The following is a 922,746-nucleotide window of genomic DNA, read 5'->3' on the forward strand; positions in this document are numbered from 1 at the left end:
TTTATATTGCCTGTTATTATTAACTAATTTTATGGAACTTTCTCCTGAAATTTCTACATTATTATTAATATTAAATGCTCCCTCAGTAAAATACTCCTTTGTAATTTTATCTTCTGAAGCATCTTTATTTATGTAATTCTGAGTAACTTCAAACAGCATATTGTAAGTCTGTTTTTGAATATATATTGGAGTATCTAAACCAGAAATATCAAACGTCTTATCGCCTATTTTTATTTCTTTTTCATATTCTTGATTTACCAAGGTTAACATGACTGGAGAATTGTATCTAAAACTTTTTTTATGATGAAATGCTTTCGAAAACAATTCGGATCCGTCTTTGGTAATGTGTTTAATAGAATCTAAAACAGGAGTTGCCAATAAATTTAATGTTTCGTTACTCGATAAAATTGAAACATCTGTATTTGAAGGAATTTTAAGATCCGCAGATTTTATATAATATATGTAGGGAATTAGAGAAACTTCATATTCTCCTGTTGCTGGGTTTGTAGCTACTGGAACATCAAAGGCAGACGTATTTATGTCTCCTTTTAAAATAATGTTTGCAACACCTATATTGTTTAATGAAGAAACAATTTCGTTCTCTTCATTTTCTTCTCCTTCGTTATTAATATGTGTGTAAACTCCATTCAAACCAAAACCAAGAGGTTTGTCTGACTCTATTTTACCTCCAACTACTTTACCAATTAAGGAGATTCTTGTCTTATCTATAAACCATGTTCTTTCTATTTGATCTTCGAAAAACTCGAAAGTTCCTGAAGCTGGGAAATACCCAGAATGTTCGAAAACATGACCGTCTTTTCTTACTTCAATTTTATGTTTTCCAATAGGTACATTAATGGTAAAATCGCCATTTGCTTTTGTTTCTACTGGCTGATTATCTTCATCTATTACAATATCTCCATCTATATAAATGTATGCTTTTTCTAAACCAATTACTGGATATCTTTTTAATTCGCCACCTTCGTAAAACCCATTTAAAGGGTTTATTGCACCACCTTCGTAATAAAATTCTGCCTTATTTATAATTACAGAACCATCTATTCTATATTGGTTATAACCAAAATCTTCGATGCTTTTTGTATTGTAATCAACAACATCTACATCTAAAGGATTGTCTTTAAAAACATTCTGAACATTATAAACAGCTCTACCATTAAATTTAAAGGAAGAAACATCTTTAAAATTCAATTGATTTACCACACTTGCATCTGCTCCTAGAAATAAAGTTTGACTTGCAGGCTCAAAAGAATGTACCCCAAAAGAAGGAGTAACTACAAAAGATTCTCCAGAACCAGAATAAGGAATACTTGCAATGGTATAACTTCCATTTGCATCTGTAACTCCAAAAACTCCTAATTGTTTTTTAGTAGGTTTTGTGCTGTTAAATAAAACTCCATTTACCGCATTTTGCACAAAAATTCCATCATTTTTATTTTGTCTAAATCCTTTTTTAGATAAATCGTACACATTGGTTCCTGTAGTTTCATTCATTCTTAAATACAAACTCAAACCAGCTTCACCACCACTTAAATATCTCCTATAATCTCTTCTAATTGCTTCGTTAGATACTATTTTTTGCCAAACTCTAACCTCATCTAAATACCCAACATAAGCATCTGCTAAAACAACTTTTTTTAATAAAGAAGCATCTAAAATATCGTAATTTATTGAAATAGGATTTGTAAAAGCCGGGACTAAAACACCTTCAGGCACATTTGCATTTGTAACATAATCTTCTGTAATTTCTCTTCCATTTACATAAAATTTAGCTTTTTTACCATCTTCTAAAGTCGCAGAAACATGCACAAAAGAAGTTGTTGTTAAAGTGGAAATATTACTAAAAACATCACGTCCTAAAAAATCCAATTCACCTGTTGGAAAAGAATTTGCTATAGTTGTTTCTTGTAAAGTGGTTCCATTTACTTTTAGCTGAAATTGTATTGAATTTGCATCTAACTTTCCTGCATATAATTGAACAACTTCGTCTCTTTTTGTTGTGAATTTAAACACTTCACCATAATTGGTAATCCAAGCTTGTAGAGTTGTATTGTTGGATCCGATATCGTATTTTATTTCGTCAATAGAAACATAACCATTATCAATTTTTAAACTGCTTCCTCTTGTAGTATTTTCCTCTCCATTTGCTTCAGCAAAAACGATAACATCTTGTACAGGACTACCTCCTTCAAAACTAATACTTCCAGAAACTGTCGCTGTTGGATTTCTAAAACCAACACCATCTATAAAATTTACAAAACGTTCATTAAAAGCAGAAACACCGAAAGCTTCTACTTTATATTCATACAAAGTTCCACCTTCGATTTGTGCATCATTATATTCAAAAACATCTTTACTTACACTTCCTATAAATTGATAGGGAATTGTACTACCAAATTCTTTTCTATAAATATTTACTTTTTCTATTAAATGTTGATTACCTCCAAACTCCCATTTAATATTTATTTTATCGCTAAAATATCCTTTAGAAATCTCGAAACCATCTACCACAAAAGTGGGTGAAATATATAAGATTCCATAAGGAAAACCTGTTCTACTTTCAAGATCATTTTTATTTAATACTGAAATAATTGGGCTTCCTACTTGCATTTGCATGTATAAATTATTGGCATCGGACCTATAATCTACAGCTGCATTACCAACAAAAAGTTGATCCTTACTCTGTTCTTGTGCTTGGGTTATAAAACCCACAAAACACAAACATAATATTTGTAGTATTTTTTTCATCATTAAGATTTTTTAAAAATTACTACAGTTTTATGATGTAGTTTACTCCGTAATTTACGGGTCTAGATTCTGTACCTGTATTATATGTATTTCCTGCAACGTTATGGTTGTGATTACCATTAGAACTGGTTCCTCGAGCTTGATTATCGTGACCATTAGAGTTACTTAAATACCATGTTGCTGGCCCTCCAGATATTGCAACTGCTTGAGTGACTTTATAATAATCATAAGAAGTATGATTGTGATTTCCAGTAGTGTTTGTATTTAAATTTAAATAGTGTGCGTGTTCTTTGTTATCATCACCTTGTGTATCATTTAAAGCTGGTCCAGCTTTTCCATTTACAGCACTTGTTCCAGTTCCTCTTAAAAAAGTACCTTGTAAATCTGGTGCATTATTACCTACAATTGCAATTAATGCAGTTGATCCATTTATTGCAGTTAAATCTCTTCCATCACAAAGAACCCAACCACTTGGAGCAGTATCTCCTGTATAAGGCATAATAGAACCTGTTGGAACGCCATTTGCTGCATAATGCGCATAAGGTGTGTATTGAAATGGTTGATCGTAAACCTCTATTGTATTTCCATTATACACAACAGAAACTTTAAGTTTCATGTTTTTAGTTGCAAAATTTACATCATTAAATGTGTTTTCTATGGGATTTCCAGAACTTACAATATGAGAAAAAACTCCAAAATTATCTGTTTTTATACCTTGTGTTTCTGCATAAAGTACAGTATTGTCTTCTTTTACGATACTAAAAGTAAACGTTAAATTGGTATCTGTAATTGCAGAACTTGCATTGTCTCTTGCAATACCTTGTACAGAAATACCCTGTGCAAAAGATATCGATGTTAAAAATGCCAATAATAAAGTGTAGTAAAATTTTTTCATGATGAAGTATTTTTATTCGGTTTGATATTAAAAATACCTTATAAATCATTTTTACTAAAAATTATGTTACGTTGTTATGTTTTTTAGGGATGAAGTCCTTAAATATTGGTATGAAGGAACTTAGAATTGATAATAATTTAAATGTATTACTTTCTCTTATACAACAATGAGTTATCTTTCCTAAAAAAGGTATGGTATTTGCAACATGAATTTAATAGTTAAAATTCACTATTTTTGAACAATTACTTTTATAGAAATATGCATCAAAAAATAACATTTCTTTTTTTAATTTTTATTACTGCTATAAACGCACAAAACATTAAAACCATTCAATTAAGACCTTTGCAAGAAAATAATTTTTCTGCAATTGTACCTTTAGGAACTGTTTTAGAATTGTCTTTTGACGATTTGGATGCAGACAGTAAAAGTTATCAATATAAAATAGAACACATGACCCACGATTGGCAAAAAAGCAGATTGCTTTCTAGTCAATATATAAATGGTTTCGACCAAAACACGATTATAGACGTTACGAATTCATTTAATACACTTCAAAATTATACACATTATTCAGTGCAAATCCCGAATACAAATTCTGTAATTACAAAAAGTGGAAATTACCTATTATCGGTTTTAGATACTTATGACGATGTTGTTTTTACAAGACGATTTGTTTTGTACGAAAATTTAGCGACTGTTGGTGTTTCTGTTGCCAGAAGTAGAAACACAAAAACTTTAAACACACAACAAACTGTTCAGTTTTCGGTGAATCACCCAGATATTCGCATTAATAATCCGAGTCAAGAAATTAATGTTGCGATTGTAAAAAACAATAATTGGAACGAAACAATTACAGATTTACAGCCTACTTTTTTTAAACCCAATCAGCTTTTATATACTTACACTAACAAAACAAATTTTTGGGGAGGAAACGAATATTTAAACTTCGACAGTAAAGTAATAAGAAGTAGAAGTGTAAATATTGTAAAAATTACGAACGACAATCTTTTTAATCTTTACATTTATCTTTTTACCTTCAATCCTTTTAGAGAATACACCTATAACCCAGACATAAATGGACAGTTTGTAATTAGAACTTTAGAAGCAAATGATCCAAGAACAGAAGCAGATTATGCAGTAATGCATTTTATTTTAGAAGCAGAAGTTCCTTTTAAAGACAAAGAAATATATGTATATGGAGCATTTAATAATTTTGAAATCTCAGAAGAAAACAAAATGTATTATAATAAAGAAAGCCAAACTTACAATGCAAGTATTTTAATGAAACAAGGTTTTTACAACTACACATTTGCTACTTTTGGAAAAGATAATTTTGTAAATACCAACGAAATTAATGGAACTTTCTTTGAAACCGAAAACGTTTATAATGTTCTTGTGTATTACAAACCTTTTGGAAGTTTGTACGATAGAGTAATTGGAGTTGGTACTGGATTTTTTAACCAGAATCGATAATTATTTTTTTCTACTTGTTTGTTTTTTAAGTTTTTAAAACCTATTTTTAACACTTTTTAACATTTTAAAAACTAACGAACCTAACTCTTAAAAATAGATTACCCCTCTATTTTTATACTTTTTAATGAAAATATTTTACCTATACCTATATGTATTTTTTATAGCCAATCCTCAAATTAATTTTAAGGAATACTATAAAAAAGCAACAGAAGACTATAAAAATAGTGTCATAAATAGTCCTTATTACGATAAAGCTATAAAAGCTTGCCCAAATATTGAAGAATATCCAAAATTGCTTCTTTACAAGGGAATCGATCTTTTTATGCTAAATAAACCAGTCTTAGCTATTAAATATTTAGAATTAGCAAGAATGCATGTAAAAAATGATGCTGATAAAATTCTAATTACAAACAATTTAGCGCTTATATATTCGGAAATAGGAAATTATAAAAAAGGGAATTTTTACTTTAAAGAAACCTTAGAAAAAGCAATTGAAACTAAAGATACTTTTTTTGAAGAAGAAGTACGTTTTAATATGCTATTAAATGATTACGATTTAATTATACCTAACCCACCTATTACAAAGTTTTGGGATTTTTACAACAAATTACCTAAAAAATCTAAAGAAAAGAAGTTTGAGTATTTAAATATCTTTTTTGAGTTGAATAACGCTAGATTTTCAAACAACGAAGCTAAAGAAATTAGAAACCATTTATATAAAAATTTTGTAATCGATTCTTTTGATAAAAATTTAAAAGGCTTTTTCTATAATAACAACACGACTTTAAACTTAAATTTAAAAGAGTACGATATTGCTTTAAAATATAACGATACCTCTTATGTTATTTCTAAACAATACTTAGGAACAGAAGAAATTTTAAATGACCTATATAATTATAAAGAAATTTACGAAGGCAAAAAAGAATTAGAAATTGCCCTAAAATATGTAGATTCCATTCAAGCAATAGAAGATAAAATTAGAAAGGAAATACAAAATATTAGTACAGAAATTATAGATGAAAATATACTCTTTAATAAAACTAAAAAAAATATAGAAAGAAGTGTTATTAGTTATAAAATATATGTATCCATATTTTTTATCGCCCTTATTTTATTTTTATTTTTTTACATAATTCGAAACAAAAAACAAAAAGAAAAACTAAAAAAACTGAATTCGGAACTGATTTTAAAAAAGGGAGAATATAATAAAACACTTCAAAATAACATTCATTTTAAGAACGAAGTAAAAAGCCTACTCAAAGAAAAAAAGTTCGACGAGTTACAAAAAATGTATAAGAAATACGAACTGGAAGATTTAAATACAGAAGTACATCATAAATATTTAGTATCAGAAATAACACCCTCTTTTATCCAAAAAATAAATTCCTACAAGATACCTTTTAGCGATATCGAAAAACTCCTTTTATTTTATAGAAAAGAGAAACATACCTATAAAGAAATTTCTGTAATTACAAATAGAACACTAAGAAGTATACAAGGTTTATCTTATCGATTAAATAAAAAAATAAATTTAGAGCTAAACATCAGTTTAACGGATTTCATAGAAAAATTGTAGCAAAATAGAGGGTTGAGTACCTTTTTGAGTACTCTAAAGTAGAAAAAATATCAAACTAGAACATTAGATTTGTTCTTTAACCACTAATCAATAATCACATGAAAAAAATTACTTTTCAAAAAAACACAACTTTATTTGTTGTTTTTATTTTTCTTTTATCTGTTGTAAATTCATTTGCACAGAAGAAAGCAAAATTCAATTATGCAACTGCAGCAAAAAAAGAAAAAGCAAATTATTTTAGTATTGTTGCTCAAAAAAAACAAGAGTTAAAATCGTACGACTTATCTAATATAAACGATTTAAAAGAATACAAACATTTTAATAGATGGAAAGAATATTGGAGAATTAGAGTAAATGCAGATGGTACTTTCCCAAATGAAAACACCGCTTTTTTTAGTGCTGCTATTTTAACAAAGGATGGTAAAATAAAAACGTCTAAATATGCTGCAAAAAGCACTGCAGAACCTTGGAATAATATTGGAACAAACGATGTGCCAGATTCAAATGGATATCCAAATTTCCCACAAATGGGAAGATTAACTTCTTTCTTAAGAATAAGACATGCAACAGACCCAACAAAAGATGTACTTTTTGTAGGTGCACCAAATGGAGGAGTCTGGAAATCTACAGATGGTGGTGCAACTTGGACACCAAAACTAGATATGATTGCAGGAATTGGAGTTACAGATATTAAAACAGCTAGCACTACGAACATTAATAATTACACAACAAAACCAATTTATATTTCTACAGGAGATTGGGATGGAGATCATGTAAAATCAATAGGGGTTTTAAAATCTACAGATGGTGGAGAAACATTTGCTTCTACAGATTTAACTTATACATTAGAAAATCAAAAACTTTTAGGAGATTTAGTAGTTGTAGATGACAATACTGTTTTTGTGGGAACTGCAACAGGAATTAGTAAAACTACTGATGGTGGTTCTTCTTGGAATCAGGTTTTCGATGCACAAGGTGGAAACGCAAACATGGGTAGAGTTGCTGTTTCTGGCACTAAAATAATGTACACTGGTTATTTTGATACAGCCTATACAGCCGATTATACAGACGATAATAATTGGAATTTCGTAGATGGAAGCACTGGTAATTTCGACAAAAAGGCAGTTACAGTTGGAGAAGATGGTGAGTTTTACATCCAAGATATGAGTGGACAAATTATGCAATATGATGGAGCTACCAATAAATTTACAAATGTTGGTACTATACCAGCAGAATATAATTCGCAACAAGGTTACAACCAAGCTCTAATTGTAAGAAATAATTTTGTGCTTTCTGGTGAATTTAACGCTGGTCATTCCTCAGATAATGGTGCTAATTGGTATAGATCTTTAAATGGTTATTGGACAAATAGTAGCGATGATGGAAATTATATCCATTCCGATCATCACAGGTTAGGAAAGTTAGAAGAAGGTTCTTTAAAATTTTGGAGCGCAAATGATGGAGGTTTAAACTATATAACCTACTCCTCTAACACAGATCAAAAACCAACCATCGAATATAAAACAGCTAAAACAATTGTTACACAACACTTTTCTGTAGCTATAAACCCAGCTACAAATGGAGACGATTATGTTACAGGTAATCAAGATAACGATGGTTTCTCTAAAATAGGTGGAACTTGGTACGCTGTTGCATTAGGTGATGGTATAGAGAGTGCAATAAATTATAACAACCCAAGTATTAGATATGCAACCAACCAAAATGGATTATTAGTAAGGTCGGATGCTGGTTTTAAAAACGAATTAAATGGAGATTACACATTAAGCCCTGCAGGAATTTCTTTTAATCATTACATGGAATTGGATAGAACAAATCCAACGATACTTTACATGAATGCAGATAAAGGTGGTAAAGATAAAGACGACAACCCAAACCCAACAGGTATTTTTAAAATTACAGACAATGGTACAGAACTTACAAGTACCATGTTAGATGCTGGAAACCCAGCACATAAATTTAATACTCATGCTGCTTTAATACTAGCTATAAACGATAACAATATTATTAGAAAAATACCTACAGATGGTTCTACTCCAACCAGTTTAACTGGTGCTCAAAATTTGGGAACAGGAGTAAATATAGAATCTATAGATTTTAATGCTTCTAACCCTAACACTATGTATGTAACCACAAAAGGATATGTCGATGGTAAAAAAGTATACAAATCTACAGATGGTGGAGCTAATTTTACAAATATCTCTAATAACTTACCAAACGTAATTATTAACAAAATTCTATTAAAACAAGGAGAAACAAATGAGACATTATTTGTTGCTACAAATATTGGAGTTTACGTTACTACAAATGGAGGTACTTCTTGGGATAAATTAGGTGCAGGTTTACCAAATGTAGACGTAAAAGATATCGAAATTAATTATTCTTCAGATAGACTAGTTGCTGCAACTTTTGGTAGAGGTTTATGGGATGTAAATGTTGCAAATAGCACTTTAAGTTTAGAAAATAATTCTATTGATACTAGTTTAGAATTTAGTGTATATCCAAATCCAGTACAAAACAGCAATTTAAAAATTGCTATTAAAGAGGGCTTACAACCTTTAAAATTCGAAATTTATAATGTTGTTGGGGGTATAGTTAAAAAAGGAACTGTTTCTAATAACAAAGAAATAAATGTAGATCAATTAGCTAATAACGTGTATTTAATTCGCTTATATAATGCTGAATTTAATGCTATTAAAAAGTTTGTTTTAGCGAAATAATATGAAATATTTAAAACAAATACTTATCGTATTTTCTTTGATGTTATTTGGTTGTAGTTCCGCAATAAAAATAGCTGAGGCTCTAAAAACAAAGCACATTTCTGGTTTACGAAATGGAAAAGATTATATCGACTATACTCTTAAAATTAATGCTAAAAATAGATTTCAATTTAAAGAATTGAGTGTAAATGGAGCTATTATTAAAAAATCTTTATATGTTAAAAATCTAGCCACTGGATTAAGTTCAACAAAAATAAGCGATTCTTATGCAGAAGGTTCCTATATTTTCGGTTTTAGAATTTTTGATGTAGAAAATTTTAAGGATGAAGAAATTTTAACTTTTCAATATTTAATGAATAGCAAAGAATATTCAATTGAAACTCCAATTGATTTAAACCGCAAAATAGCAAACAATAAATAATTTCAAAAAAAAAGTAGAGGGGGAAATTCTACTCCTTACTATTTAATGTAAAAGTTAACTAGTAAGGTTTTTTTTTGCCTAAAACTTAAATAAAATAGCTTCTAATTTGCTTGGTTTCTTCAAAAAAACTACATTTACTAAGTATGGTTCAACAAATTACAAAAGGAATTAAAATTTCTGTAGCAACCGAGTATAATGGTACTAGTTTACGGAACACCAAACTGTATCATATTTTTGCGTACGAAATTACTATCGAGAATAGAAGCCCAAACACTGTAAAGCTTACAGATCGTTTTTGGAAAATTTACGACTCTTTAAATCCAATAGAAATTGTAAGTGGAGAAGGTGTTGTTGGCCAAACCCCCACCTTAAAACCAAATGATATTTACACCTATAATTCAGGATGTTTCTTAGAATCTAATATGGGTGCTATGAAAGGTTTTTACACGATGATTAACCTAGAAAATTACGACCAATTTAAAGTATTTATACCAACTTTTCAACTAACAACACCTGTTTTATCAAACTAACAAAATCTAAAAAGAAAGTCGCAAGAGTTAAAGATCCAGAATGTTTAAATTGTGGACATCCATTTAATGGACGGGAGAATTTTTGCCCAGAATGTGGACAAGCTAACAAAGGTAACAGCATTACTTTTAAAAGTTTTATACACGAAGTTTTTAATGGGTTTTTTAATTTTGACGCTAAATTTTGGCGTACTATAATACCTCTTTTAATTAGTCCTGGTAAAGTAACTAAAGATTATGTTGCAGGAAAAAGAGAACGCTATACAAATCCTTTTCGCTTTTACTTAACAGTTTCTATAATCTTCTTTTTAATTGTTGGGTTAGTAGAAACGAAACATAATTTCGACGAACTAACTAGCGATAACTCAGAAATTATAGATAGTTTAAAAAATGAAAAGAAAATTAAAAAACTAAGTCAACAAGAAATAGACTCTATAAAGAATATTGTAAATCAAAAAATGGAGGAATCTATTATTCCGATTCCTAAAAAAACTAGAGATAAAGTTTTAAAAGAAATTGACGAAGAAGCAAAAGAGTCTGAGACTAATAAAACTCCAAAAAAGAAGAAAGCAATTTCAAAAATTTCAGTTTTTGGTTTTGATTTGGGTAAAATGAAAAACTTTTACGAAGATCATAAAAAACTTAGTATAGACAGTTCTTTAGACAGTTTAGGTTTAGAGAAAAATTTTAAAAATCGATTTATATACCAAAGAGTAAAACGCCTACATAGTGTTTTTGAAGATGATGAAGAACAAGACAGATTTGGTAAAGAAATAATTTCATACGGCTCTGTTGCATTATTTATATTTCTGCCGCTTTTTACACTATTTTTAAAACTATTTTATATTCGAAGAAAGTGTAATTATGTAGATCATTTAATATTTGCATTTCATACACAAACTGTTTTGTTTATGACCTTAGGTATATTTCTAATACTTTCTTTATTTATAAATATAGAAGAATTCTGGATTCCTATTCTACTATTCTTAATTTACTTATATCTAGCCATGAAAAAGTTCTATAACCAAGGCTATATAAAAACGTTTTTTAAATTTATACTTTTAAATTTCTGTTATTTTATTCTTAGTATTATTGGTACCGTTTTTATAGCCCTTATTTCATTTGCTATATATTAGAAATAAATATTTCTAATAAGCGCATGTATTAAGCTGTAAAAAAGTACTTATTGAATAAAATCTAAATAGGTCATTTCTACAGTTTCATCTTCTTTTTTAACAGATGTAATACTTACAGTTTCCACTAAATGACGTCTCATTTTCGGTGAAGTTTCAACAGTTCCTAAATCTTCGTTTTTATGAAATTCTATTATTTTTTGCTTATAAAAATCGTTATTTTCTTTTAAAAATTCTGCAAACCATTCTTTTCTTGACTTCTTCATTTCTTCGGTATATAATGTAGAAGAAGACCATATTATAGGTTCTTGTTGTAATTTTTTGAAGTGTTTTATTTTACCATCCCAAACTAATTCGTAAGTATTTAAACCCTTGTTCCAATCTACAAAAATTAATGTAAAAGGCTCGATATCTGTAAAATCGAAGTTCTTTATATAATCAAGAGCATTATCGTTTGTAAGGATATTTTTCACAATAATTCCTCTACTCATTTTATAAAAACTCTTTCTTTTATGAATTGTAAAACCACCATTTAATAAACAAACCAAACGCTTTTTTTCACTTAGACCAATCCAAGTTCCTCCTGCTAATTCATCTTTTGGATACGTTAATTCCACTCCATTTTCTCGATATTTTTTAGGTGGAATCGTTTTTCTTAGCGGAGTTTCATCTCTATTAGAAGTTAAAATAAAATTATTATTTTTTAAAGGTAAATAAGTAACTGTACACATTTAAAATGGCTTAAAATATTCATACTTAAAGTTACGAAATCGCTTTGAATAAAATTGTAACTTTGCAACTTCAAAATTAGTAGATTTAATATTAAAAACTTACAAAATGGCAAGAGGATTTTTCAATGTTCCAACAGCAGTTAACGAGCCTGTAAAAGGATACGCTCCAGGATCTCCAGAAAGAGAAGAGTTATTAGCAACATATAAAGAAATGTTTAACAGCAATATTGATGTGCCTATGCATATTAATGGAGAAGAAGTTAGAACAGGGAACACCAAAAATATTACACCTCCACATGACCATAAACATGTAGTTGGACAATATCATACTGCAGAAAAAAAACATGTAGATGATGCAATATCTACAGCTTTAGCTGCGAGAGAAGCTTGGTCTAGTGTTAGTTGGATGGAACGTGCTTCTATTTTCTTAAAGGCTGCAGAATTATTAGCAGGTCCATACAGAGCAAAAATGAATGCTTCTACAATGATTGCACAATCTAAAAATGTACACCAAGCAGAAATTGATGCCGCTTGTGAAATGATAGATTTCTTTAGATTTAATGTACAATATATGACTGATATTTTTAAAGATCAGCCAGCATCTGCTCCTGGAATTTGGAACAGAGTTGAGTATAGACCTTTAGAAGGTTTTGTATATGCTATCTCTCCTTTTAATTTTACTTCTATTGCTGCAAATTTACCTGCAGCTGCCGCTTTAATGGGAAATGTGGTTGTTTGGAAACCATCTGATCACCAAGCATATTCTGCACAAGTAATTGTAGATTTATTTAAAGAGGCTGGTTTACCTGATGGTGTTATTAATGTTGTTTATGGAGATCCTGTAATGATTTCTGATACTGTTTTAGCTTCTCCAGATTTTTCTGGATTACATTTTACAGGTTCTACCCATGTTTTCAAAAACCTTTGGAAACAAATTGGAAACAATATTCATACCTACAAAACATACCCAAGAATTGTTGGAGAAACTGGTGGAAAAGATTTTATTTGGGCACACAATTCATCTAATCCTTTACAAATTGCAACTGCAATTGTAAGAGGTTCTTTCGAATACCAAGGTCAAAAATGTTCTGCTGCCTCAAGAGCTTACATTCCTGCTTCTTTATGGGCAGAAGTTAAAAAACATGTAATTTCTCAAACGAATGAAATTAAGATGGGTTCTCCAGAAGATACCAATAATTTTGTAAATGCAGTTATTCATGAAGGTTCTTTTGATAAAATAGCAAGTTTTATTGATGCAGCAAAAGCTGATAATGATGCAGAAATTATTGTTGGTGGAAACCACGATAAATCTGTGGGATATTTTATTGAGCCTACAGTAATTTTAGCAAAATCTCCAACATATGCAACAATGACAACTGAATTATTTGGCCCTGTTATGACTGTTTTTGTTTACGAGGATGCAGAATGGGAAGCTTCTTTAAAGTTAGTAGACGAATCTACAGAGTACGCTTTAACAGGGGCTATTTTCTCTACAGATAGATATATAGTTGAAAAAGCTTCTAAAGCATTAGAAAATGCTGCAGGAAACTTTTATATTAACGACAAACCAACAGGTGCAGTTGTTGGACAACAACCTTTTGGAGGTGCAAGAGCTTCTGGAACAAATGACAAAGCTGGTTCTGCGCAAAACTTATTACGTTGGACTTCTGTTAGGTTAATTAAAGAAACGTTTGTAACTCCTACAGATTATAAATATCCTTTTTTAGGGTAGTATAAAGTTTTCTAAATCACAAAAAAACCTCAACTATATAGTTGAGGTTTTTTTTCTACTTTTTTTTAAAAAATTATTTAAGTATCAACTTTTTAGTTGTGTACTTAGAACCGTTTGTAATTTTTAATAAATACAAACCTTTAGAAGCATTTTCGAAAGAAATTTTTTCCGAAAACCTATTTGTTTTATTATTAAAGTTTTTTTGATCTATTAATCTTCCTCTAATATCAAATAATTGAACAGATACTTGGCCAGAATCTTCGATATCGAACCTTAGGTTTATAATTCCTGTAGATGGATTTGGATATAAATTAAAATCATTAAATACATTATTAGGAATCGAAGCAACACTATCTACAATAATCGTATAATCTTCTACTTCTCCATCTGCTCCCATTTCACAAGAACTTGGGTTTCCATCTCCTGTATATTTTGTAGAAATCCTCATAATAGTACTTCCTAAATTAGCACCAGAAGGCACAGTAATAGACAAAGGACTTAACGATGTAGTTCCATTTGTACTTGATGTTGTAGTTCCTAAATCGTATTGTTCTCCAGCATCTGTAAAATCGCAGTTTTGGTTCCAATCTATCCATACTAAAGTTTTTGTAGAATAAAAATCTTCAGAATCGTCTGCAGTATTTGTGTTTACTGTTAAATCGTAAGAAGTATTCACTTCTACAGTAGTACTCATTCCAGTAAAATCGCTATAACCAGAAGTTTTTACAAGAGTAGTATTGTTTATAGTATTAAACTTTACCAAGGTTGTACTTGTATCATAAGTCGTATTTCCTACTGAAGGACAAACTGAACATAATTCTGTACTAAAACTAAATACATTTGAAAAAGCACCTTCTCCACAACTATTTTTCGGTTTTACTCTCCAGTAGTAAGTAATGTTTGAAGTTAAGTTATTGGGTCTATAGCTGTTTTTTGAAGTATTTGCACTCGCTACAATATTCGAAAAACCGTTATCTGTTGCAATCTCAATATCGTACGAAACTGCATTTTCGTCTACAACCCAAGTTAACTCCTGAGAAACTGGTACGTTTGTAGCTCCATTAGAAGGCGAAACTAACGTTAATGCACTGAAACCTGCCTGTGTAACAACTAATTGACTATCTAAATTTTGTGTTACTGTATTTGCAGAGGCTACTACATTTATAGTATAAGATTGTGCAGTTTTTCCATCTAAATTAGAAATTGTCATTGTTACTTTTCCATCCGAATTTATAGAAGTTGGACTAAAAGAAACATTTGTACCTGAAGGTTGACCTGTGGTTGAAAAAGTTACATTTTCCGAAAAACCATTTAAAAAATCTAAATCTAAACTATATTCTGCACTGTTTCCACCTGAATTACAAACAAACTGGGTTCCACTTTCATCTGTAAGTAAAAATGTAGGCGTTGTAGAATTAATTGTAAAGTTTGATACATTTACGTTGTAAAAAATATTATCGACAGCCTCTACCAAAATTCTTGCAGATGAGGTTGCATTGTTAGGAATTATAATTTCTTCTGAACCATCATTAGGTGTATTACTTTTTAAAGTAATTGGGTATGTTAATCCTCCATTTATAGATAATTTAATATTTACATTTACACAATTAATTGGAGCTAAATCTGTAGTTCCTTTATTCCAAGTTATAGTTTGTGTAGAACCAGTATCCCAAACAACAGCTGTATTAGGTGCAGAAACTGTAAATGCTTCTGCATCTGTAACTGTAACTCTCATATCGTCTCTTGCACTACTTCCTCCACCTGAATTATTATCTCTTACCACTAAAGAAAAATTTAAGTCTCTAGCAACAGAAGGAACCACTTCCCAAGTAGATTCTGTACTTCCAGAGAGTACAGTTGGTAAAGCAGGCATGTATCTATTTGGTGAAAACGAAATAGGTAAAGATCTAAAAACGGCTCCTCCAGTATTTGTAGAAGATGGTGGAACTGCAACACCAGTACCAACTTCATTGTCTATTTGTTCCCAACTATAACTTAATGTTGTTCCTGCATCTACATCTGCACCAACTCCTCTTAAAATAAATGGTGTAGATTTTGGTATGGAATAATCGAAACCAGCATTTGCACTTGGAGCAGTATTACCTGTTGGTGTTGCTACTGCACAATTTGCTGAAGTGGTAATAATATTCCACATTTCATCTATACTAACAGAATGAAAATGATCGTCACTATCGTTTTGAATATTTTGCGGAGCACAAATTCCTGCATATCCCATAATTGTAGATCCACTCCCAGGTTCTACAGCTGTAAAGTCATTTCTATTACCTCCTTCGCAATTAGAACTCGTTCCATTAAAAGTATGATTTGCTCCAAATTGATGACCAAACTCATGTGCTACAAAATCAATATCAAACTCATCTCCAAATGGTTGTGAAATTCCTGTAACTCCAGAAGCTTTTTGACCTGTTTTACAAACAACTCCACCTCCTGCAAAACCTCCTGCACCAGTACTAAAAGTGTGTCCAATATCGTAATTTGCACTTCCAATATTACTATCGCAGACAGTTTGACTTTCTTTTATAAGTTCTCCTGTATTATTATTCGTTAAATTATCTGTATTTGCATCTAAAAAAATAATAGCATCGTTATTTGCGACAATTTCCATTCTTACAGATAAATCTCTTTCGAAAATTCCATTAATTCTAGTAAGTGTTGTATTCATTGCAGATAAAACTGCTGCTTTTTTAGATTGTTCTGTAGCTGCTGAAGAAATTCCTAAACGATTTAAATGAAACTGTGCGTATTCTCCTGTACAAGCCAATGCCAATCTATAAGTTCTTAACAAACCATCGTTTGCATTTTTAGATTGAAAAACAGGCACAGCCTTATTAAACTCCTTTACTTGACATGTAAAATCTTTTGCTTCTTTAATTAAATCTTTTCTATTGTATGCAATTAACTTTTTATTATCTTTTGTATAAGAATCTACATAAAAAGTATTTTTTCCAGGTTCGTAAATAGAAAAATGAAAACCATCTAAGCCCTTAGAAAACTTTAATTTTATGGAAGAATTATCTACTTGAACTCCAGAGTAAGACACAATGTTATTGTATTTCGAAGCCAATTCTTTATTTAAATTCGAAGTTTCCTCTATATAAAATTTCTTTAAACCATTTCTTGTTGGAACTTCTATAGTTTCTTTCTTAGAACTTTTTACAGATCTTATTTTATTATTAAAATTCTGTGTTTTTAATGAATAAAGTTGATATTCTTTAGGCATATCATTTCTAATCATTAAATTTTTCTTAGAAATTTCTTCTACATTGTCGGTTATTTTCGACCATTGTTTCTCTTGTCCAAAAAAAGCGATGGACGAAAAACAAAACAAGAGTATGAAAGTATTTTTTTTCATAAAGTAATTTTAGTTATTCTGTTACTTATGTAACATCAAATATAATCAATTATTTATCTTTGTAGTCGCAATTATGAATAGAAACATACTTTTAAAAGACCTAAAAAGAAGAGATTACAAGGAAACTTGGGATTATCAAACAGAACTGCTTCAAGAAATTGTAGATGTTAAAATTAATAATCGAAGAAAAAACCTTTCAGAAACTACAGAAAATCACTTTCTTTTTGTGGAACATCCACACGTTTATACTTTAGGAAAAAGTGGCGATTTAAGTAATTTATTATTAAATGAAAAGCAACTTGAAGAAAAGGGAGCTACTTTTTATAAAATTAACAGAGGTGGAGACATTACCTATCATGGACCTGGACAAGTTGTTGGATATCCTATTTTAGATTTAGAAAATTTCTTTACTGATATTCATAAATATCTTCGTTTATTAGAAGAAACGATAATTCTAACAATTGCAGAGTATGGTTTAAAAGGTGAAAGAAGCAGTGGAGAAACTGGTGTATGGTTAGATGTTGGAACGCCTTTTGCTCGTAAAATTTGTGCGATGGGAATTCGTTCTTCACGTTGGGTAACTATGCATGGTTTTGCATTAAATGTAAACACCAATTTAGGTTATTTCGATAATATTATTCCTTGTGGAATTCGTGGAAAAGCAGTGGCTTCTATGGAAGCTGAATTGGGTAAGAAATTAGACTTAGATGAAATAAAAGAGAAAATATTAAAGCATTTTAAAGCTTTATTTGAAGTTGAAGAATTTATAATAAAATAAAAGCTCAAGTTTTTATACAAAAAAAGCTCAACAAAATTTAAAAATTTTGTTGAGCTTTTTTTATATAATTTGTAGCTCTAAAACTATTTCTCTTCGTTAAAGTACACTTTGTAATACTTCATTTTTTTCTCTTCATCATAACCTCTTTCTAAATATTCTGAAGCCGCTTCTGGTGCATCTACATCTAATTTAATAACAATGTTTGTATCGAGTTTTATTTCGGTTTTTAGTTTACTTTTTTCTTTCTTTAAAACAACTCCAGAAACATCGAAATTATTACGAATTAACACATCGTTTAAGTTTTCGAAGTGCTTTTTATAATCGTCGAACTGTTCTTTGTGTTTTTCGTCTGTAAAAACTTCGTCTTTAAAAGTAGCATAATCTACAGATTCGTTTTCTTTAAAATAATCGACTGTATTTGCTAAGAAGTTTCCTTGCTGTTGCATACCTAATTCTGGCTTAATTACTTCCTCCGAAAATTCTTTACACATTTCTAAATAACTCTGTGTGTGCGAATTATAATCGTCTGCCAATTTTACACTTAAGAAGTTTTTAACCCAATATTGTGCATCGTAATTGTTATTATCTACAGAAAAAACTACAGTTCCTTCTGCGTCTGATGTATTTAGAATTAAACATCCTTTGTCTAATCTTTTTGTTGAAATTCCTTTCTGAACGACAACATCGAAACTTTCATTATCATCTAAATATGTTTGAAAGAAATCTACTTTATTCTCAATTTTAAAAACACCCACTGCTTCTGTTAAAACATCTTTATATTCTATTCCTTCTATAAAAACAACAAGTACGTCTCCTGTTTTTATTTGTGCGGAATTCGATTGTTCAAATAAATGGTTTACAATGTTTTTAGAATGTTCTACAAAAGAAGCTTCTTCCTTAAATACTTCTGATGCGTAATTATTTAGTTCGTTTAAGCGTACATCTGCATGATTTGTAAAACGATAACTTTGCGTTAAACTTCCAAATGGTTTTAACAGAAAGTTTTTCATTAAATCGTAGCTTTCTTGATCGAAACGAATTAAATCTTCAGAAAAAGCATTCTGACCACTATTAAATTTATTTGCTACTTTATGAAGAATACATTTGGTAATTTCTGCGCGTGTTTTTTTAATCATCTTGTAAAATTGAGAGCGTAAAAATAGTTGAAGTTTTTAAATAAACGAATTAGTTTCTAAAATTAAAACGCTAAAAGTTCATAAAAAAGTTTAGCCCTGATTGAACGGCTTGTTTGAGCTCTTTTTTGTTTTTTCAACAAAAAAAGCGAGTAGTGAAAGCAGGAAATAGCTGCAAATAAAAAACCTTTTCTTAATTTTAAAGCTTTAACTTTAGTTGTTCTGGTAACAATTTAAACGTTTTTCTGTGGTAATCTGTGGCGCCAAATTCTCTAATTGCATTTCTATGTTCTTTAGTAGGATAACCTTTATTTTTTTCCCAATTGTACATTGGAAATTCTTGATGAATTTTAGCCATATATTCGTCTCTATATGTTTTCGCCAAGACAGAAGCTGCTGCAATACTTAGGTATTTTGCATCGCCTTTTACAATGGTTTCGTGTGGAATATCTTTGTAATTTCTAAACTTATTACCATCTACAATAATAAATTCTGGTGTTATTTTTAATGCTTCTATGGAACGATGCATTCCTGTAATAGAGGCTTGCAACACATTAATTTCGTCCACTTCTTGTTGCCAAACAAAGGAAACTGCAAAAGCAAGTGCACTTTCTTCGATAATAATTCTTATTTCGTCTCTTTTTTTTTCTGATAATTGTTTAGAATCGTTTAAAAAAGGATGTGAAAAATTTTCTGGTAAAATTACTGCTGCAGCTACAACTGGACCAGATAAACAACCTCTACCTGCTTCATCTGTACCAGCTTCTAAAGGAAAACCACTGTAATTTAGTTTCAACATTTTACAAAGAAAAGAAATCTTTCTCTTTTAGATTCAACTGAAGAAAATAATTAACAGTTTTCGAAGTAATTATTGGCTATTATTTTCGTTTTATTATTTTACATTTGTTGTTGCACATTTTTTGTATGAATAAACAAGCATTTTTCTTTTTTATTAGTCTTTTATTATCAATCAATTCTCTTTTTTCTCAAAGAACTTTGGGAACAGAGTTACGTGTTGGGCAAAATGATAATGGTTCTTTTAATAGTAGAGATTCTTTAAACACTGGAGAAATTAATGTTACGCTTTCTGGCAAAACAAAATATACAGATTATAAAATTTTCTCTCATAAAGGAGATACCACTTATATAGACACTACTTTAAATATTAAAAAAGAATACAAGTTTAATTTTTTAAGAAAAGATCTTTTCGAATTTTTACCTTTTCATAATCAAGGACAAACTTTAAACAATTTAGGCTATCGTTTTAATGCCATTAATAGACTACCAGATATTGGTTTTACTGCTAAACAAGTTAGTTATTTAGAGGTTGAAGATATTGAATATTACGAAGTTCCTACTCCAACTACAGAGATTTTATACAGAACTGGTTTGGAACAAGGGCAGGTTTTGGATGCTTTATTTACACTAAATTTTTCTAGAAGATTAAACGTTTCTCTTTCCTACAAAGGTATTAGATCTTTGGGGTCTTATAGACAGGCTTTGGTTAGTAATGGGAATTTTAGAGGTGCTTTTCATTACAGAACAAAAGAAAACCAATATCAAATTCGTGGACATTTAACTACGCAAGATTTTTTCCATCAAGAAAGTGGTGGTTTGACTGCAGAATCATTAGAAAATTTTAAAAATGAAGATCCTAATTTCGAAAACAGAGCTAGATTAGATGTAAATTTAGATGCTACAGAAACAAAATTTGATGGAAATAGAGTGTATTTAGAACACAGTTATAAATTACTCTCCAGTAAAGATACTGTTAACAACAAAGACTTTAGCAATTTAAAAATTGGTCATATTTTTAATAATGAAAATAAAACCTACGATTTTATTCAGGCTTCACTTACTCCAGATTTTTTTGGAGCACAGAATTCCTCTTTACCAAGAAATTCGGAGGTTACAAATAAAATAACGAACAATGAACTAAATTTAGAATTCAACTCTAAATACGTTTTAGGAAAGTTTAAAGCAAAAACAAATATTACGCATTATTCTTACGCTTACGATACTATTTTAAATAGTAAAAGTAATATCAATAAATTAAAATTAGAGGGAAAAGCAATTTCTTTTGGTGCAGATTGGAATGCTAAAATTAAAAACTTTCAATTGAATGCAGATGCTTCTGTAACTCCAGGCTCTGGAAGACTTTCTGGCAATTACTTAAAAGGTGAAGCTGTGTATGCTAAAGACAGTGTTTTTAGTGCAAAAGGAACTTTATTAATTAGCTCTAAATCGCCAAATTTTAATACTCTTTTACACCAAAGTGAATATGACGATTACAATTGGCAAAATGGTAATTTTAGTAATGTAAATACTAGAGATTTAGGTTTTGACTTTGCTTCTAAATGGCTAAATGCTTCGTTGAACTTTACCAATATAGATAATTATACTTATTTTGATGAAGATAGTCAACCTCAACAATTTTCTGGACAAATTACTTATTTAAAAGTTAAAGCAAGTCGAGAGTTTACCTACAAAAAGTTTGCTCTAAATAATACGTTAATGTACCAAAATGTTAGTAGTGGAAGTTCTGTTTTTAGAGTTCCAGATTTTGTAACAAGAAATACACTTTACTATACAGATTATTGGTTTAAAGGAAAGCCAATGTTGGTAAATATTGGAGTTACGTTTAAATATTTTACAAAGTATAATGTAAATGCTTACGATCCATTATTATCGGAATTTAGAATACAGAATGATGAGCAAATAGGTTTCCCAACTTTCGATGTTTTCTTTAATGCACAAGTTCGAAGAACTCGCTTGTATCTAAAGATTGACAATGCGACTTCTAGTTTTTCTAAAAAGAATTATTTTTCTGCACCAAATTATCCTTACAGAGATTTTGTTATACGTTTTGGATTGGTTTGGAATTGGTTTATTTAATACAAAAAACTTTAAACTTCTTAATTATGAAAAATCAACTTAAAAATAATTGGAAAGTTTTTCTCTTGGCTAGTTTAACTTTAGGTTTGGCTCCTTTTAATCCGCCACATATTTGGGGGAAAATTCAATGGGCTTTAGGTGGAAATGCTTTTTCTTCTGAAAATGGAATGAATTCCGCAGATTGGTTTGATGTTCTACTTCATGGAACTCCTTGGGTTTTATTACTGATTTCAATTATTTTAAATCTCTTTTCTTCTAAAGCTAAAAAATAAAATTTATTAAAATTGAAATGTATCTGCCTTAAAATTATGTTTTGGGATCCGTTTTAAAAACTTTCAAAAGATTCAATAATAGAACACAGAAAATTACCCAAACAAAACCTGCAATAAACCCTCCTAAAATATCTGAAGGGAAATGTACACCTAAATAAATTCTACTGACTCCAATGCTTAAAATCAATAGAACTAAAAGTGTAATAATTCCGAATTTGAAGAATTTACGCATATTAAATGTAGCAACTAAATAGATTAGAAATCCATAAAAAGCCATAGCTGTCATTGCATGTCCACTTGGATAACTTAAAGTTTTTACAGTTACTAAATGCTCTAAAGTTGGTCTTGCTCTATTAATTATTTGCTTTAAAATTACGTTAGAACTTAAAGCTAAAAGTAATATTAAAGTCAATTGTCCTGCATATTTCCATCTTTTAAAGATTAGATAAAATAATATTGAACATAAAGAGAAAACTACCAAATACCCTAAAGCATCTCCCACTTCTGTTACAAAAGAAAAATAGTTTGTTAGAGCCGGATTTCTAAAAGAAATTATATACTCCGTAATTTTCGAATCAAATGTTCCTAATAATTCTGTTTGTAGACTTTCCGTAAGTTCCACAAAGAGTTTTATTCCAGAAATAACAATAATTAAAGCAATTAAAACTGTAATGGCATAAGGTAATTTTTCGTCGTATTTTGTGAGTTTTTTAGATAAAAATTCTCTAGACTTATCAATTACAAGTATAATCTCTTTTTGCATAATTTAATTCTGAATGAAATTTGAATCAAGAAATTTTAAACACTATTATTATAAGTCTTTTTGCATGACTGGTAAAAAACGACCAGCTATAGAACTCTCTATTTTATTTATTTTATAAAATCCTTGCGATTTATAAAAAGGGACTGCATTTGGGTCTGCCAATAAAATCATTTTTTTTGAATCTAAAGACTTCGCTTTTTCAAATGAATGTGTTAATAATTGTTTTCCAATTCCTCGATTTACAAAGTTAGGCAACACAAATAGCATCTCTAACTCAATCGAATTTTCTTTTGGCTTATTTAAAAAGTAAAATCCTGCAATTTTAGTATCAACCATAAATTTATAAATAATTTCTTTAGAAATTATTGTTGAAGTTACTGTTAAATCTTCTCGCCAACTTTCTATTAACTCATTAGAATAACCCCAAATAGCTTTGGATTTTAATGCAATTTCTGTGAGTTGTTTTGCGTCTGAAAGTGTTGCTTTAACAAGCATTTTATTTCTTTACCAACTGTCTAATTTTAATATTTAAAGCTGCAAATAACAAAGTCGTAAACGGACTTAAATAATTAAAAATAGCATACACAAAATAATCTGCAACAGAAACCCCTAAAACGCTACTTTGGTAAGCACCACAAGTATTCCAAGGAATTAAAACCGAAGTTACAGTTCCAGAATCTTCTAAAGTTCTACTTAAATTTTCTGGAGCTAAACCTTTATCTTCATACGCTTTTTTAAACATTTTACCTGGAATTACAATTGCCAAATATTGGTCGGATGCTATTGCATTTAAGCCTAAACAACTTACAACTGTACTTGCAAACAAACCAAAAACCGAGCTTGCAACAGATAATAAACTCTTTGTAATTTTTGCCAATGCTCCAATTGCATCCATAATACCACCAAAAACCATGGCACAGATTATTAGTAAAATTGTCCAAATCATTCCATTCATTCCACCAGAAGAAAATAATTCTGATAATTTCTCATCATCAGTTTCAATATTTGTATCTGTTAAAATGGAATTAATTATTGAAGAAAACTTAGAGTCAGATAGACTTGCTAACACATCTCCTTGAAAAATAAATGCAAAAACTGCAGCTAAAACAACTCCAGTTCCTAATGCAATTAATGGTTTTGTTTTCATTAAAATCATTGCAATTACAATTCCTGGAACTAAAAATAACCAAGGCGAAATATGAAACGTATTATCAATTGAAGCTAATAAATTACTAATATCTGCACTTCCTGTAGTATCTATATTTCCACTAATAATTGCAAATACAATTAACGTAATTATAATTGTTGGCACTGTTGTAATTGCCATATATTTTATGTGCGTAAACAAATCTGTACCAGCCATTGCTGGCGCTAAATTTGTAGTATCTGAAAGTGGAGACATTTTATCGCCAAAATAGGCTCCTGAAATTACGGCTCCAGCAATCATTCCTGGTGCAATTCCTAAAGCGCTTCCAATACCTACTAATGCAATACCAACTGTAGCAGAAGTTGTCCAAGAACTTCCTGTTGCAATCGAAATTATTGCTGCAATTATTACAGATGCTGGTAAAAATATTTCCGGACTTAAAACTTGTAATCCATAATAAACCATAGCTGGAATAATTCCACTTACGAGCCAAGTTCCTGCTAATGCTCCTACTAAAAAAAGAATCATAATTGGTACAAAAACGCTTTTCCAGTTTTCCCAAACTTCTGCAATCATTCTCGAAAAAGACACTTTATTAAAAAAGCCAACAGCTGCTGCAACTATACCTCCCATTAATAAAATGTACTGATTTGTATAACCTCCTAACCACTCTTGTCCTTCCACAAAAAAAATATTATATGCAAGTAAACACATTAATATTACCACAGGAATTAAAGATTCTAAAAGATTTAACTCTTTGTTTTCTATAATTTTTTGATCTTCAATATTTATTTCTGAAAGATTTTTTTCGTCTGGCATTTTATAAATTTTTGTACTGTAATGTTACGATTTTAGAAGAAGTTATGCAAATTGATTTGGTTACACTATTTTTACGTTTATGGATTCATTAACGCAAATTGTTTTAGGTGCTGCTTGTGGCGAAATTATTCTCGGTAAAAAAATTGGAAATAAAGCTTTATTGTTTGGCGCAATTGGAGGTACAATTCCAGATTTAGATGTTTTTATTGGTGGACTTTTGTATGATAATGAAATTAATGCGATGGTTTTTCATCGTGGTTTTATGCACTCTATTTTATTTTCAATCTTGGGTGCTTTTCTCTTTGGTTGGATAACTCATAAACTCTACAATACTGGAAAAAGGTTAAATTCTACCACTCAAAAAGATTGGATTTGGTTATTCTTTGTATCACTTTTTACGCATCCTATTTTAGATTGTTTTACGCCTTATGGAACACAACTTTTTGCTCCTTTTTCTGATTATAGAATTGCTTTTAATAATATTTCTGTTGTTGATCCTTTATATACACTACCTTTTTTAATCTGTTTAATTGTGGTTTTATTTCTGAAAAGAACAAATTCGAAAAGATTAAAATGGACTAAAGCAGGAATTTATATTAGTTCTGCTTACATGATTTTTACAATTGGTAATAAATTATATATCGATGCTGTTTTTGAGAAATCTTTTGAAAAAGCTGGAGTTTCTTACAATCGTTTTTCTGCACAACCAACTATTTTGAATAATATTTTATGGTATGCAGTTGCAGAAACTGAAGACAAATATCATCTTACTTTTTATTCTCTTTTTGATAAAAGTAAAACTGCAGAAAAAATAATTACAGTTGATAAACAGCACAATTTAATAGATATGAATGACGAAAATCTACAAAAATTGGCTTGGTTTAGTAATGGTTATTACAATGTTTACAAAAAGGAAAAAATTGGGACTTATAAATATACAGATTTACGTTACCCAATGTTAAACCCTGATGATATAAATACATCTGTTTTTAATTTTACTGTTTTTTACGAAAATGAAGAATGGGATATTTTACCTTTTAATGGAAGCCCTCCAAGCAAAGAAGATTTTGCAAAGTTTACAGAACGTTTTTGGGGGATTTAAATCTATAAATGTCATTTCGACCTTGTGGAGAAATCTAAAATTTTTTAATATCAGATTTCTCAATTCCACTTATTTGCTTCGCAAGCTACTTTCAATTAAAATAACTTTTAATTTCAGTAATATTCGAAATGACAAATAATTCTTATACCTAATTTTTAAAACTTCCTTTTCGGCTTTGCAATTCGCGTTAAGGATAGAGCAATTGTTTGAGCTCTTTTTTGTTTTTCACAAAAAAAGCGAGTGCGAAAGCCTGACCTGAAAGGGAACGCCCAAATAATTTTATAAAACTCCTACTTCTTGCATGCAAGATTTCATCATGTGGTAAGTTCGCTCAATATCGTTGTCTAAACCGATTGAAAAACGAATTAAACCGTCTGAAAGGCCCATTTCTTTTTGCTCGTCTTCTGGAATTTCGGAAGATGTTGAACTTCCTGGAGCAGAAAACAACGTTTTATAAAAACCTAAACTCACAGCCAAATAACCCAAGTTTTTGTGTTGCATTAACTCCATTAATTCGTTGGCTTTGTCCAAAGAACCAACATCGATTGTTAACATTCCTCCAAAACCATATTCAGGATTCATCATTTTTTTGAATAAATGATGGGAAGGATGAGATTCTAAACCTGGATACACTGTTTTTAATCCATCTTTTTCGAATTTTTCAGCCAAAAAAGCTGCGTTAAAACTGTGTTGTTTCATTCGAATATGCAAGGTTCTCATGTTTTTAAGAATGGATGCCGCTCGCAAACTATCCATTGTAGAACCCAGCAACATACTTGCACCATCGTTTACATTTCGCAAATCGTTAATGAGTTCTTGCGAACCACAAACCACGCCACCAACTGTGTCTGAAGAGCCGTTTATAAATTTTGTTAAACTATGGCAAACAATGTCTGCACCTAATTTTGCTGGAGAAATTGACAGTGGAGAAAATGTATTATCTACCACTAATTGTAAATTGTGTTTTTTCGCTAACGCTGATAAACCTGCAATATCTGCAACCTCTAAAAGTGGGTTACTTACTGCTTCGCAATATAAAACTTTGGTGTTTTTTGTAATTGCTGCTTCTACAACATCCAACTTTGTGATGTCTACAAAAGTGGTTTCTACATTAAATCTTGGTGTGAAATTCTTTAAGAAAGCGTAAGTTCCACCGTAAATTGTTCTACTTGAAACAATATGGTCTCCTGCTCCACACAATTGCATTAAAACTGGCGTAATTGCGCCCATTCCTGATGCTGAAACATTGGCTGTTTCAGTGCCTTCCATTGCTGCTAGTGCTTCGCCTAAATATAAATTTGATGGCGTTGAATGACGAGAATATAAATAACAACCATCTGCATTTCCCTCAAAAGTATCGAACATTGTTTTTGCGGATATGAAGGTGTAAGTTGATGAATCTGAAATGGATGGATTTACACCTCCGAATTCGCCAAAGTATTGTAAATCTTGAATTTTATCTGCTGGATTGAATTTCATACTATTCGTTTTTAATTTAAGTCAAAATTAATAGTAAATAGATTATTTATCAATACAAATGAATAAATACAGTTTTTATTTCTATTTTTGAATTCATAATTAGTTTTAAAAACTACAAACAGTTAAAATATTTACTATTTTTAGATAATTTTCAATTTAGATGTTAGACAAAATCGATAGAAAACTGATTAATTTGCTACAAGAGGATAGTAAACAGACTACAAAACAGCTGTCTTTACAGTTGAATTTATCTGTTACTGCAGTTTATGAACGTATAAAAAAATTAGAAAAAGAAAAGGTGATTGAAAAGTACGTAGCTATCATCAATAAAAATAAAATTGAAAAATCTTTTTTGGTTTTTTGCCATATTAAATTGGTGCAACATTCCAAAGAATATGTAACTACTTTTGAGCGAGAAATTTTAAAATTAGAAGAAGTTTCCGAATGTTTTCATGTAAGTGGAGATTACGATTATATTCTAAAAATTTATGCAAAAGATATGGACGAATATCGAGATTTTATGGTCACAAAATTAACTGCCATAAAATATATTGGAAGTACACACAGTATTTTTACCATCGAAAAAGTAAAAAATACAACTGCTATAAATCTTACTTAAAATGCAAACCACCAACTATAAACTTACTGAACTTTTTGTACTATTTGTTTTAATTCCAATCAGTTTTGTTTTGGAGTATTCACCTATTTTAAAATTGATTATTGGTGTTTCGGGTTTTGCATATATACTTTATGTTATTTTAAAGGTTGAAAAAATTCAGTTTAAAATTAAAAAAGATATCCATTGGAAAAACTTTTGGAAAACGACACTTTTTAAGTCCATAATTATTGCTGTTTTTACAACTATTTTTGTTTGGTTTACAGATACAGAAAATCTTTTCGAAATAGTCTTAAACAAGCCTTTTAAATGGATGATATTTCTATTTATTTATGCTTTTTTTTCTGTGTATCCACAAGAAGTATTATTTAGAACCTTCTTTTTTAAGCGATATGAGAATCTTTTCAAAAATGAAAGATTTTTTATTTTTATAAATGCTGTCTTGTTTTCTTTAGCACATTTATTCTTTCAAAACACAGTTGTGATTGTCATCACTTTTATTGGTGGAATTTTATTCGCAATTACCTACAAAAAAACGAAATCTACCTTTTTAGTTTCTGTTGAACATGCTATTTATGGCTGTTGGTTATTTACTGTTGGAATGGGAGAAATGTTGGGCTTTCCTTCTTAAAATATAAAAAAAGAAAACCCAAAACTTTCGTTTTGGGTTTTAGAAAAACTTAATGTTTTTTTTAGCTATTTGTTACTTTGTTACTTTGTTACAACTGTAAATTGTAACTCCATAATATCGTCGATAAATTTATCTTTTAAATTATCGAAAAATTTCTTAGACCCATATTTTACATTAAAATCTGCTCTGTCTATATTAAATTTTTCACTTGCAAAAGTCGTAACATTTCCTTCTGTAGAAATCGTAGCAGGTATTGTAATACTTTTAGTAACATCCTTTAATGTTAAGTTCCCTGTTACAGCTAATTTACCGTCATTTTCTTCTACATTTGTGATTTCGAATTTAGAAGTTGGGTATGTTGCAACATCAAAGAAATCTGCATTTTTTAAATGCCCTTCTAATTTTCCAGCTCCTTCAGAACCAGCCATATCTTCATTTGTAATTGTAGACATATCTATTACAAAAACTCCATTTGTAAGCTGTCCTTCTTCAACAACTAAACCTCCACTTTTTAAAGCGACAGTTCCATTATGAGCTCCTGTTGGTTTTGTTCCTTTCCAAGAAATTACAGACGCTTCTGTATTAACATTGTTTAAATCTGCAGCATTTACTTTTACTTCTACAGCTTCTTTTACCTCTACTTTTTCTTTTTTGTCTTTACATCCAGTTAAAACTGAAGCTGCAACTACTATTGATAAAATTATTTTTTTCATTTTTTTTTAATTTAATTGATTTTTAATTTTTGGATATTTATTTTCCATGGCAAATATACAACTAATTTATTTTCCTTGGAAACTATTTTTTACTTTTTTATTAAAAAATTAACAACATGTGCAGCTGCTTGCAATCCAAAAGCTGCTGGCATGTAGCTTATGGTACCATAATAAGATTTTTTAAAATTGGTTCCGTCTGTAATTTTAACGCTTGCAGGAATTTGAACTTCTTCTGAATACACCGCTTTTACACCTTTATCTACCTTTCTTTCTTTTAAACGCTTTCTTAAAACTCTTGCCATTGTACAGTTCTTTGTTTTGCCAATATCTTTTACACGAATTTTGGTAGCATCTAATTTACCTCCAGCTCCCATTGAAGAAATAATTTTAACTTTCTTTCTTCTTGCAGCCACAATTAAATTAATTTTTGGTGTAATAGAATCTATACAATCTAAAACGTAGTCAAACTCTTTTGAAACAATTTCATAGGCTCTTTCTGGTGATAAAAATTCTTTTAAAACTGTTAATTCTAAATCTGGATTAATATCTTTTAATCTTTCTGATAAAACTTTTGTTTTCGCTTTACCAACTGTAGATTGTAATGCAGGTAATTGTCTGTTAATATTTGTTTCATCAAAAACATCGCCATCTACAATTGTCATTTTTCCAACGCCAGCTCTAGCAATAAATTCTGCTGCATAACTTCCAACTCCCCCTAAGCCAACAACTAAAATATTGGCATTTTGTAATCTTTCAATTCCTTCTTTTTGCACTAAAAGTTCAGTACGTTCTAACCAACTCATACTCTAAATATATTTCTAAAATTTTGTTTTATTATATGTTGAAGTTCTTCAACTTCTAACCTTTTTATGTTTGCTACTTTTTTATAAACTTCTTGAATTGCAACTTCTGAATCGTCTGTTTCTAAAAACAATTTATCTAAAGGAATTTCTGAAACTACTTTTTGCAGTTTTTCAGTCTTGATAACTGCTACTCCAATTGATAAAATAATTCCGTTTTTAATTAAACTTTCTGCAACTTGTTGGTTTTTATTAAAACCGTGTAAAATCCAAATTTGTTTTGGTTTTGTTTCTTTTTTTATTTCAATAATTTCTTGAAATGCTTTTACACAATGTATAATTAAAGGTTTGTTGTGTTTTTCTGAAAGTTTCACTTGTTTTCTGAAAACTTCTTGTTGAAGTTTAAAATCTGCTTCTGTAATTTTATCTAAACCACATTCGCCCAAAGCAAAACAATTTTTATGCTGAAGTCTTTCTTCTATAATTAAAAGTTCTTCTTCGATTTTATTTTTATTGATAAACCAAGGATGAATTCCGATTGAAAAAGGAGAAGAAAAATCTACTGAAGTTGGATATTTATTTTCAATAGAAAACACGTTTTCAACCGATGATTTTTTGTGAGTATGGATGTTGATAAAATCCAAATTAGTTATTCTTTATTTTTTGAATCGATGATGATGGTTACTGGACCATCATTTAACAATTCGACTTTCATGTCTGCACCAAATTCTCCAGTTTGTACTTTTTTCCCTAATTCGTTTTCCAGTGTTTTTACAAAATTCTCATATAAAGGAATCGCAATTTCTGGCTTCGCTGCTTTTATATAACTGGGTCTGTTTCCTTTTTTGGTAGATGCTTGCAACGTAAACTGACTCACAACAATCGCTTCTCCATTACTTTCTAATAAAGATTTGTTCATTACTCCATTTTCGTCATTAAAAATGCGAAGATTTGCCACTTTTCGAACCAACCAATTAATATCTTCTTGAGCATCTTCATTAACAATTCCCAATAAAACTAAAAGTCCGTTTTTGATTTCTGCAACTTTTTCTTCATTAATAGTTACACTTGCTTTAGAAACTCTTTGAATTACAATTTTCATAGTCTACTCATTATCTTCTTCGTTCCAAATATCGGTTCTAAAATGCTCTGATTCTTCTTCGCCTTCTAAAATTTGTAAGTAACTTTTATAACGAGACCAAGAAACTTTTTCTTCTTCTAAAGCTTCTTTTACAGCACATTTTGGCTCTTTTGTATGAATACAATTATTGAATTTACAGTCTTGCTTTAACGCAAAAAACTCTGGAAAATAATCTCCCAATTCGTATTTATCGATATCTACAACTCCAAAACCTTTAATTCCTGGTGTGTCTATAATTTTTGCGTCGTTTTTATTTTCGATACTTAAATCGAACATTTCTGCAAATGTAGTTGTGTGTTTTCCTTGGTTATGTTGGTCGGAAATTTCTTTGGTTTTTAAGTCTAATGTTTTGTCTATTGCATTTACCAAAGTGGTTTTTCCAACTCCAGAATGTCCAACAAACATAGATGTTTTACCCAACATCATTTCTTTAATAGTATCTACATTTTTATTTTGTGTTGCAGAAACTTCTACACATCTGTAACCAATGGCTTCGTAAATATCTTTTAAGTATAAAATTTCTGCTCTTTCTTCTATTTCGTAAGAATCTATTTTATTGAAAACTAAAATTACATCGATTCTGTAGGCTCTTGCAGAAACTAAAAAACGGTCTATAAACGTGGTAAATGTTGGTGGATTATTTATAGTAATTAGTAAAAAAACTTGATCGATATTTGATGCAATAATATGTGTTTGCTTGGAAAGGTTTACAGATTTTCTGACAATGAAATTATCTCTGTCTAAAATCTTTTTTATAACACCTGTTTCTTCGTCGTTTTTTGCTTCTAAATCGAAGACCACTTTGTCGCCAACCGCAATTGGATTGGTGCTTTTAATATCTTTTATCCTGAATTTTCCTTTGATTCTACATTTGTAAAATTCTCCATTATCAGCTTTTACCTGATACCAACTTCCTGTAGATTTATAAACTGTTCCTGTCATTATTACAAAGATGAGAATAAATTACGAATTTGTAATAAAAAATAAACCTCACAGACTTAATATCTGTGAGGTTTGTATATTCTAAAAGTTAGTTTTAATAACTTCCTTTTTAGGTTTGCGCTACGCGTTAAGGATTGAACGGCTTGTTTGAACTCTTTTTTGCTTTTCTGCAAAAAAAGTGAGTAGTGAAAGCCTGACCTTTAGGTAACGCCCAAAAACTATCCGTTAATTACTTTTTCTTGATGATTGATAGATTCTTGGTGAATTGCCTTGAACATTTTCAATACAAATTCTTCACTTAAACCTTTGCTCTCACCTTCTAAAATCATGTTTCCAAGAATTTCGTTCCAACGTTTTGATTGTAAAACAGCAACATTCTTTTGTTTTTTTAAAGCGCCAATTTCGTCAGAAACTTTCATTCTTTTTCCTAACAATTCGATTAATTGATCGTCTGCAACATTAATTTGCGCTCTTAAACCGTTTAAAGCATTTGTATAATCTGCTTCTGTATTGGTTTCTTTTCTGATTTTTAAATCTTCCATGATCTGCTTCAACTTTGTTGGTGTAACTTGTTGTGCAGCATCTGACCAAGCGTTTTCTGGGTCGAAATGAGTTTCGATCATTAAACCATCGAAATTTAAATCTAACGCAGTTTGACAAACATCTTGAATCATTTCTCTGTTTCCTGTAATATGTGAAGGATCGTTAATTAAAGGTAAATCTGGAAACTTATTTTGGAATTCAATTGCTAATTGCCATTCTGGAGTGTTTCTATATTTCGTTTTTTCGTACGTAGAAAATCCTCTGTGAATTGCTCCTAAATTTTTGATTCCTGCTGTGTATAATCTTTCAATTCCACCTAACCAAAGAGCTAAATCTGGATTTACCGGATTTTTAACCAATACAATTTTATCTGTTCCTTGCAAAGCATCTGCAATTTCTTGCATGATAAAAGGAGATACTGTAGAACGTGCACCAATCCATAATAAATCTACATCATTCTCGATTGCTAATTTTACGTGTGCAGCATTTGCTACTTCTGTACAGGTTTTCATACCTGTTTCTTCTTTTACTTTCTTTAACCATCTTAAACCAATTTCTCCAACACCTTCAAACATTCCTGGTCTTGTTCTTGGTTTCCATATTCCTGCTCTAAAATAGCTTACATCAGAATCTTTTAGTTCGTGTGCAATTTTTAAAACCTGTTCTTCGGTTTCTGCACTACAAGGCCCTGCTATTACTAGTGGATGATCTAATTTCATATCGTCCAACCATGTTCTTAATTCTTTTGTATTCTTCATTTTTCTACTTATTGTGGCTTATTATTTTATGCCGTTTAAAATTTGTTTTATATAATTTGTATTCTCCATTTCGTTAAAAATTTCAGAGAAATTATCTTGTTGCATCAACTCTTTAAAATGCTGTAAATTATTGATGTATTCTTCTAATGTTTCTATTACGTTTTCTTTATTTTGTTTAAAAATTGGCGTCCACATTGCTGGCGAACTTTTTGCCAAACGAACTGTAGATTCGAAACCTGAACCTGCCATATCGAAAATATCGCGTTCATTTTTTTCTTTATTAATTACTGTTTTCCCTAACATAAACGCACTAATGTGGGAAAGGTGCGAAACATACGCAATATGTTTGTCGTGTGAAACTGCATCCATATATCTAATACGCATTCCAATTGCTCTAAAAAGGTCTAATGCTTTTTCTTGCAACTTAAAAGTTGTTTTTTCTACTTCGCAAATAATATTCGTTTTTCCTTTATACAAGCCAGAAATTGCTGCTGTTGGTCCAGATTTTTCTGTTCCTGCAATTGGGTGACAAGCCAAAAAGTTTCGTCTTCTTTTATGATGTTCAACAGATTTACAAATTGCTTCTTTTGTGGAACCTGCATCTACAACCAGTGTATTATCACCGATTTTATCTAAAATTGTTGGTAATAGTTTTACAGTTGCATCTACTGGAATTGATACGATTACCAAATCTGCATTTTCTAAATCGTCTAAAGTTGCTTTTTTGTCAATCAGTTTTAATTCTAATGCTTTGTTTAGCGTTTCGTCTTTTCTGCTAATTCCATGTAAAACAGTATCTGGATAATGCTTTTTAATGTCGATAGCGAAACTTCCGCCAATTAAACCAATACCAATAAAAATATATTTTTCATAATCTATAATCTTGATATAGCTTCTTTAATTATTTCTGTTGTTACACATAACGAAAAACGAATATATCCTTCCCCTTGAGAACCAAATATTGTTCCTGGTGTTATAAAAATATCGTTGTTATATAAAACTGAATCTGTAACTTCTTCAGATTTTTTACCTTCAGGAATTTTTGCCCAAACAAATAAACCTGTTGCGTTTTTACTATATTTTGCATCTAATTTATCTGCTAATTCCCAAATTAAATTTCTACGTTCTGTGTAGATTTTATTTTGTTCTGAAAACCAAGAATCTGATAATTGTAATGCCTCAATTGCGCCTTTTTGAATTCCGTAAAACATGCCAGAATCCATATTAGATTTTACTTTTAATATTTCGTTGATGTATGTTGAATTCCCTAAAACCATTCCAACTCGCCAACCAGCCATGTTAAAAGTTTTACTTAAAGAATTCAATTCTAAAGCAATGTCTTTTGCGCCTGCTACTTGTAAAATACTTATAGGATTATCGTTTAAAATAAAACTATAAGGATTGTCGTTAATGATTAAAATATGATGTTTTTTTCCAAAAGCAATCAACTTTTTAAAGGTTTCTAAAGTTGCATTTGTTCCAGTTGGCATGTGTGGATAATTTACCCACATAATTTTAACTTCAGATAAATCTTGAGCTTCTAATTCTGCGAAATTTGGTTGCCAATTGTCTTCTGCACTTAAATTATAAAAAAGTGGTTCTGCACCTACTAATTTGGTGACAGATGTATATGTTGGATATCCTGGATTCGGAATTAACACTTTATCGCCTTCGTTTAAAAAAGCCATAGAAATATGCATAATTCCCTCTTTACTTCCCATTAATGGCAACACTTCATTTTCTGGATTCGTTTCTACAGAAAATTTGTTTTTATAAAAAGTTGAAATAGCATTTCTTAACTCTGGTAAACCTTGGTAAGATTGATATTTGTGAGCAGAAGCATCTCCTAAACTTCCTTGAATTGCTTCTAAAACTTTTGCTGGTGGTTGCAAATCTGGAGAGCCAATTCCCATATTGATAATTGGTTTTCCAGCAGCCATTAATTCTCTTACTTCTCTTAATTTTTTAGAGAAATAGTATTCTTGAACAGTATCTAATCTTTTTGCAGGTTGTATCATTTTATTTTCTGCCGTTTTTATAAGTTCCTAAAATTTTGAATTCTTCTGCCATTATTTCTATAATCGCTTTTGCTTTTTCGTATTCCTTATATTCTTCGAAAGTAACATCTACAAAAAACGAATATTTCCAAGGCATTTCTATTACTGGCAAAGATTGAATTTTTGTTAAGTTCATTTTACAATCGCTTAACACATTTAAAATGGCTGCCAAACTTCCTCTTTTATGATTCAATTGAAATTTTAAAGATGCTTTATTTACTTCCTCATTAATTGCTGGCTCGTTAGTTTGTACAATTACAAATCGTGTTGAATTGTCTTTTATCGTCTGAATTTCATCTTCTATAATTGCCAAATCGAAAATTTCTGCGGCTATTTTTGGCGCAATTGCAGCAATTCCTTTTAAATTTTCTTTTGATATTCTTTTCGCAACTTCAGCAGTATCTACATCTTCTACCAACTTTATATGTGGGTGTTTTTTGAAAAACTCCTTGCACTGTAACAAAGCCATTGGATGCGACCAAACTTCTTTTATATCTTCAATAGTTTGATTCCCTAGACACATTAAATGATGATGAATATTCAAATATTCTTCACCTATTATATGTAGGTTATTATTATCGATTAATGCATAATTAGGAATTATAGAACCTGCAATCGTGTTTTCTAAGGCCATTACTCCCAAATTGGCAGTTTTATCCAATAAACTATCCACCAAAACATCAAAAGACATGCATTCTTTTAGCTGAATGTCGTTTCCATAAAAGTCGCGTGCAACTTTATGATGATTTGAGCCTTCTGCTCCTTGTATGGCGATTGTTTCTTTCATTATTTGTGATAAAAAAATATCAAAAAAAAAGTCTCGAAGTAAATTCGAGACTTTATATATATTTTATGTTTCTTAACAACATGATACAAAGTCTCTCCTCTTACTAAAAAAGTAAAAGTAAAAATAGAAACGATTCCAAGTTGTATTAAACATCTAAATTCTGTTTGTTTGAGTGACAAATCTAAAGATTAATTTTAGATATACAAATATTATTGTGTTTTTTACAACAAATTTAATAAATCATTAAAAATAGTGTTATAAATTCTGTGAGAATTACGAATTTCTTTAATAATCTTTCAATCAATAATTAATATGAAATTCTTAATATATATAATTATAAATAACATTGATAAAAAAAACGTTTATTTATTGCATGTTAGAGGTAAATATCTCTTTACATCGATATTTAAATAAATAAAATAATAGTATATTTGCACCTTCAATGAAAAAATTTCGTTGATATACATAAAAATCATTTAAATAATATTGGCATGTACTTAACTAAAGAAGTAAAAGAAAGCTTATTCGAAAAACACGGTAAAGGTAAAAACGATACTGGTTCTTCAGAAGGGCAAATTGCATTGTTCACTCACAGAATCAATCACTTAACTGAGCATTTAAAGAGAAATCGTAAAGATTTTAACACAGAACGTTCATTAGTAATGATGGTAGGTAAAAGAAGAAGTTTATTAGATTATCTAAAGAAAACTGAAATCAACAGATATCGTGCGATTATTAAAGAATTAGGAATTAGAAAATAATTCTTACCAAAAAGAGGCTCTATAAACGTGCCTCTTTTTTATTGAAAAATCTTGAAGCTTTTTTGCTTCAAAATATTATAATATTTATTCCCATAAAATGGGAATCTAAAAAGTTAATTTTTAAAGCCTAACAAACTTTAAAAATTTAAAAGTCTGATGCCAACTACATCAGCAATCATATAAAAGATCGGAATTACCAACAATAATTCTGTATTTCCATTGCAACAACAGACAACAACACAACAACAAACAGTAATTTAAAAATTAGAATTAAATTTATGATTCCAAAAGTATTTAGAGAGGTTATAGACCTTGGAGATGGAAGAACCATCTCATTAGAAACCGGTAAATTAGCGAAACAAGCTCACGGTTCAGTTGTTGTTCAAATGGGTAAAGCAATGTTATTATGTACAGTTGTATCTAGCTACAAAGCTGGTACAGTAGACTTTTTACCATTAACAGTAGATTATAGAGAAAAATTTGCTGCTGCAGGAAGATATCCTGGAGGATTCTTTAAAAGAGAAGCAAGACCAAGTGATGGCGAAGTTTTAACAATGCGTTTGGTAGACCGTGTTTTACGTCCATTATTTCCAAAAGATTATCATAGTGAAGTACAGGTAATGATCCAATTAATGTCTCATGACGAAGATGTTATGCCAGATGCATTAGCAGGTTTAGCCGCTTCTGCAGCTATTCAATTGTCTGACTTTCCATTCGAATGCCCAATTTCTGAAGCACGTGTTGCAAGAGTAAATGGAGAATTCGTAATTAACCCAAACAGAGCACAATTAGCAGAATCTGACATTGATATGATGATTGGAGCAAGTGCTGATTCTGTAATGATGGTGGAAGGTGAAATGGATGAAATTTCTGAAGAAGAAATGGCAGACGCAATTAAGTTTGCACACGAAGCTATAAAAGTACAATGTGCTGCACAAGTTCGTTTGGCTGAAGCTTTCGGAAAGAAAGAAACAAGAGAATACGAAGGTGAAAGAGAAGACGAAGAATTAGCTGCAAAAATAAACGACTTTTGTTACGACAAATGTTATGCAATTGCTAAAAAAGGAACTTCTAAAGCAGAACGTTCTGCAGCTTTCGACGAAGTAAAAGAAGAATTAAAAGCTTCATTTACAGAAGAAGAATTAGCTGATTATGCAGAATTGGTTGGAAAATATTTCAACAAAGCTCAAAAAAATGCAGTTAGAGAATTAACTTTAGCTGAAGGTTTACGTTTAGATGGTCGTAAGACTGACGAGATTAGACCAATTTGGTGTGAGGTAGATTACTTACCATCAGTACATGGTTCATCTATATTTACTCGTGGAGAAACGCAAGCATTAGCAACCGTAACTTTAGGAACTTCTAGAGATGCTAACAAAATAGACATGCCATCTTACGAAGGTGAGGAGAATTTCTATTTACATTATAACTTCCCTCCTTTTTGTACAGGTGAAGCAAGACCATTAAGAGGAACTTCTAGAAGAGAAGTTGGTCATGGTAACTTGGCTCAACGTGGTTTAAAAGGAATGATTCCAGACGATTGCCCATATACAGTAAGAGTTGTTTCCGAAGTTTTAGAATCTAATGGTTCTTCTTCTATGGCAACTGTTTGTGCTGGAACAATGGCATTAATGGATGCAGGAGTTCAAATGACAAGACCAGTTTCTGGTATTGCTATGGGATTAATTTCTGATGGAGATCGTTACGCAGTTTTATCTGATATTTTAGGTGATGAAGATCATTTAGGAGATATGGATTTTAAAGTAACTGGTACTTCTGAAGGAATTACTGCATGTCAAATGGATATTAAAGTAAAAGGACTTTCTTACGAAATTTTAGTGAATGCATTAAAACAAGCAAGAAGTGGTCGTTTACACATTTTAGAGAAATTGACAGATACTATTCCTTCTGCAAACGAAGATGTAAAAGCACATGCTCCAAAAATGATTAACAGAAGAATTCCTAATGATATGATTGGTGCATTTATTGGACCAGGAGGTAAACATATTCAAGAATTACAGAAAGAAACAGGAACTACAATTGTAATTACTGAAGATGCTGTAACTGAAGAAGGAATTATCGAAATTTTAGGAACAGACCCAGCAGGAATCGAACAAGTAATTGCTCGTATCGAATCTATGTTATTTAAACCCGAAGTTGGTAGCGCATACGAAGTAAAAGTTATTAAAATGTTAGATTTTGGTGCTGTTGTAGAATATGTGGAAGCTCCAGGAAACGAAGTTTTATTACATGTTTCTGAATTAGCTTGGGAACGTACAGAAAACGTTACTGATGTTGTAAACATGGGTGATGTTTTTGATGTGAAGTACTTTGGTTTAGACCCAAGAACTCGTAAAGAAAAAGTTTCTAGAAAGGCATTGTTACCAAAACCAGAAGGTTATGTAGCAAGACCACCAAGAGACGATAAACGTTCTGGAGGTAGAGATAATCGCGGACGTGATAACAGACGTGATGACAGAAAGCCAAGAGCACCAAGAAAAGAGGATTAATTATCTCTTCTTAAGAATATAATAATCAACCTGTTAAGCTTTAAACTTAACAGGTTTTTTTGTATATTTATGGGAATATATTTATAATTTTTATTATTTATGACAAATGTCTCTCTAGAAGCTTTTACACACAATTCTCAACATTGTATTGCTATAAAATTTCCTTATAATTTCGAATTAAAAGAATATATAAAGCAGTTTCATGGTGTTCGATGGACAAAGACACATAGCACATTTTATATTTACTATAACGAAGTAAGAATTGAAAATTTAAAAATATATTTAGCAAAAGGAGACATTCAAATTATTACAAATAACAAAAACGAAGTTGCACAAAGAATATCGACAAGAGGTATAAAAATTGAACAAAAAACTTTAAATAAAGAAAAAACGATTGTTTATAAACATTATTTGGACTATTTAAAAGGAAAGCGATTTAGCAAAAGTACTATAGCGAGTTATAGTAATTTTATTCTAGAATTTTTACGTTTTACAGAACAAAAACCAGTAGATAATCTCAACGAAAATGATGTTAGAAACTATATTGAGTGGGCAGTTACCTCATTAAATTATGCTGTAAGCACACATAGACAAATGGTTAGTGGCTTTAAGCATTTTGCTCATTTTTACCCAGCTTGCTCTATTAATATAGATAAAATTTATATGCCTAAAAAAGATAGAAAACTACCTATTGTTTTAAGCATCGAAGAAGTAATATCTCTATTGCAAGCGACCAAGAACCTAAAACATCGTGTAATTTTGGCGATGTTATATTCTTCTGGCTTACGAATTAGCGAAATTATAGATTTACAATTAAGCGATTTCGATTTTAAACGAAAGCAACTTCACATTCAAAATAGCAAAGGTCGTAAAGATAGATATGCCACAATAGCCGAAAGTGTTTTTCCATTGATTAAAAACTACTATAAAACCTATAAACCTAAAAAATATTTTATAGAAAATCCAAAAGGCGGTAAATACAGTGCAGAATCTATTCGCTCTTTCTTAAAACAGAGCTTAAGATTAGCAAAAATTACTAAAAATGCAACACCACATACATTAAGACACAGTTATGCAACGCATATGTTAGAGCAAGGAATTGGCATAAGACATATTCAAGAATTATTAGGGCATAGTAGGCCAGAAACTACGATGATTTATACACACGTAACCAGAAAGGATTTAGAGCAAATAAAAAGTCCTTTAGATACTGCAATAAATAATTTATCTTTACAAGGATATAACAATAAAGAAATTTCCATATCCTGATTTATTTACGGGATATCGTTAATAAAAGTTATTATATAACGAGTTAGCTTTAATGCTCGGGACATTGCAAAACCGAAAATTTCAGGTTTAAATCAAAAGTCATTTAAAGCAGAATTTAAAAATAAAATGCGGAATATTGAGCTGAATAATCACTCAAACTCTGAATTGAATTGCGTCTGACTTTTTAGCTCGTTTGCGGAATCGAAAACTGAATTGAAAAGCGGAATTTCATTCAATCAGAATTTAGCAAGTTGCGGAATTGCCTACTCAAAATCTGAACAAAAATATTGCGGAATTTGAGCAAGTTTGCGGAATGAAAGTCGAGCTGAATAAAACATAAAATGCGGAATTAAAAAGCTGACCGAAATTTAATATTGAATAAAAAATAAACGGACAAAAAAGCACTAAAGCTAACAAAGTATAAAAATAATTGCTACTTTTAGCTTAACTAAAGGCAGTTGCAATTTTGCACACTTCTGAATTTCATGCTGAAATTCCTCGCGCACAAAATCGCAACTATTCTTATACAAAACCGTTAGGCAACATTTGACAAAAATCGAGAATAATAGATGAATTGGATAATTTCAGCAAATTCCAAAATGTACGACCATTCAAGTTCATTTGAACATTATGGTTCAATAGATTGGAGACAAGGAAAAACTAAATTTGAAGTTGGAGATATAGTTTACATTTATTGTACACGACCTTTAATGATGTTGCAGTACAAATGTATAGTTGACAGAATTGATTTAGACTCTTCACAAATTAGAGACGATAAAGAATATTGGATTGACCAAGAAGAATATTTAAAATCTTTAGATGGAAAATTTATGACTTTAAGGCTAATTGAGCAGATTTCAAACAACAGAATGAAACTTGTGAATCTTAAAGAAAATGGACTGAAAGCAGCACCTCAAGGTCCAATGAAAATTAAAAACGAAATTCTACAAAAGTACATTGACACTTATTTCACAGATAATTATCAAACTGACTTTTTTCCAGAAACTTTAAAAGAAAGTGAAACGGAATACGAAGGAGCAAAAAAAACAGTAATAGTAAATAAATACGAACGAAGTTCAAAAGCACGAGAAAACGCAGTAAATTATCACGGACTGAACTGTAAAGTCTGTAATCTGAATTTTAAAAAAGTTTATGGAGAAATTGGAGAAGATTTTATTCACATTCATCATATAGTTCCAATTAACGAAATCGGAAAAAATTATAAAATCGATTATAAGAAAGACTTAATTCCTGTTTGTCCGAATTGTCATTCTATGTTACACAGAAAATTGAATGGAAAAGAACCAACAATTGAGGAATTAAAACTAATGATGGAAAAATAAAAACGTTGCCTAACACCATATATAATTTATTGCTAGTTCTAGCCTACTTACGAAAATCCTCTCGGATTTTCTTGGTTCGTGTTTTATTTACTAAATTAGTTGCTTGAAACACGCAACAAACCATATACAACAACGTTGCCATTAATTTAAGAAAAACCGTATTGATAGGAAAAATTAAACATATAATCGTGATTGAAAGCCTTCCCGAAAGTGATGGAATTACTTATACAGGAAAAGCACTTTACGATGATGTAATTGAAAGACGAATTAGACTTTACGAAAAAGATTTTACACATAATTTACATCAAGTTAATAGTAAAAACGATTTTATTGAAATTATAAAATATTATCAAACTAACGCAGAACATTTAACTGGTGGACTACTTCTTCATTTTGAAATACACGGAGACGATGATTTGCAAGGTTTAGTTTTATCTAATGGAGAATTAATTATTTGGAGTGAAATCATTGACCTTTTGCGACCTATAAATATAACGAATAACAACACTTTGTTTGTGACAATGGGAGTTTGCAATGGTAGATTTCTATACAAAGGAGTTGACCCTTATAAAAAATCACCTTATTCTGGTTTTATTTCTGCAAGTCAAACTGTAAGTCCAGAAGAAATTTATGTGAGTTTTAGTAAATTATTCGAAGATTTATTAGAGAATGGGAATATCGTGGAATCTTATTTGGAATTGGATAAATTAAAAACCAATTTCTATTATAAGGATTCTGAAAGTACATTTGAAGAAGCATTTAAAAGTGTTATTAATAAATTCAATAATGACGCAGAATTTAAATCAAATTTTCTTAATGAATCAATTGAATTAACCGAAAAAGCAACTGGAACGAAATTAAGCGAAATGGAATCTGATATCATCTTCAAAAAAGCAATGGTCGATATGTACGATGCTCAAAAAAAGGCTTTTGAATTTGAAAAAGGAGAATAAAAACTAATGGCAACACCGTATATAATTTATTGCTAGTTCTAGCCTACTTACGAAAATCCTCGCGGATTTTCTATTCGGTTTTTATTTGTTAACTTAGTTGCTTAACCACGCAACAAACCATATACAAACACGTTGGCAACAAGCAAAAACTGAACGAAAAATGAAAAACATTCTACTCATTTTAACATCTATTTTAATAGTAAGTTGTAATTCTGAAAAAAAAGGAATTGAAAGTGGAACATTTGATTTGTATGAAAATGACTCTATAGTTGGAACTATTTATAGAATTAAAAATTTTCAGATTGAAAAAAATTTAGATAATTCTGAATTAATTGCACAAGTTGAATATCAAACAGACTCTACTTATTTGGTTAGTGGAATTGAAAAGAAAAAAATCGGAATTGATTCAATTATATGGTTGAATACCTATAAAAAAATTACTGAAAATAAATATCAAATTGTAGCTAAACCGAACAACTCAAATCTTGAATATGAATATCGAGCAATACTTTTAAAAACTCAAGAAAAAATCCCGAAAGAATACGCTGATAAATTAAACAAGTTGAACGAAAAATAAAAGCCAGTTGCCAACACCGTATAAAAAAAATTGCTAAATTAGTGCTTAACTAAAGGCAGTTGCATTTTTATCAACTTCTGAATTTCCTTCGGAAATTCCTCGCTGACAAAACCGCAACTTTTCTTATACACAGACGTTGTGCGTCATACAAAAACACCCTCGTAACTGAATGTTTGAAGAGTTAGAAAAATACAAATCAAAAGACCATTTCTTTTTTGCGACAAACGAAGAACTTGGAAAAGTATGCAACGCACCAAAAAATGGAGTTGGAATTTATCTCGTTTACGAACTTAAAAACGGGCGAATTAATTTGGTTTACATTGGTTGTTCCGGAAAAATAAAACAGAACGGAACTAAAAAAGTGCGGATTGGCGGAATGTGCGACCGAATTATTAACGGAAAACAATTTGGCGGACCAAGAAAACAAACTTGGAAACTAAAATTGACAGATGAAAAAATAGACGCACTTGACGTTTATTGGTATGAAACTTTTGATAAAAACAATACCGACATTCCTTCTTTCGTGGAAGGTTTGATTTTGCAAAGATACTTTGAGATTTACGGGCAACTTCCTAAATGGAACAGAGAGTTTTGACCAATGAAAACAATAATCGAAACCACACAACTAGAATTTGATAAAAGTGATTTTTTAATTGACTTAGTTAAGCACGACAATGGAAAACTTTATGTTGAGATAATTCAAACTATCCTTGACTCAAACAAGAAGTCGGAATCAATTAAAATCAATCCGTCAGTTTTATCAGACATTATCAAAGTCCTTCAAAGTTATCAAGCCAAGCTTCCCAACAAATCGGAATTGGACTTAAAACATATCACAGAAATCGACCAACAAAAAATTCAATCCAATTATTTGAAAGGCGTGACGATAAAAGATTTGGCTATGCAATTTGACCAAGAAACTGAACTAATTGAAATGATTTTAAGAAACAAAGGAATTGAAATAGTGGAAAATACATTGCCGAAACCAAAATTTTGGCGAAATAACAAAAACAGGAGAAAACGAAAACGAAAATAAAGTACGAACGCACAACAACGTGTATAGCTCATTGCTAATCAGTTGATTAATCCAAAATAAAAGCATATTTGGAAAGTCGCCAAATTTTTAAATTTGACGATTTCCAATAAAAAGATAAATAGTGAAATTTAAAAATCTGGCTTGTGCTCAACCGAAAAATAATCGCTAATTTACACGCAACGAGCCATACACAAAACCGTTGTGCACAAGCTAAAAAAACGACTAATCGAAATGAAAAATATAGAATTTAAAATCGGAATAGTTCCAAAAACATCTGAAATAATTGAGGTTTATGATAGTTCGGGAATCAAAAGACCGACAAAAGATAGCGACCGAATTACTAAAATGTATAAAAATTCTAATCTGATTATAACCGCGTGGTTGAATAATGAGCTGATTGGAATATCACGCTCAATAACTGATTTTTGTTATGCTTGCTATTTGTCGGATTTAGCTGTGAAAAGCGAATACCAAAAAGAAGGAATCGGAAGGCAACTAATAAAACTGACAGAAAAAGAAATAGGTAAACAAACTGCATTAATTTTGCTTTCCGCACCATTAGCAATGGAATACTATCCTAAAATTGGATTTGATAAAGTTGAAAATGGATTTATAATACGTCGAACTGAATAATTTAATTTAGATATAAAAAAGCCTGATGCACAACACTGTATAAAAATAATTGCGGTTTAGTGCTTAACCAAAGGTCGTTGCGAGTTTGTAACGTCTGATTTTCCTTCGGAAAATCCTCGCATACAAACCCGCAACTATTCTTATACAAACACGTTAGGTGTAATTAAACCAAATCATCACCATTCCAAGTTTCAGAATTGGAATCATTATCTTTATAAAACCGAGCTTTAGTTACCATTTGTTCTACTTTATAAGCGAATTTCATAGGTAATGGCTTTCCTGCTTCTTTAACAAAACCAATTTTAATATCGGAATGAAATTTATTTTCCAACCGAACATCATTTATCTCTATTTCATTTGGAGTGTATACAATATCAGAATCGGAATCGGATATTTCTTTTACATCAATAATAGCAATACCAAAATAACTTCTTCCTGAATCTGGATTTGCTATAAATTTACTTATCTTTTTTATAAAGTTTGGAGTTGAATAATCGAGTCTATTGACTGAAACTTCATCTAAACCTGCAGGTGTAGTAAATGAGTTATTTCTTAAAGATTCATCACTTTTTATATTCATTGGAGAAAAAATCGTTCTAGATATTTTTTCTGATTCCGAGAAATCATTTGGAATACGAATCTCTTGTGTAACATCTTTTTTATTAGACAGCCCTAATATATTTTGCAAGCATTTCAATATTTTCATCTGATATTTCTAAATTATCAAAAAACAAAGGTTCAGAAGAATTGAATTTCGCAAAATATGAAAATGATTCATTTCCTACTTCTAAATATACTTTTTCATTCAATTTATTAGTCCATTCAAAAGAAATTGTTCCGTGTGGATTTGGATATAAATCATCTAAACTTCCAACAATTTTATCATCTAATAAATTAATTAAATAAATTGTATTACTCGCACTTTCTATTTCTAAAGGCAATGCCTTGTAACCATCCCAATTATTAACCAATGATTTGAATGATAAAATATCTTGAATTACTTCTTTTTTAGTAAATCTAATTTTTTGAAAATTATTAACTGATTCAATAAACTCATTAATTAAATTATCACAGTCACTAACAATTCCTAAAGAATTATCTTGAATTTCTTGTTTGATATTATAACTTTTAGATTCATTCGCATATATAGATGGAGAAGAACATAAAAGAGCTGTTCCTAAAACACCTACCTTTAAGTACTTAAACGAAAATGACGATGCTAATTCATTGTAATCTTCCATTATAACATCCAAATCAGAATTTGAATCTACTATTTTATAATTTTTAGTTTCCATTTAATATTGATTTTGCATTATCGTTTATTAATGTACAAAAAACATTGTAAACTTCATCATTTATATCATCAAAAACTGCACCAAGTTCAGACAATTGACTTATAGTGTGTTTTACTAACTCTATATCAATAATTACTTGTCCAATTTTCATATTTGAAACAGGAGGTATATTCATACCATATTTCAAATTCAAATAAAAATCATCATTCCTATAATTGACTGATTGTAAATTATGATTTATTAAGTCAGTATTAGGAAAAGAATCGACATTACCAATAACACTATTATTTAACAAGAAATAAAGAATGCCATTTGGATTATCATTGTTGTCAAACTCTATAATATTTATTTTTTTTAAAGATATTCTATCTAAAACATCAATTTTCCCATTAAAAAACTTATCAATTAAACTTAATAAACTTCTTATATTATCTGATGACTTATAAGCTGTATTGTCAAATGACAATGAAAAAATTCTTTCGTTAATTTCGATTGTTGTTAAACCATCACTTGATTTAAGAATATAGCTTTCATTTCCTTTTAATTGTTCAAATTTAGGGTTTTGATTACCCAAAGTTATCTGAACACCATTACCTTCGGCTTTTACAAATCTTGGAAATGATTCTGAAAATACTGACTTGATAGATTCTTCATTTAACTGAAATTTATCCGATTTTTTAAAGTCAATTCTAAAGACAACTTTTCTTAAAAAATTTCTATTAAAAACTTTGTACTCTGATTTTTGAAATCCAAACACTTTTAAATTAGTTTTAGTATAAATAGTTTGCAAATTTACTTAAAAAAAAGGATTAAATCTAATAAAACTACACCTAACACTGTGTATAATTAATTGCTTGGCTATCGCCTACTTACGAAAATCCTTGCAGATTTCCTATCCAGTTTATATTTGCTAACTTTAGTGCTTGAAACACGCAACTAATCATACACAAAACCGTTGTAGCACATTTGAGAAAAACGATGAAACATATATTAATTCTATTCTTTTTTACAATTTCATTTAACTCGTTTTCACAAAATTGGGAACTGAATGATATTGACAAAACCAAAGAATACGGATTTCAATATACTTTTTCATTTCAAAACGAAAATGACAAAAACGAGTTTAAGGTTTCCGAAAAAAAGAACTCAAAAAGAACTGAATTAAAAGGTCAGATTTTTGACAAACTTAATAATCCGATTTCAGGAGTTTATATTAAAATCATTTCCAAAAACAAAACTTTAAGCAAACAAATACAAGCCGATTTTGAAGGAAATTTTAAAACGGAATTACCAACTGGAGAATATTCGATTGAAATAAATTACGTGGGATATGACCAATTCAAAACTGACTTTAGAATTAAAGAAAACTCAACAACTGAATTTAAAATTAAACTCGGATTAGGACAAGAATTACGGATTTATCAAATTGACTCAAAAACAGAACTAACTGACAACGAAATTTCAGAAATTATAGATTGTGTTAATGGAAAAAGAAAATCAAAAAGTTTCAGCACAACCGAATGTTCTGAAAAAAATAAATATAACGTAACAATACAAATATAAAAACGTGCTACAACAATGTATAACCGCAATTACGGCGGATTCGACTACGTCCGAATCCACTCGGAATTGCTAAAGCCTGTGCTAAACCGAAAATAAACGCATATAAACCCGTAACTGACGGTTATACGAGACCGTTACCACACATTTGAGAAAAACAACGAGCATATTATTAATTTTAGTCCTTTTTCTATCAGCTTGTCAAACCGACAAGGATTTGAAAGGAACTTGGATTGGAGAATATTCAAAATCGGAAAATGGAACTAATGCTTTTCCCGAACGGAATTTATTGACTTTTAAAAATAATAAGTGCTATTCAAAAGGCTCAAAATATGATTACGGAACTGAACTTCGAGAAAGTAAGAATATGTATTTTTCAAACGATATTATTTTTAACGAAGATTATTCAGAAGACAATCCCTTGGAATATTATGAAATCGTGAAAGTGGAGTCTGATTCATTAGTGATAAAAATTCCGAATAACGAATTTCAACACGTTTACCGAAAGTTACCAGAAACTAAAAAGCACAACCAAAAGATTGACTTTATTGGAAAAAAATTCTTTTGGAAAAATAGAAAATTTCAAGATACGATTTACTTTAAAACTGATTCTACTCTTGTGAGGAAATCGAATAAAAATCCAAATTATAATACATCATCTTGGGAAAGAATTAATTTTAATGGATATGATATTCTTTTTATGGATGGGGATGTTCCTTATCTGATTGAAAAACAAAACGGAAAAACAATAAATTTAAGAACCTTCCATAAAACTGATATTGAGCACACAATGACAGAATTAGAATAAAAAACGTGTGGTAACACCGTGTATAATTAATTGCTTTGGCAAGTGCTTATTTGGAAAATTCCTTCGGAATTTTCTCTGGCAAGTATTTGTTTACTAAATTAGTTGCTTAACCACGCAACTAACCATACACAATCACGTTGTGAGCAATTATGACCCGTCCTGAATAAAGGCTACATAATTTTAAACATTATGTATAGAAATGACAAAGTAATTAGACGTTACAGTGAACCTTTTAAATTAAAAATTTTAGCCGAACTTACAATCGGAAAACACACAAAGAGCGAACTTTGTAAACTCTACTCTATTGCTCCTACAACCGTTAATGAGTGGATTAGAAAGTACAATCGCAAAGACTTAATGAACACCAGAGTAAAAGTGGAAACTAAAGACGAAATATCTAGAATTAAAGCACTTCAAAAAGAAATAGAACAACTTAAAAAACTGTTACTTAAAAAGGATCTCGATGCTATGGTAGAAGAATCCTATCTAGAAGTAGCTGCAGAAGATCTCGGTTACAAATCTATTGCTGAACTAAAAAAAAAGTTAAGTATAAAGCCTTAATTAAAGCTAAAGAAAAATCTAAGGGATTTGTTTCTTTAACCACTATAACACACTGTTTTGGACTTAAACGTGATGCGTATTATAAATACAAATCTAGAGCTGATAACCGTTTAAAACTAGAACAACAAATTATAAATATAGTTCGAAAAAGACGCAAATCCCTTCCTAGAGAAGGCGTAAGAAAACTTGTAAAATCGTTAAATACAGATTTTATTAAAGCCAATATTAAAGTTGGTAGAGACACACTATTTAATGTTCTTAGAAAACACCAAATGCTAACACTTAGAAGAAAAACCAGTGCTATAACAACTAACTCTTATCATCGTTTTTATAAATATAAGAACATTATAAAAGACTTAGAAGTTACTAGAGCTAACCAGGTTTGGGTTAGTGATATAACTTATATTAGAACCGTAAAAGGGTTTTGTTACTTGGCTTTAATAACTGATATGCATTCTAGAAAAATAGTGGGTTATGACCTTAGTGATAGCTTGGAATTAAAAGGTTGTGTGAGAGCGCTTAATAAGGCGATTTATCAAGCTAAAAACATTAAACACCTTATTCATCATTCAGACAGAGGAATACAATATTGTAGCAATGTATACACACAAATACTTAAAAGAAAAAAGATAGATATTAGTATGACCGAAGAAAATCATTGTTACGAAAACGCTATGGCAGAACGTGTAAATGGAATTTTGAAAGATGAATTTTACTTAGACCAAACCTTTGATAATGTGGCTCACGCTAAGAGAGCCGCAAAAAATGCAATTAATTTATACAACGAAATAAGATTACACTTATCTTTAGATTATAAAACACCTAATATGGTATATAAATTATCAGCGTAAATTCAATTTTAACCTGTAGCCATATTTCAGGACAAGACATTTAAGAAAATCCGTAAATAATTTGAAAATTCTGTCATATTTCGAAAACTCTTGTCACTAAATAAGTAGAGAGTAATAATGAAAGATAAAAAACCAATGACAGAAACATTTGAACAGCTACTTGAAAATAATAAAGAGAAAATTTATAGAATTTGTAATATCTACGCAATTTCACCTTTAGAACCTCAAGACCTTTTCCAAGAAGTAATCTTTGCAATTTGGAAATCTCTTCCAACTTTTAAAGGCAATTCGAGTGTTGACACTTGGATTTACAGAATTACACTAAATGTCTGTCTTCGCTCAAAACAAAAATCAGAGAAAACTTATAACGAGACACTACAATTAGAATCTATTCAATTCATTCCTTTAGAAACTCATATTGAGAATAATCAACACGAAAAGTTTAATGCTTTGACTTCTTGTATCTCAAAACTAAACAATGAAAATAAATCAATCATTATCCTTTATTTAGAAGAATTGAAGTATAAAGAGATTGCAGAAATAACTGGATTAACAGAAAATCATATTGCAGTAAAAATGAAAAGAATTAAAAAAATCCTATTGGATTGTATAACAAATAAAATATAATATTATGTGGAATAGTGAACAGAAAAATATTTGGAAAGACATAAAAGATACTTGGAATGAACAGCCTCAATCCGAAAAGATTAATATTCAAGTATCACAGCTCATAAATGAATTTAAAAGTAAAGTAAGTCAATTCGAGAAAGATTCGATTAATTCAGACATAGCTACTTTGAAATTAAACTGGGCTAAAACGAAAAGAAATAACGTCAGCCAATTTGAAAAAGATTCGATAAAAAAAGACATCAATATTATTTCGGAATTTATAAAGAAAGTAATTAATAGATTTAAGAGATAAAAACTACTGGCAACATGCTTATATAACAAATAAAATAGTTCAAATCATCTAAAAACCAATTAGATAAAAATAGTAACATTTTAATAGATTTTAAAAATCGCTAATTAATTTTAGCGATTTTTTTCGTTTATAGGGTTTTTATAAAATGCTTTTATTTTCTTTGTAAACTCTTTATGAAAATTCAACATAATACATATTTATCTTTAGGAACAAACCAAGGAAATAAGTTTGAAAATCTTCAAAATGCAATTAATTTAATTGCAGGTAAAATTGGTGCTGTTCAAAAAATATCTTCTATTTACAAGACACCAGCTTGGGGTTTTGATGGTGATGATTTTTATAACATTTGTATTCAGGTTTCTACAAATCAAAATCCAGGGAACTTAATTACTTCACTTTTACAAATTGAAAAAGATTTAGGAAGGCAAAGAAACAATTCCGGAGAATATCAAAATAGAAATATAGACATTGATATTTTATTATTTGATGATGAAATTATTTTGTCAAAAGAATTAATTATTCCACATTCTAAAATGTTGAACCGTAAATTTGTAATGGTTCCTTTAGCTGAAATTGCTCCTAATACAATTCACCCAATTGAAAAAAAACAAATTACAGTTTGTTTACAAAATATAGATGATGCTTCAGAAATAGAAAAAATTGAAGAAAAACTTATTCGACCAATTCCATTATCTGAAAAATATAATTACATCGCTATTGAAGGAAATATAGGTGCTGGAAAAACATCTTTAGCAAAAATGATGGCAAATGAATTTAATGGAAAATTAGTTTTAGAACGTTTTGCAGACAATCCTTTCTTACCAAAATTTTACGAAGATAAAGAACGATACGCATTCCCTCTAGAGATGAGTTTTTTAGCCGACAGATATCAGCAATTAAGCGACGATTTAGCGCAATTCGACTTATTTAAGAACTTTATTATATCAGATTATTATATTTTTAAATCTTTAATTTTCGCGCAAGTAACTCTTTCTAAAGACGAACTTTTTTTGTACAAAAAAATGTTTCATTTAATTTATAAAGAAATTACAAAACCCGATTTGTACATTTATTTATATCAAAATACAGATCGTTTATTAGAAAATATTAAAAAAAGAGGTAGATCTTATGAGCAAAATATCGAAAAATCATATCTAACAAAAATTCATGATGGCTATGTAAGCTTTATTAACACTCAAAAAGATTTAAATTTATTAATTATAGATGTATCTGAAGTCGATTTTGTAAATAATAAAAAAGACTACAATTTTATAATTGATAAAATAAAGTATAATTAAAAAAAAAATTATATTTTTGCGGGATAATTACTCCCCCAAAAATTTGTTGAATTAACAAAATAAATAAACCCAATGAGGAGAATTTTTTTAGTTGCTATTTTAAGTTGTTTTGCAACAACAGCAATATTTAGTCAATTTACTACAGACGAAATTACTTACGGAAATAGAATCGATTTAAATAACAGTAATAGTTGGGCTGTTGGTGGTGGACTTAGTAACTTCATAATGCATGGAGATTTACGTTCTATTGGAACTGGAGACGATACAAACTATTTTAATTTTGGAGCCTTCGCTTATGTAGACAAAATGTTTAATCCACTTTTAGGATTAGAAGTAAAAGCATTTTACACTCAAATGTCTGGTGGAGCCCAATATTTTTCTACAACAGACCAATACAAAGTTTTATATACGAAAGATAATGTTGTTTTACAAGACAACATGTATTTTGAAGGAAACGCATATGGTGCTGAATTAAATTTAATTTTTAGTTTTACCAACCTATACCAAACAACTGCAAGTAGATGGAATGTTGCTGGTTATTTTGGTGTTGGTTATCACCAATACAATTCTGCACTCTACGAAAGAGAAGCTAATGGACCAGATGAACTTTTAGTCGATTATGGTAAAAACCCTGCTAGAAACAGTGTAAATCAAGCAAGTTCTATTTATTTATCTGCACAATTGGGTATTAAGAGAAGAATTAATAAACGTGTAGATTTAGAGTTTAGAACAGGAATGTACTTTAATTACGAAGATCATTTAGATGCTGCTATTTCTAACAAACAAGATTGGGAAACCTTTTTTGTTTCAAGTATAGGTGTTGCTGTAAAATTAGGAAAGAAGAAAATTTTTACTATTTGGGGTGATGAAGGTGGAGATAGTAGAGGTAAATTTAAAATTATCGATACAGACAAAGATGGTGTAATGGACGAATTAGATATTGAACCTAATACACCTGCTGGAGTTATGGTTTATGGAAATGGTAAAGCTGTAGATTCAGATAAAGATGGGTTACCAGATTACAAAGACAAGTGTCCTTTAGAATATGGTCCAGAATCTAATGAAGGTTGTCCTTTAAATGTAGATACAGATGGAGATGGTGTTATGGATGGTAAAGATTTATGTCCAAATACAGTTGGAACTGTAGAAAACAGAGGTTGTCCAGAACAAGAAAAAGCAAGCTCTTCTAATATTAACCAACAGATTGCATTATTAGCCGCAAGTATTTATTTCGATACAAATAGCGATAAGATAAAATCAATTTCCTACAATACTATTGGTAAAATTATTTCTCTTATGAAAGAAGTGCCAGACGTTAAGTTTGTTATTGAAGGACATACAGATGATAGAAATAGTGATAGATATAACTTATATTTATCTCAAAAAAGAGCGAATGCTGTTAGAAAATACATGATACAACAAGGTATTGCTAATGAGAGATTATCTGCCAAAGGTTTTGGTGAATCTAGACCTAAATTCTCAAATGAGAATGAAGGAGGTAGACAATTGAACAGAAGAGTTGAAATTAAAGCTGCAAGTTCAATTGACTAGCAAGTTTTAAAAGTTTAAAATACAAAAGAGCGATTACTTTAAAAAGTAATCGCTCTTTTCTTGATACAGAATTTTCGATAAAACAAAAAAGCAGTAACATAATAGTTACTGCTTTTTGTAGTAATAAAGTATATTTAAAAATTATCCTTTCTTTAAATCTAATTTTTCTGCAAAGTAATCACTGAAATCTCTCATTGTTGCACCCATTTTAGCATCATCTGTGGCACGTTCGAAGTTTTCTGCCATAGATACTAATGTTTGATGATAAAACTGTTTCATTTCATCTACTGGCATATCTTTCGTCCACAAATCCATTCGTAATGTATCTTTCTTTTTATGATCCCAAACAGAAATCATAATTGCTTTTGATGCTTCATTATCAATTCCACCATCTTTTGCACTCCAAGACATTTCTTCTGGCACTTTATTTTCGTCTAAACCAATTTTAAAGTTTATTTCTGAATTATGTTTTACTGACATTATTTTCTAGGTTTGTAATTAGATTCTTTAAATAATTCTGTTGCGTTTTTATTTAATAATTCCTGCAAAGATACATTATTATGTTTCATATAAGAACGTACAATTTGCCAACCAACCCATACTCCAACTCTTCCAGGAGATAAATTATCGTGCTCCATATAAAATTTAGAAAATGGAGCAATTTCTAAAAAACGCTTATTTAACTCTGTATCTGTACTAAATAATATTTTTTTTTGAATAAAATACGACCAAATTTGCTCTTCATTTTCAATTATCCAATTAAATTTATCTTCCTCAAAACCAATTTTTTCTTTATCTGTAATTAATGGCAAATACATGTCTAATAAATACATTTTTTTTCCTTCCTGAATCATTTTTCCAATAAAACTTCTGTCTCTAGAAGGCATCATTTGTTTTGCGATAATTGTATTTGCGACATCTACGATAATATGTTCTTTTGTATTATTTTCCTTAATATATTTAGGATAATCCGCATAAAATTTATGATTTTTCCCCAAATAAACATCCAGAGAAATTATTAGTAAACTATCTGCATATATAACTCTATTATCATAATCTATATTTGTTAACATCGATATTACTTTCGGCGCAATAAATTTCGGATTGTAATATTTTACATGTTTAAAAAGTGATGTTAACCCTTCTTTTAATGAAGAAATATCTTCGTAGATTTTTTGGGTTTCTGTAAATAATTCCTGTTCGTCTTTGTTATTTATTTTTGATAAAGAAACACTATCTGTTATCTGTTTTGGGAAGAAATAAGGATATTTATCTTTCAACTTTGGTAAATTTTCTTGTTTTGAATTATAAAATTCAACATCAAATCTCTCTAGAGAAAACTGAACATCAACATTAGAAACGTCTACTTTATTTATTCCATCTTTTTTACAAGAAACAAAACCTAATAAAACCACAAAAACCAATTGAAATAACCTCATAAACTTTGTATATTGCTGATAGAATTATAGAACGTTAAAAATACTAAAATAGTTTATTAATGAAGACCGAAAAAGTAGCAGATTATATTATTAAATGGCTAAAAGATTATGCCACAAATGCAAAAGTAAAAGGTTTTGTTGTTGGAGTTTCTGGTGGAATTGATTCTGCATTAACATCTACTCTATGTGCAAAAACTGGTTTTCCAACGTTATGTGTGGAAATGCCAATTCATCAAGCACAAAGTCAGGTTACTAGAGCAGAAGAACATATTAAACAATTAAAAGATAAATTTCCAAATGTTTCTGAAGTAAGAGTCGATTTAACTTCTACTTTCGAAGATTTCAAAAATGTGGTTCCAACTGTAGATTCTTCACCAAAAGTAGATTTATCTTTAGCAAATACAAGAGCAAGGTTAAGAATGACTACTTTATATTATTTTGCAGGCTTACATAGTTATTTAGTAGCAGGTACAGGAAATAAAGTAGAAGATTTTGGAGTAGGTTTTTACACAAAATATGGAGATGGAGGTGTAGATTTAAGTCCGATTGCAGATTTAATGAAATCTGAAGTTTATGATTTGGCAGCTTACCTAGAAGTACCTAATTCCATCCAAAAAGCACAACCTACAGATGGTTTGTTTGGAGATAGCAGAACAGATGAAGATCAGATAGGAGCTTCTTATGACGAATTAGAATGGGCAATGAAAATGCAAGATGCTGGTAAAACAGAAAAAGATTTTAATGGAAGACAAAAAGAAGTTTATAAAATTTACGAAAGACTCAATAGAGTTAACCAACATAAAATGGTTCCAATTCCTGTTTGCGATATTCCTGAAAATTTAAAATAAAATTTACAATTAGACAAAAATGCCTTCAATAAGATTGAAGGCATTTTAATTAAGTTTTAAGAGTACTACAATAGATTCGCAGCGATCATCATTTTTTTTATTCTCATATATGCTCTTTTTTTTGAGCCTTTAGAAATTTCAAAAGGTAAGAAAATAAATAATTGAACGATTTTTAATAATTGTAAAATTCTTTTCATAATAGTTTGGGTTTTTCTCTTTAGCGGATGCAATATACATAAAATCTATTAATTATGACAAAAGTCCAATAGGGGAAAATACCTGTTTTTACAATATCATAACATTAAACGACTCTATTTAGCTTTTCAAAAAGCCTGATTTTTAAGCCTGTATAGTTTTTTATAATTTCTAAATCTATTGTGGTAGATGATTGTTGAGTAGTATTTTGAGTAGCATTTTTTACCAACTCTTCAATTTTTCTTCCGATTAAAACTCTTCTTAAATTAAAAACTGCATCTATTACTAATTTAGGTAATTTTTCAATTTCCTTTTTAACCTCAATATGTTTGCTTTCCCAGTTACTTAATCTATATTTTTCTTCGTCCATTAAAATGGAAGTAACTGTACTTGCAATTTCTGGATTTTTATGATTTACTAAAGAATCTATCTCTACTTTTTCTAATTGATTTAGTTGATGAATAATTTCGATATAAATCTCTTGAAAAATAACATTTGTAAATTCTGTTTCATCTTCTTGAAGATGAACATAAATTTCAGCAGAAACATTATTATTATATTTCCTATTAGTTACAGTAATTTTCCCTTCTTCATCTTCTGTTTCTACTTCTTCTGTAAATTCTGTTTCTTCATTTCCATATAAAAGTAAAATTCGAATAATTTCTTTTTCCAAAATAGACAATTGATCTATTTTTTCTGATGAAACCTTTCCTTTTACAACCCCCATTTGAGCTTGTTCTTGCTCTAAAAAATATTCTGGAGGTGGCTCATTAGGATCTTGTTGTGGAGAATAACTCTGCTTTTTTGCTGCCTTACTTTTATCTTGAATATCTTTTTTAAGTAATTGTGCTAATTCACTGAACAAAACTCGTTCAGAAATATCCATAATTCGAGCACATTCTTGCACATACACTTCTCGCTGAATACCATCTGGAATTTTAGAAATACTACTTACAATATCTCTAATTACACCTGCCTTTTTAACAGGATCGTTGTTAGAATCTTGTAATAAAAGAGAAACTTTAAAGTTGATAAAATCTTGTGCAGACTCTTCTAAATATGCTTTTAATTCGGCTGTTGAATGTGCTTTTGCAAAACTATCTGGATCTTCTCCATCTGGAAACTGAACGACTTTTACATTCATTCCTTGTTCTAGAATTAAATCGATTCCACGAATGGAAGCTCTAACTCCTGCAGCATCTCCATCGAAAAGAACTGTAATATTTTTTGTTAATCTGTTTACCAAACGAATTTGGTCGGATGTTAGTGCTGTTCCTGAAGAAGCAACCACATTTTCTACACCAGATTGATTAAATGAAATTACATCTGTATACCCTTCCACCAAATAACAATTGTCTTGTTTTGCGATTTCTTTTTTGGCTTGATATAATCCGTATAAGATTTTACTTTTATGGTAAATATCGCTTTCTGGTGAATTTAAATATTTTGCTGCTTTTTTATCCGCCGTTAAAATTCGTCCTCCAAAACCTAAAATACGTCCAGACATAGAATGTATTGGAAACATTACTCGTCCTTTAAAACGATCGAATTGTTTGTTTTCTTTTACGATGGTTAAACCTGTAGAAGCTAAATATTTTAAATCGTAACCTTTTGCCAAAGCTGCGTTTGTAAAACCATCCCATTCGTCTAAACAATAGCCTAATTCGAACTTTTCTATGGTTTCGTTTGTGAAACCACGTTCTTTAAAATATGAAAGTCCGATTGCTTTTCCTTTGTTGGAATTTAGCATGGTTTCATGAAAATAATCTTTGGCAAATTTAGAGACCAAAAACATACTTTCTCGCTCATTCATCTGTGCTTTTTCTTCAGATGTTTGCTCGGTTTCTTCTATTTCTATATTGTACTTTTTTGCCAACCATCTTAACGCTTCTGGATACGTATAATGTTCGTGTTCCATTAAAAATGAAACTGCGTTTCCTCCTTTTCCTGTAGAGAAATCTTTCCAGATTTGTTTTACAGGTGAAACCATAAATGAAGGTGATTTCTCATCTACAAACGGACTTAAACCTTTAAAGTTACTTCCTGCTTTTTTCAATTGTACAAATTCGCCAATTACCTCTTCTACTCTCGCAGATTCGAAAACTCGGTCTATAGTACTTCTTGAAATCATTTATTGTTTGTTTGGAAAAGTGATGACAAATATAAGAATTAGAAGTTTCATTTTTTGAAATTTCTAAAATGAAAAACCTCAAAGGTTTTTAAAACCTTTGAGGCTTGTATTACTTTTAAAAGTTGTTTTTACGAACTTCCTTTTTTAGTTTGCAATACGCGTTAAGGATTGAGCAATTGTTTGAGCTCTTTTTTGTTTTTCACAAAAAAAGCGAGTGCGAAAGCCTGTTAAAACGCCCAAAAAAAATTAAGAAGCTGCTCTTAACTTTTTTAATGTTGTATTCGTTAATTTTGCTTCTGCGTATTCTTTGGTTACGTTGAATTCCTTATCATCTGAACTTGGTAACTCGAACATTGCATCTGTAAAAATCGCTTCACATAAAGAACGTAAACCTCTTGCGCCCAATTTATATTCTACGGCTTTTTCTACGATGTAATTCAAAGCATCTTCTTCAATAGTAAAAGCAACATCGTCCATTGTAAACAGCTTCGAATATTGCTTGATAATCGAATTTTTAGGCTCTGTTAAAATCGCTCTTAACGTAGTCGCATCCAAAGGATTCATATAACTTAAAACTGGTAAACGTCCAATAATTTCTGGAATTAAACCAAACGCTTTTAAGTCTGATGGAATGATATATTGTAACAAGTTTTCCTCATCAACTTTATCGTCATCTAAAGAAGCGCTAAAACCTACAGCCTGCATATTTAAACGCTTGCTGATGATTCTTTCGATTCCTGAAAATGCACCTCCTGCAATAAATAAAATCTCTTTGGTATCTACTTCTACAAATTTTTGTTCAGGATGTTTTCTTCCGCCTTTTGGTGCCACATTTACAACAGTTCCTTCTAATAATTTAAGTAAAGCTTGCTGTACACCTTCTCCAGAAACGTCTCTTGTAATTGACGGATTGTCTCCTTTTCTGGCGATTTTATCTATTTCATCTATAAAAACAATTCCTCTTTGGGCTTTTTCTACATCGTAATCTGCTGCTTGTAAAAGACGACTTAAAATGCTTTCTACATCTTCCCCAACATAACCTGCTTGCGTTAAAACAGTCGCATCTACAATTGAAAAAGGAACGTTTAACATTTTGGCAATTGTTTTTGCAACCAATGTTTTTCCTGTACCTGTTTCTCCCACTAAAACAATATTCGACTTTTCGATTTCTACATCATCTTCATCATCTTTTGTCTGCAATAATCTTTTATAATGATTATATACAGCAACTGCCATAGAACGTTTTGTTTCATCTTGCCCAATGATATATTGGTCTAAAAATTCCTTGATTTGTAAAGGTTTTTTTAGCGTTAGATCTTTCGACAAACCATCAGTTTTTGCTTCAGAAATTTCTTCTTCTACAATTCCATGTGCTTGTTCTATACATTTATCGCAAATATGAGCATCCATTCCTGCAATTAGCAAGTCGGTTTCTGCTTTTTTTCGTCCGCAAAACGAACATTCTAAATTTTCTTCTTTTGACATTTGGTCCTTTTTAATAAACGTCATAACAAATTTACGAAGTTATCTTTCCTTAAATAGGCAGATTGCTTCACTCTGTTCGCAATGACAGTAAAGGTTTACTTCTTTCTTGCTAAAATTTCATCAATCATTCCATATTCTTTAGCTTCACTTGCTTTTAGCCAGTAATCTCTATCGGAATCGTTATGAACTTTCTCTATTGTTTGTCCTGAATGGTTTGCAATAATTGCATACAATTCGTCTTTTAACTTTAAGATTTCTCTTGCAGTAATCTCAATATCTGAAGCTTGTCCTTGAGCACCTCCTAAAGGTTGGTGAATCATTATTCTTGAATGTGGCAACGCAGAACGTTTTCCTTTTTCTCCTGCACACATTAAAACGGCTCCCATAGAAGCTGCCATTCCTGTACAAATTGTGGCTACATCTGGTTTTATGAACTGCATTGTGTCATAAATTCCTAAACCTGCATACACGCCTCCTCCTGGAGAATTGATATATATTGAAATGTCTTTATTAGCATCTACACTTTCTAAAAACAATAATTGTGCTTGAATAATATTAGCAACTTGGTCGTTAATTCCTGTTCCTAAAAAAATAATTCTATCCATCATTAAACGTGAAAAAACATCCATTTGTGTGATGTTCATTTGACGTTCTTCCATAATATATGGCGTTAAACTACTTGTTATTTTTGTATAATTAGTACTACTAATTCCATGATGTTTTGTTGCGTATTTTTCGAACTCTTTTCCGTAATCCATTTTCGTGATTCTTTTAATGTTTGATTTGTAAATATAAGAACTATTCTCTTAATATTTTGTTAGAGTTTGTCGGTAAAAAAACCTGAATTTTACAATTCAGGTTTCTAATTTTTATATTCAGATTCTAAAGAGACTTCTCGACTGCGTTCGAAGTGACATTTTAGAATTAAAAATATTTATTTATAAACTTCTTTTACGAAATCTTCGTAAGAAAGTTCTTTCGATTTAAAGCTCATGTTCTCTTTGTAAAAAGCCAATAATTTCTGGCTAATTAATTGAGATTGTAATTTTTGAGCTTCTTCTTGGTTTTGTAAAATTCTACCAGCAATATCGTCCAATTCTTTTTCTTCTGGATTCATATTCCCAAATTGTGCCATTTGCGTGCGGATAAATCCTTTTGCATAGTCTACCAATTCTGCATAATCTAATTTGATGTCGTTATCTTTCATCACTTTTCCTTCGATTAATTGATAACGTAAACCTTTTTCAGATTTTTCAAATTCAGCTTTTGCTTCTTCTGGAGATAATGGTTTTTCACCAGCAGTTGCTAACCATTTTTGCAAGAATTCTGCAGGTAAATCGAACTTTGTATTTTCTACTAAATGCTCTGTAACTGCATTTAATAATTGTTGATCTCCTTGCTGTGCAAATTGCTTTTCTGCATCTTCTTTAATCTTGTCCTTTAATTCTGATGCTGTTTTTACACTTCCATCAGGAAATAATTTATCGAACAATTCTTGATCTAAATCTGCAAGTTCAGTTTTTGTAATATCTTCAACAGTTAAAGTTACTTTGATGTCTAAATCGTGAATTTCTTCATGAGCAACACCTAAAATATGTTGTAATTTATGGTCGTCTTTGAATAATTTCTTCGTTTCTAACTCAATTACATCGCCAACTTTAGCACCAACAACTTTCTTTTCGTTTTTCTTACCTTCTAAATCACTTACTAAAAAAGTTCCTTTTTTATTGATTTCCTTTTCTTCGTTTACGAAAGTACCTGTTACGTTTGCTTCTTTAGTAACTTCTTCTAAAGGAGACATTTTTCCATAACGAGTTTGGATATTTTTAACTTCTTCTTCTAATAATTCTTTAGTAGCAATGATTTTATATTTAGTAACTTTCTTTTTAGATTTTAAATCTACATCGAATTCTGGCACTAAACCTAATTCGAATTCAAAAGAAAATTTATCTGCATCCCAATTGAAATCGTCTTGAACTCTTGGTAACGGATTTCCTAAAATGTCTATTTTTTCTTCTGTAATAAATTTATTTAAAGACTCTTGTAAAAGCTTGTTTACCTCATCTATCATTATAGATTTACCATACTGTTTTTTAATCATTCCCATTGGCACGTGCCCTTTTCTAAAACCAGGAACGTCTGCCTTTTTACGGTAATCTGTTAATAATTGGTCTACTTTTGCTTGATAATCGTCTGCAACAATATCAATCTTTACAACTGCGTTTAACGCATCTTTATTCTCTCTTGTAATATTCATTTATTTGTCTTTTATCTTGAAAAAATCGAGTGCAAAATTAAGCTTTTTAATTGATTGCACAAATGTTTAAGTGGTTCTATTTCAGTGTTTATTTTATTAATTCAACTGTTTTCTATCATCTTTTAAAAGCGAAAATAAAGCAGATCTAAATATGGACAATAAAATACTAAAGAATAAGGCTGCCCAGAATCCTGAAACTGCAAAACCGTCTACTAATTTATCTGCCAATAAAATTATAATTGCATTTATTACAAAAATAAATAGGCCAAACGTAACAATGGTAGCTGGTAACGTAAAGAATATTAATAAGGGTCTTACAATCATGTTTAATAACGAAATTACTACTGCTACAATAATTGCTGACACATAACCTGCAACAGAAATTCCCGGTAAAATATTAGCTAAAACAATAACTGCAACTGCAGTTAATAATATTTTTAAAAATGTTTTCATTTTAATTGATTTAATTCTTCTGTTAAATAGCGAAAAGTGTACCAAATTTAAAAACTGACAAAAGTGCAGTTTTGCTTAAATATTACTAATTTCGTGAAAAATATATTGCTGAATATGTCCAATTCATCTCATCCTGAAAATCAAATTAATTGTGTTGAAAATTTTCATGACCTTTTAACCACATCATTTCAAAATAAAATAAATGCAATTTGCTGGAAACGTGACTTAATAGGCGATTTTGGTGAAATTGTTAATAAAGTCGCTTTTAAAGAAAATATTAAATTATTAAATGAAGATGAACTTCAAGAACTCAAATTAAGCGAAAAAGGAAATCTTGCACGTAAAATTCTTTTAAATGATTTAAATGTTTTAAAATCTCATGGAGCGAAGCCAATTCTAAACATCATTAAAAACTACGAAAGGGATACAGATTTTCCTTTTTTACCAACGGATGTTTATTCTTTTCATGTAGATCGTTCTCCAATTCCCGTTGATACTTTTTTATGCACTTATTATGGTGAACCAAGTGATATAATTGCTAATGAACAAGCCACACAAAAAATTTTGATTCCAGAAATTCGTGAAGAACTCAAAAAATTATATGATGGAAATGATACTGGTTTTGAATCTTTTTTAAGTGAATATTTCTTTGATTTACATTATGCTCCAAAACCGAATGCAAACCCAATAAGTTTAGGAATTGGTAACTTATGGAAATTAGCAGTTGACCATCCTAAAAGTAACGTTTTACCTTGTTTACATCGCGCTCCAAAAGAGAAAAATGGACAAAGCAGATTGTTGTTAATTTGCTAAAGGCAGATTCCATATCTCTTTTTTAATTTTATTTCAAAAAGCTTCTTGGACTTTAAAATGAGAAAGAGCCACCTATAGGCAGCTCTTTCAAAGTAAATACTATTAATTTGTACTTATCTCAAAATTAATTTCTGAGATACATTACTATTTTTTGTTTTAATATTTAGAATATATACTCCTGAAGCCATACCATTAGTATTAATATTATTAAAACCCGTACGTAATTTTTCGTTTCGAACTCTATTACCTTTAACAGAAAAAATTGACATATTTATTTCGCCAGAAATATCATTTGAAATAGTAATATTAAAATTTCCTTTGGTAGGATTTGGATATATACTTAATGAAGATGCTAAATTAAAACCTTCGTTACTTAAAGTTACTTGAGACTCGTATGCACCAATATCTCTTGAAGCACCAAATACAGATTGACCAATTTGATCTACAAAAATATCTGCAGAATTACCAGTATCAAAAGCAGCTGAAAAATCACCTAAAGCATGTGTTAAAGTTGTACCACCATTATCTTGTAAAGCGCCTAAATCTGCATTCATTCCTTCAATATCGTTAGAAGATGGAGTAAATACATTTAAATCATCTATTCCTACTAAATTAAAATCATTAGAGGTTAATATTCCTGAAACGTCACTACCAGAAGTTGCAGTATTACTTGCAACAATTGTATTTGTTAATGAAACATTATTAACAGCATCAATTCCACCACCAGTTGCAGAAATATTAAATGCAATAGTTACAGCATTTAAATCTAAACTTGCACCATTGTTTGTTAAACCACCACCAGAAGTTGTTCCTGTATTACCAGAAACTGTACTTCTATTAACAGTTGTAATAGAACCTGTATTATTATAGATTCCTCCACCTTCATCTGCAGTATTATTATTAATTGTTGATGCAATAACGTTCATTGTAGTACCATTTTGATTCCACAAACCACCACCTTCATTTGCAGCTTTGTTTCCAGAAATTGTGCTTGTATCAAAAGTTATAGTTCCACTAATTCCTGAAACATGAAATCCACCACCATTTCCTGGAGCAGCTGTTCCTGAAGTTCCATCAACATCATTATTAGACATTATAGAATTTGTAAATGTTAATGTTCCATCTATTAACTCAATTGCTCCACCAGCTCTGTTTGCAGAATTAGAATCGAAAGTAGAATTTGTTACAGTAACACTGCCTGCAGTACTTAATAAACCACCACCTGAAGCAGATGTTCCAGTAGACATGTTATTAGAAACCATCGTTTTATTAATAATATTTAATGTTCCTCCATTATTGAAAACTCCAGCTCCACCATCATTCGCGGTATTACCTAATGCAATATTTGCATTTATAGTTACTCCATCAATAGTCATTATACCAGAACCATTCCATAATCCACCACCTTCTTGGCCAGCAGAATTACCATTAACTGTTCCATTTGTAATTGTTGAATTACCTGGACCAGTTATATGAAGTCCCCCACCATTTCCTGGAGCAGTTCCAACAGTATTTGTATTTAAACCAACATTAATTAAAGTAATTGTTCCTACTCCATTTGTAGAATTATCTTCAATACCACCACCTGCTCTATTTGCAGTGTTTGAAGTGATTTCAGAATCTGAAACTTTAACAGAACCTCCATCTACATTTTGAATACCTCCACCAGAACCAGAAGCTCCAGTTGCTGTATTATTTGTGATTTCTGCCCCATTTTGTACAATAAGTGTTCCTCCATTGTTAAACAATGCTCCACCTCCATTATCGGCTGAAGCACCTTGGGCATCATTTCCATTGAAAGTAGTAGCATCCACTATCATAATTCCTGTTCCATTCCATAATCCACCACCTTCAGAAGCTGCTTTGTTCATGTTTACTGTTCCTCCAGTTATTGAAAAATCTTGCATACCAGAAATGTGCAAACCACCACCATTTCCTGGAGACGCAACTGCAGGTAAAACACCAGCATTGTTATTATTTAATTCTGTGTTTAATAATGAAGATGTTCCTGTTCCAGCAACAATTTCTATTCCACCACCAGCTCTATTCGCTCTATTACTTGAAATAAAAGAGTCTGTTGCACTAAAATTAGCATCTGCATCGACTAAAATTCCACCACCAGAACCTGCTGTTCCATTTGCAATATTATTTGAAACTGTTGTTCCATTTATAAGGTTTACGGTTCCCCCATTAAGAGCATAAATTCCACCACCACCATTATCTGATCCTGACCCATTTGCTATGTTAGCGTCAATTATTGTTCCATTTACTGTTAAAGTGCCAGTTCCGTTCCACAAACCTCCACCTTCAGATGCTGCAGTATTAGAATTAACAGTTCCTCCAGTAATGTTAACAACACTATTTCCACTTACATGCAAACCTCCACCATTTCCTGGCGCTCCTGCTCCTGTAATAACACCCGTATCATTAGAATTTAAATTTACATTAGTAAGTGTTATTGTTCCTCCATTGTTTGTTTCAATTCCTCCACCAGCTCTGTTCGATGTATTGTCCATTATGGTAATTCCATTTGCTGTTAATATCCCAGCAGCATTTAAAATTCCACCACCTGTAGATTGTGCACCATTAGCAATATTATTTTTAATTGAACTATTTCCAGATAAATCTAAAGTACCACCTTCATTATAGATCCCTCCACCTCCAGATGCTCCTGCTACATCTACATCATTTCCAGATGCAGTGTTTCCATCTATTGTATAATCTACAATTGTCATTATTCCAGAACCATTCCATAATCCTCCTCCTTCATTGGCAGCTGTATTCATATTTGCTGTACCTCCAGTAATATTTACAGAACTATTTCCACTTACATGCAAACCACCACCATTTCCAGGCGCTCCTGCTCCTGTGACAACACCTGTATCATTAGAATTTAAGATTACGTCAGCAAGTGTTACTACACCTACACCATTAGTTTCGATTCCTCCACCTGCTCTATTTGATGTATTATCCATAATTGTAATTCCATTTGCGCTTAATGTTCCAGCTGCATTTAAAATTCCACCACCTGTAGATTGTGCACCATTAGCAATATTATTTGTAATTGAAGTAGTTCCTGATAAATTTAATGTTCCTCCTTCATTATAAATCCCTCCACCCCCAGCTGCTCCAGGAGCTGTTGCGTCGTTTCCTGATGCTGTATTTCCATTAATTGTATGATTAACAATTGTCATTGTTCCAGAACCATTCCATAACCCACCACCTTCGTTTGCAGCAGTGTTCATATTAGTAGTTCCTCCAGTAATAGCTACGTTTCCTGGTCCAGTTATATGTAAACCTCCACCATTTCCAGGTGATGATCCAGTAGTATTATTATTTAAAGTTACATTTGTTAATGTTAAATTTCCTGTTGTTACTGTTGAATTGTCTTCAATTCCACCTCCAGCACGATTTGCTGTATTTCCTGTAATATTTGAATCAGTAATTGTTACTGTTCCTCCTAAAATATTTTGAATTCCTCCACCAGAACCTGAAGTACCATTCGCTGTATTGTTACTTATAGTTGTTGTGTTTTGTACAATAAGAGTACCCCCATTATTAAAGATTCCACCACCACCATCATCTGCCGCGGCTCCACTTGCTGTATTCCCATCAATAATTGTTCCGCTAACTGTCATTGTTCCAGAACCATTCCATAATGCTCCACCTTCACGTGCAGCAGTATTCATATTAGCAGTTCCTCCTGTTATATTAGAATTTGCAGCACCTGTAATATGGAGTCCACCACCATTTCCAGGAGCTGAACCTGTAGAGTTAGAATTTAAAATTGTTCCAGTAACATTTAAAGTTCCTTCAATAATCTCAATTCCTCCACCAGCTCTATTTGAAGTATTAGTCGTAATAGTCGATCCATCAATTGTAACAGTACCAACTGTGGACATAATACCACCACCAGAACCAGATGCTCCTGTTGCAGTATTATTTGTAATTGTTGTTCCATTTTGAACGTTTAATGTTCCTCCATTATTGAAAATTCCTCCTCCTCCATCGTCCGCTGCACCTCCTTGAGCATCATTTCCATTTATAGTCGTATTACTTACTGTCATTATTCCTGAACCATTCCATAACCCACCACCTTCTCTTGTAGCAACATTTCCATTAACTGTTCCTCCTGTTATATTAGCATCTCCAGGACCAGTGATATGAAATCCACCACCATTACCTGGTGTAGAACCTGCTGTATTAGAATTTAAGTTTACATTAATAAGTATAACACCCAAACCAGCTCCAGACTGATCTTCAATTCCTCCACCAGCTCTTGTTGCTGTGTTTGAAGTAATATCTGAATTACTTACAGTTATTACACCACCAATACCATTGAAAATAGCTCCACCTGAACCAGGTGTTCCGTTAGCAATATTATTTGTTAAAACAGAAGAATTAATAAAAACTGTAGCATTTGTAATATTTATAGCTCCACCATCATCTGCAGTACCATTTGATAATGTAAGATTATTTAAAGTAACTTCTCCTGCAGTTATATTAAATATACGACTATTTGAATTTCCGTCAATTGTATTTGTAACCGTGTCAGTTCCAGTTATTATAAGGTCTTTATCAATAACTAATTCTCCCATAGTTAAAGTAATTGGTGTAAGTCCTGATGAGAAAGTAATTGTTCCTCCAGCAGGAGTGTCTGCAATTTCTTTTCTTAATGTTCCGTCTGTTCCATCATCAAGAGAGCTCGTAACTAGCTGCCCAAATGAAGTTGTTGTGGTAATTATTGCTATTAGAATAACAATTATTGAAGTAATTTTTTTCATGTTAAGTTCGATTTAGTTAATAGTTAATTAAAAATATATAGCCTAAATGGAAAGGTGATAAGAATACTTTTTATTGAGACTATGTAATACCTACGAAAAAAAAGTCGACTCGGTTTTATTTTAATGAAAAAAATATTAATTATTAACAATCAAAACTGCTAAATTTTATAACTTTAACTAAAAAAAGAGTAAATAACTACATAATTAATAAATAAATTTAGAATTATATCAAGAATACAAAACAGGAATGTTAGCAATATTCTGTTATGATAATTTAATGAAGGTTAAAAATAAAATTTTCGAAAAAGTAATTTAAATTATAAAGAATACTTACAAAGTAAAATAATTAGAATCAGTTTCTACAATCTAAAAATTTTTATGCTTTATTATTCTGCAATTCTGTAGCTTTTCTTTCCAACTCTGCTTGAAATTCTTCCATCACAGGTTTTACAGTACTATCTGGAATGTCTGCCACTTTAATATACATTAATCCATCTACAGCATTGTTAAATTTTGGATCTACATTAAAAGCAACCAAACGTGCATTTTGCTTGACATATTTCTTAATTAAAACCGGAATTCTTAAAGCTCCTGGTTCAATTTCATCAATAATTTTATCGAACTTTTGCATGTCTGCTTTTGTAGCGTCAAAAACAAAATCTTTATCTCCGTCTTTTAATTTTACTTTGTATTCTTTCTTCGGATAAATGTATTGTGCAATGTATGGATCGTAATAGTGAGATTTCATAAACTCAATCATTAAAGATTTAGAAAAATCTGAAAACTGATTACTTATAGAAACACCACCCATTAAATATTTATATTCAGGATAACGTAAAGTCACGTGTACAATTCCTTTCCATAACAAGAATAATGGCATTGGTTTTTGCTGATATTCACCAATGATAAAAGCACGTCCCATTTCTATGGTATTGGACATCATTTGGTGCAATTCAGGCTCAATTCTAAACAACGTTTGAATATAAAAACCGTTAATTCCGTACTTTTTATAAATCTCTTTTCCAAGTCCCATTCTGTATGCTCCAGCTAAACAATTTGCTTCTCTGTCCCACAATAATAAATGGTGATAATATTTATCGAACTTATCTAAATCGATCTCTTTATTAGTTCCTTCTCCAACTTCTCTAAACGTAATTTCACGTAATCGACCAATTTCGTGTAATAAATTAGGAATGTCTTTTGCGCTTGCAAAAAAGACTTCATAATTTTTACTTTCTAATAAACGAACCTCTTTTTCTCTTAAAGCATTTATTTCTTTAACAAATAAGCTTGTGTTTCTTTGTGAGGTAATTTTTTTGGCTGGTTTCTTCGGAATTTTTATGTTCTGTGTAGAGATTAATTTGTGTGCTTTCTCAAAGGGATTTGCCAACATATAGGTTTTCTTCCTAATGAATTCATAAAAAGCAGGAATCTCTTTAAACTCATTTTGGTCTGCAACAGAAATTGGTTTCCCTATTCTTACTTTTATAACTCTTCCACCTTGCGAAATAACTTCCGAAGGTAATTTTGCTGTTCTTAAAGTATCAGAAATTTTAGATAAGAAATAAAATAAACGGCTATTTTTAGCGTGAAAATAAATAGGAATTACAGGAACATTTGCTTTTTTAATCAAACGGACTGCACCTTCTTCCCAAGGTTTATCTACTTTTAATTTTCCGTCTTTATATGTTGAAACTTCTCCTGCAGGGAAAATTCCCAATGGTTTTCCTTCTTTTAAGTGTGATAATGCACTTTTAATTCCTGCAACACTCGATTTTGCATCCTTTCTTGTTTCAAAAGGATTTACTGGCATTACATAAGGTTTTAAAGGCTCTACTCTATGCAATAAAAAGTTAGCAATTATTTTAAAATCTGTTCTTTTTTCGATTAACAATTTTAATAATAAAACTCCATCTATTCCTCCTAATGGATGATTAGAAATCGTTATAAAAGCTCCTTCTTTTGGAATTCTTTTTAAATCTTCCTCTGGAATTTCGAACTTAATATTACAATCGTCTAAAACACCGTTTAAGAAATTTAAGTCCGATTTATTTTTATTGTTTTCGTAGATTTTATTGATAGAAGAAATTCGAAGAATTCGTAAAAGAATCCAACCAACAAAAGTACCAAGAAACCCAAGTTTCTCTAAACCAATTACTTGTGAAATTTCTTTAGATGTAACTAATGCCATGAATAATAATTAGACGTAACTGCAAACTTACAAAAAAAAGAAATATGCCAAATGCTAATTTGTTGCCAAAACTATCTGAATTGTTTCTTTATTTACTTGTGTTAATAAAGATGTTCCTTTTTCTTCTATACTTTCAATGGCTTTGTCGTCGAAATGACGAACTGTAAACATATCTACTCCTTTTTGAACTTCAATTTTAAACTCCTTTTTTAAATCGGTGTAAAAAGCATCGAAATTTTTGAATTTATTATCAATACAAACAGAAAAACTAATCGCAGAATTCTGAATTAAATTTACTTTTAATTGATATTCATGTAATTTTTGAAAAATATAACTGATGTTGTTTTCCACCATAAAAGAAAAATCTAATGCAGAAATGGATACCAAAATCTGGTCTTTTTTTACAATAAAACAAGGAATTAATGGTTCTAAATCCGATCCTTTAGAAATTCTTGTTCCTGGTTCTTTTGGGTTTATAAAAGAACGAACCAATAAAGGAATTTCTTTTCTTTCTAATGGTTGTAATGTTTTTGGGTGAATTACAGAAGCACCATAAAATGCCATTTCAATTGCTTCTTCATAAGAAATTTGTCTTAATAAAGTGGTGTCTTCAAAAACTCTTGGATCTGCATTTAAAACTCCTGGAACATCTTTCCAAATCGTAACATTTTCTGCATTTAAACAATATGCAAAAATTCCTGCTGTATAATCTGAACCTTCTCTACCTAATGTTGTGGTATTTTCTGTATCATTTGCAGCAATAAAACCTTGAGTAATATTTAATTTAGATGCATCTAATTTTGCATTGATAATGTCTTGCGTTAATTCCCAATTTACCTTTGCATCTCTATAATTACTATCCGTTTTAACATAATTTCTTACATCGAACCAATTATTCTCTACACCTATTTTAGTTAAATAAGCACTTACTATTTTGGTTGATAATAGTTCTCCAAAACATATAATTTGGTCATAAACATAGTTATATCTTTGTGATGTATTTCTTGCCAAAAACCAGCTTAACTCGCCTAAAAGAATATCAATTTCTTTGTAAATTTCATCATTCGCATCAAACAAATCACTCATTAAACTTTTATGAAAATCTTCTATAACGCCTAATTTTTCTGATAATTTATCAGTCTTATTATAATACGCATCAATAACTTCCTCAAATGCATTGGTAATTTTTCCCATTGCAGAAATTACAACTACTGTACTTTCTGTTCCTTCACTTTGTAAAATGTTTGTTACATTTTTTACGCTTGCCGCATCTTTTACAGATGCTCCTCCAAATTTAAAAATCTTCATTTTTAATTATTTTGAATATATGTTGATAAATTTTCTTTGTTCATTTGTACTACAGACCAATCGTTTAAATAGGTTGCTCCTGTACTTTTATAAAAATCAATTGCGTTGGTGTTCCAATCGATAACTTCCCATGCAACTCTGTTAAAACCATTGTCATGAGCATATTTTAAAACTGCAGAATACAATGCTTTTCCTGCACCAATTTTCTGCTTGTTTTTGGTAACAATTAAATCTTCTAAATGAATCGTTTTTCCTTTCCAAGTTGAATAACGCTCATAAAAAAGTGCAATTCCAATAATTTTAGAATCTTCTTCTGCAACAAATAAATTGAATCTAGGTTTATCCGAAAAACCATCTTTCAATAAATCTTCTACAGTAATTTCTACTGCTTCTGGTTCTTTCTCGAAAACTGCCAATTCTGTAATTAAATCAAATACAGATTGTACATCTTTTTCTTCACCTTTTCTTATGATAAAACTCATTTGTTGTAAATTTTGGTCAAAGATAGTTTTTTTGTTTCCGCTCTAAAATATTTGAATATTTTATACAGTTAATCTTATTTTGTTTAAATTTTTCTGAAAACAGAATTATCTAATTCATAATTAATTAGGGTAATTTTTACAAAAAAAATAGTTACGAAATCGGTGTAGTTGGCTAAATTTTAGCATCTTTGTAGCACAAACCATACTCATTAAAAATGACTGTAAAAAAACAAACTTTAGGCGAATTTATTATTGAAAACCAACATTCTTTTAAATACAGTTCTGGAGAACTTTCCAGTCTTTTAAACTCTATTAGATTAGCCGCAAAAGTGGTAAACCACGAAGTAAACAAGGCTGGTTTAGTAGATATTATTGGAGCTTATGGCGATACTAATATTCAAGGTGAAGACCAACAAAAATTAGATGTTTATGCAAATAATAAGTTTATTCAAACCTTAACACGTAGAAATATTGTTTGTGGAATTGCGAGTGAAGAAGAAGATAGTTTTATCAGTATTAATAGTATAGACGAGAATCATCAAAATAAATATATTGTTTTAATAGATCCTTTAGATGGTTCTTCTAATATTGATGTAAATGTTTCTGTAGGAACCATTTTTTCAATTTATAGAAGAGTAACTCCTGTTGGTACTCCTGTACAATTAGAAGATTTTTTACAAAAAGGAAGTGAACAAGTTGCTGCTGGTTATGTGGTTTATGGAACTTCTACAATGTTGGTTTATACTACTGGAGATGGTGTAAATGGTTTTACATTAAATCCTGCAATTGGTACATTTTATTTATCGCACCCAAATATGACTTTTCCTGAAGATGGAAATATGTATTCTGTAAACGAAGGAAATTATTTAGATTTTCCTTTAGGTGTAAAAAAATACATAAAATACTGTCAGGAAGAAGAAGGAGACAGACCTTATACAAGTAGATATATTGGTTCTTTGGTTTCCGATTTTCATAGAAATATGATAAAAGGAGGCATTTACATGTATCCAAAAGGTTCTAGAAACCCAAATGGAAAACTACGTTTATTGTATGAATGTAATCCTATTGCTTTTATTGCAGAACAAGCCAATGGAAAATCTTCTGATGGTTATACAAGAACGATGGATGTAGAACCTACTGAATTACACCAAAGAGTTCCTTTTATTTGTGGAAGTAAAAATATGGTGGAAAAATTAGAAGCATTTATGGAAGAATTTGGCGAATAAAGTCTCTTTATACCATTATAAGTTAAGAAAGCCTTAATATTTTGGGAAACTGTTACATATTGATTAAATTTACATCAGAAAACTAATATTAACTTTTAAAAAATAAAAAAATGGCTTTTAAACTACCAGAATTAGGATATGCTTATGATGCTTTAGAACCTAATATTGATGCAAGAACTATGGAAATTCACCACAGTAAACATCATAATGGATATACAAATAATTTAAATAATGCAATTACAGGAACTGATTTAGAAGGAAAATCTATAGAAGATATTTTAACTAATTTAGATTTAGAAAACAAAGCTGTAAGAAATAATGGTGGTGGTTTTTACAATCACTCTTTATTTTGGACAGTTTTAAACCCAAATGATAGAGGTTATTTATCTGGAGAATTAAAAGATGCTATTGAAGCTGCTTTTGGTTCTAAAGAAGCATTTATCGAAGCTTTTTCTAAGGCTGCAGCAACTCAATTTGGTTCTGGTTGGGCTTGGTTATGTGTAGATAAAGGAGGTAAAGTCTCTGTTTGTTCTACGCCAAATCAAGACAATCCTTTAATGCCAAATGGTTGTGGAGGAACTCCAATTTTAGGTTTAGATGTTTGGGAACATGCATATTACTTAAATTACCAAAACAGAAGACCAGATTATATTAATGCGTTTTTTAACGTTATTAACTGGAACGAAGTTGAAAAACGTTACGCAGCTGCAAAGTAAGCAACACAGGCAACACAGTTGCTTTTTGTATTTCACTCATAATTAATTGATGTGGTGGATTTCAAAAAAAAATATAAAATAAAAAAGCATCCAATTTACTTGGATGCTTTTTTTTGAAATACATATAAAAAATTTATTTTAATCTTATTATCTCAAAGATATTTTTTTTACTAAAACATCATCTTTTGTTGTAATATGAATAATGTAAACTTGAGATGCGATTTTATCTGTATTAATTGAAATTTCTTTTCGGTTATAAACAGATTCATCTGAATACTCTACAACTTTTTGACCTAATAAATTAAACAGTGTTACTTTTTCTACAAACTGACTAAACTTGTTTGTTATTATTAATTCTTTACGGTTATAATCTTGATAAAAAGAAAATTCTATATCTATAGGAGTTGTATCGTCATTTGAATCGTCATCTTCATCATCTTTCCCTGTATCAACATCAGTATTATCTTTACCGAAAACAATATAAAAACGGTTTTCATAAGTTCCATTTGAAACTTCTAATTTTATTGGTTTTTCTGTAGTGTAAGTTGTATTTGTAAGAGCATCTTTAAAAAACATTTCTCTATTGATGTTTTCTGTATCATCTATCATTAAAAAAGTATCGTCTGTAGAATTTATTTTTACAGTAATAGGAATTTCTAAATCGTCTGTAATTTTTCCAATTCCTGCGATTACTAATTCGTCTGTAGTGTTTGGAAATTTAAAGTAAATATCAGATTCACCCATTTCGTATTTTTTACTATCAAAACCTACTTCATAATCTATCGTATTTCCTTCCTGAAAAGAAATACCAATTTGAGAATGTAAATAAATACCTTCTGAGTCTTTTGCCTCGAAACCAACTTTTATAAATGGAAGTCCCTCCTCTTTTTCGTCTTGTTTTTTTGATTTTTGTCCCAATTTGAAAAAATGAGAATCTCCAGCTTCTGTAATATAAATACGTTGGCTATTTTTAAAATTAACAGTAGCTGCGAGACCAGAAACCGTTTCTACAAAAAATCCTTGACCCACAGGAATATATCTTCCTGGAGCAGTATAGGTTTCTCCTCCCAAACCAGCAGTTCCACTAACTGCTGTAGTTGCTGCTGTTCCCATTGTTGCATTTCTTGTTCCATAACCTCCAATATATCCTGCTTTGTAATGACCTTCTATACCACTTCCTTCCAATTCGTTTTTATGTTCCCAAAAATACAATGCTGCTATATTTGTACTTTCTGTAAATAGTAAATTTGCATCGACTGCAGATGGATAAGGATTACCTAATAAACTTGTATGATCTACATCTATAGAAAAAGAAATATCTCCATCATTGGGAGCTCCTTTAAATGTATAATTTTGTGCAGCTCCAGGACTTTTTAATAAAAAACCTTCACCTGCATTAAAAGAGCCAGATTCTAATTTAAGAGCATATCCTCCACTTCCTCCATCTCCATTTACATAACTATAAATCCAAGAGCTAGATAACGTTAACGGACTTGTATTACCGTTTAAATTGGTAGTAAAATTTAAATCTGGTGGAGTTGATGTTGCAGAGGTTGCTGTTGTTCCGTTTTTCATAACTCCTTCTACAGAAAAAGTGGTTCCACCAACTTCTGTAACTGGAGAAGACCAGTAATTATATCTATAAACACTTGCAAGATCGCTATTTTGATCTTTATATAAGTTTCCAGTTCCAGAATTTAAAGAAGTTCCTGTATGTGTTTGAATTAATTGAGAATCGCCAACCAATCTTAAATCTCCATTAATTTCTAAGCCGTTTGTTACTTGCAATCTAAATCCTGAGTTTACAACCAACTTACCTCCTGCTTCAATTTCCACTTCTCTAACATCTGCATCTTCTGTTAATGTTAGCGATCCATTTGCTGTGGATTTTACCAATAATTTGTAACAATCGTCTGTAATATCTGGCACGTTAGCAGTTCCTGAGCCATTATAAAATTGTGTTCCATCTAAAACGATTAAATCTCTATACTCTATCGTAAAATAGTCGTTGTTTGCAAATACAACATTATTGGCTTTGTATAAATTTCCTCCAAGATCTGTTAATTCGTAAGTCGATGTTGGAGATAGTAAATCACTATCATTATCTACAACCAATTTTAAATTACTACAAGATTGTTTCCCTGAGATATCTATTCCATTTAAATCTAAAATAAAACTTACATTTCCGAGGTCGTTTCTTTTGCTTACTCTCCATTTTGTAGAAATACGTTCTTGGTAATTACTTGTATTCGAAACAAATGTTAATGCATCTTTATTATCTCTTCCCCAAATTAAAAATTCGTCGTTTCCTAAAGCACTTGGATTATATATTCTTACAATTCCTGTTCCTTGAGAATCTGTATGATTGGAACCATCTGTTGCCTGACCAATACCTGCAACATCATGATCGAAATTTCCACCAGAAGTATCTTCGTCATAAAAGTCTATTGTGTTAAGTGTTCTTCCAAATTTTGCTGACAGATAATTTGAAACAATAATTCTTTCTGCCAAATTTATAGGCTGATTATAAAAAATCAACTCAGAAATTCTACCATTTAAAAACCTACCTGTTGTCGACCTTTCATTACCAATGTATAAATCAAGATTATTTACCAAAGGTGTTTTATTTACATTATCTGTTAAAATTGAAGTATTATTTTTATAAACATCTCTTCCTATCCCAGAAAATGAATATTCAAAAACATCGAAATTTGTTGTTGAATATTGGCCAGAAGTTGAATTTGGGCTATCTCTTGAAGCATCAGTATACTTTAAAGGTGTATGAAATAGACCATTACTAAATGTAAGAAGTTCGTAATTTTCATTAGAATCATTTCCTTTTGTGAAAATTGCATTATAATTTTTATTTAGATCCGCTTTAGAAACTGCAAAAAAGTTCCAACTTGTTAAATCTAAAGAGGCATTATCGGTTATTCTTAATTCGTCGTTAGTACCATCAAAATCTATAGAGGAATAAGAATTTACATCCGAAGTTATTAAATTTGGTCTTGCTGCAGTAGTTGGTGGTGTTGCATTATTTCCATTTCCAGATAAATCTGACCAACCTGTAATACTTGTTCCACTTAAACTAGTATTTCTAGAAGCATCTAACCACAATATTAAATCTGAAGTTGCATCTATTGCACCAACTCCTCCAGGACCTAAATGACTTGTGTTTGTAGGTACAAATAAATCTCCAGAAACTTTTACATTATCTATTGCCCACCAATAATCCCAAACACCAATATATGTAAAGCGTACTTGAGCATTTGTTGCGGTTCCTGCTGCTGCTTTTATATCTATACTTTCTAAATCTGCCCCATTAGATAGACTCACATAATTTTCTTCTCCAAATTCTTTTCGGAATACTTCTACCCAAGTTGTTCCATTAAAAACATCTACTACACAAGATTCTCCACCATCATAATCTCTGTATTGATAATCGAATTCTAAAGTTAAAGTTTCATATAAGTCTGCTGAAAAAGTACTGGTTAAAAGCGAGGCATTTTGGTTACTTCCAGAACCATAAGTATCGCTATCTAAAATAGCATAGTTCCCAGAAAAATTACCTGCTGTTATGGGACGTGCAGCATTTATTTGCCAAATCTGCCCAGCAGTTCCACCATTATTAACATTAGACCAGCCTGCAGGTAAGGTTCCTGAAGAAAAATCTTCATCTATAATGGTTGTAGCTTGAGAAAATACATTTGCAATTCCTAAGAAAAGGGCACATAAAAAAGTATAATGTATTGGTTTTAGCATAATTATTAAAATTGTTAATACTACACTTAAGATACTATTTGTTGGGGAAATGTTTCTTAAGTCACAATAAAGTAACGAGCATGTTTATTTACTAAAATAAGAATTTACATTTAATTATACAAATTAATATGCTCTCTTATCATTTCCTTCATAAAAATTAATAAACGCCTCGTTTACAACTCTATTACCCCCAGGTGTTGGGTAATCTCCAGTAAAATACCAATCTCCTAAATTATCTGGACATGCTTCATGCAAACCTTCTATTGTTTGATAAATTACCTCAACCTCTGCTTTAATGTCTTTCGTTTTTAACATTTCTGCAATCTTTGCTGAAATTTCTTTGGCTGTAAATGGCTTATAAATTTCTTTTACAAAATTTATAATTTCTGTATCATTTTCTGTTTGTTGTGCTTTCGATTTTTTATAAACTTCGTCTATAATATGCTCTTGTTTTGTGTCTTTTAACAACTCAATAGCTGCTTTAAATGCAATAAAAGCATCTATCCTAGCCATATCAATTCCATAACAATCTGGGTAACGAATCTGTGGAGCAGAAGATACTACAACTATTTTTTTAGGACTCAATCTGTCTAAAATTCTAATAATACTTTTCTTTAAAGTTGTTCCACGAACAATACTATCGTCTATAATTACCAAATTGTCTGTTGGTTTTACGACTCCGTAAGTAATGTCGTAAACATGCTCTACCAAATCGTCTCTACTACTATCGTCTGCAATAAAGGTTCTTAGTTTTGCATCTTTAATTGCTATTTTTTCGAAACGTGGTCTTTCAGATAAAATTTCTGTTACTTTATTTGCTGAAAGTCCTTTTCCTCCCGCTAAAATTTTAGCAGTTTTTTGCTGATTTAATAAGTCTTCTGCAGCTTCTGTCATCCCATAAAAAGATGTTTCTGCTGTATTTGGAATGTAAGAAAATACAGTGTTAGAAATATCGCTTTCAATAGATTTTAAGATTTCTGGAAACACTAATTTCCCTAAATTTTTACGCTCTTCGTATATACTAGCATCACTTCCTCTAGAAAAATAAATACGTTCGAAAGAACACGATTTTTTCTCTCTTGGTTCTAAAACTTGTTTGATAAAAGTTTTTCCGCTTTTTTTAATAATTAATGCATGCCCTCTTTCTAGTTCTTTTACATCTTCTATCTTCACATTAAAAACCGTTTGAATTACAGGTCTTTCTGAAGCAACTACAACAACTTCTTCATCTTCATAAAAATAAGTTGGTCTAATTCCATTTGGGTCTCTTAATACAAAAGCATCTCCATGACCAACTAAACCAGCCATTGCATAACCACCATCCCAGTTTTTAGAAGACCTTTTTAACACCTTTTTTAGACTTAAATTTTCTTCTATATAAGGTGAAGCGTTCTTTTTAGTAAATCCTTTTTTCTTCGCTTTTTGATATAGTTTAGCCACTTCATCTTCTAAAAAATGACCAATTTTTTCCATTACAGTTACAGTATCTGTAAACTCTTTTGGATGTTGCCCTAGCTCTATTAATTCTTCTAAAAGCTGTTTAGAATTTGTCATATTAAAATTCCCTGCAACTATTAAATTTTGATGTTTCCAATTACTTTGACGCAAAAATGGGTGTACACTTTCGATACTATTTTTACCAAAAGTTCCATAACGAACATGGCCTAAAAACAAGTTTCCTATGTAAGGCATATTTTTTTCTTGCCAGTCTACATCATCTTTTTTATCAGGATTTTCTTCTAAAACATTATTTAATCGCTCATTTATTTGCGCAAAAATATCTTGTATTGGTTGCGATTGATTAGAACGAACTCTACTAATGTATCTTGTACCAGGTTCCATATTAAACTTTATACTTGCAAAACCAGCACCATCTTGTCCACGATTGTGTTGTTTTTCCATTAATAAATACATTTTGTTAATTCCGTAAAAAGCAGAACCGTATTTATCTTTATAAAATTGTAAAGGCTTTTTTAATCGAACAAGTGCAATTCCACATTCATGTTTAATAGCGTCACTCATTGGTATTTATTTTTTGTTATGTGTTGTTATGTTTTTGTTGTTGTAAAAATAAAAATCCGCGTTTTTAAACGCGGATTTTTTTTATGACAATTCTATATCAAATTGTGTTAATTCTTTAAACGCTTGTAAGCGAATTTTCACTTCATCTGCTGTAAGCTCTTGCATTCGTTCTGTACCAAATTTCTCTACACAGAAAGAAGCTAAATTAGAGCCGTAAATAATTGCGTTCTTCATATTTTCGAAAGAAACGTCTTCTGTTTTTGCTAAATACCCACAAAAACCTCCTGCAAATGTATCTCCTGCTCCTGTTGGGTCGAAAACCTCTGCTAAAGGTAAAGCTGGTGCAAAAAACATTTTCCCATTGTTAAATAACAACGCTCCATGTTCTCCTTTTTTAATTACTACATATTTTGGACCCATTGTATGAATCTTTTTAGCAGCATTTACTAAAGAATATTCTCCAGAAAGTTGGCGAGCTTCTTCATCATTAATCGTAATTACATCTACTCTTTTTAAAACAGTGTGTAAATCTTCTAAAGCAATATCCATCCAAAAATTCATTGTATCTAAAACAACTAATTTTGGTCTTTTAGACATTTGGTCTAATACAGATGCTTGGGTTAATGGGTGTAAATTGCCCAACATAACAATACCTGCATCTTTAAAACTGTCTGGAACAACTGGTGTAAAAGTTTCTAAAACATTTAATTCTGTGATTAAAGTATCACGTGAATTCATATCATTATGATATTTTCCACTCCAGAAAAATGTTTTTCCGTTTTTATCAATCTCAACTCCATCTGTATTTATTCCTTTGGAGTTCATCATATCTAAATACGATTGTGGAAAATCTCCTCCAACAACAGAAACTACACCTGTTTTTACGCCAAATTGAGATGCTGATAATCCTATATAAGATCCAGAACCTCCTAAAATTTTATCGGTTTTCCCAAAAGGCGTTTCAATTGCATCAAATGCAACAGTTCCAACTGCTAATAATTTACTCATTCCTTATTTTTTGTGTAATTTTGTCTTTTTAAAAAGACTGTTTTAATACAGTGCAAAAATAAGTTTTAAAAATGACTATCAAAGAAATACAAGAAGAAATTATTGACGAGTTTTCGATGTTCGACGATTGGATGGAACGTTATGAATACATTATAGAACTCGGAAAATCTTTACCAATTATTAATGAAAAGTTTAAATTGAATGAAAATTTAATAAAAGGTTGCCAATCTAAAGTTTGGTTGTATTCTGAATTAGAGGGTAATAAAGTTAAATTTACTGCAGATAGCGATGCTATTTTAACTAAAGGAATTGTGGCATTATTATTGAGGGTCTTCTCCGAACAAAAACCGGCAGATATTTTAACTGCAGAAACTACTTTTATAGACGAAATTGGTTTAAAAGAACATTTATCTCCAACAAGAGCTAATGGTTTGGTTTCTATGATTAAGCAAATAAAAATGTATGCAATTGCCCAACAAACAAAAATACCTAACTAAAATAACATAATGACTGACAAAGAATTAGAAGAAATTGGAGATAAAATTGTACGTGTTTTAAAAACAATTTACGATCCAGAAATTCCTGTAGATATTTACGAATTAGGTTTAATTTACGATGTTTTTGTCTCTGATGAAAATAACGCAAAAATTTTAATGACTTTAACTTCTCCAAACTGCCCAGTTGCAGAATCTTTACCAAGAGATGTAGAAGAAAAAGTGAAGTCTTTAAAAGAAATTAAAGATTGTGAAGTAGAAATTACGTTCGACCCAACCTGGACACAAGAAATGATGAGCGAAGAAGCAAAGTTAGAATTAGGAATGCTTTAGAGTTAGTTAGCAGTATTCAGTATTCAAAACTAAAAAATTCTAATGGCTGTTATTTCGACGATAGGAGAAATCTCAACTTTGAAATTTTGAAACTAAATAATATAAATATGCAAGAAGAAATTATCAATAGAGTAGCAACAAGTAAATTAAAAACGTTTGATCTAGAGGAGATTTATCCTGAAGGAGAAAGAGTTTTATTTGATGTTAAAGATTGGTTGTTTCAAGAATTAATTTTAAAAGAAAGAGATTTTAGAGAGTTTGTAAAAAACCACGATTGGTCTCAGTATAAAAATAAATTTGTAGCAATTACTTGCACTGTAGATGCAATAATACCTTCTTGGGCATTTATGTTAGTCGCATCCGAATTAACACCTTTTGCAAATAAAGTAGTTATTGGTAACTTAGAATTATTGGAAACAGTTTTGTATCAAGAATTATTACAATTTATAGATTTTAGAGATTTTACAGACGTTCCAGTAATTATAAAAGGTTGCGCAAATAAACCAATCCCAGAATCTGCCTATGCATTTTTAATTGCAAAATTACAACCCATTGCCAAATCAATTATGTTTGGAGAAGCATGTTCCACAGTTCCATTATTTAAAGCAAAAAAATAAATTATAGTATTTTGTTTCACCTTAATTCAAATTTTAAATATTTATTCCTAACGCTACTTCTTGCGTTTTCTATTTCTGTAAACTCACAGCAAAAAAAAGTAGAAAAGAAAAAAGTACCTGTTCCAAAATGGAAAATTCATGGGAGATTTACTTTTCTTTTCAATCAATCTGCCTTTTCTAATTGGGCTGCTGGAGGGCAAAATACAGTTGCTGGTAACGTAAGTATTAATTACGATTTTAATTTCAAAAAAAATAAATGGAACTGGGACAGTAGATTAATAACTGGTTATGGTTTAAGTTATTTAACTGCCAAAGGATATAGAAAAACAAACGATAGATTCGAATTTAACTCTCTTTTAGGATTAAAATCTTCTAAATATTGGTTCTTCTCCTACTTTACAAACATAAAAACACAATACACTAGAGGTTTCGATTATTCTAAAACGCCAGAAGTATCTGTTTCTGATTTTCTATCTCCTGCATATTTAAGTTTTGGACCAGGAATGTTGTGGAAAAAATCGGATAATTTAAATATAAATATTGCTCCTGCAACTGCTAGGCTTACCTTTGTAAACGACATGTTTTCGGGAAAATTTGGAGTTGACGAAGGGAAAAACTCATCACTTAGTTTAGGTTTTAACCTATCTGGTTATTACAAAACAAATATTATGACCAATGTTGAATTAGAAAACATTTTAACAGTTTATTCCGATTATTTAAATAAGCCACAGAATGTAGATTTCGAATATCAAGCAAACCTTAGATTTAAGGTAAATAAAAGTATTAAAATGCACATTACCTTACATACTATTTTCGATGACAATGCTTCTGGAAGATTACAATATCGAGAACTTTTCGGTTTAGGTGTAAATTATAGTTTCCACGAAAAAGTGACTTATTAGTTATAAAATTGTCTAATAATAGAAATAAATCAAAAATTAGAAATTAAAAATGAAAAAATTAACAACCTTATTAATGATTGTTTTCTTAGGTTTTGCATCCACTGCACAAACTAAAGAAGAATTAAAAGAAGAACAAGCTCCTAAAAAAGCGCAGATTGCAAAATTACAAGGAGAAGTAAAAGCGATTCAAGCTAAAATAGATGCACTTCCTGGATGGAGAAAAGGTGCTTTTGGTACTGTTGGTGGAAGTCTTTCTGGCTTTAACAATTGGTACTCTAGGTCTGCACCAACTGCATCTGCAGGAAATATTGGTATTACTGTAAATGGTTTTGCGAATTTAATTGAGAAAGATTTCTTTTGGAGAAATGCTGCCACTGTAAATTTAGGTTGGGTAAAATTAGATGAGAAAGGTGTTTCTGGAGACGAAGGTTTTGATACTGCAACAGATGTTTTTACAATTTCTTCTTTATATGGTAGAAGAATAAGTAAAACCTGGGCTTTATCTGCTTTAGCTGAATACAGAACAACAATTATCGATAATTTTAACGATCCAGGATATTTAGATTTTGGTGCTGGTGCAACTTGGACACCTACAGATAACTTGGTAGTTGTAATACACCCAGGAAACTACAATTTTGTATTTAGTAGTGGAGAGACTGTTTTTGAATCTTCTTTGGGTGCTAAAATTGTTGCAGACTACACAAAAAAATATAATAAATTAAGTGTAAAATCGAATCTATCTGTTTTCCAAAGTTATAAGTCTTCAGATTTTTCTAACTGGACTTGGACAAACTCTTTTGGTTATACAATTTGGAAAGGAATTGGTGTAGGTTTCGAATTGGGTTTACGTAAAAACAAACAAGAAGCTTTAAGTAATGCTATTGATGTTAATGCAGCATTACCTGTTCCTGGAGCAACTCCAACTTTCGATTCTGTAGATAACAAATTACAATCTTATTACTTATTTGGAATGAACTATGCTTTCTAAATAATAAAAAAATAAATCTTTTAAAAAAGGGAGTGATTTTGTGTAAAATCACTCCCTTTTTTAAGTTAAATTCTTATGGTTCTTTAATTTTGTATTTTGCTAGTTGATTGTAATATAAAATTTACAATTGGTGTTGGATTTTCTAAACTATGTGGATGGTGCCCAACATCTTCTTTATAAATTACTTCTATTTTTCCACCTGCCTCTTTTATTTTTTTTTCAAATATTTTTGTATTTTCATGAACAGGAACAACTTTATCTGCATCTCCACAAACATGAAACATTGGGAAACCTCCTTTTGCAATAGCCTCTATTTTATGAATCGGATTTCCTCTAAAACCAGCCATTTCAAATTCGGAAGTAATTCCATAAACGTTTTTAAAATTTTGCCAATCTCCTTTGCTTCCTACTCCTTCACCTTTTCCACCTGGCCAACTTGAACCATCTAAAACTGGTGCATCTGCATAAATACAGGCAACTTTCTCTGGATTTTCGACTGCCCAATTATAAATAATTAACCCTCCTCTACTCATACCTTCTAAAACTACTTTTTTAGAGAAACCGCTTTCAATCATTAAATCATAAAAATTATTCCAACGATTTACAGCTTCATTATTTCCGAATAAATTAGCAACATCACAATAAACAATATGAAAACCTCTGTCTAAAAGGGCGATATCGGTTTGCGGTTCATGCCCCCAAAAACGTGCACGTAAAACCCAAGGTTTGCCTTTTGCAATTCTTTTTGGAGTTACTATTTTACAGGGAATATTTTTAAAATTGAAATTGGTTTGCTTGTAACCATAAAAATTAGATTCACTTTTTTTATCAACTTTTGAAAAATTAAAACCTTTATTATTATTTTCAACTTTTTGAATTACAGATTCATAAACCCTTTTTGCCATTCGAGTTGCCCCCAAAGCTGATGGATGAATTTTATCTGGAAATAATTTAGGTTCATTCACAAATAAATGATATAAATCAATCATTTCACTACCAGTTTCGAATGCTACTTTTTGAGTTAATGGAATTATTTTATTCTTTATAACTGGATTCCAAATTCGTGAAGTATCTTGTGCATAGGAAGGAACTGGCAACAACAAAACGATTCTTGTCTTTTTATTTTTCTCTTTAAATGAATTGATAAGTTCTTTGTAATTACTAACAAAATCGGAATCTAAATGAACTCTATTTTGCAATTTGCTATCATTTGTGCCTAATTTAATAAAAACAATATCTGGTTTAAAGGCTAAAGCTTCTTGGTATGTATTGGATTTCCAATATGGATAGTCTCCTTTTTTTAATAAAGTATTTCCATTTACTCCAAAATTTTTGACATTAAAACCATCGCCTAATAATACTTGCAATTGCTGTGGATAAGCATTTTGTTCTCTATTTTCGATTCCTGCTCCATAAGTAATACTGTCTCCAATACAAGCAATTTTTAAGGGTTCTTGCTTTTTTGTTTCTTGTTCTTTACAAGTAATAAAAAGTAAACTTAGAAGCAATAGTCTATAAAATCGAAAATATCTCATGTCTTTTTTTTATTATTAATCTAATACTACTGGTATAAGTTTAATGGCTCTTAAACTTGCTTTTTCTGCATTTCCTTCCACCAAAGAAACCGCTATTTTATGTTTTCCAGATTTTTTGAATTTCAACCAACCAATAGAATGATACGCATAAATTTGAGATGAGTTTTGCTGATTTTGCATTTGCTCATTATCATCTGTTTCCACAGACCAAACCAATCTTCCTTCGCCAGCATAATCTAATTCAACTTGATAATAACCCGGTTTTAAAACATCCACTTTCCAATACGCTTTTCCATATTCTTTAAAACTATGAATATGTGCTGTTGCTTTCCATTCACCAAATTTTTCCATCCAATATTTATGGTCTTTTTTAGCATCACTTGCAGTTGCAAATTCTGCTAATAATTCCGTTTCAATAACTGGATCTATACCAAGTGTACTTATTACTTTTGGTGGTTCATTTAGTTTTAAAGTAACTACAGAAACTAACTTTTCAGGACGATTTGAAGGCAGATTTATTTTAGTCCAACCATTAATTTTCTGAACTTTTAAAGCAATATTTCCTTTTTTAGTTTGAATTGTACAAGACTCAATATTAGATTGTAATCCTGGTAAATACAACTCGCCATCTATAGGCCATTTATAAATTGATAAATACAAACTGTTACCTTTTTTAGTAACATCTCCCCAAGGTAATTTGTGTTTCCAAGGCGAAGCTTCTGCTCCATACACCACATTTGGATATTTTTTTATCCATTTTCCCGCATTTAATAATGCCTTTGTACTTTGTATTGGAATGGTTCCATCTCCTTTTGGACCTATATTTACCATATAGGTTCCTCCTCTGGCAACTGTAGAAATTAAACGCTCCAAAATATCTTTAGGCGTTTTCCAATTTTGGTCATACCAAGCATAGCCCCAAGAATCGTTTATTACATCTACAGTTTCCCACAAACCCTCGTGGTTTTTATTCGGAATTTCCATATCGCCCAAAGTCGTATAATCTCCCAAGCCATGCCCAGCTCTACCAGAAACTAATGCTTTTGGTTGGTATTTACGAACGACTTGTACTAATTCCTCTACATATTTTTTAGGCATATTTCCTGGGGTATCAAACCAAATTAGTTCAATATCACCATAATTTTTTGTCAACTCTATAACTTGTGGCAAACATTTATTTTTGAAATAATCGTCGAAAGTAACAGCTTCTCCTTTCGCATTTGTTTTTGGACCTCCATTTCCACCAGGTTCTGTCCAATCTTGATTATGAGAATAGTAAAAACCGAATCCCATTTCTTGTTTTTTACAAGCTTCCGCTAATTGTTTCATTAAATCTTTTCCATAAGGTGTGGCTTTCACGACATTAAAATCGGACACTTTTGTATCGAACATTGCAAAACCATCATGATGTTTACTGGTGATAATAATATACTTCATTCCAGCATTTTTTGCCAAAGAAACAAAAGCATCTGCATCGAATTTTGTAGGGTTAAAATCTTTTGCAACTTCCATATATTCATCTGCTGGTACTCCTGCCAAGTCTTTATGCATCAGCCATTCTCCAATTCCATAATAGGTTTTTCCTTTCCATTTATTAGCTAATTGAGAATACAATCCCCAATGAATAAACATGGCGTAATTACCATCAATAAAATTTTTTCCTCGAAGAGAATTGTTCGATTTTACTTTTTGTGAACCCCACATTTCGTTCATTCCTAATTCCTTTTTCTCTTTTCCAGAATTCGTTTTTTTCTCTTGTGCGTAAAAATTAGGTGCCAAAAAAAGGAATAGTATAATCGAAATTTTAAAAAATGTTTGTTTTAAATGCTTCATTATTAGAATTCTTTTTGAGCTATTATTAAATTGAGAATGCTTCTTTTAAATCTAATGGATCGCCCATATTTTTTTGCATCTGAATTAATTCATTAAACAGTTGTTTAACTTTATTTTGATATTTTTTATCTCCAGATAAATTATTCAATTCATTGGGATCATTTTCTAAATCATAAAGCAATATTGTTTTCGATTTCGGATATAAAATCAGTTTAAAACCATCTTTACGAATCATTCTTTGTGATGCTTTTTCGTAAGTGCCATAAATAGCATCGTACTTTTTTGCTGAATGTGCAGTTTTTGCTAAATCTAAAAAACTATTAAATTCAATATACTTTGGTTTTGCAATACCAGCAATTTCCAAGGCAGTCGCCATTACATCTTGTAAATATATATCTTCATCAATCTTTTTCCCTTTAGGAATATTGGGTCCCACAACCATTAAAGGCACTCTCATACTATGGTCGTACATATTTTGTTTTCCAATTAAGCCATGTTCGCCAATTGCTAAACCATGGTCTGCTGTAAAGAAAATATAAGTATTTTCTTTGAGCCCTTTTTCTTCTAAAATGTTTAAAATATCTTTTATTTGATCGTCTAAATGAGTGGTAATTGCGTAATATTCTTGCCTGTTTACTTTTACTGAATATTCCGTTCTTGGAAAAGGTGCTAATTTTTCATCTCGTAAATTTTTACCTGCTCCCATAGATTCTGCATACGGATATTCTGGCATAAAACTTTCAGGAATAGAAATGTCTTTTAAAGAATACATATCTACATACTTTTTGGGAGATTGTCGAGGATCATGTGGTGCATTAAAAGCGATGTACATAAAAAACGGATTCTCTTTTTTCGAAGCGTCGTTTATAAACGAAACAGCATCGTCTTTTACCAATTCACTCCAATGTTTTCCACCTTTCCAATAGCCACCAAATTCTTTTTTCCACGGTTTCCAAAGTGTATCATTTTTAGATTTCGGACGATTATATCCTTCTGGAGTGTCAAATGGCATTCCTCTTAATACATGCCCAACATGGTTAAAAATAGAATCTGCTTTTGCATTTACGTGCCATTTTCCTGTCATATAAGTTTCATAACCTTGAACTTCCATTAACCTTGGCCAGGTTTTATCTAAATCTTCATTTTTAGAGTAATTTCCAGAAATTTGTTGTGCTCTCCAAATGGATCTTCCGCTAATAATCATTGCTCTGGATGCAACACAAATAGCGCCATTCCAGCCTCCCATATTATAAGCGTGCGTAAAAGTGGTGCCTTCTGCAACCAACTTATCCATAGTTGGTGTTATAATTTCTTTGTTCCCTAAAGCATGAACTGCTTTAAAGGTTTGATCGTCGGAAAACAAAAAAATAATATTCGGTTTTTTATTTATTGAAATCTGAGATTTTTCTTTTTTAGATTGTTGTTTGCAACCTAAAAAGAGAATCATTATAAAAACGAAAACGCCGAATGTTTTTTTCATTATTTATTTTTTGATTTCCTTCTTCAATTCTAATAACAATTCTACATCCTTTTCTCTAATTTTTCCTTCACGATTTGGCGGACAATTCAGAATTAAAATATTGTCTTGTGCAGTTGCTTCTTTGTACAAATCTGCTAATTTATCTACAGGTTTAAAAATAGTGTCTTTGGTATTGTAAAACCATCGCTGACTAATACAAATCGTTGATTCCCAAGGCATGTAATATTCTTTTCCTTCATTTGTAAAAACTTTAGGATCGTTTTTTGCAGGTAAGTAAGGGTCGCCCAATCTAAAATCACTTGGAAAATATCTTATTGGGAATCCTTCTTTTTGATCTGCTGGTAATACTGGATGATGATCTGGATTTTCTGGAAGCCCAATCGTCCAATTCACACCAACTTGACATTCTGGTTCTCTTGATTTTATTGTTTGATAAATATCTTTAATTGGCCAACGATTGTTTTCTTTTACCCAACCTCCATCAAACCAAAACTCTACAATATCAGTATATTTTTCAGTAATATCCATTAATTCATTTAGCTGATTTATGGTGTATTTATTATAATCTACATCTAAAGAAACATCTTTTACATCGCCATTTTTATTTCTGTCCCACAAAGAATAATACAGCCCTAAACCGATATCGTATTTTTTACAAGCCTTTGCAACTGCTTCTATTACATTTGTTTTATTTCCTGAATTTGCAACATCGTATTCTGTGTATTTACTGTCCCATAAACAAAATCCATCATGATGTTTGGTAATTAAAATAACGTATTTCATTCCAGCATCTTTGGCAGTTTTAATCCATTGTTCTGCATCAATTTCTGTAGGATTATAAGATTCTGTTGGTTTGGAACCATCAGTCCATTCCATATCATGGAAGGTATTAATTCCAAAATGGATAAACATTCCATATTTGCGTTCAATTTGTTTTAATTGCGCTTTATTTGGTTTCGTAGATGGAATTGGCAAGATTTCTTTATTGCTATTTGTACATGAAAATACAACAAGGATTAAAAGAAATACTGAAAATAAATTTTTCATTTTTTAATTATTTATTAGATATTTTTACATTATAAACACTCAAATTTTTTATTTGAGGTTCTCTGTCCGCTTTTAAAATTTTGAGTCTAATTTTATTGACTTCTACTGTTTTAAATTGTTGTATTCTTTTATTTCCAATACTTTCGCCTTTTGTAAGAATCGTCCATTTTCCATTGATTAAACCTTCAACAATATAACTTCTAATACGTTCTCCTTTTGTAATATCTTCCTGAATAATTACATGATTAATTGGTGTTTTTTTATTCAATTTTAAGGTTATTTTTTTCCCTTTTCCAGATGTTGAAGCAATTGGGTTTTGGAAACGTCTTTTAATTTCGTCTCCCCATTCCTTCAATCTTTTTACATCTGGTTCTGGCATTAATCCATCAGGATTTGGAGTTAATCCCATAATTAATGTTGAATTTCTTCCAATAGATTTGTAATACATATCCATTAAATCTTCCACTGGAAAAATATGTGCTTCATCACCTGGTTCCCAAAACCATTCGTGGCGACCATTATAACCTCTTAAAGGAGTATCTGCCATTGCTGGAACCCAAAATTCACCATTTTTGTCTCCTTGTTTTAATAATTTATAATTGTCTTTATAAATATCTTTTTGTGCATTTTCTCCAGAACCTGTAGAAATATATGGGAATGTAGACCAGTTTGGGTAACCAACAGTTCCAGATTCAGAGCCTCCCCAACGTGCTTCCGCCAATTGTCCATTATGATAAAACAAACAATTTGGTTGGTATTTTCTTACAATTGGCAACACATCTGGTGCTCCATTATCTGGATGATCTGCTCCTCCATCGAACCAAATTTCAAAAAGCTCTCCATATTTGGTGCAAATTTCTTTCACCATTCCTTCTACCATTTTGTTGTACCATTTCTGACGATTCTCTCTAAATGCACCTTCTCCATTTACATTAAAATTATGAACTCCCATAAATGAATTCCAACGAATTCCTAAATAAATTCCTGGTTTTATTCCGTATTTTTTACAAGAAGCCACAAAATCTGCAACAATATCTCCTTTTCCATCTTTCCACTTTAAAGCTTTTAAACTATAAGGATTTACATCTGATTGATACAAAGCAAAACCCGTTTCGTGAGTTGCAGTTAAAATCGCAAATTTGGCACCAGCATCTTTGGCAGATTTTACCCATTGATCTGTATCTAATTCTTGCGGATTAAAAATTTGATAATTTGGAATTGGATCTATTCTATTTCCTCCTTGACCATATTTTATACCATCAAAAACATGCAAATCGTAATGAAAAACCACACCCAATTCTGCCTCTTGCCAAGCAACTTGTCTTTTATTTGGAACAGGATATTTATTTTCTTTTATAGGAATAAAAATACTGTAAGATTCATCTCCTTTTTTCACTGTTAAACTTAACACTTTAGGCTTTCCATTTTCATGATAAATAAATGGTCTTTCTAATCTATCTGCAATCAATTCTGAACCATCTGCCATTTTTACTTTTTTCGGCATTAAAACATATTCGTTAGATTTTTTCCAATTGATACCATCTTTAGAAGTAACCATTCCAATAAATCCATGGGCATGAAAAACGCCATAAAAACGTTCCCTTGTTTCATCATACCAAAGAGACATATCTTCAGTATCTATATAATCTATAACCGGTTTTTCTTGTATTTCGAAAGGTCCTAAAGGCGAATCTGAAATCGACATTGCCTGATTTCTAACAAAATTCTTATCATTAGGTTTATCTCCTTTTACAATTAAATAATATTTACCATCTTTCCCTCTATCGATTGCAGGGTTTACTGTAAGTGTAGTTATTGGTCCAGTAGGCTCAATTAAAGGTTTGTCCATTGTTTTCCAAGGCCCGTTAATTGAGTTTGATACTGCAACTCCTGTTCGCTGATTTACACGTAAAATGTTCCAATTAGGGTGACTATATCCTGTGAGTGCAGTTTCTACCAATTCCTTTTCTGTAAATGGTTTATCTCCAAAATTAGTGGCAATATAATACAGATAATACTTCCCTTCGAAATACTTTATTTTAGGATTGTGTGCTGTAATTGCATCCCACCTATTTTTTCTTGCACCTTCTAAAACGGTTTCTTTAAATTTCCATGGGCCAGCAGGATTTTTAGAAGTCGCGTGTGCAATTTCTGAATGTGTTAACCAGCCATAAAATGAATATTCTCTTTTCCATCTGGAATAAAACATGTGGTATTCTCCATCATTTCCTTTAATGATAGAGGTTCCCCAATTGTAATATCCTTCAGTTTTAAAAATGTTATCCGAAGAAATTGGCTCGAATTTATCATACAAACGTAAATCGTCTGTAGTATTTTGGGCATTTCCAAAAACAGAAAAAAGTAAAATTGGAATAATAAAAAGGCAGTTCTTTATTTTCATTTAGTATTCTTAATTTATTTAAAAAAGTTTAATTCAGCTATGGATGCTTGTTTTTTACTCCCAGCAATCGTTTTTGATTCTATTCGAACAAAACGTGTTTTCATTGGTTTTTTAAAATAATGTGTTCTTGGTGTTGGGTCGTTTATTAAGTTTCCAAACTCGAAATTTTCGAAAGTTTTCCAAGATTTACCATTATTACTCACTTTTATAACTCCTTGCTCTATCATTCCGTTTGAATTTTTAGTTTGTGGAGTGTACCCAAAAGCTTTTAAGGTTTCTTCTTTACCTAAATCAATTTCAATAAAATGCGATTTTCCTTTTTCATCCGACATCCAAAAAGTAGTTGGATTTTCGTCGATTGCAAATTCTCCAACGTGAGTAGATGTCCAACTATCTTCATTTAAAACTTTCCATTTCTTTTTTAGAATACCAATTTCTTTCGAAGCAACGCTTCCTTTTTCATCTTTTGAAAAAGCCAATGCTTTTACTTCTCCTGAATACACTAAAAATGGTTCTTTATAAATTTGTGATGTTTTAGTAGGTGTACTTCCATCTGTTGTATATCTTATTTCTATTCCAGAATTTATATTTTTTGAAACATCTTCTCCATGTGGTTTCCAACCAAAATCATCTTTTTTAGGTTGAAAACTCACCAAACCATCCAAGTTTCTTGTAATACTTAACTGTGGTGGACGCGTTTTATAATAATGTGCTGAAATAATAGAAATTGCAGGACTTAAACGAGATTCTAAAACACGGACTCTAAACTTATTAGAGGTTACTTCTGGAAATCGTAAAATTCGCTTATAACCTATATTTGTAGCTGAAACTATTTCTTTCCAAGCATTATTTACCCAAGCATCAACCGCATGTTTTTCTACTCGTTCGCTATATTTATCAATTGCTTCTTGTAAAATTATGCGATTTATTGTTACATTATTTTTTGTTTCAATGATGATTTCTTTTTTATCTGAATTTAACAATTCGTATGTAGTTGTATTATTATCTAATGCATCTTCTGCACCAGAAGCATCTGCAAATAAATTCGTTGAATATGTCTCTTTAATTCGTTCCCCAACTTCTTCTAAAACGCGAACATCTTCTGGAGAAAATTTACCTTCTCTATTTGGTGGAATATTCAATAAAAAGGTTGAATTACCTCCTACAGAACGTTCGTACATATCAAAAACATCGTCTGCACTTCTTACTTTTTGCTTGTCTTCATCTCTATAAAACCAGCCTTCTCGAATGGAAGTATTTGTTTCAGCTTGCTGATAATGCAAAAAATTCGCATCGTATAATTTTTCTCTGCTACCAATATCTTTTCCTGTAATATCTGCGAAACTATTCATTTCATGAGGATTGTTTTCATATGGAATTATATTCCATTCTGTATCTCTTGTTCCTCCAGCTTCATTTCCACACCAACGAATATCTTGCTTTCCAAAAATAACGGCTTCTGGAGCTAAGGTTGATATTAATTTTTTCCAAGCGATGTAATTGTATTTTTGTCCACCTTTTCGTTTTGGATGCGCTCCATCAAACCAAACTTCGTGAATTGGCCCATATTCTGTTAATAATTCGAATAATTGATTTAAGAAATACTCATTATAATCATCTACATTAAAAGTGAAAGTTGTTTTATTTTTAAATGGACGACCTTCAACTTTTCTTGGAATTTCACGATCTGTGTACTTACTTAAATTTCCATAAAGACCTTCTTTGTTTTCAATTTGATATAAATCTGCTGGCGATAAATACACACCTAATTTTAAACCGTATTTCTGGCAAGAAGCAGACAGTTCTTTTAAAACATCTCCTTTTCCATCTTTAAAACCAGAGGACATAATACCATGTTTTGTGTAACGACTTTGCCATAATACAAAACCATCATGATGCTTAACAGTTATAACAACCATTTTCATTTGCGCATCTTTCATAGCTTTACACCATTGATCTGTATCTAAATTTTTAAGATCGAAAATCTTTGGATCTTCCATTCCATTTCCCCATTCCATTCGCGTAAATGTGTTGGGACCAAAATGGATAAACGCAATGTATTCGTTTTTTAAAGCTTCATATTGATTTTTAGTTGGCACAACATGTGCCGCTTTATAAATAATAGAATCTTTCGTATCATCTGCATCAATTGCAATTGTAGAACTTGTTTTAGGCAACTCTTCTTTTGATGTATTACAAGACACTATGCTTAAAAGAAATACAAATAATCCAAGACATTTTTTCATAATTATACTTTATTAATTTTATAATTTTTTACCAACTTCTAATAATATTTTCGCTTTTTATCTTAACGTAATTTCTATAATTGTATCGACAGTATCCTTATCAACTTCAGGAAGATTAATTATTAATTGTCCTTTTTTGAGTTTGAATTTTATCTTGCTTTTATCCTTAAATAATACTACTTTTTTAATACGATTTTTAAAATCATTAATTTTTAATGTTTCTATTTCATTATTTAAAACATGTAGATAAAGTGTTTTGTTTTTTTGAGTAGACACGTAATCGTCTGTTGCAGGAACAATTCCTCCACGAGTTCCATAAATTGTTTCTCCATTTTCTTTTAGCCATTCTCCAACTGCTTTTAAACGCATAATATGTTCTTTTTGGATTTCTCCATTTGGCATTGGCCCCACGTTTAATAAGAAATTAGCATTATTTCCAGCAGCTTTAATAACATATTTAATTAAATCGTTAACAGATTTATGTTTATCATCTTGAAGATTAAAACCCCACGAATGATTTATCGTTTCACAAGTTTCTAAAGGCAAATCTCCAATACTTAGTCCACCAAAACCAGTAGTGTTTTTTCCTGGTAAATCTTTCTCGAACATTTGAAAATCTTCTCCTTCAAAAGGTGCTAAGTGATGGTTGTTTCCTATTAATAATTTAGGATTTACATCGTGAATCATTTTATAAGTTTGCTCAATTTTCCATTTATCCTCTCCTTCTTTTCTAGTTTCAGGTGTACGTCCTTTTTCTTTTAAAATATCCCAAAACCCATCGAACCAAAAACCAGCAATGTTATAATTTTCTGCTAATTCTTTTATTTGAGCATCTTGGTATTTTAAGTAATTTTCCCAATCTCCAGATTCTGGTCTACCAACTCCTTTTCCTGTGTAACCTCTTGGGAAATAATCTTTATGATGCCAATCTAACTGAGAATAATAAGCGTATAATTTTATCCCTTGTTTTTGGCATTCTTGTTCTAATTCTCTAAAAATATCTCTTTTAAATGGTGTGTTGTCTACAATATTGTATTTCGAAACTTTAGAATGATACATCGCAAAACCATCATGATGTTTTGTGGTAATTGTAATGTATTTCATACCAGCATCTTTGGCTAATTTCACTATCTTTTTAGCATCGAAATCAATAGGATTAAAGAAAGATGGTAATAATTCGTAACGATTTACTTTAATGTTTTGGTTCGTCATTACCCATTCTGCATCTCCTAAAATACTGTAAACGCCCCAATGAATAAACATTCCAAATTTATCGTTTTGAAATGCTTGTCTCGCTTCTAAATTTTCTTTGGTTGGTTGGTAATTGTTTTGCGATATTATAGATTGAGTAATAAAAATTACGACCAAAAAGTGTATTACTTTTTTCATTTGTATATCTTGTTTATTGTTATAAAATAATGAGCCTTACAAATTTATAAATATTAAAATATAATAATACAACAAAACGAACCTCAACTAATACTATTTTTGCTTTACAACCTAAATTTACATTTATAAAGCTTCATTTAGCACTATAAAAATTTAGAATGAAGTCTAGAACTATTCAGGTTTTTTATTTTGTAACTTTGCCATTCAAAATAATGATACATGACATTACTAATAATTTTTGCCACCATTTCTATATTTTTCTCTTTTCTGTGTTCTATTTTAGAAGCAGTATTATTGAGTATAACTCCTACTTTTATCAATCTTAAAAAAAGTGAAGGTTTAGAGTATGCTAATCAATTAGAAATCTTTAAAAAAGATGTAGATAAACCTTTAATTGCCATTTTAACCATAAATACAGTTGCACATACAGTTGGTGCTATTTTGGTTGGTGTACAAGCAAAAGTTGCCTATGCAGAAATGTATGGAACTGAGGTAAAAACCATTTTAGGTTTAAAAATTACTGAAGATGTAATGGTTGGTATCGTTTCTACAATTATGACGATTTTAATATTAGTGGCATCTGAAATTATACCAAAAACAATTGGTGCTACTTATTGGAAACAGTTGGCAAACTTTACTTCTAAAGCTTTAAATGTTATGATTTTTCCATTAAAGTACACAGGTATTTTATGGATTTTACAATTAACCACAAAACTAATTGGCGGAAAAGGTCATGGAAGTATTTTAAGCAGAGAAAGCTTTTTAGTAATGGCGGATATGGCTGAAAAAGAAGGTGTTTTTAAAGAAAATGAAAGCAAAGTAATTAGAAATTTATTGGGCTTTAAAGAGATAAAAGTAAATGATGTAATGACGCCAAGAGTTGTTCTAGAAATTGCTGATGAAAACCAAACGATTGAAGATTTTTACAAAGAACATAAAAAATTACGTTTCTCGAGAATTCCTGTTTTTTCTGAAAACCCAGATGCAGTTACAGGTTATTTTCTAAAAGATAATTTACTTGAAGCGATGATTAATGGAAATGGAAAAGAAACTTTGGCTTCTATAAAAAGAAATATTTTAGTGACAGATAGAGAATTATCTATCCCAGATTTGTTCGATAAACTAATCAAAGAAAAAGAACATATTGCATTGGTTGTAGATGAATATGGTTCTGTAAGCGGAATTGTTTCTCAGGAAGATGTAATTGAAACTTTATTAGGTTTAGAAATTATGGACGAAAGCGATTCTGTTGCAGATTTACAAGCCTTGGCAAGAAAGTCTTGGGAAAATCGTGCAAAAAGAATGGGAATTATTGAGGATGGAAACCTAGAAAAAAATATATAAGCGTTAATCTTATTTATTAGAAAGTATAAAAATATGTCTGAAAATTTTAAAAAATTTGCAGACATATTTTTTTTATCTCTTACTCTTCCTCCTTATATTCATAATATAAAAAGTCGTTATAAGGAAAACGCTGAATGTGAATTTTCTTCACTTCTTCATACGTTTTTTCCTTAAAATCTTCTAAATTCTCTTTGTTTAAAGCAGAAATAAAAATAGATTCTTCCTCTTTATCGTTCATCCAAGTTTTTTCCCAATCTTCTAAAGTGTAGTGTTCTTTTGTTCTTTCTGTAACCAAATCATCTTCATCTATGGTTTCATGTTGGTAAGCATCAATCTTATTAAAAACCATTAAAGTTGGTTTGTCTGCACATTTTATATCATCTAAAATGGTATTTACAGAAGCAATATGGTCTTCAAAATTTGGGTGAGAAATATCTACAACATGCAATAATAAATCTGCTTCACGAACTTCATCTAATGTAGATTTAAAAGATTCTACCAATTGTGTTGGTAATTTTCTAATAAAACCAACAGTATCTGTCATTAAAAAAGGAATGTTTTTAATCACCACTTTTCTAACTGTTGTGTCTAAAGTTGCAAAGAGTTTGTTTTCTGCAAAAACATCACTTTTACTAATTACGTTCATTAACGTAGATTTTCCAACGTTTGTGTAACCAACCAACGCAACTCGAACCATTTTTCCACGGTTTTTACGTTGCACAGCCATTTGTTTATCAATCGTTTTTAATTTCTTTTTTAAGAGTACAATTCTATCGTTAATAATACGTCTGTCTGTTTCTATTTCTGTTTCTCCAGGTCCACGCATTCCAATTCCCCCTTTTTGTTTATCAAGGTGCGTCCAAAGCCTGGTTAATCTTGGTAATAAATATTGATGTTGTGCCAATTCCACCTGAGTTTTTGCAGAACTTGTTTGTGCTCTTTGTGCGAAAATATCTAAGATTAAATTCGTTCTGTCTAAGATTTTACAATCGAGAATTTTTTCGATATTTCTTAATTGTGCTGGTGATAACTCGTCATCGAAAATAGCAGTTCCAATATTATGAGAATCTATATATGCTTTTACTTCGTCTAATTTTCCAGTTCCTAAAAAAGTCTTAGGATTTGGTCTTTCCATTTTTTGAACAAAACGTTTTACGGGAACTCCACCTGCAGTTTCTGTTAAAAATTCTAATTCATCTAAATATTCGTCCGACTTTTCTTCGTCTTGAAGTTGTGTAATAATACCTATTAATACAGCTTTTTCGGAGATTGCTTCTTTTGCGTCTATCATAGATTACAAAAATACGAAGTTTTAGATTGTAAATAGCATAAAAAAACCTCGACAAAAGCCGAGGTTTTCTTAATTAATTCAAATTCAGTTTCAAAATTTTCAAATTCTTTACTTCGAAACAAAATTAGCACCTTAAAGTTTCTTTAAAGAAGAATTCTTATTAAGAAATCTTATTGTTAATGTTAAGAAATTATTCTTGTATAAATTCCCTATTTTTACGACTAAACTTTTTATATGTTCCCATCCATTTCGTCTAAAAAACAAAGTAAAAAAATTACAACTATCGCATTTTATAATGTCGAAAATTTGTTTGATACAATTGATGATCCTAAAACTCTAGATGATGATTATGCTTTAGGTGGAAAGTATAAATGGAACAATAAACGTTACAGAATAAAAATTAAAAAATTAGGCTCTGTAATTTCTCAATTAGGAATGAATCGTTCTAAAAACCCACCTGCAATTGTTGGTTTGGTTGAAGTTGAAAATGCAAAAGTAGTAGAAGATTTGGTAAATTCTTCCAACTTAAAAAAACATCCTTATGGTTTTGTGCATCACGACTCTCCTGACGAACGTGGAATTGATGTCGCTCTTTTATATGACAAACACGCTTTTGAACTTTTAGGATCAAAAACTTTTGTTTTAGAGATAGAAAATGAGCCTGGTGTAAGAGATTATACAAGAGATGTTTTAAAAGTAACCGGAAATTTACATGGAGAGCTAGTCCATATTTTAGTAAATCATTGGCCTTCCAGAAGAGATGGCTCTGAAACTACAGAACCAAAAAGAATAAAAGCAGCTGAATTAAATAGAACAATAATTTCTGAAATTACAGCACAAAGTTTTGATGCTAAAATTATAATTATGGGCGATTTTAACGACGACCCAACAAGTGTAAGTTTGCAAACTTTGGCTTCTGATGATTTTATAAATCCGATGGAAAAATTATTAAACAAAGAAAAACATGGAACTACTACTTATAATAAAAAGTGGAATTTATTCGACCAAATTTTATTTTCTAAAAACTTTTTAGAGAAGACTGAAAACAAACTTTATTTTAAACACGCAGAAGTTTTCAATAAAAAATGGCTGAAAGTATTTAAAGGAAAATTAAAAGGAAGTCCATTTAGAACTTATATTGGACCTTGGTATCAAGGTGGTTTTTCGGATCATTTTCCTGTGTATGCTTTTTTGAAAAAAGAAAATTAACCTTTCCCTTGTTGTTTAAAAGCGTTTCTTAATTTATCGTCGTTAATAATATACTTTTTGTATTTCCCATCTCTATATCTATAGTAGATAAAAATTGGCATAAATATAAAAGACAAGTATAAAACGCATAAACCCATTACTATTTTTGCTTTTTCGTGCTCGGTATTTATCAAATAAACACCAAGTATTGACCAAATTAAAAAAACGATAAAAAGTATTTTTATTAAAATCTTCATAATGCAAAACTACAAAAAGTCTATCTTTATTTTTTGATAATTAGTAATTATGTCTGGTTGAGCGAAGTCGAAACCTAATTATTAACCTCTCGACTGGACTCCAGGAAAAATACATTTTCTAAATGAAATCAATTTTATTATTTTTGATAGGTTTGCTATTCATTTCTTGTAATGAAACTAAAAAACAATCTCCAATGAACAAAAAAATAGTAATTGCTCACAGAGGCGCTTCTGGCTATTTACCTGAACATACTATGGAAGCAAAAGCAATGGCTTATGCAATGAATGTTGATTATATCGAACAAGATTTGGTGTTGAGTAAAGATAATGTTCCTATTGTAATTCATGATATTTATTTGGATGATGTTACAGATGTCGCAACCAAATTCACTGATAGAAAAAGAGAAGACAATCGTTATTATGTAATTGATTTTACGTTTGAAGAATTGCAAACTTTAGCAGTTTCCGAACGTTTTAACCCAAAAACTGGAGAGCAATTTTACAAAAACCGATTCCCAAAAGGGAAAGGAAATTTTAAATTGCATTCTTTTCAACAAGAAATAGAACTAATACAAGGTTTAAATAAATCCACTGGAAAAAATATTGGAATCTATCCAGAAATTAAAGAACCTGAGTTCCATAAAAAAGAAGGAAAAAATTTAACTGAAATTGTTTTAAAAATACTTGCTGATTATGGTTACAAAACCAAAAAAGACAATTGTATTTTACAATGTTTCGATGCGAAAGAATTGGAAAGTATTCGCAAGGAATTGAAATCCGATTTATTTTTAGTGCAACTAATGGAATTTCCAGAAGAAGCTAAAAACTTAAAACATTTTGCAACTTATGCAGATGGAATTGGACCTTGGTACAAACAAATTTTAGATAAAAAAATAAATGATAAATGGGAATTTACATCTTTGGTTTTAGATGCGCATGAATTGGGTTTAAAAGTACATCCATACACTTTTAGAGCAGACCAATTAGATGAATTTAATTCGTTTGAAGAAATGATGCAAACTTTATTAATTGATGCAAATGTAGATGGTGCATTTACAGATTTTCCTGATAAAATTGTTGAATTTTTAAAATAGATTACTATTGTAACAGCTCTGATAAATACTGAAGAAATACTACAAAAACTACAACAATTAAAGAAATAATTAATGGTTTCCATATTTTTTTCTTTCTGTGTTTTAAGTCTTTACCCAAACTTTTATTCCAAAAATATTCGGTTAAAATGGCATAACCAATGATGTTAAAAAGTAGTGTGATAAAAATTGTTTTAGGTAAGTAATTCAAAACTAAAATTGATGATCCAATGGCATAAATTATTCCAAAAACAAGAACTTCGATTCTTACTTTTGATTGATTCATTTTCTTTAAGTTACTCATTAATAAAACCATTCCAAACAGCGTCCCAAAAAAAATTGTAAAACCTTGAATCGCCTTTTTAGAATATAAAGTTGGTAATTCTAAATCTTCAAAAGGACTTTCATCTTCTTTATTCTTAACAAGTTCTTTATGTACTGTAACCGGAGTTTTAACCTTAGGTTCTTCCATAATAAACTCAGATTTTTCAATGATGTTTCTATTTTCCAATTCCCAAGTAACAGCCTGCACTGCTTCTTCTGTATAATTCTCTTTATTTTCGAAAATATTTTCTAACTCGGCGTTAGATTTTTTGCTCATTATAATAGTAAAACTATTCGTTCTCATTCAGTTTTATTTATTTTAACTGGTCACTTCAATCAACTTATTTCTGTAAGCTGTTAATAATTTCGATTTAGAAATAAAACCAATATACTTTTCATTTTTAACCACAGGTAAATTCCATGCGTTACTTTCCTTAAATTTCTGCATTACTTTTTCTACAGTATCATCATGAAAAATAATTTCTGGGGCAGACTTCATAAAATTGGCAACAGTAGCAACTTCATATTGTGTTTGATCGAACATCATTGGGCGAATATCATCTAACAAAACAATTCCTAAAAAACGTTTTTCTTCATCTAAAACCGGGAAAATATTTCGTTTCGATTTTGCAACCGATTTTTTAAGCATTTCACCAAATGTCATTTCTGGTGTAATTGGTTTGAAATTGGTTTCAATTAGCTTATCAATTCGCATCATCATTAACACATTTTTATCTTTATTATGTGTTATCAATTCTCCTCTTTTTGCTAATTCGACTGTATATATTGAATTTGAAATAAAATATTTTGTAAACGCAAAACTAATGGCAGCAACCAACATTAAAGGCACAAAAAGCTCATAACCTCCAGTAATTTCTGCAATTAAGAAAATTGCAGTTAATGGCGCATGTAAAACTCCTGCCATTAACCCAGTCATACCAATTAAAGTAAAATTCGATTCAGAAACCGAAAAACCCAACTGATTTATAATTTTGGCAATCGCATTTCCCAATGCAGAACCCATAAAAATGGTAGGAATAAAAATTCCACCAACTCCACCAGCTGCAAATGTAGTTGTCATTGCAATTGCTTTAAATATTGCAATAATCAGCAACATCAAAGCAACCATATAAACGTTATTTAAATCTATATTATATGGAATATCGTTCAACGCTTTTGCTGTATCTCCATTTAATAAATTATTGATTAAGCCATACCCTTCTCCATACAAAGGTGGAATTAAATACAACATAACTCCTATCGCAATTCCTCCAATAATTAGTTTTTTAAATGGACTTTTAAATCGTGCAAAAAAACGAGTAATTGCAAAGTACATTTTAGAAAAATATACAGAGGCAATTCCTGTAAAAAAAGCCAAAACTATGTAAAACGGAATGTCTTCAACTTGAAAAACATCTACCAATTTAAAACCGAATAAAACATCTGTTCCCACAAAAAAGTAACTTGTAATTACTGCAGAAACTGATGCCAATAATAGTGGAACTAATGAAGCAAAAGCCAAATCTAAACTAAAGATTTCCACAGCAAAAATAATTGCTGCAATTGGTGCTTGAAACATAGAAGACATTGCACCAGCAGTTGCACAACCCACTAATAACATTCGGGTTTTTGCATTCATGTGAAACAATTGTGCAACGTTAGAACCCAAAGCTGCTCCTGTACTTACAGCAGGACCTTGCAAACCTGCAGAACCTCCAAAACCAACTGTTAATGGCGCTGTTATTAAGGAAGCAAACATTTTATAACGTTCTATAATACCATTTCTTTTGGAAATGGAGTGTAAAGTGGTAGAAATTCCATGGCCTATTTCCTTTTTAATGACAAATTTCTTAATCGAATACACTAAAAACAATCCAATAATTGGAAAGATAAAATAAAGCGAATAATGGTAATCTTTAATGAATTTACCTTCTAATAACTCTTCAATTATAAAGGTTAAATCTTTTAGAATAAAGGTTCCTAAACCTGCTAAAAACCCAACTAAAACACTTAAAACATAGACAAATTGTCTTTCAGAAATATATTTATATCTCCAAATTAAAACCTTTTTTAGTATTTTATATTTTGTTGGCATTGTTTGTTTTTGTCATTTCGACTTTATGGAGAAATCTTTCAGGTTATTTGAGATTTCTCAACTTCATTACATTTCGTTCGAAATGACATTAGATTGTTAATTATTTTTTACTGATAAAATATCCGTTCCTAAATAACCATTGTCTTTATTATAATACCAAGCTCTATTTTTTGGCATTTTTACACCATTAATCGTTTCTAAACCAGATAATAAAATATATTCTCCACTATCTTTTGCTTCTTTAAAAAACTGATACACTTCCATTGCATACGTTTTTGGATCGAAATAAAAGTACCAAGTATCTTTACCAACTTCTTTGGAATAGGTAGCTTTTAATACTAAATATTCTTTTCCTTTAAACGTTTTTCTTTCTACTTTTTTATCGATAATTGTGCCTTTATCTTTTAATTTCATTGGCAAACCATACAAATATGTGTAGTAATTTTTATACAAATTTGCACGTTCGCAACTTAAACCATGTTTCTTTTTTAGTTTTTCTGAAGGTTTTGTATTTCCATTAATTGCCATACTACAATCGCCTTTATGAATAGCATATTCTGTTACGATTGTGTCTTTTACAGCTTTCACTAAAAAATATTGTTCAGGTAAATTTATTCTGATTCTACTTTTTCTTGGAGAGCTTTTAGGCATTTCCATCGTTACAAAAAGTTCGCCTTTAAAGGTTTCCCAATTTCCATTTGGGTCGTGAAATTTAATTGCTTTTTCTAATAATTGATTTCCTGTAATTTCTTGAGAAAATGAAATTACTGAAGTGAAAAGGATTGTAAGTGTAATTAGTTTTTTCATAATTTAAAAGTACAAATTTTCTATAACTCTGTTTTTTTAATTCCAGAAACTACAATTCCGAAATCGGTTAATGTGGAAACTTTATTGGGGTTATTCGTTAGCATTTTTACAGATTTCACTTTTAAAGCTTGTAAAATTTCAGCAGCAACAGAAAAATCTCTAGCATCCTTTTTAAAACCAACTTTTTCATATGCTTCAGCTTGTGGAACACCTTTTTTCTTGTGTTCTATACTTTTTATCAATGCAAAATGTCCATTTCCTTTTCCTTCTTGCTCTAACCAAATAACAATTCCTTTACCAGCTTTCTGAATAATTTGTTGGGATATTTCCATTTGTTCTCTGCAATCACATTCAATACTATTAAAGTGATGTGCAAAAATACAAGACGAATGTACTCTGCATAAAACATCTTCTTCTCCTTCTATATTTCCCATTACCAAAGCATGAGATTCTTTTTGCCCATTATAAAACAACGTTTCTTTAAACTCGCCAAACTTTGTTTTAATGTTGGTTTCTGCTAATTTTACAATCATCTTTATGTATTAAAAAATCCCATTCTAATATTAAAAATGGGATTTTATTATTTTTTTTATTTCAAAAATATTTATTCCTGAATATTCAATTTCAAGCTTAATTCTTTCAATTGTTCGTCATCAATAAATGCAGGCGCATCAATCATAACATCTCTTCCAGAATTATTCTTTGGAAATGCAATAAAATCACGAATTGTTTCTTGTCCACCTAAAATGGCAACCAATCTATCCAAACCAAAAGCCAAACCTCCATGAGGTGGTGCTCCATATTCGAATGCATCCATTAAGAAACCAAATTGTGCTTTTGCATCTTCTTCAGAAAAACCTAAATGCTTCAACATAGTTGCTTGCATTTGCTTATCGTGAATACGAATTGAACCTCCACCAATTTCATTTCCATTCAACACCAAATCATAAGCATTTGCTTTTACAGCTCCAGGATCTGTGTCTAATAATTCCATTTGCCCAGGTTTTGGAGAAGTAAATGGATGATGCATTGCATGATAATGTCCAGTTTCTTCATCTAATTCCAATAATGGAAAATCAATAACCCAAAGTGGTGCAAATATTTTTGGATCTCTCAATCCTAAACGCTCTGCTAATTCCATTCTTAAAGCAGATAATTGTGCTCTAACTTTATTTGTTTCTCCAGACAAAACACAAACTAAATCTCCAGGTTTTGCACCTGTAGCTTCAACCCATTTTGCTAAATCTTCTTGGTCGTAGAATTTATCTACAGAAGATTTGAATGTTCCATCTTCATTTACACGACAATAAATCATTCCTAAAGCACCCACTTGTGGTCTTTTAACCCATTTTATAATATTGTCAATTTCTTTTCTTGTGTAAGAATTTCCTCCAGGAACAGCAATACCAACAACTAATTCAGCATTGTTAAAAACGCCAAAATCTTTGTGTTGTGTAACTGAATTTAATTCAGCAAATTCCATCCCAAAACGGATATCTGGTTTGTCATTTCCGTACAAACGCATTGCATCATCATATAACATTCTTGGAAACTTCTCTACTTCAACATTATTTACTTCTTTTAGTAAATGACGCGTTAATCCTTCAAAAATATTTAGAATATCTTCTTGCTCAACAAACGCCATTTCACAGTCAATTTGTGTAAATTCTGGTTGTCTGTCTGCACGTAAATCTTCATCTCTAAAACATTTTACAATCTGAAAATATTTATCCATTCCACCAACCATTAATAGTTGTTTGAATGTTTGTGGAGATTGTGGCAATGCGTAAAACTGACCTTCATTCATTCTACTTGGAACCACAAAATCTCTTGCGCCTTCTGGCGTAGATTTTATTAAATATGGGGTTTCAACTTCAATAAATTCTTGATCAGACAAGTATTTTCGAACTTCCATCGAAACTTTATGACGGAAAATTAAACTGTCTTTTACCGGATTTCTTCTAATATCCAAGTATCTGTATTTCATTCTAATGTCTTCTCCACCATCAGTTTCATCTTCAATAGTAAAAGGTGGAGTTACAGATGCGTTTAATATTTCTAATTTAGAAACCAAAACTTCTACATTTCCAGTTGGCATTTTACTGTTTTTCGACTCACGCTCAATAACAGTTCCAGTTACCTGAATCACAAACTCTCTTCCCAAAGATTTTGCTTTCTCCATCATTTCTTTTGGCGTGCGTTCTTCATCAAACATTAATTGCGTAATTCCGTATCTATCACGTAAATCAACCCAAATCATAAACCCTTTATCACGAGATTTTTGTACCCAACCTGCTAAGGTTACTTCTGTATTTATATGCGAATCTCTTAACTCGCCACAAGAATGACTTCTATACATTTCTATGAATAATTTAAGTTGCGAAATTAATCATTTTCCGTTAAATATTAATGTTTTGGGCGTTCATTTCTAAACAGAAATGCCCCGCTTTTCGCACTCGCTTTTTTTAAACAAAAAAGAGCTCAAACAATTGCTTCAATCGGTAACGCAGAATCCGTCCAATTCTTTGTAAATTTGTCTTTATGAGTGTAATTAATATTCAAGAGAAATTCAATTTATTTTCAGACCATTGGTCGCCAAAGAAAATAGGAGAATTAAACGGACAACAAATATTATTAGCCAAATTAAAAGGAGAATTCGTTTTTCATAAGCACGATAATGAAGACGAGTTATTTATGGTTATTAAAGGAACTTTAGATATCGAGTTTCGTGATAAAACGATTACTTTAAACGAAGGCGAATTTTACATTGTTCCTAAAGGAGTAGAACACAAACCTATTGCAAAAGAAGAAGTACATATTGTTTTATTTGAACCTTTAAGTATAAAACACACAGGAGATATTATTGCAGATATTACTGTTGAAGAATATGAATCGATATAAAAAGTTTTGAGTGTTGAATTGTGAGTTTTAAGTTCACTAAACATTAAAAACTAAAAACTTTAAATTATGAGTAAATTATATATAGTCCCAACACCAATTGGTAATCTAGAAGACATCACTTTTAGAGCGATTCGTGTTTTAAAAGAAGTCGATTTTATTTTAGCAGAAGACACACGCACAAGCGGAAAACTCTTAAAACATTTTGAAATTGCTACACAAATGCACAGTCACCATATGCATAATGAACATAAATCTGTAAAAGGTGTTGTGCAGAGAATTCAGAATGGAGAAACGTGTGCATTAATTTCTGATGCTGGAACTCCAGCAATTTCAGATCCTGGTTTTTTATTAACAAGAGCGTGTGTAGAAAATAATATAGAAGTCGATTGTTTACCTGGTGCAACTGCATTTGTACCAGCTTTGGTAAATTCTGGCTTGCCTAATGATAAATTTGTTTTTGAAGGATTTCTTCCAGTTAAAAAAGGAAGACAAACGCGTTTTCTTTTATTAGCAGAAGAAACAAGAACGATGATTTTTTACGAATCTCCACATAAATTGGTAAAAACATTAGGGCATTTTGTAGAATATTTTGGTGCAGAAAGAAGAGTTTCTGTTTCCCGAGAACTCACAAAAATGTTTGAAGAAACCATTAGAGGAACTGCCACAGAAGTGTTGGCACATTATACTGCAAAACCACCAAAAGGGGAAATTGTTGTTATAGTTGAAGGGAAGAAGTAGAACTTAATGAAAAAAAATATTGTTTTAATATTATCAATTGTTTTATTTCAATCTTGTTATTTTGGAGCAGGAGTTGTTGAAGTGGATTTACCAAGTAGTTATTTTTTATTTGGAAATAATTCTATTGATGAGACTGCGATTTTTTTTGAAACAGGCGAATACAATTCTGATGTTATTGTTGAAGAAACTGTCTTTGCAGTTGGTTTTAATAAAAAATTTATAATTGCTAAAAGTTATACGAATGACTCAAAATTCATGTTTGAAGATAAAAACCCTGAAATTCTTAATGGAATTCAAGAAGATGATTTAATTTCTTATCATATTTTAGATTTAAGAGAAAAGAATCCCAAAAAAAGTAAGGGAATGAATTTCACTGAATACTTAACAAAAAGGAGAGAATTAAAAATTTCTGAAAAACTAAATTTCACAATAATCTTAAAAGAAAACACTATTAAATGATCATCCAACAATTCAAAACAATACTAAAATCAAATCCAACTGCAATTACTTTTTCAGATACAATGCAAGTAATTGAAGAGTTTTACAACTTTACTCCAACTACTTTTACAAACGGAGAAATAAAAAACAACGCTGGCAAAAATTCTGGTTCTTGTAAATTATTTGCGTTTGCAAAACTTCAAAAATTAACAAAAGAAGAAACTTTATTTTGCTTTGGCGAACATTATAAATCTGTTTTAGAAGATGAAAATGGAGATTCTCACCAGAATATTAGAAACTTTATGAAAACTGGTTTTGAGGGTTTGTCTTTTGAAGGTGAAGCTTTAGAATTAAAGTAAAACCGTCCACAATTATTTCATTAGCATTAAAATCTACTTAAATTCTAAGCTATTTTTGATAAAAATGAAAAAATCTATGGAATCTAAACATTACGATGTTTTTGTAATCGGAAGTGGAGTTGCAGGACAAACGACTGCTAAAATTTGTGCTGAAAACGGACTGAAAGTCGCAATTGCAGACAAACAAGCTTTTGGTGGAACTTGCGCTATAAGAGGTTGTGACCCTAAAAAAGTGATTTTGCAGTTTGCAGATATCATCAAGAAAACAGAAGCATTAAAAGGTTTAGGAATTAAAGAAATTCCAAAAATTAATTGGGAAGATATTCTGGATTTTAAAAACTCTTTTATAGATAAAGTTCCAAAAGGAACAGAAGAAAATTTAAAGGAATTGGGAATTGATTTATATCATCAATCGCCAAAATTTATCAGTAAAAATGAAATTACTGTAGAAGGAAAAACCGTTTCCGCAGATAAATTTGTAATCGCTTCTGGTTTAACTCCAAGAAAACTACATTTTAAAGGTGCTCAATTTTTAAAAACAAGTCCCGATTTTTTCAACTTAAAAAAATTACCAAAATCAGCCACATTTATTGGTGCAGGTTATGTTGGAATGGAGTTTTGTTATTTGCTATCCACTTTAGGTTGTAAAGTAAATGTTATTGATAGAGGTACTCAAGCCTTGTCTCAATTTGATGCTTTTTTAGTGGATAAATTAGTAGAAAACATGCAAAAAAGCGGCGTGAAATTCTACTTTAATTCAGAAATTGAATCGTTAGAAAAGTTGAGAAAAAACGTCCGAATTCAATTCAAACAAAAAGGTAAAACCAAATCTGTAAAATCTCGAATTGTATTTAATACTTCAGGTAGAGTTCCTGCAACAGAATTGTTAGAATTGGAAAAAGCAAACATAAAAAATGACAAAACTGGAATAATTGTGAACGATTTTCTTCAAAATGAAACCAATAAAAATGTTTATGCTTGTGGAGATATTTCGAGTAAATCGCTTCCTTTAACACCACTTTCTGGCTTGCAAGGCTATATTGTTGGGAATAATATACTTAAGGAAAATTCTAAAGAATTTTTAAATCCTTTAGTGCCTTCTGTGGTTTTTACGTATCCGAATTTGGCAACTGTTGGCCTGTCTGAAGAAGAAGCTGAAAAAACCTATAAAAACATAAAAATTTATAAAGGTGATGCTACTCATTTTTACAATGCAAAAAAATCTAACGAAAGTATTTATGCATACAAAATAATCATCAATGAAAGAACAGATGTTATTGTTGGTGCGCATTTATTAGGTTCAAAAGCGAATGAATGCATTAATATATTTATGATGGCTATCAACCAGAAAATGACAGTTTCTGAATTTAAAAAACTTATTTTTACGTATCCTTCTTATTCCAGTGATTTAAAAAGTATGATGAAAAATCCAGATTAACTTCAATAGTGAAATTGAAGAAACTTTTTTCAATTAAAAGAACTATTTTTAAAGCATCAAAAAACTTTGTGTTATGCTCAAAAAATTAATCTATCTTTTATTATTTTCTTTCTTACTTTTTCAATGTAAAACTGAAGAAAAGTCAAAACAAATATCATCAGAAAATTATGCAGATATAATTAACGAAGAATTTACTGGAGATTTAGCATTTGAAACCACTTCGTTTGTTGAAAAATATTGGCGAGTTGTTGGAAATACTGGTTTTAATAAATCCATTTACAAAATTGCAGAAAAGTTAGAAAAAGCAGGATACGTTTTAGAAGAAAACGCAACAGAAAAAGATGTTTTAACCTATAGAATTGAAAAACGTCCGCTTAAAAAACCAACTTGGGAATCTGTAGATGCAACTTTAAAAATTGAAGGAGAAATAGAACCTTTGTTGCAACACAGCACCAATAGAAATATGATTGCTTTAAATTCTTACAGCACTCCAAAAGAAGGGATTTCTGCAGAAGTAATTTATATTGAAGACATTAAAAATATAAATAAAATAAACGTAAAAGGAAAAATTGTTTTTGCGGAAACAAGTCCTTATCGAATTTATAAATCGGCAATTGTGGAAGGAAAAGCTGTTGGAATTATAACTTATAACAATCCTTCTTATTTACAGCCAGAAAAAAATACGACTTCTATTCAGTTTCGTTCCATTCCTCATGATTCTATAAATAAGCCTTGGGGAATTGCACTTTCTTACCAAGCAAAAGAACGTTTGAAAAATTCATTAGAAAAAGGAAAAACTACGCTAAATGTAAAAATTGAAACGAATATTTATCCTTCTGAAGAGCTGACAATTGTTGCAGATATTAAAGGAACAGAAAACCCAAAAGAGCGTTTGGTTTTTAGTGCACACATTCAAGAACCTGGCGCAAATGACAATGCAACTGGAGTTGGTGTTGCTTTGGAAATGGCTTCGTTAACTGCGAAATTTATCAATCAAAAACAATTTCAACCTAAAAGAACTTTAACTTTTTTATGGGGAGATGAAATTGTATCAACAAGAAGATATGTGCAAGAAGATTCCATAAGAGCAAAAGATATAAAATGGGGAATTTCTTTGGATATGGTTGGAGAAGATACTGAAAAAACGGGCGGAACTTTCCTAATTGAAAAAATGCCAGATCCAAGTGCCATTTGGACGCGTGGAAATGATAAACATAGTGAATGGGGAGGTTCTAAAATGAGTTTGGAACAAATGAAGCCTCATTATTTAAATGATTTTTTAATTAATAAATTTAAAGCACAAGGAAAAAGAGCCAATTGGATTGTAAGTACAAATCCGTTTGAAGGAGGAAGTGATCACGTTCCTTTTTTAAGAGAAAATATACCAAGTGTTTTGTTTTGGCATTTTACAGATCAGTTTTATCATACAGATAATGATAGAATAGATAAAGTGTCCAAAACGACTTTAAAAAATGTAGGAACAACAGCTTTAATTTCTGGGTATATTTTATTAAATGCTGATGAAAATACAGCAAAAAATATAATTTCTGATTTAGAAAAATCTGCCATTGAAAGATTAAATGAAGAATTGAAACAAAGTAAAATTGCTATAAATAATGGCGATTCTTTAGCAACCCAAATCGAAATAATTACAGCTTGGAATGATTGGTATCAAAAATCCTTATCAACCACAAAAGATATGGTTTCAGATGAAAATTCTATTAAAATTGACATTGAAAAATCGCAAAAAACAATTGATTCAATTTCGGTAAAAATTATTGAGAAGCTAAAAATTTAATTTCAACTTTCTCTTTTCAATTTTCTGATACATCGAATTAAAAAACTTCTTTCTTTCCACAGAAGCTTCACCAGAAATATTTGTAGAAAACTGTAATTGTTTCTTTAAATGTTGTTCTATTTGGCTTGTTGTTTCTTCGTCAACAACTTTAAAATAAGTAAGATTTGTGTAAGGAACAAATACTTTTTTCTCTGAATCGGATTTCATTAGCACCGTATTTAAAAGAGATATTAAATTATTATGATATAAGTGAAAACTGTTGTCGCTTTCTTTTCTTTTTTGATTTTCTGCTTGCTCTTCTAACATTCTTAAAGAAGCAATTAAACCATCTGCAATTGCAACAGCTTCTTTTTCTGTGGTTAATCCAACTTCGAAAAAATACTGAATTTGATTTAAGATATTATCAATTGTTGTATCATTCCAAATTTCTACTAAAGCAACTTTACTATATTGATTTAAAAATGTTTCGTATTTTTCTAATACTGCCTTAGAAGGATTAAATTCAGAAAATAAAACTGGCTTCGATTTAGCTTTTTCACTTAACATATTTAGAAATAAAAAAATTCTAAATTTCTTTAGGAAACCATTATCTGAATGATAAAAAGGATAATCTTTTGCACAATTAATTATTTTCCCTTCTTTTGAATTTAATACTTGCTGGGTTTCTTCTTTAGATTTATCGAAAAAGATATTTAAAAAATTATCGGAGAGAATTTCATGTGTTTTTTCGACAATAATCTTTTCTGTATCCTTCGTTTTTTTTAGAAGTAACGTGTTTAAATCGAAGTTATAATGTTCGGAAAGTATAAGACCATCTTCTAATGTTAACGCCGTTTTTCCTTTTACTCTTCTATAAGCAGCATCGTAGTTTATGTCTAAAACATCTGCAACATCGTCTATTAAAGAGATATTTTTTGATAATTTTCCCTCTATAAATCTAAATAATTTATCCTTTTTTAATTCCATATGCATTTTAATACTCTCAAAATTTGCAAAAATTAAATTCTGCTTTTGTAAATTTTACAAGAACATAAATGGCCTAATAAACTACTTTTGAGATAAATAAAAAGGTTGGGGGACCTTTAATGTTTAAGCGGAGCCTTTTCTTTATAACGAAAAGGCTTCTTTGTTTTTATCTTTCTCTAATATTTAGATCCATTGTGTTTACCAACTTCGAAACCATGTTTTCCCAAAAATTGATTTCCAGATTCTATTGCATCTTCTTCTAAAGTAGTTCCCATTGAATCGTTCCATCTATTTAAGTAACCAAATAAAGAAATTACACCTAACATTTCTACGATTTCTCCTTCGTTCCAATATTTATATAATTCTTCTTTAATTTTTACATCAACTGCATTAGGTACCATAGAAGCTGCTAAAGAAAAATCTAATGCTGCTCTTTCTGCATCTGAAAAAGCAGTATGCGTTTTATATTCCCAAATATTATCTAATTGTTCTTGTTCTGCTCCATAACGTTCTGCTGCTCTAATTGCATGTGCTTGGCAATATCTACAACCTGTTGCGTTACTCGAAACCCAAGCAATCATTCTTTTTAAAGCAGAAGTTACTCTACCTTCATTTGCCATAACAGCTTTGTTTAAATTTATAAATGCTTTAGAAATTGCAGGTCTTCTTTGCATCGTTAATACCGAATTTGGGCAAAAACCCAATGTTTCATTAAAAAACTCTGCAAGTTTTTGAGTTTCTAAATCGTGTTCTGCATTAAGAGGTGTTACTAATGGCATGTGCTTCTATTTTATTAATTTTCTATTTTCTTATTAAACTAAAACTTCCTTTTTTCTCTACAGACAAGCCGTTTTTATCGGTTAAAATTGCTTGAAACCAATAACTGTTGGAAGGTAGTAATTTCCCTTTATATGTTCCATCCCATCCTTCACTTTCTTGTGTAATTTTAGATAAAACTACTCCATACCTATTGTAAATATAAATATCTGTAACTGTATAAAAGTCTTTATTATACCCTTTTAAATTCCAAAAATCATTTTTTGTATCGTTATTTGGTGTAAAAAATCTTGGATATTCTAATATCGAGAAAGTATATTTAGCAGTTCCACAACCACCTTTATCTCTAATAAACAAGGTGTGTAATCCTGTTGATATTCCTTCAAAAAAACCATTGTCTTTATAGTTTCCAAACTCGTTATCTAATGTAAATTCATAATTTCCAGAGCCTATATTTTGGATTTCTACATTTATTGAATTATTATCAGAATCGTCTATGATTAAAATATCTTCTTTGGTAATATTTGCTATTTCAGATTCTTTTACAACAATTGTTTTTTCCAAAGACTCGCAACCTGCTTCCGAAAATGCTTTTACGGAATAATTTCCAACTTCTGATATATTTATTTCTGAAGTATTCCCTGCTATTAAAACACCTTCTTTTTTCCAGACATACGTATAAATTCCTTGCTCATCTATTACCTTTAAATCTACAGAACCAATATCTTTACATAAGGCAACATTTTCTTTTTCTACATTAAAAACCGGAATTGTAGTATCTACCTCTGCAATTACCTCAGTTCTGTTTAAAGATATACAGTTAGAATTATTAGCTTCTACAAAATAAGAAACAGTTGCAGTTAAAACAGGTGTTCTATAAGTATTTCCTATATGAATTAGTTCTCCACCTGTTAAAGAATCGTACCAATTTACCACACCTTCTGAAGCTGTTGCACTTAATAAAGCTGTTCCAGAACAAATTAAATCGTTTTCTGTATTAGTTATATTAGGTCTTTGATTTACAATTATTCTAATGGGTGTTCTTGGCAAACTTATACAACCATCAACAGAAACGGATGCATAAAATGTTGTGGTTTCTGAAACTGTAGTGGTAAAATTGTTTCCTATGAATAATAAATCTCCACCAGAGGCTGCAGTGTACCCTAAAATTTGTCCTTCGCTTGGAATTGCGGAAATTGTAGCTGTTCCAGCTTCGCAAACATTGGCTTCTGTAATTGTAATTATCTGTGGTATATAAATACGAGAAGTTGCTGCAATATTTAATGGAGGATCTCCTAAAGAACCATATTCTACAACATAGCCTCTTGGAACATACAAATTTGTGCCACCCACGTTTGGCAAATCGTTCCATGCTCCTCTAATTCCTATGGAAGGGTCTGTTATGTGTGCATAATCTTCTCCTGTTGTATTGTTTCCTCTAAAATCATTTGGCTCACTTCTGTTCCATTTTGCATATTGACCTTGAGGAGAAGAACCATTTACTTGTCCATTCCAAAAAATGTCACCAGCTTCTGGGCCTGTTACCCATTTCCAAACACCTTCTGTTTCTTCGTCTGAACCACCAATCCAACCTGCTCCTGAAGCTTGTTTTCCTGCAAAATCTGCTTCAACTTCGCTAGTTAAAGTTGCTAAATAGCCTCGTCTTCCATAATAAAACTTATTTTCTGCAGCAATTTTAGCGTCCTTCCAAGTGATGCCTTGTGCTGGAATAAATTCATAAAAATGATCGGTTTCTTTTAAGTAGTTTTTATCGTCTGCTGTTAAAGAAAATATTTTTTCTTCGGAAACTGTATTTGCAGTTGTTGTAAAAGTTACTTGTTTTACAGCTTCCTCTAAGTCTGAAAACAACATTTCTGTACCTGAAACTTTTGAAAATAAAGTTAACTTTCCTTCATTTGAATTCCAACTTTGATCAATTGTTGAATGACTTCCTAAATCTAAAAGATCGAAACCATTTTGATAACCAGAGGAAATTTGAATAAAGAAAAACTCTATCCCAGTATCATCAGAATCTGTTATCGTAAAATCTTCGACAATATTTATAGCATTACCAATACAAAAAGCTTGGTCGCCATTTGCTGTAATTACAGGAGCAGTATCAGTTTGTGCATAAAATAAAACAGACATAAATAATGTACATAAAAAATTAGATTCCCTTTCAATTGATAAAATTTCTCCATTTTAATTCTTAACTTGTAAACGATGTTGCTATTTTTGTAAGAAACCCCAATTTAGCACTTCAATTTTAAAAAAAATATAATTTATGGTTAAAAATATAATTACTACAGTTTGGACAGAAAAATCGCAATTCGAAACCGACAATCCTAGTGGACATAAATTTACAATGTTCGACAAATCGCAAGACAATGGAGATACTGTTGGTTTTGCTCCAAAAGCTTTAATGCTATCTTCTTTAGCAGGTTGCTCTGGTTTAGATGTTGTTTCTTTATTAGAAAAAATGCGTGCTAAAGTTGCCGATTTTAAAATTGAAGTTACTGCAGAATTAACAGACGAACATCCTAAATTTTACAACAAAGTAAAAGTAGATTATCACTTTACAGACAGCGAATTACAACCCGAAAAAATACAAAAAGCAGTAAATTTATCTGTAACAAAGTATTGTGGAGTTATGGAAATGTTTAGACAGTTTGCAGATGTAAAAATTGAAATATTCTTGCATGATATGTCTTTAAAAGAATAATGTGCTATTAAAAAACTGCTATGAGATGGACTTTAAAAAAACCACCCAATAAAGAGAAAGTCGCCCAACTTGCCAATGACTTGCAGGTTGATAAAACCATTGCTACCATTCTTTGTCAAAGAAATGTAACTACTTTCGAAGAAGCAAAAAAGTATTTTCGTCCAAGTTTAGAAGATATTCACGATCCTTTTTTAATGAAAGATATGGATTTGGCAGTTGAAAGAATTGAAACCGCAATTTCTAACAACGAAAATATTTTAATTTTTGGCGATTATGATGTGGATGGAACAACAGCTGTTTCCTTAGTTTCTTCATATTTAAAAACGATTCACCCAAATATTGCAACTTATATTCCAGATAGATATGCAGAAGGTTATGGCGTTTCTTATATGGGTATCGATTTTGCAGAAGACAACGATTTTTCTTTAATTATTGCTTTAGATTGTGGTATAAAAGCCATTGAAAAAGTAGCTTATGCAAAAGAGAAAAACATCGATTTTATTATTTGCGATCATCACAAACCTGGTAAAGAAATTCCAAAAGCGGTTGCTGTTTTAAACGCAAAACAAGAAGAATGTAATTATCCTTTTGATGAACTTTGTGGATGTGGAGTTGGTTTTAAATTGATACAAGCTTTGGGAGTTTCTAGAAACCAAACGATTGAACATTTTGTGCCTTATTTAGATTTGGTTGCCACTGCAATTGCTGCAGATATTGTACCAATGAATGGCGAAAACAGAACTTTAGCTTATTTTGGTTTGCAAGTTATTAATTCTCAACCAAGAAATGGAATTAAAGCCATTATTCATCAAGTTAAAAAAACGGAACTTACAATTACTGATGTTGTTTTTATAATTGCGCCAAGAATTAATGCTGCTGGAAGAATGAAACATGGTAATTACGCTGTGGAATTATTAACAGAAATGGATTTAGATTCAGCCATTGAATTTGCTGCTGCTATTGAAATTAATAATGCTGATAGAAAAGATTTAGATAAGAAAATTACGAATGAAGCTTTAATACAAATAATAGATAACGAAGAAGAAAACAAATTTACATCTGTCGTTTTTCAAGAAGATTGGCACAAAGGTGTAATTGGAATTGTAGCTTCTAGATTGATCGAAAAATATTATAGACCAACGTTAGTTTTTACAAAAAGTGGCGATAAATTAGCGGCTTCTGCACGTTCTGTAAAGGGTTTTGATGTATATAACGCATTGGAGGCATGTAGCGAATTTATAGAACAATTTGGCGGACATAAATATGCTGCTGGGTTGACTTTATTGCCAGAAAATTATGAGAACTTTAAAAACAAATTCGAAGAAGTTGTAGAAAAAACGATTGACAAAGAATTGCTAACGCCAGAAATTTCGATTGATGCAGAAATAGATTTATCAGAAATTACAGATAAATTCTTTCGAATTATTCAGCAAATGGCGCCTTTTGGACCAATGAATATGAAACCGAATTTTAAGTCTACTTGTGTTAGAGATAATGGTTATGGAAAACAAGTAGGTGCAGATAAAACGCATTTAAAATTAAATGTTTTTCAAGGTGATAATAAAAAAACCTACAATGCAATTGGTTTTAATTTAGGTGATAAAATAGAGTTTGTACAAGACGAATTTGATATTGTGTATGCTTTAGACGAAAACGAATGGAATGGTTATAAAACTGTGCAATTGTTGTTGAAGGATATTAAATAGGAGTATGAAAATCTATGGAATAAGTGGTCTTGGAGCTGATAAAAGAGTTTTTAAATATCTAACTTAAAATTGATACTTCAGAAAGATTCTGTTTATTAGGCGTAAGTTTTGGTGGTTTAATTGCTACCGAAATTAGCAAACTCATTAATAAAACAATTCCTAACTATTTATAAAATGTTGTCATTTCGAGCGAAACGTAGTGAAGTCGAGAAATCTCTTTCTAATTTATCTTTCAGATTTCTCCACAAGGTCGAAATGACACACAAACTCTAAACATGCTGATCAATCAAAATAGCATTTCCATCTGGATCTAAAACCACAAAACTGCCTTTTCCTGAAGTGGATTCATCTACTTCTGTTTCTAATTTTACACCTTCTTTTTTTAAGTGTTGTTGAATAGTTCTTACATCATCAAATTCTTCTAATTTGTTGGCAGACTCATCCCAACCAGGATTAAAGGTTAGTATATTGTTTTCGAACATTCCTTGAAATAAACCAACTAAAGAGTTTCCGTTTTTAAGAATTAAATAATTCTTTTCTATTTGTCCTGCAAAAACTGTGAATCCTAATTTTTCGTAAAATGCGCGTGATTTATGAATGTCTTTTACCGATAAACTGATTGAAAATGCTCCTAATTTCATACTTTTTGATTTTAGTTGATGTTTTAAAGTTATGAAAAAAAAATTTATCCTGTCATTCCTGTGAATACAAAAATTTATAAAATAGTTAGTTGAAAACACTTCATTTGAAGAAATGACAAAAAGTTTACAAACAAGTTTAGCCCTGATTGAAGCATTTGTTTGAGCTCTTTTTTATTCTTTTTCTGAATAAAAAAAGCGAGTGCGAAAAGCAGGAAATAGCTCCTAAAAAAAATGTGTTCTAAGCTTCCATAGACATTAAAACCATTTTTAATTCCATATACGTAATATCTGCATCTACTTTTTCTTTAAGCGTAGTTAAACCCTTTACTTCACCTGCTTCTTCGATTTGATTTCGGATTTTTTTGTAGCGTTTTAAATCGATTAATTCTAACACATCTATGTCGCCAGAAGAAATATAATTCGCCAAATGATTTTCGATTGTTCCTACTGTTAAACTGCGTTCTTTGGCAATTTCTTTGATAGATAAACCCGATTTAAACAACTCAAAAGAAATTTGTTTTGTTGGTTTTTTATCTTCTTTTTTCTGTTCGTTAAATTTATTAATTCCGTTTTCTGTACAGTAATTATTAATAATTTCTAGAATTTCCTCTCCATATTTCGCAACCCTAGTTTTACCCATTCCTTTTACTTTTAAAAGCTCTTGTGAAGTTCTTGGTAAATCATCGCACATGGCATACAAAGCTTCTTGGGTAAATATTTGATATGCAGGAATATTTTCTGCAACTCTAATTTCGTCTCGTAATTCTCTTAATTTTAACGCTAGAATTGGGTCTCGTTTGGAAGCTACTTTTTTCTTCTTTTTAGGTTCCATTTTTTGCAAAACTGCTTTTGCTCTAACTTCTAAATATGCTTGTACTTTAAAACCAGTCGTCATTTTTTGCAATGCGAATAACTTTTCTTCTAACTTTTCTTGAAGTGAATCGAACTGTTTAGAAAAATCTGTTTTTACAGCTTTATTGTCTGTAGAAAAATTAATTGCATCTAAAGGTTTTGCAATATTATTTTGTGTGTGATTTAAAAAATAAGCAACTGCTTTTGTAAATCGCTCATGAATTGTAGAACTATTCTCTGGCAAAATATTGTCTTCTGAAAGTACTTTTAATTGATTTTTAAATCCGTTGGAAACTTTCATTAGAGCAACAATTCCATCGTCTTTTATGGTTTGTAAATGATCTATTACATCGCCTTTTATACTTGTTTGGTTTTTGTAGAAAATATCAATTAACCTTGTAATTGGATATAAAAAAGGTTGATAATCGAACAACTCCGAAATTAAATTCAGTTGGAATTCTATTTCAGATTCGTTTAAAATACTTTCATCAGGGTGATTTTCTTCTACACTTAAATTGAAAACACTTACAGTTTTATCGTTAATAATTGCGTTGCTTGTAATTGGTGTTTTTAAAACCAAGCCTTCCAAAGAAGTACACCTACTTAACGCAACATATGTTTGCCCATGTGCAAATGAAGCTTCTGCGTCTATAATTGCTTTTTCGAACGTTAAACCTTGACTTTTATGAATGGTAATTGCCCAGGCCAAACGTAATGGAATTTGTGAAAAAGCACCTACTAAATCTTCTTTTATCTCTTTTGTATCTTCATTAATCGAATAATTAATATTAGACCAGGTTTCTTTTTCTGTTACAATTTCATCAGATTCATTTCCACATTGTACAGTTACAGAAGTTTTAGAAATGTCTGTAATAATTCCTATTTTTCCGTTGAAATATCTTTTTTCTTGAGAAGAGTCATTTTTAATAAACATTACTTGTGCACCTACTTTTAATTCTAATTTGGCTGCATTTGGATACGAGTTTTCACTAAATTTACCTGAAATTTCAGCTTCAAAAAAACGACTTTTATTGGTAATTTTATTGAGTTCGGAATTGTTGATTAAATTCGCTCTATTATTATGTGTTGTTAGTGTAATATAACCTTCTTCTTTACTTGGCGAGAAAGTTGGATTGTAACGTTCGTTTAAAATTTTAGCAGATTTTTCTGATAAATTATCATTTCTAATTTCATTTAAAATGGTAATAAAATCTTCGTTTTTCTGACGATAAATATGTTTCAATTCAATTGAAACTACATCTGCTTCTAGAAAGGCTTTTGAACTAAAAAAGTAAACAGTATTGTAATGCTGTTGTAACAAACTCCATTCATTTGGTCTTACAACTGGTGCTAATTGTTGCAAATCGCCAATCATTAAAATTTGTGCGCCACCAAAAACTTTATTTCTGTTTTTATAACGACGCATAACTTGATCTATTCCATCTAACAAATCTGCACGAACCATAGAAATCTCGTCAATAATTACTAAATCTAACGATTTTATAATATCAATTTTTGTTTTCGAAAAACGACGTTGTTGGTTATTTGGCGGCTGATTTGGTAAAATAGGGCCAAAAGGCATTTGAAAAAAAGAATGAATGGTAACTCCTTTTGCATTAATTGCAGCAACTCCTGTTGGCGCAACAATTACCAATCTTTTTAAAGATTCGTTTTTAATTTGATGTAAAAACGTAGTTTTTCCTGTACCTGCTTTTCCAGTAATAAACAGATTTCTATCCGTTTTTTCAATGAAATTTAAGGCTAGTTCTAATTCAGGATTTGTTGACATTTTAGCTTTTTGATGCAAGGTAAATAATCCTATAGAATTATCTTAAATTATTTAGAATCTAAATCTTTTCTTTTTCCTAGTTGCCACATTAAAATGCCGCCTGTAATAAACATCCAAATAGAATAAGCGCCAATTGGAATTCCCATTTCAACATTATTTAAAATGGTTGTTGCAATTACAAAGGCTAATGTTCCATTTTGGATACCACTTTCTACTGTAATTGAAATTGCACTTTTAAAGTTTAATTTAAAAAGTTTCGCGGTTAAAAATCCAACTCCCATTGTTAAAATATTTAATATTAAAGTAACCAAGCCAACTTCTTTCATTCCAGTTCCAATCATTTTATAATTTGCTGCTATTACTGCTATAAATACTAAAATAAAAATAATGGTTGATGCTAATCTCATTGGTTTTTCCATTCGTTTTGCAAAACTAGTTTTGTATTTACGGATAACCATTCCTATAGAAATTGGAATTACTGTAATAATCATTATTTGTAATATTGTATTTAAAATTGGTAGTTTAATTGTTACATCTGTATCAGAGCCAAAATATTCTAAAGCATAAGACAAAATAAATGGAATTGTTAGTATACTAATAATACTTGCAATTGCTGTTAATGTTACCGACAAAGCAATATTTCCCTTACAAATTTGCACTATTAAATTACTAGTTGGACCTCCAGGACAAGTTGCTAAGACCATTAAACCGACTGCCATTGTTGGATTTAAATTAAAAACGATTGCTAACGAGAATCCAATAATTGGTAAAAAAAATAATTGATTAACTAACCCAATTAGAGCGGCTTTTGGGTATTTTATAATTCTTGAAAAATCTAATGGAATTAACGTCATTCCCATTCCTAGCATAATAATTGCGAGTGATAATGGTAAAAATATTTTTCCTATAATTTCTGCTACTGTCATATTTATTTCTAGTAATATAAATTATAAGGAACGTAAAATCTTTTCCATTTTTCTACCTTTCGCTAATTCATCAATTAGCTTTTCCATTTGTCTGCATTGTTTGTACAGTATAAACTCCTCCTCAATTTCTTCAATTCGGTAACCACAAACAACACCTTTTATCATGTATGCATTAGGATGTAAAGTAGCTTCTTCAAAAAAAGTTTTATAGGTTACTTTTTCATTGATAAGTGATTGTAGTTTCTCTTCATTAAAACCTGTAAACCATTCTAATACTTGATGAAATTCTTCTTTGGTTCTACCGTTTTTCTCCAATCTATTCAAGTAAAGTGGGTAAATAGTTGCAAAAATCATATTTGCAACTTTTTCATTTTTTTCTGCTGTTACTTTCATTTTGATGATTATAAAATATTGAAGTAACAATTTACAAAATTATTATGAATAGAAAACTCAAGTAAAATACTTGGAATTTTAGCGCATGTAATTAATTATATATTTTCCTTCTATTCTTGTTATAGCTCCTCCTCCGAAACAGACACGTTGATTATTATTTTCATCTATCTGTTTTTGAAGTTTTACAATATTAAAGTTATCTATTAATCCATTTTGCTCTATAGTTAAGGTTTCTGTTGACCATAAATTATTATTTATCAAATAATAACCAAATGCTGAATTTCCAGAGCCTGTTGCTGGATCTTCAATGTATCCAAAAGTGGGCGCAAAAACTCTTGTTCTATAATCATTTATTTTTTCTCTCACATTTGATGTAAAAACTTCAATGATATCTATTTCCATACTAAAACAATATTCTTTCAATTGATCGAGGTTGGCTTTAATCGTCAAAATTGATTCTAAGTCTGTTATTGGAACAATCAAGGTTGATAACCCAGCATTTATAACAGAAATTGGTAAATCAGTATTTATTTTTAATTTATCAATTCCCAATTTATTTGCTAATTCTCCAACATTTATGATAGTATCTTTTGTCTGAGGCTTAGGTGACATAATAAAAACTGAATCAGATTCTTTAAATCTGTTTTCAACACTTAAAATTCCCTTGTTCGTGTTTATAGTCAAGGTTGGAATATTTGCTAAACTATTATCTGATTTAATTAAGTCGTACAAAATAGCTATTGTAGCATGACCACAAAAGTCAACTTCTCGTTCCGATGAATAATATCTTAAATCAAATTCGCGTTCTCCTACTTTAGCCACATATCCAACTTCGTTTACAAATCCCTTCAATTCTTTTGCTATCTGTAACATTTCGCTTTCTGAAATATCATCCAATTTATCCAACAAAATGTAGCCAGCTGGGTTTCCATCTGATTTTTCGGTTGCAAATGCGTCTATTTTCTTAAAATTATATTCTTTCATCCAAGTATGTCGATTTTGTTTGGATTAATGTGTGCTAACGTTTAGTATATGAAGCCTAGCCTTCCAGTAGGTGGCCATGACTTCAAATACTGTGTTGTATGCTATTTTTATTTTTTAAAATATGTTCATCAATTCAAAGCTTACCGATTTCACTACTTTTTGTATAAAAAATCCTCAACTGCCTGACCGAATATATTTGGCAATTGATGATGAAATGCATGGGCAGCATTAGAATATATTAGTAGTTGACTATTAGGGATTTGTTTGTATAAGAGAAAAGAATTCTTGTCAGAAAATGCAATATCTTCTTTTGAACCAGCTACCAAAACAGGGTGAGTAATTTCTTTAATTTTTGTAAAATAATTTTTATCACTTGAAAAGAAATTTTTTGTAGCTATTCCCTGTGCTGCCCAAGTTGGGGGTTGTGTAGGTTGCACTTTGGTCTTATATTTTTCTATGCGAGAAAGTGAGGCTATAGCGTTTTCAATACCTTTTTGATTCTCCGTAAAAAATACAGTCTGATGATCTTCAGGTTTCATATCATAGACCTTTGTAGCAACAGCCAAAAAACGTTCTGTTGGATATTCCGTCTGTTCGCTACCTCCAGGCCCTGTACCAACTAATATTGCTTTGTTAACCAAGTTAGGATAATTCAAAAGAAAAACCTGCGCAACAAGTCCGCCCATACTCCAACCCAAGATATTGACTTTTTCGAAGCCTAATTGATTGATAAAATCGAAAGCAATAGAAGCCATTCCTTCTATCGAATCTTCACTTTTACCATTAGTAGCTCCAACTCCAAAATTATCAAAGACAACAACTTTATTTTTCTTAGCTAAAGAAGAGATAAAAGCTGGGTCCCAATCATTGATAGTTCCTCTGAAGCGATTGAAAAGAATTAAAGGGCTTCCTTCCCCAATAATTCGGTGGGCAACTTGAATGCCGCGAATCTCTATAAAATTAACATCACTATTAATTACTTCCTTCATGTTTTTAATTATTTAATTATTTACTTTTTTATTTATAATATTTCTCAATTCAACAGACCACAAGATTTTATAGTGTCCAATATTTTTTAGTTTAATAAGCTCGCTATTATCTATGCACTTTGATGTTCGTTCTGCATCATGAAAAGATAAAACTTTGTCATCTTCAGAATGCACAATAACAACCGAATCTATTGGATTCATTTTCGGACAAAGTGTCTCCATATTGATTTCTTCCAATGGGATATTGGCATCTTTTTCTATTAGTTCAGATAATTTTTGAAGTGTTTTTTGAGACATTCCCAACTTTCTATTGATAGAAAAAATAAATTCCTTAAAACTAAAGGGGGTAGTTATAATTATCCATTGATTTAATTTAAAATCTGGATTTTTTAATAAACCAAGTTGTGTAGAAACTGTCCCAAAAGAGTGGCTAATAATTAGTTTTGGTTGATGTGTTTTTATTCTTGTAGAAATGAAATCTGCATATTCAAACATATTGGTAGACTTCCTTCTATTATTTCCATGGGAAGGGCCATCATAAGCAACTACATGATAGTGCTTCTCCAATAAAATGGAAACCAATGCTCCAAAATTCCCTGCTTGACCTTCCCAACCATGTATTAGTAATGCGATTGGATTGCCTTTCTTTCCCCATGAATATCCTATAAGTGTAAAATCAAGATATTTAACAAATAGTCTTTCTGATTTGGCAAGAATTCGTTCTTCCATTTCACGAAGTTTTCGCTTTTGAGGTTGAGAAATTCGATTGTAAATTAATCGAGAGGCCAAGTTTGGGGCTACCTTGCTTAATATTTTCAAGAAATTTTTCATATCTTGGTTCTAAATTAGAACTCAAATATACAATATCTAAGTTCTAAAACAATACCTAGACTTAAATATTATGCAATTTTATAAAAAAACAGAGACTAATAGATTGAATTGTCCTATCCAGTTAACCAGCCATATTATAGGAGATAAATGGATTTTATTAATATTAAGAGAGCTATTTTTGGGTAATACCAAATTTGACGAATTTGAAAGAAACTTGGCTATTTCTAAATCTGTTCTTACTACTAAACTAAAGTTATTAGTAGAGTTTAAGTTAATAATAAAAACAGATTATAAAGAAGAAAAAAAGAGAACAAGAAGTAAATATCAACTATCAAAAATAGGAAGTGAACTTTTGTTTATTATGGGTGCTGTAATGGAGTGGGGCAATACGAATTTGGTAAATAAGGAAGAGACCTATTTAAAAATTATTGATAAATCTGATACTCCTGTAAAATTAGTTTTTGCGAATCAGGATAATGATATACTTGCTTTAGATGATTTGAGTTTTGAGTTGTCTTGAATGGTATGCAACGTTAGCACTAATATTTGTCGTTTTAATGACTTTAATAGTATAACGAATTTATCTTTTAAGGAGAAAGGAAAGAGGATAAAGACTAACATTAAGAGATAAAAAAGCCAACAAATAAGTTTAGCCCTGATTGAGCGGTTTGTTTAAGCTCTTTTTTGAGGGACGAAAAAAAAGCGAGTAGCAAAAGCAGGAAATAGCTTTAAATAAAAAATCCCAAGCAAAAGCCTGGGATTTTAATATGTATTTAGCAATATTGTTGCTTACATTTCTAATGCTTTTGTAGGATTATTATCCATCAATAACTCAACAGGATTTTCTAATGCTTCTTTTACAGCCACTAAAAAACCTACAGATTCTCTACCATCTACAATTCTGTGATCATAAGACAATGCAACATACATAATTGGCTGAATTACAACACCGCCATTTACTGCCATTGGTCTGTTTACAATATTGTGCATTCCTAAAATTCCACTTTGTGGAGGATTTATAATTGGCGTAGACAACATAGAACCAAATACACCACCATTAGTGATTGTAAATGTTCCACCAGTCATTTCATCAATAGTTATTTGCCCATCTCTTGCGCGTAAAGCCAAACGTTTTACTTCGCTTTCTACACCTCTAAAAGATAAGTTTTCCGCATTTCTAATTACAGGAACCATTAAACCTTTTGGCCCAGAAACTGCAATAGAAATATCTTGAAAATCGTGTTTTATTTGAAAATCTCCATCAATCATAGAATTCACATCTGGGTACATTTTTAAAGCTCTAACAACTGCCAAAGTAAAGAAAGACATAAATCCTAAACCAACTCCGTGTTTCGCTTTAAAATCTTCTTTATATTCTTTACGTAAATCGAAAATTGGCTGCATATTCACCTCGTTAAACGTTGTTAACATGGCAGTTTCGCTTTTTACAGCTACCAAACGTTCTGCAACTTTTCTACGCAACATAGACATTTTCTTACGCTCTGTTCCACGAGATCCGTTAGCTGGTTGTGTTCCCATAGAAGGCACTGCTTTTACAGCATCGTCTTTGGTAATTCTACCATCTTTTCCTGTTCCTTTAATAGAAGAACCATCCATCCCTTTTTCTGCTAAAACTTTTTTAGCAGCTGGCGATGCAACTCCAGAAGCGTAAGTTTCTTTTTTCTCTACACTTGGCGCAACTTTTTCTTCTTTTGTTGGCGCTTCTTTTGTTGGTTGCTTTTCTGAAGCATCTCCTTCAGGTTTTGCTGCACTTGTGTCTATTAAACACACAACTGCTCCAACCTCTACTGCATCTCCTTCTTCCGCTTTTAAAGTGATAATTCCACTTTCTTCGGCTGGCAATTCTAAAGTTGCTTTATCAGAATCTACTTCTGCAATTGGTTGATCTTTTTCAACATAATCTCCATCTTCAACTAACCAAGTTGCAATTTCTACTTCTGTAATCGATTCTCCTGGAGAAGGAACTTTCATTTCTAAAACACTCATGGTTTCTTATTTTACTTGCGCCGAAATTATTTCAGCATTTAATTATTTTAACTTTTATTTTTTGGGCGTTTTAACAGGCTTTCCACTAAATCTTTTTTTGAAGAAAAATCAAAAAAAGGATGCCGTTTCAATCCTTAACGCGCTTACTCATTACTAAAAACACTATCAATAACACCTTTATGACGTTTCTTGAATCTTGTGCTTGAACCTGCTGCAGGAACTGCATAGTATTTACGAGAACGAACATTTAATTTCACTAAATCGAAACGTTCTAACATAAAACTCCAAGCTCCCATATTTCTTGGTTCTTCTTGTGCCCAAACGTAATCTTTCACATTCGGATATCTATCTATTACCTTTTGTAATTTCTCTAAATGCAGAGGAAATAATTGTTCAATTCTAACCAAAGCAACATCTTCTCTTTCTAAATTTTCTCTTTCTTCTAATAAATCATAATAGAATTTACCCATACAGAAAACCAATTTTGTTACTTTTTCTGGATTTATTGTATCATCAATTACTTCTTGAAATTCGCCAGTTGCTAAATCTTCAATCGAAGAAATTACTTTTGTATGTCTTAATAAACTTTTCGGAGTAAATACAATTAACGGTTTTCTATAATCACGTTTCATTTGACGACGCAATAAATGATAGAAATTCGCAGGTGTTGTACAATTTGCAAGTGTCATATTATCTTCTGCACACAATTGTAAATAACGTTCTATTCTTGCAGATGAATGTTCAGAACCTTGGCCTTCATAACCATGAGGTAATAAAACCACGATTCCGTTTTGTAATTTCCACTTATCTTCTGCTGCAGAAATGTATTGGTCGAACATTATTTGTGCTCCGTTAGAGAAATCTCCAAACTGTGCTTCCCAAATTGTTAATGTGTTTGGGTTACCCATTGCATAACCATAATCGAACCCAAGAACTCCATATTCAGATAATAACGAGTTGTAAATCGTCATTTGTCCTTTACTCTTTGGATTTCTATTTAATAGGTTAATTCTCTCTTCTGAAAGTTCGTCACGCAAAATAGCGTGTCTGTGAGAAAAAGTTCCTCTTTCTACATCTTGCCCAGAAATACGTACATTAAAACCTTCTTCCATTAAAGAACCATAAGCTAAATTTTCTGCCATTCCCCAATCTAATTGATTGGTTTCAAAAGCCATTTTTGCTCTTCCTTGTAAAATACGTTCTGCTTTTCTAACAAATTTCACACCTTCAGGAACTGTAGAGACTACTTTTGCAATATTTCTTAAACCATCAGCTGTATATTTTGTATCAACAGGTTGCAACATTGCTGGTAATTCCTCACGATCGAAACCTTCCCAAGTAGATTGCATGAATTCTTTTACTTTCGATGTTTCTACTTTTTTAGACTCATCGAATTCAGTCTCCAACATACTCTTGAATTCTGTAGTAATTTCAGCTAAATAATTTTTATCTATACTTCCTTCTTGTAATAATTTTTCAGCATAAATCTCTTTTACATTTTCATGTTTAGAGATTGCTTTGTATAATTTTGGCTGTGTAAAACGAGGCTCATCACCTTCATTATGCCCGTATTTTCTGTAACCTAAAAGATCTATAAAAATATCGGTTTTAAATTTCATTCTAAACTCTAAAGCCATTTGCATTGCGTGACAAACTGCTTCTGTATCATCTGCATTTACATGTAAAACTGGCGATAAAGTTACTTTTGCAACATCTGTACAATAGGTACTTGAACGTGCATCTAAATAGTTTGTTGTAAATCCGATTTGGTTATTTACAACAATATGAATTGTTCCTCCTGTTTTATAACCATTCAATTTTGCCATTTGAACAACTTCATAGGCAATTCCTTGACCTGCAATTGCAGCATCTCCATGAATAATTATTGGAAGAATCTTACTCGAATCTCCATCGTATTTTCTATCAATCTTTGCTCTAGTAATTCCTTCTGCAACTGCTGCAACAGTTTCCAAGTGAGATGGATTTGGAACCAAATTCATTTTTATTTCGTTACCATCTCTATAAGTTTTACTTAACGTTAAACCTAAATGGTATTTTACATCTCCATCGATATCTTCATCTTCGAAATCTTTTCCTTCGAACTCGCTAAATAAATCTCTAACTGGCTTTTTAAAGATATTTACTAAAGTATTTAAACGACCTCTGTGTGCCATTCCTAAAACACATTCTTTCACTCCAAAAGTTTCTGCTGCTTCTCTTAAAACAACTGCCATTCCTGGAATTAAAGATTCACCTCCTTCTAAAGAAAAACGTTTTTGCCCTACATATTTTGTTTGCAAAAAGCTTTCAAAAGTAACTGCTTGGTTTAATTTTCCTAAAATATATTTTTTAGATTCAATAGAATAATTAGGATGATTATCGTTGGTATTTAATCGATCCTGCCACCATTTTAATTTTATTGGGTTTCGCATATACATGTACTCCACTCCAATAGAATCGCAATAAATAGTTTTTAAGTGACTTATTATTTCAGAAAGTTTAACTCTTCCCAAACCTAAAACATCTCCTGCAGAGAATTCTTTATCTAAATCGTTTTCGGTTAAACCGAAATTTTCGATTTCTAAAGTAGGTTGATATTGCCTCCTATCTCTAACCGGATTTGTTTTTGTAAATAAATGTCCACGTGTTCGATAACCGTTAATCAAATCTACCACTAAAAATTCCTTCTTTACTTCTTGTGGAATTTCTAAAGAGGTTTCATCATCTTTAAAAGAATAATCTTCATTTGCCAAATCGTATCCTTGAAAAAAACTTCTCCAACTTGGCTCAACAGAGTCTGGGTTTACTAAATATTGATCGTATAAATCGGCTATAAAGCCTGTATGTGCTGCGTTTAAGAACGAAAATTTGTCCATATAATAGTTTATGCTTTGTATATAAGCTAATTCTTAAAACAAAAATACAATATTTGAAATAAAAGAAGAATTAATTTTTACTTTAAAAGAGTAAAAAAAAATTAAATTTTTTTCAAAAAGTATTTGGAGATGTATTAAAAAGAATTATATTTGCACTCGCTAATCACAAATGTGATGCAAACTCCTCTTTAGCTCAGTTGGTTAGAGCATCTGACTGTTAATCAGAGGGTCCAAGGTTCGAGTCCTTGAAGAGGAGCAAAAAAACCTTATCAATTTTGATAAGGTTTTTTTATGCGTTCTTGTTTCTAAGAAAAACAAAACGCTAATTATCAAATAATTACCATATTACCTTACTAAACTTTATCTTCTAAATATATAATGTGCACATTATTAAATCCTGAATTTGTGCCGTGATTTAAGATTTCTATATCCGTTTAATTGAAGTAAAAAGAGTATGATGTTAAACAAACATTAAGTAATAACAGCTGTATGAAGTGTTTTTATAATCAACTTTTTAAGGTTATTTCTCCTATAAATTTCTAACGCACTCTTATTTTCCTTCTCTATTATTAATTTAAACAGATAAAGTTTAAAATATTTTCTTCCTAAAATTAAATATCCTTAACTAACATGACATCTGCGAATCTAGTTGAATCTTCTTATTTCAGAATAATATTTTTTTTTAAAATGTACAAATTATTAGTTGCATTACAAAACCAGTATTGGTTGTCTTTTTTTTTGAAGCTCCTAAATCAGTGGATAATTCATTAATATTTTTAAAATTATAGTAATTTTAAGTCTAAGAAAAGAGTCATAAATATACTCAATACAAAAATTCTATTTTAAATTTAAAAAAAAAACAAAAAAGTGTTTGCGAGATAAACAAAACATATTATATTTGCACCTCTCTTAAAACACATAGAATTAATTTTATTGTTTTTTGAATAAGTTCTAAATAAAATAATGACTGCGAAAGTAGCTCAGGGGTAGAGCATCACCTTGCCAAGGTGGGGGTCGCGGGTTCAAATCCCGTCTTTCGCTCTATTTTTATAATACCAATGCTGAAGTGGTGGAATTGGTAGACACGCTGGACTTAAAATCCAGTGGTCAGTAATGGCCGTGCGGGTTCAAGTCCCGCCTTCAGTACAAGAACCGTAGCATTTATTTGTTACGGTTTTTTTGTTTTTAATATTTGCTTTTATTTCAAATGAAACTTGTAAAAACAATTACCCTATTATAACTTCATTCTTTTAAAACTATCAAAATAAAAAAGGCAGTGATTTGGAATCACTACCTTTTAATTAAAATTCTAAATAAAAATTAATCTTTTTTAACTTCAGATTTCCCTAAAAACTTAACTTTTATCTCAGCGGCAGAACTCCATTCTTTTCCATTGACTTCAGATAATGCTACTAATTTATAATATCTACCTCTTTTTTCTGAAAAATTTACGGTTTGTAATTCGTTGGAATTAGGCCATTTCCCTGAAGCTACTGCACTTCCCCAGTCAGAAGTATTATTACTAACATAAAATTTATATTTTGCAATTCTACCATTTTGATTTCCCTGTCTTGGCAAATACGTAAACCCTGAAATATTTTTAGATTCTCCTAAATCAATTTGTAATTCGTGTGGTAATCGATTATTTCCTGAAGACCATTTTGTATGCCAAAAAGTACCATTATTCCCATCAATTGCATGTTTTGCAGGACTATTTCCTCCAGAAGTTTCTTCACTATCTACATAATGTACTTTAGGAGTAATAATTTTATTATATTTTATAAAGTCTTTTAATGTTTGAGAGCTAGTACCTCTAGAATCCGTAACTTTTAAAGTCACATCAAAACTTTTCCCAGCATTTTTAGAATAAGTTATTGTAGGTCGCTCTAGAGTTGATGTTGTTGGTGTACCTCCTGGGAAACTCCAAAAATATGTAGCCTTTTTATCTACAACAGAATAATCTGCAAATTTAACAATAGAGTTATTTTCATCAAAAGTATTTCTATTTGCAGTAATATTAGCTTTGGGAGCTGTTAATTCAATTAAATCATTTTCCCAAATACCTCTTGAAGTCCCTAAACGTAATTTTCCTTTTGCATAATTTATAAACATAAAAGGCGTTTTACCTGCTTGCATTCCTTTTCCGAATAACTTCCAATTTGCCATTCCTTTTTTTCTATAATAAACGCCAAAACCAGTTCCTGCATACAAAATATCATTACTTCCTCTTTGATAAATTATAGAGTATATTTGTTGATTTGGCAAACCAGTTGAATAATCGCTCCAAGTTTTACCTCCATCTATAGACTTTATAATCTTAACTTCATTTTTTGTTCCTCTTAGAGTAACCCATAAATGATTAGGATCTTTATCACTAACTGCAAGTCTCCAAAGAGAATTATCTCCTATTAAAGAAGAAGAAGGTCCAACTTCAGACCAAGTTACACCTTCATCTGTAGATTTAATAACTCTATTAGGATCCACAACTGCATATACGTAATTAGCATTAGCAAAACTTGTTTTAACAGCAACTGCATTTCTCTTTTCTATTTCAAAATTTTTAATCACTTGCCAACTTGCAGCATTATCAGTTGACTTTGCTAATTTATACGTCTTATTTCTATCTCCATAATCACTACCATAAATTGTATAATATTGATGCGGATGAAACTCCAAATTGTCTAAAACAATGTATCCTAGCTCAATTCCTAAATTTTGCATTTGATGTCCTTTTTTACCAGTTAATGATCTTTTAACACGTTCATGTCCCCAAGGATGGTTATACATATATTGATCATCAATTGGGTTTACATTCGCAGCCATAGCATCTGCACCGTTAACACCAATCCAACCACCATAAACAGTATCGTCTCTATAACATATTTGGTTATGATTCAGGCCCACTGCCATTATATCATTTTTAAAAGACTGACTAAAGCCCCACAATTCTTGAACTCCAAGTCCATCACTTTTGTCTTTTACTACAGTCTTTCCTCTATCTGAAGAATTATAAACACCTCCGTCATTTGAATTCCAAATATTATCTCCAATAATAGAAAGTCCATGATGATCTCCATGAACTCCTGTATGAGCATCGTTAGATTTATAACGATCGTATTGTTTTCCTGTTACGATATTTCCAGATGTATCAAATTTCCAAGTTGCACCTCCATCTGTACTTATTTTTAATTTATTAGCAGCACATGCTAGAAAATTCTCATCTGTTTCTGAAACAGTAAAAGCAAAATTCCAAGTAATTTGAGCTAAATGAGCAGTTCCTGATAAAAAATCTGAAGCTCCTTGCGCATTTTCTAATGGGTTTGTCTCCTCACCACAACATTTTTTCCCGAATGAAAGCCCCGAATCTGATGACTTAAAAAAAGAAATTTTATCGTTAGAACCACCACCATTAAAACCAATCGCAATATATACTACATTTTCATTCGCAGGTGTAGTCGCTAACCTTCCTCGATGAGATTTTGTTGAATAATTTGCTGGATAACCATTACTGATTGTAGTAAAAGAGCTACCACTATTTTTGGATCTTTTAAAATTAATCCAGTTAGAGGTCGAAGATTCTTCCAAAATATATAAAGTATTTGGGTCATTTGGTTTTATACGCATATCCCAAATCTTTTTTGTAGTTTGATATTTTTGAGTCCAAGTAACACCACCATCTATAGATTTCATTAATTTATAAGAATTTCTTTCAGCTGTTGTCGCATAAACAATATCACTATTTGTGGTTGCAACATCTAACCAATTTAATTGACCGTAAGATTCTGGCTTAAACTTTCTTAGACCAGTATATGACCAATGCAAACCTCCATCAATAGATTTTACAACACCTATATCTGTATTTGCATAAACAATTTCTGAATCTTTTCGACTGTAAATAATTTCATTCACCCATTCTACTTCTGGTACATCTCCAGAAACAAAATTGTAATTTTCTCCATTATTATAGGTATGCCATATTCCAGCAGTTGCAGCTCCAATCAAAACAGAGTTTGTATTTGTGGGATTAATTCGTATCGATCTAACAACACCACTTCCAGCATTATCTTGGGTTTTATTCCAATTTAAGAATAATTGAGACCATGCCTCCCCTTCTTGGGATTTACAAGAAAAAATAGAAGCTAAGAAAATTAAGAGCAGTACTATAGTTCTTATTGGATAAAGTGTAGATTTCATATTATAGTATTAGTTAAGTATTTATTAGTGTGAGCTAAATTATATTTACAAAACTAGTATTTCGTCTTCTATATGTAGTATGAATTTTTAATCAAAAAAGGGAGCTTATTTCATAAGATCTCGGTATTTTATAGAAGAAAATAACAAGAATAAAAAAAGCTGAAAATTTATTTTCAGCTTTTTTTTAACAATTAATAAATCCCCCAATTTATAATTGTGTCACTATGATAATTTAACTCAACTTAAAATTATACTTGTAATCCCTAATTACACTACAAAGAAACAATCTTTCTAAGTGTTATTTATAAAATTTCGATAAATAGAATAAAATAATAGTTGATTGGTAAGTTTATTTCGATTACTCGTTTTTATAACAAGTTCAATCTTTCCATTAATTCACTTTTATGAGATCTACTAATAGGAATAACATGTTTTTCAATTAAAACTGAATTATCTTCTATATCTATAATTTTTGAAGTATTTATTATAAATGATCTATGAATTCTCATAAACATATTGGAGGGTAATTTGTCGTCTATTTTCTTTAAAGTAGAATGAACTATATAGTTTTTCTTATGTGTTTTAATCTTAATATAATCTCCCTTCGCTTCAATTAAAAGAATCTCAGGTATGTTAATTTTCACTAACCTTTTATCTACATGAACAAATATAAAATCTTTCTTTTCGACTTCTATAGTTTTAGTAATATTAACATTAGAATCTACTTTTAATAATTTATCAATAGATTTTAAGAAACGTTCTAATTTTACTGGTTTTAATAAATAATCGACAACAGCATCATATTCGAACGCTTCTAATGCAAAAGTTTTATCTGATGTTGTTAAAATAATTTTAGGTAATATTTTTAAAGTTTTCATAAAGTCGAACCCAGAAAACGAAGGCATATGTATGTCTAAAAAAATAACTTCAACTGAATTTGAATTTAAGTATTTTATAGCATCTATTGCAGAAGAAAATTCTTCTTTTACTTCTAATTTTGTTTGTTTACACAACTGCTTTATAATCAATCTAGCAGATACATCATCATCTATGATTATACAATTCATAACTTTTGGGGACTTATTTATCGTTTAAATATACATTAATTCTCTCTAAAATTGTTATTAAATTAGCATATTGTTCCGAATGCTTATTTTTTATTTCTAATTCTACTTTTGATGCTAAATCAAAGCTTTTCTCCATACCAAACATACTAATTTTATGTTTTATTTTATGGATATTAAATGAAAGCTGTTTATAATCTTTCTCCTCAAAATTTTTCTTTATTGAAGATAATTCTTTTGGAAATTCGTCTTTTAAAATTGTGAGCATAGATGTCTCAAAATCTTTATCTCCTCCAGAAATTTGCTGAATGTAATTAAGGTTAGGTTTTTCCAACTTAGATAGAAATTTGACGATTTATTTGTTGACTTAAAGATATTAAAGTTTCTGTTCTTGAAATTCCTTTAATTGTTTGAATATTATTTTGAAGCAGGCTTAGAAGATGATCGTTACTTTTACAAATAATTTTAATAAAAATTGGGTAATTACCTGTTGTATAATGACTTTCAACTACTTCTGGAATATTTTTTATTTGTTTGATTACAGTAGATATTTCTCCAACTGAATCTAAAAAAATTCCCACGAAAGCAGTTGTTGTATATCCTAAAATTTTTGGATTTAGCTTTAAATTATATCCATCTATTAATTTAGTTTTTTCTAATTTCCTTAATCTTTGATGAATCGCGGCTCCAGAAATACCTACTTCTCTAGCAATACTTAAAACTGGCGTTCTAGCATCTTTTACCAATGTTTTGATAATTATTTTGTCTATCCCGTCAATTTTCATATTTAATAATTTCGCATAAAGGTAAAAAAAATAGAGAACACAAACTGTATTCTCTATTTTTCATTTATTAGTATAATTACATATTGTTACTGCAATACAAAATCTTCCATAAATTTTGTTGTGTAGTTTCCTGCAATATAATCTGGATGATCCATTAATTGTCTGTGAAAAGGAATTGTTGTTTTAACTCCTTCAATTACAAATTCATCTAAAGCTCTCTTCATCTTATTAATTGCTTCTTCTCTAGTTTGAGCTGTAACAATTAATTTTGCTATCATAGAATCGTAATTTGGCGGAATCATATAGCCAGCATATACATGAGTATCCATTCTTACTCCATGACCTCCTGGTGTATGTAAAGTTGTAATTTTCCCTGGAGCTGGTCTAAAATTATTATATGGATCTTCTGCATTTATTCTACATTCGATTGAATGTAATTGAGGATAATAGTTTTTTCCTGAAATTGGAACTCCAGCGGCTACTAAAATTTGTTCACGAATTAAATCGTAATTTACAACTTCTTCTGTAATTGGGTGCTCTACCTGAATACGAGTATTCATTTCCATAAAATAGAAATTTCTGTGCTTATCTACTAAAAATTCTACAGTTCCTGCACCTTCGTATTTTATGTATTCTGCTGCTTTTACAGCTGCATTTCCCATTGCTTCTCTTAATTCATCCGTCATGAAAGGAGAAGGTGTTTCTTCTGTTAACTTTTGATGACGTCTTTGTACAGAACAATCTCTCTCAGATAAGTGACATGCTTTTCCGAAAGAATCTCCCACAATTTGAATTTCTATATGTCTTGGCTCTTCAATAAGCTTTTCCATATACATATCGTCATTTCCGAAAGCTGCTTTAGATTCTTGTCTAGCAGATTCCCAAGCTTCTTTTAAATCTTCTTCTTTCCAAACGGCTCTCATACCTTTTCCACCTCCACCTGCAGATGCCTTTAACATAACTGGGTAGCCTGTTTCTAGGGCTACTTTTTGGCAATTTTCAAAATCGATAATTACACCTTCACTTCCTGGAACACATGGAACACCTGCAGCAATCATTGTAGATTTTGCATTTGCTTTATCTCCCATTTGGTCAATCATATCTCCAGTAGCTCCAATAAATTTTATATTGTGTTCTTCGCAAAGTCTAGAAAATTTTGCGTTTTCTGACAAAAAACCATATCCTGGATGGATAGCATCTGCATTGGTAATTTCTGCAGCTGCAATAATATTAGGCATTTTTAAATACGATTCTGAACTTGCTGGAGGGCCAATACAAACAGCCTCGTCTGCAAATCTTACATGCAAACTCTCTGCATCTGCAGTAGAATATACTGCAACCGTTTTAATACCCATTTCTTTACAAGTTCTAATTACACGTAATGCAATTTCACCCCTGTTGGCAATTAATATTTTTTTAAACATCTTTGTAGTATTCGTTTGTTAGAAAATTGTCAATTAGAAAATATTCGTCTATAATTTAATAATTATAATATCGATTTCTAAATTAACTTACGATGGATCTACTAAAAACAATGGTTGATCAAATTCTACAGGAGAGGAATCGTCCACTAAAATTTTAACAACTTTACCTGAAATTTCAGATTCTATTTCGTTAAATAATTTCATTGCTTCGATTACACATACTGTATCACCAACTTTAATCTCCGATCCAACTTCTACGAAATTTGGTTTTTCTGGTGCTGGTTTCCTGTAAAATGTTCCAATTATTGGAGACTTAACAGTAATATACTTTGCATTGTCACTTTCTGCTTGGGCAACTACAGGCTCACCTGAAGCAGGCTGTGGAGTAGCTATTGGTGCAGCCATTTGTGGCATACCTTGCATAGGTGCAGCTTGTACAATTGTAGTTTCTGTTTTTTCTGTACCTGTTTTAATTGTAATTTTTACATCTTCCATTTCTAACTTTACCTCGCTAGCGCCAGATTTAGCTACAAATTTTATAAGATTTTGAATTTCTTTAATATCCATTTTTCTTATTGTTTAGTTTGTTTAGTATTATGAATTGTATGCCCATTTTAAGTATGCAGCTCCCCATGTGAAACCACCACCAAATGCAGCAAAAATTAAATTATCTCCTTTTTTTAATTCATTTTCATAGTCCGCTAATAAAAGTGGTAAAGTTGCAGATGTTGTATTTCCATACTTCTGGATATTCATCATTACTTTATCCGAGGAAACTCCTACTCTTTTTGCAGTTGCTTCTATAATTCTCTTATTTGCTTGATGAGCAACTAACCATTGAATGTCTGGTTCTGTTAAGTTGTTTCTAGTTAACATTTTTTCTGCAACATCTGCCATATTAGAAACAGCATATTTAAAAACTGTTTTTCCTTCTTGATATACAAAATGCTTATTAGCTTCAACAGTTTCTTTTGTAGTTGGCATAATGGAACCACCTGCTTCGATTCTTAAGAAATCTCTACCAATTCCATCGCTTCTTAAATATTCGTCTTGCAGACCTAAACCGTCGTTATTTGGTTCAAATAAAACAGCTCCTGCCCCATCTCCAAAGATAATACATGTTGCTCTGTCTGTATAATCTATAATAGAAGACATTTTATCTGCTCCTATTAATAATACTTTCTTATATCTTCCTGACTCTATATAACTTGCTGCTGTAGACATTCCGTATAAAAAACTAGAACATGCTGCTTGCAAATCATAACCAAATGCATTTATTGCACCAATTTCTGTAGCTACGTAGGCAGCTGTAGAGGCTACTGGTAAATCTGGAGTAGCAGTTGCGACAATAACTAGGTCTATTTCTGCTGGGTTACAGTTTGATTTTTGTAATAATTCTTCGGCTGCTTTAATTGCCATGTATGAAGTTCCTAAACCTTCTCCTTTAAGGATTCTTCTTTCTTTTATTCCAGTTCTTGTTGTTATCCACTCGTCATTAGTCTCAACATAGCCTTCCAACTCTTTATTTGTTAGAATATATTCAGGAACATACTTCCCTACTGCTGTAATTGCTGCAGTGATTTTAGTCATAATTTTTGGTTTGTTATCCAAATGTTAAGGAAATTCAAAGTAATGAAAATATTTTCACTTTTTAGGAAAAAGTTATCAAAAACGGTGAATTTTAGTATAAAAACGCAAAAAAACCCTCAAAATTGAGGGTTTTTCAAACATTTTAATTGTTTTTTAAGCTTCTGCAACTGCAGATTCCAATACTATTTGACCTCGGTAATATAATTTACCTTCGTGCCAATGAGCTCTGTGATATAAATGTGCCTCACCAGTTGTTGGATCTGTAGCGATCTGCTGATAAGATGCTTTATAATGTGTTCTCCTTTTATCTCTTCTCGTTTTGGAAATTTTTCTTTTAGGATGCGCCATTTTATGTCTTTTTTTCTGTTATTAAATTCTTTAATTTATCCCACCTTGGGTCTGTTTCTTCAACAGTTTGTACTTTTTTTATTTTTAGTTCTTCTAGTTTATTTAATGCTTCAGACTCCATAGTTCCATCCAAAACTTTTGGATGTATTCTTTTGTTTGGAACCGCCAACACAATCATTTCATAAATAAATTGTGCTACATTAAATTCGTACGCTTCGTGAGGTAATATTAAAATTTCTTCATTATCATCATTATATTCTGGACCAAATTTTACAACTAAGGGTAAAACCGAAGTTATTTCTTGATCGAACATTTCATTTGTAACATCGCAAGGAACATTTACGGTTCCTGAAGCAGTAAAAACAAGCTCAAATAAAGTGCTTTTTTTTACAAAATCTAAAGTGACATTTATAGAAGATTTTTCAAACTCATCGTAATTAAACGTATTAAAGAACGTATTGTCAATAGAATATTCGAATAAATGCTTTCCTTCTTTTAATCCTACAAACGATATGTTGAATTGTTTTAAGTCTTTCATTATCATACATCAATTGAGCGTGCAAAGATATAAAAAAATGTTTTACACACCTCTTTCTTTTGAAAAAAATTAATTATGTTAATTACTTTACTAATAGTTGATTTTTAGTAAGCTGTAAATACTCGTTTCTATTCTTATAAATTTGAATGCCAGCAAACAAAGCTTCTGTAAAAGAAGAAGGGTTTGCTAATTTTTTTCCTGCAATATCGAAACCTGTTCCATGGTCTGGAGAAGTTCTAATTTTATTTAGACCTGCCGTAAAATTTACACCATTACCAAACGAAAGTGCTTTAAAAGGAGCCAAACCTTGGTCGTGATAGGTTGCTAAAACGCCATCGAACTGCTTATAGGTTTCTGAACCAAAAAAACCATCTGCTGCATATGGCCCAAAAACTAAAGTTCCATTTTCTTTAATTTCATCTATCGTTGGTTTTATAATTTCGTCATCTTCTTTTCCAATTACACCATTATCTCCACAATGTGGATTCAAAGATAAAACAGCAATTTTTGGTTTGCTAATACCAAAATCTTTCTTTAAAGATTCGTGCATTATTTTAACCTTCTCTTTAATAAGTGCTGGTGTAATTGCTTCTGCAACTTTAGAAATTGGAATATGTCCAGTAATTAAACCTATTCTTAATTTATCTGTCATTAGAATCATTAAGCTATTACCTTCTAAATTTGCTTCTAGATACTCTGTATGTCCAGGAAAGTTGAATGTTTCCGATTGAATATTTTCTTTATTAATTGGTGCAGTAAGCAAAACATTTATTTTATCTTCCTTTAAATGCTCCATAGCAAATGCTAATGATTTTGCAGCATATTCTCCAGAAACTTTAGTTGAAACTCCTAATTCTAAATCAACATCTTCTTTCCAAATATTTAAAACATTTATTTTATTATGGTTAATTTGATTTATTGATGTAATTCCATGAACTGGAATATCTAAACTTAGTGCTTTTTTATGATAAGAAATAACTTTGGTAGCTCCAAATAAAACTGGAGTACAAAAATCTAACATTCTTTTATCTTGAAATGTTTTTAAAATTACTTCTATTCCAATTCCATTTAAATCTCCAATTGAAATTCCAACGATAATTTTATCAGATTTATCCATAGTAACTCTTGTAATATTAGTATTTTTGATTTGCACAAAAGTAACCAAAATTTAGCGAAATGTTTACAGGAATTATAGAAACACTTGGAGTTGTAACAAATATAGAAAAAGAGCAAGAAAATGTTCATTTAACTATTAAAAGTAACATTACAAACGAACTTAAAATAGACCAAAGTGTTGCTCATAATGGAGTTTGCTTAACAGTAGTTGCAATAAACAATAATGAATATACTGTTACTGCTATTAAGGAAACATTAGACAAAACAACGATTGGCATATTAAAAAACGCTGATAAAGTAAATTTAGAACGCGCCATGAAATTAGGCGACAGATTAGATGGACACATTGTACAAGGTCATGTAGACGAAACTGGTATTTGCACAAATATTGAAAATCAAAATGGAAGTACTGTATTTACATTTAGCTATAATTCTGAAAAAAATAATATAACTATAGAAAAAGGTTCAATTACTGTAAATGGAGTAAGTTTAACAGTAGTAAATTCTAAAAATAATTCTTTTAGTGTAGCAATTATACCATATACTTTTGAAAACACATCATTCAAAAACATGTCATTAAATGATAAGGTAAATTTGGAGTTTGATGTTATTGGAAAGTACGTTAGTAGATTAACGATTAGATAGAGAATTATTGTCTAACCTTGTTAACCCCATATATTAATCCCGAAACGAATAAAAACAGTAAACCTCCATCTACTGGAAGACCAGGTGGTGGTGGTGGTGGCATTGGTGGTGGAACAACTTGTCCATTAACAATGCATGTGTATATAAGTACTGTAAACAGTACCAAAAAAGTTTTTTTCTTCATTTTATATCCCCCCAGATTAAAATTTTGAAATATTTATAGTTGCAAATATATAATTTTTAAATTAAATACTTGCTTAAAATAAAGTGGTCCCACTTGGGCTCGAACCAAGGACCACCTGATTATGAGTCAGGTGCTCTAACCAACTGAGCTATGGGACCAAAATTATTGGATGCAAATGTACTATTTATTTTAAAAATCTAATAAGAAAAAAGAAAAATCTTAAACAGATCTATTCATTAACCATAAACCAAAGTTCTTTAGGTTCGTTTTACTAGCTGTATCAATATCCATTTTAGCCAATGTATCAAAAGCTTTTTGAGTATAATTCTCTATTTGATCTTTTACTAAATTAGGAATATCATTTACTTTAAAAATTCTTTTAACATCTGCAATTTTAACAGTATTCTCTTTTAGTTTCTTTCTGTAAAGATATTTTAACTTTCCTTTATCATGATCATTAGAAACTTCTAACGCTTTTAAATATAAATACGTTTTTTTGTTTTCAATAATATCTCCCCCTATTTGTTTTCCGAATGTTTCTGGGTTTCCAAAAGTGTCTAAATAATCGTCTTGCAACTGAAAAGCCAAACCTAAATTCAGTCCAAAATCATAAATTAAATTTGCATTTTCATCATTGGTTTCTGCAACAATTGCACCCATTTTTAAAGCCGCTGCAACCAAAACCGATGTTTTTAAACGAATCATATTAATATATTCATCTATAGTAACATCATTTCTTGTTTCAAAATCTACATCTAATTGTTGTCCATCACAAACTTCTAAAGCAGTTTTACTAAATAATTTTGCTAATTTTTGAAAAACAACAGGCTCGTAATTCTCAAAATATTGATATGCCAAGATTAACATTGCATCTCCAGAAAGAATTCCTGTATTTAAATCCCATTTTTCATGAACAGTTACTTTACCTCTTCTTAAAGGTGCATCGTCCATTATATCATCATGTATTAAAGTAAAATTATGAAAAACCTCAACAGCCAAAGCAGCTGGTAATGCTTTCTTATAATTAGAAGAAAAAATATCTGCCGCCATTAAAGTTAAAACTGGGCGAATTCTTTTACCTCCTAATTGTATGATATAATCAATTGGTTCATATAAATTTTTAGGCTCTCTAACCCAATTTTTTGATTCTAAATAAGTTAGAAATTCTTTTTGATAATGTAAAATGTCCAAATCTATAATTTTTGGTAAAAATAATGTAAAGATTTTTCTCTTCGATATCTAAATGTTAAAAAATATTTAAAACTTTGGAAACTTTTATTGTTTCTAAAGTTTCCTTATGTATATTTGCACTCGAATTATGAAAGAAAAAATAATAGAAAAATCGACAGAACTATTCTTAAATTTAGGTTTTAAGAGTGTTACTATGGACGAAATAGCGAGTTCGTTAGGGGTTTCTAAAAAAACAATTTACAAGTATTTTAGTAATAAAACAGCACTTGTTTCTGCAGTGACAGATTTTATGTTTACAAATATTTCTACGGGAATTAATATGATTTGTGAACTAAAAAAGAATCCTATTGATGAAATTTTTGATATTAAACGATTTGTAATGTCTAACTTAAAAGACGAAAAATCATCTCCACAATATCAATTACAAAAATATTACCCTAAAATCTTTGCTTCCATTAAAAAGAAACAATTTGAAGTAATGCAAGAATGTGTAATAGAGAACCTAAATCACGGTAAAAATCAAGGTTTATATAGAAAAGAAATTGATGTTGAGTTTATTTCACGCATCTATTTCTCTGGAATGATGTCTATTAAAGACAAAGATATTTTTCCTCTAAATGATTACTCTATGAACACTCTAATGGACAATTATTTAGAATACCATTTAAGAGGAATTTGCACAGAAAAAGGAATACAACAATTAAAAAATCAACTAAATCAGAAATAAAAAAAAAATGAAAAAAATACTATTGATGTTTTTTATTAGCTCATTTTATTTGAGTTTAAATGCTCAAGAAAAACAAATGAGTCTTTCTTTAGAGGAAGCAATTAATTTTGCTTTAGAGAATAGTTATAACACAAAAACATCTCAAAACGACATACTTTCTGCACAGAAAAAAGTTTGGGAAACCACCACAATTGGTTTGCCACAAATTGATGCGAAAATAGATTATCAGAATTTTATAAAGCAACCTGTAACTCTTGCCGATTTCGATGGAGATGGAACAAATGAAGAATTTGTTTTTGGAACCAAACAAAATATGAATGCCACAGTTACTTTAAGACAATTATTATTTGATGGCTCTTATTTAGTTGGTTTACAAGCATCTAAAACTTATTTAAAAATTTCTGAACAAGCAAATATTAAAACTGAAATGGTAACCAAAGAAGCTGTTATAAATGCTTATGGTAATGTTTTAGTGAGTGAAAATACCATTTCAATTTTAGAAAGAAACATTAAAATTCTTCAGAAAAATTATGATGATGCAAAAAAAATCTATGAAAACGGATTGAATGAAGAGGAAGATGTAGAGCAATTAGAAATTACTTTAGGGAGTTTAAAAAATCAGCTTGGTAATGTTGTTAGAATGAAATATATCGCATACCAAATGCTAAATCTTTCTATTGGAAGTTCTATTGACACAAAGCTAACTTTAACTGATAGTTTAGACTCTTTAACGATGCAAAATATCGATTTAGGTATTATTGCAACAGAGTTTAATGTCGATAATCATATCGATTTTAAAATTGCAGAAAACGATCGTGAATCTAAACGTTTATTGGTAAAATTAGAACAAAGTAAAGCTTTACCTAGCTTAAGTGCTTTTGTTAATTACGGTGCTCAAGCAAATTCAGATTCTTTTACGTTTTTAAAAAGCGACCAACGTTGGTTCGATTCTTCATTATTGGGCGTAAGTTTAAACATTCCTATTTTTAGTAGTTTAGGGAGAAGTGCAAAAACTGCACAAGCAAAAATCGATTTAGAAACTGCAGATTTACGTTTGCAAGAAACAAAGCAACGTTTAAGTTTACAAGCTCAAAAAGTAAAAAACGATTATCAATTTAGTATCGAAAACTATCAAACATCAAAAAGAAACCTTGCTTTATCAGAAAGAATAGAAAAGAAGCAAAGAATTAAATTTTTCGAAGGAATTTCTACAAGTTTCGATTTATTACAAGCACAAAATCAATTATATACACAGCAGCAAAACTACATACAATCTATGTTAGATGTTATCGCTAAAAAAGCTGCATTAGAAAACGCATTAAACTTACCAATCAAATAATTACAACCATGAAAAAAATATATTTAGTAATATTAGTAACGCTTGTTTTTGCTTCTTGTGGAGATAAAAAAGAAGTTTCGGTTGATGAAATTTTAGCTACAAATAATGTTGCTCAAATTAAATCGAAAAAAGCAGATTTAGATGCAAAACAACAAGAATTAGCAACTGAATTAAAAAAGTTAAATGACAAGTTAGAAGAGTTTAATGTAGACAAAAACATCCCTTTAATTACTACTTACACAGTAAAAGAGGAAGTTTTTACACACTTTATTGAGTTACAAGGAAATGTACAAACAAAACAAAACGTTTTAATCTACCCAGAAATGCCTGGTATTTTAGAAAGTGTTTATGTTAAAGAAGGACAAAAAGTTTCTAAAGGACAAGTTTTAGCAAGAATTGATGATGGAGGAATGTCTTCTCAATTAGCACAATTAGAAGCAAATGCACAATTAGCAAAAACAACTTACGAACGTCAAAAAAGATTATGGGATCAAAAAATTGGTTCAGAAATTCAGTTTTTACAAGCAAAAACTTCTTATGAAGCGCAAACAAGTGCTGTAAAACAACTAAAAAGTCAGTTAGGAAAATCTACAATTAGAGCTCCTTTTTCTGGAATTATAGACGATGTTTTTAAAGAAAGAGGAACTGTTGTTGCTCCAGGAATGGGTGCAGAAATTTTTAGAATTGTAAACTTATCTAACATGTATATAGAGACAGAAGTTCCAGAAACATACATTGGTAGTATTACAGAAAACAAAGATGTGGAAGTTAATTTTCCTGTTCTTGGAGAAACTGTAAATTCTAAAATTAGACAAGTTGGTAATTTTATAAACCCTAATAACAGATCTTTTAAAATTGAAATCGGAGTTCCTAATTTAAAAGGGAAAGTAAAACCTAACTTAACTGCAAGGTTAAAATTAAACGATTACACAAACCCAAATGCCATTTTAATTCCACAATCTATTATTTCTGAAAACGCAAAAGGAGAGCAGTTTATCTATATTATTAAAGATAAAAAAGAAAATAACGAAGCTGTAGCAGAAAGATTGGTTATTAAAACTGGAAAAACGCAAGGAGACATGATTGAAGTTCTAGGAAATCTTCCTGCAGATTCAGAAATTATTATTGAAGGTGCAAGAAGTGTAAATAACGGTCAGGCTGTAAAAGTGATTAATAAAAAGCAATAAAATGGCGGATAAAAATAAACAAGTAGATAAAGAGTTTAAACTTTCGTCTTGGGCAATAAATAATAAAACAACTATTTATGTCGCAATGTTTTTGATTCTTTATTTAGGAATCTCGGCATATTTTACAATGCCAAGAGAAAATTTTCCTGAAATAAACGAAACCAAAATTTACATTAGTTCTGTATATCCTGGAAACACTGCAGAAGATATAGAGAAATTAGTTACAAATCCTTTAGAAGATAGGCTAAAATCTGTAAGTAATGTAGTTAAAATTACCTCAACTTCTCAAGAAGATTATTCTATTATTACTGTAGAGTTTGACGAGAAAATTGATGTAAAAGATGCAAAACAGAAGGTAAAAGACGAAATAGATCAAGAAACAGCAGGTGAAGATTGGCCAACTTTTAACGGCGCAAAAGTAACACCAAATGTTTTTGAGTTGAGTATGTCTGAAGAAATTCCGATTCTTAATATTAATATTTCTGGAAATTACCCAGTTGCAAAACTGAAAGAATATGGAGAATACTTACAAGATGAAATTGAAGATTTAACGGAAATCAAAAAAGTAGATATTCGTGGAGCACAAGAAAAAGAAGTAGAAGTTGCTGTAGATATTTACAAAATGATGGCTGCAAAAGTCAGTTTCGATGATATTACAAACGCTATAAATCGTGGAAATGTAACCATGTCTGCTGGTAATTTTATTACAAGTCAGCAAAGAAGAACCATTAGAATTATTGGTGAAATAGAAAAACCATCTGATTTAGGAGATTTTGTAATTAAGGCAGAAAATGGGAATCCTATTTACTTAAAAGATGTTGCAGAAATTTTCTTTAGAGACAAAGACAAAACAACCTACGCAAGAGAAAATGGCGAAGCTGTTGTAATGTTAGATGTTAAGAAAAGATCTGGTGAAAACATGGTTGCTGCAGCAGATAAAATTGGTAAAATTGTGGCACAAGCAAAACAAAATCATTTTCCACCAGATTTAAAAGTAACTATTGCAAACGATCAATCTCCAAAAACAATTGGGCAAGTAGACGATTTGGTAAACAATATCATCTTTGGAGTTATTTTGGTAGTAATTGTTTTAATGTTTTTCCTTGGATTTAAAAACGCAATTTTCGTTGGTTTCGCAATACCAATGTCTATGTTTATGTCTTTAATGATTTTAGGCGGATTAGGTTATACATTAAATACAATGGTGCTTTTCGGGTTAATTATGGGACTTGGAATGCTGGTAGATAATGGAATTGTGGTTGTAGAAAACGTCTACAGATTAATGGACGAAGAAGGGATGACCAGAATTGAAGCTGCCAAAAAAGGTATTGGAGAAATTGCTTTTCCTATTATTATTTCTACTGCAACTACTGTTGCAGCATTTATTCCTTTGGGTCTTTGGCCAGGAATTATGGGACAGTTTATGGTAATTTTACCAATAACTTTATCTATTGTTTTAGGTTCATCATTATTTGTTGCAATTTTCTTTAACTCTGTTTTAGTTTCTCAATTTATGAGTACAGAAGATAAAGACATGCCATTAAAAAGCATTATCAAATTAACAAGTATTATGGCAATTATTGGGTTGTTCATTTTCTTCTTTGGAGGCGAATACAACGCTTTAGGTACTTTAATGATTTTCACTGCAATTATGTTGTGGGTTTATAGACTATTCTTAAGAAAAGCTGCAAATTATTTTCAGAAAAACACGTTGGTTACTTTAGAAAATTGGTATGGAAGACAATTGAAAAAAGCATTATCTGGCTGGACTCCTTATGTTTTAGTTACTGGAACTTTTATTTTATTATTTGTCGCATTTGCAGGTTTTGGTTGGTCTGTAGGTGAACAAAGAACAAAAATTGAGTTTTTCCCAGATAACAAACCAAACCAAATTATTGTTTATATCGAGTATCCTGAAGGAACAGATATTGAGAAAACAAACCAAATTACTAAAGAAATAGAACAGAAAGTTTACGGTGTTTTAAACCAAGATATGTACATCAAAAATGGTGAAAATTTCATGGTAGAAAGTACAGTTTCTCAAGTTGGTGAAGGTGCAGGAAATCCACAAACAGATGGAGGTTCTTCTGCAGAAATGCCTCATAAAGGAAAAATTACTGCTTCTATGCGTGAGTACAAATATAGAAATGGAGAAGACAGTGAAATTCTACGTCAGAAAGTACAAGCTGCTTTGGTTGGTATTTATCCTGGAGTTTTAATTTCTGTTGAAAAAGATGCAAATGGACCACCTGCAGGTGCACCAATTAATATAGAATTGAATGGTGAAGATTACGAAGAATTAATTTTTACGGCAGAAAGAATGCGCGATTATTTAAACACGCAAAGTATTTCTGGTGTAGATGAATTAAAAATTGATGTAAATAAATCGAAACCAGGAATGCAAGTTTTGGTAGATCGTAAAAAAGCAGGGGAATTAGGTGTTTCTACAGGTCAAGTAGGGCAACAATTAAGAGCTTCCATTTTTGGAAATAAAGCCGGTATTTACAAAGAAAACGGAGAAGATTACGATATTTATGTTCGTTTTAACGAAGATGATAGGTATGATAAAAGTGCTGTTTTTAATCAGAAAATAACTTTTAGAGACCCAGCTTCTGGTAAAATAAAAGAAATTCCTGTTTCTGCTGTTGCTACTCAAACCAATAGTTCTGGTTTTAGTGCGATTAAGCATAAAAATGTAAAAAGAGTAGTAACTGTTTATTCTGCATTGTCTCCTGGAGAAACAGATGCTGGTGCTGTTGTTGCGAAGATTCAGAATTCGATGAAGAATTTTAAAGACTTGCCTAAAGGAATTAAAATTGATTATACTGGACAAATTGAAGAACAAAACAAACAAATGAACTTTTTGGTTGGTGCGTTTTTTACAGGTTTAATGTTGATTTTCTTCATCTTAATTTTCCAATTTAATTCGGTTTCTAAACCAGGAATTATAATGTTGGCAATCTTTTTAAGTTTTATTGGAGTTTTCGGAGGTTTGGTTATTTCTGGAGCGCCTTTTGTTATTATGATGACCATGGTTGGTATTATTTCACTCGCTGGAATTGTAGTAAATAACGGAGTTGTGCTATTAGATTATGCGCAGTTATTAATTGACAGAAGAAAAATACAAGATGGTGTTGCAGATGAAGATTATTTGCCTTTAAATAGTTTATTCGAATCTGTAGTTAAAGCTGGTAAAGCACGTTTAAGACCTGTTTTATTAACTGCAATTACTACTATTTTAGGATTAATTCCTTTAGCTATTGGATTAAATATTAACTTCTTTACCTTGTTTAGCGAGTTTGATGCCAATATTTACATGGGTGGTGACAATGTTGTTTTCTGGGGACCTTTAGCGAAAACTGTTATTTATGGTTTACTAATTGCAACCTTCTTAACATTGATTGTAGTTCCTATTTTATTCTTCTTAATTACAAAGTTGAAAATGAGAATAAAAGGACAATTACCTCATCAATTAGAAAAGCAAAAAGAAGAATTAATCTTTAATATGGATAAAAGGTTGGATGAAAAAAATCAAATTTAATTTATTAAATTAATTTTATAGAAATAAGGGCTGAAATTTATAAGATTTCAGCCTTTTTTGTATTTTCGAAATAATGTTTGAACAAAAGAAAAAATCTTTTACAGTTGAAGAGCTTAAGCGCAAATTAGAAAACTATTGCGTTTACCAGGATAGATGCCATAAAGAAGTGGAACAAAAAATGCATGAGTTTAACCTGATTCCTGAAGCTAGAGAAATAATTCTCTTAAGTTTAATGAAAGATAATTTTTTAAACGAAGAACGTTTTTCTAAAAGTTTTGCTCGTGGAAAATTCAGAATAAAAAGCTGGGGAAAACAACGAATTGTAAGAGAGCTAAAATTTAGAGATATTTCTGCCTACAATATAAAAACTGCTTTAAAAGAAATTGACGAAACCGAGTATATTGAAACCGTTTACAGAATTACAGAAAATAGAAATGAAGTAATTTCTGAACCTAATATTTACAAAAGAAAAAAAAAACTAATCGATTTTTTAATGCGAAAAGGCTTTGAAAATGAGTTGATTTACAAAGTTGTAAAAGAAGTGGTTTCCTGATTTAAATGATACTATTAAGTAATACTAAAAGTTAGTAAGTAAGCTTAGCCCAGATTGAGTGGTATGTTTGAGCTCTTTTATCTCTTAAAAAAGAGATAAAAAGCGAGTAACGAAAGCTGGAAACAGCTCCAAAAACTATTTATTATACTTCCTTAAAAAAATGGAATCGTTTTTTTTCTTGGCTTGTATTACTTTTTGAATATCATCATTTGGAATTACAACAGACAAAACATAGTGCTTTATTTTCCAAGAATTACTTGTTTTTTCTAAAACTCCAGAACCTCTACAGGTTCCCATCCAAGTTTTTAATAATTCGTCGAACCAAGCAAAATTGGTTGTTTCGTTTACATAAATATTTCGCTCTAATGTAGTAAAGTTCCATGCTTTTCCTTTGTCGAAATATGGTTTACTAAAGCTAGAAAATTGCTCTTTCGTCCAATTTTCTTCGGCTGCAGTTCCAATATAAACAGAAACACTGTCTAAAGCTCCAAAATAATTATCGAAATTGGCTTCTGATGCTGCTTTATGCCAATTAGTTAGTATTGTGTTTATTTTGCTTTTTTCCTTAGTTTTGTCAACTGGTTTATTAACATTCGGAAAAGTACAAGCAACCAATGTAATTAACAATAATAAGAAGAGGATTATATTTTTCATTTTGTATTATTATTCTGGAATTTGTTCTTTTAATTTATTTTTTTCTAAAAGTTTTTGCTTTGAACGTAAATCGATAGATTTTTTAGAAACCGTATCTATTTTTGTGGAATCTAAACCAATAAAATCGAACTGAATATCTATTTCGTCTTCGAATCTTTTTTTAGTTAAAGTTGTGTTTATTTTAGTATTTACAGCCGAAAATGCAAGAATTGTTTTATCTACTTGTTTGTTTATGTCTGTCGCTTTAATTGCAGAAATTAATGTTAAATCTGCCAAGCGTAAACTTTCGTTGTATAAAATATTTACACGAGTTTTAAAAGAAGGTGTGTCAAATAAACTAGGTGTTACACTGTCCTTTAAACTCTTTACCAAATCTCTTAATTCTAAAGCATTGCTTAGGGCTTCATTTGGAGATATTTCTCTAAATTTAACAAAAAAAGAATCTATTTCTTTTAATTCTTGCCAATTTTCGACCTCTTTTAAAAAGTCTGGTTTAACACTTACAGTTGCATTGTGTTTTTTTACAACACGCATTAAAGGTTTTGCTTTTTCTAAATCTGCAATATCTTGGGTTTTATTTCCACAAGAAATTACAAAAACGCTTAACAGTAAAAGGATTAGATATTTCACAATTTATTTTAAGTTGTAAAAATACATAATTTAAAAACACACAAATGCATTTTAAGAAAATACTAACAAATCAAAAAAATAAAGTTTCAATTTTATCAAATAATTAATTAAACGAATCTTTTTTACGAATACTTAAATAATTACCTTTGTTATTGATTTTAATTTAAATATTGATATGAGTGAAACTATCCTAATTTTAGGAGCAAGTGGGCAAATTGGAAATGAATTAACCCAAAAATTGCGATCTATTTATGGAAACAATAATGTAATTGCTTCCGATATTAAAGAAGGAAATAAAGACATGATGGTTTCTGGTCCTTTTGAAATTATTGATGCAACAGACAAAGAAACCATTCTAAAAATGGTTAAAAAATATAAAGTTTCTCAAATTTATTTACTGGCTGCAATGTTATCTGCAACAGCAGAAAAATTTCCACAAAAGGCATGGAATTTAAACATGACATCTCTTTTAGCTGTTTTAGATTTAGCGAAAGAAAAACATATAAAACAAGTGTATTGGCCAAGTTCTATTGCTGTTTTTGGCCCTACAACTCCCAAAAAAAATACGCCACAAAAAACCATAATGGAACCTTCTACAGTTTACGGAATTAGTAAAATTTCTGGCGAATTTTGGTGTAATTATTACCACGAAAAATTTGGTGTAGATGTTCGTAGTTTAAGGTATCCTGGAATTATTTCTTGGAAAACAAAACCAGGTGGAGGCACCACAGATTATGCTGTGGATATTTATTTTAAAGCCGTTAAAGATGGTAGTTACGAATGTTTTTTATCAGAAAAAACACGTTTACCAATGATGTACATGAACGATGCTGTAAATGCAACCATACAACTAATGCAAGCTAAAAGCGAAGATGTTAAAATTAGATCTTCCTATAATTTGGCAGCCATCGATTTTACACCAGAAGAAATTGCATCTGAGATTAAAAAACATATTCCAGATTTTAAAATTACTTATAAACCAGATTTTAGACAACAAATTGCAGATAGCTGGCCTTCTTCAATTAACGATTCTGAAGCAAGAAAAGATTGGAAATGGAAACACAGTTTCGATTTATCTTCGATGACAATAGACATTATTAAAAACCTGAAATCGTAAAAACAAGGATGTAAGTTTATGTACAAACTTCGTCTAAACCAAAGAATTTAGTACTATTTATTATGAAAGAAATTATAGAAAAAAGTTTAATAAAGACTTTGTCTTATAAAAAATATAGAGTCTTAATTAGCGATTTACTTTCTGCAGGAAAATCGACTGGCTCAGAACAATCTGCAGCTTTAACAAATTATAGTTTGTTAAACGACAGAAGAATGAAACGTTTAGACAAAACTATTAAAATTTCTAACGAAACTGTCTTGGAATTTAAACAAATACAAGAACCACAAATTTGGTTAGTAATTACAGAAGGCTGGTGTGGAGATGCAGCACAGAATTTGCCAGTAATTAATAAAATTGCAGAAACAAATTCTAAAATTGACTTAAAAATAGTTTTAAGAGATGATAATTTAGAATTAATGGATTTGTTTTTAACAAATGATGGAAGAGCGATTCCAAAATTAATTGCCTTAGATACAAATAACGATGTAATTTTTACTTGGGGACCAAGACCAACTGTAGCTACAAAAATGGTTGCAGATTATAAAGCTGAAAATGGAAGTTTAGACGCACAATTTAAACAAGATTTACAAGTTTGGTATAATAAAAACAAGGGACAAAGTGTACAAGACGATTTTATTGCGCTTGCAAAAAATAGCGTATCTAAAGAAGTGTAACAATATAGAAGCACATTATATAAAACCGTAAGCTTAATTTAAGTTTACGGTTTTTCTTTTGGTTATATTTGTATTTCAAAATAAAAATGATGTTAGTAGAATTCGATTCGATTCCAGAAGATGCAAAAGTGTGGATTTATCCATCTAGCAGAAAATTTTATGCCAATGAAATTGATGAAGTTACCAAAAAGGTAAAAAAATTCGTTGAAACTTGGAAAACAGAAAACGAAGATTTTAAGGCTTCCTATAAAATTTTATACAATCGTTTTATTGTTTTATCTGCAGACGATATTACTACAACGCTTACTAACAAAGATATAGACACTTCTGTTACTTTTATTATAGAGTTGCAAGAAATTTATAATGTGGAGCTTTTAGACAAAATGAATGTTTGTTTTAAACAAGGTGAATTTGTACAATACAAAGAATTAAAAGACTTTAAAAAATTACTAAAAAACAAAGCTGTTACTGCTAAAACGATTGTATTCGATAATTTAATTACTACAAAACAAGAATTCGAAAACCATTGGGAAGTAGCAATTGAAGATAGTTGGTACAGTCGATTTTTAAGATAAGTATGGCAAAATACGATTACATAATTGCAGGTGGTGGTTGTGCAGGTTTAAGCCTGTTATATCGTCTTTTACAAGATCCTGTTTTACAGAATCGTTCAATTTTAGTTATTGATAAAGATGACAAGAAAAATAACGATAGAACTTGGTGTTTTTGGGAAAAAGAGCCAGGTTTATTTGAGTCGATTGTTCACGCAAAATGGAACACTTTAGAGTTTTTATCTACCGATTTTCAAGAAAAACTAGACTTGGGTGCTTACACTTACAAAATGATACAGGGTATAGATTTCTATAACTTTATAATCGATTTTGCGAAGAAATTTAGCAATGTTACTTTCTTACAAGAAAACATTATTTCTATAAATTCTGTTGAAAATTTAGCAATTTTAAGAACAGATAACGCTTCCTATTCAGCAAAATATATTTTTAATTCTACAAGTATTTTCAACCCAAAAATAACTGAGGAAAATTCACTTTTACAACATTTTAAAGGTTGGGTTATTAAAACAAAACAACCTTCTTTTAATCCAGAAGTTGGTCGTTTGATGGATTTTAGAGTTTCACAAGAAAATGGTGCCACTTTTATGTATGTTTTGCCAACTTCCACAACAGAAGCTTTAGTTGAATATACGTTGTTTAGTCCTACTCTATTGGATAAAGAAAAATATTCTTTAGAGTTAAAAAAGTACATCAGCCAAGAATTAAATATTGATACATATGAGATTACTCATGAAGAATTTGGAGTAATACCAATGTCTTTGGCGAAGTTTAACCATAATCCACAGAAAAACATCGTCAATTTAGGAACAGCAGGAGGATTTACAAAAGCTAGTAGTGGTTATACATTTCAATTTATTCAGAAAAATGTTGCAGAAATTGTAGCAAATTTAAAGGTTGATAAAAACCCAAATCAGCCATTATCCTTCACCCAAAAACGATTTAATTGGTATGACAGAACATTAATTGATGTTTTGTTATCAAAAAAATTAACAGGAAAAGATGTTTTTACTAAAATGTTTAAAAAAATATCCGCAGAAAAAATATTGGCTTTCTTAGGAAATGAAAGCACGTTTTTAGAGGATATTTCTATTATGAAAACCCTACCTTTGAAACCATTTTTGGTTTCTGGAATTAAGCAATTTAAGGAATAAAAAAAGTAATCACTCCATCTTAGAAGTTTTAAAAAAAAGAGTTAAAAAATCATAGATTATGAACAATAAGATTGTAAGATTTAAGGTATTATTTGCGATTATATGTTTTAACATATTTGCATGCCAGCAAAATACAGATAAAGTAAATATTGCAGAGGAAACTCTAAACCAAAAAGTAGATTCTATTATAAATTTAATGACCATAGAAGAGAAATTGGGCCAATTAAACCTTATTCCTTATTATGAGGATACTAAAGAAGCAGTTTTACAAAAAATTAAAGAAGGAAAAGTTGGAGCATTACTTAAATCTAATGGAGTTAAAACAAACTTAAAACTTCAAAAAGCAGCAATAGAAGAAACCAGATTAGGAATTCCTTTAATTTTCCAAGAAGATGTAATTCATGGTTATAAAACCATTGCTCCAGTTCCACTTGGAGAAGCTGCCAGTTGGGATCTTGAAGCTATTGAAAAATCATCTGCAACAGCAGCATTAGAAGCTTCTGCAGCAGGTATTCAACTTACATATGCACCAATGGTTGATATTTCTAGAGAACCACGTTGGGGAAGAATTATGGAAGGAGCTGGTGAAGATCCTTATTTGGGGGCACAAGTTGCCAAAGCTCGTGTAATAGGTTTTCAGGGAAATAATATGAAATCGAACAGCACTTTAATGGCTTGTGTAAAACATTTTGCAGGTTATGGAGATGCCTTAGCAGGAAGAGATTATTACATAAATGATTTTTCTGAAAGAAAATTAAGAGAACTTTATTTACCTCCTTTTCAGGCTGCAATAGATGCAGGAGTTGGAAGTGTAATGACTGCTTACACTGCTGTAAATGGAATTCCTGCAAGTTCCAATAAATTTCTTTTAACCGATCTTTTAAGAAAAGAAATGAAGTTTAAAGGCATGTTAATTACAGACTGGACAACAATTTCTAACGTTGTTAAAATAGGTGTTGCAGAAAACGACACCATCGCAACAAAAATGTCTATTGATGCTGGTATAGATGTAGATATGACTTCCAGAAAATTAGTAAATACTGGTAAAAAATTAATTGAAAGAGGAGAAATATCTATAGAACGCATAAACGAATCTGTTCGAAATGTGCTAAAATCAAAATACCTATTAGGCTTATTTGAGAATCCCTATAAATATTTTGATGAAAAAAGAGAGAAAGAAGTTTTATTATCCGAAAAAGTAATAGAAGATGTTAGAGATGTAGCCAGAAAAAGTATGGTGCTTTTAAAAAATAATAACAAATTATTACCCTTAAAAAAAGATATAAAAACGATTGCAGTTATTGGTCCTTTAGGAAATAGTAAAAGTGACTTGATGGGTCAATGGTATTGTAAAGGAGATAAAAATGATGTCGTAAGTCTTGTGGAAGGAATTCAAAATAAAATATCTGCATCGTCGAAACTTGTTTTTGCTGAAGGATGTTTGTTAGGAGAGAAAATGGATGCTATTAAAAACCAAAAATTGTTAGCACAAGCGATTCAAACTGCTATAAAAGCAGATATAATTGTAATGGCTTTGGGTGAAAGAGGTTGGCAGTCAGGAGAAACCAGATCCATGGCAGATATTAATATTACAGACGAACAAATAGCGTTAATTAACAGCATAAAAAAATTAAAAAAACCTATTGTAACAGTCGTGTTTAATGGAAGACCCTTAATTCTTACAAAAATAGAAAAACCTTCTGATGCGATTTTAGAAGCCTGGTTGCCAGGAACTACTGGTGGAAATGCCATTGCAGATGTATTATTTGGAGATTACAATCCTTCAGGGAAATTGCCAGTAACTTTTCCTTATCATCAAGGACAAATACCAATATATTATAATTACAAAAGAACACAATTAAAGGTGAAACATTTAGATGTGCAAGACAAACCTTTGTATCCTTTTGGGTATGGACTAAGTTATACCGATTTTAAATATTCTGATATAAAATTATCCGATTCAACATTTACAGCTAAAGATTCTATATTAGCTACTATAACTGTTAAAAATACAGGAAACTATAAAGGAAAAGAAGTTGTACAAATGTACCTTGGAGATGAAGTCTGTTCTGTAATTCGTCCTGAAAAAGAATTAAAAGGATTTAAAATTATTGAATTAGATGAAGAAGAAAGTAGAGATGTATCATTTACAATAAGTGTAAAAGATCTTACTTTTATAGACAGAAACTACAAACAATCTTTTGAATATGGAAAATTTAAGCTTTTTATTGGTACTTCTTCTGAAGATGTAAAAGAGACTGCATTCTATTTGAAAGAATAAATCTGGCTTTGAAAACGTATTTAAAAATTAATTTAATTAGGAAATCTTTACTCCAAAATTTTGATAAAATCTTCAAAAGCCACATAATAAGGTTGGTCTTTAAAAACAGGAGCTTCCACACTTTCCGAATTTGCGATTCCAACACCCGCAAACCAAACTTTGGCATTTTGCTTTTTTGCATGTTGTTTGAATGTTTCCATCCATAAAACATCATAATCGTTTGGATTCTGTAAATTATTAGTCGCTTTTACCAAGACAAAAATGGTGGGTTCTCCTTTTTTAAACAATACAAATTGCGGGTGCCTTTTTAAAGTACTATTGATTGCCTGAAACTCATAACCCATTTTTTCAAGCTTCTTTCCTACGATATTCATTGCCAAGTTGTGCAATTCTTGTGCTGTTAAAACTTGCATTACAATTATTATTTCTTATTTCTTTTGTTGTAATTTTTATCTCCTCTAGTTTTCGGCTTCTTATATTTCTTAGCAATTTCTCTTCTATAAGAACCACCTTGATTGGTTTTACTATTCTTTTCACTTTTTTCATGAAAAGCAGGTCCTGGCACATATTCTAAACCAGTTCTGTTCTTAGAAATTCCTTGGTCTTCTCTTGGTCGTTCGTCTTCTGTTAGTAATTTAGAAATTTCAACTTCTTCTGGAAGCTCCAAAACAGGAATTTCAAAATTCATTAATTTTTCTATTTCTTGCTTACTTTCTTGTTCTTTTTCAGTAGAAAATAAAATGGTTTTTCCTGCTTTTTCTGCACGACCAGTTCTACCAATTCTGTGCATATAATTTTCAGGAAAATCTGGTGTATCAAAATTAATAACGTGCGAAACATTATCAAAATCTAAACCACGAGCCATTACATCTGTAGCTAATAAAATTCTATTTTTCCCTTCATCAAACTGTCTTATAGAACGAATTCTGTAATTCTGAGTTTTATTGGAGTGAATTACACACATTTCGTCATTAAAAACTTCTTCTAAATGCTTAAATAACAAATCTGCAGTTCTTTTAAAACCGACAAAAATTAATACTTTATTGTACGTTTCTTTATCTCTTAAAAGATGATGTAATAAATTTACTTTGGTAAAAAAATTAGGAATATTAAAAGAAACTTGCTCAATATTATCTAGCGGAGTTCCACTAACTGCCACAGAAATTTTCTCTGGTTTTTTAAAGAAGTCATAAATTAAATGATCTACATCTTCTGTCATTGTTGCAGAAAATAGTATGTTTTGTCTTCTTTCTGGGATGATATCAAAAATATTCATCAACTGAAAACGGAAACCTAAATCTAACATTACATCTACTTCATCAATAACCAATTTCTGAATAGATTTCAACTTTAAAGCATTGCTTAAACCCAAATCGTACAAACGTCCTGGAGTGGCTACAATAATATCTTGCCCTTGTAAAATGGCTTGTTTTTGAGTATTTATGTTTGTTCCACCATAAACTCCCAAAACACGAACATTAATATATTTTGCTAATTTTTCAATTTCATCTACCACTTGTAAAACAAGTTCACGAGTTGGCACCAACACCAAAATTCTAGGATGTACTTGTTTCGAGTATTTTAAATCTCGAAGAATTGGCAACATATATGCAAAGGTTTTTCCTGTTCCTGTTTGCGCAATTCCTACTACATCTTTACCTGATCTTACTACAGAAAATGCTTGTTCTTGAATTGGAGTTGGTGTTTCGAAACCCAAATCTTCAATTGCGTAATGTAGTTGTTTAGATAAGTCTAAATCTTCAAAAGTCATCGTACTAAAATTTTGTGCAAAGGTACGTTTTATAAAATGACAAGCAATGGCTGTTCGCAAGAGGATTATTTAGTAATTTCGCGATTATTAAATTGCAAAAAAAATGATTACAGATACGCACACACATTTATATTCAGATCAGTTTGACGAGGACAGGGAAACTATGATGAAACGTGCTAAAGAAGCAGGCGTTTCGCGCTTTTTTATTCCAGCAATAGATTCTTCTTACACACAAAGAATGCTAGATTTGGAAGAAAAATATCCTTATGATGTGTATTTAATGATGGGCTTACACCCAACTTCTGTTAAAGAAAATTATTTAGATGAACTGGCACATGTTCGCGAATGGATTGATAAAAAAGACTTTTATGCAATTGGCGAAATTGGTATCGATTTATATTGGGACAAATCTTTTTTAGTTCAACAACAAGAAGCTTTTAGGACTCAAATTCAGTGGGCGAAAGAAAAAAAGTTACCAATTGTAATACATTGTAGAGATGCTTTTGATGAAATTTTTGAAGTCTTAGAAACTGAAAAAGGAGATGATTTAAATGGAATTTTCCATTGTTTTACAGGAACAAAAGAACAAGCAGAAAAAGCAATTTCCTACAATATGAAATTAGGAATTGGTGGTGTTGCTACTTTTAAGAATGGAAAAATCGATAAATTTTTAAATGAAATTGATTTAAAACACATTGTTTTAGAAACAGATGCACCTTATTTAGCGCCAACTCCTTATAGAGGAAAAAGAAACGAAACTTCTTATATTACTAATGTAGTTGATAAATTAGTAGATATTTATCAGCTTTCTTTTAATGAAATTGCGGAAATTACTACACAAAATTCTAAAGAAGTTTTTGGAGTATAGTTTTAAAAGTCAGATTTGTAAAAATCCGTGAAATCTGTGTCAAAAAACTTTAGAAAAAATCAACATAATTTGAAATTAGAAACAACATACTACAAAACACCTATTGGAACTGCAAAAATTGTGGGAGATTCCAATGGAATTCAATCTGTTTCTGTTTTAGATAATGGCGAAATTTCTGAAGATAATTTTAAAGAAGAAACTCCAAGTTGTTTAAAAGATTGCGTGCTTCAGCTTAAAGAATATTTTAATGGAGAAAGAGCTAGCTTTAATTTAACTGTAAACCCAAAAGGAACTACTTTTCAAAAAAAAGTTTGGAAAGCTTTATTGGAAATCCCTTATGGAAAAACAAGAAGTTATTTAGAACAAAGCAAAGCTTTGGGCGATGTAAAAGCAATAAGAGCAGTGGCTTCTGCAAATGGTAAAAACCCATTATGGATTGTAATTCCTTGTCATAGAGTAATTGGTTCAGATGGTTCTTTAACTGGTTATGCTGGCGGAATTTGGCGAAAAAAATGGTTATTAGCACACGAAAATCCTGTAAAACAACAATCACTTTTTTAAATTTCTTTTCCATATATTAAAAAACTTATTTTTACGTTTGGTAGTTATAGACGTGCATGTATCAAAAAATAACCTTATTTATTTTACTTTTTGTTGGATTTTCCATCCAAGCACAAACGATTTCTAAAGATTTTCGATCCAAGAAATTTTTAATCCAAAAAGACACAGTTCAGTTTGATTCGGTTTCTGTAAATTCTCAACAGTTTAAAGTTTTAAATTCTATTTTAAAACCAATTCCGTCCACAGAATATCAAGTAGATTTTAGCAAAGCGATATTAATTATAAATGCTAAAATATATCCCGAAATTACCATAGAATACTTTCAGTTTCCAGATTTTGTAACGAAAATTTACACTTCTTATGACGAAAGCTTAATACTTCCAAATGGCGTAAATACTGGTAAATTATACAGTTTAACAACCAATAAAAAAGCTTCAGAAATTAAATTATTCGATGGTTTACAAACCAAAGGTTTTATTACAAGAGGCGTTACTGGGGGTAATAACCAAAATGCGGTTACTAACTCTGCTTTAGATTTAGAAATCTCTGGAAAACTCTCCAAAGAAGTTACTTTAAGAGCAAATATTTTTGATACGAATATTCCTCTTCAAGAAAATGGATATTCGCAAAACATAACAGATTTCGATCGAATTTTTATTGAAATGTATCATAAAAATTGGCGTGTAAAAGCTGGTGATATTTCTTTGCAAAATAAAGAAAGTTACTTTTCTCCTTTTGTAAAACAAGCCGCTGGTTTAGAAGTAGAGGCCAATGTTACAGAAAACCTAAAAGTAGGTGCTTCTGGAGCAGTCGTTCGTGGAAAGTATAATAATTTTAAGATTGTTGGAGTTGAAGGGAACCAAGGTCCATATAAAATTTTTGGAGCAAATAACGAACCTGCTATTGTTATAATTGCTGGAAGTGAACAAGTTTATATTAACGGAATTTTAATTGATAGAGGAGAAAACAAAGACTATACAATTGATTATAATTTAGCAGAAATTACCTTTAACACCACTTTTCCAATTACAAACGACATGCGAATTACTGTGGAATTTCAGTATTCAGACAGAAATTATACGCGTTTTGTAACCTATGAAAATGTTTCTTACAATTCTGAAAAACTAAAAATTAACGGTTTTTTTTATAGTGAAAACGATGCTAAAAATCAGCCTTTACAACAAGCGTTGACTGACGAGCAAAAACAAATTTTAGCGAATGCAGGAAACAATACCGATTTAATGTTTGCAGAAAGTGCTTTTGTAGATGCTTTTGATGAGAACAAAATTCTCTATAAAAAAATAGCAAATGGAGCTGTTGAAAATTTCGAATATTCTACAGATGCTAACGACGAATTGTATTTTGTAACTTTTACCAATGTTGGCGCAAACAATGGAGATTACACAATTTTAAGAAGTACAGCAATTGGTAATATTTTTGAATATGTAGGCGCAAACCAAGGAAGTTACGATCCAATAATACGTTTAATTCCACCAACAAAATCGCAAGTTTTTGTACTAAAAACCGATTACGATTCCACTAAAAAAACAAAACTAACTTCAGAAATTGCTGTGAGTAATAACGATGCTAATTTATTTTCTAACATAGATAATAATCAAAATACCGGAATTGCAGCAAAAGTTGGCTGGGAACAAGTTTTAATAGACAAAGAATGGAAATTAACGAGTACAATAAATCATGAATTCGTACAGAAAAATTTTAAAACTTTACAACGTTGGGAAACCATTGAGTTTAATAGAGATTGGAATCTATTAACAAATAATGGCACCAAAAATTATTTTCAAACAGCATTATTACTGCAGAACAAAAAGAAAGACTTTTTCTCATATAAATATAACAACTTAAATTATATAGATATTTACAATGGAAATATGCACGAATTGCACTCTAAAATGTCTTTTAATAATACCTCGTTTTATATGGATGGAAGTTTTCTAACGAACACCTCTATTTTAGAAGACAACTCGTTTTTAAGAGCAAAAGCACGAGTAGAACATCGTTTTTCTAAAAGTTGGTTGGGTGGATTTACAAATTTAGAAACCAATAGCAGAAAGAATATTGCTACAGATAATTTTATAAATACGAGTCATCGTTTTAAAGAATTCGAAACCTATTTTGGAATTGGAGATACTGCTAAAGTTTTTGCTAAAATCGGTTTTAATTATAGAAATAACGATAGTATAAAATCGAATACTTTTACTGAAATTAATAATCGAAAAACCATTTATATTAACAGTAAATTAATTCAGAATACATCTACAAATTTAAGCATTTTTGGAAATTACAGACTTACTGAAAACAGATTTTCGGAGAATGAAAAATCATTAAATTCTAAAATAGTTTTTAATAAACGATTGTTTAATAACTTCGTGTTTTTAGGAACAACTTACGAAACTTCTTCTGGAAACGTCGCAAGACAAGAATATATATACATTAAAACTGAGCCTGGTTTGGGTTATTATACTTGGATTGATTATAATAATGATGGAGTACAGGATTTCGACGAATTTGAAATTGCAGAATTCCAAGACCAAGCAAATTACTTACGAGTTCCAAAACCAAATATTCGCTTTATTGCGACACAAAGAGCAAAATTTAGGCAATCCATTAACTTAAATTTTAATCAATGGAAACAAAAGAAAGGATTCAAAAAAATTATTTCTCATTTTAATAACGAAAGTTTTTTAAGTGTTGAAAACGAACAAACACGAATTGGAAATTCCTTCAACTTTAATCCTTTTAATTTTGATGAAAATAAGTTAATAGGATTAAATTTAAGCTACAGAAATAGCCTATATTTTAATAAAAACCTCCAGAAATATAGCGTTACTTATACCTATGGAAACTTAAGAAATAAGCAACAATATTTTATAGGAAGTCAAGAAAGTAAAACGAATTTACATCAGTTAGATTTTGCGCATAAATTCGCCACTTTTTGGGTGGGTGAATTGATGGGAAAAGTTTCTGAAAACGACTTACAAACCGAAAACTTTAATAATAGAAATTATTTTATTGAAGCGAAGGAGATGCAACCTAAAATAAGTTTTGTATACAATCCTAATAACAGGTTAACGGCTTTTTATCATTATAAAAACAAGCAAAATATATTGGCTGGTTTCGAAGAATTGAATCAACAAAAATTCGGCTTGGAATATTTTTTCATCAGCAGTAAAAAGAACCAAATAACTGCGAATGTAAATGTATTTTTAAATGATTTTGAAGGAGATACAAATACACCTGTGGCTTACCAAATGTTAGAAGGTTTACAAGCTGGAAAAAACTATACTTGGAATTTGTTATTCTCTCAAAAATTAAATTCCTTTTTAAATTTAAATTTAAATTACTTAGGAAGAAAAAGCGAAAACTCGAAAACTATCCATACAGGAAGCATACAATTAAGGGCTATTTTTTAACATACTATGTGGCTTAATTTTTGATTAATTTCCAAATAATCCAAAAACTAATATTTTTTAAATAATTATTCTCAAGCAGAAACAGGGTTTGCACTTGGTGTTTCTGTTGATGGCAAATTTGTAACAAAATCTTGTTTTACTTCAGAAGTTTTGCTAGGTTTTGGTAAAAATTCTTATTAAAAGTAGTAGCAAAGATGGTTCTTTAGATAATAATATTGTTGGTCGAGATGGAAATACTGTTGGTTACAGATTCTAAACAATTTTAAATTAGTATTTTCGTTAAATATATTTAATATAACAAAAAATGAAAAAAGCACTTTTAATATTCGGTCTTTTAGTAAGCTCTTTAAGTTTTGCACAACAAGAAGTAAAATTAGACATTGCAGATGCATTGGTTATAAGAAGTCTAGAGTTTTCTTACGAAAGCTATATTAGTGCAGAAAACTCTTTTGGTATTTCTGCTCTTTTTAATTTAGCAAAACAAGATGTAGAATTTAGATACAATGAAGACACAATGATTACTCCGTATTTTCGTCATTATTTTACTTCGGAAGCACAATGGAATTTCTTTGGAGAAGGTTTTTTAGGTATAAATTCTGGAAAAGCTGAAATCGAAGTAAATGGAAACACACAACTACAGAAATATACAGATGGCGCTTTAGGTGTTGCAATTGGAACCAAATATATTTCTGATAGTGGTTTGGTAATTGATGTTTATGCTGGTGTTGGTAGAAATCTTTTTGGAACAGACTCTCCAATATTAGTACCTAGAGCTGGTGTAAATGTAGGTTGGAGATTTTAATTTTTAGCAAACTTTAGATATATAAAAAAAGCCAGCTTACGCTGGCTTTTTTTATGATGCTAATTCCTCTTCTTTTCTAATTGGAAGATTTTGAATTAAATCTATATATAAATTTACTTGTTTCTTTAAATCTTTACGCTCGTAAATAGCATCTAAGAAACCATGTTCTAATACAAATTCCGATTTTTGAAAACCTTCTGGTAAATCTTTTCCAGTAGTATCTTTTACAACTCTTGGACCTGCAAATGCAATTAATGCATTGGGTTCTGCAATATTAATGTCTCCTAACATTGCATAAGAAGCTGTTGTACCTCCTGTTGTTGGGTCTGTACACAAAGAAATATATGGAATTTTAACTTCTGCCAATTGCGCTAATTTTGCAGATGTTTTTACCAATTGCATTAAAGACAATGAAGCTTCCATCATTCTTGCCCCTCCAGATTTAGAAACCATTAAAAACGGAATTTCATTTTTAATAGAGTAATCTATTGCTCTGGCAATTTTTTCTCCAACTACAGATCCCATAGAACCTCCAATAAAAGAAAAATCCATGGCTGCAATTACCAAATCTTTTCCTAAAGATTTACCAACAGCTGTTCTTACAGCGTCTTTTAGTTTTGTTTTTTCTTGGGCAGCTTTTAACCTATCTGGATATTTCTTAGTGTCTTCGAATTTTAAAGGATCTTTAGAGGTTAATGTCTCGTTTAATTCTTTAAATTTATTATCATCAAAAAAAAGTTCGAAATATTCTTTACTTCCAATTCTTACATGATATCCATCTTCTGGACTAACATATAAGTTTCTTTTTAATTCTTCTGTATCTATTATTTTACCACTAGGAGTTTTGTACCAAAGACCTTTAGGAGTGTCTTTTTTATCTTCTGTAGCAGTTTGTATACCTTTATCTGTTCTTTTAAACCAAGCCATATCTAGTTTGTCTTTGTTATAATTTTATTCTAAAACAAGAATAAATGTGAAATACAAATGTAAAAATATTTTTGCGAAATACACTTTCTTCTGTTTGTTATTCTTTCGCACAAATATTTATAGATTTTTGTAAAAAGAAAAAAGCATTTTGATTCGAAAAAATCAAAATGCTTTTTAATAAAATATTAAAATACTTTTATAAAGTATCTACGTTGTTTAAATCTTGAAATGCTTGCTTTAAACGAGTTGTAAAAGTTTGCTCTCCTAAACGTAACCATTTTCTTGGATCGTAATATTTTTTATTAGGTTGGTCTGCTCCATCAGGGTTTCCTATTTGTGTTGCTAAATAAGGTGCCTTTTCTTGCATATAATCTCTAATTCCTTCTGCAAAAGCAAATTGTAAATCTGTATCGATGTTCATTTTAATAACACCATAACCAATAGATTCTCTAATTTCTTCTAATGTAGAACCAGAACCTCCATGAAATACAAAATCGATATGATTTTCTTCAACACCATATTTTTTTGTAATAAATTCCTGAGAATTCTTTAAAATTTTTGGTGTTAATTTTACATTTCCTGGTTTGTAAACTCCATGAACATTTCCAAATGCAGCTGCAATTGTAAATTGAGGAGAAACTTTCATTAACTCTTCGTAAGCATAAGCAACTTCTTCTGGTTGTGTGTATAATTTAGAAACATCTACGTCCGAATTATCTACACCATCTTCTTCTCCACCTGTAATACCTAATTCAATTTCTAAGGTCATACCCATTTTGCTCATTCTAGCTAAGTATGTTTTACAAATCTCTATATTTTCTTCTAAAGGTTCTTCAGATAAATCGATCATATGAGAGCTATATAATGGTTTTCCTGTTTCTTCGAAATGCTTTTCTGAAGCATCTAATAAACCATCTATCCAAGGTAATAATTTTTTTGCACAGTGGTCTGTATGTAAAATTACTGGAACTCCATAAGCAACAGCAAGTTCGTGTACGTGTTTTGCTCCTGCAATTCCACCAGCGATCGCCGCTTTTTCATTTTCGTTAGATAAACCTTTACCTGCATTAAATTGTGCTCCACCATTCGAAAACTGAATAATTACTGGCGCATTTAAATCTCTTGCAGTTTCTAAAACTCCATTTATTGTACTAGAACCAACAACATTTACAGCTGGTAATGCAAATCCTTTTTCTTTGGCTAGTTTAAAAATTGCTTGAACTTCTTTTCCTGTTGCAACTCCAGGTTTTATGTTGTGACTCATTTTTATTTTTTTTAAATCGTTGATTATTAGTTTTTCAAAAGTACTAAAAATAGCTGTTTTTCTATTTGATGAAAGCATAAAATAACGAAAACGTTATAGGTTTTCGTTTGTAATTTTCTTAAAATGGGTAGTTTATTCCAATATTGTAAACAGCACTTCCAAAGTTATAATTTTTGAACCATTTATTTTCATTTAAGTAAGGTTCGTATGTTTTAAACCCAACATCGAAACGAAGAATTAAGAAATTAAAATCTAGTCTTAAACCCAATCCTGTTCCTACAGCAATATCTTTTACGGAAGAAAAACCTTTTAATTTGGCATCTTCTTCTACGAAATCGGAACCAGTAATGTCCCAAATATTTCCTGCATCTACGAATAAAGCTCCTTTTAAATTACTAACAATATCGAATCTATATTCTGCACTTGTAAGAAATTTGAAACTTCCTACATTAAATTCTAAGCCACTATTTCTACTTCCTGGACCTAAATCGTAAGTTTGCCAAGCCCTAATATCGTTAGAACCGCCTGCAAAATAGCTTCTTGTAAAAGGAATATCGGAATTATCGTAAGGAATAATTGCTCCTAAAACAGTTCTTAATCCAAAAACAGAACTAGAACCTACATCCCAAAACTTTTTAAACTCTATGTCTGTTTTAAAATACTGTGCCAATGGTATTTTTAGGAATGTTTTCTTTCCATTGCTATTATATTTATTAGATGTTAAACCTAGTAAATTTCCTGAGTTTGCAATTCTAAATTTGAAAAAAGAAAAATTATTATCTCTAAAATTAGTTTGACTATTATAGGTATATGAATAAGCTAACACCGGAATTAAAAAATCGGAGGTTACAATATTGTATCTATTCTGGATATTTAAAACAGTATTGTAATCTGCAGGGTTTGAAGTTTTAAAACCATTGTTAGAAACAACATCATTTATAAAACTTAGAGTTTCTGGTGCTTGATTTTCTAAATCTGTGGGTAATGGGTGGTTATTTGTTCCACTTACAGCATCATATGTTTCTGCAATATTATTTAAGTTTATAAATTCTGAACTATAAATATTAAAAAAGCGATTTACATTTAAATTTTGAATGTATTGTGTATTAAATACTTCTAATTGAATTGTTTTTTTGGGAGTATATTGCCATCTATAATCAGAAAGAATAGTAAACGTTTGCCTATCTAAACCAATGTTTTTCTGAAAACTAGAACCTACAGAAAATAATGTTCTTGGAGACATTTCTTTAGGTACCAGTTTATTTAATCCAAAAGGAGCAACAAATCTTGGTATTTCTAAAGATGCATCTGCACCAATTTCGTAACCAGGTCCATTACTGGCCCTAAAATAGGAACCTAAAAAAGAAAGTTTTAAAATTTCTGCTCCTCTAAATGCATTTCTATCGATAATAGAAAATTTTGCAGAAGTTCCTATTTCTCTAATATTAGAATGGGTTAATTCTGTATCGAAACCTAAGGTATATTTTTCTTTTGGAGATAAAAAAATATTCATTCTTAATTCGTCTCCAGAGTTTCCAATTGAAAGAAAATCGATATTTGTGGTTTTAAAATTCTTTAAAGATTTTAAATGATTTCTTGTTAAATTTCTTAGTGTGTCTTTATAAACATCTCCAGGTTTTAAAAAGATAGACTGCTCTAAATATTTAGGGTTGTATTTTATTTTATTGTAACCAAAAAACTTAATTCCTCTGTATGTTAAAGAGTCTGTATACTCCTCTCCTTTTTGAGTATAAGAATAATCTGTAACTACTTTTATTTCCTTTATTTTATTTACCTTATATTCTTTACTTGTATAAGCTCCGTCTTTTTCTTCAAATCTTCCGCTAGAAATTAAAAAATCGACATTTGTTTTATAATCTGTTCTTGTAGAATCTACGTAAAAACCTAGAGCAGATTCCGTAAAATTAACAATCCCATTGTTTCTATATAATTTAACAACTTTTGCGGCTTCGTTTCTAAAAGTCTTATCATTATACTGCTCTCCTGTTTTTAATAAAGATTTAATTCCAGAAGATTTGTATATAGAATCTAAAACACTAGATTCTGTTTTTATCTTAATGGTATCTAATAGAGTTGGTCTCCCTTTAGTAATATGATATTCTACTGTTGCTTTTTTATCTTTAAATCTATTTATAACAGTATCTACCTTCGATTTAAAGTAACCTTGCGTTTTATAATATGCCCATAGATTATCTCCTGTTCTTTTTACCTTAGTTTCGCTTACAATTACTGGAGCATCGTAACTTAAAAACCAATTATTTAAATTTATTTGAGAATTTGCATAAGCGATGCTTTGTTTTTCTGAAAAAACATTTTTAATGAAATTATATTTTTTAGGGTTTTGTTTACCCCATTCAGAAGGTGTTTTTGGTTTATCGTGATTTCCTAAGTTATGGAAATATAAGCCTAATGGTAAATCTAATAATCTCGGATTTGGTTTTTGAAGGATGTATTTTTGTAAATCGCTACTTTTATCTTTAACACTATCTACAAAAATATAATTTTGTGTTAGCATGTGCTCATTCTCGGCAACATGTTTTGTAGAATTACATGCAACCAAAATTAAGACAAGTAGAAAGTAAAAAGAAAATTTTTTCATTACTTTAGCAATAGAATCGAACATCAAAAATAATATTTTTCAACGGTTTATTATCATTTAGATTTAATTAATGAGCATATACCCAAAACAGATAGCTTTTCGGTTTTTATACTGGTTCTTTTTTCCTTTATTTGCCTTATTAAAGAAAAAATACTGACTCTAAAATTTCAAAAAACTATTTATTTTGAATATTTCAAAAAATCAGCTTAAACTAATAACAAGTTTATCACAAAAAAAGTATCGTCAAAAGCATAAATTATTTATTGCTGAAGGCGTAAAAGTCGTAAATGAACTTTTAAACTCTTCTTTTGAAGTAGCTACAATTTTTTGTACTGATGATTTTGATTGTACTATTTCTGAAGAAAAAATTATTCCTATTTCTGAAACCGATTTAAAAAAAATAAGCAATTTAAAAACACCCAATAAAGTTATAGGGATTTTTAAAATTCCAGAAGAAAAACAATTAAAAAATAATGGTTTAATAATTGCTTTAGATGCGATAAACGATCCTGGAAATCTTGGAACTATTATTCGTTTATGTGATTGGTTTGGTGTAACACAATTAATTTGCTCAAAAGATACTGTAGATTGTTATAATGCTAAAGTTGTGCAAGCTTCTATGGGTTCTTTAACAAGAATTTCTATCCACTATTTAGAGTTGAATACTTATCTATCTGAGACGAACTTACCAACATTTATTGCAGATATGAATGGTGAAAATGTATATAAAACCAATTTACCAAAAGAAGGTATTTTAATAATGGGAAATGAAGCAAATGGAATTTCTGATGAAATAAAAAAACTCGTTTCTAATAAAATATCTATTCCACGTTTTGGAGAAAGACAAGAAACAGAAAGTTTAAATGTTGCAACTGCAACTGCTATTTTATTAAGTGAGTTTTCTCGGTTTAAGGTTTAAGTTTTAAGTTTTAAGTTTTAAGTTTTAAGTTTTAAGTTTTAAGGAAATAACAAAAACGCCTTTTTGCAAGTAAAAATACCACATAGTTACATAGAAAACATAGCCAATGATTGCGATTATGTGTAGAAACTTTACAACTTGAAACCTTTGCGACTTCGAGTCTTTGCAATAAAAAACTTACTTAGGAAACTTTACTCAAAAGCAAAATTTAAGAAAATACCACGAGTTCCCATAAAATTTACTGGAGCTGTCCATCTACTATTTGGATCGTCATCGTATTTAATTTCGTTGTTAATGGCAAAAACACCACGAATTGATGGAGAAAATTTGAAGAAATACAAGTAAATATCTACACCTAAACCAACTTCATACATAAAATTATGTGTTTGCATACGAAATTGTCCTGCTGAGTTATCATCTTGATTGTTCTCATTACTAGAAAAATTATAGTCGTAAGAAATACCACCTAATAAATAAGGACGAATATTATTATACCTATCTGTACTAAATTTAAAAACCAAAGGAACATGCAAATAAGTAGAACCTATTTCTCGAATACTATCTTGTGGTGTTGGAGAATTGTTTAAATGATTGAATAAAATTCTTTTGGAATTGCTAACCAAACCTGGTTCTAAACGTAAGTTCAAATTTTTATGTAATCGTAAATCTGCAATTAAACCTACATTAAAACCTGTGGTTGGTTCTACAGTTATATTTGCATTTGCAATTGTACTTTCTCTTAAATTTAATTTAAAATCGTTTTGATTTACACCCAAATAAAACCCATAATGTAAAGGTTTTTTGTCGAATGAAGGTAAATATTCTACACGTTCTTTCTGTGCAAAAAACGAAATACTAACTAATAGAAAAAAACAAAAAAGTAGGCTTCTTTTACTCATAATTATTTACGTGCTGTGTAAATTGTTGCAACACCAAAGGTTACAGGATTATCTTCTGTATGTGTAAACCCATTTTTTTTCAAAATATTGTTGAAAGCTTCTCCAAATGGAAAAGAATTCGCAGATTCCGATAAATAAGAATACGCAACTTTGTCTTTAGAAAACAGTTTCCCAACAACTGGCAAAAATAAACTTGTATATAATTTATAACCTTGTTTAAAAGGAAATTTTGTAGGATTTGAAGTTTCCAAAATCACTAAAACTCCTGTTGGTTTTAAAACTCTTGCAATTTCCTTAATTCCTTTGGCTAAGTTCGCAAAATTACGAACACCAAAAGAAACAGTAATAGCATCGAAAGTATTGTCTTCGAAAGGCATATCTTCAGAATCGCCAACGATCATTTCTATTTTATCAGAAAGATTTGCTTTGGAAATTTTTTGTTTCCCTACTTCTAACATTCCTGCAGAAATATCTAAACCAACAATTCTATCTGGTTTTAAAGCGGCCATCATTAAAGCTAAATCTCCTGTTCCTGTTGCAATATCTAAAATTTGTTTTGGATTGTTTTTACCAACAATTTCCACAACTTTTTTTCGCCATTTTACATCTATTCCTAAAGAAATTACACGATTTAAACCATCGTAGTTTTCAGAAATATTATCGAACATTTGTGTTACCTGCTCCTTCTTACCTAACTTAGAATCTTTATATGGATTTATTTTTTCTGCTGACATTGTCTTTATCCGTTAATTGCTACAACTTCATTAATTTGATTTGGCAACATTTCTTTTAATAAATTCTCGATTCCATTTTTTAAAGTTGCTGTAGAAGATGGGCAACCACTACAAGCGCCTTGTAAAACTACACTTACAACTTTATTTGCTTCATCATAAGAACGAAAAGCAATATTTCCTCCATCTCCAGCTACTGCAGGTTTTATATATTCGTCTAAAATATCTACAATTTGTGCAGAAATTCCTTCTAATTTTACTTCTGGAATTACTTCTTTTGTTCCCTCAGCAACAATTTCTTCTTTTGGCAATTCTTTAATTATTGTTTTTCCGTCTGCTAAATATTCTCTAATAAAGGTTCTTACTTCGCCATAAACCTCATTCCACTCTACCATATCGTATTTGGTAATTGAAATATAATTATCGGAAATAAAAACTTCTTTTACAAAAGGAAAATTAAAAATAGCCAAAGCCAAAGGAGACGATTCGCTTGCTTCGTCTATATTTTTAAACTCAACATCTGTTTGAGTTAATGCTTTATTGGTTCCAAATTTCATTACAGATGGATTTGGAGTTACCTCTGCATAAACCTCAATTGCTTCTTTTTTAGATGTTCTTTCTTCATTTACAACTGCATTTCCATCGTTTAAAAAATCTTCTATTTGTTCTTTTACTTCTTCTTGGACATCTATCCATTCTAAAATATCAAAACGTTGTATTGCTATAAAATTAGCTGTAATAAATACCTTTTTTACAAATGGTAAATAGAATAATTGTTGTGCTAAAGGAGAGTTTTTAGCTTCATCTATATTGTTAAATTCGTAACTACCTCCATTAATTAAAATACTGCTACTGTTGTATTTTATAATAGTATCGTTCGTTGTTTCTTGAATGGTAATTTTAATGTTTGACATTGTCTAAAAATTGAATTGCAAAATTAAGGGAAAAAAGGGAAATAGCATTGTTTTTAAGGGTATAAAACTTTTCGACTCCACTTCTAATAACATTTGTATTTGTTACTAAAAGTGGAGTCGAAATATATTTGTTTTTTAAAACTACAAACTTATTGAAACTGTTGCTGTAAAAATTCTGTTATCTATATTTAAATCTGCAGTATTTATCTGTGTAGAAAACTGTGGATAAGCATCATAAAAAGATGTTCTGTTATTGTTACTAAAAGCAAAATCTAATTTAAAGTTTCCAAAATTGTAACCTGCTCCAAAAGAATAACCATTAATATCATCTGAATCTAAAGCAGCTTTATTCGGGTTTTCTTCAAATTTATAACCTCCTCTAACACTTAATTTATCAAAACGCCATTCTGTACCCATATTAAAAGAGTTGGTATTTTTTAATTCATTCTGAAAAAACGTATTCTCTCCTGCAAAACCTCCATCTGATAATTCCATATTCGAATAATTTCTACTGATATAATCGAAACTAAACAAACCACTTTTACCAAATACCACTGCTGCACTTGCTGTTAATTTACTTGGAGTTTTTAACCTATAAATTAAACTTTGTATTGGAAAATTATTCCCTGCAGTATTATCGTAAATAGTATTTGGATTTTCGCTAACTGTAATTTCTGTATCTCCATCAAAACCATCGTTATCTATAATATTGGTATCTTCTATAATTTCCGTAAACCAAGTTGGTGTTTGGTAAGATAAACCAAATCTAAAATTCTGGTTCGCTTTATAAATAAAACCTGCGTTTAAAGAAACCCCAGAACCTGTTGTAAAATTTTCTTGATAAAAATTAGCATCTAAAGTATTTCCATTTCCATCGCTATTAAATTCTAATAAATTAGATTGCTGACTAAAACTTAAATTGTAAAAATTAATTCCTGCGCCAACATATAATCTGTTTTGATATACAGATGAAAATGCCATATTAATTTCGTCCAACTCTCCTTTATAGTTATTTATAAAACGTTGTTCATCTGAAACATTATAATCTATTGTAGGATTATTATTATCTAATGGAAAATCTCTAAAAGTTGGAACCCCACTATTTCCTTCAATAATAAAATTATCATTAAAATCTTTTGTAAGTCTATAATTAAACCCAATTGCGAATTTGCTCCAGTCCGATTTGTAGGCACTATCAAAGACCAAAACTGCACCTGCCTGCGAAAAGTTAAAAAATTGATCTTGATTATTTACAGAATTCCCATAAAAAGTAGATTGTATTTCTGTATTTCTATTATTTAATGTTCCTGCAAATGAACTATTATTAAAAACAGCCAAACCTGCTGGGTTAATGTTTATTGATGAAATATCGCCACCCAATGCTCCGAAAGCACCTCCCATAGAAGTAAAACGCGCAGTTCCATTTGCATCATCTTGAGAGAAAAGCAACGCTAAATCTTGGTAACTCAAAGATTGAGCATAAGACGTTAAAGTTACTGCGAACAAAGTCGCAAGTGTTATAATTTTTTTCATTTTAATTGGTATTATTTATTAAGCAATTTTTTTAATTTCCTCTTCTTCTAGATGAAGACGTACTTCTTGTTGTAGAACTTGAAGTAGATCTACTACTAGATGTTCCTGATGATCTTGAACTCGTAGTTCTTGCTGGTGGAGTATATGTTCTCCTTGTAGAACTTGTTGTTGTTCTTGTTATACTTCTTCTAGTAGGAGTAGTTGTAGATCTTCTAACACTAGAACTACTACTTCTTGTTGGAGTTGTAGTAGACCTCCTTGCTGTAGAACTACTATTTCTTCTCGTAGAACTATTAACTCTACTTGCAGTTGAATTATTTCCACCACTTCTTCTAGAACTTGTACCTGAAGAACTTCTTGTACTAGTTGAACTTCTTCTAGTTGAAGTACTACTTCTTCTTGTAGAAGTATTTGTAGAACTTCTTCTAGTTGTAGAAGTAGACCTTCTATTAGGTGTAATTGTACTAGAACTTCTTCTTCTTGAAGTTGTTGTTGGTCTTGTTGTAGAAGATCTTCTACTAGATGTTATAGAAGAATTTGCGGAACTTCCTCTTCTATTATATGTATTATTATAAGCAGTTCTTCTGCCATAAGTTGTATTTCTGTTATAACGATTATTCCTATTATAATAAAAATTGTTATATCTATAAGGTGTTACATATCCATACCCAAAATATGGGTTATAGTAACCTCCATTCCAACCCCAAGCAAGATTATTATGGTATGGGTGCCAATAAGGGTTGTAACCCCAATTATTCCAACCATTATTCCATCTATTTCTAAACCTCCAGTTATTCCAACCCCAATAGTTATAACCATAATAATTATAGCCTATATTATTAAAGCCAACTCCATAAAAATCATTCCAATAAGGGTCGTTTATTAGATTTATATTTACAACAACATCGTTATTTGCATTGTTACCCCAAGAAGGATTTGTGTTGTAATTCAAATCATCTTCCACATAATTATCATCTGGAGAATTATAGCTATCAACATCTGTAAAAACTTCAGAATCATCTAAACCTTCTAGTCTTTCTAATTCTTTTGTAAAATAATTATTGTTATAATCGTTGTATTCTCTTTCGTTAGCAACAATAACTTTCTTTTCATTAACTGGTTTTTCGTCTCCATAAATACCATCATCAGAATAAACACTTTGATAAGTACCACAGGAAACCAATACTATACTAGTTAGAAAAAATAAGATAACTCGATGTAAGCTATATTTATAGTGAAATAATTTCATATTGATATATTTTATGGTAAACATTAATTTTAAGAAAAATTTGTTAGGTAAAAAACTTTAAACTTACTTTGGTTCTAACCTTTTTATAGTAGCTTTGTACCGTTTTTGTAAATACTTTGTATTATTTAACAAAAATTTCACTTTAAAGATAACAATATTTGTGCCAAACTTCGAATTATGAGTAAACATTTAACAAAACGAGCAGACGATTATTCTAAATGGTATAACGAACTAGTTGTAAAAGCAGATCTTGCAGAAAACTCTGCAGTTAGAGGTTGTATGGTTATAAAACCATATGGTTTTGCGATTTGGGAAAAAATGCAAGCAGAATTAGATAGAATGTTTAAAGAAACAGGCCATCAAAATGCTTATTTTCCTTTGTTTGTGCCAAAAAGTTTGTTTGAGGCTGAAGAAAAAAATGCAGAAGGTTTTGCAAAAGAATGTGCAGTTGTAACACATTATCGATTACAAAACGACCCAGATAATCCTGGCAAGTTACGTGTAGATCCAGAAGCTAAATTAGAAGAAGAATTAGTCGTTAGACCAACTTCCGAAGCAATTATTTGGAATACTTACAAAGGTTGGATTCAATCTTATAGAGATTTACCTTTATTAATAAATCAATGGGCAAATGTTGTTCGTTGGGAAATGCGTACACGTTTATTTTTACGTACAGCAGAATTTTTATGGCAAGAAGGACATACTGCACACGCAACAAAAACAGAAGCCGTTTCAGAAGCAAGACAAATGCAAGATGTTTATGCAACTTTTGCGGAAAATTTTATGGCAATGCCAGTTATAAAAGGATACAAATCGGACAGTGAACGTTTTGCTGGTGCAGAAGATACTTTTACAATTGAAGCATTAATGCAAGATGGAAAAGCTTTACAAGCAGGAACAAGCCACTTTTTAGGACAAAATTTCGCCAAAGCTTTTGATGTAAAGTTTACTTCTAAAGAAGGAAAACAGGAACATGTTTGGGCAACATCTTGGGGAGTCTCTACACGATTAATTGGTGGTTTAATTATGACCCATTCAGATGACAGTGGTTTGGTATTACCTCCAAAATTAGCTCCAATACAAGTTGTAATTGTTCCAATATATAAAGGTGAAGAACAATTAGCTTCAATTTCGAAAAAAGTTGCTGAATTTGTAAAAGAATTTCGCAAAAAAGGGATTTCTGTTAAGTTTGATGATAGAGACACGTACAGGCCTGGAGCAAAATTTGCTGAATACGAATTAAAAGGAGTTCCAGTAAGAATTGCTTTTGGAGGAAGAGATTTAGAAAACAATACAGTAGAAGTTGCTAGAAGAGACACTTTTAAGAAAGAAACTGTTTCACAAGATACTATTGTAGATTTTGTAGTTAATTTATTAGAAGAAATTCAAGAAAATTTATTCAAAAAAGCTATCGATTATAGAGCTGAACATACTACTGAAGTAAATGACTTTAAAGAATTTAAAAAAGTTATTAAAAATAAAGGAGGTTTTGTTTCTGCACATTGGGATGGAACAGAAGAAACAGAAGATAAAATTAAAGAATATACAAAAGCGACTATTCGTTGTATACCAAATGACGCAAAGGAAGAAGCAGGAGTTTGTGTTTTTAGTGGAAAACCATCCACTAAAAGAGTTCTTTTTGCAAAAGCATATTAATTATAACTAATCAAAAATCTCCTTACTACATTGAGGAAATGATGCTTTTATCTCAATTTAAAAAAACGAATTCAAAAAAAAACTATAATTTTTTAAAATTTTTTGAAAAATTATTGCAGAATTTAAAAAACGTTGTATATTTGCATCCGCAATTGAGACATACTTAATTGTTCTGGTCCGTTCGTCTAGGGGTTAGGACGCATGGTTTTCATCCATGTAACACGGGTTCGATTCCCGTACGGACTACAAATGTTTTAATAAAAAAACAAATAGAAAGAAATTATGGCAAATCATAAGTCAGCATTAAAAAGAATTAGAAGTAACGAAGCTAAAAGGTTACGTAACAAATATCAGCACAAAACTACACGTAATGCTGTTAGAGATTTACGTGCAACTGAAGACAAGAAAGAAGCAGAATCTAACTTAGGTAAAGTTATTTCTATGTTAGACAAGTTAGCTAAGAACAACATTATTCACCAGAATAAAGCAGCAAATTTAAAATCTAAATTAACAAAGCACGTAGCTGCATTGTAAGATTTTTAAATGCATAATATTTAAAAGCTCTGAATTTTATTCAGAGCTTTTTTCGTTGTAAAAAATATTTTATTTCTTTCAAAACAATCTATTAAACACCAATCCAAAACCTACAGATTCATCTTATTCTATTTTTTTTAAAATAATTTCCAAAATCATCTGTAAGTGTAAAATAATCTATTATTGAACACTACTCATATAAACGAAGATTGTAAATCCAATTTTGGGGATAAAAAAGTGGTATTATAATTGGTACTATTGACTCTTTGTTAAATATTCCACCTTCTATTTCTATAATAAATTCACACGTAATATTACAAAAGGAAAAGAAAAAATAACTTTAAAAAATCTACCACTCATAATCTTTATGAGCATCTAGCCTAATAAAGATAAATAACAGAATTGTAAAGCCCCAAAGAGATGAACCTCCATAACTAAAAAAAGGTAGTGGAATTCCTACAGTTGGCAATAATCCAATTACCATTCCTATATTAACAATTACATGAAAAAAGAGAATGGAAGCCAATCCATAGCCGTAAATCCTTCCGAATTTGTTATTGTGTGTTTCTGCTAAATATATAATTCGATATAACATTAACATAAACAGAAAAATAACTGCAGTCGTTCCTAAAAAACCCCACTCTTCTCCAACTACACTAAAAATATAATCTGTATGTTGTTCTGGCACAAAATCTCCTTGCGTTAAATCGCCTTTTAAATACCCTTTTCCTTTAAAGCCACCAGAACTAATTGTAAGCTCCGATTGATAAGAGTTGTAACCAATACCTTTATTATCTGTTTTCTTACCTAGTAAAATATCAAATCTGTCTTTTTGATGCGAAGGCAAAACATTCTTATATCCATAACCTGTTCCAGCAATAAATAAACCTAATATGAGATATACCACTAATAATTTATACCACTTAAAACGAAAAAAACGTTTTCCTTCTCTGTAAAACAGATAAAATGCAATTATTGTTATTAATATAAATGATGATATTAACATCCATTTAGCACCAAAGAAAATCGTTAATAAAAATAATACTATAAATGCAGAGCCCAGTAGTATATAGTTTAATGTTAACCCTTCTCTATTAAGCACAAAAAAGAACGACAAATAAATAAGTGCAGAACCAGCATCTGGCTGTAAAAAAATTAAAAAAGCAGGAAAAAAGACAATAATAAACGCTTTTATCTGGTTTTTAATTAACTTGAAGTTGTATTGACGATCACTTAATAGTTTTGCGACTGCCAATGCAGTAAATGCTTTTACAAATTCGGATGGCTGTAAACCAATTACCCCAAAATTATACCAAGAAGTTGCTCCATTAATTTTCTTTCCAAATATAAATAAACCTACCAATGATAACAGTGATATGATGTAGAGCATACTTGAAAATTTTTCATAAAATTTTGAATTGAAAAAAAGAACTATAATTATCAAAGGAATAGTTAAACAAATAAATATTAATTGTTTACCATATTTTGTAGAAAAGCTTAGTAGTTCTACATCTTCTTCTGAACTGGAAGCAGCATAGATGTTTAACCAGCCAAAACCAACTAAAATTATGTAGAGGAAAATTAAAATCCAATCGATACCTGCAAAAATATTATTTCGTTCCTGACGCAATTTGTTCTATTGGTTTTTCGAGTTGTTTATCATATATATCTTGCAAACTTAAAGTCAGCATCTTTTTTTCTCTATATTTATTTGCTTTTGATATTTTTCCATTAATATATTTTTCAATCAGCAAACTTGTAATTGGAGCTGCAATTGTAGAACCATACCCTCCATTTTCAACAAAAATAGCTAGCGCTATTTTAGGATTATCTTTTGGTGCAAATGCTACTAGTATAGAATGGTCTGCCAATTGTTCTTTAATTCCGTTTTTTATTATAAAATTTTCTGCAGTACCTGTTTTACCACAAATTTCTATTCCTTTTACTTGACTATACTTTCCTGTTCCTGTTTTAAAAACCTCATGCATAGCTTCAACAACTGGAACAAAATGCTCTTGATTTATAGTTGTTATTTTTTTCTTTGTAAAATCGGGATTATCAATAGAAATATTGTCTACTTTTTTTAACACATGAGGTGTATAGAAAAAACCTCTGTTTGCAATTGCTGTGGTAAAGTTGGCTAATTGAATTGGGGTTGTTAAAACTTCTCCTTGACCAATTGCATTGGAAATTGTAGAAGAACCATTCCATCTATAGTCTAATCTTTCATCATAATAATCTCCTGTTGGTATTAATCCTGGACTTCCTGCAGGTAAATCGTAGCCTAAATAATTTCCTAAACCAAAACTTTTTACGTGTTTACTCCAATTATTTAAACCCTCTGTTGGTTTATTATCTTTTTCTACAATTCTCTTATAGGTATTTGAAAAATAACTGTTACAGGATTTCGAAATTGCAGCTTTTAAATGAACAGGTCTACCATAAATACCACAGTGACATCCCATAAATTCGCTTTTTCTTCCACCATACCTAAACCCTCCATTACAATAAAATGGCGTGTCTTCTGTTATTACATTTTCTTGTAAACCGATTAATGCATTCATCATTTTAAAAGGAGAACCAGGAGCATAAGCACCCATTAGCCCTCTATCGTAAGTTGGTCTTTCTGGGTTTTCTGGATCCATTAAAATAGACGAATTCAAAGATCTTTTTCTACCCACCAACATATTAGGGTCGTAAGAAGGCGCTGTTACCAAAGCTAAAATTTCTCCTGTAGTAGGTTCAATAGCGACAATACCACCTCTTTTACCTTTCATTAACTCTTGTGCATACGATTGCAATTCTATATCCAAGGTTAAAGTTAGATCTTTTCCATTTACAGAAAGTGTATCATATTCTCCATTTTTATAAGAACCAGTAACTTTGTTAAAACGATTTTTATGGAAATATTTTTTTCCTTTTTTCCCTCTTAATAGATTCTCATATTGTTTTTCTATACCATCTTTTCCAATCAATTCTCCTTGTTGGTAATAATCGCTTTTTCTAGCCAAATTCTCATTTACTTCTCCAATATAACCCAATACATTTGCAGCAACTTTTACAGGATAGTCTCTAATGATTCTTTTTTGAATAAAAAACCCTTTGTATTTATGAAGTTTTTCTTGTAAAAAGGCAAAATCTTCTTTTGCTAATTGTTTTAGAAATACCGAAGGTAAATATGGTGCGTAATTTTCTGCTCTTTCAAAACGCTTTAAAAAATCTTCTTTAGTAATTTTTACTAGCTTACAAAATTCTAAAGTATCTAAAGGTTTCACCAGGTTTGGTTGCATCATAACATCGTAAGAAAGTTGGTTTGCTACTAAAAGCTTCCCATTTCTATCATATACATAGCCACGTTCTGGATAATCGTATTGTGTTTTTACTGCAGCATTTCTAATTGGGTCGTAATTATCTCCTCTAATAATTTGAAGTTGAAATAAACGCCCAATAAAAACGATACCTACTAATGTGATTAAAAAATAAATTAAAAAGCTTTTTTGCATTACTGTTTTTTAGAAAAAATATAGTTTCCTAAGAAATATAATAATAACGTAAAAATACCTGAAAAAAGTGTATTCAATATTACATGAGATATATTTTGGAAACTAAAATTAGCAAAAGAAAACAGTATAAAATGGTGTATGAACGTTAAAGTTACTACAAAGTTAAATATTTTACCAAAAGACTCGGAATGTATATTAAAAAAAGGATAGTCTGCAGGGTATTTTCTAAAATAAACTTTTACAAAAAATAATCTTATATATGCAATTGTTAAAATAGAAAAAGCGTGAATTCCTCCAGAGTCTGAAAAGAAATCAACTGCCAAACCCAACATAAAACTTGCCAATAAAAAGGGAAATCTGTTTTCTTTAAGAGGATATAAAAAAACGAAAGCGATGTATAAATAAGGATTTACATATCCTAAAAATAAAATATTATTCAGCACAAAAACTTGCAGAAAAAGCAAGAATACAAATAACAATGCGAAGTATAATGTTTTATTCAATTTCTTGGTTTTCTAAAGATTTTATTTCTTCTTTATCTAAGGTTTTTATTACATAAACGGGTCCAATATTACTCATGTCGTTAAATAATTTAACCTCGATAACATTATTTACTGCGTTATTTTTACCTACATTTATAACGGTTCCAATTAAAATACCAGCTGGAAAAATAGTAGATCTTCCACCGGTTTCAATAGTATCTCCAACTTTTACAGGAGCTTGTCTTGGGACATCTGTTAACTGAACAATATTATAATCTTTTCCATCCCATTTTAAACTTCCAAAAAAATATTGATTTTTAAGTTTTGCATTAATGTTACTGTTTTTATTTAAAATAGATTGTACTCTTGTATAGTTAGCTGAAGAAAAATCGGTTATTCCAATAATACCTCTGCCATTTACAACTGCCATTTCCTTTTCTAAACCTTCATTTTTACCTTTATTAATCGTAAGGTAATTAAAAGCCTTAGAATAATTATTATTAATTATTTTGGCATTCGTAAAAGTATATTTTTGATTGTATTTTAAAGAATCTACAACTGTAGAATCTAAATTTAAAACAATGGAAGTGTTTTTTTCTAATTGATTTCTTAAGAAATTATTTTCCTCTAAAAGTTGCTGGTTAACAGACTTTAAGTTGAAGTATTCTGAAATACTTGAAGCCTGATTAAACATTCCACCAGTAACTGCATTTGCAGAATTCACGTATTTACTTTTATGAAAATTAAGATTATTAAATGTTAAAACAATAGCGATTAATTGCAACATTAAAAAGAATAAAAGGTACTTAAACTTCTGAAAAAAGTAAATAAGTTGTTGCATAACTAAAATCGCTCAGAAATTATTTCATTAATACATTTTTGTATTTATCTAATTCTTTTAAAGCAATTCCTGTTCCACGCACAACAGCTCTTAATGGGTCTTCTGCCACGTAAACAGGTAAATCTGTTTTCCTTGACAATCTTTTATCTAAACCTCTTAACATAGAACCACCACCTGCTAAATAAATACCTGTATTATAAATATCTGCAGCTAATTCTGGAGGTGTTTTAGATAATGTTTCCATTACAGCATCTTCAATTCTTAAAATAGATTTGTCTAATGCTTTTGCAATTTCTCTAAAAGAAACTTGCACCTGTTTTGGCTTACCACTTAATAAATCTCTACCTTGAACTAACATGTCTTCTGGTGGAGTTTCTAAATCTTCTGTAGCCGCACCAATGGTAATTTTAATTTTTTCTGCAGTCGTTTCTCCAACATGTAAGTTATGCTGTGTTCGCATATAATACATAATATCGTTGGTAAATAAATCTCCTGCCACTTTTACAGATTGGTCGCAAACAATACCAGCCAAAGCAATTACAGCAATTTCTGTTGTTCCACCACCTATATCTATAATCATGTTTCCTTTTGGCTCCATAATATCTATTCCAACCCCAATTGCTGCCGCCATTGGTTCGTAAATTAAATAGATTTCTTTAGCATTCATATGTTTTGCAGAATCGCGAACCGCTCGTTTTTCTACTTCTGTAATTCCTGAAGGAATACATATAACCATTCTTAATGCTGGTGGAAATAATTTCTTTTTAATGGAAGGAATTTGTTTTACAAACTCTTTAATCATCTCTTCAGATGCTTGGAAATCTGCAATAACTCCGTCTTTTAACGGACGAATTGTTTTAATATTTTCATGAGTTTTTCCTTGCATTAAATTAGCTTCTTTACCAATTGCAATGATTTTTCCGGTAATTCTATTTCTTGCAACAATTGAAGGACTATCGATAACCACTTTTCCATTGTGAATTATCAACGTATTTGCGGTCCCTAAATCAATCGCAATATCTTCCGTCATAAAATCAAAAAAACCCATAAAATATCTTTGTTGTATTATTTTTAAAGTACTATTTACAAATCTACTAAAATTCTGATTGTAAACAACCTATAAAATCTTAATGTTTAAAATGTCTTGTTCCTGTCATAACCATAGATAAACCGTTTTTATTACAGTAATCTATACTTAATTGATCTTTTATAGATCCTCCTGGCTGAATTACACTTTTTACACCAGCCTTATCTGCAATTTCTACACAATCTGGAAATGGAAAAAACGCATCACTTGCCATTACACAACCTTCTAAATCGAATTTAAAAGAAGTTGCTTTTTCAATCGCTTGGTTTAAAGCATCTACTCTACTCGTTTGCCCTGTTCCACCTGCTAATAATTGCTTGTTTTTTACTAAAATAATTGTGTTCGATTTTGTGTTCTTACACAATTTCGATGCAAACAATAAATCTTCTAACTCGCTTTCGGTTGGTTTATTGTTAGTAACGTATTTTAAATCTTCTAATTTATCTGTAATGTTGTCTTTATCCTGAACTAAATTACCATTTAAACAAGTTCTAATTGTTGTTTTTGGCAATGCTACTTCTTTCTGAATTAAGATAATTCTATTCTTTTTTCCTTTTAAGATTTCTAAAGCTTCATTTGAATAACTTGGTGCAATTACTACTTCACAAAATAACGTGTGAATTTTCTCTGCAGTTGCTGCATCAATTTGTGTGTTTGCTATTAAAATTCCACCAAAAGCAGAAACTGGATCTCCAGCTAAAGCATCTGAATATGCTTCGCTAATTGTTTCTCTTTGTGCAAAACCACAAGCATTGTTATGCTTTAATATCGCAAATGTTGGTGCTTCACCTTTAAACTCTTCCATTAAATTTACAGCAGCATCTACATCTAATAAATTATTATAACTTAATTCTTTACCATGAAGTTTGTCGAAAATTTCCTCTAAATCTCCAAAGAAATATCCTTTTTGGTGTGGGTTTTCTCCATAACGTAAAACTTGTGCATTCGTTTCACTTACTTTTAAAGCAGGTTCTTCGTTATTGTTGAAGTAATTAAAAATTGCAGTATCGTAATGTGAAGAAACATTAAAAGATTTTCCTGCGTATTTTTTTCTTTGTTCTATAGAAGTTTCACCTTTATTTTCTGATAAAATTGATAAGAAATCTTCATATTGGTCCATTGAAGAAACAATAAAAGTATCTTTAAAATTCTTTGCAGCTGCTCTAATTAAAGAGATTCCTCCAATATCAATTTTCTCTACAATGTCTTGTTCAGAAGCTCCAGAAGCAACCGTTTTTTCAAACGGATATAAATCTACAATTATCAAGTCTATTTGTGGAATATTGTATTCTTTTAATTCAGCAACATCACCTTCGTGATCTTGTCTGTTTAAAATTCCTCCAAAAACTTTTGGGTGTAAAGTCTTAACTCTACCTCCTAATATAGAAGGATAAGAAGTAACATCTTCTACAGGAACTACATCTATTCCAAGATCTTTAATAAATTTTTCTGTTCCTCCAGTTGAATAAATAGTTACATTTAATTCATCTAATTTTCTTACAATTGGCTCTAAACCATCTTTGTGAAATACCGAAATTAATGCGGATTTAATTGTTTTTGAAGTGCTCATTTAGTGTTGTGTTGTTAAGCACACAAATGTAGTAAAAGCAACCTCGTAAGACAATAAAAAGATAGTAACAAAAAACAGAAGTAATTAACAACTAATGCACTTGAACTTTCGTTTTAAAATTTTCTACTAAAGCTGTGTAATTTCTTGGCGCTCTTTTTTCTTGATTTTTTCTTGAAAAAGGAAATATTTTTTCCAGAAAACTCTGTTGATTTTTTTTCATTTTTAGGGGTATTAAATGTTAGGGGTAAAAAATTATTCTGCTTTTTCTAAGAAATCATGAAACCATTGGACAAAATTATCTATCCATGATTGTTTCTTTTCAACAAAATTTGAGTGGTTGTTGCGACCAGCAACAGATGCAGTAAATTGTTCTTTTCTCATTATTTTAGGGATTTAATGATGTTAGAATATTAAAAAACTTAATATATTTCCAACAAACATAAGTAAAAAAATGTTAAAAGTCAATTTTTTACAAAATTGTAGCCACTTTTTTACAGATATACTCCAACAATTCTTCGTCTTTTTTTGTAAACGTATTTGCAGTATGAGAATCGATATCTATTTGCCCAATATTTTCTCCATCAACAAAAATAGGAATTACAATTTCCGACTTTACCTTCCAACCACAAGAAATATAATTGTCTTGTTCAGAAACATCTTGCACCACAAAGTTTTCGTTACTAACTGCTACCTGTCCACAAATACCTTTTCCAAAAGGAATAATGGTATGCTCTGTTTCTTCTCCAGTATATTGTGCTAATTTTAATTCTTCTTTGTTTCCATTTTTAAAATAAAAACCAACCCAATCGTAATAAGAAATTTGGTTTTCTAAAGTGTCGCAAATTTCTTGTAACTTCGATTCTAACGATTTTTCTGAAGAAATTATCGCATCAATTTCCTGTTGTATTTTATAAATATCCATTTTGTATCTTCGTCTTTAAATAATATTCGCAAAATTAAATTAAAATCCATTGTGAAAAAACATAAAAACGTTGTCATTTTTCTGATTAAATTTTTTGCTACGTATTTTATACTGTTCGCAATTTATGCGAAATACTTACAAAATTCACAGCAAAAAGAAGATACTTTTAAAACAGCATCTATTACCACAACTGTAGCAGAACAAACTGTATATGTTTTAGAATTCTTTGGGTTCCACGCAGATTATAGGCAACATAAAGAGGAGCTTTCTGTTAAACTTTTAATAGATAATATTTATACTGCCAGAGTTATTGAAGGTTGTAATTCTATAAGTATAATTATTTTATTTATTGCTTTTATTGTCGCTTTTGCAGGTTCTATTAAAGCAACCATAATTTTCTCTATTTTAGGGAGTCTTTTTATTTACGTAATAAATATATTTAGAATTGCGTTTCTAACAGTTATGATTTTTAAATACCCAAATCAGCAAGAATTTTTACATAATTTAGTTTTTCCAGCGATTATTTACGGAACCGTATTTTTATTGTGGGTGCTTTGGGTAAATAAGTTTTCAAACTACAAAAAATGAACAAATACATTAAAATAATTCTAACATCAATATTGGTGCTTGTACTGTTTGTAATTCGAGCTTTTTCTGCTGAATTATTTTACGATCCATTAATAGAGTATTTTAAAAACGACTATTTATACACTAAAATGCCAGAAATAGATATTTGGCATTTAATGATAGATATGTTATTTCGATATATTTTAAATTCGCTAGTAACTTTAGGAATTATCTGGGTTTTATTCCAAAGAAAAGATTATTTAAAGTTTACAGGGTTTTTCTTAATGGCTGCTTTTATGGTTTTAATTGTGGTATTTGTACTTTTATTAAGAGATCAGTTCGAAAATGGTTATTTACTTCCCTTTTATATTCGACGTTTTATAATTCATCCTTTGTTCTTGTTATTATTATTGCCAGCATTTTATTTTCAGAAATTAAGCAATCGATAATTTAACAAATTATTTAAAGGAACTTTATTGTAACTTTGCACAACAAATGAAACAAGTTTTTTCTAAAATAACATCCACAACTTTAGCACTTTTAGTGTTGCTTTCTACGTTTTCTTTTACGGTAGAAAAACATTATTGTGGCGATTTTTTAATGGATGTTTCTTATGTTGGAAATGCAGATGGTTGTAATATGGAAATGGCAAAAACAGTTATTTCTAAAATAAAAACCTGCTGTAAAGACGAAATTCATAAAATTGAAGGTCAAGATGAACTACAATCAAATTCAGAATTAAAATTCGACTTTCAAAAACAACAATTTTTAGGTACTTTTTTAATTTCTTATAAAGATTTATTTCTAGATAATACTTCAGAAAAAACAGTTTATAAAGACTTTTCTCCACCAGATATCCCTATTGATTATCAGGTTTTATACCAATCTTTTTTAATTTGATTTTATAATAGTTCAGCTAAAAAAATCTTCTAACTCAGAAGAAAATTAGTTCTTTATTATAAAATGAATACTCATGAAAAAATATATTTTTAGTAGTTGTTTACTACTATTTCCAATCCTCTTTTTTGCACAAAGCAATTTAAAAGGAATGATTATGGACAAACAAAATCCTGAAAATAATTCAGGGATTTCAGGTGCAACTGTAAATTGGCTAGACACTTCAATTGGTGCAGTTTCAAACGAAAAAGGCTGGTTTACGATTCCCTATAAACCCGAATATAAAAAATTGGTCGTAAGTTATATTGGTTATAAAACAGATACGATTACAGTTACAAGTTTAAAAACGATTCGTCATTTTATAACTCCAGAAAGTGAACTCGAAGAAATTACTGTAAAAAGTAAAAAAAGAGCCACACAACGTTCTTTATTTGCTACTGCAAACATGTTTACTGTAAATAATGACGAGTTATTAAAAGCAGCTTGCTGTAATTTGGCAGAAAGTTTCGAAACGAATCCTTCCATAGATGTTAGTTTTTCTGATGCTTTAACTGGCACAAGACAAATACAAATGCTGGGATTAAAAAGTCCGTATTTGTTAATTACGCAAGAAAATGTACCTTCAGTTAGAGGTGCTGCACAAGCTTTTGGTTTAACTTTTACACCTGGAACTTGGGTGGAAAGTATTCAAATTACAAAAGGAGCAGGAAGTGTTGTAAATGGTTACGAAAGTATTTCCGGACAAATAAATGCAGAATTGGTAAAACCATTTTCCGACAATAAATTCTTTTTAAATGCCTACAGTTCTTTAAACGGACGCTTAGAACTAAACACTCATTTTAATGAAAAAATTTCCGATAAATGGCAAAGTGGTTTATACATTCATGGAAATTATAGAGGAGAAAAATTCGATAATAACAACGATAATTTTTTAGATGCGCCTTTAGCAAAGCAAATAAATGTTATGAATCGTTGGCAATATACAGATGCACAAAATGGTTGGGTTAGTTTTATTAATTTCAGGTATTTAAAAGATGAAAAACAAACTGGAGAACTTAACTTTAATCCTGAAACAGATAAACGAACAACAAATGCATGGGGAAGTGAAATTGATACAAAACGTTTTGAAACTTCAGCAAAATTAGGCTATGTTTTTCCTGAACTTCCGTTTCAAAGTTTTGGTTTTCAGTTGGCTTATAGCAACCATCAACAAGATTCTTATTTTGGGCTGAATGTGTATGACATTCAGCATGAAAGTGTGTATTCTAACTTACTTTTTAATTCGATAATTGGAGATACCAGAAACAAGTTTAAAACAGGAATTAGTTTTACTTATGATAACTATGATGAACTTGTTGAAGTGGGTACTTTCGATGAAAATTTCAAAAGAAAAGAACAATCTGTGGGTGCTTTTTTCGAATATGCGTTCGATAATTTAGACGACTTTAGTTTTACAACAGGTTTGCGAGTAGATGCTCATAATTTATTAGGGAACTTTATAACACCAAGATTGCACTTGAGGTATGCTCCTTGGGAAAATGGAGTTTTTAGAGCTTCTGCAGGAAGAGGAAAAAGAAGTGCTAATATTTTTGCTGAAAATCAACAATTTTTTGTAAGTTCTAGACAAATTAATATTGATAATGTTGGTGGAAATATTTACGGTTTAAACCCTGAAATTGCTTGGAATTACGGAGTTTCTTATATGCAAAAATTCAATATTTTTGATAAAAAAGGAGATCTTACATTCGATTTTTATAGAACCGATTTTAGCAACCAAGTTGTTGTTGATTGGGAGAACCCTCAAGGAATTTCTTTTTACGATTTAGATGGAAAAAGCGTTGCTAATAGTTTTCAAGTTGAATTATATTATCAGTTGGCAGAAGGCTTTAATTTAAGAACCGCTTATAAATATTTCGATGTTTCTACAGATTACAAATCTGGTAATTTGCAGAAACCAATTCAGCCTAAAAACAGGTTTTTTGCCAACCTTTCTTATGAAACAATTCTGCAAGAAAATGGTGCTCAATGGAAGTTTGATGCAACTTTTAATAGTATTGGAAAACAGCGTTTACCAGATACAAGATCTAACCCAAGTCAATATCAATTAGCTGAGTTTTCTAATCCTTATCAATTATTAAATAGTCAAGTAACAAGAGTATTTTCAGAGAAGTTCGAGGTATATTTAGGAGCAGAAAACTTGACCAATGTTCAACAAAAAAATCCTATTTTAGCAAGTGATAATCCTTTTGGCGCAAATTTTGATACTACAATAGTGTACTCGCCAATATTCGGACGTGCAATTTATGCAGGTTTACGATTTAAAATAAAGTAGTATGTCTGGTCGAGCGCAGTCGAGACCTAAATTTAAAAACAATTATAAAAAATGAAAAAAATAGTATTCATATTCAGTTTATTCTTGCTTGGGTTTTCAACGCAAGCACAAACACAAAAAGAAGTTAAAAAGAAAAGGAACGCAAAAGTTACTTTTACAGTAGATGGTATTTGTGGTATGTGTAAAAAACGTATAGAAACTGCTGCTTTAAAAACTAAAGGTGTAAAGTTTGCAATTTGGGATGTAAAATCGCACCAAATGAACCTAATTATGGACGAGCGAAAAACAGATCTCTCCACTATTCATAAAAATATTATGGCAGTTGGGCATGATATTATTTTAGATGAAGATAAAAAATTAATGGCTTCTGATAAGGCTTATGAGTCTGTACATCCTTGCTGTAAATACAGAGATAGTAAAATTGTTGAAGATCATAATGGAGAATTAAAAAAACAGTAAATTATTTCCATTTATAAAATGATAAAATCCATGCAAATTGTGTGGATTTTTTGTTTTTAAAATTACAGCTTTATCGATGAAGTTTTTCCTCCAATCGTTAACAACTCACTCCATTGAGTCGTAAATCTTGGGCTTCTGTGTTCTTTAATTAATGCCCAATCTTTTTCGCGGTTACCAACAGTTGCTAATTTTACTTTGTTTTTGCCAAACTTACTATTTAAAGCATCAATAACTTTTCCTAGTTCTTTGCTTTCACTTTTATGTTCTTCGTAAAAAAGGCTTGTTTGCACTTGGTTTTCTGGTACTAAATTAAATAAGTTTACACCTACTTTTTTATAGCGATAACCTGGTTTGTATATTTTTTTGAGTCCTTTTAAAGCTTCTTTCGTTAGTTTAATCGTGCTATTTGTAGGCGTATCTAAAGTAATTATAATTTTGTTTGAATATTGGTTGTCGGAATTACTAAAATAATTCGTCTGTAAAAAAACTTCAATACAACCTGCAGCAGAACCTTGCTGACGCAACAAATCTGCAACTTCTGCCACATAAAAACTGGTTGCTTCAGAAATAATGCTGTAATCTGCCAATTTTTTTCCGAAAGATTTAGCGGTTCCAATTCCTTTTTTTACGCTGGTTTCTGTCACCAATTCCAAACAAGGTAAATTATTTAATTCTCGCCAAAGTCGTTCTCCAACAACTGTTAATTCTTTACGAACCCACGCCAAATTGGTGTTTGCAAAATCTAAAGCTGTTTTTGCTCCTGTATTTTCTATGCGAATTGTGTGTTTTCGTCCAACTCCCCAAATATCTTTTACTTTGGCAGAACTCAATAGAAATTGCCTTTTTTCTTCTGAATCTACAACGAAAACTCCATTATTTTCAGGAATTTTCTTGGCAAATTTATTCGCCATTTTAGAAAGCGATTTTGTTTTTGCAACTCCTACTCCAACTGGAACTCCTGTATTTTTGTGAACTCTTTCTTTTATTTTATGAGCAATTTCATCCAGCTCATCATTATTATAATGCGATAAATCGACAAAACTTTCGTCAATGCTATATTCTTCTACAATTGGCGAAAATTCTCGTAAGGTGTCCATAACTCGCTGAGACATATCTGCATACAAGGTATAATTAGATGAGAAACAAGTTACATTATTGGCTTTTAAAATGTTTTTTATTTTAAAAACTGGCTGAAACATAGGAATGTGTGCCAACGCTTTTGCTTCTTTATTTGCAGCAATTACACAACCATCGTTATTGCTTAAAACAACGACTGGTTTTCCTTGTAAATCGGGTCTAAAAACTTGTTCGCAAGAAGCGTAAAAACTGTTGCAATCTACTAAAGCAATCATAAAGTAGATTTTATAATGTAAGTAATTACACCCCAAAGCTGAATTTCCTCTTTAGAGTCTGAATCTATTCTATTAATTTGAAAACATCCTGCTTGCACAACAACTGCTAATTGATTGTTTTTTGGTGTAAGCGATTTGTCGATGATTAGAACATCGTTTTCGAAAATGTCGAATTCGCTAAAACTATTATCTGAAACTCTTACGTAAAAAGTGGACGATGGATTTTCGATTAAAGCATCGTTTAAATCGATTCTTGGTTCTGTATAATGTGTTGCAGGACTAGAGAAACCCGTCTGATTTGGACGCGCAACTCTGTAGCTTTTTTTCGTTTTTTCAACTAATTTTACTTCTTCCTGTTTCACACTTTAAAATTACGAGAAAAAGAAATGCGCAAATGTTAATTTCAAAAAAACTAATCAACAAAATGAAAATAAAAAGCGAAGGTTCTAATTATGAAATGATTAAAAAAATAACGGAATAATAAACTGATAATACAAAATCAATAACCCAACAGCTATTAAGTTTAAGAAAATTCCTGCTCTAACCATTTGGTTTACTTTTACATAACCACTTGCAAAAACAATGGCATTTGGTGGTGTTGCCATTGGTAGCATAAAAGCACAACTGCTTGCCATGGTTACAGGAATTAATAAGTTTAAAATAGGAATATTTAAGCCGATTGCAATACCAGCAACAACTGGTGCTAAAACTGCTACCAAAGCTACGTTACTCATTATTTCTGTCATAAACAACATCAATAAAATTAATAGAGAAACTGTGAGTAAAACTGGGAAATTACCAGCCGAAATTGTTTCAGTTATTAAATCTACCAAACCACTAGAATCCATTCCTTTTGCGAGTGCCAAACCTCCACCAAAAAGAATTAAAATTCCCCATGCTAATTTGCTGGTGTCTTTCCATTCTAAAATAAAATTTCCTTTTTTGAAGTTCATAGGAATTGCGAATAGAGAAACTGCACCAATTAAACTGATAATCGTATCAGATAATTTTAATTCTGGAAAAATACTATTGATAATTGTTCTAGTAATCCAAAGTGACACTGTTATTGCAAAAACGGTTAAAACCCTTTTTTCTTCTTTAGATATTTTACCTAATTTTTTAATCTCATCTTCTATAATATTTCCTGAAGCAGTAAATAAAATGTCTTTACAAGGAAACATCCATTTTACCAAAACAAAATAAACAGCAACAATCATAATGATAGAAAATGGCAAGCCAAAACTCATCCACGTTAAAAAAGAAATCTGAATGTTATATTGATTTTCTAACAAACCTATTAAAATAGAGTTTGGTGGTGTACCAATAACAGTTGCTATTCCACCTGCGTTTGCGCCAAAAGCAATACCCAACATAATACTTAATGCAAAGTTTTTATCGCCTTTCGTAAAACCATCTTCGTCTTTTATTAAAAGTCGAATTACAGATATTGCTATAGGTAACATTACAACTGTAGATGCTGTATTACTAATCCACATACTCATAAAAGCAGTTGCCAACATAAAACCTAGCACTACTTTATTAGGAGTTGTTCCTGTATATTTTACGATATTTAACGCGATTCTTTTATGTAAATTTACTTTCTCTAAAGCCAAAGCCAATATAAAACCACCAAAGAATAAAAAGATAATTGGACTCCCATAATTGGCGCCAACATCTGCAATTGACATAATCTTTAATAATGGAAATAAAATAAGAGGCAACAAAGCTGTAACTGCAATATTTACAGTTTCTGTAATCCACCAAATTACCATCCAAATAGCTACTGCAATTACTGCATCTGCTTTTTCTGATACTAAAGTAATTGGTAGAAACTGGATAAGAAAAAATAAAAACGGGCCAAGTAATAACCCTATTTTTTGTGATGGTTGCATTTTAGTTGATTAAGCTCTTGCAAAATAACTATTTCAAAATACTTTTTACAATTTTTAAATGATGATTTGTATGTGCATTTAAAAAAGGAACTACTCTTATTTTATTTACATTCCCAAACATTGGGTGTTTGAAAAAAGCATTTGCATCTAATTTTTCGATTTCTTTAATATTCTCTTTTGCTGCAGTTAACTGAGAAATAATGTCTTCTTTTGAAACTATTTCTGGAGGCAAAACATGTTTTGGTGCTTTCGCTTTTCCTTTTGGAAAAAAATTGAATTTTAATAATACTTTTCCTAAAAAACTAAAATTGTCTTTATATAAATTTGGGTCTGAATTTTGCAAAACACCAACTACAGAATTAATTACTTTTAAACTATGGTCTAAATGCCAAGCAACATTCGCTTTTGAAGCTTTTGTATTTATACGCTCGAAATCTGGAATGTAATTTTCTATTTTATTTAGTTTATTTTCTAAAGTTGAAGTGTTTGTTTTCATTTAGATTTTTTGTTTTTTTATTAAAGATAGTTAAAATTAATACTGTTAATATCTAAAACTAAAATATTGTTATTAAATCCTAACAGTAATCCACCACATCCAGAAAATAAATCTATACATTTGTATAAATAAAAAAGAGTCCTTTCATTACAACTGAAAGAACTCTCTAAATTTTTGAACTTTAAGCTTCTTTACAACAGAAGTTAGTAAGTTCTACTTTTTATTCCAAAACAAAGAGATGCATAACTGCGTCTCTTTTGCTTTTACAAATATACTGACTATTAGTGTTGTTCAATCTGTCATTGCAACTTTTATTTGTAAACAAAAAAAGTAAACATAATTGTTATTATCCTGTTAATAAGTGAAATGTCTTTAAAACTCGCGTTAAGGATTGAACGGTTTGTTTGAGCTCTTTTTTGTTTTTTTTAAAACAAAAAAAGCGAGTAGTGAAAGCCTGTTAAAACGCCCAAATAAAAAAACTCCTTCAAATTAATGAAAGAGTTTTCGTGTTTTATGAGATTTCTCCACAAGGTCGAAATGACATTTAGTTTTTTAATTCAGGCTACTACTAATAACCAAAAACTAACAACTATTTAGTATCTATAATGTTCTGGCTTGTAAGGCCCTGCTTGAGTTACACCAATATAATCGGCTTGCTCTTTACTCAATTCTGTTAACTCTACACCTATTTTTGCCAAGTGTAAATACGCTACTTTTTCATCTAAATGTTTTGGTAACATATATACTTCGTTTTTGTATGCTTTTGCATTGTTCCAAAGTTCCATTTGCGCCAAAGTTTGGTTTGTAAATGAGTTAGACATTACAAAACTTGGGTGACCAGTTGCACAACCTAAGTTTACCAAACGTCCTTCTGCCAACAAAATAATATCTTTTCCATTGATATTATATTTGTCTACTTGTGGCTTAATTTCAATTTTTTCGCTGTTTGCATTTAAATAAGGAACATCAATTTCATTATCGAAATGACCAATGTTTGCAACGATTACTTTGTCTTTCATTGCTTCGAAATGTTCGCCTCTAACAATTCCTTTGTTTCCTGTTGTTGTAATAATAATATCGGAAGTTGCAACTACAGTTTCTAATTTCTTAACTTCGAAACCATCCATTGCTGCTTGTAATGCACAAATTGGGTCGATTTCTGTAACTGTAACAATAGATCCTGCACCTTTAAAAGAAGCTGCTGTTCCTTTACCAACATCTCCATAACCACAAACAGTTACACGTTTTCCTGCTAACATAATATCTGTTGCTCTACGAATTGCATCTACTGCACTTTCTTTACAACCATATTTATTATCGAATTTCGATTTTGTAACAGAATCGTTAATATTTATTGCTGGCATTGGTAATGTCCCGTTTTTTACACGCTCATATAATCTGTGAACTCCTGTTGTAGTTTCTTCAGACAATCCATTAATTCCTGCAGCTAATTCTGGATAACGATCTAAAACCATGTTGGTTAAATCTCCACCATCATCTAAAATCATATTTAATGGTTTTTTGTCTTCACCAAAAAATAATGTTTGCTCAATACACCAATCGAATTCTTCTTCGTTCATTCCTTTCCACGCATAAACAGGTGTTCCTGTTGCAGCAATTGCAGCAGCAGCTTGGTCTTGTGTAGAAAAAATATTACAAGAACTCCAAGTAACGTCTGCTCCTAAAGCTTGTAAGGTTTCAATTAAAACCGCAGTTTGAATGGTCATATGTAAACAACCTGCAATTCTTGCACCTTTTAAAGGCTGGCTATCTCCATATTCTTCTCTTAAACTCATTAACCCTGGCATTTCTGCTTCTGCCAATTCAATTTCTTTTCTTCCCCAATCAGCTAAAGAAATATCTTTAACTTTAAATGGAACGTATGCTGTATTTGCGCTCATATTGTGTATATTTATATTCTATTTTTTGCGACTGCAAAGTTACGACATAGAAATTAAAAAATATGGCTCTTTACAAAACATTAACGGTTAACAAAACAACTAAAGTCCTGATTTGGAAGATTGAGGAATCTATTCCTAGCTTAAAAGAAGGAATCTCCCTTTCTGAAAATAGTACAACTCGTTTGAATTCAATGAAATCGGAACTACATCAAAAAGGTTTTTTAAGCATAAGACATTTATTAAAAAAAGTAGGGTATACAGATTTCGACTTAATTTATGATGAATTTGGAAAACCACATTTAAAAGACGGGAAATTTATTTCCATTACACATTCCTTTACGTTTACTGCAATTATTGTTTCTGATGATTTACATGTTGGTATTGACATTGAAAAACAACGTGATAAAATTTTAAAAATCGCGCATAAATTCACGCCAATTGAAGAGTATAATACGATTGCCAATGTAGATGCTAAAATTAGCAAACTAACCATTGTTTGGGGTGCAAAAGAGAGCTTGTATAAAATCTACGGAAAGAAAAAACTTTTATTTCTGCATCATATTTATATTGAAGATTTTAAATTTGAGGATAAAAAAACCACTGGTGATATTCGTTTTGATGGTGAACAATCTTCTTATAATATTGAGTTCTTAGAGTTTGAAGGGTTTACTTGTGTTTATGCATGTTAAAATAAGTAACAAAGTTAAAAGTGACAAAGTAGCAAAGTTTGTATTTTCGCAATCGTGAATATCTACCAAAACATCTTACAAGCAAAAAAAGAAGGCAAAAAATTATTGGCTGTTTTAATTGATCCTGAAAAAATAGAACTCCAAAATATTCCTTCTTTTTTTGAAAAAGTACACCAATCTATGGCAACTCATATTTTTGTGGGTGGAAGTACAGATGTTAATAATGAAACTGAAGCTGTTGTTTCTGCTATAAAAAAAGCTACAAAATTACCTATAATTTTATTTCCTGGTGATGTTTCTCAAATAACCAATAAAGCAGATGGAATTCTGTTTTTAAGCTTGCTTTCTGGAAGAAATCCTGAATATTTAATTGAACAACAAATAAAAAGTGTTCCGTTTTTAAAAAAAACAGACTTAGAAATTATTCCAACAGGCTACATTTTAATTGATGGAAAAAAAGAAACTGCCACGCAAAAAGTTAGCAACACAAAACCAATTCCGCAAGAAAATAAAACGCTTATTTTAAACACAGCTTTGGCTGGTGAATTTTCTGGCAAAAAACTTATTTATTTAGAAGCTGGCTCAGGAGCCACAGTTCCTGTGGACGAAAACATTATAACTCTTGTGGAGAATAATCTTTCTATTCCTTTAATTGTTGGTGGTGGAATTCGTTCTAAAAAACAGTTAGATGCAGCTTTTAATTCAGGTGCAAATTTGGTAGTTATTGGAACTGCTTTTGAAAATGACGAAAGCTTTTTTAATAATTTGAAAAAATAAAACTCGCTTGTCATTCCTGCGAAGGCAGGAATCCAAACCAACTTTTTAAATACGAAAAAATTAATTATTGAAAGAAGTATTTGTTTAAATGGATTATTAATAGCTTATTTATTTACTAATTATGGATTCCAGTTGGAGTTTATCTTGAGCGAAGTCGAAAGGCAGGAATAACAAAACTTGCAAGGATGACAAAATGCAAAAAAACAAATTCTATCTAACCTTAGAATAACAAATTGACTAAATTTACAGCTTCAAAATAAAATCCTAATGTCAGAAATTTTTGATTTCTTTTTTTCTCAATATAAAGAATACGCAACCATAGATATTGTTCTCGAAATTATTGCCGTAATTTTTGGTTTTTTATCTGTTTGGTTTTCGAAACAAAATAAAATTTGGGTGTTTCCAACAGGAATGATTAGCACCGTAATTTTTGTGTATCTTTTATTAAAATGGGAACTTTTAGGAGATATGATGATAAATGCATATTATTTTATAATGAGTGTTTATGGTTGGTATATTTGGACGCGTAAAGTCGATGAAACTCAAGTAACTCCTATTTCTGGGACAACTTCTAAAGAGAAAAAAACAGCATTTTTAATATTTTTAGCAACCTTAGTTTTCGTTTATATTGTGTATAATTATTTTAATAAATGGACAAGTTGGGTTGCTTATGTAGATACCATTACCACTGGAATTTTCTTTGTAGGTATGTGGTTAATGGCAAAAAGAAAAGTAGAAAACTGGCTTTTTTGGATTGTTGGAGACCTAATTTCTGTACCTTTATATTTGTATAAAGGATTCACTTTTACAAGTTTTCAATATTTTGGATTTACTTTTATTGCCATTTTTGGTTATTTAGCATGGAAAAAGAGCTTACACAAAACCCAATTAACATCGTAAAAGTTGTTTTATTTGGTCCAGAATCTTCTGGAAAAACAACACTTTCTCGACATTTAGCAAGACACTACAATACTGTTTGGGCGCCTGAATTTGCACGCGAATATTTACAAAATAAATGGAACAACGAACGTAAAACTTGCGAAAAAGACGATTTATTACCTATTGCAATCGGACAAATGGAATTAGAGAATTCCTTGGCTAAAAAAGCAGATAAAATTCTTATTTGTGATACAGATCTATTGGAAACAAAAGTATATTCTGAAGAATTTTATGGTGGTTTTGTGGACGACAAATTAAACGAAGCTGCAAATAAAAATGAATACGATTTGTATTTACTAACTTATATAGATACGCCTTGGGAAGAAGACGATTTACGTGACAGACCAGAACAACGTTTAGAAATGTTTAATGCTTTTGAGAACGCTCTAAAAACTCATAACAAAAATTATATTTTATTAAAAGGTGACAAAGAAACTCGTTTAAAAAATGCCACAAAAGCCATTGATAAAATTCTGAAAGAAAAGAAAAATTTACACTCTTTTTCTGATACTTTGCAAGATTTAGATATGCATTTTTTACATCAAAATTCGGAGGGTTTTGGGAACTCTTATGAATATTAAAATAGAAAAGAGAAACAAAAGGTAAGAATAAAGAAACTCATCTATTTTCTTTTTTGTTTATTCTTGTTTCTAACAATAAAAATGAACACAGAAAACATCATAAAAGAATTAAATTTTAAGGCCATTAGAAGTTCTGGTGCTGGTGGGCAACATGTAAATAAAACATCGTCTAAAATTGAACTGACTTTCGATTTAGAAAACTCGTTATCACTTTCTGATAGAGAAAAAGAACTTTTGAAAACGAAACTTTCTTCGAAATTAACCAAAGAAAATTCGCTTATTCTGTTTTGTGAGGAAACGCGTTCTCAACACAGAAACAAAGAAATTGCTATTAAACGTTTTTTAGAATTGATAAAATTGAATTTAATTCGTCCTAAAAAAAGAAGAAAAACAAAACCAAGCAGAGCTTCTGTTAAAAAAGGTATTGAAAAAAATAAAAGAACTTCTCTTAAAAAAGCACTTAGAAAAAAACCCAAGTTAGATTAAAGCTAAAAGTTTGCAAGTACACTTAGCCCTGATTGAACGGTTTGTTTGAGCTCTTTTTATCTCTTTTTTTAAAGAGATAAAAAAGCGAGTAGTGAAAGCAGGAAATAGCTTCTAAAAAATAAATCACTTTTTAGTTTCACATTAAATTTTTCCAACTTAATTTTGCGGCGTTCTCATAAAGGGGTGCTAATTTTAGTTGGCAGTTTTTTACTATTCAGTAGGCAGTTAAACTGCAAACTGCATACTAATGACTGGATACTGGAAAAGGCTGAGATCATACCCAAAGAACCTAGAACAGGTAATGCTGTTTAGGGAGGCGATAATCGCCATTTGTACAACATGTTATGAGAAGGTGAATATGAAGTAATCTTTAATTTTGAAGAGATTACCAATTCGAAACCTTCTAATAATGACAAATTTTAATTATTCAATATTAATCGCAAGAATAATTACCTCTTTTTATTCGTTTTAAATTTTTTAAAATGAAAAAAATATCCATTTTTTTATTCTTGTTTGCAAGTATACTTGCAAACGCCCAATCGTTTACATTTTCAGGAAAAATTGTCGACGAAAACAAAAAACCGTTATTTGGTGCAACCATTTTAGTGAAAGAAACTAAAAAAGGAACTGCAACAGATTTCGACGGAAATTTTAGTCTTAAACTCCCAAAAGGTGTTTATACTTTGCAAGCTTCTTTTATTGGTTACAAAACCATTTCAGAGAAAATAACCATCTCGAAAAACGAAGAATATGTAATTCAGCTGAACCCAGATGCTACACAATTAGGAGAAATTTTGGTTTCTGCAGTTCGTGTAAATGCAGATGTGCCTGTTACTTTTTCGAACTTGTCGAAGAAAGAAATTGCGAAACGTAATTTAGGGCAAGACATTCCTATTTTAATGAATTATTTGCCAAACGTAGTTTCGTCTAGTGATGCTGGTGCTGGAGTTGGTTACACATACATGAGCGTTCGTGGTTCTAATGGCGAGCGAATTAATGTAACTGTAAATGGAATTCCTTATAACGATGCAGAAAGTCATGGTAGTTTTTGGGTGAATTTAGGCGATTTTGCTTCTTCTACTCAGAATTTGCAATTGCAACGTGGAGTTGGAACTTCTACAAACGGTTCTGGTGCTTTTGGTGCGAGTTTAAATATTTTAACGGATGCAGTTTCAGAGGAAGCTTTTGGAGAAATTTCGAACTCTTTTGGTTCTTTTGCAACCAGAAAACATACCGTAAAATTTAGCACTGGTAAGCTAAATAACAACATAGAAATTGCAGGACGTTTGTCTAATATTTATTCGGATGGTTATGTAGACAGAGCTTTTTCTGATTTAAAATCGTACTATTTACAAGGAAGTTATTCTGATGAAAATACGTTGATAAAAGCCATTACTTTTGGTGGAAAAGAAAGAACGTATCAATCTTGGTTTGGTTTAACGAAACAACAATTGGAGGAAGATAGAAGACAAAACCCATATACTTACGAAAATGAAGTTGATAATTACGAACAAAATCATTATCAATTGCATTGGAATGAGAAAATTAACGAAAATTGGTCGACAAATTTAGGGCTGAATTATACCAAAGGTTCAGGATATTTCGAGCAGTTTAAAGAAGATGAAGATGTATCTGATTTTGGCGGAATTGTAGAAGCTACAAATGGAAATGGCGAAACCGATTTAATTGTAAGACGTTGGTTAGATAACGATTTTCATGTAATAAACTTTAGCACAAATTATAAAGCAGAAGGCATAAATTTTGTTTCAGGAATATCGTATTCCAAATATGATGGAGATCATTTTGGTGAAGTAATTTGGGCAAAACAATTTGGTACAAATGCCAATATTAGAGATCGTTATTATTTTTCTGATGCACAAAAAACAGACTTTTCTGCTTTTGCAAAAGCAACTTTCGATGTTAGTGAAAAATTAGGTGTTTACGTGGATTTACAAGGACGTTTTGTAAATTATAAAACCAAAGGAATTACTTCGGATATTGTGCCTATTGATGTGGATGCCAATTTTAATTTCTTTAACCCGAAGTTTGGTTTTACTTACGAAATTAACAACGATAACAATTTATACGCTTCTTTTGCAGTGGCAAATAGAGAACCAAATAGAAACGATTTCGAAAACGGAGTTACTACTCCAGAGACTTTACACGATTACGAATTGGGTTGGCGTTTTAAAAAGGAAACTGTAAAATTAAACACCAATATTTATTATATGAACTATAAAAATCAGTTGGTATTAACAGGTGCTTTGGATGATGTTGGTGCTCCAATTAGAGCAACTTCTGGAAACAGTTACAGATTAGGTTTAGAAATAGATGCAGATATTACACTTTCAGATCAATTTTCTGTTCGTCCAAATGTGGCATTTAGTAGCAATAAAAATCAAGATTTTTTTATTGAAGAAAATGGAGCTCCTAAAAGTTTAGGAGATACTAATTTATCTTATTCACCAGATATTGTTTTTGGTAATGTTCTTACTTACAAACCTTTAAACAATATAGAGATTTCTTTATTTTCTAAATATGTTGGCGAACAATTTTTAAATAATATTGGAGATACAGATTCTAAATTAGAAAGTTATTTAACAAGTGATTTGAATTTGGTCTATCAGATAAAACCAAATAAAGTTTTTAAATCAATTATTTTTACTGGATTGGTAAACAACATTTTCAATAAAGAATATGTAGCTAATGCGATTGATTATGGTGGTGGATATATTTATTATTACCCACAAGCCACAAGAAATTTCTTAGTTGGAGTTACTTTAAAATTCTAAGAAATACATAAAAGAGGTTATCTGAAAAATAACAAATCATTTTAAATAAAGTCGAAAAATCTATATTTTAAAAAAATAAGATTTCTCCATTACAGTCGAAATGACATTTCAATATTTTTCAGACAACCTCTTTTACTTTTTATAATATTCGCTTGGTCTTTTTCCGTATTTATTTTTGAATATTTTACTAAAATGGCTCACATCTACAAAGCCAGTTTTTGCCGCAATTTGGGTAATGTTTAAATTACTTTCCTTTAAAAGTCTTTCCGCCAATTTTAATTTCGATTTTATAATGTAATCTTTTATCGAAATTCCTGTCTGTTTTTTTACATAAATACTAATGTAATTTGCAGACATATTAAAGGTATCTGCCAACGCTTTAGTTTTCATTTTATCAGCATCAAAAAGATGCAATCTTATGTATCCTAAAATGTTTTCAATTTTTTCTTTTTCAGATAAAATAGGGTTAGATAAATAATCTACATTAGAAATTAAATTTCTAGAAATAATTAATAAAAGCGCACCAAAGAGTTCTAAAATAATATTTCTACTGCGTAAATTAGGGTTTTCTAATTCCGTTTTAATCATTTTATACAAATACAATAATTGCTTTTTATCTTCTTTATAGGCATTTATACTTTTATCTGAAATTGAAGAATTAAAAATTATTTCTTCCACTTGTGCCTTTAAATCTTTATCTGTATTAAAACTTGTGTTTTCTAAAAAAAGTTGTTCTGTAAATTTTAAAATTCCAAATTTAGAAGGTTCTTCCACCAGAAATTCATGTTCGTCTTTAGGTGTTAAAAAGAAAACATCTCCTTTTTCGTAAGTAACATCACTATCGTTAAACACATGCTTTCCCTTTCCTTTTAAGATAAAGGTAAGTTCAAAAAAATTGTGTTTGTGCTTTGGATATCCCCAAGTTTTTTCAGCTTCAAACTCAACAATATCAATAGATTTTAAAATTGTAAATCTTTTAATCACACTTTAATGGTTTTGTACAAATATACAATGTATTTATACAACACCCTTTGTGTTCTTCTACTCTAATTTTGTACTGTAATTATAAAGGAAAGAAATTTAAAAAATGAAAACATTATACAAAACAATAGCTGCTATTATACTCATAACATTTTCTGCTTGTGATGCTAAAAAAGAATTAAGTAATCAAATTAAGAACGGAAAAAGCTATTGGCCAAATGGAGCGCAATTGGTTATTTCAGTATCTATGCAATTCGAAACTGGTGGACAACCAGAAGGTGCAGAAAGTCCTTTTTCTGGAAATCCATTACCATTGGGAAACGTAGATATGCCAGCAGAAAGTTGGTTTCGTTATGGAGCAAAAGAAGGAGTTTACAGAATGTTAAACCTTTGGAAAAAACACGACATTCATGTTACTTCACATGTCGTTGGTGAAGCTGCCATAAAATATCCAGATGTTGCAAAAGCCATTGCAAATGGTGGTCATGAAATTGCTGCACATGGTATTGCTTGGAAAGATCAATGGAATTTAAGTTATAAAGACGAACTAGATTTCATCAAAAAAGGAATTGACACAGTAGAAGCAATCACAGGCCAAAGAGGTCGTGGTTATAATGCAAATTGGTTGCGAAGAGGTGTAAATACATTAAAAGTTTTGCAGGAATTAGATTTTCTATATCATATAGACGATTTAAGTAGAGACGAGCCTTTCGTGACAAAAGTTAGAGGCAAAAACTTTGTGGTAATGCCTTACACTTTAAGAAATAACGACATTGTAAATATCGAAGGAAAAAATTGGAGTCCAGACCAACATTTAGCACAATTAAAAATGGAATTTGATCAATTATACAAAGAAGGCGCAACAAAAAGACGCATGATGTCTATAAGTATGCACGATAGAATTGGTGGAGCTCCAGCAGTTGTAAATGCAGTAGATCAATTTATAAAATACGCAAAAGAGCACACAGGAGTTGTGTTTATGCGTAAAGATGAAATTGCAAATATGGTAAAAGACGACCCAAATACGCCTGAAGATAATTCTGAATTCAAGTTTAATAATTAGAAGCCAGGAACCTGCTTTCGCTACTCAATCTTTTTGCAGAAATAGCAAAAAGGATTTCAGACAAACCGCTCAATCAGGGCTAAAAATCAGGAATAATAATGAAAACTATAGAAATTAATAAAAAAGGAAATTGGGATTCTTTTTGGACAGATGAATTAAAAGAAGCGCTAAAAATTGCAGAAAATAACGAAGTTGTTGGCGAACAATTATTATTAGAAACCGATACTTTTAAAGTTTGGAACATTCAATTATTGGCAGGAAAATCTTTACCTTTTCACAAACATTCCAAACCGTATTTTTATACAGCAATTACTGCTGGAAAATCAAGATCTTTTTATAGTGATGGAAGAATAGATGAAACAGCATATAAAAAAAACGACGTTAGTTACTTTAACGATTTAAACGAAAGTAATTACTTTATACACAATTTAGAAAACATTGGTACATCTACATTACTATTTACCACTGTAGAATTTAAAAAATAATAATTATGAAAAATACACTTTTTACTCCTTATAACATGAACGGAATTTCTTTAGAAAACCGTTTTTTAATGGCACCAATGACACGTTCTAGAGCAACTCAACCTGGTGATGTTCCTAATAAATTAATGGCAGAATATTATGGCCAAAGAGCATCTGCAGGAATTATAATTACAGAAGCAACACAAGTTTCTATGCAAGGAATGGGCTATGCAAAAACACCAGGAATTTACACACAGGAACAAATTGAAGGCTGGAAATTAGTAACAGACGAAGTACATAAAAAAGGAAGTAAAATCTTTTTACAATTATGGCATGTTGGTCGTGTTTCGAGTTCTAAAGTAAATGGTTTACAACCAATTGCGCCTTCTGCAAAAATTGCAAAAGAAACAACTGTTTATATTTTTGATGGAGCTCCAAATGGAGATGCAACTTTTGTTCCTGTGGAAGAACCAAGAGAAATGACGCAAGAAGACATCAACCAAGTGATTGAAGAATTTAGAATTGGTGCAAAAAATGCCATTGAAGCAGGTTTTGATGGTGTAGAAATTCACGGAGCAAATGGCTATTTAATAGACCAATTTTTACGAAGTAATTCTAACGAAAGAACTGACAATTATGGAGGAAGCAAAGAAAACAGAGTCCGTATTTTAACTGAAATTACAGAAGCTGTTGCAAAAGAAGTAGGCACAGAAAAAACAGGTGTTCGTTTATCTCCTTTTATCAGTTTTAAAGATATGACTGACCCAGAAATTTTAGAAACCATACAAATTGCAGCAAAAGAATTAGAAAGTATTGGTGTTACTTATATACATTTGTGTGAAGCAGATTGGGCAGATGCTCCTGAAATTCCGAATGATTTTCGAGTTCAATTAAGAGAAAATTTCAGCAAAACAATTATTGCAACAGGAAACAAAACTCCAGAACAAGCAAACGATTTATTAGGTAATAATTCAGTTGATTTAGTTGGTTTTGGTAGAAAATTTTTAACAAATCCAGATTATCCAAAACGTGTAGAATTAAATGCTGAAATGAATGAAATTAGCGATAACCACACTTTATTTGGCGGAGGAACTGCAAGAGGTTACACAGATTATCCTTTTTTAGAAGTATAATTAGTATATGATAAAAGAATGAAATTTTGATAAAATTAGCTTTTTTTGCTAATTTTAGTTAAAAAACAAAAGAAAAAGAGTCATTTTTAGTTTAAATGGCTCTTTTTTTCGTATATTGAAATTTCATGAAGAACAGAAAAAGTTATTATATTTCCGCTATCGATTTTACAGTTCCAAAAAATCAATTTCTTCAATTTATTTCTTCCGTTTTCTAATATAGTAGAAGCATCGCTTTTTTAGCAAATACCATTTAAGAGATTTTTCTCTTTAGGATTACCATTTTTAATTAATAAAAAATATCAAAAATTATATATGAGACAACTTAAAATTGTAAAGCAAGTAACCAATCGTGACGCAAAATCTTTAGAAAAATATTTTCAAGAAATTAGTAAAATTGGGTTAATTACTGCAGATGAAGAAGTAGAGTTGGCTTTGAAAATTAAAAAAGGGGATGAAAGAGCTTTAAATACACTTGTAAGCGCAAATTTAAGATTTGTTGTTTCTGTTGCAAAACAATATCAAGGACAAGGTTTAAAATTATCCGATTTAATAAATGAAGGAAATTTAGGTTTGGTAAAAGCAGCGAAACGTTTTGATGAAACCAGAGGTTTTAAATTTATTTCTTATGCTGTTTGGTGGATTCGTCAATCGATAATGTCTGCACTTGCAGAACAATCTAGAATTGTTCGTTTGCCTTTGAACAAAATTGGAAGTATTAGTAAAATAAAAAAAATTTACGCAAGGTTAGAACAAGATGAGCAACGCATACCAACACATAAAGAAATTGCCAAGCAATTAGATATGTCTGAGACTGAAGTTGCACAATCCATGAAAAATTCTGGACGACACATTTCTATGGATGCACCATTTAAAGAAGGCGAAGATTCTAATTTATACAACGTTTTACAATCGGACGAATCTCCAAGGCCAGATAATGGTTTAATGAAACAATCTTTATCGATAGAAATTGATAGAGCTTTAGATACTTTGTCTATGAAAGAAGCAAAGGTTATAAAAATGTTTTATGGAATTGGAAATGAGACAGCTTCGAGTTTATCGGAAATAGGAGAAAGATTCGATTTATCTAGAGAAAGAGTTCGTCAAGTAAAACAACGCGCTTTAAATCGCTTAAAATCGAAATCTAAAGGACATATGTTAAGAACCTATTTAGGATAAAATTAAAAAAAAGCGAATCTTACGATTCGCTTTTTTTTTATGATTCAATTCGACCAACTGCACAACTAACAAAAGATTTTGCTTTCTGTACAATGGTATTTTTATCTCCCACTTCTGGGTAACCTAGTTTAGATAACTTTTCTTTTATTTTCTCTAAATTTTCATTTTCAGATGTAATGGAAACGATTGATTTTTCTACATCAACATTTACTTCATTAACACCATTTAAACCTAACAATCCTTTTTTAATTGTGGAAGCACAACCACCGCATTTTAAGTTTTCTATTTGAATATTTATTGTCATAATTTCTAATTTTCTTTTTTCCATTGGTTGTAACCACCAGAAATATTTATTACATCATATCCTTTTTCTTGCAAAATTTTACTAGCTTTTCCACTCCTATTTCCACTTCTGCAAACCAAATAAACTGGTTTCGATTTTTCTAATCGATTCATTGCTTTTTCGGTAAAATCATCATCAAAATAATTGGCAAAAATGGCAGTTTCTATAGTACCTTCTTTTATTTCTTTCGGAGATCTCACATCCATTAATTGAATATTTTCTTTCGCTAAAAGTGTTTTTAATTCTTTCGTAGAAATGGTTTTAATTTCTTTTTGAGAATCGCAACTTGTAAAAAATGTTCCAACTAAAAATAAAAAGATAAACTTCTTCATATTCTTTACTTTAAAGTGGAAGGACAAACTGCTGCTGTTCTTTCGATATTCGTTTTTCTAATTGCTGCATAACCTCCTGCAACATCAATTACGTTATGAAACCCTCTTGCTTTTAAAATAGAAGCTGCAATTACAGAACGATAACCTCCTGCACAATGCACATAGAAATTTCCTTTTTTTGGAAATTCAGAAATATGTGAGTTTAAGAAATCTAAAGGTGTGCTTTCTGCTACTTTTATATGATCGCTTGCAAATTCTCCAGGTTTTCTTACATCAAAAACAGGAACATCTAGTTTTATTTTTTCCTCTAAAGTGTCTGCAGAAATAGACTCTAAAGTATCTATTTCTTTATCGGCTTTTTTCCAAGCATTAAAGCTTCCTTCTAAATAACCAATTACATTATCGAAACCAACTCTCGATAATCTGGTAATTACTTCTTCTTCTCTTCCACTTTCGCAAACTAATAAAATTGGTTGTTTAATATCTTTAATTAATGCGCCAACCCAAGGTGCAAAACCGCCATCAACACCAATAAAAATAGATTGTGGAATAAAACCTTTTATAAATTCTGTTTGATGTCTTACATCTAAAATAATAGCATTTGTTCCGTTTGCAACGATTTCAAATTCTTTTACAGATAAAGGTTTTGTGCTATTCTCTATTACATCATCTATATCTTTATAACCTTCTTTATTCAGTTTTACATTTAAAGGAAAATAAGCTGGAGGTGGTAATAAACCATCTGTAACTTCTTTTATAAATTCCTCTTTAGACATATCTGCCCTTAATGCATAATTGGTTTTTTTCTGTTCGCCAATTGTACCCACAGTTTCCTTACTTAAATTTTTACCACATGCAGATCCTGCTCCATGAGCTGGATAAACAATAACATTATCTGCCAATGGCATTACTTTATTTCGTAAACTGTCAAATAAATAACCTGCTAGATCTTCTTGTGTAAGGTCTCCTTTTTGTGCTAAATCTGGTCTTCCAACATCTCCTAAAAACAAAGTGTCTCCACTAAAAATTGCATGGTTTGTTCCGTTTTTGTCTTTTAACAAATAACAAGAACTTTCCATGGTATGTCCAGGTGTATGCAATAAAGTTATACTAATGTCTCCAACTTTAAAAACTTGATTGTCTTCAGCTATAATCGAATCGAAATTTGTTTTTGCTGAAGGACCAAAAACAATTTTTGCATCTGTTTTTTCTGCTAAAGTTACGTGCCCGCTAACAAAATCTGCATGGAAATGCGTTTCAAAAATATATTTGATTTTTGCATTATTTTTAGCTGCTTTATCTATATAAACTTGCACTTCTCTTAATGGATCTATAATTGCAACTTCTCCATTACTTTCTATATAATAAGCACCTTGTGCCAAACAACCTGTATATATTTGTTCTATAATCATGTTTTGTATATCTTCTTACAAACCTCTAAATAACAAAAGAAAAACGTTTCTTCAAATGATATTTATCAGCCATTATATTTTTATTTATATGCTTGATGAATGTATTTTGCGTATTTTTCTTGATGTTTCCTATCGCCTGTTTTATGGAATTTTACAGCTTGATTTGCTCTCATAAAGAAATGGTTGATATTTATAATATCTAACATTCCACTTCTAAATAAATCGTCTCTTACTGGGCCTTTTACTCCAGCGAAATAAAAGGTAACTCCTTTCTTCTTGTAAAATCGTACACGTTCTTTTAGCATTTCTACTCCAGTACTATCTACTCTATTTATACTCTCTGCATCTAGAACTATCAATTTTAATGCCGTTCCTTTTTTTGTTGCCATTTCATCTAAATTATCTCTAAAATAACTAGAATTGGCATAAAATAATTGAGCATCGAATCTAAAAACTAAGACGTCTTCTTCTATAATAACTTCTTCGAATCTATTTTTATTTCTATAAAAATTAGAGTTTGGTACTTTTCCTAATTCAGTAACATAAGGTCTAGAAGTTCTAAATATTAAAATAATTAAAGACAAGCCTACACCAACTATAATTCCGTATTCAATACCAAATACTAATGTTGATAAAAAGGTTGCTAACATTAACCAGAAATCTAAAATATTTGCTTTCCATAAAAAAGTAGCTTCTTTGAAATTAATCAAACCGAAAACTGCCACAATAATAATTGCTGCTAAAACTGTTTTAGGTAAATGATAAAATAATGGTGTTAAAAATAACAATGTAATTACAACCATTGCAACAGAAATTAAAGCGGCCATTCCTGTTCTTGCACCACTTTCTTGGTTGATGGCAGAACGTGAAAAACTCGATGTTGTAGGATAGGCCTTAAACAAAGAACCAAACATATTACTTAATCCTAAAGCAATTAATTCTTGATTTGGCCTTACCCGATATTCGTCTTGTTTGGCTTCTAAGGATTTTCCGATGGAAATTGTTTCTAAATACCCAACCATAACCAAGGTTAGTGCAATTGGTAGCAATTCTCTAATTTGTTCTAAATCGAATGTTGGAATACTAAAACTTGGTAATCCTGAAGGAATGTCTTTTACAATAGCAACATTATTTATAGAATTTCCAAAGAATTTCATCACTAAAATCCCAAAAACAACTACAATTAACGCATTTGGTATTTTTTTATTTATCTTTCTAAAAAAGATAATTACTGCTACAGAAATCAAACCTATAATGGTTGTATGGGTATTATATGCTGAAAATTGTAAACAAATATCTTCCAAAATTACATGTACTTGATCGCTTTGTACAAAATCTACTCCTAATAAATTCCGAAATTGATTGAGTCCTATTATTAATGCAACTGCAGATGTAAATCCAGTAATAACGGGTTTAGAAAGGAAGTTTACAATAAACCCCAAGCTAAAAATCCCCATAATAAATTGAATAGTTCCGACTAATAAAGCCAATAAAATTGCAATGGAAATATAACTTTCGGAACCTGCCAAAGCCAATGTAGAAACTCCTGTAGCAACAATTAAAGAATCCATGGCTACAGGACCAATTGCAACTTGTCTTGACGAGCCAAAAATAGCGTACATTACTTGTGGTACTAAAGCACAATATAAACCGTAAATTGGTGGTAAACCTGCAATTAATGCGTATGCGATTCCTTGTGGAATAAGAATAATACCAACAGTAATACCTGCAATTAAATCTCCCTTAAAGAGCGATTTATTGTAGTTTGGTAACCATTCTAAAATTGGTATTACTTTTTTTATATTCATAAATCAGAACAATTCTCCTTGACTTCTTCCTTTTACTCTTCCTAAATGTTTATAGGCTAATTCTGTAACTTCTCTTCCTCTAGGAGTTCTCATGATAAAACCTTGCTGAATTAAGAAAGGTTCATATACTTCTTCTATTGTTTCTATATTTTCACTAACTGCTGTTGCAATTGTACTAATACCTACTGGTCCTCCTTTAAATTTATCAATTATAGTAACCAAGATTTTATTGTCCATTTCATCTAAACCATGTGCATCTACATTTAATGCTTTTAACGCATATTGTGCGATTTCGATGGTAATACTTCCATTTCCTTTTATCTGTGCAAAATCACGTACTCTTCTTAATAATGCGTTTGCAATTCTTGGTGTTCCTCTACTTCTTCCTGCAATTTCAATGGCACCTTCCATAGAAATAGGAACTCCCAAAATAGTTGCACTTCTTTGAATAATCGTGGTTAAAAGTTCAGTTGAATAATAATGTAATCTGCTGTTTATTCCAAAACGAGCTCTCATTGGAGCTGTTAATAATCCAGATCTTGTAGTCGCTCCAATTAATGTGAATGGTTCTAAATTAATTTGTACTGTTCTGGCATTTGGGCCAGATTCAATCATAATATCTATCTTATAATCTTCCATTGCAGAATATAAATATTCTTCTACAATTGGACTTAATCTATGAATTTCATCAATAAAGAGAACATCACGTTCATCTAAATTGGTTAACAAACCTGCTAAGTCTCCTGGTTTGTCTAAAACTGGACCAGAGGTTACTTTTATACCAACTTCTAATTCATTAGCTAAAATATGTGCTAATGTAGTTTTCCCTAAACCTGGGGGTCCATGGAATAAGGTATGGTCTAAAGCTTCACCTCTTTGGTTGGCAGCTTCTACGAAAATTTTTAAGTTATCAATTGCTTGGTCTTGTCCTGAAAAATCTTCAAATGAAAGTGGACGTAATTTTTTTTCTACGTCTAAATCTTCGTTTGATAAATTGTCGTTTTCAGGATTTAAGTTTTCGTTCATAAAAACAAAGATAATAGAATTTAAGATGATAAAAGAATGTTCTGTAAAGCAAAAAACCTTTCCAAATTGGAAAGGTTTTTTTTAAATATTTTATTTATTATGAAGGCTCTTCTCCATCTAATAAAGGTGTTGTTTGCAAAACAAAGTCTTTACCATGTAAATAATCGCTATCATCGTCATTTGCATCTACACGTTTACTATAATCGTAAGCCCATCTGTGAACTTCTGGTAATTTACCAGGCCAGTTTCCATGAATATGTTCTACTGGAGTTGTCCATTCTAATGTGTTAGACTTCCAAGGGTTTTGCGTTGCTTTTTGTCCTCTGTAGATAGAGATGAAGAAGTTTGCTAAAAATATAATTTGAGCTAAACCTCCAACTAATGCAAAAATTGTAATTACCACATTAATATCCGCTAAATCGTCGAACATTGGAAAATTTGTATTCGTATAATATCTTCTTGGTAAACCTGCTAAACCAATAAAGTGCATTGGCCAGAAAACTCCGTAAGCACAAATAATACTTAACCAGAAATGCCAATAACCCATTGTTTTATTCATCATTCTACCATACATTTTTGGGAACCAGTGATACACACCAGCAAACATTCCAAAAATTGCAGAAACTCCCATTACTAAGTGAAAATGTGCTACTACAAAATAAGTATCGTGAATTGCTATATCTAAAGCAGAATCTCCTAAAACCAATCCTGTTAAACCTCCTGTTACAAAAGTTGAAACCAGACCAATTGAGAATAACATTGCAGGATTCAGTTGCAAGTTACCTTTCCAAAGAGTAGTTATATAATTAAATGCTTTTACTGCGGATGGAATTGCAATTAATAGTGTTGTAAATGTAAATACAGATCCTAAGAAAGGATTCATTCCTGAAATAAACATATGGTGCCCCCAAACTATTGTCGATAAAAATGCAATTGCCATAATAGAACCAATCATCGCTCTATAACCAAAAATTGGTTTTCTAGAGTTTGTTGAGATTATTTCTGAGGTAATACCTAATGCTGGTAATAATACAATATATACTTCTGGGTGACCTAAGAACCAAAATAAGTGTTCAAACAATACTGGAGATCCACCTTGGTAATGTAAAACCTCACCAGAAATAAATATATCTGATAAGTAGAAAGAAGTTCCAAAACTTCTATCGAAAATTAATAATAATGCAGCAGATAATAATACTGGAAAAGAAACTACACCAATAATTGCAGTAATAAAGAATGCCCAAATTGTTAATGGCAATCTTGTCATTTTCATTCCTTTTGTACGTAAATTAAATACAGTAACAATGTAATTTAAAGATCCTATTAAAGAGGAAGCAATAAATATTGCCATAGATACCAACCATAAAGTCATACCTGCTCCAGAACCAGGAATTGCTTGTGGCAATGCACTTAATGGAGGATAAATTGTCCAACCTGCAGATGCTGGTCCAGCTTCTACAAATAGAGAAATAACCATTATTATACTAGATATAAAAAATAACCAGTAAGAAATCATGTTTAAGAAACCAGAAGCCATATCTCTTGCTCCAATTTGCAATGGAATTAATAAGTTCGAAAAAGTACCACTTAAACCTGCAGTTAGAACGAAAAACACCATTATTGTACCATGGATTGTTACCAATGCCAAATACATATCTGGGTTCATTATCCCATCTGTTTGGTGTGGTCCTAGAAATGCTTCAACTATTGAAAACGATTTCTCTGGCCATGCAATTTGAATACGGAATAACATAGACATTAATACACCAATAATTCCCATAAACATACCAGTTACCAAGAACTGCTTAGAAATCATTTTATGGTCTTGACTAAAAATGTATTTTGTTACAAATGTTTCTTTATGATGATGATCTGACATAATCTTATAATTTGTAGTATCTTTTTAACTAATTTATTTAATAACTTCTGCTAAGGTTGGTTGCTCTGCAATCCATTTTTCGTATTCTTCTGGTTCTACAACTGTAATTTTCATTTGCATGTTGTAATGAGAAGCTCCACAAATTTTGTTACACAATAATAAGTAATCGAAGATATAAGGGTCTTCTCCTTTTGCTCTTCTAATCTTATTAATTCCATTAGTCTTATCTATAACCTCTGGTTGTTGTCTCATTTCTTCTGTAGTGTACTTAGGAGTGAAACCAAATTCTGTAACCATTCCTGGAACGCAGTTCATTTGTGCTCTAAAGTGTGGCATATATGCTGAGTGTAAAACATCTTGAGAACGAAACTTGAAATGAATTTTCTTTCCTTTTGGTAAGTATAATTCTGTAACTTGTATATCGTCTGATGCGTTTTTATCAGTCATATCTACACCTAAAGTATTAATACCTTTTATGTAGTTTACGTTTCCTAAACCTAATGTATTGTCCTCACCTGCATAACGTGCATCCCATCTAAATTGTTGAGAATATACTTCAATAACGATGGCATCGTCATCAGATAAATCCATAACATTATTCCATTGCCATAAACCATATCCAATTAAACCAACCAAAACAATTGCTGGAGTAATTGTCCAAATAAATTCTAATTTATGACTATCTGCATAAAATTTCGCTTTTTTGTCTTTACTTCCTCTATACTTAAAAGTAAAGTAAAAAATAAGAAACTGCATTATAAATTGTACAATTCCAATTAACCAAAATGTAATGTCGAATAAATTATCGTCATGTTCTCCTTCTATAGAAGCAGATTCTGGTAACATTATTACATTCATGAAGATTAAACAATAAATCATCATTGCATAGAAAAAAGCCATAAAACCAATAGCAAATTTACCTTGAGCAGCATTATCATTATCGTTGGCAATAGTACTTCTAAAATCCATGATTCTAGTAATTTGCCAAACACTTACACCGATTGCAACACCTATAAAAATATAAAATAGAGCTAGCATATTTATCTTGTCTTAATTTTTTAATTCAATTATTTATTAATGATGATCTGCGGATCCTTCTCCTCTGTGTTCTATATTATAATAGTGAAAATGTTCACTTTCTTGTAAGAACGGGTTTCCTGTTGGAACTGTATTTGCTTTTGCAAATGCGCTAAATACTGTATATATAAAGATTCCTAAGAAAAATAATAATGCACTAATTTCTGGGATACCAAAGAACCACTGCCCACCAACTGTTGCTGGCATTACCATAATAAATACATCTACATAATGTCCTGCTAATATTACAATACCTCCAATAATAACAAACCATGGAATGCTCTTAAAGTCACTATTTAATAGTAATAAGATTGGGAATGCAAAATTCATAACAACCATTCCCAAAAATGGTAATTTATATTCATTAAATCTTGCTAAGAAATATGTAGTTTCCTCAGGTATATCTGCATACCAGATTAACATAAATTGTGCGAACCATAAATATGTCCAGAATACTGAAAAACCAAACATAAATTTTGCTAAATCATGAATATGACTATCATTAACTTGAGGTAAAGCTCCTTTTGAACGTAAATAAATAGTTACAAAAGCAATTACTGTTAATGCACTTACTAATAAAGTTGCTAAAACATACCAACCAAATAATGTTGAAAACCAGTGTGGGTCTAATCCCATAATCCAATCCCAAGACATCATAGATTCTGTAATCATAAAAATGAATAAGAATATTACAGATGCATTATAATTTTTCTTGTACGTTTTAAATCCGTCGTTTGCAGTATCTTCAGCTATAGAATTCTTTCTGATAAACCATCTATATAAATTCCAAAGTAATAAATAAACAACACTTCTTATTGCCCATCCTGGTACATTCATCCACCACGATTTACCATCTACAATTGCATCGTAATTTTCACTAGAAGGGTCGAAAGTACCAGGTGTCATCCATGAAAACATATGGTTAAAATGACCAACTGTTAATCCAATAAAAACTAACATAATAATAGATACTGGAACTAAATTTGCAGTTATTGCCTCCATCACTCTAAACAAAACTACAGACCAACCAGATTGTGCTACTCTTTGCGAAGCATAAAATGCTAATACTAGTAAAGAGACTCCTAAGAAAAAGAATAAAGACACATAAAATGCAGACCAAGGTCTATTTTGTAATTGATGTAGAACATGTTCTGCATGAGAATCGTCTCCATGTTCTCCATGAGCACTCATTTCTTTATCTACAAGATTAGTACCATCATGAGAACCACTTGTATCGTGTTCGCTTGTTGCTGAATGACTACTTTCATCTGAATGAGTTCCTTCCACAACTTTATCATGTGAAGAGCCATGTGCATCTCCATGAGATTGACTTGCTATAATTTCTTTAGCGTCTTCTACGGTTTTTGGTGCAGAAAAAAAGCTAAATGCAATACCTAAAGCTCCTACTATGATTAGGGCTAAAGAGAATATTTTTAATTTACCTGAGAATTGATACATATCTTTCGTATTCTTTCTTTTTGTAATTTATTTTAACAAATCTGCACGCAATGCTTCCACATATTGTACTACTTGCCAGCGTTCTTTGTATGTTAATTGAGATGAGTGTGAACCCATTAAGTTTTTACCATGCATAATTACGTGATAAATACTCCCTTCTGTAATATCTCTGTCTTTATAATTTGGTATTCCAGCAAATTTATCTACTTCAACCAAATAACCATTTCCATCACCTTTTTTACCATGGCAAGAAGTACAATATATAGTGTACATTTCTTTTCCATTGTCTAAATTTTCTTGCGAATTTTCTAATGGATTTTTAAGCTCTGTTTTTGCTAACTCATATCCTTCAGTAGTGTCAGCGATATCATAAGCTGGTGTTCCTCCTCTTGGAATTGTTCCAGCAACTGGTTTTGAATTTACAGGATTCCCTTTCAATCCATTCTCTGCATCTGCATTGTAAGGTACAGATTCATACATATCTGGCATGAATTGTACTTGTGGTGTTCTTTTATTGCCACAAGACATAAAACTTGCAACAACTACTAAAGCGATAATTAATTTAAAATTCTTCATTATCTATATATTAGTGCTTGTCTACTATATTAATTTCTACAGCTCCTGTGTTTGTTAACAATTCTGTTAATTCAGCTTCGTTATTTTGAACAGGAATTTCCATTAAAAAATGATCGTCTGTAGTTCTTGGATCTGGATTTTCTGCTTCTTTAAATGGCCAAATTCTACTTCTCATATAAAAAGTAATTACCATTAAATGGGCTGCAAAAAATACTGTTAATTCAAACATAATTGGTACAAATGCTGGCATGTTAGCAAACCAAGTAAAGTTAGGTTTACCACCAATATCTTGTGGCCAATCGTCTATCATGATATAATTTGTTAACCAAATAGCAACAGATAAACCAGTAATTCCGTAGAAAAACGCAGTAATAGCTAATCTAGTAGGTGCTAAACCCATTGCTTTGTCTAATCCATGAACTGGAAAAGGACAAAATACTTCTTCTATATGATGATGCTTTGCTTTTACAGCTTTCACTGCATCTAACAAAATTTCGTCATCGGTATAAAACGCGTGAATAACTTTTGATGATTCCATAATTATTCTTTTATATTTTTATCTGAAGAATCAACTTCAATAATTTTCTTTTCAGCAATAACAATTGTTGGTTTCGTTGGAATACCTTGTGCTAATCTCTTCTTGTAGAATTCACCAGAAGATTTTAAAATTGTTTTTACTTCCGCTTGCGCAATTACTGGGAATGTTCTTGCATATAATAAGAATAATACAAAGAAGAACCCTATTGTTCCAATAAAGATACCTACATCTACAAATGTTGGTTCAAAACGCCACCAAGTTGATGGTAAATGCCCTTTACTTAATACAATTGCGATAATATCAAAACGCTCGAACCACATACCAATATTAATAAATATTGAAATAATGAATGACCATATAAAACTTCTTCTAATTTTCTTAAACCATAATATTTGTGGTGTTAAGATGTTAAAGAATAAAAGCGAATAAAATGCCCAAGCATAAGGTCCTGTTGCAGCACCTACAGATAAGTATGTGTAGTTTTCATATGGCGATCCTGTGTACCAAGCTATAAAAAATTCTGTTGCGTAAGCTACAGCTACAATTCCACCTGTTAAAATAATTACAATATTCATATATTCTACGTGCATACGTGTAATATAATCTTCCATATTTGTAACTTTTCTCATAATACCTAATAACGTTTGTACCATTGCAAATCCAGAAAAGATTGCTCCTGCAACGAAATAAGGTGGAAAAATTGTCGAGTGCCAACCTGGGTTTATAGAAGTTGCGAAGTCCATCGATACAATTGTGTGTACAGAAAGTACTAAAGGTGTTGCTAAACCTGCAAGTACTAAAGATACTTCTTCAAAACGTTGCCAATCTTTTGCTCTTCCAGACCAACCGAATGATAATAAAGCATAAATTTTCTTTTGAAAAGGTTTTACTGCTCTATCACGAATCATAGCAAAATCTGGTAATAAACCTGTCCACCAGAAAACTAATGATACAGATAAATAAGTTGAGATTGCAAATACATCCCATAATAATGGTGAGTTAAAGTTCACCCAAAGAGATCCAAATTGGTTTGGAATTGGCATTACCCAATATCCATTCCAAGGACGTCCCATGTGAATAATTGGAAACAATCCTGCTTGAAAAACGGCAAAAATTGTCATGGCTTCTGCAGAACGGTTTATGGCCATTCTCCATTTCTGACGGAATAATAAAAGTACTGCAGAAATTAATGTTCCTGCGTGACCAATACCAACCCACCATACAAAGTTTGTAATATCCCAAGCCCATCCAATGTTCTTGTTCAATCCCCAAACTCCAATACCAGTTCCAACTGTATAGAAAATACATCCAAATCCCCAAAGCATTGCTGCTAAAGAAATATAAAATGCTATATACCAGTTTTTGTTTGCTTTACCTTCTATAGGTTTCGCAATGTCTTCGGTAATATCGTGGTAACTTTTATCACCTAATACTAAAGGTTCCCTAATGGATGCTTCGTAATGAGACATATTTTTATATCTTAAAATTTAATTACGCTTCGTTTGTATTTCTAACTTTTACTTGATATATTACATTAGGCTTCGTTTGAAGGTAATCTAATACATTATAAGCTCTTTTATCTTCTGCTAATGCAGCTACTTGGTCTTCTTTATTGTTTACATCTCCAAAAACCATAGCTCCTGTTGTACAAGCGGAAGAACAAGCAGTTTCAAATTCGTCTGTATTTACTTTTCTTCCTTCTTTTTTCGCTTTTAAAATTGTTGCTTGTGTCATTTGAATACACATAGAACATTTTTCCATTACTCCTCTAGAACGAACTACAACATCTGGATTTAAAACCATTTTACCATATTCGTTGTTCATATTGAAGTCGAACTCGTTATTATTTGCATAATTAAACCAGTTAAAACGACGTACTCTATATGGACAGTTGTTTGCACAGTATCTTGTACCAACACATCTATTATATGCCATTTGATTTTGTCCTTGACGACCATGAGAAGTTGCTGCAACAGGGCACACAGTCTCACAAGGAGCATGGTTACAGTGCTGACACATCATTGGTTGAAAAGTAACTTCAGGATTTTCTGCTTCAGTTTCTAACGCTTCATACGTTTCTCCTCTACTTAATCCTAATGCTTTTGCTTCTTCTCTTGTTTCTACTTCAGAAGAATAATATCTATCGATACGCAACCAGTGCATATCTCTACCAACTCGAACTTCTTTTTTACCTACAACTGGAACATTGTTTTCTGCATGACAAGCTACAACACACGCACCACAACCTGTACAAGAAGTTAAATCGATAGATAAATTAAAGTGATGCCCAATTTCTCTATTGTGTTCATCCCATAAATCAATCGTATTTGCTTCTACTTCTTTGTGATCGTACGATACATAGGCAGGTTTATTCCATCCATGATGGTGATCTTTAGGCTCTACAGTTTTGTATTCTTTTAAAGAAGTTACCTTTAAAATATCATGTCGACCCGCAATTGTTTTTTGTACTTGTGTACAAGCAAACTTATGTGTTCCAAGTACTTTTTCTACTTTTACATTATATTGAATGTTATTACCTCCTTTATATAAAGGATATGCATTAACACCTACTTGCATTTCTTCTTTTAAACCAAAAGTTTTTCCAAAACCTAAAGCTAAACCTATAGAACCTTTAGCCTGACCTGGTTGCACCATAACAGGAACTACAACTTCAGTACCATTTACGGTTACTTTCGCATAATCTCCATTAATAGCTCCATTATCTTTTACAGGATTAGAAAAACCTAATTCTCTAGCATCTGCCATAGAAACGGTTAAGTAATTATCCCAAGAAGCTCTTGTAATTGGGTCTGGAAATTCTTGTAACCAAGGATTGTTCGCCTGCTTACCATCTCCTAAACCTGTTTTTGTATATAAATTTAACTCCATCCCTGAAGGAGTAGTGTTCATTTTTAAAATTCTTGCTACTTCTGCCATTGAAATATCTCTAGGAGATTCAACACCATCTTCAGTGGCAACTACTTCTTTTTGAAAGAATCCATTGTGTAAAGCTTTGTTCCAAGAACTACCTCCTAAAACTTCTGTAGACCAGAAAGTTTTTAAGAAATCGTAATAAGAAGTTGCACTCCCAGACCACTTTAATAAAGTGTCTTGAAATTGACGAGTTTTAAATAATGGTTGAATTGTAGGTTGTATTAACCCGTAATTTCCTTCAGAAAAATTGGTATCTCCCCAAGACTCTAAGAAATGTGTTGCAGGTAAGGCATAATCCATTGCATCTACAGTAGAACTATTTTCAACAGAAATTGCAACTTTTAAGGATACATTTTTTAATGCTTCTGCAAACGCAACTCCATTATCTAAAGTGTAAACAGGATCTACATTATAAGTGATTAATCCCCCAATTTTTCCAGATTTTACATCTGAAACTAATTTTTGAACTTGCTCGTAACTCCCTTGACGAATGTTTAACGAGTTATTAATATCTAAAATCTCACTATTTAATGCTCTATTAATTGCTAAAGAGATTAATTGTGCATTAATATCATTCAAACCAGTCATAACAACTGCTTTAGGACCTGCTTTTTTTAACTCTTGTGCGATTTTTTGAATTTCGCTATCAATTGGTGTAGCTTTAGAAGCAACTCCTTCTTTTGTAATAGCATTGTATAAATTCAATAAAGCGAAAACAACATCAGATGGTTTTGCAACAATACGCTTATCTGCATTTGCACCTGTTAAAGACATATTACTCTCCACTTGAATATGGCGAGACATGTTGCCTGTTTCTGGTTTTCTACCTTGTATATATGCTTTTTCGAAACCTCCGTGAAAATCTCCTAAGAAATCTGCCCCAAAAGAAACGATTGTTTTTGCATTTTCTAATTTATAATTAGGTAAAGCTCTTCTACCATACATTGCTTCGAAAGCATCTGTGGCTGCTGCCTCAGAAACTGCATCATAAACAATATGTGTAACATTTGGATGAGCTGTTGTAAAGTCTTCAACAATTTTAGTTGTTGATGGGCTTGCCATAGTTCCAGTTAATAAAACAACTGGCTTTCCAGCTTCTTTTAACTTTAATAATTCTATACCTATTTCTTTATCTGCATTTGCCCAAGAAATTGTTTCTCCATTTTTAGATGGCTCTTGTAAACGAAGTTTTTCATCGTATAAAGATAAAACAGAAGCCTGTACTCTCGCACTTGTTGTTCCATTTGCCTCTTTATTTGGCATAATTTGAATTGGACGACCTTCACGTGTTTTTACTAACACATTTGCAAAGTCGAAACCATCTGCTATGGAAGTAGCATACCAATCTGCAACACCAGCAATAATATCGTTTGGTTTTACAACGTAAGGAATGGACTTGATAACAGGTCCTTCACAAGCTGCTAATGAAGCTGCCGCTGTTGTAAAGCCCACATATTTTAAGAAATCTCTACGTGATGTAGATGAATTCTCCAATGTTTCTTTATCACCTAAAAAATCGTCTGTAGGAATATTCTCTACAAATTCATTTTTACTCAGCGTTTCAACAACAGAACTACCCTTTAGTTCTTCAACACTTTTCCAGTATTTTTTGTTTGAAGCCATTTATGCTTTTATTTAATGATTGAAAGATTTAAAAAATCTTTTAATTTTATAATTAATAATGACACTTACCACATTCTAATCCACCTAACTGAGAAATTGTAACTTGCTCTGTGCCATACTTTTCTGCTAATTGTTTATGGATTTTTTCGTAATAATCGTTATTTCTTAAATCTACTTTTGTTGCTCTATGACAATCGATACACCAACCCATTGTTAATGGAGAATATTGATACATTTCTTCCATTTCTTGAACAGGTCCATGACATTTCTGACAAGCGATTCCTGCAACTGTTACGTGTTGAGAGTGATTATAATAAACAAAATCTGGTAAATTATGAATTCTAACCCATTTAATTGGCTTTTCCTCTCCAGTATATTCTAAAACTTCTGGATCCCAGCCTGCAGCTTTATATACTTTAGCGATCTCCATATCTAATTCAGCTTTTCCTAAAACAACACCATCTTCTAACTCTACAACTGTATTTTCTGCAACTTCAGAAATATTCTTATGACAGTTCATACAAACATTTACAGAAGGGATTCCCGAATGCTTACTGTGTTTTGCTGAAGAATGACAGTATTGACAATCGATTTTATTATCTCCTGCGTGAATTTTATGAGAAAATGCAATAGGCTGTATTGGTTGATATCCTTCATCTACACCTATTTTAAATAAGGTACCAAAAACAATATAAGCACCTACTAAGAGTAAGAAAATTGTTGCTAATACTTTTAAGAAAGTATTATTCTTAACTCCAATCCACAATTCTTGTAAATCTCTTTTTAAATTCGATTGAACTTCTGGCTTTTTATTCCCTTTTAATTCACTTACTTGCTTTAACAAGCTTGCAATCATTAAAAATGCTATTACAATTGCTGCCGCTAACAAATATATTAACCATTCTGGAGCACTTCCTGAAGGTACACCTGTTACTCCACCTTCTGTTACAACCGGAGCTTTTTTAATTTCCCCAACTGTTGTGTAATATAAAATATCATTTACATCAGCATCTGACAATTGTGGAAAAGCCGTCATACTAGAGCCATTGTACTCTTCATAAATCTCAATCGCTTGTTTATCTCCAGAAGCCCTAAGCTCTGCATTATTTTTAATCCAAGCTACTAACCAATCATTTTCTCTTCTTTCTTCTACATTAGCTAAAGCAGGCCCTACCAGTTTCTTGTCTAATTTATGACAAGAAGCACATAGAGATTTGAATAATGCTTTTCCTCTTTTTTGACGAACTTCATCCATATCTTGCGAATACGAAGAAATGCTAAAAGCAAAAAATAAAAGTAATGTAAGACCCTTAAGGAACAATGAAGTTAGTCTACTGTGCAATGCTACACTTTTCATATTTACAAACTATAATTTAATAATGTGTATGATTTCGCTCAAAAACATGATTTTTGAACAGTTTGACAAAAGTACTACATATTGCCAAATTTTGAAAAGCTAAAGGAACGTTAAATATTAATTTATAATTATTCTAAATAAGTATTTTATTCAATTTATTACTAATGAAGTCGTTATTTTTGTAGAAAGATTTTAATCTATGAAAAATACATTGCTTTTAATAATATTTTTTGTGAGTTTGTTTATTGGAACAACCACTTTATCTGCTCAAAACTCTACAAATAGTAGTGAAGAAATTAAACGCCTTGTTGAAAAAAAGAGGGGTTATGACAAGGCTATAGGTTTTGGTTATAAAATTCAAATTTATAATGGAAGAGAAACCGCTGCAAAAAGAAAGCAGGCACAATTTAAAATATTATATCCTAGAGTATACTCTAGATTAGTTTACAACGCTCCTGAATGGAAGGTACAAGTTGGTAATTATAAAACGAAATTAGATGCAGACAGAGCGCTTTTAATCTTTCAAAAAGAGTTTTCTGGAATTATTGCTGTTCCTATGGGTAAATAAGTTTATAGTTTTATAAATTTTCTAACGTATAATTTCCTGAAAAATATATAGTTTTATTTCAATTTACAATACTAGAAATAAAGAGCATAAAAAAGCCGAAATTCATAATGAATTTCGGCTTTTACTTTATTTGAAAAAAAAGTTACTTTATTTCAACTTCTTTTTTACTGCTACTTCTTTGTAAGCTTCTATAACATCACCTTCTTCGATGTCGTTATAATTTTTTATTTGAAGTCCACAATCATATCCTTTTGCTACTTCTTTTACATCGTCTTTAAAACGTTTTAAAGATGATAGTACTCCATCGTGAACAACAATTCCGTCTCTAATAATTCTAATTTGAGAATCTCTAAAGATTTTACCAGATATTACCATACAACCTGCAATGTTACCAACTTTAGAAATTTTATAAACTTCTCTAATTTCTACATTACCAGTAACTTCTTCTTTCATTTCTGGAGATAACATTCCTTCCATAGCATCTTTCAAGTCACCAATTGCATCATAAATAATAGAATATGTTCTAATATCTACTTCTTCTCTATCTGCAACTACTCTTGCATTTCCTTGTGGACGCACATTAAATCCTACAATAATCGCATCTGATGCTGTTGCCAATAACACATCACTTTCTGTTATGGCTCCAACACCTTTATGTAAAATATTTACTTGAATTTCTTCAGTAGATAATTTCTGGAAAGAATCTGTTAAAGCTTCTACAGAACCATCTACATCTCCTTTTAAGATAATGTTTAATTCTTTAAAGTCTCCTAAAGCAATTCTACGTCCGATTTCATCTAACGTTAATGTTTTCTGAGTTCTTACAGACTGCTCACGTTGTAATTGAGAACGTTTAGAAGCAATTTGTTTTGCTTCTCTTTCATCATCAAAAACAACAAACTTGTCTCCTGCTTGTGGTGCTCCATCTAAACCTAATATTGATATTGGTGTTGATGGCCCTGCAACTTCTAAGTTATTTCCTTTATCGTCGAACATTGCTTTTACTTTACCGCTGTGTTTACCAGCTAATAAGTAATCTCCGATTTTTAATGTTCCAGCTTGAACTAAAATAGTGGTTACATAACCTCTACCTTTATCTAACAATGCTTCTACTACTGCACCAACTGCATTTTTATTAGGGTTTGCTTTTAATTCTAAAATTTCTGCTTCTAATAAAACTTTTTCTAACAATTCTGGAATACCTTCTCCTGTTTTTGCTGAAATATCTTGAGATTGAATACTTCCACCCCATTCTTCAATCAACAAATTCATTTGAGATAATTGTGTTTTTACATTATCTGGGTTCGCATTTGGCTTATCGATCTTATTAATTGCAAATATAATTGGCACTCCTGCTGCTTGTGCATGAGAAATCGCTTCTTTAGTTTGTGGCATTACATCGTCATCTGCTGCAGCTACAATAATTACTAAATCTGTTACTTGCGCTCCACGAGCTCTCATTGCTGTAAAGGCTTCGTGACCTGGTGTATCTAAAAATGCAATTTTTTGATCTCCTACATTTACAGAATATGCTCCAATATGTTGTGTAATTCCTCCACTTTCACCTTCGATTACATTTGCTTTTCTAATATAATCTAGTAAAGAAGTTTTACCATGATCTACGTGACCCATTACTGTAATAATTGGTGCACGCGTTACTAAATCTTCTGGCTTGTCTTCTACTTCTTCTATAGATTCTTCTACTTCTGCACCAACAAATTCTACTTTATGGTTAAATTCTTCAGCAACAATAACTAAAGTTTCAGCATCTAAACGCTGGTTCATAGTTACCATCATTCCTAAAGACATACATGCTGAAATAATGTTAGTTACTGGCACTTCCATCATTGTTGCAACTTCACTTACTGTAACAAATTCTGTTACTTTTAATATTTTGTTGTCTAATGCTTGTGCTTCTAACTCTGCTTCTGTGTGCTCTCTGTGGGCATCTCTTTTGTTTCTACGATATTTTGCACCTTTTCCACGAGAAGATTTTCCTTGAAGTTTTTCAAGAGTTTCTCTTACTTGCTTTTGAATTTCTGCTTCTGTAGGCTCTTCTTTTTTAACAGCTGGTCTTGCACTGTTTCCTCTTCCTTTATAAGCTCCACCACCTCTACTGGCTCCACCTGAACCTCTATTTGGTAATGGTCTTCCTACACCACCTCCACCAGGTTTGCTAATACGTTTACGTTTCTTTTTAGGATCTGAACTTGCCGCTTTTTTAACTTCTGGCTTTTTCTTTTTAGGTTTTTCGAATTGTTTTAAGTCAATCTTCTTTCCTGTAAAGTTTGGTCCATCTAATTTTTTATACTGTGTTTTTATTGCTTCTGCATTTTCTGCAGTTACTTCTGTAGAAACTTCCTCTTCCTTAGCAGTTTCTACTTTTACTTTTTTCGGAGCTTCCTTCTTTGTAGCTTCTTTTTCTATTTTAGAAACAGGTTTTTCAATATTAGAAACAACCTTTAATCCTTTTAATTTTGGAACTTCTGCCTTAATTACTTCCTCTTTAGGTTTTTCTACAGTAACCTCTTTCTTAGGTTCTGTAACTTTAGGAGCTTCTTCTTTAGGCTGTTCTTCAATAACTTCTTTTTTCTCAGCAGGTTTTTTACCGATATTATCAATATCAATTTTACCAACTTTTTTTACCTCTAGCTTTTCTGCTTTTGCTTTGAAAACTTCTTCTTTCTTAGCATCTTCGGCTTTCTTAAGTTCTTGTTTCGCCTCTAGCTCTGCACGAATAGCTTCTTTCTCTTTTCGCTTTTCTTCACCAACTTCTTTAGACGCTGCTTTTTTGCTAGCATCTGTTTGGAAGCCATCTAATAAGACTTGATAGACATCACCAGAAATTTTAGTGGTAGGTCTCGATTCTATTTCGTGACCTTTATCCGCCAAATATTCCACTGCTCTATCTAGAGAAATGTTTAATTCTCTTAAAACCTTATTAAGTCTCGTTGTTTTGCCTTCAGACATATATTATTTTTTAGCCTTTAATTTTGTAAAAATATGCTTTTTTACGTTACTCTTTAAATTTGAACTATTATTCGAATTCTTCTTTCAAAATTCTCTGCACATCTAAAATAGTTTCTTCTTCTAAATCGGTTCTTTTTACTAATTCTGCAACAGTTGTTTCCAACACACTTCTTGCAGTATCTAAACCAATGTTCTTGAATTCTTTAATAACCCAAGCTTCAATTTCGTCTCCAAATTCTGTTAACTCTACGTCTTCTTCTTCTAAACCTTCTCTTTGAACGTCGATTTCGTAACCTGTTAACTCACTTGCTAAACGAATATTTACACCACCTCTACCAATTGCTTTCGAGACTTCTTCTGGTTTTAAAAGTACATTTACACGACCTTTTTTACCATTTTTTTCCTCTTCGTACATTTCAATTTCCATTGAAGTCACTTTTGCAGGACTTAATGCTCTTGAGATAAACAATTGTTCGTTTTTGGTATAATTTATAACATCTATATTCTCGTTCCCTAATTCACGAACTATACCATGAATTCTAGAACCTTTAACACCAACACAAGCTCCAACAGGATCTATTCTATCATCATAAGAATCTACTGCAACTTTTGCTTTTTCTCCTGGTATTCTTGCAACTCCTTCTACTGTAATTAAACCATCGAAAACTTCTGGAATTTCTTGCTCGAATAATTTATTTAAAAATAATGGTGATGTTCTAGACAATATAATTGCAGGTTTATTACCTCTTAATTCTACTGTTTTTATTACACCTCTAACATTATCTCCTTTTCTAAAAAAGTCTGAACGAATTTGCTCACTTTTAGGTAAAACAATTTCATTTCCATCGTCGTCTAACAAAATAATTGCATTGTGACGAATATGATGTACTTCTGCAGTATATAACTCTCCTTCTAATTCTTTAAAATGCTTAAAGATATTTGTACTATCGTGCTCGTAAATTTTAGAAATTAAGTTTTGACGTAATGCCAAAATAGCTCTTCTTCCTAAATCTATTAATTTTACTTCTTCAGAAACATCTTCACCAATTTCGAAATCTGGCTCGATTAATCTTGCTTCTGCAAGTTCTATTTCTTCGTTATCATCTTCAGAAAAACCATCTGCAACAACAACTCTATTTCTCCAAATTTCTAAATCTCCTTTATCTGGGTTTATAATAATATCAAAATTATCATCAGACCCAAATTTACGTTTTAAAGCAGCTCTAAATACTTCTTCTAAAATAGACATTAGTGTTACTCTGTCTATACTTTTATTATCTTTAAATTCTGAAAACGAATCAATTAACGCTATATTTTCCATTACATTTTTGGCTTAAAATACAATCTTCACTTTTGCTTCTTTAATATCTTTATACTCAATTGTTGCTGTTTTTTCTACAGTAACTTTTCCTTTACCTACTGGCTTTGGTTCTCTTGCTTTCCATTGCAAGACAATTTTATCTTCGTCTGCTTCTGTTAAAGTTCCCTCTAACTCTTTTTCTGCAGTTTTTACTTTTAATATTCTATTGACATTCTTTTTATATTGTCTCTTCGCTGTTAACGCATGAGAAATATCTGGTGTGGAAACTTCTAACGAATAATCTACCTCTTCTCTATCTATATTATTATTAATATTTCTACTAATTCGAATACATTCGCTTAAAGGAACGCCATTATCTCCATCTACCAAAACCTGAACTTTATTGTTTTCAGAGATTGATAAATCGATTAAAAACAAAGACTCGTTAAGTGCCAATGCTTCGTCTACTAAGTCTTTTACTAATTTTTGATCCATCTTAATCCTTAAAATAAAGTATAAAAAGAGGGGACTTTAAGTCCCCTACAATCCTCCATTTACAATAAATTTCGGTGCAAATATACGAATTGTTTATGATTTACCAAACCAAGAGTAATTCATTATTTTTTTGTAACTTGAGATACCTCCAAATTAACTTCTTAAAATACAGACTTATGAAAAAAATTTTAGTTCCTATCGATTTTTCTAAACCATCTGAATATGCTGCGAAAATGGCCGCTAAAATTGCCAAAAAATCCAATGCTACTGTGTATTTAATACACATGATAGAGTTACCTTCTGGAGTTGTAGATATGGGTTCTGGTAGTAAATTTAGCATTCCAGAAAGTATGTTGTATTTAAGAAAAACCAGAGAAAAAGTTTTGGATTTTAAAAAGAGTTTTTTTTCTGAAGGCATTCCTGTTGAATATTTTATAAAACTAAACACACCTTTTGATGGTATTAAAAAATATGCTGATAAAATTGATGCAGATTTGATAATTATGGGCTCAAAAGGGCATTCCGAATTTGAAGAAATTATGATTGGTTCTAATACCGAAAAAATCGTAAGAAGCTCTAAAACACCTGTTATTGTTGTAAAAAAAGATTCTAAGAAATTTAAAATGAAGAATTTGGTATTCGCTTCTAACTTTAAAAAAGACAATAAAGAAGTGTTTGGTAAGTTTTTAAATTTTGCGAATGCTTTTGATAGTAAAATTCATTTATTGAAAGTAAATACGCCTTCTAATTTTGAAAGTACTTCAAATGCAAAACAAAAAGTAAAGAATTTTATAAAAGATTATAATTTACCCAAACATTCTATAAATGTGTATAATGATACTTCTGTAGAAAAAGGAATTATCAATTTTTCTAAGGAAAAAAAGGCTGATTTAATTGCTTTAAGTACTCATGGTAGAAGTGGTCTTTCTCATTTATTTACTGCAAGTGTAACCAAAAATCTTTCTAAAAAGGCTTTAAAACCAATGTTTACTGTAAAAGTTTAAAGGAATATTTTTCTTTATGCTTTATTCATTTTCTTATAATTTAGTAAGAAGATTTATTTATCTTCGAAATAAAACAACTACAAATGTTGAGAAAAATTTGGATTACAATCTTCTTTTCCGTTTTAATTTGGTCTGCAATAAAACCTTATAATTATTTTACTTGGTTTTTAGAGGTTTCACCTGCAATAATTGGGTTTATCGTTTTATGGCGAACAGAAAAACCGTTTCCATTAACACGTTTGGTTTATATTTTAATTTTGATTCATTGCATTATTTTAATGGTTGGCGGACATTATACTTATGCAGAAGTTCCTCTTTTTAACACCATCCAAGAAATGTTGGAAATGTCCAGAAATAGTTACGATAAAGTTGGGCATTTAGCACAAGGTTTTATTCCTGCAATGATTGCCAGGGAAATTTTTATCAGAAAGAAATTGATTAACTCTAAAGCTTGGGAAAACTTTTTAATTGTAATGTTTTGTTTAGGTTTTAGCGCTTTCTACGAATTAATTGAATGGTTTGTCGCAGCTTTTTCAGGAGAATCTGCAGAAGACTTTTTAGGAACACAAGGTTATATTTGGGACACACAATCTGATATGGCTTTAGCTTTATTAGGTGCCATTTTAGCTTTAGTTACTTTGAGTAAAATTCATAATAGGCAACTAGAGAAATTAGACAACAAAGTTTAGATTTTTTTTATTTGTTTCTAAACTTGCTTTCTTATAATTTCGTTGACAATTAGTGTTAAACTTTGCAGTAACTTTGATTTTTTCTAAATATTAACAACAAAATAATGATTTATAAATTTTTAAAACAAACTTGCATTCTCCTTATATTCTCCTTTGTTTTGTTCAGTTGTAATAGCAATCAAAATGATTTTAAGATAAAACAAGGGGATTTACTATTTCAAAATACTGGAACAGACGAAATAGATAATGCAATTAAAAATGTAACAGCTACTTCACTTTCTAAAAACTATTCTCATGTTGGAATAGCAATGCAAAAAGATGAAAAATGGTTTGTACTGGAGGCAATACCAAAAGAAGGAATTTGCCAAACTCCTTTAAAAAAATTTCTGAATAGAAATAAAAATAAATTTAACAAATCTCAAACTACGGTTGCAAGATTAGATAAATATTACCAACCTTATATTTCTAAAGCAATAGTGTATGGAATCGAAAGATTAAATACACCTTATGATGATATTTTTTTATGGGATGACGATTCTTATTATTGCTCTGAATTAGTTTATAAAATGTTTTCTACTCAAAATATACCAACAGATTCTATTCCTTTTCTTACTCATCCAATGACGTTTAACGACAGTACAGGAAATCCAATGCCAAGTTGGGTAACTTATTACAAAACACGCAACCAGCCAATTCCTGAAGGAATTGAAGGAACAAACCCTAACTTAATGGCAAGCAGTCCTCACATAAAGTTTGTGCATGATTATGAGAATGAATAAAAAATAAGCTATAGTTAGCATTTTATCAAAAGCAAAAAACCTCCATATTCTGGAGGTTTTTCAAAATTTAGAACTTCTAATTTTATTATAAAATATAATCTGTACTAATAAAATTAGATACTTTTTTATCTAATAATTCTTGTAAAATGGCATTGTTATACGCTGTGTCTTTAGCCGCTACAAAAGTTCTAATTGAAAAAGAACGCAAAGCATCGTGCACACTTAAAGTGGCAACTGCAGAATCTTTTCTTCCTGTAAAAGGATATACATCTGGCCCTCTTTGTGCAGCACTGTTTAAGTTTACTCTACAAACCAAGTTTACCAAAGTATCTATTAATGGCGCTAACGTTTTTACTTCACTACCAAAAACACTTACTTGTTGTCCGTAATTGGATGCAGCCATATCATCTAAAGGTTCTTGAATATTTTTAAATGAAACGATTGGTGTAACTGGACCAAATTGCTCTTCATCAAAAACTCTTGAATCTTTAGAAACAGGATATAAAACTGCTGGAAAAATATAATTTTCAGTCGTTTCTCCTCCTTTTTTATTAATCACTTTTGCTCCTTTTGCAGTTGCATCGTCAATTAATTCTTGAATATATGCTGGTTTTCCTGGTTCTGGTAATGGCGTTAATTTTACACCATCTTCCCAAGGATTACCAAATTTTAAAGCATCTACTTTTGCTGCAAAACGCTTGTTAAATTCATCTACAATATGTTCGTGAACATATAATATTTTTAATGCTGTACAACGTTGTCCGTTAAAAGAAGTTGCACCTGCAATACATTCGTTAATTGCCAAATCTAAATCGGCATCTGGTAATACAATTCCTGGATTTTTAGCTTCTAAACCTAAAACCAATCTTAATCTATTTTTCTGTGGATGATTTGCCTGAATCGCATTTGCAGATTTACTATTTCCTATTAAAGCCAAAACATCAACTTTACCAGTTTTCATGATTGGAGTCGCTAAAACTCTTCCTCTACCGTAAATAATATTTACAACTCCAGCAGGAAAACTATCTCTAAACGCTTCTAATAAAGGCGATAATAATAAAACTCCGTGTTTTGCTGGTTTAAAAATGGCTGTATTCCCCATAATTAAAGCAGGAATTAACAATGCAAAAGTTTCATTTAAAGGATAGTTATAAGGTCCTAAACATAGAACAACTCCTAAAGGACCTCTTCTAATATGTGCGTGAACTCCGCTGTTTTTTTCAAACTTCGCAGAATCTCTGTCCATTTGTTTGTAATCTTCAATCGTATCGTAAATATATTCTACAGTTCTATCGAATTCTTTTTGAGAATCTGGTAAAGATTTACCAATTTCCCACATTAATAATTTTACAATTTCTTCTCTTTTGGTTTTCATTTGAACCACAAACTTTTCCATTGCTGCAATTCTACCTTCTACCTTCATAGTTGGCCATAAACCTTGCCCTTGATCGTAAGCTTTTAAAGAAGCATTTAAAGCTTCTATTGCTTCATCTGCAGTTAAATCTGGAACTGTTCCTAATAATGTAGGTTTGTATTCTTTTGTTGATGAAATTGTTGAATAAACTTCCGCATTTGCGCCTTTCCATTCTTTTAATTCACCACCAACCAAGTATGTATTTTGATTTACAAGTGAAGTAATTTTATATTCGTTCGGAATTTCTTTAAAAGTATTCTTCATAATTTGAAATTTAATAATTTGTCTAAAAATTGATTGATTTGTCGTAAATATTTAGACGTATTTACGTATCAAAATTAACTAAAAATAACCGTAAAATACCTCTATTGTCTTTTAAAAGACGAAAAGGTTTTCGGGTTTTCATCTTATTTGAATCGCATAATTAATACTTACACTAAAAATTGAAACAAATCTGGTTTGTCATTTAAGTACTCTCCAAAAAAGTTACGATTCTTCATTCTTTCGATTAAAGGTGCTAAATCAGCAGATGTTTTCAACTCTAAACCAACCACTGCAGAACCATTTGCTCTGTTGCTTTTTTTGGTATATTCAAAGTGAGTAATGTCATCATTTGGACCTAAAATTTCTGCCACAAATTCTTTTAAAGCTCCTGCTCTTTGTGGAAATTTTACAATAAAATAATGTTTTAAATTCGCATATAATAATGCGCGTTCTTTAATTTCTGCTGTTCTTGTAATATCGTTATTACTTCCACTAACTACACAAACTACATTTTTTCCTTTTATATCCTCTTTAAAAAAATCTAAAGCAGCAATACTTAAAGCACCTGCAGGCTCTACAACTATTGCATCTTTGTTGTATAAATCTAAAATAGTTTGACATATTTTTCCTTCGGGAACCGTAATTACATCATGCAAATTTTGCTGACAAATAGCAAAGTTTAAATCGCCCACTTTTTTTACTGCTGCTCCATCTACAAAGGGATCTATTTCAGCTAAAAAAGTGTTTTCTTTATTCTTTATTGATGTTAACATAGAAGGTGCGCCTTCTGGTTCTACCCCAATTATTTTTGTATCTTGAGATAGATTTTTGAATACAGATGATAATCCTGCAGACAAACCTCCACCACCAATTGGTACAAAAACGTAATCTATTTTTTTATCAGTTTGTTCTAAAATTTCTAAACCAACTGTTGCTTGTCCTTCTATTACTTTTTCATCATTAAAAGGATGAATAAAGGTTTTCTTTTTTGCATCACATTCTAAAGTTGCAGCGTTAAAAGCATCATCGAAAGTATCGCCTTCAATTACAATTTCGATAAAATCTTCACCAAACATTTTTACTTGGTTTATTTTTTGATTCGGAGTTGGCGAAGGCATAAAAATAGTTCCTTTTATCTGTAATAATTTACAAGACAAAGCAACTCCTTGTGCGTGGTTTCCTGCACTTGCACAAACAATTCCTCTTTGTTTTTCATCAGCATTTAAAGAAGACATTTTATTATATGCACCTCTAATTTTATAAGAACGAACTACTTGTAAGTCTTCTCTTTTAAATAAAATATTCGCCTCTAATTCTTTAGAAAGATTAATATTTACGTTTAAAGGAGTTTTGTAAGCAACACCTTCTAACTTCTTGGCAGCAGCTTTTATGTTTTCTAAACTTGGGAAATAAATTGGTTTCGTTTGCATAGTCAAATGTAAAAAGAAAACCTGTCAGATTTAAATTCTGACAGGTTTTTATAAGTGTTAAAATCTTTATTAATTAAGCAGATTTTATAACTTTCATTGCTGTCATCGCTGTTCTTAATTTAGCACCAACGATTTCTACTGGATGATTTCTAATAATGCTGTTAATTCTAATCAATTCTTGATTATCAACCTCATTAGAATCTGTAAATTTCTTTCCAATAATATTAGTATGAACTGTTTTCATAAAATCAGTTAATAAAGGTTTACAAGCGTGGTCGAATAAATAACAACCATATTCTGCTGTATCAGAAATTACACGGTTCATTTCTGCCAATTTCATTCTTGCAATTGTATTTGCAATTAATGGCGTTTCGTGTAAAGATTCGTAATATGCAGATGCTTCAATAATTCCAGATTCTGTCATTGCTTCAAAAGCTAACTCTACACCAGCTCTTACAAAAGCAACTAATAAAGTTCCATGGTCGAAATATTCTTGTTCAGAAATTTCATCTGAAGTAATTTCTTGCTTTTCGAAAGCAGTTTCTCCTGTTGCAGCTCTCCATTTTAATAAATTAACATCATCATTTGCCCAATCTTCCATCATGGTTTTAGAGAAATGACCTGTCATAATATCGTCCATATGTTTTTGGAATAATGGACGCATAATGTCTTTTAATTCTTCAGAAATTCTAAACGCTTCTACTTTTGCAGGATTAGACAATCTGTCCATCATATTTGTGATTCCACCATGTTTTAAAGCTTCAGTTACAGTTTCCCAACCATATTGAATTAATTTTGCTGCATAACCTGGTTCGATTCCTTTTTCTACCATTTTATCGAAAGACAAAATAGCTCCTGTTTGTAACAAACCACATAAAATAGTTTGCTCTCCCATTAAATCGGATTTAACTTCTGCAACAAAAGAAGATGCTAAAACTCCTGCTCTATCTCCTCCAGTTCCTACTGCATAAGCTTTTGCTTGTTCCCAACCTTTATTCTCTGGGTCGTTTTCTGGATGCACAGCAATTAAAGTTGGTACACCAAATCCTCTTTTATATTCTTCACGAACTTCAGATCCAGGACATTTTGGAGCCACCATAATTACGGTTAAATCCTTACGAATTTTCATTCCTTCTTCCACAATATTAAAACCGTGAGAATACGATAATGTTGCTCCTTTTTTCATTAAAGGCATTACTGTATTTACTGCATTTGTGTGTTGTTTGTCTGGAGTAAGATTTAAAACTAAATCTGCAGTCGGAATTAAATCTTCGTAATTACCAACTTTAAAATCGTTAGAAGTTGCATTTTTAAATGACTGTCTTTTTTGATCGATTGCTGCTTGTCTTAAAGCATAAGAAATATCTAAACCAGAATCTCTCATATTTAATCCTTGGTTTAATCCTTGTGCTCCACAGCCCACAATAACAATTTTCTTCCCTTTTAATGCGCTTACTCCGTCTTCAAATTCTGAAGCGTCCATAAAACGACATTTTCCTAATTGTTCTAATTTCTCTCTTAATGTTAATGTGTTAAAATAATTTGACATTTTTTTTGTTTTAATTTTTGATAAGCATAAAGAAAAATCTTTACTCTTTAATCTATTTTTAGTTGTTGTATGTTTCTAATAATGTTGAAATTTTCATTTCGTCTTTAGATATTGCTATTAATCCTGAACGTGTGTATTGCATAATTCCAAAAGGACTTAATTCATTGTAAAGTTCAATGATTTCTTCTTTTTTACCAGATTTTTCCAATACAAAGAATTCTTTGTTAACAGTAACAATTCTAGCATTACTTTCTTTAATTATATTCTGAATTTGACGTTCTTCAAACAATAATTCAGATTTAATTTTAAACAATCCAGAAATTTGATAAATAATTTCGTCTAAATCGTGATAATATGCCTTAATAACCTCTACTTGTTTCTCTATCTGACCAATGATTTTCTTAACATTATCTTCAATCATATTTACAACAATAGTAAATTTAGCAACCCCTTCAATTTCAGATGGAGAAATATTTAAACTCTCTATATTGATGTGTCTTCTTTGAAATATTGCTGAAATTCTATTCAACAATCCAATATTATTTTCAGTATAAACTGATATGGTAAATAATTGTTTTTCTGTACTCATACTTTTAAGTTCAAGGTTTAAAGTTTAAAGTTTCAAAGTTGCCACTCTTCTCTTTAATCTTTGTTCTCTATTCTTTTCTCTAATTTTATTACTCTAATCTTACGTCTGAAACACTTGCTCCTGTAGGAATCATTGGAAATACATTTCCTTCTTTTTCTACACAAACCTCTAAAAAGTATGCTTCTTTACTTTCCATCATTTCTTTAACAGCTTCTGCTAAATCTTCTCTTTTTGTAACTTTTCTTGCTTTGATATAATAACCTTCTGCAATTGCCACAAAATTAGGATTTATCATTTCTGTAGATGCATAACGTTTCTCAAAAAATAGTTGTTGCCATTGACGCACCATTCCTAAAAAATCGTTATTTAAAACCACCACTTTTACAGCAGCTTTTTGCTGAAAAATAGTTCCTAATTCTTGAATTGTCATTTGGTAACCTCCATCACCTGAAATAGAAACCACTTCACGTTCTGGCGCAGCCATTTTTGCTCCAATTGCTGCTGGCAAACCAAAGCCCATTGTTCCTAATCCACCAGAAGTAATATTACTTTTCGTTTTATTGAATTCTGCATATCTACAAGCTATCATTTGATGTTGACCAACATCTGATACAATTGCTGCGTTTCCTTTACTCTGAATATTTATTTCTTTTAAAACTTCACCCATTGTTAAACCTTCTTTGGTTGGATGTAAGTCGTCTTTTATTACTTTGTCGTATTCAATAGCATATAAATCTTTAAATTTTTGATGCCATTCTGAATGAGAATTACTATTAATTAAAGGCAAAACAGCTTCTAAAGTCGCTTTTGCATCGCCTAAAACTGCAACATCTGCCTTTACGTTTTTATTTACTTCTGCAGGATCAATTTCAAAGTGAATTACTTTTGCTTGTGTAGCATATTCATCTAATTTTCCTGTAACTCTATCATCAAAACGCATTCCGATTGCGATTAAAACATCACATTCATTTGTTAGGACATTTGGTGCATAATTTCCATGCATTCCAACCATACCAACATTTAAAGGATGTTTTGTAGGAATTGCTGAAGCTCCTAAAATTGTCCATGCAGCAGGAATTCCTGCTTTTTCAATTACTGCTTTAAATGCTTCTTCTGCCTTCCCTAAAATTACTCCTTGCCCCCAAACAACTAATGGTTTCTTTGCTTCATTAATTAACTTTGCAGCAGCTTCTAAAGAACCTTCTACTGTTTTAGGAATTGGAACGTAACTTCTAACTTTCGTGCACTTTTCATAAGAAAAATCGAATTTTTCTATTTGAGCATCTTTTGTTATATCAATTAAAACTGGCCCTGGTCTTCCACTTCTTGCAATGTAAAATGCTTTTGCAATTGCTTCTGGAATGTCTGCTGCTTTTGTAACTTGACAATTCCATTTTGTAACTGGCGTAGAAATACCAACTATATCTGTTTCTTGAAACGCATCACTTCCTAACAAATGAGAAAAAACCTGCCCAGTAATACAAACCATTGGTGTAGAATCTATCTGTGCATCTGCAATACCAGTTATTAAGTTTGTTGCTCCAGGTCCAGAAGTTGCCATTGCAACTCCAACTTCACCAGAAATTCTTGCATAACCTTGTGCAGAATGTGTTGCACCTTGCTCATGACGTGTTAAAACATGGTGAATTTTATCTTGATATTTATACAATTCATCATAAACAGGCATAATTGCGCCTCCTGGATAACCGTATAAAATCTTAACTCCTTCTTCTATAAGACATCTAACAATTGCCTCACTTCCAGAAATATATTCTGTAGTTTTAGTAGCTTTATCTGTGTTTTTTATGGTTTGTGTTTCCATATATTTTTATTTTTAGATGAAAGAAAAGAGATAAAAGAATAAAGATTTTTCCAATCTGTCTCTTTTTTCTTTTCTCTTGCTTCTTTTTTCTGTTTTCTTAATTACAAATCAGTTACACAACCTTTTGAAGCTGATGCTACTGATTTTGCGTATTTATATAAAATTCCTTTGTTGTGTTTTAGTGCTGGCTCAACCCATTTCGATTTTCTTTCTGCCAATTCTTCATCAGAAAGTAAAACGTTTATAGAGTTATCTTCTGCGCTAATTCTAATTTTATCGCCAGTTTCTAACAAACCAATTGTACCTCCAGATTGTGCTTCTGGTGTAATATGTCCGACCACAAAACCATGGGTTCCTCCAGAAAAACGACCATCTGTAATTAAAGCTACAGATTTTCCTAAACCTGCTCCCATAATTAAAGAAGTTGGTTTTAACATTTCTGGCATTCCTGGTCCTCCTTTAGGTCCAACATATCGAATGACGACTACATCTCCTCTTTCTACTTCTCCGTTAGAAATCCCGGTATTTGCTGCTTGTTCACCATCATAAACCACAGCTTTTCCTTCAAATAATAAACCTTCATTTCCAGAAATTTTGGCTACAGCTCCTTCTGTTGCAAGGTTTCCATATATAATTTGAATATTTCCTGATGATTTTAATGCTTTATCTTTTGGATAAATTACATCTTGATCTTCAAACTCCATTGCTTCTACATTTGCTAAATTTTCTGCTAAAGTTTTACCTGTAACAGTCATACAATCTCCATGTAAATAACCATTGTCTAATAAATATTTCATAATTGCTGGTGTTCCTCCAACTCCATGAACATCTTCCATTAAATATTTTCCAGATGGTTTTAAATCTGCAATTAATGGCGTTCTATCTGAAACTCTTTGAAAATCTTCTAATGTAAATTCGATATCTGCAGCGTGTGCAATTGCCAAAAAGTGTAAAACTGCATTTGTAGAACCACCTAAAGCATTTACAATTGCAATTGCATTTTCTAAAGATTTTTTAGAAATGATATCTAAAGGTTTTAAATCTAATTCTAATAAATTTTTTATTGCTAAAGCTGTTCTTTCTGCTTCCGATAATTTATTCGGATTTTCAGCAGGAATAGACGAATTGTAAGGCAATGCAAAACCCATACATTCAATAGCAGAAGCCATTGTGTTTGCAGTGTACATTCCTCCACAAGCTCCAGCTCCTGGAATTGCTCTTTTTATAATTTCTCTGTATTCTTCTTCTTCTATTTCTCCTGCAACTTTTTGCCCTAAAGCTTCAAAAGCAGAAACAATATTTAATTTTCTTCCTTTATAATTTCCAGATGCAATTGTTCCTCCATACATCATAATTGACGGACGATTTAATCGCAACATTGCAATAACTGCTCCTGGCATATTTTTATCGCAACCAACCACAGAAACCAATGCATCGTAACTTTGTGCATTCATAACTGTTTCTATAGAATCTGCAATAATATCTCTGGAAGCTAATGAATAATTCATTCCAGAAGTTCCCATTGAAATTCCGTCTGAAACACCAATTGTATTGAATCCTAAACCGACTAAACCTGCAATTTTAGATTCCACTTTTACTTCTGCTGCCAAATTGTTTAAGTGCATGTTACATGGATTACCATCGTAACCTGTACTTGCAATACCAACTTGCGCTTTGCTCATATCTTCATCCGACAAACCAACTGCATATAACATTGCTTGAGATGCTGGTTGAGATTCGTCTTGTGTTAATCTTTTGCTGTGTTTATTTAATTCCATTTACTGTTTTGTTCAATTTGTTGTCTAAATTACTATGTTTTTACATTTTTGTTAAATAATCTTCATTATAAACCTTTAAATTCAGGTATTCAAAAAAACACTTAACTATTTGATTTATTGTTACTTAACTACTTCTTATTATGATGTTCAAATGTTGAAATATTTCCATAAAAAAACCTTCCATTTTACAGGAAGGTTTGCTTTATAAAATATATAAATACTACTTCCTTATCATGTCGTAATAATTACGATGACAATAATAATAGAAATAATATTTGATAATTGGTTTCTCATTTGAATGACAAATATTGAAATTATTTATTTAATAAAACTAATAAATAATTACTTTTTTAATTTTCTTCTATTTGCCAGCAAACAAGTTTAGCCCAGATTGAACGGTTTGTTTGAGCTCTTTTTTATTCTTTTTTGAATAAAAAAAGCGAGTAGTGAAAGCTGGAAATGGCTCCAAAAAAAATTAAATAATAGTGCTTTGCCCTGCGTGAATATTCATAAAGTTAATATTACTATCTTCTTGATTTAGAATATAATCTGAAATAAAATCTCCAACTTTAGAAGTTGCTGCTGGGTATTTATTTTTCCCTTTTATGTCTTGGGTAGATATGTTTAAGTCCAAAGATTTTTCTACAGCTCTCTTAATTGCATCTGCTTCTTCCTCTAAACCAAAATGCTCTAACATCATAGCTGCAGACAAAATTGACGCTAAAGGGTTTGCAATATCTTTGCCTGTTGCTTCTGGAAAAGTACCATGAACTGGCGCAAATAAAGCATTATCTTCTCCTATTGAAGAGGATGCCAACAAACCAATTGAGCCCGAAATTACACTTGCTTCGTCTGAAATTATATCTCCAATAAAGTTTTCTGTAAGAATTACATCGAACTTTTTTGGGTTTAAAATTAACTTCATTGCTGCATTATCTGCATACATGTGTTCTAACTCTACGTTTTTGTATTGTTTTGCAATTTCTGTAACCGTTTTTCTCCACAATTTCGAAGTTTCTAATACGTTCGATTTGTCGATTAAAGTCACTTTATTTCTTCTACTTTGAGATGCTTTAAATGCTAAATGTGCAATTCTTGAAATCTCGTCAACAGTGTAAGAACAAACATCGTAAGCGCTTTTGCCATCTTTGCTTGTTTCTTTTTTTCCGAAGTAAATTCCGGCTGTTAATTCTCTAAAAATAAGAATATCTGTTCCTTTAATTATTTCTCTTCTTAAAGGCGAATTTTTAATTAATTGATCGTACGCTTTTACAGGATTTATGTTGCTAAAAAGATCTAATTCTTTTCTTAATCGCAATAAACCTTGTTCTGGCCTAATTCTTAATGATGGATCGTTATCGTATTTTGGATCGCCAATTGCTCCAAATAAAATTGCATCTGCATTTTTACAAATTTCAATTGTTTTTTCTGGTAATGGATTTCCTGTTGCATCTATTGCACAAGAACCCATTTGAGCTTCTTTGTATAAAAAAATATGATCGTACACTTCTGCAACTGCATCTAATGCTTTTTTTGCTTGATTGGTTACTTCTGGCCCAATACCATCTCCTGGAATTACTGCTATTGTGTATTTCATATACTATTTTTTGAAGAATTGATCTTAAAAATCAAAGGTAGCTGCTAATTTACTAATAAGTTGGTTGATTAAAAAATACTACAACTACCTATGAAGACAAAGTTTATTTTCGAATTTCTTTAAGATTAAGCAATGGATATTTTAGAAATTTTATTCACTTCTTTCATTATTTGATGAATATCTTCATCTTTTACTTCTTTTTGTTTATCTGCAGTTTCTAAGAAAGAAGTATATGCACTATCTAATTGAATTTTGGTTAATTCGTAACCAATTTTTTTAGCTCTGTAAGCCAATGCTGCTCTACCACTTCTTGCTGTTAAAACAATTGCGCTTTCGGTAACACCAACATCTTCAGGATCCATAATTTCGTATGTTTCTCTATTTTTTATAACTCCATCTTGATGAATACCAGAACTATGAGCAAATGCATTTGCACCCACAATTGCCTTATTTGGTTGCACTGGCATTCCCATACTTTCGCGAACCATAATAGAAGTATCGTACAATAATTTTGTATTGATAGATGTCTCTAAGTTTAAATATGGATGTTGCTTTAACACCATTACAACTTCTTCTAAAGCTGTATTTCCTGCTCTTTCTCCAATTCCGTTTATGGTACATTCTATTTGACGAGCACCATTGATAACGCCTGCAATTGAGTTTGCAGTTGCCATTCCTAAATCGTTATGACAATGACAAGAAAGAATTACATTTTCGATACCTTTTACGTTTTCACGCAAATATTTCATTTTTGCACCATATTCTTCTGGCAAACAATATCCTGTTGTATCTGGAATATTCAACACAGTTGCACCTGCTTTAATAACTTCCTCGCAAACTCTTGCTAAAAACTCATTGTCTGTTCTACCAGCATCTTCCGCATAAAATTCGATATCTTCCACAAAAGATTTTGCATAAGAAACCGCTTTTACTGCACGTTCTATTACTTTTTCTCTTGTTGAATTAAATTTGAATTTTATATGAGAATCGCTCGTTCCAATTCCTGTATGAATTCTTGGATGTTTTGCAAATTTTAATGCTTCTGCAGCAACTTTAATATCGTTTTCTACAGCTCTGGTTAGCCCACAAACTGTAGCATTTTTTACAATTTTTGCAATTTCAGAAACAGATGTAAAATCCCCTGGACTAGATACTGGAAAACCAGCTTCAATTACATTAACACCCAACAAATCTAATCGCTCTGCAATCACTAATTTCTGTTTTGTATCTAACTTACAGCCTGGAACTTGCTCTCCATCTCTTAGTGTTGTGTCGAATATTTGAACTTGATTGTCTTGCATAATTTCTGAAAAGATTATCTTTATTATAAATCAAATATATATCTTGCATTTTCAAATACATTATAAATTTACATTTTAGTACGATTTCTAAGGGATTTTAAATATATGTAATTATTTGATTTTAAGATATTTATGAACAAAAGCACTACATTAGCCAATCAACAAAATGATGCACTTTTCGTGTTGATTAAATCTTTAACTAAGTCAGAAAAGAGGCAATTTAATCTCTATGTTGGTAGATTAGATGGAAATGTAGATGCGAAATTTTTCTCTCTTTTTAAATTTTTAGAAAAATTAAAAATTTACGATGAAAAGGTAATTATTGGAAGTGGAATTGTCTCTAAACAACAATTATCTAACTTAAAAGCACATTTATACAAGCAAATATTAATTAGTCTACGACTAAATCCTGCACATAAAAATATAAGAATTCAAATTCGTGAACAACTAGATTTTGCCACAGTTTTGTATCAAAAAGGTTTGTACAAACAGAGTTTAAAACTACTTGATAAAGCAAAAAATTTAGCGATTGAATATGAAGAAAAAAATATTGCTTACGAAATTGTAGAACTCGAAAAAGTAATTGAAACACAATATATTACAAGAAGTTTAAGCAACAGAGCAGACCAACTTTCTGTACAAGCGAAAGAGCTCAGTCAGCAAAACGTAATTGCCAGTAAATTATCTAATTTATCGCTTCAATTATATAGCCATTTATTACAAAATGGATATGTAAAAAATGAAGAAGAATTACAATTTGTTAACAATTATTTTGAAGATCGTTTGCCAAAATACAAATATGAAAAATTAGGTTTTAGAGAGCGCTTATGGTTATATAAAGCACATTTATGGCATAGTTTTTTAGTGCAAGATTTCTTACAGAGTTACAAATACGCAAATAAATGGGTAGATTTATTTAAAGAAAATCGCAAGCTTATTATTTTGCATCCTGTTTTTTATTTAAAAGGAATAAATTATCTATTGGAGGCTTCCTTTTTTGTAAAAAAAGCATCTAAATTTAAAGAAGAATTAGCCATTTTTGAAGAAGAAGTGGAAGCTAAAAAAATTCCTCTAAACACAAATACCGAACTTTTAATTTTTCAATATTTATACGCCAATAAACTTCATTTACACTTTTTAGAAGGCACTTTTGAGCAAGGTGAATATTTAGTAGAAATTATCAATAAAAAAATTGAAAATTATAACCATAGATTAGACAACCATTATGTGGTTATGTTCTATTATAAAATTGCTTGTTTGTATTTTGGAATGGGTAAAAACGAACTCTGTATTGCTTATTTACAGAAAATAATTCGTAATAAAATTGGCTCTGCAGAAGATTTACAATGTTTTGCGCGTGTTTTAAATTTAATTGCTCATTACGAATGTGGTTTGGATTACGATTTAGAAAGACAATTTATAGATACGTATAAATTCTTACTTAAAATGGAAAACTTACAAGAGGTACAAAAAGTGTTCTTGACTTCCATAAGAGATTTAAGCGATGTTTTTCCACATGAAATAAAAAATGAATTTAAGAAAATTCATACCAAATTAAAGAAGTTCGAAAATCATCCTTATGAAAAAAGAGCATTTTTATATTTAGATATTTTGTCTTGGTTAGAAAGTAAAATCCAAAACAAACCAATTTCTCTAATTATTAAAGAAAAATCACGTCAACTCTCTAAATAATATCAAATTTTAAATTTATGTTACCTGTTTTTATCAATATGATATAAATTCAACAAAAACATAAAATAAACATAAATTAGTATCTTCTAATTGAATATTTCTAATATTTTTGCCTTGTGAATAATCCAATAATACATACAAATTTAAGCAATGCTATTTCTTTAGCAGGTATTATTATTGGCACAACTACAACAATTACCCTTTAGGGGTTCATTATATTTCATATCAACTTAGGTCATTTATATTGTTTCAAATAATTTTGAAACAGTTCTATTAAAAAATTAATTTCACAGAATATTTATTCTTAAAAAGATGAAAGTATTAAAATTCGGCGGTTCTTCTGTCGCAAATTCAGAAAACATAAAAAAGGTTTTATCAATTATTGAAAAAACTTCAGAAACATCTAAAATTGCAGTGATAGTATCTGCTTTCGGAAAAACTACAAATGCTTTAATTGAAGGTGCTAATTTAGCTGCTGCAAAAAACGAAGACTATAAAACCGTTTTAGAGAAGTTAGAAGCGCATCATTTTAAGGTAATTTCAGATTTAATTCCTTCAGAAAATCAACCTGAAGTTATTGAGTATGTAAAAGAACTCTTCAATCATTTAGAAACTATTTACGAAGGTTGTTTCTTATTGCAAGAATTAACGCCAAAAACATTGGCAACAATATCAAGTTTTGGTGAGTTATTATCTTCTTATATTATTGCAAAAGCTGCAAATAGTAATTTTGAAACAGGTTACAAAGATAGTAGAGAACTAATTATTGCTTCTGATAATTACCTAAACGCAAGCGTAAATTTTGCAGAAACAAATAAAAATATTGAAGCTTTTTTTGATGGAAATCAGAAACAGGTTACACTTTTACCTGGTTTTGTAGGAAGAACAATTGAAGGAAAAACGACAACTTTAGGACGTGGAGGATCTGATTATACTGCTGCAATTATTGCTGCTGCTGTAAATGCGGAAGAATTACAAATTTGGACGGACGTTTCTGGAATGTTTACTGCCAACCCAAGTGTTGTAAAACAAGCGTTTCCTATTCCTCATATTTCGTATCACGAAGCAATGGAATTGTCTCATTTTGGTGCGAAAGTTATTTATCCGCCAACCATTCAACCAGTTCTGAAAAAGGAAATTCCTATTTGGATTAAAAACACATTTAAGCCAGAAGAAGAAGGAACTTTAATTGCACAAGAAACAAGCAATAACAAGCCTGTTAAAGGAATTAGCCATATAGAAAACATTACTTTAATTACGTTAGAAGGAAGTGGAATGGTTGGAATTCCTGGTTTTTCTAAACGTTTATTTGAAGCGATTTCTTTTCATAACATCAATATTATTTTAATCACACAAGCTTCGTCAGAATTATCTATTTGTATTGGTATTGCTGATGAAGATGCACAGAAAGCGAAAGCAGTAATTGATGAAACTTTTGAGTTTGAAATCGAAAAGCAAAAAGTAAATCCTGTAAAATTAGAACAAGACTTATGCATTATTGCTTTGGTGGGAGATAATATGAAAAATCACCAAGGTTTAAGCGGACAAATGTTTAGCTCTTTGGGAAAAAATAATGTGAATATTAGAGCAATTGCACAAGGTTCTACAGAGAAAAACATTTCTGCAGTAATTAATAAAAGTGATGCAAAAAAAGCTTTAAACACATTACACGAACAATTTTTTGAAGAAAAAATTAAACAAATAAACCTTTTCGTTACTGGTGTAGGTAATGTTGGTGAGCGATTTTTAGCGCAATTAGACCAACAGAAAAAACACTTAAAAAATAATTTAAAACTAAAAGTTCGTGTGATTGGTTTATCCAACTCTAGAAAAATGGTTTTTGATGAAAAAGGAATCGATTTAAAAAACTGGAAAGAGCTTTTAGAAAACGGAGAACCAACAAGTTTAGAGAAGTTCTTTAACAAGACAAAGGAATGTAATTTAAGAAATAGTGTTTTTGTAGATAATACTGCAAACCAAGCTGTTTCCGAAGTTTATGAGAACTATTTAAGACAAAGTATTGGTGTTGTAACTTGTAATAAAATTGCATGTGCTTCTTTGTTAGACAACTATAAAACGTTGAAAGAAGTTTCAAGAAGATACAATGCTCCATTTTTGTTTGAAACGAATGTTGGTGCAGGTTTACCAATTATAGATACTTTAAAAAACTTGATTAATTCTGGTGATAGAGTTCATAAAATTCAGGCAGTATTATCTGGAAGTTTAAACTTTGTGTTTAATAATTTTAATGAAAAGTCAACTTTTCATGATGTTGTGGAACAGGCACAAAAAGAAGGTTATACAGAGCCAGATCCAAAAATTGATTTAAGTGGAGTTGATGTTGCCAGAAAAATTTTAATTCTTGCCAGAGAAAGTGGTTACGATTTAGAATTAAGCGATATTTCTAAAAACGCTTTTCTTCCTGAAGAAAGTTTAAACACTTCTAATAATGATGATTTCTATACTTCTTTAACAAAGAACGAAGCACATTTTCAACAAATATTTAAAGAAGCAAATGACAAAAATTGTCGTTTAAAATATGTCGCAGAATTTGCAGACGGAAAAGCAAATGTTGGTTTGCAACACATTCCTTCAGACCATCCTTTTTATAATTTAGAAGGAAGTGATAATATTGTTTTATTTTTCACAGATAGATATCCAGAAAACCCTTTAATTATAAAAGGTGCTGGAGCTGGTGCAGATGTTACTGCTTCAGGTATTTTTGCTGATATAATTAGAACTACTAAATAAGTATTCAGTTAACAGTTTCAGTTGGCAGTTTGTTGCTGACTGAAAACTGCGACTGAAAACTGAAAACTGAACAAATGGATTATTTAAAAATATTTTCTCCTGCAACTGTTGCCAATGTTTCCTGCGGATTCGATTCTATGGGTTTTGCTGTGGATGCAATTGGTGATGAAATGACGTTTACAAAAACAGCTGAAAAAGGAGTGAAAATCACCAATATTACTGGTGCAGATTTAACCTACGATGTTGATAAAAATGCAGCAAGTGCAGTTGTAAAAAAGATATTATTAGATGCAAAAGCCAATTTCGGAATTGAATTAACCATCCATAAAGGATTTTCTCCTGGAAGTGGTTTGGGAAGTTCGGCTGCAAGTGCTGCTGGTGCTGCTTTTGGTGTAAATCAGTTTTTAGAAAATAAATATTCTGAATTAGAACTCACTAAATTTGCGATGTTTGGCGAAGAAGTTGCTTGTGGAACTCCAATTGCCGACAATGTTGCAGCAGCAATTTATGGAGGTTTTGTACTCGTAAGAAGCTACGAACCTTTGGATATTATAAAATTGCCAGTTCCAGAAAAATTGAGAGTGGTAGCTATTCATCCTCAAATTGAAGTAAAAACCAAAGATGCCAGAGAAGTTTTGCCAAAAGAAATCCCATTAAAAGATGCAATTACTCAATGGGCAAATGTTGGTGGTTTGGTTAGTGGATTGTACACAAATAATTACGAGTTAATCAGTAATTCTTTGGTAGATCTAGTTGCAGAACCTGCCAGAAAATCTTTAATTCCGTTTTTTGATGAAGTTAAAGAAAGTGCCATAAAAGCTGGAGCATTAGGTGCAGGAATTAGCGGTTCTGGCCCAACAATTTATGCTTTATGTAAAGGGGATGAAATTGCAGAAAAAGTGCATAGTGCTATTAATGAAACGTATAAAAATACTGGAATTGAATTCGAGATCTTTATCTCAAAAGTGAATCCAGCAGGAATGAAAATATTATAAAATTAGATAAAGACCTCACAGTTCTAAAAACCTGTAAGGTCTAAAAAACGAATAAAATGAACTACTACAGTTTACATCATAAATCGCCAAAAACAACTTTTAAAAACGCAGTTGTAGAAGGTTTGGCAAAAGACAGAGGAATTTATTTTCCGGAAACAATTACGCCACTTTCAAAAGATTTTATTGACAATATTGAGAATTACACAAATCAAGAAATTGCTTTTGAAGTCATAAAACAATTTGTGGGTGATGAAATTCCGACTGAAAAATTAAAAGAAATTATTGAAGAAACTGTTTCTTTCGATTTTCCTGTGGTAAAAATTACGGATAATATTGCTTCTTTAGAATTGTTTCATGGACCAACAATGGCTTTTAAAGATGTTGGTGCCAAATTTATGGCAAAATGTTTGGAATATTTCAACCAAGGAAATGATAAAGAAGTTACTGTTTTAGTTGCGACTTCTGGAGATACTGGAGGCGCAGTTGCCAACGGATTTTTAGGTGCAAAAGGCGTAAATGTGGTTATTTTATATCCTTCAGGAAAAGTGAGCGATATTCAAGAAAAACAACTGACAACTTTAGGTCAGAATATTACAGCTTTAGAAGTCGATGGTGTTTTTGATGATTGTCAAGAAATGGTGAAAACTGCTTTTTTAGATGAAGAAATCACGAAGACTTTAACCTCTGCAAATTCTATAAATGTGGCACGTTGGTTGCCACAAATGTTCTACTTTTTCTTTACTTATAAAGAATTAAAAAAACTAAATAAAGAATTAGTTTTCTCTGTACCAAGCGGAAATTTTGGGAATATTTGTGCAGGAATTATGGCACAAAAATTAGGTTTGCCAGTTAAACATTTTGTGGCTTCTACAAATGTAAATGACACTGTTCCTAATTATTTAAAAGACGGAAAATATACTCCAAAACCATCTAAAGCAACCATTTCTAATGCAATGGACGTTGGAAACCCAAGTAATTTTATTAGAATTCAGGAATTGTTTAACAACGATTTTGAGGCTTTAAAAAATCATTTTTCTTCATACAGTTTTTCTGATGATGAAACACGCGAAAAAATGAAAGCGATTTACAAAGAATCTGGTTATGTTGCAGATCCTCATGGAGCAGTTGGTTATTTAGGTTTAGAAAAATTCGGTTTAAATGAAAACGAATTTGGTGTGTTTTTAGAAACTGCACATCCTGTAAAGTTTTTAGATGTTGTAGAAGGAACTTTACCTGTTAAGGTTGAAATTCCTGCACAGATTCAGAAAGTAATTAACAATAAAAAAGTAGCTATTAAGGCTTCTTCTTATGAAGATTTAAAGGCTTTTTTGATGGAATAATACATTATTTAAATAGAACGTAAATCTATTTTTATAAATTTCTAAATTCTGTGGTCCAGAAAAGTGGCAATTTCTGGTGGAGCAATTATTCCACCTATATATGGAAAAATTGTTGATGCTGAAAAACAAGAACTAATATCCAACAGTATACAAGAAATAGATGCTTTGACAACTGCTTCTACAAGTAGTTATTGGATTTTAATTCCTTGTTATATTATAATTCTATTATTTGCGCTTTGGGGGCACAAGGTTAAAATCTGGAGTAGAAAATAAATTTTATGAATACGGATTTACAAATTTTTGAATCTGCTCTTCAGTTATAACCGGATTTGCTCCTTCGCTTTGAGCAACCAATGCACCAACTGCGCAGGCAAAATCTATAGCTTCTTGGGGTTTTACTTCATTTAATAATTGACTTATTAATGAACCTAAAAAAGAGTCTCCAGCACCAACAGTATCTACAACTTTAATTAAGAAACCACTGTTATAATACAAATCTCCTCCATGAAGTAGAACTGCACCATGAGAACCTTTAGTAACACAAATATGTTTAGTATTTGTTTTTTCTGCTATAAATTTTAAGTTTTGCTCTAAAGAATTGTACTTAGAACCCATCTCTTTACAAACCTCAAATAATTCATCATCATTAAACTTAATAAAGTTTGCTTTCTCCATTAAGTGAATTAAAACATCAGTGGTGTAATAAGGTGGTCTTAAATTAAGGTCAAAAATTTTATATTTAGCTAATTCAATTAATTGATACAAGGTATCTCTAGAGGTTTCATCTCTAGCCACCAAGCTTCCAAATACAAAAGCATCTGCAGATTTTACTGCATTTCTAGCCCCTTCAGTAAAACGAATTTTATCCCATGCTCTAGGATATTTAATATCATATGAAGCAGAACCTTTTTCATTTAACATTACTTTTACTTTACCTGTTTGATATTCTTTTTTAGTTTGAATATGCTCTGTATTAACATTATTTTCTACTAAATACTCAATTAGTTTTTCACCAGGTTTATCATCTCCAACTGCACTAATCATAACTACTTCCTGATTAAAAGAACTTAATCTGCTTGCAACGTTTAAAGGTGCGCCTCCTATTTTTTTGTGAGTAGGAAAAACATCCCATAACACTTCTCCAAAACAAACTATTTTTGACATATTATATAAAATTTAAAAAACCAGAAGAAGTATTTAATACTTCTTCTGGAATAAAAAAAAACTCAAACAATCTCAATTCACTATATTATTAATATCCTGGATTTTGCTTATATAAACCTCCAGTAAAATCTATTTCTCTTTGAGGTATTGGATAGTATTCATCTCTACCAGCTGTAAAATTAGCATTTGTTAAAAAATCTTTTCTTGTTTTTTCAACTGCTAAATATGCATTTAGAACTTGTTCTGCCATTCCCCATCTTACTAAGTCAAAAAATCTTGGACCTTCCATACCAAACTCTAAACGTCTTTCGAACATTAAAGCTTTAAAAGCCTCAGATTTAGATAAACCCATTGGATATTCTCCAACATTATACACATCTGTTGCTCCTGCATCTATTTGTCTTTGCGTACTAGCTGCAGCTCTTCTTCTTACTTGATTAATTAGGTCTAATCCAGCATCTACTTGATCTAATTGAATTAAAGCTTCTGCTTTAAATAAAAGTACATCTGCATATCTAATAAAATCTACGTTTTTAGAAGTACCAACAAATGGCCCTTCTTTTACATAACAACCACAATCTGGAGCTTGTTGTTCTTTCATATTTCCGAAATAACCATAAACACCTGGGTCTCTTGCCCAACTAAAGTTGTAAATCATATCTCCAGAAGTATTTACCGTATTTCTATATTTAAAAGGACGTCCAGGAATACCAACTGTATGGTCTATTCTTGGGTCTAAAGTAATTCCTGCAGCTAAAGCAGTTTCTCCATTTGCATCTACAACATCAAAAATATTACTACTATTAAAAGTATCTAATAATGGTAAACCAGAAGCATCTGTTTTAAATGCGTTCACCATATTTTGACTAGCCAAATGAAACCCACAACAACCATATAAACCAGTTCCATGAGGCGAATTTAATCCAGTTACAAAACTTACTCTACTAACAGTTGTACCGTCATTGATAGAAAATTGTGCAGCCCAAATAGATTCTGAACCATTATCAAAACCATCTAAATAATTATTACCGTAATCTGCTTCTAACCCTCCTGTAACGTCATCTGCATAATCAATTACTTCTTGTAATAATGCTCTATTAATATTAGTTACTTGGTGTGTATCATTTTGCTCATAAGCTTGGTATAAACGTAGTTTTGCTAAATAGGCAGCTGCTGCGTTTTTATCTGCTCTACCTACTTGATCTTGAGATTGAGGTAAGTTGTTATAGGCAAATAGAAAATCATCTGCAATTGTGTTCCATAAAGCATTATTATCTACATCATTAGAAACTTCAAGAATTTCATCTTGCGATATATCTTCTGTGATATATGGAATTTTTTTAAACAATTGTTTAAGCATAAAATGAGAGTGCGCTCTTAAAAAACGAAGTTCTCCTTGTCTTATAGCTTTGTTTGAATATTCTGCATCTGGTATTTCATTAATTACTTTTAAAGCAAAATTAGCTCTCGATATTGCTTTATAATAATTAGTCCAAGTTCTTGGTCCCATCCAATCTAAAGGGTCGTCTGCAATTGTTAAGTTGTATTGTTCATATCTATCTACAATATCAACATCACCTCTACCACCACCACCTTTGTAGGCGTCATCAGATCTAACACTTCCATAAACCCACATGTTAGTAAGTGGACCTACCATGTCATCATTTGCTATTCCTGCATATGCAGCAACAACTAATGCTTCTGCGTTTTCTGCTGTAGCTACGTTTTCATTAGATAATACACCTTCTGGTTCATATTCTAAGAAATCATCAGAACATCCTGCTATTAAAAATGTAGCAAAGATTCCCGCTAATAATAATTTTATATTCTTCATTTTAATATTTTTTAAAAGTTAATGTTAAGACCAAGTGATAATGTTGTTGGAACAGGAATGTTATCTACATTTGTTCTTTCAGGATCTGATCCTATATAGTCTTTAGGTGTAAACCAGAATAAATTTTCTCCTTGAACGTAAAATCTTAAACTTGTCATACCTGCTAATTTGTTTACAATTTCTTCTGGTAAAGAATATCCAAATGACATGTTTCTTACTTTGAAATAAGAATTTTTTCTGTAAAGATAATCTGAGGTTCTTGTATCGTTATTTACAAGTGATGCCGCTGGAATATTTGAACCAGTGTTTGTTGGAGTCCAAGCGTTTAAAACACCTAAACCAGCATTTTCTCTTCCTTGTACAAAATTATTCCAGTATATATATGGGTCTAAACCTATTCTACCTGCAACACCTGAGCCGAATACAGAAAAGTCGAAGTTTTTATATTCTAAGTTTACTCTTATTCCATATTCTAAATCTGGTAAAGTTGTACCAATAAAATCTCTATCATTTGCATCTATACTTCCATTACCATCTAAATCTTGAAATTTTAATCCTCCAGGTCTAGCTCCAACTTGAGTTGGGCTTGCATCTACATCTGCTTGACTTTGAAATAAGCCATCTGTTTTATATCCAAAAATTGAAAATTGAGAATGTCCAATAATAGAATTATCTACTGTACCAGGATAAGAAGATACAACCTCATCAGGTAAAGCTGTAATTATATCTCTAAAAGCTCCGAAATTAGTAGAAACTGTAAATTTTAATCCATTTTCAAAAGTATTAGCGTACGCTAAAGCTAATTCCCAACCGTTTGTTTCTGTTGTTGCTCCATTTAATACTCTTTGTTGTCCTTCTCCCACAACAGAAGCAATTGGTGGTGTTGTTAAGATATCGCTAGTTTCTCTAGTAAAATAATCGAAAGAACCAGTTACTTTATTGTTTAATAAAGAAAAGTCTACACCAAAATTAAATTCTTTGGTAGTTTCCCATTTTAAAGCTGGGTTTGATGCTTGAATTGATACAAAACCAGATGGTAAATTTCCTGTGTTATTTCCGTTTAAATCATAAGCGGTACCAACGTTGTAAAACGTATTAAAGAAAAAAGTGTCTCCGGTTGCTTGTAATTGATTTTGCCCATAATTTGACTGAAATAAACCAAAACGTGCTAAATCTCCAATAGATTGGTTACCAACTTCACCATAACCTGCTCTAAATTTTAAAGAATTTACAATTTCATTTTCTTTCCAAAAATCTTCATTACTAATTCTCCAACCTACTGTTGCTGCAGGAAAAATACCATATCTATTGTCTGCACCAAATCTTGATGATCCATCTCTACGTACAGTTATAGATGCTAAATACTTATCTTCGTAACCATAATTTACTTTAGCAAATTGAGACAACAATCTACTACCAGTTGAAGAGCCTGTGTTTGTTTTTGCACCTGTTGCTGCATCTAACTGAAAGAAAGATTCTGTTTCTACTGCAAATCCATCAGCTTGTGCAACAAAGCTATCTTGATCGTCTTTAATAGATTCTACTCCTAAAAGTACTCCTAGTTTATGCTTTTCAGCTAATTCTACATTATAATTTAAGGTGTTTGTAAATACTAAACTAGTAAACTTTTGATTACCTTGTATTAATCTATTTGTACCTCTTGTTATAAAACCATTATTAACTTTTCTTTCAATATCTCTTCTGTCAACTACATTGTAGTCTATACCTAAACTAGTTCTATAAGTTAGATTTTTAGCGATATCAAACTCTCCATAAATATTTCCAAAAAAAGTAGTTCTACTAGTGTTGTCCCAACTATTAAGTTGTTGCATTAAAACAGGGTTGTTTCTGTCTGAATAACCAGAACCTAAAGGTCCAGCAAATTCTCCATTTGCATCATATACAGGAATTGTTGGAGCTAATGATATAGCTAAACTGGTTGTAAATGCACTACCAACATCTCTAGAAGCTAATGTTTCATCAGAGGTAGACATTTGTGAATTTACACCAACTCTTAATCTATTATCAAACAAATTAAAATTAGAGTTTAATTTAGCTGTAATTCTTTCATAACCTGTATTTTTTAAGATACCTGAATTACTTAAATGACCTACATTTATTAAATGAAATGAATTGTCTGTACCTCCAGAAAACGAAATTTCATTATTGTATAAATATCCAGTTTGGTAAGTTGCATCTTGCCAATCAGTATCTCCAACCGGTACAGATGTATCACCTCCAACAAAAGGTTTTACAGTTACATTATTTAAAACAGGGTTATTAAAATCACCGTTCCAATCAAAATTATATATTTCACCATAACCGCTAGATGGGTCTGCACCATCATTAACAGATGCTTGCCATAAAGCTTCACCTCTTTGCAATGCATTTAGCATTTTGTAACGTTGTTTTTTTTCTGATAAAACTGAAACGTTTGAATTTATACTAATTTTAAATTTTTCTGCACCTCCGGCTTTTGATCTGTTTTTAGTAGATACAACCACCACACCATTTCCTGCACGAGCTCCATAAAGTGAAGACGCAGAAGCATCTTTAAGTACTTGAACAGATTCTATTGTACTTGGGTTTAAGCTTGCAAAAACTTCTTGCCTTAATGTTGGCACACCATCAATAACAAATAATGGGTTGTTGTTACCAAGAGTAGTTGCACCTCTAATTAGTATATTGTTGCTTGTACCTGTTGGGTCTCCGTTTTTCTCTATAAATAAACCAGCTACTTGACCTTGTAAACTTTGTACGGCACTACCTGTACTTAAACCTACTCCTTTAATAGGAGCCATTTCTACAACAGATATTGCACCAGTTACATCTACCTTTTTTTCTTTGGTGTAACCTGTTATTACTATTTCGTCTAGTTGACTTGCTTCTGCTGATAAAACAACATTTATAACACTTCTTCCATTTATTTTTACGGTTTCTGTTTTGTAACCTAGGTAACTAAAAACCAATGTATCTTCAGCTTTTGCTTTGGCTAAAGTATAATTTCCATCAAAATCGGTTGTTGTTCCAACCGTAGTACCAGATACAACTACTGAAACTCCTGGTAATGGCATATCTCCATCTTTATCAGTAACCACACCTTTAACCTGGGCTTGGGCGGATATGCTGATAAGAGCAAATATTGTAAGTAAAAAGAGTAATTTACGTCTCATAATTTAATTTAATTTAGTTAATGTTTAATTTAGTTAATGTTTAATTGATTTATTACGATGTTATCTAGAAGTAATTCTTGATTATTTGTTTCTATAGAAAAGGTTGAATAGGGTTGGTTTGGAAAAAATATTTCTGTCATAACAGTTTCTCCATCATCAAAAAATAATTCTATAGATGTTTTATCTATTAATATTGTTCCTGATAGGTTTTTGTTAGATGAAGTTCTTAAAGTGGTAGATATTTTATCAGCAAACTTTTCTGAAAATGATGTTTTTCCAGATTTTTTACGATCAATAAAAAAAGAATTTTTAGTATGATCATAGCCAAATAAAAGCGAATCATTTACTTTGTTAGATAGTATAAAAGTGAAGCTTTTATCATTTAAATTAGCTATGTTAAACTTTATTTCTGTGCTTGCTAAATCAATAGATTCTGAACCAATAATTTTTGTATTTCCGTTTACAGAAATATTTTCTTTTTTAAATTTGGTGCCTCTATATTTATTTAAATCTTGTACTGGGTTCGTAATTAATCGATAACCATTATTATCTTTTTTAAGTTCTACTTTTCTAGGAATTGTCATCGCACTTCTCCATGTTTCTGTTGGTACTTTTACTGCATAATCCCAATTAGACATCCAACCAATCATTAATTTAGCACCATCTTTTGTTCTTGCATTAGACCAAGAAACACCAGCGTAATTATCTTTACCAAAATCTAACCAATATGTATGATTTTCTTTTAAGCTTTTTTCAAATTCTTTATCAATTATAAAATTCTTACCATCAAAATCTCCAATAAAATATTGTGTTGCACTTCCACCATTTGGCCCACCAGTTCCAACACTTACAAATAATACCCATTTAAATTCTTCTGTGCCTTTAATTGGTAGTTTAAATAAATCTGGACATTCCCAAACTCCATCTTTAGAGTTTATATCTTTTTTAAATTCTGAAAGTAAGTTCCAGTTTTTTAAATTCTTAGAATCGTAAAACATAATTTTATCTCCAGCTGCAAGAGACATAATCCATTTATGTCTATCATCATCCCAAGTAATTTTTGGGTCTCTAAAATCTTTAATAGAATCGTTATCTATAACCGGGTTGTTTTCGTATTTCTTAAAAGTTTTACCTTCGTCATGACTGTAAGCTATACTTTGTACTTGTTTAACTTTTCCGTTACCAAAATCTTTATGGTTCGTATACATAGCAACAATTGGAATAGATTTTTCAACTTCTCCTAATCCAGAGCAATTGCTTATATCTACAACTGCACTTCCAGAAAAGATGGTTCCAAGTTCATCAGGATAAATGGCAATAGGTTGCTCTGTCCAAGAAATCATATCTGTGCTAATTGCATGCCCCCAATGCATAGGTCCCCAAACATTACTTTCTGGATGGTATTGGAAATATAAATGATAGTAACCATTGTAATAAAACATTCCATTAGGATCATTCATCCAAGCTTTTTTTGGTGTAAAATGAAAGTTTGGGCGGTACAAGTCTTCTTCAGAAATAGATTTAATTTCTGTATCTTTTTTACAACCAATAAATGCAAATAATACTAGCATTACAAGAATCAGTTTTTTAAATTGTAAATGTTTCATTATAAATTAGTTTGAATTATTTTATTTTTTTCTATTGATAAGTTTTTTACTTAAATCTTCCAATGAAACTCCTTTGGTTTCTGGCATCATAAAAAATACGAAAAGTAATTGAAGCACCATCATTATTGCAAAAACTAAAAAGACAATTCCTGCGCCAATTGTAGAAAACAAAACTGGAACTAAAGACGGAATTACTGCTGCTAATACCCAATGTACAGAACTACCAAAAGACTGACCTGAACTACGTAAATGGTTTGGGAAAATTTCTGAAATAAAAACCCATATAACTGTACCCTGACCAATTGCGTGTGCTGCAATAAACATAAATAAGAAAATTGGCATAAAACCACCTTCCCAATTTAGAAAAAATGCTGCAGATACAAGTGAAAGAGAAATTATATAGCCAAAAGAACAGATATACATTAGTTGCTTACGCCCTAGTTTATCTATTAAGAAGATACCTAAAAGTGTAAAAAGCATGTTTGTTAAACCAACACCTATACTGCTTAATAATGCAGCACTTTCTCCTAAACCTGCTTCTTCTAAAATTCTAGGAGCATAATAAAGGAAAGCGTTAATACCAGAAAACTGATTAAAAAAAGCAATTAAAAAAGCTAGTATTAAAGGAAATCTATATTTTTTAAGAAAAATATTTTCATTTGGCACAGTATTATCCATTTCTAACTTTATTTCCATCATTAATTTTTCTGGATCTAAATTAGGGCTGATAATTTTTAAAGACTTTTTTGCTTCGTCATTTCTTAACTTTGTAAGTAACCATCTAGGGCTTTTAGGAACGGTTATAACAATTAGAGTATATATGGCTGCTGGTAATGCTTCTATACCAACCATCCATCTCCATGCATTTTCACCAATATTGTTTAATAGATAATTAGATAAAAATGCTATTAAAATTCCAAAAACAATATTAAATTGATAAAGACCTACTAGTTTACCTCTATCTTTTGCTGGTGCTATCTCAGATATGTAAGCTGGTGCAGCAATTGTAGAAACACCTACTCCTAAACCACCAATAAACCTAAATACAGCAAAAGTCCAAGGATCATTTGCTAAACCAGAACCAATAGCAGAAACGGTATACAGTACCCCAATGTAAATTAGAGTTTGTTTTCTTCCTAATTTATTAGTAGGTATACCTCCAAAAAAAGCTCCAATTACAGTACCCCATAATGCCATACCAATTACAACCATACCATGAAAAAAGTCTGTTGTTCCCCATAATAACTGTAATTTTTTTTCTGCACCAGAAATTACAACAGTATCAAACCCAAATAAGAAACCTGCAAGTGCTGCTGTAATGGACCAAATTAAAATCTTTTTATTCATGCTTAAAAAAGTTTAGATTTATTATTGGCTAAACTAAATGCAAGTGAATGAATAAAGTATAAGAATTGTTACATAAGTGTTAAAAAACAAAAATAATAATATAACTATCTTTAAATCAATTAATTATGTATTTTATTATGTATCATATTTTATATTAAAACCGTTAGAAATGATAAAATAGTTACATTTTTAGTTAAAATAACATAGATTAAAATGTAATAACTTAGGCTAAATGTTATAGTCTTGTTAATTTTTCTTGTATGATTTTGGCGTTTTACCAAACTTGTTTTTGTAGGTAGAAGAAAAATAACTTGGCGAAGAAAAACCAACTGAATATGCTATTTCTGAAATTGTAAGTTTAGATTCTAATAACAATACTTTTGCTTTTTCTAATCTAATGTTTAAAATATAATCGCTTATACTTACATTTAAAATTGCTTTAATTTTTCTATACAATTGTACTCTAGATATGTTTAGTTTACTAGCCAGTTGTTCTACAGAGAAAGAAGAATCATCTAGATTCTCATAAATATATTTATTCATTAGATCTAAAAAGTCTTGTTCTAAAAGGTCTACTTTTTGGTTTTGTTCTTTCTTATAAATATTTTTTATATAGTGTTTTCTAAGTTTATCTCTATTATAAAGTAGGTTTTTTAAAGATCTATATAAAATTGAAAAACTAAAGGGTTTAGTAAGAAATAAATCTGCACCAGAATCTAAACCTTTAATGTAAGATTCTTTACTATCGTAAGCTGTTAATATAATTAATGGAATATGAGATGTTCTAATATCCTTTTTTAAAATTTGGCAAATTTCAAAACCATCTTTTTCTGGTAAATTAACATCACAAATTATAATATCTGGTATTAAGTCAAATGCCTTTTCTAAAACATCATTACCATTACTTATTTGTATATTATACTCTAAACTTAATTTATTGTTTAAGAATTTTACTAAATCTACATTATCTTCTACTATAAGAATTGTGTCTCTATCTTCTCTGTTTAAATTACTTTGTACAGTAAAGGCATCATCTTCATAATCTAGATCGAAACTTAAAATAGGACTATCTAAAATTTCAGGTTCAAATACAATTTCATCTGAATTTAAATGTACATTATCTTTATATAATGTTATAATAAACTCTACACCATTATTAGAAGTTACTTCTATATTACCTTTATGTAATTCTATAAATTCTTTAGATAAATGTAAACCTATACCAGAACTAGTTTTATTGTTATTAGAACCTTGGTAAAAAGCTTTAAAAACGCTATCCATCTCGTTTACAGGAATACCAATGCCAGAGTCTTTAAAATAAATTTTAACAAAATTACTATTTTTAACTTCTTCTATATTTATACTAATAAAACCATTATTTGGGGTAAATTTAAAAGAATTAGATAGTAAATTAAAATAAACTTTATCCATTAAATTTCTATCTAAATAAACATCTAGATATTCATTATTAGTGTTTAAAGTAAATTTTATATTTCTTTTTTGGGCCTCTCTCTCAAAATCTCTAAAAATTGTATTTGAAAATTGATATAAGTTTGTTTTAGAGGCTCTTAATATAAATTTTTTATCTTCTATTTTTCTAAAATCTATTAATTGATTTATTAATCTTAATAAACGTTTAGAATTATTAAAAATTAGTCCTACTTCTTTTAACAACTTATTATCTCTAATACTTTTATTTTCTGAAAGTGAATCTATAGATGATAAAATTAGTGTAATTGGTGTTTTAAATTCATGAGATAAACCTGTAAAGAAATTGGTCTTGGCTTCATTAATTTTTTTAATTTGGTTTCTTTGAACTGTAATTTTATTATTCTGAATTTCTAACTCTCTTTTTTTCTTTTCTAATTTAAATCTAGAGTAAATACTAAAAGAAGCTAATAAAACACTTATAATTAATAGTGCAAGTAGCAATTTTAAAGTTAGACTTTGTGTGGTATAGGTTTTTTCTTGTTTTAAAATTTTTAATTGTTGATGTTCTATATCTTGTTGTTGTTGGTAGATTTTGTCAAACTGATTTTTCATAATATCAGCATTTCTACTGTCTATAACTGTAGTATTTAAAATATTATTTTTTTCAAAATTCTCATCTTTTAAAATCTTTAAAGCTAATTTAATCGCTTCGTCTCCGCCAGTAGGGTATAAGATTGTAGCTAAAAAAAGTCCTTCTTGTACTAATTTAATTCCACCTTTTTTACCAGGTAAACCGTCTACCCCAACAAATTTTATAGAATTTTGCAATCCCATTTCTTTAGCCACTTCCCAAGCACCTAAAGCCATTCTATCGTTGTGCGAAAAAATAAAATCTATATTTTTATGTGCTTCTAATACTACACGTAAACTATCTTTAATAGAGAAACTTTCCCAATTGCCTTCTATAGTTTTAATTACTTCTAGATTTTTATTCTTTTTTACAATATTGTTAAATCCTAAACTACGTTCTAATGCTGGTGATGAGCCAAATAGTCCTTTAATTTCTATTATTTTTTTCTTAGATTCTGAAATAGAAGCTAAATAATTTGCAGCATCTAAACCAACTTGGTAATTGTCTCCACCAAGATATGCAGTATAATTATTTCCTTCTATTTTTCTATCTACAATTAATACTGGTATACCAGATTTAAAAGCTTTTTCTACAATTGGTGTAATTGGTTTAGACTTTACAGGTGAAACAATTAAAACATCTACTTTGTCTTTTATTAATTGCTCTATGTCTTTTATTTGATTGTTAATATCATCATTACCTTCTAAAATTGTTAGTTCAATTTCTGGGTTAAATGCCGCTTGAATTTCCATGGATTGATTCATGGCTTTTCTCCAATCATCTTTATGCCCAGTTTGTGAAAAACCTATTTTATACTTCTTAATTTGGTTTTCTTTAGAACATGAAATAAAAGAGAGTAAGATTAAAAAAAACAGAATTGCTTTAAACTTAAACATGTTGCTTTAATGGGTTTTTAATGAAGTTAAATCTAAAATAAATTTTAATAAGTGTAATTAGATGCTAAAGTAATAGAATATAATTATTAAAAAAATTAGATAAAGCATAAAAAAATGGATTGCAATTTAATGCAATCCATTTTTAAGATATAACTAAAGTTGAATTAACTATTGCAGTTTACCATCCAATTTATTCCATATTTATCTGTACATCTTCCAAAATAACCCCATTCTCTTTCTCTAAATGTGTGATGCGTTATTCCGCTTTCAGCTAAATTATTAAACACGTCTTCGGCTTCATCTTTATCATTCAAATCTACACTCATATGAATTTGATTTCCGTTATTTATTGGTGTATCTGGAGCAGCATCATATGCCATAAAATGAACTCCTTTTCCTTTTAATTCTGCGTGTTGTAATTTGCTTCTGTATGAACTTGGAACATCGATTTTCTTGTCCTCATAAGTTTCTTTATTTTTTACATCTGCATTAAATAATTCTCCATAGAAATTTAATGCTTCTTGACAATTTCCGTTAAATGCTAAATAAGCTTGTACTTTCATTTTTCTAAATTTTTAGGTTCATATTCTGTTCGAAACAAAAATAGATTAGATAAAAAGGTTTCTTTGGCTTATTTGATAGTTTTAGTAACTCTAATCATAAAATGATCGATTTTAACTACTTATTAGCAACATCTTCTACAATCCAATCGTCAATATTTTTATCTTCTGAAGAATGTAATACAGAAATATCTCCTGTAGTTTCGAAAATAACTGCTTTTACTTCAGATAATTCAATTACGTTTGCTTCTCTTAATTTTGCTCTTAAATCTCCTTCAGTTACTCTTGCTTTTTTCAAATTATCCCAAAGAATTTCTTCTCTTATCATTAAAAACAAAGGTTTGTTATCTACCACACTTCTAAAATGTTTATATCTTCTTAAATAGGCTGTTCCATTTTGTAAACTGTAAATGACCAACAAGCCAAAAACACCTTCTAATAAAGAAACCGATTTCGATATTAAAGTCGACGCAATTACAGAACCAATAGCAATTGTACAAGCGAAATCGAAACTCGACATTTTAGAAAAACTTCGTTTTCCAAAAATCTTAGTGAGAATTATTATGGCAATATAAACCCCGATTGTAGAGATGAATATAAATTGAAGGGTTTCTAAATTGGTGAAGATCCATTTTTTCATAGTATTTGTTATAAATTACAGTTTTAATTGTCCGAAAAATAGTATAAGCATAAATTTTTTGTTTGCTTATTTACAATTTTTCGTGACTTTATCAATTCTAGAAAAATTTTTTTAAAATAAAGAAAAATGATGGATGGAATTCTGAAAGTGTAAAATTTCGTTTTCAAAAACTCTAAAAAAAGTAAAAACTCCTAACAAATTAAATTTGTTAGGAGTTTTTTGTTGGCCTACAAGGACTCGAACCTTGAATGTCGGTACCAAAAACCGGTGTGTTACCAATTACACCATAGGCCAATGCTTTTATGCGGGTGCAAATTTAATCTATTCTTTTAAATTCACAAACATTTTTTTACAAATTTTGACTTTAACAAAGTTTTAAGAGCTTTAACTCTTGCAATAAAACACTTAAATCGCCATTTAATAATAATTATTATTAAATTCGCCACATATTATTTGTTCATTATGACATCAGAAAATTTTAAGAAATGGAACATCATTTTAGGATGGGTTACATTTGCTATTGCATTAATTACCTACACCTTAACATTAGAGCCTACTGTTAGTGCATGGGATGTAGGAGAATATATTTCTACTGCAGTAAAATTAGAGGTTGGGCATCCACCTGGAGCTCCATTATTTCAAATGTTAGGGGCATTTTTTGCAATGTTTACTTCAGATAATGCTGAAATTGCAAAAATGGTAAACTTTATGTCTGCTCTTGCTAGTGCATTTACAATTTTGTTTATGTTTTGGACCATTACAAATTTAGGAAAAAAACTAGCGCTAAAGTCTGGTAAATTTACTGACGGAAGTTACATCGCAATTTTAGGAAGTAGTATTGTTGGTTCTTTGGCTTACACATTTTCAGATAGTTTTTGGTTTAGTGCTGTAGAAGGTGAAGTGTATGCAATGTCTTCTTTTTTAATGGCACTTTTATTTTGGTTAGGCTTAAAATGGGAAAAAGAACTTGCAACTCCAAGAGGAAATAAATGGCTTATTCTAATCAGTTTTGTGGTAGGATTATCTTTTGGTGTTCACATACTTTCTTTGTTGGTAATTCCTGCAATTGTAATGCTATATTTCTTTAAAACATATAAAAATATCAACTTAAAAACCACTGCAGTTGCAACAGTATTATCTGTTATTGTTTTGGCTTTTGTCTTTAAATTTTTATTTCCTTTTACATTAAAATTCTTCAGTGCATCCGAACTATTTTTTATAAATACAGTTGGCTTGCCTTACAATTCAGGAAGTATTATCGCAGCAATTATTTTAGTTGCTTTGTTTTTCTTCGGATTAAAATATACACGTAAACAAAACAAAATACATACAAATACTTTAATTCTTTCGGTTTTATTTATTATGATTGGTTTTTCTTCTTGGATGATGTTACCAATTAGAGCAAACGCAAATACAACCATTAACGAAAACAATCCTTCAAGTGCACGTGAATTATTAGCTTATTACGAACGTGAACAATATGGAGATGCCAATGTTTTCTACGACACCTATTATTCAAATACATATAATAACGATCAAGATGGGGCGCAACCTTTTAAAGACGATAAGCCAAAGTATGAGAAAAAAGATGGCAAATACGTTATTGTAAATAAATATAAAAACGCCAACAGAAATTGGTCAGATAAACATAAAGGTTTTATTCCAAGAATGGTAGATCCTGCTGCAGAAGAAATGTACAAAGCAGTTGCTGGAATTCCAAAAAACAGCAAACGCAGACCTACTTTTGGCGAAAACATGAAGTTTATGTTTAGCTATCAATTTGGATATATGTATGGACGTTATTTTATGTGGAATTTTACAGGAAGACAAAACGATATTCAAGGAAGATTAGACATTTTTAACGGAAATTGGATTAGTGGAATCGATTTAATTGATGAAGCTAGATTGGGTTCTCAAAAGAAATTACCAACTCAAGTTTTAGAAAATAAAGGAAGAAATAAATATTACTTTTTACCCTTAATTCTAGGTATTATTGGTTTATTATTTCATATTAAATGGGATAAAGAAAATTTCTTTACACTCTTTTTATTCTTTGCTTTTACTGGTTTTGCTATTATTTTTTATACAAATCCAAAACCTTTTGAACCAAGAGAAAGAGATTATGCAGTGGTAGGAAGTTTTTACATTTTTGCCATTTGGATTGGTTTTGGTGTTTTAGCATTGTATGAATATTTAAAAAACATCGCTAATAAAAAAACGGTTGCAATTGTAGTTTCGGTTGTTTCTTTATTAGCAGTACCTACATTAATGGCTTCCGAAAATTGGGACGACCACGATCGTTCAAACAGATACACTACTCGTTTAAATGCACAAGCTTATTTAGAAAGTGCAGACCAAAATGCGATTATGTTTACGATTGGAGATAATGATACATTTCCACTTTGGTACATGCAAGAGGTAGAAGGAATTAGAACCGATTTAAAGTTGGTAAACACAAGTTTATTTGCAACAGATTGGTATATAGATCAAATGAAACGTGCAACTTACGATGCACCTCCAATTCCGTCTCAATTAACACACGACCAATACAAATATGGTAGTTTAGATGTGGCTTATTTCTTTGAAGAATTAAGAGCAATTCCTAAAGATTCTGCAATAGCGATTAAAGATTTTATGCGTTGGATGGAAAGTGATGATAAACGTACTTTTTACGATTTAGATGAAAATGGCATTCCTGAAAAAATGATGCCAACCACTAAAATTAGAATTCCAGTAAATAAGGAAAATGTTCTTAAAAGCGGCATTGTTGCACAAAAAGATGCAGACAAAATTGTTGATTATATAGACATTACAATAGGAAGAGCAATTGCTAAGAATCGTATTTTAATGTTAGATATTTTAGCAAATAACGATTGGAAACGCCCTATTTACTTTACAGGTGGTGCAAATGCAGATGAAGAATATATCTGGCTAAAAGATTACTTACAATTAGATGGTTTGGCTTTTAAATTAGTTCCTATTAAAACACCAATTAAATTCGAAGACGAAAGTGGAAGACAAAGAGAATTAAGCTTGTTTGATATTGGAAGAATAGATACAGAAAAAATGTACAATAACATCAAGAAATTAGAATGGAGAAACATTAATAACGGAGAAATTTATTTAGACGAACAAACCAAAAGGAATGCAATTTCTCTAAGAAATAGTTTAATGCGTTTGTCTGAAGCATTTGCAAAAGAAGGCGATACAATTAAAGCTTTAGAGGTTTTAGACTTATCTATAGACAAATTACCAATCGAAAAATTCGACCATTATAGTTTATCTTTAGGATATCCAGAAATGTATTACTTGTTAGGAAAGCAAGAGAAGGCAAGAGAAACTGCGGAAATTTTATTAACTCTTTACAAAGAAAAAGCAATTTGGTTTAGCACCTTTAAGATAGATGATTTGAATGCCATTGAAGAGGAATTCCAAAGAACTTTTTACATTTTAGACACTCTTTTAAATGATTTAAAAAATTACGATAAAGATGCAGAATATGTTACAAAACAAAAACAATCTGTAGATGACGTATTTAAGCTTTTTAGTCATTTATTGCCAGATGAACAATAAGTTTTTATGAAAGTATATTTCCCCCGAACGCCAGATTTTATTGCGAGAATTTTCTCTAAATATATCTGGCGTTTTTCTTTAAACAAAAAGGAAATATATCTCACTTTTGATGATGGACCAACTCCAGAAATTACCGAATTTGTTTTAGCAGAATTAAAGAAATATAATGCAAAAGCAACCTTTTTTTGCATTGGAAAAAACATAGAAAATCATCCAGAAATTTTTAACAAAATTATTACTGATAAACATACTGTTGGAAATCATACGCAAAATCATTTGAATGGTTGGAAAACTAAAACCAACATTTATATAGATAATTTTTTGAAGTGTGAAAAAACAATTACACATTTCAACAATTCAACAATTAAACAACCACTTTTTAGACCTCCTTATGGGAAAATAAAAAAAAGTCAAGCTAAAGAAATCCTAAAAAAAGGCTATAAAATTATAATGTGGGACGTTTTATCTGCAGATTTTGATACTTCTATTTCTGAAGAAAAATGTTTACAAAATGTTTTAAGAAATACTAAAAACGGAAGTATTATTGTTTTTCACGATAGTGTAAAAGCTTCTGAGAAATTGCGTTTTGTATTGCCCAAAGTTTTAGAAGAATTTTCTAAAAAAGGATTCGAGTTTAAGGCAATAAAATAAACTAGCAAACAAGTTTAGCCCTGATTGAAACGACATCCTTTTTATTACTTAAATAAAAGCAATTTGTTTATAAATTATGAGATTGCCACATAAAGCAAAAAATTTTATTCATAATGACAAATAAAAAGATATAGTGGAAAGCAGGAAATAGCTTCAGAAAAAAAATTAAAAATATTCTTTAACCAAACCTATTAAGGTTTTTGCGTCTTGGAAACCTGTTTGGCGCCATTTCATTTGGCCATTTTTGTAAATCATAAAAGTTGGGTTTCCTTTTACACGCAAAGCGTCTGCTAAAGTTTCGTTCTTTTTAATATCGATCTTAATTACTTTGGCTTTATCGCCTAAAGCTGCAGCAACATCTCTTAAAGTATGTACGTTGTTTTCTACCTCGTCCCAATCTGTGTAAAAATCGATTAGAACTGGTTTATCTACACTAATTAATTCGCCAAATTTTGTCATAACATAAAGTTTTTAAGGGGGAAAAACGTATAAATTACTCAATCGTTCTGTAACAAATATAAGAATTCTTATTGAATTAGCTGATTATCAACCTTTTTTAAGCTCGATAACTGTAATTTCTGGCCAAATTCCAACACGTCCTGGAAATGCATGGTAACCAAAACCTCTGTTTACATTAATATATCTGCCTGCTTCATTGTACAAACCTGCCCATTGTTTATAGACATATTTAGATGGACTCCATTTTAACCAACCAGGAATTTCGATTCCCATTTGCAAACCATGTGTATGGCCGCTTAAAGTTAATTGGTAATTAAAAGGGTCTTGTTTAACTTTGTATTCCCAATGACTTGGGTCGTGAGACATTAAAATTTTAAAATCTTCTTGCTTTACGTTTGTTGATGCTCGCTGCAAATCTCCTGCTTGGTTGAATCCTTTTCCCCAATTTTCTACGCCAAGAAGAGCGATTTTTTGTCCGTCTTTTTCTAAATATCTATGTTCGTCCAACAATAAATCGAAACCAATTTTTTTATGAATATCTTTTACTTGCTGAAAATTGTCTACTTTATCTTGCGGATTTTTCCAATCCATATAATCGCCATAATCATGGTTTCCAAGAATAGAAAACTTTCCTCCTTTTGCTTCTAATTTATCGAAAACATCGATCCAATTGTCCATTTCATCTGCTTTATTATTTACTATATCTCCTGTAAATAACATAATATCAGAATTTTGCTCATTAATTAAATCGACTCCGTATTTTATTTTTTCCTTATTGGTAAAACTTCCTGAATGAATATCTGAAATTTGAGTGATGGTAAAACCGTCAAACGCTTCTGGTAAATCTTTAAAAGTTAAGCTATATTTTAAAACTTTGTAATTGTATTTTCCTTGAATAATTCCGTAAATAAAACCAGCAAAAGGTATTGCAGCCAAACCTAATGCAATTTGAGAAATGAATTTTCTTCTAGTTGGTAAAGGTTGCGTTTCTCCATTGGAAATTGCTGAAATCGCTTTTACAATCCACCTATAAATATCTTCGCCAAAAAGCATAAAAATAATAACTAGTTTAGGAATTGATACTGTTAGTAAAATTCCCATTGCCATTTGAAACTCGGGTGTTTGTCCTTTGCTTCTATCGTAAGTTAAAACGGTTAAGAAGAAATAGACATAAGTTGCTACACTTATTGCTAAAAAAGAAAAACGAACTAATTTACTTTTAGATATGGTTTTAAATGCTTGAAAAGTATAAACTTCTACAACAATAATTAAAACTAATAAAATGATAAGAGGAATTAACCAACGTGGCATAAAATAAATTTAAAAAATTTATCAAAGATACTGCTTAAAACACCGATTGAATTTTAATAGGATGTTAAAGTTTCGTAGCTTTACTGCAGAGTCTGTAGTGACAATTATTAAATCACTCATTTCTATCTTATATTTTATTTTTAATAGCAAAAACAACTCTATGCAAGATCAAAAAAGAGTCTTTTTAGTTGATGCGTACGCATTAATTTTCCGAGGATATTATGCCTTTATAAAAAACCCAAGAATTAATTCTAAAGGTTTAGACACCTCTGCAATTATGGGTTTTATGAATTCACTTTTAGATGTAATTAAAAGAGAAAGACCAGATAAATTAGCCGTTTGTTTCGATAAAGGTGGCAGTGCAGACAGAGTAGAAATGTTCGAAGCTTATAAAGCCAATAGAGATGCAACTCCAGAAGCCATAAAATTGGCGGTTCCATATATTATGGAAATTCTAAAAGCGATGCACATTCCTATTATGGTAAAAGAAGGTTTTGAGGCAGATGATGTTATTGGAACACTTTCTAAACAAGCAGAAAAAGAGGGTTACAAAACTTTTATGGTAACTCCAGATAAAGATTTTGCACAATTAGTTTCCGAAAATATTTTTATGTACAAACCACGTTTTGGTGGTGGTTATGATATTTGGGGAGTTCCTGAAGTATTGGCAAAATTCGAAATTACAGATCCTTTACAAGTCATCGATTTTTTAGGAATGATGGGAGATTCTTCCGATAATATTCCTGGTTTGCCAGGAGTTGGAGAAAAAACTGCAAAGAAGTTTTTGGCTGCTTATGGTTCTATGGAAAACTTATTGGCAAACACACATGAGCTAAAGGGAAAAATGAAAGAGAAAATAGAAGCTAATGGCGAGTTAGGTTTACTTTCCAAGAAATTGGCAACTATTATGTTAGATGTTCCTGTAACTTTTAATGCAGAAGATTTTGAGTTAGACCAACCAGATGTAGAAAAAGTAACTGAAATTTTTAACGAATTAGAATTTAGAAATTTATTAACGAATTTCTTACGAACTTTTTCGACTGAAACAACCACAAATACTTCTGATAATAAAACTGAAGAAAAACCAAAAGCGGTTGCTAAAAAAACAGCTTCAAATACTGAAGGTCAGTTTGATTTATTTGCTGCTCCTGGAACTGGAAGTGTTTCTGAAGCTGAAGTTGCATCTGGATTTAAAACGATTGAAAACACAAATCATTTTTATCAACATATAGATTCTCCTTTCTCAAGAAAATTATTACTTCAAAAATTAATGCAACAAACTTCGGTTTGTTTTGACACTGAAACTACTGGTTTAAAAGCCTTAGAAGTGGAATTAATCGGAATTGCATTTTCTTATGAAATCGGAAAAGGATACTATGTTTCATTCCCTGAAGACCAAGAAGAAACAAAGGCAATTTTAGAAGAATTTAGACCATTTTTCGAAAGTGAAATCGAGAAAATTGGGCACAATTTAAAATATGATATTAAAGTATTATCGAATTATAAAATGCCTGTAAAAGGGAAATTATTCGACACAATGATTGCGCATTATTTAATCAATCCAGATATGCGACATAATATGGATGTTTTGGCAGAAACGTATTTGAATTATCAACCAGTTTCTATTACAGAATTGATTGGTAAAAAAGGAAAAAATCAGCTTTCTATGAGAGTTGTACCAATTGCAGACCAAACAGAATATGCTGTGGAAGATGCAGACATAACTTTTCAACTAAAACAATTGTTTACTGGTGAATTGGAAAGTGGAAACGTAACCAAATTATTTAATGATATTGAATTGCCTTTGGTTTCCGTTTTAACAGCCATGGAAATTGAAGGAATTAACGTAAATGTAGATTTCTTAAAGGAATTATCAGTTGCGTTAACGGATGATATCAACAGACTTGAAAAAAATATTTACGAACAAGCTGGAGAAGAATTTAATATTGCTTCTCCAAAACAATTAGGAATTGTGTTGTTCGAAAACATGAAGTTGGTAGACAAACCAAAAAAGACAAAAACAGGACAATATAAAACGGGTGAAGACATTTTATCTTACTTGGCAAAAGACCATAAAATTATTAGAGATATTCAAGAATATCGCCAATATAAAAAATTACAAAGCACGTATGTAGATGCTTTGCCTAATGAAATTAACCCAAAAACCGGAAGAATTCATACACAATATATGCAAGCTGTAGCTGCAACTGGAAGGTTGAGTTCTAACAACCCGAATTTACAGAATATTCCAATTCGTACAGAAAGAGGAAGAGAAGTTCGTAAAGCATTTATTCCAAGAGATGAGAATTATGTATTATTGGCAGCCGATTATTCTCAAATTGAATTGCGAATTATTGCAGCTTTAAGTCAAGAAGAAACCATGATAAATGCGTTTAAAAATGGCGAAGATATTCATGCTTCAACCGCTGCAAAAGTATTTAATGTTCCTATTGATGAAGTTACTCGTGAGCAAAGAAGCAACGCAAAAACAGTAAATTTTGGAATTATTTATGGAGTTTCTGCTTTTGGTTTAAGTAATCAAACAGATTTATCGAGAGGAGAAGCAAAAGAATTAATTGATACGTATTACGAAACCTACCCAAAATTAAAAGCATACATGTCTGCACAAGTAGATTTTGCAAGAGAACATGGCTTTGTAGAAACGGTTTTAAACAGACGTAGATATTTAAAAGATATTAATTCGCAAAATGCAATGGTAAGAAGTGGCGCAGAAAGAAATGCTGTAAATGCGCCCATACAAGGTTCTGCAGCAGATATTATTAAATTAGCAATGATAAATATTCACAAACGTTTTGAAGAAGAAAACTTTAAATCGAAGATGCTATTGCAAGTACATGATGAATTGGTTTTTGATGCTCATAAAGACGAGTTAGAAATAATAAAACCAATTATAAAACACGAAATGGAAAATGCTTTTAAAATGGAAGTTCCTTTAGATGTAGAGATGGATATTGGTTTAAACTGGTTAGAAGCGCATTAAATATGAAATTAGATTATATAGACAATTACAATGGTCTTCAAGAAAATATTGTTCGCTTATTTGATTTTGATAAAGCTGAAGCAATTCAATTCAGAGATTTATTGAAAGATACGGTTATCGACCAAAAACAACGGTTAGATTTATCTCAAATTGATTTTATCGACACAGAAGATTGTAATTTAATTTTTGGTTTATTCAAATCGGATGAAGGAATTCTAACCAAAGACAACGAAACGTATTTCTGCATTTTAACAATGGAAAGTTATATGGAAATGCTTCGTCTTTTAGAGCCTTTTTGCAAGAAAGAATCAAAAGGATATCAATATTTATATGATGTAGATACGCCCACAGATTTGTTGTTTGCGCCGAATGCGAATTGATGAAATTTATCTCTGAACTTAAAAAAAGAAAAGTTAATATACCTTATTAGTCTCAACATAATTTTACGACAAAAAAAAAATCATGATAAAAACTTCCTTAACACTTATTTTTAGTCTGCTTTTATTGGGCAATTTTAATGCTCAAGAATTGTATGCTCCTAAATCGAATATTTATAAAAAAGATTATATCGATTTCAACAAAAACGGAAAAAAAGACATTTTTGAAGATACCACACAAGATATCGAAAAACGTGTAGATGATTTACTTTCTCAAATGAACATCAACGAGAAAACGAATCAAATGGTTACGCTTTATGGTTATCAAAGAGTTCTAAAAGACGCCTTACCAACCGAAGATTGGAAAACTCAAATTTGGAAAGATGGAATGGGTTCTATTGACGAGCATTTGAATGGTTTTCGTGGCTGGGGAAGAGCACCACAAGACAACGAAAATGTTTGGCCAGCTTCTAAACATGCTTGGGCATTAAACGAAGTACAACGTTGGTTTATTGAGGAAACAAGAATGGGTATTCCTGTAGATTTTACAAATGAAGGTATTCGTGGTGTAGAAGCTTTTAAAGCCACAAATTTCCCTACACAATTAGGTATTGGACATACTTGGAACAAAAATTTAGTACGTGAAATTGGAAATATTACAGGAAAAGAAGCGCGTATTTTAGGCTATACAAACGTATATGCTCCAATTTTAGATGTGGGTAGAGATCAAAGATGGGGACGTTATGAAGAAATTTATGGAGAGTCTCCTTTTTTAGTAGCAGAATTGGGTATAGAAATGTGTAAAGGTTTACAAACAGATATGCAAGTAGCAGCAACTGGTAAACATTTTGCAGCATACAGTAATAATAAAGGTGCTCGTGAAGGATTTTCTAGAACAGATCCTCAAATGTCGCCACGTGAAGTGGAAAGAATCCACATTTATCCTTGGAAACGTGTTATAAAAGAAGCGAACTTAATGGGTATTATGAGTTCTTATAACGATTATGATGGGGTTCCTATTCAAGGTTCTAAATATTGGTTAACAGATAAATTACGAGGAGAGCTTGGTTTTAAAGGATATATTGTTTCAGATAGCGATGCTGTAATTTACATGTATAACAAACATAAAACTGCTAAAACTTATAAAGATGCTATTAAAATGGCTGTAAATGCAGGGTTAAATATGCGTTGTACCTTCCGATCGCCAGATAGTTTTGTGTTACCTCTTCGTGAATTGATAAGTGAAGGTGAAGTAACAATAGAAACTATTAATAAATTAGTTAAAGATATTCTAAGAGTAAAGTTTTTAACGGGTCTTTTTGATGCTCCTTACGTTAAGGATATGAAAAAAGCGGATGAACTTGTTTACAGTAAAGAACATCGAAAAATAGCATTACAAGCATCCAGAGAATCTATTGTTCTTTTAAAGAATGAAAACAATCTTCTTCCTCTTAAAAAAGGATCTATAAAAAAAATAGCAGTTTCTGGCCCAAATGCAAATGATGCTTCTTACGCCTTAACACATTATGGACCAGTTGCAGTAGACGTTACCACAGTTTTACAGGGAATTAAAAATAAAGTAGGTTCTGAAGCAGAAGTTCTTTACACAAAAGGTTGTGACATTATAGATAAAAATTGGCCTGAATCAGAAATTATTGATTTCGATTTAACAAAACAAGAGCAAGAAGAAATAAACAAAGCTGTAGAACAAGCAAAACAAGCAGATATAGCAGTGGTTGTTGTTGGTGGAAATGGTAAAACTTGTGGAGAAAATAAATCTCGTACAAGTTTAAATTTACCAGGACATCAATTAAAATTAATTAAAGCAGTTTATGCAACAGGAACTCCTACTGTTATTGTTCAAATTAGTGGGCGTCCTTTAAGTATAAATTGGACGAATAAAAATGTGCCAGCTATCTTAGCGGCTTGGTATCCAGGTTCAGAAGGTGGTACTGCAGTTGCAGATGTACTTTTTGGAGATTACAATCCTGGTGGAAAATTAACAGTAACTGTTCCAAAAACAGTAGGTCAAATTCCTATGAATTTCCCTTACAAACCAGCTTCTCAAATTCCTGCTGGTTCTGCTGGAGTAAACAATCCTTTGTATTCTTTTGGTTATGGTTTAAGTTATACTACTTTTAAATATTCTGGTTTAAAGATTTTTCCATTGGTGCAAAAACCAGGAGAAAACATTACAGTTTCTTTTAATGTAACCAATACTGGTAAAGTCGCTGGAGACGAAGTTGTACAACTTTATACACAAGACAAAGTAAGCTCTGTAACAACTTATGTCCAAAATTTAAGAGGTTTTGATCGTGTACACTTAAAACCAGGAGAAACAAAAAATGTAAGCTACACAATTAAACCAGAAGATTTAGAGTTTTTAGATGCTAAAATGAAATGGGTTGTGGAACCAGGTGAGTTTAAAATTGAAATTGGTTCTTCGTCTGAAGACATTCGTTTAACAGGAACTTTTGCAATTGCAGATAAGGGAAATTTTGATGAAGTTAGAAAAAAACTTAAGTCAGAAAATCGATTAGAAAACTATGTACACACCTCTAGTTCAAGAGATAACATAAAAAACTTATTTGATAATAATACCAATACTTATTGGAGCACAGATAAAAAAAGCCCTTCTATAGATATAGAATTAGAAGATAATTCTAGTCCGCAAGAAATTGAAATTGCATTTTACAAAGGAGACGAGCGAAAATATAAATTTGAAGTTCAACTTTCATGTGGTGGTGGCCAATTTATTACTGCATTTAAAGGGGAGAGTTCTGGAAAAACAAAAAAATTAGAAGCTTTTAAATTAAAACAATGTACATCTAGTGATATTCGTATTATATTCTCTGGCAATACAGCAAACGAATGGTCTGCAGTTACTGAACTACGTGTAAAAGAAATGAAAAAATAATTTTAAAAAACGTTTCTTTTAAAAGTTCTTTTCTATTTTATGTTGAAATCATTTTTATGTGTAATTTCGCAACCGAATTATGAGCATAATTTCTAAAGACATACAAAAGGCAGTAAAACTATTAACTAACGAGCAATTGGTAGCAATACCAACTGAAACAGTTTATGGCTTGGCTGGAAATATTTTTAGCGAAAAAGCAATAAAAAGCATTTTTTCGACAAAGAAACGTCCGTTTTTTAATCCGTTAATTGTACATATTTCTGGGGTAGAAAAATTAGAAAACATAGTAACTCATATTCCTGAAAAAGCAAAGTTATTAGCAGACGCTTTTTGGCCAGGTTCTATGACATTGGTTTTAAAAAAGAGCGAAAAAATTCCTGATTTAATTACTGCTGGAAAAGATACAGTTGCAGTTCGTATTCCAAATCATCCAGTAACTTTAGAATTGTTAAGACAATTGCCTTTTCCTTTGGCAGCTCCAAGTGCAAATCCTTTTGGAAGTATTAGTCCTACAAAACCAGCACATGTAGAACGTTATTTTAAAAATGATATTCAGCAAGTTTTAGATGGTGGTTCTTGCGAAAACGGAATCGAATCTACCATTATTGGTTTCGAAAACGAAGAGCCAATTATTTACAGATTAGGTGCCTTGGCTTTGGAAGATATTGAAGCTGTTGTTGGTAAAATTACAATTAAAAACAAGAAAGAACAAAGCCCAGATGCTCCAGGAATGTTGGCAAGACATTATGCACCTTCTACGAAAACTTTTTTGGTAGATAATGTTGCTCATGAAATTAAAAATCATCCGAATAAAAAAATAGGAATTTTAGTTTTTAAAGACTCTTTAAAAGATAAAAATCTCACAGAAATTATTCTATCTGAAAACGGATTAATGCATGAAGCAGCCTCTAAATTGTATAATTCTTTACACGAATTAGATAGTTTAAAGTTAGATGTTATTATTGCAGAACGTTTTCCTGATAATGGTTTAGGAAAGTCGATTAACGATCGTTTACAACGTGCAACTTTTAGCGCATAAAAAAAGGATAGCTTTTCAGCTACCCTTTTATAAAATCAAAATAATGTTTTGATTATGATTTTTTATATTTTGCAATAACTTCATTCAACTCTTCACGTAAATCATCAAATTTCTCGTTTAAATCTTCGATGTTTTGCTTTACTTTATCTGCTTCGTCGTTTTTATTATCAACTACATTTTTATACTCTTTTTGAATATTTTTAATATCGTCCATAACCTCATCCGTTTTTAACCAAGCAGGAATATTATTTCCTAAACTAGCAATTGTACCTTTTAAATTTTCAATTCTAGTGTTTACTTCATCTGTATCTAAGTTCTCTATATCACTTAATTCTTTATTTGCAATGGTAAATCCATCCCAATTGTCAAAAGCTAAAGAACCATCAGAATCCATTTTGTAATTTACTTCTGTTCCGTCTTCTAATTTCATTTTCATTTCTTGGAAACCTTCAGAAATATCATCGCCAATTTCTTCCATCGTATTTTCTACTTGCTCCATCTTTTCATCTACCTTATCTTCTACTTTTTCTTTCTTTGTTTTATCACAAGAAACAAATAGTAAACCTGTTATCGCTAATACTGCTGTTAATTTTTTAATTGTTTTCATATTTATTATTTTTTGATTGTTTTTACTAATTTGATACAAAACTATAGCAAATTGACAGTTTACATTAACACAAATAGATTTAATATGAACTCTTTAGAAAACACTACTTCTATATTTTATAACAGATAAACTAACTATCTTTGGCAATTATTCTTATGAAATTGAAACATATTCAACATTTTAAAACAGCTACTTCTGGAATTTCTCTTCCAGAAAAATTTACGTTTCCTTTTTATTACCAACCACATCCGTTGGCTAAAATAGCTGCAAAAGAATTGCAAGATTATTTAGAAAATCAAAACGATTTTATACATAATTTCGGTTTTAATGCTGATGATAAAGAAACTGCAATCGGAAAAATGTTTGGAGTTTTAGTAGTGAAAAATAAACAAAACGAATTAGGATATTTAGCGGCTTTTTCAGGAAAATTAGAAGACGAAAGTTGCCCTGAAACATTTGTGCCACCAGTTTTCGATTTAAGAACTAAAAATAGTTTTTACAGAAAAGGCGAGTTAGAGATTGAACAGATTAGCATTCAATTAGAAGCTTTAAAAAGCGATAGAAACTATCTTCGATTAAAAAAAGAAGTAAAAAAATTATCCAAAGAAATTGAAGATGATTTAGCTCTGCAACGTAAAAAATTGAAACTAAATAAAAGTAAAAGAAAAGCCCTAAAAAAAGAAAATATAAATGCTGATGATTTTAAAAACCTTGAAAAAAAATTAACGCAAGAAAGTTATAACGACCAGTTTTTCTACAAAGAATTGGTGGAATATTACAATGCTAAAATTGATAAGAAAAGAACAAACCTTATTAATATTGAAGCAAATATTTCAACATTAAAAAAATTAAGGAAAACGACTTCTGCTTTTTTACAACAAACGTTGTTCGAGAAATTTCAATTTTTGAATCAGCAAAAAGAATCAAAAGCACTGATTGACATTTTTAACAATCCCGAAATAAAACCTCCTGCTGGTTCTGGAGAATGTGCTGCTCCGAAATTATTACAGTTTGCATTTAAAAACGATTTAACGCCAATTTGTATGGCAGAATTTTGGTGGGGAATTTCGCCAAATTCAGCAATTAGAAAACACAAAAACTTTTATCCTGCTTGCCAAAGTCGATGCAAACCTATTTTAGAACACATGTTATCTGGCATTAAAATGGATGAGAATCTATTAATCAAAGAAATTTCAAAAGACAAAGATTTAGAGATTATTTATGAAGATGATGTTTTAATTGCCGTAAATAAACCCGCAGAATTTTTATCGGTTCCTGGAAAAGAAATTAGCGATTCTGTTTATACTCGAATTAAGGATAAATATCCAAATGCTACTGGTCCTTTAATTGTGCATAGATTAGACATGTCTACTTCAGGGATTTTATTATTAACGAAAACCAAAGAAGCTAATAAGGTTTTACAGAGTCAGTTTATAAACAGAAGTATTAAAAAACGCTATGTTGCTTTGTTAGATGGAAATTTACCCGAAAATAAAGGAAAAATAAAATTGCCTTTACGTGTAGATTTAGACGACAGACCAAAACAATTGGTTTGTTACGAACATGGAAAAAATGCAGAAACCATTTGGGAAGTTATTGAAAGAAAAAACAATAAAACGCGTGTTTATTTTTATCCAATAACTGGTAGAACGCATCAACTTAGAGTACATGCTGCTCATAAAAACGGATTAAATTCACCCATAATTGGTGACGATTTATATGGAAAAAAAGAAAATAGATTGCATTTGCATGCCGAATTTATTGAGTTTTTGCATCCTACAACAAACGAAAAAATGAATTTTAGAATTGCGCCTGATTTTTAGGATTTAGTATTAAGACACGAATTTCACAATTTGCTCAAATTATTTTTTTTCTAGAAATTAATTTAGGTTTCGACTGCGCTCAAGCAGACAACTTTAACTATTCAATAAACTTATCTTACAAATCTATAAGTCGCTTTAATTAGAAAAGTATCATTGGCAGGAACATCAAAAACTTGTGTTCTTACACTCTTGCTTAAAGAATCTTCGAAATCTTGACTTCCAGAAGAACCTCTTGCCCAAACAAAAAAGAGTTCGGACCCTGGAATATATTCCCATCTTACTACTAAATTTGTTTGCAATTGCACAAAAGAGAAATCTGGTTTTCCGAAAGAATAATCTGTTACATTATCTTTATTTTCATCAATTAAAAAATTATTATTCGCATCTGTAGAAATTTGATTTTCATCAAACATATTTACTCGATCGCTAAATGAACTCGCAACTGAATTATTTACAAAATTAAAATCGGAATATCTTCCTCTAGAAATAAATGGTTGTCCATAAAACTGAACCGAAAAATTAGGATTTAAACTGTAATTCAATCTTAAGGTGGTTGTCCAAGAATCGTTTTCTATGTTTCCTAAAATGTATCTTTTTATATTTCCAAAATCTCTGGTGGTTACATATTGCGATTTGTCTTGGGTTTGTTCAAACTCATTTTCTAAAGACATGCTAAAAGAATCGAAAGGCTGGTAATTCATCCGAAAAACATATCTATTTCTACTAAACACATCTTCGTTACTTCTAACAATAACATGCCCTAAAGTAGCACTAAACTTTCTACTCCTATCTGTACCAACAAACGCGTAAATAAATTTATCATCTGCAACTCGCCAACGTGGGCCACCTCTTAAAAAAGCATTTCTATGAATTTGGCTGCTAGAACCCATTCCTATTTCTGTAAACCAATTGTTTTTCCAATTTATGTTTCCTTCTAACTCGAATCTTATTCTGTTTAAATTCCCACCAAAATCGTAAGTTGATGATTGCTCTACTTGCAGACTCATTTCTCTATAGATTCCTTTTGGAACTTGCCACAAATATTTTCCTTCAACAAACTGAATCATTTCATCTGTATTTCTTAAAAAACCAACATCATTTAATTCTAATTCTGGCGAACGCCAAATAAAACCTCCATTGTATCTCCAATTTCCTCCACCTTGTTTTCCTGCTTCAATTCTTCCTCCAGTTCCTGTTAACGAAGTTCTTGTTGGGTCTAAATTCACATAAGTTGCATCTGGTCTTTGGAATAATCTTGCAATAGAAAGTTGTGTGTTTTCAATAGCTTCCTTACTTCCTGTAACATGACTCATTATTGCATTTCCTTCCAAATAAAAGTCTCTTTTTCGCCAAGTATGCCTAAAATCAATTCCACCTGTATAAGCAGCTTTGTGTAATTCAGTAAAATTACCGTCTAAATTTCTGTTTGTAGCTGTAAAGATTCCTCCTAAATAAGAATTTCTTTCATTAAAATCTTTTTGGGCTCTTGCAACAAAATAATTAGTTAACGGCTCTACAATTTCTTCTCTTGTTTTACCATCTGTTTGTTTTATTTCTGCATATTCGTTTGCAGTAACACTTTCTAAAACACCAATAAACCAACCATCTTTGGTTTTTCCAGAAAATTTTGCAGCTCCTAAAATTGTTGAATTTTGTGGAACATTTGCAAATTCTCCAATTTTTAAATTTGCATTTCTATGTGGATTCCTACCAATTCTTCTACTATAAAAAAGATTGTCTCTTCCATTTGCAAATTCAAAATCGAAAATATTTTTATTTTCTACAAAAAACGGTCTTTGTTCCTTAAAGAAAATCTGAAACCCATCCAAAGCAATCGCTCCAGGATCTGCTTCTACTTGACCAAAATCTGGATTTATGGTTAAATCTAGAGTCAAATCGTTCGTAATTCCAATTTTTGCATCTAAACCACCATTGATTTTAAAATCGCTTCCATCCCTATATGGGTTTCCTGGTTCTGCAGGATAATTATCGTATTGTAAAACCGTAAAAGGTTGAATTTCTAATTGTTTTTGAGATTTTAAATTCACCAATCCATGTAATTCTCCTGCTTCACTTATATAACCTGCTTGGTCGTTTGGAATTCGTTGCCAAAGAGAACGCTCTTGCAATCTAAAAATAGTTCTGTTTACATTAAAACCCCAAATTTGCTCTTTATCGTCTCCAAAACGTAATTGACTAAATGGAATTTTCATTTCTGCAGTCCATCCTTTATTATCTACTTTTGCGTTTGTGTACCAAATAGGGTTCCAACTATCGTCCCAATTATTTCCATTTTGGGTAACAATTTCTTCTCCTTTAACACCAGCAGCAGTTGTTGTAAAAACAAAAGCCGTTCTTTTATCGTGATAACTATCTATAATTACATTTATTCTGTCGCCAGCAAAACCATCTCTTCTTGTTAATCTTTGTTGAATTAATTCTGGATTATCATCCAAAGCTCTTAAAGCGATATACAAGTATTTCGCATCGTACATTACTTTAAACTTAGTTTGATATGTTGGTGGTGTTCCTTCATCTGGATTATTTTCTGTAAAATCTGAGGACCATTCTACAGCATTCCAAGCTTCTTCATTTATAAAACCATCAATTACAGGAACTGCATTCAATTTTTTAGTAGTGTAAATTCTTTTCGGAAGCGATGTATTTTTAACCTCTTGCGCAGAGAAATTCAATGCAAAGAAAACACTTATAAAAAGTGATATATATTGTAATTTCATTTGTTTGGGTTGTTATTTGACGAAGATAAATATGCTAAAAAAAGCAGGATTTTATCATCTTACAAAAGTAACCTTCTATTTTCTTAACGATATGTTAATTATTGTTAGATGATTTTTGAAAATTAAATTCATAAAAATAATTCTAAACCACTATTTGTCAATCAAATAAATAGTAGTACATTTGCACTCCTTTTTTAAGGAAAAATTAATTTATTAACACACAAAAACTAATAGTGTAATTATGAACACATTAAGTTACAAAACAGTATCAGCAAACAGCGCTACCGTAAACAAGGAGTGGGTTTTAGTTGATGCGGACGGGCAAACGTTGGGTCGTCTATCTTCTAAAATAGCAAAGCTAATTAGAGGTAAATACAAACCAAATTTTACTCCTCACGTAGATTGTGGAGATAACGTGGTTATTATCAACGCAGAAAAAATTGTTTTAACTGGAAACAAATGGAGAGACAAATCTTACATTCGTCACACAGGATATCCAGGAGGACAAAGATCGTTAACTGCAACAGAAATGTTCGAGAAAGATCCTACAAGATTAATCGAGAAAGCAGTAAAAGGAATGTTACCTAAAAATACTTTAGGAAGTGCTTTATTTAGAAACTTGTATGTTTATGCAGGAACAGAGCACAAACATGATGGGCAAAAACCTAAAGCTATTAACCTTAACGATTTAAAATAATGGATACAGTTCACAAAATAGGTAGAAGAAAAACTGCTGTTGCTCGTATTTATCTTTCTGAAGGAAAAGGTAACATTACAGTTAACAAAAAAGACTATAAAGATTACTTTTCAACTGGAACTTTACAGTATAAAGTACAACAACCATTAATGTTAACAGAAAACTTAGAGTCTTACGACATAAAAGTAAATGTTTATGGTGGTGGTGTAACTGGACAAGCAGAAGCAATTCGTTTGGCAATTACAAGAGCTTTAGTTTCTATTGATGCAGATCATAGAGCTGTATTAAAACCAGAAGGTCTTTTAACACGTGATCCAAGAATGGTAGAACGTAAGAAATTCGGTCAGAAAAAAGCACGTAAAAAATTCCAATTCTCGAAACGTTAATATTTTACAGAATTTATTCTGTAATTTATTATATCGAGAACTGTTATTATTACAAAAAATTAATATTAAACAGTTTAGCATCTAAATAGTTAAGACTCGAAAGACTACTTAATTATTGATTTCACAAACAGAAAGTAAACACATTTATAAAATGGCAAACATAAATATTCAAGAATTATTAGACAATGGAGTACATTTTGGTCACTTAACAAGAAAGTGGAACCCAAACATGGCACCATATATTTATACAGAACGTAATGGTGTACACATCATCGATTTGTATAAAACTGCAGCTAAAATAGAAGAGACTTCAGAAGCTTTGAACAAAATCGCTAACTCTGGTCGTAAAATTTTATTCGTAGCTACAAAAAAGCAAGCAAAAGATATCGTTGCTGAAAAAGCAAAAGCAGTAAACATGCCTTACATCACAGAAAGATGGCCTGGGGGAATGTTAACAAACTTTGTTACTATTAGAAAAGCTGTTAAAAAAATGGCTCAAATCGATAGAATGAAAACTGACGGTTCTTTTGATGCATTGTCTAAAAGAGAGAAATTACAAATAAACAGACAGAGAGAAAAATTAGAAAAGAATTTAGGTTCTATATCTGATATGACTCGTTTACCTGGTGCTTTATTTATAGTAGACATCAAAAAAGAGCACATTGCTGTAGCAGAAGCTCAAAAATTAAACATTCCTATTTTTGCAATGGTAGATACGAACTCTGATCCAAGACAAGTAGACTACGTAATTCCAGCAAACGACGATGCTTCTAAGTCTATCGACAAAGTATTATCTTTTGTAACGGATGCAATTGCTGAAGGTTTATCTGAAAGAAAAGCAGACAAAGCTGATAAGGAAAAAGCAAAGGAAGTTAAAAAAGAAGCTAAAGCAGAAGCTCCTAAAAAGGAAGAAGCTAAAGCTGAGGTTGCTCCTGAAGTAACTGAAACTCCTGCTGAAGAAAAAAAATAATTTAATAACAATTTAGAAATTTTATATTTCTATAAAAAAATAAGTGACATGGTAAAAGTAAGTGCTGCTGATGTTAAAAAATTAAGAGAAGCAACTGGAGCTGGTATGATGGACTGTAAAAAGGCATTAGTAGAAGCAGAAGGTAACTTCGAACAAGCAATTGATGTTTTACGTAAAAAAGGTCAAAAAATTGCTGCAAAAAGAGCTGATAGAGAATCTACAGAAGGTGTTGCAGTAACAAGAATTAATGACGATAAAACTGCAGGTGTTGCAATAGTATTAGCTTGTGAGACAGATTTCGTAGGTAAAAACGAATCTTTCGTAGCTTTAGGTGGTCAATTCGCAGATATCGCTTTAAATTTCGATAACAAAGAAGATTTCTTAGCTGCAGATTTTGGTGGTATGACAGTTGCTGATAAATTAGTTGAACAAACTGGTGTTATTGGTGAAAAGTTAGAAATTACAGCTTTTGAAAAAGTAGAGGCTGCTTATGTTGGTGCTTACACTCACATTGGTAAAATTGCTGCTTTAGTAGGTTTATCTGCTGTTGTAGACAATGCTGAAACGTTAGCAAAAGATGTAGCAATGCAAGTAGCTTCTATGGGAGCTACAACTTTATCTTACAAAGATTTCGATCCTGCATTTGTTGCAGCAGAAACTGAAGCTAGAATTGCTGTAATTGAAAAAGATAATATTGAGTTAGGTAGATTAGGGAAAACGTTAAAGAACGTACCTCAATTTATTTCTATGTCTCAATTATCTGATGAAGTTCTAGCAAAAGCTGAAGAAGCTGCAAAAGCAGAATTAAAAGCTGAAGGTAAACCAGAACAAATTTGGGATAGAATCTTACCAGGAAAAATGGAAAGATTTATTGCAGATAACACAACTTTAGATATGGAGCAGTGTCTTTTAGACCAGTCTTTTATTAAAGATGAAAAGAAAAATGTTGCACAATATGTTGCTACTTATGGCGATGTTGAAGTTTCAACTTTCAAAAGAGTTACTTTAGGGTAAATCCAGTATTGTTATTCTTGCAAGTAAAAAGAATACCATAAATAAATAAAACCTCGTTTTCAAAATATTTGAAAGCGAGGTTTTTTAGTTATTAAAAAATTAAAAAAAAAACGTAGTTTTGCACAACTATCAAAACAAACTATGCAATACAAGAGAATTCTTTTAAAATTAAGTGGAGAAGCTTTAATGGGCGATAGACAATATGGAATAGATCCTAAACGTCTTGCGGAATATGCTAAAGAAATTAAAGAAGTAGTCGAAAAAGGAATTGAAGTTGCCATTGTAATTGGTGGTGGAAATATCTTTAGAGGCGTTGCTGGCGCTGCAAATGGTATGGATCGAGTTCAAGGAGATCATATGGGAATGTTAGCAACTTGTATAAATGGTTTGGCATTGCAAAGTGCTTTAGAAGATGCAGATGTAAAAACAAGGTTACAAACTGCTTTAGAAATTAAAGAAGTTGCAGAACCTTATATTAAAAGAAAAGCAATTCGTCATTTAGAAAAAGGACGCGTTGTTATTTTTGGAGCAGGAACAGGAAATCCATATTTTACAACTGATACAGCTGCAGTTTTAAGAGCAATTGAAATTGATGCAGATGCCATTTTAAAAGGAACTCGTGTAAATGGAATTTACAATGCAGATCCTGAGAAAGATAAAAATGCTGTAAAATTTGAAACTATTACTTTCAAAGAAGTTATAGAAAAAGGCTTAAAAGTAATGGATATGACAGCATTTACTTTAAGTGAAGAAAACAATTTGCCAATTATTGTTTTTGATATGAATACCAATGGAAATTTACTGAAATTAGTTTCTGGAGAAAAAATTGGTACTATTGTTGATTCTAAATAATAAAAATCTTTAAAAAATACTGAAGATGAACGAAGAAATTGAGTTTATATTAGACACTGCCAAAGAAGCTATGGAAAAAGCAATGGCGCACTTAGAAAAAGAATTACGTACAATTAGAGCTGGTAAAGCAACACCATCTATGTTAGGAACTGTTATGGTAGATTATTATGGTTCACAGACTCCATTAAGCCAAGTTGCGAACGTAAATACACCAGATCCAAGAACATTAAGTGTGCAGCCTTGGGAAAAGAATATGTTACAACCTATTGAGAAAGCAATTCAAATTGCGAACCTAGGTTTAAACCCAATGAATAATGGTGATATTATTATGATAAATGTACCACCATTAACAGAAGAACGTAGAATAAATTTAGCAAAACAAGCGAAAGCAGAAGCTGAAGATGCGAAAGTTGGAATTAGAAATGCACGTAAAGATGCAAATAATGATACTAAAAAATTAGACATTTCAGACGATTTAAAGAAAATCGTAGAAGATGATGTTCAGAAATTAACAGACGCATTCGTAAAGAAAACAGAAGAAATACTTTCTGTTAAAGAAGAAGAAATAATGAAAATTTAATGTTTTCTAAAAAATAAAAAAGAGTGTTTTCTAAAACACTCTTTTTTTTTGCTCCTACCTTTCTAATTTAGTTACCTTTGCTATAAATACTTTTTAATGAATTTCTGGACAAAAGCAGCGGGTCTAATTCTACGAAACCGCTATTTAGTTTTATTAATAATAGCTATAATAACTGGTTTATTAGCATCCCAAATGAAGTATATGAAATTTTCATATACAGAAGCAAACTTGTTACCAGAAGATCATATTGCAAACGTAGAATACAATAAATTTCTTGAAATTTTCGGTGAAGAAGGGAATTTAGTAATTCTAGGAGTGAAGGATTCAACCGTTTTTACACCTGAAAAATTTAATGCTTGGAATAAATTAGTCGAACAATTCGACGAAAGAGACGAAATTGATTTTACCATTTCTATTGCTGACGTTCAAAAATTGAAAGCAGATAGAAAAAAACGAAAATTTGTTTTAGAACCTTTATACGAAAAAAATCCAACTACTACAGAAGAAGTAAATGCGATAAAAAAACAGCTTTTCGAGAAGCTTCCATTTTATGATAATCTTCTTTATAACAAAGAAACAGGAACTTTACAAACTGCTATTTACATTAAAAAAGAAATTATAAATACGCCAAAACGTAGAGATTTTATTTTTGATGTTTTAATTCCTGCAATCAAAAAATTCGAAAAAGAAAACAACTTAGATGTTCGTGTTTCTGGAATGCCTTATATAAGAACGCTAAATGCACAAAACATTCAAGATGAAATAATTCTTTTTGTTGTTGGAGCTTTGGGAATTACCGCACTTATTTTCTTCTTTTTCTTTCGTTCTTTTAGAGCAACTTTTATTACACTTTTAGTCGTTTTAATTGGAGTTATTTGGGCATTTGGCTTTATTGGTTTATTTCGATATGAAATAACTGTTTTATCAGCTTTAATTCCACCTTTAATTATTGTAATTGGAGTTCCCAATGCTGTTTTTCTTATTAATAAATATCAGCAAGAAATAAAAAAACACGGTCAGCAAGCAAAAGCATTACAACGTGTAATTGCTAAAATTGGTAATGCTACTTTAATGACAAATATTACAACTGCGTCTGGTTTTGCAACCTTTGTTTTTGTAAAAAGTAACTTACTGCGTGAATTCGGAATTTTAGCTTCCGTAAATATTATTAGCATTTTCATTTTGGCATTGTTAATCATTCCGATTATTTACAGTTTTATGCCACTTCCAAAGAAAAAACATTTGAATCATCTTGAAAAAAGATGGATAGAGAATGTAGTAGATTGGATGGAGAAAATGGTTAGAAACCAAAGAATTACGATATACTTTACCACAGTTGTTGTAATTGTTTTGGGAATTATTGGTGTGTATATGATTCGTGTTTCTGGTAGTTTGATTGAAGACATGCCTAAGAAAATGGATTTCTATAAAGATATTAAATTCTTCGAAAAAGAGTTTGGTGGAATTATGCCATTAGAAATCTTAATCGACACAAAAAAGGATAAAGGTGTTATGAAACTTTCCACTTTAAAAAAGATGGAAAAACTAAATGAAGCCATTGAGACTTTTCCTGAATTATCGAAACCAATTTCTGTTGTAAACTTAGTTAAATATTCTAAACAAGCATACTATAAAGGGAATCCAAAATATTATCAACTACCAACATCACAAGAACAAAGTTATATATTTTCGTATACCAAAAATTCTAATAACGATGCTGGCATGCTTAAAACATTTGTAGATTCTACTGGACGTTATGCTAGAATTACTACTTTTATGAAAGATATTGGTACAGACAAAATGGACGTTATTCAGGAACGTTTAAAAGCTGTAATTGCCAAAGAATTTCCTTCAGATAAATATTCGGTTTCGTTAACTGGAAAAGCATTGGTTTTTATAAAAGGAACCAATTATTTGATTAAAAATTTAGTAATTTCTTTATCCTTAGCTATTTTATTAATTGCCATTTTTATGGCTTGGATGTTTCGATCGCCACAAATGATTTTAATTTCCTTAATTCCAAATATGCTTCCACTCCTAATTACTGCAGGATTAATGGGGTTTTTGAATATTCCTATAAAACCATCTACAATTTTAGTTTTTAGTATTGCTTTTGGTATTTCTGTGGATGACACCATTCACTTTTTGGCAAAATACAGGCAGGAATTAATTGCCAATAAATGGAAAATAAAACCTTCTGTCTATGCTGCTTTACGTGAAACTGGAGTAAGTATGTTTTATACTTCCATTGTATTATTTTTCGGTTTCTTGGTATTTACTTTATCAAGTTTTGGAGGAACAATTGCTTTGGGTGGTTTGGTTTCTGTAACGCTTTTATTAGCTATGGTTTCTAACTTGTTACTATTACCTTCATTATTGTTAACTTTTGAAAAGAAAATAGCAAATAAGAAGGTGTTTAAGGAACCTGCAATGAAGATTTTTCCGCAGAATGAAGAGGAGGAATCGAAGAAATAATTTGTTTCTAGAGTCTTCTAATTATTTTTTTAAAGAATATACATAAAACCCTTTAAGTAATACTTAAAGGGTTTAAATTGTTACTTTGTCTTTTTACTTTTTTATTATTCTTTTTACAATTTTCCCATTTTCGCTATTAATATTTAAAAAATAAATTCCTTTTGATAAATCAGAAACATCTATTGCATTTTCAGGATTTCTTATCACCTTTACTTTTTTGCCTAAAACATTAAATATCATAATAGTACTGATTTTTAAATTATCTGAATTTTTAATTTGTAATATATCGTTTACAGGGTTTGGATAAAATGATATTTTTTGTACAATCACATTATCAGCATTTAAAGCACCACAATTTGTATTGTATGATGTTGTAGTATCTTTTTGCCAATCAAGTTTTGCTTCAGCTTTAGCTACATCATCAACTTTAATACAACTTAAAGCATTATTAAATTTTGTATTTACTACAATAATTGCTTCATTATTTCCATTTCTTAAATTTAAATCGGTTAATTTATTAGACTCTAAAGTCACAAATTCTAATTTGGTATGCTTGCTTAAATCTAATTTTTGTAAATTATTATTTGTTAAAAATATATCTCTTAATTCTAAGTTATTTGATAAATCTAAATTCTCAAGATATACATCAAAAAAATTAATATGGGTTAATAATGTGTTTTTTGTTAAATCTATATTTTGTAACTCTAATTCGCCTGCATATAATTGAGTAAGTTTTAAATTTTTGGTTACGTCTAATACTTTAAGACCAGAAGTGGTAACATTTAAAATTTCTAAATTTAAAAGATTGCCAATATCTAAAGTAGCTAAATCTGTTGTAGCTAAATTTAGATTAATTAAATTGGTTAAAGTATTAATATTTATTGGTGTTATTTTATTGCCCCTTAAATTTAAGTACTCTAAATTAGGATACAAAGCACCATTAAAACTTGATAAATTATTGGTATTAAGGTTTAAAATTTTTAAAATTTGCTTGTTAGGTATATCTATACTCGTAATTGAATTGTTAGTAACCGTAAGACTAACTAAAGCTGTATTTGTTAATAAATCTATAGAAGATAATCCCATTCTATCTAAACGTAATAATTTTAAATTTGGAGAAGTTTTTACATCAACAGTAAGTTTAGCTGAGTTACTAATTTCTAAATTTTCTAAATTTGAAGCTTCACTAAGATTTAAACTTTCTAAATTTACATGACCATTTAATGCCAAAGTTTTAAGTGCACTATTATTTTGTAATTTTATTTCTAATAAAGTATTATCGAAAGTATTAGATTGGTAACTTTCTAGTTTTTGCAAACCAGATAAATCAACACTAATTACTGGGTTAAAATGAACTTGTAAATCTTTTAAATTATCAAATTCTGTTATTCCTTTTAAACTAACAATGCCTCTATTATTTAAGTTTAACTCTTCAATTTTTAATGCTTCAGATTTTAAGATGTAGCCATTGTAAACATCATCAAAACCGAGATTAACTAATGCATATTCAAAATTTTGATCTTCTATTTTTATTGGTGTTCCTAAATTATTTGAAGTTTGAAAGCCACAATTACTATTAAATACTGAATTAGCATCCACATCTGTAAAATTAGCAACTGCATAAGCTACATCGTCTACTTGTACACAAGTCAGATTTGGTGCATTTAATAGCTCTATAGTAGAGGCCACTTTATTAAAACCATTATTTAAGTTAACTTTTTCTAAATTAGTAATATTTTTAGCATATAAAATAGTAATTGGACAATTACCAAAATCTAATTCTTTTATAAAAATATTATCATTTATACTAAAAGTGCCTAATTTTTCATTTTTACTAACATCTATATTTTCTAATTTATTTGAATTTACGTATACTTCTTCCAATAAAGTATTTTTTGTTATATCTAAAGCATCTATTGAGTTATTATTTGCATATAAATATATCAATTTCAGATTGTTAGTAACATCTAATCTAGAAAAATCACAATTTTCTATATTTAATCTTTCTAAATCTAAAAAAGCATTTGTATTTATTGTATTGCCTATTTTACTACCTGCTATGTCTAAACCCTTAAGTTTTGTTAATCCGTTTATATTAAGTACTGTAAAATCTACCTTTTGATTATTTACATTTATAGTTTCTAAATTAGTTAAAGCAGTTGCATCAAAAGACGAAAAATTATTTTGAGATAAATTTATAGATTCTATACTACTTGGTATTGTAATTGTATTTATATTGTTACTATAAGCACCTAAAGATTTTAATTTTATATTTTTACTTAAATCTAACTGCTGTAAATTGTTACTGTATATAAAAAAACTCTCTAAAACTACATTTTTAGAAACATCTATTTTTTCTATTTTATTTAAAGCTAAAAAACAACTGGTTAAATTTATATTTTTAGATAAATCTATATCTTTAACACTTGTTAAACCAATTTGAAAGTTATCTAAATTTATGCATCCAGATAAATTTGTATAAACAAGAGCATTATTAAAGTTTAAGTTTAACGACTTTAATTCTGGATTATCTTTTAATAATACTGCTTGTGTAGTTGTATTATTTGCACCAATATATTCTAATTTTTGTAGGCCAGTGAAGTCTATTATTTTCACTTGACTATTACTAAAGAGGAATCTTGTTAAATTATTAAAGTATTTAACTCCTTCATAATTAGCTGTAATATAATTTCTTACATTTAGGGATTCTATCTTATTAGCGTTAGTTTTTAGTATGTAGCCATCAATAATATCATCAAAACCCATATCTATTAAAGCGAATTCAAAATCTTGATTTGGTATATTTATTACTTCTATATAATTACAGTTGCTGTTAAAATTGGCTTTGCTATCTATGTTGCTCCAATTTATTTGAGAATACACTGGGTCATCAACTTGAATGCAGCCTAAATTAGAGTTATTGGTTAAATCTACAACAGTTAAATTTGTATTATTTCCATTTTTTAGATCTAGTTGCATTAAATTTTGATTGTTAAAAAGACGTAGTTGTTTTAGCTTAGTTGCTTTACTTAAATCTAACGAAGCAAACTTATTATTTGGTGCGTATAAATCTTCTAAATTGGAATTTTCACCAAAAATAATTGTGCCTAAATTATTATTTTGTATAAATAATGATTTTAGTTTTGTATTCTTAGAAATATCTATAGAGGTTAAAGAATTGTTAGCTAAGTTTACAGAAGGTAGGTTTATAAAAGCTTCAATACCTGTAAGGTTAGTAATACCTTTGTTACTGCCATCTAAAGCAAAATTTACAGCTTCAGCTTCAGTAATTTGTATTTCATCATCATTATTTGTATTTATTGCTGGTTCTGCTAAAAGCGCATTTTTTAAAAGAATATCTGGTATTTTTACAATTTCAGAACTAAGAGACGTAGATTTTTTGTAAGTTAGGTTACTTATTGTTTTTTTATTTTGTTGCTTATTTATCTCTCTATATTTTATAGCATCTTTGTAAGTTATAGTTCCATCAAATCCATTATTGTCAAACCCTTTTTCTATTAGTTCTTTCTCTAAGTTTTTATCTATAATTGTTAATTCTTGACAATAAATATTTATTGTCAAAAAAAGTATTGGTAATAGTAATTTTCTTTTCATTGCTTTTGGTTTTAATTAATTTTATGTTAAAATAATTTTATAAAACTATGATTAGTTCAAGAAGTTATCAATACCTACAAATAAGTAATTTAATACCCACCTTTTTTTTATCAATAAGAATATTACAACATAAAAAGCCAGTATCTTAATAAATACTGGCTTTAAAAATCAAAAAAACTATTACTACTTTTTAACGATTCTTTTTACAATTTTCCCGTTTTCGCTATTAATATTTAAAAAATAAATTCCTTTTGATAAATCAGAAACATCTATTGCATTTTCTGGATTTCGTATCACCTTTACTTTTTTGCCTAACACATTAAATATCATAATAGTACTGATTTTTAAATTATCTGAATTTTTAATTTGTAATAAGTCGTTTACAGGGTTTGGATAGAGTTTTATTTTGTCAGAAAATGACACATCTTCTGTATTTAAGGTAGCGTCATAATTTAAAGTAATTCTTTCTGTTTCTATTGTTAAACCAGTAATTACTGTGTTAGATACTACGCAATAATAAAAGGCGGCATCTGAACTTGTAGCATCTTTAATTTCATAAGTACTATTGGTTGCATCAGTAATTGGACTCCAATTTTTATACCATTGATAAGTATTATTGGTTCCACTCACAACAGCTTCTAGTGTTTTATCAAAACCATCGCCAAAATCAATTGCTTCTTCTACTCCTACTTTTGCTTGAGTTGAGTAACTAAATGTTTGTAAATTTTGATAATTTGTAAACTCATCTTCAAAATCTCCAAACTGAAACTTGTTACTATTAACATATAAACTTGTTAAATTTGTAGCATTTGTAAAATCTGGTAAGTTACCTTCAATTTCGTTATTTTGTAGATAGACTGTTTTTAAGGCTAACATATTACTCATTTCTCTTGGTAAACTTGTAATCTTGTTACTATTTAAATACAAAGTTTCCAGTGAGGTTAAGTTTCCAAAAGTTGCTGGTAAAGCTCCTGAAATTTCATTAGAACTTATTTGTAAATTCGTCAACTTGGTTAAATTCCCAATACTGGTTGGTAATTCACCCTTCAATTGATTACTACTCAAAGAAATATTGGTAATGTGTTTACCACCATCTACAATTTTAGTAGTTACACCTTGCCATTTTGTAGCATTGTATGGATTATTAATTAAAGCTTTAGCTAAATTACCATTCCAATTGGTGTTATTTCTCCAATTTGCTCCATCCAAATTATTATACATATCTACCAAAGCTTGCATTTCGTTTTCTGGTATATTATTGTAAGCACTACAATCTTGCCCCCAAACTATGCTTGGGTAATTTGTTGCATGAGTAGTAGCTTCCCAATCTGAAATTGTATTTTGTGGAACTGCAATACAGTTTAAGTATTGATTGTAAAAACTAAAATCGTTCCTAAATTGGTTTTCTGAATCATAACTTCTATCAAAAACATTTGGTAAAACACCTATCTTTAGTCCAGTAATTTGGTTACTTGAAACGATTAATGAAGTTAGATTTACAAGGTTACTAAAATCTAAATTACCTTCTAATTGATTAGAACCTAGTTCTAATCTTTTTAAAGAGGTAAGATTATTAATTTCCGTAGGAATTGTTTTTAATATATATTCAGAATCTTTTAGTTGACTCGTAAAAGTTAACTGTTCCAAATTACCTAACTCTCCAATTTCTGCAGGAATTTCTGAAATAGCATTACTATTTATTTCTAATTCTTTTAATTGAGTTAAATTTTTAATGACAGATGGTATAGTACCATCTAATTGATTAGAATTTAACTCAACTTTAGTAACATGTTTCTGTCCGTTTATTATAGCTGTTGTAACTCCATACCAAGCACCTACATTTCTTTTTTGGGTTGTATCATTTAACCAAGTAACACCATTATATGATGCAGATAAATCGTTTCTCCAATCCATACCTTTTGTATTGTTGTAAATTGCAATTAAAGCATCTCTTTCTAAATCTGGAATAGAATTGTTAGTTACTGCACTACAATTATTTGAATAAACTACGCCATTGTCTATTTTGTTATTTTTTTCATTTGCTTCTGATAATTGCCAAGCAACTAATTCATCTGTTGGCACTTCTATACAGCCTAATGCGTTTCTTTTTGCTGAAAAATTTGAAACAGAATTACCCCCAAAAATTGTAGGTGAAACACCTAATTTTAATTTTTTAATACCATTGTAATTTAAATATAATGATGTTAAAATTTTTAAATTTTCTAAATTTAAATCACCTTTTATTAGGTTATTATTAAGTCTTAATTCTTTTAGATTTAATAAATTACCAATAGTACTTGGTAAACCCTTTAATGAATTACTCGTAACACTTAACTCTTCTAAATTTGTTAAACTACCAATAGTGCTTGGTAAACTTGTTAAACCATTACTATCTAAATTTAGTAACTTTAAATTTGTAATATTTCCTATCTCATTTGGTAAAACCATTAATGTTTGGTCTCCTTCATAACAATTACCTGTACATTGACTATCTATTATCAATCTTTCTAATTTTGCAAAATTACCAATACCAACAGGTAAACTCGTCAATTCGTTAGACGATAAATTTAGATAAGTTAAATTTGGTAAATCTCCTATTTCATCTGGTAATTCTGTTAATTTATTATTGTATAAGTGCAGACTTTCCAGCTTACCTAACAAACCAATCTCTTTTGGCAAGCTTGTTATGCTACAACTTCTAGTTGGATAATTAGCATCACCTAAATTTAAAACAACTAGTTCTGTTAAATCTTTTATTTCTGACGGTATTGCTCCTTCTACTCCATAAACTTCTAAATGAATGGAAGTAATATGCTTCTGACCATTTACTAAACCTGTAGTAATTCCTTGCCAAGAACCAACATTACTTAATCCTGAAGGATTAATATCCCAATTCGTACCAACCCAAGTCGTACCTTCATCACTAGTATTTGCTCCTCCTCCTGTAGATTTATAAAAAGCAATTAAAGCTTCTCTTTCTTTTTGTGGAACTCTGTAGCCTGTACAATTATCACTGATAGCAACTCCATTGTCTACTGATAATTGATTAGAACTTTTCCAAGAACTTAATTCAGCTGTTGGTACTTCTACACAAGTTAAATTTGGATTACTAGTTATGTATGCATAAAATGGGCTTCCTCCTAACTTTATTCCTGTAATTAAATTTGTACCTAATGATAAGGAAGTTAATGAAGTTAAATTACTAAAATCTAAATCACCTTCAATTTTATTATTGGAAGCATTTAAAGTTTTTAAAGTAGTAAGATTATTAAGCGCACTTGGTAGACTCGTTAAATGATAAACATAAGGTGAACCTGACGTATATTGAGATTGTATATCTAAATCTTCTAATGAACTTAAATTACCAATCTCTTCTGGTAAACTCTCTAATTTATTAGAACTTAAGCTTGCTATTTTTAATTTTGATAAATTACCAATAGTACTTGGTAAACCAGTTAATAAATTACTCGTAATACTTAACTCTTCTAAATTTGATAAACTACCAATAGTGCTTGGTAAACTTGTTAAACCATTACTATCTAAATTTAGTAACTTTAAATTTGTAATATTTCCTATCTCATTTGGTAAAACCATTAATGTTTGGTCTCCTTCATAACAATTACCTGTACATTGACTATCTATTATCAATCTTTCTAATTTTGCAAAATTACCAATCCCAGCAGGTAAACTTGTTAATTCGTTTGAAGATAAATTCAAGTAAGTTAAATTGGGTAAATCTCCTATTTCATCTGGTAATTCTGTTAATTTATTATTAATTAGATATAGAGTTTCCAGCTTAACCAACATACCTATTTCTTTTGGTAAACTTGTAATATTACAACTTCCATTCGGATAACGACCATCACCTAAATTTAGTGAAACCAATTCTGTTAAATCTTTTATTTCTGACGGTATTGCTCCTTCTACTCCATAAACTTCTAAATGAATGGAAGTAATATGCTTCTGACCATTTACTAAACCTGTAGTAATTCCTTGCCAAGAACCAACATTACTTAATCCTGAAGGATTAATATCCCAATTCGTACCAACCCAAGTCGTACCTTCATCACTAGTATTTGCTCCTCCTCCTGTAGATTTATAAAAAGCAATTAAAGCTTCTCTTTCTTTTTGTGGAACTCTGTAGCCTGTACAATTATCACTGATAGCAACTCCATTGTCTACTGATAATTGATTAGAACTTTTCCAAGAACTTAATTCAGCTGTTGGTACTTCTACACAAGTTAAATTTGGATTACTAGTTATGTATGCATAAAATGGGCTTCCTCCTAACTTTATTCCTGTAATTAAATTTGTACCTAATGATAAGGAAGTTAATGAAGTTAAATTACTAAAATCTAAATCACCTTCAATTTTATTATTGGAAGCATTTAAAGTTTTTAAAGTAGTAAGATTATTAAGCGCACTTGGTAGACTCGTTAAATGATAAACATAAGGTGAACCTGACGTATATTGAGATTGTATATCTAAATCTTCTAATGAACTTAAATTACCAATCTCTTCTGGTAAACTCTCTAATTTATTAGAACTTAAGCTTGCTATTTTTAATTTTGATAAATTACCAATAGTACTTGGTAAACCCTTTAATGAATTACTCGTAATACTTAACTCTTCTAAATTTGTTAAACTACCAATAGTGCTTGGTAAACTTGTTAAACCATTACTATCTAAATTTAGTAACTTTAAATTTGTAATATTTCCTATCTCATTTGGTAAAACCATTAATGTTTGGTCTCCTTCATAACAATTACCTGTACATTGACTATCTATTATCAATCTTTCTAATTTTTCGAAATTACCAATCCCAGCAGGTAAACTTGTTAATTCGTTAGACGATAAATTTAGATAAGTTAAATTTGGTAAATCTCCTATTTCATCTGGTAATTCTGTTAATTTATTATTGTATAAGTGCAGACTTTCCAGCTTACCTAACAAACCAATCTCTTTTGGCAAGCTTGTTATGCTACAACTTCTAGTTGGATAATTAGCATCACCTAAATTTAAAACAACTAGTTCTGTTAAATCTTTTATTTCTGACGGTATTGCTCCTTCTACTCCATAAACTTCTAAATGAATGGAAGTAATATGCTTCTGACCATTTACTAAACCTGTAGTAATTCCTTGCCAAGAACCAACATTACTTAATCCTGAAGGATTAATATCCCAATTCGTACCAACCCAAGTCGTACCTTCATCACTCGTATTTGCTCCTCCTCCTGTAGATTTATAAAAAGCAATTAAAGCTTCTCTTTCTTTTTGTGGAACTCTGTAGCCTGTACAATTATCACTAATAGCAACTCCATTGTCTACTGATAATTGATTAGAACTTTTCCAAGAACTTAATTCAGCTGTTGGTACTTCTACACAAGTTAAATTTGGATTACTAGTTATGTATGCATAAAATGGGCTTCCTCCTAACTTTATTCCTGTAATTAAATTTGTACCTAATGATAAGGAAGTTAATGAAGTTAAATTACTAAAATCTAAATCACCTTCAATTTTATTATTGGAAGCATTTAAAGTTTTTAAAGTAGTAAGATTATTAAGCGCACTTGGTAGACTCGTTAAATGATAAACATAAGGTGAACCTGACGTATATTGAGATTGTATATCTAAATCTTCTAATGAACTTAAATTACCAATCTCTTCTGGTAAACTCTCTAATTTATTAGAACTTAAGCTTGCTATTTTTAATTTTAATAAATTACCAATAGTACTTGGTAAACCAGTTAATAAATTACTCGTAATACTTAACTCTTCTAAATTTGATAAACTACCAATCGTGGTTGGTAAACTCGTTAATCTATTACTATTTAAATTTAATGATGTTAACTTATTAATATTCCCAATATTAGCAGGCAACTTCGTCAATTTATTATTTTGTAAAGTCAACTCCTCCAACAAAACCAAATCAGACATATCCTCTGGTAAATCTGTATTAAAATTAGCATTCTCTTCTCCTAATCTATTGTTATGTAATCGTAAGAATTTCAACTTTGTAAAACCACCTAAACCAGAAACTACTTGTAATTCATTATCATTTAAAAATAACGTTTCTAATTGGGTAAGATTTGCAAAAGCGGCAGGTGTATTTGATAATTCACAATTTGCAAAATCTAAAAATTGTAGTTTGGTTAGTTGCCCAAATTCTGAAGGAATACTTGCAATATTATTTGGTGCTGCTACTAATCTTCTCAACTCCACTAAACCACCAATTTGCGGTGGTAATAAAGATATTTTTGTGTTGGCAAATTCTAAAATTTCTAACTTTTTTAAATTTCCAATTGTTGTTGGTATTAAATCTATTTGTGTATTGCTAAAATACAATTGTTCTAAATCTGTAAAACTACCTAAACCAGATGCTATTGAAGGAATTTGATTATTACTAATATTTAGAATCTTTAAATTTACTAAATCGTAAAAATTAGCTGGAATTGCAGTAATTGAGTTATTATTCAAATACAAATCTTCTAATTTGCTCGCGTTTTTTAATTCTGTTGCAATGGTATTAATTCCAGAATTTGGTATGTGTAAATGTTTTAACTCTGTAAAAACACCAATTTCTACTGGCATTGGTCCATTAATTCCTGAACCTGTAGTATGAATTTCAGTAATTCTGGTTTCTCCATTAAGGACTTCAACATTTAACCATTCTGTATCATTTACTCCAGATTTTATTGTGTTTGCGTACGTGTATGTTTTATTTTCATATAGTTTTTTTAACGCTTCTCTTTCTAAAGTGTTTGGAGTTGCTGTTTTGTCTGCTTGGTCATAAGCAACTATTTTTAAACCTAAATCGAAATAATCTGAACCTAAATTTGTAAAACTTGCCACATTTGGTATTTCTATAAATGCTAGATTTGGCGTATTTTGAACTCGTAATCTTCCATTTTGGGTAATATTTTGACCTGAAACAGTATTAGAAGATAATTTTAAAAAACTAATATTGGTATCATAAATTTGAACAGTAGTGATAGCATTAAACTGACTAAAATCTAAACTACCAGAAAATGGGTTCTTTGCAATCCAAACAGAATTAATATTGCTAGGAAAAAGATCTTGACTTATTTCTCCAGTTAACTTATTATCAATTAAATTTATAATTCTGAGACTACTTAATTGCGATAAATCTGGAAAATTACCAAAAAGGTTGTTTTCTCTTAAACCTATATAATTAATATTATCAGGAAAATTACTGACTGCTATTTCATCACTTATAGAATTGTTTGATAATTCTAACCTTCTTAAATTTGTTAAATTATATAAATTGCTTATGTTTCCAGACAGATTATTCTCAAATAATCTAATCTCTATTATAGTATTATTTTGTACAGTTACTCCAAACCAAGTAGAAACATCAGAAGTTGAGTTTATATCTGTATCCCAATTGGTATTATTTGTCCAATTGTCGCCATCTGTAGCATTGTAAAAATCTATTAAAGCTTGCCTTTCTGATTGAGAAATTTGTGCGGTTATTGCAAAAGAAAAAAACGTAAATAATAATAGTAGTTTTGTTTTCATGAGAATAGTTTTTAAGTAATCTTCAAATATAGATTACAAACTAACATGAATAAATACCTACTTATAGGTAAATTTGCACTCTTAAAAAATTGAAATATCTTTCATTTTTTAACTAATATTTTACTGCAAAAAAAAGTATCTTTACTCTTTTAATAGACTTTTTCCGAATACAATATATTTAATAAATGATGATGAAAAGCAACGTAGCAGAAATTTTAAAATCAGGTACAGTATTACAAGAAATAGCCTTAAAAGGTTGGGTAAGAACTTTTAGAAGTAATCGTTTTATTGCTTTAAATGACGGTTCTACAATAAACAATATTCAATGTGTTATCGATTTTGAAAACACTTCTGAAGAAACACTAAAAAGAATTACAACTGGAGCAGCAATTTCAATAAAAGGAACTTTGGCAGAAAGTCAAGGAAAAGGACAATCTGTAGAAGTTCAGGTTTCAGAAATTGAAATTTTGGGAGATTCTAATCCAGATGAATATCCAATTCAACCTAAAAAACATAGCTTCGAGTTTTTAAGAGAAAACGCACATTTACGTGTTCGAACAAATACATTTAGTGCAGTAATGAGAGTGCGTTCTAAACTTTCTTTTGCTGTGCATAAATACTTTCAGGATAATGGATTTAACTATGTAAACACACCAATTGTTACAGGTTCAGATGCTGAAGGTGCAGGAGAAATGTTTCGTGTAACTTCCTTCGAAGACAATAAAGCACCAGTTACAGAAGATGGAAAAATAGATTATTCTAAAGATTTCTTCGGAAAAGAAACCAATTTAACGGTTTCTGGTCAATTAGAAGCAGAAACCTATGCAATGGCATTGGGAAAAGTATATACCTTTGGTCCAACTTTTAGAGCAGAAAACTCAAATACAACACGTCATTTAGCAGAATTTTGGATGATTGAACCTGAGGTTGCGTTTATGGATTTAGATGGCAATATGGATTTGGCAGAAGATTTTATAAAATCGGTTTTAGGCTATGTTTTAGAAAACTGTAAGGATGATTTGGCCTTTTTAGACCAACGTTTAACACAAGAAGAAAGTAAATTACCACAAGCACAAAGAGGTGAAATGAGTTTGTTAGAAAAACTTAAATTTGTCGCAGATAATAATTTTAAAAGAGTTTCTTACACAGAAGCAATCGATATTTTAAGAAATTCAAAACCAAATAAAAAGAAGAAATTCCAATATCCTATTGACAAATGGGGTGCTGATTTACAATCTGAACACGAACGTTTTTTAGTTGAAAAACATTTTAAATGTCCAGTTATTTTATTTGATTATCCTGCAGATATTAAAGCATTTTACATGCGTTTAAACGAAGATGGAAAAACGGTAAGAGCCATGGATGTGTTATTTCCTGGTATTGGAGAAATGGTTGGTGGTGCTCAACGTGAAGAACGTTATGACGTTTTAGTTGAAAAAATGAAAGCCATGAATATCGACGAGAAAGAACTTTGGTGGTATTTAGACTTACGTAAATTTGGTACAGCAGTACATTCTGGTTTTGGTTTAGGTTTCGAAAGATTGGTTCAGTTTACAACAGGAATGGGAAATATTAGAGACGTAATTCCTTTTCCAAGAACACCACAAAATGCTGAATTTTAAAAAGAATTCTCTATCTTTAAATCTATGTTAAAACAAAGTTTAAATTATAAACTCTTACAGAAATTATCTCCTCAACAAATTCAGTTGATGAAGCTAATTCAACTACCTACACAAGCATTTGAGGAACGTTTAAAACAAGAGATTGAAGAAAATCCTGCTTTAGATACAGGAAAAGACGAATCAGATTCTATAGACGACGATTTATCTAATGAGTTTGATGATGACTCTGGAAACGAAAAAATTGAAGCAGAAGATATAAATATTGATGAGTATTTAAGTGATGACGAAATTCCAAATTACAAAACTCAAGCAAATAATTATTCTGCAGATGATGAAGAAAAAAACGTCCCTTATGCTGCAGGCACTAGTTTTCATCAATCTTTAAAAAACCAATTAAATACATTTCGTTTAGACGAAGAAGAAAAAGCAATTGCCGAATTTTTAGTAGGTAGTATAGACGATAGTGGTTACATTCGAAGAGAAATTATAGATCTTGTAGACGATTTAGCATTTACAGCAAACATTTTTACAACAGAAGAAAAAGTTATTTCCGTTCTTAAAAAAGCTGTACATACTTTAGATCCAATTGGGGTTGGTGCTCGCGATTTAAAAGAATGTTTAATCATTCAGTTAAAAGCAAAAGAGCCTAATAAAAATAGAAGTTTAGCGATTGAAATTTTAGATACTGCTTTCGATCATTTTGTAAAGAAACACTATAAAAAATTACAAGAGAAGTTCAATATTTCCGAAGAAGAACTCAAAGAAATAAATACAGAAATTTCAAAACTAAATCCAAAACCTGGTAGTTCTTATGCTGGGAATAATAAAATTGCAGAGCAAATTGTACCGGATTTTTCTATTAAAATTATTGATGGAGAATTAGATTTAGTTTTAAATTCTAGAAATGCTCCAGAATTACATGTTTCAAGAGAATATAATAACATGTTAAAAGGGTATCAAGAATCGAATATAAAAACGAAATCACAGAAAGATGCAGTTTTCTTTATTAAACAGAAGTTAGATGCTGCAAAGTGGTTTATAGATGCCATAAAACAGCGTCAGCAAACACTTTTGATAACCATGAATACTATTATGCATTATCAATACGATTATTTTTTAACAGGTGATGAGCGAAAGCTAAAGCCAATGATTTTAAAAGATATTGCAGATAAAATTAATATGGATGTTTCTACGGTTTCTAGAGTTGCAAATAGCAAATATGTTTCTACACCTTATGGAACAAAGTTAATTAAGGTTTTCTTCTCTGAATCTATGAAAAACGATCAAGGTGAAGATGTTTCTACAAGACAAATTAAGAAAATTTTAGAAACAGTTATAACAGAAGAAAACAAGAAAAAACCACTTACAGACGAGAAATTAGCGGCTATTTTAAAAGAAAAAGGTTACCCAATTGCAAGAAGAACTGTTGCAAAATATAGAGAACAATTAGATTTACCAGTTGCTCGTTTGCGTAAAGAAATTTAGTGAAATTTTATAAAACCATATCTGTAATTTTACATCCTATTGTGGTTCCTACAATTGGTGTTATTCTCTATTTTTTATTGATTCATAGTTATTTAAATAGCAATCAAAAACTAGTTTTATTAAGTTTAATTTTTGTAACCACCTATTTAATTCCACTATTGATTTTAATTTTGTTTAAAAAAATTAAATTGATAAAAACGTTTAATGTACATAGCATTAAAGAACGAAAAATTCCTGTTGCAATGATGATTGTGCTTTTCTATTTATTAGGAAACACACTTTTTAGAACCTCTAATTTAGATGATTTAGGATTATTATTTTATGCAACTTGTGGAGCCTTAGTATTAGTTTACTTCTTATTTGTTTTCCAACTTAAAACAAGTCTTCATTTAATTTCTATGGGAATAACAACTGGCTTTTTTATGGTTTTAGGTGCAAAATATGGTCAACCTTTTCCTATTATAATAATTACAATAATAATTCTTGCTGGTATTGTTGCGAATGCTAGGTTGTATTTAAAAGCACACACACCTTTAGAAGTTTATTTAGGGTATTTTATAGGCTTCTTATCTCCTTTTGTTACTTATTATTTATTATAAGAAGTAGAAAATCAATCCGAACTTTAATATTTTAGTATTTACAGCTTCAGAATTTATTACAGCGTCTTTAAAAATTGGAGACAAACCGTAAAAAACATTCATATTAAACTCATCGTAACCAGCAGAAATGGTTAAACCATATTGTAGTTTATTGTAAGCAGTAACGTTATTATAATTAAATTGATTGTTGTTTGCATCTTCAAACTGGAAACTATTAGAAACATTATATAGAAATTTAATTCCAGTGTATACTCTCCAAAAACTATATTTATTAGCTGTAGAAGTTCGCCATCTTAGTTCTAAAGGAAACTCAATATTATGGGATTTATAAAAATTAGAGTTGATGGTATTATCACTAGAAAATGATGTTTTCCCATTAATTTCTTCAACTTTTAATTTGTGATTAAAAAAATCATATCCATAGCCTAAACCTGCTGCAAATGAAATATTCCCACTTTTATTTAAAATAAAATCTTTAATGAAACCAGTAGATAAAGAATAGGAAAAACTACTCTTAGAAATTAAACTAGGTTGGTCGTTTAGCTGGCTAAAGGAAATAGAAACATAAATTTGATCCTCTGCATATCTATCTCCTAATTGTAAAGAATCTTTCTGCGCGAGAAAATTGGATGTATAAAAAAGTAAAAAAACAACAAATAAGATATGTTTCATAATGTATTTAACGAAATATAAAGATACATTATTTCATTTTTTTATGATAAAATGAAGCAAAAAAAAAGGATAATTCGTAATGAATTATCCTTTTTGGTATTCTATATAAAAATTAATTATCTCCTTTTGAAGCAGAGTAACTAATTTTAAGAGCATTTACGTCTCTTAATTTTAATCTAATATCTGTAATTGTACCTACATTAGATTCTTTATCTGCTTTAATAGAAGTTGTCATAAATGGTTGTTGGTTTTCTGGAACCTTAGACCTTTCATTAATAATAAAAGCTGGTACATCATCTGCAGAAGCTATTTTATCATTTAATTGAATTTTGTTATAACTTGTACCATATTTAGCATCTTTTGCTTTACCAACATAGATTGTACTTACTAAACTTTTGTGTTCTAATTTTTTAACCTCAGTTGCAGAAGGCAATCTAGGATTTTCTACCTGCAATTCAGTTTCTCTCATAGTTGTTGTAACCATAAAGAAAAATAACAACATAAATACAATGTCTGGTAAAGCTGCAGTATTAACTGCTGGCATTCCTTTTTTCTTTTTTCTAAACTTAGACATACTTGTTATTTTTAAAAATTAGTTTCCTGAAGATGTTGGTTCCGCGTCAGAAATAATTTGAGGATATGAATTTTTGATATCATCTACTTTTTTCTGTAAAGCAACGTTATTTCTATCATCTTTATAAGATTCTTCTAATTCGTCAAAAGAAATCCCATAACGTTCTTTAGATAATCTATTACGTAACTCTGTATAAGCTCGTAATAATTCATTTTGAACTTTTAAATAAACTCCATATTCTGTACCTCTATCACTTAGTACAGAAATAATTGCTTTATTTGGATGATCTGAAGACGATTCGCTTTTCTCTCCTTTACAATACGTACAAGGTCCTGTTTTAACACCTTCTTCTATTTTACCTTCACCTCCACCATTATCTATAAATGCTATTGCAGCATCTTTTAGATCTTTAATTTCCATTCTTTCACCTTCTACTTGAAGCTCATTTCTAAAGTTTAAATTAACTTCAAAAATATTCTTTTCCTTAATAATAGGTGGAACGTAATCTGCTGGTGGTTTTTCTGATAACTTTTTAGAAATACCAGAATCTACATTCATGGTAGTTGTTACTAAAAAGAAAATTAGTAGCAAGAAAGCAATATCTGCCATAGAACCTGCATTAATTTCTGGATTCTCTCTTCTTGCCATAGTTTTATGATTTAATTAGTCCTTTTAATAAGTCGTACACAAAAAATAGCGAAGCTATTCCTCCTAAAATAATACTATACCAAATACCTGTTCCAACCCATTTATTTGATGTTGTACCAGCTTCTCCACCTTCTAAAACTACACCTTGAGTATCTAAAACTGCGTTAGAATCTGACATAAAATATGCTACGATTAAAAACACACCTAATACACCAAGACCTAATAAAGTCTTTTTAAGATTTTGAGGATTTCTAATTAAACTCCACAGAGATAATACTACAGCAATAATAACTGCTGCGTATAACAAAAATGTAGAGTAATATATCATTGGACTTATTACTTTATTTTGAAGTGCTGCATCTGTTTTAATCATTTCTGCATCTTCCATAAAAATTCTTATGAAAAGAAATGCACCAATTAAAGCGATGGCAGCAATTAAAATACTTAAAATTTTATTGCTTTTCATCTGTTTTTTTATTTTTTATACTTTACTAACAAATCAATTAATTGGATAGAAGCATCTTCCATATTATTTACAATACTATCGATTTTAGAAACGATATAATTATAAAAAATCTGTAAAATAATTGCTACAATAAGACCAAATACTGTTGTTAATAAGGCTACTTTAATACCTACAGCTACTACTCCTGGAGAGATATCATTTGCTACAGCAATCATATCAAAGGCTTGAATCATACCAATTACAGTTCCCATGAACCCAAGCATTGGTGCTAAAGCAATAAATAAAGACAACCAAGAAATATTTTTCTCTAAAAGTCCCATTTGAACTCCTCCATAAGAAACTACTGCTTTTTCAGCTGCTTCCACACCTTCGTCTACTCTATCTAAACCTTGGTAAAAGATAGATGCAACTGGTCCTTTTGAGTTTCTACAAACTTCTTTTGCAGCTTCTACACCACCAGAACTTAAAGCTTCATCTACATTCGCTACTAATTTCTTAGTATTTGTAGTTGCCATGTTTAAATAAATAATTCTTTCAATTGCAATTGCTAAACCTAATATTAAGGCTACCAATACAATTCCCATAAATTCTGGGCCACCTTCAATAAAACGTTGTTTTAATTCTTGGTGAAAAGTTTTTGATTCTGCTGCTGCTTCTTGCGCGAAAGTTGATTGAATAGCTCCAAAAAACATGAATCCTGTTACGGATAGAACATTTACTACTTTTTTCATCTCTGTTATAATTAATTTTTAATAGTTAACGGGTTAAAGATATAAATTTTCAATTCAAATAAACAAATATAGTTGCTACTTTAACTTCTTTTTTTAAACAACAATTTCTAATTATCTATTTTTGAGACTGCCAAGTAACAAAAAAAATGTCAGTTTCTAAAAAAATCTAATCTATTTATTGTAAAAATACTGTTTTTTTATATTCAAAATTATTTTTTTGAAAAAAAAACTACTTGTTTGTTATTTCTCCTCGTAAAGATTTCTCGAAATAATGTTTAAATTCTTCTTGTGAGAGTTCTTCATTTAACAAATACATTAATTTTGCAATTGCAGATTCTGTAGTCATATCTCCACCACTAATTACACCTATTTCTTTTAAAGAAACACTGGTATCATAATGACCTAAAATTACACTTCCTCCTGCACATTGTGTAACATTTACTATTTTAATTCCTTTTAAAGTTGCTTCCTTTAGTAAATCTAAAAACCAATTTTCATTCGGTGCGTTTCCAGAACCATAGGTTTCTATAACTACTCCTTTTAAGTTTTTGATATTCAAAATACTTTCTACAACTGCTTTTGTTATTCCTGGAAACAACTTCAAAATAACAACATCAGTTACTAATTTTTTTCTGACAATTAATTTTTCGACCTTCTTTATTGGTTTCTGAATTAAATGCTCGTTAAAGTTTAAATGAACACCACTTTCTGCCAGAGGCGGATAATTCATCGAAGTAAATGCCTCGAATTGTTCTGCACTAATTTTTGTAGTTCTATTGGCTCTGTATAGTTTGTATTCAAAATACAAACAAACTTCAGAAATTACAGGTTTGTTCTCTTTTCTTGAAGATGCAATTTCTATGGAAGTAATTAAGTTTTCTTTTGCATCTGTTCTTAAATCGCCAATTGGCAATTGAGATCCTGTAAAAATGATAGGTTTTTGTAAATTTTCTAACATAAAACTGACTGCAGAAGATATATAAGACATGGTATCTGATCCTGTAAGAATTACAAAACCATCGAATTTTGTATAGTTTTCTTCAATAATTTCTACAATATCTATATAATATTGTGTGTTCATGTTAGAAGAATCGATTACTTCTTCAAAAGAAATACTTTCAATATTACAATCTAATTGCTGTAACTCTGGAATTTTATCTACAATCTGACTAAAATCAAAAGCTTTTAATGCATTCGTTTTATAGTCTTTAATCATACCAATTGTTCCTCCAGTATAAATAATAAGGATGTTGGGTTTGTTTGTCATTTTGTCATTGAATTCTAAATATTCTATTAAATTTTGACTTTTAAAGGCAAAAAACGTAACTTTCTTACTTCAAAAAATAAAATGGAATACTTTATGTTGTAAATTTATCAAACAAAAATGATATACAATTTAAAACTTTATAAATTATGATGGGATTTTATATTTTAATTGGTGCAATCTCTTTGGTGAGCTGGTTAGTTAGTAATCAATTGAAGAGTAAATTCAAAAAATATTCTCAAATTCAGTTAAGAAATGGCATGAGTGGCGCAGAAATCGCTACTAAAATGTTATCCGATAATGGAATTTTCGATGTAAAAGTTATTTCTACTCCTGGTAGATTAACAGATCATTACAATCCAAAAGATAAAACTGTAAATTTAAGTGAAGCTGTTTACAATCAAAGAAATGCTGCTGCTGCAGCTGTTGCTGCGCACGAAGTTGGGCATGCAGTACAACATGCAAAAGCATATAGTTATTTAACAATGCGTTCTCAATTAGTACCAATTGTTAGTATTACTTCTAAATTTTCTCAATGGTTGGTAATTGGTGGTTTAATTTTAGGTGCTGCTTCAGGTGGAACTGGAGTTGGTTTTTATATTGCTATTGCTGGTTTGGTTTTTATGGCGCTTGCAACTCTTTTTAGCTTTGTAACTTTACCTGTAGAATATGATGCAAGTAACAGAGCTTTGGCTTGGTTAAAAGATAAAAATATGGTTACAAGAGAAGAGTTTGCTGGTTCTAAAGATGCGCTTAAATGGGCTGCAAGAACTTATTTAGTTGCGGCTTTGGGTTCTTTAGCAATGCTTCTATATTGGGGATTACAAGTGCTAGGAAACAGAGACTAATGCCACAGGCATTTTTTGTATCTCACTCATCCTCTTAAGAATTGGGTGGATTTTCTAAACAATTAAAAAATAAATTTATTTAAAATGCTTCGATTTTTTCGAAGCATTTTTTTGTTGTAGGAAACCTTTTTCTGATTTTATGCGTCTTTGTTTTATAGAAATAGAATTACAGTTCAGCCGAAAATTCACCCAATTCGTCAGATTTCTATTTATTTCTTGTAACAAAATAGGCACTTTTACAGTGTAATAAAAAACGAATCAGCCAAATGAAAACTTTAACAAACACCCTTTTTATTTTATTTTTCGGAATTTTAGCAACTAATGCTCAACATTCTATTTCAGGTAAAATTGTAGACGAACAGAATCTACCTTTACCTTTTGCTAATATTGTTTTGTATAAAATTGGCGAAGAAGCAAATCCGAAAGGAACTGTTTCAGCTGATAATGGAACTTATAATTTTGAAAAAATAGCTTCAGGAAAGTATAAAATTGAAATTTCTATGTTGGGTTTCGAAACTCAAAAAATTACTGTATTTGAATTGAATTCTAACAAGACCTTCAACGTAACTTTAAAAGAAGAATCGCAAACTTTAAATGAAGTTGTTATAAAAAGTAAACGTCCTGTAATAAGACAAAATGCAGAAAAACTGATTGTAGATTTAGAAAAATCGGAAATGATTAATTCTAACTTGCAAGATGTTATGCGTAAAATTCCTGGTGTTTTGGTTACTAATAACGGAATTTCAATTGCTGGAAAAGGCGGAATTACCATTCTTATTAACGGAAAAACAACAGAATATATGGATGTTGATACCTTATTAAGAGATTTTCCTGCGGATAATATTTCAAAAATTGAGCTTGTAGAACAACCTGGAGCAGAATACCAAGCTTCTGGTTCTGGAGCGATTATAAACATTATTTTAAAGAAAAATGTAAAATTAGGAACTCATGGAAGTGTAAATACTTGGGTTGGAGAAGATGAAGGTTTCGAGTGGGGTTCAGGTGTTTCTATTGCGAGTTATAAGAACAAATTAAATTGGCAGGCAGGTGTAAATTACTCGCAACCAACTTATAGAGAAGATTTATTTTTAGTGAGAACTGTTGGTTCTGAAACTTACGACCAAGTTACAAGAGAACCTTATGATCCAGATAATTTTACGATTAGAGGAAGTTTAGATTACTATTTAAGTGAAAATCATTCAGTTGGAGTTGGTGGTCGTTTTAACACAAGAAAATCGACAAGAACTGTTCTTAGTGAAACTATTATTTCTGATGCAAATAACAGAAATACTTTATTTTCTGAAAATTATTTTGATAGAGATCGAGCAAACTTCAACATAAACCCTTATTACGAATATAAAACGGATACAGATAAATTGGTTATCGATTTTAATTATGTAGATTTTACGAATAATAGCACAAATACATTGTACGATGTTGCTGGAAGTACAGTTGCATTTACGGATAGAAGATACATACAAGATGGAACGTATTCTATAAAAACATACAGAGCAGATTATACAAAAACGTTTTCCGACAATTTTAAAGTAAGTGCAGGAACTCGTTTTGCAGACGTAAAAACAGACAACGATTTGCAAACTTTTGAAGAAAATACGAATAATGGATTTGATAAAGATAATGAAGCTAGTAGTCGTTTTGTAATTGATGAAACCATTTTCGCCTTGTATTCTAAAGTGAATGCAAACTATGGGAAATGGTCTTTTTCTGGTGGATTGCGTTATGAAAACAGTAATACAGATGGTACATCCACATTTTTAAAAAATGGAACTCTAACAACTGAAGTACAAAAAAGACCTATTAAAAAAATCTTTCCAAGTGCATCAATAAGTAGAAAAATTACTGATGTTTTAGGAGCAAGTGTTTCTTATAGTTACAGAATTCAAAGGCCATCTTACAGTAGTTTAAATTCTTTTCAACAGTTTTTAGATCCGTTTTCTGCTGGCGAAGGAAACCCAAATTTAACTCCTGCTTACACAAATAATTATCAATTTAATTTAACATATGAAGGTCAGCCATTTTTTACAGTTGGTTATAGTAAGACAGATGATGTACTATTTCAATTGATAAAACAAGACAATACAACTGCACAAATTAGACAAAAAGATGTAAATGTAGAAAATAATGCAAATTGGAACTTTCGTTTGTTTGCGCCCGTAAATTTTGCAAAAGGTTTGGAAGGTTACACAGGAATTATTGTTACAAATACAGATTATCAATCTTCTACTTATGGTGTAGATTTAAACAAATGGAACTTAATTTGGTTCATACAAGCAAGTTATCAGTTACCTTGGGATGTTAATTTTGAGTTGAGTGGAAATTACGGAACAGGCGCTTTAGAAGGTCAAATTGAAGTAGATTGGTTGGCAGAATTAGATTTTTCTTTCGGAAAGAAGTTTTTAGATGATAAATTAAAAGTAAATTTAGGCTTCAATAAAATGTTGAATAGAGGTTTTGTTGGTAACATAGATTACGGAAATGGAACTGCACAAGTAGAAAGTAATGGTTCCAGACAAAATATTCAATTGAGATTGGTTTACAGTTTTGGTTCTCAATTTGGAAAGAAAAAATCGAAGAGAAATTCTAATAACGATGAAGAAAACAGAATTAATGCCGGTAATTAAAAGAAATAAAATTTATGTATTATAAAATATTATTTGTTATTGGTTTACTATTCGAAGTTGTTGCACAAGTTTTATTAGCACAAGGTAATGAGTTTGTGTACGCGCAAAAACCTATAGATTTTGCACATTGGTTTTTGCTTTTAGGAGTCGTTTTTATGATTCCACAAGTAATTTCTTTTCCAAAGAAAATATATAGTTTTATTGGTAAACCGCTAACAATAATTGGCATTGTGTGTATTATTGGAATGTGTATTTTAGACTTTATTTGGTGGAGTTATCCCACACAAGAATTACGAAATGAATTTGCGAAACATATTTCTCAATTCCCCTCAATTTGGGATGTCTTTCTAAAAATAGGACCAAGTTCATATATTTTTAATATAGGCTTACTATTTTTAGCTTTTAACTATTTTAAAGAAAATAAAATTGGTGTTACAATTATTATTTTAGCAACTCTATTGATACTTTTTGCCAGATTTATTCCAAATAGATTAATTTATGGATATTTAATTACAGTAATTGGGTTCTCATATATTTTTTATAAAACAAAACAAGTAAATGAATACCAAGTTAAATAAATCTGATTGGATAATATTGGCCATTATTTTTGGAACTAATATTTTACTAAACTCCTATGATTATTACAGAGAAGGAAATCAATTAATTGAATATTTAATTGATTTTCCAACCTCCACAATTTTATCAATATTTATAATTTTAGTTTTTATTCGAAAAATTGTTCCAGAGTTTTTAGTAAAACGCAAAAACTATGTGCTTTTTTTAATTTCCAGCTTGTTACTATTAATTATTGTTGGTTCTCTAGATAATGCCATTGGAAGATTAAGCGCAGGGAAATCTTTAAGCACAATTACAGAAAGACTGTCTTTTCTAATAGGTGGCTTGTACAACTCAACTGACATGGTAGGCTTACCTTTAGGTATCTTGTTAATCAAAAAGTTTTATGAAGGTCAACAAGAATTAGTAACTATTCAAAAAGAACAAAAAGAGAACGAATTAAAATTGTTGCGATCTCAAATAGATCCTCATTTTTTGTTTAATAATTTAAATACTTTAGATGCTTTAATTGATAGTAATCCTACAAAAGCAAAAGAATATATTAATAGACTTTCTTTAATTTACAGATATTTAATTCAGACGAAAGATGCTGAAGTTATGGAACTTTCCAAAGAAATTAGTTTTGCTGAAAATTATATTTTTTTGATAAAAACTAGATTTGGTAACGATTACGAATTTAAAATTGAAGAAAACACGTCTATTAAAGATAAATTTATTCCAACTGGTGCAATACAAGCTTTGTTAGAAAACGTGGTAAAACACAATAAATCTGATGGAAAAACTCCTATAAAAACAACCATTTTAATTAATGATGGCTGGCTAATAATTACAAATTCTAAATCTGATGTTGTTTCCAAACCAGCATCTTTTGGCACAGGTTTAGAAAATTTAAAAGCACGTTACAGATTGCTTTCAGATGAGCAAATTCAAATACATGATATGGATAAAAAGTTTGAAGTTTTTATTCCTGTGATAGAATTAACGGCGTAACAATGGGGCATTCTCTCTTGTTGAAAAATTATTTGTCATTCCGAGTGAAGCGATAGCGAAACCGAGGAATCTTTAACCTTTGAGATTTCTCCACAAGGTCGAAATGACAAGAAATATGAATAAAAAGTAAAAAATGAATATTTTAATTTTAGAAGACGAAATTCCTGCATATCAAAAACTAACAAAATGTTTAGACAGTTTTTTTGATATTAAAATTACACACGATTGGGCAAGAACAATTGTTGATGGAGAAAAATTCCTAAAAGAAAATACCTACGATTTTATTTTATCTGATATTCAGCTTTTAGATGGACTTTCTTTTGATTTGTTTGATAAAATAAAAATTGAAGCTCCCATTATTTTCTGTTCTGCACATGATGAATATTTGTTCCAAGCTTTTAACACAAACGGAATTGCTTATATTTTAAAACCATATTCTCAAGATGATTTTAATAAAGCAATCAATAAATATGAATCTTTATTTAAAAAGGGAAATTATAACTCTTTAGACTCAAATACAATTGATGCTTTAAAATCTGCTTTGCAACAAGAAAACACCACTTATAAAAAACGATTTGTTATTAAAAAAGCATCTGGAATTCAATTATTAAATGCCACAGATATTGCCTTAATTACTGCTTCAGGAGATTTTTGTTTGGTAATTGAAAATCTTGGAAAACGACTTACAATTTCTCAAAATTTGGGAAGTATATATCAGCAATTAAATCCTAAAAAGTTTTTTAAAATTAATAGAAGTGAAATTGTAAACATCGATTTTATAGAAAATATCGAAAGTCATTTTAAGAATAGATTGCTAATTTCTATAAAAAACCACAAAGAAAAAGTAATGACGAGCTCTTCTACAACGTCTGATTTTAGGAAGTGGTTGGAGAGTTGAAAAAATATTATTTTTTACCAATCTTTTTATAATTTCTTTGAAAGTCATATAGAATACTTCCACAACAACCCCAACTAAAATACCAAAAAATCTCTGTTAAAGGAATATTCCCTAAAACCGTTTTTCCTAAATTTGTTTCAGTCAAGAAAAAATAATTATCTACGTAGTTTGGCGATAAGTAATTTACGAGTACAGAGTAGGTAGGAATTATAATAATTAGAATAAATATACCAGATAAAAGAGATGGCAATAATAAATCTCTCCTTAATAATATCATTAAAAATGCAAAAAGCATAAAACTAAAAGAGCAGACAATTATTGAGTTATATCCTAAATAATTTGTAAATAATAATAATATTAATATCTCCGCAATTAATAAAATTACCCCTGCATAAGTATGTATCTTTTTTTTGTTATTTAAAACTTCATATCCTTTTACAAAGAAAAAATCATAAATACCCACAGAAATTCCGGTAATTAGAAATGAAAAAATAGTGTCTTCTAAAATAAAGTATGGAAAATGAATTAAATATGGTGGATCCCAATAATCTTTTAAATGCCAGACTTCTTCCATAAAAGTTCCAAAAGGAGCCATTATCAATCCAAAAATCATCATTCTTCTTCGGATTATTTTTTTTGACGAGTAAAGTAAAATCCAAATTAAAAAAAGGACTGCTAATAGAATAACGTATATATACTTATCCAAAACTTACTTTTATAAATTAAAAATTAATCGTTCAACTTTAAAACCGCCATAAATGCTTCTTGTGGAATTTCTACATTACCAACCTGACGCATTCTTTTCTTTCCTTTTTTCTGCTTTTCTAAAAGTTTACGTTTCCTAGAAATATCTCCTCCATAACATTTTGCAGTAACATCTTTTCGTAAGGCTTTTGTAGTTTCACGCGCAATAATTTTTGCACCAATTGCTGCCTGAATAGGAATATCGAACTGTTGTCTTGGAATTAATTGCTTTAATTTCTCAACAATTTTCTTACCAATTGTGTAGGCATTATCTGCATGTAAAAGTGCCGAAAGTGCATCTACTGGTTGTGCGTTTAACAAAATATCTACTCTTACCAATTTCGATTCTTTCATACCAATTGGATGATAATCGAAAGAAGCATACCCTTTAGAAACAGTTTTTAAGCGATCGTAAAAATCGAATACAATTTCTGCCAAAGGCATTTCGAAAATTAACTCTACTCTTTGTGTTGTTAAATACGTTTGGTTAATAATTTGTCCACGTTTTTCGATACATAAGCTCATTACTTGCCCAACAAAATCGGACTTTGTAATAATACTTGCTTTAATAAATGGCTCTTCTACTCTATCTAATCTTGACGGATCTGGTAAATCTGTTGGATTATTTAAGATAATAATTTCATCTGGATTTTTCTTTGTGTAAGCGTGGTAAGAAACGTTGGGAACTGTTGTAATAACAGTCATGTTAAACTCACGCTCTAAACGTTCTTGTATAATTTCCATGTGTAACATTCCTAAGAAACCACACCTGAATCCAAAACCTAAAGCTGCAGAACTTTCTGGTTGAAATACCAAAGAAGCATCGTTTAATTGCAGTTTTTCCATAGAACTACGCAATTCTTCATAATCTTCTGTATCTACAGGATAAATTCCTGCGAAAACCATTGGTTTTACATCTTCGAAACCTTCAATAATTTCTTGGGTTGGTTTTGCGAAATCTGTTATGGTATCTCCTACTTTTACTTCTTTAGCGGTTTTAATTCCAGTAATTAAATACCCAACATCACCTGTTTTTACAGATTTTTTTACAACCTGATTTAGTTTTAAAGTACCAACTTCATCTGCAAAATAATTTTTACCTGTTGCAACGAATTTAATTTCTTGTCCTTTTTTTATTTCACCATTAAAAACTCTAAAATAGGTTTCAATTCCTCTGTAAGAATTATATACAGAATCGAAAATTAGTGCTTGTAAAGGTGCATCTGGATCTCCTTTTGGAGCAGGAATTCTACTTATAATTGCTTCTAAAATATTATCGACTCCAAAACCTGTTTTTCCACTTGCATGAATAACTTCTTCTGCGTCACAACCTAATAAATCTACAATATCGTCTGTTACTTCTTCTGGGTTTGCAGAAGGTAAATCTACTTTATTTAAAATTGGGATAATTTCTAAATCGTTCTCTAAAGCCAAGTATAAGTTAGAAATTGTTTGTGCTTGTATACTTTGTGCAGCATCTACAATTAACAAGGCGCCTTCACAAGCTGCAATAGATCTTGAAACTTCGTAAGAAAAATCTACGTGACCTGGAGTATCAATTAAATTTAAAATATATGGCTCTCCATTATGAACATAATCCATTTGAATTGCATGCGATTTAATGGTAATTCCACGTTCGCGCTCCAAATCCATAGAATCTAATAACTGCTCCTTTTTTTCACGAGAGGTTACAGAACCTGTAAAATCTAATAATCTATCTGCCAATGTACTTTTTCCATGATCGATATGTGCGATTATGCAAAAGTTTCTAATGTTCTTCATACTTCGTTTTCTAACTGCTTTCAATTGACAAAGATATGCTATTTACAACCCTTCTCAAATAAAAAAAGTACAATGAAATTCATTGTACTTTTTTACTATTTTATATAAAATTACAAATCTCTTTCTAACTCTGCAATTGCTACTTTAAATTCTTCTCTACTAATAGAATCGTCTCCAGATTTATCATAACCTTTAATCATTTCTCCAGCAACCAAACCTCTAATTAACCCTCCAACACCTGCTTCTTTTAATAACGCTTTTACTTCGTCTCTATTTAAATTCCCATCTTGGTCTTTATCAAAAAAAGTAAAAGCTTCTTCAGCATTTGTAAATTTTTCTGTCATTAAAGTATGAATGTCTTGTAATATTTTTTCTTTTGCTCCCATTTTAAAAATTTAAATTAATCTTGCCATTCTGCAATAAACAAGTTGGTATCTCTTTTTGTGAATTTCAGAATTGCAATCCTTTTAGTCTTGCCATTCTGCAATAAATAAGTTGGTATCTCTACCACCTCCATTATTTCTATTAGAAGAAAAAATTAGTTTTTTACCATCGTTAGAAAATACTGGAAATGCATCAAAAGTTTCTCCATGTGTTACTCTTTCCAAATTTTTCCCATCTATATCTATCATATATAAATTGAAAGGGAATCCTCTTTCTGCTTCAAAATTGGATGAGAATAATATCTTTTTTCCTGAAGGATGAAAAAACGGACTCCAATTCGCATTTCCTAAATCTGTTAATTGACGTAATTCAGATCCATCTGCATTACAAATATAAAGTTCCATTTCTGTTGGTTCTACCAAACCTTCTGCCAATAAATCTTTGTAGGCTTTTATTGCTTCTGGTGTTTTTGGTCTTGAAGAACGGAAGATAATTTTTGTTCCATCTGGAGAGAAAAATGCACCTCCATCGTAACCTAATTCGTCTGTAATTTGTTTTACATCAGAGCCATCAATATTCATAGTGTATAATTCTAAATCTCCACTTCTGGTTGATGTAAATACAATTTTATCTCCTTTTGGAGAAACTGTTGGCTCTGCATCATAACCCTTTTCGTTGGTTAATTGTTTTACGATGTTTCCTTCTAAATCTGCCACAAATATGTCGAAACTATCGTACACTGGCCAAATGTATTTTCCGTTTTTACGCAAAGGTACTTCTGGGCAATTTTCATCAACCAAATGTGTAGATGCATAAATAATATGTTTATTATCTGGTAAGAAGTAAGAACAAGTTGTACGCCCTTTTCCTGTAGAAATCATAGGTGGTTTTGTACCATTGAATGTCTCATCTGCATTCATTAAAAACATCTGATCGCAGTTTACGCCCCATTCTTTATAATTAGATTGAAAAACCAATTGTTTGTCATCGAAACTCCAATATGCTTCTGCATTATCGCCACCAAACGTAATTTGTTTGATACTTTTAAAATGTACTTCTTCTGGGTATATTAAAGAGTCTTTCGTAACAATTCTTTCTACTGATTTTGTTTCTGTTGGTTTTTTATCATTTTTACATGAAACCATTAACAATGCAAATACAATTAGGTAAACAATTCTCATTTTCTGTTTTATTAATTAACTTTGCAAAAATAATATTTATCATCATGAGAAACATTCTATTTCTAATCTTTTTGTCGTTTTTAATTTCTTGTAAACCAGAAATCAACCAAGAAAACCGAATTAAAGAAGATGTAACTTTTTTAGCTTCGGATGATTTAGAAGGAAGACAAACAGGAACTGAAGGCGAAAAAAAAGCCGCAAATTATATTGCTGAACGTTTTAAAGAGCTGGGTTTACAAGCTAAAGGAACACAAGAATATTTACAAGCTTTTACATTTAAACCAAAAACGAATCCTCATGACGAAGTGAAGTTCGATGTAAATGGAGATGGAACAATTACTGGAAATAACATTTTAGGTTTTATTGATAATAAAGCAGAAAATACCATAATTATTGGCGCTCATTACGATCATTTAGGCTTTGGTGGAGAAGGTTCTTTGTATAGAGATTCTATAAAAGCAATTCATAATGGTGCAGATGATAATGCTTCTGGAGTTGCAATTATGCTGAATTTAGCATCGAAACTAAAAAAGAAAAATACCAATAATAATTATTTGTTTATGGCTTTTTCTGGTGAAGAAATGGGACTTTTAGGTTCTAATTATTTTGTGAAAAACCCAACTTTGGATACTAAAAAAGTATCCTATATGATTAATATGGATATGGTTGGTCGTTTGAAAAAAGACTCTGCTTTGGCTGTTTATGGAACAGGAACTTCGCCAATTTTTAAGCAGGTTTTAAAATCTCATAACGATAATTTTAAATTAATTCAGCAAGAATCTGGTGTTGGACCAAGTGACCATACAAGTTTTTATTTGGCAGATATACCTGTGTTGCATTTTTTTACGGGACAGCATGAAGATTATCACAAACCTGGAGACGATTCAGAAAAACTGAATTACGATGGCATGTATTTAATCTCTGATTATATTTTAAATTTAATTACAGATTTAGATGATAATGGAAAACTGGCTTTCAGAAAAACTAAAAATGAAAGTGAAGATTCTCCTCGTTTTAAAGTTGGTTTGGGTGTAATTCCAGATTATATGTTCGATGGAAAAGGAATGCGAATTGATGGAATTTCCGAAGACAAACCCGCACAAAAAGCAGGTTTACAAAAAGGAGATATAGTTATAAAACTTGGCGATAGTGCAGTTACAAATATGATGAGTTATATGCGTGCTTTATCTGTTTTTGAAAAAGGAAATACAACGAAAGTTATTGTAAAAAGAGGTAATACTGAAGTTGAAAAAGAAATTAATTTTTAGAATTAATGTTCAAAACGAAACAAGATTTCATCAATAAAATACATTTAATTATTTCTGTTTGTATTGTAATTCCTGTTTCTTTTATCTACGGATTTAATCCTTCTTTAAAATTTGATATTCAGCTACAAACCATAGACGAACATAATTTCTTTAAAGCAATTATGGGTTTATATCTTGGTTTTTCTACACTTTGGCTTTTAGGTATTTTTAAAAATAATTATTTAAAAATTTCCATTCTTACAAACATCATTTTTATGATTGGTCTTGGTTCTGGTAGAATCTTAAGTATTGTTTTAGATGGAACTCCAACTTACGGTTATATATTCGGAACTTTTGCAGAACTCTTTTTAGGTTTCTACGGAATTTGGGTTCTGACAAATAAAAACACTAATTTTGCAAAAAAATAATTAGTTTTGGTAAAAATAGGCAACATAGAATTACCCGATTTCCCACTTTTATTAGCACCAATGGAAGATGTTTCAGATCCTCCATTTAGAGCTTTGTGCAAAGAAAATGGAGCAGATGTTGTGTATACAGAATTTATTTCTTCGGAAGGTTTAATTAGAGACGCCGCAAAAAGCGTTATGAAATTAGACATTTATGAAAAAGAACGTCCTGTTGGAATTCAAATTTTTGGTGCCAATTTAGATTCGATGTTAAAAACTGTAGAAATTGTTGAAAAATCAAATCCAGATATTATTGATATCAATTTTGGTTGTCCTGTAAAAAAAGTGGTTTCTAAAGGTGCTGGCGCAGGAATTTTAAAAGATATAGATTTAATGGTTTCATTAACTGAAGCCATGGTAAAACACACTAGTTTACCTATTACAGTTAAAACACGATTGGGTTGGGATCATGATTCTATAAGAATTGTTGAAGTTGCAGAGCGTTTGCAAGATGTTGGTTGTAAAGCAATTTCTATTCATGGCAGAACGCGTGCACAAATGTATAAAGGAGATGCAGATTGGAAACCAATTGCTGACGTAAAAAATAACCAAAGAATGCACATTCCTGTTTTTGGAAATGGAGATATTACTTCACCAGAAAAAGCAATGGAAATGCGAGATTCTTATGGTTTAGATGGTGCTATGATTGGTAGAGCTTCTATTGGGTATCCTTGGTTTTTTAATGAAGTGAAACATTATTTTAAAACTGGCGAATATTTAGCGAAACCAACAATTGCACAACGTGTGGAAATGGCAAGAAGACATTTGCAGATGGCAATTGACTGGAAAGGCCCAGTTTTAGGTGTTTTTGAAACAAGAAGACATTATACCAATTACTTTAAAGGAATTCCGCATTTTAAAGAATATAGAATGAAAATGGTAACTTCCGACGATGCAAAAGATGTTTTTGCTGCTTTTGATGAAGTGGAAGCTAAATTTGGAAATGCGATTATTCCTGAATTCGAATAAATTTATTTCTCAATAAACTCTTCAGAAATTCTACTACTTGCAATTCTCGCGGCTATATATCCTAAAATTGTAATTGTTAGAATTACAATAAATAAATTCGAAAAACGAAATTCTACTGGATAAGCCAAATCTGGAACAATCATAAAAAGTTCAAATTCCTTTTGAATAAATACTAAAATTATAGCCAATATAAGTCCAATACACATTCCAAAAAGCGTTAGCAAAAAGCCTTGTAAAACGAATATTTTTTTAATTTCTTTTATAGAAGCTCCCAAGCTGAGTAATGTTTTTAGATTTTGTTTTTTATCGATAATCATCATAATAATCGCTCCAATTACATTAAATAAAGCAATAATTACTATTAATGTGAATATTAAATAGGAAACAAAATTCTCTGTATTAATCACTTTATAAAGCACTTCATTTAACTGCTCTTTCGTTTGTATTTTAAAATCTGACCCTAATTTTTCTTGCAAATTCTCTGCAATTAAATTTGCTTCATCTGGGTTTTTTAATTTTAATTCTAAACCAGTAATTTCGTTTTCTTGAAATCTTAAAAGTTCAGATGCATCCTTAAAATCTACAAAAACAAACTTTCCTTCAAATTCTTCTGTTCCCATATAAATACCCACAATTTGAGTTTCTAATTTGTAGAAAGGGTTTCTTGGATTTATAAAACCTGTTCCTGGCTTAGGAACATTAATCGTTAGTGGTTCTCCATAATTTAAAACACCTAAAGAGAGTTTGTTAGATATTCCTCTGCCTATTACAGCAGTATTTTTAAAGTCGCTCTCAAGCCAAGTTCCTTGAGTTAAAGAAGAGTCTATTTGTGTGATTTGTGAATAATTTTCGTCAACACCTTTTATATAGGCGATTTCATTTTTATCATTATATTCTAAAAAGACACGTTCTTCTATTACTTTTGATATAATTTCTATAGAAGAATTATCATCTAAAATCTGTTTTGTTTTATCATCAAATAAAAAAGATTTTCCTTTCGTTGTCGATATTTTAATATCTGGATCAGAAAAATCTAAAAAACTATAGTTAAATGTTTTTAATCCGGAAAAGCCAGAAAGGATAATAAAAAGTGCAAACGAACCTACAATAACTCCAAAAGAGGCAATTATGGTAATAATGTTAATTGCATTATTACCAGTTTTTGTAAATAAATATCTTTTAGCTATAAATAAAGGAAAGCTCAAAGATTTTGCTTGCGCTCTATCTGACATTTTAAGAATTTAGATTTTTTTACGTTTTGGTAAAACATCAGGGTTTTTAATAGGATTTTCGTCTTCGCCTTTTAATGATTTATCAATATCTTCTATATAATCTAAAGTATCGTCACCAAAAAATAATAATTCTGGCATTCTTCTTAATTGGTTTCTCGTTCTTTTCGCCATTTCATGACGTATTAATGGTGTATTAGATTGAATTCCTTTTACAATTTCATCTCTTTTTATTGAAGGAAAAATACTTAAATACACTTTTGCAACTCCCAAATCTGAAGTTACATGAACTTTAGAAACGGAAATAATTACTCCTTTCATTCCATCTTGTGCTGCTTTTTGTAACACATCTACCAAGTCTTTTTGCAAGACTCCAGCAATTTTTCGCTGTCTGTTTGTTTCTTCCATAGTACAAATTTACAATTTTTTAAAGAGTTTCGCTCTTTGTTATAAAAACAAAAATCTCAAAGTATTAGATACTTTGAGATTTTTAAAGTTAATTATTTGTATTCTTAGTCTGCTAAAATAATCGCTTTATTATCATTCAATTCTAATGTACCAGAGTTTATGGCTAAGGTAATTATTTTATCATCATCATTTTGTTGTTCTAACTTGCCATGCAAATCGTCTAAAACTAAGTGATCTTGAGAATGTACATGAATTTTAATAACACCTTCTTTCAAAACTGAAACAATTGGTGCGTGATTATCTAACATTTGAAATTCTCCATTTACTCCAGGAACTGATACTGCATCAACTTCAGATGAAAACAAAATCGCCTCTGGCGTTACAATTTCTAAAAACATATTTATTTAGTTTGCAGTTCGTAGTTCGCAGTTCGCAGTCATTGATTACTGTTTACTGAATACTACCAACTATTTTTAAGCTTCAGCTAACATTTTTTCACCTGCATCAATTGCATCTTGGATAGATCCTCTTAAATTAAATGCTGCTTCAGGATATTTATCTAATTCTCCATCCATAATCATATTAAAGCCTTTAATTGTGTCTTTAATATCAACTAAAACTCCAGGTATACCAGTAAATTGTTCAGCTACGTGGAAGGGTTGAGATAAGAAACGTTGTACACGTCTTGCTCTGTGAACTACTAATTTATCTTCTTCAGATAATTCTTCCATACCTAAAATTGCGATAATATCTTGTAGTTCCTTATATCTTTGTAAAATTTCTTTTACAGCTGTTGCTGTGTTGTAGTGCTCATCACCTAAAATTTCAGCAGATAAAATTCTTGAAGTAGAATCTAAAGGATCTACTGCAGGATAAATACCTAATTCTGCAATCTTACGAGACAATACTGTTGTTGCATCTAAATGCGCAAATGTTGTTGCTGGTGCTGGATCTGTTAAATCATCTGCAGGTACGTAAACCGCTTGTACAGATGTAATAGAACCTTTTTTAGTTGATGTAATACGTTCTTGCATTGCACCCATTTCTGTTGCTAATGTTGGTTGGTAACCTACTGCTGAAGGCATACGCCCTAAAAGTGCAGAAACCTCTGAACCTGCTTGTGTAAAACGGAAAATATTATCTACGAAGAAAAGTACATCTTTTCCTTGACCATCTCCTGCTCCATCTCTAAAGTATTCTGCAATTGTTAAACCAGACAATGCAACTCGTGCACGTGCTCCAGGTGGTTCGTTCATTTGTCCGAATACGAATGTTGCCTTAGAATCTTTCATTCCAGGTTTATCTACTTTAGATAAGTCCCATCCGCCTTCTTCCATAGAATGCATAAAATCGTCTCCATATTTTATAATTCCTGATTCTAACATTTCACGAAGTAAATCGTTTCCTTCACGAGTTCTTTCACCAACTCCTGCGAAAACAGATAAACCACCATGACCTTTGGCGATGTTGTTAATTAATTCTTGAATTAGTACTGTTTTACCTACTCCTGCACCACCAAATAATCCAATTTTACCTCCTTTTGCATACGGTTCAATTAAATCAATTACTTTAATACCTGTAAATAAAACTTCTGTAGAAACAGATAAATCTTCAAACTTAGGTGCAGATCTATGAATTGGCAAACCATCTTTGCCTTCTTTCTTCAAATTTCCTAAACCATCAATTGCATGTCCAGTTACATTAAACAAACGACCATATATATCGTTTCCAATTGGCATTTGAATAGGATTTCCTGTAGCAAGAACTTCAACTCCTCTACTCAATCCATCAGTTGCATCCATTGCAATGGTTCTAACTGTATCTTCTCCAATATGTTGTTGTACTTCTAATACTAAAATTGAACCATCAGCTCTTTTAATTTCCAACGAATCGTAAATTTTAGGAAGCTCTGCATTTTCTGTATTGAATTCAACATCAATTACTGGCCCAATAATTTGAGAAACTTTTCCTGTTGTTGTAGACATTCTGTATCTAATTATAATTATTATTTATATTTCGAGATTTAGCATCTCATTTTCAGGATGCAAAGGTAATTCTTTTGTGTGTAATTAAAAAAGTTTTTAAATTAAAAAACGATTGTAATATAAAATAAAAAAAGCCTCACCAAATGGTGAGGCTTTTCTAAATAAATTATTTGAAGAATTATTTCTTGTTTGTTACTTTGATAACAACTCTTCTGTTTTGAGCTCTACCAGCTCTTGTTTTGTTTGTTGCAACTGGATCACCTTCTCCATAACCAATAGCTTCTAATCTAGTTGTTTTAACTCCTTGTTTTACTAAGTAGTCTCTTACAGCTATTGCTCTTTTTTCTGATAATCTTAAGTTTAATGGAGCAGAACCTGAACTATCTGTATGACCTTCAATTACGAAAGTAGCTTGAGGATTGTTGTTCATAACTTTTACAGCTTCATTTAACTTAGATGTAACTCCTGGTTTGAAAGAAGATTTTCCTACATTAAAGAAAATCGCTTTTGCAACTTCTCCCATAAGAGTTTCATCTTCAGCAGTAATTACAGGCTTAGGACATCCATTGTTAGATGCTGGACCTGCAACAGAAGGACATTTATCATCTTTATCTAAAACACCATCACCATCAGTATCTGGCCAAGGACAACCTCCATTAGACATAGGACCTGCTACGTTAGGACATTTATCGTTTTTGTTGATTACTCCATCTCCGTCAGAATCTGGACAACCTTTATTTGCTTTAGTTCCTTTATCATTAGGACACATATCATCTTTATCAGCAACTCCATCTCCGTCAGAATCAGGACAACCGTTCATTGCAGCTAAACCAGCAACGTTAGGACAAGCATCATCAGAATCTTTGATTCCATCGCCATCAGCATCAGGACAACCGTTAAATTCTTTTAAACCTGCAACTTCTGGACAAGCATCGTCTTTGTCATATACTCCATCTCCATCTGTATCTTTCCCTCCAAATTTAATCACTAGACCTAAAGTCGTTTGATAGTGAGCTCTTACTTTATCAGCAAAACCTTTCTTTGTACCAGTTTGGAAGTTTAAGCCTAAGTTATCACTAAACCAAGTATTAAAACCTAAACCAGCATTTAACATACCTTCTCCACTTGAATCTACAGAAGTATAACCTCCTCCTAAATATACATAAGGATCGAACCAACCAGTATCTCCAACTAAATTGTTAACATCGTACTTAACAATTGCATCTAATCCCCAATAAAGGAAATCTGAATCGTTTTCTGTCACTACTGTTTCAATTTTATTTAAAGAACCAGCTAATTGTAAAGAAAAACCTTTCTCTAAATACTTATCTACAGAAATTCTAGAAATAGAAGGTAATACATTCCAATCTTTGTTTCCTAATAAATCTTTAATCTGGTCTGAAAAATCATCCCCATTATAAAAATCTACATTGTTTAATCCAAAACCTACAACCCAAGGATTGTTTTCATCTTGTGCATTTACGTTGCTAACTGTTACCAACGCAAATAGAGCTATCACAGCCAATTTTAATCGTTTCATTATCAAATTTTTAAATTAAAAGTTCGTTATTTTAATTGCAAAAGTAAGTTCTTAAAACTTATCTACAAAGACAAATCTACAAAATATTACTAAAATTGCAAGTTTTTTTTATTATTCTAAATAACACTAAGCTCTTTACCAACTTTTTTAAAAGCCGAAATCGCTTTATCTAAATGTTCTTGTGTATGTGCTGCAGATAACTGTACTCGTATTCTTGCTTTTTCTTTTGGAACTACTGGAAAGAAAAATCCAATTACATAAATACCTTCTTCTAATAACTTATTTGCCATTGTTTGAGATAATTGTGCATCATACAACATTACTGGTACAATTGCTGCATCTGCTCCAACCAAATCGAAACCTGCTTTTTCCATTTCTGTTCTAAAGTAATTCGTGTTCCATTCTAGCTTATCTCTTAAAGTGGTATCATTAGAAATTAAATCGAAAACTTTTAAAGAAGCTCCAACAATTGCTGGCGCTAATGAATTTGAAAATAAATATGGTCGAGAACGTTGTCGTAAAATCTCAATAATCTCTTTTTTCCCTGTGGTGTAACCACCCATTGCTCCTCCAAGCGCTTTTCCTAAAGTTCCTGTAACGATGTCTACTCTATCCATTACGTTTTTAAGCTCCACAGTTCCTCTTCCTGTTTTTCCGATAAAACCTGTTGCATGGCATTCATCAACCATTACTAAAGCATCGTATTTATCTGCTAAATCGCAAATCTCATCTAATTTAGCAACAATGCCATCCATGGAGAAAACACCATCTGTAACAATAATTTTAAAACGGTGATTTTGTTTATTTGCTTCAATTAACTGCTCTTCTAAAGAATGCATGTCGTTATTATTGTAACGATATCTGGCAGATTTACACAAACGAACTCCATCTATAATGGAAGCATGATTTAAACTATCGGAAATAATTGCATCTTCTTTTGTTAATAAAGGCTCAAAAACGCCTCCATTTGCATCGAATGCTGCTGCGTATAAAATAGTATCTTCTGTGGTGTAGAAATCTGCAATTTTTTGTTCTAACTTTTTATGGATATCTTGTGTACCACAAATAAAACGAACAGAAGACATTCCAAATCCGTGAGAATCTAAAGTGTCTTTTGCAGCTTGAATTACTTCTGGATTGTTAGACAAGCCCAAATAATTATTCGCACAAAAGTTTATAACTTCTTCTCCAGTGGATATTTTTATAACTGCATCTTGAGATGATGTTATAATCCTTTCAGATTTGTATAAACCCGCATCTTTTATTTCTTGAAGTTCTCTATTTAAAGTATTCTTAATTTTTCCGTACATTTTTTATTAATTTAAGAAATACAAAGTTACAAAGTTTATTTTCTTTGCTTATACTTCAACAACGTCAATTTCGTCGTTAATATATATGAGTAGTTTTTTATCTACTTTAAAATACATCGATTTTAAAACACTTTCGTAGTTTTTTAATTGTTGATGGTATTTTTCTGATGAAACACCTGTTTTATAATCTATAATTGTCACTTCATTATTCGAATTGAAAACCAAACGATCTGGAATTATAATTTGATTATCCGCAGTTACAATCTCTCGCTCATTGAAAACAGTAACTTCATCTGAATAATAAAAACTTAATTTTGGATGATTTATAACATTCACAACTTTTTCCTTTATAAGTTTTGTTTCATTTTCATCTAAAACTCCATGTTGTTCATATGAAGAAACAACTTCTTCAATTTGATGATTTGTTTTTATTTTCGAAAATATTTCGTGCAATAAATTTCCATAATCGATGGCTTCTCCTTGAAGAGTGCCCCATAATTTTGATGCACTCGCCAACAAAACAATATTATGTTCTTTCCAAGGTGTTGCTGTAAATTTTTGATGAATTTCTGCAACTGAACTATTTTCTTTCTTCTTACTAACTCTATTTTTATCTCCAAATGAATATTCTAACAACTCATCATTCCAGAGTGATTTCTCTTTTAAATAATTAATGAAGAATCCTGAATAAAATTTTAAATCCTCTTCTTTATTTTTACCCACCAATTTTTTATCCGTAATTATATGCAATTGCTCTACAGCTCTTGTTAACGCAACATATAATAAGTTGAAATTATCTAACTCTAACGCTTCTCTTTGTGAATTAAAAATCTCTAATCCTTTTGCATTTACATAACTTAAATCTCGGTTATAAGGCACCAATAATTCTTGAAAATTCGTATAACTTTCTGGCAGTTCGTCTAACCAAACTTTCGGGTTTATTTGATGATAAATATCTACATTACAAGGAAAAATAACGACTGGAAATTCCAAACCTTTCGATTTATGAATCGTCATTACCTGAACAGCATTTGCACTTTCTGGAGCAACAATACTTAATTTATCTTTTTTTAGTTCCCAAAAATCTAAGAAATCTTGCACATTTGTACCTTTTCTTTGCTGTTCTAAACCAACATCCAAGAAAAATTGCACATATGCATCAGATGACTTTACCAAACGAAATCCTCTTACAATTTCTTCAATTTTTTCGTAAAAAGGAAGCTGATGAAAGGTTGAAATCTCAAACGAAACTCCATATTTTTTTAAAGTTTGAAAAATGGTTGCATTTGCAGATTTCGCAAACGTTTTTAAGAATTGATGTTTTGGTTCATCTAATTGTAAATGTTCGTATAAAAAATACAACATTTCGAAACGTGATTCCTCATCATTTGGGTGTTGTAAAACCTGCAAAACATTTACAATAAAATTGACTTTTACATCATTTTGAAGTAATAATGTTTCTGAAGAAATAATGTTTATTCCTTTTTCTGATAAGTAATTCGCAACTGCAACTCCGTCTTTTTTTGTTCGTGTTAAAATGCAGATTTCATCTAAAGAAAAATCATTTTCGAGCTCTTTTATTTTATCAAAAACTTTCTTCGGATATTTTAATTTGTCATCTTCCTTGTCTTCTTCTTTTTCTAAAAATGAGAGTGATACAAATCCGCCTTTTTTAGGATTTTCTTTTTGTTGATTTCCTTCAAAAAACAACTTTTCATAAGCTTCATTTTGAAGAAATTTTGACGAATGTTGAAAAAACGAATTATTAAAATCGATAACTTCAGAAAAACTCCTAAAATTGGTTTCTAATTCTTTTATCTCTTTTTTAATTTGAAACGGATTTATTCCATTTTCAGTTTCTGAGCCCAAGTTGATAAACTGCTCCGCTTTTCCTCCACGCCATCTATAAATGGCTTGTTTTCCATCGCCAACCAACATTAAATTGCTGTTTTCTTGCGCCAAAGCATTGTCTATTAACGGAATTAAATTCTGCCATTGCAAAACAGACGTATCTTGCATTTCATCAATAAAATAATGCATAAAACGTTGCCCAATTCGCTCGTAAATAAATGGTGCAGGTTGGTCTTTTATATTGTCGGAAATTAATTGATTAAATTCTGCATTTAAACGAATATTATTTTCTTCTTTTATGGAATCTAATTCTGCATTTATATTATTTAAAACAGCTAACGGAATAATACTTTTTAACGCCAATTTATTCATTAAAAATTGCTGGTAAATTTCTTGAGATTCACGAAAGAAACCTATAATTTGTGGTACAATTGCATCTATAGAATTAGAAATTTCTGGTTTTGCAGTTTTTGTGTAATATTGATTATTTCCAATCGCTTTTTCAATGGTTTCACTTCTTTTTATATAATCAATATTTACTGATTTTTCACTTAAATCTATAAAAAATTTAGGTAAAGTTCCTCGCATAAAATCTTTAGTTTCTAAACCTGCAGAATTAATTAAGTTCATACAGTTTTGTCCTACTTCTTTTAAAGATTCTTTTAATTCTTTTTGATGTGTAAAAAGCTTCGATTTTAAATTCGTGAAATCATCTAATTTTTTATTGGCTAACTTTCTAAAGTGTTTGTTATCATCTTCATTTAAAAGAATTCTCGCAAAATCGTTTAGGTCTCTAGAAATATCCCAAGATTTATCATCATCTGTCTTATCGAGTGAATAATCTATGAGTAATTTTGTGAGTTTTTCGTCTGTTCCAATTTTTGAAATTAATAAATCTACAGCTTCATTTAATAAAGAAACAGCATCCATTTCTACTTCAAAATTAAGTGGTAAACCTAAATCATACGCAAAATTCTTAATTATTTTATGCGTAAAACTATCAATCGTAGTTATTGAAAAAGCCGAATAATTTTGCAGAATTGCATCTAAAATTTTCTTACTTCGTTCTTGAATCGTTTCTTTATCGACCGAAATTTCTTCAATAATTATTTTGAATAAATCGTTCTCTTTTCCTTCAGAAAATTCTTCTAAATTCTCTAAAACTCTTTCCTTCATTTCACCAGCTGCTTTGTTGGTAAATGTGATTGCTAATATTTTCTGAAAACGAAAAATATCTTCAGAATTTAGTAAGATTTTTAAGTATTCTTTTACGAGTGTAAAGGTTTTTCCACTTCCTGCTGAAGCGTTGTAAACTTGAAAAGTTGATGGTTGATGCACAGCTTATTTTTATTGCAAAATAATGTTTTTAGATGCAAGAGACAAGAATCAAGAGAAAAGAAAAGCAGGATTTCATTAAAGAAATCCTGCTTTTTAATATTTATGTGAACACATTGTGTTCTATCCTAAACCAACATCCAAACTCATCATTACAATAAAACCTCCAATAAAACCAAGTGTGGCAATATCTGTGTATTTATCTCTCTGGGTTTCTGGAATTACTTCTTCTACAACTACAAAAATCATTGCACCTGCTGCAAATGCCAAAGCGTAAGGTAAAATCGGAGTAAAAAACGAAACTGCTAATGCTCCTAAAACAGCAGCAACTGGTTCCACAACTGCAGATAATTGTCCATACCAAAAACTTTTTAATCTGCTAACTCCTTGCCTTCTTAATGGCATTGCCACTGCAAAACCTTCTGGAAAATTCTGAATTCCGATTCCAATTGCTAACGAAATTGCAGCAATAATCATCTCTGTCTGTTCTACTCCAACCAAAGTGGATGCTGCTCCAAACAAAACTCCAACTGCTAAACCTTCTGGGATATTATGTAGCGTAATTGCCAAAACTAATAATGTAGATCTATGTAATTCGGTTTTTACACCTTCAGCTTCACTTTCCTTAAAGTTGATATGTAAATGTGGCAAAATTTTATCCATTCCAAACAATGATAATGCTCCTAAACCAAAACCAATTGCAGCTGGTAAAACTTTTACAAAACCTTCTCCTGGAGAATTTTCTATTGCTGGTGCTAACAAACTCCAAAAACTTGCTGCAACCATTACACCTCCAGTAAAACCAAGCATTCCATCTAAAACTGCTCTATTTAATTTTTTAAAAAAGAAAACCAAAGCAGCTCCTGCAGCTGTTAAACCCCAAGTAAAAAGCGAGGCGTATAATGCTGCTAAAATCGGATGTTCTTTACCAAATTCAACTAATTGATCGAATGTACTCATGATTTTTTGATATATAAATTGTTTGCTATTTTGTTTGATATTGATAATTTTTTCCCTTCAACTAAAATGGATAAAGAATTATCAAACTCTTCTTTTTCTAAAATGGTTATTTGTTTTCCTAAAGTGATGCCTTTTTTATCTAAAAACTGTAAAAATTCTGATGAAGAATCATCTACACCCACACAAACTCCACTTTCGTTTTTAGATAAAGTTGATAATAAACTCTTCTCTATTGTTTTTAAATTCCCTTCTTCATCTGGAATTGGATCTCCATGAGGATCGTGTGTTGGAAAACCCAAAAAAGAATCTAATTGATTTATTAATTTCGATGATTTTATGTGCTCTAATTGTTCTGCAACTTCATGCACTTCGTCCCAAGAAAAATTTAATTTTTCCACCAAAAAAACCTCCCACAATCTATGCTTTCTAACAACATTAGCGCCAGTTTTCTTTCCTAATTTGGTTAAAGTTACTCCTTTATATTTCTTATAAACCACTACTTTTTTGTCAGATAATTTTTTAATCATATCTGTTACAGAAGAAGCTTTTGTTTGTAATTTTTCTGCAATTGCATTTGTACTAATTCCTTTATCAGTCTCTAACTGTAAATGATAAATTGCTTTTAAATAATTTTCTTCCGAAAGCGTAAACATTTGTACTTATTTAGTCTTGCAAATATAAACTTTTTATTATTATAAAAATATATTTTTAGTCTTGTCTAAAAATAATATTATATTTGTCGAAATATTTATTTAAAGTGATAAAAATATTCATTAAAATTAGTTATCTTTTTTTCTTCGGAATTATCTCTACTTACGCTCAAAACAATAGTGTTTCTGGTAAAGTAATTTCAAACGAAGAAGTTTTACCTTTTGTAAACATCTATTTAAAGAATACAAAATTAGGAACTGCAACTAACGAAAAAGGTTATTTTGAGTTGAAAAAAATTCCCAATGGAACCTATACAATTGTGGCAAGTTCTGTTGGTTTTAAATCGAAATCAGCAAGAATTATACTTTCTGGAAATGAAAAAATCACCAAAAACTTCAACTTAAACGAAAATAGTTCTTTGGAAGAAATTGTAATTTCCGGAACTTTAAAACCTGTTACAAAATCGAACAGTCCTGTTCCTGTTGAAGTTTACAGCAAAACATTTTTCAAGAAAAATCCTACAACTTCCATTTTTGAATCGATGCAAAATGTAAACGGAGTTCGACCACAATTAAATTGCAATGTTTGTAACACTGGCGATATTCATATTAATGGTTTAGAAGGCCCATATACGTTTGTTTTAATTGATGGAATGCCAATTGTAAGTGGGCTTTCCACAGTTTATGGTTTAACAGGAATTCCACAAGCATTAATAGAAAGAGTGGAAGTTGTAAAAGGGCCAGCATCTACTTTATATGGTTCTGAAGCTGTTGGAGGGATTATAAATATCATCACAAAAAAACCTTCAAACGCGCCAATTTTATCAACGGATATTTTAACGAGTTCTTGGGGAGAAGTGAATACTGATATTGGTTTACGATATAAAATCTCAGAAAAAACACAAGGTCTTTTAGGAATTAATTATTTTAATTATCAGAATAGAATTGATAATAATAAAGACGGATTTACAGATTTAACGCTTCAAAATAGAATTTCAATTTTTAACAAAGTAAATATTGAAAGAAAAAGCAACAAAATTTTCACTATTGCTGGACGTTTTGTTTATGAAGACAGATGGGGAGGAGAAATGGATTGGGAACGTAAATTTAGAGGAACTGATATAAAATATGGCGAAAGTATTTACACAAATAGATGGGAAACTTTTGGAACTTACGAATTACCAACTTCAGAAAATATTAATTTTCAATTTAGTGCAAATGGGCATTATCAAAATTCTTTTTATGGAACAGATGCTTACGATGCTGAACAAGTTATTGGTTTCGGACAATTTGTGTACAACAAACAAATTGCAGAAAAACATGATTTATTGTTAGGTTTGGCTTACAGATATACTTTTTATGATGATAACACTTTTGCCACTTTCGAAAATGATGGAATTACAAACAAGCCTTCTATAACACATTTACCAGGCGTTTTTATACAAGATGAAATTGCTCTGAATACTCAAAATAAATTATTATTAGGCGCAAGATGGGATTATAATAGTTTGCATGGAAGTATTTTTTCGCCAAGAATAAATTACAAATGGAACTCAAAAGACAAGTCAGATATTTTTAGAGCAAGTGTTGGTAATGGTTTTAGAGTTGCTAATGTTTTTACGGAAGATCATGCAGCTTTAACTGGTGCAAGAGAAGTGGAATTTGATGGTGAATTAGACCCAGAAACTTCTTGGAACGCAAACATAAATTATGTAAAAAAAATAAACACAGAAAACGCTTTTATTACTTTAGATGGAAGTGCTTTTTATACCTATTTCAACAATCGTATTTTACCTGATTACGAAACAGATCCTAACAAAATTATATATGCAAATTTAGAGGGATTTTCTGTTTCTAAAGGTATTTCTTTAAACACAGATATTACATTTACAAACGGTTTATCACTAAATGCAGGCGCCACTTTAATGGACGTTTCCATAACAGAAAATGGTATAAAAACAAGACAATTATTAACAGAAAGTTTTAGTGGAGTTTGGTCTATTTCCTATAAATTTAATTATAATTTTTCTATTGATTATACTGGAAATGTTTATGGTCCAATGAGACTTCCTTTAATAAGCAAAACAGATCCAAGAGATGCAAATTCGCCTTGGTTTAGTATTCAGAATATTCAATTGACAAAAAAATTCACGAACAGTTGGGAGTTGTATGGAGGCGTAAAAAATCTATTGAATTTTACACCAGCTTCAAATAGTATTGCTCGTTCTTTTGATCCTTTTGACAAAGACGTTGTTTTTGATGCAAATGGACAAGCAACTGCAACACCAAACAATCCAAACGCATTGACTTTTGATCCAAGTTATGTTTATGCTTCCAACCAAGGAATTAGACTGTTTTTAGGATTTCGTTACACCATATTTTAAATGATGAAACAAATATTTCTTCTTCTTATTTTCTTCGGAAGTTTGGCTACTTTTTCACAAAAAAAGGAAGACAAATTAAATGTCTATACATTTTCTGAAGCAGAGAAATTACATCAGCAAAAACCAAAACCTATTATTGTTTTTGTTTCTACAGATTGGTGTAAAATTTGTTTTGGAATGCAAAAAACTACTTTTAAAAACGATGAAATTATTCAGCTTTTAAATGAACAATTCTATTTCATAAAATTAAATGGCGAAGAAAAAAAAGACATCACTTTTTTAGGAAAAACATTTGTTTACAAACCTACTGGAACAAATACTGGTGTGCATGAATTAGCAAATGAACTGGCTTTAGTTAACTCTAAAATAAGTTACCCAACAACTGTTATTTTAAACACAGAATTTACGATTGATGTACAAATTCCTAATTATCTAGATAGCACTATGTTTTTAAAAATTATCGAAAAGTATTCCGAAGAAAAAATTTAGTTTTTACAACTCCCAAAGTCTAGGATTCAAAGACCTAAATCCAAAACTATACACAAACCCAATAGAAGGATATACATGAGATTTTTGGCTCTCGAATTTAGATTCAGAAAACTTATACATAACTTGTAAATTCATTCCATATTGTTGCGTAAACCAGAAAGTAGCACCTCCACCAAAATTTAAAGTTGGTGTAAGTTTTGTTGCGCTAATAAAACTTCCTCCCAACAAAACATAGGGCACAACATTGTCTATAGAAGTACCAAAATCGTAACGTAAAGTTCCATCGAAAGTGGTGTATTTTTGTTTATCTCCAACAGCAGTTGCAAAACCAGCATCTAAAACTAATCCTTTAAAAATATATCTAGAAATGTTTAGTCTAGGAGATTGATTTGCCAATTGACCACCAACGACTCTTCCTGCATCTAAAGAATATTTTGCCCCAGCAATACTTACTCCTGCAGTCCATTTATTCTGTTTATTTTGGGCAATAGTTCCAATTGAAAAAGTTAAAAAGAATAACAACACAAAGTTAAAATTGATTCTCATAATTGGAGGATTAGTTCGTTTTATATAAACAGATTGGCCACAAATATATTGTAATCTTCAAGAAATCAAAATAGTAAATGGTTTTTTATTAATGAACTCCTTACATTTGCACAAAAATTAGCACGTTGAGCAAGCAGCACATTGTAAATCAATATCAAAAAACTGCGAATGTTTCGCAGATTGTTACAGCCCTTCAACAAGAAAAAAACCATTTTCAAATATCGAACTTGGTTGGTTCTTCGTTGTCTTTTGTTATTTCCGAAACTTTTAAAAAAGCAGACAAACCATATCTTTTAATATTTAATGATAAAGAAGAAGCTGCTTATTATTTAAATGATTTAGAGCAACTTTTAGGAGATAAAAATGTGCTTTTTTATCCAGGATCATACAGAAGACCTTATCAAATTGAAGAAATAGATAATGCCAATATATTATTACGTTCAGAGGTTTTAAATAGAATAAACTCTAGAAAAAAACCAGTAATAATAGTAACATATCCAACTGCCCTTTTCGAAAAAGTAGTTACCAAAAAAGAGTTAGAAAAAAATACTTTAAAAGTTACTGTTGGCGAAAATTTGTCTTTAGATTTTGTAAACGAAATTTTATTTGAGTACAAGTTTAAACGAGTAGATTTTGTAACAGAACCAGGAGATTTCTCTGTTCGTGGAGGAATTATAGATGTTTTTTCGTTTTCTAATGACGAGCCATACAGAATTGAATTTTTTGGAGATGAAATTGATAGTATTCGTTCTTTTGATGTAGAAACGCAACTTTCTAAAGAAAAGATGAAGAAGGTTTCTATAATGCCAAATGTAGAAAATAAAACTTTACAAGAAAGTAGAGAAAGTTTCTTAAAATATATTGCTGATAAAACGGTTATTTTTACAAAAAACCTTGATTTATTGGCAGGAAATTTAGATAAATTCTATCAAAAAGCAGAAGAAGCTTTTAACGATTTATCTAAAGAAATAAAACATGCAAAACCTGCTGAATTATTTTGTGATGGAACCTATATAAAAAACCAAATTGAAGAATTTTCTTTGGTGAATTTTGGAAATCAAAATAAAGAAAATGCCGAAATTAGTTTTAACACAATTTCTCAACCTTCATTTAACAAACAGTTTAATTTATTAATTGCAAATTTAGAAGAATATCATAAAGCTGGTTTTACCAATTATATTTTTTGCGCAAACGACCAACAAGCAAAACGTTTTCATGATATTTTTGATGATGCAGATGAAGATGTCCATTACGAAACTGTTGTTTTTCCATTATACCAAGGTTTTGTAGATGTAGACAATAAATTAGTTTGTTATACAGATCATCAAATTTTTGAACGTTATCATAAATTCAGATTAAAAAATGGTTATGCAAAAAAACAGGCCATTACTCTTCAAGAATTAAATAAACTAGAAATTGGCGATTATGTAACACACATGGATCATGGAATTGGAAAATTTGGTGGTTTACAAAAAATTGATGTTCAAGGTAAAAAGCAAGAAGCCATTAAATTGGTTTATGGCGAACGTGATATTTTATACGTGAGCATTCACTCGCTTCATAAGATTTCTAAATTCAATGGAAAAGATGGGAAAGCACCTAAAATTTACAAATTAGGTTCTGGAGCTTGGAAAAAAATAAAACAGAAAACAAAAGCCAGAGTTAAGCATATTGCGTTTAATCTAATTCAATTATATGCAAAAAGAAAATTACAAAAAGGGTTTTCTTTTGGACCAGATACACATATTCAGCATGAATTAGAAGGTAGTTTTATGTATGAAGATACTCCAGACCAATTTACAGCAACACAAGATGTAAAAAATGATATGGAAAAAGAGCAACCAATGGACAGATTGGTTTGTGGTGATGTAGGTTTTGGAAAAACAGAAGTTGCTGTAAGAGCTGCCTTTAAAGCTGTTGATAATGGAAAACAGGTCGCAATTTTAGTGCCAACTACTATTTTGGCATTTCAACATTTTAAGACTTTTTCTGAAAGATTAAAAGATTTTCCAATTAGAATAGATTATTTAAATCGCTTTAGAACTGCAAAACAAAAAACTGCAGCCATAGATGGTGTAAATGATGGTTCTGTAGATATTATTATTGGTACGCATCAACTAACAAATCAACGAATAAAGTTTAAAGATCTAGGACTTTTAATTATAGATGAAGAGCAAAAATTTGGTGTTGCTGTAAAAGATAAGCTGAAAACTTTAAAAGAAAATGTAGATACGTTAACCCTTACTGCTACTCCAATTCCAAGAACTTTGCAATTTAGTTTAATGGCTGCAAGAGATTTATCTGTAATAAAAACGCCACCACCAAATAGACATCCAATTGAGAGTAATGTAATTCGTTTTTCGGAAGAAGTAATTCGTGATGCAATTTCGTATGAAATCTCAAGAGGAGGCCAAGTTTTCTTTATTCATAATAGAATAGAAAACATAAAAGAAGTCGCAGGTTTGTTGCAAAGATTGGTTCCTTCTGCGAAAATAGGAATTGGTCATGGACAAATGGAAGGCAAGAAACTGGAAGGTTTAATGCTTGGTTTTATGGACAATGAATTTGATGTTTTGGTTTCTACAACAATTATTGAAAGTGGATTAGATGTGCCAAATGCAAACACCATTTTCATTAATAATGCGAATAATTTTGGTTTGTCTGATTTACACCAAATGCGTGGTAGAGTTGGTCGTTCTAACAAAAAAGCCTTTTGTTATTTTATAACTCCTCCTTATCATATGATGACAGATGATGCCAGAAAAAGAATTGAAGCCTTGGTTTTATTTTCTGATTTAGGAAGTGGAATTAACATTGCCATGAAAGATTTAGAAATTCGTGGTGCTGGAGATTTATTAGGTGGTGAACAAAGTGGATTTATTAATGATATTGGTTTTGATACGTATCAAAAAATATTACAAGAAGCCATTGAAGAATTGAAAGAAAATGAGTTTGCAGATTTGTATCCAACAGATAATTCCAAGCCAAAAGAATATGTAAAAGAAGTACAAATAGATACCGATTTCGAAATACTTTTTCCTGATGATTATGTGAATTCAATTACAGAAAGATTGGCTTTATACAACAAATTAGGAACGTTAGAAAAAGAAGAGGAATTACAAACTTTTGAAAAAGAAATTATAGATAGATTTGGCGAATTTCCAACCCAAGTTGAAGATTTGTTGGATTCTGTAAGAATAAAATGGCTTGCCAAAGAATTGGGGTTAGAGAAAATTATTCTGAAACAAAAAAGAATGCTTGGCTATTTTGTTTCGAATCAACAAAGTGATTTTTACCAAACTGAAGCTTTTTCTCGCATGTTAAAATACGTGCAACAAAACCCAAAAAGTTGTGTGATGAAAGAGAAAGAAACTAAAAACGGTTTGCGATTACTAATTACATTTATAAGAATAGATTCTGTAAAAACAGGGTTGAGTATTTTACAGAAAATATAAAATGGCGTCGATATTTGGTCATGCTTTCATTTCATTTGCTTTAGGAAAAAGTTTTTCAAAAAAAACCAGACTTGGAAATTATTTACCCTTGCGATTATATGTGCAATTATTCCTGATGCAGATGTTATTGGATTTCAGTTTAACATTTCTTATGGAAGTTTTTGGGGACATAGAGGTTTTTCTCACTCATTTCTTTTTGCATTAATTTTTGGAGTTCTAGTAACATTTTTTTTCTTCAAAAAACATTTTTTTACCAAAAAAGGAATTATTTTAATGTTTTTTTTCTTTCTATGTACTGCATCACATTCAATTTTAGATGCAATGACAACTGGAGGAAAAGGAGTTGCCTTTTTTTCTCCATTTAATAATACTCGCTATTTTTTTCCTTGGAGACCAATTAAAGTTTCGCCAATTGGAATTATGCGTTTTTTTAGTGAACGAGGTTTAAAAGTTATATATAGCGAACTCATTTGGATTGGAATTCCAAGTATGGTTTATATGCTAATAACATATTTTATAAAAAGAAAAAATAGATAATGCAAAACTCCCATTTAAAAAATATACTCCTATTACTTTTAGCGACCACTTTTATAAGTACTTCTGGAGTTTTAGGTAAATATATAAACATGGCTCCAGAAATAATTATCTGGTTTCGCTCTATTTTTGCAGGTGTTTTTTTGTTTATCTATTGTAAATTTAAAAAAGTAGACTTAAAAATAAAACAGCGAAAAGATTTAACGCCATTTGTAATTAGTGCATTTTTAATGGCAATACATTGGATTACTTATTTTTATGCATTAAAGCTATCTAATGTTGCTATTGGAATGCTTTCTATATATACTTTTCCAGTAATTATTGCTTTTTTAGAACCGCTATTTATTAAAACGAAATTCAATCCAATTCATATTTTTTTAGGGCTATTAGTTTTAACTGGATTGTACATTTTAACACCAGAATTAAGTTTAGAAAATTCCGATTTAAAAGGAATTCTTTTGGGCGTTTTTTCCGCTTTTTGTTATGCGATTAGAATCTTAATTCTAAAACAACATGTTGGTAATTACAATGGAAGTATGTTAATGTTTTATCAGACTTTAATTATAAGTATTATGTTGCTTCCTTTATTGTTTTTTGGAAATTTCTCTAATTTTCAAAGTCAATTACCATATTTAATTTTATTGGCTTTAATAACTACTGCAATTGGGCACACAATGTTAGTGCATTCTCTAAAACATTTTTCGGCTTCTACTGCAAGTATAATTAGTAGTATCCAGCCAATTTCTGGAATAATAATTGCGTATTTTGTGTTAACAGAAATTCCAAGTAAGGCAACATATATTGGAGGTTCGTTAATCTTAGCTACTGTTATTATAGAAAGTTTTCGAAGTAAAAAATAAATTTATTTTTTATAAGAAACACTTTATAAATTATCATTTAAAAAAAAATGAAATCGCAATTCTCACTACGATTTCATTTTAAATAATTTACTATATATAATACAACCTATTTCATAGGCACTTTTACGATTACAGTTTCTCCTCTACCTTTTTCGTTAGCGATACTTTGTATGGTCCATAAATCTTTAAAATTATCTCCATCTACCATTGTTCCACTATAGTCTCCCCAAGAAACTCCGTTTGTTGCTCCTCTCCCTTCACCTAAATTTACAATAGTTTTTAAGGTTCCTTTTGGATCATTTGCATATCTAAATGCCATTCTTGGACTTATAAACATATTTTCATTCGTTTCTTGAAAACCAACTAAAACATCGTTATTAGAATTTACACCAATAGTTGTTTGTATGTAATTTGTACCTTTTCTATAAACTAAACCTGTTTGTACAATTGTACCATCTGTTTTTACTTGATGCCATTGAACAGCAGAATTTCCTTCCACATTTACAGCTTGAGAGAACCAAATATAACCACCTTGCATTACCAAGTTTTTTGGATTTCTATCTCCAGAAGATGTTTTTTGATCTGTTCCTTTTTGTGGAGATTGTGGAGGATAATTTGTATATTTTAAATTATGAAGTTTGTTTCCAACTTCTTCATAAACTGGAGAACCATCTTTTGCAGAAGTTACTTTATTAATAATAAATCGATCTTTTTTAATTGTAAAAAAGTGTAAATCTTCTGTATCGTCTTGTGTAAAAATAGGATGTCCTAAACTTCCTTTAAAGTGATAGACTGTTGCTGGTTTCCCAGATTTCACTTCTTTCGCATTTAAAACAAACGTTCTTTCGTCTCCACCAGGAAAAGAATAAGCAATCCATTTTTTACTATAACCAATACCTCCTCCATCTACACCTTTTGGTGCTGGAACAGGATAAACATTCCAAGCTTTGTTTGGATTATCCGTTTCTGAAACAGCGACATTTACTGGCTTCTTTTTTGCTTTATCCCAAGGATTCCATAAGTCGAAAACAAACATTTTGTTGTGTGCATCGTAATACATTTTTGGGTCAATTCCGTTGTTGAAACATCTTTGAGATGCACCATCAATAAAATTTCCTTTTTTGTCGTAAATAACCAAACCAGAATTAGAACCATGTAAAATATAGCCTCCACCAATTGCAATTTGCGGATCTACTTGTCTGTTTCCATCCATACTTCCATTAAACTGCATGTAACCATTTACTGTTTTAGGATTTCCACCTTGTACACGTTGTTTACAGTCATCATTTCTAAATTCATTTTTATGAATTGGAGTAATTACTTCGGTTCTAGAAGGTGTTATTTGATTTTGTGCGGATACTACTGTAGAAACTGATAAGGCAATTCCTAAAATAGCGACTATTTTTTTTGTGAATGTCATACGTCTTTTTGTAAAGTGATTGATGCTATTAAATTATGTTTTTGTTTTTTCAAATTTCTTAAATAAATAGCTTTTAAAGGGGCGAAAATTTATGCAATTATGGGAGTTATAATGGGCGCAAGAAAATTTTATTTTTTTTAAAAAAGAGGTTTATTATTTGATTTTGTGTTCTTTAGAATTTATATAATTAACTCCTTGTTATTCCTGTAAAGAAGTTTGCAAACAAGTTTAGCCCAGATTGAACGACATGTTTGAGCTCTTTTTTATTCTTTTTTGAATAAAAAAAGCGAGTAGTGAAAGCTGGAAATAGCTCCTAAAAAAAAGACATCTTTTTAAAAATGAAGTATGGATTCCTGCCTTCGCAGGAATGACATTGTGAGTTTAAAATTTGAGTGAGAGATAAAAAAACACTTGGTATTAAAACAACTCTTTATTACTAATATCTAAATAGTTACGCTTTACAAATGCGAGAATTGTTTCGAGAATTTCGCCCATATTTTCGCAATCTTTAAACTTTACATCTCCCACATATTTTATTAAATGAGATTTTAAAAGTTCTACGTTTTCTGGGAAAGAAATCGTGTCTGCTTTCATGCATTTAATTAAACGTGCAGTTCTTCTTGGTGCAGTAATCATCCTTTTTGCCATGAAAGAACGTTCTTCTATTTTATATTGTCTTATGGAATTGTTTTTTAGTTTTTTACCAACCATTTCTATCATCTTAAAGTTCTCTTTCATGAACTGTAAGTTGTAAACTTTTAGGTTTCCTTCGAAAGATTGTTGATCGAAATCTATGGCTCTAATCTTATAAATAATATGGTCGAAATCGTGCGTTGGTGTAATTACATAGTTGTAAGAACGCATATCACCCAACAAGCGCACCAAACAACGTTCTTTAAATTTTACAAATTCTTTGGCGATTTGAGATTTTTCTAATTCTGTACAATGTGGCAAGAAATCTCGCATAAAGTCGTCTCCAGGAATTCCTGCAATATGTTCTTCTATTAAAGTGTCTTTGTAAACCAGAAAGTTCATGTTATGAGGAGAAAGTATATGTTCTAATTCCAAACCATAAACTCTAGAAGCATCCGCCTTTTTTACATAAAAATAGGTGAAATTATCATTTAAAATATTTCTAATTTTTATTCTGAATGGTTTCGAATTACCAAACGTACAGTAATCAATAGCATCTACATTTAAAAAGGGTATTGCATCGTCATTTCCATCTGAATGCAACATTGTATAGACTTTCTTAAGGCTTTTATCAATCTCGTTTCTATCGGAATCTGAGTAATAGGTACGAATCCAAAGTGTGTCTTCATCATTTTTATCATAGACAGTTACTGAGCCTTGAAAACGCAATAAATCGTCATAACAAATAGAATTTTTCATGTTTCTATTGTAGTTTTTTAGATATGCATGCAACATTTCATTTATGGGAAATGAAGGCTTTTTCTTGGACATCAATTTTTTTTCTACTGCCATCTCTCTTTTCTATTGATTTTTCTCAAAAATAAGAATAATTAAAGGATTATTTTAAAACGAATTATTTAAATCAGTTCAAATAATTTTCCAGGTAAAGGTTTTAAAACTCCTTTCATTTCCATCTGTAATAAAATAGATGATAATTGATAAATAGGAATATTACATTCCAAAGAAATTACATCTAATAATTGTTGCCCTTTTTGGTGTAACAAATCGTAAATTTTTTGCTCGTTTTCATTCAACTCCACAAATAATTGTTTTTGAATGGGTTTGGGTTTTTCTTGAATGTCCCAATTTAGCATTTTTACAATATCTTCTGCTGAAGTTAATAATTGCGCTCTGTTATTTTTGATAAGGTTATTACAACCTTTGCTATAAATATCTGTGGTTCTTCCAGGAACTGCAAAAACGTCTCTATCGTAAGAATTGGCAATATCTGCAGTTACTAAAGAACCTCCTTTTTCTGCAGATTCTATAATTATAGTTGCTTTAGAAATTCCTGCAACAATTCTGTTTCGTTTTAAAAAATTTTCTCTTAAAGGTGTTTCTTGGTGCCAAAATTCGGTTAGAAATCCACCATTTTCATTTACTTGATTGATGTATTTTTTATGAACTTTAGGATAAATTTCTTCTAAACCATGTGCTAAAACTGCAATTGTTTGTAGCTTATTTTTAACGGCTGCTTTGTGCGCACAAATATCTACTCCGTAAGCAAAACCACTTACAATTATTGGATTGTGTTCTGCTAAATCGTCTACAAGTTTGTTACAAAAATCTCGTCCATAAGAACTCATGTTTCTTGTACCAACGATTGAAATAATTTTATCATTCGAAAAATCGATATTTCCATCTTTAAATAACAAAATTGGGCTGTCTATACAATGTTGTAAATTGCTTGGATAATCGTTATCCAGAAAATAGGAATAATTAATATTATTATCTAGAATATATTTTAGCTCTTGTTCTGCAGATTTGACGTTTTTAGCATCAAAAAGATGTTTTAAAACGTGATTTCCAATTCCGTTTATTTTTGATAAAGTTGTCGCTTTTTCATTGAAAATTTCAGAGACATCTCCCACATTTACAATGAGTTTCTTTGCCAAAATATCGCCAACAGCTTTACTTTTCTGCAATCGTAAAATAGCGAGTAATTTTTCTTCTTCCAACACATAACAATTTGACAACCAAGATATAAAAAAATTGTTGATAATTTTTAGAGAACTTTCTTTTGTGAAACCCCAAAACTTATATATTTGTTACAATGAATTTAGCCAACTACATAAACGATTTATTATACAGATACGATTGCGTAATTGTTCCAGATTTTGGAGGATTTGTAACCAATAGAATTGGTGCAAAATTAAATGAGAATACTCATACTTTTTATCCGCCAACGAAACAAATAACGTTTAATAGTCATCTACAACATAATGATGGTTTATTGGCAAATTACATTGCTTCTACCGAAAACATTTCTTTCGAAAAGGCTTCTACTGCTATTTCTTTGTCTGTAATTAAGTGGCAAAACGAAATTCAGACTAAAACTGTAAGTCTTAAAAATTTAGGAACTATTTCCCTAAATGAAACGCAACAAATTGTTTTTGAACCAACTAAAGAAGTTAATTTCTTAACAGAATCTTTTGGATTATCTACTTTAGAATCTTCCGCAATTAAAAGATATAAAGAACAAGTAAAACCTTTAGTTCCTGTTACTAAAACTGATGACAAAAAAGGCGTTCCTGCATTTATAAAATATGCTGCAACTGCTGCAATTTTATTAACATTAGGTTTTGCAGGTTACAATGGTTATCAACAAAACAAGCAAAAAGAAGTTTTGGCAACCCAGCAAGAAGCGTTGGATAAAAAAATACAATCTGCAACTTTTGTAATTTCTAACCCATTACCTACAATTGAGTTGAATGTTGCTAAAGAAATTGTAAAACCTTATCATGTTGTTGCTGGTGCATTTCAGTTTCCTGAAAACGCTGCTAAAAAGGTAAAACAGTTAAAAGCGAAAGGATTTGATGCTAAGATTATTGGAGTTAATAAATGGGGTTTAACTCAGGTAACTTACAATAGTTATGCTGATAAAAATAAGGCGATTAACAGTTTAAATAAAATTAAGAGAACTGTTTCTAAAGATGCTTGGTTGCTTATAAATACTCCAAAATAATTTACCTTTTCTTTATACTTTTTGCCTTCACTTTTAACTAAGTGATTACTATCTTTGCGAAAAATTTATTTTTTGATGGAAACAAAAACACCTAAAGATTCTTTAACCATTTTAACAGATTTAGTTTTACCTGGAGATACTAATTATTTAGACAATCTTTTTGGTGGAGAGTTATTGGCTAGAATGGATAGAGCTTGTAGCATTGCAGCAAGAAGACACTCTAGAAGAATTGTAGTAACAGCATCTGTAAACCATGTTGCATTTAACAAATCTGTGCCAGTTGGAAGTGTAGTTACAGTAGAAGCTAAAGTTTCTAGGGCATTTAAATCTTCAATGGAAATTTATGTTGATGTTTGGATTGAAGACAGACAATCTGGACAGAAAACAAAAGTAAATGAAGGTATTTATACTTTTGTTGCTGTCGATGAAACAGGGAAACCTGTTCAAATTCCGCAAATTATTGCAGAAACAGATTTAGAAAAAGAACGTTATGAAGGTGCTCTAAGGCGTAAACAATTAAGTTTGGTTTTGGCTGGTAAATTAAATCCTAATGAAGCCACAGAATTAAAAGCATTATTTAATTAATATTATTATGGAATTTTTTAACCACTATAAATTTATTGGAACTATTCTTGTTTTTGTTGTTGCTATTTTTACAAGATGGGCAATTACAAAATCTTTACGAAAAATTCAATTGAAATTCGGTTTTCAAAAAGCGAGAATATTAGTAACAAATAAAATTATTACAATTCTAATTTATGTAACTGTTATAATTGTAGTTGCCTTTATTTGGGGTGTTGACGAGAAACAATTACTAATTTATGTTTCCTCTTTTTTAACCATTTTAGGAATTGCATTTTTTGCACAATGGTCTATACTTTCTAACATTACTGCTGGTATTATTCTATTTGTAAATTATCCCGTAAAAATTGGAGATACAATTACTGTTTTAGAAAAAGACAATAATATTACTGGAGAAATTAGAGATATTGGTGCTTTTTTTATCACTTTAAGAACCCCAGAAAAAGAATTAATTACATTACCAAATTCTATTATTCTTCAAAAAAGTATAAAATATTTTCCACAACCAGATTAATTAATCTTTTGCTTGATATAAAATATATAAAAAAAGCCAGTGAAAATTTCACTGGCTTTTTGCTATTTATCGTTTTTATATAACTACTTTAATTCTTGTTAAAGAAATATTATGCAGTTTGTTCTTCGTGTTTTCCTTCGTAAATTTCTTCTACCAATTTTGCATTAAATGCTGGTAAATCTTCAGGATTTCTACTAGTTACCAATCCTGCATCTACAACAACTTCTTCGTCTGTCCAATTTGCGCCTGCATTAATAATATCTGTTTTAATAGAACAGTAAGAAGTTACATTTCTGCCTTCTAAAACACCTGCTTCTGCCAACAACCAAGGTGCGTGACAAATTGCTGCTACTGGTTTATGGTTTTCGAAAAACGATTTTACAAAATCTACTGCATTTTTATCATTTCTTAAAGTATCTGGGTTTATAACTCCTCCAGGTAACACCAATCCATTATAATTTGCTTGCGAAACTTCGTCTAAAGTTTTATCTACTTGATAAGAATTACTCCAATTTCCATTTTTCCAAGCTTTAATATTTCCAGATTTTAGAGAAACAATATGCACATCTGCACCTGCATTTTCTAAGGCTTGTTTTGGTTCGCTTAATTCACTTTCTTCAAATCCATTTGTTGCTAAAATTGCAACTGTCTTTCTGTTTAAGTTTTCCATTTTGTATTTTTTAAAGTTAATATATATTGAAAGTAGATGTAAAATCTAAATTCAATACTAAATTACAAAGTATAAGAAACTTCGATTAACGGTATCGAAAACAAAATTGACACAAATACTATTTAAGAGGATTTTAAGCGTATGTTTAGTGTAAAAAACAACCTATCTCAAATCTTTAGGATCAATTATATTCTGTTCTAAAAGCTGTTTTATTACAATTTCTGTCATGTCGCTTTTAAAGGCAAATTCGTATCGAATATCTACAACATAAGCTTTTAAACGCATTTTTAAATACGAACGACCTTCTTTTACCTCGTTAAAAAATAACACGTAAATAGGTTTGTTTAAATAGATGTATTTAGAGATTTGAGCGGATTCATTCGCTAATTGACGAACGCGTTTAGTATCCACTGTAATTGGTAAATAAATTTCTGCAACAACTTGGCAATTGGCTTCACCTGTATTAGAATTCGACACAGATTGGTTCATTAATTCTCCATTAGGAATACTTACCAAAGAATCGTCTGCAGTTACAATTCGTATCGAACGCAAACCAATTTCTACAACTTCTCCATAATGACTACCAACTTCAATTTTATCGCCAACTGTAAAAGGTCTATCTAAAAGAATTATAATTCCACCAAAAATATTCTTAATAATATCTTGTGATGCAAAACCAACTGCAATACCTAATGAAGCAGAAACTGCAATTAGTGTGGCTGCAGGAGGTTGAAAAATTGCAACAATAATTAAAACGATGATAAAAATCCAACCAAAAATCTTAACTACAGGAATAATTCCTTTTATTGCAATACGTTGGTTTGTAAATTTTTCTGCATATCGTTCTAATAACTTAACAGTAAATTTTATAAATAAATAGCCAATAATAATAAATATAATTGCCCAGAAAATTTTTCCTGCAGAAAAGAATTCCCAAATTGGTGGTGGCGTTAAATTCTCTACTATTTTATCTTTGGTGTTTTTTACTTCTTTTTTAACCTCCTTCTTTGCTTCAGCTTTTACAATACTATTTATTTTCAGAGAATCAACTTTTACAGTATCTACTTGTTGAACAGTTGAAGATTGAATTGGTAAAAACGCAGTTATATTTTTATTTATTGCCATTAAATTGGCAGAAATAAAGAGGAATATGATAATTATTTTTTTCATTGTATTTATTTAATGAATCACATTTTTACTTTTTAATAAAGAGGTAATTTGACGATATAAAAATATGTTTATGGTGTAAAACTCTTCATTTTCCATGGTTAACAAACCTTTTTCATATAATGCGTGCACAATATTTTTAGTGTGTTGCTCATTTAAGCTAGAGAGGGTTACAATATCATCTATGGTTAATCTTTCTTGCAATAAAATGCTATTTAGCAATAACAATTTTACAGGCGCTAATTTGTTTAAAAACGATGTATTTATACTTTTTAAAGAACGCATATAAATGGTACTTCCAGAAACTTTTACTGTGGAACGAATCCAATACATAAAAGCAATTCTAAAATTACTTTGTGCAATTTTATTAATGTCGCTAAAAAATTCTTCTTTTAAAATTTCTTGCTGTATTTCCACAGGAGATTTTAAAAACTTTTTGGTTAAATAGGCTGCTGGTGGTTGCTCGAAATATAAATTGTAACCACTAATTTTATGTCTTTTTATTAAGGCTTCTTTTATGGTTTGTTTATCAATTTCATTCATTTCTATTTGAAACGCAAAAAGCTCCGATATTTGAATCGATTTATCTAAATATTGAAATGCATACTTAGACGAAGTAACAATCCAAAATATATTTTTCTTAGTAGAAGCAATTAAATTAGATAACAAATGAAGCACATTAAAACCTCCAACTTTTCTAAAGTATAAATATTGAAGATCTTCTAAAATAATAATTCTCTTTTTTCCTGTGTTGAAAAACTCAATCCACTCTTCTATGGTTTCAAAATCTTTTTTAAAAGAGGTTTTTAGAAATGCAATAAGCTCAATTGGTTCGCTAATATTTTGTTTTGATGATAAAAAAATGGTTTTTGGCATTTTTTTATGTTGACTCAAAAAATGATGAATTAAAGATGTTTTTCCAGAACCTCTTTCCCCAACAATTACTGTGGCTGCATAATGGTTTTTATCAAATTCGGTATAAGCTTTGTCTAAATTTTGTAAAGCTTCTGTTCTTCCAATAAATAACGCTTCGTTTTGTAAAGTTTCCGAACGAAACAAACGTTGATATACATATGGTAACTCGTTTAAAGCTTCTTCTGCTTGTTTTAAAAATTCAGATAAATCGCTATTTACATCTGCGATTTCTTTGTATAAACCTGTTCTAATCAAAAGATTTTTAACACGACCTGCTGTTTTTGTGTACTTATCTTTTGAATAATTTACAGCAATAGGCACAAAATTCTTAACGTTATTTATTACTTTTTCTTTAAGTAATTTACTTTTTTCTATAGATTTTGCTTTTGCAATAGACAATCTAATTTCTAAAATATTTTCTGTATCTGTTAATTCTAATATGCTTTTGTTAAATTTATGGATGCTTGGCAATAGCAATTCGCCATTGGAAACATTTAAATCTGCTAACGTATTTTTTAATTCTTCGATTTTGTCTTCACTTCTTTCTAAACCTTCTAAAGCTACTTTTTTAGGTGAATTTTCTGTGGAAATACTATCATCAGTATCATTTTCGAAAAGAGATAATGCAGATTCTAGATTAAATTCACTTACTTGAGCCAACGCATTTATATCGTCTATAAAAGAAGTAACTTTTACATTTAAATCTACCTTTGCTTGTTTAATTGTAGTGAGTAAACTTGGCCAACTTTGGTAAGTTACCAATTCGTAAGGAGATATATAATTGATAGAAGATGTAGCTGTTTTTGTGCTATAATCTATATCTGAACTAATCGCTCTTTTTGTAGAAAGTGTCTTTAAAACTTGTAAAATATTTTCTTCAAATTGATTAATTTGTAATGGTAATTCTAAATTTGTAACTCTTATTGAAGTTTCTTCAATAATTTTTTTAAAGCTTTTATTTACATTTTTCAACTCACTAACAAACGTACTCTTAATGTCTGCTTTTGTCTTCGCTTTTGAGATGGTACTTTTTACTTCAGATAAATATGTCTTAATATTTTCTAATTCATTTTGAATGACTTCTGAGCGCTTGTTTATAGACCTTTCTAAAAAATCATATTTAAAAATTACACTAAATAAAATTTTAAATATTTCAATATCTAATTCCCAATCACTTTCTAAAACACTAAAGGTATTTAGCCAAAGTTTAGCATCTTTTTGGCTTTTCTCTAAAACCTCTTTTTGGTAATTTTCAATTTTATTTGTGTTGAAAAAATTGGCAGAAAGCTCAAAAGTATCTGCTTTGTACAATGCATTTGAATAATTTAAAGCATTTGCCTCAAAAATTTCTGTGAATGCTAATTTATGATGTTCAATTCTAGTTTCTAAAGAAGGCAAATTATCTAAAGCAACTAATAAATCATCAGAAAAAGACATTTCTTTATTATCTGATAAAAGAAGTTCTATAGATTCGTCAATTTTATTATCTACATTCCAATAAGTATTGGTAATTTCTGAGATCTCTTTATTTACAGCATCTACAGCTGTAGATAATTTTTTAGTGAGTTCACTTTTAAAATAATAGGCTGTAGCATTTTTTAAAGGAACTTCTTGTTGCCAAAAAATTACATCTTTTTTCGTTTTTCTAAAAACATTGGCCGTTTTTAAAGGAAGTTTCGAAACATTAAATAAGGTACGTTTAACTCCTTTTCTAAATTTTAGGGTTTTAGAATCTGTCTCTAAACCAAAAAAACGTTCTCTGTCTTGTATTCTTTTTATTGAAGTATCTAAAGTCTCTAAATGTGCATCTAAAGACGAATAATAATCGTTAAATGAAACCTCTTCATCAACATTTAAAGAAGAAAAATAATTAGAAATTATATTCTCTAATTCATACTTATAAACATCTAAAGCTTCAATTGTTGCAGTTTTATCTTCTTTTGCATAGGTTTTACCAACGAGGTTTTTTTGAAGACTCTCTATTTTTTGCATCGTTTTATGATGCTCAGTAATTTTTCCTAAAAAAGCAGACAGTAGCTTATCATTAAATAAAGTTGCTATTGTGTTTTTTTCTTGTAAAATAATTTCTTCCATTGACGATAGTTGATATACCAAAGATATCTAATAAAAATAAATAATTTCAAAAAATTTATTTTATTGATTTTTAGGTACTAAAAGTGAAGTTACAAAAAGTTTTTTATTCTAAAACCTATCTTTTTAAAATCCAAGAAGCAGGATTTAAAGGAATTGTATTTTTATAAATTGCAAAAATAAGATTTGTTTTTCCTGAAACTTTATCTGTAAAGATTTTACCTATATTTTGCCCAACAACAATGGCATCTCCTTTTTTTACGTATAATTTACTTAAATTATTATATGAAGATATATAGTTTCCATGCCTAATTAAAACGTTTTTTCTTCCTTCTGAAGAAACTAAAATATTCATTACTAATCCACTGAATATTGCTTCTGCATTATTTCCGTTTTTTGTTGCAATATGTAAACCTGTTCCATTAATTGTAATTCCTGGAAAAGTTGGGTGTTTTTGTCGTCCGAATTTTCTTGTAATTAAACCCTCTTTTACTGGCCAAGGTAATTTTCCTTTGTTTAGCTCGAATTTTGCGGCTAATGCTTTCGCTTCCGGACTTAATATAAACTCGTTTTTCTTAGAAGATTTTGGTTTATTTTTTACTGTTTTATTTGCTTTTGCAATTTCATCTCTAATAATTTTATCGATTTTTGCAGCCACTTTTTTATCTTCCTGAATTTTAGCTCTTAGATCTCTTTTGTATTTATTTTCTTTCTTTTTAATGGTAGAAATTAGTTTTTCTTGACTCTTTTTATCTAATTCGATAATATTCTTTTGCTCTTTTTCTGCTAATATTAAGGTATCTTTTACTAGCTTTTGTTGCAGTAAAGAATCGTTCATTTTTTTTACAACGTTTGTTTGATCTTCAATTGCTTCTCCCTGCTTTTTTCTGAAAGAGACATATTGTTTCATGTATTCCAAACGTTTGTATGCTTGATAAAAATTTTGTGAAGACAACAAAAACATCGCTCTACTTTGCTGCGATTTGCTTTTGTAAGATTTAAAAATCATGTCTCCATAATCTTTTTTAAGGTCGGAAAGTTGTTTTTCTAACTTGACTAATTCTTTTTGATTTTTTTTAATCTCGTTAGACAATAATTTCGATTCTAAATTAATCGTGTTTATTAATTTTAATCGAACTTGTATTTTCTGGTTGATATCTTTTAGGTTCTCTAAAGCATTTTTTTCTTTTTTCTGCTCTGTAAACAACAAACTATTTACTTGCTGGATTTCTTTTTTCAGTTTTTTACGTTGTTGTTCTAACTCTTTTCTAGTTTGCCCGAAAACTGAAAGACAACTTAAAAAGAATACGAAAAATGCGATATGAAGTTTTCCTTTTATCACTATAACTCTATGCGTTTATACCCATTTGGTATTGAAAAAGAAGTATTTATTTCTGTATTAAATTCCACAGATTTTAAATCGAAATCTATTTGTGTAAACTTCTTTTTATCTTTCGCTTTAATTTTAATTTCTTGTGGAAAAACAACCTCGTCTACAACTGTGTATGAAGGATATAAAATATCTAATCGTTGTTCTTTTGCAGAATTTACAATAGATTGGCTATTGAGTTTAAAATGTCCTGGATGAATATCAAAAAAAGCATCGAATAAAATAGATTGCACATCCGGATTTAAAACATAAGAATTATTTACAATTTCAATTGCTTGTTTTTCTTCTTTTAAATCTAAAATAGCCTGACCTAAAAATAAGTTTTGAAGCTGGTTAAAATTGATTTCTGTTCCTAATAATTCTTCTAACATTGTAAAATCGCCATCGAAATATTTTTTTTCTAAGGGAGAATAAAACTGAACAGAGGTTGGTGTAATTTTGGCTTTAAAAACAGAGATAAACTTGGTTCCTTTCAACCAAATTACCTTGTCTTTCTCCATCTTCATATACACAGAAATACTCTGGTTTATTTTACCATTATTAAAATTGGCTTTAAATTTTGCGTCTATAGTTTTTTTATCAAAATTATTAGAAATGTGCTTTTTTACTACTTTTTTAACAGACATTTCTTTGGCTACAACTGCAGTTCCCATTGTATATTTTTTTGTTTTACACGAAGCGAAAACAAGTACACAAATTAATATATATTTTAAAAATCTCATATTCCTTTCAGCTTTTTATATTTTTCTAAAAACTTTCGCTCGTCTTTTTTATTTCCTAATCCTTTATAAGAAGTAGATAATTCTTTGTAGAAATCTGCTTCCATATCATCTTCAATAACAAAATCGATACCATTTTGTAAAGTTTCAACAGCTTTTTTATACTCTTTTTTAATATTTAATGCTTTTCCATTAACCAAATACACAAAAGGTTGTGCAGGAAAAAGAGCAATACCTTCTTCGCTAAATTTTAAAAGACGCTCTGGGTTATCTTTCGATTTATTTAAAATTTCTTCTAAAATTTTATAAGATTTATCTGTTTTAAAACTCGAAACTAAATCTTGGATATTTGTATTTAATTTTTGAGCTTTTGGCTCTTCTTTCCTCTTGTTTAAGCTTGCTTTTAATCTTTTTAAATTTGCAGAAAGAACCTCTTCTTTTTCTAAAATATTTAATAAAGAAACAGCACTTTTACTATCTCTATTTTGAAGATACAAACGAACTAAATATTCCCTTTCTCTAGGATATTTAGCGATTATTTTTTGTTGCGTTTTTATAGCTTCTGGAAAATTTCTTTCTCGAACTTGTATTTTTACCAATTGTTTTAGCATCCAAATATTATCTGGTTCTTGATCTAATGCTCTATTAATATATTCTTTAGCCAAAAGAATATTGTTTAGGCGTAAATAATTTTTAGAAAACTCAAAAAAAACCGTTAAATTATTAGGCAAAATTTGATTACAGTTCTCTAGATTTTCTATTGCTTTTTGGTAATTTCCAATAGATTTTTGAGAAAGTGCTATAAAAAAAGATTGTTGAAAAAGTAACTCTTTTTCTTCTGTTAAATCTTTTGCTGCAGGAATACTGTCTTGAGAATAGGTTTTAGTAGAGAAAAGAATAAATAACAAAGAAAAGAGCACAAACTTTAAACAAGTGGCTCTCTTTTCTTTCTTTTCTATAATTTTACTTCTTATTTTCATTAAGTTAATTCTGTATAGTCTCCAATACTTACTGAAGTATATCTACCATTATATTTTGCATGATTTCCAATCATAGCTTTGTTTAAATTTGCATTAGAAATTGCTACATTAGATTGTATTAATGAGTTTGAAATGATAGAATTTAATACAATTCCATTATCGCCAATAGAAACATGAGGTCCAATTTTACTATCTTTTAAAACCACATTTTTGCCAATATAACAAGGTTGTATAATTTCGGAATTCTCTAATATAACGTCTTCGGAAACCAAATTATTACCTGCTTCTTGCTCGAAATCTAAAACTTGCTTGTTTGTATCTACTGTTGGGTCTTTTTTACCACAATCCATCCAAGCATCTACAGTTCCAGGAATAAACTTTGCACCATCTTGTTTTAATGTTTCTAAAACATTGGTTAATTGATATTCGTTATTTTCTCTTAAATCATTGTCTATTAAATATTGAATTTCTTCTCTTACTCTATCTCCATCTTTAAAGTAATAAATACCAATAATGGCTAAGTCTGAAACAAATTCCTTTGGTTTTTCTATAAAATCTGCAATAAAACCATCTTCTAACTTTACAACACCAAAAGCACTTGGATCTTCCACTTGTTTTACCCAAATTGCTCCATCTGCATTTGCATCTAAAGTAAAGTTTGCTTTAAATAAAGTATCTGCATAAGCCACAACACAAGGCCCAGATAAAGAATCTTTTGCACAATACAAAGCGTGTGCAGTTCCTAAAGCTTCCTCTTGCACATAAACAGAACCTTTTGCTCCTAGTTCTTTTGCTATTTTTAATAAATTTTGTTCCGTTTCTGCTGGAAATCCTTTTTTAGCTGGGCCAATTATAAATGCAATTTCATCTATTTTTTCATCTATTACAGAAGAAATATCTTCCACCAAACGTTGCACAATTGGTTTCCCTGCAATTACTGTTAAAGGTTTTGGTACTGTTAGTGTATGTGGTCTCAAACGAGAACCAATGCCTGCCATTGGAACAATTATTTTCATTTCCTTTTTTTACTATTAATAGGTTTGCAATATACTATTTCTATAGAGATACTGAAAGTATAAAACTTCATTATTAGAGATGATTTAGAGAAAAATAAACTTCTTAAAGTTCTAAGTTGTAAAAAATAATTTAACCATTAAATTGCTCAAAAGAACAATTCATTTTATTACAAAAAAGCGTTTATTCGAATGAATTCTCAATTGAAACAAAAAGTTTCGACGATAAATAAATAATATAATAATCTTTTTGAATTTTATTTTAAGTTTAAAAAAACCAATCTCAGACTGGTTTTTTTGCTATATAGATTTTTCGACTATCCCTGAGCTCAGGGATGCGTATCCCTGAGCTCAGGGATGCGAAAAATATACGGTATTCAGGGATTGACAAGTACTTCTATAAGATATATATTTACAACATCATAGTGTCATTTAATTTTGCATCCCCTACAAGCAGACCCCTAAATGTTAAATGAACAGAAAAAAACCCAAGATTTATCTTGGGTTTTCTCGTTTATAGAACTTTTTATTGATAAATATGTTTCTTAAAAAATAATTGATAGATAAACCCAACTGAACGCCATCGTTTTTTCGTTTCTTTGCAAAAAAGAAGATTAATGAACTATTTATCAGTAGAAAATATCTCTAAATCCTATGGAGAGCGTGTTTTGTTTGAAGACATTTCTTTTGGAATTAATAAAGATCAAAAAGTTGCTTTTGTTGCAAAAAATGGAAGTGGTAAAACCTCTATATTAAATATTATTGCTGGTTTAGATGTACCAGATACTGGACAAATAGTAACCCGTAAAGATATTTCTATTGCTTATTTAGCTCAAAATGATGAGTTGGATAAAAACCTAACCATCGAAGAAACCATTTTCGCGACAGATAACAAGATTCTTTCTATTGTAAATCAATATGAAAAAGCTTTAAAAAACTTGGATGATACAGATGCATACCAAACTGCATTTGAGCAAATGGAGCAATTTAATGCTTGGGATTTTGAGACACAATACCGTCAAATTTTATCGAAATTAAAATTAGAAGATTTATCGTTAAAAGTAGGTAAACTTTCTGGTGGACAAAGAAAAAGACTTAGCTTGGCAATTGTTCTAATTAACAAACCAGATTTATTAATTTTAGATGAACCAACCAATCATTTAGATTTAGAGATGATAGAATGGTTGGAAGCTTTTTTCGCCAAAGAGAAAATTACCTTATTTATGGTTACTCACGACCGTTATTTTTTAGAACGTGTTTGTAACGAAATTTTAGAACTAGATGAAGGTAAAATCTATAAATACAAAGGAAATTACTCTTATTACCTTCAAAATAAAGAAGAGCGTTTGGCTTTAGAAGCTACCAATTTAAGCAAAGCGAAAAGCTTGTTTAAAAAAGAATTAGATTGGATGCGAAAGCAACCAAAAGCAAGAACCACAAAGTCGAAATCGAGAACAGACGATTTTTATCAAATTAAAGAAAAAGCACACCAACGCAGAAAAGACCATCAAGTTCAGTTAGAAATAAATATGGAACGTTTGGGAAGCAAAATTTTAGAGCTTCATAAAGTGTACAAATCTTTTGGAAACAAGAAAATTTTAGATGGTTTCGATTATGTTTTTAAACGTGGAGAACGTGTTGGAATTATTGGTAAAAACGGAACAGGAAAATCGTCCTTTTTAAATATTATTACAGAAAAAGCACCATTAGATGGTGGAAAAGTTGTTTTGGGTGAAACTGTAAAATTCGGTTATTACACACAAGCTGGTATCGAAATTAAAGAAGGACAAAAAGTAATTGAGGTTGTAAAAGAATTTGGAGAATTTATTCCACTTTCTAAAGGAAGAAAAATTTCTGCATCACAATTATTAGAACGTTTTCTGTTTGATAAAAAGAAACAATACGATTTTGTTGAAAAACTTTCTGGAGGAGAACAAAAGCGTTTGTATTTGTGTGCTGTTTTAATTCAGAATCCAAATTTTTTAATTTTAGATGAGCCCACAAACGATTTGGATGTTGTTACGTTAAATGTTTTAGAAAATTTCTTATTAGATTTTCCAGGAAACTTATTGGTGGTTTCTCACGACCGTTATTTTATGGATAAAATTGTAGACGCACTTTTCGTTTTTAGAGGCGAAGGTGTTGTCGAAAATTTCCCTGGAAATTATTCCGATTTTAGAGCGTATGATAGTTCTAGTAATAATGAAAGTGTAAAAGTAATTGCTGAAAAACCTGTTGAGAAAAAGGTAGAAAAAAAAGCAACGAAATCAGGCTTAAGTTTTAATGAAAAAAGAGAGTTTGGTGGTTTAGAAGTAGAAATAGAAAGACTTCAAAAAAGAAAAGCAACGATTGAAAATCAGTTTTTGAATGTAGAAATAGAGCCAGATGATATCGCAAAGAAATCTGAAGAATTACAAGAAATTATTAATGCTCTAGAACAGAAAGAAGAGCGTTGGTTAGAGCTTTCTATGTTATTGGAAGATTAGGTTTTTATTTCACAGAGATTCACAAAGAATTTTTCTGGTATGGACGGATTTCAAAGGTTTTTATGAATAGTTACACAGAAATTCAAGGAAGTATTTCACGAAGTTTCTCAGAGTTTTCTAGAACTGAGTTTTTACAGCAGAGTATTTTCTCCTTTAAGAAATTAAAGGAATCATTAATTTACACTTATAATATCTTTTGCTTCTAATAAGTTTTCGTTATTAAAACGCAGTAAAACTTGTGCTACAGCAATGGTATCTTTTTCGCAATAGGTAACAATTCGTTCGATGTTTTTTTCTTTGTAATAAACGCCTGCAACTTCACTACCATCAATATCGTCTTTTGGTGAAGGAATTCCTAAAATGGAAGTTAGTAATTTTAAAGAAGTATAATGTTTATAATCGCCAAATTTCCACAATTCTAAGGTATCTAAATGAGGTACTTCCCATGGTTTTTTACCAAATAAATTTAGCTTTTTGGGGAGTTCTATTTGGTGGACAATCATTCTTCTGGCGATAAAAGGAAAATCGAATTCTTTTCCATTGTGTGCACACAAAACGTTAGAAGCTTTCGAAAAATGTTTGTTTAAAAGATTTTTAAAATCTACAAGAATTTTATGCTCATCATCACCAAAAAAAGAGGTAATTCTCAATTGATTCCTTCCTTCAACCTCTACAAAATAACCAGCAGAAATACATATTATTTTTCCGAATTCTGCCCAAATACCTGCTCTTTCATAAAATTCTTCGGCAGTAAATTCTTCTTTTCTTTGGTATTGTGTTTTCTTCTCGAAAAGTGTTTGCATTTCTTTAGATACAGAGCTCCAATGTTCTTCTTGTGGAACAGTTTCAATATCTAAAAATAAGATATTATTCAATTTTACTTTTAAATTCATCTTTCTCTTTTTTCTACTCTAAAGATACTGAAAATAAAAAAGCTCCGAAAATTCGGAGCTTTTTTATTAAAAAAACAATTAGAAAATTATCTAATTACCAATTTTTTAGTTGCTGTTTTTCCTTCTTCAGTAACTTTTAAAATATAAATTCCTGAGCTAATTGTAGAAACATCTAAAGTAGATTTTGTTCCTGTAAAACTAGATGATAATACATTTTTACCTAAAACATTAAAAATAGCGACTTGCTTCTTACTTGAATTACTAGAAGTAATTGTAAACTCGTTATTAGTAATTGGATTTGGGTAAGTTGTAAAACCTTCTATCTCATTTCTACTTACAGATGCTGTACCTTCTTTTGGTGTAACTTCTGCCCAAGAGTTAGAAATTCTTAAAGCATCTATTTCAATAAATGGTGTTTCACTATTTGAATCTTGTCTTAATACAAAAAGATTAATTGAAGCTGGTGGGTTAGAATCTGTTGATGAAAGTGTAGCTGCTGGAGTTGTACCTTCAAAAGAAGAAGCAGCTGGGTTAATCCATGTACTAACCATTGCATTATCCATGTCATAAGCCATTACAACAAAAATAACCTCATTTAACTCATAAGTACCAGAAGTAAATGTTGGGTTAGAGCTTTCTGTACCATATCCAATATCAAAAGTTGTTTCACCAGTTCCTGTTCCTGGATTTGGTCTTACCCAGAATCTTGCATCATAACCACTTGTACTACCTGCTAAGGCTGCTATATAACCTCCATCAGTTAAATCTGGAGCAGTATTCGTTTGAAATGCTGTAACTTTTAATAAAAAAGACGCATAAACTGTACCTGAATTTATATCTTTAAATGATGTGTAAGTTTCTGAGCCAGATTCATCAAACTTAAGTAAATTACCTGTTGAAGCTTTTAAACCTGTGTAATCTAAATTCCCAGTTGCAACTAACATATCATCACCAGAATTTAACTTTGTCCAAGCTGATTCGTCTCCTAAAATTGCTCCATCAGCGTAATCAAAATCTTCAATTACCGGAAAAGCGATACAAGTTGGGCTAGAAATATTTCTTGTTAAATCACAGTTACTATTAGCAACGTCTCCTTTAAGTGTGAAAGCAACATCTGTACCTTCTGCAATACCAGAAATAGTTATAGTACCAGAAGCACTAGTAGATGGATTATCTCCACCAATGGTTCCAGAATCTGCTGTTAAAGTATAGGTTGATGTATTACCTCCAGTAAATGGAATTGAAACATCATAAGTATCAACACCTGCTGTTTCTGCAACGCACGTACTTGTATAATTATCTAACATAATATCACAAGGAAAGTCCACAGAAAAAGAAACTATAGCCTCTACTTTAGGAGATAAAGAAGCTCCACTATTATCAACCAATTCAGCAGTAATAGTGTAAGATTTACCAGCCTCTACTGTTGCAGATTCTGGAGTAGTAGTAAATATATTCTTAGTACCAGGAGCCTCGCCTGAAGCCTGAAGTGTTCCTTTAATATAACCATCTCCAGTATTATCGCTCATTTCTGAACCATTATCTCCTGAAAGGTTAAAGTTTGAAATAGACAAAGTTATTGGAACTTCTGTAGTAGATCCAGAAAAAACCTGATTTTCAGATGGATTAGTTATTGCTATTGTTGGATCAGAACTTGGAGCAGTCCAAGTAATATCGTCTAAAATAACTTGTTTTGACGTTATATTCTTTATTTCAATAACAACGTTTCCAGTTACATTTATTCCAGGGACAGTAAAAATATGTTCATCTGTATCATCAAAAGCTATAGATGTTCCTTTAGAAACTCCATTAATAAACAGTTCTACTTGCCTGTTTCCACCACCAGTAAATCCTTTATAAAGTTTAACTGAAAAATCTCCAATTCCACCAGAGATAGCACTAGAAGTAATCTTACTATCGTCAGAACTTCTTCTTAACATTAATGCAGGTGCAGTAACCCCTGCAGTCCCAGCATCGTCTCTTGAAGCAACATAAGACCAAGTTATTCCACCTTCTCCAACAAAGCTATTATCAGCATACGAAGTTGTTGCATTTGAATTTGTAAATGGTTCTGCACCCTGCCCTAAAGATAAAAGACTAAAGCAAAGCGTTAAAATAAAAGTAAATAAGTAATTTTTTTTCATAAGTAAAGGTTTAAATAATTTGATGCGTAAATATACAATTTTATGTGAATTATTTTGTTACTAAATTATTAACAATCTAATTATCAGTTAATAACTGTTTTACGAGTTTTTTAGTATTTTATTAGTTAAGGCAATGTTATATATAAGTCTTTTTAGATTAAATGTATGTTAAGAATGTTTATAGTTTAATAATTATAGCTATTTTTGAGACTAATTGATTTCAATTTAAGGTATGAACAGTAGCGATATAAAAATTTTATTGGTAGACGACGAACCAGATATTATAGAAATAGTTGGTTATAACCTTAGAAACGAAGGCTATCAAGTTTTTACAGCAAGTAATGGACAAGAAGCCATAAAATCTGCCAAAAAAAACAATCCTCATTTGATTTTGTTAGATATAATGATGCCAGAAATGGATGGTATTGAGGCTTGTGAAAAAATTAGAAAAATTAGTTCTTTAGAAAATGTAATTATTTCTTTTTTAACTGCAAGAGGCGAAGATTATTCTCAGGTTGCTGGTTTTGAAGCTGGTGCAGACGACTATATTACCAAGCCAATTAAACCAAAAGTCTTAGTAAGTAAAGTAAAGTCTTTACTTAGAAGACTTAAAAATGAAAGCGAAAGTGATGAAACTTTTACTATCGGCGATATTGTAATCGATAGAGACGAATACGTAGTTTACAAAGCCGGAACAAGAATTTCTTTACCAAGAAAAGAATTTGAACTTTTTTCTTTACTAACATCTAAACCTGGAAAAGTTTTTAAACGTGAAGTAATTTTAGATACAGTTTGGGGAAATGAAGTTGTTGTTGGTGGAAGAACTATTGATGTTCATATTAGAAAACTTCGAGAAAAAATTGGTGATGATCATTTTAAAACGGTTAAAGGCGTTGGTTATAAATTTGTTTTAGAAGGAGCTGATAAATAAACTTCTTTGAATGAAATTTAAAAGAACTTACTCATATGCACTTTGGTCTGCAGTATATTTAACATTGCTTTCGGTTATTGTTGCAACAATTTCTTATTTCGTTATAGTTAAGCATTTAGGAATAGGAGCTGTAATAATTTCTATTATTGTGCTTTTTATCATCTCTTTTTTTATTATACAATATAGAGCAGAACATTTTATTTATAGACGTTTAAAAAAGATTTACGAAGACGTTTCTATTTTAGATGTAAAAGATTTACGAAGAGATTCTGTAACCACAGATATTGATAAACTTTCCAAAAGGATGCAAAAATTTGTGGAAGGTAAACGTATGGAAATAAAAAACTTAACAGAAAGAGATTCTTTTAGAAGAGATTTTTTAGGAAACGTTGCTCACGAATTAAAAACACCACTTTTTACGGTACAAGGTTATATTCTAACACTTTTAGAAGGTGCAGGAAATGACAAAGAAATAAGAAAAAAATACTTAGAAAGAGCCAACAAAGGTGTAGAAAGATTGGTTGCAGTAACCAAAGATTTGGATATGATTGCCAAGTTAGAAACAGATGGTTTAAAAATAAATATTGAGGTTTTAAATATCTTAGAATTGATACAAAATGTATTCGATTTATTCGAAATGAAAGCCAAAAAGAGAAATATTACTCTAAAATTCGATCGTGTTTACGAGTTTCCTGTTTTTGTAAAAGGTGATGTCGAAAAAATTGAGCAAGTATTAATTAATTTGGTAGTAAATTCTATAAAATACGGAAAACCAAATGGAACTACAGTTATAGCAATAGATAGCTATAATAAAAGTAAATATGTAGTTCGAGTTGCAGATAATGGTGAAGGAATTAAACAACAACATTTACCTCGTTTATTCGAACGCTTTTACAGAGTAGACCAAAGTAGATCTCGTGAACAAGGAGGTTCTGGATTGGGTTTATCTATCGTAAAACATATTGTGGAAGCACATGACCAAACCATTTTTTTAAAGAGTACTTATGGTGAAGGCTCAGAGTTTTCTTTTACGATGGAAAAGGCGATATAAATCCTGGTTTATTTTAGTTTCTTCTGATTTTAAGCCACTATAATTTTCTGTTTCAACCAATCTTTCTGAAGTAAATAAATGTTCCTCACAAAAAGGAGCTAGCTTTTTAGATTTTAAATATCTCGCTAAATATTCCTGCTCTGGCTGGTTTTTAGTCGGAATTAAAAAAGCCTTTTTATTTAAAACTGCTAAATCTATTACCGAAGAATAACCAGATCTACAAACAACAACTCTACTTGAATTTAATAATTTATTTAGTTCTTCTGATAGTGCATAATTATAAAAAGTACAATTATTATTCGTCCATTTTTTTTGAATTTTCTCTACTTTCCCTAAGACAAAAACTATTTTTCTTTTATCGTTATTAAATGCTGAAATTAATCTTTCTTCCAAATATGTTCTGTTGGGTTCTGGGCCAGAAAGCAAGACTAAAACATCTATATTTTTAGATGTTTCTAGTTTTTTGAATCGGCTTAAAACACCAATAAATTTTTGATTCACATTTCTTTTGGAAGTTGATAATTTTCCTGAAAATTCTGAATTTAGATTGTCAGGAACCCAGCATTCATCAAACCTTTTTATTATTTTTTGATGAATTTTACTGGTAAAAAAAGTGGTAACATTCGATAGAATATTAATCTGGTGCGTAATGTAAATAGAAGTTACTTTTTTGCTTCTTACTCCAAAACGATTATCGGAAATAATGCCAACAACATCAGTATTTTTATCAATATAAAGTTGAATTATTTTTTTCTCTAACTGGATTGCTCTAAAAATTCTTGGAAGTTGAAGAAATAAATTCTTCTTTAAATTTTTTCCGTATTTAATTTTATAGGAAGATAATTTTAAAGTTTCTAAAGAAGGGAATTCTTGTTGTAAAAACCCTAAAGCTTTTCCATCTGATGCGATTATTGGTGTAAAATTATTTTCTAATAATGCATTAATAATTGGCACACATCGCGAAGCATGTCCTAGACCCCAATTTAATGGCGCAACAATTATTTTTTTTTTATTTGTCATTCTTAGAAAATAGAAATCTTTAATTTTTTGGGATTTCTTTTCAGCAAGATTTTTATCAATAATTTTAGATAAATTCGATAAATAGATTGCTTCGTAACTCGCAAGGACTTTTTATATTAAGTCGAAACCAATATCTTTTCTAAAATTCATTTTATCGAAACTAATTTCTTCGATACTTCTATAAGATTTTGCTAAAGCTTCTTCAATAGTATCTCCAAAAGAGGTAATTGCCATAACTCTACCTCCACTTGTAACTACTTTATTATCTTTTAAAGTGGTTCCAGCATGAAAAACGGTAGATTCTTTTACGTTTTCTAAACCAGTAATTTCTTTATTTTTTTCATAACTTTCTGGATATCCACCAGAAACCAACATTACAGTAGTCGCTGTTTTTGAAGTTACATGAAACAGTTTCTCTTCTAAATTTTGTTTAGCAACACCATCAAATAAATCAAATAAATCGGATTCTATTCTTGGCAAAACAACTTCTGTTTCTGGATCTCCCATTCTAACATTATATTCTACTACAGATGGGTTTCCATTATCGTTCATTAAACCAATAAAGATAAAACCTCTGTAATCTATTCCGTCTTTTTGCAAGCCATTTATTGTTGGTTTTACGACCAATTCTTCTACTTTATCTAAGAATGCATCGTCTGCAAATGGTACTGGAGAAATGGCACCCATTCCACCCGTATTTAAACCTGTATCTCCTTCTCCAATTCTTTTGTAATCTTTTGCTGAAGGTAAAATTTTATAGTTTTTTCCGTCTGTTAAAACGAAAACCGACAATTCTATTCCTTTTAAAAATTCTTCGATAACAACTGTAGATGATGCTTCTCCGAATTTCTGATTGGTAACCATTTCTTTTAATTCCGTTTTTGCTTCATCTAAAGAAAACAGAATTAAAACTCCTTTACCAGCTGCCAATCCATCTGCTTTTAAAACATATGGTGCTTCTAAAGTTTCTAAAAAAGTATAGCCTTCTTCTAAATTATCTTTTGTGAACGATTTATATTTTGCTGTAGGAATGCCATGTTTTTCCATGAACTGCTTCGAAAAATCTTTACTTCCTTCTAACAATGCTCCATCTTTTTTAGGACCAATTACTGGAATGTTTTTCAACTCATTATCAGCAAGAAAAAAATCGTGAACCCCATTTACCAAAGGTGCTTCTGGCCCAACAACTACCATTTTTATATCGTTCTGTAAAACTGTTTGTTTTATTGCTGGGAAATCTGTAGGACTAATTGCTAGGTTTGTTGCAACTTTGTCTGTACCTGCATTTCCTGGTGCTACAAAAAGCTGATCTACTTTATTACTTTCCGATAATTTTAATGCAAATGCATGTTCTCTTCCTCCTGAGCCTAAAATAAGAATGTTCATTTTTTTGTTGTGTTGTTTGGAGTGCAAATATATTTGAAATAATTGTTATTTCCGCTTTTGCAAGAAAGACATTTTGTAGAGTTATTAAATATAGAAAATAGTTTTTAAGGCTAAATTCCCCATTTGGAAAAGTATTTTATTGCAGAGGAAGTGTGTCTTAAAAACAGACTAATATTTTTTGAAGAGCCTTGTTTAAGAACATGTGTTATTTCTATACTTGGAAAATACATTTTTTTCTTTCCTAAAACATCTATTTTTTTACAAATATCTACATCTTCCATATACAAGAAATAACGTTCGTCGAAACCATTTAATTTTATAAAATCTCTAGTTTTATATAAATGAAAACATCCTGTTATATATTCTGCAAAAAAAGGTTTATTTAAATCTTTATCTCTATAAGTTCCTTTGAAAATTGCTTCTTTAAAAAGAGGTTTTAAGAAAATAAATCTTCTTGCCAAAAGTTCCGAAATTAATGGATATCTTCTACAAGAATATTGATGTTTGCCATCTGGAAATAATACTTTTGGAGCAATCATTGCCAATTCTTTTTTGCTCTCTAATTCTTTAATTAAGCTGGGTATTACATCTGGCTTAAAAAAAACATCGGGATTTAAAATAAGGTGATAATTAGAAACTTCTTTTATCTTATTTATTACAACATTATGCCCAGCACCAAAACCAATATTTTTACCAGTAGCTATATAAGAGATTTCTTCGTTCTTAAAAACGTTTTGAAATTTCTTCTTAGGTGTATTATCTATCAAGTAAAGTTTTTTATTTAAAGAAATATTTAGAAAGCAATTAACGGTTTTTGTTAACTCCTCAATATTTTCGTTATAAAGAACGATAGATACTGTTATGTCTAGTTTTCCTTTCATTTAATTAATACGCTTTCTCTTGGCCTTTAAATATGTTAAAAAACGTTTGAAAAATTATTTTTATGTCTAAAATAAAAGACCAATTTTCTATATAAAATATATCTAAACGTACTCTATTTTCTATATCCGATTTTTTTTCTATTTCTCCTCTAAATCCAGAGACTTGTGCTAAGCCTGTTATTCCTGGTTTTACGGAGTTTCTTACAATGTAATTATCTATTTCTTTTAAGTATTTTTTTGTTTGAATATTCATATGAGGTCTAGGTCCAACTACACTCATATCTCCTTTTAAAACATTAAAAAATTGAGGCAATTCATCTAAACTAGATTTTCTTAGAAAAGCGCCAATTTTAGTAATTCGATGATCGTTTTTTGTTGCGTGAATTAAATCGGAATTACCATTAATCTTCATAGACCTAACTTTATAACAATAAAACTGTTTCCCATCTGCTCCATCTCTAACTTGCTTAAAAAAGAAACTCCCTTTTGAATCTAGTTTTACTAAAATCCATAAAATTGGAAGCATCCAAGATAATAAAAGAATAATTACAAGAATTGAAAAAATAACATCAAAAATTCTTTTTACAATATGGGTTTCTGTTTTTTCGAAAGGTAATTTCTTTGGTTTTAATATTGGTATTGTTCCAAAATATTCTAAAGTAAAATCTTTACTATAAATTGCTTTATTTTCTGGAATTAATCGTACTTCAATATTATTTTCATTTGAAAAACTTCTTATTTCCTTTAGTTGCAGTGGTGATATCGAGTTAACTTCACAATAAATTTCATCTATTGTATTGGTAATTGTATAATTTAACCCTGCTTTAATAGAACCTAAATATTTATTTGAACTACTTAATTTATCTGAAAAAAAACCTTTAAAACGATACCCTAAATCTTGTCTTTCACTAAACAAATCTACTACGTTTTGAGCAGATTTACTGCTTCCAAAAACAATAACAGATCTATAGTTACCTCCAGATAAACGATATTTCTTCAAAATAAAAAAGAATAGAAACTTTAAAAAGGTAATAATTAAAATAAATGTTAACACCGTTTTAAATTGCTCTCTTATAATTTCTCCTTCTCTAAAAAAACTAAAATAAGAGAAAAAAGCTAATGAGAAAATAAAAAAATGTGATGTAGTTAGTGCTAATAATCTAGATATATGTGTATATCTATAAACATTATAAAACTTTGTATAGTATGCTATTAAAATCCAGAAAAAGACTGTGTAAAAAATAAACTGTGGACTTAAATAATCTTTATTAGAATAATAATACACTACAAAAAACAGCGCCAAAAGGTCTACTATCATTAATAGTGGTCTTATTAAATATGAATATTTTCTAATTTTATTTTCCATTATAGTTCTAAGAATGTATTTTCAAATTTTTTTAGAATTATATCTTTTGAAAAATTTGTAGAAACATATTTCCTAGCATTTTCTCCGTATTTATTTCTTAATTTTTTATTTATTTTTAATTGTAAGACTACTTTTATAACTTCCTCTAACTCTGTATTACAAAAATACTCACCAGCGCTAGATTCATTAATAATAGAATAAACTTCTGACTTAAGATTTCCTGTAATTATAGATGGTTTTTGACTTGCCATCATTGCCAATATCTTGGATGGCATAACTGTATCTATAACGTTATTTTTTTGAAAAAGTATATGTAAATCTGCGCTACATAATAAATCGGAAAGCTTATTATATGCAACAGGTAAATACATGGAAACATTGTTTAAGCTTGCTACTTTATCTAATAACCATTCTCTTTTACTACCATTACCAACTACAATTATTTCTATATCTAAGTTGCTTTTTAGCATATTTGCAAATTCTATAAAGAATTCCCAATCTTGCTTTTCTCCGATATTACCCGAATATAAAATTTTGAATTTCTTAGACTCTAAATATGGATGTTTTTTTGATGTTTTAGGGTTTACAAAATCTAAATCTACCCAGTTTGGTAATAAAATTCTTTTTTTATCTTTTTTTATCTTTTTTGATAATTTTAAGACCATTAGGTTACTTATTGTACTAACTAAATCTACAGAGTTTAATAATTTTTTTTCAATCCAAAATAATAATTTAAAGGAAATGGATTTATTTTCTTTACTATTAATAATATTCGAATCTGTAACTGCATCAAACTCAAAATCTTGTATATGAACCCAAAGCTTAGCTTTTCTTAATTTTGAAAGTATTTTACCTAAAAAAATAACGGATGTAAATGGGACTATACATAAAACTATATCTGTTTTTTTTATCTTAAAAAGATTAAAAAAAGAACCTAATGTAAAGTCTAATAAATGTAATACTCTTTTAAAAAAAGTTGGATTTTTGGGCACGTATTGTTTGTACCTAAATATATTTATTCCGTTTATATTTTCTTTATAAAATGTTTTTTTTGATTTATAATTTGAACTTATTTTCCAAGCTGGGTAGTAAGGAAAACCCGTAATTATATTTACCTCAATATTTTTACTATTGAAGTAATTGGCAAGTTGAGAGGTGTATAAACCTATAGCAGTATCCTCAGGGAAATAGTTAACTCCTATTATTGTTATGCTCTTTTTCAATTCTTTTTTTTATTGGTTTTGCAGGATTTCCATAACAAATCCATCCTTTAGGTATGTTTTTATAAACACTACTTCTTGCACCTATAACACTACCTTTTCCTATTGAAACTCCTGGTGCAATATATACATCTGTAGCAAGCCAAACTTGTTCTTCTAATATTATTTTTTTTGCATAAATTGGAAAATTAGATGATAAATAATCATGAGACCCAGTACATAAATAGGATTTCTGAGAAACCACAACATTTTTACCAATTTCTATTTCTCCTAAAGAATATAAAACTACATCATCTCCAATCCAAGAATAATCTCCAATACTTACTTTCCAAGGATACGTTATTTTTACTGATGGTCTTATAATTACTTTTTTTCCGATTTTTGCTCCAAACAATCTTAATAAAAAACGCCTATACCCATATAGAAATTGGGGAGAAGTTCTAAAAAAAATTGCTTGTACTAACCACCAAAGTTGAACGATAAATGCGTTTTTACCTCGAAAATTATTCGGTAATTCAAATTTATTTAACTCTTGTATCTGCATTTAAAGTTTCAGTAATTTTTTCTGTGAAATTTTTCACCGTAAAATTATCAATAAAATATTTTTTATTGGCATCTGCAATCTCTTTTATTTTAAACTTATTTTCGTTTAGAAATAAAAGTGGTTCTAAAATACTGTTAGAACTTTTAGGCTCTACAATATATCCGTTAATTTCTGTTTTTATAATATCTGGAATCCCTGCATGGTTAGTTGCAATAATAACATTTTGAGTAGCTAATGCTTCTAAAATAGAAATAGGTTGGCCTTCCATTCTGTAGAACGTTGGTAGCGCAAAAATATTACTCCATTCTAGTAATTTCTTTTTTTCCTCCCTATATACTACTCCTTCATAAGAAGTATTTTGTAAATTATTTATTTTTTCTAAAATTAAATCTTTTAAACTTTCGTCTATATTTCCAGCAATTTTCGCCTCGTAATTAATTTCTTGTTTTTCTAATTCTTTTAAGGTATCTAATAGAAAAAGTATTCCCTTTTCTTCCATTAAATTACTTAAATAAATAATTTTTAATTTATCATATGTACTTGGTAATGAGTTATTATATAAGTAATCTTCAGCAAAATTATACACTACAAATATCTTAGATTCGTCTAAAAAAGGTAATAAATTATCTCTTAATGAAGAAGAAAGTACAATGCCTTTTGTGAATTTTGATATTAAAAAATAAAATATTTTCTTTTTTATACCTTTTAATTTTTGATATTGGTTTCCTAAATAATTTCCATGTACATGAATAATTAATTCTTTATTTAATAAAGATGCCAAAAAGATAAAAACTGTGTATTTTAAGATGCCAAAAAAAGTTTGCCCTGGTGTAATATATATAGTATCGTTTCTAAAAACTTTTAATGCTTTGACGTTAAGTTTTAGATAGAAAAATAATTTGTGAAATGTAAAAGTTCCAATGTTTTCTTGAAAAATCGGATAAGATGTATTGATTATATCTGTTTTAAAATTAGAAGATTTATCTAACTCTTCTTTAACAACTTTATTTGCCAAAGAAACTCCAGATATAGGGTCTGGGAAAGGTCCAATAATTAAAATTTTATTCATATTTATTAAAAATAGTCAAGAAGGGATCTGCCATTTTCTCTATTGAGTATTTAGATTTACAATCTAAGGATATTTGGTTTCTTTTAACTAACCACTTTTCTTTTTCTTTAGAAAATTGAATTAATGTATCTTTTAAAGAATTTAAATTATCTGTTTTAAAATACTGCGAATTAATTTCTAACTCTGCGGCCTCTAATTCTGGAGAATGGGGTTCGTCTTTAGAAATAATCATTGGAACTCCAAAACCCAAACTTTGTGTTAAAGATAAACCTACATAACCTGGTGAAACACTAGCTATTGATTTAGAATAAAGTTCTTTAAGTTGGTTTTTATCAGAAATATGCCCTAATAAATACACGCTTTCTTTAAGTTGATTTTTGTTTATGAAATTTTTAATGTTTTCTAATTCATCTCCAGAACCCACTATAATTAGTTTTGTTTCTAAAGGTAAAAATTTAATTGCTTTTTTAAATGCTTCAATTAAAAACATAATCTTTTTATCCTTTACCAATCTTCCAACATAAATAAAGTTTGTAACATTATTTTTTTCTTCTATTATTGGGCACATTTCATGCTTATAATAAATAGAATTGTTGGCTGCATAAATAACTTTTTCGGGAAACTGTTTTTCTAATTCTAATTTTTGTTTTTCTGTATAAGCAATAAAGCCTGAACTGTGTTTTTTGAAGAAAGATCTAAAATATTCCGATTTACTATTTTCTCCACTTCTAGACCATGCATGACCCCAAAGAAAAATTTCTCTATTGCTAAATAAACGTATAAGAAAAACTAAAATAAAAGAAACATTTCTTAAGTTAAATTCAATAATTATTGATTTGGCATTATAAATTTTTTTCCAAGGTAATTGTTGAAATAGAAATTTTCGTTTAAGAAAAAAAAGGTTTTTAACCCATAAGACATTTGGAGTTCTTTTATCCGATTTTATGGTACTAGAATAAAACTCTTCACCTGAAATAATTTCTACATCTTTATTTTTATCAATAATATATTTATAAACATTTAACCTATATGAAGGAACACAAGTCTGTATAATTAAATTCATTTAATTTCTAATATAGGTTTTTTCTGTTCTAAGATTTGGTACAATGTTAATTAAAAAAGCAAAAAGAATTAAACCAGATTGTCTCTCTAATACATTTTCTGTTAAGAATATAATACTAAAATACAAAAGTATCGCAAACATTACACGATCACTCGAAAAACTATTTCGTAACGCAAAATAAATTACTAAACATAATACAATTAAACCTAACAACCCTGCATGTAATCCATAACTTAAATATTGATTATGGGAATTATAAACAACATTTGGGTTGTGTTTAAAAACTTCTCTTACAGAGTTGTTTACTAACATGTTTGACTTTTCTATGCCTACTCCAAATAATAAGTTATCCTTAAAAATTTTTATTGCACTAATAATTGTTTGTTTATGAATAAATATGGAGTTATACTGAGTATTCTGATTAAATACCTCTGTTTTAAATAAGTTAGAAAATCTATTAAATTTAGGTGGTGCAAAAGCAATAAAAAGTATAATAGGAATTAATAAAAAAGAGGCTCTTTTAAAAAATAATTTAAGGTTTAGTGTAAAAAATAGAAAAATAATTATTGATAAAAACAAAGCAATAATTGCCATTTTTACAGAGAATAAAAACAATAACAATAAAAATGTAGCTAACATTAAACTAGAAATAATTTTGTTTTCTGTTCTAATAATACGATCTAAACTTATTAAAATAGAGATGTTAAGATAAATAGAAATATATGCTGGATGTCTAGAAAAATATTGTGAATGTATTATTGCATTTTTAAAGAAATTTGAATCTAAATTGGGATATCTTGGGTTCGAATATTGACTTATCAAATAAAAACAAATTAATGTTAATATAAATGTAGAAATAACAAATACAGATTTCCAGAGTTTAAACAATTCTTTATTTTTATCACTTCCTTCTTTACTAAGAAAATAAAAAAAAATAGGAAATATTAATAGGGAAGCCATTTGCTCTAATTTCTTATACGTTAAAACATTAACTCCATCAATTAAAGAGATTAGTAAAACAAAAAACAAAGAGGCATTTAAAACAAACAGCCACTTATTTTTTAGTCCCTTTTTCTTTCGATTTATAATTGCATGAAACATTAATATTAGAAAAAATATAAACGTAAAAATAGATTCTAATCTAAACGAAGTTAGTGGTATTAATCCAAATAAAATAAAAGCCACTATTAGTAAAAAATCTTTTTTTAAACATAAAATATTACCCTTCATTATATTTATTTTTTAATAATTTAAACTTAAAAACAGAATATAAAGCCATTGTTAAATACCAACCTTTATGGGTATTTAGTGTAAAGCTAAATTGGGCTTCGAAAAAGAAGAATAAAAAAAGACAAATTGTAATAAACAAAAAGTTATCCGAAAATATTTTTTTCTGATTTTTAATTATAAAATTATACTCATGTAAGCAAACATAAATAATTAAAAATGATAATAATAAACCAATAACCCCAAAACTAGATATTAGTTCCATAAATACGTTGTGAGCATAGGTTCCAGATTCATTATTAGAATTCGCATAGTAAAATTCGCCAAAAGTTCCAACACTTATACCCCAAGGTCTAACAAATAATAAATGTATAGAATCTAAATACGCAAGAATTCTTGGGCTAAGAGAATCTGCATCTTTTGGTACTAAGTTTATAAATCTAACTGCAATTTTATTAAAATCGAATGCAGTAACAAAAACGACTAGTCCCATAAAAAAACTAAATATAAAACCCATAATTATTTTTGTATTTAGTTTTATTCTAAAAAACATTAATAGTAAAAATACAAAAGATAATATCGTTGCAAATACAGGGCCTCGTGTATTAGTTTTTATAATTGAAAATGCAATAACACACAAAATAGGTAAAGAAAATAAAATCTTTTTCCTTTTTGAAAGAGCTGTTTTAAAGTTTGGTTTTATTTGATATAGAATTAAAATAATTAAAGACATGCATAGAAACAAGCAGAATGGAATTGGGTACACTCCAGGAAACGTCATTCTTTCGTATGGATATTTCGCAATACTATGTAGATATAAACTTATTATTGAAAAAATAATGCCGAAGAAAACAAGGGAACCAAGAAACAGCAAAAAATCTTTCTTTTGATTTTTAGAATTAAAAAAAAAGAGCTTTGTTACAAAGTAAAAAGGGCATCCTAAAATTAAAAATATTCCTGTGTATAAAATAGAAGTAGATTTATTTGGAGATACTAGAATTGAAACGACCATTATTGCTCCTAACAAAACCATAAAAACATCGAACACATCTAAATGATATTTAATTTTTTTCTTTTTCCAAAAAATTTTAAGAATAATAATTATAAAACACAAAATGGGTAAAATTGCGCCTAATAAAATATCGTTTTCGTTATAATATCCATAAAAAGGATGTTTATAATTTACATACGGGATTGCTCTAAAAAGATTAATATTCAGTAAAATTGCTAACGAAATTGCCGTTTTTTTTAATGTAATAACTAATATGGATAGAAAAACGAAATAAATTAGAATAGTTTCCATATTTAGTTTCTAATCTTTAATACTTGTTCCCATTTCTTTTTCCAAATTTGGAAAGAAAATCCTTTTTCAACAGAAAGTCTAGCGTTGTTACTTAATTCTTCCATTTCAGATTTATTCTTAATCAAATAATCTATCTTTTCGCAAAACTCTTTAGCAATTGGATTTACTAAAAAACCATTATAACCATCAATTACAACATTAGTCATACCACCAACATTGGTTGCAATTGGCACACAACCACAAGCCATAGATTCTAGCAAGCTTAACGAGGTACCTTCACTACCAATCGTGGGAATTATTGAAATATCATATTTTAATAAAGTTTCTAAAGCATTATTTGGGTTGTAGCTAGATATTTTTACATTTTTAAATTTTTGAAATTTATTTTTTAGAAAATCTTCCAAAGGACCTTCTCCATAAACACCAAACTCTATCTCATTTTCTTGTTTTACATAGTTTTCTATAATTTCAGATAATATGTAAACACCTCTATACTCCACAAAACGTCTAGCAAAAAGTACTTTTATAGGTTTGTTTTTTTTCGATTTAGGTTTTAATTCCGGTATTTCAGAGTAATTAGGAATAACTACTGCTCTTTTTGTAAGGTTTCTTGGTAAAACTGTTCTTACCCAATTCAAAAAATTATAATCGACACAAATAACTTTATCTGTTCTTAAGAAATATTTTACAGCACTTAATTGCTGAAACATTCTATAAATTATAGATAAAAACAAGCTCTTTTTTAATAAGCTTCCAATTTTAATACTTCCATAATCAATAAAATCAAACGTAATACCATGTTGAATTGCTATAACATTTTTATGTTTTATTTTGGTTGAAATTCTATCTGTTCCCCAAATAATATAATCTGAAACTTGAATTTTAGCTTTTATTTTAGAGAAAAGTTCCTTTCCTATGTTACCTTTAGTATTGGTATTAAAGCCAAATACTTTGTAGGTTTTAAACTCTTTTACAAAATCTTTTTTGGCACTTTGTATAATTATAATGTTATATTTTTGGTGAAAAACCTCTACCAAACCCAAAATATATTTTTGTATTCCACCAATAACAATTTCTTCTCCTTCGAGGTCTAAGACAAGACCGTAAATAATGTAAATTGTTGGTTTTGGATTTTTAATCATTAATTATTCTTCTTAGCAGTTGTTATAATTATACAGTTAATTAAAAAAAACTGTGAATAAACAAATATAATAATTAAAACTTCTTCTGTACAGACAGTTTCTGTAAGTTGTAAATTATAATAGGTTTTCTTACTTTGTTTTAAGAAACCTTAAATACCATTTGTAAGATATTAAAACAAGTAAAAATAAGGAACTAATTAATAATAATAATCTTATTAAAATATTTAAATCTACTAAAACTGTGCAGAAACTTACACAAATAAGTAACCACAATCCTACACTTTCTTTTGAAAGTATAAAATCTTTATGAAATACTTTTTTATTTATATAAAGTGGAAGTACAATTATTGAGTTTATTAAATACGCCAAAACAAAAGCAAATGCTCTTCCTGATGCGCCTTTATCAACTAAAAGAAACGTAAAGCCAACTGCTAAAAATGCCCAGATTAAATTATCTAACAATCCATACCACATTTTATTTATTGCTGCTAAATTTCTCGAAATTCCTTGTCTATGACTAATAAAAATTATAAAAACAGCAATACATGAAACTGTTCGATACATACTTTCATTGTGATATTGTTCATCAAAAATAAGTGAAAAAACGTCTGGAAGGTAAATTAAAAATAAACCTAAAAAAATTCCTATAATCCAAGGCATATTTAAATTTAAAAAATCGAATTTTTGATTTTTTTTATCAAACATTTTAACTGCATATGGATATAGTACCTGCCCAATCATCGAGTTAAATGTCATTGCTACAATAGAAAAATTAAAAGCAGCTTCGTATATACCCATAGAAACAAACCCTCCTTTAGATTTTACTAATATTGTATTACAAATTAATATGGTTGGACTAATAATAAATCCACCTAAAAAAGAAGGAATACTAAACTTTTTTATAATTTTTATTTCATCAAAAATATTCTTTGTTATAAAACTAATTTTATTTTCTTTCATTGCCTTATTCAAAAAGAAAGACGAGTAAAGGAATAGAAAAAAATATTGAATGGAAATACCTATACAAAATCCAACTACCCCATAAAACTTGGTTAAAACAAAAAGTAGAGGTATTGCTAAAATTCCACTAGCAATATTTACTGTTGAAATATTTTTAAACTTCTCGAAACCTCCTAAAGCACCATTTTGAAAACCATTTAACGCAGAGAAAAAAATTGCAAAAGAAATAATAATTGTTTCTGTTTTAAAATTTTCGCTCCCTAATAATTCTGTAGAAAAAGATTTTGAAAAGAAAATAATTCCGAGCAACATTAGTAAACTAATGCCAATTGTTAAATAATACGTTAAAGATAAAATTCTTTTTACTTTAGAGAGATCTGTCTCTTTATATATAGAAATATATCTTGTAGCAGTAATACCAAAACTAGCTAAACTAAAAAGGCTAAATGTTATAATAATAGATTTTAAAATTCCAATCTCTCCATACGCTTTAATATCGATAGAGTTTGCTATTAAGATATAGGCAATAAAAGTGAAACCTCTAGAAATAAATGTTCCTAAAAAAGACCAAAATACTCCTTTCGCAATTTTTGCTTGTAAGTCTGATTTTAATAAGTTATTAAGTTTTTTTTTAATCAAATTTATTTTTTATAAAAATTTTTCCATTAAAGAAAATAAAATACCTACTTGCAAATGTTTATAATATGATTTACAATTTTTTTTGAGGCGCTACCATCTCCATAAGGATTGTGTAAAGCACTCATAGATTTGTATGCTTCTGAGTTTTTTAATAATCTATTCGTCTGTTCCACTATCTTAGTTGTATTTGCCCCCACTAAAATTACTGTTCCAGAATTTACAGCTTCTGGCCTTTCTGTTGTATCTCTCATTACTAAAACCGGTTTCCCTAAACTTGGAGCCTCTTCTTGTATACCTCCACTATCTGTTATAATTAAAAAAGATTTTTCCATTAACCATACAAAAGCTGGGTAAGATAATGGGTTGAGTAATTTAATATTTTTAATGTCTTTTAATAAATCGAAAACTGGTTTTTGAACATTAGGATTCAAATGTACTGGATATAAAATATTACAATCGCTGTTTTCTTTTGCAATTTTCTTTAAGGCCTTGCATATATTTATAAAGCCACTTCCATGATTTTCTCTACGATGCCCAGTAACTAAAATTATTCTTTTATCTGGATTTACATATTCTTTTAAAGATTCTATTTCGGAATCTTTAAAATTAGAATTCACTTTTTTTACACTATATAATAAGGCGTCTATAACCGTATTTCCAGTTAAAATAATATCTTCTTTTTTCTTATTTTCTCTAAGTAAATTTTGAACTGAAATAGTTGTGGGTGCAAAATGTAGGTTAGCCATTACACTTATTACAGATCTATTCATTTCTTCTGGAAAAGGCGATTTTAAATTAAATGTTCTTAAACCAGCTTCGACATGACAGATTTTTGCGCCAGAATAAAAGCCAGATATACTTGTAGCCATCGCTGTTGTAGTATCTCCATGTACAAATACAAAATCTGGCAAAAAGTCTTCTAAAACAGGTTTTAAATTATTAATAATTTCTGCAGTTAAAGAATACAAATTTTGATTCGGCTTCATTAAATCTAAATCATAATAAGGAGTTATCTCAAAAAATTGCAATACCTGATCTAACATTTCTCTATGTTGTGCTGTTATACAAACTCTTGTTTCAAACTTATCTGAATTATTATTAAATTCTTTAACTAAGGGAGCCATTTTTATAGCCTCAGGTCTCGTTCCAAAAACAATTAAAATTTTATTTTTCATAGATAAAACTCTTTTTTAATAAAAAATAATGTATTAAAATTATTTCAAATACCAATCGTACATCATTTGTACTCCTTTTTCTAATTTTATAGAATGTTGCCAACCTAATTTCTCTAATTTAGAAACATTTGTAACTTTACGCATTGTACCATCTGGCTTGTCTAAATTAAAAACAAACTCACCCTTAAAACCAACAACTTCTTTTATAAGATTCGCTAAATCTTTAATAGTAATATCGTTTCCTGTTCCCATATTAGTATGTGTGTTTCTAACTTATTTTTAATGTTATTTCAATTTTTTAAACTCTAAAAAAGTAGGAAGAATTTTATCTTTTTCTGATAGTAAAATATCATCTTTTTCTAACTTCCAATTTATATTTAAATCTTTATCATTAAAGATAACACCATCTTCTGCTTCTTTGTGATAATAATTATCGCATTTATAAGAAAAAATGGTATTATCTTCTAGAGTAGAGAAACCATGTAAAAAGCCTCTTGGCACAAATAATTGTTTGTTATTTTCTTCGGATAATTCTATTGAAAAATGTTTACCATACGTTGGTGAATTTTTTCTAACATCTACAGCAACATCTAAAACACTACCTTTTATAACTCTTACGAGTTTAGCTTGTGCGAATTTTCCTTTTTGTAAATGCAAACCTCTTAAAACTCCTCTTTGCGAAATAGATTGGTTATCTTGTACAAACTCTATTTTTAAACCTGTTTTCTCTTCAAAAATTTTCTGACTAAAAACTTCAAAAAAATTACCTCTTTTATCTCCAAAAACTTTAGGTTCTATTACAAAACAACCTTTTAAAAACGTCTCTGTAACTTTCATTATATTTTTAATAAGTTATTTGAGTAACCACTTTTTAATAAAGGCTTACTTAACGATATCATTTGTTTTTTAGAAATAAATCCTGCCCTAAACGCGGCTTCTTCTATAGACCCAACTTTTAAACCTTGCCTTTCTTCTATTACTTGTACAAATTGCCCTGCTTGCATTAAAGAATCGAAAGTACCAGTATCTAGCCAAGCAGTTCCTCTGTCTAAAATTTGGACAGATAGTTTTCCTTTTTTTAGATAGATATTATTAATTTCCGTAATTTCTAACTCGCCTCTTTTACTTGGTTTTATATTTTTTGCAATATTTACAACTTCATTATCATAAAAATAAATTCCAGGTACTGCAAAATTAGATTTTGGTTCGTCTGGTTTTTCTTCTATTGAAAGTACGTTATTATCATCATCAAATTCTACAACTCCATATCTTTCTGGGTCGTTTACATGATATGCATAAACGATACCTCCATCTGGATTATTATTTGCTTTTAGTAAATTAGACAAACCAGAACCATAAAAAATATTATCTCCTAAAATTAATGCTACTTTGTCTTTACCTATAAATTTTTCACCAATAATAAATGCTTCTGCTAATCCATTAGGGTTTTCTTGAACTTCATATTGAAAATTACAACCAATTTGCGTTCCGTCTTTTAATAGTTTTTTAAAAAGTGGTAAATCTTGAGGTGTAGAAATAATAAGTATTTCTCTTATACCTGCAGAAATTAATGTGGAAATTGGATAGTAAATCATCGGTTTATCGTACACTGGCATTAACTGTTTACTAACTGCTAATGTTAATGGATGTAACCTTGTACCAGAACCTCCTGCTAAAACTATTCCTTTCATATTATTGATACTTTTTTAAATACCATTCAATTGTTTTTTTAATGCCAGATTCAAAATTTTCATTTGCATTCCAACCCAACTCATGTTCTATTTTAGAAGCATCTATTGCGTATCTTAAATCGTGACCAGGTCTATCTTTTACAAAAGTTATTTGTTTTTTATAAGAATTTTCTTTAGGTTGAATTTCATCTAAAATTTCGCAAATTTTATTTGCTATATATAAATTGTTTCGTTCGTTTTTTCCACCAATATTATAGGTTTCTCCTAATTTACCTTCTTTATAAACAATTTCTATTCCTGTACAATGATCTAAAACATATAGCCAATCTCTAATATTTTTTCCATCTCCATAAATGGGAATTTGTTCTCCAGAAATGGCTTTTAGAATAATAGTAGGAATTAATTTTTCGTTATGTTGTTTTGGTCCGTAATTATTGGAACAGTTGGTAGTAACTACATTCATTCCATAGGTATGAAAATAACTTCTAACCATAAAATCGGAAGATGCTTTTGATGCGCTATATGGACTATTTGGAGCATAAGGAGTGTTTTCCGTAAATAAACCTGTTTCTCCTAAAGTTCCATAAACTTCGTCTGTAGAAATATGATGAAATCTTGCTTTCTCAAATCCCTTTTTGAAATTATTAGGTGCATACATCCAATAATTTTTAGCAACATCTAACAAATTAAATGTTCCAAATACATTGGTTCTTACAAATGCATCTGGGTTTTTAATAGAATTATCTACATGCGATTCTGCTGCAAAATGAATAACTCCAGAAAAATTGTAAGTATTAAATAATTTTTCAACCAAATTTCTGTCGCAAATATCACCTTCAACAAAATTATATTTAGGATGGTTTTCAACTTCTTTTAAATTACTTAAATCTCCTGCATAGGTTAGCAAATCTAAGTTTACAACTTTTATTTCTTTATTATTTTCAAGAAAATAAGGAATAAAATTAGCACCAATAAAACCTGCACCACCAGTAATTAAAATTGTTTGCATCCTTATTTTTTATACGTATTTAAAAAAGCATTTAATTTAAGTAGTAATAAAATAAAAACCATTAATAAAGCGCCTAAAATTGCTAATTGCACTGCCTTATTTTTAGTAATTCCAGAAATTTTTGTTCCTATTGGCTGAAAGTTAGAAATAACATTAATTACTTCATATTTTTCAGATTTATCAATAGCAATGTTTTTTAGATTGCTATTAATTTTATTGTTGGTTTCAAATAGTTCCAACTCTTTAGTAGGTCTTTTTTCGCCACCTAAATCTATGCTCGTTCCAGTAGTTTGCTTTTTAGCTTCCTCCACCATCACTTGCATATAAACTTTTCGTAAAGTGTCTATTTGTGTTAAATTTTCTCTTAAAATAGAATCTGTTCTATTTAAATTTTCGTTGGTTAATTCCTTTAAACGATTAAAATATTTATTTTTAACCACAGAAGAAATTATTACATCATCCAACTTATTAAATATGTTATTTTTTTCTGAAATGACATTTATTTTATGGACTTTATAATCTAAATCTGTAAAAGAAGCTTTAAAATCTTCGAATGTGTAGCTTTTAACTGTAGTTGTATCCACTGATTGAATAAAATCGTTGTAAGAGTCTATAACATCGTTTTGATTTACGATAGGTTCTATAATAAATTTTCTTAAAGAAACTGCTTCTACTTCATTTAGGTTAAAGGTGGTTTGTAATCCAAGTGTATCTTTCTGTTTTACCAAATCGTTATAATAATTTACATTATTATACAATTGTCGAGAACTTTTAAAATTTGGTTGCACTAACATATCAGACTCGAACCTGTCTGTTGTTCTTACTTGTAAAAAAAGACCAATTGCAAAGCCAATAACTGCTCCAATTCCTATTTTTATAATATTATCTTTTATAAAAATTAAAACAGAAATAATTGCATGAAAAATTCCCTTAAAAATATTGCCTATAAAGTTGAAAAAGTTCTTGAAACCTTTTCCTATAATTACAAATAACGAACCTAAATCTACTTCTTCTTCGTTATTTTTTGGTTGGTTGGTTGACATATTTAATATTTATAATGTTGTATTTAACTACTAAAAATTTGTTCTAATATTCTTTGTGTTATAGCATAAGTTGGGGTAACTCCAGTCATTCCCAAACCACCAGAAGCCAATGTAGCTCCTGTTTCTAAAGGATTGTCAGATGCATAATATGCATATCTTACTTTTATATCTTCCGAAACATTTCCTCTAATTCTCGAAGCAGATTGTATTGCTTTTTGGTAATGTGCTCCCTCCATTTCTAATCCAATTACATTCCATGTAGAGTCGTGGAAAAACTTCAATAAATCTTTATTTTGTAAAGATGTCCCAAGAACCGAAATCATAGAACCATCAAAAGATTTTACTCCAAAACCTTCTAAATCTTCTTTAGTAAGTTCATTTTTAAAAGGATAATTATCTGCTGTTCCTTCAAAAATATGTGCAGAAGGAATCATAATATCTCCTTTTCCACCTTCTAAAATACCCGCTTTTCCCATTATTGAAACCGACTTTACATCTAAATGCGTTTTTGTATTTTTCTCACAAGTGTAAGGCTTCAGTAACTCGTCCATAGTTTCGTAGGCTTGTTCTCCAAAAGCATAGTCCATTACAATAATTACTGCATTATCTTCTAATTTTTCTTTTTTAGAGAACGCTAAAACATCAAAATTTATTTTAGCAGTATCTATTATTTGTACATCTATGTTTGTTCCTGATGTATCTTTTATATAAACTAACCCATTTAAAGAGGCAAATTCTTTTACTTTCTTCTGCAAAGGTTTACTGTTCGAATTACTTAAAAGTTGATACAGCTCAAAACCCTTTAACTCTTTGCCTTCTTTTGGAAGTGCATTTTTAGCATATAAAGAATTTAAAACACTGTGCATATTTGCACTAATAATATGTATTGGTCTTTCTAACAAATTGTTCAATTTTAAAACCTTTTTAATATTATTTGCCCAAATTTCTCCATAAATATGATGCCCTATTTCTTCCACTAAAACAGAACTAAAAGTAACTGTTCTTTTGTTATTTTCGAAAACTTCGTTAATAGCTAATTTGCCTAACCAATATATTAATTGAAAGAAACGATCTGGATTTTCCTTCGTAGAAAAAGTTTTATAAATACTTAAAACTTCATCGAAAGTTCTTCCTAAAATATTTGCTAAATGAACAATAGTTACTTCTCTTTCTTCTTCAGATATTTCTTTTTGATGAAGCACAATATCCTCTAAATGTTTCCATTCTCTGGTAAAATCTTCACCATCATTTAAGGTAACTCTTACTTGAATTTTATGAGATTCTATAAACAAAAAGGTTAAATGGGTTAGAATATCATAGATTTCCGATCTTCCTCTGGTAATCTCGATATTCATTTGATCTTTGTCTATTCTATAACAATTTCTTCTTCTTTTTGGAGGAACAATTGGTTTAAAATGAGAATTTTTATAGCCTTCGTCTGCAGTTAAATTTATGTATTGGCACTCTTCAATTCCTTCTGGAAGTCTTTCAATTACATAAGTTAAACCATTTAATTCGATTCTTTCTTCTGCAATAGAACCATAAATTTCTGGTCTTAATAGTAATAATGATTTTCGTAAAGTTTCTCCAGAAATTCCCATAGGTTTGTAAAAACCTCTACCAAATAAATGACGCATAGAAATGTATAATTTTTCTATGGCATTTGTAGATTCTTGGGCTCTTGTTCTATCTATTTTTTTAAATTCTGACATTCGTTATTTTAAAGCGCAAATATAAAATTAATTACTCGATAATATTTTTGAATACTTCGTTTGATTATTCAACAAATCTACAGCTTCAGAAATTGTTTCGTCTTTTTTTAGTTTGTGTTCGTAAACTCCTTCACGATAAAAATAACGTTGTAAAATTTCTTCTTTTATCATGTCTGTAAGAATGTCTTCATTTTTAGAAATTTCTTTAACTTTTATATCGAAAAGTTTTTCTTTTATATCCTCATATTCTTTAGAAATACTGTTTTTATCTGAAGCCAAATATGCTTTTTTAAATAATCTTTCTTGCTTGGTTAGAAAGGTAGTATCAACTTTTAAAAAGTTTTCAAACTTATTAAAATCACTATTTTTAAAATCGAAATCCGTTACATTTCCAATTGTTGGATTCTCGTAAAAATATTTTGTTGCAAAATTGAAAATCGCTTTCGATTTTAATAACTCGTCAGTCGCTTCATTTCTATCGGAAGTTTTTATAACAATATCTGGTAAAACTCCACCTCCATCGTAAACTGTTCTTCCGTTTTCAGTTGTGAATTTATTTACTCCACGATCGGAAAATTTTGGAACTTTTCCATTTTTATCTCTATTTGCATAATCCAATTCTTGAATACATCTTCCACTTGGTGTATAATATTTAGAAATGGTAACTTTTAATTGTGTTCCGTAAGTTAAAGGTCTGTAACGTTGCACCAACCCTTTACCAAATGAGCGTTTTCCCATAATTACAGCTCTATCATAATCTTGCAAAGCACCACTTACAATTTCGGATGCAGATGCAGATCTTTCATTGACTAAAACCACTACAGGAATCTCTAAATCTAAAGGTTCGTTGGTGGTTTTATAGGTGTTACTCCACTTTTTGATTTTCGCTTTCGTGGTTACAATTGTTTTTCCTTTTGGTAAAAAGAAATTACAGATATTAATCGATTCTAGTAAAGAACCTCCAGGGTTGGAACGAAGATCGAACACCAGTTTTTTCATTCCTTGTTTTTCTAATTTTCTGAATGCTTTTTTAACTTCGGAAGATGCTTTTTCATTAAAACGAGTTAGCGTAATATACCCAGTATCTTCGTTAATCATTTCTGCAAACGGAACTGGATTTACAACCACTTTATCTCTCGTGATTTCTTTCTGAAGAATTTGTCCTTGTCTTTCAACCTCCACTTTAAATTTACTGTTTGGAACTCCTTTTAAGAAAGTGGAAAGTTGTTCACGATCCATATTTTTTAAAGATTGTCCATCTACAGAAGTTATAACATCTCCCGCTTTTAAATCTGCTTTATCTGCAGAAAATCCTTTATAAATCTCACTTATTTCAATTCCTTTTTTTGTGTAATACACAGCAACTCCAATACCTCCATATTCTCCTGCTCTTCGAATTCTTGCAGTTTCTACATCTTGCTCGTTGTAAAAATTCGTGTAAGGATCTAATTCTTTTAACGTGTTTTTTATGGCTTTATCCGTAAATTCTGCAGGATTTATTTCATCTACATAATACATATTCAACTCCTTAAATAAAGTATTATAAATTTCTATTTGTTTGGCTACTTCAAAAAATTTAGATTTGAAAGAGTACGTTGTAAACAAGACTCCAACCAATAAAATAATAATGGTTCTTTTTTTAAAATTGAATTTTTTCATCTTTATTCTTTTAAGTCTTTACTTTTAGTTTGTTCCACAAAAAGATGCAGTAATTTTTCCATTTTAGGAAATAAATCTTCATACTTCCATTCTTCTCTCCCAAGATACGAAATCATAAAAACATAGGGTTTATCTACATTATCATACACGATTTCCTTTTGAAGTCTATAGCTTTCACGCATTAAACGTTTTATTCTATTTCTATCAACAGCTCTTTTAAAGTTTCTTTTTGCTACAGAAACACCCATTTGTACTGGAAAATCGGAAGTATGTTCTGTTTGAACATACATCATTCTTAAAGGAAATGCTTTTACAGAATTACCTTGTTCGTAGAGTTTTTCTATTAGCTTTCTACTCTTTAAACGTTCATTTTTTCCTAAAGTGTACTTCATTATTACAAACTTAATAGAAAAGGAACACTTTTTAACAATTTCTAAAGGCTATCTTTAAAAAAGATGCGTATTTTTATATGATATTCGTCAATAAATTTTAGTTATTAGTTGTTGAATATTAAACAATATTTGATAGATTTGTTTAAATTTATTATTTTACAGAACCCATTTTTATGAAACCAGATTTATTTCAAGCTCCAGATTATTACAATATTGATGATTTATTAACGGAAGAACATTTACTAATTCGTGAAGCCGCTCGTGATTGGGTAAAACGCGATGTTTCTCCAATTATTGAAGAATATGCTCAAAAAGCTGAATTCCCAACTCAAATTATTGGTGGTTTGGCAGAAATTGGTGCTTTTGGACCTTATATTCCAGAAGAATATGGTGGTGCTGGTTTAGATCAAATTTCTTACGGTTTAATTATGCAAGAAATAGAACGTGGAGATTCTGGTGTTCGTTCTACTGCTTCTGTACAATCTTCCTTGGTAATGTATCCTATTTACACGTATGGAAATGAAGCGCAACGTAAAAAATACTTACCAAAATTAGCTTCTGGAGAATGGATGGGTTGTTTCGGATTAACAGAACCAAACCATGGATCGAATCCTTCTGGAATGGAAACCAAGTTTAAAGATATGGGCGACCATTATTTACTAAATGGTGCAAAAATGTGGATTTCGAACGCTCCTTTCGCACAAGTTGCAGTTGTTTGGGCAAAGAATGAAGAAGGTAGAATTCACGGTTTAATAGTAGAACGTAGTATGGAAGGTTTCTCTACTCCAGAAACACATAATAAATGGTCTTTGCGTGCTTCTGCAACTGGAGAATTAATTTTCGATAATGTAAAAGTACCAAAAGAGAATTTGTTACCTAACAAATCTGGACTTGGAGCTCCTTTAGGCTGTTTAGATTCAGCCAGATATGGAATTGCTTGGGGCGCAATTGGTGCTGCAATGGATTGTTACGATACTGCTTTGCGCTACTGTAAAGAACGTGAACAGTTTGGAAAACCAATTGGACAATTTCAATTACAACAGAAAAAATTAGCAGAAATGATTACCGAAATTACCAAAGCGCAATTATTGGCTTGGCGATTAGGAAATTTAAAAAATGAAGGGAAAGCAACTTCCGCTCAAATTTCAATGGCAAAAAGAAACAATGTAGACATGGCAATACACATTGCTAGAGAAGCAAGACAAATGTTGGGTGGAATGGGAATTACTGGAGAATATTCCATAATGCGTCATATGATGAATTTAGAAAGTGTTATAACTTACGAAGGAACACACGATATTCATTTATTAATTACTGGCTTAGATGTTACTGGCTTGAGCGCTTTTAAATAATTATGATGATATTTTGTAAGTAAATTACTCGATGTTAGACTATAATCTATATGAAAAGAGAATTTTATATTATTTTTTGCAGTTTTTTTTTAACAATTATTTCTTGTGGAAGTATAAACGAACAAGTTTTAGAAATCGAAGATGAAGTTGATAAAGAAATAATTATAAATGATGATAATGTTATACCAAACACAACTAACAGTTATAAAATACTTTCTTTAGGAGACAGTTATACAATTGGACAAAGTGTTTGTGAAACATGCAGGTTTCCAGTACAATTAGTAGATACACTTATAATATCTGCTAAAGTAAAAAGTACTTTTTCTCTAAAAATTATTGCAAAAACGGGTTGGACCACCTCAGATTTAAAAAATGCTATAAAATCGGAATACATAGCAAACAATTACGATTTGGTAACTTTATTAATTGGTGTAAATAATCAATATCAAAACAAACCTTTCTCACTTTACGAAAAAGAGTTTCCAGAACTGGTAAATACAGCACTAAAAGCTGTAGATAATAATACAATTAAACTAGTTGTTATTTCCATACCAGATTATGCCTATACACCTTTTGGAAGAGGAGATAAAACTATTTCCAATGCAATTGATAAATATAATGCTTTTGCAAAAGCATACTGTGTTACCAATGGAATTACCTTTGTAAATATTACAGATATTACTAGGCAAGGGTTAATAAATACTGCCTTAGTTGCTAAAGATAATTTGCATCCTTCCGAACTTGCTTACACTAAATTTGTAGAGAAAATTACTCCTTTCGCAATCAAAAAATTAAGATTAGATTAATTACGAAGCCACTTGCAACAATATATTTGGGCATCTTTTACAATTGATGCCTTCTTTTTACTTATTTAAATATTTACTTTTCTACACCCAATTTTATCAAAATAGTTTCTAACAAACACCATTTTGTAAATGCAGACTGAATTAAATTTACACCAATAAATACGGTAAACCACATCCAATTTTGACTTACATAATATGTTAAAACAACGCTTAACAAAACCATTACACCAACGATTACTCTAAAATATTTATTTAACATTTTCTATTATTTTTTAAATTTATAAAGATTTTTCTATAGGAACAACAACAGTTTTTAATGGATTGTTTGTTTCTAAATTATTATTAAATTCTTGCATTAAATTAAATAAATCATCAATATGTTTATCATCTGTAAAAGAAAAAAACATCGTTGATTCATTAGCACTTTTTCCAGCCGAAAACCAGTTAGAGGAAATTTCTGAAGGAATATTTTTAAATCCCTTTATTTCGGTAGCACTTAAGTTTTCAATATTTGCTTTCTTAAATATTTTTAAAACATCTTTTTGAAACGCTTCTACAGATGTTACAATTACTAATTTCATATCTTTTATTTTAATGTCCGTTCGAACGCAGTCGAGAACTATTTATAATTCTTCTTTTCAATCATATAATAAACAAGCGGGACCACCAACAATGTTAATACAGTTGATACAATTGTTCCTCCCATTAATGAGATTGCCAATCCTTGAAAAATAGGATCAAATAGAATTACAAAAGCTCCAATAACTACAGTTCCTGCAGTTAATAAAATTGGCGTTGTTCTTACTGCTCCTGCTTCTATTGCTGCTTGTTTTAAAGGAACTCCTTCTTCTAATCTTAAGTTGATAAAGTCAATTAATAATACCGAGTTTCTTACCATAATTCCTGCCAAGGCAATCATTCCAATAAATGAAGTTGCTGTAAAAAACGCACCCATAATCCAATGTCCTAAAATAATTCCTATTAATGATAAAGGCACTGCAACCATCATTACTATTGGTGCTTTAAAATTTTGAAACCAACCAACAATTAAAATATAAATTAAAATTAATGCTCCTAAAAAGGCAATTCCTAAATCTCTAAAAACTTCCAACGTAATTTGCCATTCTCCATCCCATTTTACAGTATAATTGTCTTCAAAATCTGGCTGACCTAAATACATTTCATCCAATTTATAACCTTCTGGAAGTTTTATTTCATTTAACTTTTTGTCCATTCCTAAAATTGCATATGCAGGACTTTCCAATTCCCCAGCCATATCTGCCATAACATACACCACTCTTTTCTGGTTTTTTCTGTAAATACTTTTTGCTGAAATTATTTCATTAATAGTAACCAAATCTGCAATAGGCACCATATTTCCTTGCTTCGATTTTACTTTTAATTGAGAAATATCAGAAATGGTAGATTTTTCCTTTTCGTCTAAACTTAACACTAATCCAACTTGGTTTACTGCATCTTCATCATATAATGTGGTAATTGCATTGTTAGACAAAGCCATATTCATGGTGTAGGCAATTTGCTGTGGTGCAACTCCATACAACATTGCTTTTTCTTTATTTATTTCGAATTGATATTCAGTTTGGTCGTTTTCAACCATCCAATCTACATCTACAACATCATCAGTATCTATAAGAATATTTTGAATTTGATTTGCAATATCAATTTGAGTTTTATAATCTGGTCCATAAACTTCTGCAACAATGGTAGATAAAACTGGTGGTCCTGGGGGAACTTCCACCAGCTTTACATTTGCATTATATTTTTTGGCTATTTTCTGAATATCTGAACGCATTAATTTTGCAATTCCGTGACTTTGAATACTTCTTTCGCCTTTATCAACCAAATTCACTTGAATATCTGCCATATTAGATCCTCCACGTAAATCGTAATGACGCACCAATCCATTAAAAGTAATCGGTGCAGAAGTTCCTACATAATTTTGATAATTCACCACTTCTGGTCTAGTAGCCAAATATTGCGCAATTTCTTGCGTAACCACTGCTGTTCTTTCTAACGTGGTTCCTTCTGGCATATCAATTACCACCTGAAACTCATTTTTATTATCAAAAGGCAACATTTTTACAGCAACAGAATTGGTAAAAAACAACACCATTGTTCCCATTAGTACTAAAAATGTTCCTCCTAAAAACAACCAACGTTTTGCTTTACTTTCTAATAAAGGTCTTTCAAACTTATTGTAAACTCTATAAATAAATGTTTCTTCTAAAGGCTTTTCAACTTTTTCTGGTTGTCCTTTTTTGTCTTTTTCTCTTAAGAAAATCAACCCTAAATAAGGTGTAATTGTTAAGGCTACAAATAATGATAAAATCATTGCAATTGAAGCTCCAATTGGCATTGGCGCCATATAAGGCCCCATTAAACCAGATACAAAAGCCATTGGTAAAACAGAAGCAATTACTGTAAATGTTGCTAAAATGGTTGGGTTTCCAACTTCATTTATAGCATACAAAGCCGCTTGTTTAAAAGGCAGTCGTTTCATTTTAAAATGTCGGTGCATATTTTCTGCAATAATTATGGAATCATCCACCACAATTCCTGTTACAAAAACCAATGCAAAAAGTGTAATTCTATTCAAAGTATAATCCATTAAATAGTAACTTAACAACGTTAATGCGAACGTAATTGGGACAGATAAGAACACCACTAATCCACCTCGCCAACCCATTGCCAACATAACTACTAAAGTTACAGCAACTATAGAACCCATAAGGTGTAACAACAATTCAGATACTTTATGAGAAGCTGTTTCTCCATAATTTCTGGTAATTTCTACATGTACATCATCAGGAATTAAAGTGGTTCTTAAATGATGAACTTTATCAATTACAACTTCGGCAATTTTCATTGCATCTGCTCCTTTTCTTTTGGCCACAGAAATGGTAACTGCAGGATATTCAGATTTATATGTTGAAGATTTATCACTTGCCTTTCCAAAACCTAAAGACACATAATTTTGTGGCACTTCTGGCCCATCAATAATCGTTGCAATTTGCTTTAAATATATTGGCTGATTTTGTTGTACACCAACCACCAAATTCTCCACATCTATTGCAGAAGCTAAAAACTTACCTGTTTTCACTAAAAATTCAGTGTCATTTTTATCGAAACTTCCTGAGCTTAATTGAGTGTTATTGGCTTTTATCATTTCAGAAACCGACAAGAAATCTAAACCACTTGCAGCTAATTTGTCTTTATCTAAAACAACACGTAATTGTCTGTTTCTTCCACCAATTTTATGTGTAATAGAAACATCATTTACTTTCTTAATTTCTGTTTCTAATTCTTGCGCCATTTGGCTTAATTGGTAATCGTTATAGTTTTCACTCCATAACGTTAAACCCAACATTGGCACATCGTCAATAGCACGCGTTTTTACCAAAGGAAACGTAACTCCTTTTGGCATTTGGTCCATATGTTTGTTAATTTCGTTGTACAATTTTACAAACGAACGCTCTATATCTTCGCCCACATAAAACTGAACAATTACCATTGCTTTCTCATTCATAGCAGTAGAATACACATATTCTACACCTTTAATGTTCGAAATTAATTGTTCTAAAGGTTTTATAACGCGCGATTCTACTTCTGTAGGACTTGCACCTGGATAACCCACAAAAATATCTGCCATTGGCACATCTATTTGTGGCTCTTCTTCACGTGGAATTAAATATGAACTATACACACCAACAACCATAAATACAATCATTAACAACACTGTTAATTTCGATTGCATAAAGACTTTGGCAATTTTTCCTGCGATACCTTCTTTCATAATAAGCCCCTTTTAATTTCCCCAAAGGGGAAAAACTTTTATGGGTGATTTTTTAATTAATATTATTAGCTACTTTAGTTCTCTAAAGAGGAAACTGTTTTTTTTCTGTTTACTGTGACTGAAAACTGCTACTGCTTACTGAATACTTATTTTAGCTCCATTAAATAATTTCCTATCAGCAGAAATTATATATGTTTCGTTTGACGATAAGCCAGATAAAACCTCAACTTCATTTCCATAAGTTCTACCTAAACGCAACCAATGTAATAAAGCTTTATTACTTTCACTTACTGTATAAACACCAGATAATTGTCCGTTTTTTACAAGAGCTTCTATAGGAATTAAAACCATTTCTGATATTGTTTTCCTTTCCACAGGAAACTGAACTGTTGTAAACATTCCTGATAAAATATTCGCATCAGTTTTATCTAAATTAATTTTTACTAAATATTGTCCGCCAGTATTTTTTGCAGAACTGCTTACTTCAACTACTTTTCCTTTGATATTTTTGTTGATAGATTTTACCAAAACATCAACTGTAGTTCCATTTTTAATTTGAGAAATTTCAGTTTCTGGAACCATAGTCATTACTTCAAAATTTCCTGGAGTTTCTATACTAATTAAAGGGGTTCCAGGATTTGCCATATTACCAGCTTCTACATTTTTACTAGTTACTGTTCCGCTAAAAGGTGCAGTAATATTACTGTAAGCAAACTGTGCATTAATTTCGTTTTTCATTTGATTTGCAGATTCCAAACGCGCTTTTGCCATTTCGTAATTTGCAGTCATATCGTCCATTTCTTTTTGAGAAATGCTTTTACTTTTAAACAAATTTTTAAAACGATTGTAATTTTTACTTGCATTATTAAAAGCGGTTTTAGCTTCTGTAATTCCTGCATTTACTTGTCCTTTTTTTGCTTGTAAATCTGTATTATTTATAGAAACTAACAATTGTCCTTTTTTAACTTTATCGCCAACATTTACGTGAACTTTGTTAACATAACCCATCATTCTTGTACTTAAATCTGCACTATTTTCAGCTTGAATTTTTCCACTTACAGACAAAAAAGGACTGTTCGTATTCGCTTCAACTTTTTGAACTTTTACATTAATTGCTGGAGAATTATCTGCGATTACTTTCTTTTCTTCTCTACCACAACTTGCCAATAAAATGGTGAAAGAAAGTGTTAATGCTGTATATATTTTTTTCATTTCTATTTATTTTTTTGTTAAGAATTCTAAATACTTTTGTGTGTAATTATATTCGAAAATGGTTTGATAATATTCTAATTGCTTTTGGGCGTATTTAGTTTCTGCTAATAATAAATCGCTTGTTTTTTCTAAACCTTCTTTAAACCTATTTTTAATTATTCTTAAAGATTCTTCAGATTGTTCTAAAGCTAAAGTTGTAAGTACTAACCTGTTTTTTGCATCTACTAACTGACGCTTTACTTTATTTAATTCTAAATTACTTTTAGACACATATTGGTTATACTCCAACTTCGATTTTTCTAATTCTGCCTTACTTTTTTGAGTTTTACCAAAACGTTTAGAACCTTTAAAAATATCCCAACTTAATTGAGCTCCAATCAAATACCCATTTGCATTTCCTTGAAAAACTTTGTTGTCGTACATTTCGTAACTTCCAAAGGCATTTAATGTTGGTAAAAAAGCCATTTTATCTGCTTTATTCATTGCTTCATAGGCATTTGTTGCCAATTGCATTGCCTTAATATCTGCTCTGTTTTCAGAAATTATTTTATCATCAATATTCATAGGAATAACAGACAAACTATCTGTTGGTTTGTATATCACATAACTTTTATCATTCATTAAAAAAGACAGGTAATTGGACGCGTTTTGCACGTTACTTTTAGCGGTTTGCAATTGATTTTTAACTTCGGTAACTCTTACTTCAACATTTAAAACATCTGCTCGTTGCAATAAACCTTGTTTAAAACTATTGTCTGCCATTTTCTTATTCTCATTTGCAGTAGCCAAAACCTTCTCTAAAACTGCAACTCCTTTATACGCTAATTGCAATTGCATAAAAGATTTTTCGGCTTCAAAAGTCAGATAATCTTGGGTTCTTTCTGATTGTAAAGACATCGCATTCATTTTAGATTTTGCTGCTTTACGTTGATAAAAACCATCTAAATTTATAAGCGGTTGTTGTATTTCTATCTTGGTTGCAAAATTTTGAGTTTGTGCAGGATTGTTTAACAAAGCAGGATTAAAATCGGCTTGCGTTAAGATGCCTTGATTCAGTTTAGCACCAAAAGCCATTAACGGATTTGTTGTTGAAATACCTGTGTGACTTGCTGTAATGTTTGGTAAAAAGATGGCTTTTGTCTGTTTAAAATCTCCTTTAGCGGCATTAAATTCTTCTTCAGAAATCTTTATTGTCATATTTTTTTCAGAAACTCTAATTAGAACTTCTGATTTTGAAATTGATTTTACCTCTTGAGATTGTAAATACATTATTCCAAAAAAGAAAAAAAGTATAGTTATTGTGTTTCTCATATATTTATTCTGTTATCTACCACAAAAGTAAGCGTAGAATAAATAGTTAAGTGTAACCTATGTTACATGAAAAGTAGAAAGTATGTGTAAAATAAGACCATAAAAAAGCAGCTAATTAGCTGCTTTTTTATTCATTTTTAAATCTATTATTTTAATGAGAAGTAGTCCTAAAATTCCTCCTAAAAATGAAAGAACACAATTTATAATCAATAAACCAACATCAAATATTCCGTTTTCTATTATATATGCAGGACTAAAACCAAATCGCCCAAAAGATTTAATAACAAAAATACTTCCAAAAACTCCCGAAATTGTGTTACCAACTAGACCAAATGAATATTTTTTAACTATAAAGCCTATTAAATTTGCGCCTATTATTCCTAATAAAATACTAATTAAAGAAATGAGAGTTTGTGTCATAATAATATCTTATCATTAATGTCCATAATCCATTTTATCAATTTTACCTTTCAATAACCTTTTTTGGATAATCATGTACCCAAAAAGTAAAATAAAACCAATAATTCCCCAAACCAAAGCAACAGATAAACCATACTCTGATGTTGTGGTATTGTAAATTGTTAAAGAAGGATTTACATTGTTGATTGATGGCAATAACACTGGAAATAACGATGCCAAAGATGAAGTGATTCCTCCTAAAATTAATAAAGATGATAACAAAAAAGCATGACTATCTTTTTGTATTCTTCTAATAAAAAATGTACCTAATAAACCTGTAAAATAAATTAGAGGAAACACTAATAAATAAGGTTTATTAATAAAATTATCTAATGAATTTGGATTTACAATTTGCCATACAACTATAGAAAATATAGTAAGTAAAGTCAATAAAATATTCAGCTTAAAAATGACACTTTTAAGTTTATTATTTATGGATGCATTTGTTTTTAAAATGATCCAATTGGCTCCGTGAATTGCTAAAGTAACTACAGAAATTAAGCCTATAATAATGGTAAACCAATCTATTATTCCTGGGTTTTGGCTCAAGGGGCTAAAACTGCTATCCCATAATGGTAAGAAAAAATAATGTGGTTCGTGCGCAGAAACTCCCGTTTTTACAATACCTAAATTTACACCTCTAACAATATTACCCAAAGCAATACCAAAAAACAAGGCTAATAATAAACTAGAAACTCCAAAAGATTTATCCCAAATATCTTTCCACATTCGGTATTTAAATTGTCCTCTAAATTCTAAACCAATAGCTCTAAAAATAATTAACCACAAAACGATTATTAAAGGCAAGTAAAAACCACTAAATACGGAAGCATAAAATGTAGGAAAGGCCATAAAAAGCATTCCTCCTGCAGCAACTAACCAAACTTCATTAGAATCCCAAAATAAACCTGCCGATTTTGTAATTACTTCTTTGTCTTTTTCTTTCTTCGCAAAAAATAAATGGATGATTCCTGCACCAAAATCATAACCATCCAAAATAAAAAACATTACTAAAACAATTGCGATTGCTATAAACCAAAATATTTCCATAATTTAATGTGTTTTAGAATTTGGACCTTCATTAATTGTTTTGCCTACTAATACTAAAAACAACAAGCCTAATAACATATATAAAGCAACAAAACCAAGTAAGGTAAATAAGGTATTACCAGAGGAAACTGTTGGCGAAATACCATCGCTTGTTTTTAATAAACCATAAACTAAATATGGCTGTCTACCCAATTCTACTGTATACCAACCAGTAATATTGGCTATATATGGAAAAGGAACAAGGAACATAATTGTCCATAATAATGGTTTTAAATTGTATAATTTTCTTCGCCATAAAAAGAAAAATGCTAATAACATTACCCCTATAAAAATAGTTCCTAATCCAACCATTATATGATAAGAATAATACAATGCTGGTACATTATCTGGCAACTCTTCTTCTTTAAATTTATCCATACCAATAATTTGCTTATCCCATTCTTGGTAGGTTAAAAAACTTAAAATATTAGGAACAGCAATTTTATTGTCTAATTTTTTTTCGACCATATTTGGCTGTCCAATTAATACTATTTCTGCGCCAGCATGTTCTGTTTCAAAAATTCCTTCCATAGCAGCAAAAGCAGCTGGTTGATATTTTGCCACATTTTTAGCATTCCAATCTCCTGTTGGAAAAGCTACTAAAAGACTGGAAACTAATCCAAAAATTACTCCTATTTTTAAAAATAGTTTTCCATATTCTACTTGTTTATTTCTTAAAACATAAAAAGCACCAATTGCTGCTACAACAAAAGAAGATGTTACAACAGATGCCATTTGATTGTGTAAAAAAGCAGGCAATAACCAAGGATTAGAAAATAATGCTCCAAAATTATTAAGCACAAATTTTCCGTTTTCTAAAATTTCATAACCAACAGGATGTTGCATCCAAGCATTGGTAGCTAAAATAAACCAACCACTTGCCCAAGAACCTAAAAACACTAAAAACCCAGTTATGAAGTGTAATTTTTGACCCATTAATTTTTCACCAAAAATAAAGAGTGCTAAAAAAGACGATTCTAAAAAGAAAGAAAACATACCCTCCATGGCTAAAGTTTGCCCAATAATACCTCCTGTTAATTCCGAAAACTTTGCCCAATTGGTACCAAACTGAAATTCCATTGGAATACCTGTAACAACACCCATTGTAAAATTGATTGCAAAAATTTTCATTAAAAATTTTGCAGCATTATTATATTTTTCAACATTGCTTCTTAAATATTTCCACTTTAAAAAAACAATTATTAAAGATAAACCCATTGTTAATTGCGGGAATATATAATGAAAAGTGATAGTAAATGCGAATTGCAATCTATCGTAAAAGATCATGTCTTCCATAAGTTCTTTTTAGACTATAAAAATAAGGAATGTATAAGAAATAGCGTGTAACATTTATTACAAAATAACTGCAATAATTACGTGAAAAATTAAGATATAAATAGAATTTAAAAAATTAAACTTTTTAAGATTTCTCCATTTTCACAAACATTTCCATTCCTTGTCTATTAGGATAAGAATTGTAACAAGGTTCCATAGAAATCGAATTAAAATAAGGCTCGAAATAAGTTAAATATTCTACTTTATTTCCTCCAAAAGGTGGATGATCTTCATTTAAAACAGCGTCGAACATTAGCCCAACTAATTTACCTTTTTCTTTTAAAACAGATGCCATTTTAGCAGCGTATTTTTGTCTTAAATCTGGGTTAATAGCACAGAAAAAAGTTTGTTCAATTACTAAATCGAACGTTTCTTCAATTTCGAAAAAATTAGCATGTATTAATTGAGCTTCTGGAAAATTAGGTATTCTTTTTTTAATATTGTCAAGTGGTGATTTTGCTATATCTACCACATAAACATTTTTAAACCCTTTATTGAATAAATATTCTGCTTCGTAAGAATTACCTCCACCAGGAATTAAGATTTTAATTTCTTTGTTTTCTAATTGATCGAAATATGTTTTTAACGGTGGAGAAACTTCACCTAAATCCCAACCAATTTTATCTGTTTTATATTTATTACTCCAAAAATCTTCTGATAAATTCATTTCACTAACTTACTTTTATAAAATAAAAAAGCACCTGAAATTTAATTCAGAAGCTATATAACTAACTAATATTATTAATTGTTTGTATCAAATCTCTTTTTTGTACCAAGCCAGATTGTCGCCAAACTTGTTTACCTGCTTTATACAGAATTAATGTTGGTACTCCTTGTACTTTAAATTTTGATGCTAAAAGTTTGTTTTTATCTACATCTATCTTAATTATAAAAACTTTTTCGCCTAATTCATCTTTAACTTGTTTTAAAATAGGGCTCATTGTTTGACAAGGTCCACACCATTCAGCAAAAAAATCTACTAAAACTGGTTTTTCTTGATTAATTATTTCTGAAAATTTACTCATGCCTGAAAAAATTATTTACTAAAGGAAACGTTCCAGATTCCTCTTATTTCGTTATTATCATATCCAAAAGCTTTATCATTTGGATATAGTTCTTTAATTTTAGAAAACGTATTTTCTGTGATTTGTGATTTTGGTAACTTAAGTTACAGTTCTAAAACATGTATACTGTTTCTAAACAATTTTATTTTACGCTCGTTTTCTAACTTTTTAAGTAATCTAGAAACAACTACTCTTGAGGTATGTAAATCTTCAGAAATTTCTTTGTGTGTTACAGTAAGATGGTCATTTTGGTTAACCATTGCTTTATCTTTAAGGTATTTAAAAATACGTTCGTCCATTTTAAGGAAAGCAATTGTGTCTACAGCAGTTAAAAGCTCTTCTACTCTATTATGGTAGCTTTGTAGAATAAAAGATTGCCAAGAAGTGTATTTGCTTAACCAAGCTGTCATCTTCTCTTTAGGTAACATTATTAATTCTACATCTGTTTCTGCAACCGCTCTAATTTTACTTTTAGTTTGCCCCATACAACAAGATAAAGTCATGGCACAAGTATCTCCTTTCTCTAAATAATAAAGTACCAATTCTTCACCATTTTCATCTTCTCGAAGAATTTTAATTGCTCCTGATAAAAGTAAAGGCATCGATTTTATATAATCGCCAATTTCAATAATTATAGTATGTTCCTTAAAAGATTTTGAGATACCTACATTTTGAACTTCTTCTATAAGTTTTTCTTCAAATAGATAACCAAAGTTTGGTATTAACTTAGTATTCATACCTTAAAAATTTAAGCATCTAAATTAATAAAAGTTTTAAATAAAACCTTCTATTTAAAACTTTAAAAAACATAAAATAAATTTACGAAGCCACTTGCAACAATATATTAGGGCATCTTTTACAATTGATGCCTTTTTTCTTGTACTTATTACAGCACTTACTTTTTGGAGTTAAGCAATTAGAAGAACAAATACTATCACAAACACTTGTGTTCGATAACGTTATTGTCGGTTTTTCTGAAGTATAAAAAACAATCATTCTTATTAATTAAAGTGCAAATATAATTCTTATTTAGAACAAATAAAAATAAAAACACTAAATTCAATAAAACAAATATTGTCAGCATTTTTTCTTTTTATATATTTGGAATCCTCTAAAATTTATAAGAAAAAATGGAAGATTTTATTCTCTACTTCAAAATGGGTCTTTACCACGTATTAGACTTTAGTGCTTACGATCATATTTTATTTTTGGTTGTGTTAGCAGTTGTTTTCAGCTTTAATCAATTTAAAAAAGTGTTGTGGTTGGTTACCCTTTTTACTCTTGGACATTCAATAACTTTGGCTTTATCTGCTTACGGAATTGTAAATATAAAAATGGCTTTAATTGAATTTTTAATTCCATTAACCATTTTTATTACGGGTGTTATTAATGTAATGACAGCCAAAAAATCTTCTTTAGGAAAAGAAAATACAAACTTAGTTTTTGCCTTATTATTTGGATTAATCCATGGTTTAGGTTTTTCTAATTATTTTAAAATGATGGTTGGTAAAGAAGAAGATAAACTATTTCCATTAGTAGAATTTGCTTTAGGAATTGAAGCGGCACAGATAATTATTGTGTTAGGAATTTTAATTGTTGGTACCATTCTTCAAAACTTTTTTAGAGTAACCAGAAGAGATTGGATTTTGGTTTGCTCCTCCATCGTAATTGGTTTTGCAATACAAATGATGTTAGATCGTGTATTTTGGTAGAAAAATTGTCTAATTATTAACGTTTCAATTCTATTAATCTTTTTACATTCGTAGATTATGACAGAGAAAAAACAATTAAAATACGATAAAGCCTATTTAAAAATGGCATTTGAATGGGGCAAACTTTCTCATTGCGAACGCAAACAAGTAGGTGCTTTAATTGTAAAAGATAGAATGATAATTTCCGATGGTTTTAACGGAACTCCAACTGGTTTCGATAATTGTTGCGAAGACGAAAACGGAGTTACAAAATGGGAAGTTTTACATGCAGAGGCAAACGCCATTTTAAAAGTTGCATCTTCTACACAATCTGCCAAAAATGCCACATTATATATTACATTATCACCTTGCACACAATGTAGTAAACTCATACATCAAGCAGGAATAAAACGCGTTGTATATGCAGCTTCTTACAAAGACGATTCTGGTATAAAATTTTTAGAAAAAGCAGGCGTTCAACTAATGCATTTACCTTATGAATAAGAATAAACTTCCTCTTTATTTAGCAATTGCAGTAGTTTTCGGTATTTTAATTGGAATGTCTTTTGGTGGAAATTCACCAGAAATGTTGTCTTTTGGAAAAAATACTGCATCCGAAAAAAAGATAAAAAAACTTATCAATTTTATTGAAAGAGATTATGTAGATACTGTTAATACAGAAAGTCTTTTAGATGGCGCAATTACACAAATGTTAGGTAAATTAGATCCGCATTCTGTATATATTCCTAAAGAAAATTTGCAATCTGTAAAAGAAAGTATGCAAGGTAATTTTGTTGGAATTGGCGTTCAATTTAGAATGATTGCCGACACAATTACTGTAATTCAACCAATAAAAGGCGGACCAAGTATAAAAATGGGTATTAAAGCTGGAGACAGAATTTTAATGGCAAACAAAGATACTTTATATGGAAAAACAATTTTAAGTGGTTCCATTCCAAGATACCTAAAAGGAAAACCAGATACAAAAGTAGCGCTTCAAATTTATAGAAAAAGCAACGATTCTCTTTTTACGGTTGATGTAACTCGCGGAAAAGTAAATATAAAAAGCGTCGATTTAGCCTACATGATTAACGATTCTATCGGTTATATAAAGTTAGATCGTTTTGCCAGAAATACCTATTCCGAATTTAAAGCGTCTTTAGACAATTTAATGGACGATGGAATGACAGATTTGGTTTTAGATCTTCGTGATAATGGTGGTGGCTTTATAGACATTGCCAATCAAATTATTGATGAATTTTTAGAAGATGATAAATTAATTGTTTTTACAAAAAACAATAAAGGTCAAATTGACGAGTCTTTTGCAACTTCAAAAGGAGATTTCGAAAAAGGTGGTTTATATATTTTGATAAATGAAAACACAGCATCCGCTTCCGAAATTGTAGCAGGTGCTTTACAAGATAATGATAAAGGTACCATTATTGGACGTAGATCTTTTGGAAAAGGTTTGGTACAAATAGAAATGGATTTGGGCGATGGTTCTGCAGTTCGTCTAACAACAGCTCGTTATTTTACTCCAACAGGTCGTTCTATTCAAAAACCTTACGATCACGAAGGCAATAAAAACTATTATAAAGATTATCAAAAAAGAATTACAAGTGGAGAATTGTTAAGTAAAGACAGTATAAAAGTAGTAGATTCTTTAAAATACACCACTCCAAAAGGAAAACTTGTTTATGGTGGAGGAGGAATTATTCCAGATGTTTTTGTAGCAATAGATACCACTTCTTATATGTCGAGTTTTTATTTTAATACGATTAACGATTTTGCTTTCGATTATGTAGATAATAATCGTAAAAAGTTAGAAAAATGGAAAGTAGATTCTTTTGTTGACGATTTTGATAAAGATGATGCAGTTTTCGATTCTTATTTAGGTTCGATTAAAGACAAGGTTACACCTTCATTTAAAACAAAACAGAGCATTCAAAGATATTTAAAAGCATCGATTGCAAATGTACTTTTTGGCGATGTTGGTTTCTACAGAATTATTCACGAAGAAGATAAAATGCTTCAAAAAGTGTTGGAGTTGGAAAGTAAAGAGGAATAACGTTTCTTTGTACCAATGATTAAAATATCAACTTCTACAGACAAAAAAGTCTATTTTGCTTCCGACCAACATTTAGGTGCGCCTACTCAAGAAACCAGTTTTCCAAGAGAAAAAAAGTTTGTGGCTTGGTTAGATGAAGTTAAAAAAGATGCAGAAGCTATATTTTTACTGGGCGATTTATTCGATTTTTGGTTCGAATATAAAACCGTAATTCCAAAAGGATTTGTTAGAGTTTTAGGGAAATTAGCAGAAATAAAAGATAGTGGAATTCCTATTTATTTTTTTGTGGGAAATCACGATTTATGGATGAACGATTATTTCGAGAAAGAACTAAACATTCCTGTGTATCATTCTCCACAAGAATTTCTCATCAATAATAAAAAGTTTTTAATTGGTCATGGAGATGGTTTAGGCCCTGGAGACAAAGGGTATAAACGTATGAAAAAAGTCTTTACATTTCCGTTATTCAAATGGATGTTTAGATGGTTGCACCCAGATTTGGGAGTTAAATTAGGGCAATATATGTCCGTAAAAAACAAAATGATTTCTGGTGATGAAGATGCTAAGTTTTTAGGCGAAGAAAACGAATGGTTGGTTTTATATTGCAAGAAAAAACTGACAGAACAACATTTCGATTATTTTATTTTCGGACATAGACACCTTCCTTTAGAAATAAAATTGCAAGAAAACAGCCAATATATTAATCTTGGAGACTGGATTAAATACTACACTTTTGGCACTTTTAATGGTACTGACTTCAAATTAACAGAGTTTAACTAAATGCAACGTTAAATACGCTATTTTCATTTAAACCTTTAACCTTGTTTTAACAAAATAATTTTGTTAAAATTGTAGCTTTGTTTGCATTAAAAAAATTAACACCTAATACACAATACAATGGATGTAGATGTAAGAGCTATTAACGAGAAAATTGAAAGAGAAAGTGCCTTTATAGACATTCTTACTTTAGAGATGAATAAAGTAATTGTTGGGCAAAAACAAATGATAGAAAGTTTGTTAATTGGTTTGCTTGGAAATGGACATATTCTTTTAGAAGGGGTTCCTGGTTTGGCAAAAACCTTAGCAATTAATACATTATCTAAAGCAGTTCAGGCAAGTTTTAGTAGAGTACAATTTACACCAGATTTATTACCTGCAGATGTTGTTGGAACCATGATTTACAACATGAAACAGAATAGTTTCGAAATTAAAAAAGGACCTATTTTTGCAAATTTTGTATTGGCAGATGAGATTAACAGAGCGCCTGCAAAAGTACAATCTGCTTTATTAGAAGCGATGCAAGAACGCCAAGTTACTATTGGAGATACTACTTTTAAATTAGAAGAACCATTTTTAGTAATGGCAACTCAAAACCCTGTAGAACAAGAAGGTACATATCCTTTACCAGAAGCACAAGTCGATCGTTTTATGTTGAAGGTAGTAATTGATTACCCTAAATTACAAGACGAGCAAATTATTATGCGTCAGAATTTAACTGGAGATTATTCAACAGTAAACCCAGTTATTTCTACAGAGCAAATTTTAAAAGCAAGAGAAGTTGTAAACGAAGTTTATATGGACGAGAAAATCGAAAAATATATTCTCGATATTATTTTTGCAACTCGTTATCCAGAAAAATACAACTTACCACAATTAAAAGATTTAATAAGTTTTGGAGCTTCGCCTCGTGGAAGTATCAACTTAGCAAAAGCGGCGAAATGTTATGCCTTTATTAAAAGAAGAGGATATGTAATTCCAGAAGATGTTAGAGCTGTTGTTGGCGATGTTTTACGTCACAGAATAGGAATTACCTACGAAGCTGAAGCAGAAAATGTAACATCTGTAGATATTATTAACTCGATTATTAATGAAGTTGAAGTACCATAAAGAAGAGTTGGCAGTAAAATTAGTAGGCAGTAGGCAGTCGCTTACTAAATTCTAATTTTACTAAATCCTTTCACTATAAACTATTGACTGAAGACTGCAAACTGAAGACTGCCTACTTAAAAAAATGGATACTAAAGAAATACTAAAAAAAGTTCGTAAAATAGAGATTAAGACACGTCGTTTGTCTGATCATATTTTTGGAGGTGAATATCATTCATCATTCAAAGGACGTGGTATGACTTTTTCTGAAGTAAGACAATACCAATTTGGCGACGATGTTAGAGCCATCGATTGGAATGTTACTGCACGTTATAACGAACCTTATATTAAAGTTTTCGAAGAAGAACGCGAATTAACCATGCTATTAATGGTAGATATTTCTGGCTCGGAATCTTTTGGAACATCAACACAGTTTAAAAAAGATACGATTACAGAAATTGCTGCAACATTGGCTTTTTCTGCTACTCAAAATAACGATAAAGTGGGTTTAATTCTATTTTCTGATGATATAGAACTTTATATTCCTCCTAAAAAAGGGAAAAGTCACGTTTTAAGAATTATTAGAGAATTAATTGAATTCAAACCTAAAAGTAAAAAAACGAATATTTCTGTTGCCTTGAAATTTTTATCAAGTGTAATGAAAAAGAGAGCGATTGTTTTTATGTTATCAGATTTTATGGACGATGATTATGAAAAAACTATAAAAATTGCCGCTAAAAAACACGATTTAACAGGAATTCGTGTTTTTGATAAACATGATGAAGAAATTCCGAATTTAGGAATGGTACCCATGTTAGATGCAGAAACTGGGAATGTGCAGTTGATAAACACAGCATCAAAATCAACAAGAACAAGTTACAAAGCAAATGCTTTACGCTTGCAAGATTACTATATAAATACTTTTAAAAGAAGTGGTGCTGGTACAATTAGCACAAGAGTGGATGAGAGTTATGTAAAAAAATTACTAGGTTATTTTAAACATAAAGGGAGGTAAAGAAGCCCTTCTTAATCTTCCCAAAGGGAAGAAACACTCAATTGAAAAGTGTGTGAAATAAAATTGAAAAGAATCAAAATAAAGAAAAATTAAAAGTTGAAAACAAGAAATATAAATATCAATTTTCAAAAAAGTGATAAAAAAGTACAGGCTAAACGTCCTTTCTCTTTTGGAGAGAGGATTGAGGTGAGAGGCTTTCTCTTTTTTCTTTTTTCTCTATTCTTTTTTTCTGGTTTTGCACAAGAAGGAATGGTAAAAGCAGAAATTGATACTACTAACATTAGAATTGGTGAGCAATTTCAATTGAAAATTTCTGTAGATGAAACTCAGAATGTAATTATTCCAAAATTACGTTTAAATGGTTTGGAGGTTATCGATTCTACTAAAGTTGATACTCTTAAAAACTCACTCATCAGAAGGTATATTTTAACTGGTTTCGATAGTGGCGCATTTTACATTCCTCAACAACAAATATTTGTAAAAAATAGAGCATATTTTACAGATTCTTTATTAGTTAATGTAGCTACAGTGGCTATAGATACGACTAAAGTGAAAAAATTTCCGATTAAATCTATCAAAAAAGAACCTTATACTTTCGACGATTTTAAAATCTATTTTTATATTCTTTTAGCTGCTTTGGCAATTATAGGTTTCTGGATTTATTGGTTTGTTATCAGAAAAAGAAAAGAAGAAATTGAAGCACCAACTTATAGAACATTGCCTCCTTACGAAGAAGCTATTTTAAGGTTGAGTGAATTGGACGAAAAATTATTGTGGCAGAACAATAAAGTAAAAGAATATTATAGTGAATTAACGGAAATTGTGCGTGGTTATATAGAACGTGAGTTAAATGTACCTGCTTTAGAAAACACGACAGACGAAGTTCTAGAAATGATTAGAGATTTCAAAAAGTCAGATACAATACAAACTTCGCAAGACACTTTAGATAAATTAAGAAGTCTATTGAGAGAAGCAGATTTGGTGAAGTTTGCAAAATCGAAACCTTTGGCTTTAGAGATTGAAGAAGATAGAAAAGATGCACAAGAAATTGTGAGTAATTTAAAACCTAAACCAATTATTGAAGAAAATGATGAATTGGAATAATTTCGAGTTTTATAATCCTGAATTTCTGTGGCTGTTAATTTTAATTCCACTTTTGGCAGTTTGGTATTTCTTTATGCGTAAAAAAGACGCTGCAGTTTTAACCATGCCAAGTGTAAAAGGTTTTAAAGTAGAATCTTCTATTTTATCGAAATTAAAACCTCTTTTATATTTGTTAAGATTGTTGGCTTTGGCGGCAATAATTGTGGCTTTAGCAAGACCAAGAAATGTATCTGTAAGCAAGAAAACAAAAACAAATAAAGGAATTGATATTGTTATGGCAATTGATGTTTCTGCAAGTATGTTAGCAAGAGATTTAAAGCCAAATAGATTAGAAGCACTTAAAAAAGTAGCGATAGATTTTGTAGACAGAAGACCAAATGACAGAATAGGAATCGTAGTTTACGCAGGTGAAAGTTTTACACAAACACCAATTACAAGCGATAAAAGCATTGTAAAAAGAACCATTTCCGAATTAAAATGGGGCCAATTAGAAGGCGGAACTGCCATTGGAATGGGTTTAGGTTCTGGAGTTAATAGACTCAAGGAAAGTAAAGCAAAAAGTAAAGTAATTATTTTGTTAACAGATGGTGTAAATAATTCTGGAAATATAGACCCAAGAACTGCAACAGAATTGGCAAAAGAGTTGAAAATTAAAGTCTACACAATTGGAATTGGAACCAATGGAATGGCAGATTTTCCTTGGAGTAAAGACCCAAGAACAGGAAAATTAAATTTTAGAAAACAACAGGTAGAGATAGATGAAGCTTTATTAAAAGATATTGCTACAGAAACTGAAGGGAAATATTTTAGAGCGACAGACAATTCATCTTTAAAAGAAATTTATGATGAAATTGACACACTCGAAAAAACAAAAATAGAGGAGTTCAAATACTATAATTATCAAGAAAAATTCAGAATTTTTGTCTTTTTTGCTCTTGGTTTATTGGTATTAGAGTTCTTGTTGAGAAACACAATATTTAAGAGTTTTATATAAAAATGTACAGAATAGAAGAACCAATTTATTTTTATCTACTCGCAATTATTCCAGCAATAGTTGTGTTATTTCTATTGGTTTTATGGTGGAAAAAAAGAACACAGCGTAAATTTTCTGATGCAGATTTACTTCAGAAATTAGCGCCAAACTCATCAACATTCAAATCGGTTTTAAAATTGGTGATGTTATCAATTGGAATTACTTTTTTAGTAATTTCTTTGGTAAACCCAAAAATGGGAACTAAACTAAAAACGGTAAAAAGAGAAGGTGTAGATATTGTTTTTGCTTTAGATGTTTCCAAAAGTATGTTGGCAGAAGATATTGCCCCAAATCGTTTGGAAAAATCGAAACAAATTATCTCTAAAATTATTGATAAATTAGGTTCAGATAGAGTCGGAATTATTGTGTATGCAGGTAATTCGTACCCACTTTTGCCAATTACAACAGATCATGGAGCTGCGAATATGTTTTTGCAGAATGCAAACCCAGATATGGTTTCCAGCCAAGGAACAGCAATTAGCGAAGCCTTAGAGCTGGCAAAAACATTTTATAATAATGATGAACAAACAAATCGTTTTCTAATTATTATTTCAGATGGTGAAGATCATCAAGAAGAAACAAAACAAGTTGCACAAAATTTAGCAAACGAAGGTGTAAAAATTTATGCTGTTGGTGTTGGAACGGAAAATGGAGGTCCAATTCCTATTCGTGTAAATAATTCTGTTGTTGGTTATAAAAAAGATAATAAAGGTGAAACTGTTATCACCAAAAGAAACGCCGAGGTTTTAGAAGAAATCGCAGATATTGCCAACGGAAAATATTTGGATGGAAATGTAACCGAAAATCCTGTAAGTGCAATTGCAGATATTATTGCAAATGCAGAAAAAAATGAATTTGAAACGAAACAATTTTCAGATTATAAAGATCAATTTCAGTGGTTTTTGGCATTAGGATTGCTATTCTTAGTTTTAGATATTTTCTTATTTGATAAGAAAACAAAATGGCTAAGAAAAGCAGATTTATTTAATGAAGAAAAGAATAAAAAATAAGATGAAAAAATTAAAATACACACTTATTATCTTTCTATTGCTCTTTTCAACAAAAGAAATAGTAGCACAAAAAGATACGATAGCATTGCAAAGAAAAGCAAGAACAATGTTACGTCAAGGAAATGAATTGTACCAAAAACAGCAATTTACAGATGCTTCTGTGGCGTACCAAAAAGCGTTGGGGAACAATTCTAATTACGATAAAGCTTCTTATAATTTAGGAAATGCTTTTTATCAAAATAAAAACTTCAAAGAAGCAATTCCACAATACGAATTAACAGCAAAAACTGCAACAGATAAGTTTACGAAGGCAGAAGCGTTTCATAATATTGGAAATGCACAAATGGAAGCAAAAAACTATCAAGGTGCTGTAGATGCTTATAAAAGTTCCTTGAGAAATAATCCTAATGACGATGAAACTCGTTATAATTTGGCAGTCGCTCAAAAAATGTTAGATAAAGAAAATCAGCAAAATAAAGACGACAAAAACAAAGATAAAAAGGACGATAAAGACAAGGAAAACAAAGACAAAGACGACAAGAATAAAGATAAAAATAAAGACAAGAAAGACGGAGACGATAAGGATAAAAAGGACGAGGACAAAGATAAAGACGGAAAAGGCGATAAAGACAAGGACAAAAACAAAGATCCTAAAAAAGACGATAAAAAAGAACAACAAAAGCCAAAACCAAAACAGGGTCAAATGACTCCTCAGCAAGTAAAACAGTTATTGGAAAGTTTAAATAACGAGGAGAAAAAAACCCAAAAGAAAATGAATGCTAAAAAGGCAAAGGGTAAAAAAATAAAACAAGAAAAAGATTGGTAATAAGCCCATCTTTACTTCTTCCCAAAGGGAAGAAAACACATACTTTAAGTTTTATATAAAAAAGATTTAAAGAAAGTTAGAAAACGGAAAAATTAAGATAAGAGTGTCTCTCCCCTTTGGGGAGATTAAGAGGGGCAAATATGAAGTTGAAATTTTACATATCGATATTGCTTTTTGTTTTAACGACAAGCTTAGTTGCGCAAGAAGCAACAATTCAAGCAAAAGTTAGTAAAAATAAATTAGGTTTAAACCAACGTTTGCGAATTGTGTTTTCGATAAACAAACAAGGTGGAGAAAATTTTACACCTCCAAACTTTACTAATTTTAGAGTTGTTGGTGGCCCAAGCCAATCTGTAAGCCAATCTTGGGTAAATGGAAAAACCACTTTTTCTCAGTCTTACACATACATCATTCAACCAACTAGAAAAGGAGAACTTTCTATTGGTACTGCAAGTGTTAAAATTGGTGGAAAAACAATAAAAACAGATCCTATAAAAATTATCGTTTTAGATGCTGTAGAGATTCCTAAAGATCCAAACGACCCAAATTATGTGGCACAACAAAATATTCATTTAGTGGCAGAAATTTCTAAATCGAGACCTTATGTTGGCGAAGGAATTTATGTTGAATATCGTTTATATGTTAGTGAAAATGTAAGTGTTTACGATACAAATGTTACAGAAGCACCAAAATATAATGGATTTTGGAATCAGGATATTAAAATAAATGGTTATCCCGTTAAAATGGGAAAATACAATGGTGAGGATTACAGGTATATTGTTTTACAAAAAGCTTTATTAATTCCTACAAAATCGGGTAAACTAGAAATCGAACCCATGAAAATGGACATAATTATTGGTGTTCCAACAGGAAGAGCAGATTTCTTTGGAAATGCAATTACCAGTAATGTTCGTAAAGAATTTGCATCAGAAAAAAAATTAATTCGTCCTAGAAGTCTTCCTTTAGAAGGCAAACCAGCAAACTTTACAGGCGCTGTTGGAGAATTCGATTTTAAAGTTTCTTTGAGTAAAGAAATTTTGAAGGCGAATGAAACTTCCGAAATTAAAGTCGCAGTTACTGGAAAAGGAAATTTAAAATTATTCGAATTACCAAGTGTAGAAACTCCTGTAGAGTTAGAAATTTATCAACCAGAAAGAAAAGAAAAAGTAAATGTTTATTCTAGTGGAATCTCTGGTTCTGTAACAGATTCTTATACTGTTGTGCCACAATACAAAGGAAAATATAAAATTCCAAGTACTTCTTTTTCTTACTTTAACCCTAAAGAAGGAAAATACAAAACAATTGATACTGAAGATTTATTTGTAGATGTACAAGAAGGGAAAGAACTGGTAATTGTTGACAGTACTTCTGTAAATAAAAGAGATGTAATTTCAACTGGTGAAAATTTTAGATATATTGCTACGAAAACCACTTTTGAACCTGCTGAAAAGTCAGACTTCTTTAAATCGAACTTGTTTTATATTTTACTTTTATTACCATTAATTGCAATTCCAATCGGAATATTTATTGGCAAAAGAAATGAAGAAAGAAGTAACGATATTGTTGGAAATAGAACAAGAAAAGCTGAGAGATTAGCTAAAAAATATTTATCAGAAGCGCAAAAGCAATTAGGTAAAAAAGAAGCTTTTTATGAGGCTTTAGAACGTGCACTTCATAATTACTTAAAAGCAAAGTTAGGCATCGAAACTTCTGAAATTAGTAAAGAAAGAATTACTGAAATTTTAGAAAGTAAGAAAGTGGAATCTAGCACAATTCATCAATTTATTGAGGTTTTAAAGAGCTCAGATTTTGCAAGATATACACCATTTACAGCCACTCAAATGAAAGAAGAATTTGAGCGTGCAAAAGAAGTTATTGTTCAATTAGATAAACAATTATAAAAATGAAAAAAATACTGTTTTTATTTTTGATAATCGCTAGTTCTGTAAATGCTCAGAATGTAGATAGTTTGTTTGTTTCCGCAAATGAATTGTACAAAAACGGACAATTCGAAGAAGCTATTGAAAAATATAAGAAGATTGAATCTGAGAAAGTAATTTCATCAGAATTATATTACAATTTAGGGAATGCTTATTACAAATTAAATAAGGTAGGGCCTACTATTTTCTATTATGAAAAAGCATTAAAAATAGATCCTTTAAACGAAGATGTAAAAAATAATTTAATCTTTGCAAAACGTTTGGCTCTAGATAATATTGAAGAAGTTCCAAAAACCGTTTTTCAAAGGTTCAACACAAATTACCTTCAGAAATTATCTTACAATCAATGGGCAATAATTGTGGTGGTGCTTTCTTTAGTGGCTTCCCTATTATTTTTACTATTTTACTTTGCATATACTCCAAGAAGAAAAAGAACTTATTTTACAATAAGTGCCATCTGTTTTATTCTTTTAATTGCTACCCTTTTTATAACATATAGCCAATATAATCAAACAAAAAATAATATTGAAGCCATAGTTTTTGCTGAAAAAACAGAAGTCAGAAATGCACCAACTTTAAATGCTGAAGAAGTTTTTACATTACATGAGGGTACAAAAGTTGTTGTTTTAGACACTATAGATAATTGGAAAAAGATTAAGTTAATAGATGGTAAGATTGGTTGGATAATTTCAAGTGAAATAAAACTGTTGAATAATTTTTAATTTTATTTTAACAAAAAAATAAAAAACCTTTCTTATGTTTGTTTGTTTTTAAAAAATAATGAACTTTTGAAAGTAAGAATCGCAATTTTCTTTTCTGTTTTATTCGTTAGTCTTATAGTGACTCCAACTATTATTAGTTTAACGGATTCATCACAAGATATTTCTTATTTTTTAAATTTTAGTGAGGAAGAAGAAGAGAATAAAGGAAAAGGAGAATCTAATAAAGATACAAAACTAAAAATACATTCTTCAAGCTTTATAAATGTTGTTTTGACTAACGTATTTAAGTCGAACAAAAACATTTGTTTTTATTCTAAGAACTACATTTTTGAATTTTCTAAAGTTACCACTCCACCACCCAAGTTTGTACTATAATTTAGAATTAGTATAACAAAAGATCAATTTTATTTATTAAAAACAAAACTCTAGGCAACCTATGCCCAGAGAGAAAATATATATATATATGTTTAAACACATTAAAAACGATTTGCCAGCAAGTATAGTGGTATTTTTCGTAGCATTACCATTATGTTTAGGTATTGCATTAGCAAGTGGAGCTCCTCTTTTTTCAGGGTTAATTGCAGGAATTATTGGAGGTATTGTAGTAGGAGGCTTAAGTGGCTCTAAAATTGGAGTAAGTGGACCAGCAGCTGGTTTGGCAGCAATTGTATTAACAGCAATTGGTACTTTAGGTGGTTATGAAAACTTTTTAGTTGCTGTAGTTTTGGGAGGAATAATTCAAGTAATTTTTGGTGCTTTAAAAGCAGGAATTATTGGTTATTATTTTCCATCTTCCGTAATTAAAGGAATGTTAACAGGTATTGGAATTATTATTATTTTAAAACAAATTCCACACTTTTTTGGATATGATGCAGAAGCAGAAGGAGCAGATAGTTTTATAGAAGCTTCAGGAGAAAATACATTTTCTGCAATTTTAAATATTACAGACAATATTACTTTAGGGTCTACAATTATTGGTTTTATAGGATTGGGAATCTTATTACTTTGGAGTAATGTTTTATCTAAAAAAGGAAAAGTGTTTCAGATAATTCAAGGGCCATTAGTAGCAGTGGTTGCTGGTATTGTATATTATTTCTTTACTACCGAAAATTCTAAATATGGTATTAACTCAGAACATTTAGTAAGCGTTCCTGTACCAGATAGTTTCGATTCTTTCTTGGGGCAGTTTAGCTTCCCGAATTTTGGTGCAATTACAAATCCACAAGTTTGGGTAACAGCATTTACAATTGCTCTGGTTGCAAGTTTAGAAACTTTATTATGTGTAGAAGCTACAGATAAGTTAGATCCGCACAAAAACGTAACTCCAACAAACAGAGAATTATTAGCACAAGGAACAGGAAACGTAATTTCTGGTTTAATTGGTGGTTTGCCTATTACACAAGTTATTGTAAGAAGTTCTGCAAATATTCAATCTGGTGGTAGAACGAAGTTATCTGCAATAATTCATGGTTTTTTATTATTAATTTCTGTGATTTTAATTCCTACTTTACTAAATAAAATACCTTTATCTGTTTTAGCAGCAATATTATTAGTCGTTGGTTATAAGTTAGCAAAACCAACTGTATTTAAAGAAATGGTTCAGTTAGGTTGGAAACAATGGATACCATTTTTTGTGACTGTAATTGGTATTGTTTTCGCAGATTTATTAATAGGTATTGCCTTAGGTTTAGCAGTTGGTATTGTTGTAATTTTAATTAAGAGTTTCCAGAATTCTCACTTTTTACACATAGAAGATAAGAGTAATGGAAAACACAGAATTAAAATGACATTGGCAGAAGAAGTTACTTTCTTTAATAAAGGTGCTATTTTAAAAGAATTAGACAGTTTACCAAAGGATACTTTCTTAGAATTAGATGTTAGAAAAACTAGATATTTAGATAACGATATTATCGAAATTTTAGAAGATTTTGCATTCAAGGTAAAAGAAAGAAATATAGATATTCAATTGATTTCGGAAAGAGGAATTGTAGAAAACCCTCCAAGTTATATCGAATTTTTTAACCTAAGACCTAAAAAATCTGCATAAAAAAAACAATTATGAATAATAAATGTAAAATTTTAGTGCTTGCAGATGTTGATAAATCAACATCTGAAATTCTTAAAAAAGGAGTGGATTTAGCAAATGTAGTTCAAGGAGAAATTGATTTTTTCTGCGTAAAAAAGCCTACAGATGTTGTGGAAAAAGAGAGTCAGCTTTCTGCAATGAGATCTATTAATAAAACATTTATAGAAACAGATAATCAAATTAAAAAAATGATTAATGATGTTTCTGTAAATAGTATTCCTATAAATCATAAGATTTCATTTGGAAATTTAAAAGATGAAATTAGATATCAAATAAAAGAAACAAAACCAGATATTGTTCTCTTAGGGAAAAGAAAGTCTAAAATATTGTCTTTTTTTGGAGATAATGTTATCAATTTAATTTTAAAAGAATTTAATGGCACTATTTTAATTGTTTCCGAAGAAAACCCATTAGAAGCAAAAGAAGAAATTTCTTTAGGGCTGTTAAATAACGTAAATTTATCAGAAAATAGATTTATGGAAACTTTAGCTTCTTATTCTAACAAACCTCTTAAATCTTTTCAAATAAATCCTGTTGAAAAGAAAATATCTAATCCTAATAATACTGTAGAATTTGTATTTGAGGGTGGAGATAATACAATTAAGAATGTGAATAACTATTTATCTAAAAATAAGATTGACTTATTGTTTCTAAATAGAGAGAAAGAAACAAAATCTAAGATTGGAGGCATATTAAATAATTTAAATTGTTCTTTAATGGTAAGTAATTAGAAATTAAATTGCTTTTTAAAAATAAGCTTGTGTTAAGAATAGAATGATTAACTTGGTGTTTACTAATTAATCAATTTAAAAAAGTAATGAAAAAATTATTTTCAAATATTAAAGGAGATGCTTTCGGTGGAATAACTGCTGGAATTGTAGCATTACCATTAGCTTTAGCATTCGGTGTATCATCTGGATTGGGGCCAAGTGCGGGTTTATATGGAGCTATATTTATTAGTTTTTTCGCTGCTCTTTTTGGAGGAACAAACACTCAAATTTCTGGGCCAACTGCACCAATGACAGCAGTAAGTATGGTGGTTATTGCAGGTATTATTGCCGCAAACGATGGTGATGTTACCAAAGCTTTACCAGCAATTTTAACTGTTTTCTTATTAGCAGGACTGTTTCAAATTATTTTAGGAGTTATTGGTTTAGGAAAATACATTCGATATATTCCATACCCAGTAGTTTCTGGTTTTATGACAGCGATTGGTGTTATTATTTTATTAACGCAAATATTACCTTCTGTAGGATATTATCCGAAGGAAGATATCGAATTTGTAAGTACATTTAAACCACAAGCCGAAGAAGTAATTTTAGAAAATATTTTAAAAGAAGAAGCTGGAGAAGGTATTTTAGTACTTGAAGATTTTAAAGAAACCATAGCTAGAGCCAACAAAATTACACCTGCAGATATTTTAAAAGAATCGGAAACATTAGCCGCAAAAGAAACATCTGGTGTATTAGGTGCTATTAAAGCTTTTCCAAGGGCAATACAGAATATTAGTTGGTTAGAATTATTATTAGCTTTAGGAACCATTTTTATTATTTATGGCTTTAAACGGGTTACTACTAAAATTCCTAGTACATTAGTTGCATTAATTGTAATGTCTGGAATTGCAGTTGGTTTTGGTTTAGATTATAGGACTATCCAAGAAATTCCTAGTGGAATTCCAGAAATTAAATGGGAAATTTTCTCAAATTTTTCTTTAGGAAGTCTAACTCCATATATATTTACAGCCTTAACATTAGCTCTTTTGGGAGCCATAGATTCACTTTTAACAAGTGTTGTTGCAGATAATATGACTAAAACAAAGCACAAACCAAATAAAGAATTGGTAGGGCAAGGAATTGGAAATAGTATAGCCGCGTTATTTGGAGGTATTCCTGGAGCTGGTGCAACTATTAGAACAGTTGTAAATATTAATGCTGGTGGAAAAACCAAGCTTTCTGGAATGATCGCTGGTATTATGTTATTAATAATAATGTTAGGTTTAGGACCTGTAGCATCTAAGATTCCAGCTGCAGTTTTAGCAGGAATTTTAATTACAGTTGGTATTGGAGTTATGGATTATAAAGGGTTAAAAGCAATACCATATTTGCCAAAAGACATTAAAATTGGTCCAATTAAACTAAGTTCGGAAGTTTTAATTATGATGGTTGTTTTATTACTATCTACTTTTTGGAACTTAGTATATGCAGTTGGTATTGGGTTGGTAATTGCTTCTTTGATGTTTATGAAGAAAATTGGGGATTTAACAGCAGAAAGATCTGACGTAAAATCTTTAAAAGAAGAATCTTGGGCAGATGAGTATGATTTCCCTGAAAATCTTAAAGAGGAAGTTTTTATCAAGCACATAAAAGGACCTTTATTTTTTGGTTCTACTAGTGATTTTCAAGCACTGTCACTCCAAATTCCTGAAACTGCGAAAACAGTTATTTTAAGATTAGGAAGAATGCAATATATGGATCAATCTGGGTTGTATGCCATGGAAGATATGTTGCAAGATTTAAAGAAAAAGAATATTGAAGTCTTGTTTGTTAATTTATTAAAACAACCAAGATATATGATGGAACGAATAGATATCATTCCAGATTTTATACCTACAGAACACATATTTAAAAATTTTGACACTTGTGTGAAGTGGGTAAAAGAAAATGTAAAAGACGAATTTAAAAATTAAAAATTATGAGAACATTAGCATTAAACAAAAACGCACAAGACAACCTAAATCCAAATGATGTTTTAACAAACCTTTTGGACGGAAATAGAAGATTTATAAATAATACTTTAGAAAATGTAGATTATAACGCTTTAGTAAAAGACACTGTTGGTGGCCAATATCCAAAAGCAGTTGTTTTATCTTGTATCGACTCAAGAGTACCTGTAGAGCAAGTATTTGACCAAACTATTGGAGATATTTTTGTAGCGAGAGTTGCTGGTAATTTCGAGAATACAGATATTTTAGGAAGTTTAGAATATTCTTGTGCAGTTGCTGGAAGCAAACTAGTTTTAGTATTAGGTCACGAAAGTTGTGGTGCTGTAAAAGCGGCTTGCGATGGTGTTGAGTTAGGTAATATAACTGCCATGTTAGATAATATTATTCCTGCAGTTAAAAAGTCTTCGGAAGAAGTAGATGGCGAAGCAAATTCTTCAAATAAAGAATTTGTTGCTAAAACTGTTGAAAATAATGTGTTGTTAACTATTGATAGAATCAGAGAAAAAAGTTCAATTCTTCAAGAAATGGAAGACAATGGAGATATAAAAATAGTTGGTGGTGTTTATTCTTTACAAACTGGAGAAGTAACTATGTTGTAGTGCTCTATTAGAAAAAAACAAAACTTATATTCAACAAAAAACCCGAGATAAATCTCGGGTTTTTTATTTTTATAAGGTTTTTTCTATTATAATTTAAAAAAATGAGTTTTTCTTTATGTTTGCTTTAACACATTTTAATTTGCCTAATGTTATCTTTGCATTCAATTAAAATAACCCTTTTTGAAAGTTAGAATTGCACTTTTTTTTACTTTTTTATTCTTAGGAATAATCGCTGCTCCAACTTTAATAAGTTTCATGGACAAAGACCAGGATATTTCTGTTTTTCTTGCGCTTAATGAAGAAGAAGATACAACTGGAAGCTCAATAAGTGAAGGATTAAAAGTGTATGCACCTTTTAATGTGGCTTTATTTCTTCGAGAAATAATCCAAAAAGAAGAAAACTTAGCCTACAATACTACAAATTATATCTCTCAATATCCTATTATTTTAACACAACCTCCAGAGACTTTGTCGTAATTTTTCCATTTTATTATGAAGTCATTTTGACTTCAATCACACAATTTATTTTAAAAATCAAATTCTGAACAATATATGTTCGGAACAAAAAACACGTCCCCATGTTTAAACACATAAAAAATGATTTACCTGCAAGTATAGTAGTATTTTTCGTAGCATTACCATTATGTTTGGGTATTGCTCTCGCAAGTGGAGCCCCGTTATTTTCTGGAATTATCTCAGGAGTAATTGGAGGAATAGTAGTTGGAGCCTTAAGTGGTTCTAAAATAGGAGTTAGTGGTCCAGCAGCTGGTTTAGCTGCAATTGTTTTAACTGCAATAGGCACATTAGGAGGTTATGAAAACTTTTTAGTAGCTGTTGTTTTAGGAGGAATTATTCAATTAATATTCGGTTTATTAAAAGCTGGAGTTATTGGATATTATTTTCCTTCTTCAGTAATTAAAGGAATGTTAACCGGAATTGGAATTATTATCATTTTAAAACAAATTCCGCACTTTTTTGGATATGATGTAGAACCTGAAGGTGCAGATAGCTTTATAGAAAGTTCTGGCGAAAATACTTTCTCTGCAATATTTAATATTTTCGAACATATAACTACAGGATCTTTAGTAATTGGTGTTATTGGTTTCTTATGTATTCTTTTTTGGGATAATATTTTAGCCAAGAAGGCGAAATTTTTTACTGTAATACAAGGTCCATTAGTTGCTGTAGTTTTAGGAATTCTATATTTTATATTCACAAAATCTAACGACGTATTTGGTATTACAGAAACACACTTGGTTAGTGTGCCAATTCCTAATGATATTGCCTCATTTTTAGGTCAGTTTAGTTTTCCTAATTTTTCCGCTATTACAAATATAGATGTTTGGATAACTGCATTTACAATTGCATTAGTTGCAAGTTTAGAAACACTTTTATCTGTGGAGGCTTCCGATAAAATAGATCCAGATAAAAATGTAACGCCAACAAATAGAGAGTTAATTGCACAGGGAACAGGTAATGTAGTTTCTGGTTTAATTGGTGGTTTGCCTATCACACAGGTTATTGTAAGAAGTTCTGCGAACATACAGTCGGGTGGTAAAACAAAGTTATCTGTTATTTTACACGGTGTTTTATTATTAATTTCTGTAATATTAATTCCTAAGCTATTAAATAAGATTCCACTTTCTGTATTAGCGGCTATTTTATTAATTGTTGGTTATAAATTAGCAAAGCCAACTGTATTTAAACAAATGTATACATTGGGTTGGAAACAATTTGTACCATTTATGGTAACAGTTCTTGGTATTGTGTTTACAAATTTATTAGTCGGAATTAGTTTAGGTTTGGTAGTAGGAATTGTTGTTATTTTATTAAAAAGTTATCAAAATTCTCACTTTTTACATATGGAAGACAAAAGCAATGGAGTTCATAAAATTAAAATTACTTTGGCAGAAGAAGTAACATTTTTTAATAAAGGAGCGATTTTAAAAGAACTAGATTGTTTACCAGAAAATTCTCAATTAGAAATAAATGTTTTAAAAACAAGGTATTTAGATAATGATATTATAGAAATTTTAGAAGATTTTATCTTTAAAGCAAAAGAAAAAAATATAGAAATAGAATTGGTTTCCGAAAAAGGTGCTTTTAAAAATCCTGCAAGCTTTATAGGTTTCTTTGCAAATAAAAGAAAACACAAAGCTGCTTAAAAGTTTTATGATCTTTATAATACAAAAAAACCCGAGATAAATCTCGGGTTTTTTATTATTCGTAATTTGCTTGTTTTGCTTTGGTTAATCTTCCTTCCCAGGATCTACCTCCTAAAGTAGAAGTATAGTAGATTTTTTTCCCTCTTACCTTATCTACCTTTATATGCATTCTTGTACCCATTTTAAATGGAAAGTTTGGCAACGTACTTTCTTGGATGATTAAATAATATTCGCAATCGTTAATCCATTCGATATCCGATTTTATAAAATGTTTTCTTTTGTTATGGTACTCTACATGTTTATTTTCTTTAAAAATAACTACCACATTATTACTTCCATTTTTATATGAAAATGTATTGTTTTTTAAGATTGTACAATCTTTTTTTGAACTAGAAGACATTAGTGCAAAAGAGCACAAAATAGCTAAAAGGAAGTAAAATTTTTTCATTATTATTATTTTAATGTCGCAATTTAAACAAAATGCAACATAGTTTAAACTATATCTTCAGAGGATTTTTCCTCTTTTTCTTCTTTAATAATTGAGGGGAAAATAGTTGGGGCTATTTTTTTTACAGGTTCAAATAAGATAGACTCTTTAATTGTTTCTTTTTCAATAAACGGAATTGTATCGTTCATTTTACCAAAAAAAATAAAAACTACACTTAAAATTAAACCAATCTTTAGAGCTCCAAAAACACCACCTAAAACTTTATTAATAATACCTAATGAAGCAAAATCTGCTAATTTTGTAAGCATTTTACCTAATAAAGCTATAATTATTATAATTACAACAAAGGTTGCAGCAAAAGCAACTAAAGAAATATATTCTTGTTCCCAAGATACGGATTCTTTTAAAAAATCTCCAATAAAATGTGAGAAATGTATCGCTCCATAAACACCACCTATTAAAGCTACTAAAGAAGCAACCTCTACAAAAAGCCCTTTCATTATACCTCTAACGAAGCCAAATAGTAGTAATGCAGCTATAATAATATCGAAAATATTCATCAAAAAAATTTCTTCAAACCTACATCTTTTTTTTAAAATTTAAAAATGGCGGTTGTATCTTTACAGCAAATTTCAATTACTATGCCAAAAATAAGTAACTTAAAAGAAAAATGGGATTTCTTAACAGAGAAATTAACCAATCAATTTGCAGATGGAGATGAGTTAAATATGGATGGCATTATATATTTAATAGGTGTACAAGAACTTGGGCAAGCTCATAGAACTTTTAAAAAAGACGAAAAAGTAAATTTAATGCACATTGCTATTTGTAAATTACTAGAACCTTATGGTTATTATGAATTCGATTTTTTTGATGATGAGGGCTGGCCACATTATAAAGTTCTTACAGAATTACCAAATTTAAAACCAGGAGAACAAACTGTTTTAATGAAAGAAGCGATTATTAATTATTTTGATGCCTTAAAATATTTTGAATAATATTTTTTTATGTAACACTCATTTTTCTAACCAAAATAGAAATTAATTTTGGGAAAAACCTTTTTGTATATACCCCTAATTTCTCTTTTGCTCCTGCTATATAAACTTCCTCTTTTTTATTTTCTATTGCATTAATCATTAATTTTGCTAAACGTTCTGGAGACATTCCATTTCCAGTAGCAACATCCATTTTACCTTGTGGAGTTCCATCTCCAGTTAAGGCATTTTTAGAAACGTTTGTATTTATAAAGCCAGGACAAACCAAAGTTACAGCAATATTATTTTTGTGATTTTCTGCTCGTAAACAATCGAAAAAACCATGTAGAGCATGTTTGCTAGCTGCATAACTAGATCGTAAAGGAGTTCCTATTTTACCAACAATACTTGTGGTTACTACAAACTGTCCGCTTTTATTTTTTATAAAATGTGGCAAAAGTGCTTTTGTAAGCGCTACTGTTCCCAAATAATTAATATCCATAATTCGTTTATCCACCGAAATTTGCGTGTTTTCTACGAGCGAACGTTGGCTAATTCCTCCATTGTTTATTAAAATATCTATTTTTCCAAATGTAGCAATCGCTTCAACTGCTTTGGTTTGTAAATTATTATAATCCTCTAAATCAAGTGTAATAATTTTTACATTTTCGTTGTTTTTACATTCGTTTTTAACCAATTCTAAGGCTTCTTTTTTTCTTGAAGAGAGAATTAATTTGGCATTTTTATCAGCAAATGCAATTGCCAACGCTTTTCCAATTCCAGATGATGCTCCAGTAATCCAAATTACTTTGTTAGAAAAACTCATTTATCGTATTTTTATGCCACAATATACCCTTTTTGATTGAGAAATAGTACTTTTGGTATGCTTCTTGAAAATAGGTTTACAAGAACAAAAAAATCAATATTAAAAAATGAAAAAATTACTCGCATTTATATTTTTAATTTCCTCTTTAGCGCAAGCACAGCATACAGTTAATGGAACAATGACGAATGCTTTGGAAACAGATTGGGTTATTTTATATAAAATTGAAGGAGCAAGACAGCAATTTGTACAAAACTCTACCATTAAAAAAGATACTATTGTTATTGATGGGAATAAACAAGCAATTGGTACTTTTCAGTTTCAATTACCAGAAACTTCTAGAGCTGGTTTTTACAGAATTACGTATAGAACAACCAACCCAAGTTTTGTTGATTTTATTTATAATAAAGAAGATGTAAGTTTTACGTTTCATCCAGATTATCCAGAGCAATCTGTTACATTTTCTAAGTCTAACGAAAACATTATTTATAAAAATTATCTAACCGAAATTTCTAAAGCACAGCAGAAATTGGATTCACTTCAAATTACTGCGATTAAGAAGCCTAGTTTAGATTTAAAAACTGATTATAAAACTGCTTTTAATAACGTAAATACAATTCAGAAAACGTATCTAAAAAACACAAACGGAATGTATGTACAGCCTTTTATAAAGGCAACTTTAAGAGCAAATCCTTCCGAAATAAAAACAACTGCGAAAGACTATATGTCTAATATGACAACTACTTTTTTCGACAATATGAATTTTAAAGATAAAACACTTATAAACTCTTCGTTTTTAGTCGATAGAATTACAGATTACGTTTTCTATATCAATTATTCCGAAAATAAAGAAGCGCAACAAAAACTATATAAAGAGTCTATAAAAACAGTGCTTTCTAAAATAGAAAACCCTCCATTTAAAAAAGATATTATAGAATTTTTAGTGGCACAGTTCGAAAATACTAGAAATTTAGATTTAATTGATTTCCTTTTTGAAAATTACTACGAAAAACTTCCTGAAGGTTTACAAAATAAAGAGTATTTAAAAGAGAAAAAAGCACTTTTTGCTACTGAAATTGGTAGAACTGCACCCGATTTTTCTTGGAAAGAAAATGGTATAAACTTAAAACTTTCTACTTTAAACGATGCTGAAAAGTATGTATTGGTTTTTTGGAGTACAGATTGCTCTCATTGTTTAAAAGAAATTCCATTATTGCATAAATTTATGCAAGACAAAACAGATGTAAAAGTGGTTGCTTTTTCTTTAGAAAGAAACGATTTTGGTTGGAAAAACATGAAAGCAACTTTACCAACTTGGCACCATGTTTTAGGGTTGAATAAATGGGAAAACAAAATTGCGAGAACGTATAATATTATGTCTACACCAACTTATTTTATTTTAGATAAAGACAAAAAAATTATCGCAAAACCAGAAGAATTAAAAGACGTAACTCAATTTTTTGCTAAAAAATAATGCTTAAAAAGTTTATTTTAATTTTTACTCTTTTCATTTCTCTTTCTGGTGTTAGTCAACAAAATTTTAAAGTGAATGATAATGCTCCAGATTTTAAATTGTGGCTTTTAGATGGTCGCAAAATTACCCAAGAAGATACTAAAGGAATGGTTGTTGTTTTTAAATTTTGGTTTACTTCTTGTTTGCCTTGTTTAACTGATATTCCAAAGTTAAATAAACTAAATAAAGAGTTCGAAAATCGTGATGATATTTTATTTGTAGCACCAGCTTTAGATAGAAAACCAACAATTGAAAAACTTTTGAAAGTACATCCTTTCAATTTTAAAATCGCCTATTCTGCAATGGATGTGAGTCGAAAATTCAACAAAAAACAAATATATCCTTCTTATTTTGTAATCGACAAGAAAGGAAAATTCTTTTATATTGATAGTGGAAGTAAAAAATCTGAATTTAAAGATTTAAGGAATGCTATTTTAGAAGTTTTAGAGTAGTTTTATCCTCAAATAAAAAAGGCTGTTCAACATAAATTTATGTGAACAGCCTTTTTAGTAAATTTCCTTTTTTCTAATTCTTTATAAACTTTTTGGTTGAGATTCTATTGTTTTCAGTAATCACTTTCAACATATAAATACCTTTAGAAAAGTTGCTGACGTCTATTTTATCAGAAATACTTTCTAAGATTTTTTGTCCCTGTAAATTATAAATAATTACTTTTTTAACTTCAGAAGTTATACGAATATTTAATATTGAAGAAACAGGATTTGGGTAAATTGAGATTTTATCATCATTTAAAAAATTATCTACACTTAAAGAAGAAGAGCCAAATTCATAAGCGCCCATATCTACAGTTGTATTAAAAACTCTTTGATTTCCTAACAAATCTGTTGTAATTGCATTTGGTACCAAAGAGTTATCACCAGAATCGATTGCTGGGGAACTTGCTTGTAGTGTAAAGTCGTTATTTGAAGCGTCAGTAAATAATGGATCTTGATTTATACTTGCTAAAAATCCGCCTTCTATAATATTATTTTGAGCTGTTGGACTCTGACCAACATTAGCAAAACTACTACCAGAATTACCATAAACAACAGAGTTTGCAATTACAGCTTTTTGGGCATTGTTTAAATTAAAAACAGTAGTATTTCCATTGTTTTTAGAAAAAGTTGAATTTATAATTTTTACATTTAAGTTATTAACATGAGAACTATTCGCAGATAATGTTATTGCTGAAGCTTCATTAATTGTTGTGTTGTCATACACTAAACAGTTTACTAAACTACCATAACTTTTTATTCCAAAGGCACTAGCAGAATATCTAATTGTTGAGAAATCTATTGAATAGTTATTTCTAATTATGGTGTTTTCGAAATTTATATCTGTTAAAGTATTAGATGCGCCACAAGGATTAGAAGAATAAAGTGCTGCCATACCAATTGCAGAATTATTTTCAATAACACAGTTTTTAATTTTTATAATTATTGCTCTTCCTGCACTATCTGGATTTGCATAAATTGCTGCTCCTCTTTCTTTAATGTATTGCTGTGTTTGGTCTGTTGCACAATCTAAATCTCTATCTGTTGAATTTGAATTTCCTCCAGAAATTGTAAAACCATCTAATTCGCCTCCATTAGAAAAATTACCTTTTACAGTTACTACATGATATGCATTGTCTTGTCTTGTTGTTTCTACTGTTGTAATTGTAGTATTATCATCTGCATTTAAATCTCCAGATAAAATTGTTGAATTTGTATTTATATCTCTTTCCGACAGCGAAGTTTCTGAACCGTTAAAGCCACCATAAATAAACAATGGTTTTTTTAATAAAAATGTCTTATCTCTTGTAGTTTGTTGGCTTGTTACTGCAAATGCTGTTGGCAAATAAGTACCAGAAGCAACCCATAATTGATCGTTATTACTAGCACTGTTTATAGCACTTTGTAGGTTAGTAAAAGCATCTGCCCAAGAACTACCATCGTTATTTCCTGTGGCATTTTGGTTTACATAAATAACATCTGGACTTCTATTTAAAAATATAGAATATACTTCTAAAGGTGTTAACTCCCTATTAAAAATCTCAATATCGTCTATATTACTAAAATAACCTTGAGAACCAGATAATGGAGAAAGTCTAAAAGTAGCATTAGAACTTAAAAAATTACTACTATTACTAGCATCTACACCATTAGATAAGTTGGAGTGTAAAACACCATCAATATAAACTCTATTATCATAACCACTAGGACTATGTTTAATTGTAAATACAACTTGATGCCAATCTCCATTATAAATAGCTAAACCAGATTGAGAACTTTGGTTATCATCTCCATTGTTTTTAAATCTTGCAATTAACGTATTACTAGGACCAGTTCTCATAGAAAAACCATCTCCAGAAGAATCAAATATATCAAAAATACGTTGGTTACCAGAAGTAGGTGCAGAACCTTGTACCCAAAAACTAATACTAATTTCATTATTTGTACCTGTAAATTTATATCCGTTTCTAGAAATTGCATTCGATCTAATAGCTGCATTAGCCACATTAAACCTATCGATTTTTAATAAATTTGATGCAACTGTACCACCAGTTAAATCTCCTGTTCCAGGGTTTGCAAGGTTTGTTAAATCGCCATTTGTAAATCGATATTCTGCAATATGATCTGTTGGTAATTGCGCAAATGAGAAACAACTAACAAGAAGTAGTAGTTTAAGTAAAATTGTTTTCATAATTTTTGTATTTATTGTTTATGAAACAAAAATGCTTACTTATCTACTTTAATTTGAATACAAATTTCTGAAACCAAGGTTTCAACTTCTGAACCGATTATATATTTTGCACAATAGTTAAAAATTCTTCTTTTTTATCATTAGAAATAGAAACTGTTTTATCATTTTCCATAACAATATAACCTCCATCTTTTTTAATATAGTCTTTAATAAATGATAAATTTATAAGATGAGATCTGTGAGGTTTGTAAAAATATTTTATTTTTTGAAGAGACTCTACAAAGAACTTTAAAGGTTTACTTACTAAAATAGTTCCGTTATTAACAGTTGCAACTTTTGTGTACATGCCATCTGCTTCTAACATAATAATTTCGTTGAAGTTTACAAATTTTATACCATCTGCATTTGGCAAACCTATCTTTTTAAAGTTAGATTCTTGTAAGCTCTTTTTTAATTCTGTAAGTCTTTTATTTATTTGAGAATTTCCTATAAAACCAATTGCTTTTTCTACAGCTTCTTTAATTTTATTAGGACTTACTGGTTTTAATAAATAATCTATTGCAGATAATTGAAAAGCTTGTATAGCATATTCACTGTAGGCTGTAGTAAAAATTATTTCGAAGTTATGCACCTCTTTTTCAATAAAATTTAAAATTTCTAAACCAGAATGTTCTGGCATTTCAATATCTAAAAAAACAATAGCTGGTTGCTCTTTTTTTATTAACTCTACACCAGAAAGTAAATCTTCTGCTTCAAAAATTTTGGTAATTTTTGGGCAGTTCTCTTCAATAAGAATATTTAAAACTCTTCTTGCTTTTTTTTCATCATCAATAATTAATGCTTTCATTTTATGTTAGAATCGGTATTTTTAAAATTACTTTAGTTCCTGTTGCTGTATTGTTTTCTTTTAAATCTAAAATAGTTACACCTATCTTTTTCTCACGTCCATAGTTTAATAAATCTAAACGTTCTGTTGTTGCTTTTAAGGCAAATGATTTGTGTTGTTGTTCTCTTTTCTGATTAATAGATTTAGATTTCTCTCTACCAATTCCATTATCTTCTATGATACATTCTATTATTTTATCAGAATATTTTGAAATTGAAATTGTTAAAACTCTGTTCTCTTTTTTATGTAGCAAACCATGTTTTAATGCGTTTTCTACATAGGGCTGAATTAACATTGTTGGTATTTTAATGGTTTCTGAATTTGCTTTTTCATCCACCTGAAATGTATACGTTAACTGTTCTTCGAAACGTAGTTTTTCGAGTTCTAAATATAAGTTTAAGTTGTGTACTTCTTCTGGAATTGTAATATAACCTGTGTCGCTAAAATGTAAGTAATTACGAATTAAATCTGCAAATTTTGCTAAATAATCACTAGCTAAATTTTTCTGATTTAACACAATATATTCTTGAATAGAGTTTAAAGCGTTAAAAATAAAATGCGGATTCATTTGTGCTTTTAAGGCTTTTAATTCAGAATCTTTATATTGTTTTTCTATTGCCAATCTCTTTTGTGTTTCTTTTAATTCTATGCTAATTAATTCTGCTCGTTTTTTTGCTTTTAATCGACTAAAATAAAACAAAGAAGCTAGTAAAATTAGTCCTCCAATAATAAGAGATCCTAAAAATAAGTTTCTGTTTTTTTGACTTTCTAATTGGGTTATTGCAACTTGTTTTTCTGCTACTTCTTTTTCACGTTTTGTTTTTTCAGTTTCATATTTAACTTCTAAATCAGAAAAAGTTTTTAATTTTTCAATGCCAATTAAAGAATCTTTTAAAACCATTTCTTTTTTGTAATATTCTAAAGATTTCTTGAAGTTATTACTCTCTTGGTAAAGTTCAGATAAACCTTGATAACTTTTTTGAAGTGTAGCTATATCGCCTGATTTTTCGATAAAATTATTTGAGCTTAAAAAATACTTTTCAGCATCTTTTAATCTTCCTTGATCTTTTAAAGAATAGGCAATATTTTGGTAAGTTTCTTGTATTCCTAAACTATCATTAAGTTGTTTTCTAATTTCTAATGATTTATTAAAATACTTAAAAGATTCTTTATAATTCTTATTTTTAGAATAAGCAGTACCTAAACTTAAATAAATCTTTGCCAAGCTTCTGGGCCTTTTATTTAATTTTTCTGCATCTAATCCATATAGAATTGACTTATTAAAATCACCTTGTTTCCATTTAGATATAGATAAATTAAGACTAATATCACCCAATAAAGTTTTGTTCTTTTTTGCCAATGAGTCATTATAGATAGATTCCCAATAAAAATCTGCTTTTTCACTATTGTCCATTTTACTATAAAGAACAGCAATGTTAGATTTTATTTGAAGTGCTTGCATCTTTTTCTGATCTCCTTGTGTTTCTAAAAATGAAGCAACATCATTATAATATTTAATTGCGTTTACATAATCTCCTCTCATTTGATAAATTGCAGCCATAGAACTTTTAGAAATACATATTCCCATTTTATGGTCTATTTCTTCAAAAGCACGCATTGCTTTTTTACTTTGCTGCATTGCAGAATCTAATTGATTCGTTTTAGTGTAATACACCGCTAATTCCCTTATAGCAACTGCATTTTTTTCTTTATCATTAATTTTCTCACTATGTTTTAACGCTTTTTTTATAAAGTGCAAATGAACAACTGGATTTCCTCTTCTATAATATTTAGTCATTTCAGTTAGTTTAGCCATTATAAGGCTATCACTTTTTATAGAAGATAATACGTTTTGTAAACTATCAATTTCTTTTTGCTGTGCAAAAGAATTTTGACAAAAAACCGAGATGAGAAAAACAAAAACAACCTTTTTCATATTATAAAATAAGTATTGCAAAAATGATTAAAACAGACATATTTTGCTGTTACAACTTTCTAAAAGTACGTTTTTAGTTTCTAAAAGAAAAAAAGTGTTTCCTAAAAATAAAGAAATGCATCTTCTAAATGCTCCAGTTTAGTTCCTTTTTTATTGATTAAAATTGCAATAATATCAAACCGAACTTCTACATCTAAATCCTTCTCAACCACATAATAATCAATTGCAGATACTAATAATTTTATTTTTTTGGGTGTAATAAAATCTTGCGGATCTCCAAAATAATCGGAACTTCTGGCTTTTACTTCAACACAAACTAAAAAATCTCCTTTTCGAGCAATAATATCTACTTCTGCTTTTAAATAACGATAGTTTTTTTCGAGAATTTTATAGTCGTTTTTTAATAGAAATTCTACCGCTAATTTTTCTCCTTCTTTACCAAGTTCGTTGTGTTCTGCCATTTTGTTAGTCGTCAATCTTCAGTTGGCAGTGAGCAGTCAAAAATTTTGTAGATTTAAAATTTGTGCTTTTAATTACCAAAGTGTTAATTTACAGATTATTATTTAATTTTGAAGGAATTAAAACATAGTCAAGTTAATTTTGCCACGAATTCTACAGATTAATTCGTGAAATTTTTTTCAAAATAAAAACGCTAATCTAATCCGTAAATTTTACTGAATACTGTTCACTGCCAACTGCCAACTGTACATTTCTTCCAAAAATCAACGCTCTATTATCGGCTTCATGTCCTGCAGGAAAATCGAATAAAACAGGAATATCTTCTGGAACAACATCTAAAATTAATTGCTCAATAGAACTTCCCCATTTTGTGGAATTCTTTTTTATTAAAGACATATTACCAACAATTACAGCATTTACTTTTGTAAAATATCCAGCTCTTTTTAAACTCTGTAACATTCTATCAATGGAATATTTGTATTCGCCAATTTCTTCAATAAATAGAATTTTATTATCAGTATTCAATTGGCTTTTAGAACCTAACATCGATGTTAAAATGGCAATATTTCCTCCAACAAGTTCTCCTTCAATAATTTTTAATGAATTTGTTCTATTGTATTTTGATGATGTAATTTTATAAGAAATTTCTTCTCCAAAAAGCACTTTTTTAAAACTTGCAATTGTCTGCATAATTTCTACTGGCTTTTGCTCTAAACTTGTTGCCATCATTCCATGAATTGTTTCTACGCCTAAATTATTTATGTGATTGTGAAACGCAGTAATATCCGAATATCCAATTACCCATTTTGGCTGTTTTTTAAACTTCGTAAAATCTAACATATCTAAAATTCTAACAGAACCATAACCACCTCTTGCAGCCCAAATTGCTTTAATATTCGGGTTGTCTAAAGCTTGCTGAAAATCTTCACAACGTTCGCTATCTGTTCCAGCAAAATGATTATTCTGATTGAACATATTCTTCCCTAAAACCACTTTTAAGCCCCAACTTTCTGCTAATTTCTTGGCTTTTGTAATGGTTGCTTGTCTGTTTTTTAGAATTCCTGCAGGTGCAACAATTGCAATTGTATCTCCCACTTTTAAATAAGGTGGAGTTATTAATTTTTCTTGTGCATTTATTGATGAAAAAATCATCATAAAAAATGCTGTAAATACTATAAACTTCTTCAAAATTTGTATTGTTTCTTGGTTCTAAAAATCAAAATATCTTCTTAATGTAAATGTATCTATTTTCAATGACTTTTAAAACTCGGTTTTTTGTACTTTTGCACTTCAAAAATTAGTCCAAAATTAATATACAGAACACATGAGTGCTCCAAAAAGATATACAATTACAGCTGCTTTACCTTACACAAATGGTCCTATTCATATTGGGCATTTGGCAGGTGTTTACGTTCCTGCAGATATTTATGCGCGTTATTTACGTTTAATAGGTAAAGATGTTGCCTATATTTCTGGTTCAGATGAACATGGTGCTGCAATACCAATGAGAGCAAAGAAAGAAGGTGTTTCTCCACAAGTTATTATCGATAAATATCATGGAATTATCAAGCAATCTTTCATAGATTTCGGAATTTCTTTCGATAATTACTCAAGAACTTCGTCTAAAATTCATCATGAAACTGCTTCAGAATTTTTCATCAAAATGTATAATGATGGTGAGTTTATTGAAGAAGTGTCTGAACAATTATATGATGCAAAAGCAAACCAATTTTTAGCTGATAGATTTGTTGTTGGAACTTGCCCAAAATGTGGTTTCGAAGAAAGTTATGGAGACCAATGTGAAAACTGTGGAACTTCGCATAACGCAACAGATTTAATCAACCCAAAATCGGCAATTACTGGAAATGTACCAACAGTAAAAGAAACAAAACACTGGTTTTTACCTTTAGATAAGCACGAAGATTTTTTACGTGAATGGGTTTTAGAAGGGCATAAAAAAGACTGGAAACCAAATGTTTACGGACAAGTAAAATCTTGGGTAGAAGATGGTTTAAGACCAAGAGCTGTAACCAGAGATTTAGATTGGGGAATTCCTGTTCCTGTAAAAGGTGGCGAAGGAAAAGTATTATATGTTTGGTTTGATGCACCAATTGGCTACATTTCATCCACCAAAGAATGGGCTGCAAGAGAAGGGAAAAACTGGGAAGATTATTGGAAAAAAGACGATACCAAATTGGTTCATTTTATTGGGAAAGACAATATTGTTTTTCACTGTATTATTTTTCCAAGTATGTTAAAAGCACATGGAGATTATATTTTACCCGATAATGTGCCTGCCAATGAATTTTTAAATTTAGAAGGAAATAAATTATCAACTTCTAAAAATTGGGCAGTTTGGTTGCACGAATATTTGGAGGAATTTCCAAATCAGCAAGATGTTTTGCGTTATACGTTAACTGCAAATGCTCCCGAAAGTAAAGACAACGATTTTACTTGGAAAGATTTTCAAGCAAAAAATAATAACGAATTGGTGGCCATTTTTGGTAACTTTATCAATAGAGTTGTGGTTTTAACGAATAAATATTACCAAGGAATTATTCCTGCTCCAAACGATTTTTCTGAAATTGATGAAGACGTTTTAGCAGCTGTTAAAGAGTTTCCAATTTCAATAGGAAAATCTATAGAAAGATATCGTTTTAGAGAAGCTTCTCAAGAATTAATGAGTTTAGCAAGACTTGGTAACAAGTATTTAGCAGATGAAGAACCTTGGAAAGTAATAAAATTAGATGAAGAACGTGTAAAAACAATTATGTATGTTGCATTGCAAATTTCTGCAGCTTTAGCAGTTTTATCTGAACCTTTTTTGCCTTTTACTTCAACTAAATTAAAATCAATTTTAAATATTGATAAAACCCTTTCTTGGGAAAATGTAATAGAGAAAGATATTTTAATTTCTGATGGTCATCAAATTAACAAAGCAGAGTTATTATTCTCTAAAATTGAAGACAAAACCATCGAAGAACAGCTACAAAAATTGATTGCAACTAAAAAAGCAAACGAACAAGATAAAAAAACGATTGTTCCACAAAAAGATACGATTGATTTTGAAGATTTTACAAAATTAGATATTAGAATAGGAACCATTTTAGAAGCAGAAAAAGTACCAAAGACAAAAAAACTTTTAAAATTAAAGGTTGATGTTGGTATTGATACTAGAACAATCGTTTCAGGTATTGCAGAGAGTTTTTCACCTGAAAATATCATTGGTCAGCAGGTTTCTGTGTTGGTAAATTTGGCTCCAAGAAAAATTAAAGGTGTAGAAAGCCAAGGAATGATTTTAATGACAGATACTCCAGATGGAAAATTGGCTTTTGTAGAACCAGAACAACAAGTTAAAAACGGACAAGAGGTTAGTTAATGCTAAAAATAGCATATCATCCAATATACAAACACGAATTACCAGAAGGTCATCGTTTTCCAATGGAAAAATATGACCTTTTACCACAACAATTAATTTACGAAGGAACTTGTGTAGAAGAAAACTTCTTCGAACCTGAAATTCCGAATAACAAACATTTTTTTTCAGTTCACGACCCAGAATATTTCTTTGATTTATTAAATATGCAGCTTTCACAAAAAGTGGCAAGAAAAATAGGTTTTCCTGTTTCAGAAGTACTAATAGAAAGAGAAATGATTATTGCAGATGGAACCATGAAAGCGTCTGAATTTGCAATTAAAAATGGAATTGCAATGAATATTGCTGGGGGAACGCATCATGCATTTTCGAATCGTGGAGAAGCTTTTTGTATGTTAAATGACCAAGCAATTGGAGCAAAATATCTTCAGAATAAAGGATTGGCTAAAAAGATTTTAATTGTAGATTTAGATGTGCATCAAGGAAATGGAACTGCAGAAATCTTTCGGAATGACAAATCTGTCTTTACATTTTCTATGCATGGAAAAAGCAATTATCCTTTTATTAAAGAAAAAAGCGATTTAGACATTCCTTTAGAAAATGATACTGAAGATTACGAATATTTATCAATCTTAAAAAACACACTTCCCAAACTCATTAATATAGAAAAACCCGATTTTATTTACTATTTGTGTGGTGTAGATGTTCTTAAAACAGATAAACTGGGTAAACTTGGACTTACTATTGAAGGTTGCAAAGAACGAGACAGATTTGTATTAGAAACCTGCTTCAACAATGCAATTCCTGTGATGTGTTCTATGGGTGGAGGCTACTCTAAAGATATTAACATTATTGTAAATGCACACGCAAATACCTTTAGATTAGCCCAAGAGATATATTTTTAAATGCATCCACTTTTTTTGCTTTTGAGTTACATTTATAAGGAATTCCGTCGTTTCTTTGTAGCAACCAAAAAAAATAATGATGAAAAAATTAATGATTTTTATATTTGCACTAACACTTTTTTCTTGTGGTGCATCTAAAACTGTAAGATCCAAAGAGAAAACTATAAAAGGAAATTGGGTTCTCAATAAAATTACTTACAGTAAGACAGGCGACTATAATGTAACCTTATTTAACGACGCTTCTAAAGAATGTTTAGAAGGTAGTACTTGGAAATTTGTGCCAAATAATAATTCTGGAGTTTACACAGTAAGTAACCAAGATTGTAGATCTGGAGAAAGAGAATTCGCTTTTGTAATTCAAGAAATTAACGAAGTTTCTGGTTATTACGATTTCTTATTAAAGCCAAAAGATAACGAAAACAATATTGGTTTTAGAGTAGAATTAGCTCAATTATCTGAAGATTTTATGACTTGGCAACAGAATTTAACCATAAATGGTACTCCTTTTATTATTAACATGAACTTTACTAAACAATAAATATTATGAAAAAATTAATCAAAAAAATATCGGTTTTTACGTTAGCAGTTACACTAACACTAGGTTTTTCTAGTTGTGAAGCTACTAAAAACGCAAATAACAAACAAAAAGGTGGTGTAATTGGTGCTGGAGCAGGAGCCATTATTGGTGCTATTATTGGAAACAATGTTGGAAGTGGAAAAAACGGAAAACTTGGAGCTGTAATTGGTGGTGTAATTGGTGGTGGAGCTGGAGTTTTAATAGGTAAGAAAATGGACGACCAAGCAAAAAGAATTGAAACAGAAGTTCCTGGAGCTAAAGTAGAAAGAGTAGATAATGGTATTGTTGTTACTTTTGATGAGAATAGTGGAGTTTACTTCGATACAAACAAATCTAACATAAACACAAAATCTCAGGCAACATTAGACAGACTTGCGAATGTATTTTCTGAATTTCCTGATACAAACATTTTAGTTGTTGGACATACAGATAGTAGTGGAAAAGCAGCTTATAATATGACTTTGTCCGAAAAAAGAGCAAAATCTGTAACAAACTTTTTAGTAAATAAAGGTTTAGCTAACAGTCGTTTTAATACACTTTGGTATGGAGAAGACCAACCAAAATACGACAATACAACTGCAGAAGGAAGAGCAAAAAACAGAAGAGTTAACGTAGCAATTGTACCAAATGATAAAATGATTGAAGACGTTAAAAAAGAAACCGGAGAAAACTAGAAATTAGATATATTCCTATAAAAAAAGTCGCTTTTCAGCGACTTTTTTTATGCTTAATAATTTAAAATTTTACTGCCAAAAATACTCTTTATAGTTATTTAGTTTTCTTTTTAATTCTCCTGCTGCACTTGTATAACCACCTTCTGTTCCATCTACAAAATGAATGTGTTTTTCGTCTCTATCTTCAATATAACAAGACATTATAGAGGCATAAGTAGCATGCATTCCATAAATAATTTTCCTATCCGACTCTAAAGAATCTAACAATAATTTTAACTTTCCAATTTGTTTATCTGTTCCAGAAAAAACAGTATTTATAGAACCATCTAACATAATTGTGTCCGATAATTGCGAAACTTTAAATAAATACTCCTTTCCTTCTTTGAAGAACTTAAAATAAAATTTCCCTAGTTTGGTAATTAACCAATTCTTAATTAAATATTTTCTATCGAATTTTCCCAAACGAGCATACATCTCTCTTTTTATTTTGCTATAAGAAGTATTCAATTCTAATTTAATGGTGGTAATTGGTGTGCGTTCGCTTAATTCTCCAAAAATGTAATCTACTTCGTCCATTATTTGTGTAAATATTTCGGCTTGTTTCGATTCATTTTTACACATTACCAACAAACAAATTACTTTTTTTTCTTCGTCTTTTGGTTCTATTTCATCCCACCTACATTCCATTCCTTCTAAGTCTATAGAAATGTCTGTTTCTTTACTATCTAAAGTATCTACAAAATTATCTTTTATAGATTTTTCTGCAAATTTTAATCCATTACCAATTACAACTGGTGTAATTAAAAAATTATTAAGCTTTAACTTCGCAATTCTAAGTGTAGCTCCGCTTTTATAAACATCGCTCACCTCCATTTTACCAACTCGCAAAATAAGATCGAAATTCTTTTTTACGTGTTTACTATAGTTTTCTAAAGCAGTAAAAACTTCTTGAAACAACTCACTAGGAACAATAAAAGTTGCACCATCTCCACCAAAAAAATAAGGTATTGATACGTTTTTATTAAGAGTTTTAATTTTATTTAAAACAGTAATAATACTTCCTGTCGCAACTAAATTAACATCGTTATGTAATCCCATATTAATTGCTGATGTAGAGTCTAAAATATCGGTTACAATTACAAACCAATTACTTGGAACAGTATTAAAGAAATTTTCGTTCTTTAATAGCTCTCTTAATGCAATTTGATGATGATTTAAATTCTTATAAAAACCTTTATTATCTAACATAAATTTTTTGGAAAAAAGCGCTACTATTTCTTTTTGTAAATGTATGTATTATTTATTATGTAATAATCTATTATCTTAGCATAGTAATTCCCCATATATGAAAGTATTTATAAAATTCGATTTTACCTCCATTTGTAATAAAGTTCTTAACGACAAACTACAAGAACTAAATATCAAATACAAAACATTAAGTTTTGGAGAAATCGAGTTTTTAGAGAAAGTTTCCAAAGAGCAATTAAATACTCTAAATACCTCTTTAGAAGAATATGGAAGCGAAATTGTTGAGAACCAAAAAAGTATTTTAGTTCAAAAAATTAAAGACACAATTACAGATATGGTTTTTAATGAAGATAGTAATATAAACGTAAAAAGTTCTGTTTATTTATCCGAAAAATTAGAACATAGTTATGGGTATTTATCTAACCTATTTTCGGAGGTTACTTTTACATCCATAGAAAACTTTATTATTCTTCAAAAAATAGAATATACCAAACAATTAATAACAAAAAACGAACTAAAACTTACTGATATCGCTTACAAATTAAACTATTCTAGTGTGGCTCATTTAAGCACACAATTTAAAAATACAACAGGTATTACACCTTCTGCATTCCAGAGAATTATTACCAAAAGAAGAGAATTAACCAATAAATTAAAAAACTAATTTATGCAAGAAGATCACGTTTTTATTGTTTTGGCAGATGATGATGAGGATGACAGATTGTTTTTCGAAGAAGCTTTCGAAGAACTAAAAATAAACACAAAGGTTGCAACTTATAACGATGGTGTAGAACTAATGAATTATTTAAGTAGCGAAACAGATTCTTTACCAAATATTCTTTTTTTAGATTTAAACATGCCAAAAAAATCTGGGCTAGAATGTTTGCTGGAAATTAAAAACAACGAACGTTTTAAAGACATTGCAATTGCTATTTATTCTACTTCTGCATCCGAAGAAGATATAGAAAACACCTTTGTAATGGGTGCAAATATTTACATTAAAAAGCCAGATGATTTTAAAAAATTGAAAAAAATATTGTCGAATGTTGTTACTATAAATTGGCAATATCATACGAGTGGATTAAATAAAGATAACTTTTTATTACGTTTATAAAGTGAAAAGAACAATTTTAAAATCGGAACGTTTTCTAAAGTCTATTTTTGGTCTTAGTCTTTTTGCAATACTTTGTATGGGTGGTTTTGCCTACCAACACACTCAAAAACTAGTAATGTCTTTTGAGATGGTACAACATACTTACGAAGTTAATGTAGAATTAGAACAAATTCTTTCTTATTTAAAAGATGCAGAAACAGGGCAAAGAGGCTTTCTTATTACAAAAGACACTGTTTTTTTAGAGCCTTATTATTCTAGTAGAGAGAATTCTAATAATAGTTTTGCCAGATTAAAAGAGCTAACAATAAATGATGAAATACAACAAAGTAATCTAAAAAATCTAAGTATTTTAATTGGTGATAATCTAAGTATTTTCGATAAAAGTTTAAAATATGCTAATAAAAACGGTACAAATACTAAAGGTTTCTATGCTCTATTAAATGAAGGTAAAGAAACGATGGATAATATTCGAGTATTAATTAATGAAATGATTACCCATCAAAACGAACTTCTTGAAATTAGAAAAAAACTAAGTGACCAAAGTTTAACAAATACACCTTTAGTTATTTATTCTGTTTTAATAATTACGTTATTGCTTCTATTACTTACTTATTCTAAAATTAATAAGGATTTAAAAGTTCTTAAAAAGAAAAATATCCAATTAGAAATTTTTAAAGAATCTACAAATCAATCGGAAATTGTAAATAAGCATGGAAATTGGACGTTTTTTATCAATGAAAATAGATTCGAATATTCAGACAATTTATACCGTCTTTTAGGAGAACAACCACAATCTTTTCCTTCTACAATAGAAAATTTTTTAGAATTTGTACATCCAGAAGATGTAGATCAGTTGCAAGAAGACGTAGATAAAATGATGAAAGAAGAAAACCTTCCTTTTATCTTTTACAGAGTTGTGCAAAAAAACGGAAATATTCGTCATTTTAAAGCTTATGGAAAAATAATTGTAAACAACGATAATCAAAAAAGATTGTTAGGAACAACCACAGATATTACAGATGAAGTAGAAAGCTACAAATTGTTAGAAGAAAGAAATCTTGAGCTAGAGCAAAATAATAAAGAATTATCTTCTTTTAACCATGTAGCCAGTCACGATTTGCAAGAACCTTTGCGAAAAATACAAACATTTATCTCTAGATTAGAAGACAAAGAAGTAGATAATTTATCTGAAAAAGGAATTTTATACTTAAACAGAATAAAAACTGCAGCATCGAGAATGCGTTTGTTAATAGACGATTTATTGCAATTTTCTAGAACAAATAAATCGGAAGAAGTTTTGGAGGTTACCAATATGAATCTTATTTTAGAAAATGCAAAGCAAGAATTGGCAGAAACTATTTCAGAAAAAGAAGCAAAATTTACAGCAGATGCAATTCCTGTAATGGAAGTTATTCCTTTTCAAATTCAGCAATTATTTATAAACTTAATTGGTAATTCTCTTAAATATAGTAAAGAAGGTATAAACCCTATTATTTCTATTTCGCATTCTATTGTAAAAGCAGACGATAATTTAAATTTAAAAAAACCAAAATTTAGCAATTATCATAAATTAACTTTTACAGATAATGGAATTGGTTTCGACCAAGAATATGCAGAGAAAATTTTTGTGCTATTTAGCAGATTACACAACAAAAACCAATATTCTGGAACAGGAATAGGACTTTCTATTTGTAAAAAAATTGTAGACAATCACCAAGGTTATATCTTCGCAAAAGGCGAGCTTGATAAGGGTGCAAGTTTCGAAGTTTTTCTTCCTTTAAAATAAGTTTTTATTTTTTAACACGATTTTTCCTCTATTTCTATAGTTAAAGCAGAAATTAATGGTAATTCTATAAGTTCTATAACTAATTATATAACACTAAAGCATTATTATTTTACATCTTTGTACGACAAAACAAAGCATAAAATGAATTTCAACAAAAAAATACTAATTAGCTCTCTTCTTGGTGTTTTTATACTTGCATCAAGTTCTTTTTTAGTAATTTCTTGCGATACAAACAATAATGGTAAAACTGAAGAGGACAATAATGCTAATAAAGAAGCAAAAATTAATAAAAGCCAAAAAGAGGCAAAATTATTAGTTATGGCTTCCGAAAATTATATAGACTTAATTAACTATAGCAATTACGTTAAAGATAAAGATTCCGTAAGCGAAAACACAAAAGCTTTCTTAGAGTCTTTTGAAGCAAATACAACAGAACGTTTAACGAATTTAAAGGAACTCTCTAAATATGAATTAGTTCTAGTACCAAGCAGTACAAATACTTCTTTTTTTGATCATAAAAACCCAGACGAAAAAGAATTAAATCAAAATATATATTTAGAAAAATTATATGAAATGGTTAATAACCAAATTAATTTAATGAATACACTTTCGGAAGAATCAAAGAAAATTTCCATTAGTATTTTAGCTAGTGAAGCAGAAGATTTCTTAATAGAGCACAATAAAAATATAAAAAGTATAATCGATAAAAGTTAAATAAATTATGAAAACTTTATTATACACAATTACTATTCTTGTAATAATAATTTGGGCCTTAGGCTTCTTTGTATATGCAGTTGGGTCTTTACTAATTCATTTATTATTAATACTATCTGTAGTTCTTGCGATTGCAGGTTATAAAATTAAAAATTCTTAAAACTTTAATTAACCAATACTTCTTGGTGCTGACAAAAAAAATAGAATAAAAAGTAGCGTAGATTTTAAAAAACCTACGCTACTTTTTGCTTTTTATAACTTTATAAAAAATATACCTCAAAAAAAAACCACCTTTAAAAGATGGTTTTTTTTGCATAATAATATGTTTTAAATTTATTTATCAACTTTTTTTAAATTTACTATTTTTTTGTCTTTATAATTAATATTGAATTTTTTTCCAACATAATCTCCAGCAACCAAATCGTATTTTTTCTTCACTTCTAAATTCATATCTTCAAATTGAAGTGCATTTCTTTCTGAGTCTGTAAAAAAATAATAGTTCCCTTCTGCTCCATCGAAAGTTGCAGTAATTTCTTTTTCAATATTTAATCTATCAATTTTACTTAATGTAGAAGAATTTGTTTTTACACCTGCATTAAAAACAACTGAAAGAAACATATATATAGGAATCAAATTTTTCATAACTATTAAATTTTATAATTATTTTTTTGTTAATGTAAATTTAAAATCAAATTAAACAATAAATGTTATACAATTTCTTTAAAATCTTATATAATTTCTAATTAGATTATAGTTTTTAAATAAAAATAATTATTAAACACCTGTAAAACAGTCTATTAAAACTAAATTAACGTTAGTTTTATAATAAAAAATGAAATCTTGTAACAAAAAAAAAAAATTGTGTAACAAAAAAAGTCAAATACGGTTGTTTCTTTGTAGTATCATTTTAAACAAGTGTTAAACAAAATTAATCTGATAAAAACAAAAATTATATTAACCTATAAAACCAACCAATTATGATTACTGTAAATTCTAAATTAAACGGCTTAAATTTATTCTTTAATAAATTACAAAAAGAAATTGGGGGCACATTAAATACTGTTGCAGGAGAAAACATACTTACTGTAAATAACAAAGTAGGTAATGGTACTATTCGTTCTATTAGTTTAGAAGATGGTATTAGTTTATTAGAGTTTAATATAAATGCTAAAAAAGATTTACAAATTAGTATAGACTCTAATGCTGGTTCGCACATTAATTTTGTGTACTGTTCTAAAGGAAAAGTATCTCATTCTTTTGATAAAAAAGAAAGTGTAAATACAATTGAAACTTTTCAAACAAGTATTATTTCGAACGTAGTTTCGCAAAAAAATACTATTAATTTGTTTGAAGGAGTAGAAACAAATACAACCATAATTTCTGTAAATACAGCAGTAAAAAAAGGAAATGTTTCTTCTATTAATGCGACTTTAAAAGACGCTTTTATTACAAATAAAACAGAAGATTACATTTATTTAGGTTCTTACAACTTAAAAATTGCAGAAAATATTAAACAATTAAGAGCAATTGATAATGAAGGTATCGTAAAAGCTTTATTAACAAAAGGAATTGTAAACTTAATTTTAGCTTTAGAAATTGAGCAACATAAAAAAGATTTAACAAACCCAGAAATTACATCTTCTTCGTTAACAAAAAGCGAAATGGAGTTGATAAAAGAATTAACGGATTACGTTAACAACTATCCAGATATGGACCATAGAGTAAACGTTTTAACTCGTAAAATCGGTTTAACTGCTGCAAAAGTGCAGGAAGGTTTTAAATTAATGCATGGCTTAACAGTTTGTGAATATGTAAGAACTGTACGTTTAAAAAGATCGGAAGAGTTAATTGTAAATACAGATTTAAGTATTTCTGAAATCGTGTATAGTTTAGGTTTTTCTAGTCGTAGTTATTTTTCTAAAAAGTTTAGAGAAATGTTTAACTGTTCTCCAAGTAACTATAAAAAGAAAAATAGGTTAGCTGTATCAGCATAATATATATCTAATGATCTTTCATTAGCCACTATCGTGTAAAGACACAAATAAAATTTGAAAAAGAAAAAAAAAGTTGACGTTGAAAAAGAAAGTTGAAAAAGAAAAATGAAAACAAAAATCTCAAGATGTATATCTTGAGATTTTTTTATTTATAACCGTTTTTAAAGATAAAAATTATCCCAAAATATTACTTTTCTTCAACTCATTTACAAAAGGCTGACTGTACATTCTCTTCCCTAAAGCTGCATTAATTGCATTTGCAACTGCACCTCCAGCAGGTGGTAAACCTGGTTCTCCTAAACCTGTTGGCGATAAATTATTTTCCACAAAATGTACATCCACTTTTGGAGTTTCACCCATTCTAATTAATCTATATGTATCGAAGTTTTTATACTCTGGTTTTCCGTCTTTAAAAGAAAAATCGGAATACATTGCATGTCCAATGCCATCAATTACACCACCTTCTACTTGGTTTCTTGCTCCTGTTGGGTTTACAACAACACCACAATCTACAGCAACTGTTACTTTTTTAATTACAGGAATTCCGTCTTTTAATTCTATTTCTGCAACTTCTGCAACATGAGTATTATGGCTGTAATAAGCTGCAAAACCTTGGTATGTTCCTTCGGAATTTTTACCCCAATTCGATTTCTCTCTTACCAATTTAATCGTGTCTTCCATTCTTTGTCCAGAATACTCGATTCTTTTATCGTCCGTATTTTTTACATTTTGAAGCAAATCTAAACGCAATTGAATCGCATCTACATTTAATTCTGTTGCTAATTCGTCAAAGAAACTTTGTTCTGCAAATGCCAAAAAGTTGGTGTAAGGTGCTCTCCAAGCTCCAGTGGTAATGTTACTTTTATAATTGCCAGTTTCCACTTTATAATTTGGAATACAACCAGCAGGAAAAAAGTTAGGAATTAAACCATACATATTGCCATTTACAGCTGCTTCTTTTAAGTGATATCCTGTAACTTTTCCGTCTTTTAAAGCCGCTTTTATTCTGTACTTTATTGCAGGTCTGTAGGTTCCTGCAGTCATATCATCTTCTCTTGAAAAGACTACTTTTATTGGTTTTTTTGCCAAATTAGAAATTTCTGCAGCTTCCAAAGCAAAATCTCCATACAATCTTCTACCAAAACCACCACCCATTCTTGTCATTTCTAAATGGATTTCGTCCACTTTTCTTTCCAACAATTTTGCGACTCTATTTGCAGTCCATTGTGGGGTTTGAATTGGCCCCACTAAATGAATTTTATCTGCAGTTACATCTGCATAAAAATTCATAGGTTCCATACAATTGTGTGGCAAAAATGGCGAATTATAGGTTCTTTCAATTACTTTATCTGCAGTTGAAAATGCCTTTTTTACATTTCCATCTTCTCTTCGAACTTCAAATTCTTTTCCGTTTAAAATTTTGTTTAAAATTTTATCGTGTTTTTCTGTACTTTCTGCTTTCGAATCTGTTTTCCAAGTCGCAGAAAGTGCTTTTTTTCCTTTCAATGCTGCCCAAGTAGAATTTGCCAAAACTGCAATTTTGTCACCGAAATTAATAACATCCGAAACTCCATTTACGGCTTTTGCTTTTGCATCATCAAAAGCATCTAATTTTTGTCCAAAAGCTGGTGGTCTTAAAACAGATGCATATACCATTCCTTCAGCTTTATAATCCAAGCCAAAAAGCGATTCTCCTGTAATAATTTTATCAATATCTACATTTACAATTTCTTGTCCGATAATTGTAAAATCTTTCGCTTCTTTTAATTCTACTTTTCCTGGAACTTCTAATAAAGCAGCTTCTTTTACAACATCTCCATAACCTAATTTCTCTCCTTTTTCATTGTTAATTATTCCTTTTGAAGCTTTTAAGGTAGAGGCATCTACATTCCATTTTGCAGCTGCTGCATTTACTAGCATTTGTTTTGCAGTTGCTCCAGTTTGTCTTAAAGGTTCCCAACTAAAACGTAAAGATTGGCTTCCTCCTGCAACTTGTCTTGTATAATTATTCGTGTCTAAAATTCCTTGAGAAACCGTTACATTTTTCCATTCTACATCTAATTCTTCTGCAATAATCATGGGCATAGACGTTTTTACTCCTTGCCCTATTTCTGGATTTGGAGAAAAAATAGTCACATAACCTTCATCAGAAATTTTTATAAATGCATTAAAATCGTTGAAGTTTAAACTGGCAATATCCACAGGCATTTCTGCCTCTTTTTTACACGCTGTTAATAGATTAAAACCAATTAATAATCCACCACTTGCCAAAACTGATGTTTTTAAAAAACCTCTTCTGCTAAAATTATCTTTTTTATGTAGTTTCATTTTATAGGTTTTTAGATGCTAATTTTACTGCTTTTTCAATTCTGTTGTAAGAAGCGCATCTGCAAATATTTCCATGCATTGCTTCTCTAATTTCTTCATCAGAAGGACTCTTATTTTCCGCTAAAAATGCGGAAGCTGTCATAATTTGTCCTGCTTGGCAATACCCACATTGTGGCACATCTAGTTCTTTCCAAGCTTCTTGTACTGGATGTTTTCCATCTTTAGATAAACCTTCTATCGTTGTAATTTTTACATCATTTAAAATAGAAACCTGCATTTGGCAACTTCTGGTGGCAACACCATCTATATGCACTGTACAAGCGCCACATTGTGCAATTCCACAACCAAATTTTGTACCTACTAAATCGAGTTCATCTCTTAAAACCCATAATAAAGGTGTGTCTTCATCAACAGAAACAGCTCTGTCTTTTCCGTTAATATTTAATGTGTAGTTAGGCATAAGTAGGTGTTTTAAAAATTACTTTGGGAAGTTACAAAATTTTAAACTTCAATTATTTAAATGCTGAAAAGATTTGGATTCCTTTTATCATTTTAACAAAAAAACCAATATAAATTAAACTATATTTAGTTTTTGAAGTCTAAACATCATGAAATCAACACACATACAGCATTTATATAATAGAATTGGTTTTGGAATCACGCCAAAGGAAATTACGCGTTTATCAAAAAAAAATAAACAAGATATTGTTGATGAAATTTTTTCTACTTCAGAAAAAATAACTCCTTTAAAAATTGATACTTCTTTTTTAGAAGATGTTAAACCGAAAGATTTAAAAGACCGAGATAAAAAGCGAGAACTTCAAAAAATAAATAGAAAAAAAGTAAATGATTTTTCTGTTGCTTGGTTTGAAAGAATTCTAAATCCGAAAGAAATCTTTAGAGAAAAAATGACCTTGTTTTGGGCGAATCATTTTGTATGTGAGAGCAGAAATAACATTCGTTTCATTGAAAATTATAACAACGTTTTACGAGAAAATGCGTTCGGAAATTTTGGCGATTTCACAAAAAAAGTTTCTAAAGAATCGGCTATGTTAGGTTATTTAAATAACAAACAAAATCGCAAGAAAAGCCCAAATGAGAATTTCGCCAGAGAATTAATGGAGCTTTTTACATTAGGACAAGGAAATTATACTGAAACCGATATTAAAGAATCTGCAAGAGCTTTTACGGGTTATAACCATAATTTTTATGGGAAATTTGTGATGAAAAATAAACATCATGATGAAAATGAAAAAACGTTTTTTGGAAAAACTGGCAATTTTTCTGGAGACGATATTATTGATATCATTCTCGAAGAAAAACAATGTGCACGATTTATTTCAGAAAAAATATATACCTATTTTGTTAATGAAAACATTAACAAAAAACATATAGAGGAAATGGTTTCGGTTTTTTATAAAGATTATAATATCGAGAAATTAATGCGTTTTATACTCCTTTCTAATTGGTTTTATGAGAATGTAAATATTGGAACAAAAATAAAATCGCCTTTAGAATTTTTAGCAGGAATCCATACAATTGTTCCTTTTAATTTCGAAAGACCAAAGCAAATTCTATTAATTCAAAAACTTTTAGGACAAGTTTTAATGCGACCACCAAATGTGGCTGGTTGGCAAATTGGTAAAAATTGGATCGATTCTAATACCATGGTTCGTCGTTTGCGTTTGCCTTCCATTTTATTGAATAGTGCAGAAATCACGTATTCAGATACTGGAGATGAAGAAACAATGGTTAGCGATTTAAAATCGAAAAAACTCAAAAGAAAAGCGTTTATAAAAACGAAAGTAGACTGGAATTCGTTTGAGAAAAATTATAAAACAACATCTAATAAAGAATTGATTTCTTTATTGCTAACTAATAAAATACTTCCAGGAACAAGAGAATTATTACTAGAAAATTCTAACATTCCAAAAAAAGATTTTTGTATTCAGTTAATGTCAATTCCAGAATATCAACTTTGTTAAACCTAAGAATATGAAACGTAGAGATTTTTTAAAACAGACTTCTTTTGCCTCTGGAATGTTTTTTGTTCCGCAATTTTTAAAAGCTTTTGAACAACAACTTCCAAAGACTTTTAGTCATAAAAAAGTGGTTATTATTCAGTTAAAAGGTGGTAATGATGGTTTAAATACAGTTGTGCCTTTTGGGAACGATTTGTATCATCAACAAAGAAAAAATATTGCTTTAAAAGAAAGTGATGTTTTAAAAATCTCTGATGAAGTTGGTTTGCACAAAAGCCTAAAATCTTTGCAGAATTTATACAATAAAGGGTTTGTAAGTATTATAAATAATGTTGGGTATCCAAACCCAAATTTATCGCATTTTAGGTCTACAGATATTTGGCAAACAGCCAGCGATAGTAATGAATATTTGCAAAATGGTTGGGTGGGTCGTTATTTAGATGTTACAAAATCTTCTTCTGTAAAAGCAATTGAAGTAGACGAATCTTTGTCTTTATTACTAAAAGGAAAAACGCAAAATGGTTTGGCAGTTACAGACTCTAAAACGTTGTTCAATTCACTTCGTGAACCGTTTTTTAAAAATGTAATTCATCATAATTCAGATGCGCATTTAAGTGAACATAATTTGGGGTATTTGTACAATACTTTAATTGATGCAAAATCGTCTTCGAAGTATATTTTCGAGAAGACAAAAACGAAATCTGCTTCTAACAATTATCCTAAAAACTTGTTTGGAAAACAGTTAAAAACCATTTCTCAGTTTATAAATTCTGGTTTAGAAACTCAAGTTTATTATGCAGGTTTAACTGGTTTTGATACGCATGCAAATCAGCCAAATACGCAAGCAAGATTGTTACAAACCTATGCAGAAAGTATGGAGGTTTTTGTAGAAGATTTGCAAAAAAATAACAATTTCGAAGATGTTCTAATTCTTACTTTTTCTGAATTTGGAAGGCGTGTAAAACAAAACGAATCTCAAGGAACAGACCATGGAACTGCGAATAATGTTTTTGTAATTGGTAAAAATTTAAAGAAACAAGGTTTGTATAATAATTTGCCAAATTTAGGTGATTTAGATGCAAATGGAAATTTAAAATACGAAATAGATTTTAGAGAAATCTATGCTACAATTTTAGACAAGTGGTTGCAAGTGGATGATAAAGCAATTTTGAATAAATCGTTTTCTAAATTGAGTTTTGTTTAATTTTTTATGAATCATAAAACGCTAAACTTTCAAAATAAAATAATAAATAAACCAAAACTACTTTTTTTAATTGATGCTTTTGGTGCACTTATTACTGCATTTTTTTTGTCTGTTGTTTTGGTAGAATTAAATGTTTATTTTGGAACACCAACTGATATTTTATACATTTTAGGAGCGATTGCATTCTTATTATTTTGCTATTCTATAAGTTGTTCTTTCTTTGTAAAAACGAATTGGAAACCATTTTTAAGAGGTATTATAATTGCAAATACCTTTTATATTTTTCTTTCTTTAGTATTGCTTTTTACTTACTTTAAAACAATAACTTCTTTGGCTATTATTTACTTTACTTTAGAATTTATTATTATTTCTTACCTTATTTATCTTGAATATAAGGTGTTTTTGAAAATAGACAAAGCATAAATTATTTATAAAATATTAAATTTTAAGAGCAATTTAGAATTTCATTTTTAACTACTTTAGCAATTCAATCATTATTTATTTATGAAAAAAATTCCCTTAATACTTTTATTTTTTATTGCTTTTTCGAGTTGTAAAAATTCAGAAAAAACAAAAAAAACTGACATTTCAAAAATTGAAAAGAAAGAAATGTACACCATTTCTAACGATTCTTTAACGGTTTCTGTAAAGTCTTTTGGTGCTGAATTAACAAGTATTAAAAAAGCATCGAAGGAATATCTTTGGCAAGGTAATCCTGAGTTTTGGAAACATCAATCGCCTACTTTATTTCCTATTGTTGGTCGATTGGTAGATCATGAATTCACCCATAAAGATTCTTTGTATAAAATGAATTTTCATGGTTTTGCGTGGAAAAGTGAATTCAATTTGATTAAAAAAACTGCAACAAGCCTTACTTTTGAATTGCTTCCTTCAGAAAATTCCAGAAAACAATATCCTTTTGAATTCAAACTACAAATCGAATATGTACTTAATGGAAATAGTTTAGACTTAAATTATTATGTAAAAAATCCTGCTGAAAAAAAAGATTTATATTTTTCAATTGGTGGGCATCCAGCTTTTAATATTCCTATAAAAACTGGACAACAAAGAGATGAATATCAGCTTATTTTTGATACCAATGCAATGCCAACTTCCAGAGATAAAGAAAGTGGATTGTTTGTAGATACTTATACTCAGTTTTTCGATAAAGGTGGCGTTTTACAAATTAAAGACAGCACTTTTATTGAAGGTGCTTTGGTGTTTAATCCGAATCCGTTTTCGAAAGCAACATTGGTTCACGAGCCTACAAAAGAGGAATTTTTTACGATTCATTTTAAAGATTTCCCATATGTAGGTATTTGGTCTCAAAAAGACCCAAAAACACCATTTATTGCGATTGAACCTTGGTTTGGAGTTGCAGACGACATTCATCATAATAAAGAATTTACACAAAAAGAAGGAATCCAAATTTTGAAACCTAAAGAGGTGTTTCGTGCTGGTTTTTCTGTGGAGATTTATTAGAATTCCTAAACTTGACTTTCTTAAAAAAAATCGCTAAATTCGTTTAACTACTGATATAAAACATTGAAACTTTCCATATCATTATTGTTATGGGTAAGTTGAACACAACAATTAGCAGAATGAATTACAACGAAATTGCAGAAAAAATAATCGAACTGAAAAATGCTGATTTGGAATTTCGTGAAAAGCTAATTGAAAGTGGAAAACTTGGTGAAGGCTACAATAAAGAAATGGCTAAAATTCACAACAAAAATGCCAAAACTCTAAATGAAATAATAAACAAAATAGGTTATCCAACGCTTGACAAAGTTGGCAAAGATGCAAATGAAGCGGCTTGGTTGATTATTCAACATTCTATCGGGCAACCTAAATTTATGAAGAAATCGGCAGAAATGCTTAAAAAAGCTGTTCAAGAAAACAAAGCTGACCCAATTAGTCTTGCATATTTGGCTGACCGAATATCTGTGTTTGAAGATAAACCCCAACTCTATGGAACTCAATTTGATTGGGACATTAATGGAGAAATGAATCCTAATCAAGTTGATGATATAGAAAAAGTAAATCAACGTAGAAAAAATCTTGGGTTCAATTCAATTAAAGAGCAAATTGAGATTATGCAAGAAAGAGTAAGAAAAGAAAATCAAATACCGCCAAAGGATTTTGAAAAAAGAAAAAAAGAATCCTACAAATGGAGAAAATCTGTTGGTTGGATAAAATAAAAAATGCCCCTAACAGCGTGTATAATTAATGGCTGGTTCTCGCCTACTTACAAAAATCCTCGCGGACTTTCTTTTCGATTTTTATTTGCTAAATTAGGTACTTAAAAATCCATCTAAATCACAAAAAGATTATGCATAAATTATTACTTTCTACTTTACTAATCTTTATGTTTTTTGGATGCAAAAATAAAGAAAACGATACTAAAATAACCACCAAAAATATTGTTGAAGTTTCAAAAAACTTAGCTTCATTGGAAGTTAAAAAAGAAGAAGAATGGTGGCTAAAAAGACACCAAACAATATTAAGTAGATTAAATCCAGATTCCGAATTGATACTTATTGGAAATTCAATTCTTCATTCTTTAGATAATAAAGACCGAGAAGAAGTTTGGGATAAATACCTTGATTCCTACAAAACAATAAATATGGGAATTTCTGGTGACAGGACAGAAAATGTAATTTGGAGACTTAAAAACGGCTCTCTTGAAAACATAAACCCAAAAGTAGCAGTTCTATTAATTGGTACGAATAATACAGATGGCAACCACTATCTTACGATAAGTACGCCTGAAGAATTAGCTGAAGGCATAAAAAAAATATGTACTATCATAAATGAAAAACTACCAAACACAAAAATTCTTTTAATGGGAATTTTACCTTATGGCTATAAACCAAATCATAGAGATAATATAAACAAGGCTACAAATAAAATTATTTCGAAATTTCCAGAAAAGAATTCACTGATCCATTATGTAGATATTGGCCCTATTTTTTATAACGAAAAAGGAATGGCTAGAAGAGATTTAATGCCAGATTTTCTGCATCCGAATAAAGAAGGTCATTTAGAAATGTTTAAGGCTCTTGAAGATAAAATTAATGAATTGATGGTTAAATAAAATATATGCTAATCTGATTATTTATATGCTTGGTCAATAAAAAAACTGTAAATTCGAAGCTTTAAATCAGTATAAAATTTACTAATTATTTTAGATATTTGGGTTTGATAATAGGAAGATAATAAGCTTGCACAAAATGAAAAAACTACTTTTTATATTAATATTTCTACTAATTACCTCTTGTAAAATCACGAGAAATGTAGAAAAATCAAGTAAAGATCTAAGAACTATAAATTTCCCTAAAAAAGAGATTAAAGTTTCAAAATCTTTAGACAAAGAAAATATTTGGGTTTATATTATGGCAGGACAATCTAATATGGCTGGCCGAGGTTTTGTAGAACCAAAAGACACTATAAGTAATACCAGAATTCTTACGATAAATTCTAAAAATGAAATAATTTACGCCAAAGAACCTTTACATTTTTATGAACCTTCTGGAACTGGACTAGATTTAGGAATGTCTTTCGCAAAAGAAATAATTACAAGAATTCCAGATTCTATTTCAATTTTAATGATTCCGACAGCTGTTGGTGGAAGCTCGATTGAGCAATGGATAGAAAATAAAAAGCATAGAAATATTAAACTTCTTGATAATTTTAAAAATAAAGTAGAAGTCGCAAAAACTTATGGCATAATTAAAGGTGTATTATGGCATCAAGGAGAAAGTGACACAAATAATCAAATATTAATTGATAATTATGGTAAAAACCTTTATTCACTATTCGCTAAATTTAGACAATTTGCAGGTAATGAAGAACTACCCATTATAGTTGGAGAATTAGGAAGCTATTCTACTAATAAAGAAAATTGGAGAAAACTGAATGAAAAAATAATTAATTATGTAAAAACAGACCCTAATGTGAAAGTAGTTAAAACATCTGATTTAACTGACAAAGGAGATAAACTGCATTTTGATTCAAAAAGCATTAGAATTTTAGGAAAAAGATATGCAAAACAAATTATAAAGCACTAATTATACTGCACTTTTCGAATAATACGCATCGCTTCTTTATAATTAATATAAGTTGTTTTATCTTCTAAATCTCGAATGTAATTCTTTGCTTTTTTCAAATGTTCTGCAACATCTAAAAAACCGTGTAAATAGCAAATTAAATAATTGGTTGGCAATCGTAAAACATCTATATATTCAGTTTTAGAAAGTGGTTTATTTTCTTCTATTTTTTTTACAATAGTATTGCAATTATTATAGATATGATTTATAATTTCTACATCAAATTTTGGAGGTTCAAATAAAAATTCTTTTACAATATCGTGTTTGCCATTGTTCTTAAAATTGATAATTGTTTTTTCTAAAGGATAGTATTTTTCCTGTTTTTCTAAACCTAAATAAATGTATTCAGTAACAATAAAAGAATTGTTATTATAAATAATTTGAACATCATCTAAAGCAGAAAAAAAGAGTTTTACTTGCTCGTTTATCAGCTCTATATCTACTCTAGAGAAAAATTCTTCATTATTAATAATTTTACTTTTCCCTGCCCAACACAACACAAATTGCTCGTTAAAAACTTTGTATTGTGGGTTGTATTCTGGCTTGTGATTGTTCATAAAATCGAACACGCCATTTAACGTCTGTTCTAAATTATTACTTGCATTTTTTTCAATGGCATCTACAATTTCTTTGTTGGTATTTCTAAGCTCGAAATTATCTCCTAAAAATGGCATGGAATTACTACCTCTTCTGTAAAAAATGGTGTTTTTCTTATATTTCCAAGCGTTTTTTAAAAGTGATGTTATTTTATTATTCGGATAAATAGTAACCAAACCAACTACTTTATGTCTTGGCAAACGTGGAAAAGGCACATTTTCATATTCAATTTTTGGTGGGTTTTTTAAATAGGCATTTACCAAATTCTGAATTTTAGAATCATCGAAAAAATCGACACCCAGAATTTTATTTTCTTCGTCTTCTACACCAATTACAATAAAAGAATTGTTATTTGGGTTGGAATTAGAAAGCGCGCACACATGTTTTAAAAACTTGGCTTTTCCTATTTTAGAATCGAATGATAAGAGTTGCTTTTTATCATAAAAACTATTCTCATCATTATGAGAAAGTAGGTTTTTGATAAGCAAGCGTTTATTTATCATTTTAATTGTAAAGATTTAATTCTCTTTGTAAATTTTCTCTTGCTTGTTCTTCAAATAAATTTTTATATTTCTCCGTAAAATACAACTTCTCTCTGTCTAAGAATCCTTGTAAAACTTTCTTTCTTGCTGGTCTGTATAAAAAGTTAGGAAACATTTTATATTCCTTTCTTATCTTTTGTGTATAGGTTTGGTAAACTTCCCAATCTTGGCCAAAAATCGCCAGATCGAAATCTAACAAATAAGCGTTATCTAAATCTCCTTTTACAAGTATTTTATGTTTTTTTGTGGATAGAATTAATTTAGAAATTTTGTCTTTTTTCAATTCTTTAAGATTGAAATTTTTAAGTTTTTTTAGAGCATATTTTGCGCTCCTTTTTTCGTTTCTTTTAGATCTCGATTTATAAATAATATCATGAAACCAAATAGCGAAAAGTAACTCATCAAAATCATTTATTAACTCTTCGTTTTCTTTGGCTAGATTTAGCATAAATTCGATATGATTCAAATTATGATAATGTCTATTTCTTTCTGAATAACGTTTCTTTATTTTTCTACCAACTGCATTCAATAAAGTAAAATCCTGACAATACTTTTGCCCTAATTCTAACCAATTTTTATGTAAGTTTATGGTATTCATTCTATGAATTTTTATTCATTATTGTAGCACTTGCTTGTGCTGTTGGGTACACTACCAAATCTTCGATATTTACGTGATATGGCCTTGTAACTACAAAGTGAATAATATCTGCAATGTCTTCAGCCTGCAAGGCTTTATAGCCAGCATAAACCGATTTTGCTTTCTCTGTATCTCCCTTAAAACGAACTTCCGAAAACTCTGTTTCTACAGCTCCAGGATGAATTGCAGAAACACGAATGTTATGTTTATTCAAATCGATTCTCATACCTTTATTTAAAGCGTCAACTGCATGTTTAGATGCACAATATACATTTCCATTAGGATAGACTTCTTTTGCAGCAATAGAACCAATATTTACAATAAAACCACTATTTCTTTCTGTCATTTGTGGAATTATGGCCTTGGAAACGTATAATAATCCTTTTACATTAATATCCATCATTGCATCCCAATCGTCTATATTTCCATCTTGTATGGTGGACAAACCATGTGCGTTTCCAGCATTATTTATTAGAATATCTATTTGTTGAAAATCTTTTGGAAGCGATTTTATAGCTTTTTCAACTTCATTTCTTTTAGAAACATCGAATTGTAAAGTTGTTACTTGGGTAAGTTTACTTAATACTATTTGAAGTTCTTGTAAACGATCTGCTCTTCTTCCACAAAGAATTAAACGAATGTTATTTTTCGCAAAAATTTCTGCGGTTGCTTTTCCAATTCCAGAAGTTGCGCCTGTAATAAATGCTGTTAATTTCATTTTTACTTTCTAAATTAATTATCTTTAAAAGTAAATAAATGAATCTATAGAAATGGATATTTCTCTTTAGAATTTTCGTTAAATTATAAACAAAGAAAAAACCGCCCTCCTCAGAGCGGTTTTCCTTTCGATTGATTATCGAGAGATAATCAACCAAAAATCAACTAACCAAACTTTATTTTTAATTCTTTTTAATCTTTGTTTTTCTTTCTATTTTAGTACGTTTTCTGTTGTTATTCCTTACAGAAGGTTTTGCTTTTTTAGCAGATTTTGTACTCTTTAAATATTGTACAAATCCTCTTCCAGAAAAGTCGTAAGTCGTTTCAGAATCTACGTTATACAATCGTACTTTTCCATCATTTATAACGCTTAACTCGAACTCTTCTATATCTCCACCATCATAATTAAGTGTTAAAATCTTTAGGTCTTCATAACCTATTACATCGAACACTTCATACCCACCAACGTAACTCCAATTTATATTTGCAATTTGCGTGCCAAAGTTATCTTGTGAGCTATAAAATGTGGTATTATTTTCTGGTGTGAATTGTAAGAAATTTTCATCATCAAAAGCATTAGGAACTCCACCATTTGTTGCTACTTTTTCCCAAGCTTCATATTCTTGTAAGAAATATTCGATATTCTCATAGAATAATTTATCATAATCAAAAGTATTTGTTTGATATCCTATTAAATAATAAGTTACGTTTTGTCTAAAATTATACAATCTTATTTCGTTGTTTGAAGTAACTGTAACTTCGAAATCGTTTCTTCCATCTAAATCGTGGTTCGTTTCTAACAAACCCGAAAAAGCATTATAGGTTCCAACATCTATTCCTAAACCATTTCCAGTGATTCCAATATCTGCAATATTGTTATTTGCATATAATGTTCCATTTAAAAATGATAAGGTAAATGCTTTAGATACATAAGGAATGTCTCCATTACCAATTGTTCTATGATAATCTACGTACCATAAATCGTAGCCAGAAACGACTTCTTCTAGAGAGATTTGGTTGTCTCTAAAGTCGTCTTCAAATACTGTGGTACATGAGCTTAATAATGCTCCTGTGATTATAATTGTAAAAAGTAGTTTTAAAGATTTCATAAGCTTTCGTTTTATGGTTATGCTTATGAATATTCAAATTACGTGCCAAAAATAAAACCGCTAAAGATTTAGCGGTTTATATATTGATTATCAGATATATAACTATTGTTGTTTTGCTGAAGGAAAAAAGGTAGGTTGTGTTTTTTTGATGTCTTTTATCATGTAATAATGCACTTTGTCTCCTTTTTTATAAGTTAAAACAGCTTCGTTTTCTTTTAAATCGAATTTCGTATTTTCTATATTAGGAGGCGTATTTTTTAATTCTTTTGTAGGATCTGCATCTAAAATAAGATCTCTTTTTTCTTTTGTTGAAGTACTAAAATGACCAATTAAAATGGTTTTATCTCCGTCTTTAGAAACTTCTACTTTCGTTTCTTTTTGCTGAAAAAATAGTGATTCAAACTCAATTTCTGATGCATTTGAAATATGTATTTCTAATTTTGTTCCACTTACTCCTGGTTGCCCACCTTTCCAGTTATTATAAACTGCTTTTTCTATTTTAAAAGAAGGATTTTTAACAAATTTACTGCTTCCACATTGAGAGAAGCCTAGTATAATTGCAAATATGGATACTATTTTCATGATTTTCATTTTACTGTATTTTTTCTAATATGTTCAAATGTAATGCCAAGGTAAACTTTTATTTGTTTTTATTAAAAAATACTTCTTTTGATTTATTTGAAATTCTATTGAGAAATAGTTTAATTGAAAAGAAGTTAGCAATAAAATCTATTTTAAAAAAAGAGAAGCTCTTAGAAGTTTTAAGTTAATTTTTATGCCTTTAAGCTAAAAAACCCTCCATTTCTGGTGGGTTCTTATTCTTTTTAAAAATTAAGTTTATTTATTTACTTCCCAACATTAAAATTTCGTTACAAACAACTTCTGTAACATAACGTTTGTTCCCTTCTTTATCGTCGTAACTTCTTGTGGTTAATTTCCCTTCGACTGCAACTTCACTTCCTTTGTCTAAATATTTCTCGATAATTTCTGCGGTTTTGTTCCATGCAACCACATTGTGCCATTGCGTATCTGTAATTTTCTCTCCTTGAGAATTTTTATAACTCTCGTTTGTAGCGATAGAAAATTTTGCTAATTTCTTTCCACTTTCTAAAGCGATAATTTCTGGTGTGTTTCCTAAATTTCCAATTAACTGTACTTTGTTTCTTAACGTATTCATAAGATAAGGTTTTACGCACTTTTTTTATTTTTAAGTGCTTGTTTATATTTTGTAATTGTCAATCTGTTTGACGTTGCAAAGTTGCGACACGATTACAGTTTTATTCGGTTGCAAAACAATTACTTTCGGTTGTAATTATTTGTAGTCGTTTGTAAACGGATAATTTATCGTATATTTATCGAATGGAAACCAAAGAATGTTTAGAATGTAAAGAACCTGTAAAAGGTAGAGTAGATAAGAAATTCTGTTCCGATTATTGTAGAAATGCCTATAATAATCGTGTAAATAAAGACAGTAAAAACCTCATTAGAAACATTAATAATCGTCTAAGAAAAAATTATAAAATTTTATCCGATTTAAACGTTTCTGGAAAAACAAAGGTTACCAGAACTAAATTATATGACAAAGGTTTCGATTTTCAGTTTTTTACTTCTATCTATAAAACCAAAACAGGAAATACCTATTTTTATATTTATGATGAAGGATATTTGGCTTTAGATAACGAAATGTTTTTGTTGATTAAAAGAGATGCTTAAACTTAAGAACTATGAAAATAAATTATCACAAAAAATTTACGAGAACAAACCTAATTATTGGTTTATTTTGGACACTCTTTGCTTTTGTATCTGTTTTCTTTTTAAATGAAAATCCGAAATGGCATAACTATACTTGGCTTGCATTTGGAGCAGTTTATTTAGGAATGTATTTTTATTATACCAAAAATAGTTACTTAGTTCTAAAAGATGGCTTTTTAAAACAAAATTGGCCATTTGGTAAAAAGATTTTAATTATTGAAATCACAAAAATTAAATATTTTGCTGGAGACTATATCATAGAAACCCGCAATAAAAAAATTACGATTAATGGCAATTTGGCCGATAAAAACTCTCTTGATAAATTAAATGAAGAGTTAAAAAAAAGTAATTTGAAACTTTACTAAACTACAACCAAGTATTTCCATCTACTTTAATCGCTGCTTTTAAAACATCTTTCTGACTTAATTGCCCAATTAATTTTCCGTTTTCGACAACAGGAAATCTACGTCTGTGAGAACTAATAAACTTAAATGCTGCATCAAAAACATTCATATCTTTATCAATCGTATCTACGTCTGTAACCATATATTTTCCAACAGTATTGTTGATGTCAGTTGGCATATTATAATACTTACTTTCAGAAATATGTTTAATACAATCTGTTTCAGAAATAATACCAATTAATTCGTTTTTATCGTTTACAACAGGTCCACCAGAAATTTTATGGGTAATTAATTGTTCGATTACATGATCCAAAGAATCTTCCGCTTTAAAAGTTATTAAATTGGTAGTCATATAATCTGAGACTAAAATTTGCGATGCCTCTTTTGCTTGGCTTGTATCTCTTTTTCCTTGAAAACTCTTAATTCCCATAATAGTATGTTTTTTGGTTGAACGAAAGTTAGCAAATTTTCTGTTTCATTTTACTTTTTATTGAAGTTTTTTTTATTTCTTACTTTTATAGAAACTAAACTACCTAATGAAAAGATTTTCTACCATTGTTTCTGTTCTTATTATTTTGGGGGTTATTTATTGGAGTTTTTCTGATGCAAAACCTTCTCTAGAAAGCCATACAACAAATGTTGAAACGGATTTTTCTATCGATAATGCCCTTCAACATTTAAAAAATATTAGTAAAAAAGCACATTTTGTTGGAACTGAAGAACATAAAGAAGTTCAAAATTATATTAAAAATGAACTTACCAAATTAGGTTTAGAAACAGAAATTCAAACACAAACTGCCATAAATACAAAATGGTTTGCGGCTACAACTACCGAGAATATTATTGCACGTATTAAAGGTTCTGGAAATGGAAAAGCGTTAATGCTTTTAACTCATTACGATTCTAACCCACATTCTTCTTTGGGTGCAAGTGATGCAGGTTCTGGAGTGGTAACTATTTTAGAAGGAATAAGAGCTTTTTTAGCGAAAAACCAAACTCCAAAAAACGATATTATTATTTTAATTTCGGATGCTGAAGAATTGGGTTTATTAGGAGCACAAGCTTTTGTAGACGAACATCAATGGACAAAAGATGTTGGTTTGGTTTTAAATTTTGAAGCCAGAGGAAGTGGAGGTCCTTCTTATATGTTAATGGAAACGAATGGAAAAAACAGTAAATTACTATCGGAATTCATATCTGCAAAACCAAATTATCCTGCAACCAATTCGTTAATGTATTCCATTTATAAAGAATTACCAAACGATACAGATTTAACTGTTTTTAGAGAAGGAGCAAATATAAATGGATTCAATTTTGCGTTTATTGGCGATCATTTCGATTATCATACAGCACAAGATTCTTACGAACGTTTAGACAGAGAAACGCTCTTACACCAAGCAGATTATTTTACAACCACTTTAAATTATTTTTCAAATTCTAATTTAACAAACTTAAATTCTGATGAAGATTTCGTCTACGTAAATTTTCCGTTTATAAAATTATTGAACTATCCTTTTTCGTGGGTTTTTCCAATGTTAATAATTGCTTTACTGTTATTTATAATCTTATTATTTTTCGGGTTTTCGTTGAATAAAATATCAGTAAAAGGCGTTCTTAAAGGTTTTGTTCCCTTTTTAGTTTCATTAATTTTGTGTGGTGGAATTTCTTTTGGGCTGTGGAAATTATTATTGTTAATTCATCCACATTATGCTGATATTTTACACGGATTCACTTATAATGGTTACACATATATTCTTGCCTTTGTATTCTTAAATTTATGGTTGCTTTTCACGATTTATAAAAAAACTTCAAAAGAAGAAAAAACAACTAACTTATTAATTGCACCAATTTTTATTTGGTTCATCATCAATTTTATAATCAATAGTTATTTAAAAGGAGCTGGTTTTTTTATAATTCCTGTTTTTTCTGGATTGTTAATTTTATCAATCTCCATTTTCTTAGATTTAGAAGACAAATCGAAACGTATTTTATTTACTATTTTATCCATACCAACCATTTATATTTTTGCGCCTTTAGTAAAAATGTTTCCTGTTGGCTTGGGTTTAAAAATACTATTTGTAAGTGCTGTTTTTATAGTGTTGGTTTTTGGTTTGATGGTTCTTACATTTCATCAAAAAAAATCGTTTTGGACACAAAAATGGTCTGGAATTTTAGCCATTTTATTTTTCGGAATTGCAACTTACAATAGTGGTTTTTCTATTGATAATAAGAAACCTAATAGTTTGGTTTACATCCAAAATTCAGATGCTAAAACTGCTTATTTTGGAACCTATAACAACACTTTAGATAGTTATACTGAACAAATTTTTAAAGACGATTTCGTTAAAGGCGGAATAGAAAACGCAGAAACCAAAAGTAAATATAACACTCGTTTTAAATTTCATAAAAAAACAACTTTTAAAAATATTTCAAGTGCAGAAATAAGTATAGAAATAGACACTATTATTGGCGCAAAACGATTTTTAGAGTTGGCAGTTATTCCTAATAGAAAAATTAATAAAATAGAATTTCTTACCAAAAATGCGCTTAAAATTCAGCAGTTTAAAGTGAATGATGTTTTGGTAAATAATGGGAAATCTTATGAAGTTAAAAACGGTACTTTTCTAATTTATCATTTAGGAAATGAAGACGAAGAAGTTGTACTTTCTTTTGCTATAAAAGCAACTGAAAAATTAGATTTAGTTATCAATGAGATTTCTAACGATTTACTCAGCAATGAAAACTTCAATATAAAACCACGAACAGAAGAAATGATGCCAATGCCTTTTGTGACCAATGATGCGATTATTATTACCAAAAAATTGAAACTGTAAGTGTTTCTTTGTGTAAAATGTTTGGTTGAACATTTCCTAAAAAAAGTATCTCAATTTCTAAAATTGATTTTCTAAAAGCTATTTTTGCAATATGCTAAAAGTCCAAAATATTTCTTTCAGTTATTCCAAGAAAAAACCTGTTTTAAGTGACTTCAATTTCACTTTAAATGAAGGAGAACATTTATGTATTATGGGCGAAAGTGGTTGTGGAAAATCGACACTTTTAAAAGCAATTTATGGTTTATTAGATGTGCAAAAAGGGACTATTTTTTGGAAAGAAAATCAGGTTTTAGGTCCAAAAGAACATTTGGTTCCAGGAATGGATTTCTTTAAGTATGTAGCGCAAGATTTCGATTTAATGCCTTTTATTTCTGTATCTGAAAACATTAAAAAACACCTGTCTCGTTTTTATCCTGAAGAAAGCGAAAAACGAACACAAGAATTATTGGAAGTCATAGAAATGAAAGCTTTTGAAAACACGAAAGTCAAAAATTTAAGTGGCGGACAAAAACAACGTGTGGCAATTGCAAGAGCGCTCGCAAAAGAGCCTGAATTATTATTGTTAGATGAACCTTTTGGACAAATAGATAACTTCAAAAAAAACTCTTTAAGGAGGCGTTTATTCGCTTATTTAAAAGAGAATAATATTGCCTGTATTGTTGCAACTCACGATAAAAATGATGCACTTTCATTTGCGGATAAACTAATTGTAATTCAGCATCAAAAAATAATTGCCAACGATTCTCCAAAAGATATTTACAACTACCCAAAAGAGAAATATGTTGCATCTTTATTTGACGATGTAAATGAAATATTAATTGATGGAAAAACTGTTTTGTTATATCCTCATCAAATAAAGATAGTAGAAAACTCTAATGAAAAAGCAACTATAAAAAACTCGTATTTTAAAGGTCCTTTTTGGTTATTGGAAGCTGAATTTAAGAATCAGAAAGTATTTTTTAATCATCAAACCAATCTCGAAGGAAACACTCAAATAAACCTTTTATTTGATGTTAATTTATCAAAATAAAAAACTTCCTAAAAGAAAGCTTATTTTTAAAGTATGAAAAAAAAAGTATCGATTATTGGAGGTGGATCTTCAGCACTTTTTGTTGCTTCTTTTTTAGACACTAAAAAGTTCGATGTTACTATTTACGAGAAAAATAAAACCTTAGGAAGAAAGTTTTTAGTAGCAGGAAAAGGTGGATTTAACTTAACACATTCAGAAAATATTACTGATTTTATTGAACGTTACACACCTTCTGAATTTCTAAAAAAAGCCTTATTAAATTTCGATAATAATCATTTTAAAGATTGGCTTGAAGAAATAGGAATTGAAACTTATATAGGCAGTAGTAAACGAATTTATCCAGAAAAAGGCATCAAACCCATTGAAGTTTTAAATGCGATTATTTCTACTTTAGAAAAGAAAAATGTTGCCATAAAATACAACCACACTTGGTTGGGTTTTAATGCTGAAAATGAATTGCTGTTTAATAAAAATCAAATTGTAAATTCAGATTATACCATTTTTGCTTTGGGTGGAGGAAGCTGGAAAGTAACAGGATCTGATGGAACTTGGTTAGATGTTTTCAGAAATAAAGGTGTTTCAACAACACCTTTTCAAGTTTCTAATTGTGCTTTTGGTATTAATTGGAATTCGGAATTCATCAAAAATTTTGAAGGAAATCCTTTAAAAAATATTGCTATTACTTGTGATAATAAAAAACAGAAAGGCGAAGCTGTAATTACAAAATTCGGACTCGAAGGAAACGCAATTTATGGATTAAGTCCGCAAATTAGAGAGGCATTAGAATCCAATAAAAAAGCGCAAATTTATATCGATTTAAAACCAACTTTTACTTTAGATATTCTTACACAAAAAGTAAAACAATCTACTTATAAAAACACGACTCAAGTTCTAAAAAAGGAGCTAAAACTAAGTGAAGTCCAAATTGGATTATTAAAAAATTATCTCACAAAAGAGGCCTTTTTAAATGAAGATTTATTGATAAAAAACATCAAAAACTTTCCTTTAGAAATTACAGAAACCGCTAATTTAGATGAAGCAATTTCTACAGTTGGTGGAATTTCTTTAAATGCAGTTGATCATAATTTCGAGCTTAAAAATTTACAAAACCACTTTTGTATTGGAGAAATGTTAGATTGGGATGCTCCAACTGGTGGTTATTTATTGCAGGCTTGTGCAAGTATGGGTGTTTTGCTTGCAAAAAATCTAAATGAAAAAATTACTGAATTTTAAGAATTTTTATTGAATTTCCATTAAAATTAAAACTTTCATTTTCTTGTTTTCCTAACAACAGTTTTCCAATCGGAGAAGAAACAGAAATCGCAAAAAAATCTTTATCGAAAGCTGTTAGCTTGCCTGTGGAAATTGATAGAAAATAATTGGCTTTTTCTGTAAAAATAATACTTCCTAAATGTACATTTTTAGATTGTTTGGAAACATCAATTCTATTTAAAATTTCTTTCATTTGAGAAATTCCTGCCAATTGCTGGCCCGCTTTTTCCATTTCTAACTGTAACATTGCTCTACCTGTTTCGTGTTTGTCGCCAGCAGAACTTTTCGTTTCCGATTGCAATGCTTTCTGGTTAGAAGAAATTACCTCTTCTACATTCTGTAAACGTTTGTTCACAAACGCTTCACATTGCTTAAAAAGTTCTTCTTTTAAATTCATTCTATAAAGTAAATGCAAAAGCTCCGTAATTTCCATGATGAGAAATTGAGCATGATTTTGTTAGTTTTTGTTCTTTATGATAATATATTGGAGCACCAATTGTAGTTTTTCTTTTTTCTATTTCTTCTGATGGAATTCCGGTTTTTTCAGCAAGTTTTAGCTTAATGTCATTATCAACATTTTTTGATGAACCAATACTTGAAAATATTTCTATTTTTTCTTGATGACTCTTTGCAATTGTATGAATATAAGATGTATTAATAACTGTTGTTGTATAAAATTTTAAATCTTCAAAAATTACAAATCCTTCATTTTTGGAAGTTATAGAACATTCAAATTTTTTAGGCGCAAAAAAACGTTTTTCAACTTGTTGAGTAAAGCATTTATAAGCAGATTCTTTCATGGACCAAAATTGCCAAACTTGTAAAAAAGAATCACTGGCATTTAAAATAATCTCTTGTTCTTTTTTTGTGAATTGCTTTTCTAAAAACCCTTTTCGTTGCCAATTACTTTCGGTTTTAGCGAATTTTAAATCCACAATATCGTTACCAATATTAGGCATTCATTTTTTCTTGAATAATTGCTACAGTTGCTTTTACAGACAACATTTTCTCCATAGAATCGTTGTCTATTTCTATCTTAAATTCGTCTTCTACATCTAAAATAATATCTACCAAATTTGCAGAATTTATTTCTAAATCTTTGATGAAATCTGTTTCTTCAGACATGTTTTTAAAACCTTCTTCATTCTGAACATAAGGTTTTACAATTGTAGTTAGTTTACTTATTATTTCTTCTTTAGTCATTTTATTTTGAATATTTTTTAAAGATAACACAAGCATTTACATCACCAAAACCAAAGCTTGCTTTTGCTAAAATATGTACGTTTTTTTCAATAATTTTAGATGGGATTTTAGCTTCAGAAATCAAATTTAAAATCTCTGGATGAATATCTTCACAGTTAATATTCGGAAAAATAAACTGCTCTTTTATTTCTAAAACTGAAGCCACAGATTCAATTGCGCCAGAAGCAGACAAACAATGTCCAACCATCGATTTTAATGAATTTATATATGGAAAATCAGTTCCTTTTCTATTTAAAGCTTTTGTCCAATTTTCTATTTCTAAAGCGTCTTTAGAAGTAGCTGTTAAATGCCCATTTATTACATCTATTTCATCCGCAGAAATATTTGCATCTGCAATTGCGTCTGTAATGCATTTCTGAACAGCTTCTGCATTTGGCGCAGTTAAAGTTCCGCCATTTCTTTGTCCGCCAGAATTTATATTTCCTCCTAAAACCTCTGCATAAATGGTTGCATTTCTTTCTAAAGCACTTTCTAAAGATTCTAAAACCAAAGCTCCTCCTCCACTTCCTGGAACAAATCCTGAAGCAGTTTCACTCATTGGTCTGGAGCCTTTTTCTGGACTTTCATTGTGTTTGTAGGTCATTACTCTCATTGCATCGAAACCTCCCCAAGTGTACAAACTGCTATCGCTTGAACTTCCTACCAACATTCGTTTTGCTTTGCCATTTTTAATGCGCTCAAAACCCATTAACAATGCTTCTGTTCCTGTTGTACAAGCTGATGAATTTGTGGTTACTTGATTTCCAAAACCAAGAATTCCACCTAAATATGCCGAAATTCCACTTGCCATGGTTTGCACAACTGACGTACTTCCTAAACGTCTTACATTTTGGTCGTCAATTTTATAAATTGCTTCTCTAAATTTCTCGATTCCTGAAGTTCCTGTTCCAAAAATAATGCCTGAATCGTAATCTATTTTCGAGTTTTCGTCCACAGCAAAACCAGCATCTTTCCACGCGTCAATTCCTGCCATAACTCCATATAAAATAGAGGTTGAATTGAAACCACGCAATTGTAAAGGCGATAAATATTCGCTTATTTTTTCTTCAGAAACTTCTGGAATTCCACCAATACAGCAAGAAAAACCTTTGTCTTTTAAATTCTGATGAAAGGTAATTCCTGATTTTCCAGATTTTATGGCTTTTGTGAATTCAGTTAACCCAACACCATTTGGCGCAACAACTCCTAAACCAGTAATTACAACTCTTTTACTCATATTATTTAGCGATTATCATTCCAGAAATTGTCCCTCTACAAACGAGTTCGTTTTTGGAATTCATCATTTTTACAGAACATTTTAATTTATGAAAGCGAAAATATTCTTTTGTTGAAATTACAGTAATTTTTTCGTTTGGAAAAACTGGTAAAAAGAAATCTATATTGTTTGAAGTTAATGCTATCTGTGGTTTTTTATCCGAAGAAATTTCATTTTTCAATAAAAAAATGCCCAAACAAACCACGCCAATTTGCGCCATGGTTTCTGTTAAAATAACACCTGGCGTTATTGGATTGTCTTCAAAATGCCCTTCGTAAAAGAATTCGTTTTCGTTAAATTTGTAGCTTCCTGTAACTCCGTTTTCTGAAATATCAGTAATTTCATCAACAAACAAAAAAGGTTTTTGATATGGTAAAAGGTTTATAATTTCTGATGATTTCATTCATCTAATTTACGATAAATCGTCCAAAAGATTCTTGAATTTTAATGAAATAAATTCCTTTCGATAAAGCATCTATATTTAGTTGACTTGTTTGTGAATTAAAATGCTGCTTCAATAATTGTTTTCCTGTCATATCAAAAACTTCCACCAAACCAATGGTTGCATTTTCTGATTTGATATTGATAATTCCTTTATTTGCAGGAATAGGAAAAACGGTAATTCCTTTTGTAAAAAGTGAGTTTGAAATACTTAAAGAAGGACACGTTTCTTCTCCGAAAATTTGCACCTCTTCATAACTATTCCAACCACTTCCTTCTGAATTCCCAAAGCCTAAAATTCTTACAAATTTGGTTTCTGTATTGTTTGGTAAATTGAAGTTTTCGAAACCAACAGTATTTCCAGAACTTGTTAAAAGATTGGTAACTTCAGTAAAATTAGTTCCATCATCTGAAATTGCAATTTTAAATGAAGATGTTCTTACATCACCTTTATGAAAATAGATTTTTACATTGGTAACTGTTCTTTTACAACCTAAATTGTAAGTTAAATAAGCAGCACCATTTGTTGAATTCGCAGACCATCTTGTATCTGTGTCATTATCAAGAGTGTTTTCTGGAATGTTTGGATCCTGTGTACCAACTCCAGTTACTGTAATTCCTGAAATAGCAACTGCATCATTAGGATTAAAATTAGCCATAGATTGGGTTACAATAATTGTCTCCAATAAATTTCCACCAGTTTCTGAAACTGTAATTGTTGCTGTTCTCTCTACTCCAGAAGTATTTTCTAAAACTGTTGCTGTAATTGTTGCAGAATTATTTCCGTTTGTTGGATTTAAAGTTAACCAAGTTGCATCATCTGAAATTGTCCAATTTATGTTCGAATTGATATCAAAATTTACACTTCCTGTATCAATATTAAAGTTGATGGTATTTGTAGAAAGCGATAATCTGGAAGCCGAAGAAAGAAACCCAACTTTTACACCAACATCTGCTACTTTATAAGGTAAATTGTTTCCATTTGCACCAAATTCTTCTGCACCTGCATCATAATTTGTTGTTCTATTTCCGCCTAAAATATCGTTAGTTAAATACGCGTAAGAACCAATTGCTGCGTTTATTGCTGGACTTCCAGAAACAATTCTATAAAAATCTGTTCCAGCCTCTAACAATCCTGAAGAAACTGTTTGATTATTGTTTGTTCCGTTTGTTAAATCCCAAGTTGAATTTTGTGTGATATTTGCTTGGTAAACTGAGCTTCCTGTTGGCTCACTTACTTCTTGAAACGCTGAAATATCAGCATCTAAAATAATGTTATTTGCTACTGTTATATTTTCTGGAGCTAAAGTTGTAGAACTATTTTGAACTGTTCCTATTCTAATACCTAAGTCGCAATTCACCAAAGTATTATTAACTATTTGAATGTTTTTGGGCTGATAATAACCACTTAATGCAGAGCTTGGTGTTCCGTTTGTAATATTAAGTGCTCCTGTAGTATTAGAGCCAGAACCACTTGGTTTTCGATACCTAAGTCCTTCAAAATAATTGTTATACACCTTATGATCTTCACCAATAACTCTTACACCTCCAGAAAATAAGTTCTCATTTGCAAAGAAATAATTATTGAAAACATCACAACCATTTCCATGTCTTAAAGTTAACGTTCCTTGGTAATCTCTAAAAGTGTTGTTGTAATATTTATTTTTTCCACTTTTGTTAGATATAATTTCTACTTCACCTGCCCAATTATTAAAAAGGTTGTCATAAACTTCAGAAAATGAATCTGATAAAGATGTTGAACTTGTTCCAAGTCTTATTGCATCTTGGTCATTCAACCCAGTAACATTATTGTTTACAGGAATTCTATCTGCAAAATAATTATGGTGAATTTTAGTTTTATCTAAAATATCATTACTTCTATTATGATTTATAATACTTCCAACTCCGTTTTTACCAATAAAAGAACTGTGGCTAATTTCGTTGTTTTGCCCATGTACTAAAATCCATTTAAATGTATCTGTTTCTTGTGCAGATGTTCCATTATAACTATCAATCTTAATATTAGTTACTCTACAATTATTACAATTATTGTTGCTTGAAGATCTAAATTCTATAATAGCATTTATAATTGTTTTACTTCCACTTGATATTGAGATTAAATTAGACGGATTTTGAAAAACAAAACCTTCAAAAAAAATGTAAGAACCTCCTAATTGAACGTTAGAATTTCCTTCAATAAAAACTTGACCTGCACTTTGAGCCTTTATAGTAATTGGGTTTGTAGAAGTTGCGGTTTTATTGATATCTATTTGCAGGTTATTCCAAACACCATTCGCTAAAATAATAGTTGTACCAGCTGATGCTGATGAAATAGCGTTATTTAATTCAGTTTGGTTATTAACAGTTGTTTGTGAAAACCCTTTATTTAATGACAATGAAAAGGTTATAAGAAAGGTAATTAAGTAATAAAAATTCTTCATAATTCTGTGTTGTTAAAATTGGTTAACCAATTTTGGTTTGTAAATATAACACAGTAATTAGAAAAAAAATAAAATTTAGACAATTATTGTAAAATTTAAGTTTTGCGAAATTTTTATTTTTCGAAAAATCTAAATCAATTTTACCACTCTAACAAAATACGTTGCGCAGAAAAACCTGGTCCAAAACTTAACATTATTCCACGTTCGCCTTTTGCAGGATTTCTATCCATAAAACGTTCTAAAACATATAAAACTGTTGCGCTAGACATATTTCCATACGCTCGTAAAACCTCTTTGGTATCGTCTATATTTTTTCCTAAAACTCCAAATAAAGCTTCTACAGTTTGTACAATTTTCTTTCCTCCAGGATGAAAAATTAAATGGTCTATATCATCTATAGTTAAATTATTCTTTTCTAAAAAAGGATGAATTATTGCAGGAAAATGGTCGGAAATTTTCTGTGGAACTTCCTTGTCTAGGATCATTTGTAAACCAGAATTTACCAATTTAAAACCCATCATATTTGTGGCATCGTAAAAATGATACATGGCTTCGTCTACAATTGTTGGGCCTTTATCTTCTTCGTAAGAAGACAAAATTACTGCAGATGCTCCATCTCCAAAAATGGCTGCAGAAACAATATTTGTCATGGAAAAATCGTCTAACTGAAACGTTGCTGTTGGTGCTTCTACTGCAATAACTGCTGCTCTTTTATTCGGATTCGCTTTTAAGAAATTCTTCGCATAAATTATCCCTGAAACTCCTGCTGCACAACCCATTTCTGTGACTGGCAAACGCACGATATCTTGATTCATGCCGAGTGAATTTATCAAATACGCATCTACAGAAGGAATCATAATTCCAGTGCAACTTACAGTAATTATATAATCGATATCTGTAGGTTTTAAGCTTGCTTTTTCTAAAGATTTTTTGAGTGATTTTTCTGCTAATTGAACAACTTCTCTTGCATAAATATCATTTTTCTCTTCGAAAGAAGCTGCTGTAAAAACTTCTTCAGGATCCATAATGGAATACCTTTTATCAACTGCTGCTCCTTCAAAAAGTTTGATTACTTTTCTCTGAAAACGAGTATCTTGATCTTGCATCCATAATTTTACAAACGGAATAATATCTTTCGTTTCTCTATAATATTTTGGAAGTTGCTTTGCAACTGATGTTATTTTTACTGCCATTTATTTTTTTATTATCCAGAGAAAACGAAAAGCCCATTTCCATTGAATTCTTGGTTTTACTTTTAATTTTGTTGATATTCTCTCTAAATCTTCACGTTTAAATCCTCTTAAAACTGATGTTAAACCATCTTCAATAATCATTTTGTTGGAGATAAAAATCGATAACAACATAAATAAATAATAAGCTAATTTATGTCTGTGTAAATCGTTTACAACAATTCCTATTTTGGTTTGTTTAATTGTGTTTCCTAAAAATGAAACCAGTTCTGGTTCTTTAAAATGATGCAAGAATAAAGTCGCTAAAACTACATCGAACTTTCTTTTTTTAAACTCATCAGAAAAAATGTCTTGTGTTTCAAAACTTAATTCTGGGTAATCTACAGACAATTCATTTGCATAATCAATCGCTGTTGGGTTTGCATCGACACCAATTAATTTGAATTTGTAATTGTGTTTTCTTCCAAATTTTGCAACATCTCGCAAAATATCTCCATGACCACAACCAATATCTACAATAGTTATTTCTTGCTCTTTTGAGTGGTTTTTTAAGATGGATTTTAACCCATTTACTGTGACTTTATTTCCACCCAACCATCTATTTATATTTTCTAATTTATCTAAAGTATCGCGCAACAAATCGCCTCCAATAGAAAAATCGTCCATCAATTCTTCTTTGTCTGTTCTTTGTTTTGTGCTGATGAAAAAATCCATTAATTATTTTTAAATTTTGATTGATTTTCCATGCGTTTGTTTGATGATAATTGGTAATAAAAATGGTAGTTTCTTTAAAACTGCTAATAAAAACGATGCAATTCTATCTTTTCTGAACAACATTGCAATAAAATGTCCTGCTTTTAAACGCCATTTAAATTGTTTGTTCCATTGTGTAATATATAGCTTTTCAAGTTCCTTTCTTGATTCGATTTTACCATTCGAGTAATTTAGAATCAGTTTAGATGCAATTTGCGCAGATTGAATTGCCATACTCATTCCATTTCCACAAAGTGGATGAATCATTCCTGCAGAATCGCCACACATTAAAATATGATTTTCGACTGGTTTTTTCGTTTCAAAAGAAATCTGACTAATAGAAAGTGGTTGTTCCCAAATTGGGTTTGAGTTTTGAAACATCTCTTTTAAAAACTTGTTCTTAAAAACCACATTTTCTTGAAAATCATCAATATTTTTATACTTTTTAAATGCTGAAAAACTCGTGATATAACACAAATTAATTGCATTATTTTCTACTTTAGAAACACCACAATAACCACCTTTAAAATTATGAAGCGCGACTAAATCTTCTGGAAAATCTCCTTTTACATGAATTTTAACTCCTAAATAAGGCGATTTTATCTGAATAAATTCGCGTTCCATTTTTACATCTAATAAAGAACGTTTTCCAAAGGCACCAATACAAATCTCTGATGTAAAAGAATTATTTTCTTTGGTTTCCACTATAAAAATATCGTCTTTAAAATCAACATTTAAAACGGAATCTTGTAAAATGATAACGCCATTTTCTTTGGCTTTTTCTGATAAAATAAAATCTAATTGATAACGAGAAATTCCAAATCCGCCCAAAGGTAATTTTGCAGAAATCACTTTATTTTTTGTGGTTGATAATTGAAAGTTCTCAATTTTTACGGCGCCAAAATCAAACGGATTTATCTCTAAAAATGCCAAATAAGGCAATACTTCATTCGAAATATATTCTCCACAAACCTTGTGTTTTGGGTATTCGTTTTTCTCTATCAGCAAAACTTTCTTCCCAAATTTTGATAAATGAATTGCGTTACATAATCCTGCTAAACCTCCGCCAACTATTACTATTTCGTATTTTGAATTATCTATATTCATTTCTTTGTTGTCACCTTGAGCGCAGTCGAAAGGTCTTTATTCATTTATCAATTCTGCTAATTCTTTTCCCACCAAACTTCCAATGGCAATTCCCATTCCTCCTAAACGAACTCCACAAAAAACGTTATTTGAAATTTGTTTTACAATGGCTTTTTTCTGATTTCCAACGCCCATAATTCCACTCCATCTGTGTTCAATTTCAAAACTTGTATTTGGTAAAATAGTGGTTTTTAGAATTTCCTCTAATTTATTTTGAATGATTTTTGTCTGACCAAATTCAGAAGTTTCTTCGGTTTTAAAATCTAGGTTTCTTCCTCCACCAAATAAAATTCTATCGTTTATATTTCTGAAATAATAATAGCCTTTATCTAAATGAAAAGTTCCTTTTATATGAAGATTTTTAATGGGTTTTGTAATGAGAACTTGTGCTCTTGCAGGTTGTACTTTTTCGTCTAAAAGCTGATTCGCAAATCCGTTTGTTGCAATGAATAATTTTTTAGTGTAAAAATCTAATCTGTTGGTTTTTATATTAATTTTATCCTGATTTTCAACAAAACTTTCTACCGAAATATTATTGAGAATTTTAACACCTAATTTCAGCACTTTTTGCAATAACTGAAAAGCCATTTTTCCAGTATCAATTTGTCCTTCAAAATTATTTGTAATGTATCTATTATGTACTTTTTTAAATCCAAAAGTGTTTTCTGATTCCGAAAAAACATCCGCATTAAAAATAGGTTTTAAAAGCTGATTAATTTCTTCTTTTCTCGAAATACATTCCTCAAAAAAAGCTTCATTATCACACAATTCAAAACCCTTATTTTGCTGAAAATCGATGTTTCTATCGCCTAAATTTTGTCTTAATAATTGTGAGCCTTTCCAACGTTTATCAACCAAATTATAAACCTCTTGTTCTGTGTGAGAATGTAAATCGTCTATTAATTCAGAAAGGCTTCCAAAACAAGCAAAACCAGCGTTTTTTGTACTTGCTCCTTGTGGTAACATTCCTTTTTCAAGGATTAAAATATTGGCTTTTGGGTGGTTTTTCTTTAATTCTAAAGCGCAATTTAAACCCACAATTCCACTACCAACAATCGTAAAATCGATGTTTGTAAACCATTCTTTTAATTCCCAGTAACTAAAGTTCATTTATAGTTGTTTTTCAAAACAAATACTGTTTTCCATTCCTATATATTGTCCGTAATTTTCAATGATTTTATAATTGCATTTTTTATAAAATCTTACAGCTTCTTTTTGTCTTTTTCCTGTTTCTAAAACACATTTTTTGTTTCCTAATTCTTTTGCCCAAATTTCTAATTCTGAAAGTATTTTTTGCGCAATTCCTTTTCCTCTATTTTCTGGAGAAACATACATTCTTTTTACTTCCATAGAAGAATAGTCGAATTTTTTAATAGCTCCACAACCAACTGCAATTTCATCAACATAAATTACAACAACATTTCTTAATACATCTATATTATTAAACTGATTGTAAAAACTGTGTTCTTCGCCATCTGTAATTTTTAAATAGGCGTCTAATTCTTTTACCAAATTGATAAAATCTTTGTTTTCGGAATTGGTTCTAATAATTTTCATGTTTATTATATGTTTTTAACTTCAAAAAAGTAAAGAATAAAAAAAATTCTTAAAAACGATGTGTGTTGAAATCAAACTTTAATTGAACCCAAACTGGTTCTTTAATTTCGGTGTTTAAATTCCCGAAAGAAAGCCCCAATAAACGTACAGAATTAACCAATTTATCTTGAAACAACAATTCTTTTACCACAGGAAAAAATTCTTTTTTCGTCTGCATAAAATGCGGTTTTGTTTTACTTCTTGTCTGTTGTGTAAAATCGGAATATTTAATTTTTAAGGTAATGGTTTTTCCTTTGGTATCATTTTTTAACATTCTTCTTTCCAATTCATCTGCAATTTTTTCTAATTTTTCAATCATATAAATCTCTGAAGAAATGTTTTCATTAAACGTTCTTTCTGCAGCTAAAGATTTTCGGATTCTATTTGGTTTTACAGCGCTATTATGAATTCCACGAACAATATTGTAATAATGTGTACCCGATTTTCCGAATAAAGTTACCAATTCTTCAAGCGATTTTTTCTTTAAATCGTTTCCAACAAAAATGCCCAGATTGTACATTTTTGCGGCTGTAACTTTACCAACTCCATAAAATTTGTTTACTGGTAATTCTTCCAAAAATTTAATAACCTCTTCTGGGTGAACCGTTTTTTGTCCATTTGGTTTGTTAATGTCTGAAGCTACTTTTGCAATAAATTTATTGATAGAAATTCCTGCAGAAGCTCGTAAACCTGTAACTTCGAAAATGCGCGCCCTAATTTCTCTTGCTATATCATTTGCGGATGTATTTCCCTTCTTATTTTCGGTAACATCTAAATAGGCTTCGTCTAAAGAAAGTGGCTCAACCAGATCTGTGTATTCATAGAAAATCTCTCTAATTTTTGCTGATAACTCTTTATAGCGTTCAAAATCTGACTTTACAAAAATTAAATGCGGACACTTTTTCTTCGCCATAAAACCACTCATCGCAGATTTTACACCGAATTTTCTGGCTTCGTAACTTGCAGCAGAAACAACTCCTCTTATTTCGTTTCCACCAACAGCAATGGCTTTTCCTCGCAATTCAGGATTATCCAATTGTGCTACTGACGCATAAAATGCATCCATATCTACATGAATAATTTTTCTGAAAGGAGGTTGTAATTCCACTACTTATTTTTAGATAAATTGGTTAAGACTTCCATAGATTTTTTAGCATCTTTTGTGTCTATAAAAATATGATCATGGTAAAAACCAGCAACCACATTACAACTAATATTATACTTGGTTAGTTCAGTAGAAAAAGCGGCAGTTAAACCAACAGCTTCTAGTGAAGAATGTATTTCTAAAGTGATCCAGGAACTTGTAAATTGGTAAGATAGTTTTAAAGCGTCTGCTTTATTCTTTTCTAAAACAATGGTAATTCCTTCTGCTTCTTTAAATTCGAATAAAGTATCTGTTCTTAAAATTCCATCGAAATTAGGAACAGTAGCGAATACATATTCACCCGAATTTAAAATAGGTTTTAGTTCTTTTATAAGTTTTTGTAAATCTTTTTCTCCACTCATTTTTACAGTTTACTAATTACTCAAAAATACGGAAAAGAAAACTATTTACTACTTTAAAAACTCTATACAAATTTTAGTAACTTGGTCTAGTTCTTTAGACATTTTCTCCTTTTTCCAAGGATGGGAAACATTAAAAACATGATCTGCATTTTTAATAATTTCTAATCTACTTTTCGGGTTCCAAGCATGTATTTTTTCACCTTCTTCTACAGAAATTGAAGTATCATTATCTCCATGAATTATTAAGTGTGGAACTGTAATTTTCTTGGCTGATTTTTCGATATTTAATCGTTCTTCGTTTTCTTTAAAATTGATGTAAAATTGATAAAAATGAGGCATTTGTTGCTTCGTTCTTCCATTTTCGATATATTTTACACCTGTTTTCTTCCAATTTTCTAAATCGCCAATTGTTGATGATCTAGAACCAAAATCACAAACTGCAGCTAAAGAAATTACATTTTTTACTCGTGAATCTTCAGCAGTTTTTATGGTTACAATTCCTCCACCTCTACTATGTCCTATTATTGAAATATCATTAATATTTACTTCTTTTTTAAAATCGATATTTGTGGAAATCCAATCTAAAACAGATTCTAAATCATCTAATTCTTTTATGTAATTATTATTTCCAAAAGCTTCTAAATCTGGAAAATCTATCGGTTGTTCTGGAGTTCCTCCATTGTGTGAAAAGTTGAATTTTATGAAGAAAAAACCTGCTTGAGCAAATGCTTCTGCCATTAAATTCCAAGCACCCCAATCTTTAAAACCTTTGTAACCATGACAAAAAATAACCACTTTTTTTGGTTGCTGTGTTTCTTTATAAAAAACATCTGTTACAATTGGTTTTTGATATTTTCCATCAACTATAAAGTTTTTTAAAATTTTCATATAATAACAGTTTTGTAAATGGAAATTTACAAGTTTTTATTGTTTTTTCTTATACTTTAAAAGCGAAATTAATGACGCAAAAGTCCAAACTCCTTCTAATATTATAAATGGAATGTATTCCATAAATATTGAAGCAAGACAAGCCATAGCTGCACCAATAAGATTTAGTAAAATAAAAGTTAAATCAGTATTTTTTATTTTTCCAATTAGATTAAGTATGTAAGCCAATAGTATTTGAAAAACCCCTATAAAACCAAGCCAATCTATAGTATTCATAATTACTTTTTAACTTGTTGCTAAAGATGTGTAAATCAATTTTATCAATGTAAAAACAGCAACCAAAGCTGTTAAAATTGCTAAAATTATATTGATGTCTTTCGTTAGTTTTCCTGTTTTCTTCTGAATTGTTTTTGCAAATTTTCCATATAAATATAAGATATAAAATGTGCCAATTAGAGAGCCAATTGTAAAAAATAATATGGAAATAAAATCAAAACTAAAAAGATTAAAAGAGTCTAATAAAACTGCTGTTCCGCAGAAAAAAGGAATGGCAAACATGTTTAAAACCGATAAAGTAATTCCTGCTAAAAACGGATTTTCTTTCTTCGACTGTAAGCCTTCAACCTTAATTTTACTTTTTTTAGATTCTCTGTAAAAATAGAAAGATAAAAAGATAAAAATTACAACTCCTATTTTGTCTAAAGTTTCTAAAATTTTAGGGTTTTCTGTAATATATTTAGTTAAAACAACTGCTATATATATTTGCGGAATTATTACCAAAGAAACACCTAAAGCGTATTTGTTTGCTGCTTCTGTTCCTTTTTCTAAACTGACTTTAAGAGCAGTCATATTTAACATACTAGGTGTTATAGAACCCACAAAAGAGAATAGAAATCCGTAGAAAAAAAGTAAGAATAAATCCAAAAATTAATTATTGCGATAGTAAATAAATTAAGTTTCCTAAACCTACAAAACCAGTTAAGCAACCTAAAATAAAGTCCATTTTTGTAGCAATATACGTTAATTTATGTTCAATTTTTTCAGCAACAATTGCATATAAAGAATATAGTGTAAAAGAACCAATTGTAGAACCAACTGAAAAATAGAATCCGTTTAAATAAGAATATTCAAAATAACTTAAACCTATTAAAAGTGAAATTGTAGTAAAGTAAAAAGGAATTGCAATTGTGTTTAAAGAAGACATAATTATTCCATGCAAATACGCTTTCGATTTTGGTATTTCTTCTTTAACTTTCTTTTCTTTTGATGAAAAATGCAATCTAAAAAAATTGATAGATAACAAGAATAAAAGCCCTGTCCCAATTTTCTGAAGTAAGGTTATATACTCTGAATTTTCCATTAAAATACTGGATAAATACGCACCAATATTCGCTTGAAAAAATAAAACAGTTGCATAACCACCAATTAAATAAAAAGCAGCTTTTTTTCCATTTCTTAAACTAAATTTTACAACTGTTAAATTTAGAAAACTGGGCGTAATACTTCCAGCCATTGCAATACCAAAACCTAAAATTACGCAGATTATAAAATTCATATTTTTATTTGATGTAGGCAAATAAACAAAAAAACGCGTCAATAAATTGACGCGTTTCCTATTTCTAATAACGTATAAGGTTTTTTAAATAACACCTTGTGCTAACATAGCATCTGCCACTTTTACAAAACCAGCAATATTTGCTCCTTTTATATAATCTATAGAACCATCTTCGTTTTTACCATATTCTACACAAGAATCGTGGATATCTTCCATAATATCTTTTAATCTTGAATCTACTTCTTCTCTAGACCAAGAAATTCTTAAAGAATTTTGGCTCATTTCTAAACCAGAAGTTGCTACACCACCAGCATTAGATGCTTTTCCTGGAGCAAATAAGATTTTTCCTTTTTGAAATTCGTGAATTGCTTCTGGTGTAGAAGGCATATTTGCACCTTCAGAAACACACATACAACCATTTTTAATTAGTTGTTTTGCTTCGTCTCCATTCAACTCATTTTGAGTTGCACATGGTAAAGCAACATCACATTTAACAGACCAAGGTCTTTCTCCTTTTACAAATTTTGCGTTCGGATATTTTTCTGTGTATTCGCTAATTCTTCCACGTTTTTCATTTTTAATGTACATAACGTGTTTTAACTTCTCTGTGTTTATTCCTTCTTCATCTAAAATATATCCTCCAGAATCCGATAACGTTAAAACAGTTGCACCTAATTCAATCGCTTTTTCAGCGGCATATTGTGCAACATTTCCAGAACCAGAAATAACTACTCTTTTACCATCAAAAGAATCGTCTTTTCTTTGCAACATATTTTGTGCAAAATACACGTTTCCATAACCTGTTGCTTCTGGTCTAATTAAAGAACCACCCCAAGATGCACCTTTACCAGTTAAAACTCCAGTAAATTCGTTGTTTAGTTTTTTGTACATTCCAAACATAAAACCAATTTCACGTCCTCCAACTCCAATATCTCCTGCAGGAACGTCTGTATTTGGGCCAATATGTCTAAATAATTCGCTCATAAAAGCATGGCAAAAACGCATAATTTCATTGTCCGATTTTCCTTTAGGATCAAAGTCAGAACCACCTTTTCCACCACCCATTGGCAATGTTGTTAGCGAGTTTTTAAAAACTTGTTCAAAAGCTAAAAACTTTAAAATACTAGCATTTACTGTTGGGTGAAAACGCAAACCACCTTTATATGGGCCAATTGCCGAGTTCATTTGTATTCTATAACCTCTATTTACTTGAATTTCTCCATCATCATCTACCCAAGAAACACGAAAAGAAATTAATCTTTCTGGCTCCACCATTCTCAATAAAATATTTTTTCCGTGATAAATATCATGATTTACGATATAAGGAATTACAGTTTCTGCAACTTCTTGAACGGCTTGTAAAAATTCTGGCTCATGGTTATTTCTACTTTTAACCATTTCCATAAACTCTTTGATTTTTAATTCCATAATTTTTGGTGTGATTTTTTACGAATTTTATAAAAATTTAAAGCAACAAAGATAAGTAATTTCTGAATTGACAAAATAAAATTTATATTTTATTTAACATCTTGTTCTCCTTATTTCAATCGATTTCGAAAGCTGATTACCTTTTTTGAATTTTAGGGTGATAAAACTCTACAAAAAACACTAAATTTGCCCCATAATTTTACCCGAAAATGTTAGATAAAGTAAAAGAATTAATTGGTGATGTAAAAGCATTTAAAGCTACTACCAAAGAAGAAGTTGAAACATTTAGAATTAAATATTTAGGAAGCAAAGGTTTGCTAAAAGATTTATTTTCTGAATTTAAAAATGTAGATGCTTCCATGCGTAAAGATTTTGGACAAGCATTAAACAATTTAAAAAAATCTGCTGAAGGTAAAGTTGCAGAATTAACAGATGCTTTAGACAATTCTTCGAGTCAAAAATCTTTTTATGGAGATTTAACAAGGCCTGCAGAACCAATTGAATTAGGTTCTCGTCATCCAATTTCTTTGGTAAAAAATCAAATTATTGAAGTTTTCAATAGAATTGGTTTTACAGTTTCTGAAGGACCAGAAATAGAAGACGATTGGCATAATTTTACTGCGTTAAACTTGCCAGAATATCATCCTGCAAGAGACATGCAAGACACGTTTTTTATTGAACAAGATCCAGATATTTTATTAAGAACACATACTTCTTCTGTACAAGTTCGTTACATGGAAGAAAATCAGCCTCCTATTAGAACTATTTCACCAGGAAGAGTTTTTAGAAATGAAGATATTTCTGCAAGAGCACATTGTATTTTTCATCAAGTGGAAGGTTTGTATATTGATACTGACGTTTCTTTTGCCGATTTAAAACAAACACTTTTATACTTTACAAAAGAGATGTTTGGGAAATCTAAAATTCGTTTACGTCCTTCTTATTTTCCATTTACAGAACCAAGTGCAGAAGTAGATATTTATTGGGGATTAGAAACAGAAACTGATTATAGAATTACAAAAGGAACTGGTTGGTTAGAAATTATGGGTTGTGGAATGGTAGATCCTAATGTGCTTAAAAACGCAAATATAGATCCTACAAAATACTCTGGTTACGCCTTTGGAATGGGAATTGAACGTATAGCAATGTTGTTATATCAAATACCAGATATTAGAATGTTTTACGAAAATGACAAACGTTTCTTGGAACAGTTTAAGTCTGTAATTTAATGAATTACTTCACACAATTTTGGGACGAAGGAAGAGATGACGAATACTCTAATTGGGGAAACTCTACTTGGTATTTTGAAACCAATGATGCTGACGAAATTTTGAAACAAATTACTGTATATCAAAATGGAAAAGTTTTAAAATATAGCGAAGAAAACCCAAAAGATGAATTTGGAAATTTAGGTGAGCATACTTTAACAATTGAAGATTGTGATGGTACCCAAATTTCTAAAGAAGATTTCCTTGAAATTTGGGTTTCTAAACAATAAATTGGTATACTTTTTGAAATATTATTTCTAAAATAAATACAATGAAAAATATACTTTTAATTTTTTGTACAATTCTTATGGTTTCTTGTGGTTCAAATTCAGAAAAGAAGAAAACAAAAGCAGACTTTTTAAATGCTGTTGAAGGAACTTGGACTGTTTCTGAAATACATAATATTACAAAAGAAGAACTTACCAAAACTCAAAAAACTCCTTTTATTAAATTTGAAGAAGAAAAAGTTAGTGGTAATAATGGTTGTAATAACTACTTTTCATCTATAAATACTATTGATGAAAAAACAATCAAATTTTCTATGTTTGGTGAAACAAAAATGATGTGTGCAGAAATGAAAATTTCTGATGCTTTTGGTTCACTATTATCTAAAATAGATACCTATTCTGTTGATAAAAACACGTTGACTTTCTTTAATTCTGAAGGACATAAAATACTCGTTTTTACAAAATAATAACCTTTTAATTATTCTGAAATAAATTCAGCATACATGAAAAAAGACATCAAAATACCAGAAGTTACAGACGTAGAAATGGCTGTTGTATATGAGTTTAACGACATTTACAATACCAATGATTGGAATGTGTATTTAATCAACAATAAAAATGTTGATTTAGAAATGGTAGTGATTGTTTCACAAGGTTTTTCAGAGAAAAAAACGACTTCTTTATTACGTAAAAAAGTAGATAAACTGCCCGCAAATTCTTTTGCAAAAATTGAATTTATGCAACCAGAATTATTCAAACTAAATAATCGTTTTCAAGTAACTTTTTTTGAAGGAAATACTTTGTTTGAAAAAACGTTTTTATTCAAAGAAAACACCGTTAAAGAAGGTGCTTTAAGAGAAATTCCTGAATTAAAGAAACGTGGGGTTTTAGCAAAGTAAATTAATCAAAATCAGCTTCTAGTTTAACCAAGTTTGAGATATCCTTATTTAAATATTTGATACTCACCTTTGGTGGGATAGAAATCTCAATACATGTTTCAGCAAAAACTAAACTTTCTGAAGATAATTTGGATTGAAAGTCATTAGACATTAACAATGATTTTAAAATCAACTTAAACATTTTCTTATCCTTATACTCTTCATATAATTCATCAATTTCTTTTTTGTCTATTTCTTTAAATCTACTAAAATGAATTTCGACAGAAGGCGGAATTGAAACCCCAACAATTAATCTATTTGTTCTAAAACCTGCTTTTTCTAATAAAGGTAAAACATTAAAAACATCTTTAACATAGTCAATAAACTTGTTTTTTGTATTTGTTCCTAAATCTCCTATTTTAGAAAGTCCATTTTTAAGTTGATCTAGAATTTGGTCAGCACCATCACTAATTGTTTTCGTTGTTTTTTTTAATATTTTGTTGTCTTTCATGAAATTTATTTTTAGCCAAAAAACCCAATAATCAAATACAAAATAACAGTAATTACACCACCAACCAAAGCATAAGGCAGTTGTGTTTTTACATGATCTATATGATCGCTGGCAGAAGCCATAGAAGAAATTATAGAAGTATCTGAAATTGGCGAACAATGGTCTCCAAAAATACCTCCTCCTAAAGTTGCTGCAACAATAATCGTTACATCAGAGCCATGAATATTTGCCATAGGAATTGAAATTGCCAACATAATTGCAAAAGTTCCCCAAGAAGTTCCAGTAGAAAATGCAATAAAAGAACTAATTATAAAAACGACTGCTGGTAATAATTCTGGCGATAACCATTCTTTGGTTGCATTAGCAACATAAACTCCGGTTTCTAATTCTTTACAGGCGTTTCCAATTGCGAATGCTAATAACATTAATAAAGCTAATGGCATTAGTTCACTAATTCCTTTTAAGGTTAAGTTTACAGCTTCTTTAGGCTTTAAAAAACCTTGAATCATATACATAATAATTGCCACTAAAAGTGCTGTAATTACAGCATATAAAACAGATGATGAACCTGATCCTGCACCAATTGCTTGTTTTACGTGATCGAAAGTTGATGAGAATTCTTTAACCTCATTCCAACCTGTATAAATTAGGTTAATTGGCATCATAAAAACCATGGTTGCTAAAGGCACAACCATATTATACGCTCTTGCAGGAATGCCTTCTTTTGGTGGAAATGAAGTTACCTCGTCTGAAACCATTGGTTTTGAACCTTCGTTCATTAATAAACCGGTTTCTTTTGTTCTTTTTTCGGCTTTTTTCATGGGACCAAAATCCTTTCTTGATAAAATGATAAAGAACAAAATTCCGATAGCTAAAAGCGGATAAAAATTGTATTTAATAGAGGAAATCATGACTGCAAAAGGCTTGTCAATTCCTTGTGTGAGCAATAATCCCATAATAAATGCGCCCCAAGCATTAAAAGGAATTAATATGGAAGATGGTGCAGAACTTGAGTCTGCAATGTAAGCGAGTTTTTCACGCGGAATTCCTAATTTATCGAAAATTGGACGATATAAAGTCCCAACTGTTAAAGAAGAAATACTGGTTTCTACAAATAATAAAAGCCCTGTAAATGTTGCCAAAATTTGAACCATTACTTTACTGTAACCTGATTTCTTGTTTTCATATTTTACCAATTTTTTATTGATAATATTGATAAAACCCTCTACTCCTCTCGAAAATTGAATAAAAATTAGCAACGCTCCAACCAAAGCACTAAACATAATTGTTCTTGTACTTCCTTTGTCTTGAAAAACGTCTACCATTCCTTCAATCATGGCTAAAGTTCCATTTAATGGATTCCAGCCTTCTATGATCAACCAAGAAAACCAAATTCCGAATAATAAAGCGATATATACTTGCTTTGTTTTTAGTGCTAAAATAATGGCAACAATTGGTGGTATTACTGAAAGAAATCCATATTCCATGAAAGATGTTTTTAAAAAGCCCATCCTAACCTTCCCAAAGGGAAGGAACTCTAAACTTTGTGAAAAACCATAAATGTAAATTATTTTTTTAAAACGTATAACCTTTATATTGATTTTGTATTTAAAGTGGTTACTTGTATCTTTAAAAAATCAATTTAATAAGAAACTATATGTCTAAATTTTACACAAAACTTACTTCCAGAGTTCAAAAATTTATGGAAGCTCAAAAAATGTTTTTTGTTGCTACTGCTCCAAAAGAAGGGAGAATAAATTTATCTCCAAAAGGAATGGATTCTATTCGAGTTGTAGATGAAAACCGAATTCTTTGGTTAAATTTAACAGGAAGTGGAAACGAAACTGCTGCTCATATTTTAGAAAATAATAAAATTAGCATGATGTTTTGTTCTTTTGAAGGTAACCCAAATATTCTTCGAATTTATGGAAAAGGAAAAGCGATTCATCCTAAAGATAAAGACTGGGAAGATGCTATTAAGTTATTTCCAAATATACCAGGTGCAAGACAAATTTTTGATATTACTGTTGAAAGCGCACAAGATTCTTGTGGAATGTCTATTCCTTTTTATGAATATAAAGGGGAAAGAAATCAATTAAATGATTGGGCAGAAAGCCAAGGAAAAGAAAAAATAGCACAATACTGGGAAGATAAAAACCAAACCAGTATTGATGGTAAACCCACTGATATTTTAGGTTAGTTTCTAAATACTATCTACTTTTTTAATTGCTGCTGTAAAATCTTCTAAATCATTATCATTCATTACTAAATGGATTGCTTCATCGCAAACTTTTTCTGCATTATCTGGAGAAAAATGTAAACCAACTGCAATTTTTCGCATCAATTTTACTTCTTTTAATTCTGTTTTCCCATCTGCTAAAACCATTTTTGTTAAGCGAAACAAACGCTCTATTCTTTCATCATAACTAATTGGCGGATTTATCGGAAACTTTTCAGGATTATTTAAAATAGCTGTAAATTCTTCTAAACTTATATTTAATCTCTTACCTGTTTTAATCAAAAAAGCTTTTTCTTCATCACTAATTTTTCCATTGGATTTTGCAATTTTTACAATGTTTGCAAAATGACCTATTTCTTTACTATGTTCACTATTAAAGTATAAATCTGATATTGACATTTGTTTTTTTTTATAAATGTAAATAAAAGGAGATTCAAATAGAGTTAAAAAAAATAATTTCCTCAATAATAATTAAAAAGAGAAAAATAATCACAGTATTTTTCGTATTTTCATTATATAATTTTTACTATGAATATATTTTCCTTCTTTAACAGAGAAAAAATTACAAAAGATTTAAAAACTACAGAATTTGATATTTTAATTATTGGTGGTGGAATTACTGGTGCAGGAATTGCTTTAGACGCAGCATCTCGTGGAATGAAAGTAGCTTTAATCGAGAAAAACGATTTTGCTTCAGGAACATCAAGTAAATCTACAAAACTAATTCATGGAGGTTTACGTTATTTAAAACAATTCGATTTTTGGTTGGTAAAAGAAGTAGGTACAGAACGTGCAATTGTACATAAATTAGCACCACATTTAGTCATTCCAGAAAAAATGATTTTACCTTTAATTGATGGGGGAACTTATGGCGAATGGCTAACCTCAATTGGTTTGAAAGTATACGATATTTTAGCTTCAGTAGAAGGAGAAGATAGACGTAAAATGTTAGATAAAAAGGAAGCTTTAAGTAAAGAACCATTGTTGCCAAAAAGATTTTAAATGGTGCAGGTTATTACGCAGAATATAGAACAGACGATGCTCGTTTAACGTTAGAAGTCTTAAAAACGGCATTAAATTATGATGCTAAAATTATTAATTACACAACAGCAACAGAATTTATTTATGAAAATGAAAGAGTTGTAGGAGCAAAAGTAAAAGACACTTTTTCTAAAGCTAATTTTAATATAAAAGCAAAATATGTAGTAAACGCAACTGGGCCTTGGGTAGATACTTTACGACAAACAAATCATTCTAAAACAGGAAAACGTTTGCATTTAACAAAAGGAGTCCATTTAGTGGTTGCTCATGAAAAATTACCTGTAAAACAATCTGTTTATTTCGATGTTCCTGATGGACGAATGATGTTCGCAATTCCAAGAGGAAGAGTTACTTATTTTGGAACCACAGACACCAATTATCAAAAAGATAAAGACAATGTAGAAACGAGTTTGGTAGATGCCACTTATTTAATATCTGCTGTTAATAATATGTTTCCAGAAATTAATATTTCTTTAGAAGATATACAATCTTCTTGGGCTGGTTTGCGTCCTTTGATTCATGAAGAAGGAAAATCGGCATCTGAATTATCTCGAAAAGACGAAATATTTGTTTCTGATACAGAACTAATTTCAATAGCTGGAGGGAAATTAACTGGCTACAGAAAAATGGCAGAACGTATTGTAGATTTGGTTGCCAAGAAATACGAACGCAGGTTTGATAAAGAATTTGAAAACATAAAAACCAAAGAATTGGTTCTTTCTGGTGGAACTTTCGAAAATTTCGAGGAAGTTAAAAGTTATATAGATGCTATACACAACAGAATTGCTGAAGTAGATTTCGATGAAAATGATGCAAAATATCTAGTCTATAATTATGGAAAACAAACAGACGCAATTTTACAGAAATACGACGATTTATCTCTAGAAATGTCTGAAGAAGGTGAGAAAAAGAAAATGATAAAAGCAGAAGTTTTGTTCTGTATAGAAAACGAAATGACTTGCACTCCAACTGACTTTTTTATGCGTAGAACTGGTCGTTTATTTTTCGACAAACCAAGTGTAGAATTACATAAAGATTATGTTCTACAATTATTTAAAAACACATTTTCTTGGGATAAAAAAACAACAGAATTTCATCAACAAGAATTAGAAGAAAAGCTAAAAATTGCAACTACTTTTAAATAGTTAATTTTCTTTAAAACAATATTTTAGACCTTTCATATTTTATAAAACTGAAAGGTCTTTTTTTTTTAAATACTATTCATAAATTTTTTTATTTTTTATTTTCAATTCAAAAAAATTGTATATTTATACTATCATATTATTAATTATTAAGCTTATGAAAATATAGATTTAGTTACCTCAAATTAAAGCACAATTCTTTTAGGAAAAAGAGTAGCTTTCAAAACCTATATTTATCAAAAAACAATAAACTTAATTTTTAATATTATGAAAACATTATATACTGTAGCATTCGTGCTATTTATAACTGCATCTCTTTCTTTTACTTCTAAAACAACTGTAAAAGAAAACACATTAACAGCAACTTTTAAAGGTCTTAATAACGACGATTATTTCAAATTTGAAGATGATGATAAAAAAGTGATTTTATTCTATGACGTTAACGAAGAAATAGAAATTAGCTTGTATGATGATGATTTAATTGGAAAAAAATTCTCTATTACTTATGTTGAAAAAGAAATAGAAGTTTTTGATGAAGATGGAGAAGAAACAGGAGAAAAGAAAAAAGTAAATTCTATTACTGCACTTTCTTACGCTAAGTAATTTTTAATAAAATTTAAAGCCGTTTTTTTATGTTCAAAAAAACGGCTTTTTTTATACACTTTCACGCAACAAACTTTTGTAGGTTTTTCGTAAATTTTCTGGTGAAGCACCAAATTTGTATTTTAAGAAAACATAACCGTTAATTAAATTTACTTTTAACCAAGAATTTTTCTCGTATTTTCTTGCACTTACAGTGGCTTTCGATTGAATAATTGCAAACGGAATTTTTTGCTTTCGAACTCTACCAATCATTTCGAAATCTTCCATAATACAGAAGTCTTCATTAAAACCATTCAAGTCTTTAAAAATCTCTTTTGTAAAAAACTGGCATTGGTCTCCTCCTCCAGAAAACAAACCGTCTTTGGTTGTAAATTTACTGTTGAAGTTTAAAAACGGAGTTTCCTTATCAAATTTATAAGCAAAAAAACCTGCTTTATTTCCATTTTCAATTGCTTTTTTTATTTGTTGATAAAAATCCGTTGGAAGCTCTACATCTGCATGCAAAAAAAGTAATACATCTCCACTTGCTTTGCTAGCTCCAAAATTCATTTGTGCGGCTCTTCCTTTTTTATCGCTTGTAAAATATGTAACTTTATCGAAGTTCTTACAAATTTCTGGACTATTGTCTGAAGTCTCTGGAGAATTTGAAACTATAATTTCTATAGAAAATTTGTTAGTTTGTTCACACAGAAACGACAACCTTTTTATAAGGTTTTCTTGTTCGTTATAAACAGGAATTATAATACTTAATAACATACTTAAACTTACGTAAATTTATATGAAACAGTTTTTTTTAATACTTTTTTTGGCCACTACTTTTAATTTCAATGCACAAGATACTGTAAATTATTCGCAGGTTTCGCAAGATTTATTACAAAATATTATGGATAAAAAATCTTATAATAAACAAGTAGAAATTCTTGCAAATAGCACATTAGAAGATTTAACAAGCGAATTAAAAACCGACAATCAAAAAATTGCTTTTTGGGTGAATGTATATAACTCTTTTATTCAAATTTCTTTAACGGAAAACCCTAAAGAATATGAAGATAGAGGTGCCTATTTTAAAAAACCAAGAGTAAAAATTGCTGGTGAAACCTTGTCTTTTGATGAAATTGAACATGATATTTTAAGACGTTCAAGAGTAAAAATAAGTTGGGGATATTTAAGAAAATACTTTAGACCAAAATACGAACGTAAATTGCGTGTAAAAAATATCGATTGGAGAATACATTTTGCCTTAAACTGTGGTGCAAAAAGTTGTCCACCAGTGGCAAAATTTACTCCAGAAGATTTAGATAAAGAATTCGATTTTATGACCACTGAATATTTAAAAGAACAAACAACTTACAACAAGGAAACCAAAACTGCAAAATCAGTATCATTATTTTCTTGGTTTAGGGCAGATTTTGGAGGTTTATGTGGAGCAAGACAAATTTTAGCAGATTATAAAATTACTCCTGAAAAACCAAAAAAATTAGAATTTGGAGATTACGATTGGACCTTAAGTTTGGGAAATTTTAGGAAGATTCCGAAATAAAGTTTACATAAAAATGCCACGAATTCACGAAATTTTTTATTGTGAATTCGTTTTTTTTTATGCTTAATATTTAGGTAAAATAATTTTATTGTTCTTTTTCGTTTTCGTCAATTTCTTTTCTTAAATCCAATTCTCTTAAAGTAGGATTTACTGCTCCTATAGTAACAACTGTTATTAAGGTCATTGTTCCACCAAAAACTACAGCTGCTACTGGGCCAATTAATTTTGCTGCTAAACCACTTTCGAAAGCACCTAATTCGTTAGAAGATCCTACAAACATAGAGTTTACAGAGGAAACTCTTCCTCTCATATCATCTGGTGTTTTTAATTGTAAAATTGTTTGTCTAATTACCATCGAAATTCCATCTGCAGCTCCACTTATAAACAACGCCAACACACTCACCCAAAAGATGGATGACAATCCAAAAGCAATAATACTCAGCCCAAAAATAAAAACAGAAACCAACATCTTTTTACCTGTATTTCTGTTGATAGGAATGTAGGTTGTTAAAAACATGGTTACAATACTTCCCATTGAAATAGATGCATTTAAAATTCCGAAACCTTCTGGACCAACTTTTAAAACATCTTGCGCAAAAACAGATAATATTGCCACTGTTCCTCCAAAAAGAACAGCAATCATATCTAAAGTTAAAACACCTAAAATGGCTTTGTTATTAAAAACAAATTGTACCCCTGCTTTTAAGCTTTCTTTCATAGGTTCGCCAATTTTTGTGTTTAAAATTGGTTTCTTTTTAATTAAAAAAGTGAATATAAAAGCTAAAACTACCAAGATAAAAACCAAACATAAAGTTTTGTCTACACCTATCTTTCCAATAAAAATTCCTCCAAAAAGTGCTCCAGAAACAGATGCTGTTTTCCAAGTACTTGTACTCCAAGTTGCAGCATTATGATATATTTTTTTAGGAACCAACAATGCCACTAAAGAAAAAATAGTGGGTCCAAAAAACGAGCGTAAAAATCCGCCAAAAAACACCAAACCATAAATACAATATAAAATTGAATTTGTAGACCAACTTTCTAAAACACTGTTAGTTGTTAGTAAAAAAAGTCCTAAACTAATTAACGAAAAAGCGGCAGTACAAATTGCTAGCAAGTTTCTTTTTTCTCTTTGATCTACAATATGTCCTGCAAATAAAGCCATTGAAAAAGCCGGAATTATTTCCATTAAACCAATAATTCCTAAAGAAAGTGGGTCTTTTGTAATTGAATAAACTTGCCATTCGATTACAATAAATTGCATAGACCAACCAAAAACCAATAAAAATCTTACGAATAAAAAAATATTAAACTCTTTAATTCTTAAAGCTGCATAAGGATCTTGTTTTGCCAATTTAATTTCATTTAAATTCTCGGTAAATCTACAAAACTTCAACTTAGAAATTATTATAAAAAGATATGCATCTAACTTTTATATTTTTTTATTTATCATTTTAAAAAAATGATAAATAATTATTCTAATACATTTAAATAATAAGTTAAAAAAAACCAAATGAGTCCACCTTTTTTTCAATTGAGTTTAGTTTTAAAAATATACTGCACGTAATTTGTATTAGAATTATAAAAACAAAAAATTATAAATTAAAAACAGAAATCATGAAAAAAATAATTACTAAATCAGTTTACGTGTTATTTATAGCACTATTATCATTAAATGTTCAAAATTCTAATGCTCAAGAGCAAGACATGGATGAACAAAAAATTGAAATGTTGAACGATCAACAAAAAGAGAAAAAGATTAATGTTACTTATAAAGGATTAAATGTTAGTGATAATTTTAGATTTACAGATAATAAAGGTCAAGAAATTGTATTTCATGACGAGTCTTTAGATTCTCCAAGTAAATTAAGTTTATTTGATGAAGAATTAATTGGAAAACGATTTGTAGTACACTATAAATGGGTAGATGTAATGCTTTTTGATAAAAACACTGGTTTAACTACAGGTAAAACAATGAAAGTAAAAAGAATTACAAATTTTAATTATGTAAATTATTCAGATAAAAATCTTAATGCAGTTGCTTCTAACAAATAAAAGGTAGGGTAATTTAATACTTAGTTGTTTTATATATGAATGAATATATAAAAATTAAAACAAGATGAAAAAATTTACATTAATTACATTATTTGCGCTATTTGCTTTTGGTACTCAATCCATAAAAGCACAATCAGTAGAAAAGAAAATTATTGCAACTTACAAAGGAATGACTGTTTCAGACAATTTTAAATTTGAGGACAGTAAAGGAAACCCAATAGTTTTCCATGATGAAGATCAATCTTTTGAAAGTAAGCTTACACTTGTAGATGAAGGCTTAATTGGTAAAAAATTTGTTATTTATTACAAATGGGTAAATGTTAACCTTTTTGATAATGCAACAGGTTTAGCTACTGGAGAAACTATGAATGTAAAAAGAATTTTTAAATATGAATTGAAGTAGTAACTTCATTTTATAAAACATAAAAATCCGGTATTTACCGGATTTTTATGTTTTATATATTTAACTCAACTTCATATCCATTAAAATGGCAAAAGTTTGGTTAATATCTTCTTCTTTTACAACAATTGTCATTTCGTTTGTGGTAGAAATTATTTCTTGCAAAGGAATATCTGCCCAAGCCAATTGCTTTAAAATAAAGTAATAAATACCAGATTGTTCTTGATTTTCTTTGGGAAGTTTTATAGTAATAGAAGCCAAATCCAGAACATTCGAAATAAGCGATTCTTTTTCGAATATTCTATTTACAAAAGGTTCTAAATTTTTACTGGTAACAATATTAGTTTCAAAAATCCCTTGTGAAACAGTTAGAAAGTAATCTGAACTTTCAGAAGATTTCATTAAAATTTTTGCGATTTCTTTTAAAAGTGAAGTAGTATTTTTAAAAGTAAAATCACATAAATCCGATCTTACAATTACGTCTCCTAAATCTAAAGCTAACTTCTTTATGTTTTTACGAATTCTTAATTCACTTGCAGGAGAAAGTCTGTTAATTGCCATCATTACAGCACCAACCTTAACATCTTTCTTTAATGAAGCAGAAACTTCTGGTAAAATAATTCTTGCTAAAGAAGAAACATTAATCAACTTTTCGTTGAGTGCTTCTTCAATAAAAGGTGTTTTTCTAATAGTGCTTTCTACAACTTCTTGTATTGTTTTCATGATGATTGTTTAATAAAACATAATAATGTTCAAAATTAAACAATTAATCTAATTTATTAGTCAACTTTTTAAATTCTTTTTTCGCGTCTTTATCTGCATATAAAACATTGTAAACAGCATCTATAATTGGAGTTTTTGCACCATTTTCTTGCTTCATTTTAAAAGCGCTTTTGGTTGCATAATAACCTTCTGCAATCATGCTCATTTCCATTTGAGCAGATTTTACAGTATATCCTTTACCAATCATATTCCCAAATTGTCTGTTTCTACTAAAAACTGAATATCCTGTAACTAATAAATCTCCTAAATAAGCAGAGTTATTAATGTTCCGTTTCATTTTATGAACTTTCTTAATAAAACGTTTCATTTCGCGAATTGCGTTACTCATTAACACAGACTGAAAATTGTCTCCATAACCCAAACCATGAGCAATTCCTGCAGCAACAGCATAAATATTTTTTAACATTGCTGCATATTCGGTTCCAATAATATCATCAGAAATTTTGGTTTTTATGTACCAACTTTTTAGTGCTTTTCCAATCTGTTTTGCTTTTTGTTCGTCTTTACAAGCAATTGTTAAATAGGAAAGTCGTTCCATAGCAACTTCTTCTGCATGACAAGGCCCTGTAATTACACCAATATTTTCAAATGGAATATTGTATTCTTTGTTAAAATGTTCTCCAATAATTAAACCGGTTTCTGGTACAATTCCTTTGATAGCAGAAAAAATAATTTTGTCTTTTAAAGATTTGTTTAGTTTCTCTAATTCACTTGTTAAAAAAGCAGAAGGAATTGCAAAAATTAAGATATCATATTTTGCAACTGTTCTATTGATGTCTTTAGAAAGGTCTAATTTAGTAGCATCAATTTCTGCAGAACGTAAATATTTTGGATTGTGATTGTTCTTTTTAATGTGCTCAATCGCTTGTGCGCTTCTCATATACCAACCAACTGTGTCTAAATTTTCTGTCAGCATTTTTACAATTGCTGTTGCCCAACTTCCTCCTCCTAAAACTGCTATCTTTGGTTGTTCATTCATAATTAATTCATTTTAAAATCAAAAGTAAGAAAACTATTAACTTATAAGGAAACCTTTGTTGTTTTATTATATTTGTAACTATTAGAACTTACTATGAAAACAACCATTTTTATACTTATTTGCCTTTTTTTTATTGCGATTTCTTGTAAAAATAAAGTTGATAAAAAGCAGGAACCTCAACCAAAAGTTGAAGAAATAAAATCTACAAAAGCTGCTAATGTTTCCATTCTAAAAAAAGAGTTTGTTATTGAAGGTTTAAATGATATTTCTCATAAAGTTTGGTTGTATTTACCTCCAAATTATAATGAAAGTACAGAAGATTATGAAGTAATTTACATGCACGATGCACAAAATTTGTTTGATGAAAAAACCTCTTTTGTTGGAGAATGGGCAGTTGATGAAACGTTGAATGATCTTTATAAAAAAACAGGAAAAAGCTTTATAGTTGTTGGTGTAGAAAATGGTGGTGAGAAAAGAATTGAAGAATATACGCCTTGGAAAAACGAAAAATATGGTGGAGGAAAAGGTGCAATTTATGTCGATTTTTTAGCAAATACTTTAAAACCATATATTGATACTAATTACAGAACAAAATCTGCACCAGAAAATACTGCTATTGTTGGTAGTTCTTTAGGAGGATTAATTTCCTTTTATGGTGGCTTGAAAAAACCAAAAGTTTTTGGTAAAATTGGTGCACTTTCTACTTCTTTTTGGTTTTCTAATAAAGTAAATGATTTTGCAAAAGAAAATGGAAATCAGAAAAACTCTAAAATATACTTTTTAGTTGGTGGAAAAGAAGGCGATAACATGGTTCCTGATACTAAAAATATGGCAAATTTATTAGTAGGTTTAGGATTTCCGAAAGAAAATATTCGAACAAAAATAGTTCCTGAAGGAAAACATACAGAGTCTTTTTGGAAAGCAGAATTTTTAGAAACAATCACTTTTTTATTCAATTTATAAAATGAACGTACAAATAATTAACAAATCGAAACACGCAACTCCAAATTACGAAACTGAAGGAGCTGCAGGAATGGATTTAAGAGCAAATATTAGTGAAGCAATCACCTTAAAGCCTTTAGAAAGAGCCATTGTTAAAACTGGGTTATTTATAGCTTTACCTGTTGGTTTCGAAGCACAAGTAAGACCAAGAAGTGGTTTGGCTGCAAAAAAAGGAATTACTGTTTTAAATTCTCCTGGAACTGTAGATGCAGATTATCGTGGAGAAATAGGTGTAATATTAGTAAATCTTTCTAATGAAGATTTTGTTATAAATGATGGCGAAAGAATTGCGCAATTAATTATTGCAAAACACGAACGTGTAAATTGGAAAGAAGTTGAAGTTTTAAATGAAACAGAACGTGGTTCTGGTGGTTTTGGAAGTACAGGAGTTTAGGTATATTTAATTAGTTCTCGATACAATTTCGATGAAAAATCGAAATCACTCAAACTGACATTTCGAAAAAATTAATAAGTTAAAAACAAAAAATATGATTTTAGGAGTATGTGAATGGTTAAGTACGAAAACACAGTTTTCAGCAAAAAATATTAGAATAGTTTTCGTTTTACTGGTACTTTTTGCTGGTTTGGGTCTTGGGGCTTATTTAATTTTATGGTTGGTAAAAATTTTATCTAAAGAATAAATTTAGATTTTTTTATAAACCTGACTCATTTTTCGAACCTTATCATGTAATAATTCAAAAGGTAGAAAAGTGTGAGAATGATATTGATACCCAAGTTTTTCGTAAAATTGAAAAGCTTGTGGTTGCTCATTCATAGCATCTAACCAAATAATTTTGTAGCCTTTTTCTTTAGCTTTTTCTTCCAACCAAGAAAGTAACTCTTTACCAATTCCATTTCCTTGCGTTTTTGGATGCAGATAAATACGATGTAATTTAACTTGTTTTTCTTCGGATAAATTAGCGAGTTTTTCATCCCAAACAATTCTAAAATTACCTACAACTTCATCCTTAAAAAGGATAAAATAATAGTCTGCATTATCCACAGAAAGTTCTTTTAAAATGTTTTCTTTTGAATATTGAGAGTTTATATACCAATTGCCATTATCTGTCCAAAAATGTTGTTAAGCTGGAGGATAAATTTCTTGCATCAGCTTAAAAAGAGATTCACAATCTGTATTATGAATCTCTCTTAATTTTATGTTTTCTGAAACTGTAATCAATCTTATTTTTTATAAATTTCTTCACCATCAAAAACAGTTAAAACTACTTTTGTTTGGTTAATTTGATTTGCTGAAATTGTAAAAATATCTTTGTCTAAAACTACAAAATCTGCCAATTTTCCTTCTTTTAAAGAACCAACTTTATCTTCTTGTCTCATTACATAAGCGCCATTTAAAGTGTAAGCTTTTATTGCTTCTTCCAAAGAAATATTTTGTGGTGCTCTTGTTACTGCATTTTGGATTCCGACAAACGGATTTAAAGAACTCACATTCCAATCGCTACTTAATGTAATTCTTGCGCCAGCATCTTTTAAAGATTTTATTGGCACTTGATTGTCGGCCAAATCGCTTCCTAATAAATGATCATTATCATGCCAATATTGTGGTTGTGTAAACTCGCCACCAACTTGTGCATCTGCAGTTACATTTAAGGTTTTAAAACGATTTAAATCTGCAGAAGTAACCATTTCTACGTGTGTTAATCTGTGTCTTCCTTTAGTTGTTCCACTTTGTTGAATTGCATTTAAAGCTTCTGTTACGCCACGATTTCCTATTGCGTGAATATGAAAATCGAAACCAACAGCTTCTAATTCTTGAATATATTTTGCAGTTCTACTTTCAGTAAAATAGTTCAATCCATTATTGGTTGGTTGATTAAAATAATCTTCCTTATAATCTGTATGTAAAGCTGCAGTTGTGTTGTGTGTAATTCCATCAGCATATAATTTTATCTGATTTATTTTTAGCAGACTGTTTTCATTATTAGAAAATAAACTTTTTAAAGTAGCAATTTGTGTATCATCATTTTCTGTTGGATAAGCCCACAAACCTAAATTGAATCTTGCAGTTAACTCATCATCATCTGCCAATTTTTTCCACGTTTTGTGTTGGTTTCTTTTCCAATAAGTTCTTGCATCTGAAACTGAAGTAATTCCGTATTTTGCTAATTCTGGTAAGACATATTCCACCATTCCTTTGTATTCTCCATCTGCATCATTCAAAGCAGAAACTGCTTGTTGAAAAACAACATCGCCAGCATTATCTACCAAAATTCCTTGTAAAACTCCGTTTTCTTTTACAATAATTCCTCCTTGTGGGTTTGGTGTTGAAGCTGTAATTCCTGCTAATTCTAAACCTTTTGAGTTTATCCACATAGAATGAGATGTTTGCTCCATAATAATTACGGGTCTGTCTAAAACTGCTTCATCAATAATTTCTAAAGGATTTCTGTTTGCATTAAAAAGAGTGTTTATAGAATGACCAAAACCAATAATCCATTCTACATTTGGGTTGTCTGTTCCAGCTTTTTTAATTGCTGAAATATAATTTTCTGGATCAGTTTCATCTTCATTTAAAGTAAAAACGGTTGTTGTAGAACCCACTTCCATAGGATGCATGTGTACATCATGAAAACCTGGTAAAACAACTTTTCCTTTTAAATCTATTCTAGTTGCATTCTCATCCGTATTTTTTTCAGCTTCAGCATTAGAACCTACAAAAAGGATTTCATTTTCATCAATTAAAATGGCTTCTGCCCAAGGATTTGTAGCATCTACAGTAAAAATTTTAGCATTAAAATATAATTTTTGAGTACTTGTTTCTATGGTATCTGTTTTACTAATTCCGTTTTCTTTAGAACAAGATTTTGAAGCAAAAACAACACTAAATAAAATAATTAAAAGTTTCATTTTTCTCATTTTCTTTAAGGTTTATTGAATATAAAGGTATAAAAAAACTGCTATAGATTGATTACTTCTATAGCAGTTTGTAAAAAATAGTTAGAACTTTTAATACTTATTCTTGATTTTCAATAGCTAATTTTATTTTTCCTTCTAACTCTTCAGCTAAATCTGGGTTGTCTTTAATTAACCCTTTAACAGCATCTCTTCCCTGGCCAAGTTTTGTTTCACCATAACTAAACCAAGAACCACTTTTCTTTACAATACCTAATTCTACACCAATATCTAAAATCTCTCCAACTTTAGAAATTCCTTGTCCATACATAATATCGAATTCTGCAATTTGGAAAGGTGGTGCTACTTTATTTTTAACAACTTTAACTTTGGTACTGTTTCCAATAACTTTGTCTCCGTCTTTAATTTGTGTTCTTCTTCTAATATCTAATCTTACTGAAGCATAAAATTTTAATGCGTTTCCACCAGTTGTTGTTTCTGGGTTTCCAAACATTACACCAATTTTTTCACGTAATTGGTTAATAAAAATAACAGTACATTTTGTTTTAGATATTGTACCTGTTAATTTACGTAATGCTTGAGACATTAAACGTGCATGAAGACCCATTTTAGAATCTCCCATTTCACCTTCAATTTCACTTTTTGGCGTTAATGCTGCAACAGAATCAATAACAACAATATCAATTGCGCCAGAACGAATTAAGTTTTCGGCAATTTCTAATGCTTGCTCTCCATGATCTGGTTGAGAAATAATTAAGTTATCTATATCTACTCCTAAATTTTCTGCGTAAAATTTATCGAATGCATGTTCTGCATCAATAAACGCTGCAATTCCGCCCGCTTTTTGTGCTTCTGCAATTGCATGTAACGTTAAAGTTGTTTTACCAGAAGATTCTGGTCCGTAAATTTCAATAACTCTACCTCTTGGATAACCACCTACGCCTAAAGCTAAATCTAATCCTAAAGAACCAGATGAAATTGCATCTATATCTTCTGTAACTACATCTCCTAATTTCATTACAGAACCTTTTCCATAAGTCTTATCTAACTTATCTAGAGTTAGTTGAAGTGCTTTAAGTTTTGCTGCTTTTTCTTTATCTGCTGCCATAAATGTTGCTAATTTTATTTTTGAATAAGTGCCACAAGTTACAAAAAACAACTTTCAATTTCCTAATAATTACTATTGATTTTTGTACTATTGTTTCATCAAAAATAAATGATGAAAGATTTTATTAAATTAAAAGAAAAAAATAGTGTTGCAACCATTGAAAAAGGAGAATTAATCTCTTTTAAAGTTGATGGTTCTGAATATATTCACCAAAAAGGAAGCAAAGGTTGGCGAAAATCGGATGACGAAATGTTTCCTATAATTGGACCTGTTTCTAAAAATAATTTTAGAGTGCATACCAAAAAAGGAGATGCCATTCAAGACCAACATGGTTTGTTACGTGAAATGGATTATGTTTTAATTTCTTCGGATGAAAAGACTGCTAAATTCAGTAAAAAGTATGTAAAAAACACGAAGCTAATCAACAGTAAATATCCTGAAAAATCTACTGAAGAAAAATTATTTTGGCCTTTCGATTTTGCGTTTGAAAAGCATTTTTCTTTAGAAAATAATACGTTAAAAATCGATTTTATAATTACTGCTGAAGCTGGAATGCCTTTTATGTTGGGTTATCATCCTGCTTTTTTATTATCTAATTCTGGAAAGGATACTTTACTTGCAAATGATAAAAAAATAACTTTAGAAGAAATTTACGAAGTTGGACACAATGCTTTTCCTGTGTTAAATACTGATAAAATAATTTTAGAAAATTCAGATAGAAATCATTTAGAGATTTCAACAACAAACTTTAATAATTTTATGTTGTGGACAGAAGTTGATAATATGTTATGTATTGAGCCAATATCGCAATATACTTCTTATACAGACGAAAAATTTTCTGAAGAAAATATGCGTATTTCTTCTGGAAAAGAGGAGTTTTCTATAACTATTAAAGTATTATAAATTGATAAAAAAACACCGTCATTTTATCATTCACAAACCTTGGGGAATGATTTCTCAATTTGTAAATCCTGCAAAAAGGAAGAAAAAATTATTGGGAGATTTACACGATTTTCCTGAAGGAACCATGGCAATTGGTAGATTAGATGTGCCTTCTGAAGGTTTATTGTTATTAACAACAGATGGTAAAGTTTCCGCAGAAATTAGATCTAATAAATACGAAAAAGAATATTACGTTCAGGTTGATGGACAAATAAACCAAGAAGCTATAGAACAATTAAAAACAGGTGTAGAAATTGGTTTTAACGGTAAAAAGTACACCACAAAGCCTGGTAAAGCATCCATAATTGAAGATCCTAAATTTCCTTTAAGAAGTCAGAAAATTAGAGACGAAAGACATGGTCCAACAAGTTGGATTTCTATAATTATTAGGGAAGGAAAATTTAGACAAGTAAGAAAAATGACTGCTGCTGTTGGTTTGCCAACTTTACGTTTAATTCGCGTTAGAATTGGCGAAATTGAATTGAAGAATTTAGAAGTTGGTGGAGTTATTGAGGTGGATCGTTTTACCTAACATTTATCATAAATTATTAATGAAGATAGTTTTAATTTTGTCTTATGGGCAATTCTAATACAACTTTATATTTAGTAGCTGGCGTGATTATTTTTCACTTTTTAGTTGGTTTTGGGTATTTAATATACAAAATAACTAAAAAGAGAGAGGAATAAATATTTCTCTCTCTTAAAGTATCTAAAATTCAAAGCCTAAATAGATTTGCCAAACCCTGTTTTTAGGTTTGTCTTGATCGTAAATATCATTTTGCCCTATGTGGTATCTTGCTCCTAAACTAACACCAGCATCACTTTTAAAACCAGCTCCTAAATTTACTCCCCAATCAAAATTTTTGGGTTCGAATTCTTCGGAAGTATCATACAAAACAAATCCAGAATCAAAAGTTTCTTTATGTGAAATAGAGAATCCTATTTGTGGACCAGCTTCCAAAAAAAAGCTTTTAATTGGATATAACTTTAACATTAATGGAATATTTATATAATCTAACTTTTGTGTGTATGTGCCACTATCATCAACTATTTTATAACCTTGTTGAGAATAGATAATTTCTGGTTGAATTGAAAATATTTTTCCAATATAAGATTCTCCATAAACACCAATATGAAATCCATGTAATTTTGCGGTTTCTGAGCTTCCATCGAAACTTACAGAAGATAAATTATAACCTCCTTTTATTCCTGCTGTTGCCTTATTTTTATTGTCTTGTGCATTTAATGTTGCAATACTTGCAATTATTAACGCAATTGTTAAATATATTGTTTTCATTTTTTTTATTTTAAAATTACTTTCCGCCATTTGCTTTTAAATCTGCCAAACATTGTGCATCTAAAGTTGGTATTTGTCCGCCAGAAACCATACTACCAATTCCTTGACTGGTTTCTGCTGCCCAATACATTAAACAGTCTTCTTCAATACAATGTTTTGGATGATCTGTATCTTCATGATCGCTTTGTAACGCGCTTCCTAAGTTTGTTAATCCTAAAATATGGCCAAATTCGTGATTGATTACAGAAGATTCTAACAAACTTCTTTCCGGTTCAAAAGCACTATTACTTAAACCTTGTATCGTTTCTTCATAAATAACAAAAGAAGTATTCCAATAAGCAGAACCTAAAATAGAACCTTGGTTATTGTCTCTAGAAGATTTTCCGTTAATAAACAACACCCAAACAGCAATTGTTTCGTTAGAATTATATTTAGTTCTGTATTGTTTTTCTATATCTACAACTTCATCTAAAGTATATACTGTTTTTCCTGTAGTAGGAATTATTTTTGTTATAAACTCTACTCCTCTAGACTTGTTTGTTCTGTTTTGTATAAAGTTTTTAAAATTATTTAAAGCACTTTCTGTAGGCTTAAAACCTTCTATATAAGCAACTTCTACAATTAATTTTTTAAAAACTCTGTTCGATAAAAGATCATTTGCAGATGTACCTGTTGCTTGTCTGTTTAATTGAACATTTGTATTTCCGTTATTTTCTTCACCTAAATCTTCTGTTTCTGATGTACAAGAAAAAAGAATACTACAAACTAAAACTGCTTTTAAAAAAATATTTTTCATGCTACTTTATTTTAAAACTTTACAACTGTTACAAATTAAAGTAACAGTTGTAAAGGATATTCTACTAACTAAATTTTCCCCCGATAATTTGTTAGTTTTATTTTAGATCTTCTTAAATGTTAAGGTTACAGAAGCATCTGTTTTACTTTTTAAGGAAACCAAAGTACTGCTGTAAGTATTTACTACCCAATCATTACCTAAAGCACTAACTGCTGTATTACTTGCAAAAGTTGTATTTAAAAACACTTCTGTTTCCGAACTTACTGTATACGTACCTTCAATTTCTCCTGTTGTACTATTTACAATGTCTTTTGCAATTAATTTTAAATCGTTAGTAAATTCTATTGTATAGTTTACATAATCGTTTGCAGTGTTTACTCCTGCAACAATATAACTATCTACAGTAAATTTTGCTCCACTTAAAATAGCTTCTACTTCTAAAGCTGCATCAGCTGCTTCATCTTTTTCATCTTCAAACTGTACACAGTCAGAAATTGAATCTTGTAATTCTGCATCACTATTAATTTGTATTTCTGTACCATTACTTAAAGTTGCACTAATTGGGTAATTTGCAGTAAATAATACATCCGAATTTAAACCAGACATAAATGTATATAATTGTTTTTCCGATTGAATAACAACACTTCCTGTTTGTTCTAAACTAACATTATAAGTTAACATAGTAATTGGAAATTTAAAATCGATACAAGAAATTGCATCTCTACCTTGCGCTTCTGCACTTTCACATTCGCTTTTTAAAGCATCTAGTTCCGATTGTGAGTTTACAGTTACTTCTGTATAGTTACTTAACCTAACATTTATTGGAAAATTAAATGCTACTGTATCATTATCATCATTAAATTCTCCTAAAATATTTAATGCTGCAGAAAAATCTAATTTACTTAAAATAGTTATGTTTTTTCCATTTATTGTTGCAGATAATGGAAATAATAGTTCTGTACATGCGCTTCCGTCTAAAAAATCGTCTTCAGAACCATCGTTCATTGCAGCTCTTTCGAAATTAGATGCAGTTGGCGATGTAGATGAATTTGCATTTGGGTTTGTACCAGTTTGAATACTTTCTTCTGATTGACATGAAGTAAATCCTAAAATTGCTGTGATTGCAATTGCCGTAATTAATTTTAATGTTTTCATTTTAATTGATTTTTAATAATTAATGTTTCTTGTTTATATGAGTAAAACAACTTTGTTTTATTTTACCCTACTTTAATTTTAAGAAAGACTAATTTTATGCCCTTCTATTAATAAAACAACTAAACATTTATTTACCCTACCTTTGTCATCAAAAATTTTTATTTTTATATTTTAAAACCCTTATATGGCTAATAAATCTCTTTGTAATGAAATTTATTTTAATGAGTTTTACACTTCTCACATTCAGTCTGCCAGTAATTTTGCATACTATAAGAGTGGTGATAAAAATACATCTTTAGATTTAGCACAAGAAGCTTTTATAAAAATATGGGAAAATTGTGGGAAAATTAAATTCGAAAAAGCAAAGTCTTACCTATTTACAGTAATTAACAATTTATTTCTAAATAAAGTAAAACACGAAAAAGTAGTTTTCGAATACGCTAAAAGTAGCCCTTATTTAGATGTTAATAACCAAAGTCCAGAATATTTATTAGAAGAAGAAGAATTTAAAGTAAAACTACAAAATGCTATTTCTGGTTTAACTGAAGGAGAACGTGAGGTTTTTCTTATGAATAGAATTGATGGAAAAAAATACAGAGAAATTGCAGAAATGTTAGAAATTTCTCAAAAAGCAGTCGAAAAAAGAATGTCATCCGCCTTAAAAAAATTAAGAAATAAAATTGATGGAATATAAAGGTAGGGTAAATTACTTTTTAGTTGTTACATATATATAGGAACAAAAGATGAAACACGAAAACGACATATTAAAATGGTTAAACAGAGAGGTTTCTGATGAAGAATTGGTGCATTTAAAAGAAAGTGAAAACTTTACAACTTTAGAAAAAATTGCACATTATTCATCTCAAATAGAAACACCTAAAGTAGATGTAGAAAAAAGTCTTGCATCATTAAAATTAAAAACAAAAAGTACTTCTAAAAAAGGGAAAGTTGTAAAGTTAAACTTTAAGAAATTGTATAAATATGCAGCAGCAGTTCTTGTTTTATTAACAACTTCTTATTTCTTTCTTTTTAATAATGATGCTAATTTTAATACACAATATGCAGAAACTAAAACCTTTAATTTACCAGACAATTCTGAAGTTGTTTTAAACGCAAATTCAGAAATTACGTATTCTAAAAAAGATTGGGAAAATAGCAGAAATTTAGATCTTAATGGAGAAGCTTACTTTAAGGTTCAAAAAGGAAAAAAGTTTACTGTAAATACAGAAATAGGAGAAGTAACCGTTCTTGGAACGCAGTTTAACGTAAAAGAAAGAGACAATTATTTCGAAGTAAAAACCTACGAAGGTTTGGTAAGTGTTGCTTATAAAGACACACTTGTAAAATTACCTAAAGGAACTATTTTTAAGGTTGTAAATGGTGTTGTAGATACCAATACAACTTTTAATGTAAACGAAAATTCTTGGTTACAAAAAGAATCTAACTTTAAAAGTACACCTCTAAAAATAGTTTTAGAAGAAATTAAAAACCAATTTGGTTATACTGTTAAAACAGACAATGTAAATGCAACTAAATTATATACAGGTGGTTTTTCTCATACAGATGTTAATGTAGCTATGCAATCTGTAACTATTCCTTTACAATTATCTTATAAAATCGAAGGAAAAACAATTACTGTCTATAATTATGAACAGTAAAATTCTACTTTTTTGCTGCGTTTTTTTACTTTTTGTAAATAGTCAGTTTGCACAAAATTCTACAAAAAAAATAGCATTATCTACGTTATTAATAGATTTAGAAAAGCAGTATAATATAAAGTTTTCTTATTCAGACACAGACGTAAAAGAGGTTTTTTTAGAAAAACCAAATTTAGATTTTTCTCTTACTAAAATGCTTCAATTTTTAAATGAAAACACTTTTTTACAATTTAAAACTTTAGATAATAGATATATAACTATTTCCTTTTTAAATAAGAAAATTAATATTTGTGGGGTTATTTTAGATGCAAAAACAAAAACGGTTTTACCACTTTGTTCTATAAAAATAGTAAACTTTAAAAGTGGAACAACTACCAATTCTAATGGAGAATTTAATTTGAATAATGTTTCTTTAGATGCTTCGCTTTTAGTTTCTTTTATTGGGTATTCTTCACAAATAATAAAAGCGAAAGATTTGTATTTACAGCCAAAATGTAAAGAAATTTTTCTTTTAGAAAGTTCGGAACAATTATCCGAAATAAGTATTGCTAAATTCTTAACAAGTGGTTTACAAAAAAGTGAAGATGGAAGTACCGTTTTAAATACAGAAAAATTTGGAATTTTACCGGGTTTAATAGAGCCAGATATTTTAAAAACTATTAAGATTTTACCTGGTATAGAAAGTGCAAGCGAAAGTATTTCTAATATAAATGTTAGAGGTGGTACAAATGATCAAAATTTAATGCTTTGGGATGGAATTAAAATGTATCATACAGGTCATTTTTTTGGTTTAATTTCTGCTTACAATCCTTATTTAACAAATAAAGTTACAGTTACTAAAAACGGAACAAGTAGTTTGTTTTCAGATGGAGTTTCGTCTACCATAAATATGCAAACTTCTAATAGAATTACTAACAAATTTTCTGGTGGTGGAGGTTTTAATTTATTAAGTGCAGATGTTTTTGTAAACGTTCCTATTTCAAATAAGTTAGAGTTTCATGTTTCTGGAAGAAGAGCTTTTACAGATTTTTTAATTACACCAACTTTTACAAATTATTTTACTAGAAGTTTTCAAGACAATTCTGTTTCTTCTAATACTGTAAATGACTCATCAACAGATTTTTACTTTTACGATTATTCTTTTAAAGTATTGTATGATATCAACTATAATCATTCTATAAGAGCAAGTTTTATTGGTATTACAAACCATTTAGATTATAAAGAAGCATATACTTCTAACAATACTACTATAGAAGAAAATAGTGTTTTTAAACAAGCAAATTTAGGTGCAATTGTAAGTTGGAAAGCAGATTGGAATTCTAAATTTTCTACCAATGTTTCGGCATTTCTATCTGATTATAATATAGATGCTTCCGATTATAATAAAGATACAGATCAATTTCAAACACAATTTAATAATGTATTAGAAACCGAATTTAAAGTTTCTTCTAAATATGAATTTTCTGATACTTTCCATTTCTTAAACGGAATCGTTTTTAATGAAATAGGAATTAGGAATACAACCACAGTTAATGCACCAACTTTTTCTAAAACTGAGAAAAATGTATTACTAAAAAGTGCTTTCTTCTCTGAAGTTGAATACAAGAAAAACAATACCTATGCAAGATTTGGTTTACGAGTAAATTACTTCGATAAGTTTAACGAATTTGTTGTGGAGCCTCGTATAAATATAAGACAAAAATTAAATAACGAAGTTTCTCTAAAATTAGAAGCTGAGTTTAAAAACCAAACTACCACTCAAAAAGTAGATTTTCAAGATAATTTTTTAGGTATTGAAAAAAGACGTTGGATCTTATCTGACAACGAAAATATACCTATTGTAAAAAGTAAACAACTTTCTTTTGGTGCAGCATATACTGTAAAAAATTTATATGTAGATATTACTAGTTTTTATAAAAAAGTAGATGGAATTACGGCTGCAAATCAGGGTTTTTATAATAACATTCAGCAATTTAATTCTGTAGGAAATTACGAAGTTAAAGGAGTTGAATTTTTAATAAACAAAAAGAGTAAAACTATTAGTACTTGGTTAAGTTATTCGTACGCAATAAATAATTACACCTTCGATATTTTTAATCCAGAAACATTTCCAAATAGTTTAGATATTTCGCATTCTGTAAGCACTGCTTTTAACTATAGTTTTTATAATAATTTTAAAATTTCTGTTGGTGGAATTTTAAGATCTGGAAATCCATTTACAAAACCTGTTGAAGGGAATGAAACCATACAAGATGGAAATAGAACTATTGTAAATTATAGTAATCCTAATTCCGAAAGATTAGAAAATTTCTTTAGAATTGATGCTTCTGCAAGTTATAATTTTAATTTTTCTGAAGCTGTAAAAGCTGTTTTAAGAGTTGGTTTTACTAACATAACTAATAAACAAAACACCATAAACTCTTATTATATTGTAGATAATAATAGTACAAATAATGTAAGAAGAATAGATAATTATTCTTTGCCTTTTACTCCGAATTTAAGTTTTAGAGTACGTTTTTAAAATTAACCTCTAACCATTTGAATATGAGGAATTCCATCTTCTAAATACTCCTCTCCTATTTTTACAAATCCATGAGATTCGTAGAATTTTTTTAAATACACTTGTGCAGAAATGGTAATTTTATCAGCTTTAAAATAGGTTTTTACTGCTTTTATGGAAGCTTTCATTAAATCGTGTCCAAAACCATATTTACGTTCTTCAGAAGCTACTACTACTCTACCAATACTTGCATTATCGAAATAATCGCCAGCTTTAAAAATTCTTGTATACGCAACTATTTTATCATTTTTAAGTCCAAAAACATGTAAAGACTTAAAATCTTTTCCATCTACATCTTGGTACACACAATCTTGTTCTACCACAAAAACTGCTGCACGTAATTGTAGAATTTCGTACAATTCATACGTTGTTAATTCGGAAAATTGTTTTGTAGTGAAGTTCATAGTTTTAACAAGGGAGCATGCTCCCTTGCTTCTTTATATTTATTTGTGAATTTATAGCAGAAATTTACCCAGCACAAGAAATCTTATCAACTCTTGTTGCGTGTCTTCCACCTTCAAACTCTGTAGAAAGAAAAACATCTACAAAACTAATAGCTTGTTGTAAAGACACAAAACGTGCAGGAATCGTTAAAACGTTTGCATTATTATGTTGTCTTGTTAATTCTACTAATTCTTTATTCCAACACAAAGCAGCTCTAATTCCTTGGTGTTTATTAGCTGTCATTTGTGCGCCATTTCCAGAACCACATAAAATAATTCCTAATTCTGCTTTACCAGATTCTACAGCATCTGCTGTTGGATGAATTGCATCTGGGTAATCCATAGAACCATTTGAATCAGTTCCAAAATTTAAGACTTTATAGCCTTTTTCTTCTAAATGTTTTATAATTTCGAACTTGTATTCTGTTCCTGCGTGATCATTACCAATGGCAATTGTCATAATAAGTTGATTTTAATTGAATTATCTGCCACAAAAATATAGAATTTTATGGTTATGAACAGTTATAAACATCTTAAAATTTAGCTTTTTTAATAACTCTTTAATCTTTAAACTTTTAGCGTTTAAAGAGAATGTTAAGAAGTTGTAATGAGAAACTCGTAACTTTATTTGGTGATTCTAATTATTATTACAATACAGCGAGTCTTATGACATACACAACTTTTTTTATTGATTTTTGATAAAAGTTTATCAACATAAAATTTACAATTTGTTTACATAGAATACAATGTTAGTTATTCATAAAAATAGGTTAATAGCTGTTTATAACTTTTGTTAACAACTGTATTTTAAGATTGATTTCTAACCTTTTAAATACCTCATAAAATGTAGATGCTTTTTAATAACTCATTAATTAAAACAAAAAGAGATTTTTTTATAGTAGCTATTCACACACTATTATAAACACCATTGTTTTTTAAAATTTATTAAAAGAAAAAAATATTATAATATAGAATGTTGATAAGTGTGAAAACTTCAAAAAAAATAATGAAATGAATTTAAGAAAATAGTAAGATTTGCTTCAAAAAATAAATTAAGAGAGAAAAAGTAAGAAAGTGTAAGAAAAAGTTAAACCGTTTTTTTTCCGCTTTTAAAAGATATAAAGTGTCTTTATGAACTTCTACAGTTTGGTTGGTATTTTCAGTTTTATTCAAAGAAGTATTTATAGTAATTACAGTAATAAAGATTCCTGTAAGAAATATAAAGGCGAATAAAGCAATAATTTTACGTAGATTTTTCATCTTAATAAATAACTTCTTTCTATAAAGACGTTTTAAATTAAGAAACGTTACACTAAAATTAAGATTTTTTTAACGTTTTAGTTATTTTACACAAAAATTAACCGCTTTTTCAACAATTTCAACAGAAACTGCTCCAGTTCCAACCAATTCTCCATCTGCTTGAATAAATGGTTTTGTGGTTTGTGGAATAACAGTAATTTGCTTCGTTTTATAAGTTGCTACTTTTTTATGATGCACAATTTTCCCAGAATATAACTTCGGAAGATTCAACACCAAATCTAAAAAAGTGAGATTTTTAGCGATGGTAATATCTAATAAACCATCAGAAGTGTTCACATTTTCTGTGAATTGCATTCCACCACCAGAAAATTTACAAATACCAAAAATTGCCATTAAACAGTTGGTTTCAATAACTTTATCATTAAAAATAATTTTAAATATTGATTTTTTATAGAATAACAAACCATAAATTCCGGCCAATAAATAAGAAATAGCACCAAACTTTTTTAAAGATTTTAGTTTGTTAACAATGTAACCATCATACCCCAAACCAGCCACATTATTAAAATAGGTAAGTTGATTATCCTCAGTTTTTAAAACACCAATATCTTGTAGAATTGTCTTCTTTTTAGAGATAATTTCTATTGATTTTTCAATATTATTAGGAATATTGTAGGTCTTTATCCAATCGTTTCCAGTTCCTAAAGGAATTACACCAATAGTTAGTTCGGAAGTTTTTACATACCTTTGCAACATTATTCCGTTAACTACATTGTGTAGTGTTCCATCTCCACCAACGGAAATAATGTTTCTAAACCCTTTATTGATAGCGTTTTGTACCAAATCAACCTCGTGTTTAGAGAATTGTGTAAAAGCAAAAGAATAGTCTAAATTCTTGTGTTTTAAGTTTTGTTGAATTTCCTTCCATTGTTTAGAAAAATCGCCATTACCAGAAGTAGAGTTTGCAATTATAAACCAAGAATTAATATTGATTTTATCAATATGAGACATAAATAATAAATTAATAAACAAGCAAAGTACAAAATTGAATCGTAACAATTAATTAATAAAAATTTAGATTTTATAGAAATAATGATAGTTATTTTAGCATCGAATTCAAGATTCAAGTTAGATTGATAAAAATTTTTAAATTCGTGAATTCGTGGCGAAATATCCACAAAAATTTCATTTTAAATAATTGTATTTTGCAGAAGAAATAATAAAAACATAAATGACAAAAAAGAAGAAAAAAATATATAAAAAGAAAGGAAAAGTTGTAAAAGATTTAACTAAAAATATATTCAGAATTTTAAATGAAGACAGTAGTAAGTTCTTCAATTATAAACAAATAGCTTCAAAATTAAAAATTGAAGATACTGATGGGAAAAATCAGGTTATTAAAAAGTTAGCAGAATTAACTGCTACCAAAAAAATTAAAGAAGTAGACAGAGGAAAGTTTCAAATTAATGAAGATAGAAAGTATTCTATTGGAACATTAGATGTTACTTCAAACGGAAATGGATATTTTATAACAGACGATTATGAAAACGATGTTTTTATTCCAAATATTAACCTAGGTAAGGGTTTACATGGCGATGTTGTAAGAGCTTATGTTTACAAACGTAAACGAAGTAACAAGTTAGAAGCCGATGTTGTAGAAATTATAGAACGTGCAAAAACAGAGTTTGTAGGTGTTTTACAGAAGAATAAAAACTTCGGATTTGTAATTTGCGACAATCATAAAATGTACGCAGATATTTTTATTTCTGAAAACAAGATGAATGGCGCAGAACATGGAGACAAAGTGCAAGCTACTATTCAAGATTGGCCAGAAAACTCTAAAAATCCGTTTGGAAAAATTACGACAGTTTTAGGGAAACCAGGAGACCATAATACAGAAATGCATTCTATTTTATTAGAATACGATTTGCCTTATGAATTTGAGCCAGAAGTAGAAAAAGAAGCACAAAATTTACCGATAGAAATTACAAAAGAAGAAATTGGTAAGCGTAGAGATATGCGTAAAGATTTAACTTTTACGATAGATCCAAAAGACGCAAAAGATTTTGATGATGCATTATCATTTACAAAATTAGAAAATGGTAATTTCGAAGTAGGAATTCACATTGCAGATGTTTCGCATTATTTACAACCAAAAACTATTTTAGATGATGAAGCTTATGAAAGAGCAACATCTGTTTATTTAGTGGATAGAGTAGTGCCAATGTTACCAGAAATGTTGAGTAATGGTGTTTGTTCTTTAAGACCAAATGAAGAAAAATTAACTTTTTCGGCAGTTTTTGAAATCAACCAGAAAGCACAAATTGTAAACGAATGGTTTGGTAGAACAGTAACGTATTCCGATCAACGTTTTGCTTATGAAGAAGCACAAGATATTATAGAAAATGTAACGTTGTCAGACGATGTTCAACCTTATACAATGCCAGTTGATATTTCTATTATTGACGAGGAATATACTGTAACTCCAGAAGTAGTAGAAGCAACTTTACAATTAGATAAATTGGCAAAAATTCTTCGTAAAAAGAGAATGAAACAAGGTGCAATTTCTTTTGATAGAGTAGAAGTGAAGTTTAATTTAGATGAAGAAGCAAACCCAGTTGGTGTTTTCTTTAAAACGTCTAAAGATGCTAATAAATTAATTGAAGAATTTATGTTATTAGCGAACAGAAAAGTGGCAGAATTTATTGGAAGATCTAAAGGAAAACCATCAGGAAAAACGTTTATTTATAGAGTTCATGATGAGCCAAATGAAGAAAAATTGGCTTCTTTAGAAAATATTATTGGCAAATTCGGTTATAAAATAGATACAACTACAAAAGCATCAACTTCAGATTCTTTAAATCAGTTATTAAGTGATGTAAATGGAAAAGCAGAATCGAATATGATTGAAACGCTTGCTATTAGAACCATGTCTAAAGCTGTGTATACCACTAAAAATATTGGACATTATGGATTGGCATTTGACTATTACAGTCATTTTACGTCACCAATTAGACGTTATCCAGATGTAATGACACATAGATTGCTACAACATTATTTAGATGGAGGAGAAACGCCGAAAGCAGATCCTTATGAAGAAAAATGTAAACATTCTTCACATAGAGAAGAATTGGCTTCGAAAGCAGAACGTTCTTCAATAAAATATATGCAGGTTAAATACATGCAAGATCATAAAGATGAAGTATTTGATGGTGTAATTACAGGTGTTACAGAATGGGGAATTTATGTTGAAATTACAGCCAATAAATGTGAAGGAATGGTTAGAATTAGAGATATAAAAAGCGATTATTATATTTTTGATGAAAAACAATATGCAATTATTGGGCAATCCACTAAAAACATGTATCAATTAGGAGATGATGTAAAAGTTCAGGTGAAAAAGACCGATTTAGAACGTAAACATTTAGATTTTAATTTGATTGAAGAATAAAAAATAAAACAATGATTTTAACAACAACACATAACATAGAAGGTTTTAAAATAGTAGATTATTTAGGAATTGTAACAGGTACTGCTTACGATTCCAGTTATTCTTCAAATGGAACAAAAATGTCTTTTAAAGATATGTTTAGCATGTCTAAATATTATGAAAAATATACTTTAGGTCTAGAGGCTATTAAAGAAAAAGCATTTCAGAATTTAAAAGACAATGCTTTAAAATTAGGTGCAAATGCAGTTGTAGGAATTCAACTAGATGTAGAGCCTTTGGCAAATTCATCTACATTATTAGTTTCAATTACAGGAACTGCTGTAAAAGCTGAATAATATTATTTTAACGATATTTACACAATAAAAACTAGTAAAAACCTTTATAGTGGTATATTTTTTGAATTAAAATTATCAACTAAACCTTTAATAATGAAAAATTTAGCTTTTTTAAACCTATTATTTGTGTCGTTTTTAATAAATGCGCAAACTACTGTTACTAAAAACTTGGGCGATTATAATACCTTAAAAGTATATAATGGAATAGAGGTAACTCTTATAAAGTCTTCCAATCAAAAGTTGGAAATCACTGGCGAAAAGTCGGAAATGGTTAAAATTAAGAATGTAGATAATACTTTAAAATTATCGTTACCTTTTTCTTTAAAACCAGAAGATAATTCTGCAGATGGTAAGATATTAATTAAAATTTATTACAATAAAAACATCGATATTATCGATGGTAATGAAGGTGCAACCATTACTGGTAAAGATTTTAACCAAGATAAAATTGAAGTAAATGCACAAGAAAGAGCGTTTATCAATTTAACTATAACAACCAAAGAACTTAAAGTAAGATCCTCTTCTGGAGGAATTATAAAACTTTCTGGAACAACAACTAACCAAGAAGTAGATGTAGATTTATATGGCATTTACCATGGTTTTAATATGAAATCTACTGAAAAAACAGATGTAAAAGCAGGCACTGGAGCAAAAGCAGAAGTAAATTCTGAAAAAACGTTAAATGCTAAAGTTAGTTTTGGAGGTACCATTTTTTATAGAGGAAATCCAGAAGTTGTAAAAGATAAAAAAGTAATTGGTGGTATTATTGAAAAAAGAAATTAATAGAAATAAAACAAAATAGTACTATAACAACCTTTTTTGTATCTTTGTATTATTAAATTACATAAAAAATGAACAGTTTATCTATATTTTTTGGCTTTATTGGCGGACCTCAAGTAATTATAATTCTTGTAGTTGTTTTATTATTGTTTGGTGGAAGAAAAATACCAGAATTAATGAAAGGATTAGGAAGTGGAATTAAAGAGTTTAAAAATGCATCTAAAGACGAATCTGAAGAACAATTAAAAGAGAAGAAGTAAGGAATTTACTTTTAAAATAATACTAATATAAGAAAAGCTCAATCTATTAATAGATTGAGCTTTTTTAATACGAATTAAAAGAATCCCCCAATTTTTCTAATTCACTTTTAGTACCACAAATATAATTATTACAATCGTTTGCATGTATATCTTTGTTACAAACAGGAAGGTTTTTCTGTTAAATGGGATTAATGGGAAGGTTTATTTTAACAATTTTAATAAAGATTGCTTAGAAAATTTTCTAGATACAGGAATATCAAAAGGAAGTATATCTGATTTTAATAAATAACCTCTGGCATTTCCAGAAATATCTTTTATAAATTTTGTATTAACAATATAACTTTTATGACATCTAAGAATGGAACTATTATCTGCAAGTATTTTATTTATTTCTGTAAGGGTAATTCTTAAAACCTTTTCTTTTAATATATTATTTTTCTTAATAAAAAAGCTTGCATAATTTCCTTGAGAAGTAATATATACCAATTCTTTTAGACGAAATTTAATACTTTCTTTTTGGTTTTCTGAAAATATTTCTACTTTAGAATCTCCATTTTCTTCTTTTATTACCTTTATCTTTTCTTCTACTTTTTTTAACTTTTCTGTATTATGTTTGTTAATTAACCTCGCTCTTTTTCTTCTTTTTCTACGAATATTTTTTTCATTTAAAAATACAAAAAAGGTAAGTGGAAAAATACTTATTAAAAAAGTATAAAATAAAAACTCTAAGAAACTAAAACTTTTTAAATTATATGGTTCTTTAAACATTTCGCCAAAATACCATAATAAAATAGCTATAAAAGTAACTCCAGTTAATATTAAGAGTAGGTTTCTACCAATTGTCCAATTTTCTTCATGAAAATAATTCTTAAATATTAATGGTGGAATATAAAGCACAATAAAAGTACCTACAAAAGCACCCAAGCCTAATCCTAAAGTATATTGTAAAATAATTTCTTGGAAACTATAAAGATAAAAAGGTCTAAAAATATATAAAAAAAGGAATACAAAAAGTCCATGAAAAAAACTTATTTTCAATTTAAATTTCACAGAAGGGTTGTAAAAGTAAGGCGTTTTAAACCATTTTAAAATAGATTGAATCATAGCAATTTTCGATACAATTAATTGTTTAAAATATGTTTATTTAAAGATTTCTTATGCATCTTTCTTTTTTTCTTTCTGGTTTTTCATTGCTTCTCCAATTTGGTTACTTGCAGTAAAACTTGCAACCATATCATTTAACATTTGGCTACCAGCTTGTGGTGAATTTGGTAAAAGAATTAAATTACTGTTGGTTTCGCTTCCAATTGCTTGTAAAGTATCATAATGTTGTGTTACAACAATTAATGCAGATGCTTCTTGAGAATTAATACCAACTCTGTTTAAAACATCTACAGATTCTTCTAAACCACGTGCAATTTCTCTTCTTTGGTCTGCAATACCTTGTCCTTGTAAACGTTTGCTTTCTGCCTCTGCTTTTGCTTTTTCTACAATTAAAATACGTTGTGCATCACCTTCGTATTGAGCAGCAGTTTTTTCTCTATCTGCAGCATTAATTCTGTTCATAGCTATTTTTACCTGAGGATCTGGGTCGATATCTGTAACCAAAGTTCTAATAATATCGAAACCATAATCTAACATGGCATCGTTTAATTCTGTTTTTACAGCAATAGCAATATCATCTTTCTTTACAAAAACATCATCCAATTTCATTTTTGGAACTTCTGCACGAACTACATCAAAAACATAAGAAGTTATTTGTTCATGAGGATAATCTAATTTATAAAAAGCATCATACACCTTTTCTGTAATTACTTTGTATTGTACAGAAACTTTTAATTTCACAAAAACATCGTCTAATGTTTTTGTTTCAACAATTACATCTAATTGTTGGATTTTTAAACTCAACCTTCCTGCAACCCTATCTACGAAAGGTATTTTAAGTTTAAGACCAGAGTGTCTAATTGCATTAAACTTTCCAAAGCGTTCGATAATTGCAGCAGTTTGTTGCTTTACCATAAAAAAGGAAGCAAAAATAATAAGGCCAATTATAAGAATGGTGATAATAAATGGTGCTGGTAACATAATTTTGTGTTTTAAGAATTAATAATCAGTTAATTGTAAATATACTGAAAAATCAATTCGTTTATAAGACACAATTTTTTTAGAAAGTTACATTTTTAAACAAAAAAACCTCTTAAATTAATAAGAGGTTTAAAAAATTAAGAATTAAAAAACTACAATTTCTCGATAGCGTTTTCTATTCTTTTAATAGTTTCTTGTTTGCCAATCATTTCCATAATATCAAATAAATGAGGTCCAGCTAATTTACCAACTAAAGACAAACGTAAGGGTTGCATTACTTTACCAAAACCAATTTCTTTAGCAGTAATCCATTCTTTAATTTCTTTCTCTGCATTTTCTGATGAAAAATCTTGAATATTCTCGATAATTCCAATCAACTCTTTCATTAACGAGCCGGTTTCTGGCTTCCAATTCTTTTTTGATGCTTTTTCGTCATACTCTTTTGGAGCTTCAAAAAAGAAACTTGATAAATCCCAAAAATCAGCAACAAAAACAGCTCTTTCTTTGATTAAAGAGACTACTTTTTGAGTATAATTTTTATCACTTTTAATTCCCTTTTCTTCTAAAATAGAGAAGTATAAATCAGTCAATTCTTCATCTGATTTAGACTGCATATATTGTTGTTGAAACCAGTTTGTTTTATCCGGATTAAATTTTGCACCAGATTTGCTAACACGTTTTAAATCAAATTCTTGTATTAAATCTTCCAAAGAAAATAATTCTTGTTCAGTTCCAGGATTCCAACCTAAAAACGCTAACATATTTATAAAAGCGTCTGCGAAATAACCATCTTCTTTGTAACCACGAGAAACGTCTCCAGTTTCTTCGTTTGTGTATGCTAATGGAAATACAGGAAAACCTAATTTATCGCCATCTCTTTTGCTCAGTTTTCCTTTTCCAATTGGTTTTAATATTAATGGTAAATGTGCAAATTTAGGAGTGTTCCAACCAAAAGCTTTGTATAATAAAACGTGCAAAGCCATGGATGGTAACCATTCTTCACCACGAATTACGTGGCTAATTTCCATTAAATGGTCGTCCACAATATTTGCTAAATGATAAGTTGGCATTCCATCACTTTTAAACAAAATTTTGTCGTCTAAAACATTGGTATCAATTTTAATTTCTCCACGAATTTCGTCATTCAATACAAGCGTTTCATCTTGTGGAGATTTAAAACGAACTACATATTTATCGCCATTATTAATTCGGTTTTTCGTTTCTTCAGCAGTTAAAACTAAAGAATTTACCAAACGACCTTTTTCGCGATTATGCCAATTATAAATAAATGTTTTTCCTTCAGATTCGTGAGCTTTTCTTTCAGCATCTAAAGCTTCAGCAGTATCAAAAGCATAATATGCCCAGCCTTTATCAATAAGAACAGCTACGTATTTTTTGTAAATTTCTTTACGTTCAGACTGTCTATATGGACCAAATTTTTCGTTTTTGGAGCTTGCACTGAGCGTAGTCGAATGTGGACCTTCATCAAAAGGAATATTTGCCCATTTTAAAGAGTCGATTATATATTGTTCTGCATTTGCAACATAACGAGTTTGGTCTGTATCTTCGATTCTTAACACAAATGTTCCATTGTGTTTTTTTGCGAATAAATAATTGTATAAAGCCGTTCTTACACCACCAATATGTAAAGGTCCTGTTGGACTTGGGGCAAAACGAACACGAACATTAGATTCCATTTTTTTTGTTTTTTAGATTCCTGTTTTCACAGGAAAGACATTTTTAATGAACCTTAAAGAAAATTTAAGGTGCTTTTTTTCATGGCACAAAGATAGTTTTTAATGAAAAAATTTGCCACGAATTCACGAATTAATAGTTTTAAAAATAAAATAAGCACGTAGATTTTTAGAAAACATAGATATATAATATGAAAAAGACCCTTCAGGTTTTTAAAACCTGAAGGGTCTGAAGAAGATAGTTTTTTTATAAGAAATGGAGAGAAGTTATAAAAAGTAGAAACTTTTTGTAAGTGTTTTTATTAAATTCTGACCACATATATTGATTAAAGACCTCACAGGTTTTTAAAACCTGTGAGGTCTGAAATGCATTCGTGAATTCGTGGCATTTCCCTCAGAAATTATCTTTCTAAAAAGTATTAAAAATACCAATAGTAAAAGCGGTTTGTTTCGCCACATTATTTCCGAAGAAAGCGTTACCAAAACCAGCAGTAATTCCTAAATCACATAATTGTAAAATTCCTTTTAAACCATAAGCGCCATATTCTTGGTCGTTTACATATAAACCTGTAAATGAATTATTTGTAGGGATATTTACGTCTCCATTTTCGAAAGATTTCACAACATCTATATATCCAATTAACCATATATTCTGAGTGACTTTTCCTCCAAATTCTCCACCAATTTTAAAGTTAGAACTGTAATCGTTTGTTCTTAAATCTGCTCCAATATGTGTCTGTAAAAATGTTTTTCCGAAACTTTTTCCAGCTAATAATTGAGGCGTAAAAGTAAAAGCATCGTAACCTGTTCTTATTCCTGTATTTTCATCGTAAGAACTTGTATTTATTTCTGATAATAATTGTCCAGATAAAACCCAACCATTGTTATAAAATTGATGTTTTAACCCTAATTGAATGTTTCCAAAAGTGGTTTTACTACTAGCAGGTTTAGAACAATCTCCAATACAATCAATTGCTGGATTACTAAAACTTGATTTTTTTATAGATTTTAAAGGAACACTAAAAACCAACGAAGTTTTATCAGTCAACCCATATTCTCCATAAATTTGATATGTTCTGTCCGTAATATTTCCTCTGGTATTATAATCTGAGTCCCCAAAAAGTTCGTTATAATCAGAAATTGTTGTGTAAGAAAAGTTGATAAATAAATCTCCTTTTTCTTTTGTCCAAGGACTTTGAGCAAAAAGAGATGTGGTTAAAATTAGTAGTAAAACTGTGTTTATTTTTTTCATATTTTAGGTTTATTAATAATTAGTAGGCATCATTTTAAAATGCTTACAAATTCATTTAACAAATATTTCGTTTCAATTTCATGTAAAAATAGTATTTTTATTAGTTGATTATGAGCGCATTTAAAACAATTGAGAAAAAACTACATCAATTTACGAGAAAATTCTACGTAAATGAACTAATAAAAGGAACTATTTTATTCCTTTCTTTAGGATTCTTATACCTAATTTTTACCCTTTTTTTAGAGTATTTTTTATGGTTGAAACCAAATGCGAGAACATTCCTTTTTTGGGTTTTTATAATTGTTGAAGTTTTTTTACTTGTAAGATTTATTGCGATTCCTATTTTTAAATTATTGGGTTTACGAAAAGGGATTTCTTTAAAAGAATCATCAAAAATTATTGGTGCACATTTCCCAGAAGTTAAAGACAAATTATTAAATGTTTTACAGCTGAAAGAAGATGCACAACAGTCGGATTTATTGTTGGCGAGTATCAACCAGAAATCAGAAGAATTACAACCAATTCCGTTTGTAAAAGCTGTCGACTTTAAGAAGAATACCAAGTATTTAAAATATGCAATTGTACCAGTTTTAATATGGTTAATAACATTAATATCAGGCAATAATGGGGTTTTTACACAAAGTTTAGATCGTGTAGTAAACCACAGAACTGCTTACAATCCACCAGCGCCATTTTCTTTTTCTTTACAAAACGAAAACTTGCAAGTTATTCAAGGAAAACCGATTACAATTATTGTAAATACAGCAGGAACTGTGTTGCCTTCTGAAGCAAAAATTATTTATGATAATCAACAATATTTTCTTCAAAATAATGGAAATGGAACTTTTTCTTACACATTTTCTGACGTTCAAAAGCCTTTAAATTTTTTCGTTGAAGCCAATGGAGTTCAATCACAAGATTATAAAATTGAAGTTATAAATACGCCAACAATCAACAATATTGCTTTACAATTAAGCTACCCAAGATATGTTGGCAAGCGAAATGAAACCATCCAAAATACAGGAAATATAATTGTTCCTGAAGGAACAAGAATTACTTGGAAAGTGCAAGCCTCTCAAACGGATTCTGTGGCGTTTATTATTAATGAAAATAGAAATTTATTCAATAATGTTACAAATTCTAATTTTGAATATTCTAAATACATTAGAAATTCGCTAAATTATCAAATTACATCTTCTAACAAAAATCTTCGCGATTATGAGAATTTGCAATTTTCTGTCGGAATTATTAAAGATGAAGTTCCAGAGATTTCTGTACAAACAAATATTGATAGTATTTCACGTGGAACAGCGCAATTTGCTGGTCAGATTTCTGACGATTATGGTCTAAACAAATTACAGATTATTTATTATGATGATAATAATCCGCAGAATCAACAAACCTTCGATTTACAAATCACGAAGGAAAATATCCAAACTTTCTTTTATCAATTTCCAGATGGATTAGATTTAAAATCAGGAATAAATTACGAACTCTTTTTTCAGGTTTTTGATAATGATGCTGTAAATGGAAATAAAAAAGCAAAAAGTAAAGTTTTTAATTATCGTAAAAAATCGACACAAGAAATCGATCAAGAATTACTACAAGAACAACGCAACACAATTAATAGTTTAGAAAATTCGATTCAGAAACAAGAAAAGCAAGAGAAGGAGTTGACTAAAATTCAGGAAGATTTACAAAACAAGAAAAAGTTAAGTTGGAATGATAAGAAGAAAGTTGAAAACTTTATAAAGCGTCAAGAAAACTATAAAAAAATGATGCAACGTCAAACGGATGAGTTGCAAGAAAATTTAGACGAGAAAAAAGAAGAGAATGAGAATCTTCAAGAAAAGAAAGAAGAGTTAAAAAAACGAATTGACGAATTAAAAAAGTTAGACAAGCAACAGAAGTTGTTAGATGAAATTCAAAAAATGGCAGACAAACTAAACAAGGAAGATTTAGTGAAAAAAGCCAAAGAATTAGCACAACAAAACAAGCAACAAAGACGAAGTTTAGAGCGCATGTTAGAGTTGACGAAGCGTTTTTACGTGGAACAAAAAACAATGCAAATTGCCAACAAGTTAGATGAATTGGCGAAAAAGCAAGAAGCTTTAGAGCAAAAAGAAAATGCAACTTTAGCAGAGCAAGAAAAAATAAACGAAGAATTTAAAGAATTAAAAAAGGAATTAGAAGAATTGGCAAAAGACAACGAAAAGTTAAAAGAGCCAATGGAATTGCCAGATGTAGAAGATGAAAAAGAAGCAATTGACGAAGAATTAAAAAAGTCGGAAGAAAGTTTAAAAAAGCAAGATAAAAACGAAGCAAAGAAAAGCCAAAAGGAATCATCTAAAAAGATGAAAGAAATGAGTGCAAAAATGCAAAAAGCAATGGAGGCGTTGGAAGGAGAATCCATCGAAGAAAACATGGAAGATTTGCGAAAAATTTTAGAGAATTTGGTTACGTTTTCTTTTCAACAAGAAAATTTAATGAACAAGTTTAGTGAAACTTCTACAGGCCATCCAGATTATGGAAAAGACCTAAAAAAGCAAAACGACATTAGAACTTATTTCGAACATATAGACGATAGTTTGTATGTGCTCTCCATGCGTTTACCAAAAATATCAGCAAAAATACAAGACGATTTATCTACGACTCATTACAATTTAGAGCAATCTTTAGAGAATTTTTCTGAAAATAGATTCAATAATGGTATTTCTAATCAACGTTATGTAATGACTTCCACAAACAATCTTGCAGACTATTTAAGTAATATTTTAAATAGTATGAAAAATTCGATGTCTATGAAAATGGGCAAAGGAAAAAAAGGAAAGCAAGGAGGTTTTAGTTTGCCAGACATCATAAAAAAACAAGGCGAATTGTCGGAGAAGATGAAAGAAGGAATGAAAAAAGGTGGAAAAAAACCTGGTCAAAAATCTGGAGAGAAACCTGGTGAAGGACAAAAAGGTGGAAAAGAAGGCAAGAAACCAGGAGCAAATGGGAAACCAGGAAATGAAGGAGAAAATGGAAAATCTGGTGATTCTGGAAAGTCAGGAAAGAACGGAAAAGGGAAAGGCGGAAAAGATGGAAGACCTGGAGAAAATGGAAAAGGTAAAGGAGAAGGTGATGGAGAAAATGACGACTTAGATGGAGAATTGTATGAGATTTACAAAGAACAATCTAAACTAAGACAAGAACTTCAAAATGCGATAAAAGAAAGTGAAAACGGAAAACCTGGTGGAAATGCTAATGCAAAAAAAGCATTAAAAACCATGGAACAATTAGAAAATGAAATTCTGGAAAAAGGTTTTAATGCTGGAACCATTCAAAGGATGCAACGTTTAAATTACGAATTATTAAAATTAGATTCAGCTGTTTTAGAGCAAGGAGAAGATAAGAAACGAAAATCTACCACTAATTTTAAAGAAACACAAAGAAATAATGCAAAAGCACTTCAATTTAAAAAGCAGTTTTACAATCAAATAGAAATATTAAATAGACAATCCTTACCTTTGCAGGAAAATTACAAAATAAAGGTTCGAGAATATTTTTCTGAACCTCAGAAAAAAGAAAAATGATAACCTTTAATTACGAAACGGATTTCGAAATTGTTAACGAAAAGTCATTAGAAATTTGGATAGAAAATACGATTGAAAAACACAATTGTGAAGTTGGAGAAATCAATTATATTTTTTGTGATGACACTTATTTACACAAATTAAATGTCGAATTTTTACAGCACGATACGTTAACGGATATCATAAGTTTCGATAATTCTTTAGGGAAATTAATTAATGGAGATATTTATATTTCTGTAGAAAGAGTAGCAGATAATGCAACCGATTTTAACGTTTCTTTTGAAGAAGAATTACACAGAGTAATGATTCATGGTATTTTACATTATGTCGGTTTTAAAGACAAAACTACAACCGAGAAAAAAGAGATGAGAAATCAAGAAAACATTGCTTTATATGTTTTAAGTATTTAATAATCAGTTATTTAAAATTATAGTTTCACGTGGAACAGTAATATATGAGTTTATTTACAACAATTTATGATGTTATAGTAGTTGGTGGAGGTCATGCAGGAAGCGAGGCAGCCGCAGCAAGTGCAAACATGGGTGCACATACTTTATTAATTACAATGAATTTGCAGAACATTGCGCAAATGAGTTGCAATCCAGCAATGGGTGGAATTGCAAAAGGACAAATCGTTAGAGAGATAGATGCTTTAGGTGGTTATAGTGGAATTGTTACAGACAAAACTGCGATTCAGTTTAAGATGTTAAACAAATCTAAAGGGCCTGCAATGTGGAGTCCAAGAGCACAATCAGACAGGATGCAATTTGCAGAATGTTGGAGAACCATGTTAGAGCAAACTGAAAATTTAGACTTTTATCAAGATTCTGTAAACGGATTGTTATTTGATGAAAATAAAATTATCGGTGTAAAAACAGCTTTAGGTTTAGAGATAAAAGCAAAGACTGTAATTATAACCGCAGGAACTTTTTTAAATGGATTAATTCATATTGGTGATAAAAGTTTTGGTGGAGGTAGAGCAGGTGAAGGAGCATCTACAGGAATTACAGAAGACCTTGTAAAAAAAGGTTTCGAATCAGGAAGAATGAAGACAGGAACTCCTCCAAGAGTAGATGGACGATCTTTAGATTATTCTAAAATGATTGAACAACCTGGAGATGAAATCACAGAGAAATTTTCTTATTTACCAACTTCAAAAGCATTAACAGAACAACGTTCTTGTTGGTTAACTTATACAAATTTAAATGTACACGATTCTTTGCGAGAAGGGTTTGATCGTTCGCCAATGTTTAATGGTAGAATACAATCTACAGGACCAAGATATTGCCCATCAATTGAAGATAAAATAGATCGATTTGCAACGAAAGATAGACACCAGATATTTGTAGAACCAGAAGGTTGGACAACTTGTGAAATGTATGTAAATGGGTTTTCAACTTCGCTACCAGAAGATATTCAAGACAAAGCAATTCGTTCTATAGAAGGTTTCGAAAATGTAAAATTTTTAAGATATGGTTATGCAATTGAGTATGACTTTTTTCAACCTACACAATTAAAACATTCCTTAGAAACAAAGCTGATTGAAAATTTATTTTTCGCAGGACAAATAAATGGAACAACTGGATATGAAGAAGCAGCGGCACAAGGTTTAATGGCTGGTGTAAATGCTGCTTTAAAAACACAAGAAAAAGAACCTTTTATATTAAAAAGAAACGAAGCTTATATTGGAGTTTTAATTGACGATTTAATTACAAAAGGTACAGAAGAACCATATAGAATGTTTACTTCTAGAGCAGAATATAGAACCCTTTTAAGACAAGATAATGCAGATTTAAGATTAACTCCTTTAGGATTTGAACTTGGTTTGGCTTCAAAAGAAAGGTTAGATAGGGTTATTGAAAAACAAAGAAAAACAGATTTATTAATTAACTTTCTTCAAAAAACAAGTGTTAAAGAAGCTGAAATAAATCCTATTTTAAAAGCAAAAAATTTAGCTTTAATTAACCAATCTATGAAGCTCTATAAAATAGCAGCTAGACCTCAATTAGAGTTTTCTGAATTTAATAATATCGAAAAAGTAAAAGTATTTTTAGAAGAAAATAATATAGATAGAGAAATTATAGAACAAGCAGAAATTCATTTAAAATATGCTGGTTATATCGAAAAAGAAAAGAACAATGCAGATAAATTAAACAGGTTAGAGAATGTTGTAATTCCATCTTCTTTTAATTACAGCAAAGTAAAATCTCTCTCTTATGAAGCAAGAGAAAAACTAAATAAAATACAACCAACTTCTATTTCACAAGCAAGCAGAATTAGCGGAGTTTCACCAAGTGATATTTCTGTTCTTTTAGTTTATATGGGAAGATAGAAAAAACAAAAATTGCGAATTGTTCCTCGTGGAACAATATTAAAAATTAAAGAATATGGAGAATGAAAAAGAACTCTATACAAATTTAATTCCCCACTTAAATTGTAAAGATTTTACGGTTTCGAAAGAAACTTTTCAAGTAATGAAAAACGAGGAATATGAAATGTTGGTTACATGCCCAGTTCCAGAAAATTTAGAAGATTATTATAAAAGTGAAGATTATATTTCTCACACAGACAGTAAAAAATCTTTAATTGATAAAATCTACCAATTAGTAAAAAATTACACTTTAAAACAAAAGCTTTCGCTATTAAATTCTTTTGAAACAGAATCTAAATTGGTTTTAGATATTGGAGCAGGAACAGGAGATTTTTTAAAAGTTTGTAAAAATGACAACTGGGAAGTTTTAGGAGTTGAACCCAATTTAGATGCTAGAAAAATTGCATCTAAAAAAGGGATAGAATTAACAGAAAATTTATCAGAAATTACAAAACAGCAATTCGATGTAATTACACTTTGGCATGTTTTAGAACACGTACCAGATTTAAAGAGAACTATTAAAACACTAAAAAGTTTATTAAAACCCAAAGGTAGAATTATTGTTGCTGTACCAAACTATAAAAGTTGCGATGCAAAATCTTATAAAGAATATTGGGCAGCTTATGATGTTCCAAGACATCTTTGGCATTTCTCTCAAAAATCCATTCACAAATTATTCTCTGAAGTAGATATGATTGTAGATGAAACTTTGCCTATGAAATTCGATGCATATTATGTTTCGCTTTTAAGTGAAAAATATAAAGCAGGAAAAACCAATCCACTAAAAGCGTTTTACAGAGGATTTTTATCAAACTTTAATGCAATGAAGAGTTCTGAGTATTCTTCGTTTATTTATGTGATTAAAAACTACTAAAAAATGATTTTAAAGTGTTTTTTAAATATTTGTAATTAAAAAACACACAAATACCTGGTTAAAATCTAAAAAGCTCTTAAAACGCATGTTTTAAGAGCTTTTTTAATAAATTATATTTATAGAATATCTAATATAAATAATTTTTAGCTATTTAATAAATAAACACCCAAAATTGATATAATAAAATAGACAGCTAAAGACATCGCTCCTGCATAATCTTTTGCCAAACGTTGTCCTATTAATAAAAATATTAAAGTGATTGCAGAGAGCTCAATACCGAAAGAAGCAATTTCTTTTGCTTCTGAAGTATATAATTGATAAACTCCAATAATCATTAAAATTCCTGCAACGACTTCAATAATTAAAATAATAGCTAATAAAAAAGGAACACTATTTTTTAATGGAGAGTTTTTAAAATGTTCTGTAATAAAAGAAACGTTCCCTTTCCAATCTAAAAGTTTGTCGATTCCAGATTGAATAAAAGTAACAATTAAGAAAAACAGAATTAATACTTCTGCAGGATAATTTGATAAAAAGTTCATAATTTGTTTTTTTTATTTTCCAAATAAACGCTGAAAGAAACTCTTTGTTTTTGTAGTTGCTTCTTTGATTTCTTCCTTTGCATCTTCTGCTAAATCTGCTAAATTTTCTGCAGCTTCACTTGCAAATTCAGATGCTTTTTCCTTAACATCATCGAACATTTCTTCAGCATCTTCTGCAAATTCGTTTACTTTTTCTTTAGCTTCATCAGAATATTCTACTAATTTTTCTTTCACTTTATCCATATTTTCATCAGAAAAAGTTTCGTTTATTTTCTCTTTTGCAGCATCAAAAGCTTTGGTGGCATCTTCTTTAAATTCAACTGCTTTTTCAGTAGTAGAATCTTTAATTTCGTTTGCTTTGTCCTTTAAGCTATCTAATGTTTCTTTAGATTCTTCAGTAATTTTTTTCTTAATTTCTTTTGGCTGTAGTTTTTCTTCTTTATTTGACATAATTAATTGATATTTAGTTGTTTATATTATTTAAAAGCTTGATCTATTGGTTCCCAAAGCTCTATTTTATTACCTTCATTATCTAAAATCCAGCCGAATTTTCCATAATCGTAGGTTTCCATTTCTCCAACAATAGTAACACCTTCTTTCTTTAGTTCTGCTAACAATTCTACTAAATTTTCAACCCTATAATTAAACATAAAGTCCTTTTTTGAAGGTTCGAAGTGTTTAGTGTCTTTAAAAAAAGGACTCCATTGAGTTGATGCGTCTTTTCCTTCTTTATCTTTCCACCAAAATGTAGCGCCCCATTCATCTGTGTTAAAACCTAAATGATTTTTATACCAATCTTTAGATGCTTTTGGATCTTCAGTTTTAAAAAATAATCCGCCAATTCCTGTAACTCTATTTTTCATAATTTCTATAAAATTTGATTTTCTAATGTCATTTCGACCTTGTGGAGAAATTTCTTTTGATTCTTACTTTGTTATTTAATTTATACAAATTTCTTATTTTAATCTCATCAAATTAAAGATTTTTCGACTACACTGCATTTCGCTCAAAATGACAATTTTTTACTTCTTTTTGATGTTTGTTTCGTAAATTTCAATCCATTCTTTTACAGATAATTTTTTACATAATTCTGCAATTAAATCATAAGGAATATCATCTACTTTTTTAAAACGGATACAACTTTTCCCCATATCTAATTTTCGAGAATTGTGTTTTGGATATTCATTTACAAACCAATCATGGATTTCTGGAACTGCATAAATTCCACTATGATATAGATTAACGGAGTTTTTCTGAGAAGCAAAACTCATAAAAGGCAAAGGTTCTTCTGGTTTACAATGATAACCATTTGGATAAATTTTATGTGGAACATAATACCCAATCATTCCATATTGCATGCCTTCCTCAAAGTCTTTTGGGAGATTTTCTTTGATGATTTTTCGAAGCTTTTTAAGCGCTTCTTGTCTTTCTTCAGGAACTTGACTAATGTAATCTTCAGGAGAATTTGCTTTGTATTGCATAATTAGATTTTTGAGGATTACAAGTTAGCAATTTTTTTTTGAGTATGTCATTTCGAATGAAACGCAGTGGAGTTTAGAAATTTTATTTGTTAAACTATTTACTGTGAGATTTCTCCACAAGGTCGAAATGACAAATGAATGTCATTTTGAGCGAAGCAAAGCGAAGTCGAAAAATCTACTTTTTTAATGAGATTTCTCCATAAAGTCGAAATGACAAATAGATTCAGTTAACAAAATTTTACTTTTATTTTATCGACAATTGTTTGCGCTAGTTTTTCTTTGCTTTCAACAGTCCAACCAGCAACATGTGGAGAGAGAATTACGTTTTCTGATTTGATTAAATAATTAAAAGCATCTGGCATTTTATCATCAGAAAAAAGATTTTCAAAAGAGGTTTTTTCATACTCTAAAACATCTAAACCTGCACCTAAAATTTTACCAGTTTTTAAAGCTGAAACCAAATCTTTTGTAACTACAGATGTTCCACGTGCAGTATTTATCAACCAGAAATTCTTTTTAAAACTATTGATAAAATTCGCATTTACCATGTTTTTTGTGAGGTTAGTTTGTGGCGTGTGTAAGCTTAAAACATTAGCATTTTCTTGTAATTCTTGCAATGAAACTTGCATACAATTTTCATCGCCAACATTTGGTTTTAAATCGTAACAAAGAACATTTACATCGAAACCACGCAATTTTTTTGCGAAAGATTTTCCCATGTTTCCATAACCAATTAAACCAACCGTTTTTCCATCGAGTTCTATTCCGCGATTTTCTTCACGCAACCATTTTCCGTTTCTAACTTCTTTATCGGCTTTATTCAACTTATTAAAAAGCGATAATAACATTCCTAAAGAATGTTCGCCAACTGCATTTCTGTTTCCTTCTGGTGCAGCAATTAATTCGATATTTTTAGATGTTGCATAATCACAATCGATATTTTCTAAACCAGCACCAACTCTTCCAATAAACTTTAAATTTGTGGCTTTGTCCAGGAAGTTTTTATCAATAGAAAACCTACTTCTAATTATAAAACCATCGTAATTATGAATTTTTGCTTCAATTTCTTCTTTTGAAGACGTGTAATCTTCATCATTAGTGAAACCCAACTCACAGAGTTGTTTCAGTAGAAGTGGATGGTTTGTATCTAAATGTAGGATTTTCATTTTAATATTTTTTAATTATTTTGATGATTGAACCAACAGTAATAAAAAATAAAGTTCCAATAGAAAGAAATTTTAGAGATTCTTTAACTCTCTCTATAAAACTCATTGTATCAATTATATTTTTTTCAACATCAAAAAATGAACTGTTATATAAGAATTCTGTAAATACTTTATTAAGTAAGAACACTCTGATAAAACTTGAGAAAAAAGAAATTAACAAACCAATTAAAATAAAATATTTAATTGAGAAAACTAAACCCCTTTTTTTATAAAAAAAGAAAGTAATTACAGGAATTATTAATAAAATTAAAAAACTAAAAAAACCATTTTGTAGCTCAAAAAGCTTTAAATTATATAAACTCAAAAACATTAATGAATGAAATAATGCGCTTTCAAGTAATATAATAAAAATAAGCTCCTTCTTTAATTTTTTAAGAATTTCACCCACCTAATAATCTATTTTAATACTGCTCCTTATCACTTGGAAAATCGCCACTTTTTACATCGGTAATATAGCTTTCAAAAGCGCCAGTCATATCTTTATATAAATCTAAATATCTACGTAAAAAACGAGGATGAAATTCGTGTGTCATTCCAATCATATCATGGGTAACTAAAACCTGTCCATCAACACCATTTCCAGCGCCAATTCCAATTACAGGAATAGAAATTGCATCTGCAACTTGCTTTGCTAATTTTGCAGGAACTTTCTCTAAAACAATGGCAAAACAACCAATTCTTTCGAGCATTAAAGCATCTTCCATTAATTGTTCTGCTTCTTCTTCCTCTTTAGCTCTAACAGTATACGTTCCGAATTTATAAATAGATTGTGGCGTTAAACCCAAATGGCCCATTACAGGAATTCCGGCATTTAAAATACGTTTTATAGATTCTTTTACTTCTTTTCCACCTTCTAATTTTATAGAATGTCCTCCAGATTCTTTCATAATTCGAATCGCAGAACGCAAGGCTTCTTTTGGGTCCGATTGGTAACTTCCGAAAGGTAAATCTACCACCACCAAACAACGCTCAATAGCTCTAACCACAGAACTTGCATGATAAATCATTTGATCTAAAGTAATTGGCAACGTAGTTTCATGCCCAGCCATAACATTAGAAGCAGAATCGCCAACTAATAAAACATCGATTCCTGCACTATCTAAAATTTTTGCCATGGTATAATCATAGGCAGTAAGCATAGAGATTTTTTCTCCATTGGCTTTCATATCAACCAAAGATTTTACAGTTACACGTTTATATTGCTTTTTAGCTGTAGACATATTTTTAAGTTTTTACTTTTGGTAAAAGTAAGAAAAAGCAATAGATGTTCTGCATATTTTCAATTTTCTGAAAACTAAAGGTTTAAATAACTGTAATATTAATTTAGTAGCTTTAGCTTTTTAAAAATCAATAAATTATGATTCGCATTGTCACACTTTTAATTATTATTACTTTTTCTACCACTATTTCTGGACAAAAAAATAAAGAGGAAATTGCCATAAAAAGCGTTATTGATACTTTTTTTGAAGGCTTGCATAAAGGCGATAGTACACTTATGAAATCTACTTTACATAGAGAAGTGAAAATTCAAACAACATCAACAAATAAAGAGGGCAATAAAATATTAATTACAGATAGTTTAGAAAAATTACTTACGGGTGTTGCCAATAAAAAACCGTCGCACATTTATTTAGAAAAACTGACTTCAATAGACATTAAAATTGATGGAAATTTAGCTTCAGTTTGGACACCTTACGAATTTTATTTCAATGGAAAGTTTAGTCATTGTGGAGCGAACTCTTTTCAGCTTTTTAACAACAATGGCATTTGGCAAATAATTTATTTGGTAGATATGAGAAGAAGAGAAAATTGCGAAACTTTAAAAGAAAAAAAATAGCAGTATATTTGTCGCTTTAATAACAAAATGGCAGAAGATATAAACACGATAAATTCCAATAAATGGATTGATAATTACGCAGATTACCTGTTTAATTATGCAATTTCTCGTGTTAATAATAGCGATTTAGCAAAAGATTTAGTGCAAGATACTTTCTTTGCTGGATTAAAATCTGCTAAAAATTTCCAAGGAAAATCTACAGAAAGAACTTGGTTAGTTTCCATTTTAAAAAGAAAAATTATAGATTATTATCGTAAAATTAATTCTAAAAAAGGGAAAGCCGAAGTTAGAATGAATTTTTATGATGATGGAGAAAATGAAGGAAATTGGTTAGAAGAAAGAGTTCCACAAAATTGGGAAAATCAATCTGAAAAAAGTATAGAAACAGAAGAACTTAAAAATCAATTAGAAGCTTGTATCGATAATTTGCCCGAAAAGTATGCTTTGGTTTTTCGTTTAAAGACAATTCAAGAGTTCGAAACTGAAGAAATTTGTAAGGAGTTAGATATTACTGCGTCAAATTTATGGGTTATCATTCACAGAGCTAGAACACAGCTTAGAAAATGTATGGAAGATAACTGGTTTAATAATTAGAAAATGTTCAAAAAACTAATAATAACTTGCGACGAAGCCACTGCCATTTGCGATAAAAATCAATATGGAGAAGCAACAATTTCAGAGCTTATAAAGTTGAATATTCACTTTATTAAATGTAGAATATGCGCTTTATATACTAAACAAAATATAAGGATGACAAAAATTTACAAAGGCCATTCTAAGAGTTGCAAACAAATAACACATTGCATGTCTTCGAAAGACAAAGAAAACTTAAAAAAAACAATGGAAGAAAGTAGTATTTAAAAACACTTCCTAATAATATTAAAAACGGAACTTATAAAATATAAGTTCCGTTTTTTTGTACTTTTGAAAACCAGATTATTAGACTTATAGTTTTTATGATATTTAGATAAAAAATCCCAGAATTCTAGTAACCTAACCATCAAAAAATATTTAAATAAATGCACTTTCTACCCGAAAATATAGACAATTACGTAGTTGCACATTCGCAACAAGAGCCTAAAATATTACAAGAATTAACGAAAGAAACTTGGCAAAAAGTTCTAAACCCAAGAATGTTAAGTGGTGCTTTTCAAGGGAGAGTTTTATCGATGATTTCTAAATTAACTTCACCCAAAAATATTCTTGAAATAGGAACTTACACAGGTTATTCTGCACTTTGTTTGGCAGAAGGTTTGGCGAAAAATGGTGCTATTTTTACGATTGATAAAAATGAAGAATTAGAAACACTTCAAAATAAATACTTCGAAAAATCAGAATATCGAAATCAAATTACGCAGTTAGTTGGAAATGCCATAGAAATTATTCCAAAAATTAATGCAAAATTCGATTTGGTTTTTATAGATGCAGATAAATCTAACTATATTAATTACTTCCATTTAATTATTGATAAAATGAATTCTGGCGGCATTATTTTGTCTGACAATGTGCTTTGGAGTGGAAAAGTAGTAGAAAAACTAGACCCAAAAGATCTAGATACAAAAGTACTTTTAGAGTATAATAAATTATTAAATGAAGATGTTAGAATAGAAACTGTTTTGCTACCAATTAGAGATGGTTTAACAATAAGTAGAGTAAAATAATAATTCCTTCGAAGGCAGAAATCGATGCTTAATTTTAAAAAAGTAATTTAATTCTACAGATGCAAAAAAATCTAAAACTGTCTCTTTACAGGTCCAGTAAAATCGTCAATCCCGTCTTTTACAGAGTTAATTTCTTTATTAATGTCTTTCGTAAGATTCTTGGTATCTGCACCAATATTATCTGAACTATCTTTTATTTCTTGCTTAATATCGTTGGTTGCGTCTTTAATTTGACGCATTCCTTTCCCTAAACCTCTGGCAATTTCAGGAATTTTATCTGCACCAAAAACCATAACTACGATTAACATAATAACCATAATTTCTGGACCGCTAATAAAAAGTACAATCGAATTCATATTACAAAGATACAGAGTTATTTTAATAAATAGAAAACAACTTTTGTTTTAAATTATTGTAATTTTATCGAAACAAATAAAAGTCAATGAATCCCTTAATGTTATACCCTTATCAAATTATAATAATTTTTGCTATAATTATTATAATGGTTGTTACAGCAATGGTTTTAGCTTCCAAAAAAGAAAGTAATATTCGGTTTATTATTTGGGGAATTATTATTTTGTTTGTCCCATTTTTAGGTGCTTTGGCATATATTATTTCTTATTATTCTAACGAAAAGAAAGTAAAAACAACTTAAATAAGTTTTTTAAAAATTTAACTTTGCTTGTCGATCGTACATAATAATGCTTCCTGCTACAGAAACGTTTAAACTTAATTCTGACTTAAATTTTACTAAATGATGTGATTTTTCAATAGCTAATTTAGACATTCCATGATCTTCTGCACCTAATAAATACACACAACGTTTAGGGTGTTTAAAAGTCTCTAATTGAACCGCTTTTTCATCTAGTTCTACACCAACTAACATGGCACCTTTAGGTAGATTGTTAAAGAAATCTTCAAAAGTTTCGTAATGAAAATAAGGCATTGCACCAAAAGCTTTATGAGTATCGCAAGCTTGTTTTGCATACCTATTACCAATGGTAAATATAAAACTTGCGCCTAAATTTTGTGCAGAACGCCAAAGAACACCTAAATTTTCAGGAGTTTTTCCATTCTGAATTCCAATTCCGAAAAAACCTTGTTCTAAATTATTTACCATTACTTTTTTGTCAACATTCGCTTAATTTCGTTCAATTTCATTAACGCTTCAATTGGTGTTAACGTATCAATATTTGTTGATAAAATCTCATCTCTAATATTTTCTAACAATGGATCATCTAATTGAAAGAAACTTAACTGCATTTCTTCGTGTTGAGATTGTTTTAAAACGTCTTTAACTTCCGAGTTTTTATTGTTTTTCTCTAATTGAGCCAGTATTTTATTCGCTCTATGAATCACCATATTTGGCATTCCAGCAAGTTTTGCTACGTGAATACCAAAACTATGATTAGAGCCTCCAGAAACGAGCTTTCGAAGGAAAATAATATTGTCTTCCAATTCTTTTACTGACACATTAAAGTTTTTAATGCGCTCAAAAGTGGAAGTCATTTCATTTAATTCGTGATAATGTGTGGCAAATAACGTTTTTGCTTTGGATGGATGTTCGTGCAGAAACTCAGAAATTGCCCAAGCAATCGAAATTCCATCATAGGTTGAGGTTCCTCTTCCGATTTCATCTAATAAAATTAAACTTCTATTAGAAACATTATTCAAAATGGAAGCAGTTTCATTCATTTCTACCATAAAAGTAGATTCGCCCATAGAAATATTATCACTCGCACCAACTCTGGTAAAAATTTTGTCTACAATACCAATTTTTGCGTTTTGAGCAGGCACATAACTTCCCATTTGCGCTAATAAAACAATCAAAGCAGTTTGTCTTAAAATGGCTGATTTACCAGACATATTTGGCCCAGTAATCATAATTATTTGTTGCAAGTTTCTGTTTAAAACAACATCGTTAGCAATATACGTTTGGTCGATTGGCAACTGCTTTTCAATAACAGGATGTCTTCCATTTTTTATTTCTAAATCTGTGCTTTCATCCATAATTGGGCGCACATAATTGTTATCAATCGCTAAAACAGAAAAAGAGAGTAAACAGTCAATTTTTGCAATAATTTGTGCATTTTCTTGTACTTTTTGTACAAAACCGATGACATATTGCAATAATTTAGAAAAAATTTCTTGTTCTAATTTGGCAATTTTTTCTTCAGCACCTAAAATTTTTGTTTCGTATTCTTTTAATTCTTCAGTAATATAACGCTCTGCATTTACCAAGGTTTGCTTACGAATCCATTCTTCAGGTACTTTGTCTTTATGAGTGTTTCTAACTTCAATATAATATCCAAAAACATTGTTAAACGCAATCTTTAAACTGTTGATTCCTGTGCGTTCTGTTTCACGAGCTAACATATTGTCTAAATACTCTTTCCCAGAATTGGAAATCGCACGTAAATCGTCTAGTTCTTGATGAACACCAGAAGCAATTGCATTTCCTTTATTGATGTTTACAGGAGCATCATCAAACAGGGTTTCCGTAATTTTTTCAATTAAAACTTCGCAAGTATGCAACTGATTTCCGAGTTCTTTAACCGCTTTATTTTTACTTTTTTCTGAAGTTGTTTTTATAGGTAAAATGGCTTTTAAAGAATCTTTTAAAAGTACAATTTCTCTTGGCGAAGCTTTACCAGTTGCCACTTTAGAAATGAGTCTTTCTAAATCGGAAATTTGTTTTAGTTGATAGGTTACTGTTTTAGAAAAATCATCTGAATCTATAAAAAACTTTACCAATTCATGGCGATTTTTAATTTCAACAATGTTCTTCAAAGGCAAAGCCAACCAACGTTTTAACAATCGTCCACCCATTGGAGAAATGGTTTTGTCAATAACGTTTAAAAGTGTAACTGCATTTATAGAATTCGGATTATAAAGCTCCAAATTTCTGACCGTAAAACGATCCATCCAAACATAATTATCTTCTGCAATTCTGCTAATTTGTTGAATGTGTTTTAACTGATTGTGTTGTGTTTCCGATAAATAATACAACACTGCTCCAGCTGCAATAATTCCGTTTTTTAAATCTTGAACGCCAAAACCTTTTAATGTTTTTACCTCAAAATGATTCTGTAAAGTTTCGTTTGCATATTCTGCTTGAAAAACCCAATCATCCAAATAAAACGTATAATATCTGTTTTCAAACAGTTCTAAAAATTGTTGTTTGTGCTGTTTTTGAACCAAAACTTCACTTGGCGAAAAGTTTTGCAATAATTTATCTATGTATTCTTCATTTCCTTGAGCAACCAAATATTCGCCAGTAGAAACGTCTAAAAATGAAATTCCTAGTTGTTTTTTATCAAAATGAACAGCAGCAAGAAAGTTGTTTGTTTTGGTTTGTAAAACTTCGTCATTTAAAGAAACTCCAGGCGTAACCAATTCTGTAACACCACGTTTTACGATGGTTTTGGTCATTTTTGGGTCTTCTAACTGATCGCAAATTGCCACACGCATACCAGCTTTTACCAACTTTGGTAAATACGTATTTAAAGAATGATGAGGAAAACCTGCCAACGCAGTTTCAGTCTCACTTCCTGCGCCTCTTTTTGTTAAGGTAATTCCTAAAACACCAGCGGCTTTTTTAGCATCTTCACCAAAAGTTTCGTAAAAATCTCCCACACGAAAAAGCAACATTGCATCAGGATATTTATTCTTGATAGCATTGTACTGTTTCATTAAAGGCGTTACCTTTTTTGGTTTGGATTTTGCCAAGGTTTTGGAAATTTTCAGTTAGTTTTGCGAAGATAAAAATAGTAAGCAGTTTTCAGTAGCGGTTTGCAGTGAACTTATCCACAAAATATGAGAAAACTTAAAAATAACGAGTTAGGTAGAATTACGGTTGATGAATTTAAATCTGTTGAAAAAACGCCTTTAATTGTCGTTTTAGACAATATTAGAAGCTTAAATAATATTGGTTCCGTATTTAGAACTTCGGATGCTTTTCTGGTAGAAAAAATCTATTTATGTGGCATTTCTGCAACGCCACCAAATAAAGACATTCATAAAACTGCTTTGGGTGCAACAGAATCTGTGACTTGGGAATATGCTGAAGATACTTTGGAATTAGTTAAAAAATTGAAAGCAGAAAACATTAAAGTTTTGTCTATTGAACAAGCAGAAAATAGTACAAAGCTGAATACTTTTTTCCCAATAGAAAATGAAAAATACGCCATTGTAATGGGAAATGAAGTAAAAGGTGTGCAACAAGAAGTGGTTAATGCTTCTGATTTTTGTATTGAAATTCCACAATTAGGTACCAAACATTCTTTGAATATTTCTGTAACTACAGGGGTTGTAATTTGGGATTTGTTTTGTAAAATGAAGAAATAATTTATTTGTCATTCCTGTGTAGGCAGGAATTCAAACTACATTTTTTAAATACTCCAAAAACTTAAAGAATAACAATTCGTTTTTAGAAAAGTCTAGCCCAGATTGAACGACCTGTTTGAGCTCTTTTTTATTCTTTTTTGAATAAAAAAAGCGAGTAGTGAAAGCTGGAAATAGCTCCAAAAAAAACCTAAAAACCTAAAACTAACTTCGCAATAGAAAAGTAAATAAGAATTCCTAAAATATCGTTACTGGTTGTAATAAAAGGGCCAGTTGCTAATGCTGGATCTACGCCTCTTTTCGCCAAAATAATAGGAATAAATGTTCCAATAATCGAAGCAATTACAATTACCGAAATTAAGGAAGCCGCGACTGTAATCCCTAAATCTAAAGGAAAACCTAAAAACAACATTCCTGCAGACATTAGTAAAGCGGCTAAGACAAAACCGTTTAATAAACCTTGTAAAATCTCTTTTAAAAGTCGTTTAAAAAGCGAACCCTTTAAGCTATCGTTAGCTAAACCTTGCACAATAATTGCAGACGATTGTACACCAACATTACCAGCCATTGCTGCAATTAAAGGTGTAAAAAAGAACAATTCTGGATACTTATCCATGGCACCATCGAAACTTCCAAGAACAGAAACCGAAATAAAACCACCAAAAAGTGCCAAAATTAACCAAGGTAAACGTGCTTTTGTGAGTTCCCAAATTGTATCATTTGCTTCTACATCTTGCGAAAAACCTGCGGCCATTTGGTAATCTTTATCTGCTTCGTCTCTAATAACATCTACAATATCATCAATGGTAATTCTACCCACTAAAATGTTATTATCGTCTACAACAGGAATGGCTTCCAAATCGTATTTTGCCATTATTTTTGCAACTTCCTCATCATCTTCATGTACATTTACTGCATCTACTGTTGGTTTTAAAATATCGGCTATTTTTTGGTCGGATTTAGAAGTAATTAAGTCTTTTAAAGATAAACGACCTACCAATTTTTCTTCTTTATCTACAACGTAAATTGAATGTACTCTGGTTACTTCTTTTGCTTGGCCCCGAATTCTTCTCATGCAACCTGCAACTGTCCATGTTTCATAAACTTTTACGAGCTCTTTTGCCATTAAAGCACCTGCAGTATTATCGTCATAAGACAATAATTCTTTAATATCTGCAGCTAAATCATCATCTTCAAGAGCGTTTATTACACGTCTTTGACGTTCTTCGGAAAGTTCTCCAATAATATCTGCAGCATCATCTGTGTCCATCTCTCCAACTTCGTCTGCAATTTCTTGTGCAGATAAGTTTTCAAGAATTTTTTCACGTGTGTCTTCATCTAATTCTGTAAGAATTTCGGATGTTTTTTCGCTATCTAAAAGCTTAATAATGTAGATAGCTTCGTCGAAATCTAACTCGTCTAAAACTTCTGCAATATCCGCAAAATGAACCTCAGAAAACAGGGCAGTAATTTTCTTATCGCTTTTAATGGCGATAAGTTCTGTTAGGTTGTCTAGAAATTCGTCATTAATTTCTAAGGTCATTTTCTGCTAGTTTTTGCGTCAATAAAATAAAGTCTTGAACCGATAATTGTTCTGGACGTTTCGCAAATATAGGCTCTTCTTTTAAAGAATCCGAAAGATTGAAAGATTTTAAACTCGAACGCAACATTTTTCTACGTTGATTAAATGCCGTTTTTACAACTCTAAAAAATAATTTTTCGTCTACAGGAAGTGAATAATCCTTTTTTCTAATAAAACGAATTACACCAGAATCTACTTTTGGAGGAGGATCGAAAACTGTTGGTGGAACTGTAAAAAGATATTCTACATCAAAGAAAGCTTGTGTTAAAACAGATAAAATTCCATATACTTTAGAACCTTCTTTTTCTGCAATTCTTTTAGCAACTTCTTTTTGAAACATGCCTGCAAATTCAGGCACAAAATCTCTGTTTTCTATCGCTTTAAAAACAATTTGTGTAGAAATGTTATATGGAAAATTACCAATAATTGCGACTTGTTTTTTTTCGAAAATTTCTTGTATTTCTTTTTTTAAGAAATCGCCTTCTATGATCTCGAATTTTTCTTTGGAAGTATCTAAGTTAAGGTGTTCTATCGGAAAAACATCATGCAAATAAGCAACAGATTCTCTGTCTAATTCCATGACCGTAATTTTTGGTTTTTTCTGAAGTAAATACTTCGTTAAAACTCCCATTCCAGGTCCAATTTCTAAGACATTTTCATAGCCATTTTCTGTTAACGCATCTGCAATATTTTTTGCAATTGTTTCATCCGTTAAGAAATGCTGACCTAAATGTTTTTTTGCTTTTACAGACATCTTACTCGTTTTTTACTTCCAGTACAAATGTACAGTTAAAATTCGGCATAATTTTTGGTTCGTACTTGGATTAAAATCAACCAAAATGAATAAAAATTTACTACTAATTATCTTACTATTTTTTAGCTTTCAAATGACCACTTTTTCGCAAGAAGGAAAGTTAGAAAAAGGGAAAGAAAGTATTAAAACGTCTAAATCTTCTGGAAGCTCAGGTACTGTTACTTCAAAAAAATCTACTTCAAGGAGAAGTACTATTAATAATAATTCTAATGACAATCCGTTTGCAAGTATTCTTTGGGGAATTGCTGCCTATACTTTTTATGGCGTTTTAGTTGAATCTCCTTGGGAAATGAATGGAAGAATGCACGATGCAGAAATTTCTAATTATCCATACAAAGAAGCAAGATATGGGAATTTCATTTATACAGATTCTACGAATTATAATAGCACTCGTTTCGATATTACCAACAATTTTGTGCGAGAAAGCAAAAATTTATATGGAAATAATTTTGGTGTAAATTTTCGTTTTCTAAAACGTTTTGCTTTGGATGTAGATTATTTATATCTTTCTGAAAACGTGAATGGAAAACAAGATTCATTTGCTTTATATTCGGCTTTATTAAAGTATTACAGAATTAGAACGCAACGTTTTGATGCTTGGTTCGGTTTGGGAATTTTGCACGCAGGAAGCAATGTAAAAGAAACACGTTTTGGACTTGGTTTTGGAGCAGAATTATTTATTACAAAACCAATAAGTATCGATTTTTCGCACAAATGGACTGTTATAAATCAAGAAGAGGTTCATAAAACAAAAGTGCTCCTAAAATATCATCTTAAAAATTACCATATTTCTTCTGGTTACGAACATTTTAAGATTGGGGTTTCTAAAATAAAAGCTTTATCGATTGGTGTTGGAGCAAGTTTTTAGTTTTACAGAATACTTAAAAAAATGAACTCTAACTCTGTAATTTAAACAAGAGATAATTTTAAAGGCTAATTCTGGATTTCTGTTTTCACAGGAATAATAAAGTGGATTTTTTTAAGTAAGAAATAGAATATTTTAATTTTTTTTACCCAGTTTTTTACTCAGAAAGAGTTTTAGAGTAATTTTTTAATTACTTGCAACAGTTGGAAAAAACTCATTAATTACTTTTAGCTCTGTTCTAAAAGCGACCATTTTATCTGCAAATTTTAAACCATCTTTTTGCAATTTATCTGCATCAAATTGATAGTAATCGTCTAAATCTTCTCTTGTATTTGCTGTATATTGTACAGAATAGGTTTTTCCACCCATTTCTTCGTCTACCAAAACTTGGGTAAGTTTTGCTGATAAGAATCTACCAGTATTTAAAACATCTAAAATGTGTGTTTCCATCCAAGTTAGCCATTCTTCGTGTACACTTTCATCTATATTTATTGTTACGTTGTATATATACATTATATTTAGGTTTTAGTGGTTAGTATATAATAGTTAGTATTAAAACCTAACAACTATCTACTAATTCCTATAAATCGTCTCCTCTTAATTTTCTATATTTTTTCCTTGCTTCTACTAAGTAAATACTAGAAGGATGCTCGAAAATTATTTTTTGATAATATTCTTGTGCTTTCTCTGTATTCCCTAAAAAATTATATAATTCTGCCATTTCATAATAGACATCGTCCGTTAAAAAACCTTGATTGTCTGTAGCCACAATTTTGGCAAAATTTAAAATTGCTTCCTCGTATTTCTTTTGTTTTATATGCAATTTTGCAATCTTAAAATGCACGTTATTTGTAATTGGAACAAAACCACCATTCAACTCTTTTAATGTTTCGTTTTCTAAGACAGAATTTAGCACTTTTATGGCTTCGTCATCTTTATTTTGGTACGCCAACAATTCTGCTTGTGCATATTCTTTTAATCCTGATGGAATAGAATCTAAAGGTTCGTTATCGGATATTATTAAAAATAAATCGACTGCATCATTCGCAATTAATTGTGTTGTAGATCCTTTTAAAACTTTTAATTGTGCTTTTGCCCACGTAAAATCGCCTTTAAAATAACTTGTTTGTGCAACTTTAAAACGAGCTTCTTGCGCCAATTCGTGGTTTTTTAATTGCGTTTGAATTTGTGAAAAATAAATTAATGCCTTGTTGAATTTTCCAGTAAATACTAAAACATCTCCCAGTTTTAATTTGATTCTTGCTTTGTCGAATTTAGAACTAGAATAGCCAATTGCCTCCTGTAAAACTTCTTTTGCTTCTTCTGGTTTGTTGGCAGAAAATGTTAGAAAATCGGCATATTCTACTTGTATTTTTATGGTTGAAGTATTTTTACCATATTCTTTAAAAAGTGATTGAAACAATGTTTCTGCTTCAGGGTTTTTTGTAGCTACAGCTATTTTTGAGAGGTATAAATTAGCATCAATTTTTTCCTCTTTTATTTTTGAAGTTTCTTTAATAAAGTTGAAGCATTCTGCTGAAGCTTCAAAATTATTGTTCTCGAAAGCAATTTTTCCAATCGTAAAAATGGAAGATAAATCAGTAGAATTTCTTTGATATAAAGCTTTTTCTTGAATAAATGCTTTCCTGAAATCTTTTTGTTGTGCAAATAACCAGCTTAAAAGCATGTTCCAAACATCTTTTGGTTGGCTAATGGATTTTCTTAATAGTGTTTTTCTGAATAAGATATTCGCTTCATTTTCGGAATCGTCAGTAATATATTTACTAGCATATCTTTGCACTAAATTAAAATATTGCTCGTTTTTATCAACGAGATTTATATAAGATTCAAACATTTGTTTAAAGTCTCCTTTTTCTCCATAAATTTGTGCAATTTGGAAACTATAATTTGCATTTTTATTCTTTTCCATTGCTTTCTCATAAGCCAAAATTGCATTGTCTAATAAGTTGTAATCTTTAAAAAGACGTCCAATAATTCCACCATAAGCAGGGGTTTTATCCAAAGAATTTAAAGCTAAATCGTAATTAATTTTTGCTTGTTCTTTTAATTGCTGTCTTTCGTAATTATAACCTAAATAAACATATAAATAAATTTGAGAAGCATTGGATCTAATTCTTGTTTTTAGTAAGTTTTCTGCTTCTTTAAATTTATCTGTTTCTTGATAACAAGCAATTAAACGACCTAAATAAGTGGTGTTAAAAGGTGTTTTGTTATAGAGTTTTTTAAAAATCTGAGTTGCTTTTTCATATTCTCCTTCTCTGTAATAATTTTCCGCAAGCAAATATTCGTTTTGTGTTGCTTGTTGTGGGGTTTGTTGTGCAACAATAAAACTGCTGATAGTAAAAAAAATAAGAAAAAAGAAGTTTTTCATAGACATCAAATATAAACAACAAAAATGTTAAATTTTTATTAAAGCAATCTCTTTTTAAAGGCTCTTTGTAACATTTTGGCACGAAACTTGTCTTTAAAGTATATAACCAATCAAATCTTAATATTATGAATACTTTTACTCAACAATACCAAACAGCAAAAAGCAACTCTAAAAAGTTCATGAAAAACGGACAAATATCTGCGTATTTAAACGCTCTTTCAGAAATGAATAAATACAAAAGATTAATGGTAGCAGTGGTTTCAAATTAGTCTACAGTTTTTCAGTCTTCAGTATGCAGTCATTTTGTGACTGGAAACTAAAAACACAAACAAGCTGACTGACGACTGGTAACTGCCAACTGCTTACTGAATCATTTCGAACCCACAATAAGGAACCAATACATCTGGTATTTTAATTCCGTCTTTGGTTTGATAGTTTTCTAAAATTCCTGCTAAAACACGTGGTAATGCTAAAGAACTACCATTTAAAGTATGTGCAAGCTCACTTTTACCTTCTTTGTTTTTAAAACGAAGCTTTAATCTATTTGCTTGAAAAGTTTCAAAATTTGAAGCCGAACTAATTTCTAACCATCTGTCTTGTGCTGTAGAAAATAATTCAAAATCGAATGTTAAAGCAGCTGTAAAACCAGTATCTCCACCACACAAACGTAAAATTCTGTAAGGTAATTTTAATTCTCTTAAAATATCTTTAATGTGCTCTACCATATCACTTAAAGCGTGATACGATTTATCTGGATGCTCCACTCTTACAATCTCTACTTTATCGAATTGATGCAATCTATTTAAACCACGAACATGTGCTCCATAACTTCCAGCTTCACGTCTAAAACAAGGTGTGTAGCCAGTTGCAGTTATTGGAAAATCGCTTTCCTGAATTAAATTTCCACGAAACATATTTGTAATTGGTACTTCTGCAGTCGGAATTAAATACAAATCGTCTACAGTAGAATGATACATTTGTCCGTCTTTATCTGGTAATTGCCCAGTTGCAGTAGCAGATGCAGCATTCACCAAATGCGGCACTTGGTATTCTTTATAACCAGCTTCAATATTTTTATCTAAAAAATAGTTGATTAATGCACGCTGTAATCTTGCTCCTTTTCCTTTGTAAACAGGAAAACCTGCACCCGTAATTTTTGTACCTAATTCAAAATCGATAATGTCGTATTTCTTTGCCAATTCCCAATGAGGAAGTGCATTTTCTCCTAAATCAGGAATAATTCCTTCTTTAAAAATTTCTTCATTATCTTCTTCCGAATTTCCAGCTTTTACAGAAGCATGAGGAATGTTAGGTATTTGATATAATAAATTCTGAAGCTCATCTGCAAAACCATTTAAAGTTTCAGACAATTCTTTAGATTGCTCTTTTAACTGACTTGTTTTTTCTTTTAAAATGTTGGCTTTTTGTACCTCACCAGATTTAAAAAGTCCACCAATTTCTTTGGATAAAGTATTAGATTCCGCTAAAACATCGTCTAAAGCAACTTGTGTAGCTCTTCTGTTTTCATCTGCATTTAAAACTTTCTCAATAATAGCTTCTGCATCCGCAAAATTACGTTTTGCCAATCCTGCTAAAACTACTTCTTTGTTTTCTCTAATAAATTGTACTTGTAACATTTTGTAAGAATTTAAGAATGCAAATATATAATTTGTGTAGTAGTTTCAATACAAAAATTCCATCTTAATCTTTCCAAAGGGAAGAGGCAAGCAAACCTTCAAAGATTATGTTACAAAAATTAAAAAATTTTAATAAACGTTATTTTTTCAGGAAAAATTTTCACAAGAGTGTTTTCCCCTTTGGGATATTAAAGGGGCTTTTATTTCTTAATATAATTTCTTGCAGTTTCTTCATCTTTTTTAAGTTGAAGAATTAATGAATCCAAAGAATCGAATTTTTCTTCGTCACGTAAAAAGTAAATCAAATCTATCGTTAAAATCTTTCCATATAAGTCCTGATTGAAATCAAAAAAATGCACTTCAATTGTTTGATGATTTCCATTTACGGTTGGTCTATTTCCGATATTCATCATCCCAAAAATAGTACTGTTTTCTATGGTAGATTTTATAACGTAGACACCAGTTTTAGGAATTAGTTTATAATCTTCTTCGATATCTATATTTGCTGTAGGATAACCTATTTTACCACCTAATTTTTTTCCGTTAACAACTTTGCCTTTCAACATAAAATTATACCCTAAATAATTGTTGGCAGTTTTTAAATTTCCATTGGCTAAAGCACGTCTAATTTTTGTAGAACTTACAGAAACATCGTCAATATCTTGTGCTGGAATTTCTTCTACCTTAAAATCGTATAAATGGCTATATTCTGTTAGTTGCTGAATATTTCCTTCTCGGTTTTTACCAAAATGATGATCGTAACCAATAATTAATTTCGAAATATTAAATTGATTTACCAAAACATCTCGAACAAATTCAAGTGCTGTCATTCTAGAAAAATCTCGACTAAAAGGATGTATAATTAAATAGTCTAATCCGGTTTTTTTAAGGAGTTTTTCACGTTCGTTAATCGTATTAATCAACTCGATGGAAGCATCTTTTTGCAAAACCATTCTTGGATGTGGAAAAAAAGTAAGTAATACAGATTTTTTCCCAGCTTCTTTCGCTTCAGAAACCAGTTTTTCTAATATTTTTTGATGCCCAAAATGCACACCATCAAAGGTTCCAATAGTAACAAATGTTTTTTCTTCGGTCGAAAAATTAGATATATCTATAATCGTTTTCAAAAAATATGCTTTTCTAAGAGCAAATGTACAACACTAAAGGTTTAAATTTTATTGAATTTAATAGATTATTCGAATGAGATTATGATAAATTTTGTCGCTTTATTTATTAAAAACATAAAATAATAGGTCAAATAATTAATAATTCAAAAAAAATTGTATTTTGCATAACTGTTAACAAATTAATTCAAATTATGATAAAAAAGATTTTACTACTTGTATGTATTGCATTCAGCAGTACTGTTATGGTTGCTCAAACCACTGTAACAGGGACAGTTAAAGATGCACTCACAGGAGACTTACTTCCTGGAGCAAACATTAAAATTTCTAGAAAAGCTGTAGGTACAACTACAGATTTCGATGGAGAATTCGTGTTAAAAGTTTCAGACAAACCACCTTTTACCATCGAAATTTCGATGATTGGTTTTAAAACGGAGGAAGTTGAAATTACTAAAAACAACCAAAAGGTAGATGTTACTTTAACAGAAAACGAAACCTCTTTAGACGAAATTGTTATTTCTGCATCAAGAACTCCAGAACGTATTATGGAGTCTCCAGTAACCGTGGAAAGAATGGATGCTAGAGCAATTAAAAACACATCTGCTCCATCTTTTTATGATGGTTTAGAAAATTTAAAAGGTGTAGATGTTAACACAAACAGTTTAACCTTTAAATCTGTAAATACTAGAGGTTTTGCAACATTCGCGAATACACGTTTTATGCAGTTAGTGGATGGTATGGACAATTCTTCTCCTGCTCTTAACTTTGCGATTGGTAACTTATTAGGAATGTCGGAATTAGACGTAAATACAGTAGAATTACTTCCTGGAGCATCTTCTGCCTTATATGGTGCAAATGCATTTAACGGAATTATGTTTATGACAAGTAGAAGTCCTTTTAATGACCAAGGAATAAGTGTTTCTTTAAAAGGAGGTATTACAAGCCAAAATGCAGGGGGAAACAATGAATTTACTGATTTTAACATTAGAATGGCTTATGCTTTTTCTAATAAGTTTGCTGCAAAAGCAACACTTTCTGTATTAAATGGTACAGATTGGTTTGCAACAGATTATAGAAACACAACTGCAGGAGTTAGGGGAGCTGTTTTATCTGCTGGAGATAGAAATACTGTAAACGATTACAATGGTGTAAATGTTTATGGAGATGTTGCTGCAACAAATTTAGGTCCTGCAATTGGAAGGGTAAGTAGAACAGGTTATAACGAAAGAGATTTAATGGATTATGGAGTAGAAAGCGTTAAGTTTGGAGGATCTCTTAACTATAGACCCTTTGGAGATGATCGATTAGAAATAATCTGGAACTCTAAAATAGGAACAGGAACTACACAATATTTGGGTGGACAAAAATATAGTATTAAAAACTTTTTCTTACAACAACACAAATTAGAGGTAAAAGCTAAAAACTTTTTTGTTAGAGGATATGTTACTAGCGAAGATGCTGGAGATTCTTACAATACATTATTTGCGGCTTTAAATGTAAATAGAGCTTGGAGTTCAGACCAAAACTGGTTTACAGAATACGCTGGAGCTTATCTTGGTGCGGTTCCAGGAGTACAGGCATCTAATCATATAGCCGCTAGAGCCTTTGCAGATAGAAATCGTTTAATACCCGGTACACCTGCTTTTGAACAGGCTTTAGATAAGGTTACATCAGATCCTGACTTATTAACTGGAGCAAAATTTAGAGATCAAACCAAATTATATCATTCTGATATAAATTATAATTTTCAAGATATAATTGATTTTGCAGAAGTGCAAGTTGGTGGGTCTTACAGAAGGTATTCTTTAAACTCTTTTGGTAATATATTTACAGATGCAGATGGTCCTATTGATTATGATGAGTATGGTGTATATACGCAAGTACAAAAAAACTTTTTAGAAGAAGATCGTTTAAAAGTTACAACATCTTTACGTTATGACAAAGCACAAAATTTTGATGGTAATTTTTCTCCAAGAGTTTCTTTAGCTTATGCTGCTGGTGAAAATAAAAATCAAAATTTTAGAGCTTCTTTTCAAACAGGTTTTAGAAATCCAACGACACAAGATCAATACATTGGTTTAGATGTTGGTAATGCTATTTTGGTAGGTTCTGCTCCAGATAATTTAGATAAAAGTGTTCAATACTTAGATAGTAATGGAGGCACTCAATCTATAAGTATTAGAGATGCTTATGAAAACTCTTTTACAATAGAAAGTGGTGGTGCTGTAGCAGCAGATGTAGATTTAGTAAAACCAGAAAAGGTTACTGCTTTTGAAGTAGGTTATAGAGGCTTGGTAAATACAGGAGAAGAATCTAGAATTACCGTAGATTTAAGTGTATATTATAATCTATATGAAGACTTTATTGCAAATAAGAATGTTTTAGTACGTGGAACAGATAATACACTTAAAGTAGCACAAGTTTATACAAACACAAATGCAGATATTAATTCTTACGGAGCAACTTTAGGATTAAATACTAAAATTTTAAATGGATTTGACTTAGGTTTAAATTATACCTATGCAAAATTTGATTTTGACCAAGCATCAGATCCTGGTTTTGAAGCTGGCTTTAATACACCAGAACACAAAGTAAAATTACAATTTGGTCATACTAATTTATTTAAAAATTTTGGATTTAATTTTAACGCAAGATGGCAAGACGAATTTTTATGGGAATCTACATTCGTAGACGCGATGATAGGAGACAGATTAGTATTAGATGCACAAATTAACTATGCTTTACCATCTATAAAATCTATATTTAAAATAGGTGGGGCAAACTTAACAGGACAAGAGTATTTAAGTGCGCCAGGAGTTGGTGCAATAGGTTCACAATACTACCTTTCTTGGACAATTAATAACTAATAAAAATAAGATATTTTATGAAAAATTATAAATATATAGCACTATTTCTTTTGTCTTTAGGCGTTATGTCTTGTGAAGAGAATACAGATTTTGATCCAATTTTAGAAGAAGTTAAACCAGAAGTAACTTTAAGTACAAATGGTTTAGACTTTTCTAAATACGTAGCTGTAGGAGCTTCTTTTACAGCAGGTTTTACAGACGGAGCTTTGTTTAAAAACGCGCAAGAAAATTCATTTCCAAATATTTTAGCAACAAAATTTAAAGCAGCTGGTGGAGGAGATTTTAATCAACCTTTAATGGGCGATAATACTGGAGGTTTTGTTTTGGGAAGTACTGTTGTACAACCACCAAGGTTGGTATTTAACCCTGTTACTAGTACACCTGTAAGATTAGATGCAATCCCAACTACCAGCTTAACATCACGTGCAGACGGTTCTTCTTTTAAGAATTATGGAATTCCAGGAGCAAAAAGTTTTCATTTAACTTTTGCTGGATATGGAACATTAAACCCATATTTTGGAAGAATGGCTTCTAGTGCTGGAGCAACTGTTTTGGGAGATGCTTTAGCACAACAACCAACATTTTTTACTTTAAGTGAAGTTGGTGGAAATGATGTTTTAGGTTTTGCTACTTCTGGTGGTTCTGGTGTAGATCAGAAAAACAATCCAGATGCTGCAAGTTATGGACCAAATGACATAACAAGTCCATTAGTTTTTAACCAAGTCTTTAATGGAATGGTTTCTGCTTTAACTGCTGGAGGCGCAAAAGGAGTAATTGCTACAGTACCAGATATTAGTCTATTACCTTTCTTTACAACTGTTCCTTACAACCCAGTACCAATGAATGAAGCAACAGCAACTGCTGTTAATGGTGCTTATGCAGCTTATAATGGAGGAATTAAACAAGCTTTTGGAGCATTAGTAGCTGGTGGAGCTATGACCCAAGCAGCTGCAGATGCAGAAATAGCGAAAAGAACAATTTCTTTTGCGGCAGGTCAAAATGCAGTTGTAATTGTAGATGAAGACTTAACAGATTTAGGAGCTATTAATCCTGCTTTTGCCGCTTTAAAACAATTAAGACAAACAACTCCAGAAGATTTGTTAGTATTGCCAAGCTCGTCTTTTATAGGAACTTTAGCAGATCCAGGAAACCCAGCTAGTGTAAATGGAGTTGGTGTTGCTTTGGCAGACAATTGGGTTTTAACGCCAGAAGAGCAACTAGCTATAAAAACTGCTACAGAAGCTTATAATACAACAATTACAAACCTTGTAAACTCTAACAATAATATAGCATTAATAGATTTAAATGCTATTTTAAGAGAAGCTGCTAACGGAATTAAGTTCGATAGCTATATAATGACAACTGGTTTGGTTACAGGTGGTTTAGTTAGTTTAGATGGTATCCATTTAACAGGAAGAGGTTATGCACTAATGGCTAATAAAATGTTAGCTGCAATAGATGCTAAGTTTGGTTCTAACTTTACATTAGCAACAGATGGTTTAGCGAAAGCAGACGATTATCCTACAAACTATTCTCCAGCATTGAGATAGTCTAAAAATAATTATATATAGAAAAAGGTTGAGAATTAATTCTCAACCTTTTTTGTTTATTATAAGTAATTAATTTTAAGAAAGCATTGCAACTGCTCTTTTTAAAGCAGTAATCATGATGTCTATTTCCTCTTTTGTGTTGTAAAAAGAGAAAGAAGCTCTTACTGTTCCAGGAATTTTATAGAAATCCATAATTGGTTGTGCACAATGGTGTCCTGTTCTTACAGCAACACCTAATTTATCTAAAATTACACCAATATCATATGGATGAATTTCGCCAACGTTAAAAGAAATAACCGCCGTTTTTTCTGAAGTTGTTCCGTAAATTTTTAAACCTTCGATTTTTAATAATTCTTTGGTTCCGTATTTTAATAATTCGTCTTCGTAAGAAGCAATGTTATCAAAACCAACAGCATTCATATAATCTATTGCAGTACCAAAAGCGATTCCTCCACAAATGTTTGGAGTTCCAGCTTCAAATTTATGAGGCAAACCTGCATATGTAGTTTTTTCGAAAGTAACAGTATCTATCATTTCTCCTCCACCTTGATATGGAGGTAATTTCTCTAACCACTCTTGTTTTCCATACAACATTCCAACGCCTGTTGGGCCACACAATTTATGTGCAGAAGCCACATAGAAATCAACATTTAAAGCTTGTACATCTGGTTTTATGTGTGGAGTTGCTTGTGCTCCATCAATTAAAACAGCAGCACCAAATTTGTGTGCAGTTTCTATAATTTCTTCAATAGGATTTACAGTTCCTAAAGCGTTTGAAACATGATTACAAAAAACTAATTTTGTCTTTTCGTTTACTAAATTATGATAAGCTTTCATGTCCAAAGAACCATCTTCTAACATTGGAATTACCTTTAAAATAGCACCAGTTTTTTCACATAACATTTGCCAAGGAACAATATTAGAATGATGTTCTAAGGCAGAAACGATAATTTCATCACCTTTATTTAAAAGTGATGCAAAACCAGATGCAACTCTGTTTATAGAATCAGTTGTACCAGAGGTTAAAATAATTTCATAGGCATGTTTTGCATTAAAATGATGCTGAATTTTAATACGCGCTTCTTCATATTTATCAGTTGCTTCCTGGCTTAAAGTATGCACGCCTCTGTGAATATTTGCATTGTAATTGCTATAATAATCTACAATGGCATCAATAACAACTTGTGGCGTTTGTGAAGTCGCTGCATTATCGAAATACACCAAAGGTTTTCCGTTTATTTCTCTTTTAAGAATGGGGAAATCTGCTCTTATTTTATCAACATTTATCATACAAATCATTTTAAAGTACAAAGATAAAGGATGGAATTTTAAAGTTGTAAGAAAGTCGATATGATTTTCTTATTTTTACATTACTAAAATTTGTATTGATGAAAATTTTCAAGAGAATATTACTTTTATTAGCTGTTTTTATACTAATTGCTGTTATTTATAACTATCCGAAATTGAATATGTTATCTGGTTATTCAGCAAAAAACACAGCTTCTTCTGTTTTTCTTGGGAAAAGAACTTTACAATTGACAGATTCAACAGATAATAATTTTTCACCCGTAAATTTAGCAACCGATAGAGTTGATACAGAAAAGAAAATAGCTACTTCTTCTGCATTTGGTTTATTAACTAGAAAAGCGATTTACAGAGAAGGTTTAGGAGCAGTTTTAACCTTGGATGAAAGTGATGAAACAACGCCATATTTAGTTCCTAAAAGATTAAAACCTGATAATAAAACCCCTTTTCCTTATGGAAATGCTCCACAAAAAGACACAGTTTTTACGAATGTAGATTATCAAAAATTAGAAAAAGCAATTGATTTTTTGTTTGAAGAAAAAAATCAAACAAGAGCAGGAGTTGTAATTTATAAAAATCAGATTATTGCAGAACGTTATGCAGATGGATTTGATAAGACCTCAAAATTATTAGGTTGGTCTATGACGAAAAGTATTACTTCTACCATTTTTGGAATTTTGCAATCTCAAGGAAAATTAAACGTGCAAGACAAAGCTCCAATTAAAAGTTGGCAAAATGATGATAGAAAAAACATAACCATCCATAATTTATTACAAATGAATTCTGGTTTGGTTTGGGATGAAAACTACGAAGAGATTTCAGATGCGACAAGAATGCTTTTTTTAGAGCGAAACATGACCAAAGAGCAAGAAAAAAAGCAATTAGAAGGAAAACCTAACGAAAGTTGGAATTATTCCTCTGGAACGACTAATTTGCTTTCAGGAATTTTAAGAAGTCAGTTTAAAACACATCAAGAGTATTTAGATTTTTGGTACACAAACTTAATAGACAAAATTGGCATGAACTCCATGACTGTTGAAGCCGATTTGGATGGAAATTACGTAGGTTCTTCTTATGCTTGGGCAACTGCAAGAGATTGGGCAAAATTTGGTTTATTGTATTTACATCGTGGAAATTGGAATGGAACGCAACTTTTTAATGAATTTTGGACAGATTATGTTGTAGCACCTACACCAACTTCCGATGGTTGGTATGGAGCACAATTTTGGTTAAATTCTTCAGGAAGATATCCAGATGTTTCTAAAAAAATGTTTTTCGCAAGTGGTTATCAAGGCCAAAACGTATATATTTTACCTGATGAAGAGTTGGTAATTGTTCGTTTGAGTTTGACAAAAAATGCGGATCAGAATGAGTTTTTAAAAGGTGTTGTTGAAAGCGTAAAGTAGTTTCTTTCGCATTAAGAATCGAGGCATTGTTGGAGCTCTTTTTACTTTGAACCTACTTTTAGTAAATTCATAAAAAGATACTTATAATTTGTGCAAATACAAAAAGGGAATACCCAAATAATTTTGAAACAAAAAAACCACTCAATCTTATAGTTAAGATTAAGTGGTTTATAATAATTTAATTGTTTGTTTACTTCTTTCCGCCAATTAAACCTATGGCTACAGTTACAATTCCCAAGGCAATTGTAATGTAAGAGTTGGTATTATCTTGTGCTTTTACAAGGTCTAAATCACCAATTGAAACTTGTGCTTCTGGCTGAATCATAGTGTAAATTCCATAACCTAATAAAATAAGCCCTGCTACTAATAATACTGTTTTAATACTTTTGTTCATGATGTTGATTTTTTATAAAGTTAGTTAATTTATTACAAACTTAAAAAAACTATATAACTGACATTAACTTGTTTAGAACAAATGTGGACTGTATTACTTACAAATCAAAACCCATATTAACGCCTAATTTTTTGGCTATTAATTTAGTAATTCGTTGTTTTACTTCTGGTATTTTAACACTTTCTAACACAGTATTTGCAAAAGCATACATTAATAATGCTTTTCCTTCTTTTTTTGGAATTCCACGTTGTTGCATGTAAAATAAAGCATCATCATCTAATTGACCAATTGTACAACCGTGAGAACATTTTACATCATCTGCAAAAATTTCTAGTTGAGGTTTTGCGTTTATAGTTGCTCTATCGCTAATTAAAACATTGTTGTTTTGCTGATATGCATTCGTTTTCTGAGCTTCTTTTTCAACAATTACCTTACCATTGAAAACACCTGTAGAACGTTCATCAAAAATTCCTTTATAATCTTGGTGAGACTCACAATTTGGCTCTATATGATGTACTAAAGTATGATGATCTACATGTTGTTTTCCTTCAATAATTGTAATTCCTTTTAAGATAGAATCGATATGTTCTCCTCTTTGATAAAAGTTTAAATTATTTCTAGTGATGTTTCCTCCGAAAGAAAAAGTATGTACAGAAACGATACTATTCGATTTTTGTTCGATATAAGCATTGTCTACCAAAGATGCTTTTAAATCGTCATTCTGAATCTTATAAATATCTACAGTTGCATCTTTTGCTGCAAAAACTTCTGTTACAGCATTTGTTAAAACTGGGTTAGAAGTTAAACTTTGGTGACGTTCTATAATTTGAACGTGCGCATTCTGTTCTACAACAATTAAGTTTCTTGGTTGTAACATGGTTGCAGCTTCAGAACCTGTAGTAAAGTTTATAATTTGAATTGGCTTTTCAACCTCTGTATTTTTTGGAATATTTATGTAAGCACCTTCGTTTGCAAATGCAGTATTTAAAGAGGTTAAATTGTCTTGTTTTGCAATTTTATTGAAATAATTATCAATAACAGCTTTGTATTTTGGTTTTGTTAATGCAGATGACATTAAGCAAACATCAATTTTATCGTGAGTAGTTTCTGATAAAAATGAGCTGTATTTTCCATCAATAAAAACGATTTTATACGAATCTATATCATGAATAAAGTATTTTTTTACGTGTGCTAACTCAATTGCATTTTCTTTATGAGGAAATAAGCTATAATCTTGCTTTAAAACTGAGTTTAAAGAAGTGTATTTCCAAGCTTCCAATTTTCTTGTTGGGAAACCTAAATTTTCAAAATTTTGAAGCGCTTCTGAACGAATCTCGTGAATATCCGAATTGGTGTCTACACGATTTTCAAATGCTACGTATGATGATATTAATTTATCTTTTAATTCCATTTTTCTATAAGTTTCAGGTTTAAAGTTTCTTTTGTTTCAAGTTGTTGCTTACTTAAACTTATTTCCTTTAAAATCCTTTTTATTTAAATAGCCGATAAAATTTGCTATTTTTCTACTCAAGCTTTCACACTCAGTAATTAATTGTTTTAATTGTTCTTCAGAAATATATTCTGAATCAAAAAGTCTGTATGATTGAGAACGTGTTTCTCCTGCAGAACCTTTTGCTATTGATAAATATTGTCTAAACTCTAAATTTCCATCTCTTTCAAAACCTTCAGCAATATTGTCCATAACAGAGCCTGATGAAGCTTTTATTTGATCTTTAAAGCGATAATCATTTTTTAACTCTGTGTTTTTAGAGATAGAAATAACTTCTTGAGACAATTTTCTCGCGAGTTGCCATATTTCTAAATCTTCGAATCTTCTAATAGTAGCCAAAACCTGAAACTTTAAACAATAGAAACAATTTTTTAAACTAACTCTTTCTTAATCCAATCATATCCTTTTGCTTCTAACTCTAAAGCTAAAGAAGCATCACCTGTTTTTACAATTTTTCCATCATGTAAAACGTGAACAAAATCTGGAACGATATAATCTAATAAACGTTGGTAATGCGTAATTACAATTACTGCATTATCTTTCGATTTTAATTTGTTAACTCCATTTGCAACGATTCTTAAAGCATCTATATCTAAACCTGAATCAGTTTCATCTAAGATGGCTAATTTTGGCTCTAACATAGCCATTTGAAAGATTTCGTTACGTTTCTTTTCTCCTCCTGAAAAACCTTCGTTTAAAGATCTCGATAAGAATTTACGGTCTATTTCTAATAATTCAGATTTCTCACGAATCATTTTTAACATGTCTTTTGCAGGCATGTCTTCTAAACCTTTTGCTTTACGAGTTTCGTTAATGGCAGTTTTTATAAAGTTGGTTACAGAAACTCCAGGAATTTCTACAGGATATTGAAAAGATAAGAAAACACCATTGTGTGCTCTTTCTTCAGGAGCAAGTTCGCTAATATCTTCACCATTTAACTCTATGCTACCAGCAGTAACTTCGTACTCTTCTTTACCAGCAATAATGTTTGCCAAAGTACTTTTTCCAGCACCATTTGGTCCCATAATTGCATGAACCTCTCCAGCTTTTACTTCTAAATTTAATCCTTTTAAGATAGATTTATCGTCTATACTCGCTTGTAAATTCTCTATTTTTAACATCGCTTTTTGCGTTTATTTTTTTGATAATATTTTTTCTAATTTTTTGAAATCTTCTGGAGAATGCTGAATAATTACTTCTGCATTTTTTTCTTTTGCAAAATCTTCAAACTTGTCCATACTTTCTAAAGTTTGTTTTGCATCATAATTAAATGAAGGAACTCCTTTATTTATTCTGTTTTCTTCGAAATGATACAAATCTCCTGTTAATAAAATAGGCTTTTCTAAACCTAAATCAACATATAAAACTTGGTGCCCAACTGTATGTCCTGGCATGTATTTTATAACAACAGTTCCATCTCCGAAAACATCATAATCTCCATTTATTTTTTTTACATTCTTTAATTCAGCAACTGCAGGATTTTTAGTTTTTAAAGTATCTCCTAAAACTGAATTGTATTCATTTTCTTGAACAATCCAAGTTGCATCTTTCATGTAATTTGCATGACCTGTATGATCGAAATGTGAATGAGACATGGCAAAATACTTAAAATCATCAATTTTAAAACCAATCGTTTTTAATTGATTCGCCAATGAATCTGGTCTTTGAATTCTAAAAACGCCACTTGGTTCATCAAAAGGTTCTGGCATAACTAATTGTTCTGGCAAACCTGCATCCCACATTAAGTTTCCTTTTGGATGTTCAATTACGTAATATGCATCTGTAAACTGCTTTGTTTGTCCAGTATACGTTGTGTCTTGAGAAAAAACTTCTAACTTTTTTACAAAAATAGAACCACCAACTAATTGATGTAATTTTACTTTTGGTTTCGAAACTTCTTCGACCTTTTTTTCTGATTTTTTACAGCTTACAACGCTAATTGCAAGGAATAAGAAAAGTATTTTTTTCATTTTGATTGAATTTTATCCTACAGAACCTTCTAAAGAAATTTCCAATAATTTTTGAGCTTCCACAGCAAATTCCATTGGTAATTTATTTAATACTTCTTTACTAAAACCGTTTACGATTAAAGCGATTGCTTTTTCAGTATCAATTCCACGTTGGTTACAATAGAAAAGTTGGTCTTCACCAATTTTACTTGTAGTTGCTTCGTGTTCTATTTGTGCTGTCTTATTTTTTACTTCAATATATGGAAACGTATGTGCACCACAAGCATTTCCCATTAAAAGAGAATCACATTGAGAGAAATTACGTGCATTTTCTGCTCTCGAATTAATCTGAACTAAACCTCTGTATGAATTTTGAGAATTACCTGCAGAAATACCTTTAGAAATAATGGTAGATCTTGTGTTTTTCCCTAAATGAATCATTTTGGTTCCAGTATCTGCTTGCTGAAAGTTGTTTGTAACTGCAATCGAATAAAATTCACCCACAGAATTGTTCCCTTTTAAAATACAAGAAGGATATTTCCAGGTTACTGCAGAACCAGTTTCAACCTGTGTCCAAGAAATTTTTGCATTGTTTTCGCACAAACCTCTTTTGGTAACGAAGTTATAAACGCCACCTTTTCCTTCTTTATTTCCAGGATACCAGTTTTGTACAGTAGAATATTTAATTTCTGCATCGTCCATTGCAATTAATTCTACAACAGCTGCGTGTAATTGATTTTCGTCTCTACTTGGTGCTGTACAACCTTCTAAATAAGAAACATAACTACCTTTATCTGCAACTACTAAAGTTCTTTCAAACTGTCCAGTTCCACCTTCGTTAATTCTAAAATATGTAGATAATTCCATTGGACATCTTACGCCTTTTGGAATGTAACAGAAAGATCCATCAGAAAAAACTGCCGAATTTAATGCTGCATAAAAGTTATCTGTAGTTGGCACAACAGTTCCTAAATATTTACGAACCAATTCTGGATGTTCTTGAATTGCTTCTGAAATTGGCATAAAAATAATACCTTTTTCACCTAATGTTTTCTTGAAAGTTGTTGCAACAGAAACAGAATCCATTACAATATCTACAGCAACATTAGCTAATTTTTTTTGTTCGTCTAAAGAAATTCCTAAACGCTTAAAAGTGTCCAATAATTCTGGATCAACCTCGTCTAAAGAATTTAATTTAGGCTTCTTTTTTGGTGCAGAATAGTAAGCAATGTCATTAAATTTTGGTTTCTCATAATTCACATTTGCCCAATCTGGCTCTTCCATTTGTTCCCAAACTCTGTAAGCTTCCAAACGCCATTCAGTCATCCATTCTGGCTCGTTTTTCTTTTTAGAAATTGCGCGAACAACATCTTCACTTAACCCTACAGGAAAAGTATCACTTTCTATATCTGTATAAAAACCGTATTTATATTCTTGGGTTTTTAATTCTTCTTCTAATTGCTCTTCTGTATATTTTGACATCTTTTTTTCTAAATTTTAAAGTGAAAATGACTCTCCACAACCACAAGTTCTGTTGGCATTTGGGTTGTTAAAAACAAATCCTTTTCCGTTTAAACCACCAGAATATTCTAATGTGGTTCCAACTAAATATAAAAAGCTTTTTTTGTCGACAATGATTTTTACGTCATTTTCTTCAAAAACTTTATCGTTTTCTGCTTTTTTGTTATCGAAAGTTAAATCGTAAGACAAGCCCGAACAACCACCACTTTTAACACCAACTCTCACAAAATCTGTTGTAGCGTCAAAACCATCGTCCGTCATAAGTTCAATGACTTTCTTTTTTGCTGTATCTGAAACTTTTATCATAATTTTAAATAGATTAAATCTAAATTGGGTGCAAATATACAATATAAGTCGCAGAAAACCACAGAACTTTCATTATGAAACGTAATGTAGCAATTGGTTTTATTGATTATTTGTTGAATGAAGAATTGTTAACAAATTCTTCGTCGGAAAGTGATAGTAGAAAGGCTTTTAAATCGGCTTTCTCTTTGGTTGATAAATTTACACCACCATCATTTATTTTTTTCATTAAAGGATCTATAGTTGATGATCTTTGTAAACCTTCGGAATAATGATTGATAACTTCTTCTAAAGTTGCAAACCGTCCATCATGCATAAAGGGAGCAGTAAATTTTAGATTTCTAAGGGATGGCGATTTAAATTTTCCATTATCATTTGGGTCGCCAGTAACTTTTCCCAAACCTAAATCTGTAAAAGTTGCATCTAAACCATTGTTATGAAATTGGTTATCTGTCCAAAGCGGATTGTTGTTACTTCCATGACAATGAAAACAGTCTCCTTTTGCTTCGTCCATAAAAACATTAAATCCGTTTTGTTCTTCTGCAGTTAAAGTTGCTTTTCCTAAAAGGAATTTATCGAATTTGGAGTTTGCTGAAATTAGCGTTCTTTCGAATTGTGCGATTGCTTTTGTTACTAAAACAGAATCGATTGTTGAAGTTCCAAATGCTCGCAAAAACAAATCTGGATATGTTGAATTTCCTTGCAATTTCTCTACCACTTTTTTCCAATTCGAATGCATTTCAATCGGGTTTGAAACAGGTTCAAATGCTTGTTTTTCTAAACTGAAATCTTTTCCATCCCAAGTAAATTTCTCATTGAAATTCCATGCTAAATTAAATAATGGCATGGAGTTTCTGGTGCCGAAATTTCCATCTATTCCATCACTAAAACGTGTTTCGTCTGTAAATGCTTTTTTAGGATTGTGGCAAGTTGCACAAGATTGAGAATTGTCGCCAGAAAGCGATTTATCGAAAAATAATTTCTTTCCTAATGCAACACCTTCTTCAGTTAATGGGTTGTTTGTAGGAATTATTGGTGCAATTAATTTATCTGCAAATAATGTAGGAATTTCTAAATTATAAGGAACAGGTGTATAAATTTCTTCTTCTTTTGATGCGCAATTCATCAAAAATAAAAAAGAGAGAAGAAAAATAGATTTTGTTTTCATTTTTTAGAGACCTTTCGACTGCGCTCAAGGTGACATTTAATTTATTTATTGACGAACCTTCCCCAAAGAAAAAACCGATTTCCCATTTGCTCTCATCATTTTTTGAGCTTCGAAATTGCCCATTAAATTGGTGTTTAATTCATTTAAATTCCAAATATTTGGGTTTTTAAACCATTCTGCAATGTTTACTTTAATTTCAATTTCGGTGTTGTTTTTAATTTCCACTTTCCCAAGGTTTACTTCAAAAGAAGTGTCTTCGAATTTTAAATCTGCAGGATTTGTTCTGTCAACTGCTCTAATTGTGTGGTAATTAAAACCAGTTTCTTGGTTGTTATTGTCTATATATTTTCCATCAAACTGCATAAAATGATAACCTCCACCCAACATTGCAGGAACATCGAAACTCACAGAATTCAAAAATTGATAAGTACCATCTTTATTATCTTCATCAGAAAAACCAAAACGAAAAGAAAGATCGTAAGTGCCATTTTCTATATCTGAAATACTAATTTCTGTTCCAGAATTTTCGCCAACATCTACTAAAAGATTGTTTTTAGAGCCAATTAAATTTATGTTAGAAATTAAATAACGCAATCTTTCGATACTTAGTTTTTCTCCATTTTCGTTTGTGAATTTTAGCTCATTAAAATCTTGATTCGTTATTGGAACTCCATCCCAATTATGTGTAAATTTTAAATTTACAGAAGGTGGATTTACACAACAATCTAATTCTTCTTTACAGCTATTAAAAGCTAATAAAATAACGATTAATAAAAAACTATATTTTTTCATTTTTCTATTTAATTTGAATAATTAATACGTCTGTAAAACCCTTATTTTCAGAAATATTAAAATCAGCGCTACTACTTTCGCCAACTGCAATAATTGACTTGTTGTCTAATTCTACAACATCGTATAAAAAGTCGATTTCTGAGCCACCAATTGTTTTTTGCCATAATAATTTTCCGTTTTTATCAACTTTTAAAACGAGGGCATCATTTTGCCCATTGTTGGAAAAACCATTGTCTAAACTTCTGGAACTTCCAGCAACAATAAATCCATTATCTTGTGTTTTTGAAACTGACCTTGCAACATCGAAACTCGTTCCACCAATTGTTTTTTCCCAAATAATTTCTCCATTTGGAGCTATTTTTACGATCCAAACATCTGCAGCACCATTATTTTTTGCAACATCTTTGTCGGAACTTCTGGTGTCGCCAACAACGATAAAATTACCATCATTTGTGGCAGTTATTGCTCTTGCTTCGTCAATTTCGGAACCACCAAAACTTTTCTCCCAAAGTAAATCTCCAGTTTCAGAAATTTTAATTACCCAGAAATCATAGGTTCCTTTGTTGTTTTTTATGTTGAAGTCGTTACTATCGGAAGAACCAGCTAAAATATAACCATTATCAGCTGTTTTTACAACTCCTAAAGGTGCATCTGTAAAAGAACCACCATAATATTTACTCCATTCTAAAGTTCCAGAATTATCTGTTTTAATCACCCAATAATCGCCACCTGCGTGTTTTGATCCAGACGATTTTGCGTTTCCTTGTCCTCCAGAAGCAGAAACATCTAAAACACCAGTGATTAAAAAACCGTTATCGTTTGTTTCTAATAAAGAAGTTCCATAATCTGCTCCAGAAAAGCCGTATGTTTTTTGCCAAAGTAAATTTCCTGTTGAAGTGATTTTCAATAACCAAAAATCTTGAAAACCTGCGTTTGAAGTTACATTACCATCTGAACTTCTGGTGTAACCTAAAATAGCAAAATTACCATCTTTTGTTTGAATAATATCTGCAGCTCTATCATCTTCTGAACCACCAAAGTTTTTTTTCCATTCTAAAGAATTATCAGCCGAAAATTTAAGAACCCAAAAATCAAAAGATTCGTCTGTTTTTGTAGAAATATCGCTATTATTACTTTGAGTATAACCTGCAATAATATAACCACCATCAGTAGTTTTTGCAATTGCATTTGCAACATCGTTTTTAGAACCTCCTAATGTTTTTACAGTAATTTCTTGAACTAAATTTTCGTTGTTTTTAAATGCAATCCCATCATCATTAGAACAATTAAAAAATAATAAACAGACAAAAACCAGTAAAATATTTTTCAAAATATATTAAGATTTGCTTTTTCGAATAACGAATAAACCGCGATTTATATCACTAATAATAATATTTCCACTTGGTAAATATGGGTACACATTCCATGCTCCATTAAAAGCAGTGTTGTCGTTATCTGGATAGGTGTCAAAAAAACCAATTTCTGTAAAGCTCTTATTTGCTATATCTGAAATATCTATAATTCGAACTCCAGCAGTATAATTTGCCTGAAAAAATAAATTTCCTTTTACATATCCATTATGATCGATAGCTGCAGATTTCCCTAAATAATCGAAATGAAAAATAGGATTGTCTAAATCTGTAAAATCGAAAATAATTGTTCTTGTATTTACTCCTTTATCTCTTTCATCTAACTCATCTCCTAAAATAAAATATTTAGAATCTTCTGTAAACCAACCTTGATGGGTATAACCTATATTTGAGTAGCTTATAGCAGAGATTTTAACAGGATTTTCCTTGTCTGTAACATCTACAATTACCACTTCGTTTTCATTACTTCCAATAAGAATTTCTTTTCCTGTATAATCTAAATCAGGTCCATTATATGTTACCACTTGTGCATCATGCGAATACGCACTTTGCTCGAAACCTCCTGCCGCTACAACTTCAAAAGGATTGGTTAAATCGATAAAATGTGGCCCACCAGCAAAGGTTTTTGTTCCAACTGCATATGCAAAACCACTTTCTTCGTTAATAACGATGTTATGTGCGCTTCCAAAGCCAGTATATTCTCTATCTGCTGTAAATTCTACTGGTGGATTTGTAACTTCTTCCAATCTACTTAAATTGAATATTTGCATTCCATGATCATTCGCTTCACTTACAATATATGCAACGTTTTTATATACTTTTATATCTCTCCAAGAACTGTTTTCTGTTCTTGTTTTTAAAAAACCTAAAATTATTGCTTTTGCAGGATCTGTAATATCTATAAAAGAGACTCCTTTGTTTGTAGCAATTAGTGCATATTCTTTATTGGTAGAAGGATCTACCCAACCCCAACTATCGTTACCAACTGTATTTTCGCCTGCAATTTCTTCTAAGGAAATATGTGTTAACAAATCGTAATCGTTACAAGGATATTCCCCAGCAAAACCATTTTCGCATTTGGCAACAGGGTTTATAATTATTTGTCTATCTGCTTCAAAAACATCTTTTTTAGAACAACTAAGTGCAACTAAAATTAAAAGAAGGAGCATTTTTTTCATTATAATTTATTTTTAAAAATATATGTAAATTGTATACAAGGTAACGAAATTATCTTTTTTTTAGTATTTCAAAATGATTACAAAAAAAAGATTCACTATGGTTCGAAACCTAATAACAATCAAAAATAAACATAATTAAGGCAAATTATTTATACATCTCTGTTAAAGTAATTCTGTATTCTTTTTTATTGTAATTATCTTTGCAATATGTTAGAAGATAAAAATACACAAAAGACCTCATTGGCTGAACTTGGTGAGTTTGGTTTGATTAATCATATTACTCAATATTTTAAAATTGAAAATTCATCAACAGTTAAAGGCATTGGAGATGATGCAGCAGTTTTAGACGCATCCAAAAAACAAACTTTGGTTACAACAGATTTGTTAATTGAAGGTGTGCATTTCGATTTAAGTTACATGCCATTAAAGCATTTGGGTTATAAGGCTGTAATGGTTAACTTATCTGATGTATATGCAATGAATGGTTTTGCAGAACAAATTACGGTTTCAATTGCAGTTTCTAATCGTTTTACTTTGGAAGCTATTGAAGAATTGTATGCAGGAATTCAATTAGCTTGTAATACATATAATGTTGATTTAGTTGGTGGAGACACAACATCGTCTACCAAAGGAATTTTAATTTCTATAACCGCAATTGGTAAAGTTGATAAAGAGGATGTTGTTTATAGAAACACAGCTAAAGAAACAGATTTAATTGTAGTTTCTGGAGATTTAGGTGCAGCTTATTTAGGGTTACAAGTTTTAGAAAGAGAGAAACAAGTTTTTAAGGTAGATCCAAATAATCAGCCAGATTTAGACAATTATACCTATTTAATTGAAAGACAGTTAAAACCTGAAGCTCGAAAAGATGTTGCTGGAATTTTAAAAGAATTAGAAGTAAAGCCAACTTCGATGATAGATATTTCTGACGGACTTTCCTCGGAACTTTTTCATATTTGTACACAAAGTAAAGTAGGTTGTAAAGTGTATGAAGAAAAATTGCCTTTAGACCCACAAGTAATTTCTGCTTGTGAAGAATTTGAGTTAGATTCTACAATGGTTGCTTTAAGTGGAGGGGAAGATTACGAACTTTTATTTACAGTACCAATTGCCGATTTCGAAAAAATAAAAGGAAACCCAAATTTTTCTATTATTGGACATGTTACTGCAGAAAACCAAGGTTTAAATTTGGTTACAAGAGCCAATCAAGAAATTGAGCTAAAAGCACAAGGTTGGAATGCTATGAAAAATGAATAAATAGCATAAAAATAATATATAAAAAAAGCGCAAATTAATAATTTGCGCTTTTTAATTTTCTAGTAATATTGCTAATTACTAAAAAGGGATTTATCTAAATTCTGATTAAACTTAACGTCTTTTGTAATCTCTTCTACCCAAACATCTTTAAGAACATTTGCTTCCCAGTCCGACTTTGTGTATTTACGATATGTAGTTAACAAAACACCATTTATATTCTCGTATTTTACTCGCATTAAAATTGGGTCTGTAACATTTTTAGATACTACAGTAAATAAAAATTGGTCCACTAAATTAGTTTCTGTATTAATATAAAGTTGATAAATGTCGGAAGCTTCATCTCCAGTTGTTGTAAAAGTAACTTTAACAATATCGTATAATTTTCCCTCTACATTTTCTTGCTTCAAAAATTCATAATTAATGTTTGGGTCTAATAATTTTTGCATCATTGCAAACCAATAAAAATTGGTTTTACGAGTAAAAGTAACGCTTTCAATTGCATTTTTATCTGTAACTTCTTTTCCATCTATTTTAACCCAAAAGTCTTTTCCATTATAGCCTTGTTCCATTTTTCCTTTTAATTCTGGCAAGGTTCTTTCGTGTTTTAAATATGTACCATGAGACAATTCTCCATTAAAAATATACGATTCAATAGAAACATCTTCTTTTTGGTCTGGAGTTCTATATGTGTAATGGAAAATGATGTCTTTAAGATTTAATAAATCTTGATAACTCCCGGTTTTTTGGGTCATTTTATAAACTAGCTCATGTCCTTTATTTTGAAATTTTGGTGTTTGAACTTCTATTGTTTTATTTGTTTCTTTTATTTTGGTTTCTTTTTTTCCACAGGCTGTTAAAAACAAGCTGAAGATAATTGCAGACATTAATTTTGAATAACTCATAGTATCTTTAATTTGAAATTCCCTCTTAATAATAAAGGATAATAATTTTATTGATGTTTTTATTTTAGTTATTTTCTTTAATTGCTTCAGAAAGAATTTGCTTGAATACATCTACAGGTTGTGCACCTGTAATAGCACTTTTATTATTAAGCACAATTGTAGGTACAGAATTAACTCCTAGATTTTTCCAATAGTCTTGTTTAGTTCTTACTTCTTTGCGTGCTTCTTCGTTGTATAATTTAGCTAAAGCTTCTTCAACATTTAACCCAACCTCTAATAAAGCTTCTCTTAAAACATCTTCTTTTGATACATCTTTTCGTTCGCTAAAAAAGGCTTTTGTTAATTGCATTTTTAAATCGGTTTGTTTATCGAATTCTTTTGCATATTCTAATAAAACATGGGCGTTAAAAGTATTTGCCATTCGCATGTCGTCAAAATAATCAAATGTAAAACCAAGTTCAGCACCAGCTACTACCATTTGCTTTTGCGATTCTTTTTGTTGTTCTAGAGTAGCACCATATTTTTCTGCAATATGTTCTTGTACATTTTGTCCTTCTGCTGGCATGTTAGGGTTTAGCTCAAAAGGTTGCCATTCAATTTCTACCTGATCTTGAATACCCAATTCTGCGATTGCTTTTTCCAAACGTTTGTATCCAATAGTGCACCAAGGACAAACAACGTCGGAAACAATGTCTATTTTTATTGACTTTTTCATTGGTTATATTTTAAATTCCATTAAGAATTATGTTTTTAATTAACCTCCCAATTTAATGGAAGGTTTTAATTGATAATCTTTTTTGTAGTTAAGCTTTCGTATTTTCTTTAGTCCAAGCAAACTTTTTAAATCCTGCATCTACAGGAGTATTAGCAATATGGTTTACATAATTACTGATTGTTTTTTGAGATAATCCTAAAATAATTTCTAACACTTGAGTTTCGTTATAACCAACTGCATAAAATGCATTCAAATCTTCTTGAGTAACATGCCCTCGATTACGAACAATTGTTAACGTAAATGTACGTAACGCTTCTAATTTAGGACTTTCAAGTGGTGTTTCATTTCGTAAAGCTTCTGAAATAGCATCATCTACTTTCATCATTTTTGCAATACCTGTATGAGCAGGCACACAATAATGACATTCATGTTCTACGTTAATGGTTTGCCACACGACTGTTAATTCGTCATTATTAAATGAAGAATCTACAAAAAGTTGATGAATGGTTTTATAGGCCTCTAAAATACCAGGAGCTCCTGCTAAAACCCCATGTAAACCAGGAATCATTCCGAATGTTTTTTGAGAATTTTCTAATGATGTTTTGCTACCTTCTGGCGCAGTTTCAATGTTATGAATTTTTAATGTTGTCATAATTTTTATCAATTTATAATATTTATTTAAACTAAACAATCGTTTAGTTATTTGTTAAAAAAAAGGTTAGATATTTTTGAATGTCATTTCAATATAATCCTTTATTTCTTCTTTGTTATTTACTCTTGTTGCAGCTGCTAAACCATGTTTTGCTAACACTAAAAAGTTTGCTTCTTTTTTAATTGTTTCTTCATTTTTAGAAGAATCCATTTTTAATTTTTCTATAAATAAACTTTTTAGATTATCCATAAAAGAGTTAATTTGGTTGTTTACTAGTTCGTCTTCACTTGTAGAAAACTCATTATATGTGTTGGTTACTAAACAACCTTTTTCATTGCCATTCTCATTACAAACGGCTACAGAATCATAAAAAAATTGTTTAATATCTTCAACGCCATTAGAAGCATTTTTAAATTTATCGAACATTGCTTTTCTTTTAGAATTGTAGCTTTTTAAACTTTCTAAAAACAAACCATGTTTATTACCAAAACTAGAATATATAGAAAACTTATTTATGCCCATTTCTTTTTCAAGCATTTGCATAGATGTATTTTCATAGCCTTTTCGCCAAAACAAATGCATTGCTTTGTCAATAACTTCTTCTTCTATATATTGTTTTTTTCTAGCCATTGTTTTAATAATGCTACAAAACTAAACAATCGTTTAGTAATAAAAAAACATTTTAATGATTTTTATTTTTTTTCTAATTATTGATACAAAACATATCTTGGAGGTTTTATTCCATTCAATCTTAAATAGACCAAAATTTGAGCTCTGTGATGCGTAACATGGTCTGAAAGTAGCAGTAAAATTTGTCTTTTACTTCTATCTAAACCTAAATAATCTAAACGATCGTTAAATTTAGAAGTATCAAATTCTTTTATAAATTTTATGGTTTCATCAAAAGTTTTATTGATGGTTGCAATCATTTCGGCTTTCGATTTATTAGCTACTTTTAGAGTGTTGTCTGTGTTCCAATCTCTTGCTTTTCTTTCTCCTAATAAAGACTGACAATGCCAATCCATTGCCCAAGTAATGTGCATTAAATTTTCTGCAAAACTCATAGATTCTGGTGTTGCTTTAAAACCATATTTGTCTTCTGGCATTTCTTCAGCAACTAAAACTAAATATTTTCTTGAGTTTTCTAATCGCTCCAAATAATCTTTTATAAAATCTGTTTGTTCTGTTTTTGATTGAGATGTACAAGAAGCAAATAGAACAATAAAGGAGAAAATTAAGATGCGTTTCATAATTATTTAGTTTTTGATATGAATATTAGCTTAAAACAGATTAAATCCCTTCCACAAATTCTAAAAACACTTTTTTATGAAGGTCTAAATCTAAATCTGGAGAAAGCGAAACTCTGGCAATATAATCTTTATCGCCTTCTTTTGTAGTTCCTTGAGTTGAGGTTGCAGGAATGGTCCAATAACAGCCTTTTAATTGTCCATAACTTACACAATACTTACTCTCATTAGGAATTTCAGTAATCATTAAATGGATTAATTTATGATTCAGTTCTCGTTTATATTCTTCCTTTTCTTCGGCAGAATTTCCTTTTGTTGGTAAATCCAAAGAAAAAACTGATGGCGTAAAATCTTGTTTTGCCAATTTCTCTGAAACAAAATTTATTTTCGCTTCTGGTAAAGTTTCATGAATAAAATCTACAAATTCACGTGTATTTTTATACGCATCTTTAATTCTTTGGTTCATTGAAGGCATTTGTTTTGCCAAGATTTCCATTTGAATATCTGTGGCTTCATTATCACAAAGATTCAGGTGGATTTCTATTTTCTCCATCAATTTTACTGTTTTATTGTTTCCAACAACATAGCCAGCTGTACATTTTCCACCACTTGGAAATTTAGAACCACTTGCATAAGAAATCGTTCTAACTGAAGAAAGAATTTCGCCTTCACCTAAAAAATGAACATTTGGGCAAAAAGTTTGGTCCAAAATAAAAACAGGGTCAATCGCAATTTCGCCATTTGCATTTGTACGTTCTTTGCTTAAAGCTTCCTTTAATTTGATTAAATCTGGAACTTCAACTCTTGGATTTGTAGGAATTTCTGCAATTATATAAGGAATTGCATCTTCGTTGGCGATTTTCTCCAAAACTGTATTGATACTCTGAACCATATCATTATCGCCATCAACAGGCAAATCCACAACTTCCACATTTGCATCACAAGAAGCAACACGTCTTGCTTGGTCGTTTGTGCCTCCATAACAATTTGGCGGAACAATAAATTTAATCGCTTTTTTAGGATGATTTTCCTGTGCGTGATGCACTAATCCCATCATTATTGCATATTGAACAGACAAACCACTTGAACCCACCAAAGGTTTTAAAGTAGTTTCTGTAACTTTTTTAATGGAATTTAAAACACTCTTTTTATTCGTTTCAAAATCATCATTATTATTGATAAAAGGCGTATTTTCAACCAAAGATTCCAACGCAATTAAACAATTAGAAGGTGTCATTGCAATAGTTTCTCTTCTTCTTACGTGTTGAATGTCGGAAATATAAGATTCATTTTCTTGTCCATTTATCAATAAAATACTACCTAAATTTTTATAAATATTGATGTAGAAATCGATGTTTGAATGTAGATTTTGCGTAGTAATTTCACTTTGTGATGCAATAAAAATGGTACTTCCATCAAATTCAGCAATTTCTGAAGTATTTTCTACTTTTTTCAGTTCAAATTGATAACCATAAACACTTTTTAAAATTTCAGTATTAAAAGATTCAGGAATTTTATTAGAATATAAAATTCGAGTTTTTTTATTGGCTAGTAAATTGGTTCTTAAAATTGCTAAAACAGGCATTGTTTCAGATGAAAAACTAATAATGTTTTCTGAATTTAATCCATGTAAATTCCCAATAATCCATTCTAAAACACAAGATAAAGGATGTCCTAAACGAATATAATCGTACGCAGTTGGTAATTCTTTTAGCGTAGAATTATCAAAATTATTAGTGTTGAATAAAGCTTCAAATTGATTTATAAATTCGGTTTTTGCCAATTCTTCATTATAAATATCTAATCTGTGTGTTGTTAAATTTAACCAATCTTTTGGCATATTTTCTAACACGTTTTTTATGTAATTCTGTAATTTATTATTGCGCATAATTTTTATCTTCTTTGTAGGAGTTGCAAGTTACATTAATTAGAATTTTTAAAGAAAATAATGGTCAAAAGCTTTTCACAAAACTCTTTAAAGCTTCAATTAATTCCAATTTATTTTCAATATGACTCATGTGTCCATCATTAAAAACAACAACTTCAGAATTTGTTTTTTCAGCTTCTGCTAAAGATATTTTATAATTTAGTACAGGATCTTTTTTACCAATAATTATCAGCTTTTTAAAGTCATTTTCTGCTAAAACATCATTTCTATTTGGGCGAATTCTCATGCCTTCTTGTCCTGCAATATATCCTTGAATTGGAGTTTGCAATGCTTCATGTAAAGCCGATTTCATTTCCTTTTTAAATTTGGTTCTACTTTCTTCGCCAAACAAATTCGAAAAAGACATTCTAACCATGTTTGTAAAGTTATTCTGAATCATTTTGTTGGCACGTAAACGTAAATTTTTACGTTCAACATCATCTTCATTGGAAGTGGAATTCATTAAACACAAACCTTTTACTTTCTGCGGGTTTTTTTCTGCAAAAGCCAATGCAACATAACCTCCTAAAGAATGGCCAACCAAAATATATTTTCTAATTTTTAGATGTTGTAAAACAGCTTTAATTGTTTCTGCAAAAAGTTCCATAGAATGAGAATACCCAATACATTCTGTTTTTCCATGACCTAATAAATCAATGGTAATTACTCTATTTCTTTTAGAAATTTTAGGAATTATGTCTTTCCACATAGTAGAATTCTCCAAAAAACCGTGAATTAAGACAACTGCAGTTCCTTTTCCTTCATCAGAAAAAGAAATGTTCGCGTTTTTAAAAGTGATTGATTTTTGCATCAATCAAAAATATGTATATTTCACGTTTAAAAATAATTCTACAATCATGAAATTTATAAAAGGATTCATTTTCGCTTTTCTGTTATCATCAACAGTTATTTCTGCTCAAATTCAAGATAAAAAATTAGACAAATTAATCCAAAAAACGCTTACAACTTTCGATGTTCCTGGTATTTCTGTCGGAATTTTAAAAGACGGCGAAATTGTCTACGCAAAAGGTTATGGAGTTCGTTCTTTAACCACAAAAAAAGACATGAACGAAAATACCTTGGTTGGTGTTGCTTCCAACAGTAAAGGTTTTACATGTTTTGCGTTGGCAATGATGGTAGATGAAGGCAAATTAAATTGGGATGATAAAGTAAGAAAACACATTCCAGAATTTCAATTATATGATGCTTGGGTAACACAAGAATTTACGGTTAGAGATTTGGTTACACACAGAAGTGGAATGGCTTTAGGTGCAGGAGATTTAATGTTTTTCCCTGAAGGAAACGATTTTACTGTTACAGATGTTATCAAAAACGTAAAACACTTAAAACCAGAAAGTTCATTCCGAAGTAAATTCGCTTACAACAACAATATGTTTATAATTGCTGGGGAAGTTTTAAAACGTGTAAGTGGACTTTCTTGGGAAGAATTTATCGAACAAAAAATTATGAAACCTGTTGGAATGAACAACAGTAAAGCGTCTTATAACAGAGTTACAAATCGTACAAATATTATTGATGCGCATACAAGAACTGAAGGAAAAGTTGTGCAAATTCCTCATGATTGGAGCGAAACAGCAAACGCTGCAGGAGGAATTGTAAGTAACGTAAAAGACATGCTTACTTGGGCAAAATTTTTAATGAATGATGCTGTAACTTCAGATGGAAAACGCTTGTTAAGTTCAAATCAATTTCATGAACTTTGGCAATTGCAAACACCTTTAAAAGTAGGTAAAAACGATTGGTACAATTCCAATTTTAGAGGTTATGGTTTGGGTTGGTTTTTAACGGATGTAAAAGGCGGACACAAACAAGTATATCACACAGGTGGTTTGTTAGGTACTGTTACACAATTTACTATGATTCCTGATTTAGATTTAGGAATTATTGTACTCACAAACCAAATGAATGGAAACGCATTTAACACGATTACAAACACGATAAAAGACAGTTATTTAGGCTATAAAGACAGAAATTGGATAAAAACCTATGGAGATAGAAATGCAAATTATCTAAAATATAACGATAGTATAAAAGCAAGCGTTTACAAAAAAGTTTCTTTGGCTAAAAACAATAAAAGTTTACCAAAACCGAGTCAGATTTTGGGTACTTATAACGATGCTTGGTTTGGTGATGTTGTGATTTCTTTTGATGGCAATAAATACACCATAAAAAGTAAAAGATCTACTGATATTTCTGGCGAATTATTACCTTACAACCAAACAACATACGTTGCAAAATGGAATAACAGAAGTTTCGATGCTGATGTTTTTGTAAACTTTACTTTTAATGAGAAAGGAAACGCAGAAAGTGCAACTATGAAGTTTGTAGCACCAATTACCGATTTCAGTTTCGATTTCGAACATTTAAACCTTAAAAAAGTCAATTAAATTGAATAAAAAAAAAGAAATTTGGATTGCCGGTTTTGCACTTTTCTCGCTCTTTTTTGGCGCAGGAAATTTAATTTTACCACCATCTTTGGGCGCAAATTCTGGTGCAGATTGGTGGATTGTTGTGTTGGGTTTTGTACTAACTGCAGTAACAATTCCTATTTTGGCAATTTTTGCACACGCAAAATTACAAGGAACTTTGTACGATTTTGGTAAAAAAGTTTCACCTCTTTTTAGTACGGTTTATTGTTTATTAATTTACAGTATTGCCATTGCAATTCCATCACCAAGAACAGCAGCAGTTACCCATGAAATGACTGTGCAACCATTTTTTGAAACTACACCACTTTTAACAAGTGTAATTTATTTTGTGTTGGTTTTTATTTTTGCCATAAACAGGACAAGAGTAATTGGTTTAATTGGTAAGTTTTTAACGCCAATTATTGTGCTGATTCTACTAATAATAATCGGAATTGCATTTTTTACTTCATCAGGAACTGTAAATCCATCCACATTTAAAACACCTTTTGTAGACGGAATTTTAGAAGGTTATCAAACTTTTGATGCAATTGGGGGTGTTGTTGTTGGAGCTGTAATTATTATCTCTTTAAACTATAGTTCGCATACAACTTTCGATGCCAAAAGAAGACTCATTAGAAAAGCTGGTTTTATTGCAGGAGCAGGATTGTTATTAATTTACGGAGGTTTAATTTTAAGTGGATCTTTATTTAGTTCAACATTTGCAGAAGGCGCCTCCAGAACTGAAATTTTATCTAGTTTAAGCACACAAACTTTAGGACATTTAGGAACTACTTTTTTAAGTGTTTTGGTGGCTTTAGCGTGTTTTACAACAGCAGTGGGTATTGTAACAGGAACTGCAGATTACATCAAAGGAATTTCCAACGATTCTAAAAAAGCGTATATAATTACTGCTGCGATTGCTTCCATAATCGGAATTATTGTGGGAAGTTATCAGGTAGATTTCATTATTACATTAGCAGTGCCAGCATTAATGTTCTTATATCCAATAACTATTGTACTGATTTTATTGAATATTGTTCCTGATAAATATGCATCTAAATTGGTATTTAGAGGTGTAGTTTTAGTGACGTTTATTTTTAGTATTCCAGATTTTTTAGGATTTGTAATTCCAAGAGAAAATTTAGTGGGCATTAAAAATATAATTCCATTGGCAAACTCAAGTTTAGGTTGGGTAATTCCTGCTATTTTGGTGTTTTTTGGGTTGAATTTGATTAATAGAAAGTAATTTTTTAATTTTTCTAAATATTTTACGACCAACAAAAAAACAAACCACAATTTGGCAGTTCAAGACATTACAAAATATTCGTTTAAAGACACTTTTTCATTAAGCACAGTTCAGTTTGATAAAGCGTGTACTATAAATCATAACGAACAAATAAACGCGTATGCTATTTATTGGATTCAAGAAGGAAAAGGAACCTATAATATCGATTTTGAAGAATATTCTTTCGACGATAATGTGTTGTTTTTTCTTTCTCCAGGACAAGTTTTTTCAGTCGATTCAGAAAAAATAAAAACAGCCTATAAACTTACTTTTGTGCGAGATTTTTACTGCATACAAACACATGATAAAGAAGTAGCTTGTAACGGAATTCTCTTCAACAATATTTATGAAACTCCGTTTGTAAAACCTTGCGAAAAAGATACAGCAAAACTCAACTTTATTTTAGAGAGTTTGGTGGAGGAATTTCAGCAAAACGAAACTGCACAATATGACATGTTGCAGGCCTATTTAAAACAATTTATCATTCACGCAGTTCGTGTAAAAAAGGAAAATCACGTTATAAAAGAAGACACAGAAACCCGTCTTTTTAAAGATTTTAGTTTGTTGGTAGAGCAGAATTTTAAAAAGCTACATTCTGTAACAGATTATGCAAATAGATTAGGAATTTCGCCAAAATCTGTCACGAAACACTTTCAGAAATTGGGTACAAAAACACCTTCAGAATTTATTAAAAATCGCATTTTATTAGAAGCAAAACGTCAGTTAATTTATACAGATAATACCGTAAAAGAAATCGCTTTCGAGCTCGGTTTTAACGATCCTGCCTATTTTACACGCTTTTTTACGAAGGCAATTTCCAAGTCTCCACTTCAATTTAAAAAGGAACATTAGCATCCATCTTTTTATTAGGGCGTGCCTTTTTTCAAAAAAGAAAAAAGTCAGGCTTTCACAACTCGCTTTTTTAAGTTTTATCAAACTTAAAAAGAGCTCAAACAACTTGTTCAATCCTTCACGCGTGCATTTTTGCCAACGATATTTCCTTGTCCAAACAGAAGGAACTTTTGTCCATTTTTAAACCTTCATGTTGGTTGCATCTTTGCAGTATCAAAACGAAAAGTGTTTTTGAGAGCATCTCAAAACTCCTTTAAAATTGTCTTTCCTGCGTAGGCAGGAATCAAACAAGTAAAATATAACAATTATGAAAACAATAGAACAAACACAATGTCCAAACTGTTGGGGTTACCAAACGTATGATGAGCAAAATCCAGAACAACAAGTTTGCGATTGCAAATAGCAATTTGTCATTTCGAATATTGCTGAAATCAAAATATATTTTGATTGAAAGTACCTTGCGAAGCAAATAGTGGAATTGAGAAATTTCGATTTTAATAATTTAATAAAAAGATTTCTCCACAAGGTCGAAATGACAAGAAAATAATAGTAACAAGATGCTGAAACAAGTTCAGCATAAAATAAATAAAGTTTAACACCAATAAAAAGATGCTGAACTAAATTCAGCACACAAAAAATTATGAGCACATTTAATGTACCAACAAAAAACGAAGTATCAGAAAACAACCAAGCAATTTTTAATCAGTTAGAAAAAGGATTAGGTTTTGTACCAAATTTATATGCAACTTTTGCACACAGTGAAACAGCTTTGGCAAACTTTTTAGCAATAGGAAATGGAAAAACAAGCTTTTCAGCAAAAGAAAAAGAAGTAATTAATTTGGCTGTAAGTCAAGTAAACGAATGTGTGTATTGTTTATCTGCACACACTGCAATTGGTAAAATGAACGGTTTTACAGAAGACCAAATTTTAGAATTAAGAGCAGGAACAGCTTCTTTTGACACAAAATTAGATGCTTTGGCAAAATTTGCAAGAAACATCGCTTTAAATAGAGGAGCAACAGACCAAGTAATTTTAGAAAACTTATTCGAGCAAGGTTACACAAAAGGAAACGTTGCAGATGCAGTTATTTTAGTAGGAGAAATTACAATTACAAACTATTTACACAGAACAACAGAAGTAGCTGTAGATTTTCCAGCAGTAGAAGTATCAGATATTTTAGAAACAGTTTAATTGGAAAGAATTCCTCGAAGTTTTTCTTCGAGGTTCCTTTAAAACTGTCATTCCTGTGAAAACAGGAATCTATAATCAATTTCAATTTAATAATAAATAAGTAACAATCATGAAAAAAATAATCGCAATTTTAGTATTCGTAGTAGGTTTTGCATTCAATGGAAATGCACAAGAAGTTAAAACAGTTTCATTAGAACAAACAAAAGGAGAATTCACACAAAAGCAAATTACTTTATCTGAAGGAACGTATGTTTTTAAAGTAACCAATAACAACGCTTCTCCAGAAGTAGGTTTGGTTTTAATTGAAGATGGTAAAGATGGAAAAAAACCAGAAAACCATATAAAAAACGCCTATGTTTCCCAAATGGTTAAGCATGGTAAAACAGAATCTTCTAAAAAAGTAACACTTAAAAAAGGGACTTATAAATACTTTTGTCCTTTTAATAAAACACCACAATATACTTTAATAGTTGAGTAGTTTTTAAGTTTAATTAGTTGAAAAGACGAGCAGAAGTGCTCGTCTTTTTTTATGTTTTTATTTTTCACAAAATACTTTATTTAACTCAATTTCTTGCAAGGTTTTCCAAATTTTATGTTTCGAGTTTTTTGGAGATAATCGAAAAACAGTAACGTTTTTTTGCTGTTTTTTACAAAAGAACTGTTCTCCTTTTATATGTACAGTAATTACTTTTCCAGTATGAAAACCATCGAAAAAAGTCATTTCTCCAGTAAAATTATTTGGTGAGTTTTTATCCTTTTTAAACTTTACTTTTGGATTCGGAAATTCTTTCGCCCAATGATTTGGTTTCATTAAACCATCGAAATAACTTTTAAGATTATGTTCTGCTTCTTTAATAGTTATTATAGCAGTTGCATCTATTTTCCAAGCAATAACCAAAGACCAGAATTCATCACTTTTAGCATCTGCCCAATTTGGCGAAAAGCGAAGTTCTTCAAAACCTGAGACTTTTAAATCTGGTGCCCAATCTATAGGAAATTTAATAATTTCTTTTTTCCAATTTTTGGTATTTTTAAGAATTGAAAACTCTTCTGTTTCTTGAGATAATAGCAGGTTCACACTAAAACAAAACAGAATTAAAAATATTTTTTTCATGCTCTTATTTTTTACAGAATTTATTTACCAATTCAATATCATTTAAAGTTTCCCAAACTTTATGTTTAAATTCTTTCGGAGAAAACTTAAATAAAATAACCGTCTTTTGAGTCTTTTTACAATAATTGCTTTCAATTTTTACATTTAAAACGATTCTTTTATTTGTTGCAAAATGGTCATAGGTATCTACTTTTCCTTCAAAAAATGTGGTTGATTTTTTCTTATTTATTCTTTGTATAGTTGCAGTTGCTTTTTGCTCGATATTATGGTTATCTCGAACATCATTTAAACCATCGAAATATTTTTCTAAATCTTGTTTTAGTTGTTTTGCAGTAATTTTTTCATCAAAATTAATAGACCAAACATAGGTATAAGACCAAAAAAGGGTATGTTCTGGAGTTCGCCAACCTTTTGGCGGAAAACGAACTTCTGCAACTCCAGTATAATTGATGTTTTTTGCAAAACGAATAGGAAAAGGAAACATTTCTTTTCCCCAAGTGCTGTCTAATTTTATTAGATTTTCGGTTTCAGTTTCTTGTGAAAAAGCTGAAACAGAAATAAATAATGTAAATAGTATTAGTATCGATTTTTTCATTTTTATATTTTTATTTCCAAGGTCCATTTGTGGTAACATTTACAATTTCTTCTCCATTAATTCTATATAGACCACCTGCACAACCCAACCAAATAGTACCATTTCTATCTTTTAAAACACTCATGGTAGATTTTAGAATCTTATAATTTTTAAATGTTTTTCCATCAAACATATAAAGACCATTTTTTAAAGTACTAATCCATAAGTTGTTTGTGCGATCTTTAAAAATTTGATACACATCATTCTTTGTAAAACCTTTTATTTCAGGGAAATTTATAAATTTTGAATCTTCATATTTTTGTACTCCACCTTTTCCAAAACGTTTATTTGGGTCTGCATTGTCTTTTTCTGCGACTCTTGTACCAAACCAAATATCTCCGTTTTTGTCTTCTGTAATTTCTTGCACATTGTTAGAAAAAAGCCCATCTTTTTTTGTAAAATGAGCAAACGATTTCCCATTAAATTTACTTGCTCCATATCCATCCTTTCCAAACCACATATTTCCTTTAGAATCTTCCATAATTTGGGTAATCCAATTTTCAGTATCCTTATTTGGTGTTGTTTTAATGATAGGTTTTGGCAATGTAAAATTTGTAAATGTATCACCATTAAACGTGCAAACACCATTCCAAGTTCCTACCCATAAAGTACCTTTGCTATCGATTATTAAATTACTAATTGCATCACTACAAAGACCATCTTTTTTGCTATAATTTGTAAATGTTTTTCCATTATATTTAGACAAACCTGCACCTGTTCCAAACCATAAAAAGCCATTATTATCTTCAACTACACAAACTACTCTATTGCTGGGTAAACCATTATTTGTAGTTAAAAAAGTTAGTTTTTTTCCATCGTATTTTGCAATTCCTTTTTCTAAAGTACCAAACCAAAGATTGTTTTTCGAGTCTTCGAAAATACTTACAACATAGTCTGCAATTTGGGTTGTGTTTTCTATAATTTTCTCAACTTTAGCATTCTTTTTTTGTGAATTACAAGAGGTGTAAAAACCAATAAATAGAGTAAAACATATTAATTTTAGGGTTAATGTATCTATTTTCATAATTATAATTTTATTGAAACTTCAAAACCGATTGCATCAGAAATTGCACCGTCTTTAAACTTACTCTCATAGTTTACTTTCCATTTTTTTCTGTCTATCTTAAAACGTGTTTTCATTTCTTTTTCTTTATAGTCGAATTTTGCTTGAAAATTAATTGATTCTGTAATTCCTTTCATCGTTAAATCGGCTTCTAATCTTGCACTTATTTTATCATGATATTCAACTTTTGTTATTTTTAAAGTTGCCAATGGAAATTTTTTCACATCAAAAAAATCTGGCTCTTTTAAATGATCAACTAAACTGTTTTTTCCTTTCTGTTCTTCAATATCGGTATTTATAATTGAATTCATATCAATAATAAATTCGCCACCAGAAATTACATCATTTTCTTTTATGAAATAACCTTCTTTAAAATTTATAAATCCATCATGTCCTCCAAAATAGAAAGTGTATTCTCCAATCCATTTTATCGTGCTTTTTTGAATGTCGATTGGAAGTTTTTCTTGCGAAATAGAAAAGTTAATAGAAAGAATTGTGATTGCAATGAATAAAATACTTTTTTTCATAATTAATGATTTAGATTTTAGGTCCCTGCCTTCGCAGGAAAGACATTTTAAAGGTGTTTTGAGATTTTCACAAAACGTGTTCCTTGATTTTTCTGTAAAACTATTTCTACATCAGAAAAAAAGTGTCAAAAAAATGTAAAAGAAGTCCAAACAGTTGCAAAAATTGATAAAAATGTAGGTTATTTGTACCACTTATGAAGCAAAACAAGGTTTTATCAATATTAATTTTGGCAATTGTTGTTTTTGGTTTTTGGAGTTTTGTAAAACCAAAACAAGACAAAACTGATTTTTCTGAACGTGCAAAAATTGCATTAAGAGAAGTTGGAAATCAGTTATTGTTGGCTAATAAAGATTCTGTTTCTTTAATTTTACCAATCTTAAAAATTGACGATTTTAAATATCAAATTTCCTTTGAAAAACCACTTTCGTTCGAGCCAAATACGTTAGTTGAAATCATAAAAACCGTTTTCGATAAAACAAATTTTCATAAAAATTACAGAGTTGAGGTTATCGAGATTTCTTCAAAAGAAGTGGCTTATAGTTACGAGATAAATGTTGAAGAAGAGCAAACAATTATTCCTTGTGCAGGAAGATTTTTACCAGAAAATAAGTATCAAATTGAAGTAAAATTTTTAGGTTTAAAAACTTCTTCTAATTATATGTGGTTGTTTTACATTTTTATTCCGTTGATTTTAGGAATTCTTTACAGAAAATTTTATTCGGATAAAAAAACTTTAGAAACACAAGAAATAGTACCAGAAAATGGAACACATTTGGGTATTTTTCAGTTTTTTCCAGAGCAAAATAAATTGGTTAAAAAAGCAATTGAAATCAACTTATCTAAAAAAGAATGTGAGTTGTTAGAAATCTTTGTGGCGAATCCTAATAAAATTATCAAAAGAGAAGAACTCACAAAAAAAGTGTGGGAAGATAATGGCGTTTTTGTTGGTAGAAGTTTAGATACCTACATTTCTAAACTCCGAAAAATCTTAAAAGAAGACGAAAATATCAAGTTGATAAATGTGCATGGAGTTGGTTATAAATTAGAGATAAAAAAATAAGAAATTAAGGATAAAACGTTAATAAGTTGCTATTTAAGATTTGTAAACGATAAAAACATTATTTTTACACTTAACTTAATTAAAATTTCTATTGTTAAACTACTATTCATATCCTCATACAACTTCTAAAGAATGGGTAACTTTTGTACATGGTGCAGGAGGAAGTAGTTCAATTTGGTTTAAGCAAGTACGTGACTTTAAAAAACATTTTAATGTTTTAATTCTCGATTTACGAGGTCATGGAAACAGTAAACCAAAACTAAAAGACACTTTTAAGTCTAAATATACTTTCGATTCTATTACCAATGATATTGTTGAGGTAATTGAGCATTTAAAGATTGAAAAATCGCATTTTATCGGAATTTCTTTGGGAACAATTTTAATAAGAAATTTGGCTGAGAAAAGACCAGAATTAGTACAAAGTATGATTATGGGTGGTGCAATTATCAAATTGAATTTCCGATCTCAAGTACTAATGAAAGTTGGTAATATCTTTAAATCTGTGGTTCCTTATATGCTATTGTACAAACTCTTCGCATTTATTATTATGCCGAAGAAAAATCACAAGAAATCGAGATTATTGTTTGTAAACGAAGCCAAAAAATTATACCAAAAAGAATTTTTACGTTGGTTTAAATTGACTTCAGAAATAAATCCACTTTTGCGTTTTTTTAGAACAAAAGATATTAAAATTCCTACATTATATGTAATGGGAGCAGAAGATCATTTGTTTTTACCTTCCATTAAAAATATTGTTTCTAAACACAAAACATCATCACTTTTTGTTGTGGATAATTGTGGTCATGTTGTAAACGTAGAGCAACCAGAAACGTTTAACAAACAAACCATTGGTTTTATAAATGCTTTATCGATTTAAACTTTTATAAAAATTTTCTTTTTGAAGAGAATATAGCCTAAAAGTACATAAAAAACGACTACTGTAATTGCATATAATAAAGACGAAAACTCAGTACTAAAAAACGATTGAGCATACATATTCTTAAACAAAAAAGAATGGATATTTTCTGTTTCGCTTACTTTGGTTAAATAGAAAGTTTTAGAGATAAAGCTAGAGAGAAAATAGATGGTAATTGCATTCATACCAACATATTTAAAAACACCTCCAAACTTTATGTTTTTTATATCTACTAAATAATAAATTCCTGCTAATATTAAAGTTGCCCAACCACTTGTTGCTAAAACAAAAGAACTGCTCCAAATTGCTTTATTTATAGGGAACCATACATTTAAAGTATAGCCTAAAACTAAAAAAACGAGAGAAATAAGAAGTAGTGGTTTTACGTTTTTTAGTTGATCTAAAAGTGTTCCTATCAAAACACCTATAAGACAAGAGGCAATTGATGGAATAGTACTTAAAAGACCTTCTGGATCGTAATCTGGTTGCCACATATGTTTTCCTAAAATATTGGAATCTATGTACATTGCCCAATTATTTGGTGCTCTGTTAAAAGTTGGTAAAGTTCCATTTGGCATTGAAATAAAACCTAATAAAACCCAATATATAATAAGAATAGAAACTGTAATTCCTGCTAAAACTCTCCAATTAAAATGAAGATATAAAATTGCAGAGATAAAAAAGACAATTCCAATTCTTTGCAATACACCTAAAAAACGAAGTGTTTCAAAATCTTTTAAAAAAGGGAAATATGGAATAAAAAGGTTTAAAAATAACCCTAAACCAATTAGTTTTAGAGATCTTATGGCAATTTTCTTATAAATATTTTTTGATGGGTTTTTGTATTTGTAAGCAAAGAAGATAGAGATTCCAACAATAAATAAAAAGAAGGGAAATATTAAATCTGTTGGTGTTAATCCATGCCATTCTGCATGTAATAATGGAGGGTAAACTGCGCTCCAAGTTCCTGGAGTGTTAACTAGAATCATTGCACAAATAGTAATACCTCTTAAAATATCTACAGATTCAATTCTTTTTTTTATCATAGTTAAAGACATTTAGATAATCGAAATGTAACATTTAACTATGTAAAAGCTAAATTAATTCTGCCAATAACAGCAAATAGATGTTAAACAAGTTTTTAAATGAGATAAAGAGAGGTTTTTGTTAATCTGTATTCAGTATAATTTTTTTAGCGTGGTTTACGTATTTTCTTCCAATAGGAATTCGTTTCGTATTTATTTCTACTAAATTTCCTTCGACAGATTTAACTTTATCTATAGCAATAGCAAATGAACGATGAATTCTTAAAAAACGATCTTCTGGTAATTCTTCAATAATACTAGTTAAAGATTTATGAACTACATAGTTATCGATAGTTGTAAATACTTTTATGTAGTCTTTTAGGCTTTCAATGTATAAGATATCATCAAATTTAATTTTTACAAGCTTTTTTTCTACCTTTAAAAAAATATAGGAATCGTTATTTATGTCTTCTTCCTTGGTTTTTATTCCTCTTTTAATTTGTACTTTTTTTGTAATTCTATTAATTGTTTTTAAAAACCGACTAAATGGAATTGGTTTTACTAAATAGTCTAAAACATTTAAATCGTAACTATCTACTGCATATTCTCTGTAGGCTGTTGTAATAATAATTTGAATATCTGGATTTAATGTTTTTGCGAAATCTAAACCAGACATCTTAGGCATATTAATATCTAAAAACAAAACGTCAACTGCTTTATTTTGTAATGTAGATAAAGCTTTAACAGGATTATTAAAAGTAGCTAAAATTTCAAAATTCTGAAACTCTTTTAAATGGCTTTCCACCACTTTTATCGCAAGTGGTTCATCATCTATAATTATACAGTTTATTTTCATTTGAACAGATGTTATAGTTGTATGGTTAAATCTACTATATATTTATCGTCTTTTTTCACTTTAGACAAAGTATATTTATTTTTAAATAGAAGCTCTAATCTTCTTTCTATATTTTTGTTTCCAATACCATGTTTCTTGGTTTGTTTTACAGTCGGGTTGTAATTATTTGCTACAGAAAATCTTAGAAGATTGTTGGGTGTTAATTCGAATTCAATTAGTATTTCTAAATTCTCATTTTCTTTAGAACCGTGTTTAAAACAATTTTCAATAAAAGGTAAAAAAAGTAAAGGCGGTACTTTTTGATTACTAATGGCTCCTTGCATTGTAAACTCTACAATCAATTTATCATCATACCTTAATTTTTCTAAATCTATATAATTTTGAATGTGCTTTATCTCTTTTAAAAGTCTAATTTTAGGTTCTTTAGCATCGTATAAAATATATTCCATTATTTCAGATAATTTTAAAACAACGTCAGATGCCTGTTTGTTATCCGTTAATGTTAATGCATATAAATTATTTAAAGTATTAAAAAAGAAATGCGGTTGTATTTGTGCTTTTAAAAACTGTAGTTCTGTTTTTAGTTGCATCGCCTGCAAATTATCTACTCTATTTTTTTCGTACATCCAATCTAACATCAATTTAATGGTAGAAGCAAATGCAATTACATAAATCTCACCTAGAACAACTGCTAGAACATGGTTAAAAGTAAATGCTTCTTGAATACCTTCTGCCTCTGGCCAAATATTTTTTGATACCAATAAATAGTTAAAACCAGTTCTAACGAAATAAAGTAATATTAACGAAAAAATAAAATATAAGAAAAAGGTGTAGTATTTCTTTTTGAGAATAAAATTTGGAAATAAATAATAGATATTAAAATAGACAATAATTATATGTAATGGAAATTCTACTAAGTTCGATTTTATAGAATACCAGTAGTCATTAAAATAGCTTCCCCATCTAATAAAATTTAAAATAAAATAGCCTCCCCAAAATATAAAATGATATTTAACAGGGATTTTATAGCTGGTATTTATTAAAGGTAATTTCAAAAAAAAACAGTATTTATTTTAAAGTTATGAGTAAAAGTAACAAAAAAGAATTGTACAGAAATCAATATTTAGTTTATAGCTAAAAAAATGTTATTCGTTGTTAATTTAATGTTGTTTGTATATTTTTTTTTGCATTAATATGTTTTAAACATACATTTATTGAAGATAAACTAAATTAATTCAAACAATTCATGAAAAAATTTTACACACTAATTGTAATTTTTTCTTTGGCTTTTTCCAATAATGGATTTGCCCAAGAAAAAACGATTTCAGGTAAAGTAACATCAAAAACAGATGGAGCACTTTTACCTGGAGTAAGCGTTATTGTACAAGGTACAACAAAAGGAACCGAAACAGACTTTGATGGGAAATACACCATTAAAGCAAACGTTGGCGATGTTTTAAGCTTTTCTTACTTAGGTATGAAAGAGAAAACAGTAACTGTAACAGGATCTAATACAATTGATGTCTCTCTAGAAGATGGAGAAAATCAATTAGACGAAATTGTAGTAACTGCATTAGGTATTAGCAGAGAGAAAAAATCTTTAGGTTATGCTGTTTCCAATTTAAAAGGAGCATCAGTTTCTTTAGCGAAAGAAGCCAATGTTGTTAATTCTTTAGCAGGTAAAGTAGCTGGAGTTGTAATTACACAGTCTACATCTGGTTCTGCTGGAGGTACTAGAGTTGTTATTAGAGGAAATAACTCTATAACAGGTAATAACCAACCATTATATGTAGTAGATGGTGTTCCAATAGATAACTCTGGAAATGGTTCTGCAAATGGAAATGGAACATCAGAATTTTCTAGAAATGATTTAGGTACAGGTATTTCTGATATTAATCCAGATGATATAGAATCTATGTCTATTTTAAAAGGACCAAATGCAGCTGCATTATATGGTTCTAGAGCAAGTAATGGTGTAATTCTTATTACTACAAAAAAAGGTGGTACAGGAAAAGGTTTAGGTATTTCATTTACTTCGAACATTTCTATGCAAGATCCTTTATTATTGCCAGAATATCAAAATCAATATGGAGCAGGAGTTAATGGCGCTTTTGCAGCAGACTTAAACCAGTTGAAAGGTGCTGGATCTTGGGGGCCAAAATTCGATGGTTCTCAACAATTATATTATACAGGAGAAAACAGAGCTTACTCTGCGCAACCAAACAATGTTAAAAACTTTTTTAGAACAGGTTCTAATATTGTAAACACAATAGCAATTAGTAAAGCAACAGAAAACTCTTCTCTACGTTTTTCTTATTCCAATTCTAAAATAAACGAAATTTTACCAAACTCTTCAGTAGATAGAAATAATTTTAATTTAAGAGGATTCTCTAAAATTACAGATAAGTTTTCTATAGATGCTAAAGTTACTTACTTTTTACAAGATGCTAAAAATCGTGCAAGTCAAGGTACAGAAGGTATTATGGCATATTTATATGGTTTAAGAAGAAATATAGACATTAATGATTTAAAAAATTATCAAGATTTATCTCAAGGATATGGTGTAATTGCTCCAACAAATAGTGGAGGTAACCCATATTGGATTTTAAACGAAGATAATAATGAAGATACAAGAAAAAGATTTACTGGTTTTGCAAAAGCACAATACGAATTTAACAGTAATTTTAAAGCATTTGTAAGAGTTGGTACAGATGTAATAGACCAACAAACAGAAAGATACCAAGCAACTGGGCATCATTTTAAACCATTAGGAACTTTAGGTTATAATACTTACGATACATCAGAAACTAATTACGATTTCTTAATGATGTACAATAAAGATATAAATGACGATTTTAGTTTAACTGCTAATTTTGGTGGAAATGCATTACATGCAACATCTAAATTTTCATCAATTTATGGAGAAGAGTTTAAGATACCTGGAAAACAATACATCACAAATACGAATCCAGAAAGGTTAAGAGTATCGCAATCGGAACTGGTAGAGAAAAAAGTACACTCTTTATATGGTTCTGCTTCTTTATCATACAAAGGAATGGCTTATTTAGACATTACAGGAAGAAACGATTGGTCTTCTGCATTAGCTGCTGAAAACAGATCATATTTTTACAATTCTGCAAGTTTAAGTTTGCTTTTAAATAAGATGTTTAATATCGAATCTGAAAACATAAACTTTACAAAATTACGTTTAAGTTATGCTAAAGTTGGTAATGATACAGATGCACATCAAATCGTAAATTTATTTAACGTTGCAGCAAATGGTTATTTAGGCAATATATCAGTTGCAGCTCCTACTACAAAGTTTAGTAAAAGCTTAAAACCAGAAGACGTAACATCTACAGAAATTGGTTTCGAAATAAAAGCCTTTAAAAACAGGCTTTTCGCAGATTTCGCATATTATTCTATAAATTCTAAAGATTTAATTTTTAATGTTCCAGTAGATCCTGCAACAGGGTTTCAGTTTTTTAGACAAAATGTTGGAGAAATTACAAACAAAGGTTTTGAGGTTATGATTGGAGGTACTCCAATTAGAAACGAAAACTTCGACTGGAGTATTTCTGCAAACATTGCAGGAAATAAAAATAAATTAGAAAGTTTAATTGACGGGCAAGACTTTTTCCAATTTACAACAAGTAATAATGGAGTTGTAGATGTAAGAGCACAAGTTGGCGAAGGTTTTGGAGATATTTATGGTACAGATTGGTTAAGAACAGATGATGGTAAACTTTTATTAACTGCTGCTGGACGTCCACAAGCAACTTCAGAAAGAGTTAAATTAGGAAATTATCAGCCAGATTTTACTGGAGGTATTACAAATACATTTAATTACAAAAACTTTAGTTTAAATTTCTTAGTAGATTTTAGAATTGGTGGTCAAATTTATTCTGCAACAGATGCAGCTTTAGACAATAGTGGTGCATCTATTAGATCTTTAAAATATAGAGATGGAGGTGTAACTTTAGATGGTGTTATAGATAATAATGGTACTTTAACACAAAACACAACAAATATCACTGCTCAAGAATATTGGGGATCTGCATCTGGTGTTGCATCAGAATATGTTTACGACCAAACAAATGCTAGATTAAGAGAAGTAAGTGCTACTTACAGATTATCATCGAAAGCATTACAAGACACATTTATAAACGCTGCGTCTGTAAGTTTAACAGGAAGAAATTTATTCTTTTTCTTTAGAGATAGTAAAAACTTCGATCCAGAAAGTAGTTATTCTACAAGTAACTTTGCACAAGGTGTATTATATTATAACCTACCTACAACAAGTAGTGTTGGGCTTAGTTTAAATATTAAATTTTAAAAGCATATAAAATGAAAACAATAAAAATAATTCTATATAGTGCTTTATTTCTTGTAACGGTTTCTTGTACAGGAGACTTTGACGAAATAAACACAAAACAAAATGGTTTTGAATCGAGTGAATTAAGTGCAAAGTTTTTTATTACAGAAACTCAATACCAATTATACGCACCAGGAAGATTCGAATATTGGAGAGCACATTTAATTCATGCAGATCGTTTTGCTGGGCAATTTACTTTTGGACACGATGTTTCATGGTGGAGTGATGGATTAAGTTATACTTACAATGGAGGTTATACAGATGCTTCTTGGGGTTGGTTTTCTAATTATTTTGGAAAAGTTAAAAACTTCTTAGAGTTAACCAAACCAGGTGGAGATTTCGAGAATGATAGAATGTATGCTACAGGGCTTATTATTAAGTCTTTATATTATCAAATGTATACAGATACTTTTGGAATGATTCCTTATAGCGAAGCTGGTGTAGAAGGAAATTTAACACCAAAATACGATAGTCAGCAAGAAATTTATACAGGAATTATTGCAGATTTAGATGAAGCAATGACAATAATTGGTTCGCAAACAAGTACTGGAGTTTTAGTAGATGATTTAGGAAATAATGATCTTTATTGTGGTGGTGATTTACAGAAATGGAAAAAATTAGCAAACACACTTAAACTAAGAATTGGTATGCGTGCTCTTGGTGCAACTGGCGAAAACTTTGCAACCACGACAATAAACGAAGCTTTAAATAATCCATTATTAGATGATACTACAGGAAGTGTTACAATGGAGAAAGATGTAAAAATTGGGCAATTTGGAAGTGGTGCTTATGGAGATGTTTGGACCAATTTTGGTGGAGGTTCAGATTGGACAATGGGAGCAACGTTAATTAATTCATTAAAAAAGAATAACGACCCAAGATTATCTATTTATGCAGCTCCTGCTCCTGGTGGAGAATTTGTTTTCGAGAAATCAGCTTCAAATCCAAACTATCAAGAACAATTAGATTTTATGATTAGTAATTTAGACGAAGCGAATGCTACTTACACAAAAACTATTGTTGGAGATAAAACAACATTGGTAATTGATGCTAATCAATATATTGGACAACCAACAAGATTAAATGGATTAATAAAACCAATGGTTAAATTTGATATGTTTAGCAAGCCAAGCAGTATTATTATACAAGCAACTGGAAAAGGAGTTCCTGTATATCCTGAAATAATTATGACAAGTGCAGAAGCTTATTTCTTAAAAGCAGAAGCAGCTGTTAGAGGTATTGGTAGTGGAAATGCGCAAAGTTTATTTGAATCTGGTATTAGAGAAGCAATGAAGTTATGGAATGTGCCAAGTGGAGATGTAGACACTTATGTAACGAATGAAGCTATAGCAAATATTTCTGCAGGAACTTTAGAGGAAAAATTAGAAAAAATTGCAACTCAGCGTTGGTTAGCTAGCTATACAGATGGTTTTGAAGCTTGGGCTGTTGTTAGAGATTATGGATATCCAAAAGAATTAGCAGATGGAGTTTCAAACACTGCTATATTCGAACTAGGAACTTTAAATGGTAAATATCCACAGCGTCTGCGTTATGGAAGTGGAGCTCAATCGAATCCTAACTACACGAATGCTGTTTCTACACAAGGGGCAGATAATCAAGGAACTAAATTGTGGTTTGCTAAATAATTTTAGCAAATATATTTAAACATTTTCTACAAAATATATTTTGATTTGAATTAATTCAACCGGAAAATAAATACAATTTTCCGGTTGTTTTTTTACCAAACTTCTTGCTTTTTTTTAAAATTGAAGTTATAAAATATCTTAAACTAAAATAATTTATGAAAAAAATTATTTCAATTATAATTTTTGGTCTATTTGGCTATGTTTCTTTTTCACAGAATAAATTATCAGATACTTTTAATTTAATGCCTTGGCCACAAGAAATTACTAAAAGTAATACTACTTTTAAAATTGATGAAAAACTTACAATTTTTATCAATGGAAAAGATGCAACAGAAAGAGTAAATAAGTCTTCTGTGCAATTTTTAAGAAGACTTGCCAATAAAACAGGCGTTTTTATAGACGAAGGTTTTCCAACAAAAAATAAAAACGCATCTATAGAAATTAATTTTCATTCAGTTTCTAACTTAACAACAGAAAGTGATGAATCTTATTCATTAAACATAGATGATAATAAAATTACAATTAATGCAAAAACAGATGTTGGTGCAATAAGAGGTTTAGAAACACTTTTACAATTGGTTAATTTTAATAAAAAGGGTTATTATTTTGAAGGAGTTTCTATAACAGATTTTCCAAGATTTGTTTGGCGAGGATTAATGATAGATGTTGCACGTCATTTCCAACCTGTTGCAGTTATCAAAAGAAATTTAGATGCCATGGCTTCAGTAAAATTAAATGTTTTTCATTGGCATTTAACAGACGACCAGGGTTTTAGAGTAGAATCTAAAGTGTTTCCAAGGTTGCAAGAAGTTGCTACAGATGGTTTATTTTATACACAAGAACAAATAAAAGATGTAGTAAAATATGCTTCTAATTTAGGGATTAGAGTAGTACCAGAATTTGATGTTCCAGGACATGCATCTGCCATTTTAGCAGCCTATCCAGAGCTAGGTAGCAAAGAAGGTTACGAGTATAGTGTAGAACGTTTTTCAGGTGTATTTCACCCAACTTTAAATCCTGCTAAAGAAGTAACTTATCTTTTTTTAGAAACCTTATTTACAGAAATAGCACCATTATTTCCAGACGAATATTTTCATATTGGAGGAGACGAAAACGAAGGAAAACATTGGGACGAGAATATAGAAATTCAGGAATTTAAAAAGAAACATAATCTAAATACAAATCACGATTTACAGACTTTTTTCAACATTAAATTAGAAAAAATATTGAAGAAATTAGGTAAAAAATTAATGGGTTGGGACGAGATTTTAACTCCATCTACACCAACAACAGCAGTTATTCATTCTTGGAGAGGAAAACAAGAAGGATTAAAACAAAGCACGTTAATCGAAGCTGCGAAAAAAGGCTATCAAACTGTACTTTCCAATGGTTATTATATAGATAGAGTACAGTCTGTGGAAAAACATTATAATGTAGATCCAATAGGAAATACAGTTTTAACGAAAGAAGAGCGCAAAAGAATTTTAGGAGCAGAAGCAACCATGTGGAGCGAGTTAGTTACACCACTAACTATTGATTCTAGAATTTGGCCAAGAACTGCTGCAATTGCAGAACGTTTTTGGTCTAATAAAAAGGTGAATGATGTAAATAATATGCAAAAAAGATTGAAAGTTGTAACTTTTCAATTAGAAGAATTAGGAATTACACATCTTAAAAACAAAGATGTTATTTTAAGAAATATAAGTAATTCCCAAGATATTCATGCACTAAAAACACTTACGAATATCTGTGAACCATTAAAGATTTATTCGAGAAACAAAGGTGGTACAGAATACAAAACATTCTCTCCATTTACTTTATTTGCAGATGCTTGCACTCCAGATGCAACAGATGCAAAAGCTTTTAATAAAGCTGTGGTGAGTTTTTTAGCAAATAAATCGAAAGAAAATCAAACAAAATTAATTGCCTTTTTTGACCTGTGGATTAATAATCATACAAAGTTTCAAAAAATAAATAACAACCCGAAAACCGATGTTTTAGAACCACTTTCGAGCAATTTAGCGTTGTTATCTTCAATCTTAAAAACAGGATTAATTTCAGGTAAATTATCAACAAATAATTACAAAAAAGTTTTAAAATTGATAAACAAATTAGAAAAACCGATTGCAGATACAGAATTGGTAATTACATCAAAATTAAAAAAACTATTAGTAAATTATAAAAAATAAAAATGTTGAAGAAAACCTTTCTAAAAGCACTCCCACTATTACTTATAGGGATTTTTTCTTCTTGTAAAGAAGAACAATTAAGCAATAAAAGCACCGATTTTACAAAAGCATCTCTTTTTACAAGTGGTATTGAAGGACCAGCTGTAGATAGCCAAGGAAATTTATATGCAGTTAACTTTCAAAAAGAAGGAACTATTGGTAAAGTCGATAAAAATGGAAATGCCTCTCTACTTATAAAACTTCCAAAAAACAGTATTGGAAATGGAATTCGTTTTGATAAAAACGATAATATGTTTATTGCAGATTATGTGAATCATAATATTTTACAAGTAAAAAAAGGCGAAAATAAAGTTAGAATTTATGCATCCGATTCCACTATGAATCAACCGAACGATTTAGCAATTGCACCAAATGGAAATTTATATGCAAGTGACCCAAACTGGTCTAACGATACTGGTAATTTATGGTTAGTAAAAGACGAAAAAATTATTTTATTGGAAAAAGATATGGGAACTACCAATGGTGTTGAGGTAAGCCCAAATGGACAAAAACTGTATGTAAATGAATCTGTACAACGAAATATTTGGGTGTATGACATCAATTCAGATGGAACAGTTACAAATAAGAAACTATTCAAGAAATTTACCGATTTTGGAATGGATGGAATGCGATGTGATATCGAAGGAAATCTATACGTTTGTAGATATGGAAAAGGAACTGTAGTAATGCTTTCTCCAGAGGGAAATGTATTGAGAGAAATTGTTTTAAAAGGGAAAAATGTAACCAATATTGCATTTGGCGGAAAAGACAAAAAACAATGTTTTGTAACAGTTTCAGATAGAGGTTGTTTTGAAACTTTTTTTGCTGAATTTCCAGGAAGAAGTTTTTAAAAACACTTACTAATTGCATTTTTAATAGAATAAGCACTTCATTTTTGAATTATTAATACGTAATAAAAATATTTTATCAAGTATCTTTACTTTTTAAAAGTTAGTATTATGAATCAAATAATTACATTCGGAGAAGTTCTAATGCGAATTTCACCTTTAGGAAACAGAAAATTTGTACAATCTAATTCTGTAGAATTCTATTTTGGAGGAACAGAAGTAAACGTAGGAATTTCTATCGCAAATTTTGGCGGAAACGTAAAACATATTTCTTGCATTTCTAATGATTTTATTGGAGATACAGCAATTTCTTACCTAAATAAATTTGATTTAGATACTTCTGCAATCGTACGTTCTGGAAGACCTTTAGGTGTTTATTTTTTAGAAGTTGGTGCAGTAATGAGAGCAAGTTCTATTTCTTACAATCGTTCTCATTCTTCATTTTCGGAAATTGTGCCTTCCATGGTAAATTGGGAGAAATCTTTAGAAAACGGAAAATGGTTCCATTGGACAGGAATTACACCAGCTTTAAATAAAGGAAGTAAAGACACTTTGTTAGAAGGCTTAAAATTAGCTAGAAAACAAGGAATGCAAATTTCTGCGGACCCAACTTACAGAAGTGGTTTGTGGAAATATGGCGAAGATGCAAAAGAAGTCTTATCAGAATTAATTAATTATTCAACCATTTTTATTGGCGGAATTAACGAAATAAACGAACTTTTAGGTACTGATTTTTCTTATTCAAACGAAGATTTTGAAGAAGCAAGCAAACAACTAATGGAGAAATTTCCTTCCATAGAAAAAGTGTTTGATAAAATTAGAACTTCCATAAATTCTTCATGGCACAAAATACGTGCAAGAATGTGGAATGGTAAAGAATTTAAAGAAACCGAAGATTTAGATATTACACATATTGTAGATAGGATAGGAACTGGAGATGCTTTTGCAGCAGGTTTAATTCATGGTTTGCAAAACTTCGACGATTTTAAAGCGATGCAATTTGCTTCTGCAGCTTGTGCTATAAAACATACCTATTTAGGTGATGTAAATTACGCAAACGAAAAAGATGTAATGACAATTTTAGACGGAAATACAACAGGAAGATTAAATAGATAATATTTAAAATAATAAGCAAAAAAAAGCGAGTTGAAAAACTCGCTTTTTTAAATTTAATTCAGTTTAAGACTGGTTCATAATATCTTCAATCTCATCTGCTTCAATAGGAATATTTCCCATTAAATTAAAAGGTTCTCCTTTTTGTTGAATTACAACATCGTCTTCTAAACGAATTCCAAAACCTTCTTCAGGAATATAAATTCCAGGTTCTACAGTAAACACATTGTTTGCTTGCATTGGCTCATGTAAAAGTCCATAATCATGCGTATCTAAACCAATATGATGGCTCGTTCCATGCATAAAGTACTTTTTATAAGCTGGCCAATTTTTATCTTCATTTTGTACATCAGCTTTATCTAACAAACCTAATTTTAATAGTTCAGAAGTCATAATATCACCAACTTCTACATGATATTCTTTCCAAATAGTTCCAGGAACTAATAATTTTGTTGCTTCTTTTTTCACGTGATTTACAGCATTATAAACTGCTTTTTGTCTGTCAGAAAAACGACCAGAAACAGGTACAGTTCTACTTAAATCACTTTTATAATTTGCATATTCTGCAGCAATATCAAACAAAATTAAATCTCCAGCTCTACACTCTTGATTGTTTTCGATATAATGCAAAACATTGGCATTATTTCCTGAGGCAATAATTGGTGTATATGCAAATCCTTTAGACCTATTTCTAACAAATTCATGTAATAATTCCGCTTCAATTTCATATTCCCAAACACCAGGTTTTATAAAATTTAAAATTCTGCGGAAACCTTTTTCAGTAATATTACAAGCATGTTGCATTAAATCCAATTCAATTTGGTCTTTTACAGAACGTAAACGCTGTAAAATAGGATTGCTTTTCGCAACAGAATGAGCAGGATATTTTGCCAATAACCATTTTGTAAAACGATCTTCGCGAGTTTGAGTTTCTACATTTGCTCTATAATGTTCGTTGGTGTTAATGTAAAAAGTATCTGCATAAGAAGACATTTCAAACAAGATTTTATGTAAATCTTGAAGCCAAAAAACAGTTTTAACGCCACTTGTTTTAAAAGCAGCTTCTTTGGTTAGTTTTTCTCCTTCCCAAACAGCAATATGATCGTTAGTTTCTGTAACAAATAAAACCTCTCTTAAATCTTCATTTGGGCAATCTGGAAACAACATTAAAATACTTTCTTCTTGGTCTACACCAGATAAATAGAAAATATCTCTGTGTTGTTCAAAAGGCATTGTACTATCTGCACTTATTGGATAAATATCGTTAGAATTAAAAACAGCAATACTTTTTGGCTTCATTTGAGAAGCAAAGTTTTTACGGTTTTTTATAAATAATTGTGAGTCTATAGGATTGTATTTCATGTTGAATTGTATTTAAAACTCAAAGGTAAGAAATCTAAACCCCAACATGAAATGAGAAGTAGATAACTACAAATTTATCAACTTTATTAAATAGATTAAAATATTACCACATAGAAACATAGAAAACATAGAGTTTTGCGCCCTATTTTAATATTATTAACAGGCAAATTCGCAGAAAATGCACAGATTTTCCCTCAAAGATTTTTCCACAAAGATTGGCTATGTTTTCTATGTACCTATGTCGTAAAACTCCACAAACAGGCTAATTTCCCCCTTTGGGGATTAAAAAGGGCTTTTTAATAACGCTTCTTTTTAGGAGCTCCAGTTCTACCTCTTCCAGAAGTTGCACCAGCAGGTTTATTTCCTTTAAAGTGTGGTTTTCTTTTTGGTCTTTTATCATCAGAAGAACTTCCAGGATTTCCATTAGAAGGTCTTTGCTTTTTCTTTTTCCCAAAAGAACCTTTACTCTGTGTAGCAGCTCTTTTTGGTGGGGCAGTATCAGTAGGTTCAAAACCTTCTAAAACAGAAGAATTTAACTTCTCTTTCAATATTTTTTCAATTTCACTTTGGTATTCTACTTCCTCACTACACACAAAAGAAATTGCTTCTCCAGCTGCACCAGCTCTACCAGTTCTACCAATTCTATGCACATAATCTTCTGGTACATTTGGCAATTCGAAATTAATTACGTGAGGTAATAAAGGAATATCTAAACCACGAGCAGCAATATCTGTTGCCACCAATATTTTTATAGAATTATCTTTAAAATTCTTTAACGCTTTTGTTCTTGCACCTTGACTTTTATTTCCATGAATTGCAGCCGCAGAAATGCCAGCTTTAATCAATTTTTCTGTCAATTTATTAGCACCGTGTTTTGTTCTTGTAAAAACCAAAACTTGTGTCCAATTGTTATCTTTTATTAACTTTATAGCAAGCTCTGTTTTTTGCTTTTTATCAACTTTATAAACCTTGTGCGTTACTTTTTTAGCGGTAGAATTTTGCGGAGCAGTTTCCACAGAAACTGGGTTTCTTAAAATAGTAGCAGCCAATTTTTTAATATCGTTCGAAAAAGTGGCCGAAAACATCAAATTCTGACGCTTTTCCGGCATAAAACTAATAATTTTGTTAATATCTCTAACAAAACCCATGTCTAACATTCTGTCTGCTTCATCCAAAATTAAAACGTCAACTCGTTTAAAAGAAACCGCTTTTCTATCATGTAAATCCAATAATCTACCAGGAGTTGCCACTAAAATATCTACTCCGTTTTTTAATGTTGCAATTTGTGGTTTTGCATTAACTCCACCAAAAACAACAGCAGATTTTATGTTCACATATTTGCTGTATTCTCTTACGTTGTCATAAACTTGTGCTGCTAATTCTCTTGTTGGCGTTAAAACCAAGGCACGTAAAGGTCTGTATTTTGGGTGTTTCGTTTCCGATAAATATTGTAAAACTGGCAAGGTAAAACCTGCTGTTTTTCCAGTTCCTGTTTGGGCAGAAGCTAAAATATCTTTTCCTTCTAAAATATACGGAATTGCTTTTTCTTGTATTGGTGATGGTTTGGTGTATCCTTTTTCCTCAACTGCTTTTACCAACGCTGCAGATAAACCTAAATCTTTAAATGTCATAAATAATATTTACGAAACACGCTTTACGTAGCGGTTTCTGTGGGCAAAGATACGTTGTTTTTAGTTGAAGGCATTTAATTATTTTTTGGGCGTTTTAACAGGCTTTCGCTACTCGCTTTTTTTGTTGAAAAAACAAAAAAGAGCTCAAACAGGTCGCTCTATCCTTAACGCTTATGGAGTGTTTGGCAAAGCTTGTGAACTACTTTTAAATTCGTGAATTCTTGGCAAAACAATCCTAAAACATGTTAATTTTTTTGATATTCAATTTACAAGTAGTAATTTCATCAATTCAAACCAAACTTTACTTCTATGAAAACTCTTTTTCAATTCTTATTGGTGTGTTTTTCGGCAACACTATTTGCACAAACACCAACAAATTCAAGTGAAATTCAACAATCTTTAGATCAAAAATCTAAAATGATTGAATCTTCATTAGTCAAAAATGTAGCATTTACTAATATTGGTCCAACTGTAATGAGTGGAAGAGTTTCAGATGTTTCTGTAAATCCAGAAAACCCAACAGAATTTTATGTTGGTTATGCATCAGGAGGTTTGTGGCATACAAACAATAATGGAACCACATTTACGCCAGTTTTAGACAATTCTCCAACTCAAAATATTGGAGATATTGCAGTAGATTGGAACTCTGGAACCATTTGGGTAGGAACAGGAGAAAAAAACTCTTCACGTTCTTCGTATGCAGGAATTGGAATATTAAAGTCTACAGACAAAGGAAAAACGTGGACAAATGTTGGTTTGCCAGATTCGCATCATGTAAGTAGAATTCTTATCAATCCAAATAATGCAGATGAAGTAATTGTTGGGGTAATTGGTCATTTATATTCTTCAAATACAGAAAGAGGAATTTTTAAAACTACAGATGGAGGAAAAACGTGGACAAAATCACTTTTTATAAACCAAGACACAGGAATTATAGATGTTGCAGTTGCACCAGAAAACTTCAATATAATGTATGCCGCTTCTTGGGAAAGAGAACGTAAAGCGTGGAATTTCGATGGAGATGGAAAAAATTCTGCAATTTATAAAAGTACAGATGCAGGAACTTCTTGGGCGAAGGTTGCAGACAAATCTGGTTTCCCAACAGGAAGTGGAGTGGGTAGAATTGGTTTAGCTGTTTTTAATGAAAATACGGTTTATGCATTGCATGATAGTCAATTTAGAAGACCAAAAGGAAAAACCAAAAAGCCTTCAGATGCCTTAACAAAAGAAGATTTTAAAACAATGTCTTCTGCTGAGTTTTTAAACTTATCAGATAAAAAACTAAATTCCTATTTAAAAAATAACGGATTTCAAGAAAAATACAAAGCACAAAACGTAAAACAAATGGTGCGTGTTGGAACTGTTAAACCTATAGATTTAGCAAGTTATTTAGAGGATGCTAATTCTATAATGTTCGACACTCAAGTTATTGGTGCAGAAGTTTTTAAAACTACAAATGGCGGAAAATCTTGGAAAAAAACGCATGATAATTTTTTAGACGGTGTTTATAGTTCTTATGGATATTATTTCGGAGAAATTAGAGTCGATTTACAAGACGAAAACGGAATTTACGTTTTAGGAGTTCCTATTATAAAATCGAAAGATGGAGGAAAAACATTTACGTCTATAAGTAGAGAAAATGTCCATTCAGATCATCAAGCATTGTGGGTAAATCCTAAAAAATCTGGACATATTTTAAATGGGAATGATGGTGGTTTAAATCTTTCTTATGATGATGGAGAAAATTGGATTAAATTAAACGATCCTGCAGTTGGGCAATTTTATTCGGTTTTTGCAGATAATCAGAAGAATTATAAAGTGTATGGAGGTTTGCAAGATAATGGAGTTTGGGTAGCAGAACATAATGCAAGAATCGATAAAAGATGGCATCAATCTGGTCAAAATCCATACGAATCTATTATGGGTGGAGATGGAATGCAAGTTCAGGTAGATAATAGAGATGCAAATATTGTGTATACAGGATCTCAATTTGGAAATTATTATAGACTAGATAGATCTTCTGGAAGAAATAAATACATTCAACCAAAACATACTTTAGGCGAAACTCCTTATCGATTCAACTGGCAAACTCCAATACTTTTATCGAAACACAATCAAGATATTTTATATTTTGGAGGAAATAAATTACACAGATCTTTCAATAAAGGAGATAATTGGGAGACCATTTCTGGCGATTTAACTACTGGAGGAAAAAAAGGAAATGTTGCTTATGGAACGTTAACTACAATTTCTGAAAGTCCGTTTCAATTCGGATTAATTTATGTTGGTTCAGATGATGGATACATTAACATAACTAAAAATGGAGGAGGTAATTGGACAAGAATTTCTAACAATTTACCACAAAATTTATGGGTTTCTAGAGTAATTGCTTCAGCACATAAAAAAGAACGTGTATATGCCACTTTAAATGGTTACAGATTTGATGATTTTGCGACTTATGTGTATGTTTCTAACGATTATGGACAAACCTGGGAAAGCATTAGTAACAACATACCAACTTCGCCAGTAAATGTAATAAAAGAAGATCCTGAGAATGAAAACCTATTATATGTAGGAACTGATAATGGGTTATATGTTTCTCTTAATCAAGGAAATTCTTGGGAGGCGTTTTCTAAAGATTTACCAAATGTAGCTGTACACGATTTGGTAATTCAACCAACAGCAAAACATTTAATTGTGGCAACTCATGGAAGAAGTTTATACAAAGCAAATGTTGCCAATTTGCAATTAATGGATGGCGATGTTTTAGGTAAATCGAGCAATGTTTTTGCTATAAACAGTATTAGAAAAAGTAATAGATGGGGAAGTTCTTGGAGCCAATGGAGAAATGCTTTTTTACCAGAAATTACAATTCCTTTTTATGCAAATTCATCTAGAAAAGTAACAATTGATGTGTATGCTGGTGATGTAAAAGTAAATTCGATCTCTACAGACGCAAACAAAGGTTATAACGAAGCAAAATTTGATGTTTCTTTTTCTAAAAAAGGAAAAAGAGCTTTTGAAAAAGAGAATAAAAAAGTAAAAATAACCAAAGCTCAAAACGATGTTTTCTATTTACCAAAAGGAAAATATACTGTTAAAATTGGAGATGCAAAAAGTGCGTTTGAAATAAAATAATAACCATGAAAACAACACCAGAACACAACAAAAGAGTTGCAGAAATGAAGTTTTTTTCTGTTTGGCCACATTACGTTACAAAAGTAGAGAAGAAAGGTAGAACAATAGAAGAATTATACCAAGTTATAGAATGGTTAACAGGTTTTAATCAGAAAAAAATAAAAGAGTTTATTGATGAAAAAATTACTTTTCAAACATTTTTTGAAAGAGCAAATTTAAACCCAAATGCTCATTTAATAAAAGGAGTAATTTGTGGTTATAGAATAGAAGAAATAGACAATCCGTTAACCAAAAAGGCTCGTTATTTAGATAAATTAATAGATGAATTAGCTAGAGGTAGAAAAATGGAAAAAATATTACGAGAATAAATAATGAAAAAACTACTTCCTATACTCTTCTTTGTGTTTGTAGTTTCAACAAATGCACAATCCGATTTTAAAAGTTTTCTAAAATTATCTGGACCTATAAAAACATGGGTTTTGTTTCATCCTTTTAAAGCTAAAAAGTCTCTAGAAATTTCTATGGAAACAAACAGAGTTGCAGATTCCATAAGAAAAACGAATTTATTGGATGGAGATCCTGCTGGAGGCCAAGTAGATGCTTTTAGACATGCTTATTGGATGGCTCGTTTGCGACAAGAATTAGGAAAATCTTCTGCAAGATCTTTAGGAAAAGCACACGAAAGAGATAATTACATTACCTATAAAAAAATGAAATTAGAAGATGGAGTTGTGCCTGATGAGATTTCATCGGAAATGGATTTGTATAATAATGAAGAAGGTTTAAAAATTATCACTAGAAATAGTGAAGTTTCAAAAAACGGATTAATTTTTAGAATTGTAAATGCCATTCATCATGGAAAAATGAAAATTATCAAAAAAGATAAAGATGGTAATTTTTTAACTTGCGATGGAAAAATAATTCCAAAAGAAAGTTTAAAAAGGAAATGGAAAAATAGTAAATGTTTAATTTCTTCTAATCAAAAAATTCGTTAAAAAAGTTTCAGTACATTTGTTTGAACGAGCTTAATAGTATTCTTTTTGAAAAAAATAGTTTTCCACTACTGCACCTTAATATTTTGCATTCTACTTGCATTTTCAAGTGGTTATTCGCAATCTTATAAAGTACTTTCTAAAGAAGAAAAACAAAATTTTGCATTGCAGTCGCAAGTAATTTTTAAAGTTGCAGCTTTAAATAAAGCTTCTATTGATACATTATTAGAGTCGAAACAAGATTTTGCTATTGAATATGTTGCCAAGAGCGATTTAAATTTAATTGAGTATTTCTTAAAAAAGAAAAAAAAAGTAACTGTCGTAACAAGTGAAAACGCAAAGAATCTTTTAGATAAATTCCCTACAGTTCTTCAAATAAATTCCTCTGAAATAGATTCTCTCAATTTGCAAAATTTAAGTGTTGTAGATAGTACTAAAACACTTTTTAAAGAGCTAAAAGAACTAACTAGTATTAATTTTATCAATAATAAAAAAATTACAGATAGTATTGTATTTCGTATTTGGGAAAGGTCTGGGAAAGTTCCAAATTTTATTTATGCCGATTCAAATTCAATCGCAAAAACTACGAAACTTGTATCATTTTTAAATTCGACAGAAAAAATATTTGGTGTTGTAAAAACAAAAGAAAAATTACTTAAAAATGTATCGTTTAAAAATTTTCCAAATAGAAAAGCAAACGGATATTTTAGTTTTCCATTTCGCTTTGATAATAAAAGTCCAATTTTAATTCCATACAAAGCTGGGTATTATTTTTCGCCAGATATTATTTATGCAAATTTAGAGAACAGGGGAAATCAAAAAGAGTTTATCGGTTTTCCTTTAGACCTTAATTTTGGGTTAACAGATTCTTTTGAGTTTAAAAAAAAGGTTTTAAATCGTATTCGAAATAATAACGAAGATATTATTTCTAAACAAGTACAAATTGTAAATGATTCTGTGCATGGAAAAGTTGGTTTTTTTAATAAAAGAGCCTACATAGATGCAGGTATAGAAAGTAGATCTTCCCTAAAATCTAGTTTTACAATTACTGCTTGGATAAAACCCACAAAACTTGGTAATGCTAATAGTATTTTGGGAAAAGGAAAGCATTTTGTATTAAAAGTACATAGTGGGTATTTAACCTTTACAATGGCTGGTATTAAAGATTATTTTTCTTTTTCATCACCAATTCCAATTAATAAATGGACACATGTTTCACTTGTGTATTCAGAAGTACATAATGAGTTGTATTTTTATATTAATGGAAAAAAAACGGATACTGTTTCCCTTATTTCAAATTACATTACCTCAGACCACAATTTATATATTGGTAATAATTTATGGGAAGAATTTTTTATAGGCTATTTAGGTGCTATTAATATTTGGGAAAGAGAGTTAAATAGTTCAGAAATTTTTTCGCAATATAATAACCCAAACTTAGGAAAAGGTAAAATCAATTTAAAGCTTTATTTAGGTATCGGGTTTTTAGTTTTGGTAAGTTTAATTATTCTATATCTTTTTAAGAGAGCTAATAGAAAATCAAAATTTAGTTCTACATTAAATACACCTAATAAACCATTAAATACACTTTTAGATACTTATATAGTAAAGCTTTATTGTTTTGGTTCATTGCAAATAATAAACGAAGAAAATATAGATATTGCACAAAAATTATCACCAAAATTAAAACAACTTTTCTTAATTATATTTTTAGAAAGTGTTAAAGATGGTATTGGAATTTCTACGAAAAAACTAACAGAAATTTTATGGCCTGGAATGGATCCTAAAAGTGCAAAGAACACAAGAGGAACAAATATTCAAAACTTAAGATCCTTGCTTTCTACTTGCTCTCAAATAAAACTACTTTTTATAAATAAACATTGGTTTTTAGATATTAGTGATAACTGTTTTTGTGATTATGATATAGCGAATAGTTATATAGAATTATTTGCTAGCGAGCAATACAACGTAAAACTTTTAGAAGAAAAATTACCAATTTTGTTATCGTTATTAAAAAGAGGTAGGTTGTTTACCAACACTAGCGCAACTTGGCTAGACCCACATATCGAAAAATTTAGTTTTAAAATAACTAAAGAATGCTTCCATTACATAGATTCTTTATCGATAGAAAAACATGCAGATATGCTTTTAGAAGCAATAGAAATAATTCATTTTTATGACGATTTAAATGAAAAAGCATTACAGTTAAAACTTAAAATATTAATTCATCAGGGTAAGTTAAGTTTAGCACGTCTTTTGTATGATAATTTTTCTAAATTATATAAAAATATTTACAAAGAAAACTACCCGATTACATTCGAAAAGAGTATATCGTAGTATTTTTCTAATAAACAAAGGGAATAATCTTTTTTAGATATTTATAAAAAAAAAGAATTTTTAATTTTTATTACCCCATTTATTACCCTTCTTTTTACCTACATGCATTTATTTTTGATGCTTAATCGAATTCCAAATAGTATTATATGAGCAACGAATTAAACAGTAGAAGAAGTTTTGTTAAAAAGTCTTTAGCAATAACAGCTGGAATATCAATTATTCCAAGGCATGTAATGGGTGGTACAAATTTTTTAGCCCCAAGTGACCAACTTACCAAAGCAGTAATTGGAGTTGGAGGTATGGGACAAGGTCATTTAACTTACGAAGGCACAAAATTATTAGCTATTTGCGATGTAGATGGAAAACACTTATCTAATACTCTTAAAAAAGTAGGGTCAGATGTAAAAGGATATCGAGATTTTAGAGAAGTATTAGCAAGACCAGATATAGATATTGTACATATTGCAACACCTCCTCATTGGCATGGAATTATGTCGGTAATGGCTGCAGAAGCAGGTAAAGATGTTTGGTGCGAAAAACCAATGACAAGAACAATTGGAGAAGGAAAAAGAGTTGTGGAAGCAATGAAAGTTCATGGAAAAATGTTCCGATTAAATACATGGTTTCGATTTAAGAGTAATTTTTACGGAATGGGAACTCCCGTAAAAAAAATAAAAAAAGTAGTTGATAGTGGCGCTTTAGGTTGGCCCTTAAAAGTAACCATAAGTGGTGTAACAGGTTTTAACTGGAAGTTTTATTGGGTTGGTAAAGAAAATTTAAAGCCACAAGACGTTCCTGCCCATTTCGATTATGATATGTGGTTGGGTCCAGCACCAGAAAAACCATATAATGCACACAGAACTCATTCTACATTTAGAGGTTATTGGGATTATGATGGAGGTGGTTTAGGAGATATGGGACAACATTATATAGACCCTGTTCAATACTTTTTAGGAAAAGACAATACAAGCCCTATTAAAGTAGAAATTGATGCACCACAACAACATTACGATGCAATTGGTACTTGGCGTAAAATTGTTTTCACGTATGCAGATGGTTGCCAGATTATTTTAGATGGCGAAAATAAAGATAAGAATGCTGCATATGTAGAAGGGCCTAATGGAAAAATTTTTAACGGATTTAAGTCTACCATACCAAATATTGAAGGTTTAGTAAATAGCCTTCCCGATCCAGAAGAACAAATTGGATTATTTTCAGACTCAGTAAAAACTCGACAAAAATTTGCTCTAAATGAAGAAAATGGACATCGTTCTGCAACCATTGTAAATATGGGCTTAGCTGCATTAAGATTGGGTAGAAATTTAGATTTTGATCCAGTAAAGCAAGAATTTATTAATGATGAAGCCGCAAATAGATTAATTAACCAACCAAAAAGAACTTCTTGGGAAAACTAATATAAACACAAATGAAATATTTATATAATACAATTATAACAGTCCTTTTTATTTGCTTTTCTGTAACTGCTGGTTACTCTCAAATAAACAGAACTTTAGATACTAAAGTTGCAGATATCTTGGCACAAATGCCAGCTAAAAACAACGACCATATTAATAAATTAATGGAAGATGTTTTAAGTTTACAGAAAGAAGGTATTCTTAAACTTTGCGACATGTTAGTTCCTTTAGGTACAGGAGATGATACCAATGCACGCTTTACCATAAATAGTTTGGTTATGTATGTTGGAAAAAACAATATTAAAAATGAAAATATTGTTGAAGAAGCATTAATTACAGCAATTAATAAAACAAATTCTAGTGAAGTAAAAACATTTTTAATAGAACGCTTACAATATTGTGCTACCAATAATAGCATTAAAGCTTTAAACGAATATTTATATGGGAATGAGTTTTATAAACCTGCCTTAGCTGTTTTAACAAACATTGGAACAAATGAAGCGTCACAAGCAATCTTAACTGCTTTAAAAGAGAGTAAAGAACGACAACAAGTTGCTTTTATCAATGCTTTGGGCGTATTAAAGTATTCTCCAGCTGTTGCAACAATCGAAAATTTAGGCAATTCAAAATCAATTGAAATACAAAGACATGTTTTAAAAGCATTGGCAAATATTGCATCTCCAAATTCGTATGAAACATTATACAATGCAGCTAAAAAAGCAGATTTTAAAGAAGAAAATACTGAGGCTGTTTTATCTTTTATCCATTTTGGTATGCAACAAAACAACCCTAAAGTTAAAGAAAAAATAGGTAAAGTTATTTTAAAAAAATGTACTTCTAACGAGCAATTATATTTTAGAACAGCAGGTTTACACCTTTTAAATAATCAAAAAGAAGCTTCTGTATTAAAAAGATTATTAAAAGAATTTAAGAATAAAGATAATGCTTATAGAGGAGCTGTTGTTGCAATTGCATCGAATAATTTAACCTCTAAAAATCTTTCAAAATGGGCAAAAAGATTTAAGAAGACTTCACCAGAAGGAAAAGTGCAATTGGTTGGAATGGTTCAAAAAAGAACGGAAAAAGAAATAATTTCTTCATTTATTCTTCCTGCAATAAAAAGTAAACATGAAACTGTTAAAATAGCTGGAATTAAAGCCTTGGCTTTTCAATCTAAAAACAGTGCTTATCCAATTTTATTTGATGTTTTATCAAAATCTCAAACACCTTCAGAAGTTTCGGCGATAAAAGGTAGTTTACTTCGTTTAACATCAAAAAATGAAATTAATGATATTGCTAGTAATTTAGTAAAAACAAACACGAAAGGTAAAGTTACACTTGTACAAATATTGGCTGCTAGAAATGCAACCTCGAAATTCGACCAAATTATTTCTTTGTTAGATGATATTAATGAACCTGTTCAAAAAGCCGTATATAATTCGTTACCAAAAATTGCTACTCCAGCAAATTTATCACAATTAATAAATTTACTAAATAATACAGAAGTTCCAGAATATGTTTCTAACATACAGAGAGCTATAACAGTTGTATTAGACGAATCTAAAGAAGATTTATCTGGAGTTGTTCTTGGAGCTTATAAAAAAGTATCAAAAAAAGAAAAGTTATTACCAATTCTACCAATTTTAAACAATAAAGAAGCATTAGATTTGGTAACCTCTTCTTTAAAATCTAACAATTTAAAGGAAAGAGAAAATGCGTTAGAAGCTTTATCTAAATGGAGAAATAAAGATGCGATTCCTTATTTATTTGAAGCAGCAAGTAATAATTCGGAATTACATTCGCAAGCGTTTAATATGTATCTTTCACAAGTAATTAATTCTAATAATACAGCCGATCAAAAGTTATTATTAGTTGAAAAAATAATGTCTTTTAGTAAAAATATTGAAGAACAAAAGAGAGTTATTAATAGCGCTCGCTCAATTAAAACTTTTTTGTCTTTAATATTCGTTTCTAAATATTTAGATAACCAAAATTTAAGAGCTACAGCTTCTAATGCAGTCATTAAAATTGCGTTGCCAACTCCAGGGAAAAACGATGCTTTAAGTGGGAAAATTGTTAGAGAAATTGTCTCTAAGAGTATGAATAATATTACAGGACCTGATAGTCAATATATAAAAATTGATGTTAAAGAATTTTTAGACAAAATGCCAAATGTAAAAGGTTTTGAATCTATTTTTAATGGAAATGATTTGTCTGGTTGGGAAGGATTGGTTAAAAACCCAATAGCAAGAGCAAAAATGACTAAAAAGCAATTGGCAGATGCACAAGAAAAAGCAAATGCACAAATGCTTAGAGATTGGTTTGTAAAAGATGGTATTATTGGTTTTAAAGGGGAAGGTTACAATAATATTTGTACAATAAAAGATTATGGAGATTTTGAAATGTTGGTAGACTGGAAAATTACCAATGGTGGAGATAGTGGAATTTATTTAAGAGGAACACCTCAAGTACAAATTTGGGATATTGCAAGAACTAATGTTGGTGCAGAAGTAGGAAGTGGTGGTTTGTATAACAATCAGAAGCATAAAAGTACTCCATTAGTTGTTGCAGATAATCCAATTAATGATTGGAACACATTCCGTATTAAAATGGTTGGTGAGCGTGTAACAGTTCATTTGAATGGTATTTTGGTAACAGACAATGTAGTTCTTGAAAATTATTGGGATAGAAAATTACCAATTTTTACAAAAGAAGCCATAGAATTACAAGCACATGGAGAAGATTTAGGGTTTAGAAATGTGTATGTTAGAGAAATTTCTTCTGGAGACGATTCATTATCGGCAGAGGAAAAACAAGAGGGGTTTTCTTCTCTTTTTAATGGTAGAGATTTAGATCATTGGGTAGGAAATAAGAAAGATTATTTAGTTGAAAATAATATTTTGGTTGTACGTCCAGAACAAGGAGGTCATGGTAATTTATATACAGCTAACGAATATTCTGACTTTAATTTCAGATTCGAATTTAAGCTTACACCTGGTGCAAATAATGGTTTAGGAATACACACTCCTTTAGAAGGCGATGCTGCTTATGTAGGTAAAGAATTGCAAATTTTAGATAATACAGCATCTATTTACGCAAATCTAAGACCTTACCAATATCATGGTTCTGTTTATGGAGTAATCGCTGCAAAAAGAGGTTTTCTAAAACCTGTTGGAGAATGGAATTCGGAAGAAGTTATTGTAAAAGGAAATCATATTAAAATTATTTTAAACGGAACTGTTATTGTTGATGGAAATTGGGAGGAAGCTTCTAAAAATGGTACATTAGATAAGAAAAATCATCCAGGATTAAAAAGAAATAAAGGGCATATTGCTTTTCTTGGTCATGGATCTGAATTGGAGTTTAGAAATATAAGAATTAAAGATTTGTCTAAAAATAAATAATACTTAATTTTATTGTTTAGAATGAACAACAAAAGTAATGAAGAAATGTACGATGCTATTGTTATAGGTACTGGAGTTTCTGGTGGTTGGGCTGCCAAGGAATTAAGTGAACAAGGTTTAAAGGTATTGGTGTTAGAAAGGGGTAGAATGATTAAACATGTAGAAGATTACCCTACAATGGATATGGATACCTGGGATTTTGAGAATCGTGGATTAACAGCCTCAGATCAACCTAAAACGCAAGAAAAACAGGCACGTTCTGGTTATACCACAAGTGAAGTTTCTAGACATTGGTTTGTAAACGACATTAAACATCCTTACAACGAAGAAAAAAGATTCGATTGGCTTCGTGGTTACCATGTTGGAGGTAGGTCTATAATGTGGGGAAGACAAGTTTTACGTTTAAGTGATTTAGATTTTGAAGCAAATAAAAAAGAAGGTATTGCTGTAGATTGGCCAATTAGATACAAAGATATAGCACCTTGGTACGATAAAGTTGAAGCTTATATTGGTGTAAGTGCAGAAAAATTAAATTTACCACAATTACCAGATGGTGTTTTTACACCACCAATGGATTTAAACTGTGTGGAAACTGAATTCAGAAATAAACTTCACGAAACTTATAATAATAGACATTTAACTATTGGAAGGTTTGCGAATATAACTGGAGATAAAATTTATGAAGGTAGAGGTAAATGTTTACATAGAAATCGTTGTATGAGAGGTTGTCCTTATGGAGCGTATTTTAGTAGTAATTCAACTACTTTACCTGCTGCAAATAGAAGTGGAAACATGACCTTAAGAGCCAATTCTATTGTAAGTAAAATTATTTATGACGATACTAAAAAATTAGCAACCGGAGTTGAAGTGATTGATGCAATTACCCATGAAAAAATGCAGTTTTCTGCTAAAATTATTTTTTGTTGTGCTTCAACAGTAGCTAGTGCTGCAATTCTTTTAAATTCAACTTCAAAAAGATTTCCAAACGGTTTAGGAAATGATTCTGGAGAATTGGGGCATAATTTAATGGATCATCATTTTCAAGTTGGTGCAACAGCTTTAGTAGAAGGCTTTGACGATAAATATTATACAGGTAAAAGACCTGCGAGTTTTCATATTCCTAGATTTAGAAATTTAGGAGATGCCAAAACCAAACAAAAATATTTACGTGGTTTTGGATTTCAAGGAAGTGCAAGTAGAACAAAATGGAGCAGAGCTATTAAAGAAATGAGTTTTGGTGAAGATTTAAAAGAAGAATTATTTAAACCTGGGCCATGGAAAATAGGAATGACTGCTTTTGGAGAGTGCTTGCCCTATCATGAAAACAAAATAACTTTAAATTACGAGAAATTAAACGAATGGGGATTGCCAACCGTTACTTTTGATTGTGAATTTAAAGAGAATGAAAAAGAAATGCGAAAAGACATTCAGCAAGAAGCTATAAATATGATGAAAGCTGCAGGTTTTAAAAATGTAAAAGGCTATGACAATCCGTGTTTTCCAGGAAATGCAATCCATGAAATGGGAACAGCAAGAATGGGGCATGATCCAAAAACATCTGTACTTAACAAAAACAATCAAGTACATGCAGTACCTAATGTTTATGTAACGGATGGTGCTTGTATGAGTTCTTCTCCATATCAAAACCCCTCTTTAACTTATATGGCATTAACTGCGAGAGCAGCTCATCATGCAGTTGAGCAATTAAAAGCTAAGAAATTTTAAAGTATGAAAAGAAGAGAATCACTAAAAATACTAACATTTGGTTTAGGTAGTATTATTGCTACACCTATGCTTATGCAATTACTTAGTTCTTGTAAGACAGAAAATGACACGAAATTGGTCTATCCGTTTTTAACGGAAGAAGGTTTTTTTGTAGTATCTAATTTAGCAGACCTTATTTTACCAGCATCTAAAACCATTGGAGCTTTAGATGTTAAAGTGCCACAATTTATAGATTTAGTTTTAAAAAAGGTTGCTACCAAAGAAGAACAAGAAAAATTTAATAAAGGTGCTGTTCTTTTTAAAAAATCGTTTAAAGAAACTTTTGCAAAAGAAATTTATGAAGGGACAAAAAGTGATTTTTTAAAAATGTTAAACAAATATTTTAAAATCCCTTCAGAAAAACAAACACAAATTTTTAAACTACTAGAAAGCAAACAAGTTTCTACAGAAAATAAAGATACTTATTTTATGTATAGTTATTTAATGTTTATTAGACAGTATACGCTTTTTGGTTATTACACATCAGAAGAAGTGGGAAAAGAAATTTTAACTTACAATACAACACCAGGATTTTATAATGGTTGTGTTCCAGTAGAAGAAGCTGGTAACATTCAATCTGCCTAAGAAAATTGTTGTAGCAAAATTGTTTACAAAATTATATTACTTTTTTAAATTGATTTTTAATTAAATAGAATTACTCCTTTATTTTTTAAAATAATATTAGAATACGTTTTCTTTATTTAAAACAATTCTAAATACAAACGAAAACGTTGTAATTTCTTTGCTTTGGTATTTGTTTCGCCGTATTTTTGTTGTTAAAATTTAATTAAACTTACACAATGAGCGGATTTTTCAAATCTTCAATTGGAAGAAAAGTAGCAATGGCGCTTTCAGCGTTCTTTCTGATGTTCTTCTTACTTCAGCATTTAGCAATTAATATTTTATCGGTTTTTAGCCCAGATACTTTTAATGAAGTTTCGCATTTTATGGGAACAAATCCTCTGGTACAATTTGCATTACAACCTGTTTTAATTTTTGCGGTCGTTTTTCACTTTATAATGGGTTTCATTTTAGAATTGAAAAATTCTAGAGCAAGAAATGTTTCTTATGCAAAAAATAACGGTGCTGCTAATTCATCTTGGATGAGCAGAAACATGATTTGGACCGGAATTACAATTTTGGCTTTTATCATTTTACATTTTATCGATTTTTGGTTTCCAGAAATCAACACAAAATTTATACAAGGCGATTGGTCTGGAACCATTGCTGGCGTAGATGGTTTTCGTTATTATGAAGAATTGGTTCATAAATTCGTTAGCCCACTTAGAGTTGGAGCGTATGTTGTTGCATTTGTCTTTTTAGGTATGCATTTAGCACATGGTTTTACTTCGGCATTTCAATCTGTAGGAGCAGCTTCATTAAGAAAAAAATTAGATAATTTAGGTAAAGCATATGCAATTATAGTTCCAGCAGGATTTATTTTTATTGCTTTATATCATCACTTTAACCATTAATCTTATATAATTATGGCTTTAGATTCAAAAGTACCAAAGGGTCCAATTAAAGATAAATGGACAGATTATAAAAATCATATAGATTTGGTAAATCCTGCCAACAAACGTCATATAGATGTTATTGTTGTAGGTACAGGTTTAGCAGGTGGTTCTGCTTCTGCAACTTTAGCAGAATTAGGCTACAATGTAAAAGCATTTGCTTATCAAGATTCTCCAAGAAGAGCGCATTCTATTGCGGCACAAGGAGGAATTAATGCAGCAAAAAACTATCAAGGAGATGGAGATTCTACATACAGACTGTTTTACGACACTGTAAAAGGTGGAGATTATCGTTCTCGTGAAGCAAACGTTTATCGTTTGGCAGAGGTTTCTGCAAATATTATCGACCAATGTGTGGCGCAAGGAGTTCCTTTCGCACGTGATTATGGTGGCTTGTTAGATAACCGTTCTTTTGGTGGAGTTTTAGTTTCTAGAACTTTTTATGCAAAAGGGCAAACTGGTCAGCAACTATTATTAGGTGCATATTCTGCAATGAACAGACAAATTGCTCGTGGAAAGATTGAAATGTTCAATCGTCATGAAATGTTAGATGTTGTAGTTGTAGATGGAAAAGCAAGAGGAATTATTGCAAGAAACTTAATCACAGGAGAAATCGAAAGACATTCTGCACACGCAGTTGTAATCGCTTCTGGAGGTTATGGAAATGTATATTTCTTATCTACAAACGCAATGGGTTCAAATGTAACTGCTGGATGGAAAATCCACAAAAAAGGAGCGCATTTTGCAAACCCTTGTTACACGCAAATTCACCCAACTTGTATTCCACGTTCTGGGGATTATCAATCTAAATTAACGTTAATGTCTGAGTCTTTAAGAAATGACGGACGAATTTGGGTTCCAAAGAAAATGGAAGATGTAATGGCAATTAGAGAAGGTCGTAAAAAACCTACTGATTTGTCTGAAGAAGAAAGAGATTATTATTTAGAAAGAAGATATCCTGCATTTGGTAACTTAGTTCCACGTGATGTTGCATCTAGAGCAGCAAAAGAACGTTGTGATGCTGGTTTTGGAGTAAATACAACAGGAGAAGCTGTGTATTTAGATTTTAAATCTGCAATTACAAGATATGGAATTGAGCAAGCGAAGATTCATAATATTAAGAATCCTTCTGATGCAAAAATATACGAATTAGGGCAAGCAATTGTTGAAGCGAAATATGGAAACTTATTCCAGATGTACGAGAAAATTGTAGATCAAGATCCATATAAAACACCAATGATGATTTATCCTGCAGTACACTACACAATGGGTGGTGTTTGGGTAGATTATAATTTAATGACAACTATTCCTGGATGTTATTGTATTGGAGAAGCAAATTTCTCTGATCATGGAGCAAACAGATTAGGAGCCTCTGCATTAATGCAAGGTTTAGCAGATGGTTATTTTGTGTTGCCATATACCATTGGAGATTATTTATCTGGAGATATTAGAACTGGAAAAATTTCTACAGATACTCCAGAATTTGAAGCTGCTGAAAAAGAAGTTTCAGAAAGAATTAATTTCTTCGTGAATAATAAAGGAACAAAATCAGTAGATTATTTTCACAAGAAATTAGGAAAAGTAATGTGGGATAAAGCAGGAATGTCTCGAAATGCAACTGGTCTAAAAGAAGCAATGGCAGAAATTAAAGCAATTCGTGAAGAGTTTTGGAAAGAAGTTTCTGTTCCTGGAACTGCTAATGAAATGAATCCTGAATTAGAAAAAGCAGGACGTGTAGCAGATTTCTTGGAGTTAGGAGAATTGTTCGCAAAAGATGCTTTAATGAGAGAAGAATCTTGTGGAGGTCACTTTAGAGAAGAATCTGCAGAATTAGATGGTCCTCAAAAAGGAGAAGCAAAACGTAATGATGAAGATTTTGCATTTGTTGCTGCTTGGGAATATAAAGGAGAACCTGCAGATGCAGTTTTACATAAAGAAGAATTAGAGTTTAACGATATTGAATTAAAACAACGTTCATATAAATAAAAGACAAAATGAATTTAACTTTAAAAATTTGGAGACAAAAGGACGCAAGTTCAAAAGGTCAGATGGTTGATTATAAAGTGACTGAAATTTCAGAACATATGTCTTTTTTAGAAATGATGGATGTTTTAAATGAACAGTTAGTAAATTCTGGTGAAGAGCCAGTTGCCTTCGATCACGATTGTAGAGAAGGAATTTGCGGAATGTGTTCTATGTACATTAATGGAGAAGCACATGGGCCAGACAGAGGTGTGACCACTTGTCAATTGCACATGAGAATGTTTAAAGATGGCGATACAATTACAATCGAACCATTTAGAGCAGCTGCTTTTCCTGTATTAAAAGATTTAGTAGTAGATAGAAGTTCTTTTGATAGAATACAACATGCAGGTGGTTATATTTCTGTAAATACCTCTGGAAACACGCAAGACGCAAATTCAATTCCTATTTCTAAACATGCTGCAGACGAAGCAATGGATGCTGCAACTTGTATTGGATGTGGAGCTTGTGTTGCAACGTGTAAAAACAGTTCTGCAATGTTATTTGTGGGTGCAAAAGTATCTCAATATGCTTTATTACCACAAGGACAAGTAGAAGCTGCAGACAGAGTTAGAAACATGGTTGCACAGATGGATTTAGAAGGTTTTGGAAACTGTACAAATACAGGTGCATGTGAAGTAGAATGCCCAAAAGGAATTTCTTTAGAAAACATCGCAAGAATGAACAGAGAGTTAATGAAAGCTTCAGTTTAAGAAAAAAAATTAAAATATATTCGAAAAGCCTGATAATTTTATCAGGCTTTTTTTATTACTTACTTTCTCCCAAAATCCGCAGGAATTTCTCCCCAAGCTTTTGTTTCCCATTTTAAAATTGGATTTTTAACCGTGTTTTCTTTCAGCCATTTTTCTGCTCTTTTTATTAATTCTAATAAGTCTTTATTAGAAGCATCGAAAGTAATATTTGTTTTACAACGTTTCTGTTTTACCCAATTCATAGCAATTTTAGAATCGGAATAAATTGGCAAGTCTTCTTTGTTTTTACTCTTTAAAAGTGCAATTCCATGTACCAAAGCTAAAAACTCTCCTATATTATTTGTTCCTTTTTTATAAGGACCTTTTCTAAAAATTTCTTGTTTATTATGAGTAAGTACACCTCTATATTCCATCTTTCCAGGATTTCCAGAACAAGCAGCGTCCACAGAGATACTTTCTAAATTTGGTGCGCCATATTTAGCTTTTTCGGAAGTAGATAAAATTGATTTTGTAGTATTTTTACCTTTATAATCTTCATATTTTTTAGAAAAAGCAATTTCAGCCTCATCTAAACTGGCGAAAGATTTGTATTGCGCACCTTCAAAACCGTCAATTTGTTTTTTGCATACGTTCCAAGACGTGTAAATTCCTTTTTTACGTCCATTCCAAACAACATAAAACTTTTTTTTACTCATTTGTAGTTAAAATTACCTCTTCAATTACCTTTGGAAAATAGGTTTGCTCCAAAACATGAATTTTTCCTGCGATTGTTTCAGGAGTATCTGCATCATTTAACGCCGTTTTTGCTTGAAAAATAATGGCACCTTCGTCGTAATTTGCATTTACATAGTGAATTGTAATGCCAGTTTCCCATTCTTTATTCTCTTTTACAGCTTTATGAACATGCATTCCATACATTCCTTTTCCACCATATTTTGGCAATAACGCAGGATGAATGTTAATAATTTTTTTAGGAAAAGCATCAATAATAGTAGCTGGAATTTTCCATAAAAAACCGGCAAGAATTACCAAGTCTGCCTCTTCTTTTAAGATATTTAATACAAAATCCGACTTAGTAAACTGTTCTCTATTAAAATATAAACAGCTAATATTTAGGTTTTTACACCTCTCAAAAACTTTGGCATGTTCATTGTTACACAACACTTTAGTAACCTTAGCGGTTTTAGTGTGATTAAAAAACCTGATAATGTTTTCTGCGTTCGAACCAGAACCAGATGCAAAAATAACAATACGCTTCATAACTATATTTCTAAGCTACAAAAAAAGGAATAATTATTAACAAACCGATTATTTTTGTGAAGATTAAAAAATTTTCTTTACATTTAGTAATCATTTTTCGGACAAAAATTAGATATAATTAATAAGATTTGTATTTTTGCCCCGATTTAAAATTTAAAATTAAAAAATTATGTCAGACATTGCATCAAGAGTAAAAGCGATTATCGTAGACAAATTAGGCGTTGACGATAACGAAGTAACAACAGAAGCTAGCTTCACAAACGATTTAGGAGCAGATTCTTTGGATACTGTTGAGTTAATTATGGAATTCGAAAAGGAATTCGATATTCAAATTCCAGACGACCAAGCTGAAAACATCGGTACAGTAGGTCAAGCAGTAAGCTATATTGAAGAAGCAAAAAAGTAATATTTTATAGTATATGCAATTAAAACGAGTAGTAGTAACTGGACTTGGAGCATTAACGCCCATAGGAAATAATATTGAAGAATATTGGAACGCTTTAGTTAACGGAGTTAGCGGAGCTGCGCCTATAACGCATTTTGATGCTTCCAAGTCCAAGACTCGTTTTGCTTGTGAAGTTAAAAACTTTGAAGCTACAGATTTCATCAATCGAAAGGATGCTCGTAAAATGGATAAATTTACGCAATATGCAATGGTTGCTTCAGATGAAGCAATTGCAGATGCGAATTTAGATTTAGATACCATTAATAAATTGCGAGTTGGTGTAATTTGGGGAGCAGGAATAGGTGGTTTAGAAACTTTACAGAATGAAGTTTTAGACTATGCTGCTGGAGATGGTACTCCAAAATTTAATCCTTTCTTTATTCCAAAAATGATTGCAGACATTGCACCAGGTCATATTTCCATTAAACATGGTTTTATGGGACCTAATTATACAACAGTTTCAGCATGTGCTTCATCCGCAAACGCGATGATAGATGCTTTAAACTATATAAGATTAGGTTATTGCGATGTTATTGTAACTGGAGGTTCTGAAGCGGCTGTTGCTATTGCAGGAGTTGGTGGATTTAGTTCTATGCAAGCTTTATCAACAAGAAACGATAGTCCAGAAACTGCATCAAGACCATTTGACGCAAACAGAGAGGGCTTTGTTTTAGGAGAAGGAGCAGGAGCAATTGTATTAGAAGAATACGAATACGCCAAAGCAAGAGGCGCAAAAATTTATGCAGAAGTAATTGGAGGAGGAATGTCTTCTGATGCTTACCACATTACTGCACCACATCCAGAAGGAATTGGGGTAATAGCTGTAATGAAAAACTGTTTAGAAAATTCTGGTATAAAACCAGAAGATGTAGATCATATTAATACTCATGGGACTTCAACTCCACTTGGAGATGTTGCAGAATTGAAAGCAATTTCGGCTGTATTTGGAGATCATGCAAAGAATATCAATATTAATTCTACAAAATCTATGACAGGTCATTTATTGGGTGCTGCAGGAGCTGTAGAATCAATTGCTGCAATATTAGCAATGAAACATGGTATTGTGCCACCAACAATAAATCATACAACAGTAGACGAAAACATTAATCCAGAGTTAAACTTAACACTTAATAAAGCTCAAAAGAGAGATATTAAAGTGGCCATGAGTAACACTTTTGGTTTTGGAGGTCATAATGCATGTGTTGCTTTCAAGAAATTAGATGAATAATCTATGAATTTATTTCGTAAAATAGTCCAATCTCACAAAGAAGAAGACTCAGAATTATTTCACGAACTAAAAAAACTACTAAATTTTTCTCCAAAGAAAATAGAAAGATATAAAAAAGCTTTCACACATAGGTCCGTACAAAAATTAGATAGTTATGGAAATCCTATTAATTACGAACGTTTAGAATTTCTTGGAGATTCTATTTTAGGATCTGTAATCGCTTCTTATTTATACAAAAAAGTTCCAGAAGGTACAGAAGGCTATTTAACGCAAATGCGTTCTAAAATAGTTAGTAGAGAACATTTAAATGAACTTGGAAAAGACCTAAACTTAATAAAATTTGTAGATAGTAATATCGATCAAGCAAATGTTGGCGACAATATTCATGGCAATATTTTTGAAGCGCTAATTGGAGCTATTTATTTAGATAAAGGTTATAACTTTTGTCAAAAATTTATATACGAAAATGTAATAGTACCTTATGTAGATATCGAAAAACTAGAAGGTAAAATTACAAGTTATAAAGGTGTAATTATAGAATGGTGCCAAAAGCAGAAAAAAAAATATATTTTCGATACGTATGAAGATTCTGGAAACGAGCTTGTAAAACACTTTAGTGTAAAAATAAGTATCGATGGAGAACAGATTGCAAAAGGAAGAGCTACTTCTAAGAAAAAAGCAGAAGAACAAGCTTCCAAAAGGGTGTATTTTGCTTTTCAAGATCAAATTTCATTAGACTAAAGCGATATCGTTTTCGTTAAAATAAGCCCGAAAACTCATAAACAATTAGTAATTTAGCACAATATTAAGCGCAAAGTAAATTTACAATTTATGCAAATTCATGCTTTAGGTTTAGATGATTTCTGTGAAGAAGAATATTCTTTAATTGGTATTCATACAGCATTAGAAGATTACAAGCTGGCATATTTGTTAAATAAAAATTTAAGTACGCGTTTATCTAAATCGCCAAAAGATTTAGAATTCGAAAGCGATAAAAAAAAAGGATCGTTTTCTATCTATAATTTCTCAAGCAAAAAATATGACTTTGAGTGGTTTTTAATTGCAAATAGCTTTAAAAGAGAAAATCAAACCGAACCAAACGAATTATTATTAACTACAGAAACGAAAACATATTTAATTCCAGAAAAGAAAAAGGTCGACTTTTTTATTAAAATTTCTGGTGAAGTTGGGTATGATTACGTTTCAGAAACTGTAAATAAGATTAAAGGTATTGAACAGATAATAACATCCTATTCAATAGATAAGAACACACTAAAGTCAAAAGACTTTTTAATATTTTAAGAATGAAACAATACAAGAAAACAAAAATAGTAGCAACCCTAGGCCCTGCTACTGATACAAAAGAAATGCTTAAAGACTTAGCTGTTGCAGGTGTAAATGTCTTTAGAATTAATTTCTCACATGCAGATTACGAGAATGTAAAGCAAAACGTAAAGAGAATTCGAGAAATTAACGAAGAAAACGGATTTAACGTTGCTATTTTAGCAGATTTACAAGGTCCTAAATTACGTGTTGGAGTAATGGAAGAAGATGTTATTTTAAATGACGGAGATCTTTTTACGTTTACTACAGAAAAATGCATTGGAACTAATAAAAAAGCATACATGACTTACCAACGTTTTCCAAAAGACGTAAAAGTTGGAGAACAAATTTTGGTAGATGATGGTAAATTATTATTTGAAGTTGTATCGACAGACAAAGACACAGAAGTTGTTGTAAAAACAATTGTTGGGGGAGCTTTAAAATCTAAAAAAGGAGTAAACTTACCTAATACAGCCATTTCTTTACCAGCTTTAACTAAAAAAGATATGGAAGATGCCGTTTTTGCATTGAGCTTAAATGTAGATTGGATGGCGCTATCTTTCGTAAGAACACCAGAAGATTTAAGAATGTTGCGTGATTTAATCGACGAACATTCCGATTATAGAGTTCCTGTAATTGCAAAAATCGAAAAGCCAGAAGCTGTAGAAAATATAGATTCTTTAATACCTTATTGTGATGGATTAATGGTTGCACGTGGAGATTTAGGAGTAGAAATTCCAATGCAAGAAGTTCCATTGATTCAGAAAATGTTAGTTGAAAGAGCTAAAAAAGCAAGAATTCCTGTAATTATTGCAACCCAAATGATGGAAACAATGATCGATAACTCTGTGCCAACAAGAGCAGAGGTTAACGATGTTGCGAACTCAATTATGGATGGTGCAGATGCAGTAATGCTTTCTGGAGAAACTTCTGTAGGGAAACATCCTTTACGAGTGATCCAAAAAATGAGAGAAATTATAGTAAGTGTAGAAAATTCGGAATTAATTAAAGTTCCACATGCAGCTCCACATATTAGAACGAACAGATTTATTACAAAAGCCGTTTGTCATCATGCAGCATTAATGGCAAATGATATTGAAGCTACAGCAATTTCTACATTAACAAATAGTGGTTATACAGCATTTCAAATTTCTGCTTGGAGACCACAATCTAAAATATTAGCATTTTCATCTGAGAGAAGAATTTTAGGAAAACTAAATTTACTTTGGGGAGTAAAAGCTTTTTATTATGATAAAAATTTAAGCACAGATGATACTGTTGTAGATATTAATAAAATATCGAAAGAAAAAGGATATGTTCAAGAAGGCGATTTAATGATTAACCTTACATCTATGCCAGTAGAAGCAAAAGGTATGGTTAATACATTAAGAGTTTCTGAAATTGACTAAATTATGCTATTAATGTTACGTCTTGTAATGGCGTTAAAGTATAAATAATTTAAAGGTAGTGATTTTATATCGCTACCTTTTTTTGGTTTATTTAAATTCTCTTTTGTTTGTATACAAAAATAGAATTATTAAAGCCTTACAATTTTTCTAGAACAACCAAACTTTACAAATAAAAAAAACCGATACTTTCGCATCGGTTTTAAATATTTATTAGTACAAATCTCATAAAGAAAATTATACCATAAGAAATTATGTAGCTACCAGATTCTTACTCTTTCTTCTGGTTTTAAGTACATTTTATCTCCTTCTTTTACATCGAAAGCATCATAAAAAGCATCTACGTTTTTAAGAGGCATATAAGCTCTGTACATTCCTGGAGCATGTGTATTTGTCATAATCAAGTTTTTAAGAGCTTCATCACGCATTTTGGTTCTCCAAATAGTTCCCCAAGACATAAAGAAACGTTGTTCTGGAGTATAACCATCTATTTTCCCTGGTCTTCCATTCTTGTTTAAAAAGATTTGTAAACCTTCGTAAGCAGCTTGAACTCCACCTAAATCTCCAATATTTTCTCCCAAAGTATATTCACCATTTAAGTGCATAGAATCGATTGCAATAATATCTGAATATTGTTTTACTAATTTCTTTCCTATTACCCCAAATTTTTCTGAATCTTCATCTGTCCACCAGTTTTTTAGATTTCCATCTCCATCGAAACGAGCACCAGAATCGTCGAAACTATGAGAAATTTCATGACCAATAACAGCTCCTATTCCACCATAATTTACAGCTTCATCTGCTTTATAATCGTAAAAAGGAGGTTGTAAAATTGCTGCAGGAAAAACAATTTCATTATTTACAGGATTAAAGTATGCATTTACTGTTTGTGGAGACATACCCCATTCTGTTCTGTCTACTTCTTTTCCTAATTTCGCCATATTTTTATTATAGTTCCATTTGGTAACATTAATTGCATTTTCGAAATAAGAACCACCTTCATCTAATCCTTTCACTTGCAATTTAGAATAATCTTTCCAAACATCTGGATAGGCAATTTTAACGGTTAATTTGTGTAGTTTTTCTAATGCTTTTTCTTTAGTAACTTCACTCATCCAAGGTAATTGTGCAATTCTAGCTTCGAAACCTAACATTACATTGTCAATCATTTCTTCTGCTTTCTTTTTTGCTTCTGGTGGAAACATTTTTTCTACATATAACTTTCCTAAAGCTTCTCCAATTGCGCCATTTAAGTTTCCTAAAGCACGCTCGTCTCTTGCACGTTGTTTTTTAGCACCACGCATTTCTTTTGCATAAAATTCCCAATTTGCAGTTTCTAAATCTGTAGATAAAGAACTTAAAGAACTATTAATGGTATTCCAACGTAATAATAATTTAATATCTTCGACAGAACGATTTTGAAAAATATCGTTCATTGCTTTAAAATATTTTGGATCTGTAACAATTACTCTGTCTAAATCTGCTACTCCAATTCCTGTTAAATGTGCTTTCCAATCGATTGCTGGAGCTAATTTTTGTAATTCTTCAACAGACATTGGGTTGTACATTCTACGAGTATCTCTACTTTCTTCTTTGGTCATCATTGGTTCTGCCAAACTTTTTTCAAAAGCAACGATTGTAGCAGCATTCTTTTTAGCTGTTGCTACCTCATCACCAAATTCTTGTAACATTTTAGCTACAAATTCCTGATATTTTGCCAATTTATCTGCCACTTTTGCATCTACATAATAATCTCTAGATAAACCAAGACCACCACCACTTAAATAACCAGCATATTCGCTACTGTTTTTTAAATCGTTAAAAACGCCAAAACCATAAAAACCTCCACCACCATAAGGAGCCATATTTGTAATGTAGTTTTCTACGTCTTTCTTTGTTTTAATTTCATCTACTTTTGCTAAGAAAGGCATAACTGGTGCTTTACCTTGTTTATTTCTTGCAACAGTATCCATTATTGTTTGGTAATAATTTACTGCTTTTTCTTGATCGGAATCAATTTCATTTCCCTGAGCATCTTTTACTTTTGGGAAATCTTTTTCTTCAATTGCTTGATTTAAAATTTCTAAAACGTCTGCATCTGTTTTTTTACGAAGTTGGTTAAAACCTCCCCAAGAAGTTTGGTCATCTGGAATTTCTGTTTTATCCAGCCATGCTCCATTTACGTGTCTAAAGAAATCGTCTGTTGGTTTTACAGAAGTATCCATGTTTTCTAAAACGATTCCAGCAGATCTTTCTTCTTTTTTATCATCTTTACACGCCACAAAAGCTAAAGAAGCAATTGCTGTCGTAAAAAGGACTTTTTTAATTGTTTTCATATATATGTATTTGATTGTTTGAATATTAGTAACAAAAGTAAGAATTTGTTACAGTAATTAGTGTTAAGATTTTATTTTACTCTTTGGTGGATTTGGCAATTGCTCGAAACCCATATTAAATAAGGTAAAACCAAAAATATCTGCATATTGTTCTATGGTTTTTGCAACAGGAGTTCCTGCTCCATGACCAGCATTTGTTTCTATTCTAATTAAAACAGGGTTTTCACCAGCTTGTTTTTCTTGTAATTCTGCTGCAAATTTAAAACTGTGTGCTGGTACAACTCTGTCATCATGATCACCAGTTGTTACTAATGTTGATGGGTATTTTGTACCTTCTTTTACATTGTGTACTGGAGAGTATGCTTTTAAATAATCGAACATTTCTTTACTGTCGTTTGCAGTTCCATAATCGTAAGCCCAACCTGCGCCAGCTGTAAATGTGTGATAACGCAACATGTCTAAAACACCAACTGCTGGCAAAGCAACTTTCATTAAATCTGGTCTTTGCGTCATTGTTGCTCCAACTAGTAAACCTCCATTGGAACCTCCTCTAATTGCTAAATAATCTGAAGAAGTATATTTTTCTGAAATTAAATATTCTGCAGCTGCAATAAAATCGTCAAAAACGTTTTGTTTTTTTAGCTGTGTTCCTGCATCGTGCCATTTTTTTCCATATTCTCCTCCTCCACGTAAATTAGGAACTGCATAAACGCCTCCTTGTTCCATCCAAACTGCGTTTGCAATGCTAAAACTTGGAGTTAAACTTACGTTGAAACCTCCATAACCATATAAAATCGTTGGGTTTTTTCCATTTAATTCTACCCCTTTTTTATGAGTAATAATCATTGGAACTTTTGTTCCATCTTTTGATTTGTAAAAAACTTGCTTACTTGTATAATTATCCGCATTAAAAGCAATCGATGGTTTCCAATAAGATTTATACGTTCCGCTTTTTGGATTGAATTTGTAAGAAGAACCAGGAGTGCTGTAATTTGTAAATGAAAAGTATAATTCTTTAGCGTCCGTTTTTCCACCAAGACCACCAGCAGAACCAACACCTGGTAATTTAACTTCTCTTATTAATTTTCCGTTGAAATCGTATTGTAAAATTTTAGAAACTGCATCTACCATATAATTTGCGAAGAAATAACCAGCACCAGAACTTAAACTCAATACATTTTCTGTTTCTGGAATAAAATCTTTCCAATTTTCTGGAGTTGGGTTTTTAGCATCTACAGTAACCACTCTTTTGTTTGGAGCATCTAAATTGGTAACTAAATACAATTTACTGTGGCTATTTTCTGCAACATAGGTATCACTTTTAACATTGTCTATAATGGTTATTAATTTGCTATTTGGTTTCATTAAATCCTTCAAAAATAATTTATTTCCAGAAGTTGAAACTGATGCAGAAATCACTAAATAATTATTATCCTCAGTTACATAACCACCCACATATCTATGTTTTTCTGAAGGTATTTCTCCAAAAATAACAGGATCATTTTTTTGTGAAGTCCCTAATTTGTGATAATATAATTTATGCTGATCGGTTTTCGCAGACAATTCACTTCCTTCTGGTTTATCATAAGAAGAGTAATAAAAACCTTCATTTTTGAACCAAGAAATTCCAGAGAATTTTACATCTACCAAGGTATCTTCTTTAATTTCTTTGGATGCTGCATCCATAATGATAATTTTTCTCCAATCAGAACCTCCTTCAGAAATTGCATATGCAGCAGTTTTTCCATCTTTAGAAAAACTTAAAGAACCTAAAGAAGTAGTTGCGTCTTCAGAAAAAGTATTTGGATCTAAAAAAACCTCGGGTTCTGAATCTCCTTTTTTACGATACACAACATATTGGTTCTGCAACCCATCATTCTTATAAAAATAGGTGTAATCTCCTTCTATAAAGGGTGTACCTACTTTTTCGTAGTTCCATAATTCCGATAATCTTTCTTTTAATTCTTCACGATATGGAATTTTACTTAAATAATCGAAAGTCACTTCGTTTTCTGCTTTTACCCAAGCTTCGGTTTCTTTACTTCTATCATCTTCTAACCACCTGTAATTATCTACAACTTCGGTTCCGAAAATAGTATCTATTACTGGGTTTTTTGTTGTTTTTGGATACGTCAATTTAATATCTGTAGTTTTAGTTTCAGTCTTGCAAGAAACAACAATTGCACTTGCAAAAAGAATAGGAATTAGTATTTTTTTCATTTTGATTATTATTTGATCTTGAAATCAAAATTACAGTAAAGTTTTTTAGTTAAACAACTTATTTATAATAATTTAACAGATATTTAATTGTTTTAAAAATTGCTGAAAAGCTTTGTTGTAAGGAAAAAAGCTTTAAAACGACTACTTTTGCAGAATAATAGAAATGAATTCTTCAATATTTATTGAAGAGATAATGAATTTTGACGAGGTCGAAAAAATTAAATGATTATGACAGAAAATTTAACAAAAGAAACCTTCTTAAAAAAGGTTTTTAATTTTGAAGAAAACAAAGAGTGGAAATTTGAAGGAAAAAGACCAGCATTAATCGATTTTTATGCAGATTGGTGTGGACCATGTAAAGCATTATCCCCAGTTTTAGAGCAACTTTCAGACGAATATGAAGGCAAAATAGATATTTATAAAATCGATACAGAAGCAGAACAAGAATTATCTGCGGCTTTCGGAATTAGAAGCATTCCTTCTATGTTATTTTGCCCTGCAGAAGGCGAACCACAAATGGCAAATGGTGCTTTACCAAAGGCAGATTTAGAAAGAATTATCGCTGAAGTTTTGAAAGTGACTAAATAATTATTTTGTCATTGCGAGATTCGAAACAATCTTACTTTTTAATCGGAAGTAAATAATTTAAAAATCCTGAGAATTTATTTTCTTAGGATTTTTTTGTGAAAATATTTTATACCTAAGAATTCTATGCATCAAAAAATTATGTATATATTTACAACATGGGAAATCAGAAATTATACAAAGGTTCTTTACAAACCATTATTTTAAAGTTATTAGCAAGTAACGATAAAATGTATGGTTACGAAATTACGCAACATGTAAAGGAGCTTACAAAAGGCGAATTGCAAATTACAGAAGGTGCTTTGTACCCAGCTTTGCACAAATTAGAAGCAGATGGTTTGTTAGATGTAGAGGTTGCAAAAGTAGGAAACAGACTTCGTAAATATTACAAATTAACCGAAAGTGGCACCAAAGAAACCGCCAATAAGTTGGAAGAAATGCAAGAGTTTTTAAAAACGATGCAACGTTTGGTAAACCCTAAATTTAGTTTGGAGTAAGATGAAAAAGAACTACGAAATAACAGAAAAGCAACTGACTTTTTTAAACGGTTATTTGCTTAAAAAATACCCAGATATTTCTGATGAAACCAGAATTGAGTTGGTAGATCATTTAATATCAGATTTTGAAGCAACTACAGAAAATGGAAATTTATCTCAATATTTATCCAATGAATTGGGATTTATTAGGAAGTTTGTTTTTACAGATAGAAAAAAGTTTAAGTCTACTTATAGCAAAGAAACTTGGTTAAAATTTTCTAATTTTTTTACTGATTTAAAACTTTTACCTTTTTCTTTATTGATAATAATAGCGTTTTATTTTTTATCAGAAAATGTAAATAATAAAACTCTATATCTTGTTTTATTAATTTCACAAACTTTAGTTTTTGCAATATCTGTATTCTTTGGATCTATTAATAAAAAACAATTCAGAAAATTAGAAGAAGTACAATTTTTAGGTTCTGATATTTGGTTGCCTTTTTTATTAGTAAGTATACTTTCAGTTGAAGAAATTAAAGATTTTATACTGTCATATAGTTTGCTTTTTACAGTTTATGCTTCATTTGTAATAATTTTTGGTTTAGCTGCTTTTATAGTAGTCAGAAAAAATAAAAAGCACATTTTAGAAAAATACAAACACTTGTTAAACTAACGCCATGGAATTAACAAAAAACCAAATACAATTTATAGACCATCGTTTAGAAAACGAAGGCGTAAAATATTGGGACATTCGCATAGAAATGTTAGATCATGTGGTTACAGATGTTGAGAAAAGAATAGAGTTAGGAGAAGGTTTTAAAGATGCAGTAAATAATTCTTTTATTTTTTCTGGATGGAATGGTAGTTTTGACAGTTTAACAAAACAAAGATTATTTTCAATTAATAAAATTGTTAGAAAACAGTACTTCTTAAAAGTGAAAGATTTGTTTATAAAACCTACCTCTTTGTTGTTGATATTTTTATTTGTTTCTATTTACTATATGGTTTATAGCTTTGCAAGTTTAAGTGTTTTTAAAACAGTTACTTTAATCGTTTTATTTGCACCCATAACTCTTGGAGTTATTTTACATCTTTCAGAATTTTCTAAAACAGGGAAATCTGGCTATTTAACTTACAGTACTTTTTATATTTTCTTTTCTTTTTTATTTTTAAATGCGGTTATTCAATTTGTAAAACCTGAGGGCATTATTCCTGTTTCAAAAGAAGCTCATTTATTTGTTTGGTTTTCTGTTTCTGCATTAAATGCCATATTATCTTTTGCAGGTATTTTAGTTCATTTAGAAACCAGTAAAAAAATTAAAAACATCGAATTAAAGTTGAAAAGTTTATGAAACTAACAAACACTCAAATAGACCAGCTTTACAAATTCACCAGAAAACACTACGTTTATTTTTACGATGTACAAACAGAATTGGTAGATCATTTGGCCAATGATATAGAAAGCATCTGGAAAGAAAATCCGAATTTATCATTTGAAGAAGCAAGAGATAAATCATTCAAAAAATTCGGCATTTTTGGTTTTATGGATGTTATTGAAGCCAAACAAAAACAAATGAATAAACGTTACAGAAAAATAATGTGGCGTTTTTTTAAAGAATGGTTTACAGTGCCTAAAATTGTAACTACAATAACTGTTTTTTTATCACTTTTCTTCGTTTTAAAAATACCATTTTCTGAATATGTTTTATTAGGTGCACTCTTTATTTTAGTTGTTTTCGATTTAATAAAACAGTCAATTGCAAGAAAAAAGCAAAAGAAAAAAGAAGTGAAGAAAGAGAAGATTTTCCTTTTAGAATCTATGATTTGCGAAACAAGACAAGGTTTTTCCGCAATTACTTTTGTAAACATTTTCAACTTTGTAAATCTTACAAGAGTTAGTTTTAGTTCTTTGGAAAACCATTGGTTATTGCTAATTTCTTTTTCGGCAACTTTATTAATTATTCTATTTTATGTAACTGCTTATTTAATGCCACAGAAATCAGAAGAATTACTTATAGAAACCTATCCTGAATATAAATTATCACAAAATTTGTAACATTTTTAATTTTACAACTACTTATTATCAATCAAACTAATTAAAACTTATGCTTTCACACTTTTTAAATCTCGAATGGAAACAATATTTTCGTTCTGCACATTGGCAAAAAGGAATCGCAATTAAAATAATAATGGTGTTTTTTGCGCTTTATTTTATCGTTGCTTTTATAGGACTTGGTGTTGGTGGTTACTACATTCTAAAAAAAGAGTTTCCAGAACAAGACCCTTTACAATTGGTAAATTCCTATTTATTATATGCAATTTTAGGAGACCTAATATTTAGGTATTTAATGCAGAAATTACCTGTAATGAATATAAAACCAATGCTAATTTTACCGATAAAAAAAAGCAAATTGGTGCATTATGTATTAGGGAAATCTTCAGTATCTTTTTTCAACTTTTTAGGCTTGTTTTTTTATGTGCCTTTTGCAGTTGTTTTAATGATAGAAGGTTATAACACTTTAGGTGTTTTAGGTTGGTTATTCACGATGATATTAATCATCCAATCTGCAAACTTCTTAAACTTTTTAATCAATAAAAATAATATTGCTTTAGGGGTTATAGTTGCTCTTTTGGTTGGTTTAATTGGCTTACACAAGTTCGATATTTACAATGTAACTGCTTTTGGAGGTAAAATTTTCGATGCTATTTATGCAAACCCAGTGTATTCGTTAATTGGTGTTGCTGTTTTAGCAGTTTTATATCATTTAAATTTCAAACAATTATTTGACTTGTTGTATTTAGATGAAGCTGTAAAAACGAAAGTAGAAGAAGCGAAATCTGTAGATTTATCTTTTGCAGATAAATTAGGAGATGTTGCTCCATTTATAAAAAACGATATGCGTCTTATTTGGAGAAATAAAAGAACAAAAACGGTGTTTTTAATGTCGTTTCTATTCTTATTATATGGTTTAATTTTCTTCACACAGAAAACCTATCAAGAAATGCCAGCCATGTTAATGTTTGCATCGTTATTTGTAACTGGAGGTTTTGCATTAAATTACGGTCAGTTTATTCCTGCTTGGGACAGTGCACATTATAAATTGCTAATGAGTCAGAGTTTTAAATACAGAAAATTCTTAGAATCTAAATGGATTTTAATGGTGGTTATGACAACCATTTTATACTTTTTAAGTTTCCCTTATTTATATTTTGGAGTCGACACATTTTTAATGATAACAGCTGGAGCCATTTTTAACATTGGTTTTAACTCACTGTTTTTATTATATGCAGGTTCATTCAACAGAAAAAGAATCGATTTAAACAAAAGTGGTTTTGGAAATACGCAAGGAACAAGCGCTACTCAGTTTATAATAATAATTCCAATTATGGGAATTCCGATGTTGTTATTTTGGCTTTTCAACAAATTTGTTGGTGGTAATTCTGGTTACATAGTTGTAGCATCAATAGGTGTTATAAGTTTGCTTTGTAAAAATTACGCGATGAATTTTATTGAGAAAAAATACATAAAAGACAAATATGTTATGATTAACGCATTCGGAAAAGAAGCATAATACCAAACTTAAAAGAAAACACAATGATTACAATAGATACAATATCAAAAAAATACGGAAAAGCAGAAGTTTTAAACGTAGAAAAAATAGACATTCCAACAGGACAAAGTTTTGGTTTGGTGGGGAATAATGGTGCAGGAAAAACAACATTGTTCAATATATTATTAGATTTAATTAGACCAACAACTGGAAAAATTTCCAATCATAATATTGTTGTAAACGAAAGTGAAGAATGGAAGAATTTTACAGGTTCTTTTATTGATGAATCTTTCCTAATCACTTATTTAACACCAGAAGAATATTTCGATTTTATAGGCGATTTAAGAGGAATGAACAAAGCTGATGTTGCAAAATTCTTATCAAAATTTGATGAATTTTTCAACGGAGAAATTGTAGGAAAAAAGAAATATTTAAGAGATTTAAGTAAAGGAAACCAGAAAAAAGCAGGAATTGTTGCTGCATTAATGGGAAATCCGCAAGTAGTAATTTTAGATGAACCATTTGCAAACTTAGATCCAACCACACAAATTAGATTGAAAAAAATTATAAAAGAATTAACCGAAAACAGAGAAATTACGGTTTTGGTTTCTAGTCACGATTTAACCCACGTAACAGAAGTTTGCGAAAGAATTGTGGTTTTAGACAAAGGAGCAGTTGTAAAAGACATCGAAACTTCTGAAGCAACTTTAAAAGAGTTGGAGAGTTATTTTGCTTTGTAGTTTTTTGTAAAATTAAACGCAAAGACGCAAAGTTGTAGAGTCGCAAAGTTTTTCCACCAAGATTGGCTATGTTTTCCATTTTCCTACGTAGTGAAACATACCGATTTTAGAAGAGGTTAATCCTAATTTTCTCAAGGATAAATGAAAAAGATAATGTCAGACTGAGCTTGTTGAAGTCTTTATTTCACAACAAAAGAAAGACGATTCTTAATTTATTACTATTTTTACACTCTTATTTATACTATTTTCGACAGAATTTAGTTTTAGATAAGAGTTTTTTCAATATATGAAACACATTAAAAAAATCCTTTTTATTGCCATTGCTTTTGGAGCTATATATTCTTGTAGCACAAAAAAAGATACTGTTATTAGTAGGAATTTTCATGCTATGACTGCCTATTTTAACATTCTTTTTAATGGAGAAGAGGCGTTCAAACAAGGAATTAAAGGCATTAACGAAGGTTATAAAGACGATTGGTTTAAACAATTACCAATAGAACCCATAGAGTTTGATGAACGTAAAATTGTAGTTCCATCATTCAAAAGTTCTGGAATGGGAGCAGGTTTTGGAGATTCTAATAAAGAAGAAGAAACCAAAAGCGCTGGAACTCCATTCGAAAAAGCAGAAGAAAAAGCCGTAAAAGCGATTCAAAAACATGGAATGAATATCGATGGTTTAGAGAGAAACCGTCAAATTGATGATGCATATTTACTATTAGGAAAATCGCGCTATTATTCACAACGTTTTATTCCTGCGATTGAAGCTTTTAATTATGTTATTGCAAACTATCCTGATGCAAATTTAATAGCTGAAACAAAAATATGGAGAGCAAAATCGAACATTCGTTTAGACAACGAAGAATTTGCAATAGAATCTATGAAGCTTTTAATGGTTGTAAAAGATACATTAGAACCAGATTTTCCAGACGAAATTAAAGAACAGGCATACACAACTTTGGCAATGGCGTATGTAAAAGCAGACAGCATTCAAAAAGTAAAAAGGTATTTACAATTAGCAACAAGAACACAAGCAAACAGAGATCAGGCTGCAAGAAACCTATTTATTTTAGGGCAAATTTATGCTCAAGAAAACAAAAAAGATTCTGCAACAATGGTTTTTAATCGATTAACAGAATTCAAAAAAGCACCTTATAAATATAAAATTCATGCAAATATAGAATTGGCAAGAAATGCCAATAACGATTCTATATCTAACAGTTTGTTGGCAAGAATGCAAAAACTGATTAAAAACAGAGACAACAGACCTTATTTAGACGAATTATATTATCAAGTTGCGACTTTACACGAAAATAACGACAGTTTAAAATTAGCGACAGAATATTACAATAAATCGCTAAGAGCCTTAAATGGTGGAGACAAACAGAAAACATTTACCTACGAAAATTTAGGAAATTTGTATTTTAAAAATTCAGAATATCAACTAGCAAGTTCTTATTACGATAGTGTTTTAAATGTTTCTCAAGATAGTTTAGACTTGCGAATTAGACGTGTAAAAAGAAAATATAAAAACTTAGCTTCCTTAATTAAGTTCGAAGATATTGTAGAAAGACACGATAGTATTGTGCGAATTGCATCACTTTCTAAAATCGAGCAAGAAACGTATTTTCAAAATTATATTGATAATTTAAAAGTAAAGGACGAAGAAGCTGCACAATTAAAACTGAATCAATTAGCATTTGGTGGTTCTTTTGGAGGAGGTTCTTTGCAATCTGCTAAAAAAGGAAAATGGTATTTTTACAATCAGCAAACGTTAGCTTTTGGTAAAACTGAATTCCAAAGAATTTGGGGAAATAGAAAGTTGGAAGACAATTGGCGTTATTCAGAAAAAGCAAGCAATACCATTTCTAAAACAGATTCTGTTGCGACTGTAACCAAAGATACAAGATACGATTTGGCGAGTTATTTAGAAAAAATTCCAACAGAACAACAAGTTATAGATAGTTTAAAAGTTGATAGAAATCAGGCTTTATACGAATTAGGAATCATCTATAAAGAGCAGTTTAAAAATAGAAATTTGGCGATAATGCGTTTGGAAAGAGTATCTACTTTACAACCAAGAAAAGATTTACTATTACCAATAAATTGGCATTTATATCAAACTTATACAGATGCTGGCGAAACAGACAAAGCATTAAAATACAAAAACACGATTCTTACAGATTATCCAGATACCGTTTTTGCACAGTTGATAAAAAACCCAGAGAAAAAGTTTGAAGAAAACGTAAAAGTTAATGAAGTAGAAAAATCGTACAAAGAACTCTATTATTTATATAAAAAAGGCGAATATAAAAATGTATTAATTGCAATTAACGATATTTTACCAACGATAGCAAGCTCAAAATTAAAACCAAAATTCGAGCTTTTAAAAGCCTATGCTATTGGTAAATATTTGCCGAAAGAAATTTACAAAGAAGCATTAGAGTTTGTTGCAATTAACTATGGAAATTCAGAGGAAGGCAAAAAAGCAAAAGAAATCTTAGAACAATTAAACAAATAAATATGTTTAACAGTAAAGAAAAAAAACCGGTAAAAACGAAAGCTATGGAAAGAAATGTTGTTGCAAAAAATACAACCATTGTTGGAGATATTAAATCTGATGGCGATTTTAGAATCGATGGAACATTAGAAGGAACTTTAAAAACTCAAGGTCGCGTTATTATTGGTGTAGATGGCTTTGTAAAAGGAAATGTAGAAGCTACAAATGCAGATATCGAAGGAAAATTTTCTGGAACCTTACAAGTTTCTAAAACTTTAACCATTAAAGGAACTGCAAATATTTCTGGAGATGTAACTATTGGAAAACTATCAATTGAACCTGGTGCAACCTTCAACGCAACTTGTGCAATGAAAGGCGCATTAAAAGAAATGAATCCTAGTAATGAAAGCAAAAAAACCTCAGAAAAAACCGCTTAACAAAGCCATTGCACTTTCTGGTGCAGGTCTACAAATGGGTTTAACCATTTATTTAGGTTTTTTACTAGGAAAATGGTTAGATAAACAATTCGAACTAACTTTCTTAACAGAAACAATTACGTTGCTAGCAATTTTTTTAGCGATGTATGCTTTGATAAAACAAGCCAATAAAATTAATGAATAAAGATATCTTTCGATATATTTTAGTGTTTGTTGCTCTTTTCTTAATAGGCTATTACACACACCTAAAGATTATAGAATCCCAAGGTTTAGAATTGCAGTTTTCTTTGGAGAAAGTATATCTGTTTCATGCCTTTTTTTCTGCTTTAATATGTATAAATTTAAGGTTTGTTTCTACTGTTGATAAACTTTTCCCACAGTTGGGTTTTATCTATTTAGGCACCTTAGTTGTTAAGTTAATTCTTTTCGCTATATTTTTCTATAACCCTTTGTTTACAGTAGATTCGTTTAGCTTTTCTGAAAAAATTGCGTTGTTTATTCCACTTTTTATTTTTTTGTTAACAGAAGCGATTTTTGTACTAAAAATACTCAACCAAAAAGAATAAAAAATAATTCAATAAAAACAGTTTGTATTTTTGAATAATTGCATACCTTTGCGCCGAATTTAGAAAGCGTATTTTTACAATGAAGGTTGCACAAAAAACAATCAAGTTTCTTACAATAGTAGCAATAATCCTTTTTACAGCGGTTAGTTTTGCTTCAGAATCTGATAAAAAACAAGATCACGATACTGATGGTGGTCGTGTAAATACGAAAGCAGAAGTAGACGCTTATATTCTACATCACATTAAAGATTCTCACGATTTTTCTTTATTTTCTTACACAAGCGATTCAGGAGAAAGAAAACATGTTGGTTTTCCTTTACCAGTAATTTTATGGACTAGTGAAGGTTTGGTTACATTTATGTCTTCAGAATTTCATCATAATGACGATGGACATGTAATCGTAGAAAAGAAAGGATTAAAATTCGCGAAGATTCATTCAAAAATTTACGAATTAGATAAAGGTGCTTCTACAGTTGCTTTTGACAAAGACCATCATGCAGAAAACGCACACAAAGTTTTAGATTTTTCAATTACAAAAAGTGCTTTTGGTATTTTATTAATTGGATTGTTATTGTTATTCTGGTTTTCTAGATTGGCAAAACAATACAAAACTAAAAACGTTCCTACAGGTTTTGCAAGAGTTTTAGAGCCATTAGTTTTATACGTTCGAGACGAAATTGCTAAGCCAAATATTGGAGATAAACATTACAGAAGATTCACTGGTTATTTATTAACTGTATTCTTTTTTATATGGGTTTTAAACTTAGTAGGTTTAACACCTTTAGGTTTTAATGTTACAGGTCAATTAGCAGTTACAGCTTGTTTGGCAATTTTTACATTGGTAATTTATACAGTAAGTGGAAATAAAGATTATTGGATGCACATGTTGTGGATGCCAGGAGTTCCTGTTTTAATTCGTCCAGTTTTGGCAATTATAGAATTGGCTGGAGCATTAATCATTAAGCCATTTTCATTATTAGTACGTTTGTTCGCAAACATTTCAGCAGGTCATATTGTGGTAATGAGTCTAATTGCAATTATGTTTACACTTAAAGAATCTTTAGGGGTTGTTGGTGCAACAGGATTGTCTTTAGTATTATCATTTTTTATAACATTAATTGAGGTTTTAGTAGCTTTTTTACAAGCGTATATCTTTACAATGCTTTCAGCATTATTTATTGGTATGGCAGTAGCAGAGCCTGAGCATCATTAATAAAAGTTTGTTTAATTTAATATAAATACATTTATTATGTACAATTTAATTGGAGCAGGATTAATCGTAATCGGAGCAGGAATTGGTTTAGGTCAAATTGGTGGAAAAGCAATGGAAGGTATTGCTAGACAACCAGAAGCAACTGGAAAAATTCAAACAGCAATGATTATTATCGCTGCATTATTAGAAGGTTTAGCATTTGGAGCATTATTCTTAGGAAAATAATCCAAACAAAAACAAAAAATAGCGTTCTGTAACGGTTGGTTACAGAACCTATTTTTAAAATTAAACAAAAAAGAAAAAATATATAATTAGTTTATAGAATGGAAACTTTATTAAACGATTTTTCACCAGGGTTATTTGTAGTGTCAACAATATTATTGTTGGCTTTAATTGCACTAATGGTAAAATTTGCTTGGAAACCAATTTTAAAATCTTTAGAAGAAAGAGAATCTGGAATTGAAAATGCATTGGAAGCAGCAGAAAATGCTCGTAAAGAAATGCAAAATTTACAAGCAGATAACGAAAGATTGGTAAAAGAAGCAAGAGCAGAAAGAGATGCAATGATGAAAGATGCAAGAGATATTAGAGATAATATGATTGCAGAAGCCAAAGAAGATGCAAAAGAAGTTACTGCTTCATTAATAGAAAAAGCACAAGCTTCTATTATTCAAGAAAAGCAAGCGGCTTTAGCAGAAATTAAAAAGAACGTTGCAGATTTATCTATTGGTATAGCAGAATCTGTTATTAAGAAAGAATTATCTAACAAAGAAGATCAACTTAAATTAGTTGAAGATATCTTAAAAGACGTTACTTTAAACTAAGCATAAATGAAAGACGCAAGAGCAGCATTACGTTACGCCAAAGCAATCTTAAATCTTGCTACAGATTCTAAGTCGGAGTCTGCAGTAAATGACGACATGTCTTTTATTGCAAAAACAATTGCCGAGAATAAAGAATTTGAGGTAATGTTAAGAAGTCCTATCGTAAAATCTACAGACAAAATGAATGTTTTAAAAGCATTGTTTGATGGTAAGGTAGACAACATTACATTAGGTTTATTCCATTTGTTACAAGACAACAAAAGAATTGGAATGTTAGAGCCTATTGCTAAGAAATATGCAATTGTTTTCGATCATTTAAAAAGCACACAAGTGGCGAAAGTTACTACAGCTGTTGCTTTAACGAAAGAAGTAGAAAAGCAAGTTTTAGATAAAATTGTAGCTTTAACAGGCGAAAAAGCAAATTTAGAAAACGTAATAAATCCAGCTATTTTAGGAGGATTTATATTACGTGTTGGAGATGTACAGTATGATGCTAGTATCTCTAATTATTTAAACGAATTGAAAAAGGAATTTGACAACAGTCACTATATTCCAAAAATTTAATTATACATCAAATCATAAAAGATGGCAAGTATTAAACCAGCTGAAGTATCAGCAATTTTAAAGCAACAGTTAACAAATTTTGAAGCAAAAGCTACTTTAAACGAAGTAGGAACTGTTTTACAAGTAGGAGATGGTATTGCACGTGTGTATGGTCTTTCTAATGTTCAATATGGTGAATTAGTAGAATTCGAAAACGGATTGGAAGGTATCGTATTAAACTTAGAAGAAGACAATGCAGGTGTTGTATTATTAGGAGCTTCTACTTCAATTAGAGAAGGTTCTACAGTAAAACGTACAGAACGTATTGCTTCTTTAAGAGCAGGTGAAGGAATTGTAGGAAGAGTTGTAGATACTTTAGGAAGTCCTATAGATGGTAAAGGTCCTATTGAAGGAACTACTTACGAAATGCCTTTGGAGCGTAGAGCACCAGGAGTTATTTATAGAGAGCCTGTAACTGAGCCATTACAAACTGGTATTAAATCTATTGATGCAATGATTCCTGTAGGTAGAGGTCAGCGTGAGTTGATTATTGGAGATAGACAAACAGGTAAATCTACAGTTGCTTTAGATACTATTTTAAATCAAAAAGAATTTTACGATGCTGGTGAGCCAGTATATTGTATATATGTAGCTATTGGTCAAAAAGCTTCTACAGTTGCAGCAATTGCAAACATGTTAGAAGAAAAAGGAGCGTTAGCTTATACTACAATCGTAGCAGCAAATGCATCAGATCCTGCAGCAATGCAAGTATATGCACCATTTGCTGGAGCTGCAATTGGAGAATATTTTAGAGATTCAGGAAGACCAGCTTTAATTATTTTTGATGATTTATCAAAACAAGCTGTTGCTTACCGTGAAATTTCTTTATTATTAAGAAGACCTCCAGGACGTGAGGCATACCCAGGAGATGTATTTTACTTACACTCTAGATTATTAGAAAGAGCTGCAAAAGTTATTAATGATGATAAAATTGCAAGTGAAATGAACGATTTACCAGATTCTATGAAAGGAATCGTAAAAGGTGGAGGTTCTTTAACTGCATTACCAATTATTGAAACTCAAGCAGGAGATGTATCTGCATACATTCCAACAAACGTAATTTCGATTACAGATGGACAAATTTTCTTAGATGGAGATTTATTTAACTCAGGTGTAAGACCAGCAATTAACGTAGGTATTTCTGTATCTCGTGTTGGAGGTAATGCACAGATTAAATCTATGAAAAAAGTATCTGGTACTTTAAAATTAGATCAAGCAGCATATCGTGAATTAGAAGCTTTTGCTAAGTTTGGTTCAGATTTAGATGCAGCTACAATGAGTGTAATTTCTAAAGGACAACGTAATGTTGAAATTTTAAAACAAGCTCAGAATGATCCTTATCCAGTGGAAGACCAGATTGCAATCATTTATGCAGGTTCTAAAAACTTGTTAAAAGATGTACCTGTAAACCAAGTGAAGAAATTCGAAAGAGATTATATCGATTATTTAAACGCAAAGCATAGAGATACTTTAGATACTTTAAAGTCTGGTAAATTAACAGACGAAGTTATTGCTACTTTAACAGCAGCAGCAGCAGAAATATCTAAGCATTTTGCATAATAGACGTTAGCTTATAGCTTTTAGACAGTAACACTAAAAACTAAAGACTAATAACTAACAACTAAAGAATGGCAAACTTAAAAGAAATACGTAATAGAATCACCTCAATTGGTTCAACAATGCAGATTACATCTGCCATGAAAATGGTATCTGCTGCAAAGTTGAAAAAGGCGCAAGATGCAATTACTGCAATGAGACCTTATTCATCTAAACTAACTGAATTGTTGCAAAATTTAAGTGCAACTTTAGATAGCGATGCTGGTGGAGTATATTCTACACAAAGAGAAGTTTCTAAAGTTTTAATGGTTGTAGTAACATCTAACAGAGGTTTGTGTGGTGGTTTTAACTCTTCAATTACAAAAGAAGTTGTAAAAACAATCGACGCAAAATACGCAAACGCAACTGTAGATTTATTTACAATTGGTAAAAAAGGAAGCGTTTTATCAAAAAAATGTAAAATTGTAAGGTCTGAGAATGAGATTTTTGACGATTTAACTTTTGATAATGTTGCAGCAATTGCACAAAATTTAATGGATTTATATGCTGATGGTAGCTATGATAAAATTGAATTGGTGTACAACCAGTTTAAAAATGCAGCAACACAATTGCCACAAGTAGAGCAGTTTTTACCTATTAAACCAATTGAAGGTGGAGATGCAGATGCAGTAAATTCTGATTATATTTTTGAGCCTTCTAAAGAAGAAATTGTGGAAGCATTAATTCCTAAATCTTTAAAAACTCAATTATACAAAGCAATTAGAGATAGTTTCGCTTCAGAACATGGTGCACGTATGACTGCAATGCACAAAGCAACAGACAACGCAAAAGATTTAAGAGACGATTTATTGTTAACGTATAACAAAGCACGTCAAGCAGCAATTACAAACGAAATTTTGGAAATTGTTGGTGGAGCTGAGGCTTTGAATAATTAAACGTAGCGTAGCGAAGTTAAATATTCAAAAGAGCTGAGGCTTTGAATAACTAAGCAAAGAACAAATATTATATTTTACAAAAAGAGACTGGTTTTCCAGTCTCTTTTTTTTTGTCTTAATTTTAGAAAAAATGAAACTCTTTTATTTTTTGTTCGTTTTTAAGAATAGAACCAACCCAGTTAATGTCTAAAGAACAAAATCTTTTAATTCTAAATTGCAGAAAAGGCAATCAGAGAGCTCAATTGAAAATATATAACCTCTTCTGTGAAGCAATGTTTTTTATTGCTTGTAGATACCTTAAAAACGACGAAGAAGCTAAAGAAGCGATGCAAGATGCATTCTTAAAAAAGCTACACTTAGAGAGAAGTATTCAGAAAATTTAGGTTTTGATTTGTAATAGAAATTAGAATTAAAAATTATTTTATTTTACCAACTTGATTCTAAATTTAAAATAACAAAAAACCCAATTCGTAAGAGTTGGGTCTTATGTTTAAAAAGTGTAAGATGTACATTTTTAAAATATTTTTAGAGTGTTCGTTTAACTATATTGATATAGAACTTTTTAATGTTTTATATCAGAAGTTAAACGAAGTTAGCTGTTTTTTTTGAGAAAGTTAAGATTTAAAAGTGAGTTAAAAAGTAAAAACCCAACTCTTTCAAGTTAGGTTTTATAAATAAAATAATACTTTAAATTTTTAAAGATCAAACTTAATTCCTTGTGCTAAAGGCAATTCATCAGAATAATTTACGGTGTTTGTTTGTCTTCTCATATATACTTTCCAAGCATCAGAACCAGATTCTCTTCCTCCACCAGTTTCTTTTTCTCCACCAAATGCGCCACCAATTTCAGCACCAGAAGTTCCGATATTTACGTTTGCAATTCCACAATCAGATCCTGCATAAGACAAGAATTTCTCTGCTTCTTTCATTTCATTCGTCATAATTGCAGACGATAAACCTTGTGCAACTCCATTTTGTTTTTCAATGGCATTTTCTACATCTCCACTGTATTTCATCAAATATAAAATTGGCGCAAAAGTTTCGTGTTGCACAATTTCATAATGATTTTCAGCTTCAATAATTGCTGGTTTTACATAGCAACCAGATTCGTATCCTTTTCCTTCTAAAACTCCACCTTCAACCAATACGTTTCCTCCTTCAGCTTTTGCTTTTTCGATAGCAGATAAATAGGTGTTTACTGCATTTTTATCAATTAATGGACCAACATGATTGTTTTCATCTAGAGGATTTCCGATTTTAATTTGTTTGTAAGCACCAACTATAGCATCTCTTACTTTATCATAAACAGATTCGTGAATAATTAATCTTCTGGTAGATGTACATCTTTGTCCACACGTTCCAACAGCGCCAAAAACAGCACCAGGAACTACTACTTTTAAATCGGCAGTTGGTGTAATTATAATTGCGTTATTTCCTCCTAATTCTAATAAGCTTTTCCCAAAACGTTGGGCAACAGTTGCACCCACAATTCTTCCCATTCTTGTAGAACCTGTTGCAGAAACTAACGGAATTCTTGTATCTGTCGTCATCATTTCTCCAACTTTGTAATCTCCATTGATAATACAAGAAATACCTTCAGGTAAATTATTATCTTTTAAAATTTCAGCAATTATATTCTGACAAGCAACCGTACATAAAGGTGCTTTTTCGGAACCTTTCCACACACAAACATCACCACAAATCCACGCTAAAGCTGTATTCCAAGCCCAAACTGCCACTGGAAAATTAAATGCAGAAATAATACCAACAACACCAATTGGATGCCATTGTTCTCTCATAACATGCCCTGGCCTTTCAGACGGAATGGTTTGTCCATTTAATTGACGCGATAAACCAACTGCAAAATCGCAGATATCAATCATTTCTTGTACTTCTCCTAAACCTTCTTGGTAAGATTTTCCCATTTCATAAGAAACCAATTTACCAAGTGCTTCTTTTCTGTCTCTTAATTTGTTCCCAAACTGACGCACAATTTCGCCTCTTTGTGGCGCAGGAATATCTCTAAAAGATTTGAAAGCTTTGGTTGCAGATTCCATCACTTTTTCGTAATCTTCTTTTGTGGTTGTTTTTACTTTTCCTATTAATTTTCCATCAACAGGAGAATAAGATTCTATAATTTCTCCATTCGAAAAATTATTTGAACCTGTAGAAGTTCCGTTATTTATATCTTTTACACCTAATTCTTGTAAGGCTTCTTTAATTCCGAAATCTGTCATTTTACAGTTTGTTTTTGTTTCTTAAAAAAAATAAAGTCTTTTAGGCAATAGCCTTAAAGTACCTTTGAAAATGTCTTTCCCACGAAAGTGGGAATCTAAAAATAAAGACTTTTAACTTTAAAATAGTTATTAAATAATATTCTTTATTTTAGAAGTTCGAATTTACGAATAATTTTACAAATAGATAAATTAAACAAAAACATTATAAATTGTTTAATTTTAAACAAAATTATCCATGTCATTTCGACCTTGTGGAGAAATCTTAAATTAGATACTATTCAGAAATTAGATTAAATTTTTAGAATAATTAAAGAGAGATTTTTCGGCTACACTGCGTTTCGCTCAAAATGACATTCTTTTGTCATTTCGATCTTGTGGAGAAATCTCAGATGTAAATTCGAAAGGTAAGATTCCACTGCGTTTCATTCGAAATGACAGCCGAATGTCATTTCTTAATATGACAAATGACTTATTCTTTAATAATTTTCTTCGTAAAATATTTATTTCCTTCAATAAATGCTTTTAATAGGTACACTCCTTTTGGTATTTTTTTGATGTCAATTTGTTCTACATCTCCAATCTCTTTTTTAACCATTTTACCATTAATATCAAATAGATAGGCTTTTGTAACCACCAAAGGACCAGATATTTTTATAAAATTAGAAGTAGGATTTGGATATATAGATATTGAAGCCAGTTCCTCATTTATTTCTACACTTAATGCAGCACCAGTTACAATGCTAGACCAATCGTCTAAAAATATTTCTCCATTATCTTTACCTAATTGTAATCTTACTTCCACAGATTCTGTGGTTTTGGTTGTAATTTGTGCAGCAGTAAAAGTATGAGAATATTCTGTATAAGAACTACTAGTTGTAAATGGGTCTCCAAGAATCGTATTATTTGTACCATCTGTATAACTTACTTTTAATTGAAAACGAATATTGTTACTATTATTCGACTTTGCAAAGACATTTAAAGTAATGTCTCTGCCAGATAAATCGTCAAAATAAGCAGTATTTGTAACCCTAACTTTTCCATAACCACCACCATTTACCACATTAATTTTTAGTGCTAAATCTCCTGTTCTAACATCTGCAGCATTTGCGCGTTCGAGAGTAGCTACTGACTTTGAATTTACATTTATTGGCCAATCTAAATCGTACCAACACTCAAAACCTTCATTATAAATAATACTATTTGCTGTACTTGGTTTAGAGCAACCTAAATCTGGCTGAATATTAGAGCCTGTTTTGGCATTCATATTATCATACAAATATTTGTTTTCAGCTATATGACTAGAATTTCCAACTCTATGATTAATGCCAGCCTTACTTCTATAATTAAATAACGCAGTCTTTAATTGTTTTACGATTTCTGGTTTAGAAGTACTTAAATCTGTAGATTCACTTGGGTCGTTTACAACATCATACAATTCAAAAACATTATTGTATTTGTATTCTAACAATTTATAATTTCCTTGTCTTGCTGCAGCCATACTAACATTTGCTGTACCAGAACTTGCAAAATTAAAATCCCAAATAATTGGGTTTGTTCTGCTGTAAGTAGCATCTCCACCATTTGCAGAAGTTAATAATAAGTCCTGGAAGCTCTCTCCATCTAAATGTTGATTAGGTAACAAAGGAGCATTTCCCATTTCTAAAATTGTTGGGAAAAAATCTGTACCAACAACAGGTTCGTCTTCTATAACACCACTTCTATATTTTGGTCCATAAACAATTAATGGTAATCTAATTCCGCCTTCAAATAACCAAGTTTTTCCACCACGAAATGGTTTGTTAGATGTTGCTAATTCTCGGTTCCCACCTACTTCTGTGGTAGATAAACCTCCATTGTCTGATGTTATTATAATTATAGTATTATTTGCAACTCCTTTTTCAGTTAATTTAGCACGAATTTCTCCTAAACTCTGGTCGATACTTCGAATCATTGCTGCATACGTTGCATTGTCTTGCCTTAATTTGGTTTTTGCTGTTAAATCATTTTCAAATTCATTAACTGTATATGTTGTGTTATTTACTTTATTTTGAAAATAAGTTACATCTGCACTTTTAGCTTCTAAAGGTGTATGTACTCCATAATGAGAAACCATTGCTAAAAAAGGTTGAGTTGGAGCGTTTGTTACTTGATTCTCTATAAACGAATTTGTTTCTTTGGTAATTCTATCTGTTAAATACTCACCAGTTTGACCACCAGTACTTAAATCTGGTAAGGTTTTTCCATTGGCTGTGTAAGGATACCAATAAGTTGGAGGTGCTCCAAAATCTGATCCAGAAATATTAATATCGAAACCAAAACTATCTGGATAATGTTGTGCATCATGTCCTAAATGCCATTTACCAATAAAAAAAGTTTTATAACCTTTGTCTTTTAAAGCTTGTGCAAATGTGGTTTCTGCATAACCATTGGTATTATTATCCGAATTTAAATATAAACCACCAGAAACTGAAGGTCTAGATTCAAATTTACCAGACATTATAGATGTTCTAGACGCAGCACATCTAGGTGCAGCTTCATAGCCGTGAGTAAATAAAATTCCTTCATTAGCTAAAGCATCTATGTTTGGTGTTTCGTATAATTTAGAACCATTGGTTAACAAGTTATTGTAAACAGCTAAATCATAATATCCTAAATCGTCTACCAAAAAAAACACAATATTTGGCTCGTTTGTAGTTGTTGCTTGCGAAAAAGAAGTGGAAGCACCTAGAAACAAGCTAACTGATAAGAAGGTTTTAAATAATTTCATTTGTAAACTAATATTTGTGAGTAAGCAATTTATATTAAAATAGTTGGAAATTAAAACTAAGAAAGAAATTAAGACGTAAAATGCTATTATTTTGATTGATTTTGAACTAATAGAACTTAAAGGTTTTAAAGAAATTTAATTTTCGTAATTTTAATTCCTGCTAAAAAACTTAATTATGAAATCTTTTTTAAACCTTTTATTCGTTTTTTTACTATTTTCTTTTGGATGTAAAAATGAAACTCAAAACACTTCAGTAGTAGAAAAGACCTCACAAAAACAAAGCGAATTTGCCATTATAATTCATGGTGGAGCTGGAACTATTTTAAAGAAAAATATGTCTGATGAAAGAGAAGCTGCATATAAAGCAAAATTAGAAGAAGCGATAAAAGTTGGACATACAATTCTTAAAAATGGAGGAACAAGCCAAGAAGCTGTAATGAAAACCATACAAGTTATGGAAGAATCTCCTTTGTTTAATGCAGGAAAAGGTGCCGTTTTTACACATGAAGAAACAAACGAATTAGATGCATCTTTTATGGATGGGAAAACATTAAATGCAGGAGCAGTTGCAGGTGTTACCAATGTTAAAAGTCCGATTGAATTGGCAATAAAAATTATGACAGATTCCGACCATGTTATGTTATCAGGCAAAGGAGCATCCACTTTTGCAAAGGAAAAAGGGTTGGAAATTGTAGACCCAAGTTATTTTTACACAGAAAACCGTTTTAAATCTTTACAAAGAATAAAAGACAGAGCAAAAACGGAATTAGATCATGATGATAAAAAAGCGGCTTTTTACGATGCAGATATTAAAAATGCAAAGTTTGGAACTGTTGGTTGTGTGGCTTTAGATAAAGATGGAAATATTGCTGCAGGAACATCTACAGGAGGAATGACAAATAAACGTTGGGGAAGAATTGGAGATGCACCAATTATTGGTTCTGGAACGTATGCAAATAATAAAACCTGTGGAGTTTCATCAACAGGTTGGGGCGAATATTTTATAAGAAGTCAAGTTGCGTACGATATTTCTGCAAAGATGGAATATCAACAAAAAACATTAAAAGAAGCCACAAAAGATGTAATACAAAATAAATTAACCAAACTTGGTGGAACAGGTGGTGTTGTTGCTTTAGATAAAAATGGTAATATGTCTTTCGAATTTAATACTGCAGGAATGTACAGAGCTTCTATGAACAATAAAGACGAATTAACTGTAAAAATTTACAAAGAATAAGCCAACCATTTTTCTGGAATTGGTTGTAAATCTAAGTTTGTAAATACAGATTTTAATTTCTTTTTAAAACCAATTCTAGAAATTTTAGGAATCGATAAATTAATATTATTTCTTTTATTAATTTTTTCTAAAACATCTTCAATAGGTTCTTTATTACACAAGACCAAATTGTTCATTATTGCATTAGATTCTATCTCTAATTTAAAACAATCTACAAAGTATTTAGGTTTATTATCTTCATAAATAACCCATTGTGCACTATGCTTTTTCGGTAATTCTATAATTTCTTTGGTACCACTAAGTGTACGATATGTTGTTGCTTTTAATTTCATATTTTTAGGGGGATATAATTAATTTTTCTTTTCAATTAGCACTACAAAAATAAGACCAAACTAAAGATCTTACAATAACTTTAACTAAAATTGGTAATTTAAACCTGTGTAAATTCCCATATTAAATGGCGAAAACCCATTTGCGTTCTCACTAAATGTGTTTAATTGTGCTTTAAACATTGGGTTTACGTAAAACGACCAGTTTTTATTAAAATTGTAGTTAATATCGAAACCAAGATTTCCACTAAAATTAAGGTTGTTTAAATTGGTTGCTTCTCCAGAATTTATAAAATTATTATTTTCTAAAATAATTTCGTTTTTTCTTAAAAATAAAGAACTAAAACCTGCCACAATTTGAGTTTCGAACTTTTTACTTTCCAATAGATTGTATTTAATTTCTATAGGAATTTCTACATAACCAAAATTCTGAGTTAGATTTCCATTAAAAGTAACCACACTAGAAAAAGTGGTAATACTTGCATCAAAACGATCGTTAGAAGTGTTTTGGAGAGAAACAGAATTTCCATTATCGAATGAAATATTAGACATTTTACTTCTCGAAGAAATTACTGCAATTTGGTTGTTAGAATACTGCATTTCCTGTAACTGAACTCCAGTTTGTATGGTCCACTTACTATTTATTTCATACGCTATTTTTACACCATAAGCATATGAGTTTTCTCCTTTCGTAGAAGAGGCTAAATTTGCATCTAAAGAAGAAGAATTCGTAAAAGAATTGGAGTTTAAAACTGCAAAAGTTGGAGAAACACTCCATTTTTTTGCCGATTTTGTTTCTTCTTTTTCATCCTTTTTAATAGTTGCTAAAAAATCTTTCTTAGGCTGTAATTGATTTAATTTTGTCTCATCAACAAAAGTTGAATCTTTAGTATTTGAAATTTTTTCTTTCGATGATTTTTCTACAAGATTTTCTTCAGAAGTATTATTAGCAATAAAAACCTTTTTCATAGCATTTTTTTGGCTAACTAACTTTTTTTCGTTTTTTACATCTCTATTATTAGAAATAAGAATTTTTTCTGAATTAGATTTTTTCTTTTTCTTAAGAATCGTATTATTTTCAAATGGTTTTTCATCTGCAATTAATACTTCATTTTTTATTCTTTTATTTAAAATAACAGAGTCTATATTTTTTGTGTTTTCTTCGACTTTATCGATTGTAGTATTTGTAATAATTACATTTTTATCGTCCAAGGAATTATTATTTTCAGAAAAAGGAAATAGGAACAAACCAAGTATAAAAAGCGCTGCAATTCCGCCAGAAAACCACCAAAAAGGCAAAACTCTACGTTTCTTTTTGGTGAGCTTAGATTCAATAGTATTCCAGACTCTTTTATTTGGAGTTGCTTCCAAATTTTTTAGTCGTTCTTGGAACAATCTATCTATATTTTTATTTTCCATCAGTTATGCTTTTTGTTCTTGTTGTTGATGAATTTCTAACTGTTCTTTTAAAATTTTTCGAGCTCTGGATAAATTCGATTTGGAGGTGCCTTCAGAAATATTTAAGAGAGTTGCAATTTCTTTGTGAGAGTAATTGTCTAACACATATAAATTAAAAACCAATCGATATCTGTCAGGCAATTTCTGAATAAAATCTAATAAAACATCTACATTAAAAATACTACTTTCTAAGTCAATTTCTGTTTCTTCCTCTGTTTCTGGTAGTTCTTTTACAATTTGTAGTGGAGATTTTTCTCTATACTTTAAAAGTGCTGTATTTATGGTAATTCTCTTTAACCAACCTTCAAAAGAACCATTTCCATTGTACTGTTTAATTTTACTAAAAATGGTTAAAAAACTGTCTTGTAAAGTGTCTTCTGCATCTTGGTAATTTCTCGAATATTTTAAACACACAGGAAAGAGCTTATCAGCATATAATTGATAAACTTCAGATTGTGCTGCCAACTTTTGTTGGCAGCAATCTTGTATGAGTTTTTTTAGTTTAATACCTCTAATTTACGGGAACTACAATTTCTTCGAAAATATTTTCTCCATCGCTATCTTTTCCTTTAAAAAACTTAAAAAGATAATCTTGTCTTTGTGTTGCAGTAACAATAAATTTATGTTCTTTCTCGATTGCAACATCCGTACAAGTTGCATCTAAATCTACAAAAGCTTTTATTGCTACAACTCTTGCAGTATCTTGATATTCGTAATATACGTTATCGAAATTGTAACAAGCATTTTTAAAAGTGTATTTTAAAAAAATGGTGTCTTTTTCGCCAAATGTAAAACTAGCAGGTGTTATTGCTTCGTCTATGGCAACATACTCAAAAGTGTAATTTGGTGTATCGTCTTTTAAACAAGATGTAAATACAACAATTGTAATTAATAATAAGGCTATTTTTTTCATCATAATAAGGGTTTAATAATTAATATTTAAGAACGGGATATCCGTTTTTGCATTCAATAGATTTTGGTTCATTTGGTATAGAACAATCAGAAACGACACTCCATTTTACGTTATATTCTTTTTCTACTTTGGAGTAATTTGCTACTTTTTGTAGAAAATTTGTTGTATTTATTTTTGTTGAATATATAATAAAACCTTGTGGACCTCCACATGCTTTAGAGCCGTAAGCAACATAGTTCCAATCGTTAGAATTTGTACAAGATTCATTTCTAGAAAGTGTTTGTATCTCGCTAAACAATTCCATTAATTGTAGGTGATCTTTCTCTTGCTCAGTAATTTCTCGTTTAACAACTAATTTTGTTTCGGTCAATTCAATAATTTTCCAGCCAAAATTAGATGGATAAGATTGTACATTTACCTCGATAAGATTTTCATTTAATCTCCAAGTTCCCTCATTATTAAAAAATGTTAATGGTGGAGTTCCACAAAATCCTGAAGTACGTTCTGTAAATTCGTTTTCTAATTTAAAAGAAACTCCATAACCTTCCTTAGGCAAGTCATTTCCTCTTTTAAAAGTGGTTGTTTCTCCACTAAAATCGGGTTCAATCCAACTTCCTAATAATAAATTATCGGAATCTATTTTTATTTCTTGATTGCTTTCACATGAAAATAATGTGAAAATTGCAAAAACTAAAACAGTTAAAAAGCGAAAATTAAGTTTCATAATTTGGGTTCTTTCTTACAAGATGCAAAAATCTCTAAAAGGTTGCGTGTAATAATCTTATTTTTGTAAAAAATTATGGAAAAAGATATTTTTAACATACAAAACACCAAAGAATTTAAAGAAGTTACTTTAGCCGTTTTTAAACATCAGTTTAAGAACAATAAAGTGTACAGGTCTTTTTGTGATTTGTTATATGTGCATCCATCTAGTATTTCTAAGATTGAAGAAATTCCGTTTTTACCAATACAATTTTTTAAAAGCAGAAAAGTAGTCGCTTCTTTAGAGGAAGTTGAAGAGATTTTTACAAGTTCTGGAACAACAGGAAGCATTACAAGTAAACATTTTGTAACAGATATTAAAGTTTATAAAGAAAGTTATTTAAAAGGTTTTGCTCATTTTTATGGAAACATAGAAGACTATGCAGTTTTAGCTTTGTTGCCAAATTATCTAGAAAGAAAAGGTTCTTCTTTGGTTTTTATGGTAGATGATTTAATTAGAAAATCTAAAAACGAAGAAAGTGGTTTTTATCTCGATAATATTGATGAATTAGCCGAAAAGTTATCAGAATTAGATAAAAAAGGACAAAAAACGTTACTTATTGGTGTTTCTTTTGCTTTGTTAGATTTAATAGAAAAACAACAATTTAACCTAAAAAACACCATAATTATGGAAACTGGTGGAATGAAAGGCAGAAGAAAAGAACTAATTAGAGAAGAACTACATAATATTTTAAAAAACGGATTTGGAGTTGAAGAAATTCATTCAGAATATGGAATGACAGAATTATTAAGTCAAGGTTATTCTAAAGGAAATGGAGTTTTTGAAACGCCACCTTGGATGAAAATTCTTACAAGAGATACAGAAGATGCACTTACAATAAATTCTGCTGGGAAAAATGGTGGAATTAACGTAATAGATTTGGCCAATTACAATTCATGCTCATTTATTGCTACCCAAGATTTAGGAAAAGTTCATGAAAATGGAACTTTTGAAATTATTGGACGTTTCGATAATTCCGATATTCGTGGTTGTAATTTAATGGTTTTATAGTTTCAGAAAAGACCAGAAAAGAGAAGAGCAAAAAGATTAAAGAGAAAAAATTAAGAGAACAGAATAAAGAAAAAAGATGATGAAATTTAAGTTATTTAAAGAATTTAAAGAATTTGCAGTAAAAGGAAATATGATAGACATCGCAATTGGTGTTATCATTGGTACAGCATTTAATAAAGTGGTAAATGTATTGGTAAAAGAGGTTTTAATGCCACCTTTATCTTTTATGACAGATGGTGCAAATTGGGAAAACAGAAAAATAGTTTTGCGAGAAGCTATTATGGTTGATGGAAAAGCAAACCCAGAGGAAATTGCCATTGGTTACGGAAAATTATTGGAAGCAGGAGTAGATTTTTTAGTTATTGCTTTTACCGTTTTTATAGTTGTTAAAGTGATGAATTCTTTGAAAAAAGAAGCAGACGACCCAAAAAACACAAAAGTTGTTACGCCTAAAAATATCGAGTTAATGAATAAAACCAATGAACTTTTAGAAAAACAAAATGAATATTTGTTGAAGGTTTTAGGAGAAAAAAATAACTAAAAAAGTTCAATTTTAAGAATTATTAATTAAATAATAAATGGATAATTTAATAACGTTTTCAATAACTGTGTTTACTGCTTTTTTTGCAATAACCAACCCAATATCTAACATGACCGTTTTTGTATCTTTAACACAAGGTGCAGATAAGAAAACAAAAAAAGACATTAATAAAAGAGCTAATTTAATAGCATTTGTTATTGTTACTGTTTTTATTCTTTTGGGTAAATATATTTTCGAATTATTTAATATTAGTATTCCTGCTTTTAAAATTACAGGTGGAATTTTAATATTTTTTATAGGTTTCGAAATGCTACAATCTAAACAGTCTAATGTAAAAAGTCTTAAAAATGTTAATATAGATGAAAACATTGCTGTTTCTCCATTGGCAATTCCAATTTTAGCAGGTCCTGGAACTATTGTTACTGCAATGAACTTTGTTTCTAATGCAGTGCCTTTACAACTATTTCTAGTAATTGCTATTTTCGGGTCTATGAGTCTATTAACCTATTTTACATTTAGATTAAGTGATCTTATTGTTAAGTTAGTTGGAAATAATGTAATTTCTGTAATTGGTAAAATAATGGGATTAATTATTGCAATAATTGGAACAGGTATGATAATAGAAGGAATTAAAATTTCTTTTGATTTTATAGCGAAATAATTTTCTTTTTTGAAAGAAAGTAATCTTTAATACATGAATTAAATACTTTTATATGTAATTAATTTAAGTCTTTATCGACCAAATTAAAAACTAAAAAGATGAAAAATATATTTGCGCTTTTATTATTAATTACTTCAACTACTTTTTTTGCACAAGAATATAATTTAGACAAAGGTTATGTTGCTGAAGGTTATGATGTTGTTTCTTATTTTAATAACAATCCAGAAGAAGGGAATAAAGATTTTATGACAGAATACGATGGTGTAAAATTTAAATTTGCGTCTAAAGAAAATTTAGAGAAATTTAAAAATTCTCCAAAAAAATATGTACCTCAATATGGAGGATATTGTGCATATGCAATCGGAAAAAACGGAGAAAAAGTAAGCATAAATCCTAAATATTACGATATTAGAGATGGAAAATTATACCTTTTCTACAAAACAATTTTTAATAATACTTTAAAAGATTGGAAAGAAGAAGGCCCAGAAAAATTGCAAAAACAAGCAGATACTAACTGGATAAAAATTATGAAAAAAGAGATGTAAATCTTTTATTTTAAAAGTATTTCATAAATAAAAATAACAAAGCCTTGAATTTATTCAGGGCTTTTATTTGTCTAATTCAGTTTTCATTAATCGGTCCCAAAACGTAAAATACAACCCATAATTAAAATTGAATTTTGTGTGATGAGAATCGTGATGTGTAGCTCCAATAATCCATTTTCTAAACCAATTTCCTAATTTTCCTGAAGGATAAACTTCAATTCCTGCATGATTTATGGTCGCAGAAAGCGTCATAATTAACAAAACAGTAAACAAAGCGTATAAATGTATTGGTAAGAAAATTACAATTACAGGCAAGAAAATCGCTTGCAAAATAGTTTCATATGGATGAAAAGAAAAAGCCGTAAAAACAGTCGTATGCACACTTTTATGGTGAATTTTATGAAAGAATTTATAGATTTTAGGAAGGTGCATCCATCTATGAATCCAATAGTAATATGTATCCTGAATAAACAAAAAAGCGAAAATACTTAAAGGAATGTACCACAAAGGATAGGTTTCAAAATCCAAGTAAATTGCAGTGTAATTAATGGACCACAAATAGTAAATGAAAACTGCAATTGCGCCAAAAATAAAACCACTAACTAAAGACCAGTAGATTTCTTTACGAACCTGTTTCTTTTTTAGTGGTTTTTTATTTAAAATTCTATGTTTTAGTTTTTCTCTAAATTTATTTAAGAATACCCAATGATAAACTCCAGAAAATGCTAAATATCTAACGAATATAATTGCCGAAAAAACTAAAATTAAAGGTATAATTACAAAAATATTACTAAAATCGATTTCTGTAATTTTATCATTCATAAACTAATAATTATGCTACAACTAATAAATAATAGGTCTTTTTACCACGTTGTAAAAGCACATATTTATTCGCAATTAAATCTTCTTTTGTAATTGTAAAATCTTCTTTTACTTTTTCTTTATTTACAGAAATCGCGTTTTCTTTTAAAGCTCTTCTTGCTTCCCCATTAGAACCTAAAAAGTTAGTTTTGGCAGACAAAGCACCAATCATATCCAAACCTTCTTCAATATCTGTTGTTGAAACTGTTGCTTGAGGAACTCCATCAAAAACATCTAAAAACGTTTGTTCATCTAAAGATTTTAAATCGGACGCTGTAGATTTTCCAAATAAAATACTAGATGCTTTTAACGCATTTTCATACGCTTCTTTTCCATGCGTCATTGTTGTTACTTCTTCTCCTAATTTCTTTTGAAGCGAACGTAAATGTGGATTTTCTGTATGCTCTGCAATTAAATTTTCAATCGTCTCTTTGTCTAAAAATGTAAATTTCTTAATAAAGTTTTCTGCATCTTCATCCGAAGAATTTAACCAATATTGGTAAAATTTGTAAGGCGAAGTTCTGTCTGCATTCAACCAAACATTTCCACCTTCGGTTTTTCCGAATTTTGTTCCATCTGCTTTTGTAACCAAAGGAACTGTAATTGCATATGCTTTTCCTTGTGCTTTTCTACGGATTAATTCAGTTCCAGTGGTAATGTTTCCCCATTGATCTGAACCACCCATTTGCAACATGCAATTTTTCTCTTTGTATAAATGGTAGAAATCGTATCCTTGAAATAATTGGTATGTAAACTCTGTAAAACTCATTCCCACAGAAGATTCCGAACTTAAACGTTTTTTTACAGAATCTTTTGCCATCATGTAATTTACAGTGATGTGTTTTCCTGTATCTCTTACAAAATCGATTAAAGAAATATCTTTCATCCAATCGTAATTGTTTACCAATTCAGCTTTGTTATCAGCAGAAGCATCAAAATCTAAAAAGCGCTCTAAATTTTCACGAACACCAGCAATATTTTTCGCCAATGTTGCTTCATCTAACAAATTTCTTTCAGCAGATTTCCCTGAAGGATCTCCAACCATACCAGTTGCACCACCAATTAAAGCAATTGGGTTGTGCCCAGCATTTTGGAAATGTTTCAAAATAAAAATTTGAACCAAACTACCAATATGAAGTGAGTCTGCAGTTGGATCGAAACCAATATAACCAGCAGTTTTATTTTTTAATAAATACTCTTCTGTATCTGGCATTATATCGTGCAATAATCCTCTCCAGCGTAATTCTTCTACAAAATTTGTCATTTTAATCGTCTCTTTTTATGGTTGCAAAGATAAACTTATCAATCAAAAAACCATAAATTAGCAGTATGATTTTAGTAACTGGAGGAACAGGTTTAGTAGGCGCACATTTATTGTATCATTTGGTAAAAAGTGATGAAAAAATTCGTGCTATTTATCGTTCTGCAGAAAAAATAGAAGCCGTAAAAAAAGTGTTTTCTTATTATTCTAAAGATGAAACTCTAATTTCTAAAATTGAGTGGTTTAAAGCGGATATTACTGAAGTTCCTGCCATGATTCCTGCATTTGTTGGTATTAAAAAAGTGTATCATTGTGCCGCTTTTATTTCTTTTAATCCGAAAGATTATAGAGAAATGCGAAAAGTAAATATTCATGGAACTGCAATTATTGTAAATCTTTGTATTGATGCAAAAATTGATAAACTTTGTTTTGTAGGCTCAATTGCTTCTGTTGGCGATTCTTTAAACGGAAATTTAATTACAGAAGAAAATGAATGGAATAAAGAAGCAGATAATAGTGGTTATTCAATTACTAAATTTGGTGCAGAAATGGAAGTTTGGCGAGCAAGCCAAGAAGGAATAGAAGTTGCAATTGTAAACCCTGGAGTAATTTTAGGAAGTGGATTTTGGAATGCTGGTTCTGGAAAATTATTCAGCCAAGTTTATAATGGTTTTAAATATTATACTGAAGGAATTACTGGTTTTGTAGGCGTAAAAGATGTCGTAAAAGCCATGATTCTATTAATGAATTCTGATGTTAAAAACGAACGTTTCATTTTAGTTTCAGAAAATAAATCTTTTAAAGAAATCTTCTTTTTAATTGCAGATGCTTTAGGTAAAAAGCGCCCTTCAAAAAAAATAAAACCTTGGCACACTGCTATTTTTTGGCGATTTTCTGCACTTGTTTCTAAAATTACAGGAGTTACACCTTTATTGAGTAAATATTCTGCAAGGAGTGCGCATTCAATATCTAAATATTCTTCAGAAAAATTTAAAAAGACGTTTGATTTTCAATTCGAAAAAATAGAAAACGTTGTGAAAAAAGTGAGTAATAATTTCGAATAACTTTACTTATTATTTAATAGAATCTTTAAAAATATCTTTCTTTAATTTACCCAAAGAATCGTTTATAATTTTTAGACTATCTAACTTTATTTGTAACTTTAATGCAGTATCTATAGAGTCTTTTCGGATAGAATCTAAAGCTGTTTTCTGTTTCTTAAAAAAAGCACTTCTTTTTTCTAAATTACCTTTTGCCTCTTCTAACATTTTCTGATATAAATCTATTCTAGACATGTAATAGAAATTACTAGACATAAAACGTGTACTATCAATCTTAAATTTATCGTACACGAAAGGCATGTAATTAATGTTTTTTTCTTTGTTTGTGTTTGTTATAAATTTTGCGCTACCAGCAATCATCATATCTTGCAATAAAAGACTCATGGTATCTTGTGGAATTAGGTCTTTTGGTTTTTCGAAGATGGTATTACTTGTACATGAAACCAAGAAAGCTAAAATAAAAAGTGCGGTTAATTTTTTCATTTTATCTATTAAAAGTAATTCGTTTTCCTTTAATTTCGTCATTAAAAACACCATTATTATACATTAAATTTCCATTTACAAACGTATGTGTTATTGTAGATGAAAAAGTAGTTCCTTCAAAAGGAGACCAACCACATTTGTATAAAATATTTTCTTTAGAAACTGTTTGAGGTTTGTTTGGATTTATTAAAACCAAATCTGCATAAAAACCTTCTTTTATAAACCCTCTTTTTTCAATTTGAAATAATTTAGCAGGATTATGGCTCATTTTTTCAACCGCTTTTTCGATAGGAATTACGCCTTCTTTAACCTTTTCTAAAATCGCCATAACTGCATGTTGTACTAATGGACCTCCACTTGGTGCTTTTGTGTAAATATTCGACTTTTCTTCTAAAGTATGTGGTGCATGGTCTGTTGCTAGAACATCAATTCTGTCATCTAACAAAGCTTCCCATAAACCCAATCTATCTTTTTCCGTTTTTACAGCAGGATTCCATTTTATATGTGTACCTTTTTTGTCATAATCTTTATCATTAAACCATAAATGATGAATACAAACTTCTGCAGTAATTTGCTTTTCTTCTAAAGGAATATCATTTCTAAAAAGCTCGGTTTCTTTAGCTGTTGATAAATGAAAAATATGCAATCTTGCACCTGTTTTTTTCGCCAATTCAATCGCTTTAGAAGACGACAAATAACACGCTTCTTCACTTCTAATTATTGGATGGTATTTTATTGGAATATCTTCTCCATATTTTTCAATAAATTCGGCTGTATTTCTTCTGATAGTTGCTTCATCTTCACAATGTACAGAGATAATCATTTTTGTAGAAGAAAAAATCTTTTCTAAAATCTCTTCATTATCAACCAACATATTTCCAGTAGAAGAACCTAAGAATAATTTAATTCCGGCTACTTTTTTAGGATCTGTTTTTAATAATTCTTCTAAATTATCATTTGTTCCACCAAACATAAATGAGTAATTAGCATACGAGTCTTTGGCAGCAATTTTAAATTTATCTTCTAATAATTCTTGAGTAGTTGCTTGAGGAACAGTGTTTGGCATTTCTATAAACGTAGTAATTCCACCAGCAACTGCAGCTCTACTTTCTGTTGCAATATTTGCTTTGTGGGTTAAACCAGGTTCCCTAAAATGTACTTGATCGTCTATAAAACCAGGAATTAAATAACTTCCTTTAGCATTTATTATTTCTATATTTTCTGGTACAGAAATCTTTGAAGAAATTTCTTTTATTATTTCGTTTTCTATGAGAACATCACCTGTAAAAGTTTTATTCTCATTAATAATTGTTGCGTTTTTTATTAAAATTGATTTTTCCATTTTTCTTATTAAATATCCATTCTCATATTAATCATACTCTTATTAAAACCAAAACGTTCGTAAGGTTTTATTGCGGACGGATTGTTGTGATATACGTCTAATCTTAATTCTTTTAAACCTTTATTTTTTGACCAACTTTTTAAAGATTCTAAAATAGAACTGCTAATTCTTTTCCCTCTAAACTCTGGTTTTACGTAGATAAAACCTACATAACCATGTGTTGGATTTTTGTGATAATGTTTAGAGCTCTCTATTCTTACATAACCAGAAGCAACTAATTCTGTATTAGAAACAGCAACAATTAAATGAATGTTTTTTGCAGAAATCAGTTCAGGAATATTGTAATAATATAAATCACCTTCTCCTAAAAAAGGATCTAATGGTTTTTCGGCTTTAATAACTCCTTGCTCGAACTCTAATAAGGTTTCTAAATCGTTTAAATTTGCGGTTCTAATTGAAATAGAATTATCCATGGTTATTTTTTTGGTAATCCGTTTATTCTCATTTTTATCACTCCAAAAAGTGCCTCAGAAACAATATTTCCACTCATTTTAGAATTTCCTAAAGTTCTATCCGTAAAAACAACAGAAACTTCTTTAATATTAAAACCATGTTTCCAGGCTTTAAATTTCATTTCTATTTGAAAAGCATATCCAATAAATTTAATCTTATCTAAATTAATGGTTTCCAAAACTTCACGTTTCCAGCAAACAAAACCTGCAGTGGTATCAAAAACAGGAATTCTAGTAATAAAACGCACATATTTAGAAGCAAAATAAGATAACAAAACTCTTTTCATTGGCCAATTTACAACGTTTACACCTTGCGAATATCTAGAACCTATAGAAACATCTCCACCATTTTTATGACAAGCATTGTATAAACGAACCAAGTCTTTTGGATTGTGAGAAAAATCTGCATCCATTTCTATAATATAGTTGTAATTTCGTTGTAAAGCCCATTTAAAACCATGAATGTAAGCAGTTCCTAAACCGTTTTTTCCTTTTCTTTTTTCAATAAAAAGTTCATTTGGAAATTCAGCCATTAAGCTTTCTACAATATTTCCAGTTCCATCAGGAGAATTATCGTCGACAACTAAAACATGAAACGCTTTTTTTTGATTGAAAACAGCTCTAATAATAGCTTCAATGTTTTCTTTTTCGTTGTAAGTGGGAATTATAACTAGCGCGTCTGACATAAATTAAATTTCATGTAGTAAGAAAGCAAATATACATTTTTTAATTACTAATTTTGTGTTAATCTTACCAAAGCCAAAAAGTGCAAGCATTAGAAAAAAATTTAATCGATTCCTCTTGGATAACCATAATTTTGGTAGGGCTTATAGCGCTTATTGTTGTGTTAAAAATAATAGATTCAGAACGTTTAAAAGCATATGTTTTTGCTTTATTTAATAAGGGTTTTATAGAATCTGAAGTAGAAGAAGACACTTCTTTTTTTAATGCTTTTTACAGCACGCTATTTTTGTTTTCTACAACTACCTTGGCTTTAGTTATTTATACTTTTTTAATTGACCAAAATCTTTTATTAGAAACAAGTTTTTCTTCCTTTTTATACATTTTTGTAACTGTTGTTAGCTATTTTTTGGTAAAATGGATATTAGAAATGCTACTTTCTCGACTTTTTTTAATAAAAAACACAGTCCGATTTTATTTTGTTTCCAAATTCAGTTACTTCTATTCCATTAGCTTTTTACTATTTGTTTTATTTGTAATAACAACTTATAGCCCACTAAATTCTTCTTTTTTATTTTATGCTTCTGCAGTTTTATTTTTTATGAGACTTATTTTTCATATAACAAATAACAAAAACCTGATTTTTAGTCAGTTGTTTTATTTTATTTTGTACATTTGCGCCTTCGAAATAGCACCGCTATTTATACTGTTTAAATTGATGCTTTAAAATTAAAACCAAAGCTATGAAAGTGAAAACGATTTTAGTATCGCAACCCGCGCCAAAGACAGAAACTTCTCCATATTTTGATTTGTCCGATAAACAGAAAGTAAAGATAGATTTTAGATCTTTTATTCATGTAGAAGGCATACCTGTAAAGGAAGTAAGAACTCAAAAAATAGATTTTAAAAATTTTACTGCAATTATATTAACAAGTAGAAATGCTGTAGATTACTTTTTTAAGATTGCAGAAGAAATGCGTTTTAAAGTGCCAGATGACATGAAATATTTCTGTCAGTCTGAAGCTGTTGCCTATTATTTACAAAAGTATGTTGTTTACAGAAAACGTAAAATTTATGTAGGTAATAGAACATTTCCAGATTTAATGAAGTTGATTAAAAAACATAAAACAGAAAGTTTCTTGTTACCATCTTCAGATAAATTAAAACCATTAGTTCCAGAAGAATTAGATAAATTAGGTGTAAAATGGACACGTTTAGATTTGTACAGAACTGTAATAAGCGATTTGTCTGATTTAGAAGATGTTTTTTACGATATTTTAGTATTTTTTAGTCCCTCTGGAATTGAATCTTTATTTCAAAATTTCCCGAATTTTAAACAAAACAATACTAGAATTGCCGCTTTTGGTAATTCTACTGTAAAAGCAGTTACAGAAGCTGGTTTGAAGTGCGATATTGAAGCGCCATCTCCAGAAACACCTTCTATGACAATGGCTTTAGATAAATATATAAAATCTGTAAATAAGAAGTAAAACTTATTTTAAAGTAGATAAAAATATAAAACCGAGCAGCAATGCTTGGTTTTTTTTGGGGCGTTACCCAAGGGTCGCGCTTTCCATTGTATCTTTTTTTCGTACCTCAAAAAAGGATGCCATTTCAATCGCTAACGCAAACTTTTTGTAAACTTTTAGATTTTATTTAAAACATTATAAATACCTATAACTAATTTGTGAATTCGCGACAATATTAAGCAAACAGAGTCGCAAAAGCTTCCTCAATTTTACCAACTAAAATTAGCTTTATTCCATGGTTTTTAGAAGATATCTTGTTGTATTTTGATGCAACAAAGGTTTTGTAACCCAATTTCTCTGCTTCTAAAATACGTTGGTCTATTTTAGAAACCGGTCTAATTTCTCCAGCCAAACCAACTTCTGCTGCAAAACACACATTTGGGTTAATAGCAATATCTTGGTTAGATGATAATATTGCAGCAACAACAGCCAAATCAATTGCAGGATCGTCTACATTTATACCTCCTGTAATATTTAAAAATACATCTTTTGCGCCTAATTTAAAACCAGCTCTCTTTTCTAAAACAGCCAAAATCATATGTAAACGTTTTAGATTGTAACCAGTTGTAGAACGTTGTGGCGTTCCATAAACAGCAGTAGAAACCAATGCCTGAATCTCAATCATTAAAGGTCTAATTCCTTCTAATGTACTTGCAATGGCAGTTCCACTTAAATCTGCGTCTTTTTTAGAAATTAAAATTTCAGACGGATTAGATATTTCTCTTAAACCAGTGGAAAGCATCTCGTAAATTCCTAATTCGGATGTGGAACCAAATCTGTTTTTTTGACTTCTTAAAATTCTATAAGTATGGTTTCTATCGCCTTCAAATTGTAAAACAACATCTACCATGTGTTCTAAAATTTTAGGTCCAGCAATGTTCCCTTCTTTGTTTATATGACCAATTAATAAAACTGGAGTTGCAGTTTCTTTGGCAAATTTTATCAACTCTGCAGAAGTTTCTCTTATTTGAGAAATACTTCCTGGAGAAGCTTCAATATTATTGGTGTGTAAAGTTTGTATAGAATCGATTACTAAAACTTCGGGTTCTGTTTCCTCAATATTTTTGAAGATTTGCTGTGTATTTGTTTCTGTAAGAATTAAACAATTAGAATTTTTTGCATCTAATCTTTCGGCTCTCATTTTTATTTGAGATTGACTTTCCTCTCCAGAAACATACAATACTTTCTGACTTATATTTAATGCAACTTGCAATAATAAAGTCGATTTTCCAATACCTGGTTCTCCACCCAAAAGTGTTACAGAACCTTTCACCAAACCACCTCCCAAAACTGTGTCTAATTCGTTGTTGTTGGTAACAACTCTTTCTTCTGGGTTTAGCTGAATATCAGCAATTTTTAAAGGTTTATTTACGGTTTGTTTTGCTGTTGTAGATTGTTTCCAAACACGCTTTTCTTCTTTTTGAATAATTTCTTCAACAATGGTATTCCATTCTTTACAAGCGCCACATTGTCCAACCCATTTTGCATGTTGCGTTCCACAATTTTGACAGAAAAAAGTTGTTTTGGTTTTGGCCATTGTTAAAGAGTTTCAAAGTTTTAGAGTAACAAAGTTACAAAGTTTTTTGAGCTTATAACTTTTAAAAAATGGATAAAAAATAAGATTTCTAAAAGCTGGCAAATAGTTGCGTTAGCGATTGAATGGCATGTTTGAGCTCTTTTTTGTTTTTACAAAAAAAGCGAGTAATGAAAGCGCGACCTTTAGGGAACGCCCAAAAATTATTTTTCTTTGTTATAAATAGGAAGAATTAAAAACGCTAAACCTCCAAAAATAACAATCATGGCTGTTTGGGCAGTCCACATAATCCAACCAAATGCAGTTGCAGGTTCTGTTGCGATTCCGAATAAAGCCAAAGCCCCAGCAACAGCAACAGGATATAAGCCAATTCCGCCATTTGTTGCAGCAATAGAAAAGCCACCAGCAATAAAACCGATTAAAATGCCACCAATTGGAACTTCTAAACCTTCAATTGCAGGAATAGTTGCCCAAAACATTGCAACATACATTGCCCAAATAAAAACGGTATGAAAAATAAAAGCCCATTTATTTTTCATTTTAAAGATGCTTGTAACGCCTTCAATTAAACCATATACAAAGGTTTTAATTTTAAGTAAAAAACCTGAAGTTGCTTTTTTTACATAAAATCTAAAAATGAAAAAACCGATTACTAAAATTGTTAAACCAATAATTATTTTAGATGGATCGAAGTTTTTTGTTAAAAGCTCATAAATAAAATCGAATTGTACAAAAAGTGTAATTGCAACTATGGAAAGCATCATTATTAAATCTGCTATTCTTTCTGCTACAATGGTTCCAAAACCTTTTTCAAACGGTATTTTCTCGTAGTTTGCCATTACAGTTGCTCTAGAAATTTCTCCTGCTCTTGGCAAAGCTAAATTTACTAAATAACCGACTAAAACTGCTAAAACACTATTGGTAAATCTTGGTTTAAAACCTAAAGGCTCTAACATAAATTTCCATCTGTATGCTCGTGATAAATGACTTAAAATTCCGAAAAATAAGCCAAGGAAAATCCAACTATAGTTGGCTTCTTTAAAATATTTCCCTAAAGTTTCTAAAGAAATTGCTGACAAAGAATACCAAACTAAAAAACCTCCCAAAGCGAGAGGTAATATAATTTTTAAGATTTTTTTAATGTCCAAAATTAGGTAAGTGTATTGTCTTTTTCGTTAGGAAAAACCAATTGAGGTTTAAAAACTTTTGCTTCTTCTAATTCCATAAAAGCATAAACGATTAAGATTAAAACATCGCCAACAGCAACTAAACGAGAAGCTGCACCATTTAAAGTGATTTCTCCACTGCCTCTTGGGCCAGGAATTGCATAAGTCTCTAAACGATTTCCGTTATTGTTATTCACAATTTGAACGCGTTCACCTTCAATAATCCCTGCAGCATCCATTAAATCTTCATCTATGGTTATGCTTCCTATATAATTTAAATCTGCACCTGTAACTTTTACACGATGGATTTTCGATTTTACAACTTGTACTAACATTTGGCAAAAATAGGTATTTTTTAATTATTAATTTTTTAGACGAATGTTATCAATCAATCTTATTTTTCCTGCAAATACTGCAATAAAAGCTCTGTATTTTTTATTAGATTCTTTAGTTTCTGCTGATTCTAATGTTTTTTCTTCAGCAATTGTAAAGTATTCTAATTCTAATAAAGGTTGTTTTTTAAATTGATTTTCTACCCATTCGTTAATTTCAGAAATTTCTTTCTTATAAAATTTCTTTTTAACTTTTTTTAAGGTTTTAAAAATAAAAGGTGCAATTTCTCTATGTTCTTCTGTTAAACGAGTGTTTCTAGAACTCATCGCTAAACCATCTTTTTCTCTGAAAATTGGGCAACCTTTAATTTTTAAAGGAAGATTGTTTTTCTTCACCATTTTTTTGATGATTTGCAATTGTTGAAAATCTTTTTGCCCAAAATAAGCTTTGTCAGGCTCAACAATTTCGAATAATGCTTTTACGATGGTTCCAACACCATCGAAATGACCATCTCTAAATTTTCCCTCCATTTGATGTTCTAAACCATCAAAATTGAACTTTTTAGATACAATGTTTTTAGCATAAATTTCTTCAACAGAAGGAGAAAATAACACGTCGCAAGAAACAGATTCTAATAACTTTATGTCATTTTCGATTGTTTTCGGGTACTTTTTAAGGTCTTCTTCATTGTCAAATTGTGTAGGATTTACAAAAATACTTACTACAACAACATCGTTTTTTTCTTTTGCTTTTTTAATTAAAGACAAATGCCCTTCGTGTAAAGCGCCCATTGTTGGTACAAAGCCAATGGTTTTATTATTGCTTTTATACTTTAAAAGACAGCCTTTTAAGTCTTTTTTGTTATAGAATTTTTTCATTTAATAAATCTTGATAATCTCTGCAAACTTAGCATTTTAACACGATATTTGCATATTAATTTGTACTTTTGCGAATCTTATAAAAAGAGTTTGATTTAATGAAGGACAAGAGAATATTATTTGTTTCATCGGAAGTAGTACCCTACTTACCAGAAACAGAATTATCGTCAACTGCTTTTAATGCTGCGAAAAATGCACATTCTAAAGGAGTGCAAACTAGAATTTTTATGCCAAGGTTTGGTGTTATTAATGAACGTAGACACCAATTACACGAAGTAATTCGTCTTTCTGGAATGAATTTGGTTGTTAACGATATGGACATGCCATTAATTATTAAGGTTGCTTCTATCCCAAAAGAAAGAATGCAGGTTTATTTTATCGATAACGAAGAATATTTCAAGAGAAAAGCCGTTTTTACAGATGAAGATGATCAACTTTTTCCAGACAACGATGAAAGAGCAATCTTTTTCGCGAAAGGAGTTATCGAAACTGTTAAAAAATTAAATTGGGCACCAGATATTATTCATGTTCATGGATGGTTAGCCTCTTTGTTACCTTTGTATTTAAGGGAATATTATAATGAAGAACCATTATTTACAGAAAGTAAAATAGTAACATCTATTTATAACGATACTTTCGAGAATACGTTAAATGAAGGTTTGTCGGATAAAGTAAAGTTCGATTTAGGGGATGCTTCGAAAACGGAAACTATTAAAATACCTAACCATACCAATATATTAAAAAGTGCCATTGAAAATTCCGACGCAATTATTCATGGTAGCGAAACGATTTCCGAAGATTTATCTTCTTTTATTGAAGGAAAAGATATTCCTGTATTAGAATTTCAATCGGAGAATTTTAAAGAAAGTTATTTGAATTTTTATGCTGATTTAATAACAGCAAACTAAATTGTAATATGGTTAAAAATAGTATTAGAAAAACAACACAAGTAGGTGTTTTGTTTTTATTATTTGCAGGAATAATATCTTGTGAAAAAGATTTTACAGATATAGGAACAGGTGTTGTAAGCAATACCAAATTTACAACTCACGATACAATTTTAGAGGTTTTAGTCTCTAATGCTCCTATAGAAAATGTTAGAGCAGATGGTTTAGATTTAGGTAGTCAAACCTTTTTTGGACGACAAGGACAGTATTTATTAGGAGTACACTCTAGTAGCGAATATGAAAAAATAGAAGCATCTATTATTTCTCAAATAAGCATTAATACAGAATTAAATTTAAATTCTTATGCAAATCCAGATGAACTAGATTTCGAAACAAGTGTAGATACAGCTTTTCTAAGATTGCCATACCAAGCAACTTTAGTATCTAATGAAGGTTTACCAAATTATACTTTAGATTCTATAATTGGGAACAAATCTGTTCCTTTTACATTAAATGTGTATGAGTTGGACACATACTTAAATACATTAAATCCTTCGGATCCTTCAAAAAGAAATAGTTTTTTGTCCGATGAAAGTTATCAATTAAAACCTGATCTTTTAAATGAAGTTGAAAACATGGATTTTGTTCCAACAACTAAAGACACATTATTAATTCTAAAAAGAAGTAATAGTAAAGGCGAGTTTTTTGAAACAGATACCATTCGATATACAAGTAGTGCAAACTCTACCATTCCTTTACCAATGGCAATTATTCCATTAAAAAAGAGTTTTGTAAAAGAAGTTTTTTTAGATAATTATGGGTCTTCTAATTTCGATTCTCAAAATGCATTTAACAATTACTTTAGAGGAATAAAAATCGAAGCTAAAGAAAAAGCAAATGATGGTGGCTCCCTTATTTCCTTTAATTTATCAAATTCAAGTTTATTATCTGCAATTGATGTTTATTATACAAATACTTATTTTAAAAAGAATAGTACAGAAATAGATACTGTTATAAAAGTAAATCATTCCTTTCAATTAGGAGGTATTATTAATAGTAAGTATAATATGTCTAATAGAGTTTATCCAGTAAATAATCAGGTTAAAATACAAGGTGCTGCAGGTTCAGAGGCTAAAGTGGAAATTTTACAAGGATCTCAATTGGCAGATTTAAAAGCTAAAAACTGGCTAATTAACGATGCTTCTTTAACATTTTACATTAATCAGAATGTAGATACAACAGCAGCTCCAAGTAGATTATATATATATAAAAGAGGAGAAGATGCTACTTCAAACCCAATTGTAAGTCAAATAAAAGATGTTCTTTCTGAAGGTAATATATCTTTTGGAGGTAGTGTTTTAAGAGAAAATAAAAAAATAGATCGCTATCGTTTTAGAATTACAGATTATATTTCTGACTTATTAAGTGGAGAAACTAGTTATTCGCCTCCTTTAAGATTAAAAGTTTTTAATCTTTCAGATTTACCAACTTCTTTAAAAGATAGCCAGATTTCTCTAAACGATACTATTTTTAAACAATATAATTGGAATCCTAAAGCAGTAACTCTTTTTAATGGAGATATATCTGCAAATGGAGTAAGAAGAGCACAACTAAAAATTTCATATACCAAGAAAAAATAGTAACTTTCCAACCTACTAACTTACTTAAATAAAAAAATATATGTGTGGAATCACAGGCTATATAGGCTTTAGAGATGCCTATCCAATCGTTATTAACGGTTTAAAAAGGTTAGAATACAGAGGATATGACAGTGCTGGAATAATGATGTACGATGGAGATAAAATTCATCTGTCAAAAACAAAAGGAAAAGTATCCGATTTAGAGTTAATTACCGAAAAAGAACAAGAAAGAAAAAATGGAAACATTGGAATGGGGCATACACGTTGGGCGACACATGGTGTACCAAATGATGTAAATTCTCATCCTCATTACTCTCAAAGTGGAGATTTAGTAATTGTTCATAATGGAATTATTGAAAATTACGATACTTTAAGAAAAGAATTAATTACTAGAGGATATACTTTTAAAAGTGATACAGATACAGAAGTTCTTGTAAATTTTATTGAAGAAGTTAAAAAACAAGAAGGCTGTAAATTAGGGCAAGCAGTTCAATTAGCTCTAAAAAATGTAATTGGAGCTTATGCAATTGCAGTTTTCGATAAAACCAAACCAAACGAAATTATTGTTGCACGTTTAGGAAGTCCAATTGCTATTGGAGTTGGTAAAGACAATTCAGAATTTTTTGTTGCTTCAGACGCTTCACCATTCATAGAATATACTAAAGATGCTATTTATCTGGAAGATGAAGAAATGGCAATTATTAAATTAGGCAAAGGAATTAAAGTTCGTAAGATAAATGACGATTCTTTAGTAGATGCAAATATCCAAGAATTACAATTAAGCCTAGAGCAGATAGAAAAAGGTGGTTACGACCATTTTATGTTAAAAGAAATATATGAGCAACCAAAAGCTATTTTAGATACCTATCGTGGAAGAATGTTGGCAGACGAAGGCATTATTAGAATGGCTGGTATAGATGACAACATGAACAAATTCTTAAATGCAGAAAGAATAATCATAGTTGCTTGTGGTACATCTTGGCATGGAGGTTTAGTAGGAGAATACTTAATTGAAGAATTTGCAAGGATTCCTGTTGAGGTAGAATATGCATCTGAATTTAGATACAGAAACCCAATTGTAACTTCTAAAGATATTGTAATTGCTATTTCGCAATCTGGTGAAACTGCAGATACTTTAGCGGCAATTAAGTTAGCGAAGTCTAAAGGAGCATTTGTATTTGGTATTTGTAATGTTGTTGGTTCTTCTATTGCAAGAGAAACTCATGCAGGTGCATACACACATGCAGGACCAGAAATAGGTGTTGCATCCACAAAAGCTTTTACAACTCAAATTACTGTTTTAACATTAATCGCCTTAAAATTGGCATCTAAAAAAGGAGAACTTTCTAAGCCAGAACTTAGGTCTCTTTTACAAAAGATGCAATTAATCCCTGGAAAAATAGAAGCACTTTTAAAAATAGACGATAAGGTTAAAGAAATTGCAGCAGTTTATAAAGATGCTCCAAATTGTTTATACTTAGGTAGAGGTTTTAACTTTCCTGTGGCTTTAGAAGGTGCTTTAAAGTTGAAAGAAATTTCTTACATCCATGCAGAAGGATACCCTGCAGCAGAAATGAAACATGGTCCTATTGCTTTAATTGACGAGAATATGCCAATTGTTGTAATTGCAACAAATAAAGGACATTACGAAAAAGTAGTAAGTAACATTCAAGAAATTAAATCGAGATCAGGAAAAATTATTGCAATCGTTACAGAAGGAGATACACAAGTAAAAGAAATTGCAGATCATGTAATTGAAATTCCAGAAACAGAAGAAGCTTTAACCCCTCTTTTAACTACGATTCCTTTACAATTACTTTCTTACCACATTGCAGTAATGTTAGGTAAAAATGTAGATCAACCAAGAAATTTAGCAAAATCTGTTACTGTAGAATAGTTATTTTGTTTGAGTTATAAATTAAAAATCCAGCTAATTTAGCTGGATTTTTTTATGAGATTTTATCATGAACTTTGGTATGATTTCCATTATTCCAAAGTGTTAGAATATCTGTAGCTACAGAAGCACCACTTCCAGCTGCAATTGCAAACTGACTTCGCCAACCAGCGATAGTTCCACAACAGTACAAACCTTCTTTAATTAGATGATTATTATTTCTAAGCTGAATTCTATCTTTCTCAGGATTCGATTTTTGATGTGGCATTACAAAAGAATCTAAACCTTCTATGGTAAATGGTTTTGAGTAATTTAAAGCAACAACAACAATTTTAGAAAAATAATTGTCTTTATTAGTCGTAATTTTAAAACCATCATTAAACTCTTTAATAGAAATTACTTTCTCGTTTTCTATTTGAGCAATATGAGGATATAAAGATGATATTTGTGCTTTTCCTTCAATTAAAATATCACTTCCTAATTTATTAGGAAGTATGCCTATTACATTATTAAACAACGCATTTTGCAAATGAGATGCTTTTTGGTGTATAATAATACCAATGTTTTTATCGGTAGCAAAAGCTTTGTTTTTTGCAGAACCTAAAACTAGCGCACATTGCATTCCAGAAACACCACCACCAATAATTAACGAATCAAAATTCATATTAAATAAATAGGGCTTTAATATTTTGTGCAAATAATTTTACTGAAATTGCTAATAAAATTACACCAAAAACTTTTCTTATAATTTGTATTCCTGTTGGACCAATTAAACGTTCTATTTTAGAAGATGTTTTTAAAACTGCATAAATAACAATAACATTTAAAAGTACTGCTACAATTATATTTTCTATTGCAAACTCTGCTCTTAAAGAAAGTAAAGTTGTTAAACTACCTGGACCTGCAATTAAAGGGAAAGCCAATGGAAAAACAGTAGCTGTAATGGTTCCAGAACTTGCATCATCTTTATAAAGCGTAATTCCTAAAATCATTTCTAAGGCAATAAAAAACAAAATAAAAGAACCTGCAACTGCAAAAGAATTTACGTCAATACCAATTAAACTCAATAAACTTTGTCCTAAAAATAAAAAGAAAACCATAATTACACCTGCAATTAAAGAAGCTTTTTCAGACTGAATATGACCTACTTTTTTACGTAAATCTATAATAATAGGTATGTTTCCTACAATATCTATAACTGCAAACAATACCATAAATGCAGTTAATATTTCTTTCGGATTAAATTTCATCTCTTTATTAGATTTTTTACAAAATTAGTTAACTAACTTTACTAAAGTGTAAATTTATAGAAAAAAAAACACCTATTTTTGCGGAATGTTTCAGTTAGGAAAAACAATTATATCAGAAGATATTATCGAAAAAGATTTTGTGTGCAATTTATCTGCATGTGGAGGCGCTTGCTGTGTAGATGGCGAAGCTGGTGCTCCATTAGATAAAGAGGAAACCAAAATCTTAGAGGAAATATATCCGAAAGTAAAACCTTTTTTAAGGAAAGAAGGAATTGCAGTTATCGAAAAAGAAGGAACTTGGGTAACCAGTGAATGGGGTGAATTAGAAACCCCATTAATTAACGGAAAAGATTGCGCGTACGTTATTTTTGATGAGAAAAAAACGGCACTTTGTGGCATTGAAGAGGCTTACAATTCTGGAGAAATAGATTGGAAAAAACCAGTTTCTTGTCATTTATACCCAATTAGAGTAAAAGATTATAGTGAGTTTGCTGCAGTAAATTACCACAAGTGGGAAATTTGTGACGATGCTTGTTCTTTAGGAAAAGAATTACAAGTACCTGTTTATAAATTTGTAAAACAAGCTTTGGTAAGAAAATTTGGGCAAAATTGGTATGACGAATTAGAAAAAGTGGCCGCTAAACATTTAGAGTAAAGGAATTTTTACCACTACTTTAGTGCCTAAAGGATTTTCGTTTTCATCTTTTAAATCGGTATAATTTATCGAATAATTTTTTTGAGAACCTTTTACGAAATTGGTTAATCTATCTTTTGTAAGTGCGATTCCTATCGATTTTCTATTAATTGATTTTTCTGATTTTATTCTTGCAGACGATTCTCTTCCAATTCCATTATCTTCTATGGTAAATTGAATAAAATTCATCTCTTTTTTATCTATGGAAAGCACTATTTTTTTATCCTTTTTTTTGGAAGATAATCCATGCCATAAAGCGTTTTCTAAAAATGGCTGTAATAATAATGGAGGTACTTTTATGGTTTCTAAACTTACTTTTTCATCCACTTTTATTTGAAAATCTATTTCATTCGAAAAACGAATATTTTCAATCGTCATATACAAATCCATCGTTTCTAATTCTTCTTGTAAAGAAATTTCTTTAGTATTAGAAGCCTCTAAAATTTTACGAATTAATTTCGAAAACTTGTTTAAATATCTTGCTGCAAGTTTAGATTCGTTATTTATAATATAAAGTTTGATAGAATTTAATGCATTAAAAATAAAATGCGGATTCATTTGACTTAACAAACTTGTTAATTTGAGCTCGTTAATCTGTTTTTCGTATAAAGCTTCTATTTCCGATAGTTTGTAATGCTCTACTTTTTCTGATAATTTTTCGTTTAACTGGTCTTTTAATTTTTCGTTTTTTTGAAGTTCCTCAATTAACAATGTGTTATAATCATCTCTTTCTTGGCGATAAATATGATATTTATAACCCAAACCAACCGAAATAACAAGAGCTTCTAAACAAATACCAATCATAAAAAAATCGATGGGTCTTATATAGCCAAAAGCATAAATATTCGATAAACTAAAATAAAGTGAAACCAAAGAAAAGCCTAAGAAAAATAAAAACCCAATTACAAAAAAACTGTTAATTCTATCTTTAAAATTATACATTACTTTTAAGAAAAAGCTAACTACAAATAAAGAAATGGGCATATATACAAAGAGGAAATACTTTACAAAATACACTCCTTTAAATAAGAATAGGTCTATTAAAAAAACAACTAAACTTATAATAAAAGAAGCAAATACATAGATGTAAATGTTTTTCGAAAGCTTTTTGTCTTTCTGTTCGATATTTAAAAAATAGATAGAAAACCAAGTATACAAAACCCAATAAAAAACTTGAATAATCCAATTAGATATTTTAAAAAAAGCATTGAATTTTATAACAATAGCATCTGAGAAATCGTTAGGCGTTTTTGGAATTAAATAAACCAAAACCAAAAATAAATACCCTGCATAAATAGCAAAACTCTTGTCTTTTGTAAAGAAATACGTGCTACAATGGTATATTATTAAGATGCATAATATGCCTTGTAAAAACGTTGGAAAAACTTTAAAAAAGAGCTCCATAATTATTGAGTTGGAATTTTAAGAATCACTTTTGTTCCCAAAGAATTTTCTTCTCTATCTAACAAATCGTTAAAATTGATACTAAATGGATTTTTAAAGTCTTTTATAAAGTTATTTAGACGCTCAATAGTTAATTCTATACCAATAGACTTTCGCTGAATTACTTTATTTGATTTTATTTTTGCGGATGCTTTTCTACCAATTCCATTGTCTTCTATATCTATTTGAATAAAATTATTAGAGAGTTTTTTAACGGATAAACTAATTTTTTTATCTCCTTTTTTAGAGGATAAACCATGCCAAAGTGCATTTTCTAAAAAAGGTTGTAAAACCAAAGGTGGTACTTTTATTTCAGACAAATTTAAACTTTCATCTACTTGAATATTGTAGCTGATTTCATTGGAAAAACGGATGTTTTCGATGTTCATATACAAATCCATCGTTTCTAATTCTTCTTGTAAAGTAACTTCTTTTAACGCAGAAGATTCTAATATTTTACGAATTAGTTTCGAGAATTTATTCAAATAATGAACCGCGTTTTTCTGCTCGTTATTTATAATATAATGTTTGATAGAATTTAGCGCATTAAAAATAAAATGCGGATTCATTTGTGTGCGTAAAACGTCTTGTTCTAAGGTTAAAATTTTCTTTTCATTTTCAAACAAACGTTGTCTGTACAAAAAGTACAGAATGGCTAAAAATAGCAGGAGTGTAACAAAGGCAATAATCCAAAAATTTCTATTTTTAACAAGTTGTAACTGTGCAATTTCATTTTGTTTTGCTAAATTTTTAAGCTGATTGGTTTTGCGTTCACTATCATATTTTATAATAATGTCATTTACATACTTACTCGTTTTATCATTTAGCAACTCATTAGAAATACTCGTGTATTTTTTATAATATTTGAGTGCTTCTTGGTAATTTCCAGTAAGCTGATTATACTCAGAATAATTCGTGTAAATTTCAGTTAAAGCAGTTTTGTAATTTCTTTTTTCAGCAATTTCTAAGCTAATTTTAAAATGTTCTTTTGCTTTTGCATAATTTTTTGTTTTTGTGGCTACCCAACCCAAATTGTTATTAATTAAAGCAATGTAATATTGGTTTTTTACACTTTTTGCAATAGGAACTGCCTCCTCTAAAAATTCTTTAGCTTTCGAATAATCTCCTTTTTTAATATGCAATTTTCCCAGCCTATTATAGCAAATCATGCGTCCATAATGGTTATTAATACTTTTGTCTATGGTTAAGGCTTTTTGGGTATATAATATCGCCAAGTCTAAACTATCTTGCGCTTCTTTTACTTTGGCAATATTTTCGTTATTTATAGAAAGCGACCATTTATTACCAGATTTTTCAGCAATTTCTATCGCTTTTTTAAAACTGTTTTCAGCCAAACTGTATTGCTCTAAAAGAATGTAAATGTTTCCAATACTGTTGTAAGAAACTTCCATACTTCTTAACACTCCAGAATTAGGTTTCTCTATTTTCTCGGCAATTTCTAAAGCTTTTTTATTGTAATCGATGGCAGAAGTATAAATATTTTTTCTTCGATAATCTACACCCAACATATTTAAACTAAAAATTTTAAACTCTTCATTATCTGCTACTTCTAAAGCTTTTTCGTGGGTTTCTACTGCTTTATCGTATTTAGAATATTTTCTATAAATATTACCCAATTTAATGTATTCGTAAGCCAAACCATTTTTATAGTTGGCAACTATAAAATTTTCGATAATGCTTTTCACCTTTACAGAATCTCTCTGAAAAGGCTTCAAAATTTTATCTATTTCTTTGTATGTATTTGGCTTTGTTTGTAGAATACTATCTACACTTTGGGCTAAAGTCTTTTTATTATTTTGTGAAAATAAAGAAATTGAAAAACCAAATAGGATCAATAGAAGAAGTTGCTTTTTTAGCATCATAAATAATTATATTTTTTTAAGAAAAGCAGATTTTTTTTGTCGCGAAACAGGAATTTTAGCATTGTTTTCCAAAACCACATAACCATCTGTCTTTAAAAATTCTTTTATTTTATGAAGATTGATAATGTAAGAGTTATGAATCCTAAAAAATTGGTCTGTAGGTAATAATTCGTCAATTTCTTTCAACTTCTTTGTAACTACAATTTTCTTGTTATCAGCTAAAAATAATGTAGAATAATTTCCATCTGAAGCCACATAAAAAATATCTTTCGGTTCTAAGAAAACCAATTTTCCATCGGTATTAATGGTTATTTTTTTATGATTCAGTTTTTTGTTGAATTTCAATAAAATATCTTCAAATTTATCTGCTGTAAACCCTTTTTCGTTGTGTTTTTTAATTTTTGCAATGGTTTCTTGTAAATCGTCTGTGTCTATAGGTTTTAACAAATAATCTATAGCTTCTTTCTTTAATGCAGTAATGGCATATTCGCTGTATGCAGTAGTAATTACAACTGCAAAATCTTTTTTATCGAGCTTTCCTAAAAACTGAAAACCATCCATAGTTGGCATTTCTATGTCTAAAAAAAGACAATCTATTTCCGAAGAATTTAAATAAGGAATTGCCTTTTCTGGCTCCGTAAAAGTTGCAATAACTTCCAGTTCATCTTCAAAATTAGACAATTCCCAAGTAAGGCCTTTTATGGCTTTGGGTTCGTCGTCTATAATTACAGCTCTAATCATGGTTGTCAATTTTATCAAAGTTAAAATTTATTTATCAAACCTTCTTTACAGATGTACAAATTGTTCTTTATCGATTATAAAAAGGTATTAATAGCTTGTAAATGGTATGTTTTGCTATGCTTCTCATCAATAACCATTTATACAGAATTTTAAGCCAGTTATACATTTAGCTATCATTTTCAGGCATTTATCAGCAATATTTGTGGAAGGAAAAATTAAAAAATAGTTATTATGAAACTCATTAAAAACATTTTTGTATTCATTTTTGTCTTTTCAATATCTGGAAATGTTCAAGCGCAATTTTGGAAAAAATTAAAGAAAAAAGCGGAAGAAAAAATATCGAATATTGAAGATAAGGTAATAGACAATTTAGATAAAAAAACCGACAAGAAAATAGATGAAACGATTGATGGAAAAAAGAAAAAACAAATAGAACCATCTACTGAATTGCCAAAATTTAAAGGAGGTTCATCAGTTTTAATGTTAATGAATGAGGGTTACGAATTCCAAACAGAAGACATTATAATATCTGTTTATGGGAAGTTTACAAAAGACAATTTATCGAGTTCTGTAAAAACGTATAACGAAGATAGAGTTATAAAACCTGTAGATGCATATCCAGAAGGTTTTGCGTTGGCTTACAACAAAAACGGATTTCTAAATCCGGAGAATGGGCAAATTATAATCCATCATGCAGATAGTACAAAAGTTGTTTTTTCATTAAAAGGAACTTGGGGTTTTGGAGAAGATAAAAAACCAATTAACGCCTCTTATGTGAGTTTAAATGTTTCGAAAATTAATGATGTTCGAAAAACGGATTTTAAAAGAGAAACGAATAGAAATCAGCAAAATTCATCTGAAAATAATAGTAATTCTAACAACTTATTTAAAGGTTCTGATAATTCTTCCATAGAAATTCCAGATACGTTTTCTTTTACCTCAAGCTTAGAAATAGAAATGACGTCCAGTGAGAGTGATGCTGTAAAAATGGAATTTTTGCTAGGAGATTATAAAGATATCTATGCCATGTCTATTGCTTCTGAAGAAATGGGCGAAAATGGCGCTGTTTATAATGTAATAACACCAAAAAGCATTACCATGTTTATGGATGTTTCAGGTATGAAAATAAAAAAGTCGGTTGCTCAGGAGAAATTTTCTCAAGCAAATTTTGGTGATAAAATGCCAGAAAATCCACAGAATGTTCAAAAAACGGGTGCTACAAAAAACATTTTAGGTTATACCTGTTACGAATATAAATATGAAAATGATGGCGGTTTTGTTAGTGTTTGGGCAACCAAAGATTTCCCAAAAATGACAAAAAATATAAATATGTTAGGCATGTTTGAAGGTAGTCCAATAGAAGGTTTTGTATTAGAAATAGATATGAAATCTAAAAATGAAACGATAAATATGAGGGCTGTAAAATTCAACAAAAATAAAAATGTTACGATAAATACATCAGCATATAAATCTATGGGATTTTAAAAAACTAATACTATGAAAACAAAATTACTACTCTATTTTTTATTGATCGGTTTTGGTGTAAATGCCCAACTTCGGTTGATAAAACAAACGCAAAATAATGGCTCTAAAAGCCCAACAATTAATGGTGTAAAAACAGTAGATAACGATATTTTATTATCTATGGCAGAAGATTTTTCGCCTTATTCACAAAGTGTTTTTGTAAGTGGAGGTTCAAGTGAAACTACTTATAAGGTTTCTGGTTTAAACAATTTAATTTATCGATTTACAGATATTTCAAAAAAACCGAATTCGAAAAATAACGATGTTTTTTTATATGATAATACTTCCAATGACAACAAAATTTACAGAATAAATAACCAAAGAACCCAAGCAAGTCTTGTTGCAAGTGCAGACAATAAAAGCGGTCTAATTAGAACGTCTAACAACAAAATTGTAAAACATAGTAAGGTTTATTATGCTTCTTACACAGAAAATTTTAAAACCTATCCTGCAGGTTATAATTTTTTTATAGATATTTTTAATGCAGATGGTAATTTAGAGACCTCTTATACTTTCGATGGAAATACAGGATATTACCAAAATACAGAAGATAACAACAGTTTAACAAGAATAGACGATATATTTTTTTGGAAAGGAAAGTATTATTTTATTGGAAGTAATACCCAAAATAGAGTAGATATTTACTATTTCGATAATCTTCGTTCTTACAAAATAACAAAACTTTATGTTAGTGGAAATTCTAATTTTTCTGTAAACCCAGATTCTATAATTCTAGAAGAAGATTACATTTATTTTAGAGGTTTATATAGAACTTGGAAAGTGAACGATACAGAAGGAAATTACGAAGAACATGGAAGAGAAATTTGTTATTCGGATGGTAGTTTTACTTTTGGTTCTAATCAAACAGAAATCCCACTTTTCTTTTCGAGTAAACCATCAGAAACCCAAGTTTACGATGGCTCAAGAGGTTATAGAGCAAAAGACACAAATACAGGTTATGCAGATTCTACTCCCATTAAATTGGTTGGAGGAAATTTAATTTACAGAGACAATACCAACAAAACCTTAAATTTAATTGCTTCAGATAATATCTTACATAATTTAGTTTCCTTAACCAGAGATTCAGACGAATATTTCTTCTACAATAACAAGCTTTATTATTTCACTTACGAAATTGGTACAGAAAGGGTAGATTATATGTATGAATTTGATGGAAATCCATTCAATATTAAAAAATATATGATTCCAGCGAATTATACAGGTCATGTTTTTAGAGTAGGTTTAGGTATAATGTTCGATGTTTCCAAAGCAGAAAACAAGGTTTTTATAGTAGGAAATTATTATGAAGAATTCAGCAAACAAACACCAGCAATTATTTCTTTCGATTTTGCAACAGCACAATTTTCTGAAGAAAAAACGTTCGATAATAACGAAGTTTCAAACTCATTAAAAAACCTTAAAAGATTTAACAATGGTTTTGTTTTTACAGATTTAGATAAGGCTTATAGTTACAATGTAGAAATTAGAACAAAGGTAATTACACCAAATCCGAATGGGAATAAAAATGCTATTGCTAAAAAAAATTCAGAAGAATTAACATATAATGGAATTTCTTATAATATAGATTTTTCTTCGTCTAATTTACCTGCCAACGAAAAGTTGAAATTACAAATCTTAGACAGTACAAGTTTCCATTTTAAAACTGAAATTAATTCTCTTCCAGACAATAGTTTTGCAAAAACATATTACAACATTACATCTTTAAACGATTCTGCACACGAAAGTACTTTAACAATTTCTTACAATAATGCAGATTTTTTAACTCCAATTACCAAAGAATCAGATGTTTCTTTACAAGCCTTCGAAAATGGAAATTGGGTAGATTTAGGAGATTTCACAGTAGATTTGGCGAACAAAAAAATTACACTTGCACATAATTTTAAAGCGAATTCAGCGCTTTTTATTAAAAATTCCGCGGTTTTAAATGTCGATAATTTTGAGATTTCAAATGCAAATGTAACAGTGTTTCCAAATCCATCATCATCAATTATAAATATTCAATTTAAGAATAACGAGACTATAAAATCACTCGAAATTTATAATATAAGAGGTCAAAAAATGGATTGCAAAGTTGATAATAAAACGGATGTCATCCATATTTATAACCTTTCTAAAGGAGTATATATTTTAAAAATTAAAGGAGAAAAAGCAAACTATTCAAAAAGAATAATAAAAAACTAAAACTATGAAAACAAAATTACTAATTGCGCTATTTTTTGTGAGCATACAAATTATAAATGCACAAAGCACAACTTCGATACCAGATGTAAAATTTGAAGAATATTTAATTCAAGTTCATATAGATTCTGATGGTGAGGTTAATGGTAAAGTTTTAAATTCTGATATTAATAATATTGAAGTTTTATATTTAAGTAATCATGAAGGCATTACTAATTTATCAGGAATAGGAGGTTTTTCTTCATTAAAAACTTTAAGCCTTCAATATAATTACATAGCAAATGTAGATCTAAGTAATAATGCAAATTTAGAAGTACTTTCTATAAGTAATACACAAACTTCGACTGTAAATATTTCTCAAAATTTAAAATTGAAAACCTTTAGATTTTATGATGAATTTGAGTCACTAACTTCGTTAAACCTTACAAAAAATGTAAATTTAACCCATGTAAATGTTTCTAATACAAAATTAACAACCATTGATGTTTCTAAAAATATTAATTTAATAGAAGTACTTTTTTATGGAAACAAGCTAACAACTTTAGATGTCTCAAAAAACACAAAGTTAGTTGAGTTAGATGTTCAGAAAAACCAACTAACGAATTTAGATATTTCTAAATTAACTGATTTAGAAGAGTTATATATTTACGATAATAATCTTACTCAATTAGACCTTTCTAATAATACAAAACTTACGCATTTAGATGTTCAAAATAATAAATTAAGCACAATAGACTTAACTTCCAACACAAATTTAAGGTTTGTGAGACTGCAAGAAAACGAATTAACTTTTGTAAATATTAAAAACGGAAACAACACAAATATTAGTGTTTTTAGAAGTATAAATAATCCTGATTTAAAATGTATTAAAGTAGATAATAAAACATTTAGTAACAATAGTTCTAATTGGGGAAAAGATGCAACCAGTAGATTTTCTGAAGAATGTAACCCACAAACCTATATTGCAGATTCTAACTTCGAAAATTATTTAGAGTTTAAAGGATTAGGAAATGGAGAAAATAACGACAATTCTGTAGATACTGATAATATTAAGGACGTAACAATTTTAGATATTAGTGATGAAAACATTGCAGATTTAACAGGAATAGAAGCTTTTGTAAGTCTTACTACTTTAAATGCGAGTTCAAATTCAATAACCAATATAGATGTATCTAAGAATGTAAATTTAGAGAGTTTAAATATTGCACAAAACCCAACAACAGCAATAGATGTAAGTAAAAACACAAATCTAACCAACTTAAATGTTTCTGGAAACCAACTTACAAGTTTAAATCTAACCCAAAACACTGCATTAACAGTTTTAGATGCCAAAATAAATAAACTTACAAATGTAGATTTAAGTAAAAATACAAAGCTAACAGAACTAAATATTGGTTCTAATAAATTAACCAGTTTAGATCTTTCTAAGCTAGTGAATTTAGAAAGATTAGACTGTTTTAGTAGCGAACTTCCAGCGATTGATATTTCTAAAAACAAAAAATTGTATTACGCAGATTTAAGTGGAAACGAATTAGAAAATTTAGATACTTATGGAAATATTGCTTTAGGAAGACTTAAAGTAGATTATAATAAATTGAAATATTTAGACTTCCAAAACAACATTAATTTGGTGGAATTAAACGCTTCCTTTAACGAATTAATTGGCTTGAATTTAAAAAGCGGCAAAAACAATATTCTATTTAATATCGATTTAAAAAACAACGCTAATTTAACTTGTGTAGAAGTAGATAATGTTAGTTTCAGTACAAATAACTGGCCAAAAAGAGATGCTCAAACCACATTTTCTACAGATTGTGCTCCAGTGAATGATAATTGTTCCAATGCAATTCCATTAACTTTTGGGCAACCAACTCCAGGAGATATTAATAGTGGAAATGCAGCTAATAATGCAACTTGTGTAACAGGAACTGTAATTGCAGATGTTTGGTTTTCTATAATTGTTCCACAAACAAAAGAATTTAGCATTCAAGGTTCTGCATTTGGTGGCCAACTTAAATTTGCGGTTTACGACGATTGTACTGCAACAAATACTTTGGCTTGTGGCGAAAATATTTCTTTAACAAACCTTACAGCTGGAGCTAAATTGTATTTAAAAGTTTGGTTGGAAACAACAGGAAGTAATAAATCTACAAATACTGAAAATGGAACTTTTACAATAACAGCCCAAGACACAAGTGTTTTATCTGTCGATAATTTTGCGGAATTTAATAATCAGTTTTTGGTGTATCCAAATCCAGCAAGTTCAAATTTTACGATTTCTTCAGAAAATTTAAAATTAGAAAACATAGAAATTTATAATCTTTTAGGAAAAAAAGTGTTTCATGAAAAAGTAAAAAATGAATCTAAAATAGAAATAAATACATCCAATTTTTCAAAAGGAATTTATTTAATAAAAATAAAATCAGAAAATAAAATTATTTCAAAAAAATTAATAATTAAATAAAAAAGAATAAGTACCAATAAATACATTTTAGGGGTTTGTATTTATTGTGTAAACAGCATCAAATTAATTTTTGATGCTGTTTTTTTATGGCACGGACTTTGATTTAACAAAGTCTTAACATATAAAACTTTCTAATTATGAAAAACCTAAAAAAACTACCAACCAAACAATTAGAAAAGTTCTCTAACATTTTTACTCAGTTAGGACTTGTATTAGTGCTCTTTGTTGTGTACATAACATTAGAACACGAAACCGAAGAAAAGACAGTCGCCATTTTAGCCAATAGCGAAAGTCGAGTCGTTTATATTCAACCCGATCAAAACGTCGTCTTCCAAAAAGAGGTAAAGGTAAAACAAAAACCTCAAGAGCAGGCTCCACAAAAACTTATTCCAGATGAGATCGAAAAAGGAGATAATGATGTTATTGAAAAAGTAGTAGATTTTACTACAGAAGATCCAGTTCTGGTGAATATTGATGATGTTGTTGTGGCAAAAATTACTGATGATGATCCTATTGTAGAAGATGTTCCATTTATTAATATTGAAGACGCACCAGTTTTCAAAGGTTGTGAAGGTTTATCAAAAGAAGAAAATAAACTTTGTTTCGATAAAAAAATGAAACAATTTGTGCAACGTAATTTCGATGCTGGTTTGGCAAGCGAATTAGGCTTAAGAGCTGGAAAATATAAAATCCAGACTCAGTTTTTAATTGATGATAAAGGAAACGTTGTCGATATTAAAATTAGAGCACCTCACAAACAATTGGAAAAAGAAACCAACGATTTAATTAAAAAATTACCAAAATTTACGCCAGGAAAACAACGAAACAGACCTGTAAGAGTTCGATACACATTGCCCATCGCTTTTAGTGTAGAATAAAAGATTTTAACCCAGCTGAAAAGTTGGGTTTTTTTATGCCACTTAAAAATGAAATCTCTTAACGTTCTTAATACAAGGTTTTAGTACATTTGTAAGATGGATATCAGTCGATTTTTAGATGCTACATATTTAAAAACAGCAGCACAAGCACTAATTTCTGAAGAAGAAAATTTGCAAAATGTAATTGCATTGGTAGAAGAAGCAATTTTGTACGATTATAAGTTAATTATGATTCGTGCAAAATATATTTCCATTGTAAAAAGATTCTTAGCAGATGCAAAATCTGCTATTTTAATTGGAACTGTAATTGGTTTCCATGAAGGAACAACTACAATTGAAGAAAAATTACAAGAGGCACAAAAAGCCATTGATTTAGGAGCAGATGAGCTAGATTTTGTAATAAATTATACAGCTTTTAAAAAAGGAAATATCAATTTAATAACCCAAGAAGTGACCAAAGGCACAAATCTATGTCTTAAAAACAATAAGGTCGCAAAATGGATTATTGAAGTTGCTGCTTTAACAAATAAAGAAATAATTGTAATTTCACAATTGATTAAAAAAATCGTTTTAGAAAATTTTGGAGAAGAAAATGCAAAAAATGTATTTGTAAAATCTTCCACAGGGTTTTTTAAAACTGAAAATAATTTACCAAATGGAGCAACTTTAGAAATTATGAAAATAATTTCCGAAAACGCAAAACCATTAAAAATTAAAGCAGCTGGTGGTGTAAGAGATTACGAAACAGCTTTAAAAATGCTTTCTTTAGGAGTAGATAGAATTGGTACATCTTCTTCGAAAGCAATTGTAAATAAAGGAATAAATACAAAATCAGCATATTAGTTTTGAGAGATTATTTCGCACATGAAACTGCAGTAATAGATGCAGATTGTAGTATTGGAAAAGATACCAAAATATGGCATTTTAGTCATATTATGTCCAATTGTGTAATTGGAGAAGGCTGTAATATTGGTCAGAATGTTGTGGTTTCTCCAAAAGTAATTTTGGGTAAAAACGTAAAAGTGCAAAATAATGTATCTATTTATACAGGCGTAATTTGCGAAGACGACGTTTTTTTAGGACCTTCTATGGTTTTTACAAACGTAATAAACCCAAGAAGTGCTATAAAAAGACAAAACGAATATTTAGAAACTGTTGTAAAAAAAGGCGCAAGCATTGGTGCAAATGCAACTATTGTTTGTGGTAACAATATTGGCGAATATGCTTTTGTTGGAGCAGGAGCAGTAGTTACAAAAGAAATTTTACCTTTTGCTTTGGTGGTTGGAAATCCATCCAAACAAATAGGTTGGGTTAGCGAATATGGCCACAGATTAAATTTCGACGAAAAAGGTTTTGCGGTTTGTAAAGAGAGCAAACAAGAATATCAATTAAAAAATAATACAGTTATAAAGTTATAGGATGTTAAAAAAATACATATTTCTAGTTTTATTATTTCCCACAATATTTTACGCACAAACAGAAAGATATCCTGTTTTCGATGTTTGTAAAGGAGCAGATATTACTAATATCGAAGACTGTTTCTTATCAACAACCAAAAAACATTTTTTTGCAGAATTTAAAACACCGCCAATTGTAGAAAACGAAAACTATAGTGGAGTAGCTACTGTTTTGTTTATGGTTACAAATAAAGGAGAGTTTAAAATAATCTATGTAAACACACCTTACGAAGCGATTAAAAAAGAAGTGGAAAGAGCTTTTAATGTGTTTCCAAAAATTTCTCCAGCGAGATATAACAATCACGATATAGAAATGAAATTCGAGCTTCCAATTAACTTTCCAATTGTAAGAAATATAGAAGTTAAAAAAGTTTCAGAAACAGCAGAACCAAAAGAAGATTTATTCGCAATTGTAGAAAAAAGTAGAATTGCAGATTCCACTTTTTTAGAACACAATAGCCAGTTAAACATTCCATTTACGCACCAAAGATATATCGATTACGAATTTGCGATGCACAAAGCAGATGGAACACACACAGCTTCTAAACCTTATACTTATAGTGAAGTTAATAAGTATTTCGACCTAACAGAAAACAAAAAGAAATTTCTAAAACCAGAAATAAGAACGTGGGTTGGCAATAAAATTTGGAACGAGCATTTAATGCAAGTCAAAAAAAAAGACTTTTGGTTTACATTAGATTTTTTGGTTGATGTTCAATTAGGTAAAGACAATTCAGATGTTTCTTACACCTATAATAATTCTCGAATTTTAACAGTAAATGGAGGTTTAGGCGATAAAATTTCTTATTCTGCAACTGTTTACGAAAGCCAAGGTAGATTTGCAGATTATTTGAATAGTTATATTTCTAATCGTTCTGTAATAACAAGACCAAAAAATTCTGAAGGTTTAGTTCCTGGAAGAGGAAAAGCAAAAGGATTTAAAGAAGATAGTTTCGATTATCCTGTTGCAGAAGGTTATTTAGCTTTTAAACCAAATAAATTTATGCAGTTTCAATTCGGAAATGGGAAAAATTTTATTGGAGATGGTTACAGATCTTTTATTCTTTCGGATGTTTCTTCGCCAACGACTTATTTAAAAATGAAGGTCGATTTTTGGAAATTACAATATACCAATGTTTGGATGTGGAATACAGAACCATCCATTTCTGCACTCTCGAACCCGAATGAACACGCAAGAAAATACATTGCAGCGCATTATTTAAGTTTAAATATTACCAAAAAATTAAACATTGGTTTCTTCGAAACTGCAATTTCATCTGGAGAACAAGGTTTCGATGCTGGTTTTTTAAACCCAGTAATTTTTTACAGATCTGTGGAGTTTAATAGAGGCGAAGATGCAGGAAATGCAATTATTGGTTTAACAGGAAAATATAAATTAAACGATAATATTTCTTTGTATTCTCAGCTAGTGGTAGATGAGTTTTCAGTAGGAAATTTAAACGATTTAGGAGATTGGAGAAATAAATTTGCGTATCAAATAGGAGCAAAATATTTTAATGCTTTTAATGTAGATAATCTTTTCCTTCAATTAGAATATAATTATGCAAGACCATATACGTTTGCACATAAATCTCCTGTTTTAAATTACGGAAATTACAGTCAGCCAATGGGCCATTTATGGGGTGCAAATTTCTATGAAGCAGTTGCAATTGCGAGATATACAAAAGATAGATGGAGTTTTAATGGAAAACTAACATTGGGTAAAAAAGGATTTGATTTTGAAGATGAATCCGTAAGTTATGGAGGAAATATATATCAATCTTACGAAGATCGTTTTGGAGATACAGGAAATGAATTAGCGCAAGGAAATACAGCAAACATTTTCATTGCAGATTTTCAAGGAAGTTACTTACTAAACCCTTCTAATAATTTAAGTCTTTTTGGTAGTTTTATGTATCGTAAATTTAACCCGAAAGTAGCTACAACAGCTTATCCAGAAGGTAATACAGTATGGCTTTCTGCAGGAATAAAAGCAGATTTATTCAATTGGTATAAAGATTTTTAGTAATTTTTAACTAATTATTTGTTTTTTAAATTAAAATATTACTTATATTTGGAGTGTGATTCCTAAGGGGATCACACTTTTTCTTTTTCATAGCAATTTTCCCACTCAATTTATTGAGTGGGTTTTTTTATATACCAACTTTGCATACTTAAATTTTATCATTTTAAAAATTAGTTTTCACGATATAAATTATTGGATGTCAAAACCTCGTTAAAAACTATGGTAAATTCATAATTATCAAATATCTTTGCAAACCAATTGTGGTTTTATGAATACAACAATTATTTCCGATAATAAAACAGCTATGCAAACGATTCTATCCGACTTTAAACAGCTAACCAAAGTTGGTTTGTCTTTAAGTGTTGTATTTTCTTCTGTTGCAGGTTACTTATTGGCGGCAGAAGTTGTAAACTTTTTTACGTTGTTTCTATTAGCTTTAGGAGGTTTTTTTATGGTTGGTGCATCTAATGCTTTTAATCAAATTATCGAAAAAGATACAGATGCAATAATGAAACGTACCCAAAACAGACCTTTGCCAACAGGAAGAATGTCTGTAAATACAGCACTTACAATTGCAATTACATTTACCATATTAGGAATTGGAATATTATATAGTATCAACCCGAAATCGGCATTATTTGGTGCTATTTCTATATTTTTATACACAAGTGTTTACACGCCTCTAAAATCAGTAACACCTTTAGCGGTTTTTGTAGGAGCGATTCCAGGAGCCATTCCTTTTATGTTAGGTTGGGTTGCAGCAACCAATAATTTTGGTATTGAAGCAGGTTTCTTATTTATGATTCAGTTTTTCTGGCAATTTCCTCATTTTTGGGCAATTGGTTGGTTACAATATGAGGAATATAAAAAAGCAGGTTTCCACATGTTACCAATGAACACGAAAGACAAAGGAGCTATTAAACAAATTCTTTTTTACACAGTAATAATGATTTTTGTTTCAATCGCACCAGTTTTAAAAGTTTCTGGCGATTTTTACATTTATCCAGCAACAGCAGTAATTGTTGCTTTGTTTGGAGTAATGATGTTGTATTATGGAATAAGATTGTACAAAAGCGAACAAAATATTGATGCAAGAAAATTAATGTTATCTAGCGTATTGTATATCACAGTAGTTCAAATTATATATGTAGTAGATAAATTTTTACACTAAAAATAATGATAAAAGAACAAACTTTAGAACAAGAATTAATTGTAGCCAAAAAGAAATCAGCCAAACCTATGTTATGGGTTTCTATGATTAGTATGGTTATGTTTTTTGCAGGTTTAACAAGTGCTTATGTAATTAGTATGAAAAGAGACGACTGGGTTTCTTTCGATTTACCAAACGCATTTCATATTAGTACTTTTTTAATTGTTGCAAGTAGTATTGCATTATTTTTATCACAACGTTTTTTAAAACAAGATAAAAGACAATTATCGCTTATTTTGGTTGTTGTTACACTAATTTTAGGAATTGGTTTTATTTGGCAACAATATGTAGGTTTTGAACAACTTAAAAGTGTCGGTTTGTATTTCACTGGAAAAGATAGTACAGTTTCAACATCTTTTATAATTGGAATCACTTTTATGCATGTTTTGCACTTGCTAGCAGGTATAATTGTGCTATTTGTTGTTATTTATAATCATTTTAAATACAAATACAAACCGAATGATATGCTAGGGTTTGAACTTGGTGCTATTTTCTGGCATTTCGTGGATATATTGTGGATTTATCTATTTTTCTTTTTCTATTTTATCAAGTGATGAAAAATGATTAATTTTGCGAAACTAATTAAGAATTAATTAACAAAAATTTATATGGAAGCAAATATTGCTGTACCTTCTAATAGTAAAGATACCTGGAATGGTGGTAGTGCAAAACCTTTTGGTGCGTCTTATGGAAAAATGATGATGTGGTTTTTCATCGTCTCAGATGCATTAACCTTTTCTGGCTTTTTAGCGGCTTATGGTTTAACTCGTTTTAAATTTATAGATTCTTGGCCAATTGCAGATGAGGTTTTTACTCACGTTCCTTTTGTTCATGGAGAATTTCCAATGATTTACGTTGCAATTATGACGTTTATCCTAATCTTTTCTTCTGTAACAATGGTGTTGGCAGTAGATGCAGGTCATCAGATGAAAAAAAATAAAGTAGCATGGTATATGTTTGCTACAATTATTGGAGGTATTATTTTCGTTGGCTCACAAGCTTGGGAATGGGGTACTTTTATAAAAGGTTCTTATGGAGCTGTTAAAACTACAGATGGCAAAGTATTACAATTTGTAAAAGATGGTAAACAAATTGCTTTGGCAGATTTTGTTACAGGAGAAAGAACAGACGAAAGAGTTCAACACACCAGAAAAAACGGATTGTGGTTTGAAAAAGAAGCAACAATCTCAACGTATTCTGTAGATCAAGTGGTTAATGCTTACAAAGCAAACCCAGCAATTCAAGTAAGAACGGAGTTAATTAATTTAGACACCAAGAAGAAAACAATTCTTTCTAGAGAAGATGGAATTGCAGAATTAGCCAAAACAAAAATGGTTGTAGAAGGTGCTAATTTAAAAGTAAACGAATATGGTAATACCATTTTCGCAGATTTCTTTTTCTTTATTACTGGTTTCCACGGTTTCCACGTACTTTCTGGAATTATAATTAATATTATTATTTTCTTTAATGTTATTCTTGGGACTTATGAGAGAAGAGGACATTACGAAATGGTAGAAAAAGTAGGGTTGTATTGGCACTTTGTAGATTTAGTTTGGGTATTTGTATTTACCTTTTTCTACTTAGTATAATTTAAAATAATAGATAGAAATGGCACACGCACACGAATCAAATACGAAAAGAATATGGATAGTTTTTGGTATTCTTTCTGTTATTACTTTAGTAGAAGTTTACTTAGGTATAATTAAACCAGAAGCATTACACTTACATGGTCCTGGAACAAGTTGGTTAAACTGGATATTTATAATCTTAACATTAGCGAAAGCTTATGGAATTGCATGGGTATTTATGCATTTAGAAGGAGAAAAAAAATGGTTTAGACGTTCTATAGTTTGGACAGCAGTTTTCCTAATAATTTATTTAGTAACCTTACTATTAATTGAAGGAGGCTATTTATACGAAACATTAGCACCACTTGTAAAATGGTAATTTAAAATATTTAAAGGTGGTTTTTAACCACCTTTTTTTTTGAACTTATATTACTTTACGGTTGCTTATAAAATAAAAACCATGAAAATAACAAAAAAAAGAGTTGTATTATTTCTACTCTTTATTTTTCCTTTAATATGTTTTTTAATTCTTTCTACAGGAAAAAATAACTTTACCAAATTACCTGTTGTAACTGAGAATGTTATAGATATTTCTGCAATAAACGCTTCTAAAACGTTTAAAAATAATGTTTCTTTAGTTTGTTTTTTAGGAGATAATATCGAACTAAACAAAGGTGGTTTCTTTAATTTGAATGAAAAGATTTATAAAATTTTTATAGACTATAAACAATTTCAAATTATAGCTATTTATCCCAAAGATAAAGAAGTAGAGGTTGCAACACTAAAAAAAGAAATTAGCGCTTTTACAAACATGGCAAACTGGAATTTTTTAGCGGCTGAACAAGAAGAAATTAAAATATTGTTTTCAAGCTTTAAAACCAATGAAAATTTGGCGAATTTATATACCTCTAAAGTATTTCTAATTGATAAAAATGGCAATTTAAGAGGAAGAACAAATGATGAAGATAGTACCATTGATGGAAAATTATTTGGTTATAATATGCAATCTGTTGCGGAATTAAATGCCAAATTAAAAGACGATATAAAAGTACTTTATTACGAGTATTATGCTGCATTTAAGCATAAAAACGAGAATAAAGCCGATAGAAAAGAAGTAGGATTATGAAAAAAAAATATTCATACGTAGGTATTGCTTTTGTTATTTTATTATTCGGAATTTATACTGTTCCAAAAGTAGTAGATCGTTTTAAAAAATCGGATTTGGTAAAGTTTGATAAAGTGCCAGATTTTGAATTTATCAATCAAAATGGAGAAAAAATTACCAACAAAACTTATAATGATAAAGTATACGTTGTAGAGTTTTTCTTTAGTACATGCCCAACTATTTGTCCGATTATGAATCGTAAAATGGTTACCATACAAGATAAGTTTTTCGGAAATCCCAATTTTGGCATCGCTTCTATTTCAATCACTCCAGAAATAGATACACCAGAAACATTAAGAACATATGCTAAAAACAAGGGAATAACGTCAAAAAACTGGCATTTATTAACAGGAAAAAGCGACGAAGTTGTATATGCACTTTCCAACAAAGGTTTTAAATTATATGCAGGAAAAGGAGATGGAAATCATGGAGGTTTTGAGCATTCAGGCTTATTTGCTTTGGTTGATAAAGACGGTTATATAAGATCAAGAAAAGACGAATTCGGCAACCCAATTATGTATTATAGAGCTATTGAGGACCAAGGTTTTCCAGATCAAATAAAAGAATTAAAAGAAGATATTAAAATTTTGTTAGATGAGTAAATTAGTACAAGAAAAAAAATACAAGAAGATAATTACAGCATTATCAATTATAGTTCCTGTTGCAGTTGCAGGATTATTTTTAATCAATCTTAAAAAATTAGGGTTTAATGTAAAACCATTAACGTTTTTACCTCCAATTTATGCTACTATAAATGGTATAACTGCTGTACTTTTAATTGCAGCAGTTGTTGCTATTAAAAAAGGAAATAGAAAATTACACGAACAATTAAACACTACTGCAATTGCTTGCTCTTTATTATTTTTAGTAATGTACATTGGTTATCACATGACCTCCGATTCTACTTCATTTGGTGGAGAAGGAGTTATAAAATATGTATATTATTTTATTTTAATAACACATATAATTTTATCTATTGTTGTAATTCCTTTTGTGTTAACAACGTATATGAGAGCAAAATTGGGTGATTTTCCAGCACATAAAAAAATAGCAAAACGTACTTTTCCATTATGGTTATATGTTGCTGTTACAGGTGTAATAGTATATTTAATGATATCTCCTTATTATGTATAAAAAACAATTTTTTTTCGCATTTTGCTTATTTTCTTTGGCAATAGAAACAACAGCAGCACAATGTGCAATGTGTAAAGCAGTTGTAGAGACTGGAGATGTCTCAATGGCAGAAGGCGTTAATAACGGAATTAGTTATTTAATGGTATTTCCTTACCTTTTAATTGGCGCTTTATTTTTTACAATTTACAGATATAACAAGAAATCTAAAATTTAACGTTTCAATAAGAGTCTAATTTTGTAACAAATTTTACATTTAGTCGTCTTATAATAGCTAGCAAAAGTTGAAATGTTCATTTTTAAATAAAAAGTGTTCGATTTTGAAACAAATTTATAAATTTGATAACTTTAACATAATGATTATCAATATTTTACATTTTTTACTTTTTTTGGTACAACTATTGAAAAATCAATCAACATAATATAAAATTTAAGATTTTGAAAACCAACTTTATTCTATTTGTAGCATTATTAACTTCAATTGCTACTTTTTCACAAAAACAATGGACATTAAAAGAAGCTGTAGATCAAGCTTTAGAAAAAAATATTTCCATTCAACAAAATAAATTAAGTTTAGAGCTTGCAAAGAAAGATGTAGATATTGCGAAAGGAAACTTTTTACCAGATTTAAATGGAAACACAGGTGGAAATTTAAACTTTGGTTCAGGGTTCGATCCTGTTTCACAGAATAGAATATCTACCACTATTTTTGGAGGTTCTGTTCGTTTGAGTTCTGGTTATACTATTTTTAATGGATATAGAAATACAAATACTTTTAAGCAAGCACAGTTAGGTGTAGAAACAAGTTTGTACGATTTAAAAAAGATAGAAAACGATATTTCTTTACGAGTTGTAAATTCTTATTTAAACGTTTTATTTGCAAAAGAAAATTTGGAAGTTGCCAAAGTTCAAGCAGAAATTAGTAAAAAACAAATTGAAGCTGCAGATGCAAGATTCCAAGCAGGTGCGATTGCAAAAGGAGAGTTGTTAAACTTTCAATCTACAGCTGCAAACGATTTACAAAGTGTAGTTACCCAAGAAAATGCTTTAGATTTAGCTTTGTTAACTTTAGCTCAATTACTTCAAGTATCATCAGAAAATTTCGATGTTGCTCCAATAGAAGTTGGTACGCCTTCAACAAATCTTTTATATACAAACTCTTCTACAGTGTATAATAAATCTTTAGATTATATGCCAGAAATTGCAAGAGCAAAACTAGATATTGATAATGCAGATTTTAACATTGCCATTGCTAAAAGTGCATTTTATCCAACAATTACAGCATCTGCAAGTTTATCTACAAACTATGGTTACAATTTAAAATTACCTCCAGGATCGTCTAATACAGCATTGTTTACACAATTAGACGATAATTTAGGATATGGAGTAGGTTTTAACGTGAGTATCCCAATTTTTAATAGATTTCAAACTAGAAATAGAGTTACAAAGTCTATTATTAATAAAGAAATTTCAGAAACTAGACTAGAAAGTGAGAAACTACAATTAAAACAAACTATAGAACAAGCGTTTTTAGATGTAAAATCTTCTTTAAAAGCCTACCAAGCCGCAACAATTTCTTTAGAAGCACAAAAGGAAGCTTTTAAAAACGCCCAGGAAAGATACAATTATGGAGCTATGACTTTGTTCGATTTTGATTTGGTTAGAACTCGTTTGGTTAATGCAGAAGGTTTAATGATCCGTTCTAAATACGATTATGTTTTTAAAACTAAAGTGTTACAATTCTATTCTGGAGAATTAGTTTTAGAATAAATTCACAAAATATATAGATACAACCTCACTCGTTTTTACAACTTGTGAGGTTTTTGTTTTTTTGAAATACTATCTTTGTAAAAAATTACAAATTGGCAAACATTCTTAACATAGAAACTGCAACTAAAAATTGTTCTGTAAGTATTGCAAAAAATGGAGAAATTCTAGCAATTAAAGAATTGAATAATGGTAATTACTCTCATGCAGAAGTATTACACCCTTTTATTGTTGAAGTTTTAAAGGAAGCAAATATAAAAACAGCAGAAATAGACGCTGTAGCAGTTAGTAAAGGCCCTGGTTCTTACACAGGATTAAGAATTGGAGTTTCTGCTGCAAAAGGGCTTTGTTTTGCTTTTAACAAGCCATTAATTTCTATTGATACACTTAATTCCTTAGCACATTCAATTTCTTTTGATAAGGGTATAATTATTCCAATGTTAGATGCTAGAAGAATGGAAGTTTATGCAGCAGTATATGATACTAATTACCAGCAAAAAAGGGAAATAAAAGCAGAAATTATTGATGAAAACTCTTTCTCAGATTTTCTAAATATGGGTAAAGTATATTTTTTAGGAGATGGAGCTGCAAAATGTAAAGAAATAATTACGCACGAAAATGCTGTATTTGTTGATGATAAATATCCCTCCTCTAAAGAAATGGCGGAATTATCTTATTTTAAGTACAAAAAAAACGACATCGAAGATGTCGCTTATTTCGAACCTTTTTACTTAAAAGATTTTATTGTTATTCCAGAAAAGAAAAAGAAACCTACGTTTTAACTTATTCTTTTTTGTTAATTTGTACGTTATGTGGATAAGGGATTTCGATTCCTGCAGCATCTAAAGCTTCTTTAATGTTTTCCATACAATCGAAATAAACTGCCCAATAATCTGCAGTATTACACCAAGGTCTAACCGCAAAATTCACAGAACTATCTGCTAATTCTAAAACGGTAACTCCAGGTGTTGGATCCTTTAAAACTTTAGGATGAGATGTTAATACATTCGTTAAAACTTCTTTTGTTTTTTTAATATCTGCATCATAAGAAACACCAATTACTAAATCTACACGTCTAGTACCTTCTGTTGTAAAATTAATAATATTTCCATTAGATAAAGAACCATTTGGAATTATAATTTCTCTATTAGATAAACCCGTTAATTTTGTAGTAAAAATTTCTATTTCTTTAACAACTCCAGTTTCACCCTGTGCTTGAATTAAATCTCCAACTTTAAATGGTTTAAAAATCATAATTAAAACACCTCCAGCAAAATTTGCCAAAGAACCTTGTAAAGCTAAACCTACAGCCAAACCAGCAGCAGCTAAAATTGCAGCAAAAGAGGCAGTCTCTACTCCTAATTTTGCGATTACTGTAATAAATAATATTATTTTTAAAGCCCAACCTAATAAGTTTCCTAAAAATTGTTGAAGCGAAATATCTACATTTCTTTTTCTTAATACTTTTTTAGTTGTATTTACAATAATTTTAATAATTATTAAACCAATAATTAGCATGGCAACTGCCATTAATACTTTTGGTGTGTATTCTACTATTACTTTTTTAAACTGTTCTAAATATTCTTCCATTATTAGTGTTATCTATTTTAAAGATTAAAAGAGCAAAGTTAATAATAAAGCGATAATTGCTGGTATAGATTGGATATAAAATATTTTAATAATTTTTGTAGAATATGCACCATATAAACCTGCAATAAATACACAAATTAAAAGAAATTGTATTCCATCGAAATTATTAGTAATTAAAAACCAAAGTAAACCTAGGGCCAAGAAACCATTGTAAAGACCTTGGTTTGCAGCCATTATTTTTGTTTCTTCAGCAAATTCTTTGCTTTTTAAACCAAATGTGTTAATTCCTTTCTTAGTAGTCCAAAGAGCCATTTCTAAATAAAGAATATATAAATGGATTAAAGCAACTAAAATTATAAAAACTGTTTGTATTATTTCCATTTTGTATATAAATAAAAAGTGATTTAATACATATAATTAAATCACTTTAAGTTGTAGTATGTATTTTTTAAATTTAATTTACTTCAAAAGTAATTTTTAAATTTACTCTAAATTCTGCAACATCATCTCCATTTACAACAGCACTTTGCGATTGTACAAATACCGATTTAATATTTTTTACGGATTTCGATGCTTGTTTTACAGCCTTTTTAGTTGCATCTTCCCAACTTTTTTCTGAGTTTGCAAGTACTTCTATTACTTTCATTACTGCCATGTTTCTTCGTTTTTAATGATTTGTATACTGTAAATATAATAAAATCAACCTTTTAAATCAATAAAATCTCCAATGTTAATTTAATGTTACCAAATTGTTTGCAAATTGTTAGAATATAGTTATATTTGTAATTATAATGTTAAACCTTAAAATTAAAGTCATGAAAAAATTAATAACAATTTGTATGTTTTGCTTAGTTGCAATTGGATATGCTCAAGAAAACAAACCGACTTTTAAGGCTGAAGGAGATTTAGTAAAAGCAACTTATTATCACGAAGATGGTTCTGTAAGTACAGAAGGTTATTTTAAAGATAAGAAGTTAACTGGAAAATGGACTCGTTTTGATAAGAAAGGAAATAAAACACAATTGGCTTTCTACAAAGAAGGAAAGAAAGTTGGAAAGTGGTTTATGTGGTCAGGTGAAAACTTAAAAGAAATTACTTATAACAATAATGCTATTGTAGATGTTAGTTTATGGAAATCCGAATCTAAATTGGCTTCTAATAAATAATAGCTTTATTTAAAAAATAATACAAAAAACCCAAAGTGTTTAACACTTTGGGTTTTTTGTATTATAAGATGTTTTTAAATTCATAATTTTAATTGATTAGTGTATGTAATATCATGTACATTTTCTTTCCAAATTAAAGCCTTAGTTCTTTATTCTTAAGAAGTATATATAAATGTTTATTTTGCGTTTAAAGTAGGTAAGAAATGGCTTGTTAACAACTCTATTTATAGTTTTGTGTTCTATTTTTTAAACACCATTTAATTCTTTTTTAAATAGTTAAATTTTAGGTTGTAATGCAATAAATTTAAAGAAGAAAATCTTACTTAACGCGCAGTATTTATTCCATAAAAAAAAGAGCTTAGATTAACTCTAAACTCTTTTTTAATAATTTGTTTTCTCTAATTACTCTACTAATAAAGTAAAAGGAATACTATATTTTACACCTACTGGTTTTCCTCTTTGTTTACCTGGTTTCATTTTTGGTAATAATTTCATCACCTTTAAAACTTCAGATTTAATTTTTGGGTGTGGTGCTCTTGCTTGTACATTTACAACGTTACCAGATTTATCAATCTTAAACATAATAGATACTCTCTTTTTTCCAGAAGATAAACCTAATTCGTTTGGTAACTCTGCATCGAATTTTCTTACGAAATGCTTTTGTACCATTTTACTAAAGCAATCTTTTAATTCTTGTTTACTTCCTTTACATCCAGGAAATACAGGAACATCTTCGATAATCATAAAACTTACGTCTTCGACTACTTCTTCTACCTCTGCAATTTCTACAATTTCTTCTACTTCTACAGCCTCAGTTTCATCTGTCTCAGTAGATTCAATTACAGTTTCTTCTACTTCTTTCTCATCTTCTACAATTTCTATTTTTTCTGGAGTTGGTGGTGGTGGAGTTTTTGGCTTCACTGGCTCAATTCTTTCAGTAATTGGAATATCCTCTTCCAACTCTGCATTCATGTTAACTACTCCCAAGTCTCCAATAGTCTTGTCGTAAGTTTTTTTCTCGATAGCAGCATATGTTATAAAAAGCGCTAAAACAAGCCCAATTTGCATAAATATTTTACTATAATTTTCTAAATTCGATTTAGGATTTTTCTTTATTTCCATTGTAGAGAGTTTTTAATAGTTCGCTAATTTAATTAAAAAAATGTATCATATACAAGTATTAGTGCTAATTATATCGATTTTTTTTATAAATCTGATTAAAAACCACTAATCCTATAAGAACTCCAGTCGTATTTGCAAGAACATCTAAGTAATCTCCTGTTCGATACGAAGTTAATTCACTTTGTAAAACTTCAATAATTATGCCAAAAAGAATACATAAAAAAACGATTAAGTATTTCTTACTTGGTTTATCAAAAAATGAAAGCAACCAACAAATAGATAATGTAAAATAAGCAAAGCCATGTTGCAATTTATCTAGATGACTAACTTGAACTTCATATTTTGGCATTTTCATTAAACTTAAATATAAAATACTAAGTGTAACTACTACTGCTATTATTACTATTTTACCCTTCAATAAGGCCTTTATACGCTGCAGCATCTAATAAGTCGTCTATTTGTGAGCTGTCTGAAATATCAATTTTAATCATCCAACCTTTTTCGTATGGGTCTGAATTTACCAATTCAGGTTCATCTTCTAAAGCTTCGTTAAATTCAATTACTTCTCCACTTAAAGGCATAAATAAATCAGAAACTGTTTTTACTGCTTCTACAGAACCAAAAACTTCTCCTTCTTCTACAGAATCGTCTAAAGTATCTACATCTACATATACAATGTCTCCTAATTCGCCTTGTGCAAAATCTGTAATACCAACAGTTGCAATGTTGCCTTCTATCTTAATCCACTCGTGATCTTTCGTGTATTTTAAGTTTGATGGGATATTCATTTCTCTAAATTATTTATTGTTGTTAATTTTAATTTCCTCCTAAATTGTAAACGATATTAAAGCCACCATTAATTGCCTGTCTTGGAAAAGTGGTAGAAATCGCATATTTCGACGTTTGATGATTGTAATAAAACGACGCTGTTAAATTACTACTTAATCTATAATCCGCGGTAAATTTAATAGAAAATAATTTCTGTCCACCACTAATTTGATCATTATCTTCATCTACAGACCTAATTTGTGTTAAATTATCTCTTAAAGATACATCTGCTCTTAAGTTAATATCTCCTTTTAAAGTTTGTTTTTTACCTGTAAATCGAGTGTTTACTTTTACGTCTTTAAAAACATAGCCCATTCCAAAAATATACTCTGTTCCTTTAATATCAGTTAAAGTGCTGTTATTAAAATTCATTGTTAATGTTCTATCACTTTTTATTTCTCCTCTTAATGAAAATGAATTTCTCATTTTCATATCTACTTTTATCAATGGAGAAAATTCGTCTACCAAAGTTACTGCAGACACTAAAAGTTCTGGTTCGTAATTTCCAGCAGTATTAGATGCTGTTGGGTTTGAAGCATCGAATTGTAAATTATTTGTAAAGCTAGAAACTGTGTAAGAAGAATTATAACCATGTGAAACCACAAAATTGCTAAAATTATTTTTAAACCATTTAAATTTCATTAAACCATTGTAACGTAAAGTCCAATTTGGTATTGGAATATTTCTAAACATAGAAGTACTTACATTCTCTGCACTTTTTCCAGAATATGCAGCTAAAAAAGCAGGTAATAAAACTTGCTGACTACTTTCTCCATAACCAGAAACAGGATTTCCAGTTTCTGTAGCCAACCTGTTTGCAATTGTACTTCTGAAATCTCGCATGTTTTGAAAAAGTACATTTGCATCTGTAAAAACGGTAGAAATCATAGAATAACTTGTACTAAAGTTTCCGTTTTCGAAAGCTGGAGCACTATTATCTAAAGCTCCTGTTTCAGTTCCATTTTCTACAACATCTATTTGTTGCGAGATATCTCTCGTTTTAATTTTATTTCCTCTAACATCGATATTTAAATCTGTAAAAGGTTTTAAAGTAAATGTATAGTCTAACTTGTTATAGTGTGTTCTACTGTATGTTTTGTTATAATATTCGCTATTGTTTGGATCTCTTGGACCAACTAACCAGCCATTTTCTAAAGCTTTTGTTCTAATATCTACTTGGCTACCAAATGCAAAAGAAGTGGGTGCACCACCTAAGAAGCCAACATCTTCTGTGTAACCAGGTAATAATTGCCCATTATTTTCTGTGTAACTAACTTTTCCTTGCTTTACAGAAGTTACAACATCGTAAACACCTTTCAATATTTTTTTACCTATAGAAAGCTTTTTTTTCTGATTTATTTTTCCAGGAGCAGGAGGTAAGCCAGCTCCTTTTAATCCTTTTGAACTTTGTCTTTGATTCTTACTAAGTAATAGTTTTTCGAAACCAAGACCTTTGTAAAATTTATCGAAATTAAAAGTAGTGTTTAAATTGTGTGTATTTGCATTCTGAATAACATTACCAACCAAATCTACATAAGCAACATCTACTCCATTTACATCTATAGAACTTTGTGCTGCAGCTTGCCAATCGAAATCTGCTGTGTATGCATAATCTGCTTTTATCCAGCTTAAAAAAGGTATTTTATCGATTGGTAATTGGTAAGTACCATTTAATTTTTGATGATAATGATTCGCTCTTCCTGTGTTAAAGAAATCGTCGAAAACTTGAATGTCTTCAGACGTATCAAATGTATCGTAAATGTAACTATTGGTTGCATTAAAGTTTAAGGTTATAGATTTCGTTAAATCGAAACCAACTGTATAATCCCAATCGAATAAAAATCTACGTTGTTTTAATTCTGGTTGTGGAGATAAGCCTGCCACCAAATTACGAGATTGTTGTTCTGTATAATTTCTATTGATTCTAGAATTTACAGCAAATGTATTTGGAATAGGGTTGAAGTTAAAATCTTTAATCAATTTTAAATATTTGCTATCTAAAAACTTTACATTTTTAAACGGTTCTATTGATTTTGCTCCAAAATTGTAATTATAGCTTGCACCAGCAGTTACGTTTTCGTTGATGTATTTTTGAATATTATAATCTCTATGAAATTCTTTGTTGTGTGCATAAGAAACAGATACATTTTCAACATCGTAAAATTTCGGTTTTTTTGTTGAATTTGGGTTTCTATTCTTTTTAACGTTTATAAAACTAATGCTTGTACGTTTTGTATAATCTCTAGAAAATTCGCTATTTGGATTTTGTCCCAAAGCATCTTTTAAAGTAACATCTTGGTATTGTGGGTCGAATTTAGGATCTATAAATTTCTCTCCAATACTATAACTCATTGGTAATTGAATTCCCCAATTTTTAGGCGTTAAAACCTTTCCTAAATTTATAGTTGTAGCAACATCATATTGTTTTGTCTCATCTAAACTACGTTGGTTTACACGATCTTCTACATTTCCAAAACCAATGGTAGACATGCTTCCTGCTAAAGAAACGTTGGCAACATCTGCAAAGTTGGCATCTGCATTTACTACTGCAGCCCAACCACCTTTATTATCGAAACCAGCAGAACGTAATTCGTTAAACCAAACTTCTCCACTTTTTTGAGTTAGAGAAGTATTTTTAATACCTAACATTATAGTTCTTAATTGAGCCAAAGTTGGGTTTCCTTTTACACTAATTTTATAAGGTAAGCCAGCATCTTGTTGTGTAGAAGTAAAAATATCTGCAATTGGAAAACCTGCAGCATCTCTTTCTAATTTTATTTTTCCAAACGTTTCTAAAAACGCATCTAAATTATTTCCTTCTGGCCAAATATCTAATTGCGAAGTTCCATTTCTAGATACTTTAAGAGGGATTTCAACTTGATAAAAATTCTCGTCTAAATCTGTTCCTAATCGAATAATTGCAGAAAGATCATTATCAGCCAAAGAAGATTCTCCTTGGTTTTCTTGTAAATGCATAAACATTTTTAAACGTTTAAAACGTCTTAAATCTACACTAATATTCTTATAAATTGCTCTTATTTTTTCTGGTTCTAATCTGTTTACTTTTAAAGTTACAGATTGTTCGTTTTGTAATTGAACAGTTGTACTTCCTTGTAAACGTTCACGCTCTATTCCTGGAGGTTGTATATAGCTACCTTCGTTTTGTTCGATACTAACCACACCCACCTCAAAATTATTTAATTCATCTTGGGTTAAATCTACTGGATTGTTAATTGTTGGATCTAAAGTTCTTACATAACGTCTCCAATCCCCACGAACTAAATCTAATTCCCCAAAACGAATTACAACTGGAATTCTAAAATTGGTTAAAAACATTCTTACAAAACGAATGCTGTTAAAGTCCGAAATATTATTTATTGGAGTTCCACTTCTAACTGGAACTCTAAATTGATACCATTTTGTTTGTTGTGTAGCTCCATTTTCTAAAGTTACTGTCGTAACTTTTTCATCAACAATATATCCAACTCCTTTTCGTAAATTATTTTTATTTAAAGAGATTTTATATTCAAAATAACTCTCTACAGTATTCATGGTTTGATCTCTGTTAATATCCTCTACATCTGGATATGTGGTAGATGAAGTTGGAAAAGATTCTGGAGACTGGTTTAATGTTGGCGAGTTTCCTTGAGTGTTATTAAAGTCTTTATATCTAGTAATTAAAGATGCATCAATAGCATCTAAATTTCCTCCTCTAAAAAACTGAAAGTTGTCTGCTGCAGGATCTGAAAGTGTTGAAAATTGTCCAATTCCTGTTAAATTCTTTTCTTCATCGTCATTTAAACCATCAAAACCTAAATCTTGATTCGTTCTTGCTCCATCTTGTTCGTTAAATGCATAAATTATTGAAGGATTTCTTGGAACATCTCCCCAAGTTGTTCTATTTACATTATTTCCAGCAACTTTTAATCCGTCTTCTGGTAAACCGTTTTCGTACATTTTACGGTTATCTTTTAAAACATCTTCAGAAACATTTCCTAAGTTAATATACAAATCTCCAACTTGATTTATAGGATTGTTTGGATTTACACCTTGTGGCAAACCTTCTCTATTTGTAATAGAGTAATTTTCGTAAGGATCCATAATCCAAAACTGAATGTATTCTACATTTGCTTGGTCGAAATTATTGGTTGTTAACGGCCTCATAATTCCTCCCCATCTTGTTTCTGGGTTTGGTAAAATTACTTTTCCTTCTGCTATACTTGCGTTCGGGTCGAAATTATAAGAACCTCTTTCCTCTGGGAAATAAGCCAAATCTAATGTTCTTACTAAAGAATTTTGTGTAATATCTAACTGCACATTTGGAAACAATTCCTGGTAATTAATTTGTCTTGTTTCTGCTCTCGAAAGTTCGTCTGCATCTATACTTGCTGGAGTTTCTCCTGCTCCATAAAAAATTTGATCTACACTATACCATGCCAATTTTGCCCTTTTGTAATTGTAAGATAAATCGTCTCTTTCCCCATTAAAATTAGGGAAATATTTTGGTGTACTTGCCTCATACCAATCTAATGGAGAAAGTAAACTAATAGGAATTTGCGAAGCTTCAAAATCGTCTATATAAGAAGTAGCTGCACCAGTTACGTCAATTCCACTTGGTGTTCCTGGAATTAAATAAGCCATATCTCCTCTTACAGAAATGTTAGATGGTGCATCTGTATCTACAAAAGGCAATTTATTTGCTAGTTTTGTAAAATAAGGCACTTCTGTAGAATAATTAAAATTGAAACCTAACATAGTATTGTTAATAGGTTCTGCACCGAAATTAACTTTTGGTGTTAAAGGTCTTTCTTCAATATTTAAATAAGTAGCACCAACTACTAAATCTTCAGAAAATTTATGCTCAACATCGATTCCCATAAAGGTTTTTCTTTGCTGATTAAAAACCGCATTATTTTCTGTTGAAACACTAATTGGAGTTCCTGATGCTTGTAAACCTGGATCTATAATTTGCACTCTTCCTAAATTGTAATCTACTACATAATCTACACCTTCTACCAACTGTCTTCCTCCAGCAGAAACTCTTACAGAACCTCTTGGAACATTAAAAGCGCCAATTGGAATTCCACCAGCATTTTCCGATTTAAAGTATCCTTTTAAAAAGTATTTGTCTTTATTCTGAAAGTTATTTTTGATGTTGATTTTCGTATTCAAATACAATTCTCTAAAAGCGTATTTTTCTACATCTGATGTATTTGGATCTAAACCATTATCATTTGGTCCCATTTGAACAATATCGTTACCAAAAGGTTCTGGTTCTGGGAAAAAGATAAATCCGTTTTCGGAGTTTACAGTAATTCCTTCTACGTAGTCGAAATAACCATCTGGGTTTCTAGATTGACTTTGGTCTAATTGGTCTAAGTTTAATACTTGTAGTAAAGGTTTGTTTGCAAGACCTGCTGTTTGTGCATTTTGTAAAACGTTAGAAGGAATTCCTGTTTGGTCGTCTCTATATTGAATTTCGAATCGGAAACCATCTTGTGTTAATGGAAAAGCACCTAAAGCATACACGTTTTTCATCATTAAACGCCAAGTTGGGAAAGATTCTTCACCACCATTTCCATCTGGTCTTTTTGTTTGTAATATTTCGCTACGTAATAATTTTACGGCTAAATTATCTGGAGCTTGAATTCCATCATTAGAAAATTCTCCAACTTTAAAAGAGTTTTTTGTACTTCCACTTACATTTCCAGCCACTGTATATTCGTAGGCAACTGCCAAAACTTCGCCATCGTTTAATCTTCTATTTAAAGAAATAAAACCTAATTGAGAATTTAGTTTAAACTCGTTAATTTCTAATTTTCTTGCATTTTCTAACATGGAAAAGTCTGTACCTTGTTCCATACCAAGTTCGTTTCTTAGGGTACTTTCAACTGTAGAAATATCTCTAATTCCATTTAAAACATTTGGTTCGTAAATGTTGTTAGCTCCGTTAAAAGGTAAATTTTTTCCAGAAACTACAGCTTGGTTTGCACTTGGAACTATGTTTCCATTTTCGTCTACGAATACACCTGGATCCGATTCTGCTAAATCTGCAATCGCAACAATACTTCTAAAATCTTCTGTACTTGCGTTTCTATTGGTAATCCAAACTTCTATTCTTGTAATGTTTATTGGACTGCTTATTAATGGATAATTTTTTAGTGAATTTGCGTAGTTATCGATAAAATATTGAGATAAGAAAAAATGACGATCATTATCGTAATCTGTCGTTCTTAATTCGAATTGTTGAATAGACGCTCCACCTTCTGAAACCACTGTTTTACTCTCGGAATTTTGCTGAGAAAAAACGGCTGTAATGTTTGTATTCCCAAATTTTAAATCTGTTTTTACCCCAAATAAACTTTGTGCTCCGTTAATTAACGAGTTTTTTATAGGCATAGAAACGTTACCAGCTTCAATTCCTTGAATAATATCGTCTTCTGTTGGTGTAAATCCTATTTTTACTAAGTTTTGAAAATCGAAAGAAGCCTGTGTATCGTAATTTGCAGTAAATTCTAAACGTTCACCCACTTTTGCACGAATACTTGCGTTAATTTGTTGGTCGAAATCAAACGTAAAATTGCTTCTGTTTTCTTCGGAAATTTGTGGATTGTCTGTATTTTGATAAATAAACCCAAGTTTTAAGTTTAAATTTCCTGTTGGTGTTACTTTAACTGCGGTTCCACCAAAAATAGATTCGAAAAATTTAGAATTTACATAATAAGTTGGTAGTAAATCTTTTTGACCATCTTTAGATCCTTTTTTCTTACCACTTGCAGCACTTACTTTGTCTTTAAAATACTGAGACATATCTCGTTTTAGGCGATATCTTTCGTATTCTCTTGGTGTTAAATAAATAGGTGTTTTTGTGTAGTAATTTCCTATTTTTTCAATAATAACATACCTGTTTAAAGTTTTATCGAAAATGATAACTTTTTCTGCCAAATCATCTAAAAACAAACCTCCTTTTTGGTCGCTCTTAAAATCGTAGCGAAGTTTTATAGAATCGTTTTTAACGACAATAGTGTCTTTTTTTGCTTTGGTTTGTGCGTATGTAGTTAAACTTACAGCAAACGCTACTGTTAGAAATAAGAAAGTATTTTTTATAAACGTACTCAATTGATTATAAACTTTTTAAGGCTAATTTTATGATTTGCTCTACAGAAGCATCTGAATTTTCTTTCAAAATAGCAGAAACTAGCTTGTCTGACTGTTTTCTTTGGAAACCTAAAACTTCTAAAGCAGATAACGCTTCATCTTTGTTTGTATTGCTTACAGAAAGAGAAACTTCATCCATATTAAAAGTCTTTAAGATTTTATCTTTTAAATCTACAATAACTCTTTGTGCAGTTTTTGCTCCAATACCTTTTACAGACTGAATTAAAGCCACATTTTCGGATGCAATTGCATTTTGTATTTCTTCTGAAGTCATCGAAGAACACATAGTTCTTGCAATACTTGGCCCAACCCCAGAAACAGAAATTAAAAGTTTAAATACTTCTCTTTCTGTTTTGCTAATAAACCCAAAAAGTGTGTGTGCATCTTCTCTAATGGATAAGTGTGTGAATAAAACAACGTTTTCGTCTTCTGGTAAACTAGAAAATGTATTTAGAGAAATATGAAGTAAATACCCAACACCATTGCAATCGACAACAACTTCTGTCGGACTTTTTTCTACTAATTTTCCTCTAACTTGTGTAATCATAACTTGTATTCAGGCTTCTAAAGTACTATTTTATATTTGTTGTTGCCTAATTTTTTAAAATATTGCTAAAATTGGAAAAGAAAAGATTATTGAAGCTAGAAAATAAACCAAACTTATAATTTGTTCGTAAAAAGTCTTACATAAACCATCTTTTAACAAAGCGATTTTTTTGTCATTCCAACTTCCAACTTCCAACTTTTACTTCAAACTCCCTACTTCTTCCTCCTCTTCTCTTTTTGTTGCGCATCTACAACCGCCAAAGCAGCCATATTTACCATCTCGTCTACACTTGCACCTAATTGTAAAATATGTACAGGTTTATCGAATCCTAATATTACTGGGCCAATAGATTCTGCACCTTGTACTTCTTTCATTAATTTATAAGTAATATTTGCAGATTCTAAATTTGGGAAAATCAGCACATTTACTTTTTTTCCATTCAGTTTAGAAAAAGGAAATTCTTTTGCTAATAATTCTGGATTTAATGCAAAATCTGCTTGAATTTCTCCATCTATAACCACTTTAGGGAAATTACGATGAATGTAAGAAACCGCTTCTCTAATTTTCTTAGAAGTATCTGAGTTTGATGATCCAAAATTAGAATAAGATAACATTGCAATATTTGGACTTACACCAAACATACTTGCAAAATTACCAGTCATTTGTGCAATTTTTGCTAATTCTTTTGCACTTGGATTCTCGTTTATAGTTGTATCTGCTAAAAATAATGGACCTTGTTTCGTTAACATTAAATTACAAGCTGCAATTCTAGAAACATCTTTATCTCTTTCAATTAACTCTAGCATTGGTTTTACTACAGAAGGATAAGGCCTAGAATATCCAGTAATTAAAGCGTCTGCTTCGCCTTCATTTACCATCATTGCAGCGAAATAATTACGTTCTCGCATTAATTTTTTTGCTTCAGAAAGTGTTCTTCCTTTTCTTTGGCGGGTTTTCCAATACGATTCTCCAAAACGATTTCTTCTTTCGTTTTCTTCATCTGTTTTTGGGTCTATAATTGGTACATTACCTGTAAAACCTATTTCTGCTTTTAGTTCTAAAATAACTTCTTTTCTTCCTAAAAGAATTGGTTTTCCTAGTTTTTCTTCATGCACTCTTTGAGCTGCTTTTAATACATCTAAATGATCTGCTTCTGCAAAAACGATACGTTTTGGATTGCTCTTTGCTCTGTTGTGTAAAAGCCTAATTTCTTTAGATCCAGAACCAGAACGTTCCATTAATTCTTCGCGATATTTGTCCCAATCTGTTATAGGTTCTAAAGCAACCCCAGAATCCATTGCAGCTTTTGCAATAGCTGGAGGTATTTCATAAATTAATCTTGGATCAAATGGTTTTGGAATAATGTATTCTTTACCGTAAGTTAAACTTACTTCATCATACACAATATTTACTTGTTCTGGAACCGATTTTTTAGCCAAATCTGCTAAAGCATGTACAGCTGCCATTTTCATTTCCTCATTAATTTTTGTAGCCCTAACGTCTAAAGCACCTCTAAAAATAAACGGAAAACCTAATACATTATTCACTTGGTTAGGATGGTCCGATCTTCCAGTTGCCATAATAATATCTTTTCTAGTTGCAACTGCGACATCGTATTCAATTTCTGGATCTGGGTTAGCCATTGCAAAAACAATTGGGTTTTTGGCCATACCTAATAACATTTCTGGTGTTACCACATTTCCCATAGAAAGACCAATAAATACGTCTGCATTTTGCATGGCTTCCTCTAGAGTGGTAATATCTTGGTCTGTTGCGAACTCAGCTTTTTGCGAACTTAAGTTGTCTCTATCTTTTCTGATAACACCTTTACTATCGCACATAACTACATTTTCTCTTTTTACACCCAATTTTAAATACAAACGAGTACAAGAAATTGCAGCTGCACCAGCTCCATTTACTACTATTTTTACTTTTGTAATATCTTTTTCGGAAATATCAATCGCATTTTTTAAAGCAGCCGCAGAAATAATTGCAGTTCCATGCTGGTCGTCATGCATTACAGGAATGTCTAATTCTGCTTTTAACCTTGTTTCTATTTCGAACGCTTCTGGCGCTTTTATGTCTTCTAAATTAATGCCGCCAAAAGTAGGTGCAATTGCTTTTACAGTGGCTATAAAATGCTCTACATCTGTTGCATCTACTTCAATATCGAAAACATCGATATCTGCAAATATTTTAAATAACAAACCTTTTCCTTCCATTACTGGTTTAGAGGCTTCAGGGCCAATATCTCCCAAACCTAAAACTGCAGTACCATTCGAAATTACAGCCACTAAATTTCCTTTAGAGGTATATTTATAGGCGTTATTTTTATCTTTTGCAATTTCCAAACAAGGCTCTGCAACTCCAGGAGAATAAGCTAATGCTAAATCGTGTTGTGTTGCATACTTCTTAGTTGGTACAACTTCAATCTTTCCTGGTTTTGGTTTTGCGTGGTATAGTAAAGCTTCGTGTCTTTTTCTAGAATCACTCATAAATTTGTAGTTTGTTTGAACCTGCAAATATATGGTTTTCAAAGTAAGAGAAAATGAAATTTAGAAAGAATAATTGGTGAAAACTTGGTTTAGAAATTCATGTTTTTAAGGATTTTGTTTTCTGAAAAAGTAATTTTAAACGAGTGAGTTGTAAGATTTGCATTTAGTTCTGCAAATTCATTGTTATTTCTCCAAATAATATGAAGTTCATTTTCCTTTGATTTTTTAATTTCCATTGTTCCTAAAAATGCTTTAGAGGTATTTCTTAAACGCATTATTTTAAGTTGGTTTCTAACAATTTCTGTTTTTAAACCCTCTTCAATATCTTCATTAGAAAGTGTTGTTCTGTTAATTTCTTTATGACCACCACTACCACCTTTGTCTGCGGCTTCATAATTATTTTTACCTGCAAAAAGGTCTAAATACCAAACCTGTGGTATTCCTGGCATAAACATTTGTATTGTTCTTGCCAATAATAACTTTTTTTCACTTTCGCCTAATGCACTAAAGAATGTTGCATTTACTTGGTAATAAGATATTTTTTTTCCTGATGGATCGTATAAGTTTTTAACTCTTCCACCACGATTTATAACAGTTTCCATAATAGATTCTATTTCTGAATCTTCTAATAAACCTTTGTTGTAAGTTCCATTGATTTCTTTTCCTTTTAAATCTAAAACCGGAATTCCATCGTGGCAACCCAACATATTTACAGTTTTGTACCCTTTTTCAATAATTTCATTTGCCCAAGTTATAATTGCTTTGTTCGAAGCAGTTTCTAATGTATGGATCATTAATCCTGGTAAGAAAAAATCGTAAATTTGGTATCCTTCTTTGGCAACTTCATCATGAAGATTTACACCATATTCTGCATGAATTTCTGGTAAAAGAATTAAATCGTTTTTCTTTGCAATTTCATTAATTCTATCTAGATAATTCCAAGTGCCTGGTTTGTTGAAAAAATTTGTTTGCCCTATTTCTTTGTGCAAATAAGCGAAAGCATCTAAACGTAGAATTTTACAACCAAAACTTTTTACTTTTGCTAATGTTTCTTCGTAAAAATCCCAAACTAATTCCGACTTTGCATTTACATCCATTTGGCCTAAAAAAGACCTGTTTTTATTTACAATAGGAATAATTTTACCTTTTAAATTATTGAAATTTTCAAAATCAACATCTTCTATTTTAAGTTTGTTTTCAATGGCTACGTTTACTTTTTTAGCAATAGTTTTAGCTTGATCTTCAGTAACTCCCTCAATAGTTAAAATTTCTTCAGTAGTAATTTTTGAATAGTTTATTTCTTGATAAAAGGTGTTCCAATACGGTTTTTCTGTTCCATCAGGAAAAGGGACTTTTAAAATAGGAAGACCAGATTTTCTCATGAATAACTTATTAAGATATTCTTCTTTAGGAATTACAATTCCGTCTTTATTTTTTGTTCCATTATTTTCCCAAAAAGTATTCCAATCGATAAAAAATTCTTTGAATTTTGAAGCTTCACCATTTGCTAACAAATCTTTAAACTGTGGAGAATTTACAGATAAGTGATTCAAAACAATATCGAATTTTAATTCAATATTTAAACTTTCTAGCGTTTTTAAATTATCTGTAGAAACTAATTCTTTATTTAAATTGTAATCTATAACAGAGAAACCTCTGTCTAAATCGCTATTAAAAAAAGTTGGCAACACATAAAACAACGAAAAAACATCTTTAAGTTCTTCTTTTTGAAGCAAGTTTACAGTGTCACTTAAATTGGTTCCAATACTGTCTGGATATGCATTAAGCATAACTCCGTTAGAAATAATGTTCATATTTTCTGATTGTATAAATTGTATTGTTTTTTGAAAGAAACTTATAGAAGTTTGGATAAAACATTAATATTATCTGGAAGCCTACCTACATTCTGAAGTTTTAAAGCCGCTAATTTTAAAGCGACTTGCAAACATTCTTCTATTGGTTTTTCTTTAATATAAGCGAATAAAAAACCAGACCAAAATGCATCTCCAGCGCCAGTTGTATCCATTACTTTTTCTATTTTTATTGCTGGTAATTGAATTACTTCTTTTTCTTTTTGAGAAAGTTTTACACCTTTACTACCTAAAGTTAAACAAACAGTTTCTACTCCTAAATCATGAAAGAAATTAAAAATTTCTTCGTGTGATAATTTTTTTTCGAAGAATCGAAACATATCATCATCACTAATTTTTATTAATGGATTGTATTTGCAATATGTTTTTATAACTTCTAAAGCTTCTTCTCTATTAGACCATAATTCTTTGGCATAATTTAAATCGATACTTAATTTGCACCCGCTTTTAAAAGCTTCTGTAGCTTTGTTTAAAATGGTAGTTTGTGCAGGTTTTTTACTCAACGCAAAACAAGTTGTGTGGTATATTTTTGTAGCAGCTAACATTTCTGCTGTTATTTGCGCTTCAGAAATTGCACAATCTGCATCTCTATATGGTATAAAATCTGGTGTTCCGTTTGATTTTGAAACAAAAATGACACTTGTAGCTTTATTATCAAGCTTTTTTATGTGTTTTGTATCAATACCAATTTCATCTAATCTTTTAAAAATGTATTCTCCAAAACCATCATTACCAACCGCAGAAACCATTGTTGAATTTAACCCTAATCGTTTGCAATTCATAGCAACGTTTGCTGGAGAACCTCCTAAATATCTATGATAATCTCTGGTTCCGTTAATTAATACATCGTTTTGGTGACCGATAAAATCGATTAAGACTTCACCAACACATAAAATATCTATATTTCTTATAAAATTTTTCAAAATAATCTAATTTGTAATTGAGTAAAAAAACTACTGAACTTGTTTTTTACTTTTAATAAATAGGGTAAAAATGGCGCTTATAATCAGTAAAACACCTGCAAAAGTTATTGCGTTTCTTGGGTCGTTATCTAAAAAGTTTTTTAGAATGTATCCAAAGGATAATGTTTGAATAATCATTGGAATTACAATCATCATATTAATAATTCCCATATACACACCATAACGTTCTTTTGGAATGTCTGCAACCACCATTAAATATGGAATTCCCATCATACTTGCCCAACCAATACCAAAACCAGTAATTGCAAAGAATAATAAGTTTTTATTTTCGATATGTGGAAAAGCTAAAAACCCTATTGCAGCAATTATTAAACAAAATGCGTGTACTCTTTTTGCACTATATTTTTTTGCAAAACCAACCAGTGCAAAAGCTACTAAAAAAGTAACTACATTATACCAACCGTTTACTAAACCAGTCCAACTTACAGCTTCGCTATATAATTCTGTATTATCTGGTGTTGCATTCCATACAGACAATGCCACACTTTTAGATGAGTTTTGCCAATAACAAAACAGTGCATACCATTGAAATAAATAAACCAATGCCAATTGCCACATTACTTTTGGCATGTCTTTTATTGCTGAAAAGATTTCAACCAAAGGACCAATAACACTTCTTTTTTCACTTCTTAATTTTGCTAATTCTTCTGCTGTTGGAGGTATTTCTTTCGTTTTACGAATACTCCATAAAATGGTTCCTATAGAACAAGCTGCTCCCAAGAAAAAAGAGGCATATACCCAAGTTGGTAAAGCACCTGTGGTTCCTATAAAAATTAATGGAAATATAAATAATGATAAATTTGCCAAAACCTGCCCCAAACCAGTAAAGAAACTTTGCATTTGAAACCCTAAAGGTTGTTGCTCGTCATCTAATTTGTCTGCTATTAATGCTCTGTAAGGTTCCATTGCAGTGTTGTTACCTGCATCTAAAATCCATAATAAACCTGCTGCCATCCATAAAGAACTGCTAAAAGGAAATGCCAATAAAGTTAAACTACATAAAATTGCTCCAATTAAAAAGTAAGGTTTACGTCTTCCAAATCTTGGACTCCAAGTTTTATCACTTAATGCTCCAATAATTGGTTGTACTAACAAACCTGTTACTGGACCAGCAAGATGTAATAATGGAATTTGATCTGGACTTGCACCTAAAAAATCGTAAATTGGTGTAACTGCACTTTGTTGCAATCCAAAACTATATTGAATTCCGAAGAACCCAACATTCATATTTAAGATTTGCCAAAAGCTTAATTTAGGTTTTTTAATTTTCATTTTTTTTGATTTTTTCGTCTAGAACTTTTAGAAATTCTTCAAAGTTGCCTTTGTTTAAAAAAACATCTCCTTTATTGTCTATAACAGGTAGACTTAAAGTGTGTATAGAAATATTTGCTTTTTGAAGTTTTGCTAACATTTCTTGTTCTTTCTTTTTATTGATATCAATATCGTAATAAATGAATTTAATCTTCTTATTTTTTAAAAAAGCTTTTGTATCTAAACAAGTATGACAGCTATCGCTTCCATACACAATCATTTTCTCTTTTTTTGAATCTTTGGTTTGATGAAATGATTCTTGAGCATAGTTTTGAAGCGAAGTTAAAAATAGAACAACAATTATTAAATATTTCATTTTAAAATTTATTTTAGATAGATAATTAATATTTTATCCCATTAAAAATTTTGCAAATTAGACTTCTTCATTAATAGTTTTTAGTTTTAATAAAATAGAGCCAATAAACTTTTCATTGGCTCTATTTCTAATTCAAATCAATAAAAAATAACAAACTTTTTTTTTAAAAACTATATTGCAATGTCATAGTTGTAGAACGACCAGAAATTGTTCTTGCTGCAGCTAAACCACCAGCGATGTTTCCATTTCCTTCAACTTCTGTTACACCAATTGTATCGAATAAATTGTTTGCATTAACGCTTAATGATAAGCCTTTTGTTAAGCTAACTTTTGCTACTGCATTTACGTAAGCATACCCAGGCATTACAAGATCATTATCATCTTGTGCAAAAGATTTAGAAGTACCTAATATTGTGATTCCAAAAAGATGTTGCTTGTTTGCTCCAAATGAATATGTTGGTGCTAAATTGTAAACAAAATCTGCTTGTCTTCTTGGTTTATTCCCTTTATTTGCTCCACCATCAATTTCTGCTTTAGTATAAGTAACAGAACCGTTTATAGAAAAATCACCAAAATTATATGCAGATTCTACCTCTAAACCTAAAGCCTTAAATGGATTTCCAACAGTTCTGTTTAATTCGTTACTAATACCTTCATCTGTATTACTTACAAAACCTGTTACATTTAAAACACCGTTATTTAATCTCTTTTTTAAACCAATTTCAAATTGAGAAATTTCGTCAAACTGTACATCTCCTAAACCATCTGACCCATAAGTGTTTCTATCTGCAGCTCTACCAGATGCACCTTTACTGTATCTTCCAAAAACAGCAGAACCGTCGTTAATTTTATAGTTTAAACCTGCAGAGAAAGAAATAAAATTATAGTCATCACTTATTGCTTGTCCTGGATTACCAGCTATAGTTGGTATCGTAGATTCAAAATCATTAATTACTCCATCACTGTTGTAGTCAAAACCAATTAAATCTCCATTAGCATCTAAATTACTTAATTGTCCAGAGTTTATAGTTCCGTTAACATTTACGTTTTCAAAACGAATACTACCATCAAAATTTAATTTTTCATTAATTTCTGCATCTACTCCTACATAAGGAGAATTTACATTGTGTACAGTATTGTATTTTCTTTGACAACAGTTACCCCAAACTGGCTGACCGAAAGAATAAGCCCCACCTTGAGAAAATCCATCAAAAACTCCTAATCTAGCTTTACCATCTCCTGCTACTTCAGAAATAGCAGAACTCCATTGCCATCCTATTTTAGTGTTTTGTGTAGCAGAGAACATACCTACAGTTACACCGATGTTATCATTAATTGCTTTAGTAACTTTTACATCACTAAAAAAGTTACTTAGATCTTCTATAGTTACATCAAAATATCTAATATCTTGTGCCAATCCGTTTGCAGGGTTAAATGGTGTTCCATCTTGGAAAGTTAAAGCACCAGTTGCTCCTGAAGCACCTCTTACCAAAGTTTCTATTTCTGCTACTGTACCTACATTTGCGGTAAATGGAGCATTCCATTGACCAGAATTGTTTGAGTATCTTGCTTTAGCATTTACTTTCCAGTCGTCTCCAAGGTCAAAAGAAAATTCTGCACCAACTGAAGCACTTACTGGGTTGTTACCATTTCTCATATCGTTTTGTGTAGGATTCCCATCATAAACACTATATGTATTTTGAATATTTACAGAATGTGGTGTATCTGAAGTAATATCAAAACCTGGAAGGTTTCCAAAAGTAGGGTTAGAATTTGAACCTGTTAAACTTACTGGCATTGGCATATACATTACAGACCTGTCATTTAAATACTTGAAATAAGTACGAACGTAACCATTCTTAAATTCTTTAGTAATGTTTGCTTTTAATTGCCCTCCTTTATTACCTTGATAACCAATATTTCTTGGACCTTCGCCCACACGCATAAAACCACCAACGTGATAATATAATCCTTCACCAATTGGAGTCCCATATTCAAAATCTAATCTACTAGTTTGATAATCTAAACCATAAGTTGCACCTACAGTACCACCTTCTGTTCTTCCTGTTTTGCTAATCATGTTTATGATACCTGCTGGACCATTAGATGTTTGTGTAGAAGCAGAACCACCTCTAATTGCCTCAACTCTTCCAACATTAGAATCTATACGTAAAAAGTTATCTGCATTACCAAAAGAAGTATCTCCAAATAACAATATTGGAAGCCCATCTTCTTGCAATTGTAAATATCGAGAACCACCTGAAGAAACTGGTACACCACGAACATTAAAATTTGCATTACCTTCACCACCAGAAGATTCAGCACGAATACCTGGTATGCTTCTAAAAAGTTCACCTGCAGATCTTGGTGAAGCCTGCTCTATTTGTTTAACGCCTACTGTAGAAATAGAAACACTAGACTCTAATTTAGATTTAGGATTTACAACACCTGTTACTATTATTTCATCTAAAGATTGTGCATTTTCTTTAATGGTAATGTCTAATTTTAAATTTCCATTAACAGTAATTTCTTTTGTGAAATTATCGAAACCAATGTAAGACGCAACAATTGTATATGTTCCGTTTTCTACATTTTTAATTTCGTAATTTCCATCAAAATCTGAAGTAGATCCTGTTGTTGTTCCTTTAAGGAGAATGTTTACTCCAGGTACTAATTCTCCATTCTGGTCTTTTACTGAACCAGAAATTGTTGACTGCGCAACAAATACTGTTGTTGATAGTAAAAATACCATCAAAACAGCAATTCTAAAGTGTAATTGTTTTTTCATTTTAAATGTGAATTTAATAAAAAGTTAATTGTTTTTTTGTCAAATGTATTTTTATAAGCAAAATAGTTATTAAAAAAATAAATCGAAAACGTTTTCGATTTGCCGAAAACGTTTTCGATTAAGATAATTTAGTATATTTACGAGGTAATTGAGCACATATTTATTGTCAAAATAATGAATTTAACATGGTAACATTAAAGCAAATAGCAGAAGAATTAGGTATTTCTATAACTACGGTTTCAAAAGCGTTAAAAGAATATCCAGATGTTAGTAAAAAAACAAGGAAGTTGGTAAGAGAAACAGCATCTATGCTAAATTACAAACCAAATTCTTTCGCCGTAAATTTAAGAACTAGAGAATCGAAAACTATTGGATTAATTATTCCAGTAATTGTACATCACTTTTTTTCGAGTGTTATTAAAGGGATTATTGAGCAAGCAGAAAAGAAAGGGTATTTGGTAATTATTTTACAATCTAATGAGTCTTATGAGTTAGAAAAAAAACAAATAGACTTATTATTAAGTAAAAGAGTAGATGGAATTTTAATTTCTTTAGCAAATGGTACAGCAGATTTTAAGCATTTAAATGATGTTATTGAGAATGAAACACCTTTAGTTATGTTCGATAAAATTGCCAAAATGGTAAAATGTTCTAAAGTTATTATAGACGATAGAAAAGCATCTTACAAGGCAACACAACATTTAATAGATATTGGTTGTAAAAGAATTGCACATTTTAGAGGCCCTTTATTGCCTCAAAATTCAATTGATAGATTTTTAGGGTATAAAAAAGCATTATTGGATAATGGTTTAGAATACGACTCTTCTTTAGTATATATATGTGAATGTGGAGATATGAGTTTTGAAGAAGGAAAACTTAATGCTAAAAAACTTTTAAAAGAACACAAAGATGTAGATGGAATTTTTATAAATACAGATCTAGTTGCAATTGGAGCAATGACAGAATTTATGAAACAAGGCGTAAAAATACCAGAAGACATAAGTATTGTTGGTTTTAGTAATTGGTTTATGGCATCTGTAATTTCACCTTCTTTAACAACTATTAATCAACCAGGTTTAGAAATGGGAATAAATGCATTTAAATTACTTTATAAAGAAATAAAGAAGAAAAAGAAAAATTCTGATTTTAGTTTTAAAGAACTTGTTTTAGATACAGATTTAGTAATAAGAGAGTCTACTAAAAATTAATTTTATTTAAAATTAATTTTAATAGGTAAGCAACTCTTTTACAATTTCAAGCGTCTAAAAATTATGAGTTTATTATGTGTTGTTTAACAAATTTTAAAGATTTGCTTGTAACATAAAACCTATGTTTGCGACTATCAACAAAACCCAATCATGAAAAAAATTACTTTTCTTTTTCTACTTTTTACTATTAATATAAGTCTTGCGCAAGTAAAAGGAACCATTACAGATACTAAAGGCGAGCCACTTTCTTCAGTAAGTATTTATGTAGATAAAACCAATAAAGGAACCACCTCTAACGATAATGGAGAGTATATTTTAGAGCTTTCCAAAAAAGGAAAACACACCATTATTTTTCAATTCTTAGGATTTGAAACGTTAAAGAAAGAAATAAATATCACCTCTTTTCCTTTTGAATTAAACGTAAAACTGAAAGAAGAAAATGTTGTTTTAGACGAGATTTCTATTTCTACGAAAGACAACCCTGCAAATGCAATTATTAGAAATACCATAAAAAATAAAGAGAAAACAACCGATAAATTAGGAACATATACTGCCAAATTTTACTCTCGTGGATTGACTAAAATAGACGACGCTCCAGAAAGTTTTTTAGGAGAAAGTTTGGGCGATTTTGGTGGAGGTTTAGATTCTACTAGAAGTGGAATTATTTATTTATCGGAAACATTTTCTAATATTTCTTTTCAGAAAAAACCCAAAAAATTTAAAGAAAACATTGTGGCTTCCAAGGTTTCTGGACGAGACAATGGTGTAAGTTTTAACAGAGCAGAAGATTCTAGTATTGATTTGTACGAGAATAGTATCGAAATTTTTAACAATTTAATATCACCAATTTCTACCAATGCTTTTAGTTACTACAAATATAAATTAGAAGGTACTTTTTATGATCCGAATGGAAAACTCATCAATAAAATAAAGCTGACTCCAAAAAGAAAGGGAGACCGTGTTTTTGATGGTTTTATTTATATTGTAGAAGACGATTGGGCTGTATATGGAGCAGATTTAACCACAACTGGTGCTCAAGTTAATATTCCCATTGTAAATTCTTTAACGCTAAAACAGAGTTATAATTATTCTAATGAAATAGCTGGTTGGGTTTTAAGAACACAAACGATAGATTTTGATATTGAATTTTTTGGTTTTAAGCCCAATGGAAAATTTTCTTATGTATATTCTGAGTATGATTTTAATCCAGATTTTAACGAAAAAACATTTACCAACGAAGTTTTAACCTTCGAGAAAAATGCTACCGAAAAAGATTCTGTGTATTGGAATAAATTGCGTCCAGTTCCTTTAACCAAAGAAGAAACCAAGGATTATTCTATAAAAGATAGTATAAAAGTAGTCCGAAAATCGAAGAAATATTTAGACTCTATCGATGCAAAAGGGAATAAATTCGGTTTGTTAGATCCGTTAATGGGGTATTCATTTAGAAATTCTTACGAAAACAAGTCTTTTTCTTATAATGGACCATTGTTAAGAACAAGTTTTAATACAGTGCAAGGCTTAAACACATCTGCTGGTTTTAGTTATTTTGAACAGCTAAATAAAAAAGGAAAATGGTGGACTGCAGGTGCCAACGTAAATTATGGTTTTTCTGATGAAAGGGTAAGACCCACTTTTTATTTCACCAAAAAATGGAACAATTTTTCCAGACCAAGATTAAGTATTTTTGCGGGTGTTACAACTCCTCAATTTAACGGAAGAGAACCAATTACAAAACTGAATAATCTTTTTAGTTCTTTGTTAGATCGATTAAATTATTTAAAAATTTACGAGAAACAATCTGCAAAAGTTAGTTATTCCGAAGAAATTAAAAATGGAGTTTATTTTTCTTCCTCATTAGAATATGCGAAAAGAAAACCACTATTTAATACCACCAATTATTCGTTTGCGCCACAAGATAAAAATGGAGGTTATACTTCTAACAATCCTTTAGATCCAACAGATTTTACAAATCCTGCTTTCGAAACGCACAATATTGCAACTTTAAATGTAGGCGCGACTTTTGTTATTGGTCAGAAATATTTGTCTTATCCAGATCGTAAAACCAATGTTGGTGGCTCTAAGTTTCCAAGAATAAATGTTGCCTATACAAAAAGGTTTGGAGCTTCTAATTCCGAATTAAATTCAGATTTATTCTCAGGAAATATTAGACAAAATTTAAATGCTGGAAATTATGGAGAATTCGAATATAACATTCGAGGAGGCATCTTTTTAAAGAAGAAAAACATTGCTTTTATGGATAAGTTACAAGCCAATGGGAATCAGCTTACTTTTCCATTAGACAATCAATTAACTAGTTTTGGTTTGTTAGAATATTACAAATTTTACACTAATGATAAGTATGCAGAAATGCATGCACAACACAATTTTAAAGGAGCAATTTTAGGAAAAGTTCCATTATTAAATAAATTAAATTTACATTTGGTGGGTGGTGTAAAAGGGCTTTTTATGGCAGATAAAAAACCGTATACAGAAGTTTCTGTTGGGTTAGATAATATTGGTTTTGGCAAATGGCGCTTTTTACGAGTAGATTATGTGCATTCTAATTACGGGGGTGTTTCTAATGATGGTTTCTTGTTTAGATTAAGCTTGTTTTAAAATATATATTGATGAAAATTGAAACTCTTTTTTTCGGAATTACTGCAGATTTAGTAGCAACAAATAATCTAGAAATTACGATTTCAGACAATAGTTCTGTAAACGATTTTAAAATGTTGCTGAAGGAAAAATATCCACAATTAGAAAACATAAATTCCTATGCAATTGCTGTAAATGAAGAATATGCAGAAAATGATTTGCTTTTAAAAGAAAGTGATGTTGTTGCTATAATTCCGCCAGTAAGTGGAGGTTAAAACTACCTTAAATATTTCTTATCAATATAAAAAGTACCAAAAGGAATTACAGAAGCAACTAAAACAATTCCTAATGTTTTGTTGTCCCAATTCATTTCTTTTTTAATAACAATTGCTAAAACCACATATAGCATAAAAAGAATTCCATGAGGCATTCCTAGCATTTTTACATAAGAAGCATCGCCTTGTAAATATTTAATTGGTGTTGCTATAAATAGTAGTAATAAGTAAGAAACTCCTTCTAATAAACTTACAATTCTAAAGAAACTTTTCATTTTTATGAAGTATTGAAAATTAGATTGCAAAGATACATTTTGAATTGCTATTTTTGTTGAATAATGAAGAGAACTTCCATTAAAATAACATCAGAAAAATTAGATTTACAAGAATGCTACAGTTTTGTAGAAGATGATTCTTGTGGTGGAATTTCTGCATTTATTGGAACTGTAAGAAACGATACTCAAGGAAAAGAGGTTACTCAACTAGATTTTTCTACCTACAAACCTATGGCTATTAAAGAAATGCAGAAAATTGCAGATTTGGCTTTAGAAAAATTTCCTATTCATAAAATAGCCATTCATCATGCAGAAGGAATGTTGCAAATTGGCGAAATTCCTGTAATTATTACAGCTTCTTCAAAACATAGAAAAGCAACTTTCGAAGCTTGTGAATTTGCAATAGATACTTTAAAAGAAACGGTTCCTATTTGGAAAAAAGAATATTTTTCTGATGGAGAAGTTTGGGTGAACGCGCATCCGTAAATAAGTTTGAAAGTTTCAAATTGTTGGATTCTGTCACTTCGAGTGATTTCGATTTTTCATTGAAATTGTATCGAGAAGTTTTTAGAGCAACAACTGCTAACTGCCCAATGAAGACTGCCTACTCAAAGTCTTTCGACTTTGAAGCCACAAGTAAAACTGCAACCCAAATAAAATTGCACCAGCTAATAAATGTATTGCTTGTGTTCCTAAAGGAATGTCTGCATAATACATTAAAATTCCAGTCATGGTTTCTAAAAAGATTAAGAAAACAATCCAATTTACCAATTTATAGCCAAGATTTTTTATTTGATTGATGTAAAACAGTCCCAAGTTTACCAAAACAATAGCAATGGTAAAAGATCTGTGAAAATAGAATTTAAAGTTAGCATTCATTAAACTATAATTCTTGTTTTCGAAACCGTATAATTTTACTTGCTCGTCTATAAACTGTCTTACTTGTGTTCCCATTGCAATTTGTATCAACGAGAAAATAACAGAAACAATAATTAGTTTATTAAATAGAGCATTATAGTTATAGACTTTTTGTTTATTAGAAACTATAAATTGCAACCATAATAAAAGTGCAATAATTACAAGACCAACCACCATATGAATGGTAATAATTGTTGGTGTTAAATTAGAATCTACCACAGTTTTTCCTAACCAAGCTTCAAATAGCATTAAAAAGAAAGATGTGTAAGCAAGAATAGGAATTAGTTTGTTTTTCTTTCTGTTTTTATAAGCACCGTAAATTAAAAAGAGAAAAACAAAACCGGCTAAAACTGAAGCTAATCTATTTATATATTCCGTCCAAGTATGGAACTTGTTAAACTTGTTATAATCGTGTTTGGTATATTTTGCCCAGTTTTTTATATTGAATTCAGAAGCTGTTCTTAAATCATGTTCAGCAACAAATAAAGCTTCGTCTTTTATAATGATAAACCCTTTTTTAAATTCTGCATTTGGTTTCCATGTAATTTGTTCTTCGGAAGTTGGTGGAATATAATATCCAAAACATTTTGGCCAATCTGGGCAACCCATTCCAGAACCTGTCATTCTAACTACAGAACCCGCTAAAAAGATTAAATAAACAGAAATTATTGAGATTTTTACAACTTTTGGAAACCTATTTTTCATCAAAAAAACTTTTTGCAAAGATACTTCAAAAATTAGTGTTCAAAAATATTTAGAGAAAGCTTCTCTTATGCATAAAAGTTCTAAATAAACAAGCTTTTTTATCGAGAAAGAATTGCATTTTTATTTTACAACAAATTTTATTTTTTATTTCTGATGATATTTTTATCTAAAAAAGTTTTTTTTAGGAATGTCAGCAATAGCAGTAAGTTACCTCTTTTTTTTCTTTTAATTATCTGATTTTCAGATTATTGAAAAATCACTAAAATTTTACGATATTCATAATTCTAGGTTAATTGTTAAAAACTTCAAGGGATTTGTGAATAAGTATGACTTTCATTTTGGATCAAAAATCGCAATCTTTGTAGGAGTCGTCCCTAACGATTTATTAACATTCAAATAACACCATTTTACCGTGAAAATTACTCAAATTATTAAAAGAGACTCTGGAACTAGCAATTTCGAGTTAGACAAAATTACAAGAGCCATAGAAAAAGCAATGATTTCTGTAGATAATGGTTCTTTAGAAGATGCAATGGCAATTACTAATATTGTTAACGGTACTTTATTAGAAAGAAAATTAAACGAACCTAACTATACACCAACTGTAGAACAGGTGCAAGATATTGTAGAATATAAGTTAATGGACAGTCGTTTTCGCGATGTTGCAAAAGCTTATATTTTATATAGAGACGAGCAAACAAGAAACAGAAAAAGAAATATTTTCGAAAAAAGGTTGAATTTAAAACCTTACGATTATCCTGAATTAAACGAATATGTAGATGCAATTAGACACTCTTATTGGATTCATACAGAATTTAATTACACAAGCGATATTCAAGATTTTAAAACTTCGCTTACAGAAGTAGAAAAAAACGCGATAAAAAATACGATGTTGGCAATTTCTCAAATAGAGGTTGCTGTAAAAACTTTTTGGGGAGACATTTATAAGAGAATGCCAAAACCAGAAATTGGTTCTGTAGGTTCTACGTTTGCAGAAAGTGAAGTAAGACATCATGATGCATATTCTCATTTATTAGAGGTTTTAGGGTTGAACAACGAGTTTAAAAACTTGAAAAAGAATCCTGTAATTATGAGACGTGTTAATTATTTAGAATTGGCATTAAAAAACGTGAATAGCGAAGACAATAAAGAGTTTTCTGAATCTATAATTTTGTTTTCATTATTTATAGAACACGTTTCTTTATTCTCACAGTTTTTAATTATTATGGCTTTTAATAAGCATAAAAACGTGTTAAAAGGAATTTCTAATGTGGTAGAGGCAACTTCTAAAGAAGAGCAAATTCATGGAGATTTTGGTATTGATGTAATTAAAATTATTAAAGAAGAAAATCCAGAATGGTTTGATGAAAGCCATAGTTTACTAGTACAAGAAACTTGTAAAGAAGCATTTTTATCAGAAAGTAAAATAATCGATTGGATTTTCGAAAAAGGAGAATTAGACTTTTTACCAAAAGCGGTAATAAAAGAATTTATAAAAAACAGATTCAATAAATCTTTAGAAAGTATTGGTATCGAAAAAGTATTTGATACAGATGAAGCATTATTGGCAGAAACAGATTGGTTTGATGATGAAATTATTGGAACCAAACATGGAGATTTCTTCGTAAAGAGATCTATCAACTATAGTAAAAGAACAAAAAGTATAACCAGCGACGACTTATTTTAAACCATGAACCAAACAAACACAAAAACTACAGAACTTACAGAGCACGAAATATTAATTCAGGCTAGAAACGCATCAAGAAAAGAAATGCTTGATAACATGAAAGAACCTGAAATTACATGGCTAACAGAAAATAGTCGTAAATTTTTAGAATCTGGTTATTTAACAGGAGATACAACTCCAGAACAAAGAATTCGCGAAATTGCGGATAATGCAGAAAAGATTTTAAACAAACCTGGTTTTTCAGATAAGTTTTACAAATATATGGCTGCTGGGTTTTATTCTTTAGCATCGCCAATTTGGTCGAATTTTGGTAAGAAAAGAGGTTTACCAATTAGCTGTTTTGGAAGTCATGTTGCAGATGATATGGGAGATATTTTATTCTCACAATCAGAAGTTGGTATGATGTCTAAACTAGGAGGAGGAACTTCTGGTTACTTTGGTAAGTTGCGTGAAAGAGGAGCAGATGTAAAAAATAATGGTTCATCATCTGGTTCAGTTCATATCATGCAGTTGTTCGAAAAAATGGTTGATGTTGTTAGTCAAGGTTCAGTAAGAAGAGGTCGTTTTTCTCCATATTTACCAGTAGATCATCCAGATATTAAAGAATTTTTAGAAATTGGAACAGAAGGTAATCCAATTCAAGAATTAACCCATGGAGTTACTGTTGGTAACCAATGGATGGAAGAAATGATTGCTGGAGATGTAGAAAAAAGAAGCATTTGGGCAAAAATTTTACAAAGAAGAGGAGAAATAGGATATCCATATATATTGTTTAGAGACAACGCAAATAATGGAACGGTTGATGTTTACAAAGACAAAAATCACGAAATTTATGCAAGTAACTTGTGTACAGAAATCATGTTACCATCAAATGAAGATTGGTCTTTCGTTTGCTGTTTATCATCTGTAAACTTATTACATTACGATAAGTGGAAAGACACAGATGCAGTAGAAACGCTAACCTATTTCTTGGATGCAGTAATGCAAGAATTCATTACAAAATTAGAAGTTTATAGAGATTCTGCAGATAGAGACGACCAGTTTACGTTTCGTTTTATGGAAAAAGCCTATAATTTTGCAAAAGAAAACAGAGCATTAGGTTTAGGAGCTTTAGGATGGCATTCTTTATTACAATCTAAAATGCATGCGTTTGATAGTGCAGAAGCTTATGCTTTAAATAGCGAAATCTTTAAAGTTATTAAAGAGAAATCTTACAAAGCTTCAGAAGATATGGCAAAAGAATATGGAGAGCCAGCTGTTTTAAAAGGATATGGAAGACGTAATACAACGTTAAACGCAATTGCACCAACAACGTCATCAGCATTTATTTTAGGACAAGTTTCTCAAGGAATTGAGCCAATTTGGTCTAACATTTATGTAAAAGATATTGCAAAAATTAAAACGACGATTAAAAACCCAATTTTAGAAAAAGTTTTAGAAGAAAAAGGGAAAAATATCAAAGAAGTTTGGACGAGCATCAGAGATAATGATGGTTCTGTATTGCATTTAGATTTCTTAACAGAAGCAGAAAAAGATGTGTTTAGAACGTATTCAGAAATCGACCAAAACGTAATCGTTTATCAAGCTGCAAACAGACAAAACCATATCGATCAAGGGCAATCTATCAATATAATGGTGCACCCAGATATGCCAATTAAAGACGTAAATGCAGTATATATTAATGCATGGAAATTAGGTGTAAAATCGATGTATTACCAACACAGTATGAATGCTGCACAGAAATTCAAACAAAAGAAAGAATGTGCTTCTTGTGAAGGATAATCAAAAATTAAATAAAAAGTTCGTAAAAGAGAGAAGCAGCAATGTTTCTCTTTTTTTTTGGAGCTATTTCCAGCTTTCCACTATATCTTTTTGCCAAAAAAGGCAAAAAGGATGTCGTTTCAATCTGGGCTAAACTTGTTTAGTTACTTTTTGTTGTTCTTGAAAATTTTAGAAATTTAATTAAACATCTTTTTTCGTATTTTCGTGCAACTTGATATTCCTACATAAAAGGAATCTCAATTTTAAAAATAAAATAATGAACTGGGAACAACTCCTTTCTTTAAAACGCTTTGGCGACACCCAAAAACGCCCAAGAATTGCACAAGACGAAACACGTTTGGGTTTCGATGTAGATTTCGATAGAATTATATTTTCATCAGCATTTAGAAGCTTGCAAGATAAAACACAGGTAATTCCTTTATCGGAAACCGATTTTGTACACACAAGACTTACACACAGTTTAGAAGTTTCTGTAGTTGGTAGAACTTTGGGTAGAAGAGTTGGGAAAGTGTTGTTAGAGCGTCACCCAAAGTTAGCAGAATTAGGCTACACTTTTAACGATTTTGGTGCAATTGTAGCAGCAGCTTCAGTAACACACGATATTGGAAACCCGCCTTTTGGACATTCAGGAGAAAAAGCCATTGGCGAGTATTTTAAAACTGGAAATGGAGCAAAATATAAAGAAGATTTAACAGAAAAAGAATACCAAGATTTAATCGACTTCGAAGGAAATGCAAACGGATTCAAAATTCTTACAGAAAGCAGAGAAGGTATTTCTGGCGGATTAAGATTAAGCTACGCAACATTAGGTGCATTTTTAAAATACCCAAAAGAAAGTCTTCCAAAGAAACCAACAAACCATATTGTAGATAAAAAGTATGGCTTTTTTCAATCGGAAAAAGAAGCTTTTTTAGAAGTTGTGGAAGATTTAGGAATGAAACAAAAATCGACTACAAACGATATTTCTTTTTACAGACATCCATTAGCCTATTTAGTAGAAGCAGCAGATGATATTTGCTACACAATTATAGATTTCGAAGACGGAATAAACCTCGGTTTAATTGAAGAAGAATTCGCGTTAGAATATATGATTAAGTTAGTAAAAGATACTATAGACATTAAAAAATACCATTCATTAAAACATAAAACAGACAGAATTAGTTATTTACGTGCCTTGGCAATTGGTGTGTTAATTAACGAAGCTGTAGATATATTTTTAAATAATGAGGAAGCTATTTTAAATGGAACTTTCGAGAAATCTTTGTTAGATAAATGTAAGTATGAAGCACAAATTAACGACATAATAAAAATAAGTGTAGACAAAATTTACAAAAGCACAGAAGTTATAGAGAAGGAAGTTGCTGGTTATCGAATTATAGCAGACTTATTAGATGTATTTGTAACTGCATTAAATAACAAATTTAATGGTAATACATCAAACTTCGATATGTTGGTGCTAAACTTACTGCCAGATGAATATAAAACAGAAACAAATAGCTTATATAATAGAATTATGCAAATATGTAGTTTTGTTTCAAGAATGTCAGATAGTTATGCAATACGAATGCACAAAAAAATAACAGGAAATATTGTATAAGATTGTCAATTATTACTAAATTTGACTACTTTTTTACGAAAACAAAAAATTATGAATAAAAAACTATATTTATTAGCTTCAGTATTTGTTGTAGCTATTGTAACAATTATTATTTTTCAAAATCAAGAAACAGATATTGAGAAGCAACAAAGAGAATATGCTGAGTATATAAACAACCATCCTTATTCTAAAAGAAAACCTATTAGCAAAGAAGAGCTAAAAGCAATGCCTAAAAAAGATCGTCCAGATTTAGCATTTGAGCAAGATTTTCTTAGAACAATGGATCCTAAAACAAAAAAACTGCACCAAGATAGGTTGGTAAACGCAATTAACTATTCTAAAAATCTTAATAAAAAAGGTTTATCAAAAAAAAGTGCAGGTACAAACTTAACCTGGAATTCAAGAGGGCCAAAAACTGTGGCTGGTAGAGTTCGTGCTCTAATGTTCGACCCAAATGATGCATCAAATAAAAGGGTTTTTGCAGGTGGAGTTAGTGGAGGAATTTGGAAAAACGATGATATTACAGATGAGAATTCTTCATGGATACAAGTAAACCCAGAAATGACAAATTTCGCTATTTCTGCTATGACTTACGATCCTGTACAAACGAATACTTTTTATGTAGGAACAGGCGAAGGGTGGAGAAACGTGGATGCCGTAAATGGAGCTGGAATTTGGAAAAGTGTTGATGGAGGTGTTACATGGAATAACTTAGCATCTACAATAGACTTCGAATATGTTTTTGACATCGTTGTTAGGAATGAAGGTGGAACAGGAGTTATATACGCTGCAATGCAAGATTTAGATGGTATAAGTTCATCAGGTACAGATTTAATGAGGTCTACAGATGGTGGAACTACTTGGACATTAGCATTAAACGATGCAATAAGAGATTTAGAATTAGCTTCAGATGGAACAATTTGGGCCGGAAATGATAATGGTTCTATATATTCTTCCGTAAATGGAACCACTTGGAATTCGAAATACACTTCTTCATTACCTTCTTTAGGTAGAGTAGAATTAGCAACAGCACAATCAGACTCAAGAATAGTCTATGCATTAATTAGCAGTGAAAATAAATTAGGAGAAGTTTTAAGAACAGGAAATTCTGGGACTTCATGGGTAACAAAGTCGGAACCATCAGATTTTAGAGACTCTACAGTACCAGGTGATGATTTTACAAGAGGTCAGGCTTGGTATGACCTTATAATTGCTGTAGATCCTTCAGATGCAAATAAAATTTATGTTGGAGGTATAAATACTTTCAAAAGTGATAATGGAGGAATTCTTTGGACAAAAACCTCAAGCTGGGATAGTTTTTATGATAATACTGTTAGCTATGTTCATGCAGACATACATAATATAGTATTTAGACCAAATAATGATGAATTAATCGTTGCAACAGATGGTGGAATATTTTATTCTCCAGATAACTCTAATAACCAAACTAAAACAGGTTTTGTACCAAGGAATTTAAATTTTAATATAACACAATTTTACTCTGGTGCTATAGATCCAATTAATAAAGATGGTTTTTTAGGAGGAGCTCAAGATAATGGAACTAATTATTTCTCTGAACCAAATATAAGTTTAACATCAGAATTATTAGGAGGAGATGGTGGTTTTTCTTTTATAGATCAAACAGCTACAGATGGTACAGATGGAATTTACTATTTAGCATCAACTCAAAGAAATGTTACTTATCTATATGACTTTTCTAAAAACCCAACTTCCTTTGTAAGTTTAGTAAATAATTCTAATAGTGGAAGTTTTATCAATTCTTCGGATTATGATGATGAAAATAATATTTTCTATTCTTATGATAGTTCTAATATAATTACAAGAGCAAAATTAAAACCAGACAACCAAGATCAAGGTAGTGGTAATAACTTTTTAGGAGTTAAAGATTCAATTAAAGATAATATATTTTTCGGTGCAGAAGTTTCACATATTAGAGTTTCTCCATATAATAAAAACAATAGAAAAGTGTTTTTTGGAACAGTTACAAGTAGAATATTAAAAATGGACACAACAGACGATTCTTTTGTTGTAGTAAAACCTCCAATTGGTGTTTTTGGAACAGTTTCTTGTATCGAAATTGGTGCATCTGAAGATGAGATTTTAATTACTTATTCTAATTATGGTATAAGAAGTGTATATTACACTGTTAATGGTGGGCAAAACTGGAAAAATGTCGAAGGAAATTTACCAGACATTCCTGTAAGATGGGCATTATTTAACCCTTTAAATAGAAAAGAAGTTATTTTAGCAACAGAAGTAGGAATTTGGAAAACAGAAGATGTTACAGCAAGTTCTGTAGTTTGGGAACCAGCATCTACAGGAATGGGAAATGTAAGGGTAGATATGTTGCAATATAGAGCATCAGACAATTTGGTACTTGCAGCTACTCATGGAAGAGGAATGTTTACAACAAACTTTACAGATGGAACTGCTTCTATAGACGATGTTTTAACTGATAAAAAAGTATTTACAATATATCCAACTATTTCAAATGGAAACTTTACAGTGTTTGCTAAAAATAGCTTAGGAAAATCAAAAATAAATATTTTCGATATTTCTGGAAGGCAAGTTTATAAATCTAGTATCGATTTTACTTCTAAAGAAAAACAAGAAGTTTCTGTAAATTTAAATGTGGGAATTTATATCGTAAATGTTGTGGATGAAAACAATAAGAAATCATCAAATAAAATTATTATAAAATAGTTTAAAAACTATTTAAACCTCATAAAAAAGACGCTTAAAAGCGTCTTTTTTTATGAATAAGAATTTAGTAAATTAGTTAAGCTTTTAGGATCTATACCAATAGTATGTTGTAATTGGGTAACAGTTCCATGCTCAATAAAATAATCTGGAATGCCTAACATTTTTATTTTATGTAGATAATTATTCTCTGACGCAAATTCTAAAATCGAAGAGCCAAAACCACCTTTAATAGTTCCATCTTCTACAGTAATTATAGAACTATGGTTTGCAAAAATTTCTTCCAACAAATCTTTATCTAAAGGTTTTACAAAACGCATATCGTAATGAGAAAATATTGAAATTTCTGAAACCAGCTCTAAAGCTTCTGTAATATTTTCTGAAATCGTTCCAATGGTTAGAATAGCAATTTTGTTACCTTTTTGTAAGCAAATTCCTTTTCCAATTTCAATATCTTCAAAAGATTTTTGCCAATTTAATAATTTACCAGTTCCTCTTGGATAGCGAATTGCAATCGGGTTTTCTAATCCTTTTTGAGCTGTAAATAAAATATTTCGTAATTCAATTTCGTTTCTTGGTGCAAATACAATTAAATTAGGAATACAACGTAAATATGCCAAATCGAAAACTCCATGATGTGTAGCCCCATCTTCACCCACCAAACCTGCTCTATCTAAACAGAAAATTACAGGTAGATTTTGTAAAGCAACATCGTGTATTACTTGATCGTAAGCACGTTGTAAAAATGTGGAATAAATATTACAAAAAGGAATTAAACCTTGGGTTGCCATTCCTGCAGCCAAAGTAACTGCATGTTGTTCTGCAATACCAACATCAAAAGTTCTATTAGGAAATTTTTCAATCATAAACTTCAGAGAACTTCCTGTTAACATAGCTGGTGTAATTCCGACAATTTTATCGTTTTTTTCTGCTAATTCAACTAATGTTTTTCCAAAAACATCTTGGTATTTTGTATATAAACTTACATCTTTTTTTATACGTTCTCCAGAAATTTTATCGAATTTCCCTGGAGCATGATATGTTACTTGATCTTCTTCAGCTTGCTGTAAACCTTTTCCTTTTGTAGTAATAATATGTAAAAATTTTGGGCCTTTTACAGATTTTAAACGTTCTAATTCTAATAGTATTTTCGGTAAATTATGTCCGTCAATTGGGCCAGAATAATCAAAATTTAACGCTTTTATAATATTGTTTTGAGCTGCTAATTTCCGATCCGTTTTTACCTTCGTTAGATACTCTTTTAAAGCTCCAACAGAAGGATCTATTCCAATTGCATTATCATTTAAAATAATTAACAAATTTGCATTGGAAACTCCTGCATGGTTTAAGGCTTCAAATGCCATTCCACTTGCAATAGAAGCATCTCCAATAACAGCAATGTGGTGTTTTTTTGTTTCTCCTTTTAAATTGGAAGCAATTGCCATTCCTAAAGTTGCAGAAATAGAAGTAGAAGAATGGCCTACTCCAAAAGCATCAAACTCACTTTCTTTTCTTGTAGGAAAACCAGCAATTCCACCAAATTGTCTATTGGTATGAAAAATTTCTTTTCTTCCGGTTAAAATTTTATGTCCATAAGCTTGGTGTCCAACATCCCAAACTAACAAATCGTTTGGTGTATCAAATAAATAATGGAGTGCAATTGTTAATTCTACCACTCCTAAACTTGCTCCTAAATGTCCTTCTTTTGTAGCAACAATATCAATAATAAATGCGCGCAATTCTTTTGCTAATTGTGGCAATTGTTCTGAATTTAATTTTCTTAAATCTTCAGGGTTTGATATATTGTTTAACAAATTTTTCATTTGGCTACAAAAATACAACAACAAATTTTGTGTCCATAAAAAAGGACGGTTAAGAATTACAAATCTATCGTAAAAAAATTACTTAATTTTACTAAAAATGTAAATTACAAATGATACAGCCTTTTGACGATATTTATTTTATGAAAAAAGCTTTACAAGAAGCAGAAACTGCTTTCGATAAAGGTGAAATTCCAGTAGGTGCAATTATTGTTTTAAAAGATCAAATTATTGCAAGAGCTCATAATTTAACGGAAACTTTAAACGATGTAACTGCGCATGCAGAAATGCAAGCATTTACATCTGCCGCAGATTTTTTAGGTGGCAAATATTTAAAAGATTGTGTGTTATATGTTACTTTAGAACCTTGTCAAATGTGTGCTGGGGCTAGCTATTGGGCTCAAATTGGTAAAATTGTTTATGGAGCTTCTGAACCAGAAAGAGGTTTTATAAATTTAAATACAAAGTTGCATCCAAAAACAAAAGTGGTTAATGGTATTTTAGAAAACGAATGCTCCCAACTTTTAAAACGCTTTTTTATTGAAAAACGAAATTTGAATTAGTGTTAAAAATTGTTAATGTTTTAACAATTATTACTTTCAAAATTTGATATGTAGTTTGTTTTAGAGAACTTTAGCTTTTTATATACTAAAAAACAATCAAACTTCTTAAAATGAAAAACTTATTACTATCTATGGTGCTTGTGTTTGCTACATTTATAAATTCTGCACAAGAAACACCTAAACCAGATTACAGAGCTGCCGCTAAATACTCTCCAAAAAATTTGGCTAAAATGGTACACTCTACAAGCGTTAGACCTCATTGGCTAAAAAAGGGAAACCGTTTTTGGTATCAATATAAAACATCAGAAGGGTCTAATTATTATTTAGTGGATGCAGATAAAAAATCGAAAAAAACGCTTTTTGATAATGTAAAAATGGCAAAATGGTTAACGGAAATCACAAAAGATCCATATGATGCGAAACATTTACCTCGTTTTAATTTCAAATTTAACGAAGCAGAAAATGCCATTCGTTTTCGAGTAACTTCTACTGAAGAAGTTGAGGTGGAAGAAGATAAAAAGGAAGTTAAAAAAGACTCTCTTTCGACTAAAAAAGATTCTACATCTGTAAAAAAGGCAAAAAAGAAAAAGCCTAAAATGGAGAAGAAAGTCTATCATTTAGAATATAGATTAGGTGGAAATAGTTTAAAAATTATCGATACTAAAAAGCCAGAAAAGAAACCTTGGGAACGTTGGGCAAATGTTTCTCCAGATAGTACAATCGTTTTATACTCTAAAAATTTCAACCTTTATTGGATGGATAAAAAGAACTTTAAAAAGTTTATTAAAGACGAAAAAGACACAACAGTTGTAGAAAACCAATGGACAAAAGATGGTGAAGAAAACTTTGGTTATGGAGGTGGTTCTAGAGAAGACAATGTTGATAAAGAAAAAAATAAGGACAAGAGAAAAGGAATTTGGGGAACTTGGTCTCACGATTCTAAGAAGTTTGTTTTTCAAAAATCAGATTCTAGACATATTAAAGATTTATGGGTAATTAACTCAACAGGTAAAAAAAGACCAACTTTAGAAACTTATAAATATCATATGCCAGGAGAGCAGGAATATTATAAATCAGAATTATTAATTTTCGATATTCCTTCTAAATCTCATGTAAAAGTTGCACTAGACACAGTTCGTCAACAAAGTATTTCTGTTTTTAGAGCGCCAAGAAAAAAGTCGAGTTTCGACGATGATTTTAGACCATCTTTATTGCTTTCAAAAAAAGGGAAAGTATATTTTAGTGTAATTTCTAGAGATCGTAAAAAGTACGATGTTTGTGTTGCAGACATTAATACTGGAGAATATAAAACATTAATTGAAGAACGTTTTAATACGTATATAGAATCTCGTCCGTTAATTTTATTTAATAACGAAACAGAAATGTTGCATTGGGCAGAACGCGATGGTTGGGCACATTTTTATTTATATGATTCAAATGGAAACTTAAAAAACCAAGTTACAGAAGGCGATTATCATGTGGATGGTTTTGAAGGTTTAGATGAAAAATCGAGAACACTTTATTTTACAGCAAATGGTGTCAATAAAAAACAAGATCCTTACTATGCACATAGTTATAAAATCAATTTAAATGGAAGTGGAATGAAAGTTCTAAATCCTGGAGATTTTACTACAAATACGAATATGTCCGATTCAAATAAGTATTTTGTAAATAATTATTCGCGTGTAAATACTGCTCCAAAATCTGAGTTAAGAGATACTAATGGGCGAAAAGTTTTAGATTTAGAAACTACAGATTTATCTCAATTAATGGCTTCTGGTTATAAATTTCCAACTCCATTTAAAGTAAAAGCAGACGATGGAATTACAGATATTTACGGAGTAATGTACACACCTTTTCAAATGGATTCCACAAAAGTATATCCGTTATTAGAATATGTATATCCAGGTCCACAAACAGAAGCTGTAAACAAATCTTTTTCTTATAGAATGGATCGTTTAGATAGAATGGCACAAGTTGGTTTTGTGGTAATTACCCTAGGAAATAGAGGAGGTCATCCAGACAGATCTAAATGGTACCACAATTACGGTTATGGAAACTTACGTGATTATGGTTTGGCAGATAAGAAATATGTAGCACAACAATTAGCAAATAAGCACAAGTTTATCGATATCGAAAAAGTAGGAATTTACGGTCATTCAGGAGGTGGTTTTATGTCTACAGCTGCAATGTTGGTATATCCAGATTTCTTTAAAGCTGCAGTTTCTTCTGCAGGAAATCACGATAATAATGTGTATAATTCTTGGTGGAGTGAAACGCATCATGGAGTAAAAGAAGAGATTGACGAGAAAGGAAAAATTTCTCATAAATATAAAATTGATGACAACCAATCTTTAGCAAAAAACCTAAAAGGACATTTAATGTTAATCCATGGAGATATGGATAACAACGTAAATCCTGCAGGAACAATTAGAATGGCTAACGAATTAATAAAAGCACACAAGCGTTTTAAATTTATGATTATGCCAGGACAAAGACATGGTTTTGGAAACATGACTGAATATTCTTTCTGGTTAAGAGCAGATCATTTTAGTAAATATTTATTAGGTGTGGAAGCCACAGAAGTGGACAATATGTTCATGAATTTAGACAAACCAATGAATAGATAACCTATTGTTAACTGAAAATTTAATATTGAAAACTCTGAAGTAAAATTCAGAGTTTTTCTTTTTTAAATATGAATAACTTATTTTTGATAAAAACTCAGCAATATGACTACAGATAGAAAAAACGGAAGCTTATATACCAACATAAATAACAAAATTGCAACCATAGAATTTGGGCATCCTGCAAGCAATTCTTTTCCAAGTGAATTGTTAGATCGATTAACCAAAGAGTTAATTGCTGTTGGAAATAATGGAGATGTTTCTGTAATTATTTTAAAATCTGAAGGAGAAAAAGCCTTTTGTGCAGGTGCTTCTTTTGATGAATTAGTGGCAATTTCTAATTTAGAAGAAGGAAAACAATTTTTCTCTGGTTTTGCAAATGTGATAAACGCAATGAGAACTTGTGGGAAATTAATTATTGGAAGAATTCAAGGTAAAACTGTTGGTGGTGGCGTTGGTTTGGCTTCTGCTTGCGATTATGTTTTGGTAACAGAAAATGCATCAATAAAATTGTCTGAATTCACCATAGGAATTGGACCTTTTGTAATAGAACCAGCAGTTACAAGAAAAATAGGGGTTTCAGGAACTGCAGAATTGACTTTAGATGCAAGTAATTGGAAAAACGCCTATTGGGCAAAAGAAAAAGGTTTGTACGCAAAAGTTTTTGAAACTATAAAAGAATTAGATGAAGAAGTCGAAATTTTATCAGAAAAATTGGCTTCTTACAATCCTAAAGCTTTAGCAGAAATGAAAAAAGCGTTGTGGAGAGGTACTGAAAACTGGAACAATTTATTAGCAGAAAGAGCTGCAGTTTCTGGGGAATTGGTATTGTCTGATTTTACTAAAAAAGCATTAGGAAAATTTAAAAAGTAGTCTTGTGAAAATAGTTTCAACAAATATTGGAAAACGAAGAGAGGTAGATTGGAAAGACAAAAAAATAGACACAGGAATTTTTAAATTTTCTGTTGATAAACCAATCTTTTTAGATACTGAAGATGTTAAGGGTGATGAGATTTCCGATAGAGAAAATCACGGAGGAATTCTGCAAGCTATTTATGGATATTCTCTAAAACATTACGATTTTTTTAAACCACTTCATCCAAATTTAGATTGGCAATTAGGAATGTTTGGAGAAAACTTAACAATTGACAATTTAGAGGAAACCAAAATTCATCAAGGTGATACTTTTAAAGTTGGTGAAGCTATTTTAGAAGCAACTGTGCAAAGAAATCCTTGTTATAAATTAGGAATTCGTTTTAATGACATGAAAATCGTAAAACAATTCTGGAATACAACAATGTGTGGCGTTTATTTTAAAGTGATACAAACTGGTTTTGTTAAAGCTGGTGATGAATTCATCCAAATAAAAAGTTGTCCAGAAAATCCAACAATTGCAGATTTGTATGTTGCTAAACGAACTGAAAAGGGAGTGTAGTTTTGTCTGTCATTTCGACCTTGTGGAGAAATCTCAACACAGCAATAATTTAGATTTCTCAATTCCACTGCGTTTCATTCGAAATGACAGTAAAAATGTCATTTCGACCTTGTGGAGAAATCTTTATCTTTATGCTTTATGAAAAAAACAATAGGAACACATAATTATTAAGTTTACATAATAACGAATAAGAATAAAACAGTTTTGTATTTAGGTTTTACAAATAATTTAAAAGATAGACTCTACTACCACTCACATCCTGAAGCTAATTCTAAACATTTTTCTCATAAATATAATTGTAAATATTTAATTTATTTCGAACATTATCAAGATGTTGAAATTGCAATTAATAGAGAAAAACAAATAAAAAAATGGAATAGAAAGAAAAAAGAATTTTTAATTTCCACAAAAAATCCTGATTGGAATTTTTTAAATGATGAGTTATAGGTTTTCGACAACACTACTTGTTTTTTAAGCTAATTTCTGTTAAAAGATTTTTCGACTACACTGCGTTTCGCTCAAAATGACATTCGAATGTCATTTCGACCTTATGGAGAAATCTTCATCACGTAATAATTTAACTTTTTACTTTATTTATTTTAAATTACAAATAATTTTTTTCTAATTTTTGTATATTAATTTATCAATAAAGATTTTTCGACTTCACTGCGTTTCGCTCAAAATGACATTCGTTTGTCATTTCGACCTTGTGGAGACATCTCGAATTCCAACTTGATTTTTAAGATTTTAAGATTTCTCAATTTCACTGCATTTCATTCGAAATGACAAATAGATATTTCTAAAGTAATAAACTCTTTTTCTTCCTCTCCAAAAAATCCTTTTCCAAATTATTAGACACTTTTTCTAAAGCAGTATCAATAAATTTTAAAGCTTCTTTTTTATTGTTTGTTTTAGCAAAATAATCTGCTTTTGCGCCATAAAATAAATACGAACGTTGTGCTAAATCATCAGGATTTATTTGTTCGAAATAATAATTGGCTTTTATATAGTTTTCACTTTGTAAACAGACAACAGCCATAGTTAATAAATAGGAAGTGGAAGGTTGTATTTTGTGTAAACATTTGTAATAATTCAAAATTTTATTCCAATCTGTTTGTTCGAAATTAGGCGCTTTTATATGTTCTGCAACAATTGCAGCTTCATAATGGTATCTTGAGAATTGTGATGTTTCAACAGCTTTATTCATCATCATATTTCCTAATTGAATCATAGGAAAAGACCATTTATTTCTATCTTGATTTTTTAAATCTAACAACTCATTTTCAGTATTAATTTTTGCATCTAATCTTGCAGAATGAAAACACATGAGCGCAAACAAAGCATAACTTTCAGGAATTTGAGAGTGTTTATTTTTCAACAACATTTTACACAATCGAATGGCTTCTCCACACAATTCTTTTTGTACTAAAATCTCTTTTTTATTGGAATGAAAACCTTCATTAAAAATAAGATAAATAACATTTAAAACGCTGTCTATTCTTTCAGGAAGTTGTTTTCCTTGTGGAATCTTGAAGGCTAAATTTGTTTTTTTAATCGTTTTTTTGGCTCTTAATAACCGCTTTTTAATGGTTTCCTCTTTAGTTAATAAAGCCGATGCAATTTCTTTGGTACTAAAACCAGCAATGGTTTTTAGGGCAAATACAATTTGGTCTTTAGGGTCTAATTTTGGGTGACAAGCAGTAAAAATCATTCGAAGTTGAGCGTCTTCTATTTCTGCATCTAAAAAAAGTTCCTCTGTTGCAATAGAATCAAAACCTGCTTTAATTTCTGGAATGAGTTTTTGTTCCGATTTTAGTTTTCTAAAAATATCTAAAACTCTATTTTTTGCAGCTTTTGTTAGCCAAGCTTCAGGATTTTCTGGCTGTTCTTTTCGCCAAGAAATACTTGCTTTTAGAAAAGTATCTTGCACAGCATCTTCGATAATTTCCAGATTTGAGAGTCCGAAAATTCGAGTTAAAACAGAAACCATCTTTCCACTATGATATCGAAAAAGATGGTCTATGAGTTTCGTTTCCATTAATGATCAAATACCATAACTTCTCTAATTTCTACATAAGAGCCTAAATCGTAATCTGGAAAATCTTTTGCAATTTCTTCAACTGCATCAAAATCTTTGGCAGAAACTGTATAATAACCACCAACAATTTCTTTCAATTCTGTAGATGCAATGTCTTTAGCTGTTTTTTCAACACCAGAAATACGTCTTATTTTGGAAGTTAAGGCTTCACCTTCATGTTTAATTCCTGCAGCATCCATTTTCTGGCTCCAAGCAAACCATTTTCCCATTCTGTTTTGCATTTCTTCTGGAGAAAGCCCTAAATCAGCATAATCTTCGCCGATAAAAATCATCATAAATTGTTTCATAATCTAAAGTTTTTAAGTTTATACTATTAAGACGTTTGTCAAAATTAAAAAGGGGACACTTTTTTAGTTTTTTATTAAAAATCCTAATAAAAGTTTTTAAATGATGAGCTATAGATTTTTCGACTACACTGCGTTTCGCTCAAAATGACATTCTGCTGTCATTTCGACCTTGTGGAGAAATCTTAACTCAATATCTTCTAAACAGTCTCCTCTTTTTTATGCAGAAACCTCGTTAATTTCATAGATAAATCTAACAAAATAATTTTTGCATTTCCATTTCTTTCAATGTGATACATGGCATCATTTAGTTCTTTTTCTATCTCTAAAATATTTCCAGCATGTACAAAAGGTGCAAATTTAGACAAATCGAAACCTGTTTTTGTTTCCATAAAAACCAACTGATCAGACTTATAGTTCAGTAATAAAGCTTGTCTAAAAAATTGCAAACAATATTCTAAAAAACGTTTTTGAGTTTCACGTCCGGTTTTTGCAATCGTGTCCGACCAAGAAATTAATTGTTGTACCACAGAAGCATTTCCTTTGGCTCTAAAAGCTGTTCTTATCCAGGCAATAAACCATTCTTCGAAAACCAAATCAGAAGAATCGTTGTGTAATAAATGAATGGCTTTGTTGTAATTTCCTTCAGCTTGGTGCGCAATTGTTGCAGCTTCACTTTCTGAGCAATTTTCTCTTTCTACCAAAGCTTTTGCAATATCTTGTTCTGCTAAAACAGGAAAATGCAACGCTTGACAACGCGATTTTATGGTATTTATAATCTGCTCTTCATTTTCTGTTATTAAAATGAAAACAGTTTTGTTTGGCGGTTCTTCAATCAGTTTTAATAATTTGTTGGCAGCAGCAATGTTCATTTTTTCTGCCATCCAAATAATCATCACTTTAAAACCACCTTCGTAAGATTTTAGTTTTAGCTTTTTTACAACATCTTCAGCTTCATCAACTCCAATATTTCCTTGTTTATTTTCTACGCCAATATGTTGCAACCAATTAAATAAACTAGCATAAGGTTGTACGCTTAAGAAATCTCGCCATTCTTCTAAATACAAATTACTTATAGGATGTTTTTTTACGCTATCGCTTGTGGTTACAGGAAACGCAAAATGCAAATCTGGATGTTGCAATTTATTACACTTGATGTTACAAGCTTCAGCATCATCAGAAAAATTACATAATAAAAATTGTGCATAGGCAATTGCCATTGGCAAAGTTCCACTTCCTTCTTTTCCTACAAACAATTGCGCATGTGGAATTCTGCCATTTTCTGCAGAAACTTGCAAGTGGTTTTTAATATGTTCTTGACCTATAATTTGGTTGAAAAGCATTTACAAATATAAAATTTGTTATGCAGAATTTCATCAATTTTAGAGAGCAATCTTTTAAATTATGAATTCAAGGTAGAAATAAATCAATACTACGCAAACGTTAACTTAACTTTTTATATTTCAACTTTCTAAAAACTAAAGAAAAAGGTATTTTTGTGAAAATACTAAAGACTAAAAATGAAAACACTAAAAGATTTTAATTTCGAAAATAAAAAAGCGATTATTCGTGTAGATTTTAACGTGCCTTTAAATGATAAATTTGAAGTAACAGATACTACTAGAATTCAAGCTGCAAAATCTACTATTATAGATATTTTAGAACAAGGAGGAAGCTGTGTATTAATGTCTCATTTAGGTCGTCCAAAAGGTTTTCAAGAAGAATTTTCTCTGAAGCACATTGTAAAATCGGTAGTAGATATTATTGGTTGCAACGTAAAATTTGTGGAAGATTGTGTTGGAGATAAAGTTGAAGAAGCAGTTGCTAATTTAGAAGCTGGAGAGATTTTATTATTAGAAAACTTACGTTATTATCCTGAAGAAACAAAAGGTGATGTTGCGTTTGCAGAGAAATTATCGAAATTCGGAGATATTTATGTAAATGATGCTTTTGGAACCGCTCACAGAGCACATGCATCAACCACAATTATTGCACAATTTTTTGATGGTAATAAATGTTTCGGAAACTTATTAGCAAGAGAAATAGAAAGTATAGATAAGGTTTTAAACAACTCAGAAAAACCAGTATTGGCAATTTTAGGAGGTGCAAAAGTATCGTCTAAAATTACAGTTATCGAAAATATTTTAGATAAAGTAGACCATTTAATTATTGGTGGTGGAATGAGTTTCACTTTTATAAAAGCACAAGGTGGAAAAATAGGAAATTCTATTTGTGAAGATGATAAACAAGAGTTGGCTTTAGATATTTTAAAGCAAGCAAAAGCAAAAGGAGTAGAAGTTCATATTCCTGTAGACGTTGTTGCTGCAGACGATTTTTCTAACGATGCAAATACACAGATTTTAGACATTAATCAAATTCCTGATGGTTGGGAAGGAGTTGATGCTGGACCAAAATCAAGAGAGATTTTTGATGATGTTGTAAACAAGTGTAAAACGATTTTATGGAATGGACCTTTAGGTGTTTTTGAAATGGAATCTTTTGCAGCAGGTACAATTGCATTAGGACATTCAATAGACAAAGCAACTAAAAATGGTGCATTTTCTTTAGTTGGTGGTGGAGATTCTGTTGCAGCAGTAAAACAATTTGGTTTTGCAGATAAAGTAAGCTACGTTTCTACTGGAGGAGGAGCTATGTTAGAAATGTTAGAAGGAAAAAGTTTACCTGGAATTGAGGCAATTTTAAAATAAAGAAAAATTTTAATCTTCCAAAAAGGAAGAAACACTCAAGTGAAATAGTATATTTTTCTTGAATATAATTTATTCTTATAAGCGTATAATTTTTTAAATTATACGCTTATTGTTTTTAATAGACATAAGTTTTAATTTAGCAATTAGTTTAAAAAACAGTTACACAATTAAACAAACAAACGATTACACAACAAAATGAAATACACAAAACTCCCAAATACCGATATAAAAGTTAGCAAAATATGTTTAGGAACCATGACTTGGGGAAACCAAAATACCCAAGAAGAAGGTTTCGAACAAATGGATTTTGCTTTAGAACAAGGTGTTAATTTCTTTGATACTGCAGAATTATATTCTGTTCCTGCAACTCCAGAAACGTATGGAGCAACAGAAAAAATTATCGGAAATTGGTTTGCTAAAACTGGAAATAGAGAAAAAGTAGTTTTGGCAAGTAAAATTGCTGGTGGTGGAGATTATACAAAACACATTAGAGAAGGTGGTTTGAATAAGAAAAACATTAAAGAAGCAATTGAAGGAAGTTTAAAACGTTTGCAAACAGATTATATCGATTTGTATCAATTACATTGGCCAAATAGAGGTGTAAATGTTTTCGGTACAAGAGATTTTCCAACAGATACTGCAAAAGATGAAGTTGAAAACTATTTAGAAATCATTCAAACTTTAAATGATTTAATACAAGAGGGAAAAATTAGACAATATGGTTTGTCGAACGAAACTCCTTGGGGAACTATGAAATATATGCAAACAGCTGAATTAAATAAATTGGCAAGACCAATTACAATTCAGAATTCATATTCTATGATTCATAGAGGTTATGAAGCAGGAATGAGTGAGGTTTCTTTAAGAGAGGATATTGGTTTGTTAGCCTATTCTCCTTTAGCACAAGGTGTTTTATCTGGAAAATATTTAGATGGAAACTTACCAGAAGGCGCAAGAGGAACTTTATTTCCACGTTTTGTTGCACGTTATATGGGTGATGGTTCTTTGGAAGCTGTAAAAAGATACGAAGCAATTGCAAAAAAAGCTGGAATTACATTATCGGAAATGTCTTTGGCGTTTGTAAATCAATTGCCATTTGTAACCAGTAATATTATTGGTGCTACAAAAATTAGTCAATTAAAAGAAAATATAGGTAGCATTAACATCGATTTATCAGAAGAAACTTTAAAAGAAATTGAAGAAGTTCATAAAGATATTCCTAATCCTGCGCCTTAATTTAGTTAGCAGTTTTTTAGTATTCAGTTGTCAGTCAAATAAAAATCCGATAAAAATTTAATTTTCATCGGATTTTCTTTTTTGTCATTCCTGAACAAACAGAATTTTTTTTTAACCTCTTATAATTCTTGTTTTAATGTTTTTGTTTCTTTTCAGAATCCACCAACTTCAAAGAACTTGCAACAAATCTTCCATCAACAACTTCGCCAGTAATTTCTCCTTTACGAACTACGTTACAAAAACCGATTTTCTCATCATGAGCATCTCCAAAATCGTCGATATTAAAACCATCAACAAAATAAGCTTTATCGTCTAAACGAACCGCTAAACTGCACCCATCTTCAGAATCTAAATCAAATTGACATTGTCCACATGAAACTTCTGCAACTTGTGTTACTTCTTTCTTATTTCCACAAGAAAAAGCAATCATAAATAGGGATAAAAAAAGTAATTTTTTCATAATTATATATTTAAATTATTTTCGAACTTCCAACTGAATACTTTCTACTTTTTAGAGCTCCAAGAATCACGTAATCCAACAGTTTTATTAAAAACCAATTTATCGGTAGTAGAATCATCATCAACATTAAAATACCCCAAACGTTGAAACTGAAAACGCTCGCCAATTTCTGCAGTTTGTAAACTTGGCTCTAAATAAGCATTAATAATCTCTAAAGAATCAGGGTTAATAAATTCCATATAATCTTTGTCTTTATGCGAATCTGGTGCTTCATCTAAAAACAACCTGTCATACGCTCTCACTTCTGCATTAATAGCGTGTTTAGCAGAAACCCAATGCAAAGTACCTTTTACTTTACGTTTACTTTCTTCAGTATCCATTCCAGATTTTGTTAATGGATCATATGTACACTGAATTTCAGTAATATTTCCATCTGCATCTTTTGTACAACTTTCAGCTTTAATATAATACGCATTTTTTAAACGCACTTCACTTCCTAATTTCAAACGGAAAAACTTCTTATTTGCTTCCTCTCTAAAATCTTCTCTTTCTATATAAATCTCTCTAGAAAATGGAACTTCTCTGCTTCCAAAACCTTCTTCATAATCGTTATAATTGGCATCTAACATTTCTTCTTTTCCTTCAGGATAATTTGTGATTACCACCTTTACAGGATCTAAAACTGCCATTACTCTTTTTGCAGTTTTATTTAAATCTTCACGGATTTTAAACTCTAAAAGCGCGACATCAATTATATTTTCACGTTTAGAAACACCAACTGTTTCTACAAAACTTCTAATAGAAGCAGGTGTGTAACCACGTCTTCTTAATCCAGAAATTGTTGGCATTCTTGGGTCGTCCCAACCAGAAACGATTCCGTTTTCAACTAAAGTCAACAATTTACGTTTGCTCATAATTGTGTAACTCAAATTCAAACGAGAAAATTCACGTTGTTTTGGCGGATTTGGGTACGAATCTTTACTATATTCATACACATTATCTCTAAACCAATTGTATAATTCTCTGTGAGGTTTAAACTCTAAAGAACACAAAGAATGCGAAATTTGCTCTAAATAATCACTTTCTCCATGCGTCCAATCGTACATTGGATAAATACACCAATCAGAACCAGTTCTGTGATGATCTTTAAACATAATTCTGTACATTAATGGATCTCGCATTAGCATGTTATCGCTTGCCATGTCTATTTTTGCACGTAAAGTATGTTCTCCTTCTTTAAATTTTCCATCTTTCATTCCTTGAAACAATTCCAAGTTTTCTTCCACAGATCTATTGCGAAAAGGACTGTTTGTACCAACTTGAGTTGGCGTTCCTTTTTGTAAGCGCATTTCTTCAGATGTTTGAGAATCTACATACGCTTTACCATCTTTTATCAATAAAACTGCCCAGTCATATAATTGCTGAAAATAATCTGAAGAATAACATTCTTCCGCCCATTTATAGCCCAACCAAGAAACGTCATTCTTAATAGCATCTACATATTCCTGCTCTTCTTTTGCAGGGTTTGTATCATCGAAACGCAAGTTTACAGGCGCATTATATTTCTGCCCTAAACCGAAACTAATACCGATTGCTTTTGTATGACCAATATGTAAATATCCATTTGGTTCTGGTGGAAAACGGAACCGTAAATTCTCTTTTGGCATTCCATTAGCCAAATCCTCTTCAATAATTTGCTCTAAAAAATTGAGCGATTTCTTCTCTTCAGACATTGTTTTAATTGAAAAAATTAGAACACAAAATTACGCAAAATACTTGATTGCTATTGAGAGTTTTGTAACAAAATTAGATTTTATGCTACTAATAAATAAACACCAATTATTATGAGCGATCAAATTAGAAATTACACGTGTCCGAAATGCAATTGCAAAACCTATAAATTAGGACAAATGCGTGCAACTGGCGGAACGTTATCAAAAATTTTCGATGTTCAAAATCAGAAATACACCAGCGTAACATGCGAACTTTGTACCTACACAGAATTTTACAAAACCAAAACCAGCGCAATTAGTAACGTATTCGACTTTTTTACCAATTAATTTTAGGGCGTTCCCTTTCAGGTCGCGCTTTCCATTGTATCTTTTTATTTCAGAAAAGAAATAAAAAAGGATGTCATTTCAACTGCGAAGCACTCACGATTTCAAAAGAAATATTAAAGCATGAGTAATCGCTAACGCAGGCATTTTTACCAGTTAAAGTTTTCTAAAAGGAAGTTTTACTACTTATTTATTGTTGTATTTTTGCATTATTAAAAAATACATATGCCTTCCTTTTTATTAGATCACATAGCACTTTCAGTAAAAAATGTCGATGAATCTGTTGCTTTTTATCAAAAAGTCTTCCAACTTAAAGAAATTGAGAATACAGCATCTAATTCTAAAACAAGATGGCTCTCTTTAGGTGAAGGAAAGCAATTGCATTTAATTCCTCGTCCAAATTTAGAAGTTAAGACAAATAAAGCAGTTCATTTCGCTTTAGCAACTTCAGATCTAAAGACATTCATTCAACATTTAAAAGAATTAAAAATAGAATATTCCGATTGGAAAAATACAGCAAACAAAGATTATATAAGAAAAGACGGAATTCAACAATTTTATTTCCAAGACCCAAATGGCTATTGGATTGAAGTAAATAATGCTATTTAATAAAAACAATAACTTGTTTTTAAAGTAAATTTGCAAACAATGAAAAAAGAGGAAAAAAAACCAGATTTAGTCGTTTTTAATGAGGAAACACAAAAATACGATGCTTCTATAAAACCTTATGGAACATCCTCAAGTTCGCCAGTAATTAAACCATTAAATACTGCAAGTTGGAAAAATGACGGAATTCAGCGAGTAAACAAACAACTAAAATCGAAGTTCGACGAGGTTAAAAAAGAGTACGAATCTTTAATGGAAAAGTTTCAGTATAACGATTTAATTTACAATGCTAAATTTAGTTTCGAGCCAATTTTTGGAGAAAATTATCATTTATACAATAACAAAAATGGCGAACCATTTTTGTCTATTATAGAACCAGAACAATGCAGTTTTGAGTATTTAGGATCATTCAGACTAAATACCGATAAAATGTGGGAAAAAATAGAATCAACTTCAAATCAAGAAGAATAAATGGGAATTATAAAAGTAAATAATATAAAACTCTACGCTTTTCACGGCTGTTTAGAAGAAGAAGCAAAAATTGGAAGTGAGTATAGAGTAGATGTCGAAGTAAAAGCCAATCTAAAAAAATCTGCAAAAACAGACGATTTAGCAGATACTGTAGATTATGTTCATTTAAATTATATTGTAAAAGAAGAAATGGCAATACGTTCGGAGTTATTAGAGCAAGTTGCACAACGAATTTTAGATCGTTTTTTTAGAGAAATAAGAATGATAAAAAAAGCAACAGTTTCAGTTTCTAAAATTAACCCACCAATTGGGGGGAATGTAGAAGAAGTGGTAATAATTCTTACCAAAAAACGATGAACTTAAATCAAATTACGGTTCCATCATTAGATTTAGAAAAATCGATTCTTTTTTATCAAAAGTTAGGTTTAGAGTTAATTGTTGAAGCTTTACCAAATTATGCAAGATTTGTTTGTCCCAATGGAGGCTCTACTTTTTCAATTCATAAAGTTAAAGAACTTCCTAAAGGAGACGGAATTTATATCTATTTTGAATGTGAAAATTTAGACAAAAAAGTAGATAGTTTAATTGAAGAAGGAATTCAATTTGATAAAAAACCAGAGGATAAAAATTGGTTATGGAGAGAAGCAAGATTAAAAGATTTAGATGGGAATCAACTTATATTGTTTTATGGTGGAGAAAATAGAATAAATCCACCTTGGAAAATCAAAACATAAAAAAATACTTGCAATACTTGTAAATTTGCGTAAATTTGCAATCCGAATATAAAAGGTGTCTTGGCCGAGTGGCTAGGCAATGGTTTGCAAAACCATGTACAGCGGTTCGAATCCGCTAGACACCTCTAAAAACGTTTCAAGAAATTGAAACGTTTTTTTATTTGTAAAAACTTATTTTATTATCCTAAATTAGCAGTACACATAATAGATTTATATGAAACCACTTTTATTTAATATATGCTTGCTAATTACTGTTTGTTTTAATACAAGTTTATTAGCTCAAGAATTAGTAGCAGAAAAAGGTAGTTTTGGTGTGGATACTAAAAACAAAATAATTGTTTGGCATATTACAGATTTAGATGCTATAAAGACTGCAAATAAAAATGGGAATACTATAAAATTTAATAAAAACTATAAATTAAAAGAAACTACAATTCAAAGTCTTTCATACAAGAATAGTAGTGTAGTTTCAAACGAAGAAAATTACAAATTATACATTACCAAACTTCCGTTAGTTCATTTAACAGTAGATACTTCTAAAATGAGTAACGTTTTTAAATTACCATTTTATTTCACTTTTTTTAATGATAAAAATTATATTAAAAGCACTGGAGGTGTAAGATATCGTGGGAATTTATCTCTCTCATTTCCTAAAAAATCGTTCGATTTAGAGTTCTGGAAAGACAGCATTACTCGCGTGCAAAAAGATATAAAATTCGCTAACCTAAGGTCTGATGATGATTGGATTTTAGATGGTCTTTTTAACGAACCTTTGCGCTTACGATCTTTTGTTGCGACAAATTTATGGAACGAAATTCATAAACCTTACTACTTGAAAAAAGAACCTAAAGCAAAAAGTACTTTTAGAGTTAAATTCGTAGAGTTGTTTCAAAATAACACATATTATGGTATTTATCAACTCTCGGAATCTGTAGATAGAAAACAATTAAAGTTAAAAAAGAAAGAAAAAAACATAATTAAAGGCGAGTTATTTAAAGCAAACTCCTACAAAGGTGGGCCAGATTTTACGAAATCTCCTGAAAAATACGACGATAAAACAATATTTTGGAATGGTTGGGCAACTCGTTATCCATCAGATATTAATGAGTTTAGTTGGAAGAACTTAGCTGAATTTTCTAACTTAGTAGTTCATGGTTCTGATGAAGATTTTGTAAAAAATATAGAAAATAAGTTTCAACTTTCGAATGCCATAGATTATTATTTGTTCGTTAATTTACTAAAAACAACGGATAATTTAGGTAAAAATTATTATTTAGGAAAATACGATAAAAACGAACCGTATTTTTTTATTCCTTGGGATTTAGATGGTTCTTTTGGAGTTGTAATTGATGGATTAACAACTTTAGAAACTGATGGAGTTCTTCAAAATGGTCTTCTAAAGAGATTAATAGAAACGAATCCTAATGGTTATAAAGAAAAAGTAAAAAAAAGATGGACTGAATTAAGAGCCAAAGAATTTAGTAACGAAGCTTTGTTTTCTAACATTAATAAGATTTATAATCGTTTTACTGATGAAAAAATTTACGAGCGTGAACAATTAGTTTGGAAAAATAAATTAAATGAAACTTCAAATGAAGATCACTATAAATTTCTTGAAAAATGGTTAACAGAAAGGTTAATTTATCTTGATAATCAGTTTAATAAATTATAGAACTACTTTAAAGGTTTCTTTGTAAAGTTCGCATCAATTATAAATTCTTTATTATTTTCAATTAATAAACCTTGGGTTTTACTTGAAAATTTTTCTTTACCATGAATTACGTCGGTTTTAATTACTTTACCATTAAAATCTGTTGTTACATTTTTAACATGTGTGTGCCCAATAACAATCTTTTTTGCTTTATAATAATCTAAAACATTATTAAGTTCTAATGAAGTTATTTTCTCATAATTTCTTGTCTTAAAAAAAAGACCTCTATACCAAAAAGGTCCTTTGGAACCAAAGAGAAATTTAGTACTGCTGTTGCTGGTTTTTTTCTTATTTCGAAACTCTAAACGTGCAATATTATTTATCTTTCTTAAACTTAACTTAAAGTTTAATATATTAGGGTTTAAGCCTGCATGCACAAAAACAAAATCACCAATTTTTTCGATTATATTTTTTGTTCTTAACCATTTTCCTAGTTCAGAATTTGTAGAATACAGATATTTTAAAGCTTCTTTCTTCTTTTTAATTTGACTTATTTCTTGGGCGACTTTTAGGTATTTTTTGTGGTTATATCTGTAATCGCCATTAAAATTCATTATTTCATGGTTACCTAAGATAAAATGTACAATCCCATTTTGTTTTTTTGCTTGTTGCTCCAATTTGTAAATCAACCATAAAACTTGAGTTACATTTTTACCTCTATCAAAAAAATCTCCAACTAAAACTAAATGACCATCACCATAAATCCAATTATGGTTTTTATCAATTAATTTATTGGCAAATAAAAAACCTGAAAAGGCATTATAATTTCCTTCAATATCAGATATTACTACCATTTTTTTTGGTAAACTGTAGTTGGTTTTTGGAATACTATATTTATTTTTTAGTGAAATAGAAAATTTATCTTTTTCCTTATTATCAACACGAACAATTATGGAATCTTTATTAAATTTAGGGATTATAATTAGTCTATTTTTTGAATCTACTTGAAATAAAGTATCATTAATTATATAAGGCCCATCATTGCCTGAATATTTTGGTATACTTTTCTTTTTCTTCTTAATTTTAGCTTTATAAATACTATCTTTTTTTTGTAATTTCTGGGTGCTTTCTTTTTGCGCAAAACAGTTACTTTTAGAAATAAACAAAAAGAATATTACTAAGCAATGGAGAAATAGATAGTTTTTTTTTAAGAATTTAATGCCCATTAATTTTTTCAAGATTCAAAAATGATTTTTTTTGTGATTTTCAATTTTATAAAAATACATAGCTATTCACTTTAATTAAGTTTTTTGATGTTAAAATTTATGAAAATAAATAATTACTTAGAAAACAACATTAATTCTCTGCTAATTCTAATGAATCAATTTTTAAGATAATTAAAGCCTTATTTCAGGATTGGCCAAACAAAGAAGCCACTTTATTTTGGTATGTAAATAACGAATTTGTTATTGCAACAAAAGAGGTTCATAATATGGCAATAGATTCTACATTAGGAACTTATATAATTTCTGTTACCGATAATTTTGGGAATGAAATTCAGCATGAAATAACAGTAAAAGAGTAAAAGGTTTAAAGTTAATAAGTTACATTTCAACGAAATAAGAATGCCATTTATCGAAAAATAAGAGTTTTAATTTCTAATCTCTAATACTTTTGATGAACCAACTTTAAAACTACAAACAATGTTTTTACAAATTTTACCACCAGATCCAGTTTCTACAACAGAAAACTTTTTAGATACTCAATTGATATTGGTAGTTGCAGGACTTGCAATTAGCGTTTTCGTGATTTTAAAACTTTCTAAATTTTTAAGTAAACTTAAAATCAATAAAACAGCAGAAAAGCCTAGCTATACATCTTAAAGTATTAGATATTTCTTAACAGAAAATCATTATATTTTCTTCATCTTTGTAATCCACAAAATTTAAAACTTTGTGTTTTACGATTTTATAAATCATTAAATCTTTATTTTTATAAATAATTTTTAATGATTTTTAGTTTTATAAATATGAAGATTTATCCAATAGAAACAGGAAATTTTAAATTAGATGGTGGTGCCATGTTTGGCGTTGTTCCAAAAACAATTTGGCAAAAAACAAATCCTGCAGATTCCAATAATTTAATAGATATGAGTATGCGTTGCATGCTTATTGAAGATGGAAATCGATTAATTTTAATTGATACTGGTTTAGGTTCTAAACAATCAGATAAGTTTTACGGTTATTACTACTTATTTGGCGATTTTTCCTTGGATGATTCACTCAAAAAACTAGGTTTTCATAAAGACGATATTACCGATGTTTTTTTAACACATTTACACTTCGATCATTGTGGAGGAGTAATTGAAAGAAATAAAGAGGGTTTGTTAGTTCCTGCTTTTAAAAATGCAAAAGTTTGGTCTAACGACAATCATTGGAAATGGGCAACAGAACCAAATCCAAGAGAAAAAGCATCGTTTTTAAAGGAAAATATAAATCCAATAAAAGAGAGTGGTCAATTAAATTTTATTCATAGAAATGCAAAAGATCAAATAGGTTTCGATGTTTTGTTTATGGATGGTCATACAGAAAAACAAATGCTACCAAAACTGACTTATAAAGACAAAACTATTGTTTTTATGGCAGATTTATTACCAACAACTGGGCACATTCCTTTGCCATATGTAATGGGTTATGATACAAGACCTTTGCTAACCATTAAAGAAAAAGAAGTTTTTTTAAATGAAGCGGCAGATAATAATTACTTCCTTTTCTTAGAACACGATGCAAACAACGAAATTTGTACAGTACAGCATACAGAAAAAGGAGTTCGATTAAAAAACACACATAAATTTACAGACATATTTTAATAATAGAAAAGAGAGATGAGAGTATTAAAACCAATTATTTTTACAGCTGCAGCTGGTATTTTTTTAGCAAGTTGTAAAACTTCAGTATCCACAATTCCAGTTCCTAGTGGAACAGATAATGTAATAAATATTCCTGCAAAAAAGGGAGCATTATCAGAAAACGAGAGACAAACTTGGAGTCATTTAGATTTGTTAACAGATTCTATTCCAGGAATGAGTATCGATAAAGCGTACCAATTTATTCAGAATAAAAAAGGAGTTACAGTAATTGTGGCTATTGCAGATTCTGGAGTAGATGTAGAACACGAAGATTTAAAAAATGTTGCTTGGACAAATCCAAACGAAATTAAAGGAAACAATAAAGATGATGATAATAATGGTTTCGCAGACGATATACATGGTTGGAATTTCCTAGGAAGTAAAGATGGTAGAATCGTAAATGCAGATCAGTTAGAGTTAACAAGAATTGTAAAGAATGGAATGGAGAAATTCGGAGACAAAAAAGCCTCTGAAATAGCAGATGCAGACAAAGCCGAATTCGAACAATATTTAAAATTAAAAGAAAAGTACACGAAATCTGTTGAAGCTCACAAACAAGAGTTGGAAGGATTAAAGAAAACTGCAGAAAGATTAAACCAACTAGAGCAAAATTTTAACGATGTTAAGAAGTTTGTTGGTAAAGAAGATATTACTGCAGAAGACTTAAAGAGTACAAAACCTAATGACCCGAAATTGGCTGCCCAAATTGCAGATGTTGCAAACATTCTAGGAAGAGGAATGACAGAAGCTGGGCTTTTAGATTATAAAAAGCAATTAATGGATTATAAATCTGGTAAAGAAAGATCTAAAAGTTACGAGTTAGATTTTAATGCTCGTCAATCTTTAGGAGACGACTTAAATGATATTACAGATACAGATTATGGAAATAATAATGTAATTGGTTCTAAAGAATTAGAAAGTCATGGAACCCATGTTGCAGGAATTGTAGCGGCTTCTAGAAATAACAGTAGAGGAGTAAATGGAGTTGCTAATAATGTACAAATATTAACAGTTCGTGTAGTTCCAGATGGAGATGAGCATGATAAAGATGTAGCTTTAGGAATTAGATACGCAGTAGATAATGGAGCAAAAGTAATTAACACGAGTTTTGGAAAAGCGTATTCACCACACAAACAATGGGTTTATAATGCTATTAAATATGCAGGAGAAAAAGATGTATTAATAGTTAATGCTGCTGGTAATGATGGAAATAATATAGACGAAGTAAGAACGTACCCAAACGATTCTGAAGATTTAATAAACGAAATTTCGGACAATGTTTTAACGATTGGAGCTATGAGTTTAAATTATAACGAAAACTTACCAGCTTCTTTTTCTAATTACGGAAAAAAGAATGTAGATGTTTTTGCTCCAGGAGTAGATATTTATGCAACAATGCCCGCAAATAAATATGCTTTTAACAGTGGAACTTCTATGGCAGCACCATCTGCAGCAGGAGTTGCAGCTTTGGTTCGTTCTTATTATCCACAATTATCTGCAAGCCAAGTAAAACACATTTTAATGAATTCTGGAATTGCAATTAATTTTGATGTTGTAAAACCAGGTTCTCAATCAAGAGAAAAACCAGATGGAGAGAAAGTTCCTTTTTCAGATCTATCTGTTTCTGGTAGAGTTGTAAATGCTTATAACGCTTTAAAAATGGCGGATAGAATTGTAAACGGAAAAAAATAAATTTAAAACAGCGATAATTACTTCGCTGTTTTTTATTTTTATATCAAACTAAATAATTATTAATATGAAAAAATTACTCTTTTTAGGGAGCTTTTTAGTATTGTTAGCTTCTTGTGCGAACTCTAAGGAAGTGCACAATAAAGAACATAAAAACAGTGCAAAGTTCACCACATATTGGCAACAGCATATAGATTACAAGATGGATATTGATATGGATGTAAAAAACCATCAATATAAAGGAAAGCAAAAAGCGGTGTACACAAATAATTCTCCAGACGAATTAGATAAAGTGTATTATCACTTATATTTTAATGCATTTCAGCCAGGTTCTCAAATGGACGTAAGATCTTTAAATATAAAAGATCCAGATAGAAGAGTTAGAGATAGAATAAGCAAATTACAACCTAATGAAATAGGTTATATTAAAGTAAATTCTTTAAAACAAAATGGAGCTGCAATTTCCTATAAAACTGTGGGTACAATTTTAGAAGTAACACTAAACAACCCAATAAAATCCGGAGAAAGTGTTACTTTCGATATGGATTTCGATGCGCAAGTTCCAGTACAAATTCGTAGAACAGGAAGAGATAATAAAGAAGGTGTTGCCTTATCTATGTCTCAATGGTATCCAAAAATGGCAGAATACGATTTCGAAGGTTGGCATACACCACCATATATTGCTCGAGAATTTCATGGAGTTTGGGGAAATTTTGATGTAAAATTAACGATTGACAGAAATTATGTAGTTGGTGGAACAGGATATTTACAAAATCCACAAGAAATAGGACATGGTTATGAAGATAAATCGAAACCTTTAAATATTCCAAATGCAAATGAATTAACTTGGCATTTTAAAGCACCAAATGTGCACGATTTTACATGGGCAGCAGATCCAGATTATAATCACGATGTTTTAAAAATGCCTGTTGGTATCGATTTACACTTCTTGTATAAGAAAACATTAGATGCTAAATATTTAAAAAACTGGAAAGATTTACAAGAACCAACAGCCGAATTAATGGCGTATTTTAGTAAACACGTTGGTAAATATCCATACAAACAATACTCTGTAATACAAGGTGGAGATGGAGGCATGGAATATGCTATGTCTACGTTAATCACAGGACAAAGAAGTTTTGGGAGTCTTTTTGGAGTAACAGCTCACGAAATGGCACACACTTGGTTTCAGTTTTTGTTAGCAACTAACGAAAGTAAGCATCCTTGGATGGACGAAGGTTTTACTTCTTATATTTCTAACAAAGCTTCTTATGAAATTTTAAAAAGAGGAGATAAAAATCCAAATGCAGGCCCATATAGAGGATATAATTATTTAGTAAAAAATAATATAGAAGAACCTTTAACAACACATGCAGATAGGTATAATACAAATGCCGCATATAGTACAGGAAGTTATGGCAAAGGAAGTATGTTTTTGTCTCAATTAGAATATGTAATTGGCGAAGAAAATGTTGCGAAAGGACTTAAAAAATATTTTAACGATTTTAGTTTTAAACACCCAACACCAAATGATGTAAAACGTTCTATGGAAAAAGTTTCTGGAATTCATTTAGATTGGTATTTAAACGAATGGACACAAACAATACACACTATCGACTATGGAATTAAATCTGTAATTGGAAAAACAATAACTTTAGAAAGAATTGGACAAATGCCAATGCCAGTAGATTTAGAAGTAATTTATACAGATGGTTCTACACAAAGTTTTAATATTCCATTAAGAATGATGAGAGGCCACAAACCAACAACAGCTACTATTTTAGAAGATTGGGGTTGGGCAATGCCAACTTATTCTTTTACAACTGCAAAAACAGTAAAATCTGTTGAAATTGATAAAAGTAAATTAATGGCAGATGTTAATTTAGAGAATAACGTTTACAAATAGAGAAAGAATTTTTCTAAAATATAAAGACCTCACAGATTTTAAAAAATTTGTGAGGTCTTTTTTATTAATTATTTAGGTGAAAAATCTTTCTATTGGTTTTCAGTACAAGAATAAAGTCGTGTTTCTTGTTTCTAAAAGCGAAGCAATCTTGGCTCTACTAATATTAAGTTCAATGCTTTTCTAATGTAAAAACTCATCAATTCTTTCGTTTGGAATAAAACCTTTTAACATTAATAAAAAGCCAAAAACAATTAGAAGAATTCCCATAACTTTTTTTACTTTATAAACAACTAAAGGAGTCATTTTGCTTTTTAGTTGTTTTGCTAAAAGAATTTTACCAATATCTGTTGCAAAATAACCCAATAAAATAACACCAAAATAAGAGAAAATAGCACTCTGATTCATGTCTAAAGTTGGGCCAATAACCAATACAGTTCCTAGCCAAAAAGCCAAAACACCAATATTAATAAAATTTAAGAAATAACCTTTTATAAATAATTTTAAATAGTTGTTTTTTATAGGAACATCTACCAATTTCGAAGTTTCAAGAGCTTCTTTTTTATTGGATTTATCTAAGTAAGTAATTAAGCCATAAATAATTAAAACCAAGCCACCAATAAAAAACAAACGAGGATCGTCTTTTATTTTTTCTAACAAAGACCTACTTCCATAATAAGCAATTAAGATAAAAGAAACATCTCCTAAAAGAACGCCAATATCAAAAGCAATTGCTGCTCTTGCTCCTTTTAAAATACTGGTTTGAATCAGCATAAAAAAAACAGGTCCAATCATAAATGCCATGAAAAAACCTATTAAAAAAGCATTCTTAAAGTCGTAAATATCCATAGTTTACAAAAATACGGAATTTTATAGACCATTAAAATCTATTTCGTTTTTTGATTTAATATTTAGGGCAGAATTTAGTTTTAAAAATTAGTTGTAACCAAGTTTTTATTCAAACAATTGTTATTTTCGAGTAACCAAAATAATTACACAATTACAAAGTTAAACCATTTTAAACATCATCAAAGTCAATAGTAATTTTCGCAGTTGTTGGGTGTGCTTGGCAAGCCAAAATTAAACCGTCTGCAATTTCGCCATCCGTTAAAATAGAATTCTTAACCATTACAGCTTTCCCTTCAGTAACTTTACACATACAAGAACTACAAACTCCACCTTGGCAAGAATAAGGTGCATCTAAATCGTTGCGCAAACTTGCGGCCAAGATATCGTCTGTTTGTTGCATTATAAAAGTAGTTTCTTCATCATCTAAAAGTACAGTAATTTCAGTAGTTCCTTCTTTTACTTCAGATAAAGCTTCCTCATCAACAGAAGTTGTAAACAACTCAAAATGAATATTTTCTTTCGGGATATTGTTGTTTTCTAAAGTTTTAGAAACCTCATTAATCATTTCTTCTGGCCCACATAAAAAAGCGGCATCAAAAGAAAGTTCTCTATACATATTCTTAACGAAATAATTGGTTACACTTTCATCAATTCTTCCTCTCAATTGATTTTTTACTTCCTCTCTACTGAAGATATAATGCAATTTAAATCTATCTGAATATGTTTCTTTTAATGAATTTAATTCATCATAAAAAATAGTATCTGCAGCAGTTTTATTTCCATAAACTAAGGTAAATTTAGAAGTTGATTCCGTTTCTAAAACCGTTTTTACCATTGACAAAATTGGTGTAATTCCAGAACCAGCAGCAAAAGCAATGTAATTTTTATTTACATCTGCATTTAATAAAAAACGTCCTTCAGGTTCAGAAATTTCAATTACATCACCAGCTTTTAAACCAGAGGTTGCAAATACAGAAAAAGTTCCATTTTCAACAGCTTTTATGGCAACTCTAATTTCGCCACTTTTGGGAGTCGAACAAATAGAATATGCTCTTCGAATTTCTTCTCCATTAATTTCTTTTTGTAGTGTAATATATTGCCCAGCAGTAAAATTAAAAGCTTCTTTTAAATTTTCGGGAATCTTAAATAAAACAGAAACCGCATTTGCGGTTTCGTGTTTAATTTCTTGTATGTTTACTTTGTGAAATGTTGCCATTTTATGATTTTAAAAAAGTATGGTGTCATTTCGACCTTGTGGAGAAATCTAAAAACCATCTATATTAAGATTTTTCGACTTCATTTCATTTCGCTCAAAATGACAAGTAAAACTCAAAATATTTTAAACTAAATTATTTTCTACTAAATATTCAGCTATTTGAACTGTGTTTGTAGCAGCACCTTTTCTTAAGTTATCTGCAACAATCCACAAATTTAAGGTATTTTCTTGAGATTCGTCTCTTCTAATTCTACCAACAAAAACTTCATCTTTATTATGTGCATTAATTGGCATAGGATACACGTTGTTCGCTAAATCGTCTTGCACAATAACACCTTCTGTTTCAGATAAAATTTTACGAACTTCATCTAAATCGAAATCATTATGAAACTGAACATTTACAGCTTCAGAATGTCCTCCAGCAGTAGGAATTCTAACAGCAGTTGCAGTAACAGAAAAAGAATCGTCACGTAAAATTTTCTTTGGTTCTTTTACCAATTTCATTTCCTCTTTTGTGTATCCGTTTTCTAAAAAAACGTCACAATGAGGCAATGCATTTCTACCAATTTTATGAGGATATGCCATTTCTCCATCAATTCCAGCTTCTTCATTATCTAATTGCTGCACTGCTTTTACACCAGTACCAGAAACAGATTGATATGTAGAAATAACCACACGTTTCATTTTATACTTTAAATGCAAAGGAGATAAAGCTGCCACTAACTGAATTGTAGAACAATTAGGATTCGCAATAATTTTATCATCCGCAGTTAAAACGTCACCATTAATTTCAGGAACCACCAACTTTTTAGTTGGGTCCATTCTCCAAGCAGAAGAATTGTCGATAACAGTTGTACCAACTTCTGCAAATTTAGGTGCCCATTCTAAAGAAGTGTCTCCTCCAGCAGAAAATAATGCTAAATCTGGCTTCATTTTTAATGCATCTTCTAAAGTAACAACGGTATAATCGTTTCCTTTGTACGCTAATTTTTTTCCAGCAGATCTTGCAGAAGCTACAGGAATTAATTCCGTAATTGGTAAATTACGTTCTTCTAAAACTTTCAACATTACTGTGCCCACCATTCCAGTTGCACCAACAACAGCTATTTTCATTGCCTAAAATTTAATTTATTTTTCGTGCTGCAAATATCCTAAAAAAAAGGATGAACTAAATTACATAAAACGTTATAAATCAATTAAAGTTTAAAAATATAGCAACTATTTTCCTGATGTTTAATTTTCAACAAATTGATATAAAATTATTTTTTGAAGCCATTTCCAGCTTTCACTACTCGCTTTTTTTGCAGAAAAAGCAAAAAAGAGCTCAAACAAACCGTTCAATCTGGGCTAAACCAGTTTGCTAACATTTTTGCGAGGAACATAGTAATCTCTTTTTTAATATATAAATTGCTTGATCATTCTTCCTTGAATTGATATAATTTCATCTAAAATCAGTAGATTTGCACCAATAAAATCAATCATTAACTAAAAAAGTATAGCATGCAACTGTACAATAAGTTAAGCGCTACAGAACGCGCTGCATTAATTGATGAAGCTGGTAAAGACCGCCTCACAATCTCTTTTTATCAATATTACAAGATAGAAAATCCACAATTATTTAGAGACAAATTATTTTTAGAATGGAACGCTTTAGACGTTTTAGGTAGAATTTATGTTTCTTACGAAGGTATAAATGCACAATTATCTGTTCCATCAGAAAATTTATACGCCTTAAAAGACCAATTAGACAGCATTTCTTTTCTAAAAGATATCCGTTTAAATATTGCTGTTGAGCAAGACAACAAGTCGTTTTTAAAACTAAAAGTAAAAGTTAGAAACAAAATTGTCGCAGATGGTTTAAACGACGAAACGTTTGATGTTACCAACAAAGGAGTACATTTAAATGCAAAGGAGTTTAACGAAATGTTGGCAAATCCTGATACAGTTTGTGTAGATATGCGAAACCATTATGAGAGTGAAATTGGGCATTTTTCTGGCGCCATAACCCCAGATGTAGATACGTTTAGAGATTCTTTAGATATTATCGAAGAAGATTTAAAAGACAATAAAGAAGACAAAAATTTATTGATGTATTGTACTGGCGGAATTCGTTGCGAAAAAGCATCAGCATACTACAAACACAAAGGTTTTAAAAACGTTTTTCAATTAGAAGGCGGAATTATAGAATACACACGTCAAGTAAAAGACGAAGGAATAGAAAATAAATTCATAGGTAAAAACTTTGTTTTCGATCATAGAAGAGCAGAAAAAATTACAGACGATGTAGTTTCTAATTGTCACCAATGTGGAAAACCTTGTAACGAACATACAAACTGCGCAAACGAGGCTTGTCACTTATTATTTATACAGTGTGACGAATGTTCAGAAGCCATGGAAAACACTTGTTCTACAGATTGTCAAGAAATAATTCAATTGTCTTTTGAAGAGCAAAAAGAACTTCGAAAAGGAAAAGGAAATAGCAATAAAATTTTCAAAAAAGGTAGAAGCGAAGTTTTAAAGTTTAAGAAGTAATTCAACAATAAATACAAATTAAAAGGCCTCAATTTTTGAGGTCTTTTTTTTGTCTTAAATAAACAATACGAATTCTAATTCAATTAGCGCAAATTCTAAAAAGCATAATAATTAATTAAATTTCCAAACTACTTTTGCTATATAATTAAGCAACAAAAGACAATTTTAATAACTTTTATTTAGCTGTTTTATCATTCTTCGAGAATGCGTATATTTACAGATTAGTGAAGATGAGATAGTGTATTTATATCCATCTGATAATCAAAATTATGAACAGTAAAAAGCTTCGAGCTTTTCTAAAAATATAAAATTACATGGCATGTGGAAGTTGTGGTACAACAGAAAATGGCGTACCAAAAGGATGTAAGAGTAATGGTAATTGTGGTAGTGGAACCTGTGGAAGTGGTAGTAATAAATTAGCCGTTTTCGACTGGTTGTCTAATATGACGTTGCCAAGTGGACAAGAAAGATTTAATATTTTCGAAGTACGTTTTAAAAACGGAAGGAAACATTTTTATAAAAATCCAGATAATTTAACCATAACAATGGGCGATATTGTTGCTGTGGAAGGATCTCCAGGACACGATATTGGTACAGTTTCTTTAGCAGGAGAATTGGTAAAAGTGCAAATGAAAAAGCGCAAAATTACTGAAGATCACGAAGATGTTAAGAAAATCTACAGGAAAGCGAGTCAAAGAGATATCGATATTTGGCAACAATCTAGAGCTAAAGAAGAAGAAACACAAAGAAGAGGAAGAGAAATTTTAGGACGTTTAGGTTTGCAAATGAAACTCTCGGATGTAGAATATCAAGGAGATGGAAACAAAGCTACTTTCTATTATACAGCAGATACTCGTGTAGATTTTAGACAGTTAATTAGAGATTTTGCAAGTGCATTTTCTATTCGTGTAGAAATGAAACAAGTAGGTGCAAGACAAGAAGCAGCCAGATTAGGTGGTGTTGGTTCTTGTGGAAGAGAGTTGTGTTGTTCGACTTGGCTAACAGATTTTAGAAAAGTATCTACGTCTGCTGCTCGTTATCAACAATTGTCTTTAAATCCGCTGAAATTAGCAGGACAATGTGGAAAATTAAAGTGCTGTTTAAATTTTGAATTAGACACGTATTTAGATGCTTTAAAAACGTTTCCAAAACAAGATTTAGTTTTAAAAACAGAAAAAGGAGAAGCTGTTTTTGTAAAGATGGATATTTTTAAACAACATCTTTGGTACACCTACAAAGAAGAGCGTTTCAAATGGTTTCGTTTGACTTTAGATCAAGTTTTAGAAATTATCGACTTGAATAAAAATAACGAGAAATCTGCAACGTTAGAAGAATATGAATCGGATGTTGAGGTTCCTGTAAAAGTAGATTTCGAAGACGCAGTTGGGCAAGATAGTTTAACACGTTTCGATGTTCCAAAAACGAGCAAGCGTAGAAGAAACAACAGAAATAAAAATAAGAAAAAACCTGTTGGAGCAGTTGCAAATAAAAAGCAGCCGAATCCTAATCAGAATAGGAAACCTGCTGCAAAACAACAGCAAAAACCGAAACCAAGACCAAACCCGAATGCAAAACAAAATCAGCCAAAAGCTGAAAACGGAAAGCCAAAACCTAAACCTAGACCAAGGCCAAATCCGAATGCAAAATCAGATGAAAGTCAACCAAAAGGTGAAGTAAAAAAGACAAACAAACCAAGAAGAAATAATAGAAATCGTAAAAATAATAATCCGAACAATGCTGGGGATTCCGAAAAGAAATAAAGTCCTTTTTCTAGTTATAATATCGATTTTTCTAATTTCTTGTGATGGAAAAACAGAATTTAATCAATATAAATCAATAGAAAATGGTTCTTGGAAAGCAAATGAAAAGGTGTTTTTTACCTTTGATGTAAAAGATACAATTCAAGAGAAAAATTTGTTTATCAACATAAGAAATAACAACGATTTTGAGTTTAGTAATTTGTATGTAATCACAGAATTAATGTTTCCAAATGGAACAGAAGTTGTAGATACTTTGCAATATGAAATGGCAGATGTTTCAGGACATTTTTTAGGAAACGGATTTACAGAAATAAAAGACAACAAATTATTTTATAAAGAAAATAAAATATTTCCCATTTCCGGAGAATATCAATTTAATATTCGACAGGCAATGAGAAAAAATGGCGAAGTAAATCCAATACCTTTTTTAGAAGGAATTACAGATGTTGGGTTTAGTATTGAAAGAATAAACGAATAAAATGGCAAAAGTAAAAACAACAAATTTTAAAAAATACATAAAATGGTTCTGGGGAATCGTTTTAGGAGGCTTTGGATTCTTAATATTATTATTTTTATTTGCTTCTTGGGGTTGGTTAGGAGCTTTACCAACTTTCGAAGATTTAGAAAATCCAGAAACAAACTTAGCAACAGAAGTTATTTCTATAGATGGAAAAACAATTGGTAAATATGCTACAGAAAATAGAACTCCAATACATTATAACGAATTACCTCAAAATTTGGTAAATTCTCTGGTAGCAACAGAAGACGAGCGTTTTTACGAGCATTCTGGAATAGATTTTAGAGGAACTGCAAGAGCAGTTTTAAAACCAGGAAGTGGTGGTGCAAGTACAATTACACAACAGTTGGCGAGAATGCTATTTACTGGAGAGAAGTCAAGAAATAAAATAGTAAGAGTTTTTCAAAAAGTAAAAGAATGGGTAGTTGCTACAAAATTAGAAAGACAATACACTAAGAAAGAAATTATTGCAATGTACTTAAATAAGTACGACTTTTTAAATCAGGCAGTTGGTATTCGTTCAGCTGCAAGAATTTACTTTGGAAAAGAACCAAAAGAATTAAAATTGGAAGAGTCTGCTATGTTAGTAGGGATGTTAAAAAATTCTTCTTATTTTAATCCTTTAAGAAGAGAAGCGAAAGTAAAACAACGTAGAAACGTAGTTTTAAAACAAACCAATAGAAGTGGTTTTATTACAGAAATCGAAAAAGATTCATTACAACAATTACCATTAGACATTAATTATACTCCAGAAAGTCATAATGAAGGTTATGCCACTTATTTTAGAGGACATTTACAAAAAGTAATGCGAAAATGGGTGCAAAGTCATCCAAAACCAAGTGGCGAAGAATACGATATTTTTAAAGATGGTTTAAAAATTTATGTAACCATAGATTCTAGAATGCAACAATATGCAGAAGAAGCTGTACAAGAACACATGGCAAATTTGCAAAACTATTTTTTTAAAGAGCAAGAAAAAAATAAAACTGCGCCTTTTTACGATATCGAAAAAAGTGATATCAATGCAATTTTAGAAAGAGGAAAGAAAAATTCCGACAGATATAAACGCTTAAAGATTGCAGGAAAACCTTCGAAATATATAAATGAAGTATTCAAAAAGAAAACTAAAATGAGGGTGTTTTCTTACAAAGGAGATATAGATACAATTATGTCGCCAATAGATTCAATTAGATATTACAAATATTTTTTAAGATCTGGTTTGTTGTCCATAGAACCTCAAACAGGTCATATAAAAGCGTGGGTTGGTGGTGTAAATTACAAACATTTTAAATTCGATGCTGTAGAACAACAAAAACGACAAGTAGGATCTACTTTTAAACCATTTGTATACGCAACTGCAATTAATCAATTAAAGTTATCTCCTTGCGATCAATTTCCGAATGTACCATACATGATTCCTAAAGGTAAATATGGAATTCCAGAAGATTGGCAACCAAAAAATTCAACAGAACAATATGGAGGAATGTTAACTTTAAAAGATGGTTTGGCAGGATCTGTAAATACAATGTCTGCTAGATTAATTGACATGGTTACTCCAGAAAATGTGGTGCGTTTGGCTAAAGCAGCAGGAATCGAAAGCGATGTTCCAGCAAATCCTTCAATTGCTTTAGGAGCTGTAGATTTATCGTTATTAGAAATGGTAAGTGCATATTCTACATTTGCAAATAGAGGTTTGCGAGTTAGCCCAATGATAATTACAAGAATCGAAGATAAAAATGGAACCGTTTTAGAAGAATTTACGCCAGAAACGAAAGAGGTTTTAAGTGAAGAATCTGCTTATGTAGTTTTAAATTTATTAGAAGGAGTTACACAATCTGGTTCTGGAGTTCGTTTGCGTTTGCCTTGGAAAAAACCAGGGTATGTTACAGGACATCCTTATAAATTTTCCAATGCAATTGCTGGGAAAACAGGAACCACTCAAAATCAATCAGATGGTTGGTTTATGGGAATTGTACCGAATTTAGCAACTGGAGTTTGGACGGGTGGAGAAGATAGATCAACGCATTTTGCAGGCATTGCAAAAGGACAAGGAGCAACCATGTCTTTGCCTTCTTGGGCTTTATTTATGCAAAAATGTTATGCAGATAAAACCTTAAAAATAAGCAAGGAAGATTTCGAAAAGCCAGATAATTTATCTATCAATATAAATTGTAAGGATGCTAAAAAAGAAGGAGATAAAGAAGAAGTACCTGAAGAAGATACAGATTTTTAATTCTGATTTTATGTAGAGTTTTAAATCGTGAGTTTGTTTAAAGATAAAACACAAATTATATGATTAACAAAAAAGTAGAGAACGTTCAAGAAGCATTAAAAGGTGTTAAAAGTGGAATGACTTTTATGTTAGGAGGTTTTGGATTGTGTGGAATTCCAGAGAACACAATTGCGGAATTGGTAAAACTAAATGTTAGAGACGTAACTTGTATTTCTAACAATGCAGGAGTAGACGATTTTGGTTTAGGTTTATTATTACAAGGAAAGCAAATTAAAAAAATGATTTCTTCTTACGTTGGCGAAAACGATGAATTTGAAAGACAAATGTTGTCTGGAGAATTAGAGGTAGAATTAACGCCACAAGGAACTTTAGCAGAAAAATGTAGAGCAGCACAAGCTGGTTTTCCTGCATTTTATACACCTGCAGGTTTTGGAACTGAAGTTGCAGAAGGAAAAGAAACACGAGAATTCGATGGAAAAATGTACGTTTTAGAACCAGCTTTTAAAGCCGATTTTGCATTTGTAAAAGCATGGAAAGGAGATGCAGCTGGGAATTTGGTTTTTAAAGGAACTTCAAGAAATTTCAATCCGAATATGTGTGGAGCTGCAACAATTACAGTTGCAGAAGTAGAAGAAATGGTAGAGGTTGGCGAGTTAGATCCAAACAACGTGCATATTCCAGGAATATTTGTACAACGTATTTTTCAAGGAAAAGATTATGAAAAAAGAATTGAACAGAGAACTGTAAGACAAAAAAATTAAGTCTGTCATTCCTGCGAAAGCAGGAATCCATTGTATATATTTAATACCTTATTATAGATTGCTGTTTTCGCAGTAATTATTAAATTAAAATTATGTTAGACAAAAACGGAATAGCAAAAAGAATTGCACAAGAAGTTCAGGATGGTTTTTACGTAAACTTAGGAATTGGAATTCCTACGTTGGTTGCTAACTATGTTCGAGATGATATTGAGGTTGAATTTCAAAGTGAAAATGGAGTTTTAGGAATGGGACCTTTTCCTTTCGAAGGCGAAGAAGACGCAGATATTATAAATGCTGGGAAACAAACCATTACAACAATGCCAGGAGCAAGTTTTTTCGATTCTTCTATGAGTTTTGCTATGATTCGTGGTAAACACGTAGATCTTACAATTTTAGGAGCGATGGAAGTTGCCGAAAATGGAGATATTGCCAACTGGAAAATCCCCGGAAAAATGGTGAAAGGAATGGGTGGAGCTATGGATTTAGTGGCTTCTGCAGAAAATATTATTGTGGCAATGATGCACACAAACAAACGTGGAGAATCTAAAATTTTGAAGAAATGCTCACTTCCATTAACAGGTGTTGGCTGCGTAACAAAAGTGGTTACTAATTTAGCTGTTTTAGAAGTTAAAAATAATGAGTTTCACTTATTAGAAAGAGCCCCAGGAGTTTCTGTGGAAGTAATTCAAAACGCTACAGAAGGAACTTTGGTTGTAAATGGAGAAATACCAGAAATGAATATTTAAAATGAATTTATTCAAAAAAATATATTGGTTAATCTATCCAATTTTAATTGTTTTATTTATGATGATTTTCGATCAAATTTATAAAACAGATAATTTCGTGTTAAAAGGAGGAATTAGTGCTGTTTTGGCATTTATTATTTCACCAAGAAAAAGAATAATTCAGACGCAAACTGGAAAAATAAAACAGATTACTTGGATTTTTTTAAAGAAACCAGTAATTATAGAATAATTTAGAGAATGAGTTTTCTTCCCTTTAGGAAGAAATAAAGATGGGCTTAATGAAAATAATATCATACAACGTAAACGGAATTAGAGCAGCAATAAAAAAGGGATTTTTAGATTGGTTAGAAGCTGCAAATCCAGATGTAATATGCATTCAGGAAACGAAAGCTCAAGAAGATCAATTAGATCTAGAAGCTTTTAAAAAAGCGGGTTATCCATATAATTATTTTTATTCTGCACAAAAGAAAGGATATTCTGGAGTGGCTATTTTTAGTAAGAAAAAACCAAATAATATAGTTTTTGGAACAGGAATTGAAACGATGGATTTCGAAGGTAGAAACCTTAGAATAGATTTCGACGAAGTTTCGATAATGAGTCTCTATTTACCTTCTGGAACAAATCTACAGAGATTGGATTTTAAGCTAAATTTTATGGCAGAATTTCAAGAATACATTAACGATCTTCGACAAGAAATTCCGAATTTGGTTATTTGTGGCGATTATAATATTTGCCACGAAGAAATAGACATTCACAACCCAAAAATGAAAGGAGTTTCTGGTTTTTTACCAGTAGAAAGAGAATGGATTGGAAATTTTATAGACTCTGGTTTAATAGATAGTTTTAGGCATTTAAATAAAGATTTGCAACAATATTCTTGGTGGAGTTACAGAGCAAATTCTAGAGCAAATAATAAAGGTTGGCGATTGGATTATGCAATGGTTACAGAACCGTTAAAAGACAAAATTTCGAGAGCGTATATTTTATCTGAAGCAAAACATTCCGATCATTGCCCAATTGTTGTTGAGTTAGATTTAAATTAAAAAATGTTTCCTCGAATGAAATCGAGAGGTTATATTTAGGTCTCAACTGCGCTCTACCAGACATTACTAATTTTATGAAAAAAATAATTATATTTTTATTGTTTTCTGCAACTATTTTAGCACAAGAAAACGACTCAATTCCACAAAAAATAACACAGGCAGATTTATTTTCAGATTACGATATCGTTTTGATTGATAGTTTGTTAATGAATTCTAAATACAAGTCTCCTTTATACGAAACTGCAACTTATATTCTTAAAGATGCAGTAGATAAAGATGTTTCTTCTGTTGAATTATCTACAGAAATTTTAAAAGAAAGACTTCAAAAAATAGATGCAAAAACCCCATTTCATTTAGCTTACAATCCTGCATTAGAAAAAGTAATTAAATCGTATTTAAAATATCGAAAAAGATATTATCCAGCATTAATGGCAAAAGCGGAATATTATTTTCCAATGTTCGAAAAGCATTTAGACCAATATGATATTCCATTAGAAATGAAGTATCTGGCAATTGTAGAATCTACTTTAGATCCAACAGCTAAATCGAGAGTTGGTGCTACTGGTTTGTGGCAATTTATGTACGCAACAGGAATTCAATATAAATTAAAGGTAAGTTCTTATGTAGATGAGCGCCAAGACCCATTAAAATCTACGATTGCTGCTTGTAAATATTTATCTGATTTATTTAATATTTTTGGAGATTGGGATTTGGCTTTAGCAGCTTACAATTCAGGCCCTGGAAACGTTTCAAAAGCGATAAAACGTTCTGGAGGTTACAGGAACTATTGGAATATTCGTCCTTTTTTACCAAGAGAAACTGCAGGTTATGTTCCTGCTTTTTATGCGACAATGTATTTGTTTGAATATCAAAAAGAACACGAGTTAATTGCAGATGCACCTCAAATTCGTCATTTCGAAACAGATACCATTCATGTAAAAAAAACAATCACTTTCGATCAAATTTCGGAAACAACTGGAATCAGTTCAGAATTAATTCAATTATTAAATCCGTCTTATAAATTAGATGTAATTCCTTATGTAGTAGGAAAAAATTATTCGCTTACGTTACCTAGAAAAAATACGTTTCAGTTTTTAGACAAAGAGCAAGAAATTTATGCTTTGGCAGAAAATGATGCTTCTAAAAGAGAAAAACCGCTTCCAAAATATTTCGAGATGGATAAAAGAATCCGTTACAAAGTAAGAAGTGGAGATTTTTTAGGAAAAATAGCAAATAAATTTGGGGTTCGAGTAAGCGATTTAAAAAGATGGAATCGTTTAAAAACAAGTCGTTTAAAAATTGGGCAAAGATTAAGTGTTTACCCTAAAAAGATAGCAATAGCAAAGAGTTTTTCGAAAAAATCTTCTCAAAAGGTAGCTTCAAAAAACACAAAAAAAGGAGATTTTGAAACTTATACAGTTAAAAAAGGAGATTCTTTATGGATAATTTCAAGAAAATATAAAAATGTTTCTATTGACCAAATTAAAAAGTGGAACAATATTTGGAGTGTTAAAAGTTTAAAACCTGGAACAAAACTTAAAATTTATAAAAGCTAAATCATGAAAAAAATATTTACACTTTTTGCAATTTCAATATTTTTATTATCCTGTACAGGAAACGATAAATTCGTTTTAAGAGGCTCTGTTGGAAAAATTAATAAAGTTATGGTCGTTACAAAAGCTAGCGATTGGAATGGAGATTTAGGAAAAGAAATTAGAAATTCGTTTGGAGAGTTAATGGTAGGTTTACCACAACCAGAACCAATATTATCTGTATCTCAGATTGCACCAAATGGTTTTGGTAGCATGATGAAAGTGAATAGAAATATTTTAATAATTGGAGAAAGCGATCAAGAGAAATTTTACATTAAAAAGAATGTTTATGCAAAGCCACAAACTATAATTTACGTGTATGGTACAGATGATGCAAGTGTAATTAAAATGTTTAAAAAGTACGAAAAGCAAATACTAGATGCGTATATCGAATCGGATATAGAAATGACGCAAGGTCTTTTTAGTTCTAGAAAAATTGATAACGCCAACTATAAAACCCTAACTAATTTAGGAGTTTCTTTTACCATTCCAGATAATTTTAAAACTGTAGACGATACAGGAGAGTTTTTATGGTTAAGACAACATTTAACAAGCGGAATTGCTAAAACAGGTAGTAATAATATTCTAGTGTACTCTATTCCTTTAATAGATGAAGAAAAAGTTGGAGAAAATATTGTTTCTGTTAGAGACAGTATTGGAGAAAAATACATTCCTGGCTCAGACCAAGAAACAATGCACATGATTACAGAGGAAGCTTATACTCCTTTTACATCAGAAGTAAAGTTAGCTGGTAAAAAAGCATACGAAACAAGAGGTAAATGGGAAGTAAAAAACGATTTTATGGCAGGACCATTTGTAAACTATTCTGTAATTGATAAAAAGAACAATAGAGTAATTGTTTTTGAAGGATTTACATATGCACCTTCAGTAAATAAAAGAGCATTTCTTTTTGAATTAGAAGCGATTGGAAAATCGATGCAAATTAAATAAGTTTACTAATATTTTATAAAAATAAATTAAAACTCAAAAGAATTTCTTTTGAGTTTTTTTTTGTAACTAATTTATTGTCAAAAACTTATTTCTTATATTTGGCATTCAACCAAAACTTTTTTATCATGGAAATGAATTTTTATGTGTTGCTTTTAGCAGCTTTAGTGCCAATGATTATTGGCTTTGTCTGGTATGGTCCTTTATTTGGAAATGCTTGGATGAAAGAAATGAACTTTACTAAAGAGTCTTTAGAAGGCCAAAATATGATTAAGATATTTGTGCTTAGTTATATTTTTAGTCTTTTAATAGCTTTCTTTTTACAGTATATTGTAATCCATCAAATGGGTCTTTTTCAAACGTTAATAAACGAACCTGGTTTTAATGAACAAACAGGTGAAGCTTATAGTTATTTTGAAGATTTTATAGCTAATTATGGAGATCGTTTTAGAACTTTTGGACATGGTGTTATTCATGGAGTAATGTCTGGTTTAATTTTTGTGCTTCCAGTTTTATCAATCATAGCAATGTTTGAAAAAAAATCATTCAAATACGTGGCTATAAACGCAGGTTACTGGATTGTAACTTTAGCACTTATGGGAGGTATTATTTGCCAATGGTTTTAAAGCAATTAAATATTTAAACAAATGTAAAAAAGCTCGTTTCTAATTTTAGAAACGAGCTTTTTTACATTTTACAATGGGTTTAAACCTCTTGTTATATATATACTGTTTTAATAACCAATTTTTCCTCTCACTCTTTTTATTACGTTGTTTGCAGTTATTCTTGCTTTTTCTGCACCAATATTTAGAGCATCATCTATTTCGTTTTTATTTTCCATAAAATGATGATATTTCTCACGAATCGTTTTAAATTTTTCTACGATTAATTCATACAAGGCTTGTTTTGCATGTCCATAACCATAATTTCCACCTTCGTAATTTGCTCTCATTTCCGAAATTTCAGCATCAGAAGCTAATAATTTATAAATAGCAAAAACATTATCTGTATCTGGATTTTTTGGGTCTTCTAAAGCCAAACTATCTGTTTTAATACCCATTATTTGCTTTCTTAATTTTTTATCTGTTAAGAAAATATTAATGGTATTATTTCTAGATTTACTCATTTTTTCGCCATCAATTCCTGGAACTAATTTTGTGTGTTCTTGAATTTTTGCTTGAGGCAACACCAATGTCTCTCCAACAATATTATTAAACCTTCCAGCAACATCTCTAGTCATTTCTAAATGTTGTAATTGGTCTTTTCCAACAGGAACAATTTCTGCATCGTACAATAAAATATCTGCAGCCATAAGCATTGGGTAGGTAAATAAACCAGCATTAACATCTCCTAATCTGTCAGATTTATCTTTAAAACTATGAGCCAATGTTAAACGCTGAAAAGGAAAATAACAACTTAAATACCAAGTTAATTCCGCAGTTTGTGGAATATCGCTCTGTCTGTAAAATACAGTTTTATTAATATCTAAACCACAAGCCAACCAAGTTGCAGCAGTACTATAAGTATTTTCTCTAAGTTCTTTACCATCTTTAATTTGGGTTAAAGAATGCATGTCTGCAATAAATAAATATGCTTCATTTTTTGGATTGTTAGCCATTTCTATGGCAGGTAAAATGGCGCCCAATAAATTTCCTAAATGCGGTGTTCCAGTGCTCTGTACACCTGTTAAAATTCTTGACATAATTTTATACTTTTCTTTTTTTAGTATGAGTTAGATACTTAAAACGGTCTGAGACCGTAAAAATAAGGTTTTGTTTAAGAAAACCAATCAAACAAAAGAATATTACTACATTTGTTTTTAAAGAGAGGTTTTAATATTACCACTCATATAAATAATTCTAATCTAGAAAAGTAATTTAACACTTATTAAGTCTTTGAAATATCTAAAAATTCCTTTTTTACTTCTTTGGCGTTTGTGGTTTTACCTCTTAATGTTTACCTCTATATTAGTGTTATCTCCATTTTTATTCATATTTTCTTTTAAGCAAGAGCATTATCATCATTTTTGGAAAGTGGCTAGAATTCTATCTAAAATACTTGTTTATGGTATGGGTTTTCGACTAGATTTTAAAGCAGTAGAAAATATAGAACCAGATAAGAGTTATATGTTTTGCCCAAACCATAGTTCTTTAATGGATCCATTTGTATTGATTGCTATTAGTAAGAACCCGATTGTTTTTGTTGGAAAAAAAGAATTAGTTAAAATTCCTGTTTTTGGTTTTTTCTACAAAAGAGTGGTTATTATGGTCGATAGAAGTAGTGCAAAAAGTAGAAAAAGAGTTTACAAAATGGCTAAAAAAAGGCTAAAAAATGGCGTAAGTATGGCTATTTTTCCTGAAGGTTTAGTGCCAGCTGAAGATGTTGTTTTAGCGCCCTTTAAAAAAGGAGCTTTTGGCTTGGCAATAGAATTTAAAATACCAATTGTGCCTCAAGTTTATTACGATTGTAAGCGTTTTTTTTCATGGGATTTCTTAAAAGGAAGGCCAGGAGTTTTACGAGTACATCAACATAAATTTATTAAAACAGAAAATTTAAAAGAAGAAGATTTAGATACTTTACAAACGCAAACTTTTCAACTGATGTACAACGATTTATTAAACGATAAAGAGTACATGAAAGACACAAACAGAAAGAAATGAGTGAAAAATTAAATTACGAATATTCTAAAAAAGAAGAACGTTTAAATGTAGTTACTCATGGATTTGGTTTTGTTGTAAGTATTATCGCATTTCCATTTTTATTTATAAAAGCACTTAATTACAGTGGTTTTTGGAAACCAACGAGTTTTATAATTTATGGCCTAAGTTTAATTGTTTTATACGCGGCTTCTACATTTTATCATGCAGCTAAAGATTCTAAAAAACGTAGAAAATTAAATATATTCGATCATGCTGCAATTTATGTTTTAATTGCAGGAAGTTATACACCATTTTGTTTGGTAGGTTTAGATTCTAGTTTGGGTTGGTATATGTTTATTTTTGTTTGGGTATTTGCTCTTATTGGAATAATTTTAAAACTTTTTTTTACGGGTAGATTCAATATAATTTCCACTGCTATGTATTTATTAATGGGTTGGCAAGTAATCTTTTTTGTAAAACCTTTATCAGAAAGTTTAACAACCTTTGGTTTAAACTTATTAATTGCTGGAGGTGTCTTTTATAGTATTGGAGCAATACTCTACTCAATAGGAAAGTTACCCTACAACCATGCAACTTTCCATGTTTTTGTGTTATTAGGAAGTTTAAGTCACTTTTTTGCAATATATTATCTGTAAGATAATTATATTATATTTAGTGAATTAGCAATAAAATTAATTTTTTAATAAATATAACTACTATTTATCAGGATAATTGATGTTAATTATTAAAAAATTAACAAATACCTTGTTTATTTAAAAAAAAAAATTATTTTTGCAAAGCTTACTATTTTAACCTAGGTTAAAATTTTAGGTTTTATAAATTTATTTAGGGGGTAGGTTTATTAAATTTCCTCGAACTTTTGTTCGAGGTTTTTTTTACATCCAATTTTTAAAAGGATGTTTACTAATTCTCGAATTGTAATATTTTAAATCTCCAGTAACTTCTTTTCCTAACCAGGTTGGTTTTTCAAAATTTTCATCTTCGGAATTTAGTTCTATTTCAGCAACAATTAAACCTAAATTATCTCCTAAAAACTCATCAATTTCATATGTATGGTTTCCTTTTTTAACGTAAAATCGAGTTTTTTCAATTAAAGTTGGTTCGCTTAAAAGTAATAATTGTTGGGCATCTAAAACAGAAATGGATTTTTCCCATTCGAATCTAGTAGTCCCTTTTTTATTCGATTTACCTTTAATAGTTATAAAAGCTTCAGTATCTGTAATTCGAACACGAACAACTCTTTTTTCATCAGAATTTAAATATCCTTGTTTTATATAGGTTTTATTATAACTTTCTTGCTTAAAATTATTGTTTTTCACTAAAAACTTACGTTCTATTTCTACATTCATGTTTTCCCTTCTCTAATTTGTACTAATGTATTTCTTTTATCGTTATTGTAACAAGAATTAAATATCTTTGAAATATAATTTATTTTGATGAAAAAACGCTTTTCAATTTACATTTTACTTTTTTCCATTATCAGCTTATATTCTCAAACAGATTATAGCGATTCTTGGGAAGATTTCTTTTCTTACAACAATGTAAAAGATTTTACAAAAGTAGGTAATACAATTTATGCATTGGCAGATAATGCTGTTTTTACCTACGATGTTGTATCTGGAGAGTTAAATAAATTATCTTCTGTACAAGGCTTGTCTGGCGAGACAACAACTTCTATTTATTATAGCGAAGCTTATAAAAGATTAATAATTGGTTACGAGAATGGTTTGGTTGAGGTTGTAGATGAAGAGGGTACAATTACCATATCATCAGATATTATAAATTTTAATCAATCAGGAGAAAAAAGTATTAATCATATTTCGGAATTTAATAAGAAACTATACTTATCTACACCATTTGCAATTGTTGTTTATGATATTGAAAAGTTAGAGTTTGGCGATACTTATTTTATAGGAAGTGGCTCTAGTTCTGTGAAAATAAATCAAACAGCAATTCTTAATGATGTTATTTATGCAGTAACAGAAGAAGGTGTTTTTTCGGCAGATGTAAATAGTACTTCTTTAATAGATTTTACCAAATGGACGAATCAATTCAATAATAGAAAATTTAAAGAAATTGCAATTTTTAATAATGAAATATTTGTTACAGAAAATAACTCTTTATTAAAATTAGAAACTACAAGTTTAACAGAAGTAAGAAACTTTAATGAAGACGTAAAAAATCTAAAAGCATCCAATACACATTTAATTATTACATTAAATAATAATGCAGTAGTTCTAAACGCATCTTTAAACCAAGTAATTATTTTTACTACAAATACAGATTTTAATTTTTCTTTAAACACCGCTTTTTTTGAAAATAACACTGCTTTTTTGGCGACGAAAGAGTTCGGAATTTTGGGTAGTTCTTTAAATCAATCTACAACCTATGTAGAGATTCATCCAGAAGGTCCATTATCTAACGATGTTTTTTCTATTGATGTACTTAATAATAATCTTTGGGTAGTTTATGGAGGTTATTCTGCAACATATACTCCAATTCTTAAAAGTCAAGGTTTTAGTCATTTTAATGGAGAAAATTGGATAAACACAAAATATACACCGAATTTACCTAGAGATTTGGTTTCTGTAACCATAGATCCAAATGAAGAAAACAAAGTTTTTATAAGTGCATCTGGTATTACAAACGACATAAGTTCTTCTCCAACTGGAGGTGTTTTAGTGGTGGAAAACGATGCTTTAACTACAATTTATAATCATTTAAACAGTACACTAGAATCTGTTATTATTTCTTTACCTTCTATAAATATTAGAACGAATGGATCTGTTTTCGATAACCAAGGGAATTTTTGGGTAACGAATTACGAAGTAGATAAGAAGATACATAAATTATCTAAAAATGGTCAATGGAAAGGTATCGATTTAAGTGCTGTTCAAACAACTTCTTCTCCAGGTTTAAACGAAATTATTGTAGATAGAAGCAATAGTCTTTGGGTTGGTACTCGAAACAATGGTTTATATATTTACAACGAAAATGGAGATCGAAAAAAATCGTTAACTGGAAATCCAAATGCTGGTAATTTACCAGATTTAAATGTAAGAACATTAGCTGTAGATGCTAGTAACAGAATTTGGATTGGAACGAAATCTGGTTTAGTGGTTTATAATAATGCTTCTGGTGTTTTTGATGAAAATATTACAAATGCAAATCCAATAATTATTTTAGATGATGGTATTCCTAAAAAATTGTTGGGAGACCAAACCATAAACTCTATTTCTGTAGATGGAGCAGATAATAAGTGGTTTGGAACAGATAGTGGAGGTGTTTTATATACAAATCCAAGTGGACAAAATACGTTAGCAAATTTTAGCAAACAAAACTCTCCTTTACCTTCTAATAGAATTGCAAAAATTAAAGTCGACGATTCTACAGGAAAAGTATACTTTGCAACTTCCAAAGGAATTGTTGCGTATAATAGTAAAGTAGCACCTTTTGGAGATACTTTAGGCGAAGTTTACGCGTATCCAAACCCTGTTTTAAGAAAACACGAAACTGTTATAATAGATGGTAGAAATGGAACTCATCTTCCAAAAGGAACTAATGTTAAAATTCTAGATGTTGCTGGTAACTTGGTATACGAAACCAATGTTGTAGAAGGTCAAGAATTACAAGGAGGAAAAGTAGTTTGGAACAAGAAAAATTTGGCAGGTAATAATGTGGCTTCAGGAATATACATTGTTTTACTTTCTAACGACGATGCTTCCGAAAACTCAGTTACAAAAATCGCAATCGTAAATTAATGGCGGTTGTAAGCACAAAAGCAATTGTATTAAGTACATTAAAATATAGCGATACTAGCTTAATTGTAAAATGCTATACAGAAGAAAGTGGCTTAAAATCGTATTTAGTTAGAGGTGTTTTAAAAGCCAAAAAAGGTGGGTTAAAAGTGGCGTATTTCCAACCTTTAACGCAGTTGAGTATTGTTGCGAACCATAGTACAAAAACCACGCTTCATTCTGTAAAGGAAGTTCAAATTTTAAATCCGTATAAATCTATTTATAAAGATATTGTAAAACAGTCTGTAGTACTATTTTTATCGGAAGTTTTGTCTTACAGTATCCAAGAAGAAGAAAAAAACGAACAACTTTATAATTATTTAGAAACTGCCTTTGTTTGGTTAGATGTTCATGATAAAATTGCCAACTTTCACTTATTGTTTTTATTAAATTTAACTCGGTTTTTAGGATTTTATCCAGATTTGTCTGAAAACAACAAAATTGGGTTCGATTTAATGGAAGGAAATTTCTCGAATTCAACTTCACAAAAAAATGTTATATCTAGTAATCAATTTTATCAATTTAAAAAGCTGTTAGGCATAGATTTTGATGGTATAGAAAAAGTGTCTTTTAGTAAATCTGAAAGGCAGGTTGTATTACAAATAATAATTAGATATTTTGAATTACATTTAGACGGTTTTAGAAAACCTAAATCGTTACAAGTGTTAGAAACCGTTTTTAGTTAATGAGAAATTTATTTTTTGCTTTTGTTATTTTAGTTGGTGGAAATGTGTTTTCACAAAGTGTTAAAATTTTAGATAAAGAAACAGGGAAAACTGTTAAAAATGTAACTGTTTTTAACGACAACCAAACAATAAATATTACCACAAACGTTAATGGGGTAGTAGATGTTACTAAATTTAAAAAAGAAGAATTTGTTAACTTTTCTCATATTGCTTATGCAGTTTTAAGGGTTAAAAAGTCTACCATCGAAAAAAATAATTACGTAGTTCACCTAACCAAACAGTCCGAACAATTAGATGAAATTGTACTTTCCGTATTTAAAAAGGCAGAAAAATCTAATAGAATTGCAGAACAAATTGCAGTTTTAACCACAAGAGATATTCAAAGAGTTTCTCCACAAACATCTGCAGATTTATTAGCCACAATTCCTGGAATTAAAGTACAAAAATCTCAATTTGGTGGAGGAAGTCCAGTAATTCGTGGAATGGAATCGAACCGAGTTTTATTAGTGGTAGATGGAGTTCGAATGAATAATACCATTTATAGAAAAGGGCATTTACAAAACTCAATTACAGTAACTCCAAATATGTTAGACAAGACAGAAGTTGTCTTTGGACCTTCTTCTGTTTTGTATGGTTCAGACGCTTTGGGTGGTGTAATTCATTATTATACAAAAACACCAAAATTATCTGAAGATGAAGAAGTAATTAGTCAGCTTTTCTCAAGATTTTCAACAGTAAATAACGAAATAACAACCAATATAACTGCAGAAATTAGAAAACAAAAATGGGCTTCTTTAACAAGTATTTCTTACAGTAATTTTGGCGATTTAAAAGCTGGAGAAAATCGTTCTCATGGTTTTGAAGATTGGGGAAAAGTGTTTTTCTATTCAGAAAATAGGAATGGAAATTACAAAGAGAATCCAACAGAAAATTTAGATCCAAATTTGTTGAGAAATACAGGTTACAGCCAAACTGATGTGTTGCAAAAATTCTTTGTTCCACTCTCTAAAAATACCGATTTAAAAATAAATTTACAGTATTCTACAACTTCGGATATTCCAAGATTCGATAGATTAACAGAACTAAGTAATGGTGAATTAAAATTTGCAGAATGGAATTATGGACCACAACAAAGGTTATTAATTTCTTCTCAATTATTGCTAGACCCTAATAAAAAGTGGTTAGATAATGGAACAGTAACTGTAGCATATCAAAATTTAAAAGAAAGTAGAATACAGCGTAAATTTGGAAGTTTAGATCGTTCTTACAGAAATGAAACTGTAGATGTTTTTAGTTTTAATGGAGATTTTTCTGTTCCATTAACTACAGATAAAAAAAGAACACTTTCTTACGGATTTGAGTTTGCTTATAATGATGTAAAATCCGATTCTTATGGAAAAGAATTAAACATTGTAAATGGAGAAATTAATGGTTTTTCGAATGATTTTAAAGTACAATCTCGTTATCCAGATGGAGGTAGTAATTATTTAAGTTCTGCTGTTTATGTAGATTATAGACAAGATTTAAGCAGTAAATCTACATTAAACTCTGGAATTCGTTTTACCAATACAAATTTAAATGCAAAATGGATTGACGAAACTTTTATTCAACTTCCAGATAACGATATTAATGCAAACCACTCTGCAATAACTGCAACTTTAGGTTATGTGTACAAGCCAAATACAAATTGGCAAATAAACAGTGTTTTATCCTCTGGTTTTCGTTCACCAAATATTGATGATGTGGGTCGAGTTCGAGAAAAATCTGGAAATGTAACTGTGCCAAATATTACAGTAACTCCAGAGTTTGCTTACAATGCAGAAATTGGAATTTTAAAATATTTTAACGACAGAAAATTTCGTTTTGGCGCAAATGCATTTTATACGCTGTTAGATAATTACATTCAAAGAGATTTTATTTACAATACAGATGGTACTAAAAAGCAACAAAGTTTCGATGGAGAAGATGGAAATGCAGTATCGAATCAAAACAAAGGTACAGCTTATATTACTGGAGTAACAGCAAGTTATTTAGGGAAAATTTCGAATCTTTGGAAAACTTCTGGATTCTTAACCTACACAAAAGGTAAAACGTATGATACGAATGAACCTATGTCTTCAATTCCACCTTTATTTGGTCAATTTGAAGTAAATTACAACGCAGACAAACTTGAGTTAGGTGCAAATGTTCGTTTTAACAGTAAAAAAGATATCGAAGATTTTAACATTACAGAAGGGATAGATAACCATGATTTAACACCAATTGTAAATGAAAATGGAGCTACAGAACAAGAAATTTATTTTGGTTCTCCAAGCTGGGTTACATTGGGTTTAAATGGAAGTTATGTGGTTAGTAGTAATTTTTCTGTACAAGCGAGATTAGATAATTTATTAGACCAACATTATATTGAGTTCGCTTCTGGAGTTGCTTCTCCTGGTAGAAATTTATCTGTTTCTTTTGTAGCGAGTTTCTAATAAATAAATTAACATCTTAACTTTTAAATTTTCCTTCGTCCGTAAAATTATCATTTAAAGCTCGCTCGGTTTTTATAATACTAACTAAGATAGATAAAAGAGCTAAAACCATAGGTTGCCAAGAAAGTTCTTTGGTTGCATATGTAGCAAAAACCAAACTAGCTAAAAAAGAAATTCCAGAATAGATTAATAAGTTTTTATTAAAAAAACTGTTTGCAAAATTCCATATTTTTTGATTTTGCATCGCTTTTGCAGTTCTATAACCATAAATAGCATTAATTTTTTTTGGCGGAAATTTCCAGAAAATAATACTTAATAAAAAAAGTAAACCATTTGTTGTTAATACATATGTTATTGGATTCATGTTTTTTTGTTTTTTAGTTTCAAAGTTTCAAAGTTTCAAAGTTTCAAAGTTTCAGGTTTTCAATGTCTGTGACTGCTACTGCTAACTGAGACTGCCAACTGAAGACTTAAAAACTGCTTACTTCCTAACAGGTCTCAGTAAACCTTCTTGTGCAAAAGAAGCAACTAACTTACCATCTCTTGTAAAAATATTTCCTTTAGCCAAACCTCTTGCACCAAATGCGTTTGGCGATTCTGCTGAAAAAAGCATCCAATCATTAAAATCGAAATCTCTAAAAAACCACATAGAATGGTCTAAACTTGCAGTTTGTGTATTGCCAAAATTGTGTGCGCTTGCATTTGGGTTAAAAGCAGCATTTAAAACATTATAATCGGAAATATAAGTAAGAATTTCTTGCTTGGTTCTATTGTCTAAATTTTTATGATTTCCTTTTAAACGAAACCAAACTTGTTCGTTTGCAGGTAAATCTTTAGGATCCATAGGATTTGGAACTCTTACTGGTTTAAATTCAATAGGTCTTTTTACACTTAAAAAAGATCTAGTAGATTTTGGTAGAAGATCACCAAATTGAGTTAACATATCTTCCCAACTTAATAATTCCTCTGGTTGTTTTATAGTTGGATCTAAGATAGCTTGATGCTCAAAACCATCTTCTTTTTGATGAAATGAAGCTGCCATAATAAATATGGTTTTATTATGCTGGCTTGCAGTAACTCTTCTTGTAGAAAAGCTTCCTCCATTTCGCATTTCTGCAACGTGGTAATTTATTGGAACTGTTAAATCTCCAGCTTCTAAAAAATAAGAATGTAGCGAATGTAAAAATCTATTTTCTGGAATTGTCCTGTATGCTGCATTTACTGCTTGTGCCAAAACTTGGCCTCCAAAAACATGTGGACTTCCTATTGTGTAACTGTTTCCGCTAAAATTGTTTTCTCCTAAATCTTTTAAATCTAAAAGATCTATTAATTCTTTACTCGTTTGCATTTATTTCTATTTTTTGAATGGAAATTTCTGTTGAAATGGTGTAGGTTGAATTCTCTGCAAAAATAACTTTAATATTTTGTTTGTAATGGTTTTTTTATGACGAAGATACATCGTTAAATCTTGTGGAATTGCGCCCACAGAACTCTTAATTTCACTTGCAGTTCTTCCAAAATTAATATTTTTTAAGTTTTTGTTTATGGCGATTTCTATGTAAGAATATAACATTCTTTGGTAAATTGCATACTCTCTATTCAAACTATAATCAATACCTACAAAATGTGCATCTAAAGAATTATTATTGATAATTCCTGACATAAAGCCAACCAATTTATCTTGCAAATAAAATGCTTTTAAAATATAATTATCGTCGAATTTTTCTTTAAAATATTTATACGTTTCCAAATTAAAATCGCCCAAATTAAAGTTAGAACTTTCTGCTACTTTCTTATATAAAGCAGTCATTTCAATAACTTTATCATCAATGTTTTCTGATGTTATTTCTTCAATTTTAATAGAGGCACTTTGCGAATATGCTTTTTTCGCTTTTACACGAAACTTGGTTTTCATGGAAGCTAAATAATCATCAAAATTTTGCCAATTTTCATTAATATTTAAAAGCATATTGGGTTCTACAGAAAATGGATTGTAACTCACCGTTTTTAATTCATCTGTAATAAATAAAGATTCGTTTACAAAGTCTTTCAATAGAAAAGCATCAATCTTATTTTTTAATTCTTTGTTAGAACTCACAAAATGATTAATGGCTTTTGCCAATTCTAAAATCACTTTTTGTTTATCTTGATTTTGTTTTATAAAAACGCCATGTTCTCCACTTACAAAAGTGTTACCAGAAATTAGTAATCGTAAAGGTTTGCTGTCTTTTAAAATGCGTAGTTTTCTTCCTAAATTCTTTAAAAAATCGAAATCATTCTGAATAGAATTCATAAAGAAATCGACTATTTGAATCGACGAAAAAGCAATAGGAATTGAATTATCATCCACTAAAATAATATATGAAAATGTAATTTCTGGATGATTTTTCTCAATCGATTTTAAAAAATCTCGATGAAAATAAATATTGTTTTCACAACCGAGAATTTCCCAAGTTTTAGTTGGAATTTTATCAATGGAAGAATAAAATAAAGCAGTATTTGTGTTTTTACAAAAAATCAAATTATTGCATATAGTGAGTTAAACTTTCTGGTCCTTCTAAAACAGTTCTAATAATTTGCATAGTTCCGTTTTCTTTTGTGATAATGTGCCATTTTATGAGGCAAATTTCGTTGTTTTCTATTTCAATTCCTGTAATAGATCTTGGGTGCACACAGCTTCCATCATTAAAAAACGGAATTTCATTTTTATCAGGAAAACGTGGTCTGTGTGTATGGCCAGTAATCATCATTTGATTGTTGTTTTCTTGAATCCATTTTTCTAATTTGTATTCAACTTTTATGCGTTCTTTAAAGTTTTGCGCAGGAGAAGTTGGGTCGGAAAAACCTAATATTTGTAGCGGTTTCCATAGTACTTTCACTAAAAAACTACTCAATCTCCAAAATACATAATTAAACCAATCTGCTTGATGACCATGCAACAGAAAAATTCCTTTTCCTGTGTTTTCATCTTCTAAAAAAATGGCTTCAGAAAAAGAAGCACCAATTAAAAGTTCTTTTTTTGTGTCTGATACAGAGTCGTAATAATAGTGTAAGTTCTTACGGATTGTTGCAGGATTTTTATATTTCATATCATGATTTCCCCAGATAAAATGCAATCTGTTTTGTTCATGAAACTTTTTTAGCCACATATAAATATGTTTATTGGCTCTAAAAATGCGTTCGAAACGTCTGTTTTCCCACAATTCGTCTCCATCACCTAACTCAATATAGGTAAAATCATTGTTGTAATAATGCTCTAAAGCATGTTTAAACATGTTTCTATTTCTTGCAAAATCATCAGCAAAACCATTGTTTCCTCTGTGAGAATCGCTAAAAAACACAAATTTAGAATCTGCATTAAAACAAATTCTTTTTGCGTTTTTAAAAGCACGAGAAATTCTAAAATTAGAAGACATCTTTATTCTTTATTTAAAGATATAAAGATGCGTAAAAAATATGAAATGCTGAATTTTCGTTGCTTTAAAAGCAACAAATTATACTTGTATTACCTTTTTTAAAAAAGTTTTTTAATTAACTTTAAAGGAAGAGTTTTACACACAGAATGATATTTACTTATAAAAATAGAAAACGCAATTATTATAGAACATTTTTTTCAATTATATTTTATCAAGTTTTTGTTATTTAATTAATTGGCTAGGTAAAAAGCCCATTTTCTTTTTAAAAGCAACTGTAAAATGTTGAGGATTTTTATAACCTACCTCATATGAGGCTTGCGCAATGGTATAATTTTGATTAGAAATTAGTTGAATTGCTTTTTCAATTCTTAAAGAAGTAATATATTTAAAAACAGGTAGTCCATAAATTTCTTTAAAACCACTTTTAAATTTAGAGGTATTAAAACCAGCCATAATAGATAATTTGTCTATACTTAATTCTTCTTTTAAATTAGCTTGAATATATTGTTCTGTTTTTATTAGATTTTCTCGATCTTCTTCTCTTATTTTATTGGTTATAAGATTTAAATTATTAGTTGCCAATGCTATTAAAACCAACTCTGTTAATTTAGATTCTAAATAAGATTGCTTTGTAATACCATTAAAAGTGCAATTAAGAAATTCATTTACAATAATTAAAAGCTGACTATTTATTGTTAGACCATTATTAAAAAAGGAATAAATCTGATTTTCTTTTTTTGATTGCTTGTATTTTTTTGAATTTATTACAAAACAAGCTCCCATTTTTTTTATTAAATAAGTTTCCGTAAAAAAAATATTTAAAACCTTTTTTTTATGATTTATGTACTTGTATATACATTTTGAAGCAGGAATATAAAATAAGTTATACTTGTTTTGGTTTAATGTATACAACGTACTAGCTTCATCTTCAATAGAAAAAGAAACATTTCCACTAATAACAAATTGAAGCAAAAAAACAGGTTGATCATTAACTATTTCTAATGTATGTTTTTCATTTGTTTCATTGTCAAAATCTTGAAAAAACATGTAGGCATTGTTAAGATGTATTTCCTTAACCGAGCCAATTACTCCTTTTTTAAAATTGGTAAATTCTTCTTCAGATAATTGAGATTTTTCAAAATCTTTATTAAAGCTCCGAACGGTTTCTTCATTCTCTAATTTTGAACTTTTAAATCGAATTATCATTTATTCCTTTTACGTTATTATAATTTCCTTTCACGTTATTAAGACTTATTCTAAACAACGTATTTTTGCAAATGTAGTTATTTTTATTAAATCTAAATAAGTGGATATAAAATTATTTTTCTTAACGTTTGTTATAGCGCTATCAACATATTCTCAAGAGAGTCAACATACAGTTTCAGGAAATGTAGTTGATAACTTTGGAAATCCATTATTTGGAGCTTCGGTAGTTCTTGGTAACAATTTACGAACTACAATTACAGGAGAAGATGGTAGATATATTCTTAAATTTATTCCAAATGGAAACTATTTAGTTAAGGTATCATATTTGGGTTTTATTTCAAGTTATAGAGAAATAAGTCTAGAAAATACCAGCAATAAAAAGCTAACCATAAATTTTACATTAACGGAAAGTGTAGAGGGTTTAAAGGGAGTAAGTATTAAAACTAAAACAGAAAAAACTAAAAAAGAAACACAAGGCTTTGCAGTAAATGTTATTAAAACCAAAGATGTAAGTCTTAGAAACATACAAACTAACGAATTATTAAACACAACAGTTGGTGTAAAAATTCGTCAAAATGGTGGTTTGGGTTCCGATGTTAATTACAGTTTAAATGGTTTATCTGGCAATGCAGTAAGAATTTTTATAGATGGTATTCCTATTTCTATGTATGGATCTTCTTACAATTTAAACAGTATTCCTCCATCAATGATTAAGAACATTGAAATTTATAAAGGTGTTGTTCCTGGTCATTTGTCTGATGATGCTTTGGGAGGCGCAATTAACATTGTACTTAATAATGATGATAAAACAAACTTAAATGCATCTATTTCTTACGGGTCATTTAATACCACGCAAGCAAATGTTAATGGTTTGTATCGATTAAAAAAATCTGGATTTACAGTAAAATCAGCAATTTTTCATAATTATTCTGATAATGATTATAAAGTATCTGGAAGAAGTGTTGTAGATACTGGTTTAGGAGGTGTACAAACACCAATTACAGCTAAAAGGTTTAATGATGCCTATAAATCTACAGGAGTACTATTTCAAACTGGTTACACAGATGTAAAGTGGGCAAATCAATTCTTAATTGGCTTAAATGCATCTAAAGATTATAAAGAAGTACAACATGGTGCTTTTATGACCATAACACCCTACAAAGGCAGGTTTTTAAAATCAGATGCCTTATTAGCAAATATAATCTATAAAAAGAAAAACCTTTTTACTAATGGACTAGATGTTAATATAAACGGTTTATATGGTAAAAGAAACCGAGCTGTAAATGATACTCTTGCAGCAGCTTATAGTTGGACCGGAGAAAGAGCTATAGATTATAAAGGTGATGAATACGATTATACTTGGGGTTCCCAACAAGAAGGAGGCCCAACGTTAGCAAAAATTAAAAGAAATGTAGCGTCTATAAGAACAGGGCTTTCTTATGCTGTTAATAAGCAGCATAAAATTTTAGCAAACCATGTTTATAGTGGTGTAGATAGAGAAGATAGTGATGTTTTAGTTTCTGTATTAGAAAATACTTTTAAAGGTACTCGAAATATTTACAAAAACATATACTCTTTAACCTATGAGTTTACAGCTTTTGAAAATAGATTAAGAACAAGCGTATTTGGAAAACATTATCAACAAAAAACTACAAGTATAGATCCAGAAATAAAAACGGACGCTAACGGAGTTAAAAGTATTGTAGACGAAGTTGTAAGTAGCAATGTATACCAAGATGGCTATGGTTTTGCAGCTTCTTATGCAATTACACCAGTAGTTACTTTATTGGCTTCTGCAGAAAAAGCAGTGCGTTTACCAGATGAAACAGAAGTTTTTGGTAATGATGGAGATAATGTTGTGGCAAACCCAACTATAAATCCAGAACAAAGTAAAAACTATAATTTAGGTTTTAGATTTGGAACCTTCAATATAAAAAACCATGATTTTTCTATTTCTACAAATGTTTTTACTCGAAATATTAAAGATAGAATTGGCTTACCTCTAGAAACCTCTTTTAATGTTGATGATGAATTAATAGTATACGTAAATCAAGGAAGCGGAACTTCTAAAGGTATAGATGCACAATTAAGTTATACTTATAACAGAAATTTTGGTTTAAATTTTAATATATCTCGTTTCGATTTAAAAATTATAAATAATAATGTAGAAATAGATGTACCAAACACACCTTTTTATACAATGAACGGTAGTTTACGATACTCTTTTAAAAATTTAATTCAAAAAGAATCTAGATTAAACATTTTCTACTCTATGTATTTTACAGATGAGTTTTCTTACCTAGTACCTCAAGGATCCAATACAGTTGGTAATGATTTTTTTAAAATACCTCAACAACTAGCTCAAGATTTTGGTCTTAGTTATTCATTTCCAAACAAGAAACTTGTTGCTAGTTTCGATATTAAAAACATATTCGATAAACCTGTATTTGACAATTTATCTGTACAAAAACCTGGAAGAGCTTTTTACATAAAATTAAATTACACAATCAATAAATTTAACTAAATATTAAAATAAAATGAAACAAATATCTTTAAACCACAGAGTATTAGCCCTAATAATATCATTTGGGATATTTACAGCATGTAGTAATGATGTTAATGAAGATCCAGTTAATCCAGAACCAGAAGTAACAAGATGGATTACAATAGCTGGAGCCAAAATGGGAGACAACCCAGGAGATGGAAATGGAGGAACATTAATTTATTCTGTATCTAGTGAAGATGCCAAAGACCCTACAATTTCTATTAATCCTTTTGAAAATGGGTTTATAGCGCCTTCTAATAGAACTGCTAGACTACAAGCTTCAGAAGATGGAAGTACAATTTTTAATATTAGTTATGCTGGAGATACTGGTGGTAATTATACTAAATATTCTGTAGCAGGAGGACAAAAATTTACACCTATAGGTTCTGAGGTAAGTATTGCTCCTTATGTTGGTACTGCTCCAAGATGGATAAAATTATTTGATGGAGATAAAACCGGATCTGCAGTATATGTGTCTACAGAGCATCAAGTTAATGATAATGGAACACCAAATGATGCAACAGATGATGTTTATACATACACAAAAGCCACAATAGGTGTAGTTACTTTAGATTTAGAAAATTCTTCTATTAATAAATTTCAAGAACATGTTGTACGTCTAAGCCCAGAAGAAGAAGCGGCAGGTTATTATTTTTCTAGAATTGATATGCCAACTTTAAATGCTGCCGGAGATAAATTATATATTGGTGGTCGTTTAAGTAAAGTAAATCCTAGTACTGTTGAAAGTGATAGTGGATATGAAATTTTAGGTTCTAAAACCATTGTTTTAGATTATCCTTCTTTATTAAATCCAACAGTAATTACATCAACTGTTGGTCATGGTAATACTAACGGATACCGAAGTATTAATGCTTTTGAATATAATGGAAGTGTTTACCAAGCAAATCAAAGCGATCCAGAAGGTTCTCATATCTTAAAAATTGGTGCAAATAATGAATATGATAATTCTTATGATTTTAATTTAGACGATGCTTTGGGTGTAACAGGTGCTTATGTGCTTGCTTGGAGACCAGCTGCAAACGGAAAAGCAGTGCTAGCTTATCGTCATGAAGGTTCTGCAGATGGTTTAGCAGGCGCTCAAGGATTTTTTGCTTTAGTAGATTTAGATGCTAAAACAGCTGTAAAAATTGATGAAATTCCTTACGATCCAGATTTTTATTTATTCCAATATCAAGGTTTTGCAGTTGATGGGAATGAAATATATTTAACCCAAGCTCCTGTAGGTAAAAATGGAAATATTTATGTTGTAGATACAGAAACTAGCACAGTTACTAAAGGTGCAGAATTAGTAAACACTACTGGAAGTCACTTTATTGGGGCATGGTAAATTTAGAGTACTATAATAAATACATATTAAAACTCCTTTCTAAAATTAATAAGAAAGGAGTTCTCTTAAAAAAACTATAATGAAAAAATTAATCATTTTACTATTGTTAATAGTTCCAATTTTTGTTTTCTCACAAAGAGGACAAGGACAGCAAAACACCAACGAATTTCATAACAGAGATTTTTGGAAAACGCAACCAGATGTTGCAACCGTAAAGCAAAAAATTAAAGAAGGTAATGATCCTGTAAAACCAAATAAAGAGGCTTTTGATGCTCTTTGTTATGCTATTATGGCAAATGCTCCTTTAGCAACAATTGAGTATTTATTGTCTTTACCAGGTAACAATATTAATAAATCGACTCATGATGGTAGAAGTTATTTAATGTGGGCAGGTTCCGCTGGCAATATAGAAACCATGAAACTATTATTAAGTAAAGGTGCTGATACAAAAGTAGTAGGTAGCCATGGTTTTAATTGGTTTACGTTTACGGTAAATGCAGGTCATAAAAATACAGATATTTACGATTTAATGATTGCAAATGGTGTCGATTTAAAAGAAACTAACCGAGCAGGAGCAAATGCAATTTTATTAATAGCACCACATAGTAATGACGGAAAAGTTATTGAGTATTTTAAGAAAAAAGGATTAGATATTAAAGCAACAGATAAAAAAGAAAACAATCTTTTGTTTTATGCTGCTAAAGGTGGGAATATCGATTTAATAAAAAAATACATCGCTAAAGGTTTTGACTATAAAAAATTGAATGCTGATGGAGAAAATATCGTGCTTTTTGCAAGTCATGGAGGAAGACGAAGTAGTAACCCACTTAAGGTTTACCAATATTTTGATTCTTTAGGTTTGAATATGATATTAACAAATAACAACTCTGAAAATGCTTTACATAATATTGCATTAAATACTAAAGATGTTAATATTGTTGACTTTTTTATAAAAAAAGGAGTTAACATTCATCAACAAAATAAAGTAGGAAATACTCCTTTTTTAAATGCTGCAAAAGGAAATAATCTTTTAGTTTTAGAAAAATTAGCACCATTATCTAAAAACATCAATCAACAAAACAAAGAAGGTTTTTCTGCTATAATTTATGCAACACAAAGTATGAATATAGAGGCTTTTAATTTTTTAAAACAAAATGGAGCAAATGTGAATACTGTTGATGCTGAAGGAAACAACTTATATTATCATTTATTTAATGCTTTTAGTAGAAGAAATAGCAAAACATTTACTGCTTTTGAAAAGGCTTTAGCAACTGCAAAAGTTTCATTTAAAAATGCTTCAAAAAACGAAAATTTACTACACATTGCAATTGCAAAAGGCGAAAATAAAATAATAAAAAAAGCTTTAGAATTGGGCGCAAATATTAATCAAAAAAATAACGATGGATTAACACCATTACATTTAACGGCAATGAAAGCTAAAGATGTAAAATTGTTACAACTTTTAATAAGCAAAGGCGCAGATAAAAAAATTCTTACCGATTTTAACGAAAGTGCTTTTGATTTAGCTAAAGAAAACGAACTGTTAAGCAAAAGTGATATTACATTTTTAAAACAATCTTAAATTATATTTATATGAAACTTTATAAATTTGTTCTTGGAATATTTTGTTTGTCATTTATGGCTTTTACAACCATAAAAAACATCGAACTTACATCGAAATACAAATGTATGGTTCAGTTAAAAAACTATGAAGGAGAAGGCGCTTATGTTGTGGTATCAATAGTGGATAAAGACAATAATTATATAAAAACGCTACATATTTTAGGCGATGATGAAAAGTGGTATCCAGATATACCAACATGGTGGTCTTTTTTTGAAACCGCAAAAGATACCCAAGTAGATGCAATTTCAGGAGCAACTATTGCTGGAGGAGAACGTGCTATTTTTACTATTCAGTTAGATAAATCTGATTTAACAGCAGGAAATAAATTAAGATTTGAAACGTCTGTAGAACATCAAGATTATTTTGAAAAAGATTTAGAAATTTTGTTAGAAAGTGAAAACTTAAAAAACAAATTTGAAGGCACAGGATATATTCGTTACGTTAGAATTATACCAAACTAATTAAAAAACATGCTTAACAAAATATGGAGATACAGTCATTTTTACCTGACTGTATCTTCTTTCTTATTTCTACTTTTAGCTTCAATTACTGGGTCTTTTTTGGCTTTTGAACCTATTCAAGAAAAGTTACAACCTCACTATATTGAAAATGCTGAAGATGTTCCTGTGGCGCAATTAATAGATACTTTAAAAAACAAGTATAACGAGGTTTTAGATATAGAAGTAGATAAGAATTATTTTGTAAAGGCAAGTCTTTTTAGTTTAGAAGAAGCTATTGATGGGCAATTTTACATTAATCCTTTTAATGGAGATAAAATAGCCGATATTCCAAGAAAAGGAGCTTTTTTTGAGTTCTTAACTAATTTTCATCGTTCCTTATTTTTAAAAACTCCAGGAAGGGTTTTTGTTGGCATTAGCTGTTTTTTATTATTTTTAATAGCCATTACAGGTTTATTATTAGCGATTAAAAGACAAGGAGGTTTTTTAAAATTTTTCTTAAAAATTATAAACGATAAATCAATACAATATAACCACGTTGCTTTAGGAAGATTGTTCTTAATTCCTATTATTATTTTGGCGTTATCAGGAACGTATTTGTCAATGGAACGGTTTTCGTTATTGCCAAAAACTAAAGCTATAGTTACGCAACAAGAATCGGTTTCTAAACTAAATATTACTTTTTCTAAATTCCCTATTTTTAAAACGATAACTTTAAAAGAAGTAAAAAAAATAGAATTTCCTTTTTCTACAGATGAAGAAGATTTTTTTATTTTAAGCTTACAAGATCGAGAACTAGAAATTCATCAAAAAACAGGAGAAATTGTAAAAACAACATATTATCCTGTTACAAAAATATTAAGTGTATTAAGTTTTAATCTGCACACAGGATCAGGAAGTATAATTTGGTCTTTAGTATTATTTATTAGTTCGCTTTCTGTTTTATACTTTATGTATTCTGGAAGTATAATTGCGTTTAAACGTATGCGTTCTAAAACAAAAAATAAATACAACGCTAACCAAGCTAATTTTGTAATTCTAATTGGGTCAGAAAATGGAGGCACAAAAAGATTAGGAAAAACTTTACAGCAGTCTTTATTAAAAGCAGGTAAAAAAGTGTTTTTAGATGATTTAAACAACTATAAAAGTTATCCTGCAATTGAACAATTAGTTATTATTACTTCTACTTACGGCGATGGAGAGCCACCAAGCAATGCAAATTTATTTTTAACCAAACTCCAGCAAATCAAAATTATAAAACCCTTTACTTGTAATGTAATTGGGTTAGGATCTTTTTCGTATTCAAAATTTTGTGAATTTGCTAAAAGCGTTCAAAGACAAGTTGTTTTAAATAATCAGATTATTGTTCCTCAAGAAACTCCGTTATTAATTCATAACCAGAACTATAAAGCATTTAGAAATTGGGTTTTAGAATGGAATACTAGCTTAAATTTAAATTTAGAAATTCCAAAAGAATTGTCTTTTATAAAACCAAAAGAGACGATTTTTAAAGTAGTTGAAAAACAAAATGTTATTGATGAATATGCTGAAACTTTTAAACTAACCTTAGCATCAAAAAAAAGAATAAAATTTGTACCTGGAGATTTGTTAGGAATTACTCCTCCAAATGAAACTTCAGAACGTTTATATTCTATTGGTAAAAACAGTAATGGAGATTTATTATTGAGTATAAAAAAACATTCTCTAGGTATTTGTTCTAATTTTCTAAATGGCTTAAAACCTAATCAAGAACTAAAAGGAACCATTCAAAAAAACAAACAATTTTATCTTCCTAAAAAAAGCAAACAGGTTATTTTAATAGCCAACGGAACAGGAATTGCCCCATTTTTAGGCATGATTCATCAAAAAAAGAACATTCCTAAAACTTTGTATTGGGGAACTCGAACTAAAATTTCTGAAGAATTATACAAAGTTCAAATTTTAGAAGCGTTACAAAAAAAGACACTACAAGCGTATGATGTGGCTTTTTCAAAAGAAGAAAGTCCTTATAACTATGTTCAAGACATTATTACAAGAGATGAAAAAAATATCGTAAAAACACTTTCAACAGGAGGAACTATTATGTTATGCGGATCTATAACTATGCGTAATGGTGTTTTTGAGCTTCTAGAAAAAATTTGCTTTAGAAATAATCTACCCGCTTTTGAAAATTTCAAAAATAAAGGGCAAATTTTAACAGACTGTTATTAATGTTTTTTTAACAAAATATTAATTAGTTGCGTCTGCAACTAATTAATGACTTTGTCTATTTTTGCGAAAGTGAAAGAAAAGCAAGTACATATCGATTTTGAAAATTCTATTGGGCCTTGGTTGGGTAGAACAGGTAAAATAACAGATTATTTTATTCAGGAATCGTTTAAATTAAACAATCTAGATCTTACAAAAGAACAAATGATAGTTCTTAAAAAATTAAATGATCAAGACGGTTTAAATCAAAACGAATTGGCTTTTTTAACGTTAAGAAATAAGTCTTCATTAACGCGTTTGCTTACTAAAATGGAAGGAAAAAAATATATTTTTAGAAAACAAAGTAAAGAAGATAAGCGAATTAAAAATGTGTACTTAACGGAATTCGGAAAAGAGGTTTTTGAAAACACCAAACCGGTTATTCAAAATATAATATCTACAATGGAGCAAAATATAACTGTAGAAGAAAAACAACAAATAATAAAAATATTTAAAAAAATACAAACTAATTTCTGCTCAACTGCAGAACACATTTAACTAACAAACATGAGAAAAATAATTTTAGCTATTCTTGGGGTTTTAGCTATTGTTGCTGCTGTTTTAGTAGGTAACTACATTGTAGAAAAAAACCAAAAACCAAAACCGAAGTTTAAAAAACAAATAAAAACAGTTTTTGTAAAGAGTGTAGAAAATAAAGAAATTCCTATTATTCTTACTGCAAGTGGAAACTTAACTGCAAAAAATAAAATAGATATTTTTTCTGAAGTTCAAGGAATCTTTAAGCCTTCCAGAAAAGCATTTAAAGCAGGAACAAAATACTATAGAGGAGAAACTTTATTAAGTATAAATAGCGATGAATTTTACGCAAGTCTGCAATCTCAAAAAAGTAGTTTATACAATTTGTTAACTTCTATTATGCCAGATATACGTTTAGATTATCCAGGTGAATTTAGTAAATGGGAAAACTATTTAAAAGGTTTTAATATTAATAAAACAACTCCAAAATTACCTAAATTTTCAACAGATAAAGAGAAATATTTTATTTCTGGTAGAGGAATTTTAACAGCATATTACAATGTTAAAAATTTAGAAGTTAGAAATTCTAAACATCAAATTAGAGCTCCTTTTTCGGGAATTTTAACAGAAGCTTTGGTAAGCCCTGGAACGTTGGTTAGAGTTGGACAAAAATTAGGTGAGTTTATAGACCCAAGTATTTATGAAATGGAAGTTTCAGTAAATGCAGAATTTGCAGATTTATTAAAAGTTGGAAATTCTGTGGCACTTTCTAATCTAGAAAAATCAAAAAAATATACAGGAAAAGTGGTTCGTGTAAATGGTAGAGTAGATCAAGTTTCACAAACCATTAAAGCTTTTATCGATGTAAAACATCCAGATCTAAAAGAAGGTATGTTTTTAGAAGCAGAATTAGTTGCAAAATCTGAAAGCGAAGCTATAGAAATTTCAAGAAAATTATTGGTTGATAATGCAGCAGTTTATACCGTTAAAAACGATAGTATTTTAACGTTGGCAAATGTAAATCCTGTTTATTTTGGAGCAGAAAATGTGGTGATAAAAGGGTTGAATAATAACGATAAAATTTTAACACAAACTTTACCAGGAGCTTTTGATGGGATGATTGTGAAAATTAATAAAAATAAGTAATTAGATGAAAAAGATAATTACCTATTTTATAAAATACCATGTTGCAGTTAACGTAATTGTTTTTGCATTTTTCGTCTTTGGAGCCTTTGGAGCTTTAAGTATGAAATCTTCCTTTTTCCCATTGGTAGATTCACAATTAATTAGAATTTCTTTAGCGTATCCTGGAGCTTCTCCAGCAGAAATGGAAGAAGGAGTTGTACTTAAAATTGAAGATAATTTAAAAGGAATTGTTGGTGTAGAAAGAGTTACTTCAGTTTCTCGAGAAAATTCTGCAAGTGTTAACGTAGAAGTAGAAAAGGGAAAAAATATAGATATTGTTTTATCTGATGTAAAAAATGCAGTAGATAGAGTTCCATCTTTTCCTTCAGGAATGGAGCCTGCAGTAATTGCAAAAGTAGAAAGCATAAGACCAACCATTAGTTTTACAATTAGTGGAGATAATGTTTCTTTAAGTGCATTAAAACAATATGCAAGAAACGTAGAAAATGATATTCGTGGTATAGAAGGAATATCTCAAGTACAAATTTCTGGTTTTCCAGAAGAAGAAATAGAAATTGCAGTTCGTGAAAACGATTTAAGAGCTTATAATTTATCTTTTACAGAAGTAGCAAATGCCGTTAGAAATTCTAATATTTTAATTACTGGAGGTAATATTAAAACTACGGACGAAGATTATTTAATTCGTGCCAGCAATCGTTCTTATTACGGAATTGAACTTCAAAATTTAATTGTTAGAACAGAAACTAACGGAAATATAATTCGCTTAAAAGACATTGCAGAATTAAGAGATACATGGTCCGAAAATCCTGACAGGTTGTATTATAATGGAAATTTAGCTATAGATATTACAGTTAGTAATACCAATAATGAAGATTTAATTTCGTCTGCGGATAATATTAAAGAATACATCCATAAATATAACCAACAACAGCAAAATGTTCAGTTAAGTGTTACAAGTGATAGAAGTATTACTTTAAATGGAAGAACAAAATTATTAGTAGAAAATGGTGTTGTAGGAATTCTATTAGTACTTTTCTTTTTAGCACTATTCTTAAACGTTCGTTTGGCAATTTGGGTAGCTTTTGGTTTGCCAGTTGCCTTTTTAGGAATGTTCATTTTTGCGGCTCAATTTGATGTTACGATTAATGTTTTATCATTATTCGGAATGATTATCGTAATTGGTATTTTGGTAGATGATGGAATTGTAATTGGAGAAAATATTTATCATCATTATTACGATTTAGGCAAAACAAAAGTGCAAGCTGCCATAGATGGAACCATGGAAGTAATTCCGCCAATTGTATCTGCAATTTTAACTACAATTATTGCTTTTTCTACCTTCTTTTTTGTGGATGGAAGAATAGGAAGTTTTTTTGGTGAAGTTTCTACAATTGTACTCTTAACATTATCTGTTTCTTTAGTAGAAGCCTTAATTATTTTGCCAGCACACATTGCGCATTCTAAAGCTTTGGATAGAAAAAAGTTAGAAAATGGCGAAGATAAAAAGACAAATAAATTCGATGCTTTTTTTACTAAAATAAATAGAGGTGCAGACAAGTATTTAGGGAAATTTAGAGACAACTATTACGTTCCGTTTTTAAAATTCTCTTTAAATAATAAGATTTTCGTTTTCTGTCTTTTTATAGCAACCTTATTAATCAGTTTTTCTGCGTTACAAGGTGGTATTATTAAAAGTTCATTTTTTCCAAGAGTTGCCAGTGATCGAATTCAGATTTCACTAAATATGCCACAAGGAACCAATGAAAGAATTACAGATTCTGTAATTTCTTTAATTGAAGAAAAAGTATGGATTGTAAATAAAGAATATTCAGAAAAGCAAAGTGGAGACGAAGATGTTGTAGAAAACGTAATTAAAAGAGTGGGTCCAGGAAGTGCAAATGCAACTTTAGATGTTAATCTTTTACCAGGAGAAACGCGAGATTTTTCTTCACCGAAAATTACAAATGCAATTCAGAAATTAGTTGGAAAAGTATATGGAGTAGAAAGTTTGGTTTTTGGTTCTGGAGGTAATTTTGGTGGAAGTCCTGTTGCAGTTTCTTTATTAGGAAATAATATTACAGAATTAAAAGCAGTAAAAGACGAGCTAAAAGAAACCTTGGAAAACAATCCTTTATTAAAAGATGTTACCGATAACGATCCTGCAGGAATTAAAGAAATAAAAATATCTTTAAAAGACAATGCGTATTTATTAGGGTTGAATTTGCAAAGTATTATGGCGCAAATTAGATATGGTTTCTTCGGTTTTCAAGCACAACGTTTTCAGCGTGGGCAAGACGAAATTAAAGTTTGGGTTCGTTACGACAAAAAAGACAGATCTTCTATTAACGATTTAGACGATATGCGAATTATTACGCCAACAGGCACAAGGGTTCCATTTTCTGAAATTGCAACCTATACAATAGAAAGAGGAGATATTGCAATAAACCATTTAGAAGGAAAGCGTGAAATTCAAATTTCTGCAGATTTAAAAGATTTAGAAACGAGTGAAACCGAGATTTTAGATAATATTAAAAATAATATTATGCCAGAAATCTTGTCTAAATATCCAACAGTTTCCCCTTTATACGAAGGGCAAAATAGAGAAGCTAAAAAAACGACAGATTCTGTAAATTTAGTTGCGCCAATTATTTTAATGTTGATTTATATCGTAATCGCATTTACATTTCGTTCTTACAGTCAGCCAATTTTATTAATAATAATGATTCCTTTTAGTATGATTGGTGTTATTTGGGGCCATTACATTCATAATTTCTCCATCGGAATTTTATCCTTTTTAGGAATTATTGCCCTCATAGGAATTATGGTAAATGATGGTTTGGTTTTAATAGGGAAATTCAACAGTAATTTAAAAGATGGTTTAAAATTCGATGATGCTTTAATAAAAGCGGGTCAATCTCGTTTTAGAGCTATTTTCTTAACCTCTTTAACTACAATTGCAGGTTTAGCACCTTTAATTTTCGAAAAAAGTAGACAAGCACAATTCTTAATTCCAATGGCAATTTCAATTGCTTATGGAATTGCAATTGCCACAATTTTAACCTTGGTAATGTTACCAATGATGTTAGCTGCTTCCAACACTTTAAAAGTAAAAATTAAATGGCTTAAAACAGATAAAGATATTACAAAAGAAGAAGTAGAAAGAGCTATTATAGAAGCAAATTACGATGATGGAAGTTCTACAGAAATCGAATCTAATAAAGAAAATTACGAAAGTTTAGAGTCTAACTATAAAAAAGATGAAAATGAATAAAAAAGCAATACTATTTCTTGTTTGTTTAGCAACTTTAAATAGTTTTTCACAAGAAATTTTAACAAAGAAAGAAGCGTTAGCAATTACGTTAGAAAATAACTTCGGAATTAAAATTGCGAACAATAATATTGAAGTTGCTAAAAATAATACGAGTATATACAACACGCGTTATTTACCAACTGCGACTTTAAATTCAGGAGCAGATTATCGAAGAAACAATCAAACAATTGTGTTTACGGACCCAAATACTGGTGGAGATAATGAAAGAGTTGGTAATGGAGTTGTTACAAAAACGTATAATGCTTCATTAGGATTAAACTACATGATTTTCGATGGTTTAGGCAGAAAATACAATTATCAGCAATTAAAAGAAACCTATAATTTAACAGAATTACAAGCAAAAGAAACGATTGAAAATACGTATTTACAATTGTTTACAGTATATTTTCAAATTGCAAGATTATTGGAAAACACCAATAATTTAGAAGAAGCATTAACGATTTCTAAAAGCAGGTTAGAACGTGCGAAATATCAATATGAATATGGACAATCTACCAGATTAGAAATGTTAAACGCAGAAGTGGATATAAATAATGATAGTATTACTTTAATAAACTCCAGACAACAATTAAGCAATGCAAAACGTGGTTTAAACATCATTTTAGGTATTGAAAAAGTGGTGGATTATGAAGTTGAAACTGAAGTCGAATTCAATAAATTAATGAATTTTGAAGAATTACAGCAAAAAACTTTGGCAAATAATAGTTTGTTGAAACAGAACGAAAAAAATATAGCAATTAGCGAATTCAATATTAAAATTAACAAAGCAAGTTATTTGCCTTCTCTAAATTTTAATACTTCTTACGGTTTTAATAGAACTGAAAACGAAAATCTCGTAAATCCTTTTGGAGCACGTTTAATTACTTCAGATGGTTTAAATGCAGGTTTAAATTTAACATGGAATATTTTTGATGGTGGAACCACAAAAACAAGAGTTGCCAATGCTAAAATTGCTCTAGATAATCAGCAAATCTTATTAGAACAACAAAAAGTAACCATTTCTAATAACCTAAAAAATACTTGGGAGAATTATAACAACCAATTATTTATTTTAAAAGCACAAGAAAAAAACGTGCAAACAACACAAAATAATTTCGATAGAACTCAAGAACGTTATAAGTTAGGTCAAGTAACTTCCATAGAGTTTAGACAAGCACAAATTAATTTAATCAACTCTAAAACAGCATTTAATAATGCAAAGTTCGATGCTAAATTAATTGAATTACAATTGCTACAATTAAGTGGAGATATCTTAAATGTAAATTTTTAGAAACTGATTTTTATCATAATTTAATCTTTATTTTCTTTATAATTTTGATTTCTTAAATTATAAGATGATGAATTATCTAAACATACCTTTAGTTTCTTGGGTAAATGGAACAATTATGATTGGCATTTTTGCTTTAGTTGTAATTGGTTTGGTTGTAGCTGTTTTTTTATTGATGAATAGCGATAAGAAAGCGAAGTAATTTTTTCAAATAAAAACTAATAATCTAATATATCTTAATTGTTAATTTTTGGTTAAGAGTTAGTTAAGGTATAGAAACATGATAATTATCATGTTTTAAAAAACATAAAGCTACTAATTTTGTAATGTAATTACATCTTTGTAGTTAAAGTGGTTTACTCTTTAAGCCCACACTATTATAGTAAGTAGTAGTATTTTGACGACTAACCCGAGTTTTTAACTCGGGTTTTTTTATCTTCGAGTATAATTAATTTATGCAATTGTAATTCGTACCTTATTTAATAAAGTTATCAGACAGGGAATAGTTGATAGTAAATTTTACCCTTTAACTAAAGTAAAATTAGAATTAAATTTTCAAAAATAGAAAAGGTTAGTTTATATGCTAAAATATTTAAGCTTTCGATAATCTTACTGATCAAGAATTGCACGCAAATAATTTACGGTTCTTCAATTTTTATTTGGCAGGAAAGCGAGAGGCAAATTTACTATAAATTAAATGAGATGATATTTATGACGATAGGCTTCACTATCGAATGAATAAGGATGATAAACTTTTATTATTAAAACTACCAAATAAGGTTTTGCCAATAATAGAAGAATATAGAAAAGAGAAGTTAAAACAGCATGACTTTATATTTCCGGAGCTTAAAAAAGCCAATGTAAAAAGTGATAAAGATATATTAGCAAAAACAAAAACAGCTAATAAAAAGTTTAATAAATATTTGGAAACGATAGCAGAAAAAGCAGAAATTAATAAAAAGCTAACTATGCAAATTGCAAGGCATACTTTTGGAAATATCTCTGGAGATAAAATACCTATTCAAATGTTACAGAAGTTATATAGGCATTTTTCGATTACAACAACAATAAATTATCAATCTAACTTTATGCATAAAGACAGAGATGATGCTTTAGATAAAGTAATAGATTTTTAAAAATTTATTTTATCTTTAGCCTATGGAAGTTATTTGTTTACAAGACGAAGCTTTTTATTTATTGATTGAAGAAGTTGTTGATCGATTAAAAGAAAAGGAAAATATTATACAAGACAAATGGGTTCCACCAGATCGTGCAATGGAAATTTTGAATATAAAAAGTAAAACAACACTTCAAAAACTTCGTGATGAAGGAAGTATTACGTTTACACAACCACAAAAGAAAATCATTTTATATGATTATGATTCCATTATGAAATACCTTAATAATCATACTAAAAAATCATTTTAATGGAAAACGAGAAATACATTAAAGGTTTTAATGATGTTTATCTTCTAAAACAATACAAGCCACAATTAATAGAAAATCTTCTAAACATATCTTCATCCAGTGATTATATTCAAGGGTTAAAAGATGGTGGACTTACTTATTATCAGAAAAAAATAAAATCAAGAACTCAAGATTTAAATAAGATAAAATATTTAAAAAATAAAGGACAAGAAAAAGGTTTAGAAAGATAATTAAATTACTAAATCCGATTATTTTAATTCTTATATTCTTTATGAATCGATTGATTTTAAAAAAAAAGCAGAAAACTCTTAAGTACAAAGTATAATTATGTCATTTTTTTTTGAATCATTTTAAATGGAAATACTATAGTTTTCAATGAAAAAAACACAAATAATGATGATAATATAGTTTTTGTGTTTTTATAATGAAAGATTTGAATTTTAGTGTTTTAACATTTAAATTAGTAGTCTATGAAAAAAATAGTTTTCTTCTTGCTTATAACCTCAAATTATTTATTTGGACAATATAATTATGACTTTCAAAACCATATTGATACCGTTGAAAATTTATTAAAAAATAACCAAGTAAAAAAAGCTAACAAATATTCTAAAAAACTAATTGAAACAGGAAAATTAAATAAAGACAGTTTATTAGTAGCACTTGGTTATAAGTTCAAAGGTAACATTCAACACCAAAATATTCAAATAGATTCATCAACCAATAGTTACAAAAAGGGAGTAAACTATTTAAATAATAAAAAAGAAAAATTATATGCGGATCTTTTGACTAATATTGGTCGAAATTATGGAGGAGAAGGAATGATAGATAGTATGTTATATTATCATAAAATTGCGCTACCTATTTATAAAAAATTAAAAAATAAAAGAGGTCTATCAATATTACATTTTGGTCAAGTATATAGTTATATAAAAAAGTTTAATTTTTTTGAGGGAGAAAAATCCTTAAATCAACTATTAATTATAGCTGAAAAATATAAAGACCCCTTAACAGAAGCAAGGGCATATTATATGTTAGGTATGCTAAATGCCGTTCAAAAAAATTTTATTGAAAGTGTTAAATTATTTAAAAAAGCAGTTAAAATATTCGAAGAGGAAAACGATTTAATTTCCCTTATAAGTACCTATTCGGCAATAAGTTCTGTTCTTATATTAGATAAAAATTTTGAAGGTGCTAATAATTGGGTTCTTAAAGCATTAAAAATTTTAGAGGAAGAAAATATTCCTATTAGTGGAGCAATAATTGAATTGTACTCAAATTATATTAATATTTTGATAAAATCTAATAAACTAGATAAAGCACAGGAGGTAATTGATTTAACTAAAAAATTTGACTACAAATATTTAAAGCCTTACAGAGGAGTTATTTGGATTAATGAATTGTCTCTACTTTTAAAAAAACAGCAATTTCAAGATTTCTCAATTTTAAGTAAAGAATATAATTCAAATGAGATTAATATAGAATTTAGACCAGAATACAATAAAATTTTAGCGGAATATTATTTAAGAATTAAAGACTATAAATTAGCTTTTAAAAGCAAAGAAGAATACTGGAGGCTAAAAGACTCTATATTAAATAATGAGATTAGAAATAAAGTTATTTATAATCAACAAAAATTTGAATCCACAATAAAAGAAAAAGAAAACCTACAACTGAAAGCAGATAATATTGAACAAGAACTCCTCACTCAAAAAGCAAATACAAGAAACTGGTTATTATTACTAGGGTTAATAGCTGCAGGTATTGTATCTTTTGTTATTTGGAAACGTTATAAATCCGAAGCTAGAGCCAAAGCAACTATTTTAAATCAAAAAAATGTTATTGAGAATTTACAAAAAGAATTACACCACCGTGTAAAAAATAATCTTGCCATCATAGATACTTTTATTGAAGTAGCTAAAGAAGAGTTTGATAATAATAAATTTGATGTAAAATTAACAGAAATACAAAATAGAATTGTAAGTATTAATGAAATTCATAAACAGTTGTATCAAAATAGTGATGTAACGAATCTAGATATTAAAAACTATATAGATGTACTTTCTAAAAATGTATCTCAATCATTTACCAACAAGAAAATTACTCTTCAAAATAATATTGAAAATATAAATCTAAATGCAGACACATCATTTCCAGTTGGCTTAATTATAAATGAATTTTTAACAAATTCCTATAAACACGCTTTTGAAAAAGAAGGGAATATAATTATTGAAATGAAAGATAAAGGGCAAGAGTATCTATTAACTCTTTCTGATAATGGAAAAGGTTTGCCTAAAGATTTCGATATTGAACAAATAGAAACTTTTGGGCTTCGTATTATGAAGCTTTTAACTAAACAGATAAATGGTGTGTATAGTTTAGAGAGTAATAATGGACTTCAACTAACAATACAAATTCCTAAGGTATGAAAGCACATATTTTAATAGTAGAAGATCAGCCTGCATTATATGAACGGTTACGCAGAGCTTTAGTAAAACAACGTTTTACCGTAGATGAATATACTAAGAGTTATGACGAAGCCATACTACGTATAAAAAATAATACTCCAGATGTTGTATTACTTGATATAGATTTACAAGGAAAAAAAGACGGTCTTGATTTGGGCAAAATACTTCAAAAAGAATATAAAATTCCTTTTATTTATGTTACTGAATTTGATGACGATATGACCTTTCAGAAGGGTCTAAATACCAATCACGAAAGTTATATAGTTAAAACAAAACCAAGGTTAAACATAGAAGATGTAACTCGTGCTATTCACACTGTATTACATAAAAAACAAGAAAATGAATTGAGCATTCAAAAAGATGCTGTTATTGGTTTAGTTGGATATTTAGATGATGTAAAAGAATATGGAAAAAGTGGAGTAACTCGTGTGCCAATAGCATATAAAGATATTGCTTTTTTTACTGTAAAACCATTCATTAATCAAGATGAGGCGGAAGAAAATTTGAGAGCAAATTATCTCTGGTTTCAAACGGTAAATAATGAATATTATTTCTTGAAATCTTCACTTAAAGAGATGGTAAAACACTTACCACTTCACTTCATTAGAATTAATGAAAGTTATATTGTTAATCTATCTCCAGAAATTTTAGAAGGAAGAATTAATGGTTCAAGAATTTCAGTTATGGGTAGGGAGATAATTGTAAAAAATACTTATAAGAACGAGTTTGAAAAAAGATTGAAATTAATGTATCACTAATAACTATTCAATTTTCATTAACATTTAGTTGTTTACCATTTTTATTTCCTTCTTAAATTACTATTCAATATTATTACCTTATAAAAGGTATATACTAGTGAGTATTTTTGTTGATCAATCAGTAAATTTTAGAAGTAAATACAATTCAATATCTAAAGCTTTAGATATTTTATATAGAGTCTTAATTGTAGGTGATGTATGGCTTGCCTCCAACCTTTGTATTTGTCGTTCATCAATATTAGATGCAACTGCTAAATCAAGTTGTGTCATATTTCTTTCTAACCGTAATTTTTTAATAAGATTACCTATTTTTTTAATAAACTCTTTTAATTCAGCTTCTTCCATTTATGCTACTCTTTGTGTTGAGTATAAATTCAAAATACTTTTATATTTGAAAAAAACACTAATACTTAAATAATTTGGCAAATGAAAAATACACATCTAACCCTTATCCTGTTTTATATCATATTTGTATATGTTAATAAGACAAATGCACAAGCACCATCTAATGACCTTGTCGAAAATGCAATAGAAATAACCTCTTTTCCGTTTTCAGATGAGGATGTATCTATTTATTTGGGAGAAGATGAGGTAATAAAAAATAGTTGTGACATAAGTTTAAATAAAAATGTGTTTTATAAATTTAAAGCAGTTGAAAATGCATTAATTACTACAAAAATGACAGTTGATTTTTATAATGCAAACTATCTTACAAATCCAAACATTTGGGGCGAATATGTAAATGGAATTTATAAATTACAATATCCAACAAGAATACTTATATATGAATCTCAATCTTTATCTATAAATAATGAAAATGACTTAAAACTTATATCTACATGTGATAATTTACTTGAAACAAATTTTGAAGTAGAAAAAAATAAATATTATTATATTTCTTTTTATAACAGGTTAGAAGATTATTATGGTGAGCCATTAAAAACAAATTTAACATTTAAAAGTGAAGAGTCAATATATCAATTAGAAAAAGCTGCTCTTATCGATTTTTACAACAATACAAATGGAGATGCCTGGGGCGATAAAACCAATTGGTTATCTTCTAAGCCTTTAAAAACTTGGAAAGGTGTACAAACTGCTGTTATTGATAATAAAGAATATGTTGCTGCTTTAATATTAGATGACAATAATTTATCAAGTAGCAGATTACCAAATACATTTGTAAATCTCAAAAAGCTTAAACAAATAAATTTAAGTGGTAATAATTTAGAAAATGAATTTATTTCTACAATTCCTAAATTATCAGAGTTGGTATTTTTAGATTTAAGCAGTAATAATTTATCTGGACAGATCCCTAACTCTTTAAAAGAGCTGAATAATTTAATGTATTTGGATTTATCTTTTAATAAACTTACTGGAAATATTCCAATATATTTTTCTGACTTTCAAAAGTATTTTGATTTATATCTTAATAATAATAATTTATCTGGTATTATTCCAAATCTAAATCATTTTGATATTTATAATATTAAATATAATTTATTTGATATATGTGATTTAGAAAGTTATTACACTCAATATGAAAATATAATTAATCCAAAAAGTTTTTCATTTTATCCTCAAGAAAAAGTAATAGAAACCCCTATAATTAATGTAAATGACGATTTAATTGTTTCGCAAGGTGACTCAAGAGTGTTATCGTTATCAAATTTAAAATGCGGAGAAGCTACATATCAATGGTATAAAAATTTTTTTAAATTAAATGGCTCTACATTTAAAGAATTAAATTTAGAGAACATAACACATGAAGATTATGGAGAATATTTTTGTGTTGTTAATTATGACTTTAACTTGCCTACTGAGGCTAGTAATATAACGTTTATAACAGAAGAGGTTAGCATAGGAGATGGTAAAAACCCTAATGAATCTGATGATTATAGTACTTTAGTTTCTTTTTACAATAGTTTGGAAGGTGACAAATGGGAAAGAAACACCAATTGGCTAACTTCTAAGCCTCTATACACTTGGTATGGTATTACAGTAAATACTGATCAGAGAGTTGTTAAAATTGAGCTACCAGAAAATAGAAAAAACAAAAAACTTCCATTTGGTGGTGTTGAAGAATTAATGTATCAAAATATACCCGTCAATGTTGGAGATTTAGAAAAACTAGAAGTTTTAAACCTTTATAACAATAGGCTAAAAGGTAGTATTCCAAAAGAAATTAAAAATTTACAAAACTTAAAAGAATTAGTTCTTTATCAAAATAAGTTAAGTGGTGAAATTCCAAAAGAACTAAGTGAATTGACTTCGCTTAAAATTATCGATTTAGAGTATAATGAATTAACTGGAGAAATCCCAAAAAAACTTGAGAACTTAACAAGGTTAAAAGAACTATGGTTAGATCACAATAAACTAACGGGTACAATTCCTATAGAATTAGGAAAGTTAAGTAACCTTGAAGAGTTGTGGTTAGGAAACAGTGAGCTTTCTGGGACTATCCCAAAGGAATTAGGAAATTTAAGATTCTTAAAAAGTTTATACATTTCAGAAACTAATGTTTCAGGTTCCATTCCTAAAGAAATTGGTAATATGGTGTCTTTAGAAAATTTATATTTATTTGATAATAAACTAACAGGAGAAATACCATTAGAAATTGAAAATTTAAAGTACTTAAGCGAATTGTTTTTATCTAAAAATCAATTAATTGGTAGTATTCCAAAAGAAATAAGTAAAATAACAGGGCTCAATAAATTATATTTATCTAATAATAATTTAAAAGGTAATATACCAAAAGAATTAGAAAACCTTTCATTACTTTCAGAGTTTGTAGCAAGTAGTAATAATTTTACAGGAAACTTGCCTTTTAATTTTTCAAAATTCTCAAATCTGCAAGTTTTACAACTCCATGATAATAAATTAAGTGGCAACTTACCTGAAGAAATTGTAACTCTTCCAGTAATTAAAAAATTAGCTTTAAGTTATAATGAATTTTCAGGAGAAATACCTTCTAGTTATGTTAATTTTAATAGTATAGAGGAAATATATTTAAATAATAATAATCTAACAGGGGAAATACCAAGTGATTTAAATAAGCTAGCAACCTTAGAAATATTATCACTAAGTAACAATAACTTATTAGGTAATATACCTGAAGAATTGGCTTACAACCCTAATCTTAAAAAAATATATTTAAATAATAATAATTTAACTGGTACTATACCAACATTATTTGAAGATTATAGATTAGAAGGAGGAAGGGAGATTATTTTGAGTAACAATAAACTCTCAGGCTTTATACCTAAAGTCAATTTATATTCTTCTGATAGTTTTTCAAATGTCATAGGCTCACGTTATTCAGGACCATTAGTAGTAGATAATAACCTTTTGTTATTTGGGGATTTAGAAGAAAACTTTATATCGAATTTTGGTTTTTTTAATCGTCAATTAAATAGGTACTCCCCACAGTCTAAAATCTCTGAAGATGAAACTAAACACCTCTCAATTGGTTCTTCTCTTAACATAGATGCCACAACTACAGGTACATCAAATAATTATCAATGGTACAAAGATGGTGTAATTTTAAATGGAGAAACCAACGCACTGCTAAATATAAACAATCTTCAAAGTTCTCATTTTGGAGATTATCAATGTAATATCACTAATACTATTGTAACAGATTTAATTCTACAAACAGGAACTTATTCAATCATCAATGATGCTACAGCTTCAGTAAATGATGATAGCCTAAAAAATGTTACTCTCTATCCAAATCCAACTAAAGATTTATTAACCATCCAAACAGAAGAAAACATTTCAAAGGTTATTATCTATAATCTTTTAGGTAAAAAATTATCTACTCATAAAAACACAAAAAAAATAGATATTAGAGACCTTGCTAAGGGTGTATATTTTGCTCATATTTTCTCTAATAACGATAAAAAAGCGGTAACAAAGATTATAAAAGAGTAATAAAATAATTGGCTTTAAACTAACGCTCTATCAAGCCAGGAGCAATAAAACTTAATTAAAAATGAAAAAACCACTTTTAACTTTAGCATTATTTTTATGCTGTCAAATTTTTTACTCACAAGTATATGTTGAGGATAAAAATATTAATGATTTAAAAGATGTAAAGTACATTGAATTAGTAGGTGTTAATACTTCATTGTTTGGTGTGAAAATGAAAGTCTTTGTAGATTATGGAGCAGAAGTAAAATTTCTCAAAAATCAAAAAATAAAGGACGCAGAAGGGAACGTGAAAAAGTTTAATACGATGATTGCAGCATTAAATTTCATGTACAATAACGGTTGGGAATTTGTCAATTATAATTTAACTTTTATGGGCAAAAAAGCGACATATATTTATCTTCTTAAAAAGGCTGAAAAATGAAAAAAATAATATTATTATTTACAGTAATCTTAATTAGTTCTTGTTCAAGTTCTGATGAATCAGAAAATCCTTTTGACGGGGAATTAGTAGCAACAGTTTGGTTAGGAACGGAAGATGATGAAGGAGAAAGCTATACGTTTATATCAAACCTAGATTTTAAGTATGTTGGAGAGGGAACTATTGAGTCTGGAACATACACATTTAATGATTCTAGCGGTATATTTTCTTTTTCTTCTTCTGGAGACATTTCGTTTACAATCCAAGGAACAAAAATGACTGTAGAAGATGGTGGTTCTAGCGTATTCTTAAAGATTTAAAGACTTTTTTTATTTAGTAGATTTAATAAAAAGTTATTTTTGAAAAATAAAAAAGTAAATGCTTTTAAAATTATTAACGAAATGTAAAAAAAACCTTAACAATTAGATGTTAAGGTTTTTTCGTACTCAAGGTGGGAATCGAACCCACACTCCCGAAAGAACTGGATTTTGAATCCAGCGCGTCTACCAATTCCGCCACTTGAGCAATTTAGACTTTTCACTTAAATCTTCATTCATTTTTAAGCGAGTACAAATGTATTAAAATATTTTATTTTAAAGTCAATAAATAAATTTCAAAGTCAATAAATAATTTCTACTTTTGTTCTCTTACAACAACACAACAAAAAACCTTCACTAAATGCCTACAAATCAACTTGCACCAAAATTATTTGCATGCTCACAAAGCGTTACATTAGCAGAAAAAATTGCAAAAGAGTACAACACAACTTTAGGAAAAGTTAAAACAACAAAGTTTAGCGATGGAGAATTTCAGCCAGCTTTCGAAGAATCTGTAAGAGGAAGACGTGTTTTTATTATTGGATCTACATTTCCAAATGCAGACAATTTAATGGAAATGCTTTTAATGTTAGATGCAGCTAAAAGAGCATCAGCAAGACACATTACAGCAGTTATGCCCTATTTTGGTTGGGCAAGACAAGATAGAAAAGATCAACCAAGAGTTGCAATTGGAGCAAAATTGGTAGCCAATTTATTACAATCTGCAGGAGCTACCAGAATTATGACAATGGATTTACATGCAGATCAAATTCAAGGTTTTTTCGAAAAGCCAGTAGATCATTTATTCGCTTCTACTATTTTTATGCCATATATTAAAAGTTTAAAATTAGAGAATCTTACAATAGCATCTCCAGACATGGGAGGTTCAAAAAGAGCGTATGCATATTCTAAACACTTACATTCCGATGTTGTAATTTGCTACAAGCAGCGTAAAAAAGCCAATGTAATTTCTCACATGGAGTTAATTGGAGATGTAAAAGGTAAAAATGTTATTTTGGTAGACGATATGATAGATACTGGAGGAACCTTAGCGCATGCAGCCAATTTAATGATGGAAAGAGGTGCATTAAGCGTTCGTGCAATTTGTACACATCCAATTCTTTCTGGAGGCGCTTACGAAAAAATAGAAAACTCAGGACTAACAGAATTAATAGTTTCAGATACAATTCCATTAAAGAAGGAGACTTCTAAAATAAAAGTTGTATCTTGCGCGCCATTATTTGCGGATGTTATGCATAAAGTGCAAGACAATACTTCAATTAGTGGACAATTTTTAATGTAAATAAATTAATAAAAAAAGTAATGAAATCAATTACAATTAAAGGATCAAAAAGAGAAAGCGTGGGCAAGGTAGCTACCAAAGCCTTACGTAATGCTGGTATGGTTCCTTGCGTTATATACGGAGGAGATAAGCCAGTGCATTTTTCAGCAGAAGAATTAGCATTTAAAAAGTTGGTATACACTCCAAACGTATATACTGCTACAATTAATGTTGATGGAGAAAAAATATCTGCAATTTTGCAAGACATTCAATTTCACCCAGTATCTGACAAAATTTTACATGTAGATTTTTATCAGTTATTTGATGATAAAGAAGTTACAATGAACATTCCTGTAAAATTAACTGGAACTTCACCAGGTGTGTTAAATGGAGGTTCTTTACGTTTTACAAACCGTAAATTAAAAATTAAAGCATTACCTGCAAATTTACCAGATTATGTAAGTGCAGATATTTCTAAATTAAAGATTGGTAATAAATTAACAATCACATCATTATTTAATGATGATTATACGTTTATGCACCCAGACAACACTGTTGTTGTTCAAGTTAGAACTTCTCGTAATGCAACTAATGTTGATGACGAAGACGAAGACGAAACTACAGAAGAAGCTACACCAGAAGCAGCAGCTGAATAGTTTAGTTCAAACAAATAAATTTTTAAAAGCGCTACATTTTTGTAGCGCTTTTTTCTTGTCCTAGATTTTATTAGGAGTCATAACTATATCAATCATTATTTATTTCTTCTTATTTTTGAAGAATGAATGTGATATCATTTTTTAAAAATCTTTTTGGAATAAAATCTGAAACTAAAGAAGAATTAATGAAAAAGTTTTTAATTGTCGGTTTAGGAAACATTGGTGATAAGTACACAAATACGCGCCATAATATTGGTTTTAAAATTTTAGATGAAGTTGTAGAAGAACACAATGCAACATTCGAGACCGAGAAGTTGGGAGACGTTGCTAATTTCCGTTTTAAAGGGAGAACGTTTATTTTACTAAAGCCAAGTACATTTATGAATTTAAGTGGAAAAGCAGTAAAATATTGGATGCAACAAGAAAAAATTTCCATTGAAAATATTCTAATAATTACAGATGATGTAAATATAGATTTTGGTACCATTCGTGTAAAAGCGAAAGGTTCTGCTGGCGGACATAATGGACTAAAAGACATTCAAGAGAAACTAAATACCCAACAATATGCTCGTTTTCGCTTTGGAGTTGGTGGGAATTATAGCAAAGGAAGACAAGTAGATTTTGTTTTAGGGGAATGGACTAAAGAAGAAACCAGCCAATTAATAGAGCGTTTACCAACTTCAGCAAAAGTAATTACATCTTTTGGTACAGCTGGTTTGGCAAATACAATGAATACTTTTAACGGAAAGTAAATTTCTATAAAAACAAAAAAGCTATCCATAATAGATAGCTTTTTAAAAAAACTTATTTTTTTTATTTTTTCTCAAAAAGAATAGTAGTTTTAATATCGATATTAATATTTCCGTCAGTTTCTTCTGAATCCTGAGATAAAGTTAACGCATTTTCATTGAATAAGTTAACATTATATTCTCCATTTAAAAAATCTCCATTAGAAGAATTGAATGTAATTGTTCTTGCACCAGTTTTATTTATAGAAAAACTTCCAGAATTATCAATATTTAAAATTTTTGTAGAAACAGTAGCAGAGCCATCAACAGGTGTTACAGTGGTAACAACTCTGTAAGGTCCTTTTACAGTAAAAGTTCCACCTGCATTTAAAATTAAATCTACTTCGAAACTATCTCCAATTTTTGTAGAGTTTGAAACATCTACAGATGTGCCTTGAGTAACGACAGTATTCGATAAATCTTGATTAAAACTTTTAACTTTATAAGTTCCAGAAACATTGGTCAAAGAAAAATCTAAAGCGACAGTTTTTTCACTATCACCACAACTTGTTATAGTTACTGCTATAAAAAGGGCAAAAATAATTTTAATTGTTTTCATAATATTTTTTTGTCAAAGATAACTAATAAATTAAATGATAATTACGTTTTTATAAATATCAATTTTCAGAAGCATACCATTCTGCAAAACTAGAGTCTGTTTCTTGTAATTTTATAGAATGAAGTTTGATGTTTTTAGGCAATCTTTTTTTAATTTTTTTAGCAAAATCAATTACCATCATTTCGCTAGTTGGCTGGTAATCTACTAATAAAACATCATGTCCTCTGTCCATTAATTCTTTGGCTAATTCTACATGAGGTGTGTTTTTATTAAAGACAGTTGCGTGATCGAAAACATCTACAATTTCTTCGTTTACAATTTTTTTTAAGTCACCAAAATCGATAACCATCCCGAATTTTACATTCGTATTATCCTTAATTGGTTTTCCAGAAACTGTTACAGAAAGTTTATACGAATGCCCGTGAACATTTTTACATTTTCCATCATAACCATATAAAGCATGACCGGTTTCAAAATTGAATTGCTTTGTAATTCTAATTGTACTCATTAACGACGCTTGTTTCTATATTTGTTGTAAAAATACACAATAACCAAAGCTATTGCTAATACTAAAAATAAATAATCTCCCATTTTGTTTATATATTGATGTTATTATTCTTCCACTAAAAAATTCTGAAGAACATCTGCAATTTTTCTATTGTCAGACAATTGCGGAATTTTGTTTTGTCCGCCAAATTTACCAATCGATTTCATATATTCATGAAAACCACCTTTTTTAACTTTTTTAATGACAAGTTTACGCAATATTTTTCCTTCAATTAAATCGAAATAATAAATATTTTGCTCTTGCATAGAAGCATCTACTTTTTCGGCAAATTCCTCTAAATTTTCTGGTTCATTTTCAAACTCTATAAACCATTCGTGATAAGGCAAACCGTTTGCAGGATTTACTTGTGGTGCCACAGTAAACTCACTAATATTTATGTTGGTTCCTTTTATGGAATCGTTTAACGCTTTTTCTACCTCTTTTCCAATAACGTGTTCGCCAAAGGCGGAAATAAAGTGTTTTATTCTTCCTGTTACTTTAATTCTATAAGGTTTTGTTGAAGTAAATTCTACAGTATCGCCAATATTATAACCCCAAAGACCAGCAGTTGTATTTAAAATGATGACGTAATTCACACCAATTTTTACATCTTTTATAGAAATTCTGGTCGGATTTTCATCAAAAAACTCGGTTGCAGGAATAAATTCGTAAAAAATACCAGAATCTAATTGCAACAACATTCCTTTTTCGGTTTGCGAATCTTGGTATGCAATAAAACCTTCTGAAGCAGGATATAATTCTATATAATCGATTTTTTTACCAATTAAACTTTCGAACTTATTTTTATAAGGTTCAAAATTTACACCTCCGTAAATAAAGAAATTAAAATTGGGGAATAATTCAGAAACCTTTTTACCGGTTTTTTCAATCAGTTTTTCGAAATACATTTGCACCCAAGAAGGAATTCCGCTAATAACAGTCATGTCTTCATTTACGGTTTCTTTAACAACTGCATTTACTTTAGTATCCCAATCTTCAATGCAATTGGTCTCCCAACTTGGTAAACGGTTTTTTAGTAAATATTGTGGAACGTAATGTGCTACAATTCCACTTAATCTGCCAAGTTTTACACCATTTTTATCTTCTAAAACAGGACTTCCTTGTAGAAAAATCATTTTTCCATCCACAAAACTGGCGTCATTTTTTTCAACAATATAAAATAACAATGCATTTCTAGCCGCCTTTATATGGGTTGGCATCGATTCTTTTGTAATAGGAATGTATTTTGCACCAGAAGTTGTACCAGATGTTTTGGCATAATACAATGGTTTTCCTTTCCAGAGAACATTTTCTTCCCCAGCAACCATTCTATCTACATAAGGTCTTAAACCTTCGTAATCTGTAACTTTTACGTGTTTTTTAAAATCTTCGTAAGTTACTATCTTATCAAAATTATGGTCTTTTCCAAAAGCAGTTTTACTCGCTTCAGAAATTAAATTTTTAAAGACTTTTTCTTGTGTTTCAAAGGGGTTTTTAGCCCATTTTTGCACTTTTTTAGTAGCGAATTTGGCAAACGGAATTGCAAAAAAAGATTTTATACTCATTATTTAAAATCGATAAAATTAATAGGATTTACAGCATAACCACCACTCCAAAGTTCGAAATGCAAATGTGGACCCGTAGTTAATTCTCCTGTAGAACCAACAGTGGCAATAACTTCACCAGATTTCACAAAATCACCTTGTTGTTTTAGTAAATTTCCATTGTGTTTGTAAACGGAAATATAATCGTTACCATGTTTTAAAATAATTACGTAGCCAGTTTCTGTATTCCAGCCAGAAAAAATAACAGTTCCATCTGCAACTGCTTTTATAGGAGTTCCAGTTTTGGCAACAATATCTACTGCAAAATGCTTTGTGTTTGAATCAAAATTTTGAGAAATAGAACCCGATAATGGAGCGAAAAAAACAACATTATTTTTATTATTTGAATTGTTTAAGATGGAAAAACGTGTTTCTCTATCTATCTTCTCTCTAAATAAAGAATCTTCTTTAGAAGCATTTAATTTACTCTCATCTACTACAATAGGAGTATTTTCAGAAATAATAGAATCGATACTTTCTGGTTTTATTTCTCCTGTTAAAACAGGTTTTAAGGCTTTTGTGTAGTTTTCTAATGTGGCTAATTTAGCTTTTAAAGAATCTGCTTCGAAAGTCAATTTTACAGCATCTGCTTTTAATTTAGAAGAAGAATAACCTGGAATGTATTCTTTAATTGGTGTAAACGCAATTAAAACTGTTGTTAAGGCAATTAATAAAATGGAGAAAATTCCTCCCAAAACAAACACATTTAAACGAGATAGTTTTAACGAAAAACGCTCTTCGAACGTATTTTCATTTAAAACTACTAACCTGTATTTGTCAGTTAGTTTTTGTTTTAATTTCCCCTTTTTTTTATCCTTTTTAGCCACAAATTATATTTTGAATAGTACAAATATACAGAAACCCTTACAGAGCGTATTTGTTTAATAACGGAATAAAAATAATTAAATTATTTTTTGTAGAAATTCATTTCGTCTATGTAGTTCCATACTTCTTTGGTTAACATAGGTTGTATGTTTTTACTCTCTTTAATTCCATTTCTTATCATTGTTGAAGAAATTTCTACAATTGGAGCTTCCACTTTATGGATTTTCGGATGATTATCGAATCTAGTTTCCACTTTTCCTTCAGAAATTCTTGGATAAACATATATATGATGATGCTCTAAAATAGTTTCATAATTTTTCCATTTATGAAAACTCTTCAAATTATCTTCACCCATAATTAAACAAAATTCTTTGTTGGGATATTGTTCAGAAATATGTGCTAAAGTAAAAACAGTATAATTTGGTTGAGGTAGCTTAAACTCAATATCCGAAGGTTTAATTTTCGAATAATTCTCTGTTGCTTTATAAACTAGCTCAAATCGATGATGATTTTCCAGCAAAGAACTTTTCTTTTTAAATGGATTATGTGGTGTTACCACCATCCAAATTTCATCTAAATCAGAATTTTCAACCATGTGATTGGCTATAATTAAATGCCCCACATGAATTGGATTAAAAGTGCCAAAATATAAACCGATTTTCATTGTAAACAGTTTGAAGTGGGAAGTTGGGAGCTTGAAGTATTCAGTCAGTATTTAACTTCCAACTTCCCACTTCCAACTTCACGCTTTTTAATTTTTTTCTATACTTATTTAATACTTAATTTACCTTCCAACTTCCAACTTCCAACTTCCAACTTCCAACTTCCAACTTCCAACTTCCAACTTCCTACTCCAAACTTCCAACTTCCTTCTCATTCAAAAACTCACTCATTAAATCTTCTGCTTCTTTTAAAGCAACATCTAAATCGTAATTTTTAATAATTTTATCGAATTGAGGTGCAGTTGCTAATTCTACAGAAGCTTTTGCAATTCGCATATTTATTTTTTCTTCGCTTTCTGTTTTACGCTTTTTCAAACGGATTTTTAACTCATCCACACTTGGTGGTTTTACAAAAACCGATAATGTTTTTTCTGGATATTTTTTCTTAATTCGAAGTCCTCCAACCACATCAATATCAAAAATAACATGTTTTTTTTGCGCCCAAATTCTTTCAACTTCACTTTTTAAAGTTCCATAGAAATTATCTCTGTACACTTCTTCCCATTCTAGAAATTCATCATTTTTAATTTTATCTTTAAAATCTCTTAAAGAGATAAAATAATAGTCTTCGCCATCTTTTTCGAAACCTCTTGGTTCTCTTGAAGTTGCAGAAATAGAAAACTCTAAATTGAATTTTTCTTGTGCTAATAAATGACGAACAATAGTAGTTTTTCCAGAACCTGAAGGTGCAGAAAACACGAATAATTTTCCTTTAAAATCTTTCATTTTAATAAAATATAATTTTCACTCTAAAGACAGAAAGGAATGTCTGGTTGAGTGTAGTCGAAACCTAAATTTACAGTACGTTTAAAATCTGTTCTTTAATTTGCTCCAATTCATTTTTCATTTGAATTACTGCTTTTTGCATTGGTGCAAAATTGGCTTTGGAACCAGTTGTGTTAATTTCACGTCCCATTTCTTGAACAATAAAACCTAATTTTTTTCCATTAGAATCTTCAGAAGCCAAAGTTTGTAAGAAATAATCTAAATGATTTGCCAAACGAACTTTCTCTTCATTAATATCTAATTTCTCTAAATAATAAATTAATTCTTGCTCAAAACGATTCTCATCAGTATCTACTTTTAAATCGTCGATTGCCTTTTTTAAACGCGTTTTTACATTTTCTACTCTATCTCCATCCAAAGCTTTTACTTCCTCTAAATACGTTCTAATATTTGTAATTCTTTCTTTAAAATCTATCTCTAAAGAAGCAGCTTCATCAATTCTATATTGTACAATTTCTTTAATGGCAATATCTATATGTTCGTTGATGATATTCCATTCGTTTTCATCTAATTCCTCACGTTCTGTTTTTAATGCATCTGGCATTCTAACAGCCATTTTCAGTAATTCAACATCATCCGAACTTCCTGTTTGTACAACATTTCTTAATTGTTGCATGTATTGTTGTATAACCCCATTATTTAAAACGGTTGAAGTTTCATCTGCAGTCATTTCAACGAAAATAGAAAAATCTACTTTTCCACGAACTAATGCACTAGCCAGTTTTTTACGAACATTTAATTCTTGTTCTTTGTAATAAGAGGGAATTCGAACGTTTAAGTCGAGGTTTTTACTGTTTAAAGATTTAATTTCTATCGTTACTTTTTTGGTAGGCAATTGTAAAACTGCTTTTCCATAACCAGTCATAGATTGAATCATAAATTCGTCATTTTTAATAAGTTGCAAATATAGTTTTAATAATGTTTTTTTGAGCTATTATTGAAGTAAAATACAAAATAGACTCGTTAAATTTTATTGTCACGAATTCACGAATTTTGTGTTCTTTTTAAAAACAATCAACATGTTTTCAGTATTAATTCGTGAATTTGTGGCATTCTTCATCAAAATCAATAGAAATCCATTTGAATTATTTCGTTAATTCGTGGCATTTTTTCATCAAAATTAATTCGTATTTTTAATGAAATTGGTGCCTATTTATTCACCTGTTTCGTCACCAAATAAACCCCAAAAAAGATTAGTAAAGTAGCACAAATTTTAACTAAATTTAAAGAATCGCTACCAACAATTAAGGCATAAATAGAAGCAATTACAGGTTGTAAATAGATAAAAACACTTACTGTTGTAGGTTTTAATTTAGATAAACCATACAAGTTGAAAAGATAAGTTACACAAGTCGTAAAGACGACCACAAAACCAATATTCCAATAAATATTAGTCGGAATTGCCTCCCAAACAATTTCCGAAAATTCCCAATAACCAACAGGAATTATAAAAATAAGTCCGAATAAATACAACCATTTTACAAAAACCAGAGGATGGTATTTTTTGATTAGATTTTTCGCTAAAACCAAGTACAAACCATAAGAAGAAGCATTTACAAAAACCAAGAAATTACCAAGATTATTATTTGTTGCAGTTCCGTTTGAAGAATTTCCATAAGTTATTAATAAAATAGTACCAATTAAACCAACAAAAACGCCTATAATTCTTTGTTTTCCAATCGCTTTTCTAATAAGAATACTCGAAAAAATTAACACCATAATTGGTGAGGTTACCATCATTACAGAAGCACTAATTGGCGTTGTTAAACTTAAACCTTTAAAAAAAGAGAGCATATTTAAACCAACTCCAAAAAAGGAAGCCAAAAGAATTTTTTTGTAATCTTCTTTTTCAATTTTTTGAGATTTTATAAATAAACCTAAAATCCAAAAAATGGTAGTTGCACCCACAACTCTAATAAATATAAAGCCATAAGGTTTTATGTAGGTTGGCATAACGTCTTTTGCAATCGTATAATTTACTCCGTAAATTAAAGTGGCAATACTAACTGCAATTATTGCTAAAACTCTTTTATTCATAATAAATTATGTTGCAAAAATGAAGCTACAAAGTTGAGGATATTTTTATAATAAGGCACAAAAAAAGAGCTTCAAAATAAATTGAAACTCTTTTATGAAAAGTTGGTTGACTTTTGGTTGAATTTTTATTTATACCAAAATAGTATTAGTCTACTAATGGCGGAATTCTTAAAACCTGACCTGGATAAATTTTATCTGGGTGAGATAACATTGGTTTGTTTGCTTCAAAAATAACAGGATATTTCATTGCATTTCCATAATAATTTTTTGCAATTTTACCTAAAGTATCTCCACTTACTACAGTATGGAATTGTGCCATATCTGCTTCTTCAATAACTTCTACTTCTGCAACAGACATATTATCTTCTACAGATGCAACTCCATTAGTGTTTCCTACAACTAGAACAACTTTTTCTTTAGTTGCAAGATCTGCAGCTTCTCCCCAAAGTTTTACAGCATCATCATCTACTTCAATAGATAAATCTTTTACCTCTAATTCTAAGGCTGTAATTGCATTTCTTAATTGACCAGATTTTTCTGCATTTTCTTCTTCTGTTGTTTTACCAATACCGAAAACTTTTGCTCCAGCATTTTTGATAAATGAAAAAATTCCCATTTTTTAAACTTTTTTAATTGTTAATATTCATTTTAATAAGTTACAATATACATTTTTTTATGATGAAAAAAAGAATTCTGTTTATTTTAAGGTACTATTTATTGTGAAGCTATAATTTCATCAACATAAAAAATATGATTTTCTTTTTCGTAATTTTGTTAGAAACACACTACAAATGAAAATATATCATATTGCTGAAAATAATTCGATTCTAAATAAATTTATTGCAGAAATTAGAGATGTTAAAATTCAGAAAGATTCGCTTCGATTTCGAAGAAATATCGAAAGAATTGGAGAAATTTTAGGGTATGAATTAAGTAAAAATCTTTCGTATTCAGGAGTTTATGTAGAAACTCCTTTAGGGAAGAAAAAAATGCAATTGTCTTATAATGATGTTGTTTTGTGTTCCATTTTAAGAGCAGGTTTGCCTTTACACCAAGGTTTATTAAATTATTTCGATGATGCTGAAAATGCTTTTATTTCTGCATACAGGCATCATCCTAAAAATAATAGTGAATTCGAAATTATTGTCGAATATTTTGCTTCGCCATCAATAAACAATAAAACTTTGTTATTGGCAGATCCAATGTTAGCAACTGGACAAAGTTTGGTTGCAGTTTACGAAGCAATTAAAAAATATGGAACACCAAAAGAAATTCATATTGTTTCTGTAATTGGTTCTAAAGAAGGTGTCGATTTTGTTGAAAATAATTTCCCAGAAAACACAAAATTATGGATTGCTACCATAGACGATAAATTAAATAACAAGGGATACATTGTTCCAGGTTTGGGAGATGCTGGAGATTTGGCTTATGGAACGAAATTATAATATAGTATACAAGACAGCACTAATTAGCATTAAATAAAAAACAGCATTCTTAATCAAATCATTTTTTACCATTTCAATTCCATTTGCTACAATTATAGATGCTGGAAAAATTAGAAAAAGAAATTCCACACCTGTTTTTTCAGGAATTAAAAGCACAAAAAAGATGGAAATAAGTATGTGGAATGTTAAAATAATCCAATTTTTTTTGAAAGAATTATTTACAGAAAGTGCTTTCGGTGTTTTTAAAAAATAAGCAATAAAAGTAAGTGTAATAATAGCAATTACAATCCAATAAAAATTATTTTCGGTATAAAAAGAAATCTCATTAAATTGATTAAATATGAAGAGATTTGTAAAAATTGAAACTTCATTAACCCACAAAGAATACGCATAATAAATAATTAAAGGAGCAGAAAAACCAACAATTGGCGCAAATAAAGTATGAATCGTTATTTTATGATGCACATAAGTTGCCACGTAAATTAGCAAAGCAAACATTGCAGAAAAGGGTTCAATAAAGAATAAAATGGCGAGCCAAAAACCGCTATCGAACAATTTTTGAAGTACTTTTTTAGGAGATTTTAAACTGTAAATTTTTCTTAGGAAAAGAATATAGATAAGTAATAAAAAAAGTACTTTAAAAGAAAATAATTTGATGATAAAATAGCTCAAAAACACTGCAAAAATAAAGAAAGCGTAGCTGTTATCGTGTGTTAAATTGTTTTTTGAAATTACAAAATTGTAAAAGAAAAAAATGAGTAGAAAAAGTGATAAAAACCCAAAACTTTCTAGTAAAATAGTAAACGTAAAACCTTCAGAAGCATAAACTGTAATAACATCAAATAAGAAGATGCAAAAGAACAGTGTTAAAAGCACAATAAAATTGATTGGTTTAGATTTGCTTAAAAAATTGGCTAGCATCGTTTCTTTTGTTATTTTTGCAGTGTAAAGATAATTAAGTTATGATAGCAAGCAATATTTTTAGATGGATTGGTAGTTTATTTACAGATCTTTTATTTATCCCTTTTAATTGGTTACGCACAAGTGTAGCACATGCAGATTTTGGATGGTGGATTTCTAACACAGTAAACTGGTTATTTCTATTAGTTTTATTAGTTCTTTTTGCATATTGGATGAAAGAATCTAAGCGATTTGTAAGAGAGGGAACAGAAGACAGAGCTTAATTTTACACTTTGGGAAGCAAAAACAAACTAAAACGTTTCAAAGAAAATGAAACGTTCAAAAATGTCATTCAGCCAACAAGAGAAGAAGTTGTAACCGACTTTTCTCACAAAGGTAAATGGCATTCTTTTTTTGGAAACGAGAATCCGATTATTGTTGAATTGGGTTGTGGAAAAGGCGAATATACAATCGCTTTGGCTAGAAAAAATCCGAATAAAAATTATATTGGAATCGATATAAAAGGTGCTCGTTTTTGGAGAGGTGCAAAAACTGCAATCGAAGAAAATTTACCAAATGTTGCGTTTGTAAGAACACAAATTGAGTTGGTAGATTTTATTTTTGCAGAAAACGAAGTTTCTGAAATTTGGATTACGTTCCCAGATCCACAAATAAAATACAAGCGTACAAAACACAGAATGACAAATTCTGAGTTCCTGAAGAAATACCATCATATTTTAAACGAAAATGGAATAATGAACCTAAAAACCGACAGCGAATTTATGCACGGTTACACTTTAGGTTTATTGCATGGAGAAGGTCACGAAATTTTGAATGCAAACCACAATGTTTATAAAAACGAAGGTTCTCCAAAAGAAGTAATGGAAACACAAACTTTTTATGAGAATCAATATTTAGCAGTAAACAAACCTATTACTTATATTCAATTTAGATTGAAATATTAGGTTTTATGAATTCACGAATTTTATAATATAAATAAACTCCGAAAGAGTTTTAAACCCTTTTGGGGTTTATTATTAAAATTCTATCCAAGATTTCCTATCTTTCAAAAGTGAAAAAATCTGATAATTTTTTTGATAAAGTATATAATGTTACTCGCTTAATTCCACATGGAAAAGTAACAAGTTATGGAGCAATTGCAACATATTTAGGTGCAGCAAAATCTGCAAGAATGGTAGGTTGGGCAATGAATAAAGCACATAATTTAGAAGATGTTCCTGCACATAGAGTTGTTAATCGAAAAGGATTATTAACAGGAAAACATCATTTCGATGGCACAAACTTAATGCAACAACTATTAGAAAGTGAAGGAATTGTGGTTGTTGATAATCAAATTCAAGATTTAGAAACTGTTTTTTGGAATCCAATGGAAGAGTTATCCTAAAACCTCAACTATTATTACTCAGAGTTTAACAAAAAATCACAAATATAGGCTATGTTTTCTATGTTCCTATGTGGTAAAAAGAAACAGTAATTATTCAAAATAACCAACTTCAACTTATAAAACCTTTGCGATTCTGTGTTTTTGTTAGAAATAAAATACTTCAAAAGAAAAAACTATATCATTTCCACTTATCAATCTATAAATTTTCACAATCCACAAGCTTTCTTTTTTAAACAGTTAAGCGTATCTTTGTAATCAAGATTAAATAAAAATAAGACGTGAGTTTTAACAAACAAAATATACAACAAGCATTAGAAACCATTACTGCTCCTGGAGAAGGAAAGAGTTTGGTGGAAAATAACAACTTAAAAAACATCGTAATTTTTGGTAACGAAGTAATTGTAGAAATTACAATTAGCAATCCAACATTACAGGCAAAAAAGAAAGTTGAATCAGAAATTACAAAAGCAATTAAAAGCAATGTTTCTGAAGATATAGACGTAAAAGTGAATGTAACTGTAGAAAAACCAGTTGCAAAAGAAAATTCAAATCCGAATCAAATTCGTGGTAAAGAAATTCCAAATATTAAAAACATTATTGCAATTGCATCTGGAAAAGGAGGAGTTGGTAAATCTACAATTACAGCAAACACAGCTATTTCTTTAGCAAAAATGGGCTTTAATGTTGGTGTTTTAGATGCAGATGTTTATGGACCATCGCAACATATTATGTTCGATGTAGAAAAAGCAAAACCACTTTCTGTAAAAGTAGATGGAAGATCTAAAATGAAACCAATCGAAAATTACGGAGTAAAATTATTGTCTTTAGGGTTTTTTACAGATCCAAACCAAGCAGTAATTTGGCGTGGACCAATGGCATCAAAAGCGTTAAATCAACTTATTTTCGATGGAGCTTGGGGCGAATTAGATTTCCTTTTAATCGATTTACCACCAGGAACAGGAGATGTACATTTATCAATCGTACAAGCTTTACCAATAAATGGAGCAGTTGTAGTTAGTACACCACAAAACATTGCGTTGGCAGATGCTAAAAAAGGAGTTGCCATGTTCCAACAAGAAAACATTAACGTTCCCGTTTTAGGAATCGTAGAAAATATGGCATATTTTACACCAGAAGAATTGCCAGATAATAAGTATTATATCTTTGGAAAAGATGGTGCAAAAAACTTGGCAGAAGATATTAAAACCCAGTTTTTAGGCGAAATCCCTTTAGTACAAAGTATTCGTGAATCTGGCGATGTTGGGCATCCAGTAGCATTACAAAATGGAACCGTTTTAGAAGAAGCTTTCAATAACATTACCAAAGAAATGGTTGCTCAATTATTAAAAAGAAACGAGAATTTACCACCAACAGAAGTGGTAAGAATTACAACAATGAGTGGTTGTAGTTCAGTAAAAAAATAAATTATGACAGCAGAAGAAACATTAAGTAATGTAGAAAAAGCGTTAGATGAAATCCGCCCGTTTTTAATGAGCGATGGAGGAAACATCAAATTACTTTCAATCGAAGATTCTATTGTAAAAGTACAATTAGAAGGCGCTTGCACAGGTTGTTCAGTAAATCAAATGACGCTAAAAAACGGAGTAGAAGCAACCATTAAAAAGTACGCTCCACAAATAGAAGAAGTTATAAACGTTGCCTAAACTGATAAAAATCAGTTTTTAGATAAGTTTAATATTATAATTTTGGGCGTTCCCTAAAAAGGTCGGGCTTTCACTACTCGCTTTTTTTAAGAAAAATAAAAAAGAGCTCAAACAAGCCGTTCAATCCCTAACGCGCTCATCAACATAAAAAAACCTCATAAGAATAAAATCTTGTGAGGTTTTAAAAAATAAAAGAAATGATTACAACAGATATCTTAATTATTGGTGCAGGACCAACAGGATTATTCACCGTTTTTGAAGCAGGATTATTAAAACTGCGTTGTCATTTAATAGATGCGTTACCACAAGCTGGTGGGCAATGTTCAGAGATTTACCCAAAGAAACCAATTTATGATATTCCTGCATATCCAGAAATTTTAGCAGGCGATTTAACCGATAAATTAATGGAACAAATTAAACAATTTGAACCAGGTTTTACATTAGGTGAGCGTGCAGAAACCATCGACAAGCAAGAAGATGGAACTTTTGTTGTAACCACAAATAAAGGAACAAAACACCAGGCAAAAGTTGTTGCAATTGCTGGTGGATTAGGTTCTTTCGAGCCAAGAAAACCACCAATTCCTAACATTGCAAATTTTGAGGATAAAGGAGTAGAATACATTATTCGTGATCCAGAATTTTACAGAGACAAAAAAGTAGTAATTTCTGGAGGTGGAGATTCCGCTTTAGATTGGTCTATTTTTTTAACAGATGTTGCTTCTTCAGTTACATTAATTCACAGAAGAAACGAATTTAGAGGCGCTTTAGATTCTGTTGATAAAGTGCAAGAATTAAAAGATGCTGGTAAAATTAACATGATTACACCTGCAGAAGTAAAAGGAATTATAGGAACAGACAAAGTTGAAGGTGTTTCTGTGATACAAAATGGTGGAGAAGAATTTACGATTGAAACAGATCATTTTATTCCTCTTTTTGGTTTGTCGCCAAAATTAGGGCCAATAGCCAATTGGGGATTAGAAATCGAGAAAAACGCCATTAAAGTAAACAACGCTTTAGATTATCAAACAAATATTCCAGGAATCTACGCAATTGGAGATGTAAATACATATCCAGGAAAGTTAAAACTGATTCTTTGTGGTTTCCACGAAGCAACATTGATGTGTCAGAGTGCATTTCAAAGAATTTTTCCAGATAAAAAATACGTAATGAAATACACAACAGTTGGTGGTGTAGATGGTTTTGACGGAACACGTAAAGAAGCCCCAAAAGCAGTTGTTAAAAAGATAGAGTAATTAGATTATGTCATTTCGACCTTGTGGAGAAATCTTTTTATTATTATATCTAAAGATTTCTCGATTACGCTATCGCTTCACTCGAAATGACAAGGTTTTTTCATTTTGTTATTCCTGTGTAGGCAGGAATCCAAACTATGTTAATTAATTTCTTATTTTAGATAAAAATTATAACTATGATATTTAATATAAAATTTTTAGTAATAAATTGTTTTGGTTACTATAATGAACCAAATGGCTATGATTTATTAATATTTGCTTTAGGTTCTTTTATTATGATTTCAATATTACTTGCTTATTATAACAAAATTCCAAAAAGCATAACATCAAAAGACAAATTAGAAACTCCAATCTACGAATCAAAAGACATTATATTACAATCAAATAGTTTGGATGCAAATTTTACAATTACTGAAAAATCAACTTCAACTTTTGTTAAAGTATTTGTTTGTGTTTTAATCGGTTTAGTTGCATTTACACCTTTGTATCAACTTTTAGGAGTTGAATATTTTATATAAATAAAGAAAATTCACTTTTCCTAAATATTATTTTTATTTATTCTAAATAAGATTTATATTTGCGCCATGGAAATGTTAAGTGACGTAACTTTTAATATTCAGCTTAAAAAACATACTTTTTGTAACTATCAATTAAAGATAGGCGAAAAAGTAATGACACTTACTTTCCCACAAGTACTTCATTTAAGAAATAAAATAAATCTTTTAACCACTTTAGATAATATAGAACACATTATCTCGAATGAAAATTTTGTTTTGCTATTTATTGCAGACAGAAAACATTTAGTGTTTTTAGATATTCCTACATTATTAGACTTAAAAGAAGAAATTTCGTACACTTTTTCGGAGTTTTAAAAGCAAAAGTATCTTTATTTAGACTGCTTTTAAATTTTTTTTACATCAACAAAACAACCATTTTTTACAGTATCTTTGTATAAAACACGATATCATGAAAACAGCAATAAGAAGACAAATGACAATTCATCCAGAAGTTATGGATGTTTTAAACGATCAAATCGCACTAGAAATGCACGCATCTGCCTCTTATTTAGCAATGGCTTCTTGGTGCGACCAAAGAGAACTTACTAATAGTAAAGCTTTTTTCTATAAACAAGCAGAAGAAGAAAGAGAACATGGAATGAAGATTTTTAACTTTATAAATGATGCTGGCGGCGCTGCAATTTCTCCTTCAATTCCAGAAGTAAATAACGATTTTGAAGGATTAAGAGAAATTTACGAAAAATCTTTAGACCAAGAAATACACGTAACTCAATCTATCTATAAATGTTTTAAACAAGCCAGAAAAGTAGACGATTTTGCATCGGAAGTATTTTTACAATGGTTTGTAAACGAGCAAGTAGAAGAAGAAGATACAGTTAGAAGCATTTTAGACGTTTTCGAATTAATGGGAGATATGCCATTAAAAATGATCGACGAACGTTTACCAACAGCGTAAAACAAATTCTAGAAATATTAGCAAAACCGAAACTTTAAAGTTTCGGTTTTTTTGTTTTTAAATTTTAATAGCACTCAAAAATAAATACTTATAGTTTTCGTATATTTGAACAACAAACGAAATCGATTGAAATGTATTTAGATTTACTTTCTCACTTAAAATACTTAATAAAACGCAATCCTGAATAGAGAGTTATTTGTTGTTATTCTAACCTGTTTCAGATTCTCATTTATAAAGCTGAAACAAACAATTAAACAGTTCAACAATTAAATATTTTTTATGCCTTTTTATCATAAATTAGGAGAAATTCCACCTAAAAGACACACACAATTCCGTAAAAAAGACGGCAGTTTATATTACGAACAATTGTTTGGTACTATTGGTTTTGATGGAATGTCCACCAATTCTTATCACGAATACAGACCAACAATGGTCAAACATATTGGCAAACAATATTCAGTAAAACCAAAAATTGCAAAAGCAAATAATATTCAATCTTATAAGTTTATTGGGTTTCAAGTAAAACCAGAAAACGATTATTTAGAAAGCAGAAAAATTGTTTTAACAAATTCCGATTGTAATATTATTTTATCAGCACCAAAAAAATCTACCACAGATTATTTCTACAAAAATACAGATGCAGATGAGGTGATTTTTATCCATAAAGGAACAGGAAAATTAAGAACGCATTTGGGAAATCTCGATTTTAAATATGGAGATTATTTAGTAATTCCACGTGGAATTATCTATAAATTAGATTTCGATGATGAAAACAACAGACTTTTTATCGTAGAATCTTACAGTCCTGTTTACACGCCAAAACGTTACAGAAACTGGTTTGGTCAGTTGTTAGAACATTCACCATTTTGTGAACGAGATTTAAGAAGACCTTACGAATTAGAAACAAATAATGAACTTGGCGATTTCTTAATCAAAGTAAAAAAACAAGGCGAAATTATAGAAATGACCTACGCTTCTCATCCTTTTGATGTAGTTGGTTACGATGGTTATAATTTTCCTTACGCGTTTTCAATTCACGATTTTGAGCCAATTACTGGTAGAATTCATCAACCACCACCAGTTCATCAAACTTTTGAGACTAACGCATTTGTAATTTGCAGTTTTGTGCCACGTTTGTACGATTATCATCCAAACTCAATTCCTGCACCTTACAATCATAGTAATATCGATTCAGACGAGGTTTTATATTATGTAGATGGCGATTTTATGAGCAGAAACGATATAGATCAAGGTCACATTTCCTTGCATCCAGCAGGAATTCCTCATGGTCCACATCCAGGAACCACAGAAAAAAGTATTGGTAAAACCAAAACCGAAGAATTGGCAGTTATGGTAGACACTTTTAAACCTTTGCAGGTTACTGAAGAAGCCATGAAAATTGCCGATGAAGATTATTATAAATCGTGGTTGGAAGAAAATAAACATTAGAAGCTATTTCCTGCTTTCCACTATATCTTTTTGCAAAAAAGCAAAAAGGATGTCGTTTCAATCAGGGCTAAACTTGTTTGCAGGCTTATAGTATTTACAAAATATTAAAATCATCAAAAAGATGTCAAAAAAAATAGAATCAGTTAATTACGGATTAGAAAAAATATTTGAAGGAGCACAAGATTTCCTTCCACTTTTAGGAACAGATTATGTAGAATTTTACGTTGGTAACGCAAAGCAATCTGCACATTTTTATAAAACAGCATTTGGTTTTCAGTCTTACGCTTATCGTGGATTAGAAACTGGCGCAAAAGATTCTGTGAGTTATGTATTAACGCAAGATAAAATCAAAATTATCTTAACAACACCTTTAAACAGTAAATCACCAATAAACGATCATATTGTAAAACATGGAGATGGCGTTAAAATAGTGGCACTTTGGGTAGAAGATGCCAGAAAATCTTACGAAGAAACTACAAAACGTGGCGCAAAATCTTATATGGAACCAACTGTAGAAAAAGACGAGTTTGGTGAAGTTGTAAGAGCAGGAATTTACACTTATGGAGAAACTGTACACATGTTTGTAGAGCGTAAAAATTACAAAGGAGCATTTTTACCAGGTTTTCAAAAATGGGAATCAAATTACAATCCACCAACATCTGGGTTAAAATACATAGATCATATGGTAGGTAATGTGGGTTGGAACCAAATGAATAAATGGGTAAAATTCTATGAAGATGTAATGGGGTTTGTCAACTTTTTATCATTTGACGATAAGCAGATTCATACAGAATATTCAGCGTTAATGAGTAAAGTAATGTCGAATGGAAATGGTAGAATTAAATTTCCAATAAACGAACCAGCAGAAGGAAAAAAACGTTCTCAAATCGAAGAATATTTAGATTTTTACGAAGGTGCAGGCGTGCAACACATTGCAATGGCAACAGACGATATTATTAAAACTGTTTCGCAATTAAAAGCAAACGGAATCGAGTTTTTATCAACTCCACCAGAAGAATATTACAGAGCAGTTCCTGGAAGATTAGAAGAACATAGCCACGAATTAAGAGAAGATATCGAAAAACTAAAAGGTTTAGGAATCATGATTGATGCTGATGAAGAAGGCTATTTATTACAAATTTTTACAAAACCAGTAGAAGACAGACCAACGTTGTTTTTTGAAATCATTCAAAGAATGGGAGCCAGAGGTTTTGGAGCAGGAAACTTTAAAGCATTGTTCGAATCTATAGAAAGAGAACAAGCAAAAAGAGGAACGCTTTAGAAAGTACATAGATTAAAGAAAAGAGAAAATAGAACCAAGAGACAAGACTTAACCCTTTTGAATCTTGGTTTTTTATTTTTATTTTATTCAATAAATAAAATTTTCTTAATTCAGCAAATAAATTAGATTTTCAAAATAAAGTCTTGTTTCTTTGTTCTCATATCTTGATTTTTAAAAAAAATGAACAGAGACGAAATTTTAAAAGCAATAGAAGAAAAGTACGATAAATTAGGTGTACCAGTAGATGCCATGTTAGAAGGTTTATTGCACAGCACACCAATTACGTATTGGGATTATATTCAGACAGACGCACTTTTAGGTTTGCAAACGCCAAGAACTACGCAACCAGATGAAATGGTTTTTATCATGTATCATCAAGTTAACGAGTTGTTGTTTAAAATGATACTTTGGGAAATAGACCAAGTTGCAAAAACGGTAGAAGTTAGCGCAGATAAATTTTCGATGCATTTGGGAAGAATCAGTAGATATTTTGATATGCTTTGCAGTTCATTTTCTGTAATGGCAGATGGAATGGAACGTGAACAATATCTAAAATTTAGAAATACATTAACGCCTGCAAGTGGTTTTCAATCAGCACAATACCGTAAAATTGAATTTGCATCTACTGAACTTATCAACTTAATTGATGCGCGTTTTAGAGACGATATTGATAGAAGTTCTTCATTTAAACACGCATATAACCATTTGTATTGGCAAGCTGCAGGTAAAAATTATACAACAGGACAAAAATCGACATTGTTAAATTTATTTGAAGAAAAGTATATTGGAGAGTTTATCGATTTTATGGAAGATTATAACGACATTAATTTATCTCTAAAATTTAAACAACTTCCTAAAGAAGTTCAAGAAAATAAAGATTTAATAAAAGCAATGCGTCATTACGATTATACAGTAAATGTAAAATGGGTAATGGCTCATTATAACGCCGCAGGAAAATATATAGGTGGAAAAGAGAAAGATTTAGAAGCAACAGGAGGTAGTAATTGGAGAAAATACATGCATCCAAAATATCAAAGAAGAATATTTTTCCCATATTTATGGAGTGAAGAAGAATTAAAAAATTGGGGAACCTTTTAAATGAGATTATAAATGTAACTATTATTCCAGTGAAGATAGGAGGCTAAAGAAAACGTTAAAAAGTTATTTGCAATACTGCTGTAAATGACTTTTTTTCTTTTTTGGAATGGTAATTGTCATTACTTTTTTATAAGTTTGGTAACTATGAAAAAAAATACAATATTAATATTCGTTTTATTCTTAACAATTTCTGTTTTTGGGCAGGAAGAAAAACACGCTTTTAAAAGTGGAGAATGGCTTCGTTATAAAATGAGTTACAGTGGTTTTTTAAGAGCTGGAACTGCAGTTTTAGAAGTAGAAGAAACAGAGTTAAATGGAAAAAAAGTGTTTCATACCAAAGGTTCTGGTTGGACATCTGGTATGATAAAATGGTTTTTTAAAGTAGACGATGTTTATGAATCTTATTTCGATAAAGATGATGTAAAACCTTATCTATTTAAAAGAAAAATAGATGAAGGTGGTTATAAAAAGCATCGAAATACTTCTTTTAATTATAATACAAACCAAGCATATATCCAAGATTTCACAAAGCAAAAAGATACTTCTGTCGCTTTTTCTAATGTGCAAGATATGTTGTCGTCATTTTACTATTTAAGAAATAAAGATGTAAAAAACATGAAAAAGGGAGATGAAATAGCAATAGACATGTTTATGGACGCACAAATCTATCCTTTTAAACTTCGTTTTTTAGGTAAAGAAGTATTGGATACAAAATTTGGAGACGTAAATACATTAATATTTAGGCCTTTGGTACAATCTGGTAGAGTTTTTAAAGCGCAAGAAAGTGTTACTATTTGGATTACAGACGACGCTAATAAAATTCCAATTAAAATGAAAGCAGATTTGTCTGTAGGTTCTTTAAGGGCAGAGTTGGAACAGTATAAAGGTTTGGCAAATTCTTTTAAAACAAAATAAGAGTTTACTTCTAGTAAAATTATAAAAACTTTAACGAAACCGTTATAGGAACTTCATGGGTTAGATTTAAAATAAAGCAATTTTATTTGTACTTTTGGGCAACTTATAAAATCACTCCCATTTTTTTGAAAAAAGCACTGTACCTTTTATTGTTTATAATCGCTTTTTCAGCATGTAATAATGCTGAAAAAAAGCCAGTTCCTACACCTATAAAACCGGTAAAGCCAAAACCCGTTTACAGGTATGGTTATAAAATTGACGATTATAAAGTAATTCAAGATACCATTAAAAGTGGCGAAAGTTTTGGGTATATATTAGACAGGCATCATGTTACATACCCGAAAATTAATAAAATCGCGACTTCCATTAAAGATATTTTTGATGTAAGAAGAGTAAGAGCAGGGAAGCCTTACACGATTTTGGCAAGTAAAGATTCTCTTGAAGAAGCAAAAATATTTATTTATAAAAATGATAAAATTAGAGCGACTGTAGTAGATTTTTCGGATTCTATTGTAAAAGCACATACCTATTTACAGCCAATAAAAACGGTAGAAAGAATTGTAGAAGGCGAAATACATTCCAATCTTTCAAATGCGATGGATAGTTTGCATTTATCTGCAAATTTAACCAATAGTGTTGCAGATATTTATGCTTGGACATTAGATTTTTACAAACTTCAAAAAGGAGATTCTTTCAAACTTGTTTTCGAAGAAAAATTTATAAACGATTCTTTATTTGCTGGTTATGGCGAGATAAAATCAGCAGTTTTTAAACATAATGGTCAAGATTTATATGGCTTTCGTTTTATAGCAGATTCTATACAAGGCATTCCAGAATATTACGATGAAGCTGGAAATATGTTACGAAGTCAGTTTTTAAAATCACCCATTAAATTCCAATATAGAATTTCTTCAAGATATAATTTAAAGAGAAGAATTGCTTATTATGGAAACAGAATTAAACCTCATAGAGGTACAGATTTTGCTGCAAATATTGGAACTCCAATTATAGCAACTGCTAGCGGAACTGTTGTAGAATCTACAAGAAGAGGAGGTAATGGTAAGTTCGTGAAAATAAAACACAATAGTACATATTCAACCCAATATTTACATATGAAAAATCGTAATGTTAAAAAAGGACAATACGTAAAACAAGGAGATATTATTGGTTGGGTAGGAATGACAGGGAATACTGGAGGTCCACATGTTTGTTATCGTTTTTGGAAAAATGGTAGGGAAGTAGATCCTTTAAGCCCAAAAACAAAATTACCTGAAGCAGAACCATTAGATAAAAAGATAAAACCAAGATTTTTAAAGTTTATAGAACCTTTAAAATATCAATTAGATTATAATCAATTACCAACAGAAGAACCTTCAGTAATTACAGAAGAAGTTGCACAAAACTAAAGAAATGGCATTAAAAAATATCAATCCAACCAAAACAAACGCGTGGCAAAAATTAACAGATCATTTTAATGAAGTTGAAAATATCAACATTAAAGATTTGTATAAAGATGCGAATAGAAAAGCAGACTTTTCTTTAGAATTGAATGATTTATTAGTAGATTTTTCTAAAAACAGAATTACACAAGAAACCATTAATTTATTAGTTGAATTGGCAAATGAAGTCGATTTAAAAGATGCTGTTGAAAAGCAATTTAATGGAGAAGTAATTAACGTAACAGAAGGTAGAGAAGTTTTACATACAGCTTTAAGAAGTAATTCTGAAGACCCAGTTTTAGTTGAAGGAAAAAATGTAAAACCACAAATACAAACCGCTTTAAGAAAAATTAGAAGCTTTAGTAATAAAGTTATTTCTGGAAAATGGAAAGGTTACACAGGAAAATCGATTACAGATGTTGTAAATATTGGTATTGGTGGAAGTGATTTGGGGCCAGATATGATTGTAGAATCACTACAATATTATAAAAACCAATTAACAACACATTTTGTTTCGAATATAGATGGAGATCATGTTTCAGAAATTATTAAAAACTTAAATCCTGAAACTACTTTATTCGTAATCGTTTCCAAAACATTTACAACACAAGAGACAATTACAAATGCAGAAACAATTAAAAACTGGTTTTTAAAATCGGCAACAATTTTCGATATTCCAAAACACTTTGTGGCAGTTTCAACAAATTTAGAAGCAGTAGATAATTTTGGAATAGACAAAGCAAACGTTTTTCCAATGTGGAACTGGGTTGGAGGTCGTTTCTCTCTTTGGTCTGCAGTTGGTTTATCTATTAGTTTATCTGTTGGTTTCGATAATTACCGAGCTTTATTAGATGGAGCAGAAGAAATGGATTTGCATTATAGAAATACAGATTTCGATAAAAACATTCCAGTAATTTTAGCTTTATTAAGCATTTGGTACAATAATTTTTATGGAGCAGAAACAGAAGCAGTTTTACCTTACACACAGTATTTAAAGAAGTTGCCAGATTATTTACAGCAAGCCATTATGGAAAGTAATGGAAAAGGTGTAGATAGAAATGGAGATAAGATAAATTACCAAACAGGAACTATTGTTTGGGGAAGTACAGGAACCAATATGCAACATGCATTTATGCAATTGGTGCACCAAGGAACAAAATTAATTCCTTGCGATTTTATTGGCTATAAAGAATCTTTATACGGTTTAACAGACCATCATAAAAAGTTAATGGCTAATTATTATGGTCAAATGGAAGCATTGGCTTTCGGGAAATCGAAAGAAGAGGTTCATTTAGAATTAAAATTTTCTGGTGATGAAGATAAAATAGCAACATTATTACCTTTTAAAGTCTTCGAAGGAAACAGGCCAAGTAACTCAATTCTTTTCGATAAACTAACACCACACTCTTTAGGTAAATTAGTCGCTTTATACGAACATAAAATCTATACACAAGGTATTCTATGGAATATTTATAGTTACGACCAATTTGGTGTAGAATTAGGAAAGGAATTAGCTAAAAAACTATTAAATAAACAATAGTTAGTCATTTTCTAAGTAGAGACCTCAAAAATTTAACCTTCTCTTATTTTCGGTTAATAAGTTTGTTAATATGTAATTAATTGATTTTTAGATGTTAATACATGTTTTTGTAATTTTAGATATCTTAATTTTTTGTTAAACCTTAACATTAAGTTAACATTAGGCATCTGTAAAAGCAAGAATTTTGCAGAAATTAAATAATCTAAAATTTATAAATGAAACATTTTAAAAACTTATTATTTGTAGCTTTATTTTTTGTAACAGCGACAGTTTTAGGACAAGGAGTTACTTCATCATCAATAGGTGGTAAAATAACTGACGATAAAAACGAAACTCTACCAGGAGCAAACGTTTTAGCTATTCATACACCAACAGGAACAAGGTATGGTGCATCTACAGATTTTGATGGATTTTTTAGGATTTCTAACATGAAATCTGGAGGGCCATATAAAATAACTATTTCTTATGTTGGTTACAAAACATATATTGAAAATAATATTATGTTAGGTTTAGGTGGCTCAAAGAAATTTAATATTTCTCTTAATGAAGATGCTAATGCATTAGACGAGATTATTGTAAGATCTCAAAATAATGGAATATTTGGAGCTGATAAAAACGGTTCTGAGACAAATATTTCTCAAAAAGATATTCAAAAATTACCTTCTATATCAAGAGGTATTGCAGATTTTGTTAGATTAACTCCACAAGCTCAAATAACTGGAGATAACCAAATTTCAATTGCTGGTCAAAATAATAGATATAATGCTATTTATATTGATGGTGCTGTTAATAACGATGTGTTTGGTTTGGCAAGTTCTGGAACAAATGGAGGGCAGACAGGTGTTAACCCTTTTTCTATAGATGCTATTGAATCTTTTCAAGTAAGTGTAGCACCATTTGATGTTAAGATTTCTGGATTTGCTGGTGGAGCAATTAGTGCAGTAACTAGATCAGGAACAAACAATTTTGAAGGATCTGTTTATTCTTTTTTCAGAAATGAAAATTTAGCAGGTAAAACACCGTTTGCAATTTCAGAAACGAATAGAAAAAAATTAAATGAATTTTCTGCTTTAACTTATGGTTTAAGAGTTGGTGGTCCAATTGTAGAGGATAAATTATTCTTTTTTGTTAATTATGAAAGACAAAATGATGAAACTCCTCAACCATTTGATGTCTCTAATTATGTAGGAGACTCAAATACTACAGATTTAAATAACTTAAGTGATTTTTTACAAAATACATATAACTATAATCCAGGTGGTTTTGAAGATAACTTAAATAAGTTAGAAAGCCATAAATTAATTGCGAAGTTAGATTGGAATATAGATGAAAAACACACTTTATCTCTTAAACACTCTTATGTAAAAGCAGAGCAAATAAGTGCTAATTCTTCAAATAATTCTAATATTAACTTTTACAATACAGCAATTAAATTTCCTTCTGTAACAAACTCTACTTCATTAGAGATTAACTCTAGATTTAGCGATAAAATTTCAAATAACTTTGTAATTGGTTATACATCTGTAAATGATGATAGAGATCCTTTTGGAACTCCTTTTCCTTTTGTTAATATTGAAGATGGTGAAGGAAGAATTAGATTAGGTTCTGAACAATTTTCTACGGCTAATTTATTAGAACAATCTATCTTAACAATTACAGATAATGTAGAAATATTTTCTGGAAAGCACAAAATAACAATAGGTACTCATAACGAATTTTCTTCTGCAAAAAACTTATTTTTTGCAAATAATTTTGGGTATTACGAATATGATTCTGTATCTGACTTTATTGCAGGAGGAGCACCTTCAAATTATCAAAGAGGTTACTCTTTAATATCTCCTGGAGCTGGAAACGATTCTAGTGGTTCTGCAGATTTTAGCGTAGCTCAATTAGGAATTTATTTTCAAGATGAAATAGATATTACAGATGATTTTAAACTTTCTGCTGGTCTTCGTTTTGATCTTCCTATTTGGGAAGATGGTATTGCCAATGAAGATTTTAATACTAGAACAGTTTCATTACTAGGAGAAGAAAGATTACAAGGAGCTAGAGTAGGTAAAAAAGTAAGTACTAATGTTCATTTTTCACCAAGAGTTGGTTTTAATTGGAATGTAAAAGGAGAATCTAAGACACAAATTAGAGGAGGTATTGGAGTATTTACTTCTAGATTACCTTTAGTTTGGCCAGGTGGAACTTACAATAACAATGGTGTTACAGGAGGTTATTATTTTACAAATAGTGGAGTAAATTCATTTACAGCAGATGTTAATAATCAACCAGTTGATGTATTACCAGGCTCTGGAAGTGTAGGTGGAGATATAGATTTATTTGCGCCAGATTTTAAACTACCTCAAGTATTAAAATATAACCTTGCAGTTGACCAAAAATTACCTGGAGGATTTATTTTAAGTGGAGATTTTATTTATAACGATAATATTTCTGCAATTAACTATCAAAATATAAATTTACAAGACCCAACAACTACTTTAACAGGAACTGGTGACAATAGACCACTTTGGAATAGAGGAAGTAGTGGTAGAGTTGATAGTACTTATGGATCTATTATTTTAGCATCTAATACATCTGAAGGAAGTTCTTGGAACACATCTTTATCATTAAGAAAAACAACACCTTTTTATGGTCTTACAGGTGGAGTAACTTATAGTTATGGAGATTCAAAAAATATTTTTGAAGGAACTAGTTCTCAAAATAAATCTCAATGGAGAAACCAATTATCTGTAAATGGAAAAAATAGATCTACTATTGGTAGATCACAATTTGCTCAAGGTCATAGATTCTTCTCAAATTTATCTTATGAATATGAATGGAATGAGAATGCTAAAACAACTGTTTCTGTTTTCTATGAAGGAAATCAAGGAAGACCTTATTCTCATATTTATAGAGAAGGAAGAGATCTATTAAACGACGATTCTCGTGATAATGCATTAATTTATATTCCTATAAATCAAAGCGATATTGTTTTAAAAGATGGAGAAAATGGATTTACATCTGCAGAACAATGGGCTGCATTGGATAAATTTATTAGTAATGACGAATATTTAAACTCTAGAAGAGGTCAATATGCAGAAAGAAATGCACAATTCGCACCTTGGAGTCATATAATAGATATGAAATTATTACAAGATTTTTCATTAAACATTGGCGAGAAAAAGCACACATTTCAAGCAACTTTTGATATTTTTAATTTCACAAATTTATTGAATAAAAAATGGGGTGTAAGAAAATTTGTTTCTAATTTCGGTGAAGCTTCAGTTTTAACCAATCAAGGTTTTGATACTGATGGAACTACTCCAATTTTTAGTTTTAATCCAGATAATACAAATATATTAACTGTAGATGATTCTGGGTTACAATCTTCTAGATGGCAAATGCAAATCGGAATAAGATATATCTTTAAATAATTTTACTTATTTAAATTATTTCATAAACCACCTCATTCCGAAGTTTCGGAAGAGGTGGTTTTTTTATGCATAAAAATTAGTAACTTTGTAAGAACTAATAAAACGAACTATTATGATGAAAGATGTGCACTCTTATTGGGCGTATTTAGTATTAGCTATTTTAATTTTTACAGTAGTAAATGCAATTATTGGATTAACGCAAAAGAAAGAATTTAAAGACAAAGATTTACGTTTAGGGTTGTTTACACTAATTGTCTCTCACATTCAACTTTTAATAGGGTTAGCATGGTATTTTATGTCTCCTTGGTATAAAGCTTTAAAAGCAGATGCAGGCGCAGTTATGGGAGAAAAAACCACAAGATTATTAGCTGTAGAACACCCAATTATAATGGTTTTAGCAATTGTATTAATTACAATTGGTTGGTCTAAACACAAAAAGAAAACAACAGATACTGCAAAATATAAAACATTTGCTATTTTTTATGGAATCGCACTATTGTTAATATTGTCAAGAATCCCTTGGAATAACTGGTTATAAAATGAAAATATTAAGCTACATTCTATCACCAATCTTTGTATTGGTGTTTTTTTTATTTCTAATCATATTTCATCCATTGCAATGGTTAAGTTTAAATTTATTTGGACATAAAGCACATGCAAGAATGGTGGCAGCTTTAAATTTCTGTCTAGTAAAATCGATGTTAATAATTGGAGTTCCAATCCGATTAATTAATAAGTATAAAATTCCAGAAAACACATCTGTAATTTTTGTATCAAATCATCAATCTACTTTCGATATACCTCCAATAGGATGGTTTTTTAGAAAACAACATCCAAAATTTGTTGCAAAAATAGAATTAGGAAAAGGCATTCCAAGTGTATCTTTCAATTTAAGAAATGGAGGTGCAGCACTAATCAATAGAAAAGATCCTAAACAAGCAATAAGTGAGTTGGTTCGTTTCTCTAAAAAGATACATGAAGAAAAATGGGGTGCAATTATCTTTCCAGAAGGAACAAGAAGTAGAAATGGAGAACCCAAAAAATTCGCCATAAATGGTTTAAAAGTAATTACAAAGTACAATAAAGAGGGGTATATTGTACCTTTAACTATAAATAACTCTTGGAAAGTTTTTAAATACGGAAAATTTCCTTTAGGTTTAGGTAGTCCAATTACAATTACGACACACGAGCCCATAAAAATCAGTTCTTTACCTTTCGAGGAATTATTAGAAAAAACTGAAAAAGTAATTAAAGAACATATAAAATAAAATAATGTCAACAATAAAAAACATTCGAAAAGAAGTAATGTTGCAGCTAGAAAAAAGCATGGATACTTTTATGGAAAGGTATTTAATTCCTGCTGAAAAAATCTGGCAACCAACAGACTTTTTACCAAACTCACAAAAAGACACCTTTATTTCTGAAGTTGAAGAAATAAGAGAAATATCTAAAGAATTGCATGACGATTTTTGGGTAGTTTTGGTAGGAGATACCATTACAGAAGAAGCTTTACCAACCTACGAATCTTGGTTGTTAGATTTAGATGGAGTTAGCCAAGATCCAGACAACAGCTGGGCAAAATGGGTAAGAACTTGGACTGCAGAAGAAAATAGACATGGAGACACACTAAATAAATACTTGTATTTATCTGGTCGTGTTAACATGCGTGAAGTAGAAATTTCTACACAACATTTAATTGCAGATGGTTTCGATATTGGAACTTCTACAGACCCTTATAAAAACTTTGTCTACACAACATTTCAGGAATTAGCAACCTATGTTTCTCATAACAATGTAGCCAAAATTGCACGTAAAAAAGGACACAAAGCTTTGGCTAAAATGTCTAAAATTATTGCTGGAGATGAGATGAGACATCACCAAGCATATGCACATTTTGTAAAAGAAATTTTTAAGATAGATGCAAGTGAAATGATGTTGGCTTTCCAACACATGATGAAACATAAAATTGTTATGCCAGCACTTCATTTAAGAGAATCTTTTGGCGCAAAAGGAACAGCATTCGACGATTTTTCTGCTGTTGCACAAAGAATAGGTGTGTATACAGGTTTCGATTATGTAGATATTTTGAGGAAATTAAACACAATGTGGGAAATCGATAAGATTACAAATCTTACACCAGAAGCAGAAAAAGCAAGAGATTATCTTATGAAATTGCCAGACAGAATGTACAGAATTACAGAAAGAATTGTAATTCCAGATACAAAGTTTAATTTCAAATGGATGATTCCAGCTTAAAAAGCTGTTTAATCGTGTAATTGTTTAAACGTTTACACAAATAAACAATTACACGATTAAACAATATTAAAAGAATCTCTATCATTCAAAAAACCTAACTTATTCCTCACACTTTCTTGCTTGTCTTTATAAACAGTAGCACTTACAATTCCAACCTCATTTTCACCCAAAGAAGAGATTTCCTCACCCAAATAATCTATAATTAGAGAATTTCCAGAATATTCGTAATTATTAGCATCTTTCCCAGTTCTATTTACGCCTACAACATAGCACATATTTTCAATTGCACGTGCTTTAAGAAGCGTATCCCAAGCTTTTATTCGTGCAACAGGCCAATTAGCCATAAAAAGCAATAAATCGTAATTATCGGTATTTCTTGCCCAAACAGGAAAACGCAAATCGTAACAAATTAACGGACAAATTTTCCATCCTTTATATTCGATAATTAGTTTTTCAGAGCCAGAAGTATAGACTTTATCTTCTCCAGCCAAAGTAAAAGAATGTCTTTTATCATAGGTTTCAATTTCTCCTGAAGGATACACAAAAACAAATCTGTTGTAAAATTGGTTATCATCAGAAATTACCAAACTTCCACAAATAGCCGTTTGTTTTTCAGAAGCTATTTTTTGCATCCAAGAAACAGTAAAACCATCCATTTCTTCAGCAACATTTTTAGGATTCATCGTAAAACCAGAGGTAAACATTTCTGGTAGCACTATTAAATCAACATCCGGATCTAATTTTTCTATTTCTTGTTCAAAAAAAGCAATGTTTTTAGTAGGGTTTTCCCAAACCAAATCAGCTTGAATACCAACAATTTTTAATTCGTTTTTCATCAAAATTAAAATTAAAGATTTAACACCTATAAAAGTAAGTTTTTGTAATTTAGAAATTCATTTTGAATGTTAAAAATTTCTATGCAATCTTTTATTTCCGAAACTTTAGACGATATATTAAAAACCACCACTTCTTTTGAGAATGTGCTATTTGTATTGCCATCTCAAAGAGCAAAAGTCTTTGTGAAACAAACATTAAAAGACAAGATTTCAGTCGGGTTTCTTCCTGAAATAATAAATATAGAACAATTTGTACAACAAGTTTCTGGAATAGAAAAAGCGGATAGTATTCAGTTATTATTTCACTTTTACACGATTTATAAAAACATTGAAGAAAACCCAGATTCGTTTGACGTTTTCTCTTCTTGGGCATTTACAGTTTTACAAGATTTTAATGAACTGGATCAACACTTAATAGACACAAAAGAGATTTTTATCTATTTAAGAGACATTCAACGTTTAAAAAAATGGTCTGTTACAGGAACATTTAAAGAAACAGAATTGGTAAAAGACCATTATGCTTTTTTAGAAAGATTGCATAAATATTATCCTATTTTTTATGCTTTTTTATTGGAGAAAAAAATCGGATATCAAGGAATCATGTACAGAGAAGCATCCAAAAAAATACCCGATTTTTTAGAGAAAAATTCTGATAAAAAAATATTCTTCATCGGTTTTAACGCGTTAAATAAAGCAGAAGAATTCTTATTCCAAAGAGTGTTAGAAAATGGAAATTCAGAAATTTATTGGGATTTAGACGAAGCTTTTTTCAAATCTAACCATCAGGCTGGTACTTTTATCAGAAAATATAAAAAAGAGTGGAAATATTACGAAAAGCACGATTTAAAAACACTTGGAAACTCATTTTCTGAACCGAAAAACATTCAAGTAATTGGTGCTTCTAAAAACACCACTCAAATAAAATATGCAGGAGAAATTTTAGAGAAATTCGAGAATTTTAATAATACAGCTCTAGTAATGGCAGACGAAACTTTGTTGCCAATAACGTTAAATTCTCTTCCAAGAAATATCAATGCAATTAACATTACAATGGGTTATCCATTAAAAGATATTCCAACAACGACGTTAATTTTTTCGATATTTCAACTTTTTACTTCACAAGAAAAACTGCAAAAAATAGCAACGAATGAGTTTTATTATAAAGATGTTATTCGATTTTTTAAGAATCAGGCGATTTATAAATTACTAATTGAAGAAGAAAATGCACTTGTAGATGATTTCTGTGATAAGATTGCCAAAGAAAATCTCACGTTCATTTCAAAAAATGAAATTGACCAATTATTAGAAAAAAGGAACGAAGAAATAAGAAAAGTAATCAGTACTATTTTTGCCCCTTTTTCTTCAATTACAGATTCAGTTGATAGAATATTAGGACTTATAAATTTATTAAAAGAGGAAACAACAGATTTAGAAAAAGAATATTTGTTCCGTTTTTATACAGTTTTTACACAGTTAAAAAACTTGCATTTAGAATATAATTATTTTCAAGATTTAAAAACATTAGCGTTGTTTTTTAGGCAATTAATTGCATCAGAAACCTTGTCTTTTCAAGGAGAACCGTTAAAAGGATTGCAATTAATGGGAATGTTGGAAACCCGTGTTTTAGATTTCGAAAATGTAATTTTAACATCTACAAACGAAGGAGTTTTACCAGCAAGTTCGCAACAAAATTCTTTTATTCCTTTTGATGTAAAAGTTGCTTTTGGTTTGCCAACATACAGAGAAAAAGATGCTATTTTTTCATATCACTTTTTTAGATTATTACAAAGAGCAAAAAATGTTTTCATCCTATACAACACAGAACATGATGTTTTTGGAAGTGGAGAAAAAAGCCGATTTGTAACGCAATTAGAAATGTTGAAATCAGATATTATTCAGAAAATAGTTTCGCCAGAAGTAGTTTCAGATACGATTGAATTAAAGCAAGTCAGTAAAAATGAATCTATTTCAGAACAATTAAAAACATTGGCAGAAAAAGGGATTTCTCCTTCAGCTTTTACCAATTATTTGCACAATCCTATTTCGTTTTACAAACAGAAAATATTAAAATTAAAAGAGTTTGATGATGTTGAAGAAACTGTCGCTTTTAATACTTTAGGAACTGTTGTTCATGAAACTTTAGATGAATTGTATACGCCTTTTGTCGGTAAATTCTTAAACGCAGAAAATGTTTCAAAAATGGAAACAGATGCAAAAGATTTAGTTGTAAAACATTTCAAAATTCATTTTAAAAACGGAGATATTTCAACAGGAAAAAATCGCCTAATTTTTGAAGTTGCAAACCGATTTGTAGTTAATTTTTTATCACAAGAAAAAAAGTTGGTTTCAGATTCGAACAATCAACTTAAAATATTGGCAACAGAAGAAAATTTAGCCACAGAAATAACAATTAATGGAATTGATTTTCCAATAAAAATTCACGGTCAAGTAGATAGAGTAGACGAATTAAATGGCGAACTCCGAATTATAGATTATAAAACAGGAATGGTAGATGCCTCGAATTTGCGTGTTGTAAATTATGATGATTTACGAGAAGACAAGTTCCATAAAGCAATACAGGTTTTATTGTATGCCTTGTTATTTACAAGAAGTAAAAACTACGATTTTAAACAACCTTTAACAGCAGGAATCTATTCCTTCAAAAACTTAAATAAAGGGTTTTTATCAGTCAACTTTTCATCGAATTATAGACAACCAGATACCTTAATAACCCAAGAAAAATTAGACGAATTTTTGGAAGAAATAAAAATCTATATCAAAGAAATTTACGACCCAGAAATAGATTTTATTGAGCCTGCAGATTTGAAATATTAAGATTTTAATCCCTTATTTCCCCTTCAAAATTAACAATGGAACTGCAGTATAAAACTCTTCTTTTAAGATCGTGCTTTTCTCCCATAATTTCTTAAAGAAACCTCTTTTACGTCTAAAAACACACAATAAATCTGGGTTATGAGTTTTACTATGTTCTAAAACACCTTGAAAAGTAGTTGCGTTTTCTGTAACAGTTAATGTAGATTGTAATTCTGCTAAACCTTTATTTAAAACTAAATCTTCTTCAGAATAATCTGGTGTTTTTACCAACAATAAATTCACAGAAGAGTTGAACTTTTTCGCAATAAACTGCAAAGGTTTTAAAGCGTATTTTCTTTTTACAATTCCCGATTTAAAAGCTACTAAAACATTTTCTATAGGTTTAAAAACATAAGCTTCTGGAATTACTAAAACAGATAAATCTGACATTTTAGCCAATTTTCCAGCAGTATTTCCTAAAAATAATTCTTCTTTAATAGAGTTACTTTTTGTGCCTACAATAATTAAATCTACACCAATTTCGCTATGAACAGCTTCTACACTATCAATTAAACTTCCTTGAGAGGCAATTAATTTAATATCAACATTTTTTGTGTTTACAGAAGCGACTAAGGTTCGTAAATAAAGGTTAGTTTCTCTCCCAATAATCGAGTTTACATTAATCATTGTTCCTGCTTTCGATTTTGCATTGTATGCTCTAAAAACAAATACTTTCGCGTTAATTTCAGAAGCAAAATCAATTGCATATTGTAATGTGTTTTGTGCGCTTACAGTAGATCCAATTGGGACTAAAATATGTTTCATGGTGGTAAATTTTAACTCTGCAAAGTTAGTTAATTTTCAGAGAATCTGTACTTTTTACATTTTTTAGATATGTACATTTGCAAAAAATCTTTTTTTGAATACAAATATTAGTTTTAAGAACATTAATAAATTGGCAATTCCTGCTTTAATTGCTGGTATTGCAGAACCTGTTTTGTCTATAACAGATACTGCAATTATTGGGAATATAGATGTAAATGCAACTGAAAGTTTAGCTGCAGTTGGTATTGTTGGTGCTTTTATTTCTATGCTGGTTTGGGTTTTCGGACAAATAAGAAGTGCAATTTCATCCATAGTTTCGCAATATGTTGGCGCAAATAAAATTAATGAAGTAAAAAGTTTGCCAGCACAAGCCATTGCAATTGTTGTTTTAGGAAGCTTGTTAATTTTAGGAATTTCGTATCTTTTTTCGAGAGAAATTTTTGCTTTTTACAATGCATCAGGAGAAATTTTAGAATATTGTATTACCTATTTTAATATAAGAATTTTTGGTTTTCCTTTTTCTCTATTTGTATTTGCAATTTTCGGCATATTTAGAGGTTTGCAAAACACATTTTACCCAATGATAATTGCAATAACTGGAGCATTACTAAATATCGTTTTAGATATTATTTTGGTATATGGAATTGAAGGTTACTTTCCTGCAATGAATATAGAAGGAGCAGCTTATGCAAGTGTAATTGCACAAATTTCTATGGCAATTATGTCTTTGGTTTTGTTAATGAAAAAAACTAAGATTTCATTGAAATTAAGTTTGCCTTTTCATGCTGAAATTCCACGTTTATTAGGAATGATTGGCAATCTTTTTATAAGAACAATTGCCCTAAATACAGCTTTGTATTTTGCAACATCTTACGCAACATCTTATGGAAAAGAATACATTGCAGCTTATACAATTGGTTTAAATTTATGGCTTTTGGGTGCTTTTAGTATCGATGGTTATTCGAGTGCAGGAAACATTTTATCAGGAAAGTTATTAGGTGCAAAAGATTACAAAACACTTTTAAAATTAAGTAATAAACTAATTATCTATGGTTTTGGAACTGGTGTTGTTATGGCACTTATTGGATTTGCTTTTTACGAGCCAATTGGTAGAATTTTTACAAAAGACCCATTAGTTTTAGACCAGTTTTATATGACTTTTTGGTTGGTTTTAGCAATGCAACCTATTTGTGGAATTACTTATATTTTAGATGGAATGTTTAAAGGAATGGGAGAAATGAAGTTTTTAAGAAATCTTTTAATAGCATCTACAGGCTTGGTTTTTATTCCGTCTTTGCTTTTTTTCGATTCGTTAGATTTAAAATTATATGCAATTTGGATTACTTTCGTTTTATGGATGGTTATAAGAGGGCTTCCAATATTTATTAAATTTAGAAGTAAGTTTATACCATTGGCAGAGAATTCGTAATTAATCTTCTTTATATTCTAAAATATCTGCAGGTTGGCAATCCAAAGCGTCGCAAATTGCTTCTAAAGTAGAGAAACGAATTGCTTTTGCTTTGCCCGATTTTAATATGGATAAATTAGCGGTTGTAATACCAATAATTTCTGCCAAATCTTTGCTTTTCATTTTTCGTTTGGCAAGCATTACATCTAAGTTTACTACGATTGCCATATTTATATTGTTAAATCGTTTTCTTGTTTTAGTTCTTTTGCTTCCATTAAAACTTTACTAAATATCATTAGAAAGAAACCAAAAATAATCATCAGTAAAGATAAATATCTAGAGTCTCCATTAAAGTAAATATAATATTGTGGAGAGGAAATAAAAAATATTGAAAAACTTAAAAGAAAAGCCATAATATTTGCGATTACAATAAATTTACCTGCTTTAAAAAGAAATAAGAAGGTGTTGTTATTAAAGTAATCTGTAAGGTTTTTTAATAGTAGTATTTTTATTAAAAAGGATGCTCCATAAATAAAAATACAAAACGCACTAAATTTAATAATTACTAATATTTTTAGATAAATTGGAGTTCCTTCTGAATTAAAATGACCAAGATGTAACACATCTTTTTCAAATAATAATGCTAAAATAACTAATATATTATCACCTAAAAAGAATAATAATGTTAGTATAAATAGTATTAAAATTATTTTTTTAAATATTTTGATGTTCTTCATAACCTTATATAGTTAAATCATTTTCATACTGGATTTGAATACCACGTTTTATAATTTGAGCAAAAATGAAAATAATACCTGCTAAAAAGATAAAATCACTAGAAAATAAATCAATTGTAAAACGATATTTTTTACCTAAAAATTGAACTTGTGCATTATGTACAATTGCTATAATCCACAAGTAAAAAATACTATAACTTATTTTTTGCATTAATTTTTGAACATTAACATTAAATGGTTTTTCTAAGTTTAAACCACTTAATAATTGGGTAACCATAAAAGCTATGTATGCTTCAGTAGCAAACAAAGCAACTTTATAACTTACAATAAAGGTATATTGTTTAAAACTGTAATTGTAGTATTCGTATAAGTTTAAGCCTTCAAAAAGATTTTTTGAAGCTTCAGGATTATTAATACTCACGAAATAAGAAATTAATATAGCTCCAGTCTTAATGCATAATCCTATAAAAACGATCCAGGCAACTACGTGCATTATTTTTAATATTTGTTTTGAGTCCATTTTATAATTTTTAACTCAGCAAATATATAAAAATTATTGATAAACAATAATAAAATATTATTTATTGATAATAATGTAAGTTTTAAGCAAAAAAAAATCAGCACTAAAAAGTACTGATTTTTTTTAAAATTTATAAGATAAATACCTTAATCTCTAGACATAAAAATCGATAAAACATACCAAAAAAGCAACATTAAAGAAGCAAATAAACCTAAAGCTGCAGGTATGTAATCTTCTGTTCCGAATTTGTTTACTAAGTTAGATGTTTGGTATAAAATTGCTCCTCCTGCCAAAACACACATTCCAACTGAGAACCACAAACCTAAATTAAAACCAAATAAAGAACCTGCAACAATTAACCCTATTGCAATAAAAAAACCAACAGTTAAGCCAGATTTTATAAAAGAAAAATCTTTTTTAGTGATAAAAACGATGGAAGAAATTCCTACAAATAAAGCCAAAGTAACAATAGTTGCTTGTTGTAATAATTCGTAACTTTCTGTGTAAACGATTGCCATATATAATAGTGGCACAAAAATAATTGCTTCAGCAAAAATGTAAACTGCATAGGCTAAATATTGTTTGTTTTTATCCGCGGTTTTTAAAGCTGTACTTTCGGCATAATTGGTTATAAACATAAAACCACCCAACATTACTAACCATTTCCAGCCTTGTGTCATAGAAAGCATAAACTCTACAAGAGTATTGCTTTGTAATAAAATATATTCAAAAAGAACAAACAATAAAATTCCACCAGCAACATGTGTGTATGTTTTCTTGTAAAAATCTACACGAACTTGATCTGTAGCTTGTGTTAAAAGTAATTTATTTTCAAAAGTGTTTTCCATAGTTTTATTATACTTTTTTAATAACGTTTGTTACAATTCCCCAAATAATAAAATCGTTTTCTTCCGTAATTTTTATAATTGGATAATCTGGGTTTTCTGGTTGCAACCAAACTTCGTTATTTTGCACCCTTAATCGTTTTACAGTAAATTCTCCATCTACGTAACAAACCGCAATTTTTTTATCTTCTGGAGCTAAACTTCTATCAATAACTAATAAATCGTTGTTGTTTAGGCCAGCATTAATCATAGACTGTCCTTTTACTTTCGCAAAAAAAGTACTGTTTTTATTTTTAATTAATTCTTCATCTAAAGAAACTTTTTCTTCTTCAAAATCTCCTGAAGGAATAGGAAAACCAGCAGAAATTCCAGTGTCTATTAAAATAGCACCATCTATTGTAGATGGTTTTGGGTTGAAAAAAACAAGATTTTTAGATGTTTCCATTGACTTGTAAAATTATGACTTTTCTTTAAATTTTTTTAGATTTTATTTTAAAATAAGTTTTTTAAAAATAATTCTAAAATATTGTCTTGCAATTATTACAAATGTGTTTTGTTTTTTCAAAAAAAGGAAATAACATATAGAACACATTTTTTCTTTGAATAGGAGCAATTAAAATTCTGTTAGAATTACACTTTATACAAAAAAGCGCTTTTCCATTTTTGTCTTTTTGATAGGTTCTAATTTCATTATAAATTTTCGCAGCTTTTTCAAAATCTTTATTGTGTACTAATAATTTTACACCACCAATTGCATTACTAACCAATGGATCTGTATCTATTGTTGTTTCATCCATTAACATTGTATTAAAACCTTCTGAATCTAACCTAGATTTGGTAACATGTGCTTCTGTAGAATAAATAAAAACGGCTAAAATTGTGTAGTCTGGATTCATAAAAAAATAAAAATTTGTATCAATAATAAAAGTAATTGTTTATTCTTAAAGAGAAACTTTACGATGCGCTTTTTTCAGTTTTTTAATTACAGAAGCTATTTCTTCTTCATTTAAATGTCCAAAACCAAAACGAATGGCACACGTATTTTTATCTTGATATAAAATGGTTTTTGGAATAAATAAATCAATTTTTTCTGCTTCTTCTGTCAATTGAACCAACGAAATTTTTGGTTGAAATTCTAACCAAATTGCCAATCCACCAGAAGGAATTTTCCACGTTGCAATCTCTGTAAAATGTATCTTTAATAAATCGCACAAACAGTCTCGTCTTTGCTTATAAACAACAACGTTTTTTTTCATTAAACGATAAATTTCACCTTCATTAATTAATTCAGATAACATTTGTTTTTGAATTAAATCGCCTTGTTTGTCTAATAATTGCAGGTAATTATTGGCTTCCGAAATTAAATTTTTTGGAGCAATAACAAAACCGGTTTGAAAACTTGGAAATAAAGATTGCCCTAGTTTTCCTAAGTAAATAACCATTCCATTTACATCTGCACTTGCCATTGGCAACATTGCAGAACCTTCGAACTGGAAATCGTAATCGTAATCATCTTCAATAATTGCAAAACCGTATTCTTTTGCCAACAGCAATAACTGCAAACGCCTTTCTACACTTAAGGTTACCATTGTTGGGTAATCTCTATGAGCGCAAACATACACACATCTAATGCTTCCTTTTACAAAGTGTTTTTTTATATAATTAACATCCAAACCATTTTTATCTACAGGAATTGTTTTAATGCTTGCACCTGCTTGTTGGAAAATCATGTTCGAGGCGTAATTACTTAAATTTCCCACCAAAACAATATCTTTTTGTTTTATAATTAATTGAGAAACAATGTATAAACTCATTTCTGTACTCCTTGTGCTTAAAAGATTATTTGAGTTTACATGAAAACCTCTTGTAGCATTTAAATAATTACAAATATGGGTTTGAAATATGGAATCCGAGAATTCATTGGGTCTGTTCCATTTTTTAATCAACGTTTTACGTTTCATAGCTGCACTGTACCATCTTGTAAATTGATGCACAGGATGCAAACGCAAATCTGGTTTCCCATCATTAATTGTAAATTTGGCATTTGTTAGTTGAGAGGTAGAAGCCAAGTGAAAGGAAGTTTGAAAAGGAAATCCTGTTGATTTTGCAGATAAATAAGCCTCGTTTATTTTCTGAGAAGTTGCTTTTATTTTTACAGTGGTTTGTTCTGGTTCCAAAACAAATGTGCCCTTATTGGGAATAATTTCTACCCAACCTTGGGAAGCCAATTCGTCGTAAATAGCAACTGCAGTATTTCTATGAACTTCTAGTAATTTCGATAAATTTCGAGTCCCAGGTAAAATAGTACCTTTCGTTAAATATCTTCTTTGTATTGCATTTATAATTTGTTGCGAAACCTGAATATATACAGGCTGAGGAATCTTTTTATCGAAAGTAATTAATTGTTTCAAAAGCGCAAAAACCGGACTATCTATCATTTTAAAACTGGACTAGTTTAATCGTCCATAAAATTACGACTTTTGCACCGTTTTTAAATCACTATTCATGAAAATTAAAATTACATTATTATTTACTGCAATATTTTTTTCTTTACAATTAACTGCGCAAGAAGAAACTACAAAAAGAGACACTTTAAAAGAAGTAATAATTACTTCTAGTAGAATCGATTTACCATTTAAAAAAAATTCTAGAACGATAGATATTATTACTACTAAAGATATTAAAAACAGTGCAACAACAAATGTAGCAGATTTGTTACAACAAGTCGCAGGTGTAGATATTAGAAGAAGAGGAACAGCAGGAAGTCAGGCAGATTTATATATTAGAGGTGGTGGTTTCGACCAGACTTTACTATTAATTGATGGTATAAAAATGGACGATTCTCAAACAGGACATCATACATTAAACGCAGCTTTACCTCTTGAAGTAATTGAGCGAATTGAAATTATAAAAGGACCTGCAGCAAGAGTTTTTGGGCAAAATGCATTTACTGGAGCTATAAATATTATAACCAAAAAGAAACTAAATTATACTGCTTCAGCAAATATCGAAGCTGGTTCTTTCGGACAATTTAATGGTTCTGTAACAGTTGGTAAAGAGTACGAAAATTCATCTGTAATTGCTCATGTTGGTGCATTAACTTCAGATGGTTACAGAGAAAATTCAGATTATAACAATTACAATTATTTTTTAAAAGCAGTTTTTAATAAGAAATCGCAACCAATTGAAGTAATTGGTACTTTTTTCGATAAAAAATTCGGAGCAGAAAATTTCTATACAACAAATCCATCATTTCATGAATATGAAGAAACTCAAAGTAGTTTATTGGGTGTGCAAACCACTTTTATAGGAGATAAATTAAAAATTACTCCAAGAATTTATTGGAGAAGAGGACAAGATATTTTCTTGTTAAGAAGAGCAGATCCTAATTTTTACAGAAATTTACATATTACAAATAAAGTAGGGGCAGAAACGAATGCTTCTTATAGCTCAGAATTAGGAATTACTGGTTTTGGAATAGATATTTCTCGTGTTTCTATTAGTAGTAACAATTTAGGAAAAAGAGATAGAATTATGGCTAACTTGTTTTTAGAGCATCGTTTTAAGTTTTTGAAAGATAAATTAGATATTACACCAGGAGTTGCTGTTACTTATTTCTCGGATTTTAAATTCCATGCTTTTCCTGGGTTGGATATTGGTTATCAAATCTCAGATGATTTTAGAGCTTATGGAAATATTGGTTCAACATATAGAATACCAACATATACCGACTTATTTTATAATGATGGAACAACAAATGGAAATCCAAATTTAAAACCAGAAGAAGCTTTTGCACAAGAAATTGGTTTAAAATATAATTCTGGTCGTTTTTCTACCTCTGTTGCACTTTTTAATAGAGATGCTACTAATTTAATAGATTTTATACGTCCAGATGCAGATCCAGCAACAAAATATACAGCAACAAATATTGCAAAAGTAAACACAAAAGGTTTTGAGTTAAATGCAGATTATCGTTTTAATATAAAAGACTACAAACAAACTTTAGCAATTGGTTATAATTATTTAAATGATGATATTTTAGATCAAAATAAAGATTTATCTCGTTATTCTTTAAACACTTTAAAACATCAATTTATAACACGTTTTTCTTCGCAATTATTTAAAAATGTAAGACAGAACATTATTTACAAACACGCAGAACGTTCTATTGGAACAAGTTATAATGTTTGGGATGCTTCTGTAATTGTAGATGTTAATAAATTTAGTTTTACAGTAACTGCAAATAATATTTTTAATGCAGATTATATAGAGTCTGGTTTTGTTCCAATGCCACCAAGTAATATTTTATTAGGTTTAAGATATAATTTTTAAATAAAAAAGATTTTTAAAATTTGTAAATGCCTTGATACGTTTGTATCAAGGCATTTTTTTTAATTTTAATTATTTCTGTAACAAAATATCTTTTAAAGCTACTAATAGATAGAAACCCAACAAACTTTTCGAACATTAAATAGTATTAAGTCTAGAATTAATCTATTAATTATAGTTGTTTAAGAAGTAAATTTCTTTAAAAAAGGTTTCTGTTTATAGACCAAATAAATACGGTTTGTTCAGTCTTAAACTCTTATATTTATTCACTTTAAAACTAACTATTATGATGGAATGGTTTCAAGAGTTAACCTCTTTTCAAAAAACGTACTGGGTACTTGCAGGTATTTCTACTTTTATGTTTTTGCTCGTATTAATTTCTACAATTATTGGTGCAGAAACAGATGATATTGGAGATGTAGATGCAGAAATTGATGCAGATACAGGTGCAGGATTTCAATTTTTTACTTTTAAGAATTTAGTTGCCTTTTTTGCAATTTTCGGATGGAGTGGAATTGCGAGTATAGATGCAGGAAATTCAAAAGGAATCACTATAATTATTTCTATTGTTTGTGGTTTAATTATGATGTTTATTATGGCTGCATTATTTTATTATATCAGCAAATTAACCTCAAGTGGCACCTTAAAAATGCAAAATGCTTTAAATTCTATTGGCGAAGTTTATTTAACAGTTGGCGCAAACAGATCTAAAACAGGTAAAATTCAAATTAAAATTCAAGGATCTTTAAGAGAATTAGAAGCTTTAACAGACCATAATGAAGATTTAAAACAAGGTAAAGTTATTAAAGTAGTAGAAGTAACCAACAACGGAATATTAATTATACAACCACAAAACTAAAAACAACTATGCTAAATATTATAACATTACAAACTAGCCTGCCTGCAGGTTTAATAGGAATAGGAATTGCAATTCTCTTTATTTTTATATTAATAATTGCAATGATAAAACGCTACAAAAGATGTCCTTCAGACAGAATTTTAGTAGTGTATGGAAAAGTAGGTGGAGGCGAATCTGCCAAATGTATTCATGGTGGAGCCGCATTTATTTTTCCGGTAATTCAAGATTATCAATTTTTAGATTTAACACCAATTTCTATTGAAGTGAATTTGGTAAACGCACTTTCTAAACAAAATATTCGAGTAAACGTTCCAAGTAGGTTTACAATTGGTATTTCTACAGAGCCAGGAATTATGCAAAATGCTGCAGAACGTTTATTAGGTTTAGCGCAAAGCGATATTCAAGAATTGGCACAAGAAATTATTTTTGGACAATTACGTTTGGTAGTTGCCTCTATGGATATTGAAGAAATTAATAACGATAGAGACAAGTTTTTAACGAACATTTCTCAGTCTGTAGAAACAGAATTAAAGAAAGTTGGTTTAAAATTAATCAACGTAAATATTACGGATATTGTTGATGAATCTGGCTATATAGAAGCTTTAGGAAAAGAAGCAGCAGCACATGCAATTAACGCAGCAAGAAAATCTGTAGCAGAAAAAAATAGAGATGGTTCTATTGGAGAAGCAAATGCAGTACAAGATGAAAGAAGCCAAGTTGCAGCAGCAAATGCCCAAGCTGTAGAAGGAGAAAATACTGCAAAAATTGCAGTTGCAAATTCCGATTCTTTAAGAAGACAAAGAGAAGCAGAAGCAGAACGTACAGCAATTGCATCCGAAAAAGTACAAACTGCAAACGCATTAAAAGAATCCTATGCAGCAGAGCAAGAAGCAGAAGTTGCTAGAGCAGATAGAGAGCGTTCTTCTCAATTAGCAGATATTATTGTACCTGCAGAGATAGATAAAAGAAAAGTAGAAATAGATGCAGAAGCCCAAGCAGAAAATATTAGAAGAATTGCAAAAGGAGAAGCAGATGCAATTTTATTTAAAGCACAAGCAGAAGCACAAGGTTTGTATGAAGTTTTAACAAAACAAGCACAAGGTTTAGATCAAATTGTAAAAGCAGCTGGAAACGATTCGCAAAACGCAGCGTTATTATTAATTGCAGATAAATTACCAGAATTGGTAAAAATACAAGCAGAAGCTATTAAAAATATTAAAATTGATAAAGTTACTGTTTGGGAAAATGGTGGAGGAAAAGAAGGTAAAACATCTACCTCTAACTTTATTTCTGGTATGTATAAAGCTGTTCCGCCTTTACAAGAAATGTTTAATATGGCAGGAATGGAATTGCCAAGTTATCTAAAAGGAAAAGATATTACAGATATAAAGGCAGAGGATATAACAGATATAAAAACGAATTCTTCATCTAAAGAATAAACCTTTTAATTTTTATGAGAATCATCATTCAATATTTTTTTGAATGATGGTTTTTTGTTTTAACAAAGATTTTACTAACAATTTCTTAACTTTGCATCGTCAAAAAAGCTAAGCTATGTCTTTAAACTTATCTCAAATAGATAGAGTAAAAACAATTACGAAAGAAGATTTTATAAAAAACTATTTTAAGCCACAAAAGCCAGTAGTTATAGAACAGTTTATAGAAGATTGGCCTGCATATTCTAAGTGGAACTTAGAGTACATAAAAGAGGTTGCAGGAGATAAAACTGTGCCTTTGTATGATGATAGGCCTGTAGATTTTAAAGATGGTTTTAACGAGCCACATGCAACCATGAAAATGAGCGAATATGTAGATTTGCTAAAAAGTAAGCCTACAAAATTCAGAATTTTTCTTTGGAATGTTTTAAAAGAAGTACCAGTTTTACAAAAAGATTTTACGTTTCCAGATTTTGGTTTACGATTAATGAAAGGTTTACCAATGTTATTTTTTGGAGGAACAGACTCTTACACTTTTATGCATTATGATATTGATTTAGCGAATATTTTTCATTTTCATTTTGAAGGAAAAAAGGAAATTATTTTGTTCGATCAAAAGCAGAACAAGTATTTGTATAAAATTCCACATTCGTTAATAACTAGAGAAGATATCGATTTTTCGAATCCCGATTTTAACAAATGGCCAGCTTTAAAAAAAGCAAAAGGGTATAAAACGAACTTAGAGCATGGGCAAATTTTATATATGCCAGAAGGTTATTGGCATTATATGAAATATATTACCCCAGGTTTTTCTATGAGTTTAAGAGCAATTGCTAGAAAACCTAAAAATTTATCGAAAGCCATTTACAATGTTTTTGTAATGCGAACAATCGATAATATAATGAGAAGAATAAAAGGACAAAAATGGATCGATTGGAAAAACGAACAAGCCATTATTAAAACAAATTCTTATAATAACCTTTAAAATAGGTATTTATAATTCAGTTTTTTAGTATTTTGCAGTGGTCTAACAAATATTACTAATTATATGAAAGCCTGTCCAAGATGTAAATCTGTGTCTAGGCACAGAATGAGAAGAAAAGGAATTGCTAGATTAATTCCGGGAACTAAATCCTATGCTTGCGATAAATGCAATATAGAGTATACTTGGTTTTCTATTATTAATCGATCATTTAAAATTTAAACTAAAAAGCCTCACAAATCTTGTTGTGAGGCTTTTTAATATTTTAAATAGATGTTTTATTTAATTTCCCAAACTTTGTATCCATCTATAAACATCGTTTCCATTTGCAAAAAGTAGTAATGCAATTAATAAGATAAAACCAACTACTTGTGCATATTCTAAGAATTTATCTCCAGGTTTTCTTCCAGTAATCATTTCCCAAAGTGTAAAAACTACATGACCACCATCCAAAGCAGGTATTGGTAATAAGTTCATAAACCCTAACATGATCGATAAAAATGCGGTAATTTCCCAGAAAGATTGTGCGCTCCATTCAGAAGGAAAAATACTACCTATAGAAATAAAACCACCTAAGCCTTTATATGCTCCAGTACTTGGATTAAAAATCTTTTTCAATTGCTTCATATAATCTGTAAGCGTTTTCCAAGATTTTTTTAAACCAGCAGGAATTGCTTCTGTAAATGAATACTCTATATCTGCTAAATCATAATAGCCCAATTTTTCTAAATCATTAAAAGGTATGGTAGAAAAAACAACACCTAAATTACCACTGTTAGAAACTTTTAAAACCACTTCTTTAGTTTCGTTACCTCTTTTTACGGTTGCAGTAATATCTTGATTTTTGTATTTAGATAAAACTGCTTTTGCTTCATCGTAATAATTTATAGGTGTTCCATTAATGGCTACAATAATATCTCTCTTTTTTAAATCACTTGAAGCATTTAAAGAATCTTTTTGTATTCCACCAATTGTAAATGGGTATCTAGGATATAAAAAAGCTCCAGCATCTTTTCCTCTATCCATTAACTGAGAAATAAAATCTTCTGGAATTTCTTGTTCTAAAACTTGTCCATTTCTTTCTATTTCGTATTTATTTCCGTTGATAAATTCTAAAGATAACCCATTAAATTTCTTTACTTTTTGTCCATCAACTGTTAAAATTTTATCACCAGTTTGTAAACCTAAATTTTCTGCTAATTTATTTTCTACCCAAACACCATCTTTTACATTTTCATTTGGTAGATATTTTTCTCCATAAGCCCACATAAGCATTATGTAAATAAAAATTCCTAAAACAAAGTTTACAAAAACACCACCTAACATAATAATAAGACGTTGCCAAGCTGGTTTCGAACGGAATTCCCAAGGTTGTGGAGGCAAAGCCATTTGCTCTGTATCCATACTTTCGTCTATCATTCCAGAGATTTTAACATAACCTCCTAAAGGAATCCAACCAATTCCGTAAACAGTTTCACCAATTTTTTTCTTGAAAATCGAGAATTTATAATCGAAGAATAAATAGAATTTTTCTACTCTCGTTTTAAACAATTTTGCAGGGATAAAGTGCCCTAATTCGTGCAAAACAATCAACAAAGATAAACTTAAAATAAATTGAGATGCTTTTATTAATATTTCCATTCAGCGTTAAATCATAGTTAAAAAACGTGCAAATGTACGTTTTTAAAGAGAGTTGTAAAAGAACTATCGAAGCTACATTTTTTATTTTAACAAACATTTTAGATTGATCGCTACTAAAACCCCTTTCTAAACGATTTTTTAAGTCGTAAATTTGCAGAAATAACTTCATTTTATGGATTTTAAGTTTTTTAAAAAATCGTTACCTACACTTATTTTTTTAGTGGTTTTCTCTGCTATTGCAATTCCTGTTTTTTATCATTTATTAAAAGTCGATAAAAAACTAAAAGTATTTAATCCTGTAGATGTAAATCCGCAATTGGTAGACGAATCGATGTTGCATATTCAAAAAAACCATAAAATAGCCGATTTTAAGTTGATAAATCAGAATGGAGAAACCATTACAAATAAAAATTATAAAGATAAAATTTACGTTGCAGATTTCTTTTTTACACGTTGTAAAACCATTTGTATTGCTATGGCTTATAATATGAATGAATTACAAGAATATTATAAAAATGATAATGATATTATGTTTCTCTCTCATTCTGTAACTCCTGTAATGGATAGTGTTTCAGTTTTAAAAAAATATGCAGAAAACAAAGGTGTAATAGATGGAAAATGGAATGTAACCACAGGCTCTAAAAAGCATATTTACGAATTGGCGAGGAAGAGTTATTTCGCTGTTTTAGACGAAGGAGATGGAGGAGAAGACGATTTTATTCATACAGAACAATTTGTTTTGGTAGATAAAGAAAGAAGAATTCGTGGTTATTATGATGGAACAGAAAAAGAAGACATGGAAAAGCTGAAGAAAGATATTGTTTTGTTGAAGGAAGAATATGCATCTAAATAACTTGTTTAGAATCATTCTAAATGGTTATCTTTGCTTTCCAAATAAAAAATTGTGAGCACAATTGCATCTTTACATATTGGCGAATTAGGCTATATTTCAGAAGAATCTTTAGATTTTATACCTCTAAAATTATTAGAAATGGGTTGTTTGCCTGGAGCAGAAGTTCAATTAATACAAATTGCGCCTTTAAAAGATCCTCTATACATCTGTGTAAATGGAAGTCATTTGGCAATTAGAAAAGAAACAGCTTCACAAATTAAAATTTTAAAAGCGAATTTATAATGTCTAAAAACGATATAAAAGTTGCTTTAATTGGAAACCCAAATACGGGTAAAACTTCGCTATTTAATCAGCTTACAGGTTTAAATCAGAAAGTTGGTAATTACCCAGGAGTTACTGTAGATAAAAAACAAGGAATTAGTAAATTATCTGCAACACAGAATGCAATTATTACAGATTTACCAGGAACTTATAGTATAAACCCAACATCACTTGACGAAAGTATTGTTTTAAAAACATTACTTAAAAAAGATATTAAAGAATCTCCAGATGTAATTTTAGTAGTTGCAGATGTAGAGAATTTAAAGAGAAATTTATTATTATTTTCTCAAATTAAAGATTTAGAAATCCCTACAGTTTTGGCTATTAACATGGTCGATCAAATGAATAAAAAAGGAATTTCTATAGATTTGTCTTTACTCCAAAAAGAATTAAATACAGAAGTTGTTTTAATTAGTGCTAGAAAAAACCAAGGAATAAACGATGTAAAAGAAGCGATTATTCGTTGTCATGTTGCAGCAAAAGCTTCTCCTTTATGTGGTATAAATTCTAAAATAGATCCAGATTATTTTCAAAAATTAAAAGAAATTAGTCCTAATTATTCTTTGTATGAATTGTGGTTAATGGTTACTCAAAACAACTATCCAGATTCCATTACAAAAGAAGAAAAAGAAAAATTATTAGCGTTTAAACAAGATGTTTCTAAGTTGAAAAAATATCAACATAAAGAAACCATTTATCGTTATCAAGAAATTAATAAAATATTAAAGAAAACTTACATTGTAGATAAAACGAAAGCGACAGATGTTCGTAGTAAATTAGATAAAATATTTACACATAAAATTTTTGGTTATTTTTTCTTTTTTATGATTTTATTGGTCATTTTTCAATCTATTTTCGATTGGGCAACTTTACCAATGGATTTAATAGATACCACTTTTGCGGAATTATCTGACTTTGCAAGAGATCGTTTTCAACCAGGACTTTTAACAGATTTATTGGTAGAAGGAATCATTCCAGGAATTGGAGGTGTGTTAATTTTTATTCCGCAAATTGCCATATTATTTTTATTTATTGCGATTTTAGAAGAAACTGGTTATATGAGTCGTGTTGTTTTTCTGATGGATAAAATTATGCGACGTTTTGGAATGAATGGAAAAAGTATAATTCCATTAATTTCTGGAACAGCATGTGCGATTCCTGCAATTATGGCAACTAGAACAATTTCTAGTTGGAAAGAGCGATTAATAACCATTTTAGTAACTCCATTTACAACCTGTTCTGCAAGATTACCAGTGTATGCGATATTAATTGCATTAATAATTCCTGATATAAAAATCTTAGGGTTTTTAAATCTACAAGGTTTGGTGTTGTTATTGTTATATGCTTTAGGGTTTGGAATGGCTATTTTAGGAGCGTATATCTTGCATAAAACTTTAAAGATTCAGTCAAAATCTTTTTTCGTTGTAGAGATGCCAAATTATAAGATACCTTCTATTAAAAATGTATTTTTTGATGTTTTAGAAAAAACGAAAGCATTTGTTTTTGGAGCAGGAAAAATCATTTTGGCTTTGTCTATTGTATTGTGGTTTTTGGCTTCAAATGGCCCAAAATCATATACAAATGCAACAAAAAATGTGTTAGAGAATGTAGAGAACCAGAACTTATCTCAAGATGAATTAAATCAAAGAATAGCATCCGTAAAATTAGAAAATTCTTACATAGGAATTATGGGGAAAAGTATAGAACCTGCAATAAGACCTTTAGGATATGATTGGAAAATAGGCATCGCTTTAATAACTTCTTTTGCGGCAAGAGAAGTTTTTGTTGGAACTTTGGCAACCATTTACAGTGTAGAAGCAGATGATGAAAACACAGCAACAATTAAAGAAAAAATGCGTTCTGAAATAAACCCAGCAACAGGAGAAAAACGATTTAATTTTGCTGTAGGAATGTCGTTGTTAATTTTTTACGCTTTTGCAATGCAATGTATGGCAACATTGGCAATTGTAAAACGTGAAACAAAAACGTGGAAATGGCCTTTAATTCAGTTTTTTGGAATGGGTTTATTGGCATATGTATCCTCTTTAATTGTTTATCAAATATTAAGTTAATGCAAGAAGTCATCGCTTATTCTTTATTAATTATTGCCTTGTTTTTCTTGGTAAAGAAATATGCATTTCCAAAAAAGAAAAAAGGAAATTGCAATACAGATTGTGGTTGTCACTAGAATCTTAACAGAAATATAAGATATAATTATTGTAATGATTCTTATTTTTGGCAGACTAGATAAAAAATAAATTTAAAAAATATAGTAATTATGAAAAAATCTATAATATCGTTAGTAGTTTTAGCAGTCGTTTTAATATTCTCCAATGAAGCAATTGCTCAGAAATTTCCAAAAATGGATGTAAGTCCAATGGACGCTGCATCTTATCCAAATAATTGGAAAGAAGCAAATAAATTAGTGAAAGTTATCTATAGCCGCCCACAATTAAAAGGAAGAGATTTAAGTAAATTAGCACCAAAAGATAAAGTATGGAGAACAGGAGCAAACGAAGCTGCAGAAATTACTTTTTACAAAGAATTAGATTTTGGTGGTAAACAAGTTAGGCCAGGAACGTACACACTTTTTACAATTCCTCAAGATGGAAATTGGGTAGTAATTCTAAGCAAGCAAAAAAATGTTTGGGGTTCTTATTTTTATGATGAAAAACAAGATGTTTTAAGAGTTTCTGGAAAAATTTCTAAATCTAGTGATAGTTTAGAAGCTTTTTCAATTGTTTTTGATGGAGAAGAAGATAATATAAAAATGCATATGGGTTGGGGAAACACTGTTGTTTCAGTCCCTTTAGAGTTAAAAATAGAAGAAGAATAAACGTATTTATTTATAATAAAAAACCGCAATTTAATTGCGGTTTTTTTATGCCTAAAATTTAGTGGTTTACAAATTACTTCTTTTGTAGAATAAACGTAAATTTGCGCCATAATTAAGAGAAGAGAAATGCAATACAATCATCAAGAAATAGAAAAGAATTGGCAAAAATTTTGGGCAGAAAACCAAACTTTTAAAGCCAGTAATGAAAGTGAAAAACCTAAATATTATGTACTAGACATGTTTCCTTACCCAAGTGGAGCAGGTTTGCATGTTGGGCATCCTTTAGGATATATTGCAAGTGACATTTATGCACGTTACAAACGTCACCAAGGTTTTAATGTTTTGCATCCTCAAGGTTATGATTCTTTTGGTTTACCAGCAGAACAATATGCAATACAAACTGGGCAACATCCAGCAAAAACTACGGAAGCAAACATTGCAACTTATAGAAAACAATTAGATAAAATTGGTTTTTCTTTTGATTGGAGTAGAGAAGTTAGAACGTCAAATCCTGAATATTATAAATGGACACAGTGGATTTTTATTCAATTGTTTAATTCTTGGTATAATAAAGATTCAGACAAAGCAGAAGACATTTCAACTTTAGAAAAACTCTTCAAAAAAGAAGGAAATTCTAAAGTAAATGCAGTTTGTGATGAAGATATAAAACCTTTTTCTGCGGAAGAATGGAAAGCATTCTCAAAAACAGAACAAGAAGAAATTTTATTACAATACAGATTAACATTTTTGTCAGATACAGAAGTAAACTGGTGTCCTGCTTTAGGAACAGTTTTAGCAAACGACGAAATTGTAAACGGAGTTTCAGAACGTGGAAGTCATCCTGTTATTCGTAAAAAAATGACACAATGGTCTATGCGAATTTCTGCATATGCACAACGTTTGTTAGACGGATTAGAAACCATAGATTGGCCACAACCTTTAAAAGATTCTCAAACCAATTGGATTGGACGTTCTCAAGGAGCAATGGTTACTTTTAAGGTTGATAATGGAAGTGAAAAACAATCGAATGAAGTAAAATTATCTTACAAAGAATTAGAAGCTTTAAAAGAAATAAGACAAAATTCAACAAAAGCAGAAACGACGCTTTGGAACGAATTAAAGAATAAAAAAGGAGCTTCAAAATTTAGAAGAAAATATACAATAGGCACATTTTTAGTAGATTATGTATGTGTTTCTAAAAATTTAATTGTTGAATTTTCTGGAAAAGAAGATGAAGAAGCAAGAACAACTTATTTTAATAATGAAGGCTTTAATGTAATTCGTTTTACAAATGATGAGGTTCTTAAAAATGTAGAAAAAGTTGTTTCAGAAATTAATTTTGCAATTCAGTTTCCAAAAGTAACAGTTAAAGAAACTGCAAAAAAAGAAGTTGTAAAAGAGGAAAATCAATATAAAATTGATGTTTTTACAACAAGACCAGATACAATTTACGGAGTAAGTTTTATGACTTTAGCTCCAGAACACGAATTGGTGTCACGAATCGTTACAGATAAGCAAAAAGACGAAGTTAATGCGTATATAGAAGCAACAGCAAAACGTTCTGAACGTGATAGAATGGCAGATGTAAAAACCATTTCTGGAGCATTTACAGGAGCGTATGCAATTCATCCTTTTTCTGGTGAAAAAATACAAATTTGGATTGGAGATTACGTTTTAGCAGGTTATGGAACAGGAGCAGTTATGGCAGTTCCTTGTGGGGATCAACGTGATTATGATTTCGCAAAACATTTTGATATTCCGATTCCTAATATTTTTGAAGGTGTAGATATTTCTGAAGAAGCGCACACAGATAAAGACGGAACTAAAATTGCAAATTCAGATTTTTTATCAGGATTAAAATACAAGAAAGCATTAAAATTAGCCATTTTCGAAATGGAAAAACGTGGTTTTGGTTATGGAAAAATAAACTATAGATTGCGTGATGCTGTTTTTAGCAGACAACGTTATTGGGGAGAACCTTTTCCAGTATATTACAAAGACGGAATGCCACAAATGATTGACGCAAAACACTTGCCAATCGTTTTACCAGAAGTAGAAAAATACTTGCCAACTGAAGATGGAAAACCACCTTTAGGAAACGCAACAGAATGGGCTTGGGATTCTCGTGGGAATAAAGTTGTTTCGAACGAAAAGTTGAAAAACAAAACTGTTTTTCCTTTAGAATTAAACACAATGCCTGGTTGGGCAGGAAGTTCTTGGTATTTTAATAGATATATGGATTCGCAAAATTCCACAGCATTTGCAAGTAAAGAATCTTTAGATTATTGGAAAGAAGTAGATTTATATATTGGAGGTTCAGAACACGCAACAGGGCATTTATTATACGCTCGTTTTTGGCAGAAATTCTTGTTCGATAAAGGAATTGTTCCTGTAGATGAATTTGCGAAGAAACTAATAAACCAAGGTATGATTTTAGGAACTTCTGCTTTTGTATATAAAGCAACTCCTTTTATTCAAAATGGTTGTGGTTGTTCTGATGAAAAATCTAATGATGATATTATCGCAGAAATACCAACCGTATTTGTTTCTAAAAATTTATTTTCTAATGATGATGAATTTGAAACTGTTGTAAAAAACTACTTATTAGATAATAAATTATTGAATCCTAATTTTGCAGATTTAGTAATGATTACCAAAACACCTATACATTCAGATGTTTCTTTGGTAAATTCTTCAGATGAATTAGATGTAGATGGTTTTAAAAATCATCCTTTAAATGCAGATTATAAAAATGCTGAATTCATTTTAGAAGAAGGTGTTTACAAAGTTGGTAGAGAAGTAGAGAAAATGTCTAAATCTAAATACAATGTCGTAAATCCTGATGATATTGTAAGAGAATATGGAGCAGATGCTTTGCGTTTGTTCGAAATGTTTTTAGGGCCATTAGAACAAGCAAAGCCTTGGAAAACATCAGGTATTTCTGGTGTTTATTCTTTCTTAAAGAAATTATGGAAATTATATGTTTCTGAAGATGGCGTAATTGTATCCGAAGAAAAAGCAACTAAAGACGAACTAAAAGTTTTACATAAAACAATTAAAAAAGTACAAGAAGATATCGAGAATTTCTCTTTTAATACCTCTGTTTCTACGTTTATGATTGCTGTAAACGATTTAACAGGCTTAAAATGTAATAAGAAAGAAATATTAGAACCGTTATTGGTTTTATTATCACCTTACGCACCACATATTTCAGAAGAATTATGGAGTAAATTAGGAAATAAAGAGTCTATTTCAACAGCTCCTTTTCCAATTTTTGATGCAAAACATTTGGTAGAAAGTTCTAAAAATTACCCAATTTCTTTCAACGGAAAAATGCGTTTTACTCTAGAGCTTCCTTTAGATTTATCAAAAGAAGAAATAGAAAAAACAGTTTTAGAAAATGAAAAAACAATTGCGCAATTAGAAGGTAGAACTCCTAAAAAAATAATTATTGTTCCTGGGAAAATTGTAAACATAGTTGGTTAAAAGACATTTATGGTCATAAGTGTTAACTTGTTGTGAAAACAATATTAAAAGTCATTACAGCATTTGTAATGACTTTTTTATTTAAGTACCTTGTCACTCTTAAAATAATACCAATATGAAAATGAGATATATTATATTTTTAATAATTTTCGGAACGTTTTTTGTTGCATGTAAAAAAGATAAAGAAGCTTCTTTAAAAGAATATATAACTCAAAGTTGGCAAACTACTTATTTAAAATTGGAAATGCCAACCTATCAAAAAACAGATTCTTTAGAGATTTATGAAGATAAATTTGAAAACAATCCTGATTTATTAGCACAATCTAAATACAATTCAGATGGAACATTTTCGGCTTGGTTTATCAATAAAAAAGGAGAAAAATCTTCGAATTCAGATGGAAAATGGCGAGTAGAAAACGACTCTCTTTTTGTAGAATTTTTTTATAATGAAAGAGATATGAAGGTGAGTTACCATGTTACAAAAACCGAAGAAGGTTTTACAGCAAAAAGCAAATACGATTGGGATAAAGATGGCGATTTCGACGATCTTTTAACTATGAAAACAAAACAAATAAAAGAATAGGACTTTGAAAATATTTAAGAATGTTTCCTTAAGGATTCGTATTTTTTTATCAATGATTTTATTGGTGTTATTAGCATCGATTTTAATATTAGTGGTAACTCTTTATCAATATGATGAGCAAACGAAAGATTACAACATACAACGTTTCGAAAGAAAAGAAGCGATTGCAAAACAAATTATAGAATTAGAACTTACCAATAAAACCACATATGCAGTAAATACAGAAAATTTAGATAAAATTTTTAAAGAACGTATTTACGAAATTTCTTCAATTAATAAACTAAACATTGCCATTTACGACTTAAATGGAAATTTGTTAAAATCTTCTATTGCAAGTGCTTTCGAAAAGATAGATGTTATGCCACTTTCCGAGGAAATTATTATTGAATTGGCACAAAATTCTAATCATAAAATTTTAAAAAATTTAGAAGTAGAAGATAGTAGTTATCAAACTTCTTATTCCTATATAAGCGACTCTAAATACAAAAGAATAGGTATTTTAGAGTTACAGTTTACACAAGACAATTCCGAAATAGAATACGAGCTTAGAGAGTTTATGTACAGGTTAGGGTTGGTATATATTTTAATGTTTTTAATAGCGATTGCCATTGCATTTTTCTTATCTAGTTATATTACACGCTCTATAAAAACCATTTCAGATAAGATGCAACAAACGCGTTTGAACGAGAGAAATGAAAAGATTATTTTAAATAAAGCAAGTTCGGAAATTGAAGTTTTGGTAGATGCTTACAACAATATGATCGATCAATTAGAGGAAAGTGCTGCGAAATTGGCGAAAAGCGAACGTGAACAAGCTTGGAGAGAAATGGCAAAACAGGTAGCACATGAAATTAAAAATCCTTTGACTCCAATGCGTTTGACTGTGCAGAGTTTCGAACGAAAGTTCAATGCTGAAGATCCAAAAATTAAGGAGAAATTGAAAGAATATTCACAAACATTAATTCAGCAAATAGATGTTATGAGTTCTATTGCTTCTGCATTTTCCGATTTTGCAAAAATGCCATCTCAAAAAAAGGAAGAAATAGAAGTAATTGATGTTGTAAAATTAGCTTTAGATATTTTTAATGAAAAAGCAATTAAATACAGTCCCAAAGAAGAAGAATTACACGCATTTTTAGACAAAACACAATTAATTAGAATTGTAACAAACTTGGTAAAGAATGCTTTACAAGCTACAGAACAAGAGGAAAACCCATTAGTAGAAGTAGAAGTTTTATCGAACAATGGTAATGTAAAAATTGTAGTGTCAGACAATGGAAAAGGAATTTCTGAAGATGTAAAAGAATTAATATTCGAACCTAAATTTACAACAAAGTCAAGTGGAATGGGATTAGGTTTAGGAATTATTAAAAATATTATAGAAGCCTATGGAGGTACTATTTCATTTACTTCCAAAGAAGGAGTTGGAACTACTTTTACAGTTATTTTACCTAAGAAATAAAATAGTTTTTGTTCCCAGTCATAGTTATATAAAAAATAAAAACAAATAAAATGAACTTCGAAAATTTATTAGTTTCAAAAAATAATGGTATTGCACAAATAACCATAAACCGTCCAAAGAAATTAAATGCTTTAAACAAAGTAACTATAAAAGAATTACATGAAGCTTTCGATGTTTTAGAAAGCGATTTAAGCGTAAAAATAATTATTGTTACTGGAAGTGGAGATAAGGCATTTGTTGCAGGTGCAGATATATCTGAATTCGCACATTTTTCTATAGAGGAAGGCGCAAGTTTAGCTAGAGCAGGGCAAGAAATGCTATTCGATTTTATCGAAAATTTAGCAACTCCTGTTATTGCAGCTATAAATGGTTTTGCTTTAGGTGGAGGTTTAGAATTGGCAATGGCTTGTCATTTTAGAATTGCATCCGACAATGCAAAAATGGGATTACCAGAAGTTTCTTTAGGTGTAATTCCTGGTTATGGAGGTACACAACGTTTACCACAGTTAGTTGGTAAAGGAAAAGCAATGGAATTAATTATGACAGCTGGAATGGTTCCTGCAGAAGAAGCAAAAGAATGTGGTTTGGTAAATCATGTAGTTTCTCAAGAAGAATTAATACCCTTAGCAGAAAAAATTGCCAGTAAAATTATGCGAAATTCTTCTGTAGCTATTGCTGCAGCTATTAAAGCTATAAATGCTAATTTCCAAGATGGTGTAAATGGATTTGATGTGGAAATTTCAGCATTTGGAGAGTGTTTTGGAACCGAAGATTTCGAGGAAGGAACCACTGCTTTTTTAGAAAAAAGAAAACCAAATTTCTCTGGAAACTAATAATTAAAGTCATTCACTCCCAATAATAATAAAACATAAAAAAAGCGAGCCAATAAAGGCTCGCTTTTTTTATCAAATTCATAGCAATATTTCATTTGATATTTTAAAGATTAAAGTCTTGTGAGTAAGATCTATTGTTTGTGTTTACAATTACTTTATAGTTTCCTTTTAGCTCTTTAGAAACTTTATAAACTCTGTTTAAAATCTTTTCTGTTCCTTTAATTGTTTCAGAATAAATTACATCATCTTTATAAAAAACAGTAACTTGAACTGGTTTTTGATTGAAAGAAATTTTAGAAATTAAAACCAATTCGTTTTCGGTTCTAATAACTGGCTTAAACTCTGTTATATCATTTTCAGAAAAAATAACAAGACCATTTTTTACTTCGAAAGATTTTATAATAATCTCGTAATCTTTGTTTAACTCTGCTACATAACTTCCAGACTCTAAAGCAGAAAAATCAAATATTTTAGAGAAAGTTCCTGAATTTTCTATCTCAGAGCTATATAATACAGGACCATTTTTCTGAGTTATTGTTAAAGTATTTCCTTTTTTAACAGCGTTAAATTCAACTTTTACTCTTTTTCCATCTATTGCAGTAGGAGTTGTATTGTTTGCGTTTGCGTAACCTAATAATGTTCCGAACATTAATGCTACTACTAAGTAATTTTTAATTGTCGTTTTCATTTTCTTTTTTTATTAGTTATTATTAATACTGCAAATCTATGGCAGATTTAAGTTCCTGAAAACATCAAAATTGACAAATAACTATGCTAAATTATCACATTATACTGTGTTAAATTAATGTTAAGTTAATATAGAACACAATAAAGGTAATTTTATACATTTATTTCCGTTTTAGTGTTGTAATTTTGTTTTTTGAAAAAAGTAAATTATGAAAACAAAACCAACATTAGAGAAAATTGTACCAAGTTTCGGTAGTTCTTTATTGGTTAAAAAACACGTACAGTTTTTAAAAACAAAAAAGGCTTTCTGGCATTTTCATCCAGAAATAGAATTGGTATACGTTAATAAAGGAAAAGGAAAAAGACATATTGGAAACCATATTAGCTATTTTAATAATAGTCAGTTAGTTTTAATTGGTTCTAATTTGCCACATTTAGGGTATATGGATCGTTTAACAACCAATGGTTCCGAAACCTTAATACAGTTTAAGCCAGAATTTTTAGGAGAAAATTTTTTTAAAATTCCAGAAATGGCTGCAATCGATCAACTTTTTGAACGCGCAAAAAAAGGAATTCGTTTTAATATTGAAATTAAAAAAAGAATTGGTGCTAAGATTGAAGAGCTAGTAGATTTAGAAGGGGCAGATAGAATTATTTCTATTCTAGAAATTTTAAAAGAGTTGGCAAGAACAGACGATTATACCATTTTAAATGCAGATGGTTTTGCTTTTGAAACACAGCCACAAGACAACGAAAAGATAGATTTGGTGTTTAAACATATAAATGAAAATTTTAATAGACATATTGCACTAGATGAAATTTCGGATGTTGTAAGTATGACAGTTCCTGCTTTTTGTAGATTCTTTAAAAAAACAACTTCTAAAACATTTACAAAATTAGTAAATGAATATAGAGTTGTGCATGCAACAAAATTATTATCGGAAAGTAATATGAGTATTGGAGATATTTGTTTTGAATGTGGTTTTAATAATTTTTCTCACTTTAATAAATTATTTAAAGAATTTACTGGAAAATCTGCATCTAAATATAGAAGTGAAATGTTGAATTTCGTTCAATAATAATAAAAGATAAAAATGGAAGACAAAATAGAAGAAACATTAAATTATTACACATTTAAAAGTAACGAGGTTTTAAACTCCATAAATTCAAACTCAAATTTAACGGTTGATGAAATTATAGAGAAAGCAGCCAAACTTTCTGAACTTGAATACAAAATTACTGCTTTAGAAGTTGTAAAAGAAAATTAAATCAATTTTAGAGGTTTTAAGAAGCTTTTTAGTGTAGATATTTACAATTCGTTGGATAAATAATAAAACACGTTTAGAATTAATTTTTAAAGGTAATTTTTTATAGTTTAAATTTATGATATTTTTTTAAGCATCAATATTATTTATTTCACTCCATTCCATTCATTATAAAACTGCTCTAAATATTTTTCCATAAATTCATGTCTTTGCATTGCAATTTTTTTTCCAGAATCCGTGTTCATTTTATCTTTTAATAACAACAATTTTTCATAAAAATGATTAATTGTTGGTGCAGAAGACTTTTTATATTCTTCTTTTGTCATATTTAAGTTTGGTAAAATTTCTGGATTGTACAGAGCTCTATTTTTAAAACCACCATAATTAAAACAACGTGCAATACCAATAGCACCAATTGCGTCTAATCTATCTGCATCTTGTACTACTTCTAGTTCTTTGGACGTAAATTTTTCACCATTTTTATCAAATGAATTTTTATAAGAAATATGGTTGATTATGTTTACAACATGTAAAATTGTTTCTTTGTTAACTTTCTGTTTTTCAAGAAATTCAGTAGCTAATTTAGGTCCAATAGTCTCATCTCCATTGTAAAACTTAGGGTCTGCAATGTCATGTAATAATGCAGCTAAAGAAACTACAAAAACGTTTACATCTTCTTCTCTAGAAATTAAAATTGCGTTTTTAAAAACACGTTCTATATGAAACCAATCATGCCCACCTTCAGCATCTTTTAACTCTTCTTTTACAAATAAAATAGTGTTTTCAATTACTTTTTCTTCGTTCATTTTATTTTCTTAAAGCAAGTTCTTTTTTAATTTTTTTAATTTCAAAAAACATTATTACACTCATAGGAGCAAAGAATAATGGTAAAAAGGTTTGAAAAGAAACGCCTTCATCAATAGAAGAAAAAATTGCCAAAACAACCATTAATAAAACCACAATTGTTTGTACAACAAATAAGATTTTTTGTGTTTTTAATTTCTTTTGTAATTCTTTTACGGTGTAAGTAGAAAGCAAAGATGCCATAGTTTTAAATTTTTATAAAAATAAAAAAATCCACTCTAAAAGAATGGATTTTTAAAATTCTTTCCTTCAAAAAAAAGGATTTATTGTAAGTCTAACAAAACTCTTCGTAAGCTTGTGCTAAATTCTGTGCAATCATTTGTGCAGAACGACCTTCAATATGGTGTCTTTCTAACATGTGTACTAAATTTCCGTCTTTAAACAACGCCATTGCTGGAGAAGATGGAGGAAAAGGAATCATAAATTCACGTGCTTTTTGTGTAGATTCTTTCTCTACACCTGCAAAAACAGTTGTTAAATTATCAGGAGTTTTTTCTGCACCTAAAGAAGCAATTGCTCCTGGTCTTGCAGTTCCTGCAGCACAACCACAAACCGAGTTTACAACCACTAAAGTTGTTCCTTCTTTTGCCATTGCTTTTTCTACGTCTTCACCTGTATATAATGCTTCAAAACCTGCGTTAATTAACTCGTCACGCATTGGTTTTACTAATTCTTCTGGATACATAATTTTTAATTTAATTCTTTACAAAGATACTTAATATTTTCTTTTTTTGGGCGTGCCCATTTTTAAAAATACTATTCCGTTATCACTACATTCTATTTTAAAAAATCGTCAGGCTTTTCGCACTCGCTTTTTTTCTAAAAAAGAAAAAAGAGCTCAAACAAATGCTTCAATCCTTCACGCAGAATGTTAACCTTTTGTGTTAGAAGTATTAAGAATTTAAAAGTTCAATAAACATAACGTTTCTAAACAAATTATAAAAGGAACTTTGTAACTTTGCTACCTTGTAATTATATAGAAAGAGAATAGAATATGGCAAATTTCACAAAATGGTTGGGTGCAGGATTAGGATTTACTTTAGGTGGCCCAATAGGTGCTGCAATAGGTTTTGCAATAGGTAGTTTTGTAGATGGTTTTTCCGAAAAAGATTTGCTTTTAGAGCAAGGAGAATATCAAAGTAAAACCCAAAATAACAGACATGTAAACACGCAATCTGGAGATTTTGAAATGAGTTTGCTTGTTTTGGCATCTATAGTTATAAAATCAGATGGTAAAATAGACAAACGTGAATTAGAATTTGTACGTGCTCAATTTTTAAGTATGTATGGTAAAGAAAGAGCCAACAATGCTTTTAAATTATTTAAAGGAATTGTAAAAAAAGAAATTTCTGCTAGACAAGTGTGTATTCAGATTAGAGAACACATGTCTCATGCATCTCGTTTACAATTACTTCACTTTTTATTCGGAATTGCAAAAGCAGACGAATTTGTAACCGAAAAAGAAGTTGAAGAAATTAGAAAAATAGCAGGCTATTTGTATATCAACCAAAGAGATTTTACGTCCATAAAGGCAATGTTTTATGATGAGTCTGACAATGCTTATAAAATCTTGGAAATCACAAAATCTGCTACAGATGATCAGTTAAAATCTGCTTACAGAAAAATGGTAAAAAAATACCATCCAGACAAATTACAAGATTTAGGAAAAGAGCATTTACAAGGAGCTAAAGAAAAGTTTCAAAGCATACAAACAGCTTACGAGAAAATAAAAAAAGAAAGAGGTTTGTAAGTTATGGCTTAAAAAACCTACTTTAATTGTGCTTATTTTTTTTTACTTATTTTTGATAGAATTTTCCCCCGAAAAAATTGCGTTATATGAATAAATTGAATCGTAAATTATTTACTTTTCTTAAAATATTTTTGTTTTTAAGTGTCACTTTATTTAGTATGCAATCTTATGCACAATTAGATAGTGAGCATTACCTGCCACCTTTAAAACAAGTAGCTAATAATCAAGGAATTGTTCAGCAAGCTGTTTATTTTTCAACCCCAGAAACTTCTCCATTTTCTATAGAAATTTATAGAGGTACAAGCACAACTCCTTTGTTAACAATAACGGGTTTATCTAAAGGAAATGGTAAAATATTTGATAATTCTAACGGATTAGGAAATGGTGATAACAATATTACTTTGGTTACCAATGCAAATACAGGAGAGGTTTTAAGTAATTCTGGTTTAAGAATAATTTCACCAAGTGGTAAGAAGTTTTATGTAAATTATAGAGGAAGATCTTCTGCACAAGCTGGTTCTTTAACATCTAAAGGTGCAAAAGCAAAAGGTATAGATTTTAGGTGGGGAGGTATTCCTAATAGGGCAAATAACAACAACTTAACAACATCTTTAGGAATGATAGCTACAGAAGATGGAACCGTTGTTACAGTTTCTGGTTACGACCCAAATTGTAAATTTAGAAAAGGAAATGCAAGAGGTGGTATTACTGCAGATACACAAACTATTACTTTAAATAAAGGACAATCTTTTGTCTTAGAAGCAGCAAAAAATGAAACAACTGCAAATATAGATGGCTGGTTGGGATCAAAAATACATGCGACTAAACCTATTGTAATTAGTAATGGAGGTTTAAATGTGGGGATAAGGAGTACAAGTGGGAATAGAGATGTAGGTATAGATCAGCCAGTGGGTGTTGCTTCTTTAGGAAGAGAATATGTTTTTGTAAGAGGTTTAGGATCTAATGAAACAGAGTTTCCAATAATTGTAGCGACACAAAATAATACAGAAGTATATGCTGGTGGAATTTTAATAGGCACAATAAACGATGGAGATTATATAGAAGTTCCTGGAAGTTATTATTCTTCTAATTCTGCAGGAGCAAGCATGTTTGTAACTACATCAAGAGAAGTTTATGCGTATCAATGTTTACAAGGTGCAACAAATAAAATACAAACTATTGGTATGAATTTTATTGCACCAGTAAACTGTTTGTTACCGAATTTAATGGACGAAATTTCCGATATTGATAAAATTGCTGGAGCAAATTCTAACATTTCTGCAATTACAATTATAGCTTCATCTTTAACAGCAAACTCTAATATTGTAGTTAGAGAAAATGGTGTAAGGATTCCATTACCCGCGCAAACTGTTCCTGCTGGAACTTCCGATTGGAAAACTTTCTATGTAACAGGTTTGTCTGGAGAAATAGATGTAACATCTACTGGACCAATTGCAGTTGGTACTTTTATGAGTTTAGGTTCTAATGCTGGTTTGGCTGGTTATTTTTCTGGATTTGATACAGTTCCTGTAGTTGGAGTACAAATTACAGGTGGAGGTTGTTTTCCAGCTGGAGATTTAGAGGAAGAAACAAAAAGTTTTGATGCTTATCAATGGTATAGAAATAATGTTGTAATTGCTGGAGCAACTTCATCTACTTATACACCAACAGGAATAGGAGAATACAATGTAATTGTTACAGAAGGTACTTGTTCTTATTCTTCTAAAATTGTGTCAGTTTTTAATTGTGATCCAGATATTGTGGTTTCTAAAACAAGTGATATTACAGGAACAGTTACAGATGGAGATATCATCAATTTTACAGTTACTGTAGAAAGTTTTGGATTGCAACCTGTAACAAATTTAGTGGTAAAAGATATTTTTCCAACAGAATTAGATTTAATTAGTGTAACGCCAAGTCAAGGAACATGGAATAGTCCAAATTGGACTATTGGTACCATGGAAGCTGGTGAGTTATTTACATTAAAATTTGTTTCTAAAGTACCAAATAAACCGGATGAAGGCACGTTTAGTAACGTAGTTTCAAATACACAAGATCAAACAGATTCTAATTTATCTGTAGATGACTTAACCGAGAGTTTTACAATAACAGCAAAGAAAATAGATTTATCACTCTCTAAAAAGATAGATAAAAGTGTTGTTAAAGTTGGAGATGAGGTTACTTTTACTATTACAATCTTTAACAATGGACCAGAAATTGCAACAGGGGTTCAAGTTAAAGATATTTTACCTAGCGGTTTAACTTTTATATCTACAGGAACAATAATCCCTACAAATACTACCTATAACCAATCTACAGGAATTTGGAATTTTGGAACAAGAAATATCCAAAAAAACGAATCTATTAGTTTAAAAATTAAGGCAAAAATTACGACTACAAACCTTGTTATAAATACTTCTGAAGTTTTTAAAACTGAACAAAAAGATGTGGATTCCAATACAAACTAGTAATAATTACATTTTTTTTTGGGGAGATATTAAGGAATTTATTATTAGGCTAAAATGTTAATTTTTTTTAAAAACACAATTTATAATTATTCTAAATAACAATCTGTTTAACATTAAATTTACATGCTTGTGATGTTTTGTTGTTTTTATGGGATGAAAGGGAATTTACAGTTTATGTTTTTTTTAGTTTCCATTATCTACAAATCATCACTTTTACTGATTTCCCCTGCTATAAAACTTATTTTTTTTTGATAAAAGCAATTTTTTGTGATTAACTTTTCCACTTGGCAATAGTTTTATAGGTTACACTAATATAATGCAGGGCTGTTTTTTTTTTACTTTGGTCATTAGTTTTTCTTAAACATATGTTAAAAAAAAGTTTATATTTGCTTTTGATACTTTCTAAAGTAACTAATTTTTACATTATTTAAATAAATAAAAGTATCAAAACTAAACTGAAAAGTAGTTTTTATTAGATTCAAGAATTAGTAAAACTTACTTTTTTTGTAATAGTTAAAAAATAAATGTTTTTATAAAAACATATATGTTTAATCTGAAACATAAAGCACACAGTATGAAAAAAAAGTACTTACCACTAAACTGTAGTATTGTAAAACAGTTTTTTTTATTTTCAAAAAGCAAGAAAACAGTATTGTATATTGTTTTACTTTTTTTATTGAGTTTTGTTAATATAATTAAGGCACAAGATAGTTTTGAAAGTGATTTTGATGGTTGGGATCAAGTCTCTGGAGATGATATGAATTGGTCACGTGATATTGAAACTCCAAGTTCTAACACTGGTCCTGATTTAGGTTCAGATGGAGATTTTTTTCTTTTCATAGAGGCATCAAGTAATTCGGGTAAAAAAGCTTGGATAGAGAAAGAGTTTGATTTAACAGGAAAACAAAAATCTCAACTTAATTTTGACTATCATATGTATGGTTCTAATATGGGGTCTTTAAATGTTTTAGTTAACAAAAATGGTGTTTTAACAAATGTTTTTAGTAGATCTGGCGATAAAGGAGACGTCTGGCTATCTGCTACAGCAGACTTAAGTGCTTTTGATGGTGATGTAATTAAAATTAGGTTTGAAGGAATCGTAGGAAGTAATTTTAGAAGTGATGCGGCAATAGATAATATTTCAGTTACTTCTACTCCAGATACTGATGGTGATGGTATTATTGATGATGAAGATGCAGATGCAGATAATGATGGTATATTAAATGTAGATGAAGGTTGTGCAGCAGTTGTTAGCTCAGATTTTAATTTAGTGCCGTCTGAAAGTGTTTTAGGAGACATGTCTGCTGGTGGTAAATTGGTGTACAAAGATGCTGCTGGTAATAAAGTAGTGTTAGAGGCTGCAGGTAGTGTTGGTAGTAATAATATTGTAGGTGTCGGACCAAATGATGGTACCATAATTACAGATATTAACAATGGTAAGATTGCTTTTGAAATTGGTAAAACAGATAGTGCCGCAGATCAACCAAAACTAAAAATAACAACATTTTCTGCAGCAGGAGTTCCTTTTAAAGTTACTTCTATAGGATTAGGTGGTATTGGTAATATGGATAATTCTTCTGCACAAGATGCAATTGCAATGGATGTTCCTGGAACTTGGTCTAATCTAACTTCAGCAGGTAATACCTTAGGATCGGCTCAAATTACAACTTCTCCAATTGGAGCTACACCAGTTAATAATGTTACACAGACAGAGTTAGATGCTTTCGATTTTACAAATTTTGTTACACAAGGTGCAGTGTCTGAAGTAATTTTTAATAACGCAGATAACAATGTTCAATTTGGCTATAATGCTACATTTTCGCCTACAAATCCAACAAGTTCATTTAACTTAATTGTAGACGATATAAATATTGATGATGGTGTTGGTAGAAATATTGTTGCAGAACTATCTACAACATCAATTTCTGTTGCTGCTATTTATTGTAGAGATACAGATAGTGACGGAATACCAGACTATTTAGATACAGATTCAGATGGAGATGGATGTAGTGATGCAGATGAAGCATATTTTGGAACTGTAACAAATGCAGATACAGACGATAATGGAACTTATGGTTCAGGAACTCCAACAGTAGATGGTGTTGGAAAGGTTTCAGGAGCTGCATATACTAGTCCAAACGCATATTATATAGATGCAAGTGTAAACGCTTGTTTTGATAATGATAATGATGGTGTACCAGATTCTGTAGATTTAGATGATGATAATGATGGTATTTTAGATGGTGTTGAATGTCCAGATATTAGTTTTTCTAAAAACCTAATTATTAATAATGCGCAAAGGGGTAATTTAACTGTAGTAGAAGGAGGCGCATCTGGAACACCATTTGTTTCAGATGCTGGGCCAAATAATAATGAGCAAGGATTGCGATATATAGATCAAGCACCTATGCCAACATATTACAGACTAAATACAAAAGGAGAAGATTACACTTATATAGATGGTAATAATTTAGTGTTTAGACTTTATGTAGAAGATCCGGGAGAAAGTTTTTTCGGAGGAACATCCGACATTCGATTAGGTAGTGGAGCAACTCAATTAACATTAGATTTAACTCAAGATCCTTTTGCACAGACCAAACCTGTAGGTAAAACTGACTTTACAATATCTGTTCCTCTAACGGCTTCTAATTTTGGAGTTTCTCAAGCACAGTTTAATTCAGTTATAGCCTCTTTAGATTATATTGATATTCGTGCAGAGTTTTGGTTAGGTCCAACAGGCACAACAGAGAGTGAGCTTGTGCCACTTTTAAGTGATCCATGTGATATAGATAATGATGGAATACCAAATTATAATGATTCAGATTCAGATGGAGATGGTTGTTCAGATGCAGATGAAGCCTATTTAGGTTCAGTTGCTAATGCAGATGCAGATAATAATGGATTTTATGGTTCAGGAACACCAACAGTTGGAACAGATGGAAAAGTTTCTGGAGCGCCTTATACAACACCAAATGCCTATTATTTAGATGCAAGCATTAATGCCTGTGAAGATAATGATAATGATGGAATTCCTGATTCTGTAGATTTAGATGATGATAATGATGGTATTTTAGATTCGGTAGAAAATAATTGTACAACTGCAACAACAGGATTTTTCGATTGGGATACAGATTTTGGAGTTTCGCCTTCAGGTTCAGATATTTCAGGTTCATTACCAATAATATCAAATTTAGTAGACAATCATAACCTAACAGTTTCTTTTGTAGACAACCCTTCAAACCCTGGTTTAGAGTATATGTCTGTAGAAGACGCTTTTGGTTTAGGAACAGTACTTCAAATTGTTAATGCCTCAGGAGAAACGGGTGGTGGTATAACAACTTTTGCTTTTACAAACGAAGTAAATAACTTAACCTTTACCATGCAAGATATAGATGCAAGAGGTTCAGATTTTAAAGATCGAATAATTGTAACGGCTAAAAGAGCAGATGGTACTATTGTTGTAATATCAGAAACAACAAATATTATAAGTAAAGGTTCTGCAGTTAGTTACCAAGGTAATAATGAAATTATAGGAATAGGAGATGTAGACTCTCCAAACCAAGCAAATGGAGTTTTAAAATTAAAATTTACAGAACCAATTACTGAGATTAGCTTTCAATATTTTAATGATTTAACGAGCCCAAATACAAGACAAAGAATAGGTATTGCAGATTTAGAATACGAATTTGTTTGTGATTCAGATTTCGATAATGATGGTATACCAAATGCTTTTGACACAGATTCAGATGGAGATGGTTGTAGCGATGCAGATGAAGCTTATTATGGTTCAGTAAGTAATGCAGATACTGATGATGATGGAGCTTATGGTACTAGTCCTGTTACTGTCGATGGGCAAGGAAAAGTTGCAGGTGCTGGCTACATTACACCAAATGCATTTTATTTAAATGCAGATATAAATGCTTGTGAAGACAATGATAATGATGGTATTATAGATTCAGTAGATTTAGATGATGACAATGATGGTATTTTAGATACAGGTGAATGTACAACAAACCTAAGAGCTGCAAATGGAGATTTTGATGTTGCTATTTCAGGTTCTAACCCAGTATTAACACAAACCTTTGCAAACTCTTTTTCTATAACTTATACGAATATAGGTGGTTCATCTATTGCTTCATATTCAGAACCTACAAAAGAAGCAGATGAACTTTATGCTATAGGAACACAATTTAAGTATGTTTACCCAAATGAAGGGTCTACCCAACAAATGACCTTTTCTTCGCCGGTAAAATTGAAATTTATGGTTACAGATATCGATCAATTAGGAGAAAAACATAGAGTAACAGTTTACGATAAAACAGGCGCAATTATTCCAAATCCAGAAAATTTTATAGTTAATACAGCAGAAGGTACAACCGGAAGTTCTTTTGCAACTCGAACACCAAAAAAATATCCAGATTTAGGATTAGATGTTACAAAAGATGGAACGATAAGTGATGATTATGTAGAGTTGTCTCAAGAAAAACAGAAAGACAATGACACATATACAAGAAGAAACCTTGTCTTTTTTGACTTTAAAGAATTAGAAATCTCTAAAATAGTTGTACAAAATTTAAGTAATTCAGGTCAACCAGGATTTTTATTTGACTCTATAAGAGCTGCTTGTGATACAGATCTAGATGGTATTCCAGATTATCAAGATACAGATTCAGACAATGATGGTTGTCCAGATGCAATAGAAGGAGCAGGAGATATACAGTTGGGCCAACTTACAGCATTAACAGGAGGAAGTGTTGGAGGTAGTTTAAATAATTTAGGAACTACATCAGATGCAGAAGGAAATCCATTAGTTAATAGTACAGGTTATGAACAAAATAATACAGCAGCAGTTTTAGACGCAAATGATGCAACTGCTTGTTCTATCGATTTAAGTGTTACCAAAATTGTAAATAAACCAATAAAGAAAGTTGGAGAAAAAATTGTATTTACAATAACACTTAAAAATGATGGTAATCAACCAGCAACAAATGTAAATGTTATAGACTTATTACCACCAGGTTTAACCTATGATGCAGCAACTACAGTTATACCAACAAATACAACCTATGATTCTAGTACAGGTATTTGGGATTTGAGCTTATTAACACTGGCCAAGGGAAGTAGTTATCAATTAAAAATTGGCGCAACTGTTAATACAGCTGGTACAATATATACAAATAAAACAGAAGTTTTCTCTACAACAGAAACTGACATTGACTCAACTCCTAACAGCAACAACTAATTAATATATAGATGAAAAATATGCACAAGCTTTTCAACTTTAACAAAATAAGGGTAATAAACACAAAGAAATTTCTTTTGTTTATTGCTATTGGCTTATTAAGTACAATTTCTTATGGTCAATCTGTAACAATGCTTGCAAATGCAACTGCTGCAGATGGTACAGATAATGCAGGAGATAAAATAACGTATTCACTAGCAGTTAGTAATACAGGTGCTATTGCTTTAAATAATGTAGCAATAACTAATTCATTAGGCACTACTTTAACTTATGTAGAGGGAGATACAAACTCAAACAATATTTTAGATCCAAAAGAATGTTGGGTTTATTCAAGCTCTGCTTATGATGTTACTGCAACAAATATAACTAACAATAGCCTTGTAAATCTTTTTGGTTTTACAAGTACAGAAATTACAAGCCCAATATTTCATACACATTCAGAAACAATTCATGAAGATGATATTGCTTTTGCAAGGGTTTTAGCAATAAATGATTTAGATGCTGTAGACGACGATTTTTCTGCAACAGCTGTTAATGGTATTACTGGAGGTGCATCTGGTGATATTACAACAAACGATTTATTAAATGGTGTTGCAGTTACAGATACAAATATAGATATTACCATTCTAAATGATGGAGGCTTAACAGGAGTAACTGTAGATGCTAATGGAAACATAAGTGTTCCAGCAAACTCTGCAACAGGATCTTATACTATTACTTACAAAATTTGTGAAAAAGCAAACACATCTAATTGTGATACTGCAACAGTTATTGTAAAAGTTGATGGAGATACAGATGGAGATGGTGTTTTAGATTCTGTAGATGAATGTAATGGTTTTGATGATAATGCAGATAATGATAATGATGGTGTAGCAGATGGTTGTGATTTAGATGATGATAATGATGGTATTTTAGATACTGCAGAAAATGCTACAAGTGGAAACCCGTTTGTAGACACAAACAATAATGGAATTTTAGATTATCAAGATCCAGCACATCCAGATTTTGAAGATACTAATTCAGATAATATAGATGATAGATATGATATTGATAAGGATGGTAAAATAGATCAATTCGATACAGATGCAGATGGAGATGGGTGTAATGATGTTCTTGAAGCAGGTCATAAAGAAAGTGCAACAAAAGCAGGAGAAGTTAATGGTACAGGTTATAGCGCAACAGATGGTAAAGTAACAGGTTTTACAACAGCTTATACTGGTTCAAATTCAAACGTTACTTCTGCAGGAACTGCACCAACAGTAACAGTACAACCACCAAACAGAAATATAATAGTTGGTGGAACAACAACTTTTCCAATAACTACAGATGGTACTGTTTTTAGATGGGAATCAAGTACAGATGGAGGAGTTACTTATAATACCATTTTAAATGGAAGTGTATATAGTGGAGCAACAACAAGTACATTAACTATTACTGGAGTAACAGCAGCTCAAAATAATAATAAGTTTAGAGTAATTGTCTCTAAAACAGATTATGTTTGTCCAGTTACATCAGACGCAGGTACATTAACAACATTTACAAACGATCCACCAGTTGCTAGTAGCAATACTATTACTGTAGACGAAGAAAGCACAGGAACTTCACTAGGTTTAACAGCACCTTCAGATCCAGATGGAAACACATTAACAATTACAGTTACAGGTTTACCAACTTTAGGAGTTGTAAAAACTTCTTTAGGAGTTACAGTAACAAACGGCGCAACTTTAACTCCAGCAGAAATTGCAGGTTTAGTTTACGATGCACCAACAGCTTATAATGGAACAGATGATCCAGGAGATTTTACATATACAGTTTCAGATGGAATAGCTGCACCAGTAACAGGAACAGCAGATATTTCTGTTTCTGCTATAAACGATTTACCAGTTGCAGTAGGCGATGCAGGTACAGCATTAGAAGATAATCCAGTTACTTTAACAACAATTGGTTCTAATGATACAGATGAAGATGGAAATGTAGTACCATCAACAATTATTTTAATAGATCCAGCAAATGCTGCCAATACAGGAAAAACTGGTACTCCATTAGTAATAGCAGGAAAAGGAACGTATACAGTAGATGCAGCAGGAACTGTAGTTTTTACACCAGAAGCAAATTTTAATGGAGATGCAGATATCAACTATACAATAAAAGACAACAGTGGTTTTGCTTCTAATCAAGCATTATTAGACATTTCAATTACACCAGTAAATGATGTGCCAGTTGCAGTTGCAGATGTAAATTCTACAACAGAAAATATAACATTAACTGTTGCAGCAGCAAATGGAGTTTTAAGTAATGACACAGATGTAGATGCTGGTACAACATTAAATGTAACAACATTTACAGTTGACGGACAAACAAAAAATGCAAACGAAACAGCAACAATTACAGGAGTAGGTACTTTACAAATTAACGACGATGGTAGTTATGTGTTTACACCAGAAGCAAATTATACAGGGGCAGTTCCTGTAACAACTTACAATATTACAGATAACAATCCAGGAACTCCAGGAACAGCTTCATCAACTTTAACAATAACAATCAACCCAGATTCAGATAATGATGGTGTTGCAGATATTGCAGATTTAGATTCAGACAACGATGGTATTTTAGATATTGTTGAAGGTCAAGGAATTGATCCAACTGCTGATGCAGATAATGATGGAACTCCAAATTATTTAGATGCAGATTTCCCTGGTGGAACTGCACAATTCGATTTCGATGGTGATGGAATTCCAAATCATCTAGATTTAGATTCAGATAACGATGCAATTCCAGATGTTTTAGAAGCTGGTTATGTAGATGCAAATAATAATGGTATTGCAGATGAGGCAGAAACAAGTGTTGGTGCAAATGGTTTTGCAGATGGTTTAGAAACTGCTGCAGAAAGTGGTGTTGCACAAACAGCTCCAAGAAATACAGATGCAAGTTCAGATATAAAATCAACATTAATTAACTCATTAGATAGAGATTCAGATAATGATGGTATTTCAGATACAGAAGAAGCATTTTCTAATAATGTTACTTTTAATGATACAACAAATGATGGAATTGTAGATGGTTTTGTAGATACTGACAATAATGGTTGGGACGATAGAATATCAGCTCCAACATTAGCAACTTTTCCAACACCATTAAATTCAGACGCAGACTCTTTACCAAACTATTTAGATTTAGATTCAGATGGAGATGGTTTACCAGATACTTTTGAAGGAAACTTTTTAGTTGTAGATGGAGATAATAATGGTATTGTTGGAACAGGAGTGCCAGCAGATACAGATAAAGATGGTTTAGCAGATACAAATGATGCAGATTTTGCAGGAAACGTAAATTCAGGTTTTGGTTTTAATGCAGATAGAGATGGAGATGGAGTAAAAAATTATTTAGATATAGATATTGATAATGATGGAATTATAGATAATATTGAAGGTCAGGCAACTGCGTCTTATGTAGCTCCGAAAGGAACTGATACAGATAACGATGGTATAGACGATGCTTATGATGTAGATACTGCAGGTGGTGTTGCAATTGGTTATGCAAATACTGATGGAGGTTCTGCTCCAGACTACGCAGATACAGATGCTGAGAATGATGGTATTTTTGATATAAACGAAGGTTTTTACAAAGCAATAGTTCTTACAAATAATTTAGATGCAGATGCAGATGGAGATTTAGATATTGCAAAGTTTGTAGATGTAGATGGAGATGGTTTGCATGATGATTTTGATGAAAATAAAGTTGTTGGTGCAACTTCAAATTCAAATAATGCAACCAATGTTGGTCAAACTCCTCAAACACATCCAGATGATGATCCAGCTGCTCCAGGTGGAGATAGAGATTGGAGAGAAGCATCAGCGCAAGATAATGATGGAGATGGAATTAATGATATTGTAGATTTAGATGATGATAATGATGGTATTTTAGATACAGACGAAGATCAAGGAACAGATGATGGGGATCCAAGAACAAATCCAACAGATTCAGATGGAGATGGTATTCCAAATTATTTCGATTTAGATTCAGATAATGATGGTATTCCAGATTATACAGAAGCTGGTGGTACAGATGATCCTGATGGAAATGGACAACCGGGATTAGGTGTTTTAGATAGTGGAGAAGTAAATGCAAATGGTATTCCTACTGCAGTAGCAGTAGGTTTAATAAGTTCTAACTTGGCAAATCCAGATACAGATGGAGATTTAATCAAAAATTTTTTAGATAAAGATTCAGATAATGATGGTATTCCAGATGTAATTGAAGCTGGAGGTATAGATCCAGATGGAGATGGAGAATATGGTTCGGGTACAGCAAATGATTCTGATTCAGATGGTTTAGCAGATGCATTAGATCCATATGATGATAGAGATGGAAATGCAGATGAATCATTAGGTGGTACACCAATAGTTGTAAAAAGTTCAGATCCTGATGGTATTCCAGATTATTTAGATTTAGATTCAGATAACGATACAATTCCAGATAATATTGAAGGGCAAACAACAGCTGGTTATATTGCACCTTCTGCAACTTTTACAGATACAGATGGCGATGGTTTGGATGATGCTTATGATACTTCAAATGGTGGAACTGCAATTATTCCAGTAAATACAGATGGTACAGATAATCCAGATTATTTAGATTTAGATTCAGATAACGATAAAATAAACGATATAGTAGAGTATGGAAATGCTTCTGCAGATTCAACAGGTGTTAACGCTGGAGATGGTCAAACAGAAAATTCTGTTGGTACAAATGGTTTAGATAATAGTTATGAAGATGCAGACGATTACACAGATGTTAATGGAAATGTAGCAAATACATTAGATGAAGATAATGATTTAGCTTCTGGTGGAGATGTAGATTTTAGAGATATTTTAGATGCAGATAAAGATGGTATTGCAGATTTTGATGATTTAGATGATGATAATGATGGTATTTTAGATACAGCAGAAACACCAAGTGCAAACCCAGATGCAGATTCAGATAATGATGGTATTCCAGATTATAAAGATTCAGATATTGGAACTTTAAATGCAAATGGAATTGTTGCAACATATGATGCAGATGGAGATGGTATTCCAAATCATCAAGACACAGATTCAGATAATGATGGTTGTCCAGATGTTACAGAAGCTGGCAATTTAGTAAGTACTACAAAACCAGGAGAATTAAATGGTACTGGTTATGGAATAGATGGTAAAGTAACTGGTTTTGAGGTAAATAAAGGTTATACAGGGACAAACGGGAATGTAACTACAGCAGGAACTCCTGTGGTAATAAGCACACAGCCTTCAGATCAAGAAGGTTTTATTAATGGATCTGCTACATTTAAAGTGGTTTCTACAGGTACAGTATTCCAATGGCAACAAAGTACTGATGGTGGAACTACTTTTACAGATTTAGTAACTGGAGGAAATTACGCAGGTGCAGATACCGCAGAATTAACAATTTCTAATTTATCAACGGCAGAAAATGGTTATAAATATCAAGTAATAGTTTCTAAAACAGATTATGCTTGTGATATTCCTTCAACTCCACCAGCAACTTTAACGGTTAGTAACAATCCACCAGTTGCAATAGATGATAATGATGCAGGAAATCCATTCACTACAAATGAAGATGTTGCTATTACAATTCCAACAATTGCAGCAAATGATACAGATGTAGAAGACACAACTCCAGATGCTTCTACAATTATTTTAATTGATCCAAATAATTCTTCAAATACTGGAAAAACAGGAACACCTTTAGTAATCGCTAATGTTGGTTCTTACACAGTAGATCCTTTAGGAAACGTAAAATTTACACCAGTTTTAAATTTTAATGGTGATGCAGATATTAATTACACAATAAAAGATAGTAGTAATAATACTTCTAACGAAGCAACAATAGATATTGCTGTTACAGATGTAAATGATGCACCAGTTGCAGTGAATAATACTTCTACTGGTTTAGAAGGAGCAGTACAAACATTAACAACTATTGGAGCAAATGATACAGATGTAGATGGAACAATAGATCCAACAACAATTATCTTAATAGATCCAAATAATCCTACAGGACCAAAAGGAAGTAATGGTACACCATTAGTAGTTCCAAATGTGGGTACTTATTCAGTAAATGGTGCTGGAACAGTAATTTTTACACCTTTAGAAAATTTTAATGGTTCTGCAGATATTTTATACACTGTAAAAGATAATGATGGACTGGTTTCTAACCAAGCTACATTAGATATTAATGTAACACCTGTAAATGATGCACCAGTTGCACAACCAGATTCAGGAACATCTGCAGAGGATGTTACCTTAAATGTATTAGCAGCTGATGGTTTATTAAAAAACGATTCAGATGTTGATGCAAATCCATTAAGTGTAACGAAATTCGTAGTAGATGGAACTACAGTTACTGTAGATCCTACTTCTGGAGGAAGCTCAACAATTGCTGGAAAAGGAACATTATCAATAAATAAAGATGGTAGTTATACTTTTGTACCTGTTACAAACTTTAATGGAAATGTTCCTCAAGTAACTTATACAGTAAGTGATGGAACCAATTCAGTTAACTCAACTTTAGATATTACAATAAGTCCTGTAAATGACGATCCAGTATTGGTAGCAGATACAAATTCTACAAATGAAGATGTTACTTTAACAGTAGCAGGCGCAGATGGAGTTTTAAAGAATGATACAGATGTAGATGCAGGAACGACTTTAACAGTTTCAAGCTTTACAATTGCAGGAGTTGCAGGAAGCACAAATGCAGGAGACCCAGCAGTTACGATTCCAAATGTAGGGACTTTCCAAATGAATGCAGATGGAGGTTATGTTTTTGCACCAGCCAAAGATTATGTTGGAGCAGTTCCAGTAATTACGTATACAGCTACAGATGGAACATCACCAAAAACAAGCACATTAACAATTACAATTGATCCACAAAATGATGCACCAGTTGCAGAAGATGATACAGCAACTGTAAATGAAGATACTCCTTTAACAGTAGCAAAAGCAGATGGATTAATAGATGATAATGATACAGATGTAGATGGCGACACATTAAATGTAACTCAGTTTGTAGTAGGAGGAACTACAGTAGCAGTAACTCCAACAACACCAGGAGTAAGAGCAATACCAAATGTTGGAACGATTACAGTAAATACAGATGGTAGTTATAGTTTTGTACCAGTAGAAAACTTTAATGGAAATGTACCAGAGATTACTTATACTATAAGTGATGGCACAAATACAGATAATGCAAAATTAAACATTACAGTTACCCCTGTAAATGACGATCCAGTATTGGTAGCAGATACAAATTCTACAAATGAAGATGTTACTTTAACAGTAGCAGGCGCAGATGGAGTTTTAAAGAATGATACAGATGTAGATGCAGGAACGACTTTAACAGTTTCAAGCTTTACAATTGCAGGAGTTGCAGGAAGCACAAATGCAGGAGACCCAGCAGTTACGATTCCAAATGTAGGGACTTTCCAAATGAATGCAGATGGAGGTTATGTTTTTGCACCAGCCAAAGATTATGTTGGAGCAGTTCCAGTAATTACGTATACAGCTACAGATGGAACATCACCAAAAACAAGTACATTAACAATTACAATTGATCCACAAAATGATGCACCAGTTGCAGAAGATGATACAGCAACTGTAAATGAAGATACTCCTTTAACAGTAGCAAAAGCAGATGGATTAATAGATGATAATGATACAGATGTAGATGGCGACACATTAAATGTAACTCAGTTTGTAGTAGGAGGAACTACAGTAGCAGTAACTCCAACAACACCAGGAGTAAGAGCAATACCAAATGTTGGAACGATTACAGTAAATACAGATGGTAGTTATAGTTTTGTACCATTAGAAAACTTTAATGGAAATGTACCAGAGATTACTTATACTATAAGTGATGGCACAAATACAGATAATGCAAAATTAAACATTACAGTTACCCCTGTAAATGACGATCCAGTATTGGTAGCAGATACAAATTCTACAAATGAAGATGTTACTTTAACAGTAGCAGGCGCAGATGGAGTTTTAAAGAATGATACAGATGTAGATGCAGGAACGACTTTAACAGTTTCAAGCTTTACAATTGCAGGAGTTGCAGGAAGCACAAATGCAGGAGACCCAGCAGTTACGATTCCAAATGTAGGGACTTTCCAAATGAATGCAGATGGAGGTTATGTTTTTGCACCAGCCAAAGATTATGTTGGAGCAGTTCCAGTAATTACGTATACAGCTACAGATGGAACATCACCAAAAACAAGCACATTAACAATTACAATTGATCCACAAAATGATGCACCAGTTGCAGAAGATGATACAGCAACTGTAAATGAAGATACTCCTTTAACAGTAGCAAAAGCAGATGGATTAATAGATGATAATGATACAGATGTAGATGGCGACACATTAAATGTAACTCAGTTTGTAGTAGGAGGAACTACAGTAGCAGTAACTCCAACAACACCAGGAGTAAGAGCAATACCAAATGTTGGAACGATTACAGTAAATACAGATGGTAGTTATAGTTTTGTACCAGTAGAAAACTTTAATGGAAATGTACCAGAGATTACTTATACTATAAGTGATGGCACAAATACAGATAATGCAAAATTAAACATTACAGTTACCCCTGTAAATGACGATCCAGTATTGGTAGCAGATACAAATTCTACAAATGAAGATGTTACTTTAACAGTAGCAGGCGCAGATGGAGTTTTAAAGAATGATACAGATGTAGATGCAGGAACGACTTTAACAGTTTCAAGCTTTACAATTGCAGGAGTTGCAGGAAGCACAAATGCAGGAGACCCAGCAGTTACGATTCCAAATGTAGGAACTTTCCAAATGAATGCAGATGGAGGTTATGTTTTTGCACCAGCCAAAGATTATGTTGGAGCAGTTCCAGTAATTACGTATACAGCTACAGATGGAACATCACCAAAAACAAGCACATTAACAATTACAATTGATCCACAAAATGATGCACCAGTTGCAGAAGATGATACAGCAACTGTAAATGAAGATACTCCTTTAACAGTAGCAAAAGCAGATGGATTAATAGATGATAATGATACAGATGTAGATGGCGACACATTAAATGTAACTCAGTTTGTAGTAGGAGGAACTACAGTAGCAGTAACTCCAACAACACCAGGAGTAAGAGCAATACCAAATGTTGGAACGATTACAGTAAATACAGATGGTAGTTATAGTTTTGTACCATTAGAAAACTTTAATGGAAATGTACCAGAGATTACTTATACTATAAGTGATGGCACAAATACAGATAATGCAAAATTAAACATTACAGTTACCCCTGTAAATGACGATCCAGTTGCAACCGACGATACAGCAGGTACAGATCCAGGAGTTGCAATAGATATTCCAGTTTTAACGAATGATAATGATTTAGATGGAGATACAATTACAGTTAGTAATATTACTGTACAACCAACAAATGGAACAGCAACAATAAATCCAAATGGAACTATTAAATTTACACCAAATCCAGGTGCAAATAATTTCTCTGATAGCTTTACTTATGAAATTTCAGATGGAAAAGGAGGTACAGATACAGCAGTTGTAAATGTTACAGTACCAATTTCACCTTTCCCACCAGTTGCAAACCCAGATACGAATTCAGTAAATGAGGACACAACTTTAACAGTTACAGCTGCCAATGGAATCCTTAAAAATGATACTGATGGAAATTTAGATGCCTTAAAAGTAGTAAGTTTTACAATTGCAGGTATTCCAGGAACAAAAACAATTGGAACAGTTACAAGTATTCCAAATGTTGGTTCAATAAAAATTAATGAAGATGGTAGTTACGAATTTATTCCAGTAGCAAACTTTAATGGTTCTATTCCAGAGATTACCTATACAGTAACAGATAGTTCTGGTTTAACAACAGACGATACCAGTACTTTAAATATAACAGTAAATCCTACAAACGATGCTCCAGTAGCAGTAGCAGATACGAACACAACACCAGAAGATACTAAATTAACAGTTACAGCTGCAAATGGTGTTCTTAAAAACGATTCAGATTTAGATGGAGATGCTATAAGTGTTAAAGAATTCGAAATTAATGGTACAACTAGTACAGTTGGAACAGCAGTAACTTTAACAGAAGGAGTATTTACACTATTATCAGATGGTAGTTACACATTTACTCCAGCTAAAGATTTTAACGGAAGTGTACCAGAAGTAACGTATACGATGTCAGATGGAACTATAGATGTAGATGCTACATTAAATATCTCTGTAACACCAGTAAACGATCCGCCAGTAGCAGTAGATAATTTAGGAAATGTTGCAAATGAAGAGAATTCTGTAACAATTGCAACAATTGGAACAAATGATACAGATGATGGTACAATAGATCCATCAACAGTAAAGTTAATAGATCCTAATAATGCTTCAAACTTTGGAGATTCTACTACACCATTAATAATTTCTGGAGTAGGAACATATACAGTAAATGCAAATGGAGATGTTGTATTTACACCAGTTGCAAACTTTAATGGTCCAGCAAACATTAAATATACTATTAAAGATAATGATGGAGTAACTTCATTAAATCAAGCAACTATTGGTATTACTATCACTCCAACAAACGATGTTCCTGTTGCAGTAGCAGATACTAATACAGTAGATGAAGGAGCTACTTTAACTGTTACAGCAGCAAATGGAATCCTTAAAAATGATTCCGATATTGATGGTAATCCATTAAAAGTAACACAAATTACTATAGGAGGAACTTCTTATCCAGCAGGAACAACAGCAACAATTCCAGAAGGAACTTTAGTTGTAAAGTCTGATGGTAGTTATACATTTACCCCAGCAGGAGATTTCAATGGAGATTTTCCTCAAGTTACTTATACAGTTTCTGATGGAACAACAACTACAACATCTACTTTAGATATTAAAGTTAACCCAGTTAACGATAGACCAGTTGCAAGTCCAGATACAAATACAACAAACGAAGATATTTTATTAACTGTTACAGCTGCAAATGGAATTCTAAAAAATGATTCAGATGTAGACAACGATCCATTAACAATTACAGGTTATACTGTAAATGGAGCCACTAGAACTATAAATACAGATGTTGTTTTAACAGAAGGAACATTAAATATAAAAGCAGATGGTAGTTATACTTTTCAACCAGCTTTAAATTTCAATGGAGATGTACCTCAAGTTACTTATACAGTTTCAGATGGTAATTTATCTGCAACAAGTACTTTAGATATTAAAGTGAATCCAATTAACGATGCTCCAACTGCAGTATTAGATACGAATACTGTTGCAGAAGATGTTACCTTAACAGTTACAGCTGCAAATGGAGTTCTTAAGAATGATTCTGATATTGATATGGATGGTTTAACAGTAACTAAGTTCACTGTTGGAGGAATATCATACAATGCTGGAGATACAGTGTCGTTAACAGAAGGTTCACTTAAATTAAATTCAGATGGTAGTTATTCATTTACTCCAGTAGCGAATTTTAATGGAACTGTTCCAACTGTAACATATACAGTTTCAGATGGCACAAACACATCTAACACAACATTAAAAATTACGGTAACTCCAGTTAATGATGCACCAGATTTAGTTGCAGATACAAATACAACTATAGAGGATACACAATTAACAGTTGCTGCAGCAAATGGAGTTCTTAAAAATGATACAGATAAAGAAAACAATTCAATTTCTGTAACTAAATTTACAGTTGGTGGAACAGATTTCACAGCAGGAGCTACAGCTACTTTAACAGAAGGTACTTTAAAGTTAAATGCAGATGGAGGTTATGTATTCAATCCAGCACCAAACTTTAATGGATCTTATCCACAAGTTACTTATACAGCAACAGATGGTACAGATACAGCAACATCTACTTTAGATATTACTGTAACACCTGTAAACGATTCGCCAGTAGCATTAACAGATACAAATGCCACAAACGAAGACACACCATTAAATGTTACAGCAGCAAATGGATTATTAAAGAATGATACTGACCCTGAAAACGATCCATTAACAGTTACACAATTTACAGTTGGTGGAAACACTTTTACAGCAGGAAATCCAGCTACAATTACAGAAGGAGTTATAAAAATTAATTCTGATGGTAGTTATACATTTACACCAGCAACAAATTATAATGGACCAGTTCCTGTAATTAATTATACAATTTCAGATGGTACAAATACCGCAAATAGTACGTTAAAATTAACTGTAAATACAGTTAACGATGCACCAACCGCTGTTGCAGATACAAATACAACTACAGAAGATGTTACTTTAACAGTTACACCAGCTAATGGAGTTCTTAAAAATGACTCTGATATTGATGGAGATGTAATTAATGTATCAGGTTTTACAGTTGAAGGAACCTCTTATTTAGCAGGAGAAACAGCAACAACAGCTGCAGGTACTATTAAATTAGATTCAAATGGAGGATATACTTATATTCCAGCAACAAACTTTAATGGAGACATTCCACAAGTTACATATACTATTACAGATGGTGTGTTAACAGCATCTACAACATTAGATATTAATGTAACACCAGTAAACGATGCACCAGTTGCATCACCAGATACAAATTCTACAAATGAAGATGTAACTTTAAATGTACCAGCTGCAACCGGATTATTAAATAACGATTCGGATCCTGAAGGAAATGCAATTTCTGTAACCAAATTTACAATTAACGGAACAGTGTATACTGCAGGAACATCTGCAACAATTACAGAAGGAGTTATAAAAATAAATGCAGATGGTAGTTATTCATTTACACCAGCTTTAAATTATAATGGAGCTGTACCAGTTGTAAATTATACAATTTCAGACGGTTCTAGTACTGCAAATAGCACATTAACACTTACAATAAATCCAATTAATGATGCTCCAACAGCAGTTGCAGATACAAACACAACTCCAGAAGATGTAACATTAACAGTTACTGGAGCAAATGGTGTTTTAAAGAACGATTCAGATATCGATGGAAATACAATAACAGTATCGCAATTTGAAGTAGGTGGAACAACTGTTACAGCAGGAACTCCAACTACAATTACAGAAGGAACAATTACTGTAAATACAGATGGTGGTTACGTTTTTGTACCAGCAGCAAACTTTAATGGAACTGTACCAACTGTTACATACACAGTTTCAGACGGAACAACAGACGTAGCAACAGCAACATTAATTATTACAGTAACACCAACTAACGATACACCAACATTAGTTGTAGATACAAATACAACACCAGAAGATACTGCACTCTCAGTAAATGCAGCATCTGGAGTTTTAAGTAATGATACAGATATAGATGGAGATACAGTTACTGTATCTAAATTTACAGTTGGAGGAACAACTTACAATGCTGGTCAAACAGCAACTATTCCTTCAGGAACAATAAAATTAAATGCAGATGGTAGTTACGATTACACTCCAGCATTAAACTTTAATGGAACTGTACCAACAATTACTTATACAGCAACAGATGGTGTTAATACAGCAAATAGTACATTAAAAATTAATGTAACTCCAGTTAACGATGATCCAGTAGCTACAGATGATACTTCATCTACAGACCCTACTACACCAACACAAAGTTTCCCTGTTGAAATTCCAGTATTAACAAATGATACAGATTTAGATGGAGATTCCCTGTCAATTACTTCAGTTACTGTACCTGGAAAAGGTACTGCTGTTTACGATGACAAAGGTACAACAGACCCTTCAGATGATGTTATAATTTATACACCTCAATTAGGGTTTAATAATGGTACAGATACATTTACATACGAGATTTCTGATGGAAATGGAACTGATACTGCAGTAGTAACAATTACAGTACCACAATCTGCATTCTCACCTGTAGCAAACCCAGATACAAATGTAACAGATGAAGAAGTAACCTTATCAGTTGCAGATGGAACGCCAAAGAGCTTAATTAAAAATGATACAGATGCAAATTTAGATCCTTTAAGAGTAACACAATTTGTAGTAGAAGGTGCAACAATAACAGTTACACCAACAACACCTGGTACAACAGTAATAAATAATGTAGGTACCATTACTATTAATTCTGGTGGGGGTTACAATTTTGAGCCAGTTAAGGACTTTAATGGAACTGTACCTGTTATTAATTACACAATTACAGACGATCAAGGAACGCCAAATGCAAGTAGCACTTTAACAATTACAGTAAATCCATTAAATGATGAACCAGTAGCAAATCCGGATATGAAAACTACTCCAGAGGACACTACATTAACAGTAACAGTTGCAAATGGTTTGTTAAGTAATGATACAGATATTGATGGAGATATTTTAACTGTAAAAGAATTTGAAATAGGAGGTACAACATATCCTGTTGGAGTTGCAGTAGATTTACCAGAAGGTTCATTAAATATAAATTCTGATGGTAGTTATTCATTTACACCAGCTCCAAATTCAACAGTAGATTTACCTCAAGTAACCTATACAATTACAGATGGAACTGTAGATACTAAAACAAGTACTTTAGATATTTCTGTTACTTCAGTAAATGATGCACCAGTTGCAGAAGATGATTTAAATAATACTGGTTTTGAAGATAATCCTATTATTGTTAATTTAATAACAGGAAATGATACAGACGATAGTCCTATACTACCAGCAACAATAATACTTATAGATCCTAGCAATCCTGGAAATACAGCAGTTGTAGGAACTCCATTAGTTATAACAGGAGTTGGAAGTTATGTTGCCGATAATACAGGTAAAGTAACATTCACCCCAGAAGACCATTATTTCGGGCCTGCAAATGTTAATTATACAATTAGTGATGATGCAGACCCAACATTGGGGTTAACATCTAATGCAGCAACAATTGGGATAACTGTAACATCAGTTAATGATGAGCCAATAGTTCAAGATGAAACGAATACTACTCCAGAAGACACACAATTAGTAGTTTCTGGAACAAGTACAGATGGATTATTAAATAATGATACAGATGCAGATGGAGATCCTTTAACAATTTCAACATTTGAAGCAGAAGGAACTACATATAATGCAGGAGATACAGCAGTGTTAAATGATGGAACTTTAAGTATTTCTTCTGATGGAGGATATATATTTACTCCAAATAGCGATTTCAATGGAACTATTCCAACAGTAACTTATAACGTTACAGATGGTGTAATTACAACACCAATTGCTGGAACTTTAGATATTGAAGTTTTAGGAGTAAATGATGCACCAATAGCTTTAAATGATTTAGGAAATACAGGTTTAGAAGACAACCCAATTACTACTAATGTAATTACGGCAAACGATTCAGATGATAATCCTCTATTACCAGCAACAATAATACTTATAGATCCAAATAATCCTACAAATACAGCAGTTGTTGGAACTCCATTAGTTATATCAGGAGTTGGAAGTTATATTGCAGATAATACAGGTATAGTAACATTTACACCAGAAGATCATTATTTTGGACCTGCAAATGTTAATTATACAATTAGCGATGATTTAGATCCAACATTAGGATTAACATCTAATGTTGCAACAATTGGTATTACAGTAACATCGCTTAATGATACGCCTGTAGTTGAAAATAAAATGAACACAACTTCAGAAGACACTCAATTAGTTGTTTCTGCAACAAGTCCAAATGGATTATTAACAAATAGTACTGATGCAGATGGAGATCCTTTAACGATTTCAACATTTGAAGCAGAAGGAACTACATATAATGCAGGGGATACAGCTATTTTAAATGATGGAACATTAAAAATTAATTCAGATGGTAGTTACACATTTACACCAAATGAAAACTTTAGTGGAGCAATACCAAAAGTAATATTTAATGCTACAGATGGTACAGATACAGTTGCAGGTGAATTAGACATTACTGTAGGTTCTGTAAATGATGCACCAGTAGCAGTAGACGATTTAGGAAATACTACAAATGAAGATACAGATATAGAAATAGCATTAGTTGGTGGTAATGATACAGATGATGGAGCAGTAGTTCCTTCAACAATAGTATTAATAGATCCAAGTAATCCTTCAAATACTGGAAACTTAACAATGCCATTAGAAATAGTAGGAGTTGGTATTTATACTTTGGACAATTTAGGAAATGTAACATTAGATCCTGTTGATAATTATAATGGACCAGCAAATGTAAATTATACAATAAATGACAACGATCCTACAACGCCATTAACATCTAATGTTGCCACAATTGGTATTACAGTAACAGCTGTTAATGATGCACCAATAGTTGCAGATGAAACAACAACAAACTTAATTTTTGAAGATACTCCTTATACAGAGTCAGCAGCAACAGGATTATTAATTAACGATTCTGATACAGATGGAGATCCTTTATCAATTTCAACATATATTGTTGATGGTAAAACCTACAATGCTGGTCAATCTGCGAACTTAACAAAAGGAACTCTAAAGATTAATTCTGATGGTAGTTATACATTTAATCCAGCACAAGACTATTTTGGTCCTGTGCCTCCAATTACGTATAATGTTTCTGACGGGACAACAACTACGCCAGCTTCTTTAACAATTGCTGTAGTGCCAGTTAACGATCCACCAGTAGCAGTAGCAGATAAAAATACTACGAATGAAGATACAGTGTTAACAGTGTCTCAAGCAAATGGTATTTTAGCAAACGATTCTGATATAGAAAACGATGCTCTAACAGTTACAGCATTAATGGTAAATGGAAACCCAGCAACAGTTGGCAGTCCTATCAATTTAACAGAAGGAGTTTTACAAATTGAAGCAAATGGTAGTTATGTATTTACACCAACAGCAAACTTTAATGGAACTGTACCAACAGTAACATATACTGTAAAGGATGGAACAGATACAACAACAAGTACTCTAGATATTACTGTTACACCAGTAAATGATGTGCCAGTAGCAATAGCAGATACGAACACTACTCCAGAAGATGTAGCAGTTAGTGTTAATGCTGCAAATGGATTATTAAATAACGATTCAGATCCAGAAAACAATACATTAGCTGTAACGAGCTTTACAGTTGGTGGAACAACTTATGTTGCTGGAAACACTGTTACTTTAACAGAAGGTTCTTTAGTAATTAACTCTAATGGTAGTTATACATTTACACCAGCATTAAATTATAATGGAACTGTACCAACAATATCTTATACTTTAAGCGATGGAACAAACACTGCAAATAGCACATTAGATATTACAGTAACTCCATTGAATGATGCTCCTGTAGCAACTGACGATATTTCATCGACAGATCCTGGAGTTTCAGTAATTATACCAGTATTACCAAATGATACAGATTTAGATGGAGATACATTAACAATTTCTAGTATTGTAACACAACCAGGAAATGGAACAGTAACCATAAATACAGATGGAACAATAACATATACACCAAATCCAGGATTTAATACTGGCACAGATGTATTTGTATACCAAGTTTGTGATGGAAATGGACTTTGTGATACAGCAACAGTTTCTGTTAAAGTTCCAAAATCGTTATTACCTCCAGTAGCAAACCCAGATGTAAGATTTACATCAGAAGACGTTACATTAACTGTAGCAGCTGCTAATGGATTGTTAAATAACGATACAGATGCAAATCCAGGAGAAACATTAACAGTAACTAAATTCCAAATTAGTGGAACAAATTACAACCCTGGAGATACTGCAACAATTGCAGAAGGTACAATTACAATAAACGCAGATGGAAGCTATACATATGTACCAGCAGCTAATTATAATGGTTCTGTGCCAGTTATAAACTATACAATTTCAGACGGTACAGGAACTGCACCAGCATCTAGTACTTTAACAATAACAGTTTCTGGTATTAATGATGCACCAGTTGCAAACCCAGATACGAATACAACACCAGAAGACACACAATTAAGTGTTACTGCTGCAAATGGTTTAATTAATAATGATACAGATCCAGATGGAACTCCATTAACATTAACTCAGTTTGTTGTAAATGGTATTACAAGTACTGCAGGAACAACAGTTACATTAACTGAAGGTTCTTTAACAGTAAATGGAGATGGTAGTTACACATTTAACCCAGCAAAAGATTATGTTGGAACTGTACCACAAGTAACTTATACTGTTACAGATGGTGTAGAAAATGTAACAAGTACATTAGACATTACAGTAACAGGAGTAAATGATGCTCCTATTGCAGTAGACGATTCTGTTACAACAACAGAAGATACACCAGTAACAATTTCTAACATTACAGGAAACGATACAGATGATAATACTGTAGACCCTTCTACTGTAACATTAATTGATCCTAATAATCCTTCAAATACAGGAAATTCAACTACACCATTAGTTGTACCAGGAGTAGGAACTTATACAGTAGACAATTCTGGTAATGTAACATTTACACCAGACCCTAACTTTAATGGATCTGCAGATATTAATTATACTGTAAAAGATAATGATGGATTGGTAACTAAAACACCTGCGAAAATCAGTATTACTGTAACACCAGTAAATGATACACCAAATGCAGTTGCAGACGTAAATTCTACCACAGAAGATACTCCATTAATAGTATCATCTGCAAACGGAGTTTTATCTAACGATTCAGATGTGGAAGGAACTTTATTAACTGTTTTAGAATTCACAATTAATGGAACGGATTACCCTGCAGGTACAACAGCTTCAATTACAGAAGGAACTTTAGTAATAAATTCTGATGGTAGTTATACATACACACCAGCATTAGATTATGTAGGTGCTGTACCACAAGTTACATACACTGTTTCAGATGGAGTTAATAATACAAGTACAACATTAGATATTACAGTTACAGGTCAAAATGATGCACCAGTTGCTGTAGATGATTCAGAAACAACTGTTCAGAACACACCAGTTACAGTAGCTACAATTACTGCAAATGATAGTGATTCAGATGGAACAGTAGATCCATCAACAGTTATTTTAATAGATCCTAATAATCCAACAAATATTGGTGATTCAACAACACCGTTAGTAATTGCTAATGTTGGAACTTACACAGTAGATGCATTAGGAAATGTAATCTTTACTCCAGAACCAGAATTTACAGGAGTTGCAAACATTAATTATACTGTAGAAGATGATTTAGGATTAGTTTCTAACATAGCCAAAGTTACAATTACTGTTCAACCAGATAACGATGGAGATGGTATTATTGATACTGTAGATTTAGATGATGATAATGATGGTATTCCAGATACTGTAGAAAACGGAGGAGATGATCCTTTAAATGATACAGATAACGATGGTATTCCAGATTACAGAGATACAGATAACATTACTAAAGATGATAATAATGATGGTATTGATGATAAATACGATTTAGATGGAGATGGTATTATAGACCAGTTTGATACTGATGGAGATAATGATGGTATTCCAGATGTAGTTGAAGCAGGAGGAACAGATACAGATGGAGATGGTAAAGTGGATAATTTCACAGATACCAACAACGATGGTTTAGACGATACTATAGCAACTACGCCATTAACAACTCCTGATACAGATGGAGATGGAGTACCAAATTATCAAGATATAGACTCAGATAATGATGGAATTTTAGATAATATTGAAGGTCAAGATCCAGCAAATTATATCGCTCCATCAGGAACAGATACAGATAAAGATGGTATAGATGATGCTTACGATGCAGATTGTACACCTTGTGGTTCTATAACAGGAAGCCCAATTAATACACCAATGAATTCAGATTCAGATGTAATACCTAACTATTTAGATATTGATGCTGATAATGATGGAATTGTAGATAATATCGAATGGCAAACAACTTCAGGATACATTGCACCAGGAGTAGATACAGATGGAAATGGTTTAGCAGATGTTTACGAAACGATGCCAGGTTCTGGTATTCCAATTAGTAATCCTGTAAATACAGATGGTACAGATACACCAGATTATACAGATACAGATTCAGATGGAGATGGTTTATTAGATACTGTAGAAGCTTATGATACAGATGGAGATAATGTAGCTGAACCAGGTAAGATATTTACAGGTGTCGATACAGATAATGATGGTTTAGATGATGCTTTTGATTTAAATCCTAATGGACCAACAGATTCTGGGGCAGCATCTAACAATAACCAAGATGTAACAGATTTCCCTAACGATCAAGATCCTGGAACTGCAGAAGTAGATTTTAGAGATAAATTTACATTCGGAGTTCTTGTAGATACAGATGGAGATGGAATTTCAGATGATATTGACATTGATGATGATAACGATGGAATTATAGATGTAGTAGAATCTTTAGGATTCGAACCTTCTTCAGACCCTAATGACTCATCTTGTATTTTACCAAATGTAAGTTTTAAAAACCCAGTTTATGTTGCAGGTTCTGGAACTGGTTCAGGTACAATTGGAGCAAAATACCGTTTCGAAAATGTAGTAGACGTAACAGGTTTTGGTGGATCAGGAGGTATTTTAGATGCTATTATAGAAATTACAGATATCCAAGGAGGAGCATCTTTAATATCTATAGATAATTCTACAACTGGTAATCCAGACGCATGGCAACCAGAATATACTGTACCAACGCCAACTGGTAATAAAGCAGAAATGGCATTTAAAGTTATTTTAGTTAATGATAACACTAACACACTGTATAATATTAGTAGATTTAGTGGAGTTATTTATGATATTGATGGAGCAAATGCAAGAGAATCTGTTATTTTATCAAGACCAGGTTTATATGCAGTAGACAATGCAACGTTATTAAATGTTACAGATAATCCAGCAACAGGTTTAGTAACTTTCCAAGGACCAGATGATACATATGCTGGAGTAGATTTAGCTCCAGGATTAGCAACATTCTTTAGTTACTACAATTCATCTTCATTTAATATTCGTTTCTCTGCAAAATTATTGTCTGCAAGTTCAAATACTAATTTGGGTTCTGTATTATTCTCTGGTTGTGCAATTAATGGTTTGTTTGAAGGTAATAATATTTCAACTGCACCAACTCAAACTAACGGTGAAAATGAAACTATAGATGACGCAACAAATTCAGGTCCTGGTACATTTCCAGTATTTACTGTAAATGATGGAATTGATAGTGATGGAGATGGAAAATCAGACGATAAGGATATAGATTCAGATAACGATGGTATTCCAGATAATGTAGAAGCACAAGTAACAGGATCTGGTTACATTGCACCTAACGTAGGTGTTGTAGATACAGATGGAGATGGTTTACTTGATGCATATGACGACAATACTACAATCAGTGGTTTATCCCCTGTAGATACAGATGGAGATAAAATACCAGATTATTTAGATACAGATTCAGATAATGATGGTTTAGATGATACCAAAGAAGCAGGTTTCATAAAATCTACAGCGAATAATGATGCAGATAACGATGGTTTATTAGATGCTTATGATGATGTTGATACAGGAACAGGATTGTTCGATGTAAATGATGATCAAAATGGAGGTGCATCAGATTTACCAAATGATGATAATACAGCAACAACAGAAGTTGACTTTAGAGAAATCAAAGATAATGATGGAGATGGTATTCCAGACTCTGTAGATTTAGATGATGATAATGATGGTATTCCAGATACAGTAGAACAAAATGGAAACCCAAATAGAGATACAGATAATAATGGTATTCCAGATCATTTAGATTTAGATTCAGATGGAGATGGAGTAAATGACTTAACAGAATCAGGTTTTGGTCAAACAGACTTAGATAATGATGGAGTTATAGATGGTTCAGAAACTGGTTCTGGTTCAAACGGATTATTCGATTTAATTGAAACAACACCAGAAAGCGGAGCAACAAAAGATACTCCACTAGATACAGACAAAGATGGTACACCAGACTTCCAAGACACAGATGACGATGGAGATGGAGTTCCAACTAAAAATGAAGACGTAGTTTCTGCAGATGGAGATCCAACTAACGACGATTCAGACAACGATGGCATTCCAAATTATTTAGATATAGATGACGATGGAGATGGAGTTCCAACGAAAGACGAAGATGTTGTTACGAAAGATGGTAATCCATTAAATGATGATACAGATGGAGATGGAACACCAAACTATTTAGATAATGATGATGATAATGATGGTATTCTAACCAAAGACGAAGATGTTGTAACTGTAGATGGAGACCCAACGAACGACGATTCAGATGGCGATGGCACACCAAACTATTTAGATAATGATGACGATAATGATGGAGTTCCAACAAAAGATGAAGATGTCGTAAATATAGATGGAGATTCAAGAAATGACGATTCAGATGGCGATGGTATTCCAAATTACTTAGATGAAGATGACGATAATGATGGAGTTCCAACTAAAAATGAAGATGTTGTAAATGTAGATGGAAATCCAACGAACGACGATTCAGATGGAGATGGTACACCAAACTATTTAGACCAAGATGATGATAATGATGGAGTTCCAACAAAAGATGAAGATGTTGTAACTGTAGATGGAGATCCAACGAACGACGATTCAGATGGCGATAGTATACCAAACTATTTAGATCAAGATGATGATAATGATGGAGTTCCAACCAAAGACGAAGATGTTGTAACTGTAGATGGAGACCCAACGAACGACGATTCAGATGGCGATGGCACACCAAACTATTTAGATAATGACGATGACAATGATGGAGTTCCAACAAAAGAAGAAGATGTTGTAACTGTAGATGGAGACCCAACAAACGACGATACAGATGGCGATGGCACACCAAACTATTTAGATCAAGATGATGATAATGATGGAGTTCCAACAAGAGATGAAGATGTTGTAACTATAGATGGAGACCCAACGAATGACGATACAGATGGCGATAGTATACCAAATTATTTAGATAATGATGATGATAATGATGGAGTTCCAACCAAAGACGAAGATGTTGTAACCGTAGATGGAGATCCAACAAACGACGATTCAGATGGAGATGGTACACCAAACTATTTAGACCAGGATGATGATAATGATGGAGTTCCAACAAAAGAAGAAGATGTTGTAACTGTAGATGGAGATCCAACAAACGACGATTCAGATGGCGATGGTACACCAAACTATTTAGATAATGATGACGATAATGATGGAGTTCCAACAAAAGAAGAAGATGTAGTAACTGTAGATGGAGATCCAACAAACGACGATACAGATGGCGATAATATTCCAAATTATTTAGATAATGATGATGATAATGATGGAGTTCCAACAAAAGAAGAAGATGTTGTAACTGTAGATGGAGATCCAACGAACGACGATACAGATGGCGATAATATTCCAAATTATTTAGATCAAGATGATGATAATGATGGAGTTCCAACAAAAGAAGAAGATGTTGTAACTGTAGATGGAGATCCAACAAACGACGATTCAGATGGCGATGGTACACCAAACTATTTAGATAATGACGATGATAATGATGGAGTTCCAACAAAAGAAGAAGATGTTGTAACTGTAGATGGAGATCCAACAAACGACGATACAGATGGCGATAATATTCCAAATTATTTAGATGAAGATGACGATAATGATAACGTTCCAACAAAAGACGAAGATGTTGTAACTGTAGATGGAGATCCAACAAACGACGATACAGATGGCGATGGTACACCAAATTACTTAGATGAAGATGATGATAATGATGGTATACCAACAAAAGATGAAGACATTGTAAATGTAGATGATAACCCAAGAAACGACGATTCAGATGGCGATGGTGTTCCAGATTATTTAGACAATGACGACGATAATGATGGTATTCCAAACAAAGACGAAGATTTAGATGGAGATGGAGATCCAACAAACGACGATTCAGATGGCGATGGTATTCCAAATTACTTAGATGAAGATGATGATAATGATGGAGTTCCAACCAAAGACGAAGATGTTGTAAGTAAAGATGGAAACCCATTAAATGATGATTCAGATGGCGATGGTACACCAAATTACTTAGATACTGATGACGATGGAGATGGAGTTCCAACCAAAGACGAAGATGTTGTAACTAATGATGGAAATCCAGCAAACGACGATTCAGATGGCGATGGTATTCCGAATTATTTAGATGAAGACGATGATAATGATGGTATTCCAACCAAAGAAGAAGATGTTGTAACTAATGATGGAAATCCAGCAAACGACGATTCAGATGGCGATGGTACACCAAACTATTTAGATAATGATGATGATAATGATGGAGTTCCAACCAAAAACGAAGATGTTGTTACTAATGATGGAAATCCATTAAATGATGATTCAGATGGCGATGGTATTCCAAATTATTTAGATCAAGATGACGATAATGATGGTATTCCAACCAAAGACGAAGATGTTGTTACCAATGATGGCAATCCAGGAAACGACGATTCAGATGGCGATGGTATTCCAAATTACTTAGATGAAGACGACGATAATGATGGAGTTCCAACCAAAGACGAAGATGTTGTTACGACAGATGGTAATCCAGCAAATGACGATTCAGATGGCGATGGTATTCCAAATTATTTAGATGAAGATGATGATAATGATGGAGTTCCAACTAAAAACGAAGATGTTGTAAATATAGATGGCAACCCATCAAACGACGATTCAGATAACGATGGTATTCCGAATTATTTAGATCAAGATGACGATAATGATGGTATTCCAACGAAAGACGAAGATGTTGTTACTAATGATGGCAATCCAGCAAACGACGATTCAGATGGCGATGGTATTCCAAATTATTTAGATCAAGATGACGACAATGATGGTATTCCAACCAAAGACGAAGATGTTGTTACTAATGATGGCAATCCATCAAACGACGATTCAGATGGAGATGGTACACCAAATTATTTAGATCAAGATGATGATAATGATGGAGTTCCAACCAAAGACGAAGATGTTGTAATTGTAGATGGCGATCCAACTAACGACGATTCAGATAACGATGGTATTCCGAATTATTTAGATGAAGATGATGATAATGATGGTATTCCAACTAAAGAAGAAGATCTTGATAATAATGGCAACCCATCTAATGATGATTCAGATAACGATGGTACACCAAATTATTTAGATGAAGACGATGATAATGATGGAGTTCTAACCAAAGACGAAGACAGTAATAACAATGGAGATTTCACAGATGATGATGATGATAACGATGGTATTCCAGATTATTTAGACAATGACGATTCAGATGGTGATGGAGTTATAGATTCTGTAGATTTAGATGATGATAATGATGGTATTCCAGATTTAATTGAGAATGGTGGAGACAATACCTTAGATACAGATGGAGATGGTATTCCAGATCATTTAGATACAGATTCAGATGGAGATGGTATTACAGATCTTGCAGAGTCAGGCTCAGGAGCACCAGATGCAGATGAAGATGGAGTTATAGACGGTTCTTTAATTGGTTCAGGAAACAATGGTTTATTCGATGATTTAGAAACATCTAAAGACAGTGGAATTCTTAATTACGGAATTAGAGATACAGATAGTGATGGTAAGAGAGATTTCCAAGATATAGATGACGATGGAGATGGAGTTCTTACAATAGACGAGTTTATGTTAGACTGTGATACAGATGGGGTTCCAGATCATATAGATGTAACTAATTGTGACTTAGTGCCAAATGCATTCTCTCCAAATGACGATGGTGTTAACGATACTTTTGTAATCCCAGCATTATCTAAATATCCTAACTTTAAGTTAGAGATTTATAACAGATGGGGTAATCAAGTATATGATTATAGTAATAGAGGAAAAACAAGTCCAGATTGGTGGAATGGTTATTCTACAGGAAGATTAACATTAAATGATAGTAAGCCAGTACCAGTAGGAACTTATTATTATATCATTAATTTTAATGATGGAGTTAGAAAACCAATAACAGGATGGGTATATTTAAACAGATAATTAAGATAAAGGCAATAAAAATGAAAAAAATTATAGTAATACTTGCAGTTATATTCTTTACTGTTTCTGTAAAAGCACAACAAGATCCACAGTACACACAGTACATGTACAATATGAATATCATAAACCCAGCTTATGCTGGGTCATATGACGTTTTAAGTATTAATTTACTAGGTAGATCTCAATGGGTAGGTATAGATGGAGCACCAAGAACACTTACAATGGGAATTAATTCTCCAGTAGGTAAAAATGTTGGTTTAGGTTTATCTGTTATTGTAGATGAGATTGGACCTGTTCAAGAACAAAACGTTTACGGAGACTTTTCGTATACCTTAAAAGTAGGAGAAAATGCAAACTTAGCGTTAGGTTTAAAAGCAGGGTTTACATTCTTTAATATTTGTTTACCATGTTTAAATGAAGTTAATGAAGGAGATCAAGCCTTTGTAAATCAAAATGCAAATAAAGTAATGCCAAATATTGGGGCAGGTGCATTTTATTATACAGATAAGTTCTATGCAGGTTTATCAATACCTAATTTATTAAAAACTTTTCATTTTGATAAAAAAGGAGGGCAAATATCAAGAGCATCAGAAACGAAGCACTTTTTCTTTACATCTGGTTATGTATTCGATTTATCAAACGATGTAAAGTTAAAGCCATCTACCATGATAAAAGCAGCAGAAGGATCTCCATTATCAATAGATTTTTCTGGAAACGTTTTATTATATGATAAATTAGAATTTGGTCTTTCTTATAGGTTAGATGAATCTGTATCAGCATTAATAAACGTAAGAGCAACAAACACTCTAAGAATAGGATATGCATACGATTATACCTTAACAAACTTAGGGAATTTTAATTCTGGTTCACATGAGATATTTGTACTATTTAATTTCGATTTTGAAAGAAACAAAATTAAATCGCCAAGATTCTTCTAGTTAACAAAACAATTATGAAAAAAACAATACAATTTACTCTCGTACTTTTATTCAGTTCTTTAACCATACTTGGGCAAACTAAAGAAACAAAAAAAGCAGACGTCCATTTCGAAAATTTATCTTACGTTTCAGCAGCGCAAGAATATAAAAAGCTTGCAGAAGACAATGCAACTGAGCATGTGCTACAAAGATTAGGAGATAGTTATTACTTCAATGTAAAGATGCAAGAAGCTTCAAATACATACAGTAAACTATTCAATAATTTTCCAACGCAAAAACCAGAGCATATTTTTAGATATGCACAAGCTTTAAGAGCAACAGGTAATTTTAATGATTCAGATGCTTGGATGAAGAAGTTTCACGAAGCTAAAAAGAACGACTCAAGAGGAATTCATTTTACAGATCACGAAGCGACTTTAAACGAACTTAGAAAAGGGAAACCAAACTATACAGTTAGTAATTTAAGAAGTATAAATACCGTTAATTCCGATTTTGGAGTTACAGATTATGGAAATACAATACTATTCTCTTCACCAAGAAAAGGAAACATATTTGTGAAGAGAGGTCATACAAGAAACAATAAAAACTTCTTAGATATCTATAAAGTTATCAAAGAAAAGATTACAACGAACGAAGGAGATAATTCAGATGTAAGACCAATGTTTACAGACGAAATAAACTCTAAATATCACGAATCTTCAGTTACTTTTTCTCCTGACAGACAAACAATGTATTTCACGAGAAATAACTACAACAAAGGAGTGTATAAGAATGATAAAAAAGGATATAACAACCTTAAAATATACAAATCTGTTTGGGTTTATAACGAATGGACAAATATAGAAGAACTTCCTTTTAATAGTAACGAATATTCTACAGGGCATCCATCTGTAAGTAAAGATGGTAAGAAATTATATTTCGCATCAGACATGCCAGGAGGTATTGGAGAAACAGATATTTATGTAGTTGCTATTAATGCTGATGGATCTTTTGGAACACCACAGAATTTAGGTTCAGAAGTAAACACAGAAGGTAGAGAAATGTTTCCTTTTATCTCAGATGAAGATGTATTGTACTTTTCTTCAGACGGACATTTTGGAATTGGAGCTTTAGATGTATTTGCAACTAAAAAAGAAAAAGGAGAATATAAAACACCAGTAAATTTAAAAGCACCTGTAAATTCTCCATTAGACGACTTTGCATTTTCAATAAATCCAATCGATAGAACAGGATATTTATCTTCTAATAGAGAAGGTGGAGTTGGAGATGATGATATTTATGCAGTAGTAGAATTAGAAAAGCCAGAAGTAATTGTGGTAAAACCACCATGTATGCAAGTAGTTTCTGGTGTTGTAAAAGACAAGAAGTTTAAAAACCCATTACCAGGAGCAAAATTGGTTTTAAAAGATGCAAATGGGAAGATTGTTAAAGAAGTATATGCAGATACAAATGCATTGTTTACTTTTACATTACCATGTAACGAAGCATTTACATTAGATGCTACAAAAGAATATTACGAACCAGATACAGCTTCTTTCGTAACTACAGAAAATAAGGATTTAGAACTCGATTTAGACTTTGCTTTAGACATTATCTCAGATTTTGCATATAATGAAAGAGGAGAGCTAATAATTAAGATAGAGCCTATTTATTTCGACTATAACAAGTCGAATATTAGACCAGATGCTGCAATAGAGTTAAATCATATTACAAGCATTATGAGAAAATATCAAAAATTAGTAATTAGATCTAGCTCACATACAGATGCAAGAGGTAAAGAGCGTTATAACGAAGCTTTATCAGACAGAAGAGCAAAATCTTCTGTAGCTTACATTATAGAAAAAGGAATTAGTTCTAGTAGAATTACTGGAAAAGGTTTTGGAGAAACAAGATTAGTAAACGATTGTGTGGATAACGATACGCATTCTAACCGCGTAAAATGTACTAAAGATCAACATCAAGCAAACAGAAGAACAGAGTTTGTAATTGTTAAAATGTAACACTTTTGCACTTAAAATAGAAGAAGAGCCTGAAAAGGCTCTTTTTTTGTGCCATAAAACCAAGAATTACAAGAAATTGATTAATTTCGCAATCTTATCAGAAAAGAGATAAAATGAAAGCGAAATTTCCTGAATATAAAGGCCTTGACTTACCAAATGTTGCAGAAGAAATTCTAAACTATTGGGAAGAAAATAACATATTTGAAAAAAGTGTAACCACAAGAGAAGGTGCAGAGCCTTATGTATTTTTTGAAGGACCACCTTCAGCAAACGGACTTCCAGGAGTTCATCATGTTTTGGCGAGAGCTATAAAAGATATTTTTCCACGTTATAAAACTATGAAAGGTTACCAAGTAAAGCGTAAAGCTGGTTGGGATACACATGGTTTACCTATAGAATTAGGTGTAGAAAAAGAACTTGGAATTACCAAAGAAGACATTGGAAAGAAAATTTCGGTAGAAGATTACAACGCAGCTTGTAGAAAAGCTGTAATGCGTTACACAGATATTTGGAACGATTTAACCCAGAAAATGGGTTATTGGGTAGATATGGACGACCCATATATTACCTACGAACCAAAATACATGGAATCTGTTTGGTGGTTATTAAAGCAGATTTATAACAAAGAATTAATTTACAAAGGGTATACAATTCAACCATATTCACCAAAAGCAGGTACAGGTTTAAGTTCTCACGAATTGAATCAGCCAGGAACTTACCAAGATGTTACAGATACAACTGTTGTAGCACAGTTTAAAGCTGTTGAAAATACTTTGCCAGATTTTCTAAAGAAGTACGACCATTTAAATTTTATTGCTTGGACAACTACTCCTTGGACTTTGCCAAGTAACACTGCTTTAACTGTTGGGCCAAAAATAGATTATGTTGTGGTTGCAACTTATAATCAATACACTTTTAAACCAGTTCACGTTATTTTAGCTAAGAATTTAGTTGGAAAACAATTTGGAGGGAAAAATAATTTTGAAGCAGAAACTGTAGAAGAACTATCAGCATATAATTCTGGTGATAAAAAAATACCTTATTTAATCTGTACAGAATGTAAAGGAACAGATTTAGTAGGAATCAAATACGAGCAATTATTAGATTTCGATTGTAAATTTGAGAATAAACAAGATGCATTTAGAGTAATTTCTGGAGATTTTGTAACGATAGAAGATGGAACAGGAATTGTACACACAGCACCAACTTTTGGAGCAGATGATGCTTTGGTTGCAAAACAAGCTTCGCCTGAAATTCCGCCTTTATTAATTAAAGACGAGAATGATAATTTAGTTCCTTTAGTAGATTTACAAGGTAGATTCAGAAAAGAAATTAAAGACGATATTTATGGTTTTGCAGGCGAATATGTAAAAGCAGAATATTTAAATGAGAAAGATTTAGAAGACGAATTAAAAATTCAGCAAGAAAATTTAACAGAGGTTTTAAAAAATCAAGATAAATATTTATCTGTAGATGAACGTTTAGGACTGAAATTAAAGAATGAAAACAAGGCTTTTAAAGTCGAAAAATACAAGCACAGTTACCCAAACTGTTGGAGAACAGACAAGCCAATTTTATATTATCCATTAGATTCTTGGTTTATAAAAGTTACGGATGTAAAAGACAGAATGCACGAGTTGAACAAAACCATCAACTGGAAACCTGAATCTACAGGAACTGGTCGTTTTGGAAATTGGTTGGCAAATGCAAACGACTGGAATTTATCTCGATCAAGATACTGGGGAATTCCATTACCAATTTGGAGAACAGAAGATGGTAAAGAAGAAATTTGTGTTGGTTCTGTAAAAGAATTAAAGCAAGAAATGGCGAAAGCTGTGGAAGCTGGAGTTTTAGCAAAAGATATTTTCGAAGATTTTGAAGTTGATAATAATTCCGAAGAAAATTATGCAAAAATAGATTTACATAAAAATATTGTAGATGAAATTGTATTAATTTCAGCATCTGGACAACCAATGAAACGTGAAAGCGATTTAATTGATGTTTGGTTCGATTCTGGTTCTATGCCTTATGCTCAATGGCATTATCCATTTGAGAATAAAAATAAAATTGATGGAAATGAATCTTTCCCAGCAGATTTTATTGCAGAAGGAGTAGATCAAACAAGAGGTTGGTTTTATACGTTGCATGCAATTGCAACCATGGTTTTCGATTCAGTTGCGTATAAAAACGTAGTTTCTAACGGTTTGGTTTTAGACAAAAACGGACATAAAATGTCGAAACGTTTAGGAAACGCTACAGATCCATTTACGACTTTATCAACTTATGGTGCAGATGCAACTCGTTGGTACATGATTTCGAATGCAAATCCTTGGGATAATTTAAAATTCGATTTAGAAGGAATTGAAGAAGTAAAACGTAAGTTTTTCGGAACACTTTACAACACATATTCATTCTTCTCTTTATATACAAATATTGATGGTTTTTCTTATAGCGAAGAAGATATTGCTTTAGAAAAAAGACCAGAAATAGATAGATGGATTTTATCAGAATTACATACTTTAATTGCTAAAGTTGATAAATTCTACGCAGCATACGAACCTACAAGAGCAGCAAGAGCAATAAGCGATTTTACACAAGATTATTTAAGTAACTGGTATGTTCGTTTGAGCAGAAGACGTTTCTGGAAAGGAACCTATGAAACAGATAAAATATCTGCATACCAAACTTTGTACACTTGTATGAATACGATTGCAAAGTTGGGTGCACCAATTGCTCCATTCTTTATGGACAAATTGTATCAAGATTTAAATTCAGTTTCAGGAAAAGAAACATCAGAAAGTATTCATTTATCTGATTTCCCAAAATTTGATGAAAGCTTCGTAGATAAATCTTTGGAGCGTAAAATGGAAAATGCACAGAAAATTTCTTCTTTGGTTTTATCATTAAGAGCAAAAGAAAAAATTAAGGTTCGTCAGCCATTGCAAAAAATTATGATTCCTGTTGATAGTGAGCAACAAAAGGAAGAAATTTTAGCAGTTGCAGATTTAATTAAGAACGAAGTAAATATTAAAGAAGTTCAGATTTTAGAGGATGCATCAGACATTTTAATCAAACAAATTAAGCCAAATTTTAAAGCTTTAGGGCCAAAATTTGGGAAGGATATGCGTTTTGTTGCAGCAGAAGTTCAAAAATTTACACAAGAAGATATTAACAAAATAGAAAAAGATAAAAACATTTCTATAGAATTTAATGGAAAAAATATTACTTTAGGACTCGAAGATGTAGATATTTCGTCAAAAGATATCGAAGGTTGGTTGGTTGCAAATGAAGGCTCGTTAACAGTAGCTTTAGATGTTACAATTACAGAAGAATTACACAAAGAAGGAGTTGCCAGAGAATTGGTTAATAGAATCCAGAATGCACGTAAAGATACTGGTTTAGAAGTAACAGATAAAATTAAGCTTACAGTCTTAAACTACGAAAACTTACAACAGTCTATCTTAGAAAATAAAGACTACATTATGAGCGAAACATTAACCGAAGATTTGGTTTTTGTAGACGAATTAACAAATGGTACAGAAATTGAATTTGATACCATTAAAAGTAGAATATTAATTGAAAAAATCTAAGATTATGCCAGATGTTAAAGTAAAATATTCGGATGAAGATTTACAAGAGTTTAAAGAAATTATTGATAAGAAAATAGCAAGAGCACAAGAAGATTTGGCTTTGTTAGAAGCTTCTTATAAAAACGATGCAAATAATGGTACAGACGATACTTCGCCATCATTCAAATCTTTTGACGAAGGTTCTGAGGTAATGAGTAAAGAAGCAAACGTACAATTAGCAATTAGACAAGAAAAGTTCATCAGAGACCTTAAAAACGCCTTATTACGTATAGAAAATAAAACGTATGGTGTTTGTAGAGTAACAAGAAAGCTAATACAAAAAGAGCGTTTAAAATTAGTGCCTCATGCAACTTTAAGCATAGAAGCAAAGCGCAAACAATAATATTAAAAAGCTTCCTTTCGAAATTTCGTATTGGAAGCTTTTTTAAATTCTTCCATTCTTATGGCTGTTCGAGTTTTACTAAAATTAAAAAGTGTTTTAATTGAAAGTAGAAAACACAGTTTCATAAGTTTTTTTTTATTTCTACTATTAATTTCCAATGTTGCTTTTTCTCAAAAAAAAGTAACGAAGACATTCCAAACAGCTTTAAATAAAATAGAAATTTCTACAGTTGGTTTAGACGATTTGGTAATTGAGAACACTACTTCAGAATTTCTTGAAATTTATTTATACTCAGAAAATCCGAATAAAAACCATATTATTTTCGAAGAAGAATATGGAATTGTAAAACTTCGGTTTAACATTCCTTCTTTTGAAAGCGAAGATAAAATCTTTAGAAAATATATTACCAAAAGACTAAATAGATCCAGTGCTATTGTAAAAGTTCCTATAAATAAAAATATTTCTGTTTTTGGAGAAAAAATAGGGGTTTCTTCTAAAGGTTATAACGGAAATTTAAAAATTTATATAGAAGAGGGCACTGTAAAATTAGACACGATACAACATAACTTATTATTAAAATTATATGTTGGCAATGTTTTCGGAAATTTTAAAAAAGCGAATGTAAATGTACTATCGAGATCTGGTAAAATTAAAATTGATAAAAAATTTTATAAAAAAAAGTACAAAAAAACAGTAGATTCTTCTGCTAAAAAAATAGACATTACAACTGTAAAAGGGAATATTTTTTTAACTAGCCAATAAACGCAATAATATTGTTATTTTTGCAAGCACAAATTCAATAAAAATGTCAAAAAAGACACTGGCAATACTTACGGTTTTAATCGCTATTATCTTAGATCAAGTTATAAAAATCTATGTAAAAACTCATTTTGCTTTAAATGAAGAAGTAGTGGTTTTCGAATGGTTTAAAATTCATTTTACCGAAAATAACGGAATGGCAATGGGAATTGAGTTTGGAGGTAAAGCAGGTAAACTGTTTTTAACCTTATTTAGAATTGTAGCAGTTGGTGCAATTATATATTGGTTAAAAGGTACAATAAAACGAGTTGTAAATAATGCAGTTGTTGTAGCAATCGCACTAATTTTGGCTGGAGCTATTGGTAATATTATAGACTCAGTTTTTTACGGAGTAATTTTCGACGATTCTTATCATAAAGTAGCCACTTTATTTTCCGACAATCCTTATGGAACCTTGTTTCACGGGAAAGTGGTAGATATGTTTTACTTTCCACTTTGGCAAGGCGTTTTACCAGATTGGATACCTTTTGTTGGTGGAGAAATGTACACGTTTTTTCAGTATATTTTTAATCCTGCAGATGCCTATATTACCATTGGTGTAATTTTACTTTTTCTTTTTAATAAACAAGCTTTCCCAAAAGAAGAGAAAAAAATAGCCGAATAATTTTTTAGTATCTTTAATTTAAATTTTTATTTTGATAGAATTTTTCGAAATTTTCGATTCGAATCTTTCACCTTATCATAATAATAAAAAGATAAAAAATGCGCTTTTTAAAATACATTGCTATTTTCTTACTAGGTTTTTTAATTGCCAAATTTTGGTACGAACCAAAGGTAGAAAACCACAAACAAGAAGAAATAAAAGTAGTCGTTCACTCAATTAAAAATATGAGTAAGCTCGTAGTTTCTAGCGGAACATTTTCTGAAGTTTACAATTATTCCGATTCAAAAAAATATTTTTACAACTATCTTTCTTTTGATAAAAAAGCAATTGTTACAGTAAATGCAAAGGTTGAGGTTGGTTACGATTTATCGAAATTAGAAATTCAGATAGATTCTATTGGAAAGAAAATTTTTATAAATAACATACCTAAAGAGGAAATAGTAATTTCTCCAGATGTAAAGTATTTCGATTTACAACAGAGTTCATTCAACACTTTTTCTAAAAGAGAATTAAACAAAATAAACCAGAAAAGTATCGAAAAAATTAAAGAAACGATAGAAGTAACCAATCTTAAAAAAGATGCCAAAGCAAGATTGTTAGAAGAGCTTTCTAAAATTTACCAACTTTCTGCGATTTACAATTGGGAGGTTGTAGATAATACAAATTCAGGGTTTTTAAAGCGGTTTAAAGATTAATCAAAATCTAAAGAAACCTCGATTATTTTTTTCTGAATTCCGTAAATAACCAAACCAGCAATATTTTTTGCTTCCGTTTTTAAAAGCAAATTATTTCTATGACCTTCTACTGTTCTTGGGCTTATAAAAAGTTTTTCAGCAATTTCTTTTGTACTGTTTTCTTGACAAATAAGCTCTAAAACATCGACTTCTCTTTTAGAAAGTAGATTTTTGTCTAAATCCCTTTTAATTCGTTTTCCTGCAGAAGAATGAATGTTTTCGTTAATAATTTTTATGACATTAGCATCATAATAAAAACCTTTGGTAAATACTTGTTTAATGGTGTGAACCACCGTTTTTGGATTGGTGTCTTTTAAAAGGTAAGAAGATGCACCAACATCTATCATGTTTGTTACAAATGCTTTTCCACCATAACTTGTTAATGCGATTATTTTAATATTTGGGTATGCTATGTGTATAATTTCTGTGGCTTCAACACCATTTATAACAGGCATTTTTAAATCCATTAAAATTACATCTGGGAATTCTTCTGTGCTACTTAAAAAATTGATTACTTCTTGTCCGTTTTCAGCTTCTGCAATTACATTAAATTCGCTTTCCCTTTCTAATAAAAATCGAATTCCTTTTCTAAAGAGTTCCTCATCGTCTGCAATAAGAATATTTATTTTTGGCATCATTTAGAAATTTTAAATAGTTATTTTTATTGCAAAACCACTATTAATATCGGTTTCAATAGTAAATATTCCATTTAAAATAGATACTCTGCTTTCTATATTTTTCATACCTAATCCTTTTTTAAACTCTAACTCTTTTAAATTGAATCCAATTCCATTATCGGAATAATTTAGAAACAGCGATTTATTTTTTTCTTCGATAACTAAAGTGCTTTTTGTTGCATTTCCATGTCGAATAGAATTGTTTATTAATTCTTGTATAATCCTAAAAAGATGTAATTCTTGCGAGGAATTCAAATGCTTTTTCGGATACTTTAGGTTGTAATTAATATCTATCTTTCTACTATTATTAAAAGTATCTACCAATTCTTCAACAGCCTCTTTAAAGCCAAATTTATCTAAAATTGGAGGCAACAAATTATGTGCAATTCTTCTGGCACTTTCTAACGTTTTATCTGTTGCAGTTAAAATTCCATCATTTACAGTAATAAATTCTTCCGCAGTTAATTCTCCATCTTTTAACAAATTTGCATTCAAATTAATTACATTTAATTTAGAACTAATATCATCATGTAAATCCTGTGCAATCCGTTTACGTTCTTTTTCCTGGGTAACTATTATAGACTGTATAATTTCTTTTTGATAACCAATTTCTAATGTTTTTTTCTCCAACTCTTTTTCGGTAATTTTTCTTCTTGATAAAAAGAAAAATACCAACAAAGCTACTCCCATTAAAAGAAGCATTAAAACACCAATAAGAGTAGTAATTATCACTTTATCTTCATTAGAAAAGATTTCTTCCATTAGGGTTTGGTTATTTGTAGTAACCACGAAGTTAAGAAAAAATACTTTTTAAATAAAGGTAAGTGTTTTGGATGTATTTTTTTCACTATATTTTAAAAACGGGTATTTATACGTGTTTAATATTTATAGGTTTTTTTCTAAAATTTTTATACCATTCTACAAAAATTAGTATTTGATATGTTAAATATAAATAAACATTAAATTCCCAAATAAAACGAATTATCTCTGACTTTATATTACCTACTGAAAAAAGGAGTGTGCTACAAAGTGTGTAAACAAAAAAACCTGCATTAAAATAAACGAATTTTTTTTCTTGAGTATCTATTTTTTCAACCAAAAAATTGAAACTAAAAATTAATAAAGGAATGTTGCAAAGCAATATTTCAGTAATAAAAAATTTATTTATGTCTTTAAAGTTTATAAAATAAAAGAAAACTAAAGAGAGAGGAATGAAATACAAACCTACAGTAATAATATTTTTTAAAATTTTATTTTTTGTAAGTTTCATAAAAATTAAACTTAAAAAAATGTATTGGCTAAAATTAAAAACATGAAATAAGAATATATTATTTTCACGAAAACTCGCAAGATAACTACTGTACAATTGTATAATTAAGCATACAAATAAAAAAACAGAAAAAATTCTTACAACAAAATTATTTTTTTTAAAATCCTTTAAAAAAAGTAGGCAATTTATTCCAAGAACAAAATAACCTAAATAAATTATGAATTTGTTAAAACTAATTAGTTCCATTTAATGGGCTATCAGGGTCACAAAAACTTGGACAAGGTCGTGTTAAATCGTAAATATTTCCACTATCTGGATCTAAAACTTCTCCATCTTTAGAAGAAATCATGTCTTTTCCATTTGCATCTACTCCAACAATAATTAATTTTTCTTCGAAAACAGTTTCGCTTTCTATTTTTTGTTTATGAACTCCTAAATAAGCTCTTACTGTTACAGCACCTTCTGCAATAACATCTTTTAAATCTTCTAATGGAATATTAAAAGCTCTACATTCTTGGTGAGCATTATATACATCTTCCATTTTACGCCATCTTTTTGTCCATCTTTTTGCTGTTTTTAAAGTAATTGTGTTTTTTTTCATTTGTAAAAAATTTGGTTAGGTTTTAAATATACAAGTTTTTTTAACCTTAACATTTATAGACATTAAAAATTTGGTAAAAAATGGTATTTTCGTAAGATGTCTGCATCTTTAGAACTTCAAATACAAACTTTACCAAATACACCAGGCGTGTATCAATATTTCGATAAAAATGATGTAATTATTTATGTAGGAAAAGCAAAAAATTTAAAGAAAAGAGTTGCTTCTTATTTCACCAAGAAACACGAAAACGGAAAAACGAGAGTTTTAGTAAAAAACATCGTTCGTATAAAACACATTGTTGTAAATACAGAAACAGACGCTTTATTATTAGAAAATAACTTAATAAAAAAATACAAGCCTAAGTACAATGTCTTGCTAAAAGACGATAAGAGTTATCCATGGTTGTGTATTAAAAAAGAACGTTTTCCACGAATTTTTTTAACAAGAAGAGTTATTAAAGATGGCTCGGAATATTTTGGACCTTATACATCTGTAAAAACCGTAAGAATTCTTTTAGATTTAATAAAAGAGCTGTATCCATTAAGAACTTGCAATTACGATTTAAGTGCACAAAAAATTAACGAAGGCAAGTATAAAGTTTGTTTAGAATATCATTTAGGAAATTGTTTAGGGCCTTGTGAAGGTTTGGAAACGCAAACACATTACGAAAATTCCATAAAAGAAATTAGAAATATTATCAAAGGAAACTTTAAAGAAAGCTTAGATAAGTTTAAAAAAATGATGCTCGATTTCTCTGAAAATATGGAGTTTGAAAAAGCACAAAAAATTAAGGAGAAATTAGACAGGTTAAATAATTATCAAGCAAAAAGTACCATTATAAATCCATCTATAAATAATGTAGATGTTTTTTCTATTATTTCTGATGAAACCCATGGTTATGCAAACTTCCTAAAGATTTCTAACGGTTCTATTATTCAATCTCATACCACAGAAATTAAAAAGAAGTTAGACGAAACAGATAAAGAATTATTAGAACTTTTTATTGTTGAAATAAGGCAACGTTTCAATTCGCAATCTCCAGAAATTTATGTCCCTTTTAAAGTTGGTTTGGGCGAAGTTGTAAAAGTTACAATACCTAAATTGGGAGATAAAAAAAGGATTGTAGATCTTTCTGAAAGAAATGCGAAGTATTACAGAATGGAACAATTTAAACAAATAAAAATTGTAGATCCAGATAGGCATACAAAACGAATTATGGCGCAAATGAAAAAAGATTTGCGACTTTCTGTAGAGCCAAGGCATATAGAATGTTTCGATAATTCGAATATTCAAGGAACAAACCCAGTTGCTGCTTGTGTAGTTTTTAAAGACGGAAAACCAAGTAAAAAAGACTATAGACATTACAATATAAAAACAGTTGTTGGACCAGATGATTTTGGTTCCATGGAAGAAGTAGTTTATAGAAGATATAAACGCTTGTTGGCAGAAGACGAACCTTTACCACAATTAATTATTGTAGATGGTGGAAAAGGACAATTATCATCTGGTTTAAAAGCTTTAGAGAGATTAGGTTTACGAGGTAAAATTGCCATTATTGGAATTGCTAAACGTTTGGAGGAAATTTATTATCCTGGAGATCCAATTCCTTTGTATTTAGATAAAAAGTCCGAAACCTTAAAAATTACCCAGTATTTAAGAAACGAAGCACACAGATTCGGAATTACGTTTCACAGAAACAAGCGTAGTAAAAGTGCCATTCAATCGGAATTAGAACAAATACCAGATGTTGGTACCCAAACTATTACAACATTATTGCGTACATTTAAATCTGCAAAAAGAGTTAAAGAAGCGTCTTTGGAAGATTTAAAGAAATCGATTGGGCATGCAAGAGCCATGAAAGTGTATGCTTTCTATCACCCCCAAAAAGAAAAAGAAAATGAAAAATAGTTTAATTTTATTTTTATTAATGTTTCCATTGTTACTTTTGGGGCAGCAAAAACAGCCAAAAGTTGGGCTAGTTTTAAGTGGTGGTGGAGCCAAAGGTTTTGCACATATTGCAATTTTAAAAGAGATCGATAAAGCCGGAATTAAATTAGATTATATTGGTGGTACAAGTATGGGAGCCATTATTGGTGGTTTTTATGCAGCTGGTTATTCTGCAAATCAAATTGAAGAAATTGTCTTAGATGTAGATTTTTTAACGCTTATTAGAGATATTTTACCAAGAAGTTCAGAAACATTTTTTGAGAAAGAATTTGGCGAAAAAACAGTTGTTACACTGCCAGTAAATAGAGGTAAAATAGGTTTGCCAAAAGGTGTTTCTAAAGGACAAAATGTTTTAAACTTATTATTAGAATTATTCGATTCTGTAGATGGGAATCAAGATTTTTCGAAGTTACCAATTCCATTTTTTTGTGTTGCTACAGATGTAGAAAATGGAGCGCCTGTAGTTTTAGAGAAAGGTTCCTTGCCAATAGCTTTAAGAGCAAGTGGCTCTTTTCCATCGCTTTTAAACCCTATAGAAATAGAAGATAAGCTTTTAATTGATGGTGGTATCGCAAATAACTTTCCTGTAAGTATTATGAAAGATAAAGGAATGGATATTATTATTGGTGTAGATGTAGAAGGGAAGTTGTTTCAGAAAGACAAAATTAATTCTGTAGTTGCTTTATTAAACCAAATTATGAGCTATCAAATGTATAGCAAAACAGATGAAGAAATAAAAAAATTAGACGTTTACATTCATCCAGAAATATTCGAATATACTGTGGTAGATTTCGATAAAAAAGTAGAAATTTTAGAAAAAGGTGCTGTGGAAGCCAAGAAATTTACAGAAGTTTTTAAGCAAATTGCTGCAAAACAAATAGTAAAAAGAAACATTAAGAAAGTAAAGTTTAGTAACGATAAATTAAGAATATCTGATATTGGTATTTATGGGGAAGAAAATTATACAAGAGCTTATATTTTAGGAAAATTAAATATTAAAGAAGGAGATAGTTTAACAAGAAACGATATTACTAAAAAAATATATTTATTATCTGCCACAAGGAATTTTAATAGAATCGAATATAATTTAATTAAAAAAATAGATGGTAGTTATTTATTAGACTTTAAGGTAAATGAATCTAATGAAAAGGCAAATCTAAAGTTAGGTATACATTACGATTATTTATATAAATCTAGCATACTTGCAAACTATAATCATAAAAGCATTTTTACAAAAAACGACTTGCTTTCCTTAAACTTAATACTTGGAGATAATTTAAGATACGATTTTACTTATTTTGTAGATAATGGCTTTTACACGAGTTATGGTTTTAGATCTAGATACAATCATTTTCGTTCTCAAGTTCCTTTTAGAGATAGTAATTCTCCCAATGTTAGCAGTGTAAATATTAGATATGCAGATTTTACAAACGAAATTTTTTTACAAACAACATTTAATAGAAAATTTGCTTTGGGAATTGGTGCAGAGGTAAAAAGAATTGAAGCTTTAACAGACAATATAAATTCTTTAGATGATAGTAATATCGCAGACGATAGTGTTTATTTTAACCTTTTAGGGTATTTAAAGTTAGATACTTACAATAAAAAATATTTTGCCACAAAAGGTGTTTTTGCAGATTTCGGTTTTAAATGGTATTTGTTATCTACAGATTTTGCAAATAATTTCGAACGTTATGCACAAGCAAAAGGGAAAATAGGTTTTGCGACTTCTTTTTGGGATAATTTTACATTACAATATACAGGTGAAGCAGGGTTTTCTTTAAATGAAATAGAATCTGGTGTTTTCGATTTTCAATTAGGAGGAAATAACCAGAATTATATTAATAATTTTGTTTCGCTTTATGGTTATGAATTTGCAGATTTAAGTGATGAGTCTTTCGTTAAATCGGAGTTTAATGTACGTTACCAATTTTTACCTAAACATTATTTCTCTGCAATTGCTAATTATGCACGTTTAGATAATAATGTTTTTAAAGATATCGATTTGTTTAAAGATATTAAATCTGGTTATGCAGTTGGGTATAGTTACAATTCTTTTATTGGACCTATAGAATTAAAGTACAGTTGGTCTCCAGATACAAATAAAAATACTTGGTTATTTAACTTAGGATTTTGGTTTTAAAGTTTAAAATAAGTATTAAGTATCTAGTACAAAATACATAGATAAAAGTGTAAAGAAAAAGCCAGTGAATTTAAAATTCACTGGCTTTTTTTATTTTTAAAGATTCATTTATTTTAGAATCATTTTATATATACTATTGATTATTTTGCTTCGTACTTAAATGAAACTCTTCATACGTTTGTAATAAGCTCATTAAAGCAGTTATTAAATCTTTAGTTTCTAATAGAACACTAAAGTATAGAGTAGTGTTCTTAGGACTTGTTTCATCTGTTCTAATTCTAGCAACTTGCTTTTCAATAGAAGCAGAAACACTCGTTAATAACTCGTTCTTTTCAATAATAAGAGCATTTAAATCATCTAAATCTCTGTTTTCGAAAATGGCAGCCTCTTTAACTAATAAAGTAGATAATTGGATATCTATTCCTTTTAAATCTTTTATTTGTCCTTTCTTTAAGTTTTTATGATTGTTATTTACGTGTTTGTAACTTGCTCTAGAAATGTAACTAATAGATTGTGCAACATCTTGTAAATACCCTAAAACCATAATATAGAATCTACTTGCTTGTACAGAAGTTTCGTCTAAAGATTTAATAAAATAGAAAACACCATCTTTTAAACCATCGATTTCGTCGTTTAATTTATTTACGTGTTTATCGGTTTTACGTAATTTATTTAAATCGTGGTTTGCTAAATCATTTACAACATTGGTATATAATTTATTTACACGTGTAATAACACCAGAAATATGATCTGCACTTTCTTCAATAACACCATTAATAGTAATTAATTCTGCTCTTTCTATATATTCTTGTTTTTTAATTTCTTTTGTTTTATTTCTATGAATTAAAGTATTTCTTCCAATTAAGAAAGCAACAAGTGCTAATAAAATTGGTATCATAACCATGTTCCAGCTAATTAAATAAGCCACAATTGCAGCTGCTAAAAAGGCTGTAATTGCAGTTAAAAACCAACCACCAATTACGTTAAGAACACCTGCAACTCTATATACTGCACTTTCTCTACCCCAAGCTCTATCTGCTAAAGAAGTACCCATTGCAACCATAAATGTTACATAAGTTGTAGATAAAGGTAGTTTCATAGAAGTTGCAATCGAAATTAAAATACCAGCAACAATTAAATTAACAGCAGCCCTTACTAAATCGAAAGCTGGTAATTCGTATGTTTTATCTTTAGTTAATGGAATAACAGGTTTCTGAAACTTAGAATTTACAAAATCTAAAGTAGATTTAGGAATTATATAACTAATTCCTGCATTAATTCCCATTGCTGCTCTTACAACAACTCTAGATAATGGATTTGGTTGAAACTTCTCATGACCTTCACCTTGTCTCGATAAATCAATTCCTGTTTTTATTACATTTTGTGCTTTACTAGAAGTCCATAATGTAACGACCATAATACCACCAGCCAATAATAATAACCAAACATTAGAAGGAACTTTTTTTGCTAAAATTCCCATAGAAAAGGCATCAGCAGCAACACCAGAAACTTCCCAAGCTTGGTAAGAATTCCAAGCCGCAATTGGTACACCAACAAAGTTTACCAAATCGTTTCCAGAGAAAGCCATAGCTAAAGAAAAAGTACCAACTCCAATTATTAATTTTAGGATATTTATTTTAAAAACCTGAATTAATAATTGAGAAATTATAGACCAAGCCACAAAACTTCCTGCAATAATTAAAATTGTATTTCCTTCAATTAAGTGCTTTATTTCTCCGTAAAAAGGAGTTCCTTTCATTCCTTTTATAATAATAAAATAGGTAATGGCAGTTATTGCAAAACCACCAAATAAAGCATTTATATAGGTAGCTCTTTTTTCAAAATTAAAAGAATAAATTAATCTCGATACAAATTGAACCAATGCACCAACTGAAAAAGCGACGACTACAGAGAGTAGTATTCCGTTTATAATTTCTAACGCTTTTTTATGGTTGATATAATTCCAAATATCTGAAACTGATTGAGAATCGTTTGCAGAAATTTTTATCAATGAAATACAAACTGCAGCTCCTAATAATTCAAAAACGATAGAAACTGTTGTAGATGTTGGCATTCCTAACGAGTTAAAGATATCTAATAATAAAATATCTGTTATCATTACAGCCATAAAAATAATCATGATGTCTTGGAACATGAACATGCTTGGGTTAAAAATTCCCTTACGTGCAACTTCCATCATTCCACTAGAGGTAATTGCTCCAAAGAACACACCTAAACTGGCAATAATCATAATTTTCTTAACAGAAATAGCTTTAGAGCCAATGGCTGAATTTAAAAAGTTTACAGCATCATTACTAACTCCTACAACTAGGTCTACAATAGCTAAAACAGCTAAGGCAACAAGCATTAAAATATATGGATCTCCCATTTTTCTTTAAAATTTAGTTTTGCAAATTTACGAACACAAAATGTTGCGAATGTTACGTTTATGTTATGTTAATTATTTTAAAAATGAATATCTACTTGTAATCTACACAATAATTGATTTGTCTTAAAACCAATGTCTGTATAGCTTACATCTGTTTGTACTTTTAATTTATGTCCTGCAATATATTTAGATACACCTAAAGTATATTGATTTTCGGCACCTTTTCCTGTTATATTTCTGTCTAAAGAAATGTTTGTATAACGTCCAGAAATTTCTACAGTTTTCGATAGCAAATATCCTGTTTGTAAATTTAAACCATTTCCAACTTGAACGATATCTCCAGTAAGCGTTCCATCAGAATTTTTCGCGAAAGCGTCATCTGCATTTCTATTCGCATATTCTGCCATAAAAGAAAAACCTTTATGTTTATACATGGCATCTATAAATACAGTAGAAATATTTGTGGAGTAAAAGCCAGTATCATTAAACATATAAGAACCTTGGTTACTTCTTGTCCTAGAAGCATTATTGTTAAAATCGTAGGCAAAACCTACAGATAATTTAGGTTTTTGTTCAAATTTTAAATCACTTCCTTTATAATCTCCTTTGCTTTCGAAATCTCCAAAAGGAAATAATTCCACTCTTGTGGTGTATTGGTGTCCACCAATGTTTCCAGTAGTAACATTTCTTCCTTCACCTTGTGCCATAGAAAAGATTTCTTTTACTAAAAAGGTGTCTGTTAGGTTAAATTTGTGTCTTAATTGAATACCAATATCTCTATCTATATTAAATCTACTATTTAATAAAGAACGATCTACTTGTTGCAAATTTGCAGAAGAAATTACACGTTCTCTATTTCCTGGTAATTTGGTTTGCCCAAACCATAAAACAAAATTCCCAGCGAAATTCCATTTTAAAACTGCATCCATTACATATCTTGGTGCATTGCTAGTAAATTGAGAAATTCCAGATTGATCTCTGTTAGATAAACCTAATTCAATTTTATATTTCAGTTTTGGTGAAAAAGCAAAACCATCGAATTTTAAACGAGATCGTCTTATTAATATCGAAGATTCTGGGTTGCTAAGTCCATTTTGTACATCCCAATTAGAAGTCGCTAAAGTTTGGAATCGTAAACCAATTTTCATGGTAAAAGTACTGTCTTTTCCTACTAAATTAAAAAGACCTTTACCAAATTTTGGTGCATTTTTTTTTTGAGAATTTGTATCTAGAAAGTGAAAAACACAAATAAACATTACTAACGTTCGTAGTAATTTAAATTTCATAAATAATAGTTTTTGTCGCTACAAAGAAGCAACAAAAATGTTAACCTAATGTTAAAATAACATTAAGTTTTAAAAAAAACTGCCTTGGCCAAAGGCAGTAATATTATAAAATAACTGTTGACAAAAACTAGAATTTTATAAATATATATTCCTATAAGAATAATTCAAATATCTCTTTTTTATTTGAAGACAATGTTTTCTTAAAATTAATAAAATGTTAACTATTTTTTCTTAGTTAACATTTAGATAATGTTTCTGTAACTCAACCATAATTTACAACTAACATAGAATTTACAAATCAATTAGACTTTTGCAGAAGTAAAAAATACGAAATAATGAAGAAATTTTTATGTATTGCTTTTATCGCTTTAAGTCAAGTTTTAATAGCACAAGACAAAGGGACAATTAAAGGTTTGCTAACAGATAAAGAGATGAGCAACGAACCATTGGCTTTTGCAAATGTTCTTATAAAAGGAACAGCAATTGGATCTACTACAGATTTCGATGGTTTGTATTCTTTTAAAGTACCAGCAGGAACACATACAGTTCAATTTAGTTTTATAGGTTATAAAACAATCGAAAAAGTATTTACTGTAAAAGCAGGTGAAACAGTTACAATAAACCAATTAATGTCTGCAGAAGAAGGTGTTGGTTTAGATGAGGTTATTGTTAAGGCTTCTACAAGTAAAGAAAAAACTAGCGCCCTAATTTTGGAACAAAAGAAAGCAGTCTCAATTACAACAACTATTGGAGCGCAAGAATTATCTGTAAAAGGAGTTTCGGATGCAGAAGGAGCAGTTACAAAAACAGCAGGTGTTTCTAAAGGATCTAAAAATGTTGTGGTAAGAGGTTTGGGAGATCGTTACAATTCTACGACTTTAAATGGTTTGCCTTTGCCTTCTGAAGATCCAGAATATAAAAATATCTCTTTAGATTTTTTTGGAACAGATATTATAAAAAATATTGAAGTAAATAAAGTGTTTACATCAGAATTATATGGAGATGTTGGTGGTGCAAACATTAACATTGCCTCAAAAGAATTAGTTAAAAAGAATTTATTAAATGTAAGTGCTTCTTTAGGTGTAAATACACAAACGGTTTCTAAAGAGTTTTTAACAATAAATGGTACCAATAGATTTGGAACTCAAAATTCGAGCATCCCAGTAAACGATTTGTCTAAATATTCATTTAAAAATTCATTCAAACCTCAGAGTCAAGATTTTCAATTAAATAATAGTATTTCTTTCGCTGGTGGAAAAAAGTATGATATTGGAGAAGATACTTTTAGCTTTTTTATAGTTGGTGGTTTCGATGGAAGTTATAATTACTTAGATGGTAACATTAAACAAACAACTAGCTCTGGAGATATTTTTCAAGACCAATCTTTTACAAAACACGAATATAATGTTTCGCAAATTTTAATGGCGAACTTAAAATATAAATTCGAAGAAGGGCATAATATTGCTTTCAACCATTTATTCATTCATAATAACAAACAATCTATTGGAGATTATTTTGGTTTTAATAACCCAGAACAAGATGGAGATTTAGAATTTCAAAGAAGACAGCAAACTAACAATAACGAGTTATATGTAAATCAATTAATTGCAAATTACAAATTTACAGAAAGACTAGATTTCGAAGCAAAAGGTTCTTTAAACTTCATTAGAGGAAATGAGCCAGACAGAAGAACCAATAAATATTTATTTAGAGATAATTTTTATAGTCCAGAAACAAGTTCTGCAGGAGAAAACGAACGTTATTTTGCAAAATTAGAAGAGAACGATTATGCTGCAAAAGGTAAGTTTTCTTATAAGTTGAAAGAAGACGAAGAAGATATTAGCGTTTTAGAATTTGGAGGAGATTACAGATATACAGAACGTTTATTCTCTGCTACTATTTTTAATCATGATTTTTCAAGTAGAGTTGCAATAGATATCGAAAACCCAGATGCTGTTTTCTCTCAATCTTCTATAGATAATAACATTTTCGAATTGGAAACTGGTAGAGGTGGAGCAAGTAACCCAAATGCATTTGTACCATTTACTTATAGAGGTAAAAGACAAATATTTGCAGGTTTTGGTAATTTAGTGTATCAATTAAGCGATAATTTTATAGCTTCTGTTGGTGGTAGATTCGAGAAAATTCAACAACGAGTTACTTATAATACAAACATTGCACAATCTGCTATAGATGGCGCTTCAAATTTAGATAGAACGTATGTTTTACCAAGCTTCAATTTAAAATACAACTTTAACGAAAACAGTATTTTAAGAATTGCAGGGAGTCAAAGTTATACGTTTCCACAATTTAAAGAAACTGCACCATTTAAATACCAAGATATAAGTTTTTCTTCTCAAGGTAACCCAGATTTAAAACCGTCAGATAATTATAATTTCGATGCGAAATACGAATACTATATGTCTTCGTCTGAATTATTTACTGTAACTGGATTTTATAAATACATTCAAAACCCTATCTCTAGAAGTGAGATTCCTTCAGGAGGAAATACATTAACTTATTTAAATGTTGGAGACGATGCAAGTGTTTATGGAATAGAATTAGAAGCAAGAAAAAATATTTACGAAATTGAAGACAAAGATTTAAAAATTATGGGAGGTGTAAACACATCTTACTTAGTTTCTAATGTAAACTTAGATACAAATTCTGTAGCGCAATTTACAAATGCGACTAGCGATTTAGAAGGCGCAACACCATTTTTATTAAATGCAGATATTTCTATCAATAAAAAATACAACGATAATACATTTATCTCTTCGTTAGTATTTAATTATTTCAGTGAAAGAGTTTATTCTGTTGGAACTAGAGGTTTTGCAAATATTTTAGAAAAAGGAATACCAACATTAGATTTGGTTTCTTCATACGAGTTTAACGAAAACTATCGTTTAAAATTAAAAGCAACGAACTTATTAAATCCAGATTTTCAATTAACTAGAGCAGGTTTTAATGGAGGAGATAATGTTGTGTTAAGTAATTATAAAAAAGGTGTTAATATAAGTTTAGGATTCTCTTATGATTTCTAGATTTTAGTGAGTTTTAATAACAATTCTTTAAAATTTAGTTAAGGCAAAAGAAACATAATTAGTTCAATTTTGTAGGAGATAATCAAACAAACAATTTAAACAAATTAATAAAAAAAAATGAAAAAATCAATTTTATCAATCGTAGCAATTGCATCTTTAGTTTTCGCTAGTTGTTCTTTAAGTGACGACGATAACGCTCCAGTAACAGGAGGAGATGTAACACCACAAAATTTAGCAGGAAACTTAACATCCGATTTAACTTTAAAATCTGGAATTGCACACAATTTAACAGGAGCTCTTTTAGTAAAAGACGGAGCCACTTTAACAATTGAAGCTGGTACAACAATTAATGCACTAGCTGGTGGTACAGATGTTTATATTTTAATAGAAAAAGGAGGAAAGCTAATTGCAGATGGAACTGCTACTAGTCCTATAAAATTTACATCTAGTTCTACAAGTCCAAAAGCTGGAGATTGGGGAGGAATTATTTTAAATGGTAAAGCACCTTTAAGTCGCCAATCTGGAGCAGAAAGTAATGCTGCAACAGAAGTTAAAAATTCAATTTTATTTGGTGGTTCTGTAGCAACTGATAATTCAGGAATTATAAACTATGTAATTTTAGAATATACAGGAGCAAGAATAGACGACGAAGCAGAGCACAATGGTTTAACTTTAAACGGAGTTGGTTCTGGAACTACATTATCTAATATCGCTATTTTAAATGGAGATGATGATGGTATTGAGTTTTTCGGAGGAACTGTAAATGCATCTAACATTTTAGTAGTAAATGCTAAAGACGATATGTTCGATTTTACACAAGGTTATGTTGGAACATGTACAAATTTATATGGAATTAGAGAAAATGGTTACACAGCAGTAACTTCAGATCCAAGAGGAATTGAAGCAGATGGAAACTTAGATGGAAACTCTCCTTCAGATATTAACGAATCTAACTTTACAGTAAATGGTGTAACTATTATAAACAATGCAGATGGAGTAGAAATGTCTGATGGAATTAAAGTAAGAAGAGGTGCAACTGCAACAATTACAAATGCATATTTAGCATTAGGTTCTGGAGCAGAATTTAGCGATGTAATAGATTTGCAAGATGGTAAAAGTGATGCAGATGATGCAACAACTATTACTGCTTCTGCAAGTACTGCAAACGATTTAGATATTACAGATTTTAAAAATACAGTTTCAGGTGGAGCAACAATTAATTTAACTGCTGCAACTTCTGGTGGGGCAGATAAATCGGTATTTGCTTGGACAGGTTATAAGTTCTAAGTAAAAAACAGCAATGAAACAAAAAAAGCAGGCTTTAAGCCTGCTTTTTTGTTTTAAATAAATTAAAATATATGTTTTATTCTGAAGCTTCTGTGGCTTTGTATAAATCTCCTCCTGCAATTCCGTCTACAAAAGCGATTAAGTCTTTCTTAGATGTCTTATTTGCATCAAACTGAATATTTGCAACACTATCTTTAAAAACAACTTTTGCTTCTAATACTCCTTCTTTTTTAGATAATTTAGATTGTATTGTTTTTGCACAACCAATCTCGCATGTCATCCCAGAAATATGTAAGGCAACCATTTGTTGTTTTGCTGCAACAACCTCCGTTTTTTTAGTTGTTGAAGTGTTTTCGTTCTTACAACCAACAAGTGTAAAACCTGCAATTGCTACTGCTACTAATATTTTTTGAACTCTCATTAGATTTAGTTATTAAGTGATACTACAAATTTATAAATAATAAGTTTCTAATTTAAAGAATTGTTAGACTTTTGCAACTTATTTAATATACTATGAGCAATCAGCAACAAAAATGGTTTTATCTATGTTTACTTTCCTTAGTTTGGGGGAGTTCTTTTATATTGATGAAAAAAGCTTTGTTGGGTGTTACTCCAATTCAATTAGGTGCTTTAAGGATGCTTTTTACAGCGATTTTTTTACTTTCTGTCGCTCCAAAATCTTTAAAGAAAATTCAGAAAAAACACTATAAATACATTGTTTATACTGCTTTATTAGGAACTTTTATTCCTGGCTTTTTATTTGCTTTTGCAATTACAAGTATCGATAGTTCTATTGTTTCAATCTTAAACTCTTTAACACCTTTTAATACTTTAATATTTGGTGCAATTGTATTCGGTTTTGGATTTAAAAGAACGCAATTATATGGAATTTTAATAGGTCTAATAGGTACCTTAATTCTCATTTTAAAAGGAGCTGCTTTGAATCCGAATCAGAATTATTGGTTTGCCTTATTAATTATTGTAGCTTCAGTTGGGTATGCTTTTAATGCGAATATGGTAAAGAAATATTTAAACGATTTAAATGCACTTTCAATAGTAACAGGTAATTTTTTATTATTGATTATTCCTGCTTTTGTAGTTTTGGCTTTTACGGATTTCTTTTCTACGTTTAGTTTTCAAAACGAGGTTCTAATGCAATCTTTAGGGTATTTAGCAATTTTATCAATCGTAGGAACAGGAATTGCAAAAACTATTTATAACAAATTAGTTCATATTTCAGATCCTGTTTTTTCTTCTTCAGTAACATATTTAATTCCATTGGTGGCTATTTTTTG

General features: G+C 30.2%; 798 protein-coding genes and 8 tRNA genes (2 of these 806 only partly in view). 410 read left to right on the plus strand and 396 right to left on the minus strand.

The window, feature by feature from the left end; genetic code table 11:
* Positions 1-2,769, minus strand: the 5' end (the start) of a protein-coding gene (locus H9I45_RS08370; RefSeq protein WP_228454809.1) for a LamG-like jellyroll fold domain-containing protein. The gene continues 5,697 nt to the left of window position 1, outside the view; the window shows 2,769 of its 8,466 coding nt (coding positions 1-2,769); its start codon is at positions 2,767-2,769; its stop codon lies off the left edge, out of view.
* A gap of 19 nt (positions 2,770-2,788) precedes the next feature.
* Positions 2,789-3,661, minus strand: coding sequence for a tail fiber protein (locus H9I45_RS08375; protein ID WP_088355431.1), 873 nt, complete (start codon positions 3,659-3,661; stop codon positions 2,789-2,791).
* Between the two features lie 258 nt (positions 3,662-3,919).
* Between H9I45_RS08375 and H9I45_RS08380 the strand changes: the two genes are divergently transcribed.
* From H9I45_RS08380 to H9I45_RS16325, 6 genes are all read left to right on the plus strand, one after another.
* Positions 3,920-5,134: a type IX secretion system plug protein gene (locus H9I45_RS08380; RefSeq protein ID WP_088355430.1), complete on the plus strand. Its 1,215-nt coding sequence runs from the start codon at positions 3,920-3,922 to the stop codon at positions 5,132-5,134.
* 124 nt (positions 5,135-5,258) lie between these two features.
* On the plus strand, positions 5,259-6,710 hold the full coding sequence (locus H9I45_RS08385; protein ID WP_088355429.1) for a tetratricopeptide repeat protein: 1,452 nt from the start codon (positions 5,259-5,261) through the stop codon (positions 6,708-6,710).
* 98 nt (positions 6,711-6,808) lie between these two features.
* Positions 6,809-9,448 carry a T9SS type A sorting domain-containing protein gene (locus tag H9I45_RS08390; RefSeq protein ID WP_088355428.1) on the plus strand — a complete coding sequence of 880 codons (2,640 nt, stop codon included), beginning with the start codon at positions 6,809-6,811 and terminating at the stop codon, positions 9,446-9,448.
* Between the two features lies 1 nt (position 9,449).
* A complete protein-coding gene (locus H9I45_RS08395; protein WP_088355427.1) occupies positions 9,450-9,869 on the plus strand; it encodes a hypothetical protein in 420 nt (139 codons plus the stop codon).
* A gap of 143 nt (positions 9,870-10,012) precedes the next feature.
* Positions 10,013-10,399 (plus strand): Co2+/Mg2+ efflux facilitator ApaG/CorD, encoded by a 387-nt coding sequence (apaG, locus tag H9I45_RS08400; protein WP_088355426.1) that lies wholly within the window; start codon positions 10,013-10,015, stop codon positions 10,397-10,399.
* A 455-nt stretch (positions 10,400-10,854) separates the two neighbouring features.
* Positions 10,855-11,532, plus strand: coding sequence for a hypothetical protein (locus tag H9I45_RS16325; RefSeq protein WP_228454814.1), 678 nt, complete (start codon positions 10,855-10,857; stop codon positions 11,530-11,532).
* A 47-nt stretch (positions 11,533-11,579) separates the two neighbouring features.
* On the opposite strand, the gene H9I45_RS08410 is transcribed toward H9I45_RS16325, so the two are convergent.
* Positions 11,580-12,260: an NRDE family protein gene (locus H9I45_RS08410; protein ID WP_088355425.1), complete on the minus strand. Its 681-nt coding sequence runs from the start codon at positions 12,258-12,260 to the stop codon at positions 11,580-11,582.
* A gap of 106 nt (positions 12,261-12,366) precedes the next feature.
* On the opposite strand from H9I45_RS08410, the gene pruA reads away from it, so the two are divergent.
* Positions 12,367-13,992 (plus strand): L-glutamate gamma-semialdehyde dehydrogenase, encoded by a 1,626-nt coding sequence (gene pruA, locus H9I45_RS08415; RefSeq protein WP_088355424.1) that lies wholly within the window; start codon positions 12,367-12,369, stop codon positions 13,990-13,992.
* Between the two features lie 73 nt (positions 13,993-14,065).
* Here pruA and H9I45_RS08420 read toward each other — a convergent pair whose 3' ends face one another.
* The gene (locus H9I45_RS08420; RefSeq protein ID WP_088355423.1) at positions 14,066-17,365 is read right to left on the minus strand and encodes a zinc-dependent metalloprotease; all 3,300 of its coding nucleotides are present in this window, start codon (positions 17,363-17,365) and stop codon (positions 14,066-14,068) included.
* 73 nt (positions 17,366-17,438) lie between these two features.
* Here H9I45_RS08420 and lipB point away from each other — a divergent pair, with 73 nt between their 5' ends.
* Complete coding sequence (gene lipB, locus H9I45_RS08425) at positions 17,439-18,143, plus strand: lipoyl(octanoyl) transferase LipB (RefSeq protein WP_088355422.1); 705 nt, start codon at positions 17,439-17,441, stop codon at positions 18,141-18,143.
* An 83-nt stretch (positions 18,144-18,226) separates the two neighbouring features.
* Here lipB and H9I45_RS08430 read toward each other — a convergent pair whose 3' ends face one another.
* Together H9I45_RS08430 and rnhB are read right to left on the minus strand one after the other, a co-directional pair.
* Positions 18,227-19,279 carry a nucleoid-associated protein gene (locus H9I45_RS08430; protein WP_088355421.1) on the minus strand — a complete coding sequence of 351 codons (1,053 nt, stop codon included), beginning with the start codon at positions 19,277-19,279 and terminating at the stop codon, positions 18,227-18,229.
* A gap of 196 nt (positions 19,280-19,475) precedes the next feature.
* The gene (gene rnhB, locus H9I45_RS08435; protein WP_088355420.1) at positions 19,476-20,075 is read right to left on the minus strand and encodes a ribonuclease HII; all 600 of its coding nucleotides are present in this window, start codon (positions 20,073-20,075) and stop codon (positions 19,476-19,478) included.
* 125 nt (positions 20,076-20,200) lie between these two features.
* On the opposite strand from rnhB, the gene H9I45_RS08440 reads away from it, so the two are divergent.
* Together H9I45_RS08440 and H9I45_RS08445 are read left to right on the plus strand one after the other, a co-directional pair.
* Positions 20,201-22,171: a putative porin gene (locus tag H9I45_RS08440; RefSeq protein ID WP_088355419.1), complete on the plus strand. Its 1,971-nt coding sequence runs from the start codon at positions 20,201-20,203 to the stop codon at positions 22,169-22,171.
* Between the two features lie 26 nt (positions 22,172-22,197).
* Entirely contained in the window at positions 22,198-22,443 is a 246-nt protein-coding gene (locus H9I45_RS08445; RefSeq protein WP_088355452.1) for a hypothetical protein, read from the plus strand.
* 34 nt (positions 22,444-22,477) lie between these two features.
* Here H9I45_RS08445 and H9I45_RS08450 read toward each other — a convergent pair whose 3' ends face one another.
* From H9I45_RS08450 to nhaC, 3 genes are read right to left on the minus strand one after another with little or no spacing between them, the layout of a single operon-like run.
* Positions 22,478-23,206, minus strand: a complete 729-nt coding sequence (locus tag H9I45_RS08450; protein ID WP_088355418.1) for a phosphatase PAP2 family protein — start codon at positions 23,204-23,206, stop codon at positions 22,478-22,480.
* Positions 23,207-23,254: 48 nt separating this feature from the next.
* Positions 23,255-23,701, minus strand: coding sequence for a GNAT family N-acetyltransferase (locus tag H9I45_RS08455; protein ID WP_088355417.1), 447 nt, complete (start codon positions 23,699-23,701; stop codon positions 23,255-23,257).
* A 1-nt stretch (position 23,702) separates the two neighbouring features.
* Entirely contained in the window at positions 23,703-25,172 is a 1,470-nt protein-coding gene (gene nhaC, locus H9I45_RS08460; RefSeq protein ID WP_088355416.1) for a Na+/H+ antiporter NhaC, read from the minus strand.
* Between the two features lie 79 nt (positions 25,173-25,251).
* Here nhaC and H9I45_RS08465 point away from each other — a divergent pair, with 79 nt between their 5' ends.
* Positions 25,252-26,274 carry a metal-dependent hydrolase gene (locus H9I45_RS08465; RefSeq protein WP_088355415.1) on the plus strand — a complete coding sequence of 341 codons (1,023 nt, stop codon included), beginning with the start codon at positions 25,252-25,254 and terminating at the stop codon, positions 26,272-26,274.
* 279 nt (positions 26,275-26,553) lie between these two features.
* Here H9I45_RS08465 and H9I45_RS08470 read toward each other — a convergent pair whose 3' ends face one another.
* Entirely contained in the window at positions 26,554-27,753 is a 1,200-nt protein-coding gene (locus H9I45_RS08470) for an aminotransferase class I/II-fold pyridoxal phosphate-dependent enzyme (RefSeq protein ID WP_088355414.1), read from the minus strand.
* 160 nt (positions 27,754-27,913) lie between these two features.
* Here H9I45_RS08470 and H9I45_RS08475 point away from each other — a divergent pair, with 160 nt between their 5' ends.
* Positions 27,914-28,372 carry an Lrp/AsnC family transcriptional regulator gene (locus tag H9I45_RS08475; RefSeq protein WP_088355413.1) on the plus strand — a complete coding sequence of 153 codons (459 nt, stop codon included), beginning with the start codon at positions 27,914-27,916 and terminating at the stop codon, positions 28,370-28,372.
* A 1-nt stretch (position 28,373) separates the two neighbouring features.
* Positions 28,374-29,000 carry a CPBP family intramembrane glutamic endopeptidase gene (locus H9I45_RS08480; protein ID WP_088355412.1) on the plus strand — a complete coding sequence of 209 codons (627 nt, stop codon included), beginning with the start codon at positions 28,374-28,376 and terminating at the stop codon, positions 28,998-29,000.
* Positions 29,001-29,080: 80 nt separating this feature from the next.
* Here the strand turns inward: H9I45_RS08480 and H9I45_RS08485 are convergent, their stop codons facing one another.
* From H9I45_RS08485 to H9I45_RS08525, 9 genes are all read right to left on the minus strand, one after another.
* Complete coding sequence (locus H9I45_RS08485; RefSeq protein WP_088355411.1) at positions 29,081-29,713, minus strand: YceI family protein; 633 nt, start codon at positions 29,711-29,713, stop codon at positions 29,081-29,083.
* Positions 29,714-29,802: 89 nt separating this feature from the next.
* Positions 29,803-30,516, minus strand: coding sequence for a tRNA threonylcarbamoyladenosine dehydratase (locus H9I45_RS08490; protein ID WP_088355410.1), 714 nt, complete (start codon positions 30,514-30,516; stop codon positions 29,803-29,805).
* Positions 30,513-31,157, minus strand: a complete 645-nt coding sequence (locus H9I45_RS08495) for a TatD family hydrolase (protein ID WP_176397608.1) — start codon at positions 31,155-31,157, stop codon at positions 30,513-30,515. The genes H9I45_RS08490 and H9I45_RS08495 overlap by 4 nt, the downstream gene beginning before the upstream one ends.
* Positions 31,158-31,162: 5 nt before the next feature.
* A complete protein-coding gene (gene dtd / locus H9I45_RS08500) occupies positions 31,163-31,615 on the minus strand; it encodes a D-aminoacyl-tRNA deacylase (RefSeq protein WP_088355408.1) in 453 nt (150 codons plus the stop codon).
* A gap of 3 nt (positions 31,616-31,618) precedes the next feature.
* Positions 31,619-32,596, minus strand: a complete 978-nt coding sequence (gene rsgA, locus H9I45_RS08505) for a ribosome small subunit-dependent GTPase A (protein WP_088355407.1) — start codon at positions 32,594-32,596, stop codon at positions 31,619-31,621.
* A 218-nt stretch (positions 32,597-32,814) separates the two neighbouring features.
* On the minus strand, positions 32,815-33,897 hold the full coding sequence (locus H9I45_RS08510) for a bifunctional 3-deoxy-7-phosphoheptulonate synthase/chorismate mutase type II (protein ID WP_088355406.1): 1,083 nt from the start codon (positions 33,895-33,897) through the stop codon (positions 32,815-32,817).
* A gap of 21 nt (positions 33,898-33,918) precedes the next feature.
* Entirely contained in the window at positions 33,919-34,776 is an 858-nt protein-coding gene (locus H9I45_RS08515; protein ID WP_191141255.1) for a prephenate dehydrogenase, read from the minus strand.
* Complete coding sequence (locus H9I45_RS08520; RefSeq protein WP_088355404.1) at positions 34,773-35,915, minus strand: pyridoxal phosphate-dependent aminotransferase; 1,143 nt, start codon at positions 35,913-35,915, stop codon at positions 34,773-34,775. Before H9I45_RS08520 ends, H9I45_RS08515 begins: the two co-directional genes overlap by 4 nt.
* Position 35,916: 1 nt before the next feature.
* Positions 35,917-36,741 (minus strand): prephenate dehydratase, encoded by an 825-nt coding sequence (locus H9I45_RS08525; RefSeq protein ID WP_088355403.1) that lies wholly within the window; start codon positions 36,739-36,741, stop codon positions 35,917-35,919.
* A 491-nt stretch (positions 36,742-37,232) separates the two neighbouring features.
* Here H9I45_RS08525 and rpsO point away from each other — a divergent pair, with 491 nt between their 5' ends.
* The 9 genes from rpsO to H9I45_RS08570 all read left to right on the plus strand — a co-directional run bounded on the left by rpsO (position 37,233) and on the right by H9I45_RS08570 (position 45,823).
* Complete coding sequence (rpsO, locus tag H9I45_RS08530; RefSeq protein WP_088355402.1) at positions 37,233-37,502, plus strand: 30S ribosomal protein S15; 270 nt, start codon at positions 37,233-37,235, stop codon at positions 37,500-37,502.
* Between the two features lie 278 nt (positions 37,503-37,780).
* Positions 37,781-40,012, plus strand: coding sequence for a polyribonucleotide nucleotidyltransferase (locus H9I45_RS08535; RefSeq protein ID WP_088355401.1), 2,232 nt, complete (start codon positions 37,781-37,783; stop codon positions 40,010-40,012).
* A 99-nt stretch (positions 40,013-40,111) separates the two neighbouring features.
* Positions 40,112-41,281, plus strand: a complete 1,170-nt coding sequence (locus tag H9I45_RS08540; RefSeq protein WP_088355400.1) for a tyrosine-type recombinase/integrase — start codon at positions 40,112-40,114, stop codon at positions 41,279-41,281.
* Between the two features lie 569 nt (positions 41,282-41,850).
* Positions 41,851-42,624, plus strand: coding sequence for an HNH endonuclease (locus tag H9I45_RS08545; protein WP_088355399.1), 774 nt, complete (start codon positions 41,851-41,853; stop codon positions 42,622-42,624).
* 161 nt (positions 42,625-42,785) lie between these two features.
* Entirely contained in the window at positions 42,786-43,577 is a 792-nt protein-coding gene (locus H9I45_RS08550; RefSeq protein WP_088355398.1) for a hypothetical protein, read from the plus strand.
* 160 nt (positions 43,578-43,737) lie between these two features.
* Positions 43,738-44,154, plus strand: coding sequence for a hypothetical protein (locus H9I45_RS08555; protein ID WP_140422785.1), 417 nt, complete (start codon positions 43,738-43,740; stop codon positions 44,152-44,154).
* Between the two features lie 169 nt (positions 44,155-44,323).
* Complete coding sequence (locus H9I45_RS08560) at positions 44,324-44,749, plus strand: hypothetical protein (protein ID WP_088355396.1); 426 nt, start codon at positions 44,324-44,326, stop codon at positions 44,747-44,749.
* Between the two features lie 3 nt (positions 44,750-44,752).
* Positions 44,753-45,190, plus strand: coding sequence for a hypothetical protein (locus H9I45_RS08565; protein WP_088355395.1), 438 nt, complete (start codon positions 44,753-44,755; stop codon positions 45,188-45,190).
* Between the two features lie 231 nt (positions 45,191-45,421).
* Positions 45,422-45,823: a GNAT family N-acetyltransferase gene (locus H9I45_RS08570; RefSeq protein ID WP_191141225.1), complete on the plus strand. Its 402-nt coding sequence runs from the start codon at positions 45,422-45,424 to the stop codon at positions 45,821-45,823.
* Between the two features lie 163 nt (positions 45,824-45,986).
* On the opposite strand, the gene H9I45_RS08575 is transcribed toward H9I45_RS08570, so the two are convergent.
* The 3 genes from H9I45_RS08575 to H9I45_RS08585 are packed head-to-tail and all read right to left on the minus strand — an operon-like array spanning position 45,987 to position 47,875.
* Positions 45,987-46,511, minus strand: a complete 525-nt coding sequence (locus tag H9I45_RS08575) for a hypothetical protein (RefSeq protein WP_140422779.1) — start codon at positions 46,509-46,511, stop codon at positions 45,987-45,989.
* A complete protein-coding gene (locus tag H9I45_RS08580; protein ID WP_088355214.1) occupies positions 46,486-47,118 on the minus strand; it encodes a hypothetical protein in 633 nt (210 codons plus the stop codon). The genes H9I45_RS08575 and H9I45_RS08580 overlap by 26 nt, the downstream gene beginning before the upstream one ends.
* Complete coding sequence (locus tag H9I45_RS08585; protein WP_088355215.1) at positions 47,108-47,875, minus strand: hypothetical protein; 768 nt, start codon at positions 47,873-47,875, stop codon at positions 47,108-47,110. Before H9I45_RS08585 ends, H9I45_RS08580 begins: the two co-directional genes overlap by 11 nt.
* Before the next feature lie 221 nt (positions 47,876-48,096).
* Between H9I45_RS08585 and H9I45_RS08590 the strand changes: the two genes are divergently transcribed.
* From H9I45_RS08590 to H9I45_RS08625, 8 genes are all read left to right on the plus strand, one after another.
* Positions 48,097-48,681 carry a carboxypeptidase-like regulatory domain-containing protein gene (locus H9I45_RS08590; protein ID WP_088355216.1) on the plus strand — a complete coding sequence of 195 codons (585 nt, stop codon included), beginning with the start codon at positions 48,097-48,099 and terminating at the stop codon, positions 48,679-48,681.
* Between the two features lie 214 nt (positions 48,682-48,895).
* Complete coding sequence (locus H9I45_RS08595; RefSeq protein WP_088355217.1) at positions 48,896-49,486, plus strand: hypothetical protein; 591 nt, start codon at positions 48,896-48,898, stop codon at positions 49,484-49,486.
* Between the two features lie 189 nt (positions 49,487-49,675).
* The gene (locus tag H9I45_RS08600) at positions 49,676-50,047 is read left to right on the plus strand and encodes a transposase (protein ID WP_088355218.1); all 372 of its coding nucleotides are present in this window, start codon (positions 49,676-49,678) and stop codon (positions 50,045-50,047) included.
* Positions 50,047-50,898 (plus strand): IS3 family transposase, encoded by an 852-nt coding sequence (locus H9I45_RS08605; RefSeq protein WP_191141253.1) that lies wholly within the window; start codon positions 50,047-50,049, stop codon positions 50,896-50,898. Before H9I45_RS08600 ends, H9I45_RS08605 begins: the two co-directional genes overlap by 1 nt.
* A gap of 117 nt (positions 50,899-51,015) precedes the next feature.
* Positions 51,016-51,525 (plus strand): RNA polymerase sigma factor, encoded by a 510-nt coding sequence (locus tag H9I45_RS08610; protein WP_088354978.1) that lies wholly within the window; start codon positions 51,016-51,018, stop codon positions 51,523-51,525.
* A 4-nt stretch (positions 51,526-51,529) separates the two neighbouring features.
* Positions 51,530-51,820 carry a hypothetical protein gene (locus H9I45_RS08615; protein WP_088354977.1) on the plus strand — a complete coding sequence of 97 codons (291 nt, stop codon included), beginning with the start codon at positions 51,530-51,532 and terminating at the stop codon, positions 51,818-51,820.
* Between the two features lie 173 nt (positions 51,821-51,993).
* Positions 51,994-53,118, plus strand: coding sequence for a 2-amino-4-hydroxy-6-hydroxymethyldihydropteridine diphosphokinase (folK, locus tag H9I45_RS08620; RefSeq protein WP_088354976.1), 1,125 nt, complete (start codon positions 51,994-51,996; stop codon positions 53,116-53,118).
* Positions 53,119-53,190: 72 nt separating this feature from the next.
* Entirely contained in the window at positions 53,191-54,669 is a 1,479-nt protein-coding gene (locus tag H9I45_RS08625; RefSeq protein ID WP_088354975.1) for an OmpA family protein, read from the plus strand.
* 141 nt (positions 54,670-54,810) lie between these two features.
* Here H9I45_RS08625 and gldC read toward each other — a convergent pair whose 3' ends face one another.
* On the minus strand, positions 54,811-55,149 hold the full coding sequence (gene gldC, locus H9I45_RS08630; RefSeq protein ID WP_088354974.1) for a gliding motility protein GldC: 339 nt from the start codon (positions 55,147-55,149) through the stop codon (positions 54,811-54,813).
* Entirely contained in the window at positions 55,149-56,108 is a 960-nt protein-coding gene (gldB, locus tag H9I45_RS08635; RefSeq protein ID WP_088354973.1) for a gliding motility lipoprotein GldB, read from the minus strand. Before gldB ends, gldC begins: the two co-directional genes overlap by 1 nt.
* 59 nt (positions 56,109-56,167) lie before the next feature.
* Between gldB and nadE the strand changes: the two genes are divergently transcribed.
* Complete coding sequence (gene nadE, locus H9I45_RS08640) at positions 56,168-56,956, plus strand: NAD(+) synthase (RefSeq protein ID WP_088354972.1); 789 nt, start codon at positions 56,168-56,170, stop codon at positions 56,954-56,956.
* Positions 56,957-57,257: 301 nt separating this feature from the next.
* Here the strand turns inward: nadE and dnaG are convergent, their stop codons facing one another.
* From dnaG to H9I45_RS08665, 5 genes are all read right to left on the minus strand, one after another.
* Positions 57,258-59,282, minus strand: coding sequence for a DNA primase (gene dnaG / locus H9I45_RS08645; RefSeq protein ID WP_088354971.1), 2,025 nt, complete (start codon positions 59,280-59,282; stop codon positions 57,258-57,260).
* Positions 59,283-59,528: 246 nt separating this feature from the next.
* Complete coding sequence (clpX, locus tag H9I45_RS08650) at positions 59,529-60,767, minus strand: ATP-dependent Clp protease ATP-binding subunit ClpX (protein WP_088354970.1); 1,239 nt, start codon at positions 60,765-60,767, stop codon at positions 59,529-59,531.
* 95 nt (positions 60,768-60,862) lie between these two features.
* On the minus strand, positions 60,863-61,525 hold the full coding sequence (gene clpP, locus H9I45_RS08655) for an ATP-dependent Clp endopeptidase proteolytic subunit ClpP (RefSeq protein ID WP_088354969.1): 663 nt from the start codon (positions 61,523-61,525) through the stop codon (positions 60,863-60,865).
* Positions 61,526-61,701: 176 nt separating this feature from the next.
* Positions 61,702-63,024: a trigger factor gene (gene tig, locus H9I45_RS08660; protein WP_088354968.1), complete on the minus strand. Its 1,323-nt coding sequence runs from the start codon at positions 63,022-63,024 to the stop codon at positions 61,702-61,704.
* A 96-nt stretch (positions 63,025-63,120) separates the two neighbouring features.
* Positions 63,121-63,477 carry a phage holin family protein gene (locus H9I45_RS08665; protein ID WP_088354967.1) on the minus strand — a complete coding sequence of 119 codons (357 nt, stop codon included), beginning with the start codon at positions 63,475-63,477 and terminating at the stop codon, positions 63,121-63,123.
* Between the two features lie 114 nt (positions 63,478-63,591).
* Between H9I45_RS08665 and H9I45_RS08670 the strand changes: the two genes are divergently transcribed.
* The gene (locus H9I45_RS08670; protein WP_088354966.1) at positions 63,592-64,290 is read left to right on the plus strand and encodes a hypothetical protein; all 699 of its coding nucleotides are present in this window, start codon (positions 63,592-63,594) and stop codon (positions 64,288-64,290) included.
* 113 nt (positions 64,291-64,403) lie between these two features.
* Here H9I45_RS08670 and H9I45_RS08675 read toward each other — a convergent pair whose 3' ends face one another.
* The 4 genes from H9I45_RS08675 to H9I45_RS08690 all read right to left on the minus strand — a co-directional run bounded on the left by H9I45_RS08675 (position 64,404) and on the right by H9I45_RS08690 (position 73,055).
* Positions 64,404-69,074: a beta strand repeat-containing protein gene (locus tag H9I45_RS08675; RefSeq protein WP_088354965.1), complete on the minus strand. Its 4,671-nt coding sequence runs from the start codon at positions 69,072-69,074 to the stop codon at positions 64,404-64,406.
* Positions 69,075-69,450: 376 nt separating this feature from the next.
* On the minus strand, positions 69,451-71,265 hold the full coding sequence (locus tag H9I45_RS08680; protein ID WP_088354964.1) for a GNAT family N-acyltransferase: 1,815 nt from the start codon (positions 71,263-71,265) through the stop codon (positions 69,451-69,453).
* A 54-nt stretch (positions 71,266-71,319) separates the two neighbouring features.
* Complete coding sequence (locus H9I45_RS08685) at positions 71,320-72,573, minus strand: aspartate kinase (protein ID WP_088354963.1); 1,254 nt, start codon at positions 72,571-72,573, stop codon at positions 71,320-71,322.
* Positions 72,574-72,575: 2 nt separating this feature from the next.
* A complete protein-coding gene (locus H9I45_RS08690) occupies positions 72,576-73,055 on the minus strand; it encodes a GNAT family N-acetyltransferase (RefSeq protein WP_088354962.1) in 480 nt (159 codons plus the stop codon).
* Between the two features lie 215 nt (positions 73,056-73,270).
* Between H9I45_RS08690 and fbp the strand changes: the two genes are divergently transcribed.
* Positions 73,271-74,281, plus strand: coding sequence for a class 1 fructose-bisphosphatase (gene fbp / locus H9I45_RS08695; protein ID WP_088354961.1), 1,011 nt, complete (start codon positions 73,271-73,273; stop codon positions 74,279-74,281).
* Between the two features lie 110 nt (positions 74,282-74,391).
* A complete protein-coding gene (locus H9I45_RS08700) occupies positions 74,392-74,997 on the plus strand; it encodes a superoxide dismutase (RefSeq protein ID WP_088354960.1) in 606 nt (201 codons plus the stop codon).
* A 147-nt stretch (positions 74,998-75,144) separates the two neighbouring features.
* Here the strand turns inward: H9I45_RS08700 and H9I45_RS08705 are convergent, their stop codons facing one another.
* The 3 genes from H9I45_RS08705 to H9I45_RS08715 all read right to left on the minus strand — a co-directional run bounded on the left by H9I45_RS08705 (position 75,145) and on the right by H9I45_RS08715 (position 81,789).
* Positions 75,145-78,759: a T9SS type A sorting domain-containing protein gene (locus tag H9I45_RS08705; RefSeq protein ID WP_088354959.1), complete on the minus strand. Its 3,615-nt coding sequence runs from the start codon at positions 78,757-78,759 to the stop codon at positions 75,145-75,147.
* 123 nt (positions 78,760-78,882) lie between these two features.
* Positions 78,883-80,781 carry an amidophosphoribosyltransferase gene (locus tag H9I45_RS08710; RefSeq protein WP_088354958.1) on the minus strand — a complete coding sequence of 633 codons (1,899 nt, stop codon included), beginning with the start codon at positions 80,779-80,781 and terminating at the stop codon, positions 78,883-78,885.
* Between the two features lie 81 nt (positions 80,782-80,862).
* A complete protein-coding gene (locus tag H9I45_RS08715; protein ID WP_088354957.1) occupies positions 80,863-81,789 on the minus strand; it encodes a PfkB family carbohydrate kinase in 927 nt (308 codons plus the stop codon).
* A 71-nt stretch (positions 81,790-81,860) separates the two neighbouring features.
* Between H9I45_RS08715 and H9I45_RS08720 the strand changes: the two genes are divergently transcribed.
* From H9I45_RS08720 to H9I45_RS08740, 5 genes are all read left to right on the plus strand, one after another.
* Positions 81,861-82,286 (plus strand): SufE family protein, encoded by a 426-nt coding sequence (locus tag H9I45_RS08720; RefSeq protein WP_088354956.1) that lies wholly within the window; start codon positions 81,861-81,863, stop codon positions 82,284-82,286.
* 9 nt (positions 82,287-82,295) lie between these two features.
* Positions 82,296-82,616, plus strand: a complete 321-nt coding sequence (locus tag H9I45_RS08725) for a DUF59 domain-containing protein (protein WP_088354955.1) — start codon at positions 82,296-82,298, stop codon at positions 82,614-82,616.
* A gap of 107 nt (positions 82,617-82,723) precedes the next feature.
* Complete coding sequence (locus tag H9I45_RS08730; RefSeq protein WP_088354954.1) at positions 82,724-83,233, plus strand: DUF2480 family protein; 510 nt, start codon at positions 82,724-82,726, stop codon at positions 83,231-83,233.
* An 11-nt stretch (positions 83,234-83,244) separates the two neighbouring features.
* Positions 83,245-84,135, plus strand: a complete 891-nt coding sequence (locus tag H9I45_RS08735) for a DUF3078 domain-containing protein (protein WP_176397592.1) — start codon at positions 83,245-83,247, stop codon at positions 84,133-84,135.
* Between the two features lie 49 nt (positions 84,136-84,184).
* On the plus strand, positions 84,185-85,123 hold the full coding sequence (locus tag H9I45_RS08740; RefSeq protein ID WP_088354953.1) for a DUF3078 domain-containing protein: 939 nt from the start codon (positions 84,185-84,187) through the stop codon (positions 85,121-85,123).
* A gap of 83 nt (positions 85,124-85,206) precedes the next feature.
* Here H9I45_RS08740 and H9I45_RS08745 read toward each other — a convergent pair whose 3' ends face one another.
* Genes H9I45_RS08745 through H9I45_RS08775 form a run of 7 tightly spaced genes read right to left on the minus strand, consistent with a single transcriptional unit; the run spans position 85,207 to position 97,054 of the window.
* Positions 85,207-86,658, minus strand: a complete 1,452-nt coding sequence (locus H9I45_RS08745) for a GDSL-type esterase/lipase family protein (RefSeq protein ID WP_088354952.1) — start codon at positions 86,656-86,658, stop codon at positions 85,207-85,209.
* 15 nt (positions 86,659-86,673) lie between these two features.
* Positions 86,674-88,491, minus strand: a complete 1,818-nt coding sequence (locus H9I45_RS08750; RefSeq protein WP_217896865.1) for an alpha-L-fucosidase — start codon at positions 88,489-88,491, stop codon at positions 86,674-86,676.
* A gap of 25 nt (positions 88,492-88,516) precedes the next feature.
* On the minus strand, positions 88,517-89,971 hold the full coding sequence (locus H9I45_RS08755) for a sulfatase family protein (protein ID WP_088354951.1): 1,455 nt from the start codon (positions 89,969-89,971) through the stop codon (positions 88,517-88,519).
* Between the two features lie 3 nt (positions 89,972-89,974).
* Positions 89,975-91,018: an alpha-L-fucosidase gene (locus H9I45_RS08760; protein ID WP_088354950.1), complete on the minus strand. Its 1,044-nt coding sequence runs from the start codon at positions 91,016-91,018 to the stop codon at positions 89,975-89,977.
* 7 nt (positions 91,019-91,025) lie between these two features.
* Positions 91,026-93,419 carry an alpha-L-fucosidase gene (locus tag H9I45_RS16330; RefSeq protein ID WP_140422770.1) on the minus strand — a complete coding sequence of 798 codons (2,394 nt, stop codon included), beginning with the start codon at positions 93,417-93,419 and terminating at the stop codon, positions 91,026-91,028.
* A gap of 14 nt (positions 93,420-93,433) precedes the next feature.
* A complete protein-coding gene (locus tag H9I45_RS08770) occupies positions 93,434-95,665 on the minus strand; it encodes an alpha-L-fucosidase (protein WP_088354949.1) in 2,232 nt (743 codons plus the stop codon).
* A 57-nt stretch (positions 95,666-95,722) separates the two neighbouring features.
* Positions 95,723-97,054 carry an alpha-L-fucosidase gene (locus H9I45_RS08775; RefSeq protein ID WP_088354948.1) on the minus strand — a complete coding sequence of 444 codons (1,332 nt, stop codon included), beginning with the start codon at positions 97,052-97,054 and terminating at the stop codon, positions 95,723-95,725.
* Between the two features lie 219 nt (positions 97,055-97,273).
* Between H9I45_RS08775 and H9I45_RS08780 the strand changes: the two genes are divergently transcribed.
* Entirely contained in the window at positions 97,274-98,398 is a 1,125-nt protein-coding gene (locus tag H9I45_RS08780; RefSeq protein WP_088354947.1) for a CNNM domain-containing protein, read from the plus strand.
* A 79-nt stretch (positions 98,399-98,477) separates the two neighbouring features.
* Here the strand turns inward: H9I45_RS08780 and hflX are convergent, their stop codons facing one another.
* Positions 98,478-99,689: a GTPase HflX gene (hflX, locus tag H9I45_RS08785; RefSeq protein ID WP_088354946.1), complete on the minus strand. Its 1,212-nt coding sequence runs from the start codon at positions 99,687-99,689 to the stop codon at positions 98,478-98,480.
* A 234-nt stretch (positions 99,690-99,923) separates the two neighbouring features.
* Here hflX and H9I45_RS08790 point away from each other — a divergent pair, with 234 nt between their 5' ends.
* Positions 99,924-100,898 (plus strand): endonuclease/exonuclease/phosphatase family protein, encoded by a 975-nt coding sequence (locus H9I45_RS08790; protein ID WP_088354945.1) that lies wholly within the window; start codon positions 99,924-99,926, stop codon positions 100,896-100,898.
* On the opposite strand, the gene H9I45_RS08795 is transcribed toward H9I45_RS08790, so the two are convergent.
* Complete coding sequence (locus H9I45_RS08795) at positions 100,895-101,134, minus strand: hypothetical protein (RefSeq protein WP_088354944.1); 240 nt, start codon at positions 101,132-101,134, stop codon at positions 100,895-100,897. The genes H9I45_RS08790 and H9I45_RS08795 overlap by 4 nt on opposite strands.
* A gap of 194 nt (positions 101,135-101,328) precedes the next feature.
* On the opposite strand from H9I45_RS08795, the gene glpQ reads away from it, so the two are divergent.
* Positions 101,329-102,228 carry a glycerophosphodiester phosphodiesterase gene (gene glpQ, locus H9I45_RS08800; protein ID WP_254712582.1) on the plus strand — a complete coding sequence of 300 codons (900 nt, stop codon included), beginning with the start codon at positions 101,329-101,331 and terminating at the stop codon, positions 102,226-102,228.
* A 4-nt stretch (positions 102,229-102,232) separates the two neighbouring features.
* On the opposite strand, the gene H9I45_RS08805 is transcribed toward glpQ, so the two are convergent.
* From H9I45_RS08805 to aspS, 5 genes are all read right to left on the minus strand, one after another.
* Complete coding sequence (locus tag H9I45_RS08805) at positions 102,233-102,853, minus strand: hypothetical protein (RefSeq protein WP_088354942.1); 621 nt, start codon at positions 102,851-102,853, stop codon at positions 102,233-102,235.
* Positions 102,854-102,868: 15 nt separating this feature from the next.
* Complete coding sequence (locus H9I45_RS08810; RefSeq protein WP_088354941.1) at positions 102,869-104,644, minus strand: chloride channel protein; 1,776 nt, start codon at positions 104,642-104,644, stop codon at positions 102,869-102,871.
* Between the two features lie 96 nt (positions 104,645-104,740).
* Positions 104,741-105,451 (minus strand): DUF6503 family protein, encoded by a 711-nt coding sequence (locus H9I45_RS08815; protein WP_088354940.1) that lies wholly within the window; start codon positions 105,449-105,451, stop codon positions 104,741-104,743.
* A 20-nt stretch (positions 105,452-105,471) separates the two neighbouring features.
* A complete protein-coding gene (locus tag H9I45_RS08820; RefSeq protein WP_088354939.1) occupies positions 105,472-105,984 on the minus strand; it encodes a GTP cyclohydrolase II in 513 nt (170 codons plus the stop codon).
* Positions 105,985-106,055: 71 nt separating this feature from the next.
* Complete coding sequence (gene aspS, locus H9I45_RS08825) at positions 106,056-107,810, minus strand: aspartate--tRNA ligase (RefSeq protein ID WP_088354938.1); 1,755 nt, start codon at positions 107,808-107,810, stop codon at positions 106,056-106,058.
* A 182-nt stretch (positions 107,811-107,992) separates the two neighbouring features.
* Between aspS and H9I45_RS08830 the strand changes: the two genes are divergently transcribed.
* The 6 genes from H9I45_RS08830 (at position 107,993) to H9I45_RS08855 (ending at position 113,123) form a co-directional block, all read left to right on the plus strand.
* Positions 107,993-108,352, plus strand: a complete 360-nt coding sequence (locus H9I45_RS08830) for a cupin domain-containing protein (protein WP_088354937.1) — start codon at positions 107,993-107,995, stop codon at positions 108,350-108,352.
* Between the two features lie 66 nt (positions 108,353-108,418).
* On the plus strand, positions 108,419-109,090 hold the full coding sequence (gene rsmI / locus H9I45_RS08835; protein WP_088354936.1) for a 16S rRNA (cytidine(1402)-2'-O)-methyltransferase: 672 nt from the start codon (positions 108,419-108,421) through the stop codon (positions 109,088-109,090).
* Positions 109,091-109,096: 6 nt separating this feature from the next.
* Entirely contained in the window at positions 109,097-109,549 is a 453-nt protein-coding gene (locus H9I45_RS08840) for a DUF3997 domain-containing protein (protein ID WP_088354935.1), read from the plus strand.
* Complete coding sequence (locus tag H9I45_RS08845; protein WP_088354934.1) at positions 109,546-109,887, plus strand: HopJ type III effector protein; 342 nt, start codon at positions 109,546-109,548, stop codon at positions 109,885-109,887. Before H9I45_RS08840 ends, H9I45_RS08845 begins: the two co-directional genes overlap by 4 nt.
* Positions 109,888-109,951: 64 nt before the next feature.
* Entirely contained in the window at positions 109,952-111,325 is a 1,374-nt protein-coding gene (locus tag H9I45_RS08850) for a dihydrolipoyl dehydrogenase family protein (RefSeq protein WP_317043389.1), read from the plus strand.
* Between the two features lie 73 nt (positions 111,326-111,398).
* On the plus strand, positions 111,399-113,123 hold the full coding sequence (locus H9I45_RS08855; RefSeq protein ID WP_088354933.1) for a M28 family peptidase: 1,725 nt from the start codon (positions 111,399-111,401) through the stop codon (positions 113,121-113,123).
* On the opposite strand, the gene H9I45_RS08860 is transcribed toward H9I45_RS08855, so the two are convergent.
* The 3 genes from H9I45_RS08860 to H9I45_RS08870 form a co-directional block, all read right to left on the minus strand.
* Positions 113,112-114,089, minus strand: coding sequence for a hypothetical protein (locus H9I45_RS08860; protein WP_140422769.1), 978 nt, complete (start codon positions 114,087-114,089; stop codon positions 113,112-113,114). The two genes, H9I45_RS08855 and H9I45_RS08860, sit on opposite strands and share 12 nt — an antisense overlap.
* A 176-nt stretch (positions 114,090-114,265) precedes the next feature.
* Positions 114,266-114,868: a carboxymuconolactone decarboxylase family protein gene (locus H9I45_RS08865; protein ID WP_088354931.1), complete on the minus strand. Its 603-nt coding sequence runs from the start codon at positions 114,866-114,868 to the stop codon at positions 114,266-114,268.
* A 22-nt stretch (positions 114,869-114,890) separates the two neighbouring features.
* Positions 114,891-117,014: an Ig-like domain-containing protein gene (locus H9I45_RS08870; protein ID WP_088354930.1), complete on the minus strand. Its 2,124-nt coding sequence runs from the start codon at positions 117,012-117,014 to the stop codon at positions 114,891-114,893.
* 136 nt (positions 117,015-117,150) lie between these two features.
* Here H9I45_RS08870 and H9I45_RS08875 point away from each other — a divergent pair, with 136 nt between their 5' ends.
* Positions 117,151-117,588, plus strand: a complete 438-nt coding sequence (locus tag H9I45_RS08875) for an OsmC family protein (RefSeq protein WP_088354929.1) — start codon at positions 117,151-117,153, stop codon at positions 117,586-117,588.
* Between the two features lie 20 nt (positions 117,589-117,608).
* Positions 117,609-119,294: a single-stranded-DNA-specific exonuclease RecJ gene (recJ, locus tag H9I45_RS08880; protein ID WP_088354928.1), complete on the plus strand. Its 1,686-nt coding sequence runs from the start codon at positions 117,609-117,611 to the stop codon at positions 119,292-119,294.
* A gap of 269 nt (positions 119,295-119,563) precedes the next feature.
* Here the strand turns inward: recJ and H9I45_RS08885 are convergent, their stop codons facing one another.
* From H9I45_RS08885 to H9I45_RS08915, 7 genes are all read right to left on the minus strand, one after another.
* Positions 119,564-119,935: a VOC family protein gene (locus tag H9I45_RS08885; RefSeq protein ID WP_088354927.1), complete on the minus strand. Its 372-nt coding sequence runs from the start codon at positions 119,933-119,935 to the stop codon at positions 119,564-119,566.
* A gap of 238 nt (positions 119,936-120,173) precedes the next feature.
* Positions 120,174-122,576, minus strand: a complete 2,403-nt coding sequence (locus H9I45_RS08890) for a helix-turn-helix domain-containing protein (protein ID WP_088354926.1) — start codon at positions 122,574-122,576, stop codon at positions 120,174-120,176.
* A gap of 47 nt (positions 122,577-122,623) precedes the next feature.
* Positions 122,624-123,502, minus strand: coding sequence for a bile acid:sodium symporter family protein (locus H9I45_RS08895; RefSeq protein ID WP_088354925.1), 879 nt, complete (start codon positions 123,500-123,502; stop codon positions 122,624-122,626).
* A gap of 21 nt (positions 123,503-123,523) precedes the next feature.
* Positions 123,524-123,895: a DUF2200 domain-containing protein gene (locus tag H9I45_RS08900; protein WP_088354924.1), complete on the minus strand. Its 372-nt coding sequence runs from the start codon at positions 123,893-123,895 to the stop codon at positions 123,524-123,526.
* Positions 123,896-123,973: 78 nt separating this feature from the next.
* Entirely contained in the window at positions 123,974-124,879 is a 906-nt protein-coding gene (locus H9I45_RS08905) for a PhzF family phenazine biosynthesis protein (RefSeq protein WP_088354923.1), read from the minus strand.
* Positions 124,880-125,031: 152 nt separating this feature from the next.
* Positions 125,032-125,868, minus strand: coding sequence for an alpha/beta fold hydrolase (locus H9I45_RS08910; protein ID WP_088354922.1), 837 nt, complete (start codon positions 125,866-125,868; stop codon positions 125,032-125,034).
* Positions 125,869-125,880: 12 nt separating this feature from the next.
* The gene (locus tag H9I45_RS08915) at positions 125,881-126,597 is read right to left on the minus strand and encodes an alpha/beta fold hydrolase (protein WP_191141226.1); all 717 of its coding nucleotides are present in this window, start codon (positions 126,595-126,597) and stop codon (positions 125,881-125,883) included.
* 205 nt (positions 126,598-126,802) lie between these two features.
* Between H9I45_RS08915 and H9I45_RS08920 the strand changes: the two genes are divergently transcribed.
* Positions 126,803-127,219 (plus strand): winged helix-turn-helix transcriptional regulator, encoded by a 417-nt coding sequence (locus tag H9I45_RS08920; RefSeq protein WP_176397591.1) that lies wholly within the window; start codon positions 126,803-126,805, stop codon positions 127,217-127,219.
* Between the two features lie 269 nt (positions 127,220-127,488).
* Here the strand turns inward: H9I45_RS08920 and odhB are convergent, their stop codons facing one another.
* Together odhB and H9I45_RS08930 are read right to left on the minus strand one after the other, a co-directional pair.
* Positions 127,489-128,706, minus strand: coding sequence for a 2-oxoglutarate dehydrogenase complex dihydrolipoyllysine-residue succinyltransferase (gene odhB / locus H9I45_RS08925; RefSeq protein ID WP_088354919.1), 1,218 nt, complete (start codon positions 128,704-128,706; stop codon positions 127,489-127,491).
* A gap of 143 nt (positions 128,707-128,849) precedes the next feature.
* Positions 128,850-131,582, minus strand: a complete 2,733-nt coding sequence (locus H9I45_RS08930) for a 2-oxoglutarate dehydrogenase E1 component (RefSeq protein ID WP_088354918.1) — start codon at positions 131,580-131,582, stop codon at positions 128,850-128,852.
* A gap of 182 nt (positions 131,583-131,764) precedes the next feature.
* On the opposite strand from H9I45_RS08930, the gene H9I45_RS08935 reads away from it, so the two are divergent.
* The 3 genes from H9I45_RS08935 (at position 131,765) to H9I45_RS08945 (ending at position 132,728) form a co-directional block, all read left to right on the plus strand.
* Positions 131,765-131,838 (plus strand) — tRNA-Asn (locus tag H9I45_RS08935).
* A 713-nt stretch (positions 131,839-132,551) separates the two neighbouring features.
* A tRNA-Gly gene (locus tag H9I45_RS08940) sits at positions 132,552-132,623 on the plus strand.
* 19 nt (positions 132,624-132,642) lie between these two features.
* A tRNA-Leu gene (locus H9I45_RS08945) sits at positions 132,643-132,728 on the plus strand.
* Positions 132,729-132,902: 174 nt separating this feature from the next.
* Here the strand turns inward: H9I45_RS08945 and H9I45_RS08950 are convergent.
* The 10 genes from H9I45_RS08950 to pdxA all read right to left on the minus strand — a co-directional run bounded on the left by H9I45_RS08950 (position 132,903) and on the right by pdxA (position 142,642).
* The gene (locus H9I45_RS08950; RefSeq protein WP_088354917.1) at positions 132,903-135,776 is read right to left on the minus strand and encodes a discoidin domain-containing protein; all 2,874 of its coding nucleotides are present in this window, start codon (positions 135,774-135,776) and stop codon (positions 132,903-132,905) included.
* 368 nt (positions 135,777-136,144) lie between these two features.
* Positions 136,145-136,843 (minus strand): LytR/AlgR family response regulator transcription factor, encoded by a 699-nt coding sequence (locus H9I45_RS08955; protein WP_088354916.1) that lies wholly within the window; start codon positions 136,841-136,843, stop codon positions 136,145-136,147.
* Between the two features lie 13 nt (positions 136,844-136,856).
* A complete protein-coding gene (locus H9I45_RS08960; protein WP_088354915.1) occupies positions 136,857-137,174 on the minus strand; it encodes an Hpt domain-containing protein in 318 nt (105 codons plus the stop codon).
* A gap of 1 nt (position 137,175) precedes the next feature.
* The gene (locus tag H9I45_RS08965) at positions 137,176-137,625 is read right to left on the minus strand and encodes an Lrp/AsnC ligand binding domain-containing protein (protein WP_088354914.1); all 450 of its coding nucleotides are present in this window, start codon (positions 137,623-137,625) and stop codon (positions 137,176-137,178) included.
* An 86-nt stretch (positions 137,626-137,711) separates the two neighbouring features.
* Positions 137,712-139,049 carry an acetyl-CoA carboxylase biotin carboxylase subunit gene (gene accC, locus H9I45_RS08970; RefSeq protein WP_088354913.1) on the minus strand — a complete coding sequence of 446 codons (1,338 nt, stop codon included), beginning with the start codon at positions 139,047-139,049 and terminating at the stop codon, positions 137,712-137,714.
* 87 nt (positions 139,050-139,136) lie between these two features.
* Positions 139,137-139,616 (minus strand): acetyl-CoA carboxylase biotin carboxyl carrier protein, encoded by a 480-nt coding sequence (accB, locus tag H9I45_RS08975; RefSeq protein ID WP_088354912.1) that lies wholly within the window; start codon positions 139,614-139,616, stop codon positions 139,137-139,139.
* 27 nt (positions 139,617-139,643) lie between these two features.
* Positions 139,644-140,639, minus strand: a complete 996-nt coding sequence (locus tag H9I45_RS08980; RefSeq protein ID WP_088354911.1) for a beta-ketoacyl-ACP synthase III — start codon at positions 140,637-140,639, stop codon at positions 139,644-139,646.
* Between the two features lie 153 nt (positions 140,640-140,792).
* The gene (gene rpmF, locus H9I45_RS08985) at positions 140,793-140,987 is read right to left on the minus strand and encodes a 50S ribosomal protein L32 (protein ID WP_088354910.1); all 195 of its coding nucleotides are present in this window, start codon (positions 140,985-140,987) and stop codon (positions 140,793-140,795) included.
* A 1-nt stretch (position 140,988) separates the two neighbouring features.
* Positions 140,989-141,525 (minus strand): YceD family protein, encoded by a 537-nt coding sequence (locus H9I45_RS08990; protein WP_088354909.1) that lies wholly within the window; start codon positions 141,523-141,525, stop codon positions 140,989-140,991.
* 82 nt (positions 141,526-141,607) lie between these two features.
* Positions 141,608-142,642 (minus strand): 4-hydroxythreonine-4-phosphate dehydrogenase PdxA, encoded by a 1,035-nt coding sequence (gene pdxA / locus H9I45_RS08995; protein WP_088354908.1) that lies wholly within the window; start codon positions 142,640-142,642, stop codon positions 141,608-141,610.
* 59 nt (positions 142,643-142,701) lie between these two features.
* On the opposite strand from pdxA, the gene H9I45_RS09000 reads away from it, so the two are divergent.
* Positions 142,702-143,286, plus strand: coding sequence for a riboflavin synthase (locus tag H9I45_RS09000; protein WP_088354907.1), 585 nt, complete (start codon positions 142,702-142,704; stop codon positions 143,284-143,286).
* A 4-nt stretch (positions 143,287-143,290) separates the two neighbouring features.
* Here H9I45_RS09000 and H9I45_RS09005 read toward each other — a convergent pair whose 3' ends face one another.
* The 3 genes from H9I45_RS09005 to H9I45_RS09015 form a co-directional block, all read right to left on the minus strand.
* Positions 143,291-143,452, minus strand: a complete 162-nt coding sequence (locus H9I45_RS09005) for a PID-CTERM protein-sorting domain-containing protein (RefSeq protein WP_228454817.1) — start codon at positions 143,450-143,452, stop codon at positions 143,291-143,293.
* Between the two features lie 102 nt (positions 143,453-143,554).
* A tRNA-Ile gene (locus H9I45_RS09010) sits at positions 143,555-143,628 on the minus strand.
* Positions 143,629-143,689: 61 nt separating this feature from the next.
* Positions 143,690-144,661: a polyprenyl synthetase family protein gene (locus H9I45_RS09015; RefSeq protein ID WP_176397589.1), complete on the minus strand. Its 972-nt coding sequence runs from the start codon at positions 144,659-144,661 to the stop codon at positions 143,690-143,692.
* A gap of 127 nt (positions 144,662-144,788) precedes the next feature.
* Between H9I45_RS09015 and H9I45_RS09020 the strand changes: the two genes are divergently transcribed.
* The 5 genes from H9I45_RS09020 to H9I45_RS09040 all read left to right on the plus strand — a co-directional run bounded on the left by H9I45_RS09020 (position 144,789) and on the right by H9I45_RS09040 (position 152,008).
* Positions 144,789-145,388, plus strand: a complete 600-nt coding sequence (locus H9I45_RS09020; protein WP_088354904.1) for a TetR/AcrR family transcriptional regulator — start codon at positions 144,789-144,791, stop codon at positions 145,386-145,388.
* A gap of 7 nt (positions 145,389-145,395) precedes the next feature.
* Positions 145,396-146,727 carry a TolC family protein gene (locus H9I45_RS09025; RefSeq protein ID WP_088354903.1) on the plus strand — a complete coding sequence of 444 codons (1,332 nt, stop codon included), beginning with the start codon at positions 145,396-145,398 and terminating at the stop codon, positions 146,725-146,727.
* 8 nt (positions 146,728-146,735) lie between these two features.
* Positions 146,736-147,914 carry an efflux RND transporter periplasmic adaptor subunit gene (locus H9I45_RS09030; protein WP_088354902.1) on the plus strand — a complete coding sequence of 393 codons (1,179 nt, stop codon included), beginning with the start codon at positions 146,736-146,738 and terminating at the stop codon, positions 147,912-147,914.
* Between the two features lies 1 nt (position 147,915).
* Entirely contained in the window at positions 147,916-151,455 is a 3,540-nt protein-coding gene (locus H9I45_RS09035; protein ID WP_088354901.1) for an efflux RND transporter permease subunit, read from the plus strand.
* A gap of 73 nt (positions 151,456-151,528) precedes the next feature.
* Positions 151,529-152,008, plus strand: coding sequence for a regulatory protein RecX (locus H9I45_RS09040; protein WP_088354900.1), 480 nt, complete (start codon positions 151,529-151,531; stop codon positions 152,006-152,008).
* Between the two features lie 135 nt (positions 152,009-152,143).
* Here the strand turns inward: H9I45_RS09040 and H9I45_RS09045 are convergent, their stop codons facing one another.
* Positions 152,144-152,662 (minus strand): nuclear transport factor 2 family protein, encoded by a 519-nt coding sequence (locus tag H9I45_RS09045; protein ID WP_088354899.1) that lies wholly within the window; start codon positions 152,660-152,662, stop codon positions 152,144-152,146.
* 9 nt (positions 152,663-152,671) lie between these two features.
* Entirely contained in the window at positions 152,672-153,292 is a 621-nt protein-coding gene (locus tag H9I45_RS09050) for a hypothetical protein (protein WP_088354898.1), read from the minus strand.
* Positions 153,293-153,467: 175 nt separating this feature from the next.
* Between H9I45_RS09050 and H9I45_RS09055 the strand changes: the two genes are divergently transcribed.
* The 5 genes from H9I45_RS09055 (at position 153,468) to bglX (ending at position 159,087) form a co-directional block, all read left to right on the plus strand.
* Entirely contained in the window at positions 153,468-154,409 is a 942-nt protein-coding gene (locus tag H9I45_RS09055) for an NAD-dependent epimerase/dehydratase family protein (protein ID WP_088354897.1), read from the plus strand.
* A 62-nt stretch (positions 154,410-154,471) separates the two neighbouring features.
* Entirely contained in the window at positions 154,472-155,083 is a 612-nt protein-coding gene (locus H9I45_RS09060; protein WP_088354896.1) for a thioredoxin family protein, read from the plus strand.
* Between the two features lie 86 nt (positions 155,084-155,169).
* On the plus strand, positions 155,170-155,658 hold the full coding sequence (locus tag H9I45_RS09065; protein WP_317043388.1) for an ABC transporter ATPase: 489 nt from the start codon (positions 155,170-155,172) through the stop codon (positions 155,656-155,658).
* Positions 155,659-155,660: 2 nt separating this feature from the next.
* Complete coding sequence (locus tag H9I45_RS09070) at positions 155,661-156,806, plus strand: lycopene cyclase family protein (protein WP_088354894.1); 1,146 nt, start codon at positions 155,661-155,663, stop codon at positions 156,804-156,806.
* 58 nt (positions 156,807-156,864) lie between these two features.
* Positions 156,865-159,087: a beta-glucosidase BglX gene (bglX, locus tag H9I45_RS09075; protein ID WP_088354893.1), complete on the plus strand. Its 2,223-nt coding sequence runs from the start codon at positions 156,865-156,867 to the stop codon at positions 159,085-159,087.
* A 47-nt stretch (positions 159,088-159,134) separates the two neighbouring features.
* On the opposite strand, the gene H9I45_RS09080 is transcribed toward bglX, so the two are convergent.
* Both H9I45_RS09080 and H9I45_RS09085 read right to left on the minus strand, forming a co-directional pair.
* Complete coding sequence (locus tag H9I45_RS09080; protein WP_088354892.1) at positions 159,135-159,500, minus strand: DUF8840 domain-containing protein; 366 nt, start codon at positions 159,498-159,500, stop codon at positions 159,135-159,137.
* A gap of 8 nt (positions 159,501-159,508) precedes the next feature.
* Entirely contained in the window at positions 159,509-160,858 is a 1,350-nt protein-coding gene (locus tag H9I45_RS09085; protein ID WP_088354891.1) for a DEAD/DEAH box helicase, read from the minus strand.
* 103 nt (positions 160,859-160,961) lie between these two features.
* Between H9I45_RS09085 and H9I45_RS09090 the strand changes: the two genes are divergently transcribed.
* From H9I45_RS09090 to H9I45_RS09105, 4 genes are all read left to right on the plus strand, one after another.
* The gene (locus H9I45_RS09090; protein WP_088354890.1) at positions 160,962-161,726 is read left to right on the plus strand and encodes a TatD family hydrolase; all 765 of its coding nucleotides are present in this window, start codon (positions 160,962-160,964) and stop codon (positions 161,724-161,726) included.
* 69 nt (positions 161,727-161,795) lie between these two features.
* Entirely contained in the window at positions 161,796-162,287 is a 492-nt protein-coding gene (locus tag H9I45_RS09095) for a methylated-DNA--[protein]-cysteine S-methyltransferase (protein WP_088354984.1), read from the plus strand.
* Between the two features lie 56 nt (positions 162,288-162,343).
* Entirely contained in the window at positions 162,344-165,721 is a 3,378-nt protein-coding gene (locus H9I45_RS09100; protein WP_088354889.1) for a DUF8818 domain-containing protein, read from the plus strand.
* Positions 165,722-166,025: 304 nt separating this feature from the next.
* Positions 166,026-166,523 (plus strand): DUF3575 domain-containing protein, encoded by a 498-nt coding sequence (locus H9I45_RS09105; protein ID WP_088354888.1) that lies wholly within the window; start codon positions 166,026-166,028, stop codon positions 166,521-166,523.
* A gap of 51 nt (positions 166,524-166,574) precedes the next feature.
* Here H9I45_RS09105 and accD read toward each other — a convergent pair whose 3' ends face one another.
* The 3 genes from accD to tamL form a co-directional block, all read right to left on the minus strand.
* Positions 166,575-167,450 (minus strand): acetyl-CoA carboxylase, carboxyltransferase subunit beta, encoded by an 876-nt coding sequence (gene accD, locus H9I45_RS09110; protein ID WP_088354887.1) that lies wholly within the window; start codon positions 167,448-167,450, stop codon positions 166,575-166,577.
* Between the two features lie 196 nt (positions 167,451-167,646).
* Entirely contained in the window at positions 167,647-168,714 is a 1,068-nt protein-coding gene (fbaA, locus tag H9I45_RS09115) for a class II fructose-bisphosphate aldolase (protein ID WP_088354983.1), read from the minus strand.
* 118 nt (positions 168,715-168,832) lie between these two features.
* Positions 168,833-171,358: a translocation and assembly module lipoprotein TamL gene (gene tamL, locus H9I45_RS09120; protein WP_228454820.1), complete on the minus strand. Its 2,526-nt coding sequence runs from the start codon at positions 171,356-171,358 to the stop codon at positions 168,833-168,835.
* Positions 171,359-171,518: 160 nt separating this feature from the next.
* On the opposite strand from tamL, the gene H9I45_RS09125 reads away from it, so the two are divergent.
* Positions 171,519-172,253, plus strand: coding sequence for a TrmH family RNA methyltransferase (locus H9I45_RS09125; RefSeq protein WP_088354886.1), 735 nt, complete (start codon positions 171,519-171,521; stop codon positions 172,251-172,253).
* 191 nt (positions 172,254-172,444) lie between these two features.
* Here H9I45_RS09125 and porT read toward each other — a convergent pair whose 3' ends face one another.
* From porT to H9I45_RS09150, 5 genes are all read right to left on the minus strand, one after another.
* Positions 172,445-173,152, minus strand: a complete 708-nt coding sequence (gene porT / locus H9I45_RS09130) for a type IX secretion/gliding motility protein PorT/SprT (protein ID WP_088354885.1) — start codon at positions 173,150-173,152, stop codon at positions 172,445-172,447.
* Between the two features lie 2 nt (positions 173,153-173,154).
* Positions 173,155-173,886: a bifunctional demethylmenaquinone methyltransferase/2-methoxy-6-polyprenyl-1,4-benzoquinol methylase UbiE gene (gene ubiE, locus H9I45_RS09135; RefSeq protein WP_088354884.1), complete on the minus strand. Its 732-nt coding sequence runs from the start codon at positions 173,884-173,886 to the stop codon at positions 173,155-173,157.
* Positions 173,887-173,891: 5 nt separating this feature from the next.
* The gene (locus H9I45_RS09140) at positions 173,892-174,797 is read right to left on the minus strand and encodes a NifU family protein (RefSeq protein ID WP_088354883.1); all 906 of its coding nucleotides are present in this window, start codon (positions 174,795-174,797) and stop codon (positions 173,892-173,894) included.
* Between the two features lie 141 nt (positions 174,798-174,938).
* Positions 174,939-176,330 (minus strand): OmpP1/FadL family transporter, encoded by a 1,392-nt coding sequence (locus H9I45_RS09145; protein WP_088354882.1) that lies wholly within the window; start codon positions 176,328-176,330, stop codon positions 174,939-174,941.
* A gap of 31 nt (positions 176,331-176,361) precedes the next feature.
* Positions 176,362-177,579 (minus strand): hypothetical protein, encoded by a 1,218-nt coding sequence (locus H9I45_RS09150; RefSeq protein WP_140422768.1) that lies wholly within the window; start codon positions 177,577-177,579, stop codon positions 176,362-176,364.
* Between the two features lie 177 nt (positions 177,580-177,756).
* On the opposite strand from H9I45_RS09150, the gene proS reads away from it, so the two are divergent.
* The 3 genes from proS (at position 177,757) to rpsT (ending at position 179,769) form a co-directional block, all read left to right on the plus strand.
* Complete coding sequence (proS, locus tag H9I45_RS09155) at positions 177,757-179,235, plus strand: proline--tRNA ligase (protein WP_088354880.1); 1,479 nt, start codon at positions 177,757-177,759, stop codon at positions 179,233-179,235.
* A gap of 174 nt (positions 179,236-179,409) precedes the next feature.
* Positions 179,410-179,481, plus strand: a tRNA-Glu gene (locus H9I45_RS09160).
* Positions 179,482-179,517: 36 nt separating this feature from the next.
* Complete coding sequence (gene rpsT, locus H9I45_RS09165) at positions 179,518-179,769, plus strand: 30S ribosomal protein S20 (protein ID WP_088354879.1); 252 nt, start codon at positions 179,518-179,520, stop codon at positions 179,767-179,769.
* Positions 179,770-180,118: 349 nt separating this feature from the next.
* Here the strand turns inward: rpsT and rodA are convergent, their stop codons facing one another.
* The 9 genes from rodA to H9I45_RS09200 all read right to left on the minus strand — a co-directional run bounded on the left by rodA (position 180,119) and on the right by H9I45_RS09200 (position 188,174).
* Complete coding sequence (rodA, locus tag H9I45_RS09170) at positions 180,119-181,399, minus strand: rod shape-determining protein RodA (protein ID WP_088354878.1); 1,281 nt, start codon at positions 181,397-181,399, stop codon at positions 180,119-180,121.
* Complete coding sequence (gene mrdA / locus H9I45_RS09175; protein WP_088354877.1) at positions 181,380-183,272, minus strand: penicillin-binding protein 2; 1,893 nt, start codon at positions 183,270-183,272, stop codon at positions 181,380-181,382. Before mrdA ends, rodA begins: the two co-directional genes overlap by 20 nt.
* Complete coding sequence (locus H9I45_RS09180) at positions 183,272-183,775, minus strand: hypothetical protein (protein ID WP_088354876.1); 504 nt, start codon at positions 183,773-183,775, stop codon at positions 183,272-183,274. Before H9I45_RS09180 ends, mrdA begins: the two co-directional genes overlap by 1 nt.
* Positions 183,768-184,595, minus strand: a complete 828-nt coding sequence (mreC, locus tag H9I45_RS09185) for a rod shape-determining protein MreC (protein WP_088354875.1) — start codon at positions 184,593-184,595, stop codon at positions 183,768-183,770. Before mreC ends, H9I45_RS09180 begins: the two co-directional genes overlap by 8 nt.
* 19 nt (positions 184,596-184,614) lie before the next feature.
* Positions 184,615-185,643 (minus strand): rod shape-determining protein, encoded by a 1,029-nt coding sequence (locus H9I45_RS09190; RefSeq protein ID WP_088354874.1) that lies wholly within the window; start codon positions 185,641-185,643, stop codon positions 184,615-184,617.
* A 79-nt stretch (positions 185,644-185,722) separates the two neighbouring features.
* On the minus strand, positions 185,723-187,252 hold the full coding sequence (purH, locus tag H9I45_RS09195) for a bifunctional phosphoribosylaminoimidazolecarboxamide formyltransferase/IMP cyclohydrolase (protein ID WP_088354873.1): 1,530 nt from the start codon (positions 187,250-187,252) through the stop codon (positions 185,723-185,725).
* A 91-nt stretch (positions 187,253-187,343) separates the two neighbouring features.
* On the minus strand, positions 187,344-187,472 hold the full coding sequence (locus tag H9I45_RS16425) for a hypothetical protein (RefSeq protein ID WP_254917220.1): 129 nt from the start codon (positions 187,470-187,472) through the stop codon (positions 187,344-187,346).
* Positions 187,473-187,504: 32 nt separating this feature from the next.
* Positions 187,505-187,633 carry a hypothetical protein gene (locus tag H9I45_RS16430; RefSeq protein ID WP_254917219.1) on the minus strand — a complete coding sequence of 43 codons (129 nt, stop codon included), beginning with the start codon at positions 187,631-187,633 and terminating at the stop codon, positions 187,505-187,507.
* Between the two features lie 88 nt (positions 187,634-187,721).
* On the minus strand, positions 187,722-188,174 hold the full coding sequence (locus H9I45_RS09200) for a GAF domain-containing protein (protein WP_088354872.1): 453 nt from the start codon (positions 188,172-188,174) through the stop codon (positions 187,722-187,724).
* A gap of 51 nt (positions 188,175-188,225) precedes the next feature.
* Between H9I45_RS09200 and xrtF the strand changes: the two genes are divergently transcribed.
* From xrtF to H9I45_RS09225, 5 genes are all read left to right on the plus strand, one after another.
* Positions 188,226-188,762: an exosortase family protein XrtF gene (gene xrtF / locus H9I45_RS09205; protein ID WP_088354871.1), complete on the plus strand. Its 537-nt coding sequence runs from the start codon at positions 188,226-188,228 to the stop codon at positions 188,760-188,762.
* The gene (locus H9I45_RS09210) at positions 188,759-189,190 is read left to right on the plus strand and encodes an exosortase F system-associated membrane protein (RefSeq protein ID WP_088354870.1); all 432 of its coding nucleotides are present in this window, start codon (positions 188,759-188,761) and stop codon (positions 189,188-189,190) included. The genes xrtF and H9I45_RS09210 overlap by 4 nt, the downstream gene beginning before the upstream one ends.
* Positions 189,191-189,236: 46 nt before the next feature.
* Positions 189,237-189,641 carry an HYC_CC_PP family protein gene (locus tag H9I45_RS09215; RefSeq protein WP_088354869.1) on the plus strand — a complete coding sequence of 135 codons (405 nt, stop codon included), beginning with the start codon at positions 189,237-189,239 and terminating at the stop codon, positions 189,639-189,641.
* A gap of 73 nt (positions 189,642-189,714) precedes the next feature.
* Positions 189,715-191,970, plus strand: coding sequence for a TonB-dependent receptor (locus H9I45_RS09220; RefSeq protein WP_088354868.1), 2,256 nt, complete (start codon positions 189,715-189,717; stop codon positions 191,968-191,970).
* 51 nt (positions 191,971-192,021) lie between these two features.
* Positions 192,022-192,429 carry a heavy-metal-associated domain-containing protein gene (locus H9I45_RS09225; protein WP_088354867.1) on the plus strand — a complete coding sequence of 136 codons (408 nt, stop codon included), beginning with the start codon at positions 192,022-192,024 and terminating at the stop codon, positions 192,427-192,429.
* A 62-nt stretch (positions 192,430-192,491) separates the two neighbouring features.
* On the opposite strand, the gene H9I45_RS09230 is transcribed toward H9I45_RS09225, so the two are convergent.
* The 5 genes from H9I45_RS09230 to ahcY all read right to left on the minus strand — a co-directional run bounded on the left by H9I45_RS09230 (position 192,492) and on the right by ahcY (position 198,070).
* Positions 192,492-193,781 carry a Y-family DNA polymerase gene (locus H9I45_RS09230; RefSeq protein ID WP_088354866.1) on the minus strand — a complete coding sequence of 430 codons (1,290 nt, stop codon included), beginning with the start codon at positions 193,779-193,781 and terminating at the stop codon, positions 192,492-192,494.
* Positions 193,778-194,143, minus strand: a complete 366-nt coding sequence (locus H9I45_RS09235) for a S24 family peptidase (protein WP_088354865.1) — start codon at positions 194,141-194,143, stop codon at positions 193,778-193,780. The genes H9I45_RS09230 and H9I45_RS09235 overlap by 4 nt, the downstream gene beginning before the upstream one ends.
* Before the next feature lie 99 nt (positions 194,144-194,242).
* Complete coding sequence (locus H9I45_RS09240; protein ID WP_088354864.1) at positions 194,243-195,673, minus strand: SLC13 family permease; 1,431 nt, start codon at positions 195,671-195,673, stop codon at positions 194,243-194,245.
* A 28-nt stretch (positions 195,674-195,701) separates the two neighbouring features.
* Positions 195,702-196,169: a DUF1569 domain-containing protein gene (locus H9I45_RS09245; RefSeq protein ID WP_088354863.1), complete on the minus strand. Its 468-nt coding sequence runs from the start codon at positions 196,167-196,169 to the stop codon at positions 195,702-195,704.
* A gap of 593 nt (positions 196,170-196,762) precedes the next feature.
* Complete coding sequence (ahcY, locus tag H9I45_RS09250; RefSeq protein ID WP_088354862.1) at positions 196,763-198,070, minus strand: adenosylhomocysteinase; 1,308 nt, start codon at positions 198,068-198,070, stop codon at positions 196,763-196,765.
* A gap of 62 nt (positions 198,071-198,132) precedes the next feature.
* On the opposite strand from ahcY, the gene H9I45_RS09255 reads away from it, so the two are divergent.
* The 6 genes from H9I45_RS09255 to H9I45_RS09280 all read left to right on the plus strand — a co-directional run bounded on the left by H9I45_RS09255 (position 198,133) and on the right by H9I45_RS09280 (position 204,334).
* A complete protein-coding gene (locus tag H9I45_RS09255) occupies positions 198,133-198,759 on the plus strand; it encodes a 4'-phosphopantetheinyl transferase family protein (RefSeq protein WP_088354861.1) in 627 nt (208 codons plus the stop codon).
* A 51-nt stretch (positions 198,760-198,810) separates the two neighbouring features.
* Positions 198,811-199,536 carry a phosphoglycerol geranylgeranyltransferase gene (locus H9I45_RS09260; RefSeq protein WP_088354860.1) on the plus strand — a complete coding sequence of 242 codons (726 nt, stop codon included), beginning with the start codon at positions 198,811-198,813 and terminating at the stop codon, positions 199,534-199,536.
* A gap of 267 nt (positions 199,537-199,803) precedes the next feature.
* Positions 199,804-200,436, plus strand: coding sequence for a nicotinamide riboside transporter PnuC (gene pnuC, locus H9I45_RS09265; RefSeq protein WP_088354859.1), 633 nt, complete (start codon positions 199,804-199,806; stop codon positions 200,434-200,436).
* Positions 200,397-201,056 carry an AAA family ATPase gene (locus tag H9I45_RS09270; RefSeq protein ID WP_088354858.1) on the plus strand — a complete coding sequence of 220 codons (660 nt, stop codon included), beginning with the start codon at positions 200,397-200,399 and terminating at the stop codon, positions 201,054-201,056. Before pnuC ends, H9I45_RS09270 begins: the two co-directional genes overlap by 40 nt.
* Positions 201,057-201,137: 81 nt before the next feature.
* Positions 201,138-201,542: an alternative ribosome rescue aminoacyl-tRNA hydrolase ArfB gene (gene arfB, locus H9I45_RS09275; protein ID WP_088354857.1), complete on the plus strand. Its 405-nt coding sequence runs from the start codon at positions 201,138-201,140 to the stop codon at positions 201,540-201,542.
* A gap of 482 nt (positions 201,543-202,024) precedes the next feature.
* Positions 202,025-204,334, plus strand: coding sequence for a TonB-dependent receptor (locus H9I45_RS09280; RefSeq protein ID WP_088354856.1), 2,310 nt, complete (start codon positions 202,025-202,027; stop codon positions 204,332-204,334).
* Between the two features lie 132 nt (positions 204,335-204,466).
* Here the strand turns inward: H9I45_RS09280 and H9I45_RS09285 are convergent, their stop codons facing one another.
* On the minus strand, positions 204,467-205,318 hold the full coding sequence (locus H9I45_RS09285) for an AraC family transcriptional regulator (RefSeq protein WP_088354855.1): 852 nt from the start codon (positions 205,316-205,318) through the stop codon (positions 204,467-204,469).
* Positions 205,319-205,421: 103 nt separating this feature from the next.
* On the opposite strand from H9I45_RS09285, the gene H9I45_RS09290 reads away from it, so the two are divergent.
* The 4 genes from H9I45_RS09290 to H9I45_RS09305 all read left to right on the plus strand — a co-directional run bounded on the left by H9I45_RS09290 (position 205,422) and on the right by H9I45_RS09305 (position 209,151).
* Positions 205,422-206,378 (plus strand): polysaccharide deacetylase family protein, encoded by a 957-nt coding sequence (locus H9I45_RS09290; RefSeq protein ID WP_088354854.1) that lies wholly within the window; start codon positions 205,422-205,424, stop codon positions 206,376-206,378.
* 98 nt (positions 206,379-206,476) lie between these two features.
* Complete coding sequence (locus tag H9I45_RS09295; RefSeq protein ID WP_088354853.1) at positions 206,477-206,863, plus strand: cupin; 387 nt, start codon at positions 206,477-206,479, stop codon at positions 206,861-206,863.
* A 5-nt stretch (positions 206,864-206,868) separates the two neighbouring features.
* Positions 206,869-207,975 carry an alkene reductase gene (locus H9I45_RS09300; protein WP_088354852.1) on the plus strand — a complete coding sequence of 369 codons (1,107 nt, stop codon included), beginning with the start codon at positions 206,869-206,871 and terminating at the stop codon, positions 207,973-207,975.
* 312 nt (positions 207,976-208,287) lie between these two features.
* Positions 208,288-209,151 (plus strand): sigma-70 family RNA polymerase sigma factor, encoded by an 864-nt coding sequence (locus H9I45_RS09305; RefSeq protein WP_088354851.1) that lies wholly within the window; start codon positions 208,288-208,290, stop codon positions 209,149-209,151.
* Positions 209,152-209,188: 37 nt separating this feature from the next.
* Here H9I45_RS09305 and H9I45_RS09310 read toward each other — a convergent pair whose 3' ends face one another.
* The 13 genes from H9I45_RS09310 to H9I45_RS09370 all read right to left on the minus strand — a co-directional run bounded on the left by H9I45_RS09310 (position 209,189) and on the right by H9I45_RS09370 (position 225,514).
* Complete coding sequence (locus tag H9I45_RS09310) at positions 209,189-209,479, minus strand: heavy-metal-associated domain-containing protein (protein ID WP_228454823.1); 291 nt, start codon at positions 209,477-209,479, stop codon at positions 209,189-209,191.
* Positions 209,461-209,826 carry a rhodanese-like domain-containing protein gene (locus H9I45_RS09315; protein ID WP_088354850.1) on the minus strand — a complete coding sequence of 122 codons (366 nt, stop codon included), beginning with the start codon at positions 209,824-209,826 and terminating at the stop codon, positions 209,461-209,463. Before H9I45_RS09315 ends, H9I45_RS09310 begins: the two co-directional genes overlap by 19 nt.
* A gap of 5 nt (positions 209,827-209,831) precedes the next feature.
* Positions 209,832-211,238, minus strand: a complete 1,407-nt coding sequence (locus tag H9I45_RS09320; RefSeq protein WP_088354849.1) for an MBL fold metallo-hydrolase — start codon at positions 211,236-211,238, stop codon at positions 209,832-209,834.
* Positions 211,239-211,318: 80 nt separating this feature from the next.
* Positions 211,319-213,046: a SulP family inorganic anion transporter gene (locus H9I45_RS09325; protein WP_088354848.1), complete on the minus strand. Its 1,728-nt coding sequence runs from the start codon at positions 213,044-213,046 to the stop codon at positions 211,319-211,321.
* 3 nt (positions 213,047-213,049) lie between these two features.
* Positions 213,050-214,072, minus strand: coding sequence for a Holliday junction branch migration DNA helicase RuvB (gene ruvB, locus H9I45_RS09330; protein ID WP_088354847.1), 1,023 nt, complete (start codon positions 214,070-214,072; stop codon positions 213,050-213,052).
* A 97-nt stretch (positions 214,073-214,169) separates the two neighbouring features.
* On the minus strand, positions 214,170-215,951 hold the full coding sequence (locus H9I45_RS09335) for a cytochrome c oxidase subunit I (protein WP_088354846.1): 1,782 nt from the start codon (positions 215,949-215,951) through the stop codon (positions 214,170-214,172).
* 33 nt (positions 215,952-215,984) lie between these two features.
* Positions 215,985-216,989, minus strand: a complete 1,005-nt coding sequence (locus tag H9I45_RS09340; protein ID WP_088354845.1) for a cytochrome c oxidase subunit II — start codon at positions 216,987-216,989, stop codon at positions 215,985-215,987.
* 36 nt (positions 216,990-217,025) lie between these two features.
* Positions 217,026-218,486: a quinol:cytochrome C oxidoreductase gene (locus tag H9I45_RS09345; RefSeq protein ID WP_088354844.1), complete on the minus strand. Its 1,461-nt coding sequence runs from the start codon at positions 218,484-218,486 to the stop codon at positions 217,026-217,028.
* A gap of 27 nt (positions 218,487-218,513) precedes the next feature.
* Positions 218,514-219,062, minus strand: a complete 549-nt coding sequence (locus H9I45_RS09350) for a c-type cytochrome (protein ID WP_176397588.1) — start codon at positions 219,060-219,062, stop codon at positions 218,514-218,516.
* A 10-nt stretch (positions 219,063-219,072) separates the two neighbouring features.
* Entirely contained in the window at positions 219,073-219,600 is a 528-nt protein-coding gene (locus tag H9I45_RS09355; RefSeq protein WP_088354843.1) for a DUF3341 domain-containing protein, read from the minus strand.
* A 2-nt stretch (positions 219,601-219,602) separates the two neighbouring features.
* A complete protein-coding gene (nrfD, locus tag H9I45_RS09360; RefSeq protein WP_088354842.1) occupies positions 219,603-221,069 on the minus strand; it encodes an NrfD/PsrC family molybdoenzyme membrane anchor subunit in 1,467 nt (488 codons plus the stop codon).
* 22 nt (positions 221,070-221,091) lie between these two features.
* Positions 221,092-224,157: a TAT-variant-translocated molybdopterin oxidoreductase gene (locus H9I45_RS09365; protein ID WP_088354841.1), complete on the minus strand. Its 3,066-nt coding sequence runs from the start codon at positions 224,155-224,157 to the stop codon at positions 221,092-221,094.
* Between the two features lie 52 nt (positions 224,158-224,209).
* Entirely contained in the window at positions 224,210-225,514 is a 1,305-nt protein-coding gene (locus tag H9I45_RS09370; protein WP_088354840.1) for a c-type cytochrome, read from the minus strand.
* A 199-nt stretch (positions 225,515-225,713) separates the two neighbouring features.
* Here H9I45_RS09370 and H9I45_RS09375 point away from each other — a divergent pair, with 199 nt between their 5' ends.
* Positions 225,714-226,082: an SPOR domain-containing protein gene (locus H9I45_RS09375; protein WP_088354839.1), complete on the plus strand. Its 369-nt coding sequence runs from the start codon at positions 225,714-225,716 to the stop codon at positions 226,080-226,082.
* Positions 226,083-226,229: 147 nt separating this feature from the next.
* Here the strand turns inward: H9I45_RS09375 and infB are convergent, their stop codons facing one another.
* The 3 genes from infB to rimP form a co-directional block, all read right to left on the minus strand.
* A complete protein-coding gene (infB, locus tag H9I45_RS09380) occupies positions 226,230-229,052 on the minus strand; it encodes a translation initiation factor IF-2 (protein ID WP_088354838.1) in 2,823 nt (940 codons plus the stop codon).
* 67 nt (positions 229,053-229,119) lie between these two features.
* Complete coding sequence (gene nusA / locus H9I45_RS09385) at positions 229,120-230,373, minus strand: transcription termination factor NusA (RefSeq protein WP_088354837.1); 1,254 nt, start codon at positions 230,371-230,373, stop codon at positions 229,120-229,122.
* A 12-nt stretch (positions 230,374-230,385) separates the two neighbouring features.
* Entirely contained in the window at positions 230,386-230,847 is a 462-nt protein-coding gene (gene rimP / locus H9I45_RS09390; RefSeq protein ID WP_088354836.1) for a ribosome assembly cofactor RimP, read from the minus strand.
* A gap of 176 nt (positions 230,848-231,023) precedes the next feature.
* On the opposite strand from rimP, the gene H9I45_RS09395 reads away from it, so the two are divergent.
* From H9I45_RS09395 to H9I45_RS09405, 3 genes are all read left to right on the plus strand, one after another.
* Positions 231,024-231,851 carry a universal stress protein gene (locus H9I45_RS09395; protein ID WP_088354835.1) on the plus strand — a complete coding sequence of 276 codons (828 nt, stop codon included), beginning with the start codon at positions 231,024-231,026 and terminating at the stop codon, positions 231,849-231,851.
* An 83-nt stretch (positions 231,852-231,934) separates the two neighbouring features.
* On the plus strand, positions 231,935-232,540 hold the full coding sequence (locus H9I45_RS09400; RefSeq protein WP_088354834.1) for a DUF2238 domain-containing protein: 606 nt from the start codon (positions 231,935-231,937) through the stop codon (positions 232,538-232,540).
* 104 nt (positions 232,541-232,644) lie between these two features.
* Positions 232,645-233,319 carry a YiiX/YebB-like N1pC/P60 family cysteine hydrolase gene (locus H9I45_RS09405; RefSeq protein ID WP_228454826.1) on the plus strand — a complete coding sequence of 225 codons (675 nt, stop codon included), beginning with the start codon at positions 232,645-232,647 and terminating at the stop codon, positions 233,317-233,319.
* 85 nt (positions 233,320-233,404) lie between these two features.
* On the opposite strand, the gene H9I45_RS09410 is transcribed toward H9I45_RS09405, so the two are convergent.
* The 8 genes from H9I45_RS09410 to H9I45_RS09445 form a co-directional block, all read right to left on the minus strand.
* Positions 233,405-234,997 (minus strand): NADP-dependent glyceraldehyde-3-phosphate dehydrogenase, encoded by a 1,593-nt coding sequence (locus H9I45_RS09410; protein WP_088354832.1) that lies wholly within the window; start codon positions 234,995-234,997, stop codon positions 233,405-233,407.
* 167 nt (positions 234,998-235,164) lie between these two features.
* On the minus strand, positions 235,165-236,427 hold the full coding sequence (ilvA, locus tag H9I45_RS09415) for a threonine ammonia-lyase IlvA (RefSeq protein WP_088354831.1): 1,263 nt from the start codon (positions 236,425-236,427) through the stop codon (positions 235,165-235,167).
* 73 nt (positions 236,428-236,500) lie between these two features.
* Complete coding sequence (gene ilvC, locus H9I45_RS09420; protein WP_088354830.1) at positions 236,501-237,976, minus strand: ketol-acid reductoisomerase; 1,476 nt, start codon at positions 237,974-237,976, stop codon at positions 236,501-236,503.
* Between the two features lie 58 nt (positions 237,977-238,034).
* Complete coding sequence (ilvN, locus tag H9I45_RS09425) at positions 238,035-238,565, minus strand: acetolactate synthase small subunit (protein ID WP_088354829.1); 531 nt, start codon at positions 238,563-238,565, stop codon at positions 238,035-238,037.
* 88 nt (positions 238,566-238,653) lie between these two features.
* Positions 238,654-240,387, minus strand: a complete 1,734-nt coding sequence (gene ilvB, locus H9I45_RS09430) for a biosynthetic-type acetolactate synthase large subunit (RefSeq protein ID WP_088354828.1) — start codon at positions 240,385-240,387, stop codon at positions 238,654-238,656.
* 101 nt (positions 240,388-240,488) lie between these two features.
* The gene (gene ilvD / locus H9I45_RS09435; protein ID WP_088354827.1) at positions 240,489-242,165 is read right to left on the minus strand and encodes a dihydroxy-acid dehydratase; all 1,677 of its coding nucleotides are present in this window, start codon (positions 242,163-242,165) and stop codon (positions 240,489-240,491) included.
* 475 nt (positions 242,166-242,640) lie between these two features.
* A complete protein-coding gene (leuB, locus tag H9I45_RS09440; protein ID WP_088354826.1) occupies positions 242,641-243,762 on the minus strand; it encodes a 3-isopropylmalate dehydrogenase in 1,122 nt (373 codons plus the stop codon).
* A 125-nt stretch (positions 243,763-243,887) separates the two neighbouring features.
* Positions 243,888-245,063: a 2-isopropylmalate synthase gene (locus H9I45_RS09445; protein WP_088354825.1), complete on the minus strand. Its 1,176-nt coding sequence runs from the start codon at positions 245,061-245,063 to the stop codon at positions 243,888-243,890.
* Between the two features lie 132 nt (positions 245,064-245,195).
* On the opposite strand from H9I45_RS09445, the gene H9I45_RS09450 reads away from it, so the two are divergent.
* From H9I45_RS09450 to H9I45_RS09470, 5 genes are all read left to right on the plus strand, one after another.
* A complete protein-coding gene (locus H9I45_RS09450) occupies positions 245,196-246,755 on the plus strand; it encodes a hypothetical protein (protein ID WP_088354824.1) in 1,560 nt (519 codons plus the stop codon).
* Positions 246,756-247,067: 312 nt separating this feature from the next.
* Complete coding sequence (thrA, locus tag H9I45_RS09455; protein ID WP_088354823.1) at positions 247,068-249,506, plus strand: bifunctional aspartate kinase/homoserine dehydrogenase I; 2,439 nt, start codon at positions 247,068-247,070, stop codon at positions 249,504-249,506.
* Positions 249,507-249,580: 74 nt separating this feature from the next.
* On the plus strand, positions 249,581-250,501 hold the full coding sequence (locus tag H9I45_RS09460; RefSeq protein WP_088354822.1) for a homoserine kinase: 921 nt from the start codon (positions 249,581-249,583) through the stop codon (positions 250,499-250,501).
* A gap of 56 nt (positions 250,502-250,557) precedes the next feature.
* Positions 250,558-251,841, plus strand: a complete 1,284-nt coding sequence (thrC, locus tag H9I45_RS09465) for a threonine synthase (protein WP_088354821.1) — start codon at positions 250,558-250,560, stop codon at positions 251,839-251,841.
* A 63-nt stretch (positions 251,842-251,904) separates the two neighbouring features.
* The gene (locus H9I45_RS09470; RefSeq protein WP_228454829.1) at positions 251,905-252,114 is read left to right on the plus strand and encodes a hypothetical protein; all 210 of its coding nucleotides are present in this window, start codon (positions 251,905-251,907) and stop codon (positions 252,112-252,114) included.
* A gap of 3 nt (positions 252,115-252,117) precedes the next feature.
* On the opposite strand, the gene H9I45_RS09475 is transcribed toward H9I45_RS09470, so the two are convergent.
* The 9 genes from H9I45_RS09475 to H9I45_RS09515 all read right to left on the minus strand — a co-directional run bounded on the left by H9I45_RS09475 (position 252,118) and on the right by H9I45_RS09515 (position 265,418).
* The gene (locus H9I45_RS09475; RefSeq protein ID WP_088354820.1) at positions 252,118-253,005 is read right to left on the minus strand and encodes a carbohydrate kinase family protein; all 888 of its coding nucleotides are present in this window, start codon (positions 253,003-253,005) and stop codon (positions 252,118-252,120) included.
* Between the two features lie 88 nt (positions 253,006-253,093).
* Positions 253,094-254,839 (minus strand): RagB/SusD family nutrient uptake outer membrane protein, encoded by a 1,746-nt coding sequence (locus H9I45_RS09480; RefSeq protein ID WP_088354819.1) that lies wholly within the window; start codon positions 254,837-254,839, stop codon positions 253,094-253,096.
* Between the two features lie 11 nt (positions 254,840-254,850).
* Positions 254,851-258,012, minus strand: coding sequence for a SusC/RagA family TonB-linked outer membrane protein (locus tag H9I45_RS09485; RefSeq protein WP_088354818.1), 3,162 nt, complete (start codon positions 258,010-258,012; stop codon positions 254,851-254,853).
* 29 nt (positions 258,013-258,041) lie between these two features.
* Entirely contained in the window at positions 258,042-259,619 is a 1,578-nt protein-coding gene (locus H9I45_RS09490; protein ID WP_088354817.1) for a glycoside hydrolase family 32 protein, read from the minus strand.
* A 21-nt stretch (positions 259,620-259,640) separates the two neighbouring features.
* Positions 259,641-260,966: a sugar porter family MFS transporter gene (locus tag H9I45_RS09495; RefSeq protein WP_088354816.1), complete on the minus strand. Its 1,326-nt coding sequence runs from the start codon at positions 260,964-260,966 to the stop codon at positions 259,641-259,643.
* 246 nt (positions 260,967-261,212) lie between these two features.
* Entirely contained in the window at positions 261,213-263,924 is a 2,712-nt protein-coding gene (locus H9I45_RS09500) for a hybrid sensor histidine kinase/response regulator transcription factor (protein ID WP_088354815.1), read from the minus strand.
* A 164-nt stretch (positions 263,925-264,088) separates the two neighbouring features.
* On the minus strand, positions 264,089-264,487 hold the full coding sequence (locus H9I45_RS09505) for a VOC family protein (protein ID WP_088354814.1): 399 nt from the start codon (positions 264,485-264,487) through the stop codon (positions 264,089-264,091).
* Positions 264,488-264,602: 115 nt separating this feature from the next.
* Positions 264,603-265,124: a DUF421 domain-containing protein gene (locus H9I45_RS09510; RefSeq protein WP_088354813.1), complete on the minus strand. Its 522-nt coding sequence runs from the start codon at positions 265,122-265,124 to the stop codon at positions 264,603-264,605.
* A 222-nt stretch (positions 265,125-265,346) separates the two neighbouring features.
* Positions 265,347-265,418: transfer RNA gene (locus H9I45_RS09515), tRNA-Gln, on the minus strand.
* A gap of 168 nt (positions 265,419-265,586) precedes the next feature.
* Between H9I45_RS09515 and H9I45_RS09520 the strand changes: the two genes are divergently transcribed.
* Positions 265,587-268,697: a glycosyltransferase family 117 protein gene (locus H9I45_RS09520; protein WP_088354812.1), complete on the plus strand. Its 3,111-nt coding sequence runs from the start codon at positions 265,587-265,589 to the stop codon at positions 268,695-268,697.
* 6 nt (positions 268,698-268,703) lie between these two features.
* Positions 268,704-269,348: a polysaccharide deacetylase family protein gene (locus H9I45_RS09525; RefSeq protein ID WP_088354811.1), complete on the plus strand. Its 645-nt coding sequence runs from the start codon at positions 268,704-268,706 to the stop codon at positions 269,346-269,348.
* 165 nt (positions 269,349-269,513) lie between these two features.
* Here the strand turns inward: H9I45_RS09525 and H9I45_RS09530 are convergent, their stop codons facing one another.
* Together H9I45_RS09530 and H9I45_RS09535 are read right to left on the minus strand one after the other, a co-directional pair.
* Positions 269,514-269,807 carry a thioredoxin family protein gene (locus tag H9I45_RS09530; RefSeq protein WP_088354810.1) on the minus strand — a complete coding sequence of 98 codons (294 nt, stop codon included), beginning with the start codon at positions 269,805-269,807 and terminating at the stop codon, positions 269,514-269,516.
* 87 nt (positions 269,808-269,894) lie between these two features.
* On the minus strand, positions 269,895-271,118 hold the full coding sequence (locus H9I45_RS09535) for a metallophosphoesterase (RefSeq protein WP_088354809.1): 1,224 nt from the start codon (positions 271,116-271,118) through the stop codon (positions 269,895-269,897).
* Positions 271,119-271,278: 160 nt separating this feature from the next.
* On the opposite strand from H9I45_RS09535, the gene polA reads away from it, so the two are divergent.
* The 4 genes from polA (at position 271,279) to H9I45_RS09555 (ending at position 278,452) form a co-directional block, all read left to right on the plus strand.
* Complete coding sequence (gene polA, locus H9I45_RS09540) at positions 271,279-274,119, plus strand: DNA polymerase I (protein WP_088354808.1); 2,841 nt, start codon at positions 271,279-271,281, stop codon at positions 274,117-274,119.
* Positions 274,120-274,121: 2 nt separating this feature from the next.
* Complete coding sequence (locus H9I45_RS09545) at positions 274,122-274,499, plus strand: hypothetical protein (RefSeq protein WP_088354807.1); 378 nt, start codon at positions 274,122-274,124, stop codon at positions 274,497-274,499.
* An 82-nt stretch (positions 274,500-274,581) separates the two neighbouring features.
* The gene (locus H9I45_RS09550; RefSeq protein WP_088354806.1) at positions 274,582-277,413 is read left to right on the plus strand and encodes a glycoside hydrolase family 3 C-terminal domain-containing protein; all 2,832 of its coding nucleotides are present in this window, start codon (positions 274,582-274,584) and stop codon (positions 277,411-277,413) included.
* A gap of 79 nt (positions 277,414-277,492) precedes the next feature.
* Positions 277,493-278,452: an L-threonylcarbamoyladenylate synthase gene (locus H9I45_RS09555; protein ID WP_088354805.1), complete on the plus strand. Its 960-nt coding sequence runs from the start codon at positions 277,493-277,495 to the stop codon at positions 278,450-278,452.
* Between the two features lie 52 nt (positions 278,453-278,504).
* Here H9I45_RS09555 and H9I45_RS09560 read toward each other — a convergent pair whose 3' ends face one another.
* Positions 278,505-279,059 (minus strand): coiled-coil domain-containing protein, encoded by a 555-nt coding sequence (locus tag H9I45_RS09560; RefSeq protein WP_088354804.1) that lies wholly within the window; start codon positions 279,057-279,059, stop codon positions 278,505-278,507.
* 155 nt (positions 279,060-279,214) lie between these two features.
* Between H9I45_RS09560 and H9I45_RS09565 the strand changes: the two genes are divergently transcribed.
* Entirely contained in the window at positions 279,215-280,882 is a 1,668-nt protein-coding gene (locus H9I45_RS09565; RefSeq protein ID WP_228454832.1) for an RluA family pseudouridine synthase, read from the plus strand.
* A 110-nt stretch (positions 280,883-280,992) separates the two neighbouring features.
* Here the strand turns inward: H9I45_RS09565 and H9I45_RS09570 are convergent, their stop codons facing one another.
* Positions 280,993-283,620 (minus strand): DUF5916 domain-containing protein, encoded by a 2,628-nt coding sequence (locus H9I45_RS09570; RefSeq protein ID WP_088354803.1) that lies wholly within the window; start codon positions 283,618-283,620, stop codon positions 280,993-280,995.
* A gap of 241 nt (positions 283,621-283,861) precedes the next feature.
* Between H9I45_RS09570 and rplM the strand changes: the two genes are divergently transcribed.
* The 7 genes from rplM to H9I45_RS09605 all read left to right on the plus strand — a co-directional run bounded on the left by rplM (position 283,862) and on the right by H9I45_RS09605 (position 290,594).
* Complete coding sequence (gene rplM / locus H9I45_RS09575; protein WP_088354802.1) at positions 283,862-284,317, plus strand: 50S ribosomal protein L13; 456 nt, start codon at positions 283,862-283,864, stop codon at positions 284,315-284,317.
* Positions 284,317-284,703: a 30S ribosomal protein S9 gene (gene rpsI / locus H9I45_RS09580; protein WP_088354801.1), complete on the plus strand. Its 387-nt coding sequence runs from the start codon at positions 284,317-284,319 to the stop codon at positions 284,701-284,703. The genes rplM and rpsI overlap by 1 nt, the downstream gene beginning before the upstream one ends.
* A gap of 151 nt (positions 284,704-284,854) precedes the next feature.
* On the plus strand, positions 284,855-285,673 hold the full coding sequence (gene rpsB / locus H9I45_RS09585) for a 30S ribosomal protein S2 (RefSeq protein WP_088354800.1): 819 nt from the start codon (positions 284,855-284,857) through the stop codon (positions 285,671-285,673).
* A gap of 48 nt (positions 285,674-285,721) precedes the next feature.
* Entirely contained in the window at positions 285,722-286,687 is a 966-nt protein-coding gene (tsf, locus tag H9I45_RS09590; protein ID WP_088354799.1) for a translation elongation factor Ts, read from the plus strand.
* A 141-nt stretch (positions 286,688-286,828) separates the two neighbouring features.
* Positions 286,829-287,539, plus strand: coding sequence for a UMP kinase (gene pyrH, locus H9I45_RS09595; protein ID WP_088354798.1), 711 nt, complete (start codon positions 286,829-286,831; stop codon positions 287,537-287,539).
* A 25-nt stretch (positions 287,540-287,564) separates the two neighbouring features.
* On the plus strand, positions 287,565-288,119 hold the full coding sequence (frr, locus tag H9I45_RS09600; RefSeq protein WP_088354797.1) for a ribosome recycling factor: 555 nt from the start codon (positions 287,565-287,567) through the stop codon (positions 288,117-288,119).
* 96 nt (positions 288,120-288,215) lie between these two features.
* Positions 288,216-290,594, plus strand: coding sequence for an efflux RND transporter permease subunit (locus tag H9I45_RS09605; protein WP_088354796.1), 2,379 nt, complete (start codon positions 288,216-288,218; stop codon positions 290,592-290,594).
* A gap of 93 nt (positions 290,595-290,687) precedes the next feature.
* On the opposite strand, the gene H9I45_RS09610 is transcribed toward H9I45_RS09605, so the two are convergent.
* Both H9I45_RS09610 and H9I45_RS09615 read right to left on the minus strand, forming a co-directional pair.
* A complete protein-coding gene (locus tag H9I45_RS09610; protein WP_088354795.1) occupies positions 290,688-294,209 on the minus strand; it encodes a T9SS type A sorting domain-containing protein in 3,522 nt (1,173 codons plus the stop codon).
* Positions 294,210-294,392: 183 nt separating this feature from the next.
* The gene (locus tag H9I45_RS09615) at positions 294,393-301,748 is read right to left on the minus strand and encodes a leucine-rich repeat domain-containing protein (RefSeq protein ID WP_191141227.1); all 7,356 of its coding nucleotides are present in this window, start codon (positions 301,746-301,748) and stop codon (positions 294,393-294,395) included.
* Positions 301,749-301,936: 188 nt separating this feature from the next.
* Between H9I45_RS09615 and asnS the strand changes: the two genes are divergently transcribed.
* From asnS to H9I45_RS09630, 3 genes are read left to right on the plus strand one after another with little or no spacing between them, the layout of a single operon-like run.
* A complete protein-coding gene (gene asnS, locus H9I45_RS09620) occupies positions 301,937-303,370 on the plus strand; it encodes an asparagine--tRNA ligase (protein ID WP_088355477.1) in 1,434 nt (477 codons plus the stop codon).
* A gap of 24 nt (positions 303,371-303,394) precedes the next feature.
* Positions 303,395-304,855 carry an RNA polymerase factor sigma-54 gene (gene rpoN / locus H9I45_RS09625; protein ID WP_088355476.1) on the plus strand — a complete coding sequence of 487 codons (1,461 nt, stop codon included), beginning with the start codon at positions 303,395-303,397 and terminating at the stop codon, positions 304,853-304,855.
* Positions 304,855-305,454: a hypothetical protein gene (locus H9I45_RS09630; RefSeq protein ID WP_228454835.1), complete on the plus strand. Its 600-nt coding sequence runs from the start codon at positions 304,855-304,857 to the stop codon at positions 305,452-305,454. The genes rpoN and H9I45_RS09630 overlap by 1 nt, the downstream gene beginning before the upstream one ends.
* Here the strand turns inward: H9I45_RS09630 and H9I45_RS09635 are convergent.
* From H9I45_RS09635 to H9I45_RS09660, 6 genes are all read right to left on the minus strand, one after another.
* Positions 305,449-306,126, minus strand: a complete 678-nt coding sequence (locus H9I45_RS09635; protein ID WP_088355475.1) for a porin family protein — start codon at positions 306,124-306,126, stop codon at positions 305,449-305,451. The genes H9I45_RS09630 and H9I45_RS09635 overlap by 6 nt on opposite strands.
* A gap of 112 nt (positions 306,127-306,238) precedes the next feature.
* On the minus strand, positions 306,239-306,700 hold the full coding sequence (locus tag H9I45_RS09640) for an ExbD/TolR family protein (protein ID WP_088355474.1): 462 nt from the start codon (positions 306,698-306,700) through the stop codon (positions 306,239-306,241).
* An 18-nt stretch (positions 306,701-306,718) separates the two neighbouring features.
* Positions 306,719-307,348, minus strand: coding sequence for an ExbD/TolR family protein (locus H9I45_RS09645; protein ID WP_088355473.1), 630 nt, complete (start codon positions 307,346-307,348; stop codon positions 306,719-306,721).
* Positions 307,349-307,352: 4 nt separating this feature from the next.
* Positions 307,353-307,814 carry a hypothetical protein gene (locus H9I45_RS09650; RefSeq protein ID WP_088355472.1) on the minus strand — a complete coding sequence of 154 codons (462 nt, stop codon included), beginning with the start codon at positions 307,812-307,814 and terminating at the stop codon, positions 307,353-307,355.
* A gap of 8 nt (positions 307,815-307,822) precedes the next feature.
* A complete protein-coding gene (locus H9I45_RS09655; RefSeq protein WP_088355471.1) occupies positions 307,823-308,545 on the minus strand; it encodes a MotA/TolQ/ExbB proton channel family protein in 723 nt (240 codons plus the stop codon).
* 229 nt (positions 308,546-308,774) lie between these two features.
* Positions 308,775-309,812: an asparaginase gene (locus tag H9I45_RS09660; protein ID WP_088355470.1), complete on the minus strand. Its 1,038-nt coding sequence runs from the start codon at positions 309,810-309,812 to the stop codon at positions 308,775-308,777.
* Between the two features lie 146 nt (positions 309,813-309,958).
* Here H9I45_RS09660 and H9I45_RS09665 point away from each other — a divergent pair, with 146 nt between their 5' ends.
* The 5 genes from H9I45_RS09665 (at position 309,959) to H9I45_RS09685 (ending at position 315,763) form a co-directional block, all read left to right on the plus strand.
* Positions 309,959-310,657, plus strand: coding sequence for a zinc metallopeptidase (locus tag H9I45_RS09665; protein WP_088355469.1), 699 nt, complete (start codon positions 309,959-309,961; stop codon positions 310,655-310,657).
* Positions 310,658-310,923: 266 nt separating this feature from the next.
* Positions 310,924-313,299: a TonB-dependent receptor gene (locus tag H9I45_RS09670; RefSeq protein ID WP_088355468.1), complete on the plus strand. Its 2,376-nt coding sequence runs from the start codon at positions 310,924-310,926 to the stop codon at positions 313,297-313,299.
* Positions 313,300-313,313: 14 nt separating this feature from the next.
* Positions 313,314-313,877 (plus strand): hypothetical protein, encoded by a 564-nt coding sequence (locus tag H9I45_RS09675; protein WP_088355467.1) that lies wholly within the window; start codon positions 313,314-313,316, stop codon positions 313,875-313,877.
* Complete coding sequence (locus H9I45_RS09680; RefSeq protein ID WP_088355466.1) at positions 313,858-314,865, plus strand: sensor histidine kinase; 1,008 nt, start codon at positions 313,858-313,860, stop codon at positions 314,863-314,865. The genes H9I45_RS09675 and H9I45_RS09680 overlap by 20 nt, the downstream gene beginning before the upstream one ends.
* Positions 314,866-314,998: 133 nt before the next feature.
* On the plus strand, positions 314,999-315,763 hold the full coding sequence (locus tag H9I45_RS09685) for a LytR/AlgR family response regulator transcription factor (RefSeq protein WP_088355465.1): 765 nt from the start codon (positions 314,999-315,001) through the stop codon (positions 315,761-315,763).
* Positions 315,764-315,770: 7 nt separating this feature from the next.
* On the opposite strand, the gene H9I45_RS09690 is transcribed toward H9I45_RS09685, so the two are convergent.
* The 4 genes from H9I45_RS09690 to H9I45_RS09705 all read right to left on the minus strand — a co-directional run bounded on the left by H9I45_RS09690 (position 315,771) and on the right by H9I45_RS09705 (position 319,854).
* Entirely contained in the window at positions 315,771-316,379 is a 609-nt protein-coding gene (locus H9I45_RS09690; protein WP_140422786.1) for a lycopene cyclase domain-containing protein, read from the minus strand.
* Between the two features lie 113 nt (positions 316,380-316,492).
* Entirely contained in the window at positions 316,493-318,289 is a 1,797-nt protein-coding gene (lepA, locus tag H9I45_RS09695) for a translation elongation factor 4 (protein ID WP_088355463.1), read from the minus strand.
* A 110-nt stretch (positions 318,290-318,399) separates the two neighbouring features.
* Positions 318,400-318,675 carry an EF-hand domain-containing protein gene (locus H9I45_RS09700; protein ID WP_088355462.1) on the minus strand — a complete coding sequence of 92 codons (276 nt, stop codon included), beginning with the start codon at positions 318,673-318,675 and terminating at the stop codon, positions 318,400-318,402.
* 81 nt (positions 318,676-318,756) lie between these two features.
* The gene (locus H9I45_RS09705) at positions 318,757-319,854 is read right to left on the minus strand and encodes a TolB family protein (protein WP_088355461.1); all 1,098 of its coding nucleotides are present in this window, start codon (positions 319,852-319,854) and stop codon (positions 318,757-318,759) included.
* Between the two features lie 44 nt (positions 319,855-319,898).
* Here H9I45_RS09705 and H9I45_RS09710 point away from each other — a divergent pair, with 44 nt between their 5' ends.
* Genes H9I45_RS09710 through dusB form a run of 3 tightly spaced genes read left to right on the plus strand, consistent with a single transcriptional unit; the run spans position 319,899 to position 322,537 of the window.
* On the plus strand, positions 319,899-321,122 hold the full coding sequence (locus H9I45_RS09710; RefSeq protein WP_088355460.1) for a M28 family peptidase: 1,224 nt from the start codon (positions 319,899-319,901) through the stop codon (positions 321,120-321,122).
* Positions 321,123-321,127: 5 nt separating this feature from the next.
* Positions 321,128-321,529 carry a DUF4345 domain-containing protein gene (locus tag H9I45_RS09715; RefSeq protein WP_088355459.1) on the plus strand — a complete coding sequence of 134 codons (402 nt, stop codon included), beginning with the start codon at positions 321,128-321,130 and terminating at the stop codon, positions 321,527-321,529.
* Positions 321,530-321,535: 6 nt separating this feature from the next.
* A complete protein-coding gene (gene dusB, locus H9I45_RS09720) occupies positions 321,536-322,537 on the plus strand; it encodes a tRNA dihydrouridine synthase DusB (protein WP_088355458.1) in 1,002 nt (333 codons plus the stop codon).
* A 2-nt stretch (positions 322,538-322,539) separates the two neighbouring features.
* Here dusB and H9I45_RS09725 read toward each other — a convergent pair whose 3' ends face one another.
* The 9 genes from H9I45_RS09725 to H9I45_RS09765 all read right to left on the minus strand — a co-directional run bounded on the left by H9I45_RS09725 (position 322,540) and on the right by H9I45_RS09765 (position 333,808).
* Complete coding sequence (locus tag H9I45_RS09725) at positions 322,540-323,769, minus strand: ABC transporter permease (protein ID WP_228454838.1); 1,230 nt, start codon at positions 323,767-323,769, stop codon at positions 322,540-322,542.
* Between the two features lie 9 nt (positions 323,770-323,778).
* Positions 323,779-324,174 carry a 30S ribosome-binding factor RbfA gene (rbfA, locus tag H9I45_RS09730; protein WP_088355457.1) on the minus strand — a complete coding sequence of 132 codons (396 nt, stop codon included), beginning with the start codon at positions 324,172-324,174 and terminating at the stop codon, positions 323,779-323,781.
* A gap of 104 nt (positions 324,175-324,278) precedes the next feature.
* Complete coding sequence (locus tag H9I45_RS09735) at positions 324,279-324,572, minus strand: FoF1 ATP synthase subunit delta/epsilon (RefSeq protein ID WP_088355456.1); 294 nt, start codon at positions 324,570-324,572, stop codon at positions 324,279-324,281.
* A gap of 75 nt (positions 324,573-324,647) precedes the next feature.
* Entirely contained in the window at positions 324,648-326,159 is a 1,512-nt protein-coding gene (atpD, locus tag H9I45_RS09740) for a F0F1 ATP synthase subunit beta (RefSeq protein ID WP_088355455.1), read from the minus strand.
* 178 nt (positions 326,160-326,337) lie between these two features.
* Entirely contained in the window at positions 326,338-327,699 is a 1,362-nt protein-coding gene (locus H9I45_RS09745; RefSeq protein ID WP_088355454.1) for an OmpA family protein, read from the minus strand.
* A gap of 116 nt (positions 327,700-327,815) precedes the next feature.
* Positions 327,816-329,009, minus strand: coding sequence for a glycine C-acetyltransferase (gene kbl / locus H9I45_RS09750; protein WP_191141228.1), 1,194 nt, complete (start codon positions 329,007-329,009; stop codon positions 327,816-327,818).
* 48 nt (positions 329,010-329,057) lie between these two features.
* Positions 329,058-332,198 carry a UvrD-helicase domain-containing protein gene (locus H9I45_RS09755; protein ID WP_088352316.1) on the minus strand — a complete coding sequence of 1,047 codons (3,141 nt, stop codon included), beginning with the start codon at positions 332,196-332,198 and terminating at the stop codon, positions 329,058-329,060.
* A 120-nt stretch (positions 332,199-332,318) separates the two neighbouring features.
* On the minus strand, positions 332,319-333,155 hold the full coding sequence (locus H9I45_RS09760; RefSeq protein ID WP_088352317.1) for a ZIP family metal transporter: 837 nt from the start codon (positions 333,153-333,155) through the stop codon (positions 332,319-332,321).
* Positions 333,152-333,808 (minus strand): metal-dependent transcriptional regulator, encoded by a 657-nt coding sequence (locus H9I45_RS09765; RefSeq protein WP_088352318.1) that lies wholly within the window; start codon positions 333,806-333,808, stop codon positions 333,152-333,154. The genes H9I45_RS09760 and H9I45_RS09765 overlap by 4 nt, the downstream gene beginning before the upstream one ends.
* Before the next feature lie 119 nt (positions 333,809-333,927).
* Here H9I45_RS09765 and H9I45_RS09770 point away from each other — a divergent pair, with 119 nt between their 5' ends.
* Both H9I45_RS09770 and H9I45_RS09775 read left to right on the plus strand, forming a co-directional pair.
* Positions 333,928-336,189, plus strand: coding sequence for a TonB-dependent receptor (locus H9I45_RS09770; RefSeq protein ID WP_217896850.1), 2,262 nt, complete (start codon positions 333,928-333,930; stop codon positions 336,187-336,189).
* Positions 336,190-336,678 carry a thioredoxin family protein gene (locus H9I45_RS09775; RefSeq protein WP_228454841.1) on the plus strand — a complete coding sequence of 163 codons (489 nt, stop codon included), beginning with the start codon at positions 336,190-336,192 and terminating at the stop codon, positions 336,676-336,678.
* A 3-nt stretch (positions 336,679-336,681) separates the two neighbouring features.
* Here the strand turns inward: H9I45_RS09775 and H9I45_RS09780 are convergent, their stop codons facing one another.
* On the minus strand, positions 336,682-337,224 hold the full coding sequence (locus H9I45_RS09780) for a hypothetical protein (RefSeq protein WP_088352320.1): 543 nt from the start codon (positions 337,222-337,224) through the stop codon (positions 336,682-336,684).
* Positions 337,225-337,349: 125 nt separating this feature from the next.
* Here H9I45_RS09780 and mfd point away from each other — a divergent pair, with 125 nt between their 5' ends.
* The 3 genes from mfd (at position 337,350) to H9I45_RS09795 (ending at position 342,073) form a co-directional block, all read left to right on the plus strand.
* A complete protein-coding gene (mfd, locus tag H9I45_RS09785) occupies positions 337,350-340,679 on the plus strand; it encodes a transcription-repair coupling factor (RefSeq protein ID WP_088352321.1) in 3,330 nt (1,109 codons plus the stop codon).
* Between the two features lie 108 nt (positions 340,680-340,787).
* A complete protein-coding gene (locus H9I45_RS09790; protein ID WP_340937493.1) occupies positions 340,788-341,216 on the plus strand; it encodes a metal-dependent hydrolase in 429 nt (142 codons plus the stop codon).
* Positions 341,216-342,073: a DMT family transporter gene (locus H9I45_RS09795; RefSeq protein WP_088352322.1), complete on the plus strand. Its 858-nt coding sequence runs from the start codon at positions 341,216-341,218 to the stop codon at positions 342,071-342,073. The genes H9I45_RS09790 and H9I45_RS09795 overlap by 1 nt, the downstream gene beginning before the upstream one ends.
* A 106-nt stretch (positions 342,074-342,179) precedes the next feature.
* On the opposite strand, the gene H9I45_RS09800 is transcribed toward H9I45_RS09795, so the two are convergent.
* The 3 genes from H9I45_RS09800 to dprA form a co-directional block, all read right to left on the minus strand.
* A complete protein-coding gene (locus tag H9I45_RS09800) occupies positions 342,180-343,493 on the minus strand; it encodes a hypothetical protein (protein ID WP_088352323.1) in 1,314 nt (437 codons plus the stop codon).
* A gap of 417 nt (positions 343,494-343,910) precedes the next feature.
* Positions 343,911-344,978 carry a hypothetical protein gene (locus H9I45_RS09805; protein ID WP_088352324.1) on the minus strand — a complete coding sequence of 356 codons (1,068 nt, stop codon included), beginning with the start codon at positions 344,976-344,978 and terminating at the stop codon, positions 343,911-343,913.
* A 65-nt stretch (positions 344,979-345,043) separates the two neighbouring features.
* Positions 345,044-346,144, minus strand: coding sequence for a DNA-processing protein DprA (gene dprA, locus H9I45_RS09810; RefSeq protein WP_176397503.1), 1,101 nt, complete (start codon positions 346,142-346,144; stop codon positions 345,044-345,046).
* A 95-nt stretch (positions 346,145-346,239) separates the two neighbouring features.
* On the opposite strand from dprA, the gene H9I45_RS09815 reads away from it, so the two are divergent.
* From H9I45_RS09815 to H9I45_RS09825, 3 genes are all read left to right on the plus strand, one after another.
* Positions 346,240-347,151 (plus strand): HU domain-containing protein, encoded by a 912-nt coding sequence (locus H9I45_RS09815; protein WP_088352326.1) that lies wholly within the window; start codon positions 346,240-346,242, stop codon positions 347,149-347,151.
* Positions 347,152-347,226: 75 nt separating this feature from the next.
* Positions 347,227-347,736, plus strand: coding sequence for an acyl-CoA thioesterase (locus H9I45_RS09820; protein ID WP_088352327.1), 510 nt, complete (start codon positions 347,227-347,229; stop codon positions 347,734-347,736).
* A 7-nt stretch (positions 347,737-347,743) separates the two neighbouring features.
* Positions 347,744-348,247 carry a mechanosensitive ion channel family protein gene (locus H9I45_RS09825; protein WP_088352328.1) on the plus strand — a complete coding sequence of 168 codons (504 nt, stop codon included), beginning with the start codon at positions 347,744-347,746 and terminating at the stop codon, positions 348,245-348,247.
* Positions 348,248-348,356: 109 nt separating this feature from the next.
* On the opposite strand, the gene H9I45_RS09830 is transcribed toward H9I45_RS09825, so the two are convergent.
* From H9I45_RS09830 to H9I45_RS09860, 7 genes are all read right to left on the minus strand, one after another.
* Positions 348,357-348,917, minus strand: coding sequence for a type 1 glutamine amidotransferase domain-containing protein (locus tag H9I45_RS09830; protein ID WP_088352329.1), 561 nt, complete (start codon positions 348,915-348,917; stop codon positions 348,357-348,359).
* Positions 348,918-349,079: 162 nt separating this feature from the next.
* Entirely contained in the window at positions 349,080-350,087 is a 1,008-nt protein-coding gene (locus H9I45_RS09835; protein WP_217896849.1) for a mechanosensitive ion channel family protein, read from the minus strand.
* A 9-nt stretch (positions 350,088-350,096) separates the two neighbouring features.
* Positions 350,097-353,093: an ATP-binding protein gene (locus tag H9I45_RS09840; RefSeq protein ID WP_088352331.1), complete on the minus strand. Its 2,997-nt coding sequence runs from the start codon at positions 353,091-353,093 to the stop codon at positions 350,097-350,099.
* A 115-nt stretch (positions 353,094-353,208) separates the two neighbouring features.
* Positions 353,209-354,432 (minus strand): murein hydrolase activator EnvC family protein, encoded by a 1,224-nt coding sequence (locus tag H9I45_RS09845; protein ID WP_088352332.1) that lies wholly within the window; start codon positions 354,430-354,432, stop codon positions 353,209-353,211.
* Positions 354,432-355,133: a lipoprotein insertase outer membrane protein LolB1 gene (gene lolB1 / locus H9I45_RS09850; RefSeq protein WP_228454843.1), complete on the minus strand. Its 702-nt coding sequence runs from the start codon at positions 355,131-355,133 to the stop codon at positions 354,432-354,434. The genes H9I45_RS09845 and lolB1 overlap by 1 nt, the downstream gene beginning before the upstream one ends.
* Before the next feature lie 65 nt (positions 355,134-355,198).
* Positions 355,199-356,179, minus strand: a complete 981-nt coding sequence (locus H9I45_RS09855) for a tetratricopeptide repeat protein (protein WP_088352334.1) — start codon at positions 356,177-356,179, stop codon at positions 355,199-355,201.
* Positions 356,179-357,195, minus strand: coding sequence for a sugar phosphate nucleotidyltransferase (locus H9I45_RS09860; protein ID WP_088352335.1), 1,017 nt, complete (start codon positions 357,193-357,195; stop codon positions 356,179-356,181). Before H9I45_RS09860 ends, H9I45_RS09855 begins: the two co-directional genes overlap by 1 nt.
* A gap of 614 nt (positions 357,196-357,809) precedes the next feature.
* On the opposite strand from H9I45_RS09860, the gene H9I45_RS09865 reads away from it, so the two are divergent.
* Positions 357,810-359,678, plus strand: a complete 1,869-nt coding sequence (locus H9I45_RS09865; RefSeq protein WP_088352336.1) for an ABC-F family ATP-binding cassette domain-containing protein — start codon at positions 357,810-357,812, stop codon at positions 359,676-359,678.
* Positions 359,679-359,851: 173 nt separating this feature from the next.
* Here the strand turns inward: H9I45_RS09865 and H9I45_RS09870 are convergent, their stop codons facing one another.
* Positions 359,852-360,571, minus strand: a complete 720-nt coding sequence (locus tag H9I45_RS09870; protein ID WP_088352337.1) for a 3'-5' exonuclease — start codon at positions 360,569-360,571, stop codon at positions 359,852-359,854.
* An 86-nt stretch (positions 360,572-360,657) separates the two neighbouring features.
* Positions 360,658-362,715: a T9SS type A sorting domain-containing protein gene (locus H9I45_RS09875; protein ID WP_088352338.1), complete on the minus strand. Its 2,058-nt coding sequence runs from the start codon at positions 362,713-362,715 to the stop codon at positions 360,658-360,660.
* Between the two features lie 232 nt (positions 362,716-362,947).
* Between H9I45_RS09875 and H9I45_RS09880 the strand changes: the two genes are divergently transcribed.
* Positions 362,948-363,646, plus strand: coding sequence for a response regulator transcription factor (locus tag H9I45_RS09880; protein ID WP_088352339.1), 699 nt, complete (start codon positions 362,948-362,950; stop codon positions 363,644-363,646).
* 10 nt (positions 363,647-363,656) lie between these two features.
* Positions 363,657-364,697: a sensor histidine kinase gene (locus H9I45_RS09885; protein WP_088352340.1), complete on the plus strand. Its 1,041-nt coding sequence runs from the start codon at positions 363,657-363,659 to the stop codon at positions 364,695-364,697.
* Here the strand turns inward: H9I45_RS09885 and H9I45_RS09890 are convergent.
* The 21 genes from H9I45_RS09890 to rnpA all read right to left on the minus strand — a co-directional run bounded on the left by H9I45_RS09890 (position 364,662) and on the right by rnpA (position 387,198).
* On the minus strand, positions 364,662-365,717 hold the full coding sequence (locus H9I45_RS09890; protein ID WP_088352341.1) for a glycosyltransferase: 1,056 nt from the start codon (positions 365,715-365,717) through the stop codon (positions 364,662-364,664). The genes H9I45_RS09885 and H9I45_RS09890 overlap by 36 nt on opposite strands.
* A gap of 111 nt (positions 365,718-365,828) precedes the next feature.
* Entirely contained in the window at positions 365,829-367,103 is a 1,275-nt protein-coding gene (gene purD / locus H9I45_RS09895; RefSeq protein WP_088352342.1) for a phosphoribosylamine--glycine ligase, read from the minus strand.
* A gap of 110 nt (positions 367,104-367,213) precedes the next feature.
* A complete protein-coding gene (locus tag H9I45_RS09900) occupies positions 367,214-367,984 on the minus strand; it encodes a glycosyltransferase (RefSeq protein WP_088352343.1) in 771 nt (256 codons plus the stop codon).
* Positions 367,985-367,988: 4 nt separating this feature from the next.
* Positions 367,989-369,302, minus strand: a complete 1,314-nt coding sequence (locus H9I45_RS09905) for an exopolysaccharide biosynthesis polyprenyl glycosylphosphotransferase (RefSeq protein WP_228454846.1) — start codon at positions 369,300-369,302, stop codon at positions 367,989-367,991.
* A gap of 47 nt (positions 369,303-369,349) precedes the next feature.
* The gene (locus H9I45_RS09910; protein WP_088352345.1) at positions 369,350-370,573 is read right to left on the minus strand and encodes a WcaI family glycosyltransferase; all 1,224 of its coding nucleotides are present in this window, start codon (positions 370,571-370,573) and stop codon (positions 369,350-369,352) included.
* The gene (locus tag H9I45_RS09915) at positions 370,542-371,114 is read right to left on the minus strand and encodes a putative colanic acid biosynthesis acetyltransferase (RefSeq protein WP_088352346.1); all 573 of its coding nucleotides are present in this window, start codon (positions 371,112-371,114) and stop codon (positions 370,542-370,544) included. Before H9I45_RS09915 ends, H9I45_RS09910 begins: the two co-directional genes overlap by 32 nt.
* Positions 371,092-372,183, minus strand: a complete 1,092-nt coding sequence (locus H9I45_RS09920; RefSeq protein WP_088352347.1) for a glycosyltransferase family 4 protein — start codon at positions 372,181-372,183, stop codon at positions 371,092-371,094. The genes H9I45_RS09915 and H9I45_RS09920 overlap by 23 nt, the downstream gene beginning before the upstream one ends.
* Positions 372,176-373,246 (minus strand): glycosyltransferase, encoded by a 1,071-nt coding sequence (locus H9I45_RS09925; protein ID WP_088352348.1) that lies wholly within the window; start codon positions 373,244-373,246, stop codon positions 372,176-372,178. Before H9I45_RS09925 ends, H9I45_RS09920 begins: the two co-directional genes overlap by 8 nt.
* Entirely contained in the window at positions 373,247-374,476 is a 1,230-nt protein-coding gene (locus H9I45_RS09930) for an O-antigen ligase family protein (RefSeq protein WP_088352349.1), read from the minus strand. It lies immediately after the preceding gene.
* Positions 374,466-375,776 (minus strand): O-antigen ligase family protein, encoded by a 1,311-nt coding sequence (locus tag H9I45_RS09935; protein ID WP_088352350.1) that lies wholly within the window; start codon positions 375,774-375,776, stop codon positions 374,466-374,468. The genes H9I45_RS09930 and H9I45_RS09935 overlap by 11 nt, the downstream gene beginning before the upstream one ends.
* Positions 375,777-375,778: 2 nt before the next feature.
* Positions 375,779-376,918: a glycosyltransferase family 4 protein gene (locus tag H9I45_RS09940; RefSeq protein ID WP_088352351.1), complete on the minus strand. Its 1,140-nt coding sequence runs from the start codon at positions 376,916-376,918 to the stop codon at positions 375,779-375,781.
* A 129-nt stretch (positions 376,919-377,047) separates the two neighbouring features.
* Positions 377,048-378,517, minus strand: a complete 1,470-nt coding sequence (locus H9I45_RS09945) for an oligosaccharide flippase family protein (RefSeq protein WP_176397504.1) — start codon at positions 378,515-378,517, stop codon at positions 377,048-377,050.
* A 44-nt stretch (positions 378,518-378,561) separates the two neighbouring features.
* The gene (gene wecB, locus H9I45_RS09950) at positions 378,562-379,692 is read right to left on the minus strand and encodes a non-hydrolyzing UDP-N-acetylglucosamine 2-epimerase (protein ID WP_088352353.1); all 1,131 of its coding nucleotides are present in this window, start codon (positions 379,690-379,692) and stop codon (positions 378,562-378,564) included.
* A gap of 39 nt (positions 379,693-379,731) precedes the next feature.
* Entirely contained in the window at positions 379,732-379,944 is a 213-nt protein-coding gene (locus H9I45_RS09955) for a Rossmann-fold NAD(P)-binding domain-containing protein (protein ID WP_088352354.1), read from the minus strand.
* Between the two features lie 33 nt (positions 379,945-379,977).
* A complete protein-coding gene (gene rfbC / locus H9I45_RS09960) occupies positions 379,978-380,529 on the minus strand; it encodes a dTDP-4-dehydrorhamnose 3,5-epimerase (protein WP_088352355.1) in 552 nt (183 codons plus the stop codon).
* Positions 380,529-381,383 (minus strand): glucose-1-phosphate thymidylyltransferase RfbA, encoded by an 855-nt coding sequence (rfbA, locus tag H9I45_RS09965; RefSeq protein WP_088352356.1) that lies wholly within the window; start codon positions 381,381-381,383, stop codon positions 380,529-380,531. The genes rfbC and rfbA overlap by 1 nt, the downstream gene beginning before the upstream one ends.
* A gap of 1 nt (position 381,384) precedes the next feature.
* Complete coding sequence (gene rfbB / locus H9I45_RS09970; protein WP_088352357.1) at positions 381,385-382,392, minus strand: dTDP-glucose 4,6-dehydratase; 1,008 nt, start codon at positions 382,390-382,392, stop codon at positions 381,385-381,387.
* A gap of 2 nt (positions 382,393-382,394) precedes the next feature.
* Positions 382,395-383,435, minus strand: coding sequence for a hypothetical protein (locus H9I45_RS09975; protein ID WP_088352358.1), 1,041 nt, complete (start codon positions 383,433-383,435; stop codon positions 382,395-382,397).
* Between the two features lie 23 nt (positions 383,436-383,458).
* Positions 383,459-385,147: a DUF6909 family protein gene (locus tag H9I45_RS09980; protein ID WP_088352359.1), complete on the minus strand. Its 1,689-nt coding sequence runs from the start codon at positions 385,145-385,147 to the stop codon at positions 383,459-383,461.
* Positions 385,148-385,174: 27 nt separating this feature from the next.
* Complete coding sequence (locus tag H9I45_RS09985) at positions 385,175-386,806, minus strand: S41 family peptidase (RefSeq protein WP_088352360.1); 1,632 nt, start codon at positions 386,804-386,806, stop codon at positions 385,175-385,177.
* 2 nt (positions 386,807-386,808) lie between these two features.
* A complete protein-coding gene (gene rnpA, locus H9I45_RS09990; RefSeq protein WP_088352361.1) occupies positions 386,809-387,198 on the minus strand; it encodes a ribonuclease P protein component in 390 nt (129 codons plus the stop codon).
* Positions 387,199-387,371: 173 nt separating this feature from the next.
* Here rnpA and H9I45_RS09995 point away from each other — a divergent pair, with 173 nt between their 5' ends.
* Together H9I45_RS09995 and H9I45_RS10000 are read left to right on the plus strand one after the other, a co-directional pair.
* Complete coding sequence (locus H9I45_RS09995; protein ID WP_088352362.1) at positions 387,372-388,550, plus strand: acyl-CoA dehydrogenase family protein; 1,179 nt, start codon at positions 387,372-387,374, stop codon at positions 388,548-388,550.
* Between the two features lie 50 nt (positions 388,551-388,600).
* Positions 388,601-389,356: an SGNH/GDSL hydrolase family protein gene (locus H9I45_RS10000; protein ID WP_088352363.1), complete on the plus strand. Its 756-nt coding sequence runs from the start codon at positions 388,601-388,603 to the stop codon at positions 389,354-389,356.
* Between the two features lie 73 nt (positions 389,357-389,429).
* Here the strand turns inward: H9I45_RS10000 and H9I45_RS10005 are convergent, their stop codons facing one another.
* The 11 genes from H9I45_RS10005 to H9I45_RS10055 form a co-directional block, all read right to left on the minus strand.
* Positions 389,430-389,615, minus strand: a complete 186-nt coding sequence (locus tag H9I45_RS10005) for a YgaP family membrane protein (RefSeq protein WP_088352364.1) — start codon at positions 389,613-389,615, stop codon at positions 389,430-389,432.
* 19 nt (positions 389,616-389,634) lie between these two features.
* Entirely contained in the window at positions 389,635-389,937 is a 303-nt protein-coding gene (locus H9I45_RS10010) for a hypothetical protein (RefSeq protein WP_088352365.1), read from the minus strand.
* A 38-nt stretch (positions 389,938-389,975) separates the two neighbouring features.
* Positions 389,976-393,170, minus strand: coding sequence for an efflux RND transporter permease subunit (locus H9I45_RS10015; RefSeq protein WP_088352366.1), 3,195 nt, complete (start codon positions 393,168-393,170; stop codon positions 389,976-389,978).
* A 135-nt stretch (positions 393,171-393,305) separates the two neighbouring features.
* Positions 393,306-394,382 carry an efflux RND transporter periplasmic adaptor subunit gene (locus H9I45_RS10020; protein WP_088352367.1) on the minus strand — a complete coding sequence of 359 codons (1,077 nt, stop codon included), beginning with the start codon at positions 394,380-394,382 and terminating at the stop codon, positions 393,306-393,308.
* A gap of 6 nt (positions 394,383-394,388) precedes the next feature.
* Positions 394,389-395,693: a TolC family protein gene (locus H9I45_RS10025; RefSeq protein WP_088352368.1), complete on the minus strand. Its 1,305-nt coding sequence runs from the start codon at positions 395,691-395,693 to the stop codon at positions 394,389-394,391.
* Positions 395,694-395,804: 111 nt separating this feature from the next.
* On the minus strand, positions 395,805-396,113 hold the full coding sequence (locus H9I45_RS10030; RefSeq protein WP_140422712.1) for a hypothetical protein: 309 nt from the start codon (positions 396,111-396,113) through the stop codon (positions 395,805-395,807).
* Between the two features lie 15 nt (positions 396,114-396,128).
* A complete protein-coding gene (cydB, locus tag H9I45_RS10035; RefSeq protein ID WP_088352370.1) occupies positions 396,129-397,202 on the minus strand; it encodes a cytochrome d ubiquinol oxidase subunit II in 1,074 nt (357 codons plus the stop codon).
* Positions 397,203-397,205: 3 nt separating this feature from the next.
* Entirely contained in the window at positions 397,206-398,537 is a 1,332-nt protein-coding gene (locus H9I45_RS10040; protein WP_088352371.1) for a cytochrome ubiquinol oxidase subunit I, read from the minus strand.
* A gap of 124 nt (positions 398,538-398,661) precedes the next feature.
* Positions 398,662-399,243 (minus strand): methyltransferase domain-containing protein, encoded by a 582-nt coding sequence (locus tag H9I45_RS10045; RefSeq protein WP_088352372.1) that lies wholly within the window; start codon positions 399,241-399,243, stop codon positions 398,662-398,664.
* A 61-nt stretch (positions 399,244-399,304) separates the two neighbouring features.
* The gene (gene trxA / locus H9I45_RS10050; RefSeq protein WP_088352373.1) at positions 399,305-399,601 is read right to left on the minus strand and encodes a thioredoxin; all 297 of its coding nucleotides are present in this window, start codon (positions 399,599-399,601) and stop codon (positions 399,305-399,307) included.
* A 143-nt stretch (positions 399,602-399,744) separates the two neighbouring features.
* Positions 399,745-400,377 carry a Crp/Fnr family transcriptional regulator gene (locus tag H9I45_RS10055; protein WP_088352374.1) on the minus strand — a complete coding sequence of 211 codons (633 nt, stop codon included), beginning with the start codon at positions 400,375-400,377 and terminating at the stop codon, positions 399,745-399,747.
* Between the two features lie 393 nt (positions 400,378-400,770).
* Here H9I45_RS10055 and H9I45_RS10060 point away from each other — a divergent pair, with 393 nt between their 5' ends.
* The 19 genes from H9I45_RS10060 to H9I45_RS10150 all read left to right on the plus strand — a co-directional run bounded on the left by H9I45_RS10060 (position 400,771) and on the right by H9I45_RS10150 (position 420,487).
* Positions 400,771-401,352, plus strand: a complete 582-nt coding sequence (locus H9I45_RS10060; RefSeq protein ID WP_088352375.1) for a HupE/UreJ family protein — start codon at positions 400,771-400,773, stop codon at positions 401,350-401,352.
* 57 nt (positions 401,353-401,409) lie between these two features.
* On the plus strand, positions 401,410-401,835 hold the full coding sequence (locus tag H9I45_RS10065) for a deoxycytidylate deaminase (RefSeq protein ID WP_088352376.1): 426 nt from the start codon (positions 401,410-401,412) through the stop codon (positions 401,833-401,835).
* Entirely contained in the window at positions 401,828-403,399 is a 1,572-nt protein-coding gene (locus H9I45_RS10070) for a S41 family peptidase (protein ID WP_088352377.1), read from the plus strand. Before H9I45_RS10065 ends, H9I45_RS10070 begins: the two co-directional genes overlap by 8 nt.
* A 15-nt stretch (positions 403,400-403,414) precedes the next feature.
* Positions 403,415-404,179 carry a UDP-2,3-diacylglucosamine diphosphatase gene (locus H9I45_RS10075; protein ID WP_088352378.1) on the plus strand — a complete coding sequence of 255 codons (765 nt, stop codon included), beginning with the start codon at positions 403,415-403,417 and terminating at the stop codon, positions 404,177-404,179.
* A 117-nt stretch (positions 404,180-404,296) separates the two neighbouring features.
* Positions 404,297-405,286, plus strand: coding sequence for an AAA family ATPase (locus tag H9I45_RS10080; RefSeq protein WP_088352379.1), 990 nt, complete (start codon positions 404,297-404,299; stop codon positions 405,284-405,286).
* A gap of 124 nt (positions 405,287-405,410) precedes the next feature.
* Positions 405,411-406,280 carry a DUF58 domain-containing protein gene (locus tag H9I45_RS10085; protein ID WP_088352380.1) on the plus strand — a complete coding sequence of 290 codons (870 nt, stop codon included), beginning with the start codon at positions 405,411-405,413 and terminating at the stop codon, positions 406,278-406,280.
* Between the two features lie 249 nt (positions 406,281-406,529).
* Positions 406,530-407,384 carry a BatD family protein gene (locus H9I45_RS10090; RefSeq protein ID WP_394364902.1) on the plus strand — a complete coding sequence of 285 codons (855 nt, stop codon included), beginning with the start codon at positions 406,530-406,532 and terminating at the stop codon, positions 407,382-407,384.
* Positions 407,371-408,378, plus strand: a complete 1,008-nt coding sequence (locus tag H9I45_RS10095; protein ID WP_088352381.1) for a vWA domain-containing protein — start codon at positions 407,371-407,373, stop codon at positions 408,376-408,378. The genes H9I45_RS10090 and H9I45_RS10095 overlap by 14 nt, the downstream gene beginning before the upstream one ends.
* A 2-nt stretch (positions 408,379-408,380) precedes the next feature.
* Positions 408,381-409,427 (plus strand): VWA domain-containing protein, encoded by a 1,047-nt coding sequence (locus tag H9I45_RS10100; protein WP_176397505.1) that lies wholly within the window; start codon positions 408,381-408,383, stop codon positions 409,425-409,427.
* Between the two features lies 1 nt (position 409,428).
* Positions 409,429-410,253, plus strand: a complete 825-nt coding sequence (locus tag H9I45_RS10105; protein WP_088352821.1) for a tetratricopeptide repeat protein — start codon at positions 409,429-409,431, stop codon at positions 410,251-410,253.
* Positions 410,254-410,393: 140 nt separating this feature from the next.
* Positions 410,394-412,154: a BatD family protein gene (locus H9I45_RS10110; protein ID WP_088352382.1), complete on the plus strand. Its 1,761-nt coding sequence runs from the start codon at positions 410,394-410,396 to the stop codon at positions 412,152-412,154.
* Positions 412,155-412,156: 2 nt separating this feature from the next.
* Positions 412,157-412,915, plus strand: a complete 759-nt coding sequence (locus H9I45_RS10115) for an SH3 domain-containing protein (RefSeq protein ID WP_088352383.1) — start codon at positions 412,157-412,159, stop codon at positions 412,913-412,915.
* Positions 412,916-412,981: 66 nt separating this feature from the next.
* On the plus strand, positions 412,982-413,290 hold the full coding sequence (locus tag H9I45_RS10120) for a hypothetical protein (protein WP_228454852.1): 309 nt from the start codon (positions 412,982-412,984) through the stop codon (positions 413,288-413,290).
* An 88-nt stretch (positions 413,291-413,378) separates the two neighbouring features.
* Positions 413,379-414,962, plus strand: coding sequence for a SulP family inorganic anion transporter (locus H9I45_RS10125; RefSeq protein ID WP_088352384.1), 1,584 nt, complete (start codon positions 413,379-413,381; stop codon positions 414,960-414,962).
* Between the two features lie 11 nt (positions 414,963-414,973).
* Complete coding sequence (locus H9I45_RS10130; protein WP_088352385.1) at positions 414,974-415,732, plus strand: adenine nucleotide alpha hydrolase family protein; 759 nt, start codon at positions 414,974-414,976, stop codon at positions 415,730-415,732.
* Between the two features lie 86 nt (positions 415,733-415,818).
* A complete protein-coding gene (locus H9I45_RS10135) occupies positions 415,819-417,687 on the plus strand; it encodes a SulP family inorganic anion transporter (RefSeq protein ID WP_088352386.1) in 1,869 nt (622 codons plus the stop codon).
* A gap of 5 nt (positions 417,688-417,692) precedes the next feature.
* Positions 417,693-418,322 carry a carbonic anhydrase family protein gene (locus tag H9I45_RS10140; protein ID WP_088352387.1) on the plus strand — a complete coding sequence of 210 codons (630 nt, stop codon included), beginning with the start codon at positions 417,693-417,695 and terminating at the stop codon, positions 418,320-418,322.
* A gap of 180 nt (positions 418,323-418,502) precedes the next feature.
* Positions 418,503-418,799, plus strand: coding sequence for a hypothetical protein (locus H9I45_RS10145; protein WP_088352388.1), 297 nt, complete (start codon positions 418,503-418,505; stop codon positions 418,797-418,799).
* 101 nt (positions 418,800-418,900) lie between these two features.
* Positions 418,901-420,487, plus strand: coding sequence for a SulP family inorganic anion transporter (locus tag H9I45_RS10150; protein ID WP_088352389.1), 1,587 nt, complete (start codon positions 418,901-418,903; stop codon positions 420,485-420,487).
* Positions 420,488-420,542: 55 nt separating this feature from the next.
* On the opposite strand, the gene H9I45_RS10155 is transcribed toward H9I45_RS10150, so the two are convergent.
* Both H9I45_RS10155 and H9I45_RS10160 read right to left on the minus strand, forming a co-directional pair.
* Entirely contained in the window at positions 420,543-420,935 is a 393-nt protein-coding gene (locus tag H9I45_RS10155) for a hypothetical protein (RefSeq protein WP_140422713.1), read from the minus strand.
* 44 nt (positions 420,936-420,979) lie between these two features.
* Positions 420,980-421,495: a CvpA family protein gene (locus H9I45_RS10160; protein ID WP_088352391.1), complete on the minus strand. Its 516-nt coding sequence runs from the start codon at positions 421,493-421,495 to the stop codon at positions 420,980-420,982.
* 81 nt (positions 421,496-421,576) lie between these two features.
* Between H9I45_RS10160 and H9I45_RS10165 the strand changes: the two genes are divergently transcribed.
* On the plus strand, positions 421,577-421,933 hold the full coding sequence (locus H9I45_RS10165) for a hypothetical protein (protein WP_088352823.1): 357 nt from the start codon (positions 421,577-421,579) through the stop codon (positions 421,931-421,933).
* A 7-nt stretch (positions 421,934-421,940) separates the two neighbouring features.
* Here H9I45_RS10165 and H9I45_RS10170 read toward each other — a convergent pair whose 3' ends face one another.
* Positions 421,941-422,735 carry an SDR family oxidoreductase gene (locus H9I45_RS10170; protein ID WP_088352392.1) on the minus strand — a complete coding sequence of 265 codons (795 nt, stop codon included), beginning with the start codon at positions 422,733-422,735 and terminating at the stop codon, positions 421,941-421,943.
* A 106-nt stretch (positions 422,736-422,841) separates the two neighbouring features.
* Between H9I45_RS10170 and H9I45_RS10175 the strand changes: the two genes are divergently transcribed.
* Together H9I45_RS10175 and H9I45_RS10180 are read left to right on the plus strand one after the other, a co-directional pair.
* The gene (locus H9I45_RS10175) at positions 422,842-424,206 is read left to right on the plus strand and encodes a TlpA family protein disulfide reductase (RefSeq protein WP_088352393.1); all 1,365 of its coding nucleotides are present in this window, start codon (positions 422,842-422,844) and stop codon (positions 424,204-424,206) included.
* On the plus strand, positions 424,206-424,697 hold the full coding sequence (locus H9I45_RS10180; RefSeq protein WP_088352394.1) for a TlpA family protein disulfide reductase: 492 nt from the start codon (positions 424,206-424,208) through the stop codon (positions 424,695-424,697). The genes H9I45_RS10175 and H9I45_RS10180 overlap by 1 nt, the downstream gene beginning before the upstream one ends.
* Before the next feature lie 73 nt (positions 424,698-424,770).
* Here the strand turns inward: H9I45_RS10180 and H9I45_RS10185 are convergent, their stop codons facing one another.
* The 5 genes from H9I45_RS10185 to H9I45_RS10205 form a co-directional block, all read right to left on the minus strand.
* Positions 424,771-426,930: a LamG-like jellyroll fold domain-containing protein gene (locus tag H9I45_RS10185; protein WP_088352395.1), complete on the minus strand. Its 2,160-nt coding sequence runs from the start codon at positions 426,928-426,930 to the stop codon at positions 424,771-424,773.
* Positions 426,931-427,027: 97 nt separating this feature from the next.
* Positions 427,028-427,777 (minus strand): LytR/AlgR family response regulator transcription factor, encoded by a 750-nt coding sequence (locus tag H9I45_RS10190; RefSeq protein WP_088352396.1) that lies wholly within the window; start codon positions 427,775-427,777, stop codon positions 427,028-427,030.
* Between the two features lies 1 nt (position 427,778).
* A complete protein-coding gene (locus tag H9I45_RS10195) occupies positions 427,779-429,632 on the minus strand; it encodes a tetratricopeptide repeat-containing sensor histidine kinase (RefSeq protein ID WP_176397506.1) in 1,854 nt (617 codons plus the stop codon).
* 221 nt (positions 429,633-429,853) lie between these two features.
* Positions 429,854-430,213, minus strand: coding sequence for a YraN family protein (locus H9I45_RS10200; protein ID WP_088352824.1), 360 nt, complete (start codon positions 430,211-430,213; stop codon positions 429,854-429,856).
* A gap of 196 nt (positions 430,214-430,409) precedes the next feature.
* Positions 430,410-431,363: a S66 peptidase family protein gene (locus H9I45_RS10205; RefSeq protein WP_088352398.1), complete on the minus strand. Its 954-nt coding sequence runs from the start codon at positions 431,361-431,363 to the stop codon at positions 430,410-430,412.
* Positions 431,364-431,535: 172 nt separating this feature from the next.
* Here H9I45_RS10205 and metG point away from each other — a divergent pair, with 172 nt between their 5' ends.
* From metG to H9I45_RS10225, 4 genes are all read left to right on the plus strand, one after another.
* Positions 431,536-433,590 (plus strand): methionine--tRNA ligase, encoded by a 2,055-nt coding sequence (gene metG / locus H9I45_RS10210; protein WP_088352399.1) that lies wholly within the window; start codon positions 431,536-431,538, stop codon positions 433,588-433,590.
* Entirely contained in the window at positions 433,590-434,492 is a 903-nt protein-coding gene (locus H9I45_RS10215) for a histone deacetylase family protein (protein WP_088352400.1), read from the plus strand. The genes metG and H9I45_RS10215 overlap by 1 nt, the downstream gene beginning before the upstream one ends.
* Before the next feature lie 76 nt (positions 434,493-434,568).
* Complete coding sequence (locus tag H9I45_RS10220) at positions 434,569-435,030, plus strand: lipocalin family protein (RefSeq protein ID WP_317043363.1); 462 nt, start codon at positions 434,569-434,571, stop codon at positions 435,028-435,030.
* A 5-nt stretch (positions 435,031-435,035) separates the two neighbouring features.
* Positions 435,036-435,743, plus strand: coding sequence for a YiaD family glycine zipper/OmpA-like lipoprotein (locus H9I45_RS10225; RefSeq protein ID WP_088352402.1), 708 nt, complete (start codon positions 435,036-435,038; stop codon positions 435,741-435,743).
* A 69-nt stretch (positions 435,744-435,812) separates the two neighbouring features.
* Here the strand turns inward: H9I45_RS10225 and H9I45_RS10230 are convergent, their stop codons facing one another.
* Positions 435,813-436,991 (minus strand): DUF3095 domain-containing protein, encoded by a 1,179-nt coding sequence (locus H9I45_RS10230; protein ID WP_088352403.1) that lies wholly within the window; start codon positions 436,989-436,991, stop codon positions 435,813-435,815.
* 97 nt (positions 436,992-437,088) lie between these two features.
* Between H9I45_RS10230 and H9I45_RS10235 the strand changes: the two genes are divergently transcribed.
* The 5 genes from H9I45_RS10235 (at position 437,089) to H9I45_RS10255 (ending at position 440,765) form a co-directional block, all read left to right on the plus strand.
* Entirely contained in the window at positions 437,089-437,655 is a 567-nt protein-coding gene (locus H9I45_RS10235; RefSeq protein WP_088352404.1) for a helix-turn-helix domain-containing protein, read from the plus strand.
* A gap of 3 nt (positions 437,656-437,658) precedes the next feature.
* On the plus strand, positions 437,659-438,105 hold the full coding sequence (locus tag H9I45_RS10240; RefSeq protein ID WP_088352405.1) for a response regulator: 447 nt from the start codon (positions 437,659-437,661) through the stop codon (positions 438,103-438,105).
* 1 nt (position 438,106) lies between these two features.
* Positions 438,107-439,891, plus strand: coding sequence for a CHASE3 domain-containing protein (locus H9I45_RS10245; RefSeq protein WP_228454855.1), 1,785 nt, complete (start codon positions 438,107-438,109; stop codon positions 439,889-439,891).
* Between the two features lie 141 nt (positions 439,892-440,032).
* Positions 440,033-440,605, plus strand: coding sequence for a hypothetical protein (locus tag H9I45_RS10250; RefSeq protein WP_088352407.1), 573 nt, complete (start codon positions 440,033-440,035; stop codon positions 440,603-440,605).
* A 7-nt stretch (positions 440,606-440,612) separates the two neighbouring features.
* Complete coding sequence (locus H9I45_RS10255) at positions 440,613-440,765, plus strand: lmo0937 family membrane protein (RefSeq protein ID WP_140422714.1); 153 nt, start codon at positions 440,613-440,615, stop codon at positions 440,763-440,765.
* Between the two features lie 173 nt (positions 440,766-440,938).
* On the opposite strand, the gene H9I45_RS10260 is transcribed toward H9I45_RS10255, so the two are convergent.
* Positions 440,939-441,247: a hypothetical protein gene (locus tag H9I45_RS10260; protein WP_088352408.1), complete on the minus strand. Its 309-nt coding sequence runs from the start codon at positions 441,245-441,247 to the stop codon at positions 440,939-440,941.
* A gap of 335 nt (positions 441,248-441,582) precedes the next feature.
* On the opposite strand from H9I45_RS10260, the gene H9I45_RS10265 reads away from it, so the two are divergent.
* Positions 441,583-442,599 (plus strand): helix-turn-helix domain-containing protein, encoded by a 1,017-nt coding sequence (locus tag H9I45_RS10265; RefSeq protein ID WP_088352409.1) that lies wholly within the window; start codon positions 441,583-441,585, stop codon positions 442,597-442,599.
* A 174-nt stretch (positions 442,600-442,773) separates the two neighbouring features.
* On the opposite strand, the gene H9I45_RS10270 is transcribed toward H9I45_RS10265, so the two are convergent.
* Both H9I45_RS10270 and H9I45_RS10275 read right to left on the minus strand, forming a co-directional pair.
* Positions 442,774-444,927, minus strand: a complete 2,154-nt coding sequence (locus H9I45_RS10270) for a xanthine dehydrogenase family protein molybdopterin-binding subunit (RefSeq protein WP_088352410.1) — start codon at positions 444,925-444,927, stop codon at positions 442,774-442,776.
* A 1-nt stretch (position 444,928) separates the two neighbouring features.
* The gene (locus tag H9I45_RS10275; protein WP_088352411.1) at positions 444,929-445,387 is read right to left on the minus strand and encodes a (2Fe-2S)-binding protein; all 459 of its coding nucleotides are present in this window, start codon (positions 445,385-445,387) and stop codon (positions 444,929-444,931) included.
* A gap of 148 nt (positions 445,388-445,535) precedes the next feature.
* On the opposite strand from H9I45_RS10275, the gene H9I45_RS10280 reads away from it, so the two are divergent.
* The 7 genes from H9I45_RS10280 (at position 445,536) to H9I45_RS10310 (ending at position 452,183) form a co-directional block, all read left to right on the plus strand.
* Positions 445,536-446,912: a DUF1800 domain-containing protein gene (locus H9I45_RS10280; RefSeq protein ID WP_088352412.1), complete on the plus strand. Its 1,377-nt coding sequence runs from the start codon at positions 445,536-445,538 to the stop codon at positions 446,910-446,912.
* A 10-nt stretch (positions 446,913-446,922) separates the two neighbouring features.
* On the plus strand, positions 446,923-448,113 hold the full coding sequence (locus H9I45_RS10285; protein WP_088352413.1) for a DUF1501 domain-containing protein: 1,191 nt from the start codon (positions 446,923-446,925) through the stop codon (positions 448,111-448,113).
* Positions 448,114-448,119: 6 nt separating this feature from the next.
* Positions 448,120-448,536: a hypothetical protein gene (locus H9I45_RS10290; protein WP_088352414.1), complete on the plus strand. Its 417-nt coding sequence runs from the start codon at positions 448,120-448,122 to the stop codon at positions 448,534-448,536.
* A gap of 81 nt (positions 448,537-448,617) precedes the next feature.
* Complete coding sequence (locus H9I45_RS10295) at positions 448,618-449,595, plus strand: aldose 1-epimerase family protein (RefSeq protein WP_088352415.1); 978 nt, start codon at positions 448,618-448,620, stop codon at positions 449,593-449,595.
* Positions 449,596-449,714: 119 nt separating this feature from the next.
* Positions 449,715-450,314, plus strand: a complete 600-nt coding sequence (locus H9I45_RS10300; protein ID WP_088352416.1) for a DUF6624 domain-containing protein — start codon at positions 449,715-449,717, stop codon at positions 450,312-450,314.
* A gap of 131 nt (positions 450,315-450,445) precedes the next feature.
* Complete coding sequence (locus H9I45_RS10305; RefSeq protein WP_088352417.1) at positions 450,446-451,210, plus strand: GDSL-type esterase/lipase family protein; 765 nt, start codon at positions 450,446-450,448, stop codon at positions 451,208-451,210.
* 136 nt (positions 451,211-451,346) lie between these two features.
* A complete protein-coding gene (locus tag H9I45_RS10310) occupies positions 451,347-452,183 on the plus strand; it encodes a sialate O-acetylesterase (RefSeq protein ID WP_088352418.1) in 837 nt (278 codons plus the stop codon).
* Here the strand turns inward: H9I45_RS10310 and H9I45_RS10315 are convergent.
* The 6 genes from H9I45_RS10315 to H9I45_RS10340 form a co-directional block, all read right to left on the minus strand.
* Positions 452,180-453,322 (minus strand): ATP-binding protein, encoded by a 1,143-nt coding sequence (locus H9I45_RS10315; RefSeq protein ID WP_088352419.1) that lies wholly within the window; start codon positions 453,320-453,322, stop codon positions 452,180-452,182. The two genes, H9I45_RS10310 and H9I45_RS10315, sit on opposite strands and share 4 nt — an antisense overlap.
* A 1-nt stretch (position 453,323) precedes the next feature.
* The gene (locus H9I45_RS10320; RefSeq protein ID WP_228454858.1) at positions 453,324-453,959 is read right to left on the minus strand and encodes an HD domain-containing protein; all 636 of its coding nucleotides are present in this window, start codon (positions 453,957-453,959) and stop codon (positions 453,324-453,326) included.
* A gap of 1 nt (position 453,960) precedes the next feature.
* The gene (locus tag H9I45_RS10325) at positions 453,961-454,716 is read right to left on the minus strand and encodes an SDR family NAD(P)-dependent oxidoreductase (protein WP_088352420.1); all 756 of its coding nucleotides are present in this window, start codon (positions 454,714-454,716) and stop codon (positions 453,961-453,963) included.
* 181 nt (positions 454,717-454,897) lie between these two features.
* On the minus strand, positions 454,898-455,824 hold the full coding sequence (locus H9I45_RS10330) for a hypothetical protein (RefSeq protein ID WP_088352421.1): 927 nt from the start codon (positions 455,822-455,824) through the stop codon (positions 454,898-454,900).
* A gap of 102 nt (positions 455,825-455,926) precedes the next feature.
* Positions 455,927-456,406 carry a hypothetical protein gene (locus H9I45_RS10335; RefSeq protein ID WP_088352422.1) on the minus strand — a complete coding sequence of 160 codons (480 nt, stop codon included), beginning with the start codon at positions 456,404-456,406 and terminating at the stop codon, positions 455,927-455,929.
* A 259-nt stretch (positions 456,407-456,665) separates the two neighbouring features.
* Positions 456,666-457,001: a single-stranded DNA-binding protein gene (locus tag H9I45_RS10340; protein WP_088352423.1), complete on the minus strand. Its 336-nt coding sequence runs from the start codon at positions 456,999-457,001 to the stop codon at positions 456,666-456,668.
* 182 nt (positions 457,002-457,183) lie between these two features.
* Here H9I45_RS10340 and H9I45_RS10345 point away from each other — a divergent pair, with 182 nt between their 5' ends.
* Complete coding sequence (locus H9I45_RS10345) at positions 457,184-457,537, plus strand: hypothetical protein (protein WP_088352424.1); 354 nt, start codon at positions 457,184-457,186, stop codon at positions 457,535-457,537.
* 11 nt (positions 457,538-457,548) lie between these two features.
* Positions 457,549-457,941 carry a hypothetical protein gene (locus H9I45_RS10350; protein WP_088352425.1) on the plus strand — a complete coding sequence of 131 codons (393 nt, stop codon included), beginning with the start codon at positions 457,549-457,551 and terminating at the stop codon, positions 457,939-457,941.
* 1 nt (position 457,942) lies between these two features.
* On the opposite strand, the gene H9I45_RS10355 is transcribed toward H9I45_RS10350, so the two are convergent.
* Positions 457,943-458,410, minus strand: coding sequence for a CBS domain-containing protein (locus H9I45_RS10355; RefSeq protein ID WP_088352426.1), 468 nt, complete (start codon positions 458,408-458,410; stop codon positions 457,943-457,945).
* Between the two features lie 106 nt (positions 458,411-458,516).
* On the opposite strand from H9I45_RS10355, the gene H9I45_RS10360 reads away from it, so the two are divergent.
* From H9I45_RS10360 to H9I45_RS10370, 3 genes are all read left to right on the plus strand, one after another.
* Entirely contained in the window at positions 458,517-460,814 is a 2,298-nt protein-coding gene (locus tag H9I45_RS10360) for a M20/M25/M40 family metallo-hydrolase (RefSeq protein WP_088352427.1), read from the plus strand.
* 91 nt (positions 460,815-460,905) lie between these two features.
* Positions 460,906-461,844 (plus strand): ABC transporter ATP-binding protein, encoded by a 939-nt coding sequence (locus tag H9I45_RS10365; RefSeq protein WP_088352428.1) that lies wholly within the window; start codon positions 460,906-460,908, stop codon positions 461,842-461,844.
* 33 nt (positions 461,845-461,877) lie between these two features.
* Entirely contained in the window at positions 461,878-463,077 is a 1,200-nt protein-coding gene (locus H9I45_RS10370; protein WP_088352429.1) for a BaiN/RdsA family NAD(P)/FAD-dependent oxidoreductase, read from the plus strand.
* Here the strand turns inward: H9I45_RS10370 and H9I45_RS10375 are convergent.
* The 18 genes from H9I45_RS10375 to gdhA all read right to left on the minus strand — a co-directional run bounded on the left by H9I45_RS10375 (position 463,064) and on the right by gdhA (position 478,578).
* Positions 463,064-463,513 carry a GreA/GreB family elongation factor gene (locus H9I45_RS10375; protein ID WP_176397507.1) on the minus strand — a complete coding sequence of 150 codons (450 nt, stop codon included), beginning with the start codon at positions 463,511-463,513 and terminating at the stop codon, positions 463,064-463,066. The genes H9I45_RS10370 and H9I45_RS10375 overlap by 14 nt on opposite strands.
* Before the next feature lies 1 nt (position 463,514).
* Complete coding sequence (locus H9I45_RS10380; protein ID WP_088352431.1) at positions 463,515-464,075, minus strand: 4'-phosphopantetheinyl transferase family protein; 561 nt, start codon at positions 464,073-464,075, stop codon at positions 463,515-463,517.
* Entirely contained in the window at positions 464,068-464,319 is a 252-nt protein-coding gene (locus H9I45_RS10385; protein ID WP_088352826.1) for an acyl carrier protein, read from the minus strand. The genes H9I45_RS10380 and H9I45_RS10385 overlap by 8 nt, the downstream gene beginning before the upstream one ends.
* A 1-nt stretch (position 464,320) precedes the next feature.
* Positions 464,321-465,595: a beta-ketoacyl-[acyl-carrier-protein] synthase family protein gene (locus H9I45_RS10390; protein ID WP_088352432.1), complete on the minus strand. Its 1,275-nt coding sequence runs from the start codon at positions 465,593-465,595 to the stop codon at positions 464,321-464,323.
* A gap of 1 nt (position 465,596) precedes the next feature.
* Entirely contained in the window at positions 465,597-466,037 is a 441-nt protein-coding gene (locus H9I45_RS10395) for a 3-hydroxyacyl-ACP dehydratase FabZ family protein (RefSeq protein ID WP_088352433.1), read from the minus strand.
* Between the two features lie 4 nt (positions 466,038-466,041).
* Positions 466,042-468,471 carry a chondroitinase-B domain-containing protein gene (locus H9I45_RS10400; RefSeq protein WP_176397508.1) on the minus strand — a complete coding sequence of 810 codons (2,430 nt, stop codon included), beginning with the start codon at positions 468,469-468,471 and terminating at the stop codon, positions 466,042-466,044.
* 185 nt (positions 468,472-468,656) lie between these two features.
* Positions 468,657-469,709: a type III polyketide synthase gene (locus H9I45_RS10405; protein ID WP_088352435.1), complete on the minus strand. Its 1,053-nt coding sequence runs from the start codon at positions 469,707-469,709 to the stop codon at positions 468,657-468,659.
* Positions 469,710-470,420, minus strand: coding sequence for a methyltransferase domain-containing protein (locus H9I45_RS10410; RefSeq protein WP_088352437.1), 711 nt, complete (start codon positions 470,418-470,420; stop codon positions 469,710-469,712).
* A 9-nt stretch (positions 470,421-470,429) separates the two neighbouring features.
* Positions 470,430-471,566 (minus strand): NAD(P)/FAD-dependent oxidoreductase, encoded by a 1,137-nt coding sequence (locus tag H9I45_RS10415; protein WP_088352438.1) that lies wholly within the window; start codon positions 471,564-471,566, stop codon positions 470,430-470,432.
* 36 nt (positions 471,567-471,602) lie between these two features.
* Positions 471,603-472,715 carry an NAD(P)/FAD-dependent oxidoreductase gene (locus H9I45_RS10420; RefSeq protein WP_088352439.1) on the minus strand — a complete coding sequence of 371 codons (1,113 nt, stop codon included), beginning with the start codon at positions 472,713-472,715 and terminating at the stop codon, positions 471,603-471,605.
* Complete coding sequence (locus H9I45_RS10425) at positions 472,716-473,162, minus strand: GNAT family N-acetyltransferase (RefSeq protein WP_176397509.1); 447 nt, start codon at positions 473,160-473,162, stop codon at positions 472,716-472,718.
* 49 nt (positions 473,163-473,211) lie between these two features.
* A complete protein-coding gene (gene dinB / locus H9I45_RS10430; protein WP_088352442.1) occupies positions 473,212-474,309 on the minus strand; it encodes a DNA polymerase IV in 1,098 nt (365 codons plus the stop codon).
* Positions 474,309-474,707, minus strand: coding sequence for an ACT domain-containing protein (locus tag H9I45_RS10435; RefSeq protein WP_088352443.1), 399 nt, complete (start codon positions 474,705-474,707; stop codon positions 474,309-474,311). Before H9I45_RS10435 ends, dinB begins: the two co-directional genes overlap by 1 nt.
* 48 nt (positions 474,708-474,755) lie before the next feature.
* A complete protein-coding gene (locus H9I45_RS10440; protein WP_088352445.1) occupies positions 474,756-475,595 on the minus strand; it encodes an alpha/beta hydrolase family protein in 840 nt (279 codons plus the stop codon).
* A gap of 36 nt (positions 475,596-475,631) precedes the next feature.
* Positions 475,632-475,871 carry a CBU_0592 family membrane protein gene (locus H9I45_RS10445; protein ID WP_088352446.1) on the minus strand — a complete coding sequence of 80 codons (240 nt, stop codon included), beginning with the start codon at positions 475,869-475,871 and terminating at the stop codon, positions 475,632-475,634.
* Between the two features lie 9 nt (positions 475,872-475,880).
* On the minus strand, positions 475,881-476,519 hold the full coding sequence (locus H9I45_RS10450) for a LysE family transporter (protein WP_228454861.1): 639 nt from the start codon (positions 476,517-476,519) through the stop codon (positions 475,881-475,883).
* Positions 476,520-476,526: 7 nt separating this feature from the next.
* On the minus strand, positions 476,527-477,150 hold the full coding sequence (locus tag H9I45_RS10455) for a LysE family transporter (RefSeq protein WP_088352448.1): 624 nt from the start codon (positions 477,148-477,150) through the stop codon (positions 476,527-476,529).
* A gap of 84 nt (positions 477,151-477,234) precedes the next feature.
* Positions 477,235-478,578 carry an NADP-specific glutamate dehydrogenase gene (gdhA, locus tag H9I45_RS10460; protein WP_088352449.1) on the minus strand — a complete coding sequence of 448 codons (1,344 nt, stop codon included), beginning with the start codon at positions 478,576-478,578 and terminating at the stop codon, positions 477,235-477,237.
* A gap of 209 nt (positions 478,579-478,787) precedes the next feature.
* Here gdhA and pheS point away from each other — a divergent pair, with 209 nt between their 5' ends.
* From pheS to H9I45_RS10480, 4 genes are read left to right on the plus strand one after another with little or no spacing between them, the layout of a single operon-like run.
* A complete protein-coding gene (gene pheS / locus H9I45_RS10465) occupies positions 478,788-479,807 on the plus strand; it encodes a phenylalanine--tRNA ligase subunit alpha (RefSeq protein WP_088352451.1) in 1,020 nt (339 codons plus the stop codon).
* The gene (locus H9I45_RS10470) at positions 479,807-480,076 is read left to right on the plus strand and encodes a hypothetical protein (protein WP_088352452.1); all 270 of its coding nucleotides are present in this window, start codon (positions 479,807-479,809) and stop codon (positions 480,074-480,076) included. The genes pheS and H9I45_RS10470 overlap by 1 nt, the downstream gene beginning before the upstream one ends.
* 41 nt (positions 480,077-480,117) lie before the next feature.
* Positions 480,118-480,540, plus strand: a complete 423-nt coding sequence (locus H9I45_RS10475; protein ID WP_088352453.1) for an META domain-containing protein — start codon at positions 480,118-480,120, stop codon at positions 480,538-480,540.
* Positions 480,541-480,576: 36 nt separating this feature from the next.
* A complete protein-coding gene (locus H9I45_RS10480) occupies positions 480,577-480,972 on the plus strand; it encodes a hypothetical protein (protein ID WP_088352455.1) in 396 nt (131 codons plus the stop codon).
* A 1-nt stretch (position 480,973) separates the two neighbouring features.
* On the opposite strand, the gene H9I45_RS10485 is transcribed toward H9I45_RS10480, so the two are convergent.
* Both H9I45_RS10485 and H9I45_RS10490 read right to left on the minus strand, forming a co-directional pair.
* The gene (locus H9I45_RS10485; RefSeq protein ID WP_088352456.1) at positions 480,974-481,462 is read right to left on the minus strand and encodes a hypothetical protein; all 489 of its coding nucleotides are present in this window, start codon (positions 481,460-481,462) and stop codon (positions 480,974-480,976) included.
* Positions 481,463-481,473: 11 nt separating this feature from the next.
* Complete coding sequence (locus H9I45_RS10490; RefSeq protein ID WP_088352827.1) at positions 481,474-482,949, minus strand: Na+/H+ antiporter NhaC family protein; 1,476 nt, start codon at positions 482,947-482,949, stop codon at positions 481,474-481,476.
* A 170-nt stretch (positions 482,950-483,119) separates the two neighbouring features.
* On the opposite strand from H9I45_RS10490, the gene H9I45_RS10495 reads away from it, so the two are divergent.
* A complete protein-coding gene (locus H9I45_RS10495; protein WP_088352457.1) occupies positions 483,120-483,662 on the plus strand; it encodes a pyridoxamine 5'-phosphate oxidase family protein in 543 nt (180 codons plus the stop codon).
* A 3-nt stretch (positions 483,663-483,665) separates the two neighbouring features.
* Here the strand turns inward: H9I45_RS10495 and H9I45_RS10500 are convergent, their stop codons facing one another.
* Complete coding sequence (locus tag H9I45_RS10500) at positions 483,666-484,100, minus strand: tellurite resistance TerB family protein (RefSeq protein ID WP_088352458.1); 435 nt, start codon at positions 484,098-484,100, stop codon at positions 483,666-483,668.
* A gap of 129 nt (positions 484,101-484,229) precedes the next feature.
* Between H9I45_RS10500 and H9I45_RS16480 the strand changes: the two genes are divergently transcribed.
* The 3 genes from H9I45_RS16480 to H9I45_RS10510 all read left to right on the plus strand — a co-directional run bounded on the left by H9I45_RS16480 (position 484,230) and on the right by H9I45_RS10510 (position 486,487).
* Positions 484,230-484,703 (plus strand): FAD-dependent oxidoreductase, encoded by a 474-nt coding sequence (locus H9I45_RS16480; protein WP_437440135.1) that lies wholly within the window; start codon positions 484,230-484,232, stop codon positions 484,701-484,703.
* Positions 484,697-485,887 (plus strand): glycerol-3-phosphate dehydrogenase/oxidase, encoded by a 1,191-nt coding sequence (locus H9I45_RS10505; RefSeq protein WP_437440140.1) that lies wholly within the window; start codon positions 484,697-484,699, stop codon positions 485,885-485,887. The genes H9I45_RS16480 and H9I45_RS10505 overlap by 7 nt, the downstream gene beginning before the upstream one ends.
* 264 nt (positions 485,888-486,151) lie before the next feature.
* Positions 486,152-486,487, plus strand: a complete 336-nt coding sequence (locus H9I45_RS10510) for a hypothetical protein (RefSeq protein ID WP_088352460.1) — start codon at positions 486,152-486,154, stop codon at positions 486,485-486,487.
* A 51-nt stretch (positions 486,488-486,538) separates the two neighbouring features.
* On the opposite strand, the gene H9I45_RS10515 is transcribed toward H9I45_RS10510, so the two are convergent.
* Positions 486,539-487,243, minus strand: coding sequence for a TIGR04283 family arsenosugar biosynthesis glycosyltransferase (locus tag H9I45_RS10515; RefSeq protein WP_088352461.1), 705 nt, complete (start codon positions 487,241-487,243; stop codon positions 486,539-486,541).
* 22 nt (positions 487,244-487,265) lie between these two features.
* Between H9I45_RS10515 and H9I45_RS10520 the strand changes: the two genes are divergently transcribed.
* Entirely contained in the window at positions 487,266-488,027 is a 762-nt protein-coding gene (locus H9I45_RS10520; RefSeq protein ID WP_088352462.1) for a DUF547 domain-containing protein, read from the plus strand.
* Positions 488,028-488,112: 85 nt separating this feature from the next.
* On the opposite strand, the gene H9I45_RS10525 is transcribed toward H9I45_RS10520, so the two are convergent.
* Complete coding sequence (locus tag H9I45_RS10525; protein ID WP_088352463.1) at positions 488,113-489,381, minus strand: MFS transporter; 1,269 nt, start codon at positions 489,379-489,381, stop codon at positions 488,113-488,115.
* Positions 489,382-489,644: 263 nt separating this feature from the next.
* Here H9I45_RS10525 and H9I45_RS10530 point away from each other — a divergent pair, with 263 nt between their 5' ends.
* Together H9I45_RS10530 and H9I45_RS10535 are read left to right on the plus strand one after the other, a co-directional pair.
* The gene (locus H9I45_RS10530; protein WP_088352464.1) at positions 489,645-490,082 is read left to right on the plus strand and encodes a hypothetical protein; all 438 of its coding nucleotides are present in this window, start codon (positions 489,645-489,647) and stop codon (positions 490,080-490,082) included.
* A gap of 64 nt (positions 490,083-490,146) precedes the next feature.
* A complete protein-coding gene (locus H9I45_RS10535; RefSeq protein ID WP_088352465.1) occupies positions 490,147-490,485 on the plus strand; it encodes a hypothetical protein in 339 nt (112 codons plus the stop codon).
* 60 nt (positions 490,486-490,545) lie between these two features.
* Here the strand turns inward: H9I45_RS10535 and H9I45_RS10540 are convergent, their stop codons facing one another.
* Positions 490,546-491,205 carry a hypothetical protein gene (locus H9I45_RS10540; RefSeq protein ID WP_088352466.1) on the minus strand — a complete coding sequence of 220 codons (660 nt, stop codon included), beginning with the start codon at positions 491,203-491,205 and terminating at the stop codon, positions 490,546-490,548.
* Positions 491,206-491,248: 43 nt separating this feature from the next.
* On the minus strand, positions 491,249-492,244 hold the full coding sequence (locus H9I45_RS10545; protein ID WP_088352467.1) for an NAD(P)H-dependent glycerol-3-phosphate dehydrogenase: 996 nt from the start codon (positions 492,242-492,244) through the stop codon (positions 491,249-491,251).
* Between the two features lie 93 nt (positions 492,245-492,337).
* Between H9I45_RS10545 and H9I45_RS10550 the strand changes: the two genes are divergently transcribed.
* The 3 genes from H9I45_RS10550 (at position 492,338) to H9I45_RS10560 (ending at position 493,887) form a co-directional block, all read left to right on the plus strand.
* Positions 492,338-493,207, plus strand: coding sequence for an alpha/beta hydrolase (locus H9I45_RS10550; RefSeq protein ID WP_088352468.1), 870 nt, complete (start codon positions 492,338-492,340; stop codon positions 493,205-493,207).
* Between the two features lies 1 nt (position 493,208).
* On the plus strand, positions 493,209-493,640 hold the full coding sequence (dut, locus tag H9I45_RS10555; protein WP_088352469.1) for a dUTP diphosphatase: 432 nt from the start codon (positions 493,209-493,211) through the stop codon (positions 493,638-493,640).
* 94 nt (positions 493,641-493,734) lie between these two features.
* Entirely contained in the window at positions 493,735-493,887 is a 153-nt protein-coding gene (locus H9I45_RS10560; protein WP_088352470.1) for a PspC domain-containing protein, read from the plus strand.
* A gap of 2 nt (positions 493,888-493,889) precedes the next feature.
* On the opposite strand, the gene H9I45_RS10565 is transcribed toward H9I45_RS10560, so the two are convergent.
* The 3 genes from H9I45_RS10565 to recA form a co-directional block, all read right to left on the minus strand.
* The gene (locus tag H9I45_RS10565) at positions 493,890-494,249 is read right to left on the minus strand and encodes a GNAT family N-acetyltransferase (protein ID WP_254712583.1); all 360 of its coding nucleotides are present in this window, start codon (positions 494,247-494,249) and stop codon (positions 493,890-493,892) included.
* 179 nt (positions 494,250-494,428) lie between these two features.
* The gene (locus H9I45_RS10570) at positions 494,429-496,114 is read right to left on the minus strand and encodes an amidohydrolase (protein ID WP_088352828.1); all 1,686 of its coding nucleotides are present in this window, start codon (positions 496,112-496,114) and stop codon (positions 494,429-494,431) included.
* Between the two features lie 106 nt (positions 496,115-496,220).
* Positions 496,221-497,228 carry a recombinase RecA gene (recA, locus tag H9I45_RS10575; protein WP_088352471.1) on the minus strand — a complete coding sequence of 336 codons (1,008 nt, stop codon included), beginning with the start codon at positions 497,226-497,228 and terminating at the stop codon, positions 496,221-496,223.
* A gap of 108 nt (positions 497,229-497,336) precedes the next feature.
* Here recA and H9I45_RS10580 point away from each other — a divergent pair, with 108 nt between their 5' ends.
* Both H9I45_RS10580 and H9I45_RS10585 read left to right on the plus strand, forming a co-directional pair.
* A complete protein-coding gene (locus H9I45_RS10580; RefSeq protein ID WP_228454864.1) occupies positions 497,337-498,131 on the plus strand; it encodes an aldose 1-epimerase in 795 nt (264 codons plus the stop codon).
* A gap of 46 nt (positions 498,132-498,177) precedes the next feature.
* On the plus strand, positions 498,178-498,702 hold the full coding sequence (locus tag H9I45_RS10585) for a pseudouridine synthase (RefSeq protein WP_254712593.1): 525 nt from the start codon (positions 498,178-498,180) through the stop codon (positions 498,700-498,702).
* A gap of 177 nt (positions 498,703-498,879) precedes the next feature.
* Here H9I45_RS10585 and H9I45_RS10590 read toward each other — a convergent pair whose 3' ends face one another.
* From H9I45_RS10590 to H9I45_RS10600, 3 genes are all read right to left on the minus strand, one after another.
* Complete coding sequence (locus tag H9I45_RS10590; RefSeq protein ID WP_176397510.1) at positions 498,880-499,467, minus strand: porin family protein; 588 nt, start codon at positions 499,465-499,467, stop codon at positions 498,880-498,882.
* Positions 499,468-499,483: 16 nt separating this feature from the next.
* On the minus strand, positions 499,484-500,263 hold the full coding sequence (locus tag H9I45_RS10595) for a membrane metalloprotease (protein WP_088352475.1): 780 nt from the start codon (positions 500,261-500,263) through the stop codon (positions 499,484-499,486).
* A gap of 102 nt (positions 500,264-500,365) precedes the next feature.
* Positions 500,366-501,418 carry a hypothetical protein gene (locus H9I45_RS10600; protein ID WP_088352476.1) on the minus strand — a complete coding sequence of 351 codons (1,053 nt, stop codon included), beginning with the start codon at positions 501,416-501,418 and terminating at the stop codon, positions 500,366-500,368.
* Between the two features lie 184 nt (positions 501,419-501,602).
* Between H9I45_RS10600 and H9I45_RS10605 the strand changes: the two genes are divergently transcribed.
* The 3 genes from H9I45_RS10605 to H9I45_RS10615 are packed head-to-tail and all read left to right on the plus strand — an operon-like array spanning position 501,603 to position 505,597.
* Positions 501,603-502,112 (plus strand): RNA polymerase sigma factor, encoded by a 510-nt coding sequence (locus H9I45_RS10605; RefSeq protein WP_088352477.1) that lies wholly within the window; start codon positions 501,603-501,605, stop codon positions 502,110-502,112.
* 49 nt (positions 502,113-502,161) lie between these two features.
* Positions 502,162-503,076, plus strand: coding sequence for a FecR family protein (locus H9I45_RS10610; protein ID WP_088352478.1), 915 nt, complete (start codon positions 502,162-502,164; stop codon positions 503,074-503,076).
* Positions 503,066-505,597: a TonB-dependent receptor gene (locus tag H9I45_RS10615; RefSeq protein WP_088352479.1), complete on the plus strand. Its 2,532-nt coding sequence runs from the start codon at positions 503,066-503,068 to the stop codon at positions 505,595-505,597. Before H9I45_RS10610 ends, H9I45_RS10615 begins: the two co-directional genes overlap by 11 nt.
* 2 nt (positions 505,598-505,599) lie before the next feature.
* Here H9I45_RS10615 and H9I45_RS10620 read toward each other — a convergent pair whose 3' ends face one another.
* The 3 genes from H9I45_RS10620 to H9I45_RS10630 form a co-directional block, all read right to left on the minus strand.
* Complete coding sequence (locus H9I45_RS10620; RefSeq protein WP_088352480.1) at positions 505,600-506,040, minus strand: GNAT family N-acetyltransferase; 441 nt, start codon at positions 506,038-506,040, stop codon at positions 505,600-505,602.
* Between the two features lie 64 nt (positions 506,041-506,104).
* Entirely contained in the window at positions 506,105-506,539 is a 435-nt protein-coding gene (gene rpiB / locus H9I45_RS10625; RefSeq protein ID WP_088352482.1) for a ribose 5-phosphate isomerase B, read from the minus strand.
* An 881-nt stretch (positions 506,540-507,420) separates the two neighbouring features.
* Positions 507,421-508,350: a diacylglycerol/lipid kinase family protein gene (locus H9I45_RS10630; RefSeq protein WP_088352484.1), complete on the minus strand. Its 930-nt coding sequence runs from the start codon at positions 508,348-508,350 to the stop codon at positions 507,421-507,423.
* A 220-nt stretch (positions 508,351-508,570) separates the two neighbouring features.
* Here H9I45_RS10630 and rnr point away from each other — a divergent pair, with 220 nt between their 5' ends.
* From rnr to tatA, 4 genes are all read left to right on the plus strand, one after another.
* Positions 508,571-510,790 carry a ribonuclease R gene (rnr, locus tag H9I45_RS10635; protein WP_088352486.1) on the plus strand — a complete coding sequence of 740 codons (2,220 nt, stop codon included), beginning with the start codon at positions 508,571-508,573 and terminating at the stop codon, positions 510,788-510,790.
* Between the two features lie 11 nt (positions 510,791-510,801).
* Complete coding sequence (locus tag H9I45_RS10640) at positions 510,802-511,125, plus strand: YbjQ family protein (RefSeq protein WP_088352487.1); 324 nt, start codon at positions 510,802-510,804, stop codon at positions 511,123-511,125.
* A gap of 93 nt (positions 511,126-511,218) precedes the next feature.
* Positions 511,219-511,908, plus strand: coding sequence for a head GIN domain-containing protein (locus H9I45_RS10645; protein ID WP_088352488.1), 690 nt, complete (start codon positions 511,219-511,221; stop codon positions 511,906-511,908).
* Positions 511,909-511,976: 68 nt separating this feature from the next.
* The gene (tatA, locus tag H9I45_RS10650; RefSeq protein ID WP_088352489.1) at positions 511,977-512,165 is read left to right on the plus strand and encodes a twin-arginine translocase TatA/TatE family subunit; all 189 of its coding nucleotides are present in this window, start codon (positions 511,977-511,979) and stop codon (positions 512,163-512,165) included.
* A 201-nt stretch (positions 512,166-512,366) separates the two neighbouring features.
* Here the strand turns inward: tatA and H9I45_RS10655 are convergent, their stop codons facing one another.
* The 4 genes from H9I45_RS10655 to H9I45_RS10670 all read right to left on the minus strand — a co-directional run bounded on the left by H9I45_RS10655 (position 512,367) and on the right by H9I45_RS10670 (position 517,196).
* The gene (locus tag H9I45_RS10655) at positions 512,367-513,269 is read right to left on the minus strand and encodes a LytTR family DNA-binding domain-containing protein (RefSeq protein WP_088352490.1); all 903 of its coding nucleotides are present in this window, start codon (positions 513,267-513,269) and stop codon (positions 512,367-512,369) included.
* A gap of 51 nt (positions 513,270-513,320) precedes the next feature.
* Positions 513,321-514,250 (minus strand): SPFH domain-containing protein, encoded by a 930-nt coding sequence (locus H9I45_RS10660; RefSeq protein WP_088352492.1) that lies wholly within the window; start codon positions 514,248-514,250, stop codon positions 513,321-513,323.
* 152 nt (positions 514,251-514,402) lie between these two features.
* Positions 514,403-515,947, minus strand: coding sequence for a glutamate--tRNA ligase (gene gltX / locus H9I45_RS10665; RefSeq protein WP_088352493.1), 1,545 nt, complete (start codon positions 515,945-515,947; stop codon positions 514,403-514,405).
* A 406-nt stretch (positions 515,948-516,353) separates the two neighbouring features.
* Positions 516,354-517,196: a hypothetical protein gene (locus tag H9I45_RS10670; protein WP_088352495.1), complete on the minus strand. Its 843-nt coding sequence runs from the start codon at positions 517,194-517,196 to the stop codon at positions 516,354-516,356.
* A 110-nt stretch (positions 517,197-517,306) separates the two neighbouring features.
* Between H9I45_RS10670 and H9I45_RS10675 the strand changes: the two genes are divergently transcribed.
* The 4 genes from H9I45_RS10675 to H9I45_RS10690 are packed head-to-tail and all read left to right on the plus strand — an operon-like array spanning position 517,307 to position 524,016.
* The gene (locus H9I45_RS10675; protein ID WP_088352496.1) at positions 517,307-520,771 is read left to right on the plus strand and encodes a DUF4175 family protein; all 3,465 of its coding nucleotides are present in this window, start codon (positions 517,307-517,309) and stop codon (positions 520,769-520,771) included.
* Positions 520,768-521,181, plus strand: a complete 414-nt coding sequence (ybeY, locus tag H9I45_RS10680; RefSeq protein ID WP_088352497.1) for an rRNA maturation RNase YbeY — start codon at positions 520,768-520,770, stop codon at positions 521,179-521,181. The genes H9I45_RS10675 and ybeY overlap by 4 nt, the downstream gene beginning before the upstream one ends.
* Positions 521,182-521,225: 44 nt before the next feature.
* Positions 521,226-523,103 carry a tRNA uridine-5-carboxymethylaminomethyl(34) synthesis enzyme MnmG gene (gene mnmG, locus H9I45_RS10685; protein WP_088352498.1) on the plus strand — a complete coding sequence of 626 codons (1,878 nt, stop codon included), beginning with the start codon at positions 521,226-521,228 and terminating at the stop codon, positions 523,101-523,103.
* A gap of 55 nt (positions 523,104-523,158) precedes the next feature.
* Positions 523,159-524,016 (plus strand): class I SAM-dependent methyltransferase, encoded by an 858-nt coding sequence (locus H9I45_RS10690; protein WP_088352499.1) that lies wholly within the window; start codon positions 523,159-523,161, stop codon positions 524,014-524,016.
* A gap of 143 nt (positions 524,017-524,159) precedes the next feature.
* Here H9I45_RS10690 and H9I45_RS10695 read toward each other — a convergent pair whose 3' ends face one another.
* The 6 genes from H9I45_RS10695 to panB all read right to left on the minus strand — a co-directional run bounded on the left by H9I45_RS10695 (position 524,160) and on the right by panB (position 528,485).
* The gene (locus H9I45_RS10695; RefSeq protein WP_088352500.1) at positions 524,160-524,558 is read right to left on the minus strand and encodes a DoxX family membrane protein; all 399 of its coding nucleotides are present in this window, start codon (positions 524,556-524,558) and stop codon (positions 524,160-524,162) included.
* 12 nt (positions 524,559-524,570) lie between these two features.
* The gene (locus H9I45_RS10700) at positions 524,571-525,008 is read right to left on the minus strand and encodes a hypothetical protein (RefSeq protein ID WP_088352501.1); all 438 of its coding nucleotides are present in this window, start codon (positions 525,006-525,008) and stop codon (positions 524,571-524,573) included.
* Positions 525,009-525,034: 26 nt separating this feature from the next.
* Complete coding sequence (locus H9I45_RS10705) at positions 525,035-525,421, minus strand: VOC family protein (RefSeq protein ID WP_088352502.1); 387 nt, start codon at positions 525,419-525,421, stop codon at positions 525,035-525,037.
* A gap of 159 nt (positions 525,422-525,580) precedes the next feature.
* Positions 525,581-526,039 carry a DUF1801 domain-containing protein gene (locus tag H9I45_RS10710; RefSeq protein WP_088352503.1) on the minus strand — a complete coding sequence of 153 codons (459 nt, stop codon included), beginning with the start codon at positions 526,037-526,039 and terminating at the stop codon, positions 525,581-525,583.
* Positions 526,040-526,266: 227 nt separating this feature from the next.
* Positions 526,267-527,205 (minus strand): 2-hydroxyacid dehydrogenase, encoded by a 939-nt coding sequence (locus H9I45_RS10715; protein ID WP_088352504.1) that lies wholly within the window; start codon positions 527,203-527,205, stop codon positions 526,267-526,269.
* Positions 527,206-527,666: 461 nt separating this feature from the next.
* The gene (gene panB / locus H9I45_RS10720) at positions 527,667-528,485 is read right to left on the minus strand and encodes a 3-methyl-2-oxobutanoate hydroxymethyltransferase (RefSeq protein WP_088352507.1); all 819 of its coding nucleotides are present in this window, start codon (positions 528,483-528,485) and stop codon (positions 527,667-527,669) included.
* Positions 528,486-528,622: 137 nt separating this feature from the next.
* Here panB and H9I45_RS10725 point away from each other — a divergent pair, with 137 nt between their 5' ends.
* The 4 genes from H9I45_RS10725 to H9I45_RS10740 all read left to right on the plus strand — a co-directional run bounded on the left by H9I45_RS10725 (position 528,623) and on the right by H9I45_RS10740 (position 530,763).
* Positions 528,623-529,102 carry a nuclear transport factor 2 family protein gene (locus H9I45_RS10725; RefSeq protein ID WP_088352508.1) on the plus strand — a complete coding sequence of 160 codons (480 nt, stop codon included), beginning with the start codon at positions 528,623-528,625 and terminating at the stop codon, positions 529,100-529,102.
* A gap of 27 nt (positions 529,103-529,129) precedes the next feature.
* Positions 529,130-529,696 (plus strand): sigma-70 family RNA polymerase sigma factor, encoded by a 567-nt coding sequence (locus H9I45_RS10730; protein WP_088352510.1) that lies wholly within the window; start codon positions 529,130-529,132, stop codon positions 529,694-529,696.
* Positions 529,697-529,699: 3 nt separating this feature from the next.
* Positions 529,700-529,963, plus strand: a complete 264-nt coding sequence (locus H9I45_RS10735; RefSeq protein ID WP_088352511.1) for a hypothetical protein — start codon at positions 529,700-529,702, stop codon at positions 529,961-529,963.
* A gap of 158 nt (positions 529,964-530,121) precedes the next feature.
* A complete protein-coding gene (locus H9I45_RS10740) occupies positions 530,122-530,763 on the plus strand; it encodes an O-methyltransferase (protein WP_088352512.1) in 642 nt (213 codons plus the stop codon).
* Between the two features lie 71 nt (positions 530,764-530,834).
* Here the strand turns inward: H9I45_RS10740 and H9I45_RS10745 are convergent, their stop codons facing one another.
* On the minus strand, positions 530,835-531,119 hold the full coding sequence (locus tag H9I45_RS10745; protein WP_088352514.1) for a Sec-independent protein translocase subunit TatA/TatB: 285 nt from the start codon (positions 531,117-531,119) through the stop codon (positions 530,835-530,837).
* A gap of 86 nt (positions 531,120-531,205) precedes the next feature.
* Here H9I45_RS10745 and H9I45_RS10750 point away from each other — a divergent pair, with 86 nt between their 5' ends.
* Positions 531,206-531,418 carry a PLDc N-terminal domain-containing protein gene (locus tag H9I45_RS10750; protein WP_140422715.1) on the plus strand — a complete coding sequence of 71 codons (213 nt, stop codon included), beginning with the start codon at positions 531,206-531,208 and terminating at the stop codon, positions 531,416-531,418.
* Positions 531,419-531,427: 9 nt separating this feature from the next.
* Here the strand turns inward: H9I45_RS10750 and H9I45_RS10755 are convergent, their stop codons facing one another.
* Complete coding sequence (locus H9I45_RS10755) at positions 531,428-531,883, minus strand: RNA methyltransferase (RefSeq protein WP_088352515.1); 456 nt, start codon at positions 531,881-531,883, stop codon at positions 531,428-531,430.
* On the minus strand, positions 531,883-534,492 hold the full coding sequence (mutS, locus tag H9I45_RS10760; RefSeq protein ID WP_088352516.1) for a DNA mismatch repair protein MutS: 2,610 nt from the start codon (positions 534,490-534,492) through the stop codon (positions 531,883-531,885). The genes H9I45_RS10755 and mutS overlap by 1 nt, the downstream gene beginning before the upstream one ends.
* Positions 534,493-534,579: 87 nt before the next feature.
* Here mutS and H9I45_RS10765 point away from each other — a divergent pair, with 87 nt between their 5' ends.
* Positions 534,580-535,110, plus strand: a complete 531-nt coding sequence (locus H9I45_RS10765) for an RNA methyltransferase (protein WP_088352517.1) — start codon at positions 534,580-534,582, stop codon at positions 535,108-535,110.
* A gap of 187 nt (positions 535,111-535,297) precedes the next feature.
* Here the strand turns inward: H9I45_RS10765 and mgtE are convergent, their stop codons facing one another.
* Together mgtE and rsmA are read right to left on the minus strand one after the other, a co-directional pair.
* Complete coding sequence (gene mgtE, locus H9I45_RS10770; protein WP_088352518.1) at positions 535,298-536,650, minus strand: magnesium transporter; 1,353 nt, start codon at positions 536,648-536,650, stop codon at positions 535,298-535,300.
* The gene (gene rsmA / locus H9I45_RS10775; protein WP_088352519.1) at positions 536,634-537,443 is read right to left on the minus strand and encodes a 16S rRNA (adenine(1518)-N(6)/adenine(1519)-N(6))-dimethyltransferase RsmA; all 810 of its coding nucleotides are present in this window, start codon (positions 537,441-537,443) and stop codon (positions 536,634-536,636) included. Before rsmA ends, mgtE begins: the two co-directional genes overlap by 17 nt.
* 85 nt (positions 537,444-537,528) lie before the next feature.
* On the opposite strand from rsmA, the gene H9I45_RS10780 reads away from it, so the two are divergent.
* Entirely contained in the window at positions 537,529-538,371 is an 843-nt protein-coding gene (locus tag H9I45_RS10780; protein WP_140422716.1) for a hypothetical protein, read from the plus strand.
* Positions 538,372-538,554: 183 nt separating this feature from the next.
* On the opposite strand, the gene H9I45_RS10785 is transcribed toward H9I45_RS10780, so the two are convergent.
* Together H9I45_RS10785 and H9I45_RS10790 are read right to left on the minus strand one after the other, a co-directional pair.
* Complete coding sequence (locus tag H9I45_RS10785) at positions 538,555-538,881, minus strand: DUF4286 family protein (protein WP_088352521.1); 327 nt, start codon at positions 538,879-538,881, stop codon at positions 538,555-538,557.
* A 67-nt stretch (positions 538,882-538,948) separates the two neighbouring features.
* On the minus strand, positions 538,949-540,760 hold the full coding sequence (locus tag H9I45_RS10790; RefSeq protein ID WP_088352522.1) for a tetratricopeptide repeat protein: 1,812 nt from the start codon (positions 540,758-540,760) through the stop codon (positions 538,949-538,951).
* A 125-nt stretch (positions 540,761-540,885) separates the two neighbouring features.
* Here H9I45_RS10790 and H9I45_RS10795 point away from each other — a divergent pair, with 125 nt between their 5' ends.
* On the plus strand, positions 540,886-541,029 hold the full coding sequence (locus H9I45_RS10795) for a hypothetical protein (RefSeq protein WP_176397511.1): 144 nt from the start codon (positions 540,886-540,888) through the stop codon (positions 541,027-541,029).
* Positions 541,030-541,122: 93 nt separating this feature from the next.
* Here H9I45_RS10795 and serS read toward each other — a convergent pair whose 3' ends face one another.
* Complete coding sequence (gene serS / locus H9I45_RS10800) at positions 541,123-542,397, minus strand: serine--tRNA ligase (protein WP_088352523.1); 1,275 nt, start codon at positions 542,395-542,397, stop codon at positions 541,123-541,125.
* Positions 542,398-542,597: 200 nt separating this feature from the next.
* A complete protein-coding gene (locus tag H9I45_RS10805) occupies positions 542,598-543,524 on the minus strand; it encodes a bifunctional riboflavin kinase/FAD synthetase (RefSeq protein ID WP_088352524.1) in 927 nt (308 codons plus the stop codon).
* A 191-nt stretch (positions 543,525-543,715) separates the two neighbouring features.
* Between H9I45_RS10805 and H9I45_RS10810 the strand changes: the two genes are divergently transcribed.
* Complete coding sequence (locus H9I45_RS10810) at positions 543,716-546,388, plus strand: TonB-dependent receptor (protein ID WP_088352525.1); 2,673 nt, start codon at positions 543,716-543,718, stop codon at positions 546,386-546,388.
* Positions 546,389-546,405: 17 nt separating this feature from the next.
* The gene (locus H9I45_RS10815) at positions 546,406-547,938 is read left to right on the plus strand and encodes an SGNH/GDSL hydrolase family protein (RefSeq protein ID WP_088352527.1); all 1,533 of its coding nucleotides are present in this window, start codon (positions 546,406-546,408) and stop codon (positions 547,936-547,938) included.
* Between the two features lie 75 nt (positions 547,939-548,013).
* On the opposite strand, the gene H9I45_RS10820 is transcribed toward H9I45_RS10815, so the two are convergent.
* On the minus strand, positions 548,014-549,228 hold the full coding sequence (locus H9I45_RS10820) for an aminotransferase class V-fold PLP-dependent enzyme (RefSeq protein ID WP_088352528.1): 1,215 nt from the start codon (positions 549,226-549,228) through the stop codon (positions 548,014-548,016).
* A gap of 98 nt (positions 549,229-549,326) precedes the next feature.
* Between H9I45_RS10820 and H9I45_RS10825 the strand changes: the two genes are divergently transcribed.
* A complete protein-coding gene (locus H9I45_RS10825; RefSeq protein ID WP_088352529.1) occupies positions 549,327-550,649 on the plus strand; it encodes a serine hydrolase domain-containing protein in 1,323 nt (440 codons plus the stop codon).
* Between the two features lie 190 nt (positions 550,650-550,839).
* Here H9I45_RS10825 and H9I45_RS10830 read toward each other — a convergent pair whose 3' ends face one another.
* The 11 genes from H9I45_RS10830 to H9I45_RS10880 form a co-directional block, all read right to left on the minus strand.
* Positions 550,840-551,043 carry a hypothetical protein gene (locus tag H9I45_RS10830; RefSeq protein ID WP_088352531.1) on the minus strand — a complete coding sequence of 68 codons (204 nt, stop codon included), beginning with the start codon at positions 551,041-551,043 and terminating at the stop codon, positions 550,840-550,842.
* A 97-nt stretch (positions 551,044-551,140) separates the two neighbouring features.
* The gene (gene sufD, locus H9I45_RS10835; RefSeq protein WP_088352532.1) at positions 551,141-552,454 is read right to left on the minus strand and encodes a Fe-S cluster assembly protein SufD; all 1,314 of its coding nucleotides are present in this window, start codon (positions 552,452-552,454) and stop codon (positions 551,141-551,143) included.
* A 48-nt stretch (positions 552,455-552,502) separates the two neighbouring features.
* Positions 552,503-552,892, minus strand: coding sequence for a four helix bundle protein (locus H9I45_RS10840; protein ID WP_088352534.1), 390 nt, complete (start codon positions 552,890-552,892; stop codon positions 552,503-552,505).
* Between the two features lie 32 nt (positions 552,893-552,924).
* Positions 552,925-553,674, minus strand: a complete 750-nt coding sequence (gene sufC / locus H9I45_RS10845; protein WP_088352535.1) for a Fe-S cluster assembly ATPase SufC — start codon at positions 553,672-553,674, stop codon at positions 552,925-552,927.
* Positions 553,675-553,686: 12 nt separating this feature from the next.
* Positions 553,687-554,523, minus strand: a complete 837-nt coding sequence (locus H9I45_RS10850) for an N-acyl homoserine lactonase family protein (RefSeq protein WP_088352537.1) — start codon at positions 554,521-554,523, stop codon at positions 553,687-553,689.
* A gap of 12 nt (positions 554,524-554,535) precedes the next feature.
* Entirely contained in the window at positions 554,536-555,984 is a 1,449-nt protein-coding gene (gene sufB / locus H9I45_RS10855; RefSeq protein ID WP_088352538.1) for a Fe-S cluster assembly protein SufB, read from the minus strand.
* A 15-nt stretch (positions 555,985-555,999) separates the two neighbouring features.
* Positions 556,000-556,329: a HesB/IscA family protein gene (locus H9I45_RS10860; protein WP_088352539.1), complete on the minus strand. Its 330-nt coding sequence runs from the start codon at positions 556,327-556,329 to the stop codon at positions 556,000-556,002.
* Positions 556,330-556,435: 106 nt separating this feature from the next.
* Positions 556,436-557,494 carry a cytochrome-c peroxidase gene (locus H9I45_RS10865; protein ID WP_176397512.1) on the minus strand — a complete coding sequence of 353 codons (1,059 nt, stop codon included), beginning with the start codon at positions 557,492-557,494 and terminating at the stop codon, positions 556,436-556,438.
* Between the two features lie 45 nt (positions 557,495-557,539).
* Entirely contained in the window at positions 557,540-558,286 is a 747-nt protein-coding gene (locus H9I45_RS10870) for an MbnP family protein (RefSeq protein WP_088352541.1), read from the minus strand.
* Between the two features lie 4 nt (positions 558,287-558,290).
* On the minus strand, positions 558,291-559,616 hold the full coding sequence (locus H9I45_RS10875) for a hypothetical protein (protein ID WP_088352542.1): 1,326 nt from the start codon (positions 559,614-559,616) through the stop codon (positions 558,291-558,293).
* 6 nt (positions 559,617-559,622) lie between these two features.
* Positions 559,623-560,834, minus strand: coding sequence for a choice-of-anchor B family protein (locus H9I45_RS10880; protein ID WP_088352543.1), 1,212 nt, complete (start codon positions 560,832-560,834; stop codon positions 559,623-559,625).
* Between the two features lie 207 nt (positions 560,835-561,041).
* On the opposite strand from H9I45_RS10880, the gene thiL reads away from it, so the two are divergent.
* The gene (gene thiL / locus H9I45_RS10885) at positions 561,042-562,091 is read left to right on the plus strand and encodes a thiamine-phosphate kinase (protein ID WP_088352544.1); all 1,050 of its coding nucleotides are present in this window, start codon (positions 561,042-561,044) and stop codon (positions 562,089-562,091) included.
* A 71-nt stretch (positions 562,092-562,162) separates the two neighbouring features.
* Here thiL and H9I45_RS10890 read toward each other — a convergent pair whose 3' ends face one another.
* The 7 genes from H9I45_RS10890 to H9I45_RS10920 form a co-directional block, all read right to left on the minus strand.
* Positions 562,163-562,993, minus strand: coding sequence for a hypothetical protein (locus H9I45_RS10890; protein ID WP_088352546.1), 831 nt, complete (start codon positions 562,991-562,993; stop codon positions 562,163-562,165).
* Between the two features lie 64 nt (positions 562,994-563,057).
* On the minus strand, positions 563,058-563,708 hold the full coding sequence (locus tag H9I45_RS10895) for a DsbA family oxidoreductase (RefSeq protein WP_088352548.1): 651 nt from the start codon (positions 563,706-563,708) through the stop codon (positions 563,058-563,060).
* A gap of 88 nt (positions 563,709-563,796) precedes the next feature.
* Positions 563,797-564,360, minus strand: coding sequence for a carboxymuconolactone decarboxylase family protein (locus H9I45_RS10900; RefSeq protein ID WP_088352549.1), 564 nt, complete (start codon positions 564,358-564,360; stop codon positions 563,797-563,799).
* 66 nt (positions 564,361-564,426) lie between these two features.
* The gene (locus tag H9I45_RS10905; RefSeq protein ID WP_088352550.1) at positions 564,427-564,990 is read right to left on the minus strand and encodes a TetR/AcrR family transcriptional regulator; all 564 of its coding nucleotides are present in this window, start codon (positions 564,988-564,990) and stop codon (positions 564,427-564,429) included.
* Positions 564,991-565,067: 77 nt separating this feature from the next.
* The gene (locus H9I45_RS10910; protein WP_088352551.1) at positions 565,068-565,610 is read right to left on the minus strand and encodes a DinB family protein; all 543 of its coding nucleotides are present in this window, start codon (positions 565,608-565,610) and stop codon (positions 565,068-565,070) included.
* Positions 565,611-565,650: 40 nt separating this feature from the next.
* The gene (locus H9I45_RS10915) at positions 565,651-567,495 is read right to left on the minus strand and encodes a PLP-dependent aminotransferase family protein (RefSeq protein WP_088352552.1); all 1,845 of its coding nucleotides are present in this window, start codon (positions 567,493-567,495) and stop codon (positions 565,651-565,653) included.
* 64 nt (positions 567,496-567,559) lie between these two features.
* Entirely contained in the window at positions 567,560-568,345 is a 786-nt protein-coding gene (locus H9I45_RS10920; protein ID WP_088352553.1) for an alpha/beta fold hydrolase, read from the minus strand.
* A gap of 46 nt (positions 568,346-568,391) precedes the next feature.
* Between H9I45_RS10920 and H9I45_RS10925 the strand changes: the two genes are divergently transcribed.
* From H9I45_RS10925 to H9I45_RS10945, 5 genes are all read left to right on the plus strand, one after another.
* Positions 568,392-569,942, plus strand: coding sequence for a serine hydrolase (locus tag H9I45_RS10925; protein WP_088352555.1), 1,551 nt, complete (start codon positions 568,392-568,394; stop codon positions 569,940-569,942).
* Position 569,943: 1 nt separating this feature from the next.
* Entirely contained in the window at positions 569,944-571,209 is a 1,266-nt protein-coding gene (brnQ, locus tag H9I45_RS10930) for a branched-chain amino acid transport system II carrier protein (protein ID WP_088352556.1), read from the plus strand.
* A gap of 51 nt (positions 571,210-571,260) precedes the next feature.
* Positions 571,261-572,100, plus strand: a complete 840-nt coding sequence (locus tag H9I45_RS10935) for a helix-turn-helix domain-containing protein (RefSeq protein WP_088352558.1) — start codon at positions 571,261-571,263, stop codon at positions 572,098-572,100.
* A gap of 640 nt (positions 572,101-572,740) precedes the next feature.
* Positions 572,741-573,292 carry a carboxymuconolactone decarboxylase family protein gene (locus H9I45_RS10940; protein WP_088352559.1) on the plus strand — a complete coding sequence of 184 codons (552 nt, stop codon included), beginning with the start codon at positions 572,741-572,743 and terminating at the stop codon, positions 573,290-573,292.
* 109 nt (positions 573,293-573,401) lie between these two features.
* A complete protein-coding gene (locus H9I45_RS10945) occupies positions 573,402-573,770 on the plus strand; it encodes a cupredoxin domain-containing protein (RefSeq protein ID WP_088352560.1) in 369 nt (122 codons plus the stop codon).
* Positions 573,771-573,827: 57 nt separating this feature from the next.
* Here H9I45_RS10945 and H9I45_RS10950 read toward each other — a convergent pair whose 3' ends face one another.
* Genes H9I45_RS10950 through H9I45_RS10965 form a run of 4 tightly spaced genes read right to left on the minus strand, consistent with a single transcriptional unit; the run spans position 573,828 to position 576,630 of the window.
* Positions 573,828-574,406: a hypothetical protein gene (locus H9I45_RS10950; RefSeq protein WP_140422717.1), complete on the minus strand. Its 579-nt coding sequence runs from the start codon at positions 574,404-574,406 to the stop codon at positions 573,828-573,830.
* Positions 574,407-574,410: 4 nt separating this feature from the next.
* A complete protein-coding gene (locus H9I45_RS10955; RefSeq protein WP_140422718.1) occupies positions 574,411-575,001 on the minus strand; it encodes a hypothetical protein in 591 nt (196 codons plus the stop codon).
* Positions 575,002-575,011: 10 nt separating this feature from the next.
* Positions 575,012-576,064: a ligand-binding sensor domain-containing protein gene (locus H9I45_RS10960; RefSeq protein WP_088352564.1), complete on the minus strand. Its 1,053-nt coding sequence runs from the start codon at positions 576,062-576,064 to the stop codon at positions 575,012-575,014.
* 2 nt (positions 576,065-576,066) lie between these two features.
* The gene (locus H9I45_RS10965) at positions 576,067-576,630 is read right to left on the minus strand and encodes a YceI family protein (RefSeq protein ID WP_088352565.1); all 564 of its coding nucleotides are present in this window, start codon (positions 576,628-576,630) and stop codon (positions 576,067-576,069) included.
* 194 nt (positions 576,631-576,824) lie between these two features.
* On the opposite strand from H9I45_RS10965, the gene H9I45_RS10970 reads away from it, so the two are divergent.
* Positions 576,825-577,691 (plus strand): winged helix-turn-helix domain-containing protein, encoded by an 867-nt coding sequence (locus H9I45_RS10970; protein WP_088352566.1) that lies wholly within the window; start codon positions 576,825-576,827, stop codon positions 577,689-577,691.
* A gap of 91 nt (positions 577,692-577,782) precedes the next feature.
* The gene (locus H9I45_RS10975; protein ID WP_088352568.1) at positions 577,783-578,568 is read left to right on the plus strand and encodes an alpha/beta fold hydrolase; all 786 of its coding nucleotides are present in this window, start codon (positions 577,783-577,785) and stop codon (positions 578,566-578,568) included.
* Here H9I45_RS10975 and H9I45_RS10980 read toward each other — a convergent pair.
* The 3 genes from H9I45_RS10980 to H9I45_RS10990 form a co-directional block, all read right to left on the minus strand.
* A complete protein-coding gene (locus H9I45_RS10980; protein ID WP_317043367.1) occupies positions 578,565-579,653 on the minus strand; it encodes an acyltransferase family protein in 1,089 nt (362 codons plus the stop codon). The genes H9I45_RS10975 and H9I45_RS10980 overlap by 4 nt on opposite strands.
* A gap of 121 nt (positions 579,654-579,774) precedes the next feature.
* Entirely contained in the window at positions 579,775-580,488 is a 714-nt protein-coding gene (locus tag H9I45_RS10985) for a LytR/AlgR family response regulator transcription factor (RefSeq protein WP_088352569.1), read from the minus strand.
* Between the two features lie 11 nt (positions 580,489-580,499).
* Positions 580,500-581,543, minus strand: coding sequence for a sensor histidine kinase (locus H9I45_RS10990; RefSeq protein ID WP_228454869.1), 1,044 nt, complete (start codon positions 581,541-581,543; stop codon positions 580,500-580,502).
* Between the two features lie 191 nt (positions 581,544-581,734).
* Here H9I45_RS10990 and H9I45_RS10995 point away from each other — a divergent pair, with 191 nt between their 5' ends.
* The 5 genes from H9I45_RS10995 (at position 581,735) to H9I45_RS11015 (ending at position 590,701) form a co-directional block, all read left to right on the plus strand.
* A complete protein-coding gene (locus tag H9I45_RS10995; RefSeq protein ID WP_088352570.1) occupies positions 581,735-584,824 on the plus strand; it encodes a SusC/RagA family TonB-linked outer membrane protein in 3,090 nt (1,029 codons plus the stop codon).
* Positions 584,825-584,835: 11 nt separating this feature from the next.
* Entirely contained in the window at positions 584,836-586,509 is a 1,674-nt protein-coding gene (locus H9I45_RS11000) for a SusD/RagB family nutrient-binding outer membrane lipoprotein (protein ID WP_088352572.1), read from the plus strand.
* Between the two features lie 155 nt (positions 586,510-586,664).
* Positions 586,665-588,698, plus strand: a complete 2,034-nt coding sequence (locus tag H9I45_RS11005) for a beta-N-acetylhexosaminidase (protein ID WP_088352573.1) — start codon at positions 586,665-586,667, stop codon at positions 588,696-588,698.
* 2 nt (positions 588,699-588,700) lie between these two features.
* Positions 588,701-589,588 (plus strand): SMP-30/gluconolactonase/LRE family protein, encoded by an 888-nt coding sequence (locus H9I45_RS11010; protein ID WP_088352574.1) that lies wholly within the window; start codon positions 588,701-588,703, stop codon positions 589,586-589,588.
* A gap of 108 nt (positions 589,589-589,696) precedes the next feature.
* Positions 589,697-590,701 (plus strand): sugar kinase, encoded by a 1,005-nt coding sequence (locus tag H9I45_RS11015; RefSeq protein ID WP_088352575.1) that lies wholly within the window; start codon positions 589,697-589,699, stop codon positions 590,699-590,701.
* Positions 590,702-590,764: 63 nt separating this feature from the next.
* On the opposite strand, the gene H9I45_RS11020 is transcribed toward H9I45_RS11015, so the two are convergent.
* Both H9I45_RS11020 and H9I45_RS11025 read right to left on the minus strand, forming a co-directional pair.
* Entirely contained in the window at positions 590,765-592,060 is a 1,296-nt protein-coding gene (locus H9I45_RS11020; protein WP_088352576.1) for an aminopeptidase P family protein, read from the minus strand.
* Between the two features lie 296 nt (positions 592,061-592,356).
* On the minus strand, positions 592,357-593,691 hold the full coding sequence (locus H9I45_RS11025) for a DEAD/DEAH box helicase (RefSeq protein ID WP_088352578.1): 1,335 nt from the start codon (positions 593,689-593,691) through the stop codon (positions 592,357-592,359).
* A gap of 309 nt (positions 593,692-594,000) precedes the next feature.
* Between H9I45_RS11025 and H9I45_RS11030 the strand changes: the two genes are divergently transcribed.
* From H9I45_RS11030 to H9I45_RS11080, 11 genes are all read left to right on the plus strand, one after another.
* Complete coding sequence (locus H9I45_RS11030) at positions 594,001-596,829, plus strand: VPS10 domain-containing protein (protein ID WP_088352579.1); 2,829 nt, start codon at positions 594,001-594,003, stop codon at positions 596,827-596,829.
* A gap of 5 nt (positions 596,830-596,834) precedes the next feature.
* Entirely contained in the window at positions 596,835-597,197 is a 363-nt protein-coding gene (locus H9I45_RS11035) for a DUF2200 domain-containing protein (protein ID WP_088352581.1), read from the plus strand.
* 3 nt (positions 597,198-597,200) lie between these two features.
* Positions 597,201-597,824 carry a DUF6973 domain-containing protein gene (locus tag H9I45_RS11040; protein WP_088352582.1) on the plus strand — a complete coding sequence of 208 codons (624 nt, stop codon included), beginning with the start codon at positions 597,201-597,203 and terminating at the stop codon, positions 597,822-597,824.
* A 45-nt stretch (positions 597,825-597,869) separates the two neighbouring features.
* A complete protein-coding gene (locus H9I45_RS11045) occupies positions 597,870-600,158 on the plus strand; it encodes a LamG domain-containing protein (protein ID WP_176397513.1) in 2,289 nt (762 codons plus the stop codon).
* 146 nt (positions 600,159-600,304) lie between these two features.
* Complete coding sequence (locus H9I45_RS11050; RefSeq protein WP_088352584.1) at positions 600,305-601,573, plus strand: Gfo/Idh/MocA family oxidoreductase; 1,269 nt, start codon at positions 600,305-600,307, stop codon at positions 601,571-601,573.
* Positions 601,574-601,584: 11 nt separating this feature from the next.
* A complete protein-coding gene (locus H9I45_RS11055) occupies positions 601,585-604,977 on the plus strand; it encodes a DUF1080 domain-containing protein (RefSeq protein ID WP_088352585.1) in 3,393 nt (1,130 codons plus the stop codon).
* 21 nt (positions 604,978-604,998) lie between these two features.
* Complete coding sequence (locus tag H9I45_RS11060; RefSeq protein WP_228454872.1) at positions 604,999-606,702, plus strand: GMC oxidoreductase; 1,704 nt, start codon at positions 604,999-605,001, stop codon at positions 606,700-606,702.
* 3 nt (positions 606,703-606,705) lie between these two features.
* Positions 606,706-607,326, plus strand: coding sequence for a gluconate 2-dehydrogenase subunit 3 family protein (locus H9I45_RS11065; RefSeq protein ID WP_088352586.1), 621 nt, complete (start codon positions 606,706-606,708; stop codon positions 607,324-607,326).
* A gap of 215 nt (positions 607,327-607,541) precedes the next feature.
* Positions 607,542-608,216 carry a succinate dehydrogenase cytochrome b subunit gene (locus H9I45_RS11070; protein ID WP_088352587.1) on the plus strand — a complete coding sequence of 225 codons (675 nt, stop codon included), beginning with the start codon at positions 607,542-607,544 and terminating at the stop codon, positions 608,214-608,216.
* A 12-nt stretch (positions 608,217-608,228) separates the two neighbouring features.
* Positions 608,229-610,241 carry a fumarate reductase/succinate dehydrogenase flavoprotein subunit gene (locus tag H9I45_RS11075; RefSeq protein WP_088352588.1) on the plus strand — a complete coding sequence of 671 codons (2,013 nt, stop codon included), beginning with the start codon at positions 608,229-608,231 and terminating at the stop codon, positions 610,239-610,241.
* An 8-nt stretch (positions 610,242-610,249) separates the two neighbouring features.
* Positions 610,250-610,990: a succinate dehydrogenase/fumarate reductase iron-sulfur subunit gene (locus H9I45_RS11080; protein WP_088352589.1), complete on the plus strand. Its 741-nt coding sequence runs from the start codon at positions 610,250-610,252 to the stop codon at positions 610,988-610,990.
* Between the two features lie 59 nt (positions 610,991-611,049).
* Here the strand turns inward: H9I45_RS11080 and H9I45_RS11085 are convergent, their stop codons facing one another.
* On the minus strand, positions 611,050-611,685 hold the full coding sequence (locus H9I45_RS11085) for a ribonuclease H1 domain-containing protein (RefSeq protein ID WP_088352590.1): 636 nt from the start codon (positions 611,683-611,685) through the stop codon (positions 611,050-611,052).
* Positions 611,678-612,250, minus strand: a complete 573-nt coding sequence (gene purN / locus H9I45_RS11090; protein ID WP_088352591.1) for a phosphoribosylglycinamide formyltransferase — start codon at positions 612,248-612,250, stop codon at positions 611,678-611,680. Before purN ends, H9I45_RS11085 begins: the two co-directional genes overlap by 8 nt.
* A gap of 169 nt (positions 612,251-612,419) precedes the next feature.
* On the opposite strand from purN, the gene H9I45_RS11095 reads away from it, so the two are divergent.
* The 5 genes from H9I45_RS11095 (at position 612,420) to pyk (ending at position 616,655) form a co-directional block, all read left to right on the plus strand.
* Positions 612,420-612,656, plus strand: coding sequence for an acyl carrier protein (locus H9I45_RS11095; RefSeq protein WP_004569249.1), 237 nt, complete (start codon positions 612,420-612,422; stop codon positions 612,654-612,656).
* Positions 612,657-612,669: 13 nt separating this feature from the next.
* Positions 612,670-613,923 carry a beta-ketoacyl-ACP synthase II gene (gene fabF, locus H9I45_RS11100; RefSeq protein ID WP_088352592.1) on the plus strand — a complete coding sequence of 418 codons (1,254 nt, stop codon included), beginning with the start codon at positions 612,670-612,672 and terminating at the stop codon, positions 613,921-613,923.
* Between the two features lie 3 nt (positions 613,924-613,926).
* Positions 613,927-614,664, plus strand: a complete 738-nt coding sequence (rnc, locus tag H9I45_RS11105; protein ID WP_088352593.1) for a ribonuclease III — start codon at positions 613,927-613,929, stop codon at positions 614,662-614,664.
* A 90-nt stretch (positions 614,665-614,754) separates the two neighbouring features.
* Positions 614,755-615,225, plus strand: a complete 471-nt coding sequence (locus tag H9I45_RS11110) for an IPExxxVDY family protein (protein ID WP_088352595.1) — start codon at positions 614,755-614,757, stop codon at positions 615,223-615,225.
* 2 nt (positions 615,226-615,227) lie between these two features.
* Positions 615,228-616,655 (plus strand): pyruvate kinase, encoded by a 1,428-nt coding sequence (gene pyk, locus H9I45_RS11115; protein WP_088352596.1) that lies wholly within the window; start codon positions 615,228-615,230, stop codon positions 616,653-616,655.
* Positions 616,656-616,912: 257 nt separating this feature from the next.
* Here pyk and H9I45_RS11120 read toward each other — a convergent pair whose 3' ends face one another.
* Together H9I45_RS11120 and H9I45_RS11125 are read right to left on the minus strand one after the other, a co-directional pair.
* Positions 616,913-618,988 carry a M13 family metallopeptidase gene (locus H9I45_RS11120; protein WP_088352597.1) on the minus strand — a complete coding sequence of 692 codons (2,076 nt, stop codon included), beginning with the start codon at positions 618,986-618,988 and terminating at the stop codon, positions 616,913-616,915.
* 63 nt (positions 618,989-619,051) lie between these two features.
* On the minus strand, positions 619,052-621,208 hold the full coding sequence (locus H9I45_RS11125) for a prolyl oligopeptidase family serine peptidase (protein WP_088352598.1): 2,157 nt from the start codon (positions 621,206-621,208) through the stop codon (positions 619,052-619,054).
* Between the two features lie 228 nt (positions 621,209-621,436).
* Between H9I45_RS11125 and trxA (H9I45_RS11130) the strand changes: the two genes are divergently transcribed.
* The 18 genes from trxA (H9I45_RS11130) (at position 621,437) to H9I45_RS11215 (ending at position 635,575) form a co-directional block, all read left to right on the plus strand.
* Entirely contained in the window at positions 621,437-621,796 is a 360-nt protein-coding gene (gene trxA / locus H9I45_RS11130; protein ID WP_088352599.1) for a thioredoxin, read from the plus strand.
* 155 nt (positions 621,797-621,951) lie between these two features.
* Complete coding sequence (locus tag H9I45_RS11135) at positions 621,952-622,290, plus strand: PadR family transcriptional regulator (protein WP_088352600.1); 339 nt, start codon at positions 621,952-621,954, stop codon at positions 622,288-622,290.
* 1 nt (position 622,291) lies between these two features.
* Positions 622,292-622,942: a hypothetical protein gene (locus H9I45_RS11140; protein ID WP_088352601.1), complete on the plus strand. Its 651-nt coding sequence runs from the start codon at positions 622,292-622,294 to the stop codon at positions 622,940-622,942.
* A 4-nt stretch (positions 622,943-622,946) separates the two neighbouring features.
* On the plus strand, positions 622,947-623,621 hold the full coding sequence (locus tag H9I45_RS11145; RefSeq protein WP_088352603.1) for a hypothetical protein: 675 nt from the start codon (positions 622,947-622,949) through the stop codon (positions 623,619-623,621).
* The gene (locus tag H9I45_RS11150) at positions 623,618-624,325 is read left to right on the plus strand and encodes a hypothetical protein (RefSeq protein WP_088352604.1); all 708 of its coding nucleotides are present in this window, start codon (positions 623,618-623,620) and stop codon (positions 624,323-624,325) included. Before H9I45_RS11145 ends, H9I45_RS11150 begins: the two co-directional genes overlap by 4 nt.
* 49 nt (positions 624,326-624,374) lie before the next feature.
* Positions 624,375-625,841: a DUF5687 family protein gene (locus tag H9I45_RS11155; protein ID WP_088352605.1), complete on the plus strand. Its 1,467-nt coding sequence runs from the start codon at positions 624,375-624,377 to the stop codon at positions 625,839-625,841.
* 23 nt (positions 625,842-625,864) lie between these two features.
* Positions 625,865-626,560: an ABC transporter ATP-binding protein gene (locus tag H9I45_RS11160; protein WP_088352606.1), complete on the plus strand. Its 696-nt coding sequence runs from the start codon at positions 625,865-625,867 to the stop codon at positions 626,558-626,560.
* A 286-nt stretch (positions 626,561-626,846) separates the two neighbouring features.
* Positions 626,847-629,078: a type IX secretion system periplasmic lipoprotein PorW/SprE gene (porW, locus tag H9I45_RS11165; protein WP_088352608.1), complete on the plus strand. Its 2,232-nt coding sequence runs from the start codon at positions 626,847-626,849 to the stop codon at positions 629,076-629,078.
* 2 nt (positions 629,079-629,080) lie between these two features.
* Positions 629,081-629,494 (plus strand): bactofilin family protein, encoded by a 414-nt coding sequence (locus H9I45_RS11170; RefSeq protein WP_088352609.1) that lies wholly within the window; start codon positions 629,081-629,083, stop codon positions 629,492-629,494.
* On the plus strand, positions 629,460-629,678 hold the full coding sequence (locus H9I45_RS11175) for an AtpZ/AtpI family protein (RefSeq protein WP_088352611.1): 219 nt from the start codon (positions 629,460-629,462) through the stop codon (positions 629,676-629,678). The genes H9I45_RS11170 and H9I45_RS11175 overlap by 35 nt, the downstream gene beginning before the upstream one ends.
* Entirely contained in the window at positions 629,671-630,060 is a 390-nt protein-coding gene (locus H9I45_RS11180) for a DUF6168 family protein (protein ID WP_088352612.1), read from the plus strand. The genes H9I45_RS11175 and H9I45_RS11180 overlap by 8 nt, the downstream gene beginning before the upstream one ends.
* A gap of 79 nt (positions 630,061-630,139) precedes the next feature.
* Complete coding sequence (gene atpB, locus H9I45_RS11185) at positions 630,140-631,273, plus strand: F0F1 ATP synthase subunit A (RefSeq protein ID WP_088352614.1); 1,134 nt, start codon at positions 630,140-630,142, stop codon at positions 631,271-631,273.
* Positions 631,274-631,309: 36 nt separating this feature from the next.
* The gene (gene atpE / locus H9I45_RS11190; protein WP_013993139.1) at positions 631,310-631,498 is read left to right on the plus strand and encodes an ATP synthase F0 subunit C; all 189 of its coding nucleotides are present in this window, start codon (positions 631,310-631,312) and stop codon (positions 631,496-631,498) included.
* A gap of 98 nt (positions 631,499-631,596) precedes the next feature.
* The gene (locus H9I45_RS11195; protein WP_088352615.1) at positions 631,597-632,097 is read left to right on the plus strand and encodes a F0F1 ATP synthase subunit B; all 501 of its coding nucleotides are present in this window, start codon (positions 631,597-631,599) and stop codon (positions 632,095-632,097) included.
* A 6-nt stretch (positions 632,098-632,103) separates the two neighbouring features.
* Positions 632,104-632,661 carry an ATP synthase F1 subunit delta gene (gene atpH / locus H9I45_RS11200; RefSeq protein WP_088352616.1) on the plus strand — a complete coding sequence of 186 codons (558 nt, stop codon included), beginning with the start codon at positions 632,104-632,106 and terminating at the stop codon, positions 632,659-632,661.
* Positions 632,662-632,682: 21 nt separating this feature from the next.
* A complete protein-coding gene (atpA, locus tag H9I45_RS11205) occupies positions 632,683-634,260 on the plus strand; it encodes a F0F1 ATP synthase subunit alpha (RefSeq protein WP_088352617.1) in 1,578 nt (525 codons plus the stop codon).
* Positions 634,261-634,328: 68 nt separating this feature from the next.
* Positions 634,329-635,192 (plus strand): ATP synthase F1 subunit gamma, encoded by an 864-nt coding sequence (gene atpG, locus H9I45_RS11210; RefSeq protein WP_088352618.1) that lies wholly within the window; start codon positions 634,329-634,331, stop codon positions 635,190-635,192.
* A 182-nt stretch (positions 635,193-635,374) separates the two neighbouring features.
* Positions 635,375-635,575, plus strand: a complete 201-nt coding sequence (locus H9I45_RS11215) for an RNA polymerase sigma factor (RefSeq protein ID WP_088352619.1) — start codon at positions 635,375-635,377, stop codon at positions 635,573-635,575.
* A gap of 312 nt (positions 635,576-635,887) precedes the next feature.
* Here the strand turns inward: H9I45_RS11215 and amaB are convergent, their stop codons facing one another.
* Both amaB and H9I45_RS11225 read right to left on the minus strand, forming a co-directional pair.
* Positions 635,888-637,429, minus strand: a complete 1,542-nt coding sequence (gene amaB / locus H9I45_RS11220; RefSeq protein ID WP_088352620.1) for an L-piperidine-6-carboxylate dehydrogenase — start codon at positions 637,427-637,429, stop codon at positions 635,888-635,890.
* Positions 637,430-637,898: 469 nt separating this feature from the next.
* A complete protein-coding gene (locus H9I45_RS11225; protein WP_088352621.1) occupies positions 637,899-640,196 on the minus strand; it encodes a sulfatase-like hydrolase/transferase in 2,298 nt (765 codons plus the stop codon).
* A gap of 175 nt (positions 640,197-640,371) precedes the next feature.
* Here H9I45_RS11225 and H9I45_RS11230 point away from each other — a divergent pair, with 175 nt between their 5' ends.
* Positions 640,372-641,433, plus strand: coding sequence for an isoaspartyl peptidase/L-asparaginase family protein (locus tag H9I45_RS11230; RefSeq protein ID WP_088352622.1), 1,062 nt, complete (start codon positions 640,372-640,374; stop codon positions 641,431-641,433).
* Here H9I45_RS11230 and H9I45_RS11235 read toward each other — a convergent pair.
* The 5 genes from H9I45_RS11235 to H9I45_RS11255 all read right to left on the minus strand — a co-directional run bounded on the left by H9I45_RS11235 (position 641,421) and on the right by H9I45_RS11255 (position 644,857).
* Positions 641,421-641,765 (minus strand): hypothetical protein, encoded by a 345-nt coding sequence (locus H9I45_RS11235; RefSeq protein WP_088352623.1) that lies wholly within the window; start codon positions 641,763-641,765, stop codon positions 641,421-641,423. The two genes, H9I45_RS11230 and H9I45_RS11235, sit on opposite strands and share 13 nt — an antisense overlap.
* A gap of 84 nt (positions 641,766-641,849) precedes the next feature.
* The gene (locus H9I45_RS11240) at positions 641,850-643,181 is read right to left on the minus strand and encodes a fimbria/pilus outer membrane usher protein (protein WP_088352624.1); all 1,332 of its coding nucleotides are present in this window, start codon (positions 643,179-643,181) and stop codon (positions 641,850-641,852) included.
* Positions 643,182-643,184: 3 nt separating this feature from the next.
* On the minus strand, positions 643,185-643,727 hold the full coding sequence (locus H9I45_RS11245; RefSeq protein ID WP_088352625.1) for an RNA polymerase sigma factor: 543 nt from the start codon (positions 643,725-643,727) through the stop codon (positions 643,185-643,187).
* A 4-nt stretch (positions 643,728-643,731) separates the two neighbouring features.
* Positions 643,732-644,136, minus strand: a complete 405-nt coding sequence (locus tag H9I45_RS11250) for a hypothetical protein (RefSeq protein WP_228454875.1) — start codon at positions 644,134-644,136, stop codon at positions 643,732-643,734.
* Between the two features lie 16 nt (positions 644,137-644,152).
* Positions 644,153-644,857: a hypothetical protein gene (locus tag H9I45_RS11255; RefSeq protein WP_088352627.1), complete on the minus strand. Its 705-nt coding sequence runs from the start codon at positions 644,855-644,857 to the stop codon at positions 644,153-644,155.
* A gap of 75 nt (positions 644,858-644,932) precedes the next feature.
* On the opposite strand from H9I45_RS11255, the gene H9I45_RS11260 reads away from it, so the two are divergent.
* The 4 genes from H9I45_RS11260 (at position 644,933) to H9I45_RS11275 (ending at position 647,654) form a co-directional block, all read left to right on the plus strand.
* Positions 644,933-645,907: a LuxE/PaaK family acyltransferase gene (locus tag H9I45_RS11260; RefSeq protein WP_088352628.1), complete on the plus strand. Its 975-nt coding sequence runs from the start codon at positions 644,933-644,935 to the stop codon at positions 645,905-645,907.
* A gap of 79 nt (positions 645,908-645,986) precedes the next feature.
* Positions 645,987-646,448 carry a large conductance mechanosensitive channel protein MscL gene (mscL, locus tag H9I45_RS11265; RefSeq protein ID WP_088352629.1) on the plus strand — a complete coding sequence of 154 codons (462 nt, stop codon included), beginning with the start codon at positions 645,987-645,989 and terminating at the stop codon, positions 646,446-646,448.
* A 37-nt stretch (positions 646,449-646,485) separates the two neighbouring features.
* Positions 646,486-647,109 carry a MarC family protein gene (locus H9I45_RS11270; protein ID WP_088352630.1) on the plus strand — a complete coding sequence of 208 codons (624 nt, stop codon included), beginning with the start codon at positions 646,486-646,488 and terminating at the stop codon, positions 647,107-647,109.
* Between the two features lie 98 nt (positions 647,110-647,207).
* Positions 647,208-647,654 (plus strand): YHS domain-containing (seleno)protein, encoded by a 447-nt coding sequence (locus H9I45_RS11275; RefSeq protein WP_088352631.1) that lies wholly within the window; start codon positions 647,208-647,210, stop codon positions 647,652-647,654.
* A gap of 63 nt (positions 647,655-647,717) precedes the next feature.
* On the opposite strand, the gene H9I45_RS11280 is transcribed toward H9I45_RS11275, so the two are convergent.
* Together H9I45_RS11280 and tyrS are read right to left on the minus strand one after the other, a co-directional pair.
* Positions 647,718-648,476, minus strand: a complete 759-nt coding sequence (locus H9I45_RS11280) for a sterol desaturase family protein (protein ID WP_088352632.1) — start codon at positions 648,474-648,476, stop codon at positions 647,718-647,720.
* A 10-nt stretch (positions 648,477-648,486) separates the two neighbouring features.
* Entirely contained in the window at positions 648,487-649,779 is a 1,293-nt protein-coding gene (gene tyrS, locus H9I45_RS11285) for a tyrosine--tRNA ligase (RefSeq protein WP_088352633.1), read from the minus strand.
* Between the two features lie 65 nt (positions 649,780-649,844).
* On the opposite strand from tyrS, the gene H9I45_RS11290 reads away from it, so the two are divergent.
* Positions 649,845-650,840, plus strand: coding sequence for an NAD-dependent epimerase/dehydratase family protein (locus tag H9I45_RS11290; protein ID WP_088352634.1), 996 nt, complete (start codon positions 649,845-649,847; stop codon positions 650,838-650,840).
* Between the two features lie 9 nt (positions 650,841-650,849).
* Here H9I45_RS11290 and H9I45_RS11295 read toward each other — a convergent pair whose 3' ends face one another.
* The 4 genes from H9I45_RS11295 to H9I45_RS11310 are packed head-to-tail and all read right to left on the minus strand — an operon-like array spanning position 650,850 to position 653,860.
* The gene (locus tag H9I45_RS11295; protein WP_088352833.1) at positions 650,850-651,320 is read right to left on the minus strand and encodes a DUF4296 domain-containing protein; all 471 of its coding nucleotides are present in this window, start codon (positions 651,318-651,320) and stop codon (positions 650,850-650,852) included.
* A gap of 1 nt (position 651,321) precedes the next feature.
* A complete protein-coding gene (locus H9I45_RS11300; RefSeq protein ID WP_088352635.1) occupies positions 651,322-652,662 on the minus strand; it encodes a dihydroorotase in 1,341 nt (446 codons plus the stop codon).
* An 8-nt stretch (positions 652,663-652,670) separates the two neighbouring features.
* On the minus strand, positions 652,671-653,135 hold the full coding sequence (locus H9I45_RS11305) for a GNAT family N-acetyltransferase (RefSeq protein WP_088352636.1): 465 nt from the start codon (positions 653,133-653,135) through the stop codon (positions 652,671-652,673).
* Positions 653,136-653,137: 2 nt separating this feature from the next.
* Positions 653,138-653,860 carry a polyprenol monophosphomannose synthase gene (locus H9I45_RS11310; protein ID WP_088352637.1) on the minus strand — a complete coding sequence of 241 codons (723 nt, stop codon included), beginning with the start codon at positions 653,858-653,860 and terminating at the stop codon, positions 653,138-653,140.
* Positions 653,861-654,018: 158 nt separating this feature from the next.
* On the opposite strand from H9I45_RS11310, the gene H9I45_RS11315 reads away from it, so the two are divergent.
* Positions 654,019-654,582: a DUF4271 domain-containing protein gene (locus H9I45_RS11315; protein ID WP_254712594.1), complete on the plus strand. Its 564-nt coding sequence runs from the start codon at positions 654,019-654,021 to the stop codon at positions 654,580-654,582.
* 16 nt (positions 654,583-654,598) lie between these two features.
* Positions 654,599-655,345: a uroporphyrinogen-III synthase gene (locus tag H9I45_RS11320; RefSeq protein ID WP_088352639.1), complete on the plus strand. Its 747-nt coding sequence runs from the start codon at positions 654,599-654,601 to the stop codon at positions 655,343-655,345.
* Positions 655,346-655,559: 214 nt separating this feature from the next.
* On the opposite strand, the gene radA is transcribed toward H9I45_RS11320, so the two are convergent.
* The 4 genes from radA to panC all read right to left on the minus strand — a co-directional run bounded on the left by radA (position 655,560) and on the right by panC (position 659,295).
* On the minus strand, positions 655,560-656,921 hold the full coding sequence (gene radA / locus H9I45_RS11325) for a DNA repair protein RadA (RefSeq protein ID WP_088352640.1): 1,362 nt from the start codon (positions 656,919-656,921) through the stop codon (positions 655,560-655,562).
* A 200-nt stretch (positions 656,922-657,121) separates the two neighbouring features.
* Entirely contained in the window at positions 657,122-658,066 is a 945-nt protein-coding gene (locus H9I45_RS11330) for a lysylphosphatidylglycerol synthase transmembrane domain-containing protein (protein WP_088352641.1), read from the minus strand.
* Positions 658,067-658,068: 2 nt separating this feature from the next.
* Positions 658,069-658,419 (minus strand): aspartate 1-decarboxylase, encoded by a 351-nt coding sequence (gene panD / locus H9I45_RS11335; protein ID WP_088352642.1) that lies wholly within the window; start codon positions 658,417-658,419, stop codon positions 658,069-658,071.
* Positions 658,420-658,446: 27 nt separating this feature from the next.
* Positions 658,447-659,295, minus strand: coding sequence for a pantoate--beta-alanine ligase (gene panC, locus H9I45_RS11340; protein ID WP_088352643.1), 849 nt, complete (start codon positions 659,293-659,295; stop codon positions 658,447-658,449).
* Between the two features lie 98 nt (positions 659,296-659,393).
* Between panC and H9I45_RS11345 the strand changes: the two genes are divergently transcribed.
* From H9I45_RS11345 to glmS, 3 genes are read left to right on the plus strand one after another with little or no spacing between them, the layout of a single operon-like run.
* On the plus strand, positions 659,394-660,203 hold the full coding sequence (locus H9I45_RS11345; RefSeq protein ID WP_088352644.1) for a glycogen/starch synthase: 810 nt from the start codon (positions 659,394-659,396) through the stop codon (positions 660,201-660,203).
* 8 nt (positions 660,204-660,211) lie between these two features.
* Positions 660,212-661,822 (plus strand): DUF4270 family protein, encoded by a 1,611-nt coding sequence (locus H9I45_RS11350; protein WP_088352645.1) that lies wholly within the window; start codon positions 660,212-660,214, stop codon positions 661,820-661,822.
* Between the two features lie 40 nt (positions 661,823-661,862).
* Complete coding sequence (glmS, locus tag H9I45_RS11355; protein ID WP_088352646.1) at positions 661,863-663,719, plus strand: glutamine--fructose-6-phosphate transaminase (isomerizing); 1,857 nt, start codon at positions 661,863-661,865, stop codon at positions 663,717-663,719.
* 52 nt (positions 663,720-663,771) lie between these two features.
* Here glmS and H9I45_RS11360 read toward each other — a convergent pair whose 3' ends face one another.
* Positions 663,772-664,380 (minus strand): NAD(P)/FAD-dependent oxidoreductase, encoded by a 609-nt coding sequence (locus tag H9I45_RS11360; protein ID WP_088352647.1) that lies wholly within the window; start codon positions 664,378-664,380, stop codon positions 663,772-663,774.
* A 1-nt stretch (position 664,381) separates the two neighbouring features.
* A complete protein-coding gene (locus H9I45_RS11365; RefSeq protein ID WP_088352648.1) occupies positions 664,382-664,966 on the minus strand; it encodes a MarC family protein in 585 nt (194 codons plus the stop codon).
* A gap of 85 nt (positions 664,967-665,051) precedes the next feature.
* Between H9I45_RS11365 and H9I45_RS11370 the strand changes: the two genes are divergently transcribed.
* Positions 665,052-665,621, plus strand: a complete 570-nt coding sequence (locus H9I45_RS11370) for a DUF3109 family protein (protein ID WP_088352649.1) — start codon at positions 665,052-665,054, stop codon at positions 665,619-665,621.
* On the opposite strand, the gene H9I45_RS16335 is transcribed toward H9I45_RS11370, so the two are convergent.
* Genes H9I45_RS16335 through H9I45_RS11385 form a run of 3 tightly spaced genes read right to left on the minus strand, consistent with a single transcriptional unit; the run spans position 665,613 to position 669,727 of the window.
* Complete coding sequence (locus H9I45_RS16335) at positions 665,613-667,064, minus strand: sensor histidine kinase (protein ID WP_088352650.1); 1,452 nt, start codon at positions 667,062-667,064, stop codon at positions 665,613-665,615. The genes H9I45_RS11370 and H9I45_RS16335 overlap by 9 nt on opposite strands.
* Before the next feature lie 2 nt (positions 667,065-667,066).
* On the minus strand, positions 667,067-668,986 hold the full coding sequence (locus H9I45_RS11380) for a tetratricopeptide repeat-containing sensor histidine kinase (protein ID WP_088352651.1): 1,920 nt from the start codon (positions 668,984-668,986) through the stop codon (positions 667,067-667,069).
* A gap of 6 nt (positions 668,987-668,992) precedes the next feature.
* Positions 668,993-669,727: a LytR/AlgR family response regulator transcription factor gene (locus tag H9I45_RS11385; protein WP_088352652.1), complete on the minus strand. Its 735-nt coding sequence runs from the start codon at positions 669,725-669,727 to the stop codon at positions 668,993-668,995.
* A 231-nt stretch (positions 669,728-669,958) separates the two neighbouring features.
* Between H9I45_RS11385 and H9I45_RS11390 the strand changes: the two genes are divergently transcribed.
* From H9I45_RS11390 to tsaB, 17 genes are all read left to right on the plus strand, one after another.
* Entirely contained in the window at positions 669,959-671,212 is a 1,254-nt protein-coding gene (locus tag H9I45_RS11390; RefSeq protein WP_088352653.1) for a DUF4412 domain-containing protein, read from the plus strand.
* 12 nt (positions 671,213-671,224) lie between these two features.
* A complete protein-coding gene (locus H9I45_RS11395; RefSeq protein ID WP_088352654.1) occupies positions 671,225-673,453 on the plus strand; it encodes a T9SS type A sorting domain-containing protein in 2,229 nt (742 codons plus the stop codon).
* Between the two features lie 4 nt (positions 673,454-673,457).
* A complete protein-coding gene (locus tag H9I45_RS11400) occupies positions 673,458-675,914 on the plus strand; it encodes a leucine-rich repeat domain-containing protein (RefSeq protein ID WP_088352655.1) in 2,457 nt (818 codons plus the stop codon).
* Between the two features lie 137 nt (positions 675,915-676,051).
* Positions 676,052-676,792, plus strand: coding sequence for an energy transducer TonB (locus H9I45_RS11405; RefSeq protein ID WP_088352656.1), 741 nt, complete (start codon positions 676,052-676,054; stop codon positions 676,790-676,792).
* A gap of 96 nt (positions 676,793-676,888) precedes the next feature.
* Positions 676,889-677,635 (plus strand): deoxyribose-phosphate aldolase, encoded by a 747-nt coding sequence (deoC, locus tag H9I45_RS11410; RefSeq protein WP_088352657.1) that lies wholly within the window; start codon positions 676,889-676,891, stop codon positions 677,633-677,635.
* A 2-nt stretch (positions 677,636-677,637) separates the two neighbouring features.
* Positions 677,638-678,210, plus strand: a complete 573-nt coding sequence (locus H9I45_RS11415) for an acyltransferase (RefSeq protein ID WP_088352658.1) — start codon at positions 677,638-677,640, stop codon at positions 678,208-678,210.
* 1 nt (position 678,211) lies between these two features.
* Positions 678,212-680,275, plus strand: coding sequence for a gliding motility protein RemB (locus H9I45_RS11420; RefSeq protein ID WP_088352659.1), 2,064 nt, complete (start codon positions 678,212-678,214; stop codon positions 680,273-680,275).
* A 268-nt stretch (positions 680,276-680,543) separates the two neighbouring features.
* Positions 680,544-681,446, plus strand: coding sequence for a heme o synthase (gene cyoE, locus H9I45_RS11425; protein ID WP_088352660.1), 903 nt, complete (start codon positions 680,544-680,546; stop codon positions 681,444-681,446).
* A gap of 5 nt (positions 681,447-681,451) precedes the next feature.
* Complete coding sequence (locus tag H9I45_RS11430; RefSeq protein ID WP_176397514.1) at positions 681,452-682,039, plus strand: cytochrome c oxidase subunit 3; 588 nt, start codon at positions 681,452-681,454, stop codon at positions 682,037-682,039.
* A gap of 54 nt (positions 682,040-682,093) precedes the next feature.
* A complete protein-coding gene (locus H9I45_RS11435) occupies positions 682,094-683,074 on the plus strand; it encodes a cytochrome c oxidase subunit 3 (RefSeq protein WP_088352661.1) in 981 nt (326 codons plus the stop codon).
* Positions 683,075-683,093: 19 nt separating this feature from the next.
* Positions 683,094-683,432 carry a cytochrome C oxidase subunit IV family protein gene (locus tag H9I45_RS11440; RefSeq protein WP_088352662.1) on the plus strand — a complete coding sequence of 113 codons (339 nt, stop codon included), beginning with the start codon at positions 683,094-683,096 and terminating at the stop codon, positions 683,430-683,432.
* Between the two features lie 81 nt (positions 683,433-683,513).
* Positions 683,514-684,179: a hypothetical protein gene (locus H9I45_RS11445; RefSeq protein ID WP_088352663.1), complete on the plus strand. Its 666-nt coding sequence runs from the start codon at positions 683,514-683,516 to the stop codon at positions 684,177-684,179.
* Positions 684,176-684,820 (plus strand): SCO family protein, encoded by a 645-nt coding sequence (locus tag H9I45_RS11450; protein ID WP_088352664.1) that lies wholly within the window; start codon positions 684,176-684,178, stop codon positions 684,818-684,820. The genes H9I45_RS11445 and H9I45_RS11450 overlap by 4 nt, the downstream gene beginning before the upstream one ends.
* A complete protein-coding gene (locus H9I45_RS11455) occupies positions 684,813-685,352 on the plus strand; it encodes a DUF420 domain-containing protein (RefSeq protein WP_088352665.1) in 540 nt (179 codons plus the stop codon). The genes H9I45_RS11450 and H9I45_RS11455 overlap by 8 nt, the downstream gene beginning before the upstream one ends.
* Positions 685,345-685,566 carry a hypothetical protein gene (locus H9I45_RS11460; RefSeq protein ID WP_088352666.1) on the plus strand — a complete coding sequence of 74 codons (222 nt, stop codon included), beginning with the start codon at positions 685,345-685,347 and terminating at the stop codon, positions 685,564-685,566. The genes H9I45_RS11455 and H9I45_RS11460 overlap by 8 nt, the downstream gene beginning before the upstream one ends.
* A gap of 221 nt (positions 685,567-685,787) precedes the next feature.
* Positions 685,788-687,119: a TolC family protein gene (locus H9I45_RS11465; protein ID WP_088352667.1), complete on the plus strand. Its 1,332-nt coding sequence runs from the start codon at positions 685,788-685,790 to the stop codon at positions 687,117-687,119.
* A 92-nt stretch (positions 687,120-687,211) separates the two neighbouring features.
* Entirely contained in the window at positions 687,212-687,898 is a 687-nt protein-coding gene (tsaB, locus tag H9I45_RS11470; RefSeq protein ID WP_088352668.1) for a tRNA (adenosine(37)-N6)-threonylcarbamoyltransferase complex dimerization subunit type 1 TsaB, read from the plus strand.
* 1 nt (position 687,899) lies between these two features.
* Here the strand turns inward: tsaB and H9I45_RS11475 are convergent, their stop codons facing one another.
* The 3 genes from H9I45_RS11475 to H9I45_RS11485 all read right to left on the minus strand — a co-directional run bounded on the left by H9I45_RS11475 (position 687,900) and on the right by H9I45_RS11485 (position 689,361).
* Positions 687,900-688,706, minus strand: a complete 807-nt coding sequence (locus tag H9I45_RS11475; RefSeq protein WP_088352669.1) for a mechanosensitive ion channel family protein — start codon at positions 688,704-688,706, stop codon at positions 687,900-687,902.
* Between the two features lie 24 nt (positions 688,707-688,730).
* Positions 688,731-689,087, minus strand: coding sequence for a DUF1304 domain-containing protein (locus tag H9I45_RS11480; RefSeq protein ID WP_088352670.1), 357 nt, complete (start codon positions 689,085-689,087; stop codon positions 688,731-688,733).
* 73 nt (positions 689,088-689,160) lie between these two features.
* Entirely contained in the window at positions 689,161-689,361 is a 201-nt protein-coding gene (locus tag H9I45_RS11485; RefSeq protein WP_088352671.1) for a dodecin family protein, read from the minus strand.
* 160 nt (positions 689,362-689,521) lie between these two features.
* Here H9I45_RS11485 and H9I45_RS11490 point away from each other — a divergent pair, with 160 nt between their 5' ends.
* Positions 689,522-689,872: a toxin-antitoxin system YwqK family antitoxin gene (locus tag H9I45_RS11490; protein WP_088352835.1), complete on the plus strand. Its 351-nt coding sequence runs from the start codon at positions 689,522-689,524 to the stop codon at positions 689,870-689,872.
* A 402-nt stretch (positions 689,873-690,274) separates the two neighbouring features.
* On the opposite strand, the gene H9I45_RS11495 is transcribed toward H9I45_RS11490, so the two are convergent.
* From H9I45_RS11495 to H9I45_RS11545, 11 genes are all read right to left on the minus strand, one after another.
* Positions 690,275-690,994 (minus strand): energy transducer TonB, encoded by a 720-nt coding sequence (locus H9I45_RS11495; protein ID WP_088352672.1) that lies wholly within the window; start codon positions 690,992-690,994, stop codon positions 690,275-690,277.
* A gap of 64 nt (positions 690,995-691,058) precedes the next feature.
* On the minus strand, positions 691,059-691,412 hold the full coding sequence (locus H9I45_RS11500) for a VanZ family protein (protein ID WP_228454879.1): 354 nt from the start codon (positions 691,410-691,412) through the stop codon (positions 691,059-691,061).
* A complete protein-coding gene (gcvH, locus tag H9I45_RS11505) occupies positions 691,402-691,782 on the minus strand; it encodes a glycine cleavage system protein GcvH (RefSeq protein WP_088352673.1) in 381 nt (126 codons plus the stop codon). Before gcvH ends, H9I45_RS11500 begins: the two co-directional genes overlap by 11 nt.
* Positions 691,783-691,810: 28 nt before the next feature.
* Positions 691,811-698,941 (minus strand): T9SS outer membrane translocon Sov/SprA, encoded by a 7,131-nt coding sequence (gene sov, locus H9I45_RS11510; protein ID WP_088352674.1) that lies wholly within the window; start codon positions 698,939-698,941, stop codon positions 691,811-691,813.
* A gap of 4 nt (positions 698,942-698,945) precedes the next feature.
* Positions 698,946-699,527, minus strand: a complete 582-nt coding sequence (gene ruvA, locus H9I45_RS11515; RefSeq protein WP_088352675.1) for a Holliday junction branch migration protein RuvA — start codon at positions 699,525-699,527, stop codon at positions 698,946-698,948.
* Positions 699,528-699,739: 212 nt separating this feature from the next.
* Complete coding sequence (locus H9I45_RS11520) at positions 699,740-702,022, minus strand: NADP-dependent malic enzyme (RefSeq protein WP_088352676.1); 2,283 nt, start codon at positions 702,020-702,022, stop codon at positions 699,740-699,742.
* Between the two features lie 89 nt (positions 702,023-702,111).
* Positions 702,112-703,836, minus strand: a complete 1,725-nt coding sequence (locus H9I45_RS11525) for an alpha-amylase family protein (RefSeq protein WP_088352677.1) — start codon at positions 703,834-703,836, stop codon at positions 702,112-702,114.
* Between the two features lie 41 nt (positions 703,837-703,877).
* The gene (locus H9I45_RS11530) at positions 703,878-704,816 is read right to left on the minus strand and encodes a carbohydrate kinase family protein (protein ID WP_228454883.1); all 939 of its coding nucleotides are present in this window, start codon (positions 704,814-704,816) and stop codon (positions 703,878-703,880) included.
* Between the two features lie 30 nt (positions 704,817-704,846).
* Positions 704,847-706,148 carry an MFS transporter gene (locus H9I45_RS11535; RefSeq protein ID WP_088352678.1) on the minus strand — a complete coding sequence of 434 codons (1,302 nt, stop codon included), beginning with the start codon at positions 706,146-706,148 and terminating at the stop codon, positions 704,847-704,849.
* Complete coding sequence (locus H9I45_RS11540; RefSeq protein WP_088352679.1) at positions 706,138-706,503, minus strand: glutaredoxin family protein; 366 nt, start codon at positions 706,501-706,503, stop codon at positions 706,138-706,140. The genes H9I45_RS11535 and H9I45_RS11540 overlap by 11 nt, the downstream gene beginning before the upstream one ends.
* A gap of 163 nt (positions 706,504-706,666) precedes the next feature.
* Positions 706,667-709,291, minus strand: a complete 2,625-nt coding sequence (locus H9I45_RS11545; RefSeq protein WP_088352680.1) for a TonB-dependent receptor — start codon at positions 709,289-709,291, stop codon at positions 706,667-706,669.
* A gap of 185 nt (positions 709,292-709,476) precedes the next feature.
* On the opposite strand from H9I45_RS11545, the gene H9I45_RS11550 reads away from it, so the two are divergent.
* The 3 genes from H9I45_RS11550 (at position 709,477) to H9I45_RS11560 (ending at position 713,372) form a co-directional block, all read left to right on the plus strand.
* On the plus strand, positions 709,477-710,499 hold the full coding sequence (locus H9I45_RS11550) for a LacI family DNA-binding transcriptional regulator (RefSeq protein WP_088352681.1): 1,023 nt from the start codon (positions 709,477-709,479) through the stop codon (positions 710,497-710,499).
* 150 nt (positions 710,500-710,649) lie between these two features.
* Complete coding sequence (locus tag H9I45_RS11555) at positions 710,650-713,118, plus strand: DUF5686 and carboxypeptidase regulatory-like domain-containing protein (protein WP_088352682.1); 2,469 nt, start codon at positions 710,650-710,652, stop codon at positions 713,116-713,118.
* Between the two features lie 11 nt (positions 713,119-713,129).
* Positions 713,130-713,372 carry a MoaD/ThiS family protein gene (locus tag H9I45_RS11560; RefSeq protein WP_088352683.1) on the plus strand — a complete coding sequence of 81 codons (243 nt, stop codon included), beginning with the start codon at positions 713,130-713,132 and terminating at the stop codon, positions 713,370-713,372.
* Positions 713,373-713,374: 2 nt separating this feature from the next.
* Here the strand turns inward: H9I45_RS11560 and H9I45_RS11565 are convergent, their stop codons facing one another.
* Positions 713,375-713,647, minus strand: a complete 273-nt coding sequence (locus H9I45_RS11565) for a DUF3817 domain-containing protein (protein ID WP_088352684.1) — start codon at positions 713,645-713,647, stop codon at positions 713,375-713,377.
* A 63-nt stretch (positions 713,648-713,710) separates the two neighbouring features.
* Here H9I45_RS11565 and H9I45_RS11570 point away from each other — a divergent pair, with 63 nt between their 5' ends.
* Entirely contained in the window at positions 713,711-714,133 is a 423-nt protein-coding gene (locus H9I45_RS11570) for a molybdenum cofactor biosynthesis protein MoaE (RefSeq protein ID WP_088352685.1), read from the plus strand.
* A gap of 96 nt (positions 714,134-714,229) precedes the next feature.
* Here H9I45_RS11570 and H9I45_RS11575 read toward each other — a convergent pair whose 3' ends face one another.
* Positions 714,230-715,270: a COX15/CtaA family protein gene (locus H9I45_RS11575; protein ID WP_088352686.1), complete on the minus strand. Its 1,041-nt coding sequence runs from the start codon at positions 715,268-715,270 to the stop codon at positions 714,230-714,232.
* 412 nt (positions 715,271-715,682) lie between these two features.
* Here H9I45_RS11575 and H9I45_RS11580 point away from each other — a divergent pair, with 412 nt between their 5' ends.
* The 4 genes from H9I45_RS11580 to H9I45_RS11595 all read left to right on the plus strand — a co-directional run bounded on the left by H9I45_RS11580 (position 715,683) and on the right by H9I45_RS11595 (position 723,060).
* Complete coding sequence (locus tag H9I45_RS11580; RefSeq protein ID WP_088352687.1) at positions 715,683-716,957, plus strand: ribonucleotide-diphosphate reductase subunit beta; 1,275 nt, start codon at positions 715,683-715,685, stop codon at positions 716,955-716,957.
* Between the two features lie 3 nt (positions 716,958-716,960).
* Positions 716,961-718,739, plus strand: a complete 1,779-nt coding sequence (locus H9I45_RS11585) for a ribonucleoside-diphosphate reductase subunit alpha (protein ID WP_088352688.1) — start codon at positions 716,961-716,963, stop codon at positions 718,737-718,739.
* Between the two features lie 256 nt (positions 718,740-718,995).
* Complete coding sequence (locus H9I45_RS11590) at positions 718,996-720,336, plus strand: deoxyguanosinetriphosphate triphosphohydrolase (protein ID WP_088352689.1); 1,341 nt, start codon at positions 718,996-718,998, stop codon at positions 720,334-720,336.
* Positions 720,337-720,387: 51 nt separating this feature from the next.
* A complete protein-coding gene (locus H9I45_RS11595; protein ID WP_088352690.1) occupies positions 720,388-723,060 on the plus strand; it encodes a T9SS type A sorting domain-containing protein in 2,673 nt (890 codons plus the stop codon).
* A gap of 50 nt (positions 723,061-723,110) precedes the next feature.
* On the opposite strand, the gene dxs is transcribed toward H9I45_RS11595, so the two are convergent.
* Positions 723,111-724,880: a 1-deoxy-D-xylulose-5-phosphate synthase gene (gene dxs / locus H9I45_RS11600; protein ID WP_088352691.1), complete on the minus strand. Its 1,770-nt coding sequence runs from the start codon at positions 724,878-724,880 to the stop codon at positions 723,111-723,113.
* 110 nt (positions 724,881-724,990) lie between these two features.
* Between dxs and H9I45_RS11605 the strand changes: the two genes are divergently transcribed.
* The 5 genes from H9I45_RS11605 (at position 724,991) to H9I45_RS11625 (ending at position 729,949) form a co-directional block, all read left to right on the plus strand.
* Positions 724,991-725,440, plus strand: a complete 450-nt coding sequence (locus tag H9I45_RS11605) for a nucleoside deaminase (protein WP_088352692.1) — start codon at positions 724,991-724,993, stop codon at positions 725,438-725,440.
* 110 nt (positions 725,441-725,550) lie between these two features.
* The gene (locus H9I45_RS11610; protein WP_088352693.1) at positions 725,551-728,070 is read left to right on the plus strand and encodes a S9 family peptidase; all 2,520 of its coding nucleotides are present in this window, start codon (positions 725,551-725,553) and stop codon (positions 728,068-728,070) included.
* Positions 728,071-728,172: 102 nt separating this feature from the next.
* Complete coding sequence (locus H9I45_RS11615; protein WP_088352694.1) at positions 728,173-728,940, plus strand: enoyl-CoA hydratase/isomerase family protein; 768 nt, start codon at positions 728,173-728,175, stop codon at positions 728,938-728,940.
* Positions 728,941-728,944: 4 nt separating this feature from the next.
* Positions 728,945-729,502 (plus strand): MOSC domain-containing protein, encoded by a 558-nt coding sequence (locus H9I45_RS11620; RefSeq protein ID WP_088352695.1) that lies wholly within the window; start codon positions 728,945-728,947, stop codon positions 729,500-729,502.
* 204 nt (positions 729,503-729,706) lie between these two features.
* Positions 729,707-729,949, plus strand: coding sequence for a GIY-YIG nuclease family protein (locus H9I45_RS11625; RefSeq protein ID WP_367890049.1), 243 nt, complete (start codon positions 729,707-729,709; stop codon positions 729,947-729,949).
* A gap of 352 nt (positions 729,950-730,301) precedes the next feature.
* Here the strand turns inward: H9I45_RS11625 and H9I45_RS11630 are convergent, their stop codons facing one another.
* The 3 genes from H9I45_RS11630 to H9I45_RS11640 all read right to left on the minus strand — a co-directional run bounded on the left by H9I45_RS11630 (position 730,302) and on the right by H9I45_RS11640 (position 733,227).
* A complete protein-coding gene (locus tag H9I45_RS11630) occupies positions 730,302-731,540 on the minus strand; it encodes an RNA polymerase sigma factor (protein ID WP_088352697.1) in 1,239 nt (412 codons plus the stop codon).
* Positions 731,540-731,875: a YciI family protein gene (locus tag H9I45_RS11635; protein ID WP_228454886.1), complete on the minus strand. Its 336-nt coding sequence runs from the start codon at positions 731,873-731,875 to the stop codon at positions 731,540-731,542. Before H9I45_RS11635 ends, H9I45_RS11630 begins: the two co-directional genes overlap by 1 nt.
* Before the next feature lie 209 nt (positions 731,876-732,084).
* Positions 732,085-733,227: a DNA polymerase III subunit gene (locus H9I45_RS11640; RefSeq protein WP_088352699.1), complete on the minus strand. Its 1,143-nt coding sequence runs from the start codon at positions 733,225-733,227 to the stop codon at positions 732,085-732,087.
* Positions 733,228-733,404: 177 nt separating this feature from the next.
* Between H9I45_RS11640 and H9I45_RS11645 the strand changes: the two genes are divergently transcribed.
* Both H9I45_RS11645 and H9I45_RS11650 read left to right on the plus strand, forming a co-directional pair.
* Complete coding sequence (locus H9I45_RS11645; RefSeq protein WP_088352700.1) at positions 733,405-734,592, plus strand: phosphoglycerate kinase; 1,188 nt, start codon at positions 733,405-733,407, stop codon at positions 734,590-734,592.
* A gap of 195 nt (positions 734,593-734,787) precedes the next feature.
* On the plus strand, positions 734,788-735,828 hold the full coding sequence (locus H9I45_RS11650) for an aldo/keto reductase (RefSeq protein WP_088352701.1): 1,041 nt from the start codon (positions 734,788-734,790) through the stop codon (positions 735,826-735,828).
* Between the two features lie 133 nt (positions 735,829-735,961).
* On the opposite strand, the gene H9I45_RS11655 is transcribed toward H9I45_RS11650, so the two are convergent.
* Positions 735,962-736,288: a DUF6370 family protein gene (locus tag H9I45_RS11655; protein ID WP_088352702.1), complete on the minus strand. Its 327-nt coding sequence runs from the start codon at positions 736,286-736,288 to the stop codon at positions 735,962-735,964.
* Between the two features lie 44 nt (positions 736,289-736,332).
* Positions 736,333-738,021: a glutamine--tRNA ligase/YqeY domain fusion protein gene (locus H9I45_RS11660; RefSeq protein ID WP_088352703.1), complete on the minus strand. Its 1,689-nt coding sequence runs from the start codon at positions 738,019-738,021 to the stop codon at positions 736,333-736,335.
* Positions 738,022-738,132: 111 nt separating this feature from the next.
* On the opposite strand from H9I45_RS11660, the gene H9I45_RS11665 reads away from it, so the two are divergent.
* From H9I45_RS11665 to H9I45_RS11695, 7 genes are all read left to right on the plus strand, one after another.
* Positions 738,133-738,348, plus strand: a complete 216-nt coding sequence (locus H9I45_RS11665; RefSeq protein ID WP_088352704.1) for a zinc ribbon domain-containing protein — start codon at positions 738,133-738,135, stop codon at positions 738,346-738,348.
* 222 nt (positions 738,349-738,570) lie between these two features.
* A complete protein-coding gene (locus tag H9I45_RS11670) occupies positions 738,571-738,954 on the plus strand; it encodes a VOC family protein (protein WP_088352705.1) in 384 nt (127 codons plus the stop codon).
* Between the two features lie 39 nt (positions 738,955-738,993).
* On the plus strand, positions 738,994-739,422 hold the full coding sequence (locus H9I45_RS11675) for a DUF2452 domain-containing protein (protein ID WP_088352706.1): 429 nt from the start codon (positions 738,994-738,996) through the stop codon (positions 739,420-739,422).
* Positions 739,423-739,779, plus strand: coding sequence for a dihydroneopterin aldolase (gene folB / locus H9I45_RS11680; protein ID WP_088352707.1), 357 nt, complete (start codon positions 739,423-739,425; stop codon positions 739,777-739,779).
* Positions 739,776-740,156 (plus strand): VOC family protein, encoded by a 381-nt coding sequence (locus H9I45_RS11685; protein WP_088352708.1) that lies wholly within the window; start codon positions 739,776-739,778, stop codon positions 740,154-740,156. The genes folB and H9I45_RS11685 overlap by 4 nt, the downstream gene beginning before the upstream one ends.
* A 54-nt stretch (positions 740,157-740,210) precedes the next feature.
* Positions 740,211-740,281, plus strand: a tRNA-Cys gene (locus H9I45_RS11690).
* 89 nt (positions 740,282-740,370) lie between these two features.
* Positions 740,371-741,828 carry a CotH kinase family protein gene (locus H9I45_RS11695; protein ID WP_088352709.1) on the plus strand — a complete coding sequence of 486 codons (1,458 nt, stop codon included), beginning with the start codon at positions 740,371-740,373 and terminating at the stop codon, positions 741,826-741,828.
* Positions 741,829-741,830: 2 nt separating this feature from the next.
* On the opposite strand, the gene H9I45_RS11700 is transcribed toward H9I45_RS11695, so the two are convergent.
* Positions 741,831-742,973, minus strand: coding sequence for a metallophosphoesterase (locus H9I45_RS11700; protein WP_228454889.1), 1,143 nt, complete (start codon positions 742,971-742,973; stop codon positions 741,831-741,833).
* A 537-nt stretch (positions 742,974-743,510) separates the two neighbouring features.
* On the opposite strand from H9I45_RS11700, the gene H9I45_RS11705 reads away from it, so the two are divergent.
* The 4 genes from H9I45_RS11705 (at position 743,511) to H9I45_RS11720 (ending at position 748,310) form a co-directional block, all read left to right on the plus strand.
* Positions 743,511-743,690: a hypothetical protein gene (locus H9I45_RS11705; protein ID WP_088352711.1), complete on the plus strand. Its 180-nt coding sequence runs from the start codon at positions 743,511-743,513 to the stop codon at positions 743,688-743,690.
* 146 nt (positions 743,691-743,836) lie between these two features.
* Positions 743,837-744,676: an MBL fold metallo-hydrolase gene (locus tag H9I45_RS11710; RefSeq protein WP_088352712.1), complete on the plus strand. Its 840-nt coding sequence runs from the start codon at positions 743,837-743,839 to the stop codon at positions 744,674-744,676.
* A 15-nt stretch (positions 744,677-744,691) separates the two neighbouring features.
* Positions 744,692-746,407: a S8 family serine peptidase gene (locus tag H9I45_RS11715; protein WP_088352713.1), complete on the plus strand. Its 1,716-nt coding sequence runs from the start codon at positions 744,692-744,694 to the stop codon at positions 746,405-746,407.
* A 64-nt stretch (positions 746,408-746,471) separates the two neighbouring features.
* Entirely contained in the window at positions 746,472-748,310 is a 1,839-nt protein-coding gene (locus H9I45_RS11720; RefSeq protein ID WP_088352714.1) for a M1 family metallopeptidase, read from the plus strand.
* A 180-nt stretch (positions 748,311-748,490) separates the two neighbouring features.
* On the opposite strand, the gene H9I45_RS11725 is transcribed toward H9I45_RS11720, so the two are convergent.
* The 3 genes from H9I45_RS11725 to H9I45_RS11735 form a co-directional block, all read right to left on the minus strand.
* On the minus strand, positions 748,491-749,156 hold the full coding sequence (locus H9I45_RS11725) for a LysE family translocator (RefSeq protein WP_088352715.1): 666 nt from the start codon (positions 749,154-749,156) through the stop codon (positions 748,491-748,493).
* A gap of 169 nt (positions 749,157-749,325) precedes the next feature.
* The gene (locus tag H9I45_RS11730; protein ID WP_088352716.1) at positions 749,326-750,372 is read right to left on the minus strand and encodes a ferredoxin--NADP reductase; all 1,047 of its coding nucleotides are present in this window, start codon (positions 750,370-750,372) and stop codon (positions 749,326-749,328) included.
* Positions 750,373-750,495: 123 nt separating this feature from the next.
* Positions 750,496-751,485, minus strand: a complete 990-nt coding sequence (locus H9I45_RS11735; RefSeq protein WP_088352717.1) for an aspartate-semialdehyde dehydrogenase — start codon at positions 751,483-751,485, stop codon at positions 750,496-750,498.
* Between the two features lie 387 nt (positions 751,486-751,872).
* Here H9I45_RS11735 and trhO point away from each other — a divergent pair, with 387 nt between their 5' ends.
* From trhO to H9I45_RS11790, 11 genes are all read left to right on the plus strand, one after another.
* Positions 751,873-752,904 carry an oxygen-dependent tRNA uridine(34) hydroxylase TrhO gene (trhO, locus tag H9I45_RS11740; protein ID WP_088352718.1) on the plus strand — a complete coding sequence of 344 codons (1,032 nt, stop codon included), beginning with the start codon at positions 751,873-751,875 and terminating at the stop codon, positions 752,902-752,904.
* 314 nt (positions 752,905-753,218) lie between these two features.
* Positions 753,219-754,664 (plus strand): PSP1 domain-containing protein, encoded by a 1,446-nt coding sequence (locus tag H9I45_RS11745; RefSeq protein WP_088352719.1) that lies wholly within the window; start codon positions 753,219-753,221, stop codon positions 754,662-754,664.
* On the plus strand, positions 754,639-755,142 hold the full coding sequence (locus tag H9I45_RS11750) for a gliding motility lipoprotein GldH (protein ID WP_088352720.1): 504 nt from the start codon (positions 754,639-754,641) through the stop codon (positions 755,140-755,142). Before H9I45_RS11745 ends, H9I45_RS11750 begins: the two co-directional genes overlap by 26 nt.
* 1 nt (position 755,143) lies before the next feature.
* Positions 755,144-757,414: a penicillin-binding protein 1A gene (locus H9I45_RS11755; RefSeq protein WP_088352721.1), complete on the plus strand. Its 2,271-nt coding sequence runs from the start codon at positions 755,144-755,146 to the stop codon at positions 757,412-757,414.
* A gap of 59 nt (positions 757,415-757,473) precedes the next feature.
* On the plus strand, positions 757,474-758,175 hold the full coding sequence (locus tag H9I45_RS11760) for a CoA transferase subunit A (protein WP_088352722.1): 702 nt from the start codon (positions 757,474-757,476) through the stop codon (positions 758,173-758,175).
* A 92-nt stretch (positions 758,176-758,267) separates the two neighbouring features.
* On the plus strand, positions 758,268-758,921 hold the full coding sequence (locus H9I45_RS11765) for a 3-oxoacid CoA-transferase subunit B (protein WP_088352723.1): 654 nt from the start codon (positions 758,268-758,270) through the stop codon (positions 758,919-758,921).
* A 1-nt stretch (position 758,922) separates the two neighbouring features.
* Positions 758,923-759,150, plus strand: coding sequence for a hypothetical protein (locus H9I45_RS11770; RefSeq protein ID WP_088352724.1), 228 nt, complete (start codon positions 758,923-758,925; stop codon positions 759,148-759,150).
* Between the two features lie 49 nt (positions 759,151-759,199).
* Complete coding sequence (locus H9I45_RS11775) at positions 759,200-759,964, plus strand: exodeoxyribonuclease III (RefSeq protein WP_088352838.1); 765 nt, start codon at positions 759,200-759,202, stop codon at positions 759,962-759,964.
* A gap of 74 nt (positions 759,965-760,038) precedes the next feature.
* Positions 760,039-761,520 carry a LysM peptidoglycan-binding domain-containing protein gene (locus H9I45_RS11780; protein ID WP_088352725.1) on the plus strand — a complete coding sequence of 494 codons (1,482 nt, stop codon included), beginning with the start codon at positions 760,039-760,041 and terminating at the stop codon, positions 761,518-761,520.
* 3 nt (positions 761,521-761,523) lie between these two features.
* Positions 761,524-762,507, plus strand: coding sequence for a DUF4837 family protein (locus H9I45_RS11785; protein ID WP_088352726.1), 984 nt, complete (start codon positions 761,524-761,526; stop codon positions 762,505-762,507).
* A gap of 125 nt (positions 762,508-762,632) precedes the next feature.
* The gene (locus H9I45_RS11790) at positions 762,633-763,130 is read left to right on the plus strand and encodes a DUF1761 domain-containing protein (protein WP_088352727.1); all 498 of its coding nucleotides are present in this window, start codon (positions 762,633-762,635) and stop codon (positions 763,128-763,130) included.
* Positions 763,131-763,237: 107 nt separating this feature from the next.
* On the opposite strand, the gene trpS is transcribed toward H9I45_RS11790, so the two are convergent.
* Positions 763,238-764,206 carry a tryptophan--tRNA ligase gene (gene trpS, locus H9I45_RS11795; RefSeq protein WP_088352728.1) on the minus strand — a complete coding sequence of 323 codons (969 nt, stop codon included), beginning with the start codon at positions 764,204-764,206 and terminating at the stop codon, positions 763,238-763,240.
* Between the two features lie 331 nt (positions 764,207-764,537).
* Here trpS and H9I45_RS11800 point away from each other — a divergent pair, with 331 nt between their 5' ends.
* Both H9I45_RS11800 and trhA read left to right on the plus strand, forming a co-directional pair.
* The gene (locus tag H9I45_RS11800; RefSeq protein ID WP_340936158.1) at positions 764,538-765,164 is read left to right on the plus strand and encodes a lysophospholipid acyltransferase family protein; all 627 of its coding nucleotides are present in this window, start codon (positions 764,538-764,540) and stop codon (positions 765,162-765,164) included.
* A complete protein-coding gene (gene trhA / locus H9I45_RS11805) occupies positions 765,161-765,799 on the plus strand; it encodes a PAQR family membrane homeostasis protein TrhA (RefSeq protein ID WP_088352730.1) in 639 nt (212 codons plus the stop codon). Before H9I45_RS11800 ends, trhA begins: the two co-directional genes overlap by 4 nt.
* 240 nt (positions 765,800-766,039) lie before the next feature.
* Here trhA and H9I45_RS11810 read toward each other — a convergent pair whose 3' ends face one another.
* The gene (locus H9I45_RS11810; protein ID WP_088352731.1) at positions 766,040-766,513 is read right to left on the minus strand and encodes a CYTH domain-containing protein; all 474 of its coding nucleotides are present in this window, start codon (positions 766,511-766,513) and stop codon (positions 766,040-766,042) included.
* Between the two features lie 87 nt (positions 766,514-766,600).
* Here H9I45_RS11810 and porZ point away from each other — a divergent pair, with 87 nt between their 5' ends.
* From porZ to H9I45_RS11825, 3 genes are read left to right on the plus strand one after another with little or no spacing between them, the layout of a single operon-like run.
* Positions 766,601-768,925, plus strand: a complete 2,325-nt coding sequence (gene porZ / locus H9I45_RS11815) for a type IX secretion system anionic LPS delivery protein PorZ (protein ID WP_088352732.1) — start codon at positions 766,601-766,603, stop codon at positions 768,923-768,925.
* Positions 768,925-769,647, plus strand: coding sequence for a DNA repair protein RecO (recO, locus tag H9I45_RS11820; RefSeq protein WP_088352733.1), 723 nt, complete (start codon positions 768,925-768,927; stop codon positions 769,645-769,647). The genes porZ and recO overlap by 1 nt, the downstream gene beginning before the upstream one ends.
* Positions 769,647-772,121: a TonB-dependent receptor plug domain-containing protein gene (locus tag H9I45_RS11825; RefSeq protein WP_088352734.1), complete on the plus strand. Its 2,475-nt coding sequence runs from the start codon at positions 769,647-769,649 to the stop codon at positions 772,119-772,121. Before recO ends, H9I45_RS11825 begins: the two co-directional genes overlap by 1 nt.
* 16 nt (positions 772,122-772,137) lie before the next feature.
* Here H9I45_RS11825 and H9I45_RS11830 read toward each other — a convergent pair whose 3' ends face one another.
* From H9I45_RS11830 to H9I45_RS11850, 5 genes are all read right to left on the minus strand, one after another.
* Entirely contained in the window at positions 772,138-772,485 is a 348-nt protein-coding gene (locus tag H9I45_RS11830) for an SdpI family protein (protein ID WP_088352735.1), read from the minus strand.
* 117 nt (positions 772,486-772,602) lie between these two features.
* Positions 772,603-773,469 carry an acyl-CoA thioesterase gene (locus H9I45_RS11835; protein WP_088352736.1) on the minus strand — a complete coding sequence of 289 codons (867 nt, stop codon included), beginning with the start codon at positions 773,467-773,469 and terminating at the stop codon, positions 772,603-772,605.
* A 6-nt stretch (positions 773,470-773,475) separates the two neighbouring features.
* Positions 773,476-774,642: a peptidogalycan biosysnthesis protein gene (locus H9I45_RS11840; RefSeq protein ID WP_228454892.1), complete on the minus strand. Its 1,167-nt coding sequence runs from the start codon at positions 774,640-774,642 to the stop codon at positions 773,476-773,478.
* A 1-nt stretch (position 774,643) separates the two neighbouring features.
* Positions 774,644-775,537: a metallophosphoesterase gene (locus H9I45_RS11845; protein ID WP_088352737.1), complete on the minus strand. Its 894-nt coding sequence runs from the start codon at positions 775,535-775,537 to the stop codon at positions 774,644-774,646.
* Between the two features lie 222 nt (positions 775,538-775,759).
* The gene (locus H9I45_RS11850; RefSeq protein WP_088352738.1) at positions 775,760-776,743 is read right to left on the minus strand and encodes a helix-turn-helix domain-containing protein; all 984 of its coding nucleotides are present in this window, start codon (positions 776,741-776,743) and stop codon (positions 775,760-775,762) included.
* 100 nt (positions 776,744-776,843) lie between these two features.
* Between H9I45_RS11850 and H9I45_RS11855 the strand changes: the two genes are divergently transcribed.
* The 15 genes from H9I45_RS11855 to H9I45_RS11920 all read left to right on the plus strand — a co-directional run bounded on the left by H9I45_RS11855 (position 776,844) and on the right by H9I45_RS11920 (position 795,837).
* Complete coding sequence (locus tag H9I45_RS11855) at positions 776,844-779,267, plus strand: TonB-dependent receptor (protein WP_228454895.1); 2,424 nt, start codon at positions 776,844-776,846, stop codon at positions 779,265-779,267.
* Between the two features lie 13 nt (positions 779,268-779,280).
* Positions 779,281-780,636, plus strand: coding sequence for a DUF4374 domain-containing protein (locus tag H9I45_RS11860; protein ID WP_088352739.1), 1,356 nt, complete (start codon positions 779,281-779,283; stop codon positions 780,634-780,636).
* Between the two features lie 79 nt (positions 780,637-780,715).
* Positions 780,716-782,218 (plus strand): ankyrin repeat domain-containing protein, encoded by a 1,503-nt coding sequence (locus H9I45_RS11865; RefSeq protein WP_088352740.1) that lies wholly within the window; start codon positions 780,716-780,718, stop codon positions 782,216-782,218.
* Between the two features lie 11 nt (positions 782,219-782,229).
* Positions 782,230-782,721, plus strand: coding sequence for a DUF2271 domain-containing protein (locus tag H9I45_RS11870; RefSeq protein WP_088352741.1), 492 nt, complete (start codon positions 782,230-782,232; stop codon positions 782,719-782,721).
* Between the two features lie 9 nt (positions 782,722-782,730).
* A complete protein-coding gene (locus H9I45_RS11875) occupies positions 782,731-784,929 on the plus strand; it encodes a PepSY domain-containing protein (protein ID WP_088352742.1) in 2,199 nt (732 codons plus the stop codon).
* A gap of 45 nt (positions 784,930-784,974) precedes the next feature.
* Positions 784,975-785,463, plus strand: a complete 489-nt coding sequence (locus tag H9I45_RS11880) for a MarR family winged helix-turn-helix transcriptional regulator (protein ID WP_228454898.1) — start codon at positions 784,975-784,977, stop codon at positions 785,461-785,463.
* Positions 785,464-785,472: 9 nt separating this feature from the next.
* Positions 785,473-786,588 (plus strand): efflux RND transporter periplasmic adaptor subunit, encoded by a 1,116-nt coding sequence (locus H9I45_RS11885; protein ID WP_088352743.1) that lies wholly within the window; start codon positions 785,473-785,475, stop codon positions 786,586-786,588.
* 4 nt (positions 786,589-786,592) lie between these two features.
* On the plus strand, positions 786,593-789,859 hold the full coding sequence (locus H9I45_RS11890; protein WP_088352744.1) for an efflux RND transporter permease subunit: 3,267 nt from the start codon (positions 786,593-786,595) through the stop codon (positions 789,857-789,859).
* The gene (locus H9I45_RS11895; protein WP_317043369.1) at positions 789,852-791,189 is read left to right on the plus strand and encodes a TolC family protein; all 1,338 of its coding nucleotides are present in this window, start codon (positions 789,852-789,854) and stop codon (positions 791,187-791,189) included. Before H9I45_RS11890 ends, H9I45_RS11895 begins: the two co-directional genes overlap by 8 nt.
* Positions 791,190-791,253: 64 nt before the next feature.
* Positions 791,254-791,388, plus strand: coding sequence for a hypothetical protein (locus H9I45_RS16435; protein WP_254917156.1), 135 nt, complete (start codon positions 791,254-791,256; stop codon positions 791,386-791,388).
* A gap of 532 nt (positions 791,389-791,920) precedes the next feature.
* On the plus strand, positions 791,921-792,322 hold the full coding sequence (locus H9I45_RS16340; protein WP_228454901.1) for a tyrosine-type recombinase/integrase: 402 nt from the start codon (positions 791,921-791,923) through the stop codon (positions 792,320-792,322).
* 22 nt (positions 792,323-792,344) lie between these two features.
* On the plus strand, positions 792,345-792,614 hold the full coding sequence (locus tag H9I45_RS11905; protein WP_088352746.1) for a DNA-binding protein: 270 nt from the start codon (positions 792,345-792,347) through the stop codon (positions 792,612-792,614).
* Positions 792,614-792,844, plus strand: coding sequence for a hypothetical protein (locus H9I45_RS11910; protein ID WP_088352747.1), 231 nt, complete (start codon positions 792,614-792,616; stop codon positions 792,842-792,844). The genes H9I45_RS11905 and H9I45_RS11910 overlap by 1 nt, the downstream gene beginning before the upstream one ends.
* 240 nt (positions 792,845-793,084) lie before the next feature.
* Positions 793,085-795,040 carry a sensor histidine kinase gene (locus H9I45_RS11915; protein ID WP_088352748.1) on the plus strand — a complete coding sequence of 652 codons (1,956 nt, stop codon included), beginning with the start codon at positions 793,085-793,087 and terminating at the stop codon, positions 795,038-795,040.
* The gene (locus tag H9I45_RS11920) at positions 795,037-795,837 is read left to right on the plus strand and encodes a response regulator transcription factor (RefSeq protein ID WP_088352749.1); all 801 of its coding nucleotides are present in this window, start codon (positions 795,037-795,039) and stop codon (positions 795,835-795,837) included. The genes H9I45_RS11915 and H9I45_RS11920 overlap by 4 nt, the downstream gene beginning before the upstream one ends.
* Before the next feature lie 114 nt (positions 795,838-795,951).
* On the opposite strand, the gene H9I45_RS11925 is transcribed toward H9I45_RS11920, so the two are convergent.
* The gene (locus H9I45_RS11925) at positions 795,952-796,182 is read right to left on the minus strand and encodes a helix-turn-helix domain-containing protein (RefSeq protein ID WP_088352750.1); all 231 of its coding nucleotides are present in this window, start codon (positions 796,180-796,182) and stop codon (positions 795,952-795,954) included.
* 81 nt (positions 796,183-796,263) lie between these two features.
* On the opposite strand from H9I45_RS11925, the gene H9I45_RS11930 reads away from it, so the two are divergent.
* From H9I45_RS11930 to H9I45_RS11940, 3 genes are all read left to right on the plus strand, one after another.
* Positions 796,264-799,767 (plus strand): leucine-rich repeat domain-containing protein, encoded by a 3,504-nt coding sequence (locus H9I45_RS11930; protein WP_088352751.1) that lies wholly within the window; start codon positions 796,264-796,266, stop codon positions 799,765-799,767.
* Positions 799,768-799,828: 61 nt separating this feature from the next.
* Positions 799,829-800,188, plus strand: a complete 360-nt coding sequence (locus tag H9I45_RS11935; protein ID WP_088352752.1) for a hypothetical protein — start codon at positions 799,829-799,831, stop codon at positions 800,186-800,188.
* A complete protein-coding gene (locus tag H9I45_RS11940; RefSeq protein ID WP_088352753.1) occupies positions 800,185-800,505 on the plus strand; it encodes a hypothetical protein in 321 nt (106 codons plus the stop codon). The genes H9I45_RS11935 and H9I45_RS11940 overlap by 4 nt, the downstream gene beginning before the upstream one ends.
* 123 nt (positions 800,506-800,628) lie before the next feature.
* Here H9I45_RS11940 and H9I45_RS11945 read toward each other — a convergent pair.
* A tRNA-Leu gene (locus H9I45_RS11945) sits at positions 800,629-800,710 on the minus strand.
* Positions 800,711-800,863: 153 nt separating this feature from the next.
* Here H9I45_RS11945 and H9I45_RS11950 point away from each other — a divergent pair.
* The 3 genes from H9I45_RS11950 (at position 800,864) to pth (ending at position 803,192) form a co-directional block, all read left to right on the plus strand.
* Entirely contained in the window at positions 800,864-801,805 is a 942-nt protein-coding gene (locus tag H9I45_RS11950; protein ID WP_088352754.1) for a ribose-phosphate pyrophosphokinase, read from the plus strand.
* 20 nt (positions 801,806-801,825) lie between these two features.
* Positions 801,826-802,440: a 50S ribosomal protein L25/general stress protein Ctc gene (locus H9I45_RS11955; RefSeq protein ID WP_088352755.1), complete on the plus strand. Its 615-nt coding sequence runs from the start codon at positions 801,826-801,828 to the stop codon at positions 802,438-802,440.
* A gap of 122 nt (positions 802,441-802,562) precedes the next feature.
* A complete protein-coding gene (gene pth, locus H9I45_RS11960) occupies positions 802,563-803,192 on the plus strand; it encodes an aminoacyl-tRNA hydrolase (RefSeq protein ID WP_088352756.1) in 630 nt (209 codons plus the stop codon).
* Positions 803,193-803,253: 61 nt separating this feature from the next.
* Here the strand turns inward: pth and H9I45_RS11965 are convergent, their stop codons facing one another.
* The 9 genes from H9I45_RS11965 to lysM form a co-directional block, all read right to left on the minus strand.
* The gene (locus H9I45_RS11965) at positions 803,254-803,787 is read right to left on the minus strand and encodes a hypothetical protein (protein ID WP_088352757.1); all 534 of its coding nucleotides are present in this window, start codon (positions 803,785-803,787) and stop codon (positions 803,254-803,256) included.
* A gap of 58 nt (positions 803,788-803,845) precedes the next feature.
* Positions 803,846-804,295 carry a 6-pyruvoyl trahydropterin synthase family protein gene (locus H9I45_RS11970; RefSeq protein ID WP_088352758.1) on the minus strand — a complete coding sequence of 150 codons (450 nt, stop codon included), beginning with the start codon at positions 804,293-804,295 and terminating at the stop codon, positions 803,846-803,848.
* A 104-nt stretch (positions 804,296-804,399) separates the two neighbouring features.
* Positions 804,400-805,899: a GH3 auxin-responsive promoter family protein gene (locus H9I45_RS11975; RefSeq protein ID WP_088352759.1), complete on the minus strand. Its 1,500-nt coding sequence runs from the start codon at positions 805,897-805,899 to the stop codon at positions 804,400-804,402.
* Positions 805,899-806,765 carry a M23 family metallopeptidase gene (locus H9I45_RS11980; RefSeq protein WP_088352760.1) on the minus strand — a complete coding sequence of 289 codons (867 nt, stop codon included), beginning with the start codon at positions 806,763-806,765 and terminating at the stop codon, positions 805,899-805,901. The genes H9I45_RS11975 and H9I45_RS11980 overlap by 1 nt, the downstream gene beginning before the upstream one ends.
* 80 nt (positions 806,766-806,845) lie before the next feature.
* A complete protein-coding gene (gene nadD, locus H9I45_RS11985; RefSeq protein WP_088352761.1) occupies positions 806,846-807,427 on the minus strand; it encodes a nicotinate (nicotinamide) nucleotide adenylyltransferase in 582 nt (193 codons plus the stop codon).
* Between the two features lie 184 nt (positions 807,428-807,611).
* Positions 807,612-808,211, minus strand: a complete 600-nt coding sequence (gene gmk, locus H9I45_RS11990) for a guanylate kinase (RefSeq protein ID WP_088352762.1) — start codon at positions 808,209-808,211, stop codon at positions 807,612-807,614.
* Positions 808,212-808,281: 70 nt separating this feature from the next.
* Positions 808,282-809,136 carry a YicC family protein gene (locus H9I45_RS11995; protein WP_088352763.1) on the minus strand — a complete coding sequence of 285 codons (855 nt, stop codon included), beginning with the start codon at positions 809,134-809,136 and terminating at the stop codon, positions 808,282-808,284.
* 284 nt (positions 809,137-809,420) lie between these two features.
* Positions 809,421-810,308 (minus strand): DMT family transporter, encoded by an 888-nt coding sequence (locus tag H9I45_RS12000; protein WP_088352764.1) that lies wholly within the window; start codon positions 810,306-810,308, stop codon positions 809,421-809,423.
* 145 nt (positions 810,309-810,453) lie between these two features.
* Positions 810,454-810,924 carry a peptidoglycan-binding protein LysM gene (lysM, locus tag H9I45_RS12005; RefSeq protein WP_088352765.1) on the minus strand — a complete coding sequence of 157 codons (471 nt, stop codon included), beginning with the start codon at positions 810,922-810,924 and terminating at the stop codon, positions 810,454-810,456.
* Positions 810,925-811,099: 175 nt separating this feature from the next.
* Here lysM and upp point away from each other — a divergent pair, with 175 nt between their 5' ends.
* Positions 811,100-811,753 (plus strand): uracil phosphoribosyltransferase, encoded by a 654-nt coding sequence (gene upp / locus H9I45_RS12010; RefSeq protein ID WP_088352766.1) that lies wholly within the window; start codon positions 811,100-811,102, stop codon positions 811,751-811,753.
* Here upp and H9I45_RS16485 read toward each other — a convergent pair.
* The gene (locus tag H9I45_RS16485) at positions 811,748-812,308 is read right to left on the minus strand and encodes a hypothetical protein (RefSeq protein ID WP_140422719.1); all 561 of its coding nucleotides are present in this window, start codon (positions 812,306-812,308) and stop codon (positions 811,748-811,750) included. The genes upp and H9I45_RS16485 overlap by 6 nt on opposite strands.
* A 407-nt stretch (positions 812,309-812,715) precedes the next feature.
* Between H9I45_RS16485 and H9I45_RS12020 the strand changes: the two genes are divergently transcribed.
* The 19 genes from H9I45_RS12020 (at position 812,716) to H9I45_RS12110 (ending at position 831,849) form a co-directional block, all read left to right on the plus strand.
* On the plus strand, positions 812,716-812,937 hold the full coding sequence (locus H9I45_RS12020) for a DUF6341 family protein (RefSeq protein WP_088352768.1): 222 nt from the start codon (positions 812,716-812,718) through the stop codon (positions 812,935-812,937).
* A 9-nt stretch (positions 812,938-812,946) separates the two neighbouring features.
* Entirely contained in the window at positions 812,947-813,618 is a 672-nt protein-coding gene (gene trmB / locus H9I45_RS12025; RefSeq protein WP_088352769.1) for a tRNA (guanosine(46)-N7)-methyltransferase TrmB, read from the plus strand.
* A gap of 107 nt (positions 813,619-813,725) precedes the next feature.
* A complete protein-coding gene (locus H9I45_RS12030) occupies positions 813,726-814,058 on the plus strand; it encodes an MGMT family protein (RefSeq protein ID WP_088352770.1) in 333 nt (110 codons plus the stop codon).
* Positions 814,059-814,336: 278 nt separating this feature from the next.
* Positions 814,337-815,482, plus strand: a complete 1,146-nt coding sequence (locus H9I45_RS12035; RefSeq protein ID WP_088352771.1) for an Mrp/NBP35 family ATP-binding protein — start codon at positions 814,337-814,339, stop codon at positions 815,480-815,482.
* 3 nt (positions 815,483-815,485) lie between these two features.
* On the plus strand, positions 815,486-815,722 hold the full coding sequence (locus H9I45_RS12040) for a NifU family protein (RefSeq protein ID WP_088352772.1): 237 nt from the start codon (positions 815,486-815,488) through the stop codon (positions 815,720-815,722).
* Between the two features lie 197 nt (positions 815,723-815,919).
* A complete protein-coding gene (locus H9I45_RS12045) occupies positions 815,920-816,975 on the plus strand; it encodes an NAD(P)/FAD-dependent oxidoreductase (protein WP_088352773.1) in 1,056 nt (351 codons plus the stop codon).
* Between the two features lie 176 nt (positions 816,976-817,151).
* Positions 817,152-817,493 (plus strand): hypothetical protein, encoded by a 342-nt coding sequence (locus H9I45_RS12050; RefSeq protein WP_088352774.1) that lies wholly within the window; start codon positions 817,152-817,154, stop codon positions 817,491-817,493.
* A 66-nt stretch (positions 817,494-817,559) separates the two neighbouring features.
* Positions 817,560-817,847, plus strand: coding sequence for a hypothetical protein (locus tag H9I45_RS12055; RefSeq protein WP_088352775.1), 288 nt, complete (start codon positions 817,560-817,562; stop codon positions 817,845-817,847).
* 94 nt (positions 817,848-817,941) lie between these two features.
* A complete protein-coding gene (locus tag H9I45_RS12060) occupies positions 817,942-818,448 on the plus strand; it encodes a ferritin (RefSeq protein ID WP_088352776.1) in 507 nt (168 codons plus the stop codon).
* A 279-nt stretch (positions 818,449-818,727) separates the two neighbouring features.
* A complete protein-coding gene (locus tag H9I45_RS12065; RefSeq protein ID WP_088352777.1) occupies positions 818,728-819,897 on the plus strand; it encodes a homogentisate 1,2-dioxygenase in 1,170 nt (389 codons plus the stop codon).
* A 121-nt stretch (positions 819,898-820,018) separates the two neighbouring features.
* On the plus strand, positions 820,019-821,179 hold the full coding sequence (hppD, locus tag H9I45_RS12070; protein ID WP_088352778.1) for a 4-hydroxyphenylpyruvate dioxygenase: 1,161 nt from the start codon (positions 820,019-820,021) through the stop codon (positions 821,177-821,179).
* Between the two features lie 180 nt (positions 821,180-821,359).
* A complete protein-coding gene (locus H9I45_RS12075; protein WP_088352779.1) occupies positions 821,360-822,277 on the plus strand; it encodes a tryptophan 2,3-dioxygenase family protein in 918 nt (305 codons plus the stop codon).
* A 144-nt stretch (positions 822,278-822,421) separates the two neighbouring features.
* Positions 822,422-823,192 (plus strand): DUF3108 domain-containing protein, encoded by a 771-nt coding sequence (locus H9I45_RS12080; RefSeq protein WP_088352842.1) that lies wholly within the window; start codon positions 822,422-822,424, stop codon positions 823,190-823,192.
* 125 nt (positions 823,193-823,317) lie between these two features.
* Positions 823,318-824,598, plus strand: a complete 1,281-nt coding sequence (locus tag H9I45_RS12085; protein ID WP_088352780.1) for a peptidoglycan DD-metalloendopeptidase family protein — start codon at positions 823,318-823,320, stop codon at positions 824,596-824,598.
* Positions 824,599-824,602: 4 nt separating this feature from the next.
* The gene (gene pgi / locus H9I45_RS12090) at positions 824,603-826,171 is read left to right on the plus strand and encodes a glucose-6-phosphate isomerase (protein WP_088352781.1); all 1,569 of its coding nucleotides are present in this window, start codon (positions 824,603-824,605) and stop codon (positions 826,169-826,171) included.
* Between the two features lie 215 nt (positions 826,172-826,386).
* Positions 826,387-829,593, plus strand: coding sequence for a TonB-dependent receptor (locus tag H9I45_RS12095; RefSeq protein WP_088352782.1), 3,207 nt, complete (start codon positions 826,387-826,389; stop codon positions 829,591-829,593).
* Between the two features lie 115 nt (positions 829,594-829,708).
* Entirely contained in the window at positions 829,709-830,131 is a 423-nt protein-coding gene (locus H9I45_RS12100; RefSeq protein WP_088352783.1) for a hypothetical protein, read from the plus strand.
* 1 nt (position 830,132) lies between these two features.
* Complete coding sequence (locus H9I45_RS12105) at positions 830,133-830,861, plus strand: lysophospholipid acyltransferase family protein (RefSeq protein WP_088352784.1); 729 nt, start codon at positions 830,133-830,135, stop codon at positions 830,859-830,861.
* Positions 830,862-830,865: 4 nt separating this feature from the next.
* Positions 830,866-831,849 (plus strand): acyl-ACP desaturase, encoded by a 984-nt coding sequence (locus H9I45_RS12110; RefSeq protein ID WP_088352785.1) that lies wholly within the window; start codon positions 830,866-830,868, stop codon positions 831,847-831,849.
* A 56-nt stretch (positions 831,850-831,905) separates the two neighbouring features.
* On the opposite strand, the gene H9I45_RS12115 is transcribed toward H9I45_RS12110, so the two are convergent.
* Positions 831,906-832,685 carry an amidohydrolase gene (locus H9I45_RS12115; RefSeq protein ID WP_088352786.1) on the minus strand — a complete coding sequence of 260 codons (780 nt, stop codon included), beginning with the start codon at positions 832,683-832,685 and terminating at the stop codon, positions 831,906-831,908.
* A gap of 81 nt (positions 832,686-832,766) precedes the next feature.
* Here H9I45_RS12115 and H9I45_RS12120 point away from each other — a divergent pair, with 81 nt between their 5' ends.
* Positions 832,767-835,520 carry a PD-(D/E)XK nuclease family protein gene (locus H9I45_RS12120; RefSeq protein WP_088352843.1) on the plus strand — a complete coding sequence of 918 codons (2,754 nt, stop codon included), beginning with the start codon at positions 832,767-832,769 and terminating at the stop codon, positions 835,518-835,520.
* A gap of 12 nt (positions 835,521-835,532) precedes the next feature.
* On the opposite strand, the gene H9I45_RS12125 is transcribed toward H9I45_RS12120, so the two are convergent.
* Positions 835,533-836,324 (minus strand): universal stress protein, encoded by a 792-nt coding sequence (locus tag H9I45_RS12125; RefSeq protein WP_088352787.1) that lies wholly within the window; start codon positions 836,322-836,324, stop codon positions 835,533-835,535.
* A gap of 94 nt (positions 836,325-836,418) precedes the next feature.
* Between H9I45_RS12125 and H9I45_RS12130 the strand changes: the two genes are divergently transcribed.
* Positions 836,419-837,753 (plus strand): MATE family efflux transporter, encoded by a 1,335-nt coding sequence (locus H9I45_RS12130; protein WP_088352788.1) that lies wholly within the window; start codon positions 836,419-836,421, stop codon positions 837,751-837,753.
* Here the strand turns inward: H9I45_RS12130 and H9I45_RS12135 are convergent, their stop codons facing one another.
* From H9I45_RS12135 to H9I45_RS12165, 7 genes are all read right to left on the minus strand, one after another.
* Positions 837,754-837,960: a helix-turn-helix domain-containing protein gene (locus H9I45_RS12135; protein ID WP_088352789.1), complete on the minus strand. Its 207-nt coding sequence runs from the start codon at positions 837,958-837,960 to the stop codon at positions 837,754-837,756. It lies immediately after the preceding gene.
* A 2-nt stretch (positions 837,961-837,962) separates the two neighbouring features.
* The gene (locus H9I45_RS12140) at positions 837,963-838,469 is read right to left on the minus strand and encodes a DUF2975 domain-containing protein (protein ID WP_088352790.1); all 507 of its coding nucleotides are present in this window, start codon (positions 838,467-838,469) and stop codon (positions 837,963-837,965) included.
* A 4-nt stretch (positions 838,470-838,473) separates the two neighbouring features.
* Entirely contained in the window at positions 838,474-838,989 is a 516-nt protein-coding gene (locus tag H9I45_RS12145) for a DUF2975 domain-containing protein (RefSeq protein ID WP_088352791.1), read from the minus strand.
* Positions 838,990-839,135: 146 nt separating this feature from the next.
* Positions 839,136-839,837, minus strand: coding sequence for a Bax inhibitor-1/YccA family protein (locus H9I45_RS12150; protein WP_088352792.1), 702 nt, complete (start codon positions 839,835-839,837; stop codon positions 839,136-839,138).
* Positions 839,838-839,844: 7 nt separating this feature from the next.
* A complete protein-coding gene (locus tag H9I45_RS12155) occupies positions 839,845-840,279 on the minus strand; it encodes a LexA family protein (RefSeq protein WP_088352793.1) in 435 nt (144 codons plus the stop codon).
* A 73-nt stretch (positions 840,280-840,352) separates the two neighbouring features.
* Entirely contained in the window at positions 840,353-840,730 is a 378-nt protein-coding gene (locus tag H9I45_RS12160; RefSeq protein WP_088352794.1) for a putative signal transducing protein, read from the minus strand.
* A gap of 45 nt (positions 840,731-840,775) precedes the next feature.
* Positions 840,776-842,272: an aminotransferase-like domain-containing protein gene (locus H9I45_RS12165; protein WP_088352795.1), complete on the minus strand. Its 1,497-nt coding sequence runs from the start codon at positions 842,270-842,272 to the stop codon at positions 840,776-840,778.
* 67 nt (positions 842,273-842,339) lie between these two features.
* Between H9I45_RS12165 and H9I45_RS12170 the strand changes: the two genes are divergently transcribed.
* From H9I45_RS12170 to H9I45_RS12185, 4 genes are all read left to right on the plus strand, one after another.
* The gene (locus tag H9I45_RS12170) at positions 842,340-844,166 is read left to right on the plus strand and encodes a TonB-dependent receptor plug domain-containing protein (RefSeq protein ID WP_088352796.1); all 1,827 of its coding nucleotides are present in this window, start codon (positions 842,340-842,342) and stop codon (positions 844,164-844,166) included.
* 283 nt (positions 844,167-844,449) lie between these two features.
* Entirely contained in the window at positions 844,450-845,022 is a 573-nt protein-coding gene (locus H9I45_RS12175; RefSeq protein WP_088352797.1) for a hypothetical protein, read from the plus strand.
* An 8-nt stretch (positions 845,023-845,030) separates the two neighbouring features.
* Positions 845,031-846,461 carry a flotillin family protein gene (locus tag H9I45_RS12180; RefSeq protein ID WP_088352798.1) on the plus strand — a complete coding sequence of 477 codons (1,431 nt, stop codon included), beginning with the start codon at positions 845,031-845,033 and terminating at the stop codon, positions 846,459-846,461.
* Between the two features lie 115 nt (positions 846,462-846,576).
* Positions 846,577-847,443: a cupin-like domain-containing protein gene (locus H9I45_RS12185; protein WP_088352799.1), complete on the plus strand. Its 867-nt coding sequence runs from the start codon at positions 846,577-846,579 to the stop codon at positions 847,441-847,443.
* Between the two features lie 279 nt (positions 847,444-847,722).
* On the opposite strand, the gene rseP is transcribed toward H9I45_RS12185, so the two are convergent.
* Positions 847,723-849,081, minus strand: a complete 1,359-nt coding sequence (rseP, locus tag H9I45_RS12190) for an RIP metalloprotease RseP (RefSeq protein WP_088352800.1) — start codon at positions 849,079-849,081, stop codon at positions 847,723-847,725.
* A 172-nt stretch (positions 849,082-849,253) separates the two neighbouring features.
* Here rseP and H9I45_RS12195 point away from each other — a divergent pair, with 172 nt between their 5' ends.
* From H9I45_RS12195 to H9I45_RS12235, 9 genes are all read left to right on the plus strand, one after another.
* Positions 849,254-849,934: an SCO family protein gene (locus H9I45_RS12195; protein ID WP_088352801.1), complete on the plus strand. Its 681-nt coding sequence runs from the start codon at positions 849,254-849,256 to the stop codon at positions 849,932-849,934.
* 51 nt (positions 849,935-849,985) lie between these two features.
* Positions 849,986-850,216, plus strand: coding sequence for a FeoA family protein (locus H9I45_RS12200; RefSeq protein ID WP_088352802.1), 231 nt, complete (start codon positions 849,986-849,988; stop codon positions 850,214-850,216).
* Positions 850,216-852,327, plus strand: a complete 2,112-nt coding sequence (gene feoB / locus H9I45_RS12205) for a ferrous iron transport protein B (RefSeq protein ID WP_088352803.1) — start codon at positions 850,216-850,218, stop codon at positions 852,325-852,327. Before H9I45_RS12200 ends, feoB begins: the two co-directional genes overlap by 1 nt.
* Positions 852,327-852,443, plus strand: a complete 117-nt coding sequence (locus H9I45_RS12210; protein ID WP_088352804.1) for a FeoB-associated Cys-rich membrane protein — start codon at positions 852,327-852,329, stop codon at positions 852,441-852,443. Before feoB ends, H9I45_RS12210 begins: the two co-directional genes overlap by 1 nt.
* Before the next feature lie 90 nt (positions 852,444-852,533).
* Positions 852,534-853,091: a DUF2911 domain-containing protein gene (locus H9I45_RS12215; RefSeq protein WP_088352805.1), complete on the plus strand. Its 558-nt coding sequence runs from the start codon at positions 852,534-852,536 to the stop codon at positions 853,089-853,091.
* Positions 853,092-853,217: 126 nt separating this feature from the next.
* Positions 853,218-856,577: a leucine--tRNA ligase gene (locus H9I45_RS12220; protein ID WP_088352806.1), complete on the plus strand. Its 3,360-nt coding sequence runs from the start codon at positions 853,218-853,220 to the stop codon at positions 856,575-856,577.
* Positions 856,578-856,692: 115 nt separating this feature from the next.
* Positions 856,693-857,160 (plus strand): hypothetical protein, encoded by a 468-nt coding sequence (locus H9I45_RS12225; protein WP_088352807.1) that lies wholly within the window; start codon positions 856,693-856,695, stop codon positions 857,158-857,160.
* 52 nt (positions 857,161-857,212) lie between these two features.
* The gene (locus H9I45_RS12230; RefSeq protein WP_088352808.1) at positions 857,213-858,622 is read left to right on the plus strand and encodes a sensor histidine kinase; all 1,410 of its coding nucleotides are present in this window, start codon (positions 857,213-857,215) and stop codon (positions 858,620-858,622) included.
* A 50-nt stretch (positions 858,623-858,672) separates the two neighbouring features.
* Positions 858,673-859,455, plus strand: coding sequence for an enoyl-CoA hydratase/isomerase family protein (locus H9I45_RS12235; RefSeq protein ID WP_088352809.1), 783 nt, complete (start codon positions 858,673-858,675; stop codon positions 859,453-859,455).
* Positions 859,456-859,558: 103 nt separating this feature from the next.
* Here H9I45_RS12235 and H9I45_RS12240 read toward each other — a convergent pair whose 3' ends face one another.
* Positions 859,559-860,143: a T9SS type A sorting domain-containing protein gene (locus H9I45_RS12240; protein WP_088352810.1), complete on the minus strand. Its 585-nt coding sequence runs from the start codon at positions 860,141-860,143 to the stop codon at positions 859,559-859,561.
* Positions 860,144-860,351: 208 nt separating this feature from the next.
* On the opposite strand from H9I45_RS12240, the gene H9I45_RS12245 reads away from it, so the two are divergent.
* The gene (locus H9I45_RS12245; RefSeq protein ID WP_088352811.1) at positions 860,352-861,221 is read left to right on the plus strand and encodes an AraC family transcriptional regulator; all 870 of its coding nucleotides are present in this window, start codon (positions 860,352-860,354) and stop codon (positions 861,219-861,221) included.
* A 15-nt stretch (positions 861,222-861,236) separates the two neighbouring features.
* Positions 861,237-861,410 carry a hypothetical protein gene (locus tag H9I45_RS12250; RefSeq protein ID WP_176397516.1) on the plus strand — a complete coding sequence of 58 codons (174 nt, stop codon included), beginning with the start codon at positions 861,237-861,239 and terminating at the stop codon, positions 861,408-861,410.
* A 143-nt stretch (positions 861,411-861,553) separates the two neighbouring features.
* Here the strand turns inward: H9I45_RS12250 and H9I45_RS12255 are convergent, their stop codons facing one another.
* The 3 genes from H9I45_RS12255 to H9I45_RS12265 form a co-directional block, all read right to left on the minus strand.
* A complete protein-coding gene (locus tag H9I45_RS12255) occupies positions 861,554-862,213 on the minus strand; it encodes an HD domain-containing protein (RefSeq protein ID WP_088352812.1) in 660 nt (219 codons plus the stop codon).
* 1 nt (position 862,214) lies between these two features.
* The gene (locus H9I45_RS12260; protein ID WP_088352813.1) at positions 862,215-862,454 is read right to left on the minus strand and encodes a hypothetical protein; all 240 of its coding nucleotides are present in this window, start codon (positions 862,452-862,454) and stop codon (positions 862,215-862,217) included.
* Positions 862,455-862,545: 91 nt separating this feature from the next.
* Complete coding sequence (locus H9I45_RS12265) at positions 862,546-862,956, minus strand: BrxA/BrxB family bacilliredoxin (RefSeq protein WP_088352814.1); 411 nt, start codon at positions 862,954-862,956, stop codon at positions 862,546-862,548.
* Between the two features lie 309 nt (positions 862,957-863,265).
* On the opposite strand from H9I45_RS12265, the gene H9I45_RS12270 reads away from it, so the two are divergent.
* The 11 genes from H9I45_RS12270 (at position 863,266) to H9I45_RS12320 (ending at position 906,768) form a co-directional block, all read left to right on the plus strand.
* Positions 863,266-864,021, plus strand: a complete 756-nt coding sequence (locus H9I45_RS12270) for a TerB family tellurite resistance protein (protein WP_088352815.1) — start codon at positions 863,266-863,268, stop codon at positions 864,019-864,021.
* An 86-nt stretch (positions 864,022-864,107) separates the two neighbouring features.
* Positions 864,108-866,489, plus strand: coding sequence for a DUF11 domain-containing protein (locus H9I45_RS12275; RefSeq protein ID WP_088352816.1), 2,382 nt, complete (start codon positions 864,108-864,110; stop codon positions 866,487-866,489).
* A gap of 574 nt (positions 866,490-867,063) precedes the next feature.
* Positions 867,064-871,731 (plus strand): DUF11 domain-containing protein, encoded by a 4,668-nt coding sequence (locus H9I45_RS12280; protein ID WP_176397517.1) that lies wholly within the window; start codon positions 867,064-867,066, stop codon positions 871,729-871,731.
* A gap of 77 nt (positions 871,732-871,808) precedes the next feature.
* Complete coding sequence (locus H9I45_RS12285) at positions 871,809-897,740, plus strand: tandem-95 repeat protein (RefSeq protein ID WP_191141229.1); 25,932 nt, start codon at positions 871,809-871,811, stop codon at positions 897,738-897,740.
* Positions 897,741-897,760: 20 nt separating this feature from the next.
* Complete coding sequence (locus H9I45_RS12290) at positions 897,761-898,678, plus strand: PorP/SprF family type IX secretion system membrane protein (protein WP_088354036.1); 918 nt, start codon at positions 897,761-897,763, stop codon at positions 898,676-898,678.
* Positions 898,679-898,692: 14 nt separating this feature from the next.
* Positions 898,693-900,678 carry an OmpA family protein gene (locus H9I45_RS12295; protein ID WP_228454907.1) on the plus strand — a complete coding sequence of 662 codons (1,986 nt, stop codon included), beginning with the start codon at positions 898,693-898,695 and terminating at the stop codon, positions 900,676-900,678.
* Between the two features lie 113 nt (positions 900,679-900,791).
* Positions 900,792-904,268, plus strand: coding sequence for an isoleucine--tRNA ligase (gene ileS, locus H9I45_RS12300; protein WP_088353753.1), 3,477 nt, complete (start codon positions 900,792-900,794; stop codon positions 904,266-904,268).
* Positions 904,269-904,272: 4 nt separating this feature from the next.
* Positions 904,273-904,650 (plus strand): TraR/DksA family transcriptional regulator, encoded by a 378-nt coding sequence (locus tag H9I45_RS12305; protein WP_088354038.1) that lies wholly within the window; start codon positions 904,273-904,275, stop codon positions 904,648-904,650.
* A gap of 60 nt (positions 904,651-904,710) precedes the next feature.
* Positions 904,711-905,412 (plus strand): hypothetical protein, encoded by a 702-nt coding sequence (locus H9I45_RS12310; RefSeq protein ID WP_140422748.1) that lies wholly within the window; start codon positions 904,711-904,713, stop codon positions 905,410-905,412.
* A gap of 43 nt (positions 905,413-905,455) precedes the next feature.
* Entirely contained in the window at positions 905,456-906,073 is a 618-nt protein-coding gene (locus tag H9I45_RS12315; RefSeq protein WP_088353755.1) for a lipoprotein signal peptidase, read from the plus strand.
* 98 nt (positions 906,074-906,171) lie between these two features.
* Positions 906,172-906,768, plus strand: coding sequence for a DUF4230 domain-containing protein (locus H9I45_RS12320; protein WP_088353756.1), 597 nt, complete (start codon positions 906,172-906,174; stop codon positions 906,766-906,768).
* Here H9I45_RS12320 and H9I45_RS12325 read toward each other — a convergent pair.
* The 3 genes from H9I45_RS12325 to H9I45_RS12335 form a co-directional block, all read right to left on the minus strand.
* Positions 906,765-907,445 carry a response regulator transcription factor gene (locus tag H9I45_RS12325; protein WP_088353757.1) on the minus strand — a complete coding sequence of 227 codons (681 nt, stop codon included), beginning with the start codon at positions 907,443-907,445 and terminating at the stop codon, positions 906,765-906,767. The genes H9I45_RS12320 and H9I45_RS12325 overlap by 4 nt on opposite strands.
* Before the next feature lie 9 nt (positions 907,446-907,454).
* Positions 907,455-908,246 (minus strand): sensor histidine kinase, encoded by a 792-nt coding sequence (locus tag H9I45_RS12330; RefSeq protein WP_088353758.1) that lies wholly within the window; start codon positions 908,244-908,246, stop codon positions 907,455-907,457.
* Positions 908,247-908,986: 740 nt separating this feature from the next.
* Positions 908,987-909,355, minus strand: coding sequence for a hypothetical protein (locus H9I45_RS12335; protein WP_088353760.1), 369 nt, complete (start codon positions 909,353-909,355; stop codon positions 908,987-908,989).
* A gap of 96 nt (positions 909,356-909,451) precedes the next feature.
* Here H9I45_RS12335 and uvrC point away from each other — a divergent pair, with 96 nt between their 5' ends.
* Together uvrC and H9I45_RS12345 are read left to right on the plus strand one after the other, a co-directional pair.
* Complete coding sequence (gene uvrC / locus H9I45_RS12340) at positions 909,452-911,263, plus strand: excinuclease ABC subunit UvrC (protein WP_088353761.1); 1,812 nt, start codon at positions 909,452-909,454, stop codon at positions 911,261-911,263.
* Positions 911,253-913,445, plus strand: a complete 2,193-nt coding sequence (locus tag H9I45_RS12345) for a patatin-like phospholipase family protein (RefSeq protein WP_088353762.1) — start codon at positions 911,253-911,255, stop codon at positions 913,443-913,445. Before uvrC ends, H9I45_RS12345 begins: the two co-directional genes overlap by 11 nt.
* A 133-nt stretch (positions 913,446-913,578) precedes the next feature.
* On the opposite strand, the gene H9I45_RS12350 is transcribed toward H9I45_RS12345, so the two are convergent.
* Together H9I45_RS12350 and H9I45_RS12355 are read right to left on the minus strand one after the other, a co-directional pair.
* Positions 913,579-915,834, minus strand: a complete 2,256-nt coding sequence (locus H9I45_RS12350) for an inorganic phosphate transporter (RefSeq protein ID WP_088353763.1) — start codon at positions 915,832-915,834, stop codon at positions 913,579-913,581.
* 77 nt (positions 915,835-915,911) lie between these two features.
* Positions 915,912-917,120 carry a porin gene (locus tag H9I45_RS12355; RefSeq protein ID WP_088353764.1) on the minus strand — a complete coding sequence of 403 codons (1,209 nt, stop codon included), beginning with the start codon at positions 917,118-917,120 and terminating at the stop codon, positions 915,912-915,914.
* A gap of 335 nt (positions 917,121-917,455) precedes the next feature.
* Between H9I45_RS12355 and H9I45_RS12360 the strand changes: the two genes are divergently transcribed.
* Entirely contained in the window at positions 917,456-920,164 is a 2,709-nt protein-coding gene (locus tag H9I45_RS12360) for a TonB-dependent receptor (RefSeq protein WP_088353765.1), read from the plus strand.
* A gap of 117 nt (positions 920,165-920,281) precedes the next feature.
* On the plus strand, positions 920,282-921,451 hold the full coding sequence (locus H9I45_RS12365; RefSeq protein WP_088353766.1) for a beta-helix domain-containing protein: 1,170 nt from the start codon (positions 920,282-920,284) through the stop codon (positions 921,449-921,451).
* A 76-nt stretch (positions 921,452-921,527) separates the two neighbouring features.
* Here the strand turns inward: H9I45_RS12365 and H9I45_RS12370 are convergent, their stop codons facing one another.
* Positions 921,528-921,872: a heavy-metal-associated domain-containing protein gene (locus tag H9I45_RS12370; RefSeq protein WP_088353767.1), complete on the minus strand. Its 345-nt coding sequence runs from the start codon at positions 921,870-921,872 to the stop codon at positions 921,528-921,530.
* 92 nt (positions 921,873-921,964) lie between these two features.
* On the opposite strand from H9I45_RS12370, the gene H9I45_RS12375 reads away from it, so the two are divergent.
* On the plus strand, positions 921,965-922,746 hold the 5' portion of the coding sequence (locus tag H9I45_RS12375) for a DMT family transporter (protein ID WP_088353768.1). Its footprint extends 94 nt past the window's final position; 782 of the gene's 876 nt are visible here — the first part of the coding sequence; it begins with the start codon at positions 921,965-921,967; the stop codon falls past the right edge of the window.

The sequence above is a fragment of the Polaribacter haliotis genome, assembly GCF_014784055.1.
GTDB classification, from domain to species: Bacteria; Bacteroidota; Bacteroidia; order Flavobacteriales; family Flavobacteriaceae; genus Polaribacter; species Polaribacter haliotis.

Excerpts from the sequence above, each read along its gene's own strand:
- H9I45_RS11055 (WP_088352585.1), top strand. The coding sequence starts at position 601,585 with ATGAAATATTTATATAATACAATTATAACAGTCCTTTTTATTTGCTTT.
- H9I45_RS10900 (WP_088352549.1), bottom strand. The coding sequence starts at position 564,360 with ATGACAACATTAAAAATTCATAACATTGAAACTGCGCCAGAAGGTAGC.
- H9I45_RS11145 (WP_088352603.1), top strand. The coding sequence starts at position 622,947 with ATGGAATTAACAAAAAACCAAATACAATTTATAGACCATCGTTTAGAA.
- H9I45_RS08790 (WP_088354945.1), top strand. The coding sequence starts at position 99,924 with ATGTTCCCATCCATTTCGTCTAAAAAACAAAGTAAAAAAATTACAACT.
- ilvD (WP_088354827.1), bottom strand. The coding sequence starts at position 242,165 with ATGGAATTAAATAAACACAGCAAAAGATTAACACAAGACGAATCTCAA.
- H9I45_RS12290 (WP_088354036.1), top strand. The coding sequence starts at position 897,761 with ATGAAAAAAATTATAGTAATACTTGCAGTTATATTCTTTACTGTTTCT.
- H9I45_RS10690 (WP_088352499.1), top strand. The coding sequence starts at position 523,159 with ATGGAGAATGAAAAAGAACTCTATACAAATTTAATTCCCCACTTAAAT.
- H9I45_RS11845 (WP_088352737.1), bottom strand. The coding sequence starts at position 775,537 with ATGTCTTCTAATTTTAGAATTTCTCGTGCTTTTAAAAACGCAAAAAGA.
- accC (WP_088354913.1), bottom strand. The coding sequence starts at position 139,049 with ATGTTTAAAAAAATATTAATTGCCAACAGGGGTGAAATTGCATTACGT.
- tig (WP_088354968.1), bottom strand. The coding sequence starts at position 63,024 with ATGAATATTACAAGAGAGAATAAAGATGCGTTAAACGCAGTTGTAAAG.
- H9I45_RS09495 (WP_088354816.1), bottom strand. The coding sequence starts at position 260,966 with ATGAATAAAAAGATTTTAATTTGGTCCATTACAGCAGCACTTGCAGGT.
- H9I45_RS08610 (WP_088354978.1), top strand. The coding sequence starts at position 51,016 with ATGAAAGATAAAAAACCAATGACAGAAACATTTGAACAGCTACTTGAA.
- H9I45_RS10425 (WP_176397509.1), bottom strand. The coding sequence starts at position 473,162 with ATGAAAATTATTAGAACCAATTCCGAAAACAAAGATTTTATCAATTTG.
- H9I45_RS12220 (WP_088352806.1), top strand. The coding sequence starts at position 853,218 with ATGCAATACAATCATCAAGAAATAGAAAAGAATTGGCAAAAATTTTGG.
- H9I45_RS11825 (WP_088352734.1), top strand. The coding sequence starts at position 769,647 with ATGAGAAATTTATTTTTTGCTTTTGTTATTTTAGTTGGTGGAAATGTG.
- H9I45_RS11610 (WP_088352693.1), top strand. The coding sequence starts at position 725,551 with ATGAAAAACTTATTACTATCTATGGTGCTTGTGTTTGCTACATTTATA.
- H9I45_RS08730 (WP_088354954.1), top strand. The coding sequence starts at position 82,724 with ATGCAAGAAGAAATTATCAATAGAGTAGCAACAAGTAAATTAAAAACG.
- H9I45_RS10055 (WP_088352374.1), bottom strand. The coding sequence starts at position 400,377 with ATGAATACTAAGTTAATACCAAACTTTGGTTATCTATTTGAAGAAAAA.
- H9I45_RS09745 (WP_088355454.1), bottom strand. The coding sequence starts at position 327,699 with ATGAAACGATTAAAATTGGCTGTGATAGCTCTATTTGCGTTGGTAACA.
- H9I45_RS10235 (WP_088352404.1), top strand. The coding sequence starts at position 437,089 with ATGAAAGTATTTATAAAATTCGATTTTACCTCCATTTGTAATAAAGTT.
- H9I45_RS09335 (WP_088354846.1), bottom strand. The coding sequence starts at position 215,951 with ATGTCAGATCATCATCATAAAGAAACATTTGTAACAAAATACATTTTT.
- H9I45_RS11895 (WP_317043369.1), top strand. The coding sequence starts at position 789,852 with ATGAATAAAAAAGCAATACTATTTCTTGTTTGTTTAGCAACTTTAAAT.
- H9I45_RS10375 (WP_176397507.1), bottom strand. The coding sequence starts at position 463,513 with ATGAATTTAAAAGAAGAACTTTTTAAGCAATGTGAAGCGTTTGTGAAC.
- H9I45_RS11440 (WP_088352662.1), top strand. The coding sequence starts at position 683,094 with ATGGCACACGCACACGAATCAAATACGAAAAGAATATGGATAGTTTTT.
- H9I45_RS11890 (WP_088352744.1), top strand. The coding sequence starts at position 786,593 with ATGAAAAAGATAATTACCTATTTTATAAAATACCATGTTGCAGTTAAC.
- H9I45_RS10340 (WP_088352423.1), bottom strand. The coding sequence starts at position 457,001 with ATGAATACGTTAAGAAACAAAGTACAGTTAATTGGAAATTTAGGAAAC.
- lolB1 (WP_228454843.1), bottom strand. The coding sequence starts at position 355,133 with ATGGGAACTGCAGTTGTAGCCAAAGAAATGTCTGTTAAAAAAGTAGTA.
- H9I45_RS09085 (WP_088354891.1), bottom strand. The coding sequence starts at position 160,858 with ATGACTTTTGAAGATTTAGACTTATCTAAACAACTACATTACGCAATT.
- frr (WP_088354797.1), top strand. The coding sequence starts at position 287,565 with ATGAACGAAGAAATTGAGTTTATATTAGACACTGCCAAAGAAGCTATG.
- H9I45_RS09905 (WP_228454846.1), bottom strand. The coding sequence starts at position 369,302 with ATGATAGTAGACCTTTTGGCGCTGTTTTTTGTAGTGTATTATTATTCT.
- rpmF (WP_088354910.1), bottom strand. The coding sequence starts at position 140,987 with ATGGCGCATCCTAAAAGAAAAATTTCCAAAACGAGAAGAGATAAAAGG.
- H9I45_RS11160 (WP_088352606.1), top strand. The coding sequence starts at position 625,865 with ATGATTACAATAGATACAATATCAAAAAAATACGGAAAAGCAGAAGTT.
- clpP (WP_088354969.1), bottom strand. The coding sequence starts at position 61,525 with ATGGATTACGGAAAAGAGTTCGAAAAATACGCAACAAAACATCATGGA.
- H9I45_RS11750 (WP_088352720.1), top strand. The coding sequence starts at position 754,639 with ATGCTGGGGATTCCGAAAAGAAATAAAGTCCTTTTTCTAGTTATAATA.
- H9I45_RS10485 (WP_088352456.1), bottom strand. The coding sequence starts at position 481,462 with ATGAAAGACAACAAAATATTAAAAAAAACAACGAAAACAATTAGTGAT.
- rplM (WP_088354802.1), top strand. The coding sequence starts at position 283,862 with ATGAACACATTAAGTTACAAAACAGTATCAGCAAACAGCGCTACCGTA.
- H9I45_RS12055 (WP_088352775.1), top strand. The coding sequence starts at position 817,560 with ATGGAAATGTTAAGTGACGTAACTTTTAATATTCAGCTTAAAAAACAT.
- H9I45_RS10765 (WP_088352517.1), top strand. The coding sequence starts at position 534,580 with ATGAGAAAACTTAAAAATAACGAGTTAGGTAGAATTACGGTTGATGAA.
- H9I45_RS10530 (WP_088352464.1), top strand. The coding sequence starts at position 489,645 with ATGAAAAAAATAATTACTAAATCAGTTTACGTGTTATTTATAGCACTA.
- H9I45_RS09475 (WP_088354820.1), bottom strand. The coding sequence starts at position 253,005 with ATGTCAAAAATAGTTTGTTTTGGAGAAGTGTTATGGGATGTTTTTCCT.
- H9I45_RS09870 (WP_088352337.1), bottom strand. The coding sequence starts at position 360,571 with ATGAATTTAAAAGTAAAATTGAATAATATCTTATTTTTAGATATTGAA.
- H9I45_RS12350 (WP_088353763.1), bottom strand. The coding sequence starts at position 915,834 with ATGGGAGATCCATATATTTTAATGCTTGTTGCCTTAGCTGTTTTAGCT.
- H9I45_RS08685 (WP_088354963.1), bottom strand. The coding sequence starts at position 72,573 with ATGAAGATTTTTAAATTTGGAGGAGCATCTGTAAAAGATGCGGCAAGC.
- H9I45_RS10660 (WP_088352492.1), bottom strand. The coding sequence starts at position 514,250 with ATGTTACCAGCACCATTTATTATCACCATTCTTATAATTGGCCTTATT.
- tyrS (WP_088352633.1), bottom strand. The coding sequence starts at position 649,779 with ATGACAAATTTTGTAGAAGAATTACGCTGGAGAGGATTATTGCACGAT.
- H9I45_RS09060 (WP_088354896.1), top strand. The coding sequence starts at position 154,472 with ATGAAAGAAATTATAGAAAAAAGTTTAATAAAGACTTTGTCTTATAAA.
- dtd (WP_088355408.1), bottom strand. The coding sequence starts at position 31,615 with ATGAAAATTGTAATTCAAAGAGTTTCTAAAGCAAGTGTAACTATTAAT.
- H9I45_RS10655 (WP_088352490.1), bottom strand. The coding sequence starts at position 513,269 with ATGATTCAATCTATTTTAAAATGGTTTAAAACGCCTTACTTTTACAAC.
- H9I45_RS12355 (WP_088353764.1), bottom strand. The coding sequence starts at position 917,120 with ATGAAATTTAAATTACTACGAACGTTAGTAATGTTTATTTGTGTTTTT.
- proS (WP_088354880.1), top strand. The coding sequence starts at position 177,757 with ATGAGTAAACATTTAACAAAACGAGCAGACGATTATTCTAAATGGTAT.
- H9I45_RS09230 (WP_088354866.1), bottom strand. The coding sequence starts at position 193,781 with ATGATTGCTTTAGTAGATTGCAACAGTTTTTACGCTTCTTGCGAACAA.
- H9I45_RS10090 (WP_394364902.1), top strand. The coding sequence starts at position 406,530 with ATGGTAAAAGCAGAAATTGATACTACTAACATTAGAATTGGTGAGCAA.
- H9I45_RS12170 (WP_088352796.1), top strand. The coding sequence starts at position 842,340 with ATGAAAATTAAAATTACATTATTATTTACTGCAATATTTTTTTCTTTA.
- porT (WP_088354885.1), bottom strand. The coding sequence starts at position 173,152 with ATGAGTAAAAGAAGCCTACTTTTTTGTTTTTTTCTATTAGTTAGTATT.
- H9I45_RS10945 (WP_088352560.1), top strand. The coding sequence starts at position 573,402 with ATGAAAAAAATAATCGCAATTTTAGTATTCGTAGTAGGTTTTGCATTC.
- H9I45_RS11270 (WP_088352630.1), top strand. The coding sequence starts at position 646,486 with ATGGATAATTTAATAACGTTTTCAATAACTGTGTTTACTGCTTTTTTT.
- H9I45_RS10860 (WP_088352539.1), bottom strand. The coding sequence starts at position 556,329 with ATGATAAAAGTTTCAGATACAGCAAAAAAGAAAGTCATTGAACTTATG.
- H9I45_RS09565 (WP_228454832.1), top strand. The coding sequence starts at position 279,215 with ATGAAATTGAAACATATTCAACATTTTAAAACAGCTACTTCTGGAATT.
- feoB (WP_088352803.1), top strand. The coding sequence starts at position 850,216 with ATGTCTAAAAACGATATAAAAGTTGCTTTAATTGGAAACCCAAATACG.
- H9I45_RS09920 (WP_088352347.1), bottom strand. The coding sequence starts at position 372,183 with ATGAATAAAATTTTAATTATTGGACCTTTCCCAGACCCTATATCTGGA.
- H9I45_RS10850 (WP_088352537.1), bottom strand. The coding sequence starts at position 554,523 with ATGAAAAAAATACTTTTCTTATTCCTTGCAATTAGCGTTGTAAGCTGT.
- H9I45_RS08540 (WP_088355400.1), top strand. The coding sequence starts at position 40,112 with ATGACAAATGTCTCTCTAGAAGCTTTTACACACAATTCTCAACATTGT.
- H9I45_RS09560 (WP_088354804.1), bottom strand. The coding sequence starts at position 279,059 with ATGAAAACAATTAAAAAATTAACAGCAGTATTAGCGATAACAGGTTTA.
- H9I45_RS10785 (WP_088352521.1), bottom strand. The coding sequence starts at position 538,881 with ATGTATATATACAACGTAACAATAAATATAGATGAAAGTGTACACGAA.
- H9I45_RS16435 (WP_254917156.1), top strand. The coding sequence starts at position 791,254 with ATGATGAATTATCTAAACATACCTTTAGTTTCTTGGGTAAATGGAACA.
- H9I45_RS11010 (WP_088352574.1), top strand. The coding sequence starts at position 588,701 with ATGTTGAAGAAAACCTTTCTAAAAGCACTCCCACTATTACTTATAGGG.
- H9I45_RS09855 (WP_088352334.1), bottom strand. The coding sequence starts at position 356,179 with ATGAAAATAAGAAGTAAAATTATAGAAAAGAAAGAAAAGAGAGCCACT.
- H9I45_RS08390 (WP_088355428.1), top strand. The coding sequence starts at position 6,809 with ATGAAAAAAATTACTTTTCAAAAAAACACAACTTTATTTGTTGTTTTT.
- H9I45_RS11885 (WP_088352743.1), top strand. The coding sequence starts at position 785,473 with ATGAGAAAAATAATTTTAGCTATTCTTGGGGTTTTAGCTATTGTTGCT.
- H9I45_RS11120 (WP_088352597.1), bottom strand. The coding sequence starts at position 618,988 with ATGAAAACAATTAAAAAAGTCCTTTTTACGACAGCAATTGCTTCTTTA.
- H9I45_RS10490 (WP_088352827.1), bottom strand. The coding sequence starts at position 482,949 with ATGGAATATGGATTTCTTTCAGTAATACCACCAATTGTTGCCATTATT.
- H9I45_RS10620 (WP_088352480.1), bottom strand. The coding sequence starts at position 506,040 with ATGAACTTCACTACAAAACAATTTTCCGAATTAACAACGTATGAATTG.
- H9I45_RS09210 (WP_088354870.1), top strand. The coding sequence starts at position 188,759 with ATGAACAAATACATTAAAATAATTCTAACATCAATATTGGTGCTTGTA.
- pth (WP_088352756.1), top strand. The coding sequence starts at position 802,563 with ATGAATGTGATATCATTTTTTAAAAATCTTTTTGGAATAAAATCTGAA.
- H9I45_RS08855 (WP_088354933.1), top strand. The coding sequence starts at position 111,399 with ATGCTCAAAAAATTAATCTATCTTTTATTATTTTCTTTCTTACTTTTT.
- H9I45_RS08465 (WP_088355415.1), top strand. The coding sequence starts at position 25,252 with ATGGATTCATTAACGCAAATTGTTTTAGGTGCTGCTTGTGGCGAAATT.
- H9I45_RS10310 (WP_088352418.1), top strand. The coding sequence starts at position 451,347 with ATGAAAAAACTACTTTTTATATTAATATTTCTACTAATTACCTCTTGT.
- H9I45_RS10595 (WP_088352475.1), bottom strand. The coding sequence starts at position 500,263 with ATGAAAAATATTTTTTTAAAAGCAGTTTTAGTTTGTAGTATTCTTTTT.
- H9I45_RS12335 (WP_088353760.1), bottom strand. The coding sequence starts at position 909,355 with ATGAAAAAAAACACAATTACTTTAAAAACAGCAAAAAGATGGACAAAA.
- H9I45_RS11915 (WP_088352748.1), top strand. The coding sequence starts at position 793,085 with ATGAAAAAAATAGTTTTCTTCTTGCTTATAACCTCAAATTATTTATTT.
- H9I45_RS08480 (WP_088355412.1), top strand. The coding sequence starts at position 28,374 with ATGCAAACCACCAACTATAAACTTACTGAACTTTTTGTACTATTTGTT.
- lysM (WP_088352765.1), bottom strand. The coding sequence starts at position 810,924 with ATGGGAATTTTTTCATTTATCAAAAATGCTGGAGCAAAAGTTTTCGGT.
- H9I45_RS12280 (WP_176397517.1), top strand. The coding sequence starts at position 867,064 with ATGAAAAAAAAGTACTTACCACTAAACTGTAGTATTGTAAAACAGTTT.
- H9I45_RS08805 (WP_088354942.1), bottom strand. The coding sequence starts at position 102,853 with ATGAGAACGAATAGTTTTACTATTATAATGAGCAAAAAATCTAACGCC.
- H9I45_RS11000 (WP_088352572.1), top strand. The coding sequence starts at position 584,836 with ATGAAAACAATAAAAATAATTCTATATAGTGCTTTATTTCTTGTAACG.
- H9I45_RS12265 (WP_088352814.1), bottom strand. The coding sequence starts at position 862,956 with ATGTATCCAGAAGAATTAGTAAAACCAATGCGTGACGAGTTAATTAAC.
- H9I45_RS09760 (WP_088352317.1), bottom strand. The coding sequence starts at position 333,155 with ATGAGTACATTCGATCAATTAGTTGAATTTGGTAAAGAACATCCGATT.
- H9I45_RS11480 (WP_088352670.1), bottom strand. The coding sequence starts at position 689,087 with ATGGAAATAATACAAACAGTTTTTATAATTTTAGTTGCTTTAATCCAT.
- H9I45_RS12260 (WP_088352813.1), bottom strand. The coding sequence starts at position 862,454 with ATGGCATCTTTGCTTTCTACTTACACCGTAAAAGAATTACAAAAGAAA.
- H9I45_RS08990 (WP_088354909.1), bottom strand. The coding sequence starts at position 141,525 with ATGAAAGACTTAAAACAATTCAACATATCGTTTGTAGGATTAAAAGAA.
- tamL (WP_228454820.1), bottom strand. The coding sequence starts at position 171,358 with ATGTTCGATTCTATTGCTAAAGTAATGAAAAAATTTTCTTTTTACTTT.
- H9I45_RS10955 (WP_140422718.1), bottom strand. The coding sequence starts at position 575,001 with ATGAAAAAATCGATACTAATACTATTTACATTATTTATTTCTGTTTCA.
- H9I45_RS10815 (WP_088352527.1), top strand. The coding sequence starts at position 546,406 with ATGAAAAATTATAAATATATAGCACTATTTCTTTTGTCTTTAGGCGTT.
- H9I45_RS11725 (WP_088352715.1), bottom strand. The coding sequence starts at position 749,156 with ATGGATATTTACGACTTTAAGAATGCTTTTTTAATAGGTTTTTTCATG.
- rsmA (WP_088352519.1), bottom strand. The coding sequence starts at position 537,443 with ATGTCTGTAAAAGCAAAAAAACATTTAGGTCAGCATTTCTTAACGGAT.
- pdxA (WP_088354908.1), bottom strand. The coding sequence starts at position 142,642 with ATGGATAAATCTGATAAAATTATCGTTGGAATTTCAATTGGAGATTTA.
- H9I45_RS09105 (WP_088354888.1), top strand. The coding sequence starts at position 166,026 with ATGAAAAAAGCACTTTTAATATTCGGTCTTTTAGTAAGCTCTTTAAGT.
- H9I45_RS11595 (WP_088352690.1), top strand. The coding sequence starts at position 720,388 with ATGAATAAAAAACTATATTTATTAGCTTCAGTATTTGTTGTAGCTATT.
- H9I45_RS11390 (WP_088352653.1), top strand. The coding sequence starts at position 669,959 with ATGAAACTCATTAAAAACATTTTTGTATTCATTTTTGTCTTTTCAATA.
- H9I45_RS12345 (WP_088353762.1), top strand. The coding sequence starts at position 911,253 with ATGAAAAATAGTTTAATTTTATTTTTATTAATGTTTCCATTGTTACTT.
- H9I45_RS10355 (WP_088352426.1), bottom strand. The coding sequence starts at position 458,410 with ATGGGAATTAAGAGTTTTCAAGGAAAAAGAGATACAAGCCAAGCAAAA.
- H9I45_RS12365 (WP_088353766.1), top strand. The coding sequence starts at position 920,282 with ATGAAAAAATCAATTTTATCAATCGTAGCAATTGCATCTTTAGTTTTC.
- H9I45_RS08850 (WP_317043389.1), top strand. The coding sequence starts at position 109,952 with ATGAAAAAATCTATGGAATCTAAACATTACGATGTTTTTGTAATCGGA.
- H9I45_RS08705 (WP_088354959.1), bottom strand. The coding sequence starts at position 78,759 with ATGCTAAAACCAATACATTATACTTTTTTATGTGCCCTTTTCTTAGGA.
- H9I45_RS10535 (WP_088352465.1), top strand. The coding sequence starts at position 490,147 with ATGAAAAAATTTACATTAATTACATTATTTGCGCTATTTGCTTTTGGT.
- H9I45_RS11075 (WP_088352588.1), top strand. The coding sequence starts at position 608,229 with ATGGCTTTAGATTCAAAAGTACCAAAGGGTCCAATTAAAGATAAATGG.
- H9I45_RS10905 (WP_088352550.1), bottom strand. The coding sequence starts at position 564,990 with ATGGCTAGAAAAAAACAATATATAGAAGAAGAAGTTATTGACAAAGCA.
- trhA (WP_088352730.1), top strand. The coding sequence starts at position 765,161 with ATGAGTGAAAAATTAAATTACGAATATTCTAAAAAAGAAGAACGTTTA.
- H9I45_RS10515 (WP_088352461.1), bottom strand. The coding sequence starts at position 487,243 with ATGTTATTAAGTATTATAATTCCTGTTTATAACGAACAAGAAAACCTT.
- H9I45_RS09280 (WP_088354856.1), top strand. The coding sequence starts at position 202,025 with ATGAAAAAAATATCCATTTTTTTATTCTTGTTTGCAAGTATACTTGCA.
- H9I45_RS10960 (WP_088352564.1), bottom strand. The coding sequence starts at position 576,064 with ATGAAAATAGATACATTAACCCTAAAATTAATATGTTTTACTCTATTT.
- H9I45_RS12000 (WP_088352764.1), bottom strand. The coding sequence starts at position 810,308 with ATGAATAAAAGAGTTTTAGCAATAATTGCAGTTAGTATTGCCACTTTA.
- H9I45_RS10645 (WP_088352488.1), top strand. The coding sequence starts at position 511,219 with ATGAAAAATTTAGCTTTTTTAAACCTATTATTTGTGTCGTTTTTAATA.
- H9I45_RS10540 (WP_088352466.1), bottom strand. The coding sequence starts at position 491,205 with ATGAAAACAATACAAGAAGTTGTAGAAAGCACTATTAGAAAAACACCT.
- H9I45_RS10405 (WP_088352435.1), bottom strand. The coding sequence starts at position 469,709 with ATGGCAGTAAAAATAACATCAGTTGCAAAGCAACTTCCAAAATATTAT.
- H9I45_RS10160 (WP_088352391.1), bottom strand. The coding sequence starts at position 421,495 with ATGAATATTTTCGATATTATTATAGCTGCATTACTACTATTTGGCTTC.
- H9I45_RS16335 (WP_088352650.1), bottom strand. The coding sequence starts at position 667,064 with ATGGAGCTCTTTTTTAAAGTTTTTCCAACGTTTTTACAAGGCATATTA.
- H9I45_RS09980 (WP_088352359.1), bottom strand. The coding sequence starts at position 385,147 with ATGTCAGAATTTAAAAAAATAGATAGAACAAGAGCCCAAGAATCTACA.
- H9I45_RS10240 (WP_088352405.1), top strand. The coding sequence starts at position 437,659 with ATGCAAGAAGATCACGTTTTTATTGTTTTGGCAGATGATGATGAGGAT.
- H9I45_RS08780 (WP_088354947.1), top strand. The coding sequence starts at position 97,274 with ATGACATTACTAATAATTTTTGCCACCATTTCTATATTTTTCTCTTTT.
- H9I45_RS08795 (WP_088354944.1), bottom strand. The coding sequence starts at position 101,134 with ATGAAGATTTTAATAAAAATACTTTTTATCGTTTTTTTAATTTGGTCA.
- pyrH (WP_088354798.1), top strand. The coding sequence starts at position 286,829 with ATGCAATACAAGAGAATTCTTTTAAAATTAAGTGGAGAAGCTTTAATG.
- H9I45_RS08410 (WP_088355425.1), bottom strand. The coding sequence starts at position 12,260 with ATGTGTACAGTTACTTATTTACCTTTAAAAAATAATAATTTTATTTTA.
- H9I45_RS09665 (WP_088355469.1), top strand. The coding sequence starts at position 309,959 with ATGATGGGATTTTATATTTTAATTGGTGCAATCTCTTTGGTGAGCTGG.
- rfbA (WP_088352356.1), bottom strand. The coding sequence starts at position 381,383 with ATGAAAGGAATAGTTTTAGCAGGAGGTTCTGGTACAAGGTTACATCCA.
- gdhA (WP_088352449.1), bottom strand. The coding sequence starts at position 478,578 with ATGGAATTAAAAATCAAAGAGTTTATGGAAATGGTTAAAAGTAGAAAT.
- H9I45_RS10025 (WP_088352368.1), bottom strand. The coding sequence starts at position 395,693 with ATGAGAAACACAATAACTATACTTTTTTTCTTTTTTGGAATAATGTAT.
- H9I45_RS10070 (WP_088352377.1), top strand. The coding sequence starts at position 401,828 with ATGAATAAGAATAAACTTCCTCTTTATTTAGCAATTGCAGTAGTTTTC.
- mgtE (WP_088352518.1), bottom strand. The coding sequence starts at position 536,650 with ATGACCTTAGAAATTAATGACGAATTTCTAGACAACCTAACAGAACTT.
- H9I45_RS08830 (WP_088354937.1), top strand. The coding sequence starts at position 107,993 with ATGAGTGTAATTAATATTCAAGAGAAATTCAATTTATTTTCAGACCAT.
- H9I45_RS11490 (WP_088352835.1), top strand. The coding sequence starts at position 689,522 with ATGAAAAAATTAATAACAATTTGTATGTTTTGCTTAGTTGCAATTGGA.
- H9I45_RS08600 (WP_088355218.1), top strand. The coding sequence starts at position 49,676 with ATGTATAGAAATGACAAAGTAATTAGACGTTACAGTGAACCTTTTAAA.
- H9I45_RS10345 (WP_088352424.1), top strand. The coding sequence starts at position 457,184 with ATGGAAACCAAAGAATGTTTAGAATGTAAAGAACCTGTAAAAGGTAGA.
- H9I45_RS09830 (WP_088352329.1), bottom strand. The coding sequence starts at position 348,917 with ATGGAAAACTTAAACAGAAAGACAGTTGCAATTTTAGCAACAAATGGA.
- gldC (WP_088354974.1), bottom strand. The coding sequence starts at position 55,149 with ATGTCAGTAAAACATAATTCAGAAATAAACTTTAAAATTGGTTTAGAC.
- H9I45_RS09520 (WP_088354812.1), top strand. The coding sequence starts at position 265,587 with ATGACATCAGAAAATTTTAAGAAATGGAACATCATTTTAGGATGGGTT.
- rsgA (WP_088355407.1), bottom strand. The coding sequence starts at position 32,596 with ATGACAGGAACAGTTTATAAATCTACAGGAAGTTGGTATCAGGTAAAA.
- H9I45_RS08915 (WP_191141226.1), bottom strand. The coding sequence starts at position 126,597 with ATGGAAGAACGAATTCTTGCCAAATCAGAAAGACTATTTGTTAAATAT.
- trpS (WP_088352728.1), bottom strand. The coding sequence starts at position 764,206 with ATGTCAAGAATTTTAACAGGTGTACAGAGCACTGGAACACCGCATTTA.
- H9I45_RS08770 (WP_088354949.1), bottom strand. The coding sequence starts at position 95,665 with ATGAAAAAATGTCTTGGATTATTTGTATTTCTTTTAAGCATAGTGTCT.
- H9I45_RS10630 (WP_088352484.1), bottom strand. The coding sequence starts at position 508,350 with ATGTCTCATATTGATAAAATCAATATTAATTCTTGGTTTATAATTGCA.
- H9I45_RS09310 (WP_228454823.1), bottom strand. The coding sequence starts at position 209,479 with ATGGAAAAAAGAAAATTAGAAATTATGACAATAAATATTCAAATAGAA.
- H9I45_RS10735 (WP_088352511.1), top strand. The coding sequence starts at position 529,700 with ATGTTCAAAAAACTAATAATAACTTGCGACGAAGCCACTGCCATTTGC.
- H9I45_RS10580 (WP_228454864.1), top strand. The coding sequence starts at position 497,337 with ATGATGAAAGATTTTATTAAATTAAAAGAAAAAAATAGTGTTGCAACC.
- H9I45_RS12095 (WP_088352782.1), top strand. The coding sequence starts at position 826,387 with ATGAAACATTTTAAAAACTTATTATTTGTAGCTTTATTTTTTGTAACA.
- hppD (WP_088352778.1), top strand. The coding sequence starts at position 820,019 with ATGTCAAAAAAAATAGAATCAGTTAATTACGGATTAGAAAAAATATTT.
- H9I45_RS12075 (WP_088352779.1), top strand. The coding sequence starts at position 821,360 with ATGAACAGAGACGAAATTTTAAAAGCAATAGAAGAAAAGTACGATAAA.
- H9I45_RS09150 (WP_140422768.1), bottom strand. The coding sequence starts at position 177,579 with ATGAAATTATTTCACTATAAATATAGCTTACATCGAGTTATCTTATTT.
- H9I45_RS10745 (WP_088352514.1), bottom strand. The coding sequence starts at position 531,119 with ATGAATTCGATTGTACTTTTTATTAGCGGTCCAGAAATTATGGTTATT.
- H9I45_RS09605 (WP_088354796.1), top strand. The coding sequence starts at position 288,216 with ATGAATTTCTGGACAAAAGCAGCGGGTCTAATTCTACGAAACCGCTAT.
- rfbB (WP_088352357.1), bottom strand. The coding sequence starts at position 382,392 with ATGCAAACAATTTTAATTACTGGTGGTGCAGGTTTTATTGGTGCTAAT.
- H9I45_RS11455 (WP_088352665.1), top strand. The coding sequence starts at position 684,813 with ATGAGTAAATTAGTACAAGAAAAAAAATACAAGAAGATAATTACAGCA.
- H9I45_RS11640 (WP_088352699.1), bottom strand. The coding sequence starts at position 733,227 with ATGCTTTTCAACCAAATTATAGGTCAAGAACATATTAAAAACCACTTG.
- H9I45_RS11660 (WP_088352703.1), bottom strand. The coding sequence starts at position 738,021 with ATGTCTGAAGAGAAGAAATCGCTCAATTTTTTAGAGCAAATTATTGAA.
- H9I45_RS11235 (WP_088352623.1), bottom strand. The coding sequence starts at position 641,765 with ATGAAATTAAAAGCAACAACATATCGTACACTTAGTGGTACCAAAGAA.
- H9I45_RS10185 (WP_088352395.1), bottom strand. The coding sequence starts at position 426,930 with ATGAAAACAATTTTACTTAAACTACTACTTCTTGTTAGTTGTTTCTCA.
- H9I45_RS09300 (WP_088354852.1), top strand. The coding sequence starts at position 206,869 with ATGAAAAATACACTTTTTACTCCTTATAACATGAACGGAATTTCTTTA.
- H9I45_RS08895 (WP_088354925.1), bottom strand. The coding sequence starts at position 123,502 with ATGACAGTAGCAGAAATTATAGGAAAAATATTTTTACCATTATCACTC.
- mrdA (WP_088354877.1), bottom strand. The coding sequence starts at position 183,272 with ATGCAAAAAAGCTTTTTAATTTATTTTTTAATCACATTAGTAGGTATC.
- H9I45_RS10175 (WP_088352393.1), top strand. The coding sequence starts at position 422,842 with ATGAAAAAATTACTCGCATTTATATTTTTAATTTCCTCTTTAGCGCAA.
- H9I45_RS10970 (WP_088352566.1), top strand. The coding sequence starts at position 576,825 with ATGAAGCAAAACAAGGTTTTATCAATATTAATTTTGGCAATTGTTGTT.
- H9I45_RS11655 (WP_088352702.1), bottom strand. The coding sequence starts at position 736,288 with ATGAAAAAATTACTTTTTTTATCCCTATTTATGATTGCTTTTTCTTGT.
- H9I45_RS10675 (WP_088352496.1), top strand. The coding sequence starts at position 517,307 with ATGAGCGCATTTAAAACAATTGAGAAAAAACTACATCAATTTACGAGA.
- H9I45_RS09955 (WP_088352354.1), bottom strand. The coding sequence starts at position 379,944 with ATGGGAACAGGAAACGATATTACTATTAAAGATTTAGCGAATCTTATA.
- H9I45_RS10920 (WP_088352553.1), bottom strand. The coding sequence starts at position 568,345 with ATGCAAAAATCAATCACTTTTAAAAACGCGAACATTTCTTTTTCTGAT.
- atpA (WP_088352617.1), top strand. The coding sequence starts at position 632,683 with ATGGCAAGTATTAAACCAGCTGAAGTATCAGCAATTTTAAAGCAACAG.
- H9I45_RS10600 (WP_088352476.1), bottom strand. The coding sequence starts at position 501,418 with ATGAAAACATTAAAATTAATTACGGCAATTGCAATCACAGCAATTTTA.
- H9I45_RS09530 (WP_088354810.1), bottom strand. The coding sequence starts at position 269,807 with ATGACAAAATTTGGCGAATTAATTAGTGTAGATAAACCAGTTCTAATC.
- rimP (WP_088354836.1), bottom strand. The coding sequence starts at position 230,847 with ATGGATCAAAAATTAGTAAAAGACTTAGTAGACGAAGCATTGGCACTT.
- H9I45_RS10605 (WP_088352477.1), top strand. The coding sequence starts at position 501,603 with ATGGCTAATAAATCTCTTTGTAATGAAATTTATTTTAATGAGTTTTAC.
- H9I45_RS10260 (WP_088352408.1), bottom strand. The coding sequence starts at position 441,247 with ATGAAAAATTTGATTCCTATATATATGTTTCTTTCAGTTGTTTTTAAT.
- H9I45_RS11575 (WP_088352686.1), bottom strand. The coding sequence starts at position 715,270 with ATGAAAAATAGGTTTCCAAAAGTTGTAAAAATCTCAATAATTTCTGTT.
- H9I45_RS12275 (WP_088352816.1), top strand. The coding sequence starts at position 864,108 with ATGAATAAATTGAATCGTAAATTATTTACTTTTCTTAAAATATTTTTG.
- thrA (WP_088354823.1), top strand. The coding sequence starts at position 247,068 with ATGAAAGTATTAAAATTCGGCGGTTCTTCTGTCGCAAATTCAGAAAAC.
- H9I45_RS16425 (WP_254917220.1), bottom strand. The coding sequence starts at position 187,472 with ATGAAAAAAAATCAACAGAGTTTTCTGGAAAAAATATTTCCTTTTTCA.
- H9I45_RS12105 (WP_088352784.1), top strand. The coding sequence starts at position 830,133 with ATGAAAATATTAAGCTACATTCTATCACCAATCTTTGTATTGGTGTTT.
- H9I45_RS10910 (WP_088352551.1), bottom strand. The coding sequence starts at position 565,610 with ATGAAACGCATCTTAATTTTCTCCTTTATTGTTCTATTTGCTTCTTGT.
- H9I45_RS10205 (WP_088352398.1), bottom strand. The coding sequence starts at position 431,363 with ATGATTTTTTCATCAATAAATGCACAAGAAAAATTAATAACTCCACCT.
- H9I45_RS09245 (WP_088354863.1), bottom strand. The coding sequence starts at position 196,169 with ATGAAAACAAACACTTCAACTTTAGAAAATAAACTAAATAAAATAGAA.
- H9I45_RS12215 (WP_088352805.1), top strand. The coding sequence starts at position 852,534 with ATGAAAAAATCTATAATATCGTTAGTAGTTTTAGCAGTCGTTTTAATA.
- H9I45_RS10295 (WP_088352415.1), top strand. The coding sequence starts at position 448,618 with ATGAAAAAAATTCCCTTAATACTTTTATTTTTTATTGCTTTTTCGAGT.
- H9I45_RS09985 (WP_088352360.1), bottom strand. The coding sequence starts at position 386,806 with ATGAAAAAATTCAATTTTAAAAAAAGAACCATTATTATTTTATTGGTT.
- H9I45_RS09735 (WP_088355456.1), bottom strand. The coding sequence starts at position 324,572 with ATGTTTTTAGAAATTGTAACGCCAGAGGCGATTTTGTTTTCATCTGAA.
- H9I45_RS10510 (WP_088352460.1), top strand. The coding sequence starts at position 486,152 with ATGAAAACATTATATACTGTAGCATTCGTGCTATTTATAACTGCATCT.
- H9I45_RS09450 (WP_088354824.1), top strand. The coding sequence starts at position 245,196 with ATGAACAAAAGCACTACATTAGCCAATCAACAAAATGATGCACTTTTC.
- H9I45_RS10705 (WP_088352502.1), bottom strand. The coding sequence starts at position 525,421 with ATGAAAAATAGAGTTACAGGAATTGGCGGATTATTTTTTAAAACTGAA.
- H9I45_RS09090 (WP_088354890.1), top strand. The coding sequence starts at position 160,962 with ATGATTACAGATACGCACACACATTTATATTCAGATCAGTTTGACGAG.
- pnuC (WP_088354859.1), top strand. The coding sequence starts at position 199,804 with ATGTCAGAAATTTTTGATTTCTTTTTTTCTCAATATAAAGAATACGCA.
- H9I45_RS08820 (WP_088354939.1), bottom strand. The coding sequence starts at position 105,984 with ATGATTGTAAAATTAGCAGAAACCAACATTAAAACAAAGTTTGGCGAG.
- H9I45_RS10435 (WP_088352443.1), bottom strand. The coding sequence starts at position 474,707 with ATGAGTGGAGAAAAAGATTTACAAAAACTTATAAAAGAACTAAAACCT.
- H9I45_RS09200 (WP_088354872.1), bottom strand. The coding sequence starts at position 188,174 with ATGGATATTTATAAAATACAACAGGAAATTGATGCGATAATTTCTTCA.
- H9I45_RS12315 (WP_088353755.1), top strand. The coding sequence starts at position 905,456 with ATGTCAAAAAAGACACTGGCAATACTTACGGTTTTAATCGCTATTATC.
- H9I45_RS11110 (WP_088352595.1), top strand. The coding sequence starts at position 614,755 with ATGCAAATTCATGCTTTAGGTTTAGATGATTTCTGTGAAGAAGAATAT.
- H9I45_RS10470 (WP_088352452.1), top strand. The coding sequence starts at position 479,807 with ATGAATTACTTCACACAATTTTGGGACGAAGGAAGAGATGACGAATAC.
- H9I45_RS08690 (WP_088354962.1), bottom strand. The coding sequence starts at position 73,055 with ATGAGTTTTATCATAAGAAAAGGTGAAGAAAAAGATGTACAATCTGTA.
- wecB (WP_088352353.1), bottom strand. The coding sequence starts at position 379,692 with ATGAAAAATAAAATTTTAATTGTTTTTGGAACGAGACCTGAGGCTATA.
- rnr (WP_088352486.1), top strand. The coding sequence starts at position 508,571 with ATGACAAAAAAGAAGAAAAAAATATATAAAAAGAAAGGAAAAGTTGTA.
- H9I45_RS11460 (WP_088352666.1), top strand. The coding sequence starts at position 685,345 with ATGTATAAAAAACAATTTTTTTTCGCATTTTGCTTATTTTCTTTGGCA.
- H9I45_RS11535 (WP_088352678.1), bottom strand. The coding sequence starts at position 706,148 with ATGAAAATTAAAAAACCTAAATTAAGCTTTTGGCAAATCTTAAATATG.
- dut (WP_088352469.1), top strand. The coding sequence starts at position 493,209 with ATGAACGTACAAATAATTAACAAATCGAAACACGCAACTCCAAATTAC.
- H9I45_RS11215 (WP_088352619.1), top strand. The coding sequence starts at position 635,375 with ATGTCTAAAGAACAAAATCTTTTAATTCTAAATTGCAGAAAAGGCAAT.
- H9I45_RS10810 (WP_088352525.1), top strand. The coding sequence starts at position 543,716 with ATGATAAAAAAGATTTTACTACTTGTATGTATTGCATTCAGCAGTACT.
- H9I45_RS10825 (WP_088352529.1), top strand. The coding sequence starts at position 549,327 with ATGAAAATTTTCAAGAGAATATTACTTTTATTAGCTGTTTTTATACTA.
- H9I45_RS11685 (WP_088352708.1), top strand. The coding sequence starts at position 739,776 with ATGAACTTAAATCAAATTACGGTTCCATCATTAGATTTAGAAAAATCG.
- H9I45_RS10410 (WP_088352437.1), bottom strand. The coding sequence starts at position 470,420 with ATGGATTTTTTCATCAGCACAAAACAAAGAACAGACAAAGAAGAATTG.
- H9I45_RS12330 (WP_088353758.1), bottom strand. The coding sequence starts at position 908,246 with ATGGAAGAAATCTTTTCTAATGAAGATAAAGTGATAATTACTACTCTT.
- H9I45_RS16480 (WP_437440135.1), top strand. The coding sequence starts at position 484,230 with ATGAATATATTTTCCTTCTTTAACAGAGAAAAAATTACAAAAGATTTA.
- H9I45_RS09325 (WP_088354848.1), bottom strand. The coding sequence starts at position 213,046 with ATGAATATAAAAAAAGTAATACCAATTTTAGAATGGTTACCAAACTAC.
- H9I45_RS12225 (WP_088352807.1), top strand. The coding sequence starts at position 856,693 with ATGAAAATGAGATATATTATATTTTTAATAATTTTCGGAACGTTTTTT.
- H9I45_RS09290 (WP_088354854.1), top strand. The coding sequence starts at position 205,422 with ATGAAAACATTATACAAAACAATAGCTGCTATTATACTCATAACATTT.
- H9I45_RS10895 (WP_088352548.1), bottom strand. The coding sequence starts at position 563,708 with ATGAAAAAGTCAATAAAAATAGACATTGTTTCCGACGTTGTTTGTCCT.
- H9I45_RS08845 (WP_088354934.1), top strand. The coding sequence starts at position 109,546 with ATGATCATCCAACAATTCAAAACAATACTAAAATCAAATCCAACTGCA.
- H9I45_RS11420 (WP_088352659.1), top strand. The coding sequence starts at position 678,212 with ATGTTAAAAAAATACATATTTCTAGTTTTATTATTTCCCACAATATTT.
- H9I45_RS09765 (WP_088352318.1), bottom strand. The coding sequence starts at position 333,808 with ATGTTTACGCTTTCGGAAGAAAATTATTTAAAAGCAATTTATCATTTA.
- H9I45_RS10545 (WP_088352467.1), bottom strand. The coding sequence starts at position 492,244 with ATGAATGAACAACCAAAGATAGCAGTTTTAGGAGGAGGAAGTTGGGCA.
- H9I45_RS08815 (WP_088354940.1), bottom strand. The coding sequence starts at position 105,451 with ATGAAAAAACTAATTACACTTACAATCCTTTTCACTTCAGTAATTTCA.
- fbp (WP_088354961.1), top strand. The coding sequence starts at position 73,271 with ATGACTGTAAAAAAACAAACTTTAGGCGAATTTATTATTGAAAACCAA.
- H9I45_RS10170 (WP_088352392.1), bottom strand. The coding sequence starts at position 422,735 with ATGAGTTTTTCTAACAAAGTAATTTGGATTACTGGAGCATCATCTGGA.
- H9I45_RS10670 (WP_088352495.1), bottom strand. The coding sequence starts at position 517,196 with ATGAAAAAAATAAACACAGTTTTACTACTAATTTTAACCACATCTCTT.
- H9I45_RS11085 (WP_088352590.1), bottom strand. The coding sequence starts at position 611,685 with ATGAGTAAAAAAAAGTTTTATGTTGTTTGGAATGGACGTAAAAAAGGA.
- atpG (WP_088352618.1), top strand. The coding sequence starts at position 634,329 with ATGGCAAACTTAAAAGAAATACGTAATAGAATCACCTCAATTGGTTCA.
- H9I45_RS08870 (WP_088354930.1), bottom strand. The coding sequence starts at position 117,014 with ATGTCTGTTTTATTTTATGCACAAACTGATACTGCTCCTGTAATTACA.
- nrfD (WP_088354842.1), bottom strand. The coding sequence starts at position 221,069 with ATGTCTCATTACGAAGCATCCATTAGGGAACCTTTAGTATTAGGTGAT.
- H9I45_RS08490 (WP_088355410.1), bottom strand. The coding sequence starts at position 30,516 with ATGAGTTGGTTAGAACGTACTGAACTTTTAGTGCAAAAAGAAGGAATT.
- H9I45_RS11585 (WP_088352688.1), top strand. The coding sequence starts at position 716,961 with ATGAACCAAACAAACACAAAAACTACAGAACTTACAGAGCACGAAATA.
- H9I45_RS10925 (WP_088352555.1), top strand. The coding sequence starts at position 568,392 with ATGAAATTTATAAAAGGATTCATTTTCGCTTTTCTGTTATCATCAACA.
- polA (WP_088354808.1), top strand. The coding sequence starts at position 271,279 with ATGCAAGATCAAAAAAGAGTCTTTTTAGTTGATGCGTACGCATTAATT.
- H9I45_RS11475 (WP_088352669.1), bottom strand. The coding sequence starts at position 688,706 with ATGGAAGAATATTTAGAACAGTTTAAAAAAGTAATAGTAGAATACACA.
- dxs (WP_088352691.1), bottom strand. The coding sequence starts at position 724,880 with ATGAAAAATTTGTTAAACAATATATCAAACCCTGAAGATTTAAGAAAA.
- lipB (WP_088355422.1), top strand. The coding sequence starts at position 17,439 with ATGAATAGAAACATACTTTTAAAAGACCTAAAAAGAAGAGATTACAAG.
- H9I45_RS11785 (WP_088352726.1), top strand. The coding sequence starts at position 761,524 with ATGAAAAAAATATTTACACTTTTTGCAATTTCAATATTTTTATTATCC.
- H9I45_RS09670 (WP_088355468.1), top strand. The coding sequence starts at position 310,924 with ATGAAAACTTTAACAAACACCCTTTTTATTTTATTTTTCGGAATTTTA.
- H9I45_RS11040 (WP_088352582.1), top strand. The coding sequence starts at position 597,201 with ATGAAAAAACTACTTCCTATACTCTTCTTTGTGTTTGTAGTTTCAACA.
- H9I45_RS12125 (WP_088352787.1), bottom strand. The coding sequence starts at position 836,324 with ATGAAACATATTTTAGTCCCAATTGGATCTACTGTAAGCGCACAAAAC.
- H9I45_RS09375 (WP_088354839.1), top strand. The coding sequence starts at position 225,714 with ATGAAAAATACATTGCTTTTAATAATATTTTTTGTGAGTTTGTTTATT.
- H9I45_RS11485 (WP_088352671.1), bottom strand. The coding sequence starts at position 689,361 with ATGGCAGTAATGAAAGTAATAGAAGTACTTGCAAACTCAGAAAAAAGT.
- H9I45_RS11950 (WP_088352754.1), top strand. The coding sequence starts at position 800,864 with ATGCCTACAAATCAACTTGCACCAAAATTATTTGCATGCTCACAAAGC.
- H9I45_RS08670 (WP_088354966.1), top strand. The coding sequence starts at position 63,592 with ATGTCCAATTCATCTCATCCTGAAAATCAAATTAATTGTGTTGAAAAT.
- H9I45_RS10395 (WP_088352433.1), bottom strand. The coding sequence starts at position 466,037 with ATGAAATCATCAGAAATTATAAACCTTTTACCATATCAAAAACCTTTT.
- H9I45_RS09725 (WP_228454838.1), bottom strand. The coding sequence starts at position 323,769 with ATGTCAGATAGAGCGCAAGCAAAATCTTTGAGCTTTCCTTTATTTATA.
- rsmI (WP_088354936.1), top strand. The coding sequence starts at position 108,419 with ATGAGTAAATTATATATAGTCCCAACACCAATTGGTAATCTAGAAGAC.
- H9I45_RS12155 (WP_088352793.1), bottom strand. The coding sequence starts at position 840,279 with ATGGAAACATCTAAAAATCTTGTTTTTTTCAACCCAAAACCATCTACA.
- H9I45_RS12140 (WP_088352790.1), bottom strand. The coding sequence starts at position 838,469 with ATGAAGAACATCAAAATATTTAAAAAAATAATTTTAATACTATTTATA.
- H9I45_RS09400 (WP_088354834.1), top strand. The coding sequence starts at position 231,935 with ATGTTGAGAAAAATTTGGATTACAATCTTCTTTTCCGTTTTAATTTGG.
- H9I45_RS11140 (WP_088352601.1), top strand. The coding sequence starts at position 622,292 with ATGAAAAAGAACTACGAAATAACAGAAAAGCAACTGACTTTTTTAAAC.
- H9I45_RS11015 (WP_088352575.1), top strand. The coding sequence starts at position 589,697 with ATGAATCAAATAATTACATTCGGAGAAGTTCTAATGCGAATTTCACCT.
- H9I45_RS11195 (WP_088352615.1), top strand. The coding sequence starts at position 631,597 with ATGGAAACTTTATTAAACGATTTTTCACCAGGGTTATTTGTAGTGTCA.
- H9I45_RS10280 (WP_088352412.1), top strand. The coding sequence starts at position 445,536 with ATGAAATCAACACACATACAGCATTTATATAATAGAATTGGTTTTGGA.
- H9I45_RS10750 (WP_140422715.1), top strand. The coding sequence starts at position 531,206 with ATGAATCCCTTAATGTTATACCCTTATCAAATTATAATAATTTTTGCT.
- H9I45_RS12235 (WP_088352809.1), top strand. The coding sequence starts at position 858,673 with ATGAACTTCGAAAATTTATTAGTTTCAAAAAATAATGGTATTGCACAA.
- H9I45_RS08710 (WP_088354958.1), bottom strand. The coding sequence starts at position 80,781 with ATGAGTGACGCTATTAAACATGAATGTGGAATTGCACTTGTTCGATTA.
- folB (WP_088352707.1), top strand. The coding sequence starts at position 739,423 with ATGGGAATTATAAAAGTAAATAATATAAAACTCTACGCTTTTCACGGC.
- H9I45_RS08955 (WP_088354916.1), bottom strand. The coding sequence starts at position 136,843 with ATGAATTGTATAATCATAGATGATGATGTATCTGCTAGATTGATTATA.
- H9I45_RS10320 (WP_228454858.1), bottom strand. The coding sequence starts at position 453,959 with ATGAATACCATAAACTTACATAAAAATTGGTTAGAATTAGGGCAAAAG.
- H9I45_RS08420 (WP_088355423.1), bottom strand. The coding sequence starts at position 17,365 with ATGAAAAAAAATACTTTCATACTCTTGTTTTGTTTTTCGTCCATCGCT.
- H9I45_RS11025 (WP_088352578.1), bottom strand. The coding sequence starts at position 593,691 with ATGACATTTAAAGATTTAGGTTTATCTGCAGCGTTGGTAAAAGCAGTT.
- H9I45_RS09795 (WP_088352322.1), top strand. The coding sequence starts at position 341,216 with ATGCAAAACTCCCATTTAAAAAATATACTCCTATTACTTTTAGCGACC.
- H9I45_RS10415 (WP_088352438.1), bottom strand. The coding sequence starts at position 471,566 with ATGAATATAGATAATTCAAAATACGAAATAGTAATAGTTGGCGGAGGT.
- H9I45_RS11630 (WP_088352697.1), bottom strand. The coding sequence starts at position 731,540 with ATGGAAACGAAACTCATAGACCATCTTTTTCGATATCATAGTGGAAAG.
- rpoN (WP_088355476.1), top strand. The coding sequence starts at position 303,395 with ATGTTAAAACAAAGTTTAAATTATAAACTCTTACAGAAATTATCTCCT.
- purN (WP_088352591.1), bottom strand. The coding sequence starts at position 612,250 with ATGAAGCGTATTGTTATTTTTGCATCTGGTTCTGGTTCGAACGCAGAA.
- H9I45_RS08865 (WP_088354931.1), bottom strand. The coding sequence starts at position 114,868 with ATGCCATTAGTAACACCTCTTAATGCAGAACACGATTTAGAAACTCAA.
- H9I45_RS09535 (WP_088354809.1), bottom strand. The coding sequence starts at position 271,118 with ATGCCACGTTGGTTAATTCCTCTTATCATTTTATTAGTTTTAATTATT.
- H9I45_RS08760 (WP_088354950.1), bottom strand. The coding sequence starts at position 91,018 with ATGAAAAATTTATTTTCAGTATTTCTTTTAATCCTTGTTGTATTTTCA.
- purD (WP_088352342.1), bottom strand. The coding sequence starts at position 367,103 with ATGAACATTCTTATTTTAGGCTCAGGAGGAAGAGAACATGCATTTGCA.
- H9I45_RS10570 (WP_088352828.1), bottom strand. The coding sequence starts at position 496,114 with ATGAAACTTTTAATTATTTTATTTAGTGTTGTTTTTGCTTCAAAATCT.
- fabF (WP_088352592.1), top strand. The coding sequence starts at position 612,670 with ATGCAATTAAAACGAGTAGTAGTAACTGGACTTGGAGCATTAACGCCC.
- H9I45_RS09865 (WP_088352336.1), top strand. The coding sequence starts at position 357,810 with ATGAACTATTTATCAGTAGAAAATATCTCTAAATCCTATGGAGAGCGT.
- H9I45_RS08375 (WP_088355431.1), bottom strand. The coding sequence starts at position 3,661 with ATGAAAAAATTTTACTACACTTTATTATTGGCATTTTTAACATCGATA.
- H9I45_RS11755 (WP_088352721.1), top strand. The coding sequence starts at position 755,144 with ATGGCAAAAGTAAAAACAACAAATTTTAAAAAATACATAAAATGGTTC.
- porZ (WP_088352732.1), top strand. The coding sequence starts at position 766,601 with ATGAAAAAACGCTTTTCAATTTACATTTTACTTTTTTCCATTATCAGC.
- H9I45_RS09055 (WP_088354897.1), top strand. The coding sequence starts at position 153,468 with ATGAGTGAAACTATCCTAATTTTAGGAGCAAGTGGGCAAATTGGAAAT.
- H9I45_RS11590 (WP_088352689.1), top strand. The coding sequence starts at position 718,996 with ATGAACTGGGAACAACTCCTTTCTTTAAAACGCTTTGGCGACACCCAA.
- ruvA (WP_088352675.1), bottom strand. The coding sequence starts at position 699,527 with ATGATTACACAAGTTAGAGGAAAATTAGTAGAAAAAAGTCCGACAGAA.
- H9I45_RS11380 (WP_088352651.1), bottom strand. The coding sequence starts at position 668,986 with ATGATGCTAAAAAAGCAACTTCTTCTATTGATCCTATTTGGTTTTTCA.
- H9I45_RS09480 (WP_088354819.1), bottom strand. The coding sequence starts at position 254,839 with ATGAAGAATATAAAATTATTATTAGCGGGAATCTTTGCTACATTTTTA.
- H9I45_RS10000 (WP_088352363.1), top strand. The coding sequence starts at position 388,601 with ATGAAAAGAGAATTTTATATTATTTTTTGCAGTTTTTTTTTAACAATT.
- atpB (WP_088352614.1), top strand. The coding sequence starts at position 630,140 with ATGAAGGTTGCACAAAAAACAATCAAGTTTCTTACAATAGTAGCAATA.
- H9I45_RS10115 (WP_088352383.1), top strand. The coding sequence starts at position 412,157 with ATGAAAAAAATACTGTTTTTATTTTTGATAATCGCTAGTTCTGTAAAT.
- H9I45_RS09315 (WP_088354850.1), bottom strand. The coding sequence starts at position 209,826 with ATGAAGAAGTTTATCTTTTTATTTTTAGTTGGAACATTTTTTACAAGT.
- H9I45_RS09690 (WP_140422786.1), bottom strand. The coding sequence starts at position 316,379 with ATGATGATTTTTGGATTGATAATGGCTCCTTTTGGAACTTTTATGGAA.
- sufB (WP_088352538.1), bottom strand. The coding sequence starts at position 555,984 with ATGTCAAAATATACAGAAGAGCAATTAGAAGAAGAATTAAAAACCCAA.
- H9I45_RS09350 (WP_176397588.1), bottom strand. The coding sequence starts at position 219,062 with ATGAAGAATTTTAAATTAATTATCGCTTTAGTAGTTGTTGCAAGTTTT.
- H9I45_RS10305 (WP_088352417.1), top strand. The coding sequence starts at position 450,446 with ATGCATAAATTATTACTTTCTACTTTACTAATCTTTATGTTTTTTGGA.
- H9I45_RS11065 (WP_088352586.1), top strand. The coding sequence starts at position 606,706 with ATGAAAAGAAGAGAATCACTAAAAATACTAACATTTGGTTTAGGTAGT.
- H9I45_RS08725 (WP_088354955.1), top strand. The coding sequence starts at position 82,296 with ATGACTGACAAAGAATTAGAAGAAATTGGAGATAAAATTGTACGTGTT.
- kbl (WP_191141228.1), bottom strand. The coding sequence starts at position 329,009 with ATGTACGGAAAAATTAAGAATACTTTAAATAGAGAACTTCAAGAAATA.
- H9I45_RS10290 (WP_088352414.1), top strand. The coding sequence starts at position 448,120 with ATGAATCATAAAACGCTAAACTTTCAAAATAAAATAATAAATAAACCA.
- sufD (WP_088352532.1), bottom strand. The coding sequence starts at position 552,454 with ATGGAATTAAAAGATAAATTAATATCATCATACGTAGCATTTGAAAAT.
- H9I45_RS08445 (WP_088355452.1), top strand. The coding sequence starts at position 22,198 with ATGAAAAATCAACTTAAAAATAATTGGAAAGTTTTTCTCTTGGCTAGT.
- H9I45_RS10125 (WP_088352384.1), top strand. The coding sequence starts at position 413,379 with ATGTTTAAACACATTAAAAACGATTTGCCAGCAAGTATAGTGGTATTT.
- H9I45_RS11020 (WP_088352576.1), bottom strand. The coding sequence starts at position 592,060 with ATGAAATACAATCCTATAGACTCACAATTATTTATAAAAAACCGTAAA.
- H9I45_RS10445 (WP_088352446.1), bottom strand. The coding sequence starts at position 475,871 with ATGAATACTATAGATTGGCTTGGTTTTATAGGGGTTTTTCAAATACTA.
- H9I45_RS11150 (WP_088352604.1), top strand. The coding sequence starts at position 623,618 with ATGAAACTAACAAACACTCAAATAGACCAGCTTTACAAATTCACCAGA.
- H9I45_RS10980 (WP_317043367.1), bottom strand. The coding sequence starts at position 579,653 with ATGATAAAAAAAAGAATTGAATCTGTAGATATTTTAAGAGGTATTACT.
- H9I45_RS08470 (WP_088355414.1), bottom strand. The coding sequence starts at position 27,753 with ATGAAATTCAATCCAGCAGATAAAATTCAAGATTTACAATACTTTGGC.
- H9I45_RS08715 (WP_088354957.1), bottom strand. The coding sequence starts at position 81,789 with ATGAGTAAATTATTAGCAGTTGGAACTGTTGCATTTGATGCAATTGAA.
- H9I45_RS10820 (WP_088352528.1), bottom strand. The coding sequence starts at position 549,228 with ATGATAAATGTTGATAAAATAAGAGCAGATTTCCCCATTCTTAAAAGA.
- H9I45_RS10585 (WP_254712593.1), top strand. The coding sequence starts at position 498,178 with ATGATTTCTCAATTTGTAAATCCTGCAAAAAGGAAGAAAAAATTATTG.
- H9I45_RS10110 (WP_088352382.1), top strand. The coding sequence starts at position 410,394 with ATGAAGTTGAAATTTTACATATCGATATTGCTTTTTGTTTTAACGACA.
- gmk (WP_088352762.1), bottom strand. The coding sequence starts at position 808,211 with ATGAAAGATTTTAAAGGAAAATTATTCGTGTTTTCTGCACCTTCAGGT.
- H9I45_RS12165 (WP_088352795.1), bottom strand. The coding sequence starts at position 842,272 with ATGATAGATAGTCCGGTTTTTGCGCTTTTGAAACAATTAATTACTTTC.
- H9I45_RS11290 (WP_088352634.1), top strand. The coding sequence starts at position 649,845 with ATGATTTTAGTAACTGGAGGAACAGGTTTAGTAGGCGCACATTTATTG.
- H9I45_RS10965 (WP_088352565.1), bottom strand. The coding sequence starts at position 576,630 with ATGAAAAAAAGTATTTTATTCATTGCAATCACAATTCTTTCTATTAAC.
- H9I45_RS12135 (WP_088352789.1), bottom strand. The coding sequence starts at position 837,960 with ATGGCAATCGTAGTAAACTTAGATGTAATGCTTGCCAAACGAAAAATG.
- rseP (WP_088352800.1), bottom strand. The coding sequence starts at position 849,081 with ATGGAAATATTAATAAAAGCATCTCAATTTATTTTAAGTTTATCTTTG.
- H9I45_RS09550 (WP_088354806.1), top strand. The coding sequence starts at position 274,582 with ATGATAAAAACTTCCTTAACACTTATTTTTAGTCTGCTTTTATTGGGC.
- H9I45_RS10190 (WP_088352396.1), bottom strand. The coding sequence starts at position 427,777 with ATGAAAGCATTAATTATTGATGATGAAAAAAAAGCAAGAAGAGTTTTA.
- H9I45_RS10915 (WP_088352552.1), bottom strand. The coding sequence starts at position 567,495 with ATGCGCAATAATAAATTACAGAATTACATAAAAAACGTGTTAGAAAAT.
- rpsO (WP_088355402.1), top strand. The coding sequence starts at position 37,233 with ATGTACTTAACTAAAGAAGTAAAAGAAAGCTTATTCGAAAAACACGGT.
- H9I45_RS12175 (WP_088352797.1), top strand. The coding sequence starts at position 844,450 with ATGATGGAATGGTTTCAAGAGTTAACCTCTTTTCAAAAAACGTACTGG.
- H9I45_RS11865 (WP_088352740.1), top strand. The coding sequence starts at position 780,716 with ATGAAAAAATTAATCATTTTACTATTGTTAATAGTTCCAATTTTTGTT.
- H9I45_RS10985 (WP_088352569.1), bottom strand. The coding sequence starts at position 580,488 with ATGAAAATAAACTGTATAATTATAGATGATGAACCACTTGCGATAAAA.
- glpQ (WP_254712582.1), top strand. The coding sequence starts at position 101,329 with ATGAACAAAAAAATAGTAATTGCTCACAGAGGCGCTTCTGGCTATTTA.
- H9I45_RS10165 (WP_088352823.1), top strand. The coding sequence starts at position 421,577 with ATGCCAAAAATAAGTAACTTAAAAGAAAAATGGGATTTCTTAACAGAG.
- H9I45_RS08535 (WP_088355401.1), top strand. The coding sequence starts at position 37,781 with ATGATTCCAAAAGTATTTAGAGAGGTTATAGACCTTGGAGATGGAAGA.
- H9I45_RS08810 (WP_088354941.1), bottom strand. The coding sequence starts at position 104,644 with ATGCCAACAAAATATAAAATACTAAAAAAGGTTTTAATTTGGAGATAT.
- H9I45_RS11545 (WP_088352680.1), bottom strand. The coding sequence starts at position 709,291 with ATGAAAAAACAATTACACTTTAGAATTGCTGTTTTGATGGTATTTTTA.
- H9I45_RS08965 (WP_088354914.1), bottom strand. The coding sequence starts at position 137,625 with ATGAAAATTGACGGGATAGACAAAATAATTATCAAAACATTGGTAAAA.
- H9I45_RS10010 (WP_088352365.1), bottom strand. The coding sequence starts at position 389,937 with ATGAAATTAGTAATTGTAACATCTGTAGAAGCGTTTCAAAAAGATGTT.
- H9I45_RS11850 (WP_088352738.1), bottom strand. The coding sequence starts at position 776,743 with ATGATAATTCGATTTAAAAGTTCAAAATTAGAGAATGAAGAAACCGTT.
- H9I45_RS09295 (WP_088354853.1), top strand. The coding sequence starts at position 206,477 with ATGAAAACTATAGAAATTAATAAAAAAGGAAATTGGGATTCTTTTTGG.
- H9I45_RS09710 (WP_088355460.1), top strand. The coding sequence starts at position 319,899 with ATGAGAAACATTCTATTTCTAATCTTTTTGTCGTTTTTAATTTCTTGT.
- H9I45_RS11445 (WP_088352663.1), top strand. The coding sequence starts at position 683,514 with ATGAAAATAACAAAAAAAAGAGTTGTATTATTTCTACTCTTTATTTTT.
- H9I45_RS10330 (WP_088352421.1), bottom strand. The coding sequence starts at position 455,824 with ATGAAATCTTTAAAACTACTTTTTACAATTATAATCACAGGAGCATTA.
- ileS (WP_088353753.1), top strand. The coding sequence starts at position 900,792 with ATGAAAGCGAAATTTCCTGAATATAAAGGCCTTGACTTACCAAATGTT.
- H9I45_RS10100 (WP_176397505.1), top strand. The coding sequence starts at position 408,381 with ATGTACAGAATAGAAGAACCAATTTATTTTTATCTACTCGCAATTATT.
- H9I45_RS08750 (WP_217896865.1), bottom strand. The coding sequence starts at position 88,491 with ATGAAGCATTTAAAACAAACATTTTTTAAAATTTCGATTATACTATTC.
- H9I45_RS11775 (WP_088352838.1), top strand. The coding sequence starts at position 759,200 with ATGAAAATAATATCATACAACGTAAACGGAATTAGAGCAGCAATAAAA.
- H9I45_RS11050 (WP_088352584.1), top strand. The coding sequence starts at position 600,305 with ATGAGCAACGAATTAAACAGTAGAAGAAGTTTTGTTAAAAAGTCTTTA.
- H9I45_RS12370 (WP_088353767.1), bottom strand. The coding sequence starts at position 921,872 with ATGAGAGTTCAAAAAATATTAGTAGCAGTAGCAATTGCAGGTTTTACA.
- H9I45_RS10285 (WP_088352413.1), top strand. The coding sequence starts at position 446,923 with ATGAAACGTAGAGATTTTTTAAAACAGACTTCTTTTGCCTCTGGAATG.
- H9I45_RS11760 (WP_088352722.1), top strand. The coding sequence starts at position 757,474 with ATGATTAACAAAAAAGTAGAGAACGTTCAAGAAGCATTAAAAGGTGTT.
- H9I45_RS11125 (WP_088352598.1), bottom strand. The coding sequence starts at position 621,208 with ATGAAAAAAATACTAATTCCTATTCTTTTTGCAAGTGCAATTGTTGTT.
- nadE (WP_088354972.1), top strand. The coding sequence starts at position 56,168 with ATGAAGACCGAAAAAGTAGCAGATTATATTATTAAATGGCTAAAAGAT.
- amaB (WP_088352620.1), bottom strand. The coding sequence starts at position 637,429 with ATGACAGATTTCGGAATTAAAGAAGCCTTACAAGAATTAGGTGTAAAA.
- rfbC (WP_088352355.1), bottom strand. The coding sequence starts at position 380,529 with ATGAAAGTTACAGAGACGTTTTTAAAAGGTTGTTTTGTAATAGAACCT.
- H9I45_RS09940 (WP_088352351.1), bottom strand. The coding sequence starts at position 376,918 with ATGATTAAAAATCCAAAACCAACAATTTACATTATTTACGGTCTTGTC.
- H9I45_RS09485 (WP_088354818.1), bottom strand. The coding sequence starts at position 258,012 with ATGAGACGTAAATTACTCTTTTTACTTACAATATTTGCTCTTATCAGC.
- H9I45_RS08450 (WP_088355418.1), bottom strand. The coding sequence starts at position 23,206 with ATGCAAAAAGAGATTATACTTGTAATTGATAAGTCTAGAGAATTTTTA.
- leuB (WP_088354826.1), bottom strand. The coding sequence starts at position 243,762 with ATGAAATACACAATAGCAGTAATTCCAGGAGATGGTATTGGGCCAGAA.
- H9I45_RS12305 (WP_088354038.1), top strand. The coding sequence starts at position 904,273 with ATGCCAGATGTTAAAGTAAAATATTCGGATGAAGATTTACAAGAGTTT.
- H9I45_RS11385 (WP_088352652.1), bottom strand. The coding sequence starts at position 669,727 with ATGATTAGAGCTGTAATTATAGACGACGAACCCAAAGCCATAAAAGGC.
- H9I45_RS09860 (WP_088352335.1), bottom strand. The coding sequence starts at position 357,195 with ATGAAAATAATTGTTCCAATGGCAGGCATTGGTTCTCGTTTGAGACCA.
- mscL (WP_088352629.1), top strand. The coding sequence starts at position 645,987 with ATGAAATTTAAGTTATTTAAAGAATTTAAAGAATTTGCAGTAAAAGGA.
- H9I45_RS11705 (WP_088352711.1), top strand. The coding sequence starts at position 743,511 with ATGTTTTTACAAATTTTACCACCAGATCCAGTTTCTACAACAGAAAAC.
- H9I45_RS11920 (WP_088352749.1), top strand. The coding sequence starts at position 795,037 with ATGAAAGCACATATTTTAATAGTAGAAGATCAGCCTGCATTATATGAA.
- H9I45_RS10780 (WP_140422716.1), top strand. The coding sequence starts at position 537,529 with ATGAATAAAAATTTACTACTAATTATCTTACTATTTTTTAGCTTTCAA.
- H9I45_RS11250 (WP_228454875.1), bottom strand. The coding sequence starts at position 644,136 with ATGATGAAAAAAATAGCCTTATTATTAATTACAATTGTTGTATTTACA.
- sufC (WP_088352535.1), bottom strand. The coding sequence starts at position 553,674 with ATGTTAAAAATAGAGAATTTACAAGCGAGTATAGACGATAAATCTATC.
- H9I45_RS09685 (WP_088355465.1), top strand. The coding sequence starts at position 314,999 with ATGAATATTTTAATTTTAGAAGACGAAATTCCTGCATATCAAAAACTA.
- ilvA (WP_088354831.1), bottom strand. The coding sequence starts at position 236,427 with ATGCAAACGAAACCAATTTATTTCCCAAGTTTAGAAAACATAAAAGCT.
- H9I45_RS11935 (WP_088352752.1), top strand. The coding sequence starts at position 799,829 with ATGAAAAAACCACTTTTAACTTTAGCATTATTTTTATGCTGTCAAATT.
- H9I45_RS08675 (WP_088354965.1), bottom strand. The coding sequence starts at position 69,074 with ATGAAAAAAATTACTTCAATAATTGTTATTCTAATAGCAATAATTACC.
- H9I45_RS09995 (WP_088352362.1), top strand. The coding sequence starts at position 387,372 with ATGAAACCAGATTTATTTCAAGCTCCAGATTATTACAATATTGATGAT.
- H9I45_RS10095 (WP_088352381.1), top strand. The coding sequence starts at position 407,371 with ATGAATTGGAATAATTTCGAGTTTTATAATCCTGAATTTCTGTGGCTG.
- H9I45_RS10130 (WP_088352385.1), top strand. The coding sequence starts at position 414,974 with ATGAATAATAAATGTAAAATTTTAGTGCTTGCAGATGTTGATAAATCA.
- H9I45_RS11730 (WP_088352716.1), bottom strand. The coding sequence starts at position 750,372 with ATGGCAACATTTCACAAAGTAAACATACAAGAAATTAAACACGAAACC.
- H9I45_RS12060 (WP_088352776.1), top strand. The coding sequence starts at position 817,942 with ATGAAAACAGCAATAAGAAGACAAATGACAATTCATCCAGAAGTTATG.
- H9I45_RS11525 (WP_088352677.1), bottom strand. The coding sequence starts at position 703,836 with ATGAACATTATTTCTAACGGAGTTATGCTTAATGCATATCCAGACAGT.
- H9I45_RS09500 (WP_088354815.1), bottom strand. The coding sequence starts at position 263,924 with ATGTTTAAGTTTAAAGCAATTCTGTTTTTTTTAATCTTACTCTCTTTT.
- H9I45_RS10195 (WP_176397506.1), bottom strand. The coding sequence starts at position 429,632 with ATGGCTAAACTAACTGAAATGACTAAATATTATAGAAGAGGAAATCCA.
- H9I45_RS10350 (WP_088352425.1), top strand. The coding sequence starts at position 457,549 with ATGAAAATAAATTATCACAAAAAATTTACGAGAACAAACCTAATTATT.
- H9I45_RS10370 (WP_088352429.1), top strand. The coding sequence starts at position 461,878 with ATGAAAAAAAAAGTATCGATTATTGGAGGTGGATCTTCAGCACTTTTT.
- H9I45_RS09715 (WP_088355459.1), top strand. The coding sequence starts at position 321,128 with ATGTTCAAAACGAAACAAGATTTCATCAATAAAATACATTTAATTATT.
- gcvH (WP_088352673.1), bottom strand. The coding sequence starts at position 691,782 with ATGAATATCCCATCAAACTTAAAATACACGAAAGATCACGAGTGGATT.
- H9I45_RS10890 (WP_088352546.1), bottom strand. The coding sequence starts at position 562,993 with ATGAGTTATTCAAAATTAATGTCTGCAATTATCTTCAGCTTGTTTTTA.
- cydB (WP_088352370.1), bottom strand. The coding sequence starts at position 397,202 with ATGGAAATATTTTGGTTTATAGCAATCGCAATTGTTTTAGTAATGTTT.
- H9I45_RS09880 (WP_088352339.1), top strand. The coding sequence starts at position 362,948 with ATGAACAGTAGCGATATAAAAATTTTATTGGTAGACGACGAACCAGAT.
- panD (WP_088352642.1), bottom strand. The coding sequence starts at position 658,419 with ATGTTAGTACAAGTTGTAAAATCGAAAATCCATCGTGTAAAAGTTACA.
- H9I45_RS09775 (WP_228454841.1), top strand. The coding sequence starts at position 336,190 with ATGATGAAACAAATATTTCTTCTTCTTATTTTCTTCGGAAGTTTGGCT.
- trhO (WP_088352718.1), top strand. The coding sequence starts at position 751,873 with ATGCAACTGTACAATAAGTTAAGCGCTACAGAACGCGCTGCATTAATT.
- H9I45_RS12185 (WP_088352799.1), top strand. The coding sequence starts at position 846,577 with ATGTCTTTAAACTTATCTCAAATAGATAGAGTAAAAACAATTACGAAA.
- H9I45_RS09225 (WP_088354867.1), top strand. The coding sequence starts at position 192,022 with ATGAAAAAAATAGTATTCATATTCAGTTTATTCTTGCTTGGGTTTTCA.
- H9I45_RS08775 (WP_088354948.1), bottom strand. The coding sequence starts at position 97,054 with ATGAAAAAAGTAATACACTTTTTGGTCGTAATTTTTATTACTCAATCT.
- H9I45_RS10385 (WP_088352826.1), bottom strand. The coding sequence starts at position 464,319 with ATGACTAAAGAAGAAATAATAAGTAAACTAACTACAATTGTAAAACCT.
- infB (WP_088354838.1), bottom strand. The coding sequence starts at position 229,052 with ATGTCTGAAGGCAAAACAACGAGACTTAATAAGGTTTTAAGAGAATTA.
- H9I45_RS08930 (WP_088354918.1), bottom strand. The coding sequence starts at position 131,582 with ATGGACAAATTTTCGTTCTTAAACGCAGCACATACAGGCTTTATAGCC.
- H9I45_RS09370 (WP_088354840.1), bottom strand. The coding sequence starts at position 225,514 with ATGAAAAGTGTAGCATTGCACAGTAGACTAACTTCATTGTTCCTTAAG.
- H9I45_RS11435 (WP_088352661.1), top strand. The coding sequence starts at position 682,094 with ATGGAAGCAAATATTGCTGTACCTTCTAATAGTAAAGATACCTGGAAT.
- recJ (WP_088354928.1), top strand. The coding sequence starts at position 117,609 with ATGAGATGGACTTTAAAAAAACCACCCAATAAAGAGAAAGTCGCCCAA.
- H9I45_RS10250 (WP_088352407.1), top strand. The coding sequence starts at position 440,033 with ATGAATTTCAACAAAAAAATACTAATTAGCTCTCTTCTTGGTGTTTTT.
- H9I45_RS08700 (WP_088354960.1), top strand. The coding sequence starts at position 74,392 with ATGGCTTTTAAACTACCAGAATTAGGATATGCTTATGATGCTTTAGAA.
- H9I45_RS09875 (WP_088352338.1), bottom strand. The coding sequence starts at position 362,715 with ATGAAAAAAAATTACTTATTTACTTTTATTTTAACGCTTTGCTTTAGT.
- H9I45_RS10265 (WP_088352409.1), top strand. The coding sequence starts at position 441,583 with ATGATTACTGTAAATTCTAAATTAAACGGCTTAAATTTATTCTTTAAT.
- H9I45_RS08980 (WP_088354911.1), bottom strand. The coding sequence starts at position 140,639 with ATGACTAAAATCACTGCAGCAATTACAGCAGTAGGGAAGTATGTTCCT.
- H9I45_RS10495 (WP_088352457.1), top strand. The coding sequence starts at position 483,120 with ATGTCTAAATTTTACACAAAACTTACTTCCAGAGTTCAAAAATTTATG.
- H9I45_RS10560 (WP_088352470.1), top strand. The coding sequence starts at position 493,735 with ATGATTTTAGGAGTATGTGAATGGTTAAGTACGAAAACACAGTTTTCA.
- H9I45_RS11320 (WP_088352639.1), top strand. The coding sequence starts at position 654,599 with ATGAAAGTGAAAACGATTTTAGTATCGCAACCCGCGCCAAAGACAGAA.
- H9I45_RS11275 (WP_088352631.1), top strand. The coding sequence starts at position 647,208 with ATGAAAAATATATTTGCGCTTTTATTATTAATTACTTCAACTACTTTT.
- H9I45_RS11735 (WP_088352717.1), bottom strand. The coding sequence starts at position 751,485 with ATGAAAATAGCTGTTGTTGGTGCAACTGGAATGGTGGGCACAGTAATG.
- H9I45_RS10480 (WP_088352455.1), top strand. The coding sequence starts at position 480,577 with ATGAAAAAAGACATCAAAATACCAGAAGTTACAGACGTAGAAATGGCT.
- H9I45_RS08615 (WP_088354977.1), top strand. The coding sequence starts at position 51,530 with ATGTGGAATAGTGAACAGAAAAATATTTGGAAAGACATAAAAGATACT.
- H9I45_RS12020 (WP_088352768.1), top strand. The coding sequence starts at position 812,716 with ATGATAGCAAGCAATATTTTTAGATGGATTGGTAGTTTATTTACAGAT.
- H9I45_RS12270 (WP_088352815.1), top strand. The coding sequence starts at position 863,266 with ATGGCAAATTTCACAAAATGGTTGGGTGCAGGATTAGGATTTACTTTA.
- folK (WP_088354976.1), top strand. The coding sequence starts at position 51,994 with ATGAAAATTCAACATAATACATATTTATCTTTAGGAACAAACCAAGGA.
- H9I45_RS11695 (WP_088352709.1), top strand. The coding sequence starts at position 740,371 with ATGAAACCACTTTTATTTAATATATGCTTGCTAATTACTGTTTGTTTT.
- H9I45_RS12255 (WP_088352812.1), bottom strand. The coding sequence starts at position 862,213 with ATGAACGAAGAAAAAGTAATTGAAAACACTATTTTATTTGTAAAAGAA.
- H9I45_RS11070 (WP_088352587.1), top strand. The coding sequence starts at position 607,542 with ATGAGCGGATTTTTCAAATCTTCAATTGGAAGAAAAGTAGCAATGGCG.
- H9I45_RS10455 (WP_088352448.1), bottom strand. The coding sequence starts at position 477,150 with ATGAATTTTATAATCTGCGTAATTTTAGGTTTTGGTATTGCAATGGCT.
- H9I45_RS10030 (WP_140422712.1), bottom strand. The coding sequence starts at position 396,113 with ATGACACAAACTCTCATTTCTTTAATTAGTATTTTATTAGGAATAATA.
- H9I45_RS12250 (WP_176397516.1), top strand. The coding sequence starts at position 861,237 with ATGGAAGACAAAATAGAAGAAACATTAAATTATTACACATTTAAAAGT.
- accD (WP_088354887.1), bottom strand. The coding sequence starts at position 167,450 with ATGGCTTGGTTTAAAAGAACAGATAAAGGTATACAAACTGCTACAGAA.
- H9I45_RS10880 (WP_088352543.1), bottom strand. The coding sequence starts at position 560,834 with ATGAAAAAAATGCTCCTTCTTTTAATTTTAGTTGCACTTAGTTGTTCT.
- H9I45_RS11400 (WP_088352655.1), top strand. The coding sequence starts at position 673,458 with ATGAAAACAAAATTACTAATTGCGCTATTTTTTGTGAGCATACAAATT.
- H9I45_RS09220 (WP_088354868.1), top strand. The coding sequence starts at position 189,715 with ATGAAAAAATATATTTTTAGTAGTTGTTTACTACTATTTCCAATCCTC.
- H9I45_RS09215 (WP_088354869.1), top strand. The coding sequence starts at position 189,237 with ATGAAACAAGTTTTTTCTAAAATAACATCCACAACTTTAGCACTTTTA.
- H9I45_RS11565 (WP_088352684.1), bottom strand. The coding sequence starts at position 713,647 with ATGAAAAGTTTCTTTAGAATTGTAAGTTTATTAGAAGGAGTTTCTTAC.
- H9I45_RS11300 (WP_088352635.1), bottom strand. The coding sequence starts at position 652,662 with ATGGAAAAATCAATTTTAATAAAAAACGCAACAATTATTAATGAGAAT.
- H9I45_RS11905 (WP_088352746.1), top strand. The coding sequence starts at position 792,345 with ATGGAAGTTATTTGTTTACAAGACGAAGCTTTTTATTTATTGATTGAA.
- H9I45_RS10140 (WP_088352387.1), top strand. The coding sequence starts at position 417,693 with ATGAGAACATTAGCATTAAACAAAAACGCACAAGACAACCTAAATCCA.
- H9I45_RS08590 (WP_088355216.1), top strand. The coding sequence starts at position 48,097 with ATGAAACATATATTAATTCTATTCTTTTTTACAATTTCATTTAACTCG.
- H9I45_RS09935 (WP_088352350.1), bottom strand. The coding sequence starts at position 375,776 with ATGGAAACTATTCTAATTTATTTCGTTTTTCTATCCATATTAGTTATT.
- rnhB (WP_088355420.1), bottom strand. The coding sequence starts at position 20,075 with ATGTTGAAACTAAATTACAGTGGTTTTCCTTTAGAAGCTGGTACAGAT.
- H9I45_RS10020 (WP_088352367.1), bottom strand. The coding sequence starts at position 394,382 with ATGAAAAAAATATATACAGCATTAACACTTTCTTTCACCATTTTATTG.
- H9I45_RS09815 (WP_088352326.1), top strand. The coding sequence starts at position 346,240 with ATGAATTTAGCCAACTACATAAACGATTTATTATACAGATACGATTGC.
- H9I45_RS08565 (WP_088355395.1), top strand. The coding sequence starts at position 44,753 with ATGAAAACAATAATCGAAACCACACAACTAGAATTTGATAAAAGTGAT.
- H9I45_RS11495 (WP_088352672.1), bottom strand. The coding sequence starts at position 690,994 with ATGGAAATAAAGAAAAATCCTAAATCGAATTTAGAAAATTATAGTAAA.
- H9I45_RS09900 (WP_088352343.1), bottom strand. The coding sequence starts at position 367,984 with ATGAAAGGAAAACTAGACATAACAGTATCTATCGTTCTTTATAACGAA.
- H9I45_RS12050 (WP_088352774.1), top strand. The coding sequence starts at position 817,152 with ATGATATTTAATATAAAATTTTTAGTAATAAATTGTTTTGGTTACTAT.
- atpH (WP_088352616.1), top strand. The coding sequence starts at position 632,104 with ATGAAAGACGCAAGAGCAGCATTACGTTACGCCAAAGCAATCTTAAAT.
- panC (WP_088352643.1), bottom strand. The coding sequence starts at position 659,295 with ATGAAAAAATTCTATAACAAAAAAGACTTAAAAGGCTGTCTTTTAAAG.
- H9I45_RS10040 (WP_088352371.1), bottom strand. The coding sequence starts at position 398,537 with ATGGAAGACATGATCTTTTACGATAGATTGCAATTCGCATTTACTATC.
- tatA (WP_088352489.1), top strand. The coding sequence starts at position 511,977 with ATGAACAGTTTATCTATATTTTTTGGCTTTATTGGCGGACCTCAAGTA.
- H9I45_RS11560 (WP_088352683.1), top strand. The coding sequence starts at position 713,130 with ATGAAAATTGAAACTCTTTTTTTCGGAATTACTGCAGATTTAGTAGCA.
- H9I45_RS11555 (WP_088352682.1), top strand. The coding sequence starts at position 710,650 with ATGAAAAAAATTACTTTTCTTTTTCTACTTTTTACTATTAATATAAGT.
- H9I45_RS10220 (WP_317043363.1), top strand. The coding sequence starts at position 434,569 with ATGATGAAAAAATTAATGATTTTTATATTTGCACTAACACTTTTTTCT.
- H9I45_RS09070 (WP_088354894.1), top strand. The coding sequence starts at position 155,661 with ATGGCAAAATACGATTACATAATTGCAGGTGGTGGTTGTGCAGGTTTA.
- arfB (WP_088354857.1), top strand. The coding sequence starts at position 201,138 with ATGAACACAGAAAACATCATAAAAGAATTAAATTTTAAGGCCATTAGA.
- H9I45_RS09080 (WP_088354892.1), bottom strand. The coding sequence starts at position 159,500 with ATGCAAGTTTTAACAGCACAAGAATTGCACAACTTGGCAATGAATATC.
- thiL (WP_088352544.1), top strand. The coding sequence starts at position 561,042 with ATGTTAGAAGATAAAAATACACAAAAGACCTCATTGGCTGAACTTGGT.
- H9I45_RS09255 (WP_088354861.1), top strand. The coding sequence starts at position 198,133 with ATGGCTCTTTACAAAACATTAACGGTTAACAAAACAACTAAAGTCCTG.
- H9I45_RS11135 (WP_088352600.1), top strand. The coding sequence starts at position 621,952 with ATGGGAAATCAGAAATTATACAAAGGTTCTTTACAAACCATTATTTTA.
- nhaC (WP_088355416.1), bottom strand. The coding sequence starts at position 25,172 with ATGCCAGACGAAAAAAATCTTTCAGAAATAAATATTGAAGATCAAAAA.
- ahcY (WP_088354862.1), bottom strand. The coding sequence starts at position 198,070 with ATGAGCGCAAATACAGCATACGTTCCATTTAAAGTTAAAGATATTTCT.
- H9I45_RS12080 (WP_088352842.1), top strand. The coding sequence starts at position 822,422 with ATGAAAAAAAATACAATATTAATATTCGTTTTATTCTTAACAATTTCT.
- H9I45_RS11925 (WP_088352750.1), bottom strand. The coding sequence starts at position 796,182 with ATGGAAGAAGCTGAATTAAAAGAGTTTATTAAAAAAATAGGTAATCTT.
- ilvC (WP_088354830.1), bottom strand. The coding sequence starts at position 237,976 with ATGTCAAATTATTTTAACACATTAACATTAAGAGAGAAATTAGAACAA.
- bglX (WP_088354893.1), top strand. The coding sequence starts at position 156,865 with ATGAACAATAAGATTGTAAGATTTAAGGTATTATTTGCGATTATATGT.
- H9I45_RS09925 (WP_088352348.1), bottom strand. The coding sequence starts at position 373,246 with ATGAATTTAATTATACAGACTTGTGTTCCTTCATATAGGTTAAATGTT.
- H9I45_RS09800 (WP_088352323.1), bottom strand. The coding sequence starts at position 343,493 with ATGACATTCACAAAAAAAATAGTCGCTATTTTAGGAATTGCCTTATCA.
- H9I45_RS11710 (WP_088352712.1), top strand. The coding sequence starts at position 743,837 with ATGAAGATTTATCCAATAGAAACAGGAAATTTTAAATTAGATGGTGGT.
- H9I45_RS16340 (WP_228454901.1), top strand. The coding sequence starts at position 791,921 with ATGAATAAGGATGATAAACTTTTATTATTAAAACTACCAAATAAGGTT.
- H9I45_RS11175 (WP_088352611.1), top strand. The coding sequence starts at position 629,460 with ATGAAAGCAAAAAAACCTCAGAAAAAACCGCTTAACAAAGCCATTGCA.
- H9I45_RS08555 (WP_140422785.1), top strand. The coding sequence starts at position 43,738 with ATGAAAAACATTCTACTCATTTTAACATCTATTTTAATAGTAAGTTGT.
- H9I45_RS11605 (WP_088352692.1), top strand. The coding sequence starts at position 724,991 with ATGATACAGCCTTTTGACGATATTTATTTTATGAAAAAAGCTTTACAA.
- H9I45_RS09320 (WP_088354849.1), bottom strand. The coding sequence starts at position 211,238 with ATGATTATAGAACAAATATATACAGGTTGTTTGGCACAAGGTGCTTAT.
- H9I45_RS11305 (WP_088352636.1), bottom strand. The coding sequence starts at position 653,135 with ATGGATAATTCTATTTCAATTAGAACCGCAAATTTAAACGATTTAGAA.
- H9I45_RS10080 (WP_088352379.1), top strand. The coding sequence starts at position 404,297 with ATGGATGTAGATGTAAGAGCTATTAACGAGAAAATTGAAAGAGAAAGT.
- H9I45_RS09835 (WP_217896849.1), bottom strand. The coding sequence starts at position 350,087 with ATGAAAAAAATAATTATCATATTCCTCTTTATTTCTGCCAATTTAATG.
- H9I45_RS08740 (WP_088354953.1), top strand. The coding sequence starts at position 84,185 with ATGAAAAAATTAACAACCTTATTAATGATTGTTTTCTTAGGTTTTGCA.
- H9I45_RS09305 (WP_088354851.1), top strand. The coding sequence starts at position 208,288 with ATGAGACAACTTAAAATTGTAAAGCAAGTAACCAATCGTGACGCAAAA.
- H9I45_RS11615 (WP_088352694.1), top strand. The coding sequence starts at position 728,173 with ATGACTACAGATAGAAAAAACGGAAGCTTATATACCAACATAAATAAC.
- H9I45_RS10500 (WP_088352458.1), bottom strand. The coding sequence starts at position 484,100 with ATGTCAATATCAGATTTATACTTTAATAGTGAACATAGTAAAGAAATA.
- H9I45_RS12040 (WP_088352772.1), top strand. The coding sequence starts at position 815,486 with ATGACAGCAGAAGAAACATTAAGTAATGTAGAAAAAGCGTTAGATGAA.
- H9I45_RS10085 (WP_088352380.1), top strand. The coding sequence starts at position 405,411 with ATGGATACTAAAGAAATACTAAAAAAAGTTCGTAAAATAGAGATTAAG.
- H9I45_RS12115 (WP_088352786.1), bottom strand. The coding sequence starts at position 832,685 with ATGAAAAACGAATTAAAAATTGTTGGTATTCAAGCTGATTTGGTTTGG.
- H9I45_RS09035 (WP_088354901.1), top strand. The coding sequence starts at position 147,916 with ATGGCGGATAAAAATAAACAAGTAGATAAAGAGTTTAAACTTTCGTCT.
- H9I45_RS08385 (WP_088355429.1), top strand. The coding sequence starts at position 5,259 with ATGAAAATATTTTACCTATACCTATATGTATTTTTTATAGCCAATCCT.
- H9I45_RS10335 (WP_088352422.1), bottom strand. The coding sequence starts at position 456,406 with ATGAAAATAGTATCCATATTTGCAATTATACTAGGCTTCTCTCAATGT.
- H9I45_RS11365 (WP_088352648.1), bottom strand. The coding sequence starts at position 664,966 with ATGAAATTTAATCCGAAAGAAATATTAACTGCATTTATGGTATTGTTT.
- H9I45_RS11790 (WP_088352727.1), top strand. The coding sequence starts at position 762,633 with ATGGAAATGAATTTTTATGTGTTGCTTTTAGCAGCTTTAGTGCCAATG.
- H9I45_RS12045 (WP_088352773.1), top strand. The coding sequence starts at position 815,920 with ATGATTACAACAGATATCTTAATTATTGGTGCAGGACCAACAGGATTA.
- H9I45_RS09680 (WP_088355466.1), top strand. The coding sequence starts at position 313,858 with ATGAATACCAAGTTAAATAAATCTGATTGGATAATATTGGCCATTATT.
- nusA (WP_088354837.1), bottom strand. The coding sequence starts at position 230,373 with ATGGAAAATATAGCGTTAATTGATTCGTTTTCAGAATTTAAAGATAAT.
- H9I45_RS10200 (WP_088352824.1), bottom strand. The coding sequence starts at position 430,213 with ATGGCAGAACACAACGAACTTGGTAAAGAAGGAGAAAAATTAGCGGTA.
- H9I45_RS10155 (WP_140422713.1), bottom strand. The coding sequence starts at position 420,935 with ATGAAAAAATTTTACTTCCTTTTAGCTATTTTGTGCTCTTTTGCACTA.
- H9I45_RS11645 (WP_088352700.1), top strand. The coding sequence starts at position 733,405 with ATGAAAACACTAAAAGATTTTAATTTCGAAAATAAAAAAGCGATTATT.
- dnaG (WP_088354971.1), bottom strand. The coding sequence starts at position 59,282 with ATGATTTCAAGAAGTACTATAGACCGAGTTTTCGAATCTGCGAGAGTA.
- H9I45_RS08580 (WP_088355214.1), bottom strand. The coding sequence starts at position 47,118 with ATGGAAACTAAAAATTATAAAATAGTAGATTCAAATTCTGATTTGGAT.
- H9I45_RS12110 (WP_088352785.1), top strand. The coding sequence starts at position 830,866 with ATGTCAACAATAAAAAACATTCGAAAAGAAGTAATGTTGCAGCTAGAA.
- H9I45_RS10725 (WP_088352508.1), top strand. The coding sequence starts at position 528,623 with ATGATTCGCATTGTCACACTTTTAATTATTATTACTTTTTCTACCACT.
- H9I45_RS08875 (WP_088354929.1), top strand. The coding sequence starts at position 117,151 with ATGGTTAAAAATATAATTACTACAGTTTGGACAGAAAAATCGCAATTC.
- H9I45_RS09805 (WP_088352324.1), bottom strand. The coding sequence starts at position 344,978 with ATGGCAGTAGAAAAAAAATTGATGTCCAAGAAAAAGCCTTCATTTCCC.
- ubiE (WP_088354884.1), bottom strand. The coding sequence starts at position 173,886 with ATGTCAGCAGAAAAAATAAATCCATATAAAGATTCTAAGTTAGGTAAG.
- H9I45_RS08475 (WP_088355413.1), top strand. The coding sequence starts at position 27,914 with ATGTTAGACAAAATCGATAGAAAACTGATTAATTTGCTACAAGAGGAT.
- H9I45_RS09460 (WP_088354822.1), top strand. The coding sequence starts at position 249,581 with ATGGATTATTTAAAAATATTTTCTCCTGCAACTGTTGCCAATGTTTCC.
- purH (WP_088354873.1), bottom strand. The coding sequence starts at position 187,252 with ATGAGCACTTCAAAAACAATTAAATCCGCATTAATTTCGGTATTTCAC.
- rpiB (WP_088352482.1), bottom strand. The coding sequence starts at position 506,539 with ATGACAATTGCCATTGGTAATGATCACGCAGGAACAGAATACAAGTTC.
- H9I45_RS09140 (WP_088354883.1), bottom strand. The coding sequence starts at position 174,797 with ATGTCAAACATTAAAATTACCATTCAAGAAACAACGAACGATACTATT.
- H9I45_RS10225 (WP_088352402.1), top strand. The coding sequence starts at position 435,036 with ATGAAAAAATTAATCAAAAAAATATCGGTTTTTACGTTAGCAGTTACA.
- H9I45_RS10135 (WP_088352386.1), top strand. The coding sequence starts at position 415,819 with ATGAAAAAATTATTTTCAAATATTAAAGGAGATGCTTTCGGTGGAATA.
- H9I45_RS16330 (WP_140422770.1), bottom strand. The coding sequence starts at position 93,419 with ATGAAAATAAAGAACTGCCTTTTTATTATTCCAATTTTACTTTTTTCT.
- H9I45_RS12240 (WP_088352810.1), bottom strand. The coding sequence starts at position 860,143 with ATGAAAACGACAATTAAAAATTACTTAGTAGTAGCATTAATGTTCGGA.
- mnmG (WP_088352498.1), top strand. The coding sequence starts at position 521,226 with ATGAGTTTATTTACAACAATTTATGATGTTATAGTAGTTGGTGGAGGT.
- pruA (WP_088355424.1), top strand. The coding sequence starts at position 12,367 with ATGGCAAGAGGATTTTTCAATGTTCCAACAGCAGTTAACGAGCCTGTA.
- pgi (WP_088352781.1), top strand. The coding sequence starts at position 824,603 with ATGGCATTAAAAAATATCAATCCAACCAAAACAAACGCGTGGCAAAAA.
- H9I45_RS11310 (WP_088352637.1), bottom strand. The coding sequence starts at position 653,860 with ATGTCAGACGCGCTAGTTATAATTCCCACTTACAACGAAAAAGAAAAC.
- H9I45_RS10830 (WP_088352531.1), bottom strand. The coding sequence starts at position 551,043 with ATGAACAAAAGTATTAAAACAGTATTATTAGTAGCAGGGCTTATTTTA.
- H9I45_RS11095 (WP_004569249.1), top strand. The coding sequence starts at position 612,420 with ATGTCAGACATTGCATCAAGAGTAAAAGCGATTATCGTAGACAAATTA.
- H9I45_RS11910 (WP_088352747.1), top strand. The coding sequence starts at position 792,614 with ATGGAAAACGAGAAATACATTAAAGGTTTTAATGATGTTTATCTTCTA.
- H9I45_RS12180 (WP_088352798.1), top strand. The coding sequence starts at position 845,031 with ATGCTAAATATTATAACATTACAAACTAGCCTGCCTGCAGGTTTAATA.
- H9I45_RS11260 (WP_088352628.1), top strand. The coding sequence starts at position 644,933 with ATGGAAAAAGATATTTTTAACATACAAAACACCAAAGAATTTAAAGAA.
- H9I45_RS09045 (WP_088354899.1), bottom strand. The coding sequence starts at position 152,662 with ATGAAAAATATAATCCTCTTCTTATTATTGTTAATTACATTGGTTGCT.
- H9I45_RS12160 (WP_088352794.1), bottom strand. The coding sequence starts at position 840,730 with ATGAATCCAGACTACACAATTTTAGCCGTTTTTATTTATTCTACAGAA.
- H9I45_RS11665 (WP_088352704.1), top strand. The coding sequence starts at position 738,133 with ATGAGCGATCAAATTAGAAATTACACGTGTCCGAAATGCAATTGCAAA.
- H9I45_RS08525 (WP_088355403.1), bottom strand. The coding sequence starts at position 36,741 with ATGAAAGAAACAATCGCCATACAAGGAGCAGAAGGCTCAAATCATCAT.
- H9I45_RS09065 (WP_317043388.1), top strand. The coding sequence starts at position 155,170 with ATGATGTTAGTAGAATTCGATTCGATTCCAGAAGATGCAAAAGTGTGG.
- ilvN (WP_088354829.1), bottom strand. The coding sequence starts at position 238,565 with ATGAGTACAGAAAAACAATTATTTACCATATCAGTTTATACTGAAAAT.
- H9I45_RS09145 (WP_088354882.1), bottom strand. The coding sequence starts at position 176,330 with ATGAAAAAAATTATAACACTTGCGACTTTGTTCGCAGTAACTTTAACG.
- H9I45_RS10365 (WP_088352428.1), top strand. The coding sequence starts at position 460,906 with ATGCTAAAAGTCCAAAATATTTCTTTCAGTTATTCCAAGAAAAAACCT.
- H9I45_RS11030 (WP_088352579.1), top strand. The coding sequence starts at position 594,001 with ATGAAAACTCTTTTTCAATTCTTATTGGTGTGTTTTTCGGCAACACTA.
- trxA (WP_088352373.1), bottom strand. The coding sequence starts at position 399,601 with ATGAGTAAATTTTCAGAAATAATTAATCAAGAAAAACCAGTTTTAGTA.
- trxA (WP_088352599.1), top strand. The coding sequence starts at position 621,437 with ATGACAGAAAATTTAACAAAAGAAACCTTCTTAAAAAAGGTTTTTAAT.
- H9I45_RS09640 (WP_088355474.1), bottom strand. The coding sequence starts at position 306,700 with ATGTCTAAGTTTAGAAAAAAGAAAAAAGGAATGCCAGCAGTTAATACT.
- H9I45_RS08440 (WP_088355419.1), top strand. The coding sequence starts at position 20,201 with ATGAATAAACAAGCATTTTTCTTTTTTATTAGTCTTTTATTATCAATC.
- H9I45_RS11995 (WP_088352763.1), bottom strand. The coding sequence starts at position 809,136 with ATGACTGGTTATGGAAAAGCAGTTTTACAATTGCCTACCAAAAAAGTA.
- H9I45_RS11835 (WP_088352736.1), bottom strand. The coding sequence starts at position 773,469 with ATGCAAACGAGTAAAGAATTAATAGATCTTTTAGATTTAAAAGATTTA.
- H9I45_RS11650 (WP_088352701.1), top strand. The coding sequence starts at position 734,788 with ATGAAATACACAAAACTCCCAAATACCGATATAAAAGTTAGCAAAATA.
- H9I45_RS09825 (WP_088352328.1), top strand. The coding sequence starts at position 347,744 with ATGGAATTTTTTAACCACTATAAATTTATTGGAACTATTCTTGTTTTT.
- H9I45_RS08545 (WP_088355399.1), top strand. The coding sequence starts at position 41,851 with ATGAATTGGATAATTTCAGCAAATTCCAAAATGTACGACCATTCAAGT.
- H9I45_RS11230 (WP_088352622.1), top strand. The coding sequence starts at position 640,372 with ATGAAATCTTTTTTAAACCTTTTATTCGTTTTTTTACTATTTTCTTTT.
- H9I45_RS11350 (WP_088352645.1), top strand. The coding sequence starts at position 660,212 with ATGGTTAAAAATAGTATTAGAAAAACAACACAAGTAGGTGTTTTGTTT.
- H9I45_RS09655 (WP_088355471.1), bottom strand. The coding sequence starts at position 308,545 with ATGAAAAAAGTAGTAAATGTTCTATCCGTAACAGGATTCATGTTTTTT.
- H9I45_RS09570 (WP_088354803.1), bottom strand. The coding sequence starts at position 283,620 with ATGAAATTACAATATATATCACTTTTTATAAGTGTTTTCTTTGCATTG.
- H9I45_RS11540 (WP_088352679.1), bottom strand. The coding sequence starts at position 706,503 with ATGAAATATTTAATAATTGTTGTTCTATTTTTAACTTCGCTTCAAAAC.
- H9I45_RS10715 (WP_088352504.1), bottom strand. The coding sequence starts at position 527,205 with ATGAAAATCCTACATTTAGATACAAACCATCCACTTCTACTGAAACAA.
- asnS (WP_088355477.1), top strand. The coding sequence starts at position 301,937 with ATGATGAAAAGCAACGTAGCAGAAATTTTAAAATCAGGTACAGTATTA.
- H9I45_RS11930 (WP_088352751.1), top strand. The coding sequence starts at position 796,264 with ATGAAAAATACACATCTAACCCTTATCCTGTTTTATATCATATTTGTA.
- H9I45_RS09020 (WP_088354904.1), top strand. The coding sequence starts at position 144,789 with ATGAAAGAAAAAATAATAGAAAAATCGACAGAACTATTCTTAAATTTA.
- H9I45_RS11860 (WP_088352739.1), top strand. The coding sequence starts at position 779,281 with ATGAAACAAATATCTTTAAACCACAGAGTATTAGCCCTAATAATATCA.
- H9I45_RS09405 (WP_228454826.1), top strand. The coding sequence starts at position 232,645 with ATGATTTATAAATTTTTAAAACAAACTTGCATTCTCCTTATATTCTCC.
- H9I45_RS11155 (WP_088352605.1), top strand. The coding sequence starts at position 624,375 with ATGCTTTCACACTTTTTAAATCTCGAATGGAAACAATATTTTCGTTCT.
- H9I45_RS09555 (WP_088354805.1), top strand. The coding sequence starts at position 277,493 with ATGAGCATAATTTCTAAAGACATACAAAAGGCAGTAAAACTATTAACT.
- clpX (WP_088354970.1), bottom strand. The coding sequence starts at position 60,767 with ATGTCAAAAGAAGAAAATTTAGAATGTTCGTTTTGCGGACGAAAAAAA.
- glmS (WP_088352646.1), top strand. The coding sequence starts at position 661,863 with ATGTGTGGAATCACAGGCTATATAGGCTTTAGAGATGCCTATCCAATC.
- H9I45_RS09915 (WP_088352346.1), bottom strand. The coding sequence starts at position 371,114 with ATGCAGATACAAGAGTTAAATAAATTTGAATTACCGAATAATTTTCGA.
- H9I45_RS11035 (WP_088352581.1), top strand. The coding sequence starts at position 596,835 with ATGAAAACAACACCAGAACACAACAAAAGAGTTGCAGAAATGAAGTTT.
- H9I45_RS10695 (WP_088352500.1), bottom strand. The coding sequence starts at position 524,558 with ATGAACTTTTTATCAAATTATCCTGCAGAAGTATTAATTCTGTTTTTC.
- H9I45_RS12195 (WP_088352801.1), top strand. The coding sequence starts at position 849,254 with ATGGATTTTAAGTTTTTTAAAAAATCGTTACCTACACTTATTTTTTTA.
- H9I45_RS09505 (WP_088354814.1), bottom strand. The coding sequence starts at position 264,487 with ATGAAAGTACAAGCTTATTTAGCATTTAACGGAAATTGTCAAGAAGCA.
- H9I45_RS10740 (WP_088352512.1), top strand. The coding sequence starts at position 530,122 with ATGCACTTTCTACCCGAAAATATAGACAATTACGTAGTTGCACATTCG.
- H9I45_RS10315 (WP_088352419.1), bottom strand. The coding sequence starts at position 453,322 with ATGATAAATAAACGCTTGCTTATCAAAAACCTACTTTCTCATAATGAT.
- H9I45_RS11870 (WP_088352741.1), top strand. The coding sequence starts at position 782,230 with ATGAAACTTTATAAATTTGTTCTTGGAATATTTTGTTTGTCATTTATG.
- H9I45_RS09355 (WP_088354843.1), bottom strand. The coding sequence starts at position 219,600 with ATGGAATCATCAAAAGTTATTCACGCGTTTTATACCGATGACGAAATT.
- H9I45_RS11395 (WP_088352654.1), top strand. The coding sequence starts at position 671,225 with ATGAAAACAAAATTACTACTCTATTTTTTATTGATCGGTTTTGGTGTA.
- gldB (WP_088354973.1), bottom strand. The coding sequence starts at position 56,108 with ATGAGGTTATTTCAATTGGTTTTTGTGGTTTTATTAGGTTTTGTTTCT.
- H9I45_RS10640 (WP_088352487.1), top strand. The coding sequence starts at position 510,802 with ATGATTTTAACAACAACACATAACATAGAAGGTTTTAAAATAGTAGAT.
- H9I45_RS08520 (WP_088355404.1), bottom strand. The coding sequence starts at position 35,915 with ATGATACAACCTGCAAAAAGATTAGATACTGTTCAAGAATACTATTTC.
- H9I45_RS11880 (WP_228454898.1), top strand. The coding sequence starts at position 784,975 with ATGACTTTGTCTATTTTTGCGAAAGTGAAAGAAAAGCAAGTACATATC.
- odhB (WP_088354919.1), bottom strand. The coding sequence starts at position 128,706 with ATGAGTGTTTTAGAAATGAAAGTTCCTTCTCCAGGAGAATCGATTACA.
- apaG (WP_088355426.1), top strand. The coding sequence starts at position 10,013 with ATGGTTCAACAAATTACAAAAGGAATTAAAATTTCTGTAGCAACCGAG.
- accB (WP_088354912.1), bottom strand. The coding sequence starts at position 139,616 with ATGGATATTAAAGAAATTCAAAATCTTATAAAATTTGTAGCTAAATCT.
- H9I45_RS12295 (WP_228454907.1), top strand. The coding sequence starts at position 898,693 with ATGAAAAAAACAATACAATTTACTCTCGTACTTTTATTCAGTTCTTTA.
- H9I45_RS10215 (WP_088352400.1), top strand. The coding sequence starts at position 433,590 with ATGCTAAAAATAGCATATCATCCAATATACAAACACGAATTACCAGAA.
- pheS (WP_088352451.1), top strand. The coding sequence starts at position 478,788 with ATGTTAGATAAAGTAAAAGAATTAATTGGTGATGTAAAAGCATTTAAA.
- atpD (WP_088355455.1), bottom strand. The coding sequence starts at position 326,159 with ATGTCTACAACAACAGGAAAAGTTTCTCAAATTATTGGGCCAGTAATT.
- H9I45_RS08430 (WP_088355421.1), bottom strand. The coding sequence starts at position 19,279 with ATGATTAAAAAAACACGCGCAGAAATTACCAAATGTATTCTTCATAAA.
- tsf (WP_088354799.1), top strand. The coding sequence starts at position 285,722 with ATGGTAAAAGTAAGTGCTGCTGATGTTAAAAAATTAAGAGAAGCAACT.
- H9I45_RS08560 (WP_088355396.1), top strand. The coding sequence starts at position 44,324 with ATGTTTGAAGAGTTAGAAAAATACAAATCAAAAGACCATTTCTTTTTT.
- H9I45_RS09410 (WP_088354832.1), bottom strand. The coding sequence starts at position 234,997 with ATGAAGAATACTTTTAAAGAAATTCCGAACGAATATAAAATTACTTCA.
- panB (WP_088352507.1), bottom strand. The coding sequence starts at position 528,485 with ATGTCTACAGCTAAAAAGCAATATAAACGTGTAACTGTAAAATCTTTG.
- H9I45_RS11450 (WP_088352664.1), top strand. The coding sequence starts at position 684,176 with ATGAAAAAAAAATATTCATACGTAGGTATTGCTTTTGTTATTTTATTA.
- H9I45_RS09030 (WP_088354902.1), top strand. The coding sequence starts at position 146,736 with ATGAAAAAAATATATTTAGTAATATTAGTAACGCTTGTTTTTGCTTCT.
- H9I45_RS09240 (WP_088354864.1), bottom strand. The coding sequence starts at position 195,673 with ATGCAACCATCACAAAAAATAGGGTTATTACTTGGCCCGTTTTTATTT.
- H9I45_RS11635 (WP_228454886.1), bottom strand. The coding sequence starts at position 731,875 with ATGATGATTTTTATCGGCGAAGATTATGCTGATTTAGGGCTTTCTCCA.
- H9I45_RS10045 (WP_088352372.1), bottom strand. The coding sequence starts at position 399,243 with ATGAATTTATCAGAAGATTTTTGGAGTAATAAATATAAAACAGATAAA.
- H9I45_RS10790 (WP_088352522.1), bottom strand. The coding sequence starts at position 540,760 with ATGAAAAACTTCTTTTTTCTTATTTTTTTTACTATCAGCAGTTTTATT.
- H9I45_RS09660 (WP_088355470.1), bottom strand. The coding sequence starts at position 309,812 with ATGACAAACAAACCCAACATCCTTATTATTTATACTGGAGGAACAATT.
- gltX (WP_088352493.1), bottom strand. The coding sequence starts at position 515,947 with ATGGAATCTAATGTTCGTGTTCGTTTTGCCCCAAGTCCAACAGGACCT.
- H9I45_RS10105 (WP_088352821.1), top strand. The coding sequence starts at position 409,429 with ATGAAAAAATTAAAATACACACTTATTATCTTTCTATTGCTCTTTTCA.
- H9I45_RS10360 (WP_088352427.1), top strand. The coding sequence starts at position 458,517 with ATGAAAAGATTTTCTACCATTGTTTCTGTTCTTATTATTTTGGGGGTT.
- aspS (WP_088354938.1), bottom strand. The coding sequence starts at position 107,810 with ATGTATAGAAGTCATTCTTGTGGCGAGTTAAGAGATTCGCATATAAAT.
- H9I45_RS11225 (WP_088352621.1), bottom strand. The coding sequence starts at position 640,196 with ATGAAATTATTTAAAACCTTCTTATCAGTTAGCTTGTTTCTAGGTGCT.
- H9I45_RS09705 (WP_088355461.1), bottom strand. The coding sequence starts at position 319,854 with ATGAGAATTGTTTACCTAATTGTATTTGCATTGTTAATGGTTTCATGT.
- H9I45_RS10755 (WP_088352515.1), bottom strand. The coding sequence starts at position 531,883 with ATGGTAAATAATTTAGAACAAGGTTTTTTCGGAATTGGAATTCAGAAT.
- H9I45_RS10255 (WP_140422714.1), top strand. The coding sequence starts at position 440,613 with ATGAAAACTTTATTATACACAATTACTATTCTTGTAATAATAATTTGG.
- H9I45_RS10995 (WP_088352570.1), top strand. The coding sequence starts at position 581,735 with ATGAAAAAATTTTACACACTAATTGTAATTTTTTCTTTGGCTTTTTCC.
- H9I45_RS11550 (WP_088352681.1), top strand. The coding sequence starts at position 709,477 with ATGGTAACATTAAAGCAAATAGCAGAAGAATTAGGTATTTCTATAACT.
- H9I45_RS08485 (WP_088355411.1), bottom strand. The coding sequence starts at position 29,713 with ATGAAAAAAATAATTTTATCAATAGTAGTTGCAGCTTCAGTTTTAACT.
- H9I45_RS11770 (WP_088352724.1), top strand. The coding sequence starts at position 758,923 with ATGAATTTATTCAAAAAAATATATTGGTTAATCTATCCAATTTTAATT.
- H9I45_RS09890 (WP_088352341.1), bottom strand. The coding sequence starts at position 365,717 with ATGACAAATAAAAAAAAAATAATTGTTGCGCCATTAAATTGGGGTCTA.
- H9I45_RS11520 (WP_088352676.1), bottom strand. The coding sequence starts at position 702,022 with ATGAGTGATTCTAGAAAAAGACACGAAGCTTTACTATACCACGCAAAA.
- H9I45_RS10075 (WP_088352378.1), top strand. The coding sequence starts at position 403,415 with ATGATTAAAATATCAACTTCTACAGACAAAAAAGTCTATTTTGCTTCC.
- H9I45_RS09395 (WP_088354835.1), top strand. The coding sequence starts at position 231,024 with ATGAAAAAAATTTTAGTTCCTATCGATTTTTCTAAACCATCTGAATAT.
- ilvB (WP_088354828.1), bottom strand. The coding sequence starts at position 240,387 with ATGGAAACACAAACCATAAAAAACACAGATAAAGCTACTAAAACTACA.
- H9I45_RS09445 (WP_088354825.1), bottom strand. The coding sequence starts at position 245,063 with ATGCAAGACAATCAAGTTCAAATATTCGACACAACACTAAGAGATGGA.
- H9I45_RS09840 (WP_088352331.1), bottom strand. The coding sequence starts at position 353,093 with ATGGAAGAAATTATTTTACAAGAAAAAAACACAATAGCAACTTTATTT.
- H9I45_RS11005 (WP_088352573.1), top strand. The coding sequence starts at position 586,665 with ATGAAAAAAATTATTTCAATTATAATTTTTGGTCTATTTGGCTATGTT.
- H9I45_RS12065 (WP_088352777.1), top strand. The coding sequence starts at position 818,728 with ATGCCTTTTTATCATAAATTAGGAGAAATTCCACCTAAAAGACACACA.
- H9I45_RS08890 (WP_088354926.1), bottom strand. The coding sequence starts at position 122,576 with ATGTCAACAAATCCTGAATTAGAACTAGCCTTAAATTTCATTGAAAAA.
- H9I45_RS10060 (WP_088352375.1), top strand. The coding sequence starts at position 400,771 with ATGGAAGATTTTATTCTCTACTTCAAAATGGGTCTTTACCACGTATTA.
- rpsB (WP_088354800.1), top strand. The coding sequence starts at position 284,855 with ATGGCAAACATAAATATTCAAGAATTATTAGACAATGGAGTACATTTT.
- H9I45_RS10730 (WP_088352510.1), top strand. The coding sequence starts at position 529,130 with ATGGCAGAAGATATAAACACGATAAATTCCAATAAATGGATTGATAAT.
- H9I45_RS11715 (WP_088352713.1), top strand. The coding sequence starts at position 744,692 with ATGAGAGTATTAAAACCAATTATTTTTACAGCTGCAGCTGGTATTTTT.
- H9I45_RS09700 (WP_088355462.1), bottom strand. The coding sequence starts at position 318,675 with ATGGGAGCAAAAGAAAAAATATTACAAGACATTCATACTTTAATGACA.
- lepA (WP_088355463.1), bottom strand. The coding sequence starts at position 318,289 with ATGAAGAACATTAGAAACTTTTGCATAATCGCACATATCGATCATGGA.
- H9I45_RS09510 (WP_088354813.1), bottom strand. The coding sequence starts at position 265,124 with ATGAAAAAATGGATCTTCACCAATTTAGAAACCCTTCAATTTATATTC.
- H9I45_RS08570 (WP_191141225.1), top strand. The coding sequence starts at position 45,422 with ATGAAAAATATAGAATTTAAAATCGGAATAGTTCCAAAAACATCTGAA.
- rnpA (WP_088352361.1), bottom strand. The coding sequence starts at position 387,198 with ATGAAGTACACTTTAGGAAAAAATGAACGTTTAAAGAGTAGAAAGCTA.
- H9I45_RS09615 (WP_191141227.1), bottom strand. The coding sequence starts at position 301,748 with ATGAAAACAAAACTACTATTATTATTTACGTTTTTTTCTTTTGCAATA.
- H9I45_RS08840 (WP_088354935.1), top strand. The coding sequence starts at position 109,097 with ATGAAAAAAAATATTGTTTTAATATTATCAATTGTTTTATTTCAATCT.
- H9I45_RS09040 (WP_088354900.1), top strand. The coding sequence starts at position 151,529 with ATGTTTGAACAAAAGAAAAAATCTTTTACAGTTGAAGAGCTTAAGCGC.
- H9I45_RS11970 (WP_088352758.1), bottom strand. The coding sequence starts at position 804,295 with ATGAGTACAATTAGAATTACAAAGCAATTCAATTTTGAAACCGGTCAT.
- H9I45_RS08665 (WP_088354967.1), bottom strand. The coding sequence starts at position 63,477 with ATGAAAACATTTTTAAAAATATTATTAACTGCAGTTGCAGTTATTGTT.
- H9I45_RS09545 (WP_088354807.1), top strand. The coding sequence starts at position 274,122 with ATGAAATTAGATTATATAGACAATTACAATGGTCTTCAAGAAAATATT.
- H9I45_RS08900 (WP_088354924.1), bottom strand. The coding sequence starts at position 123,895 with ATGAAAGTAACAGCAGAAAAAAATGAAAAAGTTGCAAATATGATTTTT.
- metG (WP_088352399.1), top strand. The coding sequence starts at position 431,536 with ATGAGTGCTCCAAAAAGATATACAATTACAGCTGCTTTACCTTACACA.
- H9I45_RS10180 (WP_088352394.1), top strand. The coding sequence starts at position 424,206 with ATGCTTAAAAAGTTTATTTTAATTTTTACTCTTTTCATTTCTCTTTCT.
- H9I45_RS10700 (WP_088352501.1), bottom strand. The coding sequence starts at position 525,008 with ATGTCAAATAAAGAAGAAAAACTACAGCCAAAAGAAATTAAGAAAAAA.
- H9I45_RS12245 (WP_088352811.1), top strand. The coding sequence starts at position 860,352 with ATGAAAACAAAACCAACATTAGAGAAAATTGTACCAAGTTTCGGTAGT.
- H9I45_RS09675 (WP_088355467.1), top strand. The coding sequence starts at position 313,314 with ATGTATTATAAAATATTATTTGTTATTGGTTTACTATTCGAAGTTGTT.
- H9I45_RS12320 (WP_088353756.1), top strand. The coding sequence starts at position 906,172 with ATGCGCTTTTTAAAATACATTGCTATTTTCTTACTAGGTTTTTTAATT.
- H9I45_RS11370 (WP_088352649.1), top strand. The coding sequence starts at position 665,052 with ATGTTTCAGTTAGGAAAAACAATTATATCAGAAGATATTATCGAAAAA.
- atpE (WP_013993139.1), top strand. The coding sequence starts at position 631,310 with ATGTACAATTTAATTGGAGCAGGATTAATCGTAATCGGAGCAGGAATT.
- H9I45_RS12360 (WP_088353765.1), top strand. The coding sequence starts at position 917,456 with ATGAAGAAATTTTTATGTATTGCTTTTATCGCTTTAAGTCAAGTTTTA.
- H9I45_RS09190 (WP_088354874.1), bottom strand. The coding sequence starts at position 185,643 with ATGGGTTTTTTTGATTTTATGACGGAAGATATTGCGATTGATTTAGGG.
- H9I45_RS11255 (WP_088352627.1), bottom strand. The coding sequence starts at position 644,857 with ATGAAACTTAATTTTCGCTTTTTAACTGTTTTAGTTTTTGCAATTTTC.
- H9I45_RS09650 (WP_088355472.1), bottom strand. The coding sequence starts at position 307,814 with ATGAAAAGCAATAAAATTTTAAGTATTTTAATTGCTGCCATCGCTTTA.
- H9I45_RS09610 (WP_088354795.1), bottom strand. The coding sequence starts at position 294,209 with ATGAAAAGAAAATTACTATTACCAATACTTTTTTTGACAATAAATATT.
- rnc (WP_088352593.1), top strand. The coding sequence starts at position 613,927 with ATGAATTTATTTCGTAAAATAGTCCAATCTCACAAAGAAGAAGACTCA.
- H9I45_RS09000 (WP_088354907.1), top strand. The coding sequence starts at position 142,702 with ATGTTTACAGGAATTATAGAAACACTTGGAGTTGTAACAAATATAGAA.
- H9I45_RS10610 (WP_088352478.1), top strand. The coding sequence starts at position 502,162 with ATGAAACACGAAAACGACATATTAAAATGGTTAAACAGAGAGGTTTCT.
- H9I45_RS10870 (WP_088352541.1), bottom strand. The coding sequence starts at position 558,286 with ATGAAAAAATATAGTTTTTTATTAATCGTTATTTTATTAGCTTTTAAT.
- H9I45_RS12150 (WP_088352792.1), bottom strand. The coding sequence starts at position 839,837 with ATGGAAAACACTTTTGAAAATAAATTACTTTTAACACAAGCTACAGAT.
- H9I45_RS11430 (WP_176397514.1), top strand. The coding sequence starts at position 681,452 with ATGATAAAAGAACAAACTTTAGAACAAGAATTAATTGTAGCCAAAAAG.
- H9I45_RS08860 (WP_140422769.1), bottom strand. The coding sequence starts at position 114,089 with ATGGAATTAAAAAAGGATAAATTATTTAGATTTATAGAGGGAAAATTA.
- H9I45_RS11670 (WP_088352705.1), top strand. The coding sequence starts at position 738,571 with ATGCCTTCCTTTTTATTAGATCACATAGCACTTTCAGTAAAAAATGTC.
- H9I45_RS11060 (WP_228454872.1), top strand. The coding sequence starts at position 604,999 with ATGAACAACAAAAGTAATGAAGAAATGTACGATGCTATTGTTATAGGT.
- H9I45_RS11965 (WP_088352757.1), bottom strand. The coding sequence starts at position 803,787 with ATGAAAACAATTAAAATTATTTTTGCCCTTTTTATAGCAGTAACTATA.
- H9I45_RS16325 (WP_228454814.1), top strand. The coding sequence starts at position 10,855 with ATGGAGGAATCTATTATTCCGATTCCTAAAAAAACTAGAGATAAAGTT.
- H9I45_RS09270 (WP_088354858.1), top strand. The coding sequence starts at position 200,397 with ATGGAAAAAGAGCTTACACAAAACCCAATTAACATCGTAAAAGTTGTT.
- H9I45_RS11810 (WP_088352731.1), bottom strand. The coding sequence starts at position 766,513 with ATGAATGTAGAAATAGAACGTAAGTTTTTAGTGAAAAACAATAATTTT.
- serS (WP_088352523.1), bottom strand. The coding sequence starts at position 542,397 with ATGTTACAAGTACAATTTATTAGAGAAAACAAAGAAGTAGTTTTAGCA.
- H9I45_RS11975 (WP_088352759.1), bottom strand. The coding sequence starts at position 805,899 with ATGAGTATAAAATCTTTTTTTGCAATTCCGTTTGCCAAATTCGCTACT.
- H9I45_RS08720 (WP_088354956.1), top strand. The coding sequence starts at position 81,861 with ATGACTATCAAAGAAATACAAGAAGAAATTATTGACGAGTTTTCGATG.
- H9I45_RS11780 (WP_088352725.1), top strand. The coding sequence starts at position 760,039 with ATGAAAAAAATAATTATATTTTTATTGTTTTCTGCAACTATTTTAGCA.
- H9I45_RS10940 (WP_088352559.1), top strand. The coding sequence starts at position 572,741 with ATGAGCACATTTAATGTACCAACAAAAAACGAAGTATCAGAAAACAAC.
- H9I45_RS11830 (WP_088352735.1), bottom strand. The coding sequence starts at position 772,485 with ATGAATCCAATAACATATGTATTAACAACAAATGGTTTACTTTTTTTA.
- H9I45_RS12100 (WP_088352783.1), top strand. The coding sequence starts at position 829,709 with ATGAAAGATGTGCACTCTTATTGGGCGTATTTAGTATTAGCTATTTTA.
- H9I45_RS11080 (WP_088352589.1), top strand. The coding sequence starts at position 610,250 with ATGAATTTAACTTTAAAAATTTGGAGACAAAAGGACGCAAGTTCAAAA.
- H9I45_RS10550 (WP_088352468.1), top strand. The coding sequence starts at position 492,338 with ATGAAAACAACCATTTTTATACTTATTTGCCTTTTTTTTATTGCGATT.
- H9I45_RS09930 (WP_088352349.1), bottom strand. The coding sequence starts at position 374,476 with ATGAAGGGTAATATTTTATGTTTAAAAAAAGATTTTTTACTAATAGTG.
- H9I45_RS09635 (WP_088355475.1), bottom strand. The coding sequence starts at position 306,126 with ATGAAACATATCTTATTTGTTGTTTTTTTACTTTTTTATACATCCAAT.
- H9I45_RS11745 (WP_088352719.1), top strand. The coding sequence starts at position 753,219 with ATGGCATGTGGAAGTTGTGGTACAACAGAAAATGGCGTACCAAAAGGA.
- H9I45_RS10590 (WP_176397510.1), bottom strand. The coding sequence starts at position 499,467 with ATGAAAACAATATATTTAACAATTGCGTTAATAATTGCAAGTATTGCA.
- H9I45_RS11345 (WP_088352644.1), top strand. The coding sequence starts at position 659,394 with ATGAAGGACAAGAGAATATTATTTGTTTCATCGGAAGTAGTACCCTAC.
- recO (WP_088352733.1), top strand. The coding sequence starts at position 768,925 with ATGGCGGTTGTAAGCACAAAAGCAATTGTATTAAGTACATTAAAATAT.
- H9I45_RS08625 (WP_088354975.1), top strand. The coding sequence starts at position 53,191 with ATGAGGAGAATTTTTTTAGTTGCTATTTTAAGTTGTTTTGCAACAACA.
- H9I45_RS08755 (WP_088354951.1), bottom strand. The coding sequence starts at position 89,971 with ATGAAAAAAACATTCGGCGTTTTCGTTTTTATAATGATTCTCTTTTTA.
- H9I45_RS08905 (WP_088354923.1), bottom strand. The coding sequence starts at position 124,879 with ATGAAAGAATATAATTTTAAGAAAATAGACGCATTTGCAACCGAAAAA.
- H9I45_RS10615 (WP_088352479.1), top strand. The coding sequence starts at position 503,066 with ATGAACAGTAAAATTCTACTTTTTTGCTGCGTTTTTTTACTTTTTGTA.
- H9I45_RS10380 (WP_088352431.1), bottom strand. The coding sequence starts at position 464,075 with ATGCCTAATATTGGTAACGATATTGTGGATTTAAAATTCGCTAAAACC.
- H9I45_RS10420 (WP_088352439.1), bottom strand. The coding sequence starts at position 472,715 with ATGAACTTTAGTTACTGGGAATTAAAAGAATGGTTTACAAACATCGAT.
- H9I45_RS09780 (WP_088352320.1), bottom strand. The coding sequence starts at position 337,224 with ATGAGAATCAATTTTAACTTTGTGTTGTTATTCTTTTTAACTTTTTCA.
- H9I45_RS11765 (WP_088352723.1), top strand. The coding sequence starts at position 758,268 with ATGTTAGACAAAAACGGAATAGCAAAAAGAATTGCACAAGAAGTTCAG.
- H9I45_RS11940 (WP_088352753.1), top strand. The coding sequence starts at position 800,185 with ATGAAAAAAATAATATTATTATTTACAGTAATCTTAATTAGTTCTTGT.
- rpsT (WP_088354879.1), top strand. The coding sequence starts at position 179,518 with ATGGCAAATCATAAGTCAGCATTAAAAAGAATTAGAAGTAACGAAGCT.
- H9I45_RS08885 (WP_088354927.1), bottom strand. The coding sequence starts at position 119,935 with ATGAAATTAGGAGCATTTTCAATCAGTTTATCGGTAAAAGACATTCAT.
- H9I45_RS11180 (WP_088352612.1), top strand. The coding sequence starts at position 629,671 with ATGAATAAAGATATCTTTCGATATATTTTAGTGTTTGTTGCTCTTTTC.
- H9I45_RS10270 (WP_088352410.1), bottom strand. The coding sequence starts at position 444,927 with ATGAAACTACATAAAAAAGATAATTTTAGCAGAAGAGGTTTTTTAAAA.
- H9I45_RS10275 (WP_088352411.1), bottom strand. The coding sequence starts at position 445,387 with ATGCCTAACTACACATTAAATATTAACGGAAAAGACAGAGCTGTTTCT.
- upp (WP_088352766.1), top strand. The coding sequence starts at position 811,100 with ATGAAAATATATCATATTGCTGAAAATAATTCGATTCTAAATAAATTT.
- thrC (WP_088354821.1), top strand. The coding sequence starts at position 250,558 with ATGAACTACTACAGTTTACATCATAAATCGCCAAAAACAACTTTTAAA.
- mreC (WP_088354875.1), bottom strand. The coding sequence starts at position 184,595 with ATGCAACAACTTATTTACTTTTTTCAGAAGTTTAAGTACCTTTTATTC.
- H9I45_RS08910 (WP_088354922.1), bottom strand. The coding sequence starts at position 125,868 with ATGAAGGAAGTAATTAATAGTGATGTTAATTTTATAGAGATTCGCGGC.
- H9I45_RS10325 (WP_088352420.1), bottom strand. The coding sequence starts at position 454,716 with ATGAAATTAACAGCATTTATTACAGGCGCAACTTCTGGAATTGGAAAA.
- hflX (WP_088354946.1), bottom strand. The coding sequence starts at position 99,689 with ATGATAGACGCAAAAGAAGCAATCTCCGAAAAAGCTGTATTAATAGGT.
- H9I45_RS12145 (WP_088352791.1), bottom strand. The coding sequence starts at position 838,989 with ATGGACTCAAAACAAATATTAAAAATAATGCACGTAGTTGCCTGGATC.
- H9I45_RS09975 (WP_088352358.1), bottom strand. The coding sequence starts at position 383,435 with ATGTCAACCAACCAACCAAAAAATAACGAAGAAGAAGTAGATTTAGGT.
- H9I45_RS11240 (WP_088352624.1), bottom strand. The coding sequence starts at position 643,181 with ATGGAAAATAAAAATATAGATAGATTGTTCCAAGAACGACTAAAAAAT.
- H9I45_RS11360 (WP_088352647.1), bottom strand. The coding sequence starts at position 664,380 with ATGAATTTTGATTCGTTAATTATTGGTGGTGGTGTTTCTGGAATGCAA.
- H9I45_RS11955 (WP_088352755.1), top strand. The coding sequence starts at position 801,826 with ATGAAATCAATTACAATTAAAGGATCAAAAAGAGAAAGCGTGGGCAAG.
- H9I45_RS11170 (WP_088352609.1), top strand. The coding sequence starts at position 629,081 with ATGTTTAACAGTAAAGAAAAAAAACCGGTAAAAACGAAAGCTATGGAA.
- H9I45_RS11295 (WP_088352833.1), bottom strand. The coding sequence starts at position 651,320 with ATGAAAAAATTAACCGCACTTTTTATTTTAGCTTTCTTGGTTTCATGT.
- rbfA (WP_088355457.1), bottom strand. The coding sequence starts at position 324,174 with ATGGAAGAAACAAACAGACAGCGAAAAATTGCTGGAGTCTTGCAAAAA.
- H9I45_RS11280 (WP_088352632.1), bottom strand. The coding sequence starts at position 648,476 with ATGAATGATAAAATTACAGAAATCGATTTTAGTAATATTTTTGTAATT.
- H9I45_RS10795 (WP_176397511.1), top strand. The coding sequence starts at position 540,886 with ATGAATACTTTTACTCAACAATACCAAACAGCAAAAAGCAACTCTAAA.
- ruvB (WP_088354847.1), bottom strand. The coding sequence starts at position 214,072 with ATGAACGAAAACTTAAATCCTGAAAACGACAATTTATCAAACGAAGAT.
- recA (WP_088352471.1), bottom strand. The coding sequence starts at position 497,228 with ATGGCAGCAGATAAAGAAAAAGCAGCAAAACTTAAAGCACTTCAACTA.
- H9I45_RS09025 (WP_088354903.1), top strand. The coding sequence starts at position 145,396 with ATGAAAAAAATACTATTGATGTTTTTTATTAGCTCATTTTATTTGAGT.
- H9I45_RS10015 (WP_088352366.1), bottom strand. The coding sequence starts at position 393,170 with ATGAAAGAAGGTATCGCAGGAAAAATTGCCAAAGTCTTTATGCAATCG.
- H9I45_RS12310 (WP_140422748.1), top strand. The coding sequence starts at position 904,711 with ATGGCTGTTCGAGTTTTACTAAAATTAAAAAGTGTTTTAATTGAAAGT.
- porW (WP_088352608.1), top strand. The coding sequence starts at position 626,847 with ATGAAACACATTAAAAAAATCCTTTTTATTGCCATTGCTTTTGGAGCT.
- H9I45_RS10230 (WP_088352403.1), bottom strand. The coding sequence starts at position 436,991 with ATGTTAGATAATAAAGGTTTTTATAAGAATTTAAATCATCATCAAATT.
- cyoE (WP_088352660.1), top strand. The coding sequence starts at position 680,544 with ATGAATACAACAATTATTTCCGATAATAAAACAGCTATGCAAACGATT.
- H9I45_RS12325 (WP_088353757.1), bottom strand. The coding sequence starts at position 907,445 with ATGATGCCAAAAATAAATATTCTTATTGCAGACGATGAGGAACTCTTT.
- H9I45_RS08950 (WP_088354917.1), bottom strand. The coding sequence starts at position 135,776 with ATGAAATCTACACTTTATCCAATAAGAACTATAGTACTGCTCTTAATT.
- uvrC (WP_088353761.1), top strand. The coding sequence starts at position 909,452 with ATGTCTGCATCTTTAGAACTTCAAATACAAACTTTACCAAATACACCA.
- H9I45_RS12210 (WP_088352804.1), top strand. The coding sequence starts at position 852,327 with ATGCAAGAAGTCATCGCTTATTCTTTATTAATTATTGCCTTGTTTTTC.
- H9I45_RS09885 (WP_088352340.1), top strand. The coding sequence starts at position 363,657 with ATGAAATTTAAAAGAACTTACTCATATGCACTTTGGTCTGCAGTATAT.
- nadD (WP_088352761.1), bottom strand. The coding sequence starts at position 807,427 with ATGAAAATCGGTTTATATTTTGGCACTTTTAATCCAATTCATGTGGGG.
- H9I45_RS10005 (WP_088352364.1), bottom strand. The coding sequence starts at position 389,615 with ATGTTAAATAAATATTTTAGAGTAATCGTTGGTGTAATGGTTTTGTTA.
- H9I45_RS16430 (WP_254917219.1), bottom strand. The coding sequence starts at position 187,633 with ATGAGAAAAGAACAATTTACTGCATCTGTTGCTGGTCGCAACAACCAC.
- ybeY (WP_088352497.1), top strand. The coding sequence starts at position 520,768 with ATGATAACCTTTAATTACGAAACGGATTTCGAAATTGTTAACGAAAAG.
- H9I45_RS10520 (WP_088352462.1), top strand. The coding sequence starts at position 487,266 with ATGAAACAGTTTTTTTTAATACTTTTTTTGGCCACTACTTTTAATTTC.
- H9I45_RS11570 (WP_088352685.1), top strand. The coding sequence starts at position 713,711 with ATGAAGAGAACTTCCATTAAAATAACATCAGAAAAATTAGATTTACAA.
- H9I45_RS09345 (WP_088354844.1), bottom strand. The coding sequence starts at position 218,486 with ATGTATCAATTCTCAGGTAAATTAAAAATATTCTCTTTAGCCCTAATC.
- radA (WP_088352640.1), bottom strand. The coding sequence starts at position 656,921 with ATGGCCAAAACCAAAACAACTTTTTTCTGTCAAAATTGTGGAACGCAA.
- H9I45_RS09490 (WP_088354817.1), bottom strand. The coding sequence starts at position 259,619 with ATGAAACATTTACAATTTAAAAAACTGATTCTTGTAATGCTAGTATTA.
- rpsI (WP_088354801.1), top strand. The coding sequence starts at position 284,317 with ATGGATACAGTTCACAAAATAGGTAGAAGAAAAACTGCTGTTGCTCGT.
- fbaA (WP_088354983.1), bottom strand. The coding sequence starts at position 168,714 with ATGAGTCACAACATAAAACCTGGAGTTGCAACAGGAAAAGAAGTTCAA.
- H9I45_RS11875 (WP_088352742.1), top strand. The coding sequence starts at position 782,731 with ATGCTTAACAAAATATGGAGATACAGTCATTTTTACCTGACTGTATCT.
- H9I45_RS10065 (WP_088352376.1), top strand. The coding sequence starts at position 401,410 with ATGACAGAGAAAAAACAATTAAAATACGATAAAGCCTATTTAAAAATG.
- deoC (WP_088352657.1), top strand. The coding sequence starts at position 676,889 with ATGGATATCAGTCGATTTTTAGATGCTACATATTTAAAAACAGCAGCA.
- H9I45_RS08745 (WP_088354952.1), bottom strand. The coding sequence starts at position 86,658 with ATGAGATATTTTCGATTTTATAGACTATTGCTTCTAAGTTTACTTTTT.
- H9I45_RS09340 (WP_088354845.1), bottom strand. The coding sequence starts at position 216,989 with ATGCTAGCTCTATTTTATATTTTTATAGGTGTTGCAATCGGTGTAAGT.
- H9I45_RS10390 (WP_088352432.1), bottom strand. The coding sequence starts at position 465,595 with ATGAGTAAAAGAGTTGTAATTACTGGTTTAGGAGTTGTTGCGCCAAAT.
- H9I45_RS12230 (WP_088352808.1), top strand. The coding sequence starts at position 857,213 with ATGATTTTATTGGTGTTATTAGCATCGATTTTAATATTAGTGGTAACT.
- H9I45_RS11720 (WP_088352714.1), top strand. The coding sequence starts at position 746,472 with ATGAAAAAATTACTCTTTTTAGGGAGCTTTTTAGTATTGTTAGCTTCT.
- H9I45_RS09365 (WP_088354841.1), bottom strand. The coding sequence starts at position 224,157 with ATGGCTTCAAACAAAAAATACTGGAAAAGTGTTGAAGAACTAAAGGGT.
- H9I45_RS11405 (WP_088352656.1), top strand. The coding sequence starts at position 676,052 with ATGAAAAACCTAAAAAAACTACCAACCAAACAATTAGAAAAGTTCTCT.
- H9I45_RS10150 (WP_088352389.1), top strand. The coding sequence starts at position 418,901 with ATGTTTAAACACATAAAAAATGATTTACCTGCAAGTATAGTAGTATTT.
- H9I45_RS08680 (WP_088354964.1), bottom strand. The coding sequence starts at position 71,265 with ATGGCATTAGTTACATCTAAAGAAATTTCACAAGTAATTGGTTTAGAG.
- H9I45_RS12120 (WP_088352843.1), top strand. The coding sequence starts at position 832,767 with ATGCAATCTTTTATTTCCGAAACTTTAGACGATATATTAAAAACCACC.
- H9I45_RS10475 (WP_088352453.1), top strand. The coding sequence starts at position 480,118 with ATGAAAAATATACTTTTAATTTTTTGTACAATTCTTATGGTTTCTTGT.
- pyk (WP_088352596.1), top strand. The coding sequence starts at position 615,228 with ATGAAACAATACAAGAAAACAAAAATAGTAGCAACCCTAGGCCCTGCT.
- H9I45_RS08510 (WP_088355406.1), bottom strand. The coding sequence starts at position 33,897 with ATGAAGAATACAAAAGAATTAAGAACATGGTTGGACGATATGAAATTA.
- H9I45_RS09100 (WP_088354889.1), top strand. The coding sequence starts at position 162,344 with ATGTATCAAAAAATAACCTTATTTATTTTACTTTTTGTTGGATTTTCC.
- H9I45_RS09820 (WP_088352327.1), top strand. The coding sequence starts at position 347,227 with ATGGAAACAAAAACACCTAAAGATTCTTTAACCATTTTAACAGATTTA.
- H9I45_RS10300 (WP_088352416.1), top strand. The coding sequence starts at position 449,715 with ATGAATTACAACGAAATTGCAGAAAAAATAATCGAACTGAAAAATGCT.
- H9I45_RS10865 (WP_176397512.1), bottom strand. The coding sequence starts at position 557,494 with ATGAAAACAAAATCTATTTTTCTTCTCTCTTTTTTATTTTTGATGAAT.
- H9I45_RS08395 (WP_088355427.1), top strand. The coding sequence starts at position 9,450 with ATGAAATATTTAAAACAAATACTTATCGTATTTTCTTTGATGTTATTT.
- H9I45_RS10440 (WP_088352445.1), bottom strand. The coding sequence starts at position 475,595 with ATGAAAATTTTAAAAAACTTTATAGTTGATGGAAAATATCAAAAACCA.
- H9I45_RS08455 (WP_088355417.1), bottom strand. The coding sequence starts at position 23,701 with ATGCTTGTTAAAGCAACACTTTCAGACGCAAAACAACTCACAGAAATT.
- H9I45_RS09645 (WP_088355473.1), bottom strand. The coding sequence starts at position 307,348 with ATGGCAAGAAGAGAGAATCCAGAAATTAATGCAGGTTCTATGGCAGAT.
- H9I45_RS09525 (WP_088354811.1), top strand. The coding sequence starts at position 268,704 with ATGAAAGTATATTTCCCCCGAACGCCAGATTTTATTGCGAGAATTTTC.
- H9I45_RS10710 (WP_088352503.1), bottom strand. The coding sequence starts at position 526,039 with ATGCAATACAAAGCAAATTCTCCTGAAGATTACATTAGTCAAGTTCCT.
- H9I45_RS11675 (WP_088352706.1), top strand. The coding sequence starts at position 738,994 with ATGAAAAAAGAGGAAAAAAAACCAGATTTAGTCGTTTTTAATGAGGAA.
- H9I45_RS08380 (WP_088355430.1), top strand. The coding sequence starts at position 3,920 with ATGCATCAAAAAATAACATTTCTTTTTTTAATTTTTATTACTGCTATA.
- H9I45_RS10950 (WP_140422717.1), bottom strand. The coding sequence starts at position 574,406 with ATGAAAAAAATATTTTTAATTCTGTTTTGTTTTAGTGTGAACCTGCTA.